The following is a 922,746-nucleotide window of genomic DNA, read 5'->3' on the forward strand; positions in this document are numbered from 1 at the left end:
CTGCGAGGCCGGGATCGGATTCGAGGGGTCGGCTGCGACACGTAGCAGCCTGATCGCCGAAGTGCGGGTCACCGAGGAACTCCCCACCGGCGGACTTGGTGTCGGCCTGGGCATCCAGAAGGCCGATTCGCGCTAGGAGGCCCTGCGCGATCTGATCGACGAGGTGCTCCGCGTCGACGATGCCGGCTCACCGATCGCGGCGTTGATCTCCGGCCTCGACGTCGCCTACGACCTCGGTGAGGGACACCCGCTGCTGGGACGACGCATGCCGGATCTCGACGTCATTGCCGAGGAGAAGCCGGTTCGAGTGTTCGGGCTCGCCCACTTCTGCTGCAATCCGACGGTCCACCAATCGATTCCGGGCATCGTCCTGAATGCGTCGACCTCGTGTGGGCGCGTTACGACGCCGCTTGGGGATTGTCGTTGCTCGGTGAGGGGGACGCGCCGTCGGCTGTGCTCGTGCGCCCGTACGGGCACGTGGCATGGGTGGGGGGCTCGACGGACGGTCTCGACGCCGCGCTCGCGAAGTGGTGCGGCACTGCGGCCGGCCGAGCAGGAACCGTTGCGTGAACAGGTGATTCCTGAGCTACGCGGGTAGGCCGTACCGACCTTGCGCTGAACAGGGCTTCGCGCGCGTTGCAGTTGCGTCGAAACACGGTTCGGCGCGCAAGGATCGGCGGCGCAGTGAGACCATGCGTCACCGACGAGGAACAGCGACGTACTTGACCTCGAGGAACTCGTCGATACCGATGGTGCTTCCCTCACGTCCGAGACCCGATGCCTTGATGCCGCCGAACGGTGCCGCGGGGTTGGACACGATGCCGGTGTTCAGCCCGATCATGCCGACCTCGAGCGCTTCGCTGACACGGAAACTGCGGTCGACATCCTGGGTGAAGATGTATCCGGCCAGTCCCCAGGGCGTGTTGTTGGCGATCTCGACGACCTCGTCCTCGGTATCGAAGACGACGATGGGCGCGACCGGCCCGAAGATCTCCTCGCTCATCAACGCGGCGTCCTTCGACACGTCGGCGAGGACGGTGGGTGGGTAGAAGTAGCCGGGTCCCTCGGGCCGGCTGCCGCCACACACCACGCGCGCTCCACGTTCGACGGCATCGGCGACGAGACGTTCCACCTTCGTCAGAGCCTTCTCCTCGACCAGCGGACCGACTTGGGTGCCCTCGACCAGGCCGTCCCCGACGGCGAGGGCATCCATACGGGCAGCGAGCTTCTCGGCGAACCGATCGGCGACCGCGCGGTGCACGAAGATGCGGTTCGCGGCGGTGCAGGCCTCACCCATGTTGCGCATCTTCGCGGCGAGCGCGCCGTCGACGGCCCGGTCGAGATCGGCGTCCTCGAATACGATGAGCGGGGCATTTCCGCCCAGCTCCATCGAGCTGCGCATCACGTGCTGGGATGCCTGTTCGAGCAGCCGGATGCCCACCGCGGTCGAACCGGTGAAGCTGATCTTGCGTGCGATACCGCTGGACATCCAGGTCGAGACGACCTCCCCGGGTGCGGTGGTGGGCACGACGTTCAGCACACCCTTGGGCACACCGGCCTCGACGAGCACGTCGACCAGGGCCAGCGAGGTCAACGGCGTCAGCTCCGAGGGTTTGAAGACGATGGTGCATCCGGCTGCGATGGCGGGTCCGATCTTGCGGGTACCCATGGCGAGCGGGAAGTTCCACGGCGTGACGAGGACGCACGGTCCCACCGGCTCCTTGGACACCAGGATGCGGGTCGTGCCGTCGCCGGTGCTGGTCACATCGCCGCCGATGCGGACGGCTTCCTCGGAGAACCACCGGAAGAACTCCGCGGCGTAGGCGACCTCGCCCTTCGCCTCGGCGAAGGGTTTGCCCATCTCGGTGGTCATGATGGTCGCGAACTCGTCCTGCCGCTCCAGGATGAGCTCGTAGGCCCGGCGAAGGATCACGCTGCGTTCGCGCGGAGCGGTCTTCGCCCAGTGCTTCTGCACGCGAGCACAGGTCTCGACGGCACGCCGGGCGTCGTCGGCGTTGCCGTTCGCGACGGTCGCGATGACCTCCTCGGTCGCCGGGGCGACGACCTCGAATCGTTCGCCGGTGGTCGATTCGACCCACTCACCGTCGATGAACAATTCTGTGCTGACGCGGGACACTGCGTCGGAGACGCCCACCCGTGTCCCGACGATCGTTGCATCGGTCATGCGCTTTCCTCCTCGGAGATGGTGTTGTTCATCGACATTCGTGGCCCGGGGTCGAGAAGTTCTGCGAGATGTTGCCCCGGGGCGGACACGTCGATCTGCGCAACCTGCATCGCGCATGAGAAGCCGTCGGTGACCACCGCGGAGTCGTCGTCGGCCGCGCGCAGTGCCGGGGCGAGGGAGGTCTCGGCGACCTTCATGCTGATGTCGTGGTGTTGTTTCTCGAATCCGAAGTTTCCTGCCACGCCGCAGCATCCGACTGCGTCGCGGACGTCGTCGACTCCCGCTGCGGTCAGGATCCGGCGATGGCTTCCGGCGCCGAACACGGAGTACTCGTGGCAATGGGTCTGCAGCACTATCTCGTTCGGTAGCGGTTGTGCAGGGGCGGGTGTCCAGCCGTTGCGCACCATGGTGTCCAGATAGGACGCGAAGCTGTGGACCCGTGCGGCGACGCGACGCGCAGCCTCGGTGGGCACCAGCTCGGGCAGGTCCTTGCGCAGGGCGGCGGCGCAACTCGGCTCGACGACGACGATCGGCCGGTCGGTGCCGTCGTCCAGTGTGCGGGCGGCGTGGGAGAGCTTCTTCTTCGCGGTGTCGAGCTGGCCGGTGGAGATCCACGTCAGTCCGCAGCACGCGTCTGCGGAGCAGCTCATCACCTGCTGATCCGCCGAGGCGAGCACGCGGGCGGCGGCACCGGCGACCTCCGGCCGCAACCCGCGAGTGAAGGTGTCGACGAACAGCACCACCGGCGTCGAACCGGACCGGCCACGTAGTGCGTCGCGCACGGCCTTCTTCCAGGCCCGCCGGGAGGCGAAGGGCGGAAATACCCGGTCGGGGGAAATGCCGCCGAGTGCGGTGGCGCGCTTGGCGAGAGAAGTGCGCAGGACCGCGTTGACCAGCGGTGCTGCCAACCCCGTGAGGCGGAGCCAGCGTGGCAGCCACCCCAGCGAATAGTGCGACACCGGTCGTCGTGTGCCGTCGTAGTAGTGCGAGAAGAACTCGGATTTGTAGGTGGCCATGTCGACGCCGGCCGGGCAGTCGGTCGAGCAGGCCTTGCACGACAGGCACAGATCGAGTGCCTCACGCACTTCCTCGGATTTCCACCCTTGCTCGATTGTGCGGGCGCCGCGCACCATCTCCTGCAGGACCCGGGCCCGGCCCCGAGTGGAGTCCTTCTCGTCGCGGGTCGCGCGGTAGCTCGGGCACATCACGCCACCGGAGTCGGCCCGGCATCGTCCGACGCCGATGCAGCCCTGGACGGCGTGCACCCACGGGGCGGGGGTGTGTTGCGGCCGCGCGCCGTCGGGACGGACCGCCTCGATCGGGTGCAGGTCGTAGTGGGTACGCCAGGTGCGTTCGGGAACGTCCGCCAACGCCAGATCGTCATCGATCCGCGCCGGGTCGGTCAGCGATCCCGGGTTCAGGATGCCTTGCGGGTCCCAGATCGTGCGGAAGGCGCGGAATGCGCTCATCATCCGCGCGGAGTACATCACCGGCAGCAGTTCCGAGCGGGCACGGCCGTCGCCGTGTTCTCCGGAGAGCGATCCGCCGTGACGGACCACCAGCCGCGCGGCCTCGTGCGTGAACTCGCGGAAGACCTGTCGGCCTTCCTCGGTGCGCAGGTCGTAGGTGATGCGGATGTGCATGCAGCCGGCGCCGAAGTGCCCGTACATCACGCCCTGCAGGCCGTGCCGGTCGAGCAGTGCGCGGAAGTCCTGGAGGTAATCGGCGAGGTTCTCCGGCGCGACAGCGGAATCCTCCCAGCCCGGCCAGGATTCGCCGCCGGATGCCAGGCGGGACGAGAGTCCGGCGCCGTCCTCGCGCACCCGCCACAGGGAAGCACGCTCGGTGGTGTCGGCCGCGAGGCGGCCGTCGACGAGGCGGCCGTTCCGGCGAAGTTTGTCGAGCAGTGCGTCGGCGGCCGCGGCCACGGAGTCCGGGTCGTCACCGTCCAGGTCGACGTAGAGCCAGGCGTTTCCCACCGGGAGTCCGAGGACGGAGTTCTCGCCCCGACGCAGCCGCATGGTCTCGACGATCGCCGCGTCGACACCCTCGACTGCCGCAGGCGAGAACTCCAGGATGGTTCCGATGTCGCGGGCCGCGTCGACGACATCGTCGTAGCCGAGGCAGACCAGCAACGCGCTGGACGGGCGGGGAACCAGCTCGACGCGGGCACCGACGATCACCGCGCAGGTTCCCTCGGATCCGACGAGCGCACGGGCGACGTCGAACCGCTTCTCCGGCAACAGATGGTCGAGGTGGTAACCCGAGACCTGCCGTTGGATCCTCCCGAGTTCGGTGCGGAACTCGAACAGGTGCTCGCCTGCCAGCGCGGTGAGCTCGGCGTCGAGCTGCTGCGCGCGCGCCGCAGCTGCCGCGTCGTCGGGATCGGTGGCACGCAGGCCTCGCTGCGCCGCGGTGAGCCGGAACCCGTCGGCGGTGACGAGGTCGATCTCGTGGACGTGATCGGACATGCGGCCGTAGCGCACCGAGTGGTTGCCGCAGGCGTCGTTGCCCAGCGCGCCACCGACCGTGGCCCGGTTCTTCGAGGAGGGATCGGGGGCGAAGGTCGTCCGGCCCGAGGACGCGTCCTCGGCCACCCGCGTGAGGGTCGCGAGCACGACGCCCGGTTCGACGTCGGCGACACCGGCCGTCTCGTCGATGTCGAGGATGCGGTTCATGTGCCGGGAGAAGTCGACGATCACACCGGGGCCGACGGCATTGCCCGCCATCGAGGTCCCGCCCCCTCTGCTGACCAACGGAATCCCGGTGTCGCTGCAGACGGTCACCACCGCCACGACGTCGTCCACCGACCGAGGAAAGACCACGGCCGAAGGTGGCACCCGGTAGTTGGAGGCGTCGTAGGAGTACTCGGCCCGTCGACGCGTGGAGGTGTCGACCGGGACGCCCAGTGTCCGGAGTCTGTCGGCGAGGACGCGAATCCGGACGTCCTCGTCCGTGCAGGAGACGCTGGGGCGCTGTCCTATGTTGAGCTGGTCGTCGTTCATCGCGTGCGCCGCGTCAGGATCGGGGACCGCAGAGAATATGGGCGCGTCGGTTCGGGAACTCCATCGGCCGCCTCCGGGTTTGTAGGATTGTCGACAATCCTGCCATGAACGGAGCCTACAAAGAGGAGGCAGCGAACGCAACGGCACGCCGGCCCGGGCGTTCTGACCGTCAACCGAGGAGGCTTCTGTGACAGCTTGCCGTCTGCACCCCGAGGCTGGGCAGGGTGCAGACGGCAGAATGCTGTATCGGAGTCGGAGGGCGCTGCGGCGTGCCTACACCAGCCGAGTCACGCCGATGGTGTGATCTGTGGTGAACTCCTCGATCGCCCACTCGCCGTTGAATCGTCCGAGACCGGAGTTGCGTTCGCCACCGAATGCCACGTGTGCCTCGTCCTGAACGGTCATCTCGTTGATGAACGTCATGCCCGCCTCGACCCGATGCGCGAATTGCAGTCCCCGGTCGATGTTCTGCGTGAACACCGCGCTGGACAGACCGAATTCGTGGTCGTTGGCCAGTTCGAGGGCGTGTGCTTCGTCATCGGCGCGTAGGACCGCGACCATCGGGCCGAAGATCTCCTCGCGGGCGATCTCCATATCGGACGTGACGTCGACGAACACGTGCGGAGGCACGACCCGGCCGTCGATCTCCCCACCGAGCGCAACGCGTGCTCCGGCGTCCCGGGCCTGCTCGATCTTCTCCTCGAGGCCCTTCAACTGCGAATCGTTGACGACGGGCCCGACCAAAGTGCCGTCTGCGGACGGATCGCCGTAGGACACGGCCTGCGCGGCTCGGGTGAACCGATCGAGGAAATCGTCGTACACCGGCGCCTGCACGATGATGCGATTCACGGCCATGCAGATCTGTCCGGAATGCAGGAAGGACCCGGTCACCGCTGCCTCGACGGCCGCGTCGAGATCGGCGTCGTCGAGGACCACCAGGGGTGCGTTGCCGCCCAATTCGAGTGCCACCTTCTTGAGGTGCTTACCGCCGGTGGCGACCGCACCGACCTGCTTGCCGACCGGTGTCGAGCCGGTGAAGGAGATCAACCGCGGGACGGGATGCTCGACGAAAGCATCGCCGATCTCGGAACCGGAGCCGATCACCACCGACAACACTCCCGCCGGAAGGCCTGCTTCCTCGAAGATCCGCGCGATCAACAGGCCGCCGGTCACCGGAGTGTCCGAGGCCGGCTTGATCACCGCGGCATTGCCCAACGCCAACGCCGGTGCCACCGATCGCTGCGACAGGTGCAGCGGGAAATTCCACGGGCTGATCACCCCGACCACTCCGATGGGCTTTCGGTACACCCGCATCTCACGGTTCGGGGTGTTCGAATCGAAGATCGATCCGTGGACCCGGGACGGGAACGACGCCGCCTCCTGCGTGATGCCGATGGCCAGGGAGACCTCGATATCGGCCTTGATCCGCGTCGAGCCGGACTCGGCGACCAGCCAGTCGATGATCTCGGCTCGGCGCTGCTCGAGGATCTGTGCGGCGCGACGCAGGACCGTGGCGCGCTCGGCGGGAGCGGTCGCGGCCCACTCGGTCTGTGCTGCCCGGGCAGCGGTGTAGGCGGCGTCGACGTCCTGGGCGGAAGCGAGGCGGATCGTGGCGACCACGCTGTCGTCGAACGGGTTGGTGTCGGTCAGGACGCGGTCGGAGCGTCCCTCGCGCCACTGCCCATCGATGAACTGGGAGGCGACCGGTTGCCCGGCGAACGTGGCACTGGAACCGAGATCTGTTGCTGTCATGGAGAACTCCTCGACGGTAGGTCGGTCAGAGAAAGGCGACGACGGGCTCGGGGGTCGATGTGTCTGCCGAATCGTCGAATGTGGTGTCGATCTGCCCGAGCGGATCGGTCTTCACCGGCCGACCGAACGGGAACCGCCCCAGCGCCGGCCGGAGCACGTCGCAGATCGTTACCGGCTCCTGCCCGGATGGCGCAGATCGAACGTGTTTTCACAGTGCGCCGCCTTGCTGGTGGTAGGCAGCGGCGTCGGGTACCACTGTTTGCGGGCGATCGCATCTGTGTGGCATACCCCGCCGGCGACCATTCGAACCCGGACTTGCGTCTTGTCGGGACCGGCGACGCAGGAGATGGCGCACGGCTCGCGAAGCTGTGCGCCATGTCTTGCGTTCGATGGACGATACCTACGAATCGAGCCGGCGACCGTCGAATCTATCGGCGTGCCCGGCGATGTGAGCGTGCAGTCGCGCGACCGCCGGGGACGGCGTCCTCGTCCCGGTCGTCAATCCGATGGTGCGATTCGCGATTCCGGCGACCGGCACGGTGACGATTCCGGGCACAGGCGTTTCCGAGCGAGGCAGCAGTGCGACACCGAGGCCCTGGGCGACCAATGCCCGGATCGTTTCGAACTCGCTGATCTCGAACGCGATGTACGGTTCGAATCCTGCTTCGTCGCAAGCTGATTCGAGTTCTCTGCGGATGTGATAGTCGGGTGGGCTGGCGATGAAGTGATCGTCCGCGAGATCGCGCAGGTCGAGGCGGGCACGGCCGGCGAGTCGATGGCTGCTCGGGAGGTGGAGCAACAGTCGCTGTTGCGCGAGCACGGTGACCGGCAGATCCTCCGGTGGAGGGATGATGACGGCGAGATCGAGCCGGCCGTCGCGAACCATCTCCGCGAGCGCTTCACCGTGTGCCTGGACCAGATGCAACCGGACGCCGGGGGCCAGTCGGTGGAACTCGGCCAGCAACGACGGGATGCTCACCGGCCCGAGGGTGAGCGGGAACCCGAAGCGGACGACGCCGTGGTCGGGATCGGCGTGCTCACGCACCGTGGTGATCGCACCGTCGAGTTCGCGGACCAGATGCCGGGTGCGTTCGTGCAACTCCCTCCCGGCAGTCGTCAGCACGACCCCTCGCCCGGACTGCTGGAACAACGCCACACCCACTGCCTTCTCGAGTGCCCGGATGCGGCGACTGACGGAAGACTGGGGAACGTCGAGCAGATCCGCCGCGCGCGTGATGTGACCTTCGCGCGCCGCGGCGTCGAAGGCGACGAGCAGCGGGGCGACCATTGCGGTCTCGGGCGTCACATACCAATCCACATCTGCATGGTACTGCCTGCAAGAGCTCATTGGACGGATGAATCGGAAGGGGGCACGCTGAAGGTCGACAACGGCGAAAGCAGGTGAATGATGTTGGATCGGAGGCATTCTGCCGACGGAGCACAGTACGGCGACCAGGAGTACGACGCCGTCCTGATCGGCGGCGGCATCATGTCGGCAACACTGGGTGCACTGCTGACACGGCTCGAACCCGATCGGTCGATCCTCGTCCTGGAACGACTCGACGAGGTCGCGGCCGAGAGCAGCGCCCCATGGAACAACGCGGGCACCGGCCACGCAGGTCTGTGCGAACTGAACTACATGCCCGATCCCGCGGATTCGACCCGGGCTGAGGAGATCGGCGGACAGTTCCGGATCTCACGGCAGTTCTGGGAGGCCCTCGACGACCCGGGCGAGGCGACGTTCGTGAACGTGACACCGCATATGAACGTCGTCTTCGGCGAACGCGATGTGGACTATCTGCGACAGCGGCACGCCACCCTGCAACGCTCGCCGCTGTTCTCGGCCATGGAGTACAGCGAGGACCCCGACGCGATCGCGCGGTGGGCACCGCTGGTGATGACCGGTCGCTCGGGCTCCGAACCGGTCGCCGCCACGCGCTACGAGGCGGGCACCGACGTCGACTTCGGTGCCCTGACACACCGACTGCTGTCGGACGCGCGTCGTCGTGGCGTCGAGCTTCGTACCGGACACGAGGTCACACGACTGCGCCGCGCCGCCAACGGGCGGTGGACCGTCTCCGGGCACACGAAGACGGGACGGTTCTCGGTCCGATCCCGGTTCGTGTTCGTCGGCGCCGGCGGGTACGCCCTGAAACTCTTGCAGAAGGCCCGGATCCCGGAGGTGCGAGGTTTCGCCGTCTTTCCCATCGGCGCGCAGTTCCTGCGCACCGGCGAGCCCGACGTGGTGTCCCAGCATGCAGCGAAGGTCTACAGCCAGGCCGACGTGGGAGCACCACCGATGTCGGTGCCGCATCTCGACAAGCGGGTCGTCGACGGCCGCGAGTGGTTGATGTTCGGGCCGTACGCCACGTTCAGCACGAGATTGCTCACACGCGGCCGGCTCACCGATCTGTTCACCACCCTGCGTCTGCACAACATCGCCCCGTTGGTGGCGGTGGGCCTGCAGAATCTGTCGCTGGTGCGCTATCTCGTCGGCCAGCTGCTCGCGTCCCGCGCGCGGAAGTTCCGGCAGCTGCAGCGATTCTGCCCCGAGGCGCGGGAGTCCGACTGGGAGTTGATCGACGCGGGGCAACGAGCTCAGCTCGTCAAACCCGATCGTCGCAGGGTCGGGGTCCTGACCTTCGGCACCGAGGTCGTGGCGAGCGCGGACGGCAGCATCGCCGGGTTGCTCGGGGCGTCGCCCGGCGCTTCGATCGCTCCGTCGGCGATGGTCGAGCTGCTGAGCACGTGTTTCCCGGATGATGTGGCGCGCTGGCGGCCGGTGCTCGAACGGATGATGCCCGACCTGTCTCGGGAGACCGAAACGACCTCGCGCGCCGAACCGAGGCTCGCCCGCGCTACAGCAGCGGCGAGAAACGGTTCGGCGCGCAAGGATCCGAGCGCCTCGTAGGGCTTACGCTCAGACGGTCTGCAGGAACGGGTAGTCGGTGTACCCCTCGGCTCCGGACGCATAGAACAGCTCCGGACGCGGTGCGTTCTCCGGCTGCCCGTCCCGCCAGCGCTCGGCCAGGTCGGGATTGGCGATCAGCGCGCGGCCGACGGCCACGGCGTCGGCGTGCGAATCGTCGATCAGCTGCACGGCCTCGTCACGCGTGGTCGGCGAGCCGAAACCGCTGTTGGCGATCACCTTGCCGCCGAAACGCTTCCGGAGCTCCTGCGCCAGATCTCCGGTCGGCTCCTTGTGCAGGACCGACAGATACGCCAGGCCCAGGGGCTGCAGGGCGTCGACCAGAGCGCCGTAGACAGCACGCACATCGTCGCGATCGGTCTCGACTGCGTCCTGGATGTTGTGCTCGGGAGAGATCCGCAACCCGACACGTCCGGCGCCGACTGCCGCCGACACGGCCTTCACGACTTCGACGACGAGGCGGATCCGGTTCTCCACCGAACCGCCGTACTCGTCGTCCCGCACATTCGATGCGGGGGAGAGGAATTCGTGCAACAGGTAGCCGTTGGCGCTGTGGACCTCGACGCCGTCGAATCCGGCATCGATCGCGCGGCGAGCCGAGGCGACGAAATCATCGACGACGGACGGGATCTCGTCGATGGTCAGCGCGTGCGGCGCAGGGTAGGGCTGCTTGCCCTGCTCGGTGTGCACCTGGCCGTCGATGGCGATCGCGCTCGGCCCGACGACACGCCGGCCACCGTTGACGTCGGGATGCGTGACGCGGCCGCCGTGCATCAACTGCAGCACGACGCGTCCGTCGCGCTCGTGCACGGCATCCGCGACGCGACGCCAGCCGGCGACCTGCTCGTCGGTGACGATGCCGGGCTGACCGACGAAGGCCTGCGATTCGAAGTTCACATAGGTTCCCTCGGTGATGATCAGGCCGGCACTCGCCCGCTGACGGTAGTGCTCGACGATCAGGTCTCCGGGTACACCGGCCGAACCACCACGCAGGCGGGTCAGCGGGGCCATGACGATGCGGTTCGCGAGTTCGAGGTCTCCGAGGGCTACGGGTGTGAACAGATCCATGGGTGGCGCAACCACCCCCACCCCCGACGGCATTCCGATGCCCGTCCGATTGTGGGATGTGTCATAGCGCCGGATGGATGGTCACTTCGAGTGTTCGTCGGCGGTGACCAGCCGATTCGACCAGTTCTCCAGGTACTCGACGAACTCCGGTGGCGACGCGCCGAGCAGCCGCCCACCGGACATACCCACGGCGAATACCGCCCAGTCCATGCTGTCGGCGTCCACCTCGATCCGGCACCGTTCGGAGTCGATCGCAATCACCTCGGCCCACTGTCCGATCCGGCGGCGCACCTCGTGCTCCGACGCCTCCAGTTCGGCGCTGACCTTCACCTGGGAGCGGCTGCGGATGCCGCGTTCGACGAAGGCCGCGGCGTCGCCGCCGGGCAGCTCGCGTTGTCGGAAACGCATCCCGGTGGCCGTGGTCTCGGCCATGCGGTCGAGCCGGAAGCTGCGCCAGTCACTGCGGTCGAGGTCGTAGCCGACGAGATACCAGCGTCGCCCGAGGGAGACGAGCTGCCGGGGTTCGACGCGCCGGCCCGTCGCGGTGCCGTCGGCGGCGGTGTACTCGAAGACGATGCGTTCGTCGTCGCGGCAGGCGCGCGCGACGGTGACGAGTTGCTGCGAATCGGTCGCGCGGGTCGCCCAGGGGATGTCGGCGGAGACCGTCGCCGCATCGATCGCCTCCACCTGGCGTCGCAGCCGCGGCGGCATCACCTGGATGACCTTGGTCAGCGCGCGCACGGAGATCTCGGCGATCCCGGTGATCGAGGTCTGGGCCGCGGTGAGTAGGCCGACCGCGAGCGCGACCGCTTCGTCGTCGTCGAGAGCCAGCGGTGGCAACGACGCGCCCGGCGCGAGCTGATACCCACCGCCGACCCCGCGATCGGACCGCACCGGATATCCGAGATCGCGGAGCCGTTCGATGTCGCGGCGCAGGGTGCGCAACGAGACGCCCATCCGGTCGGCGAGTTCGGCGCCGAGCCAGTAGCGGTGGGTCTGCAACAGCGACAGAAGCCGCAGGATGCGGGAGCTCGTGTCGGACATGACCTCATTCTTCCGCACCTGCCGACCTATAAGTGACAGGAACTGGCACCAATGGCTCGTAGCGTAGATCTTGCCGGATCACGACGACGAGGAGTACCCGATGACCGAGACCACCACCACCCGGAACGCCACCACGACTCTCGACCAGGAACGCCGCGATCTGCTGTCGAGCCTCGCCCACGCGCGGCACTTCCTGCGGTTCACGGCCCGCGATCTCACCACCGAACAGGCGTCGCAGCGAACGACGGTGAGCCACTTGACGATCGGTGGTCTCATCAAGCACGTCACCGAGGTCGAGCGGGGTTGGGCGGATTTCCTCGTGGTCGGAGCCGACTACATGGAGAAGGATTTCACCGAGTGGACCGAAGAGGATTTCGCCGAACGCGACAAGGACTTCCAGCTGCAGCCCGGTGAGACCCTCGAAGGTGCGCTGCGCGCTTACGACGAGGTGGCGGCCCGAACCGACGAGTTGGTGCGCACGCTGCCGTCGCTGGACGTCGTCCACGAACTCCCCAAGGCCCCCTGGAACATCGAGGACGCCTGGTCGGTGCGTCGCGCGCTGCTGCACATCGTCGCCGAGACGACGCAGCACGCCGGCCACGCCGACATCATCCGCGAGTCCCTCGACGGATCGAAGTCGATGGGATGAACCGGAGGTCGCGCTAGCGCCGGCCGGTGTCGCGCATCAACTCGGCGAGCTCCGTGCGGTCGGAGACGTCGAGTTCGGTGCACGCCCGGTAGATGTGCCCCTCGACGGTGCCGACCGGCACCACGAGCCGGTCGGCGATCTGCCGGTTGGACAGCCCGGCGGTGACCATGGCGGCGAACTCCCGTTCCCGGCTGGTCAGGGGGAGTGGGCGGGCCGCTTCGTCCAGCGCAGGCGACGAGGCGTGATCGCATCGCGCAGCCAGTGCCGCGGCCGCGGCGGCGGCTTCGACGGACCGTTGGGTGTCGGCGTGGTCGCGGTACGCGATCGGGGCCAGGGCGTGGGCATCGGCCGCGTCGGCGAGTGCCCCCAGCGCCTCGAAGGTCTCCGCGGCCACGGTCGGTCCCCGGCCGTCCGCCTCCGCGGAAGCGGATCCTGCCGCCCGCGTCGCCGGTTCGCACCGGACCCGAGACGAACCGGTTCCATATCGCGCGACTGATTCCTAGTCCGCGGGTGGCCCGGTGGTGGCAGCGACTGCTGCCTCATCCGGAACCTGAGACGGCGCGCCGCACCGCGGCAGTCTGCGGCTGATTGATCAGAACCCGGGAATGCTGGGCAGCTGCGGGAGCTGGATCTGCGGAGGCGGCGGCAGCTCGAACTGGGGGAGCCCGGGGACCATCGGGGCCGGCTCCGGTTCGAGTGACGGCGCCGAGGTGTCGGCTGCCGCATCGTCCTGCGCGCCGGTGGTGATGGGGACCTGCGCGGAGGTCTCCGCCGTCGTCTGCGGCCGGTAGGTGCTGCGGGTCTCGCTGCGATCGATGGCCGTCGACTGCTCGTCCGACACTGCCGGGACGGTTTCCGGCGCGGGCGATGCGTCCGTGGTGGTCATGGGCCGCGGTTCCGCTGCCGGTGGCTCCTGTGTCTCCTGGTGCGTGGAGGTGGGCTGCGGATCGCGACCGGAATTCTGCAGCAGGTCGACACCGAGGCCGATCGCCGCTGCGACGACGACGGCACCACCGGCGAGCAGGAAGCGTCGACGGTTCCGCGGCTGCGCGGGCGTCTCGGTCTCCTGCCGGATGTCGGGGGCAGCGAAGCTTGCGGTCGGTGCGTCCGGCGCGACCAGCTGCGGGGCGAACTGTGCGGTCTCGGTGAACTCCGTCGGCGCAGCGAACTCCGCCGTCTCGACGACCTTCGCAGTGTCCGGGCGGGCGAGGAGCGCCGCGCCTTCCGCCGCCACGAGTTCGGGCTGCGAGGGCACGATCACCGGAATGTCGAGCCACGACTCCATCACGGCAGTGACCAGTGGAATGTTCGCTCCGCCTCCGATGAGCACCGCGGCGTCGGGAGTGCGCCCCGAGCGGCGGATGACGTCGAGGGTGAGGCGGGCCGAGGCCTTCACGGGTCCGTCGATGAGCGAATCGAAGCTGGCCTGCGAGAGCAGTAGCAGACCCCCCTCGCCGGGCATGCACACCGCGTCCTTCGAGGACAGCTGCTCCTTCGCGTCGCGGCACCGGGCGGTGAGGGCCCGCTGCGCCGCCATGTCGGCCGGCTCGGCGAAGCGCTGCAGTTCGACGTGGTGGTCGTAGATCAGGTGGTCGACGAGGTCGCCGCTGATCCGGTCCGAGCGTGCCGTGCTCAATGCGATGCGGGTGCCCCGATCGACGACGGTGACGGTGAGGCCCGAGCTGCCGAGGTCGTAGAACACGAGTGTCTCGTGGTCGTCGAGATCTCCTGTGGTTTCCAGCATTTCGAGCGCGGCGGTCACTTCCGGGACGAGCCGGAAGTTGTCGATGTCCAGGCGGCTCATCGCGCCCTGGACGAAATCGGCCTGCGTCTCGTTCTGGTAGGCGACGCCGATGGCGCGCACCTGCTCGATCTCGTCGGTCTCGGCGAGCATCGTCTCGATGGACTCCGCGGCCAGCTCGGCCGGCCGGTCGAGCAGGGCGGGCATCGAGTGGGATCCAAAGACGGGGCTGTCGAGGCTCCCGGTGTCACGTCGCGCAAAGCGCACCGCGCTGGCACCGACCGAGACACCGAGAACTGTAGTCACGACGCCGACTATAACGGTTCGGTCACGGTCTGCGCGCCGGAGGCGGGCGGTGCCTGGACGACGGCACGTCTCCGAACGGCAGCCGAGGACGTTCGTGGCCTTCGCCGATCCCGACTGACCGGGCTCACATCTCCACGGCGGTACCGCAGATCCCGCACTGCTCCAACTGTCGGCGGCCCCACCGCGCGACCGGCACGAAGAACAGCGTGAACTGCTTGGACTCCCGGATCCGGAGCCACTGCGTGGTGTTGTGGCAGCGCGGACACGTCCGGTTCTGCCCTGGACCGAGATTCTGTCGCTTGGTGCCGAAGCCGAAGAGAAGGAACATCGTCCGAGCATAGAGCGATGACGTGTGGTCCTTCAGTGCATGATCGGAAGGATCGCCGTGCTCGTCGCCACCGATCGGCCAGCCTCTGTCGACGACCCGACCGCCGTCCCTCTTGCCGGGGCGACGCGACGGATCAGGCGGGGGAGAGCCGCACCCGTAGGTCACGGGGCTTCAATGTGATCGCCTCGTGAACGTCGAGTTCGTAGCCCGGTTCCGGAGCGAAGTCGTACCGCCGGATCAGCGACGCGAGCGTGAGCACCGCCTCGTGCAGCGCGAACTGCCGACCGATACAGGCCCGGATGCCGGTGCCCCACGGTTTGAAGATGTGCGCCGGCCGTTTGCGCACGGTCGCGGGCTCGAACCGGTCCGGGTCGAACCGCTCGGGATCGTCGCCCCACAGCGGGTCGCGGTGCAGTTGCGGCAACAGCACGAACACCCACGAACCCTTCGGCAGCGTCCGTCCGCCGAGGGTGGTCTCACCGCGTACCTTGCGGAAATAACCCGGGGCGGCCGGCCACAACCGCAGCGTCTCGTCCACCACCCGCCGCACATACCGCAGCTTGGCGACCTGCTCGTACCCGATCCGGCCGTCGGCACCGACGACCTCGGCGATCTCGGCCCGCGCCTTCGCCACCACCTCGGGATGTCGGCTCAGGAAATGGACCGCGAACCCCAGGGTGGCCGCGGTGGTCTCGTTACCCGCGACCAGGAAGGTCAGCACCTGATTGCGGATCGATTCACGGTCGAGCTGCTCGCCGGTGTCGGGATCGACGGTGTGCATCATCAGGTCCAGCAGATCGCCGTGCTGCTCGCCGGAGCGCATCCGCTCCTCGACGATGCGATCGACCGTCTCCTGCATCAGCGCGATGTCGTGTTCATGCTGCTCCCTGGCACTGCGGCCGAACAGTGTCCGGAGGATGGGGATGTCGTTCGACGAGCGGTTGATGTACTCGAGCGCCCGGCTCATCGCCGCGATGAACGGATCGGGTTCAGTGCGGCCGAACGAGTCGAAGTCGTAGCTGAAGCCGCACCGGCCGATGACGTCGAAGGTCAGCGACGTCATGCTCTTCGGCACGTCCACATACTCGCCGTCGGCCGCTGCGCTGTCCCAGCTGTCGACCAGTCGGTCGACGACGGTGAGCATCGAGTCGTGATAGCCACGCATCGCGGCCTGGCTGAAGCCAGGCCCGAGGATGTTGTGGGCTTTGCTCCAGTTCGGTTCGGAGTTGAACGCGGTGAACAGTCCGTCGCCGGCGATGACGCGAAGCTTGCGCAGCGGCTTGCCGAGGAACTTCGCCCACTTCTCCTCGTCGTTGACCTCGCGCACCAGATCGGCGCCCGAGACCACGATCAACCGGTGCTGCAGGATCTTGCGTTCGAAGATCCCACCGAGTTCCTGTGCCATCTGCATCTCACGCTGAACCGGCTTGGCCACGTCGATGCTGAGCAGATCACCCACCAGCGGAAGTCTCCATCGCGGCTGTGGAATCGGCTGCGCGCCGGTCGTCATGGTGATGCTCGTCGTAGTCGGTGACCCCATTCTGCGAGTGTGCATCAGCCTCCACGGGACGATTCGGGCGGCCTCACCGCGACGCCCAAGAGGATCAGAACAATCGCGGAGTCGCGTGCGACCCGTCCCGGGCTTCGCAGATTCGGGCGTGCCACCGGTCGACGAGCCACATCTCGACCATCTCCGGACGCGTGGCGATCAACGACGCCCACATGTTGAGGAGTTCGAGGTACCGGTGATAGCGCCGCAGCGTGAAGTCGGCGACCGACGGATCCTCGAGCCACCCTTCGTGGATGAGCGTCGACACCGCGTGCTGATCGAGAAGTTGCGCCGGGCCCGCCTCGGTCCGCACCTCGACCGCCCACAGATAGGTCGCCAGGAGCGATACGCCGACGCCGGGGGTGTCCGGCCATCCGGACCAGGTCTGCCGCGCGGTGTCGGGTAGCGACTTGGTCTTCGCGCAGTAGTCGAGGACTCCCTTGATCTTGGTGAACCGGTGCCGGTCCTTCGGGGCGTGTGCGTCGCGGACGTCCGGAAAACGTCGGGCACCGCGTCGTCGCGGATGTGCGCTGCGCCAGGCCGCGCACAGGAACAACAGCCCCAGACCGGCGTGGTCGGCTTCGATCAGTTCACTGTCGAGGCGGAGGTCGTTGCGTTGGACGATCGCGTCGCCGTCGTCGATGATCCGTCCATCGAGATTCCGTCCCCGGAGGCGGATATCGTGCCCGGTCCGTTCGAGGTGGCTGTTCCACCATTTGAGGTCGACAGTTACGCCCTCGTCGAGCACCTGCAGGTCGAACGAGCGTGCCCGGCACCACTCGGAGCACGCTTGCGGAGGCTCGAACCCCTGGTCGTACGGATGCATTCTGTGGACATTGCCACGAGTGGGCGGCGATTCCCGGGCAGGACACGCGTGTGGGGCCGACCTGTTCCCCGCCTGTAGCAGCACGTGGGCCGCCACGACCGTCCGAGGATATCGGTGGACCGGAACGACGCGGCGAAGAGAGCGTGAACCGCATGAGACCCTTCGATGTCACCGACGCCCTCGCGCTCGCCGCCCGGCACGACCTGCACCTGTCGGCCCACGGCGTCACGGTGAACGAGGCGGGACTCGACTACCGTGACGCCCTCGCCGCCGACGTCGACGCAGACGGACGTGTCCACGACGGTCTGGCGGTGCGCCGCGCGAGCCAAAGCAACTGTTGCTGAGCGCAATTTGTAGTCGGAGTCGGGCGGTGACAGATAGCGGGCATGCGTCATGGCTCGCCCACGCGGCGTGGTGACATCGAGGTCGAGGCCGTATCGGTCGGCTCCGACACAGGTTGCCGCCGTCGCATCCGGGAACCCGCCGAGCTTCCGGGCCATCGCCAGCAGCGCGTCGGCGTGATCGTCGTTGAAATGCGCGATCGCACGAGCTGCCGACGGGGTCACAGAATCCGGCAATGCTTCGGCATAGTCCTCGGCGGTGGCCGAATCCAACCGCCCGTACCCACCGACCCAGCGCACGCGCCGAACCCGAAGAACCCAGAGCGTGAAGTCGGTGAAATCGATGTACACGCGGGTCCCGGGGACAGCGGCCAGGTGGGCTTCGCGCGCGGCGGCCAGTTCCTCGCCTTCGGGCCGCTCGACGTACCCGGCGACAGTGACGCGGGTGCAGGCGAGCGGGTCGCAATGCGAGCTGTCCTGCAGCAGTGTCGTGTAGACGGTAGCGTCCGTGCGCATGAAGCGCGCTGTGCAGGGTGTACTCGCGGCGACGGCATGTGCAGTAGCGGTGGCGATACCCGGGTGGGCCTACGCCACTCCGAGCGAGGGCATCTCAGGGGTGACATGGGTGGACATCGAGGTGCTACCGGGACTGCTGCCGTTCGTACCCGACGGCGTGCACGCCGTGGCCCGGGAGATCACCATCGAACCGGGCGGTAGCACCGGTTGGCACTATCACGATGGTCCCGTGCTCGGCATCGTGCGGGCCGGCACCTTGACGCATCCTGAAGGAGACTGCGAGCCTGTCACGTTCGAGACCGGCGATTTCATCAACGAGCCCTCGGGTCCGGACCATCTGCACGTCGGTCGCAATCTCGGCACGGAACCGGTGATCCTCGACGTGGTGTACCTCGTGCCGATCGGGTCGCCGCTGTTCGAGGATGTTCCCGCGCCCGCCTGCGATTGATGTCGGAGTAGTGGCGGGCTCCTGTCGGTAGACGCTCGGGTCGAGTCGTCGGCGAGAAATGTGAAGTACTTCATCGGGACGCAGGCGTGCGGTTCCCTCTCGGGTCCGCGGTCGTCTCCCCCAAGCAACGATCGACGAACCTCGATTCTCGACGGAACGATCGTCCCCGCCGACAGCATCTTCCGGCGTCGGCATTCGAGCCGCGATCGGACGGACGAGGGATCGCAGTCCGGTTCGACAACGGAATCGCTTGTGACAGTAGTCTTCCCACTGCTTGTGAAGACTTCTTTCCTGACGGCGATGCTGTGCGCCGGTCGCACCCGCGTTACGACAGGTCGAGGGGCCATCGAAGCGGTGGCTCGCAGGACTGCGGCGTTCTCGGTCGCGAGCGGACATGAGGTCGACGGTTGGGCGCCCGAGGGGCCGTCGAAGCCTGTCGGCGGAGTTCGAGTTACCGGCGAGTAAATGTCGTTCTCGAGTTCTCGCACGTAGCCTGATACCCGATGCAATCCCGCACGCGGAGCATTTCGTGAGGCGGACCGGACCGACGTAGGGAGTCGAGACAAGAATGAGCGCCGACAAGCAGTCGACCATTATCTATACGTTGACCGACGAGGCGCCGTTGCTTGCGACCTACGCCTTCCTGCCGATCGTGCGTACCTTCGCTGGAGCCGCGGGCATCGAGGTCGAGACCAGCGACATCTCGGTGCCGGCGCGGATCCTGGCCGAGTTCCCCGAGCACCTCACGGAAGAGCAGCGCGTCCCGGACAACCTGGCCGAGCTGGGTCGTCTGACGCAACTGCCCGAGACCAACATCATCAAGCTGCCCAACATCAGTGCGTCCGTGCCGCAGCTCCTGGCTGCCATCAAGGAACTGCAGAGCAAGGGCTACCAGGTCCCGGATTTCCCGGACGCCCCGAAGACGGACGAAGAGCGTGCCATCCGGGAGCGCTACGGCAAGATTCTCGGCAGTGCGGTCAACCCTGTCCTGCGTGAGGGCAACTCCGATCGGCGCGCACCCCGGGCGGTGAAGGAGTACGCCCGTAAACACCCGCACAGCATGGGCGAGTGGTCGATGGCCTCACGCAGCCACGTCGCGCACATGCGGCACGGCGACTTCTACCACGGCGAGAAGTCGATGACGCTGGACCGGGCGCGCAAGGTCCGGATGGAGCTGGTCACCAAGGATGGCGAGACGATCGTCCTCAAACCCGAAGTGGAGCTGGGTGAGGGCGACATCATGGACAGCATGTTCATGAGCAAGAAGGCGTTGCTCGAGTTCTACGAGGAGCAGATGGAGGATGCGCGCAAGACGGGCGTGATGTTCTCCCTTCACGTCAAGGCGACGATGATGAAGGTCTCGCACCCCATTGTTTTCGGCCACGCGGTGAAGACCTTCTACAAGGACGCCTTCGCCAAGCATCAGAAGCTGTTCGACGAATTGGGCGTCAACGTCAACAACGGTCTCGGCGACCTGTACGACAAGATCGAGACGCTGCCCAGTACGCAGCGCGACGAAATCAAGCAGGACCTGCACAACTGCCATGAGCACCGTCCCGAATTGGCCATGGTCGATTCCGCACGCGGCATCTCCAACTTCCATTCCCCCAGCGATGTCATCGTGGATGCCTCGATGCCCGCAATGATTCGCTCGGGCGGCAAGATGTACGGCGCCGACGGACGACCCAAGGACGTCAAGGCGGTCATGCCGGAGTCCACTTTCGCGCGCATCTACCAGGAGATCATCAACTTCTGTAAGACCAACGGCGCGTTCGACCCGACGACCATGGGTACCGTTCCCAACGTCGGTCTCATGGCGCAGAAGGCCGAGGAGTACGGCTCGCACGACAAGACCTTCGAAGTTCCGGAGGCGGGCGAGGCCAACTTCGTCGATGCCGAGACCGGTGAGGTGCTGCTCACCCAGCACGTCGAGGCGGGTGACATCTGGCGCATGTGCACCGTCAAGGACGCGCCGATCCGCGACTGGGTCAAGCTCGCGGTCACCCGGGCACGCAACTCCGGTATGCCGGTCCTGTTCTGGCTCGACCCGTACCGCCCCCACGAGAACGAGTTGATCAAGAAGGTCGAGCTGTACCTGCAGGATCATGACACCGATGGCCTCGACATCCACATCATGTCGCAGGTGCGCTCGATGCGGTACACGCTGGAGCGGCTGAACCGCGGAATGGACACCATCGCCGCGACCGGCAACATCCTGCGTGACTACCTCACCGACCTGTTCCCCATCCTCGAGCTCGGTACGAGCGCCAAGATGCTGTCGATCGTGCCGCTGATGGCGGGTGGCGGCCTCTACGAGACGGGCGCCGGCGGGTCGGCGCCCAAGCACGTCAAGCAGTTGGTGGAGGAGAACCACCTGCGCTGGGATTCGCTCGGTGAGTTCCTGGCGTTGGCCGTAAGCCTGGAGGACCTCGGCATCAAGACCGGCAACGAGCGCGCCAAGATCGTGGCGAACGCGCTCGATGCAGCGACCGGCAAGCTGCTGGAGACGAACAAGAGCCCGTCGCGCAAGGTCGGCGAGCTCGACAACCGGGGCAGCCAGTTCTACCTCGCGATGTACTGGGCACAGGAACTTGCCGCGCAGACCGAGGATCCGGAACTCGCAGAACAGTTCGCCCCGCTGGCCGAGGCACTGGCCAGGGACGAGGACACGATCGTGCGAGAGTTGAACGAGGTGCAGGGCGCGCCGGTCGACATCGGCGGCTACTACCGGCCGGACAGGGACAAGACCGTGGCCGTGATGCGGCCGAGTCGGACCTTGATCACCGCGCTGACGGCAGTCGACCCTGAGGCCGGAAACGCACCGTGACAGGTAGACCTGCATCCGTGTAGACAAGCCGACCTCCCTCGCGTGGTACGCCTCGGCCCGGTTCTCGTGTTCCGGTCTACGGGACCGTTCCGCTGCGGTCGGCGGAGGAATCCGGTGTCGGGTCGAGCCGGTCGATCGTGTCGAGCGCCTCGTCCAGCCAGGTCAGCCACGTTTCTTCGAGGAGGATGCCGAGGCGGAGCACGAGATGTTGCAGGGTGCTCCGCGCGTCGCCCCGGACCTCGACGAAGTCGCGTTGCTCGATGGCGCGATACTGCTCGAGCATCGCCGTCCGGTAGGCGCGTTGATGTTCCAGCGCGGGACGCGCGGCGTCGGGATCGTCGAGCGCCGCGGCCGCGCGCAGGCGCACGGAGACACCGGAGCGCACCACGTCCGGATCCTCGATCTCGGAGATCCAGCCGCGCAGCAGTCGGCGACCGTCCGCTGTGATGGTGAAACGTCGGGGCTGACCGCGACCGGGTTTTCCGTCCGTCGGGACTTCACGGATCAGGTCGCCCGCCCGCATCCGGTCCAGTTCTCGGTAGATCTGCTGGTGGGTCGCGGGCCAGAAGTACCCGATCGACCGGTCGAAGCGCCGCGTCAGTTCCAGTCCGGTGCTGTCGCGCTCGACCAGTGCGGTGAGGATGGCGAACCTGAGAGACACCGCGTCAGCCTAGGTCACGCTATCCGGCGTCGATCATGGCGACTCGGCGTCGTTCGAGGGACGTCCACGCCAGCTCGTACTCGTCGCGGAGTCGTTGGACGAGCTCGCGGGCGGGGACGACGGACTCGATCGCGCCGAGGCCCTGGCCGGCGCCCCAGATGTCGCGCCAGGCCTTGGCGCCGGTGTTGCCACCGGACCCGAAGTTCATGGCGGACGGATCGGACTCGGGGAGGTCGTCGGGGTCGAGTCCGGCGGCGACGATGCTTCCCCGCAGGTAGTTGCCGTGCACGCCGGTGAACAGGTTGCTGTAGACGATGTCCTTGGCGGTGCTGTCGACGATCATGTTCTTGTAGTCGTCGGCGCTGCGGGCCTCCTCGGTGGCGAGGAAGGCTGTGCCGGCGTAGGCGAGGTCGGCACCGGCGGCCTGGGCAGCGAGGATCGAGCGGCCGTGGGCGATGGAGCCGGACAGCAGCAGGGGGCCGTCGAACCACCGGCGGATCTCCTGGAGCAATGCGAACGGTGACTGCGTCCCGGCGTGGCCGCCGGCGCCTGCGGCGACGGCGACGATGCCGTCCGCGCCCTTGTCGATCGCCTTGTGCGCGAACTCGTTCGAGATCACGTCGTGGAGGACGATGCCGCCGTAGGAGTGAACAGCCTCGTTGACCTCCTCTCGGGCACCGAGCGAGGTGATCACAATGGGGACCCGATGCTCGACGATCACCTCGAGGTCCTGCTCGAGTCGCTCGTTGGAGCGGTGCACGATCTGGTTGACGGCGAACGGCGCGACGTACTCCTCGGGGTGGCGCACCGCGTAGTCGGCGTTGCTCTCGGTGATCTGCTGCAGCCAGTCGACAAGCATCGACTGGGGACGGGCGTTGAGTGCCGGGAACGACCCGACGACTCCGGCCTGGCACTGGGCGGACACCAGTTCCGGTCCCGACACGATGAACATCGGGGAAGCGACCAGGGGCAGGCTCAGCGGGCCGGACAGGATCGGTGGCAGCGTCATGGTGTGTTCCTTCTTCGTCTGGGGCGGTCCCTCTCACGCCAGACTATGTGCAACAAGGTGCAAAAAACAACGGGCCGACGTCACCTGCTCTGGAACAGAGGGATCTCGGGCGTGGCAGCTGCATGCACCGAGTGGCACTGTGGCATACAACGAGCAACCCCGCTCAATGTGTAGTGAGCGTGATCGCTCAGTGCGCGGACCTGATCGTCGGCGTGTATGGGGGCGACAGGGACGGTCGGGGCATCTGCCGGCCGGCCAACCGAGCGACGAGTTCCGCGCGACTACCCGCCCCCGTCTTCGCATAGACGGATTTGAGATGGTCGTGCACCGTGTTCGGCGTGATGCCCCGGTGCCGAGCGATCTCGGCCGTCGACAGTCCGTTCAGCACGTCGGTGCACACTTCGCACTCGCGGGCGGTCAGCGCGTACGCGGCGAACAGCATGTCTGTGAGTTCACTGTCGGCCGCGGGTTCGATGGTGACCGCCGTGCGGGCCTCGTCGCCGTCGGCGCTCAACGGCGCCGCACGGACGACGATCCAGCCTCCGCCGTCGTTGCGGATACGTGCCCGGAACACCCCGGTCGTACTCGCCCGAGCCCCGAATGTTGCCGCCCGCAACAGCAGCGCCAGTCGCACCGGACCGGCGAGCCGATCCTCCCAGATCCGCGCCGCGACCGTCGATGCGACCGGCTCACCCGCGGGATCCGTCACGATCACGGCAGGACCGGGATCGGCTCCGGGGCGTGCGTGCAGGGTATGGACGGCGGCCACCCGGGTCGCAACCGCCACCGCCGGTGCGGTCATTGTCAGGAACTCCAGTTCCCGATCCGTGAAGTCCGGACCCGAGCGGACGAAACCGGCCGCTCCCCAACACAACCCGTCCACTGTGAAGACGACTCGCACCTCGCGGTCGAGTCCGAGTGGACGCCATACCGCCGCGTTCCGGAGGCTGTGGGCGACTTCGGTCGACGGTAGATCCGAGGCCCGCACCACTGTTCGTCCACTGCGGGCGATGTCTGCGAAGGTTGCGGGATCGTGTCCACCGCATTCCGATTCCGCGAGCAGTGAGGTTTTCTCACCAGGCGGGGGCTTGTAGGTGAAGAAGCACGAGGGCGGCAGCGGTTATCGTGCCGATCCTCCACGGACACAGACTGATTCGTTGTAAGGCTTTCCAGCGGGTCTTCAGCAGGGCATTCGCACGTTCCGCCGGAGCGCGCATCGCGGACAGAAGTGCGTTGCGGCATCGAGTGCCGGCATCGAGGTCGCGGCCCTTGGTCGGGGTGTGGACACCGATCCCGGCACCGGTGTAACCCTTGTCGGCGAGGGTGGGCATCCCGTCGGCGGCAGCGGTGTAGAGGGCGCCGAGGACTCCGCCGAGTCGAGCAGCGGTGATGTCGTGAACCGAGCCGGGTTCGACGTCGGAGACCCAGACCGGGTAGCCGGTCGGATCGGTCAGGACCTGGATGTTGCCGCCGTGTCGGCGGTGTTTGCCCGAGTACCACACGTCGTGTCCGGCTTCGGAGCGCTCCCGGCAGCGGGTCGCGGCGATCAAGGTGCCGTCGAGTCCGACGTGTTCCCACCCGGATGCACTCCCGTGTGCGAGGACTTCGTGCAGGTCAGGGGCGTGGGCGGCGATCACGTCGATGCCTTCGTGCAGATAGCGGTAGGCAGTAGCCACCGACACGCGGGCATCGCGCGCCAGGGCGGCGACGTCGGTAGCGTCGCGGAACCAGCGGAGCACCATCACCGCCTGGACATAGACGGTTGCGGCCCGCTGCCACGGTCGGTGGTCGACTCGGGTGCGATGCGCGGCCAGGGCACGGGCGACGAAGGCCAGGGTGCGCTCGGGCACGTCGAGCGTGGCACGATAGGAAATCACGTGGGGTCCTGCTTCGGGATTGCTTCTTGGTCGAAACGATCTCTACCAGGTAGGACCCCACGTCCTCATCTCACGCCACACCGCCCGGATGTCCCCGGCCGCCGTCAGTGAACCTCTGGTGAGAAAACCTCAGTGGCTCGTACTCACCGGGAATGCGGTTGCGCCCACTGGTCATCGAACCGAACGCCAGGGTCAGGGGATCGAACAGTGCCCAGCACGTCAAGTCGCTGCGTACGGTGCGATCGACCAGTTCGATGGCACGCTGGTGCAGTGCGGTGACGCCGACGCCGGTGCCCGCGAACTCCAGGATCTCGCGGCGTAGGCGCTCCGTCCGCACTTCGAGCATGAACCCAGTATGCGCTGGATCCGGAAGACGGAGCATCCCCGATTCAGGGGATGGTCCGGCTGTTTCCGGATCCATAGCGTCGCAGTTGTGTCCACGATCGATCTCCAACGTGCCAGTACGGGCGGGCAATTGTCGGTGCCGGATGCCGTCGTCACCGTGCTGTCGTCCGGTGAACAGACCGGCGACGCCTACGAGCTCATGCTGGTCGAGGCGCCCTGCAGCAGCCCACCGCCGCTGCACTCCGAGCCCTGGCCCAAGACCTACCACCTCCTGCGCGGCCGGATCCTCGTCCTCCTCGACGGCGAGGGCTGCGAACTCGCCGCCGGTGACACGCTCACCATCGCGGCGGGAACGATGAACAGCTTCTCGGTGCTCACCGACGACGCGGCCTTTCTCCTCGTCTGCTCCGGGACCGGGATGAGCGGTTTCTTCACCGACCTCGACGCGCTGGGGGAGGAGCACCTGCCCGAGGATGCACTGATGAGCAGGTTCGGGCAGATCGCCACCCGTTACGGAATCCGATTCGCCGAGGAGGTCTCGCCATGATCGTCGTTGCGCAACTCGCGGCCCTGGTCGCTGCCGCGGTGCACCTGATGGTCTTCGTGTGGGAGACGATCCTGTTTCGCCGTCCGAGCATCCACTGGGGCGTGTTCCGCGTCCCCGCTGCGGATGTTCCACCGGTGCGGATGTGGGCGTTCAACGTCGGCTTCTACAACCTCTTCCTCGGATCCGGAGCGCTCGCCGGCATGATCCTGTGGTGGACCGGGCACGAAACCCCGGGCCGCACCCTCGTCGTCTACACGTGCGCGTTCATGTTCCTGGCCGGCATGGCATTGTTCGCCTCGGACCGGATGGCGATGAGCCGTCCACGAGGTACCGGGGTGGTGGGGTCGCTGTGTCAGAGCGTGCCGTCGCTGGTCGCGCTCGTAGCGCTGGCGCTGGCGTAGAAGCGGCGCGGCCGACGATCTGGTGTTCTCGACCTCGCTCAGCGCGGTCGAGAACACCGGATTCGTGGCATGCGTGAGGATGAACCCGGTGCACGGTAGCCGAACTTGGGTGGCTTCAACCCCGATCTCCGGGGTCGAAGCCACCCTAACGCAACTACCCATCTAGGCATTTTCGTCCGACGGGCGCACGGCGGGAATGGAACCGAATCGCCCGGCCTGGAAGTCCTCCATCGCCTCGATGATCTCGGCGCGGGTGTTCATGACGAACGGACCCGCCATGACGACGCGTTCACGAATCGGCTTGCCACCGAGCACGAACACCTCGAGGGCGTCGGTGCGCGAATCCTGTGTCGCGGCAGCAGAGATGGTCAGGCTTTCACCCCTACCGAAGACGGCGGTCTGTCCGGTCCGGATCGGGCGGTGTTCCGGTCCGACCGCGCCATCACCGGCGAGCACGTATGTCAGGGCGTTGAATTCGGGGTTCCACGGCAGGGTGACGCTTGCTCCCGGCGCCACGGTCGCGTGCAGCAGGGTGATCGGTGTGTGCGTCGAACCGGGGCCACGGTGCCCGTCGAGTTCTCCGGCGATCACGCGGATGAGCGCGCCGCCGTCGGCCGAGGACAGCAGGGCGACCTCGCCGCCGCCGATGTCCTGATACCGCGGGGCGACGAACTTCTCGGCCTTGGGCAGGTTCACCCACAGCTGCACGCCGTGGAACAGTCCACCGCTGACCACGAGATGTTCCGGTGGTGCTTCGATGTGCAGAATGCCGCTGCCGGCGGTCATCCACTGGGTGTCGCCGCCACCGATCGTGCCGCCGCCTCCGTGGGAGTCGCGGTGCTGCATGATGCCGTCGATCATGTAGGTGACGGTCTCGAAACCGCGGTGCGGATGCCAGGGGGTGCCCTTCGGTTCGCCGGGCGCGTAGTTCACCTCACCCATCTGATCCATGTGGATGAAAGGATCGAGGTACTTCGTCTCGATGCCTGCGAACGCACGGCGGACCGGGAAGCCTTCGCCTTCGAAGCCGCGCGGTGCAATGGTCACGGACAGGACGGGACGCGAGAGCGCTTCGGGTGCGGGCTCTTCGACGCGAGGAAGAGCGAGAACGTTGTCGACGGTTACGGCAGGCACGGTAACCCCTCTCGGTCATGTAGTTGATCTGTCAACTATCTTACTGCACTCAACCGCAGTCCTTCTCGGGTTGTTCCACCCCGATGTGCGCCGACGCATTCATGGCTTGACCCTGACGTAGCGTCAGGGTCGATGCTGAAGCCATGAGGATCAGCGACTTGGCCCAGGCCGCGGGAACCACCGTTCGCGCCGTTCGGCACTACCACCGGCTCGGGCTCATGCCCGAACCCCCACGGGCACCCAACGGATACCGGGACTACGAACTCGCCGACCTGGTGCGTCTGCTGCGCATCCGCTGGCTCGCCCAGTCGGGTGTTCCACTGGGTGCGGTGGCGACCGTCCTCGGCGGCCACTTCACCGACGGCAGCGACCGAGATGCCGAGTCCGATCTCACCGCAGACCTCGAATCGCTGCTCGAGGCGGCAGACAATCAGATCCGGACGCTGCAGGTCAAACGTGAGGCACTCGCCGCGATTCTCGAGCGTCACCGCGTCGGCGACCGGCTCTCGCCCCTGCCGTCACCGATCGTCGACGCGTTCGACGAACTCATCGACGGCGAGGACGACCCGCACACCCGGAGGCTGTTCGTCCGCGAACGCGACAGCTGGGAGATGCTCGCACTCTCCGGGCAGGCATCACCGGAGTATCTCGACGCCATGCGAACCCTGCTCGACGACCCCGAACAACGGCACGCCATGGTCGCCGTCTACCGACGCTTCGGTGCACTTGCCGGACAAGATCCCACCGCGGCAGCCGACGAGGTCAGCGCCGTCATCGACGGCATGACCGCCTTGCTCGACGACATCCCGATCATGGCGGAGGTGCTCGGTTCGTGGGCAGCCGAGGCGGCAACTGCCCTCGAATCGAACACCGAGGTGCTCGCCGAGTTCCTTCCGGACCCGGCCCAGCAGGCCGTCGCGATCGGGTTCGTCCGGCGCGTCGCCGCACAGTCGGGACCGCAGCAGGACGGAGCGCGGGCATGACTGAGCGCACCGTCCGGCTCGTCCACCGAGCCGCTCTCGTCCTCACCGTGGTGGTGGCCTGTACGAACGCCCTCCTCGTTGCACTGGGCATCCTCACACCGGTGACAGCACTGAAGGTCTGGCTCGGATTCGAGCTACCTCTGGGAATCCTGGTGCTGATCGTCGGCGCACTGCGGGTTCGAATCCTGCGCCGATCCGGAACACCGTGGGCGGGGGTGCTCGACGAACTCGTCGGCCGCGTGCCCGGGGCCCTGATACGCGCAGAGTTGAGAAGCTACCGCGCACTGTGGTTCCTGATACGAGGACGTCGGGTCGGCGCCGGACCTGAGGTGACGACGATCGGTTACACCCGCGGCACGATGAGCGTGCCGATCGCGTGGCTCGTGGCGTCGGTCATCGAGATCGCGGTGGTCCACATACTCGTGCCGTGGGAATGGCTGCGCTGGACGTTGCTGATCGTCTCGGTGTACTCGCTTCTTCCTCTCGCGGGGTGGCTCGCGGATCGTGTCGTCAACCCGCATCTTCTGACACGGGACGGCCTCGTCCTGCGCTCCGGACATCAGGTCGTGGCACGTATCGACGCCGACAACCTGCAGCGATGTATCCCGCGCCATCGCTTCCAGCCGGCGGAGACGGGTGTGGACGGCGAGGTGCTGTTCCTGCCCGGTCCCGACGGCACCAATCTCGATCTCGTCCTCGCGGAACCCGTCGAGGCCCTCTTGCCGGGCTTCTTCGAACATCGCCGCCGTCCAGCGCTCGTGAGCCGGTTCGCGATCCATGTCGACGATCCCGCAGCGGCGCGCCGAGTGCTCGACGCCGCGCTCCTCGCCTGACGAGACGAGGGTGAAATCGCGGTGCTGGCACGTGACTTCGCGACGACCACGCGTTTGTCGCCGATACGCAGACCCGGCCCGTCTTCCCGCCACCCGCGCCGACCTCGAGGCGTACGTCGACGAGCAGCGCCACTGGTTGTCGCTGTCGCTCGCCGCCGCCGAGGTGACGCACGCGCTCCGGAAGCCGAACCTGTGGGGCAATCCGGTGAAGGTGTTCACCTTCGTCGTCGTGCAGGACGACATGTTGTCGCTGCTGCCGGAGTGGGCGCGCCTGATGTACGGCATCGAGGGCCGCCCGATGAACCTGGGCGCCGCCGCGCGCACCACCAAGCGGCTCATCGGCATCGCCCGCAAGAACGAGTCGTACGACAGGATGGTCGCCGAGATCACCACGCGCATCGACGAGACCCCGTACCGCAAGGTGCGTGCGCGCAAGGCCTGACCCTGTTTCAGAAGGAGGGATTCGGCCGGACGAACCGTTCGTCGATATCGGCGACCGAACGGGCACCGGTCAATGCCATGGTGAGGTCGAACTCGGCGATCACGTTGCGGACCACCTCCTCGACGCCCTGCCGACCCGCGATCGCCAGTCCGTACATGTAGGGCCGGCCGAGGAGTACGGCGTCCGCGCCGAGCGCGAGCGCGACGAAGACATCGGCGCCGCTTCGGATCCCGCTGTCCAGCAACACGGTCGGCTCCCGGCCGATCGCGGCACGGATGTCGAGCAGAGCATCGAGTGAGGCGATCGATCCGTCGACCTGGCGTCCACCGTGGTTCGACACGACGAGGGCGTCGACGTCGAGGTCGACGGCGCGACGCGCGTCGTCCGGATGCAGAATTCCCTTGAGTACGATGGGAAGTCGCGTCCGATCCCGCAACGTCGCCAGATGCTCCCAGCTCAGTCCCGGATTGGAGTAGATGTCGAGGAAGGTCTCCGCGGCGGCGCGCGGTGCGGGGGAGCGGAGATTGTCGAGGAATCGACCCGGATGGTTGCGGGTCATCGACAGCAGTGTGCGGATCGCGCCGAACGTGACATCGGGTCGCTCCGTCAGCGTGTCGCGGGCGGCGTCGATCCGCTGCCGGACGATGTCGAGGAAGCGGGGATCCGAGGTGTACTGGGCGATGCCCTCGCCGCGTGCGAACGGCAACGACCCGAGATTCAGGTCCTGCGGACGCCATCCCAGCATCGTCGTGTCGAGGGTGACAACGACGGCCTCGGCGCCCGCCGCTTCGGCCCGCCGCAGCAGGCTGTCGACGAGATCCTCGTCGGAACTCCAGTACAGCTGGAACCAGCGGGACGCGGAGCCCATTGCGGCAGCGCAGTCCTCCATGGAATTGCAGCCCTGATTGGAGAAGATGTACGGCACGCCGGTCGCGGCGGCCGCCCGCGCGATCGCCAGGTCGCTGTCCGCGGCCATCAATGCTCCCGCGCCGATCGGTGCCAGCAACAGCGGTGAGGACAGCGACGTGCCTGCCACGGTCGTACTCAGGTCGCGTTCGGTGACTCCGTGGGCCATGCGCGGGACGATCGCCCATCGGTCGAACGCACGCCGATTGTTGCGCATCGTGCGTCCCTCGCCGGCGCCGCCCGCGACATACGCCCAGGCCCGCTTCGAACTCGCGCGTCGCGCGGCGTGTTCGAGGTCGCCGAAGGACGTCGGGACGGCCGGACGCCGGCCCAGCGCGCCGTTGCGGTACACGACCCCCTGACGTTCCCGGCCGGGGCCGGCGGGTGCGGATGCGGCAGTTTCGGTCACGAGTGAGTTCCCCTCTCGAGCGGTGGCGCTTGTCGATCCTTCCTCACGAACCCGGTCGAGTGAACCGGTTATCGGTGTCGAATTCGGAATCGGTGCGGTGGATCCGGCGGCGGGCGTACCGTCGGATCCATGACCGAGGACGGCCAGGTTGCACCGTGGGACGACATCTACCGGGGCGTCGCCGAAGGGTTTTCGGGCCCCGTACCCTGGAACATCGGCGAACCCCAGCCCGAGATCGCCCGATTGATCGACGAGGGCAGATTCCGTAGCGACGTGCTGGACGCAGGCTGTGGGCATGCCGAGACCTCCCTCCGTCTGGCGGCACAGGGATACACCGTGATCGGTCTCGATCTGTCGCCCACAGCCATCGAGGCCGCTCGGGCCGCGGCGGCGGAGCGGGGACTGACGACCGCGACCTTCCAGGTGGCCGACATCAGCTCGTTCACGGGTTTCGACGGCCGGTTCGCGACGATCGTCGACAGCACCCTGTTCCATTCGCTGCCCGTGGACCGGCGCCGTGCCTACCTGAGCGCCGTCACCCGTGCCGCTGCTCCGAACGCGTCCTTCTTCGTCCTTGCCTTTTCGAAGGACGCCTTCCCCGAAGAGGGCCAGGGACCCAATCCCGTGACGGACGACGAGCTACGCGACGTGGTTGCCGAGTTCTGGACCGTTGACGACGTGCGGCCGGCCTTCATCCACGCATTTCTCGGCGACGAAGAGGCTGCCGCGTGGCAACGCGACGACAAGGGCCGTTCGATGCTCCCGGCCTGGCTGCTGTCGGCCCACCGCGATTGAGGGTGCACGCGGAAATTCGATTGCATTGCAGGGTGCGAAGTTCACCATCGGATCTGTCGGAGCGGACCACCCGCGCCTCGTCATGATCCAGGAGTCACCGTGCACCCCGATGTCCCACCCGGAACCGATCCGCTGGTCGAGTACGGCTGGTCCGAGCAGATCGCGGAACGGTTCGCGGACAACGACGTCCAGGGATCCCCCGGCCGCATCGTGAGGGTCGGCGGAGGTCATGGTGACACCATGACCTCCGCCGGTCCGCTGCGGGTACGGACAGCGGGCCCCCACGTCTGCACCGGCGACTGGGTGATCGTGCGCGAACCGGCCACCGAAGGCGATATGACCTGCACGGTCTGTGCGGTGCTGCCGCGTACCGGCGCGATTCGTCGTGCCGACGCGTCGGGGCGTTCGGAAGAGCAGGTTCTCGCTGCCAACGTCGACACCGTCGTGGTGACGGTCGCATCCGACACCCTCGATCTCGGTCGCATGGAACGTCTGCTGGCGCTGGCCTGGGACAGCGGCGCGCAACCGGTAGTCGCCCTGACGAAGGTCGACATCGCCACCGAAGCGGTATTCGAGCAGGTCGCCATGGTCGCACCCGGAGCGAGCGTGGTCGAGGTCTGTGCGCCGAATCGATCCGGCCTGAATGAACTGCGCGAGGTGCTCCACGGCACCGTCGTGTTCGTCGGAGCGTCCGGCGCCGGGAAATCGACGCTGGTCAACGCGCTGTGCGGTCGCGACATCCAGGCGACGGCACCGGTGCGCCAGGGCGACGGCAAGGGCCGGCACACCACGACCGATCGGGAGATGTTCCCTTTGGGCGGCGGCGTGACCCTCATCGACACTCCGGGGTTGCGGGGTATCGGGATGTGGGACGCCGGTGCCGGCATCGCCTCCGCCTTCCCCGAGATCGATGAGCTCGCTCAGTACTGCCGCTTCGCGGACTGTGCGCACGAGACCGAACCGGGATGCGCGGTTCGTGCCGCTGTCGACCGCGGCGACCTCGATGCCCGGCGAGTGGAGAGTCATCGCAAACTGCGACGTGAGAACGAATGGATCGCGGCCCGGTCCGATGCCCGATTGCGGCACGAGCGGACCCGTGAGATCAAGGTGATGAGCCGCGCGATCCGGGCGTACTACCGCGACCGCTGAGTGTTCTCGGCGCGGCATACAGGGCGGTCGGTACCGCTCCGCGCAGTTCGCGCTATGAACCGGGGCTTGCTACTGCAGCACGCCGCGCCGACCCGCTTCAGCGCGCTGATCATGGAAGACCCGACCGAACGGTCGGGGTCTTCGACCTGTGTGAACATACCAATCGGTACTTCCTGCTCGGGTCGTCGTATTGTGAACGCGGACGGTCTCGGTCGGCGTGCGGCTACGCGTTATCGAGGTGTGTCGTCGGACACGAAATGATTACGACCCGGCTCGGGGGTGTACACCTCTTCGGTCGAATCGAACCGGTCTGTTCCCGAGGGGGGCGACCCATCGCGGCCTCGATTCGACCATCTGCGGGACGAACCTTCGGCGCGTGCGGTTTCGTGATCGAAGGTACTGCTGCACAACTAATTCGGTGAGAGTGCAGCGATCCTCGGTGGACAAGGGGCAGGATCGGCCAGGTACCGCTCCGGCAGGTTCTCGCTGGGCCGGCCGGATGCGATCGCCGCAATGATCGACTTCCGAGTATGGCACGCACCACTTTCATTGGTTCAGATGGCGTCGGCCACGATCGCTTGAAAACCTCTCGACCTGCGACGTTACCTGGTTGTGACCTGATGGTCGTGTGTTGGCCCTCCGTGCGGTGGTAACGATCCCGCCGGTGATGCCCGCGGCCCCGTTCGAAGGCCGAACCCAGCTTCGGCGAATCTTGGAGCACGACCCTTGTCCGTTTCATCATTGCGCCGTTTCCGTGCCGCGGTCGCCGCCGCGGCCGTCCTCACCGCCGCGCTCGGCGTCGGTACCTCCGTCGCCCACGCCGACACCGCACCCACCACCCCTGCACCTACCCGTTTCCAGGAGCCCCGCGACCTGCTCCGGGCGCTCGACTTCGACGCCCTGGCCGCCGACGGCTGGACCGTGACCGACGACGAGGAAGAGGCCGAATCCGCAGAGGCGAGCGAGGTGGTCGAACTCGTCGCCGAGACGACTCCTGCGCCGCTCCCCGCCGTCACACCCGAGGAACTGACCCGCATCGTGCCGGGCATCCCGGCGGAGAAGGTCGAGCAGTTCATCGCGCCGCTGAACGACGCGATGGCGCGCAGCGGCATCGACAACCCGGTCCGTCAGGCGGCGTTCATCGCCCAGCTGGCCGTCGAATCGGACTCCTTCCGCACCTTCGAGGAGTACGCGTCCGGTCGCGCATACGAGGGTCGCGCCGATCTCGGAAACACCCATCCCGGCGACGGTGAGCGCTACAAGGGTCGCGGCGCGATCCAGATCACGGGCCGCCACAACTATGAGAAGGTCAGCGAGCACATCGGCGTCGACTTCGTCGCGCACCCCGAGCTGCTCGCCGCGCCGGAGAACGCCTTCACCACCGCCGCCTGGTACTGGACGTCGCGCAACCTCAACGAGATCGCGGACACCGCAGGGATCGTCCGGGTGTCCGAGCTGGTCAACGGCGGTCACCATGCCCTCGGTCGCCGTATCGACGAGTTCGAGCGTGGTCTGGACGTGCTGCTCCAGCCTTAAGCCCGACACGGGCGCACCGGGCCGATGAGTTCGGGGTGCGCCGACGGTCTATCGGAGCATGAGAACACTGATCTACGACTTCGGCGTGTCCCTCGACGGTTACATCAACGACCGCGACGGCAATATCGACTGGACCGACCCCGACGACGAACTGCACCAGTTCCACAACGACCGGTTCCGCCGGCTCGAGCTCTCGTTGCACGGCCGGCGGATGTACGAGCTGATGGCCGAGTACTGGCCGCACCTGCCCGAGGACGCCTCGCCCATCGAACGCGACTTCGCCGAGTTGTGGACGACCACGCCCAAGGTCGTCTTCTCCCGCACCCTCACCGAGGTCCACTGGAACAGTCGCCTCGTCAGCGACGACGCGGTGGAGGAGGTGCGCAGGCTCAAGGCCGAGGGAGACGGCGTCATGGAGGTCGGTGGGGCGAACCTCGCCGCGTCGCTGATCCCACACGGTCTCATCGACGAGTACCAGGTGTTCGTCTCACCCGTCCTGCTCGGTGGTGGCACACCGATGTTCCCGCCCCTGGAGAAGCGCGTGGATCTGCGCCTGGTCGAGACCCGACAGTTCACCACCGCCGTGATGCTGCGCTACCTCGCCGACTGAATTCCTGTGACACACCGGTTCTCACGTACCAGGCGCGTGACGGGGTCGCGTCCACCATGTCATCCGCTTTCACCGCGCGCCGGTGCCCGGACCGTAGAGTCGCGCCACATCGGGGGAATCGAGCCACCCCGAATAGGTCGGCGACTGCGGCCAGCCCTCGGGCGAATCCTGCCATTCCTCCTGACGACCCCACGGAAGGATGTCGATCAGCGCGAAGGTGTAGCTGAGCTGCTCGGTGCCGCGGCCGGTGGTGTGCCAGGTGCGGTAGACCGTGTCGCCGTTGCGCAGGAACACGTTGACCGCGAACCCTCCACCGGGAGGTGCGTCGACGTCGGCGCCGAACGAACTCTCCGACGACGAGTACCACTCCATCGTGTTGCCCACCTTCACCTTGTAGGTGAGGGCTTCGTCGATCGGCCCGTTGGTGACGACGACCATGCGGGCGTCGTAGTTGTCGAGGATGCCGAGCCGGGTCCACTGCGTCGTGAGACTCGTGCATCCACCGCACTGCCATTCGGCACCGTCGGACCACATGTGGTGATAGGTGATGAGCTGCGAGCGGCCCTGGAACACATCGACGAGCCGGGTCGGGCCGTCGGCGCCGATCAGCGTGTAGTCGGGCAGTTCGATCATCGGCAGCCGGCGGCGCTGCGCTGCGATGGCGTCGAGTTCGCGAGTGGCGGCCTTCTCCCGTCGCCGTAGGTCGTCGAGCGCCGACCGCCATGTCTGCTCGTCGACGATCGGAGGAAGGGCGCGGGTGGTCTGCTGGGTCATGACGTCTCCCGGAGTCGGACGGATCCGTTCACGAATGTTGACCGGGGCAGGAGCCGGAAATCATCGTGGACGCGGCCACGAGTCCGAACGCCGGAGTGGAGCACGGCCCCGTACCGACCGGTATGTAGTGTCGTCGCGTGTCTCCTGATCCGTCTGTGGCCGACCTGATCGACGGCGCGTGCAAGGTGCTGCGCGCCTACAAGCACGACGAGGTCGCCGACCGCGCCGAACGCAAACTCGCCGACACCGGCCGGCCGACGTCGATCGTGGTGGTGGGGGAGATCAAGCGCGGCAAGAGTCTGCTGGTCAGCGCTCTCATCGGCCGCGACGGCGCCGCTCTCGACGACGTCGAGCACTCGACCGCCGTCGCAACCCGTTTCGTCACCGCCACCGACGATTTCCCGGAGGGCACCGCCGAATTGGTGTTCCCCGACGGGCGCCGGCGCATCGACCGCGCCGAGCTGGGGGAGTGGATCACCACCGGCGGCCGCTACGTCCAGGACCCGACCGTCGAGGCGCTGCCGGTCGCGGCGGTCGTGCCGATCGCGTCCGAGAAGCTCACGAACGCGTCGGTCGTCGACACTCCCGGCATCGGCGGCCTCGACCCCCGGCACGCGGCGATGGCCGCTCACTCCGCCGATCGGGCCGCCGTGCTCGTGCTGGTATGCGATGCGTCGACCCCGCTGACCGAACCGGAGATGCGGTTCCTGCGCGAGAGCGCTGCCGGAGTGGAGAACGTGCTGGTCGTGGTCACCAAGACCGACAAGAACCTCACCCGCTGGGAACAGATCGTCGCGGAGAACCGCCGCGCCGTCGCGGAACACGTCGGCCGCGACATCCCCGTCGTCGCCGTCTCGAGCGTGCGAGCCCTGGCCGCGACCGCGCTACCGCCCTCCCCGGTGCGCGAGCGCAGCCTCGCCTGCTCCGGTCTCCCCGGACTGTGGGGGATGCTCGACGAGCGGGTCGCCGCCGCACGGCACCGCCCCGAAGCCGATGCGCTGCGCGTCGCCCTCGACGGGTTGCGCCGCATCGAAACCGGAATCAGCGACGAACTCTCCGTGGTGCGCGACGGCGAATCCGCGATCCCGGACCTGACCGCCGAGATGGAACGGCTGAAGGGGCTCAAGGACGAGGCGCAGCAGTGGGAACAGCACCTGCAGCGCGACCTCACCCTCGCGCGGCAACGGGCGATCACCCGCCTCGACGAGGAGCTCGCCCGCGTGCGCGAGGACTGGACGACACGCATCAACAAGTCGTCGATGCAGGTGCTGCGGCGCTCCCCGCAGGTGTTCACCGCCCAGATCCAGGCCGACCTGCTCGACGCGATGGCCACCACCGCGCAGGTCTTCCTCGACGACCTCGAGAAGATCGTCACCGACCTCTTCGACGACCCGCAGCAGTGGGAGCACATCCGCGAGATCACCCTCGAGGCGCTGCAGACCGATCCATTGGTGACCGGGGAAGTGGGCTCGAAACGCCAAGGGCTGCTGGATCCGAGCGTGCTGACGATGGGCATGATCGGCACCACCATGCTCGGCGCGGTGATCGGGGCCGGTGCCATCGCCGGCGTCGCCTGGGTGGCGATCAATCTCGGGTTCAAGGCGATGCGCACCGGCAAGACGAACCTGCTGACCTGGCTGCGCGAGACCCTCGCGACCGTGCGGACCGTCACGACCCGCATGCTCGAGGCCGCGATGGCCACCACCCGCCCGGAGATCGTGCTGCGTCGCCGCAAACACCTGCAGGACCGGATCACCGAGTTGCAGAAGCGTATCGACGAGGCCAAGCGCGCCGCGCAGGCGGACGCCGCGACCCGCACCGCGAACATCGAACGACTGGAGAAGAACCTGCGCATCACTCGCGCCCGCATCACCCCGATCGATACGGCTCTGAGGGGAGGTGCCGCATGAGCGCCCCGCACATCCCACCGCAGACCGGGGCACCCGATCCGGTGCACCAGCGCATCGACGCCGCCCTGCACCAACTCGCCGCGCTCGGCGGTGATCTCGTCGCCCACGCCAACCGTATCGGCGCGATCCTGTGGTCACCGCCGCGCATCGTCGTCGTCGGGCGGCTCAAGGCCGGCAAATCCACCCTGGTGAACGCGTTGATCGGGGCGCCGGTCGCCGAGACCGCGGCGCTCGAGGCCACCAATGTCGTCACCGTCTACGAGAACGGTGCGCCCTCCCGCGCCGACGTGGTGTCCACCGATGGCACCCGTCGACCCGTGCCGCTGGCACTCGGCACCACCGTCGACCTCGGCGTCCCGCCGGAGCAGGTCGCGTACGTGCACCGCTACCTGCCCTCCCATGCGCTGAGCACCATCACCCTCGTCGACACCCCCGGTCTGGCGACACTGACCGTCACCAACGCCGCCGCCACCGAGCGCGCCCTGATCGACGGATTCGAGCAGACCCGCTCGGCGTCCGTCGACGCCGACGCGGCGGTGTTCCTGTTCGACTCGATGCCGCGCACCGACGAGGTCGAATTCCTGCAGCGCCTCGGCTTCACTCCGCTGAACACACTTGGAGTGCTGTCGCGCGCAGACGGTTTCGGCCGCGGGGTGCTCGGCAACCGCGATCCGCTCGGACACGCCGCCGAACACGCGAACGTGCTCGCGCGGCGGTTGGCGGGACAGGTCGGCACGGTGGTGCCGGTCGCCGGGTTGCTGGCGCAGACCTCCCACACCGGTGCGTTCACCGACGCCGACGCCCACGCGCTCGTGGCGCTCGCCCCACTGGCCCCGCTGGAGTTGTTCGATCTGCTCGACGCGGATCCCGCCGCGCTGCCGGTGCCGCGCGATCAGGTGTGGCGACTGCTGGAGCTGATCGGGGAGTACGGGCTCGTGCACGCCCGCGCGCAGGCAACGGGTGGGGCGCACCAGGTCAACCAGTGGTTGTCCGGGGTGTCCGGCGTCCATCCGCTGCGAGCGGTGCTCGAACAGTCGTTGCGTCGCTTCGCGGTGCTGCACCGCGCCGGCCGGATCCTCGCCGAACTCGACGCCCTCGTCTATTCGCATCCGGCGCGCGACGCCATCCGGCAGATCGTCTCGGCGCTGCGCACGGACCCGGCGCTGGTGCCGGTGGAGTTGTTGCGGGCGTTGCGATCTCTGCTGCAGGCCGACCCGAGCGCGCCGGCGGTCGACGAACTGGTCCAGGTGCTGCGCGGCGGCACGATCGCCGAGGCGTTGGGGCTGGAGCCGACGGCGTCACCCGAGCAGATCCGAGCGATGGCGCAACAGAAGCTTGTCGCGGTGCAGGCCCAGAGCGTGTCGACGCGGTCGGCGGCGGAGGACACGGCGCTGACAGCGCTGACGCACGCCTATACGGTGATCGTCCGCGGACACTGACCCGGTCGGTGGGTTACGCGCCGAGATCGGGTTCGTCGACGTTGTCGGTGAAGCCGAACGAGGCTGCCTCGTCGTCGGATGAAGCCTCGCCGTTGTCGTCGTCGACAAGGCCGGGGTCGATTCCACCTGCGCTGTCGAGGTCGGCATCGGGGTCGAGGGCAGGATCGAGGTCGACAGAGTCGACGGTGACCGTCTCCGGAACGATCTCGTCGTCGTCCGGGATCAACGAGGTATCGACCGCGGCAGTGCCGGGGTCGGTGGCGATGTCGAGCGCGCGCTCCCAGACCTGATCGGGCAGTTCCGGTAGGTCGGCGAGCACATCGATACCGAGCAGCTCCCCCAGTGAGGGCAGCGGATCGGTCTCATCGCTTGTCATGGGCTCTTCCTTCTTCCCCCGTTGTCCGTCGTCGTCAGGTTGGAGTCGTGTGGGCCCCGGAATGTTCCTGCCACGTCCCAATCTACCGGTCAGGGATCGAGACCGGCGGGATCGAGGCGGGCGGGATCGAGCAGTTCGACGAGTTGTGCTCGCCCCCGGTTGATGCGGGTCTTGACCGTCGCGACCGGCACGTTCTGATGCTCGGCGATCTCGGCGTAACTCATCTGGGCGTATTCGCGGAGCACGACCGCGACGCGGAACTGTTCCGGGAGTCGAGCGAGGGCGTGACGCACCGCGTCGGTGTCGACGACGCGATCGGCCGGTCCCGGCACCGTGGAGGCCCGACCGAGGTCGATCTCGTCGTCGGGGATCTCGCGGCGCTTGCGCACGATCGCCAGCGCGGCGTTGCTCGCGATGCGGTAGAGCCAGGAACCGAAGCGGGAGGTGCCCCGGAATTTGTCGAGGTTCTGCCAGGCGGCGATCAGGGCGTCCTGCAGGGCGTCCTCGGCGTCGTGGCGGTTACCGGTGATCTGTACACATACCGCCCACACCTGGGTGCGCGACGGTTCCACCAGTGCGGCGAACGCGGCCCGGTCGCCGGACCGGCACCGTTCGATCAACTCCGTCTCGTGCATGGCACCCCCATCTGTACGCGGAGTAACCTACCCGGCCGCGTCGCGCAGCGGTCCGGTGACCGCCCTCGGTGTCGTGCACCGACGGTCACCGGACCGCGAGGAGGTCAGTTCTCGCCGAGGCCCATCTCCTCGGCGCGGACGAACTTCACGTACTGAGTGGCCACGCGCTGCGGCACGGTGCGCAGCGTGTCGGAGTCGGGATTCTCGTTGCCGATCGAGCGGAAGCCGGACAGTTCGGCCACGTAGCGGCCGTAGGTCATCAGGCACGCGGCGGCTCGACCGTCGGCGACGTCGCCCGACCAGCAGGTGGTGTTCGGAAGACCTTGCGTCAGCGAGGGGTCCTCGACCAGGTCCGGATACGTCTCGGCCGTGTGTGCAGCGAACGCGTCCTTCAGGACTTCGGCCTCGTCCGGGCCCGCGGTGCGATAGACGACGCTGTTGACCTTCGCGACACGATCGGTGCCGGTCTGCTCGAACACCACCTCGGTGTCGGCTGGAGCGGAGTCGTAGTGCAACCAGCCGTCCGGTCCGTAGACCGCCATGTCGGAGTTACGTGAGTACTCGCTGTCGACGAATCCCACGGCCCGGGCCATCACCTTGTCCAGATCGATGGGCAGCGAGGCGATCTCGTCGGTAGGGGTGGCCGGGAACCGGTCGAGCAGCTCGATCTGCTGTTGCACACCGCGCGTCGCGGTATCGGTGATCCACTCGGTCCCACCGCTGTCGTCGCCGCTGTAGGTGTAGACGACGAACATGCCGCGTGTGGTGAGCGTGCTCAGGGACGTGGTGGCCAGTTCCGGCCAGGAGTAGGTGGTGGCCAGTGTGTCGGGCAGTTCCGGCAGCGTCGTCGGAGTCTCCGGACCGGTGGAGAACGGACCGTCCGCGGGCCCGAGCTTGTACTCGTACAGGGCCTGCGCGGCGCCGGCGGCGTCCTCGGGGGTGGGGAATCGCCAGACGCTGACACCGAACTCGCGGCTGTCGTCGTCGGTGCTCCGGAAGCTGGTGAAGGCGTTGATGATCGAGAATTCTTTCAGGATCTCGTTCTCGCTGCCGGAGAAGATGTTGCCCGTGCCGCCGAGGAACACGCCGTTGGTCGATCCGCCGACGGTGAGGGCCGGGTCGACGGTGTGCGGGTGGACGACGAACTCGGCGAGTCGCTGGCCTTCCACCGCCGGACCGAAATCCTCGGCCGCCATGCCCAGCGCAACGAAATCGCGCGGCTGGGTGTTGTAGTCACCGGTATCGAGCGAGTCGAGATCCACACCGGCAGAGGTCTGTTCGGTCGTGGTCTCGTCGACGACGGTGGCGTCGCTGTCGGACGAGCAGCCGGCCACGGTGACGACGGTGACGGCCGCCAGGGCCAGGGCGAGACGGCCGGTTCGAGGGATGTGCATGAGAAGAGGACTCCTGAAGAGGAAGGTATGGGAGGTAAGGCAGGTCAGGCGTTCCAACCGAGTTCGGCGAGCAGTGCTTCGCCGCGCTCCGTCGTCGTCGAGAACTGCGCGACGAGTCCGGTGGACTTGTCGATGACGGTGAAGTACGAGTTGCCGCCCGGTGGGTGGTCGTAGTCGGCGATACGCGTGCCGTCCGCCGAGACGATCCTGGTGTTGTCGTTCTTGGCGTCACGGAGCCGGATGAAGTTCGAGCGTGCGTACTGATCGTCCCGGTACGCCGACACGGATTCGTAGTCGGTGGGCTCCATGCCCAGCGCCTTCCCGAGGTTGGAATTGGGGCTGATCTGGCACCGCACCTGCATGGCACCTTCCGAGGAGAAGCCGGACTTCTCGCACGAACTCGACCCGGTGAGCAACTTGGTCGGCAGCAGTTCGACCACCTCGTCGGTGCTCTCGCTGCGATAGACCGAATCCGATGTCGCCGGGGGCGGTGCTCCGGTGTCCGACCTGTCCTCGGCCACAGCGGGGGCGGCTGCGGCGCCGGCCGCCGCTCCGTCGTCCGCGTCCCCACGGGTGAGTCCGAAGACCGCCCCGGCGGCGACGAGCACCGCCAGCACGGCGGCCCCGGCGATGAGCAGGGGCCGAGACGGCCGTGACCGCTCCACGTCGCGCGTCGGTGCCGGGTTCGGTTGCGCCGCCGGGGTACCCGGACGGGGAACGCCGGGTCGGGGTGCTGCGGGGCGGGGAGTGTCCGGTCGCAGCACCTCGGTGTCGAGGTCGGCGGCGGGTTCGGTGGTGCGTCCGCCGGCGACGAACCCGGCCGCGCCCTTGGCCACGACGGTCTTCGGGTCGTCGAGGGTGGCGATGGATCCGAGTTCGGACAGCCGCCGATGCACGTACGGGATCCGGGAGGAGCCGCCGGTCAGATACAGCGCCTGCAGACTCGACCGGCCCACCCCGGCATCGCGCAGCACCTGGGCGGCGAGCTGCACGCCACGGGTGATCTGCGGTTCGATGAGCTGCTCGAACTCGTCGCGGGTGATGGTGAAGGTCAGATCCGCGCCGTTGCCGGTGACCCGGATCGTCGCCGAGGGATGCTCGGAGAGCAGTTCCTTGGCGCGGCGGATCTGATCGTCGAGGGTGCGACGGGCGTCGAGCCCGTCCGGGGTGCGCAACCACGCCGCCAGATCCGGATCGTCGTCACGCAGGCGTTCGTCGACCCAGCGGGCGACGGTGGCGTCGAGGTTCTTGCCGCCGAGGGTGTTGTCGCCGCCGGCCCGGATGACCTCGAAGGTCCATTCGCTCGTCGCGGTGAGCACGGCGATGTCGAGGGTGCCGCCGCCGAAGTCGAACACCGCGATCGTCGAGCCCTTGACGATCTTCGCGTCGTGCTGGCGCGAGTAGTAGAACGCCGCGGCGCGGGGTTCGGAGATCAGCGAGACGCTGCCGCCGAGTCCGGCCAGGGATGCGGCGTGGCGCAGCACGTCGAGTTCGCGCTGAGACCAGGCCTCGGGGTGGGTGAGCACGACCTCCGCCGGCGGATGGTTGTTGTGCCGGGGTAGCGCCTGGTTGTAGACGGTGCGCAGGACCGAGGCGATGGTGTGGGCGACGGGGACGTCCTGGCCGCGGACCATCACCGACCCGACGGCCACGTGGGTCTTGGGGTAGGCGACGAAGCCGGCCGGGTCCACGGTGGCCTGGTTGATGGCCACGTCGCCGGTGGTGATCGCCCCGGTGTGGTCGACGTACACCGAGGACGGCATGAGGTTGGAGGTGTGGGTCAGCGGCAGTGATTCGACCCGGTCCGGCCCGATCCGGTGCGCCGCCGACGTGTTGGACGTGCCGAAATCGACCGCCAGAACCCAGCTCATCTCGATCGTGCCTTTCGAATGCGAACCCACAAAACCTGCATGGACGGTGCGATGACCGCCGCGGACTTTATAGCGGCGAACGGTCGTCGCCCGGTGGCGGGTGTCACGACGCCCCCGGACTGGGGTACTGCGCCGGCGGAACCTGCACCCGCACCTCGACGTACCGCAGGATCTGCCCCTCGTGACACCAGCCGGGCCGGATCATTGCGGCGACCAGGTTCTCGTCCGCCGGTGCCGCTGCCGGCGTCACCGCCACCGCACGGTGACGGCTCGGATCGAATCGCGTACCGGGCTCGACGGCCAGACGTTCGACCCCCAGATCGGCGAGTCGTGCGGTCGCGGCGGCGCGCTCGGGCCCGTCCGCCGCGACATCCGCCGCCGCGATCAGTTCGTCGATCCGCTCACGGATCTGCGGTGACATCACCTGCTTGCCCTTCGTCTCGGATCGGTCGGAGTGGGTCTCAGACCAGATCGGAACCGGCGTCGGTCGACTCGGAACCGTTGTCGAAGGCCGAGACGTCGACGTAGTCGTCGGCGATGCCGTCGCCGTCGTAGTCCACCGCACCGGAGTGCAGGTCCACCACCACGTCGACCTCGCCGTCGCCGTCCTCGTCGAAGACGGCCAGATCGAGGCGGCCGTCACCGTCGAGATCACCGGCGACGGCGTCGATGTAACCGTCACCGTCGCGGTCGAACTCGATCAGGTCGGCGTTGCCGTCGCCGTCGGAGTCGCTGATCTGCGCGTCGGTCCTGCCGTCGCCGTCGTAGTCCACCAGCGACAGGTCGACCTGTCCGTCGCCGTCCACGTCGACGTCGGCGACGCGGGTGCCGTCACCGAGGGTGTACTCGTCGAGCACGACCGGCTCGGTGGAGGCCGATCCGGAGGTCACGCTCGAGGTGGACTCGGCGTTCTCCGCGGCGGCGCGGTCGGAGGCCGAGGAGGCCGATCCGGCGGAGCTCGACGCACCCGAGTTGCTCGCCGATCCGTAGGACGAGTCCGAGCTCGAGGAGCCGGAGCTGTCGTACCGCTCGTAACGCTCGTAGGACTCGTAGCTCGTCGATCCCGACTGGTCGGACGACGAGGAGCCGTAGGACGAGTTGCCGTCGTAGGAGGACTGCGAGCCGTACGACGAGTCCGCACGGTCGCTGGCGGTGGACTGCGATGCGGCGCGGTCGGCGTTCGAGGAGCTGCTGCCGGGGAAGGAGTTGGTAGCCATGGTGGGTGCCTCTTTCGGTGTCTCGGTGACTGACACAGGTAAGAGAGACCGGGAGGCGGAAAGGTTCCCGCCGAATCGAAAAAATTTCCGAGATTCCTGATCGGCGGTGAAAACGCCAGGTCACGGAGCTGCAACGGTCGGTGATCGTATCGGTTGCGAAACGCCGAACGGTGCGGCCGCATCAGCGACCGCACCGCTCGAAGGGGCTTCGAGAGGACCGTTACGCGCTCTGACGGACCGGCGTGTGACGACCCATCGCGGTGAGGGCGGCGCCGATCACCGCGGTGGCGGCGAGCCCGGCCAGTGCCGCGAGGAATTCGGTGCCACTGAGCGTGCCGTAGTCGGCGAGGCCGGGAAGACCGGCGAAGGCGGCGTCACCGACCGGCAGCGAATAGGCACCGACGATGTGCTCGAGACCGTCCGGACTACCGGACGCGCCGAGAGCCAGCGCACAGGCGCTGACCACGCCCAGACCGCCGATCGCGGCGAGACCACGTCGGACGGCAACAGGAGTGACGGAGGACCGTGCGTCCCACGCGGCGACGCCGGGCGCGAACGCCATCACGGCGCTCAGCACGGCAGCGGTGATGAGGGCTTCACCGAGGCCGATGGTCAGGTGGACCGCAGTCAGATCGCCGATGAACGCTGCTGCGGCGCCGGTTCCGGCGGTCGCCGAGTACGCGACGCCGAGAACTGCGGCACTCACCGGCACGGACAGACCGGCGCCGACGGCGGCGGTGGTCCGCGTCAGCTTCCCGAGGCCGAGTCGCTCGGCGCCGGTACGGACACCGGCGGTGACGAGGACGGGCAGCACCGCCATCAGCAGCACGTTCACCCCGAGGGCGTTGATCCCGCCGTCCCCGAACAGCAATGCCTGCACACCGACGACGGCGGTCATCGCGAGAAGCGCGAGCCGGGGCCCGAGAAGCGCGGTCGCGAGAGCGCCGCCGATGAGATGGCCGCTGATGCCGCCGGCAATGGGGTAGTTGACCATCTGAGCGCCGAAGATCATCGCTGCGGTCGTTCCGGCGAGAAGGGTGTCCCGGCTCGTGATGCGCGGCCGCCCGGCGGTGGCGGCGAGGACGACCGCACCGGTGGCGATCGCCGCGGCGGGCGCGGTGGCGCTCATGGGGAGGAAATGGTCAGGGACGTGCATGGGTGAGACTCCCTTCGAGGGTGGACGGGTGAACGTGTGCGGAGCGCCAGGAGCGCCAGGAGCGCCAGGTCGACTCGAGTGGCGAGGAGTGGGTATCGGCACCGAGGAACCGCAGCAGGCTGCCGGGCCCTTCGAGCTGGACGACGCCGTCGCCCTCGGCGCGTCGCCCGTAGGTCGCGATGACGTCGTGCACCCGCGCGGAACCGAGGATCCCGGGCTCGGGGAACGCGCCGTGCGCGTACAACTCCTCGACGAAGAGGGGACGACGATCGAGAGTGACCGAGGTACGGCTGCGGATCGCGCCCCCGGTTTCTCCGTGGCGTCCGAGGACGAGGGTCTCCCGCATGCTCGCGGCGGCATCGGAGGCGAGTTCGATCCGGGTGTCGCGGTGCACGCGGGCGCCGGTGGCGATCACGAACGGGTAGGTGTCCCAGACGAGAGTGCCGCCCTCGGCGACGGTGATCCGCACGTCCCACCGGGACAACCGGTTGTCGGCGTCGTAGGCGACGGTGCCACCGATGTCCTGCAGTTCGAGCGTGCACCCGGCGTCGACGTGGACGTCGACGGTCACCGAGTCACCACCGAGCAACAGCGCGCCGGCGGCGACGAGGGCGACACGCGCGTGGTCCGGACCGACCTCGACCGTGCGGGGGACGAGCATGCCCGCCCGCAGGGCCAGGCGTGCCCGGTCCGGTGCGCGGTCGATACGGATCGTGGTGCGGGACATGATCAGTCGTGCGTGTGTGCGACGGCGTGATCGTGGCTGTGACCGTGACCGTGCCCATGGCCGTGATCGTGGTCGTCGTCCTCGTCGGCGTGGAAGTGCGGAGCCATCGGACCGGGATCGACAGGGGTGTGCGACCCGGCGCGGTGGGCCGCCAGCATCTCGCGCACCCAGTCACCGAGCGCCTGCACGGATGCGGCGTCGGTCCGGGACAGCGCCAGCACCGGTCCGCCTTCGCGGGCCTTCTCGGCGTCGGCGACCATCTGCGGCACGTCGACACCCACATAGGGGGACAGATCGGTCTTGTTCACCACGAGCAGGTCGGCGCGGCTGATGCCCGGACCGCCCTTGCGGGCGACGTCGCCACCACCGGCGACATCGAGCACGAAGATCTGCGCGTCGACGAGCGCGGGGGAGAAGGTCGCGGTGAGGTTGTCGCCGCCGCTCTCCACCAGGACGACGTCGAGCGGCGCGAAGTCGCGTTCGAGATCCTCGACGGCCAGCAGGTTCATGGTCACGTCGTCGCGGATCGCGGTGTGCGGGCACGCACCGGTCTCCACCGCGCGGATGCGCTCGGGGTCGAGCACGCCCGCCGAGCGGAGGAAACGGGCGTCCTCGTCGGTGTAGATGTCGTTGGTGATCACGCCGAGCTGCAGCTCGGACGCGAGGGTGCGGCAGATGGTCGCGATCAGCGAGCTCTTGCCCGTGCCGACGGGACCGGCGACGCCGAGACGGAGCGAACGGGTGGTGGTGTGTTCAGGCACGGAACAGCCTTTCTGGAGCGGATGCGTGGGCTTCGGCCCACAATTCGGTCTGGGGACCACCGGTGGCCGGGATGTCCGCCGGATCGGTGAGAGCGGACAGCTCGGCGATGAGCGGTTCGAGATGAGCGCAGGCCTCGAGCGCCCATCGCGAACCGGTGGCCGGGTCGGTGGGGTGCAGTTTGAGGAAGGCCGCGACGATCGCCTGCGCCTCCTCGTACAACACCAGTCGGGTGGTGTCGATCGCCGGGATGCGCGCGAGCGCCGCGATGGCCCCGACGACCAGTCCCCGCGACGGTCGCGGGGTCCGGGCGTCGAGGTCGTCGAGAACGGTGGAGGGCCACAGGTTCCGGGCCAGGCGGAGGTAACCGCGGGCCAGCAACCGGGACGCGTCGCGCTGGGCCGGACCCGGAGTGCGCGCCGCCCAGTGGTCCTCGATCTCGTCGATCCGGAGCGTCAGGGCGGTTCCGGCATCGGAGTCCACCGCGTGCCGGGTCACCACGGCGACACCGGCCTCGACCGCCGCCGAGGTGCGCAACCGCGCGACGAGGAAGCGACGCACCTCGGTCGGCGACATCCCACCCTGGAGCGCCGGTTCGAGCCCGCCCGAGTTGACGTTCCCGCCGACCGGCGCGCGCCCGTCTGCGAGGAGGAGCAGCACTGTGGTGGGGGACAGAGTGTCGGGCAACATCAGAACATCGAATACAGCTGCGCGAGCGGCAGTTCGGTGGCCGGCGCCGGAACGACCCGCTCGCCGTCGATGTCGATGTCGAAGGTGTCGGGACGGATCTCGATGCGCGGCAACACGTCGTTCTGCTTCATGTCGGCCTTGCCGATGTGCCGGGTCGGCCGCAGTGGTAACAGTCTGCGGCGCAACCCGAGTCGTTCTTCCAGACCGTCGTCGAGGGCGGCGGGGGAGACGAACGACACCGATGTGTGCGGGGCGAGCGCATCGCCGAACGCCGGTCGCTGCAGCACCGGCTGTGGCGTGGGAATCGAGGCGTTGGGGTCGCCGAGCGCGGCCCAGGCGATCGATCCGCCCTTGATGACCAGCGACGGCCGGATAGCGAAGAACTTCGGATCCCACAGCACCAGATCGGCCATCTTGTCGACCTCGATCGAACCGAGCTCGTGGTCGACACCATGCGCGATCGCGGGGTTGATCGTGTACTTCGCGATGTAGCGGCGGGCCCGTTCGTTGTCGGCGGGCATGCTGCCGTCGAGCGCCCCGCGCCGATTCTTCATCACGTGCGCGACCTGCCAGGTGCGGGTGACGACCTCACCGATGCGACCCATCGCCTGGGCGTCGGACGAGGTGATCGACAGCGCGCCCATGTCGTGCAGGATGTCCTCGGCCGCGATGGTCGTGGCCCGGATCCGGGACTCGGCGAACGCGAGGTCCTCCGGGACGGCGGGGTTGAGGTGATGGCAGACCATCAGCATGTCGAGGTGCTCGTCGACGGTGTTGATCGTGTGCGGCAAGGTCGGGTTGGTCGAGCCCGGGATGATGTGCGGCAATCCGGCGATGCTCAGGATGTCCGGGGCGTGCCCACCACCGGCGCCTTCGACGTGGAAGGCGTGGATCGAGCGGCCACCGATCGCGGCCAAGGTGCTCTCCACGAAGCCCGCCTCGTTGAGCGAGTCCGAATGCAGCGCGACCTGCAGTCCGTGCTCGTCGGCCGCGCGCAACGCCGCATCGATCGCGGCCGGTGTGGAGCCCCAGTCCTCGTGCACCTTGTACCCGGCGGCACCGGAGAGGGCCTGCTCGCGCAGCCCCTCAGCGGAGACGGTGTTGCCCTTGCCGAGCAACAGCACGTTCACCGGCAGCACGTCGAGCGCGCGGTGCATCTGCATCAGATGCCACGGACCCGGCGTGACGGTGGTGGCCTTCGATCCCTCGGACGGGCCGGTTCCGCCGCCGGCGATGGTGGTGATGCCGGTGGCGAGCGCCTCGACGATCTGCGACGGCGACAGCAGGTGCACGTGCGAGTCGAAGGCGCCCGCGGTAAGGATGCGACCTTCACCGGAGATGACGTCGGTGGACGGGCCGATCTGAAGCTTCGGGTGCACGCCGTCGGCGATGTCCGGGTTCCCGGCGCGGCCGAGGGCGACGATGCGACCGTCGCGGATGCCCACGTCGGCGCGCACGATGCCCCACCAGTCCAGCACGATCACGTTCGTGATGACGGTGTCGGGAGCACCCTCGGCCCAGGTCGTCACACCTTGGGCCATCGATTCGCGGATGGACTTGCCGCCACCGAAGACGGCTTCCTCACCACCGAAGGTGCGGTCCTCCTCGATCTGGATCCACAGGTCGGTGTCACCCAGACGTACCTGGTCGCCCACCGTCGGTCCGTACAGTGCCGCGTACTCGGCGCGTGTGATCTCCACGTTCTCAGTCCTCCTGCTTCCGCACCTGGATGCCGGGTACGACGCGTCGCCCGCGCAGGGCGACGGCGTCCAGTTCGCGGCTGCTGCCGGGTTCGAATCGCTGCGAGGTCCCCGACGGGATGTCCAGGCGGAAGCCCTGCGCGCGTTCGCGGTCGAATTCGAGGGCCGCGTTCGCGTCCGGCAGGTGGATGTGCGATCCGATCTGGATGGGACGGTCACCGGTGTTGAGGAAGACAAGGGTGATGCGCTCGTCGTCGGAGCGATCCGCGTTGAGAGTGAGGGAGCCCTCGGCGACGCGAATCGCTCCGGGTCCCGAAGTCGGTCCGGATGCCATGTCGGGCTCCTTTCAGGAAATCGGGTGGTGGATCGTGACGAGCTTGCGTCCGTCCGGGAAAGTGGCCTCGACCTGCACGTCGGTCAACATCTCGGCGACACCGCCCATGACCTCGTCGCGGGCGAGGACCTCGCGGCCCTTCACCATGAGGTCGGCGACATCGGCGCCTTCGCGTGCCCGTTCGATCACCCAGGTGGACAACAGGGCAACGGCTTCGGGATAGTTCAGTCGGACGCCGCGGTCCCGCCGGTCGCGCGCCACCATGCCGGCGACGGCCAGAAGGAGTTTCTCGGTGTCGGCGGGAGTCAGCTGCATGTATCGTTCTTTCGTGCGAGTCGGCGGTCGTGCAATCGATGCCGATCATGCGCGGCTCTTGTTTCGCGGACGTTACCCCCGCGTATCGCGGAGAAATCCGGACGCGTCGACCTCAGAAGTGCTGCCGCACTGAGTGAACGCGACAACCCCCGGACCGAGATGTCTCCGCTCCGGTTCGGGTCCGAACAGCGCTGCGGCCGTCTCCGATCGATCGGAAACGGCCGCAGGTCAGCGACATTCGAGACGTTCGTCGCTAGGACGGAACGGAGACCTCCTGATATCCCGTAAGGATCTCGTCGGTGTGTTCCCCGTGCAGCGGTGGCGCCGACCGCAGCGGCGGTCGTACCCCTCCGAAATTGACCGGGAAAGCGATCTGTTCGAGAGGCCCGGACGCATGGTCGACGGTGCCGACCATGCCGATCGCGGCGGTGTGCGGATCGCTGTAGATCTCGTCGAGATGCCGGATGGGGGAGACCGGCACGCCGTGGTCTTCCAGGATGCGGCACCAGTGCTGCACCGTCCCGGTCGCGAACGCCGCGGTGAGGACCTCGTCGAGTTCGCTGCGATGCTCGATGCGATCACGATTGCGGAGGAACCGCACATCGGTCGCAAGTTCCGGTCTTTCCAGTGCCGTGCACAGCTTCTCCCACAATCCGTCGTTCCCGACCGCGATGACGAAATAACCGTCGTTCGCCGGATACGCCTGGTAGGGCGCGAGATTGGGGTGCGCGGAGCCCAGGGCGTGCGGGCGCTCCCGGGTGGCGAAGTAGTTCGTGGCCCAGTTGACGTGCATCGCCAGCTGGCATTCGAGCAACGACGTGGTGACGTACTGGCCGCGACCGGTGCGAGCGCGTTCGACCAGCGCGGCGAGCACCCCGATGACCCCGAACAGGGCCGCACCGAGATCGCCCATCGCGTAGCCGGCCTTCATCGGCGCGCCGTTCGGTTCCCCGGTCAGCGACATCAGACCGCCTGCGGCCTGGGCGACCATGTCGTAACCGGGCTGGTCGGCCAGCGGGCCCTCGTCACCGAAGGCCGAGATGTGCAGCACGATCAGGTGCGGATACTGCTCGGACAGGGCGCGGTAGTCGAAGATCTTCTGCAGACCGCTGCCCGGCTTGAAGTTCTCGACCACGACGTCGGCGTCGGCGAGCATCCGGTGCACGATCCGCTGCCCTTCCTCGGACTTGAGGTCGATGGTCACCGACTTCTTGCCGCGGTTGACCGCGAGGTAATAGGTGGCGTCGTCGCCGACGAAGGGCGGCCCCCACACCCGGGTGGGGTCGCCACCGTCGGGGTGCTCGACCTTGGTGACATCGGCGCCGAGGTCGGCGAACGACATGGTCGCGTACGGTCCGGCGAGGATTTTCGACAGGTCGAGGACCTTGACGCCGGCGAGCGGGGCGGGGCCGGTGGGATTCGTGCTCATGAGCGGGCTCCTGTCAGTGCAGTCGGTGCCGCATCGGCGGCGGCCGCGGCGGCCGCGACGGACGGGTCGACGTCGGTGCCGTCGGTGATCGCGGCGAGGTGGTCGAGAGCGACGGCATTCGGCTCACCGGCCAGGCCGTCCAGGTAGGCGTGGGCGACGAGCAGCGACCGGTGGCCGAGACCGCGCTCGATGCGGTGCGACGCCAAGTCCACGAGCAGGGTCGCCATCACCGTCCGTGCGAGATCGTCGGTGTAGATCGCGCAGCGGGTCTGCGCGTGCGTGTCGTCGCCGGCGAGCAGGTCCTCGCCGCGCGCCTCGAGTGCATTCCAGCGTTCCCGCAGTGCCGCGACCGCCGGGGCGCATTCCGGATGCGCCGCGTCGAGCAGGGTGCGCTGCGCGTCGGCGAGGACCCGGTGCGCGCCGCTCTTGCGCATGGACCGCAGTACGTCGAGCGCGATGACGTTGCTCGAACCCTCCCAGATCGATCCGAGAAGCGAGTCGCGGACGAGGCGGGCGAACACGCGGTCCTCGATATAGCCGCTGCCACCCCGGATCTCCATCGCCTCACCGGTGACGGTGCGGGCACGTTTGCAGATGTAGTGCTTGGCGACGGGCGTAAGGATCCGGACGACACCGCGGGCCTGCTCGTCGTCCTTGTCGGCACGGTCGAGGGTCGCACCGCTGTAGGCGACGAGTGCGAGCGCGGCCTCGGCGTCGAGCAGCAGCGGCAGCAGGGTGGCGCGCATGAGCGGTTGATCGAACAGGGACCTCCCGAAGACCTCCCGTTCCCTCGTGTGAGCGACGGCGTCGCGCACGGCACGCCGGATCAGGGCGCTCGAGCGCATCGCGTTCGACAGGCGGGAGGTGTTGAGCATCTCCGTCATCTGCCGGAATCCACGGTCGAGGTCGCCGACCTGCAGCGCGTACGCGCTGTGCAGGGTGATCTCACCACTGGGCATCGATCGCGTGCCGAGCTTGTCCTTGAGCCGGTCGATCGTGTACGAGTTCCGGCTGCCGTCGGGAAGTTGCTTGGGCAGCATGAACATTCCCACCCCGCGGGTCGAGTTCTCGTCGCCGCCGGGGAACCGGGCCAGGGTGATCACGACGTCGGCGTCCGGGTTGGAGGCGAACCACTTTCGACCGGTCAATCTCCATGCGGTGCCGTCGAATTCGGCGCAGGTCTCGGTCTTCGCGATGTCCGTTCCGGCCTGGGTCTCGGTCATGAACATCGCCCCGGTCAGGGCGGTGGCCGGATCGGTGGAAGTCAGGCCGTCGATCCACGGACCGAACACCTCGGGGTCGCCGAACATCCGCAGGGTGCGCGCGGCGGCATCGGTCATCGACACCGGGCAGGCGAGGCCGAACTCGGCCTGCACGAACAGATACGACGCCAGGTACTTGACGAGATGCGGGGGTGTGTCCGTCCAACCGTGGATCGGGCGGTGCGACAGTGCCGAGAGGCCGTACTCGCTGTAGGCGGCGCGGCACAGTTCGAGATAGGCGGGGTGGTACTCGATGCGGTCGATCCGTTCGCCGTCGGGGTCGTACTGGTGCAGCACCGGCGGATGGGCGTTCGCGATGGCCGCGAGCGCGTCGAGACGGTTGGCGGCGTCGGCACCCAGACGATCGAGGAGACGGTCGGTGAGCGGCCGGTCGGCGTCGGAGATCCAGCGGTCGAGTACCGCATGCAGGGCCGGGTCGGTATGGGCGTAGTTCATCGTCGTCCGTTCGTGTCAGGAGGCGTCGGCCGTCGTCCGGGCGGGTGCGGAGCGTGGTTTGTCGGGCTCGGTGGTGGTCGGTGAGCGTTTGAGCAGGGCGGTCATGCAGACCAGGGAGAGCAGCACGTACCCGATCCCGAGGCCGACGACCGGCCATATCGAGTCGGTGCGGTTGAGAAGGAACTGGCTCGCCATCGGTGCGGTGCCGGCGAAGATCGCCGTCGAGATCTGGTACGACAACGAGATGCCGGTGTAGCGCACGTGGGTGGGGAAGACCTGCGCGAGGATGCCGGCCAGCGCCGAGTAATACATCGCGTGCGGCGCGGTGGCGAGCACCATGCCGATGATCGCCCAGGTGAGCGAGCCGGTGCGGATCAGCACGAACATCAGTGGCAGGACGACGAGTTCGGGTCCGAGCATCCACAGCACCGCCCGTCGCGCGTCGATCCTGGTGGCGAGAACCGCCCCGAAGGGTTGGACGAGCACCTGCGCGACCAGCGCGAGGGTGATCACGAGCAGAAAGTCCGATCGGGTTAACCCGAGATCGGTGGTGGCCCAGGCGAGGGCGAAGGTCGTCTTGACGTAGGTGATCGCGACACCCGCCACCACGGCACCGACACCGAGGAGCAGCGACGCCGGATGGGAGCGCAGGACCTCGACGAGCGGCAGTTTCGTGCGTTCCTGGGCGGCCGCGGCGACGCGCATCTCGGGCGTCTCCTGGATCCGCACGCGGATGTAGAGGGCGACGATCACCAGCGCGGCGGACGCCAGGAACGGAATACGCCAGCCCCAGTTCTCGAAGGTCGCGTCGGACATCGCGGTGAGACCGAGAAAGGCAAGGGTGGCGAGGAGATTGCCCACCGGCGAACCCTGCTGCGCGAACGCGCCGTAGAGAACTTTCTTGCCGGGTGGGGCGAATTCGGTGGCGATGAGGACCGCTCCGCCCCATTCGCCGCCCATCGCGATGCCCTGCAGCACTCGAAGAAGGACGAGAAGGACGGGTGCCCAGATCCCGATCCGGTCGTAGGTGGGCAGCAGGCCGACGCCGACGGTGCCGAGGCCCATGAGGGCGAGGGTGATGATGACGGCGTTCTTGCGTCCGAAGCGGTCGCCGAAGTGGCCGAAGACGATGCCGCCGAGGGGGCGGGCGATGAACCCCACGGCGAAGGTCGCGAAGGCCGCAAGTGTGCCGACCGCGGGGGAGGCGTCGGGGAAGAACAATGCCCCGAGAACGAGTGCCGAGGCCGTGCCGTAGATGTAGAAGTCGAACCATTCGATGGTGGTGCCGACGAAGGCGGTCACACCGGCGCGGCGCGCTGCCCGGGTGTCGTGCATCGGACGTGGCGGCGGGGTCGCGGTGTGCTCTGGAGAAGTATTCACGCTGCACTTCCGAGGGCGTCGAGCGGACTCGGTCCGCGGATGAATGAGTCGTGGATCACTATCACCGGCGCAACCGTGTAAAGTCCAAGACCTAATCGAGCACGATTGTGTAGATCAAACGATAAAATGGAGGTCGGCATGGAACTTCGGCAACTGCAGGCCTTTCTGGCGGTGGCCGAGGAGTTGCACTTCGGACGCGCAGCGGAGCGACTGCACATCGCCCAGTCGCCGCTCAGTCAGACGATCCGTGCGCTCGAACGCGAACTCGGCGCCGAGCTGTTCGCCCGCACGACCCGCTCGGTGCAACTCACCGCGGCCGGTGAATCGCTGCTCGGACCCGCACGCGTGATCGCCGCCCAGATCGAGATCGCCCGGACCGTCGTGCGGTCGACGGCCTCGGGTGTCACCGGGGTGGTGAGTGTCGGGTTCGGCGGCGCGAGCGGGTACACGGTGATCTCGCAGCTGACCCGGCTGCTCGAGGAGCGTTGTCCCGGCATCGAGCTGGATCTGCGTCCGCAGACCTACACGGGGGAAGTGCTCGATCTGGTCTCGCAGGGACTGCTCGACATGGGGATCGTCGGCCTCCCGGTGCCCCGGGACGTCGCCACCGAGACGGTGCGGCACGAATCGCTCATGGTCGCGCTGCCGGCCGACCATCGGCTGGCAGCGCGGGAGGAACTCGATGCCGCCGATCTGACCGGCGAGCGGTTCGTCGTGTATCCCGCCGCCCACGGGTCGAGCGTGCGGGAGATGACCTTCACGGTGTGTCACTCCGCCGGATTCACCCCGGTGATCGCCCGGGAGGCGCCGGATCCCTACAGCCTGCTGGCCCTCGTCGGAGCCGGGGTGGGGGTAGCGGTCGTCGTCGCGTCGACCACCGACATCACCGTGACGGGCGTGCGATACGTCCCGCTGCGGAACAGTCCGGTGCTGCCGATCGCGCTCGCGTGGCGCCGCGACAACCCGGCACCGGCGGTCCGGCGGGTGGTGGATGTGCTGCGCGCCCATGTGAACTGACCGCTGCCGCGCCCTGGTATCTGCCCTGCGGGTAGTGCGGGCGTGCCAAGGTGGAAGGCACCCTCGAAGGGCCCGACGCTCGAGCGGAGGAGGTGACCCGACGGTGCCTGTGCCCGCATGGGTCATGCGGGACGGAAAGTCAACGGTTGACGGACGTCGAGTGCTGCAGGTTACATCTTATCGGTAAGCCATTGAGGCCGGAGCGTCGTGTTCGGCGCGGCGACTGCGCCATTGCCGGACACCGACGACCGACAACAGCACACCCAGGACGATCTCGATCGTGGCTCTCGACGTCGACGAGCCGTCCTGCAAACTCGTCGAGAAGGTGCCTCGCTCGCGGCAATCGACAGGACTGATGCGCTGACAACTACCGACTCACAAGGACCGCTCGGGCACGGTCGAGCACAGTGTTCAGCGCACGTTCCGCGGCGACACGGTCGGCCGGATAGACGGCCTCCCAGATACCGGACGTCAGCTCCTCGATGCGATGTTCGATCCTTGCCACGGTTTCTCGTCCGGATTCGCTGAGCCGGTCGTAGCGGATCAGGCCCCGAGCGATCAGGGAATCGACGACCTCCGCAGTGTCCGGTGCGTAGGTGGTGTCGTGGAGCAGAGCGTTGAGAGTCTTCTCGGTGGGGCCGATGAGTTGTGGTCCGAGAGCGATCACGGTTCCTCCAGGAGTGTCGGTGTGCGGACAGCACCTCGAGTCGACTCGAGGTCGATACGCGATGCCATATGGCCGGTCGGTTCTGTAGACCTCGACGGCCGGACCGATGAGATCGAGGAGTTGCTCCGGTCTGTCCTTTCAACGCCACCACTCGTGGCCACTGTCGTGGACTTCGTTCACGCAAATTCGGACAAGACGGAACCCGATCGAGAAGGAGACGAGACCATGGGACATCGACCGCGGCTCGACGGCACCCGCTACGAGGACTCGACCTTGCACACCGGAAGCTCGAGCGAGTCATGACCACCATCAGCGCCAACGGGGTCGACCTCGGCGTCGAGTTCTTCGGCGACGATGACGCACCACTCGTCCTGCTCGTCGGCGGCACGACGATGCTCTCGTGGCCCGACGAACTGTGCACACGGCTCGCCGCGGGTGGGCGTCGTGTCGTGCGATACGACCTGCGGGATTGTGGGGAGTCGACGACGAAGGACCCGGACGCGCCCGGCTACACCCTGCGCGACCTCGCCGACGATGCGGCAGCCCTCGTCGACGCGCTCGATGGCAGGCCGGCGCATCTCGCGGGTATCGGCGTCGGCGGCATGGTCGCCCAAGTCGCCGTGCTCGACCATCCCGACGCATTCCGGGCACTGACTTTGGTCGGGACACGTCCGGTAGCACCGGGCCCGTGCGATCCCGACCTTCCCGATCACGACGCGGCGACGATGAAGCGGGTGTTCGCGCTCCCGATGCCCGACTGGGCCGATCGCACGGCCGTGGCGGAGTTCGCGGCTACCGGCGCCGCGGTCCTCGGCAACGATCCGGACGCCGCGCGCGTGGTTGCCGGGCGCATCTGGGACCGCACCCCGAACGACGAGCCGTCGGTCCAGTCCGCGAATCAGCTCGGAACGGTCTTCTCCAGGCTCGATTGCACGCCCCGCTGGCGAGAACGCTTGCCCGAGGTCGACGTCCCGACTCTCGTCGTGCACGGTCGCCGGGATCCGTTCTTCCCCGTCGGCAACGGAGAAGCCATCGCACGCGAGATCCTGGGAGCGCGGTTGCTCGTCCTGGACGATGCCGGCACCGCGATCCCCGTCGCGGCGGTCGACGAGATCGCCGAGGCGATGCTCGCGCTGGATCGTTAGCTGCTCACGCGGACCAGGACCGCCAGCGCAGCCTGTCGATGGTGATCACCGGTCCCGGTGGTCGTTTCGCTCGGTACTGCGGGTACTTGCGGACGAGTGCGTCGATGCCCGCAGTTCCCTCGGGAGTATCGGCGTCGTGGACCGTGGCGATGCCGTCGATGCGGACCCACCACAGCTGCGACCAGTCGTCGCTGTAATGGTCGACGAGCACGCACACCCGCGGGTTCTCTGCGATGTCGGCGAGGCGACGTAGGCGCCGGGTGGATTTGGGTTTGTCGTCGACGCACGTGTGGATCACGTCGCTGTCGAGCGCGAACACGATCGGAACGAGGTGCGGCGCGCCCGATCCGTCGGCGGTGGCGAGGCGGGCCACTCGGGCATCGGCGACACTGCGACGGAGGTCCATGCGCCTCACGGTAACCGGAAGGTCAGTGTCGGCCGGGGAGATCGACCTCCGGCACCGTCTTGTCGGTGCGTAGTCCTCGCCAGCTCGGATGCCGCAGGCTTCCGCCCGCGTACTCCCGGTACTCGACCTCTCCGACGAGGATGGGCTCCACCCAGTGGGCGCCGTGGGTCTCCCGTGCCGGCGGCGCAACCGCCAGTGGGGTCGTCGGTCGTTCCAAGGGACGCAGCTGCGATCGCAGCTCACGTCGGGTCGCGGCGGTGAATCCCGTCCCGACCCGGCCGATGAACACCAACCGTTCCTCGTCGTCGTGCGCTCCGAGGAGCAGCGAACCGATGCCGCCGGCAGCCTTGCCGGATCCGGGGAGCCACCCGACGACGACCACCTCGGTGTTCCGACGCAGCGGCGTCTTGATCCAGCCGTCGCTGCGGGTCCCGGGTAGATACGGTGCGTCCGGGTCCTTGGCGACGATCCCTTCGAGGCCGTGTTCGCGCGCGACCGTGAGCATGGTCGGTGCGTCGACATCGGTCCAGTAGGGCGACAGCTGAACCCGCGGTCCGGGGACGATCAGATCGTCGAGGACGGCCCGGCGCTCCAGATAGGACAACTCCGTCGTGGACTCTCCGTCGAGAGCGAGGACGTCGAACAGGTAGATCAGCACCGGCAGCTCGGCGCGTAGCTCCTCGGTGGGACGGTGGACGTGCATGCGGCGCTGCAACCGGGCGAAGGACGGCCGCCCTTCGGAATCGAGGGTGACGATCTCGCCGTCGACGATGCAGTCCCGGCCGTCCGTCGCAGTGGTGAGCGGGTGGGGGAGTTCGGGGAAGCTCCGGGTGATGTCGTTGCCGATGCGGCTGGTCAGCCGGCACTGCCCGTCGGTCACCGTGGCGAGGGTGCGCTGGCCGTCCCATTTCATCTCGAACGCCCAGTTCCCGGTCGGCGGCGGACCGAGGGTCGCCAGCATCGGGGACAGTTCCGTCGTCGTGGAGGGCATATCCCGAGTCTGCGGTACGGGGCAGGGACGGGACCGGTGAATGCGCGGTCTCGTCGCGTCGGTGCGTCCCTCGCGCCCCGACCCGGGCCGTGCGAGGCTGACGTCATGACGCGTGCTGCGACACAGAACATGACTCTCATCGCCGGAGGCATGTTCTGGATGGGGTCGGAGGATTTCTATCCGGAGGAGCGACCGGTCCACCAGGTGACGGTCGACGGGTTCTGGATGGACACGCACCCGGTGACCGTCGCCGAGTTCCGGCGCTTCGTGAAGGACACCGGATACGTCACCACCGCGGAGGTCGCGCCGGACCCCGCCGATTATCCGGGCGCCGATCCGTCCCTGCTCGCGCCCGGCTCGCTCGTGTTCACGCCGCCTCCGGGGCCGGTACCGCTCGATGACTACACGAGGTGGTGGTCGTTCGTCCCGGGCGCGAACTGGCGTCATCCCGAAGGGACGGGGAGCACCGTCGGCGGGCGGGAACGCCATCCCGTCACCCACGTGTCGTGGTTCGATGCCCGCGCCTACGCCGAGTGGGCCGGCAAGGAACTGCCGACCGAGGCCGAATGGGAGTTCGCCGCCCGCGGCGGACTCGACCGCACGGCCTTCACATGGGGCGACGAGCACGAACCGAAGGGCCGGCCCGGCGGGAACGTCTGGCAGGGCGAATTCCCGTGGCAGAACCTCGAAACGGACGGATTTGCCGGAACCTCACCTGTCGGACACTTCCGGCCGAACGGGTACGGTCTCCACGACACGGCGGGCAACGTGTGGGAGTGGACCGCCGACTACTTCACCGCCAACCATGCTTCGAGCGGCAAGAACGTCGCGCCGGCGTCGTCGTGCTGCATCCCGACGAACCCCCGCGTCGACACGGCCGAACACGATCCGCGCGAGGCGTATCCGCGCCGTGTCATCAAGGGCGGATCGCATCTGTGCGCCCCGAACTACTGCCTGCGGTACCGACCCGCGGCCCGTCAAGGTGACACCGAGGAGACCGCGACGTGCCATATCGGATTCCGCTGCATCATTCGCCCGTAACAGGGCAGGTTTCACCCTGATCAGGGGTGTGTGCGGCCCGATACCGGTGGTGTACTGGGAACGGATGGGGTGAGAAGAGGCATCCACCATGAGCCAGGATCTGCGTCCGGATCCGATCCCGGGCGGAGGAACTCTGCCGTTCCCACCGGTGCCGTCGGGAAGCATCGCAGGACGGACCATGCAGGAATCGGTCTACAGCCCACGCACACAGCACCGTCGCCTTCCCGATGACGCCCCGAACATCCTCGTCGTCCTCATCGACGACGCGGGTCCCGGTCTGCCGAGCGCATTCGGCGGCGAGGTGAACACACCCACGCTCGACCGCTTGCTCGACGAAGGCATCAGCTACAACCGTTTCCACACCACGGCGATGTGCTCGCCCACCCGCGCATCGTTGTTGACCGGGCGCAACCATCACCGCGTCGGGAACGGGCAGATCGCCGAACTCGCCAACGACTGGGACGGCTATTCCGGGCACATCCCGAAGTCGAGCGCCACCGGAGCAGAGGTGCTGCGCCACTACGGGTACACCGCAGCGGCTTTCGGCAAGTGGCACAACACCCCTGCGGAGGAGACCACCGCAGCGGGTCCCTTCGACAACTGGCCCACCGGAGTCGGTTTCGACTACTTCTACGGTTTCCTCGCCGGCGAGGCGTCGCAGTACGAGCCGAACCTCGTCCGCAACACCACCGTCGTCCTGCCCCCGAAGACTCCCGAGGAGGGCTACCACCTCAGTGAGGACCTCGCCGACGACGCGATCGGCTGGTTGCGCCGCCACAAGGCGCTCGATCCGTCCCGGCCGTTCTTCATGTACTGGGCCAGCGGTTGTCTGCACGGGCCGCACCACATCATGAAGCCGTGGGCCGACCGGTATGCAGGCAAGTTCGACGACGGATGGGACGCATACCGCGAGCGGGTGTGCGAGCGGGCCAAGGAGAAGGGCTGGATCCCACCGGAGGCCGAACTCACCGAGCGGCATCCCACCATGACGGCCTGGGACGACATCCCCGACGACGAGAAGCCCTTCCAGCGACGCCTCATGGAGGTCGCGGCCGGATACGCCGAACACTGCGACGTCCAGGTGGGGCGGTTGTTCGACGAACTCGACCGGCTGGGCTACCGCGACAACACCCTGGTCTTCTACATCTGGGGCGACAACGGTTCGTCCGGTGAGGGCCAGAACGGCACCATCAGCGAACTGCTCGCGCAGAACGGGATCCCCACGACGACGGCCCAGCACATCGCGGCGCTCGACGAACTCGGCGGACTCGATGTTCTCGGCTCGCCGAAGACGGACAACATGTACCACGCGGGATGGGCCTGGGCCGGAAGCACGCCCTACAAGGGCATGAAGCTCCTCGCGTCCCATCTCGGGGGAACCCGCAATCCCATGGTGGTGCGCTGGCCTGCGCGCATCACGCCGGAGCGCACCCCACGCACCCAGTTCCTGCACTGCAACGACCTGGTACCGACTTTCTACGAGCTACTGGGCATCACACCGCCGCGGACCGTCAACGGGATTCCGCAGGATCCGATCGACGGCGCCGGTTTCGCCCGGACCTTCGTGGACCGTGACGCGCCGGCGGGCAAACTCACCCAGTACTTCGAGGTCATGGGCAGCCGAGCGATCTACCACGACGGATGGATGGCGTCGGCCTTCGGGCCCCGCGCACCGTGGCTGCCCGGCCTGCCCGGCGGAATCCGCGATTGGAGCCCGGACGACGACACCTGGGAGCTCTACAACCTCGACGAGGACTGGACGCAGAACCGCGACCTCGCCGAGCAGTACCCCGAGAAGTTGGCCCAGATGCGGGAGATGTTCGCGATCGAAGCGGCCAAGAACAACGCCCTTCCCATCGGCGGGGGCCTCTGGGTCGCGGCAATCCATCCGGAACAACGCATCACCACGCCGTACACGAGTTGGGATTTCACCGGCGACGTCACCCGTATGCCCGAATTCTGTGCTCCTGCACTGGGAAACAAGAACAACCGGGTCTGCATCGAGGTGACCTTCCCGGAGCGGGCGCACGGCGTCCTATATGCGCTGGGTGCCAACGGTGGTGGCCTGACGTGCTTCGCGGACGACGGCTACCTCTGCTACGAGTACAACCTGTTCATCCTGATGCGGACGAAGATGCGTTCGGCGAGCCGCGTCGCACCGGGACACCACCTCGTCGAGGTGGTCACCAAGTACGCCGAAGCGCGCCCCGGTGGTCCGCTGAACGTCCGAATGTCCGTCGACGGGCAGTCGGTGGGGGAGACCGTCGTGCCGGTCAGTGCGCCGTTGCTGTTCACGGCCAACGACTGCCTGGACATCGGCACCTGCCTGGGTTCACCGGTCTCGCTCGACTATTTCGACCGGGCACCGTTCCCGTTCGACGGGAGCATCGACAGGATGACCGTCGAGTACACCTGAACGCAGCTCTTCGAGCGCCTTACCGGCTCCGGGCGGTGGATCCGTCCGGAGCCGCGAGGTCTGTCAGTTGAACTCGTCCGGATGAGGTCCGGTGCGCAGATCGCGATCGGCACCGGCGATGGTCGACATGTCCTCGTCGGTCAGCTCGAAGTCGAAGACCTCGAAGTTCTCCCGGATCCGGGACGGCGTGACGGACTTGGGGATGACGACGTTGCCGAGCTGCAGATGCCAGCGCAGCACCACCTGGGCCGGCGACTTGCCGGTGCGTCCGGCGATCGACGTGATCGCCTCGTCGTCCAGCACGGCGCCCTGGGCGAGCGGGCTCCACGCCTCGGTGGCGATGCCGTGCTCGGCGTGGAAGGCGCGCAGTTCGCTCTGCTGCAGACCGGGGTGCAATTCGATCTGGTTGATCGTCGGGACGAGCGAGCTGCCGTCCAGCAGGCGCTGGAGATGGGCGGGCTGGAAGTTCGACACGCCCGCGGCGCGGAGGCGTCCTTCCTCGACGAGGCGTTCGAGCGCACGCCAGGTGTCGGCATAGAGATCGCGGGCCGGGGTCGGCCAGTGGATCAGGTAGAGGTCGAGACGATCGAGGCCGAGCGCGGCAAGGCTGGTGTCGAAGGCGCGGAGAGTGGCGTCGTAACCCTGATCGGAATTCCACACCTTCGTCGTGATGAACAGTTCGTCGCGGGACAGTCCGGAGTCCGCCAGCGCGCGGCCGACGCCGGCCTCGTTGCCGTAGGCCGCGGCGGTGTCGATGTGGCGGTAGCCGGTCTCGAGTGCGGCGCTGACGGCCGCGGTGGTCTCGTCCTCGGGGATCTGGAAGACGCCGAAGCCGAGCTGGGGGATCTCGACGCCGTTGTTCAGGGTGACGGTGGGGATCGTGGACGATGTCACGAGAGGGTGCTCCTTCGGGGGTGTTCGCGTAGTTCGGGATCAGAGACGGACGGGGTCGACGGCAGCACGGGAGGTGCTGTGGAGGTCAGCTTCCATGGATGGGTGAGTTGCGTTGGCGTGATCGTCCTTTCGCTGTAGTCGGTGGGACAGGACCGCCGGGAGAAGGGCGGACGCGGCCAGGAGGGCCCCGACGGCGTTGGGTGCCGTGTACCCGAATCCGGCGGATATCACCATGCCGCCGAGCCAGGCGGCCAGAGCGTTGCCGAGATTGAAGGCACCGATGTTGGCGGCGGACGCCAGGGTCGGGGCGTCGTGCGCATGGTCGAGGACGTGCTTCTGCAGGGGCGGGACGGTCGCGAAACCGAGAGCGCCGATCAGGAAGACCGCCGCGACGGACACGGTTTTGTCGGAGGCCAGGAAGGTGAACAGACCGAGCACCACGGCCAGACCGGCCAGGGCGGTGTAGAGCATCGGCATGAGATTGCGGTCGGCGAAATGTCCCCCGACGAGGTTGCCGACCATCATGCCGGTTCCGAACACGGCCATCAGCCAGGGAACGGAGGACTCGGCGAAACCGCCGACATCGGTCAGGATCGGTGCGATGTAGGTGATCGCGGCGAACACGCCCCCGAAGCCGAGGACCGTCATGGTCATGGCCAGCACGACCTGGACGTTCTTGAACGCCGCGATCTCGTGACGCAGCCGGACGCCCTCGGGTCGGGGGACGTCGGGGACGAGTTTCGCGACGCCCACGAGACCGACGACGCCGAGCGCGGCGACGACCAGGAACGTCGCCCGCCAGCCCGCGGTGTGGCCGACGAAGGTACCCAGTGGGACGCCGACGACATTGGTCACCGTCAGTCCGGTGAACATCAGGGAGATGGCAGCGGCCTTCTTCTGCGGTGCCACCAGCTCCGCGGCGACCACCGAGCCGATGCCGAAGAACGCTCCATGAGCGAGGGAGGCGACCACGCGGCCGATCAGCATGACGGCGAAGGTGGGCGCGAGGGCAGAGACGGCATTGCCCAGGACGAACAGGCCCATGAGCAGCATCAACATGTTCTTACGGGAGATCCTGGTGCCGAGCGCCGTCATGATCGGGGCGCCGATCATGACGCCGAGGGCGTAGCCGGTGACGAGATATCCGGCGGTGGGGATCGACACTCCGAGATCCGATCCGACCTGGGGGAGCAACCCCATGATCACGAACTCGGTGGTGCCGATTCCGAAGGCACCGATGGCCAGGGCCAGCAGGGCGAGTGGCATGAGAACGATCCTTCGATCGAGAAGCGACGCAGACGCGCTTTACTGGCGTAGACAATAATTGCAGACGCCGACTAACTGCAAGCGCGGGTATAGTGAGCGATGTGGCGACGTCGGCATGCCGTCTGCGTCACCTGTTCGTACGAGCCGACCCAGGAGCCGACCATGACCGCCACGGACCCGTCGATGACTGCGTTGGCCAACAGTTGGTCGGCGCTGTCGCTCCTGCACGGGCGAATCGAGAACCGGATCGAGAGCGCTCTGCAGTCCGGCCACGAGTTGAGCGTGCGCGAATATTCGCTGCTGGACGTGCTCAACCGTCAGCACGACGGGGAGGGCGGGCACCTGCAGATGCGCCAGGTCGCCGACGCTGTGGTCCTCAGTCAGAGCGCGACGACGCGGCTGGTCACCCGGCTCGAGGATCGTGGGTTGCTCTCGCGCTATCTGTGTCCCACCGATCGCCGCGGCATCTACACCGACGTCACCGCTGCCGGGCGGAACCTGCTCGAAGAGGCCCGGCCCACCCACAACACCGCCCTGCGGGAGGCGCTCGACGAAGCCGCGGCCGAACCCGTCCTCGCACCGCTGGTCGACGCCATCCGGCAGTTGCAGGACGGTGATCGGACGGATGCCGCAGGGGGCCCGGCGCGACGCTGACGGGGGGCGACCTCGCGGCGACGTCCTCCGCGCGCAGACCTGTCGGAACAACGGGTGAGATCACGCGGCCGGGTCGGGTATCGTCTCCCCTGGTGTGCCGGGAAGACTGGTCGGCGGGAACAGGTTTCTTCGACGACCCCGGAGGATGACATGAACGCAGCGGTACACCTCTTCTCGGCGCACGCATCTGGGGGCACGCCATGAACTGGGCAGTCTTCGTCGCCTTCCTCGTCGTATGGGTGCTGTCAGGACTCGTGACCGGTCTGTGGATGGCACGTCGAGGCCACGACCCTCGCTGGACGATCATCGCCGTCATCCTCGGACCGCTGTTCGTCCCCATCGCCTTCGAGCGCATCGAGCGTGTTCCCCGGTCCGTCGAAGTGACGACGGTGGCCCGGCAGCACGCCGGGGAGGTCGACGAGGGCGGACTTCGCGTGATGGTCGGCTACGACGGATCCACCGAGGCCAAGCATGCGCTGGATGCGGCGCGACGACTGTTCGGCCCCGCCGGTGGAGTGCTCGAACTCGTCGTCGTGATCTCCTACGACGACGCCGGCGATCCCGACTCCGAACTTCTCGCCACGGTGCGACGACGACTCGAGCAGGCCGTCGAATCGATGGGTGATATTTCGGTGGGATATGCCGTCCTCGCCGGCCCGGCCGGTCGATGCCTGGGTTGGTTCGCCGAGGAACATCACGCCGACGTTCTCGTCGTGGGGCGCCGCGGACGAGGCATGTCCTCCCGGATGCTCGGTAGCGTCGCCGAATACCTCATCGGGCACTCTCATGTGCCTGTGCTCGTCGTCGATCCCACCGTCGTCTCGCCGGATGCGGGTACGAACGAACCCACGGTCGCCGTTCGGGTCGCTCCCGAGGAGAACGTGACGGGCACCGCGTCGAACTGACCCGATGCGGTATGGTCGATCTCGGTGCGCCGGGAAGTCTGGTCGGCAGAAGGAATTACGTCGTCGAACCGGAGGACCCGTGTCTGTACCCGTCTGTCCCGTCGCCACCCGTCGCGCCCGAGCTCTGCAGCCGGCGCAGTGAGCGGCACTCTCGCGAGGCATGCCCACCGCAGCGCCGGAGGTCGCATCGGCCTCCCTGCTGCGTGTCGGCGTCCGACACCGAAATCGCAGGGATGCCCTAGTTTTCGGTATCCGATTCCACTCCGAGGATCGGAACATACTGCCGCCCATGCGGATCGGGTGCATCCGACCCAGCCGGTCCACGTTCGCGTACCGCGTGCCGTCGAGAATTCCGAGGACCTGTGATGCCGAACATCTTCTCCGGAGTCCCTTTCCTCTCTCGCGGAACATGGCAGGACACACGCCGTGTGACGGAGATCCTCCGCAAGGAGACCGTCGGCGGTGTCCTGCTGCTCATCGGCGCCGTCATCGCATTGATCTGGGCGAACACCGGATGGTCGGATTCCTACCACGCCCTGCGGGAGACCCGTATCGGTCCGGCGTCATGGCACCTGGACCTGTCCCTGGGCACCTGGGCGGCCGACGGACTGCTCGCCGTGTTCTTCTTCGTCGTCGGCGTCGAGCTCAAACGGGAATTCGTCGAAGGCAGTCTGCGGGACCTGCGGCGTGCCGCCATGCCGGTGACCGCCGCCCTGGGCGGCATGATCGTCCCGGCCGTGATCTTCGCCGTCATCAATCTTCGTGGTGGCGCCGACGCGTTGAACGGATGGGCGGTCCCGACGGCCACCGACATCGCGTTCGCCGTAGCGATTCTCGCCGTCATCGGTAGTCATCTCCCGTCAGCGCTGCGAACGTTCCTGCTCACCCTCGCCGTGGTCGACGACCTGCTCGCCGTGACCGTGATCGCGGTCTTCTACACCGACGAGGTGAACCTGCTCTACCTGGGCGGGGCGCTGATCCCGTTGGCGCTGTTCGGCATCGCGCTCCGACGCGGCTTCGGTGCCTGGTGGCTCCTGGCGTCGTTGGCGGCGGTGACCTGGTGGCTGGTCCACGAATCCGGTGTGCACGCGACCATCGCCGGTGTACTGCTCGGCTTCGCGGTTCCCGTCGCCCGGCAGGTGGGGGACCGCACGATTCCGCTCGCCGAGCACGTCGAACACCGGATCCGGCCGCTGTCCGCCGGAATTGCCGTGCCGGTCTTCGCCTTCTTCGCCGCCGGCGTCACCGTCGGCGGATTCACCGGCCTGGCGAACGCCCTCACCGATCCCATCTCCGCCGGGGTGATCGCCGGTCTGGTCGTCGGCAAGGTCGTCGGAATCTTCGGGGTCAGCTACCTGGTGGCGCGCTTCACCCGAGCACATCTCGACGACGAGCTGAGTTGGGTGGACGTGCTGGGTGTGTCCCTGCTCGGCGGTATCGGCTTCACGGTGTCCCTGCTCATCGGCGACCTCGCTTACGGTGCAGGCACCGTCGCAGCCGATCACGTGAAGGTGGCCGTGCTGTGCGGATCGTTGCTCAGCGCCGCTCTGGCCTCGACTGTTCTCGTCGCCCGTAACCGTGCCTACCGCAGGATCACGGCAGCCGAGCGGGTCGACGAGGACGGCGACGGGATTCCCGACGTTTATCAGCGATGAGCGAGAGCTCGGATCGCGGTCGGGACGGTGGGCCGTGGTGGGTCCAGCCGACCGTGCGGTCACCGCAGGCTCTGCTGAAGTGTGTCTTCTGGCCGGTCGCCGTGATGCTCGTTGTCCATCGCACGGTGATCCGCGCCGTGGACGGTGCGCGCACGGACGACTTCACTGGCGTCTACCGCGCAGCCGTCGCCTTCTGGAACCGTGAACCGGTCTACACAGCGACGTACGAACACGTCGACCCGCACTACCTCTACCCGCCGTCGGGTTCGCTGCTGATCGCACCGTTCGCGGTCCTCGAACACGAACTCTCGCGATGGGCGTTCATCGGGGTCAACGCGGCGGCCGTCCTCGTCGCCGTGTATCTCGTCGTGCGGATGTTCGGGTACACGGCGCGATCGACGGTGTTCCCGATCGCGGTGACGGTCGCCTTCGCGTCCGAATCGGTGATCAACACCCTGGTGTTCACCAACATCAACGGGGTGATCCTGCTCGGCCAGGTGGCGTTCCTGACGTTGTTGCTGGCGCGGCGGGACCTCTGGGCGGGCGCGGCGATCGGGGTGACCTTCGCGATCAAACCGATTCTCGCGCCGTTGCTGTTGCTTCCCGTGCTGCGCCGCCAGAGCAAGGTTCTCCTGACCGCCGCATTGGTGCCGGTCGGGCTCACCGCATTGGCGTGGCCGTGGGCTGCGGATCCGTGGCAGTTCGTCGAACGCACCGTTCCGTATCTGTTGCAGTCCCGCGACTACTTCAACAGTTCGATCACCGGCAATGGCACCTACTACGGTCTGCCCGAACCACTGATCCTCGCGCTGCGCATCGGTTTCGCGTTCCTCGCCGCGGCCACGATGTATCTGCTCCACCGCTACCACCGGCACGACGAGGTGTTCTTCGTCGTCACCGGTGCCGGCGTGCTGATGACCGCGTCGTTCCTGCTCGGTTCGCTCGGGCAGATGTACTACTCGATGCTCCTGTTCCCGTTGCTCATGAGCGTGGTCCTCCCACAGTCCGTGATGCGGAACTGGCCGGCCTGGCTGGCGGTGTACGGCTTCCTCAGTGCCGACGAATGGTACTCGGGCAGATGGGTGGAGGCGGGACGGTATGCCGAGTACATGCGCCCTACCTGGGGGTGGTCGCTGCTGCTCATCGTGGTATTCGCGGTGCTGGTCGATCGCCGACGATCCACACGCGTCCCCGAACCGGTCACAGACCCTTCGGTGGACATCGCCCGAGTCGGACGTCAGAACGCGTCGGCGCCGAAACTCTGAGTGTAGTAACCGCGGATGTGCTCGACGATGCGCTTGCGGGCGAGCGTGGCATCGCCGGCGCGGACCGCGTCGACGAGACCACGGTGCTCGTGACGCAGCCGCACGCAGGTCATGGGCCAGTCGGTACTTGGTGCGCCCGCGAGGACGTAGCTCTCGATGGAGTCGCGCAGACCGGCCATCATCGCCGCGACGACGAGGTTGCCCGCCGCGTCGGCCATCGCGACGTGGAACTGGGCATCGAGAACCAGGAACTCGGGTGCGGCCAACTCCGGATCGTCCATCGCGTCCAAGAGTTCCTCGGCCTGGATGAGTTCCGGTGCCGGGGTCCGGTCGGCCAGAGTCTGCATCACTTCCGTCTCGAGCACCAGGCGCGTGCGGACGATGTCGGAGACCGGGAAGTTCTGCGCGGCGACCTGCAGGCGCATGAGCATCGACATCCCGCCGGTGGGTCGCGAGACGATCATCGCGCCGGCGTTCGGCCCGGATCCGGTGTGGGTGCTGAGCAGACCGAGGGCTTCCATCACCCGCAGCGCCTCACGAACAGAGGACCGGCCGACGCCGAGTTGTGCGGCGAGCGTGCGCTCCGGGGGCAGACGCTGGCCCGGGCCGAGTTCTCCCGTGACCAGCATCTGCTCCAAGTGGTTGAGCACCTGCTCCCACGCACGACCCTCGGACGACGACATGACTTCAGAGCCTAGTCGATTCCGGATCAGGGAAGCATCCAGGACAACACCGGGGTGGACTGCAGGTAGACCAGCACACAGAGGATGACGAGCATCGCGACGCTGTAGCCGATCACCTTGCGCAGCAACACCGATTCGCTGCCCGGCCGATCGACTGCGGTGGCAGCGATGGTGAGATTCTGCGGGCTGATCAGCTTGCCGACCACACCACCGGAGGTGTTCGCCGCGACCAGCAGAGTCGGGTCGATGCCGGCGGTCTGCCCGGCGGCCTGCTGCAGGCGGGCGAACAGGGCGTTGGCGGAGGTGTCCGAGCCTGTGACGGCGGTGCCGAGCCAACCGAGGATCGGGGAGAACAGGGCGAAGATCGCGCCGGTTCCGGCGAGCCACGTGCCGATCGCGACGGTTTGGCCGGACTGATTCATCACGTAGCTCAGACCCAGGACGGTGGCCACCGTGGCGATGGCGAGCTTCATCCTCACGACGGTGGTGCCGAAGGTGGCCGCGGCCCGGCGGACGGTCAGCGGGAACATGCCACCGCTGTCCCACCGTGCGTAGACGAGGGTGACGATCGCGCCGCTGAGCAGCAGCAGTGTTCCCGGCGACGACAGCCACGAGAACGTGTAGACCGCGCTGCTCGATGCGTCGCCGTTGCCCGTGATCAGATTGCCGTACAGGCCGGGCCACTCGATCTTGACGTCGGTGGCGGCGAGACGCTCCGGCAGATCGACACCGACGGTCCACAGCTTCGCGATACCGAACACCGTGATGACCAGTAGATACGGGAACAGGGCCATGACGACGCGCGAAGCGGTCAGCGATTCGTCGGCGACGGGACGCTGCGGAGCGTGAGCGCCTCCGGGTCCCTCCTTGCCGGCCTGGACCGCGACGGCATCGGTGCGGGTGCGGGTGCGTGATAGTTGGTCCTCGGGGGTCCGCGGCTTCCAGACCTGGAGCATGAGCACGGCTGCGGTGAGGCCGGCGAGCGAGGCGACGACATCGGTGAGTTCGTACGAGAAGTGGCTCGAGCACCAGAACTGGGCGAGTGCGAAGGTCGTGCCGGTGACCAGTGCGATCGGCCAGGCCTGCCGGACACCGCGACGACCGTCGACGAGGAAGAGCAGCAACAGCGGCACGAAGAGCGCCAGGACGGGTGTCTGACGGCCGACGACGGCAGCGATCTCGGTGGCGGGGATGTCGGTCAGGGCGCCGGCGGTGGTGATCGGGATGGCCATGGCGCCGAAGGCGACCGGTGCGGTGTTGGCGATCAGGACCGTGACCGCGGCCCGCAGGGCGGGCATACCGAGGGTGACGAGCATGGCGCCGGTGATCGCGACGGGTGCGCCGAATCCGGCGAGTGCTTCGAGCATGCCGCCGAAACAGAAGGCGATGAGCATCGCCTGGATCCGCATGTCGCCGTGACCGATCGAGTTGAAGATGCGCCGCAGATCCTCGAACCGGCCACTGACGACGGTGAGTTCGTAGAACCAGATCGCGGTGATCACGATCCACATCACCGGGAAGAGCCCGAAGGTGATGCCCTGCAGGGCGGACAGGCCGGCCAGCGGCGCGGGCATGTCGAAACCGATGATCGCGACGACGAGGGCACCGAGTCCGGAATACCAGGCCTTGAGTTTGAAGCCGGCGAGTAGGACGAAGAATGTCAGCAGCGGCGCAAGGCCCACGAGAGCCGATGCGGTGAGGCTGCCTGCGATGGCGTCAGTGGCGGGAGTGAATGTCACCGCCGATATACGGGTTGCCACACGAAACTCCTGTGGTTGCGCCGCTGTCGGCGGCGGATGTGATTTCGACCGATGTGGTCAGACCACGTGAAGGTACACCATGGTCCGCGTCACAGTCGACCCCCCGACGGAATGTGCGGTCGATATCCGAAAATGTGCGGCGCATCTCCGGAACGTGTGGTTCAATGTGGTCAGACCACACCCTCGATGCGGAGATCTCCATGCGAATCGCCCTGTTCGCGACGTGCCTCGGCGACACGATGTTCCCGAAAGCCGTTTCGGCCACCGCCCTGCTCCTCACCCGGCTCGGGCACGACGTCGTCTTCCCCGAACGCCAGACCTGCTGCGGCCAGATGCACGTCAACACGGGTTACCAACCCGACGCGCTGCCGCTCGTCGAGAACTACGTCGACGCCTTCGACGACACCAGTATCGACGCCGTCGTCGCCCCTTCCGGATCATGCGTCGGATCCGTTCGCCACCAGCACGAAATCGTCGCCTCCCGTTACGGTTCCGCGTCGTTGTGCGGGCGGGTCGACACCGTCAAGGCCAAGACGTACGAGTTGTCCGAATTCCTCGTCGACGTCCTCGGCGTCACCGACGTCGGCGCCTACTTCCCCCACCGGGTGACCTATCACCCCACCTGCCACTCGCTGCGGATGCTGCGAGTGGGGGAGAAGCCGCTCCAGCTGTTGCGGGCCGTGCGCGAGATCGACCTCGTCGAACTGCCCGAGGCCGACTCGTGCTGCGGATTCGGCGGCACCTTCGCGATCAAGAACGCCGAGACCTCCACCGCGATGCTCGCCGACAAGCTGAACAATGTCGCCGCCACCGGTGCCGAATACTGCAGCGCCGGCGACTCGTCGTGCCTGATGCACATCGGTGGCGGTCTCACACGACTGCGCACCGGTACCCGCACCATCCACCTCGCCGAGATCCTCGCCTCCGTGGAACCGGCTGTCGCCCCCAAGGGAGTGCCCGCGTGACCGCACTCGGTATGCCCGTCGTCCCGCCGCGTGGATCCGGAAATCTGCGCGGCATCAGGAAGTTTCCCGACGCAGCGCACCAGGAACTCGCGAACCCGCAGTTGCGCCGCAACATCGGCAAGGCCACCCACACGATCCGTGCCAAGCGACTGGACGTCACCGGGGAACTGCCCGACTGGGAGCAACTGCGCGACGCCGGCGCCGCCATCAAGACCGACGTGCTCAACCGCCTCCCGGAGTTGCTCACCCAGCTCGAGGAGGCGGTGACCGCGCGCGGCGGCGTGGTGCACTGGGCGGCCGACGCCGCCGAGGCCAACGCCATCGTCACCGACCTGATCCGGAAGACGGGATCCGACGAGGTCATCAAGGTCAAATCGATGGCCACCCAGGAGATCGGACTCAACGAGCACCTCGAGGAACAAGGGATCGCGGCCTACGAGACCGACCTCGCCGAGCTCATCGTCCAGCTCGGCCACGACAAGCCCTCGCACATCCTCGTGCCTGCCATCCACCGCAACCGCGCCGAGATCCGCGAGATCTTCCTGCGTGAGATGCCGGACGTCGACCCCGACCTCGACGACAACCCCCGTCATCTCGCAGCCGCGGCACGAAAATTCTTGCGACACAAGTTCATGACGGTGCCGGTTGCGGTGTCGGGCGCGAACTTCGGCATCGCCGAGACCGGCACCCTCGCCGTCGTCGAATCCGAGGGCAACGGCCGCATGTGCCTGACGCTGCCGCAGACGCTCATCACCGTCATGGGTATCGAGAAGCTGCTGCCCACCTTCCGCGACCTCGAGGTGTTCCTGCAGCTGCTGCCGCGCTCGTCGACGGGAGAGCGCATGAATCCCTACACGTCGATGTGGACCGGTGTCACCCCCGGCGACGGCCCGCAGGAATTCCACCTCGTACTGCTGGACAACGGCCGCACCGCCGCGCTCGCCGACGAGATCGGACGTGAAGCACTGCACTGCATCCGTTGCTCGGCCTGCCTGAACGTGTGCCCGGTCTACGAGCGCACCGGAGGCCACGCCTACGGCTCGACCTATCCGGGCCCGATCGGCGCCGTCCTCAGCCCGCAATTGGCCGGGATGGACGAACCCGACGACCCCAACGCCAGCCTGCCGTTCGCATCGAGCCTGTGCGGTGCCTGCTACGACGCCTGCCCCGTCAAGATCGACATCCCCTCGTTGCTGGTGGAACTGCGCCACCAGAAGGTCGAACACGCCCGCTTCGGACCCGAGGCCGCGGCGATGAAGGCCGCCTCGCTGGCCATGTCGACCTCACGACGCTGGACGGCCGCGCAGAAGGCCGCCGGGCTCGGCCGCGTCCTCGCCGGCAAAAAGGGAAAGATCACCCATCTTCCCGGTCCACTGGCCGGCTGGACAGACGCCCGCGACATGCCGGCCCCGCCGAAACAGACCTTCCGGCAATGGTGGGCATCCGACGAAGGACGTGCCGCGCTCGCGAAGGCACGCGAGGAAGGACAGCAGCGATGAGCAGTCGCGACGCGATTCTCGGCCGGATCCGTTCGGCGCAGACCCTGGCACCGCCGGCACCGGTCGAGGTACCGCGCGACTACCGTCTCGGACGCACCCTGCCGGACGCCGAACGCCGTGAGCTGTTGGTCGACCGACTGGTCGACTACAAGGCCCACGTGCACCAGAGCACGCCGGAGGATCTACCCGTCGTGCTGGCGAAGATTCTCACGGATCGCGGGGTGCGCCGCGTCGGGATCCCGGAGGGCCTGGAACGCTCGTGGATGGCGGAGTTCGGTGGCGAGGTGGTGGTCGACTCCACCGACCGACCTGCAGCCGACCTCGGTGATCTCGACGGGGTCGTCACCGGCTCTGCGGTCACCTGCGCCGAGACGGGCACGATCTTCCTCGACGGCAACCCCGACCAGGGGCGACGCGCGCTGACACTGGTCCCCGACCTGCACGTGTGTGTGGTGGCGATGGGCGACGTCGAGGTGGGAGTGCCCGAAGCGCTGGCCCGGCTCGTCCCGGAGCGGCCGATCACGATGATCAGCGGACCGTCCGCGACGTCGGACATCGAACTCGAACGCGTCGAGGGCGTGCACGGCCCCCGCACACTGGAGGTGGTGATGGTCGGATGACCATGCTGACCGAGCGTGTCCGGCCGCGACTCGGATGGCAGCAGCATGCCAACTGCCGGACCTCCGACGAGTACTTCTTCTTCGCCCCGGAGGGCGAACCACCGAACATCCGCAGGCGGCGCGAGGTCGTCGCGAAGCGCATCTGCGCGAACTGCCCGGTGCTGGCCGAGTGCCGCACCCACGCGATACTCAGCGGCGAACCGCACGGAGTGTGGGGTGGACTGTCGGAACACGAACGGCTGCAACATCTCAACCACTGACCGCACACGATCTTCGGTCTTTCCGACCTCGAGAACTGCGCGGCCGCAGGTGGCGTCCCGTGCCTGATGAAGGGCAACACGTTCACTGTCTGCGGCTTCACTCGCGGGCACCTCGTATGGGTGCCGCAGCTCGCCGTCAACATTTTCGGGTACAACGCCGGATCGTGGCGCACCGATCGGCATCCCCGCGGTTCCTGGTGGATACAACCGGGGACGGTCGCGCGGACAACATGGGGTTCGGCAGCGTCGATGTGTGGCTGCACAGATCGTGACCGCATTCGAACGACGGGTTCCGGCCGGTGCGTCGCATCGGCCGGAACCGCTCATCTCAGGTTCATGGTTGCCCCGATTCGAACGTGAGGACCTCGTGAGCGAGGAAACGGAAACCCGCGAGGGCGGTAGACCCTCGCGGTGTCGGTGTCCTCCTCGTAGGAATGGAACCAGGTACCGATGATCGACGACGGTTCGCTCACAGTGCGTCCTGACGGGTCCGTGGTGGGTGATCAGCCGACGCGGTCCAGGATTGCGCCGATCTGATCGAGAAGCGACCGGAGCGAGGCGATCTGACGTCGCAGCTCGTCCACCTCGCCGTCGAGTGACACAAGTGCCGAGGTATCGGCTCGTGTCCCGCCGTTGCCGGACGGACCGAGCGCAAGTGGGTCCGTCTGGGCCGGGTCCATCGTCCCGAGCAGGAACGGCGCACGCGGTCCTTCCAGGTACGCCCGCATGCGGAGCGACTGCCCGGAGGTGAACATGAGCATCGCATCGCCGTCGTCGCCCCAGATGCGGCGTAGGCTCAACCAGCGACCGATCTCGTATGTCGCGGTGCGACCGAGATGGAAGGGAGGTCGCGCTGTGCCGGTGGTCCCGAAGCACGAGTGGGCGATGACGACACCGTCGGTCGCTGCCGGTCCGCCGGGGAACTGGGCGTAGTTGAGGATCTGGGACGGCGACGCGGGATCATGCGCGACGTGAACGACGACCGGAATGCTCCCGACACCTGTCGGGGCCGGTGCGCGCTGCCCTGTCCGGCGTTCCGCAGACCTCGCGGGTCGATGGGGAGTCCAGGTCGGCCATGACGGATCCTCTCCTGCTCCGGAAGCGGCATCGAATGAAGCATCACCCTCGGTGCTGCGGAACCATGCGTAGCGGACTACTCGAAAGTCCTTCCTTCGGACGTGCCCATCAGGTGTGCGTCGGCGAATCGGCCTCCACCCCCAGGCATTCTGCCACCCGGACGCGCCGATTCCGGGGTCGCTCGAGCGTGCCGATGTCGAGCGACCCAGTTTCTGCTCAGGCGCCGCGAGGACAACCTGATCAAGCTCCGCCGAACTGCGGAGGAGCAGTGCGGAAAGTAGCGGTCCCGGTCGGTCGTAGCGCAACGACCGAACCGGGACACCTCGACCCAATAGATCGCCGGTCGTGCTCGACCGGTACGAACAGGAACGAAATCGATCCAAACCGAACGTAATCCGTGGTGGGGCCTGTCGGCCCTGGTGGTCGGGTTCTTCATGATCCTGCTGGATCTGACCATCGTCGCGGTGGCCAGCCCGGCGATCATGGCCGACCTGCAGGCCGACATCAATCAGGTCGTCTGGGTGGCCAACGCATATCTGCTCACCTATGCGGTGCCCCTGCTGTTCACCGGTCGTCTCGGCGACCGGTTCGGACCCAAGCACGTCTATCTCGCGGGCCTGGTGGTGTTCACCGCGGCGTCGCTGTGGTGCGCGACCTCCGGCACCATCGAGATGCTCATCGCCGCCCGCGCCGTCCAGGGACTCGGCGCGGCGCTGATGACGCCGCAGACGATGGCGATCATCACCCGCACCTTCGCGCCCGACAAGCGCGGCACCGCCATGGGTCTGTGGGGCGCGGTCGCCGGACTGGCCTCGCTGCTCGGGCCCCTCGTCGGCGGTGTACTGGTCGACTGGCAGGGCTGGAACTGGATCTTCTACATCAACGTCCCGGTCGGCATCATCGCCTTCGTGCTGGCGGCATGGCTGGTGCCCAGCCTCGAGACCCAACCGCACAAGTTCGACGTCGTCGGCGTGATCCTCAGCGGCGTCGGACTGTTCCTGCTGGTCTTCGGAATCCAGGAAGGTTCCAGCCGCGACTGGGACGTCTGGACCTGGACGATGATCCTCGCGGGTATCGCGGTGAGGGTGCTGTTCGTGTTCAACCAGGCGCGCAACAAGGGCGAACCTTTGGTGCCCCTGGCCCTGTTCCGCGACCGGAACTTCTCGATGTCGAACATCGCGATCTCGTCGATGGGCGCAGCCATGACGGCCCTGATGGTTCCGGCCTACTTCTATCTCGAGACGGTCCGCGGATTCTCACCCACGAAAGCCGCCCTGATCTTCGCCCCGATGGCGATCGTCACCGGTCTGACGGCACCGCTCATCGGCAAGTTCTCCGACCGGATGCCGCCCCGGGTGCTGCCCACCGTCGGCTTCACGCTCTTCTCCGCGACGATCTTCGGGTTCGCGGTGCTCATGACGCCGGACAGCCCCATCGTGCTGTTCCTGCTCATCGCCGGTATCGCCGGCCTGTCCAATTCGTGCATCTGGGCGCCGCTGGCCTCCACCGCCACGCACAACCTGCCCATCCATCAGGCGGGCGCCGGTGCCGGCATCTACAACACCACCCGCCAGGTCGGTTCGGTGCTGGGCAGCGCCGCGATCGGTGCTCTGATCTCGTCGCGGATGGCCGCCCAAGGATTGGGTGAGGTGCAGGCCGGTGAGGGCGGCGGAGCCGCGATGGGAGCCGCTCTCCCGGAGCAGATCGCCGAGAAGTTCAGCACCGCGCTGAGCCAGTCGATGCTGCTGCCCGCGTCGGTTCTGATCATCGGGATCGTGGCGTCGGCGATGTTCGTCGGTCACGCATCGTCGCAGCGGAAGGCGCAGGCCGGAGCTTCGCCGGATCGCGCAGAGGTCACCGGCTGAGCCGGGTTCGTATGTAGTGGCCGGTCGCCACGAACGGAAGAACGCTCCCACCGAGCAGGACTCGGTGGGAGCGTTCTCACATGCTGAGGGTGTGGTCAGCCGTAGTGGCAGACGTAGCTGACGGCCTCGGTGACCTCGATGTCGAACGACGAGTCGCCGGGCACCGAGAAGGAGTCGCCTGCACCGTAGGAGGTCCAGTCCTCGCTGCCGGCCAGTCGGACGCGGCACGCGCCGCTGTGCAGTTCCATGACCTCCGGGGCGGCCGTGCCGAAGTTGAGGGTCGCGGGCAGGATCACGCCGGCCGACTTGCGGGTTCCATCCGCCAGATGGAAGTTGTGGCTGACGCACTTGCCGTCGAAGTAGACGTTGGCACGCGGGTCGAGCGTCACGTTGGCGTAGGTCGAAGTCGGCTCACTCATGGGCTGGAGCGTAGCGAGGCGGGTGCAGGTCGCCGGTCGCCGGGGTCGGTGTGCGCACGTCCGTCGCGAGGTGTATCTCAGGGGACCTTCACGGAGTCGACGATGTCGAGGTCCTCGAGCTGGTCTCGGTGCAGGAGGAACTGGCGCGGATCGGAGCCGAGCTCGCCGACCGCCACGCCCGCTGACCGCAGATGGCGTTCGACGGGAGGCTCACAATGCAGAAGTGAGGCTCACAACCCGGAGGGTCGACCACCAGGGTTGTGAGCCTCGCTTTTCGGTTGTGAGCCTTCTGCGGGATGCGATTTCCGGCGCGTCCTCGCGGCGCGAGCGACACGTGCGCGATTGCCGCACACGTCACTGCACCAGTGCTGACGTGCGTTGAGTCGGGTGAAGTACAGCACGCACCGTGGTGCCTCGCACTTGCACAGCAAGGTTGCCGCGTGACCGGTTACCGCTGTGATTGCGGATACGGCGATTTCGGCGACCGATTCCTCGAACGGGTCGTGGGAGTCCGTGGTCCAGCGGACGTGGAGGCGATCGTCACCGACAACGATGCCGGGAGTGATGCGTGTGCGATCGAGCACCGTGCGCAGGTGGGCCGCTGCCTGGGCCGGATCACCGTCGAGCGTGTCGCGGTAGACGGAGCCGAGCGTGTCGCGGAGTTGTCGGAGTTGCGCGAGCTGGTCCTCGGTCGGTGTGAAAGGTGATCGAGGGAAGCTGATCTCTTCATTCAGTGTCTGCATCCACGCGTGGGCCCGGTCGGGCGAGTCGAACAGGTCGGTGATGCCGCGACCGTCGTAGTAGCGGCTGCTCAGGAAATTGGTGGACGGGCAGGGGCTGTGCATCGATCAGTCGGCGACGCGTTTACGTGGCCGGCCACGCCGCGCCGTCTTCTTGACCGAGGCTCTTCGTCGCGGCTCGGTTTGCTGCGGCTCGCCTTCGTCCTCGTCTTCACCCGGGTCCTCATCCGAACCTTCGGCGGTGTCCGCTTCCTCGTCCGGCTCCTCGTCCGGTTCCTCGTCCTCCTCCTCGTCCGCATCGGCTTTTGGGCTGTCGGATGGTGCGTCGCGCCAACTGAATTCGACCTCGATCTCGACCTGGTCGCCGTCCACCTCGATCTCGAGTTCCCATTCGAGTCGGTCGGCGACGACGAGCGAAATGGTGTCACCGCCCGAGTCCAGTTCCACTTCGGATCCCGTCGCCAAGGCGCGGCCGAGTGCGATCAACCGCTCGGATGCCTGCTTGCGGGAAAGTTCGGCCTTCTGCTTGATCTCCAGCTTCGGCACGGCAACTCCTGACCTCGGTGAAGTATGCATCCACGGTATCTGCCGCGGGGTAGGCAGGAGTCGTGAACGAGGAGTCGTGACGATTTCGGGGTTCGCCGTCCTGGCAAGTTACGTGCGCGCGACCGATCGCGGCGAAAGTACTTCCGGGCGCGATTAGACTTGCCGGTGTCGCAGGCCTGCCGATGATGTCGGGCCCGGTGCCTTGCCGGTGCCGGTTCGTGTGGCGATGGTTCTGTTCGTGTTGCGACGGTCGACGGTGCGGTCGGTGGTTCTTCTGTCAGGAGTTGTCATGGCCCGTTCCGTTCGAGATGAAGAAGGCCGTTCGTCGGCAGATGAGGTGACGCTGCACGACCTCGAGATGGTGGTGCAGGCACTGACCGGCCGAGGTGCGGACGCAGATGCCGTCGAGTTCGGGAGCAGTCGAGGAGCTGCAGAGCCGGCCGGGCAATCCGACGTACCGGATGGGAGGCGTCGTCGCCGCGCACAGCGGTGAGCCCGTTATCGGCGGTGAGGGGTACGACCAGGGGCCGCGTGAAACAGTCATGAGTGCTTGCTCCGAGAGCAGCGACATGTGACGCTGACCACATGGTGGAGTTGCGTGAGCTTCTCGACGATCTCTGTCCGCTCGTTACTCAGCGGACAGGACGCCCGGTCCAGGAGTGGATCGCGTGAGCCGCGTCGTGCGAATCGGCAACTGCTCCGGTTTCTACGGTGACCGTCTGTCGGCGATGCGCGAGATGCTCGAAGGCGGCGAACTCGACTATGTGACCGGTGACTACCTCGCCGAACTGACGATGCTCATCCTCGGTCGCGATCGTCTGAAGAATCCGGATCTCGGTTACGCCAAGACGTTCCTGCGGCAGGCCGAGGACTGCATGGGTCTTGCCCTCGACAAGGGGGTGCGGATCGTCGCGAACGCCGGGGGTCTCAATCCTGCGGGTCTGGCCGCGGCGCTGCGCACGGTTGCGGATCGGCTCGGTCTGTCCCCGCGCATCGCCCACGTCGAAGGCGACGATCTCCTTGCTCGCATCGACGAGTTCGGTTTCGACGCCGACCGGCGCCCGCTGACCGCCAACGCGTATCTCGGTGCGTGGGGCATTACGCGGTGCCTCGATGCCGGAGCCGATATCGTCGTGACCGGGCGCGTCACCGACGCTTCGGTGATCGTCGGTCCCGCCGCCGCCTACTTCGGTTGGGCTCCTGATGACTTCGATGCACTCGCGGGTGCTGTTGTCGCAGGGCACGTCATCGAATGCGGTACCCAGGCGACCGGCGGAAACTATGCGTTCTTCACCGAACTCGACGACCTCGTCCGCCCCGGATTCCCCATTGCCGAGATCGAGGCCGATGGCGCGGCGACCATCACGAAGCACCCGGGCACGGGAGGAGCCGTCACCGTCGGCACGGTCACCGCACAACTGCTGTACGAGGTGACGGGCGGACGCTACGCGAACCCCGATGTCACCGCGCGCATCGACACCGCCACGCTGAGCCGGGAAGCACCCGATCGTGTCCGCATCACCGGCGTGAAGGGCGAGCCGCCCCCACCGACCCTGAAGGTGTGCCTCAACGCGCTCGCCGGGTTCTACAACGAGGTCGTCTTCGTCCTCACCGGACTGGACATCGACGCGAAGGCCCAGTTGGTGCGATCTCAGATGGAATCGAATCTGCCGAGGCGGCCTGCCGAACTCGAATGGACTCTCGCTCGCACCGACCATGCCGATGCCGATACGGAGGAAACCGCGAGCGCTCTGCTGCGCTGCACTGCGCGCGATCCCGATCCCGACGTCGTCGGACGCGCATTCACCTCCACGGCGGTCGAGTTCGCCCTTGCAAGCTCTCCCGGGTTCTTCGTCACCGCTCCGCCCGGCCCGGGCACCGCCTACGGTGTCTACACGGCCGAGTACGTCGAGGCGACCCGCGTGCCGCACATTGCAGTGTTGCCAGACGGCACCCGCGTCGACATCCCGGCCGCGGCGACCACCCGGACCCTCGAACCGTTGCCGGACCCGAGTGTGCCCGCGCCGCTGTCGCCCGGACAGACTCGTCGCGTTCCGCTCGGCACGATCGCCGGTGCCCGCAGCGGCGACAAGGGCGGTGACGCCAACATCGGGTTGTGGGTCCGATCCGACGACGAATGGCAATGGCTTGCAAATACTCTCACCGTCGACACGCTGAAGGACCTGCTCCCCGAGATCGAACCCTTGCCTGTCACACGTCATCTGCTCCCGAACCTGCGGGCCGTGAACTTCGTAATCGAGGGAATCCTTGGTCGTGGCGTCGCCTCCCGTGCCCGCTTCGACCCCCAGGCCAAGGGCCTCGGTGAATGGTTGCGCGCCCGATACCTCGACATCCCGACCGTCCTGCTGGAGAAGCACACGTGAGCACCTTGATCTCGACCCTGGATGCCGGCTCCACCGAATACGGCGCAGCCGCCGATACAATGCGTGCTCGCCTGGCCGAACTCGACACAGAACACGGCAAGGCCCTTGCCGGCGGGGGAGAAAAGTACGTCCGGCGACACCACGACCGAGGCAAGTTGCTTGCGCGGGAGAGGATCGAACTGCTCCTCGACCCCGACTCGCCGTTCCTCGAGCTCTCACCGCTCGCGGCCTGGGGCACCGAGTTTCCCGTCGGCGGCAGCGTCGTCACGGGCATCGGTGTGGTCGAAGGCGTCGAATGTGTCATCGTGGCCACCGACCCCACCGTGCGCGGGGGAACCAGTAACCCGTGGACGCTCCGCAAGACGTTGCGTGCCGACGACATCGCCCTGCAGAACCGGATGCCGCTGATCTCCCTCGTCGAATCCGGCGGCGCGGATCTGCCCACGCAGAAAGAAGTGTTCATTCCCGGTGGCCGGCTCTTCCGCGATCTGACCCGGTTGTCGGCGGCAGGTATCCCCACGATCGCGGTGGTCTTCGGCAATTCGACCGCTGGCGGCGCATACATCCCCGGCATGTCCGACCACGTCGTGATGATCGAGAAGCGGTCGAAGGTGTTCCTCGCCGGCCCGCCGCTGGTGAAGATGGCCACCGGTGAGGAATCCGACGATGAGTCGCTCGGCGGCGCCGAGATGCACGCGCGTATCTCGGGTCTGGCCGACCACTTCGCGGTCGACGAACAGGACGCGGTGCGCATCGGTCGCAGCATTGTGCGGCGCCTCAACTACCGCAAGGCCGGCCCTGCACCCCGGACGGACGTACGCGAACCGCGGTACGACGCCGAGGAGCTGCTCGGGATCGTCCCTGAGGATCTTCGGCAACCCTTCGATCCGCGTGAGGTCATCGCCCGCGTCGTCGACGATTCCGACTTCGACGAGTTCAAACCGCTCTACGGGTCGTCGCTCGTGACCGGCTGGGCACAGGTGCACGGCTATCCGGTCGGGATTCTCGCCAACGCGCGCGGCGTGCTGTTCAACGAGGAATCGCAGAAGGCAGCCCAGTTCATCCAACTCGCGAACCGTGCCGATACGCCGCTGTTGTTCCTGCACAACACCACCGGGTACATGGTCGGTCGGGAATACGAGGAACGCGGCATGATCAAGCATGGGGCGATGATGATCAACGCGGTCGCCAACTCCACGGTGCCGCACATCTCCATCCTCATCGGCGCGTCCTACGGCGCCGGTCACTACGGCATGTGCGGACGTGCCTTCGATCCGCGGTTCCTGTTCGCGTGGCCCAGCGCCAAGTCTGCGGTCATGGGCGGTGCCCAACTGGCCGGGGTCATCTCTCTCGTCGGACGCGCTGCCGCGCAGGCACGCGGCCAGGACTTCGACGAGGCCGCCGACGAGGCGGTGCGCGCGGCCGTCGAGAACCAGATCGAAGCCGAATCGCTGCCGATGTTCCTGTCCGGTCGTCTCTACGACGACGGCATCATCGACCCCCGCGATACCCGCACTGTGCTGGGACTGTGCTTGTCGGCTGTTGCCACCGCCCCGATCACAGGTGCCGAATCCTTCGGCGTCTTCCGGATGTGAGGTTCCCGTGACCGAATCGACCATCACCACGGTGCTCGTGGCGAATCGCGGGGAGATCGCCCGCCGCGTGTTCGCGTCGTGCCGTCGGGCCGGACTGGGGGCGATCGCGGTGTTCTCCGATGCCGACGCGAACAGTCCGCATGTCGGCGACGCCGATGCCGCCGTGCGACTTGCGGGAGTCACCCCTTCCGAGACCTACCTCGACGGGAAGAAGATCGTCGCGGCAGCGTTGACGACGGGCGCCGACGCGGTCCATCCGGGTTACGGATTCCTTTCCGAGAACGCACGATTCGCGCGCGAAGTGCTCGAGGCGGGGTTGATCTGGATCGGACCGCGCCCGGAGTCGATCGAACGGATGGGCTCGAAGGTCGAGGCCAAGAAGATCATGGCCGACACCGGTGTCCCTGTTCTTGCCGAACTCGACCCTGCCGACATCACCGACGCCGACCTCCCGGTGCTCGTCAAGGCCTCCGCAGGCGGCGGTGGGCGCGGAATGCGGGTGGTGCGGACATTGGCCAACCTGCCTGGGCAACTCGACGCGGCCCGCCGGGAGGCCGCGTCGGCGTTCGGCGACCCGACGGTGTTCTGCGAGCGGTATCTCGAGAACGGGCGGCACATCGAGGTCCAGATCCTCGCGGACCGCCACGGCACGGTGTGGGCGGTGGGCGAACGCGAATGCTCGATCCAACGTCGCCACCAGAAGGTGATCGAGGAAGCCCCCTCGCCGCTCGTCGACGCGATCGAGGGGATGCGCCCACGCCTGTTCGACGCCGCCCGGCGCGCCGCTCAGGCCATCGGGTACGAGGGCGCCGGCACCGTCGAGTTTCTCGCGGACCGCTCGGGGCGGTTCCACTTCCTGGAGATGAACACGCGCCTGCAGGTCGAGCATCCCGTCACCGAATGCACGACCGGGCTCGATCTCGTCGATCTCCAGTTCCGCATCGCCGACGGTGACCTCCTCGACCCCGAACCACCCCCGGTACACGGCCATTCCGTGGAGGCCAGGCTCTACGCCGAGGACCCGGCCCGAGACTGGCAACCGCAGTCCGGCACCGTGCACCGTTTCGCGCTGCCGCAGGAGGCACGCGAGTTCGACGTGCTCCGGCACACCGGTGTGCGCGTCGATTCCGGTGTCCTCGCGGGATCGGAGGTCGGGGTCCACTATGACGCGATGCTCGCCAAGATCATCTCGTACGCACCGACCCGCGACCGCGCGGTGCGGCTGCTGGCATCGACGTTGACGCGCACCGAGATCCACGGCATTGTCACCAACCGCGACCTCCTCGTCGCGGTGCTGAAACATCCCGCCTTCCGTGCGGGGGAGACCGACACCGCCTTCTTCGACACCCACGGACTCACGGAACTGTCGGCACCGCTCGCCTCAGCGCACGCGGAAGCGGTGTCCGCGATCGCCGCTGCTCTGGCGGAGTCGGCCACCAATCGCACCGCTGCCACGGTGAATGCGGGACTGCCCTCGGGATGGCGGAATCTGCCCTCGCAGCCGCAGGTCAAACGATTCTCCGGCGTGCACGGCGACCATGAGGTGCGTTACCGGATCACGCGCGACGGTGTCCACGTCGACGGCCGTGACGACCTCGGCGTCGTCGGCTTCACACCGGATCGGGTGGTTCTGGACGTCGATTGTGTCCGCCAGCATTTCGCTGTGGCGCGGTACGGCGACGCGGTGTACGTCGACTCATCGCTCGGACCGGTGCGCCTGACCGCGGCGCCGCGCTTCGTCGACCCCACCGCCCGGATCGCTGCCGGATCACTACTCGCGCCAATGCCGGGATCGGTGATCAGGCTCGGCGCTGCCGTCGGCGATGTAGTGGAAGCGGGCAGGCCGCTCGTGTGGCTCGAAGCGATGAAGATGGAGCACACCGTCACCGCACCCACTGCCGGCACGCTCACGACGCTCGCCGTCGAAGTCGGCGATCAGGTCGCCGTCGGCACCGCCCTCGCTGTCCTCACCCCGCACGACGTGTCCGCACCGGTCGAGAGCCCCGACAGCGAAGGGGGCCACCACATCGAGGAGTTGTCATGACCGAACCCGATCCGGTGGTGGTGCGCTACGTCGTCGACCACGGCGCTGCGACACTGACCCTCGACTCCCCGCACAACCGCAACGCCCTGTCCGTACCGCTGCTGACCCAACTGAGCCGCGGACTCGTCGACGCGGCCGCCGACCCCGCCGTCCGCGCGGTCATCCTCACCCATACCGGTGGAACATTCTGTGCCGGAGCGGATCTGAGCGGATCTTCCGGATCCGCGCAGGAAACGGCTGCCGCACGCACCCGCGACATGACGGCCTTGCTCCGGCAGATCCTGGAGCTCCCCAAGCCGGTCTTGGCCCGCATCGACGGGCACGTCCGCGCCGGCGGCATGGGTCTGATCGGTGCCTGCGACATCGTGGTCGCCGGGCCGGCGTCGACGTTCGCACTTACCGAGGCACGGCTCGGTCTGGCCGCGTCGATCATCTCCTTGACCGTGCTCCCGCGATTGTCGCCGCGCGCAGCGGCACGGTACTTCCTGACCGGCGAACGGTTCGGTCCCGAGGAGGCGTCCTCCGAGGGTCTCGTCACCCTGTCGGTGTCCGATACCGACGCTGTCCTGGTGGAGTTGCTCGCGGAGATCCGTGCCTGCTCACCGCAGGGTCTGGCCGAATCGAAACGCCTCGTCACGCAGCGGATCCTCGAGGACTTCGATCGTTACGGAGACGACCTGGCAGCACGTTCGGCGCGGATGTTCGGTTCCGAGGAAGCCGCGGAGGGGATGACGGCGTTCCTACAGAAGCGGCGCCCGTGGTGGGACATTCGGTGAGAGGGTGTCACCCGAGGCCCTGCGTCATTTTGTGCGGAGCGAATACCGATCCTGCCGATCTCGTCACCGGGCGCCGGGTGCGCGAAACGACCGTCTCCACCCTGCTCGGCGACGCGGTGCTGAAAGATCGTGGCACGCCCGGGCATCGGGTGGTCTCGATCGCATCGGATCTCGCCGGAGAGAACGGGTTCGAAATCGACGGCGACTCGGTGCTGCTGGATCTGCCGCCCGATCGCGGCCCGACGTCGTCCGCGCGCTCGTCGCCGACGGCGTGGATGTGTTGTCGGTCGGACCGGCCGAACGCATCCTCGAGGACGTGTTCCTCGAAATGACCACTCGTTCCACACCCACGAAGGGGGCGTGACATGTCCGCCTCGACACTCCGCTCGCACTCCGATTCCACCTCACTTGCCGCACGGCACAACACCGTTGCTCGGAGCTTGCGTGCCGAGTTGTACCGGTTGCGTGCGTGGCCGGCGATGTGGACGACGGTCGGCACGTGGTTCCTGCTCGCGATGGTTTTCGGCTACGTATTCCCGTACGTCTCCTACACGACCCGAACGGCCGGCTTCCCCACGGAAGGGGAGCCGACCGAAGCGTTGCTGCAGAGCGTCCTGCCCGAATCGATCCCTGACTTCCTGGTCCAGGGCACACCGTTGTTCGGTGGTGCGCTCGTGCTCGTCCTGGGTGCTCTCATTGCCGGGAACGGGTACAGCTGGGGAACGTGGAAGACCGTGTTCACTCACGGCCGTCTGCGCCCGACAATCGGTGCCCTGCTCGCTCTTGCGGTGATCGTTGCCGCGATGGTGGTCGTCACCGCTGTGCTGTGCACGGTCGTGTCTGTCTCGCTCGCCACGATCGAAACACAACCGCTCACGATGCCGTCGGCCGGCGCACTTCTTCGCTCCGCGGGTGCGGCGTACCTCGTGTTCATGATGTGGGGAACGATCGGCTTCGCCCTCGGCACCTACGCCCGCAGTGCGGCGCTGTCGGTCGGCCTGGGGCTGGTATGGACGGTTGTCGTCGAGAATCTGCTGCGAGGCGTCGGCTCCGCGCTGCAGCTCGTCGAGGACGTGACGGCCTTCCTGTCGGGAACCGCAGCCGGATCGCTCGTCGGCGCGGTGACCGGGGGAGGGGAGGGCACACCCGGGGTGGTGGATGTGATCTCGGGACCGAGGGCGCTCATCACCGTCGCCGCCTACATTGCCGTCGCAGTGGTCGCCACCGGGATTCTGGTGCGGAGCCGGGACGTGAACTGACCGCAAAGATTCTGCCGGTGGGATAACCGGAACAGGGCCGGGGTACCCGATCGAACATGACGACCAGCTCGAGGGGCCCTGGCGATTCGAACCCCGATTTCTCGCCGCCCGCGCGACGTAGCGATACTCCGGTACCGCCATCCGGGGCGACACCGGATCCGGACGCTCCCAGCAGGCTGCATCCCGACGTCGCCCGGGGCAAAGGCATCAGAGGCACCCGCACCGGGGCGTTGTGGACTGCCCTGATCGTCGGTGTGTTGATCCTGCTGTTGCTATTGGTGTTCATCCTGCAGAACCTGGACAGCGTCACCCTCGAACTGTTCGCGTGGGACTTCTCGTTGCCGCTGGGTGTGGCACTGCTGTTCGCTGCGATCGCCGGAGCGGTGATCGTCGGCCTCGCCGGGGGTCTGCGGATTCTGCAGCTCCGCCACGCCGCCAACCGGCAACGCGCACGCACCGTCCGGTAAGACAGATCTCCGACTGCAGTACACCCACGCCGGCCGCTCTTCCTTCGTAGAGTGAAAGATCTCGAGTGGGGAGAACGCCATGGCCGCCACAGGACCGACCGACACCTCTCCTGTGCGCGGCGGGGCGGCGGCCACGATCGGCGTCGAAGAGGAATTCGTCCTGGTCGATCCCCGTACCGGTCGTCCCATCCTGCGCAGTCTCGACGTGCTCGCGGCCGGACTCACACTCGGCATCGAGCTCGAGGTCGAGCTCTCCCCGTGTCAGGTCGAGACCGCCACCACGGTATGTACACACCTGCAGGACCTACGCGAAGAGCTGCGCCGCTCCCGCGCGACGGCCGCCGACGCCGCAGCGCGCGCAGGATGCCGGCTCGTAGCGGTCGGCACACCGATCTTCGAACCTCCGAGCGGATCGGTCACCGCCACGCCTCGCTACCAACGCATGGCACAGCACTATCGTGGCGTCACCGACGGCGTGATCTGCGGATGCCACGTGCATATCGGTGTCGACGATCGTGACCGCGCGGCCCAGCTCATCAACCATCTGCGCCCATGGCTTCCCGCCCTGCTGGCGCTGACCGCCAACTCGCCGATCACCGACGGCCGGGACACCGGATATGCCAGCTGGCGATACCTGCGGTGGGGGCGCTGGCCGAGCGCGGGACTGCCCCCGCAGTGCGCCTCGGCCGCGGAATACGACGCGGCGGTCGAATCGCTGCTCACCACCGGCACGATCCTGGATCCTCGAATGGTCTATTGGGATGTGCGGATCTCCGCGCATCATCCGACCCTCGAGATCCGCATCGCGGACGTGCCCGCGACCGTCGAGGAGACCGTCACGCTGGCCACCTTGGTGTATGCATTGGTCGCCCAGGCGACGGCATCGATCGAACGCGGCGAGCCGACGCCCTCGGTCGATCAGGAGCTGCTGCGCGCGGCGTGCTGGAGAGCGGCCCGGGACGGTCTGGCCGGGCGCGGTGTCGATCTCGGCTCTGGGCAGTTGGTTCCGGCAGTCGACCTGATCTGGCGACTGCTCGCTCAGGTCCGGCCGATCCTGGAGGAACTCGACGTCTACCGCTCCGTGCACGACACTCTGTCGGGAACCGTGGATCGAGGTAATGGGGCGATCAGGCAGCGTCGCATTCTCGAGCGCGGGGGTTCCTTCACCGATGTGGTTGCCGACGCGGCGCGGCGCACTGTGGAGGGCTACGGGCCGGATCTGCGTCCGTCATGACCGACACGACAGCCGGGGTGCCGCGCTTGCGGACCGACGCTCATCGGGGAGCAGATCGTCCTAACCTCGGGCCGAGCTCGCACCGTATCGAAAACCGCTGACCCGACACGATCCCGGCAAGATCGTGCTCGATCTCGCGACGGCATTCGCGATCGGTGGGGACTGCCTCGCCGACATCAGCCAACTGCGGACTCACCCGGAGATCTTCGGTGCGGTGGCCTCCGACCCCACCGTCTCCCGCCTGATCAGCGTGTTGGCCGTCGACGCCGACACCGCGCTCGCCGCGATCGACCGGGCCCGCGCCACAGCCCGTCGCCACGCCTGGACCGCCGCCGGTGCGTCGGCTCCCGAGCACGCCATCGACGAAGCGCATCCGCTTGTCCTCGACATCGATGCCACCGAAGGTCACCGCGCATTCCGAGAAGGAACAGGCCGCCCCGACGTTCACGCGAGGCTTCGGTTTCCATCTGCTGTGCGCGTACCTGCTCCATCGAGACGAAGGAACTGTTTCCGGGGCCGTGGACCTCGGCGTCACCCGACCGTGTCGGGCAGTCGACCGTGGATGCACACCGCAATCCACGGTCTCCCCACCGAATCCGAAGCTGCTCAGTCCGACACGTGATCCGCGCGAAAGATCGAGGCTAAGCAAATATTCCTCGGCCTCGTCATTTCTCACGGGTTTACCACGTGCAGCACGGTCTTGGCGTCGGAACGCGCAAGCCGCGGATTTTCGCAGCTCGGAGTAAGTCCTGGGCTCTGCCCCGGTTGTGTGAAATGACAAGTAGATCTGTTGGCGGTTCGAAGGTTTCGAAATAGGATGTGAGCCGGATTCATTTGCGCGCCGGAATATTGATGACGCAATACCCGCCGATGGACTCTTGATACCATCCGGCATGCCGCCACAATTGTTGTGACTGGCGACACACGCAGCTCGCCGGTTCATCTACAGCTCCAGGGTCGACGACGCCTTCCTATCCGGGGAGGGACGATCAGCTTCACGCACGCGCGGGCACGATTCGCCTACCGGGCGTCGAACCGTGAGAGCTCTTTCATATGCTTGGCGGTACGCACGCCGTAATCGGCGTCGGTCGCGTACGGTTCCACCGATCCGGACACCGACCGGCGAGTGACGTGCGTCTCGTCTGGGCTGCACCCAACAGCCTGCGACGTGTCAGACGAGCCGGAAAGGCAGAGGAGCGCAGTGAGCACCCCGGAATTGGCACAGTGGAACTCGCAAGAGGCTATTGCGGAAGCAATGATCCCGATCATCGGCGGTCTGCACCGCCGGCATTCGGTCACGATCTTGCTTCACAGCCGCTCCCTCGTGAACAAGTCGGTGATCGGTATTCTGCGGACGCACCGTTTCGCGCGTCAGATCCGCGGCGACGAGCTGTCGGTCGAGGCAACCTTCCCGTTCCTCCAGGCGTTGACCGACCTCGACCTGCAGCCGTCGAAGATCGACCTCGGCCTGCTGGTGACGGATTATCAGGCCCAGGGTGCCGGACGATCCATCCCGGATTTCGTCGCTGAGAGCCTCGCGGATCTGGTCGGCGGCGCGCAGACGAGCCCCGCGAAACCGCAGGACGTGGTCCTGTACGGGTTCGGGCGAATCGGCCGGCTCGTCGCCCGTCTGCTCATCGAGAAGGCAGGCTCGGGCAATGGGCTGAACTTGCGTGCTGTGGTGGTCCGTAAGGGAGGTGACGACGACCTGACCAAGCGTGCCTCTCTGCTGCGTCGCGACTCCGTCCACGGACAGTTCAACGGCACGATCAAGGTCGACACCGAGAACAACGCCTTGGTCGCCAACGGCAATGTCATCAAGTTCATCTACAGCAACGATCCGGAAAGCGTCGACTACACCGAGTACGGCATCGACAACGCCATCCTGATCGACAACACCGGAATCTGGCGCGACCGCGACGGTCTGTCGAAGCATCTCCGCCCCGGTATCGCCAAGGTGGTGCTCACCGCACCGGGTAAGGGTGATCTCCCGAACATCGTGCACGGTGTCAACCACCGCGACCTCGACCCGGACGAGACGATCGTGTCGTGCGCGTCCTGTACCACCAATGCCATCGTTCCGCCGCTGAAGACCATGGACGACAAATTCGGTGTGGTGCGTGGTCACGTCGAGACGGTGCACTCGTTCACAAACGACCAGAACCTGCTGGACAACTACCACAAGGCCGACCGTCGCGGACGTTCCGCGCCGTTCAACCTGGTGCTCACCGAGACCGGCGCCGCTTCGGCGGTCGCGAAGGCGCTTCCCGATCTGAAGGCGAAGATCACCGGCAACTCGATCCGTGTTCCTACGCCGGATGTGTCCGTCGCGATCCTTCACCTTCAGCTGACTCGTGAGACCACCAAGGAAGAGGTGCTCGAGCACCTGCACCAGGAGTCGCTCACCGGTGCGCTGCGCCGCAACCTCGACTACACCTCGGCCACCGACGCAGTGTCGAGCGACTTCATCGGCTCGCGCGCGGCGTGCATCATCGACGCCAATGCAGCGATCGTCGACGGCGACACCGCCATCCTCTACGTCTGGTACGACAACGAGTTCGGTTACTCGTGCCAGGTGGTGCGAACGGTCCAGTACCTGTCGGGTGTGGAATACCCCGTCTATCCCATCACGGAAGCCGGCCCCGTGGAGCACGTCGAGGAACCTGCCGCTGCACAGGCATAACAGTCCTGCGCAGACTGCAGTAACGACAGTCTGCTAGGGACTCGCCGACGAGGGAACCCATCCTTACCTGAGGATGGGTTCCCTTTTGCGTTGGGCCATTGGTGGCGTCGAGGAGGAGTAGCGGCCGTCGAAACTCGGGGGAGGTTGTGTGCGGTTCCGGCGAAGAACACGCACACAACCTCCCCCGAGTTCGTCACTCTGGTACTGATGCACACCGCGCGGTCGGCGAACTCTCCGGCCCGACTCGGTCAGGGCTGGTAGTCGGGGTACTTAGTGTGCAGCTGGAAGTACCCCGTCACGTTCTCGCGGAGCCAGTCCTTGCCGTCCTCGGGTGTGCGACCGTCGCAGATCGCGTCGCCTTCGATGCAGACTCGTTCGACGTGGATCTCACCGAAGTCGTTCCGGCCGCCGCCGAGCGTCACACCGGGAGCGACGGGACCCGGGAACAGGGTCTCGACGCCGCGGTCGTCGCGGGGGTCGGAATAGAGGACGCCCGAGATCCGTTCGGGGGGAACGGACCCGTCGGCTGCGATCTCGGCGAGAACATCGCCCGCGATCGAGGCGCCCTGCGAGTAGCCGAGCACCAACAGGTCCGAGTCGGGGCAGGTGCTGTGTCGGACGGTGATGGTCTGGCGGAGTCGCTGATGCCCGATCTGCTTCGACCTGTCGTAGGCGATGGTGCCGTCGTCGTCGATGCCGTCGAAATCGTCGTGCGAGCCGGTCCCGGGCAACGGCACAACCACTGCGGGGTAGCGGATGTGTTCGACCACGGTGCCGGGAGACTCGAACCGAGCGGAGATCTTCGCCAAGGGGGATGCCGGGTCGATCGAGTCGCGGGTTTCGAAGCCGCGGGTTCCGTCGACGGCGAGGACGTACCGTTCAGGGCAATTGCGGACCGGGTCAGCGGACGCGGAACCGACCGGACCCGCGACGCTCAGACCTGCGGTGAGCAGACCTGCGGCGAGCAGGCCGACGGTGCGTGTGCGTCTGCGATCGATCCGGGACATGCGCGATTCTCCTCGTGTGCCCCCGACAGACAATAACTGCGGTCGATGATATCGATGTCCCGTTTGTTCGTCATGTTAAGGATGCGTGCTTTTCGGTGATCGTGGTCACCCCCGACCGGTGACTCCGGTGGCATGTCCGTCAGGGCTGGTCGGCCGGGATTCGGGCGGCCAGCTCGGTGATGAAGCCGGCGATCTCGTCGGGGTTCTCTTCGGCCATGAAGTGGCCGCTGGTGGTGCCCTGGTAGGTGAGATCGGGTGCCCACGCCTGCCAGAGAGCCGAGGCGTCGAAGCCCAGTTGCGAGCCCCAGTCCTGGGAGATGACCGCGACGGGCATGGTGAGCCGAGCCCCGCGTTCGCGGTCGGCGAGGTCCATGTCGAGATCGATGCCGGCGGTGGCGCGGTAGTCGGCCACGATCGAGTCGACAGAGTTGATCGAGCTGGTGACGTAGTGATCGCGCTCCTCGGGCGTGAAGGTGGTTCCGGTGGGGTCCCACGCATCGAGGAACGAGCCGAAGAATTCCGGGGCGACAGCGGCGATCATCTTCTCGGGCATCCCTGCGGGCTGGGCCATGAGGTAGAGGTGCCAGGCAACCTTGGCGTTCACGCCCTGAAGTACGGCCCAGGTGTCCATCGTGGGAAGGACATCGAGGATGCCGAGGTAGTCGACGGCGTCGGGGTGGTCGAGTCCCGCACGGACGGCGACGAGCGCACCGCGGTCGTGACCGACGAGCCCGAAGTGGTCGAAACCGATCTCGCGGGCGACCGCGACGATGTCGTTCGCCATGGTGCGCTTGGAATACGACTCGGGATTGTCGACCGGGGGTTGGTCGCTGGCGCCGTAGCCGCGCAGGTCGGGGACGATCACGGTGTGGTCCTCAGCGAGTGCGTGGGCGACGTGGCGCCACATGTAGTGGGTCTGCGGGAAACCGTGCAGCAGGACGACGGCCGGACCTTGCCCACCGACGGCGACGTTGAGCTTCACGCCGCCGTCCACGGTGATCGTGCGGTAGGTGAAGTCCTCGATGGTGCAGCGGGTCATGGGGTCTCCGTAGTCGTAGTCGTGGTGGAGGTTTCGGGGTGGCCGGAGAAGATCCCGGCGGGCAGGTCCGTTCGGCCGGCGGACGCGGTGAGCGCGGGAATGATGACGGTGTCGACGAGGGCTTCGAGGTAGGTGTCGTCGACGGTGAGACCGTTCGCTCGTCGCAGGAGCAGGACGGTTCCCACGACCTCCTCGTATGCGAATGATTGAGCGCCCGAAGGGAGTTCGCCTCGCGCAACGGCATCGTCGAGGACCGCCTGGGGGAGACGTGCGCCTGTCGGGCCGACGGTCTCCTCGATAGCGTCGCACAACTCCGGGTCTTCGAGTCCCGCGTGGAGCAGCATGAAGGCGGCGTTGCTGTCGGTTGCGGACATGGTGAGGCTGAGGCGTTGCGCAAGCATCAGCAGATCGTCGCGGAGTGTGTCGCCGCGCCGGAGTGGAACCGCCGAGGGATGCGCAGGGGCGTCCTTCACTGCTGCGAGGACCATGTCGCGCTTGGACGGCCATCGTCGATACAGCGTTGCCTTCGACGCCTGGCAACGTCGAGCGACCGCCTCGAATGTCACGCCCTCGTAGCCTTGTTCGGCCAGTAGTTCGAGTACGGTGGTGGTGATCCGACGCTCGAGTTCGGCGTCGCGTGGACGTCCGCGTTGCACAGGCGGCTCATTCAGATACGACACGTTCCGTATCGTAAACCAGATGGCCGCTGTCGGCGAACTGCAGGGTCGACACCCGCGTCTTTCTGGTCACGGTCGATTGTGATGCACTGTCTCGTTGTCGGCATAACGGACATCGGCGAGGAGATCGGTATGGGTTCGAGGTATCACCATCTGGCGTTCGGCCCGGAGGCGGTCGCGCGTCAGGAAGCTGCGGGCAGCATCGTTGCCTATGGTGCCGACCTCGACGAACCCGACCGAGGGCCTCAGCCGTTGGGCGACCGGGAACTCGCTCTCGTACGCGAAAGCTTCCAGTTCCATATGGCGACGGTGACCCCGAGCGGATGGCCCTATGTCCAGTACCGCAGCGGACCCGTCGGGTTCCTGCACCACCTCGGTGGGCAGACGATCGGGTTTGCGGATCACCGAGGCAACCAGCAGTTCGTCTCGGTCGGGAACATCGCGGACAACGGAAGGGTCGCGCTGTTCCTCGCGGACTTTCCGCTGAAGAGACGGTTGAAGCTCTTCGGTACCGCGCGGGTGGTCGATGCGGAAGACGACCCGCAGCTTCTCGACCGGCTGCGCGATCTCGGTGACGGGCGGAGAATCTCGGCGCGATGTGAGCGAAGCATCGTCATCGAGGTCGAGGCCTTCGACTGGAACTGCTCTCGGAGCTTGATCCCGCAGTACACCGACGAAGCGGTCCGCGCCCGGATCCGTCCCTACATCGACGAGATCAACGACCTCCGAGCCGAAGTGGATTCTCTTCGGACTCAGCTGAAGGCGGCACGCGAGGGCTGACAACCGCCGAGGGCGCGCGCGTGCAGGCTCAATCCCGACCGAGCTGTGCGACAACCAGATGCAGTGCTGCGGTGGTGGTGAGAGTCCGGACCCGTTCGCGGTCGCCGGGGAAGCGGCGGGTGACCGTGTACGTCGGCCGTCCCTCGATCGCGACGCCGAAGCACACCGTGCCCACCGGCTTGGCCTCGGTTCCCCCGTCGGGGCCGGCGACCCCGGTGGTGGAGACCGCGACGTCGACCTTCAGGCGCCGTCGAGCACCCTCGGCCATGGCTGCGGCGACCTCCTCGCTCACCGCCCCGTGTTCCGCGATCATCTCGGCCGGTACGTCGGTCAGATCGGACTTCGCGTCGTTGGAGTACGAGACGACGCCACCCATGACATAGGCCGACGACCCGGGACGGTCGGTGAGCCGCGCGGCGACGAGTCCGCCGGTGCACGACTCCGCAGTCGCGATCGTGCGGCCGTCGAGGACGGCGATCAGCTGGTCGTCGATGGTGGAACCGTCGGTTGAGAAGATCTCGCGTCCATGGTGTTCGGTGAGGACGTCGAGAAGGCGATGGTAGATGTCCGCGTCACCGGAGGCGACTCGCGTCACCATGTCGAGTTCGCCGTGTCGGAGACAGGTGGTGATCTCGAGGCGTTCGAGGCCGGCGATCTCTGATTCGGCCCGGCGCAGCGTCTCGGCGAGTTGTGCCTCGTGCAATCCGTAGGCGCGCACGGTGTGCTGCTGCAGGTCGTCGGCTCGCGCCAACACGTCGGCGACCGCGGGGGAGGCGACCGCGCTCGGCCACATCGCCTGCAGCTCACCGGGCGGGCCGGGCAGGATGACGATGGTCGGTACCGGCCGTTCGCCGGCGACCGCGGGGATGACCACGCCCGGCGCTGTACCGGTGGGCGGCAGGGCGGTGGCACCGGCGGGCACGTGCGCCTGCTTCCGGATCCCGATACGCGTCGGTCCGGTTTCGAGATCGGGGGTGTCCGGGCGGAACCGGCGGATGACACCTGCGATGTGTTCTTCGAGTTCGGGGTCGAGCAGCAGTTCGCGATCGCAGTACTCGGCGACGGTGGGGACGGTGAGGTCGTCGGCGGTGGGACCGAGACCCCCGCTGGTGACGATGAGATCGACGCCCTGCTCGGTGAGGAAGCGTAACTGTGCGGTCAGGTCGGCGGGCCGGTCACCGCAGATCGTGATGTGGGCGACGTCGACGCCGAGTTTCAGGAGTTGGTCGGACAACCACGGTCCGTTCAGGTCGGAGATCCTCCCCGTCAGCACTTCGGTCCCGGTCACGATGATTCCTGCACGCACGCTCACGGAGCCGAGCCTAGTCGGCGACGATCATCGTGGACGCCTCACTGCCTTGTTGCGACGGTCTGCGAGGCGGGCGAGCTCACGAAGCATGCCGGGAGCCCGGCGCGCCATGGTCAATACTGCCCGGTCCGAGACGGTCGGGCGTGGTGGCAGCGCAGGCTGTGCAGGACGGGCCCCGACCGTCGCCCTGAACACCTGGACCTGACCGGGCACACCTTTGAGCCGATGCCTGCCCAGGTCGGTGAAATCGAAATCTCCGCCGACCGCAAGCTCGCGCACCGCCTGTGAGCATCGCACCTCGCCAGGCCCGGAGGAGGCAGCGATCCGCGCTCCGATATGGACCGTCATTCCGGTCAACCCGGGACCGGCGCGGGTCACCGACCCGACATGCACGCCGGAGCGCACAGAAAATCCGAGAGTCGATGTCGATCGGATAATCCGGTGCGCGCACTGCAGTGCGGCCACTGGACCGTCGAAGACACTGAGGGTCCCATCGCCCGCGATGCCCACCAGCGTGCCTCCGCCGGCCTCGACCTCCGCACGCACGAGTCGGTCGTGCGCGCCCAGCAACCTCGCGAACCGGTTGTCACCGACCTCAGCGAGCAGGTCGGTGGAGCGGACGACATCGGTGAACAGAACCGCGCCCAGGAACCGATCGGCCTCGACCGGATGGTCCGTGCCGCTGACGAGTTCCTCCACGTGGTCGAGAACAGGAATCAGCACTTCACCCAGGGTTGCGCCGAGGGCGATCGGTGGCAGCTCGTAGAAGCGGCCGTTCGGAATCTGCGCGGCCATCCTGCGGCCGGCCTCTCGAGCGAACAGAGTGTCCGGCTGATGCAACACCTTCGTCGGGCATTGGATTGCCGGCAGAATCAAGGAGTAGTTCGCGCGGAGAGCCCACTCGAGATGTTTCTGGGCAGTTCTCGGTGTGGCGGAGCAGCGTTCGAGCAGCGCCATGATCCGTCGATTGTGTGGGACATCGAGGGTCGGGTGCGCCAGGGACGTGAGCTTCCCTTGACCCCAGCATGCGTACGCATCCCGATACGACTCGACGAACCGGTCTCGCTCGTCAGCAGTCCATCCCGGTGGCGGATCACCGTCGGACAGCAGGGTATCGGACCAGGGTTCGGCGAGGACCAGCCCGGAAACGCGGTCGGGGTGCCGAGCCGCTACCAGGGCAAGGGGCCCGCAGGTGCTGGCTGCGCCGACGAGCGTGGCGCGATCGACCTCGGCGTCGTCGAGCACCGCGACGACGTCGTCGGCCTGCTCCTCGAGCGTGGGGACGTGCTCGACGGGATCGGACAGTCCGAATCCGCGTCGCTGGAAGAACAGCGAACGCGCGAAGCGGGCACAACGTTCGAAGTTGTAGTGGAAGTGCGGATCGGTCCACATCAGGTCCGGATGCATCATGTCTTCGAAGAACCACGCGATCGGATGTGGCCCCTCACCCACGATCTGATACGCCAGTGCGGCGCCGTCGCGCTGGATGTACCGCGTCACGGGCGGATCCATGGGAACAGCGATAGGCGCCGGTCGACAGCGCGGCGAGTGTCGGCTGTCGAAACCGACCGGCGACGGAAACCGGCTTCTATCGTGAGGTTGCTGAGGAAAGCGTGGTCTTCACGGCGCGTCTCGCATGAGACGGGTGGACGCCGGAGCAGGGGTGTGCTGCTTTCTGTGGTCGCTGCAGCGCTGCTCCTGGGTGTCTTCGCATCAGGGTGCGCTTCGATGCGCGGCGGGGTGGAAGGCAATCTCGGTCGGGCAGCGCAGCAGATCGGTTCGGCGGCGGTCTCGGCTCAGCTGAGCCTGCAGGTTTCGCCGACGGTCACAACACCACCGCCGCCACGGACACCGCCCTGTCGGACATGCTCGAAGAGGTCGACCAGGCCGTCTCGGCAACCGCGGATCGAGAGGTGGACACCCCCGGCCAGGGAACCCTGCGCGCCGAGGTCCTGCAGGCGGCGAACACGGTTACCGGACAGATCATCCGGGGACGAGACATGGTTGCCGGAGTCGGCGAGCAGACCGACCTGACTGCGGTTGCGGCCGAGCTCGGACGTGCAGGTACGGAGTTGCTCGATCTCGGAGACCGTCTCGAGGCGGCCGGATGAAAAGTCTCTTCGCCGTCGCTCTCAGAATCCTCACCGCATCCTCACCGCGATCGGGGGATTTCTCGACATCGGTGACCTGGTCACCAATGCCGTGGTGGGCGCGCGTTTCGGGTTGTCCTGGCCTGGGTGGTGCCGGTAGGCGTGCTGGGAATCTGTGTCTTCCGCAGATGTCCGGCCGCGTCGCTGCGGTCAGCGGCCGAGCCACTTTCGAGATCATTCGCGAACGTCTCGGGCCGCGCATGGCAGTGGCGAATCTGAGCGCGTCGTTTCTGATCAACCTGTCGACGTGGACCGCCGAGGTCGGTGGTATCGCGCTGGCGTTGCAGTTGGCGAGCAGTGTGAACCCGAAGATGTGGATTCCGGTAGCCGCCCTGGCGGTGTGGCTGGTGATCTGGCGGGTGAAGTTCTCGGTGATGGAGAACGTCACCGGGGTGGTCGGACTGTGCCTGGTCATGTTCGCAGTGGCGGTGTTCCTTCTCGGTCCGGATTGGGGGGCAGCTCGCGAACCAGGTGTTCACTCCATCCCTGGTGGACAGCGAGAAACTGGCGGCATATCGGTATTACGCGATCGCGTTGTTCGGTGCGGCGATGACTCCGTACGAGGTGTTCTTCTTCTCCTCCGGGGCGGTGGAAGAGAAGTGGACGGTGCGGGATCTGGCGAAGTCCCGGCTCAACGTTCTGGTCGGATTTCCCCTCGGCGGCATCCTCTCGGTGGCCATCGCCGCGCTGTCGGCGATCGTGCTGATGCCCCCTGCTCGTCCGGTTGTATCGGCCAGTGGGGGAGTGCCGTCGCCGGAGGTCGTCGGGATTCTCCTCTCGCCTCGCCGGCGCGCCGCTGACCGATCACGCCGCGGCCTCGACGATGCTGGGCAGAGTTACCACGCTCCGGCGGCGGCACGTCGCTGCTGCCGACGCCCGCCTTTTCCGTCGTGACGTCGCCTTGCCGGTATCCGCTGCGCACGTCGACGCAACGCCAGCTCGTGCTGCAAGCGCTCCGCAGACAGCTTGCCCGGACCGTGAATGCTCGTGCCGTCCGGCCGTTCGATCGTGGTGGCCATCGCCGTGTTTCTCCTCGAGGATCTCGAAATTCGCCAGCGTCCAGTAGTACTCCTCGACAAGTGCTGGGGCAATGGAATTTACGCCATTCTGCTGAGCACGAATGAACACCAGGCGATCACGAGTGACGGCGTTGTGTCCGCTGCCGTGGACCAACAGCACTTCCGGCCTACGGCCACCGAAATCGAGTCCCGACAGCACGCCGTCGTCGACGGGCACTTCGATACGGGTTCCCGACACCATCACCATCCCTCGCCGTCGATAGCTCGGCGAGACTGTCTACCGCAGAACGTTACCTACCCCTCATGAGACAACCGATCCATCCGATCGGTCAACGGAATTCGGCCGAGCGCCTTTGCATCGGATCTCAGGCCGCAGCCGGCGCGCGACACCCGCACCGCACGGCACGCCCCTGCTCGTCATCGGGAAGCCACCCGTACTCGTCGCAGTCGCCGCACTTCGGGTGGAGGACACGGGGCGTCGACAGCGACCGCCACAACGGCAACCATCCGTGCGCCAGTCGCATCGGATTGCCCGGTCTGTGCACGGATTTCGCTGCCGCAACCAGAGCCGGCACGCCGTGTGTGGCGACGAGTGTTTCGATCGCCGCTGCCGCATCGGGTTTGAGGTAGACGAAGGTCGCGGTGAGCCCGGCCTGCCTGCAGGCTGCCGCAAGCTCGACCACCGCCGGACCGAGCGGTGTCTTCGCGACGCGCGGTGTGCGGTTGGTTTCCGTCCTTGGTGTATCGGTACTTGAAAGAGCGCCTGGGTCTGCGATGTCCGCGCTGCCGCGGGTCGGATTCTCAGGCGCCGGGTCGGTGGCGGGACGTTCGTAGATGGTCTGGATGGTGATCCATTGGCCGAGCTCGTTCTGGATCTTCTCGCGTACCAGGTAGCCGAGGTCGGCGAGTTCGCGCAGAGCGGATCGGATCGCGTCGCGACCTTCCTTCGGTGACTGTGCCGCGATCGAGTCGGCGCGGGTGCGCCAGTCGTCGGGCTTGGACAGCAACCAGACGAGCACACCCCGCGCGCGGAAGGACAGCCGCTCGTCGGTGATGACGGCATTGCTGAGGACGGTGAAGTTGGCGGCAAGGCGCGGTCCACGACGCACGCCGCCGGCCAGGGTATTCTGACCCACGTTCGACTCCCTTACAGTCGGACATCCGGCCCGTCGGGAGCTGCAACTCCTGGCGGGCCTTATTCGATTGTGGCCGCGCGGATCGGCGGCGTGCTGGCATCGTGCCACCGTCTGTACAAGGCGCGCAAGGAATCGAGCGGAGGGTGCTCGAGTTTCGGTGTTCTCGACGTCGCTGAGCGGGGTCCGGAACACCGAGGTTTCCCCGACGCTAGGGGGACGCTTCGAACCGCGCCTCGACGTCGACGGTGAGGGTGACGCAGTCGGGTTCGAAGACCAGCGCGGGTTCGGCGGACTCGGGTGCGTTCATCGCATCCGAGCGCAGCATCGCGGTGCGCATCATCGGAGCGCCGCCCGCGTGGACGGGTGAGGGCTGGGAGCCGAGCATGCCCGGATCGGCGATGGCCACCGCACGAACGGTGTCGAGACCCAATGACGTCGTGTACGCCTTCGCCTTGTCGAGGGCGTTGCGGACGGCGAGGTCGCGGACCTGTGCGAGTCGCTTCTTTCGCGCCTTGCGGGTGATCCACCACTGGAGATCGGCGACGGTGACCACCTCGAGTTCGGCGACCTGCTCGACGAACGCACCCACAGCGTCGAACTCGTGGAAGGTGACGGTGATCGACGCCGACGAGTTGTACACCCACGGCCGGTTCTTGCCTTCGCGGTTGAACGGGCGCCGCCGGCTGTGGCGTACCCGATCGAAGGTCCACCGCTTCACCGGGTTCGGGGTGCGCTTGTGCAGTTCGGTGACGAGATCGGTGATGGTGGCGACGGCCGCGGTCACCGGTTCGGCGGCCTGCTTGCGCGAGGAGCCGTCGGCGTGCACCCGCAACACCGCCGTGCACCGGTTGGGTGCGACGGTGCGCTCGGCGTGGCCGGTGACGGTGATCGTGACGGGAGGCTGGGTCATGCGCACGAGTGTGCCAGCGCGAGCCGTCCCCGTCGGGCAGACGGCACGTGCCACGGTCGGAGCCGTCGAATCCGACCTTCCGGGCGTCGCATTCGTGCCTCTCTGAACTTGTCAGAAGTGAGAGGTGTGACTGGTGGGACGACTGGGTATCTGAGTTGGGTCGAACTAGCCAGTGTTCACGAAAGGACTGCACATGCTCGGACTCGGAATCCTCGGTTGGATCATCATCGGTGGTCTCGCCGGTTGGATCGGCAGCAAGATCATGGGCACCGACGCCCAGCAGGGCATTCTTCTCAACATCGTCGTCGGCGTCATCGGCGGCTTGATCGGTGGTTTCCTGCTGAAGGTCTTCGGGGTGGATGTCGAAGGCGGCGGACTGATCTTCAGCTTCCTGACCTGCCTCCTCGGCGCGGTCATCCTGCTGTTCCTCGTCAAGGCCGTCACCGGCCGAGGCGTGCGCCGCTGACCGCTCTGCATCAACGAGGTCCCGGATCCACACGGATCCGGGACCTCGTTCGTGTCGGGGGTCGGCTCGTCAGACCAGTTGATCGCGAAACCAACGTGGGTCGGGATTGGTATGCGACACGTCGCCGACGAACACCGTCGGCACCGTCTCGTTCCCGCCGTTGACTTCCCGGACCCGAGCGGCCGCAGCGGGATCCCGCCAGATGTTCACCCAGATCGCGCGACGCGCGCGAGTGCGCAGGGTGGCGCGCAACCGGATGCAGAACGTACACCCCGGGCGCCAGTACACCACCGGAACGCCGCGGGTTGCGGCGTCGCGACGGGCGGTCGCGTCGTCGACGTGATGGGGGAAGAACAGGGGAGAGGTGACCCACGCAAAGACGAGGAGCAGTACTGCCGTCACCACCGAGGTCACGTCGAATGCGCCAGTGAGCAGAACGACCGCCGCGACGGCCACCATCGCTGCGGAGAGGATCCAGGTTCGCCACACGCGTGCGAGCCTATCGCCCGGGCGGGAGGCAGAAGCCACTTCGTCCGCCGGCCTGCAGTCGCCTCGGAACGGGACGCGTCGCAGGCTCGAAGCTCCCCGTCACCCCGCCCGACCAGCCGGTCTGCCGCCGGGCAAGGTGGCGCGATAGCGTCTTCGGTCATGGTCGTCACCGAGAATTCACCTCCTGTATCCCCGCGGTTGGTCCGCTCGATGTTCATCCCTGCCGTAGGGGTGGCGCTCGTGCTGACTCTTCTCGCGGCGGCGACGGTACCGATGCGCGACCGCCTGTATCTGTCCGTCGCTCAGACCGTCGAGGGGTCCTTCCTCGGACCGCTCGCAGGTCTCGTCGCGGACAAGGGGCTGCTCGTCCTGGTCGCCTTCACCGGTGTGCTCGCGGCGTGGCTGTGGCGGAACGATCGACGCAGCTTCGGCACCCTCGCCGTCGGCGGTATCGGTGTCGTGGGTGCCTACCTGTCGAGTGAACTCGTCAAGCTCGTGGTGACGGAGCCGCGACCGTGTCGCGCACTCGGGATCGAGACGGTGCTGGAATGCCCCGAGGTGGGTGACTGGTCCTGGCCGTCGAACCACTCCGTCATCGCGGCGTCGTTCGCCACGGCGTGTGTCCTCGCGGCTCCGCGTCTGATCTGGCTGGTCGCTCCGCTCGCCGCGGTGCTCGCCTTCTCCCGGGTGACGGTGGGGGTGCACTACGTCCACGACGTGCTGTCGGGCATGGCGCTCGGCGTGTTGATGGTCGCGCTGGTCGTCGTGGTGCTTCTGCCGTTCGCGTCGCGGCTTCCGATCCTGTCGCGCGAGGCACCGGCCGCCCAGCCCATGGGATAGGTGAAACTGGATACGGCACACCGAATCCGGCTGTCGGCAGAGCGAATCTGCGGGCAGCCGGATTTTCTGTTCGCGGGCGGGCGTGGTTCGTTACCGAGGTCCCTCGATCGTTGCAGGTGGACCCGGTTGGGATACGACCTTCGGCACTACATCTACAGGCGCGCACGATCGACACTCGGGGGCAGGAGCTCGATGTCCGGAGAGTGTGATGATCCGCGAAGACACCCTGGCGGTGCGGTGGTGGCGTCTGCGGCCATGGAGCGCGAATCCGCTCCTGCGCGGAATCGACCGCGTCGAAGCTGTCGCGTTCATGCTCCTGGTGGGTCTGATGCTCCTGGTGGTGCCCGTTGCCGGTGTCGTCGGGACCGTGTCGTATGCGCAGTTCAGCGAACAGTCACATCAGCAGGTGGCCGAAGGACGGCAGGTACCGGCGTTCGTTCTCGACGACGATCCGGACGAAGCGTCGGTCCCCAACCCGTTGGCCGAGTCCTCGTCGTCGCCCGGTCCGGCACTCGCCCGGTGGGAGGTCGACGGCGTCGAGCACATCGGCCGCGTGGGACTCGAAGCCCGCGGGCGTGCAGGGGAGACGGTACGCATCTGGGTCGACGAGACCGGTGACTACATGCCGGTTCCCCGCACCGGAATCGAGAACGCGCTCGCGGCCCTCGGTGCGGCTCTGGCAATTCTCGTCCTCGGCACCGTGGCATGCGCGCTCACGCTGTTCGGCGTCCACGTCGAGATGAACCGGCAGAGACTGTCTCGGTGGGACCGTAAGTGGCAGGAAGCAGGACGACTCCCGGGGTGGCCGATCGGATGAACGTCGCGCAGCGCCCGTCGTGATGGTCATCGTTGTCGACCTCCGCGTTCGGGGTACTCGATGCGCATGAAGGATCGAGCCTGGGACCTCGCGTACGCCGCCGGCTGGTGGACGGTATGCGCGCTACCGGAAAAACCGGCGAGGCGCCTGTTCGAGATGGCTGCGGATCGAGCGGCCCGAAACGGCGGGCCGATCCAATTACGACGCAACCTCGCTCGGGTGTTGTCCACCACTCCCGCTCAGGTGCCCGACGAACTCGTGCGCGCGAGTCTACGTTCGTACGCGCGGTATTGGTGCGAAGCGTTCCGGTTGCCGTCGATGGATCCGCTACGGCTGGCCGAGACCATCGACTCCGCGGCCACCGGTCTCGAACACATCCACGAGGCCGTCGCGCGTGGGCGCGGCGCAGTGCTGGCGCTTCCGCACAGCGGGAACTGGGACCTGGCGGGAGTGTGGATCGTACAGCGGATCGGCACACCGACCGTCGTCGCCGAGCGGCTGCAACCGGAATCGTTGTTCCGCCGCTTCGTGCGGTTCCGGGAAGGCCTGGGTTTCGAGATCATCCCGCTCACCGGTGGCACAGTTCCACCGTTCGAACAGCTGATCGCCCGGATCCGGGAGGGACGGTTCGTCGGACTCCTCGGTGAGCGTGACCTGACCGGAGCGGGCGTGCCGGTAACCTTCTTCGGCGAACCGGCCTGCATGCCTGCCGGCCCGGCCAAGCTCGCGATCGATACGGGTGCGCCGCTGCTGCCGGTGCACTGCTGGTTCACTCCGGGCGGTTGGGGGTTCCACATCGACGCCCCGATCGATACCGCAGGCGGCGTAGAAGCCACGACCCAGTTACTGGCCGACCGGTTCGCCGCCGGTATCGCCGCGCATCCCGCCGACTGGCACATGCTGCAATCGGTGTGGACGGCCGACCGGCGGGACCGCACACAGACACCCGGCAGACAGTGACGACGTCGGTTTACGCGGCAGGCCTCGTGGACCGTCAGAAGAAGTCGGCAGAGGTGATCTCGGCGCGGAAGAACTCGCCGTCCGTGCCGGTACCCGTGTCCCAGCTCGCGCGGATCCGTGAGGCGATGGTCATGCCACCGAACCGGTGTTCGGCCTCGACCGCGACGATGAACGGATACCGGCCGAACTCGTGATTGTCGGGGTTGCCCCACCGCAGCATCCGCACCCCGCACAACGCCCCGTCCTCGGCGACATCCAGACGCACGGTTTCCTTGCGGCCGGCCACCGTCCAGGTCGCCGCGGCGACGAATTCGTCGCCGCGCCACCGTGCGAGGGGAAACGACGTCGGCACGAAGATGCTCTCCCCGGCCAGGCGGCCGGCCGCGCTGTCGCTGACATCAGGGCCGTCCGCGGACATCACCGGAATGATTCCCCCTATTCGCCACCACATCTCGCCACAACCGTCGGTGAAGCGGTCGTACCCCGACACTGATACCGGGCCGATCCGAGTGGTCGCAGCCCACACGAATCCCGACGTCGGGGCGAGGAGTTGGACAGCGGTGAACGGTCGCCAGGATCCGAGCCGGATCTGCCCGGACATCTCGAGTCGTGCGGCTGCGGCCATCGGCGTGCCCTCGGCCACCGCATGGTTGATCCAACGCCGCGCAGCAGGCGGCAGGGGTTCGGTCAGGGCCGGGACGAACCGGTCACCGGTGCCCCTGATCTCGGACAGAGCACGCCAGTGTGCGCCGACATGATGAGCGGCGCGCGGAATAATCGGTGCACGGCCCATGCGCACGAATCCTCCACCGGTCGATTCGGCCCTTCACGATGCTTCGCTCGGACTCGGTGCTTCATCGATGGGGTGGGCCGATACTCGCTGATTCGAGCAAATTATGCCTGGGCACCGTGTCCTTGCCGACGGAATCGTCGATCATCGCGTTATAGGTGACCCTGCCGAGTCGGTCGGCGGTGACGTCCCTGGGTACCCGGTCGCCGGGACGGAAGAGGTACACATGAGCGTAACGAGTAGAGGACGGTGCCGACGCGGGGGTTCGGTTCGATGTTGACGGCCCTGTGGTACGGACTGGGGACCGCCGTGCCCTTGTTCCTCGGAGCTGCGATCGGCCTGCTCTACAACCTGCCCCGCCCGGTGCTCGCGGGGTTGATGGCCTTCGGCGCCGGTGCCATGGTGGCGGCGGTCTCCACAGAACTGTTCGCCCCGGCCTTCGCCGACCAGGGGTTGTGGGCGGCCGGCGGGGCCTTGATGCTGGGAACCGTCGTCTATGTCGTTGCCGATCGCGTGATCGAGAACATGCTCGGCCCTGCAGCCCTGGGTTGGGCGCTGATGCTCGGGGCCCTCCTCGACGGCGTTCCGGAGAATGCTGCGTTGGGGACCACTCTCGCAGCCGGCAGCGGTGGAATCGTGTTGCTGGTGGCCGTGGCGGTTGGCAACATCCCCGAGGCGGTGGCGGGTGCGGCGTCGATGCGGTCGGCTCTGTCGCATCGCTCTGCTCTGCTCATCTGGGGCGTGACGGCCGTTCTGCTGGTGGCGGTGGTTGTGGTGGCCACTGCGTTCGCCGATTCTCTGCCGGAAGCGGGAATTCCGCTGATCCAGGCATTCGCCGGAGGCGCCACCATTGCGGTGATCGCCGACTCGTTGATGCCGGAAGCCTATCGAGAAGGCGGATGGTGGGTCGGTATCTGCACTTCGCTGGGATTCCTGGTCGCCTTCGCTCTCGGTGCATGAAAAGCCCACCCTCATCGGATCCGGCCGAAAGTTCGGACCCCCGATACTCTTCAGAACGGATTTGCCGTTGACCCAACGAGATCCGCAACGGAATTGATGACGCGGGTCGGGCGGTAGGGGAACCGCTCGACGGACTCGCGGGTCGAAATGCCGGTCAGGACCAGCAGTGTCTGCAGACCGGCCTCGAGGCCGCAGACGATGTCGGTGTCCATGCGATCACCGATCATCAGCGTGTGTGCGGAGTGCGCACCGATCGCACGCAGGGCCGACCGCATCATCAGGGCGTTCGGCTTGCCCACGAAATACGGCTCACGGCCGGTCGCGCGGGTGATGAGCGCTGCGACTGCCCCGGTGGCAGGAAGCGAACCCTCTCGTGACGGGCCGGTCGGGTCCGGATTGGTCGCGATGAACCGGGCGCCGCGTTCGACCAGTCGGATCGCGGTGGTGATCGCCTCGAAGGAATACGTGCGTGTCTCACCGAGGACGACGTAGTCCGGGTCGCTGTCCGTGAGGACGTAGCCGATGTCGTGCAGCGCGGTGGTCAATCCGGATTCACCCACCACGTAAGCGCTGCCACCGGGACGTTGATTGGCGAGGAACGTCGCCGTCGCCAGCGCGGAGGTCCAGATCGATTTCTCGGGCACGTCGAGGCCGGAGCGCAGCAGGCGCGCCCGCAGATCTCGGGGTGTGCGGATGGAATTGTTGGTGAGCACCATGAACGGCGTACCGGTGTCGCGGAGCTCCGTCAGGAACGCGTCGGCACCGGGGATCAGGTGATCCTCGTGCACGAGAACACCATCCATGTCCATCAGGTAGTTCCAGACCGGCGCGGATGTGGGTTCTTCGCTCATTCTCCGAGTGTGTCACCTACTGTTCCGGTCGGCAGCCGATACAAGGCGATCACCCGCCGAGGTTCGCGACGGTCGAGCCGAGCACGCCCGCCTGTAGCTCCAGGTCGCTCTCGTCGTGGTCCCGATCCTGCGGTAGCTGCTTGCGGAGGTCTTCCCTGGTGACCACGAGGAACGCTCGGTTCTCATCCGTGAGCTCCTGACCTCCGACCACGCGGAAGCGTCCCTCCTCCAGAACGAGTGCGGGGTCATCGAGCGTCGAATCGAGGAGTTCTCGAAGGTCGGTGGCGGTCAAGTTGGTGGGCACATGTCCTCCTGCACTTGCTGTTCTTTCGAACCTGTCGGTGTCTTCCGGAGGTACCCGGTGGAGCGGTGGCCGAACCCGGTGGTATTCGGTCGCCGGGGCGGGTCGGCCACATCCGTGCGGGAAGCGCATCCGGTGGCGAAGGCTCGCGTGGCGGAGTGCGCCGACTCGCGTTACGAAGTGTGAAGGGATCGGGTGCGTTCGGTCGCCTCTCGGCAAAAGGCGCAACACGGCTCCAGTCGAACGGAACTTCCGTGAAGGCAAAGGGTTGAGCCCGGGGGACACGAATATGCACCCGATCCGCCCAGCACAACGCGACCAGATCCCCGTCTATTCCCCGCGGGAGGTAAGCGCGTGCGGAAGCTGATTGCGTGCGCGACAGGCTGTGACGAACGATACGCCGGTTGATGCTTCAACCGGCGTACGCTCGACACCACTCATGTACACAGACTTCGCCACACTCGGCGGAACTCTCATCTGGTTCGCCGCCCTCATCGCCCTTACCCACATCCTCGGCCACACCCTCTGATCTCCGGACCTGGTCGGCACCCCCTAGTCCTGAGGTCTCCGCAGGACGCCCAGCAGGTGTTCCTCACCCCACGTCGGCAATCACGAGTAGCGTGGGCGGTACGGGCATCTTGCCCGACACTTTCTCGCCTTGACACGCGGCATCGTGAAACAGGCGGAAGAGGCTGCATTTCATGGCCGAATCGATCGAAATCTTGATCAAGGCCCTTGGAGATCTATGAAGACCGCCGAGCGGACGGCACGATTTCGGTGAAGCACTGCGTGCGGTGACCCCGGCCGCCGCGGTGACGATCGCCGGGGTCGAGTGCGCCGACATCGTCCTCATCGGCAAGGACACATTCGAATCCCACGGAGCGACCTCGTCGTTGTCCCGGGAACTCGGTCGGATCCAACGCGACGCCGGTGGTCCCTGCATCGACGCTGCCGGGGTCACGAGCGTGGTCTACAGCAGCGACCTCCGATCCGAGATGCGCTGGCCGCAGTTCACGGAAGAAGCCCTGATGGTCGGGGTCGGCAGCGTGTTGTCCTTCCAACTCCACACCCGCACCGACATTGCCGGTTCGCTGAACCTGTTCGCATCGAAACCGCAGGCCTTCGACGGTGCCGCGGTAGCGCTGGGCATCGCACTGGCGGCGCAGGCGGCCGCCGAGCTCACTGCTGCACGCGCGGAGCTGCATCTGCGCTCGGCGTTGGGCACCCGAGACACCATCGGCCAGGCCAAAGGTCTTCTGATGCAGCGCTGCGGTGTCGATGCCGCCCGCGCCTTCGTGATGCTGCGGACGCTGTCACAGGATCTCAACGTCGCCGTCGCTCGAATTGCCCAGCGAATCGTCGAGGACCACACCGCTTCTCTGCGATCGGTTGTCGGATCACGGAACTTCGAGGTATACGGGCTCAGTCCAGACAGAACCCGTTGCCTTCGATGTCCTGCACGACGATGCAGGACTCGTCCACACCGTCGGCGTGCAGAACCTTCACTTGCGCAGCGCCGAGCGTCACCAGTCGGTCGGACTCCGCTTGCAGAGCAGACAGTCGCTCGTCGCTCTCCAAGCCTGTGCCGACGCGCACATCGAGATGCACCCGATTCTTCGCAGCCTTCGCTCGGGTCCGACGAAATCGAAGGTGACCTGTGCCTGCCTGACCGACACCATGCGGGTACGCCCCGTGGCCGAGAGCGGACCCTCGGATCGGCGCACGACACTTCGATGAGCCCGCTACACCACCGATGCGCCCCATCCGAACGCAGCCACGGCCACGATCGCTACCGCCCACAGCGGCGCTGTCACTTCGAATCCTCCACGTGTCGTCGGTTGGTAGAAGACCGCCCGCAGGCTGCGTAACCGTGCGTTCCATTACAGGCGCGCAACAGAGTTGCAACAGTCTTCTCCGATACTCGAGAAACGAACAGACACCCTGTTCGCCCGGGAGGATGCTGGATCATCCGAGTTACACGGCTGCACTCCATCTCGTTGCGCGATTCTCCACGCCCCCGGGGGGTAGCTCATGAACACCGGCAGCTGCTCGCGCGACGTTCCACCTCGGCGTGACGCCGCCGTACGAACCGATCGCCTCAGGGAGACGGAATGGCAGTCGTAGAACCATCGAAGAGTTCGAGGACCCGCAAGCACCACGACGGCGCCGACTTCCACGCCGAGAAGAGCGAATACCTCGAAAAACGTTCACTTCGTAAAGGAACCGCAGGGTGGGTGCTCCTTGCGGGACTCGGTGTCAGTTATGTCATCTCCGGTGACTACGCCGGATGGAACAACGGACTCGCCGAAGGCGGATTCGGCGGTCTGCTCATCGCCGGCGTGGTCATCGCGGGCATGTATTTCGCGATGGTGCTCGGGATGGCGGAATTGTCGTCGGCCCTTCCGGCCGCAGGCGGCGGATACACCTTCGCCCGCCGCGCGCTCGGCCCCTGGGGCGGATTCGCCACCGGTACGGCCATTCTCATCGAGTATGCGATCGCACCGGCGGCCATCGCGACGTTCATCGGCAGCTATGTCGAATCGTTGAACATCTTCGGGATCACCGACGGATGGTGGATCTACCTCGCTGTCTACGCCATTTTCATCGGCATCCACCTCACCGGTGCGGGCGAAGCGCTCAAGGCGATGTTCGTCATCACCGCCATCGCACTTGCCGGACTCGTGATCTTCGCAGTCTCTGCGGTGGGACTGTTCGAGTCCGACAATCTCACGGACATCGCGCCGACCGATGCCGTCGGCGCCTCGGGCTTCCTGCCGTTCGGTTACTTCGGTATCTGGGCCGCGGTCCCGTTCGCGATCTGGTTCTTCCTGGCGATCGAGGGCGTTCCTCTCGCTGCGGAGGAAGCTCGTGAGCCGGAGAAGAACGTGCCGCGCGGCATCATCTCCAGCATGCTGGTGCTCTTGCTGACCGGAGCGACCGTGCTGTTCCTGGCGACCGGTGCGTTGGGCGCCGAGGGGTTGTCGACCTCGGGCAACCCGCTCGTCGAGGCGCTGGGTGACGGGACAGCGGCGAAGGTCGTCAACTACATCGGGCTCGCCGGGTTGATCGCCAGCTTCTTCTCCATCATGTACGCGTACTCGCGGCAGACTTTCGCGCTGTCCCGGGCCGGCTACCTGCCGACGAGCCTGTCGGTGACGAATTCCCGCAAGGCACCCATGCTCGCGTTGATCGTTCCTGGCGTGATCGGTTTCGTCCTGTCGCTGACCGGTGAGGGCGCGATGCTCCTCAACATGGCGGTCTTCGGTGCCGCCGTGAGTTATGTACTCATGATGGTCAGCCACATCGTGCTGCGCGTCCGCGAGCCCGGGATGCGGCGTCCGTACCGCACACCCGGTGGAATCGTCACGACATCGTTCGCGCTGGTGATCGCTGCGGCCGCTGTGGTGGCCACCTTCCTCGTCGATCCTGTTGCGGCTCTGTGGACGTTCGCCGCGTTCGCTGCATGCATGGCTTACTTCGGTCTCTACAGCCGCCACCACCTCGTCGCGAACTCCCCGGACGAGGAGTTCGCGGCCCTCGCGAAGGCGGAGGAAGAGCTGGGGTGACGACCTGCGGCCGATTGCGCGGCCGTCCGCTCACACCGCGCGGACCGAGGTGGGTTCGTAGAGCATGACGGAACCCGTCGGCGCTCCACGGCAGGTCAATCGGCACGGGGGAGTGCGGTGGGCCTGCAGTTCGACGTCGACACGCTCCGGGTGCGGTGCACGACCGGCGAGCCGGACCCGCCAGCGATCACCCTCGCGCACACTCTCGGCGATCACGTAACCGCTGCGCCCGGCCGGACCGAAGCGTCGGAGCGTGGCGGCGAGCGCGGCCTGCTGAGGCGGAGACATATCGGTGTAGCCGCGTAGATGGTGGTGGTGGATCCGGTCGAAGAAGTGTTCCTCGATCGTGAGGACGGACGATTCGGCGTCGAGACCGCCGTAGTAGACACCGTCGGGTACGACGACGACGTTGGCGGCGAACCGGTCTCCGCCTACGTGCGAGCATTCCCAGACCTGATCGGGCCAGCGCTCGGCCAGAGCGCGCGCGACCGGCCGTCCACGCACGGCGCAGCACGGATCGTGGTGACCGTGAGCGCAGACCAAGAGGACGGAGGGGCCACCGGGGTCGCCGGGAGTCTCGAGGGCGGTGACGATCTGTGTCAGATCCTCCTCGCGATCCCACGTTCCCCATTGCTGACGCACCGTGCCCGAGGTCTCGCGGCGGAGCACCGCCCACTGGTCGTGTCCTCCGCGGCGACGACGGCCCGGGCGCTTGACCAGCAGTATGCGTGCGCGAGCCGCCTGCGCGGCGGAGAACACGGCCGTCTTGGTCGCGGCGTCGAGATCGAGCCCCTCGAACCCGTTCACCGGCCATCTGCCCCGATATTCGACGAGGATCCAAACGAATCCGCGTGGGGCCGTGCCGGCCATCGGATCACCCCGCTGTCGGGCACTGTCTGCGCAGAAGAAGCGTTCGGCTGAGGCCACAGTGCACCGTCACTGTTCCGCGGGGACGAGGATCCCTGCGCGCAACAGCCGTTCGACCAGGTCGGTCCCGAGGGTTTTCGTCGGGTGGGATCCGCCGTCGAGCAGGCGCGTGACAGACGGCATTTCATCGTCCGCCACGGTGACGCGGCCGACGCGCGTGACCAGGTGTGAACCTTCCAGACGCGCATACAGCGCGCTGCGGAGCTTCACCGTGGTGTCGGGGCCGAGATCGTGGACGGCGGCGAATTGGGCGAGCGGCCCCAGCGGTGCCGGACGCGCCTGCTCCCGCCGGGCACGATGGAACAGGGAGGTGACGTCCGCGTTGGCAATTGCGGCGATGAGATGCTCACGGACAGCGGTGACCTCATCATTCGGGTCGTCGATGCCCATGGGCAGTGCGCCGCGCATCCCGGGATCGTCGCCGAGCGCAGCGAGTGCTGCTCGGGTCAGATGTTCGGCGAGTGCGTGGCGCGTCCACGTATGGATGCCGACGGTGAGGTGGATCGAGATCTCCCCTCGGGCCTCGGCGGCATGGATCCAGCCTCGCGGCAGATAGAGGCAGTCGCCGGGTTCGAGCACCGTGTCGATGCACGCCGGCTCTGTCGCGGCTCGGGCGACAGCGGGGCGATGATCGGTCCAGGGTTGATTGCGTAGCGGCGCCGGGTGGACGGGCTCGTGGATCACCCACCTCTTCGTTCCCTCGATCTGCACGACGAAGACGTCGTGGACGTCGTAGTGGTGGCTGAACCCCTGGTTCCGAGGTGGAGTGATGTACGCGTTGACCTGGACGGGATGTCCGAGTTCGTCGCTCAGAGCGGTGCCGAACTGCGAGATCGGTTCCCATGTGCGGTGCAGTGCCTGCAGGACGAGGGTGGCACCGTCGGCGAGGTTACGCCAGAGCATCGTGTCGTCGAGTTGGTCGGAGATGGTCGCTCCGACACCGCCGGGGGAGGTGAACGACGAGTCCGGCAGTGTCGTCCCGTCCTTGGCGACGCGAAGAAAGGGCGTGCGAAGTCCTCGGCGTGAGATGAGTTCGTCGACCGCCTCGACGGAGAAAAGATCGGCGAATGTGCCGGCGCGACGCGTCAGCAGTGGTGCCCGCCCCCAGATCTCGGACGCGAACTTCTCCCGACCGATGTCGATCAGGCGGGTTTCCAGGACTCCGGCGTCCGTTTCGACGCCGGAGTCCTGGGTGCGGTGCGAGGAGTCCTCACCCTCAGCTGCCTCCGTCGGCTCCGCCATCGGCTCCTCCGTCAGCCCCGCCGTCGGCGCCCTCATCGGCTCCGCCGTCGCCACCGCTGTCGGCGCCCCCGTCGGAACCCCCGTCAGCTCCGCCATCGTGAACGCCCGGGACGCCGGCTGCACCGCCGTCCGCCGGGCCCTCCTCACCTTCGTCCTTGTTCGGATCCTGCTGTGGGTCGGTCATGATTCCTCCCGAGGTCAAAAGGCTTGGGAGCAGCGGTGTTACCGGCTCCCGGAGCCTGCAGCGGTGTATTGTTCGGCCGTTGTCAGCTTATCCCGGCGTATCGGCGGCCACGTCGATTCCGGGATCATCGAACCGTTGTCCCAGACGTTGTAGCCCGCGCACTCGCAGGTGCGGCGCTGTGAAGAAGAAAAGTCGACGCGTTGCTCGCCGATAATCGGGTACAGGAGAGTATGGCTGACGAGAATCCCGACGCGTCCGAGTTCGACCCGCAGAACCCTGATCCCGCGAACACTCCTGGTCTCGAACCCGGAGGCGGGGTGTCGCCCGGAGATACTCCGCCCGCCGAGACTGCTGTGGGCGGTCCGCAACACGAACCGCCGCAGCGCCGCAGTGCCGGGGCCCTCATCGCCATCGCGATCGTGGTGATCGTGGTCCTGGTGGTGGCCGTCGGTCTGATCATCCGAGCAGTCGGGCTGTTCTGAGCGCGCGACGAAACGAAGGTGAAGAGGTAGTGGAAAAGCGAACTGCCTCCCGGTAGTAGAGAGGGGCGTGGACCGGTCGCATCACGCCACGAAGGCGATAGCACGCCGCCGTATCAGTCGACTCGATGCGACGGCGGGTTCGATCGGTCCTCGAGAACGCCATGACGATCATGTCGGTCAGCGTCGTGACAAGACCCTCATGGTCGTCCGAGAGCGAAGTGATCGCCCCGGCGTCGGAGTCCCTGCTCATCTGCGCTGCCAGTTGACCGTCGAGATCGGTGACCAGCGACATCCACCGAGCGTCGAGCTTGTCGTCGTAGTTGACTGCCTGCAGACCGGCGATCAACAACAGGCCACGCAAGGTGCTCGGCTGGCGAACCCCGGCCGAGGTCTTCGCCGAGCAGCTACGCTCCCTGCAGTAGCCCGGTGTTGCATCGGCCGGTTGAACTCGCCCAGTATACGGCTCTTCGGTTCGAGGAAACCTTGTTCCTGCAAGGGATTCGGCCGTCGATAGGGTCGGTGGCCGATGCCTACGATAATGCCCTCGCAGAGACGACGATCGGGCTCTACAAGGCCGAGTGCATCGCCGACGATTCCCCGTTCCGCAAGGGCCCGCTGCGCACTGTCAGTGACGTCGAGGAAGCCACCTCGGCGTGGGTGCACTGGTACAACACCGGCCGGCTCATGCACCGCCTTGGGCGGATCCCACCGGCCGAGTATGGAGCCAAGTACTACGCTGAACACCGTGCCGATCAACCGGTCGCACACAAATGACAATGTGTGCATGAGACCCGGGATGGTTCAGTATCAGGGTTACGTAGACGCTGATGACCATGCCGTGGGTAGCGCTTTTCACCGTCCGATCGACAGATCCGACCGTCGATGCCCAGTAGATTGCGGGTGCCGCTGCGACGCTCGGATACCCTCACCGACCGTCCCGACTTCGCTCTGGTCGGGGTGCTGCGGGTCCCGGAGGAACAGACCAGCCCGGGCCGGGCGATCGTGCGCCGCATCGGTTACGCCCTGGCCGCGCTGACCGCGGCGGTGATCGTGGTGTATCCGGGTCGGGACGGCTACCGCGACGTACAGGACAACCCCGTTGCCGCTGTTGGATTGCGTCTACTACGCCACCGTGTCGCTGTCGACCACCGGCTACGGCGACATCACTCCGCTCACCCCGCAGGCGCGGCTGGTAAACATCCTGGTCATCACGCCGCTGCGAGCGTTCTTCCTCATCGCGGCAGGGTCTGGTGACCGTACAGGGCTCGGCCACCAAGTCGGATGTGTTGCACTTGGCCGGGGCCATGTGCTGCGCCAGTCTGGTGCCGATACGGTCGTGGTGTCCGCTGAGACGGGCGGGCCGGTTGCTGGGCCTGGCCCCTGCCACTCCCACGGTGATGGAGATGATCGAGGACCTGTTGACTCCCGAGGATGGGTTCGCCGTCTCTGAACGCGGTGTGGAGCCGCACGAGCTCGGCCTTTCGCCGCGGGAGCTGCCCGTCATCGTGCTCGGGGTCGTCCGTTACGGACCGCTGATCCGGGTGGGTTCTCCCGAGCTCGGCGTCATCGTCGCTGATGACAGATTGCTGTATCTGCGCTTGGTGGCGAATTGACCCCGCCCGGACCAGATCCTGCGGCAACCGCAATGGGAACTTCGATGACGATGCACTGTGCGGTGATGAGACGGGAATCTGGGACCCCGCCGTCCGGCGATCAGGGGCTGAACCGGGTCGACCATAGAGTCGACTGCGCGGCGCGCATCGCCGCGCGGCCGAACCACGAGCTGATCGTTACCTATCGTGCCGGTGACGCGATGGCTTCACTTGCAGATCGGATCGGGACTACCCGGTGCATGCGCTGAAGGGTTTCGTCCCGGTGCGAGGCAATTACAACGGTGCCCGGGTAGTTGGCAAGAACACCGGAGATCGCGTGTTCGGTCTCGGGATCGAGGCTGGCAGTGACTTCGTCGACGAGAAGGATCCGCGGCCGACGAACAAGCGCTCGGGCAAGGACAAGGCGCGCCTGCTGCCCACCGGAGAGAGTGATCCCTCCCTGCCCGATCTCGCTGTCGAGACCGGCCCACCCGTCCGCTTCGACGCGTTCGAGTATCCGGAGAAGTTCGTCATCCGAAACCGGGCCTGCCCCGCGGAGCAGGTTGTCTCGCACGGTGCCATGGAACAGTGTGGTCTCCTGATCCACCAGCGCGACGCTCTGCCGGAGCGCAAAATCGTCAACGTCCTGGAGCGGAACGCGCTCGCCGTGATCGTCGAACAGCTCGATCGTTCCTGACAGGGGTTCCCAGAGCCGTGCGGCCAGCGCGATGATCGTGCTTTTGCCCGCTCCCGAAGCCCCGGTGAGACCGACGTGTTCTCCCGGTTGCACTTCGACAGACCAGCCACATACCGCCATGGCACGGTCATCGTAGGTAAACGACAGGTTCTGGATTCGCAGTCCGAGCGGCCCGTCGGGGATCGCGCGCGGGCAGGGCGGCTCGGAAACAACCGGCTCGCGCCGGAGGACGTCGTGGACGCGTCCGGCGCTGGCCGTGAGGGGATGGAGCTGCGTGAGCGTGGTCGCAGCGTCAGAGACCGCCGAGACACCGGCGAGGGTGAGAGCGACCATCGAGGGGAGCAGCGCAAGCTGCAAGTTTCCGGTCGCGGCGCCGCCCAGCGCTCCGGTCGCATAAGCACCGACAAGGACGACACCGATGATGGTCGTGGTGACGAGCGCTTCGCGGAGTCCGGTAACGAATTGTGTCAGCTTTCCCTGGTGCCGGGTGACGTCGGTAGCCCGCTCCGTCGTGTTAAGGGTGTCAGCGACAACCTTGCTTTCCAGTTCGTAGGAGAGGACTTCTCGGAGCGATCCGAGTGCATCGACGATCTGCGTCGAAAGGTCCGCGCGCAGTCGCTGCTCCGCATCACCCAGCTGCTGGATCCGGTGTCGCGCGACCAGTGCGGTGGCCGCGATGAGTACAGCTCCGGCCAGCATGATCCACGCGGCGGACGGCAGGAAGATGAACGCCGTGGCGAATGAAGAGATGAACACCGTGAGTGATGTGGCGATTTGGGCGAGTGTGTGTGCGTAGAAGAACTCGAGCTTTTCGATGTCGTCCATCGCGACCGCGGCCGCGCGGCCCGAGTGTTCACGACGGCGTCCGGGCACGCTGCGTGCGTACGAGTCGAACAGCGCCATGCGCAGCCGAGCCAGCACCCGGTAGGCAACGGCATGCGAGACGTTCATCTCCTGCCAGGTCAGAACAGCGCGGACCAGCACCAGAACGGTTACAGCAACCCACCACGTCGCGCCGGGGACGGTGCGTTCGACGACCGTATGTCCGATACCCCAGGCGGTGAGAACGCCCAGCGCAGCAAGGACGAGGGCGCTGGCTGTGCCGGTGAGATAGCTAACGAGCATGCCGCGGTATTCGGGGCGCAGTGCGGGAAGTAGCGCGCGGAACGCATGGAGGGAGCTGCGGATGCTCAAACGCGTTTCCTTTCCAGCCGGCCGTGCTCGAGCCGGAACTGCTCGTTGACACCGGACAGGCTTTCGGGCCGGTGCGTGATCATCACGACGATCCGATCTGCCGCAGCATGTCGGAGCGTTTCCATTACCTCAGCGGCGCGTGCGGGATCGAGCGCACTGGTGGGCTCGTCGACGAGGAGCACCGGACGCCGTGTCAGCAGGGCGCGTGCGAGCGCGAGACGCTGCCGCTGACCGCCGGACAGGCTCAGGCCGGCTTCGGCGACGCGGCTGTCGAAACCGTACGGTAAGGCCAGAATCTCGTCGAGGATGCCCGCTGCCCGGCACGCGTCCACAAGGTCGGCGTCCGTCGTTTCGCCTGTGACGGTGAGATTGTCGCGGATCGTTCCGGTGAACAGGACGGGGCGTTGCGACACGACGGCGATGTCTCCGGCGCGCAGGGACTCGCCGTCGAGTTCGACTTTGCCCGACTCGGGTGTCAGGAAGCCGAGGAGCACGTCGAACAACGTCGATTTGCCGGCCCCGGACGGACCGATGATCGCCGTGAGTGCGCCCCGATGTGCCGTCATATCCAAACTCTCCAACACCGTGGTGTCGGAGCCTGGGTAGCGGTATCGCAGTCCTCGAGCTTGCAGGCACTGTATGTTCCTGCCGGACCTTCCGTGTTCGACGACACACGTACCCGAACCGTTGTCGGGCGAATCGAACGCGCCCAAGCGGTGCAGGCCGGGCACCGCGGTCAGCCCCAGGAACCCGGCGTGCCAGTAGCGGGACAGGTCACGGATCGGGCGGAACGCTTCCGAGGACAGCAGAAGAATCAGGTAGACCTCGAACGCCGGGGGTTGCCCGGTCGCGGCGTGGACGATCGCCGTCATGACCGCGGCGACGGTACCTGCCTGGATCGCGAAATCCGTTACGCCGGTCTCTGCCAGGGACACTCGCATCACCCGTTCGGTTGCCGTGCGCAGCGCCTCCGATCGCTCGTGCATCCGCTGCCGGGTGCTGGGCACGTCGCCGAGTGCACGCAATGTCGCCATGCCTCGAAGCGACTCGAGCAGGTCCGCGCTCAGTGCTTCATAGGAGTCCCAATGCTCGAGGCCCCGGCGCGACATCATCGTCTTCCACGCAAGCGGTCCTGCCAGAGCCATGACCACGGCGACCGCGACCCATAAACCCGCCCAGGGGTTCAGTACCGCGAGAGCAACGACGATGCACGGGCATGCTATGAGGATCAGAGCAACGGCAGGGATGTACTTCGAGACGTACGTGTCCGTCCCATCGATGCCGTCGCTGAGCGCGACGCGAATGGAGCCGTCGCGGGTTCCCGCATCGTGCAACCGTTCTGCGGTCAACGCCGACCGGATTGCTCGATGCCGCAATTCTCGACGAACCAGGCCTCCGAGACGCGCCGAGACCGAATCTTGCGCCACCATCAGCAGCACTCGCGCAACTGCGAGCCCTGTGACAGATGCCAGCGCGATGATCACCGTAGGGCCGGTGCCCTGGAGCGTCGCGGTCAGTGCCCACGCGATCGCGACCGCTTGGCCGACATAACTGGCGAACACCAGCAGAGCAAGCAGCACGCTCCCGGCGAGCAATCCGGGGAAGTGCCTCGCTTCACGCCACAGCTCGCGGACGATCATCATTCGGCCTTTTCCTCCTTATTCTCGACGCCGTCGAGCATTGCCACTGCGTGCATCGTCCAGCTCTCTGCCGCAGCAGGGATTCCGGAGACAGGCCGGCATCTCACTTTCTGGGACAGCGCGGCGTCGTAGCACAGCCGGGCGGCGGCGCGATGGGCATGCCAGAGGGCGTCGTAGATGGTCTCGGCTGAGGCACTCGGGATGATCTTCCATGTCTCGATGCGGTCGGCATGGGCAATCCAGGCCTGGCCTGCGAGTTCGGCGAGGTGTGCGGCGTTGGTGTCGCGGACCGGATTTCGTACGAAGTCGGCAAGTTTCGGTGAGCGTCGCCGCGCAAGCGCATGTCTCCGCTGTGAGGCGATGTCCCAGTTGCTGGGCAGTTCGATGGAGACGAGCGGAATCTCGGGTACGAGGCCCCGAGAGAGCCAGGCGGACGTCTCGGTAGCAGGTGGCACGCCGAGTTGTGCACGGATCTCCGGCCCTGGGCCGAAGACGGTGGGGAAGTCCGTGTCGAGAAGAAAGCGCACCGCCTCCAGCGCATATGCGGCATCGGCGATCCACAGCGGCCACGCGCGGTGCCGGTATCGGCCGAAGCTACGGCCTGGCTGCACACTGAACACCAACCGCGAGCCTGGGGAAGGGCTGCGCGGTAGTTCCCAGCCCGCCGCGGTTTCCCTGGCGTTGTCTCTGCGAAGAAGCTGTCCTTTGTCGTGGTCGTACGCATAGTGGCCTGGATCGAGGCCGTCGGTTCCATCCCCGCCGACAATCACGTGAGTATGCACCGCGTATGTCGCGCCGGCTGACGGGATGGGCCGGCGCGCGATACTTGTGACGCTGCCGTCGTCGCGGAGGTGCCAGTCGCCCGGGTACCACAAGGCGCAGAGCAGCTCTTCGATTCGTCCTTCTGTGGGAACACATGGAGTACCGAATCGGCGCCACGGGTTCATCCGCGGTCCTGGGGGGAGGGGGGCTCCGGGGGTGTGTGCCGTCAATGACATCGCCAGCGTCGGCGGGAGGCCGATGCTGCTACCGGGTTCGTTCGGTGCGGATGGGTGCGCTGGTCGATTCGAGGTGGTCATCGCGGGCCTACATGTGCGGAGGGGGTAGGAGTGAGAAGTCGTTGACGTTGTCTTCCCAGGTCGAGCGCCAGCCGCGATTCTGCGCGGCTGCTCGGAATCTGGGAATGCCGAAGTAGGCGAATGCGGCCGGGGCGTTCGGGACGAGACCGGTGATGAAGGTACGAACGACGCGTAGAGGTGTACGCCGGATGTCAGCGGTGGTCACGTCTCGCGTGAAGATCTGATGCCCGTGCGAGGCGAGCCGTTCGTAGATATCCGCCATCGTGGCCGTCGGCATTTCGTCGATGGCCCGAATCCCGAGTGCGGGGGCTGTGAAGCGTCGAGCGTGGCGGCGGGCCCTCGGATCGAGCCAGACCTGTACGTGAGCGCCGAGGTCGACGACATGCTCGAACTGTTCCCCGACATCGTCGAGGTAGCGCGCGTCGCTGCGGAAGTCCAGGTAGAGGCCGCGAGCCATGAGCCCCTGTTCGACTGCACGGAACACCCAGCCGTCGGCTGTGGTGCAACCTTGGGTGTAGACCCAGGTATGCACGGCTTCGAGGACGGCCTTGCGTGCGGCCCGGTCCGGATCGAGTGCAGCGGAGAACCCGGCGGCGTAGATCCCTCGTTTCGTGTCGCGGAGGAGAGCGGCGACAGCGGGAGCGAACTCGGAAGGCATGGCGACGAGTGACACCTCGAAGTTGCCCCCGGTGAGATCGTCACGCAGGCCAGGAACACTGTCCGGGTCGATGCCGTATGTCGGCCCGTCGAGGTGCCACCAGACTTCCAGTGCGTCGCGTTCGATGACTTCGAGAACACCTCGGTCCCGGGCATCGTCGGCGCCTTGACCGGTAGCGATCCCTGCATAGTTCAGGTGATGCGTTCGCGGCAGGTGTCGGAATCTCGACTGCCGCCAGTTCAGGTAGATCAATGACGCCGGGATCCAGGCGTGTTCACCGTCCGTGCGTTGACACCGGGTCCACAGCGTGGGAGTGGTTTCCGTCAACGGTGCGTAGGGAAATCGCGATCGCTGGTACTGCCACGACGCAAATGTGGGGAGGTCGTCGAGTGGAAGTGGGGCGTTGTCGTCGGACAGCAGGTCTGCGTATGTAGCGATTCTGAACTGTTCGGTAGGGAGCTCGGCGGGAAGCCAGTTGCCGCAGTACCGTTCGACGCCCTCGGCGATCGCGGCGATCCGCGCAATGTCCGGGTCGTCGAATGACGTGCCGAGCGAGACGCGATCGGCGGGCCATTCCCCGAGCTGGCGAGCATCCGCTACCGACGCGGTCAGTCCCAGGTAGGCGGTGGGGGCGCCGTCGGGGTGTGGAACGGCGCGTACGGATCGGATGACACCGCACTCTGCGTCGACCAGTGACTCGACCGGCAGTGTAGGGAGCTCGTGGACGGTGAGGTCGCTGCTGTGTGAATTCTTGCCGCTGTCTCGGGGGTTCATGGGCGGTCCTTTCTGCTCATGCTGCCGTTCTGCTCTGCTGCCAGCTGCCGCTGTCCGGATCGAAAGCAGAAACGTAACGAGCGGGCTCGAGCCGGCCGAGCCGTGCAGCGAAGGGTGTGTGGGTGCGGAGCCAGCCGTCGATGATGCCCCCGATGCCTCCGCTGTTGTCGAGTTGTTCGCGCGTGTGGGGGTCAGTGAGGTCTGCGGCGAGACGATGCCCCCACGGGCCGGTCACGAGATGACTGTCGCTCGGCCAGGAAGCGGCCAGGCGGCGGGCATCGGCGTCGAAGAAGTCGTGTGCTCCGGTGACGACGAGCAATGGTGAGGTCAGTTCTGCGTAGCGGGTGCGCACGCTGAGGTGCGTCGCAGTCCAGAGACGTTCCCAGCGCTCGAACACGGCTGCCGGCCAGGACCATTCGCGGGCGGCTGAGATCACGCCGATTTGTTCGGTTCGGCGAACGCGGGTGGCGAGCTCGTCAGGGGGCAGCGGCTTCCGCGATCGTGGGCCGATGCCGTGCTCGTGCCACCACGCGATGCGATGTTCGATCTGAGGGGCACCGTCGGGATTCCATGCCGTCTCTGCCAATCCCAGTGCCGGCACCAGCACGATGATCCCGTCGGGGGCTGAGTGCTCGTGCCGCATCGCGCCGTACGCGCCTTCGAGTGCTGCATGTGCAGCGTACGAGGCCCCGAATGCGATGAGCGGTAGACCCGGGAAGTGCGCGCGGAGCTGCGCGATGACCTCGGCGCCGTCGATGGTCTCATGCTGATATGGATCCCATTCGCCGGACGAAAGATACCGTCCGCGTACGTCCTGGATCAGGCAGTGGTATCCGCGGCCTGCCCAGGATCGGCCGGTCTCGGTGTGACGCCGGGCGTCGTACGGGGTGCGGAGCAGGACGATCCCGGCGGCGTCGTCGATCTCCCACAACAGGCCGCCGAGGCGGATGTCGTCCGAGGTCGTCATGGTGTGTAACCGGGGGAGTGGTGGCGGGGTCATGCCGTGGCCTGCGGTTGGTCGGGGAGGTATGGCGGTTCGTATCCGAGGATCGGATGTTCGGTCGTCCTGCCTGTGGCGGGGACGAGTTTCCAGAGTGTGTGGCGGTGGTGTGTCAGCGTCGGCGCTTGTTGCGCCCATGCAAGCGCGACGGTGAGGACTTTGCTCACTGTCATGGCGCGGGCGTAGGTGTCGGGCACCGTGGTGGCACCGGGTGCGTTGTGGATCCACTCGGTCATCGCAGTGGGTGTGAGGCTGGCGGCGATACGTCGCCGTAGCACGTGGTCGGCCGTTGCGTCGCCCGCAGCGAGTGTCAATGGGTCCACGAAACACACGTCGCCTTCTCGGTATGTGCGGAGCCAGGCGACGGACGGGCGACGTTGTGCGTCCAGCAGGCCCCAATGTTGGCGCTCGTTCGGCGAGTCCGCGTATGAGATCACCAGGCTCGGATCGTCGGCGCAGGTTTCGTCGCGGAGAATCGGATCTCTCGAGAGTTCTTGGGTGGTGGCGAAACGCGACGGTGTGGCTCCCCACGTGCGGAGCGCGTCGGCGGTGTCGTCGGCGATCGGTCCCGTTCCGGTAAGGATGACTGCACGTCGCGCTTCGGGCCAGCGTGCCTGCATGTCGGCGGTGTCGCGTTCGGCGACTTCCTCGTTCAGGCGCTGCACGTAGGTGCAGGCAGTCTTGGTCGCTGACGCCGGATCTTGCAGTGCGGGAAGAAGATCGGTCGGCGGGTTCTGGACCTGCAGGAGCGTGCCCGCGGTGGTGCGGAGCGTGACTGTGTTGTCCCTGGAGGCGATCAGATGGCCTGGAGCGCCAGGGAGCGCAACAACGGAAGAATTGGAGGACATCGGCAGCCTTTCGAACGAGCCCGGTCGAGCAGCCCCGGTGGCTGCTCGACCGGGCGTGTGCAGTGTGTGCTGCGAAGGTCAGTCGAACGGGTTCTCGACGAGTGCGTTCGAGTGCGTGGCCGACAGGTGGGCCAGCTGCTCGGTCTCTTCGATCTCGGCGAGGATCTGCTTGTCCATGGGACTTCTCCTTCGTGTGTTCTGTCGGCCGCACCGGATGGGGTGGCCGTGTCCGCGAGGCGAACGACCGGAGCATAATTGAAAACGATTGTCAGAATCAATAGCATGTGGACGCATGAGACCTTCGCAGCTCGTGCTCGTCGATTACCGCGCCGATCGCGTGTACGGCATCAGCGATACGACAGCGACGCTCCACGGGCCCGGGCGCGGGCACGCAGCGGAGCACGCAGGGGTTCTTTCCCTGGGGGGAACATCGGGAGGGCACGCCTTCGCCGATGATCTGCGCGGCGAACTCATTGTGGTGCGACAGGGCGTCGCAGCGACGGTTCCGGTCGCAACGCCTGTGGAACACATCGCAAGTGACCCGAGCGGACGATACGTAGTGGCAACTACAGGCTTCGGTGCCAATTCCGAGCCGTGGAGTGACGTCGTGACAGTCGTCGACCTCGATACGAATACATCCAGGCGGTTCCGCTCACGCATCGGCGAACCCGGCGCGGGCCTCGTCCGCGATCGAGCGACCGGTGAACCGTTCATCGTCCTCCGGCATCGCTCGCCAGGGGCGATTGAGGCGCTCGCGCTCGCGGCAGCGCTCAGGGTCGGTCCCCACGTTCCCGTCCTGCGCGGAGCGATGACCGAGGTCGCGGACGACGGGCATGGCGATGTCGCAGATGCGCGGACCGGAATCTTCGCCACCGCGACGAGCCGAGGTCTCGAGCGCTTCGCGGTGGAAGCGGGCGTTCCTGTGCCACTGGGGATCGTACCGTGGCCGGTACCCGGTCGTGCGTTCTACCTGCGCATGGACTCCGACGCAGGAAAAGCCCTAGGTGTTGTGCGCGGGGGCCCGGCGAACCCGACTGCATGGGCGGAATGGACGAACCACCTCGTCGAGATCGATCTCACCACCGGCCGAACCGCTCACGCATCACTGCCCCCGGGACTTGCCTTTCGCTTCGCGCTGGCACGCACCCGCGCTGCAGTCGCAACGATCCATCCGGACGGCGACCAACTTACGATCTTCGAACGGCAGAGACCGCAGCTACGCATTCACCGGCAGCTGTCACTGCCCGACATGAGTGCCCCTCCGACACCGGGACGCCTGCCCTGGGATCCGGTCGGTGACGCACCGGCGCAACGCAGGGCCGTCGCCCTTGCCCCCGCCGGTGACACTGTTGCCGTCACACGCGGCGGGGACGGCGAACTCCACCTGATCGCCGACCGATCGTTCGAGACCGTCACTGTTCCCACCCCCGTGGACGAGGGGGGCTTGCTGTTCTGGCCGGGAGGCCCTCACGACGGAATGGGCCGCTGAGTCGTGACCTCATCCTCTTTCCCGATCAACGATGCTCTCGATGCCGCGCTCGCACGTTGGGAACAGTACGGCCGCCCCGGCACACCTGACACGGGGTTCGTACTCAGCCGCTTGCCCGGCAGACGCACACGCGGAATCTACGTCGCCGGATCGGAGCAACCGATCTTCGAACCGGACGCGCACATCCTGGCGATGTCGCCGGCGCCTGACGGCCGCCGCATCGCCCTTCAGCTCGCGGAGCGGGCAGACGAAGACGGGGTTCTCGCCGTGCTCGATACCACCTCCGGAAATCTCCGCCACTACAACGACATCCATTGCCGCTACGAACCGATGCAATGGACTCCGGACGCCCGGTCGCTGGCAGTGGTTGCTCGTTCCCCTCAACGGCTCGTGCAGGTCGATGTCGTCCACGACGAAGTCACCGTCGAACCGGTCGCCGGTGATGCACGATGCAGACTCTTCTCTGCCGGCATCCACATGCTTCTCGCCGAGAGTCGACCAGCGAGCCCGACCCGATTGATCCGCCTCGACAACAGTGCGCGTCTCGGTTCCTTCCCATCGATCACGGGTGTATTCGGAATCAACGACGGCGACGTCCTCGTGTATGGGGGCAATGCATTGCACGTGCTCGACGCGCATTCGGGGGTGGAACGATGGCGATGGATGGACCCTGCGGTGCGGCTGACCGCCGTCACCGTCACCGGGGACACGGTTCATGCGAGCGCGGTTCGCGCCGGCGCCAGCGTGCTACTGCGACTCGCACACGGAACCGTGATCGACGAATGGCCCGTGAATAGCGGCGGGTCGGTCGCATCGATCACGGATCTGGGCGCCGACGGCGGCAGAACGTATGTCGTAATCGAAGCACCGGCAGTGCCTCCGCACGTGGTAACCGTCGACGAGCGCACCCGCGGCGGTGGCGCGGCGACGGTCGCCGGAGACTTCGAGACTGTGCGGCACGAGTTCGCGGCAGATGATGGGGAGACTTTGACGGTCGTCGTCACCTCTCCGAAAGGGCTCACCGGCCCGGCCCCGACCATTTTGACGTGTTACGGCGGCTTCGGAGTCCCTGACCTTCCCGTCTTCGAACCGACGATTCCCGCGTGGGTGGAGTCCGGGGGCAGATACGCGACAGCACACATCCGTGGCGGTGGGGAGCACGGTGAGCAGTGGCGTCGGGCCGGTTACGGCGCCGGGAAGCGGCGAGGGATCGATGACCTTGCCGACGCTGCTCGTGGTCTGGCCGGCGCAGACTTGACGAACCCCGAATTGCTCGTGCTCGCCGGTGCTTCTCACGGCGGAACCGTGGTGGCGAGTTGCGCTCTCGACCATCGCGGAATATGCACGGGCTTCGCCACCACGGCAGCACCTTTGGATCTGCTCTCCCTCGAGAAGCACCCGCTCGGCCGAATCTGGCTCGACGAGTTCGGTGATACGAGCAGTCCCGAAGGCACGCAGGAACTTCGTGCGATATCACCGCTGCACCGCGCGAAGATGATCGACCCGGAGCACAGGCTGCCGCGATTCCTCGGGATCGTGCTCGCCGAGGACTCGCGCGTGAATCCCGATGACAGCTATGCGTTGGCCTCAGTTCTCCGAGAAGCGGGAGCAGAAGCACTCGTGTGGGAAGCACCGCACGCCGGTCACGGCTCCAATCATCTCGACAGTCTGCACTCGATGGGTTCGGTGCTTCTCAGCTTCGCTGCACACACCACCCGACGCACCCGCTCTTCCGAAGGACGACACGCATGACACCGGATATTTCGACGGCTGCGGCAACGCCGCAGCCGCCCGTTTCCCTCTCAGCTGCGGCCGGTCATGACACAGCCGCTGCCGCGCACGTCCCCCGCCGAAGGGGCGCGCTGGCGGTGCGGATCCTGGTGCCGTCGTTGTCGGTGCTCCTAGTGGTGATGCTCGTGTTGTCCGTGAGCGTGGGGACGATCGCGGTACCTGCGATGGACGCCGTGAAGATCCTTGTCGGACATCTGGTGCCGGGTATGCCGTGGATGACGGACGGCTCGCTGACGACGATGCAGGACAACGCAGTGTGGCAGTTCCGGCTTCCGCGTGCCGTTCTCGCGGCATTGACCGGTGCGTCGCTCGCGCTGGCGGGAGCGCTCATCCAGGCCGTGGCGCACAATGCGCTCGCCGAGCCGTACATCCTCGGAGTCTCGGCGGGTGCCGGCGTCGGGGCCGTGTCGTACATCGTGCTCGGCATCGGGATCGGTTCGCTCGGTATCGGGGCATCAGCGTTCATCGGGGCGGGGATCGCGACGGGTGCGGTGTACCTCCTGGCGTGCAAGGGCGGTCGAATCGCTCCACAACGGCTGATCTTGGCAGGGGTTGCTCTCGGATCGTTGTTCAGCGCAGTCACCAGCTACCTGACGATCTCAACCGATGCACAGAACGTGTACAGCATCATGTTTTTTCTGCTCGGCTCCGTCTCGGCGGCGACGATGCCACAGTTGCTCCTCCCGGTGATCGCGTTGATCGCGGTTGCGATCTTCGCCGCGACCCGTGCGCGTGCGCTCAACGCGTTGCTCGTCGGCGACGACGCGGCCACCTCACTCGGCATCAACGTCAACGGGTTGCGCGCCACGGTCCTCATCGCCGCCGCGCTTCTGACCGGCGCGGTGGTGGCAGTCTCCGGCGGCATCGGGTTCGTGGGCCTGGTCGTGCCGCACGTGGCCCGCATCATCGTCGGCTCCGATCACCGCAAGATGCTGCCGGTCGCAGTCCTGGGGGGAGCGGTGTTCCTCACGACCTGCGACCTGCTGGCACGCACGCTGGCCGCACCTGCGGAGGTCCCTCTCGGAGTGCTCACCGCACTGGTCGGCGCCCCGTTCTTCCTGTGGTTGTTGCGCCGCGACCGCGCCGACCGGCTGGGTATGAGCCGATGAGAGTCACCGTCGACCAACTGGGCGCGCGCCGAGGAGACCGGGACATCCTCCGCGACATCAGCTTCGAGGTCCCTTCCGGCACGGTTCTGGGCCTGCTCGGGCCGAACGGCAGCGGGAAATCGACTCTGCTGCGCGCCCTCTCCGGAATCGACATCCCATCAGCAGGGACGGTGCGCTACGACAATGCCTCGCTGGCCGCCCTCACCCGCCGCCAGCTCGCGCAGAGGGTGGCGGTGATGACGCAGGGGCACAGCGAAGAATTCGAGATCCCCGTCCTCGATCTTGTACTCCTCGGACGCATCCCGCACGGGGCGGGCTTCGGACGTGACTCGGACTCGGACATCGCGCTCGCGCTGGGCGCGCTTGCCCAGGTCGGCGCCGGTCACCTCGCATCTCGAGCGTTCTCGGAGCTGTCCGGCGGTGAGCGGCAGCGCGTGCTGTTTGCCCGGGCGCTCACACAGGACACGCCGGTGCTCATTCTCGACGAGCCGACGAATCACCTCGATATTGCCCATCAGCTCGAGCTGCTCGACCTTGTGCGCACGACCGAGCGCACAGTACTTGTCGCCCTCTACGACCTCAACCTCGCGGCTCGCAACTGCGACGCGATCGGTGTGCTCGCAGACGGAGGGCTCATCGCCTACGGAGCCCCCGACGAAGTGCTCGACGTCGACCTCATCCGTTCGGTCTTCCATGTCGAGTCCACCTCGGTCGTCCACCCGCGTACCGGACAACGGCACTTCGTCTTCGACGAGCGCGTACGCACCGCCGATGAAGCCGGTATCACCCTGAGAAAGGAAATCCCCATCCGATGAACTCTCTTTCCAGCAACCCGAGACCAGCGAGTAAAGGCCTGACCGCTGGTGTCGGTCTTCTCGTCCTCGCATCACTTCTGCTCACTGCCTGCGGCACGAGCGTGACATCCACCGGCAGTGGCATTTCCGAAGGCACGCGCGAGACGGTGACGTTCAGCAACTGCGGGCGCGAGCTCACCTTCGAGCAACCGCCCACTCGGGTCGTCGGCATGATGCCGTCCCAGACCGATCTGCTGCTGCGCCTCGGAGCCCAGGACACGCTCGTCGGCCAGGCCCAGGTCAGCACCTCAGAACTCCCTGACGACGTCGCCGGTCGTGCTGCCGACGTCCCTGTGCTCAGCACGGACACGCCTCCGGCTCGTGAGGACCTCCTGACGGTCTCACCGGATCTGGTGGTCTCGCCCACCGAGTACGAGTTCACCGCCGAGCAGGGCTACGCCAGCATCGAACAACTCTCCGAAAACGGCGCCCAGGCCTACGTTGCCACCGGCGGATGCGCGGACCGTCGCTCCAGCGCACAAGTCACCGACCTGTTCATCGACATCGCCAACCTCGGGCAGATCCTCGGAGTTGCCGACGCGGCCGATGCGCTCGCCGAGGGCGCGCAGAACCGCCTCGAGGCCGTCGAAGAGTCGATCAGAGGAGAAGAGCCTGTGACCGTGGCCCAGGTCTGGGTCGAGGGGAACGTTCTCGGTGCGATCGGTGCGGGCATCGAGTACGACATCATCCGCACCGCCGGCGGCGAGAACGTCTTCGACCCGGACGCCCCGGAGTTCGCGGACTTCTTCTCGGCCGAGATCAACCCTGAAGAGATCATCAGCCGCAACCCCGACGCCATTGTGTTCGGCACCACCAGCGACAAGCAGGAACAGCACGTGCTCGAATACTTGCGCGCCACATTCCCGAACGTCACAGCGGTTCGGGACGGTCTGCTCATCGGCGTCCCACAGAGCGACTTCTATCCCGGCACCATCGGCAACGTCGAGGCGGTCGAAACCATCGCGGAGCGGCTCTACCCGGACGCCTTCCACAGTCAGAGGTAAGGACCTTGACATGACTGTTCAGTCTGCTCGGGAACCGAACGCAGTCGATCGAGCCGGTCTGCGGCGCGGCACCCGTGCGGGTGGGTGCGCCGAAGTCCGAAGCGGTGGCCGCGGGGTCGGCCGGTCTGTCGCTCCGAGCGGAGTGCCTTGACCTTCGACGAAGACATCCACCCCGAGTTCGTGGCCTTGACCGTAGCTACCGGTAAGCCTGGATGCACCGAACCGGCGGAGATAACCAGCGCGTCGTAACAACGAAATGCCCTGTCGCAGTGGAAGAATTGAACTTCTCACAGAAACAATTCGGGCTCTACTGCTCTGAATGTGGATGAGCAGGTGTGTGATATGACGGGGCGGTGGTGCGGGTGTGATGCTGTCGGAGATCGGATGGGGCATCGCGCTGTGCCTGCTGATGCTTGTCAGGGCTGCTCGGATCAGAGGGGCGCGTCGTAGCTCATCGATGCGGTGGTGGGGAACGATCCGATATCCCACCGAGTCCGCGGAATGCCGAGATCCGAGCACCGGCTCCGTCCCAGCAGTAAACGGACGAGACAACATCGAAGGATGGATCCCATGGCACACGTACGACGTTTCGACCATGTCGGCCTCACCGTCTCCGACCTCGACGTTGCGACGGCGTTCTTCGCCGGCCTCGGCTTCGAGGTCGAAGGCACCGGCTCTGTGCAGGGCGACTTTCCTGCGACCGTCTGCGGACTCCCCGGCACGCACTGCGAGATCGTGATGCTCCGACCCCCGGACGGAGGGACCCGGCTCGAGCTTTCGCGCTTCATCGCGCCCGACCACCTCCCCGGTTCGCCGACGGCGATGCCGAACGAGCTCGGGATCCGCAATGTGTCGTTCGAGGTCGGCGACCCCCAAGTTGCCGTCGACGCTGTAGCAGAGCAGGGTTACGGGCTCGTCGGGGGTATCGGTGAATACGAGAACAGCGTGCGAATGGCGTACGTGCGGGGACCGGACGGCATCATCGTGTCGTTGTTCGAACAGCTCGGTTGACGCTCGCCCCCGCCGGCGGAGATCGGCATCGAACCTCTCGATGATCGGGCGACCGGCTCAGCTCGTCCCGGCGGCCCCCACTGCATCCAGTTCGGCGCGGAGAGAGGTCGATTCGGTTCTCAGCGTCAGATTTTCAGTCTGAAGCGTCTTCGTCTCGTCGCGCAAGGCGGTGATCTCGTCGCGCAGTGCCGACAGTTCGGCCCGCAGTTCGTCGCCGCGTGCTCGTGCCGCGGTCTCGGCTGCCTGGGCCGTCGCGGCGGTGATGCGCGATTCCTCGAGTCGGCTCCGTAGCTCGGAGGTGCGGTCGCGCTCGGTGGTGAGCTCGGTGTCGAGGCGCTCGCGGGTAGAGACCTCCCGGTCGAGTGCGGTCTGCAGGCGCGCGATCTCGGCTCGCAGGTCGGTGACCTCGACGGTCGCGCGCTCACGCTGGGCTGCTGCCTCGTCGAGTTCGCGTCGCTGCGCGGTGAGGGATTCGTCCTGCTGAACGATCGTCGCACGCAGGTCGCCGACTACCCCTGTGTGCTCGGCGGTCGCGGCCTCGAACTCGTCCTTCCACCGCTGCAGTGTTGCGGCGTGCTCGTCCTTGAGGCGCGTCAACTCGGCGCGATGCGCCTCGTCGAGTCGGCGCACCTGTTCGGTGTGTGCGGTACGAGCGTCGGCGAGTTCGGCGTCGACGGCGGCCACTGCCGCGTCGGCGTTGTCGCGGTCCTCGAGTGCCTGGGCGAGTTGTTCGCGTAGACGGACGATCTTCGCGTCGGCGTCGGCTTTGACCTTCGCGAGTTCGGCGGCGGACCGCGTCATCTGCGCCTCGAGAGCCTCGGCGTCGGTGAGCTTGTCGACCGCGGTGGTGATCCGTTCGGCGATCGCCGAGTACTGCTCGACGCTGTTGGTTGCGAGGGCGCGTAGGGCAGTGGTGGCGGCCGTGAGCGCGGAGACCGCATCGTCCGGGCTCTCGACGACCGCCGGGGCCGTGCCGGCGGCTTCTTTCTTGGCGCGTTCGCGTTCGCGATAGGCGCGCACACGGTCGGCTGCCGTGGCGTACTTCCGAGGGCGTCCCACCCGGGGTTTGCTCGAGTCCTCCTCGTCGGTGGTCGCTTCGGGAGTGGGGGAGTGTGCGTCGGTCATGGAGGTCCTCGTCGTGGCGCGTCGAAATCCCGGGTCGCAGGTATCGTACCGCATTTAGTTACGTAATTAAGCAGTGGGACTGTGATAAAACGAAACGATATGTAACTCTGTGAACTGGGTAAAAACCACACGATGTGGCTTTTCGTAACGAAGAGCGCAGTAGAAACAACTTGATCTCATCCGTGATCGAGTGTGCGTACTGATCGTCATAATCCCCACTTATGACGATCAGACACGCGCGCGGATCGAAAACTGTGCACCCCTCGGATCGGGGCCGGGAAGGTTGCCGAGGGAGGAGCGCCCCTCGGCTGTGGCGCCGGTCACCGAGTGCGCGGAGCAAGAATTGTCTACTGTCTGCCCCAGCCGGCGGATGCAATGAAAGCCATTGCAGCGCTAGGCAGTCTGCGCTCGCCCGAGCGCGCGTACCTGTACACCGAAGGAAGAGGTAATCGAATGGGCTCTGCAGCAACGTTCCTCGCGGATGTTCTCGTCGCCGTCATCACGCAGCTGATCGAGACCGGATCGTCGTCCGGATCCTGATCCGTCACCGCCGTGGTCGCTCTCCCGCTCGTCACACGGAGAGCGACCACAGGTGCAGGACAGAGAGGGTGCAGGGGTGAAAGACGTCGGAATCCTGGGCCACAGCTGGGAAGGTGCCTCGCTGTGCTGGCGTGAGGTCTGTCAGCACAGCAACCGTCTCGGGCACCCGGCACATCCGGACGTGACGATGGACTGCATCTCCTTCGAGCGCTGCATGCCCGCGTGGGAGCGCGGAGACTACGAAGCGGTGCGCGCCGTGCCGGCGACCAGCGTCGATCGACTGGCCCGGGCCGGCTGCGACTTCTTCGTGTGCCCGGACAACACCGCACACCTCGCGCTCGAAGCACCCGGCGAACCACTCGCAATTCCCGGGCTGCACCTGATCGACATCGTGGCCGACACAGCGCAGCGTGCCGGGCACCGACGCGTCGGCATCCTGGGAACGCGGTTCACCATGCAGGGCCCTCTGTATCCTCGCGAACTGGTGGCACGCGGGATCGAGGCCGTCATCCCGACCGACGACGACCAGGACCTGGTACACGCGACGATCTTCGACCAACTGGTGCACGGCGTCTTCAGGGACGAGACCCGGACGTCCTTCGTGGACCTCATCGGCAGACTCGCGGACTCTGGATGCGACGCGGTTGCGCTGGTGTGCACCGAGATCCCGCTGTTGGTCTCCCCGGCCGACTCGCCGTTACCGGTACTGGACTCGACACGACTGTCCGGACAGGCGGCCCTCGAGGTGGCACTCGGAACGCGCGACCTGCCGACCTGGCGCGGCGGACAATTCCGGTGATAACAGGCAGGTAGCCACGGCGGGTCGTAGCATCGAGCACATGGTCCTCTTCTACGAGATCGCGCTCGTGATCGCGTCGGTGCTCATCGCGTGGTTCGCGGTGTACGTGCTGTACCGCCTCGTCACCGACGAATCCACCAGCCGGCACTGACGGGTCGCCCGCCCGACCGGCCACATGCGGACATGTCGGCCACGCCGCCCCGGCTCAGCGAGCCCGGGGCGTGTGGGACGCCGGTGTCCAACCTTTTCGAGCACGTTCCGCGCGCTTTCCGGGGTGCGCGACGGTCGTAAAGGCAGACCATGACCGATAGTTCGTTCCGTCCCGAGCGCACCTACCGACCGAGCCGGTGGCGACACATCGAGAGCATCGTGATGAGCGCGCTCACTCGTGCGGGTTTGGTGCCGCACTCCTCTCTGCTGACCACTGCTGCCACCGACGTAGTCGAAGGGACTCCTCGGTAGTGATTTCGGGTAGCGCGCTACGCGTGTACCTGCTCCTGATGGTGAGCAGCATGGTCATCGGCGGCTCGATCCGAATCGCCGACGTCCACACCACCCGGGGCACGGCCATGGTTACGAAATACGAAGTTGCCGCAGGCGATACCTGTCGAAGCTGGCTCAGAGGTTCTACGGCGACGCAACTCTTTTCCCCGTCATCGCTGTCCCCAACGGCATCGCCGACCCGAACACGATCAGTGTGGGTCAGGAACTGCTCATCCCGTATATCACCCGCCGGCACACCGTCGCGTCCGGCGAAACACTGTCGGGGCTGGCTCAGCACTTCTACGATGACGGGACTTTCTTTCCGGTACTCGCAGCGGCCAACCACATCGGCGATCCGAACGTTGTCCGGGTAGGTCGATCGCTTCTCATTCCCGAACTCGGGGACGTCGGGCACACCGTGGTCGCAGGGGAGACGCTCTCGGAACGGGCACGTCGCTGGTACGGCGAGGCGCAGTTGCATCCGATCATTTCGTTCCCGAACCATCGCCGACCCCGACCACGTCGAGGTCGGACGCGTGCTGATCCGTCCGGGACTCAATCTCCGGCACACCGCCGTCGCCGGCGATACCCTGCGGGTCTTGGCGCAACACCACTACGGGAACGCGGAGATGTTCCCGATCGTTGCGGCTGCCGATCACATCGCCGATCCGAACAAGATCACCGTCGGGCAGGTGTTGTTCTTCCCGGACCTCACCGACTTCTGACGCGGGAGATCTTCCGGTCGGAGGTGGTGTCCGGCGCAGGTCACGGAGCGACGGGGTAGTGGCTTCGGACGGCGATGCGGTTCCACGCGTTCATGACGATCGTGAGCCACGTGATCGCGGAGACCTGCTCGTCGCTCAGTGATCCGTTGTCCCACTCGTGACCAGCGGGTTCCATGTGGTGAGTGACGTCTTCGGCGAGCGCGGCCCGCTCATGTTCGGTGAAGTACTGCGACTCCCACCATGCGGCAAGGACCGCGAGACGATCGGTGGTCTCGCCCTTGTCGAGCGCGTCGCGTGTGTGCATGCGCAGACAGAACGCGCATCCGGTGAGCTGCGACGTCCGGACCTTCACCAGTTCGGCCAGCTTCGCATCGAGTCCGGCTCGCGCGACGGCCTCCTCGACCTCCTCGTTCAGGGCCAATACGCTCTTGTAGGCGGCCGGGTGCTGCTTACCGAGGTTGACATGCGCCATCGTGAATGTCCTTCCGGCGAGCGATACCGGTCGGAACGACCGGCTGCTTCATTCTGTCAGCCACGTCCGGGCCGGTGGGGGTGGATTTTTGCATTGCGGCCAGAGGTCGGCCGGTCCCGGTCTGTCGAGTTCCGGGGATTCCTGCCACCGGTAGTCCATCTGTCGCGCGACCCGGCACGCCGGTTCGTGGTCGACGAGCGAGACCGGTTGCAGTGCCAGACCAGCAGGGCGTCGAACGGCGGTGCGGCAGCGATCGAAACATCGGTGGGGACCCGCAGGCCACCGCGTGCGCCACCGTGTTCGCCGATTCGCGTAGTGCTCTACTCGCGAGTTGCCCGTAAAGCGACGCGAAAGTGGATGTCACGCACGGAGGGCACGGGACTGCTGCACGATCAGGTGACAGGTTCGGTCACGCAGCCTGAGTGGCTGGTGTGGTCATGATGGTCTCGTATTCGACAGGGGTCAATCTGCCGAGCCTGGCTTGGTGTCGGCGGCGGTGGTAGGTCCGTTCGATCCAGGTGATGATCGCGATCCGGAGCTCGTTCCGGATCGCCCAGGGCTGGCGGTCGAGGACGTTCTTCTGCAGCAGTGAGAAGAACGATTCCATGGCGGCGTTGTCGCCGCAGGCGCCGACTCGGCCCATCGATCCGACCATCGCGTGCCGGCCGAGAGCGTGGACGAATTTCCTGGACCGGAATTGCGATCCGCGGTCGCTGTGGACGATGCAGCCGGCGACCTGATCTCCGGCCGCGGCCCGGCGGGGGACGGCGGAGTCGAGGGCGTCGACCGCGAGTCGGGCTTCCATTCTCGAGTCGATGGAGTAGCCGACGATCCGGTTCGAGTGCACGTCCTTGATCGCGCACAGGTAGAGCTTGCCCTCACCGGTGTGATGCTCGGTGATATCTGTGAGCCACAATCGATTCCGCTTATCGGCGGTGAAGTTGCGGGCGACGAGGTCGTCGTGGACCGGCGGCCCGGAACGGACGTGTTTGGTGCCGCGTTTCTTGCCGAACGAGCTCCACCACTTGTTGGCTGAGCAGATCCGCCACCCGGTGCGCTGCGCCATCGTCTGGCCGGCGTCGGCGGCCTCGTCGACGAGGAACCGGTACCCGAATTCGGGGTCGTCGCGGTGGGCGTCGAACAGGGCGTTGGCCCGGTAGGCCTCGTCGAGTTCGGCAGCGGTCACCGGTGTGGCGAGCCACCGGTAGTAGGGCTGGCGCGCGATTTTGAGGACCCGGCACGTCACCGCGACGGGGATGCCGTCAACGGCCAACTCACGGACGAGCGGGTACATCATTTTCCCGGCAGGTTCGCCTGCGACAGATATGCCGCGGCGCGACGCAGGACCTCGTTCTCCTGTTCGAGCAGCCGGATCCGTTTCCGGGCTTCGCGCAGCTCGGCGTTCTCACTGGCGGTGGTTCCGGGCTTGACGCCGTCCTCGACGTCGGCGGCCTTCATCCAGTTCGCCAGGCAGGACTCGCTGATCCCGAAATCGGCGGCGATCTGCTTCAGTTGCTGACCGGGCTCACTGCCACGGGCAACACGGACGACGTCGTCACGGAACTCTTTGGGATACGGCTTCGGCACAGGGCACATCCTTCCAGCAGTGCCTTGCGGCACCACAGATCAGATGTCACCTATCCGTGCAGCAGTCCCCACCATGATGACACCGTCACGCCGATACAGCGCCTTGTTCACGCTTTGCCTTGCAGTGGTTCTCGTTGGTGGGATGTCCACAATGCACGCAGCAGCACAGAGGAAGCCCGGAGTCGACGCGTGTTCGACCTGTTCGGGGCCCGACCGAGGAGAGACCGAGTCCGGTACCGAAGGAGGGACGTCGGGAGGTGATGGATCCGGTTCGAAGCGCGGTTCCGGTGGAACGGGTGGCGAAGTCGTCATTCCGCGGGCCCCGACTCTCACCCTCTCGCGGCCGCCCCCTCGACCTCCTACGTCGACGCCGCCGCAGTGGACTCCACCTTCATGGTGGCGGCCTTCTGTGCCGTCGTGGACACCAGAGGTGGCTCCATCCCCACCGCAGCGCCTCGAATCTCTGCAGCCGCGGTCGGAACAACCAGGAGCCACCACCGTCGAAGACACAGTTGCGCCGGCCGGTCCTACCACCCCAGAGGTCGAAGCAGGCCGGAGTCGAGCACCCGACGACAGCGCGCCACGCGCGGCCACCCGAATCCGAAGTTGGGTCCGCGCCGCTCGCTCCAAGGTCCGCACCACGATCTCGGAGCCGTCGGCGCCGCGGCCACCGGATCTGGTCGACCGGAACTTCCGGGTCGAGCGGCCCGACGCGCTCTATGTCGCCGACTTCACGTAATGGGAGGGTCGGACCCCGATCCGACACGAGGAAGCGACAGGCAGGTGGTCACTGAGATTTCACCGATCCGGGCGCAGGCTGTAGCAGTGAGCTGCTGGAAGGTGACCACTGCTGTTGACGACACGGACTGCGTGAGAGGTCTGAAAGGTAGACGGTGGTGGCCCTGCCAGTCGCCCCCGGGAACGTGATCGGCTTGTGAGATGCCGCGCCGCGAGCGCTGTCCATTAGGTCGCCGCACCACCTGGAGCTCCGCAAGGGAACGCCGAAACGAAAGGGGCCGCACATGGGGATCAACTGCGGGATCGACTGGGCCGAATCCCACCACGACGTTGCGCTCGCCGACGACACCGGACACATCGTCGCACGAGCACGAATCGACACCGGCGCAACTGGTTTCAACGACCTACTGCGCATGATCGCCGAGCACGGAGGCACCCCCGAAGGCACCCCGGTCGCCATCGAGACCGACAAGAATCTGCTCGTCGTCGCCCTCGCCGAGGCCGGGTTCACCATCTACCCGATCAACCCGCGTGCGGTGGCCCGCTACCGCGAACGCCACGGGCAGGCCGGCGGCAAGTCCGATCCCGGCGACGCCGCGGTCCTGGCGAACGTCCTGCGCACCGACCCGGACGTGCACCGGGTGCTCCCGGCGGTGAGCGAACACGGGCGGGCGGTCAAGGCCCTGGCCCGTCAGCATCAGGAGGCGATCTGGGCGCTGCACCAAACCATCAGCCGCCTCCGGTCGGTACTGCTCAAGTTCTACCCTGCTGCGCTGCAAGCATTCCCGAACCTGAAGCACCGTGCCGCGCTGACGGTGCTGACGGCGGCGCCCACCCCCGAGGCGGGGCAGAAACTGACCCGGCACCGACTGGAGTCCCTGCTGCGCCGCTGCGGCCGCCGCAACGACCCCGGCCTGGTCGAGCAGATTCTCACCGACCTGAGGGCCCCGACGCTGCGGCAGCCGCCGCAGGTCGAGGCCTCCCTCGGCCATGCGGTCGCCGGGCTGCTCGGCATCGTCGACTCGATGCACCGGGCCGTCGACGACCTCGAGAAGGAACTGGGCCGCGTCTTCGACACGCACCCGCAGGCACCGATCCTGCGCTCGGTCCCGGCACTCGGGCCAATTCTCGCCGCCCGGGTTCTCGCCGAAATCGGCGACGACCAAACCCGATTCGTCACACCAGCCGGGCTGCGGGCGTTCGCAGGCACGGCGCCGATCACCCGCGCCTCCGGACGCTCGCACTACGTCAAGGCCCGCAAGGTCCGCAACAAGCTGCTCTGCGACGCCTGCCACTGGTGGGCGTTCGCGATGCTTACCAAGTCCGCCGGCGCCCGCGCCCACTACGACAAACGCCGAGCCGCCGGGGACCACCACAACGCCGCGCTGCGCAACCTCGCCAACAAGCTCCTCGGGCGCCTGTGGTGGTGCCTGCAGCACGGCGAGGCATGGGACGACCGGGCCGCCTGGCCCCAGGCTCACGACGGCCCGAATCCGGCCGCCGCTTGACAGCTGACCGGCGTGGGATGTCTACGTGCGGATGGTGCCGTGCTTCGCGTACACGGCGTTCGTGATCGATGCGTTCGCCGGCACGATCGTCGGTTGGGAGGTGTCGACGTCGAAGGAGACCGCGTTTGTGCAGCGGGCAGTGAATCAGGCCTGCATGCTGCACTCGATGCACGGCAATCCGTTGCGCGAGAGAACTATTCACCACTCAGATGCGGGCTCGCAGTATACGGCTTTTTGGTTCGGGGAAACCCTGTTCCTGCAGATTGAGCCCCGTGAAGTGGTGTAAACCGTTGTGCGCGTTGCGCTGTGAGGCTGTGTTGATTATGCCGTAAGGGGCGTCTGCTCGTCCACCACCTCTCCGGGACGGGCGGGTCGGACTGCGTCGAGGACGGTCGGTGCCGGCGGGGACAGCAATGTCATCGACTCTTCCGACAGGTAGCGACGATCACTGACCTGCCATTCCTCGTGTGCTTCGATGAGCACACAGGTGGCCAGCCGCAACAGTGCGGTGGGGTTCGGGAAGATCCCGACTACGTCGGTTCTGCGCTTGATTTCCCGATTGAGCCGCTCGATCGGATTGGTGCTCCAGATTTTCTTCCAGTGCGCCTCGGGGAAGTCGGCGAACGCAGTGATCTGTTCCTTGCACTCGATCAGCATCGCTGCCACCGTCGGGAATTGCGACTCCAAGGTGCTGGCGACGGTGTCCACGTGGTCGCGCACCAGCATCCCGGTGGGCTGGGAGAAGATGGTGCGTATCGCCGCGGCGACCATCTCGAACTGGCCTTTGGGGATCCGGGCGGCGACGTTGCGCAGGAAATGCACCCGGCACCGCTGCCACGCCGCCCCCACCAACACCTTGTCGATCGCGTTCATCAGACCGCGGTGGTGGTCGGAGATCACCAACTGCACCCCGTGCAGACCACGTTCGCGCAGGCTCCGCAGGAATTCGGCCCAGAACACCTCGGTCTCGCTGTCGCCGACCGCGCAGCCGAGGACCTCCCGCCGGCCGTCGGCGGCGACACCGGTGGCGATGACCACCGCTTGGGACACGACCTTCGCGCCCTTGCCGCGGTTGTCCCCACCGACGCGGGCCTTGCAGTAGGTGGCATCGAGAAACACGTACGGGTAGGCGTGGACATCGAGTTCACGAGTGTTGAACGAGCGGACCTCGTCGTCCAGGTCCCCGCAGATCCGTGATACCTCGGACTTGGAGATTCCGGTGTCGGCACCCAGTGCGACGACCAGGTCGTCGACTTTGCGGGTCGAGACGCCGTGCACGTAGGCCTCCATGATCACCGCATGCAGGGCCTGGTCGATGCGACGGCGTGGGTGCAGCAGCGACGGGAAGAACGAGCCGTGCCGAAGCTTGGGAATCTTCACCGTCACGTCGCCGCTGGTGGTCGAGACAGTCTTGTCGCGGGTACCGTTTCTGCTGGTGGTGCGGGTGTCGGTCCGTTCGTAGCGTCCGGCACCGATATGGGCGGTCGCCTCGGCGTCGACCAACGCTTGCAGAATCGTGGCGAGCAGGGTGCGCATGATGTCGCCGCCGTCGGCGGTGCGTAGCGACTCGGTGAGCTCGAGTAGGGCAGACTGGTCCAGGGCCATCGCGGTGTCTTTCTCGTGTGAGTTTCTTGGTCGTTACCCACACAGCTTCACGCGGTGGCCCTTCTACGTTCAGGACCGACACGGTCCCGATTCGGGAGCCCGGTTTCACACCACCCCAGGGGACTTACCCTTCCTGCAAGGGATTCGGCCGTCGATAGGTTCGGTGGCCGATGCCTACGATGATGCTCTCGCAGAGACGACGATCGGGCTCTACAAGACCGAGTGCATCGCCGACGATTCCCCGTTCCGCGAGGGCCCGTTGCGCACCATCAGTGACGTCGAGGAGGCTGCCTTTGCGTGGGTGCACTGGTACAACACCGGCCGGCTTATGCATCGCCTCGGGCGGATCCCACCGGCCGAGTACGAAGCCAGGTACTACGCTGAACACCGTGCCGATCAACCGGTCGCACACAAATGACAGTGTGTGCATGAAACCCGGGATGGTTCATAGCAAGCCGTTATCCCGGGATAATGCTGGTGCTGTGAGAAGCCCGTGCCCACCAAAACGAGTCCGTGAACCCGCCGGGAGTGTGCCTTCCTATTTGTGACGTTGGGAGATAGTCCTGCTGCACAGCATCCGGACGAACACTGCGGCGAATCGTAGGTGGGCCGCGACATCGCATCCGCGCCAGGTGAGCGACCACACCGTCGTGGTGGTGCTGGGCGGCAGAGGGTTACCCCCGAATCGATCGGCCAGCCAAGCCATCGTCATCGGGGTGCCGAGGTAGAGCAGGGCGAGGTGCGTACTCAGACGATCGCGGACGTAGCGCACGTGTGCGCCGGCGCGCCGGTATCGCTCGACGTGGCGGTCCACGTCCTGGACGGCGATCAGTTCGTCGTTGACACCTTGAATGACCAGGACCGGCATCGAGGGCGCGTGCAGCCCGGGACGGATGTCGTCGAGGATGGCGCGCATCTCGGGCAGGTTCAGCAGGTCGGCGAAGCTGGACTCGCTGTAGCGGTCCAGGTTTTTGCCCGCAAATCGTGACAACAGTGCCAATGTGGTGCGTGAGGCGGCGTCGGCGAGGAGGGTATGGAATTCGGGTTTGGCGTGCTTGGCCAGTAGTTGCTCGAGTTCTGGGTAGGCGCGCTGCAATGCCGCGACACAGACCGTGGAGAACCCGGACAGCAGTGAGCCGTTGAGCCGGACGAAGGTGGCCCCGGGATCACCGACGGGCGAGCCCGCGACCGCGCCGACGATATTGAGGTCGGGAGCATAGTGTGCGGCGACTTCTGCCGCCCACGCGGTCGCCAGCCCTCCGCCGGAATAGCCCCACAGGCCGACCTCGGTGGTGGGTGTCAAGCCCAGTGGTTCGAAGGCCAGTGCCGCGCGGGCGGCGTCGAGGGCGCGATAGCCGGGTTCGCGCGCGACCCCGAAATGCCCGCCCATGCCTCCGTGATCGGGGATCGAGACCGCCCAGCCTCGGGCCAGGGCTTCGGCGATGACCGGTAGTTCCAGTTGCGGAATCGCGCCAAGCGCTCGCGCGCCCCGGCGTAGGGCGTAGGAGGGGAAGCAGTTCGACCCGACACCGTCGATCGCGCATTGAAACGACACCAGCGGGCGGGCTATGGCCTCGGCGTCGGCCGGTAGCAGCACCGTGGTGACGGCGACTTCGGGGGTCCCGTGCAGATCGCTGGTGCGGTAGAGCAGTTGCCAGGCAGGGAACCGCTGAGCGATGACACCGAACAAGGCGATCTCGGTGACGCGTGTGCGCAGGATCGCGCCCGGCGGTCGGGCCGCAAGATCGGGGGGTGGGCAGTAGAACTCGTCGTTTTCCGGGCGGGTCGCTCGGGCGGCGGGATGGTCGGTGAGCGTCGGGGGCGCAGCATCGGAAACGCTGGGCGAGCTCATCCTGGTGGTCCTTTCGCGCGCCCATATGTCGGGGTACCGATACAGCAAAGGGGATAGTCGGCCGATCGACCGTATGCACACCCCAAACCTAGCAAGAACTGGTGGTGAGAAAAAATTGTCTTTCAACATAATTCGATCGTTTCGTTTGCACCCGCGGGGCAGGCTCGACGTCGGCATTGGCCGGGCACTGGGGGCCTCAACTCCGGAGGGCAGTGTTATCGCTGCTCGCAGCGCGTTGTGGTTCGAACACTGCGCCATCGAGGACTGGGGTGGAGAGTTGCGTGCGATCAGGGCCGCACGCAAGCGCCACACCCCGGTCGCACGAGTGCAGTTCAGCCCGGTCAGCGTGCCGATCCGGCGTAGCCGGTAGTCCACGGTGTTCGCGTGGACGCACATGGCCCGCGCGCTGAGTCGACGATTGAGATCGGTGCTGATGTGTACACGCAGAGTCTGCAAGAGTTCCGGGTGCTCGGGCTCGGGTCCAGCAGGGCGGCCAGGCTGTCACGGGTCGGGCCCGGCCGGGTGAGCTGGTATTCCAGGGCCAGATCCTCGAACGGGTAGAGCCCGGGGCTGCCATAAACCCAGCGAGCCACATCGAGCAGGTCGTGCGAGGTCTCCGCGACGGCGGGTATCGCCGCGGGGGTCGGCCCGGACCACCGACGCGGTCAGTGGCACCCGAGTCAGGAACGTGCACAGCCCCTCCTCGGCGTCCGCGATCGTGCCCGGGACCAAGATTGTGCCACCGAACTCGCTGAGCAAGGCCGGCACTTGATAACCGCACTGTCTCGCGGGCAACTCCTGCAAACGCGCCCATCGCCCGGGCACCGCGCGCGTCGGTGGCCGCGACCGCCAGGACGGTATAGCACTGTGTGAGGGGCACACCGTGTTCCAGCGATACCCGGTCAGGATGGCGGCCACCGAACAGAGCACGCGCCACTTCCCGCTGCTGTGCGGGGCCGGTGCTTGGCGCAACTTCCAGATACGCTCTGGCCATGGTCGCGTTCACCGCGTTCTGTGCCCCTATCAGCTGATCGATCTGATTGCGCCGCAGCGGCGGTGATTGGCGATCGTCGAGGTGGGTGTCCAGGTGGAGTCGGAAGCCTTCGCGCACGAGCCGGTGCACGGTCTCGATTGGCACCCCGACTCCGGCCCACCGCGCTGCGGCGCGGTGGATGCGTTCCATCCTGGCGCTCGGGGCCATCGCCTCGCCGGCCACCAGGTCCAGGCATCCGGCCACGACGGCGTTGATCTCCTCGCGGAGCGGATCCCCCGGCCCGCTGTGACGGCGGATCCGCTCGAGCAGTTGCCGCACGATGTTCTCGGTCTGTGCGGCCGCGCACAAACCCGCGGTCACGCTGGTGGTCATAGTTTGCCGCCACCGCCGATCAGCCACGGGTTGAAGGTGCACACCGGCGCTGTCGCGGCGGCCGGGTCCAGGGCGTTCAGAGCGATGCTCGCCGAGCGCGGCGAGTACATCATGGTGAGGTGGTCGGACAGGTCCTGTTCACACCCTTCTTGCAAGGTGATGTTCTGCACGGTGGCTCCGGTGCCGGCGCGCAGGAATGCCCAGTCGTAGGGGTTGGTGACCTCGTCCCAGCGCGAGGCCACCGCGGTGTAGTCGACCCCGGGCACCGTGTCGCCGCCCGCATTGAGGGTGGCGTAGAACGGCGAGCCGACGGCCTGCTGGATATTCGACATGCCCGCGATAGGTTCGACGAACCCGAGGATGTTGACCCCGAGGTTGTTGATGGTCCGGCCAAGGGTGGCGATGCCCATCAGCGTGGTGCCGTGGTGGGTGGCGCCGAAGGTGACGAGTTTGGAGACCCTTTCGGCGCCGCCGTTGAATTTCAGGTAGTGGTTGGCCACGGTGCCGCCCTGGGAGTGCCCGACGATGTCGACCTTGTCCACCCCGGTCGCGGTGCGTACACGGTCGACGAATTCGGCGACCTGTAGTGAGGACTCCTCCATCGGCCCGACACCGTAGCGGCCGGGCAGCATCGCCCCGACTCCACCGCCCTGCACGAGACCGGACTTGCCGAAGTTCAGCGCGTAGACGCAGTAACCGGCCCTGGCCAGTTGCGGGGACAGGAAAGAGAAGGTGTCGAAGGCGTTGAGCCAGGTGCCGTGCAGCAGCACTACCGGTCGCGGATGCTCAGGACTGGGTTTGCAGTCCCACTTGTTGGCCCCGGCCGGGGCGACATCGGGGTTGAGCAGCCCGTGGGCGAAGGCCGCCAGCGGCGCGCTCAGCTCCGGGCCCTGCCCGACGGGGGCCGCAGCGGTGCTGCTGCCCCACCCCGAGCCGCTACCGGAGCCACTGCTCGATCCGCTGCCCGAATCGACAATCGCCTTGGGTTGGCGGCCGTCGGGGGCCGGGGCAAGACCCTCGGAGAGGGTGTCGGCGAAGGCCGCCAGCTCGGCTTCTGCCGAGGGCGCCGTATCGGCGGTTCCCACTCCGGGACTCTGCGCCAGCGCTACGCACGAAATGATCGCGGCGCAGACCGTCCAGCGCAAGTGTCGCCTCGTTGCAAGCATTTATGTGTACTTCCCATCTACTCCTCGCAGCGCCACACCAGGTCATGTGGCTCGGCGCATAGTGCGGCTGTTGCGTGATCAAAGCCGCTGCGCTTTGGCGGTACAGCGAGTTTGTACCGGGTGGCCGATGCCGTCACTGCACGCACGAACGAACTACTGCAAGCGGTTCTTGTCGATGGAGACAAACCATCTCGCTGATCGTTCGCCGGGGTGTCCCTTTTCGATGTCGCGGGCCACAATCTCTGCATGTCCTCCGCTCCACCGCCGTTCGCCACCGACACCCTGCTGCTCACTCGTCTGCTGCCCCGATGGCCGCAGATAGCTGAACGGATACTCGCCGATGGACTGGGGGCCACACCACCAGCGGCGGATCTACCCGACGGACATTTCCGCCCCGAGGTACTGCCCTCCATCTACGCCTGCGGACGAGCGGTCCTGCAAGCCATCAGCGAGGGCCGCGCCCTGACCCGCGCCGAAGTCGCCGACTTCGTGGCCCCGGTCGCCGAACGTCACGCCGAGGACCGGTTCCCCTTGGCGAGCCTGATCGAAGCCATCCACAACTCGGCCCAGTCGGTGCTCGCCGAGGCCGCCACCCTCGCCGCACCCGAGGAGATCGACCAACTGGTGGCGATCGGATCCGGGCTGCTCGACCTGCTCAAGAACATCACCATCACCGTGACCGAGACTTACACCGAGGTCGGCCAGTCCATCCACAACGCCGACCGAGAAGCCCGCCGCGAACTGTGCTCGGCCCTGCTACGCGGGCGACCCGTCGAAGCGCTCGCCGCCCGCGCCGACACCCCGCTGACCGACTCCTACACCGTGCTGGCCATCCACGCCCGACCCGAAGACCCGAGCACCGCGACCGCAGACCTGCTGGCACGGCGACGGATCCGAATTCTGCACCACACCCTGGACACACTCAGCAACGGCACCGCGCTGGTCTCCTTCGACGGCTCCACCGGAGTCGCGCTGATCCCGGTGCACACCGACCCCGGGCATGGGCTGCGCACCGACTCCCTGAGCTCAATACTCACCGAGAAGCTCAGTGCGGTAATCTATCTCGCCGAATCGGTCGCGGTGCCGCGCACGCAGCTACCCGACGCCGCGGCTGAGGTCACCGAACTCGCCACCCTCGCACGCACCCTGGGCCGACCCCCCGGCGCGTATTGCCTCGATGACCTGCTGCTCGAGTACCAGCTCACCCGGCCCGGTGCGGCCCGCGACCGGCTCGCGGCCCGTATCGTGCCGCTGCTGGGGGCACCGCATCTGCTCGAAGCACTCGAAGCGCACCTGCGTTTCGGAGCCGACCGCAAAAGCGCCTCCGCACATCTGCACGTCCATCCCAATACCCTCAGCTACCGGCTGCGCAGGGTCGGCGACCTCACCGGAATCGACCCCGGCGAACCAAGCAACTCCCGCCTACTCGCTGCCGCCCTCACCATTAATCGCCTCTACACACCCACTGGGCCACCAGCGGCCTAGCCGCAATACCGTTCAGTTAGTACTGCAGCCGCAGTTTGTAATCCGGTATCCGGTCTGGTAGTTGATCTTGTGTGGTGCAGGTGGAGGTGCAGCAGTGGTCGTCGGGGTTCGCAGCGTTCTGTGGCCGGTTCGCACCGCGGTTCTCCCGGGTGGAGTCGCGGCGGCGGATGGTGGCCTATATCCGTGGGTTGCTCGGTGAGCTCGAACGCAAGAACGGTTGGACGCTGGCCGAGGCGGCCGGTGAGGCCACCCCGGACGGGATGCAGCGGCTGCTGAACTTCTATGCCTGGGACTGCGACGGCCTGCGTGATGACGTGCGCGAGATCGTGGTCGAGACGATCGGCGACGCCGACGCCGGGGTGTTGATCGTCGACGAGACGGGTTTCCTGAAGAAGGGCAGCACGTCGGCCGGGGTGGCCCGGCAGTACTCCGGTACCGCGGGGCGGATCGAGAATTCCCAGATCGGCGTGTTCCTGGCGTACGCGTCGCCGACGGGCCGGGCGTTGATCGACCGAGAGCTGTATCTGCCGAAGGCCTGGACCGACGACCGGCAGCGGTGCCGGGACGCAGGTATCGACGACGAGGTGACATTCGCGACGAAACCCGAACTGGCACAGTCAATGATCGAACGAGCGATCGATGCCGATATCCCGTTCGGATGGGTCACCGCCGACGAGGCCTACGGGCAGGTCGGCCGCCTGCGGATGTGGCTCGAATCGCGCGGGGTGGCGCACGTGCTGGCGGTACCGAAATCGCAGATGGTGGTCACGATGCGACTGCAGCGCCGCCGCGCCCACACCGTGATCGCTGAGCTCGACGAATCAGCTTGGCACGCCATGAGTTGCGGCGACGGTGCCCACGGACCCCGCGTTTACCACTGGGCCGCAGTCGACATCCGACCGTTGCGTGAACGGGGCCGGGGTCATTGGCTGCTGGCCCGCCGGTCGATCACCGACCCGGAGCAGATCGCCTACTACATCTGCTACGGGCCAGCCGACACCTCGCTCGCCGAACTCGTTCGAGTCGCCGGCAGCCGGTGGGCGATCGAGGAATGCTTCCAGACCGCGAAGAACGAGACCGGCCTCGATCACTATCAGGTGCGTGGCTATTCCGCCTGGTACCGGCACATCACCTTGTCGATGGCCGCGGCCGCCTTCCTGACGATCCTGCGCCACGGCATGGAAAAGGGGGCTGCACAGCCGGTTCCGAACCGGGTGCCGCCGCCCCGAGCTCACTACCCGAGGGCCGGCATCGGCCTCTGATTTCGTTCTCTGTCAACGAGATACGACGACTTTTCAACCGTATCGTCCATCCGGTCCGTCATTCGCCCGCACACATCTGGCGTTGGTCGTTATGGCGGCGCGTTCACCAGGCCCGAGCACGCCTATGCCATTACGCTCGAAGACATCACAAACTGCGGCTGCAGTATTAGAGCATGTCTCTTATGGGCTAGGTCGTGTTTCATAAGCGCGGGGTGCGGAGCCACAGGTTGATGGCGGCGATGCAGACAGTGGCGGTATAGCGGACTGCGAGTTTGTCGTATCTCGTTGCGACGGCCCGGTTCTGCTTGAGCAGGTTGATGCCGCACTCGACGGCGTGCCGCTGCTTGTAGTGCTCGCGGTCGAATGCGGGCGGCCGGCCACCCGCCGACCCCTTCTTCTTCTGGTTGGCGACCTGCTCGGACTTGACCGGGATCGTCGCCCGAATGCCCCGCTCGCGGAGGTACTCGCGGTTGGCGGCACTGCTGTACGCCTTGTCCGCCAGCACCGCGTCGGGGCGACATCGCGGCCTTCCCACCCCGAGCCTCGGCACCCGAATCGCGTCGAGAACAGCCTCGAACTGCGGACTGTCACCACGCTGACCTGCGGTGACAAGGATCGACAGCGGTTTGCGGCCCCGCTCGCACGCCAGATGGGTTTTCGTGGTCCAGCCGCCACGCGAGCGCCCCAACGCGTGATCGGCGGGTTCAGCCTCGATCCCGCCGGGCGGCTCGACCTGCCCGGCACCGTCTCGGCGGGCGCCGGCTGCGTGCTGATGGGCGCGGGCGATGGTCGAGTCGACGCTGACATCCCACACGATCTCGCCGGCGGCGTCGGCGAGTGCCTGCAACCGGGTGTGGATCTGCGCCCACACCCCGGCGCGTTGCCAGCGGCGGAACAACCCGTAGACCGTCTGCCACGGCCCGTACCGGGCCGGCACGCCTCGCCACGGCGACCCGGTGCGGGTCCGCCACCGGATCCCGTCGATGAGCTGGCGTTTCGTCCATTTTGGTGGACGCCCCACCTTCTTTCCCCTCGGCAGCAGCGGAGCGAGCTGTGCCCACTGCGCGTCAGATAGATCAGCTCGCGCCCCTGGCCCGTTGTGCTGGGCGCGTGACGTCGATGGCCTCATCGCGGCCAGATTTGGCGACGCATAGCCCGCCGCTGTGGCGACCGCGCAGGCGCCCGGTGCTCAGCCCTACTTGTTCGTCACCAGGCGATAGATCACATATCCGACGAACCATGTGGTGAGGAGGACGCAGAGAACGAGGAGGACGTCGATCGCGATCACCAGCATGCAGACTCCTTGGTTAGTGGGTACTCACTAACCAAAATCGTAAGCTACCGTCGGGACATGCCCGACAATGCTGTCCCCACCGCGCGTGACCGGATCCTGGATGCAGCTGCCAGCACCATGCGGGACAGAGGGCTTGCCCGGGCAACAACGAAGGAGATCGCGGCGGTCGCCGGCTATTCGGAGGCGATGATCTACAAGCTCTTCGACGACAAGGTCGACCTATTTCTGAGCGTCCTGCGTGAACGGGTTCCCACCGTCGACATTCTTACTCGCACCGACCGCACCCCCAGTGACGCCACCACCCTCGAGGGCAGGTTGGTAGCGACGATCGAGCAGATCACTGCGTTCTATCGGCAGACGTTCGCAATCGGCGCGTCCCTGTTCTCCGACGCCGAACTCCTCGAACGACACCGAACCGCCGTCATGGCACAAGGGGCAGGCCCGGCGCTTCTTCCAACCGCAGTAGCCCGATTCCTTCAGAACGAGCAGCGTACCGGCACCATCGCTGCCGATGCCCCGATCAACGGGGCCGCATCGTCCATCGCCGGCGCCTGCTACCTACGGGCCTTCCTCGAGCAGTTCTACGGACCCGAGCACGTACAAGAACCGATGGCCGAGTTCACCGCCTCGGTCATCGCGACGGTGTTACCTGCTCTGATCGCTGCGTAACACCACTTCTGAAACACGGCCTAGACCTGGCGAGCCGGCCGACACGCCACTGGGTACGCGGTAGGGCGAACGACATGCAGTACCGCGTACCCAGTGAGGACTCACTGCTACTGAGCTGGAGAACCGACCCGCGATCATCGGCGGCATGCCCAACCCTGTTCTGGCCATCGATGTCGGAGCGTGCACGCTCTCCGCGGCCGTCCGTGACGCCAGCGGCCGTGTGACCCCACTCCTGATCGATGGCACCACTACCCCGCCGGCACGGCTGGTCGTGCAGGCCGGGCAACCGCGGCCGGCCCGAGACAGCGACCCGGTGACGCTGGCGCAGCTCGGACCGTTGATCGAGCGCCTCGACGTGCCGTCCCTCGTCATCGACGGAGTGTCCTGGTCGATCGAAGCACTGACCGGGCTGCTGCTGCGCCCCGTGCTGGAGGCCGCCATCGACGAACTCGGGACGACCCCGAAGATCGTGATCGTCGTGCCCTCCACGTGGGCACCCGAGCTGCAGCGCCGTTTCCAGCGGATCGTGCATGCTGCGCTGACCCGGACGGTCACCCTCACCCCGTCCGACAAGGCCCTCGCCTACGCCCTACCCGCGCTGCCGGTCGGCGCCGGGCTCATCGCCGTCGACTGCGGAGCCACCGAGCTGTCAGCGATTGCCGTCATCGGTGGTGAGCGCGGTCCGCGGATCATCGGACGTGCTCAATCTGACAGCGGCGGAGACATCTTCGACCGATTCCTCCTCGCCAACGCGCTCACCGACGCCGGATTCCCGGACCAGGCGCTCGATGCCCGCTGGGGATTCGCCGGCGTCCCTCGGATACGCGCTGCCCGAGAAGCGCTCGCGGACCACGACGCCGTGACCGTCCACCTGCCGCGGCCTGTCGGACGGATCACGCTGTCCGAGCAGGAGGTCGACGCAACCGGCGACCGTTACTTCGCCACCCAGTTCAGCGATCTGCTCACGAGGCTCGACGAGAGCGCCACCGAGCCGATCAGTCATCGGCTGATGCTGTGCGGTGGATTGGCCTACGACCCGGGCGTGCCCGCAGCGGCTCGGGTGCACGGCCCGGTGAAGGTGATGGCGAATCCCCAGCACGTGCTGTGCCGCGGTGCCCTCGCCTTCGATGCCGCACCCGTCGACAGCACGACGGACCCCGGTCCGCGCCCGCTCACCGAACCCGACACGGACACCGACGAACCCGTACCAGGGGGAATCTCCAAGCGCACCCTCGCCCTCTTCGGTGGTGTCGGCGCGAGCGTCGTGGTCATCGCTGTCGCCGGCGGATTGGCGCTGTCAGCAGCGATGACCGGCGTACCGGACCTGCGTGAGCCGGACCTGCCGAACGTCGCGGCATCGGTCCTCCCGGCTGACCGGTCGATCACCGGGGTGAGTCTTCGGTCGTGGACGGACGGCGTGGACACCACCGACGCGACCACCCGAAGCCTGTCCGGCACCGACGTTCGGTCGCTGGCGTGCGGTGGTACCCGGCCGGCGGCAGGCGCCGAGGCCGACGGGATGCGGTGGCAGTCCTCGCGGATCTTCGTCACCGGCGACACCGCCGCAGATGCCGGTTCCGGCGCGAGGGCAACGTCCTGGGACAGCTTCGATCCCTCAGCGACCACGAACGTCATCGTCACCGCATCGATCGTCGGTCGCGACGACCGCGAATCGGTGTGGCAGGACATCAGCGCGAGCAACCAGCGCTGCCCGTCCACGAAGCATGACCTCGTGCGGACCATCGTCGTCATTCCCCAGACCGGACCGGACCCCGGGCCGCCGAGCCACGCCCAGGAGATGCCCGTCGCCTCGACGTCCCGCACCCGGCCACCACATCGACGACCACCGCGCGGGCACCGCAAGGGGGAGTGACCATGAGTACCGAACGGCAGGCCTGGCGCGGGCTCACCCCGGCGAGCGTCTCGGGGTCCGGCACCGACATGCACGTCACCTGCGTCCTCGACATCGACGGCGTGGTCCTCAAACGATCCTGTGCCACCGCCGAGGACTCCGGCAACGCAGACCATCTCGCGCAGCAGGCGGCAGCGGCGTTCAACCCGGCCCCGGAGATCACGCGATGACCCCGCCCCGACCACACCAAGGCGATGACCGCGGCCACCCGAGTCGATGTGCAGGTCGTCCAGCTCGCGCCGCCGGTGCTCGTCCGCCGCGCGATCGCGCACTACAACGCCCGCCTCGCGCCCGGTAAGCGGCCAGCCGAGACAACCTCGAGCGAGGCGTTCCTCAAACGCCTGTGCGTGAACTTGTTGCGGCACATCGGATCGAACTACGACGCCCACCGCAACGGCGTCCGCAGCAGCGGCGGCCAACGACTGTCCGACACCGCCGGTACGGTCATCAAGAAGCGGGTGCTCGTGGAGATTGCCCGGGTCTACCCCTGGCTGGCCGAGGAAGCCCGCCGTCAGTACCTCGACCTCGACCGGCCGAACCGACGCTGACCCCCGAGTGGGAGGACGTCGCCCGTTGGCCTGCCCTCCCGCCCAAGGGGCGTGTTCTACTCGTGCACGAGGCTGCGCACCGCCGCGTGCTGCAGCTCGTCATGGATCGCGTACCAACGGTCCTCCACGGCAGGCCACGCCTGGTCGATCGCGTTGGCGATCTGTTCATCGGTCGCCGCGCGCAGCCGGGCACGCTCGACGTCGCTGAGGTGAGGATCCTCGGTGGCTTCGCTGCACACGACATCGGGCGGGAACACCGACAGTGCGAGCGACCGCGCCGGGGGTGGACACAGCAGCCCGGTCAACCTGCGGACCAGCTCGTTGAAGTAGGCGACGGTGCCGTCGATCAGATCGAAGACAGTGAACTCCTCGCCCAGCGGCAATTGCCATACCGAGTCGATCCCGACATCGCAGATGCCGAAGCTATCGAGGAAGACCTGCATCGTCAGGCCGTTTCCTGTAGGGAACCCCTCACCGTCACAGGTGAACTCGCCGTAGACGCTCACACGCGCCTCGGTACTGGACTTCCACGCCGCGTACTCGGTGAGCGACTCGAGCAGCGACCGCAGATATTCCAGGCATGCGCGCTCGTCCTCGGCGTCGTGGAAGTCGAGGTTCGCGAACTGCTCGGCGAACGAGGAGTCGGGGTCATCGAGCAGCGCGTTGAGCACGCAACGCTCGTAGCTGATCGTCAACGGGGTCACGGGAAACCTCCCAGGTCGATGTGCGGTGACACCAGCGATCGTTCGGAGGCTGTGGTGGCGGTGTTGCAGTGCGGTGTCGGCGAGCGCAGTGCTGTCCGTCGTGATGCCCGAGCGGTGCCGGCGTCTCGTGTGGCGACCACGGTCTGCAACACCGGTTTCCTCCATCGAGACGATCGAAGAGTCCGATCCCCCAGCGCACGAGAGGATTTCGAGAGATGAGCTGCTACGAATGGGAGGCCGGGACGATCACCCTGCCAGCGGCCGCGGTGCCCGGTCTACGCAAGGCACTCAACGCCTCCGCGATCACCTACAGGGCACTCGTCGTGGCTGAAATCGACGCTGTGTGGAACGACGTCAAGGCCCTGCCCCTGGCCAAGCGGGTTGCCGCGATCCCCTACGGAGTGTCGATTCCGGTGTCGTACGACGACGTGCACACGCATCGCCGTGCCGATGCCCGGATGCGCGCACAGTCCATCGTCAAATCCAACGGCGGACGCAAGCCGACCCGAGCGGTCATCGCCGCCGCGTTCCCCGTCCCCAACGCTCGGACCCGCGAATGGGGAGAGAGCGAGTTCGGCCTGACACTCGAAGGACGCACCCTCCACTGGGAAGTCCCCCAGAACAACCACGCCCGGGACCACGCCGCCGTCACCGGCCTGTATCAGGCTGCACTGACGTATCTCAACGACGTCACCTGGACCCGCGGTACCGGCGGCGTGATCGTCGGCAACGACGAATACAACCGAGACACCACCTACGAAGGCGGTGGCGGCAACTACGTGACACATCGGTTCGGACCGGCGGGCCAGTAACCGATCCGGGGAGGCAGCGACCCACGCGGTGAAGCGGTGAACCCGCCAGCTACCGTTGCCGCCACCATGACCGCCCTGCGTCCTGCCTCCCCACACGCCGTCGCCGCCACAGCCATCGGCGCGGCCGCCCTCACCGGAGCCACAGTCGGATGGATCCTCATGCGCGTGGCCTACCGCCTCGACCGCCTCGCCGCACCAGATGGTGCCGGGGATCCCGTCTGGTCCCTCACGTGGACCGACGCCAGCTTCCCGTTCACCATGGTGGCCCTCGTCGTCGGCGCCTTCACCGTGCTGTTCGCGGCCCTCGCCGCCGCAGTAGTGCTCGCCCACCAAGCGAGCACCCGAGACATCACCCGCCAGCGCCGCATCCTCGCCACCGGCACAACAACCCCCCTGCTCAGGCGTCCGGCCGTCCCGGACGCTGTCCAACCTCCGAATCAAGGAGCTCACCCACGATGACCATGCACGCGCTTCCCACCTGGGACGCCCGACTCGCCGCCGCCAGCGCGGTCACCGACCACGCCGAAGCGGTCGCGTGGCTGCGGAACCGCCTTGCAGCCGCGCTCCGCTCCCATGTCGAGGTGGACCTGGCCGCGGCCTGGAATCCGGATCTGCAGTCCACCGGTGTGCGCTTGGCGGCCTGGCTCGCTCACGCCTACGGCTACGTCGCCGCCGTGCCCACCGGCGACCTCGCTGCCGGCGCGGAGATGCCGATGGTCGGCCAGTGGCTGACCGATCGCGCCGATCGACTGGCCGAGATGCCGCTGCTCATCGCCTCACCGGCCGCAGGTGCGGTCGCAATCGCTGCCGCACACGCACTGACCAACGACGACGCCGCAGCGCTCGGTGTGCAGGCCGAGGAGCTGCCGTACACGCAGACCCACCTGACCTTCTCCGCTCCGTTCACGGTCACCGCCGACGGTGACGACGCCGCGACCGAGACCATCCACGCGCTGAGTTGGTGGCCCGCCGGGGGAGGATTCCGCATCGCCGACTGGATCTCGACGTACGAAACCCTCACCACTGATGAGGCAGGTCGCGCGGACGCCGCCGCCCGCGCGTACGGGGGCGCAACCCTGCCCGCTCTGATGCTCGACGCCGAGCGTCTGCACCCGCAGGTGTGGGCGGCCCCCGAAACGGGCGATCCACACGAGCGTGAGGGCCAGTTCAGCTTCGATGTACCGGTGTACGACCGGCGGGGTGATCTATTCAGCCGGGTAGCGCTCGTGGTGCGACACCTGATCGCCGCGGGGATCCTCCACACGTCCATCGAGCGGGTCCGGCCTCCCGGTTCGACCGGGCACGTCACCCGCACCCCGGTTGTCGTGCTGCGCACCGACGATGATGACCGGCACACAAACCGGCTGGCCGTGTACGGAGCGTCAGTGGCGATGCGCCGACGCCGCAGAGGACTCGACCTGCACTGGGACGACGCGGTTCTCGGCTGAACCGCTACCGGGAGTGGAGCTATAAGGGTGGTGGAATGCGGTGAAGTCCTGGCCAGCCCGATGGGCGGCGGGTCGTTGACATACCTTGTGCAGATCGGAGGGTTATCAGCGCTGGTCTTCGAAGAATTGGGCGGCGACCACAAGTAGCAGAAGTGTCGCTGGCGCCGCGACCAGTGCCACCGCCACGCATGTCGAGCAGGTCGAAAACAGGACGACGGGTTTGATAAGTTGGGTTCGTCATTATACAACTGCCATCGGGACGCTTCACTTTGAGAGTTTTCGAAGCCGATACCGGCCCACTTCAGCGCCGGTCCTTATGGCTTCGGCCACCGAACCACTCGTCTTCGAGCACTGCCCGACCGGAAAGGTGAGTTGACGCCCATGCCAAAATCAACCCGGGAGAGCGCCCTTCAATGAGTAGCCCCATCAACCAGGCTCGCAAACTCGAACAGGTGCGATACGACATCCGCGGACGCATCCTGGACAAGACAGAAGAACTCGAAGCCGAGGGTCACACTATCCTCCGGCTGAACGTGGGCAACCCGGCGCCGTTCGGGTTCGAAGCTCCCGACGAGATCATGATGGCGATGATCCGGAATCTCCCCACCTCTCAGGGATACTGCGATTCACGCGGATTGTTCTCCGCCCGGACTGCGGTGGTGCAGTATTACCAAAGCAGGGGCATTACTGCACTCGACGTAGACGATGTCTACCTCGGAAACGGTGTTTCCGAGCTGATCACGATGACCCTCCAGGCGATGTGTGATCCTGAGGACGAGATCCTCATTCCAGCACCGGACTATCCGCTGTGGACTGCGTCCGTGGCGCTTGCGGGCGGAACACCGGTGCACTACTTGACGGATGAATCCAGCGCCTGGGCTCCGGATTTCGAAGACCTCGAGGCGCGCATCACCGACCGCACCCGGGGCATCGTCGTGATCAATCCGAACAACCCCACCGGTGCCGTCTATTCGCCGGCAGTGCTCCAACGATTCGCCGACATCGCACGCAGACATGACCTCGTACTGTTCGCGGACGAAATCTACGAGAAAATCGTCTACGACAACCAGGACGTAACCAATCTGGCTTCATTGACCGGCAGCGACGTCCTGTGTTTGACCTACTCGGGGCTGTCCAAGGCCTACCGGGTGTGCGGGTTCCGCGCGGGCTGGTTGGCCATTACCGGTCCACGTCACCGCGCCTTCAGTTTCATCGAGGGCATCAAGCTCCTCGCCAATATGCGGATGTGTGCCAATGTCCCGGCGCAGCATGCCATTCAGACGGCGCTCGGCGGCTATCAATCCATCAACGACCTGCTTCTGCCGAAGGGGCGGTTGACCGAACAGCGCAACCTCGCTCACCGGATGCTCAACAAGATCGACGGTGTCAGTTGTGAGCAAGCAAAAGGCGCGCTATACCTGTTTCCGCGCCTTGATACCGATCGATTCGGCATCGTCGACGACGAGAAGTTCGCGCTGGACCTCCTGAGCTCGGAAAAGATCCTCATCAGTCACGGCCGGGCATTCAACTGGTCCAAGCCCGACCACTTTCGGCTGGTGACCCTGCCGAGGGTCGATGAGCTCGGTACGGCGCTCGATCGCCTCGGCAACTTCTTGAGCCACTATCGGCAATAGCCCTCCGGCTGGGAAGAAGGGCGATGGGTCTATGCTCGCCCTTCCTCCGGCGGGGGACTGGCAGTCGACGCTCCGGCATTCCTGAGCTGGCCGCAGAACTTCCGGTCGTTCGACGCTACCCCGTTATCTAGCCTCTGACCTATAGGGGCTGGCTTCGATCGAAAAGCCCTCCACGGTCGCCATCATGTTCTCGAACAGTTCGGTGTAATTATCACCGGAAAGACGGAATCGGCCGGCGACATGTTCGAAGAATGTGTTCGTCAGTGGAACAACCTGCCCCGGTTCAGGGAGCGCCTCTGCATAAGGGCCCGGGGTGACACCGATCATCGACGTCACCGACTCGATCCGGCAGGGCCGCTCATAAGGCAGTTGCATAAGCAACCAACCTGCACGGCCTTCAGGTTGACCTGTCGTTACTGCGCTGATTCCACGGCCGCAGGAGAGTTCGTATTGCATCCACATCAGATCAAACTTGTAGATCTCGCGCCACACGAAGGGTATTCCCGCGCCGCCGACTCTCGAGCCCATCTCAAGAAAAGTGCATGCCTGGTCCGGCATAGCGTTGTGGTCGACGAAGATCTCGATGTGGAACACAATTGTTTCATCATTGCTGCACATTGCTTTGAGAACGGAATCGATATAATCAACTATTCCGCGTCGAAGGGGAGAATCATCGATCTCCAACGATCCTAGGAAACCTCCGCTTTGGAATTCCAGGCAGGTGTTGAAGTTCCGTGATGTGCCGATGCGAACTATCTCGCCTTGAGAGTAGAGTCCGTCGATGTTGTAGGTCGGTAGATCGATGTAGGACTGAGCGATGTAGACGTATTGGTCATCGAGTACGACCCTCGAAATTTCCTGTGCGGATCTGACGACAGTCACGCCGACGCATGACGACGCGAGGGTAGGTTTGACGATGATCGGGAACCCGACTTCCTGCGCTAGCGCACGGATGTCCTCATGGTCCTCGACCGCGACGAATCGGGGCGCCCGGATGCCTGCTTTCTCCATCACTCGTGCTTGATGAAGTTTGTCCCGGAATCTCACGATGTCCGCGACCTTGGGGCCCGGGCAACCGAACCTCTCACGCAGTTGAGCAGCGACGATGGTGTCGTCCTCGTAAAGGGCGATTACATAGTCCGGCATCCCGTGTTCGGCGACCAGGGAGTTTGCTGCAGCAAGAACGGTCTCAAAGGAGTCCGTAGAGTCCACCTGTCGAAAGTCTTTCGCGAACACGGGGATCCCGCCAACGCCGACTTTGGTCGCGATGTAGGTGACCGTGTGTTGGGTGTGATCTACGTATTTTTCGTACTGGGCATACTCGTCGACCCACCGATTCAGGATCATCACATGATCAGTCATAGTCCTAGATCTGGGACTGCAGCAGTCCCTTCCGGCGATCAGGGTGGTCAGTTTCGGAGCGGGGTTCGCTGCCCCGGATTTGACTTTCGAGGTGGTGATCGTGATCTTCTCGGTCAGCAGGTCGGACAGGCCTGTCAGCTGCGCCAAGGTCATCACCGGTATCAGGCCGCCGTACGACACGATGTTGTCGTCGTCGAACAGTGCGGACTCGGCGTTGAACGCGTGGGACACTTGCACTGGAAGTGCCTTTCTTGAACTGGACTGGTTTGTGCGTGAAGAACATCAATCATCCCAGTTCAGGGGGCGCTTTCTTTATTTCGACACGCCGCTACCCGCCGGGGGCATCGGTGGATTCAGGCTAATACCGCCGGGTCCGGGCGCGTGATGGCAGGATCGGGACTCGTGAGCTCCGCGAATCTGACCCGTGCCGAAACCGCCGCGCGCGCCCGCGCACTCGACGTGCACTCCTACCGCGTCGAACTCGACCTGCGGGGTGCCGTCGACGCCCGACGCACCGGATTCCCCACGGTCACGACGCTCGAATTCACCGCCTCCACCGACGAGGCCTGGCTCGATTTCATCGGCGACTCCGTCGAGTCGGTGACGATCAACGGTGAGCTCGTGCCCGTCGTCTACGACGGCGCGCGGATCACCATCGGTGGTCTGAAGGAGATCAACGTCGTCACCGTCGTCGCGACCGGCCGGTACAGCCGGTCGGGGGAGGGGCTGCACCGCTTCGTCGACCCCGTCGACGGCGAAACCTATCTCTACACCCAGTACGAACCGGCCGACGCCCGTCGCGTGTTCGCGTGCTTCGAACAGCCGGATCTCAAGGCGCCGTTCACCTTCGTGGTCACGGCCCCGCGCCGCTGGCAGGTGCTCTCGAACGAGGCCGCCGAGCGCACGGTGCAGCGCGACGACACCCAGACCGTGACGTTCGCGCCGACCCAGCCGATCTCCACCTACATCACCGCGATCGTCGCCGGCCCGTACCACCGGGTCGACGCGTCGTGGAGCCGCGACGAGCTGACGGTGCCGCTGGGAGTGCTGTGCCGCGCGTCACTCGCCGAGCATCTCGACGCCGACGAGATCGTCGAGGTCACCCGGCAGGGCATGGACTTCTACGCCGAGCACTTCGACTATCCGTATCCGTTCGGCAAGTACGACCAGGTGTTCGTGCCCGAATACAACCTCGGTGCGATGGAGAACCCCGGCTGCGTCACCTTCACCGAGGCGTACGTTTTCCGCGGTGCCGCCACCGCCGCCCAGCATCAGGGTCGCGCGAACACGATCCTCCACGAGATGGCCCACATGTGGTTCGGCGATCTGGTGACCATGAAGTGGTGGGACGACCTGTGGCTGAAGGAGTCGTTCGCCGATTTCATGGGCGCCTTCACCAGCGCTGAGGCCACCAAGTTCACCGACGCGTGGGTGGCCTTCGCGAACCGCCGCAAGGCCTGGGCGTATCTGCAGGACCAGCTGCCCACGACGCATCCGATCGTCGCCGACATCGTCGACCTCGAGGCCGCGAAGCTGAACTTCGACGGCATCACCTACGCCAAGGGCGCGAGCGTGCTCAAGCAGCTCGTGGCCTATGTCGGCCGCGACGCCTTCTTCGAAGGTGCCCGCCGGTACTTCCGCAAGCACGCCTTCGGCAACACCGCCCTCGACGATCTGCTCGTCGAACTGTCGAGCACCTCCGGCCGCGACCTGACGTCGTGGGCGCAGGCGTGGCTGCAGACCACCGGCGTATCAACCCTGCATCTCGAGGAGTCCGGGACCGGGTACGAGATCGTGCAGGGCGATCCGCGCCCGCATCGCCTCGCCGTCGGCTGTTACGACTCCGACGACTCCGGCGACCTCGTCCGCACCCACCGCGTCGAGGTCGACCTCGCCGACGAACGCACCCCCGTCGACCTGCCCGAGGCGGCGCTGGTGCTGCTCAACGACGACGACCTCACCTACGCCAAGGTTCGCCTCGACACGCGGTCGCTCGACACGGTCGAGTCCTCCCTGGACCGCGTCCGCGAACCGCTCGCGCGCGGACTGCTGTGGTCGGCGCTGTGGAACGCGACCCGCGACGGGGAACTCGCCGTCGACCGCTATCTGTCGATGGCCGCCGGGTTCGCCCCGTACGAGGCGGACATCGCGCTGCTCACCGCGGTGCTTGCCAACGCGGCCCAGGCCGTCGAACACTATGTGCCGGACTCGGCGCGCACCGATGCGCGGCGTCGCTGGCTCGACGCGGCCTGGGACGGAATGCACGGTGTCGCACCCGGCAGCGACGCCCAGCTGGCATTCGCCCGCGCGCTCGGTGTCGCGGCGAGCGTGGACGACCGGCACGCCGCCGACCTGCGAGCGATCCTGTGCGGCAACCTCGCACCGCCGGAGGGCCTGCGCCTCGACCCCGACCTGCGATGGAGCTGGTGGGCAGCGCTGACCACGACCGGCGACGCCGACGAGGCCGACCTCGACGAGGAACTGCGCAACGACGACACCGCCTCGGGACGCACCGCGCACCTGCGCGCGCTCGCCTCTCGCCCGCGCGCCGAGGTCAAGGCGCACGCGTGGGCGACGATCCTCGCCGACCACACCCTCACCAACGACCACCTCGACGCGACCATCGCCGGGTTCCGCGCCGGGGAGCGCCGCGACCTGATCTCCGCCTACGACACCGATTACTTCGCGGTGCTCTGTGAGACGTGGACGAGCCGCAGCATCGAGATCGCCCGCCGCATCGTCGTCGGATTGTTTCCCGCGGCCGACAGCCTCGAACCCGTCGACACCTGGCTCGAGGCCCACACCGATGCCCCGGCCGCGCTGCGGCGCCTGGTCATCGAACAGCGCGATCATCTCGCCCGCGACCTGCGTGTCCAGAGGATCAACACGCCGTGACCAGCCCGGATCTGCCCCGTCCCGAGGGGCCCGCGGTCCCGGACACGGTCGCCACCGCGATGCGGCGACTGCGGGAGAAGGCGACTTCGGAGAACACCCGCGCCGCCCAGATCGGCGACTGGACGATCTTCACCCGCTGGTGCGAACGCACCGGGCACAGTCCGATGCCGGCCACCGCCGAGCAACTGAGCTGGTTCCTCACCGAGAAGGCCGCCGAAGTGCGCCCCGATGGACGCTGGGCGTACGCGCCGTCGACGCTGTCGCGCTGGGTGTCGACCATCAACAAGATGCACGCCCTGGCGGGCCTACCGAAACCCGGTGGGCACGAATCGGTCCGGGACCTGCTGCGAGGCATCCGACGCGATCGGGCCACCCCGCCGGCGCGCCGGACCCCGCTGCTCACCGACGACATCCGCACCATCCTCTCCGCGATGCGCGTCGAGGCGGCCGACGGAGGGTGGGCCGAACGCGTCGCCGAACGTCGCGACGCGGCGCTGCTGCTCATGGGATTGGCCGGGGCGCTGCGCCGCTCGGAGCTCACCGGGCTCGTCGTCTCCGACGTCGTCCCGCACCGCGCCGACGGGCTCTACGTGACGGTCCGCCGGTCCAAGACCGACCGCAGTGCGCGCGGCCGCACGGTCACCCTGCCGTACGGGTCCGATCCGCACACCTGTCCGGTGTGTGCCTATAGACGCTGGCGGGAGGTGCTCGACGCGTGGGACGAGTCCGGACGCGAGGCCGTCGTCGACCTGCTCGGTACCGCCGCGGCCGACCCGGCCGAGCACTGCTGCCGTGGTCTGGCGGCCGGGCGCACGCAGGACGGCGACCGGCCCCTGTTCCGGCCGGTGCACCACAGCGGCGCGGTGGGGACGACCGCGCTGTCGGGGCAGTCCGTGCACTCGATGATCCAGCGCCGCGCCCGCCGCGCCGGATTCAGCGACGACCTCGTCGCCACCCTGGGCGGGCACAGCCTGCGGGCCGGGTTCGTCACCCAGGCGGTGCGCGGCGGCGCGACCACACAGACGATCATGACGCAGACCGGACACGCGGACGAACGGATGGTCGCGCTGTACAGCCGCCACCACGCCGGTCTCGTCGGCAACGCGGTCACCCAACTCGGCCTGTGAACGGATCCGGGTGGATCCGATCCCACTCAGCGACGCCGAACCCACCCGAATCGACGATGGAACCAGCCCAGGCCGTCGCCCGACGCTCGTAGGCTGAGGCGCGACCGACATACGGACAGGAGATCGCGGTGGCACAGACGAAAACGGACGCTCCGACCATCGACGAGTTGCTCACCGAACTCGCTGCACTCGACGACCCGAAGATCCGCGCGGTGAACGAGAAACACGGCGACGACCACGGCGTGAACCTCAGCGCCCTGCGCGCCGTCGCCAAGCGGGTGAAGACGCAGCACGAGCTCGCGCAGCAACTCTGGGCCACCGGCGACACCGCCGCCCGGCTGCTCGCGCTGCTGATCTGCCGCCCGAAGGCGTTCACCGCCGACGAACTCGACACGATGGTCCGTGAGACCGGCACCCCGAAGGTGCACGACTGGTTCGTGAACTACGTCGTGAAGAAGAACCCGCACGCGGAGGAGCTGCGCGGGCGATGGATGACCGATCCAGATCCGATCGTCGCGAGCGCAGGCTGGGCACTCACCGCCGAGCGTGTCGTCAAGAACGCCGACGGCCTCGACCTGTCCGGCCTGCTCGACATCATCGACGCTCAGATGCGCGACGCCCCCGAACGATTGCAGTGGGCGATGAACACGTGCCTGGCGCAGGTCGGCATCGAACACCTCGACCACCGGGCCCGCGCGCTCGACATCGGCGAACGCCTCGAGGTGCTGAAGGACTATCCGACGTCACCGGGCTGCACGTCACCGTACGCGCCGGCCTGGATCGGCGAGATGGTGCAACGGAAGAACGAGGCGAAGGCCACCCAGCCGTAGCTCACGCCACGTCGAGTGTGCGGATCTGCTGCCGGATCTCGTGCCACCCGGTGGTCCTTCCCGTCAGCAGCCACACCCGGGCGTCGATGTCGTCGCTCACAGGTCCGCGCACCTCACGGATCTCGGTGAAATACGGTTCGAGGTCGAACGGGTCGGCACCGGTGAACAGCACATCGGTGCTCGACTCGTCGGGAAGAGGGAAATAGCCGTACGCGCGGTTGGGCTGTGCGCCGACAGATCCTCGTACGCGCCCGCGGTGCTCGCGGCGATCCGTTCCCCGACGTCGCTGTTGGACATCGGCACCGAGACGGACGGCACGAGCGCGGCGAGCGCCACGCCGATCACCACCCAGCTCGCGGGCGATCAGCGCGACGACCACGACCGCAGCCACCGTCGCCACGATCGCCGGTATCCGCAGCACGAGGGGGTAGCCGTAGTACTCGGGAAAAATCGGGCGGATATGGCTGAGTGCACGCCTATGGTCTGTGGAACCGCGCGGGAGTGGCCGGCGGCCGGGAGGTGGCGGGGGTTGAGGCCGAGACGGTAACCACCACCTTTGGTTGTGTCGAAAAACCTTCGTTTCTCGACAGGGTTGAGCGTGAAACCGTTTATCCAGGTCGAGGATGTTGAATACCCGTGTCGAGAAACTACGTCGGATAACCTCACCGTCGGATATTGTCGACACGTGCTGATCGGCTACGCCCGCGTCTCGACCGGCGACCAGAACCCGAATCACCAGATCGACGCGCTGCGCCGGGCCGGCGTTTCCGACGAGAACATCCACGTCGACCACGCCTCCGGCGCGAAGGCATCCCGCCCCCAACTGGATCTGGTGCTCAGGTTGCTGAGACAGGGAGACCAACTCGCGATCACACGCCTCGACCGGCTAGGCCGCTCGGTACTGCACCTGATCGGCCTCGGCGCCGAACTCCGGGAAAAAGGGCGTCGGCCTGAAGGTGCTCGAACAGGGCATCGACACCGCCACCGCAGAGGGCCGCGCCATGTTCGGGATGCTCTCGGTGCTCGCCGAGCTCCAACGCGAGTTGATCGTGGCCAACACCCGCAATGGGCTTGCCGCAGCCAGGGCTCGCGGCCGCAAGGGCGGGCGCCCACCGAAACTCACTGCCGAGCAGGTCGAGCACGCTCAACGTCTCTACGACGCCAACACGCACACCGTCGCCCAGATCGCCGGACTGCTCGGCGTGCGCCGCACCACTCTTTATGGGCACCTGAGCAAGTCCGACGATGTATCGGCAGGTTCCGAGACAACGACCTCTACCGACCTTGGCCTGGACATACTCGAGCACCCCGTCCCGGTGCGGAAGACACGGGGTGCCTGCCCGAGTTGCGGGCACGAGCCCAGCACCCGATCCGAGGCCGCTCACCAACGCGCCGACGTGGCCGTCACCTGGCTACACCGAGACCTCGACGTCCCTGGCGAAATCGTCGCTCGAAACCATTGCCGCAATTGCCAACCTGAAGAACCTGCTGTCGATGTTGCCTGCACCGTCTGTGGAGACGGCCCCATCCTCGCCGGAGAATTCGCCGCCGAAATCGACACCAACGACGTCCTGCCCGATCCGGTACAACAGTGGCTCACCGACGCCGGATGGCAAACGGACCCAACGCTGCTGTGCCCCGAACATGCCTGAATGGCCAGTCGGGTCCTGGGTCCGCCTCTTGCCCGCGCCGAGTTGTCCACATAATCAAAACCCCACGCAGGTGCAACAGAACTCGCCCGCCTGCCATGCCGGGGTCAGTATTCACATGCCGTCGACACTCTGCGTCGACGTTGGGCAGGTGCACCTATACGCGACCTCGACGCCACGCCCACACGGACAGCCCGATTCCTACGACAGACGCCACCGGTAGCAGCCATCTCATCCGATTCCACATGGTGATCTCGTGGTACTGCTCGCTCGACAGGAATTGCCCTGTCGGTGTTCTCGGACCGGACAAGTCCCACCAGAGACTCCCGGAACTGCTCATGGCCTGTGGCCAGGCCATGAAGACCCCTACCGAGGTTACGATCATGAGGCACGTGACAGGGAATACCATCCAGAACCAAGGGGATTCAGGGGTCCGCTCATGTCGGGAGCCCTTTGGCAGAACCACACACGCCACCAATGCCACAACGCCGAAAGCACAGAATATCAACCACGCCACGACCTCGATGGTAGTGGTCCACTGCTGCACACTCCTGGAGGCGTAGGATCGTCGTCCACGATGGGCAAAGAGATCATATCTCGGGCCTAGGTCCGGGCGTCTCTTATGCGGTGCGAGCGGTAGCAACTGGCTCTGAGCGCGTACAGGCCAGCGGCGGACCTGTTTGTTCTCCAGATGAGAACCTGGAGAAGGTAGTCGACGGGACCGATCGTTAAAGGAAATCGATCGCGTAGACCTCTTCGGTCTCTCTATTCCCGGGTTCGGATATGATTCGGGCCTTGGAGGCTGCCATTTCGATGCCTGCCCCATCGGGATGGTCGATCTTGTAGTAGACCGCTATCCGGTGAAGCAAATCGATAATTATCTCCGCTCGACTACCCTCGTTCTGTCGACGTTCGTCCGGACGGAACAAAATTCGACTGTAGCGCTCGTTGCCCATAGACACGCGATCGGGAATGAAGTCGCGAGCATAGCGCTCGATGGTGGATCCCCAGATCGGCAGGTTGTCGTAGAACACAAGGTTAGATGGGCAGAGATAGTGTGGCCGCGGAACGTAGGGAGCAGACGTCGTATAGGATTCTCCATCTGCCCTCAACCAGCTCATCCCAACTCGTCCCACATTGCGACTGTATTCGACTCCGTCGACTAACACCTCCCACGCCGATTCCATAGGTGCGACAGTTGCAAGAAAAAACCGTAGAATTCCGTCTCTTGACGTTTGTCCTTCGATTTCTATCAAGAAGTATCCCGACGGCCTTATAAGGATACTGGAGATCCCGGATTCTTCAATGTGGTCGAATTGCTGAATTCTGGAAACGGAGCGTGTTTCGCAGAGGTTGTCCCAATAGCTCATGATACCTCTCGTACTGAGGTTATAAAAAGAAAAGGTGTTTTAGGGCGAGCTTCCTTGCTACCGCCTATCGTCCGTCTTCCCGACCTCGCTTCGGTGAGGCTCGGGACCTCCATGGCATCAGGCGCACCGTCAGGTCGACAAGGAGCGGGAGTTTCGAGAATTGGTTGGTTTCCCGTCCGTGAAACTCCCGCTCGGCCATGTCCCACTTGGCTCGCTGCGCGTGAGCCGCAGTTTATGTGTGGTCGTCGATGGGGTTTGTCCACTGGCAGAGGTCGCCGGGCCCGCTTCCTGAATATTCCGAACAAGTGTACCGACCGATCGCGAACCGAAGCCCGCCAAATGTTTGGTCGTATCCGAGCGACGGAATCTCCAGTCCGAGATTGATTACCTCGACGAAATATTTTCCCTCAGAGAGCGGAGTATTATAGGTACTGTATGCCGGATTGGTGTCCGTCCCAGAATTAACGAGGGTCTTCTCCGTTACAGTCCGATCCCCGGCTCTAGAAATATCCTGTCGCACTCGGTAGGTCAGAGCGAAAGTTCGTGACGGGAAGCCGAGGGTAGTCACTCTGGTCTCGACCCGTTGGTTAGTCCTATTGTCGAGAATGTTTGCAACTCGGAAGGCGAACTCTTTGCTCCACTCGACCTGCCCCGAGCTGGATGCGGCACCGATACACAAATCAACATGCTTGGATACACGCGGTCCGTTCAAGCTCGGCGCGGAAATGTTGGTCGGCTCCATCGTGTCGCACTCTATTGTGGAGTTGTTGAGGCGTGGTATTGACGGGGCCTGGTTGAATTCCTCGGAATCCGGTACCACGAAGACATTCTGCCCGCCTGCGCCTGTGACCGTTACGCCGAACGGTGTGCAACCAAATTGGAAGCCGGAGGTCAATCCGGAGTCCTGGGCCGTGCTAAGCGCAACGTCGATGCAGGAGTACGCTGACCTGACGGGTGAACGAGGCGTTTCAATGTCCCGATGTTCAAAGGCCTGAAACGTTCCTCCGATGTCGTTCGGGCTCGCATCGGATACAGGATATCCATAGACGCTCTGCTCGTAGCCTGCTGTAGACCATTCGTCGAGGACCGGACTGGTCACGGGCCATGCTCCGTGGTTGGGGTGCCAGTAAAGGACGCCGCGTTCGAAGCGGTTCATGCGGCCTTCGCTGCTGGCTCCGACCCAGATCTCGTCGGTGATGGGGTACCCGAGCAGGCCGCCGGGTCCCTCCCCACCGGTCAGTGCCCATTTGTCCCGGATCGCACCACCGATGACATTTGCTCCAGGTGAAGCGACAGGGTGCCAGTAGATGTCCGCGTTCTGGAAGTGCTGGCGGCGACCGATCCCGTCGGAATTGACGATCTCATCGGTGGTGGGATAGCCCAGGAAGCTGGCCTCCCAGCCGAACGAGCCCCATTTGGTCATGAAGCTGTTGACGACCGGGTGAGCGCCGGCGGTGGGATGTGCGTAGATTGGCCCGACAAGAAACTCCTGGCGGGATCCGATGCCGTCGGGGTTGGACAGCTCGACGTTGATCGGGTGCTTGAGGAAGCTGTTCTCCGCACCGAGGGATAGATACTTGTCGAGGATCGCCCCGCACACGATATGCGGTGACGGCCAGAAGTACTGACACGCCATCGGCGCGAACGCAGACCGGGAGGCCTGGGCCTGAGCCTCCAATGTCTCGGCCAGGTCGGCGTCGGCCTTGGTGAACGGCTCCGGGATCTCCTGCCGGTCGGACCGCATCTGTCCGGGCACGATCGTCGCGTTCGGATTCTCCGTGGGGCCCGACGCGTAGGGAACCTTGCTGATCGGTGGTACTTCTGTCGGCCCCGATTCCGGGGTCTGGGTGCTCACTTCCGTGGGAACCGCCGGGGCCTGCGCAGGCTGCGGCGCCGCAGCGGTCGCCGAGATTGTCGGCACGGGCTCGGGCGCCGGTGGAGTCGTCGCGCACGGCACGGATGGCGGCGTCGTCGCGGTCGCGGTGGACGACGGTGTGGTCGTGGGTGCCAGGCAGGGATCAGCCGAGGTCTCGACTGGCCTGTCCGTCGGTGCGAGGTCTGGGGCGGTCGAGAGTGTGGTGGTCGTGGGAGCGGCCGGGCTGGTGGTGGTCGGCTGTGCGAGCGCTGCCGACTCCCCGGCGGCAATCATCACCACAGCCGTGCCGGCGACCACACACCGGCCCAGCCATCTGTGTCGAGACATGAAGGAACCACGCTGAGTGTGCAAATCCATCTGACACCTACTGTCTTTCGAGTGGTACAGGGTCAGCGGCGGCGCCATCGCTGCCTCAAAACGTAAACGCTTTCCTATGAAGCGCAAACGCATCAGGCATCACTTTGGTAACAGGGGGTCCCGGTAGTAATGGCGCAAAAAACAACGAAGTTCGCGTAGTGCCTGGTCAGCGGCGATTTCTCGGTTCGGGCTGCGGGCCGGGGTGGTTGGTGCTTGGCTTGTCTGCCGATGAGGTTGGTCGGCGTGTTGGAGGCTGGGGTTCGTGGCGACGCGGGTATTCGCGGACGAGGAGTTGCAGCGCCTGCGGGAGTTCCCGGAGATCAGTCGTGAGGAGTTGTTCCGGTACTTCACGCTGACCCCGGCGGATCTGGCGTTTGTTGCTCCGCAGGGCAGGGGCCCTGCGGTCCGTCTGGGCCTGGCGGTGGCGTTGTGCACCTTGCCGTGGCTGGGGTTCGTGCCGGACAAGGTGCCGTCGGCGCCGCCGGTGGCGGTGGCCCGGCTGGCGGATCAGCTGAATATCGATGCAGCGCAGCTTCGTTCGTATGGCAAGCGGGCGCAGACGCGGACCGAGCATGTGCGGCTGGTGGCCCAGTATCTGGGGTGGCGGCCTGCCGGGGCGATGGAGTTGAAGGAGCTGGATGAGTTTCTGCTGGCGCGGGCGATGGAGCACGATTCGCCGACGCTGTTGTTCCGGCTGGCGTGTGAGTACCTGATCTCGGCGCGGGTGATCCGGCCGGGCCCGGAAACGGTGGTCCGCCGGGTCGCGCACGCTCGCACGCGGGCGCAGCGGGAGACCTACGACCGGTTGGCGCGCGAGTTCACGCCGCAGCGGTGTAAGGAACTGGATGCGTTGCTGGTCGTCGACCCGTCGATCGAGATGTCGCGGTTGCGGTGGTTGTCGACCGGCCCGGTGGAGGCGTCGGCGACCGCGGTGAAGGCCGAGGTCGAGAAGCTGGTGTTCCTGCGCAACCTGGGCGCGGATGAGCTGGACATGTCGGTGCTGCCGGCGGAGCGGCGGCGGTTCCTGGCGACGGTGGGCCGCCGCTTGACGGGCCAAGCCCTCGAACGCCGGGATCCGCAACGCCGCTACCCGATTCTGCTCACCGTGTTGGCGCAGTCGGCCACCGATGTGCTCGACGAGGTGGTGCAGCTGTTCGATCAGGCGATCTCGGCCAGGTTGAGCAAGGCCGAACGCCGGATGCGCGACGAGCTGGCCGAGCGCGGTAAGGCCGGAGAGGATCGGCAGGGGTTGCTCGACGACCTGCTGGCGATCGTCTGTGACCTGCAGATCCCCGACGAGGAGATCGGCGGCCTGATCCGGGGCGATCGGATCGGATGGGAGCGGTTGCGGGCCGCGGTCGCGCAGGCCAAGCCTCGGCTGCCGCGCGATCACGGGCACCTGGCCGCTCTGGACAGCTCGTACTCCTACCTGCGGCAGTTCACCCCGCAGGTGCTGTCGACAGTCCGGTTCGCCGGCGGCACCGCCGCGACCGAGCTGCTGATCGGGGTGCACATGCTGCGGGAGCTGAACGCGACCGGTACCCGCAAGGTGCCCGACGACGCGCCGACCGGGTTCGTGCCGACGAAGTGGCGCGGCTACCTCGACGAGGCCCGCAAAGCCGGTAACACCACCGCCTATCGGCACTACTGGGAGCTGTGCGTGCTGCTGGGGCTGCGTGACGGGTTGCGCAGCGGGGATGTGTTCGTGCCGGGGTCGCGCCGCTACGCCGACCCGGCCGCGTACCTGCTGACCCCGCAGGCGTGGGAGCCGCAGCGTGACGAGTTCTGCCGCCTGGTCGGCAAGTCCGCTGATCCCGCTCGCGCGCTGGCGACCGCCACCGACGAGCTCGACGCCGCTATGGGCGAGTTGGAGAAGGTGCTCGCCGGCGGCGACGGGCCGGTCCGTCTCGATGAGGCCGGTGACCTGGTGATCTCACCGCTGTCGGCGGAGGATGTGCCCGCGGAGGCGACGGCGCTCAAGGCCGAGCTGACGGAGATGCTGCCGTTCGCGCCGATCGTGTCGCTGCTGATCGAGCTGGACAAACGCACCGGCTACCTGGACTGCTTCACCCACGCCGGCGGCAAACAGGCCCGCAGCCCGGAGCTGAAACGCAACCTCATCGCCGTCCTGCTGGCCTACTCCACCAACCTCGGGCTGACCCGAATGGCCGAGGCGTCGGGCCTCTCCTACGACATCCTGGCCTGGACCAGCGAATGGTATGTGCGGGAGGAGACGCTGCGGGCGGCGAACCTGACGATCATCGACTACCACCAAAGGCTGCCGCTGACCCCGGTCTTCGGCGCCGGCACCCTGTCGTCGAGTGATGGGCAACGGTTCCCGACCCGCGGCAAATCGGTCACCGCCAGAGCGTTGAGCCGCTATTTCGCGAACGAAGGACTGAGCACGTATACCCATGTCACCGATCAGCACGCCACCTACGGCACCAAGGTCATCGTCGCGACGAGACGCGAAGCTCACTACGTGCTGGACGAAATCCTCGGCAATGCAACGGATCTGCCGATCACCGAGCATGCGACCGACACGCACGGCGTCACCCTCGTGAACTTCGGGCTGTTCGACCTGCTCGGATTGCAGCTCTCGCCCCGCATCCGGGACCTGGGCCGGATCACCCTGTATCGGGCGGCGCCTCGGGCCCAGGTGGAGTCCGCGTTCCCGCACGCCGGGCCGCTGCTGACCCGCAAGCTGAATCTGGATCTCATCGCCGAGCACTACGACGACCTGCTCCGGCTGAGCGGGTCGCTGAAGTTCGGGCACGCCACCGCGTCGCTGCTGGTCGGCAAGCTCTCCGCGTCGGGCCGGCAGAACGCCCTCGCGGCGGCGCTCAAGGAATACGGGGCGCTGCGGCGCACGATCTACGCCGCCCGGTACCTGTCCGACCCGGGCTATCGGCGCAAGATCTCCCGACAGCTCAACAAGGGCGAATCCCTGCACGCGCTCCGCCGCGACCTGCTCTACGCGCACGAAGGCGCCGTGCGCGCGAGGCACCTGGAGGGACAGACCGAACAGGCATGGTGCCTCACGTTGGCGACCAACGCCGTCATCGCCTGGACCACAGAGTATTACGGGCTGGCGACCGAACAGATGCGGCGGGCCGGGCGGCGCATCGACGACGAGGTGCTGACGCACATCTCCCCGGCCCACAGCGAGAACATCAACTTCTTCGGCGCCATCGAGGTCGACATCGACGCCGAACTCGCCCAGCTCGGCCCCACCGGGTACCGGCCGCTGCGCGTGCGGGACACCCTGTTCTGACCCGCAGCGCCGGCCCGGATCGGCGGCGGCGCGATCTAGCAGCAGGCGCTGGTTCCGGTGGTCGTGGTCGGGTCGGTGATCGCGTCGGCGAGGGGGCGGGCGAGCTGGTGGTAGGCGTCGGTGACCGGCAGCACCGTCATGCCTGGGAATTTCGCCTGCCAGTGGTGGGCGGCGTCGGAGGTGGCGAGGAACATCTGCGGGTTGCAGCAGGTGGCGCGGAGGTGACCGGGCTGGATCCGGTCGGGGTCGACGAAGGCCACCATCGCGGTGGCCGGTTCCAGGTCGCTGACCCCGGTGACGGGGTCGATGGTCAGGCGCACGGTGGTGCCCGTGATCGGGCAGTCGGATTCGATGCAGGCGGGTGCGCCGATGACGGCGGGGAAGATGAGGGTGTCGGGGGCACACCAGGTGTAGAGCTGGTGGCCACCGACGGGACTGATGTCGGAGCAGGTGACATCGAACTGTGGTGCATCAGTGACCGGATGAAGTCCAGGCTCACCGTGGCCACCCTCGAATCCGCAGTGGCTCGGTGGGGTTCGGTTGCCGGGTGCGTGTTCATTCCGATCATGGGTCGCAATTTCGCAGCCGGAAATTCGTCCGCGCCCTGGGCCGCCACGGCCTGGTCGGGTCGATGGGTCGGGGCGGCCGGCGACTGTCGACAACGCCGCGATGGAAATCGTTCTTTGCGCTGCTCCAACGCAACGTCCTCGGCCGACAGCGTTGGGTCACACGCGAGCAGTCGCGCATTGCGATCGTCACCTCGCTTGAGCGAACCTACCGCCGCCGACGCCGTTAGCTCAGACTCGGCAGATTGACGCCAGTCGAGTTCGAAACAACCATGACCACACCGGCCGCACAGGCTGCGTGACCGTATCTGTCACCCCATCGTGCAGCAGTCCCGACGCTGAACCGGTGCGGGGTCGGGTTGAGGGTCAGGCCCCAGCCGACGATCCGGCCGGCCTCGTCGTATTCGACGTCGGCGCCGATCGGCGTCTGCGCGGGGTCGAGGTCGGGCACTCCCGCGGCGGCGGCGAGTTCGGTGACGGTGACCGGGGTGCCGTGGGCGAGCAGCCGCAGCGCGGCGCGCATCAGCGCCCGGTCCCGGCCGGCGGGCAGGATCTTGGCGAAAACGTCGGCAGTGAGGTTGTCGGTACTCATGGGATCGGACTCCTCGAGGGCGATCGGACAGTGACGGTGCCGACGGTAGGGTCTGTCCCCGGGGTGAGGGTCAAGCCCGTAGCTCGCATCCGCACGGGTCACCGGCCCAGCACAGGTCGTCGGTGGCCAGATGCGCACGGTGTGCGGTTTCGAAGGCGTCGATGCGGTCGAGGATCTGCTCGGCATCGGGCGCAGCCGCTGCCGCGACCGCTGCAGCAGCTCGGCGAGATGGGCGCCGACCGAACGGCCGTGGTCGTCACGGTCGGTGGAGGTGAGCTGGCAGATCTCGGCGATGGTGAGCCCGAGGCCGCGCAGCTCGCCGATGAACCGCACGCACCACTCCGCGTCGTCGGTGTAGAGGCGGTAGCCGGCCGGGCTGCGGCCCAGGGTGTAGATCAGGCCGAGGTCGGTGTACTCGCGCAGCGCCTTCACCGGCACCCCGGTGCGGGCCGAGAGGTCCCCGATCGTCATGTGTCCGTTCATCACTGCCTCCCGTCCGACGGCGTCAGCCTGCGCAGCAGGACAGTTTGGTGACGTCGGTGGTGAAAGTCTGCGCGGTCAGTTTCAGCGCTTCGGCCATGGTCAGGTACGGCGCCCAGGTGTGGGCGAGCCGGTCGACGGTCAGACCCGCGGTCATCGCATAGGTGGCGGCGGTGATCAGGTCCCCGGCGCCGTCGCTGAGGGCGTGCACGCCCATGATCCGGCCGGTGCCGGCTTCGGCGACGATCTTGACCAGGCCGCGGGTGTCCCGGTTGACCAGCGCCCGCGGCACGCTCGACAACCCCAGCACCCGGCACTGGCAGGCCAGCCCGGCCGCGGCGGCTTGCGCGTCGGTCAGTCCGACCGAGGCGATCGCGGGGCTGGTGAACGTCACGCGCGGCACCGTGGTGTAGTCCAGGACGCGATCGGCACCGGCCAGGGCGTTGTCGGCGACCAGGGTGCCCTGCGCGGCGGCCACGTACACGAACTGCGGATCCCCGGCCACGTCCCCGGCCGCCCAGATGCGCGGATTGCTGCTGCGCTGGCGGTCGTCGACCACGACCGCGCCCCGCTCGTCGACGGCGACGCCGACCGCATCCAGGCCCAGCCCGGCGGTGTTGGGGCGGCGGCCGGTGGCCATCAGCACCTGCTCGGCCCGCAGCTCGGTGCTGGCGCCGCCGCCGGTGCGCACGGTCACCACCTTGTGCCCGTCGTCGGCGAGGACCTTCTCGACGGTGGCGGCGGTGAGCACGTCGATGCGCTCGTGGGCGAAGACGGCCTCGAGCGCGGCCGAGATTTCCGGTTCCTCACCCGAGGTCAGCCGGCTACGCGCGATCACCGTGACCTTGCTGCCCAGGCGGGCGAACAGCTGGGCCTGCTCGAGCCCCACATAGCCCGCACCCACCACGATCAGCGACTCCGGCAGCTGCTGGAGGTCCATGGCGGTGGTCGAGGTCAGATACCCGGCCTCAACGAGGCCGTCGATCGGCGGAGCCCAGGGCGCGGCACCGGTGGCGATCAGATACTGGTCGGCCTCGATCACCCGTACACCGCCCTCGGCGCGCGCGACCCGCAGCACGGGTGCCTCGGCGCTGCCGTCGAACACCGCGGTGCCGGAGACGATCTCCCACCCGTAGTCGGCGGCCAGGTCGACATACTTCTCCGCCTGCAGCTGCCCGACCAGCGCGTCCTTGCCCGCGATCAGGGCGGGGAAATCCAGCGGCACCTCGGCGGGGGTGAGCCCGGGGAACCGGCCCGCCGCCTCGGCGGCGTGGCGGGCCTCGGCGGCGGCCAGCAGCGCCTTCGAGGGCACACACCCGACGTTCACGCACGTGCCCCCGACCGTCCCGCGCTCCACCATCACCACCCGTTTGCCGAGGTTGACCGCGGCGATGGCGGCGGCGAACGCCGCCGAGCCGGAACCGATGATCGCCAGATCGGCGCGGGAATCTGTCAAGGTCACGAGGGTGCCTCCTGGTCGGGCAACCGCTGAACCGACAACGGCTGCTATTCGTGTTGACGAATATCTACCGGAACCATATTATGCGTTTATCCGAATAGTTCAAGTCTCGTGGAGGCGATCCCATGGCCCGGTCCACCACCGCCACTGTCACCGTGCCCGGTGCCGAGTCGGCGTGTACGCATCTGGATACGACGGCGAAGTTTTTTCGCGCCCTGTCGGATCCGACCCGGCTCAAGCTCCTCGAATTCATCCTCGCCGGGGAGCGCACCTCCGCCGACTGCGTCGAACACGCCGGCATCTCGCAGCCCCGGGTGTCGGTACACCTGTCCTGCCTGGCCGACTGCGGGTATGTCCTCGCGCGCCGCGACGGGAAGAAACTGCGGTACTCCGTGGGTGATCCGCGGGTAGCTGACCTGGTGATGCTGGCGCGGTCGCTGGCGGCCGACAACTCCGCCGCGCTGGGCTGCTGCCCGCGCATCCCCGCCGCGGACGGTAGTGGGCGGCGATGAACACACCCGACAACAAGGCGATGAACACACCCGACAACGACTCGGGCGGGTTCGGTGGTCTGCTCGCAGTGGCCGGTGGCGTGCTGGTGATGGTCGCCTGCTGCGCCGGTCCCGCCCTGATCGCCGGCGGCGTGCTCGCCGGTCTCGGCGGTGTCTTGACCAGCCCGTGGCTGCTTGCCGCAGGCGTGCTGGTCGTGGCCGCCGCCGTCGGCTACACCCTGCGGCGCCGCGCCCGTAAGGCCACGGGGTGTTGTCCGCCCCGACCCGGATCCCCTCGGTCGGCTCCGGCCGACCGCGACCGGACGGAAACCCCGGCATGACCGTCTCGAACTCTGACACCCCGATGAGCGGTCGCGAGACCGCGCTGACACTCCCTCGCCCCCCGCACGAAAGGCCACTGTCCTCGAATGGCCACTCTGCCACGCTTTCGCCGCCCCGCCCTCGCCGCCGCCGCGCTGGCGCTGTCCGCAGCCCTGGCCCTCACCGGGTGCACCTCGACCGACACGACGGCGCAGGATCCGGTGGCGCCGGTGCAGGTCGACACCGTCACCGGCACCTCCATCAGCGTGCCCGGTGACAAGCCGACCGCGTTGTTCTTCTTCTCCGTCGGCTGCGGCGAATGCGTGGGCGGCGCGAAATCGGTGGCGCAGGCGGCCGGACAACTCGGCGACAAGGCGTCGTTCGTGCTGGTCGACATGGATCCGGGTGAATCCGCGCAGACGGTGGCCGGGTTCCAGGACTTCACCGGCACCCAGGCGCTGCCCGCCGTGATCGACACCGGCGCCACCCTCACCACACGACTCTCGGTGGCGTCGCTCTCGACGCTGGTCGTGGTCGATCCGGCGGGCAAGGTCACCTACCGCGCCACCGACCCGTCCGCCGACCAGATCACCACCGCACTGCGCGACGCGGGAGCGGCGTGATGGGCGGACTGCTGGCGCTGGCGTTCACCGCCGGGATGCTCGCCCCGGTCAACCCGTGCGGATTCGCGCTGCTGCCCGCCTGGATCACCCACACCCTCGGCGACACCACCACCGACGCGTTCCCGGTCCGCATGGCGCGCGCCCTGCGCGCCGGGACCGCGCTCACCCTCGGATTCGCGGGCACCCTCGCCGCGGCGGGCCTGGCCGTCAGCGCCGGCGCCCGCGCGCTCATCGCCGCGGCCCCCGCCTCGGCCTGGCCGTCGGCGCGGCGCTGGCGGTGCTCGGGCTGGTCATGCTCACCGGCCGTGGCCTTGGCCTGCGCCTGCCCCGCCGCGCTCAGCGCCCGCCCCGCGCATCGATGACCACCACCGGTATGGTGGCCGCCGGTGCCGGCTATGCGGCCGCGTCGCTGTCGTGCACCTTCGGGGTGCTGCTCGCCGTGATCGCCCAAGCCCAGGCCACCGCCGGATGGGCAGCGCTGCTGGTGGTGTTCGCCGTCTACGCCGCCGGGGCCGCGACGGTCTTGCTGCTGGTCAGCCTCGCCACCGCCGCGGCGGGCACCGCTGCCACCCGCTACCTCGCGGTGCTCGCCCGCCACGGCACCCGCATCACCGCCGTCGTGCTCGTCGCTACCGGCGCCTACCTCGTCTGGTATTGGTGGCCCGCCGCTATCGGCAGTACCGGTGGTGCCGCGATGGGCTCCACCGCCTGGTCCGCCGCGGTGAGCATCTGGATTCAAAACCACACCGGCACGGTCATCATTCTCGCCGTGGCGGCCGTGGCCGCCACGCTTGCCGCCACCGTCGTTGCCCGCAACACCCGGGCCCGACACCGCGACGCCACCCCCGACAACGACTGCTGCGCCCCCGCACCCGCCACAATCGAGGAGAAACACGCGCGCTGACCGCGCCGACCGGTCGACTGCCGTACCCCTTCCAGAGCGATTCGATCGAGGAAAGGCACCGAGCACATGAGCGAACGCTACGACACCCTGGTACTCGGCGGCGGCATGGCCGGCCTGCCGCTCGCGCTGCGCGCGGCCCGGCACGGCCGCGTCGCGTTCGTGGAGAAAGAACTGCTCGGCGGGACCTGCCTCAACCGCGGCTGCATCCCCACCAAGACCATGATCGCCTCCGCCGCCGTGGCGCACCAGGCGCGCCGCGCCGCCGAATTCGGGGTCCGCCTACCCGGAACCGGTCACCGTCGATTTGGCCGCCGTGGTCGACCGCAAGAACACCATCGTCGACTCCATCCGCGCGGGCTCCTACCGCACCGTCGAGAAATCAACGGACCTCGACTTCTACCACGCCACAGGACATTTCACCGCACCCCGCACACTCACCGTCGACGGCACCGACCTGACCGCCGACCGGATCTTGCTGGTCACCGGCACCCGCAGCACCATCCCCGCCATCGACGGCCTCGACACCGTCCCCTACTTCACTTCCCGCACCCTGCTGGACCTCACCGACCTGCCCTCACATCTGCTCGTCGTCGGCGGAGGCTACGTCGGCTGCGAGTTCGCCCAAATGTTCCGGCGATTCGGCTCCGAGGTCACCCTCATCCAACGCGCCGACCGGCTGCTGCCCGGCGAGGACCCCGACATCTCCGCCGCCGTCAGAGAGGGCATGACCGCCGACGGCATCACCGTGCTCACCGGCACCACCTGCACCGCGGCCACCGGCACCACCGGGAACATCCGGCTCGGCTGCACCGGCAGCGAAGCCGACGACATCACCGGCAGCCACCTGCTGATCGCGACAGGACGCACCCCCAACAGCGACAATCTCGGCCTCGAGTACCTCGGTCTCGAACCCGACCCACAGGGCTTCCTCACCGTCGACGCCTCCCTGCGCACCGACGCCGAAAATGTTTGGGCGCTCGGCGATCTGCGCGGCGGGCCCATGTTCACCCACACCGCCCGCGACGACGCCGACATCGTCTACCGCACCATATTCCGAAGCCAGGACCGCACCACGACCGGGCGCATCGTGCCTCACGCGGTGTTCACCGACCCCGAAGTCGGCGCCGTCGGGCTCACCGAACCTGCCGCCCGCGCCGCCGGCTACGACGTCGTCGTCGGGCGCCAGGACTTCACCGGCGTCGTGAAAGCCCGCGCCATCGGCAACACCCGCGGCCTGGTCAAATTCGTCGCCGACGCCGCCACCGACCGTATCCTCGGCTGCCACATCGCCGGACCCGACGGCGGGAACCTCGTTCACGAGGCCGTCACCGCCATGACCACCGGCGCCACCTACACCCAACTCGCCCAAGCCATCCACATCCACCCCACCCTCGCCGAAGCGGTCAACACCGCCGCCGGCGGCGTCCACCGCGAAATCGGCGCATAGACACCCCATGAGCATCGCCCGGTACTCGGGTGAGGCCATTTTCCGACTGCCACGGATAACACCCTGTTATCTGTAGCATCATGACATCCGGCCTGCGCCGACTCCGCTCCGGCGGTGCGCGACGCGGACCTGTTATCTGCGGCAAGCCCAGTGAGGGAGGTACCACCGTGCCGTCCGGGATCACCGTCCGCGCCGCCGGCGACAGCTTCCTCGACTCGATCGGCTCCCCGAACACCCGCCGCGCCTACGGCATCGCCGTCGACAAGACCACCGCCACGCTCGGCGAGACCCGGCGGCTGGCCGACGTCGCCGACGATGAGATCGGTGAAACCCTCGAAACCCTGTGGGGCTCCTCAGCAGTCAACACCTGGAACGCCCGCCGCGCCGCGGTCGCGTCGTGGCTGGCGTGGTGCCGCGAGCACGGCCACACCGCCCCGGCGGTCCCGGCCTGGGTGAAACGCTCCACTCCACCGGACTCCACCACCCCGGTGCACTCGCGCACCGCGATCGACCGGCTCATCGCCCGCCGCGACATCGACCTCCGGGAGAAGACGCTGTGGCGGATGCTCTACGAAACCTGCGCCCGCACCGAGTAACTGCTCCAGGTCAACATCGAGGACCTCGATCTGGCCGGGCGGTGTTGCCCGGTGAAGTCCAAGGGCGCCAAGCCCCGCACCCGCCGCCGCGGTGCCACCTACCACGAGTACGCGCACGAGCTCGTGTACTGGGACGCGGGCACCGCCCGGCTCCTGCCACGCCTCACCAAGGGCCGCACCCGCGGACCGCTGTTCGTCACCCACCGCCGACCGGGCCCCGGAAAGGCCGCCGCCGACCGGGACATCTGCCCCGACACCGGGCTGGCCCGGCTGTCCTACGGCCAGGCCCGCGCCGTGCTGGATGCCGCCACCGCGACGAATGGGCCCGGCACCGGTTGGGATCTGCACGAACTTCGGCATTCCGGCCTGACGCATCTCGGCGAGGCCGGTGCCAGCCTGGTGGAGCTGATGGCCAAGTCCCGCCACCGCAAACCCGAGAACCTACGCCGCTACTTCAAACCCTCACCGGCAGCCATGCGCGGCATCACCAGCCTCATCGGCCCCGACCGCAGCCACCGATAGCGGCCACCAACAAGAGCGTCCGTCTACCCGCTGACCAGGCACTACGCGAACTTCGTTGTTTTTTGCGCCATTACTACCGTGACCCCAACAGAAAACAAATGTTCAGTATGTTGAGGAAGTCCGATCCCGGGTCGCGTTCGGCGTGCTATGTGCCGCGCCCACGATCTCGAAACGGGGCTGTACGGCTCTGCCTGCTGGCGTGCTGCGCGACGAGCACGCCGACGGGTTCGCCCCCTGGACGTACTGGAATAGCGCCATGACGGGTTCTGGTCGAGGGCGTCCACCACCGCTGTCACCGCGCACCGACCGACACCGTCGAGCGCCGAATCCGTAAACCGCTCCTGCCCGGGAACCTGCCATCGGGCGCGGTTGTCTCTGTCAGGCGGCGCTCAGAACAGGGTGTCGGCAATCCGTAGCGGCCGGTAACCGGTGGGGCCGAGCTGAGCCAGCTCACCCTCGATGTCGACGTCGATAGAGCCGAAGAAGTTGATGTTCTCGCTGTGCGCCGGGGAGATATGGGTCAGGACCTCGTCGTCGATAGCCCGTCCGGACTTGCGCATCGACTCGACCGCCAGCCCGTAGTACTCGGTTGTCCAGGTCACCATAGCGTTGGTGACCAGCGTCAGGCACCAAGCCTGCTCGGTCTGCTGCTCGAGGTGGCGGGCACGGATCGTGCCCTCGTGGGCATACAGCAAGTCACGTTTGAGGGCGTGCAGCGACTCGCCCTTGTTGAGCTGACGGGAAATCCTGCGTCGGTACGCGGGATCGGACAGATAGCGAGCAGCGTAGATGGTGCGCCGCACCGCACCGTACTCCTTGAGGGCTGCGGCGAGCGCGTTCTGCCGGGTCGACGCGGAGAGTTTGCCGACCAGCAGCGACGCGGTGGCATGCCCGAACTTTAGCGATCCGGACAGGCGCAACAGATCGTCCCAGTGCGCGGCAATCAGCTCGAGGTTGGCCCGCCGGGTCAGCAGCGGCCCCGCGAGCGGGGACTTTGCCTCTGCCTGTGATTTCGGGCCGGTCCGGTACAGGGTGATCTTGCCCAGATCCCGGATCCGCGGGGAGAGCTGCAACCCCAGCAGGTCGAACAGGCCGAAGTTGACCAGCGTCACCCCGTGCGTGTCGGTGGCGTGTTCGGTGATCGGGATATCGGTGGCATTACCGAGAATCTCGTCGAGCACATAGTGCGCCTCGCGTTTCGTCGCGACGATGATCTTGGTCCCGTAGGTGGTGTGCTGGTCGGTCACGTGCGTGTACGTCGAGAGCCCCTCGTGCGCGAAGTACCTGCTCAATGCCCTGGACGTGATCGATTTTCCGCGGGTGGGGAACTGCTGCCCATCCGAGGACGACAGCGTGCCGGAGCCGAGAATCGGGGTCAGCGGCAACACGGCCGTGGTAGCCGATCAGCGCGAGGTTCGCCGCCCGCAGTGTCTCCTCCCGCACGTACCACTCTGCGGTCCAAGCCAGCGTGTCGTAGGAGATGCCGCAGGCATCCGCCATGCGGGTCAACCCGAGGTTGGTCGCGTGCGCCAGAAGCACCGCGATCAGATTCCGTTTCAGCTCCGGGCTGCGGGTCGCCTTGCCGCCGGCGTGGGTGAAGCAGTCCAGCAACCCGGTGCGCTGGTCCATCTCGATCAACAGCGACACGATCGGCGCGAACGGCAGCATCTCGGTCAGCTCCGCCTTGAGTGCCACCGACTCGGCTGGCACGTCCTCCGCAGGCAATGGAGAGATCACCAGATCGCCCCGCTCATCGAGGCGGACCGGGCCGTCGCCTTCGCTGAGAGTCTGTTCCAGTTCGCCCAGCGCCGTGTGCAGCTCGTCCTGCAGCTGGGCCAGCGCGGTGGTGGCGTCGGCGGGTTTGCCGACCAGTCGACAGAACTCTGCACGCTGGTCGGCCCACTTTTCGCGGGTGAGCAGGTAGGCGGTCGGATCGCAGTAGCGGCGCGAGCCCGGCACCCACACATCCCCCGACCGCAGCCCGTCGCGCAAGGCGAGCGGCACGCACAGCTCCCAGTAGTGGCGGGCGGTACGCGCTGGTGTTGCCGCTTTCGGTCGCCGTGTCCAGGTAGCCGCGCCAGCGGGCGGGTACGAACCCGTTCGGAGCATCGTCGGGGACCTTGCGGGCACCGGTGGCATTCAAGTGCCGCAGGATCGCCACCGCCCCCAGCAGCTCGGTGGCGGCGGTGCCGCCGGCGAAGGTCACTGCTGCCAGCACCTGTGGGGTGAACTGCCGCAGGTACCCGTAGGAGCCGTCCAGCGAGGCGAGGTGGCCGTGATCGCGCGGCAATGGTGGCAGCGCGGTCGACTGCGCCGGCCGCAACCGTTGCCATCCGATCTTCTCGCCGCGGATCAGTGCGCCGACCTGCTCGTCCGGCATCGCCGGGTCGGCGACGATGGCTAGGATCGCGTCTAACAGCGACTGCCGGTCCTCCCCGGACTTGGCGCGTTCGGCCAGCGCTTCGCGCATCTTGTGTCCGGCCTTGCTCTCCCGCGCCGAGATGGCCTGGTCGAACAACTGGATCACCTCGTCGAGTACCTCGGTGGCCGACTGCGCCACCAGCGTCAGCAGGATCGGGTACCGCCGTTGCGGCTCACGTCGTGTCAACGCCTGCGCGGTCAGGCGGCGACCCATCGTGGCCAGGAACCGGCGCCGCTCCGCGGGCAGTGCCGACAAGTCCAGGGTGTCCGCGCCGAGGGAGCGCAGGAACTCCAACTTCGCGATCTCGGCCTTCACCGCGGCGGGTGAGGCCTCCACCGGTCCGGTACCCAGCCACCGGAGCCGGGTCATTCCGATCATCGGATCGGTCACCAGCAGGCCATCGAGTCCGGTCCGGCGTTCGGCGGTGAATTCGTGCGCCAGCCGGGCGAATGTCTCTCCCTGCGCCACCTCTCGTGCATGGGCAATCCGCTTGACCACCGTCAGCGGACCCGGCCGGATCACCTTCGCCGAGGTCAGGTATTCACAGGCCAGCCGAAACAGCAGGGTCGGCAAATCGTGCTCCATCGCCCGCGCCAACAGGAACTCGTCGAGTTCCTTGAACTCCAACGTCGTCGGCGTCCGCCACCCGAGATACCTTGCCGCCAGTAGTAAATGATCTGTGCGGGTCTTTGCTCGCCGCCCGTAGGAGCCGATCGCATCCGGATCGACTCGAAGCTGCTCGGCCAGCCGCAGAACCGCTGACCGTGGTGCGGAGGTCACGTCATCGGGTACGAAACCCAGCCACGGCAGCGTGCACAGGGCAACAGCACGACCCAGCCGGTCGGCTGGACCGCGACCTCGACCTGGGTCGACGAACGCCGCATCGGCCGGGGTTAATGTGAAGAAGCGGAACAGCTCCTCCCGCCCGATCTCCGGGAACCTCCGCAGGGACATCAACTCTTCTTCGGTGAACACCTGGCCTGCCACCCGCATCTCCCACCTGAGTACGAAGACTCCCAGGTCAGCAGGTTACCTGGCCATATCCGCCCGATTTTTCCCGAGTACTACGGCTACCCCACGAGGACCGACCCGGGCACGACCACCTCGGCGACCCATGCGATCAGCGGCGCGACCGGCGGCTGGTCGGCCAACCCCCAGTCGAGGTGATTGCGGCCCACGGCCAGCATGTACATCTCGTCGAACCAGTAGCCGCGGCCACCGGCCACCGCCGTGACCAGGTGTGCGAACGCCACGAGCGCCCGATCACCCCCACCGCGCGGCCTGCGAACGGGATGGATCACCAGCCGCTGCGGTGCTTCGTAATCGACTGTGCGGTCCTGACCCAGGGCATTCGCATTCGACTTCCGGTGTCGGATCGTTCCGGTCGGTACCGGGAGTGGGTACCTCCCCGATTGGGTACCGTTCCGAGCGAGGGTACGCGGCAGGCCGGGCCCCGCATGCGCTTTCGCGGGAAAGCCCTGGCCGGCGCCGGATATCAGCGACGACGAGGAGAACGATGCAGCTCCCCACCACCGACACCGACTTCGACACCCTCGACGCGTGGTGGCGGGCCGCGAACTATTTGTCCGTCGGCCAGATCTACCTCATGGACAATCCGCTGCTGCGCGAACCGCTGCGGCCCGAACACATCAAACCGCGGCTGCTCGGACACTGGGGCACCACACCGGGATTGAACTTCGTCTACGCGCACCTCAACCGCGCCATCACCACCCGCGACCTGGACATGATGTACGTCATGGGTCCCGGTCACGGCGGACCCGGACCGGTGGCCGCGGCGTGGCTCGAAGGCACCTACAGCGAGGTCTACCCGGATATCTCCCGCGACGAGGACGGCATGCGGCGCCTGTTCCGCCAGTTCTCGTTCCCCGGCGGCATTCCCAGCCACGTCGCCCCCGAGACCCCCGGATCGATCCACGAGGGCGGTGAACTCGGCTACTCCCTCTCGCACGCCTACGGCGCCGCCTTCGACAATCCCGATCTGATCGTCGCCGCGGTCGTCGGCGACGGCGAAGCCGAGACCGGACCGCTCGCCGCGAGCTGGCATTCGACGAAATTCGTCGACCCGCGCCGCGACGGCGCGGTACTGCCGATCCTGCACCTCAACGGTTTCAAGATCGCCAACCCGACGGTGCTCGCGCGCATCGGCGAGGACGAACTGATCTCGCTGCTGCGCGGCTACGGGCACGAACCGATCGTCGTCGCCGGCGACCATCCCGCCGACATGCATCGGCGCTTCGCCGCCGCCCTCGACGCGGCGCTCGACCGCATCTCCGAGATCCAGCAGACCGCCCGCAGCTCGGGAAACGCGACCCGCCCGGCGTGGCCGATGATCGTGCTCCGGTCCCCCAAGGGCTGGACCGGCCCGGTGGAGGTCGACGACGCCCCGGTCGAGGGCACGTGGCGCGCCCACCAGGTGCCGATCGGTGATCCGCGCAGGAACGACGAGCACCGCCGCCTCCTCGAGGAGTGGCTGCGCAGCTACCGGCCGAAGGAGTTGTTCGACGACGACGGCATTCCCGTCGCGGCCCTGCGCGACCTCGCGCCCCGCGGCACCCGGCGGATGAGCGCCAACCCGCACGCCAACGGGGGAGCGGTGCTGCGGGATCTGATCCTGCCCGACTTCCGCGACTACGCCGTCGACGTTCCCGAACCGGCCACCGCCACCGGCGAGGCCACCCGCATCCTCGGCACCTTCCTGCGCGACGTCATGCGGCGCAACGCCACGAACTTCCGGATGTTCGCGCCCGACGAGAACAACTCCAACCGCCTCGACGCGGTCCTCGACGCCACCGACCGCACCTGGAACGCGCGCATCGAGCCGGGTGACGACCGGGTCGCCCCCGACGGCCGCGTCATGGAGATCCTGTCCGAACACACCTGCCAGGGCTGGCTCGAGGGGTATCTGCTCACCGGCCGGCACGGATTGTTCTCCAGCTACGAGGCTTTCGCGCACCTGGTCGACTCGATGGTGAACCAGCACGCCAAATGGCTGCTCACCACGAACCGGATCCGCTGGCGCCGCCCCATCCCGTCGCTGAACTACCTGCTCACCTCCCACGTGTGGCGGCAGGACCACAACGGCTTCTCGCACCAGGATCCCGGATTCATCGACCACGTCGTCAACAAGAAACCCGAGGTCGTGCGCGTCTACCTGCCGCCGGACGCCAACACCCTGCTTTCGGTGGCCGATCATTGCTTGCGCACCCGCCAGTACATCAACGTGATCGTCGCCGGGAAGCAACCGGCCGTACAGTTCCTCGACATCGACGACGCGATGACCCACTGCCGCAAGGGCATCGGGATCTGGCAGTGGGCCTCGACCGACCGCGACGTCGAACCGGATGTGGTGCTCGCCTGCGCCGGCGACATCCCCACGATGGAAACCCTCGCAGCCGTCGACATCCTGCACCGCCGCTTCCCCGACCTGCGGATCCGGGTGGTCAACGTCGTCGACCTCATGCGGCTGCAGGACGACCGGGCGCACCCGCACGGGCTGCCGGGCGCGCACTTCGACGCGCTGTTCACCACCGACAAGCCGGTGGTCTTCGCCTACCACGGCTATCCGTGGCTGATCCACCGTCTCGTCTACCGGCGGACCAACCACGAGAACTTCCACGTCCACGGCTACATCGAGGAGGGCACGACCACCACACCGTTCGACATGTGCGTGCTCAACCGCATCGACCGCTACCACCTCGCGCTCGACGTCCTCGACCGCGTCGAGCGGATCCGGCCGATCGCCGGGCACGCCCGCGAGGAACTCGAGAACATCCTCGCCGAACACACCCGCTACGTGCGTGCCCACGGCGAGGACATGCCGGTGATCACCGACTGGCACTGGCAGGGCGTCGGAATAGACTGAGCGTCAAACCGATCCGCGGCGGGCCAGTCGCCCGGCGGTGAAGGCGTCGACGTCGACCTCGTCGAGGGATGTCACCACCAGATCGGCGCCCGCGTCCTCGAGGTCGGCGGCGTCGTCGAAACGGGCGACACCGAGCGCCCACATGCCGCCGGCCTTCGCCGCCCGGATCCCGCTGATCGCGTCCTCGACGACCACGCACGCCTGGGCGGGCACCTCGAGTTCGTCGGCGGCGGTGAGGAACAGTTCCGGGTCGGGTTTGCCGTGGGCGACCGGGCGGCCGGACAGATCCGCGTCGAACCGGTCGAGCAGCGTCTCGCCAGGACGGTCGTGGGCGGGGACCGCCCGCAGGAACAGCCCGGCATTCTTCGACGAGGACGCCGCGGCCACCGCGATCCCCGCCGCCTGCACGGCCGCGACGAAGCGCACCCCGTCGTCGTAGGCGCGGAACCGGCGCTCGTCGATCAACCGCAGCAACCGGGCCTGCTTGCGCTGGGCGTAGTCCACCGCGCGGCGCTCGGCGTCGGGCACCGCGAAGTATTCGAGCGCGGCGCGGGCGCCGTCCATCCGCGGCCGACCCGACAGCACCTGCCGGTACACCGCCGCGGTGAACGCGTCGTCGGTCCAGGAGGTCTCGGGTTGCAGGTCGCGCCACTCGCCGGTCATCAACTCCGCCAGCGCTTCCCGCCACGCCGTCTCGTGCGGTGAATCGACGAGCACCCCGTCGACGTCGAAGATCACCGCACGGAACCGCGACTGCGTCTCGGCCACGATGCCCTCCTCGCGGTCAGGCAGGGACGGCGGCGAGCCGGAACTCGTGCGACTCGCCGGCGCCGAGCTCGACGAGTTCGCCGTCCACCGCGACCTGCACCGGCACCCGGAAGCCCTCGGTCTCGGCGCGCACCGACAGCTTGTCGCCGTCGATCCGCACCCGCAGGGGAGTGCCGCGGTACCGCATGGAGAACGACACCCCGTCGAGGTGCGAGACGAGCTTGGGCCGGAAGACGAGCACGTCGCCGTACGCGCGGGCACCGACGTAGTAGCGCTGCACCAGATCGAGGGTGCCGCCCATGACCCCCATGTGGATGCCTTCCTTGGTGGTGCCGCCCTGCAGGTCGCTGACATCGCTCTCGAGCGCGAGCTTGAACCGCAGCCACGACGACTGCGGATCGAAGGTCGCGAGCACACCGGCGAACGTCACGTGACTGAGCGTCGACCCGTGCGAGGTGCGCTGGTCGTAGTAGTCGACGGTGCGGCGCACGAGGTCGCGATCGAACGGATAGCCGAGCTGTTCGAACACCTGCCGCAGCTCGGCGTCGTCGAACAGGAAGAACAGCATCACCGTGTCGGCCTGCTTGGCCACCTTGTAGGCATCCGGGTCGCGGCCCTCCGCCCGCAGGATGCGGTCCATCCGACCGATGTTGCCGTACTCCGTGCGGTAGTGCTCCCAGTCGAGTTCCTCGAGATCCTCGTAGCCTTCGAACTGGCTGATCACCCCGTCGTGGTAGGGCACGAACATTCTCCGGCTCATCTCCGACCAGGTGCGCAGTTCCTCGTCGGTGACCCGCAACCGGGCCCGCAGGGCCGTGCGCCGGCTCTTCGACAACACCTCGAAGACATCCAGGGCGCGCGCCGCGATCCACGCGACCATCACGTTGGTGTACGCGTTGTTGCGCAGACCGCCCTCGGTGGCTCCCGGATACCGTTCGTGGAATTCGTCCGGGCCCATCACCCCATGGATCTCGTAGCGGTCCCGGTCCGGGTTGTAGTGCGCGATCGACGCCCAGAACCGCGCGATCTCGAGCATCATCTCGGCGCCGTAGTCGGCGAGGAAGTCGACGTCGTCGGTGGCCTGGTAGTAGTGCCACACGTTGTAGAAGATCGCGGCGCTGACGTGACGCTGGTTCCGGCTCAAGTCCGGATCCCATTGCCCCGACATCGGATTGAGATGCACCGTCTGGGTCTCCTCCGTGCCGTCGCTGCCGCTCTGCCAGGGGAACATCGCGCCGCGGTAACCGGCCTCGCTCGCCGCGGCCTGCGCCTCGCCCAACCGGCGGTAACGGTAGAGGATCAGTCCCTTGGTGATCTCGGGGACCCGCATGTTCAGGAAGGGATAGACGAACATCTCGTCCCAGAACACGTGCCCGCGATAAGCCTCGCCGTTGAGTCCGCGCGCCGGCACTCCCGCGTCGAGACGCGCGGTGTGCCGTGAGCAGACCTGCAGCACGTGCGAGACGTGCAGACGCAACAGCAACTGCGCGCGCGGCTCCCGCGGCAGCCGGATGTCGCAGATGTCCCACAACTCGTCCCAGGCCGCGACGTGCTCGTCGTACGCCTCGGCGAAATCCGGATAGCGCAACACGTGCCGGCCCGCCGACGCGAGGGGCTCGGTGATCGCGTCGTCGCGGGAGGTGAACATCGCCACCATCTTCTCGATGCGCACCGTCGAGCCCTCGGCGATGTCGAAGGAGAGGACCTGCTGGATGTAGTCCTCCATCTGGTACAGATCGCGGTCGACGAGCATCGCCCCGCACGAGCCCTCCCGGAACACCCGGGTGCGGGCGGCCTGGGCGATGTAGGTGTCGGACTGGCGGATCTGCACCTTCAGCGCGATCGTCTCGGGGCCGTAGGTGCGCGGCGAGACCGGATCGAGGTGCCGTGCCTCGAGATCGCGGTAGCGGGCCACGGCGCGGTTGGAGACCCGGCCGTCGAGGGCGGTGACGATCTCGACCCGCCCCGACCAGTTCTCCGGGGTCAGCGACCATTCGAGCGCCCCCTGGTTCGGATGCTCCATGCTCACGAACCGCCTGCTGCACAGCGACGTCTCGCGGCCGTGCCGATCCCGGAACCGCAGTTCGCGGACCACGGTGGCGGTGCGGATGTCGTAGACGTGCCGGTAGTCGAGGATCTCCACCTGTGCCAGGCGGATCGCCTCGCCGCCGTCGATGCGCAGCTTCAGCACGAGCCAGTTCGGGAGGTTGACCAGATCCTCGTTCAGGACCGGGCTGCCACCCATGATGGTGGTCTCGCGGTTGTAGCAACGATGCGCGTAGGTCCCCGGATAATGGACCTCGCCCATGTCTTCCCACTCGGCGGTGCCGCGTGAACAGAAGTAGCCGTTGCCCGTCGAGGTCAGGGCTTCGCGCAGGGGTTCGTCGTCTGGATCGAAACCGTCGTAGTCGAGGGTGAACTCCGGGTCGTACACGCGAACCTCCTGGCGGGTCGTACTCGACACGAACTGTCCGGCGGTGCTGTCACCCGGCGGCGCTGTCATCTACCCAGGGCCGACAGGAAACGTTCGACGTCGTCGACCGACGCGAGGACGAACTCGGCGTCGGTGCGGCGTCCGGCCATCTCCGGGTCGTCGGGGCTGCCGACGAGGATCCCGATGCCGCGACCCCGCAACGCCCGGAAGGCGTCCTCGTCGGTGATGTCGTCGCCGAGATAGAGCGGCACGACGTCGTCGGAGGCGAGACCGAGGACCTCGATCAGGTGCAGGACCGCCTTGCCTTTGTTCCAGTCCACGGCCGGTTTGAGTTCGTAAACCATCTTTCCCGGCACCACGGCGAGCCGGTCGGGGTTCTCCTGCAACAGGGTCTCGACGATCGCACCCACCCGGTCGTGCACCTCGGGGGAGGCCTGCCGGTAGTGCACGGCAACCGACGCGCGCTTCGGTTCGATGCCGACACCGTCGAGACCGTCCAGGCGGGTGCGCAGGGTCTCGGTGGTCTCGGTGATCAGATCGGTGAAGTCGGTGAGGACGTCGTGGGCGATCTGCCCGTGGGTGGGGCTCCAGATGTCGAAACCGTGGCTGCCGGCGACGACGAGATCGTCGACACCCATGAGCTGCTGGACGACGTCGCGGTCGCGGCCGGTGACGATGCACACCGACACGCGGTCGGCGAGTTCACGGACGGTGCGGCGCATGGCATCCGACCACACCGCGTCCTCGGGACGGGCGACGATCGGGGTGAGCACACCGTCGTAGTCGAGGAAGACCGCGGGCCGGCGGCCCGCGAGACGATCGGACAGAGCGGCGCCGTCGAGTGCCGACGGTAGGTCCTCCACGGTGCGCGGCGCGGTCATCTGATCGGTACTCCTGTCGTCGCGGCGACCCGTCATGGTTCGCACCGTACACAAAGATCGAAAGGCTCGGCCGTGGATCCGGGGAGGGGGATCGGCCGGATGCAGCGGTCAGCGGACCGGGCGTCGCCAGTGCTCGTCCGCGGTGAGCCGGGAGCGGACGTGTTCGGCGGCATCGTCGTTGCGGAACGGGCCGGTCAGCAGGTCGGCGTAGACGTGTGAGACGGCGGCATGACGCAGTCCGCTGCGACGGTCCATCCGTTCGAAGACCACCGGCGACCAGGGGATCGCCACCACGACGTCGCCGCCGTGCTCGACCGGGCGCAGTCCGAGACTGTCGGCGAAGTCGTCGGGGTCGTCGGCGTAGACCTCGAGCAGCGTCGGGGCCGCGTAGTCGGTGGCGCCGACGCCGGTGAGCGCGTAGGGGATGTCGATGCGTTCGGCCAGTCGCGCGCGGGTCGCGGTGACGCCCTCGGGGGCGGTGAACCGGCGGACCGCGCACACCTTCCGCTCGGCGGCCCAGGCCCGCAGCATCGGTTCCCAGCGCACCTCGACGATAGGGCCGCGCGGGACCCGGCGCACGAGCTCACGTTCGACGAGCACCTCGACGACGCGGTAGGTCGCGCCGGTGGACGCGCCGGACAGCTTGATCAGTTCCGGGACGGAGATCTCCCCGACGTGATCGGCGAGTGCGCGCACCACGCGGTCGGACGGTTCGCCGGTGAGCACCCCGGACGGGCGGCCCGGGCCGCGCCACGGGTCGGCGTCGGCGCCGCGGTCGCGGACCCACACCGCCGGGCGGTCGGCGACGAGCGAGAGGTTGCCGGTCGCGTCGGCGTAGGAGATGCCGTGCCGGTCGAGCTGGCGGCGCACCGGATCGGACAGATAGTGGGCGCACACGAAGCCGCGGTCGGAGTCGGACAGGTCGGCGGCGATGCGCGCGACGTCGCCGGAGAGCACACCTCGGGAGGCGACCACGGAGAAGGACACGGTGTCGCCGTCGGGGGCGGAGACGAGCATCCGGGTGGGTGCCTCGGGGGAGCGGGGGCGGTCGCTCGACAGCGACCAGCCGAGCGGCAGGCACGCCTCGAGTCGGGCGGTGGCGCGACGGTAGATGTCGATGTACCGCTCGGGGCGGGGACCGATGGTGTTCTCGGGGACGGGAGCCGACTGTGTCACATCCACCACCGTAGTCACTCTGTGCATGACGGAAAAGAGAAATAATCGAAATCCCATAGGGCGGAACAGCCCCTCTCCCGCACCGCAAACTATGACGCGGCATGCGCTAGTTTCGTGACCATGACCGACATCACCGGGCGCATCGCGTTCGTTCAGGCGACCTGGCACCGCACCATCGTCGACCAGGCACGTACAGGCTTCACCGAGGAGATCACCCGCCTCGGCGTCTCGCAGGACGCCCTGGACTTCGTCGAGGTCCCCGGCGCCTTCGAGATCCCGCTGCACGCCAAGCGACTGGCGAAGACCGGGCGCTACGACGCGATCGTCGCGGCCGGGCTGGTCGTCGACGGCGGCATCTACCGGCACGACTTCGTCGCCACCGCGGTGATCGACGGCCTGATGCGCGTCCAGCTCGACACCGATGTGCCGGTCTTCTCCGTCGTGCTCACCCCGCACAACTTCCACGAGCACGACGAGCACGTCGAGTACTTCACGCGGCACTTCGTCAAGAAGGGCGCCGAGGCGGCTCGCGCCGTCGACGCCACGGTGCGCTCGCTGCGCGCGCTGCCGACCGGAGACTGAGCCCCGGTCGGCAGCGCGCGTCGGATCAGCGTGCGCTGCCGGAGGGATTCTTCGCCGCCGAGTCCTCGCCGGCCGCTGCCTGGTTCGGAGCCTCGGTGCGCCGACGGTAGGCCGCCCGCGCGGTCTCGTCGGTGTTCAGTGCCAGCGACTGCAGACCGAATGCCGCGGTGATGCGGTGACGGGTCGCTTCCGGCACCGCCTTCCGCGCTCCGAGGATCGCGCCCGCCGTGCGGGGCACGTACCGCAGGCCGGGACGAGCCGTCGCGATCACCTGCACGATCGCGGCGGCGACCTCGTCCGGGCCGATCACGGCGTGCTCGGTCGCGGAGTACACCGTGAGGCCGGGGGCGCCTTCGATGCCCACGACGGAGCCGAGATTGACGATGTGTCCGTAGCCCTGTTCGGTGAACCGCGCCGCGGCCGGCTTCGAACCGAGGATCACACCGCGGACGTTGATGTCGATCTGCCGGTCGGTGACCGAGTCGGTCTCCTCGAGGAACGCGCCGGTGGGCATGATACCGGCGTTGTTGACGAGCACGTCGATCCCGCCGAACTCCATGTGGGCCAGGCTGAGGAATTCGTCGAAGGACCCTCGGTCGGTGACGTCCAGAGGCCACCGGAACACCGTGGTGCCGAAGCGCGCATCGATCCGGGCGGCGGTGCACGGGATCTTCGGTTACGCCCTGATGAGCTGTGCGACGGTGCGCGACGGCATCGAGGTGGGCACCCGTTTCTTCGATCTCACCTTCGCCTTCTCGCGCGCCGCCCTGGAGTATGCGGGCGACGAAGTCCGCTTCTGCCTCGACGACCGGCACGTGCCGGCGCAGCTGCGGGGCTTCCTGCTGGAGCGCGACGTCCCGGGGATTCTCGCCCATTGGGGTGCGCTGTGGGGGCAGCCGTCCGAGATCCGTCGCATCGAGGTGGCCGAATCGCTCGGTGAGCGGATCGCGCCGGTGTTTCGCGACCGGGGGTTCCTGGTGAAGACGACGGCGTCGACGCATGCGGTGGTAGTGGACGCGCGGGCGTTGGACCGGCCCATGCCGACCACGAGCCCGGAGGCCGCCGCCGTACTGCTGCGGGAGTGCGCGGAACTGCTGCAGCGCAGACAGAACCACAGCGAGCTCGGCGCCCGCGTGCGGGAAGTGCTGCTGCGCCGGGCCGCGGAGGGCCCCACGCAGGACCAGGTGGCCGAGACGCTGGGGGAGGAGGGGGCCTCGTATCGGGCGATCGTGGCCGAGACGCTGGGGGACGATGGCGGGGGAGCTGCTGGATGCGGGCCTGCCGGTGGAGAGGGTGGCGCACCGTCTGGGCTACGCCGATGCGTCGAGCTTCTCGGTGGCGTTCCAGCGGTGGACCGGCCGACGCCGGGTGGGCGAGGAAGGGAGAGACGCTCGGTCTGAGGCGACTGCGGGACCGGTTCGAGAGCCCTTGGAGATATTCTGAATAATACGGAAATCATAGAAAATAAGAATCTATCCTCCTTCAGGACCTACTCACCGCACAGCGGGGCACCAGCTACCAACCACCAAACTTGCCAGGAGAACGTCGGTGTCAGCGGCTCGATGCCTCAGGGCGTCGAGTCATGGCCAGGGGAACGAGCACACCGAGCAGCGCGGCAGGCAGCAGAAACGCGAGGACCGGGTCGGCGCCGTACACCGGCGTCAGCAGGAGAGGGGAGAAGGCCGCACCGCCGAAGCGGAAGGCCTGCACGACGGACACCGCGCCACCGCGGTTGCCGCCCGGCCCACCGAGCACCGCGGCGTTGACCCCGACGAGGATGAACTGCGAAGCGATACCTGCCAGGAACCACGCGACGCCGAGCACGACGAGCCACGGGACGGTACCGACGACCACGACCAGCGCTGCGCCGCTCACCGCGCCGATGAGCACGATCGCGCGGGCACCGACGCGGTCGATGAGCATCCCGACCGGCCGGGAACTGAGGATGCCGGCGAGTCCGAACACGGTGAGTACCACGCCGCGTTCGGACGGGGACAACCCGAAGTCGTCCTCGACCCGGAAGGCGAGGAGGAATCCGAGTCCGCCGAGCGCACCCCAACCGAGCAATGCGACCAGCCCGATACGCAGGACGCGCGGGGTCAGCGCGTCGCGCAGTCGGACCCGAGTGGTACCGGACGGGTCGTCGCGCACCGATTCGGGCAGGCCGGCGAGCGCCAGGAGCAGCGCGGCGCCGGCAAGCACGACGAACGCCCATCTCCAGCTCACCTCGGCGGCGAGACCGCCGATCAGTGGGGCGACGGTTTGGCCGGCGGCCTGCATCGCCCCGAACAATCCGAGAGCGCGGCCGAGCCTGTCCTTCGGGGTGATAACGGCCAGCGCCGCGAGCAGCAGCGGAGTGGTGAACGCGTTGGCCGCGCCCTGCAGCATGCGGGTGCCGATGAGCACCGAGAAGGTCGGCGCCAGCGCCGCAGCGATCGAGACCGCCGCGTAGACGAGATAGGCGGTGCGCACGGTGCGGACGCGTCCCCACCGTGCGCCGAGCGTGCCGGAGAACAGCATCGCGGCGGCGAACACACCGAGATAGGCGGTGACCGTCGTCGCGGCTGTGCCGGTGGACACACCGGTGTCGGCGCCGATCTCCGGCAGCATCGACACGACGACACTGCCGCCGAAGGGACCGAGGAAGCCGCCCGCGTACAGCGCCGTGCGCTGCAGCGGTTCGCGCAGATCCCTCACTTGTTGAAGCCGCCGGGGCCCCGTCGCCGCAGATAGCGTTCGAACTCGGCGGCGAGGGCGTCGCCGTCGATCTTGGCGATGACCTCGGAGATGTCCTCCTCGGCCTCGGCGTCGCCGCGCTCCTCGAGGGTGCGCACGTACTCGGCGATCTCCTCGTCGTCCTCGATCATGTCGGTGACGGTCTGTTCCCACTCCTCGGCGAGGAGGGGGAGTTCGCCAAGGGGCACCTCGAGGTCGAGGACGTCCTCGACGCGGCGCAGCAGCGCCACGGTGGCCTTGGGGTTCGGCGGGTTGGACACATAGTGGGGGATCGCCGCCCAGAACGACACCGCGGGGATGCCCGCGCGGACGAAGGCGTCCTGCAGCACGCCGGTGATCCCGGTGGGTCCTTCGTAGCGGGAGGTCTGCAGCTTGAAGCGTTCGGCGGCCTCGGAGCTGTAGGCGGTGCCGGTCACCGGGACCGGGCGGGTGTGCGGGGTGTCGGCGAGTAGTGCGCCGAGCAGGACGACGGTGTGGACCTCGAACTCGTCGACGAGTTCGATGATGGCGTCGCAGAAGCTGCGCCAGCGCATGCTCGGCTCGATGCCGTGCAGGAGGACGATGTCGCGGTCGCTGCCGGGCGGGGAGCACAGCGACAGCCGGGTGGTGGGCCAGTCGATCTCGCGGGTGACCCCGTCGACGAGCCGCACCTGCGGCCGGTTGACCTGGTAGTCGTAGTACTCCTCGGAGTCCAGCTCCGCGAACGGCTCGGCGTCCCAGATCAACTCGAGGTGTTCGACGGCGCCGCTGGCGGCGTCGCCGGCGTCGTTCCACCCTTCGAAGGCGGCGACGAGCACCGGATCGCGCAGGACGGGGACGTCCTGGTCCGGGGTCTCGGGAAACTCTGGTGTACTCACTCGTCCAGCCTACGACCCGGCCCGATCCGGGCGCCCACTAGTCTGAAGGGCATGTCCACCCCACTTCATTCTGTCCTGCTCGATGCGCTGAGCCAGCGCGTTGTCATCGGAGACGGGGCGATGGGCACCATGTTGCAGGCCGCGGATCTGTCGCTCGACGACTTCCGCGGTTTGGAGGGGTGCAACGAGATCCTCAACGAATCTCGTCCCGATGTGATCCGGGGGATCCACCGGGCGTACTTCGAGGCCGGCGCCGATGTCGTCTCGACGAACACCTTCGGCTGCAACCTGCCCAACCTCGCCGACTACGACATCGCCGACCGCATCCGTGAGCTGTCCGAGCTCGGTACCCGCCTCGCCCGCGAGGTCGCCGACGAGATGGGTCCCGGCGCCGACGGCATGGCCCGGATGGTGATCGGGTCGATGGGTCCGGGTACGAAGCTGCCCACCCTCGGCCACGCGCCGTTCGCTGCGCTGCGCGACGCCTACGGTGAGGCGGCGCTGGGCATGCTCGACGGTGGTGCCGACGCGATCCTGGTGGAGACCTGTCAGGACCTGTTGCAGGCGAAGGCCGCGATCATCGGTAGCAAGCGGGCGATGGAGCAGGCCGGTCGCCGGATCCCGATCGTTACCCACGTGACAGTGGAGACCACCGGCACGATGCTGCTCGGTTCCGAGATCGGTGCCGCGCTGACCGCCCTCGAGCCGCTCGGCATCGACCTGATCGGGTTGAACTGCGCGACCGGTCCGGCGGAGATGAGCGAGCACCTGCGGTATCTGTCGCAGCACGCGACGATCCCGGTGTCGGTGATGCCGAATGCGGGTCTGCCGGTGCTGGGCGCGAACGGCGCCGAGTACCCGCTGCAGCCGGAGGAGCTCGCCGAGGCCCTGGCAGGTTTCGTCTCCGAGTACGGGTTGACCTTCGTCGGTGGCTGCTGCGGCACCACCCCCGAGCACATCCGGCAGGTTGCGGCGGCGGTGCGGGGGGTGCAGCCGGCGCCGCGCGCCGCGCAGCCGGAGCCGGGTGTGTCGTCGCTGTATACCTCGGTGCCGTTCGAGCAGGACGCGTCGATCCTGATGATCGGTGAGCGGACCAACACGAACGGGTCGAAGGCGTTCCGGGAGGCGATGCTCGCCGCGGACTGGCAGAAGTGCCTGGACATCGCGAAGGATCAGATCCGCGACGGTGCGCACATGCTTGATCTGAACGTCGACTATGTCGGGCGTGACGGGGCGGCGGACATGGCGGAGCTGGCGTCGCGGTTCGCGACGTCGTCGACGTTGCCGATCATGATCGACTCGACGGAGCCGGACGTGATCAAGGCGGGTCTCGAGCATCTCGGTGGTCGGTGTGCGGTGAACTCGGTGAACTACGAGGACGGCGACGGTCCGGGTTCGCGGTTCGAGCGGATCATGGAGCACGTCGTCGAGCACGGCGCGGCGGTGGTCGCGTTGACGATCGACGAGGAGGGCCAGGCCCGCACCGCCGAGCACAAGGTGCGCATCGCCGAGCGGTTGATCGCGGATCTGACCGGTCGGTGGGGGTTGTCGCCGCAGGACATCATCGTCGATGCGTTGACCTTCCCGATCTCGACGGGTCAGGAGGAGGTGCGGCGCGATGCGATCGAGACGATCGAGGCGATCCGCCGCCTCCACGAGACGCATCCGGAGGTGCACTTCACGCTGGGCATCTCGAATGTGTCGTTCGGTCTGAATCCGGCGGCGCGGCAGGTGTTGAACTCGGTGTTCCTGAACGAGTGCACCGCGGCGGGTCTGGATACGGCGATCGTGCACGCGTCGAAGATTCTGCCGATGGCGCGGATCCCGGAGGAACAGCGGCAGGTCGCGCTGGATCTGGTGTACGACCGGCGCAGCGAGGGTTACGACCCGCTGCAGAAGCTGATGGAGCTGTTCGAGGGGGTGTCGGCGGCGTCGGCACGCGAGTCGCGGGCGCAGGAGCTGGCGGCGTTGCCGCTGTTCGAGCGGCTCGAGCGGCGCATCGTCGACGGCGAGCGCAACGGTCTCGAGGACGATCTGACCGAGGCGATGAGGACCACCCCGCCGCTGGCGATCATCAACGACACGCTGCTGTCGGGCATGAAGACTGTCGGTGAGCTGTTCGGGTCGGGTCAGATGCAGTTGCCGTTCGTGCTGCAGTCCGCCGAAGTGATGAAGACCGCGGTGGCGTTCCTCGAGCCGCACATGGAGTCGACGGGCGACGAGGGCAAGGGCCGGATCGTGCTGGCGACGGTCAAGGGCGATGTGCACGACATCGGCAAGAACCTCGTGGACATCATCCTGTCGAACAACGGCTACGAGGTGGTCAACCTCGGCATCAAGCAGCCGATCGCGACGATCCTCGACGCGGCGGTGGACAAGCGCGCCGATGTGATCGGCATGTCGGGTCTGCTGGTGAAGTCGACGGTGGTGATGAAGGAGAACCTCGAGGAGCTCAACTCCCGCGGGGTCGCGGAGCAGTTCCCGGTGTTGCTCGGTGGTGCGGCGCTGACCCGCAGTTACGTCGAGAACGATCTGGCGGAGGTCTACGAGGGCAAGGTGTCCTACGCGCGCGATGCGTTCGAGGGTCTGTCGCTGATGGACCGGGTCATGGCCGAGAAGCGCGGTGAGGGTCCGGCGCCGGACAGTCCGGAGGCGATCGAGGCCGCCCGCAAGGCCGCCGAGCGCAAGGAGCGGCACGAGCGCAGCAAGCGGATCGCGGAGAAGCGCAAGGCCGCGGAAACGCCGGCGGAGATCCCCGAGCGCAGTGACGTCGCGAAGGATCTGCCGGTGCCGACGCCGCCGTTCTGGGGCACCCGGGTGATCAAGGGCATCCCGCTGGCCGACTATGCGGCGCTGGTCGACGAGCGTGCGCTGTTCCTGGGGCAGTGGGGCCTGCGCGGGCAGCGCGGTGGCGACGGCCCGAGCTACGAGGAGCTCGTGGAGACCGAGGGCCGGCCGCGGTTGCGGTACTGGCTGGACCGGTTGGCGACCGAGGGCATCCTGCAGCACGCGGCGGTGGTGTACGGCTACTTCCCGGCGGTGTCCGAGGGTGACGACGTGGTGGTGCTGACCGAGCCGCGCCCGGATGCTCCCGAGCGTTACCGGTTCACCTTCCCGCGGCAGCAGCGTTCGCGGTTCCTGTGCATCGCCGATTTCGTGCGGTCGCGGGAGGATGCGCTCGCGTCGGGCCAGGTGGATGTGTGGCCGTTCCAGTTGGTGACGATGGGGCAGCCGATCGCGGACTTCGCGAACGAGTTGTTCGCGTCGAATTCGTACCGCGACTATCTCGAGGTGCACGGCATCGGTGTGCAGCTGACCGAGGCGCTGGCCGAGTACTGGCATCGGCGGGTGCGGCAGGAGCTGGCGTTCGCCGAGGGCGGCACGGCCGCGGACGAGGATCCGGAGGAGGTCGCGGAGTACTTCAAGCTTGCCTACCGCGGTGCCCGGTTCGCGTTCGGTTACGGCGCGTGCCCGAATCTCGAGGACCGCATCAAACTGGTCGAGCTGCTCGAACCCGAGCGGATCGGGGTGGAGCTGTCGGAGGAGCTGCAGTTGCATCCCGAGCAGTCCACCGATGCGTTCGTGCTGCACCACCCGGAGGCGAAGTACTTCAATGTCTGATCGGGTGGAGGCGCCGCTCGCGGTGCAGACCGGTGCGCTGCGGGCGGTGCTGTGGGACATGGACGGCACCCTGCTCGAATCGGAACGCTTGTGGGACATCGGGATGCACGAGTTGTCGTTGCATCTCGGTGGGCCGATGAGCGACGAGACCCGCATCTCCACGATCGGGGGGCCGATGGATCTGGCGGTGCTGCGCACCTTCGCCGGGTTGGGTCTGGAACCGACCCCGGACGAGGCGGCGGCTGCGGCGGCGTGGCTGACCGACTACATGGGCCGGTTGTTCGCCGACGGGCTCACGTGGCGGCCCGGCGCGCAGGCCGCGCTGCGCACCGTCCGCGAGGCGGGACTGGGGTCGGTGCTGGTGACCAACACCGAGCGGGCGTTGTGTGAGGTGGCCCTCGCGACCCTGGGCCGTGAGCATTTCGATCATTCGGTGTGTGGCGACGAGGTGCCGGCCGGCAAACCCGATCCGGCGCCCTACCGTCGGGCTGCGGAGTTGCTCGGTCTGGATCCGGCGCAGTGTCTGGCGGTGGAGGATTCCCCGACCGGGGCGGCCGCGGCGGATGCAGCCGGGTGCACGGTGCTGGTGGTGCCGTCACTGGTGGATGTGCCCGGCTCGGAGCGGCGGGTGTTCCGGTCCACGCTCGAGGGGTTGAGCGCCGAGGATCTGCACGAGCTGCACGGTGCGGGGGTGCCCTGAGGTGGCGGTCCCGAAGATCGTGCTGTTCTACAAGTTCACCCCGTTGCCCGACCCGGAGGCGATCCGGTTGTGGCAGCACACCCTCGCGTCGTCGCTGGGGTTGACCGGGCGGATTCTCATCTCGGAGCACGGCATCAACGGCACCGTCGGCGGTGACATCGCCGACGTGAAGAAGTACGTGCGTGGCTTGCGCGGTTATGCGGCCTTCAAGGACACCGATATCAAGTGGTCCGACGGCACCGGCGACGACTTTCCGCGGCTGTCGGTGAAGGTACGTCCGGAGATCGTGACGTTCGGGGTGCCCGACGAGGTGAAGGTCGACGAGAACGGCATCGTCGACGGCGGCACCCATCTGTCGCCGCACGGCGTGCACGAGCTGGTCGCCGAGCGCGGCGACGAGGTGGTGTTCTTCGACGGCCGCAACCGCTTCGAGGCGCAGATCGGCCGGTTCCGGGATGCGATCGTGCCGGATGTCGCCACGACCCGCGATTTCGTCGCCGAGCTCGACAGCGGACGCTACGACCATCTCAAGAACCGCCCGGTGGTCACCTACTGCACCGGTGGGGTGCGCTGTGAGGTGCTGTCGGCGTTGATGCGCAATCGCGGGTTCGAAGAGGTCTACCAGCTCGACGGTGGCATCGTCCGCTACGGCGAGACCTTCGGAGACGAGGGCCTGTGGGAGGGTTCGCTGTACGTCTTCGACGGGCGGATGAACGTCGAGTTCAGCGCCGAGGCGCCGGTGATCGGCCGCTGCACCCTGTGCGGGACGCCGACCTCGCGGTACCGGAATCATCCGGATCTCCACGGCCGGGAGTTGACTCTGGTGTGCGAGGGCTGCGTCCCGGACCTCGTGGAGGCGTAGACCGGTGCGTGCTGCACCGCTGCCGGTGCGCGACGGGCTCGGCCCCGACCGCATCCGGATGCCCGCCGATGCCGACGCGACCACGATCGTCGAGTTCCTGCAGGCCGGCCACCCCGAGGAGGACTGGGCGGCGCACATGGGGGCGGGGGAGTTGGTCGACGAGCACGGCCGCCGCGTCGAGGCGTGCACGCCGTATCAGCCGACGCGGTTCGTGTACTTCTACCGCGATCCGCCGCCGGAGGTGCCGGTGCCGTTCCCGGTGCGCGTGTTGCATCGGGAGGACGGTCTCGTGGTGGTGGACAAGCCGCATTTCCTGGCGACGATCCCGCGCGGAGCGCACATCCGCGAGTCGGTGGTGGTGCGGTTGCGGCGCGAGCTGGAGTTGCCGCATCTGGTGCCGGTGCACCGGCTCGACCGGATGACCGCCGGGGTGCTGCTGTGCACGACGGATCCGGCATGGCGGCGGCCCTATCAGGAGCTGTTCGAGCGTCAGCGGGTGCGCAAGGTGTACGAGGCGGTCGCCGGTTATCGGTCCGACCTGTCGTTCCCGCAGGTGGTGCGCACGCGGATCGTCAAGCGGCACGGGGAGCCGACGGCCGAGCAGTTCGCCGACGAACCGAAGTCGGAGACGCGCATCGAGCTGGTCGAGCGGCGTGGGGAGCTGGCCCGTTACCGGTTGTTCCCGCGCACCGGTCGCACCCACCAGCTGCGGCTGCATCTGGCGTCGTTGGGGGTGCCGATCGTGGGGGACAACTTCTATCCGTGGTTCCGGCGGCGCGACGCGGACGATTTCACCGATCCGCTGCGGTTGCTGGCGCGGTCGCTGGAGTTCACCGATCCGATCAGCGGGGTGGAGCGGCGGTTCGTCAGCGGGCGGGAACTCGAGTTCTGAGCGAGGGTTGGTGTCCTGGCTGTGGGGCCGGTGGCGGGGCATGAAACAATCGACCCCTGTGAAGACCTTCGATTCCCTGTTCGCCGAGCTGTCCGAACGCGCCGCGACCCGCCCCGAGGGCTCCGGCACCGTCGCCGCCCTGGACGCCGGCGTGCATTTCCAGGGCAAGAAGGTACTCGAAGAGGCCGGTGAGGTGTGGATCGCCGCCGAGTACCAGTCCGACGAGGAACTGTCCGAGGAGATTTCGCAGCTGCTGTACTGGGTGCAGGTGCTGATGGTGGGGCGGGGTCTGAAGCTCGAGGACGTCTACAAGCATCTGTGACGGCCGGTGGCCCGCTGTGCCGGTGCCGCCGTCCGTGCCCCCCTGTAGATCCCTTCCTCGCTTCTGCTCGTCGTTCGAAAGGACCCAATCCGTCATGCTGCGCGTCGCAGTCCCCAACAAAGGTTCGCTGTCCGAGTCCGCCGCCGAGATCCTGCAGGAGGCCGGCTACCGTCGGCGCACCGACTCGCGGGATCTGACGGTCATCGACCCGGTCAACGACGTCGAGTTCTTCTTCCTGCGGCCGAAGGACATCGCGATCTACGTCGGTTCCGGCGAGCTGGATCTGGGGATCACCGGCCGCGACCTGGCGATGGATTCGGGGGCTCCGGTCACCGAGCGGTTGTCGCTGGGCTTCGGGTCCTCGCGTTTCCGGTACGCCGCGCCGAAGGGCCGCGACTGGTCGGTCGAGGATCTGCAGGGTCTGCGCATCGCCACCTCGTACGCGAATCTGGTGCGTCGTGATCTCGCCGCCCGCGGCATCGAGGCCGAGGTGATCCGGCTCGACGGTGCGGTGGAGATCTCCATCCAGCTCGGGGTCGCCGACGCGATCGCCGATGTGGTCGGCTCGGGCCGGACGTTGCGGCAGCACGATCTCGTCGCCTTCGGCGAGTCGTTGTGCGATTCGGAGGGTGTGCTGATCGAGCGGGAGGATTCGGATCGCTCGGATCGGGCCCGCAACCAGCTGATCGCCCGTCTCGAGGGTGTGGTCTTCGCGCAGCAGTACGTGATGATCGATTACGACTGCCCGAAGCACCTGCTCGAGCAGGCCGTGCAGGTCACGCCCGGTCTCGAGTCGCCGACGATCTCGCCGTTGGCGAACGAGAATTCGGTGGCGGTGCGGGCGATGGTGCCGCGCAAGGGCCACAACGCGGTGATGGACCGGCTCGCCGAGATCGGTGCCCGCGCGATCCTCGCGTCGAACATCCGCTCGTGCCGGGCGATGCGCGCCCCCGAATAGACGCGCACCGATCCCGCCATCTTCCGGTGCGGTCCCGCTGATCAGCGGGACCGCACCTGCACGTTCTGGGCGATGCGGCCGAGCGCGCCGGTCTCGTCGTAGAGCAGACCGGCGGTCATGCCGACCCCGTCGGGTCCGACGGACATCTCCGCGGCGATCCCCACCCAGTCCTGTTCGCGGAACTCGGGGGCGCGGAACAGGTGCACGGTCAGTTCGGTGTTGAGGAAGGTGTACTCGCGGGGGTCGAGTTTGGATCCGACACCGTTGGCGACGTCGGCGACGCTCATCAACCGGTCGAGCCCGCTGGGGGTTTCGCCTTCCACGAGGGCGATCTCGCTGCGCACCCACGCCGACGACAGGCCGGGAGCGCCGAAGGGGACGATGATGCGCCATTCGACGGTGTCGATGTAGCCGCCCTTCCAGAAGACGTGCGGGGCGGTGGCTTCGAAGTGGACGGGGGCGGGCAGCGGGGTTTCGGAGGTCCGCGCGACCTGCGGCAGGTCGATGGTTTCGAGGCGCCAGCCGGTGCCGCGCGCCACCGGGCGGTCGGTGCCGTCGGGGGCGGTGGCCCACAATTCGGCGACGACCAGTTCGATGCGGCGACCGGGTCGTTCGATGTGGGTGCGCACCTCGAGGTCGGTGAGGGGGACGGGGCCGAGCAGTTCGACGGTGAGCCGGCTCAGGCGGGTGGCGGGGCGGGGCCGGTGCCGGTCGATGGCGCGGGCGAGCAGCGCCGAGGGTGGGGCGCCGTGCTGCAGGTGCGGTCCCCAGGTGCTGACGGTGTGTTCGGTGGGGCGGAACACCGCGATCTCGACGTCGTCGACCGGGCCGGTGGGGGTGGTCGGCCGGGGGACCGGCACGTAGTAGGCGGCGTCGCTCACTCGGGATTCTCCTGCTGCTCGATGCGGTGGGGCGCGCCCGGTGTCGATTGCGTCGCAACGCCGTCGGCGGGATACGGCGGTGGGGTACCGCCGAACGCCGGGCACAATGCCCGATGATCGCACCACCGGCAGCCGGGACCGGGATTGGGGCGGAAGTCGCCGCTGGCGCGCAACTGCCGGATCGTCGCCCACATCGCCCGCACGATCCGTTCGAAGCGACGCAGTTCCTCGGGGTCGGGCCGGTAGTGCAGCACCTGACCGTCGCCGAGATACAGCAGCCGCAGCGAGGCCGGGACGATGCCGCGTTGCCGCCACACGATCAGCGCGTAGAACTTCAGCTGGAACAGCGCCGCCCGCTCGCTGCGCGGGGACGGGGCGCGGCCGGTCTTGTAGTCGACGACATGCACCGCACCGGTGGCGTCGACATCGAGGCGGTCGATGATGCCGCGCAGCGGGACGTCGCCGTCGAGGGTGGTGTCCACCCGCAGTTCGCAGCCGTCGGCGGTGACCGCGGTGGGGTCCTCGACGGTGAAGTAGGTGTCCAGCAGCGCGGCGGCCTCGGCGAGGAACCCCGCGTCGTCGGTGTCCACGCCCAGATCGGGGGTGGCGGCGAGGACCCGGGCCAGGGCGTCGGGCAGCAGGGTCTGCGCGGCGGTGGCGGTGCGGGCCGGTCCGGCGAGGCCGAACAACGCTTCGAGGGCGGCGTGCACGACGGTGCCGCGTGCCTGGGCGCGGGTCGGGGGTGCGGTGAGCCGGTCGACGGCCTTGAAGCGGTAGAGCAGCGGGCAGCGGGTGAAGTCGGCGGCCCGGGAGGGGGACAGGGCGACCGGCCGCGTCGTGTCGGTGGGGGGTGTGGGCGCAGCTGTGGTCACACCTGGCAGGCTAGGACGCGGGTCCGACACGGTGCCGGACCCGCGTGCCCGATCCCGGGTGCGGGGCTGGAACGAAGGTGGACACGGCGATGGCGGTAGGCGGACTCGGGCGCAGCGGACCCTTCCAGGTGGGGGACCGGGTGCAGTTGACCGACGCCAAGGGCCGCAAGTACACCGTGGTGCTCGAACCGGGCAAGGAGTTCCACACCCATCGCGGCGGGATCCTGCACGACGATCTGATCGGCACCGACGAGGGTGTGGTGGTCACCTCCACCAACGGCACCCCCTATCTGGCGTTGCGTCCGCTGCTCGTCGACTATGTGATGTCGATGCCGCGCGGTGCGCAGGTGATCTACCCGAAGGACGCCGCGCAGATCGTGCAGGAGGGCGACATCTTTCCCGGCGCGACGGTGCTCGAGGCCGGCGCCGGTTCCGGCGCGCTGACGTGTTCGCTGCTGCGCGCCGTCGGCGAGAGCGGCCGGGTGATCTCCTACGAGGTGCGCGAGGACCATCTCGAATACGCCGAGCGCAATGTCGACACCTTCTTCGGGCAGCGCCCGGCGAACTGGGCGACGGTGCTCGGGGATCTGGCGGACTACGACGTCGAGAAGTACGGCCGCGTCGACCGGGTGGTGCTGGACATGCTCGCCCCCTGGGATGTGCTCGAGACGGTGAAGAAGGCGCTGGTGCCCGGCGGGGTGCTCATCGTCTATGTGGCGACGACGACGCAGCTGTCGCGGGTGGTCGAGGCGATGCGGGAGCAGACCTGCTGGACCGAGCCGCGTTCGTGGGAGTCGATGGTGCGCGGCTGGCACGTGGTGGGGCTGGCGGTGCGGCCGGAGCATCGGATGCAGGGGCACACGGCGTTCCTGGTCAGTGCCCGGCGCCTGCAGGACGGGGTGGAGACCCCGAAGCCGCAGCGCCGGCCCAGCAAGGGCTGAGCCGACGCCGACCCACAGGGGTTATTCGCAGCTGAGCGTGCCCGCGGCCAGGATCGAGCAGGCGCTCTCGTCGGCGATGACCCAGGTGCCGTCGATCTGCTCGAAGGTCAGCGGCATCGGGGCGCCGCCGTGCGGGCCGGCGACCTCGGTGGTCGCGGTGACGGTGTCGGCGTCGACCGTGGTGATCTCGCCGACGGTGCCGGTGAGCGGGTAGCCGGCGAGCACACCGGTGAACTGATCGAGCACGGCGGTGCGCGCGGCGCCGTTCTCCACGACCGCGGCACGGTCCTCGGTGGTGGCGGCCGGGTCGAAGAACACGTCGATCTGTTCCTGCAGTTGCTCGACGGTGACCGCGGCGGTCACGGTGGTGCTGGTGGTCGTCGTTGCGCTGGTCGTGGCAGCGGTGTCGTCGCCGGCGTCGTCGGAGCTGCAGCCGGTCAGGGCGGTGAGGGCGGCGATCGCGGTGGCGGCGCAGAGTGTGCGAACTGGACGTGGGGTCACGGAGGAGTACCTTTCGAGAGAAACGGTCGACGCACGATATTTAGGGGAGCCTAACAGCGTGCCGGAGGTGCGGCGCCATGGCGCGCCCCACACGCGACACATGTTCGGAACACGACTGTTTCGTGTCCTCCCCCATGTGGGGCGATGTCCCGGTAGCGTGGAATGACCGACAGTGGAGGGAGTCGCTATGAGCTCGTCAGAGAAGCCGGATGCGGTTGCGGCGGCACGCGAAATCGAAGAGTTGCGCGCAGAGGTGGCGACCTTGCGTCGTCGGCTCGGCGAACCGTCCGATCAGGTACGCGACCTCGAAGCCCGGCTCGAGTCCCTCACGGTCCGCAACGGCAAACTGCTCGAGACCCTCAAGGATGCGCGCCAGCAGCTGATCACGCTGCGCGAGGAGGTCGACCGGCTGGCCCAGCCGCCGAGCGGCTACGGGGTGCTGCTCGAGACGTTCGACGATCAGACCGTCGACGTGTTCACCTCGGGCCGCAAGATGCGGGTCGCGGTGTCCCCGAATCTCGAACTCGACACCTTCCGGCCCGGTCAGACGGTGCGGCTGAACGAGGCGTTGACCGTCGTGGAGGTCGGTGGTTTCGAACGCGTCGGCGAGATCACCACCCTGCGGGAGGTGCTCGACGACGGCACCCGCGCGCTGGTGGTCGGGCACGCCGACGAGGAACGCATCGTGTGGCTGGCCGCCCCGCTCGCCGCGGCCGCCGCCGACGACAAGACCGATCTGCTCGTCGACGACGAGAACTCGTTCACGCTGCGCCCCGGTGATTCGTTGCTGGTCGACAGCAAGGCCGGCTACGCCTTCGAACGGATCCCCAAGGCCGAGGTCGAGGATCTCGTGCTCGAGGAGGTCCCGGACGTCGGCTACAGCGACATCGGCGGTCTGGGCCGGCAGATCGAGCAGATTCGCGACGCGGTGGAGCTGCCCTTCCTGCACAAGGACCTGTTCCGCGAGTACTCGCTGCGCCCGCCGAAGGGTGTGTTGCTGTACGGCCCGCCCGGTTGCGGTAAGACCCTGATCGCGAAGGCGGTCGCGAACTCGCTGGCGAAGAAGATCGCCGAGGCCCGCGGGGACGATTCGAAGGAAGCGAAGTCGTTCTTCCTGAACATCAAGGGCCCGGAGCTGCTGAACAAGTTCGTCGGTGAGACCGAACGGCACATCCGGTTGATCTTCCAGCGGGCCCGGGAGAAGGCGTCCGAGGGCACCCCGGTGATCGTGTTCTTCGACGAGATGGATTCGATCTTCCGCACCCGCGGTTCCGGTGTGTCCTCCGATGTGGAGACCACGGTGGTGCCGCAGCTGCTCGCCGAGATCGACGGTGTCGAAGGGCTCGAGAACGTCATCGTCATCGGCGCGTCGAACCGTGAGGACATGATCGACCCGGCGATCCTGCGGCCCGGCCGCCTCGACGTGAAGATCAAGATCGAGCGTCCGGACGCGGAGGCCGCGCAGGACATCTTCTCGAAGTACCTGACCGAGAGCCTGCCGGTGCACGCCGACGATCTCGCCGAGTTCGGCGGCGATCGGGTCGCGTGCGTGCGGGCGATGATCGAGCGGGTCGTCGAGCGGATGTACGCCGAGTCCGAGGACAACCGTTTCCTCGAGGTCACCTACGCCAACGGCGACAAGGAGGTCCTGTACTTCAAGGACTTCAACTCCGGCGCGATGATCCAGAACATCGTCGACCGGGCGAAGAAGTATGCGATCAAGTCGGTGCTCGAGACCGGGGCGCCCGGTCTGCGGGTGCAGCACCTGCTCGATTCGATCGTCGACGAGTTCGCCGAGAACGAGGACCTGCCCAACACCACGAATCCGGACGACTGGGCCCGGATCTCGGGGAAGAAGGGCGAGCGGATCGTGTACATCCGCACCCTGGTCACCGGCAAGAACGCCAGCGCGAGCCGCGCGATCGACACCGAGTCGAACACCGGCCAGTACCTGTAGGAATCGACCCGCGACAATCGATCCGCGACGGCCGGGCCTTCCCTCCTCCGGAAGGTCCGGCCGTCGCGGCCTATCCAGGGGGAGGACCGACCGTGCCGTTGCCGCGCACCCTGGCCCGGTTCGACAAGATCGTCACCAACCGGGTCACCACCCCGTTCGCGCAGCTGCTGCCGGGCACCGCGGTGGTCGAGCATCGCGGGCGCCGCTCGGGCCGGGTGGCGCTGCAGGCGATCGGGGCGCACGGCTATCTGGACTGCACCCCGCAGCCGCACCGCTGACCGGTGGCGGGGCTGGTCACGACCGTGAGCGTCCGGATCGCCTAGGCTCGAGGGCATGCAGCGGATCATCGGTATCGAGGTCGAGTACGGGATCTCCTCACCCAACGAGCCATCGGCGAACCCGATCCTGACCTCCACGCAGGCGGTGCTGGCCTACGCGGCCGCCGAAGGGGTGCCGCGCGCCCGCCGCACCCGCTGGGACTACGAGGTCGAATCGCCCCTGCGCGACGCGCGGGGCTTCGATCTGGGGCGGTTCAACGGCCCGGCCCCGGTCATCGACGCCGACGAGGTCGGTGCCGCGAACATGATCCTCACCAACGGGGCGCGCCTGTACGTCGACCACGCCCACCCCGAATACTCCGCCCCGGAGGTCGCCGACCCCCTCGACGCGGTGATCTGGGACAAGGCCGGGGAACGGGTGATGGAGGCCGCCGCCCGGCACGCGTCGAGTGTGCCCGGCGCGCCGCGACTGCAGCTGTACAAGAACAATGTCGACGGCAAGGGCGCCTCCTACGGCACCCACGAGAACTACCTGATGGACCGGGAGACCCCGTTCTCCGCGGTGGTCGCGGGCCTGACCCCGTTCTTCGTCTCCCGGCAGGTCATCACCGGCTCCGGCCGGGTCGGGATCGGCCAGTCCGGTGACGAGCCCGGTTTCCAGCTCTCGCAGCGCGCCGACTACATCGAGGTCGAGGTCGGTCTCGAGACCACCCTCAAGCGCGGCATCATCAACACCCGCGACGAGCCGCACGCCGACGCCGACAAGTACCGGCGCCTGCACGTGATCATCGGCGATGCGAATCTGGCGGAGATGTCCACCTACCTCAAGGTCGGCACCACCGCGCTGGTGCTCGACCTGATCGAGGCCGGCATCGACCTGTCGGATCTGCAGCTCGCCCGCCCGGTCACCGCGGTGCACCACATCAGCCACGACCCGTCGCTGCGCAAGACCGTCGCGCTCGCCGACGGCCGGGAGCTGACAGGTCTGGCGCTGCAGCGGATCTACCACGAGCGGGTCGCGAAGTTCCACGATGGCACCGAGGACAAGCGGATCCTCGACATCCTCGACAAGTGGGCGATGGTGCTCGATCTGCTCGAACGCGACCCGATGGAATGCGCCGACCTGCTGGACTGGCCCGCGAAGCTGCGGCTGCTCGAGGGCTTCCGCAACCGCGAGGGACTGTCCTGGTCGGCGCCGCGCCTGCACATGGTCGACCTGCAGTACTCGGATGTGCGCCTGGACAAGGGCCTGTACAACCGCCTCGTGGCCCGCGGGTCGATGCAGCGGCTGGTGTCCGAGCAGCAGGTCCTCGATGCGGTGCACACCCCGCCGTCGGACACCCGCGCCTACTTCCGCGGTGAGTGCCTGCGCCGTTTCGGTGCCGATATCGCGGCGGCGAGCTGGGATTCGGTGATCTTCGATCTCGGTCGCGAATCGCTGGTGCGCATCCCGACGCTCGAGCCGCTGCGTGGCAGCCGCGCGCATGTCGGGGAGCTGCTCGAGACTGCGCAGTCGGCGGCGGAACTGGTCGATCAGCTCACTCACTGACCACCCCTCCCGGCGGAGGGCGGTGGCCGGATCACAGGCCGCGAGTACGCGTGTCGCCACCGGTGGACCGGTTCGCTGGGTAGGGTAGGAGTTCGAAGCAGCGGTGACCACACCGATCGTCGACCGGTGACGGTTCCGCGCCGAGTACAGGAGGAGGTCGGCGGCTATGGCACAGGAGCAGACCACACGCGGTGGCGGCGGAGACGACGACGAGGTCGTCGGTGACGGCGGTGCCGGTCAGGAGCGTCGCGAGAAGCTCGCCTCGGACACCGACGATCTTCTCGACGAGATCGACGACGTGCTCGAGGAGAACGCAGAGGACTTCGTGCGGGCATATGTGCAGAAAGGTGGCCAGTGACAGCCGAACGATCCTCTCTTCCCTACCGCGAGGTGCAGCCGAAGCTGCACCTCGCGTCGCCCTTGTCGTCGTTCTCCGACCACCTGCGGATGCACGCCCCGGAGATGCTGCCGGAGAACCGGTTCCGATTCGAACGAGGTGACCACGTGGACCTCGCCCCGCACGGCACCACCATCGTGGCGCTGACCTTCGACGGGGGTGTGCTCATCGCCGGCGACCGGCGCGCGACCATGGGCAACCTGATCGCCTCCCGCGATGTCGACAAGGTGTTCATCACCGACAACTATTCGGCGGCCGGCATCGCCGGCACCGCGGGTCTGGCGATCGAGCTCGTGCGACTGTTCGCGGTCGAACTCGAGCACTACGAGAAGATCGAAGGTGTGCCGCTGACCTTCGACGGCAAGGCCAATCGGCTCTCGTCGATGGTGCGCGGCAATCTCGGTGCGGCCATGCAGGGCTTGGCCGTGGTGCCGTTGCTGGTCGGTTTCGACCTCGACGCGTCCGATGCGCACCGCGCCGGGCGGATCGTGTCCTACGACGTGGTCGGGGGCCGCTACGAGGAACGCGCCGGCTACCACGCGGTCGGCTCCGGATCGTTGTTCGCCCGCTCGTCGCTCAAGAAGCTCTACCGCGCCGATGCCGACGAACAGAGCGCGCTGCGCAGCGCCGTCGAGGCGCTGTACGACGCGGCCGACGATGACACCGCCACCGGTGGTCCCGACACCACCCGCGGGATCTACCCGACGGCGGTGGTGATCACCGCGGCCGGGGCCGTGGCCGTCGCGGAGGAAACCCTGTCCGAGCTGGCCCGCACCATCGTGGCCGACCGCACCGCAGGAGATGCCCGGTGACACTTCCGTACTATGCGTCCGCCGAGCAGATCATGCGCGATCGCTCGGAGCTGGCCCGTAAGGGCATCGCCCGCGGCCGGTCGGTGATCGCGTTGACCTACGCCGGCGGTGTGCTGCTGGTGGCGGAGAATCCGTCGAAGGCGCTGCACAAGATCAGCGAACTGTACGACCGGGTCGGTTTTGCGGCCGTCGGCAAGTACAACGAGTTCGAGAATCTGCGGCGCGCCGGGATCATGCACGCCGACATGCGCGGCTACTCCTACGACCGGCGGGACGTGACCGGGCGGGCACTGGCGAACGCCTACGCGCAGACCCTCGGCACCATCTTCACCGAGCAGCCCAAGCCGTACGAGGTGGAGATCTGCGTCGCCGAGGTCGGGCGCGCCGACACCGACGACGGCCCGCAGCTGTACCGCATCACCTACGACGGCTCGATCGTCGACGAACCGCAGTTCGTGGTGATGGGCGGCAACACCGAACCGATCATCACCGCGCTGCGCTCGTCGTACAAGCCGGGTCTGCCGCTCGACGAGGCGGTCGCCGTGGCGGTGACCGCGCTGCAGCAGCCCGCCACCGCCGACGCGGCGCCGCGGGTGCTCGGCCGCGGGGAACTCGAGGTCGCGGTGCTCGAGAAGCAGCGGCCGCGCCGCGCCTTCCGGCGCATCTCGGGGGCGGCGCTCGACGCGCTGCTGCCCAGCAGTTCTGCTCAGGCGGCGCCGTCGGAGACGCCCGCCGATCCGGCCCCCGAATCGGGGTCCGACACCGCGACCGGCTCGGAGACCGAGTCCGGTCCCGACGCGGGCTGATCCACCGCGAGCCGATAGACCGTCAACGCCGACGGCACCACCTCGAAGTCGAAACCGGTGCCGTCGGCGAGGACCTCCCCGTCGGTGGCCAACGCCACCGGATCCCCGATGACCTCCACCGCCAGGCCCGGGATGTGCCGCTGCCGATACATCGGTGACGCGCCGAGGGTGCCGGTCGCCGCAGCGACCAGCAGACGCAGCCGCGAGAACCGGCTCTCCGCGGGTAGATACCGCACGTCGAGGGTGCCCGGATCCAGATGCGCCCGGGACATCGGCACCTGATCTGCCGGGGTGTAGCGGCCGTTGCCGACGAACAGCAACCACACCGCCCGCCCCGCCCCGTCGATGCGGACCGGCATCGGGCTCGCCGTGCGCAGCACCGCGAGCATCGCCAACCCCGCCGCCGGCCACTTGCCGATCCGCGGTTCCCAGTGCTGCCGCAACCGCACCGCATCCGGATAGCCACCGAGGCTGGCGGTGTTGACGAACCGCCGCACCGTGCGCCCGTCCGGCCCGGTCACCGTCACCTGCCCGAGCCCGACGGCCACCGCCTGCCCGGCGGTGACCGCCCGCACCGTCTCCTCCAGATCCACCACGCCGAGATCGAGCGCGAAATGGTTGAGGGTGCCGCCGGGGAACACCGCCACCGGCAGCCGCGCGTCGACGGCGACGTCGAGCACCGCCGCGACGGTGCCGTCCCCGCCGCACACCCCCACCGCCTGCGGCCGATATTCGGTCAGCAGACGTTCCGACTGCTCCGCCGGATCACCGTCGGGATCCAGATCGACGCGACGCACCCTCGGCAGCGCGGCGGTGACCCGCGCGGCGATCTCCTCGGCGGTCCCGGCATCGCGGTTGACCACCAGCAGCATTCCGTCGCCGCCGGGCAGGGCGGGCGCGGCCGCCGCGACCTGCACGGTCGCCGGTTCGCGGCTGCGCACCGCCCACCAGCGGCGCGTCGACCACGCCACCGTCGCCCCGACCGCGGCGCCGACGACGACGTCGCCGGGCCAGTGCACGCCGGTGTGCACCCGCGAATAGGCCACCGCCGCGGCCAGCGGCGCCAGAACCGCCCCAGTCGCAGGGGATTCGAGCACCACCCCGGTCGCGAACGCCGCCGCCGACGCGGCGTGCCCGGACGGGAACGACGACGAGCGGGGGATCGGCACCGTGCGGCGCCGAAACTTCGGGTCGGTGCGCGCCGGGGGCCGGCGGCGCGGCAACAGCGGTTTGAGCAGCCCGTTGGTCAAGGCACTGGCCCCGGCCACCGACAGCAGACCCCGCACCGCCCCGCGGCGGGCGTGACCGCCGGCGGTGGCGCACACCGCGGCGCACGCCACCCACAGCACACTGTGGTTGGCGGCGCGTCCGAGATCGCGCAGCAGCGGGTCGGCGGGGGACGCGCGCAGCGCCCCGGAGCGCTCGAACAGGGCCCGGTCGGCGGTGCGGTAACGCTCGGGAACGATCACACCTCGACCGTAGATGTCGTTGCGACCCATGGGGGTCGGGTTCGCGCGGTACTGTCGAAGTGTGCAGCGACGAATCATGGGTATCGAGACGGAGTTCGGCGTCACGTGTACCTTCCACGGGCATCGTCGGTTGAGCCCCGACGAGGTGGCCCGCTATCTGTTCCGCCGGGTGGTGTCCTGGGGGCGCAGTTCGAACGTCTTCCTGCGGAACGGGGCGCGACTGTATCTCGATGTCGGCTCGCACCCCGAGTACGCCACCGCCGAGTGCGACGACCTGCTCCAGCTCGTCGAGCACGACCATGCCGGTGAGCGGGTCCTCGAGGAACTGCTCATCGACGCCGAGCAGCGTCTGGCCGAGGAAGGCATCGGCGGCGACATCTTCCTGTTCAAGAACAACACCGACTCTGCGGGCAACTCCTACGGCTGCCACGAGAACTATCTCGTCGCCCGCGTCGGCGAGTTCTCCCGCATCTCCGATGTGCTGCTGCCCTTCCTGGTGACCCGCCAGCTGATCTGCGGCGCCGGGAAGGTGCTGCAGACCCCCAAAGCCGCCACCTTCTGCCTGTCGCAACGCGCCGAGCACATCTGGGAGGGCGTCTCGTCGGCGACCACCCGGTCGCGGCCGATCATCAACACCCGCGACGAGCCGCACGCCGACGCCGAGAAGTACCGGCGCCTGCACGTGATCGTCGGGGACTCGAACATGTCCGAGACCACCACCATGCTCAAGGTGGGGTCGGCGGCGCTGGTGCTCGAGATGATCGAGGCCGGGGTGCCGTTCCGGGACTTCGCGCTCGACAACCCGATCCGCGCCATCCGCGAGGTCTCCCACGACCTGACGGGCCGGCGCCCGGTGCGCCTGGCCGGCGGCCGGCAGGCCAGCGCCCTGGACATCCAGCGCGAATACCACGCGCGGGCGGTGGAATATCTGCACCAGCGCGAACCCGACCCGCACGTCGCGCAGGTGGTGGACCTGTGGGGCCGCGTCCTCGACGCCGTCGAATCGCAGGACTTCGCGAAGGTCGACACCGAGATCGACTGGGTGATCAAGCGCAAGCTGTTCCAGCGCTACCAGGACCGCTACAACATGGAGCTGTCCGACCCGAAGATCGCCCAGCTCGACCTGGCCTATCACGACATCAAACGCGGACGCGGTGTGTTCGACCTGCTGCAACGCAAGGGACTGGCGGCGCGGGCCACCGACGACGAGTCCGTCGACGCCGCGGTGAACACCCCGCCGCAGACCACCCGCGCGAAGCTGCGCGGTGATTTCATCGCCGCCGCGCAGGCCGCGGGCCGCGATTTCACCGTCGACTGGGTGCATCTGAAGCTCAACGACCAGGCGCAGCGCACCGTGTTGTGCAAGGACCCGTTCCGGTCCGTGGACGAACGCGTCGAACGGCTCATCGCCTCCATGTGAGTACCGCCGTCCATCGGAGCGGACCGTCCGGTCCGCTCCGATGGACGGTGATGCGGTGCCGGCGGCGCGCGGGCACTAGGGTTGGCGCGTGGCGATCTCGAAAGTCGAACGGCTGGTGAACCTGGTCATCGCGCTGCTGTCCACCCGACAGTTCGTGACCGCGGAGAAGATCCGTGCCTCGGTGGCCGGCTACTCCGAATGCGCGAGCGACGAGGCGTTCAGCCGCATGTTCGAGCGGGACAAGAACGAACTGCGCGATCTCGGGGTGCCCCTCGAGACGGGCCGGCCGTCGCGGTCGTCGACGGTGGAGGGCTACCGCATCAACCGCGACGCCTACGAACTGCCCGAGATCGACCTCACCCGCGAGGAGACCGCCGCCGTGGCCGTCGCCGCCGCGCTGTGGGAATCGCCGGAGCTGACCGCCGCCGCGCAGGGCGCGGTGCTCAAGCTGCGCGCCGCCGGGATCCGTGTCGACTCCGACGGCGGGGAGGTCGTCGCGCCGCTGCCGCCGCGCGCCCGCGGTTCCGAACCCGCGTTGACGGCGTTGCTCGCCGCGATCGACGCGCGCCGCGCGGTGCGGTTCACCCACCGCAGTTCCCCCACCGAGCCGTGGTCGACGCGCACCGTCGAACCGTGGGGTGTGGTCACCGTGCACGGCCGCTGGTATCTCGTCGGCCACGACCGCGACCGCGACGCCGTGCGCACCTTCCGGCTCTCGCGCATCGGCGACGAGATCACCGCGATCGGCCCAGAGGGGGCGGTGCAGATCCCGGAGGGCGTGGATCTGAGGGGGCGGGTGCTCGCCGCGACCTCCCCGGCGGAGGTCAGCGGATCGGCACGCCTGTGGGTGGCCGATGGACGCGCGTGGGAGCTACGCCGGCTCGGACGGACCGGCGCGGCACGGCGGATCGGAGACCGCGACGGGGTGGAACTCGAGGTGCCGGTGCGCTCGTGGGAATGGATCGCCCGGATCGTCGCCGGGCAGGGCGCGGACGCGTTGGTGCTCGACCCACCGGAGTTACGGGCCGAGGTGCACCGCATCCTCGAACAGGCGGTCACGGATGCGGGGGAGGAGGAGCGATGAGCACACGACTGTCGGCGCGACTGGGACGACTGCTCAATCTCGTGCCCTACTTCCTGGCGCACCCGGGGATCAGCGCGGCCGAGGCCGCCCGCGATCTCGGGGTCACGCCCAAGCAGGTGATGGACGATCTGAACCAGCTGTGGGTGTGCGGCCTGCCCGGCTACGGACCCGGTGATCTGATCGACCTGTCGTTCTCCGAGGACAGCATCGTGGTGACCTTCACCGCCGGCATCGAACGACCCCTGCGGTTGACCTCCACCGAGGCCACCGCGCTGCTCGTGGCGCTGCGGTCGCTGCAGGAGATGCCCGGCGTCGTCGACCCGTCCGCGGCGCAGTCGGCGATCGCGAAGATCGAGGCGGCCGCCGGGACCGCCGCGCTGCCCGCCGACACCGCCACCACCGACACCGCCACCGCGGCGACTGCCGAGCCTGATCCGGAGGCAGCCGGGGACTCCGACGCCGCCGGACAGGTGCGGGCCGCGGTGCGCGACGGGCGCGCCGTGCACCTGACCTACTATTCGGCTTCCCGCGACACCGTCTCCGAACGCGACGTCGACCCGATCCGCATCGTCATCATCGACGAACACGCCTACCTGCAGGCGTGGTGCCGCAGCGCCGAAGGAGTGCGGCTGTTCCGCTTCGACCGCATCGACGCCGCCACCGTGCTCGACGAGCCGACGCGACCGCCGCACCGGGCGATCACCGACGACGAGCACCTCGAACTGTTCGAGGGCGACCCGTCGCTGCCCGCCGCGCGGTTGCGCATCGCCCCGTCGTATACCTGGCTGCTCGACTACTACCCGCTCACCGACGTGCAGGTGCTTCCCGACGGCAGGTGCGAGGCGTCGATGCGGTACGCGTCGCCGGGGTGGATGGCGCGGCTGCTCGTCGGTCTCGGCGCCGGGGTGCAGGTGCTCGACCCACCGGAGTTGCGGGCGGCGGTGCGGGCGCGGGCCGAGGCGGCGCTGGCCGCCTACGCCGAGCTCGACGGGGAGAACGCGACCCGCGGTGCGGGGCCGACACCCTGAGGGTGGCGTTGTGAAACATCTGTGTGAACCCTCCGCGAATTGTGGGTGGATACACCGGCGCGAAGCCTCGGTGTGTGCTCGAGGTCCGGTAGCATCGATCGGAGCCGATCAGTGGAGGTTGTTGTAAATGGGTGCAATGAGCCCCTGGCACTGGGCCATCGTGGCGCTGGTGGTCGTGATTCTCTTCGGTTCGAAGAAGCTGCCCGACGCCGCGCGCGGTCTCGGTCGTTCGCTCCGGATCTTCAAGAGCGAGGTCAAGGAGATGCAGAACGACGACGCCCGGGCGTCCACGCCGCAGCCGGCGCCGAATCCGTTGCCGGCCGCGCAGCCGACAGCCGATCCCGCCGCGCCGAACACGCACACCGAACCGCGGTCTGCCTGACCGACGTTCATCCTGCCGGGGCGCCCACCACGGGTGTCCCGGCGTTCCGCTGACCCCGGCACGCCCGCACGCCGGTGGTCTCGACAGGAGCTGAGAACCGCACCGTGCGCATCCCGTTCGATCCGCGCCGAAGCCGGCGCAAGACCAATCCCGACGGCACCATGTCGCTGGTCGAGCACCTCTACGAATTGCGCACGCGTCTGCTGATCGCTCTCGCTGCGATCGTGCTCACCACCATCCTCGGCTTCGTCTGGTACAGCCGCAGCCTGTTCGGCCTCGACAGCCTCGGGGAGATCCTGCGCGGCCCCTACTGCGACCTACCCGCCTCGGCCCGCGCCGACCTGAGCAACGACGGGGCGTGCCGACTGCTCGCCACCGGACCGTTCGAGCAGTTCATGCTGCGCCTGAAGGTCGCCGCGACCGCCGGCATCGTCATGGCGTGCCCGATCTGGCTGTACCAACTGTGGGCGTTCGTCACCCCCGGCCTGTACCGCAAGGAACGCCGCTACGCGATCGGCTTCGTCACCTGCGGGGCGGCGCTGTTCGTCACCGGCGCGGTACTGGCCTATCTGGTGATCTCCCACGCGTTGTCGTTCCTGCTGTCCGTCGGCAACGACGTGCAGGTCACCGCCCTGTCGGGCGCCGAATACTTCGGGTTCCTCATCAACCTGCTGGTGATCTTCGGGGTGTCCTTCGAGATCCCGCTGGTGATCGTCGCGCTCAACGGCGTCGGGGTGCTGCCCTACGCCAAGCTCAAGGCGTGGCGGCGCGGGCTGATCATGGCGGTGTTCGTCTTCGCCGCCATCGCCACCCCCGGCCAGGATCCGTTCTCCATGCTCGCCCTGGCGTTGGCGCTCACGCTGCTCGTGGAGTTCGCCATCCAGATCGCCCGGCTGACCGACCGGCGCCGCGCCCGCAAGGCCCGCGCCGAGGGCTGGGCCGATCTCGACGACGACGAGGGTTCGACGATCCCGGCCCCGAGCCCGGTGGAGCCGGCAGCGCCGACGGCGCCCACCGACACCGTACGGACCGATCCGGCCCGCACCGACTACTCCGACACCCTGTGACCGGCGACCCCACTCCCGGCCCTGCCGGTAACGACGAGACCGGCACCGCGCCGCTCGTCCCCACCCCGCAGCTCGCGGAGTTCGCCACCGGCCTCGGGTTCCCGCTCGATCCGTTCCAGATCGAGGCGTGCCGCGCCCTCGAGGGTGGGCATTCGGTGCTGGTGTGCGCCCCCACCGGCGCCGGCAAGACCGTCGTCGGCGAGTTCGCGGTGTATCTGGCGCTGCAGGGCGGTTCCAAGTGCTTCTACACCACCCCGATCAAGGCGCTGAGCAACCAGAAGTACGCCGATCTGTGTGCCCGGCACGGCCGGGACTCGGTGGGTCTGCTCACCGGCGACCAGTCCATCAACTCCGATGCGCCGGTGGTGGTGATGACCACCGAGGTACTGCGCAACATGATCTACGCGTCGTCCACCGCCCTGATCGGGCTCACCCACGTGGTGATGGACGAAGTGCACTTCCTCGCCGACCGGTTCCGCGGCGCCGTGTGGGAAGAGGTGATCCTGCACCTGCCGGAGGACGTGCGGCTGGCGTCGCTGTCGGCGACCGTGTCGAACGCCGAGGAGTTCGGCGACTGGATGACCACGGTGCGCGGCGACACCACCGTCGTCGTCGACGAGGTGCGGCCCATCCCGCTGCACCAGCACATGATGCTCGGCTCCCGTATCTACGACCTGTTCGACCGCCGCGCCGACACCCACACCGCCCCGACCCGGCGGCGCCGCGACATCGTCGTCAACCCGGAGCTGGCGTCGGCGGTGCGGCAACGGCAGAGTCTGTCCGGGATGGACCGCTGGGGTGAACGCGGCCCCCGCTTCCGGCCGCCGCCGCGCCCGGAGGTCATCGTCCGTCTCGACCGCGACGGTCTGTTGCCGGCGATTACCTTCGTGTTCAGCCGCGCCGGTTGCGACGCCGCGGTGCAGCAGTGCCTGCGCTCGGGTCTGCACCTGACCGACGAGACCGAAGCCGCCGAGATCCGCCGGATCGTCGACGAGCACACCCGGGATCTGCCGCGCGGCGACCTCGAGGTCCTCGGCTACGCGTCGTGGCGCACCGCCCTCGAACGCGGCATCGCCGCCCACCACGCCGGGATGTTGCCGGCTTTCCGGCACACCGTCGAAGAACTGTTCGTGCGGGGGCTGGTGCGGGCGGTGTTCGCCACCGAGACCCTCGCGCTGGGCATCAACATGCCGGCCCGCACCGTGGTGCTCGAAAAGCTCGTCAAGTTCAACGGCGACACCCACGCCGAGCTGACCCCCGGCGAGTACACGCAGCTGACCGGCCGGGCCGGGCGGCGCGGCATCGACGTCGAGGGCCACGCGGTGGTGCTGTGGCAGCCGGGCATCGAACCGGCGGCGGTCGCCGGGCTCGCCTCCACCCGCACATTCCCGCTGCGCAGCTCGTTCCGCCCGTCCTACAACATGGCGGTCAACCTCATCGACGCCGTCGGGGTGGAGCGGTCGCGGGCGCTGCTCGAGATGTCCTTCGCCCAGTTCCAGGCCGACAAGTCGGTGGTCGGTCTCAAACGCGGCATCGACCGCAACGAGGCCACCCTCGCACAGCTGCGCGACCAGCTCGGCGGTGAGGGCAGCGAGATCCTCGACTATCTGCGGTTGCGCGCCGAGCTGACCGACGCCGAACGCGCCCACGAGCGGCGCGGCAAGCAGGATCGCCGGGCCGCGGCGGTGGCGTCGCTGGTGACCCTGCGGCGCGGTGACATCATCGCCGTGCCCGCCGGTAAACACACCGGCCTGGCCGTGGTGGTGCTGCCGGACACCGACGCCGGCGATCCGCGGCCGCAGGTCGTCACCGCCGACGCGTGGTCCGGTCGCCTCTCCGCCGGGGACTTCCCGACCCCGGCGACGGTGCTGGGCACGCTGCGGCTGCCGCGGCACGTCGATCACCGCACCGGCCGTGGGCGCCGCGACATCGCGTCGGCGTTGCGGTCGAAGGGCCTCGTGCCGCCGCGCCGTCCCAAGCGCAGCACGTCCAAGGGCGACACCCGCGAGATCGACGCGTTGCGCCGCGAACTCAAGCACCATCCGGCCCGCAAGCACCCCGATCTGGACTCGCTGGCGCGTGCCGGGGAGCGCTACCACCGGTTGCTGCGCGAAACCCAGCAGCAGCGCCGCAAGGCCGCCGCGGCGACGGATTCGCTGGCGCGCACCTTCGAGCGGATCGTCGCGCTGCTCACCGAACGCGGCTATCTCACCGAGGGTGACGATCCGGCGACCACCGAGGCGGGGGAGCGGCTCGCCCGCATCTACACCGAATCGGATCTGCTGGTCGCCGAATGCGTGCGTCGCCGTGCCTGGGCGGGACTGTCCGCCGCCGAACTCGCGGCGGTCGCCTCGGCGGTGATCTACGAGTCGCGCACCGACGAACCGGTCACCGTCGTCGGGCCGACCGACTCGATCCGGCACGCGCTGGCCGAGACCACCCGGATCTGCGACGGCTTGCGGGCCGACGAGATCCGGCACCGGCTGCCCCCGACCCGCGAACCGGATCTGGGTTTCGTCACCGCCGCCTACACCTGGGCGTCGACCGCGTCGCTGACCGAGGCGCTCGTCGCCGCGGAGGCCGCCGGCAAGGAACTCTCACCCGGAGATTTCGTGCGGTGGTGCCGGCAGCTGATCGATCTGCTCGACCAGGTCCGCACCTGCGCGGACGATCCGGAACTCGCCCGCACCGCCGGCAAGGCGGTCGGGGCGGTGCGTCGCGGGGTCGTCGCCGTCGATCCCACCGCCGAATGACCCGGCCCCTGCGGGGTGTCCGGGACGCCCGGTAGGCGTGGATGCCCGCGCGGCGGGTGGACGCTACCGTATGGGCACACAACGGGAAGGGTGAGTGGAGACGACGATGACCGGGCCGAACGAACCGCAGGACTCGCCGGGGCAGAAGCCGCCGGAATCGACGGATCCATGGGCACCCAACCCGACCTCCGGGGGCGGTGAGCAGCCCGGATCACCGTGGGCGCCGCCCGCCGGCCAGCAGCAGTGGGGGCAGGGCAGCGGCACCGGCTGGGGACAGTCGACCGCCGGGCAGTCGCCGTGGCAACCCGACACCGGTGCGGGCGGGAACGCTCCGCAGCCCGGGTGGGCGCCGCCCGCCGGCCAGCAGACTCCCGCGCAGCCCGGTGCCGGGCAACAGAATCCGTGGGGTGCGCCGACCGGTGCGCCGCAACAGGGCTGGGGTCCGGCCCCACAGCCGCCCGCCCCCGGCTGGGGGCAGCCGGCACCCGGTCAGCAGGCACCAGGACAGGCACCGGGCTGGGGTCAGCAACCGGGCGCACAGCAGCCGTGGGGCGCGCCCGGTCAGCAACCGACGCAGCCCGCCCCCGGGTGGGGTGGGCAGCAGCCCGCCGGGGCGCAGCCCTGGGGAGCGCCCGCGAACACCTGGCAGCAGCCCGGCGGCGCGCCTCAGCAGAACAGCAAGTCGAAGCTGCCGTGGATCCTCGGCGGCGCCGGGCTCGTCGTGGCGCTCGCCATCGTCGGGATCCTCGCCACGACGATATTCGGTGGGAAAGTCCTCGACACCGAATCCACCCAGGCGGGGATCGCGAAGGTGCTCACCGAGTCCTACGGGGCCGGGCAGGTCGGCGACGTGCAGTGCCCGAGCGATCAGAAGGTCGAGGCCGGCCACAGCTTCACCTGCGCGGTCACCGTGGACGACCAGTTCCGGGAGGTGACCGTCACCATCACCGACGACAACGGCACCTACGAGGTCGGCCGCCCCAACTGACCGGAAGCGGTCATCGGTCGGCCAGGGCCGCGACCAGCGCGGACACCGGCCGTTCCAGACCCCACCGCTGTGCCAGCGCGGTGAGCTGCTCCGGAGCGGCCGGTGCCGCCGGCAACACGTCCGAGCGGGACAGGTCCACGTCGGCGTCGGTGGCGACCCGCACCACCGGCAGCGCCGCATCCAGATAGTCCGCCGCAGCGGCGAGTTTGACCCGCATGCCCTTCGCCATCGACGACGACTCGTCGACCGCGGCCGCGCGCACCGCGTCGAGGGAGCCGTACTGCTGCAGCAACGACGCGGCGGTCTTTTCCCCGACCCCCTTGACGCCGGGCAGTCCGTCCGACGGGTCGCCGCGCAGCACCGCGAGTTCGGCGTAGGCGGCGCCGGCCCGCTCGCCGGGCACCCCGTAGCGTTCGGCGACCAACGCCGGATCGAACAACTCGGCCTTGGCCAATCCGCGCCCGGCGTAGAGCACTCGCACCGGCACCGGACTGTCGGCGACGACCTGCAGCAGGTCGCGGTCGCCGCTGACCACGATCACCCGGTCGATGGTCTCGCGGGCGGCGAGGGTGCCGAGCACGTCGTCGGCCTCGAAACCGGCCGCCCCGCCGGTGGCGATGCCGGCGGCGGCGAGCACGTCGAGGATCACCGGCACCTGCGGCAGCAGCGCGGGTGGGACCTCCTCGACGGTGCCGTCCGACCCGGTGGCGACCCGGTGCGCCTTGTAACTGGGGATCGCCGCGACACGGAAGGCCGGCCGCCAGTCCAGATCCAGGCACACCACCAGCCGGGTGGGGCGGTGGGTGCGGATCAGCGAGGCCACCATGTCCACTAAGCCGCGCACCGCGTTGACCGGGCTGCCGTCGGGGGCGGTGACCTTCTCCGGGATGGCGTGGAAGGCGCGGAACCACAGGCTCGCGCCGTCGAGCAACATCAGCGTGGGGTCCGGTGCGGGCGTGGGGTTCTCCGGTGCGGTCACGGACCACATCCTGCCATCCGGCCGCGGCCACTAGGCTCGAAGACATGACCACTGCCGTCCCCCGATTCCCCGCCGACCGTTACGCGGCCCGCCTGGCCCGCGCCGCCGAACTCGGTGCCGTCGCCGGCTTCGACGCGCTGCTCATCACCCCCGGACCGGACCTGCGGTATCTCACCGGTTCGCGCGCCGAGTCGTTCGAGCGTCTGACCTGCCTGGTGATCCCCACCGACGGCTCCGGCGCCACCGTGGTGGTGCCGCGGCTGGAGTTGGCGTCGCTGAACGACTCCGCGATCGGTGAGCTCGGTCTGCCGGTGCGGGACTGGGTGGACGGTCAGGATCCTTACGCGCTCGTGCGCGAACTCGTCGCGACGGCGGGGGCGTTCGCGGTGGCCGAGGCGATGCCGGCGCTGCACCTGGTGCCGCTGACCGCCCGGTTCGGCAACGCCCCGGCGCTTGCGACGTCGGTGATCCGGCAGCTGCGGATGGTCAAGGACACCGACGAGGTCGAGGCGTTGCGCCGCGCTGGTGCCGCCATCGACCGGGTGCACGCCCGCATGGGTGAATGGTTGCGCGCGGGACGCACCGAAGCCGAGGTGGCCACGGACATCACCGCCGCCATCCTCGAAGAGGGACACACCGCGGCGGCGTTCGTCATCGTCGGTTCCGGCCCGCACGGCGCCGACCCGCACCACGAGGTGTCCGAGCGGGTCATCGAATCCGGCGACATCGTCGTCGTCGACATCGGTGGTCCCGTCGAACCTGGCTACTACTCGGATTCGACCCGCACCTACAGCATCGGCGAACCGGACCCGGAGATCGCGACGAAGATTGCGGTGCTCGAGAAGGCACAACAGACCGCAGTGGATGCGGTGCGGCCCGGCGTGCGCGCCGAGGACGTCGACGCCGCCGCCCGCAACCTGCTTGCCGCCGCCGGCTACGGGGAGGCGTTCGTGCACCGCACCGGGCACGGCATCGGCCTGTCGGTGCACGAGGAGCCGTACATCGTCTCCGGCAACGACGACATCCTGCAGCCCGGCATGGCGTTCAGCATCGAACCGGGCATCTACTTCCGCGGTGAGTGGGGTGCGCGGATCGAGGACATCGTCGTCGTCACCGAGGACGGCTGCGAGTCGATGAACCTGCGCCCGCACGGATTGACGGTGCTGCCGGGCTGACACCCGGCCGGGTTCACCGCTCGTCGAGCAGGGCGAGCAGCTTGTCGGCGAGGGAGACGTCGATGCTCGGGGTGCGGTCACTGTCCATCCCGCAGAGAGTAGAACCCCGCCACTGCATCCCGGAGCTCGACCCGGGACACTGGCCGCATGAACCACACCGCGCAGGGAACCGTCGTCATCTTCGGGGGACGCAGCGAGATCGGCGTCGAGGTCGCCACCCGACTCGCGCCGGGCCGCACCGTGATCCTCGCCGCCCGTCGCGCCGACGACCTCGCCGACGAGTGCGCCGCCGTGCGGGTAGCAGGCGCGACGGCGGTGCACCCGGTCGAGTTCGACGCCGACGCCCTCGACACACACACCGCGGTGCTCGACCGGATCGCCGCCTTCGGGCCGATCGATGTGGCGGTGCTGGCCTTCGGCATCCTCGGTGACCAGGCCCACGCGGAAACCGATGCGGCCCATGCGGTGTCGATCGTGCACACCGACTATCTCGCGCAGGTCGCGCTGCTCACCGACCTGGCCCAGCGGCTGCGCGCGCAGGGCTCGGGGCGGCTGGTGGTGTTCTCCTCCGTGGCCGGGTGGCGGGTGCGCCGCGCCAACTATGTGTACGGGTCGGCGAAGGCCGGCCTCGACGGTTTCGCGTCCGGCCTGGCGGATGCCTTGCACGGCAGCGGGGTGTCGTTGCTGCTGGTGCGCCCCGGTTTCGTGATCGGCCGGATGACGGAGGGCATGAGCCCTGCACCGTTGTCGAGCACCCCACCGCAGGTCGCCGGCGCGACGGTGCAGGCGCTGCACCGCGGGCGCGGGGAGGTGTGGGTGCCGGCGGTGCTGCGCCCGGTGTTCTTCGGGATGCGCCTGCTGCCGCGGGCGATGTGGCGGCGTTTGCCGCGCTGACGACTGCGGCAGACGGCGAGCGCTTCGCACAGACCGGGCCGATGTCGCTTGTCTCCCGCGTAGCCCTTGTCCGTATAGAGCGCCCTTGTCCGTATAGATCCGGTCGTCGCGGACTCCGGCCTTTGAGGGCTCCGTGGTGCGGTTGCAGATCTTGGCCCACGGTGCTGCATCGGGAATAGCCGATCAGGATTCCATCCATGAGGCGACGAAAGTGCTGTTTGGGTCAGCTATTCGAGACCGACATGCAGGACGGTTAAGCAGGACGGTCGGACGGCCGTCTTCCGCAGGACGCGATCGAGTGCCGGACCGTGTCGGGGTGTGCTGTTTGAGGATCGGTCCGCAAAATTGATCTTGTTCCGAAAACGAACGTATATGAAACGTCCGCGACCGAATCGACCGACTAGGCGCGACAACTGTTGTGACTTCGTCTGCTGAATGGCGGGGTTCTTCGGTCGCTTCGTGGCGGGGTCAGGTGACACCGATGACCAGGGTGCTCTGTGCGGCTTCGATGACGTCGTTGGTGATGGTGTCGAGTTCGTTGATCTTCAGGACCCGCTGGATCTGGGGGAAGAGGCGTTCGAGGAGCCGGAAGTTGCCGCGGGTGATCCGTGCGATGGCTGCGATGGCTTGGGCGTCGGTGAAGTCGTCGGGGTCGAGGGTCTTGCCGAGGGATCGCCAGTGTCGCTCGAGGACGAACAGCAGTTCGTCTTGTCCCAGGGGCCGGTACTGGTGGGCGAAGCCGACTCGGCTGTAGAACTGGGGGTAGTGGCTGAACGGCTTCTCCAGGCCGGGCATGCCGATCAGGATCAGGGCGATGTCGTCGCGGTCGTAGCGATCGCGCAGCAGTTCCAGAGCGGCGGGACGCAGTCGTTCGGCCTCGTCGACGATGATCAGCTCCACGTAGTTCCTGCCGTGTCGCCATCCCCAGGCCTCGGGAGTGGCCGTGCCGGGAGGTACGAGGTGCTGCTCGATGCACATGTTGGTGCGGGTGATGGCTTGGGTCAGCTCGTCCTTCAGGGTCCGCGGGGTGGTCAGCACGCTGGGGGTGTAGAGCACGGTGCGGCTCCGGTTCAAGGCGGCGTAGATCTTGGCGTCGTTGTCGGAGCGCGGCCCCCAGTAGGTCAGCAGGTCATGAGCCTTCTCGTCGTGTGCGTAGCGGCGCGCGGAGAGTGTCTTTCCTACGCCGGCTGATCCGAAGCACAAACCGATGGTGTGCCCGCGGCGCACGGCGTCGGCGAACTCGGTGAAGCGGCGGTGCTCCTTGGTGACGATGAAGCGCTGGCTCACCTGAGGTCCTCCTTGTAGATCTTCAACGCGGACCTCGGCGCCGGAGCCGGTGCTTCGGTGATCCGTGGCGTCTCGGTAGGTGCGGCCACGAGGGCGATGCGTTCGTTGATGCCGGCTCGCAGCGCCCGGCGGCGGGCGTTGCGCGCGGCCTGGATCTCCTTGAGGCTGACCTTCTGGTCGTGGTGCTCTTGGTTGACGGCCTTGCAGACGAATTCGTCGTGATCGAAGACGCGGATCTCGGTGATGTCGCGGGGGTCGTAGCGGATCACGACCGAGCGTCCGACGTAGCCGGCCAGAGTTGGCGAGACGTAGCGCAGGCCCTGGAAGCGGATGCCATCGCGGCGCACGACGCGGGTCTTGGCGACGGTCAACAGCAGTCTGTCGAGGTCTTCCAGGCTCTCGGGCATTCGGGGCAGCCAGCCATCGGCGATCCACGCGCTGCGCGGGGAGGTTCCGAGCTCGCTGTGCGTGCGGTCGTTGTAGGTGGCCACGAACGCCTCCAGGGCGCTATCGAGGGCGGCCAGGGACAGTTTCGGTGTCGGCCAGGGGTGCCCTTCGGTGATGTGTCCGGGCAGGGTGGCGAGTAGCTCGGTGTTGATGGTGCCGAAGAACCGCTCGATCTTGCCCCGTCCCTGGGGTCGGGCGACGGTGGAGTGGATCAGTCGGATGTGGAGGTCGACGGCGGTGTGGGCGAGCTGGTCACTGGTGAAGTCGCTGCCGTGGTCGACGTAGAGCACGTCGGGCAGGCCGCACATCGGCCAGGCCGGGTCGGTCTTGTGCCAGATCGCTTGGCGCAGCGCCAGGGCGGTGTTCATCGCCGACGGTGCGCCCAGGAAGACTGTGTAGCCGCAGACCGCCCGGGAGCAGTCGTCGAGGATCGTTGTCAGCCATGGCCGTGCGGGCTTGCCGTCGGTGCCCACCACCAGGATGTCGAGCATGGTGTGATCGGATTGCCACATCGCGTTGGGCAGCTCTGCTTGCCGGCGTAGCACCAGCTCGTGCTTGTCGCGGTAGGACGCTGCGCCCTCCAGGGCGAGGGTGACCATGCCGGGATCCAGGGTCCGCACGATGTCCCACACCACCGAGTAGGAGGGGACCGGCCATCTCCGGGCGGCGCAGATGCCGGTGACTTTGCGGTGGATGGTGGCGATGGCCGGCCGCGGCTTGCTCAGTGCCAGGCCCTCGATCAGGTGGACGAGGTCGGGCGGAAGGCGGCGGGAGCCGGTGTCCGCTCGCGAGGCTGTCTCCAGTCCGGCGTAGCCGTCGGCGCGGTAGCGGGCGTGCCAGCGCTCCAGGGTCCGCAGCCCAACATCGGTCTCGCGAGCTAAGCGCGCGAGGGGCACCTGGTCCTCGACGTGGAGCCTGAGGATTCGCCACCGCGCTCGAGCGTCCACGACGCACCTACTGCAAGGCGTTCTCGCGCCCGCGCTCGGCGCGCTGAAGGGCGCGGTAGACCGTCGAGCGGCCCACGCTGAACAGCTCGGCCAGCTCGCCCACAGTGTGCTCGTCGGCGGCATGTAGCTGGACGAGGTGAGCTTCTTGCCGGGGGGTGAGTTTCGGTGACTTCCCGCGCAGCCGGCCCTTGGCCTTGGCGACCTTCATCCCCTCGCGGGTGCGGGCACGGATGAGGTCGGCTTCGAATTCGGCGACCATCGCCAGCACGTTGAACAACAGTTTCCCCATCGGGTCGGTCGGGTCGTACACCGATCCGGCGATGCTCAGCTTCACTTCCCGCGCCGCGAGGTCGTCGGCGATCTGGTGGGCATCACGGACCGAACGCGCCAGCCGATCGAGCTTGGTGACCACGAATGTATCGCCGTCCCGACACGCTGCCAGCGCCTGCTGCAGGCCCTCACGGTCGGCGTTGCGGCCCGTGAGCCCGTGATCGACGTAGATGCGCTTGGGATCGACGCCGAACGCCGCGAGTCCGTCACGCTGCGCGGTCAGGTCCTGCTCGTCGGTGGAGACTCGGGCATAGCCGACCTTCAAGGGGGACATGCTCCCCAGTGTGTCATATAGCCTCCCTTCACCGGACAGTTCACCGGACGGGTCTTACGGGACAGCCCGCCAGGCGTGCCGTCGTTCCTCTCGATAAGTAGCGGTGGTGTCCGGTGAGGGTTCCCCTTACGGGCATGCGATCTGGGCTGACGCCTGTGAACGAGTGTTCAGTACGCGCTGTATAGTTCAGTTCATGCTGACTATTGCATCGCGTCTCGACGTGATGAACCGCCTGGGTCGTGCACTGGCCGACCCCACTCGATCCCGGATCATCTTGACCCTGCTCGACCATCCCGCTTACCCGGCGGAACTGGCCCGAGATCTGGACCTGACACGCCCGAACGTGTCCAACCACCTGGCATGCCTGCGCGATTGCGGGATCGTCGTCTCCGAGCCCGAGGGTCGTCGGACACGATATGAGATCGCCGATTCGCACCTGGCGCAGGCGCTGACGGCACTGGTCGATGCCACCCTGGCAGTGGACGAAGACGCCCCGTGCATCGATCCCGCCTGCTCGCTTCCCGGATGCGACGCAGCTGGGGAGGGCGCATGATCCTCACCTCGGTCTTGCAGGCGATGGGCCTGTTCGCAGCGACCAACATCGACGACATCATCGTGCTCTCCCTCTTCTTCGCGCGAGGGGCAGGCCAGCGCGGCACTACCGCCCGCATTCTGGCCGGCCAGTACCTCGGATTCGCCGGCATCCTCGGTGCCGCGGTCCTGGTGACCATCGGTGCCGGAGCATTCCTGCCCTCGGCAGCCATCCCGTACTTCGGTCTCATCCCTCTGGGCCTCGGCCTCTGGGCCGCATGGCAGGCCTGGCGCGGAGACGATGACGACGATGACGACGAGGCCAAGGTTGCCGGCAAGAAGGTCGGCGTGTGGACAGTCGCAGGCGTCACCCTTGCCAACGGCGGCGACAACATCGGCGTCTACACCCCTGTCTTCCTCAGCGTGGAACCTCTCGCAGTAGTCGCCTACTGCATCGTCTTCCTCGCGCTCGTCGCGGTCCTGGTGGCCCTGGCAAAGTTCGTCGCCACCCGCCCCCCGATCGCCGAAGTGCTCGAACGCTGGGAGCACATCCTCTTCCCCATCGTTCTCATCGGCCTCGGCATCGTGATCCTCGTCAGCGGCGGAGCCTTCGGACTCTGACGTAGCGGCAGCGATCCAAACGGCCCCGACCGGGCGCACCCCTCTCGGTTCAGACCGCGACACCTACCTGCAGCCAGTCCTGTGCGATCGCGGCAACAAGACCGCCACGGAGCGCTGCAAAAACCCCGCCACCAAGCGAACGAAGCCACAAACTGTTCCGAAACCCATGTCTAAAACCTCTGGTTCAAAACCAGCCTTGTCGGCGAGTTATGGAACACTGCGAGCTTGTGAGCGAACTTCTGGGCTATGCGAGGGTCTCGACGACCGATCAGACCCTCGATCTGCAGAGCGACGCACTGAGGGCCGCGGGGTGTTCGCGGATCTGGACTGAGACCGCCAGCGGTGCTACCACCGCCCGGCCGCAGCTCGACGAGGTGTTCTCTCACCTTCGGTCTAATGGGACAGTCGGGTATTGAAACTCTCCGAATCCTGCGCTCTATCTCTCGCCCCTGTATTGGGTCCGACTGCGCCGCTGGCCATCGCGAGTGTTCGGCGCGTCCGAGCGGCGTGGCTATCGTGTCAGGGTGACTGTGACGACTGAGTTCAGAACCGAACGGCGTTCTCTGAGCGGGTGGGGTAGGCGTGCAGCGACACCAGCAGACGTGCTGCGCACCCCCGACCTCGAGGTAATTGCCCAGGCAGTGCAGCAAGCCGGCCCGCGCGGGGTTATCGCGCGCGGACTGGGGCGCAGCTATGGCGACCCCGCGCAGAATGCGGGCGGCCTCGTCGTCGACATGACGGCGCTGCACCGTATCCACCACATCGACCCCGACTCGGGTGTCGTCGATCTCGATGCCGGTGTCAGCCTCGATACGCTGATGCGCGCCGTCCTTCCGTACGGCCTGTGGGTTCCCGTACTACCCGGCACCCGGCAGGTCACGGTCGGCGGCGCGATCGGTGCCGACATCCACGGCAAGAACCATCACTCGCACGGCAGTTTCGGCAACCACGTCGAGTCCCTCGACCTGTTGGCCGCCGATGGAAGTGTTCGTACTTTGTCACCCTCCGGCGCGGAGCAGGACCTGTTCTGGGCAACAGTCGGCGGAATGGGCCTGACTGGCATCGTCGTGCGGGCGCGCGTACGAATGAAGCACACCGAGACCGCCTACTTCATTGCCGACCACGACCGCACGGCCAACCTCGACGAGACGATGGATCTGCTGACCGGCGGTTCTGATGAAGGCTACGACTACTCGATGTCGGTGCCCGATACGATCTCGACCGGCTCGAAGCTGGGTCGAGCGGGATTCACCCGAGGGTCGCTGGCCACCGTGGACCAGCTTCCGCCGAAACTTCGCCGGGACCCACTGCGGTTCAACGCCCCACAACTGTTCACCGTCCCGGACATCTTCCCGAGCGGGATGGTCAACCGGTTCACGACGAGGGTTGCCGCCGAGGCCGCGTATCGCATGTACCCGAAACACGGCCGGGGAACGATCCAAAATCTGACGCAGTTCTATCACCCGCTGGACCTGCTCGGAGAATGGAACCGGGCCTACGGATCGAAAGGGTTTATGCAGTACCAGTTCTCGGTTCCGTTCGGTGCTGAGCAGCAGCTCGCTGACGTCGTCCGGGCGATCGCCGAGTCCGGTCACAGGTCGTTCCTAAACGTGTTCAAGCGCATGGGCGAGGGCAATCCTGCGCCGCTCTCCTGGCCGCAGCCGGGATACATGCTGAGCCTCGACTTCCCGATGAAGGACGGCCTGGGCAGATTCTGCGACGAACTCGACGAGCGCGTCCTCGATCTCGGCGGCCGGCTCTACTTCGCGAAGGACTCACGCACCACACCCGAGCGCATCGCACGAATGTATCCGCGGCTCGAGGAATGGCAAGCCACGCGGGATCGGATGGACCCCGACCGGATATTCGTCTCCGACCTGGCTCGTCGGCTCCGCTTGGTCTCCGGGTAGGCCAGCGTTCGCGCGTGACCTGCACCGGTCTTTCAGACATGGTCGGGACACAGCAGTGTCGGTGTCGTCTGCCATCCCGCTTCGGTAAGCCATCGCTGGATCGGCTCTGGCACGCCGTCCTCGGCGCCAGCGCCGGGTTCTCCCGCGAGAATGGGGCCGTCTCCGCAGATGGTGCAGGCGACGTCGACAGCCTTGTCGTCGGGTTGGCAACTGCGGCAATGGTGTCGGGTGATGATCGTGTCGGGGTCCTCGGGGTCGAGGTACAGCCAGGTGACGGCCAGGTCGGCGCGCTGGTGTGCCGCCTCGGATCGGGTGGCGGGCTCGTGCCCGCAGCTCGGGCAGGCACGCGACGTCGTCTTTCGCGGCGGGGCGGGGTGTTCAACCGCAGACACGCGTGGATTGACGCCAGTCGGCGTCGCAGCCTCCGCCGGCACGGTGTCGGTCTTCGTGAGGTGCCCGTAGAGAGTGGTGCGGCGCACGCCGAGCAGGCCGGCGATCTGGGCGACGGTGTGCTTGCCCCCGTCGTAGAGACGTTGGGCGTGCTCGACCTGCTCGGCGGTGAGTTTCGGTGGCCGGCCGCCCTTGCGGCCGCGGGCCCGGGCGGCGGCCAGTCCGTCGCGGGTGTTGGCCACGATCAATTCGCGTTGGAGTTCGGCGAGCACCGAGAGCATCCCGAACATGGCGCGGCCCTCCGCGGTGGCGGTGTCGATGCACTGCTCGAGCACCTTCAAGCCCACGCCCTTCTCCCGGAGCTGCGCGCCGAGACCGATCAGGTGCAGTACCGAGCGACCCAACCGGTCGAGACGAGTGATCGCGAGCTGGTCACCGTCGCGTAGGAGCCTGAGCACCAGGTCCAGTTGCGGTCGGGACGCCTTTGCGCCGGAGGCGTAGTCGACATGAATGTTCTCGTCGGCGACGCCGGCCCGGCGTAGGGCGTCGATCTGATGGTTCGGATTCTGGTCTCCGGTCGAGACGCGGGCATAGCCGATCAGCACGTGTCGACAATATCCGAATCTGGGGTTATCCGACGTTGATTATCGACGCGGGTTTTCGACAGAGTCGACCTGGGTTGACGATCCGACCATCGGATGTGTCGACAAACGATGGTTTCCCGTCACGCTTCGGTGAGGCTCAATCACTGTGACTCGCGGCGATAGATGGCGGAGTTCTCGCATCGTCAGCTGGCGCCAATGACAAGGGTGCTGCAGACGGTTTCGACAACGTCGGCGGTGATGGTGTGGAGTTAGTTCGCTGATTCAGCATCCGGGGGAAGCCCGATTGCTGCCGTAGCAGCAGTGGTAAGTTCGTGAGCGGTCCGCCGCGCCTACTTCTGATGTGAGCTGCAAACCCATCGGCGGCCGAATCAGAATTCCTGGTCGCGAAGCACACGACCATCCCGGCGCCGGTTCCTTTCCGGCGAACCGTTTCCGAACCACCAGCAGATCGGTCTGTCTGGCGTGCGCCGGACCGGCCAGGAAAGGATCAGCCTACGATGACCACTTCGATTCGCATCCCCGGCACCGAACGAGAACTGCTTGAGACCCTGCTCGACCAGGCACGCGCCGATCTCATCGACACGGTCCGCGGCCTGTCCGAAACCGACGCCAGAAGCCGCCTCGTACCCTCGCTGACAACCCCGATAACCCTGATCAAACACGCCGCATTCGCCGAGCGAATGTGGTTCCAGCGCACGCTCGGACGGCTCGCCGACAACGAATGCGACGGCCCGCTGTGGGCACACGGAGGATTCGAGGTGGGCGATGACGAGACGGTGTCCGAGGTGATCGGGGAGTTCGAACGCGCCAGCGCCCGAGCCAGGTCTATCGCAGCGCGGACCCCCCTCGACGAGACTCGTGAGCATCCACACGTGGAAGGCGTCGTCAGCCTTCGCTGGATCTATGTGTTCATGACCGCCGAGTTCGCCCGGCACGCTGGCCACGGAGACATCCTGCGCGAACAGATCGAGGCCCAATGACTGAATCCTCCCCATAGCCCGGACGCTGTGAGCGTCCAACTCTCCGCCCTTGGTCTCTGCTTCCCGGACCGAACCCTGCAATGGGGGCGACGATGCAGCAGCTGATGCCCTGCATCGCGAACCCCGTCGATATAGACCAGACCACCGTGAACACCACCCTCGCCCGCACCGGCCGGATCCTCGGCGTGGCATGACACAGGACCGCTCGGCGTAACGTTTGCACCGGATGCCCGGTGAGCAGGCCGGTTTCACGATTGGTGTCGGGTCTCTAACGGCGCCTCCCGTCACCGGTTCCGTGTCGGTCGTCGGCCGACGTCGGCAGCGTATCCGGTCCAGTCGCCGGCGCTGGCTTGTTGCCAGTCGACGGCGACGTTGATGTGGATGCCGAGGGTGCGGGCGAGGATCGCGGCGGGTACCTCGGCGGCGAGGGCGAACAGGGCGGCCGAGCGGGCCGGGTTGGGGCGGATTCCGAGTGCGCGCAGCCGTTTGCCCATTTGGGCGGTGCTGAGTGGCCTTCCGGGTTGTCCGCCGGGGAACAGCCACGGTGAGGCGCCTCGCTTGCCGATTGCGGCGTGTCCGGTGCGGGTGTCCACCAGGGTCGCGACGAGGGTGGACAGCGGTTCGGGCAGCGCGACGGGACTGCTGCCCAGCTTCAGGTGGAGCCCGTTCGCCCTGGTGGTGACGTCGTCTGTGGTCAGGCTGGTGATCGTTGAGGCGCGCTGTGCGTAGAGAATGACCAGCAGCCCGGCTACCCGGTCCTCGGGTTTGACGGTGTCGTCGTGCAGGAGGCGGCGGGCGATGTCCCATCGCTGTTCACCATCGATCAGCTCTGCTGGTCCGCGCCAGCTGCGGCTGGTGCCATCAAGTGAGCTGCTCACCAGCTTGCTGGTGGTGGCCCAGCGCAGGAACCCGCTGCCGCCGTGGCGGTAGCGGGTATCCGGATCGCTGAGCCATCGATCGATGTCGGCTTGAGTGCAGCTGGACAAGCTGAGTTGCCGGTCGGTGAGCCAATTGAGCAGCACAGCCGCTCCGCGGAGACGGGTCCGGATGCCGGTGGCCTGCCCGTAGCTGACCGGTCGGCCGCGGTTGCGTGCACGCAACCGCCGCAAGAGTTGCCAGGTTGCATAGTGGCGCGCCAGCTTCCGGTGTCCAGGATCGGTGACCGTGTCGACGGTGTCGGTGAGCCATCGTTCGAGGCGGGCGAGGTGTTCGTCGCGATCGGTCAGGGCCCCGGTGGCGACGAGCACGCTGCGCAGGTGCTCGACCGGCTTGCTGGGCCCGAGGTCGTCGAGGGCGTCGTGTGTCAATGCTCTTCTGCCGCTGCCGAGGTCGCCCAGCACCGCCGCAGCGGAACTTCGGGAGAGCCACTTGAGCACTGTTCGTGGGAGGTCAATCGTCGCAAGGGTCCGGTGCAGCTCGGTCAGCTCGGGTCTGATGACGCCGGTCCCGTCCGCAAGCAAGGTGCCCAGGCGTTCGTCGAGAACACACCGCGGGCATGGGTGGTTGCCGACGAGACGCTCGGCGGTCCCGCACCGCGGACACGGCTGCCACAGCGAGGAACCGGATTCGGTGCAACCGGCACACAACGGCGTCTCGAGAGTCCCCGATCGGATCGGCTTGACCTCACCGCATTGCGCGCAGCGGGCCCAGCGTTGCTGACATGCCTGGCACCAGGGCTCGCCGGTGACCTGGGAGATCTCGGCCGGCCCGTGGCTGCCACAGACCGAGCACGTCAGTTGCTTTCGCGGTCGGCAGTTCCAGCAGAACGGGCCCTCTGGGGTGCGCGCTTCGACCGGCATGCGACGTCCGCAGCCACCGCAGTCTTCGTGGTTGGCGGGGTCGGTGAGCACGCACCTCGAACACAAGGGCAGCCCTTGGTCGTCTCGGCCAGCCGGTTCGCGAGGCTTTCCGCAGCGCGAGCACGGCACCGCCCGTCCCACGCTGCTGCACCGCCGGCAGATGCGTTGTCCGTCGCGCAGGCGGTTCAGTGGAGTGACTCGCCCGCAGCCGGGACAGGGCGGCCGCACGATGCCGGTGGCTCCGGCCGCGCAGAGGGCGTCGATCAGCCGCAGCACCGCCGGTATCGGCGCCAGATGCCCGGAGCCTGTGAGTAGTTCCGGGTGGTCCTCGATCGCCCAGGCCAACCTGCGGCGTGCCGTTGGTCTGGGTGCCGCAAGTGCTGCGGCGGTGATGATCGTGGTGGCCTCAAGCGACGGATCGCAGTTGGTGATGACGTCGACGAGCACTGTGTCGGGATCGCGGGAGTCGGGCACCGGGCAGTGAAGGCAGTGTGGTCGTCCGTGACGGTCTCTCCGGTTGACAGGCCGCGTGTTCCCGCACGCGGCGCATTGCTCCTGTGGTCGCCCGCACGTGTGGCAGTACCAGTTCTCGCCGATCCGGGCGAGGGTGCCGTTCAGTGGTCGTTCGCAGTCGGTGCAGTGGGGAGCGGCGATCCGTTCGGCGCCGGCGGCGCGTGCCGCGACCAGCAGCTCGCCTACAACCAGCGGTGCGGGCGAGCGGCCGTCGACCAGCAGGCCAGGGCGGGCTTCTAGGGCGAGCGCCAGCCGACGCGCCTTCGCCCGACCAGGCGCGACGTCGGTAACCACTTGCCGCGCGGTGACGGGGTCGAATCCCGGATCGGTCCCCGCGAGCAGGTCCACGATCGAGCCCACCGGATCAGTGACCGCCCGATCCGGTGCCGCGGTGCCGGTCACGGCCGGTCTGTGCCGGCGATGCGCGCCCGCTTGGGTCGCAGGTCACCGACCCCCTCCGTCGCGGTCCCGCCCGCCGCCGCCCGGGTGGGCTTGGCCGAGGCAGCCGCGACGGGCTCGATGAGGTCGGTCATCGCACAGTCGAGGACGTCGAGGAGCGCCATCAGGACCTTCAGGCTCAACCGTTCCGGGCGTTCGACGACCAGTCGGTAGACCTGCGACGAGGACAGCCGGATCCCACGCTGTGCCAGAGGTTCGATCAGGTCGGTGGTCGAGAACATGCCCCGGGCGGCCATGACCTGGCGCAGATGCCAGTGGTAGTCCAGTTTCGCCGCCATCACAGGCTTCTTTTCTCGAACGGTCCCGTCTCGAATGCCGGCGACAACGCTCGGCGCAGTGCGCTGTTCATGAAGTCGTTGCTGACATGGGTGTAGATCGCCGTCGAACTGTCGCACTCGTGCCCGACCTGGGACTGGATGAACCGGCGGTCCACACTGTCCTCGGTCAGATGGGTGACATAGGAGTGCCGCAGCGAATGCGGCACCAGCACCGACGGCAGCCCGAGTGCGTCGCGGTACGCGCTGAATCGGGCGTTGATCTCCGCCGACTTGATCCGCCCGCCGCGTTCGGTCACCCACAACGCGGGATGATCGACGTGCCCGAACCGCGGGCGAACGTTCTCGACGTAGTCGGCCACCGCCTCGACCGCCCAGCCCATCACCGCCGCAACATTGCGGCGCCGCGGCATCTGCCCCCGCTTGGCCTTGCCGTAGCGCACGTGCAGCATCCCGTACCGGCCGAACTCCGGGGCCGCGGGATTGCGGCCCCAGTCGACCACGTCGAGTTTGGCAGCCTCCGTCCGGCGCAGTCCCCACCCGTAGATCACCTTGAACAGCGTCGCATCCCGATATGCGGCCAGGGCTCCCTTGCGGCCCGTGCGCACCGCCCACTCGACCTGGTCGTCCGCATAGTCGAAGAACTGCTGCAGCTCGTCCCGAGTGAACGGACGCGCATCCGGGTTGCCCTCGTAGTCGTTCAGGTGGGCGATCGTGTTCCACTCGTGGACGATCGGCACCGGATGCATGCCAAGTCCGAATTCGTTCTCGCACGCGCGGACCCATCCGTAGCGCGGATCGGTGAGGTACTCGGTGAACAAACGCAGGTGACACTGGTACTGCCGGATCGTCGACGGCGCCAGGTGATGTTCGGCGGTCAAGGACAACGACCACTCGTCGACCTGCCCGGCCGACCACAACCACGGATACTCGTTGGTGAACGCCATGAACCGCTTTACGACCTGCTCGCGCTTCGTGATGCCCTCGTCGCGCAGACCACGGGCGGTCTGCTGCGCCCGAAACCCCCGCAGCATCGCCTCGACCATCGCGTCCTCCGGGCGGAGCTGCACGACCCCGGACACGAGTTCGAGGTGCGCCGCCCCCGCCAGATCACCACGGCCCATCCGCTCCTCCACCCACCCAGAAGTCCACCCGTTAAATGCTGAAATCATGCATCTAACGGGATCTCTAGGCAAGTGATGCAGGTCAGACCCGATCCTCGGGACGCTCGATTTCCCGCATTCCGGAGCGCAGCTACCAGGCGACCAGCCAGGACCCACTCACCAGATGCAATTCCCAAGGGTTTGGCGACACCCTGGTGGTGTGGCGGCTCGATCGGCTCGGCCGCTCCCTGCCGCATCTGCTTCAGGTGGTCACCGATCTCGAGGAACGGGGCATCGGGTTCCGGTCGGTGACCGAGTCGATCGACACCACCACGGCCGGCGGCAAGCTGATCTTCTCGATCTTCGGTGCGCTCGCCGAGTTCGAGCGCAACCTCATCCGTGAACGCACCTCGGCCGGACTTGCAGCGGCCCGAGCTCGGGGCCGGGTCGGGGGCCGGCCGCCGAAGATGACGGCGAAGAAGATCAAGCAGGCGAAGTTGATGCGCGACAACGGAATGAGTCAGGTCGAGATCGCGGAGATTCTTGGGGTTGGTCGTACGACGCTGTATCGGCATTTGCAGTAGAGGTGGGGTGACCACAGTCCGGCAGTCACGCCCTGCGGAAACGCTTCGCCCGTAATGAACTGTGCGAGCGCCGACGCAGCGAAGGGCTGATCGTTCCGCGGCGTTCGGGTTCGACCGTGCTGTCCCGCACGGCCGGGTTGGGTGAGCGCCGAAGGTGGATTCGGCCAGATCACCACCGGTGGCGAGGTCACACGTGTGCCGCGGGACCGTGTCAGCCTGTGCGGACAGCACGGCGCCATGCGGTCTCTCGCAGCAGCCGCAGTCCGTTGAGGCCGACGAGGATGGTGGAGCCTTCATGGCCGGCCACCGCCAGCGGCAACGGCAGGGTGCCGACCAGGTCCCAGGTCACCAGGGCCGCGATGACCGAGGCGGCGATGGCGAGGTTGGCGATGACCACGCGTCGGGCCCGCCGTGCCAGGTGGATCACCGTGGGGATGGTGGTGAGGTCGTCGCGGACGACGACCGCGTCGGCGGTCTGCAAGGTCAGGTCCGATCCGGCGCCGCCCATGGCGATACCGACATGCGCAGCGGCCAGCGCGGGGGCGTCGTTGATGCCGTCGCCGACGACGACAACTTTTTCTCCGTCGGCCTGCAGCGCGCGTACGGCGGCGACCTTGTCGTCGGGCAGCAGCCCGGCCTGTACCTCGCTGATGCCGACCTCGGCGGCGAGCCGTGCGGCGACGACCGGATTGTCGCCGGTCAGCAGCGTGGGGGCGGTGCCGATGAGCGCCCGAGTGGCGGCCACGGCGATCGCTGCCTGCGGGCGCAGTGTGTCGGTCAGGCCCAGCACCCCGACGGGATGATCGTCGCGGGTGACGACCACCGCGGTGTAACCCTGGTTCTGGAAGTCCTCGACCACGGTAACGGCGGGGGTGTGGGTGCTGTGTCGTTCGAGCAGCGCGGCCGGGGCGCCGACAGTGACGATGTGGTCGTCGATCAGGGCGGAGACCCCGCGGCCCGGCAGTGCGGTGAATTGCTGTGCTGCCGGCCAGGTCAGGGTGCGGGTATGTGCGGCGCGCATGATCGCCGCGGCGAGCGGATGCTCGCTGGGGTGTTCGGCAGCGGCCGCCCACCGCAGCACTTCGTCGGGGTCGACTCGCGGGTCCACCGCCTCGATCCGGACGAGTTCGGGGGTGCCGTGGGTCAGGGTGCCGGTCTTGTCGAATGCGAGGCGGGTGGCGGTGCCGAGCTGTTCCATCACCACGGCGGATTTGACCAGCACCCCGTGGCGGCCGGCGTTGGCGATGGCAGCCAGCAGCGGTGGCATCGTTGCCAGCACCACCGCACACGGGGACGCGACGATCATGAATGTCATCGCCCGCACCAGTGCACGTTCGAGCGGTTCGCCGAACAGCAGTGGGATGGTGAACACCGCGAGGGTCACCGCGACCATGCCCACCGAGTAGCGCTGCTCGATCTTCTCGATGAACAACTGCGTGGTGGCCTTGGTGCGGCCGGCCTCCTCGACCAAAGTGGCGATGCGGGCGATCACCGAATCGGCGGCCCGGCGAACCACCCGCAACCGCAGGACACCGGTGCCGTTGACGGTCCCGGCGAACACCTCGTCCCCGGCGGTCTTGTCCACCGGCAGGGGCTCGCCGGTGATGCTGGCCTGATCGACCTCGCTGCCCCCGCCGATGACCGTCGCATCGGCCGGGATCCGCTCCCCGGGGCGCACCAGCACCAGGTCGTCGACCTCGAGTTCGGCCGCGGCAACCGAGTGTTCCCGGCCGTCGGCATCGAGGCGGGTGGCGGTCTCCGGGGCGAGCTCCAGTAGTCCGCGCACCGAGTCCTCGGTGCGGGCGGTCGCCCATGCTTCCAACGCGCCGGAGGTAGCGAAGATGACGATCAGCAGTGCGCCGTCGGTGATCTGCCCGATGGCCGCCGCGCCGATCGCGGCGAGGACCATCAGCAGATCCACATCCAAGGTCTTGTCCCGCAGCGCCCGGATCCCGGCCGCGCCGGGTTCCCAGCCGCCGGCGGCGTAGCAGGCCAGATACAGCGCCCACCATGTCCAGGTCGGCGCACCGGCGAACTGGGCGATCAGACCGAGGAGGAACAGGACGAGGGCTGCGCCGGCCCAGCGGACCTCGGTGAGTTCGAACAGGGTCGTACGGCGTACCGCTGTCGACGGGGGCGTCGGATGCGGATGGGTGGATGTGGCGGTCGGTGCGACCACAGGTCACCTCCAGGGCGACAGACAACAGATGCGAACCACGATAACAGAACAAATGAAGAGGTCTTCATGTATTGATTTCGGGGTAGGCTCCGCGGTCATGGGACACGGAATCGAGGGCCGCGACCGCCCGGCCGCCCGGCTGGACGCCGAGTCCGCCGCCCATGTCGCCACCACCTTGCAGGCCTTGGCGACGCCGAGCCGATTGTTGATCCTCACCGAACTGCGCCACGGCCCGCGCCCGGTCACCGAACTGGCCGAGGCCGTCGGAATGGAGCAGTCCGCGGTCTCCCACCAGCTTCGCCTGCTCCGCAATCTCGGCTTGGTTGTCGGCACCCGAGCGGGCCGTTCCATCGTCTACAGCCTCTACGACAACCACGTCGCCCAACTTCTCGACGAGGCCGTCTACCACAGCGAGCACCTGCGCCTGGGATTGTCCGATCAACCCGAAACCGCCGGCTGAGCCCCTCCCGCGACCGATGCCGAGGCGAGGTGCACTTGGTACCGGTCCCCTCGGTCGGCGGCGCCGAGTGGTGGGACCGCGCTCGGCAGTATCGGGTCACTCGAGGGTGTAGAGATCGTGCGCGGTGGCGGCATAGGCGGTGTCGGCATCGACGGCCAGCAACGCCTCGACCGGACCGACCATTGCCTTCTGTTCCCAATTTCGACCGGTGTGGCTGCGCCAGGCGACACCGTCGGTGTCGACACCCCACAGGGATCCGTCACCGGCGGCGGAGAGCAATACCAGTGTGGGGGCCTCGGGAATGGTGGTGAAGGTGCGGGCGGTATCGGTGCTGTGCTGCAGCCCCTCGGCGGTGGCCGCCCAGACACCGCTGTCGGTGACAGCCAGTGCTGCGGCGGCCAGCGGGGCTCCCGAACTCCACGTGGTGCCGGCGTCGGTGGAGACCAGCAGTCCGGTGGTTCCGTCGAAGCCGACGAGCACCGTCCCGTCGGTGGCCAGGGCGTGGAAGTCCACCTCTCCGGTCAGGGATTTCGGGGTCCATGTCCGTCCGCCGTCGATGCTGTCGATCAGTCCGAGCGGGTTCGGTGCCGAACTCGACGGTCCGGGATGTCCGGAGGCGAAGAGCCGATCGGTGCCGGGCACCCCGGTCAGTCCCATGAAGTCGTCGTCGGAGGTGCCGACCCGGGTGGTGCGCCCGTCGACGCCGAGGGTGACCAGGCCGGTGTGAGTGCCGGCCAGGATCGTGCCGTCGGCACCGAGGTGTAACCCGTGCAGGTGATCGAGGGCAGGGGTCAATGCCACCGCGGGCACCTCCGCGGTCGGGACAGACCCCGATCGGGTCGGTGTCGTAGCGGGCTGCTGGGTCGAGCATCCGACGAGCACGGTCAGGGCAGCGGCGACGAGCACACCCCGGCAGGGGCGCGCGAACGATATCCACATGGACGCAGAAGAACTTTCTCTCTGGGGCAGGGCCACGCAGGTCAGGTGCGGGCTAAGTGGGCGGGGTCGAGGTCGAGGCGGCGCAACAGTTGTGCGTTGAGGGCAACGACGATGGTCGAAACCGACATGAGCACCGCGGCCACCGCCGGGGAGATCGCCACCCCGACGAAGGCGAGCACACCGGCGGCCAGGGGCACAGCGATGATGTTGTAGCCGGTCGCCCACACCAGGTTCTGCCACATCTTCCGGTAACTGGCGTGGGAGAGCTCGATGATCGACAGCACCGCCCGCGGATCGTTCGCCGCCAGCACCACCCCGGCGGATTCGATCGCCACATCGGTACCGGCACCGATCGCCACCCCCACGTCGGCGCGGGCCAGGGCCGGGGCGTCGTTCACCCCGTCGCCGACCATGGCGACCTTGTGCCCGCGCTGCTGCAGTTCGGTGACCTTCGCGTCCTTGTGCTCGGGCAACACCTCGGCGAAGACCTCGTCGATGCCGAGATCGGCGGCGACGGCGTCGGCGACCTGCCGGGCATCACCGGTGATCATCGCGACCTTGACTCCGCGGGCGTGCAGGGCGTCGATCGCCTGGCGGGACTCCTCCCGGACCGCGTCCTCGAGCGCCACGGCACCGAGCACCCGATCACCTTCGGCGATGTGCAGCACCGACGCTCCGCGCTGCACCCACTGTTCGGTGACGGCGGTGACCTCCTCGGGTACCGACAACGCCAGGTCGGTGAGCATCGCGGGGCCGCCGACGGTGACCTCGGTGCCGTCGACGACCGCGCGCACGCCACGGCCGGGCAACGACCGGAAGTCGGTGGCGGTGATCTTCTCGCCCGTCGGGACACCGGTGTCCGCTGCGGCCACGATCGCGCGTGCGACGGGATGTTCACTGTCGGCTTCGACCGCGGCGGCGCGGGCCAGCAGATACGACTCGCCGATCCCTGCGGCGGTCGTGACATCGGTGACCTGGTGCCGTCCCTGGGTGAGGGTGCCGGTCTTGTCGAACAGGACCACCTCGACGGTGCGCATGCGTTCGAGCGAGAGCCGGTCCTTGACCAGCACACCGGCTTTGGCGGCGCGTTCGGTGGAGATCGCGATCACCAGCGGGATCGCCAAACCCAGGGCGTGGGGACAGGCGATGACCAGCACGGTGACCGTGCGCACCACCGCTTCGTCGACGTTGCCGAGCAACGCCCACACCACGAAGGTGAGCAGCCCGGTGATGGCGGCAAAGTAGAACAAGAACGCCGCGGCCTTGTCCGCCAGCGCCTGTGCCCGCGAGGAGGAGGCTTGAGCGTCGGCGACCATGCGTTGGATGCCGGCCAGGGCGGTGTCCTCACCGATGGCAGTGATCCGTACGCGCAGGGCGCTGTCGGTGGCGACGGTGCCGGCGACCACCGTGTCACCGCTCTCGCGGGTAACGGTCTTCGATTCGCCGGTGATCATCGACTCGTCGACCTCTGCGCGCCCGTCGACGACCGTGCCGTCGGCCGGGACGCGGGCCCCGGCCCGCACGAGCACCACGTCGTCGAGGGTCAACTCCGACAGCGGCACCTCCTCGGTGCCGTCGTCGGTGATCTTCTCGGCGGTGTCGGGCAGCATCGCCGCCAGCGCGTCGAGCGCTCCCGAGGCCGAACCGAGGGCACGCATCTCGAGCCAGTGCCCGAGCAGCATGATCACGATCAGCAGCGCCAGCTCCCACCAGAAGTCCAGGTCGAAGCCGCCCAGGCCGAGCGTGGTGATCCACGAGGCGGCGAAGGCGACGCTGATGGCCATCGCGATCAGCAGCATCATTCCCGGGCGGCGCGAACGCAGTTCGGCCCAGCCGCCGGTGAGGAACGGCATGCCGCCGTAGGCGAAGATCACCGTGCCCAGCACCGGCGGAATCCACATGGCCCCGGGGAAGTCCGGCATGGGATAGCCGAGCAGCTCGGCGACCATGTGGCTGAACCCCACGACCGGGATCGACAGGATCAGCGACACCCAGAAGCGGCGGCGGAACATCTCCCCGTGCGCGCCGTGCCCGGCGTGCCGGTCGTGGCCGCCGTGCCCGGTGTGTTCGGCGGACCCGCCGAGGTGGGCGAGGTGTTCGCCGTGCCCGGCATGCGCATCTTCCGCGTCGGGCGGCGGGCTCTGTGTGGAGGTGCCGTGATCGTGTCCGGCCGGCGCCGGATGGGAGTGTCGGTGTTCCGGGTGCGACATCGAAAAGCTCCTGTCTGGGGCGGCCGACGGGGGTGAGCGGGGTGCGTTAGAGGGTGTCGAGCAGTTGGCGCATCGTCTCGATTTCCTGCTGCTGGGTCTCGACGATGCTGCGGGCCATCACCACCGCCTCGGGGAACTGTCCCTCGGCGATCTCGGTCCGTGCCATCTCGACGGCGCCTTCGTGGTGGGTGATCATCTGCTTGAGGAACAGGCGGGCCGCGTCGGTGCCCTGGGCATCCGATAGTGCCTGCATGTCCTCGTCGCTCATCATCCCGTCCATCCCGCTCATGCCGTCGCTCATCCCATCCATGCCCATGCCCGTGCCTTCGTCCGTGCCGGGCATGTCGTGAGCCCCGTCGGGCATCGAGGTGGGTGCACCCCACTGATCGAGCCAGGACTCGAGTTGGTCGATCTCCGGACCCTGCGCGGCCTTGATCTGCTCGGCCAAGGCACTGACCTCGGCGGGGATGTTGTCCTTGGCCAAGATCATGTCGCTCATCTCGATGGCCTGACTGTGGTGCGGGATCATCATCTGCGCAAACATCACATCGGCATCGTTGTGTGCCGCGGTCTGTTCGGTGGGCGTGCTCGCCGAAGCTGGCGAGGTCGAGGTCGCGGCCGTGGTGCCGGTGTCGGAGTCGCTGCAGGCAGCGGCGGTGAACACCACCGCCAGGGCGGTGACGCCGGCAGCAAGGGTCTTCTTGTTCATCAGGGTGTGTTCCTTTCTCGAACGAGCACAGGCATCGTGATGGCCCAGTTCGGCCTCGCCGGTCGGCAGGACCCAGGTCACGCCAGGTAGGACACGGTGGTCATCATTCCGGCTTCCTGGTGATAGGCGTTGTGGCAGTGCAACGCCCATTGACCCGGGTTGTCGGTGTCGAATTCGATCTCGACGGTGCGCATGGGCCCGATGGTGACGGTGTCCTTGCGCAGTCCGGTATCGGTGAGCGCGAAGGTGTGTCCGTGCAGGTGCATGGGGTGGAACATGTCCGACATGTTGCGCATCCGCATGCGCACCCGTTGCCCTTCGTTGACGGTCAGCGGTGCACTGTCGGGGTGGGCGCGGCCGCCCAGGGTCCAGCGGTACGGCGACATGGTGCCGCCCATGTCCACGCTGTGGTACAGATCGTGATCACGTTCGGTCAGCCGCACGTACTCCCGTGGCGCAAGGTCGGTGCCGAGCAGTACCCGCCGATCGAGCTCGTCGGGACGGGGTTGTGGTGGCAGCTCGCCAGAGGCGGTGCGCACCACGGCCTGCCCGTGCCCGGTCTTGCCCTCGGCCTGAGCGAACAGCGGGAACACCCCGTCGTCGAGGGTGACGAGTACGTCGACACGCTCACCCATGCCGATGAGCACTGCGTCGGTGTCCTGCGGTACGACCGGGAAACCGTCGGTGTGGGTGACCGTCATCCGGTGTCCACCCAACGCGACCCGGAAGGCGGTGTCGGCGGCGGCGTTGACGAACCGGATCCGTGCTCGTTGTCCGGGTGCGGCGGTCCAGACCATCGGATCGTCGGGCACGCGCCCGCCGAGCAGGAAGTGGGGATAGCGCACGTCCCCGGCGCCCCCGAGCAGCGGGGAGAGCATCGTTTCCCCACCCATGTCCATATCCGTGGCGTCGTGGTCCATCGTGCCCATCGCGGCGCCGTCACCGTTTCCTGCTCCGCTGCCGATGCCGAGCTCGCGGGCCACCTGGTCGGGGGTGCGGCCGGTGCCGTCGAGCCAGTCGTCGAGCACCACGATCCATTCGTGGTCGTAGTCGCCCGGCTCGGCCGGATCATCGATGATCAGCGCACCGTAGAGCCCGCGGTCGAGTTGCAGACCCGAATGCGAGTGATAGAAGTACGTGCCCGCATGAGGGACGGTGAACTCGTAGACGAATCGGTCTGCGGTGGCGATCGGGTCCTGGGTCAGCCCGGGAACACCGTCCATGTCGTTGCTCAACGCCAGCCCGTGCCAGTGCACACTCGTCTCCGCTGGTAGCTGGTTGTCGACCTCCACCCGCAGGAGATCCCCGGCTCGGGCACGGATCAGCGGTCCCGGCACCTGATCGTCATAGGCCCAGGTGGACACGATGCGTCCCCCGAGGTCCACCTCGACCGGACGCGGCGTCAACCGGGCCGAGACCACCTGCTGGCCCGGGACACGTCGCTGCTGCTCGAGACGACGCACCACCGGTGACGTGGCGGCCACCGGCACGCCGGTCGCCGCCCCCGCCCCGGAACAGGCCGCCAGGACTCCGGCACCGGTCAGCATCGAGCCGATCAGGAAGGCTCGGCGGGTCAATCTACCCACGGACCTGCCCTCGCCGATCAGCAATCGCAGCGAGGTTGCCGGTCTGCGTCAATACCTGCCGCCGGGCGACGAACTCATCGGAGTCGATGTCGCCTCGGGCGAACCGCTCTTCGAGCATCCGCAGCGGATCACCCTCATGCTCGATGCCAGCAGGACCGCTCGTACGGTCGGCGCGGAACATGACGGCCACCAGATAGATCACCACCGTCCAGAACGCGAGCATGCACACGGCCATGACGGTCCATCCCGCCCAACCGATGTCACCGACCCAGCCCATCATGATCGTCTCCATCCCTCGGTTTCGTAGCTTCAGCATCGGGTTCCCACCCCACAGGTTCGATGGAGGTCGTATGAAGATTTGCTCAAGAAACTCCTTGTCGCGTCGCCGCGATACCGGCACCGCGACGGTGCTGGCGATGATGGACCCCATGACCTCCTCTGCTCGACCACCCGCACCCGGCAGCGACCCGGCGACGCCGGCGCGTCCCTCCACCGGCTTGCGGGCGATGGTCGTCGAGGACGAACCGTCACTGGCGGATCTGGTGGGCTCCTATCTCGAGCGGGACGGTTTCGAGGTCGCGGTCACCGGCGACGGCGCCGAGGCCGTTCCCCTCGCCCGGCAGGTCGATCCCGATGTGGTGGTCCTCGACCTCGGACTGCCGGGCCTGGACGGGGTGGAGGTGTGCCGGCAACTGCGGACCTTCTCCGACGCCTACGTCGTGATGCTCACCGCCCGCACCGAGGAGATCGACACCCTGATCGGGCTGTCCGTCGGCGCCGACGACTACATGACCAAACCGTTCAGCCCCCGCGAGCTGACAGCGCGCATCCAGGCCATGCTGCGCCGTCCCCGCACCACCATCGCCGCGACCGTTGCGCAGCCACACCGCTTCGGGGACCTGGCCCTCGACGTCGACGGCCGCGAGGCCACCGTCGCCGGGCGGCCGATCGCCCTGACCCGCACCGAATTCGACATCCTTGCCGCCCTGGCACGCGATCCCGGAGTGGTGCTCACCCGCACCCAGCTGATCGAAGCGGTATGGGGGCCGAGCTGGGTCGGTGACGAACACCTGGTCGACGTGCACATCGGGCACCTGCGCCGCAAACTCGGCGACGACGCCACCCGCGGCCGCTACGTGCGCACCATCCGCGGTGTCGGCTACCGAATGGGCACCGGATCATGACCGCCCGATCGTCCACACCAGGCGGGTCCCTGCGCCGCACCATCAACACCGCGAGTTTCGGCACCCGACTGTTCCTCGCCCTGACCGTGGTGGTGCTCGGCTGCGCCGTCAGCGCCTGGATCGTGGCCTCGGCGCTCGCACCCGGCATCTTCCACGATCACCTCGGTCAAGCCGGCATCGACCACAACTCCAACCAGGCCCATCACGTCGAAGAGGCCTTCACCTGGGCGATCATCCTCGCCTGGGGACTGGCCATCGCCATCGCGGTGCTGCTGTCCCTGGCGGTGAGCTGGTACATCGCCCGGCGCGTTCAACGGTCGCTGACGGCGGTGACCACCTCCACCGCCCAGATCGCCGCCGGCCGCTACGACACCCGCATGCACAGCCCCGGACTTGGCCGCGAATTCGACGATCTCACCGTCACCGTCAACGAAGTCGCCCGCCGCCTCGAAGCCACCGAAACCACCCGGCGCCGGATGCTCGCCGACCTCGGTCACGAGATGCGCACCCCGATCGCCACTTTCGACTCCTACCTCGAAGCCCTCGAAGACGGCGTCCGCAGCCTGGACGAGGACACTCTGCAAATCCTGCGTGCCGCCACCCAACGCCTCGACCGCCTCGCCCAGGACATCACCGCCGTCTCCCGCGCCGAGGAACATCTCACCCGCATCATCCCGGTCCCCACCGACACCGCAACCCTGATCACCGCAGCCGCCGAGGCGGTCCGCACGCGCTACGACGACAAGAGCGTCACCCTCGAGACCTGCATCGAGCACTCCGTGCCGGTCACTGTCGACCCGGACCGGTTCGGGCAGGTCCTGGGCAACCTGCTCGACAACGCGCTGCGCCACACCCCCGACGGGGGCACCGTCACCATCACCTGCCGGCAGACCGACCCCACCTACGCCGAGATCGTGGTCGCCGACACCGGAGAAGGTATCGCCGCCGAACACCTCGATCACCTCTTCGACCGCTTCTACCGAGCCGATCTCGCCCGCAACCGCCGCCACGGCGGCAGCGGAATCGGCCTGACCATCACCCGCGCACTCGTCGAGGCCCACCAGGGCCGGATCCGCGCCGACAGTGCTGGCCCTGGCCGCGGGGCACGGTTCATCATCGACCTGCCCATCAGCAGCGCACCGCGGATGTAGGGCGCTCACCTCACGAAGTTCCTACTCCGCCAAGCATCGGATTCGGCCACGAATTGACTGCTGCAAAGAACCAGGAGCCACTTCAACTGCCAGAGTCAGGGCGTCCATCCCGGCGCAACGAAGTCTCACCACTGCTCTGGCCCTGTACTCGAAATCATGCTGGTTAGGGATCGTCGAACAGCACACGCCGTCAACCCCACCGCTCATGAGCAGATTGATGGCTGACCTTCGCGGCTCCTCCAATGTCGGACCACGATGCGCCGGATGCTTTGCGAGGGCGTTCGCGATCGAGTCGCTCAACGTCCGGTACCGGCGGACGAACCAGGCTCGTGGGCATTTCCCAACGAGCAGCCGCGCTCGCGTGCCTGTATCTGCCACTCGTGCTCTGGACCCGACCGGCAAAGGACGCGCACGATGGACATCACGGTGGAAGGAGCCTTGAACGCTTTCGCGATCGCCTTCGAAGGACGAATCACCCTGAACACCAACTAATCCGATGTGTCAGAAACGAATCCACCGATTACCTGATAGTCCATCAGGGAACCCTGACACCTTCGGAGTGGAATCGGGTCTCAGCAACGGGGCTGCTTATATTCCCCTAGAAGACGAGGGGCACCCATATGTGAAGGTTCCGGTCGAAGGCTGAACTCTCCGTTTCAGCGGAACGCGGGAACGCTTCGGTGCTTCACCGTCTACGCGGGGACGGAAGTAGGGTTCATTTTTTTTGTTCGACAGTGCAACGTTCGAGGAGGGTCGCCAACTTTCCGGAGTCGATGCGGTCGTTGTCGCCGGCGATTCCTGTGGAAACGAGGATATGGTCGACAAGGCCTATGAATGACTCGACGTTGTCCGGCGTGACACCGCTGGCCAAGGCGAGCGGATGGTTGTGGAGTCCCTGGCGAAGGGCCTCGAGTTTGTGGGTGTCGGCGGCTAGTCCTGTGCCGGGTCCGGAGGTGGTGGGGATATCGACGTGGCGGCGTGCGAGTTCGCCCAGGCGGGGAAGATCGGATTCTGAGACGGGGGTTTGGTATTTGAAGGCGATGCCGCCGAAGTGCAGTCCGGTCCATCCGGTTCGTTCTCGTGCTGAGTGGAGTGAACGGAACTCGTGGTCGTCGCCGTCGAGGGAGACGCCGGCGTTGTCGGTCCAGATGGCGTCGAGAGGAATACCGCCAGGAAAGTGCGGTGCGAGGATGTTCAGTGCCTCAGTTGCGCTGCGGCGAATGACGTTTGCGCCCAGGAAGATGTCGGGTTGCTTCAGGCGGACGTGATCGATGCATCGGGCCAGGCGGATGTCATCTGCGTCGTGATCGATGAGAAAGACTCCGGAAATGGGATGTCGACGAGCGACCTCGACTTGTTCGGACACCTGGTCGAGATCGTGGACGTGGATCACGGGATATATGCGCATCGCGATGCTCCTGCTGGTTGCGTTGGAGGTGTCAGGGTCGTACGCGTGTCACCGTGGATGGGGCAAGGCCCCACTCCGAACGTCCGAGTCGGCTCGGCGGTGCGACCTTGGAAAAGTCGGGGAGTCCGTCCTTGGCCAGTACGGCGCTAGCGACAACGACGTTGACGACGCGTCCGAAGATCAATGAGCAGTTTCCCATCTCCACGATCGTGTGCTTGACGCATTCGAACGCGATCGGCGCTTCGGCAACTCGAGGGACAGCCAGGACGTCGCTGTCGTGGGGGTTCATTCCCGCCTGGGTGAACTCATCGATCTCGTATGGAAAGGATTCGGAGGTGGCGTTGATGGGGTCGATGAGTGTTTCGGTCCCGATGTTCACAACGAATTCACCGGTTTCGGTGATGTTGCGCCAGCTGTCCTTGTGACCGACCGAGTTGAACTGCACGATCGGAGGCTTGGTGGAGGCAACGGTGAAGAAGCTGTACGGGGCGAGATTCAAGATCCCGGCGCTCGAGCGCGTCGACACCCAGGCGATGGGGCGCGGCACCACCGAGGCAGCCAGGACGTGATAGAAGTCCGCAGCACGCATCACGGCCGGATCGAAGCGAGTATATGGGTCGGCGGTCGGGTCGATCGAGTACATGGGGGAGCGGCCTTGGGTCAACAGCACGCCCCGGCGGTAAGGATGTCCAGGCGTTTGGCCAGGTTCTTGTCCAGATGGGCAACGGTGCTGATCAGGTGGGTTCGCAAGGCTTGGCGGGCCTGCTCGGGCCGGTGCGCAACGCACGCTGCGAGCATGCGTTCGTGTTCTTCGCGGCGGAGGGTGAGTTGGTCACCATCCTGTTCGCTGGTGACACGGTAGCGTTCGCTGTTGAGCCAGGTCGGGTCGATGGAGCGGAGCATCCATACCGAGCCGGCGGCGCGGTAGATGGCGTAGTGGAAGTCCTTGTGTGCGATGCGAGCCTCGATGATGTCGCCGTCTTCGAGTGCGATGCGCTGCCGTTCCAATGCCTCGCGGGCCGCCGCTTCGTCGTCTGCGTCGAAATTTTCGGCGGCGCGGCTGCAGAGGATGCCTTCGAGCGTGATGCGGGTCCGGTAGGTGTCGATGAGGTCGTCCGTCGATATTTCTCGGACCCGCGCCCCCTTGTGGGGGGTCATCTCGATCACGCCGATGGCCTCGAGCTGGCGGAGTGCCTCGCGGATGGGCATCATGCTCATCCCGAAGGTGGTCGACAGCTCTTGCAGCCGGAGTGGAGCGCCCGGCGGGATATCACCGTTGCAGATGGACTCGAGAATGGCGTTGTACGCCTGTTCGAGTGTTGTCGAGCGCTTGGGTTTCTTCACTCCGGCTGCGGTCATATCAGTAGCTCCCGTTCAACAGTTCGCCTGCACGGGGAACGTACCGCTTCAGGCCGAGTTCTTTCAGCAGCTGGTAGGTGGTGGCGACGGCTGCGGACAGCACAGGCTTGCCGATTCGGTCCTGAACGACCTGGACGGCTGCCAGCGACGGCATCTGCACGCACGCGGACAGCACGACTACATCGGCCTGACTGTGGTCGAGTCGTTCGACGATGTCCACCAGCGCCATCGGGTCCCGGGAGCCGACCTCGAGGTTGTCGGGAATTTCGAGGGCGATGAAGTCGGTGACCTCGAAGCCCTCACCGGAGATGTAGTCGACGACCTGCTCGGTCAGGGGGCGCATGTACGGTGCGATGAGGGCGACCTTGCGGGCACCGAGTACCTTCAGCCCGTCGACCAGGGCGCCGGCGCTGGTGACCACCGGCGCTTCGGCGTCGTTGTCGACGGTCACCTGGTGCAGGCGCTTCTCCGAGGTGCAGTGGTACCCGGCGCCGCGGGTCATGATCGCTACCAGACAGGCGTAGCCGAGGACATCGACGTGGGCGTCGGACAGCTCCAGGGCGCAGCGATCGGACTCGTCGTCCATCGCTTCGAGCTGAGCCTTGGTCACTTCTTTCATCCGCATACGCGAGGAGTGGAAAGTGAAGCGCTCGGGTTCGACCTCTTCGCGGGCACGCAGCATCGCGGGGATCTCGGTTTCCATCGTGATGTTGGAGCTCGGGACGATCTGGCCGATGCGGTAGGCGCGGGGGGATGCCGGTGTGGTCATGGTCAGACCGCCTTGACGGGGTTGGCCAGGGTGCCGATCTTTTCGATGGTTGCGGCCACGACATCACCCGGGGTCAGGTACGTCGGCGGGGTCATCGCCGCACCTACGCCCTGAGGGGAGCCGGTGGCGATGATATCGCCGGGTTCGAGAGTCACTCCGGAGGTGATATCGGCGATGAGCTGGGGAATCTTGAACAACATATGCCGAGAGTTTCCGTTTTGGCGCTGCTCACCATTGACGGTCAGCGACAACTGGAGGGTGTGCGGGTCACCGAGTTCGTCCGCGGTGACGACCATGGGACCGAAGGGCTTGTAGCTGTCCTGTCCCTTGGAGAAGAACCACTGCCCGGAGCGGCGCTGGTCGCGGGCGCTGATGTCGTTGACGATGCTGTAGCCGAAGACGTGGTTCATCGCGTCGTCCTCGGTCACCGACTTGGCGATATCGCCGATGATCACGGCGAGTTCGCATTCCCAGTCCAGCTGTTCGGTCAGCTCGCTGTTGTGCAGGATCGGCTCGTCGGGGCCGATCACCGCGGTGCCCGGTGTGCTGAACAGCACCGGTCGCGTCGGCAGGTTCTCGTCGGTGTCGAGGGATCGGCTCGATTCTTCGACGTGCTCGACGTAGTTCAGTCCGACACCGATGAGCTTGCCGGGACGGAACGGGGCGTGCAGCACCACTTCGTCCAGTGAACGGGTAGCTTCTGCGGGCCAGGACTGGGTGGTGGCGATGGTCTGGGCGACCCGGCGGTGCAGGTCCGGGCCGGCGGCGATGTAGTCGCGCAGGTCGTTGGGAACATCGATCACCGACTGCAGGGCGGGGACAAGATCGAGGACGAGAGCATCGTCGAGGACGACTCCGAGATGACGTTCCCCGTCGGTGCCGAAGCTGAAGTTGACAAAGCGCACGAAATTCTCCTTGTTCGATGAATGTACGGGAAAACCCTTAGGCCGTTTCGGTCTCGCCAGGAACTTCCGTGAAGTGGGGAGGTGGGAAGGTAGATGCCTGGTGACTGTTGAGGACGACGCTGGACTGCGGTTGCTGGTTGACGCTGAGTTGGAAGATGTCGAACCGGTTGTAGTGGCCGATGATGTCGTGCATCTGTTTGGGTTGGATCGATGCATTGATGTCGATGTCGGCGTACACGATTCCCTCCTCGTCGATGAGGGGCGTGGTTATCAGGCGCCCGTCCGGACCGAAGATGCCACTGAAGGCGCTGTGCGGACGCTCGAGTAGCGCGCGGGCGGCCTCGTTGTGTGCCACGGTATCGACGATCTGATCTGTGATCGCGGCACAGGCGACGATGGTGAAGACCTTGCCTTCGAAGCTGTGTGCAGCAGCGCGGGTCTTGATGGCTTCGACCATGTCGTACTCGGCCGGTGCGACTGGAAGGGCGATGTAGTTGGCGATATGGACCTGCTCTCCTTGTGCCAGGAGACTGAACCGGGCCAAGGTGTTGGTGTTCTCCCCGCATGCCAGTCCACCGAGTCGCCCGATACCGGTGTCGTAGACGCGCAGTGAGCTGCCGTCTCCGCCGGCCCAGGTCAGCTTCTCGGCCCAGGTCGGCACCAGCTTGCGGTGGACGCCCAGTAGTTCACCCGTATTGCTGATGAACAGGACCGAGTTGTACAGCGTGCCCAAGGAGTACGGATCTCGTTCGTTTACTCCGATGACGACGTGGGCATCGGCTGCGCGAGCAGCAGCGCACAAGGCCGCGACTTCGGGACCGGGGACGTCGATGGCTGCATGAAATAGCTTTTCGAACCAGGGGCCCCCTTCAACGGGCGTCATGGTCCAGTTCCAGTAGGGGTACGCCGAGACGAACACCTCGGGAAAAGCGATCAGCTCAGCACCGTGTGCGCTCGCCTCTGCGATCAGACGGCATGCCTTGTCCACCGTGGCGGGCGTGTCGAGGAACTCCGGAGCCGCCTGCACTGCGGCGGCTCGAAACTTCGGGTATGCGGTCATCTCCGGTGTCCTTCGTTGCTGAACGTGTAGACCATCATGCCTAGGATTTGATCAAATTATACGTCTACTCGCAAGGGGTGCCTCGATCGAGAGTTGGACGTTCAGAGGCTTTAGCAGGTAATTCACGACCTACTTCGAAGAGTGCCTCTTGCCTAGTCATGTTTCCACCATGAAAAAATTCGTTGTCAGGTCTCGCATTTGATCAAATTAGGGTCTACCGTTCCCTCACAACGCGTTTGTTCCCCCGCAGTGATGCAGGAAGGAGTTGCTGATATGAGGGAAGACATCCTCGGCCGGTCCCGCGTGGAGGACACCGACGAGCTGGTGCAGTTCTACCGCCGGCTCGAGACGATGGGCGCCGGAGCGTTGTGGACGGTGGCCAACGACATCGAGCCGTGGTATCCACAACCGAAATCGGTGCCGATGCTGTGGCGCTATGAGCAGCTGCGACCGTCGGTGCTCGAATCCGCCTCGTTGGTCTCCGGTGACGATGCCGGCCGCCGGGTGGTGATGCTGGTCAACGACGGCCGCAAGGACCTCAGTGCGGCCGTGGGTCTGCTCTACACCGGACTGCAGATCATGAACCCGGGCGAGTCGATGACCGCACACCGACACGCAGCCTCCGCGCTGCGGTTCGTCATCGAAGGTGAAGGAGCGTGGACGATCGTCGACGGCGACCGACTCGAGGCCGGAGCGCGGGATTTCCTGATCACCCCGAGTGGCACCTGGCACGAACACGGCAACGATTCGGCCAGCTCACCGGTGATCTGGCAGGACGGACTCGACATCCCCCTGGTCAACACACTCGACGCGAACTTCTACGCCGTGCATCCGGAGCTGCATCAGCAACCCGGAAAAGTCGTCAACACCTCGCTGCGCGAGTACGGGTCCGGGATCCTCACCCCCGCCGACCGCGGATGGAGCAAGCGTTACTCCCCGCTGCTGGCCTACCCGTGGGAACGCACCTACGAGGCGTTGCTCGCCCGCGCCGAGGTCTCCGACGGATCACCGTACGACGGCATCATCATGGAGTACGTCAACCCGCTCACCGGCGGTTCGGTCATGCCGACGATGGGCGCGCACATGCAGCTGCTGCGTCCCGGTCAGGCCACGCTCGCGCATCGGCACACCGGGTCGGTGATCTATCACGTGGCCAAGGGCCGCGGTCATTCCATCATCGGCGGGCAGCGGTTCGACTGGCAGGAAAACGACATCTTCTGCGTGCCCTCGTGGGCCTGGCACGAACACGCCAACGACGACGACCGCAACGATGCGTGCCTGTTCTCGTTCAATGACTTCCCCGTCATGCACGCACTCGACCTCTACCAAGAAGCCGCCTACACCGACAACCACGGACACCAAACCACTTGACCGCCATCTCGGTCACCTCGAGGGGCTCCCAACTGCGAAGGTGATCGCACCATCGAGCCCGACCCCACAAGCCCCCTCCCACCTCCCCTCCGATTCCCGAACATATTCCGCACGGGACGTGAGACGTTCGAAGGACCTGATCGATGACAACTGACACCGGCAATCCCGGATCCAATCCCTCACCACCGGCGACTCCGATCAAACGGGTTGCAACGGCCAGCTTGATCGGCAGCGCCCTCGAGTGGTACGACTTCTTCTTGTACGGCACCGCTGCCGCACTGGTTTTCGGCCCGTTGTTCTTCACCGGCGATGATTCGCTGACCGGTACGCTGGCGGCTTTCGGCACCTTCGCCATCGGCTTCGTCGCCCGACCCATCGGTGGGGTTGTCTTCGGTCATTTCGGTGACCGACTCGGCCGGAAGTCGATGCTGGTGATCACCTTGATGATGATGGGCGTATGTACCGCCCTGATCGGTCTGCTTCCCACCTATCAGCAAATCGGCTTCTGGGCCCCGGTCCTGCTGGTTGTGCTTCGCATCATCCAGGGCATCGCAGTCGGCGGTGAATGGGGCGGTGCTGTGCTGCTGATCAGTGAGAATGCTCAGCCCCATCGCCGAGGCTTCTTCTCCGCCTTCAGCCAGGTCGGCGTCACCATCGGTTTCATCTTGTCATCGTCGGTCTTCGCCCTGGTCACTCTCCTTCCGGACGACCAGTTTCTGACATGGGGTTGGCGCATCCCCTTCCTGCTGGGTCTGGTTCTCATGCTCGCCGGTTTGATCATCCGCATGAAGATCACCGAAACCCCTGTCTTCCAAGAACTGCAGACCGAAGGCAAGGTCGAGCGTTACCCCGCACTCGAGGCGATTCGCACGCAACGGCGTTCCATCCTGCTCACGGTCGGTGCGCGGATGGCTGAGAACGGCGGCTCCTACATCTTTCTGGTCTTCTCCCTGGCGTACGGCAGTCATCTGGGTATCAGCAGCGATGTCATCCTGCCGGCCATCATTGCGGCCAACGTCGTGCAGACCTTCACCATGGTTGGCTTCGGCAGACTGTCCGACCGTGTGGGTCGCCGACCGGTCTATCTCTTCGGTGCGATCGGCGTCGTCGTGTGGGCAGTGCCGTTCTTCCTGCTGATGAACACGGGAACACCGGCAATGATCTGGATCGCCATTATCGTCGCCGTGGGTCTGTGCCATAGCGCCATGATCGGCACCCAACCGAGTTTCTTCAGCGAGTTGTTCACCGGCAAGGTCCGCTACAGCGGTCTGTCGATCGGTCATGAAGTCGCGGCGATCTTCGCCGGTGGCGTCGCCCCACTCATCGCTACGGCCCTGCTCGCCTGGGCCGGGCACTTCTGGCCGATCGCCATCTACCTGGCGATTCTCGGTCTGATCAGCACCATCGCGGTCTACTGCGCTCCCGAGACCGCAAGCCGGTTCCAGACCTCGACGCCGGGCTCGGGTCGCGATCACAACTCAGCGAACACAGGACGCATCGGAGAGTCGGTATGAGCGCCGCCAACACTGCTGTCCTCATCGGCGCTGCAGAAGAGCCCTACACTCGGCATCCCGCCGGCGCTACGACTACACAATCGATGCTTGCTGCCGCCATCCGCAGTGCTGTCGCCGACGCGGGTTTGACGATTGCGGATATCGATGGCCTGGCGGTATCGAGCTTCACCCTCAAACCCGACCATGCTGTCGATCTGGCCGTGAAGTGTGGTTTGAGTCTGCGCTGGATCATGGAAGACACCAACGGCGGCGCCAGCGGGGTCAACATGCTCCAACACGCGGTACGCGCAGTCGAAGCCGGCGACGCCAACACAATTGTCATCGCCGCTGGTGACCGTATGACTCATGACGACTTCCGGATCCTGGTCTCCGAATACAACGGCATTACTCGAGACCACGTCACACCTGCCGGTATGTCGGGTCCCAACGCAATGTTCGCTCTGCTGACCCAGCGCCACATGAAAAAGTACGAACTGGCGGAAACCGACTACGGCGCCATCGCTGTGGCCCAGCGGCAATGGGCATCGCTGAATCCCCGTGCGGTCTACCGCACGCCCATGACACTCGACGATTACCTCGCCGCCCCGATGGTGGCCGCACCGCTGCGGCGTTTCGACTGCGTTCCCCCCGTCAGCGGTGCTGATGCTGTCGTCGTCACCCGAGCGGACCTGGCTGCCGACCGACATACTGTCCGAGTTCGCGCCATCGGCGGGAGTATCAACTGGGACAACCACACCGGTGACGGATTACAGACAGGATTGACAGATATCGCACCCGGTCTGTGGGAGCGCAGCGGCGTGGACCCGACCGATATCGACCTCGTCAACGTCTACGACGACTACCCCGTGATGGTGCTCATCCAACTCGCCGACCTCGGGCTCGTGCCTGATGACGACTTCGGCAAAGCGGTACATCGCATGCTCCACCACCGATGGCCCGTCAACACCTCGGGCGGGCAATTGTCCGCAGGCCAGGCAGGGTCGGCAGGGGGACTGCACGGGCTCGTTGAAGCGACTACGCAGTTGCTCGGGCACGCCGGGAAGCGGCAAGTCGAAGCACGCCTGGCGGCAGTGACCGGATACGGCATGGTCACCTACCGCTATGGTGCGTGCGCCAACATGACGATTCTGGAGGCGATGTGACTACCGGAATCCAGATGCAGCGCTGCACCCGATGCGCCACCGTCGCCTTTCCGTTCCGGCTCCTGTGCCCTCACTGCCATGGTCACGAATTCGAGAACGTCATGGCACGGCAGGGCACCGTCGAAGAATGGACCGCCCAACACACCGAACCACCTACTCGCTTCGCCTCCGTCCGCTGCGACCTCGGCCCCATCGTCGTCGCGGCCGTCCACGGTCCGCCCATCACACCGGGAACGACGATCGAGCTGACCTCGATACCTCCGACAGCGCCGGACAACCCGATCGGGTACGTACCGACACCCCACGCCCAGGAGAAACGATGACAGTGGAACTAGCTGCACGCGAACGTGCGTCCGCGCCCTTACGTGGACTGCCCATCACCGAATGCACGTTGCCGGCGTTGTTGAACCGACAGGCCGACGCCTTCGGGAGCAAGACATTGCTCGAGATCGACGGCTCGTCCTACACCTACATCCAGGTTCGTGATCGCGCTGCCATGACGGCCGCGGTGTTCGAACATGCTGGAATCCGGTCCGGAGACCGAGTCGCGACACTGACGGGCAATCGACTCGAACTGCTGGAAACCATCCTGGGAGCTACCTGGATGGGGGCGGTGGCGGTGCCCTTGAACGCAGAACTGCGAGGAGAGCAACTTCTCCATGCGCTGGCCAACTCCGGCGCCCGCATTCTGGTCATCGAACCCGCTCTGCTCGAACGGCTCCAGGAGATCACCCTCCCCTCCACATTGGAGCGGGTGTGGTCCTTGGACAGCCCTTCCGCCGAGCCGGTTTCTGCGCTACGTGTCGAGCGATTCCCCGCACTCTCGGGTGCGAGACCGGCCGCGCCTGTTGCTCCGGGAGACACCGCAGCACTGCTCTATACCTCGGGCACCACCGGTGTGTCCAAGGGAGTGTGTTGCCCTCATGCCCAGTTCTACTGGTGGGGCGTCAATGTCAGTGAGCAGCTCGGTATCACCGAGAAGGATGTCCTTTACACCTGTCTGCCGTTGTTCCACACCAATGCCCTCAATACCTTCGTCCAGGCTCTGGTCTCGGGTGCCACTTTCGTTGTCGGCAGACGATTTTCCGCCAGTCGATTCTGGCAAGAGGTCACCGAATCGGGTGCTACGGTCACCTATCTGCTCGGTGCGATGATCAACATCTTGTGGTCCCGTGAGCCAGGTCCCTTCGACCGCGCCCACCGGGTGCGTATCGCGTTGTCACCGGCCACACCGGCCACCTTGTTCGAACCTTTCCGGCAGCGTTTCGGGTTCGATCTCAGCGACGGGTTCGGATCCACGGAAACGAACGCGGCGATCAACTCGGCGCCAGAAGCGCCTCGGGCCGGTTATCTGGGGCGCGTGCAACCCGACTTCGAAGCGATTGTCGTCGACGAATACGACGTGGAAGTTCCGGACGGTACTCCGGGCGAACTGCTGTTGCGATCCCGTGTGCCGTTCGGCTTCGCCACCGGCTACTTCACCATGCCGGACAAGACCGTCGAAGCCTGGCAGAACTTGTGGTTCCATACCGGTGATCGGGTGGTCCGGGAGCCGGACGGATGGTTCAGATTCGTCGATCGTCTCAAGGACGTGATCCGGCGTCGCGGCGAGAACATCTCCTCGTTCGAGGTCGAGCAGGTTCTTTGTCTGCATCCCGGCGTGAAAACCGCCGCGGCGTTTCCGGTGGCATCGGACATGGCCGAGGACGAGGTCATGGTCTCAGTCGTGCCCAAGGAGGGCTACGAACTGCACCCAGCAGACATCGTGGCCCATTGCAGCGACAGGCTGGCCAAGTTCGCTGTGCCCCGCTTCGTCGACATCGTTGCCGAACTGCCCAGGACCGCCAACGGCAAGATACGCAAAGCGGAACTCCGCGAGCGCGGCAGGACCGACACCACATGGGATCGCGAACACATTCACGATCGGTAACACCACTTTCCGTGACGGCAGGGCTGCCGAAGTCTTCGGCTGCCCTGCCGATGTTGCGGCCTATCTACGTGGCCACCGATCCGGTGGTGACAGAAAAGACAGTGCACAATGAAGACCCCAGCATCGACCGGGGCGCATCCGTGGCGTCAGTGGCCTCATCGACGTCGTACGCTCCAAGAAATCATTTGTCACGCTGCTGAACACCAGGCGGATGAACCGGTACTGACCGTCGCCGATCGCTCCTATACCGGACGTGACCTCGCCGATGTCGCTGCCCGCTGTGCGCAGTTCTTGCAGCGTCACGGTGTCACACCCGGGGACCGGGTGGTCGTTGCCACCGCCAATCGCCGAGAAATGATCGAACTGTTCCTCGGGTGTGCGTGGAGCGCAGCAGTATTCACTCCTCTCAACCCTGCACTGCGGGGGGAGATGCTGCGCCACCAACTCCGCGCAGCACGCCCTACTGTGGTGGTGTTCGATCGTGTCACCGAGACCAATCTCGCCGAGGCGAGCGATGTATTCGATCACCCGGATCCGGTGTTGGTCCGGATCTCGACAGAGCCGCTGGACGGATATGCCGACGATGAAGTGGATCGACACCACGCTTCGGTAGCGAATGCAGTCGAGTTCCAGCTCGGGGAGACCGGCGCCGAAGCAGTTACGGTAGTGCCGGAGACGACGGCGGCCATCTTGTTCACCTCGGGTACCACGGGACCATCAAAGGGTGTCATCATGCCCCATGGGCAGTTCTTTTGGTGGTCGGTGATCTGCACCGAGCAGTTGCAGTTGACGTCGGCCGACACCTTGTACACCTGCTTGCCGCTATTTCACACCAATGCGTTGACCACGCTGTTGCAGGCGCTGGGCGCCCAGGCACGCGCGGTCATCGGTCCGAAGTTCTCGGTGTCGGCGTTCTGGGACCGCCTGCGTCAGTCCGAGGCCACGGTCACTTTCCTTCTCGGGGCGATGAGCAGCATGCTGTGGAACCGCAAACCCGAGGTGTTCGACAAGGAGAACTCCGCACTGCGTGTGATCCTCGGACCGGGCATCGAACCTGCCATCAAACGCGACTTCGAAGACCACTTCGGAGTCGAAGTGGCCGAGGGCTTCGGCATGACCGAAATCGGAGTGGCGTTCTATACCCCGTTGGGCCAGCACACCGAAGGACTGCTGGGATTTCCCCATCCGGACTACGAGGTCGCTGTCGTCGATGCCGCGGATTGCCCGCTGCCGGACGGGCACGTCGGTGAGCTCGTCATTCGCCCCCGGCAACCTGCTCTGATCTCGGCGGGGTATTTCAACGCCCCCGAGGCCACGACTTCCTCACGTCGCAATCTGTGGTTTCACACCGGTGATCTGGTGAGGAAACAGTCAGATGGTATGTACCGATACGTCGACCGGCTGAAAGACTCGATCCGTCGCCGCGGCGAGAACATCTCCAGCTACGAAGTCGAAGCTGCCTTCCTCGAGCATCCGGAGGTGGCTGCAGCAGCAGCGATCGCAGTACCGAGTGATCTCGGTGAGGACGAAGTGATGGTCTGCTTGCAGATGACCGACGGTAGTACCACCGAGATCGAAAAACTGATGGCATTCGCGGAACCTCATCTGCCGGCCTTTGCGCTGCCCCGCTATGTGCGTATAGTCGCCGTCTTACCGCTGACTGCCAACGGCAAGGTGTCCAAGGCAGTTCTTCGGAACGAGGGTGTCACCGACGACACGTGGGAAAAGCTGTAGCCGTACCACGGGTTCAGCTCCGAGACGAGTTGCGTTCAGTCACTCTGAAGCAGGCGAGGTTCTCGTCCTGGACAGATGCAGTGCCCCGCCAAGGATGAGCTTGGCGGGGCACTGCATCTGTCTAGGGTCCGGTGTCGTTGTCCTCGTCTATCGGCCGGAGTGTGCGGCGCACGGGTTCCGTTACGTCCTTTGCTGCTCGACGGAAGCGAAGGAACGAAGAGATTCAGTGCCCGCCGCTGACCGTCAGGACATGTCCTGTGATCGCGCCTGCATTCTCGGACGCGAGGAACGCCACCGCCGCGGCGACCTCGGCCGCTGTCACCAACCGGCGAAGCGGAGTGTGTTCGACGAGCTCGGCGACGACATGCGGGGCAATCGTGGCGCCTTTCTCGGCGGTCAGGCCGGGAGCTACGAGATTGACCGTGACTCCTGCCGGCCCCAGCTCCCACGCCAGCGCGCGTGAGGCCGCAGTCATCCCGCCCTTGGCGGCGATGTACGAGACATCGGACTGCATCGAACCGTCGACCAGATCGGTGGAGACGGTGATTATTCGTCCCCAGTGGTGGTGGGCCATTGCCTGTGCGCAATGCCGAGTGATCGCTAAGGTGCCCTCGAGATTCGTGCGCACAAGCGACGCCCAGTCCATTGTGGTCTGGTAGAAAGGCTCCGCCTGCTCGACATTGTCTGGCCAGGCCACCGCATTGTTCACCAGCACACCCAGAGGGCCGAGTTGGGCGTGCATCCTTGCGATCGTCGGAATCACCGAGTCCGGATCGTCCAGCACCGCTGGGACGGCCCTTGCGGCTCCGCCCTCGGTGTTAATCTCATCTACGACTTCCTGTGCCCGTGTGCTGTCACCTCGATAGCCGACTCCGACGGCGAACCCGGATCGGGCCAGAGCAAGGCAGATATGTCGTCCGATGGCGCCGGCGCCGCCGGTGACCAAAGCGCTACGGTGTTGTTCCGGTGCGGAGGCCGTCACGAAATCGGCTTCCCCTCGCTGGTGGACCATTTCGCCATCAACTCGTTCGACGGCAAAGTCTTGTCGACCAGCTTGCGTGCTTGTTCGATTCCTGCCACAGGAAGTCCGGTCGGTTCCAGCAAGCCGATCTGCACCAACACACCGGCCTGATCCCAGTAGATATGTTCGTTGCAAAGCTTGTCGCCTTCGATGGTTACGATGGCCACGAGGGGGATCTCCACATACTTGCCGGTGGGCGGGATACCGGGAAGAAGCCAATCCATCTCTCGATCATGTGTGAAGCACAGCAGCTGTTCTTCGACAATCCGGTTGGCACCGACGGTACGAGACAGGGTGATGGACTTCAGGTCGGAGGGATTGGTAGGGACGAAGTGGTAGGCATAGAACCGGGACAGATCCTTCTGTCCCACTCCGCCAGTAAGTGTCGGGATGTGGTTGACGTACGGTTCGTCGATCATCGTCGCCATGGTCGCGGGCACATCGCGGGTGACGAATTCGTGGTAGACGTGATTGTCCCAGATCGCGTTGAGATCGTATCGGGGGCCGATCGTGTTGCGTAGCACTGCCAGTGTTCGAGCGTAAGCGAGGTCGGCTGCAACCGGATCGAATACGTCTCGTCCGGTCGTGCCGAACGCGTGGTCTACACCGTCGTAGTCGTAGATCTGCACAAGATCGTTGTCGGTAAACGCTGCACGGATAGCGGTTCGCGCCGGCTCGGGGCAGAATGCGTCCAGCTCGGCCAGGTGGAATGAAGTCGGCACCTGCAGGTTCTTTGCCTCGTCGAGGTGCTCATGTACGCCGACACCGTAATAACTTACCGCGCAGTCGATGTCGAGACGGACCGCCGATAGATAGGACAGTAACCCGCCCATGCAGTATCCAACGATGCCAACCCCCCCGGCCTGATTGTCGAACGCACGCAGGGTGCGAATGGTATCGGCGATGTCGTCGATCGCGGTGTCATTGTCGAGCGCATCTCGAAGTTGCAGTCCGCGGGCAACGCCGTTGTCGTCGTAACCCAGTTCCACGCGCGGTTCGGATCGCCAGAACAGGTCCGGCACGAGCACGACATAGCCTTCTCGGGCGTACAGCTCGGCGGTTTCGCGCATGTAGTCGTTGACGCCGAAGATCTCCTGTAACAAGACCAGGCCGGGTCCGGATCCCTGCTCAGGTTCGGCGAGGTAGGCGGCGAATGTTTCGCCAGAGGTCTTAACGATATCGATGTACTTACCCATGGAAGTTCCAGATCCTTCTTCGAGGCCGTTGTCTGTTTGGGACGCCTTTCGGAAAGCGCGGTTCTGATGATCGGGTAGCGGTCGGACGGGCATCGGATAGCGGCATCTGCCCGTCCGACCGCTGGGCCGCTATGGCGTTGCCGTGGCGAGGTGCCGTCTCATGTTCGGGCCGTCGAGGGCGATGATCTCGGCGCCGGCGACGATCCGGTTGAGGATCGATTCGGCGATGACCGCGTCTTGGAGCGACTTGTACCAATCTGGCGGATCGAACTGCGAGGTCACCAGCGTCGAGCCCCGCCCTTCCCGAGCGGCAAGGATGTTGAGCAGCTCCGCCGCGGTGTGCGGAGCCACCGGCGTGGTCAGGAAGTCATCGAGAACCAGCAGGTCGCAGTTGTGCAGATCAGTGAGGAAGTCCAGCCTGCGCTGCGAGGTCGGCTCCAGCACGGCGAGCCGGTTGGCCAGGTCGTCGAGCCGGAAGAACCTCGCGGTGTAGTACTTTCGGCACGCGGCATTGAGCAGCGCCTGGGCGAGGTAGGTCTTGCCCACGCTGGACTGGCCGAGCACGACGAGATTGCGGGTGGCGTCGATCCATTGACAGCTGGAAAGTCGTGCGATTAGCTCGCGGTTGACGTTGCGGTCAGGCAGGTAGCGGATCTCTTCTACGCAAGCATCAGGGTTTGGCGATCTGGAGGCCTTGAGTAGTTTCTGGGTCCGGCGTTCCTGCCTGGCCGTGATCTCTTTGTCCAGGGCGTGGAAGATCTTCTCCGAGAAGGTCCACTCGTCGCAGGCGGGATCGTTGGCCAAGTCGATGACGGTCTGGCCGAACGCGGTCATCCGCAACTGGGTGAACAGTGGCATGTCGGCGTCGGTGAGATGACGATCAGTCACTGCAGCTCCTCCCGCCCCGCGGTGCCGCTGCTCGGGCCTCCGGTGAGGACGGCGAGGCTGAACTGCTCCGGCCCGGCCAGATGCGCCCCGGTGGTATCTCGCCGATCCGGCGGTACCGCTACAGGCGTTGCGGTCGCCGGCGTCGTCGCTGCGGTCGTGGTGGTGGGTCGAGCGGCGGCCTGGGCCCTCAGGGCCGCCAGCTGCTGCTTGACGGCGGTGTAGCTGATCGCCCGGCGTGAGGTCTCGGAGACCAGCTGCCCGCAGGCCCGCTCGAGCAGCATCTTGTTGTCCCCGCGGGCCAGGGCGAGGATGTTCTGGCACGAGCGGTAGCCCTGAGCCTCGATCCGCTGGCGATCCAGGACCTCACTGATCGCGGCCACGGTGTGCGGTCCGATCTTGTGGGCCTGGCGCACGAAATACGCCCGCGACCACAGGTCCGATGACTGCAGATGCTGCGCGGGAACATGGTCAGGGTCGGTCACGAAGGCGTGCCGCCTACCGGAGACGGCGTGGGAGGCGATGACCTCCCCGCCAGCCATGACAGTGAGCGTGGGGCCGGTGATCTTCACATCGACGTGCTGGCCAGCGAAGGTGTAGGGCACCGAGTACTTCACCGTGGCGATCTCCACGTGGTAATCCCTGTTGACCTTGGACTTCTTCCAGATGACTGGCTGCCAGCGGGCCTCGGGAAGGTCGAACAGTTCCGACTGCTCGTGCTCGGTGAACAGCTCCCGGCGGCTGGTCTTCTGGCCGCGGAACGGGGTCCGGTCGTTGATCGCCTCGACCTCGGCGGCGATCGCCTCGTTCGCATCATCCAGGCTAGCGAACCGCCGATCGGCCAGCCGTCCGATCACCCAGTTCGTCACCACCTTCACCCCAGCCTCGACGTGCCCCTTGTCTGTCGGGCGCACCGGCCGAGTGGGCACGGCAGCGGTCTGGTGATACTCGAGGAAGTCACGGTACTCACGGTTGACCTCGCGGGCCCGGTCACCGCGGGCGATCTGGTTCGACGCCGTCGAGGCGTTGTCCGGGACGATCACCTGCGCCGCGCCGCCGAAGTACTCGAACGCCTGCAAGTGCGCGTCGAGCCAGTTCGGCATCTTCTCGTCCAGGCAGCCGCAGGCGAAGACCATCCCCGAGTACGGCAGCGATGCCACGAACACCGACACTGTGGTCTTGGTGCCGGTGACGGGATCGAAGATGGCCATCTTCGTGCCCGCCCAGTCGACCTGCATCGTGTGCCCGGGCACGTGCGTGATCCGCATCGTCAGCTCGTTGACCTCGACGTACTCGCCGATGATCTGGCAGAACCGCTGGTAGCTGTAGTGCCGCTGCCCCGGCGTGCCGTCAGTGTCGAGGTAGTTGGCCCACAGCACCCGCAGCGGCAGCTTCTTCTTGCCCGTGCGCTTCTTCACGGCAGCCGCCACGTCGAAGGCGACGAACTCCTTCGACGGCGTCTTGCGCCCATCGGCGAACAAGACGTCGATCTCCTCGACGCTGAGCGCCTCGACCTGGCTCGTGGCGGTCAACCCGTGCTCGTGGCAGACCTTCTTCGCCTTCGCGACCGTGCGATGCGAGCAACCCGCGATCGCCTCGATGTCCCGGTAGGACCTGTCCTGCAGCAGTAGCGACATCACCAATCGGTAATCAGTCACCCGTGCCTCCTGTTCGGATCCACGCGCAGCCTGGTTGCCACGCGTAGAACCGACACGAGCACACGAGGACCGGCACCGCTATCCGATGCTCATACTCGCGCTACCCGATCATCAGAACCCTGCTATCCGAAGCACGTCCCTAACAGCCGTTGTCTGCGGTGCTCGGGGCACTGCATCCACGGTGGTGATGTACTTACTGCTGCACCGTCGTCGCCGGTTCGAGGGTGTCTTCTACGGTTTGGTGTCCGTGGTTGTCGGTGTAGGCGGCTTCTTGGTAGAGGTCGAGTGCGTGCATGACGGGGAAGTCATTGAACGAGAACAGGCACGCATCGTTGCGGTCGTCGTCGTTGGCGTGTTCGTGCCAGGCCCACGAGGGCACGCAGAAGATGTCGTTTTCCTGCCAGTCGAACCGCTGCCCGCCGATGATGGAATGACCGCGGCCCTTGGCCACGTGATAGATCACCGACCCGGTGTGCCGATGCGCGAGCGTGGCCTGACCGGGACGCAGCAGCTGCATGTGCGCGCCCATCGTCGGCATGACCGAACCGCCGGTGAGCGGGTTGACGTACTCCATGATGATGCCGTCGTACGGTGATCCGTCGGAGACCTCGGCGCGGGCGAGCAACGCCTCGTAGGTGCGTTCCCACGGGTAGGCCAGCAGCGGGGAGTAACGCTTGCTCCATCCGCGGTCGGCGGGGGTGAGGATCCCGGACCCGTACTCGCGCAGCGAGGTGTTGACGACTTTTCCGGGTTGCTGATGCAGCTCCGGATGCACGGCGTAGAAGTTCGCGTCGAGTGTGTTGACCAGGGGGATGTCGAGTCCGTCCTGCCAGATCACCGGTGAGCTGGCCGAATCGTTGCCGTGTTCGTGCCAGGTGCCACTCGGGGTGATCAGGAAATCCCGCGCTCCGGCCTCGAGTCGGTCGCCGTCGACGATCGTCCACGCTCCTTCACCTTCGATGACGAACCGCAGCGCGGAGGCTGCGTGTCGGTGTGCGGTCATCGACTCGCCCGGGTTCATGATCTGCAGTCCGGTGTAGAGCAGACCCACGGCCGCACTGAGGTCCTTGCGGCCGTCGTTGACCAGCATCACCACCCGGCGGCCGGCATCGTCACCGGAGACCAACGAGGCGGATTCGAGCACCGACGGTCGCAGCTGCTCATAGCGCCACAGCATCGGCACCGATTTCGGTTGTGGATACCACGGCTCGATGTCGTTGGCCACCGTCCACAACGCTCCGGCGCCCATCGTCTCGAGCCGGCGGTAGAACTGCACCAGCTCGTCGGTGTCCTCCACGCGGGACCGGCCGAGGATGTCTTCCCTCATATCAGCAACTCCTTCCACAACGAGAGTTCAGCTCGATGATGACAGCGAGGATGTGCCGAGACTACCAAGATTTGATCAAATTTCCACCCCTTCTGTGACGGGATGGCGGTGTTCATCCCTTCCTGCAAAGAACCATTTCTGGAAACTGACACTTCAGCTGCTAGGTTCGCGGAATGAGACCCGGGCGAGAACCCGCCACCGACATTATTTGATCAAATCTATGATTCGCGATTGATCTGGCGAACAACCCAGGTAGGCCTTCCGAACTTGCACGAACAACCGAGTTGAAGGCCGCAGCCGATCCCCAGAAACACTCCTGGACGGGAGAGTCGACAATGGAGGTTCTCGCTGAAGTCGTCAGTAGTGCAAGTGCAGCTCGGGACCTGCGCGGTTCCAAGCTCATGCCAGGGATGCTTGCGAGCTTGTCGAAGTCCACAGACATTCCGTCCTCATCTCGCTGCGCCTCTACCTCTGAACTGGGGAAACGCCGAGATGAGAGGGTTCACCGACACGAATACGGAAACCGATACTGACTCGTAGAACCTACACCCGCGAAGCGAAACCGCACGATAACTTGACGCGACCCCTTGTCACTCATGGTTTGTGCGAAGTCGGTGCTGCTAATTGTCAATTACGCACCATCAGCCTCGAAACCCAAGGTGAGCGCGTTTTCTGGACCGGGACGGTGCCGGAGACCGGCCGATCGCGTCCATAACTTTGCAGAACCAGGGGCAGGTCTGACAAATATTGTTCGTAGCGACAACGGCATTCAGCATCGGTAGACGACCCCGAGTCTGCTGTGTCGCTCGCTCGATCCGCGCCTCCGTGATGTGACGTCACCCGCGGTCGGTCCGCGCAACATTTATGTGCTTGGTGCGGAACCACATCCAGCTCGCCACGCCGGCCACCGCGACGACAAGGCCAACGATCGCCAATGCCGACGGCCCCCATTCCACGACATGCTCGGACACGGAAGCGCCGGCGTGGGGCCCGGTCGCGAACGTCCACTGACAGCGGGATGCGACGATCCCCACCCACTGCTTGTCGGCGCTCGCTGAGGTCGCTACCACTGCCTCGGAGCCGGTCATGTGCGATGTCAGTCGAGTCATGCACACCTCGGTCGGTGCGGTGATGAAGAAGGCAGCGACATACAAGATCAGGCCGACGGCGACACCTGCCAGCGCGAACACCCGGACGATATCGGTGTCGAGACGTGTCTCGGAAAGTCACAGGGATCCCCTCAGCAGCGACGTTGCGGGTAGGGGTCCACCTACCGCCCCAGAGGCGGAGCGACCAGTTCTCCGAAAGGCACCTTTCCGAGACTAGGGTCATCGTCGCTCGTGCACCCCGAGGTAGACGTTTGTCCGTGTCCAGCCCGTCTCGGAGCGCTCGATCGGGGTAAGTCCCCTGGGGTGGTGTGAAACCGGGCTCCCGAATCGGGACCGTGTCGGTCCTGAACGTAGAAGGGCCACCGCGTGAAGCTGTGTGGGTAACGACCAAGAAACTCACACGAGAAAGACACCGCGATGGCCCTGGACCAGTCTGCCCTACTCGAGCTCACCGAGTCGCTACGCACCGCCGACGGCGGCGACATCATGCGCACCCTGCTCGCCACGATTCTGCAAGCGTTGGTCGACGCCGAGGCGACCGCCCATATCGGTGCCGGACGCTACGAACGGACCGACACCCGCACCACCAGCAGAAACGGTACCCGCGACAAGACTGTCTCGACCACCAGCGGCGACGTGACGGTGAAGATTCCCAAGCTTCGGCACGGCTCGTTCTTCCCGTCGCTGCTGCACCCACGCCGTCGCATCGACCAGGCCCTGCATGCGGTGATCATGGAGGCCTACGTGCACGGCGTCTCGACCCGCAAAGTCGACGACCTGGTCGTCGCACTGGGTGCCGACACCGGAATCTCCAAGTCCGAGGTATCACGGATCTGCGGGGACCTGGACGACGAGGTCCGCTCGTTCAACACTCGTGAACTCGATGTCCACGCCTACCCGTACGTGTTTCTCGATGCCACCTACTGCAAGGCCCGCGTCGGTGGGGACAACCGCGGCAAGGGCGCGAAGGTCGTGTCCCAAGCGGTGGTCATCGCCACCGGTGTCGCCGCCGACGGCCGGCGGGAGGTCCTCGGCTGCGCGGTCGGCGACAGCGAGACCGAGGTGTTCTGGGCCGAATTCCTGCGGAGCCTGCGCGAACGTGGTCTGCACGGGGTGCAGTTGGTGATCTCCGACCACCACCGCGGTCTGATGAACGCGATCGACAAGGTGTTGGTGGGGGCGGCGTGGCAGCGGTGCCGGGTGCATTTCCTGCGCAACGTCGCCGCCCGGATCCCCAAAGGCCAGTTCGAGATGGTCGCCGCGGCGATACGCACCATCTTCTCCCAGCCCACCGGGATGCTGGTGCGCGACCACGTGGACACCGTCGCCAGCACCTTGGAGTCGCAATTCCCGACGGTGGCAGCGATGCTGATCGAGTGCAAGGAACAGATCACTGCGTTCGCCGACTTCCCCGAGGCGCACTGGAAGAAAATCTGGAGCACCAATCCGATCGAGCGGCTCAATCGGGAAATCAAGCGCAGAACCGACGTAGTCGGGATCTTCCCGAACCCCACCGCACTGTTGCGGCTGGCCACCTGTGTGCTCATCGAAGCACACGAGGAATGGCAGGTCAGTGATCGTCGCTACCTGTCGGAAGAGTCGATGACATTGCTGTCCCCGCCGGCACCGACCGTCCTCGACGCAGTCCGACCCGCCCGTCCCGGAGAGGTGGTGGACGAGCAGACGCCCCTTACGGCATAATCAACACAGCCTCACAGCGCAACGCGCACAACGGTTTACACCACTTCACGGGGCTCAATCGCTCGATCGCGTCCACGACCTTGCAGGACCAGCCGGATGTCTGTGGGAATGTTGAATATTCGTGAGCGAAAGTTCCCGACAGCCGATACCGCCACTGCTCAAGGTTGGGGAACAGTGCGGTTATGAATGACTGTCGTGACGAGATTCGGACCTGCGTTGACCACGACGAGGTTGACCACGACGAGTATGGAGAGGACGGCGTCGAGACTCCGTCCAGGGGCCGTATTCCACAACGCCTCGCGACACCGAACGCACCGACAATGCTGAGCAGCCACCCTGCTGTCTGAGCGCGCTTGACCCGACGCGTCGGACGCACCGGATACATGCCCCACAGATAAGGAAACCGAGAGCCGAAATTCAGTCGAGCGGCTGCCACGGCTGCCCATTTATGGAGCAGACAACCGAGGACTGTGGCCAGCACACCTACCAGCACAATCGCCTCCTTCCCTCGCTCGCGTCCTGGTCCCAGCCTACGGTCCGACTGTCCTTCACCGGCGCGGGGAGCCGACAAGGACATCGACAGGGAATCGGAATGACGATCTTCGATCGTTCACGATGTCGTCCGCGCCGGTCGGCCGTCACATTGTCAAACCCACCGTCCTGGTGGTGGTGTCGGTCGGAGCCAGGGAACTACGGGCGTGAAACAAACGGTGAGCAGGTAGGTGGCGGCACCGGCGCATCAGGTGACAGTCACCGCTGTTGATGAGGTCCGTGGCGTCCGCATCACCGGAGGCAACCCGCGCTCATCGTCGGCCCGGGCTCCAACAAGTCGCCGGTCTACGTGCCGAAATGCACGTAGACCGCGGGGAACTGCGTGCCCTCGGCACCGTCGGGGGAGCGCAGGGTGCGGCGCAGCATGCCGTCGGTGTTCTTCGGGATGCGCCTGCTGCCGCGCGCGGTGTGGCGGCGTCTGCCGCGCTGACCGTCGGCGTGCAGTTCTCGTCGCCACGCGGCGTGTCGCCACGACAACTGCACGTTCGAGAGGCGGTCAGCTGCGGCGGGATTCGAGCAGCCGCAACCAGATCTCGCTGATGGTGGGGTAGGACGGCACCGCATGCCACAGGGCGTCCAGCGGCACCTTCCCGACCAGGGCGATGGTGGCGGCGTGGACGAGTTCGGCGACCTCCTGACCGACGAAGGTCGCGCCGACGAGGGTGTCGGTGGCGCGGTCGACGACGAGCGCGGCGTGGCCGGCGTAGTCGTCGCGGGCGAGCGAGGCCCCGGCGACGTCGATGTCGGCCTCGAGGACCTCGACGTCGAGTCCGTCGGCGCGGGCCTGCTCGGCGGTGCGGCCGACCGCGGCGATCTCCGGGACGGTGAAGATCACCTGCGGGACCTGGCCGTGGTCGGCGCTCGCCCGGAATCGTGACCCGTCGGTGGGGCGGTTCTCGGCGCGGGCGGCGATGACGTCCCCGCACACCCGCGCCTGGTATTTGCCCATGTGGGTCAGTGCGGCGCGACCGGCGATGTCCCCGACCGCATACAGCCACTGGCCGTCGACCCCGTCGACGGTGAGATCGTCGGCGACGGTCACCTTCCCGTCGGTCAGGCCGACAGTGTCGAGACCGAGCCCGTCCACGGCGGGGCAGCGGCCGGCGGCGACGACGATCTCGTCGACCTCGACAGTGCTGCCGTCGGACAACTCCACGGTGGCGGGACCGCCGTGGATGCGGCCGACGCCGGTGTCCTTGACGTCGGGGCGCTGCACCGAGCGGATCTCGGTGCCGTAGCGCACATTCAGGCCCTTGTGGGCCATGCGGGTGGCGACGCGTTCGGCGGCGAACGGCTCCACGCGCGGCAGCAACCGGTCGCCGCGCACCGCGAGGGTGAGTTCCTCGACGCCGAGTTGCCGCAGCCAGGTGGCGGTTTCGCAGGCGACGACACCGCCGCCGACCACCAGCACCCGGCGGGGGACCTCGAGCAGGTTCGTCGCATCGCGGGAGGTCCACGGCAGCGCGTCGCGCAGCCCGGGCAGGTCCGGGATCGAGGGCAGCGTGCCGGTGGCCAGGACGACGGCGTGCCGGGCCTGCAGGCGCCGCTCGCCGTCGGCACCGGAGACGGTGATGGTGCGTTCGCCGTCGAGGCGGCCGCGGCCGCGCACGACGCCGATACCCGCGCCCTCGGCCCAGTCCACCTGGGAACTGTCGTCGCGGTTGTGGGTGAAGCTGTCGCGGCGGGCGAGTACGGCCGGTACCTCGACGCCGTGGGCGCTGATCTTGTCGGCGACGCCGGGCATGTTGCGGGCGGTGGTGAGCACCTGGGTCGGGCGCAGCAGGGCTTTGCTGGGCATGCAGGCCCAGTAGGAACATTCGCCGCCGACGAGTTCGTGTTCGACGAGCACCGCGGTGCGGTCGCTGCCGGCGATGGCGTACTGGGCGGCGTTCTCCCCGGCCGGGCCCGCGCCGAGGACGATCACGTCATAACTGTCGGATTCCGCTGTCGGACCGCTCATCCGTCCACGATAGGCGCGGCCGAACCGTCGGCGGGCCGGATCGGGGGCGACGGTCCGGTTCGCGAAGTCCGCCCGTTCGTGCAGGTCAGCGGCGGCTCAGCGCAGATGCGGGGAGTCGGCGTCGAAGATCAACCCCATCGGGGCGAGCACCCGCACCACCTGTTCGGCGGTCCACTCGTCGAGATCGCACAGCAGCACCGACCGCCACGGGGTGACGATCACCGGACGTTCGACGGCGGCGAGGAACTCCGCCAGTCGTGCGGGAAGGATCCCGCCGGGCAGCCCGCCGGCGAGGGTGACGGCCCCGTCGGGCTGGTCGAGCCACCCGATCGGTGGCCGCGGCTGCTCCGGTACCGGTTCCGGATCCCCGGTGGGGTCGGTCGGTGGGGTGAGCAGCGCCTCGGCGGCGTCCTGCGGGTCTACGCGCACCCCGGTGTCGGCGCCGTCGCGGATCACCGCGAAGCGGCCGTCGGGGCGGGCGAGGACCGCGACGGTGGGGGCGAGGGCGACGATGTCGCCGGTGCCGTCGTCGAGCCCGAGGACGGTGCCGGCCGCCACGGGCCGGTCGTCCAGGCGCGCGATCACCGTGGCGGTGAGTTCGCGCAGGTCGTGGTGTCCGCCGATGCGGCCGCTGAGCGGGGAGACGAGAAGCCGTGCGCGGGTGGGCACGTCGACGGTGAGACCGGCGGCGGTGACGGCCGCGCTGATCGCGGCGTGGTCGCCGCGCACCCGCAGCTGGGCATGGGCGGTCAGGTGCAGTTCGCCGCCGCCGTGGGTGTGGGCGAGCTCGGCGAGCACCTGCACCTGCGCGGAGGTCAGGTGCCCGGCGGGCAGGTGCACGTCGACAGCGGTATCGGCCATGACCGCCAGCGTAGAACGCGGCGCCGGGGGGACGAGCGGTGCCGTGAGACCGGGCGGTTTGTAGGGTGGTGGCCATGCCCGAGTCGACGACCCCCACCTTCGCGGACCTCGCCGCCGCCAAGTTCGTGCTGCTGACCACATACCGCAAGGACGGCAGCGCGGTGGACACCCCGGTGTGGGCGGCGCCCGACGGGAACCGGCTGCTGGTGTGGACGGTCGCCGACGCCTACAAGGTGCGGCGACTGCGCCGCGATCCGCGGGTGTCCCTGGCGATCTGCGACGCGCGCGGCAACCCGAAGTCGGCGGCGGTGCCCGGCACCGGGGAGGTGCTCGACGCCGACGGCTCGGCGCACGCCCGGTCGGTGATCGCCCGCAAGTACGGGCTGCTCGGCCGGATCATCGTCGGCGCGAGCGTGGTGCGTCGTGGCCGCACCGGCACCGTCGGGTTGGCGTGTGCGCTCGATCCCGCCGACGACACGGCAGGCCGGTAGACGTCGTGGCGCGCTCTCACACCTACCGGTCCCAGGCGATCGCGGTGGCGCTTGCGAGCAACCCGCTGATCTCCGGTTCGAGTCGCTGGAAGTGGTTGCGCCGCGCCGGTGTCGACGCCGCACCGCCGAGCCTGATCCACACCGGCGTGGTGGTGCAGGGCCTCGGCCGGCTCACCCTCGGCGCGGGCTCGTTCGTCAACCACGGCTGCTATTTCGACACGGTCGCCGACATCACCCTCGGGCAGCGGGTGTTCCTCGGCGACCACGTGCGGGTGCTCACCAGCAGCCACCGCATGGGCACCGCCGAACAGCGCGCGTCGACGCTGACGGGGGAGCCGGTGACCATCGGCGACGGCGCGTGGATCGGCTCCGGTGCGGTGATCATGCCGGGCGTGAGCATCGGCGCCGGTGTGGTGATCGGCGCGAACTCGCTGGTGACGAAGGACTGTGCCCCACACACGCTGCATCTGGGCAGCCCCGCCCGGCACGTCCGCGACCTGGACTGACCCCGCACCAGCAGCCCCGCCCGGGTCGTCCGATCCCGTAGGGTCCGTGGTGATCTCGGCCTCACCTGCGGGGCCGAGCCGATCGAACCCAGTTCAGGAGAGCGCATGTCCGTGCACGAGTACACCGTGGCCACCGCCGACGGCGGCAGCGAGGATCTCGCCCGCTTCGCCGGCCGGCATCTGCTGATCGTCAACGTCGCCAGCAAGTGCGGCTTGACCCCGCAGTACGAGGCCCTCGAGGCGCTGCACCGCGAGCTGGGCGAGCGCGGCCTGCAGATCCTCGCGTTCCCGTGCAACCAGTTCGGTGGTCAGGAACCGGGTAGTGACAGCGAGATCCAGGAGTTCTGCCGCGTGAACTTCGACGTCACCTTCCCGGTGTTCGCGAAGGTCGATGTCAACGGCGACGATGCGCACCCGCTCTACCGGCACCTGCGCGCCGAGGCTCCCGGTGATTTCGGGCCGCAGCACGGTTTCCTGTTCGAGCACGTGAGCAAGACCCGCCCCGAGGCGATCGGCACCGACGAGGTGAAGTGGAACTTCACCAAGTTCCTCGTCGACCCGCAGGGCGCGGTGGTGCGCCGCTTCGAGCCGACGGTCACCCCCGAGGAGATCGGCAAGGAACTCACCGACCTGCTCTGAGCCCCTACCGGTCCGATCGATGGACGTCACCGACCGGACCGGAGGTCAGTGGGCGGCGCTGACCGAGGACATGTGGAAGTCGGGGATGCGCACCGGCGGCATCGCGGTGCGGGTGAACCAGTCCTTCCACTCCCGCGGCAGGGTGCGTTCGGTGGCGCCGATCTCGGTGGCGCGGCCGAGCAGATCGACCGGGGATTCGTTGAACCGGAAGTTGTTCACCGCCGCCCGCACCTGCCCGTCCTCGACGAGATACACCCCGTCGCGGGTCAGGCCGGTCAGCAACAGCACCGCCGGATCGACCTCCCGCAGGTACCACACGGTGGTCAGCAGCAGACCGCGTTCGGTGCGGGCGATCATGTCGTCCACATCGGCAGTGCTGCCACCGGTGAGCAGCAGATTCTCACCCGGCGCCGTGGGGGTGGCCCCGAATTCGGCGGCTGCGGCCCGCGGATACGCCAGCGCGTGCAGGGCGCCGTCGCGGAGCCAGTCGACCCGCGAGGCGCTCATCCCGGTGTCGAACACCGAGACGCTGTCGGTGGAGGCGGTGGCGACCACGAACGGCGCATAACCGAGCCCCGGGGCGGCCGGATCGGACGTCAACGTCACCGGCAGCGCGGCGATCTGCTCGCCGAGGCGGGTTCCGCCGGGCCCCGCCCACACCGACCGGCCCTCCTCGGCGCCGCGCCCGTCCAGGGACCACAGCAGCGGGATCATCAGGTCCGCGACCACCGAGGGTGGCAGCAGCGTCTCGTACCGTCCGGCGGGCAGGTCGACGCGGGTACCGGCCCAGTCCAGCCGCCGCGCCAGTTCGGCACGCAGCGGATCCATCGCGATGTCGGTGAAGTCGACGGTGCCGGCGCCGACCCAGGCGCTCGCCCCGGTCAGGCCGCCGCGTTTGCCGTTGATCTCGAGCGACCCGTCGCGTTGCACCCAGCGGCGCCGCACCCCCGTGGAGGTGCCCAGCCACATCGTCGTGGATTGGTGGTGGGCGAATCCGTAGAGGGCGTCGGTGTCGTCGAAGCCGGCGGCGAGCCCGTCGAGGAGCGGGGCGAAGACCTCGACGTCGGTGCCGACGGCCTCGTCGCCCCACTGCGGGTCGGTGTCGTCGCCGTCGATCAACGGCATCGCATCCGGGGCCGCCGGGGCCTGCTGCGCGGCCGCCCACGCCGCGGCAACCACCGCGCCGATGTCGTCGGCGTCGACGATCGGGGCGCTGACCACCCCGCAGTGCGCCCCGTCGGGGGTGCGGCGGATCGCGAGGATCGTGGCGCCGCGGGCACGGGCGGAGCCGTTGGTGGTCATCGAACTGCCGGCCCACCGCAGCGACGCCTCGGCACTGTCGGTGACCATCACGATGGTCTCGTCGGCAGGCGAGGTCGCCAGGGCGGTTTCGACGAGTCGGTCTCCGGGGATCATCGGCCACCTTCCTGCACCGTGTTGAGCACGTTCACGCCGCGCACCAGCACCGACGGGCAGCCGTGCGAGACGGACGCGAACTGCCCGGGTTGCGCCTTGCCGCAGTTCATCGCGCCGCCGAGCTGCCAGGTCGACGCGCCGCCGACCGCCTCGAGGGCACCCCAGAACTCGGTGGTCGACGCCTGATAGGCCACATCGCGGACCTGCCCGGCGAGCCGGCCGCCGCGGATCCGGTAGAACCGCTGACCGGTGAACTGGAAATTGTGCCGCTGCATGTCGATCGACCAACTGCGATCGCCGACGATGTACAGCCCGTCGTCGACCCCGGCGATCAGATCGGCGGTGCTGCGATCGACGCTCGGATCGGGTCGCAGCGACACGTTCGCCATCCGCTGGATCGGCACGTGATGCGCCGAATCGGCGTAGGCGCAGCCGTTCGAGCGGGCCACCCCGAGCTTCGGGGCGAACGCCCGGTCGAGTTGGTAGCCGACGAGCACCCCGTCCTTCACGAGATCCCAGGACTGGGCGGCGACCCCGTCGTCGTCGTAGCCGACGGTGGCCATGCCGTGCGGTTCGGTGCGGTCGGCGGTGACGTGCATGACGTCGCTGCCGTAGCGCAGGCTGCCGAGCAGGTCGGGGGTGGCGAAGGAGGTGCCGGCGTAGGCGGCCTCGTAGCCGATGGCGCGGTCGTATTCGGTGGCGTGCCCGACCGATTCGTGGATCGTCAGCCACAGATTCGTCGGGTCGATCACCAGATCGGTGCGGCCCGGGATCACCGACGGGGCCTGCGCCTTCTCCGCGAGCTGCTCGGGCAGTTCGGCGAGCTCACGGCTCCAGTCCCACCACCGGTCCGAGGCCACATACTCCCAGCCGCGGCCGGCCGGCGGGGCCAGGGTGCGCATCGACTCGAAGGTGCCGGCCTCACGGTCGACGCGGGTCGCGTCGAGGTCGGAGTGGATCCGCACCCGCTGCTGGGTGATCGTCGACCCGGCGAGATCGGCGTAGAAGGTCTGTTCCTTGACCAGCGTCAGATTCGCGGCGACGTGGTCGACGCCGTCGGCGTCCTGCAGTCGCCGCGAACGGTCCTCGAGCACCGCGATGCGCTCGGCGGCGGGGACGGTGAACGGGTCGATCTCGTACGGCGAGACCCACACCGCGTCCCGGTGGACCGCTTCGTCGGCCCACTGCACCGGATCCCGGTTCAACGCGCGCAGGGTGCGGGCGACCGCGACGGCGCGGGCCGCGGCGTCGGCGGCGCCGTCCGGGCCGGGCACCGGATGCGACGCGAATCCCCAGGTGCCGTCGAGCAGCACCCGCACCGCCACCCCGCAGTCGCTGTCGTCCACCGCCGCCTGCAGGGCGCCGTCGCGCAGGGTGCTCGTCCCGGTCCGGATCCGATGCACCCGCACATCGGCGTGACTCGCGCCCGCCGCCCGCGCGACCGTCAGGCCCGCGTCGGCGGCCGCGTGCAACGGCAGGGCCAGGAAATTGTCGTCCACCGCATTCACCCGCCCACGGTAACGCCGGGATGTGCGGCATCGGGGTTGCCGCACCGAGCCCCGCGGGGTGGTTCAGCCGAACTGTTCGATGCCGAGCCGGATCACCATGGCGATCACCACGACCAGCAACACCACCCGCACGAACCCGGCGCCGCGGGCGAGCGCCATCCGGGAGCCGAGCACCGAGCCGGCGACATTGCACACCGCCAGCGCCGCCCCGAGCGCCCACCACACGTGCCCGCCGACGGCGAACAGGACCAGCGCCCCGAGATTCGAGCCGAAGTTGAGCACCTTCGCCATCGCCGCCGAGGTGACGAACTCGCTGCCGAGCATCGCCGCGAACACGATGATGAAGAAGGTGCCGGTGCCGGGCCCGAGGATCCCGTCGTAGAAGCCGATCACCGCCGCGGCCGTGACCACGACGGTGGCCAGCCGCAGCGTGGACGGGCGGCGGGTGTTGCCGGTGCCGAGTTTCGGGCGGGCGGTGACGAACACCGCCACCGCGACGAGCACGACCATCACGATCGGGATGAACACCTCCCGGTCGATGAGCGAGACCGCCGCCGCCCCCGCCGCCGCGGCCAGCGCGGCGACCAGGGCGGCGGGGCCGAGCAGCGACCAGCGCAGCGGGATGCGCCGCGCGAAGGTCAGCACCGCCGCGCCGGTCCCGCAGATCGCGGTGAGCTTGTTCGTCGCCAGCGCCGCCTGTGGCGTCAATTGCGGGGCGACGAGGAACAGGGCGGGCAGCAGGATCAGCCCGCCGCCGCCGACCACCGCGTCCACCCAGCCGGCGGCTGTCGCGGCGGTCATCAGCAACGCCCAGTCACCTGCAGTCATGGCGGCCATTCGATCACGCGCCGCATCCGCGGGTCGGGTGCGGGAGCAAAACCGGTGGCCCGTTCGTTGACCGGACAGAAACCGCCGACGGAAGGAAGTCCCGCCGTGTACCCGTTGTTGTTCGTGCTCTACGTCGTGGCGGAGATCGCGGTGCTGGCCTGGCTCGGCTCCACCCTCGGAGCCCTGGCCACCGTGTTGATCTTCCTCGGTGTCAGCGCCGCCGGTTATCTCGTGCTCGCCGCCCTGGGTCGCCGCGCGCTGCGCAACCTCGGTGAGCTGCGCGGTGGCCGGGCGCCGCACGCGAATTCCCCGGAGCGGGTGCTCACCGACGGCGCGCTCGTCGGCGCCGGCGCGGCCCTGGTGCTGATTCCCGGCATCGTCAGCACCGTGCTCGGGGTGCTGCTGTTGCTGCCGTCCCGCGCCGCGCTGCGTCCGGCGGTGCGCACGCTGGTCGCGCGGCGGGCCCGCGTCACCGGGTTCTCCGCGCAGCGGCTGGTGGTGGTCGACGGGCAGGTCGTCGATCACAGTGTCGTCGGTGGTGCCCCGCACCTGACCGGTGGTGCGGCCGTGACCGAGCAGGTCGACGACCGTGGCACCGTGCTCGAAGGGGAGATCGTGGAGACCCCGCGCCGCCGCGAGGAGCGGTAACGGGCAGACTGGGCACTCGTGAGCCCTGCACCGCACACCCAGCTTCTCGTCGGCGGCCGCATCTACAGCGCCAGCGCCCCCGATGCCACCGCGATGGCCGTCACCGACGGCACGGTCGTGTGGGTCGGGCAGGACCGGCCCGGCCGCGCCCTGCACCCGGACGCCGAGATCGTCGACCTGCACGGCGCGTTCGTCGCCCCCGGTTTCGTCGACACCCACGTGCACACCACCAGCCACGGCCTGGCGTTGACCGGGCTGGATCTGACCGATGCCGTCGACCGCGACGACGCATTGCGCCGGGTCCGCGCGCACGCCGATGCGCACGACGACGCGGTGATCTGGGGGCACGGCTGGGACGAGACCCGCTGGCCCGACCCGACGCCACCGACCACCGCCGACCTCGATGCCGCCGCCCCGGCCCGGCTCGTCTATCTCGGCCGGATCGATGCGCATTCGGCGGCGGCGTCGAGCGCGTTGCGGGCCGTCGCCGAACCCCTCGACGAGCTGGCCGGCTTCGATCCGCAGCAGCCGCTGACCGCCGCGGCGCATCATGCGGTGCGCGGCGCCGCCCGCCGCGGGCTGACCGCCGCGCAGCGTGCCCGCGCCCGCCTGGCGGCCCTCGACGATTTCGCCGCGCACGGTTACGTCGCGGTGCACGAATGCGCCGGCCCCGACATCTCCGGGCTCGACGACTTCACCGAACTGCTCGGCACCGACCATCCGGTGCAGGTGCGCGGCTACTGGGGTCAGGCGGTGCGCACCGGCGAGGAAGCCGCGGAGCTGCTCGCCGAGACCGGCGCCGATGCCCTGGGCGGGGATCTGTTCGTCGACGGGTCGATCGGTTCGCACACCGCCGCGCTGGCCCGCCCGTACGACGATCTGCCGGACTGCTGCGGCACCCGCTATCTGACCGAGGACGAGCTGACCGCGCACGTGCGCGCGTGCACCTCGGCGGGCATTCAGGCCGGTTTCCACGTCATCGGTGACGCGGCGACCACCGCCGCGGTCGCGGCCTTCGAGGCGGTCGCCGCGGAGGTCGGGGGACCGGTGCTCGCCGCGCGCGGGCATCGGCTCGAGCACGTCGAGTCGTTGACGGTCGCGCAGGCGGAGGTGTTGTCGCGGTACGGGGTGATCGCGAGCATGCAGCCGAGCTTCGACGCCTTGTGGGGCGGGGCGGACGGGATGTACGCGCAGCGGCTCGGCGCCGACCGCGCCGCGGCGTTGAACGCGTTCGCGCCGCTGGCAGCGACCGGGCTGGCGTTGGCGTTCGGCTCGGATGCGCCGGTGACGGCGCCGCGGCCGTGGCCGATGCTGCGGGCGGCGGTGCACCACCGCACCGAGGGCAGCGGGATCTCGCCGCGGGCGGCGTTCGCCGCTGCGACCCGCGGGGCGTGGCGCGCTGGTGGGGTGCGTGACGGTCTGGCCGGCACCCTCGATCCGGGGGCGCCGGCGTCGTATGCGATCTGGGAGGTCGGGGAGTTGGTGGTCAGCGCTCCGAAGGATTCGGTGCAGCGGTGGTCGACGGATCCGCGGTCGCGGGTGGCGCCGCTGCCGGATCTCGCCCCGGGCACCGCCGATCCGGTGCTGGTGCGCAGTGTGCACCGCGGCCGGGTCGTGTACGCGCGGTGACCGGCCGGCCCTTCGCGACGGTCACCGTGCGGGCGGTGCGTGTCGTCGCGCTGCGCGCGCTGCTGGCCGTCGTCGCGGGAGTGTTGCTGTTCGCGTCGTTCCCGCCGCGGCCGCTGTGGTTCCTCGCCCCCGTCGGGATCGCGCTCCTGGTCGGTGTATCGACTGCAGTACCGATGCGGCGACGCGCCGGGTTCGGCTACGGCTATCTCGCCGGCCTCGGTTTCCTGGTGCCGCTGCTGCCCTGGATCGGCGTCTATGTCGGTCCGTTGCCGTGGTTGGCGCTCGCCGCCGCCGAGGCGGTCTTCGTCGGCCTGTTCGGGGCGCTGGTGGTGCACCTGCGGTCGTTGCCGGTCGCGCCGTTGTGGATCGCGGCGGCGTGGAGCCTGACCGAATGGTTGCGCTCGAGCGTGCCGTTCGGTGGGTTCCCGTGGGGTCGGCTGGCGTTCGGCCAGCCCGACGGTGGGTTCGTCTCCCTCGCCGTCGTCGGCGGCGCCCCGCTGGTGTCGTTCGCCGTGGCCGCGACCGGCGCCGGGCTCGCCGCCCTCGCCCTGACCGCCTCCCGCCGTCCCCGCCCCGTGCGGGCCTGGACGGTGCCGGTCGCGGTGACGCTGCTCGGTCCGCTGCTCGCCGCGGCGGCGTGGCCGCTGGTGCGCACCGCCACCGACGAGTCGTCGACGGTGACGGTCGCGGCGATCCAGGGCAGTGTGCCGCGCCTGGGCCTGGACTTCAACGCCCAACGCAAGGCGGTGCTCGACAATCATGTCGCCCGCACCCTCGTCCTCGCCGAGGACGTCGCCGCCGGACGGGCCCCGGCCCCGGATGTGGTGATCTGGCCGGAGAACGCCTCCGATATCGACCCGCTGCGCAACGCCGATGCCGCACGCGACATCTCCGCCGCGTCCGCCGCGATCGACGCGCCGATCCTCGTCGGGGCGGTGCTCGTCAACGACGACCGGACCACCACCAATTCGGTGATCGTGTGGGACGCGCAGACCGGTCCGGGGGAGCGGCACGACAAGAAGATCATCCAGCCGTTCGGCGAGTACCTGCCGTGGCGGTCGTTCTTCCGGTTGTTCTCCGAGTACGCCGACCGCGCCGGCCATTTCGTGCCCGGCGACGGCGACGGCATGGTCACCGCCGGCGGCATCGACATCGGGGTGGCGACCTGCTACGAGGTGGCCTTCGACCGGGCGTTCCGCGACTCGATCGACGCCGGCGCCCAGTTGCTGGCGGTGCCGACGAACAACGCCACCTTCGGCGACACCGAGATGACCTATCAGCAGCTGGCGATGTCGCGAGTGCGGGCCGTCGAGCACGGCCGGGCCGTGATCGTCGCGGCGACCAGCGGGGTCAGCGCGATCGTCGATCCGGCCGGTCGGGTGCAGCAGAGCACACCGTTGTTCGTGCCCGATGCCCTGGTGGCGCAGGTGCCCGTGCGCGCAGACGTTACGCTGGCTAGTCGGCTCGGAGTGGCGCCGGAGCTTGTGCTCTGCGCCGCGGCCGTGGCCGCCGCCGGTTTCGTCCTGGTGCGAGGACGGCGGGAGAAGGCCGGTGCGGCAGCTCGCACCAGCACCGGCGCAGCAGGAGCACCGGCCGGTGGCCGGTTCGACAAGGAGGACCTCTGATGGCAGCGGCGACGCCGGCCGGGAACGACAGCGCACCCAGCGCCCGCACCCTGGTGATCATTCCGACCTACAACGAGCGGGAGAACCTCGGTCGGATCATCACGCGGCTGCACGCTGCGCTGCCGCACACCCATGTCCTCGTCGTCGACGACGGCAGTCCCGACGGCACCGGTGACCTCGCCGACGACCTCGCCGCCGCCGACGAGCGCATCGCGGTGCTGCACCGCACCGAGAAGAACGGTCTCGGTGCCGCCTACATCGCCGGTTTCCGGTGGGGGCTCGAGCACGGCTACACGGTGCTCGTGGAGATGGACGCCGACGGCAGCCACGCCCCCGAGCAGTTGCACCTGCTGCTGGAGAAGGTCGACGCCGGCGCTGATCTGGTGCTCGGCTCCCGTTACGTGCCCGGCGGCACGGTGGTGAACTGGCCGTGGCACCGCGAGGTGCTCTCCCGCGGCGGCAACATCTACTCGCGTCTCGCGCTGGGGGTGTCGATCCAGGACATCACCGGCGGCTACCGTGCCTACCGCCGTGAGGTGCTCGAGAAGCTCGACCTCGACGCGATCGCCTCGCACGGCTACTGCTTCCAGGTCGATCTGGCGTGGCGCACCCTGCAGGCCGGATTCACCGTCGCCGAGGTGCCCATCACGTTCACCGAACGGGAAATCGGCGAGTCGAAGATGAACGGCAACATCGTGCAGGAGGCCCTCGTGCGGGTCACCGTGTGGGGGCTGCGCAGTCGTCTCGCGCGGTTGCGGGCACTGCTGGGTCGCTGACTCGGCCCGCGCGGCCGGGATACCAGGCGCTGTGCGGCCACGGCGCTAGGCGCTGCGCGGCCGAGGCGCTAGGCGCTGTGCGGCCACGGCCAGCGGGCGTCGAGTTCCTCCCCGAGCCCCAGTCCCGCGCACAGCCGGCGGATGGCGCTGCAGTCCTGCACCACCGGCCGGCCCTCGGTCACGGCGATGGTGTCGGCGACCAACTCGTCGCCGCCGGGGATGTTCTCGCGCGCGATGATCGCCGCCCAGGTGGAGGTGTCGGCGCCGGTGAACGCCGCGACCGCGGTACCAAGCGCGTCGAGCAGCCGCACCCGATCGGTGTCGTCGAGTTCGGTGAGCACCGCAGTGAGCAGCCCACCCGCGAGGGAGGCGTGGCACAGCTCGTCGCGGCGGTGCACCGCCACCGTCGCGCGGTTGACCGGTTGCAGCTCCGGGTCGGTGGTGAGCAACGCCAGATAGGCGCTGATCGAAGTCTCTGCGACGGTGGTGAACGCCAGCTGCACCAGCGCCGCGTCCCGCGGGGTCTCGGCGTGCGCGACCGCGGCGCGATGCTCGCGCACGGTCGGGCACGGCGGCAGCACCGACTCCTTCAGCGCCCAGCCGCGGCGGCGGCGGGTGAGCACGTTGGCCTGCTGGTGCATGAGGGTGTGGTACTGCTCGTCGACCATCGCCTGGAGCACCCCGGTGACCACCGTGTCGGACGGGCCGATACCGAAGGCGTCCTCGGTGATCAACGCGAAGCCGGGGTTGACGACGTGCTGTTCGATGTCGACGACGCTCTTGTTGTAGGCGATCCACGCCCAGGCCCGCAGCCGCGCCTGTTGTTGTTCGTCGAGCGCGAGATAACGCGGATGCTCGGCGAAGGGCAGCATCTGCTCGGGATAGTCGGCGCGGTCCGCCTCGAACAGCGCGTCGAGGTCGACCTCGGGTTTCTTGACGGCGGCGCGGCGCGGCCACGAGCGGGTCAGCCCGGCGATCACCGCGCTCTCCGCCGGATCGGACGGGTCGTACTGCGGGAGTTCCGGCGCGCGCAGCTGCGGGCCGGGGATGTCGGATTCGTTCATGTCCGGCTCCTTTCCTCGCTCGGACCGCCGACCGCGCCCGGATCGCGGGGCAGTGCCGCGAACAGCTGCCCGCACAGCTGCGTGGCGGCGGGTTGCCCGTCGCCGAGCGCGGCGCGGGCCCGGTCGAGCAGCGCCGCGAAGTCGGGCAGGGCGTCGGTGGCGGCGTCGAGATCGGCGACCGCGCCGGCGAGGGCGCGGCGGGCGGTGGCGGCGTACGGGTTGGTGAGCTGGATGTCGTGGTAGACCTCGGCGGTGCCACCGGAAACGCGGGCGAGCAGCGCGCGCAGCACGGTGTGCGGGGGCGCGGCGACCCGCGCGGCGGCATCCGGCACGTCGAGCCGGTCGAGGGCGATACCGAACGCGAGGATCGCGGCGTGGGTGAGCACCTGCACGGCGGCGGTGATCCGGTCGTGTTCGTCGGCGGTGGTCTCGACCACGGTGGCACCCCAGTCGCGCAGCGCCGCGACGAACTCGGTCACGACCGGTGCGTCGTGGTGACGCACCGCCACCACGGGCCGGCCGGGCAATCCGAGATCGGGGGCGAACATCGGGTTGATGCCGAGCGTGGGGGCGCCGGGCCGGTAGGTGTGCAGCGCCGCGGCGATCGGGGTCTTCACCGACAGGGTCTCCACCAGCAGGGTGTGCGGGGGCAGCAGCCGCGCGAGCACCGGCAGGGCGGCACCGGCGACGACGTCGGGGACGGCGAGGACCACGATGTCGGCGCCGTCGAGTGCCGCGGCGAGGCGGGTGTCGGGGGCGGTCAGATCGGCGCGCAGCATCCCGGGTGCAGCCGGGGCGGCGGCCGGGTCGACGACGAGCACCTGACGGCCGGCCTCGCGCAACGCCGCGGTGAGCAAGGCGCCGACGGCGCCGCATCCGCCGGCGACGATCACCCGGCCGGGCGTGGTCACGGCCCGGCCCGCCCCGGCAGCACCGGTGGCCCGTCGACGAGATCGTCCGGGTCCGCGGAGCCGACCGCCCCGGCTCCGTTGGTCGGGGTGGTGTCGCGGGCCGCGGCGAGGCAGCGGCGCATCACCACGGATTTGACGAGGGTCTCGTCGAGTTCGTCGTCCGGATCGGACAGCGCCACGATCGCCCCCCCGATCCCGAAGGTGACCTCGTGGGCGGTGGCGACGAGGGTGCGGATGACCACCGACAGGTCGGCGGCGCCGGTCGGCGACAGATATCCGATGGCCCCGGAGTACACCCCGCGGGGGCCGTCCTCGAGCTTGTCGATGATCTCCATGGTGCGCAGCTTCGGGGCACCGGTCATCGATCCGCCGGGGAAGGCGGCGCGCACACAGTCCACCGCCGAGACGTCCGGACGCAGCGTGCCGCGCACCGTGGACACCAGCTGATGCACCGCCGCATAGGTTTCCACCGCGAACAGTGCCGGCACGTGCACCGAGCCGGGCACGCACACCCGCGACAGGTCGTTGCGCACCAGATCGACGATCATCAGGTTCTCGGAGCGGTCCTTTTTGCTGGCCCACAGTTCGTCCCGCAACGCGGCGTCCTCGCCGGGGGTCCGGCCACGTGGGCGGGTGCCCTTGATCGGTTTCGATTCGACGGTGCCGTCGGCGTCGATCCGCAGGAACCGTTCCGGGGAGGCGCTGAGCACCGCGACCTCGGGGAAGTCGAGCAGCGCACTGTAGGGGGTGGGGCTGATGCGGCGCAACGCCCGATAGGTGCTCAGCGGGTCGATGCCGCCGTCGACGGTGACGGTGTTCGTCAGACACACCTCGTAGGTCTCGCCGCTGCGGATCTCGTTCTGGCACTGGGCGATCAGATCGAGATAGCGCTGCGGGGAGTGCCGCAGCCGCAGTTGCGGGCCACCGTCCGCGCCGATCAGCGGCACCGGGATCTGCTCGTCGGTCACCGGTTCGGGCAGCGCCGACAGGATCGCGGCGGTCGCGTCGAACCAGGCAAGGGTCTCGGGATCGTCGGTGTCCTCGGTCAGGGCGAGCAGATAGCAGCAGCGGTCGTCGTGGTCGACGATCACCGCCCGGTCGGCGAAGACCAGCGCGGCGTCGGCGTAGGGGGAGGTGTGCACGAGTTGCGCGCCGGCGTCGGCCTTGAGTTCGTAGCCGAGATACCCGACGTAGCCGAGCGCGAACCCGAACGGCAGGTCGTCGCGGGCGGCAGCGCGGCGCTCCGCGAGGCGGGCGGTGAGATGGTCGAAGACGGGGCGGCGGTGTTCCTCGACGGTGCCGTCGGCGCGGTGTTCGCGCACGATGCCCTCCCCGACCCGGTAGGTCAGGTAGTCGGCGCGGGGTCCGGCGCCGTTGCCGAGGACGGTGAACCGCGACTGCGGCTCCAGCGCGGCGCTGCCGTCGAGCCAGAAGCCGTGCGGGCCGGCGGCGAAGAGCGCCTCGTACACCGCGGACGGGTCGGGGTGCAGCGGCAGCCGGCGGCTGGCCAGCAGATAGCGCGGAGCCGGTTCGGGTACCGGTTCCGGATCGACGGGGGCGGTGACGGTGATCGGGCTGCGCGGCGGGGTGGCGTCGCGGAAGTTGGCGAGCAGTTGCGCGCCGTGGGCGGTGCCGATCGATTCGGGATGGAACTGCACCCCCCACAGCGGCCGGTGCCGGTGCGCGACGGCCATGAGCAACCCGTCCGGGGTGTGGGCGGTGGCGACGAGCTCGTCGGGGACGGGGTCGGCGATCAGCGAGTGGTAGCGCACCGCCTCGAAGGGCGACGGCAGCCCGGCGAACAGGCCGGTGCCGTCGTGCAGGATCGGGCTGGTGCGGCCGTGCACCGGTTCGGGGGCGGTGATCACGGCGCTGCCGAACAGCTGGCACAGCCCTTGATGGCCCAGGCACACCCCGAGCAGCGGCACTTCGGCGTCGGTGAGGGCGCGGGCGCTGATCCCGAAGTCCCTGGCCCGGTCGGGTCGGCCCGGGCCGGGGGAGATGACGATGTTGTCGAACGGTTCGGCGACGAGCTCGTCCCAGCTGCGATCGTTGGTGAGCACCCGCGGCGGGATGCCGTTGACGCGGGTGATCAGGTCGTAGAGGTTGTAGGTGAACGAGTCGTAGTTGTCGATCAACACCGTGCGGATCGGTCGGGGCGCGGACACGACGGGCCTCAGTTCGTGCCGTCGCCGCGGCGACCGGAGCCGACCCGGTCCGCGGGGGCGCCGCCGGAGACGATGCGGTCCTCGACCCGGCATGCCTCGTCGATGAGCAGGGTGTACAGCGAGCGCACGAAGTCGCCGGACAGGCCGTGCCTGTGCGCGTAGTCCTGGGCGCGGCGGTGCACGACCTCCATGCGGCCGGGTTGCAGCACGTCGAGGCCGTGGCGTTGCTTGAGTTCGGCGACGCGTCCGCACACCTCGAGGCGGGCGCGGATCCCGTCGAGCAGGGTCCGGTCGATGTCGTCGAGTTCGGCACGCAGGTCGGCCAAATCGGCGGCCTGTGTCGGCGGCGCGTCCGCCGCAGTGTGGTGACGGTCGGTCACGGACATTCACCCCCTTGCAAGCGACCCGCCGGAGCACCGGCGCGAAGGTCGTGGATCGGGCGTGCCGATCATGATCGATCGGCGTGCGATCATGATTGCACGCACCGTCCGGCCGATATCGACGATTGATCGATTCGTGGCGGGGCCGCAATCGAATTCGCGGAACCACCGTCCCGTCGGGCTGCGCTTGCGGGGTCCGTAACGACGTGTGCCGCCCCGGACGATCGTCCGGGGCGGCACACGTACGTGTTCGGCGGCGCGGGTGTCAGGCGCCGCGGCGCTTGGCCTTGAGCAGGTCCAGGCGCTCTTTGAGCAGGTCCTCGAGTTCCTCGACGGAGCGACGCTCGAGCAGCATGTCCCAGTGGGTGCGCGGCGGCTTGACCTTCTTCGGCTCCGGTGCGGCGCCCTCGACCAGGGTGCCCTCGAGGCCGTTCTTGCAGATCCAGGTGCCGGGGATCTCCGCGTCGTCCGCGAACGGCACGTCGTATTCCTCGCCGTTGTCGCAGCGGTAGCGCGCGATTCGCCGCGGCGCCAGATCGTGGTCGCGGTCGGTTTCGTAGCTCACCGCCCCGAGTCGGCTGCCTCGCAGTACACGATCTGCCATGGTGGTGTCCTTCCTTGTGTGCTCCGCCCGGGTGACGATGCCGTGCGGCATCGACACCGGGCTCGACGTCCACTGTGCTCAACGTCTGCGGAGCCGATTCCGTTCCCGCGGCCCACCGAGGAGCCGAGGGACCAGTCTACCGACTCGCCGCACCGCCGCGCGCACGGTGCCCGCACCGGCCCGTGCGTCCGGGGTTCCCGCCGCCCCGCCGGGGGTGCAGGTGGGCAGTACAGTGACGCTCGTGACCGGACGTGACACCCGAGCGAGCACGTGCCTGTGGTGCGGGCGCCCGGTACCGGAGATCGGCACCGGGCGGCGACGCCGCTACTGCCGCCAGTCGTGTCGGCAACGCGCCTACGAGCAGCGCAGCAGCGCCCGCCGCGCCGGACTGCCCGAGGATTCGGTGGTGCTCACCGCCGGCGAGGTCGAGGCACTCGCCGACCGCGCGTTCCGGGCGCGCTGCGCCGCCGAGGACGTCGCCACCGCGGTCGCCGAGGGCGCCGCGGCCGACGAGCTGACCGCCCTGTGCGCGGAGCTGCTCGATCTGGCCCGCGACGCCGAACGGCTGCGTTGACCGCCCCGATCGGGGAGCGCGGGCTCAGGCGAAGAAGCCACCCATGGTGTAGATCACCTGGCAGAACGCACCGTTGGCGTACTGCAGCGAGCCGAACAGGGCGCCGAGCACCGCGCCGGGACCGCTGTCGATCACTGTGGACTGCAATCCGCCGCCGTTGTTGTCGAGGGTGGCGACCCCGGCCCGGATGTTCTCCATGTTGATCCACACGAATTTCAGGTCCGAGGCGGTCACCGGCGCACCGGCGGTGGGTTCGACGATCACCTCGATCGACCCGAACGGCACCTGACCGTGCGGGCCGGGATGCACCCACGCGGTGGTCATCGCGAACGGCACGAAACCGCCGCCGCAGCCCGGACCGACGGTCGGTGCGGGTGACGAGAACGGCTGCGGGATGTTCTTCGGTGGCGGCGCGAACGGATCCGCCGAGCCGGAGTCGGCGACGAGCCGCTCGAGCGCGGCGAGGGTCTCGGGGGAGTCGGCGACCTCCGCGCGCAGCTGATCGAGCGGCACCCCCGGCGGGGCGGTGTCGGCGGCGGCCTGGGCGGGGGCCGCGAGCAGGGCTGCGGCGAGCAGGGCGGTGACGAGCGGGGCGGATCGGCGACGCAACATCTCGGGCTCCTTCGAATCGGGTCGAGCGGGCGGGACGAGACGATCCGGTCGCGATCCGATCACGCACGGGTCGCGGCACGGGGGCACGATGGTGACGGCCGCTTCGAGAATAAGGAGAGCTGTCCGGTTTCGGGGCGTTTCCGGCGAGCCCGATCCTGCTTCGACGCCGACCTCATTCGTCACTCCGGTCACGAACAGGGCATTCCTCCCGGCCGTCGGGAAAACGTTATCGAAACGCGACTGATCCCCTGCACGGGAACGATTTCCGAGGTCACTCGCGGTTCCGTACCGGTCCTGTCGCGGCACGGGCACGGCCTCCGGGGCGCATCGGCGGGTAGTGGTGCGGTCGTCGCCGCAATCCGGTCGTACCGGTCGCACAGGTGGTCTAGCTTGTTGTGTGGTCCCGGTCACACGGGATCACACGATCGAACGGGGGTCCGATCGCGGCGCCGCACGCCCAGCGGCACCGGGGTCGGCCCCTGCACGCGATGTCGGGGGACACACGCCGATCACGGCCAACAACATCGCTTTCGGAGGGGACATGTCGCTGCGACACCGTCGTCCGCAGATACCGGCCGGCGCTTTCCCGCTGTCGTCCGCGCAACGGGCCATCTGGTTCGCGCAGCAGCTCGCACCCGAGGTACCCGTGTGCATCGCGCAGTATGTGGATCTGCGCGGCGCCCCGGACCTGGATCTGCTGCGTCGCTGCGGATATCGCGCCGGTGCCGAGTTCCGGTCCGCCTATCTGCGGGTCGTCGACGTCGACGGTGAACCCGTCCAGTACGTCGACCCCACCGTCGAGGACCGCAACGGGATCCCGCTGCTCGACTTCCGCGGCGAACCCGACCCGATGGCCGCGGCGCACGAGTGGATGACCGCCGACTACGCCACCCCGGTGGACCTGGCGAACGACCTGCTGGTGAACATGACGATCCTGCAGGTCGCCGACGACCGGTTCCTCTGGTACGCCCGCATCCACCACGTCGCCCTCGACGGATTCGCGGCGATGACCATGGTCAACCGCATCGCCGCCCTCTACACCGCGGAGATCGACGGCCGCGAGCCGGAACCGTCGAAAGCCGCCGACCTGCGCGCCCTGTACGACTGGGACCGCGAGTACCGCACCTCCGAGCGCTACCGCACCGACCGCGACTACTGGATCGAGCGGGTCGCCGGACTCGAGGACGGCTCGACTCTGGCGCAACGCGACGCCCCCACCGCGGCGGTGTCGCTGCTGTCGAGCCACACCCTCCCCGACGACCTCGTCGACGCGCTGACCGCGGTCGACGACGAACCGGGACTGTCGTCGACGGCGGCGGTCATCGCGGCGTTCGCGTGTTATCTGGCGCGGATGACCGGCCGCGACGACGTGATGATCAACCTGCCGGTCTTCGCCCGCACCACCGCCATGGCCCGCCGCTCCGGCGGCATGCTCGTCAACACCGCGCCGCTGCACATCTTTCTCGAACCGGACGACACCCGCACCGACCTGGTGCGGCGGGTGCAGCTCGAACTCACCGGGGCACTGCGCCACCAGCGATTCAGCCTCGAGGACATCCGCCGCGAGACCGGCGCCGCCGGCGACCCGTACCGCTATGCCGGGCCGATGGTCAACGTCATGCTGTTCCGGCAGGAGATCGTGCTCGGCGACATCCGCGGCGAGTTCCACATCATGACCTCCGGTCCCGTCGAGGACCTGCTGGTCAACATCTATCAGAGCGGCGACCCGGCCCGGACCTTCCTCGACTTCCGCGGCAACCCGCACCGCTACGACGAGGACGAACTCCGTGCCCACCACGACCGGTTCGTCGAACTGCTCGACGATTTCCTGCGCAGCGCCCCCGACCGCGCGGTCGCCGTGATCCATCCGGCCAGCGTGACCCTGGGCGAGCAGCGCCGCCGCGCCGCCGCCGACGCCGGTTTCTGGCGGCAGCAGCTCGCCGACGCCGCCGAACGCCTCGAACTGCCCCGCCCCGTCACCGCCCCCGCCGACGACACCCCCGCCGACGTCGAGGACCGCCTGGCGGTCACGGCCGCGGCGCTCGCCGCGCGTTTCGCCACCACCGAGGGCGACGCCCCGGACACCACCGTCGCCGCCGTGCTGCACGCCGCCACGGCGGCGCTCATCGCCCGGCTCACCGGTCACGACGACGTCCTCGTCGGCGTGGCCCGCGACGGGCGGGTGCTGCCGCTGCGCGTCGAGCTGGACCCGGCCGAGCCCTTCGCCGAACTGGTGCGGCGCGTGCGCACCCTCGGCGCCGATCTCGCCGCCCACGCCGAGGTCGACCCGGCCGTGCTCGCCGGCCTCGCCCCCGCCTGCCCGGTGGTGCTCACCCTCGACGACCCGACCTCCGCCCCCGCGGACGCGGTGCTACGCGTGACGATCGACACCACCGGCACCGCCCTGCAGGTCCGCACCGGCTACCGGCCCGACCGGGTGGACGCGCACACCGCCACCACCACCGGCCGGCGACTCGGCCGCGCCCTGACCGCGGTGCTCACCGACCCGCACCTGCCCATCGGGGATCTGCCGTTCGTCGGCAGCGACGAGGTCGCCGGTCTGGTCCCGGCGCACGGCGACCCGGCCCGCTCCGCGCAGACCCTGCCGGAGATCCTGTGCGCGGTCGCCGCGGTGGTGCCGGACACCGAGGCGGTGGTGTGCGAGGACCGGCGCATGACCTACGGCGAACTCGACGCCTGGTCCAACCGGCTCGCCCGCGTCCTCATCGACGCCGGCGCCGGACCGGAGACCTTCGTCGCGGTCGGCATCACCCGCTCCCTCGAATCGGTGGCGGTGATCTGGGCGATCGCCAAGTCCGGGGCCGCCTTCGTGCCCGTCGACCCGAAGTATCCGGCCGAACGCATCGAGTACATGCTCACCGACTCCGGGGCGATCCTGGGCCTGACCACCGCCGCGCACCGCGACGAGCTGCCCGACACGGTGCCCTGGCTCGTCCTCGATCCGGATCTCGACGCGCGGATCGCGCAGGCGAGCGATGAGCCGATCACCGACGACGACCGGCCGGCCACCCTGCTGTTCGACCATCCCGCCTACCTGATCTACACCTCCGGCTCCACCGGCCGCCCCAAGGGTGTGGTGGTGCCGCACCGCGGCCTGGCGAACCTGTCGGCGACCCTGCACACCCGCCTGGCCCCACCCCCGGCGGCCCGGGTCTCGCACTTCTCCTCGCCGAGCTTCGACGCGTCGATCTTCGAGTACATGACCGCCTTCGCCATCGGCGCGACCCTCGTGGTGGTGCCCGCCCACATCTACGGCGGCGACGAACTGGCGGCGCTGCTGCGCCGCGAACAGGTCACCCACCTGTTCTCCACCCCGGCCGCGCTGGCGTCGGTGGACCCGACCGGCGTCGAATGCGAGGCGGTCACCGTCGCGGGCGAGGCGTGCCCACCGGAACTGGTGGCGCGCTGGGCACCCGGCCGCCGGATGTACAACGCGTACGGGCCCACCGAGACCACCATCGTCTGCAATATCACCGACATGCTGGTGCCGGGGGAGACCGTCACCATCGGCCACCCGGTGTGCGGTATCGACGAGCTGATCCTCGACGGCCGGTTGCACCCGGTGCCGGTCGGGATCGCCGGGGAGCTGTACATCGCCGGGCCGGGCGTCACCCGCGGCTATCACGACCGGCCGGGCCTGACCGCCACCCGTTTCGTCGCCGACCCCTTCGGCCCTCCCGGCTCGCGCATGTACCGCACCGGTGACGTCACCCGCTGGCGCATCCGCGACCCGCACCGTCCCGCCCGCTCGGTGACCGTCGAATATCTCGGCCGCTCCGACTTCCAGGTCAAGATCCGCGGGTTCCGCATCGAACTCGGCGAGATCGACGCCGCCCTCAGCGACCGCCCCGACGTCGCCTTCGCCGTCACCCTCGGCCGCGCCGCGCCCTCCGGGGAACAGATGCTCGTGTCCTATGTGCTGCCCGATGCCGGCTGCACCCTCGACCCGGAGCAGCTGGCCGCGGCGCTCGCGGCGCGGCTGCCCGCCCACATGGTGCCCGCCGCGATCATGGTGCTCGACGAGATCCCGCTGACCGCCGTCGGCAAACTCGACCGCACGGCACTGCCCGAACCGGTCTTCGCCGGCGCCGGTGGGGCGGCGGCGATGTCGCCCACCGAGACCGCGCTGGCCGCGATCTTCGCCGACCAGCTCGGCGTCGCCGAGGTCGGCGCCGACGACAGCTTCTTCGAGCTCGGCGGCAACTCGCTGGTCGCCACCCGGGTGATCTCCCGCATCAACGACGCCTTCGGCACCGATCTGGGGGTGCGGTCGCTGTTCGAGGCCCCCACCGTGCGGGCGCTGGCGGCGAACCTGCCCGCCGGTGACGACGTCGACCGGCCCGCCCCGGCGCCGGTGCTGCCGCGCCCGGACCGCATCCCGGTCTCCGCCGCCCAGCAACGCCTGTGGTTCGTCGACCAGCTCGACCCGTCCTCGGCCGCCTACAACATCCCGATCGCGCTGCGGCTGCGCGGCGCCCTCGACCACGCGGCGCTGGTCGCGGCGACCCGCGATGTGCTCGACCGGCACGAGGCGCTGCGCACCGTCTACCCGGCCACCCCGGCCGGGCCGATCCAGCAGGTGCTGCCCGTCGACGCGCTCGCCCTGGATCTGACCCCCACGGTCACGGACGATCTCGACGCGGACGTCGCGGCGGTGGTCGCGGCCGGTTTCGACGTCACCGTCGACCCGCCGCTGCGGATGCGGCTGTTCCGCGTCGCCGGCGACGAGCACGTGCTCGCCGTGGTGGTGCACCACATCGCCGCCGACGGCGCGTCGCTGGCACCGCTGTCCCGGGATCTGGTCACCGCCTACGCCGCCCGCGCCGCGGGCACCGCCCCGGACTGGGCGCCGCTGCCGCTGCAGTACGCCGACTACACCCTGTGGTTCGCGGATCTGCTCGGCGACGTCGACGACCCGACCTCCCGCGCCGCCCGGCAACTCGAGTACTGGCGCGAGATCCTCACCGGCGCCCCCGACCTGCTGGCGCTGCCCACCGACCGGCCGCGCCCACCGCAGCAGTCCTTCCGCGGCGCGAGCGTCGACGTCGAGATCGCCCCGGAGCTGTACGGGCGGATCCGGCAGCTCGCCCACGCCCACACCGCCACCGAGTTCATGGTCGTGCACGCCGCCCTGGCGGTGCTGCTGGCCCGCCTGTCCGGCGGCGACGACATCGTCGTCGGCACCCCCGTCGCCGGGCGCAGCCACCGCCACCTCGACGACCTGGTCGGCATGTTCGTCAACACCGTCGCGCTGCGCACCGCCGTACCCGCCGACCTGTCCTTCGCAGACTTCCTCGCCGCGGTGCGCGACACCGACCTGGCGGCCTTCGCGCACACCGACCTGCCGTTCGACCGGCTCGTCGACGCCGTGGTGCCCGCCCGCTCGGCGGCCTACTCGCCGCTGTTCCAGGTGATGCTCGCCTTCTCCGACACCACCGGCGCGCACCTGACCCTGCCCGGCCTGGACGTCGACATCGCCGAAATCGACACGCACACCACCAAATTCGACCTGCATCTGCAGCTCGGCGCGGTCGCCGACGGCGACGGCGACGGCCGCACCCACGCACTGCGCGGCGCGCTGTCCTACGCCACCGACCTGTTCGACCCCGCCACCGCCGCCGCGATCGGGCAGCGCCTCGTGGGGCTGCTCGAGACGGTCACCGCGGATCCGGCGGTGCCGGTCGGCGACGTGGAGCTGCTCACCGCCGACGAACGCCGCACCGTCCTCGACACGTGGAACGCCACCACCGCCGACACCGGACCCGCCACCACCCTCGGGGAACTGTTCGCCGCGCAGGTCGCCGCGACCCCGCACGCCCCGGCCGTCACCGTCGACGGCCACACCCTCGGCTACGCCGAATTCGACGCGGTCACCAACCGGCTCGCGCGGCGGTTGCTGCGCGCCGGCGCCGGACCGGACCGGGTGATCGCCCTCGCCGCGCCGCGGTCGCTGGATCTGCTCGTCGGCATGTATGCGATCGTCAAGAGCGGTGCCGCCTACCTGCCGCTGGATCCGGAGCATCCCGCCGAGCGGCTGCGCTACGTCCTCGACACCGCCGCCCCGCGCGCGGTGCTCACCACCAGCGATGTCGCCGACGCCCTGCCCGACACCGGCGCCGAGGTGCTGCGCATCGACCGCCTCGACCTCGCCGACGAATCCCCGGCGGCCCTCACCTCGGCGGATCGACCGGAGCCGACCGGCGCGCATCTCGCCTACGTGATCTTCACCTCCGGCTCCACCGGCCGCCCCAAGGGGGTGGCGGTGCCGCACGCCGCGATCGCCAACCGGTTGCGCTGGATGCAGCACACCTATCCGCTGACCGCCGACGACACGGTGGTGCAGAAGACCCCCGCCACCTTCGACGTGTCGGTGTGGGAGTTCTTCTGGCCGCTGCAGGTCGGGGCGCGGCTGGCCGTCGCCGCCCCCGGCGGGCACCGCGATCCCGGTTACCTGCTGCGGCTGTTCGCCGAGGAGCGGGTCACCGTGGCGCATTTCGTGCCGTCGATGCTCGCGGTGTTCGTCGACGCCCTGCACGGCCGCGGCCGGGAGCCGCTCGCGCTGCGGCACGTGTTCGCGTCGGGGGAGGCGCTGCCCGCCGAGACCGCCGCCGCGCTGCGGGAGGCGCTGCCGCACACCGCCCTGCACAATCTGTACGGGCCCACCGAGGCCGCGGTGGACGTCACCGCCTGGACCACCACCGACACCGGTGCCGGGTCGGTGCCGATCGGGCGCCCGGTGTGGAACACCCGCGCCTACGTGCTCGACGCGCGGCTGCATCCGGTGCCCGCCGGCGCCGCCGGCGAGTTGTATCTGGCCGGGATCCAACTCGCCCGCGGCTATCTCGACCGCCCGGGCCTGAGCGCCGACCGGTTCGTCGCCGACCCGTTCGGGGCGCCGGGGGAGCGGATGTACCGCACCGGGGATCTGGCCACCCGCCGCGCCGACGGTGCCCTGATGTACTTGGGGCGCACCGACTTCCAGGTCAAGATCCGCGGTCTGCGCATCGAGCTCGGGGAGATCGAGCAGGTGTTGCGCGCCCGCGAGGAGATCGGGCAGGCGGTGGTGCTCGTCCACCACGGCGCCGACGACCGGCTCACCGGCTATCTCGTGCCCACCCCGGGCCGCAGCATCGACACCGCCGCGGTCACCGCCGATCTCGCCGCGCACCTGCCGGATTACATGGTGCCCGCCGCCCTCGTCGTCCTCGACGCGCTGCCGGTCGGCCCCAACGGCAAACTCGACCGCAACGCGCTGCCCGCTCCGCCGGCACCGACCGCCGCCGGTGGCCACCGGGCGCCGCGCACCCCCACCGAACAGCTCGTCGCCACCGTCTTCGCCGACCTGCTCGGCGTCGACCGGGTCGGCGCCGACGACCATTTCCTCGACCTCGGCGGCACCTCCCTGCTCGCGATGCGCGCCGCCGCCCGGCTCGCCGCGGACACCGGCGGTGAGCTCGGCATCCGGGAGATCTTCGATCATCCGGTCGTCGCCGATCTCGCCGCGCATCTCGACCAGCCCGACCGCACCGGCGCCGGGCGCGGCGCCCCGGTGGCCGGGCCGCGCCCCGACCCGGTCCCGCTGTCCCCGGCGCAGCAGCGGATGTGGTTCATCAACCAGTTCGACACCACCTCCCCGGCCTACAACATCGCCGTCGCGCTGCGCTTGAGCGGCAGGCTCGATCAGGCGGCGCTGCAGCACGCCATCGGCGACGTCGTCGCCCGGCACGAATCGCTGCGCACCCGCTATCCGCTCACCGACGACGGGCCCGTGCAGGTCGTGGTGCCCACCGGCGCCGCCGTCCCCGATCTGGTGATGCTCACCGTCGACGACGGCACCGACCTCGACAGCGAGCTCACCCCGATCCTCGCGGCCGGATTCGATGTGGCCACCGAGATCCCCACCCGCATCCGGGTGCTCGCCCTGGCCGAGGACGAGCACGTGCTCGTGCTCGTCGCCCACCACATCGCCGCCGACGGTTTCTCCATGGGGCCGCTGGCCCGCGACGTCATCGCCGCCTACAGCGCCCGCCACGCCGGGCAGACCCCGCCGTGGACCCCACTGCCGGTGCAGTACGTCGACTACACCCTCTGGCAGCACCGGGTGCTCGGCGACGACACCGACCCGACCTCCCTGGCCGCCGAACAGCTCCGGTTCTGGCGCGCAACCCTCGCCGGCGCCCCGGAACTGCTCGAACTGCCCTTGGATCGGCCGCGCCCGGTGCAGCCGTCGCGGCGCGGCGCCCGCATCCCGTTCACCCTCGACGCGGCCGCGCACCGCCGGCTGCTCGACATCGCCCGCGCCCACGACGCGTCGGTGTTCATGCTGGTGCACGCCGCACTGACGGTGCTGCTCGCCCGCCTGTCCGGCAGCGACGACATCGTCGTCGGCACCCCCGTCGCCGGGCGCGGCCACCGGGCCCTCGACGACCTGGTCGGCATGTTCGTCAACACCGTGGTGCTGCGCGCCCGCGTCGACGACGACGAGCCGTTCACCGCGCTGCTCGACCGCATCCGCACCGGCGACCTGACCGCCTTCGGGCACACCGAGGTGCCGTTCGAGCGGCTCGTCGAGGTCTTCGACCCGCCCCGCTCGACCGCCTACACCCCGCTGTTCCAGGTGCTGCTCGAATTCCAGGACACCGAACGCCCCGAGATCGAACTGCCCGACCTGTCGGTGCGGGTGATCGACCTCCACCCGATGCTGGCGCTGTTCGACCTGCAGCTGTCCATCGCCGAGACCACCGACGCCGACGGCCCCGCCGGCATCCGCGCGTCGTTCACCTATGCCACCGACCTGTTCGACGCCGCCACCGTCGCCTCGTTCGCCGACCGGTTCGTGCGCATCGTCGAGGCGATCACCGACACCCCCGACATCGCGGTCGGCAACATCGACATCGTCACCGACCGGGAACTGGCCGACCTGACCCCGGCGCGGGGCCTGCCACCGGTCTCACCGCAACTGTGGCCGGAACTGCTCACCTCGATCGCCGCGATCCTGCCCGACGCGGTCGCCCTGCGCTTCGCCGACCGGCAGATCACCTACGCCGAACTCGACGCCTGGTCCACCCGCGTGGCGCGGCTGCTCGTCGACGAGCACCGGATCGGCCCGGAAACCGTCGTCGCGCTCGCGCTGACCCGCTCGCTCGAATCGGTCGCGGTGGTGTGGGCGGTCACCAAGACCGGCGCGGCGTTCGTGCCCGTCGACCCCGCCTACCCACCGGAGCGGGTGAGCTACATGCTCACCGACAGCGCTGCCGCCCTCGGCATCACCACCGCCGCGCACCGCGACGCGCTGCCCGCCGAGGTGCCGTGGCTGGTGCTCGACGACGACGCCGTCGCCGCCCGGATCGCCGCGACGAGCGCCGCACCCATCACCGACGCCGACCGCACCGCCGCGCTGCACTTCGACCACCCGGCCTACCTGATCTACACCTCCGGCTCCACCGGCCGCCCCAAGGGCGTGGTGGTCACCCACCGCGGCATGACCAACCTCAACGCCGAGGTGCGCAGCCACTTCACCATCACCCACCAGGCTCGCGTCTCGCACCTGGCGTCGCCGAGCTTCGACGCGTCGATCTTCGAGTTCACCAAGGCGTTCTGCGCCGGCGCCACCCTGGTGATCGTGCCGCCGGACATCTACGGCGGCGACGAACTCGCCCGGCTGCTGCGCGAGGAGAAGGTCACCCACGCCTTCATCACCCCCACCGCGCTCGCCTCCCTCGACCCCACCGGACTCGACGACCTCGAGGTCCTCGTCGTCGCCGGCGAGGCCTGCCCACCGGAACTGGTGGCGCGCTGGGCACCGGGACGCCGCATGTTCAACGGCTACGGCCCGTCCGAGGCCACCATCGAGACCAGCGTCAGCCCGCAACTGCGGCCCGGGCACACCGTCACCATCGGCGGCCCCGCCGTCGGCTTCCACCAGACCGTCCTCGACGACCGGCTGCGGCCCGTCCCCGTCGGGGTGGCCGGCGAGCTGTACATCGCCGGGCCGGGCGTGGCCCGCGGCTACCATCGCCGCCCCGACCTCACCGCCGCCCGGTTCGTCGCCGACCCCTACGGCACCCCCGGCGAACGCATGTACCGCACCGGGGATGTGGTGCGCTGGCGGCACGACGGCACCGTCGAATATCTGGGCCGCTCCGACTTCCAGGTCAAGGTGCGCGGCTTCCGCATCGAACTCGGCGAGATCGACGCCGCGCTCACCGCCCACGACGCGATCGCCTTCGCCCACACCATCGGGCACCCCGCACCCAGCGGCGACACCGTGCTCGTGTCCTACATACTGCCCGACACCACCGCCACGCAGATCGATCCGCGGGCACTTCGCGCCTGGGCCGCGGCGCGGCTGCCCGGTCACATGGTGCCCGCCGCGGTGGTGGTGCTCGACGAGCTGCCGCTGACCCCGGTCGGCAAACTCGACCGCCGCGCCCTGCCGGTGCCGGACCTGACACGGCTCGGCGGCGACTACCGTCCCCCGAGCACCGACCTCGAGGCAACCGTCGCCGAGATCGTCGCCGAGGTCCTCGGGCACCCGCAGGTCTCCGTCGACGACAACTTCTTCGATCTCGGCGGCAACTCGCTGATCGCCACCCGCGTCGTCGCCCGCCTCAACGCCGCGCTCGGCACCGACGCCGGGGTCCGCGCCCTGTTCGAGGCGCCCACAGTGCGGGCGCTCGCCGCGCGGATCCTCGACGATCACGGTGGGCACGGACGGGTGCCGCTGGTCGCCGCCGACCGACCCGAACGGTTGCCGCTGTCCCCGGCCCAGCAACGCATGTGGTTCGTCAACCAGTTCGACACCACCTCCGCCGCCTACAACATTCCGCTCGCCATCCGCCTGTCCGGCCGCCTCGACGTCGCGGCACTGACCGGAGCGGTGCGCGACGTGCTCGACCGGCACGAGAGCCTGCGCACCTGGTATCCCGGCGACGAACAGGGCCCGCGCCAGGTCGTCGTCGACACCGACCGGGTGCTGCCGGCGCTCACGGCGCGGCCGGTCACCGGCGACGACCTGCCCACCGACCTCGCCGACTTCATCGGTGCCGGTTTCGACGTGGCCGCGGCGGTGCCGGTGCGGCTACGGCTGTGGCGCCTGGACGAGCACGCCCATGTCCTGGCGGTGGTGGTGCACCACATCGCCGCGGACGGCTCGTCGATGGCGCCGCTGGCCCGCGACCTGATGCTCGCCTACACCGCCCGCACCGGCGGGACGGACCCGGATCGGTCGCCGCTGCCGGTGCAGTACGCCGACTACGCCCTGTGGCAGCGCCGGCTGCTCGGCGACCCGGACGACCCGACCTCCCTCGCCGCCGCGCAGCTGCGGTTCTGGCGCGACACCCTCGCCGACGCCCCCGAACTGCTGCCGCTGCCCACCGACCGGCCGCGCCCCACCCAGCGCAGTTTCCACGGCGCCCTGCACCGCTTCACCGTGCCCGCCGACGTGCAGCGGCGCCTCGAGGCGCTGGCCGCCGAGCACGACACCACCGTGTTCATGGCCGTGCACGCAGCGTTCGCGGCGCTGCTGGCCCGCCTGACCGGCACATCCGACATCGTCATCGGCTCCCCGGTCGCCGGTCGCGGCCACCGCGCCCTCGACGACCTGGTCGGCATGTTCGTCAACACCGTGGTGTTGCGCACCCCCGTCGACGGGGCGCTGTCGTTCACCGACCACCTGCACCGCACCCGCGAGATCGACCTCGCGGCCTTCGGGCACACCGAGCTGCCCTTCGAGACCCTCGTCGACGTGCTCGCCCCGGCCCGCGAGACCGACCGGTCCCCGCTGTTCCAGGTGGTGCTCGAATACGGCAACACCGAACGGGCCCACCTGGTGCTGCCCGAACTCGAGGTCGACGCCCTCGACCCGGAGCTGCCCGTCGCCAAGTTCGACCTGCAACTGACCCTGCAGGATCCAGACCCGACCGGAACAGGGGAGAGCGACGGAATGCCCGCGGCGTTCACCTACGCCACCGACCTGTTCGATCCCGACACCGTCGCCTCCTTCGCGCAGCGGCTGGTGCGGCTGCTCGACGCGGTCACCGCCGACCCGCACCGCCCCATCGGCGACGTCGACCTGCTCACCGACGACGAACGTCCCACCGCCCCGGCGCCGCTGCGCCCGGCCGCGGCGAGCGTGCTCGGCTCCGCCTCGGCGAGCGTGCTCGGCTCCGCCTCGGCGTCGCTGCTCGATCTGTACGCCCGCGGCGCCGGACTCGACCCGGCGGCGATCGCGGTCACCGCGCCCGACGGGACGCTGCGCTACGACGAGCTCACCGACCGGGTGCAGCGCCTGGCGCGGCTGCTCGTCGAGCACGGCGCCGGACCCGACCGGCTCGTCGCCGTCGCCCTGCCGCGCGGCACCGACCTGATCGTCGCGCTGCTCGCCGTATTGCACAGCGGCGCCGCCTATCTGCCCATCGACGTGGCGTTCCCCCCGGACCGGCTCGCGTACATGTTCGACGACGCGGCCCCGGTGTGCCTGCTCACCACCGCCGACCACGCCACCGCTCTGCCCCCGCACACCCCGCCGATCGTGGACCTGCACGACCCGGCCGTGCGCACCCGCCTCGACGAGATGCCCAGCGGCGGTGACGGATTGCCACGCGTGCACCCGGAGGCGGCGGCGTACGCCATCTACACCTCCGGCTCCACCGGCCGCCCCAAGGGCGTGATGGTCCCGCACCGCACCGTCGTCACCCTGCTCACCGACACCACCGAGATGTTCGGTTTCGACGCCTCCGATGTGTGGACACTGTTCCACTCCTACGCCTTCGACTTCTCGGTGTGGGAACTGTGGGGCGCCCTCGCCCACGGTGGCCGGCTCGTCGTCGTCGACTACCACACCGCCCGCAACCCGCAGGAATTCCTGGCACTGCTGCGCCGCGAACGGGTCACCGTGCTCAACCAGACCCCGACGGCCTTCTACCAGCTCATCGACGCCGACCGCGCCGCCGGCACCGACCTGCCGGCGCTGCGCCGGGTGATCTTCGGTGGGGAAGCCCTCGACTTCGGGCAGCTCGACCGCTGGTACCGACGCCACGACGACACCGCCCCGACGCTGGTGAACATGTACGGCATCACCGAGACCACCGTGCACGTCACCGCCCGCACCATCACCCGCGAACTCGCCGCCACCGCCGCGGCAAGCCTGATCGGCCCACCGTTGCCGTCGCTGCGCCTGCACATCCTCGACAACCGGCTGCATCCGGTGCCCACCGGGGTGATCGGGGAACTGTACGTCTCCGGCGCCCAGCTCTCCCGCGGCTACCTGCACCGCCCCGATCCGACCGCCACCCGGTTCGTCGCCGACCCGCACGGCGCCCCCGGCGACCGGATCTACCGCACCGGGGACCTGGCGCGCCGCACCCGCGACGGCGAGATCGAATATCTCGGCCGCGCCGACTTCCAGGTGCAGCTGCGCGGTTTCCGCATCGAGCTCGGCGAGATCGAAGCGGCGCTGCTGCGCGCCCCCGGTGTCGGCCGCGCCGTGGTCGTCGTCCACACCGACCCGGCCTCCGGTACCGACCGGCTCGTCGGCTACGCGGTACCCGAACCCGGCCACGACCTCGACGTCGACGTGGTGCTCGAGCATGCCGCCGGGGAACTCGCCGCGTACATGCTGCCGTCCACCCTGATGGTGCTCGACACGCTGCCGGTCACCGCAACCGGCAAACTCGACCGGCGCGCACTGCCCGCCCCCGACTTCGCCGCCCGCACCACCGTCTCCCGCGCCCCCGCGCGCGGCCACGAAACGGTGCTGGTGGAACTGTTCGCGCAGGTCCTCGGTCTGCCGACGGTGGGGGTGGACGATTCGTTCTTCGCCCTGGGCGGCGATTCGATCATGTCCATCCAGCTGGTCTCCCGCGCGAAGGCCGCCGGCCTGGACCTGACTCCGCGCGAAGTGTTCGAACACAAGACCCCCGCCGCGCTCGCCGCCGTCGTCGGCACCGCCACCCCCACCGAAACCCTCGCGGAGCTGCCCGGCGGTGGGGTCGGGGACATGCCGCTACCGCCGATCGCGCACTGGATGCTCGACCGCGGCGGCAGCATCGGCCGCTACTCGCAGGCGCTGCTGCTGCGCCTGCCCACCGGCCTGGACGCGGCGACGCTGCGGGCGATCGTCACCGCGGTCCTCGACCGGCACGACATGCTGCGCGTGCACCTGCACGCGGTGCCGGACGTCCCCGGCGGACACGTCCTGCACGTGCCCGCCCCGGGCAGCGTCGACGTCGACACCGTCATCCACCGGGTGCCGGTGACCAGCGCCGCGGACAGCGACGACTTCTTCGCCCTGGCCGCCGCCGAACTCGACGCCGCCGCCGACCGCCTCGACCCGCACAGCGGGCGGGTGGTGCAGCTGGTGTGGTTCGACGCCACCAGCGGCGCCGGCCGACTGCTCATCGTCATCCACCATCTCGCCGTCGACGGGGTGTCCTGGCGCATCCTCGTCCCCGACCTGGCCGCCGCGTGGGCGGCCGCCGCGGCCGACGGCGCCACGAGTGGTGCGCTGCTGCCCCTCCACACCGGCACCAGCGTGCGCCGCTGGGCCCACGCCCTGTGCGACGCCGCCCCCACCCGCCGCACCGAACTCGACTTCTGGCGCGCCATGCTCGACGGACCGAACCCGCCGCTCGGGCACCGCCCCTTCGATCCGGTCCGCGACACCAACGCCACCGTCATCACCGTCGCCACCGAACTGCCCACCTCCGTCACCGAGGCGCTGCTCACCGCCGTGCCCAACGCCTTCCACGGCGCCGTCGACCACGGCCTGCTCACCGCACTCGCCCTCGCGGTGGCGGCGTGGCGCCGCGACCGCGGCCACCACCCGGCACAGCTGCTGCTCAACCTCGAAGGGCACGGCCGCGACAGCAATGCCGCCGCCGGCGCCGACCTGTCCGGCACCGTCGGCTGGTTCACCACCATCCACCCGCTGCGCCTGGACCTGACCGGCATCGACCTCGACGACGCGCTCGCCGCCGGCCCGGCCGCCGGTCGCGCCGTCAAGACCGTCAAGGAACACCTCGCCGCCGTCCCCGACCACGGCACCGGCTTCGGGCTGCTGCGCTATCTCGACCCCGACACCGCCACCGAACTCGCGAACGCACCGACGCCGCAGGTCAGCTTCAACTATCTCGGCCGCCCCACCGCCGGGGTCACCGACACCGACACCCCCTGGCTGCCCATCGGCGGCTTCCCCCACGGCGGGGCACAGAGCCCGGACATGCCCGCCGCCGCGGTGCTCGACATCAACGCCGTCACCACCGACACCCCTACCGGGCCGGTACTGAAGGTGCACTGGTCGTACCCGGCCGGGCTGCTCGACGACTCCGACGTCACCGCCCTCGCGCACCACTTCGCCACCGCCGCCACCGCACTGACCCGGCACACCCGCAGCCCGCACGCCGGTGGCCTGACCCCCTCGGATCTGCCGCTGGTGCGACTGCACCAGGACGTCATCGAACGCCTCGAGCAACGCTACGGGCCCCTGGACACGGTGTGGCCGACCGCGCCGCTGCAGACCGGGCTGCTCTTCCACGCCCTGCTCGCCGGGGACCGCCCCGACGCCTACATCGTGCAGCTCGTGCTCGACCTGCGCGGCGAGGTCGACGCGAGCCGGATGCGCCGCTCCCTGCAACTGCTGCTCGACCGGCATCCGGCGCTGCGCGCGGCGTTCCCCGCCGCCGGCGACGGACACGTCCAGGTCATCCCCACCCACGTGGAGGTGCCGTTCACCGTCGCCGACACCAGCGACGACCCCGACCCGGACGACGCCGCCGCGCAACTGCTCGCCCTCGATCGACGCACCCGCTTCGACACCGAGACCGCGCCGCTGCTGCGCGCGACCGTCGTGCACACCGGCCCGGGCCGGCACCTGCTGGCATTGACGAACCATCACCTGCTGCTCGACGGCTGGTCCACCCCGGTGCTGATCCGGGAACTGCTGATGCTCTACGCCACCGACGCGGACCAGCGGGCACTGCCCCCGGCGCCGCACTACGGCAGCTACCTCACCTGGCTCGCCGACCGCGACCCGGAAGCCTCCCTCGACGCCTACCGCCGCGCCCTCGCCGGAGTGGACGAACCGACCCTGCTCGCCCCGCAGCACCGCCCCGGCACCACCGCCGGGATCTCCGAGGACCTCGACCTCGACCTGGACACCGCTCTGTCGGTGCGGCTGCACGACACCGCCACCGCCCGCGGCGTCACCGTCAACACCCTCGTGCAGACCGCCTGGGGTGTGGTGCTCGGCGCCCTCACCGGCCGCACCGACGTGGTGTTCGGGGCGACCGTCTCCGGGCGGCCACCGCAGATCCCCGGCATCGAGGCGATGGTCGGGTTGTTCATCAACACCGTCCCGGTGCGCATCACCGTGCGGCCCGACGACACCGTCGGTGCGCTCGTCGACCGGGTGCAGGCCGAACAGGTCGCCCTGCTCGATCACCACCATCTCGACCTGGGCACCCTCGACCGGCACCTCGGGGCCGCCGTGCGATTCGACACCCTCACCGTCTTCGAGTCGTACCCGGTCGAACGCGCCGGTCTCGACCGCGACACCGACCTCGGCGGCATGCGGGTCGCCGACATCACCGGCCGCGACGCCGCGCACTACCCGCTGTCGGTGGTCGTGCACACCGACACCACGGTGCACCTGCGCATGAAATACCTGCCGGAGGTCTTCGACCGCGACGCCGTCGCCGCGATCGCCGCGCGCATCACCGCTGTGCTCGACGCACTCACCGGCGACCCGGCCGCCCCGATCACCGCGCTGCCGGCACTCACCGCCACCGAGCAGGACGCGCTGCTGCCGGTGCACGGCCCGGCCGGGGGCAGCGACGTCGCCCTGCCGCAACTGCTCGCCGCGACCGCCGCCGCACACCCGGACCGGCCGGCCCTGCGCGAGGGGGAGCGGGTGCTCACCTACCGCGAACTCGACGAACGCTCCACCCGGCTGGCGCGGGTGCTGCTGCGCCGCGGCGCCGGACCGGAGACCTTCGTCGCCCTCGGCATCGCCCGCTCCGTCGAGTCGGTGACCGCGATGTGGGCGATCACCAAGACCGGGGCGGCGTTCGTGCCCGTCGACCCGCGCTATCCGGCCGAACGCGTCGCATTCATGCTCGACGACTGCGGCGCCACCGTCGGCGTGACCACCACCGCACACCGCGACCGGCTCCCGGACACGGTGCCGTGGCTGCTGCTCGACGACCTCGACCGCGACGCCGCGGGCGAGAACACCACCACGATCGACGACACCGACCGCCCCGTCGCGCTGCGGCTCGATCATCCCGCCTACCTGATCTACACCTCCGGCTCGACCGGCCGCCCCAAGGGTGTGATCACCACCCACCGCAGCCTGGACAACTTCGCCCGCGACCAGCGCAGCCGCTTCGGTGCCGGACCCGGCGCGCGGGTCATGCACGTCTCGTCGCCGAGCTTCGACGCGTCGATCTTCGAATACCTCCTGGCGTTCGGGTCCGGCGCCGAACTGGTGATCGTGCCCCCGCACATCGTCGGCGGCGCCGAACTCGGCGCGCTGCTGCGCGAGCAGCGGGTCACCCACGGGTTCATCACCCCCGCCGCGCTCGCCTCCCTCGACCCGGCGGATCCGACCGACCTCACCGATCTCGCGGTCGGTGGGGAGGCGTGGCCGGCGGACCTGCAGGCCACCTGGGCGCCCGCGCGGCGTCTCGTCGACGCCTACGGGCCCACCGAGACCACCATCATGGCCGCGATCAGCGACCCCCTGGGCGTCGACGACCCACTGACCCTCGGCGGTCCGCTGCGCGGGGTGCACGCCGTCGTCCTCGACACCGCGCTGCGACCCGTGCCGTTCGGTGCCGTCGGTGAGCTGTACCTGGCCGGCTGGGGCCTGGCCCGCGGCTATCACGCCCGGCCCGCGCTGACCGCCGCCCGGTTCGTCGCCGACCCCTACGGCGCCCCCGGCGAACGCATGTACCGCACCGGGGACCTGGTGCGCTGGGTCGGTGACCTCGACCGGCGGGATCTGCGCATCGAATACGTCGGCCGCAGCGACTTCCAGATCAAGATCCGCGGCTTCCGCGTCGAACTCGGCGAGATCGACGCCGTGCTCGCCGCCCACCCGGCCGTCGGATTCGCCGCCACCGTCGCGCACCGCGCCCCGAGCGGAGAGACGGTCCTCGTCGCCCACCTGCACCCCGCACCCGGCGCCGACATCGACCACGCCGCAGTGAAATACCATGTCTCCGAGCATCTCCCGGCGCACATGGTGCCCACCGTCATCAGCGTGCTCGACGAGATCCCGCTGACCCCCGTCGGTAAACTCGACCGCGCCGCCCTGCCCGCACCGAACCTGACCGCCGGCACCGGCGACCGTCCGGCACCCACCGACCCGCTCGAGTCGCTCGTCGCCGACGAACTCGCCGACGTGCTCGGCCTCGACCGACTCGGCGTCGACGACAACTTCTTCGACCTCGGCGGTAACTCACTGCTCGCCACCCGCGCCGTCGCCCGCCTCGGCGACCGGCTCGGCCGACCCGTGCCGGTGCGCGCCCTGTTCGAAGCCCCCACCGTCGCCGCGCTCGCCGCACACCTCGACCACCGGCCCACCACCGAGGTCGAGGAACCCACCGCCGACACCACCTCCGGCCCGATCGCCGGACCACGCCCCGAGCACATCCCCCTCTCCCCGGCGCAGCAACGACTGTGGTTCATCAACCAGTTCGATCCGACCTCCGCCGCCTACAACATCCCCCTGGCGATCCGGTTGTCCGGGCATCTGTCCCCAGCCGCGCTCGGCGCCGCCCTGCACGACGTGCTGGCCCGGCACGAGAGCCTGCGCACCATCTACCCAGCGTCGGCGGCCGGGCCGCACCAGCGGATCCTCGCCGCCGCCGACGCTCCGCTGCCGCTGGACGTGGTGCCCGCCGGGGAGGACACCGTGCACACCGCCATCGCCGACTTCCTCGGCGCCGGATTCGACGTCACCGTCGACATCCCGGTGCGGGCACGGGTGTTCTCCTTCGGCCGCGACGACCATCTCGCCGTGCTGGTCGTACACCACATCGCCGCCGACGGCGGCTCCACCGGCCCGCTGGCCCGCGACCTGATGATCGCCTACGCCGCCCGCAGCCGCGGCGAGACCCCGGCGTTCGGACCGCTGCCGGTGCAGTACGCCGACTACACCCTGTGGCAACTCGACCGGCTCGGCGACCCGGACGACCCCGGCACCCTCGCCGCCGACCAGACCACCTACTGGCAGCAGCGCCTCGCGGGGCTGCCGGAGGTGCTGCCGCTGCCCACCGACCGGCCCCGGCCGCCGCAGCAGTCCTTCCGCGGCGACATCACCCGCTTCACCGTCGACGCCGATCTGCTCGCCCGGCTGCAGCAGCTCGCCGCCGTCCGGCACAGCACCGTGTTCATGACCGTGCACGCGGCGTTCGCGGTGCTGCTCGCCCGCCTGTCGGGCAGCGACGACATCGCCGTCGGCTCGCCGGTCGCCGGTCGCGGACACCGCGCCCTCGACGATCTGGTGGGCATGTTCGTCAACACCGTCGTGCTGCGCACCGCGGTGCCCGCGCAAGCGTCGTTCACCGAGCTGCTCACCGCCGTCACCGACAGCGACCTCGATGCCTTCGCGCACGCCGACCTGCCCTTCGACCGGGTCGTCGACGCGCTCGCCCCGACCCGCTCGACCGCACACTCACCGCTGTTCCAGGTCTCCATCGAATTCCACACCGCCGAACTGCCCGCGGTGGAACTGCCGCACCTGAGCGTGCAGGGCGTCGCCCTCGACCCGACGGTGTGCAACTTCGACCTCGAACTGCTCATCGGGGAGAACGCCGAAGGTGGCCTCGACGCCGCCTTCGTCTACGCCACCGACCTGTTCGACGCCGAGACGGTGCGTGGCTTCGCCGACCGGTTCACCCGGCTGCTGCACGCGATCGCCGCCGACCCGCACCGTCCCGTCGGCGATCTCGACCTGCTCACCGCCGCAGAACACACCGCGCTGGTGCCCGCCATCGGACCGCAGGCCGAACCGGCGGTGCTGTGGCCGCACCTGCTCGACACCGCCGTTGCCACCGCCCCGGACGCGGTCGCGGTCGTCGACGACGACCGGCAGGTCACCTACCGCGAACTCGACGCCCGCGCGCACCGGCTCGCGCGGCGCCTGCTCGACCGCGGCGCCGGACCCGAACAGGTGATCGCCCTGGCGATCCCGCGCTCGCTCGAATCGGTCACCGCGGTGTGGGCGACGGTGCGCAGCGGCGCGGCATTCGTGCCGGTCGACCCCACCTATCCGGCCGACCGCATCACCTTCATGCTCGACGACAGTGCCGCGCGCATCGGCATCACCGTCGCCGCGCACCGCGACGCGCTGCCCGACGAGGTGGACTGGCTCGTCCTCGACGACCTCGACCTCACCGCCGGGCCGCTCGCACCGATCGACGACGCGGACCGGCCGACGGTGCTGCGCCCGGATCAACCGGCCTACCTGATCTACACCTCCGGCTCCACCGGCCGCCCCAAGGGCGTGGCGGTCACCCACCGCGGCCTGGCCTCCCTCGCCCGGGAGGAACGCGACCGTCTGCAGGTCACCGCCGCAGCCCGGGTGTCGCATCTGGCGTCGCCGAGCTTCGACGCGTCGATCTTCGAGCAGATGATGGCGCTGTGCGCCGCGGCGACGCTGGTGATCGTGCCGCCGCACGTCTACGGCGGCGACGAGCTCACCGCGGTGCTGCGCGCACAGCGGGTCAGCCACGCCTTCATCACCCCCACCGCGCTGGCCTCACTCGACCCACACACCGTCCCCGAACTGCACACCCTGCTCGTCGCCGGCGAAGCACTCCCACCGGAGCTGGTGGCACGCTGGGCGCCGTCACGGCGGGTGATCGACGCCTACGGTCCCACCGAGGCGACGATCATGACCTCCCTCGGCGAGCCGCTCACCGTCGGCGAACCCGTCACCATCGGCACCCCCAGCCGCGGTTTCCACGCCCTGGTCCTCGACGGGCGGCTGCAACCCGTCCCGGCCGGGGTGGCCGGGGAACTATATGTCGCCGGGCCGGGTCTGGCCCGCGGCTACCACGACCGGCCCGCGCTGACCGCCGCCCGATTCGTGCCCGATCCCACCGGCACGGGGGAGCGGATGTACCGCACGGGGGATCTGGTGCGGTGGACCACCGATCATCGCCTCGATTACGTCGGCCGCACCGACTTCCAGGTCAAGATCCGCGGCTTCCGCGTCGAACTCGGCGAGATCGACGCCACGCTGACCGCGCACCCGCAGGTGGTCTTCGCCCACACCCTCGGCCACACCGCCCCGTCCGGGCAGACCGTGCCGGTGTCCTACCTCCGCCTCGCCCCCGATACCGACATCACCGCCGCCGAGGTGAAAACGTTCGTCGCGCAGCATCTTCCGCCGCACATGGTGCCGGCGGTGATCACCGTGCTCGACGACATCCCGCTCACCCCGGCCGGCAAACTCGACCGCGCCGCGCTGCCCGCCCCGGATTTCACCGCCCCGGTCGGGGACTACCGGGCGCCGCGCACCGACCTCGAAAAGCTCGTCACCGACCTGTTCGCCGAGCATCTCGGCCTCGACCGGGTCGGTGTCGACGACGACTTCTTCGACCTCGGCGGCACCTCGCTGCTGGCGACCCGGTTGCTACCGGCGCTCGGGGAACGACTCGGGCGGCGGGTGCCGATCGCGTCGATCTTCACCCATCCGACCCCGGCAGAACTCGCTGCACACCTGAGCAGCGGCGAGTCCGAGGAGAGCAACGGCATCGACGAGGCGTTCCGGGTGCTCGTGCCGCTGCGCCCCGGCACCGGCACCGCGCTGTTCTGCATCCATCCCGCCGCGGGGCTGGCCTGGCCGTACAGCGCCCTCGCGCACCGCCTCGACGACGACCGGCCGGTCTACGGTCTGCAGTTGCCGGCCCTGTCCGGTGGTCCGCGGCACGACACCATCACCGCGCTGGCCCGCCACTACGTGCGGGAGATCCGCCGGGTGCAGCCGCACGGCCCATATCACCTGCTGGGCTGGTCGCTCGGCGGGGTGGTCGCGCACGCCGTCGCCGTCGAACTGCGCCGCGACGGGGAGATCGTCGACACCCTCGCCCTGCTCGACAGCCACCTGATGGTCGGGGCGTCCCCGGCCGTCGGCACCCGCGACATGCTGCGCGATCTCGGGCTTCCCGTCGACGACGGTGAGCCGAGCTTCGAACACGCCGCCGCGGTGCTCGACGAGGCGTTCGGGGGCGGCACCGGCCTGACCGCCGCCCACCTCGAACGGCTGCACGCCGGGTCGACCGACACCGCCCGCGCCGCGCGGCGGCACGAACCGGACACCTTCGACGGGGACGCGTTGTTCTTCACCGCGGCCCGCTCGGAGACCCCGGTCCCGGCGGTGGCGGCCTGGCACAACGTGATCGCCGGCGAGATCCACCAGTACCGGCTCGACTGCGATCACCACGAGATGGTGAGTGCCCGGGCGGTGGAGACGATCGTCGCGGTGCTCTCGGCGCGGCTGACCGAGAGCGACGCGGCGCTGCGCCGGTGGGGACGAGTCGCGGTGCAGGTCGCCGGACGCAACGGGGACCGCCGGAACTGACCTCGACGCATCCGCTCACCGGGCCCGGATCTCTCAGCCGAGCCCGGTGAGCGCCGCCGGCGCCCATCCCGGCCAGCGCACCACACCCACCGGCACCCCGCCGGCGAACCGCGCCACCACCACCGGGGTCCCGGACGCCGTGTCGTACACCGACGCCTGATCGGCGCGGCCGATCGCTTCGGCCACCAGCGGCCACAACCGCCGATAACGCGCCCGGATCTTGTCCTCGGGCACCGCATGCCCACCGGAGGCCACCCGGTGCTGCACACGCAGCACCGACATCGCCTCGGGCACCAGCATCACGTGCAGCACCACCGTGAACCCCACCTCGTGCGCGCGGTCGATCAACTCCAGCTTCGACGGATGCGAGAACACCGTCTCCGCAATGAACGACCGGCCCTGCCGCAGCAACCGGTCCCGCGCCGCCGCGGCGAGTTGCGCCGCCTCGTACGACATCTCCTCCGCCCGGTCGGGCCAGCGCTGCCGCGCGATCACATCCGCATTGACGAACACGCTGCGCGGCAGCAGGGGAGCGAGGGACAACTCGACGAACGTCGACTTGCCGGAACCGTTGGGACCGACGATCAGATCCAGACGCCTCATGCGTCGTCGAGCACCCGGCGACTACCGTCGGGACGCTGCTCGACCAGCCGGCCTTCGTCGTCGAGCACCACCGTGGTGACCCCACGCGCGGCGAGAACCTCGGCGTAGTCGGTGCGGGCCAGCCCGCCCGCCAGGCGCGCATCGATCTCTGCGTCGAACAGCCGTCCCTCGGCGGCGGTGAGCTCGCTCAGCTCCCGTGTCCCGGCCAGCGCCTCGTGCACCCGGTGCAGGGAGGCGGTCTCGTGGGCGGTCATCGCGCGGCCGATGCGGGCCCAGTATTCGAGTTGCTGGCGTCCGGTGCGGTTCTGGCGGCCGCCCTCGGCGATGGCGCTGTCGACGAGTTCGGCGTCGAAGCGGGTGACCTTGTCGGTGGATGACGTCATGACGGCCTCCTGATGTTGCAGTCTGCTACAAGCGTAGCTGTCTGCAACACGCCACGCACCCCCGAATCCTCCCGCCACCACCCGGTTCGTGACCTCCCGCTACGCGCCGCCACCCGGATCGACACCCGATCGAACCCGAGCCGTCGCCGCGGAACCGGCCACGCGACCTACCGTGAGCGAGTACTCCCATCGCCAGGAGGTGCGTGATGACCACGGAGATACACGAACCCGACCAAGCACGACTCGAGCAGACCCTCGGACAACTCGTCGTCGACATGGGTGCGGCCATGAACGGCGCACTGGTGCTCATCGGCGCCGAACTCGGACTGTGGCGCGCGCTCGACGAAGCCGGCCCGGTCAGCAGCGAACAACTCGCCGACCGCACCGGCATCCGCGAACGCTATCTGCGCGAATGGCTCTCCGCCGAGACCGCCAGCGGCTATCTCACCTACGATCCCGACGCCGGAACGTTCAGCCTGGCACCGGAACACGCCATGGCCCTCGCCCGCGAGGACAGCCCCGTCTACCTGGCCGGCGGCTTCCACCTGATCGGCTCCGTGTACAAGGACCGCAGCCGCATCGCCGAACGCATCCGCAACGGCGAAGGTTTCGGCTGGCACGAACACGATCCCGAACTGTTCGTCGGCACCGAACAGTTCTTCCGCCCCGGCTACCGCGCCAACCTCGTCGACGTGTGGCTGCCCGCCCTCGACGGGGTCGTCGACACACTGCGCGCCGGCGCCACCGTCGCGGACATCGGCTGCGGCCACGGTGTCTCCACGACCCTGCTCGCGCAGGCGTTCCCGCAGTCCACCATCCGCGGCTTCGACTACCACGACGCGTCCATCGCGCGGGCGACGGAACTGGCCGCGGAGGAGGGCGTCGACAACGCCACCTTCACCGTCGCCTCCGCGACCGACTTCCCCGGATCCGACTACGACCTGATCTGCTACTTCGACTGCCTGCACGACATGGGCGATCCCGTCGGCGCACTGCGGTACGCGCGCGGCGCGCTTGCCGACGACGGCGCGGTGATGCTCGTCGAACCGTTCGCCCGCGACAGCCTGCCCGAGAACCTCAACCCGGTCGGCCGGATGTACTACGCCGCATCGACGGTGCTGTGCACCCCGTCGTCCCTCGACCAGCCGGTCGCGCTCGGGCTCGGCGCGCAGGCCGGGGAGCGACGGCTCGCCGATGTCGCGGCCGAAGCCGGATTCGGCACCTTCCGCCGCGCCACCGAAACACCCTTCAATCTCGTCCTCGAAGCACGCCCCTGAAACAGTCTCCGGGACACCGGATCGGACTCATCGGCGACTACGGCGGCGCCGATAGGCGACGATCGGAGGATGGACCGCGTCACTCGACTCTCGCTCGCCCTGGACCGTCAGGACGGGCGGTGCCTGTGGTGTGGACGGGAGTTCGGGCGGCTGATCACCCCGACCACCGATCATCTGGTGCCGCGCCTGAAGGGCGGGCCGAGCATCACCGCCAACGAGGTCGCCGCGTGCCGACGCTGCAACGCCGACCGCGGACACATCGCGCCGGTCGAATGGCTCGACCGGTGCCGGCAGCGCGAGGGCTGGTCACCCGACGAGGAGCTGCTGTCACGACTGCTCGAGGAGCTCGCCGACGAACTCGTCCGGGTCGGTGGTCATCGCCGTGCCCGGGATTATCTGTCCGCGCAGTTGCGGCGGTTGCGGCGAGCGTCATAATGCACGGGAGGCGAGATTAATACGTCACTGTGACGTTTCTGGGTTTATCGTCCGAGGCGGAGGAGGGGAGTCCGCACCCTCGACCCGGCGGGATGCGACCCGCAGACAGGTCAGGACGAGCACGGCGACCCCGACGGCCACCGCGGACGCGACAGGCGAGCAGATCCCGCTCGCCGCCAGGAGCGTCCACCGTCCACCCGAGTTCCTCGCACACCGCCGCAACGAAATACGCACCGGCGACCGCCACGAGGGAGACCGAGATGCCGGACGGACCGGTACCGGCGACCACGATGGATGCGACCAGCACCAGCGCAGCTGATACAAACAGTGCGACGATCAGCCACAGCGCGCGCGGCAGCGTGCACATGCGCCGGCCGGGCCGACTCGCGCCCGCCGCCGGCGGCGAGGGCCGCAAGTGCCGGGCAGACGAACATCAACGCACTGACCGGCAGACGCGCACCGGTGATGTCGAATTCACCGTCGGTGAGTGCACCCCAGAGATAGAACGGGACGGTGGTGATCGCGAAGACCACCCAGGAACGCAGGAGCCGTGGTTGCGTCACGGTCGACCTTCCCGGATCGCGTTGTCACTGCCGCGCCGATGATATCGACGCAGATAGGTGTCCACAGCGGGACCCGCTAGACCACGTGAAAACGTCACTGTGACGTTTTCACGACGGCTGGGCGGACAGGCAGGGGGCGAGGGTGGCGGGCCCGGAAGGTCGTATCGGGCGTCCGAGGCAGCGAACCGACACCAGGCGGCGGACCGGGCCGGGCACGCGAATGCGCAGCAAGCTCGAGTGCCGGGAGCGCATCGTGCGGCGCGGTTCGCACGTCGCACGAGGCGGAGGGAACAACGCGCGCCGGACGGCACGGCGCACGACGCGATGCAGTGCGTGCGACGACGGCGCGAATCTGCGGATCAGGGACGTCACTCGACGGCATCGGGATTATCAGCGCCGAACCCCAGGTCACCGCCCATATCAAACTGGTAGGAGCGGGTGTTCGGGAGGCGGGAGTAGGAGGCCTGATCGCGGCGTCTCGGGCGGCGAATTACTCTGTGGCACTCTCCATACCGGTAACAGGAGACATTTCCCGTTACCCGTTCCCCTGTTACCGATTGCCCGGTGATTCTGGAGGACCAAAATCCCCAGCGTTTCCCTGCCTCAGAAAAATACGCCAACTTGCACAGCAAGTTGACCAGTACAGCCTGCGTGCCGGTCCTCAGAATTCAGGGCCGAATAAGGACTTCACGGCCGGCCTCCGTGAGTCTCACCCATCTGGCCGTCGACGGATCGTGCACGTCGGTGGCGGGGTACTCCAACCATCGCCGACCGCGGGCGATGCGTTCGCGTATACCAGCCTCGCTCGTGTCCAGGACTCGAGCGCACCAGGAGATTCTCCGCTCGCTGGTGTGTGCTTGGAGAGCGATGAGTTCGAGCACGTCGGGAGCAAGTTCGCCCCGCCCTACGGCTGAACGAGCGTCGCTACCGAGAACTGGCGGCTGGTCGGGATCGCGGCCGTATATAGGATCCTGCATTCCGCTAGCGCGGATCATCCAGGCGGTGCTGATCCCAAGAAGGACGGCAACCACGATGATTCCCGCTGGCTGGTCAAACACCCCGAGTGGGCGACCCAGGAATACTGCGGCGAACAGCACCGGCGTCAGCATCGTGGGCGAACGCCACCACGGCGTCGCGCTACCGCCCCAGGGGCTGACGTCAAGGTTCCCGGTATGCCCGCGAGAGCCCGAGCGGCGGAGCTGGATCAACGCCAGGAGTCCGAGGATGCCGAACATGGCTACAGCGACGCCAGCTGCCATCGGCACACTCCCCGGGATCTCGTCCGGGTTTACGACAACGCCCAAAAGACCTGCACTGGCAAGCCCAAAACCTACCTCGACTCCAAGAGGCGTGCGTTCCGCCGCTCGGCGTTTTCGCCACGTTCGGACTATTAAGTCCTCCGTGAATTCCCCGGCGTCCTGGCTGCGCATACCTTCAAGTTAACTACCGCCAAGCGAGACCCGGTAACGACCTACTGTGACCCGCGGAGGCGACCGCCCGCCGGCTCGCCGAGCACCGACCCGACCGCATCGAGGTGCTCGCCTACGCCGACGCCGGGTGCGTGTTCGACGTGCCGTCCGACTACGCCGAGGAACGGATGGGCGGCTCAGCGAACGCCAACGCCGCAGCGCTCAAGGACAGCGACCGGATCCTCGTGGAACAGCTCGCGGCCTGGTCGCGAGAGTAGACCCGACGGGCCCGGCACCCTCGCGAAGAGCGTTACGCGCGCACGCCGCCACGGCGGCCTCCCAGGGCTAGCACAACGTCCCTGCTACCGATTGTTCGGTAATTCCCGGAGAATCACCTCTGGCCATGCTCGCTTACGGAGGCGATGTATTCGGCGTATGTACTTGCCGCGTCGACGGCGTGGCGCTCAATGGTCGAGGGGTGATAGCCCAGGACGTCGGCGATGATGGCGGCCGGGGCGGTTTTGCTGAGTTCATGCAGTGTGCCGAGTCTGGCGGCGCGGGCGCTGACGAGGTGGGCTCGTAGCCGGAGGCGTAGGTGCATCGGATCGATGTGCCTGCCGGGGGAATGCCCTCTGAAGACCCAGTTGCTTCTCGGGTGAGCGGCGGTCTGGTCGTGGCCAGGCTTGGCGTGGAGTTCACGCCACGGCCCGTCGAGCGGGGTGGGCAACTCGATCGGGCCGCTGCCGAGCGTAATGGTCGCCAGGTCTTCAGTTACGGAGATGTCGTCCCAGGTCAGGGCGGCAATATCCTGGACCTGTTGGCCAAAGACAAGGACCAGAATCGCCGCGGCCTTGTCTCGTGTGGTCAGAGTGTCGCCGTCCACCATGCGATCCAGGGCGGCGTCCTGGTCGGTGGCGCTGAGTTTGGTGCTGTTACCGCGGCGATGGCGGGGCACGGTGAGCCCTTGTGGGGCGTTTCTGGTGTTCATGGCCCAGCCGAGGAACCGATCGACGAGCAGTCGAGTGGTCGGCCCGCCGGCGATCCAGGCGTCAACCTCGCCCTGGCCGACGTCGGCGAGCGTGATGTCGCGCTCGCCGAGCCAGTTGAGGAAGTTGATCGCGACGGTGACGGTCTGCTTGCTGCGCAGGAAGGTGCCGTGGGGGACGGGGTCCATCTGATTCATGCGCCGCAGATGGTGCCAGTGGACATAGCGGTCAATGACGGCCCGGTGGGTATCCTCGGTCAGCCTCTCCAGTGCTGTGTCCGCCCAGTCTTGGTAGCGGACAAGCAGCTCGTCACGTCGGGGCAGGACACCGTGCTCGATCAGGAGCCCGCGCACGTAGTCGCGGGTGCGTGAGCGTGGAAGCGCATCGATCGCCTCGTGCGTGAGCTCCGGGAGGGAGGCCAGCTGGTTCAGGAAGTCGGTCACGTGCCGCTGGCGGATCCAGGTCATTCCACTGTTGGCGCGTTTCATCGATTTCAACGCCTCCGCCAGGGGGACAAGCCTCTCGGCGATGGTGCCGGTGTCCGGGTTGGTCAGCAGTCCGTCGACGGTCTCGCTCAGCGCGCATGGCCAACACAGGCCGGCGCGGTAGATCTCGTCCTCGGCGCCGCAGCGCACGCAATCGATGTTGAGGGTGATCTGGGCGCACGCCCGGCAGGCCGGGCGCCCATCTACTCGGCCCGGTAAGACGCCGATGTGGCCACAGTCGCAGGTGCCGCGGGTGCGTTTGGCCTGCTGGTAGCAGTAGCCACAGATCTGATCCTCCGGGCCCCAGGTGACCACCAGCGGGTAGCCCAAGCCGCAGCGATCACACGGACACACGCGACGCAGGTCCGGATCGTCGGGTTTGCGGGGCCTGGCCATCGGTACCGGTCAATCCTCGTTGTCGCCCCGGACGAGTCTCACCCGGCGGGCGATCGGCTGGCCGGGTGCCACCCCCAGGTCTTCCGGCCGCTTCGGCGCCTGCGCGGTGGCTGCTGCCCGCATCTCCACGAACGGTTCGAACAGCTCACCCGGTTCGCAGTCGAGGATGTCGCAGAGCGCGGCGAACGTGCGTGCCGGGATCCGCTCTGGTGTGCCGGTCACCAGCCGGTAGACCTGACTCTCGGACAGGTTGATGCCCCGAGACCTCAACAACGGCACCAGTTCGGTGCTCTTCCACAGGTTGCGCTGCGCCATCTGCGTCCGCAGATTCCAGCGATACCCGATGCGTCGTTGCTCAGCCATCAGCGTCTCCGTCCTGCTTCCTGCCGTGCCCGTCCAGCCGCGAAGCGATCATGCGCTGAATGGTCTTCTGTTTGAAATCGTCGCCGACCGAGGTGTACAGCCCGGTGACCGACGCATAGGCATGACCGACTTGAGTCTGCACGAACGCCGGGTCGTAGCCGGCCTCGATCAAGTGCGTGACATAGGAGTGCCGCAGGCAGTGCAGTCCGAGCTCTTTCGGCAAGCCGGCGCCCTCGCGGGCGGCGGCGAAGGCATCACTCAAGCTACCCACTCTTATCCGCTCGGCGCGCTCGCTCGGCCACAGCGCCGCCGAACGGTCAGCAGTGGCGAAATGCGCTCGACCACGCTCGGTGATCCAGAATCGGAGCAGGTCAACCACCCAGTCGAACTCCGGGACCGTCAACACCGTTCGTCGTCGCGGCCCCGACCCGGCGGTGCCTTTGGCCCACCGGACGGTCACCGCGCCGAAGTCGCCGTACGCAGGCACATGCGGGTTGGGGCCGAAATCCTGCACGTCCAACATCGCCACCTCGCGACGCCGAAGCCCATAGGCGTAGCAGACCTTGAACGCGATCGAGTCCCGCAACAGGGGCAGCCAGCGCTTACTCCCAGCAGCGAACTCACGATCGACCCGGTCGTCCACGTCATCAAAGAGCCTCTGCAGCTCCGTGGCCGTAAAGGCCCGGCGCCCGGCCGGAACAGCATCCTCGCAGGTGTGCCGCGGGGTGTTCCACTCGAACGCGATCTGGGCCGGAACATCGTCGAAGACCCGTTGGCAAAGCGCACCCCACCCGTAGCTCGAGCTCGAAACATAGGCACAGAACATCGCGATGGCATTGCTGTCCGAACGCAGCGTCGTCCAGCTCACCGGTTTCTCACCCGAGCGCCGATCTGCCATGTAGTCATCCAGATCGACCGGTCGCCACGACCACGGGAACGTGCCCGCAAACTCCTGGAACCGGCGCAGCACCCCGCAGCGCCCGTCGATCGTCGCTCTCGTCAGCCCACGCGCCAGCATCTGCGCCCGCCAACCCTCGACCATTGCTTCAAACACGCGGTCCTCGGCGCGGAACAGGCCGACCTCACCGTCGCGCAACAGCCGCGGAACGAATCCCGGGACACCGTCCACGCCGACCTCCGACCCGTGGAAACCTGCATCTAATGCAAGAAACCTACGGGACGCTGGACCGACGCACAAGCATCACATCCGCGGCGTCGACACTGCACCAGCCAAACCCGGCACCCACCAGCACAAACCCCATCATCCCAGGTAGACGGCAGTAACCGCACCTACCGCAGCTCCCGAGAGTTAAATTGCCGATAATCTACATTATGTTAACTAGAGTGGAACCGGACCTCCTCCGGACAGGTGCGGCAGGGCGTCCGAGGCGTTCGGAGATCCCTGGTTCGCCCCGGATCGATGCGATGGGCCCCACCGCCTCTGGCTCGAGTCCGGCTCACCTCCGGACTGCGACCGGCCTGCCGGCGCCCGTGCCGGATCGAGCCGCCGATCCGCTCGACGCGCGTTCGGCTGCTCATGCATCGGGTGCCATGCCGCAGCGACGCGCACACTGCACCGACCCACGGTTCACCGATGCGGCGTTGCGGCAGCACCGTGTGGTCGTCTCGCGTGCGCGTTGCGCGCCGCAGATCGCGCGGACGATGCGCATGTTGGTGGCGCGGGATCATCCCGTCCCCCGGGGTGCTGCGACCACCGATCGCCCCTTCTCGCCTCTTCCACATTTGATGGATAATCACCGTTATCCATGAATCGTGTTGGCTGCCAACGAATTTCACGCACACAGAGGTGAACGGTTCCATTGTGCCCCGCGCATGTCCCCTGCACAGCCGATCCGGTCCCGATCTCCTCGAACCTCGAGGGCGAGCCCGATCTCCGCACCGCATCCCACCGACACCAGCGCATGCCTTCCACCCCACTATGTGCCTGGGTCGGCACGATTCAGGGCCCCTTCTCCCCTGTCCGCCCGTCTCGTCAGCCGTGATGACGCCGGTACGCGGCCACCGCTCCCGGATGCAGCGGGACATCGGCCGTGACGATCAGCGACTGCCGGTCGAGGAACTGACTGCCGGTGGCCTGGGCCGGCACGAGTTCGGAGGCATGGTCGACGAGCAGATCCACCAGTGCGGCGGCGGCCTCGTTCGACACCGATGCCCCGGCGAGCAGCAGGTTGCCCAACCCGATAGTGGCGACGGCGTCCGGCTGCCCGTAGGTGCCGGGCTGGATGAGCACCGGTTCGTATCGCGGACCGAATCGGGCCCGCAGCGGTTCGAGGAGCACGGACAGATTGATCAGCCGCAACGGCACGCCCAGGTTCGCGAACGACGGGGTAGGAACACCACCCGCCCACAGCACCGCGTCGATCTCGCCGTCCACCAGCGCGCGACCGGCGTCGGCCATCGACAGGTGCACCCGGGTGACGGCTCCCGGCTCGGCGAGCCCGGCGACGGCGAGGATGCGTTCGCCGGTGAATTCGGCACCCGATCCGGGAGCGCCGAGGCTGATCCGTGCGCCCCGCAACTGGGCGATCTTCCGGATCGGTGAGTCCGCACGCACGGCCAACTGCATGTAGTTCTCGTAGACCCGTCCGATCGCCGTGAACCGCGCGCCCTCGTCGTGGGCACGCACCGCGACATCGGTGAGGGTCAACGCCAGCTCCGCATTCCCCGCCGTCAGCGCGGCGAGATTGGTGACCGACCCCGGGGTGCGTTCCGGCACTATCGCGATGGGCAGGCCCGCCCGGTCGGCGGCGGCCGCGGTGAGTTCGGCGAACTCCCAGAAGAACCCACCCTCCTCCCCTGCCGCCAGGATCAGTTCCTCACGCTCTCCGGTGCGCGTGCAGCCGGCGGCGGCTCCGCCCACCGCCAGCAGCGCGACGGACCGCAGGAGATCGCGGCGGGTGATCATGATGCCTCCGCGCGGGAGTCGGCGGGCAGGGTCAGGGTGACGGCCAGTCCGTGCGGGTCGGCGGCGGCGAGGTCGAGGGTGCCGCCGCCGCTGTCGACGAGCGCGACCGCGATGGACAGCCCGAGGCCGGTGCCGGGCCCGTCGGCTCCGGACCCGCGGAAGAACCGGGAGGTGAGGGCGCCGAGCTCATCGGGTGCGACTCCGGCGCCGTCGTCCTCGACGCGGATCCGGATGGTCCCGCCGTGGTGCCGGGTGGTGATGCGGACCCCGGTGGCCGCGCGGGCGTACTTGCTCGCGTTGCTGAGCAGCACATCGAGCACCTGGGCGAGATGGTCGGCGGAGAAACAGGCGTGCAGGCGCTGCCCGGTCGGTTCGTCCACGGTGACGGTCATGCCGGCCTCGGCCAGGGCCTCGGACCAGGCGTCCACGCGGTCGGCGACGACGGCACCGACATCGCACCCGTCGTGCCCTTCGGTGCCCGCTGTGTCGGTAGGTGATTCGGCGGTGGCGAGGGCGAGCAGGCCGTCGAGGATGCCGCCGAGCCGGTCGACTTCGACGGCCGTGCGCCGATAGGTCTCCGCACCGGCGGCGGCGACGTGCGGTTCGAGGGAGTCGAGCCGGATGTGCAGGGCGGCGAGCGGGTTCCGGAGTTGGTGCGCGGTGTCGGCGATGAGTTGCTTCTGGGCGCGGGTGGACGTGCGGACGGCCTCGGACATGGTGTCGAAGGCCTGCGTGAGTTCCCGGACCTCCGGTGGGCCGTGATACCGGACCGAGACGGTGGTGTCCCCGGTCCGGGAGCGTGGATGCAACGCCGGGACACTGTCGGTGAGCGCCGCGACCCGCGCGGTGAGCGCGGTGAGCGGACGGACCGTCCACCGCGACAGTGCGGTCGCGAGGATCGTGACGAGCACGAGCGCCGCCGCTGCGCCGGTGACGATGAGCAGCCACGAGGTGCGGACGTCGCGGCGGGCGGCGTCGGTGGACACGTCGACGACGACGGCTCCTTCGACCTGGGCGCCGGTACCCACCGGCACGGCGAGCAGTACCCGGTGCGGGGACCACGGGGTCAGCGGACCGCCGATGCCCTGTTTCTGGTTGCGCAGACCGGCGGTGATCGCCTCCGGCACACCGGGGTCGGTCGGGGTCAGGCCCGCGCTCGCGCGGGGTGCGCCGCGCGCGTCGACGATCAGCACGCCTTCGTCGTAGAGCCGGTGGTAGCGGGTGACCTCCTCGTCGAGCAGGGCGGTGCTGCCGGGGGCGCGCATCTGGACGGCGAGGGTGGCGAAGTGGTGGGCGTCGGCTTCCCGGTTCGCTCCCAGGACGGCGGTGCGGCCGGCGCTGGTGGCGAGAGCGAGCGGTACGGCGAAGGCGACGACGGCGACGGTCGCGAAGACGAGCAGCACCGCCAGGACGCGTCGCTGCATGTCAGCCGCCCCACCGGTAGCCGTAGCCGCGGATGGTGGAGATGAGTCCGGGGCGGGCGAGTTTGGCGCGCAGCCCGGTCATGTGCACGTCGAGCGACCGGGAGATCGCCACATAGGCGTCGCCCCACACGGCGTCCATGAGTTGTTGGCGGCTGACCGCGGCGCCGGAGCGGGCGACGAGGACGGCGAGCAGGTCGAATTCCTTCGGGGTGAGGGTGACCGGTTCGCCGCCCACCTCCACTTCGCGGGCGTCGAGGTCGACGACGACGTCGCCGGCGCGGACGATGCGGGAGGACTCGGACAGCGCGCGGCGCCGTTGGGTGACGACGTCCACGCGGGCGAGCAGTTCGGCCAGGCGGGCCGGTTTGACGAGGTAGTCGTCGGCGCCGCCGCGCAGGCCGCGTACCACCGAGCGTTCGTCGCCGCGCGCGGTGAGGATCACGACGGGGACGTCGTTGACGGCCCGCAGTTGCCGGAGCACCTGCAGGCCGTCGGCGTCGGGCAGGCCGAGGTCGAGGATGACGACGTCGAGGTCGCGGTGTCCGAGGAGCAGGTCGGCGCCGCGCCGCATGCGGATCGGCCGGTGGCCGTGGGAGGTGAGGGCTTCGACGAGGGCGTCGCCGACGCCGTCGTCGTCCTCGACCACCGCGATCTGCACGTGGGTCCCTTTCGGTCAGTGTCGCGAGGTGGCCAGGTCGGCGTGCTCGTCGGGGGTGTCGGTGTGGGTGCTCGTGCGGTCGGTGCTCGTGCGGTCCAGGGGTGAGCCGTCGGAGGTCTCCCGCATGAAGAAGTACACGACGAGCGAGACGGCGATGCAGCCGGTCACGTAGTAGAAGAATAGCGATTCGTGGCCGGCGCGCTTGAGCGCGAGTGCGACGGTTTCGACGGTGCCGCCGAAGATCGCCAGGGTCAGCGCGTAGGGCAGGCCGACGCCGAGCGCGCGGACCTTGGTGGGGAACAGTTCGGTCTTCACGATGGCGTTGACCGAGGTGTAGCCGGTGACGACGGTCAGGCCGAGCATCATCAACCCGAACGCGATCAGCGGGTTCGTGGTGCTGCCGAGGATCGTCATCAACGGGACGGTGAGCACGGTGCCGCCGACCCCGAAGAAGATGAGCAGTTTGCGGCGGCCGATGCGGTCCGACAGGGCCCCGCCGATGGGTTGCAGGACGATGAACACCAGCAGGGCGGCGAAGTTGATCCAGGCGACGGTGTCCTTGGAGATGCCGGAGGTGTTGATCATGTATTTCTGCATGTAGGTGGTGTAGGTGTAGAACGCCACGCAGCCGCCGAGGGTCAGCGCGCACACCAGTAGGCATTCGCGGGGGTACTGCAGCAGCATCCGGATGCCGCCCTGCTCGGGCGTGCTCTCCGGCCGGTCGGTGGCGCTCTTGGCCGCGACTTCCTCGGTGAACGCTTCGGATTCGTCCATGGTGCGGCGCAGCCACATCACGGCGACGGCGGCGACGGCGCCGATGACGAACGGGATGCGCCAGCCCCACGCCTGCATGGCCTCGGCGGAGAGGGTGAGCTGCAGGACGATCTGGACGCCGAGGGCGATGAGCTGTCCGGCGACGAGGGTGACGTACTGGAAGCTCGAGTAGAACCCGCGGCGTCCGGGTGAGGCGACCTCGGCGAGATAGGTGGCGCTGGTGGCGTATTCACCACCGACGGACAGTCCCTGCATCATGCGGGCGAGGACGAGAAGAAGGGGTGCGGCGAGTCCGATGGTCGCGTAGTCCGGGGTGACGGCGATGATGAGGGAGCCGACGGCCATGACGGTGACCGACAGGGTCAGCGCCGAGCGCCGTCCGCGCCGGTCGGCGTAGCGGCCCATGATCCAGCCGCCGATCGGTCGCATGAGGAATCCCACGGCGAAGATCGCTGCGGTGGACAGCAGTTGGGCGGTGGGGTCGCCTTCGGGGAAGAATTCCTTCGCGAAGTAGACGCTGAACGCGGCGTAGACGTACCAGTCGTACCACTCGATCAGGTTGCCGACCGAGCCTTTCAACACGTTGCCGATGACTCGGCGTTCGCCCGTCGAGGTGGTGCTCACCCGGGACTCCTTTCGCTGCGTGGATCTGTGCGCTCCCCACAGTGGTTCGGGTCACAGTGGTTGCGGAAGGGTCTGTGGTGGTTCCTAACACTCCCTTAGGAATGTGGTCGGGACGGGTGGGATCGGCGTGGCGCGCGGGGTGCCGCTCCCCCGCTGTGCCGGTCGGAGGTTCTACGGTGGTCGACGTGACGATCCCCGCATCGAGTTATCTGTTCCAGGCCCGGACGTTCGTGAGCGGTTCCCGTAAGTGGCGGTTCGAGGCGGCGTTGGCGACGGCGCGGGTCTGCGAGCGGTTCGAGCGGCCGTACCCGAAGTCGGTGCGGAGGTGGGCGCACACCGCGTACGACATGTTGCGGATGGATGCGCCGGAGGTCGCTGCCGAGTTCGGGCCGCCGTCGTTCTGACCCCGGGCGCTCACGCGACCCGGGTGCCCGGTGTCTTCGGTGGCCGGTACTGTGCAGCACAACTCGATCACGATGTCTGCGGGGCGAGGAGGGGGCCGATGAACCCTGCGATATGGCTGACACCCGGGCAGTTGGCGGACCGTTCCGGGGTGGCGGTCTCGGCGCTGCACTACTACGAGTCGCGTGGTCTGATCACCAGTCGCCGCACCTCGGGCAATCAGCGGCGTTATCGTCGCGACACGCTGCGCAAGGTGGCGTTCATCAAGGTCGCGCAGGGTGTGGGGGTGTCCCTGGAGGAGATCAAGGATGCGTTCGATTCGTTGCCGGACAGTCGTGTGCCGACGACGGAGGACTGGGCGCGACTGTCGCGGGCGTGGCACGACCGGCTGACCCGCCGCATCGAGGATCTCACCGCGTTGCGCGACAGTTTCACCGATTGCATCGGCTGCGGGTGCCTGAGTTTGGCGTCGTGTCCGCTCGCGAATCCCGGTGACGTGCTCGGGCAGCAGGGTCCGGGTCCGCGGCGGCTATCGGTGCACGGCGACGATGCGCCGGTGGAGTCGGCGCCGCGCGCGGAGTCGTCCGGCTGAGGTCATGCGGTCAGGTGCGCGCGGCTTCGATCTGCTGCACGAATCGGGCGGTGGCGTCGGCGATGTTGCGGGGGTGGGAGCGCGGCGACCAGTGCCCGGCGTCGAGTGGGTGGATGCGCAGGTCGGTGACCCAGCGGGGGGTGTCCTCGTAGCCGACGGGGCGTACGGCTCGGTCGCGCAGGTTCTGGATCAGCTGGACCGGGACGTCGGTGTGCCGCTCGCGGGGTCGGGCGAGCCGCGTGCGGATGTTCGCCCGGTACAGGGACAGTCCGTGCACCATGTCGTCGGCGAGGGTCGGGGCGACGGGGGCGATCGCGGCGGGGTCGGTGCGGTCGAAGAACCCGACGAAGGCCGGCCAGTGGCGGGCGAGCGGGCCGCGCAGCACCGGATTCGGCAGACCGGGGATCTGGAAGGCGAGGGTGTAGGCGGAGGCGAGAGCCTGTTCGGCGGGGCCGAGTGGGCGTTTGCGCCGGAGACGGCGGCGCATCCACAGGCCGAGATGGTCGAGGTTGGGGCCGGAGATCGAGGTGTAGGAGGCGATGCGCTCGCCGGCGTCGGGTTCGCACACCGCTTCCCAGCACAGCACCGCGCCCCAATCGTGGCCGAGTAGGTGGACCGGGTCGTTCGGGGCGAGGGCGTCGATGACGGCGTGCAGGTCGGCGGCGAGGTGCTCGAGCCGGTAGTGCGCCACCGCGCGGGGGACGGTGGAGGCGCCGGCGCCGCGGTTGTCGTAGCGCAGGATGCGGAAGTCGTCGGCGAGCAGGGGTACGACGCGGTCCCACAGGGCGTGGGTGTCGGGCCAGCCGTGGACGAGGACGAGGGTCGGTCCGTGCGGGTTGCCTTCTTCGACGGCGTGGAGTCGGATAGGCCCGTTGGGGACGGTGTGGGTGGTCATGGTTGTCCTGTGGTCATGGTTGTCCGGGCGTCTCGGGGGCCTGTGGGTGGCCGCCGGTGGGGCGGGTGAACAGCGTGCGGCGGCGCAGGCTGCTGGCGATGGCGAAGAGGGATTCGGAGACGGAGGTGGGCCGGCCGTGGCGGCGCTGGACGAGATGTCCGAGGGCGGACAGCAGTCCGGCGCCGAGGGGGACGGCGAGGACGAACAGGATCCGATGTCGGAGTGGGCTGCCGCGCAGCATCGACATGGGAGGCCTCCTTCGATACCGGCCACTGTATTTGTGACCAACGGTAACACTATTTCCGGTGATGGGAACCACTCCTGATGTTTCGCGACGGTCCCGCGCGTGCATCCCTCCCGAAGGCGACAAGGGACGGGACAGCGCATGAGAGTTCTCGTGATCGGTGCCTCCGGCTACGTCGGCAGCCGGGTCGTCCCCGCCTTCCTCGCTATCGGCTGCACCGTGCGCGCCGCCGCTCGGAACCCGACGGCCTTGCGACGCTTCTGGTGGCACGACCAGGTCGAGACCGCGCGAGTGGACGTCACCGCCGCGCACACTCTCCCACCGGCGTTCGACGATGTCGACGTCGTGGTCTATCTCGTGCACGGGATGCGCTCGGCGCACTTCCGGGACCTCGACCTGGCAGCGGCCCGCACCGTCCGGCACGCGGTCGATGCCTCTCCGGTGACGCGTGTCGTATACGTCTCCGGGTTCGTCCCCGAGTGTGCGCCGGACGCGCTGTCCGAGCATCTGCTCTCGCGTTGGGAGGTCGAGCAGGAACTGTCCCGCTCCCGCCGCACGGTGATCACGCTGCGAGCCGGGATGGTGCTCGGCTCCGGGTCGACGAGCTTCGAGGTGCTCGGCCAACTCGCGGGGCGCCTACCCGTCACCGTGGTACCGGATTGGATGGACTCGCGGGTCGAGCCGATCGCGGTCGTCGACCTGGTCGCCGCGGTGCTCGGGGCGGCCGTCGCCGACACCCCCACGGACTCGTTCGACGTGGGGTGCGGGCAGTCGCTGCGCTATCCCGAGTTGCTCCGCCTCTACGGGCAGATCACGGGCATGCCGCGCGCCCAGGTCACCGTCGCCGGATTGCCGGGCGCGGTGATCGGCCGGATCGGCTCGTGGCTGACGGAGGTGCCGTCGGGAACCGTGGCGGCGCTGATGGAGAGCCTGCGACACGACATGACGGCGCGGGACCGCCGGTGGATCGGCCGCCTGGTCCCGGCCGCTCATCGGCCGATGGGGGTCGCGCGGGCGGTGCAACGCGCGGTGCTGCCGGTCGATACGAGTGTGCCGTGCGCGCAGCGGGACCCGATGGGTGCGCTGCCCGGGGATCCGGAATGGGCGGTCGCCGCCGCGGAGGCGCGCCGGTTCTCCGCCGTGGGGATCCCCCCACGCCGCCGACCGCCGGTGTAGCTTCATGACATGTCACGTCCGGATCCGTCGTCCCCGAACGATTCCCGCAGGCCGCACGAGGACCGCGAACCGCACACCGCCGGGTTGGCGAGCAAACTCAACTGGCTGCGGGCGGGTGTGCTCGGCGCGAACGACGGCATCGTCTCGACCGCGGGACTGGTCGTCGGTGTCGCGGCCGCGACGGCGAACGAGTCGGCGATCCTCACCGCCGGTGCGGCCGGGCTGGCCGCGGGGGCGGTGTCGATGGCGCTGGGCGAATACGTGTCGGTGAGCGCCCAACGCGACACCGAGCGCGCGGCGCTGTACACGGAACGTCGCGAACTCGCCGCCATGCCGGAGGCCGAACTCGCCGAACTGGCCGCGCTGCTCGAGGGGAAGGGCTTGTCGGCGGTCACGGCGCGTGCCGCGGCGGAGGAGTTGACGGCGCGGGACCCGCTGGCCGCGCACGCCGAAGTGGAGTTGGGGATCGACCCGACCGAACTCGCGAATCCGTGGGTGGCGGCGTTGTCGTCGGCCGTGTCGTTCACCCTGGGGGCGCTGGTGCCGCTGCTGATGGTGGTCGCGGCGCCCGACACGGTGCGTATCCCGGTGACGTTCGTGGCGGTGTTGTGTGCGCTGGCGGCGACGGGATCGATCAGTGCGTGGCTCGGCCGCGCCCGGCGGGGCCGGGCGGTGGTGCGGGTGGTGTTCGGTGGTGCGCTCGCGATGGTGGTGACCTACGGGGTCGGCCAGTTGTTCGACACCGTCGTGTAACGGGGCGCAAGCGCGGCGTCCCCGCTCCGCGGGCCGTGCCGGTCCGCGAGGCGGGGTGTACCGAGCGGTGCGTCAGTCGACCGGGCCGAGCGCGGGAGCGGTCACGAAGCTCAGCGCGTCGTTGCCGGCGAGATGGTTGTCGATGATGCGCTCGATGGCCTGCCGCCATTCCTCCCGCACCGTCCCGGCGTCGTCGCCGGCATCGAGTCTCTGCAGGATGTTGTGCTGCGCAACGTGATAGGCCATGGGCGTGTCGATGTCGAAGGTCGGTAATGCCATGGCCCAGCACCCTACGTCCGAACCACCTGTGGCCCAAACCTCCGGTTCCGGCCGTGCACAACGGCCGGAACCGAACCCACCCCCGATCCATACCATCGGATAATCGACTATCCGATGGTATGTTCCGGGGATGGCATCGGTTGACGTCGCGTCCGGCTGGCCCGAGGTCACCTACGAACAGCACCCGTGGGTGAGCAGCGATGCCTACGGCTCGCGGCGGGAGAAACGCCTGACCACCGGCCCCTACCGCGCCGCGGTCCCCCCGCTCATCGCCCACCGGCCCCTCCCGCTCGACGGCGAACTGCAGGCCCTCACCGAGGAAGCCGCGACGGAACTGACCCGCTTCGATGTCGAGGTCGGGCACATCACCGCCCCGTTCGCCTCCATCCTGCTGCGCACCGAGAGCGCGTCGAGTTCGGAGATCGAGAACCTCTCCAGCGGGGCGCGGCAGATCGCGCTCGCCGAACTCGGCGAACACGCCTCCCGCAACGCTCGCCTGATCGTCGGCAACGTGCGGGCGATGCGCGCGGCGCTCGAGCTGTCCGATGCGATCGACGCCGCCGCGATCCTGCGGATGCACCACGCGCTGCTCGAGTACGACGATCCGACCATCGCGGGACGGTGGCGCACCCAGCAGGTGTGGATCGGCGGGGGCAGCCTGGGCCCGCACACCGCGCAGTTCGTGCCCCCGCACCACGCGCGGGTGCCCGAGCTGATCGACGATCTGGTGGCCTTCGCCCACCGGGTGGATCTGCCGGTGGTCGCGCAGATCGCGGTCGCGCACGCGCAGTTCGAGACCATCCACCCGTTCCCGGACGGCAACGGCCGGGTGGGTCGCGCGCTGATCCAGGCGATGTTGCGCGGCGGGCAGCTCACCCGCAGTGTCGCGGTGCCGGTCTCGGCGGGCCTGTTGCACAACACCGGGGAGTACTTCGATGCGCTCGGCGCCTACCGCGCCGGGGACATCGGGCCGATCGTGCACTCGATCGTCGACGCGTCGTTCGCGGCGGTCGCCAACGGCCGCACGCTCGTCGCCGATCTCGAGGCGGTACGCGAGCTGTGGCGGTCCCGGGTGACGGCGCGGCGGGATTCGGCAGTGCACCGGCTCTCGGACGTACTGCTGCGCCAGCCGGTGATCGACAACCGGTCGGCCGCCGCGGCCTTGTCGGTGACCGGCGCCAACGCGCAGATCGCCATCGATCGGCTGGTGGACGCGGGGATCCTCACGCAGATCACCGAGGGGCGCCGCAATCGCATCTGGCAGGCCAAGGATGTGGTGCGGGTGCTCGACGAGTTCGCCGCGCGCGCCAAGCGGCGCCGCGACTGACCTCCTCGGTATCGATCGCCCCGGCGACGGTCGGTTCGGGGTCGATCAGCCCGGGATGTCGCGCGGGTCGTGACCGTAGGTGTTGCGTTCGCCGATCGTCCCGTCGAGGTTGTGGACGAGGTGTTCGACCTTGCGGCGGCGCGCCTCCTCGCGGGTGGGATAGGTGCCGAGCAGGTCGCTCGAGCCCTCGATGCGGTTGTGCCAGGATCCGTCCTGGTGGAACGTCTCGACATCGCCTGCGGGCATGGGGTGCTCCTCTCCACGAACGGTCGGTTGTCCATCGCGTACCCGGCGCCGGTCTCCCCGAATCCGGACGCGGTCCCTGCTGTCCCGTCGGTCCCTGCTGTCACACTGGACTCGCACATCTGTACGAGCGGATCTTCACGGGAGGGGCATCGTGGTGGGCAGCGCGACCGAGCCGGGATTGTCGGACTGGATCGGGTCGTATCTGGAGACCTTGCAGACCGCGAAACGGTCTCCGCACACCATCAAGGCCTACCGGCTCGACCTGCACGCGGTGCGCGCGCATCTCGCGGCGACTGCCGCCGTGCCGGAGGACGCGTTGACGCTCGGGGACGTGACGGTACGCGGGCTGCGGTCGGCATTCGCGGCGTTCGCCGCCGAACGGCAACCGGCGTCGGTGCGCCGCGCCTGGTCGGTGTGGAACAACTTCTGCAACTTCCTCGTCTCCGAAGGGGTGTCGGAAGGCAACCCGATGGCTTCGATCGCGCAGCCCAAGAAACCACAGCACACCCCGAAAGCGTTCTCCCCCACCGCGATCAACCAACTCGTCGACACCGTCACGATGGAGGCGCAACGCCCCGCGGAGTCGGCGCGGGACTGGCCGCAACGCGATCTCGCGCTCATCGCGACCCTGCTGCTCACCGGGATCCGCTCCGACGAGTTGATCCGGCTCGATGTGGGCAGCATCCTCGGTGGCTGCCGGGCACCGGTGCTGCGGGTGCTCGGCAAGGGCGCGATCGAACGGGAGATCCCCCTCGAAGACAGCTGGACGGCGATCGTCACCGCCTATCTTGAGGAACGCTACGCCCGCTTCCCCGCCGCGCGGCGCCGCACCCGCGACCGCGACGAGTTGCCCGTGTGGGAGCGGCACGACCCGGCCGACCCGCTGTTCGTCGGCGCGGACGGCAAACGCATCACCCGCGGCACCCTGCAGTACCGGGTGCGGCGCATCTACCGCCGCGCGGGTATCGAGTCCGAACGCAAACGCGGTGCGCTCGCCCACGCGCTGCGGCACACCTTCGCGACGAGCCTGGCCGACAGCGGCGCAACGATGGTCGAGTTGCAGCAGCTGCTCGGGCACCGGTCGTTGCAGACCGTGCAGGTGTACACCTCGGCGACCAACGATGCGGTGCGGCACGCCGCCCGGCACAACCCCGTCTACGGGCTGCTCGGGTCGCTCGGCGACGGGCCGGGCTAGCTCGTCGGTTGCGCTGTGGGCGGGCGCGGCAACTGCAAGACTGGGGACAAGATCCATCCGGCAACGTGAAGGAGCATCCATGAGCGTCGAGCAGACCGAACCCCGCCGTCATCGTGTGGTCGTGATCGGATCCGGTTTCGGTGGGCTGTTCGGGACCCAGGCCCTGGCTCGTGCCGATGTGGACGTCACGCTCGTGGCGCGCACCACCCATCACTTGTTCCAGCCGTTGCTGTACCAGGTGGCCACGGGCATCCTGTCGGTCGGCGACATCGCCCCCGCGACCCGCATGGTGCTGCGCAAACAGAAGAACGCGCAGGTGCTGCTCGGGGACGTCGAGAGGATCGACCTGGAGAACCGGACGGTGACCTCCCGGTTCCTCGAGCGCTACACCACCACGCCCTTCGACAGTCTCATCGTCGCCGCCGGCGCCGGCCAGTCCTACTTCGGCAACGACCAGTTCGCCGAGTTCGCGCCGGGCATGAAGACCATCGACGACGCCCTCGAGCTGCGCGGCCGGATCCTCGGGGCGTTCGAGCAGGCCGAACTGTCCCACGATCACGACGAACGCGCCCGGTTGCTGACCTTCGTGGTGGTCGGTGCCGGTCCGACCGGGGTGGAGCTGGCCGGGCAGATCGCCGAGCTCTCACGCCGCACCCTCAAGGGCACCTTCCGCAACATCGATCCGACCGAGGCGCGGGTGGTGCTGCTCGACGGCGCCTCCGATGTGTTGCCGGTCTACGGCGGCAAACTCAGCCGCAAGGCCCGTAACACCCTCGAGCGGCTCGGGGTGGAGATCCAGCTCGGCGCGATGGTCACCGATGTCGACGCCGACGGTCTCGTCGTCAAGGAGAAGGACGGTTCGCAGCGGCGCATCGAGTCGCAGTGCAAGGTGTGGTCGGCGGGCGTGTCGGCCAGTCCGCTCGGCAAGCAGCTCGCCGAGCAGTCCGGGGCGCAGGTCGACCGGGCGGGGCGGGTGGAGGTGCTGCCGGATCTGACATTGCCGGGGCATCCGAACGTGTTCGTCATCGGCGACATGATGTCGCTGAACAAGCTGCCCGGTCTGGCGCAGGTGGCGATGCAGGGCGGCAAGTACGCGGCCCGGCAGATCATCGCCTCCCTCGACGGCGCCGACCCGACCCATCGGGAACCGTTCAAGTATTTCGACAAGGGCAGCATGGCGACCATCTCGCGGTTCAGTGCGGTCGCGAAGGTCGGCAAACTCGAGATCAGCGGGTTCCTCGGCTGGGTGGCGTGGTTGTTCATCCACCTGCTGTATCTGGTGGGGTTCTCGTCGAAGCTGTCGACGCTGTTGTCGTGGGCGCAGGCGTTCTTCTCCACCGGCCGCAACGAGATGGCCGCGACCGAGCAGCAGGTGTTCGCGCGGATCGCGCTCGAGCACATGCGCGCGGACGAACCCGACGGCGACTCGCAGAACGGCGAGAGCGCGACGAAGGACGGGGACCGCTCCGCACAGGCGCCGGCCGGGCAGGGCCGCGGCGGGACGCAGGCTGCGGGCTGACCGTCGGCGCTCCGGCCGGGCGCGGTGTCCCGGCCGGAGCCGCCCGGCTACAGGGTCAGTGCCCGATGCGGTCCGCGTTCGTGATGTTCGCCAGGCGCACCTGTCCCTGCGCGACGAGACGGTCCTGCTCGTCGACGATCTCCACCCGCCACACCTGCTGGGTGCGGCCGCGGTGGACCGGGGTGCCGGTCGCGGTGAGGACCCCTTCGCGGGTGGCGCGGAGGAAGTCGGTGTTGTTGTTGACCCCGACGACGTTGCCCTTGTCCCCCAACCAGTTGGCGCCGGCGACGCTGGCGACGGTCTCGATCACCGCGCAGTACACCCCGCCGTGCACGATGCCGTAGGGCTGGTGCTGCGTGGGGGTGATCGTCCACCGGGCTCGCGCGAGATCGGGGCCGAGTTCGACGAACTCGAGGCCGAGGGCAGTGTTGAAGCCGGTGTCGTTGACGGCGTTGATCGCCTGCACGTCGTGCTGGGCCGGGGCGGAGGTGGACTGGTCGCTCATACGGGCTTCCCTTGTTCGTGCGTGGTCTCGACCGGCCGCCGGGACAGGTGGCCGTCGAACGATGGTAGGACATGGCGGTTTTCGGCCGGCCCACCTCCGACCGTGGCAAGCGGGGTGGTCACTGCAGGGTCACCAGCAGCGCGTAGGCGACGATCGAGTAGCCGTCGGGGATCGGCCCGAACCGGTGCACGGTCCGCGGGCCCTCGTACTCGACGCCGTACCAACCCGCGTCCGCGGTCGGAATCCTCCTGGCTCGTTGGATCACCGGATGCCGTTCGGCGACCCGGGCGCGCCCGTGCGGTCGGATGCGGTACAGCATCCACAGATAGCGGTCCCACACCAGATGCCCCGTGAGCACGACGTCGCCGAGGGTGTCGAGCTGCGGTGGCAGCACAGTGGTGAAGCCGTGACCGAGATGGGCGAGCAGCTCGACCCGATCGTCGACGGTGACCTGCTCGACCCGGGCGGGCACGTGCCGCGCGAGTTCGCGGATGCAGTCGCTCGCGCCCGGTGTGATCCAGGAGGTGGTCGGTTCACACACCTGGCCGGGAGCAGGCGGGTCGGGCCACGGTTCGAGGTCTTCGATCATCCACAGGGTGGTCATCTCTCGGTGCTTCCCAGGACACGGTCGAGAAGATGCTCGACGAGGTCGAGCGGCGTCCGTGAGGTCGAGTATCCCTGCAGCATGCCCTGCGCCAGTCCCCCCGCTGCCATGACGACGAGATCGGCGCCCGCTTCCGGATCACCGGCGTCCTCGCCGGTGCGTGTCCGCCGGAGTTGGTCGGCGACGATGGTCGCCAGGGCGCGCGGCGCCGCGAAGGTGTCCTCGGCGGTGATGCCCTCGCCGGTGATCGCGGACCATCCGAACGCGCCGAGCACCGGGGTCTCCTCGCGTCGTTGCTCGTCGAGGGCAGCAGTTCCGTCAGGACCGCGCGGATCGCCTCACGGGGGGTGGCGTCGGGGCCGAGTTCGCTCCGGCGTCGTGTGAAGCGGGCACCGGCGTCGTCCATGACCGAATTGCCGTGCACGCCGGGCGCGGGGTGCTCCGGACACACGACGGCGGGCCCCACATGGATGTGAGGCCCGCCGCGGGAAGGGACCGGGAGTCACTGCAGCCCTCAGGACTCCGCTGCGGTCCGGCAGTCGGAACGGATTCGATTATAGGGAAGGCTGCCCTAATCCGGCAAGGCCTCGGACGGGATAGCCGGCGGCGACGAAGGCGTCGAGCAATGCCTGACCGCGGCGCGCGGCGGTACGGCGGGAGGCACCACCGAGCACGGGTAGCTGGGCGGCGCCGGTGACGACGGTGCGCCCGACGATCGCCCAGAAGCGGTTCCGGTCGAGCGGGACGAGGGACCGCAGCGCGAGATGGACGGCATCGAGAGCGGTCGCGGCGCGGTGCGCGGTCCACACCGCCATCGCCTGCTCGCACGGCAGCACCACCATGTCGCGTTCCCCGACGGCGCGGTCCTCGGGCAGCACCCGCAGGGTGTCGTCGGCGAGACCGGCCCAGTCGATGCAGCCGTCGCTGTCCTGGTGCAGCCACAGATTGTCCAGACCCGGATCCCAGACGCGGCCCTCGAGGGCGTAGGGGGCGAGGACGCGGCCGACCACGGCGTGGATGAGGGCGCCGGCGACCTGCTCGACGGCGATGCGCGGGTCCTCGGTGTCGAGCAGGGCACGGTCGTAGAGCGCCTCGATGCGCTGCTGGCGTTCACCGCCGCCGAGGAACCACCAGCGGCGGCGGGGTTCTTCGTCGATACAGGCCACCGCATACACGCGCGGGGCTCCCGCAGCGAGTGCGCGCAGCCGAGCGCGCGTGTCCTCGAACGGGCGGACGGGTGCCGCCGTGGGCGGCAGTAGCAGCGTCGTCATCCGACACCTCCTGATCGACGGTGAATCTTGATTAGGTAAGCCTAACCATTGCATCCGGGGGTGGTGTGCGCAACCCCATCCCCTACTCCCGTCGGCACATAGGATTCCGTAACCTAACTCCGAAGGCCTTCGCGTTCCCCACGATCCGCGACGACCCGAACCGCACCACCGCCTTCCCGAGGAGCACCCCGCGCCCGTGACCGTCACCCCCCACGCCCCACCGGACGCCGACCCGACCGCCCCGCCCCGCCCGGGACGCCGGATCGCCGCCGTCCTGTGCGACCTCGCGCTCCTCGCCATCCCCCTGCTCATCGGCGCCCTCGTCGTCGACACCCTCGCCGACGCCAACGGCGGCGGCCAGACCGACCGCATCGTCTTCGGCGGCGCCGCCCTGGCCGCCGCCGCCGGACTGCTGTGGTGGAACCACGGCTACCGCGCCGGCCGCACCGGCCAAAGTCTGGGCCTGCAGTGGACCGGGCTCGTGCTGCGCGACCGCGCCACCACCGGACCGGCCGGCACCCGCCGTGCCCTGCTGCGCCGCGGCACCGAGATCGTCACCGAACGCCACGCCCGCCACGACGAGTTCACCCCGCGCCCCACCGACGGCAACGTCGCCGCCCTGCGCCGCCGGCGCCTGCTCGGCCTGGCCGCGCTGCTCGTACTGCTGGTGCTCGGCGCGCTCGCCAGCATCGCCGTCGGCGCCCGCCCGATGACCTTCGCGGAGGTCTTCCACGCCCTCGTCGTCAACGACGGCTCCGAAACCGACGTGATCGTGCATTCGCTGCGCATCCCCCGCACCCTGCTCGCGCTGCTGGTCGGCACCGCGCTCGGCGTCGCCGGCGCACTGATCCAGGGGCACACCCGCAACCCGCTCGCCGACGCCGGTCTGCTCGGCATCAACGCCGGCGCCGCCTTCCTGGTGGTGCTGTCGATCTACCTGTTCGGGCTCTCCACCCCGGCGCAGTATCTGTGGTTCGCCTTCGCCGGGTCCGCGCTCGCCAGCATCGTGGTGTTCGGATTCGCGTCCATCGGCAACGGCGGCTCGAGTCCGCTCAGTCTCGCGTTGGCGGGCGCGGCGGTGGCGTTCTTCCTGCAGGCGATGATCCAGACCATCGTGCTGCTCGACCAGACCAGCCTCGACGGCTACCGCTTCTGGGTGGTCGGCTCCGTCGCCGGCCGCGGCATGGACGTCTTCTGGCAGGTGTTGCCGTTCATCGTCGTCGGACTGCTCGTCGCGCTCGCCTCCACCCCGGCCCTGAACCTGCTCAGCCTCGGCGAGGACGTCGCCCGCTCGCTCGGCACCAACGTCGTCACCACCCGGGTGATCGGCATCGCCGCGATCACCGTGCTCACCGGCGCCGCCACCGCCGCCTGCGGACCCATCGCCTTCGTCGGATTGATCGTCCCGCACATCGCCCGCGCGGTCACCGGCCCCGACTACCGCTGGCTCGTGCCCTATGCCGGGCTGCTCGGCGGGGCACTGCTCGTCCTCGCCGACGTCGTCGGCCGCATCGTGGTGCGCCCCGGCGAACTGCAGGTCGGCATCGTGCTCGCCCTCATCGGCGCCCCCTTCTTCATCGCCCTCGTCCGTCGCCGGAAGCTGGTGGCCTTGTGAACGACACCCCCACCCCGTCCCTCGACACGAACGAGCCGACGACGGACAAGCGCCGCTCACCCGCGCAGGTCTCCACCCGCGTCCCGGGCCGGCCCGCCTTCCGGCTCGGCTCCGTCTCCGTCGTCTGGCGTGCCCGCATGGTCATCGTGTGCGCGCTGATCGTCGTCGCCACCGCGGTGCTGCTGTCGATCTCCCTCGGCCGCGGCGACTACCCGCTCAGCCCCCTACAGGTCGTCGAGGTGCTCCTCGGCGGCGGGGAACGACTCGACCGGTTCATCGTCTTCGACCTGCGCCTCCCGCGCGGGATCGCCGCCGTGGTCGTCGGCGCCGCCCTCGCGGTCTCCGGCGCCATCACCCAATCGGTGTCCCGCAACGCCCTGGCCAGCCCCGACATCCTCGGCATCACCGCCGGCGCCTCCGCTGCCGCCGTGGCCCTGATCGTCGTCACCAGCGGCGGTTCCATCGTCGGACTGCTCGCCACCCTCGGATTGCCGATGTCGGCGCTGCTCGGCGCGCTGCTCACCGCCACGGTCATCTATCTGCTGGCCTGGCGGCGCGGCGCCGACGGCTTCCGGCTCGTGCTCATCGGCATCGGCATCAACGCCATGCTCATCGCCCTGACCCAGTGGATGCTCGTCTCCGCCGACATCAACGACGTCAGCCGCGCCCAGGTGTGGCTGACCGGCTCGCTCAACGGTGTCTCCTGGAGTCAGGTGGTGCCCGCCGCGATCGCGCTGCTGCTCGTCGGCGGCTGGGCCGCGACCGCCTCCTTCACCGTCGGGGCGCTGCGCCTCGGCGACGACACCGCCCGCTCCCTCGGCGTGAAGCTGCAGACCCAGCAGGCGCTGCTGCTCGTCGCGGCGTGCGCGCTCGCCGCCGTCGCCACCGCCGCCGCCGGCCCCATCGGCTTCGTCGCCCTCGCCGCCCCGCAGATCGCCCTGCGCCTCGTCGGCTCGGCGGGCAGCCCGATCATCGCCTCCGCCCTGACCGGGGCGCTGTTCGTCGTCGCCGCCGACCTCATCGCCCGCACCATCCTGCCGGTGCCGCTGCCCGTCGGCCTGGTCACCTCCGCACTCGGCGGCCCCTTCCTGCTGTACCTGCTGGTGCGTTCCAACCGAAAGGTCTCCCGATGACCGACACCCATCTGCCTGCCGTCCCGGCCCCCGGCCCGATCGAGCACGCGGCGCCGCGACTGGTCGCCGAGCACATCAGCCTCGGCTACGGCGAACGGCTCATCGTCGACGACCTGGACCTGTCCATCCCCACCGGGGTCGTCACCACCGTCATCGGCCCTAACGGCTGCGGCAAATCCACCCTGCTGCGCGCGCTGAGCCGGCTGCTCAAGCCCCGCACCGGCACCGTGCTGCTCGACGGGCACGACATCACCACCATGCGCACCCGCGAGGTCGCCCGGGTGCTCGGCATGCTGCCGCAGGCCCCCGTCGCGCCCGAAGGGCTCACCGTCGCCGATCTGGTCTCCCGCGGCCGGCACCCGCACCAGTCGTGGTTCCGGCAGTGGTCCTCCGACGACGAGGACGAGGTCGCCATCGCCCTCGAACGTACCGGCATCGCCGACCTCGCCGACCGGCCCATCGACGAACTGTCCGGCGGGCAACGGCAACGCGCCTGGATCTCCATGGCGCTCGCACAGGGCACCGACATCCTGCTGCTCGACGAACCGACCACCTATCTCGACCTGGCGCACTCGGTGGAGGTCCTCGACCTCGTCGACCGGCTGCACAGCGAACTCGGTCGCACCGTGGTGATGGTGCTGCACGACCTGAACCTCGCCGTGCGCTACAGCGACCACCTCGTGGTGATGAAAGACGGCCGCGTCGTCGCCTCCGGGGTGCCCTCGGAGGTGATCTCCGTGGAACTGCTGCGCGAGGTGTTCGACCTCGACGCCTCGGTCATCGACGATCCGGTGTCCGACCGGCCGCTGATCGTGCCCATCGGCACCCGCCACGTCTACGGCGCCGCCGGAGGTCCCCACCGGAGGTGACGATGGTCCCACCGCAGGTCAGAACCTACGACTAGGGGTAGTACGCACATTCGTCGGAGAAATCCGTAGAATCGACCCATGGCAGCACTCGGCGAACTCGAACGCGCAGTGATGGACCACCTGTGGTCCACCCCCGAACCACAGACCGTCCGGCAGGTCCACGAAGCCCTCTCGGCTCGACGCAACCTCGCGTACACCACCGTCATGACGGTCCTGCAGCGCCTCGCCAAGAAGAACCTCGTCATCCAGCAACGCGACGACCGCGCCCACCGCTACCTGCCGGTGCACGGCCGCGACGAACTCGTCGCCAGCCTCATGGTCGACGCCCTCGACCAAGCCGACGAGACCGCCGGCCGCGCCGCCGCCCTCGTCCACTTCGTCGGCCGCGTCGGCGCCGACGAAGCCGCCGCCCTGCGCGCGGCGCTGGCGAAACTCGAAGCGCAACACGGCGACGACAGCACCGGCCACGACACCGAGCGGGCCGGCTGACACACTCGATGTCATGAACGCGACCACGGCGCTGTTCTTCGGAACCACAGCGCTTCTCCTCGCCGGTCCGGTGCCGGGGCTGCTCGCCCGCGCCACCTGGCCGCACCGCAACCCCCGGGCCGCCCTCGTGCTGTGGCAGTCCGTGGCCCTGGCGGCGGTGCTCTCCGCGTTCTCCTGCGGCCTGGCCATCGCCGCCCGCCTCCTCGCACCCGGCGCCGACGGCCGACCCACCACCGGGCCCCTCGAAGAGATCGACGCCCTCGGTCTGCCCCTGTGGCTGACCTACGTCATCGTCTTCGCCCTGACCGTGTTCATCGGTGCCCGCCTGACCTTCTCCATGCTGCGCGTCGCGGTACGCACCCGCCGCCGCCGCTCCCGCCACCGCATGCTCGTCGACCTGCTCGACCGCCGCGAGAGCGGCGCCGCCGTCCGCCACCACCCGCACGTGCGGATCCTCGACACCGCCGACCCCATCGCCTACTGCCTGCCCGGGCTGCGGCACCGGGTGGTGCTCAGCGAAGGCACCCTCGACAACCTCGGCGACGACGAACTACGCGCGATCCTGCGCCACGAACACTCCCACCTGCGCGCCCGCCACGACCTCATCCTCGAGGCGTTCACCGCCGTCTACGAAGCGTTCCCCCGCGTCGTGCGCTCCGGCTCGGCGCTCGGCTCGGTCAAACTGCTCGTCGAGCTGCTCGCCGACGACTCCGCCGTCCGCAAGACCGGCCCCGCACCGCTGGCCCGCGCCCTCGTCGCCTGCGCCGGCGCCCACACCCCCACCGGCGCCCTCGCCGTCGGCGGACCGAGCACCGTGCTGCGCGTGCAGCGCCTCACCGGACCGGGGCCCAACCTCGGCATTTCCGCCGCCGCCTACACCGCCGCCGCCGCCATCCTCGTCGTACCCACCATCGCCGTGGCGGTGCCCTGGCTCACCGAACTGTCCCTGCTGCTCGGCCTCTGAGCCGCGACACGCCGCACCGTTCGGCCCGCCCCGATTTCGATCGGCCCCCGTTTCGGGGGAAGCTGTAGACCATGACCGTCGAACGAACCGAAACACCGCAGGCCCAGATCGGCGTGACCGGACTGGCCGTGATGGGCTCGAACATCGCCCGCAACTTCGCCCGCCACGGCTACACCGTCGCCCTCCACAACCGCAGCATCGCCAAGACCGACGCGCTGCTCGCCGAGCACGGCAGCGACGGCACCTTCGTCCGCACCGAAACCATCGACGAATTCGTCGCCGCCCTCGAAAAGCCGCGCCGCGTCCTGATCATGGTCAAGGCAGGCGACGCCACCGACGCGGTCATCAACGAGCTCGCCGACGCGATGGAACCCGGCGACATCATCATCGACGGCGGCAACGCCCTCTACACCGACACCATCCGCCGCGAAGCCGCTCTGCGCGCCCGCGGCCTGCACTTCGTCGGCGCCGGCATCTCCGGCGGCGAGGAAGGCGCCCTCAACGGCCCGTCCATCATGCCCGGCGGCCCCGCCGAATCGTACGAGGCGCTCGGCCCGCTGCTCGAAACCATCGCGGCCCAGGTCGACGGCACCCCCTGCTGCACCCACATCGGCCCCGACGGCGCCGGCCACTTCGTGAAGATGGTGCACAACGGCATCGAATACGCCGACATGCAGCTCATCGGCGAGGCCTACCACCTGCTGCGCGACGCCCTCGGCTACGACGCCGGGCAGATCGCCGACGTCTTCGCCGACTGGAACACCGGCACCCTCGAGTCCTACCTCATCGAGATCACCGCCGAGGTGCTGCGCCAGACCGACGCCGCCACCGGCAAACCCCTCGTCGACGTCATCGTCGACGCCGCCGAACAGAAGGGCACCGGCCGCTGGACCGTCAAAGCCGCCCTCGACCTCGGCGTCCCCGTCACCGGCATCGCCGAAGCCGTCTTCGCCCGCGCCCTGTCCGGCTCCCGCGACCAGCGCGCCGCCGCCCGCGGCCTTGCCGCCGGCAACCTCGGCGCCGCCCCCACCGACGCCGCGCAGTTCACCGAGGACATCCGCGCCGCCCTGTACGCGTCGAAGATCGTCGCCTACGCGCAGGGCTTCGACCAGATCGCCGCCGGCAGCGCCGAATACGGCTGGAACGTCGACCGCGCCGCGCTCGCAACGATCTGGCGCGGCGGCTGCATCATCCGCGCCCAGTTCCTCAACCGCATCAAAGAGGCCTACGACGCCGACCCGGCCCTGCCCAGCCTGATCCTCGCACCGTACTTCCGCGACGCCATCGAGATCGGCATCGACAGCTGGCGGCGCGTCGTGGTCACCGCCACCCAACTCGGCATCCCCGTCCCGGCCTTCGCGTCGTCGCTGTCCTACTACGACGGGCTGCGCGCCGACCGGCTGCCCGCCGCCCTCACCCAGGGCCAGCGCGACTTCTTCGGTGCCCACACCTACGAGCGCACCGACAAGCCCGGCAAGTTCCACACCCTGTGGAGCGGGGACCGCTCCGAAGTGCAGGCCTGACCCGATGACGGGCACGGCAGTCGCCGTCCTGTGCGCACTCGCCGCCGCCGCGCTCATCGCGGTCGGCAGTGTCGCGCAACAGACCTCGGCCGCTGCCGTGCCCGACACCGACTCCTTCGTCGGCTCGCTGCTGCGCAGCCCCCGCTGGTGGGCGGGCATCCTCGGCGACGGCGGCAGCTACGTACTGCAGGTCATCGCGCTCGTCTTCGGATCGGTGCTGCTCGTCCAACCCCTGCTCGTCGCGTCACTGCTGTTCGCGTTGCCGCTCGCCGCCGCCACCACCGGCCGCCGCGTCACCCGCACCACCTGGCTACTCGCCGGCGCACTGTGCGCGGCGCTGGCGATCTTCCTGCTCGCCGGCAACCCCAGCGAAGGCACCGGAGATGCCGCCGCCGCCCGCTGGGCGCTGCCGCTCGGAACGGTGCTCGCCGTCACCGCCGCCGCAGTCGTCGTCGCCCTGCTCTCCCCGCGACGGCGGGCACTGTCGTTCGGGATCGCCGCCGGCGTCCTCTACGGCGTGACCAGCGCGTTCACCAAACACGTCACCGACCTCGCCGAACACGGCATCCCGCAACTGCTCGGCTCGTGGCAGACCTGGACACTCGTCGCCGCCGGCGCCACCGCGATCTACCTGCAGCAACGCGCCTTCCAGGCCGGATCGCTCACCGCATCGCTGCCCGCCCTGACCGTCGGCGAACCGCTCGCCGCGATCGTGCTCGGCATGACCGTGCTCGGCGAACACCTGCGCACCGACGGCCCCGGACGGATCCTCGTCAGCGCCGCCGTCGTCGTGATGCTCGTGACCACCGTGGCGCTCTCCCGCGCCCAGGCCGCCGACACCCCCGCCGACGCCGCGGCTACGCCCGCCCCAGCACCGCCACCAGAAACTCCGCGTCATCGCTGAACGGCCGCAGATCCCAGGTCGACAACCGCACCTGCACCGCCAGACCCGCCTGCTGCGCATCGGCGAAGAACTCCTCGAACGGATACTCACGGCCCGCCCCGAAACCGATCACCCCCCGGCCCTGCGGCGCCAGATGCGCCGCGAAATTGCGCAGCACCGCCACCCGGGTCGACGGCGCCACGAAGGTCATCACATTCCCCGCGCACACGATCACATCGAAATCGGCGTCGACACCGCGGGCCGGCAGATCCAGCTCGGCCAGATCCCCCACCAGCCACCTCGGCCCCGGATGATCCTCCTCCGCCGCCGCGATCAGCACCGGATCGACATCCACCCCGACCACACTGTGCCCGGCCCGATGCAGATAACCGCCGAGCCGGCCCGGCCCGCACCCGGCATCGAGGATCCGCGCCCCACGCGGCACCATCGCATCGATCAACCGGGCCTCCCCGACAGTGTCCTGCCCCCGGGCGACCATCGCACGGAACCGTTCGACGTACCACGACGAATGCGCCGGATTCTCCGCCACGATCTCCTCCCACCGGCTCGGCACCCGCTCGCCGCCACCGTGTTCCGGACCCTCGCCGCCGCTCATCCACGCTCCTTCGTTCCACCGGGACACCTGCTCGATCCCCACCGTAGGCGCCGCGCCGTCACCGGCACCGCAACACACGGCAACCACCCTCAGTAGAATCGGTACCCGTCGAAACCACTTCCGGCAGGCGGACACCGTCCGCGACCGGACCCGACGAGAGGACACCGGTGCCCGCGGCACCCACAGCCACCCCACCGCCCGACACCTCCTCCCCCTGCACGGAGTGCGACTCCGGGCCGGAAGGATCCTCTATCGGGCCGGGGCACCACCCCGGCCACCACCCCGCCCGGCAGGACCGCCTCTGATGTCCGTCCTGCTCGATATCGTCGCGCTCCTCGGCTTCGTGGCGCTCACCGCAGGCACCGCCCTGTTCGTCGCCGCCGAGTTCTCCCTGACCGCCCTCGAACGCAGCGCCGTCGACGCGCACGCCCACGACGGCGACCGGCGCGCCCGGCAGGTCCAGCACGCGCACCGCACCCTGTCGTTCCAGCTGTCCGGCGCCCAGCTCGGCATCACCATCACCACACTGATCACCGGCTATCTCGCCGAACCGATCCTCGCGCAGTTCTTCACCCCGCTGTTCGACGCGATCGGATTGAGCACCTCCGTCGCCTCGACCGCCTCGCTGGTCCTCGCGCTGCTCATCGCCACGTCCTTCTCCATGGTCTTCGGCGAACTGGTCCCCAAGAACATCGCCATCGCCCGGCCCATGGGCACCGCCCGCGCCACCGCCGGTCTCCAACTGGCGTTCTCCCTGCTGTTCCGCTGGGCGATCCTCGGACTCAACGGCGCCGCCAACCACATCGTGCGGCGCTTCGGCATCGAACCGGCCGAGGAACTGCGCTCGGCGCGTTCCCCGCAGGAGCTCGGTTCGCTGGTGCGCGCCTCGGCCCGCAGCGGCACCCTCGACGAGCACACCGCCCGCCTGGTCTACCGATCCCTGCAGTTCGGGGACCGCACCGCCGAGGACCTCATGACCCCGCGCAGCACCGTCGAGAGCCTCGACCGCAACGCCACCGTCCTCGACCTCATCGAACTGTCCGCCCGCACCGGCTACTCCCGCTTCCCGATCGTCGACGGCGACCTCGACGCCCCGCTCGGCGTCGTGCATGTCAAGCACGCGTTCACCGTGCCCGGCCCGGCGCGCGGCACCACCGCCGTCGGCGCCCTCGCCCGCCTCGTGCCCACCGTGCCGACCAGCCTCGACGGCGACACCGTCATGGAACGGGTGCGCTCGGACGGCATGCAGGTCGCGCTCGTCGTCGACGAATACGGGGGCACCGCCGGACTGATCACCATGGAGGACCTCGTCGAGGAGATCGTCGGCGACGTCCGCGACGAACACGACGAGACCGAACTCGACGCCCACCGCGACGGGGAGGGCTGGTCGTGCACGGGTCTGCTGCGCACCGACGAGGTGGCCCAGCTCACCGGTTATCACGCCCCCGACGGCGACTACGAAACCCTCGCCGGGCTGATCCTCACCGAACTCGGCCGCATCCCCGAGGTCGGCGACGAGATCCAGCTGCCGCTGCGCGGCGGCGAACGCGACCTCACCTGGTACGCGCGCATCCTCGAGATGGACGGGCACCGCATCGACCGGGTGCTGCTCGTGCCCGGCGCCGCCCCCGACCCCGAGAACCCCGACGGCGACAACGGTGACAGGGACGACGCCCCGGCCGCCGACGAGGGGGGTGCGCAGCGATGAGCGACTGGTTCGGAATCGTCCTCGCCGTTCTGCTGCTCGCCGGCAACGCCTTCTTCGTCGGCGCCGAGTTCTCCCTCATCACCGTCCGCCGCGACCGGCTCGAGACGCTGCTCGCCCAGGGCAAGACCCGGGCCCGCACCGTCATCCACGCCGGCGAACACCTCTCGCTCATGCTCGCCGGCTCCCAGCTCGGCATCACGATCTGCTCGATCCTGCTCGGCCGCGTCGCCGAACCGGCCATCGCGCACCTGATCGAGGTGCCGCTGCATGCGGCCGGGGTGCCCGACGCGCTGCTGCACCCCATCGCGTTCACCATCGGGCTCACGATCGTGGTGGTGCTGCACATCCTGCTCGGCGAGATGGTGCCGAAGAACATCGCCATCGCCGGCCCGGAACGCGCCGCGATGCTGCTCGTGCCGATCCACCTGCTGTTCATGCGACCCGCCCGGCCGGTCATCGCCTTCTACAACCTGTGCGCCAACGCCACCCTCCGCGCGGCGCGCATCGACCCGAAGGACGAACTCGACACCTCCGTCTCCGCCGTGGAGCTCACGGAGATGATCGGCGAATCCCGCTCCGAGGGGCTGCTCGACGAGGAGGAACACAAGCGCCTCACCCGCGCCCTGGCCACCGGCAACCGCACCGTCGCCGACGTGATGATCCCGCTCGCTCGGGTACGCACCGTCCCGCACACCGGCGCGGGCCCGACCCTCGGCGACGTCGAGCACGCGGTCACCACCACCGGCTTCTCCCGGTATCCCACCCGCCGTCCGGACGGCACGATCACCGGCTATGTGCACATCAAGGACGTGCTCGATCTGGTGCGGGAACAGTCCACCGGTCCCGAGACCGTCATCCCCGCCGCGGTGATCCGGGAGCTGCCGACCATCGGGATCGGCGACGGTCTCGACGAGGCGCTCGCCGCGCTGCGCCGCAGCAACGCGCATCTGGCCGGGGTGGCCGACACCACCGGAGCACTGCGGGGCATCGTCGCGCTCGAGGACCTCGTGGAAGAGTTCGTCGGAACGGTCCGCGACGCCACCCACCGGGTCGCGGATCCGCTGGGCAACCGCCCCCGCACCACCGCACCCCGATCGACCGAACGAGAACCATGACCCGCTCCCTGTCCGTGACCGACCGCCCGGCGATCCTCACCGAGAACGAGTGGACCGCGCGGCGCGACGCCCATCACGCCGCCGTGGACGAGCTGCTCGCCGGGCATCTCGAACGACGCGCCGCCGGCCGCACCCATCCCGTGCACGACTTCCTGTTCACCTACTACAGCCTGCGGCCGAGCCAGCTGCGGCGCTGGCATCCCGGTTACGGCACCGTGCTGCTCGGCGCGGCCGCGGTGCGCGGCTACCGCGACCATCCGGGCTACGAGCGGGTCACCGTCGACGGGCAGCCGGGGGTGCGGGTGGGCCGGGAGGTGCTCGACCGGCGCGCCGACACCGTCGACTTCGTCGCGGGGCTGCTCACCGCGACGGCCTCCCGGCCGCCGCAGCTCGGCTGCTTCGGATTGCACGAATGGGCGATGGTGTACCGGGCGGGAGCCGACGGGGTGCGGCACTCGTCGGTGCCGTTGCGGCTCGGCCATACCGGAACCGACACAGTGGTGGAATCAATGCAGCTCCGATGTACCCATTACGATGCGTTCCGGTTCTTCACCCCCGACGCCGTCCCACGCAACGCCACCGAACTGACCCGCGACCAGCAGGTACGCACCGAGCAACCCGGCTGTCTGCACGCCGGCATGGATCTGTACAAGTGGGCGTACAAGCTGCTGCCCCTGACGGATTCGGAGCTGACGGTGCGGTGCCTGCGACACGCGTCCGCAGCCCGTGAATTGGACATGCGGGCGAGCCCGTATGATCTCGAGGACTACGGCTACTCGCCCATCAGGATCGAGACTGCCGCAGGACGCGCACAGTACGTCCGCGAGCAGTCGGCGCTCACCCGTCGCGCCGCAGCTCTGAGAGAAGAGCTGGTGAATCGATGTACCGTCCTGCAGACGCACAGAACCACTGCGTCCGTTACTACCGGCGGGTAACATAATCGACGATTCCGTGTGGCCGGGACGTTTCCGGCCGCACAGCAACCGGAAAGAGTGAGGGTGATGACAGAACGCGTGCAGGTCGGCGGACTCCAGATCGCGCAGGTTCTCTACAACTTCATCAACAACGAGGCCATCCCCGGCAGCGGGGTCGACGCGGACACCTTCTGGGCGGGTACCGACAAGATCGTCCACGACCTCGCCCCCAAGAACCGGGCACTGCTCGCCAAGCGTGACGACCTCCAGGCCAAGATCGACGGCTGGCACCGCGACCGCGCCGGACAGCCCCACGACCCCGTCGCCTACAAGGCCTTCCTCGAAGAGATCGGCTACCTCGTCCCCACCCCCGAACCGTTCACCATCGGCACCGAGAACGTGGACACCGAGATCGCCGAGACCGCCGGTCCGCAGCTCGTCGTGCCCGTCCTCAACGCCCGCTTCGCGCTCAACGCTTCCAACGCGCGGTGGGGATCGCTCTACGACGCGCTCTACGGCACCGACGTCATCCCCGAAGAGGGCGGCGCCGAGAAGGGCACCGGCTACAACAAGGTCCGCGGCGACAAGGTCATCGCCTGGGCCCGCGACTTCCTCGACAAGGCCGCACCCCTCGCGCAAGGCTCGCACGCCGACTCCACCGGCTACAGCATCGACGGCACCGAACTGAAAGTCACCCTCGAGGGCGGCACCGTCACCGGACTCGCCCAGCCCGACAAGCTCGTCGGCTACCTCGGCGACAAGGCCACCCCCTCCTCGGTGCTGCTGCGCAACCACGGTCTGCACATCGAGATCCAGATCGACCCCGAATCCCCCATCGGCAGCACCGACGCCGCCGGCGTCAAGGACGTCGTCCTCGAATCCGCCGTCACCACCATCATGGACTTCGAGGACTCCGTCGCCGCCGTCGACGCCGACGACAAGGTCGTCGGCTACCGCAACTGGCTCGGCCTCAACCGCGGCGACCTGTCCGAGTCCTTCGACAAGGGCGGCAAGACCCTCACCCGTAAGCTGAACCCGAACCGCGTCTACACCGCCCTCGACGGCAGCGACCTCGAACTGCACGGCCGCTCCCTGCTGTTCGTCCGCAACGTCGGGCACCTCATGACCAACCCCGCCATCCTCGACCGCGACGGCAACGAGGTCCCCGAAGGCATCCTCGACGCGCTCATCACCAGCCTGTGCGCCATCCACGGTCTGCACATCGACGAGGACCACGGCCCGCTCGCCAACAGCCGCACCGGCTCGATCTACATCGTCAAGCCCAAGCAGCACGGCCCCGAGGAATCCGCCTTCACCACCGAACTGTTCGGCCGCGTCGAAGAGGTCCTCTCCCTGCCCACCAACACCCTCAAGGTCGGCATCATGGACGAGGAGCGACGCACCACCGTCAATCTCGCCGCCTGCATCAAGGCCGCCTCCGACCGCGTGGTGTTCATCAACACCGGCTTCCTCGACCGCACCGGCGACGAGATCCACACCTCCATGGAGGCCGGACCCGTCGTCCGCAAGGCCGCCATGAAGCAGCAGCGCTGGATCGCCGCCTACGAGGACTGGAACGTCGACACCGGCCTCGCCTGCGGCCTGCAGGGCAAGGCCCAGATCGGCAAGGGCATGTGGGCCATGACCGACCTCATGCGCGACATGGTCGAGCAGAAGATCGGCCAGCCCAAGGCCGGCGCCAACACCGCCTGGGTGCCCTCACCCACCGGAGCCACCCTGCACGCCACCCACTACCACGAGGTCGACGTCTTCGCGGTCCAGAACGAGCTCCAGGGCAAGAGCCGCGCCACCGTGGACGACATCCTCACCATTCCCCTCGCCGAGAACCCCAACTGGTCCGCCGAGGAGAAGCGCGAAGAACTCGACAACAACTGCCAGTCCATCCTCGGCTACGTCGTGCGCTGGATCGACCAGGGCGTCGGCTGCTCCAAGGTCCCCGACATCCACGACGTCGCGCTCATGGAGGACCGCGCCACCCTGCGCATCTCCAGCCAGCTCCTCGCCAACTGGATCCGCCACGACGTCGTCACCGCCGACGACGTCGTCGCCTCCCTCGAGCGCATGGCCCCCGTCGTCGACCGGCAGAACGAAGGCGACCCCGGCTACCGGCCGCTCGCCCCGAACTTCGACGACAGCATCGCCTTCCAGGCCGCCAAGGAACTCATCCTCGAAGGCACCACGCAGCCCAGCGGCTACACCGAGCCGATCCTGCACCGCCGTCGCCGCGAGTACAAGGCCAAGTACGCCTGACCCGCACACCGACACCACAGGGCCCCGATCCACACGGATCGGGGCCCTGCCCGTCCCCGCACCGCGCGGCGGAGCCGGATCTCATCCCGCCCCTCACTAGACTCGACCATCGGATCGACGAACGAAACGAGGCGGACACGACGTGAGCGGGCGACATCGCGGTAGCGGACGACGAGGAATCAGCACCAGCGTCATCGTGGTCACCCTAGGCGTAGTACTCTCCCTGCTCGCGGTCCTCGGCTGGTTCCGCCTCCGCGACAACATCGACAACCAGGCCACCGCCGCCGCCGAAACCTGCGTCGAAGGCGACACCGTCCTGCACATCGCCGCCGACCCCCTCATCGCCCCCGCCCTCACCGAACTCGCCGAACAATGGACCGACGGCGGCGTCCGCGTCATCCGCGACCACTGCGTCACCGCCGAGATCACCGCCGTCGACAGCCTCGCCGCCGCCGACACCCTCGGCACCGACGCCTGGGATCCGACGCTCGGCCCCGAACCCGCCCTGTGGGTACCCCTCGACACCCGTATGAGCGCCCGCGCCGCCGACGCCATCGACGGCACCCCCCGATCCCTCGCCACCTCCCCGGTCGTGCTCGCCGTCCCCACCGACCTCGGCCGCGCCCTCACCACCGCCACCGTCCGCTGGCAGGACCTGCCCCGACTCCAGAACGACCCCGCCGCCATGCGCGAGAGCGGACTCGACATCTGGGGCACCCTCGGCCTCGCCCTGCCCACCGGCACCCAGACCCACGCCACCACCCTCGCCCTCGAAGCCGTCACCGCCGCCACCACCGGCATCGGCGCCGGACCGGTCACCCTCGAACAGGCCGCCACCCCCGCCGCCATCACCGCCGTGAGCACCCTCGCCCTCGGCGCCGACACCCTCGGCGCTGTCGGTACCACCGCCGACACCCTCGCGGCGCTCGGCACCCACCCCGACACCGCGGCCCCGATCCACGCCGTGCCGGTCATCGAACAGCAACTGCACCGCGCCCTCACAGATGGACAGGTCCGCGGCCTCACCGGCCACCTGCCGATCGGCGTCGCGCCCGTCGTCGACTTCCCCACGGCCGTCGTCGACGCCCCCTGGGTCGACGAGACGCTCGCCCGCGCCGCCGCGGAGTTCACCGACTACGCGCGGCGCCCCGAGCAGGCCGGAATCCTCACCGCCCACGGTTTCCGCACCGCCGACGCCGTCCCCGAACCCGCCGGGGAACTTCCGCTGCCCCGCGTCGACACCGTCCTCGCCCCCGCCGACCCCACCGTCGACGACGTCCTCGTCGCACTGCGTCTCGCCCCGGTGTCCCCGCGCAAGGTCACGATGGTCGTCGACACCTCCACCTCCATGGGCACCCCCGCCGGCGACGGCACCCGCCTCACCGCGACCGCAGGCGCCGTACGCGAGGCCATGCGTCGCGCGTCCATCAACTCGGTGATGGGCATGTACGTCTTCGCCGACACCCCCGAGGGACACCGCGTCGCCGTTATCCGCGACGGGCTCACCGCAGCCAAGCGCGCGGCGATGTCCTCGATCCTCGACGACATCGATCTCGTCGACCGCGAACCCGTCTACGCCACTCTCACCGCCGCCTACCGCGACGCCGTCGACAACTACGACCCGGGCCGACCGAACTCCGTACTCGTCGTCGTCGACAGCGACGACCCCGACGAAGCAGCCGCCCGCGACCTGCGCGCCGCGATCGATGAACTCTCGTCCCCCGAGACCCCCGTGCGGATCGACGTCGTCGTCCTCGGCGACCGCGCCGACCTCGTCCTCGAACAGGCCGCCGAAGCCACCGACGGCAGCCTCACCGTCGTCGACACCACCGACCCCGCCGATCTCACCGACCTCCTCCGAAAGCTGACGTCCTGACGTGCTCCGACTTCTCGTCGTGGGGGTCTTCCTTGCCCTCCTCACCTACCTGCTGCATCGACGACTCGTCCGGGCACCCGGCCTGCCGCGACCTGCCGCACTCGCCGCCGATCTCGTCCTCGTCGTCCTGTTCGTGCTCACGCTCGGCGCCTCCGGGGTGGGCACGGTGCTCGATCCTGCCTGGGCCCGCCCCATCGGGTTCCTCGGCTGGAGTTGGTTGGCGGTGGTGCTGTACCTGATGCTCGGGCTCCTGCTCATCGGAGTCGCGTTGTTCGTCGCCCGCCTCGCCCGACGCGGGCAACCCCGGCCGATCACCGAGGACGGCACCGTCGAGACCCCGCGACGGGGGCTGCGTATCGCGACCGCCGTGCTCGTCGTGGCCGCGGTCGCCGCCGTCGGATACGGCACGATCGAGGCCGACCGGCCGCAGATCGTCACCGTGCCCGTCGCCCTGCAGGACCTGCCTGCCGGCTTCGACGGTGCCCGCATCGCGCTCGTCACCGACCTGCACGTCGGACCCTCCCGCGGAGCCGACTTCGTGCAAGGTGTCGTCGACCTCGTCGCCGAGGAGCAACCCGACCTGATCGTGCTCGGCGGCGACCTCGCCGACGGCACCGTCGAACTCGTCGGCTCCGATCTCGAACCGCTCCGGCAACTGCAGGCCCCGCTCGGGGTGTACGGCGTCAGCGGCAACCACGAGTACTACTCCGACGACGCCGAATCGTGGCTGAACCACTGGGAGACGCTCGGTGTACGCACCCTGCGGAACGACCATGTCGTCCTCGAGCGGGACGGCGACGTCGTCGCGCTCGCCGGCGTCCACGACTACACCGCCCCCGAACCGCACCACCCCGACATGCCCGCCGCCCTCGCCGGCATCGCGGACGGTACCCCGGTGATCCTCGCCGCCCACCAGCCGCGGCACGTCGACGAGGCACGCGAGCTCGGAGTCGACCTGCAACTGTCCGGGCACACCCACGGCGGACAGATGTGGCCGCTGCGGCCGTTCGTCTCCCTGGCCAACCCGACCGTCACCGGACTCGACCGCTTCGGCGACACGCAGATCTACACGTCCCAGGGCACCGGCGCGTGGGGACCGCCCGTGCGGGTCGGCACTCCACCGGAGATCTCCGTCCTCGAGCTGACCGCCGCGAACTGACGGCCTTGTCTTAGTGGCTCGGTCAGTTTCGTTGTAGGCAGGGAGACAATTCTGGTTTTCTATGATTTCCGTATCGTTCGGAGTTATCTCATCGATGATGATGGCCGACGGACGTGTCCGTCGGCCATCCCCGGCATCAGCCGCTGTACGCCTCCAGGGGCGGGCACGCGCACACCAGGTTCCGGTCGCCGTGTGCGCCGTCGATACGCCGCACCGCCGGCCAAACCTTGGCTCGGCTCTTCCCCATCGGGAACACCGCGATCTCCCGCGAATACGGGTGGTTCCACTCGCCCACCAGGCATTCCGCGGTGTGCGGAGCGCCGCGCAGCGGATTGTCGTCCACCGGCCACTCCCCTGCCCCGACCCGGTCGATCTCACCGCGGATCGAGATCATCGCGTCGATGAACGCGTCGAGTTCGGCGATGTCCTCGCTCTCGGTGGGCTCGACCATGAGGGTGCCGGCCACCGGGAAGCTCATCGTCGGCGCGTGGAAGCCGTAGTCGGCCAGACGCTTCGCGACGTCGTCGACCGTCACCCCCGTCGCCTTCGTCAGCGGACGCAGATCGAGGATGCACTCGTGGGCGACCATGCCGGTCTCCCCCGTGTACAGCACCGGGAAGTACTCGTCGAGACGACGCGCGATGTAGTTGGCCGACGCGATCGCCGTCAGCGACGCGCGACGCAGCCCCTCGGCACCCATCATCTTGATGTACGCCCAGGTGATCGGCAGGATCGACGCCGATCCGTAGGGCGCCGCCGAGACCGGTCCCGCTCCCCCGAGTCCCGGCTCCGCCGGATGGCCCGGCAGGTACGGGGCCAGATGCGAACGGACGCCGATCGGGCCGACACCCGGACCGCCGCCACCGTGCGGGATGCAGAACGTCTTGTGCAGGTTCAGGTGGCTCACATCGCCCCCGAACTTGCCCGGCCGCGCCAGACCCACGAGAGCGTTGAGGTTGGCACCGTCGATGTACACCTGACCGCCGGCGTCGTGCACGGCACCGCAGATGTCGGCGATGTCGTGCTCGTACACACCGTGCGTGGACGGATAGGTGATCATGATCGCGGCCAGGCGCGCACCGTGGTCGGCGATCTTGGCGCGCAGGTCGTCGAGATCGACATCCCCGTTCGGGCGGCACGCGACGACCTCGACACGCATGCCCGCCATCACGGCGGATGCGGCATTGGTGCCGTGCGCGCTCGACGGGATCAGGCAGATGTCCCGATCGGTGTCGCCGCGATCGAGGTGGTAGTGACGGATCGCGAGCAGACCCGCGTACTCGCCCTGGCTGCCGGCGTTGGGTTGCAGGCTCACGGCGTCGTACCCCGTCACCGCGGCGAGCCAGCCTTCGAGGTCGGCGATGAGGCGGCGGATCCCCGCCGTCTGATCCGCCGGAGCGAAGGGGTGCAGACCCGCGAACTCGGGCCAGGTGATGGCTTCCATCTCGGCGGCGGCGTTGAGCTTCATCGTGCACGAGCCCAGCGGGATCATCGTCCGGTCGAGGGCGAGGTCCTTGTCGGACAGGCGCCGCAGGTAACGCATCATCGCGGTCTCGGTGCGGTAGCGGGTGAACGCCGCATGCTGCAGGAACTCGCTGGTGCGGGCAAGGGCCTGCGGCAGCGCCGTTCCCTCGGCGGCGTCCCCGGCGGTGACGCCGAAGGCGCGCAGGACCGCGTCGACGTGCGCCGCGGTGGTGGCCTCGTCGCACGAGATCGACACGTGATCGTCGTCGACCCGGTGCAGGTTGATGCCGGCCTCGAGGGCGGCGGCGAACACGGCGTCGACACGCCCCGGGACGCGCACGAGGACGGTGTCGAAGAACTCATCGTGGACAACCTCGACGCCACCGGCGCGCAGACCGTCGGCGAGGCGGCGGGCGTGCCCGGCGACGCGGCGGGCGATGCCGGTGAGGCCTTCGGCGCCGTGGTACGAGGCGTACATGGCCGCGAGCACGGCGAGGAGCACCTGGGCGGTGCAGATGTTGCTGGTGGCCTTCTCACGGCGGATGTGCTGCTCACGGGTCTGCAACGCGAGGCGGTAGGCCGGGTTGCCGTCCGCGTCCACCGAGACACCGACGAGGCGTCCGGGCAGGGTGCGGGTGTGGGCGCTACCGACGGCGAGGTAGCCGGCGTGCGGCCCGCCGAAGCCCATCGGCACACCGAACCGCTGGGTGGTGCCGAAGCACGCGTCGGCACCCTGCTCCCCGGGCGGGGTGATCAAGGTCATGGCCAGCAGGTCGGCGCCGATAGCGACGAGCGCGCCGCGGCCGTGGGCCGCCGCGATGATCGGAGCGGCGTCGATGATGCGGCCCGAAGCGCCGGGCACCTGGAGGATCACGCCGAAGAACTCGCCCTCGGGAAGTCCGTCGGCAGCGAGGTCGACGGTGACGATCTCGATACCGAGCGGTTCGGCGCGGGTCGCCAGCACCGCGGCGGTCTGCGCGAACAGGTCGACGTCGACGACCAGGCGCGGGCTCTTGGACTTGCGGTTCGCGCGGCGCAGCAGGGTCATGGCCTCGGCAGCGGCGGTGGCCTCGTCGAGCATCGACGAGTTCGCGATCTCCATGCCGGTCAGGTCGGCGACCATGGTCTGGAAGTTCAGCAGCGCCTCGAGGCGTCCCTGGCTGATCTCCGGCTGGTAGGGGGTGTAGGCCGTGTACCAGGCGGGGTTCTCGATGATGTTGCGCAGCAGCACGGGCGGCGTGAGCGTGTCGTAGTAGCCGTGGCCGATCATCGACGTCGCCACGGTGTTCTGCGACGCGAGTGCCTTCAGTTCGGCGAGTACGTCGTGCTCGGAGCGGGGCGCGTCGAGGACGTCGAGGCCGGTCGGCACGTTGTCTGCACGGTCGTCGAGGATGGCGGCCGGCACCGCGGCGGTGGCGAGGGCGTCGAGGGAATCGACTCCCACGACGTCGAGGATCCGGTTCAGGCCGGCGGTGTCGGGGCCGATGTGGCGATCGGCGAAGTTCGAGGTGACGGCATCTGTCATCGCAGCTCCCGGGCTGGTCGGCGAGGTCCACATGCGCGCGGTCGCGCGAGGTGGTTCCTCCCCCTCTGTCGTGAGCTCGCGGAGCGAGCGCCTGAGAGATTCGGCCGGCCAGAGCCTTTCCCCGTGGGCGGGCGGGTGCTCCCGCCACTTTCCAGAGACGTCGGAGCTCACGCGGTCCCGGTTGCCTGAGAGATTGACGGGGAGGTGCTGCTCCTTCGGCGCCCGGCTCGGTGTCCGGGTCTCTCCCGCGTGATGGCGACGCGTCTTCGAGTCTAGTTCACGTCGCGGGGGTCGAAATACCGCAGGTGCGGAAAGTGCCGCCGGCGGTGGAGTGGAGCGGTCATGTGGTCGGCCGATGCGACATCAGTGGTGTGGTCAGCCGATGCGGCGGTTGATGCGTTCGCGGCGACGCGACGCCAGTTCGTCCTCGGGGCGTTCCTCGACGCCGCCGCCGTCGGCGCGTTCGGCGGGGAAATCGGCGATGCTGCCGGTGAGCTCGCGCATCGCGCCGCTCACCGCGATCCCGAAGACGCCCTGCCCGCCCTGCAGCAGGTCGACGACCTCTTCGGGCGACGTACATTCGTAGACGGTGGTGCCGTCGGAGAAAAGAGTGATCTTCGCGAGGTCGCCCACCCCACGGCTGCGGAGATGGTCGACGGCGACGCGGATGTTCTGCAGCGAGACGCCGGTGTCGAGCAGGCGCTTGACGATCTTGAGGACGAGGATGTCCTTGAACGAGTACAGCCGTTGGCTACCGGAACCGGCAGCCCCGCGGATGGACGGTACGACCAGATTCGTGCGGGCCCAGTAGTCGAGCTGGCGGTAGCTGATTCCTGCGATCTGGCAGGCGATGGGCACGCGGTAGCCGACGAGCTCGTCGGGCGCCGAGTTGTCCGGAAACAGGCCCGGTTGGATCTCGTCGGTCTCGTTCGTCCGCGGCGCCGGATTCGAGCGATCGCCGGAATCGACGCCGAGTGGCTGTCCCTTCGTCCGATCTCGCACTACTGACTCCCTCTCGCGCGCCCAGTTCTGCCTCGCAACGATCGATTGGTGGATCCCCCGACCACATCCGATCATCGAGCCCTCCCAGGCTCACCGAGTCATCCCTGGCGGATCAACTCAGCGTACGCTCCGGTGTTGGGCGTCGGGCTGCGACACGCCGACCGGAAGGCAACGTTCGACATTACTACCGTCACGGCCGATGCGCGCGCCAACGCTCGTCGCCGTGCGACGGACGGCGCTCAGCCGTCCGTCGCCTTGAAATCGTCGGGCGAGACGGAGTCGAGGAACTCCTTGAACTTCTCGACCTCGTCCTCCCGTTCGTCGGGCATGACCAGTCCTGCCTCGGTGAGCACCGGTTCCTCGACGTGGACCGGCGCGCCGATGCGCAAGGCCACCGCGACCCCGTCGGAGGGCCGGCAGGAAACACGCATCCCTCCGTCGAAGACCAGATCCGCGTAGAACGTCCCTTCGCGCAGGTCGACGATGCGCACCTCGCGGAGGTTGCGACCGAACGCCTCGAGGAGGTTCTTGATCAGGTCGTGGGTCAGCGGCCGTGCCGGTTCGACCCCCTGCTGTTCGAGGGCGATGGCGGTCGCTTCGTTCTGCCCGATCCAGATCGGCAGATACCGATCGCCGTCGACCTCCCGCAGCAGGAGGACAGGCTGGTTCTGCGGCTGTTCGATACGAATCCCTACTATCCGCATCTCGCTCATCGCGATGCCTCCGTCCTGCTGCTCGTCGGTGGTGGGACCACCCGACAGGTACTGCCTGGAATTCTAGTGTCCTCCAGCGCATCCGTCAGGTGCCGTAGGTCACCACCTGGCGGAGGGCCGTGGTCGCACTCGACGACGAATTCGTCGCCTAACGGTCGAGGGCTCCTTGCACCGCCGCTTTCACCAGGCAGGTGTGCAATGTCAACGACAGTGCGGCCAGTTCGCGCACCATCTCCTCGGCGCGCTGCCGTGCCCCGGCGTCGCGGCCCTTCGCGATCGGGCCGGCGATCTGAGCGACGAGCGCGGCCTCGCGGTCGGCGGCGAGCTTGAACGCCCGCAGGTGCCGAACCTCGAGGCCGAACTCCGCCATCGCCTTCGCCGTGCGAGCGAGCAGCACCGCGTCCTCGTCGAAGAAACCGGCCGGGCCCGGCTTGAGCAGGCCCGCCCCCACCAGCTCGGTGAGGAAGGCCGCGTCGATCCCGGCACGGGTGCACAGATCCTCGCGGCTCACCCGGATCTCGCGATCGGTGCGCAGATCCTCCGGCGAGACCTCGCCGCGGGCCACCGCCAGCGGACGCGGCCGGGTGATCCGGGTCTCGACCGATCCCACCGTGGCGGCGCCGCGGTCGATCGCCTCGAGCTGCTCCTTGATCACCTTGAGCGGAAGGTACTGATCGCGCTGCGCGGTGAGCACGTACCGCAGACGCTCGCAATCGGCGATCGAGAAGCGGCGGTAGCCCGAGGGTGTGCGTTCCGGGCTGATCAGTCCCTCGGCCTCGAGGAACCGGATCTTCGAGATCGTCACGTCCGGAAATTCCGGACGCAGGCGGTCGAGCACCGACCCGATCGACATTCCGGCCGGCGCCGGCTGGCGGGCCGCGGTCATCAGCTACCTGCGCCCTGGTTACCTCGCGGACCGGTCAGGAACACCAGCCGGAACTTGCCGATCTGCACCTCGTCGCCGTTCGCGAGAACGGCGGAGTCGACCGGCTCGCGGTTGACGTAGGTGCCGTTGAGGCTTCCCACGTCGACGACCTGGAATTCGCCCTCGTCCTGGCGGAACTCGGCGTGCCGACGGCTGACGGTCACGTCGTCGAGGAAGATGTCGCTGTCGGGATGCCGACCCGCCGAGGTGGTGGGCTGGTCGAGCAGGAAGCGCGATCCTGCATTGGGCCCCCGCTTGACGACCAGCAGCGCCGATCCGGCGGGCAGGCCCTCGACACCCGAGACGGGCGCTTCGGTGGTGGCCGAACCCGCGCCCTCCACTTCGTTCAGGAAGTCGGCGCGAAATACCGAAGTGGTCTCTGCAGGAGTCTCCTCGTAACCCGCGTTGCCGTTCTCGCTCACCGTTTCTCCTTATCCGTTCGACCACCCGGGTGATCCCGGACGGTCGCTGATTCGTTCGCCCCGTTCAGGTCCGACACGGCACACGCCATATCCGACCGTACCCCGCTCGGGGGTACTGACGCAGACAGTCGCGGTCACGTTACCTGTCGGGTCCGTCAGCCTTCCGTGATCCCGCGGTAACCTTCCGCGTCGAGCGTCTCCGCGAGCGCCTCGTCGAGGTCGTTCTCGCTGCCCATCTCCACGTCGACGAGCCAGCCGTCCTCGTACGGGCTGCTGTTCACCAGTTCGGGATTCGCGTCGAGTTCCATGTTGACGGCGGTCACCTTCGCGGTCAGCGGCGCGAACACGTCCGACACGCTCTTGGTGGACTCGACCTCTCCGAAGGACTCGCCGGCGGCGATCTCGGCGCCCGCCTCGGGCAGCTGCACGAAGACCACGTCGCCGAGTTGGGACTGTGCGTAGTCGGTGATCCCGATGCGCACGGTCGTCGCGCCCGTCCTGCGCACCCACTCGTGCTCGGGGGTGTACCGCAGATCCTCGGGTGTCGCGAAATCGGTCAAGACTGGTCCTTTCGGAGACGACGTTCGACCGGAACGTCGGATTCAGTTACCGGGCTGAGAGTATTGGCGTGGCTCGATCTCCCGCAAGGCGGACACCTCCACCTGCGGAGACTGTTCTACGGACAATGATCCGCCCGCACGGGCGACCGTGTCGACCACTCCGCCGGGAATGTTCAGCGCGGCGGCGAGAGTCGGTCCGTCACCGATGGCGGTGACGGTGTACGGAGCATCGAGTCGGCGGTCGTCGACGACGATGTCGCCGCCCGGTCCGGTGACCCACGAATCGACCCCGATGCGCACGGTCTCACCGTTCGCCCCGGCGATCTGCATCGTGTCGGCACCCGCCGCGCGCAGCTCCTGGATCATGTCGAGCAGCACCTCCGATCCGACACCCTCGCGCGGATCGTCGACGGTGAGAACCACTCCGGGCCCGGTGGCGGGTTCGGTGCCGAGTTGCGCCGACAGCGTGTACAGGCGCGTGCGGGCTTCCTCGAGTGCCGCTTCCGAGCCTTCCTGTTCGAGACTCGAGAGGGTGCGCTCGAGTTCGGTGATCTCCTGGCGGAGAGCGGCTTCGCGGCGATTGAGGTTGTCGAGCAGCACGAGCAGGTCCGCAGGGCGCGCCGAGTCGAGGTCGTCGCCGGTATCGGTCGTACGCACCTGGGTGGCGATGCCGGCGCCGAGCAGGACGACGAGAATCGCCGCGAGGACGAGAAAGACGCGTTGCGATCGGGTGGCGCGCGCAGTGCCGGTTTCGGGCGTTGCGCCGGTGTCGGGTGCGGGGCGGGGTTGTTGCGGTTCGGTCACGGTCAGGCCCCGAACAGGCGACGACGTAGGGCTGCAGCGTTTCCGAAGATACGGATGCCGAGGACGACGATGACCGCGGTCGACAACTGGGTGCCCACGCCGAGCTGGTCGCCGAGCCACACGATCAGGGCGGCGACGAGGACGTTGAAGACGAACGACACCACGAACACCTTCGCGTCGAAGATGTCGTCGAGATAGGCGCGTAGACCGCCGAAGACCGTGTCGAGCGCGGCGACCACCGCGATGGGCAGGTAGGGCTGCACGACATCGGGTACCTGTGGGCTGAACACGATTCCGGCGCCGATCCCGATCGCCAGTGCGAGCACCGCGTAGAGCGCGTGACCGTGTTCGAGTCGCTTCACCTGTACCCCGTTTCTCCACTGCTGCCGAGTTTCCGGACCGTGGCGGCCGGAAACTCGAGATCGTCCTCCTCTGCGAGGGTGAATCCCACCCCGTAGAGCTGCTGTATCCCCGCGATGCGCAGGTAGGCGTCGCTGACGACGAAGGTCGTCTGCAGTCGGGAGGGAGATCCCACCGCCGAGACCGTGTACGGGGAGAATACGGGCCGGTTGTCGACGAGCATCGCTCCCCCGGCCTGCCGGACGGTCACCCCGGGACCCACCCGCACGCCCCCGACCTCGACGGCCTCCGCACCGGCCGCCCACAGCGCGTTGACGACCGACTGCAGGTCGCGGTCGAGGACGAGCGCGGTGGGCCGGTCCTCGAGTCGTGCCGCATCCGACAGGTTCGGTCGCGCGGCGGGTTCGGTGAGGGTGACCGTGATCCCCGGACCACGCACCGGTGTTGCCGCGGCTGCGGTCTCGGCGTCGCGGAGTCGGTCGAGGATGGTCGCGCCGTCGCCTCCGTCGGAGAACAGGGCGGTGCGTCGTTCGTCGACCGCGGCACCGAGTTCGTCCCGCTGGGCAGTGAGCGCGGCGATGCGTTCGTCCCCTGCCCGAAGGGAGTCGAGGATCTCGGCGCGGGTGCTGTCGGTGCCGGCCTGCACGTCGGCGTTCTGCGCGTACGCGACGCCGATCACGAGGCCGGCGAGGAGAACTCCGACGCCGAGCCACGCGCGCGACGCGCGCGGAGAGGTGCTCGAGCGCCCTGCCGCCCGGTCCGCGGCGGACGCGGCGTAGCCGGGGTCGAGATGATCCTCGAGGAGCGACTTCAGGAGCGAGGGCACCGGATTGCGCCGGATGCGTTCCCATGCGCGGCTCATCGGATCACCGCCCGGCCGGCACGATCCGTGCCGTCACGACGGCCTGCCCGAGATACAGCAGGCCGGTCCACACGTACAGCACGGTCCCCCAGATCAGGGCAGCCCAGCCGAGCGGGCCGGTGATCGGCTCCGAGGCGGGCACTGCGACGGCCCCGAGCATCAGCGGCAGTGCGCACATGAGCAGGAAGGTGGCGCCCTTGCCGAGGTACAGCACGTCCGGCGGGGGCAGTTCCCGGCGCCGGTAGACGGCCAGCGTCGGGGCCAGGACGAGTTCGCGGCCGACGAGGATCACCGCGATCCACCAGGGCACGATGTCGCGCGCCACGAGGGCGACGAGGGTGGCCACGATGTAGAGGCGGTCGACGGCGGGATCGAGAAGGGCGCCGAGTCGGGAGGTCTGGTCGAGCAACCGGGCGAGTTTGCCGTCGGCCCAGTCGGTGATGCTGCTCGCGGCCAGCAGGATCAGCGCCCAGACATCGGCGTGGGCGACGAGGACGAGATAGAGGAAGACGGGCACACCCAGCAGTCGGACGAAGCTGAGGACGTTCGGCACGGTGAGGATGCGGTCCGATCCGCGCGCGTCGGCGGTTCCGGTCGCATCGGTCATGGTGGGCCGCTCCGTGTTCTCGTGAGGTCGTTCTCGTGGTGCCCCGCCGGAGTTCCGTTCGGGCACGGAGTCCAGCCTTCCACAGCCGCGCGACCGGAGATTCCGGGGTGTCAACGCCAGGCGAAGACCGGCTGCTCGAGACCGTCGATGCGCGTGGCCCGCCGGCGCAGCACGACCTCGCGGAACTGGTAGACCACCGCGGCGGTCGGTGCGTGCACGAGGTGACCGCGGAAGGGCCACTGGATCACCGGCTTGTCGGATTCGGGGATGGTGACGAAGCGCGGATCGACGTCGAGTTCGTCGGTGGTGACGGCGAAGAGCACGTCGACCTCGTCGGGGCTGGGCTTCAGATCGGTCACGGCGGTGTCCGACCACACGACGAACGGCGACATGACGTAACCGGAGCGCGTGATGTAGTCGTCGAGCCGGCCGAGCACGGCCTCGGGGCCGAGGTCGAGTCCGAGTTCCTCGTGCAACTCGCGCAAGGCGGCCTCCTCGGCCTGCTCCCCCTCGTCCAGACGCCCGCCCGGCAACGCGAACTGGCCGGGATGCGCCCGCAGACGCGTGGGGCGCCGCGTGAGGGGCATGACGGGGTTGCCGTTCCCGTCGTCGAGCACCGCCACGACGACGGCTGCGTGCCGGCGGCCGTCGAGCGGCAGTCGGCGCGAGTCGAACGCGTCCAGCGCGTCGCGGACGTTGTCTCTGTCGAGAGGGTGAGCAGCGGGCATGGGTCGACAGTAGTTCGTCACAACTGTCCTGGCGGCTAGGCGCATGCCCTGGCCGGTGTCGGTGACACCGGCCTCGAAGGGGGGAGTTCTGAATATTTATGGTTTCCGTGCAGTCCGGATTATCTGCGTGGGGTGGGAGTTCTCCGAACACGGATCCCCACCCGCGGTCATAGTGTGAGCCGACGGAAAGGAGCTCGATGAACGACGTGCCCGCCGGCCTCGACCTCGATGCGCTCGATGCCTATCTGCAGACCTCCGCCCCCGACCTGTTCTCCGGTCCCCTCCGCGCGCGCCTGATCAGCGGCGGACGCTCGAATCTCACCTATGAGGTGACCGACGGCGATCGGCGGCTGGTGTTGCGCCGTCCCCCACTCGGACACGTCCTCGCGACCGCACACGACATGGCTCGCGAGTACCGCGTCATCTCCGCGCTCGCCGGCACCGCGGTACCGGTCCCCCGCTCGCATCTGCTGTGCGAGGACGATTCGGTGCTCGGCGCGCCCTTCTATCTCATGGATCTGGTCGTGGGGACGCCCTATCGCACCGCGGAGCAACTCGAACCGCTCGGCGCCGAGCGCACGCGCGTGATCTCCGAGCGGATGGTCGACACCCTGGCCGCCCTGCACGCGGTGGACCCGTCCGCCGTGGGACTCGAGGATTTCGGCCGCCCCCAGGGCTTCCTCGAGCGGCAGGTGCGGCGCTGGACCACCCAGCTCGAGCACTCGCACAGCCGGGACCTCGACGGCGCCGACGAGCTTCACCGGCTGCTCGTCGACAATCTGCCGGGCGACGGCGAGGTGGGCATCGTGCACGGCGACTACCGGCTCGACAACGTCCTCGTCGACGACGACGACAAGGTGGTCGCGGTGCTGGACTGGGAGATGGCCACGATCGGCGATCCCCTCACCGATGTGGCGTTGCTGCTGGTCTACCAGCGGCTGGCGCGGGAGAACACGGAATTCCCCGTCTCGACGGTGTCCCGCGCTCCGGGCTTCCTCGGCGACGACGAACTGCTCGCGCGGTACGAGGCCGCCGGTGGACGCGACCTGTCGGACATGGCGTTCCACCTCGCCCTGGCCTACTACAAGCTCGCGGTGATCCTCGAGGGCATCTACTTCCGGTTCCGTCAGGGCAAGACGGTCGGCGAGGGGTTCGAGGAACTCGGCCGCGGCGTCGAGCCGCTGTTGCACGCCGGTATCGATGCGCTGAAGAGTCGGAGGAGTTGATCGCGCGACCGTTGTCGTAGTCGCTCGGTACGCTCCGCTCATGCCGCATCCGGTGATGTTCGACGAGGCGGATCCCCTGCTTGCCCGTGTGCGCTCGCTCGCGCTGGCCCTGCCCGGCGCGAGCGAGAAGATCTCGCACGGCCGTCCGTTCTTCTCCACCCGGACGGCCTTCACGGTCTACGGAGGCGCCGAGAAGGGCACCCGCGCACCGTTTCCCCGCTCCCTCATCGTCAAGCCCGACGAGGAGGAACGCCGCGCGCTGCTCGAGGAACCCCACACCTACGTGCCGATGTATTTCGGGCCGTCCGGGTGGGTCGGGTACGACCTCGCCCGTCCGGAGGTGGACTGGGACGAGGTCGCCGAACTGCTCGACATGTCCTATCGGCAGACCGCGCCACCGAAACTGGTGCGCGAGCTCGACGCCCGCCTCGGCTGACGGGCGCCGCGGGTTCAGCCCTGCTGGTCGCCGATGCTGACCATCCACGACACGCCGAAGCGGTCGGTGCACACGCCGAACAGATCGCCCCAGGGGGCACGTTCGAGCGGCATGTCGACGCGACCGCTGTCGCTCAGCGCGTCCCACCAACCCCGGAGCACGCTCTCGTCGTCCCCGCTGAGCGACAGCGAGAAGTTCGTACCGGGCGTGTAGTCCATGCCGTTCGGGGTGTCCGAGGCCATGAGCACGAAGCCGCGGTCGGTGGTGAGCATCGAGTGCATCACCTTGTCGTCCTCGCTCGGATCCTGCGAGGCGTTCATGTCCGCGAACCTGCTCACCGTCAGTTCGCCGCCGAACACCGACCTGTAGAACTCCATGGCCTCGCGCGCGGAATCGCGGAATGCGAGATAGGGATTGAATCGTGTGGTCATCGTGGTCCTTTCGCGGGTGCCGCAGGGCACGGATGGTGCCGCACGGAGAGTGACCATCCGCCGACGCATTTCTCATCGTGGACGGTGCGCACCGGATCCGGGAGCGTTCGGCGCGATCCGTGTCAGGAGACCGCCACTGTGGCGCCGGCGTACTCGGGCCGGTCGATCAGGTCGGCCAGCACGCACCCGACCGCACGTCGCGGGACCGCCCACGACGAGACGTCGCCGTCGGAAACCGTTGCCTCGGCGTCGTCGCCCTTCGGGCAATCTCCGATCGCGTACCCGACGATGCTCCGGACGGAGCGAACGGCAGCATGTCTGCGCACCACGGCTGCGCCGATCACGACGATCGCTGAGCGGGTGGGGTGGGGCGATCCGAACTTCGCTGCCCGTCAGTTTCGCCGTAGCGTGGGCGTCACTCCTAGTGGCTGTCGGGCGTTGAGCCGCGCGAAGGCTCCGCAGGTGACCGGGCAAAGCTCTCGTATCTGGCATTGAGGGTTGCCGCCCGGTCGCGGAGGGCCGCACGCAGCGACTCGGGTGCGAGGACTTCGGCGGCGGTGTCGAGCTGCCAGATCGCCCAGACAGCGTGCCGCAGGTCCTCGAAGGTCACGTCGAGACGCACCCAGCCGTCTTCCTCCGGTTCCTCGGCGCGGACAGCTCGCGCGGTGTTCAGCAACTCCTCACGTCGCGTGGGTTCGACCCTGACCAGCACAGGGATGTGGTTCTTCGACAAGAACTGGGCGCTGCGCTCGGCCCAGATGCGGTCGAGGTCAATCTGCGCGGGACGCTCGGCCAGTTCCGGAAGCTCCTCGGCGGTCACCATGCGCGAGAGCCGGTACGTCCGATCCTCTCCCGACTTGGTGGCCAGCAGGTAGGTGCGGCCGCGAACGGTGACCAGACCGATCGGATCGACGGCGTGCCAGCGGGGTGCCTTGTCCGGTGCGGTGTACTGGAAGCGAAGCTTGTGCCCGGTGAGCACGGCATGGCGGACTACGCCCATCACGCCACTCGCCACGTCCTCGGTGACCAGCCGTCGTGAGAGCAGGTCGGTGTCGGGCTCGACCAGGAACCGCCGGGCCGCATCGTCCAGGCTGGTGCGGTGGCCTTCGGGCAGCGCATCGACCACCTTGCGCATCGCGGAAGCGAGCGCGGTGCCGAGGCCGAAGACCTTCTCGCCGCGGCCCGACCCGGCGGTCAGCAGCGCGAGGGCTTCGTCATGGTTCAGTCCGGTCAGCTCCGTGCGGAAGCCGGGAAGCAGGGAAAACCCGCCGTGTCGCCCGCGATCGGCGTAGACCGGGACGCCGGCAGTGGACAGCGCCTCGATGTCGCGCAGCACCGTGCGGGCGGAGACCTCCAGCTCGCCGGCGAGCTCGTCCGCGGTCATCCGACCCCGCTGGCGCAGCAGCAGCACCAGTGAGACCAACCGATCGGCTCGCATAGTTTCATTCCTATCAAAAATCATGACACAAGATGTCGCATTTTGTTGGGAGGCTGAGTTTGCGGGCGTTGAGGACGGCGGCCACCCGGCCGCCGGGCGCTCGCAGTCGCAACGATTGGAGTGGCAATGGAACGAACAGCGGTCAACCCGGTGACATGGTCGCAGGAGATGGGATTCAACCAGGGCGAGGTCGTCGCAGGGCACACCCGGACCCTCTACATCTCGGGGCAGACCGCGATGAGCAAGGACGGCCGGCCCGAGCACGACGGGGACATCGCGGCCCAGCTCGCGCTGGCCGTGGACAACCTCGAAGCCGTGCTCGCCGAGGCCGGCATGTCCCTAACAGACCTCGTCAGGCTCAACGTGTACACCACCGACGTGGACGCGCTGTTCCCGCACTACGGCGTGCTCGCCGGGCGGCTCGGCGCCGCGGGCGTCGCGCCCACAACCACGATGCTCGGGGTGACGCGGCTGGCGATCCCCGGTCAGATGATCGAACTCGAAGGAACCGCTGTCGCGTAACGCGGCCTTGCCACTCCTGCTGCTCGTGCCGGTCTCGCCGGCGCGAGCAGCAGGAAGATGGGGAGCATACGATGCTCACGATCATGACGATCGGGGTCTATGGCTGCGATATCGGCGCCTTCTTGGAGGGGCTGCGGGAAGCGAACGTCCGCCTGTTGCTGGAGTGCGCCGGCGCCGGGGTGTCCAGGGACCCGAGTACGCCTGGACCAACTCGCTCAGGCTCCAGGCCGCCCTCGCCCAGGTGAAAATCGACTACCGGCAGGCCAACGCCCTTCTCAGCAGATCGTCTCGCGGTGCCGCGAAGTCCAAGGCACCGCGAGCCCGGCAGGGGCGCAGGCTGTGACCGCCGATCGACCGCTTCGCTGCGGCTCTGGTCCCCTTATCCACAGGAAGCCGCCGAGCCAACGTCGCGCACCGCACCGCACCGACGCGGCTGCTCGGCCGGCCGGGGGACCAGGCAAAAACGCCCCCGGGACATGACGAAGCCCAGGCGAGAAACTTACTCTCACCTGGGCATTTACGTCGGGCTGACAGGATTTGAACCTGCGACCACTTGACCCCCAGTCAAGTGCGCTACCAAGCTGCGCCACAGCCCGTCCGCGCTCTCTCCGAGCGCTCTCAGAGATTACAACAGGAACGGACCGAAACACTAATCGGCTGGTCAGCGCGTTTTCACGACCGGGCGTCGGGAGCTCACTTGCGGCGGTCGCGCTTCTCCCGCACGCGCACCGAGATCCGCACGGGACTGCCGTCGAAGTTGAACTCCTCCCGCAGGCGACGCTCGAGGAAGCGGCGGTAGCCGGCCTCGAGGAAGCCCGTGGTGAACAGCACGAAGGTCGGCGGCCGCGTAGCCGCCTGGGTGGCGAACAACACCCGGGGCAGGCGACCGCCGCGCATCGGCGGCGGAGTCGCGGCCACGACCTCCTTGAGCCACGAGTTCAGGCGTCCGGTCGAGATGCGCTTGTCCCACGACTCGAGGGCCGTCTCCATGGCCGGGACGAGCTTCTGCACCGCGCGACCGGTCTTGGCGGAGATGTTCACCCGCGATGCCCACGGCACCCGCAACAGGTCGCGGTCGATCTCGCGGCCGAGTTCGTAGCGGCGATCCTCGTCGACGAGATCCCACTTGTTGAACGCGATCACCAGGGCGCGCCCGGACTCGACGACCATCGTGATAACCCGCTGGTCCTGCTCGGTGATGGGCTGCGAGGCGTCGATGAGCAGCACCGCCACCTCGGCCGCGTCGATCGCACCCCGCGTGCGCAGGGAGGCGTAGAACTCGGCGCCGGACGCACTGTTGACGCGCTTGCGCAGACCGGCGGTGTCGACGAAGCGCCACGGCTTGCCGCCGAGCTCGACGATCGAGTCCACCGGGTCGACGGTGGTGCCGGCGATGTCGTGCACCACCGACCGTTCGTCGCCGGCGAGCTTGTTGAGCAGGCTCGACTTGCCGACGTTCGGCTTGCCCACCAGCGCGACGCGGCGAGGCCCTTCCCCACCGGTACCCTCGCGGGGCGTGGCCGGCAGCTTGGCGAGCAGCTCGTCGAGCAGATCACCGGTGCCGCGACCGTGGGTGGCCGATACCGAATAGGGCTGGCCGAGTCCGAGGGACCACAGTGTCGCGGCTTCGGATTCGACACGGTCGTCGTCTACCTTGTTCGCCACGAGCAGCACCGGAGTCTTCGACCGACGCAGCACCTTCGCGACGGCCTCGTCCACGCTGGTGGCGCCCACGGTGGCATCGACGACGACGAGGATCGCGTCGGCGGTGCGCATCGCGACCTCCGCCTGGCGGGCCACGGACTGCTGCATGCCCTTCGCGTCGGGTTCCCATCCGCCGGTGTCCTGCACCATGAACCGGCGGCCGTTCCACGACGCCTCGTACGAGACGCGGTCGCGGGTGACGCCCGGGACGTCCTCGACGACGGCTTCCCGTCGGCCGATGATGCGGTTGACCAGGGTGGATTTGCCGACGTTCGGTCGGCCGACCACGGCGACGGTCGGGACCGGGACGAACTCCTCGAGGTCGCCGCCCTCGGCGAATTCGATGTCCCAGTCGCCTTCTTCCGACCACGTGCCGTCGCCGTCGAACCCGGTGTAGTCGGTACTCAGGTCGTCGCTCACAGCTTCGCTCCAGTCTGCTCGGCGACCACCGCGAGCAGCGCGGCGATCACCTCGTCGATGTTCATGTCGCTGGTGTCCACGACGACCGCGTCGTCCGCCGCGCGCAGCGGGGACACCGCGCGGGTGGAGTCGAGGTGGTCGCGGCGCTGCACCGCGGCGAGGACCGTCTCGTAGTCGTCGCCGCGACCCTCGGCGATGTTCTGGTTGTTGCGCCGGTGCGCGCGGGCCTCCGCCGAAGCGGTGAGGAAGATCTTCACGTCCGCGTCGGGGAAGACGACGGTGCCGATGTCGCGTCCTTCGATCACGACGCGGTGCTCGGCGCGGCCGAGCCGCTGCTGGGCCTCGACGAGCAGGGTGCGCACCTCGGGCACGGCGGAGACCGCGGAGACCGCGGCCGTGACCTCGGCGCCGCGGATGACCTCGCGCACGTCGTCCCCGTCGAGGCGGATGTCCTCGACGGTGGGGTCGGTGCCGATCGACCACGGCAGGCCGGCGGTGACCGCGGCGATCGCGGCCGGATCGGTCAGATCGGTGCCGCGACGCAGGGCGTGCAGCGTCGCGATGCGGTACATCGCGCCGGTGTCGAGATAGGCGGCACCGAGATGCTGCGCGAGACGCTTGGAGACGGTGGACTTGCCCGTGCCGGACGGCCCGTCCATCGCGACGACCAACGCGTCGGCCGGTGCGCCGGTCACAGCTTCACCGCCTGGTACAGGCCCCCGACCTCGTTGCGGCCGAGGACACGGAGGGTGCCGGGACGCTGGTCGCCGAGCGCCACGGGACCGATGTTGGTGCGCACGAGCCGGATCACGGGGAACCCGACCGCGTCGAGTAGACGTCGCACGATGTGCTTGCGCCCCTCGTGCAGCACGAGCCGCACGAGCGACTGGCCCTCGTGGACCTCGAGCAGCGAGAACTCGTCGACGGAGGCGGGTCCGTCCTCGAGTTCGATGCCTGCCTTGAGCTGCTTGCCGACACCACGGGCGAGCACACCCTTGACGGTCGCCAGATAGGTCTTGGGCACCTCGAAGGACGGGTGCATCAGCCGATGGGCCAGTTCGCCGTCGTTGGTGAGCAGCAGCAGCCCTTCGGTGTCGGCGTCGAGACGACCGACGTGGAACAGGCGCTGCCCGGCGGCGACGCGTTCGGAGACGATGTCGCCGACGCACGGACGGCCGAGATCATCGGACATCGTGGACTGCCAGCCGCGGGGCTTGTTCAGCACGAGGTGCACGAGATCCTTGTTGATGACGACGCGGACGCCGTCGACCCGGATCACGGCGTTCTCCGGGTCCACGCGCAGGCCCTGCTCGACGACGATGTTGCCGTCGACCTCGACGCGACCCGCGGCGATGAGTTCCTCAGCGGCGCGGCGCGAGGCGACGCCGGCCTGGGCGAGCACCTTCTGCAGCCGCACGCCTTCACCGGCGGGCAGCTTGGCGGGGCCGGCCTCGCGATGCTGGTGCCGCGCGGGACGGGCGTTGCTCACGGTCGGAACGACGCGCTGCGCGACGCGCTTGGCGGCAGGCTTGGAGGGCTTACCGGTCGAGGTGCCCTTGCGGTGCGGTTTCCGACCGGCGGCCGGCTGTGACGGTTTGCGACCTCCGGCCGACTGTGCCGGATTGCGACCTCCGGCCGACTGTGCCGGATTGCGACCTCCGGCCGACTGTGCCGGATTGCGGCCCCCGGCCGACTGGCCGGGAGTGGCCCGGCGATCGGAGCGGGGTGAGTCGGTGCGCTCCCCCGAACGGGGAGCCCCTGCGCGCCCCGAGCGGGGAGCTTCGGTGCGTCCTCCGGAACGCGGTGCTTCCGCGCGTCCCGAGCGGGATCCCCCGGTGTTGCGCGTGTTCGCGCTACGAGGATTGTTTCTTCTACGGTCCGGTGTGCCATCACGGCGAGCGGGTGTATTCACTTGGTTCCTGTCAGTTCTCTGGATCGAACTCCGCGGGCGAGAGAGTCTCGGGACGCGCGTTCCTACCCATTCTCTCAAATCGTGGGTCCGACTCGAGACTGTCGGCGATGTCGTCGATCACATCGACATCGGGCAGAAGCGGCGCAACGGGCGGCAGATCCTGCAGAGATGCCAGGCCGAGACGTTCGAGGAACAGCTCCGTGGTGACGTAGAGCGTGCCGCCGGTCTCCGGATCAGTGCCCGCCTCTGCGATCAGATCCCGCGCGAGCAGGGTGCGCATCACCCCGTCGACGTTGACGCCACGCACGGCACCGACACGGCTGCGCGTGACCGGTTGCCGGTAGGCGATCACGGCGAGCGTCTCGAGTGCGGCGCGGGTGAGCTTGGTGCGCGCGCCACCCTGCAGCAGCTTCTCGACGTAGGGCGCGAAATCGCGGCGCGTGTAGAAGCGCCAGCCGTCGCCCGCGAACCGCAGGTCGATGCCGGATCCGCGCGCGGTGAGGTCCTGTGCGAGACGCCGCAGTGCGGCCTCGGCGTGGTCGGCGGTGACCCCGATGGCGGTCGCGAGCTGCTCGGTCGGCGCGGGGGTGTCGACGACGAGCAACAGTGCCTCGAGTGCCGCAGTGAGTTCGTCGGCGGCGATCTCGAGAAGTTCACCGTCCCACGCGCGTTCCGGCGCAGCAGTGTGTTCGTCACGTTCCCGCGCGGTGTCGTCCGTGCTCCCCGGCGCAGCGTCACTCTCGGGCGCAGCGTCGTCCGCGTGCTCCCGCGCGACGGTGTCGTCGTTCACCCGTAGTCCTCCTCGAAATCGATGGCCTCCCCGTCGTTCTCCCCTGTCCACGCGACCTGCAGATGTCCGAGTGGGTCGGGTTGTTCGAAGGTGACGGCACGTTCGCGGTAGAGCTCGAGCAGCGCGAGGAACCGGGCGACGACGAGCAGTCCGAGATCGCAGTCGGCGACGAGTTCGTCGAATCCGACCCAGACGCCGGCGCCGCGGGCGCGCAGCAGGCCGAGGATGTGGGCGGCCTGTTCGGGAACCGACACCTTCGGGGTGTGCAGGTGGTCGAGGCCGACGGTCGGTGGTGGTTTCGGCCGGAACGCCGCGGCCGCGATCTCGGCGAAGCGGTGCGCGTCGACACCGAGCACGACCTCCGGTACGAGATTCTCGTAGCACTCCTCGAGCGACACCGCGCGCGGATAGCGGCGCAGGGCGGCGGCCTCGAGGGCGGCGAACTGTTCGGCGATCTGCTTGTAGGCCCGGTACTGCAGTAGACGCGCGAACAGCAGGTCGCGGGCTTCGAGCAGGGCGAGGTCCTCGGGGTCGTCGACCTCGCCGGCGGGCAGCAGCCGGGCGGCTTTGAGGTCGAGCAGGGTCGCGGCGACGACCAGGAACTCGGTGGTCTGATCGAGGCCGAGTTCGGGACCGAGTTTGCGGGTGTAGGCGATGAAGTCGTCGGTGACCTCGTGGAGAGCCACCTCGGTGACGTCGAGGCGACGCTGCGAGATGAGGGTGAGCAGCAGGTCGAACGGGCCCTCGAAGTTGCGCAGGCGCACATGGAAGCCCGAGGTGGTCTCCTCGACCTCCGGCCGGTCCGGTTCGGTGGGTTCCTCGAGGACCACCGCGTCGGCCCCCGCTTCGGGTGCCGTGCCGGTGTCCGCGGTGTCGTGAACGGGAGCGTGCACGGGGCTCAGCGACCGCTCCGGTGGATCACTTCCCGCGCGAGTGCGCGGTACGATTCGGCGCCGGCAGAGGTGGGCGCCCAGCGGGTGATGGGTTCGCCGGCGACGCTGGTCTCGGGGAACTTGACGGTGCGGTTGATGACGGCGTCGTAGACGAGATCGCCGAAGACCTCCACGACCCGCGACATCACCTCACGACCGTGCAGGGTGCGCTGATCGAACATGGTGACGAGGATGCCGGCAACGGTCAGCTTCGGGTTGAGCCGGTCGCGGACCTTGGCGACGGTGTCGTTGAGCAGTGCCAGGCCGCGCAGGCTGAAGAACTCGCATTCCATGGGGATGAGCACCGAGTCGGCGCAGGCGAGCGCGTTGACGGTGAGCAACCCCAGCGACGGCTGGCAGTCGACGAGGATGTAGTCGTAGCGGTCGAGCATCGGGTACAGGGCGCGGCCCAGGGCCTGTTCGCGGCCGACCTCGGAGACGAGCTGGATCTCGGCCGCCGACAGGTCGATGTTGCTCGGCAGCAGGTCGAGGCCCTCGACGTGGGTGCGCACGAGCACGTCGTCGGTGGACACCCGCGGTTCGACGAGCAGGTTGTGCACGGTGAGATCGAGATCGTGGTGGGCGACACCGAGTCCGGCGGACAGTGCGCCCTGCGGGTCGAGGTCGACGAGCAGGACGCGGCGCCCGTACTCGGCGAGGGACGCCCCGAGGTTGATGGTCGAGGTGGTCTTGCCGACCCCGCCCTTCTGGTTGCACATCGCGATGATGCGGGCCGGTCCGTGGGTGGACAACGGCACCGGTTCCGGGACGGGACGGCGTGGCCGGCCGGTCGGTCCGAGATCGGGCTCGGCAGCGGTTCCGGAGTTGGTGGAAGGCTCGGTGGTGGACGTTCTGTCGGTGTCCTCGCGGCCGTGTGCGTCGACCGGGACGGTGTTCGACCGGAGGTGCTCCGGCTCCGTGTACGTGGCGGGTGGCCGAGGTGTGCCCACGTTCGGTACTCCCCCTGTCTTGCGACCCGGATGTCTTCTCGTCGACCCGTCGGGTGACCCGGCGGCTCGTCCCCAGAACGCTACCGCTTCGTCGGCAGGATCACCGCACGGACACGCGTCCCCTGCGGAGTCGGTCATCGTGCCCGCGGATGCGCCTGCGCCCATACCTCGCGGAGGGCACCGGCGGTGACCAGGGTGTATATCTGCGTGGTCGTCACAGAAGCATGCCCCAGTAACTCCTGTACCACGCGTACGTCGGCGCCACCGTCGAGCAGGTGCGTCGCGAAGGAGTGCCGCAGCGTGTGCGGCGACACCCCGACGTCGACTCCGGCGCGCTCGGCGGCGGTCTGCAGCACCTTCCACGCGCTCTGCCGCGACAGGCGGCCGCCGCGCGCGTTGAGGAAGACCGCGGCGGTGCGGCCGGTTGTCAGGGCGGGTCGTCCCCGCACGAGATAGGCGTCGAGCGCGCCGAGCGCCGGGCGTCCGACCGGGACGAGTCGCTGTTTGCCGCCCTTGCCGCGCAGCAGCACGGAGCGTGATTCGGTGTGGATGTCGTCGACGTCGAGCCCGACGGCCTCGGAGATGCGGGCGCCGGTGGAGTACAGCAGTTCGAGCAGGGCGCGGTCGCGCATGCTGCGGGGTCCGTCGGCGTCGCGGCCGGCCGCGTCGAGGATCGCGGTGACCTGGTCGACGGTCAGCGCCTTGGGCAGGCGACGCCCGGGCGCCGGGGGTTTGACGGTGCGGGCGACGTCGACCGGGGTCTGTCCTTCGGCGGCGGCGAAGCGGTGCAGGCCGCGCACGGCGATCAGGGCGCGGGCGGCCGAGCTCGCTGCCAGCGCCGGGCGGTTGCGTTCCGGGTCTCCGCGGCGCAGGCTCGCGGCGAAGTCGCTGATGTGGTGTTCGTGCACGTCGGCGAGGTCACCGATGTGGATGTCGGTGAGGTGTTCGACGTAGCGCAGCAGGTCGCGGCGGTAGGAGGCGAGGGTGTTCGTCGCGACCCCCCGTTCGACGGTCAGGTGCGCGAGATAGGCGTCGAGTTGCCCGGTGAGTGTCGGGGACGGCTGCGGAGCGACCTGCGTGGCGGGACGCTCCTCACCGGGCAGCACTGCTCACCCCTCCGCGCGCGTGCGGGCGAAGGTGGTGGGCCGGTCCGGCCACGGCGCGTCCGGTGCGCGGGTCGCGGTGCCCGTCGCGCGGGCGGTTGCGAACGCGAGGAGACCGGACACCGCGGTGGCGTTGACGATCTCCCCGCGCAGCACCATCGCCACGGCCTCGTCCACCGGGACGCGGCGGACCTCGAGATCGGCCTCCTCGTGCTCGGGTTCGGGCCGGTCGACCTCGCTCAAGCCGCGGGCGGCGAAGACGCGCACGGCTTCGTCGGTGAATCCGGGTGAGAGCGCGAGGTCGACGAGGAGTTCCCAGTCGGCGGCGGCCAGGCCGGTCTCCTCGGCGAGTTCGCGGCGGGCGGTGTCGAGGGGGTCCTCGCCGGGTGCGTCGAGCAGCCCGGCGGGCAGTTCCCACAGTCGCCGGCCGAGCGGGTGCCGGTACTGGTGCACGAGCACCACCCGGTCCTTCTCGTCGACGGCCACCACCGCGACCGCACCGTGGTGTTCGACCACTTCGCGTTCGGCGGTGTGCCCGTCGGGCATCGCCACGTCGTCGACGCGCAGCGACACGATGGCGCCCGTGTAGATCCGCCGGCTGTCCAGGGTGCGGAAGTCGTGTCGCTGCGCCATGTCGACTACTCGGCGTCGCCGGCGGTGGACGTCGACGCGGTCGAGCCGACCGATTCCTCGGAGGTGCTGCTCTCGCCGTGGATGTCGACCGGGAGTCGCTCAGCCGCCTTGTACTGCAGTGCCGCGGCAACGAGGCCGGAAAACAGCGGGTGCGGGCGGGTGGGCCGGCTCTTGAGTTCCGGGTGCGCCTGGGTGGCGACGAAGAACGGATGCTGCTCGGCCGGGTACTCGACGAACTCGACGAGCCGCCCGTCCGGGGAGGTGCCGGAGAACACCAGACCGGACTTGGCGATCTTGTCGCGGTAGGCGTTGTTGACCTCGTAGCGGTGCCGGTGCCGTTCGGAGACCTGCTCGCTGCCGTAGGCCCTGGCCACGACCGAGCCCTTCTTCAGCGTGGCCGGGTAGGCACCGAGACGCATGGTGCCGCCGAGATCGGCCTCACCGGCGACCGCCTGTTCCTGGTCCGCCATCGTGGAGATCACCGGGGCGGTGGTGTCGGGATCGAACTCGGTGGACGACGCGTCCTCGATGCCGACCGACCGCGCGGCCTCGATGACGACACACTGCAGGCCCAGGCACAGGCCGAGCAGCGGGATCCGGCGGGTGCGGGCGAACCGGATGGCGCCGAGCTTGCCCTCGATACCGCGGATGCCGAAGCCGCCGGGGATCAGGACGGCGTCGACGTCGCCGAGGTGCTTCTCGGCACCGGCCTCGGTCTCGCACTCGTCGGAGGCGACCCAGCGGATCTTGACCTTCGCGCGGTGCGCGAAACCGCCGGCGCGCAGCGCCTCGGTGACCGACAGGTAGGCGTCGGGCAGGTCGATGTACTTGCCGACGAGCGCGACCTCGACGGTCTCGCGGGGATTGTGGACCCGCTCGAGCAGGTTGCCCCACACGGTCCAGTCGACGTCCCGGAAGGGCAGGCCGAGCTGGCGCACGACGTAGGCGTCGAGTCCCTCGCTGTGCAGCACCTTCGGGATGTCGTAGATGCTCGGCGCGTCGGGGCAGGAGATGCAGCCGGCGACGTCGACGTCGCACATCAGCGAGATCTTCGCCTTGAGCGAGGCCGGCACGTCGCGGTCGCAGCGCAGCACGAGCGCGTCGGGCTGGATACCGATGTTGCGCAGCGCGGCCACCGAGTGCTGGGTCGGCTTGGTCTTCAGCTCACCGGACGGCCCGAGATAGGGCACGAGCGAGACGTGCAGGAAGAAGCAGTTGTCGCGGCCGACCTCGTGGCGCACCTGGCGGGCGGCCTCGAGGAAGGGCTGCGACTCGATGTCGCCGACGGTGCCGCCGATCTCGGTGATCACCACGTCGGGGGTCTGGCCCTCGGAGTCGGGTGCGGCCATCGCGAGGATGCGGCGCTTGATCTCGTCGGTGATGTGCGGGATGACCTGCACGGTGTCGCCGAGATATTCGCCGCGGCGTTCCTTGGCGATGACCGTGGAGTACACCTGCCCGGTGGTGACGTTCGCGTCGGCGGACAGGTCGCGGTCGAGGAAGCGCTCGTAGTGGCCCACGTCGAGGTCGGTCTCGGCGCCGTCCTCGGTGACGAAGACCTCACCGTGCTGGAACGGATTCATCGTGCCGGGGTCGACATTGAGGTACGGGTCGAGCTTCTGCATCGTCACGCGCATGCCGCGTGCGGTGAGCAGAGTGCCCAGGCTCGACGCTGTGAGCCCCTTGCCGAGAGAGGACGCGACGCCCCCGCTGACGAAGATGTGCTTGGTAGGGGTACGCGAGTGGCGTGACTGTGGCAAAGAAGCTCCCGTGACGTCAGGTGCAGGACTTTTGGACTGATGCGATACAGCTGGGGCCTGCCGACCCACGGAACTTCACGGTAACACCTCCGTGGGCGGGCGCGTACCCGACTCGCGATTGCCGACCCTCGGTGCAATCGACGTCACAGGCGGCGACGCTCAGCGGGCCGGGGAGCCGACTGTGACGGCGGTGGCGCTCGGCCCCGTCCCGTACCGGCCGGTGCCCCCGTCGTACTGCTCGCGCAGCGCCAGAACCGTCGTCAGGCGCCCCGATTCGCGGTCGAGATTGTCGACCGTGGACAGGCCCGCGGCGAGCGCGGCGTCGGCCCGCACGACGGCGATCGGTCCGTTGCCCTCCGCTGCCCCCGTGCGGCCGGCGAGCACCGCGCCGGCGCCGCGGCCGTCGACGACTCCGGCGAAGCGCGCGATGAGCGACCCGCGATTGCCGGCGCGTTCGGCGTTGCCGCTGTGGTCGCCGGTGACAACGAGGGCGCTCTGGGCCGGTTCGACCTGGCCGTCCTCGTAGGTGACGAAACCGCCGCTGCGCAGCGTGGTCAGGGCGAGGGCGCGTTCCTCGGGGGTGCTGCGCGGTTGCCCGGTGCCCGGGTCGACGAGCAGCACCGCGCCGAGCAGATCCCCGGCGAGACTGCCCGGGTCGACGGCGCCGGTCTGCAGTTCCACGCCGGCGGGCACGACGTTGGTGACGGTTGTGCGGAGCTGGTCGGTGCCGGAGGCGTCGACGAACGAATCGGTCAGCGCGATCCGGGCGGTGACCCGGCCGCCGGCATCACCGACGGACCGCACGACGGCGTCGACGTCCTCGGGTGCGGCGTCCGGGGTGGTCACGAGAAGGACGGTGCGGTCGAGGAGTTCGTCGCGCACGATCCGCGGGCCGACGGTCGAGTCGAACCCGTCGGCGGCGAGCAGTTGTGCCTCGAGCCGGCTGCCGTGGTCCTCGGCCTCCTGGATCTCGCGGCGCAGCTCGGCCTTGTCGTCGCGCAAGCCGGAGACGACGCTGTCGGCCAGCAATCCGGAGCCGAGCACGATCCCGACCGCCAGGCCGAGGAACACCGCCACCAGGGAGACGACGTGATGGCGCATCGAGATCACGCGCGCAGACCCCGAATCCACTCGACGGCGGAGTCCCACCACTGCCGGGCGAGTTCGACGACGTCGGCACCGAGATTGGACACGGCGAGTGCGGCGATCACGGCGATGAGGGCCGCGAAGACGAGCAGGGCGATCACGCCGCCCGAGACGCGGCTGCGGTAGAGGGTGGCCACCGCCTTCGCATCGACGAGTTTCGGCCCGACCTTCAGACGGGTCATCACCGCCGACGGATTGGTGTCGCGACGGCCGTGGTCGAAGAACTCGTCGAGCGAGACAGTGCTGCCGACGGTCACCACCAGCGCCGCACCGTGATGCTCGACGAGCAGCAGCGCCAGGTCGGTGGGGGTGCCGACGGCGGGGAAGGTCATCGCGCCGATGCCGAGATCCTGTATCCGCTCGAGACCCGGGGCGTGGCCGTCCGGGTCGGCGGGCAGCACCACTTCGGCGCCCGATTTGAGGGTGGAAGTGCCGATCTCGTCGGGGTCGCCGACGATGAGGTCGGGGCGATAGCCCGCCTTGGAGAGGGCGTCCGCGCCGGGGCCGACGCCCACCAGGATCGGTGAGTACTCCTTGATGAACGGCTTGAGATCCTTGAGGTCCTGCACATGCCCGGGGCCGTCGGAGACGACGACGACGTGCCGGTCGCGCAGGTCCAGGTCGATGTCGGGGATGCCGACGCCGTCGATGAGCAGCGGGCTCTCCGAGCGGATGAACTCGATGGTGTTGCCCGAGAACGCCTCGAGGTGATCGACGAGCCCGGTTCGCGCCTCGATCATGCGGTCGGAGATCTCGATGTCGGTCTGCTCGTCGCCCTCGATGAGCAGCTTCTCCCCCGCGTACACGCCACCCTCGTGCACCCGGACCTTCGCGCCGTCCTTGATCTTCTTGAAGACCTCGGTGCCGACGTTGTCGACGAGCACGATGTCGTGCGCGACGATCACTTCGGGACCGAGATTCGGGTACCGGCCCGAGATCGACGGGGACGCGTTGATCACCGCGGTGACGCCCGCCTCGACGAGCGCATCGGCGGTGACACGATCGAGGTCGATGGCGTCGAGGACGACCACGTCGCCGGGACCGATCCGGCGCAGCAGCTTCGCGGTGTTCCTGTCGACCCGGGCAATGCCACTCACTCCGGGCAACGTTTCGTTGTTACGGGACAGCAGCGCCGGCATCTTCATGCAAGAGATGATGCGCCGGTATACGAGTGAGGTTGTGGAGGCGCGCCGGTAGTCGTGTGAACATCACCCCGGCACGCCGGGCGGGTCAGCCGGTGCGCTCGGCGTGGGCGACGGCCAGCAGTTCCTCGGCGTGCGCACGTCCGGTCTCGGTGTCGTCGAGACCGGCGAGCATGCGGGCCAGTTCGGTAACCCTCTCCTCCTCGGTGAGGGTGCGCACCCCGCTGCTGATCACCCCAGCCCGGTCGTCGACCTTGTCGACGACGAGATGGGTGTCGGCGAACGCCGCGACCTGCGGCAGGTGCGTGACCACGATGACCTGGTGGGTGCGCGACAGGCGCGCGAGACGCCGGCCGATCTCGACGGCGGCGCGGCCACCGACCCCGGCGTCGACCTCGTCGAAGACCATCGTCGCGCCGCGCTCGGAACCGGCGAGCACCACTTCGAGGGCGAGCATGACGCGGGAGAGCTCACCGCCGGACGCGCTGCGGGCGAGCGGGCGGGCCGGGGCGTCGCTGTGCGGAGCGAGCCGGAACTCCACCTCGTCGATCCCGGATTCGCCGGCGTGCAGGAGCCGGTCGCCGACCGACAGCGGGGCGGTGTCGCTCACGGTCGCCGCACGGTCGGCGATGTGCACGTCGAGCACGGCGCGCCCCATCGCGAGGCCGGACAGTTCCTTGCTCACGGCCTTCGCGAGTTTGCCGGCGACCTTGTGCCGCGCCGCCGACAGCGCGGTGGCGGTCTCCGCGGTCGCGGCGGCCTCCGCGTCGACCTCGGCGGCGAGCTTGTCGATCGCCTCCGCGGAGACGTCCAGTCCGGACAGGCGTTCGCGGGCCTCGCGCGCCCACTCGAGCACGCCGTCTATGTCGGCGGCGTACTTGCGGGTGAGGTTCTTCAGTTCCGCCTGCCGGTTGAGCAGGGTCTCGAGCTCGCTCGGGTCGGACGGCAGGTCGGACAGATAACCGGAGATGTCGCCGGTGACGTCGGTGACCACCGCGATCGCCTCGCCGAGGCGGGGCCCGAGCTCGCGCAGGGCGGGATCGTCGCAGCCCTCGAGGCGGGCGCGGGCCTCGCCGAGCAGGTCGAGTGCCGCCGAGTACGCGTCGGCGTCGCCGCTGTCGTCGCCGGCGAGGGCGTTGTGCGCGACGGTGGCCGCCTCGCGCAGCGAGTCGAGGTCGGACAGGCGCCGCACCTCGTCGACGATGCGGGTGTCCTCCCCCGGTTCGGGTGCGACGCGGTCGATCTCGTCGAGACCGAAGTGCAAGCGATCGGCCTCCTGCGCGAGCTCACGCGACCGTTCGGTGCGTTCCTGCAGTTCGGCGCGGGCCTCGAGCCAGCGGCGTCGCCGGGTTCGGTAGCGGTCGAGCAGACCGGCGACGGTCTTGCCGCCGAACCGGTCGAGCGCGGCGCGCTGCTCGTCGGGACGCAGCAGCCGCAGCTGGTCGTTCTGGCCGTGCACGGTCAGCAGCGGCCCGGTGAATTCGGACAGCACCCCCACCGGCACGCTGCGTCCGCCGAGGTGGGCGCGGGAGCGGCCGTCGCTGCCGACGGTGCGCACGGCGATGATGCTGCCGTCCTCGTCGCGCTGGGCGCCGGTGGCCTCGAGCAGTTCGGCGATCTGCTGTTCGATGTGGCTGGGCGCCGGTTCGATCTCGAAGCGTCCTTCGACCACGGCGCGGCTGGCGCCGACCCGTACCCGGGAGGGGTCGGCGCGCACCCCGGAGAGCAGATGCAGGCTCGTGACGACCATCGTCTTGCCGGCACCCGTCTCGCCGGTGAGCACCGTCAGTCCCCCGTGGAAGCGCGCGTACGCCTCGGAGATCACACCCAGGTTGTCGATCCGGATCTCTGCGAGCATCTCAGAGTTTCCTTCCCCGCCAGCCCTTCACCGGAAGTTCGAACTTGCGCACCATCCGATCCGCGAACGGTGCCGAATCGAGCCGCACCCAGCGGACCGGATCGCATCCTCGCACCACTTCGAGCCGGGCCCCGGCCGGGACGTCGATGATGCGGCGACCGTCGCAGAAGACCACCCCGTCGTGGCCGCCGGCGAGGGTCTCGACGGCGATGATCGACTCGGGGCTGGTTACCAGCGGGCGCGCGAACAGAGCGTGTGCATTGCTCGGGATCACCAGCAGCGCTTCGAGTTCGGGCCAGACGATCGGTCCGCCGGCCGAGAAGGCGTAGGCCGTCGATCCCGTCGGGGTGGCGACGAGGACACCGTCGCAGCCGAACGACGAGACCGGACGACCGTCGACCTCGAGCACCACCTCGAGGACCCCGAGCCGCGACTTGTTCTCGAGACTCGCCTCGTTGAGCGCCCACCCGCGGTCGAGGACCTCGGCGTCCATGCGCACCGTCACGTCGAGCGTCATGCGCTGTTCGACGCGGTACTCGCGGCGCACCACCTGCATGAGCGCTTCCTCGAGGTGTTCGGCCTCGGACTCGGCGAGGAAACCGATGCGGCCGAGGTTGATACCGAGGACGGGCACCGCCGAGTACTGCGCGAGTTCGGCCGCCCGCAGGAAACTGCCGTCGCCCCCGAGGACGATCACCATCTCGCATCCGGCGGCCGCCTCCGGCCCCGGTTCGACGACGCTGATGAAACTGCCCGGCAGGGCGAGGACGCCGAGTCCGTTGCTCACCGACTCGTCGTCGAGGGTGCGCAGACCGATGCCGGCCTCACCGAGGATCTTCGCGACCCGCAGCGCGGTGCCGGCGATCTCGTCGCGCCCCGAATGGGAGACCAGCAGGATCTCCCGGCCCGATCGCACCGCGTCGGCCGCGGCGGTCTCTTCGCTCACTGTGGTCCTTCCTGAACCGCACGCTCGATCAGTTCGATCACCGCCGGGTCGAGTTCCTCCGGTCCCGGCTCTCCGGCCCGCAGCCACAGGAAGTACTCGACGTTCCCGGACGGCCCGGGCAACGGGCTCGCCACCGCTCCGAGGGTGCGCAGCCCCTGCCGCTGCGCTTCGCGCGCGACGTCGAGCACCGCCTCGGTGCGCAGCGCCGGGTCGCGTACCACGCCGCCGCTGCCGACCCGGTCCTTGCCCACCTCGAACTGCGGTTTGACCATCGGCAGCAGGTCGCCGCCGGGGGCGACGCAGGCGACGAACGCCGGCAACACCAACTTCAGCGAGATGAACGACAGGTCCGCGACCACCAGGTCGACGCGCCCGCCGATCGTCTCCGCGTCGATGCTACGCACATTTGTTCGATCGATCACATGGACACGCTCGTCGGACTGCAGACGCCAGACCAGCTGGCCGTAGCCGACGTCCACCGCGACGACCTCCGCGGCACCCTCGTGCAGCAGCACATCGGTGAAACCGCCGGTCGACGCGCCGGCGTCGAGGCAGCGACGCCCCGACACCTGCAACCCCTGCGGCGTGAACGCTTCGAGGGCGCCGAGGAGCTTGTGGGCACCGCGGGACGCCCAGGAGACCTCGTCGCTCCCCTCGGTGACGATCAGCGGCGTGTTCGGTTCGACGGCGGTCGCCGGTTTGGAGGCCACGGTGCCGGCGATCAGCACCCGACCTGCGGCGATCAGTTCGCTGGCGTGCTCGCGGGAGCGCGCCAGACCCCGCCGCACCAGTTCCGCGTCGACGCGTGCCCGGCGTGCCACGTCAGATCTTGTCCACGGTCGACAAAGCCTGCACGAGGACCTCGTGGGCTCGTTCGAGCAGGTCGGCCTGCTCGAGCAGCACGGACTGATCGGCGCTCTCGGCACCGGGGACGGATGCGCCCTCGCGGACACGCGCCAGCAAAGCGTCGACCTCCTCGCGGACGTGTGCGGGATCGACGGTGGGGCGTGCGCCGGGAAGGTGTTCGCCCGGACGTGGAATCGGCGTGCTCATCGCCGTCCACGCTAGTCGATGGATGCGACCGGGCTACACCCTCCGGTGCGGATCAGACCGTCGCCGCCCACGCGTCCACGACGGACCGCGCCCGCTCGTCCACCGGACGGACCTGTCCGAATCCGGGGTTGGCCCAGGCGATGTCGAGCAGACCCCGCAGCGCCTCCATCGGATCGGCGGCCGACGGCGCGGCGGCGAGGTGAAGATCACCCCCGTCGACCGTGACGTCCCACGAGTCGTGCGATGCGACACGGAGCCGGTCGGCCGGCTGATCGAGACTCGTGAGCGAGGCCGCGACGTAGGTCGGGCGCTGCTCGGCCGGAGCCCGCAGCAGATCGTCGACGGTGCTGACCCCGGTCAGCACGAGCAGGGAATCCGCACCGACGGCGTTGGCGCCTTCGATGTCGGTGTCCAACCGGTCACCGATGACGAGGGGACGACGGGCACCGCCGCGACGGATCGCGTCCTCGAGCAGCGGAGCTGCGGGTTTGCCCGCCACGATCGGGGTCGCGCCGGTGGCGTTGTGCACCGCCGCGACCATCGACCCGTTGCCGAGGACGAGTCCGCGCTCGGTCGGCAGAGTCGAGTCGACGTTGGTGGCCACCCACAGAGCGCCTGCGCGGACGGCGAGCGTCGCCTCCGCCAGGATCGCCCATCCGGTGTCCGGGGAATGCCCCTGCACCACCGCCACCGGATGCGCGTCCGCGGACCGAACCGGGGTGAGGCCGACACCGGCCACCTCCTCGGCCAGGGCCTCGGTGCCGACGACGAGCACCGGCACACCGGCCGGGAACCGCTCGGCCAGCAGGCGCGCAGCGGACTGCGAGCTCGTCACCACCGACGAGTCGTCGGCCGGGAAGCCGAGTTCTCGCAGGTGCAGGGCGACCTCCGACGGCCGGCGGCTGGCGTTGTTCGTCACGTACAGAACGGTGTCGTCACCGGCGGCCAGCGCCTCGCGAGCACCCGGGACGGGTTCGGCGCCCCGGTAGACGGTGCCGTCGAGGTCGAGCAGCAGGACGTCGTAGATCCGACGCAGACTGTCGCTGGAAGCCGTACTGCCGGAAACGTCGGTGCCGTCGGTCACGGCGACTCTCCGGTGAGCTCCTCCACCCGCTCCTCGGCGTCGGTGACGCCTTCGATGTCCGCGCCTGCGGAGTGCAGGAACCATTGCAGGCCTTCTTCGGTCCGCCCGGCGGCGACGAGAGCGTCGGCGTAGGCGTAGAAGAGACGGGCAGCCGGTGTACCGGTCCGCTCGGGGTCGAGATCGGGCGTCTGCAGGGTGACGACGGCCTGGTCGTACTGACCGAGATCCATGCGGGCACCGGCGAGGACAATCCGCAGCTCTGTCGCCTCGTCGCCGGTCAGCTTGCGAGCTTCCTCGCTCCGGCCCAGTTCGAGCGCCTTCTCGGGGCGACCGAGACCGCGTTCGCAGTCGGCCATCACGGCGAGCAGTCCGGTACCACCGGACATGCGACGTGCTGCGCGGAGTTCGGACAGCGCCTCCGCCCACTCCCCGGCGTGGTAGGCGGTGATGCCGGCGGCCTCGCGGACGACCGCGATGCGGCCGGCGCGCTGACGGGCGGCGCGAGCATGGGTGAGCGCGGCGCGAGGATCGTCGTCGAGCAGACGACCGGCCATCACCAGATGCCGGGCGACGGAGTTCGCGTTCGACTTGTCCAGGCTCAGCAGATCGCGGCGGATCGTCGGGTCGAGCTCGGATGCCTCGACGTCGTCGGGGATGTCCGGCTCGTCCGGACGTGCATCGCGGCGCTGCGGTGCGATGCCATCGCGCCCGCGACCCGGACCGAATCCACCTTCACCGCCACGACGACGGGGTGCTCCCTCGCCACGACGGTCACCGGACTGGGGGCCACGGCGGTCGCCGGAATAGCCTCGCCGGTCGCCGCCACCTCGCTGGTCACTGCCTCGCTGGTCGCCACCACGACGATCGTCGCGGTTGCCGTAGCTGCGCTCACCGCCGGGACGGTCCGAACCCTGACGGGGACGGTCGCCGTACTGCCGACCACGCTCGTCACCGCGGCTCGACCGGTCATCGCTGCGGCGGGGGCGGTCGTCGCCTCCGGAACGTTCGCGGTAGGGACGGTCGCTGCGACCGGAACGAGCGTCGTCGCGGCCGCGATCCCGACGGTCTCCGCCCTGGAAGGAACGGCGGTCGTCGCCACGCTGGGAGCGCTGATCGTCACTGCGCTGGGGGCGCCGATCGTCACTGCGCTGGGGGCGCCGATCGTCGCTCCGGTGCGGGCGCCGATCGTCACCGCGCTGCGGACGGTCGTCTCGTCCGGACGAACGTCCGGCGGATGCGTAGCCACCCTGCCGGCGGTCGTCGCCGCGTCCACGCTCGCCGCGGTCGCGGGGTGCGCGCTCGTCGCGGCTGTCGCCGGCGCGTTCCTCGCGCTCGTTCTTGCGGCCCGACCACGGAGTGGATCCTCCACTCCTGAAGGACCGACGTTCACCGTTGCCGTCGGACACAGAAAAATCCTCTCATGAAAACACGAAAGGGGACCCAAACGAGTGGGTCCCCTTTCGGAACGGGTGTTCGGCGGTGTCCTACTCTCCCACACCCTGTCGAGTGCAGTACCATCGGCGCAGACAGGCTTAGCTTCCGGGTTCGGAATGGGACCGGGCGTTTCCCTGTCGCTATGACCGCCGTAACTCTATGAAACAATAGTCCACGCAGATTCCTCGAATCACCTGCTGCTGCAGGATTTTCGGATCTGTGTGTGTTGTTTCAGATACCGCACAGTGGACGCGTAACATCTTCGTGGTAAGTCCTCGGCCTATTAGTACCGGTCACCTCCACCCATTGCTGGGCTTCCAGTTCCGGCCTATCAACCCGGTGGTCTGCCGGGGGCCTTACCCCCCTCGAGGGGGTGAGAAACCTCATCTTGGAACAGGCTTCCCGCTTAGATGCTTTCAGCGGTTATCCCTTCCGAACGTAGCCAACCAGCCATGCCCCTGGCGGGACAACTGGCACACCAGAGGTTCGTCCGTCCCGGTCCTCTCGTACTAGGGACAGCCTTCCTCAAGTTTCTAACGCGCGCGGCGGATAGAGACCGAACTGTCTCACGACGTTCTAAACCCAGCTCGCGTGCCGCTTTAATGGGCGAACAGCCCAACCCTTGGGACCTACTCCAGCCCCAGGATGCGACGAGCCGACATCGAGGTGCCAAACCATCCCGTCGATATGGACTCTTGGGGAAGATCAGCCTGTTATCCCCGGGGTACCTTTTATCCGTTGAGCGACACCGCTTCCACATGCCGGTGCCGGATCACTAGTCCCGACTTTCGTCCCTGCTCGACCTGTCAGTCTCACAGTCAAGCTCCCTTGTGCACTTGCACTCGACACCTGATTGCCAACCAGGCTGAGGGAACCTTTGGGCGCCTCCGTTACATTTTGGGAGGCAACCGCCCCAGTTAAACTACCCACCAGGCACTGTCCCTGAACCAGATCATGGTCCGAGGTTAGAGGTCCAATACGATCAGAGTGGTATTTCAACAACGACTCCACCCATACTGGCGTATGAGCTTCACAGTCTCCCACCTATCCTACACAAACCGAACCGAACACCAATACCAAGCTATAGTGAAGGTCCCGGGGTCTTTTCGTCCTGCCGCGCGTAACGAGCATCTTTACTCGTAATGCAATTTCGCCGAGTCTGTGGTCGAGACAGCAGAGAAGTCGTTACGCCATTCGTGCAGGTCGGAACTTACCCGACAAGGAATTTCGCTACCTTAGGATGGTTATAGTTACCACCGCCGTTTACTGGGGCTTAAATTCTCAGCTTCGCGGATTGCTCCGCTAACCGGTCCTCTTAACCTTCCAGCACCGGGCAGGCGTCAGTCCGTATACATCGTCTTACGACTTCGCACGGACCTGTGTTTTTAGTAAACAGTCGCTTCTCTCTGGTCTCTGCGACCACCCCCAGCTCGGACCGCAAGGGCCGTCACCGAGCGTGGTCCCCCTTCTCCCGAAGTTACGGGGGCATTTTGCCGAGTTCCTTAACCACAGTTCTCTCGATCGCCTCGGTATTCTCTACCTGACCACCTGTGTCGGTTTGGGGTACGGGCCGTGTACCAACTCACTAGAGGCTTTTCTCGGCAGCATAGGATCACTGAATTCCCCTCAACGGGTACGCATCACCTCTCAGGCTGCATGAACGGCGGATTTGCCTACCATTCGCCCTACCGGCTTACACCAGGTACTCCATCACCTGGCCCAGCTACCTTCCTGCGTCACCCCATCGCTTGACTACTACAATCAGGGTCCCGTGCAGCCATCCCCACAGTTCCCGAAGGAACAGCGGAAACTTTTGGACGGTTAGCACAACTGATTCGCCATTGGGCGCGGATACACGGGTACGGGAATATCAACCCGTTGTCCATCGACTACGCCTGTCGGCCTCGCCTTAGGTCCCGACTCACCCTGGGCGGATTAACCTGGCCCAGGAACCCTTGGTCATCCGGCGGACGAGTTTCTCACTCGTCTTTCGCTACTCATGCCTGCATTCTCACTCGCGCAGCCTCCACACCTGGATCACTCCGGCGCTTCCACGGCTGCACGACGCTCCCCTACCCACCCACACCACTGCACACGTTCCCGCAGGAACGAATGGGTGTTGTGTGAGTGCCGCGGCTTCGGCGGTGTACTTGAGCCCCGCTACATTGTCGGCGCAGAACCACTTGACCAGTGAGCTATTACGCACTCTTTCAAGGGTGGCTGCTTCTAAGCCAACCTCCTGGTTGTCTCAGCGATCCCACATCCTTTTCCACTTAGTACACGCTTAGGGGCCTTAGCCGGCGATCTGGGCTGTTTCCCTCTCGACTACGAAGCTTATCCCCCGCAGTCTCACTGCCGCGCTCTCACTCACCGGCATTCGGAGTTTGGCTGATTTCGGTAAGCTTGTGGGCCCCCTAGACCATCCAGTAGCTCTACCTCCGGTGAGAAACACGCGACGCTGCACCTAAATGCATTTCGGGGAGAACCAGCTATCACGGAGTTTGATTGGCCTTTCACCCCTACCCACAACTCATCCCCTCAGTTTTCAACCTAAGTGGGTTCGGGCCTCCACGACGTCTTACCATCGCTTCACCCTGGCCATGGGTAGATCACTCCGCTTCGGGTCTAGAACATGCCACTACATGCGCCCTATTCGGACTCGCTTTCGCTACGACTACCCCACACGGGTTAACCTCGCGACATGCCACTAACTCGCAGGCTCATTCTTCAAAAGGCACGCCATCACCCACCACGAACTGAATCGTGCATCGGCTCTGACGGATTGTAAGCGCACGGTTTCAGGTACTATTTCACTCCCCTCCCGGGGTACTTTTCACCTTTCCCTCACGGTACTAGTCCGCTATCGGTCACCAGGGAGTATTCAGGCTTATCGGGTGGTCCCGACAGATTCACACCGGATTTCACGGGCCCGGTGCTACTCGGGTACTTTTCACGAGAGCCGGCAAGTTTTCGTCTACGGGATTCTCACCCTCTACGACAGGCCGTTCCAGACCACTTCGACTAACCAACCGGTTTTTTACTCTCGCCCGTCATGACAGTGACGGGAAGAAAAGCCCCACAACCCCACGGATGCAACGCCTGCCAGCTATCACACACCCATGGTTTAGCCTCATCCGCTTTCGCTCGCCACTACTCACGGAATCACATGTTGTTTTCTCTTCCTGTGGGTACTGAGATGTTTCACTTCCCCACGTTCCCTCCACACACCCTATATATTCAGATGCGGGTAACACGACATCACTCGTGCTGGGTTTCCCCATTCGGAAATCCTCGGATCACAGCTCGGTTGACAGCTCCCCGAGGCATATCGCAGCCTCCCACGTCCTTCATCGGCTCCTGGTGCCAAGGCATCCACCGTACGCTCATAAACACTTACAACAAAGATGCTCGCGTCCACTGTGCAGTTCTCAAACAACACACAACAACCCCTACCGCAAGAAAACTGATTTCCTTGTTTCGCGGATCATCGTCGCTGATCAAACACATTGCGTGTTCTCTCAGGACCCAACAGTGCACCGATATAACCACCGCGACGAGGATCTGTATCCCCGCCATACGCGGTGATGGTTGTCAGCGTTCCACCCATGAGCAACCGTGTCCCACGATCGGGGACAATCGGTCTCTGGCCGCACACCACACCCGACTGTTCGGGGTGTGTGGGCAGATGCTCCTTAGAAAGGAGGTGATCCAGCCGCACCTTCCGGTACGGCTACCTTGTTACGACTTCGTCCCAATCGCCGATCCCACCTTCGACGGCTCCCTCCCACAAGGGGTTAGGCCACCGGCTTCGGGTGTTACCGACTTTCATGACGTGACGGGCGGTGTGTACAAGGCCCGGGAACGTATTCACCGCAGCGTTGCTGATCTGCGATTACTAGCGACTCCGACTTCACGGGGTCGAGTTGCAGACCCCGATCCGAACTGAGACCGGCTTTAAGGGATTCGCTCCACCTCACGGTATCGCAGCCCTCTGTACCGACCATTGTAGCATGTGTGAAGCCCTGGACATAAGGGGCATGATGACTTGACGTCGTCCCCACCTTCCTCCGAGTTGACCCCGGCAGTCTCCTGCGAGTCCCCACCATCACGTGCTGGCAACACAGGACAAGGGTTGCGCTCGTTGCGGGACTTAACCCAACATCTCACGACACGAGCTGACGACAGCCATGCACCACCTGTCTACCGGCCACAAGGGAAACCACATCTCTGCAGTCGTCCGGTACATGTCAAACCCAGGTAAGGTTCTTCGCGTTGCATCGAATTAATCCACATGCTCCGCCGCTTGTGCGGGCCCCCGTCAATTCCTTTGAGTTTTAGCCTTGCGGCCGTACTCCCCAGGCGGGGCGCTTAATGCGTTGGCTACGGCACGGATCCCGTGGAAGGAAACCCACACCTAGCGCCCACCGTTTACGGCGTGGACTACCAGGGTATCTAATCCTGTTCGCTACCCACGCTTTCGCTCCTCAGCGTCAGTTACTGCCCAGAGACCCGCCTTCGCCACCGGTGTTCCTCCTGATATCTGCGCATTTCACCGCTACACCAGGAATTCCAGTCTCCCCTGCAGTACTCGAGTCTGCCCGTATCGCCTGCAAGCCCGCAGTTGAGCTGCGGGATTTCACAGACGACGCGACAAACCGCCTACGAGCTCTTTACGCCCAGTAATTCCGGACAACGCTCGCACCCTACGTATTACCGCGGCTGCTGGCACGTAGTTGGCCGGTGCTTCTTCTCCCACTACCGTCACTTGCGCTTCGTCATGGGTGAAAGAGGTTTACAACCCGAAGGCCGTCATCCCTCACGCGGCGTCGCTGCATCAGGCTTGCGCCCATTGTGCAATATTCCCCACTGCTGCCTCCCGTAGGAGTCTGGGCCGTGTCTCAGTCCCAGTGTGGCCGGTCGCCCTCTCAGGCCGGCTACCCGTCGTCGCCTTGGTAGGCCATTACCCCACCAACAAGCTGATAGGCCGCGGGCTCATCCTGCACCGAAAAACTTTCCACCCCAGAACATGCATCCCGAGGTCATATCCGGTATTAGACCCAGTTTCCCAGGCTTATCCCAGAGTGCAGGGCAGATCACCCACGTGTTACTCACCCGTTCGCCACTAATCCACCCAGCAAGCTGGGCTTCATCGTTCGACTTGCATGTGTTAAGCACGCCGCCAGCGTTCGTCCTGAGCCAGGATCAAACTCTCCGTTGAAGACTCACAATCACCCCGAAGGGGCAATCAGTCAAAGACAAAAGAGTCAAATCACTAGCATAAAAACTCAAACTAGCTCAAACACTGATCATCCCAGACGGAAGAATGAGACGATCAGCAAATACCCACCCCATCGAAAATGATGGAGCGGAGTACCAAAAATATTTGGCACTGACATTCATCGGCACACTGTTGAGTTCTCAAAGAACACGCACACATCATCACGTTACCGGACACCTGTCCGGCTCGCTCCGAGGCAACCGTTCCAAGCTATCACGTCCGATTTCAGGGCCGCAAATCGTTGCTTTCCCGTTCTCTTCTGTGAGAGCCGATCGATGCGACATCGAACATGCCTGTTTCCGAACCTCTCGGTCCGGCGGGCTGTTCGGTGTCGCTCGAACGACGACTAAGTTACGCCGACGCTAACGCGCCGTCAAACCCGCTGGTCAGGGGCTCGCCAGCGTCGGCAAAGGCCTCAGTCGCGGACGACTCGCACACCGGCGAAGTTCCGCTTGCCCCGACGCAGGACGAGCCAGCGTCCGTGCAGCAGCTCTCCGTCGCGCGGGGTCCACTCCTCCGAGGCGATACGGACGTTGTTGACCGACGCGCCGCCTTCCTTGATGGTGCGACGCGCAGCTCCCTTGCTCTCGCACAGCCCCGACGCGACGAGCAGGTCGATGATCGTGTCCGGCTCGCCGGCGCGGAGCTCCGTCACGGATGCCTCGGTCAGGGCGGCCGCGAGCGTGGGCTCGTCCAGCTCGCCCAGCTCGCCTCGCCCGAAGAGGGCGCGGCTGGCCAACTCGACCGCTGCGGTGTTGTGCGCTCCGTGCACGAGCGTGGTCATCTCGGCAGCGAGTCGCTTCTGGGCCTCCCGTGCGTGCGGACGCTCCGTGGTGGCGGTCTCGAGTTCGGCGAGTTCGTCCTTGTCGAGAAAGGTGAACCAGCGCAGGTACTTCATGACGTCGGCGTCGGCAGCGTTGACGAAGTACTGGTACCAGGCGTACGGGCTCGTCATCTCCGGGTCGAGCCACAAGCTGCCACCACCGGTGGACTTGCCGAACTTCTTGCCGTCGGACGAGGTCACGAGCGGGACGGTCAAGGCGTGCACACTCTCGCCGTCGGTACGGCGGTTGAGCTCGACGCCGGCGATGATATTGCCCCACTGATCGGAACCACCGACCTGCAGCGCACATCCGTACTCGCGGCGGAGCTGCACGTAGTCGTTGGCCTGCAGGAGCATGTAGCTGAACTCGGTGTACGAGATGCCGTCACCTTCGAGGCGGCGCTTGACGGTGTCGCGGGCGAGCATCACGTTGATCGAGAAGTGCTTCCCGATGTCGCGCAGGAAGTCGATCGCGGACAGCTTTCCGGTCCAGTCGAGGTTGTTCACGACCACGGCTCCCGTCGGGGAGTCGTCGAAGTCGACGAACCGCTCGAGCTGCCCACGGATCCGCCCTGCCCACTCGGCGACGGTGTCGGCGGAGTTCATGGTGCGCTCCCCCACGTCCCGCGGGTCACCGATCATGCCGGTCGCGCCACCTGCGAGAACGATGGGCCGATGGCCGGCGCGCTGGAAACGCTTGAGTGCGAGGAGCGGAACGAGGTGACCGGCGTGCAGGCTCGGGCCGGTCGGATCGAAACCGGCATAGAGGGTGATCGGACCCTTGTCGAGTTCGCCTCGAAGTGCGTCGAGATCGGTCGATTGCGCGATGAGCCCGCGCCAGGTCAGTTCGTCGAGAATGTGCTCAGTCACCGTTCGATCATCCCATCACGCTCGAGGCGCAGCGGGCGCGCGTGGGCTGCGCCGGTACGCGGAGACCCCGATCGCCCCGGGAACCCACAACCGCCACGGTCTGTCGGCCGCCACGCTGATCCCCACCCGCGGTCCCCGCGCGGCCTCCCCGACCAGCGGTTCGGCCGGGAGTTCCACCCGCACCCGAGCGTCGGAACCATCCACGTCGATGCCGTTGTCGGCCAGATCGAGACCGAGCGAAGCAGCGAGATTGCCCGGACCGCGCGCAAGGTTCGCGAACGGCGTGCCGGACGTGCGCCGGGAACGGACGGCCTGCTCCCCCGCGATCACCTCACCACCGCGCAACAGCACCGCCGCAGCGGTGCCGTCGGGACCGAGGGAGACGTTCGCGCAGAAGTGCAGTCCGTAACTGCGGTAGACGTACAGATGTCCCGCTGGTCCGAACATGACCGAATTGCGCGGGGTCGGTCCGCGGTACGAGTGCGCGGCGGGGTCCGGCCACGGTCCGTCCTCGGGGCCGCCGTAGGCCTCGACCTCCGTCAGCAGGACGGCGGTCTCCCCCACTCGGATGGTTGCTCCGAGCAGCGCTTCGGCGGCCTCGACCGGATCGAGTCTTTCGAGTTCGCCGCGGACGGATCGATGATTGCGGCTCAGTCGGTGCTCCATCCGGCGACACCGCGCGCGGTGAAGTCCTCGTGCTCGGCGTCGCTGACCTCCCGCGCCTCGTCGACGAGGAGGACGGGAATACCGCTCTCGATCGGATACGCCCGCCGCAGTCGCGGGTTGTACAGGACGGCGTCGTCGACGAGAAGCAACGGCCCCTTGTCCTCCGGACAGGCCAGAATGCTCAGCAACGTGGGATCGACAGCCACGGATGTCCTTTCGAAGGGCGGAACCGAACCGGACCCAGGCTACCGCGCCCCGGCGGGCGAACCGGCCGTGCCCGCCTTCCACGCCGTGGCCACGGCTTTGGTGAACCGCTTGTACGTCCCGGTGTCGGGGTTCAGGTACCAGGTACGGACGGTGGGCACGGGCAATCCCTGTTCGCGCAGACGATCGGCGGACGGGCGATAGGACGGGCCCAACGGGATGTCGGGCACGACGTGCACGAGATCGGGTCGCTCGTCGGCCGGGACCGAGTCGAACGCCGCAGTGATCTCCGCGGCCGTCGGTGCACGGTTGCCCCGCAGCGAGCAGCCGGCCACTGCGATGTCGCGACCTCCCACCGAGATGCCGTAGGCGACGGCGAGATCGACACGCGGGATCGCTTCGAGCACGTCCGCCACGCTCTGGGTGAAAACCGGGCCGTGGAAGGTGGGAATCACCGTCCCCCGACTGTCGAGCAGCCAGTAGTCGCCGTCGTCGTCGCGTCGGAACAGGTTGTCGGTGGGCACCCACACGTCGCCCGGTTCGAACACGCCGCGCATCACACCGGTGATTGCCGAGGCTGCGGGACCGGGTCTGCCGAGCAGCAGTCCGACCTCGCCGACCTGCGCTTCCCGCACGAAGCCGCGTTCGTCCTCCACGAGTCGGCCGACGCCGGCGTCGTAGGCAGCGAGGCGCACATCGGCGCTACCGGGCAACGGCCGGCCCTTCGAGCCGATCTTCGAACCGGAGACGTTCGCGAGCACGACGTCGCCCTCGGTCGACGCGTAGAACTCGAGAACCCGGGCGGGCTCGAACCGGTCGAGCGTGCGGCGCCACAGGCCCGGTGGCATGCCGGAACCGATGAACAACCGGATGGGATGGATGGCGTCGATGTGCAGCGACGGGCTGTCGAGCACCTCACGCATCATCGACCAGGTATAGGTGACGACGGTGACGCCGTAGCGGTGCACTTCGTCGCTGAAGAGCGACGGATTCAACCCGCGCGACAGTGCGATACGCGCCCCGCCCGCGAGCGCCCCGCCGAAACTGACCAGCAGACCGGACGAATGATGCAGGGGCGCAAGGCAGTACATGGTGTCACCGCGGCCGAGCGAGGCGGCGGTGGCGGTACCGAAGGCCGACAGCGCCCACCGGTAGTTGGTGACCCGCCGCACCGCGAGCGTGTCGCCACCACCGGAGAACAGGATGAATGCGAGTTCGCGCGCGAGTCCGGGATCGGGGACGTACCAGCCCGGCAGTTGCACGGAGGAGATGTCGAGTCGTTCGAGATCGACGACGTCGGCGCCGGGCTCGACGTCGAGGTCGCGGACGTCGCCGCCGCCGAGGACCAGCACGGGAAGACCGGTCGCGACGGCCGCGTCGAGGTTCTCGGGATCGGCGACGATCTTTTCGACACCGCCCAGTCGCACGGCCTCGGCGATGTCCGGTCCCGGCGGGATGAGGGCGGAGACGGCGCCGAGGCGGGAGATCGCCGCGACCGCCGCCATTGCGCTGGGGCGCACGTCCATGAGGATGCCGACGTGCATCGCGGGACGGATGCCGTTGTCGGCGAGCCCGAGGACGACGTTGTCGATCCGCCGGTTGACGGCCTCGAAGGTGTAGACCCGGTCCTCGAAGATGAAGCACTCCCGCTTCGGCGACTTGCGGCCGATCTCGGCGAGCAGGCCGCCGACGGAGATGCGGGTGCGCGGCTGGATCTGCCCGAGCCGCGCGAGGCGGGGAAGGGCGCGGGCGGCCTCCCCGGTGAGATCGCGTGCGCCGCGGACGGCACCGACCGCGATCCCCGCGAGCCCCTTGCCGAGATCGGTCCCGACGTCGGCGAGCGTTGCGGCCGTGTGCGTGATGCGGGATGCGACCGAGACGCCCGTGCCCTCGTCGGTGGGGTTCGGCACCGCCATCGGCGCGATGCCGACGGGCCGGTCCCCGACGCCCTCGCGCCACTGCACCCATTCCCCGACCGACGGCCACGTCTGCTGGCCGGCGACACTGCCCACGACGAGTCCGAAATGACCTGCGCGCAAGGTGTATTCGTAGACCTCCGCGCGGGGTGCGGCCTTGCGGATGCCGCGCACGGCGAGCGGTTGCCCGATGTCGTCGACCTCGCCGACGACTGCGAGGACGGGACAGGTGATCTCGGCGAGGCTCACGGCCCGGTCATTGATGACGAACCCACCGCTCACCATGCGGTTGTGGGCGATGAACTGGCGCAGTACCTCCGCGACGGCGGGACCGGACCACGCCACCCATCCCTCGGTGTCGAGGAATCGGCGCTGCGGCTCGCGCGGCAGCAGCGCCTCCCGGTCGTGGAGCTGGAGCAGGAAGTCGATGCGCGATCGCAGCGTCTTGACCGGATCGAGCAGCTGGAAGCCGGTGCGCGCCATCCATCCGGTGATCGCGAGGCGGTTGAAGACGTGGTCGGCAAGGAAGTCGGCGGAGTGGGTCGCGACGATCTCCGGGATCCCGAACGGCAGGGCGGCGAGGGTGTCGACCGGGCTGCCGAAGGTGATCAGGCTCGCGATGCCGCGGCTGCGCCGGTAGGCCGCGACCTGATAGCAGAACATGCCGCCCTGCGAGTATCCGCCGAGATGCACGTCGCGACCGGTGTAGGCACGGACGCAGTCGACGACCTCGTCGAGGGCGAGGATGTGATCGGTGAGGGTGCGCTTCCAGCCGCCCTCCTCCTGGTCGGGCGATCCGAAGTCCACGACCCAGGGATCGAGACCCGCTTCGTGGAGGCTGCCGACGGCGCCGGCGTCACGGGTGACGTCGTACACCTCGGCGGACACCATCATCGGTGGTACGAGAACGACGGGGATGCCCGTGGAGGCGGTGTCGGATTCGGGGAAGTACCGGCGGAGCCGGTACATGGAGGTGCGCTCGACGACCTGATAGGGCGACGACGACCGGCCGGGTTCGAGGCCACCGAAGCGCAGGACTTCGAGACCGTTCTGGGCAGTGGCGACGAGCCGTCGCACCGACTCGGTCACTACATCGGCGTCCAGTCCCACGGTCCGTTCCCCTTCTCGACGATGTATCCGCACCGGTCCCCGGCACCTGCGGTTCTACACCGGTACCCGCTGCATGCCGAGAGTATGTGCCAGCCTGCCACACGGCCCTCACCGTCCCGGGCAACTCGGGGTGTGCCCGGGACGGCAGGCGTGTCAGTCGCGAACCCGGTCGCGCAGTTGTGCCGCGGCGTCGCGCACGCGGCCGAGTTGCTCGGCCACCCGCACGCCCGCGGTGCCGCCGCGAGCGTCGCGCGAGGCGATGGAGCCTTCGACGGTGAGCACTTCCCGCACCTGCGGGGTCAGTGCCGGATCTACACCGGCCAGCTCATCGTCTGTGAGGTCCTCGAGGCCGGCTCCGCGGCCTTCGGCGACCCGCACGCACGCCCCGGCCGCCTCGTGGGCGACGCGGAACGGCACACCCTGGCGGACCATCCACTCGGCGATGTCGGTCGCGAGGGTGAATCCGGCGGGTGCGAGCTCGGCCATGCGCTCGGTGTGGAAGGTCAGCGTCGAGACGAGCCCTGCGATCGCCGGGAGCAGCAGCTCGAGCTGTGCGACGGAGTCGAAGACCGGCTCCTTGTCCTCCTGCAGGTCGCGGTTGTAGGCCAACGGCTGCGCTTTGAGCGTGGCCAGCAGACCGGTGAGGTTGCCGATGAGGCGACCGGCCTTACCGCGGGTGAGCTCGGAGACGTCCGGGTTCTTCTTCTGCGGCATGATCGACGACCCGGTCGACCATTCGTCCGCGAGGGTGACGTACCCGAACTCGGGGGTGCTCCACAGGATGATCTCCTCCGCCATGCGGGAGAGGTCGACGGCGATCTGCGCGAACACGAACGCCGCTTCTGCAGCGAAGTCGCGGGAGCTGGTGGCGTCGATCGAGTTGTCCGCCGCCGAGTCGAAGCCCAGGTCGGCCGCAATCGCGTCGGGGTCGAGACCGAGCGACGATCCGGCGAGCGCTCCCGACCCATACGGCGAGACCGCCGCGCGCTTGTCGAAGTCGCGTAACCGGTCGACGTCGCGCAGCAACGGATGCGCATGGGCGAGCAGGTGGTGCGCGAGCAGCACGGGCTGCGCCGCCTGCAGGTGCGTCTTGCCCGGCATGACGGCATCGGGGTGCGCCGCGGCCTGGTCGGCGATCGCATCGACCACATCGAGGACACCGTCGGCGATGCGCCGCGCGCTGTCGCGCAGCCACATGCGGAACAGCGTCGCGACCTGGTCGTTGCGGGAGCGGCCCGCGCGGAGCCGGCCGCCGACCTCGGGGCCGACCCGTTCGATGAGTCCCCGTTCGAGCGCGCCGTGCACGTCCTCGTCGGACTCGGCGGGGCCGAACGCACCGGAGGCCACATCGGCGGCGAGCCGGTCGAGGCCGTCGAGCATCGTGGCGAGGTCGTCGTCGGTGAGGAGTCCGGCACGGTGCAGAACCTTGGCGTGGGCCTGGGAGGCGCGCACGTCGTACGGGGCGAGCGCCCAGTCGAAGTGCGTGGACTTGCTCAGCGCCGCCATGGCGGCGGCCGGTCCGGATGCGAACCGGCCGCCCCACAGGGCACCTTCGTTGGTGCCGTGAGCCGTCATGACTACAGGCCCAGATCGCGCTTCGCGGCGACCTTCGACGACAGGCCGTGGATCTGCACGAAGCCCTTGGCGTTGGACTGGTCGAAGCTGTCACCCTCGTCGTAGGTGGCGAGGTTGAAGTCGTACAGCGACTCGGGGCTGCGACGGCCGTTGACGGTGATGTGTCCGCCGTGGAGCACCATGCGGATGTCGCCGGTGACGCGCTCCTGAGTGTTCTTGATGAAGGCGTCGAGGGCGGTCTTCAGCGGCGAGTACCACAGGCCGTCGTACACCAGCTCGCTCCAGCGCTCCTCGACGCGACGCTTGTAGCGGCCGAGTTCGCGCTCGAGGGTGACGTGCTCGAGTTCCTGGTGCGCGGTGATGAGGGCGATGGCGCCGGGGGCCTCGTAGATCTCGCGGCTCTTGATGCCGACGAGGCGGTCCTCGACCATGTCGAGGCGGCCCACACCCTGAGCGCCGGCGCGACGGTTGAGTTCCTGGATGGCCTCGAGGACGGTGACGTGCTTGCCGTCGATCGCGACGGGGCGACCGGCCTCGAAGCTGATGATCAGCTCGTCGGGGGCCTGCCAGTGGGCGGTGGGGTCCTCGGTGTAGTCGTAGACGTCCTTGGTGGGGGCGTTCCACAGGTCCTCGAGGAAGCCGGTCTCGACGGCGCGGCCCCAGACGTTCTGGTCGATGGAGAACGGCGAACGCTTGGTGACGTTGATGGGCAGGCCGTTCTCCTCGGCGAAGGCGATGGCCTTCTCACGGGTCCAGGCGTAGTCGCGGACCGGTGCGATGACCTGGAGGTCGGGTGCGAGGGCGCCGAAGCCGACCTCGAAGCGGACCTGATCGTTGCCCTTACCGGTGCAGCCGTGGGAGACGACGGTGCCACCGTGCTCGCGGGCGGCCTGCACGATGTGCTTGACGATCAGCGGGCGGCTGATGGCCGAGACGAGCGGGTAGCGATCCATGTAGAGCGCGTTGGCCTGGACGGTGGGCAGGCAGTACTCGTTGGCGAACTCGTCCTTGGCGTCGACGACGATCGATTCGACGGCACCGCAGTCGAGGGCGCGCTGACGCACGACCTCCATGTCCTCGCCACCCTGGCCGAGGTCGATGGCCACGGCGACGACCTCCTTGCCGGTCTCCTTGCCGATCCAGCTGATGGCGACGGAGGTGTCCAGCCCGCCCGAATAGGCGAGTACGACGCGTTCGGCCATTGTCTTTGTGCTCCTTCGTATTTCGACGTGCGTCTATGAGTGGTAGGTCAGGCGAGTGATTCGATTTTCGCGGCCAGTTCGGCTCCCGTCGTCGGTTCGCGGGCGATGACCGCGATGGTGTCGTCGCCGGCGATCGTTCCGACCACCTCGGGTAATGATGCCCGATCGAGTGCACTGGCCAGATAGTGCGCCGCCCCCGGCGGGGTGCGCAGCACGGCGATGTTGCCGCTGGAGTCGGTGGACACCAGCAGTTCGCCGAGCAACCGGGACAGGCGGTCGGTGCCTCCGGTCACGCCGCGCACAGGGCTGCCGTCCTCCGGGACGACGTACACCCCGGCGCCCCCATCGGCCGCGCGGAGCTTGACGGCGCCGAGTTCCTCGAGGTCGCGGGACAGGGTGGCGGTGGACACCTCGATGCTGTCCTCGGCGAGGAGTGCGGCGAGTTCGGTGTGGCTGCGCACCGGGTGCGCGGCGAGGAGTGCGACTATGCGGGCCTGCCGCGCCGCGCGCGTCGGCGCCGTCGCCGCACTGTCCGCATGGTTCGCCGCGGTGCTCACGGTCAGCTCCGGCTCTGCTCGAGCAGCCACACCAGCAGGGCCTTCTGTGCGTGGAGGCGGTTCTCGGCTTCGTCCCACACCACAGACCGCGGTCCGTCGATGACCTCGGCGGTGATCTCCTTGCCGCGGTAGGCCGGCAGGCAGTGCAGCACGATCGCGTCGGTGTCGGCAAGGGAGACGAGGTCGTCGTTCAGCTGGAACGGCCGGAAGGGTGCCTCGCGATCCTTGCCGTCGTCCTCCTGCCCCATCGACACCCAGGTGTCGGTGACGAGCACATCGGCGCCGCTGGCTCCGGTACGCGGGTCGTCGGTGACGGTGACGCTGCCGCCGGTCTCCTCTGCCCGTGCGCGGCTCGCGTCGACGACCTGCGAGTCGGGGGTGAACCCGGCCGGGGACGCGATGGTCACGTGCATGCCGGCGGTGACGCCGCCGAGCATCAGCGAGTGCGCCATGTTGTTGGCGCCGTCGCCGAAGTAGGTCATCCGCAGGCCCGCGGTGGCGCCCTTGTTCTCGCGGATGGTCTGCAGGTCGGCGAGGACCTGGCAGGGGTGGAAAGTGTCGGTGAGCGCGTTGACGACGGGCACGGTCGAGTGCTCGGCGAGCGTCTCGATGCGGTCCTGGCCGTAGGTGCGCCACACGACCGCTTCGGTGAACCGGGAGAACATCCGGGCGGTGTCCTCGAGGGTCTCACCCTTCCCGATCTGGGTGGAGCCGGTGTCGACGACGACGGCGTGCCCGCCGAGTTGGGCGATGCCGGCGTCGAAGGAGAAGCGGGTGCGGGTGGAGGTCTTGTCGAACAGCACGGCGACGCTGAGGGGCCCTTCGAGGGGGCGGCGGGACAGCGGCGCCTTCTTCAGTTCGGCGGCGAGTTCGAGCACCTCGGTCTGTTCGGCCGGGGTGAGGTCGTCGTCGCGCAGGAAATGGCGGAGCACGGGTCGTCAGTTCCCTTCCCGGTCGGCGGTGTCGAGGACGGCGGGCAGCGCCGTCACGAAGCTCTCGGCCTGCTGTTCGGTGAGGATCAGCGGGGGCGCGAGGCGGATCACGTCCGGTGCGGCGGCGTTGACGAGGAAACCGGCCTCGCGGGCGGCGGTCTCGACGGCCGGCGCCTTCGCGGCGGTGAGGACGACACCGAGGAGCAGCCCGGAGCCGCGCACGTGCGAGACGAGCGGGTGCCCGAGTTCCTCGATGCCGGCGGCGAGGGTCTTCCCGACGGTGTTCACGTGGTCGAGCAGGTTCTGCTCGTCGATCGTGCGCAGCACCGCGAGGGCGGCCGCGGCGCACACCGGGTTGCCACCGAAGGTGGTGCCGTGCTTGCCGGGCCGGAACAGCTCGGCGGCCGGACCGGTGGCGAGGACCGCACCGATGGGCAGTCCGCCGCCGAGGCCCTTGGCGAGGGTCATCACATCGGGGGTGATGCCCGCTGCCTGGTGGGCGAAGAAGGTACCGGTGCGGGCGATACCGGTCTGGACTTCGTCGAGCACGAGCAGGGCGCCGCGTTCGGTGGTGATGCGACGCGCGCCGGCGAGATAACCCTCGGGCGGGACGACGACGCCGGATTCGCCCATGATCGGTTCGAGGAAGACGGCGGCGGTGTTCTCGTCCACCGCGGCCTCGAGGGCGTCGAGGTCGCCGTAGGGCACGAACTCGACGCCGGCGGGCATCGGTTCGAAGGGGGCGCGCTTGTCGGGCTGGCCGGTCAGGGCGAGGGCGCCCATGGTGCGGCCGTGGAAGGCCTTCTCGCACGCGACGATCCTCGGCCGTCCGGTGAGCCGGGCGATCTTGAAGGCCGCCTCGTTGGCCTCGGTGCCGGAATTGCAGAAGAAGGCGCGGCCCTCGTGACCGAAGCGATCGAGGAGCTTCTCGGCGAGTTCGAGCACCGGCGGCGAGGCGTACAGGTTCGACACGTGGCCGAGCTGGTTCAGCTGGGCGGTGACGGCCTCGATGATCGCCGGGTGGCGGTGGCCGAGGCTGTTGACGGCGATGCCGCCGAGCAGGTCGAGGTACTGCTTGCCGTCGGCGTCGGTGAGCACGGCACCGTCGCCCGCGACCAGCGCGACCTTGGGCACGCCGTAGTTGTTCATCAGCGAACCCGCCCAGCGCTGCTGGAGGTCGGACGTGCCGGTCATGCGGGGCCTTCCTTCTCGGAGGACGGCACCACCATGGTGCCGATGCCTTCTTCGGTGAACAGTTCGAGGAGCACGGAGTGCGGCTGGCGCCCGTCGATGACGTGCGCGGTGGGCACTCCCCCCTGAACGGCGCGCAGGCACGCCTCCATCTTCGGGACCATGCCGGAGTCGAGCGACGGCAGCAGCGCGGTAAGCGCGTCGGCGTCGATCCGCGAGGTGAGCGAGCTGCGGTCGGGCCAGTTCGTGTAGAGGCCTTCGACGTCGGTGAGCACGACCAGCTTCTCCGCGCCGAGCGCTTCGGCAAGGGCGGCCGCGGCGGTGTCGGCGTTGATGTTGTGCACCACGCCGTCGGCGTCGGGCGCGATCGTGGAGACGACGGGGATGCGCCCGGCGGCGATGAGGTCGAGCACCGCGCCGGGGTCGACGCTGGTGACGTCGCCGACGAGCCCGATGTCGGTGGCCTCGCCGTCGACGACGACCGTGCGGCGGGTCGCGGTGAACAGTCCGGCGTCCTCGCCGGAGGTGCCGACGGCGTAGGGGCCGTGGCTGTTGATCAGGCCGACGAGTTCGCGTCCGACCTGCCCGAAGAGCACCATCCGCACGACGTCCATGACCTCGGGGGTGGTGACACGGAAGCCGCCGCGGAATTCACCTGCGAGGCCGAGTCGCTCGAGCATGGCGTTGATCTGCGGGCCGCCGCCGTGCACGACGACGGGGTGGATGCCGACGGTGCGCAGGAACGCCATGTCGGCGGCGAAGGCGGTCTTGAGGGTGTCGTCGATCATGGCGTTGCCGCCGTACTTGACGACGACGATCTTGTCGCGGAACTTCTGCAGCCACGGCAGGGCCTCGGCGAGGACGAACGCCTTCTGGTGCGAGGTGAGGTCGGCGATCAGTGCGTCGGTCACGTCGTCTCCTGTGTTCGTTCCGGTCACGACGAGTACGCCGAGTTCTCTTCGACGTAGGCGTGCGAGAGGTCGGTGGTGCGGATGGACACCTGCGCGTTGCCGAGGCCGAGGTCGATGTCGAGTGCGATGTCGGCCGCGGACAGGTCGACCTCGCGGGCGCCGGGCGCACCGACACCGTCGATGCACACCGGGTTCCCGTTGAACGACACGGAGATCTTGTCGGGGTCGAGTTCGATCGGGGCGATACCGATGGCGGCGAGCACGCGGCCCCAGTTGGGGTCGGAGCCGAACAGGGCGGTCTTGACGAGGCTGTCGCGGGCCACGGTGCGGGCACCGATCAGGGCGTCGGCTTCGCTGGCGGCGCCGCGGACAGTGACGGTGACCCGCTTGGTGACGCCCTCGGCGTCGGCCATCATCTGCTCGGCGAGGTCGTCGCACACGGCGAGGACGGCGGCGTTGAGCTCGTCCTGGCTCGGGGTGATCCCGCTCGCGCCGGAGGCCAGCAGCAGCACGGTGTCGTTGGTGGAGGTCGCGCCGTCGACGTCGAGGCGGTCGAAGGTGAGCCGGGACGCGTGGCGCAGCGCGGTGTCGAGCTGATCGGCGGTCGCGACGGCGTCGGTGGTGACCACGCACAGCATCGTCGCCAGGGCGGGGGCGAGCATGCCGGCGCCCTTGGCCATGCCGCCGACGTTCCACTTGTCGGCGTGGTGCAGGGCGGCCTGCTTGGGCACGGTGTCGGTGGTCATGATCGCGTAGGCGGCGTCGGTGCCACCGGAGATGCCTCCGGCGAGTTCGTGGACGATCTCCTGCACCCCGGAGAGCACCTTGTCCATCGGCAGACGGTCGCCGATCAGGCCGGTCGAGCACACGGCGACCTCACCGGCACCGGTCTCGGTGCCCCAGTTGCTCAGGGCGTCGGCGACGGCCTCGGCGGTGGCGTGGGTGTCCTGGAAACCACCGGCGCCGGTGCACGCGTTGGCGCCGCCGGAGTTGAGGATCACCGCGCGCAGGCTGCCGGACTTCAGCACCTGCTGGGACCACAGGACGGGGGCGGCCTTGACCTTGTTGGTGGTGAACACACCGGCGGCGGTGAGTTCGGGGCCCTCGTTGACCACGAGCGCGAGGTCCTGTCTGCCCGAGACCTTGATGCCGGCGGGGATGCCGGCGGCCCGGAAGCCGGCGGGACTGGTGACACCCTGGGTGCGGATCAGGCGTCCCCCGGCGATCTCGGTGGCGCCGGTGTAGACGTCGTCTGCGTACTTGTTCTCGGTCACGGAGCCACTCCCACGGTGGACAGGCCGGCGGTCTCGGGCAGGCCGAGTGCCAGGTTCATCGATTGCACGGCGGCACCGGCGGTGCCCTTGGTGAGGTTGTCGAGCGCGGCGACGACGATGAGCAGTCCGGCGTCGGTGTCGACGGTGACGGCGATCTGGACGGCGTTCGAGCCGACCACCGCGCCGGTGGCCGGTAGTGCGCCTTCCGGCAGCAGCTGCACGAACGGTTCGTCGGCGTAGGCCTTCTCGTAGACGGCGCGGGCCTCGGCGGCGGTCACCGTGGTCGGTGCGGTGCAGGTCGCGAGGATGCCGCGCGGCATGGGCGCGAGGATCGGGGTGAACGAGACCTTCACGTCGGTGTCGGCAAGAGCGGAGAGGTTCTGCTTGATCTCCGGGGTGTGCCGGTGGGCGCCGCCGACGCTGTAGGCGCGGACCGAGCCCATGACCTCGGAGCCGAGCAGCTCGACCTTCGGGGACTTCCCGGCGCCGGAGGTGCCGGAGACGGCCACGACGTTCACGACGGGTTCGACGATGCCGGCGGCGACGGCCGGTGCGAGTGCGAGCAAGGCGGAGGTCGGGTAGCAACCGGGGACCGCGATGCGGGTGGCCCCGACGAGGGCGTCGCGCTTGCCGGGCAGCTCGGGCATGCCGTAGGGCCAGGTGCCGGCGTGGTCGCTGCCGTACCAGCGCTGCCAGTCGGCGGCGTTCTCGAGCCGGAAGTCGGCGCCACAGTCGATGACGACGGTCGTCTCGGGCAGCTGCTCGGCGATCACGGCGGAGTGGCCGTGCGGCAGGCCGAGGAAGACGACGTCGTGCCCGAGCAGGGTGTCGATGTCGGTGGCGCCGAGCACGCGGTCGGCGAGCGGCAGCAGATGGGGATGGAACTCGCGCAGGGTGGCGCCCGCGTTACCCCCGGCGGTGAGCGCGCCGATGACGAGCGAGCCGTCCTGGTAGGCGGGGTGGCCGAGGAGCAGGCGCAGGATCTCGCCGCCCGCGTAGCCGCTGGCGCCGGCCACGGCGACCCGTAGCGGCGACTCGGAGGTGGCGGTGAAGTCCGGTGAAGTACCCATACGAATGATTATGCACCCTCATGCAAATCATTTCATAGGGGGTGTCCCTTTCGGAGGTTTCACTCCGAGCGCAACGACCGCCGGATCTCCGCGAGCCGGTCGGCAGCGGCCGCCTTGCGCTCCTCGTACTGCTCCTCGAGCGTGCGACCCGCACCCGTCGCGTGCGCGAGTTCCTCCGCGCCGAGCGCGGTCGCCGAACGCTGTTCGATCTTCTCACGCACCGATTCGAAGGTCGGCACCCCGTCCGCGGTGTATCCGGTGATCTCCTCGATCGTCGGTGCGCGGACCGGGCCGTCGACGGATCCGGTGTCGACGACACCCGGTTCGACGATCTCGGCGTCGTGGACCTGAGCGTCGTGGACGTCTTCCTCGCGTGGGGTCACGTCGGGATCGGGGCTCGGCTCCGGGTCGATCGGCGGCACGTCCGGGATGTCCGGGGCCGGGGGAATATCCGGCACCGTCGGCGTCTCCGGCCCGGCCGGGGTCACGTCGGGGACGGGCTGCTCCGGCTTGTCGGGCTCCTCGGGAGACGGCACCCGGCCGGCTTCGTCCTTGCTCATGCCTCCAGGCTACGTCGCCCGGCTGCCACTGAGTCCTCTTCGGCGCGAGCCAGCAGATACGCCTCGAGGGCCTCCCGGCTCGTGTACCGCAGGGGCACACCGAGTTCCTCACGCAACCGCCGGTTGTCGAGCACCGGACGGTACTGCAGGAAGGCGACCCGCTCCGGGCCGTGCTCGGTCGATCCCCACGCGCGCCCGATCCTCAGGGCGAACTTCAGGACCGCGGCGGGCACCGTGAGGGATTTGCGGTTCGTCATCGCGGCGATCTCGGGCACGGTGACCGTCGAGGTGCCGTGGGCGGGCGCCGACCTGGGGAAGCTGCCCGGCGTTGCGTCGATCCGCACCCACGTGGTCTCGGAGTGGTTCACCGAGGGCGGGGCGTGGCGGCTGAACGTGCTCGGTCCGGGAGAGCGAGGGGAACTGATGTCGGGCTCCCGGCGGGTGGGTGAGCGGCGCGGACGCACGGCGATCTCCGCCACCGATCGCGCGATCCTGTCGGCGCTCGCGGTCGACGGCCGCACCCCGATGCGCACCCTCGCGGAGATCGCCGGGCACATCCTCGACCGGGCGGTCCGCAAGGTCACCACGGTCCCGCCCGAGGTGTGGCTGCCGGGCGGGGACGCGGGCGGCTCAGGCGCGTAGTTCGGCACCGACCGCGGTGGCCGCGGCGGCCACCGCTGCCTCGCGGGCGGCGCTGGCCTCGTCCTCGGTGAGGGTGCGATCGAGGGCGCGGAAGCGCAGCGCGAACGCGAGGGACTTGCGGTTCTCCCCCAGCTGGACGCCCTGATAGACGTCGAACAGACGGATGTCCTCGAGCAGCTCGCCGCCACCCGAGCGCAGGGCGCTCTCGACGTCGGCGGCCGGCACATTCGCGTCGACCACGACCGCGACGTCCTGCAGGACCGCCGGGAACGGCGAGACCACCGGCGCCGGAAGCGATTCCACGATCGGTAACGCGTCGAGGTCGAGTTCGAAGGCGCACGTGCGTGCGGGCAGACCGGCCCGTTCGATCACCGCGGGATGCAGTTCACCGGCGTGGCCGACGACGACCCCGTCGACGAGCAGTTCGGCGCAGCGGCCGGGATGCCAGGGCAGGTACTGCGCGGCGCGGCGCTCGAGGCGCACCCCGGCGGCACGTGCCACGGTCTCCGCGGCGGCGAAGGCATCGAAGGCATCGGCGGCGCGTCCCGTGCCCCACGGCCCGGCCGGTTCGCGCAAACCGGCGAGCACACCACCGACGTGGACCGGCTGCTTCGGCAGCGACCCTTCGAGCAGGGCGATCTCGTCGTCGGTGGGACGACGGTCGACCGGGAGCGCGTCGACCGGCTTGGTCTCGGAAGTGGGATGCACGACCTGCGCGATTGCGTAGAGCGACAGGTCGCGCTGGCCGCGCGAGACGTTGCGGCCGAGGATCTCGAGCAGGCCCGGCAGCAGCGTGGTGGCCAGCTCCGGACGATCGGCTTCGAGGGGGTTGAGCACCTTGGTGGTCACCCGGCGCGGGTCGTCGGCGTCGAGCTTCCAGGTATCGAACACGCCGGCCGGCAGGAACACCGGAGCCAGGACCTCGACATAGCCGTCGTGGGCGAGCGCGCGGGAGACGGCGCGGCGGCGCTTCTGCGTGGCCGTGAGACCGCGGCCGGCGGGAGCGGTGGGCAGCACCGACGGGATCTGCTCGAGGCCTTCGAGGCGCAGCACCTCCTCGACCAGGTCGGCAGGCTGACGCAGGTCGGGGCGCCAGGTCGGCGGGGTGACGACGAGCTGGCCGTGGCCGTCCTCGCCGACACCGACCTCGACCGCGCATCCGATCTGCGTGAGACGGCGGGCAGCGGTGCCGTTCGGGTAGCTCACCCCGGCCATGCGGTCGGGCAGGTCGATGTCCATGCGGATCGTCGGACTCTCGGTGGGCACGACGATGTCGGTGAGGGTCGACTCCACGCGGCCGCCGGCGATCTCGACGAGCAGGCTCGCGGCCCGGTCGAGCGCGGCGCGGGCCAGGGCCGGATCGACGGTGCGCTCGAAACGCTTGCCCGCCTCGCTGCTGACCTTGTGCCGACGGTTGCCGCGGAAGACGGCGAGCGGATCCCAGGCGGCGGCCTCGAGCAGCACGTCGGTGGTGCTGTCGCCGACCTCGGTGGTCGCGCCGCCCATGATGCCGGCGAGGGAGATCACCCCGGAGTCGTCGGTGATGACGACGTCCTCCGGATCGAGATCGCGCTCGACACCGTCGAGGGTGGTGAGCTTCTCCCCTGCCCGGGCGCGTCGCACGACCAGCTCACCCTGCAGGCTGGCGGCGTCGAAGGCGTGCAGCGGCTGGCCGAGTTCGAGCATGACGTAGTTGGTCACGTCGACGGCCGGGGAGATCGGGCGGACACCGGCGGTGTGCAGGCGGCGCTGCATCCACCACGGGGTGACGGCCTTCGGGTCGATGCCGGTGACGCGGCGTGCGGCAAACCGGGTGGCCTTCGTCTCGGACTCGAGCCGGATCGGGTAGGCCTCCCCGCCGTCGGACGGCAGTGCCGGCACGGCCGCGGGATCGGCGAATTCGAGGTCGAAGCCGCACGCGAGTTCGCGGGTGAGGCCGCGGACGGAGAAGCAGTATCCGCGGTCGGGGGTGATGTTCAGTTCGACGACGGTGTCGTCGAGACCGAGCAGATCGTTGGCGTCGGTGCCGGGTTCGGCCGTGCCGGGCTCGAGCACGAGGATGCCGGAGTGGTCCTTGCCGATGCCCAGCTCGGACAGCGAGCAGATCATGCCGTCGGAGATGTGCCCGTAGGTCTTGCGCGATGCGATGGCGAAGCCGCCGGGAAGCACGGCGCCGGGCAGGGCGGCGATGATGAGGTCGCCCTCGGCGAAGTTGCGGGCACCGCACACGATGCCGCGCGGTTCCTCCTCACCGACGTCAACCTTGCAGAAACGGATGGGCTTCTTGAATTCGGTGAGCTCGGTGATCTCCACGACCCGTCCGACGACGAGGTTGTCGATGCGGCCGAGGGTCTCGATGTCCTCGACCTCGAGTCCGACCCGGACGAATCCCGCGTCGAGTTCCTCGGCGGTGACGTTCCACTCCGGGGTGGCGCGCTGCAGGATCTCGGTCAGCCAGGACTGCGCTACTCGCACTTGTGCTCAGCTCTTTCGTTCGGTCGTCGGTCGGTGGAGTCGGTGTCGGGAGCGGGCTGTCAGCCCTGAACGCCGAACGGCAGGGTGAAGCGCACGTCGCCCTCGACGATGTCGCGCATGTCGGGGATGCCGTTGCGGAACTGCAGGGTGCGTTCGAGGCCCATTCCGAACGCGAACCCGGTGTACACGTCGGGGTCGATGCCCGAGGCCCGGAGCACATTGGGGTTGACCATGCCGCAGCCGCCCCACTCGACCCAGCCGGCGCCGCCCTTCTTGTTCGGGAACCACACGTCCACCTCGGCGGACGGTTCGGTGAACGGGAAGTAGTTCGGGCGCATCCGGGTGCGGGTCTCCGGCCCGAACAGCGCCCGCGCGAACGCGTCGAGGGTGCCGCGCAGGTGCGCCATGGTCAGGCCCTTGTCGACGGCGAGACCCTCGACCTGCGAGAAGACCGGGGTGTGGGTGGCGTCGAGTTCGTCGGTGCGGAAGGTGCGGCCGGGGCACACGACGTAGATCGGGATGTCGCGGTGCAGCATGGTGCGGACCTGCACGGGCGAGGTGTGGGTGCGCAGCACCTGCCGCGAACCCTCCGGGGCGATGTGGAAGGTGTCCTGCATCGTGCGCGCCGGATGGTCGGGCAGAAAGTTCAGGGCGTCGAAGTTGAAATGCTCGGTCTCGACCTCGGGGCCTTCGGCGACCTCCCAGCCCATCGCGACGAAGACGTCGGCGACCTCGTCGGAGATGATCGAGATCGGGTGGCGGGCGCCGAGCGCGCGGCGGGTCGCGGGAAGGGTGACGTCGACGGCTTCGGCGACGAGGACCGCGGCGTCGCGTTCGGCCTGCAGCACGGCCTTGCGGTCGTCGAAGGCGGCCTGCACGCTGGTGCGGTGGGCGTTGACCCGCTTGCCGGCGTCGGCGCGCTCGTTGCCGGGCAGCGAGCCGAGGGCGCGCTTGGCGAGGGAGATGGGCGCCTTGTCGCCGAGGTGGTCGATCTTCGCCTGGGCGAGTTCGTCGAGGTCGGTCGCAGCGGCGAACGCGTCGATCGCGGACTTCTCGGCGGCGGTGAGCGCGTCCTCGGTCAGGGCGCTCGGATCGACTGCCGGCGGGGTCCCGCCCTCTTTCTTGGCCACGACCGGTGCATCTCCTTCTTCGGACGAACGGGTGATCTCGGTGGTGCGGTCCGGGCCGGAGGCCGCGGCGCACCCGGGAAATCCTATGTGATGGGCCGAGCGGCCCGATGTTGCACCCGCGCGCTCGCATACAGGCAGATCGAGGCGGCGGTGGCGAGGTTGAGCGATTCGGCGCGTCCGCGGATGGGGATGCGGACGCGGTGGTCGGCGCGGGCGGCGACCTGCGGATCGAGTCCGTGGGCCTCGTTGCCGAACAGCCACGCGGTGGGCGCGGCGAGCAACTCGTCGGCGTCGTCGAGGTCGATCTCCCCGTCGGCGGCCGTCGCGAGGATCTGCACGCCGGCCTCGGCGAGCGTGGCCAGTACCCGGTCGGTGTCGCGTTCGCGCGCGACCGGCAGGTGGAAGATGCTGCCGGCCGAGGAGCGCACGCACTTGCCGTTGTGCGGGTCGACGCTGTCGCCGGCGAGGACCACGGCGTCGGCGCCGACGGCGTCGGAGACGCGGATGAGGGTGCCGGCGTTGCCGGGTTCGGCGACCGCGACGGGCACGGCGAGCAGCCGCGACCGCGGGGTCACCGCTTCGGCGAGCGGCACGTCGAGGGTGTCGCACACAGCGACGAGGCCGGGCGGGGTGACGGTGTCGGACAGCCGGGCGGCGGCCCGCTCGGTGACGATCCCCACGCGCACACCCTTGTGGCGTGCTTCGTCGACGACCGTCGCGTACCGGCCGGCGGCCGCCTCGGTGACGAAAAGTTCGTGCACGCGTGCAGCGGCGAGCGCCTCGGTGACGGAGTTCTCACCCTCGGCGAGGAACCGCCCGGTCTTGCGACGCTCGGCGGTCCGGAGCAGTTTCACAGCAGAAACGACCCGTGGTGTGCGCTCGGTGAGCGTGTCCACGGGTCGTTCCTGGATGTTGTCGTAGCTCAGGGCAGCACTCAGGCAGCCGGAGCGTTGACGTCGGCCGGAAGGGCAGCCTTGGCGACGGCCACGAGGCCGGCGAAGGCTTCGGCGTCGGAGACGGCGAGCTCGGCGAGGATCTTGCGGTCCACCTCGACACCGGCGGCCTTAAGGCCCTGGATGAAGCGGTTGTAGGTGATGTCGTTGGCGCGGGCAGCAGCGTTGATGCGGCTGATCCACAGCTTGCGGAAATCACCCTTGCGGGCGCGACGGTCGCGGTAGGCGTAGGTCAGCGAGTGAAGCTGCTGCTCCTTGGCCTTGCGGTACAGACGCGAGCGCTGTCCGCGGTAGCCCTTCGAGGCCTCGAGAATCGAACGACGCTTCTTCTGGGCGTTGACGGCCCTCTTCACGCGTGCCACTGGTTATGTGTCCTGTCAGAGTTCGGGGGACGAACGAGGTGTCCCCGGATGGATCGGTCGGAGAGGCTCAGAGCCCGAGCATGCGCTTGACGCGCGGAGCGTCGGCATCGGCGACGACGGCCTTGCCGTCGAGGCGACGCGTCACCCGCGAGGACTTGTGCTCGAGCAGGTGGCGGCGACCCGCCTTCTGGCGCAGGACCTTTCCGCTACCGGACACCTTGAATCGCTTCGCGGTGCCGCTGTGGGTCTTCGACTTGGGCATGGAGTCCTCAGTTCTTGTCGTGTGCGTACATCGGTGCTCACGGACAGCACCGGATGTGCTGCCTGAGCGGGCTAGTTGCTCGGGGCGTCGCCCGTCCCGGGAGCCGGCGCGGACGGCGCGGACTCCGTGGTCGGGGCAGCGGAGGCTGCCGGGCGCGGTGCGGCCTGCGCCGGTGCGGCCTGCGCGGCTTCCTGAGCCTTCGCGCGGGTCTTCGCACCCTTGTGCGGGGCCAGCACCATGGTCATGTTCCGGCCGTCCTGCTTCGGACTGGTCTCGATGAAGCCGAGGTCGGCGACATCGGCGCCGAGGCGCTGCAGCAACCGGTATCCGAGTTCGGGGCGCGACTGCTCGCGGCCGCGGAACATGATCGTGACCTTGACCTTCGAACCGGCCTCGAGGAAGCGCACGACGTTGCGCTTCTTGGTCTCGTAATCGTGGTCGTCGATCTTCGGACGGAGCTTCTGCTCCTTGATCACGGTCTGCTGCTGGTTCTTGCGCGATTCGCGCGCCTTCTGCGCGGCTTCGTACTTGAACTTGCCGTAGTCCATGATTTTGCAGACCGGCGGCCGGGCGTCGGGCGCCACCTCGACAAGGTCGAGGTCGGCTTCGATTGCCAGGCGGAGGGCATCTTCAACACGCACGATTCCGACCTGTTCACCGCCGGGTCCGACGAGCCGGACTTCGGGAACTCGGATGCGTTCGTTGATGCGGGTCTCAGCGCTGATGGGGCCTCCTAGGTAGAGCGGTGTGGTCGGTTTGACCGCACCGCAGCACGTGGCCCTACTCCTCGACAAGAAGACCCCGCTGTGGTGCCGAGGCTCCACGCGGGGTCCGATACCGACCGGTCGACGGCACCCAGCTCACGCTGCGTGATCCGCACCGCCCGATGCAGGGCGGACATCCGGGCTTCTACGCCCGGAGAACCGGACCTCTCAGCTGCATCGATGTGCCGCCAGAGGTGGGAGTCGGACTCCACTTTGCTGCCCACGGAGGATCACCGCGGGCGGTCGTGGGATCAAGTCTAACAAAAAGCCACGTCGACGACGAATCGGCGCGTCGGCGCCGCACCCGCACGGTCGGCGCCGAGCGGCGCGACCCTATGCTCGACGCTATGACGGATGCTCCCGAGACCCCCGATCAGGACGCTGCGGCGGAGGATGTGCGCGAACTCGCCGACATCCCGGCCGTCGAGGTGATCAGCCGCGCAGCCGTGATGCTCATGAGTTCGGCTGCCGAGAAGCTCGGTCTCGCCGACGAGGATCCCGACAGCAGCGCGCGACGTGACCTCGACGAGGCCCGCCGCGTGATTACCGCACTCGCCGGCCTGATCACCTCGTCGGTGGAATATCTCGGTCCGCACGCCGGCCCGCTGCGCGAAGGACTGCAGGCACTGCAGCGCGCCTTCCGCGAGGCGTCGGCGGTGCCCGACGAGCCCGGCAAGGGCCCGGGCGAGAAGTACACCGGCCCGGTCTACTGAGCCGAACCGGAGTCCCGCCGACTTCACGCTCCCCGGCTGCTTCACGAGCCACGAGATCGAGCCGCCCGCCTCTTCCGAGGCGGGCGGCTCGATTCGTCAGCTCGCGGCCGCCACCTTCTTCTTGGCGGTCTTCGCCTTCGTGGCCGACTTCGTAGCGGCAGTCTTGGTCGCGGTCGCCTTGGTCGCCTTCGTCGCGCGCTTGCGTACCGGCGCGGAAGCAGGTGCAGTGATCCGCCCGTCGAGGATCTCCGCAAGGAAGCGTCCGGTGTAGCTCTCCTCCACCGTGACCACCTCTTCCGGAGTGCCCTCCGCGACCACCGTGCCGCCACCGGAACCGCCCTCGGGACCCATGTCGATGATCCAGTCGGCGGTCTTGATGACATCGAGGTTGTGCTCGATGACGATCACGGTGTTGCCCTTGTCGACCAGACCGTTGATGACCCCGAGCAGCTTGCGGATGTCCTCGAAGTGCAGGCCCGTGGTGGGCTCGTCGAGGATGTACGCGGTGCGCCCGTTGGAACGCTTCTGCAGTTCGGCGGCGAGCTTGACGCGCTGCGCCTCACCGCCGGACAGGGTCGTCGCCGGCTGGCCCAGGCGCACGTAACCGAGACCGACCTCCGCCAGCGTGTTGAGGTAGCGGTGGATGGAGGTGACCGGCCGGAAGAACTCCGCCGCCTCCTCGATCGACATGTCGAGCACCTCGGCGATGGTCTTGCCCTTGTAATGCACCTCGAGCGTTTCGCGGTTGTAGCGGGCGCCGTGGCACACCTCGCACGGCACGTACACGTCGGGCAGGAAGTTCATCTCGATCTTCAACGTGCCGTCGCCCGAGCACGCCTCGCACCGCCCGCCCTTGACGTTGAACGAGAACCGACCCGGCTGGTAGCCGCGCACCTTCGCCTCGGTGGTGGAGGCGAACAGGCTGCGGATCTTGTCGAATACACCCGTGTAGGTCGCGGGGTTCGAGCGCGGGGTGCGGCCGATCGGCGACTGGTCGACCTGCACGAGCTTGTCGAGCTGGTCGAGTCCGTTGATGCGGGTGTGCCGTCCGGGAACCTGCCGCGCGCCGTTGAGCTTGTTGGCCATCACCGTCGCGAGAATGTCGTTGACGAGTGTCGACTTCCCGGAGCCGGAGACACCGGTGACGCAGGTGAGGACGCCGAGTGGGAACGCCACGTCGATCTCGCGCAGATTGTTCTCGCGGGCGCCGACGACCGTGACCTGCCGGCCCTTGTCGATCGGCCGCCGGAGCGCGGGGATCTCGATCTCCTCGCGTCCGGACAGATAGGCGCCGGTGAGCGATTCCGGGTTGTCGAGCAGCTCCTTGTAAGTGCCGCTGTGGACGACCGTCCCGCCGTGCTCGCCCGCGCGCGGTCCGATGTCGACGACCCAGTCGGAGGCACGGACGGTGTCCTCGTCGTGCTCGACGACGATGAGCGTGTTGCCCAGATCGCGCAGTCGCGTGAGGGTGTCGATGAGACGACGGTTGTCGCGCTGATGCAGACCGATCGACGGCTCGTCGAGCACGTACAGAACGCCGACGAGACCGGATCCGATCTGCGTGGCGAGACGGATGCGCTGTGCCTCACCACCGGAGAGGGTGCCCGCGGCGCGCGAGAGGGTGAGGTAGTCGAGTCCGACGTCGAGCAGGAAGCCTAGCCGGGCCTGGATCTCCTTGAGGACCTGCCCAGCGATGGCGGCCTCGCGGGCGCCGAGGACGAGACCGTCGAGGAAGCGTGCGCACTCGGCGATCGACAGGTCGCTCACCTCGGCAATGGACATCGCACCGAAGTCGCCCGCGCTGACCGTCACGGCCAGAATCTCGGGACGAAGGCGGGCACCGGCGCAGGCCGGGCACGGGATCTCCCGCATGTAGCCCTCGTAACGTTCCTTCGCCTGCTCGGACTCGGACTGCTCGAGACGGCGGTGCAGGAACGGCATGACGCCCTCGAACTCGGCGTAGTACGAACGGACGCGGCCGTAGCGGTTCTTGTAGCGCACGTGCACCTGCTCGGTGCTGCCCTCCAGCACGGCCTTGCGCACCTTGACGGGCAGTTTCCGCCACGGGGTGTCGATGTCGAATTCGAGGGCGTCGGCCAGGCCGGACAGCAGTCGGCCGAAGTATTCGGCGCTCTGGCCCATCGACCAGGGCGCGATCGCGCCGTCGGCCAGGCTCAGATCCGGGTCGGGCACGACGAGATCGGGATCGACCTCCTTGCGCACACCGAGACCCGCACACTCGGGGCACGCACCGTAGGGCGAGTTGAAGGAGAACGACCGCGGCTCGAGTTCGTCGATCGACAGCGGGTGCGCGTTCGGGCACGCCAGGTTCTCGGAGAACCGACGCTCGCGATCGGGGGCATCCTCCTCACGATCGACGAAGTCGAGCACGACGACACCCTCGGCGAGCCGCAGCGCGGTCTCGATGGAGTCGGTGAGTCGCTGCTGCGCGCTGGGCTTGACGGCGAGGCGGTCGACGACGACCTCGATGTCGTGCTTCTCCTGTTTCTTCAGCTTCGGCGGATCGGACAGCGGGTGGACGACCCCGTCGACACGCACGCGGGAGTAGCCCTGGACGGTCAGCTGCTCGAAGAGGTCGACGAACTCGCCCTTCCGGGTGCGCACGACGGGCGCGAGGACCTGGAAACGGGCCCCGGCCTCCATCTCCAGCACCTGGTCGACGATCTGCTGCGGCGTCTGCCGGGAGATCTGCTCGCCACAGACCGGGCAGTGCGGAGTGCCGGCCCGGGCGTACAGCAGACGCAGGTAGTCGTAGACCTCGGTGATGGTGCCCACGGTGGACCGCGGGTTGCGGTTGGTGGATTTCTGGTCGATCGACACCGCAGGCGACAGGCCCTCGATGAAGTCGACGTCCGGCTTGTCCATCTGACCGAGGAACTGGCGGGCGTAGGCCGACAACGACTCGACGTAGCGCCGCTGCCCCTCGGCGAAGATGGTGTCGAACGCGAGGCTCGACTTGCCCGAACCCGACAGCCCGGTGAACACGATCAGACTGTCGCGCGGCAGGTCCAGGTCGACACCACGCAGGTTGTGTTCCCGGGCTCCACGCACGATCAGGCGGTCTGCCACGCCACATCCTTCCTGTAGACAAGGCCGGAATTCGGCCCTCAGCCATGGTAGGCGCGGGTACCGACACGTTTCCGTGACGAACAACCGCGCGCCTCAGGCTCACGCGCGCGCACCCGAAGGTAGGTTTGGCTGCATGACGCAGCAGCCCGTGATCATCGAAGACACCTACACCGGCGACGTCACTCCCGGCGGACCCGCGCAACGCCGAAGGATTCCCGGAGCGAGCATCGTCAAACTTGCCGTCGGCGAGATGAACAACAACACCTATCTCGTCACCGACGACGCCACCGGCAAGTCCGTCTTCATCGACGCCGCAAACGAACCCGACCGTCTCGTGCGATTCCTCCGCGACAACGCGCCGGAGCTCGAGCTCATCGTCACCACCCATCAGCACTGGGATCACTGGCAGGGTCTCGAGCGGGTCGCCGCGGAGACCGGTGTGCCTACCGCCGCACACGAACTCGACGCCGATCCCCTGCCGGTGACGCCCGACCGGATCCTGGCCGAGGGCGACACCGTGCAGATCGGTGAGCTGAATCTCGAGGTGATCCACCTCTCAGGACACACTCCGGGGTCGGTTGCGTTGGTCCTCACGGAACGGGGCACGGGTCGTACGCACATCTTCACCGGCGATTCACTGTTCCCCGGCGGCGTCGGCAAGACCCCGAACGACGACGCCTTCCGATCGCTCCTCGGCGACGTCGAGTCCAAGATCTTCGACCGCTTCGACGACGAGACGATCTTCTACCCCGGACACGGCAAGGACTCGACCCTCGGAGCCGAACGTCCGCATCTCGGCGAGTGGCGCGAGCGGGGCTGGTGACGGTCCGTCTCGGTCCGCCTCGGGCCGGACGGCACTCGGTACGAGGCCTAGCCTGCGACGGCCGGATCTGTGACACCCGAGCGTGCTCGCACGACGTCTAGTCGGGGGCACCGTCCCTGTCGGCCGACCCTTCGCCCTTGCCCGCTCCGGCGGGCTCGTCCCTCGAGCGCTCGCCCGCCATATCTGCGAAGGCCGTTCCCGAGACCATCCCGTTCGTGCCCGGCACGACCGTGGTCGGCCGCGCTCCCGGTTCGTACATGCGGTCGATCTCCTCGGCCTTCTCCCTCGCCTGCCGTTTCTCTTCGTCGTCGAGCCGATCCCAGCGGGTCGAATTCTCCGCGTCGGTCATGTCCGGGCCCCCTTCCAGCACGCGGCAACGACCCGAGCGGGCCGCTTGTGCTGCGTCCGTTCCAGCGTGCGCCCCGTCGCAGAGGCGCGGAGGCCGAACGAGGATCGGAGTTCGCCGGAATCCTCCTGTGCTCCACTGCCGCGAGTACGCTCGAAAACCGGACGAGCTCGCACGAGCACGGAGGCCTGACACTGTGGCGGATCTCGTACTGGGGCCGGTGCTCAGGCACATCGGCGATACGGACGCCACGATCTGGGTGGAGACGTCCGAGCCGTGCACGGTGCATGTGCTCGGCAGTTCCGAACACACGTGGACCGTCGCGGGGCACCATTACGCGCTCGTCACCGTCCGAGAACTCGAACCCGGATCGGTGACGCCCTACGAGGTGGATCTCGACGGCCGGGTCGTGTGGCCACCCGTCGGTGTTGCATCGCCGCTGATCAGGACCGCGGAAGACGACCCCGAGGATTTAGTGCTCGCCTTCGGGTCGTGCCGGGTGGCCTCGGAGAGCGCGGAACCGACAGCCGTCCTCGGAAAGGACGCTCTCGTCGCCTACGCGCAGCGCATGCGTTCCCTACCGGTCGACGAATGGCCCGACGCGCTGTTGCTGCTGGGAGATCAGGTCTACGCCGACGAGCTGTCGGAGGAGATGAAGCGACGGGTCGGTGAGCGTCACGATCTGTCGGAACCGCCCGGAGCCCAGGTACGCGACTTCGAGGAGTACACCTGGCTGTACAGCCGGTCGTGGTCCGAGGACAACGTCCGATGGCTGTTGTCGAACGTGCCGACCTCGATGATCTTCGACGATCACGACGTGCACGACGACTGGAACACCTCCTATTCGTGGCGCAGGGAGATGGAGGCCTCCGCGTGGTGGGAGGAACGCATCGTCGGGGCGTTGGCGTCGTACTGGATCTATCAGCATCTCGGTAACCTCGCTCCCTCGGAGCTGGACGAGGACCCGCTCTACGACCGGGTGCGGAACTGTGCCGGGGACGCCGAACCGATCTTGCGTGCGTTCGCGTCCGGCGCCGACGAGGAAGCCGACGGCAGTCCGGGAGTGCGATGGTCGTATCGCCGCGATTTCGGACCGGTGCGTCTGCTGGTGATCGATTCGCGGTGCGGGCGGGTGCTCGCGCCCGACCGGCGCGACATGGTGTCCGATCCGGAGTTCGACTGGATCGAGGAGCAGACCGACGGCGACTACCACCACCTCCTGATCGGCACGTCGCTGCCGTGGCTCCTCCCCCGCACGATGCACGACCTCGAGGCGTGGGACGAGAAGCTCGCGTCCGGTGTGCGCGGTGACCGATGGGCGCGATGGGCCGAGAAGCTCCGGCGCGCCGCCGATCTCGAACACTGGGCGGCCTTCCGCGATTCGTTCGAGCGACTCGCCCGTTTGTTGCTGGATGTCGCTGCCGGGCGTCGCGCCGAAACGTCCGGCTGCGCGCCCGCGACAATCTGTGTCCTTTCGGGCGACGTGCACCATGCCTACGCCGCCCGCGTCCGATTCGCGACGCCGACCGCCGGCACGGTGTACCAACTGACTTGTTCGCCCCTGCACAACCACGTCCCCGCAGCTGTCCGGGTCGCCTTCCGCGCCGCATGGGGACGCAAGGCGGAGCGCGTCGTGCGGTTGCTGCTCGGTCCGGTGACGGCCGTTCCCGAGACGTCGTTCTCGTGGTCGAAGATGGCAGGTCCGAGCTTCGGGAACCAGATCGCCACCCTGCGGACGCGAGGACGCGTCGCGCACCTGACCATCGAGCGCAGCGTCGACACCGCCTCGGGTCCGCACCTGTTCGAGACCGTCACGGATCTGCCGCTCACTACTGAGGATCGGCCGCCTGAGATTCCGACGTCCCGCGCGGCGAGTCGGCCGTCGAGGTGATGTCGGGGGCGCTCGTCGACGACGAGATTCGGGTTTTTTCGAGTTTCCGTATGACCCGAAATATCGTTTCGCACCCTTCGGCCCTGCTTCGTGCATATTCCCGTGACGCTTGGGGTACCTGTGTCAGGGTTTGGAAACACAGCCGACCACGGGAGGAACCACATGCTCGTCCGGAGAATTGCGCGGCCCATGCTCGCGTCCATCTTCATCGCCGGGGGTATCGACGCCCTGCGGAAGCCCGAGCCGAAAGCAGGTGCCGCGCAGCCCGGGCTCGATCAGGCTGTGAACGCCTTGCCGGCGTCGATCACCGACCGGCTTCCCAGCAATCCCGAGACTCTCGTCCAGATCAACGCCGCAGTGCAGATCGGCGCCGGGACCCTGTTCGCACTCGGGAAAGCACCTCGTCTGTCCGCTCTCGCGCTGATCGGCAGCCTCGTGCCGACGACCGTCGCGGGCCATGACTTCTGGAACGTCGAGGACCCCGAGGCCCGCGCCCAGCAGCGCATCCAGCTCATCAAGAACGTGAGCCTGATCGGCGGTCTGCTCATCGCCGCCGTGGACACCGAGGGCAAGCCGTCGCTGGGCTGGCGGAGCCGTCGCGCCGCGCGTGCCGCGCAGAAGTCGGTGGCCGCTGCACTGCCGGGCCACTCCTCGGACGGTCACACGGCCGAAACGCTGCACACCGTCGCCGAGCGGGTCAAGACGCTGACGGAGGAAGCCGGCGAGCAGGGTGGACACATCCTCGAGATCGCCAAGGAACGTGCACCCGAACTCGCAGAGGCCGCACGCGAGCGGAGCAGCGGACTGCTCGAGGTCGCCCGCGACCGCGGCCCGGTGCTGACCGAACGGGCGCGCGATCGCAGCGCCGAGATCCTCGGTGTCGCGCGTGAGCGCGCCCCCGAACTCGCCGAGGGCGCCCGTGAACGCGGCACCGAACTGCTCGGTTTGGCGCGCGAGCGCACCCCCGAGCTCGCCGACGTCGCCCGCAAGCGTGGCTCGAAGCTGTGGGACACCACGGTCGATCGCAGCTCGGAATGGGCCAAGCTCGCCGAGGAGCAGTCCGCGATCCTGAACGCTCGGGCTCACGTCGCCGCGGAGAAGGCCCGTCTGCGTGCCGAGGCCGCGCGCAAGCAGGGCACGAAGGCGGAGAAGAAGCTCGCGAAGAACCTGAAGGCGCTCGAGAAGAAGAAGTAGTAGTCCGGTTACGGCACAAGGGTGCGGGCGTGCGTGGAAATCGCACGCCCGCACTGCTGTGATCAGGCTTTCTGCCCGTTTTCCTCCTGCGGCGACTAGACTTCTCGGGCACTTTCGTCGACGCGCCACCCCTGCGGCGGCGAGCGATCTCGTCCTGTCTATCCCCGAGGAGTCCCTGTGCCGGTTGATGGCGCGTCCCATCCGGAGCTCGACCGCGAGCAGGCCTACGTGGCGATGCTCTACACGCATCTCGACGGTTTGCGCGCCTACGCGAAGACCCGGCTGGCCCGCGTGCTGCGCGAGACCGGAGGCACCCCACAGGCGCGCAGCGAACGCGAGGCGTACACCCACATGTACACCGAGGACATCGCGAAGTACGACGCCGCCGAGCACGGCTTGTGCTTCGGCCGCATCGATGTGCGGGACGACGGGACGGACACCTCCGGCCCCGTGACGGAGGACGGCGTCGAGGCCCGCTACATCGGCCGCCTCGGCATCCTCGACGAGGACAACGACTACGAGTCGCTGCTGCTCGACTGGCGCGCACCCCAGGCCCGCCCGTTCTACCTCGCGACCCCCGCCGCGCCCGACGGTGTCGTGCTGCGCCGCCACCTCCGCAGCCGCGGCCGCACCGTCACCGCACTGCACGACGAGTACCTCGACCTCGACGCGGCGCTCGAGCACGCCGACACCCCACCGGCCGGTGGCGTGGCCGGAGAATCGGCGCTGCTCGCCGCGCTGAACGCCGCGCGCACCGGGCAGATGCACGACATCGTGGCGACGATCCAGGCCGAGCAGGACGCGGTCATCCGGTCCGAGCATCGCAGTGTGCTCGTCGTCCAGGGTGGTCCGGGCACCGGCAAGACCGCGGTCGCGCTGCACCGCGCGGCCTACCTGCTCTACACCTACCGCAAGCAACTGGCCAAGAGCGGCGTGCTGATCGTGGGTCCGAACAGCCGCTTCCTCGACTACATCGGTCAGGTGCTGCCCTCGCTCGGTGAGACCGGCGTGCTGCTGTCGACGGTCGGGGATCTGTATCCGGGGGTCACGCCGACGATCGAGGACGATCCGATGGCCGGCGAACTGAAGGGCTCCCTGGACATGGTGAAGGTGCTCGAGAAGGCGGTCCGCGACCGGCAGGAGGTGCCCCGATCCCCCGTGCAGCTGAGTTTCGACACCTACGCGCTCACCCTCGACCGCACGATCGTGACCCGTGCGCGGGGTCGCGCCCGGTCGTCCCGTCGGCCGCACAACCTGGCCCGGCCGATCTTCGTGAACGGTGTGATCGATGCCCTCGCCGACCAGTTGGCCGGGATCATCGGATCGAACCCGCTCGGTGGCGCGAACCTGTTGAGCCGGGAGGACATCCACGACATCCGGTCCGAGATGCGTTCGGATCCCGACATCGTCGGTGCGATCGACGCGCTGTGGCCGGAACTGTCCCCGCAGCAGGTGCTCTCGGATCTGCTGGCCTCCCGCGACCGGATCGCGTCGGCGGCTCCGGCCCTGACCGACGAGCAGATCGATGCGCTGCACCGTCCCGATGCATCGGGACACTTCAGCGCCGCCGACGCTCCACTGCTCGACGAGCTCGCCGAACTGCTCGGGGTGGACGACGCCGCCGAACGCGAACGCGCGAAGCGGCGCTGGCGCAAGCAGATCGCCGACGCGCAGGGCGCACTCGACATCCTCACCGGTTCGGCACCGCAGGATCTCGAGGACGACCTCGATCCCGAACTGCTCATGGCGTACGACCTGATCGACGCCACCCAGCTCGCCGAACGGCAGAACCACCGTCGTCACGAGACCACGGCGGAGCGGGCGGCCGGCGATCGCACCTGGACGTACGGTCATGTGATCGTCGACGAGGCGCAGGAGTTGTCGGCGATGGCGTGGCGAACGATCATGCGCCGCATCCCGAATCGCTGGATGACCCTGGTGGGCGACACCGCGCAGACCGGGGATCCGGCGGGAACCGAGTCGTGGCAGCAGATTCTCGAACCGTATGTCGCGAACCGGTGGAAGAAGACCGAACTGACGGTCAACTACCGCACGCCGGCGGAGATCATGCGGATCGCGCACGCGGTGCTCGCGGAGATCGATCCCGACCAGGGGCCGCCGCAGTCGGTGCGCGAGTCCGGTTTCGAGCCGTGGTCGCAGCACGTCGAGGCGGACGCGGTGCTCGCCACCGTGCAGGCAGCTCTCGAGGCGGAGACCGGCCCGGGTACGACTGCCGTGCTCGCCCCGGCGCGACTCGTGGGTGCGTGGGAGCACCTCGCGTCCGAGTCGGTCACGGTCGCGACCGTCAAGGAGGTCAAGGGACTCGAGTTCGACGCGGTGCTGCTCGTCGAACCTGCGGAGATTCTCACCGATTCCTCACGCGGGATGAACGACCTGTACGTGGCATTGACCCGCGCCACCCAGCGTCTCGGGGTGGTGCACTCGGAGGCGTTGCCGGAGGTGCTGGCCGGTATCGCCGGACCGACACGCTGCTGAACCGACACGGTTCGGCCGACACCGCCGAGCGGACCCCGGGACCGGCCACCGGACGGTACCGTCCTTCGGGGCAAGGAGATGGGACGGATCATCCGCGGAGGGAACGAACACGTGGCCTATCGGGCAGCGCACCACCGGATACGTCGAGCGGGGTGCGCTGCGATCGCGGCGCTGAGCGGGTTCTTCGTCTCCGCCGCGTGCGGATCGGTCACGCCGACCCAGGACGAGGCGCAGGCCGCGACGTCCACGACGTCGGTATCCCCTACCTCGTCGACGCCGCCCGACGCGCGTTTCCTGCGGGTGAAGGAGGCACTGGAGACGTCCGGTCTGGTCGCCGACGTCACGGACGACACGGTGCTTGCGGTGGTGCGAGGGGTGTGCGACCAGTTGCGCGCGGGCGTGCCGGAGCACGACGTCCTCGTCACGCTCCGGCCGATCGCCGCCTACGCCGCGGGCGCCTCGGGTTCGCGCATGTCGGCGGACGACGCCGCCGCGCGCTATCTCGAAACCGCCCGCGAGGAGTACTGCTGATCCGTCAGCGGACCGTGTGCACTACCAGCACGTCGCACAGGGCCTTGCGGGCGACGTCCGAGGGGACGGAGCCGAGCAGCCGCCCGGTCAGCGTGTTGAGGCCGCGATTGCCGATGACGATGAGATCGGCTTCGACCTCCTCGACGAGCGTGAGGAGCGATTCGACAGGTGCACCGACGATGGGCCGCTCGGTGATCTTGCGGGCGCCGGCGACGGTTGCCTTCTCCCGTGCGGTGCGCAGGATCTCGTAGGTCGGTGCCGAGCCGGTGACCTGGTACGCCTCGTCGCGCAGCGCGTCGGCGGCCTGTGCGGTGTCCTTGGGGTCGGCCGGGTAGTAGGCGCAGGCGATCACCAGTTGGGCGCCCGCGTCGCCGGCCAGAGCAGCTGCCTTCTCCACGGCCCGATACGACGATTCGGAACCATCGGTTCCGACGACTATGGTCCGGTAGGCGCTCATTCATCCTCCATCGAGTGTGTGGTCCATCGACGCGGGCCGCCGATGCCGTCGTCGACGGAGGACACGCACGCTCCCCCGCCATACGCTGCGTCGACAGTAGCGGGATGGGCGGCCCGGGTGGGAGGTTTGGGTCTCATCCCACAATCAGGTTTGATGTTACCGCGCGTCACCGTAACGCGGGCCGAACAGGCCGGCAGGGAATACCTCGGCGTCGACGAAGGCGTCGCGCCACGGCAACGCGAGGTCGAGCAAACGTTCCACCCCCTCCTCACCGAGCGCAGTCCACGGCGCGACCGCCAGGTCGTCGGTGAGATCCTCGACGAGTTCGCGGACCTCGAAGCCCTCACCGGTGAGCTCGCCGCGCTTGTCGAGCAGGCCGCGCCCGCGCAATCCCTTCTCGGCGTCCGCCCACTCGTCCCGCGACCAGCCCCGCAGCTTCCGGGCCGGATCAGTGGCGAACCCGATACCGGTCGCCGTGTGGGTGACGAGCGCATCGAGCCCCGAAAGCCCTGCCGTCTGCAGGGCCGCGATATGACCGTCGCCGCGATACTCGCGCAGCAGGGTCAGGGCGTGCCACAGGCGCAGGTGCGCCTCCTCGGGCCAGGGCAGATCGGCGTAGGCGGCGTAGAGCGGGCGACCGTCCGGGCCGGGAATCGCCCGCGCCGCGGTGGCCGCGAGGTCCGCCGCCTCGTTCATCTCCGCGGAGCCGAGTACGTCCTGCCCGAGGACCCGTCGATGGAGTGCGTCCAAAGCCCGCAACCGCGCCGCGATGATCGTGGCCGGCTCGGCCGTCTCCCACACTGCCGGGACGGCCGATGCCACCAGGCGGGGCGAGAAGCTGCAGAACGTCGCGGTCACGACCCCGGGGCCGACGGCACCCAGGGGTGCCGCGCGTCCACCGAAGTACTGCGCAGCCGGTCCGTCGACACCGAGCGCGGCGAGTTCACCCGCGATGTCCGGCGCGAAGTAGACGACCAAGTGCAGCAGCTCGAGTGCGCGGGCAGCACGCCCGGCGGAAGAGGGATCCATGGGAGTGGACCCTACCCGAGTCGCCGGCGCCGATCGGGCCGGGCGACTACTTCAGACCCGCGGCGTCCATCCCGCGCAGTTCCTTCTTCAGATCGGAGATCTCGTCGCGAAGCCGTGCGGCCAGCTCGAACTGCAGGTCGCGGGCGGCCTGCATCATCTGGTCGGTGAGCTGCTGCACGAGATCGGCGAGCTCGGCGCGCGGCATCGTCGAGGTGTCGCGACCTTCCACGACACCGGAGCTGACGGCCCGTCCGGACTCGCCCTGGGCTCGGCGACCACGCGAAGCGTTGCGGCCGGAGCCGCCCACCTCGACGGCCTCGGTGTCCTCGGCCTCCTGATAGACCTGGTCGAGGATGTCGGCGATCTTCTTGCGCAGCGGCTTCGGATCGAGACCGTGTTCGGTGTTGTAGGCGATCTGCTTCTCGCGCCGCCGTTCGGTCTCCTCGATGGCCCGCGCCATCGAGTCGGTGATCTTGTCGGCGTACATGTGCACTTCACCCGAGACGTTGCGGGCCGCGCGGCCGATGGTCTGGATCAGCGAGGTCGTCGACCGTAGGAAGCCTTCCTTGTCGGCGTCGAGGATCGCCACCAACGACACCTCGGGGAGGTCGAGACCCTCGCGGAGCAGGTTGATGCCGACGAGCACGTCGTATTCGCCCAGGCGCAGTTGTCGCAGCAGTTCGACGCGGCGCAGGGTGTCGATGTCGGAGTGCAGATAGCGCACCCGGATACCGAGTTCGAGCAGGTAGTCGGTGAGGTCCTCGGCCATCTTCTTGGTGAGGGTGGTGACGAGGACGCGTTCGTCGCGCTCGGCACGTTCGCGGATCTCGTGCACGAGATCGTCGATCTGCCCCTTGGTGGGCTTGACGACGACCTGCGGGTCGACGAGGCCGGTGGGCCGGATGACCTGCTCGACGAACTCGCCACCTGTCTGTCCGAGCTCGTACGGGCCGGGGGTGGCCGACAGGTAGACCGTCTGCCCGATGCGGGCGGCGAACTCCTCCCAGGTCAGTGGCCGGTTGTCGACCGCCGACGGGAGACGGAAACCGAAGTCGACGAGGTTGCGCTTGCGCGACATGTCGCCCTCGTACATCGCGCCGATCTGCGGCACGGTGACGTGCGACTCGTCGATGACCAGGAGGAAGTCCTCCGGGAAGTAGTCGATGAGCGTCGCCGGCGCGGATCCGGCGGGTCGTCCGTCGATGTGGCGGGAGTAGTTCTCGATGCCGGAGCAGAAGCCGACCTGCCGGATCATCTCGATGTCGTACTGGGTGCGCATGCGCAGACGCTGCGCCTCGAGCAGCTTGCCGCGGTTCTCCAGATCGGCCAGGCGCTCCTCGAGCTCGGCCTCGATACTCGCGACGGCGCGTTCCATGCGCTCGGGACCGGCGACGTAGTGGGTGGCCGGGAAGATGCGCAGGGAGTCGACCTTGCGCACGACGTCGCCGGTGAGCGGGTGCAGGTAGTACAGCGCGTCGATCTCGTCGCCGAAGAACTCGATCCGCACGGCGAGTTCCTCGTAGGCGGGGATGATGTCGACGGTGTCGCCCTTGACGCGGAACGATCCGCGGGTGAACGCCATGTCGTTGCGGGCGTACTGGACGTCGACGAGCAGGCGCAGCAGCGCGTCGCGCGGCACCTCCACACCGACCTCGAGCTGGATGGACCGGTCGAGATAGGACTGCGGGGTACCGAGACCGTAGATGCACGAGACGGACGCGACCACCACGACGTCGCGGCGGGACAGCAGCGACGAGGTGGCGGAGTGCCGCAGCCGCTCGACGTCGTCGTTGATCGACGAGTCCTTCTCGATGTAGGTGTCGGTCTGCGCGATGTACGCCTCGGGCTGGTAGTAATCGTAGTACGAGACGAAGTACTCGACTGCGTTGTTGGGCAACATGTCTCGCAGCTCGTTGGCGAGCTGCGCGGCCAGAGTCTTGTTGGGCGCCATCACGAGGGTGGGTCGCTGGACGCGTTCGATGAGCCACGCGGTGGTGGCGGACTTGCCGGTACCGGTGGCACCGAGCAGGACGACGTCCTTCTCCCCCGCCCTCAGCCGGCGCTCGAGCTCGTCGATGGCGGCCGGCTGATCGCCGGCCGGTTCGTACTCGCTGACGACCTCGAAACGGGCCTCGGTGCGCTCGATCTCACCCACCGGCCGGAACTCGGAGTGTGCGACGACGGGATGCTCACTTGCGAACGCCATGGAATCCAGAGTAAGCGCTCCCACCGACACGCATCGCGGTCCTGCGTGCGGCGCGGTTCGCACGCTAGCGTGCATCCCGTGTCCGCGACCCCGCATCCCGTGAAGACCGAGATCTTCGACGTCGCCACGAAGACCAACATCGACCCCAAGGGCTTCGCGCGGGCTGTCGACGAGTACCGCATCGAGGAGTGGGGGCTGTACATGGCGCGATCGTCCGACCACCCGCAGTTCCACTATCTCGAATCGTGGTTGCTGCCGGACCTGCGTCTGCGGGCCTCGATCTTCCATTTCACGCCGGGCAACGAACGCGACCAGGACCGCTACGTCGACGTCGGTGAGTTTCGGCGCGACGGCGACGTCTGGTACTCCCACGACCACTATCTCGACCTGATCGTCCGCACGGGCCGCGACACGACGGTCGAGGACATCGACGAACTGGTGGTCGCGGTCACCACCGGGATGATCGACGCGGCGGCGGCCGAGACGGCGATCGACACGGCACTGCGGGCGGTGGACGGCATCGCCGCGCACGGCCACGACCTCGACGCGTGGCTGCGGGAGCGGGGCGCGCCCGTCTCCTGGTGCTGACGCGCACCACCGCTGCGCAGGTGCCGTCACCTGCGCAGACAGCGGGGGCGCAGGAGCGAAAAAGTTACTGCCGCAAAGGACATGGTAATCTGCCCCGGCCGGCGAAGCAGTGCACCGAGAAGGCGACCATCGGGGCCGGCCCGGATCGCCCCTCCGCGTGCACATCACCCGACCGAGGACACCCCTCGCGCCGGCGGCGCGCGCCCGTGCAGCCCACGAGCGCCGACGAGAACGCCGCCGATCACTTCGTCGGCACACGCCCGGATCCGGGCGTGCCCTGCTGGAGCGGTATGCCGCGCCCGCCGGCCCGTGGCCGATCGGGCGCCCGACGCATGCCCACCGTCCGGCGGTGGATCGGACCGACGCCGCAGCGGAACCGACAGACAGGACGCGTGCAGCGCGCCCTGCGTTCCACTGCGCTCCGACGACCGCGGACGTGACGCGAACACGAAGGAGGTCGCAGTGAACGGCACCGAGCTCGTTCAGTTCAGCGCCGCGACGATCGTTGCCCTGCTCGTAATCTTCTACGGCGGAACGCTTCTCGTCTCCGCCCGAATCGGGAAGAAGGACGAGAACGCCGACGGCTACATGACCGCCGGCAACAAGGTCGGTTTCGGGGTGTCGGCGGCCAGCATGACCGCCACCTGGATCTGGGCGTCCTCGCTGTACGCCTCGGCGACCTCCGGATACACCTACGGCATCTCCGGCACGATCCACTACGGGCTGTGGGGCGCGTTGATGATCCTGTTCATCTACCCCTTCGGGAAGCGCATCCGCGCGGTCGCCCCGAAAGCACACACCCTCGCCGAGGTCATGTTCGCCCGGCACGGGCGGTCGAGCCAGCTCATGCTGGCCGGTTCGAATCTCGTCGGCAGCCTCATCAGCCTGATGTCCAACTTCATCGCCGGCGGTGTGCTCATCTCGCTGATCTCGCCGTTCGGCTTCGTCCAGGGTGTCGTCTTCATCGCCGCCGGTGTGCTGCTCTACACCCTGTGGTCCGGCTTCCGAGCGTCCGTGCTCACCGACTTCATGCAGGTCGTGGCGATGCTCGGTGCGGTCGTTGTCATCATCCCGGCGGTCTTCTTCATCACCGGCTTCCCCGACGCGTTCGACGGTGGTTCCGGGAACCTCACCGACCAGCAGAGCGACTTCTTCTCCAGCGATGCCTTCCTGAACCAGGGCGCGCCGTACATCGCCGCCGTGCTCGCGTACGCCATCGGCAACCAGACGATCGCGCAGCGCCTGTTCGCGGTGCGGGAGGATCTCATCAAGCCCACCTTCGTCACCGCGACGATCGGCTACGGCGCCACCGTCATCGGCGTCGGCATGTTCGGTGTGCTCGCGCTGTACCTGGGCATCGACCCGATGGACGGCGACGTCAACAATATCGTGCCGCAGATGGTGGCGTCCTTCCTGCCCACGGCTCTGGTCGTCGTGTTCTTCGTCATGATCATCGGTGCGCTGTCGTCCACGGCCGATTCCGACCTGTCGGCGCTGTCGTCGATCGTCATGGCCGACATCTACGGCCAGAACATCGCCGGCGGCACCCGCAATGCTGATCCCAAGCGGATGCTGTTCATCGGGCGCGCCACGATGGTCGTCGCGACCGCAGCTGCCGTGGCGTTCGCGAGCATGAGATTGAGCATCCTCGACCTGCTCGTGTTCGTCGGCGCGCTCTGGGGTGCGCTGGTCTTCCCCGTCATCGCGAGCTTCTACTGGCACAAGGTCACCAACAAGGCGTTCACGACGTCGGTGCTCGTCGCCCTGGCAGCGTTCCTGCCGGTGCGTTTCGGGTGGTTCCCGATGGACGGGGTGCTCGCCTGGACGGTGGACATCGCATCGGTCGTCGGTGTCGGCGTGATCGCGGGTCTGATGGCATTCGGCTTCTTCGGACTCCGGGCCGCACGCGTCATCGGTGTCGTCGCCGCGGGGGTCGTGGCGCCTTTCGCGCTCGGCTCGGTCCACGACTACGCCGTGCTCAGCGCCTCGCTCGTCGCCTACGCGGTCAGCACGGTCGTGTGCTGGGCGATGTCCGTGAACTCCGACGAGAACTTCGACTTCGAGGTCATCGCGCAGCGTGTCGGTGACTTCGACGTGGCTGCGGACGACGTGACACCCGAAACCGACCCTGACTCCCCGAACGCCCCTGTCTCGGCGAACGTCCCTGCCTCGGCGAACGTCCCTGCCTCGCCGAACATCCCTGCCTCGGCGAAAACCCCTGCGTCCGAGACGGACGCCGCGGTGACCACTCCGGAGAAGGAGAACCGATGAGCACGCTCGCACTGACCGTCTACGTCCTGATCTGGCCCGTACTCGTCGCCGGTGTGCTGGCGGCGCTCTGCCGCGGGTTCTTCAAGGAGTGGCTGCCGGCCCGACGGGACGGCGAGGATCTGATCTGACCGTCACCGCAGGATTCCCTCCCGCACGGCTCGGAGGACCGCATTCGTGCGGTCCCCGGCGCCGAGCTCGAGCAGGATCGACGACATGTGGTTCTTCACGGTGCCCTCGGCCAGGAACAGCACGTCGGCGATCATGCGGTTGCCGAAGCCCTCGGCCATCAACCGCAGCACCTCGAGTTCACGTTCGGTCAACTCCTGCACGACCGGGGTGTCGTCGGGCTATGGAGCGGAGCGGATCGCGCGCAGCAACCGGTCGGTGATCGAGGGGGCGACGAGCGTGCCACCCTCCTCGAGGATCCGTACCGCACGGGCGAGTTGCTCGAGCGTGACGTCCTCGAGGAGATATCCCCGGGCTCCGGCACGTAGGGCCGCGAGCACGAGTTCGTCGTCGTCGAAGGTCGTGAGCACGAGCACCGGGACTTCGAGGCTGCGCTCGCGGAGACGGTCGAGGGTCCAGATCCCGTCGGCTCCGGGCATCCGCAGGTCCAGTAGGACGACGTCCGGAGAGACAGCACCGATGACGTCGAGTGCGCGACGGCCGTCGTCCGCTTCCCCGACCATCTCGAAGCCGGCCATCTCCAGGAGTGGGCGGATGCCCTGTCGCACGAGGGTCTGATCGTCGACCACCACGAGGCGGGTCATGACGCGGGCACCCGGGCGGTCACCCGGAAACCTCGACTCCCGTCGACGGTCAGCCCTCCCCCGAGCACCTCGAATCGCTCGGACAATCCCCTCAACCCGTTGCCGAACGCCGGCGCGCAAACGCCGGATCCGTCGTCGACCGCCGACATCACCGTGCCCGTCCCGCCGAAGTCCACGTCCACGCGGAGTCCGCGGGCGTCGGCGTGCCGGAGGGTGTTGGTGACGATCTCCTGGAGGGCGCGCACGAACGCGACGACCTCCTCGTCCCCCACCCGCACTCGGGATCGACGGTGATCGTCACGTCCGGTCCCAGCAGGTCGCGCACGACCTGCCGCAGCGTCTCGGCGAGATCGCGTGTCTCGGCGCGCAGCTCCCCTACGGTCGTCCGTACGTCCGCGAGGAGGTCGCGCGACCCCTGCTGCGCGTTCGATGTGTTCGTGCGCGCCGCCCCCGTCGTGATGGCGGGCGACCTCGAGTTCGAGTGCGAGCACGGTGAGTTGGTGACCGATCAGATCGTGGAGTTCGCGGGAGATGCGCAGGCGCTCGGCGGTGCGCGCAGATTCGGTCAGCAGCACCGACGCCGCGCGTAGATCGACATGGGCTTCGGTGAGCTCGCGCCGCATCCGCTGTTCGCGGAGCAGGGACACGGAGCCGAACACGGTCGCGAGCTGGATCAGCAGGTAGAAGCCGACCATCAGGGCGACCTCGCCGGTTGCGTCCGGAATCGTGGCGGTCGCGGCGAGCACTACCGTGTTGAACGCGACGATCGTCAGCGCGACCCGCACCGGCACGACATAGACGTTCACTGCCGCGGTGACGACCAGCAGGATCGGCAACAGTCCGGCCGTGGGCGCGGTCGCGACCACCGACCAGGACGAGACGACGGCAGCAGCGAGCGCGAGATATGCTCTCCGCGGATTCCGTTCGGAGATCGCCGCGCGCTGCACAGGCCCACGCGCCGTTGCTCGACCGTTCTCCCGCGGCGCCTGCCGAGGAGATCGGGGGTCTTCCGATGGATGTGGTCAGGGTCCTCGTCCGGGCGGTGGGACTGCCCGAAGGTGTGCTCCCACGCCTGTCCGAGCTTGCGGTCTACGGGCCGGAAGGATGGCTGCACTTCGACTCGCATCCCGGACCGCCGGTCCCACAGAGGCGGAGATCCTGCGGGACGACTTCGTCGAGACGACCCGGGAGATGTATCCGGATCTCGTCGAGGACGAGACCGTTCCGCAGAACATCCCCGGAACACGCTGCTGGTCGGGTGACGTGGCGCAGGGGCGGGCCAGAGTATGCCTGATGGTCTACGAGCGGTACGTGGCCGAACTCTCGGGCTGCGGCCGGTGGGGAACGAGGCTCCCGAGAACGACTCGCTTCGTACGATGTCACAGCGCTTGGCCACCCAGTACGTGAAATTCGTCCGCTCCGAGGAGATAGGCTTGGGCGAGAACTGATCTCGCGGTATTGTCGACGGGTGGTCGACGCTGCCCCCGACGGCGTCGACCACTTCGGGCCGCGAAACGTTCGTAACTGCAGGATGCGCTGATCGCGGCGTGGCAGAATCTCGGCAGATTCCGTGGCACAGCAGCATCCGGAACGTGGTTGTATCGCATCGCGAGCAATGCGGCGCTCGCTGTCGTGCGGACGCGACGTGGTGAGGTCCTCGACGAACGGCTCGGGGACGAATACGTCTCCGGGGAAACGCCTCTCGCCGAGAGCGTGGTCGACGGTGATGTGGTCCGGCGAGCTTTTCTCCTTCTCCCCGAACAGTTTCGGGTTGTCATCGTGTTGCGTGAGTATGCGCAGCTCGGTTACGCCGAGATCGCAACGCACCAGGGCGTGGGTGTGCAGACGGTGAAGAGCCGGATCAGGCGTGCCCGTATGCAACTCGCCGATCTACTGAGTCCGGCACTGCTCGGCGCCGAAGAGGTTGCCCTCCGACCGACGGTCGGGTCCGCCGACACGGAGGGCACCGAACCGCCGAGGACAACCCGGAAGGATGAGCAATGACGCAGAGCGAACCGATTTCGTTGCCCCCGTCAAGGGAATCGCTGGGACTCGATCCGATGGACCGGATTCCCGAACTACCCGAGGACGCCTGGCGTCGGGTGCTCCATATCGCCACCGATCCCCTCACCCCTCACATCGGAACCGAACTGGTTCCCGTCGAGGGAATCGATGAGAACGATATCGAGCACCCCGCCATCGACGACCTGCCGATCGAACAACTCGATGATCACGGCAACGACGAGCTGCCGAAGCCGGAGTTCGTCGTCGACGCAACCGATCCCGACTCGAGGTGGCCTGCCCTGCAGAGATCCGGCCCGCATCATCGCAGTCCCATCCCGGTCGATCCGAGATCGGCGACCACCTCGTGCAGTGGTCGCCCGACCGGACCGACCGCCAGTAGACCTCGGATCGTCGCCGTGAGGACCATCGTCGAGAATCCTTCGTGGTCGAATTCCGGAAGGTCGCGATGGGCCTCACCCAAGCGTTCGTCGGTGCTCAGCCGTTCGGCGACGTCGTCGCGTTGCTGCCGGAGCCCCGAGATACGCTCGAGCTGCGCTTCCTCGGCGACCGCGAAGTTGATCGCGGCGCTCGCCACCGCACTCGCCAGTGCGACCGCGACGTCGGGTGTGTACCCGCGGCGCACGAGAGCCTCGACCTCGCTCACCATCAGCCGCTGCCCCGCTTCCCCACGCGGGAAGAGGGTCTGCATGTAGGTTCCCAGGCCCGCATGGGCAAGGACGAACGCGCGTAGCTGCAGACCGAACGACAGCAGGTGCCGTTCGATGTCGTGCTCCGGATCGTCATGCAGAACGAGATCGCCGAGCAGACTCTCCCCCACGACGAGTTCGAGTCCCCAGCGACCGTCCACGTGGCGGTACAGCGCCGTTGTGGAGACGCCGAGTTCCGCGGCGACAGCGTTGAGGCTCAACTGTCGCAGCCCGATCGCTCGACCGACACGGATGATGTCCTCCATGTCGATCTTGCGTACACGTCTGCGGACGCCGGCCACCCCGCTCGTTCCTCCGGTCACCTTAAGTTAGACCCCATAACTTAAGGAACTATAGGTGTGGCTTCAGGGAACGACAAGTCGCCGATTCGTTCTCGGCGGGCTGCACCGGGCGAACGGCCCGGCGGCCGAGCTTCGCTCTCGCCGCGAACCTGCTCAGCGCGCATCCGCCGGCGGACGACCGAACCGGTCCGCGACGTCGGGGCTCACCCCAGGTGACGTCCGAGCAGTTCCCGGAAGGACGGCCCGTCCGTGCGGACCGCGTTTCCCGACACGCGCGGCCGTCCGGCGGGCACGGCGTCCGAGAACCCGCGGGGTGACCCCGTGCTGCGGGTGATCTGCTCGGCGAGTTCGTCCGCCGCCCTGCCGATCCGCCCCTTCAGTGCCGTGGCCGCCTCGCCTGTTCCGAAGTCGTCGGTGGTGGCGAAGACGCCGGTGGGCACGACGAGCGCACGCAGATAGCTCAGCAGCGGGCGCATCGCATGGTCGAGGACCAGTGAGTGTCGGGCGCTACCCGCGGTCGCGGCGAGCAACGTGGGCACACCGGTGAGCGTGTCCGGATCGAGCGCGTCGAAGAACATCTTGAACAGACCCGAGTAACCGGCGGCGAAAACCGGGCTCACCGCGATCAGCCCGTCGGCGGTCGCGAGTTGTTCGCGGGCCCGCGCGACCGCCGCGGTGGGGACACCGGCGGTGAAGGTGGTGGCGAGATCCGTCGCGAGGCTGCGCAGTTCGATCACCTCGATCTCCGCGTGGTCGCCTCGCGCACCGACCGCGACGCGAGCGGCCTCGGCGATGCGGTCGGCGAGCAGACGGGTGGTGGACGGCTCGGACAGGCCACCGCTGACGACGACGATGCGGCGGGTCATCGGGCGTCCGCCTCCTCGGGCACGAGGTCGACGCGGGCCGGGATCACTCGGCGGTGCGCCGAGTCGGCCCCCTGCGCGGCGAGGGTGGTGTGCGTGGGCGGGTCGGACGGCACGTGGGCGGGGCGGCGACGTTCGAATTCCGTACGCAGCACCGGCACGACCTCCCGGCCGAGGATCTCGATCTGCTCGAGCACGACGTCGAGCGGCAGACCCGCGTGATCCATGAGGAACAGCTGACGTTGATAGTCGCCGGCGTAGTCGGCGAAGCCGAGCGTGCGTTCGACGACCTGCTCGGGTGTGCCGACGGTCAGCGGTGTCATCGTCGAGAAGTCCTCGAGCGACGGGCCGTGACCGTAGACGGGCGCGTTGTCGAAGTAGGGACGGAAGATCCGCTTCGCCTCGGCCTCGGTCTCCGCCATGAACACCTGGCCGCCGAGTCCGACGACAGCCTGGTCTGCGGCGCCGTGACCGTACTGCTCGAACCGCTGCCGGTAGAGGGCGATCATCTGCTGGATGTGTTCCTTGTTCCAGAAGATGTTGTTGTGGAAGAAGCCGTCGCCGTAGAAGGCGGCCTGCTCGGCGATCTCCGGCGAACGGATGGAGCCGTGCCAGACGAAGGGCGGGGTGTCGTCGAGCGGCCACGGGGTGGAGGTGTAGCCGTGCAGCGGTGTGCGGAACTTGCCCTCCCAGTCGACGACGCGTTCGCGCCAGAGCCGTCGCAGCAGGTGGTAGTTCTCGATCGCCAGCGGGATGCCCTGCCGGATGTCCTTGCCGAACCACGGGTAGACCGGTCCGGTGTTCCCGCGCCCCATCATGAGGTCGACGCGGCCGCCGGAAAGGTGCTGCAGCATCGCGAAATCCTCGGCGATCTTCACCGGGTCGTTGGTGGTGATGAGAGTGGTCGCGGTCGAGAGGATGAGCTTCTCGGTCCTCGCGGCGATCCAGCCGAGCATCGTCGTCGGCGAGGACGGGACGAAGGGTGGATTGTGGTGCTCGCCGGACGCGAAGACGTCCAGGCCCACCTCCTCGGCCTTCAGCGCGATCTTCGTCATCGCGACGATGCGCTCGTGTTCGGTGGGGACCCGACCCGTCGTGGGGTCGCGCGTGACGTTGCCGATGGTGAAGATGCCGAACTGCACGGTCGAACCTCCGTCAAGTAGTTGAACTGTCAACTACTCTAACGGACGGGGCATCCGGAAGATTCCCGGGCGGGTCCCCGCCTGGGGTCCGGACTCCCTAGGCCGACCAGCCGGTGCTCTGGGCCCACTCCCACGCGCGATGATGCGCCCGGTCGAACCACGGGGCCTTGAGCGCCGCGTAGGCGGCGGCCGCCTCGGCAGGATCCGACTTCTGCGCCGCTTCGGCTGCAGCATCGGCCTTGAGGTCGGCGTACTCGCGCTTCGCGGTGTCGACCGCAGACAACCAGTCACGCAGCAGCAACGCGAACTGCTGGGCGGGCCAGCCGTCCACCCTGACCGCCACCCGCGACGGACGGCCGGGATCGGCGCTGCCGTGCAGCCGCATCTCCCACACCGCCGGGTCGGTCTCTCCCCCGGCGCCGTAGGACGGCTTCGGTTCGTCGGTCACCACATCGTCGATGCGCGGGAAGCCCGCAGCGGCCAACGCGGGTGCGAGCGCGTCGGCTGCCGCAAGGTCGCCGACGGTGATCTGCAGGTCGATGACGTCGACGGCGGCCAGACCGGCCACCGCGGTGGAACCGATGTGGTCGATGCGCTCGGCCCCTCCCCCGGCTGCAAGGGCCAGCCGGGCGATGAGCCGCTGCGCCTGCCGATGCCACTCCTCGCGCGCGGGCACGAGCACCGGATCCGCCTCGACCACCGTGCCGGTGCGCAGATTCTTCTCGAACGGCACCAGACGGTCGTTCCACAGCGTCCGGACCTGCTCGACCAGCACCTGCTGATCACCGGTGTTGTCGAGCCACACATCGGCGACCTCGCGCCGTTGTTCCTCCGTCGCCTGCGCCGCGATCCGCGCGCGGGCGTCCGCCTCGGGCATGCCGCGCAGTTCGACGAGACGCCGGATCCGCTCCGTCTCGTCGGCGTGCACGACGGCGACGAGGTGGAAGGCCGGCGCCATCCCGCCCTCGACGAGCAACGGGATGTCCTGCACGACCACCGCGTCGTCGGGCGCAGCGGCGACCAGCTCGGCGGTACGGCGCCCGACCCGGGGATGGGTGATGGCGTTGAGAACCGCGCGGGCATCGTCGCTGGCGAACGCCTTCGCCGCGAGGGCAGGGCGGTCGAGGGTGCCGTCGGACTGCAGGATGTCCTCGCCGAAGGCGTCGACGAGCTCGGCGAGTCCCTCGGAGCCGGGAGCGACGATCTCCCGGGCGACGACATCGGAGTCGACGATCACCGCCCCGAGTTCGACGAGCTCCTTGGCGACGGTCGACTTGCCCGCGCCGATTCCTCCGGTCAACCCCATTCGCAGCACGCTGCCCAGTCTCGCATCACCGCGTCGCCGGGGCACCTTCGCGGTCCCTAAGACGCCTCGCGCATCGTCAGCCCCGACAACGCCACGACATATTCGCCCGCCTGTTCGTCGAAGTCGACGGTGTACACCGTCGGGTAGTAGCCGGTCCGTTGGTACGACGACGGTTGTTTCACGACCTCCCGCAGGGACGGCTTCGCCGCCAGCCACTCCCGCGTCATCATCGGCTCGATGAAGATGAACTCCCCGTCCCACGACCCGTTGAGCAGCACCTCGGTGAACTCGAAGGATCCGGGGATCACGCCGTCGGCAGCGTCCGTCCAGTGCATGCCCATGAACGGCACAGTGTTCTCGACCGGCGGACCGGGCGGTGGGATGTACCCCTCCGGAACGTATTCGGGGTCGGGGAGCCGCGCCGCGCGCTCCGCGAAATCGGGCGCGCCCGGGTCCACCTCGCGGTCGGCGTCCGTCGTGTAGAAGTGCATGTCGAAATGGGGCGCGCCGTAGAGGATCTCCGGATCGTGCCCGTTCGGGTTCCAGTCCAGCATCACGTGGTCGAAACCGGTGTCCGGGGCGCCGGCGGGAAGATCCAGCATGAGCATCGTCATCTCGGCGTCCGGGCCGTCGGGAAGGCCGGTGAGCACGGACTCGGACATCCGGATACCGACCTCACGCGGCCTACCCTCGTGATCGACGACGACGTAGGTGCGGGAGATGCCCTCCCCCAGTTCGCTTTCCGGTCCGTAGAGGGTGGTGACACCGTGATGGTGTCCCGCGGTCTCTGCGCCCTCGGCGGTCGGGACGGATCCGTCGCCGCAACCCGTCAGGGCGAGAACGGCGCAGGTGGAGAGGGCGAGTGCGGTGATCGATCGAGAAGTTCGCATTGCCTGCCTTGTGGGAGTGGAGGGGCTCGGGGCGGGAGGTGTCGGTCTCATCGGGGCCAGCGAACGACCTGCCCGACGCGCAGCACGCCGTGGGTGTCGTGCTCGTCGGCGAGGGCGCCGAGCCAGTGCGCGGTGTCGTCGTCGTAGGTGCGCGCGATGCGGTCCGGATCCGAGGTGGCCGTGAAGTTGGGCAGCGAGGTGCCCGTGGTCCACGGCGCCAGCGCCCGGTCGATCACGTGGGTGTGTGCGACGACGGCGTCTGCCGAGGGTGGCGCGAGCACACCGATGACGAAGAGGGTGAAAGCGGCGTCGCGGTGGCAGAAGGCGCTGCGATGCCGCGGTTCGCGTGCCAGGGCTCCGCCGAGGAGCCGTACCTCGACGATGGTCTGCGGCGAGTGCGAGCCCGGTCCCGCCACCGAGAGCAACGCGTCGATCGCGTCGTGCGTCAGTTCGCGGGTCAGCGCACTGTGTTCGTGGGTCGGCATCGGGTCGACCGGGTCGGCGTGCACCGCTCCCAGTGCCGCGTACGGCAGGGTGGCGATGCCGTCGAGGATCGGCGCCGCGACCGTGCGCAGCGCACCGAGGATCGCCTCGGACTCGGCTTCGCCGGCGACGCTCGCGAAGCGGACGGCCACGGTCGCGCGGCCGGCCAGCGGTTCCGGGACTCCCGGCAGCGGCGGCAGTTGCAGGAAGGCCAGCGAGGTCGAACTGTGCTCGGGCAGGTCGGCGCACAGGTCGAGCCAGGCGTGCGCCACCGTGGCCGCGTCGGCGCCGTCGAAATACAGCGCCCCACCGTAGAAGTGCGGCAGGGGCATGAGGTCGATCTCCACCGCGGTGACGATGCCGAGGGTCGCCTTGCCACCGCGCAGGCCCCAGAACAGTTCGGCGTGCTGCTCGGGAGTCACCCGGAGCAGGTCTCCGTCACCGGTGACGAGATCGAAGGCGCGCACGTGGTCGGAGGACAGTCCGTAGGTGCGGACCAGCGGTCCGATTCCCCCGCCGGTCAGGAAACCGGCGACGCCGACGTGGGGTGACGATCCCGCGAGCGGGGCCAGACCGTGGGGTGCGGCCGCGTCGACGACCTGCTGCCACACCAGGCCGGCTCCGAGACGGGCGGTGCGAGTGTCGGGGTCGATCAGGCATTCGGTGAGGCGGCCGGTGTGCACGAGCAGCACATCGTCGCCGAGGGGCACGGCGCCGTGCCCGGTGCGCTGTACGGCCACCTTCAGGCCGTGTTCGCCCGCGAACCGGACGGTGGCGCTGACGTCGAGGGCGTTCTCGACCGCGATCACCGCGCGGGGACGGACCGGGACCGCCACGTTCCACGGGGTCGCGGCGTCGTAGCCGGGTTCGCCCGGCAGGGAGATCGATCCGGTGACCGCGGTGCGGAGGGCGTCGAGTGGGTCGGTGCCGACGGTGGGCGTCCGGAGGTTCATGTGCACTTCCTTTCGTCGCACGGGATGAGGTGCGACGAAAGAGTGCCGGGACCGGCTTGGCGGCTTCTTGCGGCGACGTGGGGGCGTCGTCCAAGTGTCCGCCAAGAACCGGTCAGGTGGGGATCGAGCGGGCGTGGGCGGCGAGGCCGAGCATGCCGGTGCGGGTGGCTTCGTCGGCGATCGCGACGATGTCCCGGCTGCGTTCGGGCGAGACCGGGCGCAGTTGGGCGCGCAGCAGACGGCACCGCAGCAGTGTCGGTGGGCTCGATGTGCGGGTCGCGAGGTCCTCGGCCCGGTCCAGCAGCACTGCGGCGTCGTCGGTGCGTCCGAGCAGTGCGTGCAGGCGCGCGCAGACCTCCGCCACCGAGCCGATCACCCCGACCTGTCCCACCGTCGCGATGCGATCGGTGAACGGATCGAGGAGCTCGAGGAACATCTCGGCGTAGTCGACGAGGGCGAGGTCGGCGACGACGCGCGCGATGAGTGTGCGGTGACCGAGCGTCGTCCAGGTGAAGGGTGCTCCCTTGGCTACCCACTGTTCGATGTCGCGGATCACCGCCGCGGTGTCCCGGCGGGCGCCGGCGATGGCGATGCTCCAGGAGTCCGGTTCGACGGTGCCGGGATCCGCGTCGGCGAGGGTGCCGTACTCCCACTCGAGGGTATTGGTGGCGAGATCGGAACTGCCCGCCGTGTACAGCTCGGTCTGCAGGTGGAACTGTGTGGCGGTGTCGTAGTGGCGCCGGGTCTCGGCGAAGTCGCCGTGCCACGCCGCGAGGGTCGCCTCCATCCATCGCAGCTGTACGCGCAGCACAGGCAGACGCAGCAGGTCGCAGCCGGCGATGCCCCGGCGGACGTGGAACGTGGCGGCGTCGACGTCCCCGAGGTTCATCTGCGTCATGCTCGCGACGGCGTGGGCGATCACCTCGTCGAACCGCGCCTGCTGGTGCGGAAGCGCGAGAAGTTCGTCGGTGAGACGGGCGGATTCGTGACTGTGTGTCGCGACCCCCGAGTAGAGGAGGATGCGGCCCAGCAACGCGTCGGCGACGACGTCCGGGTCGGCGAGTTCGCGTGCGATCTCCAGCGCGGTGCGGCTCATCCCGTCGGGGACGGACGAATCGGGGTGATAGCAACTGCCCACGGCGAGCGCCGCGAGCACCCGGGCATGCGCCGCGCGGTCGGTCGCGACGAACGGTTCGAGTGCGGCGAGGCGGTCGAGGACCGGTCCCGGATCCTTACCGTAGGACACCCACGGCCACGCGCCGGCCGCGCGCAGCAGCGCTGCAGCCAGGCGCCCGGCCGTCGACGTGCGGCCGTCGCGGACCGCGTCGAGCAGACCGGCGTCGACGACATCGAGTACGGTCTGGCCGCGACCCGCCCGGGCGAGTGCCTCGACGCGCGCGACGAGCAGATCGTCGCGGTCGCCCGGGGATCGTTCCGCGGCGGGCAGCAGGTCGAAGGCCCGGACGGCATCGTCCCACCAGCGTGCCGCCTCCTCCGAGTTCCACCTCTCGGTGGCCTCGCGGGCGGCGGTGACGCAGGCGTCGAACACGATGCGAGGGTCGACGAGCGGTAGTGCCGCCATGAGGTGCCGGGCTCGTCTGCCGGCACGATCCGGGTCGGAGGAGTCCGCCAGGACCTCCGCGACGCGTGCGTGCATGCGTTGGCGGCGGATGGCGGGAATCGCCGCGAGGACCTCGTCGCGGAGCAGTCCGTGGGCAAAGGCGTACCCCCGCAATCCGGGATCGGCGACGATGATGCGTTCGTCGGCGGCGTCGTCGAGGTAGTCGGCGAGGGTGTCGGGATCGAGGCGGGTCGCACCGGCGAGGATGTCCATCTCGATGGTGTCGCCGACGACCGCGGCCACTCGGAGCACCTGCAGGACGGCGGGTTCCACCGCGGCGAGCCGCCGCGCGAGGACCGAGCGGACCGCCATGGGGATGCCCCCGTCGAGGCGTTCGTCCCGGGGAAGACGTGCGTATTCGGACACGAACAGCGGGTTACCGCCGGTCCGTTCGGCGAGCAGGCGGGCCTCGTCGGCGTCGAGCGGTGCGCCGCTCACATGTCCCGCCAGGGCGGCGACCTCGGATTCGGCGAGCGCCGGGACGTCGACGTGCCGGTTGCCTTCACCGTGCAGCACGGCGTCCACGAAGCGCTGGACGGTGGGGGTCGTCTCCGAGTCGCGGAGTGTGCACACGAACCAGACGCCCCGCTTGTGCAGGGCTCCCACGAGATACAGCAGGCAACGTAGGGAGGTCGGGTCGGCCCATTGGATGTCGTCGAGCACGATCGTGAGCACGGGAGTCTGCGCCGCGGCCGTTTCGACGACGCCCAGAATCCGCTCGTAGACCGCGAAGCGCGCTTCGTCGGATTCCACTCCGGTGGGCGGGATCAGGGTGGTGTCGGCATCGGCGCCGAGTTCGCGCAGGATGCGCCGGATCGGCCACCAGGCGGGCGCTCCGTCGTCCTCGAGACACCGCGCCCACACGGTGGTCCCGCCGATCGCGGCGGTCCTGGCGTCGCATTCCTCGGCGAGGCGGGTCTTGCCGATGCCGGCGGGTCCGGTGAGGACGACCCACCGGGTCGCGCCGGAGCGGACCTCGTCGAGCATGCGGTCGAGGGTTCCGGTCTCGGAGGTGCGCCCGACGAAGATGCGTCCGGGGCCCGGCGCCGGGGTGGGCGCGGGGACGGCGGGCGCGGCCGGTGCCGGAACCTCCTCCGCGCCCGTCCATCCCGGGGTGCGGGGCCACGCCGCGAGTCCCGGTTCGTGCCGGAGGATCGCGCCCTGCAGGTCGGTGAGTTCGGTGCCGGGCCGCAGCCCCAGCTCGGCGTCCAGTCTCGTCTCGTGGACGCGGAACTGTTCGAGTGCTTCCGACGAACGCCCCGCTCGGTGCAGGGCGAGCATGCGCAGCCAGCAGGTGCGGTCGCGGAACGGGAACTCGCTGCACAGTTCGGTGGCGTCGACGAGGGCGGGAGCGAGGCGACCGAGGGCGAGCAGCGCGGTGATCCGGGTCTCACGGCATTCGGTACGTACCTCGTCGAAGGATGCCGCCGCGACCTCCACCCAGTGTTCGTCGCGCAGGTCCTCGAGGAGATGCCCCCGCACCGAGTCGAGGGCACGGTCGGCGGTGTCGAGTGCGAGCTCCCATTCCCCGTTCTCGGCGTGCCGACGGGCGGCCTCGGCGTCGTCGAGGAAGCGGGCCAGGTCGACCGACTCGGCCGGGATGTCGAGGACGTAGCCGGGAGGTTGGCGCACGATCGGGGAGGCCGCACCGCTCTCCCCTCTCAGCACCCTGCGCAGATTGGAGATGTACGCCTGGATGCTCGCCATCGCGCTGGCGGGCGCGTCGTCCTGCCACAGGGCGTCGATCAGCCGGTCGGTGGAGACCACCCGCCCCCGGTTGAGCAGCAGGACGGCGAAGACCGCTCGCTGCTTGCGCGGACCCAGATCGACCTGCGACTCCGACGAGGGCCCCGCCGGGTCACTCGTCGACGCGACCCGAACCACCTCCAGCGGTCCGAGCAGTCGGTACATCATGTGGTGAGCCCCCTCGACCCCGGCCGAACTATGCGATCGTTGCAGTGTAAGGACAGTTTTCGCCGGGTGCGCGGCGACTTCTCATCCCGTCACGGCCGGGAATTCGACCGTGTCGCCCTCGGTGTCCCCGAACGCAGGTACGGTCTGCCGCCGGGTGCGCAGGCAGGCCACACACACCACCGCTCCGAGGGCCGCGACGACCGCCGCCGCCACGAGCGCCCCCTGCAGGCCGGCCACGAAGTCCTGCGGTGACCCGCCGGGCAGCAGCGACTCGGCGGGCAGGAACACCCCGAGCACCGCGACGCCGACGGCGATGCCGGTCTGACGGAACGCGTCGTTGATACCGGCCGCGAGACCGGAATGATCCGCGGTGCTCTCCCCGAGGACGATCCCGCTCATCACCGGGTTGAAGACACCCGCGGCCGCGCAGGCCACCACGAGTCCCGGCAGCAGGACATACTTCGAGCTGTCCGCCTCGGCGACCGTCATCATGAGCAACCCGACGGCGACGAGCGCCAGCGAGCACGACAACGAGACCCACGCGGGGACGACACGATCGAGTTTCGCCGTCGTACCGGCGACGACGAACATGGCGACGGTCGCGGGCAGGTACACCAACCCCGCCTGCACCGGCGACAACAGCAGGACGTTCTGCAGGTACAGGGTGGTGTAGACGAACACCGCGAACAACGACGCCGAGATGGCGAAGGCCGCGACCTGCGCTCCGGCGAAGGCCCGGTTGGCGAGCAGATGTGGCGGCAACATCGGTTCGGCGGTGCGCATCTCGTGCACGACGAAGGCGACGAGGGCACCGGCAGCGACGACGAACGCGAGCACCGGCTGGGCATCGGACCACCCGATCTCGTGGCCGCGCAGCACGGCGAACACGAGCGCCGCCAGTCCCACCGCGGCCAGGAACTGCCCCGGCACATCGGCGCCGCGCGGGCGGGGATCCCGCGATTCGGGCACCCAGCGCAGGGACAGGAGCAGGGTCACGAGACCGATCGGCACGTTGACGAAGAAGATCGCGCGCCAGTCCAGCAGTTCGGTGAGCAGACCTCCGACGAGCGGACCGACCGCGAAGGCGCCGCCGATGGTCGCGCCGTAGGCGGCCAGGGCCGACGCCCGTGCCGGCCCCCGGTCGAAGACGTCGGCGAGGAGGGCGAGCGAGCAGGCGAACAGGACCGCCCCACCGATGCCTTGCACTGCCCGGGCGAGATCGAGGACCCAGATCGTCGGTGCGAGGGCGCACAGGAGCGAGGCGCCCGTGAACCAGACGAGGCCGACGACGAACACTTGGCGGCGGCCGCGACGATCGGCCCACGACCCGGCGCCGAGGACGGCTGTGGCCAGGGCGAGGGTGTAGGCGTCGATCACCCACTGCAGTGAACTGACGCCCGCGTCGAGGTCGACGGCGATCGACGGCAGTGCGGTGTTGACGACGGCGATGTCGAGCATGAGCATCGCCGTCGTCACGCACACCACCAGCAGCGTGATCCGTTTCGTCGCGGTACTTCTCGCGGGGGTCGGTGTGGTCATCGAGAATCCTTCCGTGTCGAGGTGTGTGGACCTCGGACACGGTGCGCCGCGTCGCTTGGGACGAACCGGGTGTACTTCTTGGACGGCCGAGAGAACCGTCGACGTCTCCCCTCGGAGGGGCGCCGGGGATCACACATCGATCACGGCGGGGTCACGAGGCGGTCGCAACGCCGCTCGGAAACTGGACACACCCCCTTCTACCTGGGGTAAATGCGGAGAATTCGACCGACTGTCCGATATCGTCGTTGCGAAGCATCCGTCCCGGCTCGTCCGGAGCATTCGAGAAGGCAGGCCATGCGATCCTCCACCTCAACCACAGGTCGGCATCGCCTCGGCATGGAAAACGGTGTTCACTGCATCCTCATCCCCGAGGTCGCTGCCGCCCTCGCCGAGCACCGGCGGAACTGGTTCACCGCGCTGCTGACGAACGCGCGCCACAGCCACGCCGCGATGCGCAAGCGAGCGACGGCCCTACCCGCGCAGTGGGCCACTCCCGCCGTGGGATGAGCTCGCCGTGAGTTGAGCACCTGCTATCGACGACACACGAAGACCGGCCCCCTCCGATTCGGAGGGGGCCGGTCCCGTTGCGGCCCGGGAGCCCTTGTGCCACAGCAACAATGACCCCCCGGAACGCGGGGACGACCCCGCACCGAACAGTGCGGGGTCGTCCGTCGAAGCGCTGTATCAGGCGTTACCCGACAGCTTCTCGCGCAGAGCGGCGAGCTGGGCGTCGCTCGCGAGCGATCCACCGGTGGTCTCCGGAGCCGCCTCGGCACCCGACTCGGAGGAGTAGTTGCTACCGGACACGCCGGCCGCAGCCTCGGCGGCCTCGTCGGCAGCCATCTTCTCGATCTGAGCGGTGTGCATCTTGTGGCGACGCTCGGCCTCCGCGTAGCGGGACTCCCACTCCTCACGCTGCTTCTCGTAGCCCTCGAGCCATTCGTTGGTCTCGGGATCGAAGCCCTCGGGGAAGATGTAGTTGCCCTGCTCGTCGTAGCTGTCGGCCATGCCGTACTTCGACGGGTCGAACTCGGCCGTGTAGTCCTCGTTCGCCTGCTTCAGCGACAGCGAGATACGACGACGCTCGAGGTCGATGTCGATGACCTTGACCATCGCGTCGTCGCCGACAGCAACGACCTGGTCCGGGACCTCGACGTGGCGCTCGGCCAGCTCGGAGATGTGGACGAGGCCCTCGATGCCCTCCTCGACGCGGACGAACGCGCCGAACGGAACGAGCTTGGTGACCTTACCCGGCACGATCTGACCGATCGCGTGGGTGCGGGCGAACTGGCGCCACGGATCTTCCTGCGTCGCCTTGAGCGACAGGGAGACGCGCTCGCGGTCGAGATCGACGTCGAGAACCTCGACGGTGACCTCGGTGCCGACCTCGACGACCTCGGACGGGTGATCGATGTGCTTCCAGGACAGCTCGGAGACGTGCACGAGGCCGTCGACACCGCCGAGATCGACGAAGGCGCCGAAATTGACGATGGAGGACACGACGCCCTTGCGGACCTGGCCCTTCTGGAGCTGGTGCAGGAACTCGCTGCGAACCTCGGACTGGGTCTGCTCGAGCCATGCGCGGCGCGACAGGACCACGTTGTTGCGGTTCTTGTCGAGCTCGATGATCTTGGCCTCGATCTCCTTGCCGACGTAAGGCTGGAGGTCGCGGACGCGTCGCATCTCGACGAGCGACGCGGGCAGGAAGCCACGCAGGCCGATGTCGAGGATCAGGCCGCCCTTGACGACCTCGATGACGGTGCCCTTGACGGCCTCGTCCTTCTCCTTGAGCTCCTCGATCGTGCCCCAGGCGCGCTCGTACTGAGCACGCTTCTTGGACAGGATCAGACGGCCTTCCTTGTCCTCCTTGGTGAGAACAAGAGCCTCGACCTCATCGCCCACCGACACGACCTCGTTGGGGTCGACATCGTGCTTGATGGAGAGCTCGCGGGACGGGATGACGCCTTCGGTCTTGTAACCGATGTCGAGCAGCACCTCGTCGCGGTCGACCTTGACGATGGTGCCCTCGACGATGTCGCCATCGTTGAAGTACTTGATCGTGGCGTCGATGGCGGCGAGGAAATCCTCGGCGGAGCCGATGTCGTTGACGGCTACCTGCGGCGAGGTGACGGTGGTGGAGGCCATGTGTTGAGTTGCTCCGGACGGGTTGATAGTCGGTTGGTCAAATTCGGTCGGGCACGTGAAACACCCACTGCGATACGGCGATGTGCGAGTCACGGCGAGTTCCTCGTTCGAGCCTGGGGCCGAACTGCGGACACTCGCGATCACCAGGCTACGCGCTTCGAGGGGACCCGGGCAAACCGATATCGGGACCGCTCCCCCGCACCCGATAGGCTCACACCCATGCCGGGCTCCGCGAACCCCCCTTTTCCAGACCTTTCGGGCGTCCCGGAGGGAACCGACGACGAGGCCGCGCGGCACGCGGACGCCGAGACGATCCTCGGCGAGACCCGACCCACCCGGACCCGCCTCGGCTCCCTCGAGAGCGAACGCGCGAACCGGGTCTGGTGGGACGCCGACACCGACGACTACCACCGCACGCACGGCGAGTTCCTGGGCGTGGACTCGGCCGCCGGGGAGTTCGTGTGGTGCCCGGAGGGCCTGCACGAGGGCGATGTGCAGTTGCTCGGCCCGGTTGCCGGACGCGACGTCCTCGAACTCGGGTGCGGTTCGGCGCCGTGCGCCCGCTGGATCGCCGGGCAGGGTGCCCGGGCAGTCGGGCTGGACATCTCCATGGGGATGCTGCAGCGCGGACGCGCGGCGATGACCGGTTCCGGCCCGACGGTTCCGCTCGTACAGGCCGGCGCCGAGAACCTGCCGTTCGCCGACGGAAGCTTCGACATCGTGTGCTCGGCGTTCGGCGCGGTGCCCTTCGTCGCCGATTCCGCCCGGGTGATGCGCGAAGTGGCGCGGGTGCTGCGACCCGGCGGACGGTGGGTGTTCTCCGTGAACCACCCGATGCGGTGGATCTTCCCCGACGATCCGGGCGAACAGGGCCTGGTCGCGATGTTCCCGTATTTCGACCGGACCCCCTACGTCGAGGTGGACGCGACGGGCCGGGCGACCTACGCCGAGCACCACCGCACCGTGGGCGACCGGGTGCGCGAACTCGTCGCCGCCGGCCTCGAGGTCTACGACATCGTCGAACCCGAGTGGCCCGAGCATCTCGACCGCGAGTGGGGACAGTGGAGCCCGCTGCGCGGTTCGATCTTCCCGGGCACCGCCATCTTCTGCAGCCGCAAACCCACCTGATCCCGACTCACAGCAGCCGGGACAGGAACTCCCGGGTCCGGCTCTCCTTCGGGTCGGCCAGCACCTGGCGGGGATCACCGGCCTCGACGACCACGCCGCTGTCCATGAACACGAGCTGATCGGCGACCTCCCGCGCGAAGCCCATCTCGTGCGTGACGACGACCATCGTCATGCCGCCGTCGGCGAGATCGCGCATCACCGCGAGCACCTCGCCGACGAGTTCGGGGTCGAGGGCCGAGGTGGGCTCGTCGAACAGCATGAGCTTGGGATCCATGGCGAGCGCGCGGGCGATCGCGACGCGCTGCTGCTGGCCGCCCGAGAGCTGCGCGGGATAGGCGTCGACCTTGTCGGCCAGCCCGACCCGCGCGAGCAGGTCCCGGGCCTTCTCCACCGCCTCGTCACGCTTGAGCTTCTTCACGAGGATCGGCGCCTCGATGATGTTCTCGAGCACGGTGCGGTGCGGGAACAGGTTGAAGTGCTGGAACACCATGCCGATGTCGCGGCGCTGCTTCGCGGCGGCCCGCGGGTGCAGTTCGTACAGTCTCGAACCCCGTTCGGCGTAACCGACGAGATCGCCGTCGACGTACAGGCGACCGGCGTCGACGCGTTCGAGGTGGTTGATGCACCGCAGGAAGGTCGACTTGCCGGATCCGGACGGACCGATCAGGCAGGTCACCTGGCCGCGCCCCACCTCGAGCGAGATGCCCTTGAGCACCTTGACGGCGCCGAAACTCTTGCAGACCCGGTCGGCCCGCACCATCGGCGTCTCGACGAACGTCATATGTGTTCCTCCCCCGGTGCGCCGGGCTTCGGCGTCGGCTTGCCGGCCTCGGCGACCGGTACGTTCTGTGCGTCGGCGAGTGCCTGCAGCTGACGGGCCGTGAGCTGCCGGCTCAGGCCCTTCGAGTAGTGCCGCTCGAGGTAGTACTGGCCGATCATGAGCAGGCTGGTGATCGCCAGGTACCAGGTCGCGGCGACGAGCAGCAGCGGGATCGGCTGGAAGTTCGCACCCGAGATGTCGCGGGCACGGCCGTACAGCTCGAGGCTGTAGGGCACCGCGGCGACCAGCGAGGTGGTCTTGAGCATGCTGATCAGCTCGTTGCCGGTCGGCGGGATGATGACCCGCATCGCCTGCGGCAGGACGGTGCGGCGGATGGTCTGCGACCACGACATGCCGAGCGCCGTGGACGCCTCCAGCTGCCCCTCGGGCACGGAGGTGATGCCGGCGCGCACGATCTCCGCCATGTAGGCCGCCTCGTTGAGTGCCAGGCCGATGACGGCGAACAGGAACGCCGCGTTCAGACCCTGCACGTCGATGTGGACGAACTGGTGGACGAACGGGATCCCGAGGTCGATCTGCTTGTAGATCGACGGAAACAGTCCCCACAGCACGAGTTGGACGTACACCGGGGTACCGCGGAAGACCCACAGGTACAGCCACGCGACGGAACGCAGCACGGGATTCGGGGACAGACGCATCACCGCGAGCACCACGCCGAGGACGACGGCGATGGCCATGGCGAGCACCGTCAGCTGCACGGTCTTCCACGCGGCTGCGGTGATGCGGGCGTCGAACAGGTACCGGGCGTAGATGTCCCAGCGGTAGGCCTCGTTGGTGGCCGCTCCCCAGGCGAACAACCCGAGTGCGATCAGGACGATCGCGCCGGAGATCCATCGTCCGGGATGTCGCAGGGGTACTGCGCGTATCGGCTCCGGGTCGTCCGGTCGCGGTTCCGCGGATCTCGCGGACGTGGACTCGCTCATGGTTCCCTTTCTCAGCTCGTCGCGCCGTTGATCTGCGAGGCGGTGATCGCGCCGTCCTCCATGCCCCAGCGCGCGGTGATCTCGTCGTACGCACCGGAATCGATGAGGTACTGCACTGCCTGCTGCAGTACGGGACCGAACGGCGACCCCTTCGCGACGACGAATCCGTAGGGCGCGGCGTCGAAGACCTCACCGGCCGGTTTGAGTCGTTCCTCGCTGCGGGCGATGACGTACGCCGTGACCGGCGAGTCGGCGGACAGTGCGTCCACCCGGCCGAGGATGAGGGCATTGGCAGCCTCGTCCTGGCTGTCGTACTTGACCTTGTCGATGGGCGGCAGCCCGCGGGCGACGCATTCCTCGCTCTTCGCGGGGACCTCCTCGAGGTCCTCGATGGTGGTGGTCTGTACCGCCACCCGCAGTCCGCACGCGTTGTCGGGGTCGACGGATTCGCCGGTGCGCTGCGCCCACTGCACTCCGGCGCTGTAGTAGGTGACGAAGTCGACCGATTCCTCGCGTTCCTTCGTGTCGGTGAACGACGACGAGCCCATCTCGAAGGTGCCCGCCTGGACGGCCGGGATGATCCGGTCGAAGTCGGCTTCGTTGAGCACCGCCTCGAGTCCGAGGACGTCGCCGAGGGCGTGGACGAGTTCGACGCCGAAGCCGACGATGGTGCCGTCGTCGTCCTTGAACTCGTTGGGGGCGTACGGGACGTTCACCCCGACCTCGAGGGTGCCGCCGTCGGCGATGTCGGGCGGCAACTGCCTCGCGATGGCGTCGACCTTCTCGACGGTGACTCGGTCGCCGGGCGGCACGGTCGATTCGCTGTTCACCACGCACCCGGTCGCGAAGGCAAGCACCGCCGCTCCCGCCGCCAGCCTGCTCAGGGTCCGGACATGACGACGCCCCCACGAGGTCACGCGGCGGGTGTGCACTGCTCGATTCACAGTCGCACAGTATCCAACCAGTGAGGGGTCCGAATGCAAACCCGAAGCTCAGGCTTCGAGGCGGGCGATGACGGCGGCGGTGAACTCGTCCGTCGACGCGGTGCCACCGAGGTCGGCGGTCGCGACACCCGCCGAGACGGTCGCGCGCACGGCGTCCTCGATGGCGCGGGCGGCCGCGGAGAATTCGATGTCCGCGCGTGCACCGACACGGTCGAGAAGCATGGCGGCGGAGAGGATCAGCGCGATCGGGTTGGCGCGGCCCTGCCCGGCGATGTCGGGTGCGGCGCCGTGCGCGGCCTGGGCCATGGCCTTGGTGCGCGACGCGTTGATCGACGCCGCGGTACCGAGCGAGCCGGACAGTTCGGCGGCGAGGTCGGACAGGATGTCGCCGAACATGTTCTCCGTCACGATCACGTCGAACTCGGCGCCGCGGCGGACGAGCAGCGCGGCCATCGCGTCGACGTGCTGGTCGTCGACAGTGACGCTCGGGTAGAGACGACCCACTTCCTGGCACACGTCCCGGAACAGGCCGGTCGTGCTGGCGAGCACGTTGGCCTTGTGCACGATGGTCACGCGCTTGCGGCGACGCGACGCGAGGTCGAAGGCGGTGTGCGCGATGCGTTCACAGGCGGCGCGGGTGATCACTCCGACCGCGAGTGCGATGTCGGGTGTGGGCATGAACTCGCCGCTGCCGACGGCCATGTTCCGGTCGGCGTAGAAACCCTCGGTGTTCTCCCGGACGACGACGAGATCCATCTTCGGTGACACCGACGCCGCTCCCGGCAGTGCGCACGCCGGCCGGATGTTCGCGTACAGGTCGAAGTGCTTGCGGATCCGACCGCCCGGAGTGAGCTGACCCCGGAACTCGGGTGGGTACGAGGCGCTGTCGTGCGGGCCGAGGATCCACGCGTCGACCTCGGCGAGGGTGTCGAGGGTGACCTGCGGCAGCGGGCTGCCGTGCGTCTCGATCGCGGAGGCACCGACGGGCAGCGGCACCCAGTCGACCGCGACCCCGGCTGCCGCGACGGCGGTGTCGACGATCCTGCGGGTCGCCGGCACGATCTCGGGACCGATGCCGTCCCCCTCGAGAAGTCCGATGCGATGGGTCTGAAGCGTTGCGGTGTCGTCGGTCACCCGGTCATCATTGCCTACCGTGGTCCAGTCGGTGGAACTCCTCCTCGACGCCCCGCTCGACACGGCGGTGCGCGACGAGTGGACCCGGCTGCTCGACGCCGGCCTGCACAGTCAGGGACGCGTCCGTTCCGAATCCAACCGTCCGCACGTGACGCTGTTCGTCGCCCATGCCCTGCCGGACGAACTCGAGGACGCGCTGCGGGCCACCATCACGGTCCGGCGGATCACCCTTCGGCTCGGTGGCGTGGTGATATTCGGTGGCCGGTACGCGACGCTCGCCCGCACGGTCGTGCCGTCGATCGAACTGCTCGAACTCCAGGCGCGGGTGTTCGAAGTGCTCTCGGAATGCCCCGGCATCCCCGCACACATCCGGCCGGGCGAGTGGACGCCGCACGTCACCCTCGCACGGCGGGTGCCGGCCGCGCGCATCGGTACCGCGGTCCTGGCGGCGCAGACGCCGGAGCGGCAGCTGACCGGATCGAGTGCAGGAGTGCGGCGCTGGGACGGCGAGGCCAAGCGGGAGTGGCTGCTCACCTGAGCAGCGGGACGGTGCGCCGTTCAGAAACGGTAGTCGCCGAACTGCGTCACTTCCATATGGGAGTCGGGCGTGCGTCCGGTGAGGGCCAGCACGTCGAGGAGGAGAAAGACCGCCAGAAGTACGAGGACCAGCAGGATCATGCTTCGAGCCTGCCGCGCCGGGGTCCCACCCGACAGTGGCAGAGCCGTCGGAGAACATCGTTTTTCTGCCACCACGGTGTCACACTGGGTTGCGTGTCCGGAACACCTGGAACCACCGGCCGGCTCGAGAAGGTGGTCGTCCCCGTCCTCCCCTACGTCGAGACCTTCGAACTCGGCGTGGCGTGCGAGGTGTTCGGCTTCGACCGCTCCGACGACGGCCTGCCGACCTACGACTTCCACCTCGTCGCCGCGACCTCCGATCCGGTGCGCACCCGCTTCGGCTACACCATCGAGGTGCCTCACAGGCTCGATCTCCTCGACGACGCCGACCTGATTCTCCTGCCAGCGGTGAACAGCGACGGCATCGCGCTCGACGACGGGCGCCTCGAACCGTTGTTCGCGAAACTGCGGGCCGCCGTCGACCGCGGCGCGCGCGTGGCGAGCATGTGCACCGGGGCGTTCATCCTCGGTGCGGCCGGGTTGCTCGACAGGCGTCGCTGCACGACCCACTGGATGCACGCCGACCGTCTCGCCCGGACCTATCCGACGGCGCAGGTCGACCGGGACGTGCTCTACGTCGACGACCATCCGGTCCTCACCGCCGCAGGCACCGCGGCCGGCATCGACCTGTGCCTGCACATCGTCCGCTCCGCCCAGGGAGCCCAGGTCGCCAACACGATCGCCCGGCGCATGGGGGTGCCACCGCACCGCGACGGTGGGCAGGCCCAGTACGTCGCGATGCCACTGCCCGAATGCAAGGACGAGTCGCTCGCGCCGTTGCTCGACTGGATGAGCGAGCACCTCGACCGGGAACTCCCGGTGGCCGCACTGGCGCAGAAGGCGCACATGTCGGCGCGGACCTTCGCGCGGCGGTTCGTCGCCGAGGTTGGGGTCACGCCCGCGCGCTGGCTCCGCGATCAGCGGGTCCTGGCCGCGCAGCGCCTGCTCGAGGAGACCGACCTTCCGATCGACGTGGTGGCCGACCGCGTCGGTTTCGGCACCGCTGCGGTGCTGCGCCAGCATTTCCTGCGCCTGCGGCAGACCACTCCGCAGGCCTACCGACGGACCTTCCGGCGGTCCGTCGAACCGGTCGGCGTGTGACGCGTCCCTCGATCGGCACCTCCCGACGACACCCCCGGATCGGACACGTCACGTAGCGTGGCGGAAGGAACCCCGTCACGACGCGTGACGGCGGGAACGAACGGGAAGAAACAGCGGCGGCCGGATGTTGGACCCGTCGACACGCCCGACCGAAAGGATTTCCGTGGCAACCAAGGCTCTCACCCAGCAGGACTTCGACGAGGTCGTCACGAGCAATGACATCGTGCTCGTGGACTTCTGGGCCGACTGGTGCGGCCCCTGCAAGCAGTTCGCGCCCACCTTCGAGGCATCGTCGGACAAGCATCCCGACGTCGTGCACGCGAAGGTCGACACCGAAGCCGAGCAGGCCATCGCGGCGGCGGCGAACATCCGCTCGATCCCCACGATCATGGCGTTCCGCGAAGGCATCCTCGTCTACAACCAGGCCGGTGCTCTTCCGCCCGCCGCTCTCGAGGATCTCGTCTCGCAGGTCAAGAACCTCGACATGGACGATGTGCGCAAGCAGATCGCGGAGGCTCGCGCCGAGCAGAGCTGACCCACTCGTCGCGTCGACCGCACCCGTCCCCGGTGATCCGGGGGCGGGCGCCGTCGTACGTACGGTGTGTGTACCTGCGGCCGGTGTCCCTGCGACTCGGTGTCCCCGCGACTCAGTGTCCCCGCGACTCAGTGTCCCCGCGACTCAGTGCGCCGCGGCGTCCCAGCTGCGGCCGTAACCGACCGAGACCTCGAGCGGCACCGACAATTCGATGACGGAGTCCATCTTGTCGCGCACGAGCGCCTCGACCTGTTCGCGCTCGGCTTCGACCACTTCGAGCACGAGTTCGTCGTGCACCTGCAGCAGCATCCGCGACCGCAGTCCGGCCTCATTCAGCGCCTTCTGCACGTCGATCATCGCGACCTTGATGATGTCGGCGGCCGTGCCCTGGATGGGGGCGTTGAGCGCGGCGCGCTCGGCGATCTCCCGGCGCTGCCGGTTGTCGCTGTTGAGGTCGGGCAGGTACCGGCGGCGGCCGTAGAGGGTGGACGTGTAGCCGACCTTGCGGGCCTCCTCGACCACGTTGTAGAGGTAGTCGCGCACGCCGCCGAAGCGGGTGAAGTAGGCCTCCATCTGCTCGCGGGCCTCGTCGGTGGAGATCTTCAGCTGCTGGGCGAGACCGTAGGCGCTCAACCCGTAGGCGAGACCGTAGGACATCGCCTTGACGCGGCGACGCAGCTCCGGGGTGACCTCCTCGAGCGGCAGCCCGAACGCCCGCGACGCCACGAAGGTGTGCAGGTCTTCGCCCGTACGGAATGCCTCGATGAGCCCCTCGTCGGCCGACAGGTGCGCCATGATGCGCATCTCGATCTGGCTGTAGTCGGCGGTGAGCAGCACGTCGAATCCGTCGCCCACCACGAAACCGTCGCGGATCCGGCGACCGGCCTCGGTCCGCACCGGAATGTTCTGCAGGTTCGGCTCGGTCGACGAGAGCCGGCCCGTCGCCGCGACGGTCTGGTTGAAGGTGGTGTGGATGCGACCGTCGTCGGCGATGGACTTGATGAGTCCGTCGACGGTGGTCTTCATCTTGGTGTGCTCACGGTGCGCGAGCAGGTGTTCGAGGAAGGGATGGCCCGTCTTGTCGAACAGGTTCTGCAAGGCATCCGCGTCGGTGGTGTAGCCGGTCTTGGTCTTCTTCGTCTTCGGCATCTCGAGCTCGTCGAACAGCACCACCTGCAACTGTTTCGGCGAGCCGAGGTTGATCTGCTTGCCGATCACCTCGTAGGCGGCGTTCGCGGCGGCGGCGACCTGGGCCGCGAATTCGGACTGCAGGTCGTGCAGGTGCGCCGAGTCGACGGCGATGCCGGTGGCCTCGAGTTCTGCGAGGACCTCGAGCAGGGGCAGTTCCATCTCGGTGAGCAGGCGCACCGATTCGATCTCGCCGAGTTCGGTGTCGAGGGCCGCGGCGAGGTCGACGACGGCGCGCGCCGCGAGGATCTGCGCCTCGGCCGCCTGCGCGTCGGCGGCGTCCTCGTCGTCGAGCAACGAGAGTTGTTGCGCGCCGGCGTCTTCCACTCGCAGCTCACGCTTGAGGTAGCGCAGCGACAGGTCGTCGAGCTTGAACGAGCGCTGGCCGGGCCGCACCAGATAGGCGGCGAGCGCGGTGTCGCTGGTGATGCCGGCGAGCGTCCAGCCGCGTCCGCGCAGCGCGTGGATGGCGAACTTCGCCTCGTGCACGGCCTTCTCCACTGCGGGGTTCGCGAGCCATGCGGCGAGGGCGTTCTCGTCCTCGGGCGTGAGCGCCACCGTGCTCACATAGGCGCCTTCACCGTCGGCCCCGGCGACGGCGATCGCGGTCGCGTCGCCTCCGTAGGGAGTGCCGGTGCCCACCACGGCGAGGCCATGACGTCGACCCGCCGGGGCGTGCTCGGCGAGCCAGTCGCCGAGGGCACCCGGCTCGACGATCCCGCCGCGCACCTCGAAGCCCTCCTCGGCCTCGGGCTCGGCCGACGAGAGCGTCTCGAACAGCCGGTCGCGCAGCACCTTGAACTCGAGGTCGTCGAACAGGCGGTGGATGCGGTCGCGGTCCCACGGGGCGAGGGCGAGTTGTTCGGGGGTGTACGGCACGGCCACGTCGCGCACCATCTCGGTGAGCTGGCGGTTGAGCAACACGTTGGACAGGTTCTCGCGCAGCGCGTCGCCGGTCTTGCCGCGCACCTCGTCGACGCGGTCGACGAGTCCGCTCAGGCTTCCGTACTCGCGGATCCATTTCGCGGCGGTCTTCTCGCCTACGCCGGGGATGCCGGGCAGGTTGTCGCTCGGGTCGCCGCGCAGCGCCGCGAAGTCCGGATACTGCTGGGGGGTGAGTCCGTACTTCTCCTCCACCGCGTCGGGGGTGAAGCGCGTCAGGTCGGAGACGCCGCGCCGCGGATACAGCACCGTGATGTCGCCGTTGACGAGTTGGAGCGCGTCGCGGTCGCCGGTCACCACGAGCACCCGGAAGCCCTGGGCGTGCGCCTGCGTCGCGAGCGTGGCGATGATGTCGTCGGCCTCGTAGCCCTCGATCGCCATCACCGGGATCCCCATCGCGCCGAGGACGTCCTTGGTGAGGTCGATCTGCCCCTTGAAGTCGTCGGGTGCGGCGCTGCGCTGGGCCTTGTAGGCGGCGAACAGTTCGGCACGGAAGGTCTTGCGGCTGACGTCGAATGCCGCCGCGACGTGCGTGGGCTGCTCGTCGCGCAGCAGGTTGATGAGCATGGAGGTGAACCCGTAGACCGCGTTCGTGGTCTGCCCGCTGTGGGTCTTGAAGTTCTCGGCGGGCAGCGCGTAGAACGCGCGGAACGCGAGGGAATGGCCGTCGAGGAGCAGCAGGGTCGGGCGGTCGTCGGTGGCCGCGGTGGACGTCGCGGAAGTGGATGCACGGGTCACGCGTGCCAGTCTAGGGACCGAGGACGACAGCGTCGGCCACACCGCCCGACCAGCACCTCTCCGGTATGTGCGAACACTCGTTGTCCGAAGAAACGAGACCGAAACGTCCGGGTGATCCAATTTTTCCCGTGGACGTGCGATCCAGCCGCTAGAGTCCCCTGTCACGACACCGTAGTCCGGCGTCATCGAGGTTGACGATGATGCCCCGGGCGCAGTGCCGCGCTCGATGACAGCGCACCCACCGGGAGGACCTGCGTGGCCCCTACCTCGGGATGTCGGCGACGACCGACCTCGACCCTCCACCGATCGGTCCGCGCCGCACTCGTCACGCTCGCGAGTGTCCTGTTCGTCCTCGTCGGCGCCGGCCTCTCCTCCGCCCAGGATCCGCCGGACCCACCCTCACCGCCCGCGAACACGGCACCGGCCGCACCCGACGAGGAATCCGCGGAGGGGGTGACCGTCCGCGGAACGCTCAACAATGCCGGCGAACGACTCGACGGTGTCGTCGTCCGTGCGACCACCGAGAGCGGCGAGGTGGTCACCGAGACGGAGTCCGCCGACGGTGGGCGCTGGGAACTCACCGTTCCGCCGGGCACGTACGTCTTCGAGGTCGACACCGAGAGCCTGCCCGACGACGTCACCGTCCAGACCTCGGTGACCCGCGATGTCGCTCCGGGACGGGCGAACACGGTGATTTTCTCGTTCGGGGAGGCGCGTAGCGGTTCGACGGTCGCGTGGGGCGAGACGCTGGTGCGCACGATCGTCGACGGTCTGCGTTTCGGTTTGGTCATCGCGATCGCCGGAGTGGGCCTGAGTCTGATCTTCGGCACGACCGGCCTGACGAACTTCGCCCACGGCGAGCTGGTCACCCTCGGGGCGGTCGCGGCGTGGATCTTCAATGTCACCCTCGGTGTCCAGCTGATACCGGCCACGATCCTGGCGGTGATCGTCGGCGTCATCATCGGCCTGCTCAACAACGCACTCATCTGGGCTCCGCTCCGGCGCCGCCACACGGGCCTGATCGCCCAGCTGGTGGTGTCGATCGGCCTCGCGATCTCGTTGCGCTATCTCATCCTGGCCTTCTACTCCGACCGCACCCAGCCGTTCGACGACTACCAGGCACAGCAGCAACTGGTGTGGGGGCCGATCGCGATCACCCCGGTCAACCTCGCGTGCATCGTGATCAGCCTGGTGGTGCTCGTCGGGGTCGCCCTGCTGCTGCAGCGCACCCGGATCGGCAAGGCGATGCGCGCGGTGGCCGACAACCGCGACCTCGCGGCATCGTCGGGGATCGACGTCGAACACGTCATCCGCTTCGTGTGGGGTCTCGGTGGCGGGCTCGCCGCGCTCGGCGGGGTGCTGTTCGGCCTGTCGGAACTCGGCGGGCGCGTGCAGTGGGAGATGGGCTTCAAGCTGCTCCTGCTGATGTTCGCCGGCATCATCCTCGGCGGCCTCGGCACCGCCTACGGTGCACTGGTCGGCTGCGTCGTGGTGGGACTGCTGGTCCAGTTGTCCACCCTCGTGATCAACCCGGACCTGAAGTACATCGGCGGTCTGCTCGTACTCATCGTCATCCTGGTCATCCGCCCCCAGGGCATCCTCGGCAGTCGGACAAGGATCGGTTGACCCATGGATATCGTGTCGGTACTCCAGGTTTCCTTCGCCCAGCTCATCGGCCCGTCGGCGATCTTCTACGCACTGCTCGCGATCGGCCTGAACCTGCACTACGGCTATGCAGGGCTGCTGAACTTCGGGCAGATCGGTTTCGCCCTCCTGGGCGGTTACGGCGTGGGCATCATGACCGTCACCTACGACCAGCCGTTGTGGGTGGGCATCCTCGTCGGTCTCGCACTGGCAGGTCTGCTCGCGCTCGTACTCGGCATCCCCACCCTGCGGTTGCGGGCCGACTATCTCGCCATCGCGACGATCGCCGCGGCGGAGATCCTGCGGCTGATGTTCCGCTCGACCGCGTCCGACTCGGTGACCGGATCGACCCGCGGCCTGTGGGGTTTCGCCGACCCGTTCACGTCCCTGAGCCCGTTCGATTCGAGTCGCCAGTACAACCTGCTCGGTATGCGGTTCTACGGCGACGACCTGTGGGCGATGGTCGTCGGCTGGACCCTCGTGCTGTTGCTGTGCGGGCTGGTCTACCTCCTCTCCCACAGTCCGTGGGGGCGGGTCCTCGAGGCGGTGCGTGAGGACGAGGACGCTGCCCGCGCGCTCGGCAAGAACGTCTTCGCCTACAAGATGCAGGCCCTGGTACTCGGCGGCATGATCGGCGGTCTCGGCGGCGTCTTCAACGCTCTGCAGACCAAGTCGATCAACCCCGACTTCTACTCGACCGCGCAGACCTTCTTCGCGTTCGGCGCGCTGATCCTCGGGGGTGCGGGAACGGTCTTCGGACCGGTGCTCGGCGCCATGGTGTTCTGGTTCCTGCTCACCCTCCCGGATGCCTTCCTGCGTCAGGCGATCGCCGGACCCGACCCGCTGCTCCCGCTCACCGAACAGCAGGTCGGCGCAATGCGGTACGTGCTGCTCGGCATCCTCATCGCGGTGATGATGGTCTTCAGGCCACAAGGCATCCTGGGAAGCAAGCGGAAGGTGCAACTCGATGCCTGACACGATCCGACCCGACCCGACACCACCGCGCACGGTCCTCGGCGTGGACGAACGCGCCGCACTGTTCGCCGGCGTCGACCGCGCCCCCGGCGCCGCCAAACCCGACCCGATCCTCGTCGTCGACGATCTGTGCCGCACATTCGGAGGCCTCAAGGCCGTGGACGTGGCCCACCTCGAGATCCAGCGCTCGTGCATCACCGGCCTGATCGGCCCGAACGGCGCCGGCAAGACCACCCTGTTCAATCTCCTCACGGGCTTCGACCGGCCCGACACCGGAACCTGGGCGATGGACGGCGACGCGCTCGGCCGGCTCCATCCCCATCAGGTGGCGCGGCGCGGGATCGTGCGCACCTTCCAGCTCACCAAGGCGCTGTCGAAGATGACGGTCCTCGACAACGTCCGCCTCGGCGCCCGGCACCAGACCGGCGAGCGCATGGCCGGTGCACTGCTGCCGTGGACGTGGCACCGCCAGGAACGCGAGATCACCGCGCGCGCATACGAACTGCTCGACCGTTTCGGTCTGGCCGCGAAGGCCGACGACTTCGCCGGTTCACTGTCCGGCGGTCAACGCAAACTGCTCGAGATGGCCCGTGCGCTGATGACCGAACCGACCGTCGTCATGCTCGACGAGCCGATGGCCGGCGTCAATCCGGCGCTCACGCAGAATCTGCTGGGACACATCAAGACCCTGCGCGACGACGGGACGACCGTGGTATTCGTCGAGCACGACATGGACGTCATCCGCGACATCTCCGACTGGGTCGTGGTGATGGCGCAGGGTTCGGTGATCGCGGAGGCACCGCCGGACGCCCTGTCGTCCGATCCGGCCGTGGTCGACGCCTATCTCGGCAGTCACCACGACCAGGCACTCGAATTCGACGGCGAGGGCAATCCCGTGGGCGCGACCGCCGAACTCGCCGACGCCCTCGCTGACGCGGAAGCGCAGACCCTCGAGGCCGGAGGCGACCTGTCCGATCCCGATTCGGCGTCGACCGACGCGACGGCCACGACCCTGGAGAAGCCGTGAGCGACAACATCACTCCTGCACTCACCGGGACGACGCCGGCGGAACGTGCCGCGACCCCGGAGGAACATGCCCGCCTGGCGACCGGAGCTCTCCTGCGCGCCGACGATCTCGTGGCCGGTTACTTCCCCGGGGTCGACATTCTGCGCGGTTGCAACTTCTACCTGCGCGACGGTGAGATCGTGGGCATCATCGGCCCGAACGGAGCCGGCAAGTCGACCCTGCTCAAGGCGTTGTTCGGCCTCATCCCCATCCGCAGCGGCACCGTCACGCTCGGCGGGGACGAGATCACCTCGGCGCCCGCACACATTCTGGTGCGCAAGGGGATCGGCTACGTGCCGCAGACGCAGAACGTGTTTCCCTCACTGACCATCGAAGAGAACCTCGAGATGGGGATCTATCTGCGTCCGAAGGACTTCGAGAAACAGTTCGAGCGGGTGGCGTCGTTGTTCCCGTTGCTGTCCGAGCGCCGGAAGGTCAAGGCGGGAGCGCTCTCCGGTGGTGAGCGGCAGATGGTCGCGATGGGCCGCGCGCTGATGATGGAGCCGTCGGTGCTGCTCCTCGACGAGCCGTCGGCGGGACTGTCGCCGATGTTCCAGGACGAGGTCTTCATCCGCTGCAAGAAGATCAACGCGGCGGGGGTGTCGATCATCATGGTCGAGCAGAACGCGCGTCGCTGCCTGCAGATCTGCGATCGCGGATACGTTCTCGACCAGGGCCGCAACGCGTACACCGACACCGGCAGCAATCTCATGCACGACCCGAAGGTCGTCGAACTGTATCTCGGCACTCTCGCCGGCAGCCGGGAGAAGCGGAAGGGGTGACCGCCTACCGGCGATCACCCCTTCGCTCACGACCGGCGGGTCACTCACCCACCACGATGTAGTCCTCGGTGGTCAGGGTGTTGTCGGGACCGAACACGAGTCGGCCGTACGAGCCCACGCCGGGTTCGCCCGCATCCACGAAGGTGAGTTCGCCGGTGGCACCGTCGTAGTCGATGTCCTGATCCGCACGGAGCAGGTCGAGGCACTGCTGGTAGCTGGTGCACTTCTCCCCGTCGCGGGTCACCGAGTTGATGTTCGCGGCGATGTCCACCCCGGCGGTCGACCCTGCCTGTTCCGCGGCCAGCGCCGAGACGATCACGGCGTCGTAGGACTCTCCGGCATAGTTGAAGTCGATCAGACCCGGATCGACGCCGAGCAGTCGCTGCTGGAACTCCTCGCCGGTGTCGGTCAGCGGCGTGGTGCCGGCCATGCCGTCGAGCAGTCCTTCGGCGACGTTCTCGCCCAGCGCGTTCCCCATGTTGCCGTCGACACCGAAGACCGCCATGCCGTCGGACGGGCCGATGCCCACCTCGTGCATGCGAGTGATGATCTTCGCCGACTCCTCGAAGCCGATGAGTGCCACAGCATCCGGTGCGAAGTTGGCCACCTGGTCGACCTCCGCGTTGAACGACTGCGCGTTGGGATCGTAGATGATCTTCTGGATCTGGTCCTCCGGGATACCGGCGTCGACGAGATTGGTCACGGTGTTCTCGGCGAGGCCGGTGCCGTACGGATCGTTCAGCGCCAGGATCGACACGCGCTGCGCCCCGTCCTCGGCGATCAGCTGCGCGAGCGCCTGCGCCTGGAGCACGTCGGTCGGGGCGGTGCGGAAGTACAACCCGCGGTCGGCGTAGCAGACGAACTGGTCGGAGGTGTTCGCCGGCGAGAACTGCACCACGCCGGCACTGACGATCTTGTCGATCACCTTGAGCGAGACCGACGACGAGGCGGCGCCGACGATCACCTGGGTGCCGTTGGCGAGATGCCGATCGACGGTGGTGTTCGCGGTGTCGGTCGTCGTGTCCCCGGAATCGCCCGGGAACAGTTCGACCGGCTGGTCGAGAACACCGCCCGCGGCGTTGATGTCGTCGACGGCGAGCCGGACGGCAGCGACCTCGGGCGGTCCGAGGAAGGCGAGACTGCCGGTCTCGGGGAGAATCGTGCCGATCTTCAGCGGTCCCGTGGCGGGAGTCGCCCCTGCTGTGGCCTGCTGTGGTTCGCAGTCGGTCTCGACGGTCGTCGCGGCCGCCGACCCCTCGTCACCGGCCGACGTACCGGATGCCGAATCGTCGCTGTCCGAACCACACCCGGTGAGGGCGAGCGTCGCAGCACCGAGTACCGCTACGGCGCGGACCAGAGTCCGTCTTGCCATTCAACTCTCCTTCGAACGCCTGACACCGCATCCGGCGGATTCCGGATGTGGTCGAAACATAGCGGTCGGAAGCACCCCGCGAACCCGGCCGAAATCCTTGTGATACGACCGTTATCTGCGGGGCGGAGATTTGATGTGGCGGTAACGCGTCGGGCGCCGTGAGCACTCGAAACCGGTTCGCGCGGCTAGCCGGCGGTGTCGCTTCCGAGGGTCTCGAGGACGACCACCGCGACCTGCTTCATGGTGGTGCGGCGGTCCATCGCGGCGCGCTGGATCCAGCGGAACGCCTCCGGTTCGGTCATCGCATGCTTCTCCATGAGCAGTCCCTTGGCCCGGTCGACGAGCTTGCGGGTCTCGAATCGCTCGTTGAGCCCTTGCACCTCGCGCTCGAGCTCGCGCAGCTCGGAGAAGCGGCTGACGGCCACCTCGATGGCGGGCACGAGATCGCTCTTCGAGAACGGCTTGACGAGATACGCCATGGCGCCAGCGTCGCGGGCGCGTTCGACGAGTTCGCGCTGACTGAAGGCTGTGAGAATGACCACAGGGGCGATGCGCCGCTGTGCGATCTCCGAGGCGGCGTCGATGCCGTCGCGGCGCGGCATCTTGACGTCCATGATCACCAGGTCGGGCCGGAGTTCCTCGGCGAGTTCGACGGCACGCTGTCCGTCGCCGGCCTCACCGACCACCTCGTAGCCCTCCTCGCGCAGCATTTCGACGAGATCGAGCCTGATCAGGGCCTCGTCTTCCGCTACGACGACCCGACGAGGAGTTGGTGTGCTGTCGTGCGGCGCGGAGGTCATGGTCGGGCCTTCCCCTCGGTACTGGCGGTCCCCGGTGCAGGGTGGAACGTAAGAAGGGTACCGGTGCGCGCCCGCTTCGCCCGATCCTCTACAGTGGTGTCCGCAACGCCCCCGTATCCCAATTGGCAGAGGAAACGGATTCAAAACCCGTCCAGTGTGAGTTCGAGTCTCACCGGGGGCACCACTTTTCGGTTCGCGCCACACGGCCGGAGCACGCCTTCCGCATCCCGCCGATTCCGCCTCCGCTGTCGTAATGTTCCGGCGTGAGTATCTGGGTTCCCGTCGTCGTTGCACTCGTCACCGGGGTGGTGTCGTGGGCGGCCGCACGTCTGTCGCGCGAGCTGTCCCGTCGAAACCTCCGGACCCGGATCGCAGCCGATCTGGCCATCTACAACGGACTCGGCGACGAGTTCCGGAAGCGCCCCCTGCGGGAGAGCGTCGATGCCCGGTTGTGGCAGCTCGCGGCCCAGTCGATGCCGTTGGCGCCGGGATCGCGTCCGAAGCCCAGGATCCGCCGGATCCTGGCCCTGATCGCAGTGGTGTTGGTCGCCGTCGGAGCGCTCGTGTTCGTGGAACTCGTCCTGGGCATCCGGGAGGGCGACTCGGCGCGGGTGGCGCTCGCGCTGCTGGCAGGTGCCCTGGTCGGATTCTCGATTCCCGGCCTGTCCGCCGATCCGGCGGAGTTGCAGGAGCGGCAGCTCATCCGGGCGCTGCGGGAGCGACGGGCCATGGAACAGCTGCAGAACGGGCAGAGCTCCTCCGCAGGTACTCCCCCGGACCTGGCGGAGACCGCGTAGCTACGATTCTCCGGGTGACCGGTTTCGACGAGTTCGACATGTTCGGGGGCCTCGACCCCGCGTCCCTGCCGCTGCGCCAGCAGCAGATCCTGGCCGCGATCCGCGACTGGATCGTTGCGCAGGGATCGTCGCCGAGCACCCGGCAGATCGCCGATTCGGTGGGTCTGCGGTCGACGTCGACGGTCTCGAAGCATCTGAAGAGCCTCGCGGACAAGGGTTTCCTCCGCCGCGGCACCGCTGTGGCACGCCAGCTCGACGTGCGCCCCTTCCTCGGCTCGTCCGGCGGTGAACGCGCATCCGACGACACCGTGACCGTGCCGGTCGTCGGCGACATCGCCGCGGGCGCACCGATTCTCGCCGAGGAGCACACCGACGACCTGCTCACCCTCCCCCGCGATCTGGTCGGCTCCGGCACGGTCTTCGCGCTTCGCGTGCGAGGCGACTCGATGGTCGACGCGGCGATCTGCGACGGCGACACAGTGGTGGTTCGGCGGCAGCACGAGGCCCACTCCGGTCAGATCGTCGCGGCGATGATCGACGGCGAGGCGACGGTCAAGGTGTACCGGCGCCGAGGCGGCCACGTCCACCTCGAACCCCGGAATTCCGCCTATCCCGTCCTCGACGGCGACGAGGCGGTGGTGCTGGGCACCGTCGTGTCCGTTATGCGCCGCATCTGATGCCTACCGGGATCAGCCGCAGATCGGATCGGTGACGACCGGCGGCAACCCGTCGAGGAGATCCTGCGCGGGCGGCCCGAGAAGCGGATCGTCGGCGAGCCGGCACAGCGGCGGGCAATCCTGCAGAGAAGGACCGGTCTCCGGTCCGGGTGGGACCCTTTCGGTGAACGCGCCGAGGACGTGCTCCGAGAGCGTCCCTGCCGATCCGTAGGTCGACGCCGCGACCGAGAAATCGGGACCGAACGAGGCGGAGGCGTGGAACGAGCGGTCGTCGCTCCAACCCCGCTTCGTGCCGATCACTCCGGCGATCAGCGCCGTGCCGTAGTCCTGCGGATATCCGTCGACCGCGGTGTCGTAGGCCGTGGCCATCGCGGCGAGCACCGGCGAACCGGGATCAGTGCGCTTCTTCGTCTCGCGATAGGTGACCATGTCGTGCGTCGACGTGGTGCCCACACCCCAGTAGCCGGGCACGTGGGTGTCGGTGAGCCCGAACTCCGCCGCGGTCGACGAGATCGCCTGGGGGTATTCCGCGTGCAGGCGGTCCGCGATCGCGTCGTTCGACGACCGGATCATCTCCGTCGCGTCGGCGTGATCCGCAGGATCGACGTAGGTGAGAACGTACTCGGCCGGATACATCTTGACGATCGACACGTCGGCGCGGGACTCGTGCTCGTTCGCAGTGCCGGCGCGCAGACCGGTCGGGGTGTGCGCGAACGAGATCTGGGTACTGCTGGGAGCAGGGATCGCGCCGGTGTCGTCCACGATCGGCGCGGGCGCTGCGGAGGCGATGTGACCGCCGAGGGCGGTGAGGGCGGCTACGGCGAGGGCTGTCGCAATCGGGCGGTTACCCCGAAGCGGACGAGCAGTGACGGCCGCGACCTGCACGCGGCCGTTCCTGTCGGTGCCCGCCTCTACAGTTCGGTCGTCCGAGGATCGCTCCGGAACCAGCGACACGAAACGGATCCACCATGTCGATGCCCGCCACTCCGCCCACTCGTCGACCGTGCCGATCGTCTGTCCCGGTGCGCCCCGCTCGCGGACCGGGCTCCCGGGTGATCGCGTGCCGGACGACGATCCCGTTCGGGCGCGACAACGACGGCACGCCCGTCTCGTGGGATCTGTCCGCCGGACGGCACCTGCTGATCCGACGCGACGAGCGCCGCTCGTCGCCCAGCGTGTCGCTCGACCTGATCGCGATGACGACACTGACCGGCGGCACCCACAACCTGGTGGTCATCGATCCGCACCGTCGTCATCGCTGGCTCGGTGGCTCCGCCTCGCTCCCCACGGGGCCGTGTTGCTGGGCCACCACCACCGATCAGATCACCGACGTGGTCGCCGAACTCGATTCGCCGGTCGTCGACCCCCCGCGCGTGTTGCTCGTCGCCGATCTCGCCGCGACGGTCGCGGCGCTCGACGACGAGGGGCGCACCCGGCTCGCCCGGGTAGCCGTGGACGCACGCGAACACCAGTTGCTGCTCGTCGCCACCACCGCCGACACGAATCCCCGCTGGTATCCCGAGGGGCTGATCGACGCGTTCGACGACATCGTCGCGCGGCGGCGCGAGGAGAGTCCGTCCTTCGGCCTTCGCTGATCGCTCGATCGGCCGAGGAAGTTCTCGATACCCCGTAATGCTCGATTGACGCCGACAAAGACCGATCGAGCTGCCACAATCGTTCTACGAACACCCTCCCGTAGCGACTCGGTGATCGTCACGGTGCGCGGAGGACGGATCGATGAACGTCGGCAAAGTGGTCATGCTGGTCATCGGTATTCTGCTCGTGCTCCTCGGAGGCGCTGCCGCGGTCGGAGCGCTCATTCTGGGGTGGTTCTTCGTCGTCCAGCGCGCCGACGGTTTCGTCACCGGTCCCGAGGGGACCCTCCGGACGCAGACGCACGCGTTGGTCTCCGAACGTCTCGACCTCGTCACCGACGATCAGAGCCCCACGGGTCTGCGCAGTGAGGACATCGGCCGGCTTCTGGTGCAGGCCACCGCACTCGATCCCGCATCGGCGGTGTTCGTCGGGATCGCTCCCGGCGGGGAGGTCGAGGCCTATCTCTCAGGGGTCGCCCACACCGTCGTGACCGATCTGCGGTTCGAGCCGTTCGAGGTCACCTACCGTGACGTTCCCGGGGGCGACACCCCGGCTGCTCCTTACGCGCAACAGTTCTGGGTCGCATCGGCGGAAGGGACCGGCACCCAGCAAGTGGAATGGGATCTGCGCGACGGCACATGGACCGTGGTGTGATGAACGCCGACGCATCCGCAGGGATCGGCGTGGACGTGCGCGCCGGGATCCACATCGACCTGCTCGGACCGGCCGTGCTCGCCCTGCTGATCCTCGGTCTGGTTCTTCTCGCCGTCGGTGTCCCTCTGCTGCTCGCCGGCGCGGTCGGACTCGGTCGGCACGGGCCTCCGCCGCCCGGTCCGGTGTCCGCTCCCGCTACCGGCTCCACTCCGGTCACCGCACCTTCGCACCCGGCGGCGGTGCCCTATCCGGTGCATCTGCGCGGCGATCTCGACGAACCGTTGTCGCGGTGGCTGTGGCTGGTGAAATGGCTAGGTCTCCGTCACTCCCCCGGCCGGCCCGACCGGCACCGGTCAGCCCTGATCACGCGGTATATCGATGAGGCCTTCCCGGATCCTCTCCGTCCACGCGTCGACGTCGACCCAGTCCCGGGCATCGCCGTAGTGTCCGCCCATCAGCCGGAAGACGATCCGCCCGATTCCGGCCCAGTCGCCCGAAGCGATGGCACCGGCGAAGAAACGGTGATCACGCACATCGGTGATCGAACGGAGGTTCTGCACCGCCCGAGGTTCCGGCGTGACCCGTCGCAGATATGCCGCCACCCGGGGCGAGAGAATCGTGCTGGTCGCTCCGATCGACGAGACGGAGAACGCCCACACCGGTCGCCCTTCCGATTCGGTGCCCAGCCGATAGATCGCATCGGAAGCCTCGGGGAGCCACTGCCCGTTGTGGATCGCACTTCCGACGATCAGCGCCTCGTACGTTCGTACCGACGCGACATCGCCGAGCGCGCGCAGTTCCACGGCACCGCGGCTTTCCAGTCCCGCAGCGATGCGTTCGGCGATTCCCCGCGTCGACCCTCGAGCGGTCGCGTAGCCGATCAGGACGGACATGGCGGGGCCTTTCGGTAGTGGGTGATTGCGCCGGATGCAGTCTCCAGTGTGAGAAGCGGCGTGCACGGCACGTGAGGGTCTTCGGTCACTTCCTGCGGGCAGGTCGGGACCGTCGACTCTTGTGCGACCGACCGGTCCGAGCGTGTGCTGGCAGGGTCCCGAAACCGCAGGATCCCGGAAAAAGCAGGGCCCGAAACGGCCGTGCCCGCAGCTCGGACAGGCACCGAGGTGATCGTGATGACAGCACACCACCCCATCGTCGCCGGAGTGGACGGATCGAGAGCGTCCCTGCAGGCCGTGGTCTGGGCAGCTCGCGAGGCGGAACGGTGCCGGCTCCCGTTGTCGCTGGTCACCATGGTGTCGGTCCGCAACACGTTCGGTGTCCCGATCGGCATGCCCGCCGGATTCTTCGAGCAGGAGGGATCCGAGGGACGCGACATGCTCCTCGATGCCGCCGGATACGCGCGCCGCGCGGTGCCCGAGGATGAGCTCGACATCGAGACCCACCTGTGCACCGATTCTCCGTCGCTCGAACTGGTGGACCGATCGAAGTCGGCGTCGATGGTCGTGGTCGGGGCCGGGGCCGGGGACAACCGGTTCGGCTGGGAGCGATTCGGTTCGGTCAGCCGAGCGGTGGTCACGCGTCCGGTGGTCGTCGGCGTCGACGGTTCGGAGCACAGTGTGCGCGATGTCCGCCGCGTTCGAGGAGGCCTCGCTGCGCGGCACCGACGTGGTGGCAGCCCACGCGTGGTCCGACCTCGATGTGCGCGGTCCGTTCCGATTCCGGATCGAGTGGGACAGCGTGGAGAACAAGGAGCGGGCACTGTTGTCCGAGAGTCTCGCCGGGCACGGCGAGGAGTTCCCCGACGTGCGGGTGCACCCGGTGGTGGTGCTGGACCAGCCCTCCCACTATCTGGCATCGCACGCTGCCGATGCGCAGTTGCTCGTTCTCGGCCGTCGTGGTCGAGGCGGGTTCCCGAACCTGATGCTGGGATCCACCACATGGGCGCTGCTGTACACGGTGACCTGGCCCGTGATGGTCGTCCCGTAGTGCGCGGCGCCCCTGACGAAGGACGGTTCCCCGCCGGTCATGCCCCGGCGCGCCGGGCGCGGTCGAGCAGGATGCGTTGTTCCGCTCGCGCCACCGTCCGTCTCGTCTGCGCCGCGGCGTCGGGCGCGACCGACACGGAGGTGATGCCGCGCCGCACGAGATGCTCGGCGAGGTCGGTGCTCGTCGACACGGCCTGACCGCACAACGACGTCGTCAGTCCCGCGGCCGAGGCCCGTTCGATGATGTGGTCGATCGCGTCGAGCACCGCGGGGTCGAGGGTGTCGAACAGGTCCTTGCACACCTCCGAGTCCCGGTCCACGCCGAGCATCAACTGCGTGAGGTCGTTGGTTCCGATGGACACGCCGTGGATGCCGAGCTTCGCGTATTCCGGCAACCAGTAGACGACCGACGGGACCTCGGCCATGATCCAGCGCTGCATGCGCTGGTCGGAACCGAGCGGATGCCGGTCGAGTTGGGCGAGGCAGTCCCGCAGCTCCCAGCGGGTGCGCACGAACGGGATCATCAGATGCACGTTCGGGTGTGTGCGCCGAACCCGGTGCAGCACATCGAGATCCAAGGAGAACAGTTCCGGATCCCGGATGTACCGGAAGCACCCGCGGTAACCGATCATCGGGTTCTCTTCGTGGGGTTCGACCTCCCCACCCTCGAGATCGGCGAATTCGTTGCTGCGCAAGTCGATCGCACGGTATACGACCGGACGCGGGGCGAATGCCGCCGCGATCCGCGCCAGGCCACCCGCCATCTTCTCCACGTACTCGTCGCGGCGTCCCTGCGCGATCATGTGCGAAGGGTGTTCGCCCGCGAGTGCTTCGGTGATCATGAACTCGGCACGGAGCAGACCGACGCCGTCGACATCGGTCGCGGCGACCGACTCCGCGGCATCCGGAGTTGCGAGATTGACGTAGACCGCTGTGGCCGTAACGGTTTCGGCGGCGACGGCCGACGCCGCAGGCGCGGATACCGTCGCGACGGGCCGTTCCGCCGTGTGGACTGCGCCGTCGAACACCACACCGGCGTTGCCGTCGACGGTGATCAGTTGCCCGTCCTTCAGATCCTTGGTGGCGGTACGTGCACCGACCACGACGGGCTTGCCGAGTTCGCGTCCGACGATGGCCGCGTGGCAGGTGATACCACCACCGTCGGTGACGATGCCGCCGGCGCGGCGCAGAATCGGCAACCAGTCGGGTCTGGTCATCGGCGCCACGATGATCTCGCCGTCGTTCAGCTTCTTCCCGTCGACCAGTTCGTGGAGCACCCGCACTCGGCCGGTCGCCGTCCCGGGGCCGGCACCGAGACCGGCCAGCAACGCTCGTGCCTCGCCGTTTCCGGACGGGGCGGGCGCCGCCGGTTGATCGAGCGTGGTGATCGGGCGGGTCTGCACGATCCACAATTCGTCGTCCGCGAACGCGAACTCGAGGTCCTGGGGGCGCCCGTAGTGCTCCTCGACTCCGGCGGCCAGGCGCGCGACGCGCAGGAGCTGATCGTCGTCGAGCACTCGGGTGCGGCGCGTGGGATCGACGGCGACGCGACTGTCCCCGCTGTCGGTGGAGGTGATGCGGAACTCCTGATGACCGAGACGCACGTCGAGCACCTCGAGGCCGTCCTTCGCGACGACATAGGTGTCGGGTTCGACCTGCCCGCCGACGACGACCTCTCCGAGACCGAGAGCTGCCTCGATGACGATGCGATCGAGTTCGCCCGTGCGCGGGTCGGCCGTGAAGGCCACGCCCGACAATTCGGACTTCACCATCACCTGGACCACCACCGCGATGGACGGCTCGTCGGTCACCCCGCGCAACCCTCGGTAGGTGCGGGCGCGTTCGGACCACAACGAGGCCCAGCACGCCTGCACCGCGCGGATCACCGCGTCCGGACCGATGACGTTCGTGTACGACTCGTGGATCCCGGCGAACGATGTGTCGGAGGCGTCCTCCGCGGGAGCCGACGACCGCACTGCAACCGGCGCGTCGGGACCGAGGCTCTCGTAGGCGGAGACGATCGCCGCGCGCATCCCGGCCGGGAGGGTCGAACCCGTCACCAGGGCGGCGAGTTCCGCGGAGGTACGGATGAGGGTGGCGTCGTCGATATCGGGGTCGGGCACGGCCTCGGCGGCCAGTCGGGATCGGATGCCGGCTGCGTCCATCGCGTCGAGATAGGCGGCGGTGGTGACGGCAAACGCCGGCGGTACCGGAAAGCCTGCGCGGGTGAGCTCTCCGAGGTTCGCGGACTTGCCACCGACGGTCGGCGCGTCGGCGGCGCCCACCTCCGCGATCGGTCGGACCCACAGTTCGTGTTCGGTCATCGACGACTCCCCACACTCCCCGCCCGCGTCGACCTTCCGGGCCGGATCGGATACTCGGTCTTCCCATCGTCGCCCCGGCCCGATCGATACCGTAGGGGCAAAGGTCATCATTCCGGGACGGGGACGACCGTGGCCGATCCTCCGCGCACACCCGATCCGCGGGAGCGGAGACGGTTGATCCTGTCTGCGGTCGCGCGACCCGCACTCACCGCGCTCGTACTGCTCAGCGTGTATTTCGTCGTTCCCCTGGATCGGGTCACCGGCGTGTCCGACGTGTTGTTCCTCGTCGGGGGTGGTGTGGTGGTCCTGCTCGTCGGAGGGTGGCAGGTCCACAGGATTCTCGCCGCGGAGTATCCGGCGGTGCAGGCGATCGAGGCGCTCATCAGCGTCGTGTCCCTGCATCTCGTACTGTTCGCAACCGTCTACCTCCGGATGTCGGACGTCGACCCGGACAACTTCACCGAACCGCTGTCCCGTATCGACGCGATCTACTTCTGCCTGACCGTCTTCGCCACGGTGGGGTTCGGGGACATTGCTGCCGAGTCGGAGTCGGCGCGCGCCGTGGTGTCGGTGCAGATGGTTGCGAACCTGATCTTCTTCGCGGTCGGGGTCCGGTTGCTTACGGCCGCGGTGCAGTGGCGGCGGCGCAGCCGCGGTGACGACGAGGGGTGAAATATCCAGGTTCGGTCGACCGGATTCCACGACTTCGCATTCCCACTGCAGGCTGCGGGGTGATCCTTGTAGGGATGTGACTGTAGGGATGCGACTCCAGTGACGCCTGTCGGAGGCCAGCATGTTGGATTCGGGAACCGTCGTCGTCGACAGCGTCATGTGGACGGCGAAAGCGTTTGTGATCACTGCCCTGGTCTTCGTCGCCGTGGTCGCCGCGCTCGTACGGTTCACGGGTTGGGGTCGTCAGTGGTGGCGCATCGCCGCGTCCTTCTTCGAGCCGCGCCACGGCGCCGGCGGCCTCGCCCTGGCCGCGATCGTATTGCTGCTGACGGTGTTCGCCGTGTGGATGAGCGTGCTGTTCTCCTACTGGTACAACGACTTCTATACGGTGATCCAGAATCGGGACGAGTTCGCCTTCCGGCGGGTCATGCGGATCTTCGCGATCCCGGCGACGAGCCACGTGGTGCGTGCGCTCGTCGGCTACCTTCTCGCGCTGACCCTCGACATCCGGTGGCGGACACCTCTGAACGAACGCCTCGTGGACGACTGGTTCGATTCGGGGTCCTTCTACAAGGATCGGTTCGTCTCGTCGCCGGTCGGCAATCCGGATCAGCGCATCCAGCTCGACATCACGAATCTCGTCACCACCACGCGGGTGCTGTCGATGGGGGCGGTGACGGATTGTTCCTGTCCCAGCCGTGATCGTCGGTGTCGGGCATCGCAGCACTCTCGACGTCTTTCACGACCGCGTCCTCGAACTCCGCGGCGAAGGACGCTGGGTGGTCTCCGACCTGCAGAAGTCGCGATGATTCCCGCTCACCGGCCGCCGGTGCCGCGGTGTCGGATCCGGCCGGACCCGACGACTCTTCCGGGAGGTGCTGAATGTTCGACACGCTTGTGCCCGATTCCCAGCGACGTAGCCTGACCGAACTCGACGAGCGTCTGGATCTGTCGGTCGGCGATCGGCAGGCGAAGCGGTCGGCGTTCTGGACGATGCTCACGCTTTCGGCGGTCATCGCCGTGGCGGGGGTGGTCAGTGATTCGACGGCCACCGTGATCGGGGCGATGATCGTCGCGCCGTTGTCCACCCCGATCCTGGGGGTCGGCCTGGGGATCGCGGTCGGACGCGGTGTGTTGATCGCGCGCAGCGTCGCCCGGATCCTCGGCGGCGTCGTCCTGGTGGTCGTCCTCGGAGTCGTCTTCGCTCAGGTGCTCGCGAATCCGGGCAACGTCCTGTCGAACTCGCAGGTCCTCGGTCGCACGTCGCCGACCTTGATGGATCTGACGGCGGCCATGGCGACCGGACTGGTCGGGGCGATCGCGGTGACACGCCGCGATGTCGGGGACGTCCTGCCCGGGGTCGCCATCGCGATCTCGCTGGTGCCTCCGCTCGCGGTGGTGGGTGTCTGCCTCGGCTCCGGCGCACCGACCCTCGCACTCGGCGCGTTCGTGCTGTTCGCATCCAACGTGGTCGCACTGATCATCACGGCCACAGTGGTTCTCGTCGCCGCAGGCTACTTCCGGGAGGCGGCGGAGACGGTCCGGCCCCGGTGGAGGCGGGCCTATGCCGTGCTGGCGGTGGCGCTGGTCGTCGTCGCGGTGCCGATGGTCGTCAATTCGATGGCGTCGTTGTGGGCACGGCAGATCTCCGCGCAGGCCACGCAGTGGCTCGACGGGACACCCGGTGCGGAGGTCACCGGTGTGGACTGGCGCGGCACCACGGTGGTCGTCTCCGTGCTCGGCCCGGCCGAGTTACCGCCTCTGGACGAGCTCGACGCCGCGGTCGATGCGGTCCTGCCCTGGGATTCCGCCCTGCAGGTCGTCCATACCGTGGGCACGAACATCGAACGGGTCGACTCGGAGTGAGGGAAGGTCAGAGGGTGACGGTCGCGAAGTCCGGATCGGGTTCGTCCAGCACGCTCGCCAGCGTCGCGAACACGCCGTCCGTCCCGTCGACGGTGATGCTGCCGTCCGCCACGAGCGGCGTCGGGTCGGCGCCGCCGAGCAGCACCGCGACGAGCAGCGATCGGGTCAGGGTGATGGTGGTGTCCGGGGTGGGCAACGATCAGTCGGTGTCGAAGTGCACCAGGAGTCCGTTGCGCAGCTGCATGCGATGCACGACGTTCTCGTCGGTGAAGTTCCAGTCGATCGTCAGCGTCGTCGACCATGCCCGCGGACCGCCCACACGCAGTGCGGGCGCGTCGAAGATCTGGTCGATCGTGAGCGCACCGACGATGTCCGGGTCGGCAGTGACGGTCGGCGTACCGACGGCACCATTACGGAGTTCGTAGGCGCCATGAGGAAGAAGTTCCGCCAGGTGCCGTCCTTCGAAGGACCGGTGAGCCTTCTCCAGGACCTGATCGGCGCCGCCCATGAACTCGATGTGCCGCTTCGCCGAGTCGACGGGAGTGTGCTCCCACAGCTGTGCGGGATCGATCCGCCTGCGTGTTCCGGACTGCGGCGGGCATGTCGGCCGATGGGTCGGACATCGCGATCCTTCCGGGTGATCTGGAGGACCCGGCACATCGTGGAGAGTCGAGTTCGTGATTTCCGTTCCTGCCCTCGACTGCATTTTCGGCACGCGTTCCCGAATCACGGCTTCCGCCGAGATCGACCGGCGAAATCGGGGCCACTCGAAGTTCGCAAATCGGACAACAATTCTCGTTTCGGTCGGAAATCGGGCGTCCGGACTTGGCGATATGGCCCGGTATCGCGTAGTAGTTGTGTCGCGTCATAAACTTGTGATGGGGGTCATGGTTTGACGCACATGTCGGCGGGGCAGCAGGGGGCCTCGCCGCGAACTGCCCGGCGATCCGGGTGGAGGAAATGTGCCGATGCGTCCACCCATGTCGCCCACCGATTCGATGTTTCTCCTCGGGGAGTCCCGTGATCATCCGATGCATGCGGGCGGACTGATCCTTCTCCGGCCTCGTGAAGGCACGACCGCCGCGGATCTGGGAGCACTGTTCACCGCCGCCGCGGAGGACGGCGAGGTCGCTCCGCTGTGGCGTAAGCGCGCGGTCCGCTCCCTGGGCACCTTCGGCCAGTGGGCCTGGGAGGAAGACGGGAACTTCGACCTCCCCTACCACGTGCGACGCAATGCGTTGCCGCAGCCCGGCGGGCTCGACGAACTGTGGGATCTCGTCTCCCGGCTGCACAGCACGCTGCTCGACCGGAGCCGGCCGTTGTGGCAGATGCATGTCATCGAGGGTCTCGCGGACGGCCGGCTCGCCGTTTACACGAAGATCCACCATGCCCTCGCCGACGGCGTGGGCGCGATGAAGTTGCTGCGCCGCGCCCTGAGTCCGGACTCCGAGCAGACCGACATGCCGGCACCGTGGTCGCTCTTCGACGCGCCGAGCCGCTCCCACTCGTCCGGGACCGCGCTAGATCTTCCCGAAGCCGCGATGCAGGCGGTGCGGACGGCGACGTCCGAGGTCACCGGTTTCGTGCCCGCGCTGGCCGGCACCGTGAACAGGGCGCTGCGCGGCGGTGGCGGATCGCTGTCGCTCGCCGCGCCGAACACCATGATCAACGTGCCGATCTCGGGGACGCGCCGGTTTGCCGCGCGCTCGTGGACGCTGACCCGCCTGCGTGCTGTGTCGAGAGCGGCCGACGCGACCGTCAACGATGTCGTGCTGGCCATGTCGTCGGGAGCACTGCGCGCCTTCCTGAGCGAGCAGGGGGCGTTGCCCGACAAGTCGCTCGTGGCCATGGTCCCGATGTGCCTGCGACCCGACAAAGATTGCGCCGGAAACGAACTCGGTGTCCTGATGGCTGATATGGGTACGGATCTCGCCGATCCGGCCGACCGGCTGGCCCGGGTGTCGGCATCGACGACGCAGGGCAAGGCCTCCATGCAGGGGATGTCCTCCCTGTCCCGGTTGGCGGCCAGTGCACTCGGCGTCGCGCCTCTGGCGGTGGGGATCCTCACCCGCAATCGTGCACTCCCGCGACCGCCCTTCAACGTCATCGTCTCGAACGTGCCGGGAGCTCCGGATCCGTTGTACTGGAACGGCGCTCGCGTGGATGCGGTGTATCCACTGTCCGTGCCGGTCGACGGTCAGGCACTGAACATCACGTGCACGAGCACCGACGACGCGATCGCTTTCGGCCTGACCTCGTGCAGTCGCAGCCTGCCGCAGCTGCAGCCTCTGCTCGACCACTTCCATACCGCCCTCGGAGAGCTGGAGGACGCGTTCGACATCGTGCCGGTCGCCGACGAGACATCCGTCCGTGCGGGCTGACACCACGGAATAACGGCAGCACGCCGGTGCCCGAGTCGGACATCTGCCCCAGGAATCGCCGTTCCCGTGGGAGAAGGCGCTCTGCCGGAGCACTATCGACCGATAGCGGTGTATCGCCGGGACGCACCGACGCCCCGCACCGGAACTCATGTCCCACTCCTCGCGGAGAGTAGGTCCGAATGCAGCAACTGACGCCGTTCTACGAGAAGGTCCAGACCCACTACGACCTGTCCGACGACTTCTTCGAACTGTTCCTCGACCCCACGCGCACGTACAGTTGCGCCTACTTCGAATGCGACGACATGAACCTCGAGGAAGCTCGGATCGCGAAAGTCGATCTTGCTCTCCGTAAGTGCGATCTCCGGCCCGGGATGACGCTGCTGGATATCGGTTGCGGTTGGGGCTCGACGATGATGCGGGCGGCGGAGCGATACGACGTGCACGTCATCGGTCTGACGTTGAGCCGAAACCAGTACGAACACGTGTCAGGTCTGCTCTCGGGCATGTCCTCCGGAGGCCGTACCGCGGAAGTGCGTCTACAAGGCTGGGAGGAGTTCGACGAGCCGGTGGACCGCATCGTCAGCATCGGAGCGTTCGAGCATTTCCGCCGACAGCGGTACGACACCTTCTTCGACCGCGCCTCTCGCATCCTGCCCGACGACGGCAGGATGCTGCTGCACACCATCGTGGGCCATTCCCGCGCCCAGTTCGAGGCGATGAAGGTGCCGGTCACCCGCGAGGACGCACTGTTCCTGCGGTTCATCATGAGGGAAATCTTCCCCGGAGGACAGCTCCCCGACCGGGATCTGGTCATCACCGGCGCACAACGCAACAGCTTCTGGGTGCAGAACATCGAGTCCCTGCAACCTCATTACGCTCGCACGCTCGACCTGTGGGCGCGAGCCCTCGAGGCGCGGCGCAACGACGCGGTGCGGATGGCCTCCGAGGAGGTCTACCAGCGATACATCAGGTACCTCACCGGGTGCGCCGCGAACTTCCGACGTCGCCTCATCGACGTCCAGCAGTTCACCCTCGTGAAGCAGCAGCACCGCTGAGGCTCGGTCCCGAGCGGACCGACGGCAGAACGAAACCGGGGAGCCTACACGCCGATCCGCTGCCCGGGTGGACAACGGACCGGCGAGGGACAGATCATTGCGGGCCGCGGCGCTTCTGCTGCAGCTTGGCGAGCATCTCCTTGGCCTTGCGCTGATTCTCCGGCTTGGCCGCTTCGCGTCGGACGACCTGGATCGCCTTGACCACGGCGGCGCTCTTCATAGCCTTGCCGAACATTCCCATCGAGCACTCCTCCGCAGTGGCGTCACAACCTGTACCTCCACGATACGGATCCGCGGAAGGAACCACCCGTGCGCGTGATTCAGTTCGCCGCGTCGGTGATGCGACTGTTCGGCAGCTTCCAGCCCGGCCGCGGGAAGTGGCAGGTGTACCCGTTCGGGTAGTGCTGGAGATAGTCCTGGTGCTCGGGTTCGGCCTCCCAGAAGGTGCTCGCGGGAGTCACCTCGGTGACCACCGTGCCGGGCCACAGACCCGACGCCTCAACGTCGGCGATGGTGTCCACCGCGACCTGCTTCTGCTCGTCGTCGAGGTAGAAGATCGCAGAACGGTAGGACGCCCCGACGTCGTTGCCCTGCCGGTTCAGGGTGGTCGGATCGTGGATCTGGAAGAAGAACTCGAGCAGTGCCCGGTAGTCGGTGCGTGCGGGGTCGTAGACGATCTCGACGGACTCCGCGTGCCCCGGATGGTTGCGATAGGTGGGGTGATCGTTCTGCCCGCCGGTGTAGCCGACCCGCGTCGACACCACCCCGGGCTGTCTCCGGATCAGCTCCTCCATACCCCAGAAGCATCCGCCTGCCAGAATCGCCTTGCGTGTATCGGTCATTACGCCTCCTCGGGAGGTGGAACCGATACGAGGGCCGCGACATTCCCGGCCTGCACCCGTTCGTGGTCAGAGCACGAACACCGCCGCCCGCTCGGCGAGGTCGAGGACGGGTTGCGGCAGGATGCCGAGCAGCACCGTCGCCACCGCCGCGAACGCGATCGCGGCGCTCGTCGCCACGGTCGAGGTCGCGAGCCGCGGGGCGTCGTCGGTCGGGTCGGTGAAGAACATCAGCACGATCACCCGCACGTAGAAGTACGCGGCGACCGCGCTGACCAGCACACCGACGATCACGAGCGGAGCCGCACCCCCTTCGATCGCCGCGCCGAAGACCGCGAACTTCGCGATGAACCCGCTGGTGAGCGGAATGCCCGCGAGCGACAGCAGGAACAGCGCGAACGCCCCGCCGAGCAGCGGTGAGCGCCGCCCGACACCGGCCCAGCGCGACAGCTCCCACGCCTCGCCGTCCGGGTCGCGCACCAGCGTCACCACGGCGAACACACCGACCGTCCCGATCCCGTAGACGAGCAGATAGAACAGCGTCGACGACACCCCGGACGCGGTGCCGGCCACGACACCGGTGAGCACGAATCCGGTATGGCTGATCGCCGAGTACGCGAGCATGCGCTTGATGTCGTTCTGCGTCACCGCCAGAACCGCACCGACGATCATCGTCGCGATCGCAACGGCCCACAGGATCGGACGCCACTGGTCGGCGGAACCGGGAACCGCGACGTAGAGCACACGCAGTAGTGCACCGAAGGCGGCGATCTTCGTCGCGGCGGCCATGAACGCCGTGACAGGGGTCGGTGCGCCCTGGTAGACGTCCGGCGTCCACGAATGGAAGGGCACCGCTCCGATCTTGAAGAGCAACCCGACGGCCAGCAGACCCACCCCGACGAGCGCGGTGGTCTCGTTGCCCGCACCGGTGTCGATGGCCAGGGCGATCCCACCGAGGTGGACGGTCCCGGCGTAGCCGTAGAGCATCGCCACGCCGTACAGGAAGAACGCCGACGAGAACGCACCCAGCAGGAAGTACTTCAGTGCTGCTTCCTGGGAGAGCAACCGGCGGCGCCGTGCCAGACCGCACAGCAGGTACAGCGGCAGCGACAGCACTTCGAGCGCGACGAACATCGTCAGCAGGTCGTTCGAGGCCGGGAACACGAGCATCCCGCCCACCGCGAACAGCAGGAGCGGGAAGACCTCGGTGCGCGCGCCGCCCGCCGCGAGCGCCTGCCGTTCGGCCGCGGTACCCGGGATCGCCGACGCCTGGGGCGCGAATGCGTCGAGATGCGCACCGGCCGCGGCGCGGGAAACCGATTGCGCGCGGACCTGTTCGATACTCCGTTCCGCGACGAGCGCAACCGACAGCACCGCCACGATCAGGACCGATCCCTGCAGGAACAGCGCCGGTCCGTCGATCACGACCGCCCCCGACAGGGTGGTCGCACGGGTTCCCGCGAGCATCACCACGGCGACGAACGCCGCCACGAGCGCGCCCGTCGTCAGGAGCACGTGGGCGAGGTAGCGTGCCGAGGCCGGCGCGAACGACTCGATCAGCACACCGACGACGGCGGCGGCGAAGACGATGAGGATCGGTGCGATCAGTCCGTAGTCGATCGCCGGGGCGGGAATTGATGCGGCTGGAACGACGATGCCCTCGGAGGGGTTCATTCGGCTTCACCTTCCTCGGAACCGTGCGCGGGAACACCACTCTCGGCGACGGGTCGCTCGGGGGGCACCACCGGTTCGGGCCGGGAGATGTCGATCGAGACGAGCGTGTCGTCGACCGCCGGGGTGATGACATCGAGCGCGGGTTTCGGATAGATCCCCAGAACGAGCAGCAACGCGATCAGCGGCGCGACCACCGCGACCTCACGAGGCACGAGATCGGAGAGCCTGCGGGTGTGTTCGGCACCGTCGTTCCCGTCGTCACCGTCGTCCCCACCGGGCAGGCGCACGGGTCCGCCCATCATGCGCTGGTAGAGCCACAGCACGTAGAGCGCGGACAGCACGAGCGCGAGTGTCGCGATCACCGCGGCCACCTGGTAGCGCGGATAGGTGCCGACGAAGACGAGGAACTCGCTGACGAACGGCGCGAGCCCGGGCAGGGACAGGGTCGCCAGTCCGGCGACGAGGAAGGTCCCGGCGAGGACCGGAGCGACCTTCTGCACCCCGCCGTAGGCGGCGATGGTGCGGTCTCCGCGCCGCGAGACGAGGAAACCGGCGATGAGGAACAGTGCGGCCGTGGAGATCCCGTGGTTGACCATGTACAGCGTCGAGCCGGCCTGCCCCTGCGAGGTCAGGGCGAAGATGCCGAGGACGATGAACCCGAAGTGCGAGATCGAGGTGTAGGCGATCAGGCGCATCACGTCGGTCTGACCGATCGCGAGCACGGCGCCGTAGACGATGCCGATGACGGCGAGGGTCACCACGACCGGTGCGAAGGTCACCGAGGCGTCGGGGAAGAGCTGCAGGCAGTAGCGCAGCATGCCGAAGGTGCCGACCTTGTCGACCACGGCCATCATGAGCACCGCCGCGACCGGCGTGGTCCGCACCGCCGCGTCGGGTAGCCACCCGTGCAGCGGCCACAGCGGGGCCTTCACCGCGAAGGCGACGAGGAAACCGAAACACAGTGCACCGAGCACGGCGGGGGTCGCGTCGAGGTCCCCCGAGACGGCGGCGGCGGTGACGGTCCGGACGTCGAAGGTGCCCACACCCGCGGTCTCCCCCAGCCCGGATCGGGCAGTGACCACGTACAGCCCGATCAACGCGGCGAGCATCACCAGTCCGCCGAGCAGGTTGTACAGCAGGAACTTCACGGCGGCGCGTGCCCGGTCGGCGCGCGGTGTCCTCGGCGAACCGAACCCGCCGATGAGGAAGTACATCGGGACGAGCATCGCCTCGAAGAAGACGTAGAACAGCAGGATGTCGAGGGCGGTGAACGACACGAGCACCATCGACTCGACGAGCAGGATCAGCGCCACGTAGGTGTGCGCGGAACGCGGGCGGGCTGCGCCGGCCTCCTCGTCGGCGGCGCGGTGATCGTGCCACCCGGCGGCCAGGAGCAACGGCACGAGCGCGGCGGTCAACAGGACCAGCACCAGGGCGATGCCGTCGACGCCGAGCCGGTAGCCTGCGCCGAACGAGGGGATCCAGTCGTGCGATTCGACGAACTGGAAACGCTCTCCCCCGCGGTCGAATCCGACGGCGACGATCACCGCGACCACGAGAACGGCGATCGACACCGCGAGGGCGATCGACCGGACGGCGGAACCGAAGCGTGCGGGCAGAGCCATGATCGCGGCGGCGCCGAGCAGCGGGAGCACCCACAGGATCGTCAACCAGGGAACGGTGGTCATCAGTACACCCCCATCACAGCGTCACCAGGACGAGCGCACCGACCACGACGGTCGCGCCGGCGAACATGTACAACGCGTACGAACGGACGAAGCCGGTCTGCAGCAGGCGCAGTCCGCGCGAGAGCGCACCGATCCCGGTGGCGGCACCGGTGACGGAGCCGTCGATGCCGGTGGATTCCACGGCGCCGAGGGCGCGCACCAGACCCTGACCGGGACGCATGAACACCGCTTCGTTCACGGCGTCGCCGTAGAGGTCGCGACGTGCGGCGACGGTGAGCACCGACACCGCCTCGGGGGCCGTCTCCGGGACCGGTGCGCGCACGTACTGCCGGTACGCGACGGCGACACCGGCGAGCACGACCGCCAGCGTGAGGGTGGTGACGAGCCAGACGGGCAGACCACCTTCGTGATGGTCGTAGCCGACGACGGGTTCGAGCCAGTGCTGCAACGCGCCACCGAGCACCAGCAACCCGCCGGCACCGACCGAGCCCACGGCGAGAGCGATCATCGGCCAGGTCATCGAGGCCGGCGACTCGTGTGGGGTGGCGTCGGGCGCCCATCGCCGGTCGCCGAAGAAGGTCAGGATCATCACGCGGGTCATGTAGAAGGCGGTCAGCCCCGCACCGAGCAGCGCGACGAGACCGAGCACGATGCCTTCGACACCGCCGGCGGCGAAGGCCACTTCGATGATCTTGTCCTTGGAGAAGAACCCGGCGAACGGCGGGATGCCGATGATCGCGAGGTAGCCCAGCCCGAAGGTGGCGAAGGTGATCGGCATGACCGCGCGCAGTCCGCCGTAGCGGCGCATGTCGGTCTCGTCGTTCATCGCGTGCATCACCGAGCCGGCGCCGAGGAACAGTCCGGCCTTGAAGAAGCCGTGGGTGAGCAGGTGCAGGATCGCGAAGGCGTACCCGGCGGGGCCGAGTCCGGCGGCGAGCACCATGTAGCCGATCTGGCTCATGGTCGACGCGGCGAGCGCCTTCTTGATGTCGTCCTTGGCGCAGCCGATGATCGCGCCGAAGAGCAGTGTCGCGGCGCCGACGATCACCACCGCGAGTCGTGCGGCCGGTGCGGCGTCGAAGATCGCGTTCGCGCGGACGACGAGGTAGACACCGGCGGTGACCATCGTGGCGGCGTGGATGAGCGCGGAGACCGGGGTGGGGCCCTCCATGGCGTCGCCGAGCCACGACTGCAGTGGCAGCTGGGCGGATTTCGCGCACGCGGCCAGGAGCAGGCACAGGCCGATCGCCGTCACCGTGCCTTCGGTCGCCGCGGGTACCGCGGTGAAGACCGTGTCGTAGTCGAGGCTGCCGAAGGTCGCGAACATGATCATGAGGGCGACGAGCAGCCCCATGTCGCCGACGCGGTTGACGACGAACGCCTTCTTCGCGGCGGTCGCGGCGGTGGGCTTGTACTGCCAGAATCCGATGAGCAGGTACGAAGCGAGACCGACGCCCTCCCATCCGAGGTACAGGACGAGGAAGTTGTCGGCGAGGACGAGCACCAGCATCGCCGCGAGGAACAGGTTCAGATAGGCGAAGAACTTCCGGCGCTCCGGATCGTGTGCCATGTAGCCGATCGAGTAGAGGTGGATCAGCGAGCCCACGCCGGTGATGAGCAGTACGAAGCAGATCGACAGCGCGTCGAGCCGCAGTCCGAGATCGACCTGCAGTTCTCCGACCGGCACCCAGGTGAACACGGTCTGCTGCGCGAGTCTCTCGCTCGCGTCGAGTCCGCGCAGTCCGGCGAACATGACGACGCCGACGACGAACGAGGCGATCGCCGTGGCGCATCCGAGCAGATGTCCCCAGCGGTCGCTGCGACGCCCGAAGAGCAGCAGAACGAACGCGCCGGCCAGGGGCAGTGCCGGTATCGTCCACAGCGCCGAGTTCAGGAACGAAGTCATGCCGCGTGTCCTCTCGGTTCGTCGTGGGCTCTCACACTCACCGTCCTCGTAGGGGTCGTCAGTACTTGAGCAGGTCGGCGTTGTCGACGGAGGCGGATCGCCTCGTCCGGAAGATGGTCACGATGATCGCGAGGCCGACGACGACCTCGGCGGCCGCGACGACCATCGTGAAGAAGGCGAAGACCTGTCCGTGGAGGTTGCCGTGCATCCGCGCGAAGGTGACGAAGGCCAGGTTGGCGGCGTTGAGCATCAACTCGACGCACATGAACACGACGATGGCGTTGCGGCGCAGGAGGACTCCCACAGCGCCGATGGTGAACAGCAGTGCCGACAGGTAGAGGTAGTTCTCGGGGTTCATCGCCGGTCCTTCCTCGCGTCGTCGTCGGGTTCGCGCAGGCCGAGTTCGGTGTGGTCCCAGTCGCGTCCGATGCGGCCGAGCAGCTCACCGACCGACAGTTCGGAGAACGATCCGTCCGGGAGCAGGGCCGGGACGTCGGCGGCGTTGTGGCGGGCATAGACGCCCGCGGCCGGCAGCGGTGTGACCCGCTCTCCTTCGCGGAATCTGCGTGCGGCGAGTTCGCGTTGGGTCTGCCTCGGCTGCAGTCGTTCCCGGTGGGCGAGCACCATCGCACCGACGGTGGCGGTGATGAGCAGCGCTCCGGTGAGTTCGAACGCCCAGACGTAGTCGATGAACAGCAGCACCGCCAGGCCCTCGACGTTGCCGCCGGCGTTGGCGGCGTCGAGTCCCGCGAAGCCGGAGACCGCGGTGTTCCCGATGCCACCGATGAGCATCACCGCGAAGCCGATCGCCACGACGATCGCGAGAACGCGCTGTCCCTTGATGGTTTCGACGAGGGAGTCGGCGGAATCGATACCGACGAGCATGAGCACGAACAGGAACAGCATCATCACGGCGCCGGTGTAGACGACGACCTGCACCACACCGAGGAACAATGCGTCCTGCGCGATGTAGAAGACGGCGAGCACGATCATCGTCATCGCGAGGAACAGCGCCGAGTACACGGCCTTCGGGGCGACGACGACACCGAGCGCCCCGAGTACCGCGACGGCACCGAGGATCCAGAACTGCACGGCCTCCCCGGTGGAGGTCGTGGTGAGTTCGGCGGCGAGCAGCGCGGTGGTCACCGGTGTTCCTCCCCGTCGGCGGCGGACGCGTGTTCCGGGACGGGGATCGTGCCCCGGTAGTAGTCCTCGTCGGTGGCGCCGGGTGCCATGGGATGCGGGGGTGGCTGCATCCCGGGTTCGAGCGGCGCGAGCAGGCGGTCCTTCTCGTAGATCATGTCGGTGCGGTTGTCGGCGGCCATCTCGTACTCGTTCGTCATCGTCAGCGCGCGGGTCGGGCACGCCTCGATGCACAATCCGCAGCCGATGCACCGCAGGTAGTTGATCTGGTAGACGCGCCCGTACCGTTCGCCGGGCGAGTACCGCTCCTCGTCGGTGTTGTCGGCGCCCTCGACGTGGATGGCGTCGGCGGGGCAGGCCCACGCGCACAGTTCGCAGCCGATGCACTTCTCGAGTCCGTCCGGATACCGGTTGAGCTGGTGGCGTCCGTGATAGCGGGGGGCGGTGGGTCTCTTCTGCTCCGGATACTGCTCGGTGTTGGGCTTCTTGAACATCGTCGTGAGCGTCACACCGAAACCGGCGAGCGGGCCGCGGAATTCGACCATCACGATCCTCCTGGGAGACGACCCGCCGGGGCGGGCGGACTCGATCGGGTGCTCGACCGAGCAGGTAGTGGCGGCACGGGGAAGCCCCCGGCCATGGCGTCGAACTCCTCGTCGACGCCGGCGGGTGGTTCCGTCGCCTGTGCGATGCGCCGGGTCCGCCGCCCCTGCAGGGTGAGGTAGGCGAACAGCAGAGCGGTGGACAGCACCCCGGCGACGATGAGGCTCGCGGTGCCGGGCAGGACGTCGTCGGTGTCGAGGATGCGCAGCGCGGCCACGATCATCACCCACACCACCGAAACGGGGATGAGCAGTTTCCAGCCCAGGGCCATGAACTGGTCGTAGCGCAGTCGCGGCAGGGTGCTGCGCAGCCACACGAAGACGAACAGCACGACCCACACCTTGATCACGAACCACAGCAGCGGCCACCAGCCCGAGTTCGCGCCGCTCCACAGCGTCAGCGGCCACGGCGCGTGCCAGCCACCGAGGAACAGGGTGGTCGCGAGCGCGGAGACGGTGACCATGTTGACGTACTCCGCGAGCATGAACATCGCGAACCGCAGCGACGAGTACTCCGTGTGGAAACCGCCCACGAGTTCGCCCTCGGCCTCGGGCAGGTCGAAGGGAGCGCGGTTGGTCTCCCCCACCATCGACACCGAGTACACCAGGAAGGACGGCAGCAGCAGCACGACGAACCACAGGTCGTTCTGCGCGGCGACGATGCCTGAGGTCGACATCGTGCCCGCCTGCAGGAAGACCGCGGCGAACGCGAGTCCCATCGCGATCTCGTAGGAGATGACCTGCGCGGTCGAGCGGAGACCACCGAGCAGCGGATAGGTCGAACCCGAGGCCCAGCCGGCGAGCACGATCCCGTAGACGCCGACGGAGGTGATCGCCAGGACGTAGAGCACCGCGACGGGAAGATCGGTCAGCTGCAACGGCGTCCGGTTCCCGAGGATCGACACCTCCGGCCCGAAGGGAATGACCGCGAACGCCATGAACGCCGGGGCCGTCGCGATGATCGGGGCGAGCATGTAGATCGGCTTGTCGACCCCGGTCGGGATGATGCCTTCCTTGAGCGCGAGTTTCAGACCGTCGGCGACGGTCTGGAACAGTCCCTTCGGTCCCACCCGGTCGGGTCCGACCCGCATCTGCATCCAGGCCATGATCTTGCGTTCGGCGAGGATCATCACGAGGGTCGTCAGGACGAGGAACGCGAAGATCGCCACGGCCTTGACGACGACGAGCCACCAGGGGTCGATGCCGAACATCGACAGGTCCACGGGTTGGGCGGTGACGCTCATCGCGGATCCTCCTCGGCCGATCCGGAACCCGTCGTGGCGGCGGCCCGGATCCGCACCACATCACCGGCGGTGACACCGAGATCGGCGTGCACCATCGATCCCGGCGAGGCGGTGGGCAGCCAGACGACACGGTCGGGCAGGTCGTCGACCACCAGCGGCAGCGTGATCGAGCCGCGCTCGGTGGAGACGGTGAGCGAATGATGGTCGGCGGCGCCGATCTCCGCAGCAGTTGCGGCCGACAGACGGGCGACGGGTTCATGCGCGGTTCCGGCGAGGTGCGGTTCGTCGTCCTGCAACCGGCCCGCGTCGAGGAGCATCCGCCAGGTGGCGAGGACCGCTTCCCCGAGAACGGGACGTCGTGGGGGTCGCGGGGACACTCCCGGCGATTCGGGAACGGTGCCCGTCCATCGTCCGAGTTCCGCGAGTTCGTGACGCAGGGTCTCGACGTCGTGGGGGCCGGGATCGTCGAGGCCTCCGTCGAGGTCCATCGCGTCGGCGATCGCCGCGAGCACCCGGTGGTCGGGCAGTGCGCCGGTGTCGCGGAGGGCGATCGGGAAGGCACGTTCGCGCCCCTCCCAGTCGAGGAAGCTCCCGGCCTTCTCGACCACCGGCGCGACGGGGAAGACGACGTCGGCGCGGTCGGTCACCGCGCTGCGTCGCACTTCCAGACTCACGACGAAGCCGGCACCGTCGAGACCCGCGAGTGCGGCATCGGGGTCGGGCAGGTCGGCGGGGTCGACGCCGGCGACCACGAGCGCAGCCACATCACCTTCGGCGGCCGCGGAGAGGATGGCGTCGGTGTCGCGGCCCGCCTCCGACGGCAGGGTGTCGGCCGGTAGACCCCACGCCGACTCGATGTCGCGCCGGGCCTGCGGGTCGCCGATCGGGCGACCACCGGGCAGCAGGGTCGGGAAGGCGCCGGCTTCGAGTGCTCCGCGATCACCGGCGCGGCGCGGGATCCACGCGAGGCGGGCTCCGGTCTCGTCGGCGAGGGCCGCAGCGGCGGACAGCGTGCCGGGCGATGCTGCGGCCCGCTCCCCCACCAGCACGATCGCACCGGGAGTCCCGAGCGCCGCCGCGGCATCGGCGGATGCGCCGGTGCGGATCGCGTCGAGCGCGCGTGCCTCGTCGCCCGGGACGCACTGTTCGACCCGGCCCGACAGCTTGTGGGCACCGCGCGAGGCGAACGGTGCGATCGTGAAGACCTGCAGCCTGTTCCGCCGGACCGCCTTGCGCAGCCGCAGGAAGACGATCGGCGACTCCTCCTCCGGCTCGAATCCGACGAGGAGCACCGCCGGCGCGCGGTCGAGGTCGCGGTAGGTGACGTCGAGGCGCCCCCCGGCGACCCGCGAGGCGAGGAAGTCCGTCTCCTCCTCCGACAGGGCTCGACTGCGGAAGTCGATGTCGTTGGTGCCGAGCGCCGTTCGCGCAAACTTCGCGTACGCGTAGGCGTCCTCGACGGTGAGCCGGCCACCGGTGAGCACCCCGGCCCTACCGCGCGCCGCCGCGAGCCCGCGGGCGGCGACGCCGAGCGCCTCGATCCACGAGGCGGGGACGAGCGCTCCGGTATCGTCGCGGACGAGCGGTGTCGTGAGGCAATCGTCGGCGGTAGCGTAGGTGAACGCCCAGCGTCCCTTGTCGCAGTTCCATTCCTCGTTGACCTCGGGGTCGTCCCCGGCGAGTCGGCGCAGCACGGCACCGCGACGATGGTCGGTGCGCTGGGCGCAGCCGCTCGCGCAGTGTTCGCACACACTCGGCGTGGAGACCAGATCGAACGGGCGGGCGCGAAACCGGTAGGCGGCGCCGGTGAGCGCGCCGACCGGACAGATCTGGACGGTGTTGCCGGAGAAGTACGACTCGAACGGTTCCTCGGTGTAGATACCGACCTGCTGCAGCGCCCCGCGGTCGAGCATGTCGACGAACCGGTCGCCCGCGATCTGGTCGGCGAAGCGGGTGCACCGCGCGCACAGCACGCACCGTTCGCGGTCGAGGAGCACCTGCGAGGAGATCGCGATGGGTTTCGGGTAGGTGCGTTTGGTGTCCTCGAAGCGGGACTCGGCGCGTCCGTTGGACATCGCCTGGTTCTGCAGCGGGCACTCGCCGCCCTTGTCGCATACCGGACAGTCGAGCGGATGGTTGATGAGCAGCAGTTCCATCACGCCGCGCTGGGCCTTGTCGGCCACCGGTGAGGTGAACTGGGTGCGCACGACCATCCCGTCGGTGACCACGGAGGTGCACGAGGCGAGCGGTTTGCGCTGGCCCTCGACCTCGACGAGGCACTGGCGGCACGCACCGACCGGTTCGAGCAGCGGGTGGTCGCAGAACCGCGGGATCTGGACCCCGATCAGTTCGGCGGCGCGGATCACGAGAGTGCCCTTGGGCACGGCGATCTCGGTGTCGTCGATGGTGACGTTCACGAGGTCGGTGGTCTCGGACTTCTCCGCACCGGCACCGGACACTGCGGTCATCGCTCGCCTCCTTCCGCGGGGGCGTCGGCGGCGAGCGTCGACAGGTGCGGGTCGAACGGGCAGCCGCCGTGCTCGAAGTGGGCGACGTATTCGTCGCGGAAGTACTTCAGCGACGACGTGATCGGGCTGGTCGCGCCGTCCCCGAGCGCGCAGAACGCCCGGCCGAGGATGTTGTCGGAGATGTCGAGCAGCTTCTCCAGGTCGGCTTCGGCGCCCCGGCCGTGTTCGAGCCGCTCGAGGATCTGCACGAGCCACCAGGTGCCCTCGCGGCAGGGGGTGCACTTGCCGCACGATTCGTGCGCGTAGAACTCGGTCCAGCGCAGCACCGTGCGGACGACGCAGGTGGTCTCGTCGAAGATCTGCAGGGCCCGGGTCCCGAGCATCGACCCGGCGGCGGCGACGTTCTCGTAGTCCAGGGGGACGTCGAGGTGTTCGTCGGTGAAGATCGGGGTCGACGAACCGCCGGGTGTCCAGAACTTGAGCCGGTGGCCGGCGCGCACACCTCCGGCGTAGCCGAGCAGCTCGCGCAGGGTGATGCCGAGCGGGGCCTCGTACTGGCCGGGGGTGGTGACGTGCCCGGACAGCGAGAACATCGCGAATCCCGGTGATTTCTCGGTGCCCATCGAGCGGTACCAGTCCACACCGTTGCGGATGACGAACGGGACGTTCGCGATGGATTCGACGTTGTTGACGACGGTCGGGCATGCGTACAGGCCGGCGACGGCGGGAAAGGGCGGGCGCAGGCGTGGTTGGCCGCGGCGGCCCTCGAGGGAGTCGAGCAGCGCCGTCTCCTCACCGCAGATGTATGCGCCCGCACCGGCGTGGACGACGAGTTCGAGGTCGTATCCGGAGCCGAGGATGTCGCGTCCGAGATAACCGGCCTCGTAGGCCTCGGCGACCGCCGCGTGCAGGCGCCGCAGCACCGGGACGGCTTCGCCGCGGAGATAGACGAACGCGTGCCGGGCGCGGATCGCGTAGGCGGCGATGATCACGCCTTCGACGAGGGCATGCGGGGTGGCCAGCATGAACGGGATGTCCTTGCAGGTGCCCGGTTCGGATTCGTCGGCGTTGACGACGAGATAGTGCGGCTTGTCGTCGCCCTGCGGGATGAACGACCACTTGGTGCCCGTGGAGAATCCGGCGCCGCCGCGACCGCGGATCCCGGAATCCTTGACTGCGGCGATGACCGCATCCGGGTCCATGCCGAGCGCGATGGGCAGGGCTTCGTATCCACCGTGCCGCCGGTAGGCGTCGAGGGTCCACGCCTGTTCCTCGGCCCAATAACGGGTGAGTACGGGGGTCAGACCTGTCGGTGATTTCGCGACGGCGACGACGGCCTCGTCATTCTCCGGCGGTTCGGGTGCCCGCATGTCGTGCTTGCGGGCGACCTCGAGCCCGGCGAGGGAGGCCGGCCCGGCGGTACCGGCGGCCTCGAGCGCACCGGGCCGGTCGTCGGGGATCCCCGCGAGCAGGCGTGCGGTGTCGCGGAAGCTGCGCAGCGGGGCGCCGCGCGTCGGTGCGGGGGTGCCGCCGGCGAGCAGGTCGTCGACGAGTTCGATCGCGGAGTCGATAGTGCGGTTGTCGAACAGTTCCCAGTCGACGGTCATCACCGGGGCGTAGTCGCACGCCGCGTTGCATTCGATGTGCTCGAGGGTGATCGCGCCGTCGGCGGTGGTCTCGTCGTGTCCGATGCCGAGCCGGGTGCACAGCGCGGAGAAGATCTCGTCGCCGCCCATCGTCGCGCACAACGCGTTCGTGCACACTCCGACGTGGTGGCGGCCGGTCGGCGAGCGGCGGTACATGGTGTAGAAGGTAGAGACGGCGGCGACCTCGGCGCCGGTGAGTCCGAGCCGCCGGGCGCAGAACTCGATGCCGGCCGGCGTGATGTAACCGTCCTCCGCCTGCACGAGGTGCAGCAGCGGCAGCAGCGCTGATCGTGGCTGCGGGTAGCGCGCGATGATCCGGTCGGCGTCGGCGTCGAGGCGGGCGCGCGCGTCGTCGGGATAGCGGCGCGGTGCGTCGGGTGGGGTGAGATAGGTGTCCTCGTCGGGTCGCGGCCCGAGCGGCACGAGGACGGGTTCGCGTCCGGCCGGTTCGGTCATCGGCACGGCGGCGGTGGTCTCGCTCGTGGCCGCGGTGCCGGTGGTCTCCGCGCCCGCAGCCCGCACGAATTCGGTGTTCATCGGTCCACTCCCCCCATCACCGGGTCGATGCTGGCGACGGCAGCGATCACGTCGGAGACCATGCCGCCCTCGCACATCGCCGCGACGGCCTGCAGATTCGTGAACGACGGGTCGCGGTAGTGCACGCGGTACGGGCGTGTGCCGCCGTCGCTGACCATGTGGACGCCGAGTTCGCCGCGTGGCGATTCGACGCCGATGTAGACCTGTCCCGCGGGGACACGTATGCCTTCGGTGACGAGCTTGAAGTGGTGGATCAGACCCTCCATCGACTCGCCCATGATGTGCCGGATGTGGTCGGGCGAGTTGCCGAGTCCGTCCGGTCCGAGCTGCAGTTCCGACGGCCAGGCGATCTTGCCGTCCTGGACCATCACCGGTCCGGGGCGGAGCCGGTCGAGGCACTGTTCGACGATCTTCAACGATTCGTGCATCTCCCCGATCCGGACGAGATAGCGCGCGTAGCAGTCGGATCCCTCTGCGGTGACGACGTCGAACTCGTAGGTCTCGTAGCCGCAGTAGGGTTCGGCGCGGCGCAGGTCGTAGGGCAGTCCGGTGGACCGTAGGATCGGTCCGGTGATCCCGAGGGCCATGCAGCCGGTGAGGTCGAGGCAGCCGATGTCGCGGGTGCGTGAGATGAAGATGGGGTTGTCGGTGAACAGGGCTTCGAGATCGGCGAGCCGGCCGGGTAGGAGGGCGAGCAGGTCGCGGATCATCGGCACGGCTTCGTCGGGCAAGTCCTGGGACAGTCCGCCGGGCCGGATGTAGGAGTGGTTCATCCGCAGTCCGGTGATCGTCTCGAAGACGTCGAGGATCAGTTCGCGTTCGCGGAAACCGAACAGCATCGGGGTGGTCGCGCCGAGTTCCATGCCACCGGTGGCCAGCGCCACCAGGTGCGAGGAGATGCGGTTGAGTTCCATGAGCATCACCCGCACGACCTGCGCGCGTTCGGGGACGAGATCCTCGATGCCGAGCAGCTTCTCGACGCCGAGGCAGTAGGCCGTCTCGTTGTGGAACGGGGCGAGGTAGTCCATGCGAGTGACGAAGGTGACGCCCTGCGTCCAGTTGCGGAATTCGAGGTTTTTCTCGATTCCGGTGTGCAGATAGCCGATTCCACATCGGGCCTCCGTGACGGTCTCGCCGTCGATCTCGAGGATCAGGCGCAACACTCCGTGGGTGGATGGGTGCTGGGGGCCCATGTTGACGACGATGTGGTCCTCGCCGCTGTCGCGTACGGCAGCGGTGATGCCGTCCCAGTCGCGTCCGACGGCGTCGAAGACGGTCTCGGTCGCGGGTTCGCTCGTCACGTGTACGCCCTCCGTTCGTCGGGTGGCGGGATCCGGGCGCCCTTGTATTCCACCGGGATGCCGCCGAGAGGGTAGTCCTTGCGTTGGGGATGTCCGTGCCAGTCGTCGGGCATCTCGATGCGGGTGAGCGCGGGGTGCCCGTCGAAGACGATTCCGAAGAAGTCGTAGGTCTCGCGCTCGTGCCAGTCGTTCGTCGGGTAGGTGCGGTAGAGCGAGGGGACGTACGGGTCGCTGTCGGGGATCGCGACCTCGAGCCGTATCCGGCGGTTGTGGGTGATCGAGACGAGCGGATACACCGCGTGCAGTTCGCGGCCCGTCTCCTGCGGGTAATGCACCCCGCTGACCCCGAGGCACAGCTCGAAGCGGAGGTCCGCATGGTCGCGCAGGGTGCGGGCCACGAGTGGCAGATGTTCGCGGCGGACGAAGACGGTCAGCTGGTGGCGGTGCGCGACGACCTTCTCGACCGCCTGGGCATAGCCGACGCCGGTGTCGCCGGATCGCTCGTCGAGGACGTCCTCGAGCGTGTCGACGAGGTCGTCGAGGTACCCGCCGTAGGGTCGCTCGGTGCTGCCGGGCAGCGTCACCCGGCGCACGAGGCGGCCGTAGCCGCTGGTGTCACCGGATCCACGCACCCCGAACATGCCGCGTCGGACGGCGATCACCTCGTCGGCGCGGTCGTCGTGGTCGGATCCTGTCCGTTCGAGATCGGTCATCGCGGCGGCACCGTCAGTTCGATGAGGGGACGTTGGGCCAGGGCCGCTTCCTCGGCGGCGCGGATCGCCTCGGCCCGGTTCACACCCAGTGGCATCTGCGCGATCTTCTCGTGCAGCATGAGGATGGCGTGCAGGAGCATCTCGGGCCGGGGCGGGCAGCCCGGAAGGTAGATGTCGACGGGGACGACGTGGTCGACCCCCTGAACGATTGCGTAGTTGTTGAACATGCCGCCCGACGAGGCGCACACGCCCATCGCGAGCACCCACTTCGGTTCGACCATCTGGTCGTAGACGCGGCGCAGGGCGGGAGCCATCTTCTGGCTGACTCGGCCGGCGACGATCATGACGTCGGCCTGTCGCGGGGAGGCCCGGAAGGCCTCCATACCGAAGCGGGCGATGTCGTAGCGGCCACCGGCGGTGGCCATCATCTCGATGGCGCAGCACGCGAGCCCGAAGGACGCCGGCCACAAGGAGCCCTTGCGCGCGAAACCGGCCAGGGTCTCGACGGTGCTGAGCAGAAAACCGCTGGGGACCTTCTCCTCGATGCCCATCGCCCGTCACCTTCCCCGGAATCGGACCGGACGCCCGGTCGTTTGTCGTCCGCTCTCGTAACCCCTTCGCTGGCAGGACATCCCGTCGTACACGCGGGTCGTCAGTCCCATGTCAGGCCTCCTCGTTTCCACTCGTAGGCGTAGGCGACGAAGACGTTGAACATGAACAGCGCCATCGCCGCCAGACCGAAGACGCCGAGCGCGTCGAAATGGACCGCCCACGGGTACAGGAAGACGATCTCGATGTCGAAGATGATGAACAGCATCGCGGTGAGGTAGTACTTCACCGGGAAGCGGCCACCTCCCACCGGCTGGGGTGTGGGGTCGATGCCGCACTCGTACGCATCGAGCTTGGCGCGGTTGTATCGGCTCGGGCCCGCGAGGCTCGCCACCGCGACGGAGAAGACCGCGAAGGCAAGCGCGATGCCACCGAGTACCAGGATCGGTACGTAAGCGTTCATGCGACCTCCGGTTGCTTGCGCGAATCCGGCCGCGGGTCTGCTCGTCGCCCGCGAACCCACCCCCGCCGTGCACCGGGCGGTTCCGTCCCGGCCCAGGGTTGTGAGTCACGGCACACACTAGTGCTGTTCGCGTCGGACTTGTCGCGATTTCACGCCCTCGATTCGGGGCGGCGTGTCGGGCTGCTCGACAACGGGAAGGAGGGTAGATTTTCCGGCCCCACATACGAGTTCGCGGCCGGGCGGTCGCGCGTCGGAAGGGTCAGGAGGGGCGGGAGCGAGGGGTGAGCAGCGCGAGGACCTGCCGGCCGAGCCGAATCGGGTCGACGGGATGACGCAGCGCCACCTCGGCGCCCGACCAGCGGGCGAGCCATTCGTCGTCGGCCCGGGCGATCAACACGATGATCGGCGGGCACGAGTCGAGTTCGTCCTCGAGTTGTTTCGCGAGGCCCATGCCGCCCGCGGGGGCGGCCTCACCGTCGAGCACGGCGAGGGCGATGTCGCCGGCGTGCATGCGTTCGACGACGACCGGCGGTGTCGCGACCTCGACGTAGTCGAGTGGAGGCAGATCCGGGTGCAGCCGGGTACCGAGGGCATCACGAACCTGTTGCCGCACGGTCGCATCGTCGCTGTAGACGAGGATGCGCAGCGAGTCGGTCACGGGCAAGATGCTAACCGAGCACACCCGCCCGTCCGGGGAACCCGCGCGTCGCGGCGGTGCCGCGACGTCGGCGGGCCGGGACGAGCTCAGGATCCGCTACCGAGCGGATGCCACCGCTCGCGGATCTCAGGACGGATGGCCGTCTCCGTCTCGTCGTCGTGGATGATCGAGGCGGGCGCGATCATCAGGTGCGCCAGCACGATGCATGCGCCGGTGAGCATGGCGAATGCGGCACCGATCAGATACGACGCGGTGAACACCGCAGCCAGGAATCCGATCGTGAGCATTCCCGTGAGCGCGATGATCGCGAGAATCCGCCGGTTCGAGCGTGGCATCGAATCGGACCTCTTATCCGTGGATGCAACCATGAGCATCTCCGTTCCTCCCCGGAACGACGCATCCGGTACCCCCGCATCCACTCATCGTTCCCGGTCGACGAATCGTCGGTGATGAGCGAACCCCCGCGGTGGCCGAGTGCGGCCGTCCCCTTTCCCGCCCGGGACGTGAGCGGTTTCGATAACAGAATACTATCAAATGTGACATCCGTCTCGTGATCTGTTTGTGGGACATCACGAAGCTGCGGACGGCCCGGAAATCTGCCGATAACCGTCATCCCCTTCAGAAGGTTAGGCTCACCTCTCGAACCGGTCCGATCAGTGAGAGGTATCCATGAAATTTCTGTCCCCGCGCCGCCTCGGGTCACGCGCGGTAGTCGCGCTCGCCGCCGCCGTCGCACTCACCGCCTGCTCGTCCGGCAGTGGCGACAACTCGAACGGTTCTCCGACGGGCGACTTCGAACCCGTCGCGATCGAGCACGCACTGGGCACCGCCGAGATCGACGCGCAGCCCGAAAGGGTCGTCACGCTCGGGATGGGTTCGGCCGAGACGGCGATCGCACTGGGTGTCACCCCAGTGGGGATGGAGGAATATCCTTGGGGCAGCGACGAAACCGGATATCTGCCCTGGATCCACGAGGAACTGACCGAACGCGGCGAGCCGCTGCCCGAGCAGTTCACCGGTGGCGCCGAGGTGGACGTCGAGGCGATCGCCCGACTCGCCCCGGACGTCATCCTCGCGCCGTGGTCGGGCATCACGCAGGAGCAGTACGACCTGCTGTCGGCGATCGCCCCGACCGTCGCCTACCCCGAACTGCCCTGGACGATCACCTGGCAGGACCAGATCGAGACCATCGGCACCGCACTCGGCAGGCACGACGAGTCGCTGGATCTGATCACGGGGATCGATGACACCTTCGAACGCACCGCGGCGGAGCATCCCGAATACGCCGGGGTGACGTTCTCGTATATCTACAACACCGGCCCCAGCACGCTGGGCGTGTTCATGCCCGACGAGCAGCGCGTGGCGATGGTCCGCGGACTCGGGCTGACGGTCGACCCGGTCGCGGAGACGCTCGAGGAGACCGAGGGCACCGACTCGGCGGTCATCGGGCTCGAGAACGCCGGACTGCTGAAGGACTCGGATCTGATCTTCACGTTCTATTCCGACCCGGCGAACCGCGCGGAGATCGAATCGCAGGCCGTCTACCAGCAAATTCCGGCGATCGCGCGCGGCTCGCTCGTCGCGCCGGAGGAACAGCCGTTCGTCACGGGATCGTCGATGATCAATCCGCTCACCGTGCCGTGGTCGATCGACCGCTACGTCCCGCTCGTCGACGAGGCGATCGCGAAGCTCGACCGCTGAGCCGGACGCACCGGTGGTGCGCCCGGCTCTCGGGCGTCACCGCCGGTGCGCGAGCCTGCGGACCATGAGATCACCGATCGACTGCATGATCTGCACCATCACGATGAGGACGACCACCGCGAGCAACAGCACCGGCGTGTTGAACCGCTGGTAGCCGTAGACGATCGCGAAGTCGCCGAGACCGCCACCACCGATGACACCGGCCATGGCCGAATAGCCCACCAGCAGCACGAGGGTGAGGGTGGCACCGGCGATCAGCGGGGACAGTGCTTCGGGCAGCAGCACCTTGCGCACGATCTGCCCGTTGGTGGCCCCCATCGCCTGGGCCGCCTCGACCCGGCCCCGGGGCACCTCCCGCAGAGCGGATTCGACGATCCGGCCGAAGAACGGGATGGCACCGATGGTCAACGGCACGATCGCCGCGGTCGGCCCGATCGCGGTACCCACGATGAAGCGGGTGAACCCGATCAGCGCGATCAGCAGGATGAGGAAGGGCAGCGACCGGAAGAGGTTGACGATCACGCCGAGGACGGTGTTGAGCGTCCTGCGCGGCCACAGTCCGGACGGGGACGTCAACTGCAACACGATTCCGACCAGCACACCACCGACGACGGTGAGCACGAAGGACACCGCAACCATGTAGAGCGTCTCGAGGGTGGCTTCCCACACCTCCGGGAAGGCGTCGTACCACTGCAGTTTGTTCATCGCGCCTGCACCGTCATTCCGTGAGTCCCTCCAATTCGGCTTCCGTCCCCCACGCCAGGCTCAGATACGGGCGTTCGGCCACGAACCCCTCGATGAGTGCCCGATCGGTACCCGCCGTGAACCGAAGGCGCATCCGGCCCACGGTGACGCTGCCGACCTGTTCGACCCGGCCGCCGACCACAGCGATGTCGGCGTCGATCGCGCGGATCATCTCAGCGAGCCACGGTCCGTGCGCGGCATCACCGATCGCGGTGACCAGAGCCGTGTCGGCACCCGAACCCGTCGACGGGTCGGTGCCGACCGGGACGAGCGCATGCCCGAGCGCCGACTCGGGATCGGCGACGAGATCGACGATCCGGCCCGTCTCGACCACCTGTCCGGCGGCGAGCCGAGCTGCCGAGCTGCAGATCCGGCGCAGCACCCCGAGTTCGTGGGTGATCACCACGACCGTGACGCCCAGTCGTCTGTTCACCTCGGCGACGAGATCGAGGACCTGATCGGTGGTGTCCGGGTCCAGGGCGCTCGTGGCCTCGTCGCACAGCAGTACCTCGGGTTCGACGGCGAGTGCGCGGGCGATGCCCACGCGCTGCTGCTGTCCACCGGACAGCTGCGAGGGATAGCTCTCCCCCTTGCCGGCCAGGCCGACGAGATCGAGCAGCTCGAGCGCCCGCTTGCGGCGCTGTTCCTTGTCGATCCCCGCCACTTCGAGCGGGAATTCGACGTTCCGGATCACGGTGCGCGAGTGCAGTAGGTTGAACTGCTGGAAGACCGTCCCGATCCGGCGACGCGCCGCTCGCAGTTCCGCGCCGGACAGGGTCGACAGGTCGTCCCCGCCGAGCAGGATCCGTCCCGAGGTAGGCCGCTCGAGCAGGTTCAGACAGCGCAGAAGGGTGGACTTGCCGGATCCGGACGGGCCGACGATGCCGTAGATCTCGCCGTCGGGGATCTCGAGCGACACCCCTCGCAACGCCGCGACCTCCCCGGAGCGCCCGGCTCCGGGGAAGGTCTTGACGAGGTTCTCGACGACGATCATCAGTTCGTCGAGTGGACCGGCAGCACGGCGCCGGAGTAGGTCTCCTCGATCCAGGCAGCCGTCTCGGGCGACTCGAGGGCCTCGGCCAGCGCGGTCACTGCCGGGTCGTTCTCGTTCTCGGCCCGCACGACGAGCAGGTTGGAGAAGGGGTTGTTCTCGACCTCTTCGGTGACGATGGCGTCCTCGGCCGGGTTCAGGCCGGCTTCGAGCGCGTAATTGGAGTTGATCACGGCGGCGGTGATCTGCGCGTCGTCGAGCTGACGGGCGAGCTGCGGACGCTCGATGCTGACGAGGTTCAGGTTCTTCGGGTTGGCGGTGATGTTCGATTCGGTGACCACCGACAGGTCGGCCTCCTCGAAGGGCACGTCCATCTCGAGCAGACCGGCCGATTCGAGCAGGTACAGCGCGCGGGCGTAGTTGGTGGTGTCGCGCGGCACGGCGACGGTGTCGCCGTCCTTCAGCTCGTCGAGCGAGGCGATCTTGTTCGAGTAGAGGCCGATGGGCTCGAGGTGCACGTCGGCGACGGCGACGAGGTCGTCGATACCCTTCTGCTTCTGCCAGTCCGTCAGGTAGGGCTCGTGCTGGAAGAAGTTCGCGTCGACGTCACCGGCCTCGAGCAGTTCGTTGGGATCGACCTCCCCGGTGATCTCGACGATGTCGAGCTTGTAGTCGCCCAGCGCCCCGGTGCTCACGATCTGGTCGAGGATCTCGACGTGCGGGGTGGACGACGCCGAGATCCGGAGGGTGGTGTCGTCACCTTCGGACGACGAGCAGGCCGCGAGACCCGCAGCGAGGGTGAGCGCGGCGGACGCGACGACGATACGACGCAGTGACATCGGGTGGATACCTTCCGTTGGGAATGCGGGGACGTTGGAAATACGGGGACGGACAGATCGATTATCGGGGTGCGGCGAAGCGGGCGAGGAGATCCGCGTGAAAACGCTCCGCCACGTTCGGATGTGCCCGCAGGCGGGACTTGAGTGCGTTGAGGCCGTAGACGGCGTGCAGCGTGCCGCCGTGTGCGTCGGGGCCGACGCCGCGGGCGGCCGCGGCCAGATCTGCGGGCAACTCCACCGCCGGGAGTTCGCGGTCGAGACCGGGATTGAGGAAGAAGGGCAGCGACACCCGGTCGGTGCCCGCCGGGGGCGGCAGCACACGATGGACGGTCGCCTGGAGGTAACCGCCGGTGGCGACCTCGAGGAGTTCTCCGATGTTGACGATGAAATGCCCTGGGAGCGGGTCGATGTCGACCCAACGTCCGTCGCGTTCGACCTGGAAGCCGGTGCTGCCGGGTTCGGGATACAGCAACGTCAGCGCGCCGACGTCCTTGTGGCTGCCGACCCCTTGATCGGTGACCGAGCGGTCGTGCCCGGGATACCGCGCGATCTTCAGCAGCGGGTCGGGATCGGCGAAGGCGTCCTCGAAGTGATCGGCGGGGGCACCGAGGGATTCGGCCCATGCACCGAGCAGTCGGCGTCCGACGTTGCCGGCCTCGTCGATCCACCGCAGGGCCAGTTCGCGTAGTCGGGGGACCTGCTCGGGCCACAGATTGGGCCCGTGCAGCACCTCCCAGGGGCGGTCGGGGTCGACCTCGGCGACGGCATCGCGTTCCGGGCCGATGTCGAGTTGTTCGCGCCAGTCGACATAGCCCTGGGTGCGTTCGCCACCGACACGGGTGTAGCCGCGGAAGTGGGGCGAGCGGATGTTCTCGATCGCGAGCTTGTCCGCCTCGGGGAGGGCGAAGAATTCGCGTGCCGCCGCGACGAGCCCGTCGGCGAGCGCGGGCTCTATCCCGTGACCGGCGAGATGGAAGAACCCGATCTCGTGGGTGGCCTCCCGGAGGCGATCGAGCAGGGCGTTGCGTGTGGTGTCGTCGCCGTCGAGATCGGACAGATCGATGACGGGCAATACTGTCGAATCGGACATGATGTGCCTTTCGAACCGCATCGGATGCGAGGAATTCCCGGTCACCGCCGGATCGTCGGTCACAGCGGACTCAGGGGAATCGTGAGAGCAGTGCGAGCAGCCCCGACAGGGGTGATCAGCGGCAACGACAACACGCAGGAGCCACGGCGCTTCGAGCGCGTGTGCTCACAGTCTGCGCGTGAGTGTTGCCCATGTTCTCCTCCGATGAGGTCGCGTGCGACCTTCGACGACAGTGGCGCCACGACGTGGTCCTGATCAAGGCTAATCGCCGCCTGGACCACCCGGCAAATCATCCTCGACCGGCAGTGCGACACCATTGACAGCAGGCTGTCGTTTTGTCAGCATACTGTCATGACCGAAACAGTTCACGTCGCCGTGTACGACACCCTGGCGGACTGGGAGATCGGATACGTCACGCCACATATCGCAGATCCCGAATGGCAGCGCAGCCCCGGCCGGTACCGCGTCCGTACCGTCGGAGCCACGACGGAACCGGTCACGACCAAGGGCGGACTCCGCATCCTTCCCGACGCCGTGCTCGCAGACATCACGCCGGAGGACAGCGCGATGCTGATCCTCGCGGGCAACGACATCTGGCCGACCGACGCCTACGCCCCGTTCGTCGACAAGACCCGGCAATTCCTCGACGCCGGCGTTCCGGTGGCCGCGATCTGTGGCGCGACCGGAGCGCTCGCGGCTGCCGGCCTGCTCGACGAGCGGCCGCACACGAGCAACGCTCCAGAATTCCTGCAGAGCGTCGGATACGGTGGCGCCGATCTGTACCGGGACGAACCCGCGGTCACGGACGGCGATCTCATCACCGCGAGCGGCATCGCCCCGGTCGACTTCGCCCGCGCGATCTTCACCCGGCTCGACATGTACGAACCGCGCGTCCTCGACGCCTGGTACGCCCTCTACGGCGAGCGCGACCCGCGCGGCTACTACGAGCTCATGTCCTCCGGCTCGTGACGGAGCAGAACGCGGCCGAGCAGCACCCGGCGGAGGCCGAACTGCTCAGCGCGGCCGCACTGACGGCCTTCCGGCTCAACGGCCAGTTTTTCGCGCTGGCCGAGACCCTGGCGCGTCCGGTGGGCCTGACCGCGGCCTGGTGGCAGGTCCTCGGCGCGGTCTCCTCCGCTCCGCTGCCGGTGTCCGCGATCGCCCGCGAGATGGGCATCACCCGGCAGAGCGTGCAGCGCATCGCCGATCTCCTCGTCGACAAGGGCCTGGCGGAGTACCGGCCCAATCCGGCGCACCGTCGCGCCAAGCTCGTCGCGATGACACCGGCCGGTCGCGACGCGATCCGTGCCATCGGCCCCGCTCACGCCGACGCCGCGCGGGCACTGTGCGAGGAGACCGGATCCGAGAACCTGGCGCGGATCGTGGAGGGCATGCGCGCGCTGTCGGCCGCCCTCGACCGATCGGCCGATCAGCTCCCCGACGGACGACGCGGCGGGAAGTGACGGATGAGCCCTTCCTGCACGACGGTCGCGACGAGTTCGCCCTCGATGGTGAAGTAGCGTCCCGTCGCCATACCACGGGAACCGGCCGCTACCGGGGATTCCGTGGCGTACAGGTGCCATTCGTCGAAGCGGAGCGGACGGTGGAACCAGATCGAATGGTTGACCGTCGCCGCCACGATCCGGTCGAGTCCCCACGACAGGCCGTGCGTGGTGAGGATCGAATCGAGGACGGTCGTGTCGGACGCGTAGGCCAGCGTGGCGACGTGGAGCAGCGGATCGTCGGGCAGTTGCCCGTCGGCGCGCATCCACACGCGGTTGTGGCCGAGCTTCTCCCCCGTTCCCCGCAACACCCAGGCGGGGTCGTTGGCGTACCGCATGTCGATCGGCTTGAGCGCGCCGACGAAATGCGGCAACTGCTCCTCGAAGCCGCGCAGGCGTTCGCCGATCGGCGGAAGCGCTTCGGGCAGGGGAACATCGGGAACGGTCACCGAGTGTTCGAGGCCTTTGCCCCACCGCTGGAAGGCGGCGAGCATGACGAACAGTTCCTGGTCGTCCTGGTAGGCGGTGACCATCCGGTTCGCGAAGTCGCGGCCGTCCCGGTGGGTGACGACGTGGTAGTCGATGGGCCGCTTGACGTCGCCGCCCCGGATGAAATGGGCGTTGATCGCGTGCACAGGACGATCACCCACGGTGCGTCCGGCCGCAATGAGCGCCTGCGCGACGAGCTGACCGCCGAAGGTGCGGCTGCCGACCTGCTCGGGATGACCACCACGGAAGACGTTCTCCTCGACCTGCTCCAGATCGAGGAGGCCGAGGAGAACGTCGAGATCCGTTGTGTCCGACAGTGTCACCGGGTGTCTTTCTCACCCAACCGGTGCACGTGGATGAGGTTGGTCGAACCCGAGCGTCCCGGAGGCGCTCCGGCGACGATCACCACGAGGTCGCCGCGCTGGTACCGGCCCAGCGACAGCAACGCCGCGTCGACCTGTTCGACCATCTGGTCGGTGGTGTCGACCGGCTCGACCGAGAAGGTCTCGGTGCCCCACGTCAGCGCCAGCTGGTTGCGGATGTGCGGGACGGGCGTGAACGCGAGCAGCGGCAGCGGGGTGTGCAACCGCGCGAGTCGTCGCACGGTGTCGCCCGACTGGGTGAACGCGACGAGCGCCTTGGCGTCGAGACGCTCGCCGATGTCGCGGGCGGCGTACGAGATGACACCGCGCTTGGTGCGCGGAACGTGCGTCAGCGCAGGCACTTCCGTCGAATCCGACTCGACGGCGGCAATAATGCGCGCCATCGTGCGGACCGTTTCGACGGGGAACTTGCCGACGGAGGTCTCACCCGAGAGCATCACGGCGTCGGTGCCGTCGAGCACGGCGTTGGCCACGTCGGAGGCCTCGGCGCGAGTGGGACGCGAGTTCTCGATCATCGATTCGAGCATCTGCGTCGCGACGATGACGGGCTTGGCGTTCTCACGTGCTATCTGGATCGCGCGCTTCTGCACGAGCGGTACTTGCTCGAGCGGAAGTTCGACGCCGAGGTCGCCGCGCGCCACCATGACCGCGTCGAAGGCGAGGACCACGGCCTCGAGATTCTCGACGGCCTCGGGCTTCTCGAGCTTGGCGATCACCGGCACGTGCCGCCCGACGCGGTCCATGACCTCGTGAACGAGTTCGACGTCGGCCGGCGACCGCACGAACGACAGGGCGATGAAGTCGACACCGAGGCGCAGTGCGAACTCGAGATCCTCGATGTCCTTCTCCGACATGGCCGGAACGGAGACGTTCATCCCCGGCAGGGAGACACCCTTGTTGTTGCTGACGGGTCCGCCCTCGATGACGCGGCAGACGACGTCGTTGCCCTCGACCGCCTCGACGACGAGACCGACCTTGCCGTCGTCGACGAGCAACCGGTCGCCGGCGACGGCGTCCTGAGCGAGTTCCTTGTAGGTGGTCGAGACGCGGTCGTGGTCTCCGACCACGTCGTCGACGGTGATGCGGACCACTTCACCGTGTTCCCACACGGTGCGGTCCTCGGCGAATCGTCCGAGCCGGATCTTCGGCCCCTGGAGATCGGCGAGGATACCGACGGCGTGCCCGGAGGCCTCCGACGCAGCGCGGACCCGGTTGTAGTGGCCCTCGTGGTCGGCGTGTTCACCGTGGCTGAAATTCAGGCGGGCGACGTCCATTCCGGCGTCGACGAGATTCCGCAGGACATCGGGGTCGGCGGTGGCCGGCCCCATAGTGCAAACGATCTTGGTGCGTCGGGTCACGCTTCGAGCCTAGCCTCCGAGCCTGCGACCCTCCATCCCAGCACCCCGGTGCGTGTCGCCGGGGTGCCGATGGGACGGAGACGTCGGGATGTCACAGGCGACGGAGACGTCGGGATGTCACAGGCGACGGAGACGTCGGGATGTCACAGGCGACGGAGTCGTCGGGATGTCACGGACGGAGCTGGCGTCCGTTCTTGTCGCGGACCTTGCCGGTGAGCATGAGGATGCCGTCGATCAGCGGCCAGATGCCCCCGATACCGCAGGTGAGCCAGGTGACGGCGATCTGCGCGACCGCCGTGCCCGGCTGGTCGAGGTAGAAGCGTCCGGCACCGAAGGCGCCGAGCAGGATCCCCAGCACACCTGCGGTGACCTTGCTCTTGTCGGAGTACGGCTCGCCGGTGTAGGGATCGCGTCCGAAGGGCGCTGCGGCGTCGTGACCGTACGGGTTCGACGGGTCGGGGTAGCCGTAGGCGGGCATCACCCCGTAGCCGGGCGGCGGACCGTATCCCTGTCCGCTCTGCGGAGTCGGACCGTAACCCTGCCCGCCCTGCGGAGTCGGACCGTAACCCTGCCCGCCCTGCGGAGGCGGACCGTAACCCGGCTGCTGCGTTCCCTGCGGACCGGTGTACCGGCCCTGCGACGGGTCCTGCTGCGGGGACCCGATCGGGTAGTGCGGGTCGGGTGTCCCGTAGACCGGTCCGGTGCCGGTCTCGGGCCGGCCCTGATGCTCGCCGTAGGGGTAGTCGCCCGGGGACGGATAGTCGGACTCGTGCTCGGCCGGCGGCGGGTAGCTGGGCGTGGTCCCCCAGCCCGGTCCGTTGCCGACACCCGAGTAGGTGTCCCATCCCGGTCCCGGAGTGCCGGTGGCGCCACCGAGGGAGTCGAGGGTGGGCGGTTGAGCGGACAACGAGGCCTGCGCGGTGGCGTCGTAGTCGAACGCGCGTCCGAGATCGGGAGGCGGGGTGTGCTCGCTCTCCGAGGACCGCTCCGGCGTGTCGGCGCCGGAGGCGGACTCGCTCCGCTTCGTCAGGTCGGGCTGGGCAGGCTCCGTCTTGTCGGGCTCCGGCTTGGCAGGCTCCGAATCGGATGCTCCCGAAGCTTCCGGGTCCTGTCTGGTCACGAGTGATCCCCTTTGCTGTCTCCGGACGTCGCTTCGTCGACTCTACCGGCGGCGGACGACGAGCTGTCCGACTCCGCATCCGCCGACTCCGAAGTGGGCGCGGCCTCGTCTGCGGCCGCCCCGCCCTCGTCCTGTGCGGCCGGCTCTGCGTCCGCGTTCCCGGCGACCGGATTCAGCGTCGCAGGGTCCTCGCGGCCCTTACGTGCGAGGACGAAGTAGGCGACCGCGAGCACGAATACGATGCCCGAGGTGAACGAGTTGATCCGGATACCGGCGATCTGGGTCGCCGCATCGGTGCGCATCAGCTCGATCCAGAACCGGCCCGCGCAGTACCCGGCGACGTAGAGGGCGAACAGGCGTCCGTGACCGATCGTGAACTTTCGGTCGACGAACACCAACAGCAGCACGACGGCGAGGTTCCACAGCAGCTCGTAGAGGAAGGTCGGGTGCACGACGAAGGCCACCTCGCCGGTGGACACGCCGTCGACCAGCCCGGGCGCGACCTGCCCTGCGTCGTTGCGCCGTTCGTAGATCTCGAGTCCCCACGCCACCGTGGTCTCGCGACCGTAGAGTTCCTGGTTGAACCAGTTGCCGAGGCGTCCGATGGCCTGCGCCAGCAGGATCGCCGGGGCGAGGGCGTCCCCGAAGGCCGGCAGCGGGATCCCCCGCCGACGGCACCCGATCCACGCACCGAGCGCACCGAAGGCGACCGCACCCCAGATGCCGAGGCCACCCTCCCAGATCTTCAGGGCGTCGACCGGGTCGTTGCCGTCTCCGAAGTACTTCTGCCAGTCGGTGGCGACGTGGTAGAGCCGCCCACCGATCAGGCCGAAGGGCACCGCCCACACGGCGATGTCGAGGACGGTGCCGGCCTGTCCGCCGCGTGCGACCCAGCGGCGGTCGCCCCACCAGATCGCCACGACGATCCCGACGATGATGCACAGGGCGTAGGCACGGAGGGCGAACGGTCCGAGATACCAGACGCCCTGCGGCGGACTCGGCAGATAGGCCAGAACAGACGCAGTGGATGTCACGAGTGCACGTTAGCGGAGCGAACGCCCTTCGCGAGATCCCGAGTCAGTGCGAGCAACGCGTCGGGCCCTTCGGCGACGGCGGAGACCAGCGCCGAACCGACGATCACGCCGTCGGCGTAGCCCGCGATCTCCGCGGCCTGGGCACCGTTGCGCACACCGAGACCGACACCGACCGGGATGTCGGAGTGCGTGCGCACCCGGGCGACGATCTCCGGCGCGCGGTTGTCGACGCTGTCGCGGGCGCCGGTGACACCCATGGTCGAGGTGGCGTAGACGAAGCCGCGGCACTTGTCGAGGGTGGTCGCGAGGCGCTCGTTGGTCGACGACGGTGCGACCAGGAAGATCCTGCCGAGTCCGTACTTGTCGGCCGCGGCGATCCATTCCTCCGCCTCGTCCGGGACGAGGTCGGGCGTGATGATGCCGAGTCCACCCGCGGCCGCGAGGTCGCGCGCGAAGTTCTCGACGCCGTACTTGAGCACGAGGTTCCAGTAGGTCATCACGACCGCGGCGCCGCCGGCGGCGGTGATCGCCTCGACGGCCGGGAAGACGTCGCGGACCCGGACGCCGTTGGCGATCGCTTCGAACGCCGCGTTCTGGATGGTGGTGCCGTCCATGACCGGGTCGCTGTAGGGGATGCCGACCTCGATGAGATCGCAGCCGCCCTCGACGAGGGTCTTCATCGCCTCGACGGAGCGCTCGACGGTGGGATAGCCGACCGGCAGGTAACCGACCAGTGCGGCGCGGTTCTCGGCGCGGCAGGTCGCGAAGATCTCGGTCAGGCGTTCGTGCGGGGCGCTCACTGGGCTGCTCCTTCGGGGCCGGTCCGGTCGGCGGACTCGTCGGTCGGCAGGTAACCGAACCACTTGGCGGCGGTGTCGACGTCCTTGTCCCCGCGGCCGGAGAGGTTGACCAGGACGATGGCGCCCTTGCCGAGTTCGGGGCCGAGCTCGACGGCACCGGCGACGGCGTGGGCCGACTCGATAGCGGGGATGATGCCCTCGGTGCGGCACAGCAACGCGAAGGCCTCCATGGCCTCACTGTCGGTGACGGCGCGGTACTCGGCCCGGCCGGTGTCGGCGAGCCAGGCGTGTTCGGGGCCGACGCCGGGATAGTCGAGACCGGCGGAGATCGAATGCGATTCGATGGTCTGGCCGTCCTCGTTCTGCAACAGGTACGAGAACGCGCCGTGCAGGGCACCGTGAGTGCCGCCGCCGATGGTGGCGGCGTGCCGTCCGGTCTCCACCCCGTCTCCCCCGGCCTCGCAGCCGACGAGCTTGACGGACGGGTCGTCGATGAACGGGTGGAAGATGCCGATCGCGTTCGATCCGCCGCCGACGCAGGCGACGACGGCGTCGGGCAGGCGACCGGTGAGTTCGCGGATCTGTGCGCGGGCCTCGAGGCCGATGATGCGCTGGAAGTCGCGGACCATCGCCGGGAAGGGGTGCGGGCCGGCGGCGGTGCCGAAGCAGTAGTAGGTGTTGTCGGCGTTGGTGACCCAGTCGCGCATCGCCTCGTTGATCGCGTCCTTGAGGGTGCGCGAGCCGGTCTTGGCGGCGATGACCTCGGAGCCGAGCAGACGCATGCGCGCGACGTTGAGGGCCTGCCGTTCGGTGTCGACCTCGCCCATGTAGACGCGGCATTCGAGACCGAGCAGCGCGCATGCGGTGGCGGTGGCGACGCCGTGCTGGCCGGCGCCGGTCTCGGCGATCACGCGGGTCTTGCCCATGCGCTTGGCGAGCAGCACCTGTCCGAGCACGTTGTTGATCTTGTGCGAGCCGGTGTGGTTGAGATCCTCGCGCTTGAGGAAGATGCGCGCTCCGCCGGCGTGTTCGCTCAGGCGGGTGGCCTCGTAGACCGGGGACGGGCGGCCGGTGTAGTCGCGCTGCAGGCGGTCGAGTTCCGCGAGGAAGCCCGGATCGACGCGTTCCTTCTCGTAGGCAGCGGTGACCTCCTCGATCACCGCCATGAGCGCCTCGGGCACATAGCGGCCACCGAAGACTCCGAAATGGCCGCGGACGTCGGGTTCGTGCGCGGTCGGAGTGGCGAGGGCTTCGCTCATCGAGGGAAGCCCTCGGCCTTTGGCGGAAAGTGCGGAATCGTCTGCAGTCACGCGTCCAGTCTGCCCCACCACGCGATGCGGATCACGTGGGGGTCCGGACCGGCCGGGACGGTCAGCGTGCGGGCTTGGGGCACGACGGATGCGTGCCCACCGTCACCAGTTCGGCGACTGCCTGGCGCGGATCCCCACTGGTCACCAGTCCCTCTCCGACGAGCACCGCGTCGGCGCCGGCACCCGCGTACGCGAGCAGATCGGCCGGGCCGCGGACACCGGATTCGGCGATCTTGAGCACGTTGCTGGGCAGGCCCGGCGCGATGCGCGAGAAGGTCGTCTTGTCGACCTCGAGGGTCTTGAGGTTGCGGGCGTTGATGCCGATGACGGTGGCGCCGGCCTCGAGGGCACGGTCGGCCTCCTCCTCGGTGTGCGCCTCGACCAGCGCGGTCATGCCGAGCGACTCGACGCGGTCGATCAGCGCCGTCAGGACGGTCTGCTCGAGGGCCGCGACGATGAGGAGCACGATGTCGGCGCCGTGTGCCCGCGCCTCGTGGATCTGGTAGGGACCGACCACGAAATCCTTGCGCAGTACGGGAATACGGACAGCGCGACGGACGGCGTCGAGGTCGGCGAGGCTGCCGTGGAATCGGCGTTCCTCGGTGAGAACGCTGATGGCGCGAGCGCCTCCGGACTCGTACGCTGCTGCGAGTTCGGCGGGATCGGCGATGTCGGCGAGAGCACCCTTCGAGGGGCTGGCACGCTTCACTTCGGCGATGACCGCGATGCCCGGTTCGCGCAGCGCGGCCTTGGCGTCGATCGGTGGGGGCGCGGCTGCGGCGGCAGCCTTGACGGACGCGAGATCGAGGGCCGCCTCACGGGCGGCGACGTCTGCTCGCACTCCTTCGAGAATCGAATCGAGAACTGTCATCGTGGCTCGAGTCCTTTCCCACCCTGCTCAATCCCGATGTGATCAAGCTCATCGGATCTGTCTAGAAGAGTAGTGAAGTGGTTTACAGCGGTCACCGGCGGGTGCCCGTATCACCCTCGCCACCGTCGTCGGTGGGATCCTCACCTGCGTCCAGTGCGTCCCACAGACCGCGTTCGGACAGGGGTTCATCGTTCTCGGCGCGCCGGGCGGCCGCCTCGCGACGTGCTGCCGGGGCGTCGTACTTCGACGACAGTCCGGCCGCCTCGCGCGGGGTGCGCCACAGCGTCACCGCCGCGGCGAGGGCCGCGACGGCGCCGACGATCGCAAGGACGGCGGGCAACGGATAGGTCTCGACGGCGGTCACGGTCGCGCGGTCGGGCAGCGCGGCCACACCGGCCGCGGTCTCGGGGTCTGCGTCGCCGGTGAGCAACCGGACGGCGGGGATCGCGGCGGCGACGGCGACGGCCGCGACCACGAGCGAGACGAGACGCAGCGCGAGTCCGCGCACCGCGAAGACGGCGGCGACCGCCGCGAGCAGCACGAGAGCGAGCGGGGTCAGTGCCGCCGCCCAGCGGCCACCCTCGAGGTCGTCGACGCGGTCGATCCCGAGTCCGTCGGACGAGACCGCGGTGACCCACGTCATCCGGCTCGACGCCCAGAGCAGGGCCGCACCGACCCCGAGCAGCAGGGCGGCGATGACGGTCGGCCGGCGCCGGCGTCCGGTGGTGGGGCCGGCGTCCGGCGTCTCCGCGGTCACCGTGCGTCACCGCCGTAGGTGGTGAGGGTGGACGCGGCGGCCACTGCGGCGAGGGCGGACATGGCCTTGTTGCGGGCCTCGGTGTCCTCGGCCTCCGGATCGGAGTCGGCGACGATGCCGGCACCCGCCTGCACGTAGGCGACGCCGTCCTTGACGAGCGCGGAGCGGATCGCGATGGCGGTGTCGGCGTCGCCCGCGAAATCGAGATAGCCGACGATGCCGCCGTAGATGCCGCGGCGGGTGGGTTCGAGTTCCTCGATCAGTTCCATCGCGCGCACCTTCGGCGCCCCCGACAGGGTCCCGGCGGGGAAACACGCCGTGACGGCGTCGAGGGCGTGTTTGCCCTCCGCGAGTCGCCCGGTGACCGTGGAGACGAGGTGCATCACGTGGCTGTACCGCTCGATGTGGCGGTAGTCGTGCACCTCGACGGTGCCCGGCGTGCACACCCGGCCGAGGTCGTTGCGGCCGAGATCGACGAGCATGAGGTGCTCGGCGTTCTCCTTCTCGTCGTGGACGAGGTCCTTCTCGAGCAGGATGTCCTCCTCCTCGTTCGCGCCGCGCCACCGGGTCCCTGCGATGGGATGGGTGGTGGCCACCCCGTCCGAAACCGTCACGAGCGCCTCCGGGCTCGATCCGACGATCGAGAAGGCCGTCTCACCGTCCGGGCCGGGGATGTGGAGCAGAAACATGTACGGGCTGGGGTTGGACGCGCGGAGCATCCGGTAGACGTCGATCGGCTCTGCGTCGCAGTCGATCTCGAAGCGCTGCGAGAGCACCACCTGGAAGGCCTCACCGGCCTCGATGTCGCCGATCAGTTTGCGGACGTCCGTGCAGAACGACTCGGTGGTGCGCTGGCGGCGGTAGTCGGGTTCGGGCCGCGAGTAGGTCGCGACGGTGGCCGGTGCGGGCGCGGCGAGGGCCGCGGTCATCCGGTCGAGGCGGGCGACGGCGTCGTCGTAGGCTTCGTCGACGCGCTCGTCGGAGCCGTCCCAGTTCACGGCGTTGGCGATGAGCCAGATCATGCCCTCGTGGTGGTCGACGGCCGCGAGGTCGGTGGCCAGCAGCATCACCATTTCGGGGATCTGCAGATCGTCCTCGGCGAGCGTCGGCAGCTTCTCGAGATGGCGGACGACGTCGTAGCCGAGATAACCGACCATGCCGCTGGTCAGGGGCGGCAGTCCGTGGATGCGGTCGGTGTGGAGCAACTGGAGGGTCTCGCCGAGGACGTCGACGGGGTTGCCACCCGTGGGCGCGCCGGCCGGGACGTTGCCGTACCAGGCAGCGTCGCGATCGACGACGGTCAGCGCGGCCGGGCTCCCGGCGCCGATGAACGACCACCGCGACCACGACCGGCCGTTCTCCGCCGACTCGAGCAGGAAGGTTCCGGGGCGGTCGGCCGCGAGCTTGCGGTAGGCCGACAGCGGGGTCTCCGCGTCCGCGAGCACCTTGCGGGTCACCGGGACCACGCGGTGCTCGGCGGCCAGCTGGCGGAACTGCTCGCGGGTGGTCGTCGAATCGGAACGGCCGCCACCCGAGGAGTCGGTGGTGGCTGCGGGAATGGTGGTGGGCTCGCCGGACATGCGCCCCATCATCCCAGGGACCTCGTCCGGCTCTGCAGCCGCCGTCAGGCGACCTGGAACGAGCGCTTGGCCAGGCCCATCCAGAAGCCGTCGACGACCTGGTCGATGCCGTGGCCGGGGGCGTCGGAGGCACCGAGGGTGACGAACAGCGGAGCGAAGTGCTCGACCGACGGATGCGCGTAGGGCATGCCCGGTGCGCGGTGCCGGAAGTCCAGCAGAGCGTCGACGTCGCCGCGCGCGAGTTGCTCGGCGGTCCAGTGGTCGAACTCCGACGACCAGCCCGGCGCGGCGGCCTCGGGCCGCGGGTCGCGCAGGAAGGGCAGACCGTGCGTGGTGAACCCGGACCCGATGATGAGTACGCCCTGCTCACGCAGCGGACGCAGCCGGGCGCCGAGGTGCAACAGCCGTTCCGGGTCGAGGGTGGGCAGGGAGATCTGCAGCACCGGGATGTCGGCGTCCGGGTACATGACGGTCAGCGGTACGTAGGCACCGTGGTCGAGTCCTCGGTTCGGCTGCTGCACCACCGGTTCGTCGTCGGGCATCAGTGCCGCGACCTGCCGGGCCAGTTCGGGCGCGCCGGGGCTGGTGTAGGTCACCTCGTAGAAGCGGCGCGGGAAGCCGCCGAAGTCGTACACGAGCGGGGTGCCGGTGATCGTCGACCCGATGGTCAGCGGAGCGGATTCCCAGTGCGCCGAGACCACGAGGATCGCTGTGGGTCGCGGCAGGTCGGCCGCCCAACGCTGCAGCTGCGAGACCCACAGTTCGCTGTCGACGAGCGGCGGGGCGCCGTGACTGAGGAACAGGGCGGGCGTGGTCGCGGAATCGATGGTCATGACATCCCCTCAAGTTGAAGCTTCAAGTATCATAGAGGAGAACCCGTCGCGCGGCCATTCCCATTCCCCGACCGGGTGCGACAGCGAAACCGAACGAGCGAGGAGCAGGCATGAGCAACGAGGACCCGCAGTGGCTCGATCCGGCGCAGCAGAACGCCTGGCGGGCGCTCGTCTCCGTCGTCACGCGACTGCCGGCCGCGCTCGACACCCAGATGCAGCGCGACTCCGACATGACGCACTTCGAGTACTTCGTCCTCGCGCTGCTCTCCGAGCACCCCGAGCGCAGGCTCCGTCTCAACGCCCTCGCCGCCGAGGCCAACGCGTCGCTGTCGCGGCTCTCGCACGTCGTCACCCGCCTCGAGAAGCGCGGCTGGGTGCGACGCGAACCGGTTCCGGGCAGTCGCGGTTCGTACGCAGTGCTCACCGATGCCGGCTACGACACAGTAGTCGAAGCGGCACCGAGCCACGTGAAGGCGGTGCGCAGGCTCGTGTTCGACGGCCTCGACGACAACCAGGTCCGCGCGCTCGCGCGCCTGGGCTCCGCCCTGGTCGAGCAGATCGACGAAGGTATCGCCGGCGGTATCGGCAAGGCCTGAGCCGCCGCTCGACGACCCTCCCGCGCGTGTTCGTAGGTCACGCCGATCCCGTCGTGGATCCGGATGCAGTCCTGCACCAACTCGCTGCCGTACTGCCCGATGTAGGCCTTTGCGGCACAGAAGAGTTCGTCCGCATCGGGGCTCGATGTCGCGACCGCACGCCCCTTCACCCCGTCGTCAGAAGACAGCACTCTCAATACAGAGAACACTAGTCTCATCGGATAAGAAACGGGTACGCGAGGACGGACTCGGGTGGACCGAGTCGGTTCAGCCGAGCGGAGTTCCGCCCACGCCCCAGTTCTCGCGGGGCACCTCGGTGATCGTCACCCACACCGACGACGGATTCTTGCCCGAGGCCTCGGCGTACGCGCGGGTGACCGCGGAGATCACCTCGGCCTTCTGCTCGTCGGACAGGCCCGGCGTCTGGCTGATCTGGATGAGAGGCATGCGGGCATTGTTGCAGCCCGTCGCACGACCCGCTGATCGGTCCTGCGCCGCGTCCGTCACGGTACAATCCGGACCTCCGTCGTCCGCGGATGCTCGACGAGCGCAACCATCGCATCGACGAACGGGACACCGTCGACCACCGGCGTCGAATAGTGCTGGCGCAGAGCGCAATAGCCCTCGATGCGGCCCGCGGCGCCCGTGGGATCCGACAGCGGATCGACCATGTCGCACACGGCGTCGCCGGCGGCGCACACGGTGGCCACCGGAACGTCCCCGAAGCCCGCTCGCGCCCCGCTCGGCGAGATACCGGGCAGGGCGGCGGGCACCACGACCTCCGCGCCGGTCCCGGACGTCCGCGGATCGGCGATGAGCAGACCGGAGAGATCGGCCGGTCGGTCGGAGGCGTGCGCGAGGTCGGCGAGGACGTCACCGGCCACAGCGGCGCCCTGCGAGAAACCGACGATGCGCACCGCGGCCTCAGGGCACTCCGTCTGCGCCCGCACGACCTGCCGGTGGAGTTCGGCGACCGGCTACTCGGCGATCTGCGGTGCCTCGAGTAGGACGTCGGTATCGAAGCAGGTGTGCGTGCCGGTGTGGCAGGCGGCGCCGACCTGGTCGACGACGAGCAGCACCGTGTCGCCGTCGCAGTCGAGACGCACCTCGTGCACGTACTGGGTGTGCCCGGACGTCTCGCCCTTGACCCAGTACTGCTGCCGCGACCGCGAGTAGTAGGTGGCCTTGCGGGTCGCGAGGGTGCGGGCGAGCGCCTCGTCGTCCATCCACGCCATCATCAGCACGGCGCCGGTGGCCCGCTCCTGCACGACGGCGGCGAACAGACCGTCGTCGTTGCGCTTCAGCCGGGCGGCGATCGCCGGATTCAGGATGTCGCTGCTCATCGAACCGTGATCCCTTCCGCACGCATCGCGTCCTTGACCTCGCCGATCGTCAGCTCCCGGAAGTGGAAGACGCTCGCGGCGAGCACCGCGTCGGCACCGGCCTGCACGGCGGGCGCGAAATGCTCGACGGCTCCGGCGCCCCCGGAGGCTATGACGGGCACGTGCACGGCCCCGCGCACGGCCTCGATCATCTTCAGGTCGAATCCGTTCTTCGTGCCGTCGGCGTCCATCGAGTTGAGCAGGATCTCGCCGACGCCGAGTTCCTCGCCGCGCCGGGCCCACTCGACCGCGTCGATCCCCGTACCGCGGCGGCCGCCGTGCGTGGTGACCTCCCAGCCGCTCGGCGTCGGTTCCTGACCGGCGGGCACGGTGCGCGCGTCGACCGACAGCACGATGCACTGCGAGCCGAAGCGCTCGGACATCTCGCGCAGCACCTCGGGCCGGGCGATGGCCGCGGTGTTGACCGAGACCTTGTCGGCGCCGGCACGCAGCAGCCGGTCGACGTCCTCGACGGTGCGGACGCCGCCTCCGACCGTGAGCGGGATGAACACCTGCTCGGCGGTGCGCGTGACGACGTCGAGCATGGTGCCGCGGTCGCCGCTCGACGCGGTGACGTCGAGGAAGGTCAGTTCGTCGGCACCCTGCTCGTTGTAGAGCGCGGCGAGTTCGACCGGGTCACCCGCATCGCGCAGGTTCTCGAAGTTGACACCCTTGACCACCCGCCCCGCGTCCACGTCGAGGCACGGGATGACCCGCACGGCCAGTGTCATGTTCGATCTCCTTCGGAACCCGACTGCTCGGCCACGGACCGTTCCGTCGCCGACTGCACAATCTTCAGTATCTCGCCGTGCACTCCGGGCGCTGCAGCGACCACCGATCCGGACCCGATCCGCCAGGGCCGGCCCGCGAAGTCGGTGGCGATGCCACCGGCGGCCCGCACGAGTGCGACACCAGCGGCGTTGTCCCAGGGGTGGTGGCCGAACACGACGGCACCGCCGATCGCGCCTCCCGCGGTGAACGCGAGGTCGGCACCGGTGGAGCCGTGCATCCGCAGCCGGGCGACGCGCCGGCTCAGCTCGGTGATGACGGCGAGACGCCGGGTGCCGGGCACCCGACCGCGACTGTCGATGTCGAAACTGCCGACCGCGATCATCACGTCCTCGAGCCGCGCCGGTTGCAGCGGTTCGGTGGGCTCGCCGTTCACGAGCAGCGGCCCGTCGGCGATTCCCGCGAAGCGCTGATTCGTCAGCGGCAGCCACGTGAGGCCGAGGACCGGTTCGCCGTCCTCGACGAGAGCGAGGAGGATCCCGGCCATCGGCAGCCCGGCGGAGTAGTTGATGGTGCCGTCGATCGGGTCGAGCAACCAGACGGTGCCCTCCCCCGCGGACGGGCCGCCGAACTCCTCACCGTGCACGGGGATACCGGTGCGCTCGGCGAGGGCACCGGAGATCCGCCGCTCGAGTTCGAGATCGAGGTCGGTCGCGAAGTCGTTCGGCCCCTTGTCGACGGAACGCGGCGCACCGTGCCCGGCGACGAATCGTTCCGCGACCTCGTCGAGTACACCGCTCGCGACGGCGAGCAGCCGGTTCAGGTCTGCGGGATCGGCCATGGGTCAGCGCGAGACGGCGTCGAGCGCCTCGGTCAGCGTGAATCGGCCCGCGTACAGCGCCTTTCCGATGATGGCACCTTCGACACCCTCGTCGACGAGCGTCGCGATGGCACGCAGGTCGTCGACGGTCGAGACGCCACCGGAGGCGACGACCGGCGATTCGGTGGCCGCGCACACCTCGCGGAGCAGGTCGAGATTGGGGCCGGAGAGGGTGCCGTCCTTGGTGACGTCGGTGACGACGTAGCGCGAGCAGCCGTCGCGTTCGAGGCGTTCGAGCACCTCCCACAGGTCGCCGCCGTCGGAGACCCAGCCGCGGCCGCGCAGCCGCCACTGGCCGTCGAGGAGCTTGACGTCGAGGCCCACGGCGATGCGGTCGCCGAACTCGCCGATGACGCGCGAGCACCACTCGGGATTCTCGATCGCGGCGGTGCCGAGGTTGACGCGGGCGCAGCCGGTCGCGAGGGCGGCGGCGAGGGTCTCGTCGTCGCGGATGCCGCCCGACAGCTCGACCTTCACGTCGAGTTCGCCGATGACCTCGGCGAGGAGGGCGCGGTTGTCGCCGCGACCGAACGCCGCGTCGAGGTCGACCATGTGCACCCATTCGGCGCCGGCGTTCTGCCATTCGAGGGCGGCGTCGCGGGGCGAACCGTAGCCGGTCTCGCTGCCCGCCTCTCCCTGAACGAGGCGAACTGCTTCACCGTTGACGACGTCGACTGCGGGCAAAAGGACCAGGCTCACTGCGTACACATTAGTGCCTGTACCTGTGACATCGCCAAACGCGTGGCCGGGGCGCCGGGAAAGCGCCGTGCGTCATGCCGACCGTGCTGCGTCGAGGGCCCGGCAGGTCGGGGTCGGACGGCCGGTGTACTCGTCGACGGCCCCCTCGTACAGCACGGTTCCGCCGTGCCGTCCAGGTCCCGGCCCGAGGTCGACGATGTGGTCGGCGTGCCGGATCACGTCGAGGTGGTGTTCGATGACGACGACGGTGTGCCCTCGGTCGACGAGGTCGTCGAAGACGCACAGGAGGGTGCCGACGTCCTCGGCGTGCAGGCCGGTGGTCGGCTCGTCGAGGACGTAGAGGGTCGGCGTCTTCGCTCGTCCGAGTTCCTTGGCGATCTTCACCCGTTGACACTCGCCACCGGAGAGCGTGTCGAGCGACTGTCCGAGGCGGAGGTAGTCGAGGCCCACCCCGGCGAGCGCACTCAGTCGGTGCGCGATCTCCGCGTGCGGCAGTTCCTCGATGGCGCGACCGACGGTGAGGTCGTCGACATCGGCGATCGACAGGCCGTTCACGGTGTGCCCGAGCACCTCGGCGGTGAACCGGCGGCCGTGGCAGGTGTCGCAGACGACCTCGCGTCCGTCCATGAAGGCGAGGTCGATGTACACGACACCGGCCCCCGTGCAGGTCGGGCACGCACCCGCCGAGTTCGCGCTGAACAGGCTCGCCGGCACACCGTTGTGTTCGGCGAACATCCGCCGCAGGGTGGGTGCGATGCCGGCGTAGGTGATCGGGGTGGAGCGGCGATTGGTGCTCACCGGCCGCTGGTCGACCACCGTGGCGTCGTACTGATCGACGAGTTCGGCTGCGAGACTGGACTTTCCCGAACCAGCGACCCCGGTGAACACGGTGAGCACGCCGGTGGGGATCCGCACCGTCAGGTCGCGGAGGTTGTTGCGACACGCATCGGCGATCGTGAGACGACCGGTCGCCTCGCGGGCGGGGTGACCGCGGCCGATGTCGCGCCGCAGCGATCGGCCGGTGGGAGTGTCGGCCGTTCGGAGCCGGTCGAAAGTGCCCTGGAAGACGAGGCGACCACCGGACGAGCCCGCACCGGGACCGATCTCGATCACCTGGTCGGCCCGGGCCATCACGCTCGGGTCGTGTTCGACGACGAGGACGGTGTTGCCGCTGTCGCGGAGCCGTTCGAGGAGGTCGATCATCGTCTCCACGTCGGCGGGATGCAGACCGACCGTTGGTTCGTCGACGACATAGGTCATCTCCGTCAGGCTCGACCCGAGGTGCCGGACCAACTTGATCCGTTGCGATTCGCCGCCCGAGAGCGTGGTGGTCGCCCGGGCGAGCGCGAGATAGCCGAGGCCGATCGTCACCATCGCCTCGAGACGGCCCACCAGTGCGGACACCACAGGTGCGGCGCGCGAGTCGTCGATCGTGCGCACGAATTCGAGCAGCTCGATGATCTCGAGGCGGGACAGCTCCCCGATCGTGCGGCCGCGAAGGGTGACCGCCCGCGCGGCCGCGTTCAGCCGTTCTCCGGCGCAGTCCGGGCACGTCTCGGCGCGGGTGAAACGTCGGATGACGTCCTGTTTGCGTTCGGAGAGGTTGTCGGAGGTGTGCAGGTGGATGCGCTCGAACCTCTCGACGACGCCCTCGTATCCGTCCGGCGGTTTGTGGCCCAGCGCCGCTGCGGCCTCGCCGCCGTAGAGCAGTGCCTCCCGCTCGGCGGGCTTCCACTCGCGCAGGGGTGTGTCCGCGTCGAAGGAACCGATGTCGGCGTACTGGGAGTACCAGTACCCACCGTTGCCGAAGCCGGGCACCAGGATCGCGCCCTCGGCGAGGGACCTGTCGAGATCGAGGAACCGCTCGACGGCACTGACGACGATCTCGCCGAGCCCGGAGCAGGTCGGGCACATCCCGGTGGGGTCGTTGAACGAGAAGCGGTTCGACTCCCCGAGGACGGGTGTGCCCACACGGGAATACAGCAGCCGCAGATAGGTCCAGGTGTCGGTGATGGTGCCGACCGTCGAGCGGGCGTTGCCGCCGAGGCGGCGCTGGTCGACGACGATCACCGGCGTCAGACCGTCGATGTGGTCGACGTCGGGTCGTGTCCACTTCGGCAACCGATTGCGCGTGAACGGCGGGTACGTCTCGTTGAGCTGGTAGCCGGCCTCCGCGGCGATCGTGTCGAAGACGAGCGACGACTTCCCGGAGCCGGACACCCCGACGATCACCACGAGCCGGTTGCGCGGAACGGTCAGATCGACGTCGGCCAGGTTGTGGGTGCGGACGCGACGGATCGTGATGGCGCGGCCTCGCACTGCCGCCTCGGTGGTCGTGACGGTGGTGGTCATGGATTCGACGCTACGACCGGTTGCGGCCGGATCCTGACCGCAACCGGTGGGAGGATGACGGCATGGCGGACGTCACCGAGCGGATGCTCGCGTTGTTGTCGATCCTGCAGACCGGACGCGCGATCGGCGGGGACGAGCTGGCCCGGCGGCTGCAGGTGAGCCGCCGGACGCTCCGCCGCGACGTCGACCGGCTGCGCGGCTACGGATATCCCGTCGAAACCCGCTCCGGGCCCGGCGGTTTCTACCGTCTCGCGTCGGGACGTTCGATGCCGCCGCTGGTGCTCGACGACGACGAGGCCGTCGCGGTGCTGCTGGGGCTCGGCGCTCTCGCCGCGACCGGGCCGGCCGAAGGCGGACTGGACGACGCTGCCACCCGCGCCTACGGCAAGCTCGACCAGTTCCTGCCCGCGCGGCTGCGCCCGCGGGTCGCGGCCGTCCGCAGCGCGGTGGAGACGAGTGCGCTGCAGGCGCCCAGCGTGTCGGCGGAGCTGCTCGGCTCCGTGGCGGAGGCGATCGCACGGTGTGACACGCTCACCTTCGACTACGTCGACGCGCAGGGCTCGCCGACCTCGCGCAGGGTCGAGCCGTACCGGCAGGTCCACCACCTGCTGCGGTGGTACCTCCTCGGATGGGACGTCGATCGCGAGGACTGGCGGGTCTTCCGCCTCGATCGTGTGCGCGACCTGCTCCGCACCGGCCGACGGTTCGCACCCCGCCGACTTCCCGCCGGGTCCGCCACGGAATACCTGCGGCAAGGACTCCGGCAGGGGCGGACACCGGTGCACCTGGACGTGGCGGCCTCGGCCACGCACGTCGCCGACGCGCTGAAGTACCAAGACGCCGAGATCCGGCCGACGGGTGACGACCGGACCGAGGTGCACCTCGCGGTCGAGTCGTGGCAGTGGCTCGTCCTCGCGCTCGCCACCCTCGACGCCGACGTCCGGATGCGCGCGGACCCGGAGATCGTCCGGGCCTGCGCGGTGTTCGCCGATCGTCTGCGCGCGGCGGCGCAGGACGCCGTCGTCCCCTCCGAGGACGGCGCGAGGTGAATCTGGGCGCGGCAGATCGATTTCGAGTTCCGCACAGCTGCGTTACGAAGCTCCTCGCGCGCCCGACCGGGGTTCGCTACCGCAACACGCCGGGCGAAATCCGGTTCGGCGCGTCAGCTTCCGGGGCGGTCGTCCTCGGCGGGACCGAAGGCGCGGCGGGCCGACCGCGTCGACACGACACCCATCGCCACGACGGCCGCCACGATGCCGACGAGTGCGACGACCAGCCCGACGACCGGCGTGGGACGGACCGCCACGACGACGATCGCGGTGACGAGCAGCACGACGGTCGCCGTGCCGACGGACATCAGGGCGTGACGGCCGAAGGAGAAGTCTCCGCTCGACCGGCCGCGCCGCGGGTCGGTCACAACGAGTCGACCCAGTTCTTCAGCAGCTGCGCGCCGGCGTCGCCGGACTTCTCCGGGTGGAACTGGGTGGCCGACAGCGGACCGTTCTCCACGGCGGCGACGAACCGGCTGCCGTGTTCGGCCCAGGTCACCTTCGGCGGGGCGAGGCGCTCGGGAGCATCCAGTTCCCACGTGCGGGCGGCGTAGGTGTGGACGAAATAGAACCGGGTGTCGGCGTCCATGCCGGCGAAGAGCACCGAATCGGCGGGGGCCTCGACGGTGTTCCAGCCCATATGCGGCAGCACCGGCGCGTCCAGACGCTCGACCGTGCCCGGCCACTCCCCGCAGCCCTCGGTCTCGATGCCGTGCTCGACGCCGCGTTCGAACAGGATCTGCATGCCGACGCAGATGCCGAGCACCGGGCGTCCACCGGCGAGGCGGGTGCCGATGATCTTGTCTCCGCCGACGCTGCGCAGGCCCCTCATGCACGCGTCGAAGGCGCCGACGCCGGGGACGACGAGTCCGTCGGCGACGAGCGCGATCTTCGGGTCGGCGGTGACCTCCACGTGCACGCCGGTACGGGCGACCGCCCGCGTGGCGGAGTGGAGATTGCCCGAGCCGTAGTCGAGGACGGCGACCGTGGTTGCGCTCATGATGTCGATTCTATGTGGTGGGACGGGGACGTTCCGACGGCCCGGCCAGTCGGGCCAGCAACGGCAGCGCCGGAACCAGGACGGCGGCCGCGGCGAAGGCCGCGGAGTATCCGGCCACGGCTGCCACCGCGCCGAGGGCGAACGAACCGGCGCCGGTGCCCGCATCGAAGCCGATGTTCCAGGCGGCGCTCGCCGAGCCGGTGTTGCCGGCCCCGGCGCGACTGAACGCGACGAGCAGCGCCTCGTTCTGCACGACACCGAAGCCGAAGCCGAAGGCGATCGCGGCGACGATCAGCAGTATCGCTCCCCCTCGGTCGTCGGCGACGAGTGCGAAGGGAATCATCGCCAGCCCCGCCAGGCCGAGACCGACGGGCAGCAATTTGCCGGCGCCGATCCGGTCGGCGACCGAACCGGCCGCGTACCGTCCGATCAGCGAGGCCGCGCTGAGCACGGCCAACGCCGCCGCGACGGGCAGACCGGCGACCGCGATACGCAGCAGCGAGGTGAGACCGCCGTAGGCGATCGCACCCGCGCCGACCGCGACCAGCGGGAACAACAGCACGACCGGAGGCACTCGTCGCGCCGTCCGGGATTGTTTCGCGGTCAGCCGTGGCAGACGGATCGCGGCGAGCAGACCGGCGGACGAGATGATCGCGCCGAGCACGAACACCGGCGTGGTGGAGAACCGCTCGGCGATCGCCAGCCCGGCGGGCAGACCGATCGTCTGGGACGCGGCGATGGCGATGCCGAGCATGCCGGTGGCCCGGCCGAGCAATCGCGGCGGCGCGAGTTCGCCGACGAGGGCGGCCGCCGCCACGGTGATCATGCCGAAGCCGATACCGCGCAGCGCGGAGATCCCGAGCACGGCCGCCGGGGCCATCGACACGAGGAACAGCAGCGACGGCGGCCCGAGGAACAGGCAGCCGGCCACGAGCGTCGCGCGGTGACCGAACGCGCGCAACAGTCGCGGCATCGCGAGCTGGGTGAAGACGGTGGTGAACATGAACACCGCCGTCACCGACCCGGCGAGCATGTCGCTGCCGCCGGCCTCGGCGATCGCCCACGGCACGACCGGCAGCAGCAGCGAGAAGCCGCCGAAGGCCGCAGCGGACGTCGACCACGCCGGGATCAGACCACGAACGGTGAACAGTCCTTGTTGTTCCGCCACGTCAGAGCAGCCGGAAGACGCCCGCGGCGGCGGCCAGCACGGTCAGAGCCAGCAGCACACCCGCGAACAACGTGTTGCGCGCCTTCCACATCGACCACGTTCCGCCTGCCGCGAATCCGGCCACGATGAAGCACAGGTAGGTGAGGACGACATCCATATGGTCAGAGACTGCCCTTCGTCGACGGGATGCCGGTCACACGCGGGTCGGGTTCGACGGCCTCGCGCAGCGCGCGGGCGACCGCTTTGAACTCGGCCTCGGTGATGTGGTGCGGGTCGCGGCCGTAGAGCACCCGCACGTGCAGGGCGATGCGGGCGTGGAAGGCGAACGACTCGAACACGTGCCGGTTGATCACCGTCGAGTAGGGCACGCCGGGATATCCCCCGATCACCGAGTGCACCATGTAGTCGGGTTCACCGGTGAACACGCAGTAGGGACGGCCGGAGACGTCGACCGACGCGTGCGCGAGGGTCTCGTCCATCGGGATGAAGCAGTCGCCGAAGCGCCGGATGCCGCGCTTGTCGCCGAGGGCCTGACCGAAGGCCTGGCCGAGGACGATGGCGGTGTCCTCGACGGTGTGGTGGGCCTCGATCTCGATGTCGCCCTGCGCCTGCACGGTGAGATCGAACGAACCGTGCTGGCCGAGCGCGGTGAGCATGTGGTCGTAGAACGGGATCCCCGTGGAGATCTCGGTGCGGCCGGTCCCGTCGAGGTCGATCTCGACGGTGATGCTCGATTCCTTGGTGGTGCGTTCGACGCGCGCGATGCGGTCGCTCATCGGGTTTCCTCGATTTCCGTGGCCGCGAGCTTCTCGCTCACTCGCAGCAACTCGTCGTTCTCGTGGGTCAGGCCGATCGTGGTGCGCAGGTAGCCGGGGATCCCGACGTCGCGGATGAGTACACCCTCGTCGAGATACCGCTGCCAGGTGGCAGGGGCGTCCGCGAAGCGGCCGAACAGGATGAAGTTGGCGTCGGAGGGGATCACGTCGTAGCCGAACCGGGCGAGTTCGGCGGCGACGCGGTCGCGCTGGGCGGCCAGTTCCGCAACCGACGCGAGAGTTTCGGCGGCGTGCCGCAGGGCCGCACGCGCGGCGGCCTGGGTGATGACCGACAGGTGGTAGGGCAGGCGCACGAGCAGCAGCGCGTCGATCATCGCGGGGGCTGCGGCGAGATAGCCGAGCCGTCCACCGGCGAAGGCGAACGCCTTGCTCATCGTCCGCGAGACGACGATCTTCGTCGGGTACTCGTCGATCAGCGACAGAGCGCTCGGCTGCGAGGAGAACTCGACGTACGCCTCGTCGACGATCACGATGCCGGGGGCGGCGTCGAGGATCACCCGCAACTGGTCGAGCGGGATGCTGTGTCCCGTCGGGTTGTTGGGGCTGGTGACGAAGACGACGTCGGGCCGCCGCTCGCGCACGGCGGCGGCGGATGCGTCGACGTCGAGGGTGAAGTCGTCGCGCCGGTAGGTGGCCAGCCACTCGGTCTGGGTGCCGTCGGCGATGATCGGGTGCATCGAGTAAGACGGCACGAAGCCCATCGACGTGCGCCCGGGGCCACCGAAGGCCTGCAGGAGCTGCTGCAGGATCTCGTTGGAACCGTTCGCGGCCCAGACGTTCTCGACGCCGAGGGGAACACCGGACGCCTTCGTCAGATAAGCGGCGAGGTCGGTGCGAAGCGCGACCGCGTCGCGGTCGGGATAGCGGTGCAGCTGCGTCGCCGCCTCACGCACGGCCTCGGCGACGTCGTCGACGAGCGCCTGCGTGGGCGGGTGCGGGTTCTCGTTGGTGTTGAGCTGGACGGGCACCGTCAGCTGCGGTGCACCGTAGGGCGACTTGCCGCGCAGATTCTCGCGCAACGGCAGGTCGGCGAGGGTGATGCGGGAGCCGGGGATCTGGGTCACTTCAGCGCCTCGAATCGCAGACGGACGGCTTCACCGTGGGCGGGCAGGTCCTCGGCGTTCGCGAGGGTGATGACGTGACCGGAGACGTCCTTCAGGGCCGCCTCGGTGTACTCGACGACGTGGATGCCGCGCAGGAAGGTCTGCACGCTCAGGCCCGACGAGTGCCGGGCGCAGCCGGCGGTGGGCAGCACGTGGTTCGATCCGGCGCAGTAGTCGCCGAGGGAGACCGGCGCCCACGGCCCGACGAAGATCGCGCCCGCCGACCGGACACGCGCGGCGACCTCGGAGGCGTTCTCGGTCTGGATCTCGAGGTGCTCGGCGGCGTAGGCGTTGACGACCTTCAGGCCCTGCTCGATGTCGTCGACGAGGACGATGCCGGACTGGCTGCCGGACAGCGCGGTGGTGACGCGCTCGCGGTGCTCGGTGAGCTCGAGCTGCGCGGCGAGCGCGGTATCGACGGCGTCGGCGAGGTCGGTGCTGGTGGTGACGAGCACCGAGGCGGCCATGACGTCGTGCTCGGCCTGACTGATCAGGTCGGCGGCGACGTGCACCGCGTCGGCGGTGTGGTCGGCGAGGATCGCGATCTCGGTGGGACCGGCCTCGGCGTCGATGCCGACGACCGCGCGGCACAGCCGCTTGGCGGCGGTGACGTAGATGTTGCCGGGGCCGGTGATCATGTCGACCGGGGCGAGTTCGGCGCCGTCGGTGTCGGTGCCGCCGTAGGACAGTAGTGCGACACCCTGTGCGCCGCCGACGGCCCACACCTCCTCGACGCCGAGCAGGGCCGCGGCGGCGAGGATCGTCGGGTGCGGCAGTCCGCCGAAGTTCTTCTGCGGCGGCGAGGCGATGACGAGCGATTCGACGCCGGCGGCCTGCGCCGGCACGACGTTCATCACGACCGACGACGGGTAGACCGCGTTGCCACCCGGCACGTAGAGGCCGACGCGTTCGACCGGCACCCAGCGTTCGGTGACGGTACCGCCGGGGACGACCTCGGTGGTGACGTCGGTGCGGCGCTGGGCCGCGTGCACGACGCGCGTGCGCGCGATGGCCTCCTCGAGAGCGGCACGGACGGCGGGGGCGAGTTCGGCCAGCGCGCGGCCGAGTTCCGCGGCGGGAACACGTACCGAGGCGGGGCGGACCCCGTCGAACTTCTCGCAGTAGTCGAGCGCGGCCTCGGCGCCGCGATCGCGTATGTCGTCGACGACGGGACGGACCTGATGGAGCACCGCGTCCACATCCACTCCGCCGCGGGGCAGTGCGCCCCTGAGCTCCGCAGTGGTGGGAGTACGACCGCGCAGGTCGGTGCGGGCAAGCATGAGGTGTCCTCTCTCGTCGAACAGGGGTCACCTTCTACTATCTCGCATCGAGTGGTGACGTTCGAAGTCGCGCCCGCGTGAGGATGCTCTCGACACGGATCACCGTGCTTATGCTGACGGCATGGACGAGGACGAGTCGCGCCCGAGCACGTTGGGCGAATTGATCCGCCGCCAGCGTGAGCTCGCAGAACTGCCCATGCGTCAACTCGCGGCGATGGTGGGCATTTCGAATCCGTACCTGTCGCAGATCGAGCGGAACCTGCGGGCGCCGAGCGAGCGTGTGCTGCAAGCGATCGCCGAACAGTTGCACCTGTCAGCGGACACCCTCGCGACCCACGCGCAGGCCGACGACGGAGCGGAGTCCGCGGTCCTGCGGGCGATCCGCGAGGATCCCGACCTGACCAATCCCCAACGGCGTTCGCTCGAGGAGATGTACGAGGCGTTCCGCGAGGTCACCGTCGCGCGCCGTCGGCGTGGTGGAGGACGCGAACCCGACGAGAAGTGAGCATTCTCACAATCGGTACCGAGTGCGTTCGTGCGCCACCCAGCGTCCGAGGTCAGCCCGATTTCGTCGCCTCATCGACGAACATGCAGGTAGCACGTACCTGGGGGTAAGATGCGCACCTTTCTCGGCGACGTCACCATCGGCTCCGGACCATTCACCCAGTTCTGGAGTTGCTCGGTGCTCAACCATCTGCAGAAGAAGCTCACCTCCTCCCTCGACCCGATCGGGTGGGGACCGGCCGTCGCATCCGTCGCCGGCCGTGCAGTGAAGAATCCGCGGGCCGTGGCCGGCGCGACCACGGAGTACGCCACCCGCCTGGCGAACATCCCGGCAGCGGCGACACGCGTGTGGAACGCCGCCGATCCGCAGCCCCCGATGCCGCTGGATTCGAAGGACCGCCGGTTCTCCGATGCCGCCTGGAAGGAGAACCCGGCCTACTTCTCGCTGCTGCAGAGCTATCTCGCCACCCGCGAGTACGTCGAGGATCTCGCCGACGCCGGCTCGGGCGATCCCGTGCAGGACGGCAAGGCCCGCCAGTTCGCGAACTTGATGTTCGACGCACTCGCCCCCTCGAACTTCCTCATCAACCCGGGTGTGCTCGTGCGCGCGCTCGACACCGGTGGCGCAAGCCTGTTCCGCGGCGCGAAGTACGCCATCGAGGATGTCGTGCACCGGAAGGGCCTGCCGCTCAAGGTCGACCGCGAGGCGTTCACCCTCGGCGAGAACATGGCCGCGACCCCCGGCAAGGTCGTCTTCCGCAACGACCTCATCGAGGTCATCCAGTACGCCCCCCAGACCGGTGAGGTGCACGAGATCCCGATCCTGGCGGCGCCACCGTGGATCAACAAGTACTACATCCTCGATCTCGCGCCGCAGCGCAGCCTCATCGAGTGGGCCGTGCAGCACAACCGCACCGTGTTCGCGATCTCGTACCGCAACCCGGACGAGTCGATGCACGAGATCACGATGGACGACTACTACCGGCAGGGTGTCGCGGCGGCTCTCGACGCCGTCGAGGAGATCACCGGATCCTCGCGTATCGAGGTGCTGTCGATCTGCCTGGGCGGCGCGATGGCGGCGATGGCCGCGGCCCGCATGGGCAGGCTGGGCGACAAGCGGATCAGCGCGTTCACGATGCTCAACACACTCCTGGACTACAGCGAGGTCGGCGAGCTGGCACTGCTGACCGACCCGGCCACACTCGACCGCGTCGAGTTCCGGATGAGCAAGCAGGGCTTCCTCTCCGGCAACGAGATGGCCGGCAGCTTCGACATGATCCGCGCGCGCGATCTGATCTTCAACTACTGGGTGTCGCGGTGGATGAAGGGCGAGAAGCCCGCCGCCTTCGACATCCTCGCGTGGAACGAGGACAGCACCCGCATGCCGGCGAAGATGCACTCGCACTACCTGCGGTCGCTGTACGGCCGCAACGAGCTCGCGCGCGGCGTGTACGAGCTCGACGGCGAGGTCCTCGACCTGTCGGACATCACGTGCGACACCTATGTGGTGGGCGCGATCAACGACCACATCGTGCCGTGGACGTCATCGTATAAGGCCACGGGCCTGCTCGGCGGGTCGGTCCGGTACGTCCTGACCAGCGGCGGCCATGTGGCCGGCGCGGTCAATCCCCCCAACCCGAAGGCCTGGTTCGAGGCCGTCGGCGCGCCCGACGGCGAGAAGCTGCCGACGCTGCCCGAGGACCCGAAGGCGTGGTCGGAGAAGGCCACTCGCACCGCCGGGTCGTGGTGGGAGGACTGGACCGCATGGTCGACGAAGCGCGCCGGTGAGCTGGTCGCTCCCCCGGCGATGGGCAGCGCGCAGCATCCGCCGCGGTGCGATGCCCCGGGAACCTATGTCTTCGAGTGACGTTGCGCGTTAGCTATCATATTGCTAACCTGCTAACAGCGCTGATCCGAGCGCACCCCCACAGGGGAAGCCCCGCTCCTGTCACGAGCGCCCACGGAAGGTACACACCATGACCGCACCGACCAAGACCACCGCCGCCAAGGCCACCGATGCCACGGCCAAGGCGACCGAAGCCGCCACGAAGGCCGCCGCCGAGGCCACCGCAACGGCCCAGCAGTCGGCCGAGAAGCTGACCTCGACGGCCGCTGCGGTTGCCGACAAGGCCGCGACCGAGTTCACCAAGACCGTCGACGAGGCCACCGAGCGCTTCCAGGAGTTCAACGCGAAGTTCGTCGACGCCGCGAAGCAGAGCGGAAACCTCGGTGTCGACACCTACGAGAAGGCCGTCTCGAGCCTCCTGGATCTGCAGGAGAAGGTCGCCGACGCCACCCCCGTCGAGTGGGTCGCCGATCTCGCCAAGGCGCAGGTCTCCTTCGCTCGCGAGCTCACCACCACCGTCACGAGCACTGCTCGCGACCTGCTGAAGTAATCGTCGACTCACTCGATGCAGTCGATACCGAACACCGCATCAGCGGACGTTCTCCGGTGCAGTGCATGCTGACCCTGACACCAGCCCGGATCGCCGCGGCCCCGTTTCGTCTCGGGACCGCGGCGATCGCCGGCTGGAGCGGCTATCTCGCCGGCCTCGTACGACGCGGCGCCACGCCGTGCACGCTGATCTCCGACGCGAACCGGTACAGCCGCGCCCTGACATCGGCCACGCCGCCGCGCTGGACCACGGACTGGCCGGTCGTGCGCCGGTGGCCCCTCGGAGGCCTGCGTGATTGCAGCACCTCCGACCCCGCACGCGACGAGATCCCGACGCTGCTGTTGCCGCCGCAGGCGGGCACCCATTCGTGCATCGTCGACCATTCCGCCGACCGCAGTCAGGTCGAAGCCCTCCGAGCCGGTGGCCTGACCCGCCTGCACTGTCTCGACTGGGCGCCCGCGACCCTCGCGACGGACGGCTGCTCGATCGACGAGCACCTGGCGGTCGTCGCCGAGGCCGTCGACCATCTCGGTGACCGGGTGAACCTGATCGGCGACAGTCAGGGCGGGTGGCTCGGCACGGTCTACGCGGCATTGCATCCCGAGCGCGTGCACTCGCTGACCGTGGCGGGAGCACCCATCGACTTCCACGTCGACCAGCCGGCGTTGTCGGTGCTGGCCCGCGCGCCCCACGGTGCCGCGGCCACAACGATCGACTTCTGGTACGGGGCGGCTCGGACCGTCGGAGTGCCGACCACCGATCCGATCGGTGAGATCGAACGAGCGATGACGCTGCTCGCCCTGCTCCACGATCCCGACGAAGTGGCGCGCTGGGAGGCCGAACGGCACTGGTTCACGTGGAAGCAGGAGATCCCTTCGGCCTTCCGCGCGTGGATAATGCGCCACCTGTTCGTGGGCAACGAACTCGTCGCCGGCAGCCTGAAGGCCGAAGGACGCGTCGTCGATCTCGCGGCCGTCGACTGCCCGGTCCATCTGATCGCCGGCTCCGCCGACCCGATCGCGACTCCCCGGCAGGTCACCACGCTCGCGGAGTACGTATCGACCCCGCCGCAGAGGATCACCAGCACCGTCGCCGACGCCGGTCACATCGGGCTGTTCATCGGCCGCCGCACCCTCACCGAAGTGTGGACGCCGCACGCCCGCCGTGTGGCGGCGACGTCCTGACTCATCCCGGGCCGTTCGGCGATGCGGCGCGCCGATTCTCGAAACGGCACGGTCAGTCGTTCCCGGCGTCTCCCTCCCCGCTCCCCTCGTCGTCGACCTCCACCCGGACTCCGAGAGCGGATTCCAGGGCGCCGAGTTCGTCGTCGAGGTGATCGAGCAGCCGGGCAAGGTCCGGCACCGTGCGGCCGCACGCCGTCAGCCCGAAGGCGATCTCGTCGTCGGTACTCGTGCACGTGATGTTCAGCGCCTGTCCGTCGACGGGCACCGACAGCGGATACAACGCGTCGACGCGCGCACCGTTCCAGTACAGCGGCGAATCGGGTCCCGGCACGTTCGAGACGATCACGTTGAACGGCGGCCGTGGGAGCGCCCGGTTACCGGTGAGCACCCCCACCGCAAGGGGTGCCACGCCCACCGCGCTCGTCGCGAGACGACCGAGCTTCGACATCGAATTCATCGCATGCTTGCCCTCGATCATCGAACCCCGCACGCGCGCAAGCCGTTCCACCGGGTCGGCGCACTGCGTGCCGAGCGTGCACATGAGGATGCCGATCTCGTTGCCCGACGAGTTCGTGCTCTGGCGCAACGACACCGGAACCATGGCAACCAGCGAATCGTCCGGCAGCGCATCGTGTTCGGTGAGGAACGCCCGTAGAGCCCCACCCGACAGTTCCAGGACGACGTCGTTGAGTGTCGCGTCGGCCGCCTTGGCCACCATGCGCAGGCGTTCGATCGGCCACGACCGGGCCGCGAACCTGCGCGATCCGGAGATCTGACGGTTGAGGATGGTGTTCGGAGCGCCCAGCGACAACGAACCCCCGCGATTGTGCAGTGCCCGGTCGACGGTGCCGACGAGCGCCGGAACCAGAGCGACCGCCTCGGACACGACGTTCACCGCGTCGTTCACCACGCCGGTCGCCGCACGGACGACCGCACCGGGGAACCCGATCGCGGTGCCCATCGCCGAGCGGCTCGGCGACCGGGCGTCGTCGACCGCCCACGGCGCCGGCATGTCGGTGCGTTCCGGGTCGGTGCTGAGCGCGCGGCGCATCAGACGCATGGCCCCCACCCCGTCGGCGAGCGCGTGGTGGATCTTCACGTACAGGGCGTAGCGACCGTCTGCCAGCCCTTCGATCAGATGCATCTCCCACAGTGGGCGCGTGCGGTCGAGCAGCGAGGCGTGCAGACGGGAGACGAGTTCCCACAGATCGTCCATCGTGCCCGGGGACGGCAGCGCGTTGAACCGGACGTGGTAGTCGATCGAGAAACGCGGATCGTCCTCCCAGGCCCATTGCCCGAGGGTGAACAGCGAGCGGGTGGGCCGCTTGCGCCACAGCGGCCCGGCGGGTTCCTCCCGGGCGAGCGCCTCGGCGAACATCGACTTCAGGTCACTCGCGTCCTTGCCCTCCGGCGGCTGGAACAGCAGGAGACCGCCGACATGCATCGGGTGGTCGCGCGACTCGCCGAGCAGGAACATCGAGTCGGTCGGTGACATCGGTAACCGCATCGTGTTCTGTCTTCCTCCCCCACCCGGCACCGGCGACAACCGGAGCACCGCCCCTACGTGACCGGTACCGGCACGTCGATGTGCTGTCAGTTCTACCCCAGAAAGCGCACGTGCGGGGACCGTCTCACCGACGGATGTTCCGGTGGCGCATCCGATTCATCCGTGCCGCGACCTGCGACCTGCACGCTCACATGTCGAGGCCGAAGTCCAGGACGGTCACAGAGTGGGTGAGCGCACCCACCGCGAGGAAGTCGACGCCCGTGCGCGCGTAGTCCGCGGCGACGTCGAGGGACAGGCCGCCGGAGGATTCGAGTCGTGTCTGCGGCGCGTGGGTGTTGCGCCGCTGCACCGCGATCTGCGTCTGCCACAGCGGGAAGTTGTCGAGCAGGATCAACTCGACGTTCTCGGCGAGCACCTCGTCGAACTGTTCGAGGGTGTCGACCTCCACCTCGCACGCGATGTCGGGGGCATGCTCGCGGACGGCTCGCAGCGCCGCGACCACCGAACCGGCCGCCGCGACATGGTTGTCCTTGATCAGCGCCTCGTCGCCGAGCCCCATGCGGTGGTTGACGCCGCCACCCCTCCGCACGGCGTACTTCTGCAGCGCGCGCATTCCCGGCAGTGTCTTGCGGCTGTCGCGGATCTTCGCCTCGGTGCCCGTCACCGCATCGACCCAGTGCGAGGTCGCCGTCGCGATGCCCGACAGGTGACACAGGAGATTGAGCATCGTGCGCTCGGCGGTGAGCAGGCCGCGGGTCGGCGCCTCGACGGTCAGGACCGAATCGCCGGGCAGCACCCGCTCCCCGTCGGACCTGCGATCGAGCACGCCGTAATGATCGGCACCGATGACCTCGTCGAGGACGAGCAGACCGACGTCCAGACCGGCGAGGGTGCCGGCCTGCCGCGCGACCACCGAGGCGGTGGCGACAGCGTCGGCGGGCACGGTGGCGTCGGTGGTGACGTCCGGTCCGTAGCGCAGGTCCTCGTCGAGCGCCTTCCGGACCAGCTCGCGGGTCTCGGCGAGGTCGAGTCCGTCGGGCAGGGCGGTGGTCATCTCAGTTGACTCCTGTCAGTTCCGGTGTGGTGAAGGACAACTCGCCGTCATCGTCGATGCGCAGTTCGAGGCTGCGTGCCTGCGTCGGGTCGGTGTCCGGACGGTCGCTGCGGGTGTGGCATCCCCGCGATTCGGTGCGGCGCTGCGCCGCGAGCAGCAGGGCCCGCGCGGTGACGGTGAGGGCCGAGTCCTCGAGCCGATCGGCGTCGGTACAGCTTGCAGCGACGCTCATCCTGTCGAGTTCGACTGCGGCAGCGGCCAGTCCGTTCGCGTCGCGCACGACCAGCGCGTGCCGGGTCATGAGCTGCTGCAGCACCGTCCGGTCACAGACGGGCGGGGCGACGGCGGGAATGCCGTCGGTCTCGACACGCGTTCCGGCCCGTTCGATCGCCGCGGCCATCCCCGCGCGCTCGCCGAGGACGAGCCCTTCGAGAAGGCTGTTGGAGGCGAGCCGGTTCGCGCCGTGCAGGCCGGTACGTGCCACCTCACCGGCCGCGTACAGACCGGGAATGCGGGTGCGGCCGTGCACATCGGTGACGACACCGCCGCACGAATAGTGCGCGGCGGGAGCGACCGGCAGCAGATCACGGGCCGGATCGAGACCGGCGTCGGCACACATCGCCGTGATGGTCGGAAAACGCGTGGCAAAGCCGTCGAGGTGACGGGCGTCGAGGTACACGTGATCCTCACCGAGTGCAGTGAGTCGCTCGGCGATGGCCCGCGAGACGACGTCGCGGGGTGCGAGGTCGCCGAGCGGATGCACACCCTCGGTGATCGATCGGCCGCGGGAGTCGACCAATCGTGCTCCCTCCCCGCGCACTGCTTCGCTGATGAGCGGCCGACGTCCGGTGCCGCCTTCCGCGAACAGCACGGTCGGGTGGAACTGGACGAATTCGAGGTCGGCGACACCGGCGCCGGCGGCCAGGGCCAGCGCGATGCCGTCGGCGGTGGCGCCGGGCGGATTCGTGCTGCACGCGTACAGCTGCCCGAGGCCACCGGTCGCGAGCAACACGGCCGAGGTGTGGACGACGCCGTACCCGCGCTCGTCGAGGACGAGCAGTCCGGTGACACCCCGCGCGTCGGTGAGGACCCGGGCGGCAGCGGCGCCGAACAGGACGGGCAAGCCCGCCTCGCCGAGGGCGCGCTGAACTTCGGCGCCGGTCGCGTCGCCACCGGCGTGAATGATGCGGCGGGTGCTGTGCCCACCCTCGCGGGTGCGGGCGATGTCGCCGTCTCCGGCGGTGTCGAACACCGCTCCGAGGTCACGCAGGGCGGTGACGGCGTCGGGGCCGGCGGTGACGATCGAGCGCACCGCGTCCTCGTCGCACAGTCCTCCGCCCGCGGCGAGGGTGTCGGCGACGTGGGCGTCGACGCTGTCGCCCACCGGCGCCACCACGGCGATACCGCCCTGGGCGTACTGGGTGGCCGTGTCGGTGGGGCCCCCTTTGCTCACCGTGAGCACTCGCGCGCCGCGCCGGGAGGCGGCGCGCGCGGCCGTGAGACCGGCGACGCCACCCCCGACGACCACCAGGTCGGCGTGGTCCTCCCACGCGACCGTGATGGCGGTGGTCACTCGCCGCTGCCCGGGTTGCCGATGGCGATCATGCGCTGCACCGACAGGCGGGCCCGCTCGGCGACGTCGGCTGCGACGTGGACCTCGTCGCGTCCCTCTTGCAGGCAGCGCAGCAGCGCGGCGGGCGTGATCATCTTCATGTAGGGGCACGACGCCCGGTCGTTGACCGCCTGGAAGTCGATGCCGGGCGCGGCCTTGCGGAGCTGGTGCAGCATGCCGACCTCGGTGGCGACGAGGACCTGCTTCGCGCCGGTCTCCCGGGCGGCGTCGATCATCCCGCCGGTGGACAGGATTCTGACCTTGTCGTCGGGCACGAAGCCCTCCCCGGCGAGATACAGCGCCGAGGTGGCGCAACCGCACTCGGGGTGGACGAACAGGTCGGCGTCGGGGTGCGCCTTGGCCTGCGCGGCGAGCTCGTCGCCGTTGATGCCGGCGTGCACGTGGCACTCCCCGGCCCAGATGTGCATGTTCTCGCGACCGGTGACGCGCTTGACATGGGCGCCGAGGAACTGGTCGGGCAGGAACAGCACCTCGCGGTCGGGATCGATGGACGCGACGACGTCGACGGCGTTCGACGAGGTGCAGCAGATGTCGGTCAGGCCTTTGACCTCGGCGGTGGTGTTGACGTACGAGACGACCACGGCGTCGGGGTGGTCGGCCTTCCACTCGCGCAGCTGGTCGGCGGTGATCGAATCGGCGAGCGAGCAGCCGGCGCGCTCGTCGGGGATGAGCACCGTCTTGTTCGGGCTGAGGATCTTCGCGGTCTCGGCCATGAAGTGCACGCCGCAGAAGACGATGGTGTCCTCCTCGGCCTCGGCGGCGATACGCGAGAGCGCGAGCGAGTCGCCGACGTGGTCGGCGACGTCCTGGATCGCGGGAAGCTGGTAGTTGTGCGCGAGTAGCGTGGCGTTGCGCTCACGGGCCAACCGGCGGACCTCCTCGGCCCATTCCGGCGTCGCCTCGACGCCCGTGTATCCGCCGGGGCCGTCGACGATGGCGGCGGGTCCCGCCCACTCGGTCGTGGTCATGGCCTAGCTCCTTCGAGGGTGTCATCCCGGCGGGTTCTACCGGAATTGCCGTATTCGCGGTTTTCGACTTAGGATCGAAAACATGACACATAGTAACACCCGTCACGAAGTGCTCATCGCCGTGTTCCAGGTTCGCCGCTTCCCGGACGCCTCGGGAGCCCTCCGCGAGGAGCCCGAACTCGGGGTGCTGCTGTGGCAACGGGCCCTCGATCCGCAGGCCGGCACGTGGTCGCTCCCCGGTGGACAACTACGCAACGACGAGGACCTCACGACGTCGGCGAGGCGGCAACTCGCGGAGAAGGTCGACGTCCGCAAGGTCGCGCATCTCGAACAGCTGTCGGTCTTCTCCGACCCGGATCGGGTGCCGGGTCCACGCACGATCGCGTCGACCTATCTCGGTCTGATCCCCCTCACCTCGGATCCCCAGCTGCCGTCCGATACGGCCTGGCATCCGGTCTCGGACCTTCCCGCGATGTCCTTCGACCACGGGGTGATGGTGGCGAACGCCCATGCGCGCCTTGCCGCGAAGCTGTCGTACACGAACATCGCATTCGGCCTCGCACCGGCGGAGTTCTCGATGTCCACGCTGCGCGACATCTATTGCGCTGCATTGGGTTACGAGGTGGATGCCACCAATCTCCAAAGGGTGCTGGCGCGCCGGAACGTGCTCACCCGCACCGGCAACACCGCACCGTCCGGCAAAGCGGGAGGCCGCCCCCCGGCGCTCTACCGCTTCACCGATTCCAGGCTGCGCGTGACGGACGAATTCGCCGCCCTGCGACCGCCGGTGTGAACCTCCCGGAGGAGATCAGAAAGGCCGTCCCATGATGACCTCGAGCAACTGCAGCGGCATCGTCAGGAAGGCCGACCCGACGAACAGCGCCGAGCGCAGCGGGTCGCCCGCCAGATAACCTTCGCGGATCCATTCCAGAACATCGACCGAACCCATGCTGCCCCTCCCCTGATCGTCATGTGATTCCGACGTGTGTGTCGGACAAGAGGAGTCGTACGTTACAGATCGGCGGACCGGTCGCCCTCGGACGGACGCGTCAGGCCGGAGAGAACGGTCTCGACCAGAGTGCGGACATAGCCGTCCGACGGGGGCTCGCCGGCGGTCGACCATTTCTGGGCGACAGGCGCGAACAACATGTCCACGGCGACATCGAGATCGAGGTCGTCCGGCAGTTGCCCCGCACTCTGCGCGGCCCGGAGCCTGGCCTTCTTCATCTCCCGCATCGGCGCGTCGAGGCGGTGTTCGTATTCCGCTGCGAGTTCGGGGTCTTCGAGTACCGCCACGGTCAACGCTCGCAGGGGGACGGCGAACGTCGGATCACGCAGCTCCGCCACGGTGGCCTGCAGCACCGCGACGAGGTCCGCGCGGAGGTCGCCGGTGTCGGGCAGCGCGGCCTCGTCTCCGGCATCGCCCTGCGTGTGTGCCAGATACGCGTCGAGGAGCACGGCTCCCTTCGACGGCCACCAGCGATAGATCGTCTGCTTTCCCACGCCGGCCCGGGCGGCGATCGCCTCGATACCGAGTTTCGAGTAGCCGACCTCGGCGACCAGGCCGAAAGCGGCATCGAGGATCGCTTTCCGCGAGGCGGGGTTCCGCCGGGAGTGTCCGGTTTCGGGGCGTGGGGGCATGGGACGACGATATCTCATCGAGACGAGACGTTGCGTCTTGACAGGCGCCCTCCGGAGGGTCATCCTCGAATGAACGAGACGGACCGTCTCGTCTCACTCAGGAGATATGCATTGAAGGCCCAACCGACGACCGCGTCCCCCACCACCCCCGGCGTCCGTCCCCGCACCTGGTTGATCACCGGCGCGAGCCGCGGCCTGGGCAGGGAGTTCGCCCGTGCGGCGCTGTCGAGAGGCGACAACGTCGTGGCCGTCTCCCGATCGATCGAATCGGCCGATCTCCCCCGGGATCCGGAACGTCTCCTCCGACTCCCGGCCGACGTCACCGACCGCACGGCGGTGTTCGCCGCTTTCGACACCGCCCGCGAGCATTTCGGAGGCCTCGACATCGTCGTCGACAACGCGGGCACCATGGCCTACGGATTCGTCGAGGAGTTCACCGAGGAGCAGGCGCGTGCACAGTTCGAGACGAACTTCTTCGGAGCGATGTGGGTCAGCCAGGCCGCCATGGCGGCCTTCCGGAGCCGAGGGCGCGGGCATCTCGTGCAGATCTCGAGCATCGGGGGCGTACTGAGCGGGCCCGGCACAGGGCTGTACAGCGCGAGCAAGTTCGCCCTCGAAGGACTCAGTGAAGCCCTGGCTCTCGAGGCCGCGCATTTCGGCATCGACGTCACGATCGTCGAGCCGGGCGGCTACTGGACCGACCTCTATACCACCATGACGGTGAGCGCTCCGCGATCGGACTACGACTCGCTGCGAGCCGAGATCGAAAAGCAGAGCGCGTCCACGAGCATCGACAGCCACCCCGCCCTGGCCGCGCGGGCACTGCTCGAGGTCGTCGATGCCGACCGACCGCCGCGACGCATCGTCCTGGGCAGCGCCGTCCTGGATGCGGCCGTGGCCGCCACCCGGGAGAAGATTGCCACCTGGCTCGAGTGGGAGTCGGTGAGCCGTGCCGCGGAGGACGCCGTACCGGCACCGGAATCCTCGGGTGGGGCACGATCCGCGATCTAGAATGGGTGGATCGTGTGTCGGGCGGAGCACAGGTCGGGTGATCCCATGAACGTCGACGACATCTGGAACGCGATCGACGAGCAGCGCGTACGCACCGCCGATCTGCTGGAGCAACTGACCGACGACGAGTGGAGCCGGCCGTCGCTGTGCGAGGGCTGGACCGTGCGCGACGTCGCGGCCCACCTCACGCTACAGCAGCTCACCGTGGTCGACCTCGTTCGGATGGCGCTGCGTCATCCCGGTGGCGTGAACACGATCATCCGTGAGTCCTCCCGGCACCGCGCCCGACAGCCGACGGCCGAGTTGATCGCCGATCTCCGGGGAATGATCGGCTCCCGCCGGCACAATGTGGGCATCACCCCGCTCGAGACGATGGTCGATCTGCTCGTCCACGGCCAGGACATCGCGATACCCCTGCATCGCGACCTGCCGATGCCGCCGGACGCCGCAACAGCGGGCGCCACTCGGTTGTGGTCCACCCGCGGCACCGGGAAGGCCCGTGTCTTCGCCGACCTCCCGCTCGACGGATTCCGTCTCACCGCAACCGATGCCGAGTGGTCCTCCGGTTCCGGACCCGAGGTGCGGGGACCGATCTCCGCGATCCTGCTGCTGCTCTCGGGCCGTCGCGCGGGGTTGTCCCGATTGGAGGGCGACGGCGCCGGGGAACTGCGCCGCCGGCTGGCGCACGCGTGATGGCACGATGGAGGCATGAGTGCCGACACCCGCGTCCTGTGGACCATCGGCCACTGGACGTGTCCGCAGTCCGTCCTGCTCGACACGCTGACCTCGGCCGACATCGAACTCGTCGTCGACGTGCGGAAGATGCCCGGTTCGCGCCGCAGCCCGCAGTTCGACGCCGACGAGATGCCCTCCTGGCTCGACAGCGCCGGGATCGGCTATCTGCACCTCACCGAACTCGGTGGCAGGCGGCCGAAGCAGAAGGGCATCGATCCGGCCGTCAACGCGGGCTGGAAGAACGCGAGTTTCAAGAACTACGCCGATTACACCCTCACCGACGACTTCGAGGCCGGATTGGAGCGCCTTACCGAACTGGCCGAGCATCGGCACGTCGCGATCATGTGCGGCGAGCCGATGCCGTGGCGCTGTCACCGACTGTTGATCGCGAACACCCTCGCCGCACGGGGATGGACCGTCGTGCATCTCGTCAACAACGCGAAGCCGCGACAGCACGAACTGGGACAGTGGGGCGCGACGCCGTCGGTGGGTTCCGACGGGATCGTGACCTATCCTGCCGAAGAACGTGAGCTCCCGTAGCGTTCCGAGCCTCGCAGAGGCCCGCGTGCTCGCCCCGCCCGGGAGACAGCGACAACACGCATCATCCGAGATCCCGTGAGTAGTGCACGGCGAGGGCTTCCGCCCCCGACGGAGTGACGGTCCGGGTTCGGTCACCGCGGATGTAACCACACCGCTCGAGGACGCGCTGTGATGCTTCGTTCTCGGGGAGGGTGCGCGCGGTCAGGCGAAGTAAACCGCTGCGCCGCGCGAGCTCGGCCGCAAGTTCGAGTGCATCGGCAGCGAGCCCTTTCCCACGACCGTGCGGATGCAACCAGAATCCGACTTCTGCCTCCTCGTCGGCGATGTCGAACAACACCAGGCTGCCGGCAAAGCGATCGGTCTCCGGATCGGCGATCGTCAGTACGGCCAGATCTCCGCGCTCCAGCCCGTGCCGAATCTCGCCGTCTATCAACGCTGCGACGGACGCTTCCGTATACGCCGGTTCGGGCAGGTGCGCGTACCGGCGCACGAGTGGATCTGCCGTCCCGGCGGCGTAGGCGGCCGCGTCGTCGCCGATCATCGCCCGCAGCTGTGCTCGGTCGTTGCGTAACGGCAGCAGTCGAGTATTCAGCATGCACACGAAGTTACATCGTTCGGTCGCCGTAACTTTCGCGAATCGGTCGCACAGTCGGCCCGGCACGATCCGAGACGCGCCACGGTAGGTCAGCGTTGTTCGCTCATCACCGAGTCGACGGTCCCGTGGCGCGAGCACCGTGCCCACCACCCGTCCGGCGCGATCTGGACGATCATCCGGCGACCGCACTGCGCGCAGAAGCGCGGCGGTTCGAGCCCGAGTTGCACTGCTGTGGAACGGGTTCGGATCGTCCCGTCGACGATCGCTTCGCCGGTGAACGGATCGAACATCAGATCGTCTCGCCGAGGGCCTTGATCGGCATCTTGAGTTCGCCGAGCAGATCGAGGTCGGTCTCTGCCGGTCGGCCGAGCGTGGTGAGGTAGTTGCCGACGATGACGGCGTTGATCCCGCCGAGGATCCCCTTCTGCGCGCCGAGGTCGCCGAGCGTGATCTCGCGGCCACCGGCGAACCGGAGGATGGTGCGCGGCAACGCCAATCGGAAGGCCGCCACCGCCTTGAGCGCCTCGGTGGCGGGCAGCACCTCGAGATCGCCGAAAGGGGTGCCGGGGCGCGGATTGAGGAAGTTCAGCGGTACCTCGTCGGGTTCGAGCGCCGCGAGGTCGGCTGCGAATTCGGCTCGCTGCTCGACGGTTTCACCCATTCCGAGGATGCCTCCGCAGCACACCTCCATACCCGCCTCGCGGACCATGCGCAGCGTCTCGAAGCGCTCCTCCCAGGTGTGGGTGGTGACGACATTCGGGAAGTGCGAGCGGGCGGTCTCGAGGTTGTGGTTGTAGCGGTGCACACCCATCGCGACGAGTCGGTCGACCTGTTCCTGGGTGAGCATGCCGAGCGAGCACGCGATCTGGATGTCGACCTCGTTGCGGATCGCCTCGATACCGGCCGCGACCTGCGCGAGGAGGCGTTCGTCGGGTCCGCGTACGGCCGCGACGATGCAGAACTCGGTCGCCCCGGTCTTGGCGGTCTGCTTCGCGGCCTCGACGAGCGACGGGATGTCGAGCCGGGCGGCCCGCACCGGGGAGGCGAACAGGCCGGACTGCGAGCAGAAGTGGCAGTCCTCTGGGCAGCCACCGGTCTTGAGGCTGATGATCCCCTCGACCTCCACCTCCGGTCCGCACCACGCCATGCGCACGTCGTGGGCGACCGCCAGCAGGTCGTCGATGCGATCGTCCGGCAGCTGCAGGACCTCGAGGGTCTGGTCGCGGTCGAAACCGATGCCGCGACGGAGCACCTGGTCGCGAGCGATGTCGAGGATGTCGGTGCGGGCGGGCGCCTGGGTCACTGCCGTCTCCTGGGGTGGCGAGAACTTGAACATCGTTCAATTGAACAGCGTTCAGGTTAGGGCGAAGCGTCCGATAGTGTCAAAGGCACGAATCCTTCGGTTCGGATCCCCGGTGGCGCGGTACCGCCGCGGGCAGCAGGAGAAGCGGGAGCAGAAGAGCAGTGCAGTTGCGACGCGGCGACGTCCTCGACGGCGCCATGGCGATCCTCGACGAGTACGGGCTCGGCGACCTGACGATGCGCAAGCTCGCGTCGTCGCTCGGCGTCCAGCCCGGCGCGTTGTACTGGCACTTCCCGAACAAGCAGACCCTGCTCGGCGCCATGGCGGACCGCATCCTCGATGGTGTCGACGAGCCGCCCGCGAGCGATGCCTGGGACGACGCCCTCTCCGAGCTGGCGCACCGTTTCCGCGCCGCGCTGCTCGCCCATCGCGACGGCGCCGAACTCGTCGCCTCGAGCTACGCCTCCCGGCTGACCACTTCCCGGGCCCGCGACGCCTTCGTGGCCACCGCCGAACGTGCGGGTCTGTCCCGGGCGTACGCCGAACTGACCGGCTACGCGCTGCTGCACTACGTGCTCGGCCACACCGTCGACGAGCAGTCCCGCGCGCAACTCGAGCAACTCGGTGCGCTCACGCGCGCACCTCTCTCCCCCGATGTCGCGACCGAACAGCCGGCCGAGGCCGACGACGACCTGCTCGACGGCGACCCCGCCGTCCGGTTCGAATTCGGTCTGCGGTTGTTCGTCGACGGCATCCGCGCACGTCTGGAGACCCGTGCGACATCCTGATCCCGCCGTTCCTGTCGGACCCGTCTCCTACCTTCGACGCTCGTGACCGCCCCCTGGACCCTCCAGCAGATCAACGCCGTCGCGCCCGATCCGTCCTCGATGACGGCTGCGCGCGGCGTCGCCTCCGCATGGCTCGAGACCGGTCACGACACCACCGCCCTGTGGGGACTGTGCCGCGGACGCGGCACCACGCCGTACCGCACGGCGATCGACCCGAGCGCTCCCGCCTACACGTGCACGTGCCCGAGCCGGAAGCTGCCCTGCAAGCACGCCCTGTCACTGCTCGTGCGCTGGTCCGAGGGTGCCGTGCCGGCCGCGCAGGCGCCCGACTTCGTGACCGGATGGCTCGCCGCCCGCATCGCGTCCACCACACTTCCCGCACCGGCGGACGAGCCGGTCAAGGCGCCCGACCCTGCGACCGCCCGGCGTCGCGCCGAGCGGGTCGCGGCAGGACTCGACGACCTCGACCGCTGGCTCACCGACCGCATCCGGCACGGCCTCGGGGCGGTGGATCACGGCTACGACATCTACGAGGCGATCGCTGCCCGCATGGTGGATGCCCAGGCTCCCGGCGCGGCGTCGGCACTGCGCGCTCTGGCCGCCGTCGTGAACGACGAAACCGATTGGCCCGCCAGGCTGCTCGAAGAGTATGCGCGCCTGCACCTCATGGCCGTGGCGTACCGGCAGCGCGACGAGCTGCCGAGGCCGCTCCTGCGTGCGCTGCAGACCCATCTCGGTTTCGGCACCCGCAGCGAGGAGGTCCGCGCCGAACCGGCTGTGCGCGACCGCTGGCAGGTCCTCGCCGTGCGCGTCACCGAGGAGAGCCGGATGTTCGCCCGCAAGACGTGGCTTCGGGGGAGGTCGAGCGGACGCTGGGCGATCCTGCTCGACTTCGCTCACGGCACAGCGCGTTTCGCCACGCCCCTCCCCTTCCCCGGTTCGCTGGTCGACGCCGATCTGCACTTCTACCCCGGCGCGGCCCCACTGCGAGCCGTACTCGGCCGGCAGCACGGGGAGACGGAGCCGTTCACGACCCTGCCCGCCACCGGACTCGACGCTGCACTGGACGAGTACGCCCGCATGCGCGGAGCAGATCCGTGGTTGCGCACCTGGCCCGTCCTGCTCGACGCGGTCACTCCCACCGACAGCGAGGACGGCTGGTACGTCGTCGACCCGTCCGGACGGGCGCTGCCGCTGGCCGGTGACGACGACAGCCGCTGGCGGCTGCACGCCGTCGCGGGAGGCCGTCCCGTGACGGTCTGCGGCGACTGGGACGGAACCGCTCTCACTCCCGTCTCACTGTTCACCGGAGGACAGGTGATGACCTGGTGACCGCCTTGCCCGAATCGCTGACGGCCGCAGCACTTCTCGGAACGGCACGCTCCGCTCCGGAGTTCGGCGCGCTGCACACGGCCGGTGCCGCGGGCGAACTCGCCGGAGACCCCGCCGCGACACTGCTCGCCGCTGCCGCCCTGGAGGCGACCTTCCTCACCGCCGCGACCGTGCCGGTGATCCGCGAGCTGCCGTCGCCGGCCCCGGACGACGACCGTCCCGTCCTGCCCGGCGCGGCTGCCGAACGCCTGCGCGCGCTGCTCGCCGTCCGCTCCCCGCTACTCGACGAATGGTTCGAGGTGGCGGCCCGGCTCCGCGCGTCGCACGACATCGTGGTCGACCTGCTGATCGTCGCGACCACCGACGCGGTGCACCGCGACCGGCTGATCGCTCTCACCGGCGCCCGCGGGCGCTGGGTGGCCGCGCGCCACCCGGAATGGGCCGATCTGCTGCCACCCGACCCGCTCGACGACACGCCCTGGCACGTCGGTCCGCCCGCCCGGCGACGCCGATGGTTCGAGGTGCTCCGCGCGCACGATCCGGCCGCGGCGACAGCCACGCTCTCGGCGTCATGGGGTGCGCAGACCGCCGCCCAGCGGGCCGAGCTCGTCGCCCTGCTCGCGGTCGGTCTCGGCCCGCACGACGAAGACCTGCTCGAGCGCGCCCTCGACGACCGTAGCCGCAAGGTTCGCGCCGTCGCGCTCGACCTTCTTCCCCGCCTCCCCGACTCCGCGTTCGCGCGACGCATGACCGAACGAGTGCGGCAATGGCTGCTCGTCGACGGCTCGACCGTCACCCTCGCCGTCCCCGAACGGCCGGACGAGAGCGCACTCCGCGACGGTCTCTCCGACGGTCCGGCCCGCGATCTGCTGGTGGCGGCAGTCGCGGCCGCTCCGCTGTCGGTGTGGCGCGAGCACGTCGGAGACGGGGTGCTGCCGGAGTTCGACGTCGACGACGCCCTCCGCACGGCACTGACGGACGCGTGGGGCCGCGCGGCGGTCCGGCAACGCGACAGCGGATGGGCCGCGGCGTTGCTGCGACGCGACGGCACCGGCGACACATCGGTCGCCCGGGTCGTACCTCGCGACATCCTGCTCACGCACCTGCGCGAGGCGTCGCCGCCCGCGGTTCTCGACGACGCGTTGCTCGCCGCGCTCCCGGCGCCGTGGCCGCGCGATGTCGCCGAGAAGGTGCTCACCGCGCTGTACACGAAGCTGACGACCACCCGTCTGGTGCGCGACGTCCTGACGCTGCTCGCCCACCGGGCACCGTTCGAGCTGGCCGATCTGCTGGCCGACGCCGCGAACCGCACCGACGATCTCGGTCGCCTGCACCTGTTCGCGAGCGCAGCCGACACCCTGACCCTCCGCAAGACGATCCACGAGGAGCTGAGTTGACCGACTTCGAGTCGACCCCTGCAGTTGTCGGCACCGACGAGGCCGCGATGCCCGAGACGGGCACGTCCGAGACCGCCGGGTCCGGCACCGACCTGCTGCGCCCACACGCCGAGCAGCAGTACGCGCACGAACTCGCGGCGCTCGCGCGACTCGACGACCGGCTGCGCCCGCCGTCGTGGCAACTGTCCCCGTGGGCGGTGGTGACCTATCTGCTCGGCGGCGAACTGCCCGACGGCACCGTGATCACCCCGAAGTACGTCGGTCCGCGCCGGTTGATCGAGGTTGCCGTGGCGACCCTGGCGACCGACCGGGCACTGTTGCTGCTCGGTGTGCCGGGTACCGCGAAGACCTGGGTGTCGGAGCATCTCGCCGCCGCGATCAGCGGTTCGTCGACCCGGCTCGTGCAGGGAACGGCGGGTACGACCGAGGAGTCGGTGCGGTACGGCTGGAACTACGCGCGGTTGCTCGCCGAAGGGCCGAGCGCCGACGCGCTGGTCGCCTCCCCGGTCATGACCGCGATGCGCGACGGCGCCGTGGCACGGATCGAGGAACTCACCCGCATCCCCGCCGACGTGCAGGATGCGCTGATCACCGTCCTGTCGGAGAAGACGCTTCCCGTCCCCGAACTCGGCATCGAGGTGCAGGCGACGAAGGGGTTCAACGTCATCGCCACCGCCAACGACCGCGACCGCGGGGTCAACGACCTGTCGTCCGCGCTGCGTCGACGGTTCAACACCGTCGTGTTGCCGTTGCCGGCGAGCGAGGAGGACGAGGTCGCGATCGTCACCCGCCGCGTCGAACAGCTCGGCACCGCACTCGAACTTCCCACCGTGCCTGCGGCCGCGGAGGAGATCCGCCGCGTCGTCACGGTGTTCCGGGAGTTGCGCAGCGGCGTCACCACCGACGGCCGGACCAAGCTGAAGTCCCCGTCGGGCACGCTGTCCACCGCCGAGGCGATCTCGGTGGTCACGGGCGGCCTGGCGTTGTCGGCGCACTTCGGTGACGGGGTGCTTCGGCCCTCCGACGTTGCGGCCGGAATCCTGGGGTCGGTGGTCAAGGACCCTGTCTCCGATCGGGTGGTCTGGAACGAATATCTCGAGGCCGTCGTCCGAGAACGCGGCGACTGGACCGACTTCTACCGGGCGTGCCGGGAGATCACCGGGTGACCGACGCTCTCTTCGACCGCGCGGATGCGCCCGCGGAGATCCGGGTCTTCGGGATCCGGCACCACGGGCCGGGTTCGGCGCGTGCGGTCCTGCAGGCACTCGCGGAGTTCGAACCCGACACCGTCCTCATCGAGGGTCCGTCGGACGCCGATCCGGTGCTCCCGCTCACCGTGGCCGACGACATGGTGCCGCCGGTGGCATTGCTGGCCTACGCACGCGACGAACCGGCGCGGGCGGCGTTCTGGCCGTTCGCGGCCTTCACCCCCGAATGGCAGGCCCTGCGCTGGGCGTACCTGCACGATGCCGACGTGCGGTTCTGCGACCTTCCGGCGTCGATGTCGCTCGGCGCGGAGCGCGAGGTCGGCGACCGCGCGACCGACAACCTGCTCGGCATACTCGCCCGCGCCGGCGGATACTCCGACTTCGAGCAGTGGTGGGACGCGGTGGTAGAGCACGGCACCGCACAGGCCTTCGACGAGATCACGGACGCGATGCGCGCGCTGCGCGAGGACGTCGGGATCGACGACCACACCGCGCGACGCGAGGCGCACATGCGGCAGGTGCTGCGCGCGACGGTCAAGGCCGGGGCCCGCGCGATCGCCGTGGTGTGCGGAGCGATGCACGCACCCGCACTGACCGGCCGGCTCGGACCGGCAGCGCCCGACGCGCGCCTGCTCAAGGGCATGCCCAAGGTCAAGACCACCCTCACGTGGGTGCCGTGGAGCCACTCCCGGTTGTCGCTGTCGTCGGGCTACGGCGCCGGCATCACCTCACCCGGCTGGTACCACCACCTGTTCACCCAGCCCGCGGACACGACCGCGCGCTGGTTCACCCGCGTGGCCCGTGTCCTGCGCGAGGAGGATCTACCCGTCTCGAGCGCCCACATCATCGAGGCGACACGTCTCGCCGACACGCTCGCGGCGTTGCGCGGTCGCGCGGGGGCCGGACTCGACGAGGTCGTCGAGGCGACGCGGTCGGTGCTGTGCGACGGCGACGCCGTCCTGCTCGGTCTCGTCTCCCGCCGGCTCGTCGTCGGTGAGGCACTCGGTTCCGTCTCCGAGGACACCCCCACCGTCCCGCTCGACACCGACCTGCAGCGGAATGCGAAGTCGTTGCGTCTCAAGCGGTCCGCCGAAGCCAGGCATCTCGATCTGGACCTGCGCCGGGAGATCGACGTCGCCCGGTCGCGACTGCTGCACCGCCTGGCGCTGCTCGGTATCGACTGGGGTAGACCGGCGGAGAGCGAGGTGCGCTCGACCGGCACCTTCCGCGAGACCTGGACGCTGCGGTGGGAACCGGAGTTGTCGGTGGCGATCGTCGAGGCGTCGCGGTGGGGCACGACGGTGGAATCCGCAGCGGGCGTTACAGTGGCCGACCGTGCCACTCGTTCCGGGATCGCGCTCGCCGACCTCACCGAACTGCTCGAACGGGCGTTGCTCGCCGACCTGCGGACCACGATCCCGTCGCTGGTGACGGCGATCGACGCGGCGGCTGCACTCGATCACGATGTGCTGCACCTGATGAGCGCCCTGCCGACCCTCGTGCGCACCGTCCGTTACGGCGATGTGCGGGGCACCGATCTGTCCTCCCTGGAACATGTCTGCGACGCCCTGCTCGCGCGTGTGTGCGCCGGTCTCCCGGCGGCGGTCACCGGTCTCGACCACGACGCCGCCGATGCACTGCGCACCGCGATCGACGACGTGCATCTCGCTCTCGCGCTGCGTGAGGACCCGACCGCGACCGTCCGATGGCTCGACACACTGACGTCGGTGAGCGAGCGTGACGACATCGACGGTCTGCTCGTCGGCCGCACCACCCGGATGCTGCGCGACACCGGCCGACTCGGCGAGTACGAGGCGTCCGTGCGGGTCGCGCGAGCGTTGTCGGTGGGGTCATCGGCACCCGCGAAGGCGCGCTGGATCGACGGGTTCCTCGGCGGGGGCGGACTCCTGCTCGTCCACGACAGCGCACTGTTCGATCTCGTCGACGAGTGGATCAGCGGTCTCACCGACGACGATTTCGTCGACGTCCTGCCCGTCCTCCGGCGCACCTTCGGGTCGTTCGCCTTCGGTGAGCGACGCCTGCTCGGGCAGACGGTGCGGGGCGAACGCACCCGCCGCACGGAGGCACCGCCCGCCGTGGATCGCGGCCGGATCGCCCTGACCGCCACCGCGTCGATCCTGGGAGTGTCGGCATGACAACCGAATCCGGAGACACCGAACGTTTGCGCCGCTGGCGGCTCGCACTCGGCGAGGCCGCCGAGGACTCGACGGGCTCCCTGTCCTCGGCCGACGACAGCGCCATGGACGCCGCGCTCGCCGCGCTGTACGACACCGCGCCCGGCGACGGCACCGCACCGCGCACCGCAGGTCTCGGCGCGTCCGCGCCCCGGGTGGCGCGCTGGCTCGGCGACATCCGCACCTACTTCCCGACATCCGTCGTCCAGGTGATGCAGCGCGACGCGGTGGATCGGCTCGGGTTGACCCGGCTGCTCCTCGAACCCGAGATGCTCGAGGCCGTCGAACCGGACGTGCATCTCGTGGGCACGTTGCTGAGCCTGAACCGCGTGATGCCGGAGACCACCAAGGCGACGGCACGGACGGTCGTCGAGAAGGTCGTGCGCGAGATCGAGGCTCGCATCGCGCAGCACACCCGTGCCGCCGTCACGGGTGCGCTCGACCGGTCGTCGCGGACGTCGAACCCGAAACTCCGCGACATCGACTGGGATCGCACGATCCGCGCGAACCTGGCCCACTACCTGCCGGAGCATCGCACGGTGGTGCCCGAGAAGCTGGTGGGCTACGGGCGCCGCTCCCAGGCGGTGAAACGCGACGTGGTGCTCGCGGTGGACCAGTCCGGGTCGATGGCGTCGAGCGTGGTGTACGCGTCGGTGTTCGCGGCGGTCCTGGCGTCGATGCGGGCACTGCGCACCTCGTTGGTCGTCTTCGACACCGCGGTGGTGGACCTGACCGACAAGCTCGCCGACCCGGTGGACGTGCTGTTCGGCACCCAGCTCGGCGGCGGCACCGACATCAATCGGGCGATCGCCTACAGCAGGTCGCTGATCACGCGCCCGGCCGATTCGCTGTTCGTGCTCATCTCGGATCTGTACGAGGGCGGCATCCGCGCCGAGATGCTCTCGCGCATCCGGGAGATGCTCGCCGCGGGTGTGCAGGTCGTGGTGTTGCTGGCTCTGTCCGACGACGGGGCGCCGTCCTTCGACCGCGACAACGCGGCGGCACTCGCCGAACTCGGAGTTCCTGCCTTCGCGTGCACGCCCGACCGTTTCCCGGAACTGCTCGCCGTCGCGCTCGAGCGGGGTGACGTCGGACGCTGGTCGCAGTCGTTCTGACCGCCTGACCGACCCGAACTGCGTGAGGATCCGGGTTCAGTGGGCCGGTTTTTCCGACGAGTCGACCGCCGCGTCACCGTCCTCCTCGGCGTACCGTTCGAGCAGCGCGATCTCGGCCGAGCGTGAGGGGAACGCAAGGGCCACCAGCGCCGCTCCGACCAGCACTATCGCGATCGCGGCCGTGTAGGCGCGGGTGTCGCCGTCGAGGAAGGCCGACCGCGCGGCCTCGATGATCTGCTGCGCGTACTGCGGATAGTGCTCGGCGATCCCGACGGCACCCGCGAACGACTTCTCCAGTGCGGTCTCGGTCTGCTCGTCGACGGCCGTGGCCTGAGGACTCGCCGCGATCGTCGCGGCGAGGGAGGCCGAGTATCCGGCGGTGAGCAGGGCGCCGAGGATCGACTGGACGATCGCGCCACCGAGATCGCGTTGCAGATCGGCCGTGCCGGAGGCCATCCCGGCACGGGCGACCGGCACCGAGCCGGTGAGCGAATGCGAGGCCGGGGTACCGGCGAGACCGACACCGGCTCCGAGACACATGTATCCGAGGGCGATCACCCAGTAATGCGCGTCCTCGTCCCAGAGCATCAGTGCGACGACGAGTCCGGCCACGATCGCCACGTAACCGGACAGCAGCGTGAAACGGGAGCCGCGCGATCCGACGAGTTTCGCCGACTGCGGCGCCACCAGCACCATCACGAAAGCGGCGGGCAGCGCCGCCGATCCAGCTGCGAGAGTCGAGTAGCCGAGCACGTTCTGCAGGTACTGCTGACTGATGTACATCGTGCCCATCAGGGTGCCGAACACGATGATGCCCGCGACGGCCGCGACCCAGAACACGCGACGCCGGGCGACCCGCAGGTCGAACAGGGGGTTCGCCGCTCGCAGCTGGCGCATGACGAAGAGGATCACCGCGACGAGAGCGATCACGAGAGCGGACACCGCGATGGTCTCCATCCCGTCGACGGGCACGAAGTTGATGCCGAGGACGAGCGAGCCGACCAACACGATCGAGACCACACCGCCGAGATGATCGACCGGATCGGTCGATTCGTTGACGTGGCTGGGCACGAATATCCAGGTCAGGGCGAAAGCGATCAGCGCGAGCGGAATCGTCACCAGGAAAACCGAACCCCAGAAGAACTGTTCGAGCAGGGTGCCGGCGACGAGCGGGCCGAGCGCGGTCAGGCCACCACCGATCGACGACCACAACGCGATCGCGCGCGTGCGGGCTGCGCCCGACCACAGTGCAGTGATCAGGGCCAAGGTGGTGGGGAACGCCAGACCGGCGGAGAGACCGCCGAGCACCCGCGCCGCGAACAGCACCTCGGTGCTCGGCGCGAACCCGGCGACCGCCGAGGCGGGAACCGACAACGCCATGCCGAGCAGCAGCATCGTCTTGCGTCCGTAACGGTCGCCGACGGCACCGAGGTAGAGCACGGACGCGGCGAGACCGACGGAATAGCCGACTGCGACGAGGTTGAGCTGGGTCTGGCTCGCGTCGAACGCCTTCCCGATGTCGGGCAGTGCCACGTTCGCGACGGCGAGGTTCGAATTCGCCACGGCGGCGACGAGGATCAAGGAGGCCAGCACCGGTTTCGCCCGTGCCGGCCGACCGTCGTCAGGTCGGGTCACGGACACATAGTGCGCGCTCGAGCGGCTGCCCTGCGCGGTTTCCGGCGGGTTTTCACCTTCGGTCACCCCGCCGGGTTAGGATCGCCTCACTTGTTGTTCGACAGACTCGAGGCCCGTCATGACACGCCGATCCGCTGCGTTGCTCCGTTCCGCCGCTCTGTTCACGGCCACCGCGATCGTGCTGACCGCGTGCGGATCGTCCGACACGGAGTCCGACTCCGGTTCGGCACCGGCCGACGGCGCCTTCCCCGTCACGGTCGACACGAAGTTCGGGGAGGTCACCATCGAGTCCGCCCCCGAACGCGTCGCGGCTCTGGGCTGGGGCGACGCCGAAACTGCGCTGGCACTCGGCGTTCAGCCGGTGGCGGCGAGTGACTGGCTCGTCTTCGGCGGCGACGGCGTGGGGCCGTGGGCGCAGGGGCTGTACGACTCGCCGCCGGAGCTCATCGGCACGATCGAGCCGTCCTTCGAGATGCTCGCGGCGCAGGAGCCCGATCTGATCCTCGACACCAAGAGTTCCGGTGAGCCGGCCCGCTACGAGACGCTGTCGGGGATCGCCCCGACCGTCGGCGGCCCGGAAGGCAGCGACGCCTACCTCACGTCGCTCGACGACCAGGTGGCCACCGTGGCAGCGGCGCTCGGTGTCCCGGACAAGGGTGCCGAACTGCTGTCGCAGATCGACGCGGATTTCGCGCAGGCCGCCGCCGACAATCCCGAGTTCGCGGGCAAGACCGTCACCGTCGCCTCCTACACGTCGGAGGGGTGGGGCGCCTACGTCGTCGGCGACTCGCGCGTCGACTTCATGACCGAGCTCGGCTTCGTGAACAATCCGCAGGTGCAGGCCGCGGCGACGGACGATTTCTTCATCACCGTCTCCGACGAGAACCTGGGCATGCTCGACTCCGACCTGCTGATCGTGCTGCCGATCTACGTGCCGGCCGCCGAGGTGACCGACAATCCGGTCTTCCAGCAGATCCCGGCGGTGCGCGACGGCCGGTTCCTCGTGCTCGACAGCGATTCCGACATCTCCGCGGCGTTCTCGACGAACTCGGTGCTGTCGGTGCCGTTCGCGCTCGACGAGCTGGTTCCGCTGGTCGCCGAACGCGTGAACTGAGCCGGTCCCTGCGTCCGGCCCGGTCCCTGCTCCCTGCTCAGCGCCGGAACAGCTTGTTGCCGAGCCACACGATCGGGTCGTAGCGGCGGCCGGCGACGCGTTCCTTCATCGGGATCAGCGCGTTGTCGGTGATGTGGATGTTCTCCGGGCACACCTCGGTGCAGCACTTGGTGATGTTGCACATACCCAGGCCGTGCTCGTCCTGCGCGACGTCGCGCCGGTCGGCGACGTCGAGCGGGTGCATCTCGAGTTCCGCGATGCGCATGAGATAGCGGGGACCGGCGAAGACCTCCTTGTTCTCCTCGTGGTCGCGCACCACATGGCAGACGTTCTGGCACAGATAGCATTCGATGCACTTGCGGAACTCCTGGGAGCGCTGCACGTCGACCTGCTGCATCCGGTACTCCCCCGGCGCCAGATCAGGAGGCGGCGCGAAAGCCGGTATCTCGCGTGCCTTGCGGTAGTTGAACGAGACATCGGTGACGAGATCTCGGATGATCGGGAAGGTGCGCATCGGGGTCACGGTGATCGTCGCGTCGGGATCGAACAGCGACATGCGGGTCATGCACGTCAGGCGCGGGCGACCGTCGACTTCCGCCGAACACGATCCGCACTTGCCCGCCTTGCAGTTCCAGCGCACGGCGAGATCCGGTGCCTGGGTGGCCTGCAGACGGTGCAGGATGTCGAGGACGACCTCCCCTTCGTTGACCTCGACGGTGTAGTCCCGCAGTTCCCCGCCGTCGGCGTCGCCCCGCCAGATCCTGAACGCCGCCTGGTATCCCATCTCAACCCCTCCGTCCGGGATGATCCGCGAGTTCCTCGTCGGTGTAGTACTTCCCGAGTTCGTCGATGTCGAACAGCTCCAGCAGGTCGGGACGCATCGGTTGCTGCCGTTCGGCGGTGACCGTCACGTCGGGGACGAACGGGTCGCCGCCGTCCAGGCGACAGGCGAGCAGAGTGCGACGCCATTCGGAGTCCATCGACGGGTGGTCGTCGCGGGTATGTCCCCCGCGGCTCTCGGTGCGCTGCAACGCGGCCCGCGCGAGTAGTGCCCCATAGAGTGGTGTAACTCGGTGGCCGAGATCGTCTGCGATTCCGTGTTGTGCACGGGTGTAGAGCGGCCACCGTGTGATCCTTCGAGTCAACCTTCTACCGAATCCTCGAACGGAGTCATCACGATGACCGCACCTCATATTGTCGACCCTGCAGGCCTGCTTGGCCAAGCCCTCGCCGACGCGTCGCCGGATCTGATGCGCGAGCTACTGCAGACCATGATCAACGCATTGCTCTCCGCCGATGCCGACGCCGTGTGCGGCGCCGAGTGGAACGCCCGCTCGGAACAGCGCACCAACCACCGCAACGGCTACCGCCACCGGCCCCTGGATACCCGGGTCGGCACCGTCGACGTCGCCGTCCCGAAGCTGCGCTCGGGCAGCTACTTCCCCGAGTGGCTGCTCGAGCGCCGCAAGCGAGCCGAGTCCGCGCTGATCACCGTCGTAGCCGACTGCTATCTGGCCGGGGTGTCTACCCGCCGGATGGACAAGCTGGTCAAGACCCTGGGTATCGACTCGCTGTCCAAGTCGCAGGTCTCACGCATGGCCCAGGACCTGGACGAGCAGGTCGCCGCGTTCCGGCACCGCCGCCTGGACGAGGCCGGGCCGTTCACCTTCGTCACCGCCGATGCGTTGACGATCAAGGTCCGCGAGAACAAGCAGGTCGTCAAGGCTTCCGTGCTGCTGGCCACCGGCGTCAACGGCGACGGCCACCGCGAGGTGCTGGGCATACAGGTCGCCACCAGTGAGACCACGGCCTCGTGGAACACCTTCTTCGCCGACCTGGTTGCCCGCGGCCTGGGCGGGGTGCGGCTGGTGACCTCCGATGCCCACGCCGGGCTCATCGAGGCGATCGCGGCGAACCTGCCCGGCGCCGCGTGGCAACGCTGCCGCACCCACTACTCGGCGAACCTCATGGCCGTGTGCCCCAAGTCCATGTGGCCGGCCGTGAAGGCGATGCTGCACAGCGTCTACGACCAGCCCACCGCGGAGGCGGTCAACGCGCAATTCGACCGGCTGCTGGAGTACGCCGAGCACCGGCTGCCCGAGGTCGCCGACCACCTCGGCGACGCCCGCGAAGACCTGCTCGCCTTCACCGCATTTCCCGACGACGTGTGGCGACAGATCTGGTCCAACAACCCCATATCGGTTAACCGGCCCTCCCACGACACGATCACGGTTGCAGCGTGAGGTCCTGAGCCGACGACCGGTTGAGGCGCATGCTGGCGGTGTCGGCTCCGATCGAAAGGCGGCGGACAATGACCGTTCGGGTGCGCATCAGCAGCAACGGGCATGTGATCGACGGCCAATGGGAAGGATGCGCAGCAGCAAACGCGTTCCTGACGCATCTGGCCGGACGCGGATTCAGTTCGGCAACGGTGCGGGCATATGCGTTCGACGTGCTCAATCTGGCCCGATTCCTGCTCGATCGCGACCTCACGGTGGCTGCGGTGACGCCGGTGACGGTGTTCGAGTGGGTCGACTGGCAGAACGTGCACCGCAAACCCCGCCCAGGCATGGCGACACGAGGTGATCGGGGCACTGCGGCATCGACGATCAACCGACGAGTCGCGGCGATACGCGCATTGTTCGAATACCTGGTGATGACCGGGATACGCACCGAAAATCCGGTGCCCTCACCGCGGCGCGGACAGGGACTGCGACCACCAGCGCGAGGACTGCTCGGACACCTCGGGCCGGGCCGACCCCGAGCCGGAGGCAGGCTGGTACGCCAACCGCGGCTACTGCCCGAGTCCCTCGACGCCGACGCGATCGAGCAGTTTGCGGCGTCGCTGCGCACCCATCGGGATCGAGCGATGTTGTGGGCGATGCTGTTCGGCGGGCTGCGCAACGCCGAGGTGCGATCCCTGCGGTTGGCAGACGTCGATTTCGGCCAGCGACGACTCCGGGTGCTCGGCAAAGGCTGCAAGGAACGGGTGGTGCCGGTCGATGCGGTGTTCTTCACCGAACTGTCGGCCTATCTGCGCCTCGAACGGCCACCGGGGTTGGCGACCGAGGAGTGTTTCGTGGTGCTGCGCGGCCCCACCGCGGGGGCGCCGGTGACCGAGGCGGGACTGCGGTCGCTGTTCCGGCGGCACCGGGACCTCTCCGGTGCGACGAGGGTGCGTCCGCACCGATTGCGCCACACCTACGGCACCGAACTCGCTGCCGCCGGAATCGATCTGATGGTGCTGCGAGAATTGATGGGGCATGTGTCTCCGGACACCACTGCCGAATATGTGCATTTGTCGGTCGAGCAGCTCGCCGCCGAATACGGCGCGGCCCGCGCCAGTCTCGCCGGAACACGACAATGAGCACCGCGGTGGTTGCGACGGTCGTCCTGCCGGCCGGACCGGGTGCGGTGCTCACCGACTACCTCGAGCACGTCGCCAGCCTCGGGCTCAGCGACAGGTCGGTGCGCGCTCGCACCCTCATCGCGACCACCTTCCTCACCACGCATCCGGACTTGCGGGACTGGATGACCCGACCCGCTGCCGACCGGCTGGCCGAACTACGCCGCACCGGGGCCTGGCCACTGCTGTGTCACCTCATCGGACGCGGCAACCTGCGGCTCGACCTCGAACTCGCGGCCGTCAAGAACCTCACCGGACTCGGCCGGGCCGTCGAGGACCGCGACCCGGACGGGTTCGCCGCGGTCCGGGCCGCCGGCCTGGTTTTGGGGTGGACACCGCAATGGGTCGAGACCGTCCTCGGCGAGTGCCTGGCGGTGCTGCTCGCCTGGCACGGCGGTTCCGTCAGCGGTGTGAGCGCCGAGACCGTCGGCGAGTTCGACGCCGCATTGGCTGCCACACAGTCAATCCCGGATACATCGAAACGCGCCTACCGCAACCGTATCGCGGGACTGCGACAAATGCTGTTTCAGGCCCGCATCGTCGACACCCCACCACGGCGCCGACCGTGGGCCCGCACCTACGCCCAACGCTTCGCCGACGCCCCGATGGCCGATCCGATCCGCGAGGCCCTGTTGCGTTACGTCACCGTCCGGGCATCGGTGCTCCGCCCGAAATCGGCCGAATCGCTGATCAACGACCTGCTGCCGTTCGCGGACTACCTCACCACCAACCATCCCGAGGTCACCTCCCTCGAGGATCTCGACCGCAGTCACATCGAGGGCTTCCTCGTCTGGAATCGCACCCGCACCTGGCGTGGGCAACGCGCCGCTGCCGGGGCCGGGCGCATCATCTCCAAGGCCGTGATCCAATCGACGGTACTGAGCGTGCGCAACCTGCTCGAGGACATCACCGAATGGGGCTGGGAGCAGGCCCCACCGCGCCGTCTGGTCTTCGCCGCCGACGTCCCGAAACTCGACCAACCGCTTCCGCGGGCATTGCCGCCCGACATCGATGCTGCGGTGATGAATGCGGTTTCCCAGCTGGATGATTCGTTCGCTCGTATCGGGTTGACGGTGCTGCGCGGAGCCGGTCTGCGGGTCGGGGAGCTACTGGATCTCGAGCTCGGCAGCGTCATCGATTACGGCCCGGCCGGGACCTGGCTCAAGGTTCCGTTGGGCAAGCTCGCCACCGAACGCATGGTCCCGCTCTCGGCGACCACTATCGCCGCGTTGGACGAGTGGACCGGCGGGCGTGGTATCTGTCGGCCATTGCCGCATCCCCGCACCGGAGAGTTGACCGATTTCCTGTTCGTCGCACACGGCCGCCGTCTCAGCCAGACCCGGCTGCGCAACGGTCTGCTCGCTGCCGTCGAGGCTTGCGGACTGCGTGGGGCCGGGGGTGCGCCGTTGGTGGTGACCCCGCATCAGCTGCGGCATACTTGGGCCACCGAACTCGCCAACGCCGGGATGAGCCTGCAGGCGTTGATGGCGTTGCTCGGGCATGTCACTCCGCAGATGACTTTGCGTTACGCCACTTTGGCTTCACCGACGTTGCGGGATGCCTATGACCAGGCGATGGGCAAGATGCGGCGGCGGTTCACGCTCACTCCGGTCGGCAAACCGATCGTCCCCGACGCGGTGAGTTGGCTCGGCAGTGAGATGCTCAAAACGCGTGTTGCCCACGGTTACTGTTCCCGTCACGAGAGCGCGGGTGCGTGTCCCTATGCCAACATCTGCGAGACCTGCGACAACTTCGTCACCGGACCTGAGTTCCGCGGCGCGCTCGAGGCGCAACGCACCGACATCCAGGCTCTCGAGGTCGATGCTCGTGACCGTGGATGGCCCGATGAAGCTGCCCGGCATCATCGTGTCGCTGAGGCGTTGACCGACCACTTGCAGCGTCTCGATCGCTGATTCGATGTGAGATCAGGGTTGATCTCATCCCTGAGGGCCGGATAACCGAGCGGCTCAACCGCGAGATCCGCCGCCGCACCGACGTCGTGGGCATCTTCCCCAACCGGGATGCCATCGTCCGCCTCATCGGCGCCGTCCTGGCCGAGCAGACCGACGAATGGGCCGAAGGCCGCCGATACCTCGGCCTAGAAGTGCTCAGCCGCTGCCGGCTCACCCTGACCACCAACACCGACACCAGCCAGGCGACGGAGGTGAGCACCGATGAACTGATGCAACTACCCGCCTGACCACCAACGAAGGATCAAAAACGAGTTACACCACTACCAGGGGCTTGACCCCCGCGCGACGCACTCGCATACGAGGAGCATGTTCCGCAGGTCCAGGGCGAGATGCCAGCCCGGGTTGAACTGGCGGTGGCCCTCCACCGCGACGTTGCGGATCCGTGTGCGCAGGGTGTCGAGTTCGCGCAGGGCACGTTCGATCTCGTCCGCGCGCCGGATGATGCCCACGAGATCCTGCATGACCTGCTGCAGGTCGGTGTGCAGGGTGTACGGGTTCTCGGCGCGATCGGTGTCGGCCGGATCGAAGGGCGAGAGCGCCGCACGGGCGGCGGCGTCGATGTCGGCGTCGCCGACGATCGGCCGCGAGGTGAGGCTCTGCACGTAGTCTGCGGCGCCGAGACCTGCCCGGCGACCGAAGACCAGCAGATCGGACAGCGAATTCCCGCCCAGCCGGTTCGATCCGTGCATGCCACCGGAACATTCCCCGGCGGCGAACAGCCCCGGGACTGCCGCAGCGGCGGTGTCGGGGTCGACCTCGATGCCGCCCATCACGTAGTGGCAGGTCGGGCCGACCTCCATGGCCTCGGCGGTGATGTCGACGTCGGCGAGTTCCTTGAACTGGTGATGCATCGACGGCAGGCGGCGCATGATCTCGTCGGCCGGCATCCGCGAGGCGATGTCGAGGAAGACTCCGCCGTGCGGAGTCCCCCGGCCGTCCTTGACCTCGGAGTTGATGGCGCGGGCGACCTCGTCGCGCGGGAGCAGGTCGGGCGTGCGGCGATTGTTCTCCTGGTCCTCGTACCAGCGGTCGGCCTCCTCCTCTGTCTCCGCGTACTGGCCTTTGAACACCGGCGGGATATAGGAGAACATGAACCGCTCCCCCTCGGAGTTCTTCAGCACTCCGCCGTCGCCTCGCACACCCTCGGTGACGAGGATGCCCTTCACGCTCGGCGGCCAGATCATCCCTGTCGGGTGGAACTGGACGAACTCCATGTTGATCAGGGTGGCGCCGGCACGCAGGGCGAGGGCGTGACCGTCGCCCGTGTACTCCCACGAGTTCGACGTGACCTTCCACGACTTGCCGATACCACCGGTGGCGATGACGACCGCGGGCGCCTCGAACAACACGAAACGCCCGGTCTCGCGCCAGTATCCGAACGCACCGGCGATGCGTCCCTCGTCGTCCTTCAGCAGTTCGGTGATGGTGCATTCGGCGAAGACCCGCACCCGGGCCTCGTAGTCGCCGTGCTCGGCGTGGTCCTCCTGCTGCAGCGACACGATCTTCTGCTGCATCGTGCGGATGAGTTCGAGTCCGGTGCGGTCGCCGACGTGGGCGAGTCGCGGATAGGTGTGGCCGCCGAAGTTGCGCTGGCTGATCCGTCCGTCGGGGGTGCGGTCGAACAGCGCTCCGTAGGTCTCCAGCTCCCACACGCGGTCGGGGGCCTCGCGGGCGTGCAGTTCGGCCATCCGCCAGTTGTTGAGGAACTTGCCGCCGCGCATCGTGTCCTGGAAGTGCACCTGCCAGGAGTCGCGGGGGTTGGCATTGCCCATCGCGGCGGCACATCCGCCCTCGGCCATCACGGTGTGGGCCTTGCCGAACAGCGACTTGCACACCACGGCGACGGAGAAGCCGCGTTGCCGCGCCTCGATCACCGCGCGTAGCCCGGCGCCGCCTGCTCCGATCACGACGACGTCGACCTTGTGCCGTTCGACATCCACCATCCGTGTTCCCCCTCCTCCGGTGCGGCCGGTGTCGTGCCGTGCGCGTCAGCCGATGAACCGCAGATCGGCGATGGTGTCGCTCGCCACGAGCATGATGTAGAAGTCCGTGAGGATCAGGGTTCCCAGCGTGATCCACGCGAACTGCATGTGCCTGGTGTTGAGTTTCGAGACGAACGTCCAGATCCGGTAGCGCACGGGGTGTTTCGAGAAGTGCCGCAGCCTGCCTCCGGTGACGTGCCGGCAAGAGTGGCATGACAACGTGTAGCCCCAGAGCAGCACGACGTTGATCAGCAGGATCAGGTTGCCGAGTCCGATGCCGAACCCGCTCGGACCGCGGAAGGACAGGACGACGTCGTAGGTGTTGATCAGCGACACCACGAAGCCGGCGTAGAAGAAGTAGCGGTGCGAGTTCTGCAGGATCAGCGGGAACCGCGTCTCCCCGGTGTAGTGCCGGTGCGGTTCGGCGACCGCACACGCGGGCGGCGACAACCAGAACGATCGGTAGTAGGCCTTGCGGTAGTAGTAGCAGGTCAGCCGGAAGCCGAGGAGGAACGGCAACGACAGGAAGGCGAGCGGGATCCACATCGGGAGTTCGCCGACCCACGTGCCGAAATGGCGGGCGCCGTCCACGCAGGACGCGCTCACGCACGGCGAATAGAACGGCGTGAGGTAGTGGTAGTCCTCGACGTAGTAGGCGCTGCGCACGAACGAACGGATCGTCGCGTACACCACGAACACACCGAGACCGAGGACGGTGAGTGCGGGTGTCTGCCACCAGCGGTCGGTCCGCAGCGTCCGCGCGGTGATCCGTGCGCGGCCCTCGGATCGGACGCCGGTGGCCGGCTCACCGCGCGCCGCCGGCGTCGCCTCGGAGGTGCTCACCGCGAGCCGTGCAGCCCGCCGAGACCTTCGTCGTCCGTATCCGTTCCGCGGAACAACGAGTCGTCGTACGGCGTATCGGGAATCGGGATGCGTTGACCGAGGCCGTTGACGACCTCGCGCGGAGGATGTTCGGCGAAGTCGCGTATGTCGATGTCGAGACGTTCGACGTCGTTCGACAGCCTCTTCACCGGGGCTGCGTCCCCGTAGCGCGATCGTAGGGATCCGAGGCATTGGCGCAGGTGGGCGGCGGTGCGCTGAAGTTCCTGCAATTCGCTGATGGACATCCGTACCTCCGGGCCGAGCGGTCGACATGTCCCTTCCGTAGCGGGTATCGGCATGTCGCGCCGGCCGACACGATGGGAACAGGCCAGTTGCAATGTGGCATCCATCACAGTACAGCGGAAGATCCGCCCGCACGCCGTTTCGTCGGGAGCGGCAGATCCGACCACCGAGAGGCACGGGTGGCGAAGACGCGGGCGTCGAGAGCGCCGCTGCCGGCCGGGATCCTGCCCACGATGGGGACGCCGGTGACGTCGGGGAGGTCGTCGAGATTGCACTGCTCCGCCAGATCCGGTGCAGCAGGCCAGGATCCGACGATGACCCCCGGACATTCGATCCCCGCCGAGCGGAGCGCGGCCACGGTGAGCGCGGTGTGGTTGAGCGTGCCCAGTCCCGCGGCGGCGACGATCACCGCCGGCGCTCCGAGCGCGGCCGCGACGTCGGCGAGGGTGAAACCGCCCGCGCCGAGCCGGACGAGCAGACCTCCCGCCCCCTCGACCAGGGTGAGGTCGTACTCGGTGTCGAGAATCCGGACGGTGTCGACGATCTCCTCGAGGGTGAGCATCGGGCGTCCGCTGCGCCGCGCGGCGGTATCCGGTGCGAGCGGATCGGGATACCGCGCGAGTTCGACGAGCCGGACACGGTCCCCGGCCAGTCGCCGGATCTCCTGCAGGTCGCCCGGCCCGTCGTCCGTCACGCCCGTCTGGGCGGGTTTGCACACCGCGACCCGCAGTCCCGCGGCCACGGCGTTCGCGGCGAGTGCCGCGGTCGCGACGGTCTTGCCCACATCGGTCGACGTGCCGGTGACGACGAGGATGCTCACGCCCGGGCTCCCGCGAGGACGTCGGTGAGCACCTCGTCGACGAGGGCGCGTTCGTCGTCGGTGAGGTTCGCGCGTGCCGTCAGGCGCAGCCGCGAGGTACCGGCCGGAACCGAGGGCGGCCGGAAGCAGCCGACGTGCACGCCGCGGTCGCGGCACCGCGCCGCGGCGTCGGCGGCGACGCGCGGGTCGCCGAGGATCACCGACACCACGGCGGACGGCGGCGCCTCGACGCCCGTGAGACGAGCCAAGCGCCCGGCCTGCTCGAGCACGGCAGCGGCACGTGCGGGTTCGGCGCGCAGCACCTTCAGCGCACCCCGGGCGGCACCGACGGCGGCCGGGGCGAGTCCGGTGTCGAAGATGAAGGTGCGCGCGGTGTCCACGAGATGTTCCCGCACACGCCCGTCGGCGAGGACGGCTCCGCCCTGGGAGGCAAGGGATTTCGACAGCGTCGCGGTGACGACCACATCGGGCTCGCCGGCGAGGCCCACTTCGTGGACGAGTCCGCGGCCCCCCGCGCCGCGGACTCCTACCCCGTGGGCCTCGTCGACGAGGAGCAACGCGCCGTGCGCTCGGCAGACGCGATGCAGTTCCCGCAGCGGCGCGAGGTCGCCGTCGGTGCTGAACACCGAGTCGGTCAGGACGAGCGCGCGGGCCTCGGTGCGGGTCGCGAGGGCGTGCGCGACCGCGTCGACGTCGTTGTGCGGGGTGACGACGATCCTCGAGCGGGACAGCCGGCACGCATCGACGAGCGAGGCGTGACCACCGGCGTCGGAGACGATCAGTGCGTCCTTGCCACCGAGGGCGGCGACGGCACCGAGGTTCGCGGCGTATCCGCTCGAGAACACCAGGCCGCTGTCGGCCCCGACGAAGTCGGCGAGTTCGCGTTCGAGGAGTTCGTGTTCGGCGGTGGTGCCGGTGACCAGCCGCGATCCGGTGGCGCCGGCTCCCCATCGCCGCAGGGCAGCGGTCGCTCCCGCGAGGACCTCGGGATGGCGGGTCAGGCCGAGATAGTCGTTGGAGGCGAGGTCGACGACGGTCGTGCCGGGGGTTCGGACGACGGGGTCGCGGTGCAGGCCCGCTGCGCGTCGCGCCGCTGCGGTGTCGTCGAGCCACGCCAGGGCGGGATGTGCGGTCATGAGCGGTGACCATACTTGAACACCGTTCAAGTCGTCACGTCGGTCGGCTCGGGTCGTAGGCTCGGACGGTTCGGCAGACCCCGACGAACGGCATGGGAGGTGGTCGTCCACATCAAATCCCGGGACGGAACGACGATCGGATTCCGCAAGCTCGGGCAGGGTCCGGGTCTCGTCGTCGTGCACAGCAGCATCGCGACCGGGGACGAATGGTCGCGTATGGCATCCGCCCTGGCGGACCGCTTCACCGTCCATCTCGTGGACCGGCGCGATCGCGGGGTTCCTCACCGCCGTCCGCTGACCCCTTCGGTCACCGAGCATTCGCGCCGACGGCGGCGATCATCCCCGAGGTGATCGCCGCGAGATCGTCGGCCGAGCAGATGTAGGGCGGCATCGTGTAGACGAGATTGCGGAACGGCCGCAGCCACACCCCGGCCGCCACGGCGGCGTCGGTCGTCGCGCGCATGTCCACCGGATCGGTGAGTTCGATCACGCCGATGCCTCCGAGGACGCGGACGTCCGCGACCCCCGGCAACTCGCGTGCCGGCGCGAGTCCCTCCGTCAGTCCCGCGTTCACCGCCGCCACCTCGGCCCGCCAGTCGCGGGAGAGCAGCAGTTCGACCGCCGCGACGGCGACGGCGCACGCGAGCGGGTTGCCCATGAAGGTCGGGCCGTGCATCACACCGCCACCCTCCCCCGCGCTGATCGCTTCGGCGACGGCCCGCGTGCACAATGTCGCCGCGAGGGTCATGTATCCGCCGGTGAGTGCCTTACCCACGCACATCACGTCCGGGCTCACTTGCGCGTGGTCGGCGGCGAAGAGTTCGCCTGTGCGCCCGAAACCGGTCGCGATCTCGTCGAAGATCAGTACCAGTCCGTGCTCGTCGCACATCCTGCGCAGCTCGCGCAGATACCGCGGGTCGTGGAAGCGCATGCCGCCGGCGCCCTGGACGACCGGCTCGACCACGATCGCGGCGAGCTCGTCGACGTGCTCGAGCAGGATCGCCTCGAAGTGCGCGACGTAGTCGGGATCGAAACGGGCCGGTGGGGCGGGGGCGAAGACCTGCCGCGCGAGCATGTCGGTCCACAGTGCGTGCATGCCGCCCTCCGGATCGCACACGCTCATCGGGGCGAAGGTGTCGCCGTGGTAGCCGCCGCGCCAGGTGAGCAGGCGACGCCGTCCCGGCCTGCCGACGGCACGCTGGTACTGCACCGCCATCTTCACGGCCACCTCCACCGACACCGAGCCCGAGTCGGCGAGGAAGACGGTGTCGAGACCGGCGGGGGTGATGTCGACGAGCAGTTCCGCGAGCCGCGCGGCGGGTTCGTGGGTGAGGCCGCCGAACATCACGTGGCTCATCCGGTCGAGCTGATCGCGGACGGCCGCGTCGAGCACGGGATGCCCGTATCCGTGCACCGCGGCCCACCACGAACTCATGCCGTCGACCAGCTCACGACCGTCGGCGAGGACGATCCGGGTACCGTGGGCACGGTCGACCACCAACGATTCGGTGGTCGCCGGAAACGCGCCGTAGGGGTGCCAGAGGTGCCGAGCGTCGAGGGTGCGGATCCGCTCGACCGGGAGAGGAGAGTTGCCCACGCCCAAACTGTAGGCGGTTGGAGGTCGCCGCCCGCAGCCGCGTAGTCTGCCCGAGTTGCCGTGAACGACGCTCACGGCAATCGGCCGGTGCGTTCGTCGCCCGGTTCGCAGCACAGCCGAACACGTAAGACACCGGGGGTATCCGTCACATGTCCGTCCACACCTCGGGACCGGAACTCGAGAGTGGCGCGCGGACAGCAGGCAGGCGCCCCGCGCGTCGTGCCGACATCGACGGATTGCGCGGTCTCGCGATCGCGCTCGTGGTGATCTTCCACGTCTGGTTCGGTCGCGTCTCCGGTGGTGTCGACGTCTTCCTGGCGCTCTCCGGCTTCTTCTTCGTGGGCACGCTCCTGAGGACCGCCGACTCCTCGGCCCCGCTCGATCCGCGTCCCGTCCTGCGGCGGATCGGCCGGCGTCTGCTGCCTCCGCTCGTCGTTGTGCTCACCGCTGTCGCGGCCGCCACGGTGGTGCTGCGGCCGTTCACGCAGTGGCTCGAGATGGCCGACCAGACCGGGGCGTCGCTGCTGTTCTTCCAGAACTGGTATCTCGCCCGCACGGCGAGCGACTATCTGGCCGCGGATCCGATGGTCAGCCCGCTCCAGCACCTGTGGTCGATCGCCGTGCAGGGCCAGTTCTACATCGCGGCGCTCGTGGTGGTGTTCGGCTTCGCGTGGCTGTTGCGGCGGATGTCGGTGCCTGTCCGCCTGCCCCTGACGGTGCTGCTGGCCGCCCTCACCGCGGCGTCGCTGGCGTACGCGGTGCTCGCCGACCGGCCGCAGTCGTGGATGTACTACGACAGCGCCGCCCGTGCCTGGGAGCTGACTCTCGGCGGACTGCTGATGTGCCTGTCGCCGTGGCTGCGGGTTCCGCGCGCGCTGCGGATCGTGCTCGGTGCGCTCGGACTCGCGGTGCTGCTCGCGTGCGGCTTCGTCCTCGACGGCAACTCCCTCTTCCCCGGGCCGTGGGCGCTCGTCCCCGTCGGTGCGGCCATGGCGCTCGTCGTCGCGGGTATCCGCTCCGGCTCCGGCTCCGACTCCGACTCCGACTCCGACTCCGAGCACGACACGCCGTCGGCGCGACTGCTGGCATCCGCGCCCATGGTGCGCCTCGGGGCGATCGCCTACGCGCTGTACCTGTGGCACTGGCCGATCCTCATCGGTTACCTGATCGTGCTCGGGCACCCGTCGGTCGGCCTGGTGGGCGGGCTCATCGTGATCGCCCTGTCGCTGCTGCTCGCCGAGGCGTCGACCCGGTGGTTCGAGGACCCCATCCGCCGCGTCGAACCCCCTCGGCCGTCCCGCACCGCGCTCGTGGGTCTCGTGACGGTCCTGGCCGTCACCCTCGTCGGGGCCGCGAACCTCTGGCACACCCACGTCGACCGTTCGACGGAGGCCCTCGAGGGCGTCGCCGCCCTGCCGACGGAGCTGTACCCCGGCGCTGCGGTGTTCGATCCCGCCGTCTCCACCGAGCCGCAACCGGTGCAACCGCCGCTGCTCGTCGCCCATCGCGACCTGCCTCCCGCGACGCTCGACAACTGCATCGCCCAGCACACCAATCGCGCACCGTTGACCTGTACCTACGGCGACCCGCTCGCGACCCGCCGCATGGTGATCGTCGGGGGGTCGCACTCGGAGCACTGGCTCGCTGCGCTCGACGCGCTCGGCATCGAACACGGTTTCCGCCTCGACACCTATCTCAAGGTCGGGTGCCCGCTCTCCGATCCCCTCGCCCCGCTCGTCGAGGAGTCCCCGACGGTCGAGTGCGACACATGGTCGACCGCCGTGCTCGCCGAACTGCGCGCAGATCCGCCCGACTACGTGTTCACCACGTCGACGCGCACCAAGGACCAGGGCGAAGGGCCGGGCGACTTCGTTCCGTTCTGGTACGTCGATCTGTGGGAGACGCTCGCCGACTACGGCATCCCGGTGGTGGCGATCCGCGACAACCCGTGGCTGTTCCGCGGCGATCTCGCCTATCGGGCCGCCGACTGCCTTGCGGGAGGCGGCACCGCGGAGACGTGCGGGGTGCCGCGCGAGGAGGCGCTGGACCCGATCGACCCGGCCGTCGCCGCATCCGCGCACCTGCCCACCGTGTCGCTGCTCGACCTGTCCGACAAGTTCTGCCGGCAGGATCTGTGCCGGGCGGTGGAGGGAAACATCCTCATCTATCGTGACGAGAACCACCTCACCACGACCTACGTCCGGACGCTGACGCCCGAGCTCGGCCGACAACTCGGTCCCGCCACCGGCTGGTGGTGACGCGCTCACCCGGTGCCGGGACCGCCGGAAGACTACTGTTGGCGGGCATGGAGACCACCGAAGCGAGCGCCAGCGACGAGATGCCCGAGCCCCTGGAAGTGTGGCCGGGATCCCCTTATCCCCTCGGCGCGACCTACGACGGGGCGGGCACGAACTTTGCACTGTTCTCCGAGATCGCCGAGAAGGTCGAGCTGTGCCTGATCTCCCGTGACGGGACCGAGACCCGCATCCCGCTCGAGGAGGTGGACGGTTACGTCTGGCACGCCTACCTTCCGACGGTCTCCCCCGGCCAGCGTTACGGCTACCGCGTGCACGGTCCGTTCGATCCGGAGAACGGTCACCGGTGCGATCCGAGCAAGCTGCTCCTCGACCCGTACGGGAAGGCGTTCGACGGGTCGTTCGACGGCGACCCGTCGCTGTTCTCGTACCCGCTGCCCGGTGCCGAGCCCGTGGCCGACAGCGCCTCGGACGAGAGCACGGACGACACCGAGGACACCGACACCGAGGACACCGAGGACACCGACACCGGCGACGCCGTGTCCACCGACGACGCCGAGCCCGAGGCGATCGCGACGGGGCAGACCTCCGACGCCGCCGCAGAGCTTCCCGGCCTGGATTCGCTGGGCCACACCATGACGACCGTGGTGATCAACCCGTTCTTCGATTGGGCGACGGATCGTCATCCCCGCCGCCCCTACAACGAGACGGTCATCTACGAGGCCCACGTCAAAGGCATGACGGCCACGCATCCGGACGTCCCCGAACACATGCGGGGCACCTACGCCGGTCTCGCGCACCCGGCGATCATCGACCATCTCCTCGATCTCGGCGTCACCGCGATCGAATTGATGCCCGTGCACCAGTTCATGCACGACCAGGTGCTGCTCGACCAGGGGCTGCGGAACTACTGGGGGTACAACACCTTCGGGTTCTTCGCGCCGCACGCCGAGTACTCGTCGTCGACCAAGCCGAGCGCCGTGGTCGCCGAGTTCAAGGCGATGGTGCGGGCCTTCCACGAGGCGGGCATCGAGGTGATCCTCGACGTGGTCTACAACCACACCGCCGAGGGGAACCATCTCGGTCCCACCATCTGCTTCCGCGGCATCGACAACGCCGCCTACTACCGCCTCGTCGACGACGACAAGGCCTACTACATGGACTACACGGGAACGGGCAACAGCCTCAACGCCCGTCACCCGCACACCCTGCAGCTGATCATGGACTCGCTGCGCTACTGGGTGACCGAGATGCACGTCGACGGCTTCCGGTTCGATCTCGCGTCGACCCTGGCGCGCGAGCTGCACGACGTCGACCGGCTGTCGGCCTTCTTCGATCTCGTCCAGCAGGATCCGGTGGTCTCGCAGGTCAAGCTCATCGCCGAGCCGTGGGATATCGGTGAGGGCGGTTACCAGGTGGGCAACTTCCCCGGTCAGTGGACGGAGTGGAACGGCAAGTACCGCGACACGGTCCGCGACTACTGGCGCGGCGAACCGGCCACCCTCGGCGAGTTCGCGTCGCGCCTGACCGGCTCGTCGGATCTGTACGAGGACACCGGCCGCCGTCCCGGCGCGTCGGTCAACTTCGTCACCGCCCACGACGGGTTCACCCTTGCGGATCTGGTGTCGTACAACGAGAAACACAATGATGCCAACGGCGAGGGCAATCGCGACGGTGAGTCGCACAACCGGTCGTGGAACTGCGGTGTGGAAGGCCCCACGGACGATCCCGAGGTCCTCGCGCTGCGCGGGCGCCAGCAGCGCAACATGCTCGCGACGCTGATCCTGTCGCAGGGCACGCCGATGCTCGCCCACGGCGACGAGTTCGGTCGCACCCAGCAGGGCAACAACAACGTGTACTGCCAGGACAACGAACTCTCGTGGGTGGACTGGTCGCTCGCCGAGTCCAACGCCGACCTGGTCGCGTTCACCCGCAACGTGATCGCGCTGCGCACCGACCACCCTGTCTTCCGGCGTCGCAGGTTCTTCGAGGGCCGACCCATCCGCAGCGGTGATCAGTCCCGCGACATCGCGTGGCTCACGCCGGCCGGCGACGAGATGATGCCCGAGGACTGGGACAGCGGTTTCGGCAAGTCGCTCGCGGTCTTCCTCAACGGCGAGGGCATCCCCGAACCCGATCAGCGGGGGCAGCGCGTCGTCGACGACTCGTTCCTGATGTGCTTCAACGCCCATCACGAACCGATCGAGTTCGTCACCCCCGACGGCCCGCACGCCGAGGAATGGACGGTCGCGCTCGACACCGACGTTCCCGACGGTCTGCGCGAGGAGACGGTCGTCGCCGGTAAGCCGGTCCGGGTGCAGGCACGCTCGGTTCTGGTGCTCCGGAAGACCCGGTGACCACCGGCGGTACGGAGTCGGCAGGTGTGAACGGCGCCGGCGCGGGGAATACTGCGCCGGTGTTGTCCACCTACCGACTCCAGATGCGCGGCGACGAGTGCACCTTCGCCGACGCCGTCGCCCTGCTCGACTACCTCGACGCCCTGGGTGTCTCGCACGTCTACCTCTCCCCCGTCCTCAGCGCGACGATCGGGTCCACCCACGGATACGACGTGGTCGATCCCGGCACGGTCTCCGAGTCGCTCGGGGGACGCGAGGGTCTGGAACGGTTGTCGCGGGAGGCACGCGCACGGGGCATGGGGCTGGTCGTCGACATCGTCCCCAACCATGTCGGGGTGGCCGACCCACGTCAGAACGCGTGGTGGTGGGACGTCCTGAAGCACGGCTCCGGATCGCGCTACGCGTCGTTCTTCGATCTCGACCTCGCTGGTGACAACGGTGTGGACAGTCGGATCGCTCTGCCGGTGCTCGGATCGGACGACGCGGTGCAGGAGCTGACCGTCGACCGCTCCGGCGACGAGCCGATGCTCGCCTACTACGACAAGCGATTCCCGATCGCTCCCGGGACCGACGAGGGCACCGGTGAGGAGGTCCACGCGCGGCAGGCCTACCGGCTCGTGGCGTGGAACTCGGGGTTGATCGGATACCGCCGCTTCTTCACCGTCGACGATCTCGCCGCGGTGCGGGTGGAGGATCCCGCGGTGTTCGACGCGACGCACGAGCAGGTCGCCTCGTGGATCGCCGACGATCTGGTCGACGGGATCCGCGTCGACCATCCGGACGGTCTCGCCGATCCGTCCGGTTATCTCGCGCGCTTACGCGAGGTGATCGGCCCCGAGCGGTGGCTCGTGATCGAGAAGATCCTCGGCGATGCCGAACCGCTGGATGCGACGCTGCCGGTGGACGGCACCACCGGCTACGACGCACTCGGCGAACTGTCGACGGTGTTCGTCGATCCGTCCGGCGAGTCGGAGTTGAACGCCCTGTCGCGCAGGTTCACCGGCGCCGAAGGCGACGCGCCGTGGCTGCACGCCCGCGAACACGACCTCAAACGATCGGTGCTAGGCAGCGGGCTCGCGCCGGAGGTGCGCCGCCTCGTGCGGGCGATCCGACGCGAGACCGGCGACACCGGCTGCGACGACGCGGCGCTGCGCGAGGCCGTGATGGCAGTCGCCGCACAGCTTCCCGTCTACCGCGCCGACTACGCGCCGCTCGCGACCCTGGTGCCGCGCATCGTAGGTGACCTCGCGCGGACGCAACCCGCGCTCGATCCTGCGCTCGCGGTGTTCGCCCGGGCGATGGCCCTCGGCGGTGAGGCCGCGTCCCGCTTCGGCCAGGTGTGCGGTGCCGCGACGGCCAAGGCGGTCGAGGACTGCCTGTTCTATCGGGCGGCGCGGCTGATCTCGCTGCAGGAGGTGGGCGGGCAACCCGGCCGTTTCTCGGCCACCCCGGCCGAGTTCCACCTCGCGTGGACCCAGCGGGCACGGCACTGGCCGCGGGCGATGACCACCCTGTCGACCCACGACACCAAACGCAGCGAGGACGTCCGGGCGCGGATCGGTGTGCTCTCGCAGGTCGCCGACGTGTGGTCCCGTCGGCTCGGGCAGTGGAACGAGTCGGCGCCCGCACCGGATCCGGCGATCGGACTGTTCCTGTGGCAGACCCTGTTCGGAGTCTGGCCGCTCGACGGAGTGGTGACCGACGAGCTGCGCGAACGGGTATATGCGTACGCGCAGAAGGCGCTGCGCGAGAACGGAACCCGCACCACGTGGACCGAGGTCGACGAGGAATTCGAGACCGCGGTGGGCAACTGGCTGGACGCGGTGATCGACGGACCGGTCGCGGGTGAGCTCACCGCTTTCGTGACCGAGGTCGAACCGCACGTCGCGGCCGTCTCGTGCGGCCAGAAACTGTTGCAACTGCTCGGCCCCGGCGTCCCCGACGTCTATCAGGGCACCGAACTGTGGGACGACTCGCTCGTCGATCCGGACAACCGGCGGCCGGTGGAGTTCGACGTCCGACGGCGGCTGCTCGACGCCCCTGATTCGGCGCCGGCGAAGTTCACGATCGTGCGCACCGCGCTCCGGTTGCGCCGCGAACGACCCGCGAGCTTCGTCGGCGGGGCGTACGTTCCGGTCCTCGCCACCGGCCCGGCCGCCGAGCACCTGCTCGCGTTCGGCCGCGGTCCGGCGCCGGACGACCTCGATGTCCTCGCGGTGGCCTCCCGCCGCACCGTGGCGCTGTCGCGTTCGGGGTGGAAGGACACGACCGTCGACCTGCCGGACGGCGACTGGTCGGATGCCCTGACCGGACGCTCCTTCACCGGTCGGGTGCGGGTCGCCGATCTGCTCGACTCCCAGCCGGTCGCAGCACTCGTCCGCGCGCGTTAGTCCTCGAGCGCGTCGAGCGCTTCCTCCGCGTCGAGCCGGCGCTGGGTGCGTCGCCGACTCCAGGCGAGAACCAGTCCTGCGAGGACGATGACGACCGCCGCGCCGACGACCCGCCCCGCCCAGGTCGCGGCGTCGTTCTCGAAAGGATGGCTCTCGTAACGCAGGCGGAGGAAGATGCCGGCGACGCCGACGAGATAGAGCGCGGCGGCGGCGGCACTGCGGGGTCGCCACAGTTTCGCGGTGGCGTACAGGTCGACGTCGCGTTGCCGCGCGTACAACTGGGTCACGATCGACACGACGAACCAGGCCACGAGGATGCCCAGTGCCGTCCACGCCCCGGGCCGGCCGGCGAGCCACGGGAGCAGCGCCGCCGCCACCAGCGCGATCCACAGGGACAACTGGAATCCCACCGCCGATGCTTCGTTCCAGACGTCTCGCTGACGTTCGTCGCGGTAGAATTCGTCGTCCAGATCGCCGATGAAGCGCGCGGTTTTCACGAAGACCGTCATGAGGGCTCCTAGGTGGTGAGCGGGAACAGTTCCTCGACCGTGCTGTCGAGTGTGAGGGCGAGACGCAGGGCGAGGTACACGCTGGGCGCGTAGTCACCCTTCTCCGTCGAGACGATGCTCTGTCTGCTGACGCCGACCGCGTCGCCGAGCGCGGCCTGGGTGAGTCCCGCTTTCTTGCGGAATTCGCGGACCCGGTTGCTCCTCGGTGTGTCGGTCACACCAAAAGTAAACTATGCTTGTCATTCCATGTCAAGCATTCTTGTCATTTTCGATTGCCGAACCACCCCGGCACACCCGTCGGGCCGGACATGCAATCACCCCTCGGCGTAGTCGATCACGAAGTAGAGAATTACATTCTCACGGTCGAAGGTCCTTGGTTTACGTTCTCGAGCACGGAAAATCTAGTCCTCATCGCGAGCGCCGTCGCCGGCAGGACTTTGCGCAGTCAGGGAGAGGTTTCGATGAAGGCCGAAGACATGGTGATGATCAGCATCGACGACCACGTCGTCAACCAGTCCCGGACCGGCACCAGCTTCCTGCCGGCCGGCATGAGCCCGACGGACGTGTGGCGCAAGAACTTCCTCGCCTGCTACATCACCGAACCGAGCGGACTGAACAACCGTCACCGGCTCGGCGTCGACACCATCGCGTGGGAATGCGACTACCCGCACTCCGACTCGACGTGGCCGAACTCCCCCGAGATGCTCGAGGAGGAACTCGACGCGTGCGAGTGCACCGACGAGGAGATCGACAAGATCACCTTCGCCAACGCCGCGAAGTTCTTCGACTGGGATCCCTTCGAGCACATCCCGCGTGAGGAGGCCACCGTCGGCGCCCTGCGCGCCCGCGCCACCGACGTCGACATCAGCGAGACGTCCAAGGAGGAGTACCGCCGCCGTTACGAGCTCACCAACTCCGGCTCGTAGATTCCTGCTCCACAGGAGCCCACAACAGACGATGCCCGCCGATCCGGATCGGCGGGCATCGTCGCGTCTACGGTGTCGTGCCTACTGCGTCGTGCTTACTGCGTCGTCACGGTCGGCTCACATCGGGTCCTTGCGCCACAACAGTGCGTGCAGGCACTCGACGGCCTCGGCGGGCGATTCGACATCGAGCACTCCGGCGGCGGGCATCCGCCAACCGCCGATCGCGATGACCGGAACACCGATGCGGACCGCGAGCGCGATCTCGCTCATGGTGCCCCAGCTTCCACCCACCGCGATCAACGCGTCGCTGCTGCGCACGAGCAGCGCGTTGCGCATCTCTCCGAGGCCCGTGGGAACGGCCACCGTCAGATAGGGATTGCCCTCGGCACGGTCGTCTCCCGGCAGCAGGCCGAGGGTCGTCCCACCGGCTTCCACAGCGCCACGGCAGGCTGCCGCCATCACCCCACCGAGACCGCCGGTGACCACGACGGCCCGGCGTCCGGCGAGGAGTCCCCCGACCTGGCGGGCGAGGCGTCGCTGTTCGGGCGTGGCTTCACCCGGCCCCACGACCCCGACATAGCGCTGCGCATTCATGTCCGGCATTCTGCATCACGGAGCGCTCCGGAGCGCGTGGTCCGAGAACATCATTCACGCCCGGCATCGTCCGCTCCCGCTCTGACCGCCCCGAGGCCGGGCGATCGAGCCCATCGGGGGAGACTGTGGCCATGAGCAGAGCCGACCGCAGCACCGACACCCGCCCGGATTCCCCGTGCCCGTGCGGTCGCGGCGTTCCCCTGTCCGAATGCTGCGGGCCGCTGCTGGCCGGTGCGAGCGCGCTCACCGCCGAACGGCTGATGCGTTCGCGGTACACGGCATTCGCGACGCGCGACGCGGCGCACCTGCTGCGCACCTGGCACCCGTCCACACGTCCGCGCTCGATCGAGTTCGACCCCGGTCAGCGCTGGACCGGGCTCGAGGTCCTGCACATCACCGGAGGCGGATTCCTGCATACGACCGGCACGGTGGACTTCCGCGCGCACTGGACGGCGGACGGGGTGCCCGACTCGATGCGCGAGCACAGCCGGTTCGTGCGGGAGGACGGCGAGTGGCTCTACCTCGACGACTGCGGCGACGACTGAACCGACTCCGTCACGGCGCCGTTCGTCGCAACAGCGTCGCGCGCAGCGTTCCCGAGAGCCACTGACGGTACTGGTCGACGTCCCATCCGCGGTCTCGCCTCAGCAGCGCGTGCACCTGTGGGGAACTCAGGGTGAACAGGACATCGGCCGCGTGCTCGACGGTGACGTCCTCGCGCAGCCAGCCGGCATGTTCGAGTCCTTCCGCGAGGGTGCGGGCGTTCTCGGCCGTCGCCTTCGCGTCGTCCGCGGCGAAACGACGCATGTCGGGGTCCGCCCCCGATGATTCCACGGAGGTCATGAGCAGCCCGCCCGCGCGTTCGAGCATCGCGGTGCCGTAGCGGACCACCTGCTCGACCACGAGGTCGACGTGCGAGACCACGCCGCCGGCATGGGACGGTTCCGGATCTGTCGCCTCGCTCGCGCGCGGATCGCCGTCGCCGGCCACCGCGTGATCGAGCGCCTCGCGGAAGATCTCCGCCTTGCCGCCGGGGAAGGCGGTGAACACCGTCCGCACCGCCACACCCGCTTCGTCCGCGATGTTCTTGACGGTGGTGCTGACGTAGCCGTCGCGAACGAACAGCCGCGCCGCGGCGTCGCGGATCGTCTCGCGGGTTCGGCGGGCCGCTTCCTCCCGCAACGGCGAGGTGTACCGTCGGCGGGCTCGCTCGGGATTCGGGTTCACTCCCCCAGTATCGAGTGCATTGCAGCTGCAACAAAATTGACGCGCGGCAGGGTGGTACGCCGGTGGCGCCATCCCCTGCACCGACGCCTCCGACACGGCATGCTGGTCGAGTGCACACCTTCGAGGTCTGGGCTCCGATCCCGTCGTCCGTCCGACTGTTCGCCGACGGACGGTTCCACGACATGCAACGCGGCGACGACGGCTGGTGGCGCACCACCGTCGGCGTCGCTCCCGACACCCGATACGGTTTCGTGCTCGACGACGACACCGGGACGGTCCTTCCCGACCCGCGATCTCCGCGGCAGCCGGAGGGCGTGCACGAGCCGTCGCAGCTCCACGTGCTCGACGAGACGAAGTGGACCGACCACGGCTGGACCGGCCGGCAACTGACAGGAAGCATCGTCTACGAGATGCACGTGGGGACCTTCACCCCCGAGGGCACACTCGACTCGGCGATCGACCGTCTCGACGAACTCGTGGACCTCGGTGTCGAGTTCGTCGAACTCATGCCGCTCAACGCGTTCAACGGCACCCACGGATGGGGCTACGACGGCGTGCTCTGGTACGCGGTGCACGAACCCTACGGTGGCCCCGATGCCCTGCAGCGTTTCGTCGACGCCGCCCACGCGCGCGGACTGGCGGTGGCACTCGACGTCGTCTACAACCATCTCGGTCCGTCGGGGAACTATCTGGGCCGCTTCGGTCCCTATCTCTCCGCGGCCCCGGGAATCTGGGGCGACAACATCAACCTCGACGGTCCCGGATCCGGGGAGGTGCGCCGGTACATCCTCGACAATGCGCTGCGCTGGTTCCGCGACTTCCACATCGACGCCCTCCGGCTCGACGCCGTGCACGCGCTGATCGACCACACCGCCACACACCTCCTCGAGGAACTGTCGGTCGAGACGTTCCGCCTGTCCGCCCATCTCGGCCGCCCCCTGTCGTTGATCGCCGAATCGGACCTCAACGATCCGAAGCTGATCACTCCCCGGCCCGGCGGTGGATACGGACTGCACGCGCAGTGGGCCGACGACGTCCACCACGCGATCCACGCGGCGGTGTCCGGTGAACGGCAGGGCTACTACGGCGACTTCGGTTCGCTGGACTGCCTCGCGTACACGCTCGGGCACGGCTTCTTCCACGCCGGGACGTATTCGAGCTTCCGCGGCCGGGTCCACGGGCGCCCGCTCGACACCCGGCGCACGCCGGCGAGCGGTCTGGTCGCCTACACCTGCACGCACGATCAGGTCGGCAACCGGGCGCTCGGCGACCGGCCGGGTGCCTATCTCGAGCCCGGTCAGCTCGCCCTCAAGGCGGCGCTCGTGCTCACGTCCCCGTTCACGCCGATGTTGTTCATGGGCGAGGAGTGGGGTGCGAGCACACCCTTCCGGTATTTCACGTCGCATCCCGAACCGGAACTCGCCGCGGCCGTGGTCGAGGGTCGCCGGCGCGAGTTCGCCGAACACGGCTGGGACGCCGCCGACGTACCCGACCCGCAGGCTCCGGAGACCTTCATCGGCTCGAAGCTGCGCTGGGACGAACGCGACGAGGGCGGGCACGCCCGGTTGCTGGAGTGCTACCGCGCGCTCATCGCGCTCCGGCGGGACCGTGCCGAGCTCACCGATCCCTGGCTCGAGCACGTGCACGTGACGTACGACGAGGACGAGAAATGGCTCGTCGTGCACCGCGGGGCGCTGCGCGTGGCGTGCAATCTCGGACCCGACCCCGTCACCGTGCCGGTCGGCGGGAAACCACTGCTCTGGTGGGACGAACCGGTGGTCAACCGTACCGAGTCCGCAGTGTTGATCCCGGGCTGGTCCTTCGCGATCCTGGAGGCTCCCGAGATGCCCCGCCGATAACGTTCGTCAGGCGAAAAAAGTCGTTGATTATGCCACGAGTGGGCGAGTACCGTCTCAGGTACCGTCGAATTCTCGAGGTGGATCACCATGAAACCCAAGAAGATTCTGGCGAGCGTATTCCTCAGCACCGCCCTCGTCCTCGCCCCCGCAGGGGTTGCCTCGGCGTCACCGGTGGTCGACACGTCCCCCGGCGTCGTCGCCGTCAACCACGACCACCACGGCAACCATCACAACAATCACTGGAAGGATCGCGACCACCACGGCAAGAACCACAGGAACGACTGGGATCGCCGTTGGGACAATCCGTGGCGTCCCGACTGCTTCTGGTTCGGCCCGTGGCTGGTGTGCTCGCCCTGGTAGCGACTCCGACTAGGTGAGATAACGGTAGGCCGGCGACCCCGGCTCGAGTCGCTGCGCGTCGATCGGCGACGCGTCCATGCGATTGAGCAGAGCCGAAAGGTCTTCCGCGGCACCCAGTTCGATACCGACGAGGGCAGCGCCGGTCTCCCGGTTGTTGCGCTTGACGTACTCGAACAGGGTGATGTCGTCGTCCGGTCCGAGGACTTCGTCCAGGAACCGCCGCAGTGCGCCGGGCTCCTGGGGGAAGTCCACGAGGAAATAGTGTTTGAGCCCGCGGTGGACGAGCGACCGCTCGATGATCTCGCCGTAGCGTGAGACGTCATTGTTGCCGCCCGACACCAGGCACACCACGTTCGCTCCGGGCTGCACCGAGATCGACTCGAGGGCAGCGACCGACAGGGCGCCGGCGGGCTCGGCGATGATGCCCTCGTTCTGGTACAGATCGAGCATCGTGGTGCACAGCGCACCCTCGTCGATCTGGGTCATCCCGAACGGGGCCCGGCCGAGCCCCTCCCGGCGCAGCGTAGCCACGAGCGGCAGGCTCGAATGGGACACGACCTCGGCACCGAGTTCGGAGACCACGGCGTAGGGGACGTCGCCGATCCGCTTGACCGCAGCGCCGTCGACGAACGGCTCGACCTCCGGCAGCGTGACGGGACCGCTCGCGACCAGCGCGGCGGTCATCGACGCTGCACCCGCCGGCTCGACGCCGACGATCGACGTGCGTGGGGACCGCTCGCGCAGATAGGCGGCGACACCGGCGATGAGGCCGCCCCCGCCCACGGGGACGAGCACGACGTCGAGATCGCCGTCGAGCTGTTCGAGGACCTCGCGCGCGATGGTGCCCTGCCCGGCAGCGGTGCGGGCGTCGTCGAAGGGCGGGATCATCGTCGCACCGGTGCGGATCGCATCGTCGGCTGCCGCTGCGGCCGCGGCGTCGAAGGTGTCGCCGACACCGATGAGTTCGACGCTGTCGCCGCCGTGGACACGGATCCGATCGCGCTTCTGCTTGGGAGTGCGGGTGGGCACGTAGATCCGGCCCTGGATTCCCATCACCCGGCACGCGTAGGCGACACCCTGCGCGTGATTACCGGCGCTGGCCGTGACGACGCCCGCGGCGCGCTCGGCCGCGTCGAGCTGCGCCATGGCGTTGTACGCCCCACGGAGCTTGAAGGACCGCACCCGGGTGAGGTCCTCCCGCTTGAGGTAGACGTTGGCGCCTACGAGCGCCGAGAGTCGAGGGCTGCGCTCGAGCGGCGTTGGGTCGACCGCCTCCGAAATTCGCTCGGCAGCCGCATCGATGTCGGCCGCGCAGGGCACGGCGGTCAGAGTCATCGGTTCTGCTGTTCGCGAAGTGGAGGTCACCCGTCAATGCTGCCACTCCCCCGATTCGACCACCACGGCGGGATCCGCATCGAGGGGGTAGCAGCACAGTCCGTCCGAGCGTGCTCGGTCTACGGGCCTTCGACCGGTTCGAGAACGAAGACGGGGATCTCGCGGTCGGTCTTCTCCTGGTACTCCGCGTAGGGCGGGAACGCCTCGACGGCACGTTCCCACCACTGCGCCTTCTCCTCGCCGTGGACCTCGCGGGCGGTCATGTCCCACACCTCGGTGCGGTCCCTGACCTCGACGTGCGGGTTCGCGACGATGTTGTGGTACCAAACGGGATGCTTCGGTGCACCGCCGAGCGAGGCGACAGCGGCGTACCTACCCTCGTGCTCGACCCGCATGAGAGGGATCTTGCGGAGCTTGCCGGACTTGGCGCCGACCGTGGTCAGAATGATGACCGGTCGACCCTGGAGGGTGGTGCCGCGGGTTCCGCCCGACGACTCGTACTCCTCGACCTGCTTGGCGCTCCATTCGACGGGACTCGGTTCGTATTCTCCGTGCAGTGGCATACCGACCAGTCAACACAATCGTTGTAGCAGTCGCCGCCCGATCGTCGAGTTCGGTGGCCCGAACTCTTCCCTGCGCCTATCCTGAAGAAAGAATTCCGCCCGGCCTACAGTCGCTCGGCCTACAGGAGGTGCACCGCGATGTCCGTGCTCGACCCCCGGATACACCGTGAGCGCACCGACGGTGTGGACATCGCCGGCACGATCTGGCCCCTGTACAAGCTCGAAGCACTCGCGGCCGGTCTCCTGACCCTGCTCGTGGTCCTCGTCGTCACCACCAGCGCCCAGAGCGCCGTCATCGGTGCCGCTGCGGTCACCGTCGTCGTGTGGTGGGTCCGCAGGATCCAGCAGCACGCACTCCGTTCCTAGACGCACCGGCCGACCCCGGCTTCCCGCGCGGCGCTCACCGAAGTGCTCGCGCCGCGCGGCGGACCGCTAGGTGGCCAGGCAGCCCGGCCCGAGCAGGGCCTTGAGGTCGCCCATGAGCGCCGACGACGCTTCGACCCGCAGGCTGTCGTCGAGCTTGAGGACGGTGACCTTGCTGCCGGTGATGAGCCGCACGTGCACGTCGGACGAACCGGGATGGCGCGTGAGCACATTCTTGAGGGCACCGACCTTGTCGGGGGTGCACAACCGGGTGGGCATCGACACCGAGACCGGCTTCGCGACCCCGATCTGCGACAGGTCGGGGACGGCGAGATCGTTGGCGATCAGGGAGATCCGGTCGTCACGGATCGACACCCGGGCCTTGACCAGCACCACCGAGTCCTCCACGACGTCCATGCCGTAGACGGCGTAGGACTGCGGGAAGAACAGCACCTCGATGCCACCGGTGAGGTCCTCGAGCTGCGCGGACGCCCAGGCGAGACCGTTCTTGTTGATGCGCCGGTTCACCGAGGCGAGGATGCCGCCGACGGTGACCTGGCTGCCGTCCTTGAGCGCGCCTTCGAGGATCGCGGGGATCTGGGTGTCGGCCTGGGACGCGAGGACGTGCTCGACGCCGTTGAGCGGGTGCCCGGAGACGTACAGGCCGAGCATCTCCCGTTCGAGGGCGAGGCGGTGCTTGGTGTCCCATTCCTCCTCGGGGATGCGGACGTTGAACACCGCGGCGACGGACTCGTCGGCGTCGTCGCCGCCGAACAGGTCGAACTGGCCGATGGCCTCGGCCTTCTTCGTGCTCATCACCGCGTCGATCGCGTCGGCGTGGACGAGCATCAATCCCTTGCGCGGGTGTCCGAGCGAGTCGAATGCACCTGCCTTGATGAGGGATTCGGTGACCTTCTTCGAACACGCGACGGTGTCGATCTTGTTGAGATAGTCGGAGAAGTCGGTGTAGCGGCCCTTCTCCTCCCGCCCCTTGATGATCGAGGCGACCACGTTCGTGCCGACGTTGCGGACGGCGCCGAGGCCGAACCGGATGTCCTCACCCACCGACATGAAGTTGGTGTGCGACTCGTTGACGTCCGGCGGCAGCACCGTGATGCCCATCTTGCGGCAGTCGGACAGATAGACCGCGGCCTTGTCCTTGTCGTCGCCGACGGAGGTGAGCAGACCGGCCATGTACTCGGCCGGGTAGTTCGCCTTGAGGTAGGCGGTCCAGAACGAGACCAGGCCGTAGCCGGCGGCGTGCGACTTGTTGAACGCGTAACCGGCGAAGGGCAGAACGGTGTCCCACAGCGCGGTGATCGCCGCCTGCGAGAAGCCGTTGTCCTTCATGCCCTGCGCGAAGCCGTCGTAGGCCTCGTCGAGGATCTCCTTCTTCTTCTTACCCATCGCGCGACGCAGCAGGTCTGCCTGTCCGAGCGAGTAACCGGCCACCTTCTGAGCGATCTGCATGATCTGCTCCTGGTAGACGATCAGGCCGTAGGTGTCGGCGAGGATCTCCTTCAGCGGTTCCTCGAGCTCGGGGTGGATCGGCTTGACCTCTTGCCGCCCGTTCTTGCGGTCGGCGTAGTCGTTGTGCGCGTTCATGCCCATCGGGCCGGGGCGGTACAGCGCGAGCACCGCGACGATGTCCTCGAAGCCGGTGGGCTGCATGCGGCGCAGCAGGTCGCGCATGGCGCTGCCGTCGAGCTGGAACACGCCGAGCGTGTCGCCACGTGCGAGCAGTTCGTAGGTCGCCGGGTCCTCCAGCGGGAGGGTGTCGAGGTCGAGATCGATCCCGCGGTTGACCTTGATGTTCTCGATCGCGTCGCCGATGACGGTGAGGTTGCGCAGACCGAGGAAGTCCATCTTCAGCAGGCCGATGGCCTCGCAGGACGGATAATCCCAGCCGGTGATGATCGCGCCGTCCTGCGCGCGCTTCCACAGCGGGATCGCGTCCATGAGCGGCTCGGACGACATGATCACCGCGCAGGCGTGGACGCCGGCGTTGCGGATCAGGCCCTCGAGCCCGAGCGCAGTGTCGTAGATCTTCTTGATGTCCGGGTTGGACTCGATCAGCTGACGAACCTCGGCAGCTTCCTTGTACCGCTCGTGACTCGGATCGGTGATACCCGAGACCGGGATGTCCTTCGCCATGATCGGCGGCGGAAGTGCCTTGGTGATCTGGTCGGCGATCGCGAATCCGGGCTGGCCGAACTGCACTCGCGCGGAGTCCTTGATCGCGGCCTTCGTCTTGATGGTGCCGAACGTGATGACCTGGGCGACCTTGTCGTTGCCCCACCGCTCGGTGGCGTAGCGCACCATCTCACCGCGGCGACGATCGTCGAAGTCGATATCGATATCGGGCATCGACACGCGCTCGGGGTTGAGAAACCGCTCGAACAGCAGACCGTGCGGGATCGGGTCGATGTTGGTGATGCCCATCGCGTAGGCGACGAGCGAACCGGCGGCCGAACCACGGCCGGGGCCGACGCGGATGCCGACCTCGCGGGCGTGGTTGATGAGGTCGCCGACGACGAGGAAGTAGGCGGGGAAGCCCATCTGATTGATGACGTTGATCTCGTACTCGGCGCGCTCGACGTACTCGCGGGGCGGGCCGGCGGGGAAGCGACGGTCGAGGCCGCGCATGACCTCCTTGTGCAACCAGCTCGCCTGCGTCTCCCCTTCCGGCACCGGGAAGATCGGCATCCGGTCGCGGTGGGTCCACACGTCCTCGTAGGACTGCACGCGCTCGGCGATGAGCAGCGTGTTGTCGCACGCACCCGGCACTTCGCGGTCCCACTGCTCGCGCATCTCCTGCGCCGACTTGAGGTAATAGCCGTCGCCGTCGAACTTGAACCGGGTGGGATCGGAGAGGGTCTTACCGGTCTGGATGCACAGCAGCGCCTCGTGGTTCGCGGCCGCATCCTTGGTGACGTAGTGGCAGTCGTTGGTCACCAGCGGCGGGATGTCGAGCTTGCGGCCGATCTCGATCAGACCCTCGCGCACACGACGCTCGATGGACAGGCCGTGGTCCATCAGCTCGAGGAAGAAGTTGTCCTTGCCCCAGATCTCCTGCCACTTCGCGGCGGCTTCGAGCGCTTCGCGCTCGTGGCCGAGGCGCAGGCGCGTCTGGATCTCGCCCGACGGGCAGCCGGTCGTGGCGATGATGCCCTCGTGATGGTGGGCGATGAGCTCTTCGTCCATACGGGCCCACTTGCCGAGCTGACCCTCGATCGATGCGAGGGAGGACAGCTTGAACAGGTTCCGCAGGCCCGTCGAGTTCTCGGCGACCATCGTCATGTGGGTGTAGGCACCCGAGCCGGAGACGTCGTCGGACTTCTGGCCGGGATCACCCCACTGCACACGCTTGGTGGAGAAGCGCGACTCCGGCGCGACGTACGCCTCGATGCCGATGATCGGCTTGATGCCGAACTTCTTGGCGACGTTGTAGAACTCGCTGGCGCCGTACATGTTTCCGTGGTCGGTCATGCCCACGGCCGGCATCCCCAGCCGTTCGGCCTCCTTGAACAACGGTCCGACCTTCGCGGCACCGTCGAGCATCGAGTACTCGGTGTGGGTGTGCAGATGAACGAACGAGTCAGCCACGCGTGCCTCTCCCGGGATGTCTGTGGGCAGAGACGAGTCTAAGCCGCGCGAGGCTCCGCAGTGACCACGGCACGCTGACGACGGGCCCGCACGAGCGCGTCCGTGCTGTACACCGCCAGGGCGATCCAGATCAGGACGAAACCGATCCACCGCGAGGCGGGCATGTCCTCCCCGAGCACCACCACACCCCATGTCATCTGCAGGCTCGGCGTGAGGTACTGCAGCATGCCGAGTGTCGCGAGCGGGACCCGTTGTGCGGCCGCGCCGAAGAGCAGCAGCGGCACTGCGGTCACCAGCCCCGCCGATACGAGCAGGGCCGTGTGATCCACGCCGTGCCCGAGGAAGGTGCCGGTGCCGGTCACCGCGAGGAAGATCACGTACCCGAGCGCGAACGGGGCCGCGACGATCCCCTCCCCTGTCAGGGACGTGCGCGGATCGAGCGGCACGATCTTCTTGATCACCCCGTAGGACGCGAAGGACAGCGCCAGGGTCAGGGCGATGATCGGCGGTCTGCCGTAGTCGACGGTGATGACCACCACCGCGCACACCGCGAGCACCAGCGCCGCGATCTGCGCCGGCCGCAATCGTTCCCGGAAGAACAGGACACCGAACACCACGCTGACGAGCGGGTTGATGAAGTAGCCGAGTGCGGTCTCCACGACCCGGCCCGAGACGACGCCGTAGATGTAGACGCCCCAGTTGACCGCGATCGCGGTGGACGCCGCGGCGACCAGGCCCCAGGTGCGGGCCGACAGGCCGCGCAGGGTGCGGAGGCGTCCCATGACGCCCAGTACGATCAGCATGAGCACGAGGGTCCACAGCACGCGGTGCGCGAGGATCTCGACGGCGCCGGCGGGTTCGAGCAGACCGAAGTAGGCGGGGAACAGTCCCCACAAACCGTAGGCACCCAGACCGCACAGCACCCCGGTGCGCACGATGTTCCGCTGCCCCGAGTCGTTCCGATCCTCCGAGTCGCTCACCGGCTCACCCCACGGCTCCGCCGGTGCGCTGTCGTTCCGAGACACTGTCGTTCCGAGACACTGTCTTTCCGAGACACTGTCTTTCCGAGACACTGTCGTTCCGAGACGGGATCCACCGCACCGTCACACTTCCCCGTCGTCCGGGCCGGGCACGACCGTCTCGACGTGGGTGGGCAGCAGCGGGGTCACCGCGAAGCGTCCCGCGATCGCGTCTGCGGGCAGGACCTCCACGGCCCGCACGTCCGGGGCGTCGGCGACGGCCCGGAACTGTGAGGGAGTACCCCGGAGCACCGCCGCGACGACGCAGTCGCAGCCGTCGGCGAGCCGCTGCGCGGAGACCGCCCCGACCCGCGCGGCGCGTTCGGTCCCGAACTCCACCAGGCTCAGCCGGCCCGCGGCGACCGAGGGGGCACGACGCACCGCCTCCGGGTTCTCCGGCACCGCGACCGGCACCAGTGGTGTCTGGACGCGGTCGATCGGGACGCGGAACAGCACCTGCGCCACGCGCACCTCGTCGGTGCGTTCGACTACCCGGTCGATGCCGACGGCGTCGGTGAAGGACACCAGTCCCCAGTGCTCGAGGTCGCCGTCCGTTGCCGCCTCGCTCAGGCTGTCCGCGGCCCGTGCCAGATAGTCGGCGACCGCTTCCCCGTTGTCGGGGCCGAGGGTGTCGCTCCCCACGGGGGCCGTCCGCGGCGGTGAGGTCCACCCGGCGACGAGCACCGCGACGACGAGAACGACGACCGACGCCCAGGGCAGGACACGTCCCATCGGTCAGGCGTTGCGCAACACGGCGAGCGCGTGTTCGAGATCCGGAGGGTACTTGCTGGTGATCTCGACCCAGTGCCCGCGCGTCGGGTGCGAGAACCCGAGGGTGCACGCGTGCAGCCACTGCCGTTCGAGACCGAGACGCGCCGCGAGACGTGGGTCGGCTCCGTAGGTGAGGTCGCCGCAGCAGGGGTGACGCAGTGCCGAGAAGTGCACCCGGATCTGATGGGTCCGACCGGTCTCGAGATGGATGTCGAGCAGGCTCGCGGCCTGGAACGCCTCGATCGTGTCGTAGTGCGTCACGCTGGGTTTGCCGTCGGCGGTGACCGTGAACTTCCAGTCGCTGCTGCGGTGGCGGCCGATCGGTGCGTCGATGGTGCCGCTGCTCGGGTCGGGATGCCCCTGGACGAGCGCGTGGTACCGCTTGTCGACCGTGCGTTCCTTGAAGGCGCGCTTGAGGACGGTGTAGGCGCGTTCGGACGTCGCGACCACCATGACGCCGGAGGTGCCCACGTCGAGCCGGTGCACGATGCCCTGGCGTTCGTGGGCGCCGGACGTGGAGATCCGGTAGCCGGCGGCGGCGAGGCCGCCGATCACAGTCGGTCCGGTCCAGCCGACGCTCGCGTGGGCGGCGACACCCACGGGCTTGTCGACCGCGACGATGTCGTCGTCGGCGTAGAGGATCTCCATGCCCTCGACGGGCTGGGCCTCGATGGTCAGGGGGCGGGGCGGCTCGGGCAGTTCCACCTCGAGCCAGGAGCCTGCGGACAGTCGGTCGGACTTGCCCACCGCCGCGCCGTCGACCACGACGGCGCCCTCCTCGGTGAGCATGGCGACCACGGTCCGGGACAGACCGAGCAGGCGCGCGAGGCCTGCATCGACACGCATCCCGTCGAGCCCGTCGGGTACGGGCATCGCGCGGGTTTCCCTCACTGGTGTGATTCCTTTCTCGTTTCGTCCGCACCCGGCGCTCCGTCCCGGCCCTTCGAGGCACCACCGTCGGGTTCGACGCCGAAGACGGTCAAGGCCACGAGCAGGATCGCTCCGCACACGATGGCCGAGTCGGCGACGTTGAACACCGGCCACCATCCGACCGACACGAAGTCGACGACGTGGCCCTGCAGCGGTCCGGGCGAGCGGAACAGACGGTCGGTGAGATTGCCGAGCGCTCCCCCGAGGACGAGGGCGAGGCCGAGCGCCCACCACCTCGATCTCAGGGTCCGGCCGATCTTCACGACGCCGACGACGACGGCGATCGCGACCAGCGTGAGCAACCAGGTCATGCCCGTGGCCATGGAAAACGCGGCACCGGGATTGCGGACGAGTGTCAGGGTGACCGTGTCGCCGACGATCGAGATCGGATCGGCTGGGTCGATGTAGTGGACGGCGAGCACCTTCGTCACCAGATCCGCGACGTAGACGACGAGCGCCACGAGCAGCAGCGGCCGCAGCATGCGCCGGCCGACGGAGGGGGACGGCTCGTCGGCACGACCGGGATCCGGCGTCTCCGCGTCGCGGTCGGGTCGGGAAGCTTCGTTCGTCACCGCTCCATCATCCCCTACCGGACGACCGCGGCGGTTCCCCCTCCCGTCGTGGCTACCCTGGGTGGCGTGCCTGCGCTGTCCAGATTCCCCCGCTCGGGGCCGTGTGCCCTCGCGGCTGTGCTGTCCCTCTCCGCTCTCGTCGCCGGTTGCGGTGGTCCTTCGGACGGCGCGCCCGCCGTCACGGCGGCGACATCGACGGAGGTGACGGTGCCAGTGTCGGCGGTGACCACGACAGTGCTCGACCCCGGTGCCGAACCCCGATCGGTGGTGCGGCTCGTACCGGAGGCCGGGGTGCAGCAGGGCGTCGTCCTCACCACCCGGTCCGAGGTCTTCCAGCGCGTCGGCGACGACCCGCAGCAGGACTTCTCCACTCCCGAGCTGACCCTTCCGCTCTCGGCGACGGTCGAGCGGGCGGTCTCCGACGAGGACCCGAGCACCGTGGTCGACATCACCGTCGGATCGGCGACGTCGCCGGACGAGACGCTCGGATCGGCACTGTCCGATGCCGAGGGTTCCGGAGCCGGACTGACGATCGGCCCCACCGGCGCGATCAGTGCGCTGCGCCTCGAGCCCACTCCCGATGCGGCGAATATCGCACGGTCGGCGATCGAGCAGGCCTTCTACCAGGCCGTCTATCGCATCGTCTCGTTCCCGGAGGAAGCCGTCGGGGTGGGCGCGGTGTGGGAGATCCACCAGCAGGTGATGAGCGCGGGCATCACCCTCGACCAGGTCGGGACGGCGACGCTCGTCGAGCGGGAGGACGACCGCATCACGGTCGACGTGAAGGTTGAACAGACACCGCGCGAGTCCACCTGGGTGCTGCCGAACGGGCAGGGCCGTCTCGACATCGAGCAGTACACGATGGCCGGTGAGGGGTCGATGACGATCGACGCGTCGCTCCCCCTGCCCGTCGGCGGGGAACTGACGGTGCGCGGCGATCAGACCTACGTCGAGCCGGACGGCGGAACGCGCCTGTCGCAGTCGCAGGTCGACCGGGTGGGCTGGAACACCCCGGATCAGTAGTCCGGGAGACGGACGAACACCGACGGCCGGCGCGGATGATCCGCGCCGGCCGTCGGTTCGTTCGGGACGAGTACTACATCACACGCAGGCCGGGGACTGCAGCTGCGCCATGTTGATGACGATGGAGCACGCGTAGTCCTTCGACACCTTCCAGGTGTCGTCCTCGGCGACGAAGTCGACCGTGCCGAAGGACGGCTGGTCGCTGCCCGCGAGCGCCATCTCGACACCGGCGGTGATCGTGCCGTTCTCGTTGTCGGTCACGTCGACGACGTTGACCTGCACACCGGCGTCGTTGGCCGCCTGGGCGACCATGTTGATCAGCTCCGGATCCTCCTCGGCACCCTGAACCAGGTCGGTCTTCTCGGCGGCCGGGACGCTCAGGTCGAAGGCGCGCGCGAGGTCGGCGTTGAGCTCCTCGACGGTGGGCACCGGCGGGTAGTCGACGGCCGGAGCCGCGGCGGTCGTGGTCGTGCTGGTCTTCGCGGTCGTCTCGGAGGAGCTACCGCCGTCGTCCGAGCTGCAGGCGGACATCGTGAGGGCGGCGGCGAGCGCCACGGTGGCGACGGTGATCTTGCGAAGCTTCAACTTCTCGTCCTTCTCGTTCGGTCGTGCACGATGTGTTCGTCGTGCTCGGTCATCCGGCAGCGGATCGCCCGCAAGAGTACCCGGCGGTAGTAAGAAGACCATGAGGGCGCCGGGAACATGTTTCAGTTCAGGCTCGCGAGCGGGTCGGCGACGGTGAGGTCGGGATCGTTCTCGTCGAGCGTCCGCGCTGGTCCCGGACCCGTGCTGCGTGTCTCGAAGCGGACGGTGACCACGCCGTGGCCCGCGCCCTGCACCCATCCGTGCCCGAATTCGGGATGGCAGACGTCGGCGCCCGGCGTCCACCGGGTGGCCGGCCCGCTCGCCACGACGCGCTCCTCGTCGTCCTCCTCGGCCGGTCCGGCCCCCTCGGTCGTCGTCCGGTCGAGTTCGGGGAACAGGGTGTCCTGCGCGATCGCGGACAGACCCGCATAACCCACCCCGACGAGCCGGACGGGGCCGATCTCGAGGGGATCGAGCGCGAGGCGCTGGGCGGCGGCGGTGAGCACCTGCACGTCCTCGGTGGCGTAGGGCAGGGTCGACGACCGGGTGAGCACCGACATGTCGGCCTTGCGCAGCTTGAGCACCACCGTGCGGGCGGCACGCCCGTCCTTGCGCAGGCGTGTGTGCGCGGCGGTCGCGGACGCGGCGATCGCCCGCCGCAGTCCGGGCATCTCGACGATGTCCGTGGGAAAGGTGGTCTCGGCGCTGACCTGTTTCGCCTCGGCGCGTTCGGCGACGGGCCGGTCGTCGAATCCGTTGGCGAGCCGGTGCAATCCCGGTCCGATGGTGCCGCCGAGGATCGACGCGGCCTCGGCGACGGGCAGCGCCGCGAGATCGCCGATGGTCTCGATACCGAGTCGCCGCAACCGGTCCTCGGCCACCGGACCGATCCCCCACAGCTTGCGCACCGGCAGGCCGTGCAGCAACGGAAGCTCGCCTTCGGGCCGGACGACGAGCAGCCCGTCCGGTTTCGCGAGACCGGACCCGATCTTCGCGATCTGCTTACCCGATCCTGCTCCGATGGAGGCGACGAGACCCGTCTTCTCCCTGACGTGTTCGCGTAGCTCCGCACAGAAGCGTTCGACCTCGTCGGCGTCGGCGCCGGCCAGTTCGAGAGGTTCGGCGAACGCCTCGTCGAGCGAGAGGGTCTCGAGAATGGGGATCCGGGCGCGCAGGGTGTCGAAGACGAGTCCGCTCAGTTCGCGGTACAGGATTCCGCGCGGAGGCAGCACGACCGCCGCCGGTCCGACGAGGCGCCGTGCCCGGCTCATCGGCATGGCCGAGCGCGCACCGTAGACGCGAGCCTCGTAGCTCGCGCCGGCCACCACCCCGCGGGCACCGAGCCCACCGACGAGGACCGGCCGGCCCCGCAGGGTCGGCCGGGTCAACTGCTCGGCGGACGCGAAGAACGCGTCGAGATCCAGGTGCAACACCCAGCGCCGACTCACGGAAGCGGGCACGTGTCGAGACTAGTGCGCCGCACCCACACGTCCGGTGGGAGGCCGCAGACCGGTGCTTCCGGAAGGACGCTCGATCCTCCCGGAAGCACCGGCCCGGTCACGCCTTGACGATGGACGCGCGGGTTCCCTCGCCGAGTTCGATCGCCTCGCCCTCGGGGGCACCGAGTTCGAAGGTCGTGGCGAGGATCTCGCCGGCGATCAGATCCCGGTGGCGGGCAGCCCATTCGGCGCGTTCGGCGGGAACCTCGAACCGCACCGAGATGCGGTCGGAGACCTCCAGGCCGAGGTTGCGGCGCGCGTCCTGGAACTCGCGGATGCGGTCCTTGGCCCAGCCCTCGGCCTCGAGTTCCTCGGTGACGGCCGTGTCGAGGACCACCAGGCCGTTGCCACCCGGCAGCGCGGCGGTGGATTCCGGCTCGGCCGCGACCAGACGGCTGGTGTACTCCTCGGGCAGCAGGGCGATGCCGGCCGCGGTGACCGTGCCGTCCTCCGCCTGCGTCCAGTCTCCCGCCTTGACGGCCTTGATGACCGTCTGCACGTCCTTGCCGAGACGCGGACCGGCGGCACGCGCGTTGACGACCACCTCGAACCGGCCGTGGGCCTCGACGTCGTCGGTGGTCACGACCCGCTTGACGTTGACCTCGTCCTTGATGAGATCGACGAACGGATCGAGATGCGACGAACCAGGCGTCGCCACCGTCACCTCGGGCAGCGGCAGCCGCACGCGCAGCTTCTGGGCCTTGCGCAGCGACAGCACGGTCGAGCACACCCCGCGCACCTCGTCCATCGCCGCGACGAGCGCGGGGTCCGAGGGCAGGTCGCCGGCCGCCGGCCAGTCCGCCAGGTGCACCGACCGACCACCGGTCAGACCCCGCCAGATCACCTCGGACGCCATCGGCAGCAGCGGCGCGGCCAGGCGCGTGACGACCTCGAGCACCGTGTGGAGGGTGTCGATCGCGTCGGTGTCCTCGTCCCAGAACCGGTTCCGCGAGCGGCGCACGTACCAGTTGGTCAGCGCGTCGCAGAAGGTGCGCAGCTCGTCGCACGCCCCGGCGATGTCGACGGTCTCGAGTGCCTCGGTGATGACGTCGCGGGTCTGCGCGAGCTTGGCGAGGATGTACCGGTCGAGCACGTTCGTCGAATCGGTCCGCCAGGCGCCCGGCTTCGACGCGTACAGCTGGAGGAAGCTCCACGCGTTCCACAGCGGCAGCAGCGCCTGCCGCACGCCCTCGCGAATACCCTGTTCGGTGACGACGAGGTTGCCGCCGCGCAGGATCGGCGAGGACATGAGGAACCAGCGCATCGCGTCGGAACCGTCGCGGGCGAAGACCTCGTTGACGTCGGGATAGTTGCCCTTCGACTTGCTCATCTTCAGGCCGTCGTCGCCGAGAACGATGCCGTGGGCGGCAACGCATTTGAAGGCGGGACGGTCGAACAACGCGGTGGCCAGGACGTGAAGCGTGTAGAACCAGCCGCGGGTCTGGCCGTTGTACTCGACGATGAAGTCGCCCGGGTAGTGCGTGTCGAACCAGTCGCGGTTCTCGAAGGGATAGTGCACCTGGGCGAACGGCATCGAGCCGGACTCGAACCAGCAGTCGAGGACCTCGGGGACGCGACGCATGGTCGACTTCCCGGTCGGGTCGTCGGGATTCGGCCGGGTGAGTTCGTCGATCATCGGCCGGTGCAGGTCGGTGGGCCGCACGCCGAAGTCGCGTTCGAGTTCGTCGAGCGAACCGTAGACGTCGACACGCGGGTACTCCGGGTCGTCCGAGATCCACACCGGGATCGGGCTGCCCCAGTAGCGGTTACGGCTGATGTTCCAGTCGCGGGCACCTTCGAGCCACTTGCCGAACTGACCGTCGCGGATGTGCTCGGGCACCCACGTGATCTGCTGGTTGAGCTCGACCATGCGGTCGCGGAAACGGGTGACGGCGACGAACCACGACGGCACCGCCATGTAGATCAACGGCTGACCCGACCGCCACGAGTGCGGGTAGGAGTGCTCGATGGTCTCGTGCCGCACAAGCTTTCCGGCGGCCTTGAGGTCCTTGATGATGGCCGGGTTGGCGTCGAAGACCTGCAGACCCTCGTACGGCGGCACCATCGAGGTGAACTTGCCGCCCGGATCGAGCGGCTGTACGAGCTCGATGCCGTTGCGCTGGCAGTACTCCATGTCCTCTTCACCGAAAGCCGGTGCGAGGTGGACGATTCCGGTGCCGGACTCGGTGGTGACGTAGTCGGCGGCGATCACCCGGTGGGCGTTCTCGCGGCCGGTGAAGAAGTCGAAGGGCGGCTCGTAGGCGAGACCGACGAGGTCGGTGCCGCGGTAACGGCCGAGCACCTCGGGCTCCTCGCCGAGTTCGCGGGCGTAGTGGCCGAGACGATCCTGCGCGAGCAGGTAGGTCTTGTCGTCGGCCCCGCGCACGGCGACATACTCGATCTCGGGGTGTACCGCGATCGCGAGGTTGGACGGCAGGGTCCACGGCGTGGTGGTCCAGATGAGCGCGCACGCGCCGTCGAGTTCGGAGCCGGGGGCGCGCAGCACCATGTCGACGGTGACCGCCGGATCCTGACGCATCTTGTAGGCGTCGTCGAGACGGGTCTCCTGGTTCGACAGCGGCGTCTGCTCGTACCAACTGTAGGGCAGCACGCGGAAGCCCTGGTAGATCAGGCCCTTCTCGTACAGCGACTTGAACGCCCACATGACCGACTCCATGAAGTCGAGGTCGAGGGTCTTGTAGTCGTTGTCGAAGTCGACCCAGCGTGCCTGGCGGGTGACGTAGTCGCGCCACTCACCGGTATAGCGCAGCACCGACTGCTTGCAGTAGGCGTTGAACTCGGCCACGCCCATCGAGTCGATCTCGGACTTGTCCTTGATGCCGAGCTGCTTCTCCGCCTCGAGCTCGGCGGGCAGGCCGTGGCAGTCCCAGCCGAAGCGACGGTCGACCTTCTTGCCGAGCATGGTCTGGAAACGCGGGACGACGTCCTTGACGTAGCCGGTGAGCAGGTGCCCGTAGTGCGGGAGTCCGTTCGCGAAGGGCGGGCCGTCGTAGAAGACGAACTCGTCGGCGCCGTCGCGGTTGCGCAGCGAGGCCTCGAAGGTGCCGTCGGAGGCCCATTGTGCGAGCACACATTCTTCGAGCGCCGGGAAATCGACACCCGAATCGCGCGGCAGGTCGTAGTCGACGCGCGGATATCCGGCAGTACTGCCGGCGGTTGCTGCGGTGGGATCCGGTGCAGCGTGGTTCTCGGTCACAGCGTGGCTCCTCCGTGCCTGGATACGTCTCGGCACGGGGACGATCGCCGTGCGCGTGCACGGCCACCGCGGTACCACCCCGCTTGCTCGTCCCGGGGGACGGCCACTCGTTCGGGCTGTGACGGGCCCACCCGTCCGGTTCTACTGGGCGACCGGCAAGGTCGCCGTTCTTCCGGAGGCTCCCCGGTGATGGCCGGATCGACGCCGCCCGCGATCGCGGGACCGAGCTTCACGCTCGGTGATGCATATTGTAGGACGCTTCAGCGATCCGAAGAATTCCGGTCGCCGCGACGCCGGCGCGATGCACGCCGACCGGGACGTCCGCCCGAGGCTCCGGCCTGCCCGACGGAACGGGGATCGGCCCACTCACCTTCGGCCGAACTCCGTCCGCCGAGCGTGCTCGCCAACAGGAGCACCGCTCCCACGACGCACACCGCGATACAACCCCATGCCCAGAGCACCGAACCGGTCATCAACGCGATCACGAGAAGACCGAATCCGACAGCTGCGAGTACCAGCGTGACGACGAGCACGACGCTCCTCCTCTACCGAGGTACAGCACCAGGCCGTACAGCACGAGCCGGAGAGACCGTCGGTCAGCTGTTGCCCTTCGCGAAGGACGACGATCCGAACGACGACGACGAGTTGGACTGGTTGAACACTTCCTGTCCACCGTCCACCGGAACGGCGGAACCGCGCTGCTCGAGCTCTTCGAGCTGCGACTCCAGATAGGACTTCAGGCGCACCCGGTATTCACGCTCGAACGTCTTGAGCCGCTCGATGCGCTCCTCCAGCACCGAACGCTGCTGGTTGATCGTGGCCATGATCTCGGTGTGTTTCTTCTCCGCGTCCGCCTGCAGCGCGTCGGCCTTCTCCTTGGCCTGACGCAGCTGGGTCTCCGAACGGGTGCGGGCATCGGCGAGCATCGCGTCGGACTTCTGCCGCGCGTCGGCGATCATCGCCTCGCTGCGGGTGCGGGCGTCGGAGACGAGCTGCTCGGAGTTGGTCCGAGCGTTGCGCACGAGCTCCTCGGCCTCGGCCTTGGCGTCGCCGGTGAGGCGGTCGGCCATCTCCTGCGCGAGCCCGAGGACCTTGGCGGCCTGCATGCTCGCGTCGCCGCTCGACGGCGCAGCGGCGACCGGGACGGGTGCCGGAGCCGGAGCCGGGGCGGGTTCCGGCTTGGGTGTCTCGACGACACGCGCGGGTTCGGGTTTGGACGGGGCCGCCGGCGCGGACGACGACGCGCTGCGCGGCGCCTTCTTGGCTTCGGCAAGCTCCTGGTCGAGTTCGGCGACCCGCTGACGCAGGTCGGCGTTCTCCTCGATGAGGTTCGTCAACTCCTGCTCGACGAGATCGAGGAAGGCGTCGACCTCGTCCTCGTTGTAACCACGCTTCCCGATCGGAGGCTTGCTGAACGCGACATTGTGCACATCAGCTGGTGTCAGCGGCATGGAAGGATCCCTTCACGCGTCGAGTAAGCGGTCAAGCAGGCGTTCTGAGTAATCGACAGTGCGTTACGCGTATCAAAACCCACTGTATATGGCACTCCATTGTGGCACACGGCAGCTCCGGGACGGCTCGACCCGACGTCCGACGCAGGCATCATGCTGCGCCGCCCCTGGGCAGGAATGCCATGAGGAAATACACGATGAACAGCAAGACCATGATGGACAGATCGAGCCGTACACCACCGAGATTGAGCGGCGGAATCAGTCTCCGCAGCAGCTTCACCGGCGGATCCGTGACCGTGAAGATCGCCTCGAGAACGACGACCACGAAGCCGGACGGCTTCCACTCCCGCGCGAAAGTTCTGATGAACTCGACGATGATCCGTCCGATCAGCAGAAGCCAGAAGATGAACAGCAGGAACCACAGCACCTCGAAAACGGCCACCTGCCCACAATGCCCGACGATGACGGGTCGATCAAAACCGAAACGCCCGGCCTGCAGTGATCTGCATCATGGCCGGGCGTGTCGGAACGCTCGAGGGACGGCGACGGGCATGCCGCGACGGACGTGCCGGGTGCACGCCCGCGCAGCGCGCGTCGACTACTGCTGGTTGTAGAAGCCGGTCTCGGCGATACGCCGCCGTTCCTCGGCGGAGACGTCGATGTCGGCGGGCGAGAGCAGGAAGACCTTCGTGGCCACCTTGTCGAACGAACCGCGCAGCGCGAAGGCGAGCCCGGCCGCGAAGTCGACGAGTCGCTTGGCGTCGGCGTTGCTCATCTCGACGAGGTCCATGATGACCGGCGTTCCGTCGCGGAAACGCTCACCGATCGTGCGCGCCTCGCTGTAGTCGCGGGGGCGCAACGTGGTGATCTTGGACAACGGACCTCCCTCGTCGAAGAGCGCACCACGCCGGGGCTCGGCGCGCTCGAGCCGGCTCTCCGCCGTCAGTGGTGCACGGCTGGGAACCGCGCGGGCCGGGGTGGGCGCCGGACGGGGACTGCGAGCGGTGATGGGTTCGACCCGCGGACGCGGTGCCGGCTCGTACCGGTCGAACTCGTCGTGCTCGAACTCGCGAACCGGTTCCTCGCGGTGCGACGGGGCGTACTCGTCGCGATGCGACGGCGCGTAGCCGCCATAAGTGGCCTCGCCGTAGTCGCGATCACGGTCGCGGCGGCCACTCGCCGGATCGTCGAGGTACTCGTCCTCGTAATCCTCGAGCGGCACCATCCCGAAGTACGCCTTGAACTTGTGGAGTGTGCTCATCGATCGCCTTTCCCTCGCGCGGCGGATGTCATTCAGGCTAACGGTCGATACCCCAACACCGCCGTTCCGACACGCACGCACGTCGAACCCCATCGAACCGCGTGCTCGAGGTCACCCGACATGCCCGCGGACAGCTCCACCGCCGCCGGGTGGTCCTGCAGCAACCGTGCATGCATGGCGTGAAGCTGCTCGAATGCCCGTTCGGGCTCCCACCCGAGCGGCGGCACTCCCATCAAGCCTCCGAGTTCGAGGACCTCGGACGCGGCGACCGCCTCGGCGAGGGCGGGAAGATCCTCGGCGACCACGCCGCCGCGCTCCCGGTCGCCGTCGAGGCTGACCTGCAGCAGTGCCCGCAGCGGTCCGGTGCGTTCGCCGGTGTCGAGGGCGGCCCGCGCCCCCTTCTCGAAGGCCTGCACGAGACGGAGACTGTCGACCGAGTGCACCGTGTGCGCCCAACGGGCGACGGCACGGGCCTTGTTGCGCTGCACCCGACCGATCATGTGCCACTCGACCGGCGCGTCGACGCTCTCCCGGAACACGGCGATCTTCGCGCTCGCCTCCTGCTCGCGGGACTCGCCGAAGCGTTCGCATCCCAGCTCGTGGAGGAGCACGGCGTCGGAGGCGGGAAAGAACTTGGTGACCGTCAGCAACGCGACGTCCGACGGATCGCGTCCGGCGGCGCGCGCCGCGGCGTCGAGCCGCTCGCGTACGGCGGCGAGACGTCCGGCGAGTTCGTCGCGCCGCTCCTCGGAGGTGGGGCTCACGCCGTTCCCTCCTCGCCGGCCTCCTCGAGCCAGACGACCGAGGCGAACCGCCCCGTGGGTGCCGAACGCCGGTGGCTGAACAGCGAGGTGTCCTCGATCGTGCAGCGCGGATCCTCCACCACGGCGGTCACGCCGTGATCGGCGAGCTGGCGGCGCAGTCCGGCACGCAGGTCGAGTCCGGGAGTACCGCGGTTCGTGCGGGTCGCGCTACCGGGCAAGTGTGCCTCGACATCGGCCCTCATCGCCGCGGGCACCTCGTACTGCCGGCCACTCGCGGCCGGTCCGAGCAGCGCACCGATGCGATCGGGGCGGGCGCCGAGATCGACCATGACGTCGAGCACGCGCGGGAGGATCCCGATGCGCGCCCCCACCCGGCCGGCGTGCACCGCGGCGATCACCCCGGCCACCTCGTCGGACAGCAGGATCGACACGCAGTCGGCGCTGAGGGTCACGAGCGCGAGCCCGGTCTCGCGGGTGACGAGCGCATCGGTGGCGGGAACGGGTTCGGGCACCGGCGCGTCGACCACGGTGACGTTGCGGCTGTGGATCTGTTCCATCCAGACGAACCGCTCGGGCGGCAACCCGATGACGGACGCGAGCCGCCGCCGGTTGGCAGCGACTGCGGCCGGGTCGTCACCGACGTGATCGGCGAGGTTGAAACTGTCGTACGGAGCTGCGGACACCCCGCCGGCTCGTGTGGTCACGACCCGGCGGGCGCGCAGCAGGCGGTGCGGAGCCGTCAACGGCGCATGAAGATCGGCACGTCGACGTCGTCGTCACCGTCGTCGTCGATGTCCACGCTGCGGGGTGCGTTGCCGCCTCCGGCCGGCGGCTGGCTGCCGACGGGGGGCTGCTCGCGCACGGGGGTGGTTTCGACGGTCTCGCGCTCGGGACGGCCGAGTTCGCCGGCGCGCGCGACGCCGATCGCACCGGGCCGACCGGCCGGCTGCTGCTGCTGCTGCTGCGGAGGCTGCTGTTGCGCCTGCCCCTGCTGCTGCTGGCCGACCTCGACGGGACGGCGGGCAGGCGTTCCGCCCTCGAAGCCCGCGGCGATGACGGTCACGCGGACCTCGTCGCCGAGCGAGTCGTCGATGACCGTGCCGAAGATGATGTTGGCGTCGATGTGCGCGGCCTCCTGCACGAGCGAGGCAGCCTCGTTGATCTCGAACAGGCCGAGATCGGATCCGCCGGCGATCGACAGCAGCACGCCGCGCGCGCCTTCCATCGACGCCTCGAGCAGCGGCGAGTTGATCGCGGCCTCCGCGGCCTTGATCGCACGCCCCTCGCCGCGCGACGAGCCGATGCCCATCAACGCGGAGCCGGCACCCGACATGACGCCCTTCACGTCGGCGAAGTCGACGTTGATCAGACCCGGTGTGGTGATGAGGTCGGTGATGCCCTGGACACCGTTGAGGAGCACCTCGTCGGCGGAGCGGAAGGCGTCCATGAGACTGACGGCGGCGTCGCCGAGCTGGAGGAGCCGGTCGTTGGGGATGACGATGAGCGTGTCGCAGGACTCGCGCAGCGTCTGGATGCCGGTGTCGGCCTGACTGCCGCGGCGCTTGCCCTCGAACGAGAACGGACGCGTGACGACACCGACGGTGAGCGCGCCGAGCTTGCGGGCGATGCTCGCGACGACGGGAGCGCCGCCGGTACCGGTTCCACCACCCTCGCCTGCGGTCACGAAGACCATGTCGGCGCCCTTGAGTACTTCTTCGATCTCGTCCTTGTGATCCTCGGCGGCCTTGCGGCCGACCTCCGGGTCTGCGCCGGCGCCGAGTCCGCGGGTCAGTTCGCGGCCGACGTCGAGCTTGACGTCGGCATCCGACATGAGCAGGGCTTGCGCGTCGGTGTTGACGGCAATGAACTCGACTCCCTTGAGTCCCTGCTCGATCATGCGGTTGACCGCGTTCACGCCGCCACCGCCGATACCGACGACCTTGATTACGGCGAGGTAGTTGTGCGGGGGCGTCATGTGCTCTCGCCTTCCTGAAGTTCCGGGTGGTGCATGGTGTCCGGGTGGTGCTGGGTCTGGGTCTGACTCGATGTCGGTCACGTCCGCCGGTCGGGCGGACGGCTCCGCAGCGCGCTGCCCCGACAAACCCTCAACCACAGCTTGAAGGTTATGTCAAGTAACGCGACTGTCCGAAACGCTATGGCACGGGTACCGAGATTAGCCAGTAGACGCGCCGGACACGCCGGACGAATTTCGTCGATCCCTCACCTCACCGTCGGCAGGTCGGGACTCGCCACGTCGAATCGCTCCCCCGGCTGTGTCAGCAGCGGGCCGACGACCGCCGCCTTCCGCTCGGAACGATCGGTTCCACCCCACACCACGACACGCCCGTCGGTGAGGACGATCGAGATGTCGGACGGGGAGGGCGCTTCGACCGTCTCCACCTGCACGCGCAGGTCGGGCGGTAACTTGTCGAGCACCTCCACGGCGGCGCGGGTCGCGGGATCGCCGGTGCCCGGCGTCGGAGTGACGAGACGGGGAGTGAACATCGGAGGCGGCTCGACCGCGAAGTCCACTCCCTCGATGTCGACAGAGTGGGTGCCGTCGGGGGCGTCGAAGAAGACCATCGCCTCGCGCTCGGTCACTGTCACCCGGACGGTGGAGGGATAGACCCGCTGGACCCGGGCCGACGCCGCACGCGGAATCGTCGCGACCCGCTGGGCCGCCGCGGCCGTGTCGACCCGGAGCAGCGGCGTGCCCTCGGCGACCGCGAGCGCGTCGACCACCTCGTCGTAGGTGACGACCTCGATCCCGTCCACCTCGATCACCCGCACGGACAGCAACGGCGACAGCCACGCCACCGCGATGGCGCCGAGGAACACCGCGACGACAGCCGCCCCTAGCAGTACCGTCCGCAGGCGCACCGACCGCCCGGACGGGCGGCGGGCAGTGCTGCGTTCGCGGGCTTCATCGGGCTCACGCGGTTCGCGTGACGGTCGTCCGCGACGGCGGCGCGACGAGACGGCGGCGGGCGTCACGAGCTGATCGGTCCCGGTCCGGAACCGCCGGGTGCGCGGAATCCGCCGGGCTCGGGAGCCGCCCCGGCCGGACGGAAGCGACCCGGTTTGCTGTGGAGCGCGTCGAGGATCTGCCGGCCCAGCATCGTGACGTCACCGGCACCCATCGTGATCACGACATCACCCGGCCGGGTCAGACGCGCGACCTGCCGCGGCACCGCGGACAGATTCGGCTGGTAGTGCACAGGCTTGCTCACCGCCCGCGCGACCAGCGCACCGCTCACACCCGGGATCGGTTCCTCCCGGGCGCCGTAGACGTCGAGCACCACGACCTCGTCGGCGAGGTCGAGAGCCTGCCCGAACTCGGTGGCGAACGCCTCGGTGCGCGAGTAGAGATGCGGCTGGAAGACGACGATCACGCGGGGCCGTTCGGTGCCCGTCTCGGTGTAGCGCAGCGGCTCTCCCGCCACGAGTTCGGCCGCGGCCGCAAGGACCGCGCGGACCTCGGTGGGATGGTGGGCGTAGTCGTCGAACACCCGCACACCGTGTTCGCGGCCGGTGTACTGGAACCGCCGGTGCACACCACCGAAACCGGCGAGGCCTTCCATCGCCTCGTCGACCTGCGCTCCGGCTTCGAGCGCGGCGAGCAGCGCGGCGAGAGCATTGAGCGCCATGTGCCGGCCGGGGACGGACAGTCGCACGGTGCGCGGCGAATCCTCACCCGCGAGGTGGAACTCGGCGACGCCGCCGACATCCTTGGCCTCCCAGCCGAGCAGCCGCACCCCGACGGGAACGCCGCGGTGGTCGCTCGCGGTGCCGATGACGTCGGCGGTGCCGTAACCCTGCACCCGCAGGTCGTCGCGGCCGAGGGCGACGACGCGCTCGGCGAGGGCCGCCGAGCCGGGGTCGTCGAGGCAGACGACGAGCAGGCCGCCGGGGGCGATGCGGGCGACGAACTCGTCGAAGACCGCCGTGTACGCCTCCGGCGTGCCGAAGTAGTCGAGGTGATCGGCCTCGATGTTCGTGACGATCACGGTGTTCGGGTCGTACTGCAGCAGCGAGCCGTCGCTCTCGTCGGCTTCGGCGACGAAGACGTCCCCGCTGCCGTGGTGGGCGTTGGTCCCGGATTCGTTGAGTTCACCGCCCACCGCGAAGGACGGATCGAGGCCGCAGTGCTGCAGCGCGACGACGAGCATCGACGTCGTGGAGGTCTTGCCGTGGGTGCCGGAGACCAGGAAGGTGCGGTTCCCTCGCATCAGCGAGGCGAGGACCGCGGGTCGCAACAGGATCGGGATGCCGCGCTCGCGGGCGGCGACCAGTTCGGGATTGTCCTTCGGGATAGCCGCGAACGTTGTGACCAGGGCGGTAGGACCACCCTCCAGCAGGTCGAGAGCCTCGGCGGCGTGGCCGATGCGGACCTGCGCGCCGCGGGCCCGCAGCGCGAGCACACCGCGGCTCTCCTTCGCGTCGGAACCCGATACCTGTCCCCCACGGGCGAGCAGGATCCGGGCGATGCCCGACATCCCGGCACCGCCGATACCGACCATGTGCACCCGCTCGAGTTCGGCGGGTAACTGCGCACTCATCGTTCACTCCTGTTCGGTTCCACTCCGGCAACCTCGAGCACTATGCGCGCCATCTCGTCTGCGGCGCTGCGGTGACCAGCGGCCGCGGCGCTGCGCCCCATCTCCACGAGTCTCCGCTCGTCGCCGAGCAGCGACACCACTTCCGTGGCGACATAGTCCGAAGTCAGGTCGCCGTCGGCGACGATCCTGCCACCGCCGGCCTCGACGACGGGGCGGGCGTTGAGTTCCTGTTCACCATTCCCGTGCGGGAGCGGCACGTACACGGCGGGCAGACCCACCGCCGAGACCTCCGCGACCGTCATGGCCCCGGACCGGCAGACCACCGCATCGGCGGCGGAGTACGCGAGGTCCATCCGTTCGAGATAGGGCACGGTGACGTACGGGGCGCGGGCGTGACCGGCATGGGCGGGGATGTCCACGGTGTTCTTCGGTCCGTGCGCGTGCAGCACCGCGATGCCGGCCTCGGCGAGTGCCGAGGACGCACCGGACACGGCCTCGTTCAGCGAGCGTGCACCCTGCGACCCACCGAAGACGAGCAGCACGGGTACGTCGTCGGGCAGACCGAAGTGCCGGCGTGCCTCCGCGCGCAGCCCGGCGCGGTCGAGACCGGTGATCGACGAGCGGACCGGGATCCCCACGATCTGCGCGTCACCGCGCCGGACGATTCCCGAGCGCGGGACGGCGGCGAGCACGCGCTCGGCCCGCAGGGCACCGATGCGATTGGCGATGCCCGCACTGGCATTGGCCTCGTGGACGACGACCGGGATGCGCCGGCGTCGACGCAGCGGACCGGCTCCGGCCGCGAGATAGGCGGGCAGCGCCACGTACCCGCCGAAACCGACGACGACGTCGGCGTCGACCTCGTCGAGGATCTGCCGGGTGCGGCGCACCGACGAGACGACCCGGCCGGGAAGTTTCAGCAGGTCCACCGTCGGCTTGCGGGGCAGCGGCACCGGTGGGATGAGTTCGAGGGGATACCCGCGGTGGGGCACCAGCGTCGTCTCGAGTCCCCGTTCGGTGCCGAGCGCGGTGATCCGCGCGTCGGGCACGAGTGCGCGGACGGCGTCGGCCACCGCGAGTGCCGGTTCGATATGACCGGCCGTGCCGCCTCCGGCCACCACCACCGACAGTGCCGGCCTCTCCCCACTCACCTACGGTTCCCTCTCTCTCCGCTTCGTCCGTTCGATCCGCGTGTCGTGCGGTTCGTCTGCTGCCGGCCGCGAGCCGGTTCGCGTGCAGGTTGTGTACGCCGGGCCCGGCCGGTCCCCTCCCGGGGTTCCGTCCGGCCTGCCGATGTCCGGCGGTCCGTCGCGGCTCCCCGTTGCCGCTCGTTCGGTGCGGGGGACTGCCGCTTGCGCGATCCCCCACCTTTCGACGCGGGGCGGGCACTGCGCTCGGGCGCCGCGGCCCGCGCTCGCGGCTGTCGTGCTGCGACCGTACGCGCCGCCGAGGAGCGACCGGCCCGGTAGGCCTCCGGCTTGCGCAGGCGCAGCAGCCGCGCGAACCGGCCGTCCTGACCCGCGTGCAGCGCGGCGATGGCCTCGGGTTCGTGTCTGGCTGCGTTGGCGATCAGGCCGAACATCAGCAGGGTGGTGGCCGTCGAGGTACCACCGGCCGACACGAGCGGCAACTGCAGGCCGGTCACGGGCAGCAGTCCCACGACGTAGCCGATGTTGATGAAGGCCTGGCCGATGATCCACGTCGTCGCCGTCGCAGTGAACAGGCGCAGGAAGGGGTCGGCCGAGCGCATCGCGATCCGCAGTCCGACATAGGCGAACAGACCGAACAGGCCGATGACGGCCACTCCACCGAGGAAGCCCAGTTCCTCACCGATGATCGCGAAGATGAAGTCGTTGTGGGCGTTGGGCAGATAACTCCACTTCGCGCGGCTCTGACCGAGCCCGCGACCCCACAGGCCGCCGTCCGCGAGGGAGAACTTCGCCTGTCGCGCCTGGTAACCGGCACCCTGCGGGTCGTCGCCGGGGTTGAAGAAGGCCCGCACACGCTGCGAGCGATAGCCGGCCGTCAAGGCCAGGATCACCGCGAGTGTGGCGGCCGTGCCGACGATCCCGAGGAACACCTTGAGCGGCAGTCCCGCGAACCACAACAGGGCGATCACGATGATCACGATCGAGACGGTGGTGCCGAGGTCGGGCTGGAGCACGATCAGGCCGGTCACGAGCAGGGCGGCCGGGACGAGCGGGACGAGCATCTCGCGCAGCGTCGAGTTCTCCCCACGCCGGGAGGCGAGCAGGTGCGCACCCCACACGGCAAGGGTGATCTTGGCGATCTCCGCCGGCTGCAACGAGATACCGGCGATGACGAACCACCCCCGGGTGCCCTGCGAGACCGTACCGATGCCCGGTATGAGCACGAGCACGAGCAGCACGACCGAGAACGCGAACGCCGGGAAGGCGAAGCGTCGCATCACCCGGACCGGGATCTGCAGCGCGATGTAGAAGATCACCATGCCCAGGACGGCGAAGATCGCCTGGGAGGTGAACAATCCGTAGGCCGATCCCGCCGCGGCCACCGCGCCGACGCTCGACGACGACAGCACCATGACGAGGCCGAGCACGGTGAGCAGGACGGCGATCGTCACCACGAGATGGAAGGACGCGAGCGGTCGCGCCATCCAGGCCCCGAACCGGCCGCGTACTCCGACCACCGGCTCGTCGGTGTTCGCCCCTGCTCGGGTCGCTCCTGCCCGAGGGGTCACGGTTGCGTCCCGCCCCCGCGGAGTTCCTCGACCGCGGACGCGAAACTCCGGCCGCGCTCCGCGTAATCGGCGAACATGTCGAGCGATGCCGCGGCCGGGGCGAGCAGCACCGTCTCCCCCGGCGAGGCGAGTGCGGCCGCTTCCCGGACCACCACGCGCATCGCGGCAGGACCGTCGGCGCCCCGTGCCACGGCCCTCCTCACCGAAGACGTGTCGGTCTCGCTCGTCGCATCGGTCATCGCTTCATCGTCGCCCGTGTCCACGACGACGACCGGGACCTGCGGGGCGTGTCGCGCCAGCGCGTCGGCGATGTCGCCGGCGTCGCGGCCGAGCAGCACGGCTCCGGACAGTCGCGGCGCAACCTCGGCGACCAGGTCGTCCACGCGGGCGCCCTTGAGCAGACCACCGGCGATCCACACCACGCGGTCGCGGGCGAGCAGCGAACTACGGGCCGCGTGCGGATTGGTCGCCTTCGAATCGTCGATGTACTCGACGCCGTCGACCTGCCCGACCGGCGCGGCGCGGTGCGGACCGACGCGGTGCCGTCGCAGGCCGTCGTGCACCGCCGAGGCGGGCACGTCGATGGCCCGGGCGAGGGCTGCGGCCGCGAGTGCGTCGGACAGTCCGGCGGGGCCGGGCGGCGTCACGTCGTCCACCCGGGCGAGCACGGCGGAATCGGCGAACGCCCGGTCGACGAGCAGTTCGCCGCTGATCCCGAGTTCGCCTTCCTGGGGATAGCCCAGGGTGAAGCCCACGGTGACCAAGGCACGGGACCGGTCGCCGAGACCACCGGCGATCGGGTCGTCGAGACCGATGACCCCGACGGCGCCGGTGAGCGCACCGAGTTTGGCCTCGATGTAGTTCTCGATGCCGCCGTGCCAGTCGAGATGGTCCTCGGCGATGTTGAGCACGACGCCGGCCTCGGGCCGAACCGAGGGCGCCCAGTGCAGCTGGAAGGACGACAACTCGACGGCGAGTACGTCGGCCCGCGGTTCGTCGCGGCGCAGGGCGTCGAGCACGGGAAGACCGATGTTGCCGCACGCGACGCTGCCGAGGCCGGAGGCCTCGAGGATCGCGTGCAGCATCATGGTCGTAGTGGTCTTGCCGTTCGTCCCGGTGACGGCCAGCCACCGACGGGCCGGTCCGTAGACCTCGGCGCGGTCGATGCGCCAGGACAGTTCGATGTCGCCCCAGATGGGGATCGCCGCGCCGGCCGCGCGCGAGAGCAGCGGGGCGTCGGGCGGGAATCCGGGACTCGTGACCACCAGGGCGAACTCGCGCAGCGCAGCGGGGTCGTCGACGAGACTGTCGAGGTCGACCGTCCGGGCGCCGAGCGCCGCGCACTCGGCCAGTGCCCGCTCGTTGCGGTCGGTGACGGTGACGTGGGCGCCGAGATCGGTAAGGGGTTCGATCGTCGCGCGGCCGGACACCCCTGCCCCGGCGACGAGCACCGCCCGTCCTCTGAGCCGTTCGAGTTCGTCGTTCACGGTCAGTCCCCGATCGCCGCGAGGTATTCGCTGTAGAAGAGGGCCAGACCGATCGCCGAGGCGATGGCGGCGAGCAACCAGAACCGGATGATCACCGTGGTCTCGGCCCATCCGCCGAGTTCGAAGTGATGGTGGAAGGGTGCCATCCGGAACACCCGCCTGCGGCTGGACCGGAAGACCGCGACCTGGATGACCACCGAGGCGGCCTCCGCGACGAACAGCGCGCCGATGACCACCATGAGCAGCTCGGTGCGGGTCGTGATGGACAGACCGGCCAGCATGCCGCCGAGGGCGAGCGAGCCCGTGTCGCCCATGAAGATCTTGGCCGGTGCGGCGTTCCACCACAGGAAGCCGATGCAGGCGGCGGCGCCGGCGGCGCACAGCAACGCGAGATCGAGCGGATCACGGACGTCGTAGCACCCGGCGGTCGGCTCCACGGCGCACGCGTTGCGGTACTGCCAGAAGGTGATGATGACGTAGGCGCCGAGCACCAGCGCCATCGAACCCGCAGCGAGACCGTCGAGGCCGTCGGTGAGGTTCACCGCGTTCGACCATGCGCTGACCAGCAGATAGACGAACAGGATGAACACGATCGAGCCCATCGAGACCGTGGCGATGTCGCGCACGTAGGACAGATCGGTGCTGGCCGGGGTGAGACCGTCCGCATTGCGGAACTGCAGCGCGAGGATGCCGAAGCCCACCGCGACGACCAGCTGGCCGACCAGCTTGGCCGTCTTGTTCAGACCGAGATTGCGCTGCTTGCGAATCTTGATGAAGTCGTCGAGGAAGCCGACGCCGCCGAGCGCCGTCGTCAGGCCGAGCACGAGCAGACCCGAGGCCGTGGGACCTTCCGCGTCGTATCCCGTACCGATGAGATGCGACCCCCAGTAACCGGCCCACAGACCGGCGAGGATCGCGACGCCGCCCATGGTGGGGGTGCCGCGCTTGGACTGGTGGCTCTGCGGGCCCTCGACCCGGATCTCCTGCCCGAAGCCCTGCCGGGAGAACATCTTGATCAGGAGGGGGGTGAGCAGGATCGAGACTGCGAGCGCGATGCCCGCCGCGAACAGGATCTGTCTCACCGGGCGTCCTCCGTCCCCACAGCAGCGTCGTTGTCTCCGGCACCGGGGTCGTCCGCGAGGACGGCCTCGGCGACGGTCCACAGTCCCACGGACTGCGATGCCTTCACGAGCACGATGTCGCCCGGTTGCAGTTCGTCGCGCAACAACGCGATCGCGGCGTCGGCATCGGGTACGTGGCTCGCTTCCTCACCCCACGATCCTTCCATCACGGCGCCCTGGAACAGACCCCGGACCGGCCGCGTGGCACCGACGGCGATGATGCGGGTGACGTCGAGGCGCACGGCGAGGCGCCCGATGGCGTCGTGGGCGACGACGGCGTCGTCCCCGAGCTCGGCCATCTCCCCCAGCACCGCGAAGGTGCGCCGGCGATCCGGACCGGACCGCGCCATGGTGACCAGAGCCTTCACGGCTGCGCGCATGGAATCGGGATTGGCGTTGTAGGCGTCGTCGATGACGGTCACCCCGTCGGATCGGGTCTGCACCGCCATGCGGTGCGCCGAGACGGGACCCGCCGTCGCGAGCGCCTCGGCGGCCTGCTCGACCGTCGCACCGCACTCCACGGCGACGGCGATCGCCGACAGAGCGTTGCCGATCTGGTGTTCGCCGTGCACGGCGAGCCGCACGGGCACGCGCCGCTCCTGTCCGTCGGCGCCGGGGACGACGGCGGTGAAGGAGGCACGCGCCTGGTCGTCGAGGTGGATGTCCTCGGCGCGATAGGCGGCACCGGACCCGGTCCCGACGGTCACCACACGACCGGTGGTGCGGGTCGCCATCTTCGACACGAGGGTGTCGTCGGCGTTGAGGATCGCCACTCCCCCCTCGGCGGCGCTGGGCAGCGCCTCGACGAGTTCGCCCTTCGTCTCGGCGATGACCTCCTGCGAGCCGAACTCGCCGAGGTGTGCGGTACCGACGTTGAGCACGACACCGATCCGCGGCGGGGCGATGCGGGTCAGGGTCGCGATGTGCCCGGGGCCCCGCGCCGACTTCTCGAGGACGAGGAACCGGGTGGATTCGGTGGCGCGCAGCGCGGTCCAGGGGTGGCCGAGTTCGTTGTTGAACGAGCCGGGCGGGGCGACGACCTCACCGAGCGGTGCGAGCACGGCGGCGATCATGTCCTTCGTGGACGTCTTGCCCGCCGAACCGGTGACACCGACAACGGTGAGGCCGGCGCCGGTGAGCGTGTCCACCACGGTGCGGGCGAGCTTCGCGAGGCCGGCGAGCACGGCCGCGCCGGATCCGTCGCTGTCGTGTTCGAGCGCGAGGGCGTTGGTCTCGGTCGGCGGAATCGGCGGCACGACGATCGCGGGCACACCCACCGGCCGTGCGGCCAGGACCGCCACCGCACCGGCGGCGACGGCGGCCGCGGCGTGATCGTGGCCGTCCGAGCGCGCACCGGGCAACGCCAGGAACAGGCCACCGGGACCGATCCGTCGCGAGTCGAACTCGACGGAACCGGTCACCTCGGCGGACGGATCGTCGACGTCGTGCAGGGTGCCCCCGACGACCTCCGCGATCCGAGCCAGTGTCATCGGGATCATGCCTTGCCTCCGTGATGCGAACCGCCCGCAGCAGGCGGATGGTCACCGTCGGGTCCTGCGGTCCGGTACTTGTCGAGAGCTGCGCCGAGGACCTCGCGGTCGTCGAAGGGGTGCTTCACTCCGTCGATCTCCTGCCCCGTCTCGTGGCCCTTGCCGGCGACGAGGACGACGTCGCCCGGGCGGGCCCACGCGACCGCGGCGTCGATCGCCGCGGCGCGATCGCCGATCTCGAGGATCTCGCCGCGTTCGGCCGCCGGGACGGAGTGTGCACCGTCGAGGACGGCCGCGCGGATGGCGGCGGGGCTCTCGGTTCGTGGGTTGTCGTCGGTCACGACCACCAGATCGGCGGCCCGCGCCGCGACCTCGCCCATGATCGGCCGCTTCGTCCGGTCGCGGTCGCCGCCCGCACCGACGACGACGGCGATGCGTCCCTCGGTCGCGGCGCGCAGGGTTCCGATGACCGCTTCGAGCGCCGCGGGCTTGTGGGCGTAGTCGACGACGGCGAGGAAGTCCTGACCGCGCTCGACCCGTTCGACCCGGCCGGGCACCGCGACATCGGCGATACCGCGGATCGCGGCGTCGATGTCGGCGCCCACCTCGGCGCAAAGCGCTACAGCGAGAGCGGCGTTGGTGACGTTGTAGCGGCCCGGCAGGCCGACGGTGGCGCGGCGGGCGATCCCGTCCGGACCGGTCAGGGTGAACTGCTGCACTCCCGTCTCTTCGGGGACCTCGTCGGTGACCGTCCAATCGGCCGCGGCGCCGGCAGCGTCACCGTCGCCACCTGTGGTGACCGTGCGGACTGCGGTCGCGTCGTCGCGGCCCGCGCGCGCGACCTCGGCCATGCGACGTCCCCACACGTCGTCGGTGCACACCACCGCGCGGCGGGCCCGGACCGGCGAGTCCTCGGCGAACAGCCGGGCCTTCGCGCCGAAGTAGTCGTCGAGGTCCTTGTGGAAGTCGAGATGGTCCTGGGACAGGTTGGTGAACCCGCCGACGGCGAACTCGGTGGCGTCCACGCGACCGAGTGCGAGGGCATGGCTGGAAACCTCCATCACGACCGTGTCGACACCGCGTTCGCGCATGACGGCGAACAGGGCGTGCAGCTGCGGCGCCTCGGGTGTCGTGAGGGTGCTCGGCACGCGAATGCCTTCGATCCGGGTCTCCACGGTCCCGACGAGACCGACGACGCGTCCGGCCGCGACGAGGCCTGCCTCGACGAGATAGGACGTCGTGGTCTTACCGGACGTGCCCGTGATGCCGATGACCTGCATGCTCCGGGAGGGGTGTCCGTAGACGGTGGCCGACGCCGCCCCCAGCGCGACACGCGGTTCGGGATGGACGAGGACCGCGACCGAATCGGAGGTGGCCTCGGCGACGAGGTCGCGACCGGCCTCGTCGGTCAGCACGGCGACCGCTCCGCGTTCGAGCGCGGTGCCCGCGTAGGAGGCGCCGTGGGCGCGCGCGCCGGGCAGCGCGGCGAAGACGTCGCCGGGGCGGATGCCCTGGGCGCGCAGGTCGATGCCGGTGATCGCGGCCGCGCGGGCCGCATCCTCTCCGGCGGCTGCATTGACGATCTCGACGCGCGCCCCGATGGCGTCGGCGAGAACCGAGATCTGCGTCATCGGTGGGTGCTCGGGTCTCCGCCCCTCCTCCGGAGGAGCCGGATCCGGACTCGATGGCACAGGCACCAGTTTCCTCTCGCTTCGCTGCAGCTCGTCTGCAGGCACTCCGACGGATGTTTCCGGGTTCGTTCCCGATCCGCTCTCGGCGACGACCGTCGTGTCACGTTACCGACCTGTCAGCCTACCGAGGCGCCACGGTCACCTCGTCAGTCGACCTGGAGGATCAACTTGCTCTCCGGTTCGGCCGACAGCGGCACGCCGTCGCGCTGCAGCAACCACGACGCGATGTTGCGGAACAGCGGCGCGGCCGATTGGCCCCCGCTGCCGTCGGAGCTGCGGGTCGGGGCGTCGAGCATGATGCCCACGACATAGCGCGGATCGTCGGACGGAGCGATGCCGGCGAAGGTGATCCAGTAGTCGGAGTTCGAGTAACACTTGCAGTTCTGGTCGATCTGCTGGGCGGTACCCGTCTTGCCCGAGATCTGATAGCCCTCGATGGCGGCGCCCGCACCGGTGCCCTGCTGGTTGCCGGTATCGGACTGGACGACGGAACGGAACATGTCGCGCACCGTCGCGGCGGTCTGCGGGCTCACCACCCGCACCGGATCGGGACGGGGCGTCTCGGTGCGCGTGCCGTCCGGCGCGATGGTCGCGCGCACGACCCGCGGCGGGACACGTTCCCCGTCGTTCGCGATGGTCTGGTAGATCGCGGTCATCTGCAGCAGGGTCATCGACAGACCCTGGCCGATGGGCAGGTTCGCGAAGGTGCCACCCGACCACTGCTCACGGCTGGGCAGCAGACCCGCGGATTCGCCGGGCAGGCCGACATCGGTGCGCTGGCCGAGACCGAACAGTCGCAGCATCTCGGCGAAGCGGTCCTCACCGATCCGCTCGGCGAGCATGAGCGTGCCGACGTTCGACGACTTCCCGAACACACCCGTCGTGGTATACGGCACGACCCCGTGATCCCAGGCGTCCTTGACGGTCGCGCCGGCCATGGTGATCGTGCCGGGGACCTGCAGGACCTCGTCGGGGCGGGTCAGACCGTCCTCGATCGCCGCGGCCGCGGTGATGATCTTGTTCACGGACCCGGGTTCGAACGGCGAACTGACCGCGAGGTTGCCCTGTTCGGCGTCGGGCGGGTTGTTCGCGACACCGATCGACGGGTCGAAGGTGCTGTCGTTCGACATGGCGAGCACTTCGCCGGTGTGCGCGTCGAGCACCACAGCGGAGGCGTTCTTCGCCCCGGACAGGTCCTTCGCGCGCTGGACCTCCTGCTGCACGTGGTACTGCAGGTCGTTGTCGATCGTGAGCTCGACGGAGGAACCGTCGACGGCGGGCTGACGGTCGCGCCAGCTGCCCGGGATGACGGCGCCGTCGGATCCACGGTCGTAGGTGGACGAACCGTCGGTACCCGCCAGCACGGCGTCCATCGACGCTTCGAGCCCGATCAGGCCGTGTCCGTCCCAGCCGGTCGCGCCGACGAGATTGGCGGCGAGCGATCCGCCCGGATACAGACGGATGTCCTGACGCTCGGTGCCGACCTTGTCGTACTCGTCGACGATCTCCGCCGCGACCCCCGGATCGACGCCGCGGGCGAGGTAGACGAAGGTCTCGTCGCTCTCGAGCATCTCGAGCACGTCCTTCTCCGGCGCCGCGGCGCCGAGCGCCTCGTGGACCGCCGACGCGACGCCCTCGAGATATTCGGAGACCTCGGGCCGGGACGGGTCCTTCGCGCGTTCCTCCTCGAGTTCCTTGCGCACCCGCACGGGTTGGAAGGTCAGCGCCTTCGCTTCCATGGTGTACGCGAGCGGTTCCCCGTTGCGATCGGCGATGGTGCCGCGGGTCGCGGGTTCGACGAGTCGGGTGGTGCGCTGGCTGGCGGCTTCGGCGGACAGTGTGGGGGCCTGGACGAGCTGCACGGACAACAACTGGGCGACGGCTACGCCCAGAATGCCGAACATGCCGATCCGGCCCCACTTGTTGCGGAACGCGAAACTCGTCCGGTCGCGCTGCTTGCGATCGCGCGGCGCGGGCATTCGAGCGCGGCCGCCGCGCGTCGCCCGGGTGGAACGTCGCTGCGGTGCACGCCGAGGGGTGGAGCGGTTGTTCACCGAGGCCCGCCCTCGGGTTCCGTCGGCACGGCCTGGACTGGTGCTTCGGGCGCCGCCTCACGGGGCGCTTCGGATTGCGGCAGTTCGCTCACGGGTACCGATTGTCCTGCCGCGGGCGGTACAGGTGCGGCACCCTCGACATCCGGCGTGGCGGCCGCGGGAGCTTCCGCCGCGGGTACCGGCACGGGAGCCGGTGCCGGTTCCTCGCCCACCGGGCGGCCGTCGGCCGATGGCGCGGCCCGACGCGTGCCCTCGGTGTCGGTGCGCGGCCGGGGTTCCTCGCTCACGTCACCGAGCGGCCGCGGGGTCTCCGCCCCGGCGCTGCCGGCCAGCGGGGTCTGGACGCGGGCGTCCTCTCGGGCGGGCGGATCCAGCGGGACCGGCGGGGCACCCTGGGCCGGAACCGGATCGCCCACCACCTGCACCGAACCGTCCGGAGCGACGACGATCCGCGCGACCTGCCCGGTGGGGATCATCCCCAGTTCCGCCGCGGCGACCGCGAGCGCGGGAGCCGACTCGGCCGTGGCGACGTCGCGCTGGAGCACCGCCCGCTTCTGGGCGAGCTCCTCGTTGAGGGACCGCGCCGCGCTGAGCTCGTAGGAGTCCTCGGTCGCCCGGGTGGTCAGCAACAGCGTCACGGCCATGCCCACGCCCAGGAGCCCGATGATGGTGGCGACGAACGGGATCCGGGTGCGGACACGTCCGGCACCCGTCGTGCGGCCGCGGGTCTGCACCTGTTCGACCCCGAGCTGCGCTGCGCGCTGCGACCGTCGCTGATAGGCACGCTGCGCTGCGGTCGATCGCCCCGGGTTCCGGCGCTGCGGGGGTGCCACCTGTACGGTCATCGGTTACCTCCTGGCGATTCGTTCTGCAGCACGCAGGCGGACGGGCGCCGAACGTGGGTTGGCCTCGATCTCGTCGTCCGTTGCCCGCTCCGCACCGCGGGTGAGGATGCGCAGTTCCGGTCCCGTCCCGGGCAGTTCGACCGGAAGCCCTTCGGGACTGCGGGACTTCGCACGCGGTGTCAGTTCCTGCTTGACGACCTTGTCCTCGAGCGACTGGTAGGACATGAAGACGATCCGGCCGCCCACCGCGAGAGCGTCGAGAGCGTCGGGGATCGCGGTGCGCAACGAGTCGAGCTCCGCGTTGACCTCGACCCGCAACGCCTGGAAGGTGCGCTTGGCCGGGTGACCACCGGTACGGCGGGTCGCCGCCGGGATCGTGCGGTACAGCAGTTCGACGAGTTCGCCGCTCGTCCGGAAGGGAGTCTTGGCCCGGGTCCGCACGATCTCGGAGGCGATCCTGCCGGCGAAGCGCTCCTCGCCGTAGGTGCTCAGGATGCGAGCGAGGTCGCCGTGACTGTAGGTGTTGAGGACATCGGCCGCGGTGATGCCGGTGGTGGCATCCATCCGCATGTCGAGCGGGGCGTCCTTGGAATAGGCGAAACCGCGCTCCGCCTCGTCGAGCTGCATCGAGGACACGCCGAGATCGAACAGGGCGGCGTGGACCGAGCCGTACCGGTCGAGGCCGACGCTCTCGAGCGCGTCGGCGATCCCGTCGTAGCGGGTGTGGACGAAGTCTGTGCGGTCGGAGAACCGTGCGAGTCGCTCGCGGGCGATCGCCAGTGCGTCGGTATCACGGTCGAGGCCGACGAGCCGCAGCCTCGGGTAGATCGTCAGGAAGTGTTCGGAGTGCCCCCCGAGACCGAGTGTCGCGTCGACGTAGACCGCGCCCTCGCCGTCGGGACCGACGCTCTCGATGGCCGGACCGAGAAGGTCGACGGCGCGCTGGAGCATGACGGGCACGTGGCCGAATTCCGCCGCAGATGTCACATCGGCACCGGTGGCCTCATCCGTACCATCGACGGATTCGTGCTCGCCGTCCACCATGTGTCCTCCGGAATCCTGCTCGGGCCGCTTACGGTCTGTCGGGTACTCGTCGGGTGGACGGTGGTATGCCTCGTGCCTGCCTGTCGCTCGTCTCGATACCGTGCTCGCCGCCACGGGGGTGGATACGGAAGACGGCGAATGCCTCGAGGTCTCTGTCCGAGTCCGAAGAGACCTGACGCCGGGGAAGTGCGTCAGGGCCCTCCGGTCCGTACCTGGCGCTGGGGAAGTGCGTCAGGGCCGGCACATCGGGCAGAGGCCTCGCGGCACTCGCCGCGCAGCCCGAGCCGTGGTTACAAGATGTCGCGTAGTGCTTCGTCTCTCGCTTCCGAGAAGTCTTCTTCGTGCTCGGCGAGGTAGGTCTCCCATGCCGTCGCGTCCCAAATCTCGAGGTACCTGACCGAACCGATCACCACGCAGTCCTTGGTGAGACCGGCGTACTTGCGGTGAGCCGACGACAGCGTGATCCGGCCTTGTGAGTCGGGTCGCTGCTCCTCCGTTCCCGACGCGAGACTCCGCAGGAACGCACGTGCCTGAGGGTTGCTCCGTGAGGCACTCGCAGCGCGTTCGGCCAGAGCGGCGAACTCGTCGCGAGGGAACACGGTGAGGCTGTGATCCTGCCCCTTCGTGATCATCAACCCTCCCGCCAGCTCGTCTCGGTACTTCGCCGGCAGTGTCAGCCGGCCCTTGTCGTCCAACTTCGGGGTGTAGGTACCGAGGAACACTCGGCGCCTCCCCGCTGCCGGACGGATGCTTCGCGCGACAGGACACCTTGTCCCGCCGCGCCCCACATTACCCCACTTTGCCCCACCGGAAACGGATTACTGCCGCCCGGCCGCGCGTGTTGTCGTCACATTCCCAGCTCAGAGCAGGTGGCGGAAAATGGGGACACGCGCTCGCGTGACGACGACGGATCCACCGCTGTCGGCGCCCCGACGATCCGCCCCACCGGCGGAGCGAGGGCCGAGCAATCGGCGACCAGGGAAAACACTGCGGCCGGAGCCGAGGTGGGAGGCGGTGGGGAGACGGAGATTGCGCGAGTGGGGCGCGGTGGTGGTGGGGCGGAGAGGCGGACGACGCCGGGTCGGTGAAAGGTCTGCAGACGAACGACGACGGCACGACCCGTGGGTCGCGCCGTCGTCGGTACACCTGATGGTCGAGGAGGTCAGTCCTGCTCGAAACGCCTCCGGAACCGCTCTTCCATGCGGTTGGTGAAGCCACCACCCGAGGACTTCTTGCCGCCGCGGGAACTTCGACCGGACTTTCCGGAACCGGAACTACCGCCCGTCGCCTTTGGAGTCGACGGCCGACGACCGCCGAGGAGCAACAAGACTCCGGCGGCGAACATCACGAGGAACCCGAGCAGACTGATGATCGGGAAGCCGCCCGGCTTGAGCGGCAGGGCAACGCCGGCGATCAGCAGCGTCAGGCCCAACACGAACAATGCGCCGGCCTGTAACCGCCGCCGGTTCGACGCCATCCCCAACCGGCTGCCACGCACGGTCGAGGCGAACTTGGGATCCTCAGCATAGAGCGCGCTCTCGATCTGATCGAGCATGCGCTGCTCGTGCTCGGAGAGTGGCACGGTACCTCCCCCGGCACTAAACGGTGGCCACCGGATCCGTGGGGCGAATCCGGTGGGGGGCCGTCCGTACGGCCGCCTGAGTCAATAATACGAGCAGATGTCGCTGTGGACCACAAACTCCACACGTGAGTTCGATCCCGTCGTCGGCGAAGGCCCTCGTGAAGGGGCGAAAGTCACCCACCGACACCGACCTCCGGCTCTGCTTCGGCGTCGAGATAGCCCTCCACATCGTGCAGGAAGTGGCCCACCTCGTCGTAGAAGGCACCGGATTCGTCGGCTCCCACCGCCTGCGCGACCCCCGCCTCGACCGCGGTGCGGGTGGCGGAGCGATCGGCGAAGTAGTCGGCCCAGACGGCGAAGGACTCGTCGGCGCGCGCCATGAGTGCCCATGCGTTGCGCGTCGCGGGTCGGCGGGGCCGGATCCCGGAGCGCAGCTCCGCGGCCGCGACCACCGCACCGGCACCGCGCAGCGCCGCCAGGTAGGCGAGGCGGAACCGCTCGCCCGGATCGCCGGCACCGGCGGCACCGGAAAGCAGATCGTCGGCCTTGCGCAGCAGCGTCGCCGCGCGCGCCGAGGTGGCATGGTCGATGCATGCGGACGGCCCGAGCGTGGGAGACGTTCGGCGCGGGCCTCGACTCGCGACCTGACCGTTGGCCATGTTCACGCACCTCCTCGGCGTGGTCTCACCACTCGTTACAACGAGCGGTATCCGGTGGCATTCCCGCCGAAACGCCGAGGAACGGAGATCACTGTCCTCGAGTGAGGCCCGACACGGACGCCGAGCGGGAGACCCCAGGGTGATCCGGGGATGTTCGCTTCCCTCGAACATCCCCGGATCACCGATGTCGAACATGCGTTCGACGTATTCAATATAGCTGGACCCACCGACAACCCGTCAAGAGAAAGCGGCCACGTCATCCCGAACGATCAGCGAGACCCGAGCACCTCCGACGCACCGCGAGCCACCCGAACGAGTCACGCATGACCACCGATCCCTGCCAGGACGCCCCGATCCTCACCGAGCTCTCCCCCGCGGACTTCCGTGCGCACCTGCCCTCGCTGCTGACCGTCTACGTCGCGGCGATGCGATATCCCCGAGGCACGGAGTACCACCGCGCGCCGATGTGGTCCGAGCATTCGGCCCGCGCGGGTTGGCAGGCGTTCGCCGCGAGCCTCCCCGAGGATCCGGACACCGTCGTCGGGATCGCGTACGGCTACCGGGGCGACACCCGCCAGTGGTGGCACCAGCAGGTGCGCGCCGGCATGCGCCATTCCGGACGGTCCCCCGAGGAGATCGATCGCGTTCTCTCCGACTACTTCGAGCTCACCGAACTGCACGTCCGACCCGACATGCAGGGACGCCGCATCGGTGAACTGCTCCTGTCGGCGCTGCTGCGGGGACGCACGGAAGCGGCCGTACTGCTGTCGACACCCGAGGTGCCGGGCGAGGACAACCGGGCGTGGCGGCTGTACCGTCGGTTCGGATTCCAGGACGTCGTCCGCCGGTTCGTCTTCACCGGCGACGCCCGCCCGTTCGCGGTCCTCGGCAGGAGCCTGCCCCTCGAGCCGGACCTCGTTCCGCACCACCATCACACGATCGGCGATCCGGACGGAAGCGGTACCCCATGAACGCCACACTCGACGTCGTCGTCGTCGGCTCGGGCCACAACGCCCTGGTCTCCGCGTGTTATCTCGCCCGCGACGGATGGTCGGTGGAGGTTCTCGAACGCGACACCGTGCCGGGCGGCGCCGTCTCCACCGTCGAACGTTTCCCCGGATATGCCGTCGACCGCGGCTCCTCGGCGCACATCATGGTGCGCCACTCCGGGATCGTCGAGGAACTCGATCTCGCCGCCCACGGCCTGCGCTACATCGACTGCGACCCGTGGGCGTACGCGCCGCCCCCGGCGGACTCCGACCGTCCCGGCATCGTCTTCCACCGCGATCTCGACCGGACCTGCGCCTCCGTCGAGGCCGCCTGCGGACGCCGCGAGGCCGACGCGTACCGCCGCTTCGTGCAGGACTGGGGCCCGCGCAGCGCGGCGGTGATGACGTCGTTCACCCGTCCCCCGACCGGCCGGCACCTGCTGTCCTCGTTCTGGGGACTCGACGCGGGTGAGGGTGGCAGCGCCCTGTCCCGCCGGTTCCTCACCACCGGCGACAGCCTGCTCGACGAGTACTTCGACGACGAACCCCTCAAGGCGGCCCTCGCCTGGTTCGGCGCGCAGTCCGGCCCGCCCATGTCCGAACCCGGCACCGCGGCGATGGTGGGCTTCGCCGCCCTCATGCACACCCTTCCCCCGGGTCGCGCGATCGGCGGAAGCGGTGCGCTCACCCAGGCCCTGCTGTCGCGGCTGCGGTCCGATGGCGGCACGGTGACCTGCGGCGACGCCGCCACCGAGATCCGCCGGACCGGCGATCGGTGGACCGTGCGCACCGAATCGGGACGCTCGGTGCAAGCCCGCAGGGTCGTCGCCGGATGCCACGTGCTGACCACGCTGGATCTGCTCGACCGCGGCGGATACGACCGCGACCGGCTCGAGGGCTGGCGTCGCAGCATGCGGGTCGGTCCGGGCATCGGCATGGTCCTGCGCCTCGGCACCGACTCGCTGCCCCGCTACCGCGGCTGCGACGAGCCCGAATCGACGACCTCCGGTCTGCAACTGCTCGTCGACGACCGCGCCCACCTGCGCGCCGCGCATGGTGCCGCGATGGCGGGAGACCTGCCCCCGCGACCCACCGTCCTCGCGATGAGCTTCTCCGCCCTCGACCCGACGATCGCACCCGACGGCAAGCACCAGATCACGCTGTGGTCCCAGTGGCATCCGTACGCGCTGCGCGGCGGACGTCGCTGGGAGGACATCGCCGACGCCGAGACCGACCGCATCCTCACCGAGATGGAGACGCGCTCTCCCGGCTTCACCGCGAGCGTGGAGCACTGCCACGTGCAGACCCCCGCGGACATCGAGAGCGAACTCGGCCTGCTCGGCGGGAACGTCATGCACGTGGAGATGTCGCTGGACCAGATGTTCCTGTGGCGCCCGCTGCCGGAGCTGTCCGGTTACCGGGTGCCCGACGCGCCCGGCCTCTATCTCACCGGCGCCTCTACCCATCCCGGCGGTGGTGTCTCCGGTGCGAGCGGACGCAATGCCGCCCGGGTCGCCCTCGCCGACGCCAAGGGAAGCCTCGTCGACCGCGTGAAGGGCTGGGTGTCGCGGTGACCGACACCCGCGTCCCCGCACCGCCCCGACCGGCCCGTTGGCGGACGATCCTTCCGATCGTCCCGGCCGTCGCCGCGGTCCTCGCCCAGATCGCCTATCCCCTCACCGCGGGTGATGCCCGGGACGCCGCGACCGTCGCGGTCGTCACGCTGCTCACCGCCGCGTGCCTCGTCCACGCCGCGCTGAACCGCGGCCTCACCTTCGCCGTCGTCCTGTTCGTCAGCTCGGCCGGCATCGGATATCTGTCCGAGGTGGTCGGCACGATGACCGGCTATCCCTACGGCTGCTACAGCTACGTCACCGACCGGCTCGGACCGGCCGCATTCGACGTCCCGCTGGTGGTGCCGCTGGCGTGGTCGGCGGGTCTGTACCCCGTCTGGTGCGTGGCCTCCCGCCTCGTCCGCAACGGTCCCGGCCGGATCGCGATGGTCACCGTCGGCATGCTGGGCTGGGATCTCTACCTCGACCCCCAGATGGTGGCGGACGGTCACTGGTCGTGGTGCAACGCCGGCGGCCTGCCCGGGATCGAGCACATCCCGCTCACCAACTACGCGGGCTGGCTCCTCATCGCCGCGATCATGGCGACCGTGCTCGTGCTCGTCGACTCCCGTTCGGACCGCGCCGACACGCCCCGGCACGATGCCGTGCCGATCGCGCTGTTCCTGTGGACGTGGCTCGGTTCTGCCCTCGCCCACAGCGTCTTCCTCGACGCTCCCGAACTCCGCTACTCCGCGGTGTACGGGCTGGTCGTCATGGGGGTACTGGGTGTTCCCCTGCTGGTCTCACTCGTCCGGTCGTGGCGCGGAAGCGTGTCCGGTCCCGAGGCACGACTCGCCGCGAGCGACCCGAAGAACCGACGAGGATGACCGTGCCTGGCACCATGTTCTCCGTGCAGTCGTCCATCCTGTCCGTCCGCCGTCGTGTCGTCGCGGTCGTGGGGCTCGTGCTCCTCGGCCTCCCGCTCCTCACCGGCTGCCTGCGCGTGCAGGCGACGATGGGGATCTCCTCCGACGACCGTGTGTCGGGGCAGATCGTCGCCGCGACCATCCCCGCCGACGAGAACGATCCCGGCCCCGAACTCACCGCTCCCTCGGCCCTGGCCGGGAAGGTGCGGGTGCAGGAGTACTCGCAGGACGGCTACGTCGGGAGCCAGGTCTTCTTCAACGACCTCACCTTCGGCGACGTCCAGCAGCTCGCCACGATGTCCGATCAGAGCGCCGGCATGTTCCAGCTCAACCTGCAGCGCTCGGGCGATCTGGTGGCACTGAACGGACGTGTGGATCTCGAGTCCGCTCCCACCCAGGGCACCGACGTGCAGTTCACCATCGCGTTCCCCGCCCGGGTGGCGACCACCAACGGCACCCGCGAGTCGGATTCGGTCGTGACCTGGAAGATTCCGGCCGGCGAGGTGAGCACCCTCCGCGCGGAGGTGCGCTACGCCGATCCCAACACGCGCGGTTTCGCGGGCTGGGCCGGAATCATGGCCGGCGGCGCCTTCGGTGTCACGCTGATCATCGCCGGCGCGGCCTGGTTCACCCGCAATCCCGCGCCGCAGTGGTCGTCGGCGAACGGGACGCGGTCCTGACCCGCCTTCCGCGCGACCCGTCCCCCGGTCTCACGCGACTCGTCGCCGGTGGCGCTCTCGTCGCCTCCTACGGCGCGGCCGTTGCCGTCGCGAACCGGGTCTCGCTCCCTCGTCTCGTGCCGGGACCGGTGGTCGACGAGCAGGTCACCGTCGTCGTCCCCGCCCGCGACGAGGCGCCCCGCATCGCCGCGATCGTCTCCGACCTGCGGGCACAGACAGGACTGCACGCCCTGCGCGTGGTGATCCTCGACGACGACTCGTCCGACGGCACCGCCGACCTGGCCACGGCCGCGGCCGAGGGCGACGAGCGCATCACCGTCGTCCGATCGACACAGCCACCGCCCGAAGGATGGACCGGGAAGGCGGCCGCGTGCGCCGCAGCCGTCGCCCACGCCGGATCGACTACCGACAGCGGCATCGTCGTGTTCGTCGACGCGGACGTCCGGCTCGCACCCGACGCGCTCGCCGCCGCCGTCGCTCTGCTGCGCCACCAGGACGCCGCGCTCGTCTCACCGTTCCCGTACCAGCTCACCGGATCGGCGCTCGAACGGCTCGTGCAGCCCCTGCTGTTCTGGTCGTGGTTCTCGTTGCTCCCCGTCGCGGTCTCGCACCGCACCCACCGGCCGTCGATGGCGGTCGCGTGCGGACAGTTCCTCGTCTTCGACGCGCGCGCCTACGCGGCGATCGGCGGGCACGCCGCGGTCGCGGCGAGTCCCACGGAGGATCTGGAACTGGCCCGGACACTGCGTCACGCCGGACTGCCTACGACGGTCGCGGCCGCGGGCGGACTGGCGTCGTGCCGGATGTACGACGGAGCCCGCCCGCTGATCGGCGGTTACACCCGCTGGTTGTGGTCGGCGTTCGGATCCCCGGTCGGGGCGGCCGCGGTGGTCGCGCTGTATCTCCTCGCCTACTTCGTGCCCCCGGCCGCGGCGCTTCTCGGCGGGGGACGGACGCGACGCTGGGGCGTGGCCGGTGCCACCGCGGGCGTGACGTCACGCCTTCTCGCGCGCGTCACCGAGCGGGGAGGACGCCGACACCCGGACGCTCCGGACCGTCCCGTCGACGATCTGCTGGACGCCGCGGCGCACCCGGCAGCGGTCCTGGCGGTCGGTGCGCTCACGGCGTCGTCGATCCGGGCACGGCGCAGCGGACGCGCGGCGTGGAAGGCCCGCGTCCTGCCCTGACCCCGAACCGGCGCGGGCCGGATGTCAGGCCGGCTCGCGGGCCGGATGTCAGGCCGGCTGCACCGCGGCGGGAGCTTCGAGTTCGTAGCCGAGGCGGTCGAGCACCTCGCCGGTCGCGCGGGCGAAGTTGAGCGTGATGAAGTGCAGGCACGGCGCACCCTCGGAGATCAGCCGCTCGCACATCTCCGTCGCCACCTCGATGCCCACCTCGCGCACCGCGGCGCGGTTCTCCTCCGGACCGTCGCCTGCCGCGCGCCGCAGCCGCTCCTCGAGAACGGGCGGCAGATGCGAACCCGACAGTTCGAGGCTGCGCCGCGCCGAGCGCAGCGACGTGATGGGCATGATCTCGGGGATGATCGGCTTGAGCCCCTGCTCGGCGTCGCAGGCCACGACCCGGTCGCGCAGCCTCAGGTAGTGCTCGACGTCGAAGAACATCTGGGTGATCGAGTACTCGGCACCCGCACGGAGCTTCTGCACGAGATAGCGGGTGTCGTGATCGAGGTCCGGGGACCGGTGGTGTCCTTCGGGGAACGACGCGACGCCCACGTGGAAGTCGCCGAGCTCGCGCACCAGACGCACGAGCTCGTCGGCGTATTCGAGACCTTCGGGGTGCTTTTCCCACTCGCCGAGCGGGTTGCCCGGCGGGTCACCGCGCAGCGCGAGGATGTTGGTGATGCCGCGGTCGGCGTAGGCGCCGACCATCGCGCGCAGTTCGTCGATGCTGTGCCCGACGGCCGTGAGGTGCGCGACCGGCAGGAGGGTGGTCTCCTCGGCGAGGCGTCCGGTGACCCGGACCGTACGGTCGCGGGTGGAGCCCCCGGCGCCGTAGGTCATCGATACGAAGGCCGGGCCGAGACGTTCGAACGTCCGCACGGCGCGCCACAGTCGTCCCTCGGCCTCGGCGTCGCGAGGCGGGGAGAACTCGACGGAGAACGGAATGCGGCCCGAACGCGCGGACCCGAGACGGTCCACGATCGACGGGGTCCGAGAAATCCCGCCGTCCTCGGTTGCCCTGACGAAGTCGCTTGTCACCGGTCCAGCATAGGTGGCGCCCTCGGGGCGGTCGCTACCGGCGACGACCCGACTGTGCGGATAGGCTGGTCGCGGCACCTCCGGCTCACCCGCCTCCGAGGTGCCGTCACCCATCGACCTGGAGGTTTCGTCCTGTCTACCGGCGCCGTTCACCTGTCTGCCGAGCAGCTCCCCCATCGGGTGGAGGACTCCCTCCGGCAGTTCTTCACCTCACGCTCCGACCTGGTCGACTCGGTGGGCAATGGATACCGGCAGGCCGTCGACACGCTCGAGGCATTCGTGCTGCGCGGCGGCAAGCGGGTGCGTCCGCGTTTCGCCTGGACGGGCTGGCTCGGCGCCGGTGGTGACCCGACCGGGCCGGACGCCGAGGCCGTCCTGCAGGCGTGCTCCGCGCTCGAGCTCGTGCAGGCCGCGGCGCTCGTCCACGACGACATCATCGATGCCTCCACCACGCGCCGCGGATTCCCCACCGTGCACGTCGAGTTCACCGAGCAGCACCGGAAGGCCGGCTGGCACGGCAGGCCGGAGCAGTTCGGCGAGTCGGTCGCGATCCTGCTCGGCGACCTCGCCCTGGTCTGGGCCGACGACATGCTGCACTCGGCGGGGCTCGACCCCGCGACCGTCGCGCGCGTGGTCCCGGCCTGGACCGCGATGCGCACCGAAGTGCTCGGCGGGCAGTACCTCGACATCGCCAACGAAGTGGCGGCGGACGAATCGGTGGAGGCCGCTACGCGGGTCAACCGGTTCAAGACCGCGGCGTACACGATCGAACGCCCCCTGCACATCGGCGCTGCCCTCGCCGGCGCCGACGACGACCTCATCGCCGCATACCGCCGCTTCGGCACCGACATCGGCCTGGCGTTCCAGCTGCGCGACGACCTGCTCGGTGTCTTCGGCGACCCCGAGGTCACCGGCAAGCCTTCGGGCGACGACCTGCGCTCGGGCAAGAGGACCGTCCTGTACGCGCTGGCACTGGAGACGGCCGATGCCTCCGATCCGGCCGCGGCCGAGCTGCTGCGCACCTCGATCGGGACCGATCTGTCCGACGCGCAGGTCGAGCACCTCCGCTCGCTGCTCGTCGATCTCGGCGCGGTCGCCCGAATCGAGGACCGCATCTCGGAACTGACCGACAGCGCGTTCGAGGCGCTCGAGGCGTCCGGCGCCACCGAGGAGGGCAAGGTCCTTCTGCGCGAGTCGGCGGTCGCGGCGACGCGACGGGTGGCGTGAGGGCGGTGCGGACCGTTCCCGGCGCCGACCGGGTCGTCGTGGTCGGTGCCGGTCTCGCCGGTCTGTCGGCGGCACTGTACCTGCGCGGCGCCGGTAAGGACGTCACGGTGCTCGAACGCGCCGACGACGTCGGCGGCCGGGTCGGCAGCTATCACGGCCCGGGCTACGAGATCGACAACGGCGCCACCGTGCTGACGATGCCCGAGTTGATCGACGACGCGCTCGCCGCGGTGGGCACCGACCGCAACTCCGTCCGGCCGGCCCTGCGCACCCGGCGACTGTCCCCCGCCTACCACGCGCGGTTCGCCGACGGCACCTCGATCGACGTGCACTCCGACCCCGACGCCATGGTCGCGGAGATCTCACGGGTGTGCGGTCCCGACGAGGCACGCCGCTATCTGGGGTTGCGCGCGTGGCTCGCCGACATCTTCGACGCCGAGTTCGACCGCTTCATGGACGCGAGTTTCGACTCGCCGCTCGACCTGGTCTCGTCCCCGGCGGCGCTGCGCGATCTGGCGCGTCTGCTCCGACTGGGCGGGTTCGGCAGGCTCGGCGCGCAGGTGAACCGCAGGGTCACCGACCCGCGCCTGCGCCGCGTCTTCACCTTCCAGGCGCTGTACGCGGGGGTCGCTCCGGCACGGGCCCTCGCCGTCTACGGGGCCATCGCCCACATGGACACGTCGCTGGGCGTGTACGCGGTGGACGGCGGCATGCGGTCGGTCGCCCGCGCGATGGCCGCGGCGTTCGTCGAGGCCGGCGGACGGCTCGAACTCGGCCGGGAGGTGACCTCGCTCGACCTCTCCGCCGGTCGGGTCGACGGTGTCCGCACCCGCGACGGACAGCGCTTCCCGTGCGACGCGGCCGTCCTGACCCCCGACACCCCGGTGGTCGACGGATTGCTGCCGCGCCGACGGTGCCGCCGCACGCTGGCCGCGCCGTCGGCCGTCGTGCTGCACGGGTCGATCCCCACCGAGGTGACCCGTGGCTGGGCGGCGCAACACCACCACGTGATCGATTTCGGCGGGGCGTGGGACCGCACCTTCGCGGAGATCACCCGCAGCCGCGGACGCGGCCGGCCGATGTCGGATCCCTCGCTGCTCATCACGCGACCGGCACTGTCCGATCCCGGCCTGCGATTCACCCGTGAGGGCGTCGAGCACGAACCGTTGTCGGTGCTGGCGCCATGCCCGAACCTCGACAGCGCTCCGCTGGCCTGGGCCGAGCTCGCGGTGCCCTATCGCAACGAACTGCTCGACGTCCTCGACCGCCGCGGATACGGCGGCATCACGGACGGTTTCCGCGTCGACCACATCGACACGCCGGCCACCTGGCACGCTCGTGGCATGCAGGCGGGCAGCCCGTTCTCGAGCGCTCACGTCTTCCGGCAGACGGGACCGTTCCGGCGTCGCAACCTCGATCCGGCCGTTCCCGGCGTGGTGCTCGCGGGGTCGGCGACGGTGCCGGGCGTCGGTGTCCCCACCGTGCTGTTGTCCGGAAGGCTCGCCGCCGAACGGCTCGGTGTTCCGCGAAGGCGGTGACACCGGGCGCACCACGCTCCGCGTCTCCACTAAACTGTCCTCGTTCGCCAGCTATCTGCGCGCCGCGCATCCACACGTCCACGGGGGAGGAACCGTACCGATGTCGTCCCCTGCCTCGCCCGACGCCGAGCCGCAGACCTCGCCCGCGCCGGAGGGGACGGCCGCACCGGCGGGTGAGCGTCCGAAGCACGCATTCCTGAGGAGTCCCGCCGGCCATGCCGCGCTGCTCGGCGCGTGGGGCGCGGTACTCATGACCTTCGGCAGTTTCGGATCGGGCAGTGTCCGGCGGATCGACCCGCTGCTCGAGGACATCTATCTGTCGTGGCTGCGGTTCGGCCACGGCCAGTTGCTCTCGCGGATCATCCTGTGGGTCGGTGTGCTCCTCATGATCGCAGCGTGGGTGCGCGTCGGCCGGGCGACCCTCGCCGGCCACGTCACGGTGCGCGATCTGTGGACGGTGCTGCCCGCGTGGACCGCTCCCCTGCTGGTCGCGACACCGATGTTCAGCCGCGACGCCTACTCCTACCTCGCGCAGGGCGCACTGCTGCGCGACGGTTTCGACCCGTACGAGGTGGGCCCGGTCGTCAATCCGGGCGTCCTGCTCGACAACGTCAGCAATGTGTGGACAACGACGACCACGCCCTACGGGCCCGTCCACCTGCTGCTCGGTGCGGGCATCACGTCCATCACCGACGACAACGTGGTGACGGGCACCTGGCTGTGGCGCCTGACCATGCTTCCCGGCCTGGCACTCATGGCGTGGGCCGTGCCGAAACTCGCCCGTCGCATGGGCGGAAATCCCGCGATTGCCCTGTGGCTCGCAGTGCTGAACCCGCTCGTACTGATCCACCTCGTCGGCGGTGTGCACAACGAGCTGCTGATGGTCGGTCTCATGATCGCCGGCATCGTGTTCGTGCTCGAGGGCCGGCACCTCGGCGGCATCGCCCTGGTCTCCCTCGGCGCCGCGATCAAGGCCACCGCAGGATTGGCACTGCCCTTCCTGGTGTGGGTGTGGATGATCCACGAACGCGATCGTGCGCTTGCCGAGGGACGCGAACCGGCAGCGCCCGTGCGCCTGTTCGCCAAGGCCGTCGGCCTGGGACTGGGGGTCTTCGCCGCGGTCTTCGGTGGCACCTCGTTGCTCGCCGGTGTCGGCATCGGCTGGCTCACCGCCCTGTCCGGCTCGTCGAAGATCATCAACTGGTTGTCGCTGCCGACGATGATGGCGCACGCCGTAACCTGGGTCACTCCGTGGCGGCTCGGATCGGTCCTCGACATCACACGCATGCTCTGCGCGATCGCGCTGGTGGTGATCCTCGTGTGGGCGTGGTGGCGCTTCCGCCGCACCGAGCGCGACGCGATCTTCGGGATCGTCGTGGCGCTGACTGCGGTGACCCTGCTGTCGCCCGCCGCGCTGCCCTGGTACTACTCCTGGCCGCTCGCCGTCGCCGCCGCCTTCGCGATGTCGCCCCGGGTGCTCATGGTGCTCGTCGCACTGTCGACATGGCTGATGTTGATCTTCAACCCCGACGGGTCGATCGGGATGTACAACATCGCGCACGTCGCGCTCGCGGTGTTCGCCTCGATCGTCGCGGCCCGTTCGCTGGTCACCTACGACCCGCTGCGCCTGCGGTTACGACCTCGACCGGCATCACCCGCCGGCGCTGCCCTGGACGACCGTGCCTGAGCGCCCCACGGGGATCGCGGCCGACGATCTCACCCGGGCCTACGCCTACTGCGCCGAGCTCACCGCCGAACACGGACGCACCTACAACCTCGCGACCCGGCTGCTGCCCGCCTCGCGACGACACGCCGTGCACGCGCTCTACGGCTTCGCCCGACACGTCGACGACATCGTCGACGTCACCGCCGTGGACGACCCGGAGGCCGCGATCCGTGGTGTCGACGACGCGCACAGCCGTCTGCACGCCGCACTCGCGGGCGCTCCCGGCCCGCTCGACCACACCGGTCTCGTGGTCCGCGCGCTTGCCGACACGATCGGGCAGTACCGCATCCCGATCGACTATTTCGAGGCGTTCATCCGATCCATGCGCATGGACGTGCCCGGCACGCCCGAGTTCCGGCCCCGCTACGGGACCATGGAGGAACTGCGCGAGTACATGTACGGCTCGGCGGCGGTGATCGGTCTCGAACTGCTGCCGATCCTCGACGTCGACGATCCGGCCGCCCCGCCCGCCGCAGCCGCGCTCGGGGCGGCGTTCCAGCTCACCAACTTCATCCGCGACGTGGGCGAGGACCTCGAACGCGGACGTCTCTACATCCCGCTCGAACTGTGGTCGGCCTTCGGGGTCGACATCGACCTGCTGCAGGAATGCCGGCGCACCGGCGCGATGGACCCGAGGGTCCGGCGGGCACTCGCCCACGCGGTCGCGCTGACCCGCGCCGAATATCGCAAAGCCGAACCCGGGCTGGAGGTACTCCCCGACCGGATCCGGCCGGGTATCCGCGCAGCCTTCACGCTCTACGGGCGGATTCTCGACGAGGTCGAACGCAGCGGGTTCCGGGTGCTCGACCGGCGCGCGACGGTTCCGCGCCGCACGCGCGCCGCGGTCATGATCACCGAGTACGTCGCCGGCTCGCTGCTCCGGAAGCGGTAACGACGCCCCGGAGACTCAGAAGGCGAGCGCCTGCGCCCGCCGCACGACCTCGCGCGCGGACTGCGTGTGCATCGCGGCCACAGGGCATCCACCGGGAAGAGAATCGTCCTCGGCGAAGAGCCACCGCAGGATCTCGTCGTCCTCGTAACCGCCGTCGTGTAGCACCGCGATCAGGCCCGGAAGACCCTTGAGAACGTTTCCTTCCTCGTCGAGAAAGGCCTCGGGCAGGACCGGCACGCGGTCGCGCTTGAACGCCAGCAGCTGCCGGTCGCGCACCATCTGGTGTACGCGGGAGGTGGCGACGCCGAGGCTCTTGGCCACGTCGACGAGCTGCACCACGGGCACGGAGCGGTCGAGAACGTCGTCGCAGTAAGGGATTGCACTCACCCCACCACGTTATCGCTGCGGCCGCGCAGGCAGCTACGCGGCTACCGTCCACGGGAGCTGGCTACGATCGACGGGGACGAAATCGCTCCGCACACGCGGAGCCGGAGCTTCGTCACGTCGATACCTCGAAGGCCCGGGTACCGGCGTCCCACCATCACGCACGAGACACGGGGGTACACCGGGTGACCGCTGGAGGCGACCGACTGGTCGGCGTCGTGCTCGACCGGCGTTATCGCATCGAATCGCAGATCGCGCGGGGCGGCATGTCGACCGTCTACCGCGGCACCGACATGCGTCTCGACCGTCCCGTCGCCGTGAAGATCATGGATCCGCAGTTCGCGGCCGATCCCCAATTCCTGGCACGGTTCGAGTTCGAGGCCAGATCCGTCGCGCGATTGACGCATCCCGGGCTCGTCGCGGTCTACGACCAGGGCCAGGACGGCGATCACGTCTTCCTCGTGATGGAGCTCGTCGAGGGCGGCACCCTGCGCGAGCTGCTGCGCGAACGCGGGCCGATGCCGCCGCACGCCGCGGCCGCCGTGGCCGCACCGGTCCTCGGGGCCCTGGCCGTCGCCCACCGGGCGGGTCTCGTGCACCGCGACATCAAGCCCGAGAACATCCTCATCTCCGGCAACGGTGAGGTGAAGATCGCCGACTTCGGGCTCGTCCGGGCGGTCGCCGCCGCGACCACCACCTCGCGCAGCGTGATCCTCGGCACCGCGGCGTACCTGTCTCCGGAGCAGGTGACCATCGGCAGCGCCGACGCGCGTAGCGACGTCTATTCCGCCGGTGTGCTCGTGTACGAGATGCTCACCGGCCGCACTCCCTTCACCGGCGACACGTCCCTGTCGGTGGCGTACCAGCGCGTGGAGAAGGACGTGCCGGATCCGAGTTCGGCCATCGACGGGGTTCCTCCCGAACTGGACGCCTTCGTCCGCCGGGCCACCGAACGCGAACCGACGGAACGCTACGCCGACGCGCAGGTGATGGCCGTCGCGCTCGGCGAGATATGCGACACGCTCGATCTCCCCCGCTACCGGGTTCCGGCTCCGAGACGATCCGCGGTGCGGACGCCACCCGTGGTGGATCCCGATGCCGCGGCACCGACCCGCACCATCGACGGCGCCGCTTCCGGGCCTGCCGATCCTGCTCCGCCGACGACGGTGCTTACCGGCTCGGCCGCGAACTCGCATGCTCCGACGACCGTGCAGACCGCCGTGCCGGCCACGCCCGGCCCGAATGCACCGGCCACGCGCCCGCACCCGACCCGGGTCGCGACCCGCACCCATCCGCGTCCCGATACCGAACCGGTGGCGCCCCGGCCCGACTACGCCGTCGACCGCCGCCGTCAGCGCCGGTCCGCCGCCGGTTGGATCGCCGCGATCATCGTGCTCGCGTTGTTCATGGGGATCGCCGGGTGGTGGCTCGGCGCCGGCCGGCTCAGCGACGTCCCGACCGTGCTGGGACTCGACAAGGCGGCGGCCGTGTCCGCGATCGAGACGGCCGGATTGTCCAGCGAGATCCGGGGCGAGTACTCCGACGTCGTTCCCGTCGACACCGTCCTCGGCACCGACCCCACCGCGGGCTCACGCGTGCCCGACGGCGACACGATCGCGTTGCTCGTGTCGCTCGGCAGACCGACCGTCCCGTCCATTCCCGGCGCCGGTGAGAGATCCGTCGTCGAGGACGAACTGCGGAGCCGCACCTTCGAACCGGTCGAGGGCGGTACCGCGTTCAGCACCACGGTGCCCGAGGGCGGAGTGGCCGCGCTCGACCCCGCGCCCGGCACCGTCCTGCCCGTGGGGTCCGAGGTCGCGCTTGTGATCAGCAAGGGATCGCCGCCCGTGACCCTGCCCGATCTGACCGGGCGCCCGGTCGACGAGGCGCGTCGCATCCTCGACGAGGCAGGCCTGACCGTCGGGGACATCCGTGAGGTCTTCGACGCCGATGTCGACGAGGGGCGGGTCATCGGCACCGACCCGGAGGAGGGCGAAGACGTCAGCGCCGGCGGAACCGTCACCCTCCTTGTATCCAATGCAGTGAAGGTGCCGTCGATGTTGGGACGCTCGGTGGGCTCGGCCCGCGACGAGCTCACCCGCCTCGGATTCGAGGTCGAGGTGCGGCAACTCGGCGACTCCGACCGCTCGGTCGTGATCGGCCAGAATCCCGGGGCGGGGCGGAGAGCAGAACAGGGCAGCACGGTCACGCTGACCGCACTGCCCTGATCCGACCGCCTGTCCCCTACCCGCGGAGCATCTCCACTGCGATCAACCGCGGAGCATCTCCACTGCGATCAACCGCGGAGCATCTCCGCTGCGATCAACCGCGGAGCATCTCCGCGACCAGGAACGCGAGTTCGATCGACTGCTGCGTGTTCAGCCGCGGATCGCACGCCGTCTCGTAGCGACCGTGCAGGTCGAGATCGGAGATGTCCTGGGCACCGCCGAGGCACTCGGTGACGTCCTCACCGGTGAGCTCGACGTGGATGCCACCCGGATGCGTGCCCAGCGCGCGATGCACCTCGAAGAAGCCCTGCACCTCGTCGACGATGCGGTCGAAGTGACGGGTCTTGTAGCCGGTGGACGCCTCGTGGGTGTTGCCGTGCATCGGGTCGCACTGCCAGATCACCTTGTGACCGGAGGCCTCGACGCGCTCGATGATGCCGGGCAGCAGATCGCGGACCTTCGAGTGACCCATCCGGGAGATCAGGGTCAGTCGGCCCGGCGTGTTGTGCGGATCCAGGCGCTCGACGTACTCGACGGCCATCTCCGGGGTGGTCGACGGACCGATCTTCAGACCGATCGGGTTCGACAGCAGTTCCGCGAACGCGATGTGCGCGCCGTCGAGCTGGCGGGTGCGATCACCGATCCACAGGAAGTGGGCCGACAGGTCGTACAGGCGCGGCTTGTCGCCCGAGTTGTCGAGGCGCAGCATCGCGCGCTCGTAGTCGAGGACGAGAGCCTCGTGGCTGGCATAGATCGTCGCCGCGCGCAGATTCGGGTCGATGACACCGCAAGCGTCCATGAATCGCAGACCACGATCGATCTCGGAGGCGAGCGCCTCGTAGCGGGCACCGGCGGGCGAGGCCGAGACGAAGGCCCGGTTCCAGTCGTGCACGCGGTGCAGGTCGGCCTCACCGGCGGCGGTGACGGCACGCACGAGGTTCATCGCGGCGCTCGCGTTCGCGTAGGCGCGCACGAGGCGCGACGGATCGTGCCTGCGCACCTCGGCATCGGCGACCAGCGAGTTGACCATATCGCCGCGGTAGGACGGCAGACCGAGCGCGTCGGTGTCGGACGAACGCGGCTTGGCGTACTGGCCGGCGATCCGCGCGACCTTCACGACCGGCGTCGACGCACCGTAGGTCAGCACCACCGCCATCTGCAGCAGCGTGCGGATGTTGCCCTTGATGTGCGGCTCGGTGTTGTCCGCGAACGTCTCGGCGCAGTCGCCACCCTGGAGGAGGAAGGCCTCACCCCGAGCGACGGCGGCGAGCTGGTTCTGCAGCTCCTCGACCTCGCGGGGCACGGTGATGGGAGGCACGCTCTCGAGCACGGTGCGCATCGCCGCGGCCTGTTCCTCGGGCCAGCTGGGCTGCTGCAGCGCCGGCTTTGCAAGCGCCGCGTCGAGGTTGGCACGCAGCTCCTCGGGCAACGGGGGAAGTTCGGGCAAGCGGTCGATCGGCACGTCGACAGTCCAGTTCACCCGTCCAGGATATGGCGTGACGGCCGGAAGCGGCGCAGCACCCCGTTACCCGCGTCACCGCGACCGGCGAGCAACCTCGATCGCTTCGAACTTTGCGAGGTTGTGGCGGGCGTCGGCGAGGGCGTCGTGGTTGTCGTCCGGCGCCGGGGGCAGGGGCGGTGAGCCCGAGTCCTCCCAATACTGCCGGAGCTCGCGGGTGAAGCGGGGCAAGACGTCCGGGAGTTCGGGCATGGTGCCCCACAGCTGGACGAGCACGACGTGGTCGTAGGCTCCGATCCACGCCCACAGTTCGGGCCGGATGCCCGGTCGTGGCACGAGGAACTTCAGCAAGTCGTCGCGGATCCTCGATCGCGACTTCCAGGCGGGGTGCGCCGGGGGCGGGAGCTTCGGGAGGACGTTGCGGCGCACCCAGGCTCCGGCCCGGGTCGGGTCGAACTCGGTCGACACCGCGTAGAACTCGCGGCCGTCCTCGCAGGCGACACCGATCGAGACGAGTTCGATCGTGCGTCCGTCCTCGATGAACTCGCAGTCGTAGAAGTAGCGCACCTGCTCACCCGGCACGCGTGTCGGGAACGCGGTCCGCGACGGGACCGTCCTGCGGCGGGGTCGCGGCACTGCCGTTCGTCGACGCGCCCGTGTCCCCGACCCCCGACTCGTCCGCCGAGCCCTTGTTCTTGAGGGAGGCGGCGTAGATGTCGACGTACTCCTGGCCCGACAGCTGCATGAGCGAGTACATGACCTCGTCGGTGACTGTGCGCTCCACGAACCTGTTTCCGCCCATGCCCTCGAACCGGGAGAAGTCGATGGGCTCACCGATCCGGACGGTGATCTTCGCCGGTCGCCACATCTTCGACCCGATGGGGTTCATCCGGTCGGTGCCGATCATGGCGACGGGGATCACGGGGACGCCGGTCTCCAGCGCCAGTCGCGCGAGGCCGGTCTTGCCCTTGTAGAGGCGTCCGTCGGGTGAGCGGGTGCCCTCGGGATAGATGCCGAGCAGCTTGCCCTGGCCGAGCACCCGGACCCCGGCGTTGAGCGCATCCTGCGCGGCGTCGGCGCCGGTGCGGTCGATGGGGACCTGCCCGACGGACGAGAAGAACCAGCGCTGGAAGGCGCCCTTGAGTCCGGTGCCGGTGAAGTACTCACTCTTCGCGAGGAAGGTGATGCGCCGACGTACGAGGAGGGGAAGGTAGAACGAGTCGAGGACGGCCCGGTGGTTACTGGCCAGGATCGCCGGTCCGTGCGCCGGAATGTTCTCGCCGCCTTCGAACTTCGGACGTCCTATGAGCCACAGCAGCGGCCCCAGGAGGGCGTACTTGAACAGCCAGTACCACATGGCATCCTTCCCGAATCCGATCATCCCCCACACGGATCGGTGCAGCACCGCCCGCCGGTCGACTCTACGACGACGCGACTGCCCCTCGCACATCGCCCCAGTGCTCGACCCCACCCTTTCAACGTCGACGTGACGATAATCTCACCTCCGGCGAATCTCACCTCCAGTGGAATTCGACTACAGCGGCGGTCGTGAGGTTTCGATCGCGGATCGGGCGAGATCGGCGGCACCGATGAGCCCGGCGGCGTCGCCGAGCTGCGCGACCCGGACGCGCGCGAGAGGACGATGGCCGGCGCCGGTGGTCACGGCCGCGTAGTGCTCGCGCGCGGCGTCGAGGAACAACGGCGCGGAACCGGAGACCCCTCCCCCGATGACGACGAGCTCGGGGTCGTAGACGTCGGCGACGAGCGCCAGTCCGAGCGCGAGCCTGCGGGCGAAATCGTCGAAGGCCGCGAGAGCGACGGGGTCGCCGTCGTGGGCCGCACCGGCGACCCGTCGGCCGGTGAGCGATCCGGGATCCGAGGCGATCTCGCCCGCGAGAACGGACCGCCCGGGTTCGGCCGCGAGCATCTCGACGGTCGTGTCCACGAGACCCGTTCCGCTGCAATACCTCTCCCAACATCCCTGCTTGCCGCACGGGCAGGGCCGCCCGTCGGGCACGACCTGCAGGTGACCGAGTTCGGGCGCCACACCGTAGGCACCGCGATAGATCCTGCCGTCGAGCAGCAGGGCCGCGCCGATGCCCGTTCCGAGCGCGACCATCACCGCGATCGTGCTGCCCGCGGCGGCGCCGAAGCGGTACTCGGCCCAGGCCGCGGCATTGGCGTCGTGTTCGAGGACGACCGGCAACCCGAAGCGTTCGGTGAGCGTCTCGGCGAGCGGCGTATCGCGCCAGGGCAGATGCGGTGCGAACCGCACGGTGGTGCGGTCCTCGGTGAGGAAACCCGCGACCCCCAGCCCGACCGCGCCGATGTCGTTGCGCTCACGCAGATGCTCGACGAGCCGGTGCAGCGCGTTCTCGAGGGCGACCGCGGAGGACGGCGTCTGCGTGCGCACACTGTCGACGACGTCGCCGTTACGGTCGACGGCTGCCGCGCGGATGCTCGTGCCCCCGATGTCGATCCCGACCGTGAGCCCGGGGTCGTGCGTGTTCACGTGCGGAGGTTAACGGAGATCGGCTCGAAGGCCGGACGATCCCGTGTCGGCGGATCGGGGGTCGGCTCGGGCGGGACGCCACCGGTCGAGGGCAGGAACTGCGCGAGGAACTTCCGCAGCAACGCGATCAACGCCGCCAGTTTCGACGCCAGCCTGCTGACCAGTTCGTGGTTCTCGCCGCGAACCAGGGCTGCGGCGGCACAGAGCGGGCACCACGCGCACCCCTTCGGGGTGGTCGCGGCCTCGGCGTCACCCGGCGCCGTCGAACCGGTCGCGGTATCGGGGGCGGTATGAGCAGACGCGTCGCCGGTCGCGGCGACGAACTGCTGCACCGTGCCCTCGACGCGGTCGAGCACGGCGTCGGCGAGCAACAACAACTCGGAGATCAGGGCTTCGTGGTCGTCCCTCACAGCGGCCACACCGCCGGATCCGGTACGAATCGCACCACCAGATCGGTTCCGTCGAACTCGGCATCGGAGACGGTGCACCGCCGCAGCCCCGAGGCGAGTCGCACCCGGCGTCGCATGCCGTCGGCGCCGACGACGAGGTCGTCGCCGATCCGTCCGAGTGTCAGGGACGCGGGATCGGCGAGCGGCAGGTACATGCGCATCGCGTACACCGACTCCACCCCCGTTCCCGATTCTTGCTGCACCCGGACCGGCTCGTCGGTCTCCGACGAGGGAACGAGTGCATCGCGGCGGAGCGCCGTGGCGAGCTCCTCCAGAGCTGCCAACCCTACCGGCTCCGCAGCACGGCGCTCGCACACGATCACGGGAACGTCGGTGACGGCCGCCCCGATCTCGGCGACGATCGCCTCGTGCGCGGCCCGTTGATCGGCCAGCAGCCGTGCAGCCGCACCCGAACCGCCCACCGCGGGGACGACGCCGTTGACGACGACCGCGTCGACGCGAATGCCGGACAGGGCGAGCCACGATCGCACCCGTGCGAGCTCGGCACGACCGGCGCGGTCGGGCGTCGCCACGATCACCGCGGCGCTGCGTCCGCGATCGTCGAGCAGGTCGCGTACCGCGGTGATCCCCGACAGCAACCGATCGAACAGCGCGACGAAGACACCCGTGCGGGGGTCCGGACCGGTGGCCGCCGCGACCCGGCTGTGCTGAGGCCAGATCCGTTCCAGCGAATCGGAGACCGTGCGCGGCGCGGTGAGGGTGCGCAGGGCGTCGGCGGAGGCCGGGGCGTCGACGACGACGAGAGCCCACCGTCCGCTGTCCGCGAGTCGCGCGACCTCGGCGAGCACGAGCAGTTCCTCGACGCCGGGAAGCCCGGTCAGTTCGCCGGGCTCGGGCAGGTCGAACTGGTCTGCGTGCTCGTGCGTCCCGGCGAGCGCCGCCATCGAGGCGAGGACCGCGTAGCGCGTGCGGAGCAGCTGCAGCGAGTCGATCTCGACCATGCCGAGGTTGTCCTCGACGGTGCGGATGTCCGTCGCGCCGGCGTCCCGGTTCGTGGCCGGAGGCAGGTCGAGCACGTCGCCGAGGGAGTGCGCCCGGTCGATGGACACGACGAGCACGGGTTCTCCCGCACGGGCGGTCGCGAGCGCCTCGGCCGCGGCAAGGGTCGTCTTCCCGGCGCCGCCCTTTCCGAGGAACCATCGCACGCGGGCCGGGGCGTGCCGGACGTTCAGCCCTCCACCTGCTTCTTGAGTTCCTTCAGCGCGGTGTCGGTGATGACCTTCTCCGCCTTGCGCTTGAACAGACCGATCATCGGGATCGTGAGATCCACGGTGAGCTGGTAGTCGACGACCGTGGTGCCGCCGGGGGCCTCGGTCAGCACGTACGAGCCGGACTGGGCCTTCTGGATCTCACCGCTCTCGAGCTCCCAGCTCACGGCACGGTTGTCGGACGCCCACTTGTACCGCAGGACGTAGGTGTCCTTGACGATGCCGGCGTCGAGGACGAAGCGCACGCGTTCGGCGCGGCCGTCGGGACGATGTTCCACGACCTCCACGGTCTTCGCCGCCGACACCCACGTCGGATAGGCATCGAAATCTGCGATGACCTCCATGACACGCTCGGCCGGCGCGTCGATGGTGATCGACCTCTTCGTCTTCTCGGCCATGTGGTGACGGCTCCCTTTCTCGGTCCCTCGGGTGTGCACCGATCAGTCCCGCCCCGAGGGTCTATCACACACCGTGGGAACAACGGTATCGGGACGACGCTCCTTCGGTGGCTTCAGTGTCGCGGCGGTTCACCTGCCGGACGACCGGCCTCGAGACGCTGCTTGACCTCGAAGGTCATCACCTTCCCTTGGACCCGGCGCGTACGGTTCATTCCCGCGAGGTCGAGACCCGCCACCCGCTCGGGCGCGACACCGGCCGGCTCGCAGTGCAGGAAGTAGTGGATCACCGCGCCGTCGAGAACCGGCTCGATCCACACCTCCATCGTTCCGTCGAGCGGACCCGACACCGTCCACCGGATGCCCTTCTCGGCTCGGTCCTCCCGCACGGTCAGTACGAGATCGGGCCACCATGCACGCCACCGATCGAGGGCCGCGACCTCCTCGGCGATGCGCTCCGGAGGCGCCGCTACGAAGGTCTGGTCCGCCACCTGAATGCTGCTCACGCAGAACAGCTTCACATATCGCGTCGGCGGCCCGTCCGGTCACCCCGCCGACGGCGTCACCGTCTCGTTCGGGGGCGCCGAGGCGTCGAGATAACCGCGCAATCTTGCGCCCAGGACGTCCCATCTCCAATCGCTGGAGACCCACTCTCGACCGGCCGCGCCCATCGCGGCGGCACGATCGGGATCGGCGAGGACACCGGACACCGCGGTCGCGACGGCTGTGACGGAGGTGCCGTCGACGACGTAGCCGGTGCGACCGTCGCGCACCGTTTCCGGGGCACCACCCGACCGGCCTGCCACGACGGGCACCCCGGTCGCGGACGCCTCGAGGTACACGATGCCCAGGCCCTCGACGTCGAGACCGCCGCCGCGGGTCCGGCACGGCATCGCGAACACGTCAGCGATGGTGTGGTGCGCGGCGAGCTCGGCCGACGGCACGGTGCCGGTGAATACGACGTGCTCCTCGACATCCGTGCGGCGCGCGAGCTCCCGCAGGCGCGACTCGTACGGTCCGCCGCCGACGATGACGAGGACGGCACCGTCGATCCGCTTCCGGATCGCGGGCAGCGCGCGGATGAGCACGTCCTGTCCCTTGCGCGGCACCAGGCGCGACAGACACAGCACGGTGGGCCGGTCGCCGAGACCGTAACGTGCCCGCAGTTCGGCGCGGGCCGCCGGATCCGGCCGGAAGACGTCGGTGTCCACCCCGGACGGCAGGTGTTCGAGACCCGCTTCGGGGCCGAATGCCGAGGCGAACCGCCCCCTCGTATAACGACTGACGTAGGTGACGGTGTCGGTGTGCTCGCCGATCCGCCGCAGCGCCTGCCGGGCGGCGGGAAGCATCGACCATCCCACCTCGTGGCCGTGGGTGCTGGCGACGATGCGATGAGCGCCGGCGCGGCGCAGCACGGGCGCCAGCAGCGCCAACGGTGCAGCCGCTCCGAACCAGACGGTGTCGCAGTCGTGTTCGGTGAGCAGCCGCGTGGCCCGTCGCGCGACGTCGGGTGTCGGCAGCATCAGTGTCGTGGGATGACGGACGACCTCGAAGGGGACTCGTGCGTCGAACTTCACATGGCTGTCGCCGCGCCACCGCGGCGCGTAGACGACCAGGTCGTCGGACGGCAGCTGGTTCGCGAAGGCGTGCAGATAGGACTGGATGCCCCCCGGTCGGGGCGGGAAATCGTTCGTCACCAGTAGGGTCCGCGACATGGGACCACCGTAGAAGCAGCGCGACGGGAAGGCGCCGACGGGTCCCGAGCTCCGGACGGTGCCGATGGGCCCGGCCCGGACCGTCCCGGTCAGCGGATGTCGCGGATGCGCTCTCCGAGCCAGCGACCCCAACCGCCCACGAAGCCGGCGGTGTCGACGCCGAGCAGGTCTGTGAGCACGTCGTCGAGGTGTTCGTCGGTGACGGGACCCGCGGCGAGGGCGCGGTAGAGGGAGACGAGCGTGTCGTGTCCGAACTGGTCCGCGGTGTACGCGGCGATCGACCAGGAGCTCTCGTAGGCGAGCGTCGACCGGTCGCCGATGAAGTCGCCGTCGGCGGGCAGCGACGTCGGTGCACCCGACGCCCGTACCTGCCGGGTCAGCGTCGGCGCGATCCGCTGCACGTCGACCGGCCCGGTGGCGAGGCCCTCCGCGGCCGTGCGGTGGCCGACGTAGTCGGCGAAGCCCTCGAGGACCCACATCGGGGAGCCGTCCACGGTGCCGGCGCGTGCGGCGACGTGCACCGTCTCGTGCGCGAGCACGATCCGGCGGGAGGTGTCGTCCAGCCGGTCGCTCGCGGCCGGGTTGAAGACGATGCGCTGCCCGGTGGCGATCCCGCGCTCGTGGTCGACATCGTCGGAGACCGCGACGGCCGCGATGTCGTCGCCGTCGTGTCGTGGCCCGACGAGGTGCGAGAACTCTTCGTGTGAGGACGTCACGACCACCAGTGCGCGTCGCGGCCAGGAATCGCCCCAAAGGTCGTCGACAGCCTCGACCACCGACGGCAGGTCGCCTGCCAGGTCGTCGACGAAGGCGGCGTTGTCCGGGTGTCCGATCACGAGCGAGCGACCACCCTCGGTCTGCGCGGTCGCGAGGTGGAGGCTGCCGTGGTCCCAGGGCCCTCGCCAGGTGACGGTCTGCGCCCCGGCGAGATCGGGTGCGTCGTCGGCGATCCGCCAGCCCTGCGGCCGGTGGACGAACAGCACGGTCACCGGTCGCCGGGTGGGTATGTCGTCGATTCCGTCCACGGCGTACCGCAGGTGGACGCGGTGCGCCCGTACCTCGCCGGCCGCGAACCGGGCGATCGTCTCGGGCGGCAGGGGCAGCGCGGGTTCGGAGGCGAGTTCGTAGCCGAGATCGGCGAGGGGAACGGCGGAGATCGCCGCGATCCGCTCCCGTTCGGCGTCGAGGAGTTCCGGAGACGCGTCGTCGATCAACTCCGCGAGGGACCCGTCGTCGCCGGTCCGGACGGCGTGCGCCCAGTCGTCGAGCACGACCTGCAGTTCGGCCCGTACCCGGCTGTCGGCGTCGTCGGTGTCCACCGGGTCGACGGCCAGCAGCAGTCCTGCCGTGACCAGCGCGACCACGAGTCCGGCCAGGCCGAGACGTTCCCACTTGCGGGTACCGGCGGTGAAGGACGATCGCGCGGGCACCGCGTCAGTCTAGGTCGGTGTCCGAGGGTGGTCCCGTACGCCCTCGCCCACCGGCTGCGATCCCGCCTCTACCCGGTCAGTACCGCCGGGCGCTGTGGAACGGGAAGCGATCGATCGACTGCACCTTCACCGGCACACCGAAGGTCGACGCGTGCACCATGTTGCCATCGCCGACGTACATGCCGACGTGGGAGGCGTCGTCGTAGAAGATCACGAGGTCGCCGGGCTGCAGATTTTCGCGGGAGACGGGGATGCCGCCCTGCGCCTGGGCCTGACTCGACCGGGGCAGTGATTTGCCGACCTGGTTGTACGCCCACACCATGAGTCCCGAGCAGTCGAACTGGTCGGGGCCGGTCGCGCCCCACACGTACGGCGAGCCGATCCGCGACAGGGCGGCGCGGAGCGCTGCGCCGTTGCTGCCGGGGACGAGGTGCTGCAGGATCTTCTCGGCGTCGAGGCCCGGAGGGAAGGGAGTGCCGGCGAGTTCGGCCTTCTCCGCGTCGCTCAGCGCCTCGAAGGCGTTCAGGACCCCTTCGATCTGCTCCTCGAGTTCGGCCTGTCGCCGCTGGAGTTCGTCGCGGAGGGTCTGGGCCTGCTCGGCGGCGGCACGCGCCTCGTCGGCGGCATGCTGCGCGGCGACGGCCGCCTCGGCCGCAGCGGCGGTGGCCGCCCGGAAGCCCTCGACCTCACGCGAGGTCTGCTCGCCCAGGACGTCGAGCAGGACCATCTGGTCGAGCATCTGCTGGGGCGAGTCGCTCACCATGACGGCGAACAGCCGGTTGGTGCGCGCACCGCGGTAGTTGGCCCGCGCGAGCTTGTCGACGGTGGGCTTGAAGCGGGCGATCTCGGCGCGAGCGGCGCCGAGCGCGTCGTCGGCCTGGCCGGCACGCACCTCGGCCTCGTGCTGCGCAGCGACCTTCGCTTCGAGATCCGCCCCGGCGGCGTGCAACGCCTCGGTGGCCTGTTCGCTGCGACGCGACAGATCCGCGAGGTGCTCGAGGCGTGCTGCCGGGCTCTCCCCTGCGGGTTGCGCCGTCGCCGGCGCCAGGGTGAAACCGAGGACCATCATCACGAGGGCTACGACGAGCGCCGGACGGCCGGTCCGTCGCCTGTCCTGCACTCGTACGAGGTGCTTCGTCCTGTCGGAAACCACGTGGGCTCGCATCCTTTCCCAAAGGTCTCGATCAGGTTACGGAATTGCATAGGTTTGTGTCTACCTGCGAGTAGCCCTCCCACGCAGCGGCCGTTTGTGCAAGCAGTTCCTGCATCGGAAAGGACGTGCAGACACACGAGGAGGGTGGGTCCGGTACGTACCGGACCCACCCTCCTCGGGCAGTGCGTCGGCGCTGGAGCGGGGGTGCTCAGCCCGATCGGAAGCGACGGGCGCCGACCGATCAGAAGCGACGGGCGCCGACCGATCAGAAGCGACGGGCGCCGTCGATCAGAAGCGACGGGCGCCGTCGACGGGCATCGAGTTCAGCGGTGCGATCTTGACCGGCTGGCTCGAGGTGGAGGCGTGCACGATGTTGCCGCCGCCGATGTAGATGCCGGTGTGGCTGCCGCCGTAGAACGACACGACGTCCCCGGGCTGCAGAGCCGCGACGTCCACCGGGGCACCGGCGGAGGCCTGCTCGTAGCTGGTGCGCGGGACGCTCAGACCGGCCTGCTTGTAGGCCCACTGCACGAGACCCGAGCAGTCGAAGGAGCTCGGGCCGGCAGCGCCGTAGACGTAGGGGGCACCGATCTTCGACTGCGCGGCGTCGGCAGCGCGCTGGCCGACAGAGCTGAAGGGGGCGGTGAAGGAACCGGACTGAGGCGCGGGGGCGGCCTCGGGGGCCGGCGGAACGATGTTGGCGATCTCCGGCGGCACGGTCACACCGGCCGGGAGGTCGAACGTTCCGACACCGGGAATGTTGATCGGCTCGGCCATCGCCGGGCCGGCCGAGACGGTGACTGCTCCGAGAGCAATGGCACCGGCGACGAGTGCGCGCCGGACGGTGCGCGTGCTGTTGTTCGAAACCACGAGGGGACGTTCTCCGTTTCTTCCGTTCACCCGCCGACCGAGTTAGCTGACGGGTTCGGGCCGGAAGATCAGCCCTACCCCTCCCCGCGAGCAGCGGAGGGGATTCACCCCGAGTACTACGTGTGGGTCCCCGGCTCACCGCTCCCGCAGACGGGAGAAGTGATTAGGCGGTAACCGTGCGGCTCCGACCCGGGGGTGGGGCGGAAACTCTCCGCTCGGTCTCGAAAAGATTACGAAACGGCATCGGTGAAGTCGACCGCCTTGCCGTGCGACCCGACCTTCTCGGCCCACCCCTGGAGGAATGCCGTCGCGGGGCAACGGTCCGATAACGGCGCGGTAACGGCCACTGTCCGGCGCGCCTCCGCTCGGGAGAGGCCCGGCGCCCGTTTCACCCGAGTTCCTTCCGGAAGAACCAGGTCAGGGCACGCTGACTCATCGACCGTCGACGAGGCGATGCGCCCGATTCGCCGGATTGTCGTTCCCGGAGGCCGATCGGTCTGTTCTCCGGCCTCCGTTTACCCTTCATCGAGCCGAAAAGAACGCAGTGTGATCCTCGTCTCCCCGTGCTCCGAACCCCGCTCCGAAGCCCGCTCGACGGCGTGTCGGTGACGCTTCCTAGGCTCTGCCGCATGACCTCGCCGCAACCATCCGCCCTCGGCGTGCAACTCGGTTTCGACGAGCTCGACACTCCGCTGCGCGAGACCACCTTCGTCGTCGTCGACCTCGAGACGACCGGCGGGGAGGCAGCCGAGGACGCCATCACAGAGATCGGCGCGGTGAAGATCCGCGGGGGCGAGGTGCTCGGCGAGTTCGCGACCCTCGTCGATCCGGGGCGACCCATCCCCCCGTACATCGTGCAGCTCACCGGCATCACCACCGCGATGGTCTATGCGGCGCCCAAGGTCGAGGAGGTGCTGCCCGCCTTCCTGGAATTCGCGTCCGGAGCGGTGCTCGTCGCACACAACGCCGGATTCGACGTCGGCTTCCTCGAGGCGGCCACGGCGCAGTGCGAACTCGCGTGGCCCCGCTTCCAGGTGCTGTGCACCGTCAAGCTGGCCCGCCGCGTCCTCGGACGCGACGAAGCGCCGTCGGTGAAGCTGTCCGCGCTGGCCGAACTGTTCCGGGTCTCCACCGTGCCCACCCACCGCGCCCTGGACGACGCACGCGCCACCGTGGACGTCCTGCACGCCCTCATCGAACGGGTCGGCAACCAGGGCGTCCACAGCCTCACCGAACTGCGCGACTATATGCCGGTGGTCACCGCCGAGCAGAGGGCCAAACGCGCACTCGCCGCGCATCTGCCGCGCAAACCGGGTGTCTACATGTTCCGCGGCCCGTCGGACGAGGTGCTGTACGTCGGCACGGCGGTCGACCTGCACCGGCGTGTCCGTACCTATTTCACGGGCTCCGAGACGCGACCGCGGTTGCGCGAGATGGTCGCGCTCACCACACGCATCGATCACGTCGAATGCGCCCACGGGCTCGAGGCCGGCGTCCGCGAACTCCGGTTGATCGCGGCCCACACCCCTCCCTACAACCGCCGGTCGAAATATCCGATGCGCGGTTGGTGGATCATCCTCACCGACGAGGCGTTCCCGCGCCTCGCCGTGAGCCGCACCCCCGGACCCGACTCGGTCGGCCCGTTCTCGGTGCGCGCCGACGCCGCGGATGTCGCGGCACTGCTCGCGGAGATGTGCGGTCTGCGCACGTGCACGCGCAGGATCGGCCGTACGGCCCGCCACGGCGACCGCTGCCCGCCCGTCGCGGTCGGGGGCTGCGCCGCAGCCGCCTTCGGGGTCCAGGACGCCTCCGCCTACGCAGCCCAGGTCGAGCGTGCGCGCGCGGTCGTCCGCGGAACCGCCGACGACGCCGTCGAATCGGCGCAGCAGCGACTCGACGCCCTCGTGCGCGACCAGCTGTTCGAGAACGCCGCCCGCCTCCGCGACCGCCTCGCCGCCGCCCTCGTCGCGCTGCGGCGCACGCAACGCCTCGCGGCGCTGGCGGCCGTCGACGAACTCGTCGCCGCGCGACCGCGGGCCGAGGGCGGGTGGGAGTTCGCCGTCGTGCGCGCCGGTCGTCTCGCGTCCGCCGGAGTGGCACCGCGCGGTGTGCGCCCGATGCCCGTCGTCGAGGCGATCGTCGCCGCGGCCGAGACGGTGCGGCCGTCACCCGGCCCGCTCCGGGGCGCGTCCCCGGAGGAGATCGGTCTGGTCGCACGTTGGCTCGACGGCGAGGGCATCCGCATCGTCCGGGCGAGCGAGGGCTGGTGCGAACCGACACGGGGTGCGGGCCGGTGGAGCACGTGGGCCGAGCTCGCCCGCGACGCCCGCGCGGTCCGCAGGCTCCTCTCCGCCGACGACCCGCACCGCTTAGGCTGATGCAATCCCCGAGGAAGGTTGAAGGAGACCCCATGATCAACGCGATCGTCCTGATCGATGCCGAGGCGAACCGTATCCCCGAGACCGCGCAAGCGGTGGCCGACCTCGACGGTGTCGACACGGTGTACTCCTGCGCGGGCGACGTCGACCTCGTGGCCGTGGTCCGGGTCCGCGACCACGAGAAGATCGCGGAGGTCGTCACCCGGGGCATCAACAAGATCGACGGCGTGACGAAGACCGTCACCCACATCGCATTCCAGTCGTACTCGAGCGCCGACGTCGAGGCCGGTTTCTCGATCGGGAACTGACACCCCGCAGCACCACCGACGACCGCCGGGCCCGCACCGATGCAGTGCGGGCCCGTCGTTCGTGTGTCCTTATTCTTCTCCGGTCATTTCTGTCCGGAACCGGCACCCAGCCGCGTGGTGACCTCGGCCCACTGCTCCAGGACGGCCGTGGCCCGGCCGCTGTCGATCGCCTCTGCCGCCGTCTCGAGCCCGGCCGTGAGGGCATCCTCGAGAACGCCGTCGACGCCCCGGAAAGCCGCGATTGCCCCGGCGGCGTTGAGGAGCACGGCATCGCGCACCGGCCCTGTCTCCCCCGCCAGCATCGCCCGCGCGATCGCCGCGTTCTCCGTGGCGTCGCCTCCGCGGAGTGCCTCGAGCGGAACCCGTTCGATACCGAGATCGCGCGGATCGAGCGTCACGACCCGGACCTCGCCGCCGTGGACGACGTGCACGCGCGAGGTCGTGGAGGTGGTCAGTTCGTCGAGACCGTCGTCGCCTCGGACGACGAGCGCCGAATTGCCGCGCTGCGCGAGCACACCGGCGACGGTCGGGACGAGCGGTTCGAAGGCGCACCCGATCAGGCCGGCGCTCGGGCGGGCCGGATTGGTGAGCGGGCCGAGGACGTTGAAGACCGTCGGGATGCCGATCTGCTTGCGCGGTGCGGCCGCGAAACGCAGCGCCGGGTGGTAGACCGGCGCGAAGCAGAATCCGATCCCGGCCTCGGCGACCGAGCGGGCCACCTCGTCGGGTCCGAGATCGATGTGCACTCCGAGCGCTTCGAGCACGTCGGCGCCGCCGCTCTTGGACGAGGCGGCGCGGTTGCCGTGTTTGACCACGCGGATACCCGCTGCGGCGACGACCAGCGAGGCCATCGTGGAGATGTTGACGGTGTTCGCCCGGTCGCCACCGGTGCCCACGACGTCGACCACGTCACCGTCGACCGGGACCAACCGGGCGTAGTCGAGCATCGTGTCGGCGAGTGCCCGCACCTCCTCGGGTGTCTCGCCCTTCATCTTCAGAGCGACACCGAAGGCCGCGATCTGAGCGGGAGTGGCGTTGTCGGAGAAGATCTCGCTCATCGCCCATCGCGCCTCCGCGGCGGACAGGTTCTGCCCGGCCGTGAGCACTCCCAGGACGGAGGGCCAGTTCTGCGTCACCTCGTCCGCGTCTCGCGTCGCGTTCATCGCACCTGCCCTCGCCGCATCTCGCTCCTCACCGGGCACCGGCGTGCCCTCCGACCGGTCAGCTTAGCCAGCGGAATCCTGCGGTTGCAGAGCGTCCCATCCCAGGGCTGTTCCACCGAGCCGCTGGGCGAGCGAGGCCATGCGCGACTTCTCCTGCGCACAGTGCAGTGCATCGAGGACCTGCACGCGCTGCAGGATCACCGAGGCGCCCGCGACGGCCGCGGCTGGGACGTTCCCGTCGCCGGTCCCGGCCACGACGTAGCCGTCCTGCCCGGCCAGTTCCGCCGCCCGGTCCACCCTGTCGGCGGGCAGGGCGAGGTGGTGCCGCAGAACCGCCTCGTCCTCGGCCTGCCACACAGGTGTCGCCTCGGCGGCACGCTCGAGCGCCGTCGAACACGCCTCCGCGTCGTCGAAGGACGAGACGACCACGACCAGGTCGGGCCGGTTCGCGTCGAGCGGTTCGCTGCGCCGACCGATCAGGGACCGCAGCCACCCCCGAACACCCTTTCCGGTACTCATGTCACCACGATCGCACGTGACCTCCGCGACCCTCCGAAATGTCCCGTGTGGCACCCCTCCGAGCACCCGCCACCGAGTGCCCACCTGGAGAAATACAGGTCCGGGACCTGCACGGACGCGCCGATTTCGGCCCCGATTGCCCAAGACGTACTACGACGGGTCATACTAGCCAGCGTGACGAGCGCAGTAGGGACTTCAGGATCTGCAATCACACAGCGCGTGCACTCGTTGAACCGGCCCAACCTGGTCAGCGTCGGCACCATCGTGTGGTTGTCCAGTGAGCTCATGTTTTTCGCAGGGCTCTTCGCCATGTACTTCGTGGCACGGGCACAGGCCCCGGAGGGCATGTGGCCGCCCCCGCCCACCCACTTGAACCTGTGGTTGGCGGTACCGATCACCATGGTGCTGATCGCTTCTTCCTTCACCTGCCAGCTGGGCGTCTTCGCCGCCGAGCGCGGCGACGTCTTCGGCCTGCGACGGTGGTACATCATCACCCTCGGCATGGGCACCTTCTTCGTGCTCGGTCAGGGCTACGAGTACATCACCCTGGTGAAGGACGGCACGACCATCCCCGGCAGCGTGTACGGCTCGGTGTTCTACATGACCACCGGTTTCCACGGCCTGCACGTCATCGGCGGCCTCATCGCATTCGTGTTCCTGCTGTTCCGCACGAAGGTCAGCAAGTTCACGCCTGCGCAGGCCACTGCGGCCATCGTCGTTTCGTATTACTGGCACTTCGTCGACATCGTTTGGATCGCGCTGTTTGCCACGATTTATTTCATCCGTTAGCCAGCTGAACGCCCAGGCAGCCCCCTGACGTCCAGTCCGTCCCGACATAAAAAAAGGGATACAGATGAGTTCATCCCCACCTCTCGCCTCCGAGGGTGACATGCCCGGTCGATCCTCTGCAGCCGATGCTGCGAAGTCCCGCCGCCAGCGCAAGATGCGCCGGCGCGTCACCGGAGCGTTGGTCCTTGCGCTCGGTCTCCTCAGCGCAGGCTTCATCGCCTCCGCGCTGACACCTGCCCCGCAGGTGGCTACAGCGCAGGACGACCAGAGCGCTCTGATCCGCGAGGGTCAGCAGCTCTACGAGACCTCCTGCGTGACCTGCCACGGTGTCAATCTTCAGGGCGTCCAGGACCGCGGTCCCAGCCTCATCGGTGTCGGCGAGGCCGCCGTCTACTTCCAGGTCTCCTCGGGCCGCATGCCGATGATGCGCAACGAGGCCCAGGCCCTCCGCAAGGACCCGAAGTTCGACGCTGCGCAGACCGACGCGCTCGGCGCGTACATCCAGGCCAACGGTGGAGGCCCGACGGTCATCCGCGACGAGAACGGCGAGATCGCCCAGTCGTCACTGCGCGGCAACGACATCGGACGCGGTTCGGAGCTCTTCCGCCAGAACTGCGCGTCCTGCCACAACTTCACCGGGCGCGGCGGCGCGCTCTCGTCCGGCAAGTTCGCACCGAACCTGGATCCGGCCAACGAGCAGCAGATCTACACCGCGATGCTCACCGGCCCCCAGAACATGCCGAAGTTCTCCGATCGTCAGCTGACGGTCGAGGAGAAGAAGGACATCATCGCGTACATCAAGTCCGCCAGTGAGACGAGAGACCCGGGTGGCTACGGGCTCGGCGGCTTCGGCCCCGGTGCCGAAGGGCCGACCATGTGGGTCGTCGGCATGGTCGCCGTCGTCGGCGCTGCACTGTGGATCGGAGCAAGGTCATGAGTGGCGGCGAAACGCCGAACAAGCACACGGTCGAAGATCTCGACCGGATGAGCCGGGACGATCTCGTCACGCTCGGCACGAACCTCGACGGCGTCGACGTCGCGTTCCGCAAGGATCGCTGGCCCGTCGAAGGCACGCGTGCCGAGAAGCGGGCCGAGCGCAACGTCGCTTTCTGGTTCGCCCTCGCGGGCATCGCGGGTGTCGCGTTCATCGCGATCTACCTGTTCTGGCCATGGGAGTACCAGGGCATCGGCGACGAGAACTACGGCTGGTACAGCCTCTACACCCCGATGCTCGGACTGACCCTGGGTCTGTCCATCCTCGGCATCGGCGTGGGCGCGGTGCAGTTCACCAAGAAGTTCATCCCCGAGGAGGTGTCGATCCAGGATCGGCACGACGGCGGCTCGCCCGAGGTCGATCGCAAGACGATCGTCGCCGAGCTCTCCGACTCGCTCGAGACGTCCACCCTGCCGCGCCGTAAGCTGATCAAGCGCACCGCGATCTTCGGTGGTGGCGCGCTCGGCCTCGGTCTGATCATGCCGCTCGGCGGCCTGATCAAGAATCCGTGGGCCGAGGGTGACCAGTCGTCGCTGTGGGTGTCGGGCTGGACTCCGCGCTACCCCGGCGAGACCATCTACCTGCGTCGCGACACCGGCCGCCCCCAGGACATCGTCCTGGTGCGCCCGGAGGACCTCGACGCCGGCGGTATGGAGACGGTGTTCCCGTTCCGCGAGTCCGATCGCGGTGACGACCACGCTCTGCTGCAGAGCCTGCGCGGCATCCGCAACGCCGTCATGCTCATCCGCCTGCGCACCGAGGACACCGAGCGTGTCGTCAAGCGCAAGGGCCAGGAGAGCTTCAACTACGGCGACTACTTCGCGTACTCGAAGATCTGCACGCACCTCGGCTGCCCGACCTCGCTCTACGAGCAGCAGACGCACCGCATCCTGTGCCCGTGCCACCAGTCGCAGTTCGATGCGCTGGAGTACGGCAAGCCGATTTTCGGTCCCGCTGCTCGCGCACTGCCGCAGCTTCCGATTACAGTGAACGAAGAGGGCTTCCTGGTCGCCAACGGTGACTTCATCGAGGCACTCGGCCCGGCATTCTGGGAGCGTCGCCCGTGAGTACTGCAACCCCGTCCCGCGCCGCACAGATCGGCGAGAATCTCGATTCTCGCTACCACCTGTCCGCGGGCATCCGCCGCCAGATCAACAAGGTGTTCCCCACCCACTGGTCCTTCCTCCTGGGTGAGATCGCGCTCTACAGCTTCGTCATCCTGTTGATCTCGGGTATCTTCCTCACCCTGTTCTTCGACCCCTCGATGGCGCACGTCATCTACGAGGGCGTCTACACGCCGCTGCGCGGTGTGGGTATGTCCCGCGCCTACGAGACGACCCTGAACCTCTCCTTCGAGGTCCGCGGTGGTCTGTTCGTGCGACAGATCCACCACTGGGCAGCACTGATGTTCGCAGCGTCGATCGTCGTCCACCTGCTGCGCGTGTTCTTCACCGGTGCGTTCCGGCGTCCGCGTGAGGCCAACTGGGTGATCGGCTCGCTGCTGCTCATCCTGGCGATGTTCGAAGGCTTCTTCGGTTACTCCCTCCCCGACGACCTGCTCTCGGGCACCGGCCTCCGCGCCGCGTTCTCGGGCATCACGCTCTCGATCCCGATCATCGGTTCGTGGATGCACTGGGCGATCTTCGGTGGCGACTTCCCGGGTGAGCTGATCATCCCGCGCTTCTACGTCCTGCACGTGCTGCTCGTCCCGGGCATCATCCTGGCCCTGATCGCCGCGCACCTCGCGCTGGTCTGGTACCAGAAGCACACGCAGTTCCCCGGCCCCGGCCGCACGGAGCAGAACGTCGTCGGCGTTCGTATCCTCCCGGTCTTCGCCGTCAAGTCGGGTGCTTTCTTCGCGATGACCTTCGCGGTGCTCGCCCTGATGTCCGGCCTGCTGCAGATCAACCCGGTCTGGAACATCGGCCCGTACAACCCGTCGCAGGTGTCCGCCGGCTCGCAGCCCGACATCTACATGATGTGGACGGACGGCATGGCCCGTATCTGGCCCGCCTGGGAGCTGTACCTGTTCGGCCGGTACACGATCCCGCAGCCGTTCTGGATCGCGCTGATCATGGGCCTGGTGTTCGTCGTGCTCACGGTCTACCCGTGGATCGAGAAGAAGTTCACGAAGGACGACGCACACCACAACCTGCTGCAGCGTCCGCGCGACGTGCCGGTCCGCACCGGCATCGGGTTCATGGCCCTGGCGTTCTACGCCGTCGCCACGATCATGTGTGTCAACGACATCATCGCGTACAAGTTCGACATCTCGATCAACGCGACGACCTGGATGGGCCGCATCGGTCTCGTCCTGCTCCCGCCGCTCGCCTACTACATCGCGTACCGGTTCTGCCTGGGTCTGCAGCGCAGCGACCGTCAGGTGCTCGAGCACGGCATCGAGACGGGCATCGTCCGTCGCCTGCCGACCGGCGAGTACATCGAGATCCACCAGCCGCTCGGCCCGGTGGACGAGCACGGCCACCCGATCCCGCTGGAGTACCAGGCCGCCCCGGTTCCGAAGCGGATGAACAAGCTCGGCACCGCCGGCAAGCCCGGCTCCGGCAGCTGGTGGAGCCCGGACCCGGCCGACGAGGCCGCCGCTCTCGAGGCCGCCCACCACGAGGCCGAGCTCGAGCTGCGGAACACGCTCCGCGAGTACCAGGAGCGCGTCCACGGCAACGGAGACGGCGCAGCCCAGCTGCCCGACAAGTCGCAGCACTGATCCGCATCAGCGGCTCGTAACGGGGCCCCGGACCATCACGGTCCGGGGCCCCGTTCGTCGTTCGGGGGTTCTCCCATCCCCCACCGGATATCGTCCGGAGCGTACGTCTTGACCTTGACACTGTGACAAGCGCTCGAATGGGTCGTGAAGGAGGTGCCTCCCATGCGCACACATCAGGACCCGTCCACCCGCCTCGTCGAGGCCCTGTCCACCCGCCTCGTCGAGGCCCTGTCCGCCGACGACGCCTCCGTGCGTCTGCGCGCCGCACTCGAGTCGGGTACCGCACCCGATCCCGAAACGGTGACCGCTCTCGTCGACCGGTGCGCGGTGGAGCCGGACTTCTTCGTCCGCGACATGCTGACCTGGGCGCTGTGCCGTCTGCCGGCCGGGGTGACCGTGCCGCGTCTGCTCGCCGAGCTCGGTTCGGATGTCTCACAGGCACGCAGTCAGGCCCTGCACACGTTGTCGAAGATCGGCGATCCCGTCGCATGGCCGAAGGTTTCGGGGATGCTCCACGACGAGCACGACGAGGTGGCACGCAGCGCGTGGCGCGCGGCGGTCGCTCTCGTGCCACCGGGCTCGGAAAGCGGCCTCGCTGCGGCTCTCGGCGCCGAACTGGGCCGCGGCGACCGCGACCTACAACTGAGCCTCGGTCGCGCTCTCGCGGCACTCGACGAGGCCGCGGCGCCGGTCCTGGACACGGCGATGAACAGCCCCGACCCGCGCGTCCGCGCTCACGCGGAGGCCACCGAACGGATCCGCGTCGACCCCGACAGCGCGTTCGTCCTCTCTGTGGAGTCGGCGAAACGCGTCGCCGCACTCGGCGCGGACGGTATCCGGGAGTGAGCCGGTGCTGATCGGTGAGGTCTCGCGGCGCTCCGGTGTCAGCAGCCGCATGCTGCGGCACTACGACCGCCTGGGGCTGGTCACGCCGACTGGCCGTACCTCGGGCGGCTACCGCGAGTACACCGAGGACGACCTCAGGAGGCCCTTCCACGTGGAGAGTCTCCGGAGTCTCGGCCTGTCTCTGAACGAGGTCGGACGTGCGCTGGGGGAACCCGATTTCGCTCCGGCGGATCTGGTGCAGGAGCTGATCCGGCACACGCGCGAACGGATCGCCGCCGAGACCGAACTCCTCGCTCGTCTCGAAGGCGTCGACTCGGCCTCCCCCAGCGGCTGGGACGACGTCCTGCGCCTCGTCGCGCTGTTGCGCGCGTTCGAATCCGATTCCGGCTCCCGCCGCCAGCAGGCGATCCTGTCCCAGGACGAGGACACGACGCTGCCGGTCGCAGCGCTGGTCCGGGCGGCGCTGTCAGAGGAGGATCCGTTCGTCGCCGGCGCGCTGCGCTGGTCGCTCGCCCGAGCAGCGGAGGCATTCGACGCTGCGCTGCCGGCACTCGCGGAGGGCCTTCACTCCGACGAGGTGCCGGTGCGGCGACGGGCGATCGCGACACTCGCGGAACTCCGTGTGCCCGAATCGACGAGGCTCCTGGAGGGGGCCCTCGACGACGCCGATCCCAAAGCACGTTCCACGGCGGCTCTGACGCTCGGGGCGCGAGGGGTGGACGTGGCCGTCCCCGTGCTCGTAGAGATGATCGTGGAGGGCCGGTCGGACGTCGAGGCCGCCGAGGTACTCGGCCTGCTCGCAGATCGGCCGCTGTCGTCCGCCGAGATCGTGCGGTTGCTGCAGCACGCGCTCGGCGGCTCGGACGATGCCGGTGTCCGGCTACGTCTCACGCAGGCACTCGCGGAGATCCCCGGGTCGGCCGCCGACGACGCGCTCGAGGCTCTGACCGACGATCCGAATCGTACGGTTGCAGCGACCGCGAGGGTCGTCCTCACCACGCGTCGGGCTCCCTGAAGAACTGAACCTCGAGAACGACGACGGAAACGACGACGGAAACGACGCAGGCGCCGCACCCGAAGGTGCGGCGCCCGTGTGGTCGAGGGTACCGGCTCAGTGCTTCTCGGGTCCGATGTGGTACTCGAACACCAGGCCGGCTGCTGCCGCGATGATGAGCGCGACCGCGAGGACGATCATCCACGGCTGGTAGAAGGCCAGTGCGATGGCGGCGAACGCTGCTGCGCCGGCGAGCAGGATCGGCCAATAGCTACCCGCACTGAAGAAACCGAGGTCGCCCGCACCGTCGCTGATCTCGGCGTCCTCGTAGTCCTCGGGACGGGTGTCGAGACGACGAGCAACGAAGCGGAAGTACGTTCCGACGATCAGGGTCAGACCGGCGGAGAGGACGATGGCCGTGAGGCCGGCCCATTCGATGCCCTTGTCCGAGAGCCCGGTGAACACGCCGTACACGATGGCGACGAGCACGAAGAACACCGTCACGACCTCGAAGAGCTTGGCTTCGATCTTCATATCAGCACTTGTCCTTGTCGGAGGGGGTGGCCGTCACTCGCCTGCGGCGACGGTCGCCGACCGATCCGTGCGGTCGGTCTTGAACGGAGTCGTCGAGGTCGCGATCGGGCTCTGGCCGATGGCTTCGAGCGCACGAGCGTTCGACAGGCCTTCGCCGCCGTCCTCGACCGGCTTGCGGAGCTCGATGTACCGGGCGAAGTCCTCCGGGCTGACCGCGCGGACCTCGAAGTTCATCATCGCGTGGTAGGTGCCGCACATCTCGGCGCAGCGGCCGACGAACGCGCCCTCACGCTCGATCTCGGAGATCTGGAAGACCGGATCGGAGTTGTTCTCACGCGGGTTCGGGTTCACGTCGCGCTTGAACAGGAACTCCGGCACCCAGAAGGCGTGGATGACGTCGGAGGACGCCAGCTGGAACTCGATGCGCTTCCCGGTGGGAAGAACGAGCACCGGAATCTCTTCGCTGGTGCCGATCGTCTCGATCTTGTCGTAGTGCAGGTAGGACAGGTCCTCGGCGGGCTTGCCGTGGATCGCTCCCGGAGCCTCGTGCTCCTCACCCGATTCACCGTGCGCGGTGGACGGGTCGAACGGCTCCTGTGCGACTGCCGCCTCGGCGACCTCGTCGATACCGTTGTAAGGGGCCGTGCCGTCCTGCAGATCGATCGTCCGGTAGCCGAACTTCCAGTTCCACTGGAACGCCGTCACGTCGACCACGACGTTCGGGTTGTCTTCCTTCTCCAGGACGTAGTTCTGCACCACGACCGTGAAGTAGAAGAGGACACACACGGCGACGAACGGCGCCGCGGTGTAAGCCAGCTCGAGCGGCACGTTGTATGCCGTCTGACGCGGGAACTCCGGATCGTCCTTCCGACGCCGGTAGGCAATGATCACCCAGAAGGTGAGTGCCCACACGAGAATTCCCATGACGAGGGCGGCGACAACCGACCACGTCCACAGTTCACGCATACGCTCGGCCTGAGGAGTGATGCCCTCCGGCCAGCCGAAACGAAGGATTTCTTCGCTCGAGCACCCGGTCAGCACCAAGGCTGCAATGCCGAGTGATGCTGCGAGCCCGAACCGCCGAAGGATCCGACCTTGCGCCACGTTCACGCCTTCCTGATCGCCGCAATTCCACTAGGGCACACCCGGAGGGCCGGCCCAATTACTACGCAGCGTAGACCAAACCCGGGCGCTATCCATCGCCGGGGCACGAAGAAAGTGTCGGACTGGGCGTTTCGACCGGAAGACCCGGCTCGTGACGTCGGTTTTCTCCTGTCGGGCGAGTGATCGTCGGTGGCGTCCGGGCGCGGCTGCCCGATGTCGACCGTCTGCGGCATACTTCGGTAGAACCAACGCCGGACCCCGAGTGGTAGTTCCCGGTGTCATGCGCGGTGCGGTGTCCCGCGCTGGGCACCCACCGGGGTTCTTCGCGACACCCCCGACCGGAATGAGGTAACCCACGCGTGTGCGGATTGCTCGGGTTTCTGACCACTGACGGCACCAGCGACGACGCCGTCGCGAAGGTGGACTCCGCGATGCACTGCCTGCGCCATCGCGGCCCCGACGAGCACGGCACCTGGCACGACGCCGACCTCGTCTTCGGATTCAACCGGTTGTCGATCATCGACATCGCGCACTCGCACCAGCCGCTGCGCTGGGGCCCGCCGGAGCAGCCCGACCGCTACGCGCTGACCTTCAACGGTGAGATCTACAACTATCTCGAACTGCGCAAGGAGCTCACCGAGACGTTCGGTACCTCCTTCGCGACCGAGGGCGACAGCGAGGCGATCGTCGCGGCCTACCACCACTGGGGAGTGCGCGCGGTCCAGCGCCTGCGGGGTATGTTCGCCTTCGCGATCTGGGACACGCACACCCGCGAGCTGTTCGTCGCCCGCGACCCGTTCGGCATCAAGCCGCTGTTCCTCGCGACCGGCACCGGCGGTACCGCCTTCGGCAGCGAGAAGAAGAGTCTGCTGGAGCTCGCCGACGTGATCGGCATCGACACCGAGCTCGATCCTCGTGCGATCGAGCACTACACGGTGCTGCAGTACGTTCCCGAGCCCGAGACGCTGCACCGGCGGATCCGCCGCCTCGAGTCGGGCTGCTACGCGCGTATCACGCCCGGCGCCGAGCCGGAGATCACGCGATACTTCCATCCCACCTTCCCGGTCCGGCCGTTCGCGGCGGGCCGCGAACAGGATCGTTACCGCGAGATCGCCGAGGCCCTCGAGGACTCGGTGGCCAAGCACATGCGCGCCGACGTGACCGTCGGGTCGTTCCTCTCGGGTGGCATCGATTCGACGGCCATCGCCGCGCTGGCGATGCGCCACAACCCGAAGCTCATCACCTTCACCGCGGGTTTCGAGCGGGAGGGTTACTCCGAGGTCGACGTCGCCGCAGAGTCGGCGGCCGCGATCGGTGCCCGGCACGTGGTGCGGGTGGTCTCCCCCAGCGAGTTCGCCGCGGCTATCCCCGAGATCATCTGGTACCTCGACGACCCTGTGGCCGACCCGGCGCTCGTGCCGCTGTGGTTCATCGCCCGGGAGGCCCGCAAGCACGTCAAGGTCGTGCTGTCGGGTGAGGGCGCCGACGAGCTGTTCGGCGGTTACACGATCTACCGCGAGCCGCTGTCGCTGCGTCCGTTCGAGTTCCTGCCGCCGGCGCTGCGCCGGGCTGCCGGGAAGCTTTCGGAGCGCATCCCCGAGGGCACCCGAGGCAAGAGCCTGCTGCACCGTGGCTCGATGACGCTCGAGGAGCGCTACTACGGCAACGCCCGCAGCTTCAACGACGCGCAGCTGCGCTCGGTGCTGCGCGACTTCCGTCCGGAATGGACGCACCAGGACGTCACCGCCCCGATCTACGCGCAGTCTGCCGGCTGGGATCCGGTGGCACGGATGCAGCATCTCGACCTGTTCACGTGGCTGCGCGGCGACATCCTCGTCAAGGCCGACAAGATGACGATGGCCAACTCGCTCGAGCTGCGCGTGCCGTTCCTGGACTCCGAGGTGTTCCGGGTGGCGTCGCAGGTTCCGCTGGACCAGAAGATCACGAAACAGACGACGAAGTATGCGCTGCGGCAGGCGCTGGAGGGCATCGTCCCGCCACACGTGCTGCACCGCGCGAAGCTGGGCTTCCCGGTGCCGCTGCGGCACTGGCTGGCCGGCACGGAGCTGTTCGACTGGGCGCACGAGGTGATCGCCGAGTCGCAGACCGATCACCTGCTCGACAAGGGCGCGGTGGCGAAGATGCTCGACGAGCACCGGACCGGCCCGATCGATCACAGCCGTCGTCTGTGGACGGTGCTGTGCTTCATGGTCTGGCACGGCATCTTCGTGGAGAAGCGCATCGTGCCGCAGATCCAGGAGCCGGCCTACCCGGTCGAGATCTGATCACCCGACCCGTACGCGACGGCCGCGAACATCCCCGGGGATGTTCGCGGCCGTCGCGTTTCCAGGATCGGGTGTTCCGCCGCTCAGGCGCCGAGAATCGCGCCGATCTCGTCGGCGGCGGCGGTGCCGTAGGCGTCGGCGAGACGCTTGAGGGCGTCGGTGCGGTCGAAGTTCCACTCCTGCGTGCCGGTGGTCTCGAGGACGTGCACCGCGACCAGCGAGCCCAGCTGCGCGGCCCGTTCGATGCTCAGACCGGAGCGGTGTCCGAGCAGGAAGCCGGCGCGGAAGGCGTCGCCCACACCGGTGGGGTCGACCTTTGCGCGCTCGGGCACCACACCGACCTGCACCTGGTTGCCGTCGCGGTCGACGATCATCGCGCCGTCACCGCCGAGGGTGGTGATGCGCATGCCGACCTTCGTCTGCACCTCGTCCTCGGTGAGACCGGTCTTCTGCAGCAGCAGTCCCCACTCGTACTCGTTGGTGAACAGGTACTCGGCGCCGTCGATGAGCTGCTCGGCCTGCTGCCCGTCCAGGCGGGCGAGCTGCTGGGACGGGTCGGCGACGAACGGGACGCCGAGCCGGCGGCACTCCTCGGTGTGCCGGATCATCGCGTCGGGATCGTTGGCGCCGACGAGCACGAGGTCGACGCTGTGCTTGCTCACCACGTCGGCGATGGAGATCTCGCGGGCCTCGGACATCGCACCGGGGTAGAACGAGGCGATCTGCGCCATGTCCAGGTCGGTAGTGCACACGAAGCGGGCGGTGTGGGCGGTCTGCGAGATCCGCACCGACGAGCAGTCGACCCCGTGGTCCTCGAGCCAGGTGCGGTACTCGGTGAAGTCGGCGCCGACGGCGCCGACGAGCACCGGCGTTCCGCCCAGGACACCCATCGCGAAGGCGATGTTGCCGCCCACTCCGCCGCGCCGGACGACGAGGTCGTCGACGAGGAAGCTCAGGGAGATGTGCGCGAGCTGGTCGGCGAGCAGCTGCTCGGCGAACCGGCCGGGAAAGCGCATGAGGTGGTCGGTGGCGATGGAGCCGGTCACGGCGATAGTCACGTGGCTGAGCCTTTCCGCGGATGTCGATGGTGTGGCTGCTCACACGGAGAGCCGGAGCGGTCCTACGGTACTACCGCGGAAACGACGGAACCCCGGCGCCGTGAAGCGCCGGGGTTCCGAGGTGCGTTCTCGGTTCAGTTGAACGAGTCGCCGCAGGCGCACGACCCCGTGGCATTCGGGTTGTCGATGGTGAAGCCCTGCTTCTCGATGGTGTCGACGAAGTCGATCGACGCACCCTCGACGTACGGCGCGCTCATCCGGTCGACGGCGAGCGTCACACCGGCGAATTCTTTCGTGAGGTCGCCGTCCAGCGTGCGGTCGTCGAAGAACAGCTGGTACCGCAGACCGGCACAGCCTCCGGGCTGCACGGCGATACGCAGTGCGAGGTCGTCGCGGCCCTCCTGATCGAGCAGTGCCTTCGCCTTCGCAGCGGCGGCCTCGGTCAGGATGACGCCGTGAGTATCGGTCTCTTGCTGCACAGTCATGGGCGCTCCCTGTCGTTCGTGTCGAAACCCGATGGTTCAACGGTACCGCGCCGGAATCTATTCCTCGTGGACGAGTTGCGCCGAGCGTGGTATGGCGTGCGGAATTTCCCGCTTCTCTCCACTATCCCATAGCCTGGTGGTGTGAAGTTGCTACGCCGCGGTGGTTCCGACGACTCCGCCGATCACCAGGTTCCTGCGACCGAGGACTCCCCGGCCGCGACTCCCGACGATTCCGCGTCCGCGAAGGCGACGACCGGTAAGGGGCGTCCGACGCCCAAACGGCGCGACGCCGAGAACCGTCGTCGCGGTCCCGTCGCCCCCGCTCCACTGACTGCGAAGGAAGCCCGCGAGCGCCGCAAGGCCGCGCGCAAGTCGCAGAGCAAGGAGGAGCGCAAGGCGGCCGCCGCGCAGCGTCGCGCCGACGCGTCCGAGCGTCGCAACCGGATGCTCGCGGGCGAGGAGAAGTACCTGCTCCCCCGCGACCGCGGCCCGGTGCGCGCCTACGTGCGCGACATCGTCGACAGCCGGCGCAATCTCGTCGGCCTGTTCATGCCGCTCGCGCTCGTGCTCATCATGTCGATGTTCCTCGGGCCGGTGGTGCAGCAGTACGTCACGCTCGCGATGTTCGTGATGATGTTCCTGATGATCATCGAGGGCATCTATCTCGGGCGAATGGTCAACAAGAAGGTGCGCGAGCGCTTCCCCGATTCGACCGACGGTGGCTTCGGCCTCGGCTGGTACGCCTTCGTGCGCGCCTCCCAGATCAAGAAGCTGCGTGCACCGCTCCCCCGGGTCGGCCCGGGGGACGCCGTCTGACCTCCCGGCGACCTCAGTTGTGAGGCGCCCCGCACACCACCGGCGGTAGCTCCGGATCTCGGCCGCGGCCTGCACGTCCTGCGACATGCGGTGCCGCGGCCGAGTCGTCCGTGCGGGGCGCTCCCAGTGGAGTCGCCAGGGCGCGCGCCGGACCCAGGCCGGCGCGGTAGCGGTCCGCCGGCGGAGCACCTCGAGACCGATGACCAGGGTGGACAGGACCAGGACGGTGACTGTGAGTTCGATCATGTCTCGATCCTCCGACCGAATCCGATCGCCGAGAAGTGGCAGTGATGACGCATAGCATCGGATTTCTGCCAGAGCGGGCGGTTGATAGCGTTCTCGCGTGAAGATCCGTCCGAGAGGTGACCTGTGACCAGCGGTTCCGATTCCCCCGCCGACGTCGAGTTCCCGCGCGTCGACCCACCCGATCTCGAAGCACGCGTCGCCGCCGAGGAACGCCAGCGGGATCTGACGAAACCCGCCCGCTCACTCGGACGGCTCGAGGAACTCGGGTGCTGGGTCGCCGCCTGTCAGGGCGAGGTCCCGCCCCATCCCTTCCGCCGACCGCGGGTCGTGGTCTTCGCAGGTGACCACGGCGTCGCGCGCAACGGGGTCTCGGCCTATCCGCCGGAGGTCACCGCGCAGATGGTGGCGAACCTGTCCGCGGGTGGCGCCGCCGTGAACGTGCTCGCCGCCGCCGCGGGCGCAGGAGTGCGGGTCGTCGACATGGCAGTCGAGAGCGACACCTCCCCCGAGGTGTCCGAGTTCAAGATCCGTCACTCGAGCGGCAGCATCGACCGCGAGGACGCGCTCACGCACGACGAGACGGTCCGCGCGATCGAGGCCGGCCGTGCGCTCGCCGACCGCGAGGTCGACGAAGGCGCCGATCTCCTCGTCGCGGGCGATATGGGGATCGGGAACACCACTCCTGCAACCGTTCTCATCGCCATCCTCACCTCTACCGAACCCGTGGCCGCGGTCGGCCGCGGCACCGGCGTCGACGACGCGGGGTGGATGCGCAAGGTCACCGCGATCCGCGACGCCATGTGGCGGGCGCGGCCCCACGTACGCAATCCCGTCGCCCTGCTGCGCACCGCCGGTGGCGCGGACTTCGCTGCGATGGCGGGATTCCTCGCGCAGGCCGCGGTCCGCCGGACGCCGGTGATCCTCGACGGCGTCGTCGTCACCGCTGCTGCGATGGTCGCCGAGGAACTCGCACCCGGCGCGGCACGCTGGTGGGTGTCCGGTCACCGGTCGGCCGAACCCGCCCATACCATCGCGCTGCGTCATCTCCGGCTCGAACCGATCGTCGACCTCGGTATGCGCCTCGGCGAGGGATCGGGAGCCGTGACGGCGCTGCCGGTGCTGCAAGGTGCGGTCGCGATTCTCGCGCAGATGGCCACCTTCTCCGAAGCGGGCGTGAGCACCCGCGACGAGAGCGCCCCGGCAAACGCCGACTGATGATCCGCGCCTGGCTCGGCGGGGTCGCGCTGGCCCTGTCGTGGTTGACGGTCCTGCCCGCGCGAGGCCCGACGGAGATCGACCGGACGGTCGCCGGACGTGCGATCTCCGTGGCGCCGATCGCCGGTGCCGTACTCGCCGCCGCGGCCACCGCCGTCTGCCTGATCGGTTCCGCCGTCGGGACGCCACCACTGGTGACGGGCCTGGTGTGTGTCGGGGTGCTGGCGGTCGGCACCCGCGGAATGCACGTCGACGGCCTGAGTGACACCGCCGACGGTCTCGGCTGCTACGGCCCGCCCGAGCGGGCGCGCGAGGTGATGCACAGCGGCGGCGCGGGTCCCTTCGGTGTGGCGGCGCTCGTCGTCGTCCTCGGTCTGCAGGCCGCCTCGTTCGGTGCGCTCGTCGACACCGACGCGTGGGGGGCGGTCGGGTTCGCGGTCTTCTCCGGACGTGTGGCCGTGGTCGTCGCGTGCCGGCGCGGTGTCCCGGCAGCGCCCGGCAGCGGCTTCGGCTCGCTCGTGGCGGGGACGCAGGGTGTCGTGCCGATCACGGTGTGGACGGTGGCCGCGGTGGCACTGTCGCTCGTGTGCCTGCCCGGTCCGCTCTGGGCGGGACCGCTCGTCGTCACGGTGGTGCTGGTCGCCTCGGTGCTTTTCGCCCGTCACTGCGTCGCGCGCTTCGGCGGCATGAACGGCGACGTGCTCGGCGCGGTCACCGAGGGCACGGTCTCTGCCGTCGCGGTGGCTGCGGCGGCCTTGTTCTAGATCGCACTGCGTCCGGAAACGACGAAGGGGTGCTGCCGGAAATCCGGCAACACCCCTTCGCGTTCGTGGCTACGTCACTTGCGCAGCGTCGTCATCCATCCGTGGGTGTCGGCGAAGGTACCGCGCTGGATGCCGGTCAGGGTGTCGCGCAGGGCCATCGTGATGGGGCCGGGCTCGCCGTCGGCGATGGTGAACTCGCCGTCCTTGTCCTTGACGCTGCCGACCGGCGTGATGACCGCGGCGGTACCGCACGCGAACACCTCGGTGATCTCACCGCTGCCGGCCTTCTCGCGCCACTCGTCGGTGCTGATGCGTCGCTCCTCGACCGAGAGACCGGAGTCCTCGGCGAGGGTGAGCAGCGAGTCGCGGGTGATGCCGGGGAGCAGCGAGCCGGACAGCTCCGGGGTGACCAGACGCGCGTCGGCACCGGACCCGTACACGAAGTACAGGTTCATGCCGCCCATCTCCTCGACGTACTTGCGCTCGATCGCGTCGAGCCAGACCACCTGGTCGCAGCCCTGCTCGGCAGCGTGCGCCTGCGCGACGAGCGAAGCCGCGTAGTTGCCGGCGAACTTCGCGGCGCCCGTGCCGCCCGGGGAGGCGCGCACGTACTCGCGGGAGAGCCACACGTTGACCGGCTTCACGCCGCGCGGGAAGTAGGCACCCGCCGGGGACGCGATGACGAGGAACTTGTATTCCTTCGCGGGCCGCACGCCGAGAGCCGGCTCGGTCGCGAAGGCGAAGGGACGCAGGTAGAGCGAATCCTCGCCGCCGGCGGCGGGAACCCACTCGTTGTCGACCTCGACCAACTCGGTGATCGCCTTCACGAACAGCTCCGGCGGCAGGTACGGCATCGCGAGCCGCTCCGCGGACCGGTTCATGCGCGCGGCATTGGCGGTCACGCGGAACGACGCGATGCTGCCGTCGGCCTGCCGGTAGGCCTTGAGACCCTCGAAGATCGCCTGCCCGTAGTGCAGGACCATCGCGGCCGGGTCCAGGGATATCGGGGTGTACGGCTCGACTTTCGCGTCGTGCCAACCGATCCCGCCGGTGTAAGTGATCGACACCATGTGATCGGTGAAGTACTGCCCGAAACCGGGATTCGACAGAACCTCCTGGCGCCGCTCCGCAGAGCTCGGTGAAGGATGCTGGACGCGGGCGAATTCGAGGACACCTGTCATGGAGGACAATGGTACAACCGCCTGCAGAAGCCCTATCTGGTGTGGTCCTCGACGAACGGCGGAGCCACCACTTCGGCGCGCAGCGACCGTCCGCGCACGTCCACGCTCACTTCGTCGCCCGGTTCGAGTCCGGCGGCGGTGTCGAGGAGTGCGAGGGCGATGCCGATCTTGAGGGTCGGCGAGAAGGTGCCCGAGGTGGTCCGCCCTACCTCGTCACCGTCGCGACGCACGGTCAGGTCCTGACGCAGGACGCCGCGGTCGAGCGCCCGCAGGCCCCACAGTTTCCGTGCCGGGCCCGCCTCCTTCTCGCGGACCAGCGCGTCGCGACCCCAGAACTGCGGCTTCTTCCAGCCCACGGCCCAGCCGACCCGCGCTTCGAGCGGCGAGATGTCGACGGACAGCTCGTGCCCGTGCAGCGCGTAGCCCATCTCGGTGCGCAAGGTGTCGCGGGCGCCGAGACCGGCGGCCTGACCGCCCTGTGCGCGGACGGCGTCGAGCAGCGCGCGGAAGACACCTTCGGCGTCGTCCCAGCGCGGCAGCACCTCGTAGCCCCGTTCGCCGGTGTAGCCGCTGCGGCACACGCGCACCGGAGCACCCTCGTACTCGGCGTCGGCGAAGCCCATGTAGGCGATGTCGGTGGGCAGGCCGAGCGCCTCGAGGACCTCGACGGCCTTCGGCCCCTGGACGGCGAACACCGCGTGGTCGCGATGCTGGTTCGTCACTGTGACGCCGGCCGGTGCCGCGGCGGTCAGCGCCTCGACGACCGCTGCGGTGTTGGCCGCGTTCGGAACGAGGAAGAGCTCGTCGTCGGAGACGTGGTAGACGATCAGGTCGTCGACGACACCGCCGTTCTCGGTGCAGCACAGGGTGTACTGCGCCTTGCCGGGACCGATGCGGGTGAGGTCGTTGCTGAGCGTGGTGTTCAGGAACTGGGCGGCATCCGGTCCGGCGACGAGTGCCTTGCCCAGGTGACTGACGTCGAACAGTCCCACGTTCTCGCGCACGGCCGTGTGCTCGGCGACCGTACCTGCGTAGGAGACCGGCATCTCCCAGCCGCCGAACGGAGCGAAGGTCGCACCGAGTTCGACGTGCACGGTGTGGATGGGGCCCTGCTTCAGTTCCTCGTCGCTCATGGCGTACGACGCTATCCCACCGCCACCGTGTCCGACAGCGACGCCGGGCGTCGTTGTCATTAGGGTCGATTACATCGAGGCGATTCCCCTCGCACCGAACGACGCCGCAAGAGAACGACTCGCTCGTTCCCGACCAAGCTGCAAGGAGATGCCCTGTGAGTGCACCCACTCCCGATCTTCCCGAACTCGTTCTCGCCGGTTCGGTTTCCAAACGAGCCGATGTCCTGGTGATCGGCGTGACCTCCGCCGACGGCACCCCCGAGATCCTCGCGGGCGACGCCCCGATCGACGAAGCGGTTCTCGGCGAACTGCTCGACTCCCTGGTCGCCGTGGGCGCGAAAGGCCGCGGCGAGGAGCTCACCCGCGTGCCGGCGCCTGCCTCCCTGCCCGTGGCAAGCGTGCTCGCCGTCGGTCTCGGCGACGCCGACAAGATCGACGCCGAGCAGATCCGCCGCTCCGCCGGGACCGCGGCACGCGCACTGACAGGTGTGGAGACGGTCGCGACCACACTGTCCGCCGTCGACCTCGGTGCCGCGGCGGAAGGTTTCGCGCTCGGCGCCTACACCTACACCGAGTTCCGGTCGGAGAAGTCCGCACCCAAGAAGGACGCGCAGGCGGTCGCGCGGGTGGAACTGCTCGTGCCTTCGACCCGCGACCGCGCGGCGAAGGCGGCGCTCTCCCGCTCCGTCGCGATCGCCGAGGCCGTCGCGACGGCCCGGAACTTCGTGAACACCCCGCCGAGCCACCTGTTCCCGGCCGAGTTCGCCGAGCGCGCGAAGGCACTCGGCGAGGCCGCCGGTCTGAAGGTCGAGATCCTCGACGAGAAGGTGCTCGAGAAGAAGGGCTTCGGCGGCATCGTCGGCGTCGGCAAGGGCTCGTCGCGTCCCCCGCGTCTCGTGCGCCTGTCCTACTCGTCGAAGAAGCGCAAGGCCCCGAAGGTCGCGCTCGTGGGCAAGGGCATCACCTTCGACACCGGCGGCATCTCCATCAAGCCCGCCGCCGGCATGGAGGCGATGACCTCCGACATGGCCGGCGCCGCCGCGGTCGTCGCGACCGTCGTGCTCGCCGCGAAGCTCGGTGTCGCCGCCGAAGTCACCGCGACCGTGCCGATGGCCGAGAACATGCCGTCGTCGACCGCGCAGCGTCCGGGCGACGTGCTGACCCAGTACGGTGGAACCACCGTCGAGGTCATCAACACCGACGCCGAGGGTCGCCTGATCCTCGCCGACGCCATCGTGCGCGCATGCGAGGACGATCCCGACTACCTCATCGACACCGCGACCCTCACCGGCGCACAGATGGTCGCCCTCGGCACCCGGACGCCGGGCGTCATGGGTCACGACGAGTTCCGCGACCGCGTGGCCGCGCTGTCCCAGGAGGTCGGCGAGAACGGCTGGGCGATGCCCTTCCCGAAGGAACTGCGCGGTGATCTCGAGTCCCGCGTGGCCGACCTCGCGAACGTCTCCCCCCACCGGTGGGGCGGCATGCTCACGGCCGGCATCTTCCTGAAGGAGTTCGTCGCCGAGGGTGTGCAGTGGGCGCACATCGACGTCGCCGGCCCGGCCTTCAACACCGGCGGACCGTTCGGTTACGTCGGCAAGGGCGGCACCGGCGTGCCCGTGCGCACCATGCTCGCCGTGATCGAGGACATCGCCGCCAACGGATGATCTTCCGCACCGGTCCTCTCCCCGCCTGGCCCCGCCCGGGGCGAGGGAGAGGACCGGTGTGATCGGTAACAGCGGAACCCCGGTGTGAGGTGATCCGCCCCTCCCCGAACATCACCGAAAGATAGGTGCAAGGATGGGAGGGGCCATGCCCCGCCGGTATCGGCCCGACCGAACACGTGAACCAGCAGGCACGGGGTTCCTGGCCCGCGCACAATGGTCAACGACCACACAATGGTCGGCGACCACGAGTCGGTACAACTCAACACACACGAACACAACCGTCGAGGAGTCAACAGACATGGCCTTCTCCGTCCAGATGCCAGCGCTTGGTGAGAGCGTCACCGAGGGAACTGTCACGCGATGGCTCAAGCAGGAAGGAGACACGGTCGAAGTCGACGAGCCCTTGCTCGAAGTCTCCACGGACAAGGTCGACACCGAGATCCCGTCGCCTGCAGCCGGCGTGCTGGTCAAGATCGTCGCCCAGGAGGATGACACGGTCGAGATCGGTGGCGAACTGGCGGTGATCGGTGACGCCGGTGAGGAAGCCGGCGAAGAGTCCGCACCCGCCGCCGAAAAGGCACCGGCCGAAGAGGCTCCCGCGGAGGAGCCCGCCGCGGAGTCCGCCCCCGCGCAGCCCGCATCCTCGGGTGGTAGCGGCGAGGGCACCCCGGTCACCATGCCGGCACTGGGCGAGTCGGTCACCGAAGGCACCGTCACCCGCTGGCTCAAGGCCGTCGGCGACGAGGTCGCCGTGGACGAACCGCTCCTCGAGGTCTCCACCGACAAGGTCGACACCGAAATCCCCTCCCCGGTCGCCGGCATCCTCACCGAGATCACCGCTCAGGAGGACGAGACCGTCGAGGTCGGTGGACAACTCGCCGTCATCGGCAGCGAAGCCCCGGCCCAGCAGTCCGCTCCCGCCGAGCAGTCCGCCCCGGCCGAGGAGTCGGCGCCGGCCGCCGAGCCCACCACCGAGCCGTCCGAGGAGGCCGCTCCGGCTCCGTCCGACCCCGCGCAGCCCGCATCCTCGGGTGGTAGCGGCGAGGGCACCCCGGTCACCATGCCGGCACTGGGCGAGTCGGTCACCGAAGGCACCGTCACCCGCTGGCTCAAGGCCGTCGGCGACGAGGTCGCCGTGGACGAACCGCTCCTCGAGGTCTCCACCGACAAGGTCGACACCGAGATCCCCTCCCCGGTCGCCGGCATCCTCACCGAGATCACCGCTCAGGAGGACGAGACCGTCGAGGTCGGTGGACAACTCGCCGTCATCGGCAGCGAAGCCCCGGCCCAGCAGTCCGCTCCCGCCGAGCAGTCCGCGCCGAAGCAGGAGGCTCCGAAGCAGGAGACTCCGAAGCCCGCCGAGCAGAAGCCCGCCGCACAGCAGCAGGCCCCGAAGGTCGAGCAGGCCACCCCGGCTCCCGCACCGAAGCCGGTCGGGACCGCGGCGACGACCCCGAAGCCCGCGCCTCAGGAGGAGTCCACCCCGAGCGGTGCGACCCCGTACGTCACCCCGCTCGTGCGCAAGCTCGCCTCGCAGCACGGCGTCGACCTGTCGACGGTGAAGGGCACCGGTGTCGGTGGCCGCATCCGCAAGCAGGACGTCCTCGCTGCCGCCGAGGGTGGCAAGGCAGCCGGTGGCGAGCAGCAGAAGTCGGCCGCTCCGGCGAGTCCGGCTCCGGGTGTGCGCCCCGAGCTCGCCAAGCTGCGCGGAACGACCCAGAAGATCAACCGCATCCGCCAGATCACGGCGAAGAAGACCCTCGAGTCGCTGCAGACCACCGCGCAGCTCACCCAGACCTTCGAGGTCGACGTCACCAAGATCGCCCAGCTGCGGGCCCAGGCGAAGAAGGCGTTCTCCGAGCGCGAGAGCGTCAACCTCACCTTCCTGCCGTTCTTCGCCAAGGCTGTCGTCGAGGCGCTGCGCGCGCACCCGAACGTCAACGCCTCCTTCGACGACAGCAAGAAGGAGATCACCTACCACGCGGCCGAGCACCTCGGCATCGCGGTGGACACCGAGCAGGGCCTGCTCTCCCCGGTGATCCACAACGCCGGCGACCTGTCGCTGGCCGAGCTCGCCCGCGCGATCGCCGACATCGCCGAGCGTGCCCGCAAGGGTGGTCTCAAGCCCGACGAGCTGGCCGGTGGCACCTTCACCATCACCAACATCGGTAGCCAGGGCGCGTTGTTCGACACCCCGATCCTCGTGCCGCCGCAGGCCGCGATGCTCGGAACCGGCGCCATCGTCAAGCGTCCGGTCGTGGTGATCGACGAGACCGGCAACGAGTCCATCGGCGTCCGCTCGATGTGCTACCTGCCGCTTACCTACGATCACCGCCTGATCGACGGTGCCGACGCGGGCCGCTTCCTCAAGACGATCAAGCATCGTCTCGAGGAGGGCGCGTTCGAGTCCGATCTGGGACTGTAGGTTTCCGGATCCGGACTATCCGTCCGACGACCTCCGACGGGGGCATCACCACTGCCGTGATGCCCCCCGTCGGCGTCCGCGCCACAGCGGGTGCCCTCCCCCTGCGGTGCGGCGTAGAGTTCAGGAACATGAGTGATCCCTCGTCTTCCGCCCGTTCCGATTCGGCTCCCGTCGCCGTCGCATGTCTCGGAACCCTCGGTTATCTCGAGGCCTGGGAGAGGCAGCGCGAACTCGCGAACGAGCGCGCCGACGGCATCGGCGCCGACACCCTGCTCCTGCTCGAACACCCGCCCGTCTACACGGCCGGGCGCCGCACCGAGGACGGCGACCGCCCCACCGACGGCACGCCCGTCATCGACGTCGACCGCGGCGGCAAGATCACCTGGCACGGCCCCGGGCAGCTCGTGGGCTATCCCATCGTCAAGCTCGCCGAGCCGATCGACGTCGTCGGCTACGTACGTCGCGTCGAGCAGGGCCTGATCCGCGTCTGTACCGACATGGGCCTGAACTGCGGCCGCGTGGAAGGACGCTCCGGTGTCTGGCTTCCCGCCGAGCTGCGCGACGGGCACTGGCTCCCCGAACGCAAGATCGCTGCGATCGGCATCCGGGTGCAACGTGGTGTCGCCATGCACGGCTTCGCACTCAACTGCAATTCGGCTCTCGACGCGTTCGACTCGATCGTCCCGTGCGGCATCCGCGACGCCGGAGTCGCGTCGCTCACCGGCGAACTCGGCCGGGAGGTCACCGTCGACGACGTGATCCCGGCCGTCACCGAGGCCGTCATCGCCGCTCTCGACGGCCGAATCCCCGTGACCGAGTGCGACATCGAGCGGGTCACCTTCGAGCACGCCGTCGGGGCGTCCGGAATTCCCACCACCACCCCGGAATTCACGACACACCGGTTCTGAAGGGCGGTCGCACCCGCCGGGTCCGGGCAGGACCGGCGGCGTACGATCGAGTGCGTGACTGTGGCCCCAGAAGGACGCAAGCTGCTGCGGATCGAGACCCGAAACGCGCAGACGCCGATCGAACGCAAACCCAACTGGATCAAGACCCGGGCGAAGATGGGCCCGGAGTACACCGACCTCAAGGGCCTGGTGCGACGCGAAGGTCTGCACACGGTCTGTGAGGAAGCCGGTTGTCCCAACATCTACGAGTGCTGGGAAGACCGCGAGGCGACATTCCTCATCGGTGGCGAGCAGTGCACCCGTCGCTGCGACTTCTGCCAGATCGACACCGGTAAGCCCGCCGCGCTCGACCGCGACGAGCCGCGTCGTGTCGCCGAGTCGGTCCGCTCGATGGGTCTGCGCTACTCCACGATCACCGGCGTCGCCCGCGACGATCTGCCCGACGGCGGCGCATGGCTGTATGCCGAGACGGTGAAGCAGATCCACGCGCTCAACCCGGGCACCGGCGTCGAGAACCTCATCCCCGACTTCAACGGCAAGCCCGACCTGCTGCAGGAGGTCTTCGAGTCGCGTCCCGAGGTGCTCGCGCACAACGTCGAGACCGTGCCGCGGATCTTCAAGCGCATCCGTCCGGCCTTCCGCTACGAGCGGTCGCTCGACGTGATCCGGCAGGCCCGCGACTTCGGACTGGTCACCAAGTCCAACCTCATCCTCGGCATGGGCGAGACCCCCGAGGAGGTCACCGAAGCGCTGCACGACCTGCACGACGCCGGCTGCGACATCATCACGATCACCCAGTACCTGCGGCCCTCCCCGCTCCACCATCCGGTCGAGCGCTGGGTCAAGCCGCAGGAGTTCGTCGATCACTCCGAGACCGCCCGCGAGATCGGGTTCGCCGGTGTGATGGCCGGTCCGCTGGTGCGTTCGTCGTACCGCGCCGGTCGCCTGTACGCGCAGGCGATGGCCCACCACGGACGCGAACTTCCCGCCGACCAGGCGCATCTCGCCGAGGAGGGCACGGCGTCCCAGGAAGCCGGCGCCGTTCTCGCGCGCTTCGGCAACTGACCTCCCGCCGCTCGTCGCGGCAGGTCCTCAGGCGGCCCCGGTGGTGGTAAACGTGCCACCACCGGGGCCGTATCCTTGAGTACATGGCGAAGGGCAGCAAGACCGACAAGGAAGCGAAGGCCGCGGCGAAGGCCGCACGCAAGCAGGCGTCGAAGGAGCGTCGAACCCAGCTGTGGCAGGCGTTCCAGATCCAGCGCAAGGAGGACAAGGCACTCCTGCCGTGGATGATCGGTGCCCTCGTCGGTTCGATCGTGGTGTTCTTCCTCGTCGGCCTGATCTTCGACATCCAGTGGTTCCTGCTGCCGGTCGGCATCCTCGTCGGCGTCCTGTTGGCCTTCATCATCTTCGGGCGCCGCGTGCAGAAGAGCGTGTACGCGAAGGCCGACGGTCAGGCCGGTGCGGCCGCGTGGGCGCTCGACAACCTGCAGGGCGCGTGGCGCGTGAGCCAGGCGGTCGCGGGCACCACCCAGCTCGACGCCGTGCACCGCGTCATCGGACGTCCCGGCATCATCCTCGTCGGTGAGGGCAACCCCGGTCGCGTGAAGGGCCTGATGGCCCAGGAGAAGAAGCGGGTCGCGCGTCTCGTCGGCGACACCCCGATCTACGAGTTCGTCGTCGGCAACGAGGAGGGCCAGATCCAGCTCTCCCAGCTGCAGAAGCGTCTGAACAAGCTGCCCCGCAACATCGATACCAAGCGGATGGACACCATCGAAGGTCGCCTGTCGGCGCTGAGCACGAAGAAGTCCGGGCCGGCCATGCCCAAGGGCCCGCTTCCCGCCGGCGCGAAGATGCGCAGCGTGCAGCGCACCATGCGCCGCCGCTGATCTTCCGAACTACGCCGAAGGCCGCCTCTCGTCCCGGGGACGAAGGCGGCCTTCGGTGTATGCGGAGAAGCTTGCGGGTGGTCGCGGTCAGCGCGAACGGACGACCGCGCGTCAGCGCGAACGGACGACCGCGGTGCCCGTGGCGCGATCCTGCAGGCCGCGACCGTCGATGTCGGTGACGAGCGCCGGGGCGATGAACACCAGCAGCACCTGACGTGCGAGCGCGCGCACGATGCCGACCCGCACGGGGGCGTCCACCCGCACGACCTGCAGCCCGGCGACGAACTGGCCGGGGGTGAACGAGAACAGGCTCACGCATCCCACGCCCACCACGAACCAGATGATGAGGGTGTACGACGACAGCAGCGGGCTCTCGAGCGGGTTGCCCCCGACGAGGCCGGCCGCGATCGCCATGGACATGAACCAGTCGACCGCGAGGGCGAGTACCCGGCGGACGGTGGGCACCATGGAGCCGGGGCCGTGTTCGGGGAGGCCGAGCAGTTGCCCGGGATAGTCCTGCTCCTGCTGGAGACCTTTGGGAAGCGCCGCAGCAGGCCCGGAAAGCCAACTGCCCGTCATGCGTGCCATGGCACCAGGATAAGCTCTCATGGGCGGACCAGCGTCGACCCGTGTTGGCCGCGGTGACTTATACCACCTTTTCGACCTCACAGCAGGACGAAAGCATGTGTAACACCCGCGAAACATAGGCTTGATGGACGGGCAACACCAGATCCATAACGTCTGATCCGACGCAGGCGCCCAGCACCCATGGCGCGCACCGACTGAAGGAGCACAAGCGTGGCGTTCACCACGGCCGAAGAGGTCATCAAGTACATCGCGGAAGAGAACGTCGAGTACGTCGATATCCGCTTCACGGACCTGCCCGGCATCGAACAGCACTTCTCGATCCCGGCGAAGGCGTTCAACGAGGACGTCTTCGAGGACGGCCTGGCATTCGACGGATCCTCCGTGCGGGGTTTCCAGTCCATCCACGAGTCGGACATGCTCCTGCTCCCCGATGTGACGACCGCCCGCATCGATCCCTTCCGCGCCGCCAAGACCCTGAACGTCAGCTTCTTCGTCCACGATCCGTTCACCCGTGAGTCCTACAGCCGCGACCCCCGCAACGTCGCGCGTAAGGCCGAGGAATACCTGATCAGCACCGGCATCGCCGACACCGCCTTCTTCGGTGCCGAGGCCGAGTTCTACATCTTCGACTCCGTCTCCTACGACTCGAAGATGAACGGCGCGTTCTACGAGCTCGATTCGATCTCCGGCTCGTGGAACACCGGCGCCGAGTACAACGCCGACGGCACCCCGAACCGCGGCTACAAGGTCCGCCCGAAGGGTGGCTACTTCCCCGTCGCTCCGTACGACCACTACGTCGACCTGCGCGACGAGATCTCCACCAACCTGCAGCTCGCCGGCTTCGAGCTCGAGCGCGGCCACCACGAGGTGGGCACCGGCGGCCAGGCCGAGATCAACTACAAGTTCAACACGCTGCTCTCCGCAGCCGACGACCTGCAGCTGTTCAAGTACATCGTCAAGAACACGGCGTGGAAGAACGGCAAGACCGCCACCTTCATGCCGAAGCCGCTCTTCGGCGACAACGGCTCGGGCATGCACGTGCACCAGTCGCTGTGGAAGGACGGCAAGCCGCTGTTCCACGACGAGTCCGGCTACGCGGGTCTGTCCGACCTCGCCCGCTGGTACATCGGCGGCATCCTCCACCACGCGCCGTCGCTGCTCGCCTTCACGAACCCGACGATCAACTCGTACCACCGTCTGGTGCCGGGCTACGAGGCTCCGATCAACCTCGTGTACAGCCAGCGCAACCGTTCGGCCGCCGTGCGTATCCCGATCACGGGCAACAACCCGAAGGCCAAGCGTCTCGAGTTCCGCGCTCCCGACTCCTCGGGTAACCCCTACCTGAACTTCGCGGCGCAGATGATGGCCGGCCTCGACGGCATCAAGAACAAGATCGAGCCGCTCGCTCCGGTCGACAAGGACCTCTACGAGCTCCCGCCGGAGGAGGCCAAGAACATCCCGCAGGCCCCCACCAGCCTGTCGGCCGTGATCGACAACCTCGAGCGCGACCACGAGTACCTCACCGAGGGCGGCGTCTTCACCACCGACCTCATCGAGACCTGGATCTCGCTCAAGCGCGAGCAGGAGATCGCTCCGGTCAACCTGCGTCCGCACCCCTACGAGTTCCAGCTGTACTTCGACTGCTGAGTCGAGTCCGGTAAGATAGGCCGTCCGTCCCTTCCGGGACGGGCGGCCTCTCGCCTTGTCTGCGCCCTTCCGCTCCGGCATCTCGCGCGCCGAACCGGGGTTCGCCCCTGCTGCAGCAGTAGCAAGCCCCGGTTCGGCGCGCGAGATGCGTTCGTTCGTCATCGAATCCGGCGAAATCGCGACCGGTTCCAGAAAAGTGGTCCATAGTGGGCACGTGCCCTCGACGCGGGATTTCTCCGAGCGGTTACGCGCGGCCGGTCTTCGCGTGACCCGACAGCGTCTGGCGGTGCTCGATGCGGCGCACGAGCACCCGCACGCCGATGCCGATCGCATCTTCGACGCGGTCGGCGCCGTCGTTCCCGGCATCGGTCGGCACACCGTGTACGACATCCTTCACGCACTCTCGGCACACGGCCTGCTCCGACGAATCCGGCCCGCAGGTTTCCACGCGCGGTACGAGGTGCGTGTCGGCGACAGTCATCACCACCTCGTCTGCCGGTCCTGCGCCGTGATCTCGGATGTCGACCACACCGTCGGTGACTCGCGTTGCCTGTCACCGGTGGACGACGCAGGTTTCGACGTCGACGAGGCCGACGTCGTCTTCTGGGGCCTGTGCCGCGACTGTTCGACAGACGATCCACGACAACAGCCCTGAATCGGTCCGATCGACCCTGATCCGGAAGGAAACCGCAGTGTCCGAAAGCGAAAACCCGGCAGTCCCCTCCCCCGAGCCGTCACCGCACCGGCCGAGGACCAATCAGGACTGGTGGCCGGACCAGCTGGATTTGACGGTCCTGCACCAGCATTCACCGCTGTCCAATCCGTTGGAACCCGACTTCGACTACTCGAAGGAAGTCGAATCCCTCGACGTCGAGGCGCTCCGTCAGGATCTGATCGACCTGATGACGGATTCCCAGGACTGGTGGCCGGCCGACTTCGGTCACTACGGGGGTCTGTTCATCCGTATGAGCTGGCACTCGGCCGGCACCTACCGCATCGCCGACGGTCGCGGTGGCGGCGGCAAGGGCGCGCAGCGGTTCGCTCCGCTCAACAGCTGGCCCGACAACGTCAGCCTCGACAAGGCCCGTCGTCTCCTGTGGCCGATCAAGCAGAAGTACGGCCGCAAGCTCTCCTGGGCCGACCTGCTGGTCTTCGCCGGCAACTGCGCCTACGAGTCGATGGGGTTCACGACGTTCGGCTTCGCGTTCGGCCGCGAGGACATCTGGGAGCCCGACGAGGTCTTCTGGGGCCCGGAGGACACTTGGCTCGGCGACGAACGCTACGCCGGTGAGCGCGAACTCCAGGGCCCACTGGGTGCCGTCCAGATGGGTCTGATCTACGTCAATCCCGAAGGCCCCAACGGCAACCCGGAGATCCTCGCGTCCGGACGCGACATCCGTGAGACGTTCGCCCGGATGGCGATGAACGACGTCGAGACGGCCGCGCTCATCGTCGGCGGTCACACCGTCGGCAAGACGCACGGTGCCGCTCCCGCCGACAATCTCGGTCCCGAACCCGAGGGTGCCCCGCTCGAACAGCAGGGTCTCGGCTGGAAGAACTCGTACGGCACCGGTGTCGGTGGCGACACGATCACCAGCGGTCTCGAGGTCACCTGGACGCCCACTCCGACCAAGTGGGACAACAGCTTCCTCGAGACGCTGTACGCCTACGAGTGGGAGAAGACCAAGAGCCCCGCCGGTGCGTGGCAGTGGACGCCGAAAGGCGGTGCCGGCGCGGACACCGTGCCCGACGCCCACGACCCGACGAAGAAGCACGCGCCGGGCATGCTCACCAGCGACCTCGCGCTGCGCTACGACCCCGTCTACGGCGAGATCACCCGGCGCTGGCTCGACCATCCCGAGGAACTCGAGCAGGAGTTCGCCAAGGCGTGGTTCAAGCTGCTGCACCGCGACATGGGTCCGCTCTCGCGGTACCGGGGGCCGTGGATCCCGGAACCGCAGATCTGGCAGGACCCGGTGCCGGAGGTCGACCACGAGCTGATCGACGAGAGCGACGCCGCCTCACTCAAGGCGAAGGTCCTCGACTCGGGAGCGACGATCCCGCAGCTCGTCGCCACCGCCTGGGCGTCGGCTGCGAGCTTCCGCGGCACCGACAAGCGCGGCGGTGCGAACGGCGCACGCGTGCGGCTCGAGCCGCAGAAGGACTGGGAGGCCAACGAACCCGAACAGCTCGCACAGGTGCTGCAGATCCTCGAGGGTATCCAGCAGGACTTCAACGGCTCGGGCGGCAACAAGAAGGTCTCCCTGGCGGATCTGATCGTGCTCGCCGGTAACGCCGCGGTGGAGAAGGCCACCGAGGATGCGGGACACGACATCACGGTTCCGTTCTTCCCCGGCCGCACCGATGCGACGCAGGAGTGGACCGACGTCGAGTCGTTCGAGGTGCTCGAGCCGAAGCACGACGGTTTCCGCAACTACCTGCGCGGCGGCGAGAAGCTTCCGCCCGAGAAGTTGTTCCTCGAGCGCGCCAACCTGCTGACGCTGACCGCTCCCGAGACGACGGTGCTCGTCGGCGGTCTGCGTGCGCTCGGCGCGAATCACGGCGGCAGCAAGCACGGGGTCTTCACCGACCGCCCGCAGACCCTGACGAACGACTTCTTCGTCAATCTGCTCGACATGGGGACCGAGTGGAAGGTCTCGCAGAACAGCGAGGGCGTCTACGAAGGACGCGCTCGGGGATCGGACCAGGTCAAATACACCGCGACCGCCGTCGACCTGGTCTTCGGGCACAACTCGCAGCTGCGGGCGCTCGCCGAGGTCTACGCGACCGACGATGCCGGCCCGAAGTTCGTCCGCGATTTCGTCGCGGCCTGGACGAAGGTGATGAACCTGGATCGTTTCGATCTGAAGAAGTGACCGCGCCGGCGGTCCACGACCGCGCCTGACGCACCGTCCCGGAGCCACCCCTCGTGTTCGGCGGGTGGCTCCGTCGTGTGCAGGGGGTCGTGCGCAGGTCCGCCGAGCCGAAACCGACTGGACAGCCGTACTGCACACGGGTGTACCGTGAGGACACAGCTTTGGTGATGTTCGTCACACTCGCTCGCGGGGGAGTGGATGCGACGTGGTCCGTATCCGAACGACACGTCTCCTCGGGAGGCCACCATGCGTAGATCCCTCGTTTCGGCAGCATGCGCCGCTGTCATGCTGTCCCCCGTCCCTCTATCCGTCGCACTCGCAGGCACCGCAGCGGCCCAGACCGACATCTCCGTCGTCGGCATGTCGCAGGAGCAGGCACAGCAGGTGCTCTCCGACGCGGGAGTCCCCTACATCATCCTCAACCGGTCCGGCAGCACCATGCAGAACTGCAGGGTGACCGAGCAACGCGACCGTGGCTACGACGTCGAGGTCGAGTACGACTGGGACCACGAGAACAAGGAGTGGGACAAGACCGAGGTCGAGGTCTGGCGAGGACTCGCACTCGTCGTCTTCTGCGACTGACGCTCGGCTAGTCCCAGAACACCCGCTCGACGACCGCCCGCGCACGACGCGTGACGCGCAGGTAGTGGTCGAGAAACTCCGACGCGTCCTCACCACGCCAACCCGTCACGCGGGCAACGGCTTCGAGCTGCCGTCCCGGCCCCGGGAGCTGGTCGGTCGGCTTGCCGCGGACGAGCACGAGACAGTTCCGCGCATCCGTCGCGGTGATCCATGCCGTGCGCAGGAGTTCGACGTCGGTCGCGCTGAGCAGCTCGGCGGCGCCGATGCCGCCGAGCGCCTCGAGCGTCGAGGTCGTGCGGAGCGCCGGGAGCCGGTAGGCGTGCTGGAGCTGCAGCAGCTGCACGGTCCATTCGATGTCGGCGAGACCGCCCCGTCCGAGTTTGGTGTGGGTGGCCGGGTCGGCCCCGCGCGGCAGCCGCTCGGAGTCCACGCGTGCCTTGATGCGCCGGATCTCGCGGACGGCCTCCTGCGAGACCCCACCCTCGGGATAGCGCACGTCGTCGATCATGTGCAGGAAGCGGGTGCCGAGCTCGCGGTCACCCGCGACGGCGTGTGCACGCAGCAGCGCCTGTACCTCCCACACCTCGGCCCACTGCGTGTAGTACGCCCGGTAGGACGCGAACGTCCGGACGATGGGACCGCTGCGACCTTCCGGACGCAGATCCAGATCGACCTCGAGCGGTGGGTCGGTGCTCGGCGCGCCGAGGAGTCGCCGCACCTGCTCGGCGATGCTCGTGGCCCACTTGACCGCATCGGTCTCGTCGGCGTCCGGCAGCGGGTCGCACACGAACAGCACGTCCGCGTCGGATCCGTAGCCGAGTTCGCCGCCTCCGAGCCGGCCCATCCCGATCACTGCGATACGCGCCGGCGCCGGTCCGCGGGACTGTTCCGAGCCCCGGATCACCGCGTCGAGCGCGGCTTCGAGGACACCCGCCCATACCGTGGACAACGCCCGGCACACCTGCGGCACGTCGAGCATGCCGAGGATGTCGGCGCTCGCGACGCGCGCGAGTTCGGCGCGGCGCAGCGAACGCGCGGCGGCGATGGCGCGAGCGGGGTCGGAGTAGCGCGAGGACGATGCGACGAGGGCGCGCGCCACCTCGGGCGGGTTCGCCTCGAGCAGCCGCGGCCCGGTCGACGCGTCGGCATACAGGCGGATGACCTCGGGAGACTTCACCAGCAGATCGGCGACGTAGGCCGACGAGCCGAGCACCGTCATGAGACGTTCGGCGACGGCCGGCTCGTCGCGCAGCACCCGCAGGAACCAGACCGTGTCGTAGAGCGCATCGGACAGCCGCCGGTAGGCGAGAAGACCGGCGTCGGGATCGGTTGTCTCGCCGAGATATTCGAGCAACTGCGGGAGCAGCAGTGCCTGGATGCGCGCCTTGCGGGAGGCTCCCCCGGACAACGCCGCCAGATGTTCCATCGCGTGCTGCGGGCCGTTGTACCCCAGCGCGGCGAGCTGGCGGACGGCCGCGTCGGGCGACAACCGCAGCGCTTCCTTGTCGAGCTTGCTCACCGAGTCCAGCAGCGGCCGGTAGAACAGGCGCGCGTGCAGTTTCCGGATCCGCGACGAGTTGCGCTTGATCTCCGATTCGAGCACGCCGAGGGCGTCCTTGCGCCCGTCCGGCCGCATGTGCGCGGCGCGCGCGAGCCACCGCAGGGCCTCGCGGTCCTCGGGCGGCGGCAGGGTGTGGGTCCGCTTGAGCCGCTGGAGCTGGAGCCGGTGTTCGAGCAGGCGGAGGAACTCGTAGGACGCCCGCATGTTCGCGGCGTCGTCGCGCCCGACATAACCGCCGTCGGCGAGCGCGCACAGCGCTTCGACGGTGTTGGGCACGCGCAGCGATTCGTCGACGCGACCGTGCACGAGTTGGAGCAACTGCACGGCGAACTCGACGTCGCGGAGGCTGCCGCGTCCGAGCTTGAGTTCGCGTTCGCGTAATTCCGGGGGCACCATCTCCTCGACCCGGCGGCGCATCGCCTGCACGTCGGGCACGAAGTCCTCGCGTTCGGAGGCGGTCCACACCATCGGGCTCAGGGCGTCGATGTACCGGCGGCCGAGGTCGAGGTTCCCGGTCATCGGCCGTGCCTTGAGCAGTGCCTGGAACTCCCAGGTCTTGGCCCACCGGTTGTAGTAGGCGACGTGGGATTCGAGGGTGCGGACGAGCTCGCCGCGTTTGCCCTCCGGTCGCAGCGCGGCGTCGACCTCGAAGAAGGCCGACGTGCCGATGCGCATCATCTCGCCGGCGATCCGGCTCGCGCGGGCGTCGGCGGGTTCGGCGACGAAGACGACGTCGACGTCGCTGACGTAGTTCAGCTCGCGCGCACCGCACTTGCCCATCGCGATGACGGCGAGGTCGATCGGGCACGGGCCGTCCGGGACCACCGTGGACACGGCCACCGCGAGGGCCGCGGTCAGCGCCGCGTCGGCGAGGTCGGCGAGCAACGCCCCGACCTCGAGATAGGGCAGCACCGGTTCGTTCTCGACGACCGCCGCGAGATCGGCGGCGGCGATCAGCATCAGTTGGTCGCGGTAGGTGGTGCGCAGCGCCGCGACCGCGTGCGGGCCGATGAGCCCGGCCCGGTGGATCAGCCGGCCGGGACGTCCGTCGGGCTCGGGTTCGGCGTCGACGCTGTCGAGCATCCGCGCCGTGAAGGTGTGCTTGTCGGGCAGCGCCGCGCTGCCCGCGAGCATCTTCCAGCGATCCGGGTTGGCGACGATGTGGTCGCCGAGCGCCGACGACGCCCCGAACAGCCCGAACAACCGGCCGCGCAGGCGCGTGTCGGAGCGCAGCGCCGAGTCGAGTTCGGCCCAGTCGTCACCGAGCGCGTCGGCCAGGCGCGCGAGGGTGCGCAGGGCCAGGTCGGCGTTGGGGGCACGGGACAGCGCCCACAGCAGTTCGACGCTGTCGGCGTCGTTCCATCCGAGTCGAGCGAGCTCGGCGGGGGCGGTCGGCTCGACGAGGCCGAGCCGACCGGGGCCGGGAACTACCGAACGCGCGCTGGGCGGTCTCACCACGCTTCCATCGTCGCTTACAACCCCAGGTACTGCTCGAGTTCGAAGGGGGTGACCTGGCTGCGGTAGTTCTCCCACTCCCGCCACTTGTTGCGCAGGAAGTAGTCGAAGACGTGCTCACCGAGGGTTTCGGCGACGAGTTCGGACTTCTCCATCTCGCGCAGCGCGATGTCGAGATCGGTAGGCAGTTCGCGGTAGCCCATGGCGCGACGCTCGGCGGAGGTCAGCGACCACACGTCGTCCTCTGCTTCGGGGGCGAGCTCGTAGCCCTTCTCGATGCCGCGCAGACCTGCCGCGAGCAGTACTGCGAAGGTCAGGTAGGGGTTGCACGCCGAGTCGGGGGTGCGGATCTCCACGCGACGCGACGATGCCTTGTTCGGCGTGTACATCGGGACGCGCACGAGCGCGGACCGGTTCGACGGGCCCCAGCACGCGGCCGTGGGTGCCTCTCCCCCGTGCACGAGACGCTTGTAGGAGTTGACCCACTGGTTGGTGACGGCGCTGATCTCGTTGGAGTGCTCGAGGACACCGGCGATGAACGCCTTGCCGGTCGCCGAGAGCTGCAGCGGGTCGTCGGGGTCGTGGAAGGCGTTGGTCTCGCCCTCGAACAGCGACATGTGGGTGTGCATCGCGGAGCCGGCGTGGTCGCGGAAGGGCTTGGGCATGAAGGTGGCCCGCACGCCCTCCTGCATCGCGATCTCCTTGACCACGTAGCGGAAGGTCATGACGTTGTCGGCCATGGACAGCGCGTCGGCGTAGCGCAGGTCGATCTCCTGCTGGCCGGGCGCGGTCTCGTGGTGGCTGAACTCCACCGAGATGCCCATGGACTCGAGAGCGTCGATGGCGTGACGCCGGAAGTGCGGGGCCGAGCGGTGCACGGACTGGTCGAAGTAGCCGCCGATGTCGGCCGGGACCGGGGCGCTCCCCTCGGGGCCGTCCTCGACGAGGAAGAACTCGATCTCGGGGTGCACGTAGCAGCTGAAGCCGAGATCGGAGGCCTTGTTGAGCTGGCGGCGCAGCACGTGGCGGGGGTCGGCCCAGCTGGGGGTGCCGCCGGGCATGGTGATGTCGCAGAACATCCGGGCCGAGTACTGGTGACCCCGGTCGTCGCTCCAGGGCAGCACCTGGAAGGTGGTGGCGTCGGGACGCGCAACCATGTCGGCTTCGGAGATGCGGGAGAAGCCCTCGACGGCCGAGCCGTCGAAGCCGATGCCCTCCTCGAAGGCCCCTTCGAGTTCGGCAGGCGCGATCGCCACCGACTTGAGAGTGCCGACGACGTCGGTGAACCACAGACGCACGAACCGAATGTCGCGCTCTTCGAGGGTGCGGAGCACGAACTCCTTCTGGCGATCCATACCCGCGAGACTAGGCACAGTCCGTTAATTCCGTGTTACATCGGCAGGCGCATCCGGATGGCGTGTCGCTCACACGCCCCTCCGGTCAACAGCGAGGATCCCGCGCGGGCACCTCGAGATCCACCAGATAGCTGGTCACAGCGGTGTCCACGCACTCGTTGCCGTCCAGGGCGACGGTGTGCTGCGTTCCCTCGAAGGTCACCAGGACACCACCGAGCCGGGCGGCGAGTTCGACCCCCGCGTCGTAGGGGGTCGCGGGATCCCCGGTCGTCGAGACCACGAGCACGGGCGGCAGATCGCGAACGTCGGGAGTGTGCGGTTCCCCGGTGGCCGGGACCGGCCAGAAGGCACAGACGTCGAGGGCCGCCGATCCGGTGCCGCGGCCGTCGTCGAGGAACGGTGCGGCCGCGCGGAACCGCATGTCGAGTTCGCCCGCGAGCGCCCGGTCGGTCACCGGTGGGTCGTCCACGCACCGGATCGCGTTGAAAGCGTCGGTGATGTTGCTGTAGGTGCCGTCCTCGCCGCGCCCTTCGTAGAGATCGGCGAGCCGCAACAGGGTGTCGCCGGTGCCGGTGGTCGCGAGCGCCTCCAGCCCACCGCGCAGCGAACCCCACAGGGTCGGCGAATACAGGCCCTGCTGCACACCGGTGATGGCGTCGCGGTGGCTCAGTCCGCGCGGATCGGTGGTCGGTGCCGGAGCGTCGAGCAGCGGGTCGACGAGCCCGCGGAACCGCTCGGCGGCCCGGGCCGGATCGGTCCCGAGCGGGCACCCCGCGTACCGCGCGCAGTACGCCGCGAATTCGTCGAAGGCCTTCTGGAAGCCCTCGGCCTGCAGCACGATCTCCTCGACCGGGTCCTGCTCCGGATCGATCGCACCGTCGAGCACCATCGCCCGCACCCGGCCCGGGAAGGCCTCGGCATAGAGGGTGCCGAGCCGGGTGCCGTAGGAGTAGCCGAGATAGGTCAGCGCGTCGTCCCCGAGGACCCCGCGGAGGACGTCCATGTCCTGCACGACCTCGCGCGTGCCGAGGTGCGCGAGCAGATCCGTGCCGTTGCGTTCGGCGCACAGCTCCGCGTACTCCTGATTGCGCTTCTCCGTCGCGGCGATGCCCTCAGGGCTCGTGTCCCCGTCGTCCACAGCACGGTCGGCGTCGAACTCGGCGTCGGTGAGGCAGCGGACCGCCGGTTCGGACGATCCGACACCGCGGGGGTCGAAGCCGACCACGTCGAAGCGGTCGGCGAGGACGGTGCCGTCGGCCGCGAGCGCGGTGGACAGTCCCGAGGCGCCCGGGCCGCCGGGGTTGACCAGCAGGGAACCGATCCGGTCGCCGCCGGCGGGCAGTCGCGACACCGCGAGGGTGATCACCTCACCGTCCGGGTCCTCGTAGTCGAGGGGAACCTCGATGCGTGCGCACTCCACACCCTGCCGCACCATCATCGGCCCGTCGGCGTCGTACGGCCCGCACGACTCCCAGTCGACGTCCTGCTCATAGAACCGTTCGAGGCCCGGAACCACCCCGACCGCCGACGGCTGTCGTTGTTCCTGCGCGGTGTCACCGCACGCGGTCGCCGCGGCAGCGGCCACGAGCGCCAGGACGGACAGACGACGGATGCGCGCGCGAGCAGGGTGGGGCACGATCCGATCGTGCCATGCCCCGGTCAACCTGCAGCGACACGACCTGCACTCTCTTCCGAGCGGTCGTTCGGTGTGACGAATCGCACCGCTGCGCGGCCTTCGCGCTCTCCGGGCCGAGTGGCAGACTGAGACAGTCATCACCCGACCCGGGGACCCCGAGGGCCTCGAGGAAGAAAGGGACAGTGATGTCCGACAACGTGACGTCCGTATACGGCGGCGCGGCCTCCGCTGCAGCCCCTGCCGACATCCCCAAGCGCAAGACACGAGTCCATCACCTGCAGGCGATGAAGGCCGAAGGCCGCCGCTGGGCAGAGTTGACGGCCTACGACTACTCCTCCGCCCGCATCTTCGAGGAGGCGGGTATCCCCGTCCTGCTCGTGGGCGATTCCGCAGCCAACGTCGTCTACGGCTACGACACCACGGTGCCCGTGACCGTCGACGAACTCCTCCCCCTCGTCCACGGCGTAGTGCGCGGTGCTCCGCACGCGCTCGTCGTCGCCGACCTGCCGTTCGGCTCGTACGAGGCCTCGCCTGAACAGGCCCTCGCCACGGCCGTGCGGTTCATGAAGGAGGGCGGCGCCCACGCGGTGAAGCTCGAGGGTGGCGAGCGGATGGCTCCGCAGATCGCCGCGATCACCGCCGCCGGCATCCCCGTGCAGGCACACATCGGCTTCACCCCGCAGTCCGTGAACACACTCGGCGGGTTCCGGGTGCAGGGCCGCGGCGACGGCGCCGAGCAGCTCGTCGCCGACGCGATCGCCGTCCAGGAGGCAGGCGCCTTCTCCGTCGTGATGGAGATGGTGCCGGCCGACCTGGCCGGGCAGGTCACCCGCAAGCTGAGCATCCCGACCGTCGGCATCGGCGCCGGCAACGAGTGCGATGCCCAGGTCCTCGTCTGGCAGGACATGGCCGGCTACACGAGCGGGAAGACCGCGAAGTTCGTCAAGAAGTTCGGACAGGTGGGCGACGAACTGCGCCGCGCCGCAACACAGTACGCAGCAGAGGTCGGGCAGGGCACCTTCCCGGGGCCCGAGCACTCCTTCTGACGATCGCTCGTTTGCCGAGGGGCACCACCGACCGCGGTGGTGCCCCTCGTGCGTCCGGGATCACCGCCGTCCCGGGGTGCCCGCGGAAGCGACACTGAGTAAAATTTCGGTAATGAGCCACCCCTGGCACGCACTCGATTCCGGTGACACGCTCGCCCGGCTCGAGACCACCGAAGCGGGACTGACCACGGCCGAGGCGACCCGCCGGCGGGAGCTGTACGGACCCAATGCGCTGCCCGCTCCCCGCTCGGATCGCTGGTGGTGGCGACTGCTGCGACAGTTCCACAACGTCCTGCTGTACGTGATGATGGCGGCCGCTGTCGTCACCGCGTTCCTGGGCCACTGGATAGACACGGCAGTCCTGATGGGTGCCGTGATCGTGAACGCGCTCATCGGTTTCGTCCAGGAGGGTCGCGCCGCGTCCGCGCTCGACTCGATCCGTGCCATGCTCGCGCCCCGGACGCGGGTCCACCGCGACGGCCGGATCGTCGACATCCCCGCGGCAGATCTCGTGCCGGGCGACGTGGTGCGCCTCGCCTCCGGCGACCGCGTCCCCGCCGACCTGCGGATCCTGAGCTCGCGTGAGCTGCGCATCGACGAGGCGGCCCTGACCGGTGAATCCGTGCCCGTCGCCAAGACACCGGACCCGGTCGACGCCGACACCGAACTCGGCGACCGCAGATCGACGTGCTTCACCGGCACCGTCGCGGTTTTCGGCCAGGGTGACGGCGTGGTGATCGCGACCGGCTCCGACACCGAACTCGGCCGCATCAATGCCCTGTTGTCGGGTGTCGACCGCGCGGCCACACCGTTGCTCGAGCAGATCGGCCGCTTCGGCCGTTGGCTGGCGGCGGTCATCCTCCTCGCGTCCGCCGTGACCTTCGCGCTCGGTGTCGTGTGGCGCGGCGAGAGCCCGGCGGAGATGTTCACCCTCATGGTCGCGTTGGCCGCCTCCGCGATCCCCGAGGGACTCCCGGCCGTGATGACCGTGGCCCTGTCCCTCGGCGTGCAACGCATGGCCCGGCGCAACGCCGTCATCCGGCGCCTTCCTGCCGTCGAGACCCTCGGCTCGGTGACGGTGATCTGCTCCGACAAGACGGGCACGTTGACCCGCAACGAGATGACCGTGCAGAAGGTCGTGTGTGCGCACCGCACCGTCGAGGTGGGCGGTGTCGGTTACGCGCCGATCGGTTCGATCATCGCCGCCGAGAGTGGCGATCCGGTCGATCCGCACACCGACCCGGCACTCGATCTGGCCGTCCGCGCCGGTGTCCTGTGCAACGACACCGAGGTGGTCGAGGAGGACGGCGTGTGGGAGGTGCACGGCAACCCCACCGAGGCAGCGCTCGTCGTCCTCGGCCGCAAGGCCGGCCTGCCCACCGCGGCGGCCCACGAGCGGTGGCCGCGCCTCGATGTCGTCCCGTTCGAATCCGAACACAAGTTCATGGCGACCCTGCACCCGCACGACGACGGTCGCCGCGAACGCATCCTGCTCAAGGGCGCCCCGGAGCGGGTCCTCGTCGCCTGCACCGGCCAGCTCGGCGCCGACGGCGTGGTACGCCCCGTCGACGAGGCCTACTGGACCCGCCGCGCCGACGAGATCGCGGCCCAGGGCCTGCGCGTGCTGGCCCTCGCGTTCCGCGACCGCGAACCGGAGGACGGCGTGCTCGCCTTCGAAGACGCCCGGCACGACTTCACGATGCTCGCTCTGGTCGGCATCATCGACCCGCCGCGCGAGGAGGCGATCACGGCGGTGCGCGAATGCCACCGCGCCGGGATCACGGTGAAGATGATCACCGGTGACCACGCCGCCACCGCCGCCGAGATCGGGGCGCAGATGGGTCTCGGCACGGGTTCGCGGGCGATGACCGGCGCCGAGATCGAGACCCTCGACGATGCGGAACTGCGCCGGGTCGTCGCGGAGACGGACATCTTCGCGCGCACCAGTCCCGAGCACAAACTCCGTCTGGTGCGCGCCCTGCAGGCCGGCGGTCACGTCGTGGCGATGACCGGCGACGGTGTGAACGACGCGCCGGCGCTTGCGCGGGCCGACGTCGGGGTCGCGATGGGCATGACCGGAACCGAGGCCGCCAAGGAAGCGGCCGACGTCGTTCTCGCCGACGACAATTTCGCGAGCATCGCCGCCGCAGTCCGCGAGGGCCGCGGCGTCTACGACAACCTGAAGAAGTTCGTCCTCTTCATGCTGCCCACCAACGGCGGTGAGGCGCTGGTGGTCGTCGCCGCCATCCTCTTCCAGCTCACCCTGCCGCTCACACCCGCGCAGGTGCTGTGGATCAACCTCGCCACCGTCAGCACCCTCGGTCTGGCGCTCGCGTTCGAACCGACGGAGAAGTCGGTCATGCTCCGCAGGCCGCGACCGCCCGGGGAATCACTGCTGTCCCGCTTCTTCGTCTGGCGCGTGGTGATGGTGTCGGTGCTGATGATGGTCGGCTCGCTCGGCCTGTTCCTGTGGGAACTCGACCGCGGTGCACCGGTGGAGGTCGCGCGCACGCTCGCGGTGGACGCGATCGTCGTGGCCGAGATGTTCTACCTGCTCAACAGCCGCCGCATCCGCGACACGGTCCTCACCCGCGACGGGCTGTTCGGGAACCGGTACGTGCTTGCTGCGATCGCGGCGTGCGCCGCGTTGCAACTGTTGTTCACCTACGCCCCGTTCATGCAGGCGATCTTCGGGTCCGCCGCGATCTCGTGGGCGGACTGGGGCAAGGTGCTCGCGGCGGGCCTGCTGGTGTTCGTCGTCGCCGAGTTCGAGAAGTGGGTGGTCCGGCGCCTGCGACCGGCACCCGTGTCCTGACCGCCGACGGCCCCGTCCCCGGCCGGTGGCAGACTCGACGACGATCCGACCGTACGACCCGTGAGGTGTCCATGCAGATCCGCTCCAGTCTCGTTCCCGCCGTCGCCGTCGCGCTGGCAGGTGTTCTCGCGGCGTGCGCGCCGGCCCAGGACCCGGCACCGACCGGCACGTCCACCGAGTCCCCGGTGACGACGGAGACGACATCGGCTGCGGGGTCGAGCCCCGCGGAGGCCGGAGCGGGTGGCTTCACCGAGGCGCAGGCCGCAGATCTGTGTGCACGCCTCGAGGGCCAGCTGTCGAACTGGCGCACCTACACCCCCTCGGTGGGGCGCGGTGGCCTCAACATCCTCGTCGGCGAATGGGGTGCGGCGAACGGTGTCGACCTCGTCGCGCTCGCGGGCGACCGGGGCCGCATCGACGCGGCGACCTCCGCGCAGTGCCCGGAGGTGCGCGAGGAGGCCGTGCAGGCACTCGAGATCCCCGATCTCGCGTCGGGCCTCGTCGGGTTCTGATCCGTGGAGCGACGCGAACTGTATCCGCCGATCGAGCCGCACGAGACGGGCATGCTCGACGTCGGTGACGGCCAGCAGCTGTACTGGGAGGTCAGCGGCAACCCGCAAGGCAAGCCCGTGGTCTTCCTCCACGGTGGTCCGGGTGGCGGCACCGCACCCCTGCACCGGCGCTTCTTCGATCCGGGCGCCTACCGGATCGTGTTGTTCGACCAGCGCGGCTGCGGCCGGTCGCAGCCCCACGTGGCCGACGGCGCCGATCTGTCGGTCAACACCACCGACCATCTGGTCGCCGACATCGAGCGGCTGCGCACCTTCCTCGGTGTGGACCGGTGGATGGTCTTCGGCGGGTCGTGGGGCTCGACGCTCGCCCTCGCCTACGCCCAGCGGCACCCCGAGCACGTCACCGAACTCGTCCTGCGCGGGATCTTCCTGCTGCGCCGCAGCGAGATCGACTGGTACTACAACGGCGGCGCCGGGCAGCTGTTCCCTGAGGCGTGGGAAGGATTCTGTGCCCCGCTCGCCACCACTGGGCCCGGCGAGCATCCCGTGGACGTCTACCACCGCCTGCTGCACTCGACCGATCCGGACGTCGCCCTGAACGCGGCGATCGCGTGGTCCACCTGGGAGGGCGCCACGAGTTCACTGCTGCCGAACCCGGATCGCGTCGCGGAGACGGCCGAACCCCGGTTCGCGTTGGCCTTCGCTCGTATCGAGAACCACTACTTCCACCACCGTGGCTTCTTCGACGAGGGGGCACTCCTGCGCGACGCGCATCTGCTGCGCGACATCCCGGGCGTGATTGTGCAGGGCCGCTACGACGTGGTGTGCCCGACGCGCAGCGCGCACGACCTGCACGAGGCGTGGCCGTTCTCCCGCCTGCACATCGTCGACGACGCGGGCCATGCGGCGACCGAACCGGGAATCGTGCACCGGCTCGTCGAGGCCACCGACACCTTCCGCTGACCCGGATCAGCCCGGCAACCGCCCGAAGCCGACCACGGCGTCGTCCCCGGTCACGTCGAGTTCGTGGACGCGGATGCGGCCCATCTCGTTTCCGCCGACGGTGATCGCGGAATCACCGTCGACGGCGACGACGATGTTCGTGTGCTCGCGCTGACCGACACCGATCCTGTTGTGGTACAGCACCACATCGCCGACCTCCGGCCGGTAACCCGTTCCTGCCGGTTCGTAGCGGCCCGTCTGCTCGTAGTACTCCTGGAGTGTGTACACGCCCGGGATCCGCCAGTGGCCCGAATGCGGATTGGACAGCGGCACACCGGCTTCCCGCATGATCCAGCTGACGAAGTCGGCGCACCACGGTTCGCGGACACCCTCCGAGTAGAACGTGCCGGGCTTCTGCGCCTCGTGCTGCTCCTCGAGCAGTTCGACGATCCGCACCTGCGTCGGTGTCAACGCCGACGTGTCGATCTCGGGGAACGACGCACTGTCCCAGGGGAACAGCCGGTTCGGCAGGATCCACCACACGAGCACCGCGAGCGCCGCGCACAACGCGACCGCGACGGCGAGGACGGCAGCGACCGGACGTCGCCGCCGCGTGGTCTCACCGGTCATGGTCGAAGCGGATCTTGCGGGCCTGCGGGTCGACGAGGGTGAGCCGCACCCGCACGGTGCTGCCCTCCTCGGGTGCCCCGCCGCACGGGCCGATGACGGTCTCGGAGGCGACGAACACCTCGGCGTCATGCCGGTCGGTGGCTTCCTTCAGCACCGTCGCCTCGAAGGTCTCTCCCACTCGCGGCGCGAGCACGACGGCCTCGGCCAGGTCGATGCACGCCCGGTTCACCTTGCCGGCGAGCGAATCGGTCGACGACATGATCTTCGGCATCGCGGACAGTTCGGCGCGCACCGCCTCCGGGACGGGCAGGCCCGACGACACCGCGAGGCACACCTCGGTGGCGTATCGGTCGGACAACCGGCGCAACGGCGCGGTGACATGCGCGTAGGGCGCGCCGATCGCTCCGTGCAGGATGGTCTCGGGCAGGTCACCGTCGAAGGCGGCATAGGACGCCCCGCGCAGTAGCGTCGGCGCTTCGCTCATCAACACGAGCGTGCGCGGATCGTGGGCGTCGAGTCCGGCGAGGAAGGACCCGACTCCCATCTCCGGCGGCCACGGCACGTCCAACGACCGAGCGGTGCGACGCAGCCCGTCGACCGCCGCGGGATCGGCGGCGGGAAGGGTGCGCAGCAGACCGACCCCGGCGTCGATCATCATCTGCGCGGCGCACATTCCGGTGAGCAGCGAGATCTCGGAGTTCCACTCGTCGGCCTCGGTCCGCGGTTCGATCTGCAGCCTCCAGCCGTCGCCGTGCGGCACGACGTCCTGCGTGGGCAGACGCAGTTCGATCGCGCCGCGCGCGAGCGCCGCGGCCGAGCGCAACCGGCCGAAGTCGGGCAACGCCTCGACGGACGGATGCAACCTGTCCGCGTCGGCGTCGCGCTGCACTCCGGCGTAGTCCATGCGCGCGACCGACCGGACGAGCGCACGCCGCACGCTCACCGCGACGGGCTCCCCGCCGTGGTCGGTCTCGATCCGCCACAACGCCGCGGGGCGGACGACGTCCGGCAGCAGGCTCGCCGTGCCCTCGGACACTTCGCGTGGATGCAGCGGAACCGAGCCGTCGGGCAGGTAGAAGGTCTGCCCGCGACGATGTGTCTCGGCGTCGAGAGCGCCGCCCGGTTCGACGAGTGCGTACACGTCGGCGATCGCGTAGTGCAGCACGAAGCCGTCGTCGGTGCGTTCGAGGTGCAGCGCCTGATCGAGATCCATCGATCCGGGTGGGTCGATGGTCACGAGCGGCAGGTCGGTGCGGTCCTCGCGGACGTCCGCGTAGCGGTCGGCCGCCTGCCGTGCCTCGTCGAGGGCATCCGACGGGAAGCCGTCGACGAGGTCGAATTCGGCGCGCACGTCGGCGAAGTCGATCGCCGGCGCGACGACGATGGGAGTGGTCACCACGATGCTCGGGAACTCCTGCGGTTCCGGGTGCTCGTCGTCGAACTCAACCGTTCTTCCAGTCGTCGTCGGCGGCGTCGGCCGCCTTGTTCCGCTCTGCCGCGATCTCCAGCGCCCGCTGAGCGGTCTCCCGATCCGGGTAGGGCCCCATGCGGTTGAGGGCGTGCGGATCCTTGCCCTGGGAGACCTTCCCCGTACGCACGTCGTAGTACCAGCCGTCGTCGCTCATGGTCTCAGTGTGCCCGAACGACGTCCTCGTGTACGGGCAACCCGTCGGCGGGCGTGGCGCGGTACTGTCGGGCCGCACACATGTGCTCGATGTCCGAACGCGCATGTGCTCGATGTCCGAACGAAGGAGCACGCCATGTCCTACATCCTCTACGACGCGTTGCTGCCCTGGCTGGGTCCGGATGCGGCCTCCTACTGGGCGCACCTGCTGGTCATCTATCCGATCTGACCCGACCGGTAGCAACGCGGTGGGATCGGGAGACGCCGGGCGAACGAGCCGGCCTGTAAGCCGGATCCTGTCCCCCGCCGAAACGGGGTGGCGACCATCCATCTGGGCACACCGTCGCCGGGTACCTCGAGCGGTTCACCCGCAGGCTCGGGCGAGCAGCCCTCGAACACCTGCGCAGCCGCACCGCACGCGGTGCGACCTTCAACCTTGCTCCGGGCGGGGTTTACCTAGCCGCCCCGGTCACCCGGGGCGCTGGTGCGCTCTTACCGCACCCTTTCACCCTTACCTGCCGTACGGCAGGCGGTTTGCTTTCTGTGGCACTGTCCCGCGAGTCACCTCGGGTTGCCGTTAGCAACCGCCCTGCTCTGTGGAGTCCGGACTTTCCTCGATTCAGGGCCTGGCACCATCCGGTACCGGTTCCCTGCTCCGCGGCCGCCCGGCCGACTCGTTCGCTCGACCAGACTATCCCGCGGCGTATCGGCGCCGCCAACTACGGTGCACTCATGACGCGACTCGTGGCCCTGCTCCGCGGAATCAACGTCGGCGGCATCCGCATCCGGATGGCCGATCTGAAGAAGGTCTTCGTCGGCCTCGGCTTCGAGAACGTCCGCACCGTACTCGCGTCCGGCAACGTGCTCTTCGACTCCGAGGACGACCCCGCCACCGCGAAGGCCCGGATCGAGGCCGCACTCACCGAGCGGTTCGGTTACGAGGCCTACACCTTCGTCGTCGAGCAGTCGTATCTCGCGCGGGTCGTCGAGGCGTATCCCTTCGACGACGCACGCGCCGACCGGCATTCGTACGTCGTGTTCGTCTCCGATCCCGCCGTACTCGAATCGCTGGCCGCCCTGTCGGACGATCTCGATCCGAATCTCGAGTGCATCGAGGTAGGCAAGAGGGTCCTCTACTGGCAGGTCGTGAAGGGCTCGACGCTCGACAGTGCCGTGGGGAAACAGTCGGGTTCGGCCCGGAACAAGGCGACGACGACCGTCCGGAACCTCAACACGCTGCGTCGACTGGCCTGACAGGGCACGTCGCCGGCCATCGCACCTGCGTACAGACTGCAGGTAGCGTCCCTCCTCGACATTCGGCCCGCCGGAAGGTCCAGGATGCGCAGACGCACCGGAGCATTCGCCTCGATCGCCGCGGCTGCACTCCTCGCGACCACACCGACGGTGGAGACCGCCGAGTCCGATACCGACTTCTACACGTCCCCTCCGGCCTTCGAGACGGCGCCGCTCGGCGACGTCCTGCGCACCGCATCGTCGGTCGCCGCCGTCGTCCCGAAAACCCCGGCCGTCCTCGACGCGGCCGTCACCCGCTTGATGTACCGAGCGGTCTCGACCCCGACGGCCCGATCGCGTTCTGGGGATATTCGCAGGGCGGCATGGTATCCGCCTCGGCCGCCGAACTCGCCGCGACGTACGCCCCGAACTGTCGGTGGTCGGCGCCGTGGCCGGTTCACCGCCCGCCGACCTGGGCGACCTCGCCGTAGCCGGCGACGGATCCCTGCTCTCCGGCGGGATCGGTTGGGTCGTCGACGGTTTCATCTCGGCGACGAGCCGTGGGCGTCGCTGGTCGCCGAGCAGCAACTCAGCAACCGCGCCCCGGCAATGCCGGTCTTCGTGGCGCAGAGCACGGGCGACGACCTCGTGCTCGTCCAAGGGGTCGACCCCATGGTCGACGAGTGGTGCTCGGCCGGCGCCGACGTCACCTACCGCCGCTACGACGTCGGACCCGTTCTGACGAAGACCGGGACGGGCCATCTGATCGGCATGTTCCCGGCCGTCGTCGAAGGCCTCGACTGGCTCGATCAGCGGTTCTCCGGCCGGGAATCCCAGTCCGACTGCACCGCCTGACATCCCGCCGGAAGAATTTCTCGGGACCGTGTAACACCCTCGGCCGGCCGACAGATAGACCTGATGAGTGGCCGCGCAGGCAACCCCCCGACATGTCTGCGCGGCCACTTGTCGTTTCGCGACCGCTACGGGTTCACAGGTGCGAGGTGTCGTTGACGAGCCGCACGGACGAGCCGCCGTCCGCGTAGAACTCGGCGATGCTGAGCGACGCGAGATCCAGGTGCAGGCGGTACAGCAGCGACGGGCCGGACTCGAGCGCCATCTGCAGGAACGTCTTGATGGGCGTGACGTGCGAGACGACCAGCACGGTCGAGCCGGCGTAGTCGGTCAGCAGGTCGTCGCGCACCGAGGCGATCCGCTTGGCGACCTCGTCGAAGCTCTCGCCGTTCGGGGGTCGCACGGAGGTGTCGCCGAGCCAGCGGCGGTGCAGTTCGGGATCGCGACGCGCGGCCTCGGCGAAGGTGAGACCCTCCCAGTCGCCGAAATCCGTCTCGATCAGCCCGTCGTGCACCGTCACCGGGAGATCGAGGGCGTCGGCGGCCGCAGCGGCCGTCTCCCGCGCTCGCCCCAGCGGTGACGCCAGCACGGCGGTGATCCCGCCGCGGGCACCGAGTCGCCGGGCCGCGGCGACCGCCTGGTCGCGACCGAGTTCGGTCAGCTCCGGGTTGCCCCGCCCCGAGTAGCGACGCTCGACCGACAGCGAGGTCTGCCCGTGACGCAGCAGCAGAAGACGGGTCGGTGACCCGACCGCACCGGTCCAGCCGGGTGAAGGCGGCACTGCCGGATCGGGCACAGGCACGGCCGGCGGGGTGGCGACGTTCTCGATCCCCGCATTCGACGGCGCCACGGGACGCGTCACAGTGTCGGACGCGACGTCCAGCAGCGCTTCGGCCGCCGCGTCCATCGCGGCGTTGGCCAGCCGGTCGGCGTGGGCGTTCTCCGCACGCGGGATCCACGTGAAGTCGACACTGCGGAACCGGCCGGCGAGCTCACGTGCCTGCGCGGCCAGCGGGATCATGTCGGCATGTTTGACCTGCCACCGTCCGCTCATCTGCTCGACGACGAGCTTGGAATCCATGCGGACGTGCACCTCGTCGGCGCCGAGCTCGGCGGCGGCGGTGAGACCGGCGATCAGACCCTTGTACTCGGCGACGTTGTTCGTCGCGCGCCCGATGCTCGCCTGGCGTTCGGCGAGGACGGTCCGATGGTCGGCATCGAAGACCACGGCACCGTAACCGGCCGGTCCGGGATTCCCGCGAGAACCACCGTCCGCTTCGACGACGACCGTCGTCACAGTCCGGATTCCTTGGTGCGGACCAGGATCGCGTCGCACTCCGGGCACCGGACGAGCAGATCGGCGGGTGCGGCGGCGATCCGGGCGATCTCACCGCGGTCCAGTTCGAGACGGCACGCGCCGCAGCGGCGGGCCTGCAGCAGTGCGGCGCCGATGCCGGACTTCTCGCGCTGCTTCTCGTAGAGCGTCACCAGTTCCGTAGGGAAGACGGCGAGCAGTGCCTCGCGGTCGCTGCGGCACCGCTGCTCGGCCACCTCGATGTCGGCGAGCGCCTCGTCGCGGGCCCGGACGGCGTCGCCGAGCTGGTCGTCGACCTGCGAGACCCGCGCACCGGCGTGGTCGTGGTCGGCCTTCGACGCCTCACGACGCTCCATGACCTCGAGCAGGTCGTCCTCGAGTGCCGCCTGGCGACGCTCGAGGCTGGTGAGCTCGTGCTGCAGTTCGGTGAGCTGCTTCGATCCCACCGAGCCGCTCTGGAGCATCGACCGGTCGCGGTCGGCGCGCATGCGCACGGCCTCGATCTCGCCCTCGAGCTTCCGGATGTCCCGGTCGAGGTCGTCGAGGATGATCTCGACGGCCACCGCGGCGTCCTTGCGCGCGTTGCGCTCGGTCTGCAGGCGGTCCACCTCCTGCTGTTCGGGCAGTGTCCGACGGCGATGCGCGAGGCGGTTCAGCTCTGCGTCCACGGCGGCGAGGGACAGCAGCTTGGCCTGCACGGTGGGTTCGACGTTCACTCGGGTGGTTCCTGCTTTCGATGGTGTGTCGGTGGACCGGGAGTCGGCGGCCACGCGGGACGTGTCGTAGCTGATTACCGTACCGCGCCCGCCGCGGTCGTCCAGGGATCGGTGCGCAACTCGCTGACCCGCGCCTGCCAGCCGTCCCGATCGGCGAACGCCCTATCGAGGACGTCGCGGGCCTGCGCGCACCACGGGTACTCGCTCGCCCAGTGCGCGACGTCCACCAGCGCGGGACCCCCGGCGCGCAGATGCTCGTCGGCGGGATGGTGCCGCAGGTCGGCGGTGACGTAGACGTCGACGCCCTGCGCGGTGGCGAGCCCGAGGAAAGAATCACCGGATCCGCCGCACACCGCCACGGTCCGCACCGGCCGGTCGGGGTCGCCCGCACCGCGCACACCCCATTCGGTGGCCGGCAGCGCGGCGGCGACGTCAGCGGTGAACTCGCGCAACGTGCGGGTCTGCGGCAGCTCCCCCACCCGGCCGAGCCCGCGATCGCTCGGTAGGTCGGCGAGTTCGATGATGTCGAAGGCCGGTTCCTCGTACGGGTGCGCGTCGCGCAGGGCCGCGAGTACCGCCGCGCGCGACCGGCGCGGCGCGATGACCTCGATCCGGTCCTCGGGGACGCGTTCGAGGTCGCCGACCGAGCCGACGGCCGGGTCCGCGCCGTCGACCGGGCGGAACTGGCCGGTGCCCGTGGTCGACCAGCAGCATTCGCGGTAGTTGCCGAGGGCACCCGCGCCCGCTGCGAACAGTCCCGCGCGCACCGTGTCGGCGGCGTCGGACGGCACCATCACGACCCACTTGTCGGTCGCGGGTTCGGGCTTGGCCTCGAGCGGTCGCAGGCCGGTCAGGCCCAGCGCCCCGGCGAGGGCGTCCGAGACACCGGGGTTCGCACGGTCGGCGTTGGTGTGCGCGGTGAACAGAGCGCAGCCGCCGCGGATGAGGCGGTGGATCAGCGCGCCCTTGGGGGTGTGCGCGCCCACCGTGTCGACTCCGCGCAGCAGCAGCGGGTGGTGCACCAGCAGCAGTTGCGCGCCCCATTCGATCGCCTCGTCGACGACAGCCGCGGTCGCGTCGACGGCGAGCAGCACCTTGCGCACCGGCTCGTCGGGGTCGCCGGCGACGAGTCCCACCGAGTCCCAGCTCTCCGCCAGCGACGGCGGGTAGGCCGTCTCCAGAACGTCGATCACCTCACGCAGCGTCGCCGCCGTCACGTCCACCTCCAGCCGATCCGCTCTCTCCTACGCGCACGACCCTACGCGGCGGAAGACCGAACGAACGGGGAGAATGGCCCGGTGACCGTTCTCGCTGCCACCCAGCCGCTCGTGCTCCCTGCTCCCGTCGTCCTCTTCGATCTGGACGGCACGCTCACCGATTCCGCGACCGGGGTGATCAACGGGTTCCTCCACGCCGCCGAGACGACCGGTTTCGAGGCACCGGACGGCGACCTGCAGTGGCTGCTCGGACCGCCCATGCGCGACACCCTGCAGAATCTCGGGCTCGACGAGGAGCAGCTCGCTGCGGGACTCGCGGCCTACCGGGACTACTACTCCGCCACCGGCTGGGCGGAGAACGCCGTCTTCGACGGCATCGAAGCAGTGCTCGAGGCCGTCCGTGAGGCAGGTAGCCGCCTGGCGGTGGCGACGTCGAAGTCCCAGACGTTCGCCGAACGGATCCTCGACCACTTCGGTCTGACCGGATACTTCGAGTTCATCGGGGGTGCGAGCGACGACGGCGCCCGGCGGCACAAGTGGGAGGTCGTCGCGCACAGCCTCGCCGCTCTCGGGATCGATCCGCAGGATGCCGAGGCCGGCGGCACGACCGGCGTGGTGATGGTGGGCGACCGCGAGCACGACATCCACGGTGCGGGCCGGTTCGGCATCCCCACGGTCTTCGTCGAGTGGGGTTACGGGACCGAGACCGAGGGTCGTGCGGCGGCGCGGACGACCGCCTCGGTCGAAGAACTGCGGGAGGTGCTCACGGGTGGACGCTGACGACCGCTTCCACGTGACCTTCGTGTGCACCGGCAACATCTGCCGGTCGCCGATGGCCGAGAAGATCTTCGCCGAACACCTGCGCCGGGAAGGACTCGACGAGCGCGTCCGGGTGAGCAGCGCCGGCACGCACGGCTGGCACGTCGGGTCCGAGGCGGATCCGCGCACCGATGCGGTGCTGCAGCGGCACGGTTATCCCACCGGTCACTGCGCGGCGAAGCTCGGTGCCGAGCACCTGGCGGCCGACCTCGTCGTCGCCATGACCACCACTCACGAGCGGGCGCTGGCGCAGCTCGGTGTCCCGTCCGATCGCCGTGTGCTGCTGCGTTCGTTCGATCCCGACGCCGACGACGATTCCGTGCCCGATCCGTACTACGGCTCTCTCGACGAGTTCGAGCAGGTCCGCGAACAGATCGAAACCGCCGTTCCGGGCCTGCTCGAGCGGGTGCGGCAGCAGTGAGACGCACCTCACCGGCTACCGTGGATCTGTGCGCCGATTGACATTTCTCCTACGCCCCGGCTGGTTGGTCCTGGCACTGGTGGTCGTCGGCTTCGCCTACGCGTGCTTCACGGTCCTCGCGCCGTGGCAGCTGGGCAAGAACACGAGCACCGAGGACCGCAACGGTCGCATCGCTGCGTCGATGGCACAGGATCCGGTTCCCGTCGGTGACCTACTGGGCGGCGACGGTCCGACCATCGAGGACGAGTGGCGCCGTGCGCTCGCGCAGGGCTCCTATCTGCCCGAGTCGGACGTGCTCGTGCGGTTGCGCAGCGTCGAGTCGCAGCCGGCCTACGAGGTGCTGACTCCGTTCGCACTCGATTCCGGCGGAACGATCCTCGTCAACCGCGGGTACGTGCGGCCGGTCCGCGGCACCGAGATCCCCGAGATCCCGCCCGCGCCGTCCGGCCCCGTCACGCTCGACGCGCGCATCCGGATGTCCGAGGGAACGGTCGAGGACAAAGCCCCCTTCGTCGACGACGGCTACCAGCAGGTGTACTTCATCGACGCCCCGCAGGTCGCATCCGTCACGGGTCTCGACCTCGAGGACGTCTATCTGCAGCTCGACGCCGACCAGCCCGGTGGTCTCGGCGTGATCCCGCTCCCCCAGCTCGATTCGGGCCCGTACCTGTCGTACGGCCTGCAGTGGCTGGCGTTCGGGATCATGGCCCCGCTGGGTCTGGGCTATTTCGTGTGGGCCGAGCTGCGGGAGCGTAGGAAGTCCAAGGGTTCGCAAGACGGTGGTGACGCAGCCGAGGCCCCGGCGGAAGCGGCACCGCGCACCGCGAGCGAGAAGCTCGCCGATCGATACGGCCGGCCGCGGTGACCGAGCCGACCACCCTGCCCCGATTCGAGGAGCTCCCGATGTACGCGACCGTCGACGACTACCTGGCCGACAAGGATCCGGCCGCCGTCGATGTGTTCCGGCACGTGCGCGCCATGATCCTCGACCTCGGCGGCGACGTCACCGAGCACGTTCACGCGTCGGAGATCTCCTGGTCGCGGGGCCGTCCGTTCGCGGCGGCGTTCGTCTACGCCTCGCGTCTCGAGGTGGCTCTGGATCTGCCGCGGCGCATCCACCACGCGACCCTGCGTGAGGCGTTCCCGAAGAAGGGGCCGGTGACGACGCACCGGCTGAGCGTCTCGTCGGTCGACGAACTCGACGACCACTTCGTGGAGTTGCTGAACGTCGCCTACCGCACCGCGGCGGAACCACGCGACTGACGTCTAGGGGATTTGTGTGGATCGGACCCCGCTAGACGGTGGCCGGATCCACCGGAATCGCTACATGTGATTGTGGGCGCGGAGGGTTTCGAACCCCCGACCGCTGGTGTGTAAAACGTGCGGTCTCGCGATTTGCTGGAATCTGCCCGGATCACATCGGTGGAAACAAACACACAGTCAGAGCGCACTTTTCGACGCTCTGGCTGTGTGTTGAGTCAATCCGGATTCAGTTGCTATCCGACGGGTACTGCGGTCTCGTTGCGGTCTCTGCGATCCCAGCTTGCGCGCCTACACGCGCACACGTACGCGCGCGGGAACAGGGACGATCGTTAGTGTGTGCGCATGATCCTCGACCACAGGTGGCTGTCGGATGACGAGATCAACCGATCCAAGGATCGAGCTCGCGCCAAGGCGGCTGAGCAACAGCCCCATAGGCACCACGTGGTGCCGCAGATGTATCTAAGGCGTTGGCGGCCGGAATCTGGCCCCGAGAAGAAGCGAGTCCTTCGGACGCACGTAGACAGCGGGGAAGCCGAGTCGCGGAACCCTGACTCCATCGAGTGGGAGCCCGATTTCTATCAGATGTCAGCGGATGACATCGACCCCGTAGCCACCCCGGAGATGTGGTTCGAGGAGCACATGGCACGGGTGGAGAACGATGCAGCGTGGTGGCTTCGGAAGGTCAGCGAGAGGCGTGTGGGTCGCCTGCACGACAAGAAGTTGATCCTCGACTTGGCAGTCTTCATCGGTCTGCAGAGCCAGCGCTCCCGTCGGAGCAGACAGATGGAGGTGAACATCGATGCCGCCATCGAGAGATTTGGCGTGCCTGAAGTGGTGTCCGAACCGGACATGCTGCAGCGGCTATGCCTGATGGAAGGTGTCCGTTACGTCCCTTCTCAGCATGAAGAGATCGTTCGCAGGATGGCACGCAAGCTGGCGCGCCGAACCCGGATCAGTAAAGCTCCCAACGGCGCCGCGGCTCGCATCCTCAACAGTTCGATCCAGGTGTGGCGGGGTGCCGTAGTCCCCCGCCTGGCGACCAGTCGTTCATGGTGGCTTCTCTCCACCGAAGCGCCCCTCGCAACGTGTGATGAACCGGTCATCTATCTCGGCTCCAAGCGGAAGCGAAACGATCCCCAGGCGTACACGATGGACAACGCGCCATTGATTCTGTTTCCGATCGACCCGCACCATGCGATTGCCATTGCGGACCGCATACGTTGTCGTCCAAGTGGCCCGTTTGAGCTCGGCACGGACGACGTGAACTCGACCAACTTCGAAGTCGCTGCGGCTTCCCTACAGCACATGTTCGAAAGACCTGGGAGCGGGATCGCCGAGACGATACGCGTGCCTCAACGATCACACATCGACCCATCCGCGTCTTCTACGTTCGCGGAGTATGTGGCTCCCCCACCACGGTGGGTAAGCGAAGAGGGACCCGAGTGGGCATTTCAGCGCTGGATCTACTGGTGAGCGCACAAACCGGTGCCTGGCACCGTCGTCAGGAGTCACCTCGCGGCTTGCTCTCCGAAGATTCACCGTCGAGACCACTGAGGTCGCACAGGTAGTCCAGGAGCAGGCCACTACCACTACGAATCGCGTCGAGATCGACCTCGGTGCCGTCGAAATCCGGGTTGATGTCGACTTCGATGCTGCCCCAAAAGCGGTCCAAGGCATGCATGCAGTCGCGAAGGTCCTTAAGCAAACTCACGTCCACGCCGGCATCTGGATCAATGAGCAATCGAGCCAACTCGTGGGCGACTTCACCTCGGTGGTCGCGGATGCGTTCGAGCGTCTCGGCATGTTCCGGCTTCAGAGCTTCCATTTCGATCAACCAAGCAACCGAAGCTCTGAACTTGTTCTTGGGCTCCAAGGCTAGGACCTTCTGATACTCGGGGGAGATCGTCATCCCAGCCTCGTCGAACCCGATGATGAAGAAGTCGCGGACTCCGTCAAGGATCGAGGATTTGACCAGCTCGTAGCCAGTGAGCAGCGCACCGGCCTGAATCAAGGATTGGGTGACGGACTCTGGAGAGAGCTTGTCTTCCGTGCGCGCCCGTAAGTCATCCTTCATAGGACGATCAAACAACACCTCCGGCCTGCACTCCCCGCGGAGGTTCCGGTCAAGGAGAAGCGCCTCCTAGAGGTTGCCCTAGCCGAGGGTTTCACCTGCTCCTTCGACCCTAGTTCGACCGCCCAGCGGACACTCGCATCCTTTGCCAGGCAGAAAACAAGCTGGAAAGTGGTACGGGAGAGGTGGCCGCCCCTTGGCTGGATTTCCCTCGCGAATGGCCTTGATCAACCGAGCACCGTCCGATGTGGGTTCCCAATCGCTGACGCGGACCTCGTATTCGGGTAGTTCCCTCAGGAGCTCCATGAACAGGGCGATTCCAAGACCTTGCCCGCGGTACTCCTCCGGAATTGAGTACTGCAGCGTCTCCACGACGCAGTCATCGTCGTACACCCCAAAGGACAGCCCCCCCGACGCGAGTTCCATTCACGAAAACATGAACGTCACCCGGGCGTGAAAAGGCGTGCTTGTCTCTGATGGACGTCCGGAGCTCGATGTGATCTTCGCTGTTCATGCGAGGCAGTTTGGCATAGCAACTCTGCAGGACCAGTTCACGCAGGTACTGCCCGCTGATGCGTTCCAGCAGTGTGACTCGCGTAAACACCGGGCTTGGCACCGTGTACAACGGCGTAGGACAGCCACCACGTTTCGCGATGGGCTTTGGCTTGCGGGGCGAGGCGGTGCGGTGCCTGGAACGCGAGCCACCGGTGGTCGACATTGTCGGACAGGTCGGTGAGGACGCCACGGGCGCGGAGTACGGCAGCCGTCTTCCAGATGTGGTGTGCCCGTGCGGTGAGGCGTTCAGCTTCATCGTAGGCGTGTTGGTGTGGGTCACTGAGCTCGGCGGGTCCGGAACGGTGCCCGTGTTCAACGACCACCGAGGCGTGCGGCGCCAGCTCGGTGATGGTGCGGTCCATCCAGGGGGCGAGAAGCTCGGTGATGAGGTGGTCTCCGAGTTTGCGGAGTCGCTCGTGTGCGCGGCGGTCGTAGATCCAGGACACGCGGTTGACCAGCCGCTTGTAATCCTTCTCGTCTTTGCGGGTGAGGGCGCGGGCGATGGTCTGCATGACGGCGCGGTCGCCGTTGGCGATGGCTTCGGCGAGGGTGTCGACGTCGGTGGGCCGGAGTGCGTCGGCGAGCTCGGCGAGAGCCGCGTTGCGTTGAGTGGCGATGTCGTTGATTTCGTCGCGGACTTTGGTCACCGTGGGTGCGTCGATGCCGGATTCGGTGAGCAGTGCGGTGAGGATGCTCGCGGCTTCGGTGGCGTCGTAGCGGGCGTTCTGCGTAGTGGTCATGTCGTGTCCTGCCTGTTCAGAGGTAGCGGTTGACGGTGAGGCGGCGGCGTTCCTGCGGGGTGCACAGGTCGGTGAGGTCGACGAGGGCGGCGTCGATGAGCCACTCGAGGCAGTCGTCTGCGGGGGCGGCGGGGGCGTCGTGTTTGGCGTGGATGCCGCGCGCATTGCGGTGCAGCCGTTCGAGGGTGTCCCGGAACTTGGCGAGGGTGGGGTCGGTGAGGACCTTGTTTGGGACGCCTTTCGGAAAGCGCGGTTCTGATGATCGGGTAGCGGTCGGACGGGCATCGGATAGCGGCATCTGCCCGTCCGACCGCTGGGCCGCTATGGCGTTGCCGTGGCGAGGTGCCGTCTCATGTTCGGGCCGTCGAGGGCGATGATCTCGGCGCCGGCGACGATCCGGTTGAGGATCGATTCGGCGATGACCGCGTCTTGGAGCGACTTGTACCAATCTGGCGGATCGAACTGCGAGGTCACCAGCGTCGAGCCCCGCCCTTCCCGAGCGGCAAGGATGTTGAGCAGCTCCGCCGCGGTGTGCGGAGCCACCGGCGTGGTCAGGAAGTCATCGAGAACCAGCAGGTCGCAGTTGTGCAGATCAGTGAGGAAGTCCAGCCTGCGCTGCGAGGTCGGCTCCAGCACGGCGAGCCGGTTGGCCAGGTCGTCGAGCCGGAAGAACCTCGCGGTGTAGTACTTTCGGCACGCGGCATTGAGCAGCGCCTGGGCGAGGTAGGTCTTGCCCACGCTGGACTGGCCGAGCACGACGAGATTGCGGGTGGCGTCGATCCATTGACAGCTGGAAAGTCGTGCGATTAGCTCGCGGTTGACGTTGCGGTCAGGCAGGTAGCGGATCTCTTCTACGCAAGCATCAGGGTTTGGCGATCTGGAGGCCTTGAGTAGTTTCTGGGTCCGGCGTTCCTGCCTGGCCGTGATCTCTTTGTCCAGGGCGTGGAAGATCTTCTCCGAGAAGGTCCACTCGTCGCAGGCGGGATCGTTGGCCAAGTCGATGACGGTCTGGCCGAACGCGGTCATCCGCAACTGGGTGAACAGTGGCATGTCGGCGTCGGTGAGATGACGATCAGTCACTGCAGCTCCTCCCGCCCCGCGGTGCCGCTGCTCGGGCCTCCGGTGAGGACGGCGAGGCTGAACTGCTCCGGCCCGGCCAGATGCGCCCCGGTGGTATCTCGCCGATCCGGCGGTACCGCTACAGGCGTTGCGGTCGCCGGCGTCGTCGCTGCGGTCGTGGTGGTGGGTCGAGCGGCGGCCTGGGCCCTCAGGGCCGCCAGCTGCTGCTTGACGGCGGTGTAGCTGATCGCCCGGCGTGAGGTCTCGGAGACCAGCTGCCCGCAGGCCCGCTCGAGCAGCATCTTGTTGTCCCCGCGGGCCAGGGCGAGGATGTTCTGGCACGAGCGGTAGCCCTGAGCCTCGATCCGCTGGCGATCCAGGACCTCACTGATCGCGGCCACGGTGTGCGGTCCGATCTTGTGGGCCTGGCGCACGAAATACGCCCGCGACCACAGGTCCGATGACTGCAGATGCTGCGCGGGAACATGGTCAGGGTCGGTCACGAAGGCGTGCCGCCTACCGGAGACGGCGTGGGAGGCGATGACCTCCCCGCCAGCCATGACAGTGAGCGTGGGGCCGGTGATCTTCACATCGACGTGCTGGCCAGCGAAGGTGTAGGGCACCGAGTACTTCACCGTGGCGATCTCCACGTGGTAATCCCTGTTGACCTTGGACTTCTTCCAGATGACTGGCTGCCAGCGGGCCTCGGGAAGGTCGAACAGTTCCGACTGCTCGTGCTCGGTGAACAGCTCCCGGCGGCTGGTCTTCTGGCCGCGGAACGGGGTCCGGTCGTTGATCGCCTCGACCTCGGCGGCGATCGCCTCGTTCGCATCATCCAGGCTAGCGAACCGCCGATCGGCCAGCCGTCCGATCACCCAGTTCGTCACCACCTTCACCCCAGCCTCGACGTGCCCCTTGTCTGTCGGGCGCACCGGCCGAGTGGGCACGGCAGCGGTCTGGTGATACTCGAGGAAGTCACGGTACTCACGGTTGACCTCGCGGGCCCGGTCACCGCGGGCGATCTGGTTCGACGCCGTCGAGGCGTTGTCCGGGACGATCACCTGCGCCGCGCCGCCGAAGTACTCGAACGCCTGCAAGTGCGCGTCGAGCCAGTTCGGCATCTTCTCGTCCAGGCAGCCGCAGGCGAAGACCATCCCCGAGTACGGCAGCGATGCCACGAACACCGACACTGTGGTCTTGGTGCCGGTGACGGGATCGAAGATGGCCATCTTCGTGCCCGCCCAGTCGACCTGCATCGTGTGCCCGGGCACGTGCGTGATCCGCATCGTCAGCTCGTTGACCTCGACGTACTCGCCGATGATCTGGCAGAACCGCTGGTAGCTGTAGTGCCGCTGCCCCGGCGTGCCGTCAGTGTCGAGGTAGTTGGCCCACAGCACCCGCAGCGGCAGCTTCTTCTTGCCCGTGCGCTTCTTCACGGCAGCCGCCACGTCGAAGGCGACGAACTCCTTCGACGGCGTCTTGCGCCCATCGGCGAACAAGACGTCGATCTCCTCGACGCTGAGCGCCTCGACCTGGCTCGTGGCGGTCAACCCGTGCTCGTGGCAGACCTTCTTCGCCTTCGCGACCGTGCGATGCGAGCAACCCGCGATCGCCTCGATGTCCCGGTAGGACCTGTCCTGCAGCAGTAGCGACATCACCAATCGGTAATCAGTCACCCGTGCCTCCTGTTCGGATCCACGCGCAGCCTGGTTGCCACGCGTAGAACCGACACGAGCACACGAGGACCGGCACCGCTATCCGATGCTCATACTCGCGCTACCCGATCATCAGAACCCTGCTATCCGAAGCACGTCCCTAACAAGGACCTGGTGGTGCCCGGCCGTGAATCCGGTGCGGGTGCGGCGGTTACGGTCTGCCTGTTTGCGATAGTGCCGCGCGCGTCGTGCGGCTCGAGCGCGTCGGCCGCCCTGTCTTGCCGTAGCGGTGCGCGGGATAGGCGGTGGCAGCCGGAGGGGTGGAGGGGGCGTCGGGGGCGGTGGCGTGTCCAGCGAGAGCGGTGGGGTGAAGTGGGGGTCCGCGGCTTGCATGCGTTCCCATTTGTCGCGCGTGCGGTCACTGAGGTGACGCGGGGCTACCTGTTGAGCACGGCGGTGGATTTCGTCGGGCAGTATTCGCAAGTTCATCGGAGGCCACTTCGGGTGACGCCGTTGCCTGTGTCGTGGTGGTTCCGGAGGGAGTGCGGCGTACATGCTGCGATCGCCGAGGTTGGCGCGTTGCCATAAGGGTGGGTGTTTTTGGGCACCACCGGCAAGGATATTGCCGACTTCTCGGTTGGTGAGGTGCGGCAGGTGGCGGCGGATCTCGGCGAGGCTGTGCCACTTCCCGTCGGCGAGGGCGTCGTGGATGCGCTGTTGGTTTGCGCGTGCATCCGGTGACTGGTGTTCGTCGATGATGCGCACGGTGTGGTCCTTTCTGGCGCTGTGCGGCTCGTAGGCGTGAGTGAGGGTTGACCCTGGGGATTTGAGGGCGGAAGCCGCTCCGTGGGTTGTGGTCCTGCTCGTGCACTCGGCGTCTACGGTCCGGTGATGTCACTCCAGTCGACAGCGGTCTCCACGCGGCCGTTCCTGTGGTCGTAGCGAAGCGTGCAGGGACCGAACGGCTTATCGATCGGCTGCACGTGAGTTATTTCCACATGTGGGGCGCCCGGCGTGCCCGTCAGCTCGAGGATTGAGTTCGCGCCTACTGCGAACGGGTAGGGGTTGATACCTGTACCGCGGTCGTGAACCTCGATGATGTCGATTCCGGCGGCAAGGACTCTCTGTCGTGCAGCGTTCCAATAGGCAAGGTTCTGGGGGGTGCTGCGGAAGTCGAGGAGCCAGTTGACCGTGTCGATGATGAGTCGGTCCCCTTCCCGTAACCCGGCGGCGGTGCAGACGTCATAGAGGGTCTGTGTGGTGATGGCGTGGCGCAGTTCCCCTTCGCTGGGCGGCACCACGGCGGCGCCTTTGATGTCGATGGTGAGACGGTGGTCGACGTCTGCGCGTTCGATGGGCGAAAGCGCGCGACGGTACACGTCGTCTGACTTTCCGTAGTGCAGCGAGTAGTAGGCCATGAGGACCACGACGCGGTTCGCAGCGGTGACGGGTTGTCCGAGGGCGTCGGGGTTCGGGAGCCCGAGCGAGGCTCGCATGAGGCGGGCGGCAAGGATCGCTTTCCCGATGCCCTCCGGGCCGCAGATGGCAGTGATGCTGCCCTGCGAGGGGGTTTCCGGTGCGCGGCGGGCGAGAGGGATCGACTCGCTTCCCCACCACGCTTTGGGAGCAGTGCCCACCGTGGCCCTACCCGTTCCGATCTTCTTCATCATCGCGCCTTTCGGTATGTGTGTTCGAGGACGGCCGGGGGGTGGTTGCCGGATCTTCTTTTGGGTTTGTGCGTTTCTCCCCCCCTATAGGGGGGAGAGAAAACGCACTTGGGTGCGCACATGCCCGCACTTGGTCGCGCACTTGCTTGACCAGCGGAAATGCGAGACGCGCACTTGGTCGCGCGAAGTGGCACGAAAAAGCCCCGCACATGGGTCCGCACTTGGGTCGGGGTACGCACATGGGGTGCGCACATGCCCCGCCGTCGTGGTTATTTGCTTGTCGTGCCCCCGCCGGGAACGGCGGCGAGTGCGACCGTCCATGTGCTCGGGCTACGTCCCCCGCCACCTCCCCCGCCGGGTGCGCCCTTGTGCTCGAGCAGCACCCCTTTGGTGGTGAGTGCGGCGAGTTTGCGGCGTGCCTTGTCGACTTGGTTGCGGGTGGGGACGGAGGTGCCGAACATGACGACGGCGACGTCTTTGGCGGTCACCCCCATCACCCCCGCCGTCCGCACGATCTCGGTGACGTCGGTCGCGCCGTCGATGGTGGTGCGTCCGGTGTCGTGGTCGTGGCGGAGCGTGTGGGGGCCGAACTCGTACATGGGCTGTTTCAGGTGGCTGAGTGTCACGTATGTGTCGCCTGCGTCGCCGGTGAGGACGAGCACGGACCCTGCGCCGTTGGTGAGCCAGGCGGAGCCGAACACGTCGGCGAGGGATTTGGGTGGGGTGCCGGAGCCGTCGCCGGACCGTTTCGTCATGTGGTGCAGTTCGAGCATGTCGATTCCCGCTGCCAGAACGATCTGCCGCGCGCGGTTGTATCCCGCGCCGACTGCGTCCTCGGATAGGCCGATGGCGGCATCTTTGATGGAGTCGACGATGAGGCGGTCCCCCGCTTTCAGTCCCGCCGCATAGCAGACGTTGAGGAGTTCTTCGGGGTTCTGTGCGATGTCGACGGACGGCGGTCCGAACCGGAGGATGAGGCGTTCCTGCATGGTCGGGTGGTCGGGCTCGGTGAAGATGCGGCCGTAGGCGCGGGTGATCTGCTGGGGACGGTCCATTGCGAGAACGAGAACCCGCCGTGCAGGGACTACCGGCTGGCCGAGCACGTGCGTGTCGAGTCCGATGGATGCCCGGACGAGCTGGGCGGCGATGGTGGTCTTTCCGAGGCCGGAGGTGCCGCACAGCATGAGTGCTTCGCCCCGTGCGGCGAGGACGAGGGACCCTTCGCCCCACCAGGCGGGCGGGACGGACGGGGCGCGGAGGATGGCGTCACCGCCGGTCACGAATTCCGTCGGTAGGACGGGCGACGTGGAAGTGCTGGGATCTGATGTGGACGCTGTGGGGACGGCGGCCGGCGAAACCGTGGTGGGCGGAGTGGGAGTGCCGACTGCGGGCACCGAGGACGACAGGGATCGCATGAGTGCACCCGCGGCGGTATGGGTGGCGGGGTCTTCGTAGCTGGCGGTGTCCTCTTCCCGGTGGAACGTCGCCCAATCGCCCCCGTAGCGGGCGGTGAGTGCGTATTGCGCGCGGGTGTAGGCGCGGCCTGCTTCGAGGGTGGGGTGGGAGCCACTGAACATGTAGAGGGGGAATGCGCCGTCGTCGCCGGGGGTGTATCCCTCTGTGCAGCCGTCGCCGTGGGTGATGGCGGAGCGCGGCGAGGAGGCGTCGGGGTGTTGCCATTGGGTGCAGTGGGAGCCGCACCCACTCGGTCCGGTGTCGGTCCATCCGTCGGCGGTGAGCAGTTCGTGCCAGGGGTGCGCGCGGCTCCAATGATCGAGGGGTGTGTCCCCCCCGCTGCCGGACATCGTCGGGGAAGCCGTGCGTACACCGCGCGCTCCGGTGCTGCGTGCGCTGCGGGTGGGGCGTGCGAGTTTGCGGGTAAGCCACGGACCGGCGACGTCGATGGGGGTGCCGGTGTATTCGTAGGGGCCTTCGGTGCGTCGTGAGCCGGGCAGCATCACGTATTTGCCGGGGCCACCGAGGATCGCCCACTTTTCGGTACTGCCGTTGATGGGGACGTCGGCGTTGTCTCCGTCGATGCCGTCGGGCAGGACGTAGTAGCTGTGCCCGCCGTCCGAGTGTGTCCATGCCCCGCTGTCGTCGCGTTTGCCGGGTGTGGTGACGGTGGGGCCGGGATGGTCAGCGTGGGCGTCGCGGTCTCCGAACCGGCGGGCGTTGTCGAACGCGGCGGTCTGGGTGGGGGTGTCGTAGTCGGCGACGATGAGCCGGGACGGGTGCAGGTGGACGCCGAGGTTGGGAAGTTTTCCGGGGTAGTGGCGGAGAAACTCGGCGGTCATCTCGGCGATGCGCTGCGGGTCGTCGGTGGCGAGGTGGACGGCGTCGAGGTTGCGGCCGTGGGCGGTGTAGTCGCTCGAGGTCTGCTGTTCGGTGGTGAGGCAGTGGCGCCGGGATACGGGGGTTTTCTCGTTTCCGGGCAGCGTGTCGGGTGGGTAGACGAGGCAGAGGTGCAGTCCGGCCGCGGTGAGGGCTTCGACGGCGGCGCCGTACGTCTCGTGGTCTGACCATCCTGTGGTGGCGACGCGGAAGGCTTCTGCGACTTTCTCGCCGCGTGCGTGCGCCGCGGTGAGTGTGGGGTTGATGTCGCCGACGCGGAAGGCCGGTCGGGCGGTGTCGTCGCTGTCGAGGGGGAACAGCGGCATTTGTGTGTCGGTCACGGCGCTCTTTCTCGCTTCTGTGCGTGTGGTGATCTCCTTCCCGCTTCGGTGTGGGTGGCGGGGCGTGCTGGTGGGTGGTGCTCGGTGTGGTGGGTGGTGCTCGGGTCGCGGCTAGTAGTTGCCACCTGCGGTGGTGGCCTGCGCGTACCGGTCGTTGTAGGCGCGGAGGTCGCCGAGGCGGTAGACGATGCGCCGCGCGCGGAGGTGGCTGATAGGGCCGCGGCCGTCGGCGCGCATGTTCCGCATGTAGGGGACGGTGTGCCCGACGTATTCGGCGGCGACGTGGAGGTTCACGAGGGCGTCGTCGGGGGTGTTGGAGTTGATGAGGTGGATGTCGGTGATGAGGCGGTGGTGCGCGCTGGTCGCCGAGGGGGTGTTCATGGTGGTGTCTCGTTTCCGTTTAGGGGGTGATGCGGATATTTCTAGACCGTGGCGAATAGCGATGTCAACATCACTCAATCCGTCAGAAAAAGTTGCTCTAATAAGTGCCAGCTCCGACAACACCGCAGTTCAGAGGGCACTTGCGCTAATTCGAGACAGGCCGAACGAGCCACCGACGCCATTACCTGCGCAAACATTATTTGCTAGTTGTATCGACCGCAGTCAGACCAGTAGTCGGACGCGCTATTGTGGGGCGTGTGAACGCACCACAACCCAACACATCACCCACCCGCACACCCACTCGCCGCAACGTCCGATCCGGCATCGTCGACCGGTGGTACTCCCACCAAATCCTTCGAGACGCCGACGGCAACCCGATCCTCGACAGCAACGGCCGCGAACAACGCACCCCCACCGCGCGGCACGGCAAGGGCATGCGCTGGCAGGCCCGCTTCGTCACCCGAGACGGCCGCGAGGTCGGCAAATCGTTCGCCAAGAAAGCCGACGCTCAACGTTGGCTCGACGAGCAGACCGCCGACGTCACCCGCGGCGAGTTCATCCACAACGACCGGCAGTCCATCACCGTGGGCGCCATCGCCGAGACCTGGAAAGCCCACATCGAGCAGTTGAAGCCCTCGACGCGCGGCGGCTACCTGAACCGTTGGAGAAAGCACGTAGAACCCCGCTGGGGCGCCATACGCCTCGCCGACGTCGAACACGCCGACATCGTGCAGTGGGTCGCGGAGCTTCGCCAAGGCGGACAGTCCGCATCGTCGATTGCCGAGTGCTGGGGTGTCCTCAACCAGATCCTGAAGATCGCCACACGGGACGGGCGGCTGCTGCGCAACCCCGCCGCCGACGTCCGCCTGCCCAAGGCCACGCACGCCGAACACAAGGATCTGCGGATCATCTCGCTCGCCGACCTGCGGACCCTCACTCAGATCGCCGACGACAGGTCGGAGCAGGACGGGACCATGATCCTCACGCTCGGCATGGTCGGGCTGCGGTTCGGTGAACTCGCCGGCCTGCGGGTCGGTGACATCGACTTCGCAAAGCGCACCATGCGGATCGTCCGCAGCGCTACTGAGGTGGACGGTCACGTGCACGTCGGCTCCCCCAAGTCCGGCAAGCCTCGCACGGTCACATTCCCCAAGTCGCTCGCCGAGCGCCTCCAGACGCTGACCACCGATCGCCCTGCAGATGCCTACGTGTTCCAGCAGGGCGGCGTGGACGCGTCGGGACCATCACAGCCCACCCGCCGCACCAATTGGTCCAAACGGGTGCTCTCCCCCGCCGTGAGGAAAGCCGGGCTCGGTCCGCTTACCGTGCACGACTTGCGGCACTGCTATGCGGCGACAGCCATCGGACAGGGCGCGAGCATCTACGTGGTGCAGCGCCAACTAGGGCACGCGCGGCCGTCCATCACCCTCGACATTTACGGCTATCTGTTCGAGGAAGACCTCACGTCGGCGGCGGATCGGCTCGATGCCGCATTCGCTGCGCTCGACACCGGAGGGCAGGACGAGGGAGACTCAGGCGACGACGACACCGACGATTCTTCGGCCGCACAACCCGCGGCCGACCCCCTCGAACCAAGCTCGAGCTGAAGTGCTGCGGTCTCGCTGCGGTCTGGGAGGGTACTGCGGTCCCACTCCGAACCCCGAAAAACCGCCTGACCTGCACTAGCACTGGTGGGCGCGGAGGGTTTCGAACCCCCGACCGCTGGTGTGTAAAACCAGAGCTCTACCACTGAGCTACACGCCCGAAAGACGGCGGCAGATGCCGCCGACTTCGCATCAGGACTTTAGCGCGGCGAGCGCTCTGGCCCAAGCTCCCTGGTCACGGGCCTCTCCGGGCTGGTTCTCCTCCGCGAACTGCACGATGCCGTCCTTGTCGATGACGAACGTGCCGCGGTTCGCGAAACCGAACTTGTCGTTGAACACTCCGTAGGCCTGCGCGACCTCGCCGTGCGGCCAGAAGTCGGACAGCAGCGGGAAGGTGTAGCCCTGCTCGGCTGCCCAGATCTTGTGGCTCGGCGACGGGCCGACCGACACCGCGAGGATGGCGGTGTCGTCGTTCTCGAAGGTGGGCAGGTCGTCGCGGACGGCGCACAGTTCGCCCTGGCAGACGCCGGTGAAGGCGAGGGGGTAGAACACCAGGAGCACGTTCTTGCTGCCCCGAAAGCTCGACAGCGTCACCTCCTGGTTGTTCTGGTCCTTGAGAGTGAAATCGGGGGCTTCGGCGCCCACGGCGATCGGCATGCGTATGGATCCTTACGTTCCGGGAGCCGGTTCAGCGGCGGGGACGGCCGGCCTTGGGCTGGACGAGGCGGCTGCCGATCCAGTCACCGAGGTTGGTGGCCGTGGTCTGGGTGAGGCCGGCTGTGGCGGCCGACTCGGCGATCTCGCTGGGCTCGACGTGATCGGGGCGCCCGGTCTTGGGGGTGAGCACCCACACGACGCCCTCGTCGGCGAGGGGGCCGATCGCGTCCATGAGGGCGTCGACCAGGTCGCCGTCGCTGTCGCGCCACCACAGCAGCACGACGTCGACGACCTCGTCGGAATCCTCGTCGAGCAGCTCGGTACCGGTGACCTCTTCGATCGCAGCTCTCAACTCGTCGTCGGTGTCCTCGTCCCAACCGAGTTCCTGCACCACGTGGTCGTGAGTGATACCGAGCTTGGAGACATAGTTCTTGGCATCCGCCGCGGCGACCACGGTGGCTCCTCCTAAGGGTTGTGGTGCGCGAATCGGATCCGCGTACCGGCGTGACGATCAATTGGTCAAAGCGAACATCGTTGCGGGCCTCAACGCAACCCGAATCGCTGGGAAAAGCGGGAGAATCTTTCCAGAGGGACCCATTGCACCGCCTCGCACGGTGTCCGTTCCGTCCTGTTGGCCGGGCCACGGCGTGATCCTTCGTCGCGGATGGGGGAAGATGAGGGGTGCATCATGTTCAGATGTCGATTGCGTCGGCTCCCACAAGAGCCGGCCGACGGAGAGGGCGCTCCACCTACGCGCCCACCACGATGAGGAGCAGACGTTGACAGACCTGATCCACGGATCCGACTCCCGAGAAGGCGCCGCACCGGGCGCGTCGGGACCGGATTCCTCGGCCAAGCCGGCATCGACCAAGGACAACCGTGTCCGGGTGATCCGCGAGGGTGTGGCCTCCTATCTGCCGGACATCGATCCGGCGGAGACCGAAGAGTGGCTCGAGTCGTTCGACGGGATGCTCGAGGCCGCGGGCCCCACCCGCGCGCGCTACCTGCTGCTGCGCATGCTCGAGCGTGCCAACGAGCGCAAGGTCTCCCTTCCCGCCCTGACCTCCACCGACTACGTCAACACCATCCCCACCGAGAGCGAACCGTGGTTCCCCGGTGACGAGGAGGTCGAGCGTCGCTTCCGCGCGTACATCCGGTGGAACGCGGCGATCATGGTCACCCGCGCGCAGCGCCCGGGTGTCGGCGTCGGTGGTCACATCTCCACCTACGCGTCGTCCGCCGCCCTGTACGAGGTCGGCTTCAACCACTTCTTCCGCGGCAAGGACCATCCCGGCGGCGGCGACCAGGTCTTCATCCAGGGCCACGCCTCCCCCGGTATCTACGCCCGAGCCTTCCTCGAGGGCCGCATCGGCACGGAGCAGCTCGACGGCTTCCGTCAGGAGCACAGCCACGCCTCGCTCGGCGGCGGCCTGCCCTCGTACCCGCACCCGCGCCTGCTCCCGACCTTCTGGGAGTTCCCGACCGTGTCCATGGGCCTGGGCCCGATGAACGCGATCTACCAGGCACGGTTCAATCACTACCTGCACGACCGGGGCATCAAGGACACCTCCGATCAGCACGTCTGGGCGTTCCTCGGCGACGGCGAGATGGACGAGCCGGAGTCGCGCGGTCTGGCGCACGTCGCGGCCACCGAGGGTCTCGACAACCTGACCTTCGTCGTCAACTGCAACCTGCAGCGTCTCGACGGCCCGGTGCGCGGCAACGGCAAGATCATCCAGGAGCTGGAGTCGTTCTTCCGCGGCTCCGGCTGGAACGTCATCAAGGTCGTGTGGGGCCGCGAGTGGGACGCCCTGCTGCACGCCGACAAGGACGGCGCACTGGTCAATCTCATGAACGCCACCCCCGACGGCGACTACCAGACCTACAAGGCCAACGACGGCGCGTTCGTGCGCGAGCACTTCTTCGGCCGCGACCCGCGGACGAAGGAACTGGTCAAGGACCTGTCCGACCAGCAGATCTGGAACCTCAAGCGCGGTGGCCACGACTACCGCAAGATCTACGCGGCCTACAAGGCGGCGATGGATCACAAGGGTCAGCCGACGGTGATCCTCGCGCACACCATCAAGGGCTACACGCTCGGTAAGCACTTCGAGGGCCGCAACGCGACCCACCAGATGAAGAAGCTCACCCTCGAGGACCTCAAGTACTTCCGCGACATCCAGCGGATCCCGATCTCGGACGAAGAGCTCGAGAAGGATCCGAAGATGCCGCCGTACTACCACCCCGGCTTCGAGTCGCCCGAGATCCAGTACATGCTCGAGCGTCGCCGGGCCCTCGGCGGTTTCCTTCCGGAGCGCCGCACCACCGCGAAGCCGTTGGCGCTGCCCGCGGAGAAGACTTACGACGTCGTCCGCAAGGGTTCGGGCAAGCAGGAGGTCGCCACCACCATGGCGACGGTCCGTGTGCTCAAGGAACTGTTGCGCGACAAGGAGATCGGCAAGCGCATCGTGCCGATCATCCCGGACGAGGCCCGCACCTTCGGTATGGACTCGTGGTTCCCGTCGCTGAAGATCTACAACCGCAACGGTCAGCTGTACACCTCGGTCGACGCCGATCTGATGCTTGCCTACAAGGAGAGCGAAGTCGGGCAGATCCTGCACGAGGGCATCAACGAGGCCGGTTCGACGGCGTCGTTCACGGCGGTCGGGACGTCCTACGCAACGCAGGGCGAGCCGATGATCCCCGTGTACATCTTCTACTCGATGTTCGGTTTCCAGCGCACGGGCGACGGCCTGTGGGCGGCGGCCGACCAGATGGCACGCGGGTTCGCCCTCGGCGCGACGGCCGGTCGCACCACGCTGACCGGTGAGGGCCTGCAGCACGCCGACGGGCACTCGCTGCTGCTCGCGTCGACCAACCCGGCCGCGGTCACCTACGACCCGGCGTTCTCCTACGAGATCGCCCACATCTTCCGCGACGGTCTGCGGCGGATGTACGGCGGCACGGAGGGTGTCGACGGCTTCGGCGGTGAGGACGTCTTCTACTACATCACCATCTACAACGAGCCGTACTCGCAGCCGGCCGAGCCGGAGGATCTCGACGTCGAGGGTCTTCTCAAGGGCATCTACCTGTACAAGCGGGGACCGGAGTCGGGTCCGAAGGCGCAGATCCTGGTCTCGGGCGTGATGATGCCCGAGGCGCTGCGTGCGCAGAAGATGCTCGCCGACGAATGGGGAGTGTCCGCGGACGTCTGGTCCGTCACTTCGTGGGGCGAGCTGCGCCGCGACGGCGTCGAGTGCGACCGCCAGGCGCTGCTGAACCCCGGTGAGGAAGCCTCGGTGCCGTACGTCGCGTCGGTGCTCAACGACGCGGCGGGTCCGTTCGTCGCGGTGTCCGACTGGATGCGCGCGGTGCCCGATCAGATCCGCAAGTGGGTTCCGGGCGACTACACGGTGCTCGGCGCCGACGGCTTCGGCTTCTCCGACACCCGTGGCGCCGCCCGCCGCGTGTTCAACATCGACGCCGAGTCCACGGTGGTCGCGGTGCTCTCGGCACTCGGCCGCGAAGGCGCGATCGATCGTGAGAAGGCCGTCGAGGCGGCCCGCACCTACAAGATCGACGACGTGACGGCCGCCCCGGTCTCGATGGCGGATCCGGGCGTCGCCTGATCCGTCCGCCGGTCACGTCCGAGTGGCGTAACCGGCCGGGTCGCGGGCGCCGGGTACTTTCGTCCCATGGTCGACGAGCCGCAACCCCGCCGGACCGGGCAGGTACCGGGCGTTCACAGGGAACGCCCGGTACCGCCGTCCCGTCCCGAGCGGGCACCGCTGCCCGACGCGCTGCTCCGTCGGGTCAAGCAGTTCTCGGGGCGACTGTCCACCGAAGCGGTACACGTCATGCAGGAGCAGTTGCCCTTCTTCGCCGATCTCGACGCGTCGCAGCGGTCGACCGTGCAGCTGGTGATCCAGACGTCGGTGGTCGACTTCCTCGAGTGGGTGCGCAATCCCGACAGCGACCTGCGCTTCAGCCTCGACGCCTTCCAGATGATCCCGCAGGATCTCGCCCGGCGACTGACGCTGCGCCAGACGGTGGACATGGTCCGCGCGGCGATGGAGTTCTTCGAGCAGTGGCTGCCGGCCCTCGCCCGCAACGAGGAACAGCTCGTGGCGCTCACCGAGGCGATCCTGCGGTACGGGCGCGAGCTCGGTTTCGCTGCCGCGGCGGTGTACGCGGGGGCGGCCGAGTCGCGGGGCGCCTGGGACACGCGGCTCGAGGCCCTCGTCGTCGACGCCGTGGTGCGTGGGGACACCGGGCCCGACATGCAGTCGCGGGCCGCGACCCTCAACTGGGACGCGACCGCCCCGGCGACGGTGATAGTCGGTACTCCCCCGCCCGACCAGGGCGTCTCGGTGATCACCACCGTGCACACCGTCGCCCAGGAGCACGGTCGCGCGGCTCTCGCGGTGGTGCAGGGCGAACGCCTGGTGATGGTGGTCAGCGGTGAACTGCACGGGACGGTCGACGCGGCGGACTTCCGCTCCGAGTTGATGCGCGCGTTCTCCGACGATCCGGTGGTGATCGGTCCGACGACACCGACGCTGGCGACCGCACACGTCTCCGCCGTCGAAGCGCTCGCCGGCATGGAGGCGGTCGTGGGGTGGCCGGGGGCTCCCCGGCCGGTGCACGCCGCCGAGCTGTTGCCCGAACGTGCGCTGCTCGGTGATCCCGGCGCGATCGCCGCGCTCGAGGACTTCGTCGTCGCCCCGCTCGCAGCCGCCGGGCCGTCCCTCGCGGACACGCTGGACGCATACCTCGACAGTGGGGGCGCTGTCGAGACTTGCGCCCGGAAGCTGTTTGTTCATCCAAATACCGTGCGGTATCGATTGAAGCGGATCACAGAAGTAACGGGTCGGGATCCCACAAATCCTCGCGATGCGTACGTGCTTCGAATCGCTGCCACGGTAGGCCGGCTGGCACGAAGCCATAACGAATTGAGATCGCCTGCACCACCTGTCACACGATTCACAATTCGCGAATCGGACACGTAACGTCCCCGGCCTTTCCACCGATAGCGAGCACCGACGTGCAGATTTGTGGGAACCCTACAAATCGAGGGGCAACCTTTCATCGCTACCGACATCTCGCAGGCACCCGTTCGCGGTGTTCCCTGGTGATCGTGATTTCGCTGCTTGCCCCCGGCCAGGGGTCTCAGACACCCGGAATGCTCGCCCCGTGGCTCGAGCAGTCCGGAGCGCGCGACCGGATCGACCGGTGGTCGCAGACGGCGGGACTGGATCTCGCGCGTCTCGGCACCACTGCCACCGCCGAGGAGATCACCGACACCGCGGTGACCCAGCCGCTCGTGGTGGCCTCCGCCCTGCTCGCCTTCGAGGATCTCGACCGTCGCGGCCTCGTGCCCGCCGACACGATCGTCGCCGGCCACTCCGTCGGCGAACTCGCAGCGGCCGCCATCGCGGGTGTCATCAGCGCCGACGACGCCGTCGCTCTCGCCGCCGTCCGCGGAGCCGAGATGGCCCGCGCCTGCGCCCTCGAACCCACCGGAATGTCCGCCGTCCTCGGCGGCGCCGAGGACGAGGTGCTCGCGCGCCTCGCCGAGTTGGATCTGGCCCCCGCAAACATGAATGCGGCCGGTCAGATCGTCGCAGCCGGGCGCCTGAGTGCGCTCGAGGAACTCGCTGCGAACCCGCCCGAGAAGGCCCGCGTCCGCGCCCTGCCGGTCGCCGGTGCCTTCCACACCCGATTCATGGCACCCGCCCAGGACGCCGTGGCTGCCGCCGCGGCGAAGATCACACCATCGGATCCGACGCACACGCTGCTGTCTAACTACGACGGCAAGCCCGTCACCTCCGGAGCCGACGCCCTCGAACGTCTCGCAGCTCAGGTCACCCGGCCCGTCCGGTGGGACCTGTGCACCGCCTACCTGCGCGCGGCGCAGGTGAGCCGGATCGTCGAGCTTCCCCCCGCCGGCACGCTGGTGGGCATCGCCAAGCGCGAGATGCGCGGCACGCCCACCGTCGCCCTCAAGACCCCCGCGGAGATCTCCGCTCTGGCCGAAAGTCTTCAACTCGGTTAGGTTGCTGCGCGCGCCGTCGCACAGCACGGGCACCTCACCGGGACCTCCCCGGACCCCCGACCGGAAACATCCGGCCGGTTTCGAACGACATAGTCGACAGATCGAGAAGGGAGCCACATCGTGGCCGCCACCCAGGAAGAAATCATCGCCGGTCTCGCGGAGATCATCGAAGAGGTCACCGGCATCGAGCCCTCCGAGGTGACCGTCGACAAGTCCTTCGTCGACGACCTCGACATCGACTCGCTGTCCATGGTCGAGATCGCCGTCCAGACCGAGGACAAGTACGGCGTGAAGATCCCTGACGAGGATCTCGCCGGTCTGCGCACCGTCGGTGACGCCGTGAACTACATCCAGAAGCTCGAGGCCGCAGGCGTTCAGGCCACGAACGACAACGAATGAGTTCTGCTGTGACCTCCCCTTCTCCTCGGGCACTCCGCAACGTCGTCGTCACCAGCCTCGCGGCTACGACGTCGATCGCCGGCGACGTGGACGCCACCTGGAAAGCACTGCTGGCCGGTGAGAGCGGGATCGGCACCATCGACGGCGGATTCGTCGACGAGTTCGACCTCCCGGTGCGCATCGGCGGAACCCTGAAGGTCAGCCCCGACGAGGGACTGTCCCGGGTGGAACTCCGTCGCATGAGCTTCGTCGAGCGCCTCGCGCTCACCCTCGGGCGCACCGTCTGGCAGAACGCCGGCAGCCCCGAAGTCGACCAGGACCGTCTCGGTGTGGTCATCGGTACGGGCCTCGGTGGCGGCGAGTCGCTCATCGACGCCGTCGACAAGCTCCGTGCCGGCGGCTACCGCAAGGTCTCGCCCTTCGCGGTGCAGATGATCATGCCGAACGGACCGTCGGCCACCGTCGGGCTCGAACTCGGTGCTCGCGCAGGGGTCATCACCCCGGTCTCGGCGTGCTCGTCCGGATCCGAGGCGATCGCCAACGCGTTCCGCATGATCGCCTTCGGCGACGCCGACATCGTCGTCACCGGTGGTGTCGAGGGTCAGCTGGACGCGGTCGCCACCGCGGGCTTCGCGATGATGCGGGCGCTGAGCACCCGCAACGAGGACCCGAAGGGCGCCTCGCGTCCGTTCGACAAGGACCGCGACGGTTTCGTCTTCGGCGAGGCCGGCGCACTGATGGTCCTCGAGAGCGAGGAGCACGCCAAGGCACGCGGAGCGACCATCCACGCTCGTATCCTCGGCGCCGGCATCACCTCCGACGGTTACCACATCGTCGCCCCCGATCCGGAAGGTACGGGAGCGGCTCGGGCCATGCGGCGAGCGATCGAGACCGCCGGGCTCACCAAGGCCGACATCGGGCACGTCAACGCGCACGCGACGGCCACCCCGATCGGCGACGTGGCCGAAGCCAAGGCCATCAACGCGGCCGTGGGCAACCACGCCGCGATCTACGCCCCCAAGTCCGCGCTCGGTCATTCGATCGGTGCGGTGGGTGCACTCGAAGCAGTACTCACGGTCCTGGCTCTGCGTGACGGGGTCATCCCGCCCACGCTGAATCTCGAGAACCAGGATCCAGAGATCGATCTCGACGTGGTCAAGGGCGAACCACGTTCCGGCCGGATCGATTTCGCGCTGAACAACTCGTTCGGTTTCGGTGGGCACAACGTGGCGCTCGCATTCGGTCGCGCCTGACCGTCGACGCCGCTGCGCCCCATGCGGTGGAGGCTCCACCCGGAGCCTCCACCGCAGCCCACCACCACCGCGTCTGCCCGAGGAGCACCCGATGACCATCCTGGATCCAGCCACCCCGCGTGAGACGACGGTGGACCCGAGAGATCCGTTGGCCCGTCTCGAGAAACTGTTCGACCCGGGCAGCCTGGAACTGCTGCACACCCGCGACAAGTCGGGCGTCCTCGCCGCCGTCGGCGAGGTCGACGGCATCCGCACCGTCGCATACTGCTCCGATGCCACCGTCATGGGCGGAGCCATGGGCGTCGAGGGATGCAAGCACATCGTCTCCGCCATCGACCACGCCATCGACCACGAGATCCCCGTGGTCGGCATCTTCCACTCCGGTGGCGCGCGTCTGGCCGAGGGCGTCGAAGCCCTCCACGCCGTCGGCCTGGTCTTCGAGGCCATGGTCCGCGCGTCCGGTCTGATCCCCCAGATCTCCGTCGTTCTCGGCTTCGCGGCCGGCGGTGCCGCCTACGGCCCGGCCCTGACCGACATCGTCATCATGGCCCCCGAGGGCCGTGTCTTCGTCACCGGACCGGACGTGGTCCGCAGCGTCACCGGTGAGCAGGTCGACATGGAGTCGCTCGGCGGCCCCGACACGCACACCAAGAAGTCCGGTGTCGCGCACATCGCCGCGCACGACGAGGCCGACGCCCTGCACCGGGCCCGCCGCCTGGTGTCGATGCTGGCCGATCAGGGCGAATTCGACGTCGTCGCAGCGACACTCGGCGACACCGACCTGCGGGCGCTGATGCCCGCGTCGCCGCGACGCGCATACGACGTGCGGCCGATCGTCCACCAGTTGCTCGACAACGTCGACGGCGAGTCCTCCTTCGAGGAACTGCAGGCCGGCTGGGCCCGCAGCATCGTCACCGGCTTCGGCCGTCTCGGCGGCCGCACGGTCGGGGTCATCGCCAACAACCCGCTGCGCCTCGGCGGCTGCCTCAACTCCGAGAGCGCCGAGAAGTCAGCGCGTTTCGTGCGGATGTGCAACGCCTTCGGTGTTCCGCTCGTCGTCATCGTCGACGTTCCCGGTTACCTTCCCGGTGTGAGCCAGGAGTGGGAGGGTGTCGTGCGACGCGGCGCCAAGTTGCTCCACGCGTTCGCCGAGGCGAAGGTTCCCCGTGTCACGCTGGTGACGCGCAAGATCTACGGCGGCGCGTACATCGCGATGAACTCCCGGGCGCTCGGGGCCACCGCCGTCTACGCGTGGCCGGAGTCCGAGGTGGCCGTGATGGGCGCGAAGGCCGCTGTGGGCATCCTCCACAAGAAGGCCCTCGCCGCGGCTCCCGAGGAAGAGCGTGAGGCGCTGCACGACCGTCTCGCCGCCGAACACGAGGCGATCGCCGGTGGCGTCGGTCGTGCGATGGCCATCGGTGTGGTCGACGAGATGATCGATCCCGCCACCACGCGCAGCACCCTGGCCGCCGCGCTCGCCGCCGCACCCGCGGTTCGCGGACGGCACAAGAATATTCCGCTCTGATCCGGACACAGCACGAGAACACCGGCACCGCTCCTCGGAGCGGTGCCGGTGTTCTCGTATCAGGAAGATGTGGGGTGCGTTCCGGTCGCGTCGCCGGGGCGGCGGACCGCGGTCAGCCGACGTCCCGGCGGAGCCACGTCACCTGAGCGCCTTCGTCGCCGCTGCGGTACGGCTCGAGCTCTTCGTCCCATGCCGTTCCGAGGGCGCGGTGCAGTTCGCTTGTGACATCGGCGGAGGACAGCATGGCGCGCAGACGCATCTCTCCGACGACGATGTCGCCGTTGGCGCTGGTGCACCCGCGCCACAGACCCAGTCGGGGGGCGTAGCTGAAACGTTCGCCGTCGACGCCCTCGCTGGGATTCTCGGTGATCTCGAAGCGGAGCATCGGCCACGACCGCAGCACGTCGGCCAGTCGCGCGGCCGTGCCCACGGGCCCGACCCAGTCGACGCAGGTGCGCAGCAGCCCCGGTGCGGCGGGCTGGCCCGTCCACGAGAGATCGGGCCGGCAGTCGAGGATGTCGGCCAGTGCCCATTCGATGTGCGGGCACACCGCCGCCGGTGAGGAGTGGACATAGATCACCCCCGCCGTGGCATCCGCGAATTGGTTGGATGCGCGCATACATTCACCTCCGGTTCGACCAGGACGTCTTCCCCAACGACCTTCGTCGACCAAGGCTTCTCCATGCAGGCTGCGTACAAGTGTGCCCGTGTGGCGTGTGTTTCGCCAGCGAACCAGAGAGGTTCATGTGAATTCGGTGATGATCGCGTCTCCGAGGGCAGGCCAGAGCGGTTTGGCCCAGTCTCCGAACGCACGATCAGTAAGTACCACAGCGGCGACGGAAATTTCGGGATCTACCCAAATGAATGTGCCCGATTGACCGAAATGACCGAAAGTACGCGGTGAATTACCGGTGGCGGTCCAATGCGGATTCTTCTCACCGCGGATCTCGAATCCGAGGCCCCAGTCGTTGGGCTTGAACATCCCGTAGCCGGGCACGAGTCCGTTCAGACCCGGAAACTGCACGCTGGTCGCCTCGGTGAGGGTTTCGCGCGAGACCAGCACGGGGTCGAGCAGCTCGCGCGCGAACAACGCGAGATCGGCGACCGACGACTGCGCCCCGTGACCCGCCGGCCCCGGCAGGGACGAGGACGGCATGCCGAGCGGCTCGAAGACCGCTTGCCGGAGGTATTCCGGGAACTCGATACCGGTTTCCGTCTCGACGAGTTCGGCAAGCACTTCGAAGCCCGCACTCGAGTAGATCCGCTTCCGTTCGGGTTCGGTCTGCACGGTGCGCTCACCGAACGCCAGACCGGAGGCGTGGGCGAGCAGGTGGCGCACCGTCGACCCCGCGGGGCCCGCGGGCTGGTCGAGCTCGATCGCGCCCTCCTCGACGGCCACCAGCGCGGCGTACGCCACGAGCGGCTTCGTCACGGATGCGAGTGGGAAGACCTCGTCGAGGTCTCCCCTGGACGCGACCGTTCCGCCGTCGCGGGTCACCACCGCGGCGGCGGAACGGTCGACAGGCCAGTCGCTGAGCAGATCGAGGCTGTGCACGCGATCAGCCTACGAGACGCCCCGGCGGCGCGGGGTCACCGGTCGGTACCGGTCACCAGTCGGCTTCGGTGTAGCGGATGACGCCGCGGATGTTCCTGCCCTCGAGCATGTCCCGGTATCCGTCGTTGATCTGCTCGAGGGTGTAGGTACGCGTGACCATGTCGGCCAGGTTCAGTTGACCGGACTTGTACAGGTCGAGCAGGTTGGGGATGTCCACCCGCGCGTTGCAGCCACCGAAGATGTTGCCCTTGAGGTCCTTCTGCAGCATCGAGAGCAGGAACGAGTTGAGCTTGACGTCCATGTCGGACATGTAGCCCATCGCCGTGACGACGCACCGGCCGCCCTTGGCCGTGAGTGTCAGTGCCGGATCGACCAGCTCGCCCTTCATCTCGCCCACGGTGATGATCGTCGAGTGGCACATGCGGCCCCACGTGATCTCCATGATGGGCACGATGGCCTCCTCGATGGAGGCGTAGGTGTGGGTGGCACCGAACTTGAGCGCCTGCTCCCGCTTCCACGGCTCCGGGTCGATCGCGAACACGTGGCGCGCACCCGAGGCGACGGCGCCCTGCAGAGCGCTCATGCCGACACCGCCGACGCCGATGATGGCGACCGAGTCGCCGGCCTTGACCTCGGCGATGTTCGTCGCCGAACCCCAGCCGGTGGGCACGCCGCAGCCGACCAGCGCCGCGAGCTCGAAGGGTACGTCCTTGTCGATCTTGACGACCTGGCTCTGGTTGACCGTCATGTACGGCGAGAAGGTGCCGAGGAGGCACATCGCGATCACGTTCTCGCCGCGGGCCTGAATGCGGTAGGTGCCGTCGGAGATCGCCTGGCCGCCGAGCAGTCCCGCCCCGAGGTCGCACAGATTCGAGTGCCCCGAGGAACAGGACGGACACCGTCCGCACGCAGGGATGAAGGACAGCACGACGTGGTCGCCCACCTCGAGACCCACCACACCCTCACCGACCTTGGTGATCACGCCCGAGCCCTCGTGACCACCCATGGCGGGGAAGGACGGCATCGGGGTTGCGCCCGTGACGATGTGATGGTCGGAATGGCACATGCCGGCGGCTTCCATGCGGATCTGCACTTCGCCCGCGACGGGATCGCCGAGGTCGATCTCCTCGACGGACCACGGTTCGTCGATGCCCCACAGCACTGCACCCTTGGTCTTCATCTGGCTCGCCCTCCATCGCATTGCCGGTTGTGCACGTGACGATAGCCACAATCGCACAGAATTGGAACAGGTTCTACATGCTTTCCCGGTCCGGTGGGACACCCGCGCTCGATACGGTGAGAGGCAGTCCCGCGGGTCACCACCGCCCGAGCGTCCGAGGAGATGCCGTGTCCGACAATCCGGAACTCACTTTCCACGGGGCGGCGAGAACCGTCACCGGTTCGTGCGCGACGGTCGAACTCGGCGACGCGCGGATCCTGATCGACTGCGGACTGTTCCAGGGCTCCCGCAGCCTCGAGAACCTGAACGTCGCAGAGTTCGCGTTCCCCCCGGAGTCGGTCGACGCCGTGATCCTCACCCACGCCCACATCGACCATTGCGGCCTGCTCCCCAAGCTCGTCGCCCGCGGCTTCGACGGCCCGATCTTCTGCACGGCCCCCACAGCGGAATTGCTCTCGTTCATGCTTGCCGACTCGGCTCGCATCCAGGAGTTCGAGGCCCAGCGCCGCAATCGGCGACGCGACCGCGCGAACCGCGCCGAATTCCACCCGATCTACATCGAGGAGGACGCCCGGCTCGCCGCCTCGCGCGCCCGGCCGATACCGCTCGAGGAGTGGTTCGAACCGGCGCCCGGTTTCCGGGTCCGCCTGTGGAATGCCGGACACATCCTGGGATCGGCCTCGGCGGAGATCGAGGCCGGCGGTGTGCGGATGTTGTTCTCGGGGGATCTGGGGCCGGAACAGAAGGCCTTCCACGCCGATCCGGAAGGTCCGACCGGACTCGACTACGTCGTCTGCGAATCCACCTACGGGGACCGCTCACGCCCTCGACTCACGATCGCCGAGCGCCGCGACCTCCTCGCCCGGGAGGTGAACGAGGCGCTCGGGCGGGGCGGCAACCTGATCGTGCCGTCGTTCGCGCTCGAACGCACCCAGGAGTTGTTGCTCGACATCGGATATCTGCTCGATGACGAGCGTATTCCGGGGGTGCCGGTCTTCGTCGACTCCCCGCTGGCGATCCGCGCGACCGACGTCTTCGCCGCACATGCCGGAGAACTCGAGGATCTCGACGGCCGGAACGTCTTCCGCCATCCGGGCATCCGGTACACCACCGAAGCCGAGGAATCGATGCGGATCGACAGCTACGATCGCGCGATCATCATCGCGGCCTCCGGGATGTGCGAGGCGGGACGGGTTCGGCACCACCTGCGGAACAACCTCGCCCGCCCCGACTCGACGGTGCTCTTCGTCGGCTATCAGGCGCAAGGCACGCTCGGCAGGGTGATCCTCGAGGGTGCCTCGAAGGTCCGGATCTCGGGTGAGGACATCGATGTCCGGGCACGGATCCGGCGGATCGACAGCTACTCCGCGCACGCCGATCGCGGCGAGTTGGTGCAATGGGTCGGGCAACGCGCGCCGATCTCCGGTGCAGTCTTCCTCGACCACGGAGAACCCGATGCGCTCGCCGCCTTCACGGCGGCGCTGCACGACCTCGATGCCGGACTGAACGTGGTCGTCCCGGAGATCGGCGCCCGATACCGGCTCGTGGCGGGCGGTCCGCCCGAGCACATCGCCACGGTCGCACCCCCGGCGCCGGTGCACGTCGGCCGCGACTGGCAGAACGAGTACGCCGAGTTCGCTACCGGTCTGCGCGACCAGCTGCTCGAGATCGACGACCCGCGCACCCGGGAGCGCGCGATCGCTGCGATGCGGAAGGTGCTCGACGAATACCGCACGGGTGCCCAGACCCCGGAGGAGCACCGGCGCCACTCGAGGCCGGGCCGGCGCAAGCCTCCGCCCCGCCGGAGGCGCCGTTTCTGAGCGTGATCCTCATGTTCGACCGCGGCGAGGGCCGCCGCATCGGCATCGGACAACGGAGGACGAACCATGACGACGAAGGCGCTCGCGCCCGACGTATCCACGTGGCCGGCAGAGAACCCGCAGCTCATCGGCAGCCGCTGCGACGACTGCTCCGCGACCACATGGCCCACCCAGCCGCGTTGCCCCCCGGTGCAGCGGGGCAAACTTCTCGGAGCTGCTGCTGCCGCGTCGCGGCACGCTCGTGGCATGGACCACGCAGGGCTTCGTGCCGATCTGATCCGCACACATCCCATCGAGGAGTTCCCGACATCGTGAACGACGTTGCCATCATCGGGGTGGGCCTTCACCCGTTCGGTAGATTCGGCGCCAACCGGCATTCCCTTCACCAACGTGTTCAACACGTGCGCGACGTCCGCTTCACCGCCGATCCCGCCATGCTCGGTCTGCCCGCCTGGTACGCCGAGAACGGACAGTTCGTCACCACCAAGTTCTTCGGCATGAAGGCGAACCGCTACGCCATCGACCACAACATCTCGCACAAGACGCTCGCACGGGTCGCGGCGAAGAACTACCGCAACGGCGGCCTCAACCCGAATGCCTTCCGCCGCACGGAGTTCAACATCGACGACATTCTGTCGTCGCCGATGCTCAACTACCCGCTCACGGCGAAGATGTTCTGCGCGCCGGACGAGGCTGCCGCAGCGGTGATCATGTGCCGCGGCGATCTGGTGTCGAAGCACACTACCGAAACGCCGGTCTACCTGCGCTCCAACGCGATTCGCACGCGCACCTACGGCGCGTACGAGGTCCGTGTGACGTGGGCGTCGGTCGAGGAGGACGTCTCCCCCACCGTCTACGCAGCCAAGGCCGCCTTCGAGGGCGTCGGCACCAGCCCCGAGGGCGTCGGCATCGGCCCCGAGGGCGTCGAGGGAGCCACCGCGATCGGCGGATCCCTCCCTGCGAACACCGACGGGTGGTCTCATCGTCAACGGTGAACCCGTCGACGTCTCCGGCATCCGCCAGGTCCACGAACTGGTGTTGCAGCTGCGCGGTCCGGCCGGCGAGCGGCAGATTCCGGGCGAGCCGAAGGTTGGCCTCGCCCAAGTCCACGGTGCCCCGGCACCGCAGCCGCATCGATCCTGTCACTCCGAGCACCACGTAACCGCACGAAAGTTCGGTCGCCGCACGAGATCCCAAGTGCGGTGGCCGAACTCGTCCCAGGGACACCGCGAGGCCGGAATCACAGCACCCCGAGGCACTTTTCGCAACCGGAGGAAGGTACTGTCCAGCTCAGCGAGTCGAACGCGGGGGACGACTCTCGGCATCACTTCGAGTCGAGGCGTTCATCCGTGCGTCGATCCGTCGTGTCCCGTCGTGGCTTCCGCAGCCTTGCGGTCGGTCTCGCAGGCCTCTCGTCGCTCGTGTTCGGCACCGCCACCGCGCACGCCGATCCCGAGCAACCCGACGCCGAGCCCGCCACCGCCTACGTCGAGGGCGTCGACGAGGTGACCGACCAGCACTGGACGGTCCGCGTCTATTCCCCGGCCGTGGATACCGTGATCCCCCTGGACGTCCTGCGTCCGGCCGATCCGCGCGAGCCGCGGCCGGTCGTCTACGCCCTCGGCGGCGCGGGTGTCGGGGTGATCGACGGCACCGGGTGGATGGAGAGCAGCGACATCGCCGAGTTCTTCTCGGACAAGAATGTCAACGTGGTCATCCCCGCCACCGGCAACTTCAGCTACTTCACCGACTGGGATCTCGACGATCCGGTTCTCGGTCGCAACCAGTGGCAGACCTTCCTCCTCGAGGAACTGCCGCCCGTCGTCGAACTGCTCGACACCGAGGGCAAGCAGTCGATCATCGGGATGTCCATGAGTGCCGGCTCCGCGCTGGACCTCGCGATCCGGAGCGGCGACCTGTACTCCGGCGTCGCATCCCTCAGCGGATGCGTGCGCACCAGTGATCCGGTCGGTCAGCTGTACGTGAGGCTCGTCGTCGAGCGCCGCGGCAAGGGCGACGTCGAGAGCATGTGGGGTCCGGCCGACGGGTCCGCGCTGGACCGAGCACGACGTCTACCTCAATGCGGAAGGCTTGCGCGGCAAGGCCTTGTACCTGTCGAGCCGCAACGGTCTGCCCGGCACGTACGACGTCCCCGGTCAGGAACGCGCGGCGGGTGAATCGTTCGCCACGCAGATCGTCGCAGGCGGAGCGATCGAGGCCGCCACGAATGCCTGCACGCGCCAGCTGGTGGACCGGCTCGAAGCGCTCGACATCCCGGTCACGGCCGAACTCGATGCCGACGGAACGCATTCGTGGGGTTACTGGGAGGACGACCCGCGCAAGGCGTGGCCGATCCTCGCCGAGTCGATGGGCGCTGAGGCCTGATCGCGAGGCTTCGCTCGCGGGGGGCCTGATCGCGAGGCTTCGCTCGCGGGGGGCCTGATCGCAAGGCTTCGCTCGCGGGGGGCCTGATCCCGAGGCGTCACTCGCCGGGGTCCAACCGGATCCGGGCGACCACCGAACGGTGATCCGCCCTGGGAAGGTCGTCGGAGTCGAACGCGACGGCCGTCCCGTTCCCGACGAGGATGTGATCGATCGCCACCAGCGGCGGGCCGGGTTTGTCGGTCGGATAGGTACGCACCGCCCCCGCTCCCGCCTGCTCCGCGGCATCGGCGAAACGCCCCGAGAGCAACGCGCGGAACTGCGCATGGTCGTAGGTGGCGTTGAAATCGCCACCCACGACTGCGGGGACGTCGGCCGGAGATCGATCGAGGATGTCCTGCAACCGTGACAGTTCGGCAGCCCAGTCCTGCGCGTCGAACACCGGTGGGACCGGGTGGAACGCGTGGACCGCGACCGGTCCCGCTCCCGGTACGTCCGCGAGCGCAGAGAGTTGACGGAAGACGAATCCGTCGTGCTCGACGGTGTCCGACAGCGGAAATCGGCTCCAGATCCCCGTTCCCGACGCCAACTCTCCGGGGACGAGATACCGATGGGGTAACAGCTCGTCGAGACCGGCACGGGTGAGTCCATCGACCCCCGCAGAGGTGAGTTCGTTCACCGTGAGCAGGTCGACGTCGCGGTCCCGGACCCGGGACACGACGACCTCGGGATCGGCACCCCTGTCGAACAGAATGTTCGCGTGCATCACGGTGATATCGGGACCCGCACCGGCCGCAGCCGTCGCGACGTGGAGAGGCGCCTGGGTCCAGACCGCAGTCGCAGCAATCGCACCCGCAACGAGGGCCCCGAATAGGCGTCGACGGACGGCAAAGGCGATCAGCCCGATCACCGCACCGGCCATCAGATACGACGCGCCGGACGCTGCGAGCACCAAGGATTGGGCCGACCACCTACCGAAGTGGAGCGCGAGACCGACCGCGCCTGTCGCGGTTGCCGCCCACCCGAGAACGTCCGATCCGAGCCGGAGCCACTTCGCCGTCACCACGCCACACAACCATGCCGCAGGTCGCGTGCGCGAGGACCCGTCACCGATCGGAGCGGGAGGCGATCGCGGCGAGGTGCGTCGCGAGCCGGTCCGCGGCCGCCCGAAGTTCCGGTGGCTCGAGGACGACCGCCTCGAAACCCATTCGCGCGACGTGCATCACGACCCAGTCCGGGTCGTCCGCGCCGACGACGAGCACGCACCACCCGTCCTCGTCGTCCTCGACCCGCCCGACCTGCGGCGGCACCATGTCGCGCACCTGGCCGGCGTCCGCCCGCAGGCGGATCCGCGCGATGTACCGGTAGGGCGACTCCGTCACGGACCGCTGGACGTACGACACCGGATCGGGATGCTGCCGCGGCCGGAACCGCCAGGTCGTGAGGGACACGTCGCGCATCCGGTCGAGCCGGAAGGTGCGCCAGTCGTCGCGATCGACGTCCCATGCCATGAGGTACCAGCGCTGTCCGGCAGCGACCATCCGCACCGGTTCGACGGTGCGCTCGTCGTCCGCCTCCTGCCGGGTGGTGTACCGGAACCGCACACGGGTCGCGTCGCGGCACGCGCGGGCCAACGCCAGCAGCGTGTCGGCGTCGATCTCGGTGCCCGCGCCGACGACGGTCTCGGTGGCCCCGTAGATCGCCCGCACCTCCGCGCGCAGACGCGGCGGCATCACCTGATCGAGCTTTGCCAGTGCGCGCAGGGCCGCCTCGGCGGCACCGGCGATGGTGCTGCCCGACGCCAGTCGCAGCGACACCGCCGTGGCGATCGCTTCGTCGTCGTGCAGGAGCAGCGGCGGCAGTCTCGTGCCGGCACCGAGCTGATAACCACCGCCGACACCGGGGGTCGCGCGGACGGGATAGCCGAGGGCGCGCAGCCGATCGACGTCGCGGCGCACCGAGCGATCGGTCACGCCGAGTTCCGCAGCCAGTTCGTCAGCGGTCCACGAGGGGCGACTCTGCAACAGCGCAAGCACCCTCAGAACCCGTTCGGTGGTCGACTCGACGGTCACACGACGATAGTCGCACGGATCACGGACCGAAGCTGTCCGGAATATGCGCCAACCTGGAGCCATGACAGAACTCGACTGGAACCACCTACTGCGACAGCAACTCGACTATCCGGTTCGCCGTCGCCTCGACGGCCTCACCGACGACGAATACTTCTTCGAGCCCGCACTCGACTGCTGGAGTGTTCGGCCGCGCGGGACGGGCACCGCTCCCCTACTGGGAGGCGCCGGGGCGATGACCATCGATTTCGCGGTCCCCGAACCGGATCCGCCGCCCATCACGACCATTGCGTGGCGGCTCGGGCATGTGATCGTCGGCGTGCTGGCGATGCGCAACGCGAGCCATTTCGGACGCACAGCCACCGACTACATGTCGTTCGAGTACGCAGCGACCGCGGACGAGGCCCTCGCCCAGCTCGATGCCGAACTCGCCACGTGGATTGCGGGCGTCGAGTCTCTCGGGGAAGACGGACTCGCCCGACCGTGCGGTGAAGCCGAAGGACCGTACGCCGAGTACCCGATGGGCGCGCTGGTCCTGCACATCCACCGCGAACTCATCCATCATCTGTCCGAGGTCTGTCTTCTGAGGGACCACTACCTGCACACCCGTACCCGCGCCCGACAGGAGGCGAGCTGACATGGCCCGCGACATCCAGATCACGTTCGACTGCGCCGATCCCGCGGCTCTCGCGGACTTCTGGGCGGACGCCCTCGGCTACGAACTCCAGAAGCCGCCCGGCAATTTCGTGTCGTGGGACGACGCGCTCGACGCGATGGGGGTGCCACTCGAACGACGCAACGACGCGTCGGGCATCGTCGACCCGGACGAGGCAGGGCCCCGACTGTTCTTCCAGAAGGTGCCCGAGGGCAAGCAGGCCAAGAACCGGATGCATCTGGACGTGCGTGCCGCGCCCGGACTCGACGGCGCCGAGCGCATGGCCGCCCTGGAAGCCGAGGCCGAACGGCTCGTCGCACGCGGGGCCACGCGCCTGGAGCGTCACGACCCGGCGCCGCCGTTCGGGGCCGGCCACATCGTCATGGCCGACCCCGAGGGCAACGAATTCTGCCTCGACTGAGACTTCGCATGGTCAGGCCGGTTCCGAGACCCAGTGGACGAGTTGCCAGATGATCCCGTTCGGATCGGCGAACTGGCAGTACCGTTCACCCCACGGCTCGGTCTCCGGCTTGGTCACGACCGTCGCACCGGCTTCCGCGATGCGCGCGAACTCGGTGTCGACGTCGTCGACGACGAAGGCGATGAGCATGCCCTGACCGGCCGGGCCGGCGACGGATTCCGGCTTGAAGGTCGACAGCCCGGTACGCAGGAACACGATGTTGAATCCTGCGTCCGGGTGAGTCAACGAGACGAATCCGTCCGCCGACATCTCCTCGGTGAAACCGAAGTGCCGGATCGCGAAATCTGCCGATGCGGCAGTGTCGGCGACGTTGAGCGACAGTGCTGTGGACTTGATTTTCATAGGACCTCCCCCAGAGCAGAAACCTTGTACGGCGTATAGAGTACTCCCGAGAGCGAGTTTTCGGGAGGCATTTATGGCGCGCGATCTGATCGACCTGCTGTGGCGCGAGCATCCCGACGCGCCGACCGGTGGTTCCCGCGGGCCGAAAGCCAAGATCACCACCACATCCGCGGTGGACGCTGCGGTAACCGTCGCCGACGCGGTGGGCCTCGACGCGGTGACGATCCGTCGCCTCGCGACCGATCTGGGCGTCTCCGCCATGGCCCTCTACACCCATGTCGGGTCGCGCGACGACCTCCTCGTCCTCATGGTCGATCGGGTCCACGCCCGGCAACCCCGGCCGCCCTACGAGTCCCCGTCGTGGCGGGATCGGGTACGGCAGGTCGCCGAATCCGAACTCGAGCACTACGCCGCACACTGGTGGCTGCTGGACGTCGACGATCAGCGCACGGCCCTCGGCCCCGGCACGATCGCGAAGTACGACCACGAACTCCACGCCTTCGACGGCACGCCCCTCGGCGACATCGATCGCGACGCCGCGCTCACGTTCGTCGCGGACTTCGTGCGGGGTGCGGCCCGAGCCCGACGACCTGATCCGCACGCCGCCGACATGGGCGAGGCCTGGGCGCGATGGAACGAGCGACTCGCGCACTATCTCGGTGACGACCATCCCCTCGCACAGCGGGTGGGAGCGGCGGCCGGAGCAGAGATGAACGCCGCCTACAGCCCGCACCACGCATGGGAGTTCGGGCTGCAGCGCGTCCTCGACGGGCTCGAACCGCTCGTCTCGAATGGCGGGGTACGACCCACCGGGGAATGATTTCCCCGAAGGTTCGTACGAGAGATTCGAGGATTTCATGAAGCGATTCGCCGCGGGCGTGCTCGGTTGTGCCGCAATCGCCTTTGCAGTCAGGGCCCCGGAAAGGTCGGGTTTCCTCAGGTCAAGGCCAGCATGAGTGCGTGATCGGGATGCCTGGCGTGATGCCGTAACCCGGCGGCGATGTTGTCCCAGCCGGCGAGGCGAAGCAGGCCGATCGCGAGGCTACGGCAGGTCGCCATGATCCTCGGGGCCTGCCCGGTGCGAACCTGCGACGAATCCTCGGCGAACGTCACATCCCGCACCCAGTGCAGACGGTTCTCGATGCCCCAATGTCCCTGCACCCACGTCGCGAGCACCGCGGGCGGTGCGGCGAGGTGGTCGGCGGAGGTGACCAGGTAGACGACCTCGACGGTCTTGCGCCCCTTCTTCGTGACGGTGCGGCGGATCTGCGCGACCTGAGCGGCGCCGGGGAAGTCGATCCATCCGGGGACGGCAGTGACCTTGATCGTGCGGGTGATCCGCCGATCCCGTCCGGTCGTCGTGACCCTGGTGGCGGGGACATCTCTCCACGGCAACGCTTTCAACTCCCTGTGCAGGGTGGGGGTGTTCTTCTTCACCGTGAACACGTAGTCGCCGCCGGCGCCGGTGATCAGGGTGGCGGTGTCGGTTTGGGTGTGCATGGCGTCCATCGTCACCACCGCGCCCGCGAGGTCGAATCGGGCCAGCAGTGTTCGCGCGGCCGGGATCTCGTTGCTCTTCTCCTTCACGCAGACCTGCCCGAGGACCGTGGCGGCGCCGTGGTCGAACGCGGCCACCAGGTGCGGTGCGGCGGTGTCGTCTGCGCGGCGTCGTGCGCCGCGAAGGGTCTTTCCGTCGATCGCGATCACCCTCCGCTGACCTGTGACGACGGTGCGGGTCCACATCCATACACCGAGTGCGGTGTCGAGGGCGTCGGCGTCGATGCGGGCGAACAGTTTCCGCAGCGTCGACTCGTCCGGAGCTGCTGCATCGGTGAACCCGAATGACGTCAACACCTCGACCGTCGCCTCGGCAGCCCACTGGCCGATCGCCGCGAACGACCGGCAGCCGGCAATGGTGGCGGTCACCGCGAGAGCAAGGACCCCGGCAAGTCGGTAGCGCACTCCACGCCGGTCTCGGGGGTCCGGGACCGTCTCGAACGCCGACAACAATCGCTCGTGTCGTGTCGGATGCGCGGTCGACGAAGGGGTGGGGGAAGATGGCATACGGGTGTGACCTCGGGTTCGGCTGGGTTGGTGTCGCAACCTCCATCCAAGCCTGTGGGGCACACCCTCCCATCACCAGCCCCACACTCATCAAATCCCAGGTCAGGGCATTGTCGAGTCAACCTTTCCGGGACCCTGGGGCTGAGGCGGAGCGACACGACGTGCCCGCTCGGCCGGACGATGCGATCAACTCGGTGGCGCGAAGAATTCGAGCGCGATGTTGTCCGGGTCGCGGAGGGGGAGTCCCGAGCCGTATCGGCCTCCTTGATGTCTCCGTGTGCGATTCCCAAACTGTCGAGCCGATCGCGCCATTTCACCAGATCACCTGCCGTACAACCGAAGGCGATGTGATCCAGGCCCACATCCCGTTCGTCGAAGGCCTTCTGTGGTTGCGAACCGCGCGGTTCTTACGGTCGGGGGCAGCATTGAAACCTGCGGAATCGGTGAGTGTCCAACCGGATTCGTGTCTCACTGTATCGACGCCGAGTCGCAACGGTCGTATCGGGCTCGCTTGATCCAGGATGGGGAGTGGTGTCAGGTAAACACGCCGGCTCGGCGACCTGCCGGAACAATTCCGTCCCCGCGACCGCGTTCCGGGCATCGACGAAGCCGTCTCGGCGCTGCGAGGAGACCGTGCCTGGGGGAGCGGCCCATCTGTCGTGCGAATTCGCGTACGGCTACGGCACGGCCGGGCCGCATCGGCACCGCGGTGGCGACCTCGAGTCCTGCTCTTTCCGGTGGGAGCTGCGGAGTGGGGATCCGCTCGGTGACCGGTTCGGCCGGGGTGCCGATGAGGATTCGATCGATGCACAACACAAATCGTCCACGAAGGTCGAGACAGTCGCCCTGCTGCGGGGTGAGCGGTGTGCGTGTGCGGCTTCGATGACGCGGTTCGCCACGGTGAGCTCCGGAAAGGTTCGGGCCGCCGAGCCCTCGTCGACCCTAGCGTTGCCCGAAGTCGAATGGATCAACCAACCCGAAGAGGCGAAGGAACAGGACAATTTCGGCGGCGATCAGGCTGCGGCGAAACTCCCGTTGGACCCGAACACGGCGCGGCGCAATCCCCGTTGGGATCGAGCACTTCGGCAGGTTCCGTTTCGAGCAACCATGCAAGAATCGTAAATCAAACCGGGATCTCGGTTTGATTGTCGGGCTGGGCCTCGAGTTCGAGTGTGGCCAGGCATTCATGCGGTCTCGAGTTGCCGAAGTGTTACGGATGCAGCTGAATTGGGGGGGATGTATGACCACGATGGTAGGGATTTCCTATGACTCCGGAGTCGAGACCGAAGTCCGGGAGTGGTTCCGTGACCGGGGAGCGAACGTCACAACACGACAGGAGGCTGTGCGGGCCACCCCTGCCGATTTCATTGAGTTCGTTCGGGATTCGAAGCTTCTCGCACGCACTCTGATCCCCTCTGCGCAGCCGGAATTGCTCGGTTGGACCCCGCGGCGCGTTGCTGGGACCAGCTGGCCGCGCACGGATTCACCGAATGGCTGATGTGGCACGTGTCCTCGCTGGCTGCACTGCCGGTGTGGATGTCCGACAACCTGCAGGTTCGTGACGTGTACCGCGAGGGTTTCGAACGAGGAGTCTTCGGGGCGTTCGCGATGTCGGAGCGGGCCGCGGGTGCGGACTGGAGGCATACCCGTTCAGTCGTGCGGCCTGCGCGGCACGGCTATATCGCCGAGGCCCAGAAAGATTACTCGGGCAACGCCGAGAGTTCTCAGCTGGTCACCACTTTCGCGCGTTACGACGATGGCGCTGAGGGCGGTTACGCGTTCTTTCGGGCCGACGCGCGACAGCGCGGCTACATCGTCGAACGCAATGCGGTCCCGGAGCAGATGCGCGTGACCCAGTTCCGCCTCGAGGGATACGCATTCGGACCGCAAGACATGATCACTGCCGGCGGTCAGGCGTTCGCCGATGCGGTCAACACCCTCAACGTCGGGAAGTTCAACTTGGCGACCGCTTCAGTGGGGATGGCTCGGCGGGCACTGGCCGAAACCGTGCAACACACCTCGACTCGATCGCTGTTCGGCTCACAGGTCATAGAGTTCGGGCAGATCCGCCGGATCCTGAACGATGCTGGGATTCGGATTGTGGCTCTGAATGCATTCAACGAAGCGACGATTCAGAGTCTCGAGCGCGCCAGTTCTGCGGACAGGTCGTTCCGGCTGATGACCTCGGTGGCGAAATCGCTCGTCACCCTCAAGGCGGTGGAAGTGATCCGGGATCTCGGTGAAGCCATCTCCGCTCGCGCCTTCGAATCCGAATCGCTGTTCCGGATTATGGCCCAGTACGTCGAGTGGCTTCCCCGTCTCGAAGGCACGCGGTACGTCAACATGATGCAGTCCGTGCGGGCCGCTAGCGCTTTCTCGGCCTATCTCCGCGGCCACGACGATGCCGAAATGCAGATGTCGTCAGGAGACGTCGGCGTTTCCTACCTCCTGAGTCAACAGCCGCTCGGCAAGCTGGAGAACACCTCCTTCTCGTACATCGACCGAAGTGTTCTGACCACTGATCTCGCCGGTGGCCGGGAGTTTGTCGCGCTGGTCTCTGCACTGGCAGAGGTGTTCGAAAAGGACCTGCCCCGCCGTGGCGACGAAGCGGTGATCGAGGCTCGGGGCGAGCTCTTCACCCGCTGCTTCTTCGGTGTCGTGGTCCTTCAGCAGCTCACCGAGACCGGCGAGTCGGAAGAGGTTGCCGACCGGGTGGCGAACTGGCTCACCGACGATCTCATCGAGTGTGTCCTGCGCGCCCGACGAGTGATGCGAATACCGTCGACGGTGCTGCAGATGCTGACACCTATCGCTGAACGCGGAGGCGTCCAGAGCACACGCGAGTTGCTTCCGATCGTCGCGTCCATCAGCGCAGACCTTTCCGCCTGACGGCGCCGGCGACAGGAATCACGGAGAAATGACTGCAGTACAAACCGGGCAGCCTTTGCTTGCTGCGCAACGCGAATTGTGGACCGCTCAACAGATGGCCCCCGAGAGTGCGGAGTTCATCTGTGCCGGCTACCTCGACATCGAGGGCGCCATCGACTTTCCGAAGTTCGAGCGAGCATTCGACGCAGCCGTCGCGGAAGCGTCGAACCTGTGGATGACCATCGCCGGAGACGTTGAAAACCCGCACTTGGTCGCCGGAGAAGCGCCGACACTCGCCCACATCGATCTCACCGGTGCCGAGGACGCTGAGCGCACTGCAATGCAGGAAATGACCGCCCGGTCCGCTTCACCGGTGGATCTCACCAAAGAGGTCGCTGCGGAGTTCGTGTTCTACACGATGTCCGACAACCGGTCGGTCTTCTACATGCGCTACCACCATCTGCTGTGCGACGGCTTCGGGCAGGTGCTCCTCTGGAACCGAATCGCCGAGCTGTACAACGAAAACGACTCCGGGGGTACGTCCGCGGGCCTGTCGACGCACATGCACGCCGATCTCGTCGCAGACGAACGCGATCTCGCAGCAGCCTTCGCTGCGAATGAGGACGTGTGGGCAGAATTCGTGACCGGACGTCCGTGGACCGTCGAACTACCCTCAGGGGCGGGTCCGGCCGGTCGGCGCGGAGCCGCAGCGGTGACCCCCGCGGCACCCACCGACGAATGTGCGTCCAGGTTCGGGGCACGCTGGTCGACGGTGCTGACGGCTCTGATCGCCTGCTACCTGCGGCGTATTACCGATTCTGACAACGTGGTTGTCGGATTCCCCACTCGCGGTCGGCATACTCCTCGTCAGCGTGCACTCCCGGCCATGTTCTCCAACGAACTTCCGCTCTTTCTGGAGATCGGCCTGGACGACCGCTTCGTCGACGTCATCCAGCACGTCGACGAGCGCATCCGTCATCTTCTCGAGCACCAGAAAGTACGCGGGGAGACGATCCTGCGGCGTACCAGGCAGACCGATCCGTCTGTGCGACGGCCGAATGTGGTGCTGAACGTCATGTCGTTCAGCAATGCCATCTCGCTGGGCGAGGCGACCGGCCGGATCGAGCAGATTTCGACGGGGCCGGTACGTGATCTGGCCGTCGACCTGTACCGGCTGGACGGTGACGTGCGTGCTCATGTCGTGAGCGACGGCCGGACCCAGGGCGGCGACGCTGTGGCCCGGCACGCCGCCCGCATCGCCCGTCTGCTGCGGTCGGCAGGCGACGTCAGCGCCGACAGCACCGTCGCCGGACTGGATATTCTGCCGGAGTCGGAGATCGAACTCCTGAGGTCATTCAACGCCACCGACCGCACGTTTCCGCAGGAGCAGCCGCTCGCCGGGGCGCTGGACCAGGTGACCGGCCTCGACCCCGACACCGTGGCACTGTCCGGGGAAGGCGGCCAGATGACCCGGCGAGAGGTCGCCGACACGGTACGCGCGGTTGCCGGAGCATTGCATGAATCGGGTGTGAAGCCAGGCGATGTGGTCGGTGTGCTGATGCCGCGCAGCGCTCGCCAGGTGTGCGCGGTTCTCGGTATCATGCGGCTCGGTGCGGTCTATCTGCCGCTCGACCCGTCCGGACCGTCCGGCCGCCTCGAATACGTTGTGGCGGATAGTTCTCCGGCGCTTGTTCTCTCCGACGGCGACCACCGGGCGGTCACGGGTGACGTACCGGGAATCAGCTACCAGGATTTGCTCGCCGTCGACGGCGGCGACGATCTGCCTGGACCTCCCCAGCGCGAATCGCCCGCATACCTCGTCTACACCTCCGGCTCCACCGGCCGACCCAAGGGCGTTGTCGTATCGCACGCGGCGTTGTGGAACCGGCTGCAATGGATGAAGGAGGACTACGGACTCGATCAGACCGACGTCTACTTACAGAAGACCAATCCGGCATTCGATGTGGCGCTGTGGGAAACGGTGCTGCCAGTCATCACCGGTGCGCGTCTGCACTGCCTGCCGGCCGGACACGAGCGGGATCCCCGGGCACTTGCGGCGGTGATCGACTCCGAAGAAATTACCGTCGCCCACTTCGTGCCGACGATGCTCGACGCATTCCTTCGGGAGACACGGCGGGCGCCTCGAGCTCTCCGTCACGTCTTTTCGTCAGGGGAGGCTCTACGCCCCGGCACCGTCGAAACACTCTTGAATCGGCTGCCGGGTGTGCGGCTGCACAACCTGTACGGTCCCACCGAGGCTGCCATCGACGTCACGGCGTGGACATGCGGCCGTGACGAGGTGGTGCAGGGCAACGTTCCGATCGGACGACCGGTCGCCAACACCCGGATCAGCGTGGTGGACGAGCGGTTGCGCCTGGTGCCGGTCGGTGTCCCCGGCGAACTGTGCATCCACGGGATCCAGCTCGCCGACGGATACCTCGGGCGACCGGAACTGAATAGTGAGAAGTTCGTGCAGGGCGGCGAACTCGGCGAACGTACGTACCGCACCGGGGACATCGTGAGGTGGACCGAAGACGGTGTGCTCGAGTATCTGGGCCGTAGCGACCACCAGGTGAAGATCCGTGGCCATCGCGTCGAGCTTGGCGAAATCGAGGCGCAGATCCAGCAAACCGCCGGAGACATCGATGTCGCGGTTATTCCGGAGCCTGGCCCCGCGAACGACCGGCTGATCGCTTTCGTGGCCGGCGCGTCGCGGCCGTTCACAGATCTGCGCGAGGAGCTGAGGCGCGATCTGCCCGACTACATGATTCCGGTGCGCTGGATCGCAATTGACGCAATCCCCGTGCTGCCGAACGGAAAACGAGACACAGCAGGGTTGCAAGCGAGCGCGATCGAGCAGTCGGAATGTATCCCAGCGGCTTCTGGGAACGGGCGGGCAGCCGGCGTTCAGCGTGCCTTCTCCGCGGTGCTGGCATGCACCTTCGTCGGACCCGACGACAACTTCTTCGCGCTCGGCGGCGATTCGATGCGCGCAGTCCGGCTGCGGTCGGTCGTCGAGGACGAGCTGAACCTCACCTTCGCGATCGAGGACCTGTATACGCACCCGACTCCTGCCGCGCTCGCCCCCCGTCTGGGATGCAGTGCGGCTCCGGATGCCGTCGCTCCGTTCAGCCTTGTCTCACCCGCCGATCGTGAGCGACTGCCCGATGCGGTCGTCGATGCGTATCCACTGACGTCGATGCAGCAGGGCATCCTGTACCAGTTCGCGAAGGATCAGAGCTCGACGGTCTATCGGGTCGTCACCAGCGTCGCAGTGCCGCAGCAATACGACGCCGAGCGGTTGCGGCGGTCCTGCGACCTGGTCTTCGAACGGCATCCACAGCTGCGAATCTCCGTCGATCTGACGTCGTACAGCGAACCGCTCCAGTTGGTGCATGCGACGGTCGACATCCCGATCGACGAGATCCGCGACCTCGAGGATTTCGACGAGGAAGAGGTCTGCAGGCGGCTCGACGCGTTCGTCGACGAAGCACGCTCGGCCGACTTCGATCTGGAACGTCCTCCGCTGATACGGTTCGCAGTGCATCCGTTGGGCCCCCGCGGATTCCAGTTGACGGCTGTCGAGCACCACGTCGTGCTCGACGGCTGGAGCGATGTCCTCCTGATCGAAGAAATCGTCGCCGCATTCGGCGACGACGTGCTGCCATCGGCGCCGGTCACGACTTTCGCCGATTACGTTGCGCTCGAACGGCAGCGTTCGATCGAGCCCACATCGCGGGAGTTCTGGAGCGCTGAACTGCACGATGCGCGTCTCCCACAGATCTTCGGACGGCGCCCGGTTGCCGAAACCGATGTCCGCAACGAGATCGCGCGGTTTCCGATCGCGATCTCGGCGGTCACGTCCGAGGGGATCCAGAAACTTGCGTCCCGGCACGGAGTCTCGTTACGAACGGTCTTCGTCGCGGCGCATGTCCTTGCGGTGGCGGTCGCAAGCGGACAGAACGACGTCCTGACCGGAGTGATCGCGAATGCACGGCCCGAAACCGCAGACGCCGACCGGCTGATCGGAGTCTTCCTCAACACCCTTCCTCTGCACGTGCAGACACACGATCGGTCGGTGAGCGAGCTGTTTGCCGAACTGCGCAAGTGGGATGCACGTGTCGTGCCGCACCGGTACGTCCCGTTCGGGATTCTGGAGCGGGATCTGCGCGGCGACATCCACCTGGGCGACCTGCCGACCTACGTCAACTTCATGGATTTCCGGCGCGCAGACTACCAGGACGTGCCAGTTCGGATGAACGATGTCTGGGCTGTAGCCGACACGAATTTTCCTGCCGCGGTGGACTTCTTGTTCACCGACGACGCCGAGTGCAGCGGCTGGATTGATGGAAACCTCGGGGTCTTCTCCGCCGACGAACTGTCTCGCCTGGCAGCATTGCACGAGCGTGCGCTGGAGGCCCTGACCACGGTGGACAGTGCTGTGCCTGTGCGGTCCATCGACCTGCTCGATGCGGATGAGATCACCGAGCTCACGGGCCCGACGATCCGTGTGACTCCGTCGGGAACCGTGCTGAGCCGCATCGAAGAGAGCATCCGGCTCCATCCCGCCGCGCTTGCGGTGAGTCATCGTGACGGATCGTGGACCTACGCTGAACTGGCGAGATGGTCCGACCGATACGCCGAGGGGTTGTTGCGGATCGGCGTCCGGCAGGGCGATGCTGTGGCCGTCCATCTGCCTCGTGGCCGGCATCTCGTCGCCGCGATTCTGGGCGTGTTCAAGGCCGGCGGCTACTACATCCCGTTGGACCCGGGATATCCGGTGGCGCGGCTCGCGACGATCGTGGACGATGCTGCGCCACGCGCGGTGGTCACCGACGCGAATCCGGACTTCCTCGTCGGCGTCGCGGCGTTGCGGCCGAACGACCTCGACCTGGACGCCGGCCACGACGTGGCGCGGACCCGAGTGGAACTTGCCGATACCGCCTATGTGATCTACACCTCGGGATCGACCGGCATCCCGAAGGGCGTGCAGATCACGCACCGCAACTTGGCGAACTTCCTTGCAGCGATGGACGGGGCGATCGGTTGCGCGCCGGACGACGTGATGCTCGCGGCGACGAGCTTGTCTTTCGACATCTCGGTCCTCGAGTTGTTGTGGCCGTTGACTACCGGTGCGCACGTAGTGGTTGCCGACGATCAGATCGCACAGCACATCACCTCGGACGATTCGACCGCGACACGGCGTTCCCCGCTGGACGTCAGCCTGTTCTTCTTCGCTGGTGGCGCATCGGATGCGGCGGCTGCGAGTGAGGGCTACCGGCTGCTTCTCGATGCCGCACGCTTCGCCGACACTCACGGCTTCCGGGCTGTGTGGACGCCGGAACGACACTTCGATCCGTTCGGTGGTTTGTACCCGAATCCGGCGCTCACTTCGGCGGCGCTCGCGACGATCACCTCGAACGTCCACCTTCGCAGCGGCAGTGTGGTCGCGCCGTTGCACGATCCGCTCCGACTGGCCGAAGAGTGGGCGGTCGTCGACCAGCTTTCCGGCGGGCGGATCGGACTGGCGTTCGCGCCGGGGTGGAACTCCAACGACTTCGCGCTCGCACCATCCGAGTTCGGCGACCGCAAGACGGTTTTCGCGGACCGGATCGACGAGTTCTCGAGGCTGTGGCGAGGCGAGCCGAGCACCCGGACAGGCGGCAGTGGAGAGGAGGTCGAACTGGTCACTTATCCGCGCCCCGTCCAGCCGCTCCCGGAACTGTGGCTGACGACGGTGGGCACGGAGGCCACCTTCATCGACGCCGGTCGCCGCGGGGTGAATATTCTGACGCATCTGTTCGGCCAGGACCTCGATACGCTGACCGAGCGGATCAGACTGTATCGGTCTGTGAGGGCCGAAGCGGGTCATGACGGTCCGGGCACGGTCACCCTGATGCTGCACACGTATCTCGGCGCAACTGACGAGGAGGCTCGGTCCGCGGCGCGCGAACCGTTCAGGAACTACCTGCGGGGCGCTGGCGAGCTGTGGCGCACCATGTTCGCCAGCACCGGACAGGAGTTCCCCCAGGAGGACGCCGAGGACTACCTCGACGCCGTCATCGATATCGCGATCGACCGCTACTACCAGGACGCCGGGCTGTTCGGCGCCCCCGAAACGCGTATCGAGTTGGTCCGGCGCATCCAAGACGCAGGTGTCGACGAAGTGGCCGCGCTCATCGACTTTGGAGTGCCGCGCCAGGATGTGATTTCCGGGCTGGACCGTCTGCACGAGCTGTTCAGCCTCCATCGGCGTGATGTCGAGCGGACCGGGCATTCACTCACCGAGCTCTGTCGCCGTTACGGAGTGACGATGTTCCAGGCGACGCCATCTGTGATGTCGGTGATCGTGCAAGACAAGGCTGGTATGGCTGCGATGGCGAACCTGCGGTCGCTGCTCGTCGGCGGTGAACAGTTCCCGAGCGGTCTCGCTGCCGAACTCGTCCGCACATTGCCACGGACTCGGGTCTACAACATGTACGGGCCGACCGAGACCACCATCTGGTCGGCATTCGAAGAGGTACGGACGGTCGACCCCACCGGACTCGTCTCTGTAGGGCGACCGATTGCAAACACCACACTGACCGTTCTGTCCACCGACGGATACCCGGTGCCGACCGGCGTGGTCGGGGAACTCTGGATTGGCGGCGAAGGTGTCAGCCCCGGCTATCTACGCCGCCCGGAGCTGACACAGAATCGGTTCTGTGAGACCGGCGGGCAGCGACTGTACCGAACCGGCGACCTCGCCTGCCTCACACACGACGGCAAGGTCCAGGTGGTTGGTCGCCTCGACCGGCAGGTGAAAGTGCACGGTCAGCGCGTCGAGCTCGACGAGATCGAAGGAGCCCTGTCACGGTATCCCGGCGTAGCCGAGGCAGCGGTCGTGCTCCGCGATTCCGAGCTCGTCGCCTACCTGCTGCCGCACGTCGACGCTGCGGCCGACGCTTCGGCAGTCACCGACAGCTGGTCCCAGTTGTGGGACGGTGCCTACACCGACGCCGAGGACAACCCGTACGCGGGATGGACGAGCAGCTACACCGATCAGCTGATCCCCTCGGCTGAGATGGACGAATGGGTGCGGCACACCGTCGGGCGGATCTGCGAAACGCCGCACCGTCGGGTGCTGGAAATCGGAGTCGGCACCGGTCTCATCATGCGGGGTCTGGCAGGCGCGGCCGAGTCCTACCTGGGCGTCGATATCTCTGTCGCGGCGATCGAGGCGGCGTCGAAACACACGTTGCCGGGAGTCGAAGTGGAACTGCGGCACGGCGACGCCACAGCTCTGCAGGATCTCGTGGCCGGTTCGCGGGACGTGGTCGTGCTCAACTCGGTCATCCAGTACTTCCCGTCAATCGACTACCTGGCGTCTGTCCTGGACCGTGCCGTCGAGCTCATCGACGCCGCCGGAGCGGTTTTCGTCGGCGACGTGCGGAGCTTCGAGGACCTCGAACTCTTCTACCTGGACGTGGAGCTGAGCCGGGCGGCGCCGTTGGACGCCGTGGACGATGTGCGGTCCCGTGTCGCTCAAAGACGGGAGCGAGAGTCGGAGCTCTGTGTCGCGCCGCGCTTCTTCCGGATGTGGGCCGAACAAGCCGGCGTCGACGTCGAGTTTCGGGTGAAGCGGACCGCCGCGTGCAATGAGATGTCGTTGTTCCGATACGACGTGGTCGTGCGGAAGTCTTGCCGGAGTGAGGAACTGAGACATTCGGTCGGGTGGTCTGCGACAGGCTCGCTCCGGCAGACGCTGGAGCGGTTCGACGACGCGGTCACGGTGATCGGCGTGCCGAATCCGAAACTTGCGTGGGTGGCGGCAACGGCGGCTGAGCTGCCGACCGCGTCGCCGGGCCAGACGGTGTGGGATCTCGAGCGCACGGCGTGGTCGCAGTCGTGGGCCGTCGATCCCGATCTCACCGACCTCGAAGCACTGGCCGCTGGCGAGGGCCGCACTGTCGAGCTGGTTCCCCACGAGGACTCGCTGCAGAGATTGGACTTGCGATTCGGTCCGAAAGGAGAGGCGTGAACACGACAGCGGTGAGCACCATGCCGACCGGCACAGTCGGCAACACGAAGCTGATCAATGATGTGCGGCAGCACATCGCAACCCTGCTTCCGCCCGGTGTGGTTCCGAGCAAATATGTTGTGCTGGAAGAATTTCCACGCTTGCCGAACGGCAAGACCGATCGATCGCGACTTCCGGCGCCGATCACTGCGCCGGTCGCAGCGAAGATCGAACACGTGTCGCCGCGCACCGAACTCGAGCGCACGGTGGCAACCGTCTGGAACGAAATCCTGGGACTCGGTGCGGAAGATGTCGACATCGACACGCCGTTCAGCGAACTGGGAGGCAGCTCCTTGAGCATGATGCAGATGGCGGCGCGGGTGAAGCTCGTCACCGGGCAGCGTGTCGATGTGCGCAAGTTCATCGCCGCCCCCACCATCCGAAGCCTTTCTGCGGAACTGTCGGGCACCACACCGAGCACAACGATCGTCCGGCCGCTGCATTACGCCGACGAGCACACCATGCGCACAGACGCACAGTTGCCTGACGACATCAAGCCGGAGTTCGACCGTGACATCTCACGCGAGAGTCGTAACGTGCTGCTGACCGGGGGTACCGGGTACACGGGGGCGTTCCTGCTCCGGGAACTGCTCGACCGCAGCTCGGCCACCGTCACCGTGCTGGCCCGCGGTGCGCGGCCGGCCGACGTCGTGCAGCGCGTGGTCGCCAATCTCGCCGAATACGAGCTGAATCGGCCGGGCGACGAAGATCGCATCGCGGGTGTTCCGGGGGACGTGTCGCGGCCCTACCTGGGTATGCGCCCCGACGATTACGCGCGAGCCGCGGCCGATTCCGACGTGATCATCCACAACGCCGCCGATTCTCGGTGGACCACTTCCTATTCGGAGGTGAAGGTCACCAACGTTCTCGGCACGCTGGAAGTGCTGCGGCTGGCGAGAACCGGCGGCAACACACCGGTGCACTATGTCGGTTCCACCGGGTCGCTGCCCACCAAGCCGGGAACTTCGGTGTGGCATGAGCAGGCGAATGACGACCTCGACGGAGTGCTCGGCGGCTACCGCCAGACGAAGTGGGTTTCGGATCAGCTCATGCATCAAGCGCGTGAGCGCGGTATGCGAGTGACCGTCTTCCGGCCCGGAGCGCTGGTCGGAGCGCAGTCCACGGGGGCGTGCTCGACGGAAACGTTCATCAATCACCTCATCCGTGGCTGGGTCGGCCTGGGCTGCGCGATGCGTTACGACCTGCAGGTCGAGATGGTGCCGATCGACTACTTCGCTCGCGTCGTCGCGCATATTGCGCTGGACGCACGAGAACCGCAGACCTATCACGTGCTCGGCACCGCCCCGGTGATGATGGACGACGTCCTCGACCACCTGCTCGCCTACGGGTACGACCTGGAATCTCTCGACTACGCCGAGTGGTACGCCCGGCTGCTGGCGGCCGCCGACAGAGGAGAAGACAACGATCTGGTGCCTTACTTGCCGCTGTTCTCGCCCGACGCACCCGGATTGGAGATCGGTCTGGCGGGCAACTCACCACGGTTCGTCGACGACAATCTCGTGGCCGCGCTGGCCGGAAGCGATGTGCGACAACTGTTGTTGACCCGCGAAGTCATGTTCACCTATCTCGACTACTTCGTCAGGACCGGGTTTCTTCCCCCGCCGCCCGATCGGAGCGGCGCCTCTCCCTTCACCGAAAGTGAGAACGCTCGATGACAGTCACGGCGACCTTCCCCATGCCGCGTGATCGGCAGCGGCCACTCGACCCGCCCCCGGCGTACCGCGAGCTCGCCGCGACATCGCGAGTGCCTTTGGTGCAGACGCCGTCGGGCCCGGCCTGGCTTGTCGCTCACCACGACGACTGCCGCACGGTGCTCACTGACCGTTCGTTCAGCTCGGACCCCCGAACTTCGGGGTACCCCTCATACATCTCAGGGGGCATCACCCCTCCTCCTGGGTATTTCCTGATGTTCGACCAGCCCGATCACACTCGGCTGCGGCGTCTGGTGACGAGAGAGTTCGTCATCGGACGAATGGAGCAGTTGCGTCCACGAGTCAACGAAGTCATCAACGAGGCCCTCGACAAGATGATGGCGTCAGAGGATCGGCGAGGCGACATCGTCACCGACATCGCATTTCCTGTGGCGTCCACCATGATCTGCGAGCTGCTCGACGTCCCCGTCGAAGACCAGGGGACGTTCATCGGTCTCACGGACACGATCCTCGATCGGTCCACGCCGCCCGACGAGGCTGCGGTCGCCGTGCGCGACCTGATGGCCTACTTCGGAGATCTCGTGCGTCGGAAGAAGAAGCATGTCAAGGACGATCTGTTCGGCCGGCTCATCGAACACGAGCGCACCGGCACTATCACTGAGGGCGAACTCATCGGGTTGGCCGCGTTGCTGGTCCTGTCCGGCTACGACACGATGGCGCAGACGATCGGTCTCGGAGCGTTGCTTCTGCTCACGCACCCCGATCAACTTCGGTCTCTCGTCGACGATCCGAAGCGCGCCGCGCAGACGGTCGAAGAGATGCTGCGCTACCTGTCCATCAACCACGCTGGTCTACCGCGGGCCGCGACGGAGGACAGGGTAATCGGGGGACAGGCGATCCGGGCCGGCGACGGCGTGCTCGTCATGCTGAATGCCGCGAACCGCGACACCAACGTTTTCGAAGACGCAGACCGTTTCGACATCTCCCGGCCACAACTCGGTTCGCACATCGCATTCGGTCACGGCTTCCACAAGTGCATCGGTCTGACGATGGCCCGTGTCGAACTCTCCGAGGTCTTCACTGTCATGGCGGAACGACTTCCTGAGATGCAATTGACCGGCGAGATTGCCTCCCTGACGTTCCGCGACGACATGGTGCTCTACGGCGCCTGCTCGGTGCCTGTCGCATGGTGAACCGGACCCTCGCGGACTCGACGCAGGCGCTGCCGCCGCTTGGGGACGCGGCCCGGCTGCCGCTGCAATGCTCTGCACAGACCTGAAATCAATGAGAAGGAATCAGATCCCGATGCGCACAGAGACCGCCAACCAATCGTTCCGGAGGTGGGCACTTCTGCTGGCCTGCGTGGCGACGTTCATGTTGATGCTCGACGTAACGGTCATCAATGTCACCTTGCCGATGATCCGCCGAGAGTTCTCCGCCGACCTTGCCGACCAGCAATGGATCATCGCCGCCTACACGCTGCCGCTGGCCGCGTTTCTACTCGCCGGCGGATCACTCGCCGACCGGTACGGTCGCCGTACCCTGTTCATAATCGGCTTGGTGCTCTTCACCGCCGGTTCGCTCGCCGCCGGACTCGCTCCGGGCCTTGTGGTGCTGGAGGTGTCGCGGGTGGTCCAGGGCATCGGGGCCGCCGTGCTCTTCGCGGTGAGCCCTGCACTTATCGCGCAGGAGTTCAGCGGCGTTGATCGTGCGAAGGCATTCGGAATCTTCGGTGGAGTGACGGGCCTCGCGCTGGCCCTCGGGCCGGTGGTGGGTGGCCTGCTGGCCACCGTGAACTGGCGATGGGTCTTCCTCGTGAACGTGCCGATCGGGGTGATTCTGCTCTTGGTCGGCTTCGGTCGGGCACGGGATGTATTGTCCCCCAATGCGCGACGCCCGCACCTGTTTGGACTGGCGACATCCGCCGGCGGACTCGGCGCCCTCACGTTCGGCATCATCGAGAGCGAACGTCTTGGTTGGGCGTCGACCGAGGTGCTGACAGCCCTGGTACTCGGAGCGTTGTTGATCGCACTCTTCCTCATCAGTGAACGCCATCCCGACACAGGGATGCTCGACCTCGCCCTGTTCCGCAATCGGACATTCTCCGGCCTGCTCACCGCCACGTTTCTGTCGAATGCAACCAGCCTCGCCGGACTGTTCCTGATCGTCTCGTATCTCCAGAACGTGCTGGGTCTGTCGGCGCTGCAGGCTGGTCTGGTTCTTCTGCCGCTCACGCTGGTGCTGTTCGTGGTGGCCGCGGTCACCGGGCAGATCCTGCCGCGAGTGGCTCCGGGAGCGCTGTTGGGCACCGCCATCTTGCTCATCGCAGCGGGCCTGACGCTACTGGCGCTTGCGGGCACCGGCTCGGGGTGGGTCCGATTGTTGCCGGGACTGATCGTCATGGGCATCGGCATGGGCATGTTCAATCCGCCCAGAAGCGTGGTCACGGTGGGTGTCGTCACACCTGAGCAAGCCGGCCTGGCATCTGGTGTCGGCGAGACCTTCCAACAGGTCGGAGTCGTTTTCGGCATCGCGGTCTTCGGCGCACTGTTCCAGCACAAGGTGATCGACGCTGCGGGCACCGGCGAGCTCGGCAAGGCGGTGGCCAGCGGTGATCTCGCCGGTGTGCCGGCCGACGTGGTCGATTCGGCGCGGTCCTGGTTCGCGAGCGGACTCTCCTGGGTGATGATCGCGTGTGGCATCCTTTGTGCTCTCGGTGCGCTGGTCGCCTTCGCCACCATCCGAAAGTCGGACATGCTCACCGACGAGGGCGAGCTCGCCGAGGTAAGTGCATGACATTTCCTGAGTCGACCCCCGGCCGTCACCCTCGATCCCCGTCAGGTTCACATCTCCGAAGAATCCGTAGAAAGCATGGTGTCCAGTGACCAGCCCACAGATCCTGCTCGTTTCCGGGTCATTGCGCGAAGGATCGATCAACAGCTCGGCGATCCGTACGGTAGCCACCCAATTGGCCGCCGATGTGGACGTCACCGTGTACAACGAAATGGGCGCGCTGCCCCACTTCACCCCCGACGTCGAGGCCACAGCGGTGCCGGAAGTCGTCGCGCGTCTGCGCAAGCGCATCGAAGACAGCACCGCGGTCTTGATTTGCACCCCCGAGTACGCCGGAGCTCTTCCCGGCTCCTTCAAGAATCTGCTGGACTGGACCGTCGGCGGAATGGAGATCGTCGGCAAGCCCACAGCCTGGATCAACGTGTCGGCGAACGCCACCAAAGCGGCGGGTGCTCACGCGTCGCTCAAAACGGTCCTGACGTACACGGGAGCTGCCATCGTCGACGACGCATGCCGCCATGTTCCACTGGCCGTCGCGGATCTCTCGGGTGACGGACTGGTGGGCACGCCGGCCGCGGTCGAAGAACTACGATCGGCGGCGCTCGTTCTCCTGGAACGTGCGCGACAGGAACCGGCCTGAGGAGAAGGGGGCTCGGCAGCTGAACTAGGTTGCCGCAGTTGCTGACTGGAGTGACAACCGGGCCAATTCGAAGGTCTCGCGATTTCATATGGACGACGATCTCGATGGTGCGGTCCCGGTATCGAACACTGTGGGCAAGGCGCGGTCGATCGTGCTCAGGGTTGTATTCCTGCCGAGTTCGTCGCCGCCACCGTCGCGGGATCGTCGATGGTGGCGCGGCAGGCGGTCGAGCGAACCGGCTGTTCCACCTCCACCCGGATCGAGGTCGCGTTTCTGATCTGGGTCCGCGTGGTAGCCGGCAGTGCGCACTCGCAATCCGCACGATGCTTGACCGACATCCGCCCCTTGGTGAATCCGGCCTTTCTCGAGGATAATTCGCGTCTCGGGTTCTGTGTGTCGTGCCCGAAGACGCCGTGAGACCAAGAAGGGAAAGTGCACGTGCCCAGTTCAGCGCTCGTCACACCGGGAGACAGTCGGTCTCCGGTGCTCATCCACGTCCCGCACGCCTCGCGCGTCATCCCGCCCGAGGTGCGCGCGGATCTGCTTCTGAACGATGTCGAGCTGGCCGCCGAACTCGACGAATCAACCGACGCCGCCACCGACGGCATCGCAGCGGCAGCACTGCGCCACACCAGGATCAGGCCGACGACCGTGGTCAACACGCTCTCACGCCTGGTGATCGACCCCGAACGGTTCGCCGACGCGAGCGAGTCGGCCGCCGCGTTCGGCCGGGGCGCGGTCTACACCCGCACCTGCCCCGGGCTGCCGCTGCGCACCGAGCCCTACCCGCGCACCACCGATCTGCTCGACGGTTATTTTCGTCCCTACGCGGACGCGGTCACCGCCGCGGTCGAGGATCGTCTGCGCGCGTGTGGGCGCGCGGTGATCATCGACCTGCACTCGTACCCGGCAACACCGTCCGGGTTCGAGGACCACACCGCCGCGCGCCCCGCGCTGTGCATCGGCACCGACCCGATCCACACCCCGGATCGGCTGATCGAGGTGACCCGTGGCGCATTCGCGCCCCTGCCCGAGATCGACGAGATCGCCGAGAACACCCCTTACGCAGGAAGTTACGTGCCGCTGCGCCACTACGGCCACGACAAGCGCGTGACGTCGGTGATGATCGAGTTGCGCCGCGACGTCTACCTCACCGACCCCGGCACCCCCGACGCTGCGCGCGTCGACCGGCTCGGCCGCGCCCTGGCCACCCTGATCGACACGGTCGCCGCGCAAGCGGCCGCTGATGTGTAGACCCGAGCCCGGACCGCGCTGCACCCCGCGCGCGGGCCAACGCCTCGACCGCGCCGCTTGCGCGCGTCGCCGCCGCCCGTGCTCGCCTGGCCGAGAACCCGACACGCGCGCGGCTGCAACGCCGTCTCGCCGCCGCCGCCGACCGCCAGCGATCGTCGCGGTCACCACCAGTGCCAACCTCCATCCAAACCTGTGGGTCACACCCTCATGCCACCAGCCTCTCACCCATAAAACCCCAGTTCAGGGCATTGCGAATCGACCTTTCCGGGGCCCTGCCTTTGCAGTGCCGGCCACGGCGTACGCAGATCCCGGCACACCTACGCTCCCCACGGAGGACTACTCCGGGTGCCGCTTCGCGTCGATCTCCGCGGAATGCCGCTGGGAAACGCTCCTCGCCAGCTTGGCCGGCCTGTTACCGACCGGATCCGCGGAGGCCGGACCCACCATCCGGTAGAAGCCGTCACGACTTGGGTGGATCCGCCCCCGCTTTCCGGGGTCGGATCCACCCGAATCGCATCACCTCTCGCGCACCTTTTCGAGCCTGCGGATCAACGTCGCCGCGTCGAACGGGCCGGTGTGCCGGGCGAGGTCCGATCCGGTGGCGCCGAGGTAGAAGGTGGGCGTTCCGAAGACGTCGCTGGTCTCGGCGTCGAGATCGTCGTCCTCGACACGGTGACGATACCGCCCCAGGCGAAGGTCCTCGTCGAACCTGTCCATATCGAGACCCAACTGCTGGGCGTGTTCGTAGATCTCGTCGCGGGACAGAGCGTCGCTGTGGGCGAACAGGTGGTCGTGCATGTCCCAGAATCGTCCCTGCGCCGCCGCAGCCTCGGCCGCTTCGGCGGCGAACCGGGCGTGCGGGTGGTGTTCATCGAGGGGAAGGTGCCGGAAGACGTACCGCAGGTCGTCGCCGAAGTGCTCGCGCACGTCGCGGATGCTGCCGGTGGCCTTGCTGCAGAACGGGCACTCGAAGTCTCCGTACTCGACGAGTGTGAGCGGAGCGTCGACCGGTCCCCGTATGTGGTCGCGGTTCGGATCCACCGGACGCAGCAGCACGAGCCCGGCAGATCCCTGCGGCGGATTCAGGCGGTCGGACAGCCGGAACAAAGCCCAGCCCAGCGCCGTGGCGAGAACAGCCGCGAGAAGGACGCCGATTCGGGCGTCGTTGGCCGCTTCGGGAGATTCGATCGCCAGATCCACGATGAACAGTGAGATCGTGAACCCGATGCCGGCGAGCGCGGCACCCCCACCGACGTGCGAGAGGGTGAGTCCCGGCGGCAGGCTGCCCGGACGCAGGCTCGGGAAGACGGCAGTGGCCGCGGTGATGCCCACGAGTTTGCCCACCACGAGACCGAGGACGACTCCCCACGTGATCGGCGACCGGATCGCAGTGCCGACGGTCTCGGCGGAGATCACCACACCCGCGTTGGCGAGGGCGAAGATCGGCACGACGAGGAACGCCGTGTACGGCTGGTAGAGCCGTAGCAGCCGCTCGTTCACGGACACGGCGCGGAGCACCCCGAGTTGCGCGGCGCGCGCGTAGTCGGAGTTGGGCGACTGGCGGAACGCCCGCGTGAGTTCGCCGGCGCGCTCCACCTCGCTGCGGCGCGGCGGATAGACGGGAAGGATCAACGCGATCAGTACACCGGCGAGGGTCGGGTGCACACCGGATTCGTAGAACGCCACCCACGTCCCTGCCGCGACGACGAAGTAGACGACGCCCCGCCACACCTCGAGCCGGCGGAACTGCAGGATCAGCAACAGTCCGATCGCGGCAGGTATCAGGTAGACCGGCTGCAGATCGTCGGTGTAGACGAAGGCGATGATGGCGAGGGCGCCGATGTCGTCGGCCACGGCCAGCGTGAGGATGAACACGCGCAGGCGGGCCGGGCAGCGGGGTCCGACCAGCGCGAGCGCACCGAGCACGAAGGCGGTGTCGGTGGACACGACCACACCCCACGCTCCTGCGGCCTCCCCGCTGGGGTTGAGCAGCAGAAACAGTCCCGCAGGTAGCGCGAGCCCCGCGATTGCCGCCACGAGCGGGACCGCGGCGCGCGTCCGGTCGGTGAGCTCTCCCATGGTGAGCTCGCGTTTGACCTCGAGGCCGACGACGAAGAAGAACAGCGTCATGACGGCGTCGTTGACCCAGTGCTCGAGGTCGAGATCGATGCCGTAGTCGCCGATGCTGATGCTGAGAGGTGTGTGCCAGAACGCCTCGTACGAGTCGCCCAGGTTGGCCCAGACCTGAGCGATCAGGGTCGCCGCGAGTACGACGCCTGCCGCGAGCGTGTCGTCGTCCGTGCCGTCGCGGACCCCTGCCAGAAGGTCGGACGCCCGGCGGAGCGTCGTCGGATTCTCGTCGACCGTCATGTGCTCCCTCGTTCCGCAATCCGCTCCGAGCAACTCGGTGCCGGTGAGTACACCGACGACATCGCACAACGCCGGGCGATTATTTCCGGTATCGGCCGTTCGAACCTGCATTGTCCGAACACAACAATGCAACCGGTTCCGCCGTACAGGAGGCGGAATGCACCCCTCCGACTACCGACCTCATCCGAAACTAGACCGAATCGTTGTGCCAACAACCGATTTCGGCGTTTCGACAGCCCGACCGTTACATTCCGCCGCTACCTGTCGCCTCGACGGAGGATAGCCCTGCGCGTCCGCCCCGGGTATCGTCACGATCCACCGAAGCATCGGTTCCGAACAACCCTCGGTGAGAACAACTTTCCTAAGTTCTCTTACGGAGAGGAGGTGGATCCGTTGCTGCACACGGGGACGATCCGAAGAGCCCGATGGATGTTGATCACCGCACTGGGAGCAGGGGTGCTCGTCGCGGCGACGACACATCAGCCCGTCCCTGGGGACGGGACCGACCCGACGGTCGCGCATGTCCGGTCGTCACACTCCTCGGTCCCGGCGTGTGCGCCGCCGGACGGCGCGCCCGCCTGGCGTCCGGACGAGCTCGGCGACCACCCGGATCCACCGGCTGCGATCGGAGCGGTGGCGAACGGACGGATCGGAGGCGTCTTCCATCCGTCCACCACGGTTCGACTGGTCGGCCTGGACGTGTGCGAGCAGTACATCGACCGCAGCATCGTCACGACGAGCGAGGGTTGGTTCCTGTTCACCGGTCTCATGCCGGGTCGCTACACGCTGCGGGGGGACGACGGAACGGTGCTCACCGAGGTCGAGGTCTCCGCCGAGTCATCGGATCACCCCGGACTGGTGCCGGCCCCTGGTTAGGCCGTCAGCACGAGGAGGTAGCCGCCGCCGGCCGACTCGATCCTGGTATCGAACCGCACTCCCGGCTCGAGGCGCGACAAGCGGTCGAGGAGCCATTCGGAGGCGTCCTCCGCGTCCGACTTCTCGGGACACCGGGCAACGGCGACGCGACCACCCTTGCGGGTGAGCTGCTCGACGACGCCGATGATGGGCGCCGGGTCGACGACGAAGAGCCGGTCGGACCACGGCACGACGGGTTTGACGGCACCCTTCTTGGTGTTGCAGGCGCGGTGCGCGAGTCGCTCGACTCCGCCCTTTCCCTTGCCACCCTTCTTGGCGGTGTTGATGCTGTCGATGCTGGGACCGCGCGGGTCGTTGACCGACATGTCGGGGTCCACGGGCTCGTCGCACAACCAGCAACGCCACGCCTCGTGCTCACCGACTTCTCGAAGGGTGCTCATGGGGTCGAACGCTACCGTTCCGACAAGCAGGAACATCTCGCGGCCATGAGCGAAGGATGTGGGGCGGGCGGGGCTCGAACCCGCGACCAGCGGAATTTCCAGTCCATGATCGCATGGCATCTCAAGTCACCTCAAAACCTACTGGGGGCAGGACCGATTTCCTCCCATAAGACTCACTACCATCTCCTCGATTCCGGATGCTTCTCATGCATAAACGATGAATAGACGATGCCTGGTCAACCAGCGCAGGTGACCTCATCAATGGGGAGAGCTGCAAGGGTGAGGCCCGCGGAAAGACCTCAGAAGGGCCTCTTGTTGACCACCTCCTCCAGCAACACCACGCCACATCTTTGACGAAACGTCAATGACCTGGGAAGCAGTGAAGTGAATGTGGAAAACTAGTTGCGATTGCAATAAATTCCTATTGCATAATTCGTGCCGCTACCTCATAGTTGAGGGCAGAAATAAGTAGTGGAGAAACTGTAGAGATGCGAGAAATTGAGTCAAAGCTTATGTACCAGAATTGCGGAGGACTGTTGACGTATACGCAGTCAACCCGCTGAATCGAACCGCATACCTGAGCCACGTTCAACTCTTCGGTACGGTCGGCGACGATATTCTTATAAAGTACGGAGATGAACCAGATCAGGTAAAGCTTCTGCAGTACACCGGACTCAAGAATAAAAATGGTGTGAAGATCTACGAGGGGGACCTTTTAGTCATAGACATGCGGCACGGAAGCGAGCGTGGCTACACACCAGAGGATGGCGTCATAAAGTGGCACCAACCTTCATCGGCATTCAAATGGTTCTCTCTTGAATAAGACTTATCAGACGGCGCAAACTATTGCATGAGCGAAGCTGACGAGCATCAACGCGAAATGATCGGCAACCTCTACGAGGACTCCGTGCTTCTAAATTACTGATCCGGCGTTTTCGACCGGATTCCCTACCCGGAGATCGTTTCGCGCTCCACACATGCAATACTGCGCCTATGCTTGGTGACATCATGAGGGCGATCTTCGGTGATCTGTGGGCGTTTCCGTTTAAGGCGTCCGTTTGGGGTACGGCTGGACAGTGGGCAGGCTCGCTCCTGACTGGATTTTCTTTCCTTCTAGCGTACAGAGTGTACCGACATACGGTGGAAAAGGAGGAGCGCAAGCACGCGTCACTGGTTACATTTTCTGCAATCGTTTTTAGCGGCGGGGTACGAGGAGTCATCAACAATCACTCCGACGCACCGATTTACGACGTGCGAATGATCCTTGAGCAGAGGACAGCAAGCAATATAGGACGCCCGATGGTCAAATTTAGCAAGATCGGCTCAATTAGCACGAACGGTACTCATACCGTGCCAGCTCCGCCTGAAATTCTGTCGATTGCAGATTCAGTAGCGTCCGACGAAAAAAAAGAGTACCAGAAAGAGACGCCCGGCCTGATATGCGGCGAGGATTACATCATCCGGCTTATATTTCAGGACACAAATAGCGTTCATTGGGAGCGACACGGCGATGACGGAAGTCTTAAAAAACTTGGCGAGCCAGGAGACATTTCTAGATTTGACGTAGCAAAACTGAGGATTACGCTACTTGCGCAGCGAATCTTTTTTCGGAAATAGTCACGTCTCCGCGACGACTCTCGCATATCCAAGCGCAGAACCAATCAATTCAGCGAACCCGAAGTAGAAGTGAGTCAACTGGATCATCGCACTGATGCAGGAGTACTTGTAGAACGTCTCGTCGTTTGGGTCCTTGGTCATCTCAGCCAAGCGATCCCGATGATTGCCCCAGTGGAGCGTGTCCCCGTAGTTGAAGTTCACAATGAGTTCGTCCGGCTTCACGCCCATGTAGCTCTTTGGAACATCGGTTCGACCCTCTGGCTGAAGCCGCTCGCAAATCAACGTCTCAGTCATATTGTTCATCAACTGCTTACGCGCATTGCGCCATTTGCCCAGGATCTCGCGAACCAGCTTTGATTTTTCTGGTTCAAGGTCTTTAGAGGCAGTTTCGAGTCCCTTGAACACCTTTGAGAAGCTTGCCTCATCCCCGTTGTTGTGAACTTGCCTAAAAGTGGCGGAGAAGCCAGTGAACGCCTCGTGGCTAGGTAGGTCTGCGCAGACTTTCCAATCGTCGCGTCCGAACGATACGTTCAGCCGCCCCTTACCGTCCAGCAGCGAGTAGCCAGCCAGCGTGCGGCAAGTTTGGACGAACCGGCCTGCGATCTTTCGCAGGTCTTCGTCTAGGTGATCAACCATTTCCGGGAAGTCACACGGATCATCCAACTCAAACAGAAATGTCAGCCGTTCCCACATGTAATCGAAACCCGCGGAATCTCCGGCGAGTTCCTTCAGAGGAGCCGGGAACTTGAGTTCCACCGGCCTAATCGTGTCTTCCAGCGGAATAGTCTGCACATTGGCCCGCCCAGTGAGCGGGTTCAGAGTGACAGCGGCAATCTTGAACATGAAGGCGGACGATCCGCCTTCGACTGAGATGTAGCCGCCGACGTCCTTAGGTGAGATGGAGACACCCCTCGGCAACATAGTCCGATTGCCAAGATTGACTGACGTCTCGCCCACTGAACCCCCCTGCTGCCTATTGTCGTGCGTGCAACCAAGATCGTACAGCTTGTCTCCGACAACAAGATTTTCCCTGGCGCACACCTAGTCCTCCCGGTGCCGCGCCACCAAGATCCTCCGGACAAGCCAGCCACTCCCCCGGAGTTTGATCTGGCGGACTACGTGCGGAGGGGATATGTCCCACGGCTTGGGTTCGCAGATGATGCGCGGACTCTCCTGCGGCACTGACACGGGCGCGGTCCTGCCACCAGGTCTTCGCCCTTATCGTTCCGTTTATCCGTTCGTCTATAGGTGCCCTATGATTCCCGTTCCCGTGCGTCGGAATCATTGGCACCTATAGCGGCATCTATCGTCCAGACCCATTGTCCCCCCTTGCCGTACCCCCGCCGCTCGGTACGGACCCCAGCCCGCTTCCGCGCCTTCTTTACCGCGTTGTCGACCAACCCGGCGGCACGAGTCACCTTCAAGACCTCCGCGGCCGGCGCCGAACCACCGCACTCGATCAAGTAGCCGCGGATCACCATCGTGATCTCGTCGCGCTCCTCAGCCTCCTCGTCTGGCCCACTGAGCAGTTCGCGTGCATCACGGCTGGTCTCGCCCAGCCACCGAAAGACGCCCACCTCCGTGTCACCGTCCTCAGTCGCGACCGTCGTTGAGACGACCTCCCCTTCCATCGAGCGCACTCGTGGTGCGAGGTTTGCTTTGGTATTGGTGACGACGAGTCGACCCGAGTCGCTGTCCTGCGCAATCGAGAGGACCGACCTCGCGACCTGAGACCACGCGATCGATCCGAGAATCAACTTCCCGGTATCCGCACCGTCCCGCTTGCCGAAGTGACAGAGGCCGAAGACGACGCATCCTTGCCGGGCAGCGAGCTGCGCGAGAGGTTCGAGATACTGCCTGACCGCCCGATCATCCCGCCCGGACAGTTCGGAAGCCATCGACGAGGTGGCTGCATCGAGGACCACGAACGTGACTTGCTCCTTCGCAATGATTCGTTCAAGGGCTAGATTGTCGAGCGGAAGTACGAGCGCGCCGGCATCGGTGTGGGCGGTCTCCACATCCACGAACAGGACCCGGTCCATATCAGCACCCGCTGCCTTGAGGCGCGGCGCGACGGTGAACTCCCTCGAGTCCTCCGAGTGGACGTACAGAACGTTCCGCGGCACGCCGTATAGTTCCCCTTCTAGGGTTCCGCGAGTGATCTGCGCGCACAGTGCAGCGGCGATCGTGGACTTGCCCAATCCCTCCCGGCCCGCAAGAAGTGTGAGAGAACCCGCGGGGATCCAGTCCTCCATCACCCAGCGCACGCGTTGCAGCTTCACGTCCGAGCCGCGGGTGATCCTCAGCCGGCGACCGGCCTTGCCACCGACGTCGACCGGCACGAATTCGTCCAGGCTGTGCCCCGCCGCGACGTGGTCTGCCGCATCCTTACCGGTCGCTGCCTGGACGATCGCCACTCCCGTCGCGATCGGCTCAAGGAGCTCGTACACCTGCAGAGCATGCTTTCGGCCGGGTTCGTCGTCGTCGGCGACGATCACCACCGTGTGCCCGGTGAGCGGCGACCAGTCGAACAGTTTGGCCTTGCCCGCACCCATCGCCGGGGACACCGCCACTGCACCGAGTGATTCCAGAGCCAGCACATCCTTCTCGCCTTCCACGATGTACACCGGCACACCCGTCCTATGGGCGTCGAGCTGCTCTGTCCGGAAGAGATCCCGTCCCTTGGTGTTCCCACCTTGACTGAATCTCTTGCGTCCCCGGTCGTCGTAGCTCCGGAAGACGGTGCGGCCGTCGCGATACACGTAGGTGGTCCCGGCCGGGTTGTCGAAGAGATCGGACAGAGTAAGTCCCATCGCATCGAGAACGGCCGCCTTGTCGTCGGCATGTGAGTTCATGAGTACCTGGCCGGCAATCTGGCGGAAGGTCACCGACCGGTCGGCACTCGAATGCCCGGGAGCCTGTGCTGAGGCTGTGGCGTCGGCACCGTCCCGCCATGCCAGGCCGTGTTCGCGCCAGCGATCTCGTAATCGATCGAGGGCGGTCCCGTAGCGTCCGGAAGTAGTGCGAATGTCGGTCATGTCCACGTCTTTCTGGCAGGGCCCGAGGAGCCGGTCCTCACAGGATTCGCCGGCTCCCCGAACTCACTGGGAAATTGCATTGCAGGAAGCGAACTTTCGACTATGAGTTCGCTTCCTCAGGGCTAGTGCGGCGTGGACGCGTCGGGTACGGTCACGACGAACTGCCCTTCTGGTGATCGGTGGTTCTATACGCCGTCGACGGGATTCGGAGCAGCCACTCCCCCGTCGGCGGCGTCGTTCCTCACGAACGCGGTCATCGCGCTCCGCCCGCGAACTGGTCGTTCTCCCACGCCACGCAATCGCTGAGCTTGTAGCGCGCGTGCCGACCGATCCGCGCGAACCTCGGCCCTCTCCCCTGGCTCGCCCATTGGGCGAGCGTCTTCACGGGCACTTTCAGTCGGTCGGCAACTTCTTGCCGCGTAAGCCATCTGTCATCACTCGTGTGCATTCCAACTCCCTTGTGAGACGTCTTGCGAACTGTCCCACACAGAATTAGCACGATGAGAATCGAAGATCAAGACTACCTGTCGAGACGTCCCGCGATATGTCACACTGTGTTCCATGCCGAGCTTCACCGTGAACAACCCTGAACCCGGACGGTCCGGATGGTCCCTGTACGGCGGCCGCCTCTTCGCCCAGGTGCCGGCCCGGATCGCTGCTACGTCGACGAAGGACGACGTCGAGCCTCTCGAGCATCACGTCGAGATGGAGATCGACGTGGTCGACGGCCGACTCGCGTGCACCGAGATCCGCGCCGTCCGAACCACGGACGGACCGCCTATCACCTCGGATCACCTGCGACGGATTCCGGTCGGAAGCTGGGTCGAGCGCGCAGCGGAAGCGCTCCTCATCGTGCAGGCCATCGAGTCCGGCGCAAACGGGAAATCTTCGAGCTCTGTCGATTTCACCTGGCCTCCGGCCGATTTCGCGAAAGACGGACCGACCGAGGACGCGCTCGAAGCCATCTCTCAGATCTATGCGTTCTGCATGGCCACCGGCCGCAAGCCCATCGCGGTGCTCACCCGCGAGTACGGACTCACGAAGCAGACCGCATCCCGCTGGGTCGCAACCGCCAAACGTCGCGGAATCCTCGTCGAAGAACATCGGAAGGTGGAAGGCGATGCCACCGGGTAGACCGCCGCTTCGTATCGGGCAGCACGGCAAGATCACGCGCAAGGACCTGGGCGGTGGCGTCTGGCTCGCCCGGTGCAGATTCCGAGACGACGACGGCGTCGTACGCATCATCGAACGTCGTACTCCCTCTGGTCGGCGCGACCAGTACGGAAAGCTCGCCGAAGACGAACTACTCGAGCACCTCGACTCCCGACGCACCCCGAGTGAGGACGAGGTGACAACTGCAACGACGGTGGTGGCGCTCGTGCGGACATACCTCGCCCGGCTCGAGGAGGAGGGCCGGGCAGCCGCCACCATCGACACCTACAAGTTCGCGGCCCGGAAGCTCGAGGCCAAGCTCGGGGGCATCCGGGTGAGTGAAGCTACGGCGCGACGAGTCGACACCGCGATTCGCGCGATGAGCAAGGCTCACGGACCCACGATGGCCCGTCAGGCCAAGACGATCCTCAAAGGCGCCCTCGGGCTCGCGGTCCTCGCCGGCGCGCTGGACACCAATCCTGTTCGGGATGTCGCGCCGATCAAGTCCAAGAACCCGCCCGCAGGAGCGCGTGCTCTCACCGCCGAGGAACTGCGGCGTCTTCTCGTAGCGCTCCACGAGTCCGAGTACTGCAAGGCGAACGATCTGGTCGATCCGATCACACTGCTCATCGCCACCGGCCTCCGACGCTCCGAACTGTTGGCCCTGCGATGGGAGGACGTCGACGAGGACGCCGGGACGGTGACCGTGACGGGCAAGGTCGTCCGCGCCAAGGGAGCGGGGCTTCTACGCGTGGAGGCAGCGAAGAGCGCAGCCGGACTCCGCACCATTCCCCTGCCCCTGTTCGCGCTGGAAATGCTCAAGCGGCGCGCCGATCAACCCCACCAAGGAACGCTCGGGGTGGTCTTCCCGTCGACTGCCGGCACCCTGCGCGATCCGAACAACTTCGGCAAGCAGTGGCGCAAGGTCCGCGCCGAACTCGGTGTCGAGGACACGACGACGCACAGCTTCCGGAAGTCGGTGGCCACCCTGATCGACGAAGAGGGACTGTCACCCCGGGTCGGCGCCGACCAACTCGGTCACCGGCACGTCTCCATGACGATGGATCGGTACATGTCTCGCGGCAAGACCCACACGGAAGTAGCCCAGATGTTGGACCGAATCGTGGCCTTAAAGGATGAATAAGCGGTGGATCGGTCCGCGCTTGCGGATCAAAACACCCTCTGACGTGGGGCGGGCGGGGCTCGAACCCGCGACCAGCGGATTATGAGTCCGCGGCTCTAACCGACTGAGCTACCGCCCCGTCGCGACGACATGCGTCGCACAGTGCCGCACTGCTCGCACGGCGCGATCGAATGCTACCCGGACACAGCGGGCAACACTCTACCGGGTACGAAGTAACAGAGATCACATCGGTGGATGTTCTGCCGCATAGGCACCCCCGGATACACAGAATCCTCCCACCCGTGACGGGTGGGAGGATTCTGTAGGCGCTCCCCCGGCTGGACTCGAACCAGCAACCGTTCGATTAACAGTCGAATGCTCTGCCAATTGAGCTACAGGGGATTGTCCTGCGGTGCTCCGCGGTTTCCCCCGGTGCGTGAAAAACCATAGCGTCCCACCCGCCGCAGCACCAAATCGCCTGCTTGTGGGCATGCTGCGGGGTCATCGGGCAGGATGGGGACGACGCAGTCACAGGTGGAAGGACAACACATTGATGGGTTTGCTGGTCGGGGTCGCTGCGGGATACGTACTCGGCACCCGAGCGGGTCGCGCGAGGTACGAACAGATCAGCAAGACGGCCAAGGCGGTGGCCGCGAGCCCCGTCACGAAGAAGGCGATCGAGGTGGGCCGGCAGAAGCTCGCCGACTCGCTCAGTCCTCAGCCCAAGCTCGAGCCGATGAAGCCCATCGACGAGACGACCACGATCATGATCCCGCGGGACCAGTTGAAGAAGTAGACGGTCAGCCGGCCAGGCCGTCACCGATGGCCTGGTCGAGCAGGCTCCGCCGGTACTGTTCGAGCGCCATGAGGTCGCCGAGCAGGGCGTGGAACTCCTCGGACTCGGTGGCCGGGGAAATCCGCTGCAGTTTGGACTTCAGTTCGGCCACCTGCTCGCCGACCCAGACCTCCTGCAGCCGGGCCAGCACGCCACCGATGTAGCGCGGCAGCCGGTCCTCTTCGGCGGGGACGGGTTCGACGGCGAGTTCCATCACGAGCGAGTGCGCGACGGGATCGGTCGCTGCCCTGCCGACGGCGTCGACCCACTCGGCTCCCCCGAGGCCCGCTGCAGTTCCGCCGGCGTCGGCGACGGCCTGCCGCACGGCCGCGTACGCAGGGTCGGTGAAGGTCTCCGGCGGCAGGGAGTCGAAGACGGTCCCGGCGATACCCGGATACTGCAGCGCGGCCTTCAGCGCGTCGCGCTGCGGCCACAGCGTCGGATCATTCGGCCGAGGGCGGCGCAGGGCCGACACGGGCTCCGCCGTGGCCGTCGCGGGCCGCGCCTTGGCTTCCGGTGCACGAACTCCTCGCCGTGCCTCCTCCTGCACACGCCGACGCACGGTGGGGATGTCGTCCCATCCCGTCCAGTGCGCGAGTTGCACCGCGTAGTTGTCGCGGATCGTGCGGTCCTTGATCCGGCCCACGACGGGGACACATCGACGCAGGGCCTCGACGCGACCTTCGACGGTGTCGAGATTGTGTTCGGCGAGAATCGATTTCACGACGAACTCGAACATCGGGGTGCGGCGGGCCACGAGGTCGCGCACCGCACCGTCGCCCGACTGCTGCCGCAACTCGCACGGGTCCATGCCCTTGGGGGCGATCGCGACGTAGGTCTTCGCGGCGGTTTTCTGATCGCCCTCGAACGCCTTCATCGCCGCCGCGCGACCGGCGTCGTCGCCGTCGAAGGTGTAGATGACCTCCCCGCGGAAGAAGCTGTCGTCCATGAGCAGGCGACGCAGCAGCGCGAGATGTTCGTCACCGAAGGCCGTGCCGCACGCGGCGACCGCGGTCTTCACGCCGGCCAGGTGCATGGCCATGACGTCGGTGTAGCCCTCGACGATCACGGCCTGATGTGACTTGGCGATCTCGCGCTTGGCGAGGTCGAGCCCGAACAGCACCTGAGACTTCTTGTACAGCACCGTTTCCGGTGTGTTCATGTACTTGGCGGTGATCTGGTCGTCGTCGTACAGACGGCGGGCACCGAAGCCGATGACGTCGCCCGCGAGATTGCGGATGGGCCACAGCAGTCGACGGTGGAAGCGGTCGATCGGACCGCGGCGACCCTGCCGGGACAGTCCTGCGGCCTCGAGTTCCGAGAATTCGAATCCCCGGCCGAGGAGGTGCTTGGTGAGCGCGTCCCAGCCGGCGGGTGCGTAGCCGCAGCCGAACGTCTCGGCGGCTGCCTGGTCGAAGTTGCGTTCGGTCAGGTAGTCGCGGGCGGCCTGGGCGTCGGGCGCGCGCAGTTGCTCGGCGTAGAACTGTTGGGCGGCCGCGTTCGCCGCGACCAGCCGGGCACGCGTGCCCCGGTCGCGCTGGACGGATGGACCGCCACCCTCGTAGTTCAGTGTGTAGCCGACACGCTCGGCGAGCTGCTCGACGGCCTCGACGAAGCTGACGTGTTCGATCTTCTGCAGGAACGAGTAGACGTCGCCGCCTTCACCGCAGCCGAAGCAGTGGTAGTGCCCGTGATTGGGCCGCACGTGGAAAGACGGAGACTTCTCGTCGTGGAAAGGGCACAGGCCCTTGAGCGAGTCGGCGCCCCCGCGCTTGAGTGCGACGTACTCGCCGACGATGTCCTCGATGCGCACGCGGTCGCGAATGGCCGCGATGTCTCTGTCTGAAATACGGCCGGCCACGAGACGAGTCTAAGCCGCCGGGCGGACTGCCCGGCACGACGGTCCGGCGCAACCCACACCCGCGAGCGCGTAAGCGCGTCCCTCCGGACAGATGCACGGCGCCGGACTCGTGCTTGTGTCCGCGAAGTGCGCAAACGTCGGTGTCAGCCCCAGCTCGCCTGCGCGGCGAGGCTGTCCCGGTCGATCCGTTCGAGGCGCGATTCGGTGCACGACGCGATCTGATCGACCACGACCCGTACCTTCGCAGCATCGTCGGGCGCGGCCTTCCAGGCGGCGACGAAGAACGGGTCGAGACCGACCGGCGCGGTGCGCAGTAGCCACTCGGCGACGCGGTGGATGCGTTCGCGTTGCGATTCCTGGCGGGTGCGGTGGGCGCGGTCGGACATGACGAACTGCAGCGCCATCGTCTTGAGCAACGCGACCTCCGAGACCACGATCGGCGGGACCACGAGGTCGGCGTCGTACCGGGTGACGCGTCGGCCTTCCGTCGCCTCCCGGGTCCCGAGGATCGCTGCGTTGGCGAAGCGGCCAACCAGCTCGCTGGTCAGCTTCTTGAGCGCGACCGAGCAGGCGAGGGTGCCGTCGAAGGTGCCGACGGCGCGGACCACCGGCATGGAGGACAACCGCTTCGCCGCCTCGGTGAGCTCGGCCGGGTCGAGACCCGAGAATTCGCGCATGCCCACCTCGATGAGTCCGGCGACATCGTCGGGATCGTCGAGCATCCGCAGGTCGATGCGACCGTCGATCACACCGTCCTCGAGGTCGTGCACCGAGTACGCGACGTCGTCGGACCAGTCCATGATCTGCGCCTCGAGGCACTTGCGGCGCTCGGGTGCGCCTTCGCGGATCCAGTGGAGGATCTCGGCGTCGTCGTCGTACGAGCCGAACTTCGCGCCCGGGCGCGGACGCGTCCAGGGGTACTTGAGCGTCGCGTCGAGCGAGGCGCGGGTGAGGTTGAGACCGGCGCTCGAGCCGTCCGGATAGAGGATCTTCGGTTCGAGGCAGGTGAGGATGCGCAGGTTCTGCGCGTTGCCTTCGAATCCGCCGCAGGACTCCGCGACCGCGTCGAGTGCCCGCTCGCCGTTGTGCCCGTAGGGCGGGTGCCCGATATCGTGGGCGAGGCCGGCCAGGTCGACGAGATCGGGGTCGGCGCCGAGCCCTTCGCCGATGCTGCGGCCGATCTGCGCGACCTCCATCGAGTGCGTCAGACGGGTGCGCGGGGTGTCGCCGTCACGGGGGCCGACGACCTGTGTCTTGTCGGCCAGGCGGCGCAGGGCCGCGCAGTGCTGCACGCGCGCACGGTCGCGTGCGAAGGCGGTCCGCTCGGACGCCGCTCCCTCGGACCCGGCGAGCGCCGAGGTCTTGCGCGGCTCGGCGACGCGCCGTTCGAGATCGTGTTCGCTGTAGCCCTGCATCACACTGCCTTCCGTCACCGAAGACCCTACGTTCCGCCTCACTGCTGCGCCGTGTACGGGAAATCGGCGGAGAAGTGGGTGATCTGGTACCAGATCAACGCGCCGGTCTCGCGGGCGATGCCGTGCAGCTGCGACTCGCGGGTGAACACCGCCGGACCCTGGCGGGTGGGAGCGGTCCAGGCGTCGAGACCGGCGTCGCGCGCCATGGTCCGGGTACGCAACGAATGCCACGGGTCGCTGACGAGCACGACCGACGACAGGCCCAGCTCCGACATCTCGCGGCTGACGGCCTCGACGCTGAGCAGTGTGTCCGAGCCCTCTTCGACGGCGACGATCGACTCGGCGGGCACCCCGCGCGAGACGAGATAGTTCTTGCCCGCCGCGGCCTCGGTGAACAGGTCGCCCTCCTGCTTGCCGCCGACGGTGACGATCCGCGGCGACACTCCCGCTTCGTAGAGCTTGAGGGCCTGCTCGAGGCGGGCCTCGAAAACCGACGACGGTGTGCCCGAATACTGCGCGGCCCCGAGCACGACGATGGCGTCGGCGGGGGTGCGGTCGTCGATCCGCGCGACCTGCCACACCCGCAGCGCCGTGCCGCCGACGACGAGGACGGCGGCGAGCAGCACCCCGATGATCAGTCGCCGGAGCCAGCGCGCGATGCGCGCGCCGACCCCGAGGTCGTCCACGGTGTACGTCGCGGTGGTGCCGGTGCGGCGGGATGCGGTGCTCACCCCCTGATTCTGCCAGCGAACGAGAACGCGTCGACCGGACGACGCGCCGACCCCGTCCTCACCTCGCAACCACTAGATTCGATTCCATGGCACACGTATCGGCCGCACCGCTCCGGCGACCTGCAGCACCGCTCCGGCGACCTGCACGGTCCGCGCTCGCATTCGTCCCCGCCCTGCTGGCAGTGACCGCGTGGCTGCTCCTTCCCGCGGCGGCCTCCGCGGAGCCACCCTCGCGGCTCCCCCAGCCGATCACCGACACCGCGGGCGTGCTCGACGACGCCGACGTCGCACGCATCCAGGAAGCGACGAACACCCTCTACGACGAGCACGGCCTGCAGTTGTGGGTGACCTACGTGTCGAGCTTCGACGGACGCGACTACAACAGTTGGGCGCAGGCCACCGCGCAGGCAAGCAATTTCGGTCCCGACACCGCGCTGCTGGCGGTGGCGACCGACGACCGCGAGTTCGCGCTGTGGACACCGACGGGTTCGGAGATCTCCGAGAGCGAGCGCGACCGGATCAGCTCGTCCGGCGTCGTGCCGGCCCTGCGCAACAGCGATTGGGCGGGCGCCGCCGTGGGCGCGGCCGACGGGTTGAGCAACGCCCTTACGCCGTCGGCTGCTCCGGTGACGACGCTGCTCGTCGGCGGCGGTGTCATCGCGGCCGGTGGTGCCGGGCTCTACGCCTACAACCGGCGGTCGAAGAGGAAGCGCGCCGACGCCGGTGCCGCGCAGGCCGCGCAGGTCGATCCGGCCGACACGACCGCTCTGCGCGGTCTGCCGGTCGAGGGTCTAGACCAGTATGCACAGACCCTCCTGGTGGACACCGACAACGCGGTGCGGTCCAGCGCCGAAGCGCTCGAGCTCGCCCGGGGTGAGTTCGGGGACTCCGCGGTGGCTCCTTTCGACCGCGCACACCGGCAGGCACAGGTCGCGTTGGCGAACGCCTTCGAGATCCGTCAGCGCCTCGACGACGACATCCCCGAGACGCCCGAACAGCAGCGCGACATGCTCGTGCAACTCGTCTCCTCGTGCGGGCAGGCGAACCGCGAACTCGATGCGCAGGTCGAGGCGTTCGACAAGATGCGCAACCTGCTGCTCGATGCCCCGGCCCGTCTGGACGGCCTCACGCAGCGCGCGATCGCGCTGCAGGCCCGCATCCCCGAGGCCGAGCGGATTCTGGGGCAGCTGCACTCGGAGTTCCCGGCGGGCGCCCTGACTCCGGTGGTCGACAACGTCTCGCTGGCGCGGGAGGAGATCTCGTTCGCCGAGAACGCGATCGACCAGGGCCGCACGGCGGTGGCGCGACCGGTCGGTGAGCAGGGCGACGCCGTGCGCGCGATCCGCGAGGCCGAACGCGCACTGGGGCATGCCGCGACGCTGCTCGACGCGCTCGACCATGCGGCGGAGGACATCCGGCGCGCGATCGCGACGCTTCCCGCCGCGGTGGAGGACGCCGAACAGGGTGTCGCCGACGCGAAGCAACTCCTCGACGCGGGCGGCCCGGAACTCGTCGACGCCCTGAAGGCCGTGCAGGAAGCCCTCGACCACGCCCGGGCCGAGCAGCACACCGACCCGCTGGGCAGTTTCACGCGGGTCGTCGAGGCCGATGCGCGTCTCGACGAGTTGCGTGCCCGGACGCGGCAGGCGAAGCAGCAAGCCGAGGAGATGCGGCGCCGCCTCGAACAGGATCTGAGCGCAGCGCAAGCGCAGGTCACCGCCGCGGCCGACTTCATCGGGACCCGCCGCGGCGTCGTGGGCGCCCAGGCACGCACCCGCCTGTCGGAGGCGCAGCGGCACCTGCAGGCCGCGCAGCAGGCAGCCGAGTCCGATCCGGCGGCCGCCATCCAATACGCGCGGTCCGCCGCGTCGCTGGCCGCGCAGGCACTGCGCAGCGCCCAGAACGACGTGCAGCGCTGGAACAACCAGCACCGTCCGCCCCGCGGTGGTTCGTCGGGCGGCAACGTCGCCGGTGCCGTGCTCGGCGGCATCCTCATCAACAGCGTGCTCAACAGCGGCCGCGGCGGTGGCTTCGGTGGCGGTTTCGGTGGGGGCGGTTTCGGGGGCGGCGGCTTCGGCGGATCGAGTGGAGGACGCTTCTAGACCATGCGCCCGATCGCAGCACGCGCACCGGGCACCGGCCTGGAATCGGTGATCCTGCACACCCGCCGCGGTGACGAAACCCGTTTCCGGGACGTGGACTTCGAGTACCTCGATCGACGCTCGACGAGGTGACCGCTACGAGCACCCGGCTACGAAGCGACAGATGCCCTCCGGTCCGTCGGGACCGGAGGGCATCTGCGTCGATCGGATCGGTCAGCAGCCGATCAGGCGGTGCGCGAGGTAGCCCTCGACCTGGTCGAGGCTCACACGCTCCTGCGCCATGGTGTCGCGCTCACGGATCGTGACGGCCTGGTCCTCGAGGGTGTCGAAGTCGACTGTGATGCAGAACGGGGTGCCGATCTCGTCCTGGCGACGGTAGCGGCGGCCGATGGCGCCGGCGTCGTCGAACTCGATGTTCCAGTTCTGGCGCAGCTTCGCGGCGAGATCCTTGGCCTTCGGGCTCAGGTCGGCGTTGCGGCTGAGCGGCAGCACGGCGGCCTTGACCGGCGCGAGACGACGGTCGAGGCGCAGCACGGTGCGCTTGTCGACGCCACCCTTGGCGTTGGGTGCCTCGTCCTCGGTGTAGGCGTCGACGAGGAAGGCCATGAGCGAACGGGTCAGGCCGGCCGCCGGCTCGATCACGTAGGGCGTGTAGCGCTCATTGGTGGCCTGATCGAAGAAGCTCAGGTCGGTGCCGGAGTGCTTCGAGTGCGTCGACAGGTCGAAGTCGGTGCGGTTCGCGACGCCCTCGAGCTCACCCCATTCGCTGCCCTGGAAGTGGAAGCGGTACTCGATGTCGACGGTGCGCTTCGAGTAGTGCGACAGCTTCTCGAGCGGGTGCTCGTAGAGGCGCAGGTTGTCCTTGTTGATGCCCAGATCGGTGTACCAGTTCATCCGGTAGTCGATCCAGTACTGGTGCCACTGCTCGTCTTCGCCGGGCTTGACGAAGAACTCCATCTCCATCTGCTCGAACTCGCGGGTTCGGAAGATGAAGTTGCCGGGCGTGATCTCGTTGCGGAAGCTCTTGCCGATCTGGCCGATGCCGAAGGGCGGCTTCTTGCGCGAGGTGGTGAGCACGTTCGCGAAGTTCACGAAGATGCCCTGCGCCGTCTCGGGGCGCAGGTAGTGCAGGCCTTCCTCGCTCTCGATCGGGCCGAGGAAGGTCTTGAGCATCATGTTGAAGTCGCGGGGCTCGGTCCACTGGCCCTTGGTGCCGCAGTCCGGGCAGACGATCTCGGTCATCGGCACGGCGTCGGGGTCGTCGAGCTTGTTCTTCTCGGCGTAGGCCTCCTGCAGGTGGTCCTGCCGGTGACGCTTGTGACAACTCAGGCACTCGACGAGCGGGTCGTTGAAGACACCGACGTGGCCGGAGGCGACCCAGACCTGACGCGGCAGGATCACGGACGAGTCGAGGCCGACGACGTCCTCGCGGCTGGTGACCATGTTGCGCCACCACTGCTTCTTGATGTTGTCCTTGAGCTCCACGCCGAGCGGCCCGTAATCCCACGCGGACCTGGTGCCGCCGTAGATCTCACCGCAGGGATAGACCAGGCCCCGGCGCTTGGCGAGGTTGGCGACGGTATCGATCTTGGATTTGGGTGCCACTCGGTTTCTCCATCTTCGATGCGGTTTTTCGCAGCATGCGTCGATCTGTAAGCCTATCGCTCCTCGTTCGCAGCTCGAATTCGCGCCGGTTGACATGCACAACCGTGCATATCAAAATGGAATCGATTTGCAATAAGGCCCGCCGACCGGCGGCCGCCCCTGCCCCGAGGAGCCCCGTGAGCATCGACGCCGATCCACGCGAGTGCAGCACGGGCGAGCGCGCCCGCGGCCCGATCGGCAGCGACGCCCTGCCGTCCCCGGTCGATGTCTCCCCCGGCGCCCTGATCGCGGCCGGTGAGCTGCTGCGCGCACTGTCGGCACCCGTCCGCATCTCGATCGTGCTCGAACTGCGCGAGTCGGCCCGCTGCGTGCACGAGCTCGTCGGCGCCCTCGGCGTCACCCAGCCGCTCATCAGCCAGCATCTCCGCGTGCTCAAGACTGCGGGCGTCGTGCGCGGCGAACGCTCGGGACGCGAAGTGCTCTACCACCTGGCCGACGACCATCTCGCCCGCATCGTCGTCGACGCCGTCGCTCACGCCCAGGAAGGACGATCGCAGTGACCTCCGCCCGCAAACCTCTCGTGGGGGTCCGCTCGACCCGTCAACGCAGCGCCATCGTCGACCTGCTCGACAACACCGAGGAGTTCCGGTCCGCCCAGGACCTGCACGACGAGCTGCGCAAGCGCGGCGAGGGCATCGGCCTGACGACCGTCTACCGCACCCTGCAGTCGCTCGCCGAGGTCGGCAGCGTCGACGTGCTGCGCACCGACAGCGGCGAGTCGCTGTTCCGGCGGTGTTCCTCCGGGCACCACCACCATCTCGTGTGCCGCCACTGCGGCTTCACGGTCGAGGTGGACGGCCCGGAGGTCGAACGCTGGTCGCACGAGGTGGCCGAGTCGAACGGCTTCGTCGACGTCAGCCACACCGTGGAGATCTTCGGCAACTGCCGCGAGTGCGCCCTCGCTCAGGGCTGAACCGACGGCCCGCGGCCGTCAGCCGCAATCGCAGTCATCACAGCCGCAGCCGTCGGCGAGCAGGTTCTCCTCGTCGTCCTCGGCCTCACCGTCGAAGACCGACGCTTCTCCGCCGAGACGCTGCGCCAATGCGCGTGCCTGCTCGACGACCGGCACGAGCGACGCGACGGCCCGCACGAGATGGATCGGGACGAGCGGCGACGCCGCGACCCGCAGTTCGACGGTGACTCGGTCCTTGTCGAGGACGAACTTGACTTCGGGGAACTCGACCTGCAGGTCGCCGAGGACCTCGGCGGCGCGGGTGCGGCCCGTGATGCCCTCGACCAGGTAGGTGGTGAGCAGCACGAAGCCGCCCTCGGCGTCGACCGTCGCGTAGGTGAGCACGTCGTCGATCCAGATCGGGATCTCGCCGTCCTCGTCGGGCTCGGGCGCTTCCTCGAGAATCTCGGACAGCGTCTCCACCACAGCGGCGCGCAGCATGTCGTCGTCCTCGGTGGGGATCGCGACGGCGTGCGTCCCGTCGGCGGCGACGACCTCCTCGGTGGTGGTCTCGGCGTCGATGTCGGTGGTGGTCACGAATTCTCCTTGGGATCGGGGGTGCCGGCCACGGCGCCACGCGCGTCGGCGGCACCGTCGAGCACGAGCAACAGCATGGTGGTCAGCGCCGTGTCGTCGAGCCCGGTCGCGGGGAACGAGTACCGCAGCACGACGTCGGCGTCGGTCTCGCGTTCGATGAGGTGGACCGAGCCGAACTGCAGGGCGTCGGCGGCGGCCGCGACCCGACCGCGCACGGCGTCGTCGAGCGGAAGATCCCACGCGAGCACTCCGGTGACGGAGACCACGTCGAGTCCTTCGGTGAGCGTGACGACCTGCAGCGCGAAGGGCACGGCGCCGTAGTCGAATCCGAACGAGCCGTCGCCGTCGGCGGCGGACGACGGGGTGCGGACGTCGACGAAGGGCGTCAGCGCGCCCGCGATCCGCTCGCGCAGCGAGGTCACTTCACACCACCGAACCGCCGGTCGCGGGAGGCGTATTCGACGCACGCCGCCCACAGATCGCGCCGGTCGAAATCGGGGAACATCGTGTCCTGGAAGACGAGTTCGGCGTAGGCCGACTGCCACAGCAGGAAGTTCGAGGTGCGCTGCTCGCCCGAGGGCCGCAGGAACAGGTCGACGTCGGGCATGTCGGGCTCGTCGAGATACCGCGCGATCGTCGACTCCGTGATCCGTTCGGGATCGAGTTCCCCTGCCGCGACCCGGCGGGCGATCTCCCGTGCGGCGTCGGCGATCTCGGCGCGACCGCCGTAGTTGACGCACATCGTGAGAGTCATGACGTCGTTGTCCTTCGTCAGTTCCTCGGCGATCTCGAGTTCCTTGATCACGCTGCGCCACAGGCGGGGACGGCGACCGGCCCACCGGACGCGCACCCCCATCTCGTGCATCTCGTCGCGGCGGCGGCGGATCACGTCGCGGTTGAAGCCCATGAGGAAGCGGACCTCGTCGGGGCTGCGCTTCCAGTTCTCGGTGGAGAAGGCGTAGGCCGAGAGCCACTCGACGCCCATCTCGATACATCCGCACACCGTGTCCATCAGCACGGCCTCGCCGCGTTCGTGGCCGGCGGTGCGCGGCAGACCGCGCTCCTGCGCCCAGCGACCGTTGCCGTCCATCACGAGCGCCACGTGCTGGGGGATCAGCTCGGGTTGCAGCACGGGAGGTCGCGCGCCCGACGGATGCGGGTCGGGCGGCCGGATCACCCGCTCAGGCGATGGGGGCGTGGTACGTCGTCGAATCACGGTCCCCATCCTGCCGGACACCCCGGGCGACGTCATCAACCCGGTTCCCCGTCGCAGGTTCGGTGCGACCGCGCTCGACGAGGGGCAGCGAACGCAGTTGCCGTTCGAGATGCCACTGCAGGTGCGCGGCGACGAGCCCGCTGGCCTGGCGACGCACCGCCGTGTCGGCGGCCTCGGTGTCGGCCCAGCGTCCGTGGTTGAGCGCGTCGAGCAGCGCCAACACACCCGGGGCCGGGGTGGCCGCCCCCGGCGGACGGCAGTGCACGCACACCGCACCACCGGCGGCGACGTGGAAGGCGGTGTGCGGGCCGGGACGGTCGCAGCGCGCGCAGTGGGTGATCGCCGGCGCCCATCCCGCGTAGGCCATGGCCCGCAGCAGATAGGCGTCGAGTACGAGTTCGGGTGGCCGGGTGCGGTCGCACACCGCGCGGAGGGCGCCGACGGTGAGTGCGTGCAGGCGCGGCACGGGCGCGCGTTCCTCACCGGCGAGGCGTTCGGCGGTCTCGAGGATCGCGCACGCGGTGGTGTAGCGGGGGTAGTCGTCGACGATACCCACCGCGAAGGCGTCGAGGGTCTGCACCTGGGTGATGACGTCGAGACTGCGGCCCGGGTGGAGCTGGACGTCGATGTGGGCGAACGGTTCGAGCCGTGCGCCGAACTTGGAGCGTGTCCGGCGCACGCCCTTCGCGACGGCCCGCACGAGACCGTGCCGACGCGTCAGCAGGGTGACGATGCGGTCGGCCTCGCCCAGCTTGTGCTGGCGCAGCACCACCGCGTTGTCCCGATAAAGCCTCACGCCCCGAGTCTGTCATGTCGCGGTGACACGGGACGGTCCACGAAGGGACTCGACACCCAGAACGGGAACGCGTTATTGTTCGTTCGAACGAACGGGGGAACGAATGGACGCTCGAACCGACCTGCGCGACCTGAAGGCGACCGTCGAGGCACTCGACCGCGGCGAGACCACCTCCACGGACCTCGTCCGTGCGAGCCTCGACCGGATCGACGAATCGCAACCGCACCTGAACGCCTTCCGCGTCGTGCGCCGCACCACCGCACTCGACGAGGCCCGCGAGGCCGACCGGCGCCGCGCGAACGGCGAACGCCTCCCCCTGCTGGGTGTCCCCATCGCGATCAAGGACGACACCGACATCGTCGGCGAGACGACGATGTTCGGCTGCGCCGGCACCTTCGCCCCGAAGGACACCGACGCCGAGGTGGTGCGTCGCCTGCGGGCCGCCGGCGCGGTGATCGTCGGCAAGACCCACTCCCCCGAACTCGGCCAGTGGCCGCTCACCGGCGGCGACGCCTTCGGGCACACCCGCAGCGCGTGGTCGCGCGACCACACCCCCGGCGGCTCGTCGGGTGGCAGCGCCGCGGCCGTCGCGGCGGGACTCGTGCCGGCCGCCCTGGGATCCGACGGCGCCGGATCGGTCCGCATCCCCGCCTCGTGGTCCAATCTCGTCGGCATCAAGCCCCAACGCGGCCGGATCTCCATGTGGCCCGACGCCGAATCCTTCAACGGACTCACCACGCACGGCCCACTCGCCCGCACGGTCGCCGACGCGGCCCTGCTCCTCGACGTCGTGTCCGGGAACCACCCCGGCGACCGGCACGCGTGCGCGCCGCTGACCGTCTCCGACGCCGTGGGACGAGATCCCGGCAGACTGAACATCGCTCTGTCGCTGAAGATCCCGTTCACCGCGACACCCACCAGCCTCGACGCCCGCGTCCGCACCCGCATCGCCGCACTCGCCGCGGTACTGCGCGATCTCGGCCACGAGGTGACGCTCGCCGATCCCGACTACGGAATGACGTTCGGTCTCACCTTCCTCCCTCGATCCATGGCCGGTATCGAGGATTGGTTGTACCGCCTGCCCGACCCGTCCCTCGCCGACGTGCGCACCCGCGCCAACGCCCGCACCGGCCGGTTCCTGCACGGTTATCCGTTGCGGGCGGCGCGCGCGGTCGAACCGCGACTGCACCGTCGGGTCGGCCGCATCTTCGACCGGTTCGACGTCGTACTCGCCCCCACCACTGCCACACCGCCGCTGCCGGTGACGGCGATCGACGGCATCGGCGGCTGGGCGACCGACAAGGTCATCACCGGCGCATGCCCCTACGCGTGGCCGTGGAACGTGCTGGGCTGGCCCGCGATCAACGTCCCCGCGGGTTTCACCGAGGAGCGACTGCCGGTGGGTGCCCAGCTGCTCGGCCCGGCGAACTCCGAACCGCTGCTGGTGTCCCTCGCTTCCCAACTCGAATCGGTGCTGCGCTGGCACGAACACACCCCGGAGCGATGGTGGTGACCACGCGCGACGACGCCCGCTCGCGGATCGTCCACGCCACCCTGTACCTCGTCGGCACCGACGGGGTCGCCGGGGTGACGAACCGGCGCATCGCGGCGCGCGCCGAAGTGTCGCTCGGTTCGATCACCTACCATTTCCCCACCCAGGCCGACCTGCTGCGCGCCGCGCTCGAGTTCTTCGTCGACGAGGAGACCGAGCGGCTGCGAGAACTCGCCGAGCAGTATCGATCCCGGGCCCTGTCGCTGACGGAGGCCGCCGAACTCACCGAACGCGTCGCCCACGACCTGACCTTCACGGCCGAACGCATCGCCCCCTTCGAGCTCTATGTGCAGGCGGGGCGCGACGAGGAACTGCGGCGGGTCGCCGAACGCTGCTGGCGTGCCTACGACGCGTTGACTGCCTCCGTCCTTTCCGCGCTGGGAGTGCCGGATCCGGAGACGATCGCCCCGACGGTCGTCGCGACCATCACCGGGTTGCAACTGCGCCGCCTGTCGACGGGTACGGAGCCGGATCTGTCGGAGGCCGTTCTGCTGCTGCTGCACGGCGCGGCGGCCACGCGTCGCTGAGTTCCCTTCGGTCACCGGCCCCGGCGTGACGACGCGTTCACATCCGCGTCCGCGACGAAACACCACCGTCACGAATCATGCCGTGTGCACAGTTCTTTCGCGTCGCGAGTGGTTCGTCGGCCGATTGCCGAGTCCTGTCCGACTCTTCGAGATCGACATGTTCCGGCCGACGACGGCGGTGCCGCCCATCGATGCTCGCGGCGATGCTGCACCATCGGCGCCGACGAACTCATGGTGCGTCCCTTCGGGCGCTGGATGATCAACGGCCGTATCGCCTACGTCGTGCTGTTCGTCGTCACCTATCTGCTGTCGTTGTTCTTCTGCCCACACCTGCTCTCGCGATCATCGGTGCCGTGCTGCTCCCGGCGGCGATCAAGGCCGGGCTGTTCCCGGCGGCGATCAAGGCCGGGCTGCCGCCGCTCGGCCTTGATCGCCCTCGCGATTTCCGGACAGGGCGTGGCCCTCGAACATTGCGCCACCCATTTCGTCGACGGCTTGGTCCACGCGTTCAAGGCCATGGGAATCATCCTGCCGGTGGCCGGATTCGTGTACCCCGGCATCCCCGACTACTCCGGTTCGATCCTGGGACTCGAGGACGGCACCGGGCCGGCCTTCCTGTTCGACGCCGTCGAGAGCATCCAGACCCGCATTCCCGACAACGGTCTCTTCGCCGCGTTCAGCATGATCCTGATCGGCATGCTCATCGGTCTGGACGGCTCCGGCTGGGCCGGTCTGCCGCTTACCGGTGGTATCGCCGCTGCGCTCGCCCCGCAGGCCGGAACGGACACCGCAACGCTTGCCGCCCTTGCGCAGAACGCCGCGACCTGGACCGGCGGCGGCACCCGCGTCATCTGGTCGTCGCTGATCGTGGCCGCGGGCTTCTGCCGCGTCCCGGTCGGAGATCTCGTGCGACGACTCGCGATCCCGGTGGTGAGCGGATTGCTCGTCGCCGCTGTCGCCGCTTCGACGTCTCCGCCGCCGTCGCCATGACACCGCGGCCGGCGGAACTGATCGACCGCTTCAGCGCGTTCGTCGGCACCGACCTACCTCGCGTCGATGTGGGTCGCCCGGCCGATCACCGCGTCCACCCCGTAGGGCTCGGCGTCAGAATCCCAGACGGCCCAGCTGTTTGGGGTCTCGCTGCCAGTCCTTCGCGACCTTCACGTGCAGGTCGAGGTAGATCTTCACGCCGAGGAGCTTCTCGATCTGGGTGCGTGCGGCGGTGCCCACTTCGCGCAGCCGCGCGCCCCCCTTGCCGATGACGATGCCCTTCTGGCTCGGCCGTTCGACGTAGAGCAGGGCGTGCACGTCGAGCATTTCGCCCTGCTTCTCGGTGCGACCCTCGCGTTCGGTGATCTCCTCGATCACGACGGCGAGCGAGTGGGGCAGCTCGTCGCCGAGACCTTCGAGGGCGGCCTCGCGGATGAGCTCGGCCATCAGGGTCTCTTCCGGCTCGTCGGTGAGCTCGCCGTCGGGATAGAAGGCCGGTCCGGGTTCCATGTGCGAGACGAGGACGTCGACGAGGACCTCGACCTGCTCACCCGAGGCCGCGGAGACCGGCACGACCTCGCAGTTCTCGCCGAGGAGCTTCGACACGGCGAGCAACTGCGCGGCGACCTGCTGTTTGCCCACCTTGTCGATCTTCGTGACAATGCCGATGACCGGGGTCTTCGGCGCCATGTGGCGCACCTGCTCGAGGATCCAGCGGTCGCCGGGGCCGATCTTCTCGTCGGCGGGGAAGCACATGCCGATCGCGTCGACCTCGGAGTAGGTGTCCTGCACCAGGTCGTTGAGCCGCTGGCCGAGCAGGGTGCGCGGGCGGTGCAGTCCCGGGGTGTCCACGAGGATGAGCTGGGCGTTGTCGCGGTGGACGATGCCGCGGATGGTGTGGCGGGTGGTCTGCGGGCGCGACGAGGTGATCGCGATCTTGCTGCCGACGAGCGCATTCGTGAGCGTCGACTTCCCGGTGTTGGGCCGGCCGACGAAACAGATGAAGCCGGAACGGAAGTCGGTGTCGGTCATGCATGCTCCTCGGTGGTGGCCGTATCAGTATCGGTGGGTTCTTCTTCGGGGCTGACGCGCTGCACGAAGACGGTGCTCACACGCACCCGCCCGCGGACGTCCGGTCCGCCCTCGCCGCGGAGCAGCAGGCCGTGGGTCCGTACCTCCGCACCCGGCAGAGGAACTCGGCCGAGTTCGTAGCCGAGGAGTCCGCCGACGGTGTCGACCTCGTCGTCCTCGATGTCGATGTCGAACAGTTCGCCGAGGTCCTCGACGGGAAGTCGCGCGGAAACGCGGTAGGTGTCGTCGCCGAGTTCCTCGACGTCGGGGATCTCCCCGGTGTCGTACTCGTCGGCGATCTCGCCGACGATCTCCTCGATGACGTCCTCGATCGTCACGAGACCGGCGATGCCGCCGTATTCGTCGACGAGGATCGCCATGTGGTTGCGGTCGCGCTGCATGTCGGCGAGCAGATCGTCGAGGCGCTTCGAATCCGGCACGAAGACCGCCGGTCGCATGACGTCGGCGACGGAGACGCTGCGTCCGCCGTCGCGGTGGTAGTAGGTCTGCTGGACGAGATCCTTGAGGTAGACGACACCGCGGATGTCGTCGACGTTCTCACCGATCACCGGGATCCGCGAGTGCCCGCTGCGGACGGCGAGCGAGGTGGCCTGACCGGCCGTCTTGGTCTCCTCGATCCACACCATCTCGGGGCGTGGAACCATGATCTCGCGAGCGGTGGTGTCGCCGAAGTCGAACACCGACTGGATCATCCGGCGTTCCTCGTCGGCCACGACCCCGCTCTCCTGAGCGAGATCGACCAGTTCGCGCAGCTCGATCTCGTTGGAGAACGGGCCGTTCCTGAAACCGCGACCGGGTGTGACCGCATTGCCTACGCTGATGAGGATTCGGCTGATCGGACCGAGCAGGACACCGAGTACCCGCAGCGGTCCGGTGGCGGCGAGCGCGATCGGGTACGCGTGCTGGCGTCCGAGCGTGCGCGGGCTGACCCCGATCACGACGTAGTCGACGATCACCATCACCGCAGCGCCCACGACGAGCGCCCATGTGCGGTCCAGCACGGCGAGCAACGCACCGACGAGCACGACGGTGGCGGTGATCTCGCAGAGGATGCGCAGCAGCACCGTCAGATTGACGTAGCGGGGCCGATCGTCGAGCAGACCGAGCAGGCGGCGCGCACTGGGGCGGCCCTCCTTCGCGAGTTCCTCGGCGCGCGCCGCGGATACGGTGTTGAGCGCGGAATCGACAGCGGCGAACAGGCCGCCGAGCACCACCAGGACGACCGCCAGGACGACGAGGGGCACGGTACTCACGCGATCGTCACTCCCTCGATCGGTGCCGTCCGATCACGATGGCTCGCACTGTCGCCGCTCATGATTCGGGGGTGTCGACGAAACCGGCCTTGCCCAGCAACTTCCGGTCGCGGGCGGCGAGCCGCGCCTCGTGCTCGGCGCGGCGGATTTCCTCGTACCACTCGGCGAGGAGCTGGTTCTGCAGGCCGAACATCTCCTTCTCCTCCTCCGGTTCGGCGTGGTCGTAGCCGAGGAGGTGGAGCATGCCGTGCACGGTGAGCAGGGCGAGTTCGTGGGCCACCGGGTGACCGGCCTTCGCCGCCTGGTCGGCGGCGAACTGCGGACACAGCACGATGTCGCCGAGCATCGACGGTCCCGGTTCGGGAGCGTCCGGACGCCCCCCGGGCTCGAGTTCGTCCATGGGGAACGACATCACGTCGGTGGGGCCGGGAAGGTCCATCCACCGCACGTGCAGATCGGCCATGGTGTCGAGGTCCACGAGCACCATCGACAACTCCGCCGCCGGATGCACATCCATCCGGGCGATCACGAAACGGGCGACGTCGAGGAGTTCCTCCTCCGAGACGTCCATTCCCGATTCGTTCGAGATCTCGATGCTCATGACTGGAGTTCCTTCTGCACGACGGTATTCGGTTGATCTACAAGGGTGTTCATCGACGCTGCACCCGCTGCGCGCGACGTTGAGCACGGTTGCCGGGGATCCCGTCGCCGTCGCGGGTGGCCTCGAAACGGCTGTAGGCGTCGACGATGTCGGAGACGAGCCGGTGCCGCACGACGTCGCTACTGTCGAGTCGCGCGATGTGGATGTCGTCGATGCCGTCGAGGATCTCGGTGGCGGCGGCGAGACCCGAACGGGCGCCGCCGGGCAGGTCGATCTGCGTGATGTCGCCCGTCACGACGATCTTGGAATTGAAGCCCAGACGCGTGAGGAACATCTTCATCTGTTCGGCGGTGGTGTTCTGCGCCTCGTCGAGGATGATGAACGCATCGTTCAGGGTGCGGCCACGCATGTACGCCAGGGGTGCGACCTCGATGACCCCGGCCTGCATGAGCTTCGGGATCGCCTCGGGATCCATCATGTCGTGCAGCGCGTCGTGCAGTGGACGCAGATACGGGTCGATCTTCTCGTGCAGGGTGCCCGGCAGGAAGCCGAGCCGCTCCCCTGCCTCGACGGCGGGACGCGTGAGGATGATGCGGTTGACCTGCTTGGTCTGCAGCGCCTGCACGGCCTTTGCCATGGCGAGATAGGTCTTGCCCGTACCGGCCGGTCCGACACCGAAAACGATGGTGTGGGCATCGATCGCGTCGACGTACCGCTTCTGGTTCAGGGTCTTGGGCCGGATCGTCTTCCCGCGCCGCGACAGAATGTCGAGGCTGAGCACGTCGGCCGGCGACTCGGAGAGCCCCTGGGTGAGCATGCCCACGGTGCGACGCACGGCGTCGGGCGCGAGCGATTGTCCGCGACGGACGATGGTGACGAGTTCGGCGAGCGCACGTTCCGCGAGGGCGACGTCGGCGGGCGCTCCGGTCAGCGTGACGGTGTTGCCCCGCACGTGGATGTCCGCCGCCAGGAGGGCTTCGAGGGCGATCAGATTCTCGTCCGCGGCTCCGAGCAGGGGCGCTGCGGCCTCCGAGGGGAGGTCGAGGCTCGATTTGACCGTGGTCGGCTCGAATTCGGGGGGCTCGTGGGGTCGGTCTGGTTCACTCACGTGGACGGTACGTCCTGCTTTCGGTTCGGCTCCTGCACGACGGTCGTCGTGTTCGTGCCAGTCTAGCGCCGGACGAAGCGCACCCTCCCGCAACAGGGAGTTTCAGCGGGGTTGGATTCCGCCTTCACCAGAACCCGCCTCCGCGAGCCACCGCCGTGCCTCGGCGAGGATCCCGGGTGCCCGGTCGGGTGAGACCCCACCGAGCACGAGATTGCCCAGGACGATCGTGTCGCCCGAGTCGTCCACCAGCCCGAGATTGGCCTGCTCGAGTGTGGCCATCGTCAGGCCCTCCATCATCCCTACGAGCACGGGCGCCGGGAGGTAGTCGGAGAGCTGGCTCTGCGCGAGGCCGCGTTCGACGTGCCCGAGGACACGTGAGCGCACCGGGGAGACCAGCTCGGCGATGCGCTGCTCTCCCATCTCCTTGCGGGCGAAGGAGAGCAGCACGCGGTAGCGGTCGCCGATGGGCCAGGTCCGCAACGCCACGACCGCGAGCGCGACCGCGGGATCGTCCGGCTCGGGGTGGTCGAGAGCCTCGGCGAGTGCGGTCGAGGCGTCGTCGACGATCCCCTCGACGAGGGCTTCCCGGTTGGGGAAGTGCGCATAGACGGTGCGGCGGACGACACCCGCGGCTTTGGCGACATCGTCCATGCTCGCGTCGGAGTCGGCCGCAAAGCACATCACCGCAGCGTCGAGTATGCGCATGCGGTTCGCATTGAATCGGGTTCGCGGTCGTGTGACCGAGTTCTCCACGTTCTCGCCCTCTTCCGCTGACTGTGATCTGTCTTTCATTTTAGTTGCACACGGATGTGCAGCTGCGTAACTTGCACACCACCGTGTAGATCGGGGCTCAGGTCCCGGCCCGTGTCGCACCCGAGGAGAGCCCATGCCCACTGCCGTGACCCTCGCAGGAGGGACCGCAGCGAAGGAACCCTACCGGCTGCGCTGGGCCGGACTGGCGGTGCTGTGCCTGAGCCTGCTCATCGTCGTGATGGCCAACACCTCGCTCATCGTCGCCGCACCCGGCATGCTGCGCGAACTGCAGCTCACCAGCGCCGACATGCAGTGGATCATCGACGGCTACACCGTCCCCTATGCCGCGCTGATGCTGCTGTTCGGCGTGCTCGGCGATCGATACGGACGACGTCGCGCGTTGCTGGCGGGCCTGGTTGTCTTTGCCGCCGGCGCGGTCTACGGATCGTTCGCCGACAGCGCCGGCGACGTGATCGTCGCGCGCATCGTCATGGGGGTGGGCGCCGCCGTGATCATGCCTGCGACACTGTCGCTGCTCGTCGCGATGTTCCCCGTGCACGAGCGTGCCCGCGCGATCGCAGCCTGGGCCGCCACGTCCGGACTCGCCATTGCGCTCGGTCCCCTGCTCGCCGGATGGCTCCTCGAATCGAACTCGTGGGGTTCGACCTTCCTCATCAACGTGCCGATCGCGGCATTCGCGGCGATCGCGGCCCTGATCCTCGTGCCGGCCTCGAAGGCGGACGATCTCACCCGCACCGACTGGGTCGGCGGCGCCCTGTCGGTCGCTGCTCTCGGCGGAATCGTCTACGCGATCATCGAGGGGTTCCACTTCGGTTGGGGCACCGGGGTGATCGCCACCTCGATCGGCTCGGTGATCGCCGCGGTGCTCTTCGTGGTGTGGGAACTTCGCCACCCCCGGCCGTTGCTGGACGTGCGTCGGGTCGCGGACCGGACCGTCGGCGGTGCGTGCGTGTCGGTGTTACTGCTCTTCCTCGTCGCCTTCGGCGCCATCTACTTCGTCGCGCAGCAGTTCCAGTTCGTGCTCGGTTACGGCCCGCTCGAGACCGGTCTGCGTCTGCTTCCCCTCGCGGTGACGGTCTCGCTCGGCGCGGCGCTGAGCGGCCGGTTCGCGCCCCGACTCGGTGCGCGGGCCCTCGTGGGCACGGGCATGGTCGCCGCTGCGGCAGGCATCCTCACCTTGACCGTCACGGCCGGCGCCTCCGGCTTCACGCCCTTTCTGATCTCGTTGTTGCTGCTCGGATTGGGCATCGGCCTGGCCACATCCCCGTCCACCGACCTGATCATGGGCGGCTTCCCCGACTCGGACCTCGGAGCGGCGGGCGGGTTGAACGACACCGCAGTGGAATTCGGCGGGTCTCTGGGCATCGCCGTGCTCGGCTCGATCCTCGCGACCACCTATCACCGCGAGATCTCCGGGTTCCTCGACGGATTGCCGTTGGCGGACCTGACAGGTCCGATGGCCGATCAGGCCGCGATGGCGATCGAGGCGGCCGGCGATTCGGTGGGCGGTGCGGCGATCGTCGCGGAGGAACTCGCAGCGAACCCATTCGCGGCGTCGTACGCACAACCGCTGCTCGACGCGTCGTCCGCAGCGTTCGCCGAGGCGATCTCGTCCGCGAGCCTCGTCGCCGGCATCGTCCTGCTCATCGGCGCCGCGGCGGTCACCGCGCTACTCCCCCGCGGACTCCACACCCGCACCGGCAGCGAGGCCGAGATCGGCCACTGACCGGACGGTGAGCAGGTCGAGCGATCGCGCCCAGGCCCGGGTGCTCCGGTTCAGGAAGGCGACGTGATCCTCACCGTCGAACAGCTCCAGCGACACCGGATCTCCTGCCGCGTCGGCCGCGTCGACGTAACGGTGCGCGACACTCACCGGCACCTGCTCGTCGGCGGTGCCGTGCAGCACCGCGACCGGCACACCGATCGGCGGCCGGTGCGTCGGCGAGGCCGACCGATAACACTCGGGTGCCTCCGCGTAGGACGCACCGAAGAGCGCCTCGAACGCCTCCACGCTACGACCGCGCTCCCCGGCGGTGACGAGGTCGAGCGCACCCGCCTGCGAAACCACGAATTCCGGTCGCACCGACGTGCTCTCACCCGCGAGCCACACCGCCAGCTGGCCTCCCGCAGAGTGACCGACGAGCCGCACACGGTCGAGATCGACCTCGACACCGCCGCGCTGCGCGTGCGGAACGACCTCGGTGAAGATCGTCTCGTACGCCGCGACCACATCGGCGGACATCTCGTCCCACGCGCCACCGGCCTCGAGACGGCGGTACTCGACGTTCCACGCCACCACACCGCGACGCGCGAGTTCCACGGACAGCGCCGTACCGAGGGTGAGCTGGTAGCGGCCGTGCCACGAACCGCCGTGAACGACCATGACGGCGGGAACGGGCCCCGTCACCGTCGCGGGGTCGGGTAGGAAGACGTGCCCGAACTGCTGCGAGTGGGTGCCGTAGGCGATCTTCGTACGAGCCAAGAGAGGAAATTCCTTCGATACGTATGGTCGGGACCCGCAAGCGATCCCGCAGCACAGAGAATCGGGACCCGCAAGCGATCCCTCAGCACAGAGAATCGGGACCCGCAAGCGATCCCTAGTGCAGGGGCCTGGTACGCCACCGGTCGGTCAACACACCGATCGCGCCGAGTGCGACGGCCGCGGCGGTCGAGGTGCGCAGCACCGTGGGGCCGAGACCGACGGCCACCGCGCCCGCGTCGACGAGGGTCTCGACCTCCGCGTCGTCGAGTCCGCCTTCGGGACCGACGATCAGCGTCAGCGAATCGACGTCGCGCACGGGCAGATCGGCGAAGGGGATCGTGGCGGATTCGTGGAGCACCGCGACGACGTCGCCGCGCTCGACGGCCGAGCGGACCCGTGCGACGACCTCGGGTGTGCGGTGCAACCCGGCCACCGTCGGCACGTGCGCGCGCCGCGACTGCTTCGCCGCGGACGTCGCGACCGCCTGCCACTTGGCAACACCCTTGTCCGCCTTGGCGTCCCACCGGGCGACACAGCGCGCCGACTGCCACGGTACGAACTCGTCGGCGCCGGCCTCGGTGGCCAGTTCGACGGCGAGTTCGGACCGGTCGGACTTCGGCAGCGCCTGCACGACGGTCACGCTCGGACGCGGCGGGTCGACAACGCGACGACCGAGCACGAGCGCTTCGAGCCGGTCCTTCGCGACCGCCGTGACCTCGACGTCGGCGACCTCACCGGCCCCGTCGGACAACACGAGCCGCTCGCCTACCGCGATACGGCGCACCGTCGCGGCGTGCCGGCCCTCCTTGCCGTCGAGCACGGCCGTTCGCCCCTCGTCGGGCAGCGGGTCGAGGTAGAACAGTGTCGCGGCCACCCGAGCGACCTAACGGGCGCTGAACGCGTCGCGCAGGCGCGAGAACAGGCCGCCGGTGTTCTGCGAACCCGTGGTCACGACCTCGACATGCTCCCGGTCGCTGTGCCGGCGCAGGTCCTCGAGCAGCTTCGTCTGCTTGTGATCGAGCTTGCTCGGCACCACGACCTCGAGATGCGCGTGCAGGTCGCCGCGCGTACCCGAGCGCAGCTTCGGCATGCCGTGGCCGCGCAGCACCGAGACCGAACCGGGCTGGGTGCCGGGATCGATGGTGATCTCGGTGGGGCCGTCGAGGATGGTCTCGATCGTCACCTTGGTGCCGAGCGCAGCGTCGACCATGGGCACGCGGATGGTGCAGTGCAGGTCGTCGCCGTCGCGCACGAAAACCTCGTGCTGCTGTTCGAGCACCTCGACGTAGAGATCGCCGGCAGGACCGCCGCCGGGGCCGACCTCGCCCTGGGCCGCGAGGCGGATGCGCATCCCGTTGCCGACGCCGGCGGGCACCTTGACGGTGACCTCGCGGCGGGCGCGCACGCGGCCGTCACCACCGCACTTGCGGCAGGGATCCGGGATCGTCTCGCCGACACCGCGGCAGGTGGGGCACGGGCGGGACGTCATGACCTGGCCGAGGAAGGAACGCTGGACGGACTGAACCTCACCGGCGCCACCGCAGGTCTCGCAGCGCACGGGCTTCGAATCGCCGTGGGTGCCGGAACCGGTGCACGCGTCGCACAGGATCGCGGTGTCGACCGTGACCGTCTTGGTGACGCCGCGAGCGCATTCCTCGAGGGTCAGGCGGGTGCGGAGCAGCGAGTCGGCGCCGGGCTGGACGCGGCCGCGCGGACCGCGGGAACCGCCGGCCCCACCACCGAAGAACGCCTCGAAGACATCACCGAGGCCGCCACCGAAGCCGGCGCCGCCGAAGCCGCCCGCACCGCCGCCACCGGGTTCGAGCGGGTCGCCGCCGAGGTCGACGATGCGTCGCTTCTCGGGATCCGACAGCACCTCGTAGGCGGCCGAGATCTCCTGGAAACGCTTCTGCGCCGACTCGTCGGGGTTCACATCCGGGTGGTGCTCGCGCGCCAACTTGCGGTACGCCCGTTTGATCTCCTGGTCGGTCGCGTTCTTGGACACGCCGAGCGTCCCGTAGTAGTCCCGTGCCACGTTTGGTTCTCGTCCTTACGTCGTTCTACAGAGCAAAAATGGACGGTGCTCAGCGTTCGCCGAGCACCTCACCGATATATCTCGCAACGGTGGCGACCGATGCGATGGTTCCCGGATAGTCCATCCGGGTGGGGCCGAGCACTCCCAGACCACCGAAGACCGTACCCGCGGCCCCGTAGCCGGTGGACACGACCGAGGTGGTGCGCATCTCCTCGAACTGGGTCTCCTCACCGATGCGGACGGTGACCCGGCCTGCGTCCTGGCTGGACGCGAGCAGTTTGAGCACCACGACCTGCTCCTCGAGGGCTTCGAGGACCGTACGCAACGAGCCCGGCAGCATGCCGTGGCCGTCGAAGTCGGCGGCGTTGCGGGTGAGATTGGCGGTGCCGCCGAGCACGAGACGCTCCTCGGGGTGCTCGACGAGGGTCTCCACCAACACGGTGGTGCACCGGATGAGCGCGTCGCGCAGATCGTCCGGTGCGTTGTCGGCGAGCTCGGTCACTGCGACGGAGGCCGCGGCGAGCCGCTTGCCGGTCAATGCCCCGCCGAGCAGCTCACGCAACCGCGACAGGCCGTCCTCGTCGATCACGTCGCCGAGTTCGACGATGCGCTGATCGACGCGGCCCGAGTCGGTGATGAGCACGAGCAGCAGCCGCGCCGGTGTCAGCCCGACCACCTCGAGATGTCGCACGGACGACGCGGAGAGCGTCGGGTACTGCACGACCGCGACCTGGCGGGTGAGCTGCGCGAGCAACCGCACCGCGCGGCGCAGCACGTCGTCGAGGTCGACGCCCGATTCGAGGAACTGCAGGATTGCGCGGCGCTCGGCCGACGAGAGCGGTTTGACCTCCGCGATCCTGTCGACGAACTGGCGGTAGCCCTTGTCGGTGGGCACGCGTCCCGAGCTCGTGTGGGTCTGTGTGATGTATCCCTCTGCTTCGAGCACAGCCATGTCGTTGCGGACCGTGGCGCTGGACACTCCGAGATTGTGCCGGTCGACGAGAGTCTTGGAGCCGATCGGCTCCTTGGTGGACACGTAATCCGCCACGATGGCGCGCAAGACCGTGAATCTCCGCTCCTCGGTACTCGACAACCCGCCACCTCCGTTTCCGCCGCCTGCAGGACTGCACCTCTCGGGGCCGTACCCTGTCAGTCTAATCGCGCGACGACCTCGAAGGTGTCGGGCACGTGTGCGATACCACCCCGAACCGGAAGCGACGCCTTCGGCGCGTCCCCCGTAATGTGTTCACATGATCTTCAAGGGCGTCCGGGACGGCAAGCCGTATCCCGATCACGGACTGTCTCTGCGCGACTGGTCGAGGATTCCGCCCCGCCAGGTGCGCCTCGACGAGATCGTCACGACGACGAAGGTGCTCGAACTCGACCGGCTGTTGTCGGAGGACTCGACGTTCTACGGCGATCTGTTCCCACACGCCGTCCAGTGGCAGGGCGTGCTGTACCTCGAGGACGGACTCCACCGTGCCGTGCAGTCTGCGCTGCGGAACCGGACGGTGCTGCACGTGCGTGTCTTCGAGTACGACGTGCTGATTCCCGGTGGCGTGCCCGACCCGGGCGCCGAGGTTCGGGGCCCGTCGCCCGCATAGCCCGATCAGGGGTGGATACCGTGGAGCCCCGCGATGTGTCGAGTGTGATCGTCACCCTCACGTTCGTCACCGTCGACGGCCGGACCGAGTCGGATAAGTACTAGGTGTCGGTGGTCGAGAACCGTGGGCGGCTGTCGGTCTACGACTCGGAGCGCATCGGAGCAGCATGACGCGACCGGTCGGTCGGAGCAGCATGACGCGACCGGACGGTCAGTCGTCCGCGCCGAGCAGGATGGTGCGGACCACCGCGTCGGCGAGCAGCCGGCCCCGGTCGGTCAGCACGAGCTGATCGTCGCGCTCCACGGCGAGCCCGTCGGCGACCACCGTCTCTGCTGCCTCGCGCTCACCGTCGTCGAGCTCCGACAACGGCAGGCCCGTGCGCAGCCGGACGGTGAGCATGACGAGTTCGGTGTGCCGGTCCTCGGCCGTGAGGTGTTCGCTGCCCCCGACGGGCAGGACTCCGTCGGCGAGGGTCGACGCGTAACGGGCGGGATGCTTGACGTTCCACCAGCGCACGCCACCGACGTGGCTGTGCGCGCCCGGCCCGGCGCCCCACCAGTCGCCGCCGTCCCAGTAACCGAGGTTGTGGGCGCAGCGCGCCGACGGATCATCGGCCTTCGCCCAGTTGGACACCTCGTACCAGGTCATCCCGGCGTCGGCGAGTCGCGCGTCGATCCGCTCGTACCGCGATGCGAGCACGTCGTCGTCCGGAGCCGGCAGCTCGCCGCGACGGACACGGCGAGCGAGGGCGGTGCCGTCCTCGACGATGAGCGCGTACGCCGAGACGTGGTCGACCCCCGCTTCGAGCACGGCGTCGAGGGAGGCGTCGAGGTCGGCGTCGCGCTCGCCGGGAGTACCGTAGATCAGATCGAGGTTGATGTGGCCGAAACCGGCCGCGCGCGCTTCCTTCGCCGCCGCGACGGGACGCCCGGGTGTGTGGGTGCGGTCGAGGACCGCCAGCACGTGGGGCGCCGCGGACTGCATGCCGAGCGACACGCGGGTGTATCCGGCCTCGCGGATCGACGAGAAGAACTCCGTGGAGGTCGACTCCGGGTTCGATTCGGTGGTCACCTCGGCGCCGGGAGCGAGCCCGAACGAGTCGCGGATCGCGTCGAGCACCTGCGCGAGACCGTCCGCGCCGAGCAGCGAGGGTGTTCCGCCGCCGACGAAGACCGTCTCGGCAGCGGGAGTCCGTCGTCCGGATTCGGACAGCAGCCGGGCACCGGCGTCGAGTTCGCGGCGCAGACCCTCCAGCCAGGACTGCGGCGACGCCGCGCTGCCGAGTTCCCCGGCCGTGTAGGTGTTGAAGTCGCAGTAGCCACAGCGGGTCGCGCAGAAGGGCACGTGCACGTACACACCGAACGGTCGCGTCCCCACTCCTGCGAGTGCCGAAGCGGGAAGTTCGAGACCGGCCGGACGACCCGCGATACCGATTTCCGTGCCGGTGCGTCGACCGATCTCAGTGCTGTTCACGCGCTCCAGTGTTCCAGAGACCTGAAGGGCGGCTCCGCGCGCGACGCCCCTACCTCGACATTTCCCGAAAATCGGGTGGAAATACCGCCCGCAATTCGGAATCGTCCCGGTGACGTGGCACAATGGTCCGCATGACAGGACACGGAGTGCGACTCGTGGCGCGACGCCACGTCGACTTCAAGCGCGTCTGCGCATCCTGTTGTCTGCCTTGCGCCGCTTGTCTCTGCGCCGACTGTCTCTAGTCGGCACTCCCCGGCACATCCCAGATCCCGCCGGGTCGAAGCATGCGTGCACGAGGTCAGCTCCCTCCTGCGCTCGTCGATCCGGTTCCAGCGAGTATCAGGAGACCCTGTATGTCGTCGATCACCGACGTCACGCCCGCCGACGAGTCGGCCACTCCCGCCCGCCGCGCGCGTCCCGCCAAGCGTCGCGCCGAAGGCCAGTGGGCCCTCGGCTACCGGGAGCCGCTCAACGCCAACGAGCAGACGAAGAAGGACGACAACCCGCTCAACGTCCGCAAGCGTATCGAGAACATCTATGCGCAAACCGGTTTCGACGGAATCGACAAGAGCGATCTGCGCGGCCGCTTCCGCTGGTGGGGTCTGTACACCCAGCGCGAGCAGGGCTACGACGGCACCTACACCGGTGACGAGAACATCGACCTGCTCGAGGCGAAGTACTTCATGATGCGGGTGCGCTGCGACGCCGGCGCCCTGAATCTCGCGCAGCTGCGGACGATCGCCGGTATCTCCACCGAGTTCGGTCGCGACACCGCCGACCTGTCCGACCGCGAGAACGTCCAGTACCACTGGATCGAGGTCGAGAACGTCCCCGAGATCTGGCGTCGTCTCGAATCGGTCGGCCTGAAGACCACCGAGGCGTGCGGCGACTGCCCTCGCGTCGTGCTCGGTTCGCCGCTCGCCGGTGAGTCCCTCGACGAGATCATCGACGGCACCCCCGCGATCGACGAGATCGTGCGCCGCTACATCGGCAACCCCGAGTACTCGAACCTGCCGCGCAAGTTCAAGACCGCGATCTCCGGCCAGCAGGACGTCGTGCACGAGATCAACGACGTCGCCTTCATCGGCGTCGAGCATCCCGAGCACGGCCCCGGCTTCGACCTGTGGGTCGGCGGCGGCCTGTCCACCAACCCGATGCTCGCGCAGCGGGTCGGCGCCTGGGTGCCGCTCGAGGAGGTCGCCGATGTGTGGGAAGGCGTCGTCGCGATCTTCCGCGACTACGGCTACCGGCGGCTGCGGTCCAAGGCACGCCTGAAGTTCCTCGTCAAGGACTGGGGCATCGAGAAGTTCCGCGAGGTGCTCGAGACCGAGTACCTGAAGCGTCCGCTCATCGACGGCCCGGCCCCGGCCGCACCGGAGCGTCCCATCGATCACGTCGGTATCCAGAAGCTACGCAACGGCCTCAACGCCGTGGGTGTCGCGCCGATCGCCGGTCGTGTCTCGGGCACGATCCTGTCGAAGGTCGCCGACGCCGCCGAACGTGCGGGTTCCGACCGGATCCGGTTCACCCCATACCAGAAGCTGATCGTGCTCGACGTGGCCGACGACAAGGTCGAGCAGCTCGTCACCGAGCTCGAGGCGCTGGGTCTGCCGGCCTCGCCGTCGCCGTGGCGCAAGAATCTCATGGCGTGCACGGGAATCGAGTTCTGCAAGCTGTCCTTCGTCGAGACGCGCAAGCGTTCGCAAGCCCTCGTGCCCGAGCTCGAGGAGCGTCTCGCCGACATCAACGCGCAGCTCGACGTCCCGGTGACGATCAACATCAACGGCTGCCCGAACTCGTGTGCGCGCTCCCAGATCGCCGACATCGGCTTCAAGGGTCAACTCGTCGACGACGGTGAGGGCAACCAGGTCGAAGGTTTCCAGGTGCACCTCGGCGGTGCGCTGGGCTTCGACGCGAAGTTCGGACGCAAGCTGCGCCAGCACAAGGTCACCAGTGCCGAGCTCGGCGACTACATCGAGCGGGTGGTGCGCACCTTCGTCAAGGAGCGCACGCCCGGCGAGCGCTTCGGCGAATGGGTCGTCCGCGCCGAGGAGGCAGACCTGCGATGACGGGCACTGCTGCAGCGGTCGACACGAAGACGGATCGGGAAGGGACGCGATGACGATCGATACGAACATCGACGAGCTCCGGAGTATTGCCGCGCAGGGGGCGGCAGAACTCGAAGGTGCGTCGGCGCAGGAACTCCTGCGGTGGACGGACGAGACCTTCGGTACCCCCACCACCGACGGTGGACGTAGCGGGTACATCGTCGCGTCCAACATGCAGGACGGTGTCCTGGTCCATCTGGCCGCGCAGCAGCGCCCCGGCGTGGACGTGCTGTTCCTCGACACCGGCTACCACTTCGCCGAGACGCTCGGCACGCGCGATGCGGTGGAGCAGGTGTACGGCGTGAACATCGTCAACGCCCGGGCGCAGCAGTCCGTCGCGGAGCAGGACGCCCTGCTCGGCAAGGATCTGTTCGCCCGCGACCCGAACGAGTGCTGCCGCCTGCGCAAGGTGGTGCCGCTGAAGGAGAGCCTGAAGGGCTACCGCGCCTGGGTGACCGGAATCCGCCGTGTCGAGGCGCCCACCCGCGCGAACTCACCGCTCATCTCGTTCGACGACGCGTTCGGACTGGTGAAGATCAATCCGATCGCGGCATGGTCCGACGAGGACATGCAGAACTACATCGACGAACACGGGATCCTCGTCAATCCGCTCGTCGACGAGGGCTACCCGTCCATCGGGTGCGCCCCGTGCACCACCAAACCACTTCCCGGAGCCGATCCGCGCAGCGGGCGCTGGGCCGGCCGAGCCAAGACCGAATGCGGGTTGCACGCCTCATGACACTCACCGATACGAATCCCACCGAGACCCGGACGCTGCTGGACGGCAACCGGTTCGACACCCTCGACGCCCTCGAGTCGGAAGCGATCCACGTCTTCCGCGAGGTCGCGGGCGAGTTCGAACGCCCCGTCATCCTGTTCTCGGGAGGCAAGGACTCCACCGTCCTGCTGCACCTCGCCATCAAAGCGTTCTGGCCCGCGCCGCTGCCCTTCGCGCTGCTGCACGTCGACACCGGCCACAACCTCCCCGAGGTCCTCGAGTTCCGCGACCACGTCGTCGAAAAGTACAACCTCCGACTGCACGTCGCGAGTGTCGAGGACTACCTCGCCGACGGCCGGCTCACCGAGCGTCCCGACGGCATCCGCAACCCGCTGCAGACCGTGCCGCTGCTCGACGCGATCTCGGAGAACCGGTTCGACGCCGTCTTCGGTGGCGGCCGCCGCGACGAGGAGCGTTCGCGCGCCAAGGAGCGGATCTTCTCGCTGCGCAACGCATTCGGCCAGTGGGATCCGAAGCGTCAGCGTCCGGAGTTGTGGAATCTGTACAACGGGCGGCACGCACCCGGGGAGCACGTGCGTGTCTTCCCGCTGAGCAACTTCACCGAGCTCGACATCTGGCGCTACATTGCCCGCGAGAACGTCGAACTGGCGAGCATCTACTACGCGCACGAGCGCCCCGTCTACCGCCGCGACGGCATGTGGATGACCCCGGGTGTCTGGGGCGGTCCGGCCGAGGGCGAAGAGCCCGAGACGCGTTCGGTGCGCTACCGCACCGTCGGCGACGGATCGACCACCGGCGCGATCCTGTCCGAGGCCTCCACGAACGAGGAGATCCTCGCCGAGGTCGCGGCATCACGACTGACCGAGCGCGGCGCCACCCGCGGCGACGACCGGGTTTCCGAAGCGGCGATGGAAGACCGCAAGCGAGAGGGCTATTTCTGATCATGAGCGACCTTCACGAGCAGAGCGTGCAGAGCGACACGCAGCTGCTGCGCCTCGCCACCGCCGGTTCGGTCGACGACGGCAAGTCCACCCTGGTGGGACGACTGCTCTACGACACCAAGTCCGTACTCGCCGACCAGATCGACGCCGTCACCCGCGCGTCGGTCGACCGCGGCCTCGACACCCCCGACCTCTCGCTGCTCGTCGACGGCCTTCGCGCCGAGCGTGAGCAGGGCATCACCATCGACGTGGCGTACCGCTACTTCGCGACGCCGAAGCGCAGCTTCGTCCTCGCGGACACCCCGGGTCACGTCCAGTACACCCGCAACACGGTGTCGGGTGCGTCCACCGCGCAGCTCGTCGTCCTGCTCGTCGACGCGCGCAAGGGTGTCGTCTCGCAGACCCGCAAGCACGCCGCCGTGCTGGCCCTGCTCGGTGTGCCGAAGCTCGTCCTCGCGGTCAACAAGATCGACCTCGTCGAGGATCCGGCCTCGGTGTTCGCGCAGATCTCCGCCGAGTTCGGGGAACTGACGAGTTCGCTCGGCTGGGCACCCGAGGACGTGCAGGAGATCCCGGTCTCCGCGCTGCACGGCGACAACGTGGCCGTGCGCAGCGAGAGCACCCCCTACTACGACGGCCCGACGCTCATCGAGCACCTCGAGTCGGTTCCCGTCGACGCCGATGTGCACGGCCGGCACGAGACCGGTCTGCGCTTCCCGGTGCAGTACGTGATCCGTCCCCGCACCGCCGAGTTCCCCGACTACCGCGGCTACGCCGGTCAGGTCGCGGCAGGGTCCGTGCGCCCCGGTGACGAGGTCGTCGTGCTGCCGTCCGGTGTCCGCACCACCGTCGAGCGCATCGACAGTGCCGACGGCGCATTCGATGTCGCGCACGCCGGCCGGTCGGTGACCCTCGTGCTCGCCGACGACGTCGACGTCTCCCGCGGCGACATCATCGCCACCCCGGAGGCGGCACCCGAGCCGCTGTCGGAGTTCGAGGCCACCGTGTGCTGGCTCGCCGAGAAGCCGTTGCGCCCGGGCGCCCGGTTGCTGCTCAAGCACGGCACCCGCATCACGCAGGCCATCGTCGGGACGATCGACGAGCGGTTCGACGAGCAGGATCTCTCCTCCGTCCCGAGCCCGGAGAGCATCGAGCTCAACGAGATCGCGCGCATCACGGTGCGTGTGGCCGAGCCGATCGCCGCGGACGACTACCGCATCAACCGCCGCAGCGGCAGCTTCCTGCTGATCGATCCGGCCGGGGGCAACACCCTCGCCGCGGGTCTCGTGGGCGACGGACTCGCCGACATCGAGCTCGGGGACCGCGTCCCGGCATGATGCCGCTCGTCGCCGTCGCGCACGGCAGTCGCGACCCGCGTTCGGCGCAGGCCGTGGCTGCCGCGCTCGACACCGTCCGGGCCGAGAACCCCGGTCTGGACGTGCGACTCGCGTTCCTCGACCTGAACACCCCGTCGGTCGGTCAGGCTCTCGACGCGCTCGCCGCGGACGGGCACCGGCAGGTCGCGGTGGTGCCGCTGCTGCTCGGCAGCGCCTTCCACGCGCGGGTCGATCTGCCGGCCCTGTTGCACGAAGCGCAGCAACGTCATCCGCTGCTCGAGGTGCTGTGCTCGCCGATCCTCGGCGACGACGATCTCCTCGTCGACGCGGCTCGCGATCTCATCACGGCCACGGGGGTGTCGGCCGACGATCCGTCCGTCGGTATCGCAGTGTGCGCGGTGGGATCGCGACGCCCCGAAGCGAACCGGGCGACCGGGCTGGTCGTGCCCCGCATTCTCGTCGGCACGGCGTGGACGCAGGCCGCGGCGTGCTTCGCCACGACCGGTCCGTCCGTGGGGACGACCCTCGCCGACCTCACCTCCCGCGGTGCCCGCACCGTCGTGCTGACACCGTGGATCCTCGCCCCCGGACTGCTGTGGGACCGTGCCTGCGCCGAGGCCGACAGCCTCGGGCACGTGCGGGTCGCGCAGACCCTCACCCGGCACGATGCCGTCGCGCGGGTGATCACCGAGCGCTACACCGAGGCCGTGCACCGGCGGCGCGGACTGCGCGTGGCCTGAGTCACTTCCGGATCTCCACCCGAGTTCACGCACGATTCGCATTCCTCCGCTACAACGGAGTCACGGTCGTCGTCCGACGACATCGGTGATCCGGGAGGGCCTCACGTGCAGAACGAACTTCGGCGCTACATCGATCGGCTCCGCACGGAGGGCTATTCGGTGCGCGACGACCACGGTGAGGACCCCGATCTGATCGACATCGAGGGCCGGGCCGTCGACACCTGGCGGGAGAACTATCCGTACGACACCCGGATGGACCGCGCCACCTACGAGGTCGAGAAGTATCTCCTGCAGATCGAACTGCTGAAGTTCCAGTCGTGGGCCAAGGACAACGGCTCCAAGCACATCATCGTGTTCGAAGGTCGCGACGCCGCCGGCAAGGGCGGCACGATCAAGCGGTTCCAGGAGTACATCAACGTCCGGCACGCCCGGACCGTCGCGCTGAACAAGCCGTCCGACCGTGAGCAGGGCCAGTGGTATATGCAGCGCTACATCCAGCACTTCCCCACCGCCGGTGAGCTCGTACTGTTCGACCGCTCCTGGTACAACCGAGCCGGCGTCGAACGGGTCATGGGTTTCTGCAGCGACGACGAGTACGAACGTTTCATGGAGCACGTCCCGTTGTTCGAGAAGCTCGTCGTGGACGCCGGCATCACCCTGACGAAGTTCTGGTTCTCCGTCACCCGGAGGGAGCAGCGCACGCGCTTCGCCATCCGCCAGCTCGATCCGGTGCGGCGGTGGAAGCTGTCGGAGATGGACCTCGAATCGCTCGACAAGTGGGACCAGTACACCGACGCGAAGGAAGAGATGTTCCGGCGCACCGACACCGACTGGGCGCCGTGGACGACCATCAAGTCCAACGACAAGAAGCGGGCCCGGGTCAACGCGATGCGGTTCTTCCTCAACCAGTTCGAGTACGACGACAAGGACCGTCAGATCGTCTTCCCGGCCGACCCGAGGATCGTGCAGCGCGGCAAGGACGCCGTCGGCGACTAGCTGCCGGGAGGTCGTGCTCCGGGCGTGCCGAGGTGCGCAGGACTGGCGCCCAGACTGCGATCCGTACCACACTGGATGGTGACGCGAGGAGGCAGCATGGGCACAGCCAATGTCGGTCACGGAATCGTCGTCGGCATCGACGGATCGGACAGCGCACTCGATGCGGCCCGGTGGGCCGCCTGCGTCGCCCGACGTCTCGGCGAACCGATCGACCTGGTCCACGTTCATCCCCCCACCTCCGGCGACGGGACCGACCCGTCGGAGGAAGCCGTTCTGACCGCCGCGGAAGCGGCAGTTCGGGGCGCGGTCGACCGGGTCGAGGTCCGGCGGTCCACTCCGTCGGGCAAGCCGGATCGAGTGCTCACCGACCTGTCGCGCGAGGCACGGATGATCGTCCTCGGCCACACGACCACCACGGAGTGGGAGTCGATGATCCGGCGCTCCGACGTCGTGTCGGTGGCCAACCACGCGGAATGCCCGGTGGTGACGTGGCGCAGCCGCGACGGATTCCAACCGCCCGACGGGCGCCCGGTCGTCGTCGGAGTGGACGGCACCGAGGTCAGCGAGTCCGCCGTCGAGCATGCGTTCGCGACCGCCGCGGCGCTCGAGGCACCCCTCGTCGCGATCCACACCTGGACGGAGCAGTCCACGCTCACCTACGGCGAGGGGTCACGGTTCACGGACTGGACGGCCTACGTCGAGCACCGGAGGGAGGAGATGAAGTCGCATACCTCCGGGCACACCGAACGGTTCCCCGACGTCGCGGTCTCCTACCGGGTCGAGCGGGGCAAGCCCGACATCGTCCTGCTCGAGGAATCCAAGAGTGCCCAGCTCGTGGTGGTCGGCAGCCACGGCCGGAGCCCGCTGGCCGCTGCGGTGGTCGGCTCGAGCAGTCAGGGACTCATCCATCACAGTTGCTGTCCGGTCATGATCTGCCGCGCCCACCACCGATCGGAAACCGAGGCCCACTGAGCCGACCCGCGTGACCCTCGAGTCCCCCGCTCGGTTACTGTGCGGCGGTACCGAGCGGGGCGGTCTCCGACGCGGCCGGAGCGTGCGCGTAGACGGTGTCGCCCGCGACGAGCCCCAGGTCGTGGGTTTCGCCGCGGGTGATCTGCGTCGTGAACTGCTCACCCGTCGCGTCGTTGCGCAGTTCGACGCGCACCTCGAAGCCCAGCCGGACCACACGCTCGACGGTCGCCCGCGTGACACCGACCGAGCCGCCGGAGGTGTCGGAGAGCGCAGGTTGCCGGGCGAGCCGGATGTCGTGCGGCCGCACCAGCACGCCGTTGAGCTTGGACACCGTCCCGAGGAACGACATCACGAAGCTGTTCGCCGGGCGATCGTAGAGTTCCTCCGGCGTTCCGACCTGTTCGATACGTCCGGCATTCATCACCGCGATGCGGTCGGCGACGTCGAGCGCCTCCTCCTGGTCGTGCGTGACGAGCACGGTGGTCACGTGCACCTCGTCGTGCAGGCGGCGCAGCCAGGTCCGCAGGTCGGCGCGCACCTTCGCGTCCAGGGCACCGAACGGCTCGTCGAGCAGCAGCACCTGCGGGTCGACGGCGAGAGCACGGGCGAGCGCCATGCGCTGACGCTGGCCACCGGACAACTGCGCCGGATAGCGTCGCTGGAACCCGCCGAGCCCGACGATCTCGAGCAGGTCGTCGACCCGCTTCGTGATCTCGGCCTTGGGCCGCTTGCGGATCTTGAGTCCGAAGGCGACGTTCTCGCGCACGGTCATGTGCTTGAACGCGGCGTAGTGCTGGAAGACGAAACCGATGTCGCGCTTCTGCGGGGTGACGCCGGTGACGTCCTTACCGGCAATGTGGACGGTGCCCGCGTCGAGGGTCTCGAGGCCGGCGATCGAACGCAGCAGCGTCGACTTCCCCGAACCCGAGGGTCCGAGCAGGGCGGTGAGCGAGCCGGACGGGATGTCGATGTCGACGTCGGCGAGTGCGGCGAAATCTCCGTAGTTCTTGCGCGCCCCGGTAACAGTGATCATTCGGTGGTCCTCTTCCGGTCGAGCAGGGTCATCAGCAGCAGGACGATCACCGCGATGGCCATGAGCAGGGTCGCGGCGCTGTAGGCGCCGAAGGTGTTGTGGTCGTCGATGTACCGGGCGTGCACGAGCAGCGTCAGGGTCTGGGAGACGCCGGGGAAGCCGGACGAGACCATGATGACGGCGCCGAACTCGCCGAGGGCCCGCGCGACGGTGAGGACGATGCCGTAGGTCAGGCCCCAGCGGATCGCCGGCAACGTGATCCGCCAGAAGGTCTGCAAGGTGTTCGCGCCGAGGGTCGCGGCGGCCTGCTCCTGCTCCTCACCGATCTCGCGCAGCACCGGTTCGACCTCGCGCACGACGAACGGCAGCGTCACGAAGATCGTCGCGAGCACCATGCCCGGCAGGCCGAAGATCACCTTGAAGCCGAGATCCTCGACGGCACCGAACCAGCCGTTGGCGCCCCACAACATGATCAGGGCGACACCCACGACGATCGGCGAGACCGCGAAGGGCAGGTCGACGACGGCCTGCAACAGTCCCCTCCCCGGGAATCTGCCGCGGACGAGCGCCAGCGCGACGACGATGCCGAAGATCACGTTCACGGGCACGACGATCGCGACGATGAGCAGCGACAGGTTCAGCGCCGAGATCGCCGCCGGGGTGCTGATCGACTCGGCGAACGCCACGATGCCGTTCTCGAAGGTGCGGTAGAGGATCACCCCGATCGGGACGAGCAACAGTACGAACAGGTAGGCGAGCGCGACGAAGCGCAGCGACAGTCGGGATGCGAGGGACGGTTTCACCGGTCGTCCTCCTCTCGGCGCAGCCCCCGATTCGCGACCAGGCGCAGGACGAACAGCACGACGAAGGCGATCACCAGCAGCGCGACGGAGACCGCGGCGGCGTTGACCGGCCGGTCGATCTCGATCTGCTGCTGGATGTACTGCGACGCGACCTGGGTCTTGTACGGGATGTTGCCGCCGATGAGCACGATCGAGCCGTACTCGCCGATGGCGCGGGCGAATGCCAGGCCGGTGCCGCCGAGGACCGCCGGCGCGAGCACGGGCAGCACGACCGTGCGGAAGATCGTGAAGTTGCCGGCGCCGAGCGAGGCGGCGGCCTCCTCGACCTCACGGTCGGCCTCGATGAGCACCGGCTGCACCGAGCGCACCACGAACGGCAGCGTGACGAACGCCAGCGCCACCACCAGTCCCGGCTCGGTCGCGTTGAGCTGCACACCGATCGGGCTCTGCGGCCCGTACAGCGAGAGCAGCACGATGCTCGCGACGATCGTCGGTAGCGCGAAGGGCAGGTCGATCAGGGCATTGACGAACTTCTTGCCCGGGAACTCGTCGCGGACGAGCACCCAGGCGATCACCGTGCCCATCACCGCGTTGATCGCCGCGACGACCAGCGAGACGACGACGGTGATCCGTAGGGTCGCCAGGGCGGCCGGAGCGGTGATCGCATCGACGAACGTCCCGAGACCGTCCGAGACGGAGTGGAAGGCCAGGGCCGCGAGGGGAAGCACGACGATCAGGCTCAACCACAGTGTGGCGATGCCGATACCGAGGGGCCCGACGGCGCCGGTGAACATCCGGCGTCGTGGTCGGGCGGGGGCCGTGGCGGACGGCCGGCGACGCGAACCCGCCGGGGCGGGAGACGAACCTCCCGACCCGGCGGTGTGTTCCGAAACGGTCACGCGCGTGCTCTACTTCGTTGCGTTGTCGTAGATCACCGCGATGGTGCCGGTGCTGTCGGCGAACAGCTCCTCGTTCACGGTCTCCCAACCGCCGAGATCGGCGACGGTCCACAGCTTCTCCGGCTGCGGGAACTCATCGGCGAATTCCTCGGCGACGGTCGGATCGACGGGCCGGAAACCGGCTTCGGCCCACAGGCGCTGGGCCTCGGGGGTGTACAGGAAGTCGTTGAACGCCTGCGCGACCTCGACGTCCTTCGCGTTCTTCAGTACCGCCGCAGGGTTCTCGATCTTGAAGGTGACGGGCGGGGTGACGTGCTCGACGGGGTCGCCGTTGCGCTCGATGAACAGTGCCTCGTTCTCGTAGCTCAGCAGCACGTCGCCGGTGCCCTGCAGGAAGGTCTCGGTGGCCTCGCGACCGGACTTCGGCTGCACCTTCACATGGTCGGTGACCAGTGCGGTGACGTAGTCGATGCCGGCCTGCGGGTCGGCGCCGCCGTTGCTCTTCGCGGCGTACGGCGCAAGCAGGTTCCACTTCGCCGAACCCGAGCTGAACGGGTTGGGGGTGACGACCTCGACATCCGGCCGGAGCAGGTCGTCCCAGTCCCGGATGTTCTTCGGGTTGCCCTCACGGACGACGATGGTCACGACCGATCCGAACGGTATCCCGTTGTAGGCGTTGTCGTTCCAGTTCTCGTCGACGAGTCCCGCGTCGACGAGACGGGTGATGTCGGGCTCGACGGAGAAGTTCACGAAGTTCGCCTCGGCGCCGTCGCGCACCTTGCGGGACTGGTCTCCGGAGGCGCCGTAGGACTGCTGGAAGACGACGCCCTCGCCTTCCTCGGTCTCCTGGAAGGCGGGGATCAGCGAGTCGAATCCGACCTTGGGCACGGCGTAGGCGTAGAGGTTGACCGTGCCGCCGGATCCGTCGCCGCCGCTCTCGGCTCCGACGGTGTCGCTCGAACCACCGGAGCAGGCGGTGAGGGAGAGTGCGGTGACCGCAGCGAACGCCGCGACAACGAACCTGGAACGTTTCATGACGAGCCTCCTGAGGGGCTGTTTCGAGGGGGGATGAACGCGACCGGCACCGGACGAGGGGCTGCCGGAATCGGACCGGCCGGGATTCGCGAGGATGCGGCACCGACGGACGAGAGGATCCGGAAGACGGGGACCGCGGAGAGAAGGAGGATTCAGCGACAACAGTCGATGTCGGCGACCGATGGCATGCCCACAGCGATCAACGCCAACTCGTGGCGGAGGCGGGGCAGAGTGGTCGCGGACACGCGGCAGAGATTAGCAGAGGTCGAGGGTCGACCGAAATCGACGATTCGGACACCGGACGTCGAGCACCGAACCGGATGCGCGAGCGGCGTGCTCACATGGAGACGAGCCATGCGACGACGACGATGATCAGCAGCGCGATCAGCGCCAGGGTTACGCGCGAACGCGGCATGTCAGCAATCCTCCGTCGTCGTGGCGGGCGAGTCCGTCTCTCCGCGGCCGAGCAGTCCGAAGACACCGGCCATCGCCCGATCGAGCAGCCATGCGACCCCGGAGCAGGCCGGCACCAGCACTGCGAGCACCAGGGCCACCTGGGGGACGAAGGACAGGCCCGCGAGCCACAGCTCGAAGCCGTCCCACCACGAAGCCACCCGATCCATTGCCTACACCCTAGTAGGTTCGGCAACCGCGCTGCGATCCGCCCGGCCCGCGGTGATCATGGAGGGATGGACCACTACCACTCCTCCTCACCGCTGTCGGGGGCACCCTTCCGACGGAGTCCGTTCCCGCCGATCGACGACTACGCATTCCTCTCGGATTGCGAGAGCACCTGCCTGATCGCACGTGACGGCACCGTGGAGTGGATGTGCGTGCCCCGTCCGGACTCGCCGAGTGTGTTCGGGTCGCTGCTGGACCGCAGCGCGGGACATTTCCGGTTGTCGCCGCACGACCGCACCGTTCCTGCGGCACGCCGGTACCTGCCGGGCGGTCTGGTGCTCGAGACGACCTGGCAGACCGACACGGGTTGGATGATCGTGCGGGACGCGCTGGTCATGTCACCCTGGTACGACGTCGAGGAACGCTCCACCACGCATCGCCGGACCCCGTCCGACTGGGAGGCCGAGCACATGCTGTTGCGCACGGTGCGCTGCGTGAACGGGACGGTCGACCTGTACGTCAGCTGCGAACCCGCCTTCGACTACCACCGCGGCCGCACCGAATGGAGCTATACCGGCAAGGTCTACGAGGAGGCCACCGCGGTGTGCCGGAACGCGCCGGACGAACATCCGACGCTGCGCATGACGACGGATCTGCGCCTCGGAATCGAGGACCGCGAGGTCCGCGCGCGACGTCGACTCCACAAGGGCGACACGGCCTTCGTCGCATTGTCGTGGTCGGACCGCCCGATGCCGCACACCTTCGACGAGGCCGCCGTCAAGATGACCGCCACCCAGGACTACTGGCGCGAGTGGATCACGACGGGCCGCTTCCCGGATCACCCGTGGCGCACCTACCTGCAGAGCAGCGCTCTGACGCTCAAGGGACTGACCTACAGCCCGACCGGGGCGCTGCTCGCAGCGTCGACGACCTCACTCCCCGAAACACCTGGCGGAGAACGTAACTGGGACTACCGTTACGCGTGGGTACGCGATTCGACCTTCGCACTGTGGGGTCTGTACACCCTCGGGTTCGACCGGGAGGCCGACGACTTCTTCTCGTTCATCCTCGACGTCTCACGCGACGCGGACGGCGTCCGCTATCCGCTCCAGGTGATGTACGGGGTGGGCGGTGAGCGCGAGTTGCCGGAGTCGACCCTCGATCATCTGAGCGGCTACGACGGCGCCACCCCGGTCCGCATCGGCAACGACGCCTATCACCAACAGCAACACGACATCTGGGGCACACTGCTCGACTCGGTGTACCTGCACGTCAAGTCCCGCGGGCACTTCCCCCAGACGCTGTTGCACACCCTGCGCCGGCAGGTCGAGGAGGCAGCGGCCAACTGGCGCAAGCCCGATCGCGGCATCTGGGAGGTGCGCGGCGAACCCCAGCACTTCGTGTCGTCGAAGGTCATGTGCTGGGTGGCACTCGATCGCGGCGCGAAACTCGCCGAACTGCAGGGTCGTCCCGACTACGCCCGGAAGTGGGCGGCGATGGCCGACGAGATCAAGGCCGACGTCCTCGAACACGGCGTCGACGAACGCGGCGTCTTCACCCAGCGGTACGGCCACCCGTCACTCGACGCGTCGGCTCTGCTGATCCCCTTGTTGCGCTTCCTGCCCGCAGACGACCCCCGGGTGCGGGCCACGGTGCTGGCGATCGCCGACGAACTCACCGAGGACGGGCTGGTGCTGCGCTACCGGGTGGAGACCACCGACGACGGGCTCGCGGGCAAGGAGGGCTCGTTCACCATCTGCTCGTTCTGGCTGGTCTCGGCGCTCGTCGAGATCGGCGAGGTCGAGCGGGCCGCCGCACTGTGCCAGCGCCTGCTCGACTACGCGAGCCCCCTGAAGCTCTATGCCGAGGAGATCGACACCGAGAGCGGACGTCATCTGGGGAACTTCCCGCAGGCGTTCACCCACCTGGCGCTCATCAATGCCGTCGTCCATGTCATCCGCGCAGAGCGGGAGATCGGAGCGGGCAACTTCCGGCCCGCGCATCTCGGACCGTGAGCCGGTCTCAGGCGACTCAGCGCCACCGCATCCGGGGAGACGTCGGTCTGCCACGGATAGAGGCCGCGCTCGTCGCCGTACGAGCCGGCGCTGTAGTACGCGATGGGCTGCACCCCGAGTTCGACGAGAGCGTCGAGCCATTGGCTGGAGGTCGCGACGATCCGCTCGGGTGTGCCCTCGATCGTCGTCGTGCCGTAGGAGTGCTCGACGGTGACGGTCTCGCCGCCGGCGGTCGCGGTGTCATCGGTGTCCGACGAACACGCCACGAGGGTCGGGGCGACGAACAGTACGAGCGCTACCGCGGAGAGAACGACTCGGCGCATGGGCGACCTCCACCTCAGGTGAGGCTCACCTCAGCTCGAATGTGGACGTCCGTGTGCCGGCGCAGTGCTCAACGGAAGCGGGACAGCAGGGTCTCCGCCTGTTCGGCGATACCCCGGATCACCTCGCCCGCGGGTCGCTCGGAGCGCACCAGACCGGCGGCCTCCCCCGCGTAGACCACCCCGATGTCGGGATCGTCACCGGTGTACGCCGCGGCGAGGGTGTCCTCGTCGGCGCCCCGGCCGTGCCACTCCTCGGTGAACGCATTGCGCAGGGCGCGTCCGCCCCATCGCGCCGGCCACGGCTGGTGCCGGGCCTTGTCGAAGACGTCGGTGTAGACGGTGTCGGCGCTGCCGGCCTCCACGAGCCGGCCACGGGCGTAGTCGGGGCCGACGGTCTCCGGGCTGGCGAGCAGCGCCGTCCCGACCAGGGCGCCCTGCCCACCGGCTGCGAGCACCGCTGCCAGACCGCGACCCGTGGCGATGCCACCTGCGGCGAGCACGGGCAGCGACGTCGACTCGAGCACCTCCTGCAGCAACGGGAGGGTACCGATCCTGCCCGTGTGCCCACCGGCCTCATGGCCCTGCGCGATCACCGCGTCGACACCCGCTGCCTCGACCACGCGCAGATCGTCGACCGTGTTGATCTGCGAGAGGACGACGGCCCCGGCCTCGTGGACGCGCTCGATGTAGGGAGCGGGATCGCCGAACGAGAGCGTGACCAGTTGCGGGCGGTACTCGAGCACCGCGGTGAGGAGGCTGTCGTCGTCGGCAAGCGCCCAAGTCATCAGACCGAATCCCACGGCCCCACCACCGATCTCGCGGGCGGTGCGCACCTCGCCCTCGATCCACTCGGCGGTGTTGTACCGGGCGGCACCGATCAGGCCGAGTCCGCCGGCCCGCGTCACCTCGCCGGCGAGCCGCCCACCGGCCCGGCCACCCATGGGCGCACCCAGCAGAGGAACGGAGATTCCGAGTTCACGGGTGAGCCAGGTGTCGAGCACGCGAATCCTTCCGGTGGGCGTCGCAGCAGGAGCGACTACTTCTTCGGCTTGTCGGACGAGGCCTCGGACGACAACGCGGCGACGAACGCCTCCTGCGGAACGTCGACGCGGCCGATGGTCTTCATCCGCTTCTTGCCTTCCTTCTGCTTCTCGAGCAGCTTGCGCTTACGGCTGATGTCGCCGCCGTAGCACTTGGCGAGAACGTCCTTGCGGATCGCCCGGATGTTCTCGCGGGCGATGATCTTCGAGCCGATCGCGGCCTGGACGGGCACCTCGAACTGCTGCCGCGGGATGAGTTCCTTGAGCTTGGTCGTCATCTTGTTGCCGTAGGCGGCCGCGGCGTCCTTGTGGACGATCGCGCTGAATGCGTCGACTGCCTCGCCCTGCAACAGGATGTCGACCTTGACCAGCGCGGCCTCCTGCTCTCCGGCCTCCTCGTAGTCCATCGAGGCGTAGCCGCGGGTGCGCGACTTCAGCGAGTCGAAGAAGTCGAAGATGATCTCGGCCATCGGCAGCGTGTACCGCAGCTCGACGCGGGTCTCGGACAGGTAGTCCATACCGCCGAGCTCACCGCGCCGCGACTGGCACAGCTCCATGATCGAACCGATGAACTCGCTCGGCGCGATGATGGTGCACTTGACGATCGGTTCGTAGATCTCGCGAGCCTTGCCCTCGGGCCAGTCGGACGGGTTCGTCACGACGACTTCCTGGCCGCCTTCGAGCACGACGCGGTAGACGACGTTGGGAGCCGTGGAGATCAGGTCGAGGCCGAACTCGCGCTCGAGGCGCTCGCGGGTGATCTCCATGTGCAGCAGACCGAGGAAGCCGCAGCGGAAACCGAACCCGAGAGCGACGGACGTCTCGGGCTCGTAGGTGAGCGCGGCGTCGTTGAGCTGGAGCTTGTCGAGCGCGTCGCGCAGCACCGGGTAGTCGGAGCCGTCGACCGGGTACAGACCGGAGTAGACCATCGGGCGCGGTTCGCGGTAGCCGGTGAGCGGCTCCTCCGCACCGTGGCGGGCGGTGGTGACGGTGTCGCCGACCTTCGACTGGCGCACGTCCTTCACGCCGGTGATGAGATAGCCCACCTCGCCGACGCCGAGACCGGCGGTGGCCTTGGGTTCGGGCGAGACGATGCCGACCTCGAGCAGTTCGTGGGTCGTGCCCGTCGACATCATCTTGATCTTCTCGCGGGGCACGATCTTGCCGTCGACCACACGCACGTACGTCACGACGCCGCGGTAGGTGTCGTAGACGGAGTCGAAGATCATGGCGCGGGCGGGCGCGTCGGCGTCACCGACCGGCGGCGGCACCTGGCGGATCACGGCGTCGATGAGTTCGGGGACGCCCTCGCCGGTCTTGCCGGAGACCCGGAGCACGTCGGACGGCTCACAGCCGATGATGTTCGCGATCTCACCGGCATAGCGGTCGGGATCGGCCGCGGGCAGGTCGATCTTGTTGAGGACCGGGATGATCGTCAGGTCCTTGTCGAGCGCAAGGTAGAGATTGGCGAGGGTCTGCGCCTCGATGCCCTGCGCGGCGTCGACGAGCAGGACCGCGCCCTCGCACGCCTCGAGCGCGCGGGAGACCTCGTAGGTGAAGTCGACGTGGCCCGGGGTGTCGATCAGGTGCATCACATAGTCTTCGCCGTCGAGCTTCCACGGCAGACGTACGTTCTGCGCCTTGATCGTGATGCCACGCTCGCGCTCGATGTCCATGCGGTCGAGGTACTGGGCGCGCATCTGCCGCTCCTCGACCACCCCGGTGAGCTGCAGCATCCGGTCCGCGAGCGTCGACTTTCCGTGGTCGATGTGCGCGATGATGCAGAAGTTCCGGATCTTTGCGGGGTCCGTGAACGTGGTGTCGGCGAAGGTGCTGATGTCGTGCTCCTGACTCGGACTGGCAGCGGCCAGCAGACCGCGGTCACCCTGCAGAATATCCAAGTCGGGCGACGGCCGGGACTTCGCCCGGGTCAGGTCCGGTTAAGCTCGGTTCCCGTGGCCGGTACATGGAAGAAGTTGGGCAGGCAGCTGGGGCGTCTCGCCGTCGACCAGGGTCCGAAGATCTACCAGCAGTTGCAGCAGTCCGGGGCGCTCGACAAGGCGCGCGCCGCGTTGAACGCGGCCGGCCGGACCGGCGCAGCGAGCGGAACCTCGGGGAGCGGTACCACTGCGGCACCGAAGCCCGGCGCGTCCGGGACCACGGCGCCGAAGCCAGGTGCCGCGAAGACCCAGTCCGGCACGAAGCGTCCGGCCCCCGGTCGCCCGGTGGCGTCGCGCACCACGCCCACGGCGCAGCGTGCCCGCCGCCTCGAGTACTCCCCCGACCTCGACGGTCGCGCCGATCCGGGCGAGATCGTGTGGACCTGGGTGGCCTATGAAGAAGATCCGACGGAGGGCAAGGACCGCCCGGTGCTCGTCGTGGGCCGCGACGACAGGACGCTGCTCGGGCTGATGCTCTCGTCGAACTCCGACCGCGACGGTCACCGCGACTGGCTCGGAATCGGCTCCGGACCGTGGGACGCGGAGAACCGCCCGAGCTGGGTGCGCCTCGATCGCGTGCTCGACGTCCCCGAGGACGGCATCCGCCGCGAAGGCGCGATCCTCCCCCGCGCACGATTCGATCAGGTCGCGACCCGGCTCCGTACCGATTTCGGCTGGAGCTGAATCGGGCCGCGCCCTGACCGCAGGCCCTCAGGAGGCCCGGAGCCCGTACCGCCGCCCGAAGAGGAAGGTGTAGACGAGCGCTCCGAGCGCTCCGCCGATGAGCGGGAACACGATGAATGCCCACAGCTGCCCGAGCGCACCGTCCTGGTAGAAGGCGACGGCGAGGCTACGGGCGGGATTGACCGACGTGTTGTCGATCGGGATCGAGATCAGGTGGATCACCGCGAGAGTGAAGCCGATGGCGATGCCGGCGATCGGCGCGTCGGCCACCTGATCGGTCGCACCCAGCACCACGAAGACGAGCACGGCCGTGAGCAGGACCTCGACGACGATCATCGCGCCGATGCCGTAGCCGTTCTCGAGCACGCCGCCGAGCGGACCGTGCACCGCCGAGGGGCTGTGCGCGCCCCAGCCGTTCGCCCCGAGGCCGTCGGCGGCACGGTCGTAGCTCGGCAACGACGACGCCACCGCGTAGAGCGTCAGACCGGCGACCAGACCGCCGACGACCTGCGCGATCCAGTAACCCACGGCGCGCACCGGCGTCACGTGACCGACGATGAGCTGCCCGAGCGTCACCGCCGGGTTCACGTGACACCCGGAGATCGGGCCGATGGTGTACACGAGGAACAGCAGGGTCAGGCCGAACGCCAGTGCGACGCCGAGCTGACCGACATAGGTTCCGGCGAACACCGCGGTACCCACCGCGGAGAACACCAGGAGGAAGGTTCCGATCGCCTCCGCCACGTACTTCCGCAGGTCGGAGAACTCACCGGGGTCTCTGATTTCCAGGGAGGTCTGGCGTGCGAGATCTTCGTCGATTCGGGACTCGGGATCGCGTGGGGGTTCCATGGGTCACCTCGATGTTCGTGGTCCCGCTCGCAGGCGGAACCTGGTGGTAGAACACTTCGAGTCGATGCACCGCAGCCGCGAACTCGTCGTTCGCGCTGTGAGGGAGATTACGCATGCGCCGTGACCTCGACAACGACATCGTGCACCGTGGCGTGTCCGCCCATGTAGATGCCCTCCCGCGGCGGCACGCAACAACAACAGTCAGGTGCGCGTAGTCCTGGCCGAAACGATCAGGCCGGTGAGAAGGGTGATTCGACCGCCGGTTTGGGCTTTGCGATCCGTTCTTGGTAACCTTGTCCATCGGTGCTCAGATGCACCCAGAGCTTTCCTACCAGCTACCAGCAAGACGACAGGATTTTACGCGTGGCCAACATCAAGTCCCAGGTGAAGCGGATTCGCACCAACGAGCGCAACCGACTCCGGAATCAGTCGGTGAAGTCGTCGCTTCGTACGGCGATCCGTTCGTTCCGCGAGGCTGCGGCCGCTGGCGACAAGGACAAGGTCAACGAGCTCCTCGTCGCCACGAGCCGTCAGCTCGACAAGGCTGCCAGCAAGGGTGTCATCCACCCCAACCAGGCTGCCAACAAGAAGTCTGCTCTCGCGAAGCTTGCCAACAAGCTCTGAGTTCATCGCTCCGAGGTAGTAGACGCAGGCTCTGCTTCACGAAGGCCGTCCCCCTGCCGGGGACGGCCTTCGTGGTGTTGAACGACAGAAATGATGCCGCCCGCCCGGAATCGGCCGCGGGCACGGGCACGGGCACGGCGGAAAAGCCTCAGGCCGCCAGCTCGGAGATGACCCGCACGGCGTGCTCGAGGGCGTAGTCCGGATCGGCCGCGGCTCCCTTGACGTCGGCGTTGAGCGCAGCGACCACCGTGAGTGCGGTCCCGATCGACGCCGGCGCCCACGTGCGCGCCTGCGCCTGCGCCTTCTTCACCTTCCACGGCGGCATACCCAGCGACGACGCGAGGGAGAACGGGTCGCCGCGACCGGCCGAGCCGACCCGGGCGATCGTGTGCACGGCGTCGGCGAGAGCATCGGCGAGCAGCACGTGGGCGACACCGCGGTGCATCGCCCACCGTAGCGCTTCGAGCGCACCGGCCGTATCGCCGGCCACGGCCTTCTCGGCTACGTCGAATCCCGACACCTCGGCCTTGCCCGAGTAGTAGCGTCGCACGGCCGCAGCATCGATCTTGCCGCCGGTGTCGGCCACGAGCTGGCTGCACGCCGCAGCGAGTTCGCGCAGGTCGGAACCCACCGCCTCGATGACGAGCTGTTCGACATCGCCCGAGACTCGCACCCCCGCAGCCTGGAACTCCTTGTGGACGAACGTCCGCACCCACGCCGCCTTCTCCCCCGCCTTCGCGGGAGCGGCACACATGTGCTCCTCGGCGCCGCGCTTGCGCAGCGCGGGCACCATCGCCTTGGTGCGTCCCCCGCCGCTGTGGAGGATCACCAGTGTCACGCCCGGAGGCGGATCGCCCGCGACATCGAGGATCAGCGCCGCGGCGTCCTTCCCGGCGTCGGCGGTGGATTCGAGGATCACGATGCGTTCTTCCGCGAACAGCGACGGACTCAGCAGCTCGGCGAGTTCGGGTACGCCCGCGTCGCCGGCGCGGAGCCTGGAGACGGGGAGATCGCCGGGAGTTTCGCTGCGCGTACGGACATCGGACACGATCTTCGCGACGGCACGGTCGACGAGCAGTTCTTCCTCACCGAGGATCAGATGCAGGGACGCGTCGCTCACGGTTCGATCGTGCCACGCACGTCCGACACCACCGCGAGCGCCCCGGAGGCGGCACGGAGCACTGCAACGTCGCCGTGCAGGTCGGTCCGCAGGACCCGCGCCCCGATTCCGGTCAGGGTGGAGACGATCTCGGGATGGGGATGCCCGAACAGGTTGTCTCGCCCGGCGCTGACGAGGGCGACGCTCGGCCGCACAGCGGTGAGGAAGCGTGCGGGTGTGGTGCGCGAGCCGTGGTGCGGCACCTTCAACACGTCCGCACGCACGTCGGTGCCCGACCGCACGAGTGCGTCGAGCGCGGCCTCCTCCGCGTCTCCCGGCAAAAGGACCCGGCCCACGACGGTGTCGACCGCCAGGACGAGCGAGTTGTCGTTCTCGGAACCGCCTGTCCGTCGCCCGGCCGGGCCCAGCACCCGGATGTCGAGATCGCCCGCACGCAGGGTCGCACCGGCACCCGCTTCCCGCACCACGACACCGACCCCGGTCGCCGCGTCGAGCACACCCGCCGCGTCGTCACCGGCAGCACCCGGCCCGACCACGACCATCTCGACCGAGCGCCCGGTGAGGACACCGCGGATCCCACCCGCGTGGTCGGCGTGCAGGTGTGACACGACGAGCAGTGCGATACGGCGAATCCTCAACCGGCGCAGGCACCGATCGACGGGTTCCGGTTCGGGTCCGGTGTCGACGACGACCGCGCGCCCGTCCCCCGTCGCCAGCACCAGCGCATCGCCCTGACCGACATCGCATGCGACGAGTACCCATTCGGCTCCGGGCCAGCCCGGTCGCAGCATCCGCACCGGCAGCCACACCGCCGCGACGGCCACCGCAATCACGAGAGCCGTGATCCGCACCCGCCGGTGACGAGCCACCGACCACGCCACCGCGACCAGCACCGCCGCGACCACTGCCCCCACCGGCCCGTCCGGCACCTCGAGTTCGGCCGACGGCAACGATGCCGCCCGGTCGGCCACCGTGATCAGCCACCACAGGAACGGCCCGGTGCCGCGCGCGAGCACCTCCCCAACCCACGGGACGACGGAGGCGCCCAGCGCGACCAGCGAACCGAGGACCGTCAGCGGCGCAAGTACCGGGGCGACGAGGACATTGGCCGCGACCGACACGACACTCACGGTCCCGCTCACCGCCGCGACGAGAGGTGCGGTCGCTACGAACGCGACCAGCGACATTGCCGCGACCTCCGCGATGGGACGCGGCCACCCGCGATCCACGAGCCGGGTCACGACAGGTGGCGCGGCGACGATCAGTGCCGCCGTCGCGGACACCGACAGCGCGAACCCGACGTCGACGGCGAGGTCGGGCAGGAGTACGAGCAGTACGCCCACCGCGGTGCACAGGGCGGGAAGTGCCTGTCGCTCACGACCCGTCACGAATGCCAGCAACCCGATGGATCCCATCGCGGCCGCGCGCACCACACTCGCCGACGGACGGACCATGACGACGAAGGCGACGAGAGCCGTCGCGGCGAGGATGGTCCCGGAACGCGGTCCGAGTCCTACCGCGCGCACGAGGAGCAGTACCGCTCCGAGGACGATGCTGACGTTGGCTCCGGACACGGCCGTCAAATGCGTCAGTCCGGCCACCCGGAAGTCCTCCCGCACCTCGTCGGTCAGCGCCGTGGTGTCGCCCACCACGAGACCGGGCAGCAGGCCGGCCCGATCGGCGGGAAGCACCGCGGAACCCACCTGCGCGAGCCGGTCGCGTACCGTGCCAGCCCATCGCTGCCACACCGGGGGCGGGCCGACGACCGTGGGTGCGTTCTCCGCGTGGAGCACCGCCACCGTGGTGCCCGGCCCGGTGTGCGGCGCCGCCCGCACGCGTGCGGTGACGGACTGCCCGGGCAGGAGATCTCCCCACGAGTCGGCCGGTGCGAACACCACCACCGATCCCCCGGTCTCCATGGATCGCCCACCGACCATCACGTGCTCGAGCCGGGCCGGGATGCGTACCCGGGGTGTGTCGTCGAAGGCCGCAGCCCGGATGTGCCGCGGGTCGTCGGTGGGGAGGAGGACGACGCCGGCCCAGGATCCCTTCTCCGCTGCGGAGGCGATCGGGTGCTGGTCGGCGGCCCACATCCGGAGGCCGGCGGCCGGTCCGAATCCCGCGACGACGGCCAGTGCGGCGAGGAGGATCCGCGCACCTCCGCGTGGGATGCGACCGGTCGCGACGAGACGGACCGTCACGGAGCACCCGACGACGGCCGCGACCGCCACGACGATCACGATCCGCCATCCCGTGTACAACCCGAGAAGCGTCACGGCCCACGCGGCCAGCGCGCACGGCACCAACCGGGCATCGAGAACCGTTGCGGCGTCGGACCCGTCGTTCCGTCCGGTCACACCGTCACCAGTTCACGCAGCCTCGCGAGTCGCGCCGGTCCGATCCCGTCGACCTCACCGAGTTGTTCGACGTCCGTGAACGGTCCGTTGGTGTCGCGCCACGAGACGATCGCCGCTGCCGTGACGGGACCGACGCCCGGCAGCGCGTCGAGCGCGGTCTCGTCGGCGGTGTTGAGATCCACCGGTCCGCCTGCCTCCGGTGGAGCATCGCCCGGTGTCTGCGCCCCGACGATTCCACTGGCCTGCGGAACAGGTTGGGGCGGGGCGATTCCCACGACGATCTGATCACCGTCGGCGACCCGCCGGGCCAGATTCAGGCCGATGAGGTCGGCGCCGTCGACGGCACCACCGGCAGCGTCGAGCGCGTCGGCCACACGGGATCCCGCCGGCAGCCGCACGAGCCCGGGGCGTATCACCGCACCCACGACGCTGACGACGAAATCGGCGGAATCCGGTTGTGCCGTGTCCGTCTCCCTCGCGGCGGACGGCTCTGCCGTGTCCACGACTTCGACTCTCGGCAGCGGCGGTACCGGTTCGGGGACCGGCCGGTCGCGCCACACGACGACGAGTGCCACTGCGGCGGCGAGTACTCCGATCGCGGCGAGTGCAGCGGTTCCCCGTCGTCCGGTGTCCCATCGCGCTGCGGTCAGCCGATCGACGAATCGTTCCCGGCCGGGACCGCTGTGGAGGGGTTCGTCGCCGTCGTCCGGATCCGCCCAGGGGTGGTCGTTAGCCGACCTGTCGTCGGTCCAGGGCGGTTCCGCGGGCATCGCCGAGGAACGCGTGATCGCGCCGAGGCGGGTGCGCGCGAGATCACGGTGGTCACTGCTCGCCATGCCGCGACGCTAACCGCGGCCGCGACCGCCGGATTCGGTGTCGGCGCCGATTCGGCCTGGGTTGTGGATGACCCGCACCCCTGTGGATGAATGCCCGGATGGGGCCTCCACCGGCATCATCCGGGCCGGGAGGTGGTGTAGGTGGTCAGTCCTCGGAGACACCGGTCGCCGCGGAGGCGACGACCACACCGACCGCACCCGGCCCGACGTGCGCGCCGAGAACCGCGTCGAGTTCGGACACGACGATCTCGGTGCCTTCCGGAAGGCGCTGTGCGAGCTGATCGACGAGGCTGCGCGCCCGCTCGGGTGCCCCACGGTGGTGCACCGCGACGAGCGGTTCGTCGCCCACATCGGTCGCGGCTCCGTCGACGAGCTTGGCCATCGCCTTGGTCATCGTGCGGGTCTTCTCCCGCAGGACGAGCTTGCCGTCGGAGATGTGCAGCACGGGCTTCATCGCGAGCGCGGTACCCAACAGCGCTGTGGCCGTGCCGATCCGGCCACCGCGACGGAGGTGGTCGAGCCGGTCGACGACGAGCAGGGTCCGGGCGGACGCCGCGACCTCCACGGCCCGCTCGTACACCCGGGCCAGGTCTTCTCCGGCCCGTGCGGCGCGCACCGCTTCGAGGACGGCGAAACCCGAACCCATGGCGGTGTTCCGCGAATCGACGAGCCGGATCCGGTCGCCCAGCGATTCGGCGGCGTGCCGGGCTGCGTCCCATGTCCCGGACAGCACCCGCGAGAGGTGCACGGCTACGACGCCGTCTCCTCCACTGTCCTCGAGCGCCTCGGTATAGGCGTCGGTCAGTTCTGCGGGAGACGGACCGGAGGTCGTCACGGTCGACAGGTCCTCCGGTAACTCGTCGACGCCCTCGCGGAGGTCGCGTCCGCCCGCGATGATGTGCAGTGGCACAACACGGATGTCGTACCGACGGACCAGTTCAGGGTCGATACAACTCGACGAATCTGTGACGACGACGACGGACACGACGCCTACCGTAGGCCCTCCACCGGGACTTCCGCATCCCGATGCACGATCCGGACCGCGTCGCCGACAGCGGCGGCGACACGGCGGTGTCCTTCCCAACCCCAGTGGATCCCGTCGGGATTGGCGTCGTCGGAGAAGACGTTCTCCCGCACCGCTTCGGCGAGATCGACGAGGGGAACCGACTTCTCGGCCGCCCAGCGGGTGATCGCGCGTGCCGCGGGGAGCCGGCCGGCATGCACCGACCGGTACTGCTCGCTGCGGTGCACCGACGGCATGGTGCCGATGACGGGCAGATCGGGGCGCATGTATGCCAATGCGTCCCTGATCGTTTCGAGGTACTCGACGCTGACCCGGGGTGGGAGCGCCACCGGTCGCCCGAGCGGTGACAGTCGCGGCTGCAACCACCCGTAGGCGCTACGCGCCGCGCGACGCAGGGCCGGCGGGCGGATGTAGCGCAGGCCCTCCCGCAGTGCGGTGGGCAGCGGGGACGGGAGGGTGTCCATCCCGCCCACGGCCAGGACGACGGCTCCGGCGTGCGGGATCGCGGCCCACACCCGCGGGTCCTGGGTCATGGCCCACCACGCGTCGCGTGTGGTCCACCCGATCCGAGCGACGAGCTCGACGTCCCATCCGAGTTCGGCCGCGACCAGGTTGGGCCAGATCTGCGGATGGTCGGCGGGCAGGCCGCCCTTCGGGCCGTAGTAGCTCAGGGAGTCACCGATCACCAGCAGGACCGGGCGCTGCGGGGCGGCGTCGGTTCCGATCGGCGTGGGTTCAGAGGACGTCATCGGGCGCCACCGTGGCCGACGCGTTCCAGACGTCGAGGCGCCAGGACGGCACCTCGCCGTATCCGCTGAGCTGCACCCATCCGGTGTTCCCGAGACCGCCGAGGACGGACCACCGATCGACGGGCAGGTCGAGCAGGGCGGCGGTGAGCGCGGCTATCAGACCCCCGTGTGCGACCAGCACGATGGGCCGATCGCTCCAGTCCTCGTACTTGTCGAGCAGTTCGCCGACGACGGCCATGCTGCGCCGCGCGACGTCGATCCGGTTCTCGCCTCCCGGCGGTGCCCAGGTCGCGTCGGCGCGCCACGCGCTGCGCGCGCCCGGGGCCACGGCGTCGACCTCGGTGTGGGTCAGGCCCTGCCATTCGCCGAGATGCGTCTCGCGCAGCCGCGTGTCGATCGCGACCGGCAGCCCGATGCGATCGCCGAGCGCGGTCGCCGTGTCGTAGGCGCGGCGCAGATCGGACGAGACGACGGCGAGCGGATCGAACCGGGCGATCGCGTCGGCGACGGCGAGCGCCTGCTGCCGGCCGAGCTCGGAGAGGTCGGTGTCGAGCTGGCCCTGCATCCGCCGCGTGGCGTTGTACTCGGTCTGGCCGTGGCGCAGCAGCACCAGCTGCCGCACCCGCGGGCTCTGCGAACCCTCCTCCGGACGACTCACACGTCCTCCGGCGAGTCGGCGGCGTCGATCGCCGAACGGGGGCCACCCACACCATCGACCTCGATGGTCGGGCAGTCCTTCCACAGGCGGTCGAGGGCATAGAAGTTGCGCTCGTCCTCGTGCTGGATGTGCACCACGACGTCGACGTAGTCGAGCAACGTCCACCGTCCCTCGCGGGTGCCCTCGCGGCGGACGGGCTTGTGGCCGGCCTCGCGCAGCTTCTCCTCGACGTTGTCGACGATGGCGTTGACCTGACGCTCGTTGGGTGCGGACGCGATGACGAAGCAATCGGTGATCACCAGTTGCTCGGACACGTCGAGAACCACGACGTCGGTGGCGAGTTTCTCGTCGGCGGCCAGGGCTGCGATTCGGGCCATCTCCGTGGCTTCTGCCGTTGCGCTCACTGCGTGCTCTTTCTCTCGATGGTGCCGGGGGTGTTTCCGTCGAACACCGGGACGGGATCTCCGTCGGGGTGCGTATTCGTGCGGTAGAGCCGGCGTTTGCTGATGTACTGCACCACTCCGTCGGGGACCAGATACCAGACGGGACGGTTCTCGCGGGCCCTCCTGCGGCAGTCCGTGGAGGAGATCGCCAGTGCCGGGATCTCCACCAGGCTCACCGCCTCGGCCGGGAGTTCGTCCAGATGCGGTGCCAGGTGTTCGGCGTGAAGGTCGTATCCGGGCCGGGACACCCCGACGAAGCGGGCGAGGTCGAACAGGGTCTGCCAGTCCTGCCAGGACAGGATCGATCCCAGTGCGTCCGCGCCGGTGATGAAGTACAGATCCGCGTCGGGATACTGCTCGCTGAGATCGCGCAGGGTGTCGACGGTGTAGGTGGGTTTGCGTCGATCGATGTCGACGCGGCTGACGGAGAACCGCGGGTTGGATGCGGTCGCGATCACCGTCATCAGGTAACGGTCCTCGGCGGGGCTGACGTCGCGTCCGGTCTTCTGCCAGGGTTGCCCGGTGGGCACGAAGATCACTTCGTCCAGGTCGAAGCTCGCGGCGACCTCGCTGGCCGCCACGAGGTGTCCGTGGTGGATCGGGTCGAACGTTCCACCCATGACGCCCAGGCGGCGCCTGGGGGCCGAGGGCCGATCCGTTGGCTGATGCACGGTTGTCCAGCTTACGGGTTCACACGGGGAGCAGACTCGCCACCACCGTTGCGAGCTGCTGCGCCGACCGGCACTCGTGCATCGTGACGACCTCGCTGTAGACCCTGGCGGCCGAATCCCCCGAACCCCATTGTCCCTTCGGCTCGGGATTGAGCCAGTGCGCGTGCCGTGCGACGGACACGAGATGTTCGAGGACTTCGAGGTTCGGATTGCGGTAGTTCGTGCGGCCGTCGCCGAGGATCAGCAGCGAGCTGCGGCTGGTGAGGGCGTGGGCGTGGTTCTCGGCGAAGCCGCCGAGGGCGTGTCCGTAGTCGGAGTGACCGTCGTAGGTGATCAGCTCCGCTTCCTTCAGCATCCGCGACATGGACTCGCCCAGATCGGACCCTGCGGCGAAATGATGGGTGACCTCGTCGGCGGTGTCGATGAACGCGAACACGCGCACGCGGGAGAACTGTTCGCGTAGGGCGTGCACGAGCAGCAACGTGAAGTGCGAGAAGCCGGCGACGGAGCCGGAGACGTCGCAGAGCACGACGAGTTCGGGACGCGCCGGACGGGGCTTGCGGTTGACCAGGTCGATGGGCACGCCACCGGTCGACATGGACTTGCGCAGTGTGCGCCGCAGGTCGATGGCGCCGGCACGAGCGCGCCGGCGGCGCGCCGCGAGACGGCTCGCGAGCAGACGCGCGAGCGGCATGACGCTGCGGCGCAGGGCGACGAGTTCCGCGTCGGACGCGCGCAGGAAGTCGACCTCCTCGGCAAGCTTGGGCACCCCGTACTTCTCGACGCGTTCGCGGCCGAGCTGCTCGGCGGTGCGTCGCCGGGTCTCCCGTTCGACCATCGCCCGGAAATCGGCGATGCGCTGGGCGGCGGTGCGCCGCGCGACCTCGCTCTCGTAGGCGGCGTCGTCGCGTTCCTCGCGGGTGCTGTTGCCGAGCAGTCCCTCGAGGATCTTCGTGAGCAGGGTGTCCGGGGAGACGTCGCGAAGCGCCTGATAGGCCGAGAAGGACGGGCCGTTCGACGACGCATACTGGCCGAGTTCCTCGACGATGGCGGAGACGAGCATCTCGGAGGCCTCGAGTGCCTCCGGCGACTCGTCGGACAGCAGCTCGGCGATGAGATCGCGTAGGGCCTCGAAGTCGACCTCCCCCGTGGGGGTGCGTGGGATGCTCGCCTGAGGGTCGGTGGCCTCGCGGCGTCCGATCGCGGGCGGGAACCACAGGTCGAACAGGGCGTCGAAGGTCGGCCGGTGTGTGGACCGGCGGAGCAGGGTGCACGCGAGGCCTTCGCGGAGGGCCTCCCGATCGAGGAGATCGAGCACCGTCATGACCCGTCCGGCGTCGACCGTCTCGGACGGCCCGACCGCGATGCCGCGGCGGCGCAGCGCCTCGACGAATCCGACCAGGTGCCCGGGCAGTCCGTGGGGTGCCGGGGGCGCCTCGGATCCGGGAAGGTGCGCGGCGGCCATGTCAGTTCAACCGGAGCTCGGCGGCAGCGCGGATCTGGTCGGACTGGTGCTTGAGGATCACGCCGAGCGTGCTGCGCAGCGCAGTGTCGTCGAGGGTGTCGAGTCCTAGTGCGAGCAGGGTGCGACCCCAGTCGATCGTCTCGGCCACCGACGGCACCTTCTTGAGTTGCATGCCGCGGAGCACGCGGACCGTGCGTACGAGTTGGTCGGCGAGCGCGTCGGGCAGATCGGGGACCCGGCTGGCGAGGATGCGTCGTTCGAGGTCGGCGTCGGGGAAGTCCAGGTGCAGGAACAGGCACCGGCGCTTGAGCGCTTCGGACAACTCGCGGGTGGCGTTCGAGGTGAGCACCGCGAACGGCTTGCGGGTGGCCCGGATGGTGCCGAGTTCGGGCACCGTGACCGCGAAGTCACTGAGCACCTCGAGCAGCAGGCCTTCGATCTCCACGTCGGCCTTGTCGACCTCGTCGACGAGCAGCACGGTCGGATCCTCGCGGCGGATCGCGGTGAGCAGCGGCCGCGACAGCAGGAACTCCTCGGAGAAGACGTCTTCCTTGGTGCGGTCCCACGACTCGCCCGCCGCGGCGGTCGCCCCTGCCGACTGGATGCGCAGGATCTGCTTGGCGTGGTTCCACTCGTACAGTGCGCGGGACTCGTCGACACCCTCGTAGCACTGCAAGCGCACGAGTTCGGCCTCGGAGGTCTCGGCGACGGCGCGGGCAAGTTCGGTCTTGCCCACGCCCGCGGGTCCCTCGATCAGCAACGGCTTGCCGAGGCGATCGGCGAGGAACACCGCGGTCGCGGTGGACTTGTCGGCGAGATAACCGGTACCGGCCAGACGATCGACGACGTCCTGGACGTCCGCGAAGATCGGCGGGGTGGTGGGCAGCGCACGATCCACACTGGTTCCTTTCGTCGGGCCGGTCTCGATCAGGCGGGACGGGTGTGGCCGTCGCCCCACACCACCCACTTCGTCGACGTCAGTTCGGGCAGACCCATCGGGCCGCGAGCGTGCAGCTTCTGGGTGGAGATGCCGATCTCCGCGCCGAATCCGAACTGCTCGCCGTCCGTGAACGCCGTCGAAGCGTTGACCATAACGGCTGCGGCGTCCACGCGCGTCGTGAACTCCCGAGCAGCGGCGAGGTCCGAGGTGACGATCGCCTCGGTGTGGCCGGTGCCGTAACGGTCGATGTGGTCGACGGCCGCGTCGAGGTCGTCGACCACCGCGAGGGCGACGTCGAGCGAGAGGTACTCGTCGGACCAGTCCTGGTCGGTCGCGGGCACGAGGCCGGGCAGGTCGCCGTGGACCGTCACGCTGTGTTGCTGGAATGCCTGCAGGAGCTTCGGGACGGCGGTGTCGGCGATCGCCTTGTCGACGAGGATCGTCTCGGCGGTGTTGCACACGCTGGGCCGGCGGGTCTTCGCGTTGATCACGATCTTCTCCGCCATCTCCAGATCGGCCGCGGAGTGGACGTAGACGTGGCAGTTGCCGGTGCCCGTCTCGATCGTGGGGACGGTCGCGTCGCGCACCACCGCGGCGATCAGACCGGCGCCACCGCGCGGGATCACGACGTCGACCAGGCCTCGGGCCTGGATCAGATGCGTGACCGACGAGCGGTCGGCGCTCGGCAGCAGCTGCACGGCATCGGCGGGGATGCCCCGGCTCTCGAGCGAGGCGCGCAGCACCTCGACGAGCGCGGCGTTGGAGCGGGCCGCGGACGACGAGCCGCGCAGCAGCGCCGCGTTGCCGGACTTCAGGGCGAGACCGAATGCGTCGACCGTGACGTTGGGCCGTGCTTCGTAGACCATGCCGACCACGCCGAGCGGGACGCGCACCTGGCGCAGCTCGAGACCGTTCGGCAGCGTCGAGCCGCGGACGACGCCGCCGATCGGGTCGGGCAGTCCGGCCACCTGGCGCAGGCCGGCGGCGATCCCGTCGATCCGGGCGGAGGTCAGGCGCAGGCGGTCGAGGATGGCCTCTTCGGTGCCACCGGCGCGGGCGGCCTCGATGTCCTCCGCGTTCGCGGCGAGGACGGTGTCGGCGGCGGCGAGCAGAGCGTCGGCCGCGGCGTGCAGAGCCGCGTCCTTCTCGGTGGTGGTGAGCAACGCGAGACGACGGGAGGCCACGCGGGCGCGACGCGCAGCTTCGTGGACGGCCTCACGGGTGTCCGTGCCGGCGTCGGTCGCAGCTGAGTCGGGGGTCACGGCAGTCATGTATCCAGCCTAGTCGGGTCCTCGCGGAAGCCGACAGGCCGTGTGCCGTCAGCGCAGGCCGGTGCCCCGCGCCAGCGCCGTCTCCACCAGGATCGACAGCAGCTCGGCGTACTCCACTCCGGTGGCGTCCCACATCCTCGGATACATCGAGATGGAGGTGAATCCGGGCATCGTGTTGATCTCGTTGATCACCGGTCCGTCCTCGGTGACGAAGAAGTCGACGCGGGACAGGCCGTGGCAGTCGAGGGCGCGGAACGCCCGGACCGCGAGTTCGCGGATCCGGTCGGAGGTCTCCTCGTCGAGCTTGGCCGGGACGTCGAACTCGCAGACGTCGTCGAGGTACTTCGTGTCGAAGTCGTAGAACGCCTCGTGGTCGTCGGAGGTGTCGGGCATGCGGATCTCGGCGACGACACTCGCGCGGACGTCGCCGTCCGGGAACTCGAGCACGCCGCACTCCACCTCGCGGCCGATGATCGCGGACTCGACGATGACCTTGGGGTCGTGCTGCCGGGCCTTCGCGACGGCGTCGTCGAAGGCGGCCCAGTCGGCCACGCGACTGATGCCGATGGACGATCCGCCGCGGGCGGGCTTGACGAAGACGGGCAGGCCGAGGCGGGTCTTCTGCTCCTCGGTGAGGGTCGCGGTGCCGGGACGCAGGACGATCTGGAAGCCGACGGGCAGGCCTTCGGCCGCGAGCAGTTTCTTGGTGAACTCCTTGTCCATCCCGGCGGCGCTGGCAAGAACCCCGGGACCGACGTACGGGATGTCCGCGAGTTCGAGCAGACCCTGGATGGTGCCGTCCTCGCCGTAGGCGCCGTGCAGGACGGGGAACACCACGTCGACCGAGGCGAGCACCCGGCCGTAGGAGCCCTCGTCGAGGGCGACGATGTCGCCACCGCGGGTCGGATCCGCGGTGAGGACGAGATCGGAGCCGTCGCCGGCGACGACGGGCAGTTCGCGACCGGCCGCGGCGAGGCCGGCGGGGTCCGCGTCGCCGAGGACCCATGCGCCCTCGGGAGTGATGCCGATGGGCACGACCTCGTACTTCTCCGGATCCAGGTTGCGCAGGATGCTCCCTGCCGAGATGCAGGAGACGGAATGTTCGTTGCTGCGACCACCGAAGACGACGGCCACCCGGGTTCGGGGCATACTCACGTGTCGAACCGTACCGGGTGGCGATCTCCGCGTGTCGAGCGAGTCCTACGCGGGTGGGGCCGGACACCCTGCTATGTCTCCGCGGGCTCCGGTCTCCCTCGGTGGAGGGTCGTCTCCTTCAGCGCCGCGTCGAGATCGGCGAGCAGATCCGCGGTGTCCTCGATTCCGCACGACAACCGGACGAATCCCTCCGGCACCGCATCGCCCCATCGTGCGCGACGATCCGCTGTCGTGTGGATACCGCCGAAGCTGGTGGCGGGTGCGACGAGCGTGGCCGCGCGGACGAAGCGGTGCACCTCGTCGCGGCCGGGTAGCCGGAAGGTGACGAGGGGGCCGAAGCGGCTCATCTGGCCGGCCGCCACGGCGTGGGCGGGGTCGCCGGCGAGTCCGGGATAGCGGACGTCCGTGACAGCGGCGTGCTCGAGCAGCATCCCGGCGACGGCGAGCGCGTTGGCGCACTGCCGTTCGAAGCGCAGTCCGGCGGTGCCGAGGCTGCGGTGCGCGAGCCAGGTCTCGAAGGGTCCCAGTACGGTTCCCGACAACAGTCGTTCCCGGTCGATCGCGGGCAGCAGTTCGGGATCCGCGACGGCGATGTATCCGAACAGCAGGTCACTGTGTCCGCTGAGCGATTTCGTCCCGCTGGCCACCACGACGTCGGCGCCGAGATCGAGGGGCAGCTGGCCCAGGGGTGTGGCGGTGGTGTTGTCGACGAGCAGGAGCGCGTCGGAGACGTGGCACGCGGTCGCGATCGCGCGCAGGTCGACAGTGTCGAGGCCTGGATTCGACGGGGTCTCGACCAGTACGACGGAATTGTCGGGAGCGGTCACCAGAACGTCGGTCAGGGTGCCGTCACCGAACTCCGCGACCGACATCTCGACGACCTTCACTCCGTGCGGCGCCAGGAATTCCTGCGCGTACGTGCGCACCTGGTAGTAACCGTCGGAGGGGACGACGACCGTGCCGCCCGGGGCCACGAGGGATCGCAGGGCGACCGTGATCGCCGACATTCCCGAGCCGACGACGCGGGCGGCCGAGGCGTGCTCGAGGTCGGCGAGCGCCGATTCGAGTGCGCGCCAGCCGGGATTCGAGGCCCGCGCATAGGTGTCGACGTCGTCGCGCTCGTCCTCCCCGAGGAGATACGGCGCCGCGAAGACCGGTCCCGCCTGCAGCGGGGAGCCCGGAACACACTCGTGTGCAACTGCCTTCACACAGCGAGTCGAATCGCCCGTCATGCCACTCATTCCGGCTTGATCCGGCGTCCGAGCAGCTGCCCGATCGCGTCCTGCACCGACATGCCTTCGTGGCACACGCGGTGCACGGCGTCGGTGAGCGGCATCTCGACGTCGTAACTCGCTGCGAGGGCGCGGACCGAGGTGCACGACTTGACCCCTTCGGCCACCTGACCGTGGGTGGCCTCCTGCGCGCTCTCGAGGGACTCACCGCGGCCGAGTCGTTCGCCGAACGAACGGTTGCGGGACAACGGGGACGTACATGTGGCGACGAGATCGCCGACACCGGCGAGACCGGCGAGCGTGGCCGGCTTGGCCCCGAGGGCGGTTCCGAGCCGGGTGATCTCGGCGAGACCGCGGGTGATGATGCTCGCGACGGTGTTCTCACCGAGCCCGACTCCGGCGGCCATGCCGCACGCGAGGGCAATGACGTTCTTGCAGGCGCCGCCGACCTCGCAGCCGATGACGTCGGAGTTCGTGTACGGACGGAAATATTTTGTGGCGCAGGATTTCTGGATCTCCATGGCGCGGGTGGAATCGGGGCACGCGATGACGGTCGCGGCCGGTTGCCCCTCGGCGATCTCACGGGCGAGGTTGGGGCCGGACAGCACGGCGATGCGATTCTGCTCGGCGCCGGTGACCTGACCGATCACCTGACTCATGCGCATCAGGGTGCCGCTCTCGATTCCCTTGGCGAGACTGAGAAGTGTCGCGTCCGGTCCGATATCTGCCTTCCACTCCTCGAGATTGGTACGCAGGGTCTGACTCGGGACGGCGAGGACCACGAAATCGGCGCCCTCGAGGGCCACCCGATGATCGGCCGTCGCCTTCAGCGAGTGCGGCAGTTCCACACCGGGTAGATAGTCGGAGTTCTCGTGCCGCTCGGCGATGCCACGCGCCACCTCCTCGCGCCGCGCCCAGATCGTCACGTCCGTTCCGGCGTCGGCCAGCACCTTGGCGTACGCCGTCCCCCACGAACCCGCGCCCAGAACTGCTGCTGTGGTCACGCCATCCTCACTCTCATCCGATGCCCGGCACTCACGCTCGCGATCGGCCTGGAGCGGGCGGTCGCGACCGGTTCGGTCCGGGCGGTCACCACCCACGGTCGCACCCAGTATCGCGCAGGCTCCACCGACACCGCGCCGGGTCGGAGGACGGACCGCACACGACCCGGTCGCACCGGGCGCTCGTGCGGTTCGTCACCTGGCGCGACCGTGCGATTCGATACTGATGGCACAATCGGGCAATGCCCGCGACGCACGTGCTCGTTCCCGTCAAGGCCCTCGGCCTGGCGAAGTCGCGGCTCTCGCACGTCCTCGACCCGGCAGCACGGGAATCACTGGTGCTTGCGATGCTGCAGGACACCGTGACGGCGGCGCTGTCCGCCGGAGACGTGACGGTCACCGTCGTCACCGCCGACGAGCGGGTCGCGGCCGCGGCGCTGGACTGCGGCGCGGACGTCCTCCCCGATCCGGTGCGTCCCGACTCCCCCGACCCACTGAACTCCGCACTGCTCGCAGCGGCCCGCCGGGCGCGGGAGCACGCACCCGGCGCCGAACTCGTGGCGTTGCAGGCCGACCTTCCGTCCCTGCGGCCCGAGGATTTCGTGCTCGCACGCGAGACTGCGCGGCGGACCGGAACGGCCGTGGTCGTCGACCACACGGCGAGCGGTACGACGGCGTTGCTGCACTGCGTGAGCGGCACCCTGCCGCCACTGTCGTTCGGTCCGGGATCGGCCGGTCGCCACATCGATGCCGGTGCGTACCCGGTACCGGACTCCCTCCCCGGACTGCGACTCGATGTGGACACACCGGACGATCTTGCCGCCGCACTGCAACTCGGCGTCGGACCGGCCACCGCGGCCGTGCTCGACACGGTCGAGTTCCCCCTGTGCCACCCGTGCGACAGCGCTGCAGGGAGCCGTCGCTCTGCAACAATGAACTCGTGACCAACGGCGATTCCCCCGATCCCACGAGTTCCGAGCACGCGGCACCATCCGGTGCCGCACGACCCGCCGGTCGCGTAGCGACCGCCACCAGCGCCCCTCCGGCCGCGACGGGACTGCAGTCGAGGACCGATCACGACAACACACTTCCCGTCGACCGCTATCTCAACCGCGAACAGAGCTGGCTCGATTTCAACGCCCGCGTTCTCGCGCTCGCGGAGGACACCTCGCAGCCGTTGCTCGAACGCGCCAAGTTCCTCGCGATCTTCGCGTCGAATCTCGACGAGTTCTACATGGTGCGGGTCGCCGGGCTGAAACGTCGCGCCGAGACGGGGTTGTCGGTCCGGTCCGCGGACGGACTGACCCCGCGCGCCCAGCTCGCGCTCATCGCGTCGAGCACGCGCGAACTCGCCGGTCGCCAGGCGCAGGTCTTCCTCGACTCGGTCATGCCCGCCCTGGCGGCCGAAGGCATCTCGATCATCCGATGGGCGGATCTGACGGAGGACGAACGCCGACGACTGACACAGTATTTCGCCGACCAGGTCTTCCCGGTCCTGACGCCGCTCGCGGTCGATCCCGCACACCCCTTCCCGTACATCAGCGGCCTGTCCCTGAACCTCGCTGTCACGGTCAAGGATTCGCAGTCGTCCGGTGAACACTTCGCGCGCGTGAAGGTGCCCGACAACGTCGATCGGTTCGTCCGGGTCGATCGCGCGGGTTCGTCGCACGGACTGCCGGCCTTCCTCCCGCTCGAGGAGCTGATCGCCGCCCATCTCGACGTGTTGTTCCCGGGCATGGAGATCGTCGAGCACCACGCATTCCGCGTCACCCGCAACGCCGACTTCGAGGTCGAGGAGGACCGCGACGAGGATCTCCTTCAAGCCCTCGAACGCGAACTCGCCCGGCGGCGCTTCGGATCTCCCGTGCGGCTCGAGGTGTCGGACGACATGACCGAGCACATGCTCGACCTCCTGTTGCGCGAACTCGACGTCGATCGGGTGGACGTCGTCCAGTTGCCCGGGCTGCTCGATCTGTCGTCGCTGTGGCAGGTGCACGCCGTCGACCGACCGGATCTGAAGGACGCCCCCTTCGTGCCGGCGACCCATCCCGCCTTCGGCGAGCGAGAGACACCGAAGAGCGTGTTCTCCACCCTGCGCGAGGGCGACATCCTCGTCCACCACCCGTACGACTCGTTCTCCACGAGCGTGCAACGGTTCATCGAGCAGGCCGCCGCCGACAGCCAGGTCCTCGCGATCAAGCAGACGCTGTACCGGACGTCGGGCGACTCCCCCATCGTCAACGCCCTGATCGCCGCTGCCGAAGCGGGCAAGCAGGTCGTCGCGCTCGTGGAGATCAAGGCACGCTTCGACGAGCAGGCCAACATCAAGTGGGCGCGCAAGCTCGAACAGGCCGGTGTCCACGTCGTATACGGACTCGTAGGTCTGAAGACACACTGCAAGACCTGTCTGGTCGTGCGGCGCGAGGGTTCGACGATCCGCCGCTACTGCCACATCGGCACCGGCAACTACAACCCGAAGACCGCGCGTCTCTACGAGGACGTCGGCCTGCTCACGTCGTCACCCGAGATCGGCGCCGACCTCACCGACCTGTTCAACACCCTCACCGGATACTCCCGGAAGGCGCAGTACCGCAATCTGCTCGTCGCACCGCACGGAGTCCGCAAGGGCATCATCGAACGCGTCGAGCGTGAGATCGAGCACCACGCGGCCGGTCGCCCCAGCGGGATCCGGCTCAAGGCCAACGCCCTCGTCGACGAGCAGGTGATCGACGCGCTCTACCGCGCGTCGCGGGCGGGGGTGCGGACCGAGGTGGTCGTGCGCGGGATCTGTGCCCTCAAGCCGGGCGTGCCCGGCCTGAGCGAGAACATCACGGTGCGCTCGATTCTGGGGCGGTTCCTCGAACATTCGCGGTTGTTCCATTTCCGGGGCAGCGACGAGTACTGGATCGGTAGCGCCGACATGATGCACCGGAACCTCGACCGTCGCGTCGAGGTGATGGTGCAGGTGAAGAACACCCGGCTCGCAGCGCAGTTGGACGGCATCTTCGATTCCGCGCTCGACCCGGTCACCCGCTGCTGGATTCTCGAGGGCGACGGCACCTGGACGGCGTCCCCCGAGCCGGGAACCGCTGCCCGCGACCACCAGGTCGAACTCATGCGTAGTCGTGCGTCCTGAGGTGGAGGGAACGTTGACCGAATCACGCGACAAGCCCGTGAAGGCCAACATCTTCGCGGCGGGCGCGGTCCTGTGGCGTCCTGTCGACGAGAACGCTCCGGACGATGTGCAGGTCGCGCTCGTGCATCGCCCGCGCTACAACGACTGGTCCTTTCCGAAGGGCAAGCTCGACGCGGGTGAGACGGCCGTGGTTGCCGCGGTGCGGGAGATCGAGGAGGAGACCGGATTCCGCTCCGCGCTCGGCAGTAGTCTCGGGAAGGTCGTCTACCCCGTTCCGGGTCACCGCAAGCTCAAGCGGGTGGACTACTGGGCTGCGCGGTGCCTCGACGGGCAGTTCGCGCCCAATGACGAGGTTGACGAATTGCGTTGGGTGTCCCCCGAAGAGGCATTCGATCTGTTGTCCTATCCGATGGACCGCAGTGTCCTGCGCCGGTTCCGCCGGGTGCCGTTGGACACGACCATGGCGCTGATCGTGCGGCACGCCAAGGCGGGTAGTCGGAAGAAGTACAAGGGCGACGACCGTTACCGGCCCCTCGATGCGTCCGGACGGGCGCAGGCCGAGGCTCTCGTTCCGCAGTTGACGGCATTCGGCGGCGACAGCGTGGTGTCCGCCGACCGCACGCGGTGCATCGCGACGGTCGAACCCTTCGCCTCCCGGCACGGACTCGAGATCGCGATCGAGCCGTCCCTGTCGGAGGAGGAGTACCGCGCCGATCCGGACCGCGGCCGCAAGCGGGCGCTGGAGATCGCGTCCGGTCCCGGCACTCCCGTGATCTGCAGTCAGGGCAAGGTGATCCCGCCGCTGCTGGAGTGGTGGGCCGAGCGCGACGGTCTCGCGCTGCCTCCGGCGCGGAACCGGAAGGCGAGCATGTGGGTGTTGTCGCTGCGCGGCGATCGTCTCGTCGCAGCCGACCACCTCGACAGCCCTCTTCCCACGGGCCGTCCACCGGCGGACGACGAGAACATCTGACCGAGTACACACGACGGCGGCCACCGGATGTCCGGTGGCCGCCGTCGTCTCACCTGTGCGGCTCGCACGTGTGCGAGCCGCATCGCGGGTGGGTGTTACTTCTTGGTGCTCTTGCGGGCCGTGGTCTTCTTGGCCGGGCTCTTCTTGGCCGCGGTCTTCTTGGCCGCGGTCGACTTGGTGGCGGTGGTCTTCTTCGCCGGAGTCGACTTGGCCGCCGTGGTCTTCTTCGCCGCGGTGGTCTTCTTCGCCGCGGTCGACTTGGTGGCGGTGGTCTTCTTCGCCGGAGTCGACTTGGCCGCCGTGGTCTTCTTCGCCGCGGTGGTCTTCTTCGCCGGAGTCGACTTGGTGGCGGTGGTCTTCTTCGCCGCCGTGGTCTTCTTCGCTGCGGTGGTCTTCTTCGCCGCGGTCGACTTGGTCGCCGTGGTCTTCTTCGCCGCCGTGGTCTTCTTCGCCGCCTTCTTCGCTGCCGCGGTCTTCTTGGCCGCTGCAGCTGCACCGCGCTTCACGGCCGGACCCGAAGCCGGGAGCTTCTGGGTGCCCGCGATGATGTTCTTGAAGGACTGGCCGGGACGGAAGGCCGGCACCGAGGTCGGCTTGACCTTGACCGTCTCACCCGTGCGCGGGTTCCGCGCGACACGCGCGGCCCGACGACGCTTCTCGAAGACACCGAATCCGGTGATGGTGACGCTCTTACCGTCGTGCACGGCGCGAACGATCGCGTCCACGATGTGCTCGACGGCCGCGGTGGCGGTGCGCCTGTCCGAACCGAGTTTCTCGGTCAGAACGTCGATCAGTTCTGCCTTGTTCATTGATTTCCTCCGCACATACACGGTCCACCGTCAGACCGACTCCAGTCCACGGTAGACCCGCAAACGGGCAAGAGTCTATGTGCCACGCGGATTCTCATGCAAATAACCTCCGGGCCCGGCCCGACGGGAGCGTCGGACCGGACCCGGAGAAGGCGCGTTCGGGGGTGTTTTCAGGGCGCCGGAAGGGTACTCGGTTTCCATGACGGCCTTGACTTTTCGTACTCGGAAATCGCGTCTACCTGGCGCAATGTCAATCCGATGTCGTCGAGACCCTCTAGCAGACGCCACCGCGTGTAGTCGTCAATGGTGAACGGCACCACGGTGGTTCCGGCGGTCACCGTCCGGTTCTCGAGATCCACTTCCAGTTCGAGTCCGGGCTGCTGCTCGATGAGCTTCCACAGCAGTTCGACGTCGTCCTGCGAGACCTGAGCGGCGAGCAGACCGGCCTTTCCGGCGTTGCCCCGGAAGATGTCGGCGAAGCGGGACGAGATCACGACCCGGAATCCGTAATCCGACAACGCCCACACGGCATGCTCACGCGAGGAGCCGGTGCCGAAATCCGGTCCGGCGACGAGAACGCTGCCGCGGTCGAAGGGCGGGGTGTTGAGGACGAAGGACGGGTCGTTGCGCCATGCGGCGAACAGACCGTCCTCGAATCCCGTACGGGTGACGCGCTTCAGGTACACGGCCGGGATGATCTGATCCGTGTCGACATTGGAGCGGCGCAGCGGGACGCCGATGCCCCTGTGGGTGGTGAAGGCTTCCATTGAAAATTCTCCTCGTCGGTCCTGTGGTCTAGTCCAGATCCGCCGGTGCGGAAAGCGTTCCCCGCACCGCGGTTGCGGCGGCCACGGCCGGCGAGACGAGATGCGTCCGTCCGCCCTTGCCCTGCCGTCCTTCGAAATTCCGGTTCGAGGTCGACGCGGAACGCTCGCCCGGCGCCAACTGGTCGGGGTTCATGCCCAGGCACATCGAGCACCCGGCCTGACGCCACTCGGCCCCTGCGGCGGTGAAGATCTCGCCGAGACCCTCCTCCTCCGCCTGCGCGCGCACCCGCATCGAACCCGGCACGACGAGCATCCGGACGCCGTCGGCGACCTTGCGGCCCTGCAGGACATCCGCCACGGCACGCAGATCCTCGATGCGGCCGTTGGTGCACGAGCCGACGAAGACGGTGTCGATCTTCACGTCGCGCAGCGGCATGCCCGGTTCGAGATCCATGTAGCGCAACGCCTTTTCCGCTGCAGACCGCTCGGTTTCGTCGGCGATCTCCTCGGGTACCGGAACGCTGGACCCGAGCGCAGCGCCCTGGCCCGGGTTGGTGCCCCACGTGACGAAGGGGGTCAGAGCGCTGCCGTCGATGTGGACCTCGGCGTCGAAAACCGCGTCGTCGTCGGTCTTCAGCTGCTCCCACGCCTCCACGGCAGCATCCCAGTCGGCGCCCTTCGGGGCGTGCGGGCGGCCCTTGATGAACTCGTAGGTGGTCTCGTCGGGGGCGATCATGCCGGCGCGGGCGCCCGCCTCGATCGACATGTTGCAGATGGTCATCCGCGCTTCCATCGACAGTGCGCGGATCGCCTCGCCGCGGTACTCGAGGACGTAGCCCTGTCCGCCGCCGGTGCCGATCTTCGCGATGATCGCGAGGATGAGGTCCTTGCTCGTCACTCCCGGCGCGAGGGTGCCGCCGACGTTGATGGCCATCGTCTTGAACGGCCGCAGCGACAACGTCTGTGTCGCCATGACGTGTTCGACCTCACTGGTGCCGATGCCCATCGCCAGTGCGCCGAAGGCGCCGTGGGTGGAGGTGTGGCTGTCGCCGCACACCACCGTCATGCCGGGCTGCGTGAGACCGAGCTGCGGGCCGACCACGTGGACGATGCCCTGATCGAGGTCGCCCATGGGGTGCAGACGGACACCGAACTCCTCGCAGTTGCGGCGCAGGGTCTCGACCTGTGTGCGCGAGACCGGGTCGGCGATCGGCTTGTCGATGTCCACCGTGGGGACGTTGTGGTCCTCGGTGGCGATCGTGAGGTCGGGACGCCGCAGCGGGCGTCCTGCCAGCCGCAGACCGTCGAAGGCCTGCGGGCTGGTCACCTCGTGTACGAGATGCAGGTCGATGTAGATCAGGTCCGGCTGTCGCGCCGATCCCTCTCCTTCACCGCGCACGACCACGTGCTGGTCCCACACCTTTTCCGCCAGAGTCTTTCCAGCCATCTTCTCCACCTTGTCGTACGTGACGAACGCGGGATCCCGGGGGCTGTCCGGCCGCGTATGGTGTCGTCCCCACCGTTCTCGGCATGCGATATGCTTCCCATTATGCGAGACGGAGGTATCGACCTATGAGACAGCATAGCGGGATCGGAGTGCTGGACAAAGCGATGACAGTCCTCCATGCGGTTGCCGAACAGCCGTGCAACCTCAACGAGTTGTGCGCGCGGACCGGCCTGCCCCGTGCCACGGCGCACCGTCTCGCCGTGGGCCTCGAGGTCCACCGCCTCCTCATGCGCGACAGCGACGGACAGTGGCGTCCCGGCCCCGGACTGGCCGAATTGTCCGCGGGCGCAGGCGACACGCTCGTCGAGGCCGCCTCGCTCGTCCTCCCCCGTCTGCGCGAGATCACCGGCGAGAGCGTGCAGTTGTACCGCCGCGAGGGCACCCAGCGGGTCTGCGTCGCCGCTCTCGAACCGCCGACCGGTCTGCGCGACACGGTCCTCGTCGGCGCACGCCTTCCGATGACGGCCGGCTCCGGCGCGAAAGTTCTGCTCGCGTGGGCCGATACGGCGACCCAGCGCGCCATCCTCCCCGACGCGGCCTTCGGTGAACGCGTGCTCGTCGAGGTCCGCCGCCGCGGCTGGGCGCAGAGCGCCGCCGAACGCGAACCCGGTGTGGCGTCGGTCGCCGCACCCGTGCGCGACAGCAGCGGTGGCGTGATCGCCGCGATCTCCGTATCGGGCCCCATCGACCGCATGGGCCGCCGACCGGGCGCCCGCTGGGCCGCCGACCTCCTCGCCGCCGCAGAAGCGCTCCAGAAGCGTCTCTGAGGCCGACCGCATGCCCGTGTCCCTCCCGGGTGGAGCCCAGGAGGGACACGGGCGGGGCGGGAGGAAGACAGCCGTGCGGCCCCACGCTCTGCCAGAGTGCTTCGCATGGGAACCAACCGCCGCGCAGGCATCACGATGACGGAGTCGGAGATCGACGAGTTCCTCCACCGCAGCCGGGTCGCGAACCTGGCGACCCTCGGACCGACGGGCACCCCGCACCTCGTCGCCATGTGGTACGCGGTGCTCGACGGGGAGATCTGGTTCGAGACGAAGGCGAAATCGCAGAAGGTCGTCAACCTCCGGCGCGACGATCGCGTGACCGTCCTCGTCGAGGCCGGCGACACCTACGACCAGTTGCGTGGCGTCTCGATCGAGGGGCGGGCGGAGATCGTGGACGACCACGACCGCCTGTTCGAGGTCTGCCGCGACGTATGGGAGCGGTACACCGCCCCGTACACGGAGGAGGCGCGCCCCGCGGTGGAGCAGATGATGCACAAACGGGTGGCCGTCCGTGTGGTGCCCGCGCGGGTGCGTTCGTGGGATCACTGCAAGCTCGGGATGCCTGCCATGGAGATCGGCGGCACGACGGCCGCCTATCTTCCGTCCGCCGCGCACTGACCGCCCATACGCGAAAGGCTCTCCGATCGATGATCGGAGAGCCTTCGTGGTTGTACCCCCGATGGGATTCGAACCCACGCTACCGCCGTGAGAGGGCGGCGTCCTAGGCCGCTAGACGACGGGGGCCTGGAACTTTCCTCGGCACCGACCGATCGGTGCCTTCGGAGAGAAGAAACACCCACCGACCCGGAGATCGGTGGGAGTCCGTTGTACCCCCGATGGGATTCGAACCCACGCTACCGCCGTGAGAGGGCGGCGTCCTAGGCCGCTAGACGACGGGGGCCTATGGAACTTCTTCTCTTCACTCCCCGAAGGAAGCTCAGCCAGCATAGCTGGCCGAGGCGCTGCGGGCAAACCACCGCGCCTCAGCTGGGGTACCAGGACTCGAACCTAGAATGGCTGAACCAGAATCAGCTGTGTTGCCAATTACACCATACCCCAATGGTTTGTTCCTTCGGCCTGCCCTGCGGGCGTTGTGGCCTCCGTTCCGAACCGAGAAGAAGATTAGCACCAACCCCGCCACCAACTACAAATCGGCTGGTCAGAGGAGTGCAATCGAGCTCAGGACGAGCTCGGTGGCATGAAATCGAGCCCGGAACGAGTTCGGCCCGTCGCCGGCGGGTGCCGACGACGGGCCGAGAGCGACCATGCAGGGGTCAGGCGATGCGCGCCCGCCCGGCACGCAGTCGTGCAAGGGTGCGCTCACGGCCGAGCAGTTCCATCGACTCGTAGAGCGGCGGGCTGACGTGCGAGCCCGTCACCGCGACCCGCACGGGAGCGAAGGCCTTCCTCGGCTTCAGTTCGAGCCCCTCGATCAGTGCGCTCTTGAGCGCCTCCTCGATCGCCGGCGTGGTCCACTCGGTCAGGCCCTCGAGGGCGGCGACGGAGGCGTCGAGCACGGGCGCGGCATCCTCCTTGAGATTCTTCGCCGCGGAGACCTCGTCGAGCGTGAAGTCGGCGTCGTCGACGAACAGGAACTTCAGCAGGTCCCACGCGTCCCCGAGAACGACGATACGGGTCTGTACGAGGTCGGCGGCCGTCCGGAAGAGCGCGTCGTCGACGTCGGCCCCGATCCGGCCGTGCTCGACGAGGTACGCCTTCAGCCGGGTCGCGAACTCCTCCGGCTCGAGCAGGCGGATGTGCTCGGCGTTGATGGCGTCGGCCTTCTTCTGGTCGAACCGGGCGGGGTTCGAGTTGACCTTGGAGATCTCGAAGGCCGCGACCATCTCGTCGAGGGAGAACACGTCGCGGTCGTCGGCGAGACCCCAGCCGAGCAGAGCGAGGTAGTTGAGCAGGCCCTCGGGGATGAACCCGCGATCGCGGTGCAGGAAGAGGTTGGACTCCGGGTCGCGCTTGGAGAGCTTCTTGTTGCCCTGCCCCATCACGAACGGCAGGTGGCCGAACTCGGGCGTGAAATCGGTGACGCCGATGCGCTGCAGCGCCGCGTACAGCGCAAGCTGACGCGGGGTGGACGACAGCAGGTCCTCGCCGCGCAGGACGTGTGTGATCTTCATCAGCGCGTCGTCGACGGGATTGACGAGCGTGTAGAGCGGGATGCCGTTGCCGCGGGTCAGCGCGAAGTCGGGCACCGAGCCTGCCTTGAAAGTGGTCTCGCCGCGGACCAGGTCGTTCCACGTGAGGTCCTCTTCGGGCATGCGCAGTCGCACGACCGGCTTGCGCCCCTCGTCGAGGAATGCCTGCCGCTGCTCCGGGGTGAGGTCGCGGTCGAAGTTGTCGTAGCCGAGCTTCGGGTCGCGGCCGGCGGCCTTGTGCCGCTCCTCGACCTCTTCCGGCGTCGAGAACGACTCGTAGGCCTCACCGGAGTCGACGAGCTTCTGCACGATCTCGAGGTGAAGGTCGCGTCGCTGCGACTGCCGGTACGGCTCGTACGGTCCGCCGACCTCCGGACCCTCGTCCCATTCGAGACCAAGCCACCGGAGGGCGTCGAGGATCGCCTGGTACGACTCCTCGGTGTCGCGTGCGGCGTCGGTGTCTTCGATGCGGAACACGAAGGTGCCGCCGTGATGACGCGCGAAAGCCCAATTGAACAGGGCGGTGCGCACCAGACCCACATGCGGGGTTCCGGTCGGTGACGGGCAGAAACGTACGCGTACTTCGCTGGTGGTCATGACTCGCTCAGGGTTGAGGATCGACGGGAGACCTTCCCAGGCTATCCGCCCCGCAGCGAGCTCCGGTCAGGATCCCTTGGCGACGACCGGATTCGTGAGCGTTCCGATGCCCTCGACGGTGATCGAGACTGTGTTGCCCGGCTCGATCGGTCCGACACCTTCGGGAGTGCCGGTGAGGATGACGTCGCCCGGCAGCAGGGTCATGACACCGGAGATCCATTCGATGAGCTTCGGGATGTCGTGCACCATCTTCGAGGTGCGGCTGCGTTGGCGGATCTGCCCGTCGACCTCCGCCGAGATCTCGAGATCGGAAGGGTCGATGTCGGTTTCGATCCACGGACCGAGCGGGCAGAAGGTGTCGTGGCCCTTGGCTCGGCCCCACTGGCCGTCCTTGCGCTGATGGTCGCGCGCGGACACGTCGTTGGCGATCGTGTAGCCGAGGATCGCCTCCGGGGCCTTCGCGGCGGGGACGTCCTTGCAGGGACGCCCGATGACCACGGCGAGTTCGGCCTCGTGATGGACGAGCGAGGTGGTGGGCGGAATCACGATGGGCGCGCCCGGGCCCACGATCGACGTGTTGGGCTTGAGGAAGATCATCGGCTCGTCGGGGACCTCGTTGCCCGACTCGGCGGCGTGGGCGGCGTAGTTGCGACCGACCGCGATCACCTTGGTGGCGAGGATCGGGGCGAGAATCCGCACGTCGGCGAGGGGCCAGCTCCGGCCCGTGAAGGTGGGGTTCCCGAAAGGATGCTCGGCGATCTCCTTCGCCGTCGCGGACTTCCCCTCCCCTTCGATGCTCACGAACGCGACACCATCCGGGCTGGCAATTCGACCAAGGCGCATGTCCGGAGTCTAACGGTGCGCGCACACTGCGATCGACGCCCGGGTGCCGCGGGTATAGAGTCCGACCAAGATTTCATATAACGGTACGACTTTCTCAGATAGTGGGACTCATGGACAATCCGGACATCGGTCGGCGCCGATGGCTGATCCTGGCCCTCGGCGTCCTCGCCCAGGCCTCCCAGGCCACCGTCATCAACGGCGTCGCCTTCCTCATCCCAATCCTGAACCAGGAGGGTGGCTTCACCCTCGCCCAGGCCGGAACCCTCGCCGGCGCACCGATCCTCGGCGGCGTGTTCACGCTCGTCGTGTGGGGCGCGATCGCCGACCGGTTCGGCGAACGTCTCGCGCTGGCCGCCGGACTCGGGATCGCGGCCGTCTCGATGGGACTCGCGAGCGCGACCACCTCACTGGACCTGTCCCGCACCACCTCCGCAGCACTGCTCGGCCTATTGCTGATGTGTGCGGGAGCCGGCGCTGTGAGCGCCAATTCGGCGAGCGGTCGCGTGGTGGTCGGATGGTTCCCGCCGCACCAGCGCGGCCTCGCGATGGGCATCCGGCAGATGTCGGTGCCGCTGGGTGTCGCCGCGGGCGCACTCGTCATCCCCACTCTCGCGGGCGACCACGGGATCGCCTGGGCGCTCTCGTTTCCCATGCTCGCGTGCGGGCTCGCAGCCGTCGTCTGCGCGGTCGGCGTGGTGGATCCGCCCCGACCCGGACGGGTGGAGGCCGAGCGCGCAGGCGTGCTCGGCAATCCCTACCGGAGTTCCATGTCCCTCACGCGGATCCATCTCGCGTCGATCCTGCTCGTCGTTCCGCAGTACGTCGTGTGGACCTACGCCCTGGTCTGGCTCATCGCCGACCGCGGCTGGGACGAGGTCGGCGCCGGTCTCGTCATCACCGCCGCCCAGATCCTCGGCGCCCTCGGACGTGTCGTCACCGGGGCCTGGTCCGATCGGGTGGGCAGCAGGCTGGGACCGATGCGCCTCGTCGCCGCATCGGTCGTCGTGTCGATGGTCGCGCTCTCCGTCACGGCGTGGACGGATTCGGCGATCGCGGTGGGCGTCCTGCTCGTCGCGTCGATCCTGACCTCGGCGCCGAACGGGTTGGCATTCACTGCCGTCGCGGAGATCGCCGGCCCGTTCTGGGGCGGCCGCGCACTCGGGATCCAGAACACCGGGCAGTTCGTGTTCGCCGCGGCCGTCGGACCGGTCTTCGGTGGGCTCATCGCCGCGGTCGGATTCCCCGCGGCCTTCGCCCTGGCCGCCATCGCTCCCGCAGCGGCGGTCCCGGTGATACCGAAGGACTGATACGCGAAACGCGCGTGGCGCCGGACGGGACGTACCCGCCGGCGCCACGCGCGTTTGTGCCGAAGAACTCGGTGCCCGGAGAGAATCCGCGCTCAGAGATCAAAGAGAAGCAGCGATCCGATCGCCGATCTCGGTGGTCACGATCGGACCGGTGCCACGATTCGCGAGGTCGGCCTCGACGGCCCGCTCGACGCGTGCAGCATCCTCCTCGCGCCCGAGATGGCGCAGCAGCAAGGCGGTGGACAGGATCGCCGCGGTGGGATCGGCGATGCCCTTGCCGGCGATGTCCGGTGCCGAGCCGTGGACCGGTTCGAACATCGACGGGTTGGTGCCCGAGGCGTCGATGTTGCCGCTCGCGGCAAGGCCGATACCGCCGGTTACGGCGCCGGCGAGGTCGGTGATGATGTCGCCGAACAGGTTGTCGGTGACGATGACGTCGAAGCGCGACGGGTCGTCGACCATGTAGATGGTCGCGGCGTCGATGTGACAGTAGGCCGTGGTGACCTCAGGGAACTCCTTGCCGACGGTCTCGACGGCGCGGGTCCAGATGGCGCCGGCGTTCGACAGCACGTTCGTCTTGTGGATGAGCGTGACGTGCTTGCGGCGGGTCTGCGCGAGCTCGAAGGCGTAGCGGACCACGCGCTCGGCTCCGAACCAGGTGTTCACCGAGACCTCGGTGGCGATCTCGTGCGGGGTGCCGACGCGGATCGCTCCCCCGTTGCCGGTGTACGGGCCCTCGGTGCCCTCGCGGACGACGACGAAGTCGATCTCGTGGTCGGCGGCGAGCGGCGACTTCGAGCCCGGGTACAGGCGCGACGGCCGCAGGTTGACGTGGTGGTCGAGTGCGAACCGCATGCTCAGGAGGAGACCGCGTTCGAGGATGCCCGGCGTGACCGACGGATCGCCGATGGCACCGAGGAGGATCGCGTCGTGCTCGCGGATCGCGGCGAGATCGGCATCGGGCAGGAGTTCGCCGGTCGCGTTGTACCGGCGGGCACCGAGGTCGTACTCGGTCGTCTCGAGATCCGGGACGAGGGCGCGGACCACCTTGAGAGCTTCCGCCGTGACCTCGACACCGATGCCGTCACCGGGGATGACCGCAAGTTTCATGAGCACTACTCACTTCCTGTGCGACGGTGGCCGCGACCGTGCAGACGGTCGCGGCCACCGGATGATGGAGAACCGAAGGATCAGGACAGGTCGACCTGGGCGACGCGCGCGTCGAGCGCCTCGGTGATCTGTCCGACCTCGGCGTCGCCGACGACGCGGTCGACACGGAGGATCACGGTGGCGCCGGGGCCCTCCGCGTCCTGGCTCAGCGCCGCGGCCTGGATGTCGATGCTCGCGTTGCCGAGCACGGTGCCCAGCGTTCCGAGGACACCCGGACGGTCCTGGTAGTGGACGATCAGGTTGTGGCCCTCGGCGCGGAGGTCGAAGCTGCGGCTGTTGATGTTGACGATCTTCTCGACCTGCTGCAGGCCGGTGAGCGCACCCGCGACGGACGTGACGTGTCCGTCCGGCGCCACGGCGCGGACCTCGACGGCGCTGCGGTGCGTGGTGGCCTCGCTGACCTTCTCGACCTCGACCGTCACGCCGCGCTGCTCCGCGAGCTTGGGGGCGTTGACGAAGGTGACGGGCTCGTCGCTGCTCGCCGAGAACAGGCCGCGGAGGGCGGCCAGGCCGAGAATGTCGGTGTTCTCGGCCGAGAGCTCACCGCTGACGACGACCTGCACGTTCTGCACGGCCTCGGGCGAGAGGGTGCCGGCGAGCAGACCGAGCTTGCGAACGAGCTCGAGCCACGGCGCGACCTCCTCGCCCACGGGGCCACCGGAGACGTTGACGGCATCGGGCACGAACTCGCCGGCGAGGGCGAGCAGCACGCTCTTGGCAACGTCGGTACCGGCGCGGTCCTGGGCCTCGGCGGTGGATGCACCGAGGTGCGGGGTGACGACGACGTTGTCGAGGTCGAACAGCTTCGAATCGGTGCACGGCTCGGTCTCGAAGACGTCGAGGCCGGCAGCGCGGACCTTGCCTTCGACGAGCGCGTCGTACAGCGCGTCCTCGTCGATCAGGCCACCGCGGGCGGCGTTGACGATGATGACGCCGTCCTTGGCCTTGGACAGACGCTCGGCGTTGATCAGGCCGGCGGTCTCCTTGGTCTTGGGCAGGTGCACCGAGATGAAGTCGGCGCGGGCGACCAGCTCGTCGATGTCGACGAGCTCGATGCCGAGCTGTGCGGCGCGGGCGGCCGGCAGGTAGGGGTCGTACGCGATGACGTGGGTTTCGAACGCCGCGAGACGCTGGGCGAACAGCTGGCCGATGCGGCCGAGGCCGACGACGCCGACCGTTTTGCCGAGGATTTCGGTGCCGTTGAAGCTCGACCGCTTCCAGGTGCGCTCACGCAGGGTGCGGTCGGCGGCGGGAACCTGCCGCGCCGCGGACATGAGGAGCGCGACCGCGTGCTCGGCGGCGGAGTGGATGTTGGAGGTGGGCGCGTTGACGACCATCACACCGCGCTCGGTGGCAGCAGCGATGTCGACGTTGTCGAGGCCGACACCGGCGCGACCGACGATCTTGAGGTTGGGCGCCGCAGCGAGCACCTCGGCGTCGACGGTGGTCGCGGAGCGGACCAGCAGCGCCTGGGCCTCGGGCACGGCCGCGAGCAGGGCGGGGCGGTCGGGGCCGTCGACCCAGCGCACCTCGACACCGTCACCGAGCGCATCGACGGTCGACTGCGCAAGCTTGTCGGCGATCAGGACTACTGGACGGCCATTCTGGCTCACGTGCGGACTCCCTGTGTCGTGAATGTGTGAGTGGTCGACGGCGCTCGCGCCCGACAGCATGCGTGGGCACCCGCGACCGCCCACAGTTTAGTGCCCCGGCCCCTCCCACGGGGCCACCGGGACCGGGATCACGGTGGTGCGGGCCGATCCTTCCGCGGGGGCGGGACGATGTCCTGCGGGGGTGCGTCGAGCACACTGCGCTCGATGCCGGGCTGGTTCCGGTGCCGGAAGGCCACCACGGCAGTGCGGACGGTCGGATGGAATCGACCGGCCCCGAAGCGATTCCCCGATTGCATCCGGTGCAACTTGTCCTTGACCGGCCCCTTCATCGCGGCGAAGGCGAGCCGTATCCCCCTGTGGGCGAGGTAGTCGTCGAGACGTTCTATCTCCTCGACGGCGCTGATGTCTAGATCCGTGATCGGTTCGGCCGCGAGTACCACCCACTCGATACGGTCCTCGCGTTCGCGGACGAGTTCACGGACGAACTTCGTGAGGATCACACCGTTCGCGAAGAACAGCGGAGCGTCGAATCGCACGAGCACGAGACCCGGGATGCGGTGGCCCTCGGGATGCCGCTCCCGGTCGTGATATCCGGCGATGTTCTCGAGTTCGACGAGTTCGGTCCGGTGGGGTTGCCAGGCACGCACGATCACGACCGCCAACGACAATGCGATCGCGACGAGTACACCCCTCAACACACCGGCGAGACCGACCGCCACGAATGCGGCGAAGGACAAACAGAATTCGATCTTGTTGACCCGCCACAGGCGACCGAGCCCCTTCGCATCGACGAGCGCACTCGCCGCGGCGATCACGACGGCAGCGAGCGCGGCCTGCGGCAGGTACGCCGTCGCCCCCGGCGCGGCCAGCAGGAAGATCGCGACCGTCACCGCTCCGACGGCACCCGCGAGCTGGGTACGCGCTCCGGCCTGTTCGAGGACGGGAGTGCGACTGCCGCTGCCGCAGATGGGGAATCCGCCCGTCGCACCGGCTGCGATGTTCACCACACCGAGGGCGCGCATCTCGGAACTGCCGTCCACGTCCTCACCCCGTCGGAGCGCGAACGAGCGCGACAGCACCGCGGTGTCGGCGAACGCGATGACGGCGACCGCGACCGCGGGTGCGAGCAGTTCGATCACGTCTCCCCGTTCGATACCGCCCAGAACGGGCGCGGGGATCCCGGAGGGCAGCGCCCCCACCATCTCCACCCGATCGGTGAGCCCGAACACCTCGACCGCCGCGGAGGCGGCGACCACCGCGACGAGCACCGCGGGTATGCGGGGAACGACCTTCTGCAGCACGAGGATCACAGCGAGGGTGCCGGCGCCGAGGAGAAGTCCGACCGGTTCGACACCGTCCTCGAAGACGTCGTCGACGACGTCGAGAACCTCGGCGACGACACCGGATTCGTCGGCCGAGGTGCCCAGCAGGAGCGGGAGCTGCCCGACGATGACGATGATCGCGATCGCGTTGAGGAAACCGACCCGGATCGGTGTGGAGAGCAGATAGGTCAGGAATCCGAAGCGGAGTATCCCCCGACGAGGAGGATCGCCCCGACGAGGAGGGCGAGCACACCGGCGAGGGCGACCGCACGCTGCGGGTCACCGTCGGCGGCGAGCGGGATCACCGCGGCCGCGATGAGCGGGGCGAGCGCGGAATCCGGTCCGAGCACGAGGATCCGGGACGGACCGACCACCGCGTACACGAGCATCGGCACCACTGTCGCGTAGAGACCGGTGTAGGGCGGCAGTCCCGCCGCCTGGGCATATCCCATGCCGGTGGGGACGAGCAGGGCGCTGAGCGCGAGACCCGCCGTGACGTCGCCCCGCAGCCACCCCCGCCGGTAGGACCGTGCGGTGGCGACACCCGGGAGCCGCCCGAACGCGGCGAGGAGCCACATCAGCCAAGTATCCTCCGCGGCCTCGGCCCGTGGCTGCGACATCGCTCACGCGCACCGACGACGGCGGCCCGGCACCCCCGTAGGGGTACCGGGCCGCCGTGACCGGATCAGGTGGCTGTCACGCCGTCTCGGTGATGGGGCGATCGACCCAGCTCATCAGGTCGCGCAGCTGCTTGCCGACAACCTCGATGCCGTGCTCGGCATTCTGCTTGCGCAGGCCTTCGAGCTCCTTGTTGCCGCCCTCGACGTTGGCGACGAGACGCTTGACGAAGGTGCCGTCCTGGATGTCCTTCAGGATCTCCTTCATGCGCTCCTTGGTGCCGGCGTCGATGACGCGCGGGCCGGAGAGGTAGCCGCCGAACTCCGCGGTGTCGGACACCGAGTAGTTCATGCGGGCGATGCCACCCTCGTACATGAGGTCGACGATGAGCTTGAGCTCGTGGAGAACCTCGAAGTAGGCCATCTCGGGGGCGTAGCCCGCCTCGACCATGACGTCGAAGCCGGTCTTGACGAGCTCCTCGGTGCCACCGCAGAGCACGGCCTGCTCGCCGAAGAGGTCGGTCTCGGTCTCTTCCTTGAAGGTGGTCTTGATGACGCCGGCCCGGGTGCCGCCGATGCCCTTGGCGTAGGACAGCGCGAGCGCCTGGCCCTCACCCTTGGGGTCCTGATGGACGGCGATGAGCGCGGGAACGCCCTTGCCGTCGACGAACTGACGACGCACGAGGTGGCCGGGGCCCTTGGGGGCGACCATCGCGACGGTCACGTTCTCCGGAGCGGTGATGAGACCGAAGTGGATGTTGAGGCCGTGGCCGAAGAACAGCGCGTCGCCGTCCTTCAGGTTGGGCTCGATGTCGTTGGTGAAGATCGACGCCTGGGCGGTGTCGGGCGCGAGGATCATGATGACGTCGGCCCACTCGGAGACCTCGGCGGGGGTGCCGACGGTGAGACCGGCTTCCTCGGCCTTGGCCCGCGACTTCGAGCCCTCCTTCAGACCGATGCGAACGTCGACGCCCGAGTCGCGCAGGCTCAGCGAGTGCGCGTGTCCCTGACTGCCGTAGCCGATGACGGCGACCTTACGACCCTGGATGATCGACAGGTCGGCATCGTCGTCGTAGAACATCTCGACTGCCACAGTGATTACCTCTTTCAGCAGATATGGGTGTGTTAAGGCTAACGGGTAGCCGTGATGGACTTCGGACCGCGTCCGACGGCGACGACACCGGACTGGACGATCTCGCGGATTCCGTACGGTTCGAGCATGCGCAACAGCGCGTCGAGCTTGGACCGCGTACCGGTCGCCTCGATGGTCAGCGACTCGGGCGAGACGTCGATCACCTTGGCGCGGAACAGATTCACCGTCTCGATGACCTGGGTGCGTACACTCGCGTCGGCGCGCACCTTGATGAGCACGAGTTCGCGGGCGACGGACGCCTCGTCCTCCTGCTCGACGATCTTGATGACGTTGACGAGCTTGTTGAGCTGCTTGGTGACCTGCTCGAGCGGGAACTCGTCGACGGTCACCACGATCGTCATCCGCGAGATGTCGGGCACCTCGGTGCCACCGACGGCAAGGGATTCGATGTTGAAGCCGCGTCGCGAGAACAGCGATGCGACTCGGGCGAGCACGCCCGGCTTGTCCTCGACGAGAACACTGAGGGTGTGACTCGTGCTCACTTGGTCTCCTCCTGGGCCGCAGCGTTCTCGCTGCGGGTTTCGAGCGCGTCGATGGTCTCGTGGATGACAGCGGGATCGTCGGCAGCGGCGTCGTCGTCGAACAGCGGCCGGATGTCGCGAGCCGCCATGATCTCGTCGTTGCTCGTGCCAGCGGCGACCATCGGCCACACCTGCGCGTCCTTGCCGACGATGAAGTCGATCACGACGGGACGATCGTTGACCTCCTGCGCCCGGCGGATCGCAGGCTCGACGTCTTCCTCGCGCTCGACGCGGATGCCCACGCAGCCGAGGGCCTCGGCGAGCTTGACGAAGTCGGGGATGCGTAGCGAGTGCGTCGCCAGGTCGGTGTTCGAGTATCGCTCCTCGTAGAAGAGGGTCTGCCACTGCCGGACCATGCCGAGATTGCCGTTGTTGATGAGCGCGACCTTGATCGGCACACCCTCGACGGCGCACGTCGCGAGTTCCTGGTTGGTCATCTGGAAGCAGCCGTCGCCGTCGATGGCCCACACCTCGGTGTCGGGGCAACCCATCTTGGCGCCCATCGCGGCGGGCACCGCGTAGCCCATGGTGCCGAGACCACCGGAGTTGAGCCAGGTGCGCGGCTTCTCGTAGTCGACGAACTGCGCCGCCCACATCTGGTGCTGACCGACGCCTGCGCAGTAGATCGCGTCGGGACCGGCGAGCTTACCGACGGCCTGGATGACGTACTGCGGCGACAGGGTGTCGTCGGTGGGACGGTCGTAGCTCAGCGGGTAGGTGCGACGGATGTCGTCGAGGTAGGCCCACCATGCCGTGTAGTCGAGCTTCGTGCCGGTCGCCAGGTCGGCGCGGATCGCCTCGAGCAGTTCGACGATGACCTCCTTGCAGTCACCGACGATCGGCACGTCGGCGTGCCGGTTCTTGCCGATCTCCGCCGGGTCGATGTCGGCGTGGATGACCTTGGCGTCGGGCGCGAAGGAGTCCAGCTGACCGGTGACGCGGTCGTCGAAGCGGGCACCGAGGGTGATGAGCAGGTCACTCTTCTGCAGTGCGGCCACCGCGGCGACGTTGCCGTGCATGCCGGGCATGCCGCAGTGCAGGTTGTGGCTGTCGGGGAACGCACCGCGGGCCATGAGCGTCGTAACGACCGGGATGCCGGTCAGCTCGGCGAGCTCGAGCAGCTCGGCCGACGCCTCGGCCTTGATGACACCGCCGCCGACGTACAGCACCGGGTTCTTCGCGTCGGCGATCAGTCGCGCGGCCTCGCGGACCTGCTTGCCGTGCGGCTTCGTCACCGGGCGGTAGCCGGGCAGGTGCATCTCCGGCGGCCAGCTGAAGGTGGTCTGTGCCTGGAGGATGTCCTTGGGGATGTCGACGAGGACCGCGCCCGGTCGGCCCGAGGAGGCGAGGTAGAACGCCTCGGCCAGGATGCGCGGGATGTCGGCGCCGTCGGTGACCAGGAAGTTGTGCTTCGTGATCGGCATCGTGATGCCGGAGATGTCGGCTTCCTGGAAGGCGTCGGTGCCGATGAGCGGGCGACCGACCTGGCCGGTGATCGCGACGAGGGGCACGGAGTCCATCTGCGCGTCGGCGAGCGGGGTGACGAGATTCGTCGCGCCCGGACCGGAAGTGGCCATGCACACGCCGACCTTGCCGGTGGCCTGGGCGTAACCGGTGGCAGCGTGCCCGGCGCCCTGCTCGTGACGGACGAGCACGTGGCGCACGCGCCGCGAATCGAAGATCGGGTCGTAGACGGGCAGGATCGCGCCGCCGGGAATGCCGAATACCGTGTCGACCTCGAGTTCCTCGAGTGCGCGGACCACCGACTGGGCGCCGGTGACCCGCTCGGGGGCGACCTGGCGTCGATTGGCGGGCTGCGTCGCGGCAGCTGCGGGAGTCGGGGTGGCGGACCCCGGCTTTCGCGGCGAGGGTTGAGGCCGTGCGGTTGGTGCGCTCACTGCGAATTCCTCTGATTCTGGCTCCGGGCAACAAAAAACCCTCGTCAGCAAGTCTGCTGTACGAGGGTGGCGCGTCGTGGGCGAGTTGCGAAATGCGGCTCAGGCGACGACGCGCCGGCCGATTACGAGCAACCCATTCTGATTCACGCGCTCGACGGTAGGCGCATGGTGTCCAGACAGTCAACTTGGTGCGGTCCACTGTCCCAGAATGTGAGATGCCGCGGCTGCAGTGCGAAGATGTAGAGGTGTCATCTTCCCAGCAGCCCGTGCCACCGCCCCCATCATCCCACACGCCCGATTCGACGACGCAGGTCATCCAGATCTCGCGACTGTCCTTCCTCGCGTGCGCTCTGCTGTTCCTCGCCCTCGCCTCCCCCGCGCTGGCGTGGCCGGAGGCCTTCGCATGGACGCTGATCATCCCGTTCCTCGTCGCCGCCTGGGTCGTGCGGGTACGCACCGTCGTCGGCCCCGAGGGCATCGTCGCGCGAGCGACCTTCAAGACGACGAACCTGAAGTGGGACGAACTCGACGGCCTCCGGTTCCCGAAGCGGGGCTGGGCCCGCGCACGGCTCACCGACGGCAGCGAGGTCGCACTGCCGGTCGTCACCTTCGGCCGGCTGCCGCAGCTGTCGGAGGCCAGCGGAGGCCGCATCACCGATCCGTACGCGGCCGCACAGCTCGCCGAGGAGAAGGCATACCGCGAGAAGGCGGCCGCCGAAGCCGGTCCGGATGCCGAAACCACCGACGACGCAGTCACCGTCGAGAAGAAGGGGGACCGCTCCTCCTGATCCTCGCGACCGGGTGCGAATAGAGGCATCCGGAAGCACGCGAGTAGATTCGTCGGTGCCGTTGCCCGGATCCGCCCAGCCCGGCGCCCGGACGCGGCCCGGCCGATTGCGCACCAGCCACCGTCAAGGAAGTCAGCCCATGCCCCCGTTGAGGTCACGCACCACCACCGTCGGACGAAACGCCGCGGGAGCGCGCTCCCTGTGGCGCGCCACCGGCCTGACCGATTCCGACTTCGGCAAGCCGATCGTCGCCATCGCGAACTCCTACACGCAGTTCGTACCCGGTCACGTCCACCTCAAGGACGTCGGTGAGATCGTCGCGAAGGCCGTGCGCGAAGCGGGCGGCGTGGCGCGCGAGTTCCACACCATCGCAGTCGACGACGGCATCGCCATGGGCCACGGCGGCATGCTCTACTCGCTGCCGAGCCGCGAGATCATCGCCGACTCCGTCGAATACATGGTCAACGCGCACACCGCCGATGCACTGGTGTGCATCTCGAACTGCGACAAGATCACCCCGGGCATGCTCAATGCCGCGATGCGCCTGAACATCCCGACGGTCTTCGTCTCCGGTGGTCCGATGGAGGCCGGCAAGGCGGTCGTCGTCAACGGTGTCGCGCAGGCCCCCACCGACCTCATCACCGCCATCTCGGCCTCCGCCAGCGAGGCCGTCGACGACGCGGGACTCGACGAGGTCGAGCGCAGCGCGTGCCCGACCTGCGGTTCGTGCTCGGGCATGTTCACCGCAAACTCGATGAACTGCCTCACCGAGGCTCTCGGTCTCGCGCTGCCCGGCAACGGTTCGACCCTCGCCACCCACGAGGCGCGACGCGCACTGTTCGAGACCGCCGGCCGGACGATCGTCGAGGCCGCCCTGCGCTACTACCGCGACGACGACGAGTCGGTGCTTCCGCGCAACATCGCCACCCCGGCCGCCTTCCGCAACGCAATGGCGCTCGACGTCGCCATGGGTGGTTCCACCAACACCGTGCTGCACACCCTCGCCGCCGCGCAGGAGGGTGAGGTCGACTTCGATCTCACCACCATCGACGAAATCAGCCGCCGGGTGCCCTGCCTGGCGAAGGTCTCCCCGAACTCCGACTACCACATGGAGGACGTGCACCGCGCCGGCGGAATCCCCGCCATCCTCGGCGAGCTGCGCCGCGGTGGTCTGCTCGAGACCGACGTCTCCACGGTCCACACGAAGAGCTTCGACGAGTGGCTCGACACCTGGGACATCCGTTCCGGCAAGGCGTCCGAGACGGCCCTCGAACTGTTCCACGCCGCACCGGGCGGTGTGCGCACCACCGAACCGTTCTCGACGGACAACCGCTGGTCGTCGCTCGACACCGATTCCGCGAACGGTTGCATCCGCGACATCGAGCACGCCTACACCGTCGAGGGCGGCTTGTGCGTGCTGCGCGGCAATCTCGCACCGGACGGCGCGATCCTCAAGACCGCCGGTATCGACGAGGATCTGTTCCACTTCGAGGGCCCGGCCTACGTCGTCGAGTCGCAGGAGGAGGCCGTCTCGGTCATCCTCGGCAAGAAGATCAAGGCCGGCGACGTCGTCGTCGTCCGCTACGAGGGCCCGGCCGGCGGCCCCGGCATGCAGGAGATGCTGCACCCGACCTCCTTCCTCAAGGGCATCGGTCTGGGCAAGGTGTGTGCCCTGATCACCGACGGTCGCTTCTCGGGCGGCACCTCCGGTCTGTCCATCGGGCACGTCTCCCCCGAGGCCGCTTCCGGTGGTGTGATCGGCCTGATCGAGCAGGGCGACCGGATCCGCATCGACGTCGCGACCCGCACCCTCGAGGTGCTCGTCGACGACGAGGTGCTCGCGGACCGTCGCGCGAAGATGGAGGCCTCCGAGCGTCCGTGGCAGCCCGTCGACCGTGAGCGCACGGTCTCGAAGGCACTGCGCGCCTACGCCGCTCTGGCGACCTCCGCCGACAAGGGTGCCGTGCGGCGCGTGCCGTAACACCTGACGACAGTAAGGGCGAGGGCCCCGCGATCATCCGATCGCGGGGCCCTCGCCCTTCGTAATGTCCGGCTTGCGGTGTCTCAGCGTCCGAAGATCCACAGGCACACGCCGGCCGCCACACCCAGCAGCAGCACGACGAACGAGCCCAGGAACGGACGCGTCGCCCAGCCGCGTCGCCCGTCGATCGCGATGCGTCCCGGTCCGGTGAGGGTGATCGCCACCGCGCAGGCGACGAGGAGGGCCTCGAATTCGAAGCCCGACGATTCGGCGGCGAAGAACTGGACGCCCGGTTCGAGTTCGTGCTTGAACAGCACCGCGTTGACCATGATCGCGACGATCGCGGCAGCGGCGAACGGGGTGAGCAGACCCAGGACGAGCAGTCCTCCGGCCGCGATCTCACCGACCGCGCCGACGATCGCGAGCACGGCGGGCTGCTGGTACCCCGCGTCGCGCAGCAACGACTCGAAACCGTCGAGACCCGGGCCGTTCCACAGACCCACCAGCTTCTGCAGTCCGTGTGCGACGAGGATCGCCCCGACCGCCGCGCGCAGGACGAACAGACCGAGGTCGAGCGTTCCGCGGCGCACCTTCGCCGGGGCCTGTTCGCCGGCGACCACCGCGCCGCCCGTATCCGCACCGTAGACCGGCTCCGGCCGGTACATCTGCTCGGTGGGAGCGGCGTAGGCGTCGCTGCCGAGGGGAGTTCCGCCTGCGCCGAAGTCATCGTCGGATCCGAGATACGACTCGCGTGGTCGGCGCATCTCGAGTGTGTGTTCGTCGGGCTGGTCGCCGTAGGGATTCGAACCCGCGTCCGGTATGCCACCGTTCTTGTTGTCGGCCACGTCCTCAGCCTATGCCCGTGACCGTCCCCGCACCCGGCATCCGCGGGTGCGCGCGTCGTGCCGGTAACGTTTGCGGCATGACACGGGGTACGCGGTGGACGGGTTCGTGGGGCGTACGTGCGGCAGCGGCGGTGCTCGCCGTCGGAGTCCTCGCCGTCCCGTCCTGCGCCCGCTTCGACGACTCCGCATCGAGCCCGTTCACTCCCGAACCCACCTTCGATCCGGGACCGGGCGTCGGGCCCCAGGACCCCACCGAGACGACCACGCCGAGCGCCTCCCCCAAGCCTCCGGGGCCGTGTGTCGATCCCGACCCGTCCGTGATCGCGACCTGCCTCGACGTCACCGGCGGCCTGGTGACGATGCCCGATGGCAACTCCGCGCTCGTCACCGAGCGCCGGACGGGTCGGATACTGCAGGTCGCGCCGGAGACCGAGCCGGTGGAGATCGCGACCATCCCGGTCGACGGATCCGGGGACGGTGGGCTCCTGGACGTGGCACTCTCCCCCACCTTCGCCGAGGACCGACTGCTCTACGCCTACATCACCACGGCCTCGGACAACCGCGTGGTCCGCATCGCCGCGGGTGACACTCCCAAGGACGTGCTGACGGGAATCCCGCGCGGCGCGACGGGCAATTCCGGCGCCATCGAGTTCGTCTCACCCACCGAACTCGCCGTTCTGACCGGCGACGCCGGAAACGCAGCGGCCGCAAACGATCCGAACGTCTTGTCCGGCAAGCTCCTGAACCTGCCGCTCCCGGCACCCGGCGCAGCACCCACTCCCTCGGTGATGCTGTCGGGGATCGGCACCGCGGGCGATGTGTGCCGCGATCCGAACGGCAACCTGTGGATCACCGACCGCACTCCCCTCGAGGACCGGCTCCAACGGGTCGGGGTCGACGGCTCGACCGGCACCGGCCCGGCCTGGACGTGGCCCGAGCGGCCCGGTGTCGCCGGGTGCGCGGCGGCTCCCGACGGGATCGCGATCTCGCTCACCGAGGCGAAGGCCGTCGCGGTCGTCGCTACCGATCCGGGCACCGGAGCGGTCACGGCGTCGCCCGTCCTCGCAGCGGAGGACCGTTACGGCATGCTGCGCGGCGCCGCGTCGTCGCCCGACGGCCTGCTGTGGGTCTCGACGGTCAACAAGTCCGGTTCCGAACCGGGACCGAACGACGACCGCGTCATCCGCATCCAGTTCCCGGCCGGTGGCGGTGGATTCGACTGATCACGCCCGCTCCGGCGTCTCCACCGCAGCGGGGTGGTGGAGCAGTCCCGCGAGCATCGGGAGCACGAGGACGGTGACGGCGCCCGCCGCCACGAGGATCGACGCGCTCGCGTTCGACATCTGGTCGGCACTCACCGCCACGCCCGTGACCGCGACGATCAGGGGAAGACCCGTCGTCGAGTACAGGGCGATCTGCAACTGCTCCGCGGTTCCGAACATCCGCTTTCCGGTCTCGTCACGTTCGAGGCGCGATGCGACGAAGACCGGCACACCCCGCACCAGGACGAGCAGTCCGAGGAATGCCAGCAGGATCCCCGGAGCACTCACGACGGCACCGACGTCGATCGCCATGCCCGAGGTGACGAAGAAGATCGGGATGAGGAAGCCGTATCCGAGACCGTCGAGCTTCTTCTCGAGCCGCTCGTCGCCCGCCGGGATCGTGCGGCGCAGGATGAAACCGGCCGCGAAGGCACCGAGGATGATGTCGAGATCGAAGACGGCCGCGACGGCGATGAGTCCGACGAGCAGCAACATTGTCAGGCGCACCGGGATCTGGGCGGTGGTGTCGGAGCCGAGCCGGACGAACTGGGTGAACCGTGAGCCCTCCCGCAGGATCCAGGTCGGCAGCACGGCGACGGCGACGGCCACGACCGCGAACGCCAGCAGGACGATCAGCGAGCCGAGTGCGCCGCGCGCACCGAGCAGGGTCGCCATGGCCACGACGGGCAGCAGCTCTCCGAACGCCCCGTGGTTGAGCACCGAGCGTCCGAGTGGGGTCGCGACGAGCCCGCGGTCGGCGAGGATCGGCAGGAGCGTCCCCAGCGCTGTGGATGTCAGGGCGATCGCCACGGCAATCTCGGCGTGCACCTGGCCGACCGCTCCCAGGGCGGCGACGGTACCGAGCGCCAACAGCATGCACACGCACCAGGTGAGCATCGCGCGGCGCCCACCCCGCCCGCGCAACTCGGCGGGGTCGATCTCGTATCCGGCGAGCAGGAAGAGCATCCCCAGGCCGAGTTCGCGCAGGATGCCGATCTCGCTGCCCGTCTCCGCGAGGTCGAACGCGTAGGGGCCGATGAGGACACCGGTCACCAGCAGCAGCACGACCTCGGGCACCAGCCGACGCGGGACGGCGCCGGCGATCAGCGGTGCCAGCACCGCCGCGACGGCGATCCAGAACAGCGAGGTGGCGACAGCAGCGTCCATGCGCCGCTACTCTAGCCGCGCAAGATCAACTGCACGCAGCGATGACGAGTTCCTTCACGCGCGCCGGATCGGCCTGTCCGCGAGTGGCCTTCATGACGTCGCCGACGATCTTGCCGGCCGCCTGGACCTTGCCGGAGCGGATCTTGTCGGCGATGTCGGGGTTGGCGGCCAGCGCGGCGTCGACCGCGGCCTGCAGCGCCGAATCGTCGCGCACGACCTCGAGACCGCGAGCGGCGACCACCTCGTCGGGCTCGCCCTCACCGGCGAGCACACCGTCGACGACCTGACGGGCCAGCTTGTTCGTCAGCTTGCCGTCGGCCACCAGCGCGATGACGCGGGCGACCTGTTCGGGTGTGATAGGCAGTTCGGCGAGTTCGACACCGCGGGTGTTGGCCTGCTGGGCCAGGTAGGCGACCCACCACGAGCGGGCCTCCGAGGCGGGGGCGCCGGCCTCGGTGGTCGCGATGACGAGGTCGAGCGCTCCGGCGTTGACGAGGTCGCGCATCTCCTCGTCGGAGACACCCCAGTCGGCCTGGATGCGGGCGCGGCGCAGCCACGGCAGCTCGGGCAGCGTCGCGCGCAGCTCTTCGACCCAGGCGGCGTCGGGCGCGATTGGCTCGAGGTCGGGCTCCGGGAAGTAGCGGTAGTCCTCGGCGGTCTCCTTGCGGCGACCGGGCGAGGTGGTGCCGTCGGCCTCCTGGAAGTGCCGGGTCTCCTGGATCACCTCACCACCGGAGACCAGTACGGCCGCCTGGCGACGCATCTCGTAGCGCACGGCCACCTCGACGGACTTGAGAGAGTTGACGTTCTTCGTCTCGGTGCGGGTACCGAACTCCTTCGCGCCGATGGGCATCAGCGAGATGTTCGCGTCGCACCGCATCGAACCCTGGTCCATGCGGACGTCGGAGACGTCGAGTGCCTCGAGCAGGTCGCGCAGGGCGGTGACGTAGGCGCGGGCGACCTCGGGGGCGCGCTCGCCGGCACCGACGATCGGCTTGGTGACGATCTCGACGAGCGGCACACCGGCGCGGTTGTAGTCGAGAAGCGAGTGGCTCGCACCGTGGATGCGACCGGTGGCGCCACCGACGTGCAGCGACTTGCCGGTGTCCTCCTCCATGTGCGCGCGCTCGATGTCGACCCGCCAGGTGGTGCCGTCATCGAGTACGACATCGAGATATCCGTCGGTGGCGATCGGCTCGTCGTACTGCGAAATCTGGTAGTTCTTCGGCTGATCCGGGTAGAAGTAGTTCTTACGCGCGAAGCGACCCCACGGGGTGATCGAGCAGTTCAGCGCGAGGCCGATGCGGATCGCGGACTCGACCGCGGCCTGGTTGACGACGGGCAGCGCCCCCGGCAGACCGAGGCAGACCGGACACACCTGCGTGTTGGGCTCGGCGCCGAAGGTGGTCGGGCAGCCGCAGAACATCTTGGTGGCGGTGTGCAGCTCGACGTGCACCTCCATGCCCATCACGGGCTCGAACTTCGCGAGCACGTCGTCGTAGGCGAGCAGGTCAGCGGACACGGAGGCAGTCATGGTGTCGATTTTAGACGGCGCCGACAGTGCCGACGCGCCGCCTCACCCGAACAGGATCCGCATCTCCTGATAGCGCTCGTCGGGCACGTACTTCGGTTCGGCGAGCTCGTCGAAATCGACCCGAGCGATGTCGGTGCCGTGCAGCGCGACCATGCGCCCCCAATCCTCCTCGGCGACGAGATCGGTCACCGCCATGCCGAGTCGCGTGGCGAGCACCCGGTCGAATGCCGTGGGGACACCGCCCCGTTGGATGTGACCGAGCACCGTCGCGCGGGCCTCGACGCCGGTGTGCTTCTCGATGAGCGGCGCGAGCACCTCCGCGATACCGCCGAGACGCGGCCGGTCGAATCCGTCGAGCCCCTTGGTGGAGTACGCCTCCTCCATCTCGGGCAGTGTGAAGCCCTCAGCGACGACAACCATCGGCGAACGCCCGCGGTCGCGGACGCTGGTCACCCACTCGCAGATCTGTTCGAGGCTCTCGGGGTGTTCGGGGATGAGGATGGCGTGTGCACCACCGGCAGTACCCGCGTGCAATGCGATCCATCCGGCGTGCCGGCCCATGACCTCGAGCACCATGCACCGCTTGTGGGAGTTGCCGGTGGTGCGGAGACGGTCGATCGCCACCGTCGCGATCTCGACGGCCGTGTCGAAACCGAAGGTGTAGTCGGTGTGGCTGAGGTCGTTGTCGATCGTCTTCGGCACACCGACGATGCGGATCCCTTCACCGAACAGTCGCTTCGAGGCGGCAGCGGTGCCCTCTCCCCCGATGGCGATCACCGCGTCGATCCCGAGGCGGCCGAGGGTCTTCTGGATGTTCTGTGCCCCACCGTCGGGTCCCTGGTACGGACCGAACCGGCTCGTGCCGAGGATCGTGCCACCCTGCTGGGCGAGACCGCGAACACGGCTGCGGTCCAACGGGATCACATCGCCCTCGACGAGACCGCGCCAGCCGTCGAGGAATCCGACGAACTCCTGTCCGTGGACCTCGGTGCCCTTGAGCACCGCACCGCGGATGACCGCGTTGAGCCCGGGGCAGTCCCCGCCACTGGTGAGAATTCCGATCCTCGTCACGCACTACCTCCCGTCGCATGGTTCCGTACCGCACGGACCGATACCGCCCGGACCGCTGCTGCATTGCCATCCTGCCCTTTCACCGGCGCGACGGCAGCCCGATTCAGCCGGGTGTGACGAGACCGGACTCGTAGGCGAGCACCACGGCCTGTGCCCGGTCGCGCAGGTGCAGTTTTGCGAGAACCTTGCCGACGTGGGTCTTCACGGTCTGCTCGGCGACGAACAATCGTTCTGCGATCTCGGTGTTCGACAGGCCGTGTGCGATCAGTTCCAGCACCTCGAGTTCGCGCGGGGTCAGCGGATCGAGGACGCGGTCGCGCCCTCTCGCCGGCCGGCGCCGGCTGGTGACGTCGGCGATGAGGCGACGGGTGACGGTCGGCGCGAGCAGTGCCTGACCATCGGCGACCACCCTCACGGCCCGCACGAGTTCGTCGGCGGGGGCGTCCTTGAGCAGAAACCCGCTTGCTCCCATCCCGAGCGACTCGTAGACGTAGTCGTCGAGGTCGAAGGTGGTGAGCATGAGCACCTTCGACCGCGGCTCACGGGTGTCGGCAAGGATGTGCCGCGCCGCGTCGAGACCGTTCATCTCGGGCATGCGCACGTCCATGAGGACGACGTCGGGCCGCAGTCGCGCGACCTCCGAGACAGCCGCTCGACCGTCGGGGGCATCGCCGACGACGCTGATGTCGGGCTGGGCTCCGAGCAGTGCTCCGAAGCCCTGCCGGACCATTGCCTGGTCGTCGGCGATGAACACGGTGATGGGAGGGTGCGGTTCGGTCATCGGCACCCACCTTAGGCCCCGGTCAGCACCGGGAGAACCGCTCGGACCTCGAATCCGCCGCCGGGGCGGGGATGGGCGACGAGTTGCCCGCCCACGACGGACGCACGTTCGACCATGCCGAGGATTCCGTTGCCGCCGCTGCGGTCCGACTGCCGAACGGTGGTGTCGACCTGACCGGGCGAGGCCGGCCCGTTGGTCACCTCCACCGTGACGGTCGCCGGCTCCCACTGCAGTCGTGCGGACACGCGGGCGCCGGGTGCGTGCCGGGCCGCGTTCGCCAGAGACTCTTGCAGGATCCGGTAGACGGTGAGTCCGACACCGTCGGAGACGGGTGCGGGGACGCCGACCGTCTCCGTCTCGAGCGCCATCCCGGCTCGGCGGGAGGACTCGAACAGCTCACCGATGCGGTCGATGTCGGGCTGCGGTTCGTGTTCGGGGAGCTGCCCGTCGCTGCGGAGTACTCCGAGCAGGGTGCGGACCTCGTTCAGCGCCTCCCGTGCGGTCGCACCGAGGGCGTCGAATTCGGCGCGCACGTCGTCGTTCACGTCCGGGAGCCGGTAGGGCGCGCTCTGCGCCTGCACGACGATCATCGACATGTGATGGGCAACGATGTCGTGGAGGTCGCGTGCGATGTGGGCCTTCTCCTCGAGGATGGCGCGCCGTGCACGTTCGAGCTCGCTGGCTTCCTCCTGCTGGGCGAGTTGCCGTCGGGAGATCATCAGCCAGCGCACCAACAGCCCGAACACCACCAGCGCGCTGATCCCGATCCCCCAGCCCCAGCCGTCGCTGCCGGGGACGAAGGCCGCGAAGAGCAGAACCGTCGAGACCCAGACGACGAGGACGATCCGGATCTCCTCGCGGATCGCCACGGCGAACACCAGCGCGAGCATCACCATGATGTGCACGACCTGCCACGGATAGTCGTAGCCGGGGACCAGGTCGAACGCTATCGGGATGACGAGTCCCGCCGCCGCGGCCACCGCCCACCCGAGCGCCGGCCGGACGAGCACGAGGAGGAACGGGAACACCGCCATCCCCGAGATCAGCGGCAACAGGGGTGGGGAGACGTCGTGGGTCAGGGGCAGCGTCGGCCACGCGATCGCATAGAGGATCAACGTCACGGTGACCACGGTGATGACGCTCCACCGTCCCCGGCCCAGGCGTCCCGCGGTTCTCACGCCGGACTTCGCAAGCTCTCTCACCTCACCCACGCTAGGAGCCGGGGTCTCGACTGTCCTCATACCTGGGGGTGAGATCCGCATAGCTCTGCGGGTGGTGTCGGCCTCCTCGAGATCGCTCCGTCGCGGGGTCCGGTGCAGGGCTGCGCGTTCCTAGCGTCACCGGCATGACAGTGAGATCCGCAGCGGTCCGAGTCGCGTCGGTCGTCTTCCTCGCCACCGCAGCATATGGCGCCGTGCCGGGGGCGCTCGCCCACTCCGCCGCGCCCCCGACGGAGGACGCCGCGGCCGCAGCGACGGTGACGGCGCTCGTCGCCGACGACGCGGAGGGAGCACTGTCGTCCCTGCCGGCCGATTTCACCGCCGTGATGGGGTATGCGCCGATCGTCGAACAGTGGGCGGACGGGACGACGGTGCTCGCCGACCCCGAAGGTGACTGCTCCGCCCCGGTGCCGCTGCCGGCGGCGTTCGAATCGGCATGCCGGGTGCACGATCTCGGGTACGACCTCCTGCGGTACGCCCACACCACCGGTGGCGAGCTGGACACCGGTGCCCGCCGCGACCTCGACGGTCTGTTCGCACGGCATCTCGACACCGTCTGCCGCTCCGAACCCGGCATCCCCTCCTGCACGCCGATCGCAGGGATTTCTTCTGCAGCAGTGGAATTCAACTCGTGGCGACAGGGTCACCGGACACCTGTCGCGGAATCGCCGTGGGCCCTGGCCGTCGCTGCGGGCTCGGTCGCTCTGGGCTTCACGGCACGAAAGGTACGGCGATGACGATCCTCATGGTGGTTCTCGCGACGGTGATCTCCCTCGCCCCTCCCCTGCTGCCGCGACAGTCGGTCGTGCAGGGCGTCGTCACAGGGGTGTTCGTCGTGGTCGCGCTGGCCGTTCTCCGTCTCGTCGTGACCGCGAGGCGGCGGACCGGTCGGGCTCCGCGGCCGGCGAGACCGGAACTGCGTGTGCCCGTCGGCCTCGTCGGCGGATCCGTCGTTCTGGTCACGGCCGCCGGTGCGCATCGGTGGCAGAACGGTCTGCGGGAGGCGATGGCGGTCCCGGCGCTGGATGTGCGCTGGTGGCTGGAGGCACTGGCAGTCGCGATCGTGGTCGTCGCGGCGCTGCTCGCCCTTCCGCGCCTCGTGCACCTCCTGTCGCGACGCGGGGTGGCGGTGGCCGTCGCCGCGACGCTGGGAATCGGCGCCACGGTTGGGATCGGCACCACGGCGGCCTTCTCACCCGGAGGGGCGGTCGACACGGTCGCCTCCCCCACCGCGCTCTCGGCGGGATTGTCGGGTGGCGTGGGATCGGCGGTGTTGTGGAACCGGTTGGGTCGAGAGGGGCAGAAGTTCGTGTCCCTGCCCTCCGAGGGGTCACCGATCCGGATCTACATACCGTTGTCGGCCGCGCCGGATCCGTCTGCGCGCGCCGAGTTCGCGGTGGACGAACTCCGCCGGGCGAGAGCCTTCGACCGACCGCATCTCGTGGTGGCCGTGCCGACCGGCTCGGGCTGGGTCGATGCCGCTGCGGTTCGCGGCTTCGAGGACCGGTGGGGCGACGATGTCGCCATCGTCGCCCAGCAGTACTCGGACATGCCGAGCTGGGTGACCTTCGTCCTCGATCGCGGTGCTGCGGAGGAGGAGGCCCGCGCGCTCGTCACCGCCTTGCGGGCGTACCTGTCCACGCTGCCCGACGAGCGACGCCCCGCCCTGCACGTCTACGGGCAGTCTCTGGGAGCGTCCGGCGCGAGCGCCGTCTTCGACGACGAACCGGAGCCGTGTGCACTGTTCCTCGCGGGGCCACCCGCGGGGGTCCGCACCGCCGGTGCGAGTGTCCGGGCGAACACCTCCGACCCGGTGGTGTGGTGGCGGCCGTCGCTGCTGTGGTCGCCGCCCGATCTGTCGCATGCGCGCGCCGATGCCCCGACCCCGCCGTGGCTGCCGGTGGTGTCGTTCGTGAACACGACGGTGGACCTGCTCACCTCGCTCGAGGCGGCACCCGGTCACGGTCATCGCTACGGCGACGATCAGGCGCGGTGCACCTCCGCCGACGGGTAGATCGCGCCCACACGGATCGGCGTCCGGATACACCGCGACCCGCCGGCCGACGAACGGCACGACGGGTCGTGGTGTGGGAAAGGATCAGGCGACGATGGGTCCTCGTGCCGCCTCGAAGGCCGCACCCACGCGGTACAGGCGCTCGTCGGCCAGGGCCGGGGCCATGATCTGCAGACCGACGGGGAGACCGTCGTCCGCCGAGAGGCCGGACGGCACCGACATCGCGCAGTGCCCCGCGAGGTTGGTCGGGAGCGTGCACAGGTCGGACAGGTACATCGCCAGCGGATCGTCGACCTTCTCGCCGAGCTTCCACGGCGTGAACGGGCTCGTGGGCGAGACCAGCACGTCGACCTGCTCGTAGGCCTTGTCGAAGTCCTGCGCGATGAGGCTCCGGACTTTGAGTGCCTGACCGTAGTAGGCCTCGTAGTAGCCGGAGGACAGCGCGTAGGTGCCGATCATGATGCGGCGCTTGACCTCCTTGCCGAAACCGGCGGCGCGGGTCGCGGCCATGACCTGCTCGGCACTCATCGTGCCGTCGTCGACGCGCATGCCGTACCGCATCGCGTCGAAGCGGGCCAGGTTGGAGGAGACCTCCGACGGCAGGATCAGGTAGTACGAGGCGAGCGCGTACTCGAAGTGCGGGCACGAGACCTCGACGACCTCCGCACCGAGCTTCGTGAGCGTCTCGACCGCCGCATCGAACGACGAGAGCACGCCGGGCTGGTAGCTGTCGGAGTGCAACTCCTTGACCACGCCGACTTTCAGGCCCTTCAGGTCGCCGGCCGCACCCTGGCGCGCCGCCTCCACGACGGGACGCACGGGGGCGTTCACCGACGTCGAGTCGCGCGGGTCGTGCCCGGCGATGACCTCGTGCAGCAGCGCCGTGTCGAGGACGGTGCGGCCGCAGGGACCACCCTGGTCGAGCGACGACGCACAGGCGACGAGGCCGTACCGAGAGACCGTGCCGTAGGTGGGCTTGGTGCCGACGGTGGCGGTGACAGCGGCGGGCTGGCGGATCGAGCCACCGGTGTCGGTGCCGATCGCGAGGGGTGCTTGATACGACGCGAGCGCCGCAGCGGAACCGCCACCCGAGCCACCCGGGATACGGCTGGTGTCCCACGGGTTGCGGGTGGGGCCGTAGGCCGAGTTCTCGGTGGACGAACCCATCGCGAACTCGTCCATGTTGGTCTTGCCGAGGATGGGGATCCCGGCCTCGCGCAGCTTCGTGGTGAGCGTCGCGTCGTAGGGCGAGACCCAGCCCTCGAGGATCTTCGAACCGCACGTGGTGGGCATGTCCGTGGTGGTGAACACGTCCTTGAGCGCGAGCGGCACACCGGCGAGCGCCGAGGCCGGTTTCTCGCCCGCGGCGACGGCACGGTCGACCTCGTCCGCGGCGGCGAGCGCCTGCTCGGAGGCGACGTGCAGGAAGGCGTTGTACTCGCCGTCGACCTCGGCGATGCGATCGAGGTGGGCCTGGGTGACCTCCACCGACGACAGTTCGCCGGCATGGATCTTCGACGCCAGAGTCGCGGCGTCGAGGCGTGTCGTATCCGTGCTCATTCGCCCTCTCCCAGGATCTGCGGGACCGAGAAGCGATCCTCCTCGACGGCCGGCGCACCGGAGAGCGCCTGCTCGGGTGTGAGACCGGGGACGACGACGTCGGGTCGCGTCACGTTGGTGACGGCGTTCGGGTTCGCCATGGGAGCCACATCGTCCGCGGCCACCTCCGACACCGCCTTGACGTGGTTGAGGATCGAATCCAACTGACCGGCGAACTCGTCGAGTTCGGCATCGGTCAGCGCAAGCCGGGACAACCGGGCGAGATGCGCGACCTCGTCACGGGAGATGGCAGGCACCGTGAATGGCCCCTTTCCGATGGAGAGTGAACGTCCTGTCCAGGGTAATGCGTCCTGGAAGCGACGGCGCACGCGGTTCGGCGACATCACTCGTCGCCCGGTCGGCGTCGCGTCCCGTCCGCCGATGTTGCAAGCTTCGCAACGCTGTGTTGCGTTCGTGTGACATGCACCGTCGCGACCGGGGATTATCGATGGGGTCGGCATAATTTCGGATCTGCGCCGTCCCGGACGCCGGCGCCGAGGTGCAAGGATGTGGTCTGCCAGAGGTCGACACGGGCCCCTGGGCCGGCACTCGGATGCCGGCGCACCATGTGCCGTCGATGTGGCGTTCGTCGACGGCACGAAACCGACTGGGGAAAGGACTCACGTGTCGTACCTCTTGCGTGTCAGGCTCCCCGATCGTCCCGGTAGCCTCGGCTCGCTCGCCCTGGCGCTCGGTTCGGTCGGCGCCGACATCCTGTCGCTCGACGTCGTCGAACGCGGCACGGACTTCGCGATCGACGATCTCGTCGTCGACGTCGAGCCGGGCAAGCTCCCCGACACGCTCCTCACCGCGGCCGAGGCCCTGCCCGGTGTGACGGTCGACTCGATCCGTCCCTACGCCGGAATCCTCGACACCCATCGCGAACTCGAACTGATCGATCACGTCGCCGCCGCCCGCGACGACCGCATCCAGATCCTCGTCGACGGTGCTCCCCGGGTGCTCCGCGTGGGTTGGGCGACCGTGCTCGGAGTCGGCCCGAACGGCATCTTCCGCCTCGCGGGGAGCCCGGGTTCGCCGGAGACCCACCTCGACGGCGTCCCCTGGATGCCGCTCGCCGAGGCCACCCTGCTCGACCACGACGGTGAGTGGGTGCCGCAGCTCTGGCGCGACATGGACACGATGCTCGCGGCCGCTCCCGTCGGCTCGCCCGAACGTGTCCTCGTCCTCGGCCGCCCCGGCGGACCGGAGTTCCGTCCGTCCGAGATCGCACGCATCGGTTACTTCGCGGGCATCGTCGGCACCGTCCTCCGATAGTCCCCCGGGTTCCGGTCGCAGCTTCGGGAAAGGGTCTCAGCCGACGACGAGCCTGTGCGCCTGCGCGATCGCTTCCTCACGCGAATGCACGCCCAGTTTCCGGTAGAGGGAACGCAATTGGGTCTTGACGGTGTTGAGGGTGACGAACTGTTCCTTGGCGATCGTGCTCGCCGTGCCGCCGGCGAGCAATGCGTCGAGGACCGCGCGCTCGCGTGGGGTCAGCCGTACGACGACACGGATCTCGCGGAAGATGCCGTACTCGGCCATCGCCGGGTCGAGATCGATCGGCAGGTCGACCCCGAGCGACAGGATGTCGCGCACGGCCGAGGGCGGGACTCCGACGAACGGCCGTGTCACCCCGGCATGTTCCGCCAGCACCACGGCCCGCTGGAGATGCCGTCGCGCATCGGTGCGGCGACCGAGTCTCAGAGACGCCACCGATCCGATCAGGGCGAGTTCCGCACCGACGGCCGGACAGTGCTCACGGGCGGCATCCCCACGATGCACGATCACCTCCGCGCCTCCGGGATCGCCGCCGAGCAGACGCAATCGCGCACGGGCCGGAGCCGTGAGGGGGTGCGTCGAGCTGTCGACCAGCTCGCGCGCCGCGCGGGCCTCGCCGAGCGCGAGGTGCAGGTCGGCACGCGCGGCATCGACCAACACTGCGGAGATACCGGTGAGGCGATGGGAGAAGTGCTGAAGTTCCGAATCGATGTACAGCAGGCCGTCGGCGGGCACACCGCTCAGCAGCGCCAGTCGCCCCCGCGCGTACATGACGGCCGCCCACAACTCTTCCGTGTGGCGGGGAGTGCCGAGTTCGGAGAGCGCGCGGAAGGCCGTGCCGGTGTCGAGCCTGTCGAGGGCCACGAGCGCGGTGGCGACCAGGCCCGCCGTACGGATGAGGGCCTCGGCCTCTCCCATGATCGGCGGATGCCGGAGCTCCTCCTCGATCCACCGGGTCGCCTCGTGGGTCCGGCCCCGGAGGGCTTCGAGGAGCGCGAGTTTGCCCGCGGCCTCTCGCTCGACGAACACACCGCGACCCGCCGTGTGGGCACGGCGCAGCATCGTTCCGGCATCGGTGGTGCGTCCGCCGAGGAGGTAGACGGTGCCGAAGTTGAGGTATTTCAGTCCGTGGGCGTGCCGGGTCGTGTCGTCCAGCGTCTCGAAATTCGGCACGGGTTCGGTGGCCAGGCCGTCGCACACTTCCATCGCCTCGTCGTAGGCACCCTGCATCCGGAGACTTCCGAGGCGAAGGATCGTTTCGAAGGATCGCGGGAAGGCCCACTGTTCCGGCTCTCCCGCCTGGTTCCGGGCACGGGTGATCGTCCGCAGCGACGCGACGGTGCGATCGTTGGTCGTCATGTCGTCGGGGAGCAGCTCGAGCAGCACGATCCCCAGGGAGCGGAGCGATCCGCTTCCGTACAGTGCCACCCAGTTCTTCTCGACGATGTCGATCGCGCATCGCCAGTCGCGCCGCTCCACGGCATGTTCGAGGGCGATGTCCGGACGCGAGCGCTGCAACCAGTAGTCGATGAGAGCCGACCGCGCATCCCACAGCTCCTTCGGGTATTCGGCGCTGCCCACCCGCAGGAGTGATCTGTGGACGACCTCGGGATAGCGCCAGGCGGTCTCGCCGTCCGTGGAGTCCTCGTCCGTCGAGCAGGCCTCGATCAGTCCCGACTCGGTCAGCGAGGTGAGGAAGGCGTCGCTGTCGTCGATGTGCGGTAGAGCCGAAATCGACGACTCCGTCACCGTGTTGGGTGCGGCGGAGACGAGGACCGAGCGGGAGGACAGTGCCAGTGAGGGATCCGCGGCCACGACATGCATGACGACGAGATCGACGGTCGAGTCGACCAGGACGTCGAGGGCGTCGGTGCCGTAGACCCGATCCGGCTTCTCGGCGCGCAGCGTCGCACACACCGCCGCGACGAATGCGGCGAATCCTTCGGTGCGGCGGGTGATCCACTCGATGGTGCGTTGGTCCCGCGCAAGTCCGAAGAGCCGGCACAGTGCAGCGGTCTCGTCCACGGTGAACGCCAGGTCGTCGTCGCCGACGATCGTCCTGTGCGGGTGTCCGTCGACAAGTTCGGCCCACGACCCTGCGGCCCTGCTGGTGACCACCATCCGCACCTGCGGCCCGAGCCGCAGCAACTGCCCGACCCGGTCTTCGATCGCTTCGACCGACCGGACACCGTCGAGCACGAACATCACGGGCCGGGGGTGCCGGACCAGTATCGAACACAACGAGTCGAAGGAGCCTTCCGCCGCAACGGGTTCGTCGACTCCGAGGGAGGTGCACAGCGACGATGCCACCGTCGCCCAGTAGGTCTCGGGTGTGACGTCGTGCGCGGGTTCGGGAATCACCACCGGCGCCCACTCGGGACACGGGTCGATCGCCAGCCACGTGTCGACGAGGGTCGTCTTGCCGGAGAAGGGGCCACCGAGGATCACGGCGAGTTCGGAATGCGCGGACAGAACGGAGAACAATCGGCGACGGGACAAAGGCAGTGTTCTCGGCACGTCCACTATCCCTTTCGCATCCGGGCAGCATCGCCCTCGAAACGGACTCACAAGTATGTGCAAATATTAGCAGCCGGCGGGGGAAATGACGGATTTCGCCGGGATTCCGATCGCGCGCCAGGAATCACATCGAAGTAGTCCCGTACCTCCATTCACACGGTCCACGAACGGATCTCACGTCGGCGGGGGAGAAACTCGGTGAGCTTCTCCCCCGCTGCGACTTCGTTCAGTGTGCGAATGCCTGATCGGTGTGGCCGCGACCGACACCCTCGCGGAGATATCCGACTACATCGGCGATGTCTTCACCGAGCTTGTGGGCGATGTCCCGGCTGAAGCCCTCGCGAAGCACGATTCGCAGGACCGCGACGTCCTCCGCGTCGGCCGGCATCGTGTAGGCCGGAACCTGGAATCCGCGGGCCCGCAATTCGTGGGAGATGTCGAACACCGTGAAGCCGGGGTCGCCCGTCACCTCGAAGGAGATGACCGGGATGGCGGAGCCGTCCGTGATGATCGCCATGTTCTCGATCTCGGAGATCTGCTTCGACAGCATGAGCGCGGTGTCGCGCAGGGTCTCCATGATCTGCGTGTACCCGGCGACACCGAGCCGAATGAAGTTGTAGTACTGGCCGATGACCTGGTTACCAGGACGCGAGAAGTTGAGCGTGAACGTCGGCATGTCGCCACCGAGGTAGTTGACCCGGAAGACCAGGTCCTCGGGCAGATGTTCCTTCGAGCGCCAGACGACGAAACCGATACCCGGATAGGTCATGCCGTACTTGTGACCACTGACGTTGATGGACACGACCCGCGGCACACGGAAGTCCCATTCGAGGTCCGGATGGAGGAAGGGCACCACGAAGCCACCGGAGGCGGCGTCGACGTGCAACGGGACGTCGGGACCGCCGGAGGCCGCGAGCTCGTCGAGCGCGGCGGCGATCTCCGCCACCGGCTCGAGTTCACCGGTGAAGGTGGTGCCGAGGATCGCGACGACGCCGATGGTGTTCTCGTCGACCGCTTCACGGACCTGCTCGGGGGTGATGACGTAACGGCCGGGCTCCATCGGCAGGTACTTCGGCTCGACGTCGAAGTAGCGGCAGAACTTCTCCCACACCACCTGCACGTTGCTGCCGAGCACCAGGTTCGGCTTCGACGCGTCCTTGCCGGCGGCCCTACGGGCCTCACGCCAGCGCCACTTGAGCGCGAGACCGCCGAGCATGACGGCCTCGGACGAACCGATCGTCGAGACGCCGGTGGCCGACGACGGATCGGCCGGATCGAGGTTCTCGGCGTGGAACAGGGCCGCGACCATGTTGACGCAGCGGGTCTCGATCTCCGCCGTGGCCGGATACTCGTCCTTGTCGATCATGTTCTTGTCGAACGTCTCGGCCATGAGACGACCCGCCTGCGGATCCATCCACGTGGTGACGAAGGTCGCCAGGTTGAGCCGCGAGCTGCCGTCGAGCATCAACTCGTCGTGTATGAACTGGTACGTCGCCTCCGGATCGGTCTCCGACTTGGGAAGTCGCAGAGCAGGAATCGGGTCGGTACCGAGTCTGCCGGTGAAGGCAGGTGCGAGTGTCTCGGCTGGAGCATTGGACTCTGACATGGTTTCCTCCATTTCCCGCATCGAACACTCGTCGATCCGGTGACTTCAGGACATACGGGGCGGCTCTCACACCTCGATCGGCGGGTACAGCCTCTCCATCGTGTAGCGGCGGTTGCGCCGAACCGACAGGGCACTCAGCGTCAACGATACGAGCAGGATTCCGGCCAGGACAGCGATTGCGATCCACAATCGCGAATCGATGTTCTCGGCGACGGTGAGCTGCCGCAGACCGTTGACGGTGTAGGTCATCGGGTCGAACGGGTGGATGTACTGGAACGGCTTCGCCGTGGTCGGCACGGGGTAGATACCGCCGGCCGAAACCAGTTGCAGCATCAGGAAGGCCAAGGTCACCACCCGACCGACGGCGACGCCGAAGATCGCATTGAACGCTTGGATCATGGCCAGATACGTTGCGGAGATCAACATCAGGAACAGGATCGTCCCCACGACGTGCTTCACGTCCAGTCCGACGCCGAAATGGACGACCGTGTACATCACGACCACCTGCAGGATGCCTACCAGCAGAGCCGGCCAGTACGACGCGAGGACCGTGCGGTAGGCACCGAGTCCCGCGACGGTGGGCCGCGACTGCAACGGGGTGAGCAGCATCCAGGTGATGATGCCGCCGACGAACAGGGCGAGCGACAGGAAGAACGGGGCGAAACCGGTACCGAAGGTGGGTGCCTCGTTCGTGTAGTTCTGTTGCAGAGCAACCGGAGTCGACAACGTCTCGGCGGTGGCGGTGCGTTGTTCGTCCGTCCAGTTCGGCACCTGGGTGGCACCCTGGCTCAGGGCCTGCGCGAGTTCCTGCGAACCCGACTGCAACTCGACCATGCCCGAGGACAGCTCTCCTGCTCCGTCGGCCAACTGGACACTGCCGTCGGTGAGTTGGACGAGACCGGAGTTCAGCGTGGCGGCACCGGAGCTCAGTTCGTCGACACCGCTGCGGAGTCGGTTCACGTCCGCCGCCAGTCCCCCGTTCGACAACGTCGCCAGGGCTCCCTGTAGCGGACTGTTCGGGTTGCCGAGTTGATACTCGAGTTGTTCGGCGCCTGCCTGCAGACGCATGATCTCAGCGCGTAGGGCGTCGGCATCGGAGGCCGCCTGTTGCGCCGTCAGCGGTGTCAACGCGGTGATCGCCTGCTGCACGACCGGATCGGAGCTCCGGTTCAGGATGTCGACGACCTGCTGTACGGCCTGGTTCACCGTCGACTGCGTGGTCTGCGGTACCCGCGATTCGAGGGCGTCGAGCGAGGCCCGCAGCTCCGCTGCCTGCCCGGCGACACCCGAGAGGGCACCGCTGTCGAGCGCGCTGAGCAGCGGACCCGTCACGCCGTCGATCGCGGTGGCGAGTTCGTTCGCGCCGGTAGCGAGCTGCGCCGACCCGTCTCGCGCCGTGACCATGTTCGTCGCGAGCTCCTGCGATCCCGAAGCGAGCTGGTCCGCGCCGCTCTTGGCCGTGTCGATGCCGTCGGCGAGTTGCCCGGCACCGTCGGCGGCCTGCTTCAGACCCGAGCCGGCGCTCTCGAGACCGGTGAGCACGGTCCCGACACCTTGGGCACCGATCGTGGAGTTCACCTGTCCGATCACCTGTTCGGACGCGTCCTGCCCGATGATCGTCGCGAGATAGTTGTTCGCGTCGTTGAAAGTGAAGACCAGATTCGCCTTCTCCGGGTTGTCGCCGTTGGGGGATTCGACCGCTTCGGTGAAATTCTCCGGAATCGTGATGGTGTAGTAGTACTTTCCGTCGGCCAGACCCGCGACGGCGTCCTCTTCCGACACCTCCGCCAGATCGAGCTGACCGGATGCGATGAGGGACTTCACGACCTGATCGCCGGCGTCGACCTGTTCCCCCGTCGACGAACGACCGGTGTCGTTGTTGACGATCGCCGCGGGAATCTTGTTCACCGCACCGAATGGATTCCAGAAGGCCCACAGGTACATGGCCCCGTACAGCAACGGCATGAGAATGATCGTCGCGATCGCGATGCGCGGCATCGTGCCGCGGAAGTCTCGCTTCGAGTCGCTACCGAGAGAGACGCCTGCGAGCACTCGTCACTTCCTCTTCGTCAGGACGCCGATGTCACCGGGTCCGAGCAGATCGTGCATGTCAACCACGGCCCGTACCCCGCTATCGGGGTCGACGGGGTTCACGTCGCCGATGATCACCGCCTGGTTCTCACCGAGCGCGACGAGCCGGCCGAGCAGGGTGGCACGTTCGACGTCGTCGGCGATCCGATCGATCCGGCCCACCACCAGCAGTGGTGGACGCCGGGTGTTCGCCACCGAGATCCGCAGGAGCAGTTGCTGGAGTTCGGGAAGGTCGTCGACGAACGCCTCGAGCGGTGGCAGCGGTACGTCGCCGAAGATCTCCTCGCACATCTCGGCGATACCGTCCTCACGGACCCGCGGAACGAACTTGTACCACGGGGAATCCCACCGCTTCTGCTCGGTGACGAGATCGCGCACGGTGACCGACGGGCGTACCTCGTCGAGCTCGTTCATGCACGCAATCGCCGACCGCGCGATGATCTTCTGCGGTCTGTCCTCGCCGAGAACCGTCAGCGATCCCCGGGTCAGTCGCATGCGACCGTACAGAGCCATGAGCAACGCGGTACGCGCAGCACCGGCCTGCGCGGCCAGAACCGTCACTCCCCCGGCGTCGAGGTCCAGGTCGAGGGGGCCGAAGACATGGCCCCAGAGTCCGTGGAGTTCGATCCCGCGCGCCGACACGAGTGTGCCCGGCGTCTGCCGGGCGGTTGCCCGCTGCACGACCGGAGCGCCGTACGGCGGAGTCCCGACATCATCCGGTTCGGCTGTGCCCACCGGCGTTCCGCCGTAGTTTCCGTCCACGACGAAGGGATCCTCGAGCTGCTCGTCCGACAACTCGTCCCAGACCTCTGCGTCGCTGTGCTGCCCGTAGTGAGTCACCGACTGTCCTTGCGCGGAGCGAGTGGGGTGTGGTGCCGTGTCCGATGTGCTGCCACGGTCACAGGCTGTTCTTGACGACGTGGCCGTTCTTCACGATGACCGACAGGTTCTTTGCTGGATCGGCGATCAGACTCAGATCCTCGAGCGGGTTGCCGTCGACGAGGAGCACGTCCGCCCAGGCGCCCTTGTCGATCACACCCCATCGGGCCTGACGGTAGGGATCGCGTTCGCCTGCGAGCCGGAACAGTTCGGCGTTTCCGGAGGTGAGCATCCGCAGCGCGTCGAGGTTGCTGTAGTGGTCGCCGAGCCGCGCGGCCATCTCGCTCTGGCGCGGCGCGATCTGCGGCTCGAGCAGCAGGTCGGTTCCCCAGGCCGTCTTCACGCCGTGCTTCTGCGCCCACTCGTAGACGTGGTCGGTGCCGGTGCAGATCTGCTTGTCCTTCTCCGCGCGATCCGGGTCGGGATAGTGGTGGTCGCCGAGCGCGAAAGGCTGCATCGACAACCACACCTCCTTCTCCGCGAGCAGTGCGACGGTCTCCTCGTCGGCGAGGTGGCCGTGCTCGATCGACTTCACCCCGGCCGCGACCGCGCGGCGGATCCCGGTGACGTTGTAGACGTGGGTGGCCACGTACGTGCCGTAGTCGGATGCGGCCTGGACGGCGGCACGCAGTTCTCTGTCGATGAACTGGACGGTGTACAGCGGGTCGTACATGGACGCCGCTCCGCCGCCGACCATCAGCTTGATCTGCGATGCACCTTTCTTGAGTTGCTCGCGCACGGCTGCGAGGACCCGGTCCTCACCATCTGCGACCCGCATGAAGCCGATCTGTTCGGCGCGGGCCTGATCCCCACCGAGGGCTGTGGGGCATTCGTAGACGAAGCCGAAGTCGCCGTGCCCGGACGTCTGCGAGATCGCGGCCTGGGACGGGTAGATGCGGGGACCGTCGAACAATCCCCGGTCGATCACCGATTTGATGCTGCCGGTGTCGCCGGCCATGTCGCGGACGGCGGTGAAGCCGCGCAGCAGCATGTTGCGGGCCTCGGCGAGGCCGTTGAGCGCGATGTGCGCTTCGCTGCCCATCACCATGTCGATGTAGGAGTTCGCGTTACCGACGAGGTGGACGTGCGCGTCGGACATGCCGGGCATGAGGACCCGCCCGCCGCCGTCGATCACGTCGGTCTCGCGGCCGGGTTCGTCGCCGATCGGCGATTCGGATACGGCGACGATGCGGTCTCCGTCGATCAGTACGTCGCCGGTGACGAGCTCTCCGGAAACTCCGTCGAAAACTCGCACATTACGAAAAAGAAGGCGCTGAGTGGACTTACCGGTTTCCGTCATGGCTGGGACGCTAACGCGCATCGAACACGACTTCCGACCAACAGAAAGGATCCCGAACCAATTCACCCCAACCGTTCACCCTTTTCGAAAGTTCGTTCTGAACTGCACCTATTCGATCGGATAGTTTCTTTTGAAAACACACATATTTCCGATCTTCGACTTACACTGCGCCAATGCTGATTCACCCGACATTGCGCATGCAGTCCTGGGGATTCGTCATCGGCGCCGCCCTGTTCGCATTGGGTTCGGCGCCCGGAATTGCGACGCTTCTCGGCACCGCCGGTGCAAATACTTCGTTCTTCGTGGGTTCCTGGTTCTTCACGGGTGCAGCATTCGTCCAATTGATGCTCAGTGGGCCGGCCACCGTCACGGACAAGGGCAGCCCGGCGATCCGCGCCGACTGGCTCGCGTCGCTGATCCAGTTCATCGGTACGCTGCTGTTCAACGTCAGCACGGGAGCCGCACTGCACGCCCACACCGTCAAGGGTGAGGAGCACCTGGTGTGGAACCCCAATCTCGAAGGTTCCCTGTGCTTTCTGGTGTCGAGCGCGATCGCGTGTGCAGTCCTCTGGCGAGCGGGCTCGCATTGGGCGCCGCGCTCGAAGGACTGGATCAGCGGGTGGCTGAACATGCTCGGGTCGATCGCTTTCGGGGTCTCCGCCGTCGGTTCGTTCGTCCTCGACGACGGAAACACTCTCGACCCGAGCCTTGCCAACACCGGCACGTTCGTCGGGGCGATCTGCTTCCTGCTCGCCGCGGCGGTATTCCTCGGGAGGCGCAGCGCCGAGGAACCGGAATCCGCAACGGCCTCCTGAGAATCCGCGGGCAGGGCACCTCCCGGCGGAGAGCGTCTCAGTTCTCCCCTTCGCGCCCTTCGAGATAGGCGCGAGCGGCGTCGGGCCCCTCGTCGAGCAGGATCCGGAAACCGTCCTCGTCGAGCACGGGTACTCCGAGATCGGCGGCCTTGTCGGCCTTCGAACCCGGGTTGTCGCCGATGACGACGAAAGCCGTCTTCTTCGACACCGATCCGGCGGCCTTGCCTCCGCGCGCGAGGACGGCCTCCTTGGCCTGGTCGCGGGAGAATCCCGCGAGCGTGCCCGTAACCACGATCGACAGTCCTTCGAGGGTTCGCGGGATCGATTCGTCGCGTTCGTCGGCCATCCGCACACCCGCTGCCGCCCACTTGTCGACGATCGCGACGTGCCAATCGACGGTGAACCAGTCGGTCACCGCCGCGGCGATCGTCGGTCCGACGCCCTCGACGGCCGCGAGCTCGTCGACGGACGCGGCCCGGATCCGGTCGAGGCTGCCGAACTCGGTGGCCAGCGCACGCGCAGCGGTCGGTCCGACGTGCCGGATGGACAGGGCGACCAGCACGCGCCAGAGCGGCTGTTCCTTCGCCTTGTCGAGGTTCTGCAGCAGACGTTCGCCGTTCTTCGACAGCACGCCCTTGGTGGTGCGGAAAAACGGGATGCGTTCGAGGTCTTCCTTCGTGAGCGAGAACAGGTCGCCCTCGTCGGCGATGATCTTCCCCTCGAGCAGCGCCGTGGCCGCCTCGTAGCCGAGGGCTTCGATGTCGAACGCTCCCCTGCCCGAGACGTGGAAGACCCGCTCGCGCAATTGCGCCGGGCACGACCGCGAGTTGGGGCAGCGCAGGTCGACGTCGCCCTCCTTCGCCGGGGCGAGGGTGGTACCGCATTCGGGGCACTGCGTGGGCATCTCGAAGGCGTACTCGGAACCGTCGCGCAGGTCGACGACCGGGCCGAGGACCTCCGGGATCACGTCGCCGGCCTTGCGGATGACCACGGTGTCGCCGATGAGCACGCCTTTGCGCTCCACCTCGGACGCGTTGTGCAGCGTCGCCAGCGAGACGGTGGACCCGGCGACGGTGACCGGCTCCATGTAGGCGAAGGGGGTCACGCGTCCGGTGCGCCCGACACTGACGCGGATGTCGAGGAGCTTGGTGGTGACCTCCTCCGGCGGGTACTTGTAGGCGATCGCCCACCGTGGGGCGCGGGACGTGGCACCGAGGCGTCGGTGCAGCCCCATGTCGTCGATCTTGACCACCAGGCCGTCGATCTCATGTTCGATGTCGTGGCGGTGTTCGCCCCAGTAGCGCATCCGCTCGACGACCGCCTCGGCGCCCTGCACGCGAACAGTGTGCGGTGAGACGGGCAGGCCCCAGGCCGCGAAGGCCGCGTAGGCGTCGGATTGCGAGCGGGGTTCGAAGCCCTCCATGCGGCCGTAGCCGTGGCAGTACATGCGCAGACGCCGGCGCGCGGTGACGGCCGGGTTCTTCTGCCGCAGGGAACCGGCGGCGGAATTGCGGGGATTCGCGAAGGGCGGCTTGCCTTCGGCCACCAGCCCGGCGTTGAGGGTCTGGAAGTCCTCGAGCCGGAAGAACACCTCGCCGCGCACTTCGAGCAACGTCGGGATCGGGTATTCGGCGGTGCCGGTGAGCTTTTCGGGAACGTCGTCGATCGTGCGGGCGTTGAGGGTGACGTCCTCCCCGGTGCGTCCGTCGCCGCGGGTGGCCGCGCGGACGAGTTTGCCGTTCTCGTAGACGAGGCTGAGCGCCACGCCGTCGATCTTCACCTCGCACAGATAATCGGGGTGAGTGCCGGTCTCGACCTCGGCGCGCGAGAGCCACGCGCGCAGTTCGTCCTCGTCGAAGACGTTGTCGAGGCTGAGCATCCGTTCGAGATGCTCGACGGCACCGAATTCGGTGGCGAAGCCGCCGCCGACCAGCTGGGTGGGCGAATCCGGCGTGCGGAGTTCGGTGTACTGATCCTCGAGTGCCTGCAGTTCGCCGAGGAGCGCGTCGAACTGACCGTCGGAGATGATGGGGGCGTCGCGCACGTAATAACGGAACTGATGCTCGCGCACCTGTTCGGCGAGATCCTGCCAGCGCTCACGCGCCTCCGGAGGAGCGGTGATGGGTGCGTCCGTCGGTTCACTCACAGCCTGCAAGCCTAGTCGAGGGGACCGACCGGAATACTCAGAGCGTGTCGGCTTCCTCAGCGAAGGCCGACGCGACGTCGCGCAACGAACGCAGAGCGGCCCGTGCCCCCTCCGTGGAGGCCGAGGCCAGCCCGCAGACCGGGCTCACCGCCACCGATTGCAGCACCTTCCTGGGGAACCCGAGCCGGTCGATCAGCTCGACGGCCGGTGCCGCGTACTCGCGCCAGCCCATCGAGGCCGGTGCGGTGGCGGGCACGAGTCCGAGTATCGGGACCGTGCCCGAGTCGAACAGTTCCCCGAGTCCGTCGAGGTCGGAGCGTCGCACGCATCCGACGTCGAAGGCCACAGCGTCGGCAGCGCTGCGCCGCAGGAAGTCGGCCGGGAAGGTGCCCGCGCAGCAGTGCACCGCGACGGAGAGCCCAGTGCCCCGAATCGTCGTGTCGAGCACGTCCAGCGCTTCCGGGTCCGGCACGGCAGGGACGGTCTCGAGGACGGTCCGGCCCTTCAGCGTTCCGGCGAGCACATCCGGCAGCGACGGTTCGTCGAGTTGCGCGACCACCTGAACCCCGAGCCGGCGGGTGATCTCGGCGGCGTGTCGGGCCAGGCCCTCCGCGAGCGATTCGGCCAGGTCGCGAACGGCGCCGCGGTCGGTGAGCACCCGGCGTCCCGTGGCGAGTTCGACGTGGGCGGCGAGGGTGAGCGGCCCGGCAGCCTGCACCTTCACGGGGCGGCCGGCATCCAGCCCGGCGCGTTCCCAGGCCTCCTCGAGCGCATCGAGGTCCTGGGCGAGCAGGTCGCGCGCCCGGGCGGCCACACCGCCGCGTCGCGACACGAGGCGGTAGCCAGTGGTCGAGGTGTCGAGGTACATGTCGACGAGCAGGGCGCTGACCCGCCCGATCATGTCGGCACCGAGGCCGCGTGCCGGCAGTTCGACGAGGTGGGGCAGATCCGTGAGTTCGCCGACGACGACCGCCGCGGCCTCGCGCGGGTCCGTCCCGGGCCACGAACCGATGCCTGTCGCGAGACCGGACCACACCTCTCGGCCGGTGGCAGGTGCCGTCACCGGTCCCCTGCCGCGATGGTTCCGCTGCCGAGGACGATGTCGCCCGCAGCGTCGGACCGGTACAGCACGGCGGCCTGACCGGCGGCGACACCGGTGAGCGGTTCGCGCAGCGAGATCTCGATGCCCGGACCCACCGCTTCGGCGACGGCCGGGGCCAGGCCGCCGTGAGCGCGGACCTGGACGACGCACTCGATCGGTCCGACAGGAGCGGTGCCGGAGGTCCATACGGCGCGCTCGGCCCGGATCGACTCGACCTTCAGCTGTTCGGCGCTGCCGACCCGGACGGTGCCGCTCTCCGGTTCGATCGCGGTGACGTAGCGGGGGCGTCCGTCCGGTCCGGGCCCGGCGATACCGAGTCCCTTGCGCTGGCCGATGGTGAAACCGTGCACGCCCTCGTGCTGCGCGAGCACCTCACCCGAACGGTCGTCCACGACGGCGCCGGGACGCACACCGATCCGGGCACCGAGGAAGGCGCGGGTGTCGCCCGACGGGATGAAGCAGATGTCGTGGCTGTCGGGCTTGTTCGCCACCGCGAGTCCGCGCTCGGCGGCCTCCTCGCGGATCCGGCTCTTGGGGGTGTCGCCGACGGGGAACACCGCGCGCGACAACTGCTGCGCGGTGAGCACGGCGAGTACGTACGACTGGTCCTTGTCGGCGTCGACGGCGCGGCGCAGCACCCCGTCGTTCAACTGCGCGTAGTGACCGGTGGCGACGGCGTCGAAGCCGAGCGCGACGGCACGGTCGGCCAGCGCCGAGAACTTGATCTTCTCGTTGCAACGCAGGCACGGGTTCGGGGTCTCACCGGCGGCATAGGACGCGACGAAGTCGTCGATCACGTCCTCCTTGAAGCGGTCTGCGAAATCCCAGACGTAGAAGGGAATTCCGAGCACGTCGGCGGCGCGGCGAGCATCGCCGGCGTCCTCCTTCGAGCAGCATCCGCGCGAGCCGGTGCGCAGTGTGCCCGGCGCGGCCGACAACGCGAGATGCACTCCCACGACGTCGTGTCCGGCCTCGACCATGCGGGCGGCGGCGACCGCCGAGTCCACACCGCCGCTCATTGCCGCAAGAATCCTCATCTCCGGTCACCTCCTCGTCCACCGGCGCTCGCCAGTCCGGCGGCGCGAGCCCTGTCCACCACGGAAGGGAGAGTTTCGATCAGTTTGTCGATGTCACTGCGGGTTGTGGTGTGCCCCAACGAGAATCGGAGCGAACCGCGTGCCGTGATCGGGTCCGCCCCCATCGCGACGAGTACGTGACTCGCGCGCGCGACCCCGGCGGTGCACGCCGAACCGGTCGAGCATTCGATACCGGCCGCGTCGAGCAACATCAGCAGCGAGTCGCCTTCGCATCCGGGGAACGTGAAGTGCGCGTTGTTGGGCAGTCGTCCGACCTCGCGAGGACCGTTGAGGATCGCGTCGGGAATCGCCGCCTCGACACCCGCGACAAGAAGATCGCGCAGGTGCGCGAGTTCGGCGGTGCGGCCGGGCAGATCCGAGGTGACCTCGCGCAACGCCGCGGCCATCGCCACGATGGACGCGGTGTCCTGCGTCCCGGACCGCACGTCGCGTTCGTGGCCCCCACCGTGGGCGAGCGGCACGCACGGTACCTGCCTGCCGAGCAGCAGCGCTCCCACTCCCTGCGGACCACCGAACTTGTGAGCGGCCAGGGTCAGCGCCGACAGTCCGCTCGCGGTGAAATCGACTGGGAGATGCGCGACCGCCTGCACGGCGTCGCTGTGCATCGGGACGTCGAACTCGGCGGCGACCGCAGCGAGTTCGGTGATCGGCATGACGGTGCCGACCTCGTTGTTCGCCCACATCACGGACACGAGGGCGACCTCGTCGGCGTGGCGCGAGAGTTCCTCGCGGAGCGTGGTGGGATCGACGCGGCCGGAGCCGTCCACCGGCAGCCACGTCACCTGGGCATCCTCGTGCTCGACGAGCCATTCGACGGCGTCGAGCACGGCGTGGTGTTCGACCGCGCTCGCGAGGATCCGGCGACGCCGGGGGTCCTGGGCGCGGCGACCCCAATAGATGCCCTTGACGGCCAGATTGTCGCCCTCGGTGCCACCGGAGACGAAGATCACCTCGGAGGGCCGGGCGCCGAGGGCGGCCGCAATCGACTCCCGCGACTCCTCGACGCGCCGGCGCGCTGCGCGCCCCGATCCGTGCAGGGAGGACGCGTTTCCGACGGTGGCGAGGACCGACGTCATCGCCTCGACGGCCGCAGGAAGCATCGGCGACGTCGCGGCGTGATCGAGGTAGACGGTCGTGGAGGTACCGGAGGGACCGGCGGCGGGCGAGGTCATGACCGATCCAGGATAGCGGGTCGGCGCAGGTGCCCGCCGCGCTCAGGGGGGTCGCCCGTCAGGCGGCGTCCACCGTCCGTGCCGTTCCACCGGCCGGTGAGCCGCCGACCGGCAGGAATGTCACGGCCTCGACCGGGCGCTCGGCACGGACCGCGCGGGCGCATCGGGCTGCGAGATCGTGCCGGTCCCGACCCGGATGTTCGAGCGGAGCGAGCACGACTTCGACGACGACACCGCGGTTCCGGATCATCCGCCGGATCGAGGAACCGATCGTCTCGTCACCGACGAAGGCCGGCGCGGCGGTGAGGTCTCCCCCGCGCTCGCCGTATCGCAGGCCGACGGGCTGGACGGGGCACTGCGCGTCCACGGCCGCCTGCAGCAGGGCGGGGCGGAAACCGCCGTGGGACCGTCCGCATCGCGTCGTGCCCTCGGGGAAGACGGCGACGCACCCGCCCTCCAGCAAGCGGGTGCGTACTCGCTCGATCACGGCGGGCAGCAGTCGCAGTCGTTCCCGTTCGATGGGGATGACACGCATCCGGCGTGCGAGCGCGCCCAGCAGGCCCCAGTCGAGCAGGTCCGCTCGTGCGACGAACTCCGCGGGAGCGACTGCGGTGAGGACGAGGACATCCGTCCACGAGATGTGCGGTGCAACGACGAGCACGCCCCCTGCGCGCGCCCGTCGGTCACGCCGATCGTCGATCGTCGGACGGATGCCTACGCACCACAACAACAGGCGCGCACTGCGCCGCACCGTGCTCTCCCGACGCGCCGCGGGAATCATCCGTCCTGCCAGCAGGAGCGGCACCACCGTCAGCACGACCGCGACCGTCGCGATGCGCAACCACACCGTCGGCAGACCCACACGATCCGTCCCGTCCGGCAGGCACCGGATCCCGCACGGACTCGACGGCATCCACGCGTGCACCCGTGTCGTACCGACCCGAGTCACCGCGACCCCCGCTCGGCACGCTCGGCGGCCGCGCGCAGGCGGGCGAGATAGCGGGTGTCCGCCCGGTCCACGGCTAGTATCGCGACGAAGTCGGCGACCCCGAAGTCCGGATCGTGGGCCGGTTCACCACAGATCCGGGCACCGAGCCGCAGGTATCCGCGCAGGAGCGGCGGGACCACGGGACGCGGCAACGGAGCGATCTCGTCGAGCGGGTGGCCTTCGACCATCACGGGATTCAGCGGTCGGACCCGCGCTGCGGGTTCGACGGCGTGTCGTTCGAGCAGCAGGTCGCGCACGGCCCGAACGTTCGACGCCTCGGGTTCGTCGGGCGTCGTGCGCATGGGCACCGAGACGCATCCGACGACCTCGTTGTGTCCGGTCGCCTCGAGATAGTGCAGGATGCCGGCCCACATCAGGGTGAGGACCGATCCGGAACGGTGGGCTGGATCGACGCAGGCCCTGCCCATCTCCACCAGGCCGCGCCCGTGTGGGTCGAGTGCGGAGAGATCGAATTCGGTGGCGGTGTAGTACCCACCGGCCTCGCGGGCGGCTTCGGGCGGCAGCATCCGGTAACAGCCGACGACGTCGTCGGTGACCCGATCGCGCACCAGCACGTGGTCGCAGAACTCGTCGAACCGGTCGGCGTCGGATCCGCCCCCCGCATCGGGGATCCGGAAGCCGGGTTCACCGGAGAAAACCCGGTACCGAAGGCGTTGCGCAGCCAGGCGATCCGACGCTTCCGTCGACACGACGAGGGAGTAGCGGGGGCCGGACAGGACGGGAGCGGTGAACCCACTCGGGCGGTACAGCACCGGCGATGTGGTCATGCCCCAAGGTGTAACGACCGTGGGAGGCGCGCCGGCGGCGACGGGGTGTCGCGGCGATGCATCGCCGATGAACACTCCCGCAGAATGCACGCGGCCCCGCTCCTTTCGAAGGAGCGGGGCCGCGCAGGGATCGATCTGCCGGAGCGGATCAGCCCTTGTGCTTCTTGACCTCCTCGGTCAGCTGCGGAGCGACGTTGAACAGGTCGCCGACGACGCCGTAGTCCGCGATCTCGAAAATCGGGGCCTCTTCGTCCTTGTTGACGGCGACGATGGTCTTCGACGTCTGCATGCCGGCGCGGTGCTGGATGGCGCCGGAGATGCCGAGCGCGACGTACAGCTGCGGGGAGACCGTCTTACCGGTCTGACCGACCTGGAACTGGCCCGGGTAGTAGCCCGAGTCGACGGCGGCGCGGGAAGCACCGACGGCGGCACCGAGCGAGTCGGCGAGCTCCTCGACGACGGAGAACTTGTCGGCCGAACCGACACCGCGGCCACCGGAGACGACGATCGACGCCTCGGTCAGCTCCGGACGGTCGCCGCCGACGATCGGATCGCGCGAGACGATCTTCACGGCGTTCTCTTCCTGGGCCGGAACCTCGACGGCCACACGCTCGGCGGCGGCAGCCTCGGGCTTGGCCTCGATGGCGCCCGGGCGGATGGAGATCACGGGGACCTCACCGTTGGCCTTGGCGTCGACGGTGAACGCGCCACCGAAGATCGAGTGCACGGCGGAGCCGTCGGCCTTGACGTCGACGACATCGACGAGCAGACCGGAGCCGATGCGGGCGGCGAGGCGGCCCGACACCTCCTTGCCTTCGACGGACGCGGCGGTGATGACGGCGGCGGGGCTGGTGGACTCGACGAGCGACGCGAGGACGTCGACCTTCGGGGTCACCAGGTAGTTGTCGACGTCTTCGGACTCGGCGGCGTAGACCTTGACCGCACCGGCGGCGGCGAGGGCGTCCTGCAGCGCGTCGGCGGTGCCGGGGGCACCTGCGACGACGGCGGAGGGCTCGCCGAGCACACGCGCGGCGGTGATGAGTTCGGTGCTGACCTTCTTGAGCGCGCCCTCGGCATGCTCGACGAGCACGAGTACTTCTGCCATTACTACTTCTCTCCTAGATATGTCAGATGTTGTCGCGGGGCGCGATCAGATGATCTTCTGGCCGACCAGGTACTGAGCGATCTTGCTGCCGCCGTCGCCCTCGTCGGTGACGCGCTCACCCGCGGTGCGCGGGGGCTTCGGAGTCACACCGGTGACGGTGGACGCAGCGTTCGCAACACCGAAGATCTCGGGATCGAGACCGATGTCGGCGAGGGTGAGGGTCTGAACTTCCTTCTTCTTCGCGGCCATGATGCCCTTGAAGGAGGGGAAGCGGGGCTCGTTGATCTTCTCGGTGACCGAGACGATGGCGGGGAGCGGAGCCTCGATGCCGAAGACGCCCTCGTCGGTCTCGCGCTCGCCGGCGGCCTTGCCGTCCGCGATCGTGAGCTTGCGCAGGTGCGTCAGGTGAGGCAGGCCCAGGTACTCGGCGATGATCGCGGGCACGGCGCCCACGCGACCGTCGGTGGCCTCGTTACCGGCGATGACCAGCTCGACACCCTCGATCTGGCCGAGCGCAGCGGCGATCGCGTACGCGGTCTGGATCGAGTCGGAGCCGTGCATGGCGGGATCGTTGAGGTGGATCGCCTTGTCGGCGCCCATGGACAGCGCCTTGCGGATGGCGTCGGTGGCGCGGTCCGGGCCGGCGGTCAGAACGGTGACCTCACCGCCGTCGCGCTCCTTGATGAGCAGAGCTTCCTCGACGGCGCGCTCGTTGATCTCGTCGAGCACGGCGTCGGCGGCCTCACGGTCGAGCGTGTAGTCGCCGTCGCTGAGCTTGCGCTCGGACCACGTGTCGGGGACCTGCTTGATCAAAACGACGATGTTCGTCATGGGTCTGCGTCGACCTCCTGTGTGTAGCTGCCTTTGGTCGGCAAGGCGCTGCCTGAACCGAGCACTCGTGTCTTTCGCACGGCGTGTGCGATAGATTATCAGCCGCTAAGTTACCAGTCAGTAACTTGACGGGATTCCCGGTTCACCATAGCCGTACGGAAGGACGACGAAACCTGTGATCTGGAACACCGGAGACCACCCCTCCGGGGAGAGGTCTAATGTCGTGGCGGTGAGCGACACCCCCGCCCGCGCCGATGACGCGCACGCCCTCCCCCTCACCGGCGAACGGACGGTCCCCGGCATCGCCGAGGAGAACTATTGGTTCCGACGTCACGAGGTCGTCTACCAGAACTTTCTCCCCCGTTGCGTGAACCGGGCCGTGCTCGAGGCCGGCGCCGGCGAAGGCTACGGGGCCGACATGATCGCCGATGTGGCGACGCGCGTGATCGGCCTCGACTACGACGAGAGCGCCGTCGCACACATCCGCGCGCGCTACCCCCGCGTGGACATCCGGCACGGAAACCTCGCCGAACTTCCCCTCGAGGACGAATCGGTCGATACGGTCGTGAACTTCCAGGTGATCGAGCATTTGTGGGATCAGACACAGTTCCTACGCGAATGTCACCGCGTTCTCACCCCCGGCGGCGAATTGCTCATCAGTACTCCCAACCGGATCACCTTCTCCCCCGGCCGCGACACCCCGCTCAACCCCTTCCACACCCGTGAGCTGAACGCCGCCGAACTGACCGAACTGCTCGAGGACGCCGGCTTCCGCGTCGAACTCATGACCGGCGTGCACCACGGCCCCACGCTGCGCGCACTCGATGCCAAGCACGGCGGATCGTTCATCGACGCCCAGATCGAGCGCGCCCTCGCCGGGCAGCCGTGGCCGGACGATCTCACCGCCGACGTCGCGATGGTCTCCACCGACGACTTCGCCATCGTCCCCGAGAACATCGATGCGAGCCTCGATCTGGTCGCGATCGCCGTGAAGGACCCCGCAGCGAAGGACACCGCTCCGTGAGTGCCGCATCGTCCCGCGAACCCGGGATGTTCGCGCTCGTCCTCCACTCCCACCTCCCGTGGCTCGCCCACCACGGCCGGTGGCCCGTCGGCGAGGAATGGCTCTACCAGTCGTGGGCAGCGACCTATCTGCCCGTCACCGACGTGCTGCGGCGGCTCGCCGCCGAAGGCCGAACCCGGATGCTCACACTCGGCATCACCCCGGTACTGGCCGCGCAACTCGACGACCCGCACTGCCTCGCCGGGATGCACCACTGGCTCGGCAACTGGCAACTGCGCGCGCACGAGGCGGCCGGCATGCGGGAGGAGTCCTACCGCGCACTCGGCGCCCGCGAGCACCGCGCCGCCACCGCGGCACTGGAGGACTTCGAAACCCAATGGCGCCACGGCGGATCCCCCGTCGTGCGGCAGCTGATCGACGCCGACGCGATCGAACTGCTCGGTGGGCCTCTCGCCCATCCGTTCCAGCCCCTCCTCGACCCGCGACTGCGCACCTTCTCGTTGTCCGAAGGTCTCGCCGACGCGCACGCCCGCTGGAACCATCGCCCCCGCGGCATCTGGGGCCCGGAATGCGGTTACACGCCGGGCATGGAGAACGATTACGCCGCAGCGGGAGTCGAGCACTTCATGGTCGACGGTCCTGCGCTGCGCGGCGACACCTCGCTCGGCCGCACGGTCCGCGACTCGGACGTCGTGTGTTTCGGCCGCGACCTGCAGGTCTCGTACCGGGTGTGGTCGCCGAAGTCCGGCTATCCCGGCCACTCCGCCTACCGCGACTTCCACACCTACTGCCACGACACCGGACTCAAACCGTCCCGCGTCACGGGCCGCACGGTGCCCTCGCACGAGAAGGCGCCCTACGATCCCGAACTCGCGTCGCACGCCGTCGACCGGCACGTCGCCGACTTCGTCGAGACCGTCCGGCAGCGATTGCGCAGCGAATCCGGCCGCATCGGCCGGGACGCACTCGTCGTCGCGGCCTTCGACACGGAACTGTTCGGCCACTGGTGGTTCGAAGGTCCGATCTTCCTCGAACGACTGCTCCGCGCGCTTCCCGAGGCCGGCATCGAGGTGGGAACCCTCGCCGATGCCCGCGACCGCGGATACGTCGGCGCCTCCGTCGATCTCGAGAATTCGTCGTGGGGTTCGGGCAAGGACTGGCGGGTCTGGGCCGGCGACCAGGTCGCCGATCTCGTGCGTCTCAACGACGAGGTGGTGCGCACGACCCTCGACAGCATCGACAAGTCCCGCGAGCAGAGCATGTCGTCGGTCGCGCTCCGCAACCGCGTGCACGACCAGATGGTGCGCGAAGCGCTGCTGACGGTCTCCAGCGACTGGGCGTTCATGGTCAGCAAGGACACCGCCGCCGCCTATGCCCGCGACCGCGCGCACAAACACGCCCACGCCCTGCGTGAGATCGCCGAGGCGGTCGACTCCGGACGCACCGAGACGGCACGGCGTCTGGCCGACGGATGGAACCGCGCCGACAATCTCTTCCCAGGACTCGACGCCCGACGACTGCCCGGACGCCACGGAGGCCCGCGATGAAGATTCTGCTCGTCTCATGGGAGTACCCACCCGTCGTCGTTGGCGGCCTGGGCAGACACGTCCATCATCTCGCCACCGAACTCGCCGCGGCGGGCAACGAGGTGGTGGTGCTGTCACGTCGCCCGACCGGCACCGATGCGTCGACCCACCCCACGATCAGCCACATCGCCGACGGCGTGCTCGTGGTGGCGGTCGCGGAGGACGCACCCCACTTCGACTTCGGCGAGGACATGATCGCCTGGACGCTGGCGATGGGCCACGCGATGGTCCGCGCCGGGATCGGGCTGACCCGCGGCGGCATCGGCGAAGGTTGGTATCCGGACGTCGTCCACGCCCACGACTGGCTCGTCGCCCACCCCGCGATCGCGCTGGCCGAGTACTTCGACGTGCCGCTCGTGTCGACCCTGCACGCGACCGAGGCCGGTCGCCACAGCGGTTGGCTGTCGGGCCGGATCAACCGCCAGGTGCATTCCGTCGAGTGGTGGCTCGCCAACGAATCCGACCGTCTCATCACGTGTTCGGCGTCGATGCACGACGAGGTCACCGAGTTGTACGGTCCGGACCTGCCGGAGATCTCCGTGATCCGCAACGGCATCGACATCACCACCTGGTCGTACCGCGACCGCGAACCGCGTCCCGGGCCGGCACGACTGCTGTACGTCGGCCGCCTCGAATACGAGAAGGGTGTGCAGGACGCGATCGCCGCGCTCCCCCGCATCCGCCGCTCGCATCCCGGCACGACCCTCGTGGTCGCCGGTGAGGGCACCCAGTTCGAGTGGCTGCGCGAGCAGGCACGCGTACACCGCGTCGCACGCTCGGTGAGTTTCCTCGGCAACCTCGACCACACCGAACTGCTCGGCTGGCTGCACGGCGCCGACGCGATCGTGCTGCCGAGCCGCTACGAGCCGTTCGGCATCATCGCCCTCGAGGCCGCCGCAGCGGGTACCCCGCTCATCGCGTCCACCGCCGGCGGCCTGGGCGAAGCCGTGGTCGACGGCGTGACCGGACTGTCGTTCCGGCCCGGCGACGTGGCCGGACTCGTCTCGGCCGTCCGGGAAACCCTCGACGATCCCGAGGCCGCCCGAGTGCGCGCGCGGGCGGCCCGGGCACGACTGACCGACGACTTCGACTGGCGCCGCGTCGCCGAAGAAACCGCGCAGGTCTACTCGTCGGCGAAGCGGCGGGTGCGTCACCCGCTCGCACGCCCCACTGTCCCCCAACGTCCCCTCCCGGACCGCGGATGAACGAGCAGCACACGCTCCAAATCGAGCGCCTGGCACCGCACGAATCCGATATCGTCGCCGTCACCGCACTGCTCAACGCGGTCTACGCGGTGGCCGAGGACGGCATGTGGGTACCGGGCACCACACGGACCGACACGGACGAGATCACCCGATATGCGCGGGAGGGCAGCATTCGCATCGCCCGCTCGCACGGCCGGGTGGTCGGCTGTATCCGCGTGACCCCGGTCGACGCGACGACGGCCGAGTTCGGGATGCTCGCCTCCGACCCGAAGGTCCGCGGCACAGGCGTCGGCCGCGTCCTGATCGACACCGTCGAGACGGAGTTCGCCGAGCGAGGTTTCGAGGCAATGCAACTCGAGGTGATCCGTCCGCGCGACACCTCACACGAGTCCAAGGTGTTCCTCGACCGGCTCTACACCCGGCTCGGGTACGTGCCGGAGGAGCCCGCGCCGCTCGATACGCGCCATCCGGAACTCGTTCCGGCTCTTGCGGTCCTATGTGAAACGGTCGTCTACCGGAAGCCACTGGGCCGACCCTGAGTCGACCTTCGACTCACGAGGTAGCGGACAACTCGGCCGGAGCGAGCGGCGGCTGCCGATCGAACCACGGCCGGGCCTGTTCGAGTTCGCCTGCGAGGGCGAGGAGCACACTCTCCCCACCGAGTGGGCCGACGAACTGCACCCCGAGCGGCAGACCGGACACCGTCCAGTGCAACGGCACCGAGATCGCCGGGCGCCCGGTGATATTGGCCAGCTGCGTGTAGGGGGTGCGCCCCAGATTGTCGTCCACCACCCGGTCGATGAAACCGGCCCGGGTCGCGATCCACGCGGTGCGGGTACGCAGGAGCGCCTCGCCGGCACGCCGCATCCAGCGGGGCGTGTCGAGTTCGCCGATGCGCGACGGCGGGAAGGCGAGTGTCGGCGTGAGCAGCAGATCGTAGCGTTCGTGGAACTGCGCGAGACCGCTCGCGTACTCGGCCCAGCGGGCATGGGCCGCAATGTAGTCCGACGCCGAGGTCGCCTTGCCCACGGCGGCGATGATGCGGGTGTCGAACTCGAAGTCCTCGGGTCGTGCTCCGGTGAGGCGGCAGGCCTCGGCGACCTCCGCGGCAGCCGTGGCGAACCACATGATGAGGAAGTCCTCTGCGAGACGCCGTTCGTCGATACCCGTCGAGGCGGGTTCGACGTGATGGCCGAGTTCCTCGAGCACCGCGACGGCAGCGTCCACCGCGGCCTTCGCCTCCGGATCGACCGGCGTCCCGATCGGTGACGCGGTCTCGTATCCGATCCGCAACCGCTTCGGCGCCGAGCGCGCGGCCTCCGCGTACGACCGGGCACGCTCGACGCGATACGGCCCACCCGCGTACGGGCCCGCCATGACGTCGAGGAAGGCAGCGGCGTCGCGCACCGTCCGGCAGATCACCCCGTTGGTAGCCGCGCCGTGCAGCGGTTCCCCGCCGCGCATACCGGTGGGCACGAGTCCGCGTCCGGGCTTGAGCCCGAGGAGCCCGCAGCAGGCGGCGGGAATGCGGATGGAGCCGCCGCCGTCGCTCGCTCCCGCCGCGGGAACGACGCCGGCCGCGACCGCCGCGGCGGAACCACCCGATGACCCGCCCGGCGTCACCGACGGATCCCACGGGTTTCGGGTGGCCCCGAACGCCTCGGGCTCGGTGATGCCCTTCGCCCCGAACTCGGGGGTGTTGGTCTTGGCGAACGGGACCAGGCCGGCTCCGAGCCACCGGTCGACGATCACCGAGTTCTCGTCCATCGGCAGGTCCGCGAGGACACGGGACCCGCACGAGGTCGGCTCACCGGCCAGATCCTGCCCCAGATCCTTGAGCAGGAACGGCACCCCGGCGAACGGACCGTCGAGCGGTTCGCGTGCCAGGACCCGGGCCTTGTCGTCGAGCCTGCGGACGACGGTGTTCAGTGTCGGTTCGACCGTGTCGAGCCGCGCGATCGCGGTCTCGAGCAACTCGCTCGCCGATACCTGCCCCGTCGCGACGAGTTCGGCCGGGCCGGTCGCGTCGTGACTCCGATACTCCGAGTAGTCCATCTGCTGTCCCCCGACAGTGTCCCGGCCCGCGTCGCTACTGGGGGACGCCCGCGGGCGTGTCTACCGACTTCTTCCGTGCGATATCTGCGAGCGCCGCTTCCCGGGCGGCACGCTCGGCAGCGGCGCTCTCCCACGCCACCTTACGGTTCTTCACGACCTTGGCGGGCGAACCCACCGCGATACTGAAATCGGGGATGTCTCCCTTGACGACCGCGTGCGCTCCGAGCACCGAACCGCGGCCGACCCGGGTGCCGCGGAGCACGGTGACCTTCGCGGCGATCCAGGTGTCCGGACCGATCCGGACGGGGCTCTTGACGATGCCCTGGTCCTTGATCGGGTAGGTGATGTCCTCGGTGCGGTGGTCGAAGTCGCAGATGTAGCACCAGTCTGCGACCAGCGTCGACGCGCCGATCTCGATGTCGAGATAGGTGTTGACGACGTTGTCCTTGCCGAAGACGACCTTGTCGCCGATCCGGAGCGAACCCTCGTGGCAGCGGATGGCGTTGCCGTCGCCGATGTGGACCCAGCGGCCGATCTCGAGGCGCGACAGTTCGGGCGTCGCGTGGATCTCGACGTTCTTGCCCAGGAAGACCATGCCGCGCAGCACCACGTGCGGATTGGCCAGCCGGAACTTCGCCAGGCGGTAGTACCGGACCAGGTACCAGGGCGTGTACGCCTTGTTGTCCAGCACCCATTTCAGAGAGGACAGCGTCAGGAATCGTACCTGTTCGGGATCCCTCCGACGGGACCCGCGCCACCTCGCCGTCAGAGGTGCACCCCACATGCTCGTCATAGGGGCAGCCTACGGTCCGCCTCGTTCGCGGCTCACGACCCCCGGCCCGATACGCTGACACGTCGAATCGTTCGCCTGTGGAGGAGTTGAGTGATGCGGGGTGTCCTGCGGACCGCGGTCCCGGCGCTGACGGTGGTCTTCGCGCTGAGCGCGTGCGGCGGTGGGGCCGGCACCGACGACGTGTTGTCGAGCGGTGGCTGGCCGGGACGGCACTCCGATGCCCGCAACAGCAACACCGCGACCGCCGAGAGCGTCGACGACCTCGCGCCCGGCTGGACGCGTCCGCTGGGCGGCCCGGTCGGCTCCCCCGCCGGGATCGCGGCCAACGGCCAGGTCTCGGTGGCGGCCGCGACGGAGGCCGGATGCAATCTGTTCTCCTTCCAGATGGACACGGGCCGCAAGCGCTGGTGCACGCGTCTCGCCCCGGCCGTCACGACGATCACCCCCGTCTCCGACGGCGTCGCGAACATCTACGTCGGTGAGGACGGCGGACTGCTGTCGTTCAACGAGCACGGCCAGCGTCGCTGGCGCATTCCCGTGAGCGGCAGCCCCCGCAGCGCACAGTTCACCTCCGACGGAAGCCTGTTGGTGGTCACGCATTTCGGTCAGGTCAACGTCGTCGACCCGCAGACGGGACAACTCGAGGCACCGCTGTTCGATCTGGTGCCGGTGCCGACCCTCGAGGACGGGCAGAACCTGCCGCGACTCGCGAGTGATCACGGCCTCCCCGCCTGCTTCGGGGGCTCGGAGGACTGCCCGGTCGCCACCACCCCGGCCGTCGACACCGCCACCGACCGTGTCTTCGTCACCGTGTGGCGTCCGGGTTCGGACAGGTCGGCGCTCGTGGCGCTGCGCTACACGGCCGGTGACGACGCCGTGGTCATCGAGGAGTGGTCGGTACCCGACCTCCCCGGAGGTGCGGTGACGAGTCCGGTTCTGTCTGCTGACGGTTCGACCGTCTACGTCCACGACGGGGAGGGTGCCCTGTGGGCGCTCGACGCCGAGACAGGCGAAGCGCGATGGACCCACGAGACCGGCCGTTCCACGGCGCTCGGTCCCGCCGTCACCGAGGACGGACTGCTGCTCCTCGCGTCGGCCGACGGCAGCGCCCCGCTGACGGCCCTGCGCGACGGCGGCGACAGCGTCGAAGTCGAGTGGGAGCGGGCGGACGTGACTCCGTACGGTGCGCCGGCGGTGACCGCCGACGGCCGGGCCTATGTGGTCGTCGACGGCGATCGGGGTCTCGCAGCGGCGGTGCTCGATCTCGCGGACGGAGCGACGATGGAGGAGGAACCCCTCGATCCCGCCACCGGACTGCCGGTCGGCACCGGCGTCGGCCCGGGCGGGGAGTTCGTGATCACGACCCTCGACGGGGACGTGGTGGTGCTGCGCGAACCGCAGTCCGTGTGAGGACGGCCGCCCGTGTGAGGGCGGTCAGCGCGACGGCGTGCAGACGAAGGCTTCCGGCGTCCGGCCGATGCGGGTGAGCACCACGCTGAGCGAGGCCGACCCGCGCAGTTTCAGGCGCGGACGCAATACCGCCGGGTCGACGTCGACGCCGCGCACGAGGATCTCGACCGCGCCGCAGTCGTGGCGGGCGAGCGCCTGACGGAGTGTCTTCTCGCTGTACTTGAGACGCTCGACGATCCGGAAACCCCGTACTCCGTCGGGCAGGCTGTCGCCGGTGAGATAGGCGATCCGCGGGTCGAGTTGCCACAGTCCGTGGGCTGCCGCGTAGTGGCGGACGAGACCGGCGCGCACGATCGCGCCGTCGGGGTCGACGATCCACTCCCCCGGCTCCCGTTCCGGGATGTCGTCGTCCGCGGCGTCGGTGATCTCGAAACCGGTTCCGTCCGAACGCAGTACTGCAGCCCGTCGGCGCACGCCGGGAGTGCTCAATCCCGGCGAGTACAGGCACGCTTCGCGGACTCCACCGTCGAGCGAGACGACCTCGACCTCACCGGCCCAGTCGAACGAGTCGAAATCCAGTCCCGGTGCGCACTTCACGGCGAGATCGCGGCCCGCGTAGGCGTCGAGGAGATCGGGCAGCGGTGGTTGCAGCGCGGCCGGATCGTGGGTCCGTCGCCCGCCCGAACGGCGTGCGGGATCGGCGATGACGGTGGTGCCTCGCGTGACCGGACGCAGGGCGTCGGCGCGCAGGAGGTACGCCCCGGGGACGTTGTGCGCGGCCATCGCCAGCCGCACGTCGTCGAGATCGCTGCCGATCACGGTCTCGGCGACCCCGACGAGTTCAGTGAGCTCGGCGCCGATCGAACACGTCACGTCGTGCACTGTGCGCCCTCGCAACCGCTTCGCGCGGTGGGCCGCGACGCGCGTGGGCGTGGACTGCTGCAGAGCGTCGTCGGTGAGCACCCACTCGCCGCCGCCGGCGATCTTCGCCTCCGTCTTGCGCCGCAGGATGACGGTTTCGACCAGCATTCCGGCACGATCGCCGAAACGCGTACGCGCCCAGCCGATGTCGGCGAGGCGCGTACGCGTCGACAGCTCCCGGTCGGCGACGCTCGCGAGAGCGTCGCGGCCGTCGTCCGACGTCAGGTACTCGACGTCGGCGAGGGTGAAGTCGTAACCCAACTACTTGCCGGGCTTCACACCGGTGATCATGACGTTGTAGAAGAAGCTACGGGGCACGACGTGCTCGAGGATGTTCTCGTCGACCCAGCTCAGCGCCTTCCAGCCACCGAAGGCGAACTTCGCCCAGTTCCAGCCCAGCTTCTCCTGCGGGACGGCGGCCTCGAAGGTGCGCACCGGCCAGCCGAGCAGGGCCGCGGCGAACTCCTCGCTCGACGCCTTGACCTCGACGGCTCCGGCCGAGGAGGCCAGCTTCTCGAGATCGGAAGGATCGAAGGTGTGCAGATCGACGACGGCCTCGAGGGCGGCCGCGCGGGACGACTCGTCGAGCTCGGTCTGCGGACGACGCCAGTCGCGCAGGAAAGGCAACTTGGTGATGTTGGTGGTGGCCTCCCACGTGACCCGGCCGAGCATGCGGGCGTAGAAGTTGCCGATCGTGCTGGGCTCACCGGCGAAGACGAAACGGCCGCCGGGCTTGAGCACGCGCAGCACCTCGCGCAGCGACTGCTCGACGTCCGGGATGTGGTGCAGCACGGCATGGCCGACCACGAGGTCGAAGGTGTCGTCGTCGTACGGAATGGTCTCGGCGTCGGCAACGCGGCCGTCGACGTCGAGGCCGAGATTCTCGGCGTTGCGGAGCGCGACCTTCACCATGCCGGGCGACAGGTCGGTCACCGAACCGGTCTTCGCGACCCCACCCTGCATGAGGTTGAGGAGGAAGAAGCCCGTGCCGCAGCCGAGTTCGAGTGCGCGCTCGTAGGGCAGCGGCTGATCGCCGGCCGCGGCGACGAACCGCCCCTTGGCGTAGTCGATGCACCGCTCGTCGTACGAGATGGACCATTTCTCGTCGTACGTCTCGGCTTCCCAGTCGTGGTAGAGCACCTGGGCTAGCTTGGTGTCCTCGAGCGCGGCTGCGACCTCTTCGGCAGTGGCGTGCGGATTCGGCGCGGGGTCGACCCCGTCGGTCCTGCTGGCAGTCATGCGGTGATCCTACTCATCGGTAAGCTGTGGACAAGTGCAGGTGCCGGTCGGCATCACTCGCCGACGAACTTCGCCTTGCCCGGCCCGTTCTCGATGAACGATTCGAGGCCGATGGTGCGGTCCTTCGTGGCGAACAGCGCGGCGAAGACGTGCTGTTCGATCTTCAGACCCGTATCCAGATCGGTGTCGAGGCCCTGGTCGATCGCGGCCTTCGCAGCGGCGAGCGCGCGCGAGGCGGCGCCGGTGAACTGCCCGGCCCAGCGACGCGCAGCCTCGTAGACGTCGTCGGGGGCGACGACCTCGTCGACCAGACCGATCGACAGGGCTTCGTCGGCGCCGACGAAACGACCGGTGAAGACGAGATCCTTCGCCTTCGCCGGGCCGACGAGCCGAGCCAGTCGCTGGGTGCCGCCGCCACCGGGGATGATGCCCAGCAGGATCTCGGGCGTGCCGAGCTTGACGTTGTCGCCGACGATGCGCCGGTCGGCGCCGAGGGCGAGTTCGAGGCCACCACCGAGGGCGTAGCCGGTGATCGCGGCGACGGTGGGCTTGGGGATGTCGGCGATCGACCCGAGGGCCGACTGCAGGTCGCCGACGATCTCGCTCATCTGCACGTAGCTCAGGTCGGCCATCTCCTTGATGTCGGCGCCGGCCGCGAACACCTTCTCGCCGCCGTAGACGATCACCGACTTCACGTCGGACCGGACGGTCGCCTCGCGCGCAGCGGCCCGGATCTCCTCCTGGAGCTGCCGGTTCAACGCGTTCATCGGAGGGCGGTCGAGACGGATGGTGCCGATGCCGTCGGAGACGTCGAGGGTCACGAATTCAGCCATGGTCCTCAGCCTAGATGTCGGAGCGCTGGGCCCACGGATGAGTACCGACCTCGTAGTAGGCCTCGTCCCCGTCGAACGCGATGTGGACCGCCCCGTCGCGACGGCTGATGATCGGCAGGATCGGCTCGATGACCGGATCCGCTGCCATGAGGTCGGCGACCGTGGCGAAGCCAGACAGGATCGACAGCTGACTCCACGTGGGCGGGAGCAGGATGCACCGGCCCGACCGCCAGTCGGCGAGGGCCTCCTCCGCGGTCTGCCACTGCACCAGATCGGTCTCGCTGGTGTTGCCGTCGGCCCGCTGTCCTTCCGGTACCGCGGCGACGAAGAAACGCGTATCGTAGCGGCGCCGCTCCCCCAGCGGGGTGATCCAGTTCGCGTGGGGACGCAGCAGGTCGGCGCGCAGCACCAACTGTTCCTTCTCCAGGAAGTCGCCGAAGGACAACTCGCGCGCTTCCAGCAGACGACGCGCCTCCGCGTAGTCACCGGTGTCGGCCACCACCGAATCCTCGGTGGGTCCGGCGAGCAGCACGCCACACTCCTCGAAGGTCTCGCGCACGGCCGCGAGCACCAGCGCACGGGCCTGCGCCTCGCCGATACCGAACCGCTCGGCCCACCAGGTCACGTCCGGTCCGGTCCACCGCACCTCGGCGTCGGTGTCGGAAGTGTCGACACCGCCGCCGGGGAAGACGGTCATGCCGCCGGCGAAGTCCATGCCGACGACACGACGCTGCAGGAACACCTCGACGCCGCGCGCAGAGTCCCGCACGAGCATCACGGTGGACGCGTCGCGGATGGGTACCGCGGTGGGATCGAAGGTGGATGCCGAGCGATTGTTGGCCATGGCCTCAACCTAACCGATCGGTCCCGGCACCACCCGACCCGGAGTCACCGGCGGTGCCGTCCCGCCTGGCGGGTGCGGCGGGCGAAGAACCGGTCGTCGACCTTGTCGAGCGAGATGGACTGACTGAACGCCGCGCTGAGGTTCTCGGCGGTGATCACGTCGTCGAGCAGGCCCTGGGCGACCACACCGCCCTCCTTCAGGAGCAGCGCGTGCGTGAAGCCCGGCGGGATCTCCTCCACGTGATGGGTGACGAGCACGATCGCAGGGGCATCCGGGTCGGCCGCGAGCGTCCCGAGCCGGGCCACGAGTTCCTCGCGACCGCCGAGGTCCAGACCGGCCGCGGGCTCGTCGAGCAGCAGCAGTTCGGGGTCGGTCATGAGCGCCCGGGCGATGAGCGCACGCTTGCGTTCACCCTCCGACAGCGTCCCGTACAGACGGTCGGCGAGATGTTCCGCGCCGAGGCTCTCGAGCATCTCCACCGCGCGGCTCGTGTCGATGTCGTCGTACTGCTCGCGCCACCGGCCCAGCACGCCGTAGCCCGCGGAGAGCACGAGATCGGTGACCTTCTCGTCGTTCGGCACCCGGTTGGCCAGGGCCGCGGAGGACAATCCGATCCGGGGTCGTAGTTCGGACAGATCCGTCTTTCCGAACGTCTCCGCGAGGACGTGCGCGGTGCCGGAGGTGGGGAACGTCTCGGCCGCCGCGACCCGCAGCAGCGAGGTCTTTCCTGCCCCGTTGGGTCCGAGAACCACCCAACGTTCGTCGAGTTCCACCTTCCAGGTCACGGGACCGACGAGGACGTTCCCGCCGCGTCGGACCACTACGTCGTCGAATTCGATGAGCAAATCGGGATCAGGTTGTGCCACGCGGACCATCTTCTCTTACGCCCGAGCCCGAAACGCGGCAGGATCGGTTCCCGTGTCGTCCTCCGCATCCGAATCTGCTGTCGTGTCCGACTCGGTCGCGCTCCCCGACCGGGCCGCCTTCCCGCTCGGCCCCACCCCGGTCGACGGTGGGACACGCTTCGCCGTCCACGCCCCGCACAGCGACCGCGTCCAGGTCTGTCTCGTCGACGACGACGGGAACGAACACCGCGTGGACCTGCCCGACCGCACCTACGGGGTCTGGCACGGGGTGGTCCCCGGCGTCGGCGCCGGGCAACGGTACGGCTACCGCGCCTACGGGCCGTGGCAGCCGCAGTGGGGGTTGCGTACCAATCCGCACAAGATCCTGCTCGACCCGTGGGCCCGGCGGATCGTCGGCGACGTCGGTGATCCGGACCGGCTGATCCCCCACCAGGGTGACCCGTTCGGTGCGATGTCGAGCACCGACTCGCTCGGCCACACACCTCTGTCGGTGGTGACCCCCGTCCTGACGCCCATGCACGACAAACCCCGCGTGCCGTGGGAGAACACCGTCGTCTACGAACTGCACGTCGGTTCGTACACGGCCCGTCACCCGCTCGTGCCGCCGGAACTGCGCGGCACCTATCTCGGACTCGCCCACCGGTCGGTGATCGACCACCTGGTGGGGCTGGGAGTGACGACGGTCGAACTGCTCCCCATGCAGGCCTTCGTGACCGAGCCGTCGGTGCGTGCGCGGGGGATGCGCAACCACTGGGGCTATTCGACCGCCTCGTACTTCGCGCCGCATCCCGCCTACGCCGTCACGCCCGGCAACGAGATCGCCGAGTTCCGAACGATGGTCGACGCCTTCCACAGCGCCGGGCTCGAGGTGCTGCTCGACGTCGTCTACAACCACACGTGCGAAGCATCGGTCGACGGTCCGAGTCTGTCCTGGCGCGGTCTCGACGCGCCCGGCTACTACCTGCTCGACGCGCACGGACGGGACATCGACCTGACGGGGTGCGGCAACACCCTCGACGCGTCCTCACCGATCGTCGTGCGGATGGTGTGCGACAGCCTCCGGTACTGGGCGGACGTGATGGGGGTGGACGGCTTCCGCTTCGACCTCGCCAGTGCGCTGGCCCGTCCCCGCGGTGGGGCCTTCGATCCGCGAGCGGCACTGCTCACCGCGATCGTCACCGATCCCGTCCTCTGCGACGTCAAGCTCGTCGCCGAACCGTGGGACGCCACCGCACACGGTTACCAGCTCGGGAACTTCGGCGCGCAATGGGCCGAATGGAACGACCGCTACCGCGACACGGTCCGCCGCTACTGGGCGGGACGTTCCGGGATCCGCGAGATGGCGTCGCGGCTCACCGGTTCGGAGGACCTCTACGACAGGAACATCCGGCAGCCGTGGATGTCGGTCAACTTCGTCACCGCCCACGACGGTTTCACCCTCGCCGATGCGGTCTCGTACGAGCGCAAGCACAACGACGAGAACGGTGAGGAGGGCCGGGACGGGTCGAACAACAACGAGTCGGTGAACCACGGGGTCGAAGGGCCGACCGACGATCCGGAGATCCTCGCCGCCCGCGACCGGCACATCCGGGCGATGCTCGCGACGCTGCTGTTGTCGACGGGCACACCGATGCTGCTCGCCGGCGACGAGTTCGGGCACACGCAGAACGGCAACAACAACGCCTACTGCGTCCCCGAGGACGTCCCCGTCCGCGACGCCTGGCCGCTGGACTGGGAGCACGCCGACCGTGCGCGAACGGATTACGTGCGCGAACTGCTCCGCCTGCGCACGCGCGTCCCGGTGCTGCGGCAGCGACGCTTCTTCGAGGGCCGCGCCCGGTCCGTGGGTTATCCCGATCTCGTGTGGTTCGGCATCGAGGGGATCGAACTCGACGAGGATGCGTGGCAGGACGACAGTCGCCGCACGCTGCAGGGCTGGGTCGACGGCTCGCAACTCGGCACCGTGACCCGCACCGGCGTCACTCTCGAGGACAGCAGCGGGCTGTTCGTTCTGCATTCGGGCGACGCCGCCACGGTGACCCTCGCCGGACCCGAGTGGTATCGCGGCAACATCGTGTGCGTCTTCGATTCGAGTGCCCCCGACGGCAGGCCCGCGGACACCTCCCCGATGCGGGTGGGAAGTTCGTACCCGGTCGACGGTCCGACGGTGCTGATCTTCTGGATCGCGGACGACGGACCCATCGAGCAAGGATGATCCACGGCGGCACGACGCCGGTGGAGGTCAGGCTCGTTCGTCGACCGTGCCGGGCACCGCGATCACGGTGATCGAACCCGGGGCCACCTCGGTGAAGCCCGCGTCGCGGACCGCGACGGCCGTGCCGGCTTCCACGCGGGCGAGCAGCTCGCGCCAGGTGGCCTCGTCCGCATCGCGGACGGCACACGGGAATCCGTCGGAAGCCCAGGCGCGTGCGGTGTCGACGTCCAGTGCCCCCGCGAACAGCATCGCGGCGTGACCGACCTGCGCGGCCGCCTTGCCGACGGTCATCTCGAGGTCCTTCTGCACCCAGAGGACCGGAACGCCGTCCGCCGGTGGGGGCGGATCGTCGTGGGGCAGGTCGGTGCCACCGATCTGCAGGCGGGAGATGCGCGGGTCCAGTTCCCCCACCGGGCCGGGCACGAACGCCCGGGCCTGGGCACCGGCGTGGTCGACGGTGACTCCGTCGACGTCCTGCGCGGCACGCCAGTGCGCTCCGCGGGCGCGGCGGGCGACCTTCCGGATCCGCGCGTCGTTCCATGCGAGGAAGGGTTCCTGCCACGGACCGGGTTCGCCGTCCGGGCCGGGACCGACCCGCGGGTCGAAACACAGTGCCACGGTGGCCATCGCGGCGGCTTCGAGCACCGCACTGCGGGCGGGTGGATCGACCTTGGGGATGTGCAGCACGATCGGCATCGCCTGCACCTTCGCCGGATCCTCCGGGTCGGGCCGGTGCCCGTAACCGCGGGTGAGTACGCCGTGGCGCTCGGCGAAACCCGGATCCGAGGCCGGGTCGAAGACCCGATCGGGTGCGGCCTCGAAGACCGGCTCGGGCGCCGTGTCCGCGAAGTCGGGGTCCAGCTCAGACACTGCCGTCGATCGGGACGCGGCGCAGGGTTCCGTCGACGCGGTCGGCCGCCTCGATCTCCTCGCGGGTGACGCCGAGGACGAAGAGCACCGCATCGAGGTAGGGATACGACAGGGCGGTGTCGGCGACCTCGCGCAGGGCCGGCTTGGCATTGAACGCCACGCCCAGGCCCGCGGCCGAGAGCATGTCGATGTCGTTGGCACCGTCGCCGACCGCGACGGTCTGCTCGACCGGCACGCCCGCCTCGTCGGCGAACTCGCGGAGGGCGCGTGCCTTGGCGGCGCGGTCGACGATGTCGCCGACCACTCGCCCGGTGAGCTTGCCGTCGACGATCTCGAGCGTGTTGGCGCGGACGAAGTCGAGTTCGAGTTCGTGTGCGAGCGGGTCGATCACCTGACGGAAGCCGCCCGAGACGACGCCGCAGCGGAAGCCGAGCCGACGCAACGTCCGGATCGTGGTGCGGGCACCGGGAGTGAGTTCGAGCTGCTCGGCGACCTCGTCGATCACGGTCGCCGGCAGACCCGCGAGGGTCGCGACGCGTTGTTCGAGGGACTGCGCGAAGTCGATCTCACCGCGCATCGCAGCCTCGGTGACCTCGCGGACCTTGTCCTCGACACCGGCGTGCGCGGCGAGCATCTCGATGACCTCGCCCTGGATGAGCGTGGAGTCGACGTCGAAGACGATCAGGCGCTTGGAACGACGGGCGAGACCGCCGCGCTCCACCGCGATGTCGACGTCGAGGACCGCGGCGAGTTCGACGAGGGCGTGCCGCAGCGCGGCGTCGGCCTCGACGCTGGTGTCGGGCGCGGTGATCATCAGCTCGAGGCCGGTGAGCGGGTAGTCGGCGATGCCGCGGATCGAATCGATGTTCGCGCCCTGGGCCGCGAGGGTGCGGCCCACCGATCGCAGCGCCTTGGCACTGACCGGGCTGCCCAGCACGACGACGGCGTGGGTCGAGACGGTGCGGGCGCCGCGCTCGGCCCCGATCTGGACGTCGGCGTGCATGCCGATGGTGGCCATCGCGGACTCGACCTCGTCCTGCAACGCTTCGACATCGGTCGGGCAGACGAGGAGGACACCGAGGGTGAGCCGGCCACGGATCACGACCTGTTCCACATCGAGGAGGTCGACGTCGTGCCGCGTCAGCGCTGCGAAGAGCACCGAGGTCACGCCGGGATGGTCAGGTCCGGTCACGGTCACCAGCACCGTGCTGTCAGACGCCACTACGTCTCCGATCGCTTGTCTGTCGAGGTACACACGGACGCACGCGCGTACCGGCTCGCTCGTTCATTGTTGCAGGGCGAACCGCCGCTCCCGTTCGCGGGTCCGGACCCACGGAAAGGCCGAAGCCCCACCCGGTGAACGGGTGGGGCTTCGGTCGATCGTCGATCTGCGCTCAGGCGCGCGGATGGTCGCCGGGGGTACGGTCGGCACCCTCGAGGACGTTGACGTTGTGCTTGTCGCTGCCCGGGCCGACGTGCGCTTCGGCGCGCATCTTCTCGACCATGTGCGGGTAGTGCAGCTCGAAGGCGGGACGCTCCGAACGGATCCGCGGCAGCTCGGTGAAGTTGTGCCGCGGGGGCGGGCAGCTGGTGGCCCATTCGAGCGAGTTGCCGTAACCCCACGGGTCGTCGACCGTGACGACCTGGCCGTAGCGGTAGCTCTTGAAGACGTTCCACAGGAACGGCAGCGTCGAGGCACCGAGCACGAACGCACCGATGGTGGAGATCGTGTTCAGGGTGGTGAACCCGTCGGACGGCAGGTAGTCGGCGTAGCGACGGGGCATGCCCTCGTTACCGAGCCAGTGCTGTACCAGGAAGGTGGTGTGGAAGCCGATGAAGGTCAGCCAGAAGTGCCAGCGGCCGAGCTGCTCGTCGAGCATGCGTCCGGTCATCTTCGGGAACCAGAAGTAGATGCCGGCGTAGGTCGCGAACACGATGGTGCCGAAGAGCACGTAGTGGAAGTGCGCGACCACGAAGTACGAGTCGTGCAGGTGGAAGTCCAGCGGCGGGCTCGCGAGGATGACACCGGTCAGACCACCGAAGAGGAAGGTCACGATGAAGCCGACCGAGAACAGCATCGGCGATTCGAAGGTGATCTGGCCCTTCCACAGCGTGCCGATCCAGTTGAAGAACTTCACACCGGTCGGGACGGCGATCAGGAAGGTCATGAACGAGAAGTACGGCAGCAGCACGGCGCCGGTGGCGTACATGTGGTGCGCCCACACGGCGATGGACAGCGCCGCGATGGCCATCGTGGCGTAGACAAGACCGGTGTAACCGAAGATCGGCTTGCGGGAGAAGACCGGGAAGATCTCCGAGACGATGCCGAAGAACGGCAGCGCGATGACGTACACCTCGGGGTGACCGAAGAACCAGAACAGGTGCTGCCACAGGAGCACACCGCCGGTGGCGGGGTCGTAGATGTGGCCACCGAGGTGACGGTCGACGAACAGGCCCATGAAGGCGGCGGTCAGCAGCGGGAACACGAGCAGGATCAGCAGGCTGGTGATCAGGATGTTCCAGGTGAAGATCGGCATCCGGAACATGGTCATGCCCGGTGCACGCATGCACACCACGGTGGTGATGAAGTTGACGCCACCGAGGATGGTGCCCAGACCCATCACGCCGAGGCCGAGGATCCAGAAGTCGGCACCGACACCCGGGGAGTGGATCTCACTGGTGAGCGGCGTGTACGCCGTCCAACCGAAGTCCGCGGCACCGCCGGGGGTGACGAAGCCGAGCATGACGATCGTCGCGCCGAACAGGTACAGCCAGTAGCTGAAGGCGTTCAGGCGCGGGAAGGCGACGTCGGGGGCGCCGATCTGCAGCGGCAGGATGTAGTTCGCGAAGGCGAACACGACCGGCGTCGCGTACATCAGCAGCATGATCGTGCCGTGCATGGTGAACAGCTGGTTGAATTGCTCGTTCGACAGGAACTGCAGGCCGGGGACCGCGAGCTCGGTGCGCATCAGCAGGGCCATCAGGCCGCCGATGAGGAAGAAGGCGAACGAGGTGACCATGTACATGATCCCCAACATCTTGGGATCTGTGGTCGTGATCATCTTGTAGATGAACGAACCCTTGGGTCCCTGCCGCGGCGGGTACGGCCTTGCTGCAGCTATCTCTGGGACTGGCTGGGGCGCTACGGCAGTCACTAATCCTCCTGAATGCGCGCTCGACCTCGGGCTGGAGGCGAACGGTCTCTGGCTTGCGCTCATCGAATCGTAGACCCTGCCCGAAACGGTCGCCCTCCGGGTCCTACTCACTGTCGTACTCGACTCGCGAGGCTACCTGGAGCGGAGCGGACAACCACAATCGGATTTTGTGCTGCACCTCACACGCAGGGCGACAGCAGGTGACCCCACCACGCGCGAACAGCACGGGTTAGGGTGCACTTCCCCCCGCAATCACAGAAGGACGACCCGTGCCTGTTCTCTCCTCCCGACCAGCCCGGTTCGCGGCAGCACTGCTGACCGCCGGACTCCTCGTCGCCGGCTGCAGTTCGGCCGACACCTCCGACGACGCGACCACCGACACCGCGTCCGACTCGGCCGCCGGCTTCCCCCGGACCGTCGAACACTTCCGCGGTTCCACCACGATCGAGAGCGAGCCGACCCGCATCGTCGCGCTCGACACGAGCTATTCCGACGCCGTGCTTCTCCTCGAGGCACCTCTCGTCGGGTACGTCGACTACCGCACCGACGAATTCCCCGACTATCTCGGCGACTCGCGGCAGCACGCGACCGACGCCGTGTCCGTCGGCAAGACCGCGGACGTGAGCCTCGAACAGGTGGCCGCGCTCGAACCCGACCTCATCCTCTCGGCGGAGGTGCGCGACGGAGAGAACTACGAGGAACTGTCCGCCATCGCCCCGACCGTCTTCTCCCAGTCGACCGGACCGACGTGGAAGGACAACATCCGCCTCGTCGCGCAGGCCATCGGCAAGGAGGACCTCGCCGAGCAGAAGATCTCCGAGTACGAGGAGCGCGCCGCGGCCATCGGTGCGGACATCAACGAAAAGGCCGGCAACCCGACGATCTCGATCGTCCGCTTCGCCGGTGAACCGACGGCCCGGCTGTACCGCACCACCTCGTTCAGCGGCATCGTGCTCGAGGACGCCGGTCTCGCCCGCCCCGCGAGCCAGGGTCCCGATCCGTCGGATCCGTCGAGCATCATGAACGCCATCAGCCCCGAACTGATCACCGAGGCCGAGGCGGACGTCATCTTCGTCACCACCTACGACCTCGGCGACGGCAAGGCGCAGGCGGCGGCCGAACCCTTCGTCACCAATCCGTTGTGGGAGAACCTGCAGGGACGGAAGGTCGAGGTCGACGACAGCGTGTGGATGATGCCGGTGAGCATCCAGGGTGCGCACCGCATCCTCGACGACCTCGCGGACACCTTCGGCGTCGACCGTCACACGACCGGATAGCCTGAGCCGTCCGATCCGAGCAGCGTCCTACAGGAGTTGGTCCGACGTGTTTTCCGTGCACCGGTCACGAGCAGTGCTCGTCGCAGCCGTCGCTGCGGTGACGACAGCCCTGGCCGGATGCTCCACACCTCCCGACGACGACGCATCGGAGATCGTGCGCACCACGACCCGCATCGCCGGTGCGTCGGTCGTGGGCATCGACCGGGACACGTCGACCGCGTGCGCACTCCCCTCCCCGCTCGATCCGGGACAGCCCACCACCGGCACCCGGCCGGTCCTGCACACCGCAGGCCGGTCGGATGTGCCCGCCGACCCGCAGCGGATCGTCGTCCTCGACCCCGCGGCGCTCGACGCGGTGTGCGCCCTGGGGCTGTGGGAGCGCGTCGTGGGAGCGAGCGCCGAGCTCACCGGCCGGCCGGAATATCTCGGTCACGGGATCGGCGAACTCCCGCCCGTGGGTGCCGCGGGCAACCCGGACGTCGCGGCGATCGAGCGCGCACAGCCGGATATGATCCTCGGCTCCTCCACCGCCCCGGACGTCTACGCCTCCCTCAGCGGCATCGCACCCACCGTGCTGGTCGGGTCCGATCCCGTCTTCTGGAGGGAACAGTTCGTCCGGGTCGGTGAGGCGCTCGGGCGCACGGAGGCCGCACGTCGCGTGCTCGACGACTACGCGACGGCCGCGCGCGATCTGGGCCGCGAGCTCGTGTCGTCCCAGACGCAGGCGTCGATCGTCCGGTTCACGGCCGACGGCCCGACCGTGGAGGGCACCGCGTCGTTCGCGGGGCAGGTGCTCGGCGACGTCGGCGCTGCCCGGCCCCCGGCCCAGCGGTTCGCGGTCGTCGACGGACAACCGTGGCAGGCCGTCGACACGGAGGACCCTGCCCCGGCGGACGGCGATGTGATCTTCGTCCGTTTCGCCGGTGAGGACGGGCTCGAGGCCGGCAAGGACTACATGCAGACCGACGAGTGGCTCGACCTCGGGGCCGTGCGCGACAACCGTCTGTTCTCCGTGACCGACGACGTGTGGTCGACCCCCGGACCGGTCGCCGCGCGGGCGATCCTCACCGACCTGACGCACACCCTCAACGGATATTCGAACTGATCGCCGGCTCGACCGGCGGCAGCACGCCTGCCGGTATAGAAACGAGGGCGTGCCGATACCCGATTTCGTCGTCCAGCTCCGCTCACACGTAGGAACCGCACCCCTGTGGCTGCCGGGGGTGAGCGCGATAGTCACGGACGACGACGACCGCGTCCTGCTCACCCGCCGCGCCGACAACGGCATGTGGGCCGTGGTGTCCGGCATCCTCGAACCCGGCGAGGAACCGGCTGTCGCCGCGGTCCGGGAGGTGCTCGAGGAGACGGGTGTCGCCGCCGAGATCGTGCGGCTGACGAGCGTCGACGTCACCGCACCCATCACCTATCCCAACGGCGACGTCGCGCAGTACCTCGACGTGTGCTTCCTGCTCCGCGCGACCGGCGGGGACGCACGCGTTGCCGACGACGAGAACCTCGAGGTGGCGTGGTTCGTGCCGGACGACCTCCCCGAGCCACTCACCGAGACGTCGCGTCTGCGGCTCGGGAAGGCCCTCGCCGGGCGTGCGGAGGCCTGGTTCCGTCAGTAGGCAGTGTTGATCGGACCCGGGCTCCACAGACCGCTGCGCGTGACCGTGGCGGTGTCGAGTTCCGCGGTCTCCGTCGACGGATCGATCGGTGTGTACTGCTCGATCGCTCCCCAGTCGCGGTCCCAGTCGTGATCGAGATACGACGGGATCGTGCGGGCCCGCAACAGCTGGTCGGTCCAGCCGAGAGGACCGCCACCGTTGTGGTCCTGCCACAGATCCGTGGAGATAGCACCGATCCGGTCCGGCAGGATCCGGTACTCGGGGATCTCGGCGATGCCGTTGCGGTGCACCATCTGCCGCTGGCACGGGAAATTGAGACCGACAGCCCAGTCCAGCAGGACCGGTGTGTCGCTCCCGACGACCTGCTGCAAAGTCTGCGTCTGCGGCACGCGCGGCGGGGTGAACGCCAGCCACTGTTCGGGCGCGAGATCGTTGTCGGAGGCGACGATCCGCACCGCGTCGACCTCGGCCGGCAGCGTGTCCATCGGGACACGCAGATTCCTCCACGAGGGCGACGGACCGATGTCGATCGGCAACGCCCGTCCCAGCGCGGTCACGCGGCCGTCGGCAGCGGTGGTTCCGTATTCGAGTTCGAGTCGCTGACCGTAGGTTTCGGTGCCGTCGGCGTCGACGGAGAAGATCCGGCCGGCCGCGGCGATCGTGACGAGATCCCCACGCGATCCGGTCGCGTCGGGCTCGGGCAGCCGGAACCAGGCGCTCGTGACGTCGCCGAGGGACGATCCGTGGCTGCCCAGCACCGGCGTGGTCACCGGATCGAGGCCGAACGGCAATGCGACGGTGCTGCCGTTGATTCCGACTCTGCCGGTACCGCCGCCGGTGCCACCGGTACCGCCGGACGAGCTCTGGTCGTCGTTCGTGTCGACGGTGTTGGCGGTGCCGGCCGAGGCCGAGTCGTCGTCCGGGGTCAGATCGAGCGCGACACCACCCGGCGTGAACCCGTCCCCTCCCCCGGCATCGAGAGCGGAGGCCGCGTCGGCGCCGATGGGGGTGAGCACCGAGGCGTTCGGATCCGTTTCGAGCAGCACGTCGTTCGCGAGCGCACACGAGTTGCCGGTGAGCGTGTCGACGTTGGACCGTGCCACCGAATAGCCCGGGTACTGCGAGATCGCGCCCTTGGCCAGTGACAGCACCTCGAACAGCACCATCACCGCGGCGGCGACGGTCAACGGCGGCACCGCCCACAACCGCGACGGGGTGTCGGTGCGGGTGGAGGCGACGGGGTGGATGTGCCACCACGCGGCCAGCAGCAATGCGACGACCGTCACGGCGAAGAAGACGGTGGAGAAACCGAATCCGGCGACCGACGGCGGCTTGTCCCACCACGGGACCCCGTAGCTCGAGACGTACCACCAGCCGTTGGGGCCGATGAACGACATGGTCACCACGAACGACACCGCCGCGGCGAACAGGGCGCGGTTGCGTCGCGAACGCAACACCGCGGGTCCGGTGGCCACGGCGGCGAGCATCGCCACCGCGGCGGCCAGACCGGCGTAGATACCGAAGTGGTGGGTCCACTTGGTGGGCGCGAACATCATCAGCACCAGCGCGCCGAGGGTGATGCCGACGATGCGGCGGGACGGTCCCTGCGCGGTGCCGGGGATGTGCCCACCGCGGCGCAGCATCGCCACGATCGCCACCGCCAGGCACAACACCAGGGTGAAGACCGCGAACCTGCGGGCCAGCGAGCCGTCCACGGTGATCTGCAGCAGGTACTGGTAGCGCAGATACTCCTGGAACCACGGCACGTTCGGACCGACGCCGTGCACGTGCTGCATCTCCAGCACCGCCGCGAGGGTCTGGTCGGCGAAGACCGGCACCAGGATCACCAGTCCGGCCGCGAGCATCGGCGTAAGTACCGGCAGCCATCCCAGGGTCTGCGCACGCCGATGGAGGATGCGGGCGATCGGGCGGGCACCGGCGATCAGCGCAGCGAAACAGATGATGCCCGACGGTCCCGCGGTCACGGTGAGCGCGGCGACGAGGATCGCGGCCGCCGCGGGCAGCAGACGCCGGGTGGCGATCGCGCGTTCGACCGAGCACCAGGTGAGCACGACGCCCGTCGCGACGATCGGTTCCGGGCGCAGTCCGTTGTTGAGCGGCAGCCAGAACGCCAGGAACACCAGCGCCCCGGTCCACAGCGGAAGCCGGTTGCGACGCAGTGCGACGCCGAGACGTGGAGCGACCTCGCGGCTGAGCACCCACCAGCACAGGATTCCGGCGGTCAGTGCCGGTAGCCGCATCCAGATGCTCGCCGTCGAGACCTGGGTCATCAGGGCGAGGACGTCGTAGAAGGGAGTGCCGAAGGGTGCCTCGGGCACACCGAACCACCGGAAGTAGTTCGCCATGTACCCGGCCGCGCCCGCGGCGCGAGCCATTCCGAGCTGGTAACCGTCGTCGGCGGTGTTCGCCCCGATGACGTGCCAGACGAGCAGCGTTCCGACGACCAGCGCGTCGATGCGGGTGAACGACCACCACGACGCCGGCAACAGGCGGCGGTGGCGACGACCGTCGGCGCGGTCGAGCCGGGCCAGCGTCCACAACGCCAGTGCCGTGGCGACCACCGCGACGATCATCGCGACGATCTTCAGCACCGTCGGAGACGTCGTGAAGCGGGTGTCGACGGTCGCGGTGACCGAGACACCGTCGAGTGCGGGACCGGGCAGGTCGGTGAAGATGCCGACGAGCTGGGGCCGCAGGTCTCGGTCGAAGGTCCGCTCCCCTGACGCCGCGGCCGAGCCGGTGATCGTGGCGACGGTGCGTTCCGAGTTCGAGGACAGGGTGACCGAGCAGTCCCCGGCCAGGTCGTCCACCGGCGCGGAGGCGAGCAGTGTGTTGCGGGAGATCACCTCGAACACCGCCGGCCCGTCGTCACCGGCCGGCCGGACACGGGCGATCAGCCCGTAGCGTTCACGGTCGGGAGCTCCTGCGGGAAGTGTGGAGAAGACGGTGCCGCCGTCCGGCAGCGCGTCGCGCACGGACCGGCACTCGATCGTGGCGTCGAGATCGACCGGTGCGTAGGACACCAACGGCGCCGAGATGCCTGCGTTGCTCTCGCTCTGCGGCCAGTCGATGGTCGCAGTGGTCTGCGTCACGGGCAGGAACGGCATCGCGATGGATGCGACGATCCCCACGACGGCGGCGAGCACCGCCCACAGACGGGTCCGCTGCTCGACTGCCCGCCCGCCCGACGGCACGCGTTCGATTGTCACCGGCCGAGGCGAGCCCGACGCTTCTCTTGTCTCGGTCACGAGGAGCGATGCTATCGGGGACGGGCCGGGCCGCGAAAAGCACGCGATCCCGCACACGGGCGCTGCTGCGCCGGTGTACGGGATCGATGCGTTCGGGCCGGTGACAGAGAACGTCTACGTCAGAAGTCCCAGTCGTCGTCTTCTGTGACGACGGCCTTGCCGATCACGTAGGAGCTGCCGGAGCCCGAGAAGAAGTCGTGGTTCTCGTCGGCGTTCGGCGACAACGCCGACAGGATGGCCGGGTTGACGTCCGTCTCGTCCTTCGGGAACAGCGCCTCGTAACCGAGGTTCATCAGCGCCTTGTTCGCGTTGTAGCGCAGGAACTTCTTGACGTCCTCGGTGAGCCCGACCTGGTCGTAGAGGTCGGCCGTGTAGTGGGTCTCGTTGTCGTACAGCTCGAAGAGCAGTTCGAAGACCCAGTCCTTGAGCTCGTCGCGCTCGGCCTGCGTGATCGTCTCGAGCCCGCGCTGGTACTTGTAGCCGATGTAGTAGCCGTGGACGGCCTCGTCGCGAATGATCAGGCGGATCATGTCGGCGGTGTTGGTGAGCTTGGCCCGCGACGACCAGTACATCGGCAGGTAGAAGCCCGAGTAGAACAGGAACGACTCGAGCAGCGTCGAGGCGGCCTTGCGCTTGAGCGGGTCGTCGCCCTTGTAGTAGTCGAGGATGATCTGCGCCTTGCGCTGCAGGTGCTCGTTCTCCTCCGACCAGCGGAAGGCGTCGTCGATCTGGCGGCTCGAGCACAGCGTCGAGAAGATCTGCGAGTAGCTCTTCGCATGCACCGACTCCATGAACGCGATGTTCGTCAGCACCGCTTCCTCGTGCGGGGTCACCGCATCGGGGATGAGCGAGACCGCGCCGACCGTGCCCTGGATGGTGTCGAGCAGCGTCAGGCCCGTGAAGACCCGCATCGTCAGTTCCTGCTCGTACTCGGTGAGCGTGCCCCACGACTGGATGTCGTTGGAGACCGGCACCTTCTCCGGGAGCCAGAAGTTGCCGGTGAGACGATCCCAGACCTCGGCGTCCTTGTCGTCGGGGACGCGGTTCCAGTTGATCGCGGAGACGCGATCGATGAGTTTGACGCGCACGCCGTCGGCCGGCGAGTGTGCTGCTGCAGTCATCGGTTACCTACCTGAATTGTGTGCTGATGCAAAGACTGTCGTGGAGCAGGGTCACAACATGCAGGAGACGCAACCCTCCACCTCGGTGCCCTCGAGCGCCATCTGCCGCAGGCGGATGTAGTACAGGGTCTTGATTCCCTTGCGCCACGCGTAGATCTGCGCCTTGTTCACGTCGCGGGTGGTGACGGTGTCCTTGAAGAACAGCGTCAGCGACAGCCCCTGGTCGACGTGCTGCGTCGCAGCAGCGTAGGTGTCGATGATCTTCTCGTAGCCGATCTCGTAGGCATCCTGGAAGTACTCGAGATTCTCGTTCGTCATGTAGGGCGCCGGGTAGTAGACACGCCCGATCTTGCCCTCCTTGCGGATCTCGATCTTCGACGCGACCGGGTGGATCGAGCTCGTCGAGTGGTTGATGTACGAGATCGAACCGGTGGGCGGAACCGCCTGCAGGTTCTGGTTGTAGATGCCGTGCTTCTGCACGGACTCCTTCAGCTCGCGCCAGTCCTGCTGCGTGGGGATCGCGATGTCCGACTCGGCGAACAGCTGACGGACCCGCTCGGTGGCCGGCTCCCACACCTGATCGGTGTACTTGTCGAAGAACTCACCCGAGGCGTACTTCGACTCCGGGAAGCCCTTGAAGTACGAGCCGCGCTCGATCGCGATCTTGTTCGACGCACGCAGGGCGTGGAACAGCACGGTGTAGAAGTAGATGTTCGTGAAGTCGACGCCTTCTTCGGACCCGTAGAAGATGTGCTCGCGGGCGAGGAAGCCGTGCAGGTTCATCTGGCCGAGGCCGATGGCGTGGGATTCGTTGTTGCCCCGCTCGATCGACGGCACCGACGAGATCGTCGTCTGGTCGGAGACGGCCGTCAGGCCGCGGATGGCGACCTCGATGGTCTGCGCGAAGTCGGGCGAGTCCATCGTCTTCGCGATGTTCAGCGAGCCGAGGTTGCACGAGATGTCCTTGCCTACATGACTGTAGGACAGGTCGTCGTTGAACTCCGAGGGAGTCGAGACCTGCAGGATCTCCGAGCACAGGTTCGAGTGCGTAATCTTGCCGGCGATCGGGTTGGCCCGGTTCACCGTGTCCTCGAACATGACGTAGGGGTAGCCCGACTCGAACTGCAGCTCGGCGACGGTCTGGAAGAACTCGCGCGCCTTGATCTTCGACTTGCGGATGCGCTTGTCGTCGACCATCTCGTAGTACTTCTCGGTGACGTCGATGTCGGCGAAGGGCTTGCCGTAGACGCGCTCGACGTCGTACGGCGAGAACAGGTACATGTCCTCGTTCTTCTTCGCCAGCTCGAAGGTGATGTCGGGGATGACGACGCCCAGCGAGAGGGTCTTGATGCGGATCTTCTCGTCGGCGTTCTCGCGCTTGGTGTCGAGGAAGCGGTAGATGTCGGGGTGGTGCGCGTGCAGGTAGACCGCACCGGCACCCTGACGGGCACCGAGCTGGTTGGCGTAGGAGAAGGAGTCCTCGAGCAGCTTCATGATCGGGATGACGCCGGAGGACTGGTTCTCGATCTTCTTGATCGGAGCGCCGTGCTCACGAATGTTGCTGAGCAGCAAGGCGACACCGCCACCGCGCTTGGACAGCTGCAGTGCGGAGTTGATGGAGCGGCCGATCGACTCCATGTTGTCCTCGATGCGGAGCAGGAAGCAATTGTGCACCACAGCGCCGCGAATCGTATAGGTATGTGTGCCCTCGACGTGCAGGTTGTACACCTTGCTCGGCGTCTCGTCGATCTTCGCGATCTCACGGATTCCGTAGACATGACGCCCGTGCGCCACCTGATAGGTCGTGCGCTTGGCGCCCTTCCGCCCGACATAGTTGTGCAGGTTCTTGCCGACGTCGAAGATGAAGTCTTCGTTGGTACCGGGCACCCCGGGGACGAACACATGGCCCGTCACATTGCCCGCCTGGTTGATGTACTGGCGAACAACCGACACGATGCCCAGGCGGCGCAGGATCAACTGCACCTGATCCACCAGTTCCGGATTGACGAGATCGAGGATCATGCCGCCATTGGTGCTGCAGCCGTCGCCCCTGAACAAGCCCGCAAGCAGACCGCGCTGAAACTCTTCATCGGCAGTCATGACATCGCGCGTCAGGCGTTTCGTACTGTAACCGGTCCCGGCAAGCGACAGCAGCAATGACGCCACCACCTTGCTGTTGCAACCCATCTTGGTCGAGTGGTCCGACTGGTTGGTGGACTGAGAGAGTTCGACGCCGAATACTTGCTTGAACGCCGCCGCCAGATCTGCCTGGTACTCGACCTCGTGTGCACCGAGAGTGAAGTGAACACCATTGGGTTGCACACCGTCGACACCCGCACGCTTGGATACGTAGCCCTCGGCAACATACCAGCCGAGAATCAGTCCGAACTCGTACGATTCCTCGACGTATCGGTTGACACCGACGAAGCGCTGACTGTGACGCTGCTTGGCATCAACGTTCACCTTACGAATCAGACCATCGACCTCTTCGTACAGTCCATTACCAACATGGTCCATGAGGTCGAAAACGCGCTTGTCGCGCTCACCCAACGGCGCCGCGGTGACAATGAAGTCGGTCGGGCGCACGTCCTGGGCAGCGAGCCATACGAAACCGTTGAAGGGATCCGCTCCATCGCCGTCGATCAAGGTCTCGACATCACGCTCGGTCCACACCAGGATAGGATGCTCCGGAGTGCACCGAATCGGCTCTTTGTGCCCGAAGTGCGAAATCGACACCAAGGCTTGATCATTCGTGTTCTCGATCAGCTCCTCGACCGCGTGGTACGCCCCGTCGTGCGACAGGACCAGATCCCCCGCCTGCAGGGTCTCGATAGCCCGCTGCCCGTCGATCGTGTCGATGAGCGTACCGGCGGGAAAGCACGAGACGGGCTCGCCGCGCTGCTTCTTGCCCGAGTTGAGGAAGGTCGGGGTGGCCGGCTGGAAACGACCCGAGATGATCTCGTCGACGAGGTGCCGGGCGAGGATCTCGTCGCCGTCGGCGAGCGTCAGCGCGACCATGCACACACGGTCCTCGAAACGCTCGAGGTAGCGCTTGCCGTCGAACGTCTTGAGCGTGTACGAGGTGTAGTACTTGAACGCACCGAGGAAGGTCGGGAACCGGAACTTCTTCGAATATGCGTGCTCGAACAGCGATTTGACGAATGCGCGCGAATACTTCTCGAGCACCTCGGGCTCGTAGTAGTTCTCCTCGACGAGGTAGTCGAGCTTCTCGTCGAGGTTGTGGAAAAAGACCGTGTTCTGGTTGACGTGCTGCAGGAAGTACTGACGGGCGGCGGCCACATCCTTGTCGAACTGGATCTCGCCGTTGGGGCCGTACAGATTCAACATCGCGTTGAGCGCGTGGTAGTCGAGATCCTTGAGCGAATCGTCGAGGTGTGCGCTCGTGGCGGGAGCGGGATCGGTAATGGTCACAGTGCTGTCCCCACTTGTCGGAGTTAGGAAACGGCCGCGCAGTCACGTCCGCGACGCGCGTCGAATACGGATACGGATGTGGCTCAGGCGTTCTGGAGCACGGACTCCCAGAATCGGGCGAGACCGTCGCGGACACGCTCGACGTCGTCGGTCGTGCCCATCAACTCGAACCGGTACAGATACGGCACCTCGCACTTGCGCGAGACGATGTCTCCCGCGAAACAGTACGAGTCGCCGAAGTTGGTGTTACCCGCCGCGATGACACCGCGGATCAGGCCCCGATTGTGCTCGTTGTTGAGGAATCGGATGACCTGCCTGGGAACGTAGCGGGTATCACGGCCCGTGGCGGTCGTCCCGCCACCGTAGGTCGGCACGATCAGCACGTACGGATCGTGGACCTCGAAATTCCCCTCACGATCGTGCAATGGGATACGGCTGGCCGGAATCCCGAGTTTCTGCACGAATCGGTGGGTGTTCTCGGATGTACTCGAGAAGTACACCAGCGATGTCCCCGGGATCGACCCCAGCGAAGCCATCGGTAGTCACCACTCTTCATTCGATTGCGAAGACCGGCCCGGGCGGACACGGAAGAACACGTCCGCCCGGAGACGACGACGATCGGGCCGCGGCGAACGCGGCCCAGGCTCAGGCTCAGGCAGCGACGGTAAGCGCCTTGATGCGATCGGGGCGGAAGCCCGACCAGTGATCGTCGCCGGCGACGACGACAGGCGCCTGGAGGTATCCCAGCGCCATGACGTAGTCGCGGGCCTCGGGGTTCTCACTGATGTCGACGACGTCGTACTCGATGCCGGCCTTGTCGAGGGCGCGGTAGGTGGCGGTGCACTGGACGCAGGCAGGCTTGGTATAGACGGTGATGTTCATGAATGCCCCTTTTCCGACGGCCGTGGGCGGCCTGACGACTGACTGCTGTGCGTTACCCGGAAGCCCACTCATCCGTCCGATCCCGCTTCCCCGAGAGATCGTCGGCACTTGTGGCCCTCCAGCGGTCTAGACACTACACCTTGTGTCCGTCGGATACACAGAACCCAGGATGTTGTGACTTACAAAGGTGATATTCCCAGGTCGCGCCCCTCCCTCCACGGCGTTTCGGGCGTGTCTCGGCGTGTCGCCGCAGCGCGTCCGAGAGAGACCTCGAGCACAGTGTGGCGGGCACCACCGACAACTTCGCGAGGTCACCGCGAGAACACCCTCCGAAGGGCCTGCGCGGGGAGCTCCGGGCGGGAAGAATGACTCCTCGTGCACCCGGTTCGCGCGATGCTCGCCGCACTGCTGGCACTGTCCCTGTGCGCCGCCTGCGACTCGCGCCGTGAGTGCGAACCGATCTCCGCCCCGCTCGACGAGACGAGCACCGCGTGTCCCCGCTTCGGCATCAGCACCCCGGGCGGCCCGGTGGCCGTCGACGAGTACCGCGCGGTCACCGAGGCGGTCGGCACCGCACCCGGCGCGGTGCTGTGGTTCGTCGACTTCCTCTCCCCACCACCCGTCGGGGCCCTCGACATCGTGCGCGCCTCGGGAGCCGACCCGATCGTCACGTGGGAACCGTGGCTGCAGCGTGGCGACGGGACGTACGACCGGACGTCGATCACGATGGCCGACATCGCCGCCGGGATCCACGACGACCATCTCTACCGGTGGGCGGACGAACTCACCGCCTGGGGCGGGACGGTGTACCTGCGCTTCGCACACGAGCCGAACGGGGACTGGTATCCCTGGGGTCCCGCCGGCGGCACCCCACCGGAGACCTACGTCGCGGCGTGGCGACACGTGCACGAACTGTTCGCTTCCAAGGGGGTCGACAACGTGCGCTGGATCTGGACGGTCAACGTCCCGCACGAGGGCAGCAGTCCCATCGCACCCCTGTATCCCGGTGACGACCACGTCGACGTCGTCGGGGTCGACGGTTACAACTGGGGCACCACCCGGCCGTGGAGTCGCTGGCAGTCCCCCGAAGATCTGTTCGGACCGACCTTCGACGAGCTCGGCCGGATCGCCCCGGGTCGTCCCGTCGCGGTCACCGAGGTCGCGAGCGCGGAGGCCGGTGGGTCGAAGCCGGACTGGATCCGGGATCTGGTGGGTTACTTGGACAGTCACCCCGCGGTGACGACGTTCGTGTGGTTCCATCACAACAAGGAAACCGACTGGCGCCTGACCAGCACGGCCGAGTGCGCGGCGGCCCTGGACGACGCTCTGCACAGGAGACACACCGCACGATGACATCCGAGGCGTCGCTGCTCCCCGACCATCTCGAGGACGAGCGCATGCGCGACGTCGAGCGACTCGAGCTGCTCGACACCCCTCACGAGGAGCGCTTCGACAAGATCACCCGCATGGCGTGCCGCGTGTTCGGCGTCCCCATGGCGTCGGTGTCGCTGATGGACCACGACCGGCAGTGGTTCAAGTCGATCCTCGGACTCGAACTCTCCGAAGTTCCTCGCGAGAGGACGGTGTGCCGCACCACCATCGCGCGCGCGTACGAGCGGCCGGACGACCCCGCACTCGTCCTTCCCGACGCCTCAACCGATCCCGCCTTCATGGACATCCCCGGTATCGGTGGTGAGGGTGGGATCCGGTTCTACGCGGGTTACCCCCTGTTCGGTCCGGCCGGTCATCCCGTGGGCACCTTCTGCATCTACGACACCGAGGAGAGGAACCTCGACCCGGATCAGCTCGACACCTTCGCGGAGCTGGCCGAATGGACCCAGCGCGAACTCGACCGGTCCGACGAACTCGACCGCGCCGCCGAGATCCAGAAGCAGCTCCTCCCCCGGCCGCTATCCGACCTTCCGGGCTACGAGATCGCCACCGTCTGCCTGCCCGCCTTCGTGGTGGGTGGCGACTTCTACGACCACTACCGGCTCCGTGAGGGCGTCGTGATCTCCGTCGCCGACGTGATGGGAAAGGGCCTCGGCGCGGCGATCCTGGCGTCGGGCGTGCGTTCCTCGTTGCGCGGTGCCGGCCGGGTGCTCGAGCGCTTCGGACGTCGTCCGGTCGGCGTCCTCGACACCGGGATGGCGCTGACCCTCGGCGCCGAGCACCTCGCCGACGACTTCGAGCACACGGGAACGTTCGCCACCTCCTTCGTCGCTGCGATCGAGTTCTCCACGGGAGACGTCGACCACGCCGATGCGGGGCACGGACTCGCGGCGATCCGTCGCGCGGACGGCGGGGTCGAACCCCTCGAGGGCGACGGTCCCCCGCTCGGAGTGTTCCCCGCCACCACATGGACATCGGAGACCGCGCACCTCGCTCCCGGCGACATGCTGGTGGTCTGCTCGGACGGACTGCTCGACCTGCTCGACGAGAACAGCGACCCGGCGGCACTGTGCCGTTTCGTCTCCGGCCATCCGACCCCGGAGGCGCTGGTGGCCGCAGCACGTGCCCTGACGGTGAACGAACCTCCGCTCGACGACGTCACGGTCGTTGCGATACGACGGAACGAGATGTCGTGAAGGCCGTCACGAAGGAGGGCTACCCGTCACCGTTCCTGCGTGTCCTCATCGTCCTCACGGTCGTCGTCGGCCTGAACTACATCGTCTGGCGTTGGCTGTTCTCGGTGAACTGGGATGCCTGGTGGATCGCGGTTCCGCTGGTGCTGGCCGAGACCTACAGCCTGATCGACTCGTTGCTCTTCGCATTGACGATGTGGCGGCTGAGGAGACGGCCCGAACCACCCGCAGCGCCGGAGGGGATGACGGTCGACGTCTTCATCACCACCTACAACGAACCGGTCGATCTGGTGTTGCGGACCGCCGCGGCAGCGAAGCGTATCCGGTATCCGCACCGGACGTGGATCCTCGACGACGGATCCCGGCCCGAACTCGCCGCAGCCGCCGCCGAACTCGGCGTCGACTACATGACGCGGGCGGCGAGCTGGACGAACAAGCCACGCCATGCCAAAGCGGGCAACCTGATCAACGCGCTGCTGCATTCGGACGGCGAGTTCCTGCTCATCCTCGACGCCGACCAGGTGCCCGAACCCGAGATCCTCGACCGCACACTCGGATATTTCACCGACGACCGCACCGCCCTGGTCCAGACACCGCAGTACTTCACCAACGTTCCCGAGTCCGACCCGCTCGGCAGCCAGGCCCCGCTGTTCTACGGCCCGATCCAGCAGGGCAAGGACGGCTGGAACGCCGCCTTCTTCTGCGGGTCCAACGCAATCCTCCGACGCGAAGCGCTCATGCAGCTCGGCCTGACCGGTTACGTCCAAGCCGTCGAAGACGGAGTCGAACGCACCCTGCGCACCGCAGGAGAGGTGGTCGACCGCGCACGCCGGAAGGTGCCCGCCGACCAGCCCGACGTCGCCGCGGCACTGGATTCGGTGCGACAGGCCGTGCGTACAGCACGCGGCGAACGGCGGGCCGGCGCGGCGCTCGCCGACGTCACCTTCCGCTTCCAGCAGGCGGTCGACGCCGCCGCGCGCAGCATCGTCGATGCCGACTTCGGTGGTATCCGAGCCGATCTCGAGGAGATCGCCGCCCTCGACGCGCACGGCACCGACGCGCTCACCATCGACGAGACCGTGCTCGACCGCCTCGCCGACCGCGAATGGTCGCCGCTCGGCGCGCTCGAATCGATCCGGGCGATGATCCGGGCCGTCGACGTCGACCGCGCCGAGGAGGCCGAGCCGATGCTCGCGTTGGCCACGATCTCCGTGACCGAGGACATGGCCACCTCCATGCGTCTGCACGGCGCGGGTTGGAAGTCCGTCTACCACCACGAGATCCTCGCCTACGGACTGGCACCGGAGGATCCGAAGACGATGGTCACGCAGCGACTCCGGTGGGCGCAGGGCACGATCCAGGTGATGCTGCGGGAGAATCCGCTCGTCCAGAAGGGCATGACCCTCGCGCAGCGCCTCATGTACTGGGCGACGATGTGGAGCTATCTCTCCGGTTTCGCGGCCCTCGCCTATTTCGCGGCGCCGATGATCTATCTCGTCTTCGGGATCCTGCCGGTGGAAGCCTACAGTCTCGACTTCTTCGCGCGGCTCGTCCCGTTCCTGATCCTCAGTCAGCTGCTGTTCTTCGTCGTCGGCCGCGGCACGCCGACCTGGCGCGGCCAGCAGTACAGCCTCGCGCTGTTCCCGGTGTGGATCAAGGCATGCTGGACGGCCTTCCTCAACGTGTACTTCGACAAACCGCTCGATTTCGCGGTCACCCCGAAGACACGCCAGGGCGGCGAGGGCGTCCCCTGGTATCTGTTCCGTCAGCAACTGCTCGTCATGGCACTGCTGGTCGTGGCGGCGGTCGTCGGCGCGGTGCGGTTGTTCCTCGGCGACATCTCGGTTCTCGGCGTGACCGCGAACCTCGTCTGGGTCGTCTTCGACCTGTTGATTCTGTCGGTGGTGATCGGCGCGGCTCGCTACCGTGGACCCGAGAACGAAGGAGTTCGATGAGCCATTACGAAACCCGCACGGTCGGAACGAGTACCGTCGTGCAACCCACCGGTCGTCTGAACATGGTTGCGGCGCCACGTCTTCGCGAGCAGTTGCGCGATCTCGTCGAGAACGGATCCCATCGGCTCGTCGTCGACCTCAGCACGACCGAGTTCATCGACTCGTCCGGGCTCGGCGCACTCGTGTCCGGATTGAAGGCGGCGCGGCAGGCCGGCGGCGACCTGCGGATCGCCTCGCCCACGGCGCAGGTGCAGAGCGTGCTCGCGCTGACCCGCCTCGATCGGGTCCTGGCGACCCACGACTCCGCGGACGCGGCCTTCGATGGCGACTGACGCCCCGTCCGACGCGCAGCCGTCCGACGGGGCGCCCTGCCGGTGGGAGTTGTCCGCCCCGACGAGCGAGGGCACCCTCGACCGGATCATGGATCTGGTCGCGGAGATGTTCGCCGCCGAGGAACTCGACGAGTCCGACCGCGTGCAGTTCGAGATCGCGGTCGCGGAGATCGCCGCGAACATCATCGAGCACGCCGGCCGGGGACAAGCTGTCTCGGTGACGCTGACGCTGGAGCTCCACCCGGATCGTCTCGAAGCAGTATTCATCGACGACGGGGCCCCGGCACGTGTGGATCTGCGTTCGGTCGAACTCCCGGATGCCCTCGCCGAGCGCGGTCGAGGACTCGCCATCGCCCTCGCCGCGCTCGACGAGCTGCGGTACCGGCGACAGGCCGGCACCAATCGCTGGCTGCTGGTCTGTCACCGGTCCGACGCGTCAGGGCAGTCCGGGCAGTAGGTCGTCGAGGCGGGCCGGTAGGTTCCGGATCCGCACTCCGGTCGCGTGCCACAGGGCGTTGACGACCGCCGCGGCGCTGCCCACGATCCCGATCTCACCGATCCCCCGCGACCCCATGGGTGTCGCATGCAGGTCCTCGTCATCGAGCCAATCCGCTTCGACCCGGCGGATGTCAGCGTGTGTCGGCACGTGGTATTCGGACAGATCGTGGTTGACGACGTGCCCGAAACGCGCGTCGCGGATGCTCTCCTCGAAGAGCGCCATCGAGATCCCGAAGGACATCCCGCCGATGACCTGCGAACGCGCGGTTCGCGGATTGATCACCCGTCCCACGGAGAACAGACCGAACATCCGGGGCACCCGAATCTCGCCGGTGTCGGCGTCGACGTGCACCTCGGCGAAGTGCACACCGAAGGACTGCGCGGTGTAGTGCTCGAGTTCGCGGTTCTCGGCTGCCGACGCGGACAGTTCGGCACCCACCGGCGGATCGTCGCCGAAGCGTTTACCGAATTGTTCTGCGGCCGTGACGATCGCGGTTCCCCAGGACGAGGTGCCCGACGATCCGCCGGCCACCGTGCCGTTGGGCAGTGCGCTGTCGCCGATCTCGAGGTCGACGTCCTCCGGTCGGCATCCGAGTGCGTCGGCGGCGATGAGGGTCAGGGCCGTCCACGCACCCGTACCGAGGTCGGTGGCTCCGATGCGGACGGAGTAGCGCCCCTCCCCGAGATACCGGATCTGGGCTTCCGAGCCGGGATTGACCATGTGGGGATAGGTCGCGACCGCCATGCCGGTACCGATCAGGGTGTTGCCCTGCCGCCGGGTGCCGGGTTCGCGGTCGGACGGATCCCACCCGAATCGCTGTGCTCCTCCGCGGAGGCATTCGACGAGCCGGCGCGACGACCACGGCTTCCCCGTCTCCGGATCGGACTCGGGTTCGTTGCGGATGCGCAGTTCGATCGGGTCGATCCCGAGTTCGGCGGCGAGCTCGTCCATCGCGACCTCGCCGGCGAACATGCCCGGCGCTTCACCTGGCGCGCGCATCCAGAACGGCGCCGGCACGTCGAGAGTGATCGCGCGATGCGACGTGCGGGCGTTGGCGACGTCGTAGAGATTGCGCAGCGGCACCCCCGCCTGTTCGACGAATTCGGTGACCCGGGACGACTGGGCGAACGCCTCGTGCACGAGACCGGTGAGCTTGCCGTCACTGTCGGCCGCGAGCCGGATGTGCGAGGCGGTCGGAGCGCGGTACCCGACGTAACCGAACATGTCTGGTCGGGAGACCGCGAACTTGATCGCTTTCCCGGCCAGGGCCCGCGCCGCGAGTCCACCGAGGACGTCGTGCGCGTGAGGACCGCCCTTGGAACCGAATCCCCCACCGATGTACGGACAGACCACCCGCATCCGGGCCGCGTCGAGACCGAAGACCGGCGCGAGGGTCTCGACGACACCGTGCGGATGTTGCGTCGAGGTGTACAGCGTCAGAGTGTATCCGTCGGTCTCACTGTTCGACGGCACGACGTCGTTCCGCCAGATCGCGACCACGGTGTGCGGTTCGAGTGGATTGTTGTGTTCCTCAGGGGTGGAGTACCACTGATCGATCACCGTCTCGGCGCGGGCGAACGCCGCGTCGACGTCGCCTCGCTCGGTGTCGGGTTCGTAGCCGCCGTTGACGGTCTCGGGTGTGTACGCGTCGGGATGGTCGGCGCGGAAGAGCGCGTCGTGCGGTTCCTCGCTGTACTCGACTTTCAGGAGCGAGCATGCCTCCCGGGCGATCTCGAAGCTCTCCGCGACGACCGCGCCGATGATCTGACCCCGGTACAGCACGTCGGGTGTCTGCAGGACGGAGTACTCGCCCTCGGCCTCTTCGGTGAGACGTGGGGCGTTCCAGGGAGTGAGGACCTTCAGCACCCCGGGCACCGCTTCTGCGGCGGCGGTGTCGATGCGGTCGACGCGTCCACGGGCGATGGTGGAGGTGAGCGGTACGAGGTAGGCGGGATCGTCGACCGGGTGCTCGTAGGCGTACGGTGCCGTCCCGGCGACCTTCGCCGGTCCGTCGATGCGCGCGGTGGAGCGTCCACCTGCTCGGATCGGCTCGGGGCTCATGCGGATCCACCTCGTTCCCGTCGTTCGTCGAGTTCGCGCAGGGTCGCCACCACGGTTCGCCGCAGCAGCGGGATCTTGTAGGCGTTGCCGTCGAGGGGACTCGCGTCGGCGAGTTCGGCCTCGGCCGCCGCAGCGAAGACCTCGTCGGAGGGTTGTTGCCCGAGGAGTGCTTCCTCCGCGCGGTGTGCCCGCCAGGGCCGGTGTGCGACCCCACCGAATGCGATGCGGCACCCGGTGATCGTCCCGTCCGCAACGGTCATCTCGGCCGCTACGGAGACCAACGCGAAGGCGTAGGACGCCCGGTCGCGCACCTTGCGATAGGTGGACAGCGAACTCTGCGCCGCGGGGATCTGCACGCCGACGATGAGGTCGTCGCGTTCGAGCACGGTGTCGCGCTCGGGTGTGTCGCCGGGGAGTCGGTAGAAGTCCTCTACCGCGATGGCGCGCTCGCCGTCCGGGCCGAGGACCAGGACTTCGGCGTCGAGCGCGAGCAGGGCGACCGCCATGTCGGACGGATGGGTGGCCACGCAGTGCTCCGAGGCGCCGAGGATCGCGTGGTAGCGGGTGTATCCGCCGATGGCGGAGCAGCCGCTGCCGGGTTCGCGCTTGTTGCAGGGGGTGCTCACGTCCCGGAAGTACGAGCACCGCGTGCGCTGGAGCAGGTTGCCGCCGGTGGTCGCGGTGTTCCGGAGCTGGGGTGAGGCACCGGCGAGCAGTGCGCGCGACAGCACCGGGTAGTTGCGCCGCACGAAGGGATGCGCCGCGAGGTCGCTGTTGCGGACGTTGGCGCCCACCCGGATTCCCCCGTCGGCCGTCTCCTCCACGGCGTCGAGCGGAAGATGCGAGACGTCGACGAGGAGATCGGGGGTCGCGACGCCGAGTTTGAGGTGGTCGACCAGATTCGTGCCGCCCGCGAGGAAGACCGCACCCGGTGTCTCGTGCACGACGGCGACGGCGGCGGCGGGATCTGCCGGTCGCTCGTAGCGGAGGGGGCTCATCGCGTCTCCTCCGTATCGAGGCGGCTGTCGCCGACACCGATTCGGCTGTCGCCTGCACCGATTCGGCTGTCGCCGGTGGCGACGGTGCGGATCGCCGAGACGATGTTGGGATAGGCGGCGCAGCGGCACAGATTGCCGCTCATGCGTTCCCGGATCTCGTCGTCGTCGAGTTCGGGTGCCTGTTCGAGATCGGCCGTTACGTGACTCGGCGCCCCGTCGGCGAACTCGTCGAGCATGCCGACGGCCGAACAGATCTGGCCGGGGGTGCAGTAGCCGCACTGGAAGGCGTCGTCCTCGATGAACTGCGCCTGGAGCGGATGCATCTCCCCGTCGCCGAGTCCGGCGGCGGTGACGATCTCGGCGCCGTCGTGCGAGGCGGCGAGGGCCAGGCACGAGAGGGTGCGCCGGCCGTCGATCAGCACGGTGCACGCTCCGCACTGACCGAGATCGCATCCCTTCTTCGGGGACGTGATCCCGAGGCGGTCGCGCAGTGCGTCGAGCACGGTGGTGCGGACGTCGATCGGGACGCGACGTCCCACCCCGTCGACGTGGAGAACTATGTCGAGATCGGGTCGGTGGCCGGTATCGGTCCTCGTGTCCCCGCTTGTCATGGGCAAACCTCCGAACAGTGGGCTGTGTTCGGGGCATTCCCGCTGCAGGCGTCATCGAACCGTCGAGATGCGACGAGCGACGAGCGGAGCGTCCGCGGCTCGGCCGGACCCTGCGGATACGCGGTGCCGGAGACCTCGCGGGTCTCCGGCACCGGGGGTGTCGGTCGGTCCGCCGGCCGCTCTCGGTGCCGGCGGTACCGGCAGGGACGACGGACGTCTCGATCAGGCGTCGGCGAGCACCTTGGTGGCGTCGGCCAGTGCGGCGACGACCGTTGCGACCTGCTGCGCGGTCTCGGCGTGCTCCTTGGCGTGCTCGCCGCCGAACTTGCCGAAGGTTTCGCCGACCGACAGCGAGCCGCCGTCGACGACCTTGCCGCCGGCGATTCCGACGACCTTGACCGCGTCCTCGAGCGCCCACTTCGCAGCGTTCTGGCTGGGCGACTGGCTGACGAGGGCGACGGGCTTGCCGCTCAGTGCGCCGGCACCGTAGGGGCGCGACAGCCAGTCGACGGCGTTCTTGAGCACCGCGGAGACGGTGCCGTTGTACTCGGGCGTGACGATCAGCACGGCATCGACCTCGGCAGCGGCGTCGCGCAGAGCCACGGCAGCAGCGGGGGCAGCCTCGCCGTCGAGATCCTCGTTGTAGAAGGGAACGTCGGCGAGGCCCTCGTAGAGGGTCACCTCGACGTTCTCGGCAGCAACCGCCGCGGCGGTCTCGGCGAGCTGGCGGGAGACGGAGCCGTCACGCAGGCTGCCGACGAGGGCGAGAACTCGGGTCATGGGAACATCCTCGGGTCGAAGTGGTTGACTACGCAATTTTAAACGGACCGCGGTCCGCTTTATTCCCCGCCCCGCTAGAGTGTGACCTTGTGAACACTCGCCCCCTCCCGCACGCGGACGGTCGGGCGCTGCCTGCGGCGAACAGCCGGGCTCTCCCCCTGGCGGACGAACGACTCTCCGAACGGGGCGACGCAGCGCGCAATCGTTCCCGTCTGCTCGACGCCGCCGCCCTGCTCGTCGCCGAGCGCGGCGTCGATGCCGTGACGATGGACGCCGTCGCGGCGCGGGCCGGGGTCGGCAAGGGCACCGTCTTCCGCAGGTTCGGCTCCCGCGCCGGGCTCGTCCGGGCACTGCTCGACCACAGCGAGCGCGAGTTCCAGCAGGGCTTCCTGTTCGGCCCGCCACCGCTCGGCCCCGACGCCGAGGCCCTGGACCGGCTCATCGCCTTCGGTCGTGCACGCATCGAACTCGTCGAGGTGCAGGGCGAACTGCTCCGCGCGGCCGAATCCGCCACCGACTCCCACTACACCGCTCCCGCCCACCTGGTCTCGCTCGCCCACGTCGACGCACTGCTGCGTGCCGCCGGAGTCACCGGCGACACCCGATTGCTGGCGACCTCGCTGGTCGCGTCGCTCGAGGCCACCCTCGTGCTCCACCAGTGGCGCGAGCTGGGACATCCGCTCCGCCGACTCGCCGACAACTGGGCCGAACTCGCACACCGTGTCGTGACCGGTCGAGGTAGCCGCAAATCTGGGTCGAGCGCCGTACCGTAACGGCATGATTCGCACATTCCGGGTGCTCGCACTGGTCTCCCTGACAGCGGTGGCCGCCGCGTGCAGCACCGATTCGGATTCGGCCGACGGCAAGTCCGCGGAGGACCTCACCGGCCGCACCTTCGTCTCGACGAGCGTGACCGGCACGCAGATCCCGGGCGACGGACCGATGGTCGTCGAGTTCCCGGAGGACGGACGCATCTCCGCGACCGCCGGCTGCAACCGTTTCGTCGGCGGCGTGGACCTGGCCGACGGCCGAGTGAAGGCATCGGACCTGGCGAGCACGATGATGGCCTGCCTGCCGGAACGCGAGGGAGCAGACGCTTGGCTCACCACGCTGTTCGACGCCGAGCCGCGCTGGTCGCTCGACGGGGACACCTTCATGCTCACCGGCGACGACATCACGGTCTCGCTCGAGGACGAGAAGGTCGTCGACCCCGATCTGCCGATCACCGGCACCGAGTGGGTGGTGACCTCGCTGCGCACCGCCGACGCCGTCGTCAGGTCGGTCGCCCTGGAGAACGCCGCGCCGACGCTCACCCTGGCCGACGACGGCACCCTCACCGGGAACACGGGGTGCAACGAGTTCGGCGGCAGCGCCGAGGTGGGCGACGATGTCATCCTGTTCGAACCGCTCACCATGACCCGCGCGGCCTGCGCCGATCCCGAGCTCGCCGACATCGAGACGCACGTCCTGAACGTGCTCGCAGGTGAGACCACCTACATCGTCCGGGGCTCGTCGATGATTCTCACCGCAGCGAACGGCACCGACGGACTGGAGTTCACGGCCCGCTGATCCCTCCTCGGTACCGTGAGACCCATGCCGGGAGCAGTCCGCGTGGTCGTCGTCCTCGCACTGGGTGCGCTGCTGTCCGGGTGCGGAATGTTCGGGTCGTCGCCGTCCGACCCGATCGGTCGCCGTTACATCTCGACCGAGGTCGAGGGGCGGCCGATCCCCGGCGGCGGTCCGCTCCAGTTGTCGTTCCCCGCTCGGGAGCGGGTCGCGGCGTCCGCCGGATGCAACCGGTTCACCGGCACCGCCGACCTGTCCGGGAGCAGGATCCGCGCCGGGACGCTCGCGTCCACGAGAATAGCGTGTCCTCCCCCGCGCGACGGCGCCGACGACTGGGTACGGACGCTGTTCGCGGGCACACCCCGGTGGACTCTCGACGGGGAGGTGCTCACCCTGACCACCGGCGCGGTGACCGTCACCCTCACCGAACGTACGGACGGGCGCTGAGATCGTTCGACAGCGAATCGTTCAGTAACGCTCGACGAGCCAGCGGGCGAGTTCCTGCGCGCTGCGGTCGACCTGCTTCGGCCAGTCGAGCGCCGAATCGTCGGCCCGGTCGCTCACGTGCTTGACGAGCCGGCACCGCGCGCCCATGCGGCGGGCGGCATAGGCAACCGCGAAGCCCTCCATGTCGACGAGATCGGCGCGCGCGGACAGCGCGTCGCGGATCTGGGCGTCCGAGACGAACGAATCACCGGTGGCGAGCACGCTGCCGTCACCGTCGTCGATCTGCACGACGTCCTGCACGGGATGACCGAGGCTCTTCAGGATCTCGCTGCTGATGTCGTGGTTGATCGCGGCGGACGGCAGGAACAGTCCCGAATGGTGGGTGTGCAATGCGCCGGCGGTGCCGATGTTCACGACGAGCGGCCGCGCGTCGGCCGGATACCCCGCGAGCGCCGCGGTGACGGCCACCGCTGCGTCGACCTTCCCGATCCCGGTGATCACCGTCTCGTAGCGTTCCGGGACGTGCGCCGCCTCGGCGCGGGTCGCGGATACGACGAGGATCCCGTTCACGTACTGCCTCCGAGTTCGAGGGTCGCGAGTGCCGCCCGGTGCAGCTCCCGCCCGTACCCGGCACCGTATCCCGCGGCGTGCACCGCCAGTGGATGCAGCTGGTGCACGGGCACCCGCTGCTCCCACCCGACGCGTAGCGGATGCGCCGCCTCGTAGCCGTCGACGACCCGGCCCAGGTGCGGGCAACCGAAGAGCGCGAGCATCGCCAGATCCGTCTCGCGGTGGCCGCCGTGCGCGGCCGGATCGATCAGGACGACGCCGCGCGGCGACCACAGCACGTTGCCGTTCCACAGGTCTCCGTGCAGGCGCGAGGGCGGATCCTCGTCGTCGAAGGCTCCGGCGGCGACGAGATCGCAGGCGGCCTCGATGTCGTGGCACTGACGGCCGGTGACGCTGCCCGCCTCGACCGCGATGCGCAGGAAGGGCAGCACCCGCTCTGCGACGTAGAACGATCCCCAGGTGTCGTGCACGGTGCGGCTCATGGGGCGGCGGCCGATGAACAGCTGCCCGTCGTAATCGTCGGGTGCCGCACCGAAACCGGCGGCGCCCACGTCGTGCATCCGGGCGAGTGCCGCACCGAACTCCCGTGCGGCCTCGGCGGACGGGGATGCCTCGGCGATCCGCTCGAGTTCGATGTGGTGCTCGCTCACCGACCGCACCGCCACCACCGGCATACCGGCCTCGGCGAGCCAGGCCAGACCGGCCGCCTCGGCCCGGAAGAAATCAGGATGGGTGTGCGGGTCGTGTTTGCGGAAGACGTCTCCGGTGCTCACCCCGAAGAGTCTGCCCGACCGCACACTTCGTCCCGCCCTCTTCGCCCACCCTCTTCTCCGTTGTATCGCAGCAGTAACACAGGAACGCTAGGGTCGTGAAGATGACGAACCTTCGCGATCGGATCATCGAAGAACTCGGGGTGAAACCCTCCATCGACCCGCGCGCCGAGATCGACGCGCGGGTGCAGTTTCTCGCCGACTACCTGCGCAGCACTCCCGCGAAGGGATTCGTGCTCGGCATCAGCGGCGGGCAGGACAGCACCCTCGCCGGCAAGCTCGCCCAGCTCGCCGCGGAGAAGCTCCGCGCCGAGGGCCACACGGCGGAGTTCGTCGCGGTCCGCCTGCCCTACGGCAAGCAGGCCGACGAGCACGACGCCCTCGTCGCATTGGAGTTCATCGGAGCCGATCGCACTCTCGGTGTGGATGTGAAGCCCGGCGCCGACGCGACGGCTTCGGAAGCGGCTCGCGCGCTGTACGGCACCGAGACGCGTCTGCGCGACTTCGTGCGCGGCAACATCAAGGCCCGCGAACGCATGATGATCCAGTACGCGATCGCCGGAGAACTCGGCTACCTCGTGGTCGGCACCGACCACGCCGCCGAAGCGGTGACCGGTTTCTACACCAAGTACGGCGACGGCGGCGTCGACATCACTCCCCTGGCCGGTCTGACGAAGCGGCAGGGTGCGGCGCTGCTGCGCGAACTCGAAGCACCCGAGAGCACCTGGATCAAGATCCCCACCGCCGATCTCGAGGACGACCGTCCCGCGCTGCCTGACGAGGAAGCGCTCGGCATGGCCTACAGCGAGATCGACGACTATCTCGAGGGCAAGGACGTCACCGACGACCTCGCCAAGCGCCTCGAGGCCAAGTTCCTCGACACGCGGCACAAGCGCGTGATGCCCGTGGCGCCCTTCGACACCTGGTGGCGTGAGGATTAACCACCCGCGAAGGGCGGCAGGACGTCCACTCGGGACCCGGCCGGCCGGCCGAGGTCCCGGGTGAGTTCGCCCGTGCCGCCGTCGCCGGGTTCGAGCAGGAAGGCCGCCACCGACAGGACCCGCTCCATATCGGCGCCGTAACGATCGACGAGGACGGCACGCAGCGTGCCGAGATCGGCGCCTTCCGGCAGGTCGATCGTGTCCTTCTCGCGTCCGGCCGCATCTGCTGCGGCCGCGAAGTACCGCACCTCGATCCCCGTCGTCACCTCAGCCACCGATAGCTCCCATGCTCCGCTGCGGCGGCGCGAAGTCCGCCGCGTCCATGCCGTGTCCGGCCCACTTGTTCCACATCGCCCCGCGCCACAGCGCGGCGAGTTCGTCGTCGGTGGCGCCGCCCCGCAGAGCGGCGCGCAGGTCGGTCTCCCGGTCGCTGAACAGGCAGGACCGGACCGTTCCCTCGGCCGTCAACCGCGTGCGGTCGCAGTCGCTGCAGAACGACCGCGTAACCGACGCGATGATCCCGACGGTCGCCGGTCCGCCGTCGACGAGCCAGCGTTCGGCCGGCGCGGACGGGTCCTCGCGTTCGGTCTCCGTGAGCGTGAACCGCTGCCCGAGCACGTCGAGCAATTGCTGGGCCGGCACCATCTGCGAGCGCGCCCAGTTCTGATCGGCGTCGAGA

General features: G+C 68.2%; 810 protein-coding genes, 8 tRNA genes, 3 rRNA genes, 1 other RNA gene, 36 pseudogenes and 2 riboswitches (2 of these 860 running past the window's edge). Of the genes and pseudogenes, 357 read left to right on the forward strand and 501 right to left on the reverse strand.

Features of this window, described 5'->3' with window-relative positions:
- On the forward strand, window positions 1-136 hold the 3' portion of the coding sequence (locus KXC42_RS11595; RefSeq protein ID WP_156666045.1) for a hypothetical protein. Its footprint begins 32 nt before the window's first position; 136 of the gene's 168 nt are visible here — the last part of the coding sequence; its start codon lies off the left edge, out of view; it ends in the stop codon at window positions 134-136.
- A gap of 51 nt (window positions 137-187) precedes the next feature.
- On the opposite strand, the gene KXC42_RS11600 is transcribed toward KXC42_RS11595, so the two are convergent.
- Window positions 188-349, reverse strand: a complete 162-nt coding sequence (locus KXC42_RS11600; protein WP_156666046.1) for a hypothetical protein — start codon at window positions 347-349, stop codon at window positions 188-190.
- Window positions 350-387: 38 nt separating this feature from the next.
- Between KXC42_RS11600 and KXC42_RS11605 the strand changes: the two genes are divergently transcribed.
- Window positions 388-570 carry a hypothetical protein gene (locus tag KXC42_RS11605; protein WP_033096673.1) on the forward strand — a complete coding sequence of 61 codons (183 nt, stop codon included), beginning with the start codon at window positions 388-390 and terminating at the stop codon, window positions 568-570.
- A gap of 127 nt (window positions 571-697) precedes the next feature.
- Here the strand turns inward: KXC42_RS11605 and KXC42_RS11610 are convergent, their stop codons facing one another.
- The 4 genes from KXC42_RS11610 to KXC42_RS11625 all read right to left on the reverse strand — a co-directional run bounded on the left by KXC42_RS11610 (window position 698) and on the right by KXC42_RS11625 (window position 8,260).
- Window positions 698-2,185: an NAD-dependent succinate-semialdehyde dehydrogenase gene (locus KXC42_RS11610; protein ID WP_071934956.1), complete on the reverse strand. Its 1,488-nt coding sequence runs from the start codon at window positions 2,183-2,185 to the stop codon at window positions 698-700.
- Complete coding sequence (locus tag KXC42_RS11615) at window positions 2,182-5,190, reverse strand: FAD-binding and (Fe-S)-binding domain-containing protein (protein ID WP_255026661.1); 3,009 nt, start codon at window positions 5,188-5,190, stop codon at window positions 2,182-2,184. Before KXC42_RS11615 ends, KXC42_RS11610 begins: the two co-directional genes overlap by 4 nt.
- Before the next feature lie 273 nt (window positions 5,191-5,463).
- Window positions 5,464-6,942 carry an aldehyde dehydrogenase family protein gene (locus tag KXC42_RS11620; protein WP_219130369.1) on the reverse strand — a complete coding sequence of 493 codons (1,479 nt, stop codon included), beginning with the start codon at window positions 6,940-6,942 and terminating at the stop codon, window positions 5,464-5,466.
- Window positions 6,943-7,342: 400 nt separating this feature from the next.
- Window positions 7,343-8,260, reverse strand: a complete 918-nt coding sequence (locus tag KXC42_RS11625) for a LysR substrate-binding domain-containing protein (protein ID WP_257606136.1) — start codon at window positions 8,258-8,260, stop codon at window positions 7,343-7,345.
- Between the two features lie 87 nt (window positions 8,261-8,347).
- Between KXC42_RS11625 and mqo the strand changes: the two genes are divergently transcribed.
- A complete protein-coding gene (gene mqo / locus KXC42_RS11630; RefSeq protein ID WP_219130370.1) occupies window positions 8,348-9,853 on the forward strand; it encodes a malate dehydrogenase (quinone) in 1,506 nt (501 codons plus the stop codon).
- A 9-nt stretch (window positions 9,854-9,862) separates the two neighbouring features.
- Here the strand turns inward: mqo and KXC42_RS11635 are convergent, their stop codons facing one another.
- Entirely contained in the window at window positions 9,863-10,939 is a 1,077-nt protein-coding gene (locus KXC42_RS11635; protein ID WP_219130371.1) for an alkene reductase, read from the reverse strand.
- An 81-nt stretch (window positions 10,940-11,020) separates the two neighbouring features.
- Entirely contained in the window at window positions 11,021-11,983 is a 963-nt protein-coding gene (locus KXC42_RS11640) for a YafY family protein (protein WP_219130372.1), read from the reverse strand.
- 100 nt (window positions 11,984-12,083) lie between these two features.
- Here KXC42_RS11640 and KXC42_RS11645 point away from each other — a divergent pair, with 100 nt between their 5' ends.
- Window positions 12,084-12,632 (forward strand): DinB family protein, encoded by a 549-nt coding sequence (locus KXC42_RS11645; RefSeq protein ID WP_219130373.1) that lies wholly within the window; start codon window positions 12,084-12,086, stop codon window positions 12,630-12,632.
- A 13-nt stretch (window positions 12,633-12,645) separates the two neighbouring features.
- On the opposite strand, the gene KXC42_RS11650 is transcribed toward KXC42_RS11645, so the two are convergent.
- The 5 genes from KXC42_RS11650 to KXC42_RS11670 all read right to left on the reverse strand — a co-directional run bounded on the left by KXC42_RS11650 (window position 12,646) and on the right by KXC42_RS11670 (window position 17,382).
- Complete coding sequence (locus tag KXC42_RS11650) at window positions 12,646-13,026, reverse strand: helix-turn-helix transcriptional regulator (RefSeq protein ID WP_219130374.1); 381 nt, start codon at window positions 13,024-13,026, stop codon at window positions 12,646-12,648.
- A 198-nt stretch (window positions 13,027-13,224) separates the two neighbouring features.
- Window positions 13,225-14,679: an Hsp70 family protein gene (locus KXC42_RS11655; protein ID WP_219130375.1), complete on the reverse strand. Its 1,455-nt coding sequence runs from the start codon at window positions 14,677-14,679 to the stop codon at window positions 13,225-13,227.
- A gap of 124 nt (window positions 14,680-14,803) precedes the next feature.
- Window positions 14,804-15,007, reverse strand: a complete 204-nt coding sequence (locus tag KXC42_RS11660) for a zinc-ribbon domain-containing protein (RefSeq protein WP_024100896.1) — start codon at window positions 15,005-15,007, stop codon at window positions 14,804-14,806.
- A 133-nt stretch (window positions 15,008-15,140) separates the two neighbouring features.
- Window positions 15,141-16,547, reverse strand: a complete 1,407-nt coding sequence (locus tag KXC42_RS11665) for a cytochrome P450 (RefSeq protein ID WP_257606138.1) — start codon at window positions 16,545-16,547, stop codon at window positions 15,141-15,143.
- Between the two features lie 64 nt (window positions 16,548-16,611).
- Window positions 16,612-17,382, reverse strand: coding sequence for a hypothetical protein (locus KXC42_RS11670; protein WP_064255589.1), 771 nt, complete (start codon window positions 17,380-17,382; stop codon window positions 16,612-16,614).
- Window positions 17,383-17,534: 152 nt separating this feature from the next.
- Between KXC42_RS11670 and KXC42_RS11675 the strand changes: the two genes are divergently transcribed.
- Entirely contained in the window at window positions 17,535-17,726 is a 192-nt protein-coding gene (locus KXC42_RS11675; RefSeq protein ID WP_219130551.1) for a hypothetical protein, read from the forward strand.
- On the opposite strand, the pseudogene KXC42_RS11680 reads toward KXC42_RS11675, so the two are convergent.
- A pseudogene (locus KXC42_RS11680) lies at window positions 17,685-18,209 on the reverse strand (DUF2470 domain-containing protein); the annotation flags it as partial. The gene KXC42_RS11675 and the pseudogene KXC42_RS11680 sit on opposite strands and share 42 nt — an antisense overlap.
- A 28-nt stretch (window positions 18,210-18,237) precedes the next feature.
- Here KXC42_RS11680 and KXC42_RS11685 point away from each other — a divergent pair.
- Both KXC42_RS11685 and KXC42_RS11690 read left to right on the forward strand, forming a co-directional pair.
- On the forward strand, window positions 18,238-18,687 hold the full coding sequence (locus KXC42_RS11685) for a cupin domain-containing protein (protein ID WP_257606139.1): 450 nt from the start codon (window positions 18,238-18,240) through the stop codon (window positions 18,685-18,687).
- Window positions 18,688-19,255: 568 nt separating this feature from the next.
- The gene (locus KXC42_RS11690; RefSeq protein WP_024100900.1) at window positions 19,256-21,514 is read left to right on the forward strand and encodes an NADP-dependent isocitrate dehydrogenase; all 2,259 of its coding nucleotides are present in this window, start codon (window positions 19,256-19,258) and stop codon (window positions 21,512-21,514) included.
- A 76-nt stretch (window positions 21,515-21,590) separates the two neighbouring features.
- Here the strand turns inward: KXC42_RS11690 and KXC42_RS11695 are convergent, their stop codons facing one another.
- From KXC42_RS11695 to KXC42_RS11715, 5 genes and pseudogenes are all read right to left on the reverse strand, one after another.
- The gene (locus KXC42_RS11695) at window positions 21,591-22,175 is read right to left on the reverse strand and encodes a PadR family transcriptional regulator (protein ID WP_006552020.1); all 585 of its coding nucleotides are present in this window, start codon (window positions 22,173-22,175) and stop codon (window positions 21,591-21,593) included.
- Window positions 22,176-22,194: 19 nt separating this feature from the next.
- Entirely contained in the window at window positions 22,195-23,184 is a 990-nt protein-coding gene (locus KXC42_RS11700) for a nitronate monooxygenase family protein (RefSeq protein WP_024100901.1), read from the reverse strand.
- A gap of 187 nt (window positions 23,185-23,371) precedes the next feature.
- Window positions 23,372-24,265: pseudogene (locus tag KXC42_RS11705) on the reverse strand (helix-turn-helix transcriptional regulator); the annotation flags it as partial.
- Window positions 24,258-25,061: an IS5 family transposase gene (locus tag KXC42_RS11710; RefSeq protein WP_219130376.1), complete on the reverse strand. Its 804-nt coding sequence runs from the start codon at window positions 25,059-25,061 to the stop codon at window positions 24,258-24,260. The pseudogene KXC42_RS11705 and the gene KXC42_RS11710, both read right to left, overlap by 8 nt.
- 130 nt (window positions 25,062-25,191) lie before the next feature.
- Window positions 25,192-25,407 (reverse strand): annotated as a pseudogene (locus KXC42_RS11715) (helix-turn-helix transcriptional regulator); the annotation flags it as partial.
- Window positions 25,408-25,494: 87 nt separating this feature from the next.
- Here KXC42_RS11715 and KXC42_RS11720 point away from each other — a divergent pair.
- Both KXC42_RS11720 and KXC42_RS11725 read left to right on the forward strand, forming a co-directional pair.
- On the forward strand, window positions 25,495-25,953 hold the full coding sequence (locus tag KXC42_RS11720; RefSeq protein WP_039587265.1) for a hypothetical protein: 459 nt from the start codon (window positions 25,495-25,497) through the stop codon (window positions 25,951-25,953).
- Window positions 25,950-26,354, forward strand: coding sequence for a DUF1304 domain-containing protein (locus KXC42_RS11725; RefSeq protein ID WP_019289386.1), 405 nt, complete (start codon window positions 25,950-25,952; stop codon window positions 26,352-26,354). Before KXC42_RS11720 ends, KXC42_RS11725 begins: the two co-directional genes overlap by 4 nt.
- A gap of 162 nt (window positions 26,355-26,516) precedes the next feature.
- Here KXC42_RS11725 and KXC42_RS11730 read toward each other — a convergent pair whose 3' ends face one another.
- Complete coding sequence (locus KXC42_RS11730; protein WP_033098142.1) at window positions 26,517-27,488, reverse strand: pirin family protein; 972 nt, start codon at window positions 27,486-27,488, stop codon at window positions 26,517-26,519.
- A gap of 143 nt (window positions 27,489-27,631) precedes the next feature.
- Here KXC42_RS11730 and KXC42_RS11735 point away from each other — a divergent pair, with 143 nt between their 5' ends.
- From KXC42_RS11735 to KXC42_RS11745, 3 genes are read left to right on the forward strand one after another with little or no spacing between them, the layout of a single operon-like run.
- On the forward strand, window positions 27,632-28,471 hold the full coding sequence (locus KXC42_RS11735; RefSeq protein WP_033098143.1) for a MerR family transcriptional regulator: 840 nt from the start codon (window positions 27,632-27,634) through the stop codon (window positions 28,469-28,471).
- A complete protein-coding gene (locus tag KXC42_RS11740; protein WP_033098144.1) occupies window positions 28,468-29,304 on the forward strand; it encodes a hypothetical protein in 837 nt (278 codons plus the stop codon). Before KXC42_RS11735 ends, KXC42_RS11740 begins: the two co-directional genes overlap by 4 nt.
- 31 nt (window positions 29,305-29,335) lie before the next feature.
- The gene (locus KXC42_RS11745; protein WP_219130377.1) at window positions 29,336-29,746 is read left to right on the forward strand and encodes an oxygenase MpaB family protein; all 411 of its coding nucleotides are present in this window, start codon (window positions 29,336-29,338) and stop codon (window positions 29,744-29,746) included.
- 7 nt (window positions 29,747-29,753) lie between these two features.
- Here the strand turns inward: KXC42_RS11745 and KXC42_RS11750 are convergent, their stop codons facing one another.
- Complete coding sequence (locus tag KXC42_RS11750; RefSeq protein WP_064852868.1) at window positions 29,754-31,061, reverse strand: alpha-hydroxy-acid oxidizing protein; 1,308 nt, start codon at window positions 31,059-31,061, stop codon at window positions 29,754-29,756.
- A gap of 129 nt (window positions 31,062-31,190) precedes the next feature.
- On the opposite strand from KXC42_RS11750, the gene KXC42_RS11755 reads away from it, so the two are divergent.
- From KXC42_RS11755 to KXC42_RS11770, 4 genes are all read left to right on the forward strand, one after another.
- On the forward strand, window positions 31,191-31,856 hold the full coding sequence (locus tag KXC42_RS11755) for a class I SAM-dependent methyltransferase (RefSeq protein ID WP_033098146.1): 666 nt from the start codon (window positions 31,191-31,193) through the stop codon (window positions 31,854-31,856).
- A 99-nt stretch (window positions 31,857-31,955) separates the two neighbouring features.
- Window positions 31,956-33,005, forward strand: coding sequence for a ribosome small subunit-dependent GTPase A (rsgA, locus tag KXC42_RS11760; protein ID WP_094980488.1), 1,050 nt, complete (start codon window positions 31,956-31,958; stop codon window positions 33,003-33,005).
- A 726-nt stretch (window positions 33,006-33,731) separates the two neighbouring features.
- The gene (locus tag KXC42_RS11765) at window positions 33,732-34,541 is read left to right on the forward strand and encodes a glycoside hydrolase family 19 protein (protein ID WP_232333347.1); all 810 of its coding nucleotides are present in this window, start codon (window positions 33,732-33,734) and stop codon (window positions 34,539-34,541) included.
- A gap of 58 nt (window positions 34,542-34,599) precedes the next feature.
- Window positions 34,600-35,151: a dihydrofolate reductase family protein gene (locus KXC42_RS11770; protein ID WP_006552034.1), complete on the forward strand. Its 552-nt coding sequence runs from the start codon at window positions 34,600-34,602 to the stop codon at window positions 35,149-35,151.
- 69 nt (window positions 35,152-35,220) lie between these two features.
- On the opposite strand, the gene KXC42_RS11775 is transcribed toward KXC42_RS11770, so the two are convergent.
- Entirely contained in the window at window positions 35,221-35,925 is a 705-nt protein-coding gene (locus tag KXC42_RS11775) for a DUF899 family protein (RefSeq protein WP_219130378.1), read from the reverse strand.
- Window positions 35,926-36,062: 137 nt separating this feature from the next.
- Here KXC42_RS11775 and KXC42_RS11780 point away from each other — a divergent pair, with 137 nt between their 5' ends.
- Both KXC42_RS11780 and KXC42_RS11785 read left to right on the forward strand, forming a co-directional pair.
- Window positions 36,063-37,835, forward strand: a complete 1,773-nt coding sequence (locus KXC42_RS11780; RefSeq protein WP_232333348.1) for a dynamin family protein — start codon at window positions 36,063-36,065, stop codon at window positions 37,833-37,835.
- Window positions 37,832-39,274, forward strand: a complete 1,443-nt coding sequence (locus KXC42_RS11785) for a GTPase (protein ID WP_039587271.1) — start codon at window positions 37,832-37,834, stop codon at window positions 39,272-39,274. Before KXC42_RS11780 ends, KXC42_RS11785 begins: the two co-directional genes overlap by 4 nt.
- 13 nt (window positions 39,275-39,287) lie before the next feature.
- On the opposite strand, the gene KXC42_RS11790 is transcribed toward KXC42_RS11785, so the two are convergent.
- The 16 genes from KXC42_RS11790 to KXC42_RS11865 all read right to left on the reverse strand — a co-directional run bounded on the left by KXC42_RS11790 (window position 39,288) and on the right by KXC42_RS11865 (window position 54,930).
- Window positions 39,288-39,650 carry a hypothetical protein gene (locus KXC42_RS11790; RefSeq protein ID WP_084222385.1) on the reverse strand — a complete coding sequence of 121 codons (363 nt, stop codon included), beginning with the start codon at window positions 39,648-39,650 and terminating at the stop codon, window positions 39,288-39,290.
- A gap of 89 nt (window positions 39,651-39,739) precedes the next feature.
- A complete protein-coding gene (locus tag KXC42_RS11795) occupies window positions 39,740-40,285 on the reverse strand; it encodes an RNA polymerase sigma factor (protein WP_016692266.1) in 546 nt (181 codons plus the stop codon).
- A gap of 104 nt (window positions 40,286-40,389) precedes the next feature.
- Window positions 40,390-41,679, reverse strand: a complete 1,290-nt coding sequence (locus tag KXC42_RS11800) for a hypothetical protein (protein ID WP_039587275.1) — start codon at window positions 41,677-41,679, stop codon at window positions 40,390-40,392.
- Between the two features lie 44 nt (window positions 41,680-41,723).
- Entirely contained in the window at window positions 41,724-43,550 is a 1,827-nt protein-coding gene (locus tag KXC42_RS11805; protein ID WP_219130379.1) for an Hsp70 family protein, read from the reverse strand.
- A 103-nt stretch (window positions 43,551-43,653) separates the two neighbouring features.
- On the reverse strand, window positions 43,654-43,971 hold the full coding sequence (gene grpE / locus KXC42_RS11810) for a nucleotide exchange factor GrpE (protein ID WP_033098152.1): 318 nt from the start codon (window positions 43,969-43,971) through the stop codon (window positions 43,654-43,656).
- 40 nt (window positions 43,972-44,011) lie between these two features.
- Window positions 44,012-44,767: a hypothetical protein gene (locus KXC42_RS11815; RefSeq protein WP_016692262.1), complete on the reverse strand. Its 756-nt coding sequence runs from the start codon at window positions 44,765-44,767 to the stop codon at window positions 44,012-44,014.
- A 220-nt stretch (window positions 44,768-44,987) separates the two neighbouring features.
- Window positions 44,988-45,896: an energy-coupling factor ABC transporter permease gene (locus KXC42_RS11820; RefSeq protein ID WP_229568139.1), complete on the reverse strand. Its 909-nt coding sequence runs from the start codon at window positions 45,894-45,896 to the stop codon at window positions 44,988-44,990.
- Window positions 45,897-45,909: 13 nt separating this feature from the next.
- The gene (locus KXC42_RS11825; RefSeq protein WP_033098154.1) at window positions 45,910-46,650 is read right to left on the reverse strand and encodes an urease accessory protein UreD; all 741 of its coding nucleotides are present in this window, start codon (window positions 46,648-46,650) and stop codon (window positions 45,910-45,912) included.
- 2 nt (window positions 46,651-46,652) lie between these two features.
- The gene (ureG, locus tag KXC42_RS11830; protein WP_219130380.1) at window positions 46,653-47,411 is read right to left on the reverse strand and encodes an urease accessory protein UreG; all 759 of its coding nucleotides are present in this window, start codon (window positions 47,409-47,411) and stop codon (window positions 46,653-46,655) included.
- Window positions 47,404-48,099, reverse strand: coding sequence for an urease accessory protein UreF (locus KXC42_RS11835; protein ID WP_219130381.1), 696 nt, complete (start codon window positions 48,097-48,099; stop codon window positions 47,404-47,406). The genes ureG and KXC42_RS11835 overlap by 8 nt, the downstream gene beginning before the upstream one ends.
- Complete coding sequence (locus KXC42_RS11840) at window positions 48,099-49,799, reverse strand: urease subunit alpha (protein WP_033098157.1); 1,701 nt, start codon at window positions 49,797-49,799, stop codon at window positions 48,099-48,101. The genes KXC42_RS11835 and KXC42_RS11840 overlap by 1 nt, the downstream gene beginning before the upstream one ends.
- Window positions 49,800-49,803: 4 nt before the next feature.
- On the reverse strand, window positions 49,804-50,133 hold the full coding sequence (ureB, locus tag KXC42_RS11845) for an urease subunit beta (protein WP_024100932.1): 330 nt from the start codon (window positions 50,131-50,133) through the stop codon (window positions 49,804-49,806).
- Window positions 50,134-50,145: 12 nt separating this feature from the next.
- Entirely contained in the window at window positions 50,146-50,448 is a 303-nt protein-coding gene (locus tag KXC42_RS11850; RefSeq protein ID WP_006552043.1) for an urease subunit gamma, read from the reverse strand.
- A gap of 253 nt (window positions 50,449-50,701) precedes the next feature.
- Complete coding sequence (locus tag KXC42_RS11855; protein WP_219130382.1) at window positions 50,702-51,877, reverse strand: CaiB/BaiF CoA-transferase family protein; 1,176 nt, start codon at window positions 51,875-51,877, stop codon at window positions 50,702-50,704.
- Window positions 51,874-53,595: an acyl-CoA dehydrogenase family protein gene (locus KXC42_RS11860; protein ID WP_219130383.1), complete on the reverse strand. Its 1,722-nt coding sequence runs from the start codon at window positions 53,593-53,595 to the stop codon at window positions 51,874-51,876. Before KXC42_RS11860 ends, KXC42_RS11855 begins: the two co-directional genes overlap by 4 nt.
- A 15-nt stretch (window positions 53,596-53,610) precedes the next feature.
- Entirely contained in the window at window positions 53,611-54,930 is a 1,320-nt protein-coding gene (locus tag KXC42_RS11865) for an MFS transporter (RefSeq protein ID WP_257606175.1), read from the reverse strand.
- 183 nt (window positions 54,931-55,113) lie between these two features.
- On the opposite strand from KXC42_RS11865, the gene KXC42_RS11870 reads away from it, so the two are divergent.
- The gene (locus KXC42_RS11870; protein ID WP_219130384.1) at window positions 55,114-55,992 is read left to right on the forward strand and encodes a LysR family transcriptional regulator; all 879 of its coding nucleotides are present in this window, start codon (window positions 55,114-55,116) and stop codon (window positions 55,990-55,992) included.
- A 367-nt stretch (window positions 55,993-56,359) separates the two neighbouring features.
- Here the strand turns inward: KXC42_RS11870 and KXC42_RS11875 are convergent, their stop codons facing one another.
- Entirely contained in the window at window positions 56,360-56,659 is a 300-nt protein-coding gene (locus KXC42_RS11875; RefSeq protein ID WP_006552048.1) for a hypothetical protein, read from the reverse strand.
- 299 nt (window positions 56,660-56,958) lie between these two features.
- On the opposite strand from KXC42_RS11875, the gene KXC42_RS11880 reads away from it, so the two are divergent.
- Window positions 56,959-57,804, forward strand: coding sequence for an alpha/beta fold hydrolase (locus KXC42_RS11880; protein ID WP_006552049.1), 846 nt, complete (start codon window positions 56,959-56,961; stop codon window positions 57,802-57,804).
- A 4-nt stretch (window positions 57,805-57,808) separates the two neighbouring features.
- Here KXC42_RS11880 and KXC42_RS11885 read toward each other — a convergent pair whose 3' ends face one another.
- The gene (locus KXC42_RS11885; protein ID WP_219130385.1) at window positions 57,809-58,210 is read right to left on the reverse strand and encodes a TIGR03668 family PPOX class F420-dependent oxidoreductase; all 402 of its coding nucleotides are present in this window, start codon (window positions 58,208-58,210) and stop codon (window positions 57,809-57,811) included.
- 22 nt (window positions 58,211-58,232) lie between these two features.
- A complete protein-coding gene (gene ligD / locus KXC42_RS11890) occupies window positions 58,233-59,201 on the reverse strand; it encodes a non-homologous end-joining DNA ligase (RefSeq protein ID WP_094980483.1) in 969 nt (322 codons plus the stop codon).
- Window positions 59,202-59,306: 105 nt separating this feature from the next.
- Here ligD and KXC42_RS11895 point away from each other — a divergent pair, with 105 nt between their 5' ends.
- The gene (locus KXC42_RS11895; RefSeq protein WP_219130386.1) at window positions 59,307-60,242 is read left to right on the forward strand and encodes a formylglycine-generating enzyme family protein; all 936 of its coding nucleotides are present in this window, start codon (window positions 59,307-59,309) and stop codon (window positions 60,240-60,242) included.
- Window positions 60,243-60,330: 88 nt separating this feature from the next.
- A complete protein-coding gene (locus KXC42_RS11900) occupies window positions 60,331-62,658 on the forward strand; it encodes an arylsulfatase (protein ID WP_219130387.1) in 2,328 nt (775 codons plus the stop codon).
- Window positions 62,659-62,721: 63 nt separating this feature from the next.
- Here KXC42_RS11900 and KXC42_RS11905 read toward each other — a convergent pair whose 3' ends face one another.
- Both KXC42_RS11905 and KXC42_RS11910 read right to left on the reverse strand, forming a co-directional pair.
- On the reverse strand, window positions 62,722-63,552 hold the full coding sequence (locus KXC42_RS11905) for an aldo/keto reductase (protein WP_006552054.1): 831 nt from the start codon (window positions 63,550-63,552) through the stop codon (window positions 62,722-62,724).
- Window positions 63,553-63,591: 39 nt separating this feature from the next.
- Window positions 63,592-64,818, reverse strand: a complete 1,227-nt coding sequence (locus KXC42_RS11910) for an MFS transporter (RefSeq protein ID WP_219130388.1) — start codon at window positions 64,816-64,818, stop codon at window positions 63,592-63,594.
- Between the two features lie 162 nt (window positions 64,819-64,980).
- On the opposite strand from KXC42_RS11910, the gene KXC42_RS11915 reads away from it, so the two are divergent.
- The 4 genes from KXC42_RS11915 (at window position 64,981) to KXC42_RS11930 (ending at window position 69,297) form a co-directional block, all read left to right on the forward strand.
- Complete coding sequence (locus tag KXC42_RS11915) at window positions 64,981-65,472, forward strand: MarR family winged helix-turn-helix transcriptional regulator (protein WP_033098169.1); 492 nt, start codon at window positions 64,981-64,983, stop codon at window positions 65,470-65,472.
- Between the two features lie 200 nt (window positions 65,473-65,672).
- Window positions 65,673-66,377, forward strand: coding sequence for a universal stress protein (locus KXC42_RS11920; RefSeq protein WP_033098170.1), 705 nt, complete (start codon window positions 65,673-65,675; stop codon window positions 66,375-66,377).
- Window positions 66,378-66,805: 428 nt separating this feature from the next.
- Complete coding sequence (nhaA, locus tag KXC42_RS11925; protein WP_218959120.1) at window positions 66,806-68,032, forward strand: Na+/H+ antiporter NhaA; 1,227 nt, start codon at window positions 66,806-66,808, stop codon at window positions 68,030-68,032.
- Window positions 68,029-69,297 (forward strand): glycosyltransferase family 87 protein, encoded by a 1,269-nt coding sequence (locus KXC42_RS11930; protein WP_039587294.1) that lies wholly within the window; start codon window positions 68,029-68,031, stop codon window positions 69,295-69,297. The genes nhaA (KXC42_RS11925) and KXC42_RS11930 overlap by 4 nt, the downstream gene beginning before the upstream one ends.
- On the opposite strand, the gene KXC42_RS11935 is transcribed toward KXC42_RS11930, so the two are convergent.
- Complete coding sequence (locus KXC42_RS11935) at window positions 69,270-69,980, reverse strand: FadR/GntR family transcriptional regulator (protein ID WP_006552060.1); 711 nt, start codon at window positions 69,978-69,980, stop codon at window positions 69,270-69,272. The genes KXC42_RS11930 and KXC42_RS11935 overlap by 28 nt on opposite strands.
- Window positions 69,981-70,006: 26 nt before the next feature.
- Complete coding sequence (locus KXC42_RS11940; RefSeq protein ID WP_219130389.1) at window positions 70,007-71,740, reverse strand: L-lactate permease; 1,734 nt, start codon at window positions 71,738-71,740, stop codon at window positions 70,007-70,009.
- 200 nt (window positions 71,741-71,940) lie between these two features.
- Between KXC42_RS11940 and KXC42_RS11945 the strand changes: the two genes are divergently transcribed.
- Genes KXC42_RS11945 through KXC42_RS11960 form a run of 4 tightly spaced genes read left to right on the forward strand, consistent with a single transcriptional unit; the run spans window position 71,941 to window position 75,084 of the window.
- Entirely contained in the window at window positions 71,941-72,705 is a 765-nt protein-coding gene (locus KXC42_RS11945; RefSeq protein ID WP_024100947.1) for a (Fe-S)-binding protein, read from the forward strand.
- Window positions 72,702-74,204, forward strand: a complete 1,503-nt coding sequence (locus KXC42_RS11950; protein WP_006552063.1) for a LutB/LldF family L-lactate oxidation iron-sulfur protein — start codon at window positions 72,702-72,704, stop codon at window positions 74,202-74,204. The genes KXC42_RS11945 and KXC42_RS11950 overlap by 4 nt, the downstream gene beginning before the upstream one ends.
- Window positions 74,201-74,824 carry an LUD domain-containing protein gene (locus tag KXC42_RS11955; protein ID WP_006552064.1) on the forward strand — a complete coding sequence of 208 codons (624 nt, stop codon included), beginning with the start codon at window positions 74,201-74,203 and terminating at the stop codon, window positions 74,822-74,824. Before KXC42_RS11950 ends, KXC42_RS11955 begins: the two co-directional genes overlap by 4 nt.
- Complete coding sequence (locus KXC42_RS11960; protein WP_006552065.1) at window positions 74,821-75,084, forward strand: WhiB family transcriptional regulator; 264 nt, start codon at window positions 74,821-74,823, stop codon at window positions 75,082-75,084. The genes KXC42_RS11955 and KXC42_RS11960 overlap by 4 nt, the downstream gene beginning before the upstream one ends.
- Window positions 75,085-75,587: 503 nt before the next feature.
- Here KXC42_RS11960 and KXC42_RS11965 read toward each other — a convergent pair.
- Window positions 75,588-75,884, reverse strand: a complete 297-nt coding sequence (locus KXC42_RS11965) for a hypothetical protein (RefSeq protein WP_219130390.1) — start codon at window positions 75,882-75,884, stop codon at window positions 75,588-75,590.
- 654 nt (window positions 75,885-76,538) lie between these two features.
- Here KXC42_RS11965 and KXC42_RS11970 point away from each other — a divergent pair.
- Window positions 76,539-78,026 carry a DHA2 family efflux MFS transporter permease subunit gene (locus tag KXC42_RS11970; RefSeq protein WP_219130475.1) on the forward strand — a complete coding sequence of 496 codons (1,488 nt, stop codon included), beginning with the start codon at window positions 76,539-76,541 and terminating at the stop codon, window positions 78,024-78,026.
- Window positions 78,027-78,121: 95 nt separating this feature from the next.
- Here KXC42_RS11970 and KXC42_RS11975 read toward each other — a convergent pair whose 3' ends face one another.
- The 4 genes from KXC42_RS11975 to KXC42_RS11990 form a co-directional block, all read right to left on the reverse strand.
- Window positions 78,122-78,445, reverse strand: coding sequence for a pyrimidine/purine nucleoside phosphorylase (locus tag KXC42_RS11975; RefSeq protein WP_059383442.1), 324 nt, complete (start codon window positions 78,443-78,445; stop codon window positions 78,122-78,124).
- Between the two features lie 230 nt (window positions 78,446-78,675).
- The gene (locus KXC42_RS27730; RefSeq protein WP_006552068.1) at window positions 78,676-79,290 is read right to left on the reverse strand and encodes an ABATE domain-containing protein; all 615 of its coding nucleotides are present in this window, start codon (window positions 79,288-79,290) and stop codon (window positions 78,676-78,678) included.
- Window positions 79,291-79,293: 3 nt separating this feature from the next.
- On the reverse strand, window positions 79,294-79,731 hold the full coding sequence (locus KXC42_RS11985; RefSeq protein WP_219130391.1) for an amphi-Trp domain-containing protein: 438 nt from the start codon (window positions 79,729-79,731) through the stop codon (window positions 79,294-79,296).
- Between the two features lie 277 nt (window positions 79,732-80,008).
- Window positions 80,009-80,275, reverse strand: a complete 267-nt coding sequence (locus KXC42_RS11990) for a hypothetical protein (protein ID WP_219130392.1) — start codon at window positions 80,273-80,275, stop codon at window positions 80,009-80,011.
- Window positions 80,276-80,459: 184 nt separating this feature from the next.
- Between KXC42_RS11990 and KXC42_RS11995 the strand changes: the two genes are divergently transcribed.
- From KXC42_RS11995 to KXC42_RS12035, 9 genes and pseudogenes are all read left to right on the forward strand, one after another.
- Window positions 80,460-82,115: an acyclic terpene utilization AtuA family protein gene (locus KXC42_RS11995; RefSeq protein WP_232333469.1), complete on the forward strand. Its 1,656-nt coding sequence runs from the start codon at window positions 80,460-80,462 to the stop codon at window positions 82,113-82,115.
- On the forward strand, window positions 82,112-83,710 hold the full coding sequence (locus tag KXC42_RS12000) for an acyl-CoA carboxylase subunit beta (protein ID WP_219130393.1): 1,599 nt from the start codon (window positions 82,112-82,114) through the stop codon (window positions 83,708-83,710). The genes KXC42_RS11995 and KXC42_RS12000 overlap by 4 nt, the downstream gene beginning before the upstream one ends.
- A 7-nt stretch (window positions 83,711-83,717) precedes the next feature.
- Window positions 83,718-85,754 carry a biotin carboxylase N-terminal domain-containing protein gene (locus tag KXC42_RS12005; RefSeq protein ID WP_219130394.1) on the forward strand — a complete coding sequence of 679 codons (2,037 nt, stop codon included), beginning with the start codon at window positions 83,718-83,720 and terminating at the stop codon, window positions 85,752-85,754.
- Complete coding sequence (locus KXC42_RS12010; protein WP_219130395.1) at window positions 85,751-86,530, forward strand: enoyl-CoA hydratase family protein; 780 nt, start codon at window positions 85,751-85,753, stop codon at window positions 86,528-86,530. The genes KXC42_RS12005 and KXC42_RS12010 overlap by 4 nt, the downstream gene beginning before the upstream one ends.
- A gap of 365 nt (window positions 86,531-86,895) precedes the next feature.
- Window positions 86,896-87,789 carry an ABC transporter permease gene (locus KXC42_RS12015; protein WP_219130396.1) on the forward strand — a complete coding sequence of 298 codons (894 nt, stop codon included), beginning with the start codon at window positions 86,896-86,898 and terminating at the stop codon, window positions 87,787-87,789.
- A 56-nt stretch (window positions 87,790-87,845) separates the two neighbouring features.
- Window positions 87,846-88,256 (forward strand): lipopolysaccharide assembly LapA domain-containing protein, encoded by a 411-nt coding sequence (locus KXC42_RS12020; RefSeq protein ID WP_024100963.1) that lies wholly within the window; start codon window positions 87,846-87,848, stop codon window positions 88,254-88,256.
- Between the two features lie 79 nt (window positions 88,257-88,335).
- Window positions 88,336-89,490, forward strand: a complete 1,155-nt coding sequence (locus KXC42_RS12025) for a glutamate--cysteine ligase (protein WP_219130397.1) — start codon at window positions 88,336-88,338, stop codon at window positions 89,488-89,490.
- A gap of 73 nt (window positions 89,491-89,563) precedes the next feature.
- Window positions 89,564-89,996 (forward strand): annotated as a pseudogene (locus KXC42_RS12030) (transposase); the annotation flags it as partial.
- Between the two features lie 695 nt (window positions 89,997-90,691).
- Window positions 90,692-92,173 (forward strand): glyceraldehyde-3-phosphate dehydrogenase, encoded by a 1,482-nt coding sequence (locus KXC42_RS12035; RefSeq protein WP_219130398.1) that lies wholly within the window; start codon window positions 90,692-90,694, stop codon window positions 92,171-92,173.
- Between the two features lie 248 nt (window positions 92,174-92,421).
- On the opposite strand, the gene KXC42_RS12040 is transcribed toward KXC42_RS12035, so the two are convergent.
- The 3 genes from KXC42_RS12040 to KXC42_RS12050 all read right to left on the reverse strand — a co-directional run bounded on the left by KXC42_RS12040 (window position 92,422) and on the right by KXC42_RS12050 (window position 94,899).
- Complete coding sequence (locus tag KXC42_RS12040; RefSeq protein ID WP_019289445.1) at window positions 92,422-93,180, reverse strand: cutinase family protein; 759 nt, start codon at window positions 93,178-93,180, stop codon at window positions 92,422-92,424.
- A 139-nt stretch (window positions 93,181-93,319) separates the two neighbouring features.
- Complete coding sequence (locus tag KXC42_RS12045; RefSeq protein ID WP_006552080.1) at window positions 93,320-94,219, reverse strand: alpha/beta fold hydrolase; 900 nt, start codon at window positions 94,217-94,219, stop codon at window positions 93,320-93,322.
- The gene (locus KXC42_RS12050) at window positions 94,216-94,899 is read right to left on the reverse strand and encodes a TetR/AcrR family transcriptional regulator (RefSeq protein WP_219130399.1); all 684 of its coding nucleotides are present in this window, start codon (window positions 94,897-94,899) and stop codon (window positions 94,216-94,218) included. The genes KXC42_RS12045 and KXC42_RS12050 overlap by 4 nt, the downstream gene beginning before the upstream one ends.
- Before the next feature lie 129 nt (window positions 94,900-95,028).
- Between KXC42_RS12050 and KXC42_RS12055 the strand changes: the two genes are divergently transcribed.
- Window positions 95,029-95,676, forward strand: a complete 648-nt coding sequence (locus KXC42_RS12055; RefSeq protein ID WP_232512278.1) for a pyridoxamine 5'-phosphate oxidase family protein — start codon at window positions 95,029-95,031, stop codon at window positions 95,674-95,676.
- A 28-nt stretch (window positions 95,677-95,704) separates the two neighbouring features.
- Here KXC42_RS12055 and KXC42_RS12060 read toward each other — a convergent pair whose 3' ends face one another.
- Together KXC42_RS12060 and KXC42_RS12065 are read right to left on the reverse strand one after the other, a co-directional pair.
- Window positions 95,705-96,988 carry a competence/damage-inducible protein A gene (locus tag KXC42_RS12060; RefSeq protein ID WP_219130400.1) on the reverse strand — a complete coding sequence of 428 codons (1,284 nt, stop codon included), beginning with the start codon at window positions 96,986-96,988 and terminating at the stop codon, window positions 95,705-95,707.
- A 24-nt stretch (window positions 96,989-97,012) separates the two neighbouring features.
- Window positions 97,013-98,497, reverse strand: coding sequence for an adenylate/guanylate cyclase domain-containing protein (locus KXC42_RS12065; RefSeq protein WP_064852838.1), 1,485 nt, complete (start codon window positions 98,495-98,497; stop codon window positions 97,013-97,015).
- A 353-nt stretch (window positions 98,498-98,850) separates the two neighbouring features.
- Here KXC42_RS12065 and KXC42_RS12070 point away from each other — a divergent pair, with 353 nt between their 5' ends.
- Both KXC42_RS12070 and KXC42_RS12075 read left to right on the forward strand, forming a co-directional pair.
- The gene (locus tag KXC42_RS12070) at window positions 98,851-99,096 is read left to right on the forward strand and encodes a hypothetical protein (protein ID WP_232333350.1); all 246 of its coding nucleotides are present in this window, start codon (window positions 98,851-98,853) and stop codon (window positions 99,094-99,096) included.
- 37 nt (window positions 99,097-99,133) lie between these two features.
- Window positions 99,134-99,873 (forward strand): annotated as a pseudogene (locus KXC42_RS12075) (Nramp family divalent metal transporter); the annotation flags it as partial.
- Between the two features lie 646 nt (window positions 99,874-100,519).
- On the opposite strand, the gene KXC42_RS12080 reads toward KXC42_RS12075, so the two are convergent.
- A complete protein-coding gene (locus KXC42_RS12080; RefSeq protein WP_219130401.1) occupies window positions 100,520-101,290 on the reverse strand; it encodes a helix-turn-helix domain-containing protein in 771 nt (256 codons plus the stop codon).
- A gap of 208 nt (window positions 101,291-101,498) precedes the next feature.
- Complete coding sequence (locus KXC42_RS12085; protein ID WP_219130402.1) at window positions 101,499-102,200, reverse strand: SIMPL domain-containing protein; 702 nt, start codon at window positions 102,198-102,200, stop codon at window positions 101,499-101,501.
- A 193-nt stretch (window positions 102,201-102,393) separates the two neighbouring features.
- Here KXC42_RS12085 and KXC42_RS12090 point away from each other — a divergent pair, with 193 nt between their 5' ends.
- A complete protein-coding gene (locus KXC42_RS12090) occupies window positions 102,394-102,666 on the forward strand; it encodes a GlsB/YeaQ/YmgE family stress response membrane protein (protein ID WP_019289453.1) in 273 nt (90 codons plus the stop codon).
- Between the two features lie 69 nt (window positions 102,667-102,735).
- Here KXC42_RS12090 and KXC42_RS12095 read toward each other — a convergent pair whose 3' ends face one another.
- Window positions 102,736-103,155, reverse strand: coding sequence for a glutaredoxin domain-containing protein (locus tag KXC42_RS12095; RefSeq protein ID WP_006552091.1), 420 nt, complete (start codon window positions 103,153-103,155; stop codon window positions 102,736-102,738).
- 159 nt (window positions 103,156-103,314) lie between these two features.
- Here KXC42_RS12095 and KXC42_RS12100 point away from each other — a divergent pair, with 159 nt between their 5' ends.
- The 3 genes from KXC42_RS12100 to KXC42_RS12110 all read left to right on the forward strand — a co-directional run bounded on the left by KXC42_RS12100 (window position 103,315) and on the right by KXC42_RS12110 (window position 105,772).
- Window positions 103,315-103,995, forward strand: coding sequence for a phosphatase PAP2 family protein (locus KXC42_RS12100; protein ID WP_230810883.1), 681 nt, complete (start codon window positions 103,315-103,317; stop codon window positions 103,993-103,995).
- Window positions 103,996-104,203: 208 nt separating this feature from the next.
- Window positions 104,204-104,812, forward strand: coding sequence for a hypothetical protein (locus KXC42_RS12105; RefSeq protein WP_039587323.1), 609 nt, complete (start codon window positions 104,204-104,206; stop codon window positions 104,810-104,812).
- A gap of 60 nt (window positions 104,813-104,872) precedes the next feature.
- The gene (locus KXC42_RS12110) at window positions 104,873-105,772 is read left to right on the forward strand and encodes a phosphatidylinositol mannoside acyltransferase (protein ID WP_033098185.1); all 900 of its coding nucleotides are present in this window, start codon (window positions 104,873-104,875) and stop codon (window positions 105,770-105,772) included.
- A 34-nt stretch (window positions 105,773-105,806) separates the two neighbouring features.
- Here KXC42_RS12110 and KXC42_RS12115 read toward each other — a convergent pair whose 3' ends face one another.
- Window positions 105,807-106,565, reverse strand: a complete 759-nt coding sequence (locus KXC42_RS12115; protein WP_257606143.1) for a DUF6544 family protein — start codon at window positions 106,563-106,565, stop codon at window positions 105,807-105,809.
- 270 nt (window positions 106,566-106,835) lie between these two features.
- Here KXC42_RS12115 and KXC42_RS12120 point away from each other — a divergent pair, with 270 nt between their 5' ends.
- Window positions 106,836-107,522, forward strand: coding sequence for a ZIP family metal transporter (locus tag KXC42_RS12120; RefSeq protein ID WP_039958072.1), 687 nt, complete (start codon window positions 106,836-106,838; stop codon window positions 107,520-107,522).
- 50 nt (window positions 107,523-107,572) lie between these two features.
- Here KXC42_RS12120 and KXC42_RS12125 read toward each other — a convergent pair whose 3' ends face one another.
- Window positions 107,573-108,373 carry an HAD-IIA family hydrolase gene (locus KXC42_RS12125; protein WP_006552097.1) on the reverse strand — a complete coding sequence of 267 codons (801 nt, stop codon included), beginning with the start codon at window positions 108,371-108,373 and terminating at the stop codon, window positions 107,573-107,575.
- A 49-nt stretch (window positions 108,374-108,422) separates the two neighbouring features.
- Window positions 108,423-108,677: a hypothetical protein gene (locus KXC42_RS12130; protein WP_019289459.1), complete on the reverse strand. Its 255-nt coding sequence runs from the start codon at window positions 108,675-108,677 to the stop codon at window positions 108,423-108,425.
- A gap of 1,202 nt (window positions 108,678-109,879) precedes the next feature.
- On the opposite strand from KXC42_RS12130, the pseudogene KXC42_RS27735 reads away from it, so the two are divergent.
- Window positions 109,880-110,023: pseudogene (locus tag KXC42_RS27735) on the forward strand (ANTAR domain-containing protein); the annotation flags it as partial.
- Between the two features lie 73 nt (window positions 110,024-110,096).
- On the opposite strand, the gene KXC42_RS27205 reads toward KXC42_RS27735, so the two are convergent.
- Complete coding sequence (locus KXC42_RS27205; RefSeq protein WP_306672622.1) at window positions 110,097-110,555, reverse strand: VOC family protein; 459 nt, start codon at window positions 110,553-110,555, stop codon at window positions 110,097-110,099.
- Between the two features lie 230 nt (window positions 110,556-110,785).
- On the opposite strand from KXC42_RS27205, the gene eat reads away from it, so the two are divergent.
- Window positions 110,786-112,240: an ethanolamine permease gene (gene eat / locus KXC42_RS12145; protein WP_006552114.1), complete on the forward strand. Its 1,455-nt coding sequence runs from the start codon at window positions 110,786-110,788 to the stop codon at window positions 112,238-112,240.
- Window positions 112,241-112,270: 30 nt separating this feature from the next.
- Here eat and KXC42_RS12150 read toward each other — a convergent pair whose 3' ends face one another.
- The 3 genes from KXC42_RS12150 to KXC42_RS12160 all read right to left on the reverse strand — a co-directional run bounded on the left by KXC42_RS12150 (window position 112,271) and on the right by KXC42_RS12160 (window position 114,593).
- Entirely contained in the window at window positions 112,271-113,047 is a 777-nt protein-coding gene (locus tag KXC42_RS12150; RefSeq protein WP_230810875.1) for a sucrase ferredoxin, read from the reverse strand.
- A gap of 129 nt (window positions 113,048-113,176) precedes the next feature.
- A complete protein-coding gene (locus KXC42_RS12155; protein WP_200886528.1) occupies window positions 113,177-114,409 on the reverse strand; it encodes a cupin domain-containing protein in 1,233 nt (410 codons plus the stop codon).
- Window positions 114,384-114,593 (reverse strand): hypothetical protein, encoded by a 210-nt coding sequence (locus tag KXC42_RS12160; RefSeq protein ID WP_039587332.1) that lies wholly within the window; start codon window positions 114,591-114,593, stop codon window positions 114,384-114,386. The genes KXC42_RS12155 and KXC42_RS12160 overlap by 26 nt, the downstream gene beginning before the upstream one ends.
- Window positions 114,594-114,823: 230 nt before the next feature.
- Between KXC42_RS12160 and KXC42_RS12165 the strand changes: the two genes are divergently transcribed.
- On the forward strand, window positions 114,824-115,075 hold the full coding sequence (locus KXC42_RS12165) for a DUF6480 family protein (protein WP_019289476.1): 252 nt from the start codon (window positions 114,824-114,826) through the stop codon (window positions 115,073-115,075).
- Here the strand turns inward: KXC42_RS12165 and KXC42_RS12170 are convergent.
- Window positions 115,050-115,424, reverse strand: a complete 375-nt coding sequence (locus KXC42_RS12170; RefSeq protein ID WP_162483973.1) for a hypothetical protein — start codon at window positions 115,422-115,424, stop codon at window positions 115,050-115,052. The two genes, KXC42_RS12165 and KXC42_RS12170, sit on opposite strands and share 26 nt — an antisense overlap.
- A 101-nt stretch (window positions 115,425-115,525) precedes the next feature.
- Here KXC42_RS12170 and KXC42_RS12175 point away from each other — a divergent pair.
- Together KXC42_RS12175 and KXC42_RS12180 are read left to right on the forward strand one after the other, a co-directional pair.
- Window positions 115,526-115,849 (forward strand): annotated as a pseudogene (locus KXC42_RS12175) (integrase core domain-containing protein); the annotation flags it as partial.
- Between the two features lie 108 nt (window positions 115,850-115,957).
- Window positions 115,958-116,688: pseudogene (locus tag KXC42_RS12180) on the forward strand (potassium channel family protein).
- A gap of 181 nt (window positions 116,689-116,869) precedes the next feature.
- Here the strand turns inward: KXC42_RS12180 and KXC42_RS12185 are convergent.
- The 8 genes from KXC42_RS12185 to KXC42_RS27215 form a co-directional block, all read right to left on the reverse strand.
- Complete coding sequence (locus tag KXC42_RS12185; RefSeq protein ID WP_039587336.1) at window positions 116,870-118,558, reverse strand: ABC transporter ATP-binding protein; 1,689 nt, start codon at window positions 118,556-118,558, stop codon at window positions 116,870-116,872.
- A complete protein-coding gene (locus tag KXC42_RS12190) occupies window positions 118,555-120,201 on the reverse strand; it encodes an ABC transporter ATP-binding protein/permease (protein ID WP_247849005.1) in 1,647 nt (548 codons plus the stop codon). The genes KXC42_RS12185 and KXC42_RS12190 overlap by 4 nt, the downstream gene beginning before the upstream one ends.
- Window positions 120,198-121,145 (reverse strand): hypothetical protein, encoded by a 948-nt coding sequence (locus KXC42_RS12195; RefSeq protein WP_152640992.1) that lies wholly within the window; start codon window positions 121,143-121,145, stop codon window positions 120,198-120,200. The genes KXC42_RS12190 and KXC42_RS12195 overlap by 4 nt, the downstream gene beginning before the upstream one ends.
- Before the next feature lie 139 nt (window positions 121,146-121,284).
- On the reverse strand, window positions 121,285-122,709 hold the full coding sequence (locus tag KXC42_RS12200) for a YcaO-like family protein (RefSeq protein WP_039587341.1): 1,425 nt from the start codon (window positions 122,707-122,709) through the stop codon (window positions 121,285-121,287).
- A 16-nt stretch (window positions 122,710-122,725) separates the two neighbouring features.
- Window positions 122,726-123,676 carry a CocE/NonD family hydrolase gene (locus KXC42_RS12205; protein WP_219130403.1) on the reverse strand — a complete coding sequence of 317 codons (951 nt, stop codon included), beginning with the start codon at window positions 123,674-123,676 and terminating at the stop codon, window positions 122,726-122,728.
- A 29-nt stretch (window positions 123,677-123,705) separates the two neighbouring features.
- Entirely contained in the window at window positions 123,706-124,557 is an 852-nt protein-coding gene (locus KXC42_RS12210) for a hypothetical protein (RefSeq protein WP_071935001.1), read from the reverse strand.
- A gap of 78 nt (window positions 124,558-124,635) precedes the next feature.
- Window positions 124,636-124,734, reverse strand: coding sequence for a streptamidine family RiPP (gene amiA, locus KXC42_RS27210; RefSeq protein WP_016691944.1), 99 nt, complete (start codon window positions 124,732-124,734; stop codon window positions 124,636-124,638).
- 475 nt (window positions 124,735-125,209) lie between these two features.
- Window positions 125,210-125,344 (reverse strand): hypothetical protein, encoded by a 135-nt coding sequence (locus KXC42_RS27215; protein ID WP_255026517.1) that lies wholly within the window; start codon window positions 125,342-125,344, stop codon window positions 125,210-125,212.
- Between the two features lie 462 nt (window positions 125,345-125,806).
- Between KXC42_RS27215 and KXC42_RS27220 the strand changes: the two genes are divergently transcribed.
- From KXC42_RS27220 to KXC42_RS12240, 6 genes are all read left to right on the forward strand, one after another.
- Window positions 125,807-126,046 (forward strand): hypothetical protein, encoded by a 240-nt coding sequence (locus KXC42_RS27220; protein ID WP_232238088.1) that lies wholly within the window; start codon window positions 125,807-125,809, stop codon window positions 126,044-126,046.
- Between the two features lie 3 nt (window positions 126,047-126,049).
- Window positions 126,050-127,798, forward strand: coding sequence for a prolyl oligopeptidase family serine peptidase (locus KXC42_RS12220; protein WP_019289487.1), 1,749 nt, complete (start codon window positions 126,050-126,052; stop codon window positions 127,796-127,798).
- The gene (locus KXC42_RS12225) at window positions 127,795-128,946 is read left to right on the forward strand and encodes an iron ABC transporter permease (RefSeq protein WP_231780617.1); all 1,152 of its coding nucleotides are present in this window, start codon (window positions 127,795-127,797) and stop codon (window positions 128,944-128,946) included. Before KXC42_RS12220 ends, KXC42_RS12225 begins: the two co-directional genes overlap by 4 nt.
- On the forward strand, window positions 128,943-129,761 hold the full coding sequence (locus KXC42_RS12230; RefSeq protein WP_219130404.1) for an ABC transporter ATP-binding protein: 819 nt from the start codon (window positions 128,943-128,945) through the stop codon (window positions 129,759-129,761). Before KXC42_RS12225 ends, KXC42_RS12230 begins: the two co-directional genes overlap by 4 nt.
- Before the next feature lie 146 nt (window positions 129,762-129,907).
- The gene (locus KXC42_RS12235; protein ID WP_257606144.1) at window positions 129,908-130,804 is read left to right on the forward strand and encodes an ABC transporter substrate-binding protein; all 897 of its coding nucleotides are present in this window, start codon (window positions 129,908-129,910) and stop codon (window positions 130,802-130,804) included.
- 570 nt (window positions 130,805-131,374) lie between these two features.
- The gene (locus KXC42_RS12240; RefSeq protein ID WP_219130405.1) at window positions 131,375-131,815 is read left to right on the forward strand and encodes a VOC family protein; all 441 of its coding nucleotides are present in this window, start codon (window positions 131,375-131,377) and stop codon (window positions 131,813-131,815) included.
- A 57-nt stretch (window positions 131,816-131,872) separates the two neighbouring features.
- Here KXC42_RS12240 and KXC42_RS12245 read toward each other — a convergent pair whose 3' ends face one another.
- Entirely contained in the window at window positions 131,873-132,940 is a 1,068-nt protein-coding gene (locus KXC42_RS12245) for a hypothetical protein (RefSeq protein ID WP_219130406.1), read from the reverse strand.
- Between the two features lie 616 nt (window positions 132,941-133,556).
- Here KXC42_RS12245 and KXC42_RS12250 point away from each other — a divergent pair.
- The 3 genes and pseudogenes from KXC42_RS12250 (at window position 133,557) to KXC42_RS27230 (ending at window position 135,487) form a co-directional block, all read left to right on the forward strand.
- Window positions 133,557-134,279, forward strand: a complete 723-nt coding sequence (locus KXC42_RS12250; protein WP_006552139.1) for an aspartate/glutamate racemase family protein — start codon at window positions 133,557-133,559, stop codon at window positions 134,277-134,279.
- A gap of 613 nt (window positions 134,280-134,892) precedes the next feature.
- Window positions 134,893-135,096, forward strand: a pseudogene (locus KXC42_RS27225) (LysM peptidoglycan-binding domain-containing protein); the annotation flags it as partial.
- Between the two features lie 202 nt (window positions 135,097-135,298).
- On the forward strand, window positions 135,299-135,487 hold the full coding sequence (locus KXC42_RS27230) for a LysM peptidoglycan-binding domain-containing protein (RefSeq protein ID WP_232333355.1): 189 nt from the start codon (window positions 135,299-135,301) through the stop codon (window positions 135,485-135,487).
- Between the two features lie 40 nt (window positions 135,488-135,527).
- Here the strand turns inward: KXC42_RS27230 and KXC42_RS12260 are convergent, their stop codons facing one another.
- Window positions 135,528-135,959, reverse strand: coding sequence for a carboxymuconolactone decarboxylase family protein (locus KXC42_RS12260; RefSeq protein WP_019289498.1), 432 nt, complete (start codon window positions 135,957-135,959; stop codon window positions 135,528-135,530).
- A 409-nt stretch (window positions 135,960-136,368) separates the two neighbouring features.
- Window positions 136,369-137,546 (reverse strand): IS3 family transposase gene (locus tag KXC42_RS12265; RefSeq protein ID WP_219129074.1). Its coding sequence is split into 2 segments (ribosomal slippage): window positions 136,369-137,259 and window positions 137,262-137,546, totalling 1,176 coding nucleotides; the frame shifts between segments, so codons are not numbered across the junction.
- Between the two features lie 1,022 nt (window positions 137,547-138,568).
- Here KXC42_RS12265 and KXC42_RS12270 point away from each other — a divergent pair.
- Both KXC42_RS12270 and KXC42_RS12275 read left to right on the forward strand, forming a co-directional pair.
- The gene (locus KXC42_RS12270) at window positions 138,569-139,792 is read left to right on the forward strand and encodes an IS110 family transposase (RefSeq protein ID WP_033098206.1); all 1,224 of its coding nucleotides are present in this window, start codon (window positions 138,569-138,571) and stop codon (window positions 139,790-139,792) included.
- Window positions 139,793-139,823: 31 nt separating this feature from the next.
- Window positions 139,824-140,078, forward strand: coding sequence for a DDE-type integrase/transposase/recombinase (locus KXC42_RS12275; protein ID WP_373922196.1), 255 nt, complete (start codon window positions 139,824-139,826; stop codon window positions 140,076-140,078).
- A 35-nt stretch (window positions 140,079-140,113) separates the two neighbouring features.
- Here KXC42_RS12275 and KXC42_RS12280 read toward each other — a convergent pair whose 3' ends face one another.
- The gene (locus tag KXC42_RS12280; protein WP_071936707.1) at window positions 140,114-141,397 is read right to left on the reverse strand and encodes an IS256 family transposase; all 1,284 of its coding nucleotides are present in this window, start codon (window positions 141,395-141,397) and stop codon (window positions 140,114-140,116) included.
- A gap of 139 nt (window positions 141,398-141,536) precedes the next feature.
- On the opposite strand from KXC42_RS12280, the pseudogene KXC42_RS12285 reads away from it, so the two are divergent.
- Window positions 141,537-141,815: pseudogene (locus tag KXC42_RS12285) on the forward strand (integrase core domain-containing protein); the annotation flags it as partial.
- A 120-nt stretch (window positions 141,816-141,935) separates the two neighbouring features.
- Here KXC42_RS12285 and KXC42_RS12290 read toward each other — a convergent pair.
- The 3 genes and pseudogenes from KXC42_RS12290 to KXC42_RS12295 all read right to left on the reverse strand — a co-directional run bounded on the left by KXC42_RS12290 (window position 141,936) and on the right by KXC42_RS12295 (window position 145,700).
- Window positions 141,936-143,249, reverse strand: a complete 1,314-nt coding sequence (locus KXC42_RS12290; RefSeq protein WP_024102492.1) for a lipase family protein — start codon at window positions 143,247-143,249, stop codon at window positions 141,936-141,938.
- 297 nt (window positions 143,250-143,546) lie between these two features.
- Window positions 143,547-143,705 (reverse strand): annotated as a pseudogene (locus KXC42_RS27740) (helix-turn-helix domain-containing protein); the annotation flags it as partial.
- 906 nt (window positions 143,706-144,611) lie between these two features.
- The gene (locus tag KXC42_RS12295; protein WP_231913120.1) at window positions 144,612-145,700 is read right to left on the reverse strand and encodes a triacylglycerol lipase; all 1,089 of its coding nucleotides are present in this window, start codon (window positions 145,698-145,700) and stop codon (window positions 144,612-144,614) included.
- Between the two features lie 327 nt (window positions 145,701-146,027).
- Between KXC42_RS12295 and KXC42_RS12300 the strand changes: the two genes are divergently transcribed.
- Window positions 146,028-147,266, forward strand: coding sequence for a CdaR family transcriptional regulator (locus KXC42_RS12300; protein ID WP_024102494.1), 1,239 nt, complete (start codon window positions 146,028-146,030; stop codon window positions 147,264-147,266).
- Window positions 147,267-147,340: 74 nt separating this feature from the next.
- A complete protein-coding gene (locus tag KXC42_RS12305) occupies window positions 147,341-148,528 on the forward strand; it encodes an IS701 family transposase (protein WP_219129076.1) in 1,188 nt (395 codons plus the stop codon).
- A 199-nt stretch (window positions 148,529-148,727) separates the two neighbouring features.
- On the opposite strand, the gene KXC42_RS12310 is transcribed toward KXC42_RS12305, so the two are convergent.
- A complete protein-coding gene (locus KXC42_RS12310; protein ID WP_071935008.1) occupies window positions 148,728-149,657 on the reverse strand; it encodes an IS5 family transposase in 930 nt (309 codons plus the stop codon).
- A 222-nt stretch (window positions 149,658-149,879) separates the two neighbouring features.
- Between KXC42_RS12310 and KXC42_RS12315 the strand changes: the two genes are divergently transcribed.
- From KXC42_RS12315 to KXC42_RS12330, 4 genes are all read left to right on the forward strand, one after another.
- The gene (locus KXC42_RS12315; RefSeq protein WP_219129077.1) at window positions 149,880-150,491 is read left to right on the forward strand and encodes a TetR/AcrR family transcriptional regulator; all 612 of its coding nucleotides are present in this window, start codon (window positions 149,880-149,882) and stop codon (window positions 150,489-150,491) included.
- 145 nt (window positions 150,492-150,636) lie between these two features.
- Window positions 150,637-152,364, forward strand: coding sequence for a hypothetical protein (locus KXC42_RS12320; RefSeq protein ID WP_219129078.1), 1,728 nt, complete (start codon window positions 150,637-150,639; stop codon window positions 152,362-152,364).
- A 2-nt stretch (window positions 152,365-152,366) separates the two neighbouring features.
- The gene (locus tag KXC42_RS12325; protein WP_219129079.1) at window positions 152,367-152,573 is read left to right on the forward strand and encodes a hypothetical protein; all 207 of its coding nucleotides are present in this window, start codon (window positions 152,367-152,369) and stop codon (window positions 152,571-152,573) included.
- A 24-nt stretch (window positions 152,574-152,597) separates the two neighbouring features.
- Window positions 152,598-152,951 (forward strand): hypothetical protein, encoded by a 354-nt coding sequence (locus tag KXC42_RS12330; protein ID WP_219129080.1) that lies wholly within the window; start codon window positions 152,598-152,600, stop codon window positions 152,949-152,951.
- Between the two features lie 56 nt (window positions 152,952-153,007).
- Here the strand turns inward: KXC42_RS12330 and KXC42_RS12335 are convergent, their stop codons facing one another.
- A complete protein-coding gene (locus KXC42_RS12335; RefSeq protein WP_219129081.1) occupies window positions 153,008-153,655 on the reverse strand; it encodes a hypothetical protein in 648 nt (215 codons plus the stop codon).
- A gap of 215 nt (window positions 153,656-153,870) precedes the next feature.
- Between KXC42_RS12335 and KXC42_RS12340 the strand changes: the two genes are divergently transcribed.
- The 4 genes from KXC42_RS12340 to KXC42_RS12355 all read left to right on the forward strand — a co-directional run bounded on the left by KXC42_RS12340 (window position 153,871) and on the right by KXC42_RS12355 (window position 157,549).
- Window positions 153,871-154,467 carry a hypothetical protein gene (locus KXC42_RS12340; RefSeq protein WP_219129082.1) on the forward strand — a complete coding sequence of 199 codons (597 nt, stop codon included), beginning with the start codon at window positions 153,871-153,873 and terminating at the stop codon, window positions 154,465-154,467.
- Between the two features lie 36 nt (window positions 154,468-154,503).
- Entirely contained in the window at window positions 154,504-154,926 is a 423-nt protein-coding gene (locus tag KXC42_RS12345) for a hypothetical protein (RefSeq protein ID WP_219129083.1), read from the forward strand.
- Window positions 154,923-155,915, forward strand: coding sequence for a hypothetical protein (locus tag KXC42_RS12350; protein ID WP_219129084.1), 993 nt, complete (start codon window positions 154,923-154,925; stop codon window positions 155,913-155,915). Before KXC42_RS12345 ends, KXC42_RS12350 begins: the two co-directional genes overlap by 4 nt.
- Before the next feature lie 413 nt (window positions 155,916-156,328).
- On the forward strand, window positions 156,329-157,549 hold the full coding sequence (locus KXC42_RS12355; RefSeq protein WP_071935015.1) for a pyridoxal phosphate-dependent aminotransferase: 1,221 nt from the start codon (window positions 156,329-156,331) through the stop codon (window positions 157,547-157,549).
- A gap of 123 nt (window positions 157,550-157,672) precedes the next feature.
- Here the strand turns inward: KXC42_RS12355 and KXC42_RS12360 are convergent, their stop codons facing one another.
- Window positions 157,673-158,911: an acetyl-CoA carboxylase biotin carboxylase subunit family protein gene (locus tag KXC42_RS12360; RefSeq protein ID WP_071935016.1), complete on the reverse strand. Its 1,239-nt coding sequence runs from the start codon at window positions 158,909-158,911 to the stop codon at window positions 157,673-157,675.
- Window positions 158,912-158,941: 30 nt separating this feature from the next.
- Window positions 158,942-159,148 (reverse strand): annotated as a pseudogene (locus KXC42_RS27235) (IS1380 family transposase); the annotation flags it as partial.
- Window positions 159,149-159,313: 165 nt separating this feature from the next.
- On the opposite strand from KXC42_RS27235, the gene pepN reads away from it, so the two are divergent.
- The 3 genes from pepN (at window position 159,314) to KXC42_RS12375 (ending at window position 163,763) form a co-directional block, all read left to right on the forward strand.
- Window positions 159,314-161,806 carry an aminopeptidase N gene (pepN, locus tag KXC42_RS12365; RefSeq protein ID WP_071936391.1) on the forward strand — a complete coding sequence of 831 codons (2,493 nt, stop codon included), beginning with the start codon at window positions 159,314-159,316 and terminating at the stop codon, window positions 161,804-161,806.
- Window positions 161,803-162,933 carry a tyrosine-type recombinase/integrase gene (locus tag KXC42_RS12370; RefSeq protein ID WP_071935018.1) on the forward strand — a complete coding sequence of 377 codons (1,131 nt, stop codon included), beginning with the start codon at window positions 161,803-161,805 and terminating at the stop codon, window positions 162,931-162,933. Before pepN ends, KXC42_RS12370 begins: the two co-directional genes overlap by 4 nt.
- A gap of 128 nt (window positions 162,934-163,061) precedes the next feature.
- On the forward strand, window positions 163,062-163,763 hold the full coding sequence (locus KXC42_RS12375; RefSeq protein WP_219129086.1) for a DNA alkylation repair protein: 702 nt from the start codon (window positions 163,062-163,064) through the stop codon (window positions 163,761-163,763).
- 1 nt (window position 163,764) lies between these two features.
- Here the strand turns inward: KXC42_RS12375 and KXC42_RS12380 are convergent, their stop codons facing one another.
- Window positions 163,765-164,154: a hypothetical protein gene (locus KXC42_RS12380; protein ID WP_198040621.1), complete on the reverse strand. Its 390-nt coding sequence runs from the start codon at window positions 164,152-164,154 to the stop codon at window positions 163,765-163,767.
- Between the two features lie 294 nt (window positions 164,155-164,448).
- Between KXC42_RS12380 and KXC42_RS12385 the strand changes: the two are divergent.
- Window positions 164,449-165,415: pseudogene (locus KXC42_RS12385) on the forward strand (recombinase family protein).
- Window positions 165,416-166,140: 725 nt separating this feature from the next.
- On the opposite strand, the gene KXC42_RS12390 reads toward KXC42_RS12385, so the two are convergent.
- The gene (locus KXC42_RS12390; protein ID WP_156895151.1) at window positions 166,141-166,782 is read right to left on the reverse strand and encodes a hypothetical protein; all 642 of its coding nucleotides are present in this window, start codon (window positions 166,780-166,782) and stop codon (window positions 166,141-166,143) included.
- A 232-nt stretch (window positions 166,783-167,014) separates the two neighbouring features.
- A complete protein-coding gene (locus KXC42_RS12395) occupies window positions 167,015-168,637 on the reverse strand; it encodes an LGFP repeat-containing protein (protein WP_257605816.1) in 1,623 nt (540 codons plus the stop codon).
- Here KXC42_RS12395 and KXC42_RS12400 point away from each other — a divergent pair.
- Together KXC42_RS12400 and KXC42_RS12405 are read left to right on the forward strand one after the other, a co-directional pair.
- Window positions 168,630-169,001 (forward strand): hypothetical protein, encoded by a 372-nt coding sequence (locus KXC42_RS12400; protein ID WP_219129087.1) that lies wholly within the window; start codon window positions 168,630-168,632, stop codon window positions 168,999-169,001. The two genes, KXC42_RS12395 and KXC42_RS12400, sit on opposite strands and share 8 nt — an antisense overlap.
- 276 nt (window positions 169,002-169,277) lie before the next feature.
- On the forward strand, window positions 169,278-172,289 hold the full coding sequence (locus tag KXC42_RS12405) for a Tn3 family transposase (protein WP_005203168.1): 3,012 nt from the start codon (window positions 169,278-169,280) through the stop codon (window positions 172,287-172,289).
- Between the two features lie 35 nt (window positions 172,290-172,324).
- Here the strand turns inward: KXC42_RS12405 and merB are convergent, their stop codons facing one another.
- Window positions 172,325-172,729 (reverse strand): organomercurial lyase, encoded by a 405-nt coding sequence (gene merB / locus KXC42_RS12410; protein ID WP_257606178.1) that lies wholly within the window; start codon window positions 172,727-172,729, stop codon window positions 172,325-172,327.
- Here merB and KXC42_RS27245 point away from each other — a divergent pair.
- Window positions 172,727-173,157 (forward strand): annotated as a pseudogene (locus KXC42_RS27245) (DDE-type integrase/transposase/recombinase); the annotation flags it as partial. The gene merB and the pseudogene KXC42_RS27245 sit on opposite strands and share 3 nt — an antisense overlap.
- A gap of 128 nt (window positions 173,158-173,285) precedes the next feature.
- Here the strand turns inward: KXC42_RS27245 and KXC42_RS27745 are convergent.
- Window positions 173,286-173,930 (reverse strand): annotated as a pseudogene (locus KXC42_RS27745) (MerR family transcriptional regulator); the annotation flags it as partial.
- A gap of 22 nt (window positions 173,931-173,952) precedes the next feature.
- Window positions 173,953-175,389, reverse strand: a complete 1,437-nt coding sequence (gene merA / locus KXC42_RS12425; RefSeq protein WP_005195274.1) for a mercury(II) reductase — start codon at window positions 175,387-175,389, stop codon at window positions 173,953-173,955.
- 122 nt (window positions 175,390-175,511) lie between these two features.
- On the opposite strand from merA, the gene KXC42_RS12430 reads away from it, so the two are divergent.
- From KXC42_RS12430 to KXC42_RS27275, 9 genes and pseudogenes are all read left to right on the forward strand, one after another.
- A complete protein-coding gene (locus tag KXC42_RS12430; RefSeq protein WP_004018626.1) occupies window positions 175,512-175,898 on the forward strand; it encodes a helix-turn-helix transcriptional regulator in 387 nt (128 codons plus the stop codon).
- Window positions 175,895-176,218, forward strand: coding sequence for a hypothetical protein (locus KXC42_RS12435; RefSeq protein ID WP_005180211.1), 324 nt, complete (start codon window positions 175,895-175,897; stop codon window positions 176,216-176,218). Before KXC42_RS12430 ends, KXC42_RS12435 begins: the two co-directional genes overlap by 4 nt.
- Window positions 176,219-176,305: 87 nt before the next feature.
- Entirely contained in the window at window positions 176,306-176,821 is a 516-nt protein-coding gene (locus KXC42_RS12440) for a hypothetical protein (RefSeq protein WP_005180213.1), read from the forward strand.
- Complete coding sequence (locus KXC42_RS27255) at window positions 176,821-177,183, forward strand: hypothetical protein (protein WP_235194086.1); 363 nt, start codon at window positions 176,821-176,823, stop codon at window positions 177,181-177,183. The genes KXC42_RS12440 and KXC42_RS27255 overlap by 1 nt, the downstream gene beginning before the upstream one ends.
- The gene (locus KXC42_RS27260; protein WP_235194085.1) at window positions 177,180-177,725 is read left to right on the forward strand and encodes a cytochrome C biosynthesis protein; all 546 of its coding nucleotides are present in this window, start codon (window positions 177,180-177,182) and stop codon (window positions 177,723-177,725) included. Before KXC42_RS27255 ends, KXC42_RS27260 begins: the two co-directional genes overlap by 4 nt.
- A 105-nt stretch (window positions 177,726-177,830) precedes the next feature.
- Window positions 177,831-177,932: pseudogene (locus KXC42_RS27265) on the forward strand (hypothetical protein); the annotation flags it as partial.
- Window positions 177,933-178,038: 106 nt separating this feature from the next.
- Complete coding sequence (locus tag KXC42_RS12450; RefSeq protein ID WP_255026479.1) at window positions 178,039-179,172, forward strand: NAD(P)/FAD-dependent oxidoreductase; 1,134 nt, start codon at window positions 178,039-178,041, stop codon at window positions 179,170-179,172.
- Window positions 179,173-179,339: 167 nt separating this feature from the next.
- Window positions 179,340-179,768: a hypothetical protein gene (locus tag KXC42_RS27270; protein WP_255026477.1), complete on the forward strand. Its 429-nt coding sequence runs from the start codon at window positions 179,340-179,342 to the stop codon at window positions 179,766-179,768.
- Between the two features lie 51 nt (window positions 179,769-179,819).
- A complete protein-coding gene (locus KXC42_RS27275) occupies window positions 179,820-180,290 on the forward strand; it encodes a hypothetical protein (protein WP_255026475.1) in 471 nt (156 codons plus the stop codon).
- A gap of 389 nt (window positions 180,291-180,679) precedes the next feature.
- Here the strand turns inward: KXC42_RS27275 and KXC42_RS27625 are convergent.
- Both KXC42_RS27625 and KXC42_RS12465 read right to left on the reverse strand, forming a co-directional pair.
- Window positions 180,680-183,705 (reverse strand): annotated as a pseudogene (locus tag KXC42_RS27625) (Tn3 family transposase).
- A 77-nt stretch (window positions 183,706-183,782) separates the two neighbouring features.
- Entirely contained in the window at window positions 183,783-184,013 is a 231-nt protein-coding gene (locus tag KXC42_RS12465) for a hypothetical protein (RefSeq protein WP_071935024.1), read from the reverse strand.
- Window positions 184,014-184,228: 215 nt separating this feature from the next.
- Between KXC42_RS12465 and KXC42_RS12470 the strand changes: the two genes are divergently transcribed.
- Window positions 184,229-186,595, forward strand: coding sequence for a phosphoketolase (locus KXC42_RS12470; protein ID WP_219129088.1), 2,367 nt, complete (start codon window positions 184,229-184,231; stop codon window positions 186,593-186,595).
- A gap of 3 nt (window positions 186,596-186,598) precedes the next feature.
- On the opposite strand, the gene KXC42_RS12475 is transcribed toward KXC42_RS12470, so the two are convergent.
- From KXC42_RS12475 to KXC42_RS12490, 4 genes are all read right to left on the reverse strand, one after another.
- Window positions 186,599-187,363 (reverse strand): HAD family phosphatase, encoded by a 765-nt coding sequence (locus KXC42_RS12475; RefSeq protein ID WP_219129089.1) that lies wholly within the window; start codon window positions 187,361-187,363, stop codon window positions 186,599-186,601.
- 16 nt (window positions 187,364-187,379) lie between these two features.
- Window positions 187,380-189,866, reverse strand: coding sequence for a glycoside hydrolase family 65 protein (locus tag KXC42_RS12480; protein ID WP_373922153.1), 2,487 nt, complete (start codon window positions 189,864-189,866; stop codon window positions 187,380-187,382).
- Entirely contained in the window at window positions 189,863-190,714 is an 852-nt protein-coding gene (gene otsB, locus KXC42_RS12485) for a trehalose-phosphatase (RefSeq protein ID WP_230810854.1), read from the reverse strand. Before otsB ends, KXC42_RS12480 begins: the two co-directional genes overlap by 4 nt.
- 72 nt (window positions 190,715-190,786) lie before the next feature.
- Window positions 190,787-191,854, reverse strand: a complete 1,068-nt coding sequence (locus KXC42_RS12490) for a helix-turn-helix domain-containing protein (protein WP_219129090.1) — start codon at window positions 191,852-191,854, stop codon at window positions 190,787-190,789.
- 120 nt (window positions 191,855-191,974) lie between these two features.
- Here KXC42_RS12490 and KXC42_RS12495 point away from each other — a divergent pair, with 120 nt between their 5' ends.
- The gene (locus KXC42_RS12495; RefSeq protein WP_219129091.1) at window positions 191,975-192,436 is read left to right on the forward strand and encodes a 6,7-dimethyl-8-ribityllumazine synthase; all 462 of its coding nucleotides are present in this window, start codon (window positions 191,975-191,977) and stop codon (window positions 192,434-192,436) included.
- A 25-nt stretch (window positions 192,437-192,461) separates the two neighbouring features.
- Here the strand turns inward: KXC42_RS12495 and KXC42_RS12500 are convergent, their stop codons facing one another.
- On the reverse strand, window positions 192,462-193,061 hold the full coding sequence (locus KXC42_RS12500) for an SDR family NAD(P)-dependent oxidoreductase (protein ID WP_006552157.1): 600 nt from the start codon (window positions 193,059-193,061) through the stop codon (window positions 192,462-192,464).
- Here KXC42_RS12500 and KXC42_RS12505 point away from each other — a divergent pair.
- Complete coding sequence (locus KXC42_RS12505) at window positions 193,036-193,836, forward strand: AraC family transcriptional regulator ligand-binding domain-containing protein (RefSeq protein WP_219129092.1); 801 nt, start codon at window positions 193,036-193,038, stop codon at window positions 193,834-193,836. The genes KXC42_RS12500 and KXC42_RS12505 overlap by 26 nt on opposite strands.
- A gap of 151 nt (window positions 193,837-193,987) precedes the next feature.
- Here the strand turns inward: KXC42_RS12505 and KXC42_RS12510 are convergent, their stop codons facing one another.
- A complete protein-coding gene (locus KXC42_RS12510) occupies window positions 193,988-195,133 on the reverse strand; it encodes an MFS transporter (protein ID WP_006552159.1) in 1,146 nt (381 codons plus the stop codon).
- Window positions 195,130-196,029 carry a PAC2 family protein gene (locus KXC42_RS12515; protein ID WP_006552160.1) on the reverse strand — a complete coding sequence of 300 codons (900 nt, stop codon included), beginning with the start codon at window positions 196,027-196,029 and terminating at the stop codon, window positions 195,130-195,132. Before KXC42_RS12515 ends, KXC42_RS12510 begins: the two co-directional genes overlap by 4 nt.
- 51 nt (window positions 196,030-196,080) lie before the next feature.
- Between KXC42_RS12515 and metH the strand changes: the two genes are divergently transcribed.
- The 6 genes from metH to hisG all read left to right on the forward strand — a co-directional run bounded on the left by metH (window position 196,081) and on the right by hisG (window position 203,384).
- The gene (gene metH / locus KXC42_RS12520; protein ID WP_033098342.1) at window positions 196,081-199,650 is read left to right on the forward strand and encodes a methionine synthase; all 3,570 of its coding nucleotides are present in this window, start codon (window positions 196,081-196,083) and stop codon (window positions 199,648-199,650) included.
- The gene (locus tag KXC42_RS12525; RefSeq protein ID WP_064851807.1) at window positions 199,643-200,350 is read left to right on the forward strand and encodes an HAD family phosphatase; all 708 of its coding nucleotides are present in this window, start codon (window positions 199,643-199,645) and stop codon (window positions 200,348-200,350) included. Before metH ends, KXC42_RS12525 begins: the two co-directional genes overlap by 8 nt.
- Before the next feature lies 1 nt (window position 200,351).
- Window positions 200,352-201,212 (forward strand): rhodanese-related sulfurtransferase, encoded by an 861-nt coding sequence (locus KXC42_RS12530; protein WP_019289517.1) that lies wholly within the window; start codon window positions 200,352-200,354, stop codon window positions 201,210-201,212.
- 4 nt (window positions 201,213-201,216) lie between these two features.
- Window positions 201,217-202,104 carry a pseudouridine synthase gene (locus KXC42_RS12535; protein WP_219129093.1) on the forward strand — a complete coding sequence of 296 codons (888 nt, stop codon included), beginning with the start codon at window positions 201,217-201,219 and terminating at the stop codon, window positions 202,102-202,104.
- Between the two features lie 40 nt (window positions 202,105-202,144).
- Window positions 202,145-202,426 (forward strand): phosphoribosyl-ATP diphosphatase, encoded by a 282-nt coding sequence (locus tag KXC42_RS12540; RefSeq protein WP_170318512.1) that lies wholly within the window; start codon window positions 202,145-202,147, stop codon window positions 202,424-202,426.
- Window positions 202,427-202,520: 94 nt separating this feature from the next.
- Window positions 202,521-203,384, forward strand: a complete 864-nt coding sequence (gene hisG / locus KXC42_RS12545; protein ID WP_006552165.1) for an ATP phosphoribosyltransferase — start codon at window positions 202,521-202,523, stop codon at window positions 203,382-203,384.
- Window positions 203,385-203,425: 41 nt separating this feature from the next.
- Here hisG and KXC42_RS12550 read toward each other — a convergent pair whose 3' ends face one another.
- Together KXC42_RS12550 and KXC42_RS12555 are read right to left on the reverse strand one after the other, a co-directional pair.
- Window positions 203,426-204,265 carry a thioesterase family protein gene (locus KXC42_RS12550; protein ID WP_006552166.1) on the reverse strand — a complete coding sequence of 280 codons (840 nt, stop codon included), beginning with the start codon at window positions 204,263-204,265 and terminating at the stop codon, window positions 203,426-203,428.
- Window positions 204,262-205,137 (reverse strand): RecB family exonuclease, encoded by an 876-nt coding sequence (locus tag KXC42_RS12555; protein ID WP_219129094.1) that lies wholly within the window; start codon window positions 205,135-205,137, stop codon window positions 204,262-204,264. The genes KXC42_RS12550 and KXC42_RS12555 overlap by 4 nt, the downstream gene beginning before the upstream one ends.
- A gap of 89 nt (window positions 205,138-205,226) precedes the next feature.
- Here KXC42_RS12555 and KXC42_RS12560 point away from each other — a divergent pair, with 89 nt between their 5' ends.
- Entirely contained in the window at window positions 205,227-206,078 is an 852-nt protein-coding gene (locus KXC42_RS12560; RefSeq protein WP_033098347.1) for a tRNA (adenine-N1)-methyltransferase, read from the forward strand.
- A 21-nt stretch (window positions 206,079-206,099) separates the two neighbouring features.
- Here the strand turns inward: KXC42_RS12560 and KXC42_RS12565 are convergent, their stop codons facing one another.
- Entirely contained in the window at window positions 206,100-206,579 is a 480-nt protein-coding gene (locus KXC42_RS12565) for a hypothetical protein (RefSeq protein WP_006552169.1), read from the reverse strand.
- 187 nt (window positions 206,580-206,766) lie between these two features.
- Here KXC42_RS12565 and arc point away from each other — a divergent pair, with 187 nt between their 5' ends.
- From arc to prcA, 6 genes are all read left to right on the forward strand, one after another.
- On the forward strand, window positions 206,767-208,536 hold the full coding sequence (arc, locus tag KXC42_RS12570; protein WP_024101038.1) for a proteasome ATPase: 1,770 nt from the start codon (window positions 206,767-206,769) through the stop codon (window positions 208,534-208,536).
- A 92-nt stretch (window positions 208,537-208,628) separates the two neighbouring features.
- Entirely contained in the window at window positions 208,629-208,814 is a 186-nt protein-coding gene (locus KXC42_RS12575; protein ID WP_039586089.1) for a hypothetical protein, read from the forward strand.
- A gap of 55 nt (window positions 208,815-208,869) precedes the next feature.
- Window positions 208,870-210,363, forward strand: coding sequence for a depupylase/deamidase Dop (gene dop / locus KXC42_RS12580; RefSeq protein ID WP_006552172.1), 1,494 nt, complete (start codon window positions 208,870-208,872; stop codon window positions 210,361-210,363).
- A 166-nt stretch (window positions 210,364-210,529) separates the two neighbouring features.
- Window positions 210,530-210,721 (forward strand): ubiquitin-like protein Pup, encoded by a 192-nt coding sequence (locus tag KXC42_RS12585; protein WP_006552173.1) that lies wholly within the window; start codon window positions 210,530-210,532, stop codon window positions 210,719-210,721.
- Window positions 210,718-211,572: a proteasome subunit beta gene (gene prcB, locus KXC42_RS12590; protein WP_006552174.1), complete on the forward strand. Its 855-nt coding sequence runs from the start codon at window positions 210,718-210,720 to the stop codon at window positions 211,570-211,572. Before KXC42_RS12585 ends, prcB begins: the two co-directional genes overlap by 4 nt.
- Window positions 211,569-212,378: a proteasome subunit alpha gene (gene prcA, locus KXC42_RS12595; RefSeq protein WP_219129095.1), complete on the forward strand. Its 810-nt coding sequence runs from the start codon at window positions 211,569-211,571 to the stop codon at window positions 212,376-212,378. Before prcB ends, prcA begins: the two co-directional genes overlap by 4 nt.
- Here the strand turns inward: prcA and KXC42_RS12600 are convergent.
- Entirely contained in the window at window positions 212,279-213,877 is a 1,599-nt protein-coding gene (locus KXC42_RS12600) for a bifunctional phosphatase PAP2/diacylglycerol kinase family protein (RefSeq protein ID WP_219129096.1), read from the reverse strand. The two genes, prcA and KXC42_RS12600, sit on opposite strands and share 100 nt — an antisense overlap.
- Before the next feature lie 31 nt (window positions 213,878-213,908).
- On the opposite strand from KXC42_RS12600, the gene pafA reads away from it, so the two are divergent.
- The 7 genes from pafA (at window position 213,909) to KXC42_RS27295 (ending at window position 222,569) form a co-directional block, all read left to right on the forward strand.
- Entirely contained in the window at window positions 213,909-215,267 is a 1,359-nt protein-coding gene (pafA, locus tag KXC42_RS12605) for a Pup--protein ligase (protein ID WP_026061779.1), read from the forward strand.
- A gap of 88 nt (window positions 215,268-215,355) precedes the next feature.
- Window positions 215,356-216,351, forward strand: a complete 996-nt coding sequence (locus KXC42_RS12610; RefSeq protein ID WP_006552178.1) for a YafY family protein — start codon at window positions 215,356-215,358, stop codon at window positions 216,349-216,351.
- Window positions 216,348-217,379, forward strand: a complete 1,032-nt coding sequence (locus KXC42_RS12615; protein ID WP_071935038.1) for a YafY family protein — start codon at window positions 216,348-216,350, stop codon at window positions 217,377-217,379. Before KXC42_RS12610 ends, KXC42_RS12615 begins: the two co-directional genes overlap by 4 nt.
- 127 nt (window positions 217,380-217,506) lie before the next feature.
- Window positions 217,507-217,761 (forward strand): Sec-independent protein translocase subunit TatA, encoded by a 255-nt coding sequence (gene tatA / locus KXC42_RS12620; RefSeq protein WP_033098352.1) that lies wholly within the window; start codon window positions 217,507-217,509, stop codon window positions 217,759-217,761.
- Window positions 217,762-217,865: 104 nt separating this feature from the next.
- Complete coding sequence (gene tatC / locus KXC42_RS12625) at window positions 217,866-218,828, forward strand: twin-arginine translocase subunit TatC (protein ID WP_033098353.1); 963 nt, start codon at window positions 217,866-217,868, stop codon at window positions 218,826-218,828.
- The gene (locus KXC42_RS12630; RefSeq protein ID WP_219129097.1) at window positions 218,825-221,581 is read left to right on the forward strand and encodes an RNA helicase; all 2,757 of its coding nucleotides are present in this window, start codon (window positions 218,825-218,827) and stop codon (window positions 221,579-221,581) included. Before tatC ends, KXC42_RS12630 begins: the two co-directional genes overlap by 4 nt.
- Window positions 221,582-221,687: 106 nt before the next feature.
- On the forward strand, window positions 221,688-222,569 hold the full coding sequence (locus KXC42_RS27295; protein WP_257605818.1) for a DUF4333 domain-containing protein: 882 nt from the start codon (window positions 221,688-221,690) through the stop codon (window positions 222,567-222,569).
- 10 nt (window positions 222,570-222,579) lie between these two features.
- On the opposite strand, the gene KXC42_RS12640 is transcribed toward KXC42_RS27295, so the two are convergent.
- On the reverse strand, window positions 222,580-223,557 hold the full coding sequence (locus KXC42_RS12640) for a 5'-3' exonuclease (protein WP_219129098.1): 978 nt from the start codon (window positions 223,555-223,557) through the stop codon (window positions 222,580-222,582).
- Between the two features lie 35 nt (window positions 223,558-223,592).
- Here KXC42_RS12640 and KXC42_RS12645 point away from each other — a divergent pair, with 35 nt between their 5' ends.
- Window positions 223,593-224,723 carry a Xaa-Pro peptidase family protein gene (locus tag KXC42_RS12645; protein WP_219129099.1) on the forward strand — a complete coding sequence of 377 codons (1,131 nt, stop codon included), beginning with the start codon at window positions 223,593-223,595 and terminating at the stop codon, window positions 224,721-224,723.
- A gap of 147 nt (window positions 224,724-224,870) precedes the next feature.
- The gene (locus tag KXC42_RS12650; RefSeq protein ID WP_006552186.1) at window positions 224,871-225,617 is read left to right on the forward strand and encodes an SDR family NAD(P)-dependent oxidoreductase; all 747 of its coding nucleotides are present in this window, start codon (window positions 224,871-224,873) and stop codon (window positions 225,615-225,617) included.
- Between the two features lie 468 nt (window positions 225,618-226,085).
- Here the strand turns inward: KXC42_RS12650 and KXC42_RS12655 are convergent, their stop codons facing one another.
- The 3 genes from KXC42_RS12655 to KXC42_RS12665 are packed head-to-tail and all read right to left on the reverse strand — an operon-like array spanning window position 226,086 to window position 228,902.
- Window positions 226,086-226,904, reverse strand: a complete 819-nt coding sequence (locus tag KXC42_RS12655) for an AAA family ATPase (protein WP_064851817.1) — start codon at window positions 226,902-226,904, stop codon at window positions 226,086-226,088.
- Complete coding sequence (locus tag KXC42_RS12660; protein WP_082937603.1) at window positions 226,901-228,298, reverse strand: Mu transposase C-terminal domain-containing protein; 1,398 nt, start codon at window positions 228,296-228,298, stop codon at window positions 226,901-226,903. Before KXC42_RS12660 ends, KXC42_RS12655 begins: the two co-directional genes overlap by 4 nt.
- Before the next feature lie 7 nt (window positions 228,299-228,305).
- Window positions 228,306-228,902, reverse strand: a complete 597-nt coding sequence (locus tag KXC42_RS12665) for a recombinase family protein (protein ID WP_064441666.1) — start codon at window positions 228,900-228,902, stop codon at window positions 228,306-228,308.
- A gap of 193 nt (window positions 228,903-229,095) precedes the next feature.
- Here KXC42_RS12665 and KXC42_RS12670 point away from each other — a divergent pair, with 193 nt between their 5' ends.
- The 4 genes from KXC42_RS12670 to KXC42_RS12685 all read left to right on the forward strand — a co-directional run bounded on the left by KXC42_RS12670 (window position 229,096) and on the right by KXC42_RS12685 (window position 231,964).
- On the forward strand, window positions 229,096-229,455 hold the full coding sequence (locus tag KXC42_RS12670; RefSeq protein ID WP_006590980.1) for a helix-turn-helix transcriptional regulator: 360 nt from the start codon (window positions 229,096-229,098) through the stop codon (window positions 229,453-229,455).
- Window positions 229,452-230,054, forward strand: a complete 603-nt coding sequence (locus KXC42_RS12675; RefSeq protein ID WP_016997609.1) for a cadmium resistance transporter — start codon at window positions 229,452-229,454, stop codon at window positions 230,052-230,054. The genes KXC42_RS12670 and KXC42_RS12675 overlap by 4 nt, the downstream gene beginning before the upstream one ends.
- 209 nt (window positions 230,055-230,263) lie before the next feature.
- Complete coding sequence (locus KXC42_RS12680; protein ID WP_373922154.1) at window positions 230,264-230,470, forward strand: recombinase family protein; 207 nt, start codon at window positions 230,264-230,266, stop codon at window positions 230,468-230,470.
- 108 nt (window positions 230,471-230,578) lie between these two features.
- On the forward strand, window positions 230,579-231,964 hold the full coding sequence (locus tag KXC42_RS12685) for an FAD-binding oxidoreductase (RefSeq protein WP_306833794.1): 1,386 nt from the start codon (window positions 230,579-230,581) through the stop codon (window positions 231,962-231,964).
- Between the two features lie 32 nt (window positions 231,965-231,996).
- Here KXC42_RS12685 and KXC42_RS12690 read toward each other — a convergent pair whose 3' ends face one another.
- Window positions 231,997-232,959, reverse strand: coding sequence for a recombinase family protein (locus tag KXC42_RS12690; protein WP_219129100.1), 963 nt, complete (start codon window positions 232,957-232,959; stop codon window positions 231,997-231,999).
- Between the two features lie 497 nt (window positions 232,960-233,456).
- Between KXC42_RS12690 and KXC42_RS12695 the strand changes: the two genes are divergently transcribed.
- A complete protein-coding gene (locus KXC42_RS12695) occupies window positions 233,457-233,939 on the forward strand; it encodes a DinB family protein (RefSeq protein WP_219129101.1) in 483 nt (160 codons plus the stop codon).
- Window positions 233,940-234,223: 284 nt separating this feature from the next.
- Here KXC42_RS12695 and KXC42_RS12700 read toward each other — a convergent pair whose 3' ends face one another.
- From KXC42_RS12700 to KXC42_RS12710, 3 genes are read right to left on the reverse strand one after another with little or no spacing between them, the layout of a single operon-like run.
- Window positions 234,224-236,653, reverse strand: coding sequence for a site-specific integrase (locus tag KXC42_RS12700; RefSeq protein WP_219129102.1), 2,430 nt, complete (start codon window positions 236,651-236,653; stop codon window positions 234,224-234,226).
- Entirely contained in the window at window positions 236,650-236,988 is a 339-nt protein-coding gene (locus KXC42_RS12705) for a helix-turn-helix transcriptional regulator (protein WP_219129103.1), read from the reverse strand. The genes KXC42_RS12700 and KXC42_RS12705 overlap by 4 nt, the downstream gene beginning before the upstream one ends.
- Window positions 236,988-238,031: a tyrosine-type recombinase/integrase gene (locus KXC42_RS12710; RefSeq protein ID WP_219130483.1), complete on the reverse strand. Its 1,044-nt coding sequence runs from the start codon at window positions 238,029-238,031 to the stop codon at window positions 236,988-236,990. The genes KXC42_RS12705 and KXC42_RS12710 overlap by 1 nt, the downstream gene beginning before the upstream one ends.
- Window positions 238,032-238,291: 260 nt before the next feature.
- Here KXC42_RS12710 and KXC42_RS12715 point away from each other — a divergent pair.
- Window positions 238,292-238,672: pseudogene (locus KXC42_RS12715) on the forward strand (recombinase family protein); the annotation flags it as partial.
- Between the two features lie 211 nt (window positions 238,673-238,883).
- Here the strand turns inward: KXC42_RS12715 and KXC42_RS12720 are convergent.
- Window positions 238,884-240,851: a heavy metal translocating P-type ATPase gene (locus KXC42_RS12720; protein ID WP_052040155.1), complete on the reverse strand. Its 1,968-nt coding sequence runs from the start codon at window positions 240,849-240,851 to the stop codon at window positions 238,884-238,886.
- A gap of 97 nt (window positions 240,852-240,948) precedes the next feature.
- Between KXC42_RS12720 and KXC42_RS12725 the strand changes: the two genes are divergently transcribed.
- Window positions 240,949-241,311 (forward strand): metalloregulator ArsR/SmtB family transcription factor, encoded by a 363-nt coding sequence (locus KXC42_RS12725; RefSeq protein ID WP_006554865.1) that lies wholly within the window; start codon window positions 240,949-240,951, stop codon window positions 241,309-241,311.
- Window positions 241,312-241,407: 96 nt separating this feature from the next.
- Here the strand turns inward: KXC42_RS12725 and KXC42_RS12730 are convergent, their stop codons facing one another.
- From KXC42_RS12730 to KXC42_RS12750, 5 genes are all read right to left on the reverse strand, one after another.
- Complete coding sequence (locus tag KXC42_RS12730) at window positions 241,408-242,250, reverse strand: F510_1955 family glycosylhydrolase (RefSeq protein ID WP_006554866.1); 843 nt, start codon at window positions 242,248-242,250, stop codon at window positions 241,408-241,410.
- Window positions 242,251-242,291: 41 nt separating this feature from the next.
- On the reverse strand, window positions 242,292-244,460 hold the full coding sequence (locus KXC42_RS12735) for a heavy metal translocating P-type ATPase (protein ID WP_219129104.1): 2,169 nt from the start codon (window positions 244,458-244,460) through the stop codon (window positions 242,292-242,294).
- 46 nt (window positions 244,461-244,506) lie between these two features.
- On the reverse strand, window positions 244,507-245,169 hold the full coding sequence (locus tag KXC42_RS12740; protein ID WP_219129105.1) for a DUF305 domain-containing protein: 663 nt from the start codon (window positions 245,167-245,169) through the stop codon (window positions 244,507-244,509).
- Window positions 245,170-245,246: 77 nt separating this feature from the next.
- Entirely contained in the window at window positions 245,247-246,755 is a 1,509-nt protein-coding gene (locus KXC42_RS12745) for a multicopper oxidase family protein (protein WP_219129106.1), read from the reverse strand.
- The gene (locus KXC42_RS12750; RefSeq protein WP_231913121.1) at window positions 246,748-247,185 is read right to left on the reverse strand and encodes an SHOCT domain-containing protein; all 438 of its coding nucleotides are present in this window, start codon (window positions 247,183-247,185) and stop codon (window positions 246,748-246,750) included. The genes KXC42_RS12745 and KXC42_RS12750 overlap by 8 nt, the downstream gene beginning before the upstream one ends.
- 76 nt (window positions 247,186-247,261) lie before the next feature.
- Here KXC42_RS12750 and KXC42_RS12755 point away from each other — a divergent pair, with 76 nt between their 5' ends.
- The 3 genes and pseudogenes from KXC42_RS12755 to KXC42_RS27300 all read left to right on the forward strand — a co-directional run.
- Window positions 247,262-247,939, forward strand: coding sequence for a response regulator transcription factor (locus tag KXC42_RS12755; RefSeq protein ID WP_033098383.1), 678 nt, complete (start codon window positions 247,262-247,264; stop codon window positions 247,937-247,939).
- Window positions 247,936-249,090, forward strand: a complete 1,155-nt coding sequence (locus KXC42_RS12760; RefSeq protein ID WP_052040156.1) for a cell wall metabolism sensor histidine kinase WalK — start codon at window positions 247,936-247,938, stop codon at window positions 249,088-249,090. Before KXC42_RS12755 ends, KXC42_RS12760 begins: the two co-directional genes overlap by 4 nt.
- 283 nt (window positions 249,091-249,373) lie before the next feature.
- A pseudogene (locus KXC42_RS27300) lies at window positions 249,374-249,582 on the forward strand (IS256 family transposase); the annotation flags it as partial.
- A gap of 223 nt (window positions 249,583-249,805) precedes the next feature.
- Here the strand turns inward: KXC42_RS27300 and KXC42_RS12765 are convergent.
- From KXC42_RS12765 to KXC42_RS12790, 6 genes are read right to left on the reverse strand one after another with little or no spacing between them, the layout of a single operon-like run.
- Window positions 249,806-250,483, reverse strand: coding sequence for a hypothetical protein (locus tag KXC42_RS12765; protein ID WP_219129107.1), 678 nt, complete (start codon window positions 250,481-250,483; stop codon window positions 249,806-249,808).
- 46 nt (window positions 250,484-250,529) lie between these two features.
- Window positions 250,530-251,141, reverse strand: a complete 612-nt coding sequence (locus KXC42_RS12770; RefSeq protein ID WP_033098385.1) for a flavin reductase family protein — start codon at window positions 251,139-251,141, stop codon at window positions 250,530-250,532.
- 17 nt (window positions 251,142-251,158) lie between these two features.
- Entirely contained in the window at window positions 251,159-251,857 is a 699-nt protein-coding gene (locus KXC42_RS12775) for a GntR family transcriptional regulator (protein ID WP_033098386.1), read from the reverse strand.
- A 1-nt stretch (window position 251,858) separates the two neighbouring features.
- A complete protein-coding gene (locus KXC42_RS12780; RefSeq protein WP_033098387.1) occupies window positions 251,859-252,626 on the reverse strand; it encodes an Asp/Glu racemase in 768 nt (255 codons plus the stop codon).
- Window positions 252,627-252,628: 2 nt separating this feature from the next.
- On the reverse strand, window positions 252,629-253,531 hold the full coding sequence (locus KXC42_RS12785) for a fumarylacetoacetate hydrolase family protein (protein ID WP_033098388.1): 903 nt from the start codon (window positions 253,529-253,531) through the stop codon (window positions 252,629-252,631).
- Between the two features lie 37 nt (window positions 253,532-253,568).
- A complete protein-coding gene (locus tag KXC42_RS12790) occupies window positions 253,569-254,591 on the reverse strand; it encodes a carbon-nitrogen hydrolase family protein (protein WP_145691972.1) in 1,023 nt (340 codons plus the stop codon).
- Window positions 254,592-254,864: 273 nt separating this feature from the next.
- On the opposite strand from KXC42_RS12790, the gene KXC42_RS12795 reads away from it, so the two are divergent.
- The 7 genes and pseudogenes from KXC42_RS12795 (at window position 254,865) to KXC42_RS12820 (ending at window position 262,282) form a co-directional block, all read left to right on the forward strand.
- Window positions 254,865-255,962, forward strand: coding sequence for a cupin domain-containing protein (locus KXC42_RS12795; protein ID WP_219129108.1), 1,098 nt, complete (start codon window positions 254,865-254,867; stop codon window positions 255,960-255,962).
- 143 nt (window positions 255,963-256,105) lie between these two features.
- Window positions 256,106-257,476, forward strand: coding sequence for an MFS transporter (locus KXC42_RS12800; protein WP_219129109.1), 1,371 nt, complete (start codon window positions 256,106-256,108; stop codon window positions 257,474-257,476).
- Entirely contained in the window at window positions 257,473-258,618 is a 1,146-nt protein-coding gene (locus KXC42_RS12805) for a thiolase family protein (protein ID WP_052040231.1), read from the forward strand. Before KXC42_RS12800 ends, KXC42_RS12805 begins: the two co-directional genes overlap by 4 nt.
- A gap of 14 nt (window positions 258,619-258,632) precedes the next feature.
- Window positions 258,633-258,701 (forward strand): annotated as a pseudogene (locus KXC42_RS27750) (zinc ribbon domain-containing protein); the annotation flags it as partial.
- 18 nt (window positions 258,702-258,719) lie between these two features.
- The gene (locus tag KXC42_RS12810; protein WP_088899776.1) at window positions 258,720-258,941 is read left to right on the forward strand and encodes a hypothetical protein; all 222 of its coding nucleotides are present in this window, start codon (window positions 258,720-258,722) and stop codon (window positions 258,939-258,941) included.
- Window positions 258,938-260,548, forward strand: coding sequence for an ATP-dependent acyl-CoA ligase (locus tag KXC42_RS12815; RefSeq protein WP_219129110.1), 1,611 nt, complete (start codon window positions 258,938-258,940; stop codon window positions 260,546-260,548). The genes KXC42_RS12810 and KXC42_RS12815 overlap by 4 nt, the downstream gene beginning before the upstream one ends.
- 108 nt (window positions 260,549-260,656) lie before the next feature.
- Window positions 260,657-262,282, forward strand: coding sequence for an AMP-binding protein (locus KXC42_RS12820; RefSeq protein WP_219129111.1), 1,626 nt, complete (start codon window positions 260,657-260,659; stop codon window positions 262,280-262,282).
- A 223-nt stretch (window positions 262,283-262,505) separates the two neighbouring features.
- Here the strand turns inward: KXC42_RS12820 and KXC42_RS12825 are convergent, their stop codons facing one another.
- From KXC42_RS12825 to KXC42_RS12850, 6 genes are all read right to left on the reverse strand, one after another.
- The gene (locus KXC42_RS12825) at window positions 262,506-263,264 is read right to left on the reverse strand and encodes an SDR family NAD(P)-dependent oxidoreductase (RefSeq protein ID WP_157741807.1); all 759 of its coding nucleotides are present in this window, start codon (window positions 263,262-263,264) and stop codon (window positions 262,506-262,508) included.
- Window positions 263,261-264,499 (reverse strand): dienelactone hydrolase family protein, encoded by a 1,239-nt coding sequence (locus KXC42_RS12830; protein ID WP_219129112.1) that lies wholly within the window; start codon window positions 264,497-264,499, stop codon window positions 263,261-263,263. The genes KXC42_RS12825 and KXC42_RS12830 overlap by 4 nt, the downstream gene beginning before the upstream one ends.
- 129 nt (window positions 264,500-264,628) lie before the next feature.
- A complete protein-coding gene (locus KXC42_RS12835) occupies window positions 264,629-265,387 on the reverse strand; it encodes an ATP-binding protein (RefSeq protein ID WP_007633699.1) in 759 nt (252 codons plus the stop codon).
- Window positions 265,384-267,042, reverse strand: a complete 1,659-nt coding sequence (istA, locus tag KXC42_RS12840; RefSeq protein ID WP_257605819.1) for an IS21 family transposase — start codon at window positions 267,040-267,042, stop codon at window positions 265,384-265,386. The genes KXC42_RS12835 and istA (KXC42_RS12840) overlap by 4 nt, the downstream gene beginning before the upstream one ends.
- A gap of 193 nt (window positions 267,043-267,235) precedes the next feature.
- Entirely contained in the window at window positions 267,236-268,369 is a 1,134-nt protein-coding gene (locus tag KXC42_RS12845) for a cupin domain-containing protein (protein ID WP_121208737.1), read from the reverse strand.
- Window positions 268,370-269,205: 836 nt separating this feature from the next.
- Window positions 269,206-269,559 (reverse strand): hypothetical protein, encoded by a 354-nt coding sequence (locus KXC42_RS12850; RefSeq protein ID WP_219129113.1) that lies wholly within the window; start codon window positions 269,557-269,559, stop codon window positions 269,206-269,208.
- 336 nt (window positions 269,560-269,895) lie between these two features.
- On the opposite strand from KXC42_RS12850, the gene KXC42_RS12855 reads away from it, so the two are divergent.
- On the forward strand, window positions 269,896-271,179 hold the full coding sequence (locus tag KXC42_RS12855) for an IS256 family transposase (RefSeq protein WP_071936707.1): 1,284 nt from the start codon (window positions 269,896-269,898) through the stop codon (window positions 271,177-271,179).
- 837 nt (window positions 271,180-272,016) lie between these two features.
- Here KXC42_RS12855 and KXC42_RS12860 read toward each other — a convergent pair.
- The 3 genes from KXC42_RS12860 to KXC42_RS12870 all read right to left on the reverse strand — a co-directional run bounded on the left by KXC42_RS12860 (window position 272,017) and on the right by KXC42_RS12870 (window position 274,552).
- A complete protein-coding gene (locus tag KXC42_RS12860) occupies window positions 272,017-272,214 on the reverse strand; it encodes a hypothetical protein (protein ID WP_033098282.1) in 198 nt (65 codons plus the stop codon).
- Between the two features lie 13 nt (window positions 272,215-272,227).
- Complete coding sequence (locus tag KXC42_RS12865; protein WP_064851829.1) at window positions 272,228-273,691, reverse strand: NAD(P)/FAD-dependent oxidoreductase; 1,464 nt, start codon at window positions 273,689-273,691, stop codon at window positions 272,228-272,230.
- A 96-nt stretch (window positions 273,692-273,787) separates the two neighbouring features.
- Window positions 273,788-274,552, reverse strand: coding sequence for a precorrin-3B synthase (locus KXC42_RS12870; protein WP_039586446.1), 765 nt, complete (start codon window positions 274,550-274,552; stop codon window positions 273,788-273,790).
- A 74-nt stretch (window positions 274,553-274,626) separates the two neighbouring features.
- Between KXC42_RS12870 and KXC42_RS12875 the strand changes: the two genes are divergently transcribed.
- From KXC42_RS12875 to KXC42_RS12885, 3 genes are all read left to right on the forward strand, one after another.
- A complete protein-coding gene (locus KXC42_RS12875) occupies window positions 274,627-275,043 on the forward strand; it encodes a PPOX class F420-dependent oxidoreductase (protein ID WP_006550019.1) in 417 nt (138 codons plus the stop codon).
- A 5-nt stretch (window positions 275,044-275,048) separates the two neighbouring features.
- The gene (locus KXC42_RS27630) at window positions 275,049-275,549 is read left to right on the forward strand and encodes a DapH/DapD/GlmU-related protein (RefSeq protein ID WP_006550018.1); all 501 of its coding nucleotides are present in this window, start codon (window positions 275,049-275,051) and stop codon (window positions 275,547-275,549) included.
- A 105-nt stretch (window positions 275,550-275,654) separates the two neighbouring features.
- Window positions 275,655-276,188, forward strand: coding sequence for a glutathione peroxidase (locus KXC42_RS12885; RefSeq protein ID WP_006550017.1), 534 nt, complete (start codon window positions 275,655-275,657; stop codon window positions 276,186-276,188).
- A gap of 45 nt (window positions 276,189-276,233) precedes the next feature.
- On the opposite strand, the gene KXC42_RS12890 is transcribed toward KXC42_RS12885, so the two are convergent.
- From KXC42_RS12890 to KXC42_RS12900, 3 genes are all read right to left on the reverse strand, one after another.
- Window positions 276,234-277,604, reverse strand: a complete 1,371-nt coding sequence (locus KXC42_RS12890) for a metallopeptidase TldD-related protein (RefSeq protein ID WP_006550016.1) — start codon at window positions 277,602-277,604, stop codon at window positions 276,234-276,236.
- Complete coding sequence (locus tag KXC42_RS12895) at window positions 277,601-279,112, reverse strand: TldD/PmbA family protein (RefSeq protein ID WP_219129114.1); 1,512 nt, start codon at window positions 279,110-279,112, stop codon at window positions 277,601-277,603. Before KXC42_RS12895 ends, KXC42_RS12890 begins: the two co-directional genes overlap by 4 nt.
- Window positions 279,113-279,175: 63 nt before the next feature.
- Window positions 279,176-279,940 carry a TSUP family transporter gene (locus KXC42_RS12900; protein WP_039586459.1) on the reverse strand — a complete coding sequence of 255 codons (765 nt, stop codon included), beginning with the start codon at window positions 279,938-279,940 and terminating at the stop codon, window positions 279,176-279,178.
- Window positions 279,941-280,045: 105 nt separating this feature from the next.
- Here KXC42_RS12900 and KXC42_RS12905 point away from each other — a divergent pair, with 105 nt between their 5' ends.
- Genes KXC42_RS12905 through KXC42_RS12920 form a run of 4 tightly spaced genes read left to right on the forward strand, consistent with a single transcriptional unit; the run spans window position 280,046 to window position 284,618 of the window.
- Window positions 280,046-280,588 (forward strand): FxsA family protein, encoded by a 543-nt coding sequence (locus KXC42_RS12905; protein WP_219129115.1) that lies wholly within the window; start codon window positions 280,046-280,048, stop codon window positions 280,586-280,588.
- A gap of 18 nt (window positions 280,589-280,606) precedes the next feature.
- Window positions 280,607-282,217, forward strand: coding sequence for an amidohydrolase (locus KXC42_RS12910; protein WP_039586453.1), 1,611 nt, complete (start codon window positions 280,607-280,609; stop codon window positions 282,215-282,217).
- Window positions 282,214-283,842, forward strand: coding sequence for an apolipoprotein N-acyltransferase (gene lnt, locus KXC42_RS12915; protein ID WP_200886518.1), 1,629 nt, complete (start codon window positions 282,214-282,216; stop codon window positions 283,840-283,842). Before KXC42_RS12910 ends, lnt begins: the two co-directional genes overlap by 4 nt.
- On the forward strand, window positions 283,842-284,618 hold the full coding sequence (locus tag KXC42_RS12920; protein WP_006554797.1) for a polyprenol monophosphomannose synthase: 777 nt from the start codon (window positions 283,842-283,844) through the stop codon (window positions 284,616-284,618). Before lnt ends, KXC42_RS12920 begins: the two co-directional genes overlap by 1 nt.
- 68 nt (window positions 284,619-284,686) lie before the next feature.
- Here KXC42_RS12920 and KXC42_RS12925 read toward each other — a convergent pair whose 3' ends face one another.
- From KXC42_RS12925 to KXC42_RS12945, 5 genes are all read right to left on the reverse strand, one after another.
- Window positions 284,687-285,682: a diiron oxygenase gene (locus KXC42_RS12925; protein WP_219129116.1), complete on the reverse strand. Its 996-nt coding sequence runs from the start codon at window positions 285,680-285,682 to the stop codon at window positions 284,687-284,689.
- Window positions 285,679-286,593, reverse strand: coding sequence for a prephenate dehydrogenase (locus KXC42_RS12930; RefSeq protein WP_033098292.1), 915 nt, complete (start codon window positions 286,591-286,593; stop codon window positions 285,679-285,681). The genes KXC42_RS12925 and KXC42_RS12930 overlap by 4 nt, the downstream gene beginning before the upstream one ends.
- Window positions 286,590-288,761 carry an aminodeoxychorismate synthase component I gene (pabB, locus tag KXC42_RS12935; RefSeq protein ID WP_039586455.1) on the reverse strand — a complete coding sequence of 724 codons (2,172 nt, stop codon included), beginning with the start codon at window positions 288,759-288,761 and terminating at the stop codon, window positions 286,590-286,592. Before pabB ends, KXC42_RS12930 begins: the two co-directional genes overlap by 4 nt.
- Before the next feature lie 8 nt (window positions 288,762-288,769).
- Window positions 288,770-289,147 carry a chorismate mutase gene (locus tag KXC42_RS12940; protein ID WP_219129117.1) on the reverse strand — a complete coding sequence of 126 codons (378 nt, stop codon included), beginning with the start codon at window positions 289,145-289,147 and terminating at the stop codon, window positions 288,770-288,772.
- Between the two features lie 259 nt (window positions 289,148-289,406).
- Complete coding sequence (locus KXC42_RS12945; protein ID WP_006554802.1) at window positions 289,407-289,745, reverse strand: RNA polymerase-binding protein RbpA; 339 nt, start codon at window positions 289,743-289,745, stop codon at window positions 289,407-289,409.
- 232 nt (window positions 289,746-289,977) lie between these two features.
- Here KXC42_RS12945 and KXC42_RS12950 point away from each other — a divergent pair, with 232 nt between their 5' ends.
- Window positions 289,978-290,319 carry a hypothetical protein gene (locus KXC42_RS12950; protein ID WP_006554803.1) on the forward strand — a complete coding sequence of 114 codons (342 nt, stop codon included), beginning with the start codon at window positions 289,978-289,980 and terminating at the stop codon, window positions 290,317-290,319.
- A gap of 24 nt (window positions 290,320-290,343) precedes the next feature.
- Here KXC42_RS12950 and KXC42_RS12955 read toward each other — a convergent pair whose 3' ends face one another.
- Window positions 290,344-290,931, reverse strand: a complete 588-nt coding sequence (locus tag KXC42_RS12955; protein WP_033098325.1) for a hypothetical protein — start codon at window positions 290,929-290,931, stop codon at window positions 290,344-290,346.
- A 541-nt stretch (window positions 290,932-291,472) separates the two neighbouring features.
- On the opposite strand from KXC42_RS12955, the gene KXC42_RS12960 reads away from it, so the two are divergent.
- A complete protein-coding gene (locus tag KXC42_RS12960; protein WP_219129118.1) occupies window positions 291,473-313,543 on the forward strand; it encodes a non-ribosomal peptide synthetase in 22,071 nt (7,356 codons plus the stop codon).
- A gap of 33 nt (window positions 313,544-313,576) precedes the next feature.
- On the opposite strand, the gene KXC42_RS12965 is transcribed toward KXC42_RS12960, so the two are convergent.
- Together KXC42_RS12965 and KXC42_RS12970 are read right to left on the reverse strand one after the other, a co-directional pair.
- Entirely contained in the window at window positions 313,577-314,146 is a 570-nt protein-coding gene (locus tag KXC42_RS12965; RefSeq protein ID WP_219129119.1) for a zeta toxin family protein, read from the reverse strand.
- Complete coding sequence (locus KXC42_RS12970) at window positions 314,143-314,529, reverse strand: hypothetical protein (protein WP_024101066.1); 387 nt, start codon at window positions 314,527-314,529, stop codon at window positions 314,143-314,145. The genes KXC42_RS12965 and KXC42_RS12970 overlap by 4 nt, the downstream gene beginning before the upstream one ends.
- Before the next feature lie 206 nt (window positions 314,530-314,735).
- On the opposite strand from KXC42_RS12970, the gene KXC42_RS12975 reads away from it, so the two are divergent.
- Entirely contained in the window at window positions 314,736-315,806 is a 1,071-nt protein-coding gene (locus KXC42_RS12975) for a methyltransferase domain-containing protein (RefSeq protein ID WP_138843340.1), read from the forward strand.
- Window positions 315,807-315,875: 69 nt separating this feature from the next.
- A complete protein-coding gene (locus KXC42_RS12980; RefSeq protein ID WP_024101068.1) occupies window positions 315,876-316,241 on the forward strand; it encodes an HNH endonuclease in 366 nt (121 codons plus the stop codon).
- 1,231 nt (window positions 316,242-317,472) lie between these two features.
- Here KXC42_RS12980 and KXC42_RS12985 read toward each other — a convergent pair.
- Window positions 317,473-318,234: a hypothetical protein gene (locus KXC42_RS12985; RefSeq protein WP_219129120.1), complete on the reverse strand. Its 762-nt coding sequence runs from the start codon at window positions 318,232-318,234 to the stop codon at window positions 317,473-317,475.
- 104 nt (window positions 318,235-318,338) lie between these two features.
- On the opposite strand from KXC42_RS12985, the gene KXC42_RS12990 reads away from it, so the two are divergent.
- Window positions 318,339-318,491, forward strand: coding sequence for a hypothetical protein (locus KXC42_RS12990; RefSeq protein WP_219129121.1), 153 nt, complete (start codon window positions 318,339-318,341; stop codon window positions 318,489-318,491).
- A 113-nt stretch (window positions 318,492-318,604) separates the two neighbouring features.
- On the opposite strand, the gene KXC42_RS12995 is transcribed toward KXC42_RS12990, so the two are convergent.
- The 7 genes from KXC42_RS12995 to KXC42_RS13025 form a co-directional block, all read right to left on the reverse strand.
- Window positions 318,605-320,080: a Fis family transcriptional regulator gene (locus KXC42_RS12995; RefSeq protein ID WP_219129122.1), complete on the reverse strand. Its 1,476-nt coding sequence runs from the start codon at window positions 320,078-320,080 to the stop codon at window positions 318,605-318,607.
- A gap of 9 nt (window positions 320,081-320,089) precedes the next feature.
- Window positions 320,090-320,443, reverse strand: a complete 354-nt coding sequence (locus KXC42_RS13000) for a helix-turn-helix transcriptional regulator (RefSeq protein ID WP_219129123.1) — start codon at window positions 320,441-320,443, stop codon at window positions 320,090-320,092.
- Window positions 320,436-321,572, reverse strand: coding sequence for a site-specific integrase (locus KXC42_RS13005; protein WP_257605820.1), 1,137 nt, complete (start codon window positions 321,570-321,572; stop codon window positions 320,436-320,438). The genes KXC42_RS13000 and KXC42_RS13005 overlap by 8 nt, the downstream gene beginning before the upstream one ends.
- Window positions 321,573-322,436: 864 nt before the next feature.
- Window positions 322,437-323,369, reverse strand: a complete 933-nt coding sequence (locus KXC42_RS13010; RefSeq protein WP_219129124.1) for a TAXI family TRAP transporter solute-binding subunit — start codon at window positions 323,367-323,369, stop codon at window positions 322,437-322,439.
- Window positions 323,366-324,793 carry a HAMP domain-containing sensor histidine kinase gene (locus KXC42_RS13015; RefSeq protein ID WP_219129125.1) on the reverse strand — a complete coding sequence of 476 codons (1,428 nt, stop codon included), beginning with the start codon at window positions 324,791-324,793 and terminating at the stop codon, window positions 323,366-323,368. Before KXC42_RS13015 ends, KXC42_RS13010 begins: the two co-directional genes overlap by 4 nt.
- 1 nt (window position 324,794) lies before the next feature.
- A complete protein-coding gene (locus tag KXC42_RS13020; protein ID WP_039585974.1) occupies window positions 324,795-325,451 on the reverse strand; it encodes a response regulator transcription factor in 657 nt (218 codons plus the stop codon).
- 15 nt (window positions 325,452-325,466) lie between these two features.
- Entirely contained in the window at window positions 325,467-326,849 is a 1,383-nt protein-coding gene (locus tag KXC42_RS13025; RefSeq protein WP_006552781.1) for an MFS transporter, read from the reverse strand.
- A 185-nt stretch (window positions 326,850-327,034) separates the two neighbouring features.
- Here KXC42_RS13025 and KXC42_RS13030 point away from each other — a divergent pair, with 185 nt between their 5' ends.
- Together KXC42_RS13030 and soxR are read left to right on the forward strand one after the other, a co-directional pair.
- Window positions 327,035-327,253, forward strand: coding sequence for a hypothetical protein (locus KXC42_RS13030; protein WP_235367157.1), 219 nt, complete (start codon window positions 327,035-327,037; stop codon window positions 327,251-327,253).
- Between the two features lie 98 nt (window positions 327,254-327,351).
- Window positions 327,352-327,843: a redox-sensitive transcriptional activator SoxR gene (gene soxR / locus KXC42_RS13035; RefSeq protein WP_219129126.1), complete on the forward strand. Its 492-nt coding sequence runs from the start codon at window positions 327,352-327,354 to the stop codon at window positions 327,841-327,843.
- Window positions 327,844-327,853: 10 nt separating this feature from the next.
- Here soxR and KXC42_RS13040 read toward each other — a convergent pair whose 3' ends face one another.
- A complete protein-coding gene (locus KXC42_RS13040) occupies window positions 327,854-328,738 on the reverse strand; it encodes an alpha/beta fold hydrolase (RefSeq protein WP_219129127.1) in 885 nt (294 codons plus the stop codon).
- A gap of 13 nt (window positions 328,739-328,751) precedes the next feature.
- Complete coding sequence (locus tag KXC42_RS13045; RefSeq protein ID WP_094980430.1) at window positions 328,752-328,985, reverse strand: hypothetical protein; 234 nt, start codon at window positions 328,983-328,985, stop codon at window positions 328,752-328,754.
- A gap of 138 nt (window positions 328,986-329,123) precedes the next feature.
- On the opposite strand from KXC42_RS13045, the gene KXC42_RS13050 reads away from it, so the two are divergent.
- Together KXC42_RS13050 and KXC42_RS13055 are read left to right on the forward strand one after the other, a co-directional pair.
- Window positions 329,124-330,158, forward strand: a complete 1,035-nt coding sequence (locus KXC42_RS13050) for an NAD(P)H-binding protein (RefSeq protein WP_219129128.1) — start codon at window positions 329,124-329,126, stop codon at window positions 330,156-330,158.
- 9 nt (window positions 330,159-330,167) lie between these two features.
- Window positions 330,168-330,911 carry a VIT family protein gene (locus tag KXC42_RS13055; RefSeq protein ID WP_033098303.1) on the forward strand — a complete coding sequence of 248 codons (744 nt, stop codon included), beginning with the start codon at window positions 330,168-330,170 and terminating at the stop codon, window positions 330,909-330,911.
- Window positions 330,912-330,983: 72 nt separating this feature from the next.
- Here KXC42_RS13055 and KXC42_RS13060 read toward each other — a convergent pair whose 3' ends face one another.
- The gene (locus tag KXC42_RS13060) at window positions 330,984-331,190 is read right to left on the reverse strand and encodes a hypothetical protein (RefSeq protein ID WP_006552774.1); all 207 of its coding nucleotides are present in this window, start codon (window positions 331,188-331,190) and stop codon (window positions 330,984-330,986) included.
- A gap of 130 nt (window positions 331,191-331,320) precedes the next feature.
- Here KXC42_RS13060 and KXC42_RS13065 point away from each other — a divergent pair, with 130 nt between their 5' ends.
- On the forward strand, window positions 331,321-332,517 hold the full coding sequence (locus KXC42_RS13065; protein WP_219129129.1) for a Fic family protein: 1,197 nt from the start codon (window positions 331,321-331,323) through the stop codon (window positions 332,515-332,517).
- Window positions 332,518-332,562: 45 nt separating this feature from the next.
- Here the strand turns inward: KXC42_RS13065 and KXC42_RS13070 are convergent, their stop codons facing one another.
- Window positions 332,563-332,763 carry a DUF2188 domain-containing protein gene (locus KXC42_RS13070; RefSeq protein WP_219129130.1) on the reverse strand — a complete coding sequence of 67 codons (201 nt, stop codon included), beginning with the start codon at window positions 332,761-332,763 and terminating at the stop codon, window positions 332,563-332,565.
- Window positions 332,764-332,917: 154 nt separating this feature from the next.
- Here KXC42_RS13070 and KXC42_RS13075 point away from each other — a divergent pair, with 154 nt between their 5' ends.
- On the forward strand, window positions 332,918-333,958 hold the full coding sequence (locus KXC42_RS13075; protein ID WP_064852251.1) for a tyrosine-type recombinase/integrase: 1,041 nt from the start codon (window positions 332,918-332,920) through the stop codon (window positions 333,956-333,958).
- 79 nt (window positions 333,959-334,037) lie between these two features.
- Complete coding sequence (locus KXC42_RS13080) at window positions 334,038-335,477, forward strand: NAD(P)/FAD-dependent oxidoreductase (protein ID WP_019289593.1); 1,440 nt, start codon at window positions 334,038-334,040, stop codon at window positions 335,475-335,477.
- Window positions 335,478-335,532: 55 nt separating this feature from the next.
- On the opposite strand, the gene KXC42_RS13085 is transcribed toward KXC42_RS13080, so the two are convergent.
- From KXC42_RS13085 to KXC42_RS13100, 4 genes are all read right to left on the reverse strand, one after another.
- Window positions 335,533-335,982 carry a PaaI family thioesterase gene (locus tag KXC42_RS13085; RefSeq protein ID WP_006552769.1) on the reverse strand — a complete coding sequence of 150 codons (450 nt, stop codon included), beginning with the start codon at window positions 335,980-335,982 and terminating at the stop codon, window positions 335,533-335,535.
- A gap of 118 nt (window positions 335,983-336,100) precedes the next feature.
- Window positions 336,101-336,586, reverse strand: coding sequence for a hypothetical protein (locus KXC42_RS13090; RefSeq protein ID WP_219129131.1), 486 nt, complete (start codon window positions 336,584-336,586; stop codon window positions 336,101-336,103).
- Complete coding sequence (locus tag KXC42_RS13095) at window positions 336,583-336,861, reverse strand: hypothetical protein (RefSeq protein ID WP_219129132.1); 279 nt, start codon at window positions 336,859-336,861, stop codon at window positions 336,583-336,585. The genes KXC42_RS13090 and KXC42_RS13095 overlap by 4 nt, the downstream gene beginning before the upstream one ends.
- A gap of 279 nt (window positions 336,862-337,140) precedes the next feature.
- On the reverse strand, window positions 337,141-337,857 hold the full coding sequence (locus KXC42_RS13100) for a hypothetical protein (RefSeq protein WP_219129133.1): 717 nt from the start codon (window positions 337,855-337,857) through the stop codon (window positions 337,141-337,143).
- A 196-nt stretch (window positions 337,858-338,053) separates the two neighbouring features.
- Between KXC42_RS13100 and KXC42_RS13105 the strand changes: the two genes are divergently transcribed.
- The 7 genes from KXC42_RS13105 to KXC42_RS13135 all read left to right on the forward strand — a co-directional run bounded on the left by KXC42_RS13105 (window position 338,054) and on the right by KXC42_RS13135 (window position 345,354).
- A complete protein-coding gene (locus tag KXC42_RS13105) occupies window positions 338,054-339,472 on the forward strand; it encodes an iron ABC transporter permease (protein ID WP_006552765.1) in 1,419 nt (472 codons plus the stop codon).
- The gene (locus KXC42_RS13110; protein WP_019289597.1) at window positions 339,469-340,605 is read left to right on the forward strand and encodes an iron chelate uptake ABC transporter family permease subunit; all 1,137 of its coding nucleotides are present in this window, start codon (window positions 339,469-339,471) and stop codon (window positions 340,603-340,605) included. Before KXC42_RS13105 ends, KXC42_RS13110 begins: the two co-directional genes overlap by 4 nt.
- Window positions 340,602-341,474, forward strand: a complete 873-nt coding sequence (locus KXC42_RS13115; RefSeq protein ID WP_006552763.1) for an ABC transporter ATP-binding protein — start codon at window positions 340,602-340,604, stop codon at window positions 341,472-341,474. The genes KXC42_RS13110 and KXC42_RS13115 overlap by 4 nt, the downstream gene beginning before the upstream one ends.
- Before the next feature lie 78 nt (window positions 341,475-341,552).
- Complete coding sequence (locus KXC42_RS13120; RefSeq protein WP_006552762.1) at window positions 341,553-341,963, forward strand: BlaI/MecI/CopY family transcriptional regulator; 411 nt, start codon at window positions 341,553-341,555, stop codon at window positions 341,961-341,963.
- Window positions 341,964-341,976: 13 nt separating this feature from the next.
- Window positions 341,977-342,927 carry a M56 family metallopeptidase gene (locus KXC42_RS13125; RefSeq protein ID WP_006552761.1) on the forward strand — a complete coding sequence of 317 codons (951 nt, stop codon included), beginning with the start codon at window positions 341,977-341,979 and terminating at the stop codon, window positions 342,925-342,927.
- A 71-nt stretch (window positions 342,928-342,998) separates the two neighbouring features.
- Window positions 342,999-344,450: an NADP-dependent phosphogluconate dehydrogenase gene (gene gndA, locus KXC42_RS13130; protein ID WP_006552760.1), complete on the forward strand. Its 1,452-nt coding sequence runs from the start codon at window positions 342,999-343,001 to the stop codon at window positions 344,448-344,450.
- A gap of 4 nt (window positions 344,451-344,454) precedes the next feature.
- Window positions 344,455-345,354: a DMT family transporter gene (locus KXC42_RS13135; protein WP_024101095.1), complete on the forward strand. Its 900-nt coding sequence runs from the start codon at window positions 344,455-344,457 to the stop codon at window positions 345,352-345,354.
- Here the strand turns inward: KXC42_RS13135 and KXC42_RS13140 are convergent.
- On the reverse strand, window positions 345,308-345,949 hold the full coding sequence (locus tag KXC42_RS13140) for a bifunctional 2-polyprenyl-6-hydroxyphenol methylase/3-demethylubiquinol 3-O-methyltransferase UbiG (RefSeq protein ID WP_051121633.1): 642 nt from the start codon (window positions 345,947-345,949) through the stop codon (window positions 345,308-345,310). The two genes, KXC42_RS13135 and KXC42_RS13140, sit on opposite strands and share 47 nt — an antisense overlap.
- A gap of 304 nt (window positions 345,950-346,253) precedes the next feature.
- Here KXC42_RS13140 and KXC42_RS13145 point away from each other — a divergent pair, with 304 nt between their 5' ends.
- From KXC42_RS13145 to KXC42_RS13170, 6 genes are all read left to right on the forward strand, one after another.
- A complete protein-coding gene (locus KXC42_RS13145; protein ID WP_064852430.1) occupies window positions 346,254-347,657 on the forward strand; it encodes a hemolysin family protein in 1,404 nt (467 codons plus the stop codon).
- Window positions 347,654-348,772, forward strand: coding sequence for a hemolysin family protein (locus tag KXC42_RS13150; RefSeq protein WP_219129134.1), 1,119 nt, complete (start codon window positions 347,654-347,656; stop codon window positions 348,770-348,772). Before KXC42_RS13145 ends, KXC42_RS13150 begins: the two co-directional genes overlap by 4 nt.
- Window positions 348,769-349,707 carry a 3-methyladenine DNA glycosylase gene (locus tag KXC42_RS13155; RefSeq protein ID WP_219129135.1) on the forward strand — a complete coding sequence of 313 codons (939 nt, stop codon included), beginning with the start codon at window positions 348,769-348,771 and terminating at the stop codon, window positions 349,705-349,707. The genes KXC42_RS13150 and KXC42_RS13155 overlap by 4 nt, the downstream gene beginning before the upstream one ends.
- Before the next feature lie 66 nt (window positions 349,708-349,773).
- Window positions 349,774-351,957, forward strand: a complete 2,184-nt coding sequence (locus tag KXC42_RS13160) for a malate synthase G (RefSeq protein WP_219129136.1) — start codon at window positions 349,774-349,776, stop codon at window positions 351,955-351,957.
- A 142-nt stretch (window positions 351,958-352,099) separates the two neighbouring features.
- Complete coding sequence (locus KXC42_RS13165; RefSeq protein ID WP_183079123.1) at window positions 352,100-353,833, forward strand: substrate-binding domain-containing protein; 1,734 nt, start codon at window positions 352,100-352,102, stop codon at window positions 353,831-353,833.
- 1 nt (window position 353,834) lies between these two features.
- Window positions 353,835-354,992 (forward strand): metallophosphoesterase, encoded by a 1,158-nt coding sequence (locus KXC42_RS13170; protein ID WP_024101098.1) that lies wholly within the window; start codon window positions 353,835-353,837, stop codon window positions 354,990-354,992.
- 136 nt (window positions 354,993-355,128) lie between these two features.
- On the opposite strand, the gene gcvP is transcribed toward KXC42_RS13170, so the two are convergent.
- The 11 genes from gcvP to KXC42_RS13225 form a co-directional block, all read right to left on the reverse strand.
- Window positions 355,129-357,981 (reverse strand): aminomethyl-transferring glycine dehydrogenase, encoded by a 2,853-nt coding sequence (gene gcvP / locus KXC42_RS13175; RefSeq protein ID WP_219129137.1) that lies wholly within the window; start codon window positions 357,979-357,981, stop codon window positions 355,129-355,131.
- A 162-nt stretch (window positions 357,982-358,143) separates the two neighbouring features.
- Window positions 358,144-358,239: riboswitch (glycine riboswitch) on the reverse strand.
- Between the two features lie 117 nt (window positions 358,240-358,356).
- Complete coding sequence (locus KXC42_RS13180) at window positions 358,357-358,983, reverse strand: MerR family transcriptional regulator (protein ID WP_006552749.1); 627 nt, start codon at window positions 358,981-358,983, stop codon at window positions 358,357-358,359.
- Window positions 358,984-359,222: 239 nt separating this feature from the next.
- A complete protein-coding gene (locus tag KXC42_RS13185; protein WP_006552748.1) occupies window positions 359,223-359,696 on the reverse strand; it encodes a bifunctional nuclease family protein in 474 nt (157 codons plus the stop codon).
- Window positions 359,697-359,844: 148 nt separating this feature from the next.
- Window positions 359,845-360,582 (reverse strand): MerR family transcriptional regulator, encoded by a 738-nt coding sequence (locus KXC42_RS13190; protein WP_006552747.1) that lies wholly within the window; start codon window positions 360,580-360,582, stop codon window positions 359,845-359,847.
- Window positions 360,582-361,043, reverse strand: a complete 462-nt coding sequence (gene garA / locus KXC42_RS13195) for a glycogen accumulation regulator GarA (protein ID WP_006552746.1) — start codon at window positions 361,041-361,043, stop codon at window positions 360,582-360,584. The genes KXC42_RS13190 and garA overlap by 1 nt, the downstream gene beginning before the upstream one ends.
- Before the next feature lie 155 nt (window positions 361,044-361,198).
- Window positions 361,199-361,603, reverse strand: a complete 405-nt coding sequence (gene gcvH / locus KXC42_RS13200; RefSeq protein WP_006552745.1) for a glycine cleavage system protein GcvH — start codon at window positions 361,601-361,603, stop codon at window positions 361,199-361,201.
- A gap of 42 nt (window positions 361,604-361,645) precedes the next feature.
- Complete coding sequence (locus tag KXC42_RS13205) at window positions 361,646-362,407, reverse strand: DUF881 domain-containing protein (protein ID WP_006552744.1); 762 nt, start codon at window positions 362,405-362,407, stop codon at window positions 361,646-361,648.
- 2 nt (window positions 362,408-362,409) lie between these two features.
- Complete coding sequence (locus tag KXC42_RS13210; protein ID WP_006552743.1) at window positions 362,410-362,769, reverse strand: small basic family protein; 360 nt, start codon at window positions 362,767-362,769, stop codon at window positions 362,410-362,412.
- Window positions 362,766-363,629, reverse strand: a complete 864-nt coding sequence (locus tag KXC42_RS13215) for a DUF881 domain-containing protein (RefSeq protein ID WP_006552742.1) — start codon at window positions 363,627-363,629, stop codon at window positions 362,766-362,768. Before KXC42_RS13215 ends, KXC42_RS13210 begins: the two co-directional genes overlap by 4 nt.
- A gap of 4 nt (window positions 363,630-363,633) precedes the next feature.
- A complete protein-coding gene (locus tag KXC42_RS13220; protein WP_006552741.1) occupies window positions 363,634-364,236 on the reverse strand; it encodes a CDP-alcohol phosphatidyltransferase family protein in 603 nt (200 codons plus the stop codon).
- Between the two features lie 110 nt (window positions 364,237-364,346).
- Window positions 364,347-364,964, reverse strand: a complete 618-nt coding sequence (locus KXC42_RS13225) for a CoA pyrophosphatase (protein ID WP_033098314.1) — start codon at window positions 364,962-364,964, stop codon at window positions 364,347-364,349.
- A 197-nt stretch (window positions 364,965-365,161) separates the two neighbouring features.
- Here KXC42_RS13225 and KXC42_RS13230 point away from each other — a divergent pair, with 197 nt between their 5' ends.
- Together KXC42_RS13230 and KXC42_RS13235 are read left to right on the forward strand one after the other, a co-directional pair.
- Window positions 365,162-366,190 (forward strand): phosphotransferase family protein, encoded by a 1,029-nt coding sequence (locus tag KXC42_RS13230; protein WP_200358096.1) that lies wholly within the window; start codon window positions 365,162-365,164, stop codon window positions 366,188-366,190.
- Window positions 366,191-366,230: 40 nt separating this feature from the next.
- Window positions 366,231-366,626, forward strand: coding sequence for an MmcQ/YjbR family DNA-binding protein (locus tag KXC42_RS13235; protein ID WP_200358098.1), 396 nt, complete (start codon window positions 366,231-366,233; stop codon window positions 366,624-366,626).
- Window positions 366,627-366,640: 14 nt separating this feature from the next.
- Here the strand turns inward: KXC42_RS13235 and KXC42_RS13240 are convergent, their stop codons facing one another.
- Together KXC42_RS13240 and KXC42_RS13245 are read right to left on the reverse strand one after the other, a co-directional pair.
- Window positions 366,641-367,057, reverse strand: coding sequence for a VOC family protein (locus KXC42_RS13240; RefSeq protein WP_120282966.1), 417 nt, complete (start codon window positions 367,055-367,057; stop codon window positions 366,641-366,643).
- Between the two features lie 122 nt (window positions 367,058-367,179).
- A complete protein-coding gene (locus KXC42_RS13245; RefSeq protein WP_219130547.1) occupies window positions 367,180-367,401 on the reverse strand; it encodes a hypothetical protein in 222 nt (73 codons plus the stop codon).
- Between KXC42_RS13245 and KXC42_RS27755 the strand changes: the two genes are divergently transcribed.
- Window positions 367,346-367,552: a hypothetical protein gene (locus KXC42_RS27755; protein ID WP_200886509.1), complete on the forward strand. Its 207-nt coding sequence runs from the start codon at window positions 367,346-367,348 to the stop codon at window positions 367,550-367,552. The two genes, KXC42_RS13245 and KXC42_RS27755, sit on opposite strands and share 56 nt — an antisense overlap.
- On the opposite strand, the gene KXC42_RS13255 is transcribed toward KXC42_RS27755, so the two are convergent.
- Window positions 367,479-368,495 (reverse strand): YafY family protein, encoded by a 1,017-nt coding sequence (locus tag KXC42_RS13255; protein ID WP_019289611.1) that lies wholly within the window; start codon window positions 368,493-368,495, stop codon window positions 367,479-367,481. The genes KXC42_RS27755 and KXC42_RS13255 overlap by 74 nt on opposite strands.
- A gap of 126 nt (window positions 368,496-368,621) precedes the next feature.
- Here KXC42_RS13255 and KXC42_RS13260 point away from each other — a divergent pair, with 126 nt between their 5' ends.
- Window positions 368,622-369,017 carry a RidA family protein gene (locus KXC42_RS13260; protein WP_006552734.1) on the forward strand — a complete coding sequence of 132 codons (396 nt, stop codon included), beginning with the start codon at window positions 368,622-368,624 and terminating at the stop codon, window positions 369,015-369,017.
- A gap of 522 nt (window positions 369,018-369,539) precedes the next feature.
- Here the strand turns inward: KXC42_RS13260 and KXC42_RS13265 are convergent.
- The 18 genes from KXC42_RS13265 to KXC42_RS27310 form a co-directional block, all read right to left on the reverse strand.
- A tRNA-Pro gene (locus KXC42_RS13265) sits at window positions 369,540-369,613 on the reverse strand.
- Window positions 369,614-369,710: 97 nt separating this feature from the next.
- Complete coding sequence (gene der, locus KXC42_RS13270) at window positions 369,711-371,141, reverse strand: ribosome biogenesis GTPase Der (protein WP_019289613.1); 1,431 nt, start codon at window positions 371,139-371,141, stop codon at window positions 369,711-369,713.
- Window positions 371,138-371,800: a (d)CMP kinase gene (cmk, locus tag KXC42_RS13275; RefSeq protein ID WP_219130485.1), complete on the reverse strand. Its 663-nt coding sequence runs from the start codon at window positions 371,798-371,800 to the stop codon at window positions 371,138-371,140. Before cmk ends, der begins: the two co-directional genes overlap by 4 nt.
- A 32-nt stretch (window positions 371,801-371,832) precedes the next feature.
- Entirely contained in the window at window positions 371,833-373,053 is a 1,221-nt protein-coding gene (locus KXC42_RS13280) for a pseudouridine synthase (protein WP_248690213.1), read from the reverse strand.
- Between the two features lie 10 nt (window positions 373,054-373,063).
- Entirely contained in the window at window positions 373,064-373,696 is a 633-nt protein-coding gene (scpB, locus tag KXC42_RS13285) for an SMC-Scp complex subunit ScpB (protein WP_051121632.1), read from the reverse strand.
- 143 nt (window positions 373,697-373,839) lie between these two features.
- Window positions 373,840-374,736 (reverse strand): ScpA family protein, encoded by an 897-nt coding sequence (locus KXC42_RS13290; RefSeq protein WP_219129138.1) that lies wholly within the window; start codon window positions 374,734-374,736, stop codon window positions 373,840-373,842.
- A 5-nt stretch (window positions 374,737-374,741) separates the two neighbouring features.
- On the reverse strand, window positions 374,742-375,725 hold the full coding sequence (locus KXC42_RS13295; protein ID WP_219129139.1) for a ParA family protein: 984 nt from the start codon (window positions 375,723-375,725) through the stop codon (window positions 374,742-374,744).
- Window positions 375,726-375,859: 134 nt separating this feature from the next.
- Complete coding sequence (gene xerD / locus KXC42_RS13300) at window positions 375,860-376,831, reverse strand: site-specific tyrosine recombinase XerD (protein WP_052040137.1); 972 nt, start codon at window positions 376,829-376,831, stop codon at window positions 375,860-375,862.
- 3 nt (window positions 376,832-376,834) lie between these two features.
- Window positions 376,835-377,461 carry an NUDIX hydrolase gene (locus tag KXC42_RS13305; RefSeq protein ID WP_219129140.1) on the reverse strand — a complete coding sequence of 209 codons (627 nt, stop codon included), beginning with the start codon at window positions 377,459-377,461 and terminating at the stop codon, window positions 376,835-376,837.
- 5 nt (window positions 377,462-377,466) lie between these two features.
- Window positions 377,467-379,221 carry a CTP synthase gene (locus KXC42_RS13310; protein WP_082331809.1) on the reverse strand — a complete coding sequence of 585 codons (1,755 nt, stop codon included), beginning with the start codon at window positions 379,219-379,221 and terminating at the stop codon, window positions 377,467-377,469.
- Window positions 379,222-379,380: 159 nt separating this feature from the next.
- Window positions 379,381-380,331, reverse strand: a complete 951-nt coding sequence (locus KXC42_RS13315) for a copper transporter (protein WP_019289621.1) — start codon at window positions 380,329-380,331, stop codon at window positions 379,381-379,383.
- Window positions 380,328-381,512, reverse strand: a complete 1,185-nt coding sequence (gene steA, locus KXC42_RS13320; RefSeq protein ID WP_006552723.1) for a putative cytokinetic ring protein SteA — start codon at window positions 381,510-381,512, stop codon at window positions 380,328-380,330. Before steA ends, KXC42_RS13315 begins: the two co-directional genes overlap by 4 nt.
- An 85-nt stretch (window positions 381,513-381,597) precedes the next feature.
- Entirely contained in the window at window positions 381,598-383,367 is a 1,770-nt protein-coding gene (gene recN / locus KXC42_RS13325) for a DNA repair protein RecN (protein ID WP_219129141.1), read from the reverse strand.
- Window position 383,368: 1 nt separating this feature from the next.
- Window positions 383,369-384,313, reverse strand: coding sequence for an NAD kinase (locus tag KXC42_RS13330; protein WP_064852419.1), 945 nt, complete (start codon window positions 384,311-384,313; stop codon window positions 383,369-383,371).
- Window positions 384,310-385,134 carry a TlyA family RNA methyltransferase gene (locus tag KXC42_RS13335; RefSeq protein ID WP_219129142.1) on the reverse strand — a complete coding sequence of 275 codons (825 nt, stop codon included), beginning with the start codon at window positions 385,132-385,134 and terminating at the stop codon, window positions 384,310-384,312. The genes KXC42_RS13330 and KXC42_RS13335 overlap by 4 nt, the downstream gene beginning before the upstream one ends.
- 1 nt (window position 385,135) lies before the next feature.
- Window positions 385,136-385,366, reverse strand: coding sequence for a hypothetical protein (locus KXC42_RS13340; protein WP_019289625.1), 231 nt, complete (start codon window positions 385,364-385,366; stop codon window positions 385,136-385,138).
- 52 nt (window positions 385,367-385,418) lie between these two features.
- On the reverse strand, window positions 385,419-386,450 hold the full coding sequence (locus KXC42_RS13345) for an HAD-IIA family hydrolase (RefSeq protein ID WP_019289626.1): 1,032 nt from the start codon (window positions 386,448-386,450) through the stop codon (window positions 385,419-385,421).
- Window positions 386,447-387,004 (reverse strand): M48 family metallopeptidase, encoded by a 558-nt coding sequence (locus KXC42_RS27310; RefSeq protein WP_006552717.1) that lies wholly within the window; start codon window positions 387,002-387,004, stop codon window positions 386,447-386,449. The genes KXC42_RS13345 and KXC42_RS27310 overlap by 4 nt, the downstream gene beginning before the upstream one ends.
- Window positions 387,005-387,010: 6 nt before the next feature.
- Between KXC42_RS27310 and KXC42_RS27760 the strand changes: the two genes are divergently transcribed.
- Entirely contained in the window at window positions 387,011-387,874 is an 864-nt protein-coding gene (locus KXC42_RS27760) for a hypothetical protein (protein ID WP_373922155.1), read from the forward strand.
- Between the two features lie 47 nt (window positions 387,875-387,921).
- Here KXC42_RS27760 and rrf read toward each other — a convergent pair.
- From rrf to KXC42_RS13435, 17 genes are all read right to left on the reverse strand, one after another.
- Window positions 387,922-388,038: ribosomal RNA gene (gene rrf, locus KXC42_RS13355) — 5S ribosomal RNA — on the reverse strand.
- Window positions 388,039-388,147: 109 nt separating this feature from the next.
- A 23S ribosomal RNA gene (locus tag KXC42_RS13360) occupies window positions 388,148-391,283 on the reverse strand.
- Between the two features lie 297 nt (window positions 391,284-391,580).
- A 16S ribosomal RNA gene (locus KXC42_RS13365) occupies window positions 391,581-393,102 on the reverse strand.
- The 16S, 23S and 5S rRNA genes sit together here, the layout of an rRNA operon.
- Window positions 393,103-393,577: 475 nt before the next feature.
- Complete coding sequence (tyrS, locus tag KXC42_RS13370) at window positions 393,578-394,855, reverse strand: tyrosine--tRNA ligase (RefSeq protein ID WP_006554820.1); 1,278 nt, start codon at window positions 394,853-394,855, stop codon at window positions 393,578-393,580.
- 15 nt (window positions 394,856-394,870) lie between these two features.
- On the reverse strand, window positions 394,871-395,521 hold the full coding sequence (locus tag KXC42_RS13375; protein ID WP_039584039.1) for a DNA-3-methyladenine glycosylase: 651 nt from the start codon (window positions 395,519-395,521) through the stop codon (window positions 394,871-394,873).
- Entirely contained in the window at window positions 395,506-395,727 is a 222-nt protein-coding gene (locus KXC42_RS13380) for a Trm112 family protein (RefSeq protein ID WP_039584036.1), read from the reverse strand. The genes KXC42_RS13375 and KXC42_RS13380 overlap by 16 nt, the downstream gene beginning before the upstream one ends.
- A 39-nt stretch (window positions 395,728-395,766) precedes the next feature.
- Complete coding sequence (locus KXC42_RS13385; RefSeq protein WP_219129144.1) at window positions 395,767-398,751, reverse strand: AMP-binding protein; 2,985 nt, start codon at window positions 398,749-398,751, stop codon at window positions 395,767-395,769.
- A gap of 153 nt (window positions 398,752-398,904) precedes the next feature.
- Window positions 398,905-400,326, reverse strand: a complete 1,422-nt coding sequence (argH, locus tag KXC42_RS13390; protein ID WP_064852721.1) for an argininosuccinate lyase — start codon at window positions 400,324-400,326, stop codon at window positions 398,905-398,907.
- Window positions 400,327-400,328: 2 nt separating this feature from the next.
- The gene (locus KXC42_RS13395) at window positions 400,329-401,528 is read right to left on the reverse strand and encodes an argininosuccinate synthase (RefSeq protein ID WP_006554815.1); all 1,200 of its coding nucleotides are present in this window, start codon (window positions 401,526-401,528) and stop codon (window positions 400,329-400,331) included.
- A gap of 47 nt (window positions 401,529-401,575) precedes the next feature.
- On the reverse strand, window positions 401,576-402,115 hold the full coding sequence (locus KXC42_RS13400) for an arginine repressor (protein ID WP_006554814.1): 540 nt from the start codon (window positions 402,113-402,115) through the stop codon (window positions 401,576-401,578).
- Window positions 402,088-403,017 (reverse strand): ornithine carbamoyltransferase, encoded by a 930-nt coding sequence (argF, locus tag KXC42_RS13405; RefSeq protein WP_006554813.1) that lies wholly within the window; start codon window positions 403,015-403,017, stop codon window positions 402,088-402,090. Before argF ends, KXC42_RS13400 begins: the two co-directional genes overlap by 28 nt.
- 6 nt (window positions 403,018-403,023) lie before the next feature.
- The gene (locus KXC42_RS13410) at window positions 403,024-404,211 is read right to left on the reverse strand and encodes an acetylornithine transaminase (protein ID WP_033097677.1); all 1,188 of its coding nucleotides are present in this window, start codon (window positions 404,209-404,211) and stop codon (window positions 403,024-403,026) included.
- Entirely contained in the window at window positions 404,208-405,146 is a 939-nt protein-coding gene (gene argB / locus KXC42_RS13415) for an acetylglutamate kinase (RefSeq protein ID WP_006554811.1), read from the reverse strand. The genes KXC42_RS13410 and argB overlap by 4 nt, the downstream gene beginning before the upstream one ends.
- Entirely contained in the window at window positions 405,143-406,393 is a 1,251-nt protein-coding gene (gene argJ, locus KXC42_RS13420) for a bifunctional glutamate N-acetyltransferase/amino-acid acetyltransferase ArgJ (protein ID WP_039584034.1), read from the reverse strand. Before argJ ends, argB begins: the two co-directional genes overlap by 4 nt.
- Window positions 406,390-407,463, reverse strand: coding sequence for an N-acetyl-gamma-glutamyl-phosphate reductase (gene argC / locus KXC42_RS13425; protein WP_006553970.1), 1,074 nt, complete (start codon window positions 407,461-407,463; stop codon window positions 406,390-406,392). Before argC ends, argJ begins: the two co-directional genes overlap by 4 nt.
- 59 nt (window positions 407,464-407,522) lie before the next feature.
- Window positions 407,523-408,023 carry a PspA/IM30 family protein gene (locus tag KXC42_RS13430; RefSeq protein WP_006553971.1) on the reverse strand — a complete coding sequence of 167 codons (501 nt, stop codon included), beginning with the start codon at window positions 408,021-408,023 and terminating at the stop codon, window positions 407,523-407,525.
- Window positions 408,020-408,280, reverse strand: a complete 261-nt coding sequence (locus KXC42_RS13435) for a hypothetical protein (RefSeq protein ID WP_006553972.1) — start codon at window positions 408,278-408,280, stop codon at window positions 408,020-408,022. The genes KXC42_RS13430 and KXC42_RS13435 overlap by 4 nt, the downstream gene beginning before the upstream one ends.
- Between KXC42_RS13435 and KXC42_RS13440 the strand changes: the two genes are divergently transcribed.
- Window positions 408,267-408,665: an AsnC family protein gene (locus KXC42_RS13440; protein WP_219129145.1), complete on the forward strand. Its 399-nt coding sequence runs from the start codon at window positions 408,267-408,269 to the stop codon at window positions 408,663-408,665. The genes KXC42_RS13435 and KXC42_RS13440 overlap by 14 nt on opposite strands.
- Here KXC42_RS13440 and pheT read toward each other — a convergent pair.
- The 6 genes from pheT to infC form a co-directional block, all read right to left on the reverse strand.
- The gene (gene pheT, locus KXC42_RS13445) at window positions 408,654-411,140 is read right to left on the reverse strand and encodes a phenylalanine--tRNA ligase subunit beta (RefSeq protein WP_219129146.1); all 2,487 of its coding nucleotides are present in this window, start codon (window positions 411,138-411,140) and stop codon (window positions 408,654-408,656) included. The genes KXC42_RS13440 and pheT overlap by 12 nt on opposite strands.
- Before the next feature lie 59 nt (window positions 411,141-411,199).
- Window positions 411,200-412,270 (reverse strand): phenylalanine--tRNA ligase subunit alpha, encoded by a 1,071-nt coding sequence (gene pheS / locus KXC42_RS13450; protein WP_006553975.1) that lies wholly within the window; start codon window positions 412,268-412,270, stop codon window positions 411,200-411,202.
- A gap of 83 nt (window positions 412,271-412,353) precedes the next feature.
- Window positions 412,354-413,166 (reverse strand): RNA methyltransferase, encoded by an 813-nt coding sequence (locus KXC42_RS13455; RefSeq protein ID WP_006553976.1) that lies wholly within the window; start codon window positions 413,164-413,166, stop codon window positions 412,354-412,356.
- Between the two features lie 38 nt (window positions 413,167-413,204).
- Window positions 413,205-413,585, reverse strand: a complete 381-nt coding sequence (gene rplT, locus KXC42_RS13460; RefSeq protein ID WP_006553977.1) for a 50S ribosomal protein L20 — start codon at window positions 413,583-413,585, stop codon at window positions 413,205-413,207.
- 67 nt (window positions 413,586-413,652) lie between these two features.
- Window positions 413,653-413,847 (reverse strand): 50S ribosomal protein L35, encoded by a 195-nt coding sequence (rpmI, locus tag KXC42_RS13465; protein WP_006553978.1) that lies wholly within the window; start codon window positions 413,845-413,847, stop codon window positions 413,653-413,655.
- Window positions 413,848-413,918: 71 nt separating this feature from the next.
- Window positions 413,919-414,641, reverse strand: a complete 723-nt coding sequence (gene infC, locus KXC42_RS13470; RefSeq protein ID WP_033097706.1) for a translation initiation factor IF-3 — start codon at window positions 414,639-414,641, stop codon at window positions 413,919-413,921.
- Window positions 414,642-414,958: 317 nt separating this feature from the next.
- On the opposite strand from infC, the gene KXC42_RS13475 reads away from it, so the two are divergent.
- Window positions 414,959-415,324: a DUF1844 domain-containing protein gene (locus tag KXC42_RS13475; protein ID WP_016692782.1), complete on the forward strand. Its 366-nt coding sequence runs from the start codon at window positions 414,959-414,961 to the stop codon at window positions 415,322-415,324.
- A 96-nt stretch (window positions 415,325-415,420) separates the two neighbouring features.
- On the opposite strand, the gene uvrA is transcribed toward KXC42_RS13475, so the two are convergent.
- Complete coding sequence (gene uvrA, locus KXC42_RS13480; protein WP_006553981.1) at window positions 415,421-418,414, reverse strand: excinuclease ABC subunit UvrA; 2,994 nt, start codon at window positions 418,412-418,414, stop codon at window positions 415,421-415,423.
- Between the two features lie 133 nt (window positions 418,415-418,547).
- Between uvrA and KXC42_RS13485 the strand changes: the two genes are divergently transcribed.
- The gene (locus KXC42_RS13485) at window positions 418,548-419,237 is read left to right on the forward strand and encodes an MBL fold metallo-hydrolase (protein ID WP_006553982.1); all 690 of its coding nucleotides are present in this window, start codon (window positions 418,548-418,550) and stop codon (window positions 419,235-419,237) included.
- Between the two features lie 97 nt (window positions 419,238-419,334).
- Here KXC42_RS13485 and KXC42_RS13490 read toward each other — a convergent pair whose 3' ends face one another.
- The gene (locus KXC42_RS13490; RefSeq protein WP_219129147.1) at window positions 419,335-419,586 is read right to left on the reverse strand and encodes a hypothetical protein; all 252 of its coding nucleotides are present in this window, start codon (window positions 419,584-419,586) and stop codon (window positions 419,335-419,337) included.
- Between the two features lie 193 nt (window positions 419,587-419,779).
- Between KXC42_RS13490 and KXC42_RS13495 the strand changes: the two genes are divergently transcribed.
- The 4 genes from KXC42_RS13495 to KXC42_RS13510 all read left to right on the forward strand — a co-directional run bounded on the left by KXC42_RS13495 (window position 419,780) and on the right by KXC42_RS13510 (window position 425,695).
- Entirely contained in the window at window positions 419,780-421,474 is a 1,695-nt protein-coding gene (locus tag KXC42_RS13495) for an alkaline phosphatase D family protein (protein WP_219129148.1), read from the forward strand.
- Window positions 421,475-421,636: 162 nt separating this feature from the next.
- A complete protein-coding gene (locus KXC42_RS13500; RefSeq protein WP_219129149.1) occupies window positions 421,637-422,668 on the forward strand; it encodes a DoxX family protein in 1,032 nt (343 codons plus the stop codon).
- Between the two features lie 177 nt (window positions 422,669-422,845).
- Complete coding sequence (locus KXC42_RS13505; RefSeq protein WP_373922156.1) at window positions 422,846-425,164, forward strand: ATP-binding domain-containing protein; 2,319 nt, start codon at window positions 422,846-422,848, stop codon at window positions 425,162-425,164.
- Window positions 425,165-425,275: 111 nt separating this feature from the next.
- The gene (locus tag KXC42_RS13510; RefSeq protein WP_219129150.1) at window positions 425,276-425,695 is read left to right on the forward strand and encodes a DUF732 domain-containing protein; all 420 of its coding nucleotides are present in this window, start codon (window positions 425,276-425,278) and stop codon (window positions 425,693-425,695) included.
- A 4-nt stretch (window positions 425,696-425,699) separates the two neighbouring features.
- Here KXC42_RS13510 and KXC42_RS13515 read toward each other — a convergent pair whose 3' ends face one another.
- The 3 genes from KXC42_RS13515 to uvrB all read right to left on the reverse strand — a co-directional run bounded on the left by KXC42_RS13515 (window position 425,700) and on the right by uvrB (window position 429,387).
- Window positions 425,700-426,152 carry a universal stress protein gene (locus KXC42_RS13515; protein WP_006553987.1) on the reverse strand — a complete coding sequence of 151 codons (453 nt, stop codon included), beginning with the start codon at window positions 426,150-426,152 and terminating at the stop codon, window positions 425,700-425,702.
- Window positions 426,153-426,308: 156 nt separating this feature from the next.
- Window positions 426,309-427,181: a hypothetical protein gene (locus KXC42_RS13520; RefSeq protein ID WP_039584007.1), complete on the reverse strand. Its 873-nt coding sequence runs from the start codon at window positions 427,179-427,181 to the stop codon at window positions 426,309-426,311.
- A 46-nt stretch (window positions 427,182-427,227) separates the two neighbouring features.
- Window positions 427,228-429,387, reverse strand: coding sequence for an excinuclease ABC subunit UvrB (gene uvrB / locus KXC42_RS13525; RefSeq protein ID WP_019289647.1), 2,160 nt, complete (start codon window positions 429,385-429,387; stop codon window positions 427,228-427,230).
- A 69-nt stretch (window positions 429,388-429,456) separates the two neighbouring features.
- Between uvrB and KXC42_RS13530 the strand changes: the two genes are divergently transcribed.
- The 3 genes from KXC42_RS13530 to KXC42_RS13540 all read left to right on the forward strand — a co-directional run bounded on the left by KXC42_RS13530 (window position 429,457) and on the right by KXC42_RS13540 (window position 432,374).
- On the forward strand, window positions 429,457-429,975 hold the full coding sequence (locus tag KXC42_RS13530; RefSeq protein WP_219129151.1) for a DUF402 domain-containing protein: 519 nt from the start codon (window positions 429,457-429,459) through the stop codon (window positions 429,973-429,975).
- Window positions 429,976-430,437: 462 nt separating this feature from the next.
- A complete protein-coding gene (locus tag KXC42_RS13535; protein ID WP_219129152.1) occupies window positions 430,438-432,246 on the forward strand; it encodes a sodium:solute symporter family protein in 1,809 nt (602 codons plus the stop codon).
- Complete coding sequence (locus KXC42_RS13540) at window positions 432,243-432,374, forward strand: putative transporter small subunit (protein WP_219129153.1); 132 nt, start codon at window positions 432,243-432,245, stop codon at window positions 432,372-432,374. Before KXC42_RS13535 ends, KXC42_RS13540 begins: the two co-directional genes overlap by 4 nt.
- Before the next feature lie 3 nt (window positions 432,375-432,377).
- On the opposite strand, the gene KXC42_RS27315 is transcribed toward KXC42_RS13540, so the two are convergent.
- The 3 genes from KXC42_RS27315 to KXC42_RS13550 are packed head-to-tail and all read right to left on the reverse strand — an operon-like array spanning window position 432,378 to window position 433,963.
- Window positions 432,378-432,575 (reverse strand): LuxR C-terminal-related transcriptional regulator, encoded by a 198-nt coding sequence (locus KXC42_RS27315; RefSeq protein WP_257605821.1) that lies wholly within the window; start codon window positions 432,573-432,575, stop codon window positions 432,378-432,380.
- 18 nt (window positions 432,576-432,593) lie between these two features.
- Window positions 432,594-433,016: a response regulator transcription factor gene (locus KXC42_RS13545; protein WP_257605822.1), complete on the reverse strand. Its 423-nt coding sequence runs from the start codon at window positions 433,014-433,016 to the stop codon at window positions 432,594-432,596.
- Window positions 433,013-433,963, reverse strand: a complete 951-nt coding sequence (locus tag KXC42_RS13550) for a sensor histidine kinase (protein WP_219129154.1) — start codon at window positions 433,961-433,963, stop codon at window positions 433,013-433,015. The genes KXC42_RS13545 and KXC42_RS13550 overlap by 4 nt, the downstream gene beginning before the upstream one ends.
- A 577-nt stretch (window positions 433,964-434,540) precedes the next feature.
- Between KXC42_RS13550 and KXC42_RS13555 the strand changes: the two are divergent.
- Window positions 434,541-435,020 (forward strand): annotated as a pseudogene (locus KXC42_RS13555) (sigma-70 family RNA polymerase sigma factor); the annotation flags it as partial.
- Between the two features lie 319 nt (window positions 435,021-435,339).
- Here KXC42_RS13555 and KXC42_RS13560 read toward each other — a convergent pair.
- From KXC42_RS13560 to KXC42_RS13595, 8 genes are all read right to left on the reverse strand, one after another.
- A complete protein-coding gene (locus KXC42_RS13560) occupies window positions 435,340-435,993 on the reverse strand; it encodes a TetR/AcrR family transcriptional regulator (RefSeq protein WP_257213644.1) in 654 nt (217 codons plus the stop codon).
- Window positions 435,994-436,232: 239 nt separating this feature from the next.
- A complete protein-coding gene (locus KXC42_RS13565) occupies window positions 436,233-436,895 on the reverse strand; it encodes an FMN reductase (RefSeq protein WP_219129155.1) in 663 nt (220 codons plus the stop codon).
- Window positions 436,892-438,034 carry an LLM class flavin-dependent oxidoreductase gene (locus KXC42_RS13570; protein ID WP_219129156.1) on the reverse strand — a complete coding sequence of 381 codons (1,143 nt, stop codon included), beginning with the start codon at window positions 438,032-438,034 and terminating at the stop codon, window positions 436,892-436,894. Before KXC42_RS13570 ends, KXC42_RS13565 begins: the two co-directional genes overlap by 4 nt.
- A gap of 97 nt (window positions 438,035-438,131) precedes the next feature.
- Window positions 438,132-439,349: a dephospho-CoA kinase gene (gene coaE, locus KXC42_RS13575; RefSeq protein ID WP_219129157.1), complete on the reverse strand. Its 1,218-nt coding sequence runs from the start codon at window positions 439,347-439,349 to the stop codon at window positions 438,132-438,134.
- Window positions 439,350-439,396: 47 nt separating this feature from the next.
- Window positions 439,397-440,230: a DUF5602 domain-containing protein gene (locus KXC42_RS13580; RefSeq protein ID WP_071935114.1), complete on the reverse strand. Its 834-nt coding sequence runs from the start codon at window positions 440,228-440,230 to the stop codon at window positions 439,397-439,399.
- 47 nt (window positions 440,231-440,277) lie between these two features.
- Window positions 440,278-441,666: an FAD-binding oxidoreductase gene (locus KXC42_RS13585; protein ID WP_219129158.1), complete on the reverse strand. Its 1,389-nt coding sequence runs from the start codon at window positions 441,664-441,666 to the stop codon at window positions 440,278-440,280.
- A 112-nt stretch (window positions 441,667-441,778) separates the two neighbouring features.
- On the reverse strand, window positions 441,779-445,201 hold the full coding sequence (locus KXC42_RS13590) for a BTAD domain-containing putative transcriptional regulator (protein WP_219129159.1): 3,423 nt from the start codon (window positions 445,199-445,201) through the stop codon (window positions 441,779-441,781).
- 81 nt (window positions 445,202-445,282) lie between these two features.
- Entirely contained in the window at window positions 445,283-446,740 is a 1,458-nt protein-coding gene (locus KXC42_RS13595) for an MFS transporter (RefSeq protein ID WP_071935115.1), read from the reverse strand.
- A gap of 294 nt (window positions 446,741-447,034) precedes the next feature.
- Between KXC42_RS13595 and KXC42_RS13600 the strand changes: the two genes are divergently transcribed.
- Window positions 447,035-447,247 carry a hypothetical protein gene (locus KXC42_RS13600; RefSeq protein WP_016934979.1) on the forward strand — a complete coding sequence of 71 codons (213 nt, stop codon included), beginning with the start codon at window positions 447,035-447,037 and terminating at the stop codon, window positions 447,245-447,247.
- 177 nt (window positions 447,248-447,424) lie between these two features.
- On the opposite strand, the gene rpsA is transcribed toward KXC42_RS13600, so the two are convergent.
- Window positions 447,425-448,885 (reverse strand): 30S ribosomal protein S1, encoded by a 1,461-nt coding sequence (rpsA, locus tag KXC42_RS13605; protein WP_006554003.1) that lies wholly within the window; start codon window positions 448,883-448,885, stop codon window positions 447,425-447,427.
- A 219-nt stretch (window positions 448,886-449,104) separates the two neighbouring features.
- On the opposite strand from rpsA, the gene KXC42_RS13610 reads away from it, so the two are divergent.
- Entirely contained in the window at window positions 449,105-450,013 is a 909-nt protein-coding gene (locus KXC42_RS13610) for a class I SAM-dependent methyltransferase (RefSeq protein WP_006554004.1), read from the forward strand.
- 7 nt (window positions 450,014-450,020) lie between these two features.
- Here KXC42_RS13610 and KXC42_RS13615 read toward each other — a convergent pair whose 3' ends face one another.
- The 4 genes from KXC42_RS13615 to KXC42_RS13630 form a co-directional block, all read right to left on the reverse strand.
- Window positions 450,021-450,794, reverse strand: a complete 774-nt coding sequence (locus tag KXC42_RS13615) for an amino acid ABC transporter ATP-binding protein (RefSeq protein ID WP_306834112.1) — start codon at window positions 450,792-450,794, stop codon at window positions 450,021-450,023.
- Window positions 450,791-451,777, reverse strand: a complete 987-nt coding sequence (locus KXC42_RS13620; protein WP_006554006.1) for an amino acid ABC transporter permease — start codon at window positions 451,775-451,777, stop codon at window positions 450,791-450,793. The genes KXC42_RS13615 and KXC42_RS13620 overlap by 4 nt, the downstream gene beginning before the upstream one ends.
- Before the next feature lie 11 nt (window positions 451,778-451,788).
- Complete coding sequence (locus KXC42_RS13625) at window positions 451,789-452,661, reverse strand: ABC transporter substrate-binding protein (RefSeq protein WP_219130488.1); 873 nt, start codon at window positions 452,659-452,661, stop codon at window positions 451,789-451,791.
- A 108-nt stretch (window positions 452,662-452,769) separates the two neighbouring features.
- Window positions 452,770-453,855 carry an isocitrate/isopropylmalate dehydrogenase family protein gene (locus tag KXC42_RS13630; RefSeq protein WP_219129160.1) on the reverse strand — a complete coding sequence of 362 codons (1,086 nt, stop codon included), beginning with the start codon at window positions 453,853-453,855 and terminating at the stop codon, window positions 452,770-452,772.
- A 19-nt stretch (window positions 453,856-453,874) separates the two neighbouring features.
- Between KXC42_RS13630 and KXC42_RS13635 the strand changes: the two genes are divergently transcribed.
- The 3 genes from KXC42_RS13635 to trxA all read left to right on the forward strand — a co-directional run bounded on the left by KXC42_RS13635 (window position 453,875) and on the right by trxA (window position 456,169).
- Entirely contained in the window at window positions 453,875-454,393 is a 519-nt protein-coding gene (locus KXC42_RS13635) for a 2'-5' RNA ligase family protein (RefSeq protein ID WP_033097659.1), read from the forward strand.
- A gap of 233 nt (window positions 454,394-454,626) precedes the next feature.
- Window positions 454,627-455,634, forward strand: a complete 1,008-nt coding sequence (locus KXC42_RS13640; protein ID WP_219129161.1) for a GlxA family transcriptional regulator — start codon at window positions 454,627-454,629, stop codon at window positions 455,632-455,634.
- Window positions 455,635-455,797: 163 nt separating this feature from the next.
- Window positions 455,798-456,169 (forward strand): thioredoxin, encoded by a 372-nt coding sequence (gene trxA / locus KXC42_RS13645; RefSeq protein ID WP_006554011.1) that lies wholly within the window; start codon window positions 455,798-455,800, stop codon window positions 456,167-456,169.
- A 144-nt stretch (window positions 456,170-456,313) separates the two neighbouring features.
- On the opposite strand, the gene polA is transcribed toward trxA, so the two are convergent.
- Window positions 456,314-459,037: a DNA polymerase I gene (gene polA, locus KXC42_RS13650; protein WP_219129162.1), complete on the reverse strand. Its 2,724-nt coding sequence runs from the start codon at window positions 459,035-459,037 to the stop codon at window positions 456,314-456,316.
- A gap of 255 nt (window positions 459,038-459,292) precedes the next feature.
- Here polA and KXC42_RS13655 point away from each other — a divergent pair, with 255 nt between their 5' ends.
- The 4 genes from KXC42_RS13655 to KXC42_RS13670 are packed head-to-tail and all read left to right on the forward strand — an operon-like array spanning window position 459,293 to window position 463,504.
- On the forward strand, window positions 459,293-460,663 hold the full coding sequence (locus tag KXC42_RS13655) for a branched-chain amino acid ABC transporter permease (RefSeq protein ID WP_019289672.1): 1,371 nt from the start codon (window positions 459,293-459,295) through the stop codon (window positions 460,661-460,663).
- A 3-nt stretch (window positions 460,664-460,666) separates the two neighbouring features.
- A complete protein-coding gene (locus tag KXC42_RS13660) occupies window positions 460,667-461,656 on the forward strand; it encodes a branched-chain amino acid ABC transporter permease (protein ID WP_006554014.1) in 990 nt (329 codons plus the stop codon).
- Window positions 461,649-462,683 (forward strand): ABC transporter ATP-binding protein, encoded by a 1,035-nt coding sequence (locus KXC42_RS13665; RefSeq protein WP_219129163.1) that lies wholly within the window; start codon window positions 461,649-461,651, stop codon window positions 462,681-462,683. The genes KXC42_RS13660 and KXC42_RS13665 overlap by 8 nt, the downstream gene beginning before the upstream one ends.
- On the forward strand, window positions 462,680-463,504 hold the full coding sequence (locus KXC42_RS13670; RefSeq protein WP_006554016.1) for an ABC transporter ATP-binding protein: 825 nt from the start codon (window positions 462,680-462,682) through the stop codon (window positions 463,502-463,504). The genes KXC42_RS13665 and KXC42_RS13670 overlap by 4 nt, the downstream gene beginning before the upstream one ends.
- A 40-nt stretch (window positions 463,505-463,544) precedes the next feature.
- Here the strand turns inward: KXC42_RS13670 and KXC42_RS13675 are convergent, their stop codons facing one another.
- On the reverse strand, window positions 463,545-464,876 hold the full coding sequence (locus tag KXC42_RS13675) for an ABC transporter substrate-binding protein (protein ID WP_019289674.1): 1,332 nt from the start codon (window positions 464,874-464,876) through the stop codon (window positions 463,545-463,547).
- Window positions 464,877-465,061: 185 nt separating this feature from the next.
- The gene (locus tag KXC42_RS13680) at window positions 465,062-465,676 is read right to left on the reverse strand and encodes an ANTAR domain-containing response regulator (protein ID WP_006554018.1); all 615 of its coding nucleotides are present in this window, start codon (window positions 465,674-465,676) and stop codon (window positions 465,062-465,064) included.
- Between the two features lie 107 nt (window positions 465,677-465,783).
- Here KXC42_RS13680 and KXC42_RS13685 point away from each other — a divergent pair.
- From KXC42_RS13685 to lexA, 3 genes are all read left to right on the forward strand, one after another.
- Window positions 465,784-465,860, forward strand: a tRNA-Leu gene (locus KXC42_RS13685).
- Between the two features lie 79 nt (window positions 465,861-465,939).
- Window positions 465,940-466,473: a hypothetical protein gene (locus KXC42_RS13690; protein ID WP_064852355.1), complete on the forward strand. Its 534-nt coding sequence runs from the start codon at window positions 465,940-465,942 to the stop codon at window positions 466,471-466,473.
- 14 nt (window positions 466,474-466,487) lie between these two features.
- The gene (gene lexA, locus KXC42_RS13695; RefSeq protein WP_033097654.1) at window positions 466,488-467,150 is read left to right on the forward strand and encodes a transcriptional repressor LexA; all 663 of its coding nucleotides are present in this window, start codon (window positions 466,488-466,490) and stop codon (window positions 467,148-467,150) included.
- Between the two features lie 12 nt (window positions 467,151-467,162).
- Here the strand turns inward: lexA and KXC42_RS13700 are convergent, their stop codons facing one another.
- Window positions 467,163-468,035: a hypothetical protein gene (locus KXC42_RS13700; RefSeq protein ID WP_052040090.1), complete on the reverse strand. Its 873-nt coding sequence runs from the start codon at window positions 468,033-468,035 to the stop codon at window positions 467,163-467,165.
- 137 nt (window positions 468,036-468,172) lie between these two features.
- Between KXC42_RS13700 and KXC42_RS13705 the strand changes: the two genes are divergently transcribed.
- Window positions 468,173-468,745, forward strand: coding sequence for a hypothetical protein (locus tag KXC42_RS13705; protein WP_064852356.1), 573 nt, complete (start codon window positions 468,173-468,175; stop codon window positions 468,743-468,745).
- A gap of 142 nt (window positions 468,746-468,887) precedes the next feature.
- Window positions 468,888-469,400: a hypothetical protein gene (locus KXC42_RS13710; protein ID WP_200358139.1), complete on the forward strand. Its 513-nt coding sequence runs from the start codon at window positions 468,888-468,890 to the stop codon at window positions 469,398-469,400.
- Between the two features lie 353 nt (window positions 469,401-469,753).
- Here the strand turns inward: KXC42_RS13710 and KXC42_RS13715 are convergent, their stop codons facing one another.
- The gene (locus tag KXC42_RS13715; protein ID WP_006554024.1) at window positions 469,754-470,293 is read right to left on the reverse strand and encodes a flavodoxin domain-containing protein; all 540 of its coding nucleotides are present in this window, start codon (window positions 470,291-470,293) and stop codon (window positions 469,754-469,756) included.
- Window positions 470,294-470,530: 237 nt separating this feature from the next.
- Here KXC42_RS13715 and KXC42_RS13720 point away from each other — a divergent pair.
- Window positions 470,531-471,344 (forward strand): annotated as a pseudogene (locus KXC42_RS13720) (universal stress protein).
- 37 nt (window positions 471,345-471,381) lie between these two features.
- Here KXC42_RS13720 and ppsA read toward each other — a convergent pair.
- Window positions 471,382-473,667, reverse strand: coding sequence for a phosphoenolpyruvate synthase (gene ppsA, locus KXC42_RS13725; protein WP_219129164.1), 2,286 nt, complete (start codon window positions 473,665-473,667; stop codon window positions 471,382-471,384).
- Between the two features lie 129 nt (window positions 473,668-473,796).
- On the opposite strand from ppsA, the gene KXC42_RS13730 reads away from it, so the two are divergent.
- The 3 genes from KXC42_RS13730 to KXC42_RS13740 all read left to right on the forward strand — a co-directional run bounded on the left by KXC42_RS13730 (window position 473,797) and on the right by KXC42_RS13740 (window position 476,205).
- Entirely contained in the window at window positions 473,797-474,339 is a 543-nt protein-coding gene (locus tag KXC42_RS13730) for a potassium channel family protein (protein WP_219129165.1), read from the forward strand.
- Between the two features lie 121 nt (window positions 474,340-474,460).
- Entirely contained in the window at window positions 474,461-475,264 is an 804-nt protein-coding gene (locus KXC42_RS13735) for an SbmA/BacA-like family transporter (RefSeq protein WP_257605823.1), read from the forward strand.
- Window positions 475,222-476,205 carry a TIGR00341 family protein gene (locus KXC42_RS13740; RefSeq protein WP_219129166.1) on the forward strand — a complete coding sequence of 328 codons (984 nt, stop codon included), beginning with the start codon at window positions 475,222-475,224 and terminating at the stop codon, window positions 476,203-476,205. The genes KXC42_RS13735 and KXC42_RS13740 overlap by 43 nt, the downstream gene beginning before the upstream one ends.
- A gap of 7 nt (window positions 476,206-476,212) precedes the next feature.
- Here the strand turns inward: KXC42_RS13740 and KXC42_RS13745 are convergent.
- A pseudogene (locus KXC42_RS13745) lies at window positions 476,213-476,911 on the reverse strand (alkyl sulfatase C-terminal domain-containing protein).
- 262 nt (window positions 476,912-477,173) lie between these two features.
- Between KXC42_RS13745 and KXC42_RS13750 the strand changes: the two are divergent.
- On the forward strand, window positions 477,174-478,586 hold the full coding sequence (locus KXC42_RS13750) for a wax ester/triacylglycerol synthase family O-acyltransferase (protein ID WP_257605824.1): 1,413 nt from the start codon (window positions 477,174-477,176) through the stop codon (window positions 478,584-478,586).
- A gap of 179 nt (window positions 478,587-478,765) precedes the next feature.
- Window positions 478,766-479,641: a cyclopropane mycolic acid synthase family methyltransferase gene (locus tag KXC42_RS13755; RefSeq protein WP_019289685.1), complete on the forward strand. Its 876-nt coding sequence runs from the start codon at window positions 478,766-478,768 to the stop codon at window positions 479,639-479,641.
- A gap of 94 nt (window positions 479,642-479,735) precedes the next feature.
- On the opposite strand, the gene KXC42_RS13760 is transcribed toward KXC42_RS13755, so the two are convergent.
- From KXC42_RS13760 to KXC42_RS13840, 17 genes are all read right to left on the reverse strand, one after another.
- Window positions 479,736-479,876: a hypothetical protein gene (locus tag KXC42_RS13760; protein WP_162648018.1), complete on the reverse strand. Its 141-nt coding sequence runs from the start codon at window positions 479,874-479,876 to the stop codon at window positions 479,736-479,738.
- Between the two features lie 85 nt (window positions 479,877-479,961).
- Window positions 479,962-480,483, reverse strand: coding sequence for a peptide-methionine (S)-S-oxide reductase MsrA (msrA, locus tag KXC42_RS13765; protein ID WP_219129167.1), 522 nt, complete (start codon window positions 480,481-480,483; stop codon window positions 479,962-479,964).
- 66 nt (window positions 480,484-480,549) lie between these two features.
- Complete coding sequence (nuoN, locus tag KXC42_RS13770; protein WP_219129168.1) at window positions 480,550-482,154, reverse strand: NADH-quinone oxidoreductase subunit NuoN; 1,605 nt, start codon at window positions 482,152-482,154, stop codon at window positions 480,550-480,552.
- A complete protein-coding gene (locus KXC42_RS13775) occupies window positions 482,151-483,842 on the reverse strand; it encodes an NADH-quinone oxidoreductase subunit M (protein ID WP_219129169.1) in 1,692 nt (563 codons plus the stop codon). Before KXC42_RS13775 ends, nuoN begins: the two co-directional genes overlap by 4 nt.
- Before the next feature lie 13 nt (window positions 483,843-483,855).
- Window positions 483,856-485,748: an NADH-quinone oxidoreductase subunit L gene (gene nuoL / locus KXC42_RS13780; RefSeq protein WP_219129170.1), complete on the reverse strand. Its 1,893-nt coding sequence runs from the start codon at window positions 485,746-485,748 to the stop codon at window positions 483,856-483,858.
- 58 nt (window positions 485,749-485,806) lie between these two features.
- A complete protein-coding gene (nuoK, locus tag KXC42_RS13785) occupies window positions 485,807-486,106 on the reverse strand; it encodes an NADH-quinone oxidoreductase subunit NuoK (RefSeq protein ID WP_006554035.1) in 300 nt (99 codons plus the stop codon).
- The gene (locus tag KXC42_RS13790) at window positions 486,103-486,894 is read right to left on the reverse strand and encodes an NADH-quinone oxidoreductase subunit J (protein ID WP_088898401.1); all 792 of its coding nucleotides are present in this window, start codon (window positions 486,892-486,894) and stop codon (window positions 486,103-486,105) included. The genes nuoK and KXC42_RS13790 overlap by 4 nt, the downstream gene beginning before the upstream one ends.
- Entirely contained in the window at window positions 486,891-487,436 is a 546-nt protein-coding gene (gene nuoI, locus KXC42_RS13795) for an NADH-quinone oxidoreductase subunit NuoI (protein WP_006554037.1), read from the reverse strand. Before nuoI ends, KXC42_RS13790 begins: the two co-directional genes overlap by 4 nt.
- Window positions 487,436-488,737 (reverse strand): NADH-quinone oxidoreductase subunit NuoH, encoded by a 1,302-nt coding sequence (nuoH, locus tag KXC42_RS13800; RefSeq protein WP_088898403.1) that lies wholly within the window; start codon window positions 488,735-488,737, stop codon window positions 487,436-487,438. The genes nuoI and nuoH overlap by 1 nt, the downstream gene beginning before the upstream one ends.
- A complete protein-coding gene (locus KXC42_RS13805; protein ID WP_219129171.1) occupies window positions 488,734-491,205 on the reverse strand; it encodes an NADH-quinone oxidoreductase subunit G in 2,472 nt (823 codons plus the stop codon). The genes nuoH and KXC42_RS13805 overlap by 4 nt, the downstream gene beginning before the upstream one ends.
- Window positions 491,202-493,388, reverse strand: coding sequence for an NADH-quinone oxidoreductase subunit NuoF (gene nuoF / locus KXC42_RS13810; RefSeq protein WP_019289691.1), 2,187 nt, complete (start codon window positions 493,386-493,388; stop codon window positions 491,202-491,204). The genes KXC42_RS13805 and nuoF overlap by 4 nt, the downstream gene beginning before the upstream one ends.
- Complete coding sequence (locus KXC42_RS13815) at window positions 493,385-494,689, reverse strand: NADH-quinone oxidoreductase subunit D (RefSeq protein ID WP_006554041.1); 1,305 nt, start codon at window positions 494,687-494,689, stop codon at window positions 493,385-493,387. The genes nuoF and KXC42_RS13815 overlap by 4 nt, the downstream gene beginning before the upstream one ends.
- Window positions 494,686-495,402 carry an NADH-quinone oxidoreductase subunit C gene (locus KXC42_RS13820; protein ID WP_006554042.1) on the reverse strand — a complete coding sequence of 239 codons (717 nt, stop codon included), beginning with the start codon at window positions 495,400-495,402 and terminating at the stop codon, window positions 494,686-494,688. Before KXC42_RS13820 ends, KXC42_RS13815 begins: the two co-directional genes overlap by 4 nt.
- Window positions 495,399-495,953 (reverse strand): NADH-quinone oxidoreductase subunit B family protein, encoded by a 555-nt coding sequence (locus tag KXC42_RS13825; RefSeq protein WP_006554043.1) that lies wholly within the window; start codon window positions 495,951-495,953, stop codon window positions 495,399-495,401. Before KXC42_RS13825 ends, KXC42_RS13820 begins: the two co-directional genes overlap by 4 nt.
- 101 nt (window positions 495,954-496,054) lie before the next feature.
- Window positions 496,055-496,414 (reverse strand): NADH-quinone oxidoreductase subunit A, encoded by a 360-nt coding sequence (locus tag KXC42_RS13830; protein ID WP_016935086.1) that lies wholly within the window; start codon window positions 496,412-496,414, stop codon window positions 496,055-496,057.
- A 259-nt stretch (window positions 496,415-496,673) separates the two neighbouring features.
- Window positions 496,674-497,078 carry a response regulator transcription factor gene (locus KXC42_RS13835; RefSeq protein WP_080678464.1) on the reverse strand — a complete coding sequence of 135 codons (405 nt, stop codon included), beginning with the start codon at window positions 497,076-497,078 and terminating at the stop codon, window positions 496,674-496,676.
- 80 nt (window positions 497,079-497,158) lie between these two features.
- A complete protein-coding gene (locus KXC42_RS13840; protein ID WP_231412743.1) occupies window positions 497,159-497,407 on the reverse strand; it encodes a hypothetical protein in 249 nt (82 codons plus the stop codon).
- A gap of 334 nt (window positions 497,408-497,741) precedes the next feature.
- Between KXC42_RS13840 and KXC42_RS13845 the strand changes: the two genes are divergently transcribed.
- Window positions 497,742-498,773 carry an iron-siderophore ABC transporter substrate-binding protein gene (locus KXC42_RS13845; protein WP_006554048.1) on the forward strand — a complete coding sequence of 344 codons (1,032 nt, stop codon included), beginning with the start codon at window positions 497,742-497,744 and terminating at the stop codon, window positions 498,771-498,773.
- A 36-nt stretch (window positions 498,774-498,809) separates the two neighbouring features.
- On the opposite strand, the gene KXC42_RS13850 is transcribed toward KXC42_RS13845, so the two are convergent.
- The 4 genes from KXC42_RS13850 to KXC42_RS13865 form a co-directional block, all read right to left on the reverse strand.
- Window positions 498,810-499,478 carry a methionine ABC transporter permease gene (locus tag KXC42_RS13850; RefSeq protein ID WP_006554049.1) on the reverse strand — a complete coding sequence of 223 codons (669 nt, stop codon included), beginning with the start codon at window positions 499,476-499,478 and terminating at the stop codon, window positions 498,810-498,812.
- 13 nt (window positions 499,479-499,491) lie between these two features.
- Window positions 499,492-500,511 (reverse strand): methionine ABC transporter ATP-binding protein, encoded by a 1,020-nt coding sequence (locus KXC42_RS13855; RefSeq protein WP_006554050.1) that lies wholly within the window; start codon window positions 500,509-500,511, stop codon window positions 499,492-499,494.
- Entirely contained in the window at window positions 500,511-501,347 is an 837-nt protein-coding gene (locus tag KXC42_RS13860; protein WP_019289697.1) for a MetQ/NlpA family ABC transporter substrate-binding protein, read from the reverse strand. Before KXC42_RS13860 ends, KXC42_RS13855 begins: the two co-directional genes overlap by 1 nt.
- A 61-nt stretch (window positions 501,348-501,408) precedes the next feature.
- Window positions 501,409-502,437 (reverse strand): isopenicillin N synthase family oxygenase, encoded by a 1,029-nt coding sequence (locus KXC42_RS13865; RefSeq protein ID WP_064062003.1) that lies wholly within the window; start codon window positions 502,435-502,437, stop codon window positions 501,409-501,411.
- 351 nt (window positions 502,438-502,788) lie between these two features.
- Between KXC42_RS13865 and KXC42_RS13870 the strand changes: the two genes are divergently transcribed.
- Window positions 502,789-503,406: a DJ-1/PfpI family protein gene (locus tag KXC42_RS13870; RefSeq protein WP_019289699.1), complete on the forward strand. Its 618-nt coding sequence runs from the start codon at window positions 502,789-502,791 to the stop codon at window positions 503,404-503,406.
- Complete coding sequence (locus tag KXC42_RS13875) at window positions 503,403-503,900, forward strand: MarR family winged helix-turn-helix transcriptional regulator (RefSeq protein ID WP_024101204.1); 498 nt, start codon at window positions 503,403-503,405, stop codon at window positions 503,898-503,900. Before KXC42_RS13870 ends, KXC42_RS13875 begins: the two co-directional genes overlap by 4 nt.
- Here the strand turns inward: KXC42_RS13875 and KXC42_RS13880 are convergent.
- From KXC42_RS13880 to KXC42_RS13925, 10 genes are all read right to left on the reverse strand, one after another.
- Window positions 503,867-504,751: an acyl-CoA thioesterase II gene (locus tag KXC42_RS13880; protein WP_006554055.1), complete on the reverse strand. Its 885-nt coding sequence runs from the start codon at window positions 504,749-504,751 to the stop codon at window positions 503,867-503,869. The genes KXC42_RS13875 and KXC42_RS13880 overlap by 34 nt on opposite strands.
- A complete protein-coding gene (gene pyk, locus KXC42_RS13885; RefSeq protein WP_006554056.1) occupies window positions 504,748-506,169 on the reverse strand; it encodes a pyruvate kinase in 1,422 nt (473 codons plus the stop codon). The genes KXC42_RS13880 and pyk overlap by 4 nt, the downstream gene beginning before the upstream one ends.
- Window positions 506,170-506,338: 169 nt before the next feature.
- Complete coding sequence (locus KXC42_RS13890; protein WP_219129172.1) at window positions 506,339-507,289, reverse strand: TM2 domain-containing protein; 951 nt, start codon at window positions 507,287-507,289, stop codon at window positions 506,339-506,341.
- The gene (lgt, locus tag KXC42_RS13895) at window positions 507,286-508,323 is read right to left on the reverse strand and encodes a prolipoprotein diacylglyceryl transferase (RefSeq protein ID WP_039585217.1); all 1,038 of its coding nucleotides are present in this window, start codon (window positions 508,321-508,323) and stop codon (window positions 507,286-507,288) included. The genes KXC42_RS13890 and lgt overlap by 4 nt, the downstream gene beginning before the upstream one ends.
- Window positions 508,320-509,123, reverse strand: coding sequence for a tryptophan synthase subunit alpha (trpA, locus tag KXC42_RS13900; RefSeq protein WP_006554059.1), 804 nt, complete (start codon window positions 509,121-509,123; stop codon window positions 508,320-508,322). Before trpA ends, lgt begins: the two co-directional genes overlap by 4 nt.
- Window positions 509,120-510,382: a tryptophan synthase subunit beta gene (trpB, locus tag KXC42_RS13905; protein ID WP_006554060.1), complete on the reverse strand. Its 1,263-nt coding sequence runs from the start codon at window positions 510,380-510,382 to the stop codon at window positions 509,120-509,122. Before trpB ends, trpA begins: the two co-directional genes overlap by 4 nt.
- A gap of 112 nt (window positions 510,383-510,494) precedes the next feature.
- The gene (gene trpC, locus KXC42_RS13910; RefSeq protein WP_016696041.1) at window positions 510,495-511,304 is read right to left on the reverse strand and encodes an indole-3-glycerol phosphate synthase TrpC; all 810 of its coding nucleotides are present in this window, start codon (window positions 511,302-511,304) and stop codon (window positions 510,495-510,497) included.
- Between the two features lie 91 nt (window positions 511,305-511,395).
- Window positions 511,396-512,061: a TIGR02234 family membrane protein gene (locus tag KXC42_RS13915; protein ID WP_006554062.1), complete on the reverse strand. Its 666-nt coding sequence runs from the start codon at window positions 512,059-512,061 to the stop codon at window positions 511,396-511,398.
- Window positions 512,058-513,641 carry an anthranilate synthase component I gene (locus KXC42_RS13920; protein ID WP_208635792.1) on the reverse strand — a complete coding sequence of 528 codons (1,584 nt, stop codon included), beginning with the start codon at window positions 513,639-513,641 and terminating at the stop codon, window positions 512,058-512,060. The genes KXC42_RS13915 and KXC42_RS13920 overlap by 4 nt, the downstream gene beginning before the upstream one ends.
- A 44-nt stretch (window positions 513,642-513,685) precedes the next feature.
- A complete protein-coding gene (locus tag KXC42_RS13925) occupies window positions 513,686-514,474 on the reverse strand; it encodes a dioxygenase (protein ID WP_006554064.1) in 789 nt (262 codons plus the stop codon).
- 110 nt (window positions 514,475-514,584) lie between these two features.
- Between KXC42_RS13925 and KXC42_RS13930 the strand changes: the two genes are divergently transcribed.
- The gene (locus KXC42_RS13930; protein ID WP_006554065.1) at window positions 514,585-515,070 is read left to right on the forward strand and encodes a MarR family winged helix-turn-helix transcriptional regulator; all 486 of its coding nucleotides are present in this window, start codon (window positions 514,585-514,587) and stop codon (window positions 515,068-515,070) included.
- A gap of 267 nt (window positions 515,071-515,337) precedes the next feature.
- Here KXC42_RS13930 and KXC42_RS13935 read toward each other — a convergent pair whose 3' ends face one another.
- The 7 genes and pseudogenes from KXC42_RS13935 to KXC42_RS13965 form a co-directional block, all read right to left on the reverse strand.
- The gene (locus KXC42_RS13935) at window positions 515,338-515,517 is read right to left on the reverse strand and encodes a 4-oxalocrotonate tautomerase family protein (RefSeq protein ID WP_016935788.1); all 180 of its coding nucleotides are present in this window, start codon (window positions 515,515-515,517) and stop codon (window positions 515,338-515,340) included.
- Between the two features lie 56 nt (window positions 515,518-515,573).
- Window positions 515,574-516,026: pseudogene (locus tag KXC42_RS13940) on the reverse strand (cutinase family protein); the annotation flags it as partial.
- A 21-nt stretch (window positions 516,027-516,047) separates the two neighbouring features.
- Window positions 516,048-516,413, reverse strand: a complete 366-nt coding sequence (gene hisI / locus KXC42_RS13945) for a phosphoribosyl-AMP cyclohydrolase (RefSeq protein ID WP_006554067.1) — start codon at window positions 516,411-516,413, stop codon at window positions 516,048-516,050.
- Window positions 516,410-517,183, reverse strand: a complete 774-nt coding sequence (gene hisF, locus KXC42_RS13950; protein ID WP_006554068.1) for an imidazole glycerol phosphate synthase subunit HisF — start codon at window positions 517,181-517,183, stop codon at window positions 516,410-516,412. Before hisF ends, hisI begins: the two co-directional genes overlap by 4 nt.
- The gene (locus KXC42_RS13955) at window positions 517,180-518,022 is read right to left on the reverse strand and encodes an inositol monophosphatase (protein ID WP_033097643.1); all 843 of its coding nucleotides are present in this window, start codon (window positions 518,020-518,022) and stop codon (window positions 517,180-517,182) included. The genes hisF and KXC42_RS13955 overlap by 4 nt, the downstream gene beginning before the upstream one ends.
- Before the next feature lie 3 nt (window positions 518,023-518,025).
- Window positions 518,026-518,760, reverse strand: a complete 735-nt coding sequence (priA, locus tag KXC42_RS13960) for a bifunctional 1-(5-phosphoribosyl)-5-((5-phosphoribosylamino)methylideneamino)imidazole-4-carboxamide isomerase/phosphoribosylanthranilate isomerase PriA (RefSeq protein ID WP_006554069.1) — start codon at window positions 518,758-518,760, stop codon at window positions 518,026-518,028.
- Between the two features lie 72 nt (window positions 518,761-518,832).
- The gene (locus KXC42_RS13965; protein WP_219129173.1) at window positions 518,833-521,112 is read right to left on the reverse strand and encodes an excinuclease ABC subunit UvrA; all 2,280 of its coding nucleotides are present in this window, start codon (window positions 521,110-521,112) and stop codon (window positions 518,833-518,835) included.
- Between the two features lie 62 nt (window positions 521,113-521,174).
- Here KXC42_RS13965 and KXC42_RS13970 point away from each other — a divergent pair, with 62 nt between their 5' ends.
- Window positions 521,175-522,161, forward strand: coding sequence for a YafY family protein (locus KXC42_RS13970; protein ID WP_033097642.1), 987 nt, complete (start codon window positions 521,175-521,177; stop codon window positions 522,159-522,161).
- A gap of 113 nt (window positions 522,162-522,274) precedes the next feature.
- On the opposite strand, the gene KXC42_RS13975 is transcribed toward KXC42_RS13970, so the two are convergent.
- From KXC42_RS13975 to hisD, 7 genes are read right to left on the reverse strand one after another with little or no spacing between them, the layout of a single operon-like run.
- Entirely contained in the window at window positions 522,275-522,529 is a 255-nt protein-coding gene (locus KXC42_RS13975; protein ID WP_033097641.1) for a hypothetical protein, read from the reverse strand.
- Window positions 522,526-523,161 carry an imidazole glycerol phosphate synthase subunit HisH gene (gene hisH / locus KXC42_RS13980; protein ID WP_219129174.1) on the reverse strand — a complete coding sequence of 212 codons (636 nt, stop codon included), beginning with the start codon at window positions 523,159-523,161 and terminating at the stop codon, window positions 522,526-522,528. The genes KXC42_RS13975 and hisH overlap by 4 nt, the downstream gene beginning before the upstream one ends.
- 10 nt (window positions 523,162-523,171) lie before the next feature.
- On the reverse strand, window positions 523,172-524,329 hold the full coding sequence (locus KXC42_RS13985) for an MFS transporter (protein WP_200358157.1): 1,158 nt from the start codon (window positions 524,327-524,329) through the stop codon (window positions 523,172-523,174).
- A 1-nt stretch (window position 524,330) separates the two neighbouring features.
- Window positions 524,331-524,486, reverse strand: a complete 156-nt coding sequence (locus KXC42_RS13990; RefSeq protein WP_016696019.1) for a hypothetical protein — start codon at window positions 524,484-524,486, stop codon at window positions 524,331-524,333.
- 4 nt (window positions 524,487-524,490) lie between these two features.
- Window positions 524,491-525,105 (reverse strand): imidazoleglycerol-phosphate dehydratase HisB, encoded by a 615-nt coding sequence (gene hisB, locus KXC42_RS13995; protein ID WP_006554074.1) that lies wholly within the window; start codon window positions 525,103-525,105, stop codon window positions 524,491-524,493.
- Window positions 525,102-526,229, reverse strand: coding sequence for a histidinol-phosphate transaminase (locus KXC42_RS14000; RefSeq protein WP_006554075.1), 1,128 nt, complete (start codon window positions 526,227-526,229; stop codon window positions 525,102-525,104). The genes hisB and KXC42_RS14000 overlap by 4 nt, the downstream gene beginning before the upstream one ends.
- The gene (gene hisD / locus KXC42_RS14005) at window positions 526,226-527,548 is read right to left on the reverse strand and encodes a histidinol dehydrogenase (RefSeq protein WP_006554076.1); all 1,323 of its coding nucleotides are present in this window, start codon (window positions 527,546-527,548) and stop codon (window positions 526,226-526,228) included. The genes KXC42_RS14000 and hisD overlap by 4 nt, the downstream gene beginning before the upstream one ends.
- A 121-nt stretch (window positions 527,549-527,669) precedes the next feature.
- Here hisD and KXC42_RS14010 point away from each other — a divergent pair, with 121 nt between their 5' ends.
- From KXC42_RS14010 to KXC42_RS14025, 4 genes are all read left to right on the forward strand, one after another.
- Window positions 527,670-528,053, forward strand: a complete 384-nt coding sequence (locus tag KXC42_RS14010) for a helix-turn-helix domain-containing protein (RefSeq protein WP_006554077.1) — start codon at window positions 527,670-527,672, stop codon at window positions 528,051-528,053.
- Window positions 528,054-528,164: 111 nt separating this feature from the next.
- Entirely contained in the window at window positions 528,165-529,919 is a 1,755-nt protein-coding gene (locus KXC42_RS14015; protein ID WP_230826261.1) for an alpha/beta hydrolase, read from the forward strand.
- Between the two features lie 109 nt (window positions 529,920-530,028).
- Entirely contained in the window at window positions 530,029-530,448 is a 420-nt protein-coding gene (locus KXC42_RS14020) for a hypothetical protein (RefSeq protein WP_006554079.1), read from the forward strand.
- A 65-nt stretch (window positions 530,449-530,513) separates the two neighbouring features.
- The gene (locus KXC42_RS14025) at window positions 530,514-531,632 is read left to right on the forward strand and encodes an alpha/beta fold hydrolase (protein WP_039585211.1); all 1,119 of its coding nucleotides are present in this window, start codon (window positions 530,514-530,516) and stop codon (window positions 531,630-531,632) included.
- Window positions 531,633-531,684: 52 nt separating this feature from the next.
- Here KXC42_RS14025 and KXC42_RS14030 read toward each other — a convergent pair whose 3' ends face one another.
- The 4 genes from KXC42_RS14030 to nadA all read right to left on the reverse strand — a co-directional run bounded on the left by KXC42_RS14030 (window position 531,685) and on the right by nadA (window position 536,794).
- Window positions 531,685-533,139 carry a wax ester/triacylglycerol synthase family O-acyltransferase gene (locus KXC42_RS14030; RefSeq protein WP_197483239.1) on the reverse strand — a complete coding sequence of 485 codons (1,455 nt, stop codon included), beginning with the start codon at window positions 533,137-533,139 and terminating at the stop codon, window positions 531,685-531,687.
- Window positions 533,140-533,326: 187 nt separating this feature from the next.
- A complete protein-coding gene (nadC, locus tag KXC42_RS14035) occupies window positions 533,327-534,193 on the reverse strand; it encodes a carboxylating nicotinate-nucleotide diphosphorylase (protein ID WP_033097634.1) in 867 nt (288 codons plus the stop codon).
- A 1-nt stretch (window position 534,194) separates the two neighbouring features.
- Window positions 534,195-535,766, reverse strand: coding sequence for an L-aspartate oxidase (locus tag KXC42_RS14040; RefSeq protein ID WP_219129175.1), 1,572 nt, complete (start codon window positions 535,764-535,766; stop codon window positions 534,195-534,197).
- Entirely contained in the window at window positions 535,763-536,794 is a 1,032-nt protein-coding gene (nadA, locus tag KXC42_RS14045) for a quinolinate synthase NadA (protein ID WP_219129176.1), read from the reverse strand. Before nadA ends, KXC42_RS14040 begins: the two co-directional genes overlap by 4 nt.
- Before the next feature lie 82 nt (window positions 536,795-536,876).
- On the opposite strand from nadA, the gene KXC42_RS14050 reads away from it, so the two are divergent.
- The gene (locus tag KXC42_RS14050; RefSeq protein WP_231412726.1) at window positions 536,877-537,587 is read left to right on the forward strand and encodes an NUDIX domain-containing protein; all 711 of its coding nucleotides are present in this window, start codon (window positions 536,877-536,879) and stop codon (window positions 537,585-537,587) included.
- A gap of 15 nt (window positions 537,588-537,602) precedes the next feature.
- Here KXC42_RS14050 and KXC42_RS14055 read toward each other — a convergent pair whose 3' ends face one another.
- On the reverse strand, window positions 537,603-537,743 hold the full coding sequence (locus KXC42_RS14055; protein ID WP_006554085.1) for a hypothetical protein: 141 nt from the start codon (window positions 537,741-537,743) through the stop codon (window positions 537,603-537,605).
- A gap of 62 nt (window positions 537,744-537,805) precedes the next feature.
- Window positions 537,806-538,435: a TetR/AcrR family transcriptional regulator gene (locus KXC42_RS14060; protein ID WP_039585206.1), complete on the reverse strand. Its 630-nt coding sequence runs from the start codon at window positions 538,433-538,435 to the stop codon at window positions 537,806-537,808.
- 69 nt (window positions 538,436-538,504) lie between these two features.
- Here KXC42_RS14060 and KXC42_RS14065 point away from each other — a divergent pair, with 69 nt between their 5' ends.
- From KXC42_RS14065 to KXC42_RS14075, 3 genes are read left to right on the forward strand one after another with little or no spacing between them, the layout of a single operon-like run.
- Window positions 538,505-539,446 (forward strand): SDR family NAD(P)-dependent oxidoreductase, encoded by a 942-nt coding sequence (locus KXC42_RS14065; protein WP_257605825.1) that lies wholly within the window; start codon window positions 538,505-538,507, stop codon window positions 539,444-539,446.
- 45 nt (window positions 539,447-539,491) lie between these two features.
- Entirely contained in the window at window positions 539,492-540,139 is a 648-nt protein-coding gene (locus tag KXC42_RS14070) for a maleylpyruvate isomerase family mycothiol-dependent enzyme (protein ID WP_064852374.1), read from the forward strand.
- Between the two features lie 15 nt (window positions 540,140-540,154).
- Window positions 540,155-540,721 (forward strand): DUF488 family protein, encoded by a 567-nt coding sequence (locus tag KXC42_RS14075; RefSeq protein WP_006554089.1) that lies wholly within the window; start codon window positions 540,155-540,157, stop codon window positions 540,719-540,721.
- Window positions 540,722-540,782: 61 nt separating this feature from the next.
- Here the strand turns inward: KXC42_RS14075 and KXC42_RS14080 are convergent, their stop codons facing one another.
- The 3 genes from KXC42_RS14080 to bioB all read right to left on the reverse strand — a co-directional run bounded on the left by KXC42_RS14080 (window position 540,783) and on the right by bioB (window position 542,619).
- Window positions 540,783-541,316, reverse strand: coding sequence for a GNAT family N-acetyltransferase (locus KXC42_RS14080; protein ID WP_006554090.1), 534 nt, complete (start codon window positions 541,314-541,316; stop codon window positions 540,783-540,785).
- 89 nt (window positions 541,317-541,405) lie between these two features.
- Complete coding sequence (locus KXC42_RS14085) at window positions 541,406-541,606, reverse strand: hypothetical protein (protein WP_006554091.1); 201 nt, start codon at window positions 541,604-541,606, stop codon at window positions 541,406-541,408.
- Complete coding sequence (gene bioB, locus KXC42_RS14090; protein ID WP_019289721.1) at window positions 541,606-542,619, reverse strand: biotin synthase BioB; 1,014 nt, start codon at window positions 542,617-542,619, stop codon at window positions 541,606-541,608. The genes KXC42_RS14085 and bioB overlap by 1 nt, the downstream gene beginning before the upstream one ends.
- 161 nt (window positions 542,620-542,780) lie before the next feature.
- Here bioB and KXC42_RS14095 point away from each other — a divergent pair, with 161 nt between their 5' ends.
- From KXC42_RS14095 to KXC42_RS14120, 6 genes are read left to right on the forward strand one after another with little or no spacing between them, the layout of a single operon-like run.
- Complete coding sequence (locus KXC42_RS14095) at window positions 542,781-543,407, forward strand: TetR/AcrR family transcriptional regulator C-terminal domain-containing protein (protein WP_006554093.1); 627 nt, start codon at window positions 542,781-542,783, stop codon at window positions 543,405-543,407.
- A 42-nt stretch (window positions 543,408-543,449) separates the two neighbouring features.
- On the forward strand, window positions 543,450-544,739 hold the full coding sequence (locus KXC42_RS14100; protein ID WP_219129177.1) for an SWIM zinc finger family protein: 1,290 nt from the start codon (window positions 543,450-543,452) through the stop codon (window positions 544,737-544,739).
- Window positions 544,736-546,136 carry a DUF5691 domain-containing protein gene (locus KXC42_RS14105; RefSeq protein ID WP_019289723.1) on the forward strand — a complete coding sequence of 467 codons (1,401 nt, stop codon included), beginning with the start codon at window positions 544,736-544,738 and terminating at the stop codon, window positions 546,134-546,136. The genes KXC42_RS14100 and KXC42_RS14105 overlap by 4 nt, the downstream gene beginning before the upstream one ends.
- 47 nt (window positions 546,137-546,183) lie before the next feature.
- A complete protein-coding gene (locus KXC42_RS14110; RefSeq protein WP_039585252.1) occupies window positions 546,184-547,302 on the forward strand; it encodes an AAA family ATPase in 1,119 nt (372 codons plus the stop codon).
- On the forward strand, window positions 547,299-549,500 hold the full coding sequence (locus tag KXC42_RS14115) for a DUF5682 family protein (RefSeq protein ID WP_219129178.1): 2,202 nt from the start codon (window positions 547,299-547,301) through the stop codon (window positions 549,498-549,500). The genes KXC42_RS14110 and KXC42_RS14115 overlap by 4 nt, the downstream gene beginning before the upstream one ends.
- On the forward strand, window positions 549,497-550,654 hold the full coding sequence (locus KXC42_RS14120) for a VWA domain-containing protein (RefSeq protein WP_033097627.1): 1,158 nt from the start codon (window positions 549,497-549,499) through the stop codon (window positions 550,652-550,654). Before KXC42_RS14115 ends, KXC42_RS14120 begins: the two co-directional genes overlap by 4 nt.
- Before the next feature lie 36 nt (window positions 550,655-550,690).
- On the opposite strand, the gene KXC42_RS14125 is transcribed toward KXC42_RS14120, so the two are convergent.
- Window positions 550,691-552,295, reverse strand: a complete 1,605-nt coding sequence (locus KXC42_RS14125) for an MFS transporter (protein ID WP_197481780.1) — start codon at window positions 552,293-552,295, stop codon at window positions 550,691-550,693.
- 112 nt (window positions 552,296-552,407) lie between these two features.
- Between KXC42_RS14125 and KXC42_RS14130 the strand changes: the two genes are divergently transcribed.
- Complete coding sequence (locus tag KXC42_RS14130) at window positions 552,408-553,403, forward strand: iron-siderophore ABC transporter substrate-binding protein (RefSeq protein WP_219129179.1); 996 nt, start codon at window positions 552,408-552,410, stop codon at window positions 553,401-553,403.
- 37 nt (window positions 553,404-553,440) lie between these two features.
- Here KXC42_RS14130 and KXC42_RS14135 read toward each other — a convergent pair whose 3' ends face one another.
- Both KXC42_RS14135 and KXC42_RS14140 read right to left on the reverse strand, forming a co-directional pair.
- The gene (locus tag KXC42_RS14135) at window positions 553,441-554,187 is read right to left on the reverse strand and encodes a succinate dehydrogenase/fumarate reductase iron-sulfur subunit (RefSeq protein WP_006554101.1); all 747 of its coding nucleotides are present in this window, start codon (window positions 554,185-554,187) and stop codon (window positions 553,441-553,443) included.
- Window position 554,188: 1 nt separating this feature from the next.
- Window positions 554,189-554,446 (reverse strand): annotated as a pseudogene (locus tag KXC42_RS14140) (fumarate reductase/succinate dehydrogenase flavoprotein subunit); the annotation flags it as partial.
- Window positions 554,447-554,581: 135 nt separating this feature from the next.
- Here KXC42_RS14140 and KXC42_RS14145 point away from each other — a divergent pair.
- The 4 genes and pseudogenes from KXC42_RS14145 to KXC42_RS14160 all read left to right on the forward strand — a co-directional run.
- Window positions 554,582-555,598: pseudogene (locus KXC42_RS14145) on the forward strand (IS256 family transposase); the annotation flags it as partial.
- Between the two features lie 116 nt (window positions 555,599-555,714).
- Window positions 555,715-556,770 carry a tyrosine-type recombinase/integrase gene (locus KXC42_RS14150; protein ID WP_064257805.1) on the forward strand — a complete coding sequence of 352 codons (1,056 nt, stop codon included), beginning with the start codon at window positions 555,715-555,717 and terminating at the stop codon, window positions 556,768-556,770.
- Entirely contained in the window at window positions 556,767-558,722 is a 1,956-nt protein-coding gene (locus KXC42_RS14155; RefSeq protein WP_064257806.1) for a tyrosine-type recombinase/integrase, read from the forward strand. The genes KXC42_RS14150 and KXC42_RS14155 overlap by 4 nt, the downstream gene beginning before the upstream one ends.
- Window positions 558,723-558,769: 47 nt before the next feature.
- Window positions 558,770-559,009: pseudogene (locus tag KXC42_RS14160) on the forward strand (transposase); the annotation flags it as partial.
- Window positions 559,010-559,054: 45 nt separating this feature from the next.
- Here the strand turns inward: KXC42_RS14160 and KXC42_RS14165 are convergent.
- From KXC42_RS14165 to KXC42_RS14190, 6 genes and pseudogenes are all read right to left on the reverse strand, one after another.
- A pseudogene (locus tag KXC42_RS14165) lies at window positions 559,055-560,725 on the reverse strand (fumarate reductase/succinate dehydrogenase flavoprotein subunit); the annotation flags it as partial.
- Window positions 560,726-560,770: 45 nt separating this feature from the next.
- A complete protein-coding gene (locus tag KXC42_RS14170) occupies window positions 560,771-561,607 on the reverse strand; it encodes a hypothetical protein (protein ID WP_006554103.1) in 837 nt (278 codons plus the stop codon).
- Entirely contained in the window at window positions 561,604-561,891 is a 288-nt protein-coding gene (locus KXC42_RS14175; protein ID WP_006554104.1) for a hypothetical protein, read from the reverse strand. The genes KXC42_RS14170 and KXC42_RS14175 overlap by 4 nt, the downstream gene beginning before the upstream one ends.
- 104 nt (window positions 561,892-561,995) lie before the next feature.
- Window positions 561,996-562,709, reverse strand: a complete 714-nt coding sequence (gene bioD / locus KXC42_RS14180) for a dethiobiotin synthase (protein WP_006554105.1) — start codon at window positions 562,707-562,709, stop codon at window positions 561,996-561,998.
- Entirely contained in the window at window positions 562,706-563,845 is a 1,140-nt protein-coding gene (locus KXC42_RS14185; protein ID WP_219129180.1) for an 8-amino-7-oxononanoate synthase, read from the reverse strand. Before KXC42_RS14185 ends, bioD begins: the two co-directional genes overlap by 4 nt.
- 307 nt (window positions 563,846-564,152) lie before the next feature.
- Window positions 564,153-565,442 carry an adenosylmethionine--8-amino-7-oxononanoate transaminase gene (locus KXC42_RS14190; RefSeq protein ID WP_064852380.1) on the reverse strand — a complete coding sequence of 430 codons (1,290 nt, stop codon included), beginning with the start codon at window positions 565,440-565,442 and terminating at the stop codon, window positions 564,153-564,155.
- A 149-nt stretch (window positions 565,443-565,591) separates the two neighbouring features.
- Here KXC42_RS14190 and KXC42_RS14195 point away from each other — a divergent pair, with 149 nt between their 5' ends.
- Genes KXC42_RS14195 through treY form a run of 3 tightly spaced genes read left to right on the forward strand, consistent with a single transcriptional unit; the run spans window position 565,592 to window position 572,444 of the window.
- Window positions 565,592-567,700, forward strand: a complete 2,109-nt coding sequence (locus KXC42_RS14195; protein WP_219129181.1) for an acyltransferase family protein — start codon at window positions 565,592-565,594, stop codon at window positions 567,698-567,700.
- 47 nt (window positions 567,701-567,747) lie between these two features.
- Window positions 567,748-570,054, forward strand: coding sequence for a glycogen debranching protein GlgX (gene glgX, locus KXC42_RS14200; RefSeq protein ID WP_033097618.1), 2,307 nt, complete (start codon window positions 567,748-567,750; stop codon window positions 570,052-570,054).
- 26 nt (window positions 570,055-570,080) lie between these two features.
- Window positions 570,081-572,444, forward strand: a complete 2,364-nt coding sequence (gene treY, locus KXC42_RS14205) for a malto-oligosyltrehalose synthase (RefSeq protein ID WP_257235624.1) — start codon at window positions 570,081-570,083, stop codon at window positions 572,442-572,444.
- On the opposite strand, the gene KXC42_RS14210 is transcribed toward treY, so the two are convergent.
- Window positions 572,441-572,953 (reverse strand): DUF2029 domain-containing protein, encoded by a 513-nt coding sequence (locus KXC42_RS14210; protein ID WP_006554110.1) that lies wholly within the window; start codon window positions 572,951-572,953, stop codon window positions 572,441-572,443. The genes treY and KXC42_RS14210 overlap by 4 nt on opposite strands.
- An 8-nt stretch (window positions 572,954-572,961) precedes the next feature.
- Entirely contained in the window at window positions 572,962-573,171 is a 210-nt protein-coding gene (locus KXC42_RS14215; RefSeq protein ID WP_006554111.1) for a helix-turn-helix transcriptional regulator, read from the reverse strand.
- Window positions 573,172-573,414: 243 nt separating this feature from the next.
- Here KXC42_RS14215 and KXC42_RS14220 point away from each other — a divergent pair, with 243 nt between their 5' ends.
- Window positions 573,415-573,879, forward strand: coding sequence for a hypothetical protein (locus KXC42_RS14220; RefSeq protein WP_024101249.1), 465 nt, complete (start codon window positions 573,415-573,417; stop codon window positions 573,877-573,879).
- Between the two features lie 117 nt (window positions 573,880-573,996).
- On the opposite strand, the gene KXC42_RS14225 is transcribed toward KXC42_RS14220, so the two are convergent.
- Complete coding sequence (locus KXC42_RS14225; protein WP_006554113.1) at window positions 573,997-574,482, reverse strand: TIGR00725 family protein; 486 nt, start codon at window positions 574,480-574,482, stop codon at window positions 573,997-573,999.
- 122 nt (window positions 574,483-574,604) lie between these two features.
- On the opposite strand from KXC42_RS14225, the gene KXC42_RS14230 reads away from it, so the two are divergent.
- A complete protein-coding gene (locus KXC42_RS14230; protein WP_219129183.1) occupies window positions 574,605-575,018 on the forward strand; it encodes a YchJ family protein in 414 nt (137 codons plus the stop codon).
- Window positions 575,019-575,028: 10 nt separating this feature from the next.
- Here KXC42_RS14230 and KXC42_RS14235 read toward each other — a convergent pair whose 3' ends face one another.
- Entirely contained in the window at window positions 575,029-575,700 is a 672-nt protein-coding gene (locus KXC42_RS14235; RefSeq protein ID WP_006554115.1) for a TetR/AcrR family transcriptional regulator, read from the reverse strand.
- 110 nt (window positions 575,701-575,810) lie between these two features.
- On the opposite strand from KXC42_RS14235, the gene treZ reads away from it, so the two are divergent.
- Complete coding sequence (gene treZ, locus KXC42_RS14240; protein ID WP_039585198.1) at window positions 575,811-577,559, forward strand: malto-oligosyltrehalose trehalohydrolase; 1,749 nt, start codon at window positions 575,811-575,813, stop codon at window positions 577,557-577,559.
- A gap of 87 nt (window positions 577,560-577,646) precedes the next feature.
- Window positions 577,647-577,919 (forward strand): hypothetical protein, encoded by a 273-nt coding sequence (locus tag KXC42_RS14245; protein WP_006554117.1) that lies wholly within the window; start codon window positions 577,647-577,649, stop codon window positions 577,917-577,919.
- Window positions 577,920-577,928: 9 nt separating this feature from the next.
- Here the strand turns inward: KXC42_RS14245 and ilvA are convergent, their stop codons facing one another.
- Both ilvA and KXC42_RS14255 read right to left on the reverse strand, forming a co-directional pair.
- Window positions 577,929-579,254 carry a threonine ammonia-lyase IlvA gene (gene ilvA / locus KXC42_RS14250; protein ID WP_019289740.1) on the reverse strand — a complete coding sequence of 442 codons (1,326 nt, stop codon included), beginning with the start codon at window positions 579,252-579,254 and terminating at the stop codon, window positions 577,929-577,931.
- A gap of 119 nt (window positions 579,255-579,373) precedes the next feature.
- Complete coding sequence (locus KXC42_RS14255) at window positions 579,374-579,817, reverse strand: nitroreductase family deazaflavin-dependent oxidoreductase (RefSeq protein WP_006554119.1); 444 nt, start codon at window positions 579,815-579,817, stop codon at window positions 579,374-579,376.
- A gap of 138 nt (window positions 579,818-579,955) precedes the next feature.
- Here KXC42_RS14255 and KXC42_RS14260 point away from each other — a divergent pair, with 138 nt between their 5' ends.
- Window positions 579,956-580,183 (forward strand): hypothetical protein, encoded by a 228-nt coding sequence (locus KXC42_RS14260; RefSeq protein ID WP_006554120.1) that lies wholly within the window; start codon window positions 579,956-579,958, stop codon window positions 580,181-580,183.
- Between the two features lie 66 nt (window positions 580,184-580,249).
- Here KXC42_RS14260 and dnaE read toward each other — a convergent pair whose 3' ends face one another.
- From dnaE to lspA, 5 genes are all read right to left on the reverse strand, one after another.
- Window positions 580,250-583,786 (reverse strand): DNA polymerase III subunit alpha, encoded by a 3,537-nt coding sequence (gene dnaE / locus KXC42_RS14265; protein WP_039585197.1) that lies wholly within the window; start codon window positions 583,784-583,786, stop codon window positions 580,250-580,252.
- 38 nt (window positions 583,787-583,824) lie between these two features.
- Window positions 583,825-584,766 (reverse strand): EamA family transporter RarD, encoded by a 942-nt coding sequence (gene rarD, locus KXC42_RS14270; RefSeq protein WP_373922157.1) that lies wholly within the window; start codon window positions 584,764-584,766, stop codon window positions 583,825-583,827.
- 123 nt (window positions 584,767-584,889) lie between these two features.
- Window positions 584,890-585,537 carry a hypothetical protein gene (locus tag KXC42_RS14275; RefSeq protein WP_006554123.1) on the reverse strand — a complete coding sequence of 216 codons (648 nt, stop codon included), beginning with the start codon at window positions 585,535-585,537 and terminating at the stop codon, window positions 584,890-584,892.
- Window positions 585,538-585,540: 3 nt separating this feature from the next.
- Complete coding sequence (locus KXC42_RS14280) at window positions 585,541-586,449, reverse strand: RluA family pseudouridine synthase (RefSeq protein ID WP_170318568.1); 909 nt, start codon at window positions 586,447-586,449, stop codon at window positions 585,541-585,543.
- 14 nt (window positions 586,450-586,463) lie between these two features.
- Window positions 586,464-587,078, reverse strand: a complete 615-nt coding sequence (gene lspA / locus KXC42_RS14285; protein ID WP_006554125.1) for a signal peptidase II — start codon at window positions 587,076-587,078, stop codon at window positions 586,464-586,466.
- A gap of 66 nt (window positions 587,079-587,144) precedes the next feature.
- Here lspA and KXC42_RS14290 point away from each other — a divergent pair, with 66 nt between their 5' ends.
- Complete coding sequence (locus tag KXC42_RS14290; RefSeq protein WP_037216823.1) at window positions 587,145-588,101, forward strand: hypothetical protein; 957 nt, start codon at window positions 587,145-587,147, stop codon at window positions 588,099-588,101.
- Window positions 588,102-588,179: 78 nt separating this feature from the next.
- On the opposite strand, the gene KXC42_RS14295 is transcribed toward KXC42_RS14290, so the two are convergent.
- From KXC42_RS14295 to KXC42_RS14410, 24 genes are all read right to left on the reverse strand, one after another.
- A complete protein-coding gene (locus tag KXC42_RS14295; RefSeq protein WP_033097609.1) occupies window positions 588,180-588,686 on the reverse strand; it encodes a hypothetical protein in 507 nt (168 codons plus the stop codon).
- Window positions 588,687-588,808: 122 nt separating this feature from the next.
- Window positions 588,809-590,119: a DNA polymerase IV gene (locus KXC42_RS14300; RefSeq protein WP_219130491.1), complete on the reverse strand. Its 1,311-nt coding sequence runs from the start codon at window positions 590,117-590,119 to the stop codon at window positions 588,809-588,811.
- A gap of 124 nt (window positions 590,120-590,243) precedes the next feature.
- Window positions 590,244-593,402: an isoleucine--tRNA ligase gene (gene ileS / locus KXC42_RS14305; RefSeq protein WP_219129184.1), complete on the reverse strand. Its 3,159-nt coding sequence runs from the start codon at window positions 593,400-593,402 to the stop codon at window positions 590,244-590,246.
- A 260-nt stretch (window positions 593,403-593,662) separates the two neighbouring features.
- The gene (locus tag KXC42_RS14310; RefSeq protein ID WP_006554130.1) at window positions 593,663-593,935 is read right to left on the reverse strand and encodes a hypothetical protein; all 273 of its coding nucleotides are present in this window, start codon (window positions 593,933-593,935) and stop codon (window positions 593,663-593,665) included.
- 63 nt (window positions 593,936-593,998) lie between these two features.
- Window positions 593,999-594,853: a DivIVA domain-containing protein gene (locus tag KXC42_RS14315; protein ID WP_006554131.1), complete on the reverse strand. Its 855-nt coding sequence runs from the start codon at window positions 594,851-594,853 to the stop codon at window positions 593,999-594,001.
- Window positions 594,854-595,004: 151 nt separating this feature from the next.
- Window positions 595,005-595,295 (reverse strand): YggT family protein, encoded by a 291-nt coding sequence (locus tag KXC42_RS14320; RefSeq protein WP_006554132.1) that lies wholly within the window; start codon window positions 595,293-595,295, stop codon window positions 595,005-595,007.
- Window positions 595,296-595,451: 156 nt separating this feature from the next.
- Entirely contained in the window at window positions 595,452-596,114 is a 663-nt protein-coding gene (locus KXC42_RS14325) for a cell division protein SepF (RefSeq protein WP_006554133.1), read from the reverse strand.
- Between the two features lie 32 nt (window positions 596,115-596,146).
- A complete protein-coding gene (locus KXC42_RS14330) occupies window positions 596,147-596,878 on the reverse strand; it encodes a YggS family pyridoxal phosphate-dependent enzyme (protein WP_039585192.1) in 732 nt (243 codons plus the stop codon).
- Window positions 596,875-597,621: a peptidoglycan editing factor PgeF gene (gene pgeF / locus KXC42_RS14335; protein ID WP_039585191.1), complete on the reverse strand. Its 747-nt coding sequence runs from the start codon at window positions 597,619-597,621 to the stop codon at window positions 596,875-596,877. Before pgeF ends, KXC42_RS14330 begins: the two co-directional genes overlap by 4 nt.
- Window positions 597,618-598,853, reverse strand: a complete 1,236-nt coding sequence (gene ftsZ, locus KXC42_RS14340; RefSeq protein WP_217579688.1) for a cell division protein FtsZ — start codon at window positions 598,851-598,853, stop codon at window positions 597,618-597,620. The genes pgeF and ftsZ overlap by 4 nt, the downstream gene beginning before the upstream one ends.
- Before the next feature lie 245 nt (window positions 598,854-599,098).
- A complete protein-coding gene (locus tag KXC42_RS14345) occupies window positions 599,099-599,872 on the reverse strand; it encodes a cell division protein FtsQ/DivIB (RefSeq protein WP_006554137.1) in 774 nt (257 codons plus the stop codon).
- Window positions 599,869-601,437 (reverse strand): UDP-N-acetylmuramate--L-alanine ligase, encoded by a 1,569-nt coding sequence (murC, locus tag KXC42_RS14350; RefSeq protein ID WP_039585189.1) that lies wholly within the window; start codon window positions 601,435-601,437, stop codon window positions 599,869-599,871. The genes KXC42_RS14345 and murC overlap by 4 nt, the downstream gene beginning before the upstream one ends.
- Complete coding sequence (gene murG, locus KXC42_RS14355; protein ID WP_039585188.1) at window positions 601,434-602,588, reverse strand: undecaprenyldiphospho-muramoylpentapeptide beta-N-acetylglucosaminyltransferase; 1,155 nt, start codon at window positions 602,586-602,588, stop codon at window positions 601,434-601,436. The genes murC and murG overlap by 4 nt, the downstream gene beginning before the upstream one ends.
- Window positions 602,585-604,072: a putative lipid II flippase FtsW gene (gene ftsW / locus KXC42_RS14360; RefSeq protein ID WP_052227281.1), complete on the reverse strand. Its 1,488-nt coding sequence runs from the start codon at window positions 604,070-604,072 to the stop codon at window positions 602,585-602,587. Before ftsW ends, murG begins: the two co-directional genes overlap by 4 nt.
- Window positions 604,073-604,152: 80 nt before the next feature.
- Window positions 604,153-605,643 (reverse strand): UDP-N-acetylmuramoyl-L-alanine--D-glutamate ligase, encoded by a 1,491-nt coding sequence (gene murD / locus KXC42_RS14365; RefSeq protein ID WP_084222319.1) that lies wholly within the window; start codon window positions 605,641-605,643, stop codon window positions 604,153-604,155.
- 2 nt (window positions 605,644-605,645) lie between these two features.
- Window positions 605,646-606,725 carry a phospho-N-acetylmuramoyl-pentapeptide-transferase gene (mraY, locus tag KXC42_RS14370; RefSeq protein ID WP_006554142.1) on the reverse strand — a complete coding sequence of 360 codons (1,080 nt, stop codon included), beginning with the start codon at window positions 606,723-606,725 and terminating at the stop codon, window positions 605,646-605,648.
- Window positions 606,722-608,263 (reverse strand): UDP-N-acetylmuramoyl-tripeptide--D-alanyl-D-alanine ligase, encoded by a 1,542-nt coding sequence (murF, locus tag KXC42_RS14375; protein WP_006554143.1) that lies wholly within the window; start codon window positions 608,261-608,263, stop codon window positions 606,722-606,724. The genes mraY and murF overlap by 4 nt, the downstream gene beginning before the upstream one ends.
- Entirely contained in the window at window positions 608,260-609,885 is a 1,626-nt protein-coding gene (locus tag KXC42_RS14380; protein ID WP_006554144.1) for a UDP-N-acetylmuramoyl-L-alanyl-D-glutamate--2,6-diaminopimelate ligase, read from the reverse strand. The genes murF and KXC42_RS14380 overlap by 4 nt, the downstream gene beginning before the upstream one ends.
- Before the next feature lie 206 nt (window positions 609,886-610,091).
- Window positions 610,092-611,924: a penicillin-binding protein 2 gene (locus tag KXC42_RS14385; RefSeq protein WP_006554145.1), complete on the reverse strand. Its 1,833-nt coding sequence runs from the start codon at window positions 611,922-611,924 to the stop codon at window positions 610,092-610,094.
- A gap of 71 nt (window positions 611,925-611,995) precedes the next feature.
- Window positions 611,996-612,844, reverse strand: a complete 849-nt coding sequence (locus KXC42_RS14390) for a hypothetical protein (protein WP_019289758.1) — start codon at window positions 612,842-612,844, stop codon at window positions 611,996-611,998.
- Window positions 612,845-612,847: 3 nt separating this feature from the next.
- Window positions 612,848-613,888, reverse strand: a complete 1,041-nt coding sequence (gene rsmH, locus KXC42_RS14395) for a 16S rRNA (cytosine(1402)-N(4))-methyltransferase RsmH (RefSeq protein ID WP_033097599.1) — start codon at window positions 613,886-613,888, stop codon at window positions 612,848-612,850.
- A 290-nt stretch (window positions 613,889-614,178) separates the two neighbouring features.
- The gene (mraZ, locus tag KXC42_RS14400; protein WP_006554148.1) at window positions 614,179-614,610 is read right to left on the reverse strand and encodes a division/cell wall cluster transcriptional repressor MraZ; all 432 of its coding nucleotides are present in this window, start codon (window positions 614,608-614,610) and stop codon (window positions 614,179-614,181) included.
- A gap of 440 nt (window positions 614,611-615,050) precedes the next feature.
- Window positions 615,051-615,470 carry a DUF3040 domain-containing protein gene (locus tag KXC42_RS14405; protein ID WP_219129185.1) on the reverse strand — a complete coding sequence of 140 codons (420 nt, stop codon included), beginning with the start codon at window positions 615,468-615,470 and terminating at the stop codon, window positions 615,051-615,053.
- A 173-nt stretch (window positions 615,471-615,643) separates the two neighbouring features.
- Window positions 615,644-616,129 carry an SAV_6107 family HEPN domain-containing protein gene (locus tag KXC42_RS14410; RefSeq protein WP_006554150.1) on the reverse strand — a complete coding sequence of 162 codons (486 nt, stop codon included), beginning with the start codon at window positions 616,127-616,129 and terminating at the stop codon, window positions 615,644-615,646.
- Window positions 616,130-616,452: 323 nt separating this feature from the next.
- Between KXC42_RS14410 and KXC42_RS14415 the strand changes: the two genes are divergently transcribed.
- The 5 genes from KXC42_RS14415 to KXC42_RS14435 are packed head-to-tail and all read left to right on the forward strand — an operon-like array spanning window position 616,453 to window position 621,464.
- Window positions 616,453-617,100, forward strand: coding sequence for a GNAT family N-acetyltransferase (locus KXC42_RS14415; protein WP_006554151.1), 648 nt, complete (start codon window positions 616,453-616,455; stop codon window positions 617,098-617,100).
- Complete coding sequence (locus KXC42_RS14420; protein ID WP_219129186.1) at window positions 617,097-618,692, forward strand: NAD(P)/FAD-dependent oxidoreductase; 1,596 nt, start codon at window positions 617,097-617,099, stop codon at window positions 618,690-618,692. The genes KXC42_RS14415 and KXC42_RS14420 overlap by 4 nt, the downstream gene beginning before the upstream one ends.
- Window positions 618,689-619,558 carry a carotenoid biosynthesis protein gene (locus KXC42_RS14425; RefSeq protein WP_219129187.1) on the forward strand — a complete coding sequence of 290 codons (870 nt, stop codon included), beginning with the start codon at window positions 618,689-618,691 and terminating at the stop codon, window positions 619,556-619,558. The genes KXC42_RS14420 and KXC42_RS14425 overlap by 4 nt, the downstream gene beginning before the upstream one ends.
- Window positions 619,555-620,277 (forward strand): DUF3153 domain-containing protein, encoded by a 723-nt coding sequence (locus KXC42_RS14430; RefSeq protein ID WP_006554154.1) that lies wholly within the window; start codon window positions 619,555-619,557, stop codon window positions 620,275-620,277. Before KXC42_RS14425 ends, KXC42_RS14430 begins: the two co-directional genes overlap by 4 nt.
- Window positions 620,247-621,464, forward strand: coding sequence for a glycosyltransferase family 2 protein (locus KXC42_RS14435; RefSeq protein ID WP_219129188.1), 1,218 nt, complete (start codon window positions 620,247-620,249; stop codon window positions 621,462-621,464). Before KXC42_RS14430 ends, KXC42_RS14435 begins: the two co-directional genes overlap by 31 nt.
- A gap of 48 nt (window positions 621,465-621,512) precedes the next feature.
- On the opposite strand, the gene metF is transcribed toward KXC42_RS14435, so the two are convergent.
- Window positions 621,513-622,457: a methylenetetrahydrofolate reductase [NAD(P)H] gene (metF, locus tag KXC42_RS14440; protein ID WP_170318569.1), complete on the reverse strand. Its 945-nt coding sequence runs from the start codon at window positions 622,455-622,457 to the stop codon at window positions 621,513-621,515.
- 219 nt (window positions 622,458-622,676) lie between these two features.
- On the opposite strand from metF, the gene KXC42_RS14445 reads away from it, so the two are divergent.
- The 4 genes from KXC42_RS14445 (at window position 622,677) to KXC42_RS14460 (ending at window position 627,879) form a co-directional block, all read left to right on the forward strand.
- Window positions 622,677-623,723 carry a polyprenyl synthetase family protein gene (locus tag KXC42_RS14445; RefSeq protein ID WP_219129189.1) on the forward strand — a complete coding sequence of 349 codons (1,047 nt, stop codon included), beginning with the start codon at window positions 622,677-622,679 and terminating at the stop codon, window positions 623,721-623,723.
- A gap of 5 nt (window positions 623,724-623,728) precedes the next feature.
- The gene (gene crtI / locus KXC42_RS14450; RefSeq protein WP_219129190.1) at window positions 623,729-625,261 is read left to right on the forward strand and encodes a phytoene desaturase family protein; all 1,533 of its coding nucleotides are present in this window, start codon (window positions 623,729-623,731) and stop codon (window positions 625,259-625,261) included.
- Window positions 625,262-625,361: 100 nt separating this feature from the next.
- Window positions 625,362-626,948: an alpha-(1->6)-mannopyranosyltransferase A gene (locus tag KXC42_RS14455; protein ID WP_170318566.1), complete on the forward strand. Its 1,587-nt coding sequence runs from the start codon at window positions 625,362-625,364 to the stop codon at window positions 626,946-626,948.
- Window positions 626,941-627,879: a phytoene/squalene synthase family protein gene (locus KXC42_RS14460; RefSeq protein ID WP_019289765.1), complete on the forward strand. Its 939-nt coding sequence runs from the start codon at window positions 626,941-626,943 to the stop codon at window positions 627,877-627,879. Before KXC42_RS14455 ends, KXC42_RS14460 begins: the two co-directional genes overlap by 8 nt.
- 15 nt (window positions 627,880-627,894) lie before the next feature.
- On the opposite strand, the gene KXC42_RS14465 is transcribed toward KXC42_RS14460, so the two are convergent.
- Window positions 627,895-628,266, reverse strand: a complete 372-nt coding sequence (locus KXC42_RS14465) for an Rv2175c family DNA-binding protein (protein ID WP_024101284.1) — start codon at window positions 628,264-628,266, stop codon at window positions 627,895-627,897.
- A gap of 182 nt (window positions 628,267-628,448) precedes the next feature.
- Between KXC42_RS14465 and pknB the strand changes: the two genes are divergently transcribed.
- Window positions 628,449-630,491 (forward strand): Stk1 family PASTA domain-containing Ser/Thr kinase, encoded by a 2,043-nt coding sequence (pknB, locus tag KXC42_RS14470; RefSeq protein WP_219129191.1) that lies wholly within the window; start codon window positions 628,449-628,451, stop codon window positions 630,489-630,491.
- 94 nt (window positions 630,492-630,585) lie between these two features.
- Here the strand turns inward: pknB and KXC42_RS14475 are convergent, their stop codons facing one another.
- From KXC42_RS14475 to KXC42_RS14530, 12 genes are all read right to left on the reverse strand, one after another.
- Window positions 630,586-631,971, reverse strand: a complete 1,386-nt coding sequence (locus KXC42_RS14475) for a class II 3-deoxy-7-phosphoheptulonate synthase (protein ID WP_006554163.1) — start codon at window positions 631,969-631,971, stop codon at window positions 630,586-630,588.
- 54 nt (window positions 631,972-632,025) lie between these two features.
- Complete coding sequence (locus tag KXC42_RS14480; protein WP_006554164.1) at window positions 632,026-632,517, reverse strand: polyadenylate-specific 3'-exoribonuclease AS; 492 nt, start codon at window positions 632,515-632,517, stop codon at window positions 632,026-632,028.
- A 4-nt stretch (window positions 632,518-632,521) separates the two neighbouring features.
- Complete coding sequence (locus KXC42_RS14485) at window positions 632,522-633,307, reverse strand: 1-acyl-sn-glycerol-3-phosphate acyltransferase (RefSeq protein WP_006554165.1); 786 nt, start codon at window positions 633,305-633,307, stop codon at window positions 632,522-632,524.
- A gap of 177 nt (window positions 633,308-633,484) precedes the next feature.
- Window positions 633,485-634,462: an ROK family glucokinase gene (locus KXC42_RS14490; RefSeq protein WP_006554166.1), complete on the reverse strand. Its 978-nt coding sequence runs from the start codon at window positions 634,460-634,462 to the stop codon at window positions 633,485-633,487.
- A complete protein-coding gene (locus tag KXC42_RS14495; RefSeq protein ID WP_039585177.1) occupies window positions 634,459-634,881 on the reverse strand; it encodes a hypothetical protein in 423 nt (140 codons plus the stop codon). Before KXC42_RS14495 ends, KXC42_RS14490 begins: the two co-directional genes overlap by 4 nt.
- Window positions 634,869-636,077, reverse strand: a complete 1,209-nt coding sequence (locus KXC42_RS14500) for an ArsA family ATPase (RefSeq protein WP_219129192.1) — start codon at window positions 636,075-636,077, stop codon at window positions 634,869-634,871. Before KXC42_RS14500 ends, KXC42_RS14495 begins: the two co-directional genes overlap by 13 nt.
- Window positions 636,078-636,100: 23 nt before the next feature.
- Window positions 636,101-636,538, reverse strand: a complete 438-nt coding sequence (locus tag KXC42_RS14505; protein ID WP_006554169.1) for an SRPBCC family protein — start codon at window positions 636,536-636,538, stop codon at window positions 636,101-636,103.
- Between the two features lie 113 nt (window positions 636,539-636,651).
- Entirely contained in the window at window positions 636,652-637,041 is a 390-nt protein-coding gene (locus KXC42_RS14510) for a hypothetical protein (protein WP_024101289.1), read from the reverse strand.
- A 39-nt stretch (window positions 637,042-637,080) separates the two neighbouring features.
- The gene (locus tag KXC42_RS14515) at window positions 637,081-638,250 is read right to left on the reverse strand and encodes a glycosyltransferase family 4 protein (RefSeq protein WP_006554171.1); all 1,170 of its coding nucleotides are present in this window, start codon (window positions 638,248-638,250) and stop codon (window positions 637,081-637,083) included.
- Between the two features lie 89 nt (window positions 638,251-638,339).
- Entirely contained in the window at window positions 638,340-639,680 is a 1,341-nt protein-coding gene (locus KXC42_RS14520) for a hypothetical protein (RefSeq protein WP_219129193.1), read from the reverse strand.
- Between the two features lie 76 nt (window positions 639,681-639,756).
- A complete protein-coding gene (locus tag KXC42_RS14525; protein WP_219130492.1) occupies window positions 639,757-640,800 on the reverse strand; it encodes an NlpC/P60 family protein in 1,044 nt (347 codons plus the stop codon).
- A gap of 321 nt (window positions 640,801-641,121) precedes the next feature.
- Entirely contained in the window at window positions 641,122-641,703 is a 582-nt protein-coding gene (locus KXC42_RS14530; protein ID WP_024101293.1) for a C40 family peptidase, read from the reverse strand.
- A gap of 15 nt (window positions 641,704-641,718) precedes the next feature.
- Window positions 641,719-641,883, reverse strand: a riboswitch (cyclic di-AMP (ydaO/yuaA leader).
- Between the two features lie 449 nt (window positions 641,884-642,332).
- Here KXC42_RS14530 and KXC42_RS14535 point away from each other — a divergent pair.
- Window positions 642,333-644,081 carry a DEDD exonuclease domain-containing protein gene (locus KXC42_RS14535; protein WP_219129194.1) on the forward strand — a complete coding sequence of 583 codons (1,749 nt, stop codon included), beginning with the start codon at window positions 642,333-642,335 and terminating at the stop codon, window positions 644,079-644,081.
- A 32-nt stretch (window positions 644,082-644,113) separates the two neighbouring features.
- The gene (locus tag KXC42_RS14540; RefSeq protein WP_006550005.1) at window positions 644,114-644,389 is read left to right on the forward strand and encodes an Lrp/AsnC family transcriptional regulator; all 276 of its coding nucleotides are present in this window, start codon (window positions 644,114-644,116) and stop codon (window positions 644,387-644,389) included.
- Window positions 644,390-644,472: 83 nt separating this feature from the next.
- Here the strand turns inward: KXC42_RS14540 and trpD are convergent, their stop codons facing one another.
- Together trpD and KXC42_RS14550 are read right to left on the reverse strand one after the other, a co-directional pair.
- Complete coding sequence (gene trpD / locus KXC42_RS14545; protein WP_024101295.1) at window positions 644,473-645,552, reverse strand: anthranilate phosphoribosyltransferase; 1,080 nt, start codon at window positions 645,550-645,552, stop codon at window positions 644,473-644,475.
- A 63-nt stretch (window positions 645,553-645,615) separates the two neighbouring features.
- Complete coding sequence (locus tag KXC42_RS14550; RefSeq protein WP_006550007.1) at window positions 645,616-646,071, reverse strand: hypothetical protein; 456 nt, start codon at window positions 646,069-646,071, stop codon at window positions 645,616-645,618.
- 174 nt (window positions 646,072-646,245) lie between these two features.
- Between KXC42_RS14550 and KXC42_RS14555 the strand changes: the two genes are divergently transcribed.
- The 6 genes from KXC42_RS14555 (at window position 646,246) to KXC42_RS14580 (ending at window position 652,440) form a co-directional block, all read left to right on the forward strand.
- On the forward strand, window positions 646,246-646,860 hold the full coding sequence (locus KXC42_RS14555; RefSeq protein ID WP_006550008.1) for a heme-copper oxidase subunit III: 615 nt from the start codon (window positions 646,246-646,248) through the stop codon (window positions 646,858-646,860).
- Window positions 646,861-646,960: 100 nt separating this feature from the next.
- On the forward strand, window positions 646,961-647,797 hold the full coding sequence (locus tag KXC42_RS14560) for a c-type cytochrome (RefSeq protein ID WP_183079267.1): 837 nt from the start codon (window positions 646,961-646,963) through the stop codon (window positions 647,795-647,797).
- Window positions 647,794-648,921, forward strand: a complete 1,128-nt coding sequence (locus KXC42_RS14565; RefSeq protein WP_006550010.1) for a ubiquinol-cytochrome c reductase iron-sulfur subunit — start codon at window positions 647,794-647,796, stop codon at window positions 648,919-648,921. The genes KXC42_RS14560 and KXC42_RS14565 overlap by 4 nt, the downstream gene beginning before the upstream one ends.
- The gene (locus tag KXC42_RS14570) at window positions 648,918-650,579 is read left to right on the forward strand and encodes a cytochrome bc complex cytochrome b subunit (RefSeq protein ID WP_024101297.1); all 1,662 of its coding nucleotides are present in this window, start codon (window positions 648,918-648,920) and stop codon (window positions 650,577-650,579) included. The genes KXC42_RS14565 and KXC42_RS14570 overlap by 4 nt, the downstream gene beginning before the upstream one ends.
- Before the next feature lie 162 nt (window positions 650,580-650,741).
- Window positions 650,742-651,425 (forward strand): HEAT repeat domain-containing protein, encoded by a 684-nt coding sequence (locus KXC42_RS14575; protein WP_052040080.1) that lies wholly within the window; start codon window positions 650,742-650,744, stop codon window positions 651,423-651,425.
- A gap of 4 nt (window positions 651,426-651,429) precedes the next feature.
- The gene (locus tag KXC42_RS14580) at window positions 651,430-652,440 is read left to right on the forward strand and encodes a HEAT repeat domain-containing protein (RefSeq protein WP_219129195.1); all 1,011 of its coding nucleotides are present in this window, start codon (window positions 651,430-651,432) and stop codon (window positions 652,438-652,440) included.
- A gap of 96 nt (window positions 652,441-652,536) precedes the next feature.
- On the opposite strand, the gene KXC42_RS14585 is transcribed toward KXC42_RS14580, so the two are convergent.
- On the reverse strand, window positions 652,537-652,953 hold the full coding sequence (locus KXC42_RS14585; RefSeq protein ID WP_006554396.1) for a cytochrome c oxidase subunit 4: 417 nt from the start codon (window positions 652,951-652,953) through the stop codon (window positions 652,537-652,539).
- 33 nt (window positions 652,954-652,986) lie between these two features.
- The gene (locus KXC42_RS14590; protein ID WP_006554397.1) at window positions 652,987-654,063 is read right to left on the reverse strand and encodes a cytochrome c oxidase subunit II; all 1,077 of its coding nucleotides are present in this window, start codon (window positions 654,061-654,063) and stop codon (window positions 652,987-652,989) included.
- A gap of 353 nt (window positions 654,064-654,416) precedes the next feature.
- On the opposite strand from KXC42_RS14590, the gene asnB reads away from it, so the two are divergent.
- The gene (gene asnB / locus KXC42_RS14595) at window positions 654,417-656,342 is read left to right on the forward strand and encodes an asparagine synthase (glutamine-hydrolyzing) (protein ID WP_006554398.1); all 1,926 of its coding nucleotides are present in this window, start codon (window positions 654,417-654,419) and stop codon (window positions 656,340-656,342) included.
- A gap of 83 nt (window positions 656,343-656,425) precedes the next feature.
- Here the strand turns inward: asnB and KXC42_RS14600 are convergent, their stop codons facing one another.
- Both KXC42_RS14600 and KXC42_RS14605 read right to left on the reverse strand, forming a co-directional pair.
- On the reverse strand, window positions 656,426-657,400 hold the full coding sequence (locus KXC42_RS14600) for a carbohydrate kinase family protein (protein WP_039585173.1): 975 nt from the start codon (window positions 657,398-657,400) through the stop codon (window positions 656,426-656,428).
- 134 nt (window positions 657,401-657,534) lie between these two features.
- On the reverse strand, window positions 657,535-657,885 hold the full coding sequence (locus KXC42_RS14605; protein WP_006554400.1) for an iron-sulfur cluster assembly accessory protein: 351 nt from the start codon (window positions 657,883-657,885) through the stop codon (window positions 657,535-657,537).
- Window positions 657,886-658,026: 141 nt separating this feature from the next.
- Here KXC42_RS14605 and KXC42_RS14610 point away from each other — a divergent pair, with 141 nt between their 5' ends.
- The 3 genes from KXC42_RS14610 to KXC42_RS14620 all read left to right on the forward strand — a co-directional run bounded on the left by KXC42_RS14610 (window position 658,027) and on the right by KXC42_RS14620 (window position 660,926).
- Window positions 658,027-658,701: a DUF3043 domain-containing protein gene (locus KXC42_RS14610; protein ID WP_016693856.1), complete on the forward strand. Its 675-nt coding sequence runs from the start codon at window positions 658,027-658,029 to the stop codon at window positions 658,699-658,701.
- 369 nt (window positions 658,702-659,070) lie between these two features.
- A complete protein-coding gene (gene cobT, locus KXC42_RS14615) occupies window positions 659,071-660,162 on the forward strand; it encodes a nicotinate-nucleotide--dimethylbenzimidazole phosphoribosyltransferase (RefSeq protein WP_006554402.1) in 1,092 nt (363 codons plus the stop codon).
- Window positions 660,162-660,926, forward strand: coding sequence for an adenosylcobinamide-GDP ribazoletransferase (locus KXC42_RS14620; RefSeq protein WP_039585172.1), 765 nt, complete (start codon window positions 660,162-660,164; stop codon window positions 660,924-660,926). Before cobT ends, KXC42_RS14620 begins: the two co-directional genes overlap by 1 nt.
- Before the next feature lie 74 nt (window positions 660,927-661,000).
- Here KXC42_RS14620 and KXC42_RS14625 read toward each other — a convergent pair whose 3' ends face one another.
- Together KXC42_RS14625 and gcvT are read right to left on the reverse strand one after the other, a co-directional pair.
- Entirely contained in the window at window positions 661,001-662,107 is a 1,107-nt protein-coding gene (locus tag KXC42_RS14625) for a branched-chain amino acid aminotransferase (RefSeq protein WP_039585171.1), read from the reverse strand.
- 32 nt (window positions 662,108-662,139) lie between these two features.
- Window positions 662,140-663,240 (reverse strand): glycine cleavage system aminomethyltransferase GcvT, encoded by a 1,101-nt coding sequence (gene gcvT, locus KXC42_RS14630; RefSeq protein ID WP_033097582.1) that lies wholly within the window; start codon window positions 663,238-663,240, stop codon window positions 662,140-662,142.
- A 155-nt stretch (window positions 663,241-663,395) separates the two neighbouring features.
- Here gcvT and KXC42_RS14635 point away from each other — a divergent pair, with 155 nt between their 5' ends.
- From KXC42_RS14635 to KXC42_RS14655, 5 genes are all read left to right on the forward strand, one after another.
- Complete coding sequence (locus tag KXC42_RS14635) at window positions 663,396-664,907, forward strand: leucyl aminopeptidase (protein ID WP_219129196.1); 1,512 nt, start codon at window positions 663,396-663,398, stop codon at window positions 664,905-664,907.
- Window positions 664,908-665,205: 298 nt separating this feature from the next.
- A complete protein-coding gene (gene sucB, locus KXC42_RS14640) occupies window positions 665,206-667,332 on the forward strand; it encodes a 2-oxoglutarate dehydrogenase, E2 component, dihydrolipoamide succinyltransferase (protein ID WP_219129197.1) in 2,127 nt (708 codons plus the stop codon).
- A gap of 128 nt (window positions 667,333-667,460) precedes the next feature.
- Window positions 667,461-668,240 (forward strand): lipoyl(octanoyl) transferase LipB, encoded by a 780-nt coding sequence (gene lipB / locus KXC42_RS14645; RefSeq protein ID WP_006554407.1) that lies wholly within the window; start codon window positions 667,461-667,463, stop codon window positions 668,238-668,240.
- A 54-nt stretch (window positions 668,241-668,294) separates the two neighbouring features.
- Window positions 668,295-669,305 carry a lipoyl synthase gene (gene lipA, locus KXC42_RS14650; protein WP_024101310.1) on the forward strand — a complete coding sequence of 337 codons (1,011 nt, stop codon included), beginning with the start codon at window positions 668,295-668,297 and terminating at the stop codon, window positions 669,303-669,305.
- A gap of 83 nt (window positions 669,306-669,388) precedes the next feature.
- Window positions 669,389-670,129 (forward strand): DUF4191 domain-containing protein, encoded by a 741-nt coding sequence (locus KXC42_RS14655; RefSeq protein ID WP_033097792.1) that lies wholly within the window; start codon window positions 669,389-669,391, stop codon window positions 670,127-670,129.
- Window positions 670,130-670,240: 111 nt separating this feature from the next.
- Here the strand turns inward: KXC42_RS14655 and KXC42_RS14660 are convergent, their stop codons facing one another.
- Window positions 670,241-670,717, reverse strand: coding sequence for an RDD family protein (locus KXC42_RS14660; RefSeq protein WP_016694972.1), 477 nt, complete (start codon window positions 670,715-670,717; stop codon window positions 670,241-670,243).
- A gap of 210 nt (window positions 670,718-670,927) precedes the next feature.
- Between KXC42_RS14660 and glnA (KXC42_RS14665) the strand changes: the two genes are divergently transcribed.
- From glnA (KXC42_RS14665) to KXC42_RS14680, 4 genes are all read left to right on the forward strand, one after another.
- Entirely contained in the window at window positions 670,928-672,364 is a 1,437-nt protein-coding gene (gene glnA, locus KXC42_RS14665) for a type I glutamate--ammonia ligase (RefSeq protein ID WP_006554411.1), read from the forward strand.
- A gap of 214 nt (window positions 672,365-672,578) precedes the next feature.
- Window positions 672,579-673,019, forward strand: coding sequence for a Fur family transcriptional regulator (locus KXC42_RS14670; RefSeq protein ID WP_052040105.1), 441 nt, complete (start codon window positions 672,579-672,581; stop codon window positions 673,017-673,019).
- Window positions 673,020-673,056: 37 nt separating this feature from the next.
- Entirely contained in the window at window positions 673,057-675,240 is a 2,184-nt protein-coding gene (katG, locus tag KXC42_RS14675; RefSeq protein ID WP_219129198.1) for a catalase/peroxidase HPI, read from the forward strand.
- Window positions 675,241-675,486: 246 nt separating this feature from the next.
- Window positions 675,487-675,822 (forward strand): hypothetical protein, encoded by a 336-nt coding sequence (locus KXC42_RS14680; protein WP_039958655.1) that lies wholly within the window; start codon window positions 675,487-675,489, stop codon window positions 675,820-675,822.
- Window positions 675,823-675,829: 7 nt separating this feature from the next.
- On the opposite strand, the gene KXC42_RS14685 is transcribed toward KXC42_RS14680, so the two are convergent.
- From KXC42_RS14685 to KXC42_RS14695, 3 genes are all read right to left on the reverse strand, one after another.
- On the reverse strand, window positions 675,830-678,841 hold the full coding sequence (locus KXC42_RS14685) for a bifunctional [glutamine synthetase] adenylyltransferase/[glutamine synthetase]-adenylyl-L-tyrosine phosphorylase (protein ID WP_219129199.1): 3,012 nt from the start codon (window positions 678,839-678,841) through the stop codon (window positions 675,830-675,832).
- Window positions 678,842-678,855: 14 nt separating this feature from the next.
- A complete protein-coding gene (gene glnA / locus KXC42_RS14690; protein WP_071935203.1) occupies window positions 678,856-680,193 on the reverse strand; it encodes a type I glutamate--ammonia ligase in 1,338 nt (445 codons plus the stop codon).
- An 85-nt stretch (window positions 680,194-680,278) separates the two neighbouring features.
- Entirely contained in the window at window positions 680,279-681,829 is a 1,551-nt protein-coding gene (locus tag KXC42_RS14695; RefSeq protein WP_219129200.1) for an alpha/beta hydrolase, read from the reverse strand.
- A 185-nt stretch (window positions 681,830-682,014) separates the two neighbouring features.
- On the opposite strand from KXC42_RS14695, the gene panB reads away from it, so the two are divergent.
- From panB to pip, 4 genes are all read left to right on the forward strand, one after another.
- On the forward strand, window positions 682,015-682,875 hold the full coding sequence (gene panB / locus KXC42_RS14700; RefSeq protein WP_219129201.1) for a 3-methyl-2-oxobutanoate hydroxymethyltransferase: 861 nt from the start codon (window positions 682,015-682,017) through the stop codon (window positions 682,873-682,875).
- A gap of 112 nt (window positions 682,876-682,987) precedes the next feature.
- Window positions 682,988-685,690: a cation-transporting P-type ATPase gene (locus tag KXC42_RS14705; protein WP_219129202.1), complete on the forward strand. Its 2,703-nt coding sequence runs from the start codon at window positions 682,988-682,990 to the stop codon at window positions 685,688-685,690.
- A 71-nt stretch (window positions 685,691-685,761) separates the two neighbouring features.
- Window positions 685,762-686,202 carry a hypothetical protein gene (locus KXC42_RS14710; RefSeq protein WP_033097808.1) on the forward strand — a complete coding sequence of 147 codons (441 nt, stop codon included), beginning with the start codon at window positions 685,762-685,764 and terminating at the stop codon, window positions 686,200-686,202.
- A 51-nt stretch (window positions 686,203-686,253) separates the two neighbouring features.
- Entirely contained in the window at window positions 686,254-687,165 is a 912-nt protein-coding gene (pip, locus tag KXC42_RS14715; RefSeq protein WP_052227279.1) for a prolyl aminopeptidase, read from the forward strand.
- A gap of 6 nt (window positions 687,166-687,171) precedes the next feature.
- Here pip and KXC42_RS14720 read toward each other — a convergent pair whose 3' ends face one another.
- From KXC42_RS14720 to rnpB, 4 genes are all read right to left on the reverse strand, one after another.
- Window positions 687,172-687,774 (reverse strand): CHAP domain-containing protein, encoded by a 603-nt coding sequence (locus tag KXC42_RS14720; RefSeq protein WP_019289798.1) that lies wholly within the window; start codon window positions 687,772-687,774, stop codon window positions 687,172-687,174.
- Window positions 687,764-689,173 (reverse strand): RNB domain-containing ribonuclease, encoded by a 1,410-nt coding sequence (locus KXC42_RS14725; protein ID WP_121209159.1) that lies wholly within the window; start codon window positions 689,171-689,173, stop codon window positions 687,764-687,766. Before KXC42_RS14725 ends, KXC42_RS14720 begins: the two co-directional genes overlap by 11 nt.
- Window positions 689,174-689,216: 43 nt before the next feature.
- Window positions 689,217-689,399 (reverse strand): hypothetical protein, encoded by a 183-nt coding sequence (locus KXC42_RS14730; protein ID WP_006554424.1) that lies wholly within the window; start codon window positions 689,397-689,399, stop codon window positions 689,217-689,219.
- A 268-nt stretch (window positions 689,400-689,667) separates the two neighbouring features.
- An RNA gene (gene rnpB, locus KXC42_RS14735) (RNase P RNA component class A) lies at window positions 689,668-690,075 on the reverse strand.
- Window positions 690,076-690,130: 55 nt separating this feature from the next.
- On the opposite strand from rnpB, the gene KXC42_RS14740 reads away from it, so the two are divergent.
- The 3 genes and pseudogenes from KXC42_RS14740 (at window position 690,131) to KXC42_RS27325 (ending at window position 691,486) form a co-directional block, all read left to right on the forward strand.
- On the forward strand, window positions 690,131-690,652 hold the full coding sequence (locus KXC42_RS14740; RefSeq protein ID WP_019289801.1) for a DUF1697 domain-containing protein: 522 nt from the start codon (window positions 690,131-690,133) through the stop codon (window positions 690,650-690,652).
- Between the two features lie 362 nt (window positions 690,653-691,014).
- Window positions 691,015-691,121: pseudogene (locus KXC42_RS27320) on the forward strand (lipase family protein); the annotation flags it as partial.
- A gap of 119 nt (window positions 691,122-691,240) precedes the next feature.
- Window positions 691,241-691,486: a lipase family protein gene (locus KXC42_RS27325; RefSeq protein WP_230826264.1), complete on the forward strand. Its 246-nt coding sequence runs from the start codon at window positions 691,241-691,243 to the stop codon at window positions 691,484-691,486.
- Between the two features lie 133 nt (window positions 691,487-691,619).
- Here KXC42_RS27325 and KXC42_RS14750 read toward each other — a convergent pair whose 3' ends face one another.
- From KXC42_RS14750 to KXC42_RS14760, 3 genes are all read right to left on the reverse strand, one after another.
- Entirely contained in the window at window positions 691,620-692,780 is a 1,161-nt protein-coding gene (locus KXC42_RS14750; protein ID WP_217579672.1) for a bifunctional RNase H/acid phosphatase, read from the reverse strand.
- Window positions 692,777-693,514, reverse strand: a complete 738-nt coding sequence (locus tag KXC42_RS14755; RefSeq protein WP_006554428.1) for a zinc ribbon domain-containing protein — start codon at window positions 693,512-693,514, stop codon at window positions 692,777-692,779. Before KXC42_RS14755 ends, KXC42_RS14750 begins: the two co-directional genes overlap by 4 nt.
- A 74-nt stretch (window positions 693,515-693,588) precedes the next feature.
- Entirely contained in the window at window positions 693,589-694,737 is a 1,149-nt protein-coding gene (locus tag KXC42_RS14760; protein WP_006554429.1) for a Nif3-like dinuclear metal center hexameric protein, read from the reverse strand.
- A 75-nt stretch (window positions 694,738-694,812) separates the two neighbouring features.
- Between KXC42_RS14760 and KXC42_RS14765 the strand changes: the two genes are divergently transcribed.
- The 5 genes from KXC42_RS14765 to KXC42_RS14785 all read left to right on the forward strand — a co-directional run bounded on the left by KXC42_RS14765 (window position 694,813) and on the right by KXC42_RS14785 (window position 698,707).
- Window positions 694,813-695,511 (forward strand): HAD hydrolase-like protein, encoded by a 699-nt coding sequence (locus KXC42_RS14765; RefSeq protein WP_219129203.1) that lies wholly within the window; start codon window positions 694,813-694,815, stop codon window positions 695,509-695,511.
- On the forward strand, window positions 695,501-695,971 hold the full coding sequence (locus KXC42_RS14770; RefSeq protein WP_094980369.1) for a low molecular weight protein-tyrosine-phosphatase: 471 nt from the start codon (window positions 695,501-695,503) through the stop codon (window positions 695,969-695,971). Before KXC42_RS14765 ends, KXC42_RS14770 begins: the two co-directional genes overlap by 11 nt.
- A 28-nt stretch (window positions 695,972-695,999) precedes the next feature.
- Complete coding sequence (locus KXC42_RS14775) at window positions 696,000-696,836, forward strand: SURF1 family protein (protein WP_037216851.1); 837 nt, start codon at window positions 696,000-696,002, stop codon at window positions 696,834-696,836.
- Window positions 696,833-697,234: a DUF5655 domain-containing protein gene (locus tag KXC42_RS14780; RefSeq protein WP_219129204.1), complete on the forward strand. Its 402-nt coding sequence runs from the start codon at window positions 696,833-696,835 to the stop codon at window positions 697,232-697,234. Before KXC42_RS14775 ends, KXC42_RS14780 begins: the two co-directional genes overlap by 4 nt.
- Window positions 697,235-697,576: 342 nt before the next feature.
- Window positions 697,577-698,707: a DUF4238 domain-containing protein gene (locus KXC42_RS14785; RefSeq protein WP_219129205.1), complete on the forward strand. Its 1,131-nt coding sequence runs from the start codon at window positions 697,577-697,579 to the stop codon at window positions 698,705-698,707.
- 28 nt (window positions 698,708-698,735) lie between these two features.
- On the opposite strand, the gene KXC42_RS14790 is transcribed toward KXC42_RS14785, so the two are convergent.
- The 5 genes from KXC42_RS14790 to istA (KXC42_RS14810) form a co-directional block, all read right to left on the reverse strand.
- Entirely contained in the window at window positions 698,736-699,308 is a 573-nt protein-coding gene (locus KXC42_RS14790; RefSeq protein ID WP_219129206.1) for a hypothetical protein, read from the reverse strand.
- Between the two features lie 548 nt (window positions 699,309-699,856).
- Window positions 699,857-700,600 carry a hypothetical protein gene (locus KXC42_RS14795; protein ID WP_219129207.1) on the reverse strand — a complete coding sequence of 248 codons (744 nt, stop codon included), beginning with the start codon at window positions 700,598-700,600 and terminating at the stop codon, window positions 699,857-699,859.
- Window positions 700,601-700,616: 16 nt separating this feature from the next.
- Window positions 700,617-700,898 carry a hypothetical protein gene (locus tag KXC42_RS14800; protein WP_219129208.1) on the reverse strand — a complete coding sequence of 94 codons (282 nt, stop codon included), beginning with the start codon at window positions 700,896-700,898 and terminating at the stop codon, window positions 700,617-700,619.
- Between the two features lie 23 nt (window positions 700,899-700,921).
- The gene (locus tag KXC42_RS14805; RefSeq protein WP_007633699.1) at window positions 700,922-701,680 is read right to left on the reverse strand and encodes an ATP-binding protein; all 759 of its coding nucleotides are present in this window, start codon (window positions 701,678-701,680) and stop codon (window positions 700,922-700,924) included.
- Window positions 701,677-703,335: an IS21 family transposase gene (istA, locus tag KXC42_RS14810; RefSeq protein ID WP_257605819.1), complete on the reverse strand. Its 1,659-nt coding sequence runs from the start codon at window positions 703,333-703,335 to the stop codon at window positions 701,677-701,679. The genes KXC42_RS14805 and istA (KXC42_RS14810) overlap by 4 nt, the downstream gene beginning before the upstream one ends.
- A gap of 573 nt (window positions 703,336-703,908) precedes the next feature.
- Between istA (KXC42_RS14810) and KXC42_RS14815 the strand changes: the two genes are divergently transcribed.
- Window positions 703,909-704,055: a hypothetical protein gene (locus tag KXC42_RS14815; protein ID WP_219129209.1), complete on the forward strand. Its 147-nt coding sequence runs from the start codon at window positions 703,909-703,911 to the stop codon at window positions 704,053-704,055.
- A gap of 137 nt (window positions 704,056-704,192) precedes the next feature.
- Here KXC42_RS14815 and KXC42_RS14820 read toward each other — a convergent pair whose 3' ends face one another.
- From KXC42_RS14820 to KXC42_RS14830, 3 genes are all read right to left on the reverse strand, one after another.
- The gene (locus KXC42_RS14820; protein WP_219129210.1) at window positions 704,193-704,984 is read right to left on the reverse strand and encodes a hypothetical protein; all 792 of its coding nucleotides are present in this window, start codon (window positions 704,982-704,984) and stop codon (window positions 704,193-704,195) included.
- 266 nt (window positions 704,985-705,250) lie between these two features.
- Window positions 705,251-707,656 (reverse strand): bifunctional DNA primase/polymerase, encoded by a 2,406-nt coding sequence (locus KXC42_RS14825; RefSeq protein WP_219129211.1) that lies wholly within the window; start codon window positions 707,654-707,656, stop codon window positions 705,251-705,253.
- A 111-nt stretch (window positions 707,657-707,767) separates the two neighbouring features.
- Window positions 707,768-708,037: a hypothetical protein gene (locus tag KXC42_RS14830; protein ID WP_219129212.1), complete on the reverse strand. Its 270-nt coding sequence runs from the start codon at window positions 708,035-708,037 to the stop codon at window positions 707,768-707,770.
- A 257-nt stretch (window positions 708,038-708,294) separates the two neighbouring features.
- On the opposite strand from KXC42_RS14830, the gene KXC42_RS14835 reads away from it, so the two are divergent.
- Window positions 708,295-709,644 (forward strand): site-specific integrase, encoded by a 1,350-nt coding sequence (locus tag KXC42_RS14835; RefSeq protein ID WP_219129213.1) that lies wholly within the window; start codon window positions 708,295-708,297, stop codon window positions 709,642-709,644.
- 82 nt (window positions 709,645-709,726) lie between these two features.
- Here the strand turns inward: KXC42_RS14835 and KXC42_RS14840 are convergent.
- The 3 genes from KXC42_RS14840 to KXC42_RS14850 form a co-directional block, all read right to left on the reverse strand.
- Window positions 709,727-709,801, reverse strand: a tRNA-Val gene (locus tag KXC42_RS14840).
- 32 nt (window positions 709,802-709,833) lie between these two features.
- Entirely contained in the window at window positions 709,834-710,298 is a 465-nt protein-coding gene (locus KXC42_RS14845) for a peroxiredoxin (RefSeq protein WP_019289828.1), read from the reverse strand.
- Between the two features lie 31 nt (window positions 710,299-710,329).
- Window positions 710,330-710,752, reverse strand: a complete 423-nt coding sequence (locus KXC42_RS14850; RefSeq protein ID WP_006554437.1) for a DUF3052 domain-containing protein — start codon at window positions 710,750-710,752, stop codon at window positions 710,330-710,332.
- Window positions 710,753-711,077: 325 nt separating this feature from the next.
- Here KXC42_RS14850 and aceE point away from each other — a divergent pair, with 325 nt between their 5' ends.
- The 6 genes from aceE (at window position 711,078) to KXC42_RS14880 (ending at window position 719,530) form a co-directional block, all read left to right on the forward strand.
- Window positions 711,078-713,927 carry a pyruvate dehydrogenase (acetyl-transferring), homodimeric type gene (gene aceE / locus KXC42_RS14855; RefSeq protein WP_219129214.1) on the forward strand — a complete coding sequence of 950 codons (2,850 nt, stop codon included), beginning with the start codon at window positions 711,078-711,080 and terminating at the stop codon, window positions 713,925-713,927.
- A 66-nt stretch (window positions 713,928-713,993) separates the two neighbouring features.
- Window positions 713,994-715,307: a CdaR family transcriptional regulator gene (locus KXC42_RS14860; protein ID WP_006554439.1), complete on the forward strand. Its 1,314-nt coding sequence runs from the start codon at window positions 713,994-713,996 to the stop codon at window positions 715,305-715,307.
- A 128-nt stretch (window positions 715,308-715,435) separates the two neighbouring features.
- Window positions 715,436-716,353 (forward strand): ACP S-malonyltransferase, encoded by a 918-nt coding sequence (locus KXC42_RS14865; protein WP_024101330.1) that lies wholly within the window; start codon window positions 715,436-715,438, stop codon window positions 716,351-716,353.
- Window positions 716,354-716,473: 120 nt separating this feature from the next.
- The gene (acpM, locus tag KXC42_RS14870; RefSeq protein WP_006554441.1) at window positions 716,474-716,752 is read left to right on the forward strand and encodes a meromycolate extension acyl carrier protein AcpM; all 279 of its coding nucleotides are present in this window, start codon (window positions 716,474-716,476) and stop codon (window positions 716,750-716,752) included.
- Complete coding sequence (locus KXC42_RS14875; RefSeq protein ID WP_162836414.1) at window positions 716,749-718,005, forward strand: KasA/KasB family beta-ketoacyl-ACP synthase; 1,257 nt, start codon at window positions 716,749-716,751, stop codon at window positions 718,003-718,005. Before acpM ends, KXC42_RS14875 begins: the two co-directional genes overlap by 4 nt.
- A gap of 91 nt (window positions 718,006-718,096) precedes the next feature.
- Window positions 718,097-719,530, forward strand: coding sequence for an acyl-CoA carboxylase subunit beta (locus KXC42_RS14880; RefSeq protein WP_006554443.1), 1,434 nt, complete (start codon window positions 718,097-718,099; stop codon window positions 719,528-719,530).
- Between the two features lie 112 nt (window positions 719,531-719,642).
- Here the strand turns inward: KXC42_RS14880 and KXC42_RS14885 are convergent, their stop codons facing one another.
- The 3 genes from KXC42_RS14885 to KXC42_RS14895 form a co-directional block, all read right to left on the reverse strand.
- Window positions 719,643-720,149 carry a DUF3145 domain-containing protein gene (locus KXC42_RS14885; RefSeq protein ID WP_006554444.1) on the reverse strand — a complete coding sequence of 169 codons (507 nt, stop codon included), beginning with the start codon at window positions 720,147-720,149 and terminating at the stop codon, window positions 719,643-719,645.
- A gap of 123 nt (window positions 720,150-720,272) precedes the next feature.
- On the reverse strand, window positions 720,273-721,085 hold the full coding sequence (locus KXC42_RS14890; protein ID WP_006554445.1) for a serine hydrolase: 813 nt from the start codon (window positions 721,083-721,085) through the stop codon (window positions 720,273-720,275).
- A gap of 52 nt (window positions 721,086-721,137) precedes the next feature.
- Complete coding sequence (locus KXC42_RS14895; protein ID WP_019289833.1) at window positions 721,138-722,265, reverse strand: NDMA-dependent alcohol dehydrogenase; 1,128 nt, start codon at window positions 722,263-722,265, stop codon at window positions 721,138-721,140.
- A 167-nt stretch (window positions 722,266-722,432) separates the two neighbouring features.
- Between KXC42_RS14895 and KXC42_RS14900 the strand changes: the two genes are divergently transcribed.
- The 5 genes and pseudogenes from KXC42_RS14900 (at window position 722,433) to KXC42_RS27330 (ending at window position 726,470) form a co-directional block, all read left to right on the forward strand.
- Window positions 722,433-724,085 carry an MBL fold metallo-hydrolase gene (locus tag KXC42_RS14900; protein ID WP_219129215.1) on the forward strand — a complete coding sequence of 551 codons (1,653 nt, stop codon included), beginning with the start codon at window positions 722,433-722,435 and terminating at the stop codon, window positions 724,083-724,085.
- Window positions 724,086-724,151: 66 nt separating this feature from the next.
- Window positions 724,152-724,356 (forward strand): annotated as a pseudogene (locus KXC42_RS14905) (Zn-ribbon domain-containing OB-fold protein); the annotation flags it as partial.
- Window positions 724,357-724,393: 37 nt separating this feature from the next.
- Window positions 724,394-725,233: pseudogene (locus KXC42_RS14910) on the forward strand (thiolase family protein); the annotation flags it as partial.
- A 201-nt stretch (window positions 725,234-725,434) separates the two neighbouring features.
- Window positions 725,435-726,262 (forward strand): alpha/beta hydrolase family protein, encoded by an 828-nt coding sequence (locus KXC42_RS14915; RefSeq protein WP_257606180.1) that lies wholly within the window; start codon window positions 725,435-725,437, stop codon window positions 726,260-726,262.
- The gene (locus KXC42_RS27330; RefSeq protein WP_255026178.1) at window positions 726,192-726,470 is read left to right on the forward strand and encodes a hypothetical protein; all 279 of its coding nucleotides are present in this window, start codon (window positions 726,192-726,194) and stop codon (window positions 726,468-726,470) included. The genes KXC42_RS14915 and KXC42_RS27330 overlap by 71 nt, the downstream gene beginning before the upstream one ends.
- Window positions 726,471-726,567: 97 nt before the next feature.
- Here the strand turns inward: KXC42_RS27330 and KXC42_RS14920 are convergent, their stop codons facing one another.
- Together KXC42_RS14920 and KXC42_RS14925 are read right to left on the reverse strand one after the other, a co-directional pair.
- Window positions 726,568-727,533: an endonuclease/exonuclease/phosphatase family protein gene (locus tag KXC42_RS14920; RefSeq protein WP_219129216.1), complete on the reverse strand. Its 966-nt coding sequence runs from the start codon at window positions 727,531-727,533 to the stop codon at window positions 726,568-726,570.
- Between the two features lie 40 nt (window positions 727,534-727,573).
- Complete coding sequence (locus KXC42_RS14925) at window positions 727,574-728,539, reverse strand: YafY family protein (RefSeq protein ID WP_033097775.1); 966 nt, start codon at window positions 728,537-728,539, stop codon at window positions 727,574-727,576.
- 61 nt (window positions 728,540-728,600) lie between these two features.
- Between KXC42_RS14925 and KXC42_RS14930 the strand changes: the two genes are divergently transcribed.
- Window positions 728,601-729,173, forward strand: coding sequence for a DinB family protein (locus tag KXC42_RS14930; protein WP_006554453.1), 573 nt, complete (start codon window positions 728,601-728,603; stop codon window positions 729,171-729,173).
- 1 nt (window position 729,174) lies between these two features.
- The gene (locus tag KXC42_RS14935; RefSeq protein ID WP_006554454.1) at window positions 729,175-729,612 is read left to right on the forward strand and encodes a VOC family protein; all 438 of its coding nucleotides are present in this window, start codon (window positions 729,175-729,177) and stop codon (window positions 729,610-729,612) included.
- Window positions 729,613-729,624: 12 nt separating this feature from the next.
- On the opposite strand, the gene KXC42_RS14940 is transcribed toward KXC42_RS14935, so the two are convergent.
- Window positions 729,625-730,014, reverse strand: coding sequence for a VOC family protein (locus KXC42_RS14940; protein WP_006554455.1), 390 nt, complete (start codon window positions 730,012-730,014; stop codon window positions 729,625-729,627).
- Window positions 730,015-730,087: 73 nt separating this feature from the next.
- On the opposite strand from KXC42_RS14940, the gene KXC42_RS14945 reads away from it, so the two are divergent.
- On the forward strand, window positions 730,088-730,834 hold the full coding sequence (locus KXC42_RS14945; protein WP_006554456.1) for a TetR/AcrR family transcriptional regulator: 747 nt from the start codon (window positions 730,088-730,090) through the stop codon (window positions 730,832-730,834).
- Between the two features lie 116 nt (window positions 730,835-730,950).
- Here the strand turns inward: KXC42_RS14945 and KXC42_RS14950 are convergent, their stop codons facing one another.
- Complete coding sequence (locus KXC42_RS14950; RefSeq protein ID WP_257605826.1) at window positions 730,951-732,078, reverse strand: ISAs1 family transposase; 1,128 nt, start codon at window positions 732,076-732,078, stop codon at window positions 730,951-730,953.
- Between the two features lie 186 nt (window positions 732,079-732,264).
- Window positions 732,265-732,473 (reverse strand): annotated as a pseudogene (locus tag KXC42_RS27335) (VOC family protein); the annotation flags it as partial.
- Between the two features lie 1,042 nt (window positions 732,474-733,515).
- Here KXC42_RS27335 and KXC42_RS14955 point away from each other — a divergent pair.
- The 7 genes from KXC42_RS14955 (at window position 733,516) to KXC42_RS15000 (ending at window position 749,365) form a co-directional block, all read left to right on the forward strand.
- The gene (locus KXC42_RS14955; RefSeq protein WP_219129217.1) at window positions 733,516-734,967 is read left to right on the forward strand and encodes an acyl-CoA dehydrogenase family protein; all 1,452 of its coding nucleotides are present in this window, start codon (window positions 733,516-733,518) and stop codon (window positions 734,965-734,967) included.
- A 28-nt stretch (window positions 734,968-734,995) separates the two neighbouring features.
- Window positions 734,996-742,966, forward strand: a complete 7,971-nt coding sequence (locus KXC42_RS27340) for a non-ribosomal peptide synthetase (RefSeq protein ID WP_257605827.1) — start codon at window positions 734,996-734,998, stop codon at window positions 742,964-742,966.
- Window positions 742,967-742,986: 20 nt separating this feature from the next.
- The gene (locus tag KXC42_RS14980; RefSeq protein WP_064851480.1) at window positions 742,987-744,681 is read left to right on the forward strand and encodes a thioester reductase domain-containing protein; all 1,695 of its coding nucleotides are present in this window, start codon (window positions 742,987-742,989) and stop codon (window positions 744,679-744,681) included.
- Window positions 744,682-744,701: 20 nt separating this feature from the next.
- The gene (locus tag KXC42_RS14985; RefSeq protein WP_331712083.1) at window positions 744,702-745,871 is read left to right on the forward strand and encodes a cytochrome P450; all 1,170 of its coding nucleotides are present in this window, start codon (window positions 744,702-744,704) and stop codon (window positions 745,869-745,871) included.
- A gap of 112 nt (window positions 745,872-745,983) precedes the next feature.
- Complete coding sequence (locus KXC42_RS14990) at window positions 745,984-747,474, forward strand: MFS transporter (protein WP_219129219.1); 1,491 nt, start codon at window positions 745,984-745,986, stop codon at window positions 747,472-747,474.
- An 85-nt stretch (window positions 747,475-747,559) separates the two neighbouring features.
- Window positions 747,560-748,111, forward strand: coding sequence for an NADPH-dependent FMN reductase (locus KXC42_RS14995; protein WP_064851466.1), 552 nt, complete (start codon window positions 747,560-747,562; stop codon window positions 748,109-748,111).
- A 438-nt stretch (window positions 748,112-748,549) separates the two neighbouring features.
- The gene (locus KXC42_RS15000) at window positions 748,550-749,365 is read left to right on the forward strand and encodes an N-formylglutamate amidohydrolase (RefSeq protein WP_082937558.1); all 816 of its coding nucleotides are present in this window, start codon (window positions 748,550-748,552) and stop codon (window positions 749,363-749,365) included.
- Between the two features lie 516 nt (window positions 749,366-749,881).
- Here the strand turns inward: KXC42_RS15000 and nhaA (KXC42_RS15005) are convergent.
- On the reverse strand, window positions 749,882-751,735 hold the full coding sequence (gene nhaA, locus KXC42_RS15005; RefSeq protein WP_219130494.1) for a Na+/H+ antiporter NhaA: 1,854 nt from the start codon (window positions 751,733-751,735) through the stop codon (window positions 749,882-749,884).
- Between the two features lie 429 nt (window positions 751,736-752,164).
- On the opposite strand from nhaA (KXC42_RS15005), the gene KXC42_RS15010 reads away from it, so the two are divergent.
- Window positions 752,165-752,611 (forward strand): hypothetical protein, encoded by a 447-nt coding sequence (locus tag KXC42_RS15010; RefSeq protein WP_219129220.1) that lies wholly within the window; start codon window positions 752,165-752,167, stop codon window positions 752,609-752,611.
- On the opposite strand, the gene KXC42_RS15015 is transcribed toward KXC42_RS15010, so the two are convergent.
- Entirely contained in the window at window positions 752,608-752,988 is a 381-nt protein-coding gene (locus KXC42_RS15015) for a hypothetical protein (RefSeq protein ID WP_082937701.1), read from the reverse strand. The genes KXC42_RS15010 and KXC42_RS15015 overlap by 4 nt on opposite strands.
- Window positions 752,989-753,574: 586 nt before the next feature.
- Between KXC42_RS15015 and KXC42_RS27765 the strand changes: the two genes are divergently transcribed.
- On the forward strand, window positions 753,575-753,874 hold the full coding sequence (locus KXC42_RS27765) for a YopX family protein (RefSeq protein ID WP_219129221.1): 300 nt from the start codon (window positions 753,575-753,577) through the stop codon (window positions 753,872-753,874).
- A 317-nt stretch (window positions 753,875-754,191) separates the two neighbouring features.
- Window positions 754,192-754,668, forward strand: a complete 477-nt coding sequence (locus tag KXC42_RS15025; protein WP_219129222.1) for a hypothetical protein — start codon at window positions 754,192-754,194, stop codon at window positions 754,666-754,668.
- Here KXC42_RS15025 and KXC42_RS15030 read toward each other — a convergent pair whose 3' ends face one another.
- The 3 genes from KXC42_RS15030 to KXC42_RS15040 all read right to left on the reverse strand — a co-directional run bounded on the left by KXC42_RS15030 (window position 754,669) and on the right by KXC42_RS15040 (window position 758,154).
- Window positions 754,669-755,709 (reverse strand): hypothetical protein, encoded by a 1,041-nt coding sequence (locus KXC42_RS15030; protein WP_219129223.1) that lies wholly within the window; start codon window positions 755,707-755,709, stop codon window positions 754,669-754,671.
- 212 nt (window positions 755,710-755,921) lie between these two features.
- Window positions 755,922-757,706, reverse strand: coding sequence for an AAA family ATPase (locus KXC42_RS15035; protein ID WP_257606181.1), 1,785 nt, complete (start codon window positions 757,704-757,706; stop codon window positions 755,922-755,924).
- A 253-nt stretch (window positions 757,707-757,959) separates the two neighbouring features.
- Window positions 757,960-758,154, reverse strand: coding sequence for an AlpA family transcriptional regulator (locus KXC42_RS15040; protein ID WP_219129224.1), 195 nt, complete (start codon window positions 758,152-758,154; stop codon window positions 757,960-757,962).
- 113 nt (window positions 758,155-758,267) lie between these two features.
- Between KXC42_RS15040 and KXC42_RS15045 the strand changes: the two genes are divergently transcribed.
- Together KXC42_RS15045 and xerC are read left to right on the forward strand one after the other, a co-directional pair.
- Window positions 758,268-758,840: a hypothetical protein gene (locus tag KXC42_RS15045; RefSeq protein WP_219129225.1), complete on the forward strand. Its 573-nt coding sequence runs from the start codon at window positions 758,268-758,270 to the stop codon at window positions 758,838-758,840.
- Window positions 758,827-760,002 (forward strand): tyrosine recombinase XerC, encoded by a 1,176-nt coding sequence (gene xerC, locus KXC42_RS15050; protein ID WP_219129226.1) that lies wholly within the window; start codon window positions 758,827-758,829, stop codon window positions 760,000-760,002. The genes KXC42_RS15045 and xerC overlap by 14 nt, the downstream gene beginning before the upstream one ends.
- Window positions 760,003-760,046: 44 nt before the next feature.
- Here xerC and KXC42_RS15055 read toward each other — a convergent pair.
- A tRNA-Ile gene (locus tag KXC42_RS15055) sits at window positions 760,047-760,120 on the reverse strand.
- Between the two features lie 190 nt (window positions 760,121-760,310).
- Window positions 760,311-760,383 (reverse strand) — tRNA-Asn (locus tag KXC42_RS15060).
- Window positions 760,384-760,531: 148 nt separating this feature from the next.
- Here KXC42_RS15060 and KXC42_RS15065 point away from each other — a divergent pair.
- Window positions 760,532-760,777 carry a hypothetical protein gene (locus tag KXC42_RS15065; protein ID WP_024101344.1) on the forward strand — a complete coding sequence of 82 codons (246 nt, stop codon included), beginning with the start codon at window positions 760,532-760,534 and terminating at the stop codon, window positions 760,775-760,777.
- Window positions 760,778-760,781: 4 nt separating this feature from the next.
- Here KXC42_RS15065 and dnaG read toward each other — a convergent pair whose 3' ends face one another.
- The 3 genes from dnaG to KXC42_RS15080 form a co-directional block, all read right to left on the reverse strand.
- Window positions 760,782-762,677, reverse strand: coding sequence for a DNA primase (gene dnaG, locus KXC42_RS15070; protein ID WP_006554462.1), 1,896 nt, complete (start codon window positions 762,675-762,677; stop codon window positions 760,782-760,784).
- A gap of 143 nt (window positions 762,678-762,820) precedes the next feature.
- The gene (locus KXC42_RS15075) at window positions 762,821-764,092 is read right to left on the reverse strand and encodes a deoxyguanosinetriphosphate triphosphohydrolase (RefSeq protein ID WP_037215996.1); all 1,272 of its coding nucleotides are present in this window, start codon (window positions 764,090-764,092) and stop codon (window positions 762,821-762,823) included.
- Between the two features lie 38 nt (window positions 764,093-764,130).
- The gene (locus KXC42_RS15080; protein WP_257606182.1) at window positions 764,131-764,778 is read right to left on the reverse strand and encodes a YdcF family protein; all 648 of its coding nucleotides are present in this window, start codon (window positions 764,776-764,778) and stop codon (window positions 764,131-764,133) included.
- A 131-nt stretch (window positions 764,779-764,909) separates the two neighbouring features.
- On the opposite strand from KXC42_RS15080, the gene KXC42_RS15085 reads away from it, so the two are divergent.
- Both KXC42_RS15085 and KXC42_RS27345 read left to right on the forward strand, forming a co-directional pair.
- Window positions 764,910-766,925, forward strand: coding sequence for a TPM domain-containing protein (locus KXC42_RS15085; RefSeq protein WP_121209083.1), 2,016 nt, complete (start codon window positions 764,910-764,912; stop codon window positions 766,923-766,925).
- Between the two features lie 3 nt (window positions 766,926-766,928).
- Window positions 766,929-767,057, forward strand: coding sequence for a hypothetical protein (locus tag KXC42_RS27345; protein WP_024101348.1), 129 nt, complete (start codon window positions 766,929-766,931; stop codon window positions 767,055-767,057).
- Window positions 767,058-767,138: 81 nt separating this feature from the next.
- Here the strand turns inward: KXC42_RS27345 and KXC42_RS15090 are convergent, their stop codons facing one another.
- Window positions 767,139-768,530, reverse strand: a complete 1,392-nt coding sequence (locus KXC42_RS15090) for a glycine--tRNA ligase (RefSeq protein ID WP_219129228.1) — start codon at window positions 768,528-768,530, stop codon at window positions 767,139-767,141.
- Window positions 768,531-768,706: 176 nt separating this feature from the next.
- On the opposite strand from KXC42_RS15090, the gene KXC42_RS15095 reads away from it, so the two are divergent.
- Entirely contained in the window at window positions 768,707-769,090 is a 384-nt protein-coding gene (locus tag KXC42_RS15095) for a helix-turn-helix transcriptional regulator (RefSeq protein ID WP_006554467.1), read from the forward strand.
- The gene (locus tag KXC42_RS15100; protein ID WP_006554468.1) at window positions 769,087-769,503 is read left to right on the forward strand and encodes a Fur family transcriptional regulator; all 417 of its coding nucleotides are present in this window, start codon (window positions 769,087-769,089) and stop codon (window positions 769,501-769,503) included. The genes KXC42_RS15095 and KXC42_RS15100 overlap by 4 nt, the downstream gene beginning before the upstream one ends.
- Window positions 769,504-769,521: 18 nt before the next feature.
- Here KXC42_RS15100 and KXC42_RS15105 read toward each other — a convergent pair whose 3' ends face one another.
- The 4 genes from KXC42_RS15105 to recO are packed head-to-tail and all read right to left on the reverse strand — an operon-like array spanning window position 769,522 to window position 772,091.
- Complete coding sequence (locus KXC42_RS15105; RefSeq protein ID WP_024101349.1) at window positions 769,522-770,079, reverse strand: hypothetical protein; 558 nt, start codon at window positions 770,077-770,079, stop codon at window positions 769,522-769,524.
- On the reverse strand, window positions 770,076-770,501 hold the full coding sequence (locus KXC42_RS15110; protein ID WP_006554470.1) for a hypothetical protein: 426 nt from the start codon (window positions 770,499-770,501) through the stop codon (window positions 770,076-770,078). Before KXC42_RS15110 ends, KXC42_RS15105 begins: the two co-directional genes overlap by 4 nt.
- The gene (locus KXC42_RS15115; protein ID WP_050993415.1) at window positions 770,498-771,304 is read right to left on the reverse strand and encodes an isoprenyl transferase; all 807 of its coding nucleotides are present in this window, start codon (window positions 771,302-771,304) and stop codon (window positions 770,498-770,500) included. Before KXC42_RS15115 ends, KXC42_RS15110 begins: the two co-directional genes overlap by 4 nt.
- Window positions 771,261-772,091 carry a DNA repair protein RecO gene (gene recO, locus KXC42_RS15120; protein WP_072740431.1) on the reverse strand — a complete coding sequence of 277 codons (831 nt, stop codon included), beginning with the start codon at window positions 772,089-772,091 and terminating at the stop codon, window positions 771,261-771,263. The genes KXC42_RS15115 and recO overlap by 44 nt, the downstream gene beginning before the upstream one ends.
- Before the next feature lie 103 nt (window positions 772,092-772,194).
- Here recO and KXC42_RS15125 point away from each other — a divergent pair, with 103 nt between their 5' ends.
- The 3 genes from KXC42_RS15125 (at window position 772,195) to KXC42_RS27350 (ending at window position 775,160) form a co-directional block, all read left to right on the forward strand.
- Entirely contained in the window at window positions 772,195-773,604 is a 1,410-nt protein-coding gene (locus tag KXC42_RS15125; protein ID WP_006554473.1) for an amidase, read from the forward strand.
- The gene (locus KXC42_RS15130; protein ID WP_033097766.1) at window positions 773,595-774,170 is read left to right on the forward strand and encodes a TetR/AcrR family transcriptional regulator; all 576 of its coding nucleotides are present in this window, start codon (window positions 773,595-773,597) and stop codon (window positions 774,168-774,170) included. The genes KXC42_RS15125 and KXC42_RS15130 overlap by 10 nt, the downstream gene beginning before the upstream one ends.
- Window positions 774,171-774,401: 231 nt before the next feature.
- Complete coding sequence (locus tag KXC42_RS27350; RefSeq protein ID WP_052040098.1) at window positions 774,402-775,160, forward strand: hypothetical protein; 759 nt, start codon at window positions 774,402-774,404, stop codon at window positions 775,158-775,160.
- Between the two features lie 114 nt (window positions 775,161-775,274).
- Here the strand turns inward: KXC42_RS27350 and era are convergent, their stop codons facing one another.
- The 5 genes from era to KXC42_RS15160 form a co-directional block, all read right to left on the reverse strand.
- A complete protein-coding gene (era, locus tag KXC42_RS15140) occupies window positions 775,275-776,192 on the reverse strand; it encodes a GTPase Era (protein ID WP_024101353.1) in 918 nt (305 codons plus the stop codon).
- Window positions 776,189-777,505, reverse strand: a complete 1,317-nt coding sequence (locus tag KXC42_RS15145) for a hemolysin family protein (protein WP_006554477.1) — start codon at window positions 777,503-777,505, stop codon at window positions 776,189-776,191. The genes era and KXC42_RS15145 overlap by 4 nt, the downstream gene beginning before the upstream one ends.
- A gap of 58 nt (window positions 777,506-777,563) precedes the next feature.
- The gene (gene ybeY, locus KXC42_RS15150; protein ID WP_006554478.1) at window positions 777,564-778,106 is read right to left on the reverse strand and encodes an rRNA maturation RNase YbeY; all 543 of its coding nucleotides are present in this window, start codon (window positions 778,104-778,106) and stop codon (window positions 777,564-777,566) included.
- Between the two features lie 49 nt (window positions 778,107-778,155).
- Window positions 778,156-779,214, reverse strand: a complete 1,059-nt coding sequence (locus KXC42_RS15155) for a PhoH family protein (RefSeq protein ID WP_006554479.1) — start codon at window positions 779,212-779,214, stop codon at window positions 778,156-778,158.
- A gap of 102 nt (window positions 779,215-779,316) precedes the next feature.
- A complete protein-coding gene (locus tag KXC42_RS15160; RefSeq protein WP_170318574.1) occupies window positions 779,317-779,919 on the reverse strand; it encodes a TetR/AcrR family transcriptional regulator in 603 nt (200 codons plus the stop codon).
- A 181-nt stretch (window positions 779,920-780,100) separates the two neighbouring features.
- Here KXC42_RS15160 and KXC42_RS15165 point away from each other — a divergent pair, with 181 nt between their 5' ends.
- Window positions 780,101-781,714, forward strand: a complete 1,614-nt coding sequence (locus KXC42_RS15165; protein WP_219129229.1) for an MFS transporter — start codon at window positions 780,101-780,103, stop codon at window positions 781,712-781,714.
- Here the strand turns inward: KXC42_RS15165 and KXC42_RS15170 are convergent.
- The 4 genes from KXC42_RS15170 to hrcA all read right to left on the reverse strand — a co-directional run bounded on the left by KXC42_RS15170 (window position 781,658) and on the right by hrcA (window position 785,598).
- On the reverse strand, window positions 781,658-782,470 hold the full coding sequence (locus KXC42_RS15170; protein ID WP_094980307.1) for a S9 family peptidase: 813 nt from the start codon (window positions 782,468-782,470) through the stop codon (window positions 781,658-781,660). The genes KXC42_RS15165 and KXC42_RS15170 overlap by 57 nt on opposite strands.
- Window positions 782,471-782,585: 115 nt before the next feature.
- On the reverse strand, window positions 782,586-783,344 hold the full coding sequence (locus KXC42_RS15175; RefSeq protein WP_006554482.1) for a 16S rRNA (uracil(1498)-N(3))-methyltransferase: 759 nt from the start codon (window positions 783,342-783,344) through the stop codon (window positions 782,586-782,588).
- A 9-nt stretch (window positions 783,345-783,353) separates the two neighbouring features.
- Window positions 783,354-784,505 (reverse strand): molecular chaperone DnaJ, encoded by a 1,152-nt coding sequence (gene dnaJ, locus KXC42_RS15180; protein ID WP_006554483.1) that lies wholly within the window; start codon window positions 784,503-784,505, stop codon window positions 783,354-783,356.
- A 49-nt stretch (window positions 784,506-784,554) separates the two neighbouring features.
- Complete coding sequence (hrcA, locus tag KXC42_RS15185; protein WP_006554484.1) at window positions 784,555-785,598, reverse strand: heat-inducible transcriptional repressor HrcA; 1,044 nt, start codon at window positions 785,596-785,598, stop codon at window positions 784,555-784,557.
- 157 nt (window positions 785,599-785,755) lie between these two features.
- Between hrcA and KXC42_RS15190 the strand changes: the two genes are divergently transcribed.
- A complete protein-coding gene (locus KXC42_RS15190) occupies window positions 785,756-786,109 on the forward strand; it encodes a type II toxin-antitoxin system VapB family antitoxin (RefSeq protein ID WP_006554485.1) in 354 nt (117 codons plus the stop codon).
- A gap of 210 nt (window positions 786,110-786,319) precedes the next feature.
- On the opposite strand, the gene hemW is transcribed toward KXC42_RS15190, so the two are convergent.
- Window positions 786,320-787,543 (reverse strand): radical SAM family heme chaperone HemW, encoded by a 1,224-nt coding sequence (gene hemW, locus KXC42_RS15195; RefSeq protein ID WP_174556243.1) that lies wholly within the window; start codon window positions 787,541-787,543, stop codon window positions 786,320-786,322.
- A gap of 392 nt (window positions 787,544-787,935) precedes the next feature.
- On the opposite strand from hemW, the gene KXC42_RS15200 reads away from it, so the two are divergent.
- From KXC42_RS15200 to KXC42_RS15230, 7 genes are all read left to right on the forward strand, one after another.
- Entirely contained in the window at window positions 787,936-789,651 is a 1,716-nt protein-coding gene (locus KXC42_RS15200) for a nitrite/sulfite reductase (protein WP_219129230.1), read from the forward strand.
- A 49-nt stretch (window positions 789,652-789,700) separates the two neighbouring features.
- Window positions 789,701-790,429: a phosphoadenylyl-sulfate reductase gene (locus tag KXC42_RS15205; RefSeq protein WP_006554488.1), complete on the forward strand. Its 729-nt coding sequence runs from the start codon at window positions 789,701-789,703 to the stop codon at window positions 790,427-790,429.
- A complete protein-coding gene (cysD, locus tag KXC42_RS15210) occupies window positions 790,426-791,370 on the forward strand; it encodes a sulfate adenylyltransferase subunit CysD (protein WP_006554489.1) in 945 nt (314 codons plus the stop codon). Before KXC42_RS15205 ends, cysD begins: the two co-directional genes overlap by 4 nt.
- A gap of 2 nt (window positions 791,371-791,372) precedes the next feature.
- On the forward strand, window positions 791,373-792,707 hold the full coding sequence (locus tag KXC42_RS15215) for a sulfate adenylyltransferase subunit 1 (protein ID WP_006554490.1): 1,335 nt from the start codon (window positions 791,373-791,375) through the stop codon (window positions 792,705-792,707).
- Window positions 792,704-793,447, forward strand: a complete 744-nt coding sequence (locus tag KXC42_RS15220) for a sirohydrochlorin chelatase (RefSeq protein WP_006554491.1) — start codon at window positions 792,704-792,706, stop codon at window positions 793,445-793,447. Before KXC42_RS15215 ends, KXC42_RS15220 begins: the two co-directional genes overlap by 4 nt.
- Window positions 793,448-793,552: 105 nt before the next feature.
- On the forward strand, window positions 793,553-794,443 hold the full coding sequence (gene ppk2, locus KXC42_RS15225; RefSeq protein ID WP_006554492.1) for a polyphosphate kinase 2: 891 nt from the start codon (window positions 793,553-793,555) through the stop codon (window positions 794,441-794,443).
- A gap of 96 nt (window positions 794,444-794,539) precedes the next feature.
- Window positions 794,540-795,415, forward strand: a complete 876-nt coding sequence (locus KXC42_RS15230; RefSeq protein WP_019288353.1) for a universal stress protein — start codon at window positions 794,540-794,542, stop codon at window positions 795,413-795,415.
- Between the two features lie 34 nt (window positions 795,416-795,449).
- Here the strand turns inward: KXC42_RS15230 and KXC42_RS15235 are convergent, their stop codons facing one another.
- The 6 genes from KXC42_RS15235 to KXC42_RS15255 all read right to left on the reverse strand — a co-directional run bounded on the left by KXC42_RS15235 (window position 795,450) and on the right by KXC42_RS15255 (window position 799,808).
- The gene (locus KXC42_RS15235) at window positions 795,450-796,448 is read right to left on the reverse strand and encodes a sulfate/molybdate ABC transporter ATP-binding protein (protein WP_019288354.1); all 999 of its coding nucleotides are present in this window, start codon (window positions 796,446-796,448) and stop codon (window positions 795,450-795,452) included.
- Entirely contained in the window at window positions 796,445-797,251 is an 807-nt protein-coding gene (cysW, locus tag KXC42_RS15240; RefSeq protein ID WP_200358224.1) for a sulfate ABC transporter permease subunit CysW, read from the reverse strand. The genes KXC42_RS15235 and cysW overlap by 4 nt, the downstream gene beginning before the upstream one ends.
- A complete protein-coding gene (cysT, locus tag KXC42_RS15245) occupies window positions 797,248-798,045 on the reverse strand; it encodes a sulfate ABC transporter permease subunit CysT (RefSeq protein WP_219130496.1) in 798 nt (265 codons plus the stop codon). The genes cysW and cysT overlap by 4 nt, the downstream gene beginning before the upstream one ends.
- Window positions 798,046-798,159: 114 nt before the next feature.
- Window positions 798,160-799,185 (reverse strand): sulfate ABC transporter substrate-binding protein, encoded by a 1,026-nt coding sequence (locus tag KXC42_RS15250; protein ID WP_019288356.1) that lies wholly within the window; start codon window positions 799,183-799,185, stop codon window positions 798,160-798,162.
- Between the two features lie 152 nt (window positions 799,186-799,337).
- A complete protein-coding gene (locus KXC42_RS27770; protein WP_309568822.1) occupies window positions 799,338-799,430 on the reverse strand; it encodes an Ms4533A family Cys-rich leader peptide in 93 nt (30 codons plus the stop codon).
- 171 nt (window positions 799,431-799,601) lie between these two features.
- Window positions 799,602-799,808 carry a hypothetical protein gene (locus KXC42_RS15255; RefSeq protein WP_019288357.1) on the reverse strand — a complete coding sequence of 69 codons (207 nt, stop codon included), beginning with the start codon at window positions 799,806-799,808 and terminating at the stop codon, window positions 799,602-799,604.
- A 66-nt stretch (window positions 799,809-799,874) separates the two neighbouring features.
- Between KXC42_RS15255 and KXC42_RS15260 the strand changes: the two genes are divergently transcribed.
- A complete protein-coding gene (locus KXC42_RS15260; protein WP_019288358.1) occupies window positions 799,875-801,821 on the forward strand; it encodes a glycoside hydrolase family 15 protein in 1,947 nt (648 codons plus the stop codon).
- Between the two features lie 391 nt (window positions 801,822-802,212).
- Here the strand turns inward: KXC42_RS15260 and KXC42_RS15270 are convergent, their stop codons facing one another.
- Together KXC42_RS15270 and lepA are read right to left on the reverse strand one after the other, a co-directional pair.
- Window positions 802,213-803,145, reverse strand: coding sequence for a nitronate monooxygenase family protein (locus KXC42_RS15270; protein WP_006554501.1), 933 nt, complete (start codon window positions 803,143-803,145; stop codon window positions 802,213-802,215).
- A 35-nt stretch (window positions 803,146-803,180) separates the two neighbouring features.
- Window positions 803,181-805,076, reverse strand: a complete 1,896-nt coding sequence (gene lepA, locus KXC42_RS15275; protein WP_259443777.1) for a translation elongation factor 4 — start codon at window positions 805,074-805,076, stop codon at window positions 803,181-803,183.
- 63 nt (window positions 805,077-805,139) lie between these two features.
- On the opposite strand from lepA, the gene KXC42_RS15280 reads away from it, so the two are divergent.
- Window positions 805,140-805,808 (forward strand): type II toxin-antitoxin system PemK/MazF family toxin, encoded by a 669-nt coding sequence (locus tag KXC42_RS15280; RefSeq protein ID WP_019288360.1) that lies wholly within the window; start codon window positions 805,140-805,142, stop codon window positions 805,806-805,808.
- A 27-nt stretch (window positions 805,809-805,835) separates the two neighbouring features.
- On the opposite strand, the gene KXC42_RS15285 is transcribed toward KXC42_RS15280, so the two are convergent.
- Window positions 805,836-806,657 (reverse strand): aquaporin, encoded by an 822-nt coding sequence (locus tag KXC42_RS15285; protein ID WP_006554504.1) that lies wholly within the window; start codon window positions 806,655-806,657, stop codon window positions 805,836-805,838.
- 363 nt (window positions 806,658-807,020) lie between these two features.
- Between KXC42_RS15285 and rpsT the strand changes: the two genes are divergently transcribed.
- The gene (gene rpsT / locus KXC42_RS15290; protein ID WP_006554505.1) at window positions 807,021-807,281 is read left to right on the forward strand and encodes a 30S ribosomal protein S20; all 261 of its coding nucleotides are present in this window, start codon (window positions 807,021-807,023) and stop codon (window positions 807,279-807,281) included.
- Between the two features lie 148 nt (window positions 807,282-807,429).
- On the opposite strand, the gene holA is transcribed toward rpsT, so the two are convergent.
- The 14 genes from holA to KXC42_RS15360 form a co-directional block, all read right to left on the reverse strand.
- Entirely contained in the window at window positions 807,430-808,401 is a 972-nt protein-coding gene (holA, locus tag KXC42_RS15295; protein WP_006554506.1) for a DNA polymerase III subunit delta, read from the reverse strand.
- Entirely contained in the window at window positions 808,398-810,758 is a 2,361-nt protein-coding gene (locus tag KXC42_RS15300; RefSeq protein WP_219129231.1) for a DNA internalization-related competence protein ComEC/Rec2, read from the reverse strand. Before KXC42_RS15300 ends, holA begins: the two co-directional genes overlap by 4 nt.
- Window positions 810,755-811,594 (reverse strand): ComEA family DNA-binding protein, encoded by an 840-nt coding sequence (locus KXC42_RS15305; protein ID WP_006554507.1) that lies wholly within the window; start codon window positions 811,592-811,594, stop codon window positions 810,755-810,757. Before KXC42_RS15305 ends, KXC42_RS15300 begins: the two co-directional genes overlap by 4 nt.
- Before the next feature lie 145 nt (window positions 811,595-811,739).
- Entirely contained in the window at window positions 811,740-812,579 is an 840-nt protein-coding gene (locus tag KXC42_RS15310) for a DegV family protein (RefSeq protein WP_006554508.1), read from the reverse strand.
- Window positions 812,580-812,584: 5 nt separating this feature from the next.
- Window positions 812,585-813,367 carry a diglucosylglycerate octanoyltransferase gene (gene octT, locus KXC42_RS15315; RefSeq protein ID WP_219129232.1) on the reverse strand — a complete coding sequence of 261 codons (783 nt, stop codon included), beginning with the start codon at window positions 813,365-813,367 and terminating at the stop codon, window positions 812,585-812,587.
- Complete coding sequence (locus KXC42_RS15320) at window positions 813,354-813,932, reverse strand: histidine phosphatase family protein (protein ID WP_230810365.1); 579 nt, start codon at window positions 813,930-813,932, stop codon at window positions 813,354-813,356. The genes octT and KXC42_RS15320 overlap by 14 nt, the downstream gene beginning before the upstream one ends.
- Window positions 813,933-814,021: 89 nt before the next feature.
- The gene (gene rsfS, locus KXC42_RS15325) at window positions 814,022-814,429 is read right to left on the reverse strand and encodes a ribosome silencing factor (RefSeq protein ID WP_024101369.1); all 408 of its coding nucleotides are present in this window, start codon (window positions 814,427-814,429) and stop codon (window positions 814,022-814,024) included.
- The gene (gene nadD / locus KXC42_RS15330; protein WP_019288365.1) at window positions 814,426-815,088 is read right to left on the reverse strand and encodes a nicotinate-nucleotide adenylyltransferase; all 663 of its coding nucleotides are present in this window, start codon (window positions 815,086-815,088) and stop codon (window positions 814,426-814,428) included. The genes rsfS and nadD overlap by 4 nt, the downstream gene beginning before the upstream one ends.
- A gap of 70 nt (window positions 815,089-815,158) precedes the next feature.
- Window positions 815,159-816,604 (reverse strand): VWA domain-containing protein, encoded by a 1,446-nt coding sequence (locus KXC42_RS15335; protein WP_024101370.1) that lies wholly within the window; start codon window positions 816,602-816,604, stop codon window positions 815,159-815,161.
- Window position 816,605: 1 nt separating this feature from the next.
- Window positions 816,606-817,502, reverse strand: a complete 897-nt coding sequence (locus KXC42_RS15340) for a MoxR family ATPase (protein ID WP_006554514.1) — start codon at window positions 817,500-817,502, stop codon at window positions 816,606-816,608.
- A 29-nt stretch (window positions 817,503-817,531) separates the two neighbouring features.
- A complete protein-coding gene (locus KXC42_RS15345) occupies window positions 817,532-818,815 on the reverse strand; it encodes a glutamate-5-semialdehyde dehydrogenase (protein ID WP_006554515.1) in 1,284 nt (427 codons plus the stop codon).
- Window positions 818,816-818,863: 48 nt separating this feature from the next.
- On the reverse strand, window positions 818,864-819,970 hold the full coding sequence (locus KXC42_RS15350) for a D-alanine--D-alanine ligase family protein (protein ID WP_039958672.1): 1,107 nt from the start codon (window positions 819,968-819,970) through the stop codon (window positions 818,864-818,866).
- A 71-nt stretch (window positions 819,971-820,041) separates the two neighbouring features.
- Window positions 820,042-821,202 carry a cystathionine gamma-lyase gene (locus tag KXC42_RS15355; RefSeq protein WP_219129233.1) on the reverse strand — a complete coding sequence of 387 codons (1,161 nt, stop codon included), beginning with the start codon at window positions 821,200-821,202 and terminating at the stop codon, window positions 820,042-820,044.
- 5 nt (window positions 821,203-821,207) lie between these two features.
- The gene (locus tag KXC42_RS15360) at window positions 821,208-822,206 is read right to left on the reverse strand and encodes an NAD(P)H-dependent glycerol-3-phosphate dehydrogenase (protein WP_024101374.1); all 999 of its coding nucleotides are present in this window, start codon (window positions 822,204-822,206) and stop codon (window positions 821,208-821,210) included.
- 239 nt (window positions 822,207-822,445) lie between these two features.
- On the opposite strand from KXC42_RS15360, the gene cofC reads away from it, so the two are divergent.
- The 3 genes from cofC to KXC42_RS15375 are packed head-to-tail and all read left to right on the forward strand — an operon-like array spanning window position 822,446 to window position 826,309.
- The gene (cofC, locus tag KXC42_RS15365) at window positions 822,446-823,147 is read left to right on the forward strand and encodes a 2-phospho-L-lactate guanylyltransferase (RefSeq protein ID WP_024101375.1); all 702 of its coding nucleotides are present in this window, start codon (window positions 822,446-822,448) and stop codon (window positions 823,145-823,147) included.
- The gene (locus KXC42_RS15370; protein WP_024101376.1) at window positions 823,144-825,339 is read left to right on the forward strand and encodes an RNA degradosome polyphosphate kinase; all 2,196 of its coding nucleotides are present in this window, start codon (window positions 823,144-823,146) and stop codon (window positions 825,337-825,339) included. Before cofC ends, KXC42_RS15370 begins: the two co-directional genes overlap by 4 nt.
- Before the next feature lie 13 nt (window positions 825,340-825,352).
- Window positions 825,353-826,309 carry an NUDIX hydrolase gene (locus KXC42_RS15375; protein WP_219129234.1) on the forward strand — a complete coding sequence of 319 codons (957 nt, stop codon included), beginning with the start codon at window positions 825,353-825,355 and terminating at the stop codon, window positions 826,307-826,309.
- A gap of 95 nt (window positions 826,310-826,404) precedes the next feature.
- On the opposite strand, the gene KXC42_RS15380 is transcribed toward KXC42_RS15375, so the two are convergent.
- The 3 genes from KXC42_RS15380 to leuC all read right to left on the reverse strand — a co-directional run bounded on the left by KXC42_RS15380 (window position 826,405) and on the right by leuC (window position 829,341).
- Entirely contained in the window at window positions 826,405-827,118 is a 714-nt protein-coding gene (locus tag KXC42_RS15380; protein WP_094980302.1) for an HU family DNA-binding protein, read from the reverse strand.
- A 170-nt stretch (window positions 827,119-827,288) separates the two neighbouring features.
- The gene (leuD, locus tag KXC42_RS15385) at window positions 827,289-827,885 is read right to left on the reverse strand and encodes a 3-isopropylmalate dehydratase small subunit (RefSeq protein WP_006554524.1); all 597 of its coding nucleotides are present in this window, start codon (window positions 827,883-827,885) and stop codon (window positions 827,289-827,291) included.
- A 28-nt stretch (window positions 827,886-827,913) separates the two neighbouring features.
- Complete coding sequence (gene leuC, locus KXC42_RS15390; protein ID WP_019288377.1) at window positions 827,914-829,341, reverse strand: 3-isopropylmalate dehydratase large subunit; 1,428 nt, start codon at window positions 829,339-829,341, stop codon at window positions 827,914-827,916.
- Between the two features lie 116 nt (window positions 829,342-829,457).
- On the opposite strand from leuC, the gene KXC42_RS15395 reads away from it, so the two are divergent.
- Both KXC42_RS15395 and KXC42_RS15400 read left to right on the forward strand, forming a co-directional pair.
- A complete protein-coding gene (locus tag KXC42_RS15395; protein ID WP_006554526.1) occupies window positions 829,458-830,159 on the forward strand; it encodes an IclR family transcriptional regulator in 702 nt (233 codons plus the stop codon).
- Window positions 830,160-830,264: 105 nt separating this feature from the next.
- On the forward strand, window positions 830,265-830,777 hold the full coding sequence (locus KXC42_RS15400; RefSeq protein WP_006554527.1) for a pyridoxamine 5'-phosphate oxidase family protein: 513 nt from the start codon (window positions 830,265-830,267) through the stop codon (window positions 830,775-830,777).
- Window positions 830,778-830,830: 53 nt separating this feature from the next.
- Here the strand turns inward: KXC42_RS15400 and KXC42_RS15405 are convergent.
- From KXC42_RS15405 to KXC42_RS15425, 5 genes are all read right to left on the reverse strand, one after another.
- Window positions 830,831-830,903: transfer RNA gene (locus tag KXC42_RS15405), tRNA-Glu, on the reverse strand.
- A gap of 84 nt (window positions 830,904-830,987) precedes the next feature.
- Window positions 830,988-831,060, reverse strand: a tRNA-Glu gene (locus KXC42_RS15410).
- A gap of 86 nt (window positions 831,061-831,146) precedes the next feature.
- A tRNA-Gln gene (locus tag KXC42_RS15415) sits at window positions 831,147-831,218 on the reverse strand.
- A 215-nt stretch (window positions 831,219-831,433) separates the two neighbouring features.
- Complete coding sequence (gene gltX, locus KXC42_RS15420) at window positions 831,434-832,906, reverse strand: glutamate--tRNA ligase (RefSeq protein WP_006554528.1); 1,473 nt, start codon at window positions 832,904-832,906, stop codon at window positions 831,434-831,436.
- A 66-nt stretch (window positions 832,907-832,972) separates the two neighbouring features.
- Entirely contained in the window at window positions 832,973-833,749 is a 777-nt protein-coding gene (locus KXC42_RS15425; RefSeq protein ID WP_219129235.1) for a fumarylacetoacetate hydrolase family protein, read from the reverse strand.
- Between the two features lie 110 nt (window positions 833,750-833,859).
- Here KXC42_RS15425 and KXC42_RS15430 point away from each other — a divergent pair, with 110 nt between their 5' ends.
- Window positions 833,860-835,056: an MFS transporter gene (locus KXC42_RS15430; protein ID WP_219129236.1), complete on the forward strand. Its 1,197-nt coding sequence runs from the start codon at window positions 833,860-833,862 to the stop codon at window positions 835,054-835,056.
- Between the two features lie 99 nt (window positions 835,057-835,155).
- On the opposite strand, the gene KXC42_RS15435 is transcribed toward KXC42_RS15430, so the two are convergent.
- From KXC42_RS15435 to KXC42_RS15460, 6 genes and pseudogenes are all read right to left on the reverse strand, one after another.
- Window positions 835,156-836,166 (reverse strand): 3-isopropylmalate dehydrogenase, encoded by a 1,011-nt coding sequence (locus KXC42_RS15435; protein WP_219129237.1) that lies wholly within the window; start codon window positions 836,164-836,166, stop codon window positions 835,156-835,158.
- 80 nt (window positions 836,167-836,246) lie between these two features.
- Window positions 836,247-837,839, reverse strand: coding sequence for a phosphoglycerate dehydrogenase (serA, locus tag KXC42_RS15440; protein WP_006554532.1), 1,593 nt, complete (start codon window positions 837,837-837,839; stop codon window positions 836,247-836,249).
- A 128-nt stretch (window positions 837,840-837,967) separates the two neighbouring features.
- Window positions 837,968-839,739: pseudogene (locus tag KXC42_RS15445) on the reverse strand (SulP family inorganic anion transporter).
- 118 nt (window positions 839,740-839,857) lie between these two features.
- Complete coding sequence (gene ilvC, locus KXC42_RS15450) at window positions 839,858-840,859, reverse strand: ketol-acid reductoisomerase (protein WP_170318577.1); 1,002 nt, start codon at window positions 840,857-840,859, stop codon at window positions 839,858-839,860.
- Between the two features lie 50 nt (window positions 840,860-840,909).
- Window positions 840,910-841,413, reverse strand: coding sequence for an acetolactate synthase small subunit (gene ilvN, locus KXC42_RS15455; protein ID WP_006554535.1), 504 nt, complete (start codon window positions 841,411-841,413; stop codon window positions 840,910-840,912).
- The gene (locus KXC42_RS15460; RefSeq protein WP_024101384.1) at window positions 841,410-843,350 is read right to left on the reverse strand and encodes an acetolactate synthase large subunit; all 1,941 of its coding nucleotides are present in this window, start codon (window positions 843,348-843,350) and stop codon (window positions 841,410-841,412) included. Before KXC42_RS15460 ends, ilvN begins: the two co-directional genes overlap by 4 nt.
- Window positions 843,351-843,616: 266 nt before the next feature.
- Here KXC42_RS15460 and KXC42_RS15465 point away from each other — a divergent pair, with 266 nt between their 5' ends.
- Both KXC42_RS15465 and ilvD read left to right on the forward strand, forming a co-directional pair.
- On the forward strand, window positions 843,617-844,138 hold the full coding sequence (locus KXC42_RS15465) for a PH domain-containing protein (protein ID WP_006554537.1): 522 nt from the start codon (window positions 843,617-843,619) through the stop codon (window positions 844,136-844,138).
- Between the two features lie 139 nt (window positions 844,139-844,277).
- Entirely contained in the window at window positions 844,278-846,119 is a 1,842-nt protein-coding gene (gene ilvD / locus KXC42_RS15470) for a dihydroxy-acid dehydratase (protein ID WP_039585119.1), read from the forward strand.
- 83 nt (window positions 846,120-846,202) lie between these two features.
- Here ilvD and KXC42_RS15475 read toward each other — a convergent pair whose 3' ends face one another.
- Window positions 846,203-846,964 (reverse strand): DoxX family protein, encoded by a 762-nt coding sequence (locus KXC42_RS15475; RefSeq protein ID WP_039585118.1) that lies wholly within the window; start codon window positions 846,962-846,964, stop codon window positions 846,203-846,205.
- A gap of 77 nt (window positions 846,965-847,041) precedes the next feature.
- Here KXC42_RS15475 and KXC42_RS15480 point away from each other — a divergent pair, with 77 nt between their 5' ends.
- Window positions 847,042-848,187, forward strand: a complete 1,146-nt coding sequence (locus KXC42_RS15480) for a PQQ-dependent sugar dehydrogenase (RefSeq protein ID WP_219129238.1) — start codon at window positions 847,042-847,044, stop codon at window positions 848,185-848,187.
- On the opposite strand, the gene KXC42_RS15485 is transcribed toward KXC42_RS15480, so the two are convergent.
- The 5 genes from KXC42_RS15485 to KXC42_RS15505 form a co-directional block, all read right to left on the reverse strand.
- Window positions 848,188-849,393 (reverse strand): cation:proton antiporter, encoded by a 1,206-nt coding sequence (locus KXC42_RS15485; protein ID WP_006554541.1) that lies wholly within the window; start codon window positions 849,391-849,393, stop codon window positions 848,188-848,190.
- Between the two features lie 25 nt (window positions 849,394-849,418).
- Window positions 849,419-850,927 carry an Asp-tRNA(Asn)/Glu-tRNA(Gln) amidotransferase subunit GatB gene (gene gatB / locus KXC42_RS15490; RefSeq protein WP_006554542.1) on the reverse strand — a complete coding sequence of 503 codons (1,509 nt, stop codon included), beginning with the start codon at window positions 850,925-850,927 and terminating at the stop codon, window positions 849,419-849,421.
- Window positions 850,928-850,969: 42 nt separating this feature from the next.
- A complete protein-coding gene (locus tag KXC42_RS15495) occupies window positions 850,970-851,998 on the reverse strand; it encodes a 6-phosphofructokinase (RefSeq protein WP_024101390.1) in 1,029 nt (342 codons plus the stop codon).
- Window positions 851,999-852,101: 103 nt separating this feature from the next.
- The gene (locus tag KXC42_RS15500; RefSeq protein WP_033097743.1) at window positions 852,102-852,779 is read right to left on the reverse strand and encodes a response regulator transcription factor; all 678 of its coding nucleotides are present in this window, start codon (window positions 852,777-852,779) and stop codon (window positions 852,102-852,104) included.
- Between the two features lie 11 nt (window positions 852,780-852,790).
- Window positions 852,791-853,957: a sensor histidine kinase gene (locus KXC42_RS15505; protein WP_373922197.1), complete on the reverse strand. Its 1,167-nt coding sequence runs from the start codon at window positions 853,955-853,957 to the stop codon at window positions 852,791-852,793.
- A gap of 167 nt (window positions 853,958-854,124) precedes the next feature.
- Here KXC42_RS15505 and KXC42_RS15510 point away from each other — a divergent pair, with 167 nt between their 5' ends.
- Both KXC42_RS15510 and KXC42_RS15515 read left to right on the forward strand, forming a co-directional pair.
- The gene (locus KXC42_RS15510; RefSeq protein WP_219129240.1) at window positions 854,125-854,736 is read left to right on the forward strand and encodes a hypothetical protein; all 612 of its coding nucleotides are present in this window, start codon (window positions 854,125-854,127) and stop codon (window positions 854,734-854,736) included.
- Complete coding sequence (locus KXC42_RS15515; protein ID WP_219129241.1) at window positions 854,733-856,013, forward strand: alpha/beta-hydrolase family protein; 1,281 nt, start codon at window positions 854,733-854,735, stop codon at window positions 856,011-856,013. The genes KXC42_RS15510 and KXC42_RS15515 overlap by 4 nt, the downstream gene beginning before the upstream one ends.
- A gap of 84 nt (window positions 856,014-856,097) precedes the next feature.
- Here the strand turns inward: KXC42_RS15515 and gatA are convergent, their stop codons facing one another.
- Both gatA and gatC read right to left on the reverse strand, forming a co-directional pair.
- Window positions 856,098-857,573, reverse strand: coding sequence for an Asp-tRNA(Asn)/Glu-tRNA(Gln) amidotransferase subunit GatA (gatA, locus tag KXC42_RS15520; protein ID WP_006554548.1), 1,476 nt, complete (start codon window positions 857,571-857,573; stop codon window positions 856,098-856,100).
- Window positions 857,570-857,869: an Asp-tRNA(Asn)/Glu-tRNA(Gln) amidotransferase subunit GatC gene (gatC, locus tag KXC42_RS15525; RefSeq protein WP_006554549.1), complete on the reverse strand. Its 300-nt coding sequence runs from the start codon at window positions 857,867-857,869 to the stop codon at window positions 857,570-857,572. The genes gatA and gatC overlap by 4 nt, the downstream gene beginning before the upstream one ends.
- A 367-nt stretch (window positions 857,870-858,236) precedes the next feature.
- Between gatC and KXC42_RS15530 the strand changes: the two genes are divergently transcribed.
- Complete coding sequence (locus tag KXC42_RS15530; protein WP_219129242.1) at window positions 858,237-858,887, forward strand: amino acid-binding protein; 651 nt, start codon at window positions 858,237-858,239, stop codon at window positions 858,885-858,887.
- A gap of 36 nt (window positions 858,888-858,923) precedes the next feature.
- Here the strand turns inward: KXC42_RS15530 and KXC42_RS15535 are convergent, their stop codons facing one another.
- The 5 genes from KXC42_RS15535 to KXC42_RS15555 all read right to left on the reverse strand — a co-directional run bounded on the left by KXC42_RS15535 (window position 858,924) and on the right by KXC42_RS15555 (window position 867,283).
- Window positions 858,924-861,407 (reverse strand): LuxR C-terminal-related transcriptional regulator, encoded by a 2,484-nt coding sequence (locus KXC42_RS15535; RefSeq protein ID WP_257605828.1) that lies wholly within the window; start codon window positions 861,405-861,407, stop codon window positions 858,924-858,926.
- 226 nt (window positions 861,408-861,633) lie between these two features.
- Window positions 861,634-863,025 carry a glutamate decarboxylase gene (locus tag KXC42_RS15540; RefSeq protein WP_006554552.1) on the reverse strand — a complete coding sequence of 464 codons (1,392 nt, stop codon included), beginning with the start codon at window positions 863,023-863,025 and terminating at the stop codon, window positions 861,634-861,636.
- A gap of 54 nt (window positions 863,026-863,079) precedes the next feature.
- Complete coding sequence (locus tag KXC42_RS15545) at window positions 863,080-865,065, reverse strand: YhgE/Pip domain-containing protein (RefSeq protein WP_219129243.1); 1,986 nt, start codon at window positions 865,063-865,065, stop codon at window positions 863,080-863,082.
- 3 nt (window positions 865,066-865,068) lie between these two features.
- A complete protein-coding gene (locus KXC42_RS15550; protein ID WP_219129244.1) occupies window positions 865,069-865,944 on the reverse strand; it encodes a hypothetical protein in 876 nt (291 codons plus the stop codon).
- 58 nt (window positions 865,945-866,002) lie between these two features.
- The gene (locus tag KXC42_RS15555; protein WP_024101399.1) at window positions 866,003-867,283 is read right to left on the reverse strand and encodes an amidohydrolase family protein; all 1,281 of its coding nucleotides are present in this window, start codon (window positions 867,281-867,283) and stop codon (window positions 866,003-866,005) included.
- Between the two features lie 173 nt (window positions 867,284-867,456).
- On the opposite strand from KXC42_RS15555, the gene KXC42_RS15560 reads away from it, so the two are divergent.
- The gene (locus tag KXC42_RS15560) at window positions 867,457-868,098 is read left to right on the forward strand and encodes a hypothetical protein (RefSeq protein WP_024101400.1); all 642 of its coding nucleotides are present in this window, start codon (window positions 867,457-867,459) and stop codon (window positions 868,096-868,098) included.
- 37 nt (window positions 868,099-868,135) lie between these two features.
- Here KXC42_RS15560 and ligA read toward each other — a convergent pair whose 3' ends face one another.
- The 8 genes from ligA to KXC42_RS15600 all read right to left on the reverse strand — a co-directional run bounded on the left by ligA (window position 868,136) and on the right by KXC42_RS15600 (window position 877,327).
- Complete coding sequence (ligA, locus tag KXC42_RS15565) at window positions 868,136-870,244, reverse strand: NAD-dependent DNA ligase LigA (RefSeq protein WP_006554557.1); 2,109 nt, start codon at window positions 870,242-870,244, stop codon at window positions 868,136-868,138.
- Window positions 870,245-870,281: 37 nt separating this feature from the next.
- Window positions 870,282-871,307: a methionine synthase gene (locus tag KXC42_RS15570; protein WP_219129245.1), complete on the reverse strand. Its 1,026-nt coding sequence runs from the start codon at window positions 871,305-871,307 to the stop codon at window positions 870,282-870,284.
- Complete coding sequence (gene mnmA, locus KXC42_RS15575; RefSeq protein ID WP_033097734.1) at window positions 871,304-872,383, reverse strand: tRNA 2-thiouridine(34) synthase MnmA; 1,080 nt, start codon at window positions 872,381-872,383, stop codon at window positions 871,304-871,306. Before mnmA ends, KXC42_RS15570 begins: the two co-directional genes overlap by 4 nt.
- Window positions 872,380-873,615: a cysteine desulfurase family protein gene (locus tag KXC42_RS15580; RefSeq protein ID WP_006554560.1), complete on the reverse strand. Its 1,236-nt coding sequence runs from the start codon at window positions 873,613-873,615 to the stop codon at window positions 872,380-872,382. The genes mnmA and KXC42_RS15580 overlap by 4 nt, the downstream gene beginning before the upstream one ends.
- A gap of 58 nt (window positions 873,616-873,673) precedes the next feature.
- Window positions 873,674-874,477 (reverse strand): 1-acyl-sn-glycerol-3-phosphate acyltransferase, encoded by an 804-nt coding sequence (locus KXC42_RS15585; RefSeq protein ID WP_006554561.1) that lies wholly within the window; start codon window positions 874,475-874,477, stop codon window positions 873,674-873,676.
- A gap of 83 nt (window positions 874,478-874,560) precedes the next feature.
- Window positions 874,561-875,391 (reverse strand): GNAT family N-acetyltransferase, encoded by an 831-nt coding sequence (locus KXC42_RS15590; protein ID WP_006554562.1) that lies wholly within the window; start codon window positions 875,389-875,391, stop codon window positions 874,561-874,563.
- A gap of 148 nt (window positions 875,392-875,539) precedes the next feature.
- Window positions 875,540-876,496, reverse strand: a complete 957-nt coding sequence (locus KXC42_RS15595) for an electron transfer flavoprotein subunit alpha/FixB family protein (RefSeq protein WP_006554564.1) — start codon at window positions 876,494-876,496, stop codon at window positions 875,540-875,542.
- A 45-nt stretch (window positions 876,497-876,541) separates the two neighbouring features.
- A complete protein-coding gene (locus KXC42_RS15600; RefSeq protein WP_006554565.1) occupies window positions 876,542-877,327 on the reverse strand; it encodes an electron transfer flavoprotein subunit beta/FixA family protein in 786 nt (261 codons plus the stop codon).
- A 223-nt stretch (window positions 877,328-877,550) separates the two neighbouring features.
- Between KXC42_RS15600 and KXC42_RS15605 the strand changes: the two genes are divergently transcribed.
- The 4 genes from KXC42_RS15605 to KXC42_RS15620 are packed head-to-tail and all read left to right on the forward strand — an operon-like array spanning window position 877,551 to window position 881,681.
- Window positions 877,551-878,351, forward strand: coding sequence for a class I SAM-dependent methyltransferase (locus tag KXC42_RS15605; RefSeq protein ID WP_006554566.1), 801 nt, complete (start codon window positions 877,551-877,553; stop codon window positions 878,349-878,351).
- Between the two features lie 26 nt (window positions 878,352-878,377).
- Window positions 878,378-879,898 carry a glycoside hydrolase family 57 protein gene (locus KXC42_RS15610; protein ID WP_039586065.1) on the forward strand — a complete coding sequence of 507 codons (1,521 nt, stop codon included), beginning with the start codon at window positions 878,378-878,380 and terminating at the stop codon, window positions 879,896-879,898.
- Complete coding sequence (locus KXC42_RS15615; RefSeq protein ID WP_006554568.1) at window positions 879,895-881,142, forward strand: glycosyltransferase family 4 protein; 1,248 nt, start codon at window positions 879,895-879,897, stop codon at window positions 881,140-881,142. The genes KXC42_RS15610 and KXC42_RS15615 overlap by 4 nt, the downstream gene beginning before the upstream one ends.
- The gene (locus KXC42_RS15620; RefSeq protein WP_024101406.1) at window positions 881,139-881,681 is read left to right on the forward strand and encodes a GNAT family N-acetyltransferase; all 543 of its coding nucleotides are present in this window, start codon (window positions 881,139-881,141) and stop codon (window positions 881,679-881,681) included. Before KXC42_RS15615 ends, KXC42_RS15620 begins: the two co-directional genes overlap by 4 nt.
- Before the next feature lie 13 nt (window positions 881,682-881,694).
- Here the strand turns inward: KXC42_RS15620 and KXC42_RS15625 are convergent, their stop codons facing one another.
- Together KXC42_RS15625 and KXC42_RS15630 are read right to left on the reverse strand one after the other, a co-directional pair.
- Complete coding sequence (locus tag KXC42_RS15625) at window positions 881,695-883,197, reverse strand: amidase (protein WP_219129246.1); 1,503 nt, start codon at window positions 883,195-883,197, stop codon at window positions 881,695-881,697.
- A gap of 34 nt (window positions 883,198-883,231) precedes the next feature.
- Entirely contained in the window at window positions 883,232-883,990 is a 759-nt protein-coding gene (locus tag KXC42_RS15630) for an acyltransferase (protein ID WP_033097730.1), read from the reverse strand.
- A 93-nt stretch (window positions 883,991-884,083) separates the two neighbouring features.
- On the opposite strand from KXC42_RS15630, the gene KXC42_RS15635 reads away from it, so the two are divergent.
- The gene (locus KXC42_RS15635; RefSeq protein WP_219129247.1) at window positions 884,084-885,400 is read left to right on the forward strand and encodes a PQQ-binding-like beta-propeller repeat protein; all 1,317 of its coding nucleotides are present in this window, start codon (window positions 884,084-884,086) and stop codon (window positions 885,398-885,400) included.
- Between the two features lie 24 nt (window positions 885,401-885,424).
- On the opposite strand, the gene KXC42_RS15640 is transcribed toward KXC42_RS15635, so the two are convergent.
- The 5 genes from KXC42_RS15640 to KXC42_RS15660 are packed head-to-tail and all read right to left on the reverse strand — an operon-like array spanning window position 885,425 to window position 890,112.
- Window positions 885,425-886,582 (reverse strand): hypothetical protein, encoded by a 1,158-nt coding sequence (locus KXC42_RS15640; protein WP_006554573.1) that lies wholly within the window; start codon window positions 886,580-886,582, stop codon window positions 885,425-885,427.
- Window positions 886,583-887,560: a class I SAM-dependent methyltransferase gene (locus KXC42_RS15645; protein ID WP_019288412.1), complete on the reverse strand. Its 978-nt coding sequence runs from the start codon at window positions 887,558-887,560 to the stop codon at window positions 886,583-886,585.
- Window positions 887,561-887,613: 53 nt separating this feature from the next.
- Window positions 887,614-888,393: an enoyl-CoA hydratase-related protein gene (locus tag KXC42_RS15650; RefSeq protein ID WP_019288413.1), complete on the reverse strand. Its 780-nt coding sequence runs from the start codon at window positions 888,391-888,393 to the stop codon at window positions 887,614-887,616.
- Between the two features lie 10 nt (window positions 888,394-888,403).
- On the reverse strand, window positions 888,404-889,237 hold the full coding sequence (locus KXC42_RS15655) for an NUDIX hydrolase (RefSeq protein ID WP_006554576.1): 834 nt from the start codon (window positions 889,235-889,237) through the stop codon (window positions 888,404-888,406).
- Window positions 889,238-889,281: 44 nt separating this feature from the next.
- The gene (locus tag KXC42_RS15660; RefSeq protein ID WP_006554577.1) at window positions 889,282-890,112 is read right to left on the reverse strand and encodes an ABC transporter ATP-binding protein; all 831 of its coding nucleotides are present in this window, start codon (window positions 890,110-890,112) and stop codon (window positions 889,282-889,284) included.
- A gap of 73 nt (window positions 890,113-890,185) precedes the next feature.
- Between KXC42_RS15660 and glgX (KXC42_RS15665) the strand changes: the two genes are divergently transcribed.
- The gene (glgX, locus tag KXC42_RS15665) at window positions 890,186-892,318 is read left to right on the forward strand and encodes a glycogen debranching protein GlgX (RefSeq protein WP_219129248.1); all 2,133 of its coding nucleotides are present in this window, start codon (window positions 890,186-890,188) and stop codon (window positions 892,316-892,318) included.
- 27 nt (window positions 892,319-892,345) lie between these two features.
- Here glgX (KXC42_RS15665) and KXC42_RS15670 read toward each other — a convergent pair whose 3' ends face one another.
- The 3 genes from KXC42_RS15670 to ctaD all read right to left on the reverse strand — a co-directional run bounded on the left by KXC42_RS15670 (window position 892,346) and on the right by ctaD (window position 896,343).
- Window positions 892,346-893,188, reverse strand: coding sequence for a peptidyl-tRNA hydrolase (locus KXC42_RS15670; RefSeq protein ID WP_006554579.1), 843 nt, complete (start codon window positions 893,186-893,188; stop codon window positions 892,346-892,348).
- Window positions 893,181-894,410: a phosphoserine phosphatase SerB gene (gene serB / locus KXC42_RS15675; protein WP_033097727.1), complete on the reverse strand. Its 1,230-nt coding sequence runs from the start codon at window positions 894,408-894,410 to the stop codon at window positions 893,181-893,183. Before serB ends, KXC42_RS15670 begins: the two co-directional genes overlap by 8 nt.
- Window positions 894,411-894,582: 172 nt before the next feature.
- Window positions 894,583-896,343 (reverse strand): cytochrome c oxidase subunit I, encoded by a 1,761-nt coding sequence (ctaD, locus tag KXC42_RS15680; RefSeq protein WP_024101412.1) that lies wholly within the window; start codon window positions 896,341-896,343, stop codon window positions 894,583-894,585.
- Between the two features lie 269 nt (window positions 896,344-896,612).
- Between ctaD and KXC42_RS15685 the strand changes: the two genes are divergently transcribed.
- The 3 genes from KXC42_RS15685 to KXC42_RS15695 are packed head-to-tail and all read left to right on the forward strand — an operon-like array spanning window position 896,613 to window position 899,248.
- Complete coding sequence (locus KXC42_RS15685) at window positions 896,613-897,620, forward strand: ABC transporter substrate-binding protein (protein ID WP_033097725.1); 1,008 nt, start codon at window positions 896,613-896,615, stop codon at window positions 897,618-897,620.
- 46 nt (window positions 897,621-897,666) lie between these two features.
- Entirely contained in the window at window positions 897,667-898,725 is a 1,059-nt protein-coding gene (locus KXC42_RS15690; protein ID WP_033097724.1) for an iron-siderophore ABC transporter substrate-binding protein, read from the forward strand.
- A gap of 49 nt (window positions 898,726-898,774) precedes the next feature.
- Window positions 898,775-899,248, forward strand: coding sequence for an NUDIX domain-containing protein (locus tag KXC42_RS15695; protein WP_064061603.1), 474 nt, complete (start codon window positions 898,775-898,777; stop codon window positions 899,246-899,248).
- Here KXC42_RS15695 and KXC42_RS15700 read toward each other — a convergent pair.
- The 7 genes and pseudogenes from KXC42_RS15700 to KXC42_RS15720 form a co-directional block, all read right to left on the reverse strand.
- Entirely contained in the window at window positions 899,242-902,478 is a 3,237-nt protein-coding gene (locus tag KXC42_RS15700) for an arabinosyltransferase domain-containing protein (RefSeq protein ID WP_219129249.1), read from the reverse strand. The genes KXC42_RS15695 and KXC42_RS15700 overlap by 7 nt on opposite strands.
- A gap of 158 nt (window positions 902,479-902,636) precedes the next feature.
- Complete coding sequence (nrdF, locus tag KXC42_RS15705; RefSeq protein ID WP_006550395.1) at window positions 902,637-903,638, reverse strand: class 1b ribonucleoside-diphosphate reductase subunit beta; 1,002 nt, start codon at window positions 903,636-903,638, stop codon at window positions 902,637-902,639.
- A 51-nt stretch (window positions 903,639-903,689) separates the two neighbouring features.
- Window positions 903,690-905,306 (reverse strand): annotated as a pseudogene (gene nrdE / locus KXC42_RS27635) (class 1b ribonucleoside-diphosphate reductase subunit alpha); the annotation flags it as partial.
- A 24-nt stretch (window positions 905,307-905,330) separates the two neighbouring features.
- Window positions 905,331-906,506 (reverse strand): annotated as a pseudogene (locus tag KXC42_RS27640) (LAGLIDADG family homing endonuclease); the annotation flags it as partial.
- Window positions 906,507-906,512: 6 nt separating this feature from the next.
- Window positions 906,513-907,070: pseudogene (locus KXC42_RS27645) on the reverse strand (ribonucleotide reductase N-terminal alpha domain-containing protein); the annotation flags it as partial.
- A gap of 83 nt (window positions 907,071-907,153) precedes the next feature.
- The gene (gene nrdI, locus KXC42_RS15715; protein WP_064852962.1) at window positions 907,154-907,606 is read right to left on the reverse strand and encodes a class Ib ribonucleoside-diphosphate reductase assembly flavoprotein NrdI; all 453 of its coding nucleotides are present in this window, start codon (window positions 907,604-907,606) and stop codon (window positions 907,154-907,156) included.
- A gap of 115 nt (window positions 907,607-907,721) precedes the next feature.
- A complete protein-coding gene (locus KXC42_RS15720; RefSeq protein ID WP_006550390.1) occupies window positions 907,722-907,952 on the reverse strand; it encodes a redoxin NrdH in 231 nt (76 codons plus the stop codon).
- A 393-nt stretch (window positions 907,953-908,345) separates the two neighbouring features.
- Between KXC42_RS15720 and KXC42_RS15725 the strand changes: the two genes are divergently transcribed.
- From KXC42_RS15725 to KXC42_RS15745, 5 genes are read left to right on the forward strand one after another with little or no spacing between them, the layout of a single operon-like run.
- Window positions 908,346-909,305, forward strand: coding sequence for a glycoside hydrolase family 26 protein (locus KXC42_RS15725; RefSeq protein WP_219130498.1), 960 nt, complete (start codon window positions 908,346-908,348; stop codon window positions 909,303-909,305).
- On the forward strand, window positions 909,302-910,540 hold the full coding sequence (locus KXC42_RS15730) for a PP2C family protein-serine/threonine phosphatase (RefSeq protein WP_219129250.1): 1,239 nt from the start codon (window positions 909,302-909,304) through the stop codon (window positions 910,538-910,540). Before KXC42_RS15725 ends, KXC42_RS15730 begins: the two co-directional genes overlap by 4 nt.
- Window positions 910,537-912,492 carry a glycosyltransferase gene (locus KXC42_RS15735; RefSeq protein WP_219129251.1) on the forward strand — a complete coding sequence of 652 codons (1,956 nt, stop codon included), beginning with the start codon at window positions 910,537-910,539 and terminating at the stop codon, window positions 912,490-912,492. The genes KXC42_RS15730 and KXC42_RS15735 overlap by 4 nt, the downstream gene beginning before the upstream one ends.
- Window positions 912,489-912,824, forward strand: a complete 336-nt coding sequence (locus tag KXC42_RS15740) for an STAS domain-containing protein (protein ID WP_033097719.1) — start codon at window positions 912,489-912,491, stop codon at window positions 912,822-912,824. The genes KXC42_RS15735 and KXC42_RS15740 overlap by 4 nt, the downstream gene beginning before the upstream one ends.
- Window positions 912,814-913,281 (forward strand): ATP-binding protein, encoded by a 468-nt coding sequence (locus tag KXC42_RS15745; protein ID WP_024101422.1) that lies wholly within the window; start codon window positions 912,814-912,816, stop codon window positions 913,279-913,281. The genes KXC42_RS15740 and KXC42_RS15745 overlap by 11 nt, the downstream gene beginning before the upstream one ends.
- Here the strand turns inward: KXC42_RS15745 and KXC42_RS15750 are convergent.
- The 4 genes from KXC42_RS15750 to KXC42_RS15765 all read right to left on the reverse strand — a co-directional run bounded on the left by KXC42_RS15750 (window position 913,261) and on the right by KXC42_RS15765 (window position 917,773).
- Window positions 913,261-915,384, reverse strand: a complete 2,124-nt coding sequence (locus KXC42_RS15750) for a xanthine dehydrogenase family protein molybdopterin-binding subunit (protein ID WP_052227322.1) — start codon at window positions 915,382-915,384, stop codon at window positions 913,261-913,263. The genes KXC42_RS15745 and KXC42_RS15750 overlap by 21 nt on opposite strands.
- Complete coding sequence (locus tag KXC42_RS15755) at window positions 915,381-916,382, reverse strand: xanthine dehydrogenase family protein subunit M (RefSeq protein WP_024101424.1); 1,002 nt, start codon at window positions 916,380-916,382, stop codon at window positions 915,381-915,383. The genes KXC42_RS15750 and KXC42_RS15755 overlap by 4 nt, the downstream gene beginning before the upstream one ends.
- Window positions 916,379-916,993 carry a 2Fe-2S iron-sulfur cluster-binding protein gene (locus KXC42_RS15760; RefSeq protein WP_219129252.1) on the reverse strand — a complete coding sequence of 205 codons (615 nt, stop codon included), beginning with the start codon at window positions 916,991-916,993 and terminating at the stop codon, window positions 916,379-916,381. The genes KXC42_RS15755 and KXC42_RS15760 overlap by 4 nt, the downstream gene beginning before the upstream one ends.
- 222 nt (window positions 916,994-917,215) lie before the next feature.
- Window positions 917,216-917,773, reverse strand: a complete 558-nt coding sequence (locus KXC42_RS15765) for an NAD(P)H-dependent oxidoreductase (RefSeq protein WP_071935372.1) — start codon at window positions 917,771-917,773, stop codon at window positions 917,216-917,218.
- Window positions 917,774-917,901: 128 nt separating this feature from the next.
- On the opposite strand from KXC42_RS15765, the gene KXC42_RS15770 reads away from it, so the two are divergent.
- From KXC42_RS15770 to KXC42_RS15780, 3 genes are read left to right on the forward strand one after another with little or no spacing between them, the layout of a single operon-like run.
- Window positions 917,902-918,546, forward strand: a complete 645-nt coding sequence (locus KXC42_RS15770; protein WP_050993422.1) for a TetR/AcrR family transcriptional regulator — start codon at window positions 917,902-917,904, stop codon at window positions 918,544-918,546.
- Window positions 918,547-918,550: 4 nt separating this feature from the next.
- Window positions 918,551-919,342 carry an META domain-containing protein gene (locus KXC42_RS15775; protein WP_219129253.1) on the forward strand — a complete coding sequence of 264 codons (792 nt, stop codon included), beginning with the start codon at window positions 918,551-918,553 and terminating at the stop codon, window positions 919,340-919,342.
- Window positions 919,343-919,366: 24 nt separating this feature from the next.
- Entirely contained in the window at window positions 919,367-919,786 is a 420-nt protein-coding gene (locus tag KXC42_RS15780; RefSeq protein WP_257605829.1) for an META domain-containing protein, read from the forward strand.
- A gap of 21 nt (window positions 919,787-919,807) precedes the next feature.
- On the opposite strand, the gene KXC42_RS15785 is transcribed toward KXC42_RS15780, so the two are convergent.
- Together KXC42_RS15785 and KXC42_RS15790 are read right to left on the reverse strand one after the other, a co-directional pair.
- Window positions 919,808-920,356 carry a nucleosidase gene (locus KXC42_RS15785; RefSeq protein WP_006550382.1) on the reverse strand — a complete coding sequence of 183 codons (549 nt, stop codon included), beginning with the start codon at window positions 920,354-920,356 and terminating at the stop codon, window positions 919,808-919,810.
- Window positions 920,353-921,153, reverse strand: a complete 801-nt coding sequence (locus KXC42_RS15790; protein ID WP_006550381.1) for a fructosamine kinase family protein — start codon at window positions 921,151-921,153, stop codon at window positions 920,353-920,355. The genes KXC42_RS15785 and KXC42_RS15790 overlap by 4 nt, the downstream gene beginning before the upstream one ends.
- A gap of 77 nt (window positions 921,154-921,230) precedes the next feature.
- Between KXC42_RS15790 and nadE the strand changes: the two genes are divergently transcribed.
- Complete coding sequence (gene nadE / locus KXC42_RS15795) at window positions 921,231-922,067, forward strand: ammonia-dependent NAD(+) synthetase (protein WP_217579643.1); 837 nt, start codon at window positions 921,231-921,233, stop codon at window positions 922,065-922,067.
- On the opposite strand, the gene KXC42_RS15800 is transcribed toward nadE, so the two are convergent.
- Complete coding sequence (locus tag KXC42_RS15800; protein ID WP_006550379.1) at window positions 922,064-922,342, reverse strand: MoaD/ThiS family protein; 279 nt, start codon at window positions 922,340-922,342, stop codon at window positions 922,064-922,066. The two genes, nadE and KXC42_RS15800, sit on opposite strands and share 4 nt — an antisense overlap.
- Window positions 922,335-922,746: the 3' portion of a GTP 3',8-cyclase MoaA gene (gene moaA, locus KXC42_RS15805; RefSeq protein WP_094980266.1), read on the reverse strand. Its footprint extends 647 nt past the window's final position; 412 of the gene's 1,059 nt are visible here — the last part of the coding sequence; its start codon lies beyond the right edge, outside the window; it ends in the stop codon at window positions 922,335-922,337. The genes KXC42_RS15800 and moaA overlap by 8 nt, the downstream gene beginning before the upstream one ends.

It is taken from the genome of Rhodococcus sp. LW-XY12, assembly GCF_019317345.1.
Taxonomy (GTDB): Bacteria; Actinomycetota; Actinomycetes; order Mycobacteriales; family Mycobacteriaceae; genus Rhodococcus; species Rhodococcus pyridinivorans.

What these genes read in the sequence shown, in the direction of transcription:
- KXC42_RS15200 (WP_219129230.1), top strand. Translation starts at nt 787,936, where the DNA reads ATGTCGTCGATCACCGACGTCACGCCCGCCGACGAGTCGGCCACTCCC.
- KXC42_RS13500 (WP_219129149.1), top strand. Translation starts at nt 421,637, where the DNA reads ATGCTCGTCCGGAGAATTGCGCGGCCCATGCTCGCGTCCATCTTCATC.
- KXC42_RS13840 (WP_231412743.1), bottom strand. Translation starts at nt 497,407, where the DNA reads ATGCCACGCTCGAACCGGCGGATTCTCGCGATCATCGCGCTCACGGGA.
- KXC42_RS11855 (WP_219130382.1), bottom strand. Translation starts at nt 51,877, where the DNA reads ATGAGCACGAATCCCACCGGCCCCGCCCCGCTCGCCGGCGTCAAGGTC.
- KXC42_RS11775 (WP_219130378.1), bottom strand. Translation starts at nt 35,925, where the DNA reads ATGACCCAGCAGACCACCCGCGCCCTTCCTCCGATCGTCGACGAGCAG.
- KXC42_RS13150 (WP_219129134.1), top strand. Translation starts at nt 347,654, where the DNA reads ATGAGCGACTGGTTCGGAATCGTCCTCGCCGTTCTGCTGCTCGCCGGC.
- trpD (WP_024101295.1), bottom strand. Translation starts at nt 645,552, where the DNA reads ATGAACGCGACGCGAGACGCGGACGAGGTGACGCAGAACTGGCCCTCC.
- KXC42_RS12310 (WP_071935008.1), bottom strand. Translation starts at nt 149,657, where the DNA reads ATGAGGCCATCGACGTCACGCGCCCAGCACAACGGGCCAGGGGCGCGA.
- KXC42_RS15125 (WP_006554473.1), top strand. Translation starts at nt 772,195, where the DNA reads ATGGACGCTCGAACCGACCTGCGCGACCTGAAGGCGACCGTCGAGGCA.
- KXC42_RS12010 (WP_219130395.1), top strand. Translation starts at nt 85,751, where the DNA reads ATGACCGAACCCGATCCGGTGGTGGTGCGCTACGTCGTCGACCACGGC.
- KXC42_RS12115 (WP_257606143.1), bottom strand. Translation starts at nt 106,565, where the DNA reads ATGGGCCGTGCACCGATTATTCCGCGCGCCGCTCATCATGTCGGCGCA.
- KXC42_RS13185 (WP_006552748.1), bottom strand. Translation starts at nt 359,696, where the DNA reads ATGAGCGAGATGCGGATAGTAGGGATTCGTATCGAACAGCCGCAGAAC.
- KXC42_RS11740 (WP_033098144.1), top strand. Translation starts at nt 28,468, where the DNA reads ATGACTGAGCGCACCGTCCGGCTCGTCCACCGAGCCGCTCTCGTCCTC.
- KXC42_RS13040 (WP_219129127.1), bottom strand. Translation starts at nt 328,738, where the DNA reads ATGACCACCCACACCGTCCCCAACGGGCCTATCCGACTCCACGCCGTC.
- KXC42_RS12865 (WP_064851829.1), bottom strand. Translation starts at nt 273,691, where the DNA reads ATGAGCGGTCCGACAGCGGAATCCGACAGTTATGACGTGATCGTCCTC.
- KXC42_RS13220 (WP_006552741.1), bottom strand. Translation starts at nt 364,236, where the DNA reads ATGACCGATGCGACCGGAACCGCCGACGCGCGCGGATCGGACCGCATC.
- KXC42_RS15750 (WP_052227322.1), bottom strand. Translation starts at nt 915,384, where the DNA reads ATGAGCCCCGAGCCGATCCGAGCAGGTGGACGCTCCACCGCGCGCATC.
- KXC42_RS13805 (WP_219129171.1), bottom strand. Translation starts at nt 491,205, where the DNA reads ATGACCGCAGTGTCCGGTGCCGGTGCGGAGAAGTCCGAGACCACCGAC.
- KXC42_RS12025 (WP_219130397.1), top strand. Translation starts at nt 88,336, where the DNA reads ATGGCCGCCACAGGACCGACCGACACCTCTCCTGTGCGCGGCGGGGCG.
- KXC42_RS15010 (WP_219129220.1), top strand. Translation starts at nt 752,165, where the DNA reads ATGTTGATCACCGCACTGGGAGCAGGGGTGCTCGTCGCGGCGACGACA.
- KXC42_RS13215 (WP_006552742.1), bottom strand. Translation starts at nt 363,629, where the DNA reads ATGAGCCGCGCATGGGAACGCATCCGGCGCAATCCGGTGCCCTCGCTC.
- KXC42_RS11915 (WP_033098169.1), top strand. Translation starts at nt 64,981, where the DNA reads ATGACCGCCACGGACCCGTCGATGACTGCGTTGGCCAACAGTTGGTCG.
- era (WP_024101353.1), bottom strand. Translation starts at nt 776,192, where the DNA reads ATGACCGACACCGACTTCCGTTCCGGCTTCATCTGTTTCGTCGGCCGG.
- KXC42_RS15075 (WP_037215996.1), bottom strand. Translation starts at nt 764,092, where the DNA reads ATGCAGGGCTACAGCGAACACGATCTCGAACGGCGCGTCGCCGAGCCG.
- KXC42_RS11790 (WP_084222385.1), bottom strand. Translation starts at nt 39,650, where the DNA reads ATGACAAGCGATGAGACCGATCCGCTGCCCTCACTGGGGGAGCTGCTC.
- KXC42_RS15720 (WP_006550390.1), bottom strand. Translation starts at nt 907,952, where the DNA reads ATGAACATCACCGTCTATACCAAGCCTGCCTGCGTCCAGTGCACCGCC.
- KXC42_RS13970 (WP_033097642.1), top strand. Translation starts at nt 521,175, where the DNA reads ATGGCGGACGTCACCGAGCGGATGCTCGCGTTGTTGTCGATCCTGCAG.
- KXC42_RS12820 (WP_219129111.1), top strand. Translation starts at nt 260,657, where the DNA reads ATGAAGACCCCAGCATCGACCGGGGCGCATCCGTGGCGTCAGTGGCCT.
- KXC42_RS12015 (WP_219130396.1), top strand. Translation starts at nt 86,896, where the DNA reads ATGTCCGCCTCGACACTCCGCTCGCACTCCGATTCCACCTCACTTGCC.
- KXC42_RS12800 (WP_219129109.1), top strand. Translation starts at nt 256,106, where the DNA reads ATGACAACTGACACCGGCAATCCCGGATCCAATCCCTCACCACCGGCG.
- ppsA (WP_219129164.1), bottom strand. Translation starts at nt 473,667, where the DNA reads ATGACCGAACACGAACTGTGGGTCCGACCGATCGCGGAGGTGGGCGCC.
- KXC42_RS15610 (WP_039586065.1), top strand. Translation starts at nt 878,378, where the DNA reads ATGTTCGCGCTCGTCCTCCACTCCCACCTCCCGTGGCTCGCCCACCAC.
- KXC42_RS13735 (WP_257605823.1), top strand. Translation starts at nt 474,461, where the DNA reads ATGTTGGATTCGGGAACCGTCGTCGTCGACAGCGTCATGTGGACGGCG.
- KXC42_RS13010 (WP_219129124.1), bottom strand. Translation starts at nt 323,369, where the DNA reads ATGATCACCCGCCGCGATCTCCTGCGGTCCGTCGCGCTGCTGGCGGTG.
- KXC42_RS14130 (WP_219129179.1), top strand. Translation starts at nt 552,408, where the DNA reads ATGACACGCCGATCCGCTGCGTTGCTCCGTTCCGCCGCTCTGTTCACG.
- KXC42_RS27755 (WP_200886509.1), top strand. Translation starts at nt 367,346, where the DNA reads ATGCTCCGGACGGAGCGAACGGCAGCATGTCTGCGCACCACGGCTGCG.
- KXC42_RS12125 (WP_006552097.1), bottom strand. Translation starts at nt 108,373, where the DNA reads ATGAGCGAAGAACCCACATCCGCGCCGGTCTGGAACTACCTGATGGAC.
- KXC42_RS12065 (WP_064852838.1), bottom strand. Translation starts at nt 98,497, where the DNA reads ATGGATCCGCCCGTGACGCGGTACATCCAGCGCGACGGCGCCGCACTG.
- KXC42_RS13545 (WP_257605822.1), bottom strand. Translation starts at nt 433,016, where the DNA reads ATGACCCGCCTCGTGGTGGTCGACGATCAGACCCTCGTGCGACAGGGC.
- KXC42_RS12090 (WP_019289453.1), top strand. Translation starts at nt 102,394, where the DNA reads ATGCTCGGACTCGGAATCCTCGGTTGGATCATCATCGGTGGTCTCGCC.
- hisB (WP_006554074.1), bottom strand. Translation starts at nt 525,105, where the DNA reads ATGAGCGACCGCATCGCGCGCGTCGAACGCACCACCAAGGAATCGAGC.
- KXC42_RS13665 (WP_219129163.1), top strand. Translation starts at nt 461,649, where the DNA reads ATGCCTGACACGATCCGACCCGACCCGACACCACCGCGCACGGTCCTC.
- KXC42_RS13485 (WP_006553982.1), top strand. Translation starts at nt 418,548, where the DNA reads ATGACGCAGCAGCCCGTGATCATCGAAGACACCTACACCGGCGACGTC.
- KXC42_RS14935 (WP_006554454.1), top strand. Translation starts at nt 729,175, where the DNA reads ATGGCCCGCGACATCCAGATCACGTTCGACTGCGCCGATCCCGCGGCT.
- KXC42_RS14085 (WP_006554091.1), bottom strand. Translation starts at nt 541,606, where the DNA reads ATGTTCGATCCGTTCACCGGCGAAGCGATCGTCGACGGGACGATCCGA.
- KXC42_RS12435 (WP_005180211.1), top strand. Translation starts at nt 175,895, where the DNA reads ATGAACACACCCGACAACAAGGCGATGAACACACCCGACAACGACTCG.
- cmk (WP_219130485.1), bottom strand. Translation starts at nt 371,800, where the DNA reads ATGGACGGGCCGTCCGGCACGGGCAAGTCCACCGTCTCCAAGCGTCTC.
- KXC42_RS27255 (WP_235194086.1), top strand. Translation starts at nt 176,821, where the DNA reads ATGGGCGGACTGCTGGCGCTGGCGTTCACCGCCGGGATGCTCGCCCCG.
- KXC42_RS27730 (WP_006552068.1), bottom strand. Translation starts at nt 79,290, where the DNA reads ATGCACAGCCCCTGCCCGTCCACCAATTTCCTGAGCAGCCGCTACTAC.
- otsB (WP_230810854.1), bottom strand. Translation starts at nt 190,714, where the DNA reads ATGACGGGTCGCCGCGACGACAGGAGTACCGATCAGATGACCGCGCCG.
- trpC (WP_016696041.1), bottom strand. Translation starts at nt 511,304, where the DNA reads ATGACAGTTCTCGATTCGATTCTCGAAGGAGTGCGAGCAGACGTCGCC.
- KXC42_RS11685 (WP_257606139.1), top strand. Translation starts at nt 18,238, where the DNA reads ATGAAGCGCGCTGTGCAGGGTGTACTCGCGGCGACGGCATGTGCAGTA.
- KXC42_RS11610 (WP_071934956.1), bottom strand. Translation starts at nt 2,185, where the DNA reads ATGACCGATGCAACGATCGTCGGGACACGGGTGGGCGTCTCCGACGCA.
- KXC42_RS14730 (WP_006554424.1), bottom strand. Translation starts at nt 689,399, where the DNA reads ATGAGCGACGACGGCTGGTACTACGACGTGCGTACGGGGAAGGTCTCC.
- KXC42_RS13600 (WP_016934979.1), top strand. Translation starts at nt 447,035, where the DNA reads ATGCGATCCTCCACCTCAACCACAGGTCGGCATCGCCTCGGCATGGAA.
- KXC42_RS12230 (WP_219130404.1), top strand. Translation starts at nt 128,943, where the DNA reads ATGAGAGTCACCGTCGACCAACTGGGCGCGCGCCGAGGAGACCGGGAC.
- hisF (WP_006554068.1), bottom strand. Translation starts at nt 517,183, where the DNA reads ATGACACTGGCCGTGCGGGTCATCCCGTGCCTCGACGTGGACGCGGGG.
- KXC42_RS13830 (WP_016935086.1), bottom strand. Translation starts at nt 496,414, where the DNA reads ATGAACGCTTACGTACCGATCCTGGTACTCGGTGGCATCGCGCTTGCC.
- KXC42_RS14185 (WP_219129180.1), bottom strand. Translation starts at nt 563,845, where the DNA reads ATGACCGCACATCCCGCCCTGGCGTGGCTCGACGACACCGCAGCGGCG.
- KXC42_RS12830 (WP_219129112.1), bottom strand. Translation starts at nt 264,499, where the DNA reads ATGGGTAAGTACATCGATATCGTTAAGACCTCTGGCGAAACATTCGCC.
- KXC42_RS15305 (WP_006554507.1), bottom strand. Translation starts at nt 811,594, where the DNA reads ATGGCGAGCAGTGACCACCGTGATCTCGCGCGCACCCGCCTCGGCGCG.
- KXC42_RS14655 (WP_033097792.1), top strand. Translation starts at nt 669,389, where the DNA reads ATGGCGAAGGGCAGCAAGACCGACAAGGAAGCGAAGGCCGCGGCGAAG.
- KXC42_RS14720 (WP_019289798.1), bottom strand. Translation starts at nt 687,774, where the DNA reads ATGACCGGTGAGACCACGCGGCGGCGACGTCCGGTCGCTGCCGTCCTC.
- KXC42_RS27350 (WP_052040098.1), top strand. Translation starts at nt 774,402, where the DNA reads ATGGTGCGTCCCTTCGGGCGCTGGATGATCAACGGCCGTATCGCCTAC.
- KXC42_RS14505 (WP_006554169.1), bottom strand. Translation starts at nt 636,538, where the DNA reads ATGGCCGAGAAGACGAAGAGGTCGATCACCATCGACGCGCCGGCCGAG.
- KXC42_RS11690 (WP_024100900.1), top strand. Translation starts at nt 19,256, where the DNA reads ATGAGCGCCGACAAGCAGTCGACCATTATCTATACGTTGACCGACGAG.
- KXC42_RS15655 (WP_006554576.1), bottom strand. Translation starts at nt 889,237, where the DNA reads ATGGCCAACAATCGCTCGGCATCCACCTTCGATCCCACCGCGGTACCC.
- KXC42_RS11620 (WP_219130369.1), bottom strand. Translation starts at nt 6,942, where the DNA reads ATGACAGCAACAGATCTCGGTTCCAGTGCCACGTTCGCCGGGCAACCG.
- KXC42_RS11660 (WP_024100896.1), bottom strand. Translation starts at nt 15,007, where the DNA reads ATGTTCCTTCTCTTCGGCTTCGGCACCAAGCGACAGAATCTCGGTCCA.
- KXC42_RS12540 (WP_170318512.1), top strand. Translation starts at nt 202,145, where the DNA reads ATGAAACAATCGACCCCTGTGAAGACCTTCGATTCCCTGTTCGCCGAG.
- KXC42_RS14075 (WP_006554089.1), top strand. Translation starts at nt 540,155, where the DNA reads ATGAGTGCCGACACCCGCGTCCTGTGGACCATCGGCCACTGGACGTGT.
- KXC42_RS14415 (WP_006554151.1), top strand. Translation starts at nt 616,453, where the DNA reads ATGACCACCGATCCCTGCCAGGACGCCCCGATCCTCACCGAGCTCTCC.
- KXC42_RS13675 (WP_019289674.1), bottom strand. Translation starts at nt 464,876, where the DNA reads ATGGCAAGACGGACTCTGGTCCGCGCCGTAGCGGTACTCGGTGCTGCG.
- KXC42_RS13140 (WP_051121633.1), bottom strand. Translation starts at nt 345,949, where the DNA reads ATGAGCGGCGGCGAGGGTCCGGAACACGGTGGCGGCGAGCGGGTGCCG.
- KXC42_RS12585 (WP_006552173.1), top strand. Translation starts at nt 210,530, where the DNA reads ATGGCACAGGAGCAGACCACACGCGGTGGCGGCGGAGACGACGACGAG.
- KXC42_RS12020 (WP_024100963.1), top strand. Translation starts at nt 87,846, where the DNA reads ATGACGACCAGCTCGAGGGGCCCTGGCGATTCGAACCCCGATTTCTCG.
- KXC42_RS12245 (WP_219130406.1), bottom strand. Translation starts at nt 132,940, where the DNA reads ATGACCGACGCACACTCCCCCACTCCCGAAGCGACCACCGACGAGGAG.
- KXC42_RS14620 (WP_039585172.1), top strand. Translation starts at nt 660,162, where the DNA reads ATGATCCGCGCCTGGCTCGGCGGGGTCGCGCTGGCCCTGTCGTGGTTG.
- KXC42_RS12160 (WP_039587332.1), bottom strand. Translation starts at nt 114,593, where the DNA reads ATGACCGACCCACAGCAGGATCCGAACAAGGACGAAGGTGAGGAGGGC.
- KXC42_RS13235 (WP_200358098.1), top strand. Translation starts at nt 366,231, where the DNA reads ATGCCGCATCCGGTGATGTTCGACGAGGCGGATCCCCTGCTTGCCCGT.
- KXC42_RS13590 (WP_219129159.1), bottom strand. Translation starts at nt 445,201, where the DNA reads ATGATGTACCGACTGCTCGGACCGCTGGAGGTGGTTCGGGTCGCGTCG.
- KXC42_RS13515 (WP_006553987.1), bottom strand. Translation starts at nt 426,152, where the DNA reads ATGAGCGCCTACCGGACCATAGTCGTCGGAACCGATGGTTCCGAATCG.
- KXC42_RS11990 (WP_219130392.1), bottom strand. Translation starts at nt 80,275, where the DNA reads ATGACTGTTTCACGCGGCCCCTGGTCGTACCCCTCACCGCCGATAACG.
- KXC42_RS12340 (WP_219129082.1), top strand. Translation starts at nt 153,871, where the DNA reads ATGAGCTGCTACGAATGGGAGGCCGGGACGATCACCCTGCCAGCGGCC.
- KXC42_RS12600 (WP_219129096.1), bottom strand. Translation starts at nt 213,877, where the DNA reads ATGGGTCGCAACGACATCTACGGTCGAGGTGTGATCGTTCCCGAGCGT.
- KXC42_RS14430 (WP_006554154.1), top strand. Translation starts at nt 619,555, where the DNA reads ATGACCGTGCCTGGCACCATGTTCTCCGTGCAGTCGTCCATCCTGTCC.
- KXC42_RS13740 (WP_219129166.1), top strand. Translation starts at nt 475,222, where the DNA reads ATGTTCGACACGCTTGTGCCCGATTCCCAGCGACGTAGCCTGACCGAA.
- KXC42_RS15485 (WP_006554541.1), bottom strand. Translation starts at nt 849,393, where the DNA reads ATGGACGCTGCTGTCGCCACCTCGCTGTTCTGGATCGCCGTCGCGGCG.
- KXC42_RS12190 (WP_247849005.1), bottom strand. Translation starts at nt 120,201, where the DNA reads ATGATGATCGTCCGCGAGCTGTGGCGTGAAGCGAGGCACTTCCCCGGA.
- KXC42_RS14020 (WP_006554079.1), top strand. Translation starts at nt 530,029, where the DNA reads ATGACCGCACCGACCAAGACCACCGCCGCCAAGGCCACCGATGCCACG.
- KXC42_RS14930 (WP_006554453.1), top strand. Translation starts at nt 728,601, where the DNA reads ATGACAGAACTCGACTGGAACCACCTACTGCGACAGCAACTCGACTAT.
- KXC42_RS11860 (WP_219130383.1), bottom strand. Translation starts at nt 53,595, where the DNA reads ATGAACTACGCCCATACCGACCCGGCCCTGCATGCGGTACTCGACCGC.
- rpmI (WP_006553978.1), bottom strand. Translation starts at nt 413,847, where the DNA reads ATGCCCAAGTCGAAGACCCACAGCGGCACCGCGAAGCGATTCAAGGTG.
- KXC42_RS14795 (WP_219129207.1), bottom strand. Translation starts at nt 700,600, where the DNA reads ATGACCACTACGCAGAACGCCCGCTACGACGCCACCGAAGCCGCGAGC.
- pip (WP_052227279.1), top strand. Translation starts at nt 686,254, where the DNA reads ATGCTCGACGTCGGTGACGGCCAGCAGCTGTACTGGGAGGTCAGCGGC.
- KXC42_RS15255 (WP_019288357.1), bottom strand. Translation starts at nt 799,808, where the DNA reads ATGGATCGGGTGGCTTCGTGGTGGGACGGCTTCGAGCTGTGGCTCGCG.
- KXC42_RS15510 (WP_219129240.1), top strand. Translation starts at nt 854,125, where the DNA reads ATGACAGTGAGATCCGCAGCGGTCCGAGTCGCGTCGGTCGTCTTCCTC.
- KXC42_RS12270 (WP_033098206.1), top strand. Translation starts at nt 138,569, where the DNA reads ATGGGGATCAACTGCGGGATCGACTGGGCCGAATCCCACCACGACGTT.
- KXC42_RS12290 (WP_024102492.1), bottom strand. Translation starts at nt 143,249, where the DNA reads ATGAGCTCGCCCAGCGTTTCCGATGCTGCGCCCCCGACGCTCACCGAC.
- steA (WP_006552723.1), bottom strand. Translation starts at nt 381,512, where the DNA reads ATGAAGATGCCGGCGCTGCTGTCCCGTAACAACGAAACGTTGCCCGGA.
- hisI (WP_006554067.1), bottom strand. Translation starts at nt 516,413, where the DNA reads ATGAGCAGCGACATCCTGAATCCGGCGATCGCCGCCCGGCTGAAGCGC.
- KXC42_RS14060 (WP_039585206.1), bottom strand. Translation starts at nt 538,435, where the DNA reads ATGCCCCCACGCCCCGAAACCGGACACTCCCGGCGGAACCCCGCCTCG.
- KXC42_RS15215 (WP_006554490.1), top strand. Translation starts at nt 791,373, where the DNA reads ATGAGCGACCTTCACGAGCAGAGCGTGCAGAGCGACACGCAGCTGCTG.
- KXC42_RS14790 (WP_219129206.1), bottom strand. Translation starts at nt 699,308, where the DNA reads ATGAAGGATGACTTACGGGCGCGCACGGAAGACAAGCTCTCTCCAGAG.
- KXC42_RS12195 (WP_152640992.1), bottom strand. Translation starts at nt 121,145, where the DNA reads ATGAACCCGTGGCGCCGATTCGGTACTCCATGTGTTCCCACAGAAGGA.
- KXC42_RS15740 (WP_033097719.1), top strand. Translation starts at nt 912,489, where the DNA reads ATGAGCCATTACGAAACCCGCACGGTCGGAACGAGTACCGTCGTGCAA.
- KXC42_RS13230 (WP_200358096.1), top strand. Translation starts at nt 365,162, where the DNA reads ATGAACGACGTGCCCGCCGGCCTCGACCTCGATGCGCTCGATGCCTAT.
- KXC42_RS12740 (WP_219129105.1), bottom strand. Translation starts at nt 245,169, where the DNA reads ATGAACAAGAAGACCCTTGCTGCCGGCGTCACCGCCCTGGCGGTGGTG.
- KXC42_RS13125 (WP_006552761.1), top strand. Translation starts at nt 341,977, where the DNA reads ATGAACGCGACCACGGCGCTGTTCTTCGGAACCACAGCGCTTCTCCTC.
- nadC (WP_033097634.1), bottom strand. Translation starts at nt 534,193, where the DNA reads ATGACCACCGCCCTGCCCGACGGACTCGACCTCGCCGAGACCCGCGAG.
- ligD (WP_094980483.1), bottom strand. Translation starts at nt 59,201, where the DNA reads ATGCCCTCCACGACGACGGAACTGTCCCCGATGCTGGCGACCCTCGGT.
- tatA (WP_033098352.1), top strand. Translation starts at nt 217,507, where the DNA reads ATGGGTGCAATGAGCCCCTGGCACTGGGCCATCGTGGCGCTGGTGGTC.
- KXC42_RS14210 (WP_006554110.1), bottom strand. Translation starts at nt 572,953, where the DNA reads ATGACGGTCTTCGTGAAAACCGCGCGCTTCATCGGCGATCTGGACGAC.
- KXC42_RS14195 (WP_219129181.1), top strand. Translation starts at nt 565,592, where the DNA reads ATGTCCGTCCACACCTCGGGACCGGAACTCGAGAGTGGCGCGCGGACA.
- KXC42_RS14860 (WP_006554439.1), top strand. Translation starts at nt 713,994, where the DNA reads ATGGTCGACGAGCCGCAACCCCGCCGGACCGGGCAGGTACCGGGCGTT.
- KXC42_RS14155 (WP_064257806.1), top strand. Translation starts at nt 556,767, where the DNA reads ATGAGCACCGCGGTGGTTGCGACGGTCGTCCTGCCGGCCGGACCGGGT.
- KXC42_RS14010 (WP_006554077.1), top strand. Translation starts at nt 527,670, where the DNA reads ATGGACGAGGACGAGTCGCGCCCGAGCACGTTGGGCGAATTGATCCGC.
- KXC42_RS14740 (WP_019289801.1), top strand. Translation starts at nt 690,131, where the DNA reads ATGACGCGACTCGTGGCCCTGCTCCGCGGAATCAACGTCGGCGGCATC.
- KXC42_RS11825 (WP_033098154.1), bottom strand. Translation starts at nt 46,650, where the DNA reads ATGTCCCGCACCACGATCCGTATCGACCGCGCACCGGACCGGGCACGC.
- KXC42_RS15035 (WP_257606181.1), bottom strand. Translation starts at nt 757,706, where the DNA reads ATGACCGACATTCGCACTACTTCCGGACGCTACGGGACCGCCCTCGAT.
- KXC42_RS12665 (WP_064441666.1), bottom strand. Translation starts at nt 228,902, where the DNA reads ATGTCCCCCTTGAAGGTCGGCTATGCCCGAGTCTCCACCGACGAGCAG.
- KXC42_RS13435 (WP_006553972.1), bottom strand. Translation starts at nt 408,280, where the DNA reads ATGACGAACCGCAAATCCCTCACGGTGCCCGCCGCGGTCCTGAAGTTC.
- metH (WP_033098342.1), top strand. Translation starts at nt 196,081, where the DNA reads ATGTCCACCCCACTTCATTCTGTCCTGCTCGATGCGCTGAGCCAGCGC.
- KXC42_RS12480 (WP_373922153.1), bottom strand. Translation starts at nt 189,866, where the DNA reads ATGACAGCGCCGCCGGGTGACAGCACCGCCGGACAGTTCGTGTCGAGT.
- KXC42_RS12985 (WP_219129120.1), bottom strand. Translation starts at nt 318,234, where the DNA reads ATGCGCAGCCAGGACGCCGGGGAATTCACGGAGGACTTAATAGTCCGA.
- KXC42_RS12790 (WP_145691972.1), bottom strand. Translation starts at nt 254,591, where the DNA reads ATGACCGCATACCCGAAGTTTCGAGCCGCCGCAGTGCAGGCGGCTCCG.
- KXC42_RS12940 (WP_219129117.1), bottom strand. Translation starts at nt 289,147, where the DNA reads ATGTCCGTGACCGACCGTCACCACACTGCGGCGGACGCGCCGCCGACA.
- KXC42_RS12960 (WP_219129118.1), top strand. Translation starts at nt 291,473, where the DNA reads ATGTCGCTGCGACACCGTCGTCCGCAGATACCGGCCGGCGCTTTCCCG.
- KXC42_RS15040 (WP_219129224.1), bottom strand. Translation starts at nt 758,154, where the DNA reads ATGCACACGAGTGATGACAGATGGCTTACGCGGCAAGAAGTTGCCGAC.
- KXC42_RS11725 (WP_019289386.1), top strand. Translation starts at nt 25,950, where the DNA reads ATGATCGTCGTTGCGCAACTCGCGGCCCTGGTCGCTGCCGCGGTGCAC.
- KXC42_RS15730 (WP_219129250.1), top strand. Translation starts at nt 909,302, where the DNA reads ATGACATCCGAGGCGTCGCTGCTCCCCGACCATCTCGAGGACGAGCGC.
- KXC42_RS15645 (WP_019288412.1), bottom strand. Translation starts at nt 887,560, where the DNA reads ATGACTGCCAGCAGGACCGACGGGGTCGACCCCGCGCCGAATCCGCAC.
- KXC42_RS12390 (WP_156895151.1), bottom strand. Translation starts at nt 166,782, where the DNA reads ATGAGCTATTGGGACAACCTCTGCGAAACACGCTCCGTTTCCAGAATT.
- KXC42_RS12280 (WP_071936707.1), bottom strand. Translation starts at nt 141,397, where the DNA reads ATGGCCCTGGACCAGTCTGCCCTACTCGAGCTCACCGAGTCGCTACGC.
- KXC42_RS12975 (WP_138843340.1), top strand. Translation starts at nt 314,736, where the DNA reads ATGACCACGGAGATACACGAACCCGACCAAGCACGACTCGAGCAGACC.
- KXC42_RS27260 (WP_235194085.1), top strand. Translation starts at nt 177,180, where the DNA reads ATGACCACCACCGGTATGGTGGCCGCCGGTGCCGGCTATGCGGCCGCG.
- KXC42_RS15650 (WP_019288413.1), bottom strand. Translation starts at nt 888,393, where the DNA reads ATGGCTGAATTCGTGACCCTCGACGTCTCCGACGGCATCGGCACCATC.
- KXC42_RS15595 (WP_006554564.1), bottom strand. Translation starts at nt 876,496, where the DNA reads ATGGCAGAAGTACTCGTGCTCGTCGAGCATGCCGAGGGCGCGCTCAAG.
- uvrB (WP_019289647.1), bottom strand. Translation starts at nt 429,387, where the DNA reads ATGGCGTTCGCAAGTGAGCATCCCGTCGTCGCACACTCCGAGTTCCGG.
- argC (WP_006553970.1), bottom strand. Translation starts at nt 407,463, where the DNA reads ATGGGTACTTCACCGGACTTCACCGCCACCTCCGAGTCGCCGCTACGG.
- KXC42_RS14990 (WP_219129219.1), top strand. Translation starts at nt 745,984, where the DNA reads ATGCGCACAGAGACCGCCAACCAATCGTTCCGGAGGTGGGCACTTCTG.
- nuoK (WP_006554035.1), bottom strand. Translation starts at nt 486,106, where the DNA reads ATGAACCCCGAGAACTACCTCTACCTGTCGGCACTGCTGTTCACCATC.
- KXC42_RS14120 (WP_033097627.1), top strand. Translation starts at nt 549,497, where the DNA reads ATGACAACCGAATCCGGAGACACCGAACGTTTGCGCCGCTGGCGGCTC.
- KXC42_RS13000 (WP_219129123.1), bottom strand. Translation starts at nt 320,443, where the DNA reads ATGGCTGAGCAACGACGCATCGGGTATCGCTGGAATCTGCGGACGCAG.
- KXC42_RS12110 (WP_033098185.1), top strand. Translation starts at nt 104,873, where the DNA reads ATGCGCATGAAGGATCGAGCCTGGGACCTCGCGTACGCCGCCGGCTGG.
- KXC42_RS12165 (WP_019289476.1), top strand. Translation starts at nt 114,824, where the DNA reads ATGGCTGACGAGAATCCCGACGCGTCCGAGTTCGACCCGCAGAACCCT.
- KXC42_RS14080 (WP_006554090.1), bottom strand. Translation starts at nt 541,316, where the DNA reads ATGCTGAATACTCGACTGCTGCCGTTACGCAACGACCGAGCACAGCTG.
- cysT (WP_219130496.1), bottom strand. Translation starts at nt 798,045, where the DNA reads ATGTTCACCGGCGCCGTCGGGCCCCTCGGTATCGGCATCGCCACACTG.
- KXC42_RS15760 (WP_219129252.1), bottom strand. Translation starts at nt 916,993, where the DNA reads ATGACAAGCGGGGACACGAGGACCGATACCGGCCACCGACCCGATCTC.
- KXC42_RS13255 (WP_019289611.1), bottom strand. Translation starts at nt 368,495, where the DNA reads ATGCGAGCCGATCGGTTGGTCTCACTGGTGCTGCTGCTGCGCCAGCGG.
- KXC42_RS11975 (WP_059383442.1), bottom strand. Translation starts at nt 78,445, where the DNA reads ATGAGTGAGCCGACTTCGACCTACGCCAACGTGACGCTCGACCCGCGT.
- KXC42_RS13100 (WP_219129133.1), bottom strand. Translation starts at nt 337,857, where the DNA reads ATGACGACGCTGCTACTGCCGCCCACGGCGGCACCCGTCCGCCCGTTC.
- KXC42_RS12055 (WP_232512278.1), top strand. Translation starts at nt 95,029, where the DNA reads ATGGGTTCGAGGTATCACCATCTGGCGTTCGGCCCGGAGGCGGTCGCG.
- nuoN (WP_219129168.1), bottom strand. Translation starts at nt 482,154, where the DNA reads ATGAACCCCTCCGAGGGCATCGTCGTTCCAGCCGCATCAATTCCCGCC.
- nadE (WP_217579643.1), top strand. Translation starts at nt 921,231, where the DNA reads ATGACGAACCTTCGCGATCGGATCATCGAAGAACTCGGGGTGAAACCC.
- KXC42_RS12775 (WP_033098386.1), bottom strand. Translation starts at nt 251,857, where the DNA reads ATGACCGCAGCCGGAGTGAAGAAACCCAAGCGCTCGACAACACTCGAA.
- KXC42_RS12795 (WP_219129108.1), top strand. Translation starts at nt 254,865, where the DNA reads ATGAGGGAAGACATCCTCGGCCGGTCCCGCGTGGAGGACACCGACGAG.
- KXC42_RS12965 (WP_219129119.1), bottom strand. Translation starts at nt 314,146, where the DNA reads ATGAGGCGTCTGGATCTGATCGTCGGTCCCAACGGTTCCGGCAAGTCG.
- KXC42_RS14315 (WP_006554131.1), bottom strand. Translation starts at nt 594,853, where the DNA reads ATGCCGCTGACACCAGCTGATGTGCACAATGTCGCGTTCAGCAAGCCT.
- KXC42_RS15430 (WP_219129236.1), top strand. Translation starts at nt 833,860, where the DNA reads ATGGACAATCCGGACATCGGTCGGCGCCGATGGCTGATCCTGGCCCTC.
- KXC42_RS13860 (WP_019289697.1), bottom strand. Translation starts at nt 501,347, where the DNA reads ATGTCACTGCGTCGTATCGTCGTCGCGTCCGCCGCGCTCACCCTCGCT.
- KXC42_RS15160 (WP_170318574.1), bottom strand. Translation starts at nt 779,919, where the DNA reads ATGCGCATACTCGACGCTGCGGTGATGTGCTTTGCGGCCGACTCCGAC.
- KXC42_RS13845 (WP_006554048.1), top strand. Translation starts at nt 497,742, where the DNA reads ATGAAATTTCTGTCCCCGCGCCGCCTCGGGTCACGCGCGGTAGTCGCG.
- KXC42_RS12725 (WP_006554865.1), top strand. Translation starts at nt 240,949, where the DNA reads ATGGGACACGGAATCGAGGGCCGCGACCGCCCGGCCGCCCGGCTGGAC.
- octT (WP_219129232.1), bottom strand. Translation starts at nt 813,367, where the DNA reads ATGACGTCCTCTGAACCCACGCCGATCGGAACCGACGCCGCCCCGCAG.
- KXC42_RS15615 (WP_006554568.1), top strand. Translation starts at nt 879,895, where the DNA reads ATGAAGATTCTGCTCGTCTCATGGGAGTACCCACCCGTCGTCGTTGGC.
- leuD (WP_006554524.1), bottom strand. Translation starts at nt 827,885, where the DNA reads ATGGAAGCCTTCACCACCCACAGGGGCATCGGCGTCCCGCTGCGCCGC.
- KXC42_RS12200 (WP_039587341.1), bottom strand. Translation starts at nt 122,709, where the DNA reads ATGAACCCCCGAGACAGCGGCAAGAATTCACACAGCAGCGACCTCACC.
- KXC42_RS13560 (WP_257213644.1), bottom strand. Translation starts at nt 435,993, where the DNA reads ATGGAGGACATCATCCGTGTCGGTCGAGCGATCGGGCTGCGACAGTTG.
- KXC42_RS14220 (WP_024101249.1), top strand. Translation starts at nt 573,415, where the DNA reads ATGAAGGCCGAAGACATGGTGATGATCAGCATCGACGACCACGTCGTC.
- KXC42_RS12210 (WP_071935001.1), bottom strand. Translation starts at nt 124,557, where the DNA reads ATGTCCTCCAATTCTTCCGTTGTTGCGCTCCCTGGCGCTCCAGGCCAT.
- KXC42_RS13850 (WP_006554049.1), bottom strand. Translation starts at nt 499,478, where the DNA reads ATGAACAAACTGCAGTGGTACGACGCCTTCCCGGAGGTGTGGGAAGCC.
- msrA (WP_219129167.1), bottom strand. Translation starts at nt 480,483, where the DNA reads ATGACCGATACACGCAAGGCGATTCTGGCAGGCGGATGCTTCTGGGGT.
- KXC42_RS13490 (WP_219129147.1), bottom strand. Translation starts at nt 419,586, where the DNA reads ATGACCGACGCGGAGAATTCGACCCGCTGGGATCGGCTCGACGACGAA.
- KXC42_RS13160 (WP_219129136.1), top strand. Translation starts at nt 349,774, where the DNA reads ATGACAGAACGCGTGCAGGTCGGCGGACTCCAGATCGCGCAGGTTCTC.
- KXC42_RS12920 (WP_006554797.1), top strand. Translation starts at nt 283,842, where the DNA reads ATGGCAGCGGCGACGCCGGCCGGGAACGACAGCGCACCCAGCGCCCGC.
- KXC42_RS13045 (WP_094980430.1), bottom strand. Translation starts at nt 328,985, where the DNA reads ATGTCGATGCTGCGCGGCAGCCCACTCCGACATCGGATCCTGTTCGTC.
- KXC42_RS13580 (WP_071935114.1), bottom strand. Translation starts at nt 440,230, where the DNA reads ATGCGAACTTCTCGATCGATCACCGCACTCGCCCTCTCCACCTGCGCC.
- KXC42_RS15500 (WP_033097743.1), bottom strand. Translation starts at nt 852,779, where the DNA reads ATGACCGAACCGCACCCTCCCATCACCGTGTTCATCGCCGACGACCAG.
- KXC42_RS12890 (WP_006550016.1), bottom strand. Translation starts at nt 277,604, where the DNA reads ATGATCCCCGGAGACCGACTCGTCGAAACCGCCCTGGCGACCTCGCCT.
- KXC42_RS13050 (WP_219129128.1), top strand. Translation starts at nt 329,124, where the DNA reads ATGAGAGTTCTCGTGATCGGTGCCTCCGGCTACGTCGGCAGCCGGGTC.
- KXC42_RS15335 (WP_024101370.1), bottom strand. Translation starts at nt 816,604, where the DNA reads ATGGCCGCCGCGCACCTTCCCGGATCCGAGGCGCCCCCGGCACCCCAC.
- lipB (WP_006554407.1), top strand. Translation starts at nt 667,461, where the DNA reads ATGAGTGATCCCTCGTCTTCCGCCCGTTCCGATTCGGCTCCCGTCGCC.
- KXC42_RS11670 (WP_064255589.1), bottom strand. Translation starts at nt 17,382, where the DNA reads ATGCATCCGTACGACCAGGGGTTCGAGCCTCCGCAAGCGTGCTCCGAG.
- KXC42_RS13715 (WP_006554024.1), bottom strand. Translation starts at nt 470,293, where the DNA reads ATGTCCGTCCTGATCGGCTACGCGACCGCTCGAGGGTCGACGCGGGGA.
- KXC42_RS14515 (WP_006554171.1), bottom strand. Translation starts at nt 638,250, where the DNA reads ATGTCGCGGACCCTACTGGTGACGAACGATTTCCCGCCCCGACCGGGG.
- KXC42_RS13060 (WP_006552774.1), bottom strand. Translation starts at nt 331,190, where the DNA reads ATGGCATTACCGACCTTCGACATCGACACGCCCATGGCCTATCACGTT.
- KXC42_RS27325 (WP_230826264.1), top strand. Translation starts at nt 691,241, where the DNA reads ATGCCGGTCTTCGTGGCGCAGAGCACGGGCGACGACCTCGTGCTCGTC.
- KXC42_RS15400 (WP_006554527.1), top strand. Translation starts at nt 830,265, where the DNA reads ATGGGAACCAACCGCCGCGCAGGCATCACGATGACGGAGTCGGAGATC.
- KXC42_RS15725 (WP_219130498.1), top strand. Translation starts at nt 908,346, where the DNA reads ATGCTCGCCGCACTGCTGGCACTGTCCCTGTGCGCCGCCTGCGACTCG.
- rpsA (WP_006554003.1), bottom strand. Translation starts at nt 448,885, where the DNA reads ATGGCCTCCACCACCGTCACCTCGCCGCAGGTAGCCGTCAACGACATC.
- hisD (WP_006554076.1), bottom strand. Translation starts at nt 527,548, where the DNA reads ATGCTTGCCCGCACCGACCTGCGCGGTCGTACTCCCACCACTGCGGAG.
- nhaA (WP_219130494.1), bottom strand. Translation starts at nt 751,735, where the DNA reads ATGACGGTCGACGAGAATCCGACGACGCTCCGCCGGGCGTCCGACCTT.
- KXC42_RS12855 (WP_071936707.1), top strand. Translation starts at nt 269,896, where the DNA reads ATGGCCCTGGACCAGTCTGCCCTACTCGAGCTCACCGAGTCGCTACGC.
- KXC42_RS12770 (WP_033098385.1), bottom strand. Translation starts at nt 251,141, where the DNA reads ATGTACTCGATCGACCCGACCGCCGACCCATATACTCGCTTCGATCCG.
- xerC (WP_219129226.1), top strand. Translation starts at nt 758,827, where the DNA reads ATGCCACCGGGTAGACCGCCGCTTCGTATCGGGCAGCACGGCAAGATC.
- KXC42_RS13775 (WP_219129169.1), bottom strand. Translation starts at nt 483,842, where the DNA reads ATGACCACCGTTCCCTGGTTGACGATCCTGTGGGTGCTCCCGCTGCTC.
- KXC42_RS12955 (WP_033098325.1), bottom strand. Translation starts at nt 290,931, where the DNA reads ATGTTGCGTCGCCGATCCGCCCCGCTCGTCACCGCCCTGCTCGCCGCA.
- nuoL (WP_219129170.1), bottom strand. Translation starts at nt 485,748, where the DNA reads ATGACTTCGTTCCTGAACTCGGCGCTGTGGACGATACCGGCACTGCCC.
- KXC42_RS14385 (WP_006554145.1), bottom strand. Translation starts at nt 611,924, where the DNA reads ATGCCCGCGCCGCGCGATCGCAAGCAGCGCGACCGGACGAGTTTCGCG.
- KXC42_RS14070 (WP_064852374.1), top strand. Translation starts at nt 539,492, where the DNA reads ATGAACGTCGACGACATCTGGAACGCGATCGACGAGCAGCGCGTACGC.
- nrdF (WP_006550395.1), bottom strand. Translation starts at nt 903,638, where the DNA reads ATGACTGCAGCAGCACACTCGCCGGCCGACGGCGTGCGCGTCAAACTC.
- KXC42_RS13565 (WP_219129155.1), bottom strand. Translation starts at nt 436,895, where the DNA reads ATGACCCGCCGCATCGTCGTCGTCAGCGGTGGCCTGTCCGAGCCGTCC.
- KXC42_RS12870 (WP_039586446.1), bottom strand. Translation starts at nt 274,552, where the DNA reads ATGGCCGATACCGCTGTCGACGTGCACCTGCCCGCCGGGCACCTGACC.
- KXC42_RS13115 (WP_006552763.1), top strand. Translation starts at nt 340,602, where the DNA reads ATGACCGACACCCATCTGCCTGCCGTCCCGGCCCCCGGCCCGATCGAG.
- KXC42_RS12810 (WP_088899776.1), top strand. Translation starts at nt 258,720, where the DNA reads ATGGCACGGCAGGGCACCGTCGAAGAATGGACCGCCCAACACACCGAA.
- KXC42_RS12900 (WP_039586459.1), bottom strand. Translation starts at nt 279,940, where the DNA reads ATGACTGCAGGTGACTGGGCGTTGCTGATGACCGCCGCGACAGCCGCC.
- KXC42_RS12360 (WP_071935016.1), bottom strand. Translation starts at nt 158,911, where the DNA reads ATGACTGATCATGTGATGATCCTGAATCGGTGGGTCGACGAGTATGCC.
- KXC42_RS15775 (WP_219129253.1), top strand. Translation starts at nt 918,551, where the DNA reads ATGATTCGCACATTCCGGGTGCTCGCACTGGTCTCCCTGACAGCGGTG.
- KXC42_RS12440 (WP_005180213.1), top strand. Translation starts at nt 176,306, where the DNA reads ATGGCCACTCTGCCACGCTTTCGCCGCCCCGCCCTCGCCGCCGCCGCG.
- KXC42_RS14135 (WP_006554101.1), bottom strand. Translation starts at nt 554,187, where the DNA reads ATGGGATACCAGGCGGCGTTCAGGATCTGGCGGGGCGACGCCGACGGC.
- KXC42_RS14895 (WP_019289833.1), bottom strand. Translation starts at nt 722,265, where the DNA reads ATGAAGACCAAGGGTGCAGTGCTGTGGGGCATCGACGAACCGTGGTCC.
- KXC42_RS27760 (WP_373922155.1), top strand. Translation starts at nt 387,011, where the DNA reads ATGCCGGGCGACGGAGTTCGCGTTCGACTTGTCCAGGCTCAGCAGATC.
- KXC42_RS15630 (WP_033097730.1), bottom strand. Translation starts at nt 883,990, where the DNA reads ATGACGAGCATGTGGGGTGCACCTCTGACGGCGAGGTGGCGCGGGTCC.
- KXC42_RS12780 (WP_033098387.1), bottom strand. Translation starts at nt 252,626, where the DNA reads ATGACCACACCGGCATCCCCCCGCGCCTACCGCATCGGCCAGATCGTC.
- KXC42_RS14245 (WP_006554117.1), top strand. Translation starts at nt 577,647, where the DNA reads ATGAAACCCAAGAAGATTCTGGCGAGCGTATTCCTCAGCACCGCCCTC.
- KXC42_RS15540 (WP_006554552.1), bottom strand. Translation starts at nt 863,025, where the DNA reads ATGGAGGAAACCATGTCAGAGTCCAATGCTCCAGCCGAGACACTCGCA.
- KXC42_RS13930 (WP_006554065.1), top strand. Translation starts at nt 514,585, where the DNA reads ATGAGCAACGAGGACCCGCAGTGGCTCGATCCGGCGCAGCAGAACGCC.
- KXC42_RS27345 (WP_024101348.1), top strand. Translation starts at nt 766,929, where the DNA reads ATGCGCCCGATCGCAGCACGCGCACCGGGCACCGGCCTGGAATCGGTG.
- KXC42_RS15580 (WP_006554560.1), bottom strand. Translation starts at nt 873,615, where the DNA reads ATGACCTCGCCCGCCGCCGGTCCCTCCGGTACCTCCACGACCGTCTAC.
- KXC42_RS13610 (WP_006554004.1), top strand. Translation starts at nt 449,105, where the DNA reads ATGCCGGGCTCCGCGAACCCCCCTTTTCCAGACCTTTCGGGCGTCCCG.
- KXC42_RS14110 (WP_039585252.1), top strand. Translation starts at nt 546,184, where the DNA reads ATGCCCGAGACGGGCACGTCCGAGACCGCCGGGTCCGGCACCGACCTG.
- KXC42_RS14705 (WP_219129202.1), top strand. Translation starts at nt 682,988, where the DNA reads ATGAGCCACCCCTGGCACGCACTCGATTCCGGTGACACGCTCGCCCGG.
- KXC42_RS15560 (WP_024101400.1), top strand. Translation starts at nt 867,457, where the DNA reads ATGCTGATTCACCCGACATTGCGCATGCAGTCCTGGGGATTCGTCATC.
- KXC42_RS13760 (WP_162648018.1), bottom strand. Translation starts at nt 479,876, where the DNA reads ATGTTCGGCAAGGCTATGAAGAGCGCCGCCGTGGTCAAGGCGATCCAG.
- KXC42_RS15205 (WP_006554488.1), top strand. Translation starts at nt 789,701, where the DNA reads ATGACGATCGATACGAACATCGACGAGCTCCGGAGTATTGCCGCGCAG.
- nrdI (WP_064852962.1), bottom strand. Translation starts at nt 907,606, where the DNA reads ATGGCTTCGCTGGGGTCGATCCCGGGGACATCGCTGGTGTACTTCTCG.
- KXC42_RS12970 (WP_024101066.1), bottom strand. Translation starts at nt 314,529, where the DNA reads ATGACGTCATCCACCGACAAGGTCACCCGCTTCGACGCCGAACTCGTC.
- KXC42_RS13080 (WP_019289593.1), top strand. Translation starts at nt 334,038, where the DNA reads ATGAGCGTCGAGCAGACCGAACCCCGCCGTCATCGTGTGGTCGTGATC.
- KXC42_RS11935 (WP_006552060.1), bottom strand. Translation starts at nt 69,980, where the DNA reads ATGTCGTCGTCCGAGGGTCGTGCGTGGGAGCAGGTGCTCAACCACTTG.
- KXC42_RS12750 (WP_231913121.1), bottom strand. Translation starts at nt 247,185, where the DNA reads ATGGGGTCCATCATCGCCAGCACCGTCGCGGTGCCGGTATCGCGGCGA.
- KXC42_RS12330 (WP_219129080.1), top strand. Translation starts at nt 152,598, where the DNA reads ATGACCGCGGCCACCCGAGTCGATGTGCAGGTCGTCCAGCTCGCGCCG.
- KXC42_RS11795 (WP_016692266.1), bottom strand. Translation starts at nt 40,285, where the DNA reads ATGCACGAGACGGAGTTGATCGAACGGTGCCGGTCCGGCGACCGGGCC.
- KXC42_RS12675 (WP_016997609.1), top strand. Translation starts at nt 229,452, where the DNA reads ATGATCCTCACCTCGGTCTTGCAGGCGATGGGCCTGTTCGCAGCGACC.
- sucB (WP_219129197.1), top strand. Translation starts at nt 665,206, where the DNA reads ATGGCCTTCTCCGTCCAGATGCCAGCGCTTGGTGAGAGCGTCACCGAG.
- KXC42_RS12680 (WP_373922154.1), top strand. Translation starts at nt 230,264, where the DNA reads ATGGAACACTGCGAGCTTGTGAGCGAACTTCTGGGCTATGCGAGGGTC.
- KXC42_RS14260 (WP_006554120.1), top strand. Translation starts at nt 579,956, where the DNA reads ATGTCCGTGCTCGACCCCCGGATACACCGTGAGCGCACCGACGGTGTG.
- KXC42_RS15380 (WP_094980302.1), bottom strand. Translation starts at nt 827,118, where the DNA reads ATGAACAAGGCAGAACTGATCGACGTTCTGACCGAGAAACTCGGTTCG.
- trpB (WP_006554060.1), bottom strand. Translation starts at nt 510,382, where the DNA reads ATGAGCGAAGCCCTCGCCACTCCGACCGCGCACGAACCCGACGTCCGC.
- ureB (WP_024100932.1), bottom strand. Translation starts at nt 50,133, where the DNA reads ATGGCATCCGGACCGACTTCGGGACCCGGAGCGATTCGCGTCGCCGAG.
- KXC42_RS11735 (WP_033098143.1), top strand. Translation starts at nt 27,632, where the DNA reads ATGAGGATCAGCGACTTGGCCCAGGCCGCGGGAACCACCGTTCGCGCC.
- KXC42_RS15395 (WP_006554526.1), top strand. Translation starts at nt 829,458, where the DNA reads ATGAGACAGCATAGCGGGATCGGAGTGCTGGACAAAGCGATGACAGTC.
- KXC42_RS14940 (WP_006554455.1), bottom strand. Translation starts at nt 730,014, where the DNA reads ATGAAAATCAAGTCCACAGCACTGTCGCTCAACGTCGCCGACACTGCC.
- KXC42_RS13920 (WP_208635792.1), bottom strand. Translation starts at nt 513,641, where the DNA reads ATGTCCGGCGAGCCCACCACCATTCCCGCAGCCACCACCGACTCCTCG.
- KXC42_RS15555 (WP_024101399.1), bottom strand. Translation starts at nt 867,283, where the DNA reads ATGACGGAAACCGGTAAGTCCACTCAGCGCCTTCTTTTTCGTAATGTG.
- KXC42_RS15285 (WP_006554504.1), bottom strand. Translation starts at nt 806,657, where the DNA reads ATGGAACCCCCACGCGATCCCGAGTCCCGAATCGACGAAGATCTCGCA.
- KXC42_RS14455 (WP_170318566.1), top strand. Translation starts at nt 625,362, where the DNA reads ATGTCGTCCCCTGCCTCGCCCGACGCCGAGCCGCAGACCTCGCCCGCG.
- KXC42_RS12070 (WP_232333350.1), top strand. Translation starts at nt 98,851, where the DNA reads ATGCTCGAAGAGGTCGACCAGGCCGTCTCGGCAACCGCGGATCGAGAG.
- KXC42_RS13620 (WP_006554006.1), bottom strand. Translation starts at nt 451,777, where the DNA reads ATGAGCGAGTCCACGTCCGCGAGATCCGCGGAACCGCGACCGGACGAC.
- KXC42_RS13145 (WP_064852430.1), top strand. Translation starts at nt 346,254, where the DNA reads ATGTCCGTCCTGCTCGATATCGTCGCGCTCCTCGGCTTCGTGGCGCTC.
- arc (WP_024101038.1), top strand. Translation starts at nt 206,767, where the DNA reads ATGAGCTCGTCAGAGAAGCCGGATGCGGTTGCGGCGGCACGCGAAATC.
- ftsW (WP_052227281.1), bottom strand. Translation starts at nt 604,072, where the DNA reads ATGGCGCGACCGCTCGCGTCCTTCCATCTCGTGGTGACGATCGCCGTC.
- KXC42_RS15190 (WP_006554485.1), top strand. Translation starts at nt 785,756, where the DNA reads ATGATCTTCAAGGGCGTCCGGGACGGCAAGCCGTATCCCGATCACGGA.
- KXC42_RS14575 (WP_052040080.1), top strand. Translation starts at nt 650,742, where the DNA reads ATGCGCACACATCAGGACCCGTCCACCCGCCTCGTCGAGGCCCTGTCC.
- KXC42_RS13475 (WP_016692782.1), top strand. Translation starts at nt 414,959, where the DNA reads ATGACGGATGCTCCCGAGACCCCCGATCAGGACGCTGCGGCGGAGGAT.
- KXC42_RS14030 (WP_197483239.1), bottom strand. Translation starts at nt 533,139, where the DNA reads ATGCGGTTACCGATGTCACCGACCGACTCGATGTTCCTGCTCGGCGAG.
- KXC42_RS11820 (WP_229568139.1), bottom strand. Translation starts at nt 45,896, where the DNA reads ATGAGCGCCACCGCGCCCGCCGCGGCGATCGCCACCGGTGCGGTCGTC.
- KXC42_RS12120 (WP_039958072.1), top strand. Translation starts at nt 106,836, where the DNA reads ATGTTGACGGCCCTGTGGTACGGACTGGGGACCGCCGTGCCCTTGTTC.
- KXC42_RS13615 (WP_306834112.1), bottom strand. Translation starts at nt 450,794, where the DNA reads ATGACGTTCGTCGAGACGCCGATGGTGCGGGCCGACCGGGTCTGCAAG.
- KXC42_RS14485 (WP_006554165.1), bottom strand. Translation starts at nt 633,307, where the DNA reads ATGTGGTACTGGCTGTTCAAGTACGCCCTCCTGGGGCCGCTGCTGTGG.
- KXC42_RS14660 (WP_016694972.1), bottom strand. Translation starts at nt 670,717, where the DNA reads ATGGCACGCATGACGGGCAGTTGGCTTTCCGGGCCTGCTGCGGCGCTT.
- KXC42_RS14050 (WP_231412726.1), top strand. Translation starts at nt 536,877, where the DNA reads ATGACACATAGTAACACCCGTCACGAAGTGCTCATCGCCGTGTTCCAG.
- KXC42_RS14390 (WP_019289758.1), bottom strand. Translation starts at nt 612,844, where the DNA reads ATGACCGTACAGGTGGCACCCCCGCAGCGCCGGAACCCGGGGCGATCG.
- hisH (WP_219129174.1), bottom strand. Translation starts at nt 523,161, where the DNA reads ATGAGCGCAACCACGGTCGCCGTCCTCGACTACGGCTCGGGCAATCTC.
- ilvC (WP_170318577.1), bottom strand. Translation starts at nt 840,859, where the DNA reads ATGTTCTACGACGACGATGCCGACCTGTCGATCATCCAGGGTCGTAAG.
- KXC42_RS14880 (WP_006554443.1), top strand. Translation starts at nt 718,097, where the DNA reads ATGACCATCCTGGATCCAGCCACCCCGCGTGAGACGACGGTGGACCCG.
- KXC42_RS14585 (WP_006554396.1), bottom strand. Translation starts at nt 652,953, where the DNA reads ATGAAGATCGAAGCCAAGCTCTTCGAGGTCGTGACGGTGTTCTTCGTG.
- KXC42_RS13240 (WP_120282966.1), bottom strand. Translation starts at nt 367,057, where the DNA reads ATGACCACACGATTCAATCCCTATCTCGCATTCCGCGATTCCGCGCGC.
- KXC42_RS12650 (WP_006552186.1), top strand. Translation starts at nt 224,871, where the DNA reads ATGAACCACACCGCGCAGGGAACCGTCGTCATCTTCGGGGGACGCAGC.
- KXC42_RS11995 (WP_232333469.1), top strand. Translation starts at nt 80,460, where the DNA reads ATGCGCGAGATGCTCGAAGGCGGCGAACTCGACTATGTGACCGGTGAC.
- nuoI (WP_006554037.1), bottom strand. Translation starts at nt 487,436, where the DNA reads ATGGTCGAATTCCGCGGCCCGCTCGCCGGTTTCGGTGTGACGCTCACG.
- KXC42_RS11955 (WP_006552064.1), top strand. Translation starts at nt 74,201, where the DNA reads ATGAGCAGTCGCGACGCGATTCTCGGCCGGATCCGTTCGGCGCAGACC.
- KXC42_RS12980 (WP_024101068.1), top strand. Translation starts at nt 315,876, where the DNA reads ATGGACCGCGTCACTCGACTCTCGCTCGCCCTGGACCGTCAGGACGGG.
- KXC42_RS14280 (WP_170318568.1), bottom strand. Translation starts at nt 586,449, where the DNA reads ATGCCCGTACCCGACGGGCTCGACGGGATGCGTGTCGATGCAGGCCTC.
- KXC42_RS11835 (WP_219130381.1), bottom strand. Translation starts at nt 48,099, where the DNA reads ATGTTGCCCGACACTCTGTCCCCCACCACAGTGCTGCTCCTCCTCGCA.
- gatB (WP_006554542.1), bottom strand. Translation starts at nt 850,927, where the DNA reads ATGACTGCCTCCGTGTCCGCTGACCTGCTCGCCTACGACGACGTGCTC.
- KXC42_RS12300 (WP_024102494.1), top strand. Translation starts at nt 146,028, where the DNA reads ATGTCCTCCGCTCCACCGCCGTTCGCCACCGACACCCTGCTGCTCACT.
- KXC42_RS14420 (WP_219129186.1), top strand. Translation starts at nt 617,097, where the DNA reads ATGAACGCCACACTCGACGTCGTCGTCGTCGGCTCGGGCCACAACGCC.
- KXC42_RS13410 (WP_033097677.1), bottom strand. Translation starts at nt 404,211, where the DNA reads ATGACCGGCACGTCCGACCTCCAGCAGCGCTGGGCGGGTTCGCTGATG.
- KXC42_RS15515 (WP_219129241.1), top strand. Translation starts at nt 854,733, where the DNA reads ATGACGATCCTCATGGTGGTTCTCGCGACGGTGATCTCCCTCGCCCCT.
- KXC42_RS13585 (WP_219129158.1), bottom strand. Translation starts at nt 441,666, where the DNA reads ATGAACCTCCGGACGCCCACCGTCGGCACCGACCCACTCGACGCCCTC.
- KXC42_RS12085 (WP_219130402.1), bottom strand. Translation starts at nt 102,200, where the DNA reads ATGACCCAGCCTCCCGTCACGATCACCGTCACCGGCCACGCCGAGCGC.
- KXC42_RS15635 (WP_219129247.1), top strand. Translation starts at nt 884,084, where the DNA reads ATGCGGGGTGTCCTGCGGACCGCGGTCCCGGCGCTGACGGTGGTCTTC.
- KXC42_RS13070 (WP_219129130.1), bottom strand. Translation starts at nt 332,763, where the DNA reads ATGCCCGCAGGCGATGTCGAGACGTTCCACCAGGACGGATCCTGGCAC.
- KXC42_RS15600 (WP_006554565.1), bottom strand. Translation starts at nt 877,327, where the DNA reads ATGACGAACATCGTCGTTTTGATCAAGCAGGTCCCCGACACGTGGTCC.
- soxR (WP_219129126.1), top strand. Translation starts at nt 327,352, where the DNA reads ATGAACCCTGCGATATGGCTGACACCCGGGCAGTTGGCGGACCGTTCC.
- KXC42_RS11880 (WP_006552049.1), top strand. Translation starts at nt 56,959, where the DNA reads ATGACCACCATCAGCGCCAACGGGGTCGACCTCGGCGTCGAGTTCTTC.
- KXC42_RS14605 (WP_006554400.1), bottom strand. Translation starts at nt 657,885, where the DNA reads ATGACTGTGCAGCAAGAGACCGATACTCACGGCGTCATCCTGACCGAG.
- KXC42_RS12730 (WP_006554866.1), bottom strand. Translation starts at nt 242,250, where the DNA reads ATGTGGATATCGTTCGCGCGCCCCTGCCGGGGTGTGCTCGTCGCCGCT.
- KXC42_RS14380 (WP_006554144.1), bottom strand. Translation starts at nt 609,885, where the DNA reads ATGACGCAGATCTCGGTTCTCGCCGACGCCATCGGGGCGCGCGTCGAG.
- KXC42_RS13375 (WP_039584039.1), bottom strand. Translation starts at nt 395,521, where the DNA reads ATGGAGCACCGACTGAGCCGCAATCATCGATCCGTCCGCGGCGAACTC.
- KXC42_RS14800 (WP_219129208.1), bottom strand. Translation starts at nt 700,898, where the DNA reads ATGCCGCTATCCGATGCCCGTCCGACCGCTACCCGATCATCAGAACCG.
- KXC42_RS12355 (WP_071935015.1), top strand. Translation starts at nt 156,329, where the DNA reads ATGAGTAGCCCCATCAACCAGGCTCGCAAACTCGAACAGGTGCGATAC.
- KXC42_RS13015 (WP_219129125.1), bottom strand. Translation starts at nt 324,793, where the DNA reads ATGCAGCGACGCGTCCTGGCGGTGCTGCTCGTCTTCGCGACCGTCGCC.
- KXC42_RS12315 (WP_219129077.1), top strand. Translation starts at nt 149,880, where the DNA reads ATGCCCGACAATGCTGTCCCCACCGCGCGTGACCGGATCCTGGATGCA.
- KXC42_RS15755 (WP_024101424.1), bottom strand. Translation starts at nt 916,382, where the DNA reads ATGAGCCCCCTCCGCTACGAGCGACCGGCAGATCCCGCCGCCGCCGTC.
- gndA (WP_006552760.1), top strand. Translation starts at nt 342,999, where the DNA reads ATGACCGTCGAACGAACCGAAACACCGCAGGCCCAGATCGGCGTGACC.
- KXC42_RS11815 (WP_016692262.1), bottom strand. Translation starts at nt 44,767, where the DNA reads ATGGCTACCAACTCCTTCCCCGGCAGCAGCTCCTCGAACGCCGACCGC.
- KXC42_RS12225 (WP_231780617.1), top strand. Translation starts at nt 127,795, where the DNA reads ATGACACCGGATATTTCGACGGCTGCGGCAACGCCGCAGCCGCCCGTT.
- KXC42_RS13190 (WP_006552747.1), bottom strand. Translation starts at nt 360,582, where the DNA reads ATGACCGCGGCCCGCCAGCCGGCGCCGGCCGGAATGTCGATCGGGTCG.
- KXC42_RS14710 (WP_033097808.1), top strand. Translation starts at nt 685,762, where the DNA reads ATGCAGATCCGCTCCAGTCTCGTTCCCGCCGTCGCCGTCGCGCTGGCA.
- KXC42_RS12705 (WP_219129103.1), bottom strand. Translation starts at nt 236,988, where the DNA reads ATGGCGGCGAAACTGGACTACCACTGGCATCTGCGCCAGGTCATGGCC.
- KXC42_RS11755 (WP_033098146.1), top strand. Translation starts at nt 31,191, where the DNA reads ATGACCGAGGACGGCCAGGTTGCACCGTGGGACGACATCTACCGGGGC.
- KXC42_RS11870 (WP_219130384.1), top strand. Translation starts at nt 55,114, where the DNA reads ATGGAACTTCGGCAACTGCAGGCCTTTCTGGCGGTGGCCGAGGAGTTG.
- KXC42_RS14980 (WP_064851480.1), top strand. Translation starts at nt 742,987, where the DNA reads ATGCCGACCGGCACAGTCGGCAACACGAAGCTGATCAATGATGTGCGG.
- KXC42_RS12495 (WP_219129091.1), top strand. Translation starts at nt 191,975, where the DNA reads ATGACCGACATCACCGGGCGCATCGCGTTCGTTCAGGCGACCTGGCAC.
- KXC42_RS12525 (WP_064851807.1), top strand. Translation starts at nt 199,643, where the DNA reads ATGTCTGATCGGGTGGAGGCGCCGCTCGCGGTGCAGACCGGTGCGCTG.
- KXC42_RS12695 (WP_219129101.1), top strand. Translation starts at nt 233,457, where the DNA reads ATGACCACTTCGATTCGCATCCCCGGCACCGAACGAGAACTGCTTGAG.
- KXC42_RS14565 (WP_006550010.1), top strand. Translation starts at nt 647,794, where the DNA reads ATGAGTGGCGGCGAAACGCCGAACAAGCACACGGTCGAAGATCTCGAC.
- KXC42_RS14830 (WP_219129212.1), bottom strand. Translation starts at nt 708,037, where the DNA reads ATGAACACCCCCTCGGCGACCAGCGCGCACCACCGCCTCATCACCGAC.
- KXC42_RS15320 (WP_230810365.1), bottom strand. Translation starts at nt 813,932, where the DNA reads ATGCAGGGCCAGCTCGACACCGACCTCTCCGAGCTCGGCCGGCAGCAG.
- KXC42_RS15260 (WP_019288358.1), top strand. Translation starts at nt 799,875, where the DNA reads ATGGACCACTACCACTCCTCCTCACCGCTGTCGGGGGCACCCTTCCGA.
- KXC42_RS13520 (WP_039584007.1), bottom strand. Translation starts at nt 427,181, where the DNA reads ATGGATCCCTCTTCCGCCGGGCGTGCTGCCCGCGCACTCGAGCTGCTG.
- KXC42_RS12760 (WP_052040156.1), top strand. Translation starts at nt 247,936, where the DNA reads ATGACCGCCCGATCGTCCACACCAGGCGGGTCCCTGCGCCGCACCATC.
- KXC42_RS15765 (WP_071935372.1), bottom strand. Translation starts at nt 917,773, where the DNA reads ATGACCCGAGTTCTCGCCCTCGTCGGCAGCCTGCGTGACGGCTCCGTC.
- mnmA (WP_033097734.1), bottom strand. Translation starts at nt 872,383, where the DNA reads ATGAGGATTCTTGCGGCAATGAGCGGCGGTGTGGACTCGGCGGTCGCC.
- gltX (WP_006554528.1), bottom strand. Translation starts at nt 832,906, where the DNA reads ATGACCACCAGCGAAGTACGCGTACGTTTCTGCCCGTCACCGACCGGA.
- rsmH (WP_033097599.1), bottom strand. Translation starts at nt 613,888, where the DNA reads ATGGTGGACGGCGAGCACGAATCCGTCGATGGTACGGATGAGGCCACC.
- KXC42_RS12100 (WP_230810883.1), top strand. Translation starts at nt 103,315, where the DNA reads ATGGTCGTCACCGAGAATTCACCTCCTGTATCCCCGCGGTTGGTCCGC.
- argH (WP_064852721.1), bottom strand. Translation starts at nt 400,326, where the DNA reads ATGACGGCTCACGGCACCAACGAAGGTGCCCTGTGGGGCGGCCGGTTC.
- cofC (WP_024101375.1), top strand. Translation starts at nt 822,446, where the DNA reads ATGCCCGCGACGCACGTGCTCGTTCCCGTCAAGGCCCTCGGCCTGGCG.
- KXC42_RS14055 (WP_006554085.1), bottom strand. Translation starts at nt 537,743, where the DNA reads ATGGGTTCGGTCGATGTTCTGGAATGGATCCGCGAAGGTTATCTGGCG.
- KXC42_RS12430 (WP_004018626.1), top strand. Translation starts at nt 175,512, where the DNA reads ATGGCCCGGTCCACCACCGCCACTGTCACCGTGCCCGGTGCCGAGTCG.
- dop (WP_006552172.1), top strand. Translation starts at nt 208,870, where the DNA reads ATGCAGCGGATCATCGGTATCGAGGTCGAGTACGGGATCTCCTCACCC.
- KXC42_RS15590 (WP_006554562.1), bottom strand. Translation starts at nt 875,391, where the DNA reads ATGACCACATCGCCGGTGCTGTACCGCCCGAGTGGGTTCACCGCTCCC.
- KXC42_RS15625 (WP_219129246.1), bottom strand. Translation starts at nt 883,197, where the DNA reads ATGGACTACTCGGAGTATCGGAGTCACGACGCGACCGGCCCGGCCGAA.
- grpE (WP_033098152.1), bottom strand. Translation starts at nt 43,971, where the DNA reads ATGTCACCGCAGATCCGTGAGCGGATCGACGAACTGATCGCGGCGGCG.
- KXC42_RS11785 (WP_039587271.1), top strand. Translation starts at nt 37,832, where the DNA reads ATGAGCGCCCCGCACATCCCACCGCAGACCGGGGCACCCGATCCGGTG.
- KXC42_RS15435 (WP_219129237.1), bottom strand. Translation starts at nt 836,166, where the DNA reads ATGAAACTTGCGGTCATCCCCGGTGACGGCATCGGTGTCGAGGTCACG.
- KXC42_RS12925 (WP_219129116.1), bottom strand. Translation starts at nt 285,682, where the DNA reads ATGAACGAATCCGACATCCCCGGCCCGCAGCTGCGCGCGCCGGAACTC.
- KXC42_RS13595 (WP_071935115.1), bottom strand. Translation starts at nt 446,740, where the DNA reads ATGACCACACCGACCCCCGCGAGAAGTACCGCGACGAAACGGATCACG.
- KXC42_RS12560 (WP_033098347.1), top strand. Translation starts at nt 205,227, where the DNA reads ATGGCGGTAGGCGGACTCGGGCGCAGCGGACCCTTCCAGGTGGGGGAC.
- KXC42_RS14875 (WP_162836414.1), top strand. Translation starts at nt 716,749, where the DNA reads ATGAGTTCTGCTGTGACCTCCCCTTCTCCTCGGGCACTCCGCAACGTC.
- KXC42_RS15355 (WP_219129233.1), bottom strand. Translation starts at nt 821,202, where the DNA reads ATGACGGGCGATTCGACTCGCTGTGTGAAGGCAGTTGCACACGAGTGT.
- glgX (WP_033097618.1), top strand. Translation starts at nt 567,748, where the DNA reads ATGGAGACCACCGAAGCGAGCGCCAGCGACGAGATGCCCGAGCCCCTG.
- KXC42_RS11865 (WP_257606175.1), bottom strand. Translation starts at nt 54,930, where the DNA reads ATGCACGACACCCGGGCAGCGCGCCGCGCCGGTGTGACCGCCTTCGTC.
- KXC42_RS13540 (WP_219129153.1), top strand. Translation starts at nt 432,243, where the DNA reads ATGAGCACGCTCGCACTGACCGTCTACGTCCTGATCTGGCCCGTACTC.
- recN (WP_219129141.1), bottom strand. Translation starts at nt 383,367, where the DNA reads ATGCTCGCAGAGATCCGGATCGACAACCTGGGTGTGATCTCCGAGGCG.
- KXC42_RS12045 (WP_006552080.1), bottom strand. Translation starts at nt 94,219, where the DNA reads ATGACCCGCTGCACCATCGAGGACTTCACCTACCGCACGATCACCGTG.
- KXC42_RS15115 (WP_050993415.1), bottom strand. Translation starts at nt 771,304, where the DNA reads ATGGGGACCGTGATTCGACGACGTACCACGCCCCCATCGCCTGAGCGG.
- KXC42_RS13225 (WP_033098314.1), bottom strand. Translation starts at nt 364,964, where the DNA reads ATGCCCGCTGCTCACCCTCTCGACAGAGACAACGTCCGCGACGCGCTG.
- KXC42_RS15660 (WP_006554577.1), bottom strand. Translation starts at nt 890,112, where the DNA reads ATGGTCCGCGTGGCACAACCTGATCCCGATTTGCTCATCGAATTCGAC.
- KXC42_RS11910 (WP_219130388.1), bottom strand. Translation starts at nt 64,818, where the DNA reads ATGCCACTCGCCCTGCTGGCCCTGGCCATCGGTGCCTTCGGAATCGGC.
- KXC42_RS15045 (WP_219129225.1), top strand. Translation starts at nt 758,268, where the DNA reads ATGCCGAGCTTCACCGTGAACAACCCTGAACCCGGACGGTCCGGATGG.
- KXC42_RS11645 (WP_219130373.1), top strand. Translation starts at nt 12,084, where the DNA reads ATGACCGAGACCACCACCACCCGGAACGCCACCACGACTCTCGACCAG.
- KXC42_RS15425 (WP_219129235.1), bottom strand. Translation starts at nt 833,749, where the DNA reads ATGCGCCTTGGTCGAATTGCCAGCCCGGATGGTGTCGCGTTCGTGAGC.
- KXC42_RS14255 (WP_006554119.1), bottom strand. Translation starts at nt 579,817, where the DNA reads ATGCCACTGCACGGAGAATACGAACCGAGTCCCGTCGAATGGAGCGCC.
- amiA (WP_016691944.1), bottom strand. Translation starts at nt 124,734, where the DNA reads ATGGACAAGCAGATCCTCGCCGAGATCGAAGAGACCGAGCAGCTGGCC.
- ilvA (WP_019289740.1), bottom strand. Translation starts at nt 579,254, where the DNA reads ATGACTCTGACCGCCGTGCCCTGCGCGGCCGACATCGATGCGGCTGCC.
- KXC42_RS27340 (WP_257605827.1), top strand. Translation starts at nt 734,996, where the DNA reads ATGACTGCAGTACAAACCGGGCAGCCTTTGCTTGCTGCGCAACGCGAA.
- KXC42_RS13120 (WP_006552762.1), top strand. Translation starts at nt 341,553, where the DNA reads ATGGCAGCACTCGGCGAACTCGAACGCGCAGTGATGGACCACCTGTGG.
- KXC42_RS12885 (WP_006550017.1), top strand. Translation starts at nt 275,655, where the DNA reads ATGTCCGTGCACGAGTACACCGTGGCCACCGCCGACGGCGGCAGCGAG.
- KXC42_RS12845 (WP_121208737.1), bottom strand. Translation starts at nt 268,369, where the DNA reads ATGAGGGAAGACATCCTCGGCCGGTCCCGCGTGGAGGACACCGACGAG.
- KXC42_RS14275 (WP_006554123.1), bottom strand. Translation starts at nt 585,537, where the DNA reads ATGGGACGTGTCCTGCCCTGGGCGTCGGTCGTCGTTCTCGTCGTCGCG.
- KXC42_RS11615 (WP_255026661.1), bottom strand. Translation starts at nt 5,190, where the DNA reads ATGAACGACGACCAGCTCAACATAGGACAGCGCCCCAGCGTCTCCTGC.
- KXC42_RS11900 (WP_219130387.1), top strand. Translation starts at nt 60,331, where the DNA reads ATGAGCCAGGATCTGCGTCCGGATCCGATCCCGGGCGGAGGAACTCTG.
- panB (WP_219129201.1), top strand. Translation starts at nt 682,015, where the DNA reads ATGTCCGACAACGTGACGTCCGTATACGGCGGCGCGGCCTCCGCTGCA.
- KXC42_RS14025 (WP_039585211.1), top strand. Translation starts at nt 530,514, where the DNA reads ATGCTGACCCTGACACCAGCCCGGATCGCCGCGGCCCCGTTTCGTCTC.
- KXC42_RS11895 (WP_219130386.1), top strand. Translation starts at nt 59,307, where the DNA reads ATGACGCGTGCTGCGACACAGAACATGACTCTCATCGCCGGAGGCATG.
- KXC42_RS11920 (WP_033098170.1), top strand. Translation starts at nt 65,673, where the DNA reads ATGAACTGGGCAGTCTTCGTCGCCTTCCTCGTCGTATGGGTGCTGTCA.
- KXC42_RS14985 (WP_331712083.1), top strand. Translation starts at nt 744,702, where the DNA reads ATGCCGCGTGATCGGCAGCGGCCACTCGACCCGCCCCCGGCGTACCGC.
- KXC42_RS14845 (WP_019289828.1), bottom strand. Translation starts at nt 710,298, where the DNA reads ATGCCGATCGCCGTGGGCGCCGAAGCCCCCGATTTCACTCTCAAGGAC.
- KXC42_RS12735 (WP_219129104.1), bottom strand. Translation starts at nt 244,460, where the DNA reads ATGTCGCACCCGGAACACCGACACTCCCATCCGGCGCCGGCCGGACAC.
- KXC42_RS13935 (WP_016935788.1), bottom strand. Translation starts at nt 515,517, where the DNA reads ATGCCTCTCATCCAGATCAGCCAGACGCCGGGCCTGTCCGACGAGCAG.
- KXC42_RS12615 (WP_071935038.1), top strand. Translation starts at nt 216,348, where the DNA reads ATGAGCACACGACTGTCGGCGCGACTGGGACGACTGCTCAATCTCGTG.
- KXC42_RS15230 (WP_019288353.1), top strand. Translation starts at nt 794,540, where the DNA reads ATGGGCACAGCCAATGTCGGTCACGGAATCGTCGTCGGCATCGACGGA.
- hisG (WP_006552165.1), top strand. Translation starts at nt 202,521, where the DNA reads ATGCTGCGCGTCGCAGTCCCCAACAAAGGTTCGCTGTCCGAGTCCGCC.
- KXC42_RS14550 (WP_006550007.1), bottom strand. Translation starts at nt 646,071, where the DNA reads ATGAGTACCGGAAAGGGTGTTCGGGGGTGGCTGCGGTCCCTGATCGGT.
- KXC42_RS27310 (WP_006552717.1), bottom strand. Translation starts at nt 387,004, where the DNA reads ATGGCCGGTCGTCTGCTCGACGACGATCCTCGCGCCGCGCTCACCCAT.
- KXC42_RS13750 (WP_257605824.1), top strand. Translation starts at nt 477,174, where the DNA reads ATGCGTCCACCCATGTCGCCCACCGATTCGATGTTTCTCCTCGGGGAG.
- KXC42_RS14540 (WP_006550005.1), top strand. Translation starts at nt 644,114, where the DNA reads ATGATCAACGCGATCGTCCTGATCGATGCCGAGGCGAACCGTATCCCC.
- KXC42_RS12260 (WP_019289498.1), bottom strand. Translation starts at nt 135,959, where the DNA reads ATGGCGCATGTCAACCTCGGTAAGCAGCACCCGGCCGCCTACAAGAGC.
- ftsZ (WP_217579688.1), bottom strand. Translation starts at nt 598,853, where the DNA reads ATGACGCCCCCGCACAACTACCTCGCCGTAATCAAGGTCGTCGGTATC.
- KXC42_RS12325 (WP_219129079.1), top strand. Translation starts at nt 152,367, where the DNA reads ATGAGTACCGAACGGCAGGCCTGGCGCGGGCTCACCCCGGCGAGCGTC.
- gatA (WP_006554548.1), bottom strand. Translation starts at nt 857,573, where the DNA reads ATGAGCACGGATACGACACGCCTCGACGCCGCGACTCTGGCGTCGAAG.
- KXC42_RS13925 (WP_006554064.1), bottom strand. Translation starts at nt 514,474, where the DNA reads ATGACCATCGATTCCGCGACCACGCCCGCCCTGTTCCTCAGTCACGGC.
- nuoH (WP_088898403.1), bottom strand. Translation starts at nt 488,737, where the DNA reads ATGAGCGTCACCGCCCAACCCGTGGACCTGTCGATGTTCGGCATCGAC.
- KXC42_RS14560 (WP_183079267.1), top strand. Translation starts at nt 646,961, where the DNA reads ATGCCCGGTCGATCCTCTGCAGCCGATGCTGCGAAGTCCCGCCGCCAG.
- KXC42_RS11665 (WP_257606138.1), bottom strand. Translation starts at nt 16,547, where the DNA reads ATGGGGTCACCGACTACGACGAGCATCACCATGACGACCGGCGCGCAG.
- KXC42_RS14820 (WP_219129210.1), bottom strand. Translation starts at nt 704,984, where the DNA reads ATGATGAAGAAGATCGGAACGGGTAGGGCCACGGTGGGCACTGCTCCC.
- KXC42_RS13680 (WP_006554018.1), bottom strand. Translation starts at nt 465,676, where the DNA reads ATGACCTCCGCGCCGCACGACAGCACACCAACTCCTCGTCGGGTCGTC.
- nadA (WP_219129176.1), bottom strand. Translation starts at nt 536,794, where the DNA reads ATGACCACGACCGAGTGGGCGGGACCCGCCGCCATCGTCGACGGCCCC.
- murC (WP_039585189.1), bottom strand. Translation starts at nt 601,437, where the DNA reads ATGAGTGCGCAGTTACCCGCCGAACTCGAGCGGGTGCACATGGTCGGT.
- KXC42_RS13955 (WP_033097643.1), bottom strand. Translation starts at nt 518,022, where the DNA reads ATGGCCGATCCCGCAGACCTGAACCGGCTGCTCGCCGTCGCGAGCGGT.
- KXC42_RS11960 (WP_006552065.1), top strand. Translation starts at nt 74,821, where the DNA reads ATGACCATGCTGACCGAGCGTGTCCGGCCGCGACTCGGATGGCAGCAG.
- KXC42_RS12645 (WP_219129099.1), top strand. Translation starts at nt 223,593, where the DNA reads ATGACCACTGCCGTCCCCCGATTCCCCGCCGACCGTTACGCGGCCCGC.
- KXC42_RS14680 (WP_039958655.1), top strand. Translation starts at nt 675,487, where the DNA reads ATGCGTAGATCCCTCGTTTCGGCAGCATGCGCCGCTGTCATGCTGTCC.
- KXC42_RS14945 (WP_006554456.1), top strand. Translation starts at nt 730,088, where the DNA reads ATGGCGCGCGATCTGATCGACCTGCTGTGGCGCGAGCATCCCGACGCG.
- KXC42_RS12350 (WP_219129084.1), top strand. Translation starts at nt 154,923, where the DNA reads ATGACCATGCACGCGCTTCCCACCTGGGACGCCCGACTCGCCGCCGCC.
- KXC42_RS14785 (WP_219129205.1), top strand. Translation starts at nt 697,577, where the DNA reads ATGATCCTCGACCACAGGTGGCTGTCGGATGACGAGATCAACCGATCC.
- murF (WP_006554143.1), bottom strand. Translation starts at nt 608,263, where the DNA reads ATGATCCCGATGACACTGGCTCGGATCGCGGAGGTCGTCGGGGGCACC.
- KXC42_RS11675 (WP_219130551.1), top strand. Translation starts at nt 17,535, where the DNA reads ATGAGACCCTTCGATGTCACCGACGCCCTCGCGCTCGCCGCCCGGCAC.
- KXC42_RS12995 (WP_219129122.1), bottom strand. Translation starts at nt 320,080, where the DNA reads ATGGCCAGGCCCCGCAAACCCGACGATCCGGACCTGCGTCGCGTGTGT.
- KXC42_RS12815 (WP_219129110.1), top strand. Translation starts at nt 258,938, where the DNA reads ATGACAGTGGAACTAGCTGCACGCGAACGTGCGTCCGCGCCCTTACGT.
- KXC42_RS11805 (WP_219130379.1), bottom strand. Translation starts at nt 43,550, where the DNA reads ATGAGCTGGGTTCTGGCGGTCGATTTCGGCACGTCCAACACGTCGGCG.
- KXC42_RS15130 (WP_033097766.1), top strand. Translation starts at nt 773,595, where the DNA reads ATGGTGGTGACCACGCGCGACGACGCCCGCTCGCGGATCGTCCACGCC.
- KXC42_RS15620 (WP_024101406.1), top strand. Translation starts at nt 881,139, where the DNA reads ATGAACGAGCAGCACACGCTCCAAATCGAGCGCCTGGCACCGCACGAA.
- KXC42_RS12755 (WP_033098383.1), top strand. Translation starts at nt 247,262, where the DNA reads ATGGTCGTCGAGGACGAACCGTCACTGGCGGATCTGGTGGGCTCCTAT.
- KXC42_RS14065 (WP_257605825.1), top strand. Translation starts at nt 538,505, where the DNA reads ATGAACGAGACGGACCGTCTCGTCTCACTCAGGAGATATGCATTGAAG.
- KXC42_RS13155 (WP_219129135.1), top strand. Translation starts at nt 348,769, where the DNA reads ATGACCCGCTCCCTGTCCGTGACCGACCGCCCGGCGATCCTCACCGAG.
- gcvP (WP_219129137.1), bottom strand. Translation starts at nt 357,981, where the DNA reads ATGACAGATGCCGTCACCTCGAACTTCGCCGATCGCCACATCGGCCCC.
- KXC42_RS12670 (WP_006590980.1), top strand. Translation starts at nt 229,096, where the DNA reads ATGCTGACTATTGCATCGCGTCTCGACGTGATGAACCGCCTGGGTCGT.
- KXC42_RS13085 (WP_006552769.1), bottom strand. Translation starts at nt 335,982, where the DNA reads ATGAGCGACCAGTCCACCTCCGCCCCGGCCCAGCACGACGTGCAGGCG.
- KXC42_RS12640 (WP_219129098.1), bottom strand. Translation starts at nt 223,557, where the DNA reads ATGTGGTCCGTGACCGCACCGGAGAACCCCACGCCCGCACCGGACCCC.
- KXC42_RS13825 (WP_006554043.1), bottom strand. Translation starts at nt 495,953, where the DNA reads ATGGGCATCGAGGAGAAGGTCCCCAGCGGTTTTCTGCTCAGCACCGTC.
- KXC42_RS11945 (WP_024100947.1), top strand. Translation starts at nt 71,941, where the DNA reads ATGCGAATCGCCCTGTTCGCGACGTGCCTCGGCGACACGATGTTCCCG.
- KXC42_RS15745 (WP_024101422.1), top strand. Translation starts at nt 912,814, where the DNA reads ATGGCGACTGACGCCCCGTCCGACGCGCAGCCGTCCGACGGGGCGCCC.
- KXC42_RS15345 (WP_006554515.1), bottom strand. Translation starts at nt 818,815, where the DNA reads ATGACTGCCGTGACCCCCGACTCAGCTGCGACCGACGCCGGCACGGAC.
- KXC42_RS27220 (WP_232238088.1), top strand. Translation starts at nt 125,807, where the DNA reads ATGAGTGCCCCTCCGACACCGGGACGCCTGCCCTGGGATCCGGTCGGT.
- KXC42_RS13755 (WP_019289685.1), top strand. Translation starts at nt 478,766, where the DNA reads ATGCAGCAACTGACGCCGTTCTACGAGAAGGTCCAGACCCACTACGAC.
- KXC42_RS13865 (WP_064062003.1), bottom strand. Translation starts at nt 502,437, where the DNA reads ATGTCCGATTCGACAGTATTGCCCGTCATCGATCTGTCCGATCTCGAC.
- KXC42_RS13855 (WP_006554050.1), bottom strand. Translation starts at nt 500,511, where the DNA reads ATGATCGTCGTCGAGAACCTCGTCAAGACCTTCCCCGGAGCCGGGCGC.
- KXC42_RS14175 (WP_006554104.1), bottom strand. Translation starts at nt 561,891, where the DNA reads ATGTCCATCAGCGAATTGCAGGAACTTCAGCGCACCGCCGCCCACCTG.
- KXC42_RS12805 (WP_052040231.1), top strand. Translation starts at nt 257,473, where the DNA reads ATGAGCGCCGCCAACACTGCTGTCCTCATCGGCGCTGCAGAAGAGCCC.
- KXC42_RS11885 (WP_219130385.1), bottom strand. Translation starts at nt 58,210, where the DNA reads ATGGACCTCCGTCGCAGTGTCGCCGATGCCCGAGTGGCCCGCCTCGCC.
- nadD (WP_019288365.1), bottom strand. Translation starts at nt 815,088, where the DNA reads ATGGGTGGAACGTTCGACCCGATCCACCACGGACACCTCGTGGCGGCC.
- nuoF (WP_019289691.1), bottom strand. Translation starts at nt 493,388, where the DNA reads ATGAACACCGAATTCGTGCGGGCTGCGGGCGCGGAGACCACCGGCACC.
- KXC42_RS14150 (WP_064257805.1), top strand. Translation starts at nt 555,715, where the DNA reads ATGACCGTTCGGGTGCGCATCAGCAGCAACGGGCATGTGATCGACGGC.
- KXC42_RS11700 (WP_024100901.1), bottom strand. Translation starts at nt 23,184, where the DNA reads ATGACGCTGCCACCGATCCTGTCCGGCCCGCTGAGCCTGCCCCTGGTC.
- KXC42_RS11635 (WP_219130371.1), bottom strand. Translation starts at nt 10,939, where the DNA reads ATGGATCTGTTCACACCCGTAGCCCTCGGAGACCTCGAACTCGCGAAC.
- KXC42_RS13090 (WP_219129131.1), bottom strand. Translation starts at nt 336,586, where the DNA reads ATGACCACCCTGTGGATGATCGAAGACCTCGAACCGTGGCCCGACCCG.
- gcvT (WP_033097582.1), bottom strand. Translation starts at nt 663,240, where the DNA reads ATGAGCGACGAGGAACTGAAGCAGGGCCCCATCCACACCGTGCACGTC.
- KXC42_RS11770 (WP_006552034.1), top strand. Translation starts at nt 34,600, where the DNA reads ATGAGAACACTGATCTACGACTTCGGCGTGTCCCTCGACGGTTACATC.
- KXC42_RS12205 (WP_219130403.1), bottom strand. Translation starts at nt 123,676, where the DNA reads ATGACGACCTCGGACGACATCCGCCTCGGCGGCCTGTTGTGGGAGATC.
- KXC42_RS13820 (WP_006554042.1), bottom strand. Translation starts at nt 495,402, where the DNA reads ATGACCGATCTCGAACGGACAGGATCCGACCACGACGACCGCGCCGAC.
- cysD (WP_006554489.1), top strand. Translation starts at nt 790,426, where the DNA reads ATGACACTCACCGATACGAATCCCACCGAGACCCGGACGCTGCTGGAC.
- KXC42_RS11930 (WP_039587294.1), top strand. Translation starts at nt 68,029, where the DNA reads ATGAGCGAGAGCTCGGATCGCGGTCGGGACGGTGGGCCGTGGTGGGTC.
- KXC42_RS12710 (WP_219130483.1), bottom strand. Translation starts at nt 238,031, where the DNA reads ATGGTCGAGGCGATGCTGCGGGGGTTTCGGGCGCAGCAGACCGCCCGT.
- KXC42_RS14535 (WP_219129194.1), top strand. Translation starts at nt 642,333, where the DNA reads ATGACCTCGCCGCAACCATCCGCCCTCGGCGTGCAACTCGGTTTCGAC.
- KXC42_RS13430 (WP_006553971.1), bottom strand. Translation starts at nt 408,023, where the DNA reads ATGAGCAAGGACGAAGCCGGCCGGGTGCCGTCTCCCGAGGAGCCCGAC.
- KXC42_RS15250 (WP_019288356.1), bottom strand. Translation starts at nt 799,185, where the DNA reads ATGAAACGTTCCAGGTTCGTTGTCGCGGCGTTCGCTGCGGTCACCGCA.
- KXC42_RS14230 (WP_219129183.1), top strand. Translation starts at nt 574,605, where the DNA reads ATGAGCAGAGCCGACCGCAGCACCGACACCCGCCCGGATTCCCCGTGC.
- KXC42_RS13870 (WP_019289699.1), top strand. Translation starts at nt 502,789, where the DNA reads ATGACCGAAACAGTTCACGTCGCCGTGTACGACACCCTGGCGGACTGG.
- KXC42_RS13710 (WP_200358139.1), top strand. Translation starts at nt 468,888, where the DNA reads ATGAACGTCGGCAAAGTGGTCATGCTGGTCATCGGTATTCTGCTCGTG.
- KXC42_RS12320 (WP_219129078.1), top strand. Translation starts at nt 150,637, where the DNA reads ATGCCCAACCCTGTTCTGGCCATCGATGTCGGAGCGTGCACGCTCTCC.
- KXC42_RS14950 (WP_257605826.1), bottom strand. Translation starts at nt 732,078, where the DNA reads ATGCCATCTTCCCCCACCCCTTCGTCGACCGCGCATCCGACACGACAC.
- KXC42_RS11800 (WP_039587275.1), bottom strand. Translation starts at nt 41,679, where the DNA reads ATGCACATCCCTCGAACCGGCCGTCTCGCCCTGGCCCTGGCGGCCGTC.
- KXC42_RS12040 (WP_019289445.1), bottom strand. Translation starts at nt 93,180, where the DNA reads ATGTCCCGGATCGATCGCAGACGCACACGCACCGTCGGCCTGCTCGCC.
- ilvD (WP_039585119.1), top strand. Translation starts at nt 844,278, where the DNA reads ATGCCCCCGTTGAGGTCACGCACCACCACCGTCGGACGAAACGCCGCG.
- KXC42_RS14625 (WP_039585171.1), bottom strand. Translation starts at nt 662,107, where the DNA reads ATGACAGGTGTCCTCGAATTCGCCCGCGTCCAGCATCCTTCACCGAGC.
- KXC42_RS13135 (WP_024101095.1), top strand. Translation starts at nt 344,455, where the DNA reads ATGACGGGCACGGCAGTCGCCGTCCTGTGCGCACTCGCCGCCGCCGCG.
- KXC42_RS13340 (WP_019289625.1), bottom strand. Translation starts at nt 385,366, where the DNA reads ATGAGCACGCCGATTCCACGTCCGGGCGAACACCTTCCCGGCGCACGC.
- ybeY (WP_006554478.1), bottom strand. Translation starts at nt 778,106, where the DNA reads ATGAGCATCGAGATCTCGAACGAATCGGGAATGGACGTCTCGGAGGAG.
- KXC42_RS13065 (WP_219129129.1), top strand. Translation starts at nt 331,321, where the DNA reads ATGGCATCGGTTGACGTCGCGTCCGGCTGGCCCGAGGTCACCTACGAA.
- KXC42_RS14325 (WP_006554133.1), bottom strand. Translation starts at nt 596,114, where the DNA reads ATGAGCACACTCCACAAGTTCAAGGCGTACTTCGGGATGGTGCCGCTC.
- KXC42_RS13660 (WP_006554014.1), top strand. Translation starts at nt 460,667, where the DNA reads ATGGATATCGTGTCGGTACTCCAGGTTTCCTTCGCCCAGCTCATCGGC.
- glnA (WP_071935203.1), bottom strand. Translation starts at nt 680,193, where the DNA reads ATGGATCGCCAGAAGGAGTTCGTGCTCCGCACCCTCGAAGAGCGCGAC.
- KXC42_RS15780 (WP_257605829.1), top strand. Translation starts at nt 919,367, where the DNA reads ATGCCGGGAGCAGTCCGCGTGGTCGTCGTCCTCGCACTGGGTGCGCTG.
- KXC42_RS15085 (WP_121209083.1), top strand. Translation starts at nt 764,910, where the DNA reads ATGGCACACGTATCGGCCGCACCGCTCCGGCGACCTGCAGCACCGCTC.
- eat (WP_006552114.1), top strand. Translation starts at nt 110,786, where the DNA reads ATGGCAGTCGTAGAACCATCGAAGAGTTCGAGGACCCGCAAGCACCAC.
- KXC42_RS14885 (WP_006554444.1), bottom strand. Translation starts at nt 720,149, where the DNA reads ATGCGCGCATCCAACCAATTCGCGGATGCCACGGCGGGGGTGATCTAT.
- KXC42_RS15165 (WP_219129229.1), top strand. Translation starts at nt 780,101, where the DNA reads ATGCCCACTGCCGTGACCCTCGCAGGAGGGACCGCAGCGAAGGAACCC.
- KXC42_RS15235 (WP_019288354.1), bottom strand. Translation starts at nt 796,448, where the DNA reads ATGATCACTGTTACCGGGGCGCGCAAGAACTACGGAGATTTCGCCGCA.
- KXC42_RS14015 (WP_230826261.1), top strand. Translation starts at nt 528,165, where the DNA reads ATGCGCACCTTTCTCGGCGACGTCACCATCGGCTCCGGACCATTCACC.
- KXC42_RS13965 (WP_219129173.1), bottom strand. Translation starts at nt 521,112, where the DNA reads ATGACCACCACCGTCACGACCACCGAGGCGGCAGTGCGAGGCCGCGCC.
- KXC42_RS12945 (WP_006554802.1), bottom strand. Translation starts at nt 289,745, where the DNA reads ATGGCAGATCGTGTACTGCGAGGCAGCCGACTCGGGGCGGTGAGCTAC.
- KXC42_RS13260 (WP_006552734.1), top strand. Translation starts at nt 368,622, where the DNA reads ATGGAACGAACAGCGGTCAACCCGGTGACATGGTCGCAGGAGATGGGA.
- KXC42_RS12155 (WP_200886528.1), bottom strand. Translation starts at nt 114,409, where the DNA reads ATGGCGGAGCCGACGGAGGCAGCTGAGGGTGAGGACTCCTCGCACCGC.
- KXC42_RS11850 (WP_006552043.1), bottom strand. Translation starts at nt 50,448, where the DNA reads ATGCAGCTGACTCCCGCCGACACCGAGAAACTCCTTCTGGCCGTCGCC.
- KXC42_RS13395 (WP_006554815.1), bottom strand. Translation starts at nt 401,528, where the DNA reads ATGGCCGAACGCGTCGTACTCGCCTATTCGGGCGGGCTGGACACCTCC.
- KXC42_RS12105 (WP_039587323.1), top strand. Translation starts at nt 104,204, where the DNA reads ATGATCCGCGAAGACACCCTGGCGGTGCGGTGGTGGCGTCTGCGGCCA.
- KXC42_RS12875 (WP_006550019.1), top strand. Translation starts at nt 274,627, where the DNA reads ATGCCCGAGTCGACGACCCCCACCTTCGCGGACCTCGCCGCCGCCAAG.
- KXC42_RS13990 (WP_016696019.1), bottom strand. Translation starts at nt 524,486, where the DNA reads ATGGATGTCGTCCTCACCTACCTGTGCTTCATCGTGGCCGGATTCGCG.
- KXC42_RS13305 (WP_219129140.1), bottom strand. Translation starts at nt 377,461, where the DNA reads ATGGCGCAGCGACACGACTTCCGCACCCTGGACAGCCGGCGGATCTAC.
- KXC42_RS11640 (WP_219130372.1), bottom strand. Translation starts at nt 11,983, where the DNA reads ATGTCCGACACGAGCTCCCGCATCCTGCGGCTTCTGTCGCTGTTGCAG.
- KXC42_RS27295 (WP_257605818.1), top strand. Translation starts at nt 221,688, where the DNA reads ATGACCGGGCCGAACGAACCGCAGGACTCGCCGGGGCAGAAGCCGCCG.
- KXC42_RS14225 (WP_006554113.1), bottom strand. Translation starts at nt 574,482, where the DNA reads ATGCCGGACATGAATGCGCAGCGCTATGTCGGGGTCGTGGGGCCGGGT.
- KXC42_RS12240 (WP_219130405.1), top strand. Translation starts at nt 131,375, where the DNA reads ATGGCACACGTACGACGTTTCGACCATGTCGGCCTCACCGTCTCCGAC.
- KXC42_RS27205 (WP_306672622.1), bottom strand. Translation starts at nt 110,555, where the DNA reads ATGGAACGCACGGTTACGCAGCCTGCGGGCGGTCTTCTACCAACCGAC.
- KXC42_RS12275 (WP_373922196.1), top strand. Translation starts at nt 139,824, where the DNA reads ATGGTGCCGTGCTTCGCGTACACGGCGTTCGTGATCGATGCGTTCGCC.
- KXC42_RS14410 (WP_006554150.1), bottom strand. Translation starts at nt 616,129, where the DNA reads ATGGCCAACGGTCAGGTCGCGAGTCGAGGCCCGCGCCGAACGTCTCCC.
- KXC42_RS15480 (WP_219129238.1), top strand. Translation starts at nt 847,042, where the DNA reads ATGACACGGGGTACGCGGTGGACGGGTTCGTGGGGCGTACGTGCGGCA.
- mqo (WP_219130370.1), top strand. Translation starts at nt 8,348, where the DNA reads ATGATGTTGGATCGGAGGCATTCTGCCGACGGAGCACAGTACGGCGAC.
- KXC42_RS13055 (WP_033098303.1), top strand. Translation starts at nt 330,168, where the DNA reads ATGTCACGTCCGGATCCGTCGTCCCCGAACGATTCCCGCAGGCCGCAC.
- KXC42_RS12470 (WP_219129088.1), top strand. Translation starts at nt 184,229, where the DNA reads ATGCAGCTCCCCACCACCGACACCGACTTCGACACCCTCGACGCGTGG.
- KXC42_RS15220 (WP_006554491.1), top strand. Translation starts at nt 792,704, where the DNA reads ATGATGCCGCTCGTCGCCGTCGCGCACGGCAGTCGCGACCCGCGTTCG.